The sequence below is a fragment of the Pseudomonas sp. ZT5P21 genome, assembly GCF_054897785.1.
Window position 1 is genome coordinate 4,120,336 of sequence record NZ_CM142705.1, and the last position, 922,746, is coordinate 5,043,081.

General features: G+C 59.1%; 841 protein-coding genes, 13 tRNA genes, 3 rRNA genes, 23 pseudogenes and 2 riboswitches (2 of these 882 cut by a window edge). Of the genes and pseudogenes, 378 read left to right on the forward strand and 502 right to left on the reverse strand.

The annotated features are described in order from the left end of the window. The 7 genes from cobU to cobO all read right to left on the reverse strand — a co-directional run. Positions 1-71, reverse strand: partial view of a bifunctional adenosylcobinamide kinase/adenosylcobinamide-phosphate guanylyltransferase gene (gene cobU, locus ACYZT9_RS19075; RefSeq protein WP_462006914.1) — the start only. The gene continues 451 nt to the left of window position 1, outside the view; 71 of the gene's 522 nt are visible here — the first part of the coding sequence; its start codon is at positions 69-71; its stop codon lies off the left edge, out of view. A 149-nt stretch (positions 72-220) separates the two neighbouring features. Beyond that, complete coding sequence (locus ACYZT9_RS19080) at positions 221-1,672, reverse strand: cobyric acid synthase (protein WP_462006915.1); 1,452 nt, start codon at positions 1,670-1,672, stop codon at positions 221-223. Then, entirely contained in the window at positions 1,669-2,661 is a 993-nt protein-coding gene (cobD, locus tag ACYZT9_RS19085; protein WP_462006916.1) for a threonine-phosphate decarboxylase CobD, read from the reverse strand. Before cobD ends, ACYZT9_RS19080 begins: the two co-directional genes overlap by 4 nt. After that, positions 2,654-3,562, reverse strand: a complete 909-nt coding sequence (cbiB, locus tag ACYZT9_RS19090; RefSeq protein WP_462006917.1) for an adenosylcobinamide-phosphate synthase CbiB — start codon at positions 3,560-3,562, stop codon at positions 2,654-2,656. The genes cobD and cbiB overlap by 8 nt, the downstream gene beginning before the upstream one ends. Beyond that, positions 3,559-4,209 (reverse strand): 5,6-dimethylbenzimidazole synthase, encoded by a 651-nt coding sequence (bluB, locus tag ACYZT9_RS19095; protein WP_462006918.1) that lies wholly within the window; start codon positions 4,207-4,209, stop codon positions 3,559-3,561. The genes cbiB and bluB overlap by 4 nt, the downstream gene beginning before the upstream one ends. Beyond that, complete coding sequence (locus tag ACYZT9_RS19100; RefSeq protein WP_462006919.1) at positions 4,206-5,606, reverse strand: cobyrinate a,c-diamide synthase; 1,401 nt, start codon at positions 5,604-5,606, stop codon at positions 4,206-4,208. Before ACYZT9_RS19100 ends, bluB begins: the two co-directional genes overlap by 4 nt. Continuing rightward, a complete protein-coding gene (gene cobO, locus ACYZT9_RS19105) occupies positions 5,603-6,214 on the reverse strand; it encodes a cob(I)yrinic acid a,c-diamide adenosyltransferase (RefSeq protein ID WP_462006920.1) in 612 nt (203 codons plus the stop codon). Before cobO ends, ACYZT9_RS19100 begins: the two co-directional genes overlap by 4 nt. An 80-nt stretch (positions 6,215-6,294) precedes the next feature. Further along, positions 6,295-6,528, reverse strand: a riboswitch (cobalamin riboswitch). Positions 6,529-6,682: 154 nt separating this feature from the next. Here cobO and ACYZT9_RS19110 point away from each other — a divergent pair. Continuing rightward, positions 6,683-7,255 (forward strand): hypothetical protein, encoded by a 573-nt coding sequence (locus ACYZT9_RS19110; RefSeq protein ID WP_462006921.1) that lies wholly within the window; start codon positions 6,683-6,685, stop codon positions 7,253-7,255. Between the two features lie 80 nt (positions 7,256-7,335). After that, positions 7,336-8,649 carry a PQQ-dependent sugar dehydrogenase gene (locus tag ACYZT9_RS19115; RefSeq protein WP_462006923.1) on the forward strand — a complete coding sequence of 438 codons (1,314 nt, stop codon included), beginning with the start codon at positions 7,336-7,338 and terminating at the stop codon, positions 8,647-8,649. 28 nt (positions 8,650-8,677) lie between these two features. Here ACYZT9_RS19115 and ACYZT9_RS19120 read toward each other — a convergent pair whose 3' ends face one another. The 5 genes from ACYZT9_RS19120 to ACYZT9_RS19140 all read right to left on the reverse strand — a co-directional run bounded on the left by ACYZT9_RS19120 (position 8,678) and on the right by ACYZT9_RS19140 (position 13,395). Continuing rightward, entirely contained in the window at positions 8,678-9,214 is a 537-nt protein-coding gene (locus ACYZT9_RS19120; protein ID WP_462006924.1) for a C40 family peptidase, read from the reverse strand. A 221-nt stretch (positions 9,215-9,435) separates the two neighbouring features. Next, complete coding sequence (locus tag ACYZT9_RS19125; protein WP_462006926.1) at positions 9,436-10,077, reverse strand: C40 family peptidase; 642 nt, start codon at positions 10,075-10,077, stop codon at positions 9,436-9,438. A gap of 212 nt (positions 10,078-10,289) precedes the next feature. Beyond that, positions 10,290-10,994, reverse strand: coding sequence for a DnaA regulatory inactivator Hda (gene hda, locus ACYZT9_RS19130; RefSeq protein ID WP_017337260.1), 705 nt, complete (start codon positions 10,992-10,994; stop codon positions 10,290-10,292). A gap of 230 nt (positions 10,995-11,224) precedes the next feature. Beyond that, positions 11,225-12,298 carry an AI-2E family transporter gene (locus ACYZT9_RS19135; RefSeq protein ID WP_462006927.1) on the reverse strand — a complete coding sequence of 358 codons (1,074 nt, stop codon included), beginning with the start codon at positions 12,296-12,298 and terminating at the stop codon, positions 11,225-11,227. Positions 12,299-12,336: 38 nt separating this feature from the next. Further along, positions 12,337-13,395, reverse strand: a complete 1,059-nt coding sequence (locus ACYZT9_RS19140; protein ID WP_462006928.1) for a DUF2066 domain-containing protein — start codon at positions 13,393-13,395, stop codon at positions 12,337-12,339. Between the two features lie 383 nt (positions 13,396-13,778). Between ACYZT9_RS19140 and purM the strand changes: the two genes are divergently transcribed. The 5 genes and pseudogenes from purM (at position 13,779) to ACYZT9_RS19165 (ending at position 17,708) form a co-directional block, all read left to right on the forward strand. Then, positions 13,779-14,837: a phosphoribosylformylglycinamidine cyclo-ligase gene (purM, locus tag ACYZT9_RS19145; protein WP_008013877.1), complete on the forward strand. Its 1,059-nt coding sequence runs from the start codon at positions 13,779-13,781 to the stop codon at positions 14,835-14,837. Next, positions 14,837-15,487 carry a phosphoribosylglycinamide formyltransferase gene (purN, locus tag ACYZT9_RS19150; protein ID WP_462006929.1) on the forward strand — a complete coding sequence of 217 codons (651 nt, stop codon included), beginning with the start codon at positions 14,837-14,839 and terminating at the stop codon, positions 15,485-15,487. Before purM ends, purN begins: the two co-directional genes overlap by 1 nt. A gap of 8 nt (positions 15,488-15,495) precedes the next feature. Further along, positions 15,496-16,209, forward strand: a complete 714-nt coding sequence (locus ACYZT9_RS19155) for a DUF3108 domain-containing protein (RefSeq protein WP_462006930.1) — start codon at positions 15,496-15,498, stop codon at positions 16,207-16,209. Between the two features lie 161 nt (positions 16,210-16,370). Further along, a complete protein-coding gene (locus tag ACYZT9_RS19160; RefSeq protein ID WP_462006931.1) occupies positions 16,371-16,787 on the forward strand; it encodes an OsmC family protein in 417 nt (138 codons plus the stop codon). A gap of 61 nt (positions 16,788-16,848) precedes the next feature. Then, positions 16,849-17,708, forward strand: a pseudogene (locus ACYZT9_RS19165) (pirin family protein). A 196-nt stretch (positions 17,709-17,904) separates the two neighbouring features. Here the strand turns inward: ACYZT9_RS19165 and htpG are convergent. The 3 genes from htpG to ACYZT9_RS19180 form a co-directional block, all read right to left on the reverse strand. Next, complete coding sequence (gene htpG, locus ACYZT9_RS19170) at positions 17,905-19,809, reverse strand: molecular chaperone HtpG (RefSeq protein ID WP_462006932.1); 1,905 nt, start codon at positions 19,807-19,809, stop codon at positions 17,905-17,907. Between the two features lie 81 nt (positions 19,810-19,890). Continuing rightward, positions 19,891-20,343: a PaaI family thioesterase gene (locus ACYZT9_RS19175; protein WP_462006933.1), complete on the reverse strand. Its 453-nt coding sequence runs from the start codon at positions 20,341-20,343 to the stop codon at positions 19,891-19,893. Continuing rightward, positions 20,340-20,816 carry a PaaI family thioesterase gene (locus ACYZT9_RS19180; RefSeq protein WP_462006934.1) on the reverse strand — a complete coding sequence of 159 codons (477 nt, stop codon included), beginning with the start codon at positions 20,814-20,816 and terminating at the stop codon, positions 20,340-20,342. Before ACYZT9_RS19180 ends, ACYZT9_RS19175 begins: the two co-directional genes overlap by 4 nt. Positions 20,817-20,974: 158 nt before the next feature. On the opposite strand from ACYZT9_RS19180, the gene ACYZT9_RS19185 reads away from it, so the two are divergent. Beyond that, a complete protein-coding gene (locus tag ACYZT9_RS19185) occupies positions 20,975-21,208 on the forward strand; it encodes a hypothetical protein (RefSeq protein ID WP_064679026.1) in 234 nt (77 codons plus the stop codon). 67 nt (positions 21,209-21,275) lie between these two features. On the opposite strand, the gene ACYZT9_RS19190 is transcribed toward ACYZT9_RS19185, so the two are convergent. The 12 genes from ACYZT9_RS19190 to sdhC all read right to left on the reverse strand — a co-directional run bounded on the left by ACYZT9_RS19190 (position 21,276) and on the right by sdhC (position 35,700). Next, the gene (locus ACYZT9_RS19190) at positions 21,276-21,677 is read right to left on the reverse strand and encodes an MAPEG family protein (RefSeq protein ID WP_462006935.1); all 402 of its coding nucleotides are present in this window, start codon (positions 21,675-21,677) and stop codon (positions 21,276-21,278) included. Then, positions 21,677-22,414, reverse strand: a complete 738-nt coding sequence (locus ACYZT9_RS19195; protein ID WP_462006936.1) for a DUF599 domain-containing protein — start codon at positions 22,412-22,414, stop codon at positions 21,677-21,679. The genes ACYZT9_RS19190 and ACYZT9_RS19195 overlap by 1 nt, the downstream gene beginning before the upstream one ends. Positions 22,415-22,677: 263 nt before the next feature. Continuing rightward, entirely contained in the window at positions 22,678-23,991 is a 1,314-nt protein-coding gene (gene brnQ / locus ACYZT9_RS19200; RefSeq protein WP_462006937.1) for a branched-chain amino acid transport system II carrier protein, read from the reverse strand. A gap of 325 nt (positions 23,992-24,316) precedes the next feature. After that, positions 24,317-25,198, reverse strand: a complete 882-nt coding sequence (sucD, locus tag ACYZT9_RS19205) for a succinate--CoA ligase subunit alpha (RefSeq protein ID WP_053156820.1) — start codon at positions 25,196-25,198, stop codon at positions 24,317-24,319. Next, positions 25,198-26,364: an ADP-forming succinate--CoA ligase subunit beta gene (gene sucC / locus ACYZT9_RS19210; protein ID WP_007898980.1), complete on the reverse strand. Its 1,167-nt coding sequence runs from the start codon at positions 26,362-26,364 to the stop codon at positions 25,198-25,200. The genes sucD and sucC overlap by 1 nt, the downstream gene beginning before the upstream one ends. Positions 26,365-26,560: 196 nt before the next feature. After that, a complete protein-coding gene (lpdA, locus tag ACYZT9_RS19215; RefSeq protein WP_462006938.1) occupies positions 26,561-27,997 on the reverse strand; it encodes a dihydrolipoyl dehydrogenase in 1,437 nt (478 codons plus the stop codon). A 97-nt stretch (positions 27,998-28,094) separates the two neighbouring features. Continuing rightward, the gene (gene odhB, locus ACYZT9_RS19220) at positions 28,095-29,318 is read right to left on the reverse strand and encodes a 2-oxoglutarate dehydrogenase complex dihydrolipoyllysine-residue succinyltransferase (RefSeq protein ID WP_462006939.1); all 1,224 of its coding nucleotides are present in this window, start codon (positions 29,316-29,318) and stop codon (positions 28,095-28,097) included. A gap of 42 nt (positions 29,319-29,360) precedes the next feature. After that, on the reverse strand, positions 29,361-32,192 hold the full coding sequence (locus ACYZT9_RS19225) for a 2-oxoglutarate dehydrogenase E1 component (protein ID WP_462006940.1): 2,832 nt from the start codon (positions 32,190-32,192) through the stop codon (positions 29,361-29,363). Positions 32,193-32,468: 276 nt separating this feature from the next. Continuing rightward, complete coding sequence (locus ACYZT9_RS19230) at positions 32,469-33,173, reverse strand: succinate dehydrogenase iron-sulfur subunit (protein WP_462006941.1); 705 nt, start codon at positions 33,171-33,173, stop codon at positions 32,469-32,471. Between the two features lie 11 nt (positions 33,174-33,184). Next, positions 33,185-34,960 (reverse strand): succinate dehydrogenase flavoprotein subunit, encoded by a 1,776-nt coding sequence (gene sdhA / locus ACYZT9_RS19235; RefSeq protein ID WP_027922415.1) that lies wholly within the window; start codon positions 34,958-34,960, stop codon positions 33,185-33,187. Positions 34,961-34,963: 3 nt separating this feature from the next. After that, positions 34,964-35,332 (reverse strand): succinate dehydrogenase, hydrophobic membrane anchor protein, encoded by a 369-nt coding sequence (gene sdhD, locus ACYZT9_RS19240; protein WP_150712098.1) that lies wholly within the window; start codon positions 35,330-35,332, stop codon positions 34,964-34,966. Beyond that, positions 35,326-35,700, reverse strand: coding sequence for a succinate dehydrogenase, cytochrome b556 subunit (gene sdhC, locus ACYZT9_RS19245; RefSeq protein ID WP_150643535.1), 375 nt, complete (start codon positions 35,698-35,700; stop codon positions 35,326-35,328). Before sdhC ends, sdhD begins: the two co-directional genes overlap by 7 nt. Before the next feature lie 363 nt (positions 35,701-36,063). On the opposite strand from sdhC, the gene gltA reads away from it, so the two are divergent. Further along, on the forward strand, positions 36,064-37,353 hold the full coding sequence (gene gltA / locus ACYZT9_RS19250; protein ID WP_462006942.1) for a citrate synthase: 1,290 nt from the start codon (positions 36,064-36,066) through the stop codon (positions 37,351-37,353). A 913-nt stretch (positions 37,354-38,266) separates the two neighbouring features. Here gltA and ACYZT9_RS19255 read toward each other — a convergent pair. The 3 genes from ACYZT9_RS19255 to ACYZT9_RS19265 form a co-directional block, all read right to left on the reverse strand. After that, positions 38,267-39,925 carry a cation acetate symporter gene (locus tag ACYZT9_RS19255; RefSeq protein ID WP_462006943.1) on the reverse strand — a complete coding sequence of 553 codons (1,659 nt, stop codon included), beginning with the start codon at positions 39,923-39,925 and terminating at the stop codon, positions 38,267-38,269. Next, positions 39,922-40,233, reverse strand: coding sequence for a DUF485 domain-containing protein (locus ACYZT9_RS19260; protein ID WP_462006944.1), 312 nt, complete (start codon positions 40,231-40,233; stop codon positions 39,922-39,924). Before ACYZT9_RS19260 ends, ACYZT9_RS19255 begins: the two co-directional genes overlap by 4 nt. Positions 40,234-40,474: 241 nt before the next feature. Continuing rightward, positions 40,475-41,326 carry a glycine betaine ABC transporter substrate-binding protein gene (locus ACYZT9_RS19265; protein WP_462006945.1) on the reverse strand — a complete coding sequence of 284 codons (852 nt, stop codon included), beginning with the start codon at positions 41,324-41,326 and terminating at the stop codon, positions 40,475-40,477. A gap of 302 nt (positions 41,327-41,628) precedes the next feature. Here ACYZT9_RS19265 and ACYZT9_RS19270 point away from each other — a divergent pair, with 302 nt between their 5' ends. Next, positions 41,629-43,224 carry a glycoside hydrolase family 17 protein gene (locus ACYZT9_RS19270; RefSeq protein WP_462006946.1) on the forward strand — a complete coding sequence of 532 codons (1,596 nt, stop codon included), beginning with the start codon at positions 41,629-41,631 and terminating at the stop codon, positions 43,222-43,224. 96 nt (positions 43,225-43,320) lie between these two features. On the opposite strand, the gene ACYZT9_RS19275 is transcribed toward ACYZT9_RS19270, so the two are convergent. Then, positions 43,321-43,689 carry a hypothetical protein gene (locus ACYZT9_RS19275; RefSeq protein ID WP_462006947.1) on the reverse strand — a complete coding sequence of 123 codons (369 nt, stop codon included), beginning with the start codon at positions 43,687-43,689 and terminating at the stop codon, positions 43,321-43,323. 227 nt (positions 43,690-43,916) lie between these two features. On the opposite strand from ACYZT9_RS19275, the gene ACYZT9_RS19280 reads away from it, so the two are divergent. Further along, positions 43,917-45,215, forward strand: coding sequence for a serine/threonine protein kinase (locus ACYZT9_RS19280; RefSeq protein WP_462006948.1), 1,299 nt, complete (start codon positions 43,917-43,919; stop codon positions 45,213-45,215). Continuing rightward, positions 45,208-45,996 (forward strand): MlaA family lipoprotein, encoded by a 789-nt coding sequence (locus ACYZT9_RS19285; RefSeq protein WP_462006949.1) that lies wholly within the window; start codon positions 45,208-45,210, stop codon positions 45,994-45,996. Before ACYZT9_RS19280 ends, ACYZT9_RS19285 begins: the two co-directional genes overlap by 8 nt. A gap of 141 nt (positions 45,997-46,137) precedes the next feature. On the opposite strand, the gene ACYZT9_RS19290 is transcribed toward ACYZT9_RS19285, so the two are convergent. Continuing rightward, positions 46,138-47,052, reverse strand: a complete 915-nt coding sequence (locus ACYZT9_RS19290) for a DUF808 domain-containing protein (protein ID WP_462006950.1) — start codon at positions 47,050-47,052, stop codon at positions 46,138-46,140. Positions 47,053-47,186: 134 nt separating this feature from the next. Between ACYZT9_RS19290 and ACYZT9_RS19295 the strand changes: the two genes are divergently transcribed. Next, positions 47,187-47,795 carry a TetR/AcrR family transcriptional regulator gene (locus ACYZT9_RS19295; protein WP_462006951.1) on the forward strand — a complete coding sequence of 203 codons (609 nt, stop codon included), beginning with the start codon at positions 47,187-47,189 and terminating at the stop codon, positions 47,793-47,795. Positions 47,796-47,921: 126 nt separating this feature from the next. Here the strand turns inward: ACYZT9_RS19295 and ACYZT9_RS19300 are convergent, their stop codons facing one another. Continuing rightward, entirely contained in the window at positions 47,922-48,380 is a 459-nt protein-coding gene (locus ACYZT9_RS19300; RefSeq protein WP_462006952.1) for an REP-associated tyrosine transposase, read from the reverse strand. Between the two features lie 214 nt (positions 48,381-48,594). Next, positions 48,595-49,035 (reverse strand): GlcG/HbpS family heme-binding protein, encoded by a 441-nt coding sequence (locus tag ACYZT9_RS19305; protein WP_462006953.1) that lies wholly within the window; start codon positions 49,033-49,035, stop codon positions 48,595-48,597. A 267-nt stretch (positions 49,036-49,302) separates the two neighbouring features. Between ACYZT9_RS19305 and gcl the strand changes: the two genes are divergently transcribed. From gcl to ACYZT9_RS19350, 9 genes are all read left to right on the forward strand, one after another. Then, a complete protein-coding gene (gene gcl / locus ACYZT9_RS19310) occupies positions 49,303-51,078 on the forward strand; it encodes a glyoxylate carboligase (RefSeq protein WP_462006954.1) in 1,776 nt (591 codons plus the stop codon). 125 nt (positions 51,079-51,203) lie between these two features. Further along, positions 51,204-51,986, forward strand: a complete 783-nt coding sequence (gene hyi, locus ACYZT9_RS19315) for a hydroxypyruvate isomerase (protein ID WP_462006955.1) — start codon at positions 51,204-51,206, stop codon at positions 51,984-51,986. A gap of 67 nt (positions 51,987-52,053) precedes the next feature. After that, positions 52,054-52,947, forward strand: coding sequence for a 2-hydroxy-3-oxopropionate reductase (locus ACYZT9_RS19320; RefSeq protein WP_462006956.1), 894 nt, complete (start codon positions 52,054-52,056; stop codon positions 52,945-52,947). A 149-nt stretch (positions 52,948-53,096) separates the two neighbouring features. Beyond that, positions 53,097-54,377, forward strand: a complete 1,281-nt coding sequence (locus tag ACYZT9_RS19325; RefSeq protein WP_462006957.1) for a glycerate kinase type-2 family protein — start codon at positions 53,097-53,099, stop codon at positions 54,375-54,377. Then, on the forward strand, positions 54,367-55,782 hold the full coding sequence (pyk, locus tag ACYZT9_RS19330) for a pyruvate kinase (RefSeq protein ID WP_462006958.1): 1,416 nt from the start codon (positions 54,367-54,369) through the stop codon (positions 55,780-55,782). The genes ACYZT9_RS19325 and pyk overlap by 11 nt, the downstream gene beginning before the upstream one ends. A gap of 165 nt (positions 55,783-55,947) precedes the next feature. Continuing rightward, positions 55,948-56,862: an urea transporter gene (locus tag ACYZT9_RS19335; RefSeq protein WP_462006959.1), complete on the forward strand. Its 915-nt coding sequence runs from the start codon at positions 55,948-55,950 to the stop codon at positions 56,860-56,862. A gap of 21 nt (positions 56,863-56,883) precedes the next feature. Beyond that, positions 56,884-57,708: an ion transporter gene (locus ACYZT9_RS19340; RefSeq protein WP_462006960.1), complete on the forward strand. Its 825-nt coding sequence runs from the start codon at positions 56,884-56,886 to the stop codon at positions 57,706-57,708. A gap of 94 nt (positions 57,709-57,802) precedes the next feature. Then, entirely contained in the window at positions 57,803-58,798 is a 996-nt protein-coding gene (locus ACYZT9_RS19345) for a sulfate ABC transporter substrate-binding protein (RefSeq protein ID WP_462006961.1), read from the forward strand. 162 nt (positions 58,799-58,960) lie between these two features. Further along, entirely contained in the window at positions 58,961-60,166 is a 1,206-nt protein-coding gene (locus ACYZT9_RS19350; protein ID WP_462006962.1) for an MFS transporter, read from the forward strand. A 76-nt stretch (positions 60,167-60,242) separates the two neighbouring features. Here ACYZT9_RS19350 and ACYZT9_RS19355 read toward each other — a convergent pair whose 3' ends face one another. From ACYZT9_RS19355 to ccmA, 13 genes are all read right to left on the reverse strand, one after another. Beyond that, positions 60,243-60,647 carry a type II toxin-antitoxin system HicB family antitoxin gene (locus tag ACYZT9_RS19355; protein WP_462006964.1) on the reverse strand — a complete coding sequence of 135 codons (405 nt, stop codon included), beginning with the start codon at positions 60,645-60,647 and terminating at the stop codon, positions 60,243-60,245. Continuing rightward, positions 60,647-60,859, reverse strand: coding sequence for a type II toxin-antitoxin system HicA family toxin (locus ACYZT9_RS19360; protein WP_214381589.1), 213 nt, complete (start codon positions 60,857-60,859; stop codon positions 60,647-60,649). Before ACYZT9_RS19360 ends, ACYZT9_RS19355 begins: the two co-directional genes overlap by 1 nt. Positions 60,860-60,978: 119 nt before the next feature. Continuing rightward, the gene (gene phnN, locus ACYZT9_RS19365) at positions 60,979-61,539 is read right to left on the reverse strand and encodes a phosphonate metabolism protein/1,5-bisphosphokinase (PRPP-forming) PhnN (protein WP_462006965.1); all 561 of its coding nucleotides are present in this window, start codon (positions 61,537-61,539) and stop codon (positions 60,979-60,981) included. 102 nt (positions 61,540-61,641) lie between these two features. Continuing rightward, positions 61,642-62,046, reverse strand: a complete 405-nt coding sequence (locus tag ACYZT9_RS19370; protein WP_462006966.1) for a hypothetical protein — start codon at positions 62,044-62,046, stop codon at positions 61,642-61,644. Between the two features lie 14 nt (positions 62,047-62,060). Continuing rightward, positions 62,061-63,263 carry a c-type cytochrome biogenesis protein CcmI gene (gene ccmI, locus ACYZT9_RS19375; protein ID WP_462006967.1) on the reverse strand — a complete coding sequence of 401 codons (1,203 nt, stop codon included), beginning with the start codon at positions 63,261-63,263 and terminating at the stop codon, positions 62,061-62,063. Further along, a complete protein-coding gene (locus ACYZT9_RS19380) occupies positions 63,256-63,729 on the reverse strand; it encodes a cytochrome c-type biogenesis protein (RefSeq protein WP_462006968.1) in 474 nt (157 codons plus the stop codon). Before ACYZT9_RS19380 ends, ccmI begins: the two co-directional genes overlap by 8 nt. Further along, positions 63,726-64,262, reverse strand: a complete 537-nt coding sequence (locus ACYZT9_RS19385) for a DsbE family thiol:disulfide interchange protein (protein ID WP_462006969.1) — start codon at positions 64,260-64,262, stop codon at positions 63,726-63,728. The genes ACYZT9_RS19380 and ACYZT9_RS19385 overlap by 4 nt, the downstream gene beginning before the upstream one ends. Then, positions 64,259-66,262, reverse strand: coding sequence for a heme lyase CcmF/NrfE family subunit (locus ACYZT9_RS19390; protein WP_462006970.1), 2,004 nt, complete (start codon positions 66,260-66,262; stop codon positions 64,259-64,261). The genes ACYZT9_RS19385 and ACYZT9_RS19390 overlap by 4 nt, the downstream gene beginning before the upstream one ends. Positions 66,263-66,265: 3 nt before the next feature. Continuing rightward, entirely contained in the window at positions 66,266-66,721 is a 456-nt protein-coding gene (gene ccmE / locus ACYZT9_RS19395; RefSeq protein ID WP_462006971.1) for a cytochrome c maturation protein CcmE, read from the reverse strand. Then, positions 66,718-66,894, reverse strand: a complete 177-nt coding sequence (ccmD, locus tag ACYZT9_RS19400) for a heme exporter protein CcmD (protein ID WP_017337208.1) — start codon at positions 66,892-66,894, stop codon at positions 66,718-66,720. Before ccmD ends, ccmE begins: the two co-directional genes overlap by 4 nt. After that, the gene (locus ACYZT9_RS19405; protein ID WP_462006972.1) at positions 66,891-67,646 is read right to left on the reverse strand and encodes a heme ABC transporter permease; all 756 of its coding nucleotides are present in this window, start codon (positions 67,644-67,646) and stop codon (positions 66,891-66,893) included. Before ACYZT9_RS19405 ends, ccmD begins: the two co-directional genes overlap by 4 nt. Before the next feature lie 75 nt (positions 67,647-67,721). Continuing rightward, positions 67,722-68,390, reverse strand: coding sequence for a heme exporter protein CcmB (ccmB, locus tag ACYZT9_RS19410; RefSeq protein ID WP_084320586.1), 669 nt, complete (start codon positions 68,388-68,390; stop codon positions 67,722-67,724). Next, positions 68,387-69,022 (reverse strand): cytochrome c biogenesis heme-transporting ATPase CcmA, encoded by a 636-nt coding sequence (gene ccmA / locus ACYZT9_RS19415; protein WP_462006973.1) that lies wholly within the window; start codon positions 69,020-69,022, stop codon positions 68,387-68,389. The genes ccmB and ccmA overlap by 4 nt, the downstream gene beginning before the upstream one ends. Positions 69,023-69,218: 196 nt before the next feature. Here ccmA and fliK point away from each other — a divergent pair, with 196 nt between their 5' ends. Then, a complete protein-coding gene (fliK, locus tag ACYZT9_RS19420) occupies positions 69,219-70,793 on the forward strand; it encodes a flagellar hook-length control protein FliK (protein WP_462006974.1) in 1,575 nt (524 codons plus the stop codon). Then, on the forward strand, positions 70,790-71,119 hold the full coding sequence (locus tag ACYZT9_RS19425; RefSeq protein WP_462006975.1) for an EscU/YscU/HrcU family type III secretion system export apparatus switch protein: 330 nt from the start codon (positions 70,790-70,792) through the stop codon (positions 71,117-71,119). Before fliK ends, ACYZT9_RS19425 begins: the two co-directional genes overlap by 4 nt. Before the next feature lie 132 nt (positions 71,120-71,251). On the opposite strand, the gene ACYZT9_RS19430 is transcribed toward ACYZT9_RS19425, so the two are convergent. The 65 genes from ACYZT9_RS19430 to ACYZT9_RS19750 all read right to left on the reverse strand — a co-directional run bounded on the left by ACYZT9_RS19430 (position 71,252) and on the right by ACYZT9_RS19750 (position 141,749). Then, the gene (locus ACYZT9_RS19430; RefSeq protein WP_017337202.1) at positions 71,252-71,644 is read right to left on the reverse strand and encodes a DUF2802 domain-containing protein; all 393 of its coding nucleotides are present in this window, start codon (positions 71,642-71,644) and stop codon (positions 71,252-71,254) included. Next, positions 71,645-72,130 (reverse strand): chemotaxis protein CheW, encoded by a 486-nt coding sequence (locus ACYZT9_RS19435; RefSeq protein ID WP_131061597.1) that lies wholly within the window; start codon positions 72,128-72,130, stop codon positions 71,645-71,647. 73 nt (positions 72,131-72,203) lie between these two features. Next, positions 72,204-73,082, reverse strand: a complete 879-nt coding sequence (locus ACYZT9_RS19440) for a CheW domain-containing protein (RefSeq protein WP_462006976.1) — start codon at positions 73,080-73,082, stop codon at positions 72,204-72,206. Between the two features lie 126 nt (positions 73,083-73,208). Further along, the gene (locus ACYZT9_RS19445; RefSeq protein ID WP_462006977.1) at positions 73,209-73,997 is read right to left on the reverse strand and encodes a ParA family protein; all 789 of its coding nucleotides are present in this window, start codon (positions 73,995-73,997) and stop codon (positions 73,209-73,211) included. 39 nt (positions 73,998-74,036) lie between these two features. Next, entirely contained in the window at positions 74,037-74,927 is an 891-nt protein-coding gene (gene motD / locus ACYZT9_RS19450; protein ID WP_462006978.1) for a flagellar motor protein MotD, read from the reverse strand. A 15-nt stretch (positions 74,928-74,942) separates the two neighbouring features. Beyond that, positions 74,943-75,683, reverse strand: a complete 741-nt coding sequence (locus ACYZT9_RS19455; RefSeq protein ID WP_462006979.1) for a flagellar motor protein — start codon at positions 75,681-75,683, stop codon at positions 74,943-74,945. Beyond that, positions 75,683-76,807 carry a protein-glutamate methylesterase/protein-glutamine glutaminase gene (locus tag ACYZT9_RS19460; protein WP_462006980.1) on the reverse strand — a complete coding sequence of 375 codons (1,125 nt, stop codon included), beginning with the start codon at positions 76,805-76,807 and terminating at the stop codon, positions 75,683-75,685. Before ACYZT9_RS19460 ends, ACYZT9_RS19455 begins: the two co-directional genes overlap by 1 nt. Before the next feature lie 50 nt (positions 76,808-76,857). Then, complete coding sequence (locus ACYZT9_RS19465; protein ID WP_462006981.1) at positions 76,858-79,098, reverse strand: chemotaxis protein CheA; 2,241 nt, start codon at positions 79,096-79,098, stop codon at positions 76,858-76,860. A 71-nt stretch (positions 79,099-79,169) separates the two neighbouring features. Beyond that, the gene (locus ACYZT9_RS19470) at positions 79,170-79,958 is read right to left on the reverse strand and encodes a protein phosphatase CheZ (protein ID WP_462006982.1); all 789 of its coding nucleotides are present in this window, start codon (positions 79,956-79,958) and stop codon (positions 79,170-79,172) included. Positions 79,959-79,980: 22 nt separating this feature from the next. Then, a complete protein-coding gene (locus ACYZT9_RS19475; RefSeq protein WP_003183998.1) occupies positions 79,981-80,352 on the reverse strand; it encodes a chemotaxis response regulator CheY in 372 nt (123 codons plus the stop codon). 167 nt (positions 80,353-80,519) lie between these two features. After that, entirely contained in the window at positions 80,520-81,260 is a 741-nt protein-coding gene (gene fliA / locus ACYZT9_RS19480) for an RNA polymerase sigma factor FliA (protein WP_007894214.1), read from the reverse strand. Next, positions 81,257-82,087: a flagellar synthesis regulator FleN gene (fleN, locus tag ACYZT9_RS19485; protein WP_008001746.1), complete on the reverse strand. Its 831-nt coding sequence runs from the start codon at positions 82,085-82,087 to the stop codon at positions 81,257-81,259. The genes fliA and fleN overlap by 4 nt, the downstream gene beginning before the upstream one ends. A 116-nt stretch (positions 82,088-82,203) precedes the next feature. Continuing rightward, positions 82,204-83,532: a flagellar biosynthesis protein FlhF gene (flhF, locus tag ACYZT9_RS19490; RefSeq protein ID WP_462006983.1), complete on the reverse strand. Its 1,329-nt coding sequence runs from the start codon at positions 83,530-83,532 to the stop codon at positions 82,204-82,206. Positions 83,533-83,543: 11 nt separating this feature from the next. Beyond that, a complete protein-coding gene (gene flhA, locus ACYZT9_RS19495) occupies positions 83,544-85,673 on the reverse strand; it encodes a flagellar biosynthesis protein FlhA (RefSeq protein WP_462006984.1) in 2,130 nt (709 codons plus the stop codon). Positions 85,674-85,934: 261 nt separating this feature from the next. Next, positions 85,935-87,074, reverse strand: a complete 1,140-nt coding sequence (flhB, locus tag ACYZT9_RS19500) for a flagellar biosynthesis protein FlhB (protein WP_462006985.1) — start codon at positions 87,072-87,074, stop codon at positions 85,935-85,937. A gap of 2 nt (positions 87,075-87,076) precedes the next feature. Next, complete coding sequence (fliR, locus tag ACYZT9_RS19505) at positions 87,077-87,862, reverse strand: flagellar biosynthetic protein FliR (RefSeq protein ID WP_462006986.1); 786 nt, start codon at positions 87,860-87,862, stop codon at positions 87,077-87,079. 3 nt (positions 87,863-87,865) lie between these two features. Further along, entirely contained in the window at positions 87,866-88,135 is a 270-nt protein-coding gene (gene fliQ / locus ACYZT9_RS19510; RefSeq protein ID WP_008024593.1) for a flagellar biosynthesis protein FliQ, read from the reverse strand. Next, on the reverse strand, positions 88,132-88,890 hold the full coding sequence (gene fliP, locus ACYZT9_RS19515) for a flagellar type III secretion system pore protein FliP (protein WP_462006987.1): 759 nt from the start codon (positions 88,888-88,890) through the stop codon (positions 88,132-88,134). The genes fliQ and fliP overlap by 4 nt, the downstream gene beginning before the upstream one ends. Next, positions 88,890-89,333 (reverse strand): flagellar biosynthetic protein FliO, encoded by a 444-nt coding sequence (gene fliO / locus ACYZT9_RS19520; protein ID WP_462006988.1) that lies wholly within the window; start codon positions 89,331-89,333, stop codon positions 88,890-88,892. Before fliO ends, fliP begins: the two co-directional genes overlap by 1 nt. Next, complete coding sequence (fliN, locus tag ACYZT9_RS19525) at positions 89,334-89,792, reverse strand: flagellar motor switch protein FliN (protein WP_008151080.1); 459 nt, start codon at positions 89,790-89,792, stop codon at positions 89,334-89,336. It abuts the gene before it with no gap. 70 nt (positions 89,793-89,862) lie between these two features. Further along, a complete protein-coding gene (gene fliM, locus ACYZT9_RS19530) occupies positions 89,863-90,831 on the reverse strand; it encodes a flagellar motor switch protein FliM (protein WP_149629158.1) in 969 nt (322 codons plus the stop codon). A gap of 9 nt (positions 90,832-90,840) precedes the next feature. Beyond that, positions 90,841-91,344: a flagellar basal body-associated protein FliL gene (fliL, locus tag ACYZT9_RS19535; RefSeq protein WP_462006989.1), complete on the reverse strand. Its 504-nt coding sequence runs from the start codon at positions 91,342-91,344 to the stop codon at positions 90,841-90,843. A gap of 198 nt (positions 91,345-91,542) precedes the next feature. Then, positions 91,543-92,910 carry a flagellar hook-length control protein FliK gene (locus ACYZT9_RS19540; protein WP_462006990.1) on the reverse strand — a complete coding sequence of 456 codons (1,368 nt, stop codon included), beginning with the start codon at positions 92,908-92,910 and terminating at the stop codon, positions 91,543-91,545. A gap of 82 nt (positions 92,911-92,992) precedes the next feature. Next, positions 92,993-93,361, reverse strand: a complete 369-nt coding sequence (locus ACYZT9_RS19545) for an Hpt domain-containing protein (RefSeq protein WP_462006991.1) — start codon at positions 93,359-93,361, stop codon at positions 92,993-92,995. A gap of 30 nt (positions 93,362-93,391) precedes the next feature. After that, positions 93,392-95,098, reverse strand: a complete 1,707-nt coding sequence (locus ACYZT9_RS19550) for an ATP-binding SpoIIE family protein phosphatase (protein WP_462006992.1) — start codon at positions 95,096-95,098, stop codon at positions 93,392-93,394. Between the two features lie 5 nt (positions 95,099-95,103). After that, the gene (locus ACYZT9_RS19555) at positions 95,104-95,409 is read right to left on the reverse strand and encodes an STAS domain-containing protein (protein WP_462006993.1); all 306 of its coding nucleotides are present in this window, start codon (positions 95,407-95,409) and stop codon (positions 95,104-95,106) included. 144 nt (positions 95,410-95,553) lie between these two features. Next, positions 95,554-96,003 carry a flagellar export protein FliJ gene (gene fliJ / locus ACYZT9_RS19560; RefSeq protein WP_462006994.1) on the reverse strand — a complete coding sequence of 150 codons (450 nt, stop codon included), beginning with the start codon at positions 96,001-96,003 and terminating at the stop codon, positions 95,554-95,556. Positions 96,004-96,009: 6 nt separating this feature from the next. After that, on the reverse strand, positions 96,010-97,368 hold the full coding sequence (gene fliI / locus ACYZT9_RS19565; RefSeq protein WP_262163966.1) for a flagellar protein export ATPase FliI: 1,359 nt from the start codon (positions 97,366-97,368) through the stop codon (positions 96,010-96,012). Continuing rightward, entirely contained in the window at positions 97,358-98,158 is an 801-nt protein-coding gene (gene fliH, locus ACYZT9_RS19570) for a flagellar assembly protein FliH (RefSeq protein WP_462006995.1), read from the reverse strand. Before fliH ends, fliI begins: the two co-directional genes overlap by 11 nt. A 7-nt stretch (positions 98,159-98,165) precedes the next feature. After that, positions 98,166-99,185 (reverse strand): flagellar motor switch protein FliG, encoded by a 1,020-nt coding sequence (fliG, locus tag ACYZT9_RS19575; protein ID WP_008006649.1) that lies wholly within the window; start codon positions 99,183-99,185, stop codon positions 98,166-98,168. Further along, positions 99,178-100,962, reverse strand: a complete 1,785-nt coding sequence (fliF, locus tag ACYZT9_RS19580) for a flagellar basal-body MS-ring/collar protein FliF (protein WP_462006996.1) — start codon at positions 100,960-100,962, stop codon at positions 99,178-99,180. The genes fliG and fliF overlap by 8 nt, the downstream gene beginning before the upstream one ends. A gap of 15 nt (positions 100,963-100,977) precedes the next feature. Continuing rightward, the gene (gene fliE / locus ACYZT9_RS19585; RefSeq protein ID WP_017337179.1) at positions 100,978-101,307 is read right to left on the reverse strand and encodes a flagellar hook-basal body complex protein FliE; all 330 of its coding nucleotides are present in this window, start codon (positions 101,305-101,307) and stop codon (positions 100,978-100,980) included. A gap of 247 nt (positions 101,308-101,554) precedes the next feature. After that, on the reverse strand, positions 101,555-102,940 hold the full coding sequence (locus tag ACYZT9_RS19590) for a sigma-54-dependent transcriptional regulator (RefSeq protein WP_462006997.1): 1,386 nt from the start codon (positions 102,938-102,940) through the stop codon (positions 101,555-101,557). A gap of 5 nt (positions 102,941-102,945) precedes the next feature. Further along, entirely contained in the window at positions 102,946-104,151 is a 1,206-nt protein-coding gene (locus ACYZT9_RS19595) for a sensor histidine kinase (protein WP_462010261.1), read from the reverse strand. 128 nt (positions 104,152-104,279) lie between these two features. Next, positions 104,280-105,755 (reverse strand): sigma-54 dependent transcriptional regulator, encoded by a 1,476-nt coding sequence (locus tag ACYZT9_RS19600; protein ID WP_008044600.1) that lies wholly within the window; start codon positions 105,753-105,755, stop codon positions 104,280-104,282. A gap of 172 nt (positions 105,756-105,927) precedes the next feature. Further along, positions 105,928-106,224 (reverse strand): flagellar protein FliT, encoded by a 297-nt coding sequence (locus ACYZT9_RS19605; RefSeq protein WP_462006998.1) that lies wholly within the window; start codon positions 106,222-106,224, stop codon positions 105,928-105,930. Positions 106,225-106,234: 10 nt separating this feature from the next. Then, positions 106,235-106,630: a flagellar export chaperone FliS gene (fliS, locus tag ACYZT9_RS19610; protein WP_462006999.1), complete on the reverse strand. Its 396-nt coding sequence runs from the start codon at positions 106,628-106,630 to the stop codon at positions 106,235-106,237. Between the two features lie 125 nt (positions 106,631-106,755). Next, on the reverse strand, positions 106,756-108,198 hold the full coding sequence (gene fliD, locus ACYZT9_RS19615; RefSeq protein ID WP_462007000.1) for a flagellar filament capping protein FliD: 1,443 nt from the start codon (positions 108,196-108,198) through the stop codon (positions 106,756-106,758). Between the two features lie 82 nt (positions 108,199-108,280). After that, positions 108,281-108,646 carry a flagellar protein FlaG gene (locus tag ACYZT9_RS19620; RefSeq protein WP_462010262.1) on the reverse strand — a complete coding sequence of 122 codons (366 nt, stop codon included), beginning with the start codon at positions 108,644-108,646 and terminating at the stop codon, positions 108,281-108,283. 72 nt (positions 108,647-108,718) lie between these two features. Continuing rightward, positions 108,719-109,564 carry a flagellin domain-containing protein gene (locus ACYZT9_RS19625; protein WP_462007001.1) on the reverse strand — a complete coding sequence of 282 codons (846 nt, stop codon included), beginning with the start codon at positions 109,562-109,564 and terminating at the stop codon, positions 108,719-108,721. A 254-nt stretch (positions 109,565-109,818) separates the two neighbouring features. Further along, positions 109,819-110,085, reverse strand: coding sequence for a hypothetical protein (locus ACYZT9_RS19630; RefSeq protein WP_462007002.1), 267 nt, complete (start codon positions 110,083-110,085; stop codon positions 109,819-109,821). Continuing rightward, the gene (locus tag ACYZT9_RS19635; RefSeq protein WP_462007004.1) at positions 110,082-111,374 is read right to left on the reverse strand and encodes a motility associated factor glycosyltransferase family protein; all 1,293 of its coding nucleotides are present in this window, start codon (positions 111,372-111,374) and stop codon (positions 110,082-110,084) included. The genes ACYZT9_RS19630 and ACYZT9_RS19635 overlap by 4 nt, the downstream gene beginning before the upstream one ends. A gap of 82 nt (positions 111,375-111,456) precedes the next feature. After that, complete coding sequence (locus ACYZT9_RS19640) at positions 111,457-112,383, reverse strand: ketoacyl-ACP synthase III (protein WP_462007005.1); 927 nt, start codon at positions 112,381-112,383, stop codon at positions 111,457-111,459. Positions 112,384-112,611: 228 nt separating this feature from the next. Beyond that, a complete protein-coding gene (gene pseI / locus ACYZT9_RS19645; RefSeq protein ID WP_462007006.1) occupies positions 112,612-113,664 on the reverse strand; it encodes a pseudaminic acid synthase in 1,053 nt (350 codons plus the stop codon). Continuing rightward, the gene (pseG, locus tag ACYZT9_RS19650) at positions 113,657-115,162 is read right to left on the reverse strand and encodes a UDP-2,4-diacetamido-2,4,6-trideoxy-beta-L-altropyranose hydrolase (protein WP_462007007.1); all 1,506 of its coding nucleotides are present in this window, start codon (positions 115,160-115,162) and stop codon (positions 113,657-113,659) included. Before pseG ends, pseI begins: the two co-directional genes overlap by 8 nt. Beyond that, positions 115,159-115,854, reverse strand: coding sequence for a pseudaminic acid cytidylyltransferase (gene pseF, locus ACYZT9_RS19655; protein WP_462007008.1), 696 nt, complete (start codon positions 115,852-115,854; stop codon positions 115,159-115,161). Before pseF ends, pseG begins: the two co-directional genes overlap by 4 nt. 4 nt (positions 115,855-115,858) lie before the next feature. Beyond that, positions 115,859-117,022, reverse strand: coding sequence for a UDP-4-amino-4,6-dideoxy-N-acetyl-beta-L-altrosamine transaminase (gene pseC / locus ACYZT9_RS19660; RefSeq protein WP_462007009.1), 1,164 nt, complete (start codon positions 117,020-117,022; stop codon positions 115,859-115,861). After that, complete coding sequence (gene pseB, locus ACYZT9_RS19665; RefSeq protein WP_462007010.1) at positions 117,019-118,020, reverse strand: UDP-N-acetylglucosamine 4,6-dehydratase (inverting); 1,002 nt, start codon at positions 118,018-118,020, stop codon at positions 117,019-117,021. Before pseB ends, pseC begins: the two co-directional genes overlap by 4 nt. Before the next feature lie 30 nt (positions 118,021-118,050). Then, positions 118,051-120,984 (reverse strand): glycosyltransferase family 2 protein, encoded by a 2,934-nt coding sequence (locus tag ACYZT9_RS19670; RefSeq protein WP_462007011.1) that lies wholly within the window; start codon positions 120,982-120,984, stop codon positions 118,051-118,053. A gap of 54 nt (positions 120,985-121,038) precedes the next feature. Continuing rightward, complete coding sequence (locus ACYZT9_RS19675) at positions 121,039-121,767, reverse strand: cephalosporin hydroxylase family protein (protein ID WP_462007012.1); 729 nt, start codon at positions 121,765-121,767, stop codon at positions 121,039-121,041. A 30-nt stretch (positions 121,768-121,797) separates the two neighbouring features. Continuing rightward, positions 121,798-122,463 carry an acetyltransferase gene (locus ACYZT9_RS19680; protein WP_462007013.1) on the reverse strand — a complete coding sequence of 222 codons (666 nt, stop codon included), beginning with the start codon at positions 122,461-122,463 and terminating at the stop codon, positions 121,798-121,800. Next, on the reverse strand, positions 122,460-123,581 hold the full coding sequence (locus ACYZT9_RS19685) for a DegT/DnrJ/EryC1/StrS family aminotransferase (protein WP_462007014.1): 1,122 nt from the start codon (positions 123,579-123,581) through the stop codon (positions 122,460-122,462). The genes ACYZT9_RS19680 and ACYZT9_RS19685 overlap by 4 nt, the downstream gene beginning before the upstream one ends. Further along, on the reverse strand, positions 123,578-124,804 hold the full coding sequence (locus tag ACYZT9_RS19690) for a methyltransferase domain-containing protein (protein ID WP_462007015.1): 1,227 nt from the start codon (positions 124,802-124,804) through the stop codon (positions 123,578-123,580). The genes ACYZT9_RS19685 and ACYZT9_RS19690 overlap by 4 nt, the downstream gene beginning before the upstream one ends. Continuing rightward, positions 124,801-125,361, reverse strand: a complete 561-nt coding sequence (locus ACYZT9_RS19695) for a dTDP-4-dehydrorhamnose 3,5-epimerase family protein (RefSeq protein WP_462007016.1) — start codon at positions 125,359-125,361, stop codon at positions 124,801-124,803. Before ACYZT9_RS19695 ends, ACYZT9_RS19690 begins: the two co-directional genes overlap by 4 nt. Next, on the reverse strand, positions 125,358-126,440 hold the full coding sequence (gene rfbG, locus ACYZT9_RS19700; RefSeq protein WP_462007017.1) for a CDP-glucose 4,6-dehydratase: 1,083 nt from the start codon (positions 126,438-126,440) through the stop codon (positions 125,358-125,360). The genes ACYZT9_RS19695 and rfbG overlap by 4 nt, the downstream gene beginning before the upstream one ends. After that, positions 126,422-127,195, reverse strand: a complete 774-nt coding sequence (rfbF, locus tag ACYZT9_RS19705; protein WP_462007018.1) for a glucose-1-phosphate cytidylyltransferase — start codon at positions 127,193-127,195, stop codon at positions 126,422-126,424. The genes rfbG and rfbF overlap by 19 nt, the downstream gene beginning before the upstream one ends. 625 nt (positions 127,196-127,820) lie before the next feature. Continuing rightward, on the reverse strand, positions 127,821-131,396 hold the full coding sequence (locus ACYZT9_RS19710) for a glycosyltransferase (protein WP_462007019.1): 3,576 nt from the start codon (positions 131,394-131,396) through the stop codon (positions 127,821-127,823). 126 nt (positions 131,397-131,522) lie between these two features. Continuing rightward, positions 131,523-133,103, reverse strand: a complete 1,581-nt coding sequence (locus ACYZT9_RS19715) for a flagellar hook-associated protein 3 (protein WP_462007021.1) — start codon at positions 133,101-133,103, stop codon at positions 131,523-131,525. A gap of 13 nt (positions 133,104-133,116) precedes the next feature. Next, a complete protein-coding gene (gene flgK, locus ACYZT9_RS19720) occupies positions 133,117-135,183 on the reverse strand; it encodes a flagellar hook-associated protein FlgK (protein ID WP_462007022.1) in 2,067 nt (688 codons plus the stop codon). A gap of 23 nt (positions 135,184-135,206) precedes the next feature. Then, on the reverse strand, positions 135,207-136,496 hold the full coding sequence (gene flgJ, locus ACYZT9_RS19725; protein ID WP_462007023.1) for a flagellar assembly peptidoglycan hydrolase FlgJ: 1,290 nt from the start codon (positions 136,494-136,496) through the stop codon (positions 135,207-135,209). An 11-nt stretch (positions 136,497-136,507) separates the two neighbouring features. Beyond that, on the reverse strand, positions 136,508-137,578 hold the full coding sequence (locus ACYZT9_RS19730) for a flagellar basal body P-ring protein FlgI (RefSeq protein WP_462010263.1): 1,071 nt from the start codon (positions 137,576-137,578) through the stop codon (positions 136,508-136,510). A gap of 45 nt (positions 137,579-137,623) precedes the next feature. Next, on the reverse strand, positions 137,624-138,319 hold the full coding sequence (gene flgH, locus ACYZT9_RS19735) for a flagellar basal body L-ring protein FlgH (RefSeq protein WP_462007024.1): 696 nt from the start codon (positions 138,317-138,319) through the stop codon (positions 137,624-137,626). Positions 138,320-138,371: 52 nt separating this feature from the next. Next, entirely contained in the window at positions 138,372-139,157 is a 786-nt protein-coding gene (flgG, locus tag ACYZT9_RS19740) for a flagellar basal-body rod protein FlgG (RefSeq protein ID WP_462007025.1), read from the reverse strand. Between the two features lie 45 nt (positions 139,158-139,202). Next, positions 139,203-139,943: a flagellar basal body rod protein FlgF gene (locus ACYZT9_RS19745; protein ID WP_462007026.1), complete on the reverse strand. Its 741-nt coding sequence runs from the start codon at positions 139,941-139,943 to the stop codon at positions 139,203-139,205. A 246-nt stretch (positions 139,944-140,189) separates the two neighbouring features. Further along, a complete protein-coding gene (locus ACYZT9_RS19750) occupies positions 140,190-141,749 on the reverse strand; it encodes a sigma-54-dependent transcriptional regulator (RefSeq protein ID WP_462007027.1) in 1,560 nt (519 codons plus the stop codon). Between the two features lie 402 nt (positions 141,750-142,151). On the opposite strand from ACYZT9_RS19750, the gene phhA reads away from it, so the two are divergent. The 6 genes from phhA to ACYZT9_RS19780 all read left to right on the forward strand — a co-directional run bounded on the left by phhA (position 142,152) and on the right by ACYZT9_RS19780 (position 146,531). Next, the gene (phhA, locus tag ACYZT9_RS19755; protein WP_462007028.1) at positions 142,152-142,943 is read left to right on the forward strand and encodes a phenylalanine 4-monooxygenase; all 792 of its coding nucleotides are present in this window, start codon (positions 142,152-142,154) and stop codon (positions 142,941-142,943) included. 69 nt (positions 142,944-143,012) lie between these two features. Beyond that, positions 143,013-143,369, forward strand: coding sequence for a 4a-hydroxytetrahydrobiopterin dehydratase (locus ACYZT9_RS19760; RefSeq protein WP_462007029.1), 357 nt, complete (start codon positions 143,013-143,015; stop codon positions 143,367-143,369). Beyond that, positions 143,369-144,562, forward strand: coding sequence for an amino acid aminotransferase (locus ACYZT9_RS19765; RefSeq protein WP_462007030.1), 1,194 nt, complete (start codon positions 143,369-143,371; stop codon positions 144,560-144,562). Before ACYZT9_RS19760 ends, ACYZT9_RS19765 begins: the two co-directional genes overlap by 1 nt. 279 nt (positions 144,563-144,841) lie before the next feature. After that, a complete protein-coding gene (locus tag ACYZT9_RS19770) occupies positions 144,842-144,973 on the forward strand; it encodes a hypothetical protein (protein ID WP_462007031.1) in 132 nt (43 codons plus the stop codon). Positions 144,974-145,048: 75 nt separating this feature from the next. Beyond that, positions 145,049-145,228 (forward strand): hypothetical protein, encoded by a 180-nt coding sequence (locus ACYZT9_RS19775; RefSeq protein ID WP_462007032.1) that lies wholly within the window; start codon positions 145,049-145,051, stop codon positions 145,226-145,228. Between the two features lie 103 nt (positions 145,229-145,331). Next, positions 145,332-146,531, forward strand: coding sequence for an MFS transporter (locus ACYZT9_RS19780; protein ID WP_462007033.1), 1,200 nt, complete (start codon positions 145,332-145,334; stop codon positions 146,529-146,531). On the opposite strand, the gene arfB is transcribed toward ACYZT9_RS19780, so the two are convergent. The 8 genes from arfB to ACYZT9_RS19820 all read right to left on the reverse strand — a co-directional run bounded on the left by arfB (position 146,528) and on the right by ACYZT9_RS19820 (position 154,395). Beyond that, positions 146,528-146,941 carry an alternative ribosome rescue aminoacyl-tRNA hydrolase ArfB gene (gene arfB, locus ACYZT9_RS19785; RefSeq protein ID WP_462007034.1) on the reverse strand — a complete coding sequence of 138 codons (414 nt, stop codon included), beginning with the start codon at positions 146,939-146,941 and terminating at the stop codon, positions 146,528-146,530. The two genes, ACYZT9_RS19780 and arfB, sit on opposite strands and share 4 nt — an antisense overlap. Before the next feature lie 227 nt (positions 146,942-147,168). After that, positions 147,169-148,581, reverse strand: a complete 1,413-nt coding sequence (locus ACYZT9_RS19790) for an amino acid permease (RefSeq protein ID WP_462007035.1) — start codon at positions 148,579-148,581, stop codon at positions 147,169-147,171. A 767-nt stretch (positions 148,582-149,348) separates the two neighbouring features. Further along, on the reverse strand, positions 149,349-150,629 hold the full coding sequence (gene rluB / locus ACYZT9_RS19795; protein WP_462007036.1) for a 23S rRNA pseudouridine(2605) synthase RluB: 1,281 nt from the start codon (positions 150,627-150,629) through the stop codon (positions 149,349-149,351). Positions 150,630-150,772: 143 nt separating this feature from the next. Continuing rightward, a complete protein-coding gene (locus ACYZT9_RS19800) occupies positions 150,773-150,964 on the reverse strand; it encodes a DUF1289 domain-containing protein (RefSeq protein WP_462007037.1) in 192 nt (63 codons plus the stop codon). A 137-nt stretch (positions 150,965-151,101) separates the two neighbouring features. Further along, positions 151,102-152,055, reverse strand: a complete 954-nt coding sequence (scpB, locus tag ACYZT9_RS19805; RefSeq protein ID WP_462007038.1) for an SMC-Scp complex subunit ScpB — start codon at positions 152,053-152,055, stop codon at positions 151,102-151,104. Positions 152,056-152,066: 11 nt separating this feature from the next. Continuing rightward, positions 152,067-152,825, reverse strand: coding sequence for a segregation and condensation protein A (locus tag ACYZT9_RS19810; RefSeq protein WP_462010264.1), 759 nt, complete (start codon positions 152,823-152,825; stop codon positions 152,067-152,069). Between the two features lie 63 nt (positions 152,826-152,888). After that, positions 152,889-153,518, reverse strand: coding sequence for an L-threonylcarbamoyladenylate synthase (locus ACYZT9_RS19815; protein WP_462007039.1), 630 nt, complete (start codon positions 153,516-153,518; stop codon positions 152,889-152,891). Positions 153,519-153,531: 13 nt separating this feature from the next. Then, positions 153,532-154,395 carry a PHP domain-containing protein gene (locus ACYZT9_RS19820; RefSeq protein ID WP_462007040.1) on the reverse strand — a complete coding sequence of 288 codons (864 nt, stop codon included), beginning with the start codon at positions 154,393-154,395 and terminating at the stop codon, positions 153,532-153,534. A gap of 87 nt (positions 154,396-154,482) precedes the next feature. On the opposite strand from ACYZT9_RS19820, the gene ACYZT9_RS19825 reads away from it, so the two are divergent. From ACYZT9_RS19825 to ACYZT9_RS19850, 6 genes are all read left to right on the forward strand, one after another. Beyond that, the gene (locus tag ACYZT9_RS19825; RefSeq protein ID WP_462007041.1) at positions 154,483-155,079 is read left to right on the forward strand and encodes a septation protein A; all 597 of its coding nucleotides are present in this window, start codon (positions 154,483-154,485) and stop codon (positions 155,077-155,079) included. A 1-nt stretch (position 155,080) separates the two neighbouring features. Next, positions 155,081-155,380, forward strand: coding sequence for a YciI family protein (locus ACYZT9_RS19830; protein ID WP_462007042.1), 300 nt, complete (start codon positions 155,081-155,083; stop codon positions 155,378-155,380). Between the two features lie 109 nt (positions 155,381-155,489). Continuing rightward, on the forward strand, positions 155,490-155,888 hold the full coding sequence (locus ACYZT9_RS19835; RefSeq protein ID WP_462007043.1) for a translation initiation factor 2: 399 nt from the start codon (positions 155,490-155,492) through the stop codon (positions 155,886-155,888). A 7-nt stretch (positions 155,889-155,895) separates the two neighbouring features. After that, complete coding sequence (locus ACYZT9_RS19840; protein WP_407010996.1) at positions 155,896-156,573, forward strand: response regulator transcription factor; 678 nt, start codon at positions 155,896-155,898, stop codon at positions 156,571-156,573. A gap of 197 nt (positions 156,574-156,770) precedes the next feature. After that, complete coding sequence (locus tag ACYZT9_RS19845) at positions 156,771-157,220, forward strand: Spy/CpxP family protein refolding chaperone (RefSeq protein WP_462007044.1); 450 nt, start codon at positions 156,771-156,773, stop codon at positions 157,218-157,220. 176 nt (positions 157,221-157,396) lie between these two features. Further along, a complete protein-coding gene (locus ACYZT9_RS19850) occupies positions 157,397-158,737 on the forward strand; it encodes a sensor histidine kinase (RefSeq protein WP_462007045.1) in 1,341 nt (446 codons plus the stop codon). Positions 158,738-158,861: 124 nt separating this feature from the next. Here ACYZT9_RS19850 and ACYZT9_RS19855 read toward each other — a convergent pair whose 3' ends face one another. Beyond that, complete coding sequence (locus ACYZT9_RS19855) at positions 158,862-159,428, reverse strand: nitroreductase family protein (RefSeq protein ID WP_462007046.1); 567 nt, start codon at positions 159,426-159,428, stop codon at positions 158,862-158,864. 122 nt (positions 159,429-159,550) lie between these two features. On the opposite strand from ACYZT9_RS19855, the gene ACYZT9_RS19860 reads away from it, so the two are divergent. Then, positions 159,551-161,005, forward strand: coding sequence for a TrkH family potassium uptake protein (locus ACYZT9_RS19860; RefSeq protein WP_462007048.1), 1,455 nt, complete (start codon positions 159,551-159,553; stop codon positions 161,003-161,005). Here the strand turns inward: ACYZT9_RS19860 and ACYZT9_RS19865 are convergent. Further along, positions 160,962-162,023 (reverse strand): AraC family transcriptional regulator, encoded by a 1,062-nt coding sequence (locus ACYZT9_RS19865; protein WP_462007049.1) that lies wholly within the window; start codon positions 162,021-162,023, stop codon positions 160,962-160,964. The genes ACYZT9_RS19860 and ACYZT9_RS19865 overlap by 44 nt on opposite strands. Before the next feature lie 160 nt (positions 162,024-162,183). Between ACYZT9_RS19865 and ACYZT9_RS19870 the strand changes: the two genes are divergently transcribed. Continuing rightward, on the forward strand, positions 162,184-162,495 hold the full coding sequence (locus ACYZT9_RS19870; protein ID WP_462007050.1) for an Mpo1-like protein: 312 nt from the start codon (positions 162,184-162,186) through the stop codon (positions 162,493-162,495). A gap of 99 nt (positions 162,496-162,594) precedes the next feature. Further along, positions 162,595-163,185: an HD domain-containing protein gene (locus ACYZT9_RS19875; protein WP_462007051.1), complete on the forward strand. Its 591-nt coding sequence runs from the start codon at positions 162,595-162,597 to the stop codon at positions 163,183-163,185. A gap of 116 nt (positions 163,186-163,301) precedes the next feature. On the opposite strand, the gene ACYZT9_RS19880 is transcribed toward ACYZT9_RS19875, so the two are convergent. Then, positions 163,302-164,117: a UDP-2,3-diacylglucosamine diphosphatase gene (locus ACYZT9_RS19880; RefSeq protein ID WP_462007052.1), complete on the reverse strand. Its 816-nt coding sequence runs from the start codon at positions 164,115-164,117 to the stop codon at positions 163,302-163,304. Between the two features lie 135 nt (positions 164,118-164,252). Between ACYZT9_RS19880 and ACYZT9_RS19885 the strand changes: the two genes are divergently transcribed. Beyond that, a complete protein-coding gene (locus ACYZT9_RS19885) occupies positions 164,253-165,011 on the forward strand; it encodes a helix-turn-helix transcriptional regulator (RefSeq protein WP_462007053.1) in 759 nt (252 codons plus the stop codon). Between the two features lie 68 nt (positions 165,012-165,079). Further along, entirely contained in the window at positions 165,080-165,973 is an 894-nt protein-coding gene (locus ACYZT9_RS19890) for a DMT family transporter (RefSeq protein ID WP_462007054.1), read from the forward strand. Here the strand turns inward: ACYZT9_RS19890 and ACYZT9_RS19895 are convergent. The 4 genes from ACYZT9_RS19895 to recQ all read right to left on the reverse strand — a co-directional run bounded on the left by ACYZT9_RS19895 (position 165,967) and on the right by recQ (position 170,880). Further along, complete coding sequence (locus tag ACYZT9_RS19895; RefSeq protein ID WP_461951378.1) at positions 165,967-166,254, reverse strand: Rdx family protein; 288 nt, start codon at positions 166,252-166,254, stop codon at positions 165,967-165,969. The two genes, ACYZT9_RS19890 and ACYZT9_RS19895, sit on opposite strands and share 7 nt — an antisense overlap. A gap of 45 nt (positions 166,255-166,299) precedes the next feature. Further along, positions 166,300-168,060 (reverse strand): FimV/HubP family polar landmark protein, encoded by a 1,761-nt coding sequence (locus ACYZT9_RS19900; RefSeq protein ID WP_462007055.1) that lies wholly within the window; start codon positions 168,058-168,060, stop codon positions 166,300-166,302. Positions 168,061-168,188: 128 nt separating this feature from the next. Then, positions 168,189-168,623 carry a MarR family transcriptional regulator gene (locus ACYZT9_RS19905; protein ID WP_462007056.1) on the reverse strand — a complete coding sequence of 145 codons (435 nt, stop codon included), beginning with the start codon at positions 168,621-168,623 and terminating at the stop codon, positions 168,189-168,191. Between the two features lie 130 nt (positions 168,624-168,753). After that, positions 168,754-170,880, reverse strand: coding sequence for a DNA helicase RecQ (gene recQ, locus ACYZT9_RS19910; RefSeq protein ID WP_462007057.1), 2,127 nt, complete (start codon positions 170,878-170,880; stop codon positions 168,754-168,756). A gap of 404 nt (positions 170,881-171,284) precedes the next feature. Here recQ and ACYZT9_RS19915 point away from each other — a divergent pair, with 404 nt between their 5' ends. From ACYZT9_RS19915 to ACYZT9_RS19925, 3 genes are all read left to right on the forward strand, one after another. Next, on the forward strand, positions 171,285-171,872 hold the full coding sequence (locus ACYZT9_RS19915) for a UPF0149 family protein (protein ID WP_201195115.1): 588 nt from the start codon (positions 171,285-171,287) through the stop codon (positions 171,870-171,872). A 10-nt stretch (positions 171,873-171,882) separates the two neighbouring features. After that, positions 171,883-172,278 carry a YbaN family protein gene (locus ACYZT9_RS19920; RefSeq protein ID WP_462007058.1) on the forward strand — a complete coding sequence of 132 codons (396 nt, stop codon included), beginning with the start codon at positions 171,883-171,885 and terminating at the stop codon, positions 172,276-172,278. Between the two features lie 162 nt (positions 172,279-172,440). Beyond that, the gene (locus tag ACYZT9_RS19925; protein WP_462007059.1) at positions 172,441-174,225 is read left to right on the forward strand and encodes a hypothetical protein; all 1,785 of its coding nucleotides are present in this window, start codon (positions 172,441-172,443) and stop codon (positions 174,223-174,225) included. Positions 174,226-174,295: 70 nt separating this feature from the next. Here ACYZT9_RS19925 and ACYZT9_RS19930 read toward each other — a convergent pair whose 3' ends face one another. The 3 genes from ACYZT9_RS19930 to ACYZT9_RS19940 all read right to left on the reverse strand — a co-directional run bounded on the left by ACYZT9_RS19930 (position 174,296) and on the right by ACYZT9_RS19940 (position 183,370). Beyond that, positions 174,296-176,473: an autotransporter outer membrane beta-barrel domain-containing protein gene (locus ACYZT9_RS19930; RefSeq protein ID WP_462007060.1), complete on the reverse strand. Its 2,178-nt coding sequence runs from the start codon at positions 176,471-176,473 to the stop codon at positions 174,296-174,298. Between the two features lie 319 nt (positions 176,474-176,792). After that, positions 176,793-178,763, reverse strand: a complete 1,971-nt coding sequence (locus tag ACYZT9_RS19935) for a hypothetical protein (protein WP_462007061.1) — start codon at positions 178,761-178,763, stop codon at positions 176,793-176,795. Positions 178,764-179,032: 269 nt separating this feature from the next. Next, positions 179,033-183,370, reverse strand: coding sequence for a retention module-containing protein (locus ACYZT9_RS19940; RefSeq protein ID WP_462007062.1), 4,338 nt, complete (start codon positions 183,368-183,370; stop codon positions 179,033-179,035). 96 nt (positions 183,371-183,466) lie between these two features. Between ACYZT9_RS19940 and ACYZT9_RS19945 the strand changes: the two genes are divergently transcribed. From ACYZT9_RS19945 to ACYZT9_RS19960, 4 genes are all read left to right on the forward strand, one after another. Next, positions 183,467-183,841 carry a hypothetical protein gene (locus ACYZT9_RS19945; protein WP_462007063.1) on the forward strand — a complete coding sequence of 125 codons (375 nt, stop codon included), beginning with the start codon at positions 183,467-183,469 and terminating at the stop codon, positions 183,839-183,841. A gap of 106 nt (positions 183,842-183,947) precedes the next feature. Next, positions 183,948-185,306, forward strand: coding sequence for a TolC family outer membrane protein (locus tag ACYZT9_RS19950; protein WP_462007064.1), 1,359 nt, complete (start codon positions 183,948-183,950; stop codon positions 185,304-185,306). An 18-nt stretch (positions 185,307-185,324) separates the two neighbouring features. Further along, a complete protein-coding gene (locus tag ACYZT9_RS19955; protein WP_462007065.1) occupies positions 185,325-187,484 on the forward strand; it encodes a type I secretion system permease/ATPase in 2,160 nt (719 codons plus the stop codon). Between the two features lie 9 nt (positions 187,485-187,493). Further along, positions 187,494-188,849, forward strand: coding sequence for an HlyD family type I secretion periplasmic adaptor subunit (locus ACYZT9_RS19960; protein ID WP_462007066.1), 1,356 nt, complete (start codon positions 187,494-187,496; stop codon positions 188,847-188,849). 136 nt (positions 188,850-188,985) lie between these two features. Here the strand turns inward: ACYZT9_RS19960 and ACYZT9_RS19965 are convergent, their stop codons facing one another. Continuing rightward, positions 188,986-189,582, reverse strand: a complete 597-nt coding sequence (locus ACYZT9_RS19965; protein WP_462007067.1) for a tRNA-uridine aminocarboxypropyltransferase — start codon at positions 189,580-189,582, stop codon at positions 188,986-188,988. Between the two features lie 4 nt (positions 189,583-189,586). Further along, entirely contained in the window at positions 189,587-190,480 is an 894-nt protein-coding gene (locus tag ACYZT9_RS19970) for a LysR family transcriptional regulator (protein ID WP_462007068.1), read from the reverse strand. A gap of 352 nt (positions 190,481-190,832) precedes the next feature. Here ACYZT9_RS19970 and speB point away from each other — a divergent pair, with 352 nt between their 5' ends. The 4 genes from speB (at position 190,833) to ACYZT9_RS19990 (ending at position 195,325) form a co-directional block, all read left to right on the forward strand. Continuing rightward, the gene (gene speB, locus ACYZT9_RS19975; protein ID WP_462007069.1) at positions 190,833-191,783 is read left to right on the forward strand and encodes an agmatinase; all 951 of its coding nucleotides are present in this window, start codon (positions 190,833-190,835) and stop codon (positions 191,781-191,783) included. A 9-nt stretch (positions 191,784-191,792) separates the two neighbouring features. Further along, entirely contained in the window at positions 191,793-192,215 is a 423-nt protein-coding gene (locus ACYZT9_RS19980; RefSeq protein WP_462007070.1) for a YybH family protein, read from the forward strand. A 54-nt stretch (positions 192,216-192,269) separates the two neighbouring features. After that, positions 192,270-193,781 carry a purine-cytosine permease family protein gene (locus tag ACYZT9_RS19985; RefSeq protein ID WP_462007071.1) on the forward strand — a complete coding sequence of 504 codons (1,512 nt, stop codon included), beginning with the start codon at positions 192,270-192,272 and terminating at the stop codon, positions 193,779-193,781. A gap of 164 nt (positions 193,782-193,945) precedes the next feature. Then, positions 193,946-195,325 carry a sodium:solute symporter family protein gene (locus ACYZT9_RS19990; RefSeq protein ID WP_462007072.1) on the forward strand — a complete coding sequence of 460 codons (1,380 nt, stop codon included), beginning with the start codon at positions 193,946-193,948 and terminating at the stop codon, positions 195,323-195,325. Positions 195,326-195,729: 404 nt separating this feature from the next. Here ACYZT9_RS19990 and ACYZT9_RS19995 read toward each other — a convergent pair whose 3' ends face one another. Both ACYZT9_RS19995 and ACYZT9_RS20000 read right to left on the reverse strand, forming a co-directional pair. Beyond that, positions 195,730-195,858 (reverse strand): PA1414 family protein, encoded by a 129-nt coding sequence (locus ACYZT9_RS19995; protein WP_007972508.1) that lies wholly within the window; start codon positions 195,856-195,858, stop codon positions 195,730-195,732. Positions 195,859-195,995: 137 nt separating this feature from the next. Beyond that, positions 195,996-196,832, reverse strand: coding sequence for a CvfB family protein (locus ACYZT9_RS20000; RefSeq protein ID WP_084323383.1), 837 nt, complete (start codon positions 196,830-196,832; stop codon positions 195,996-195,998). A gap of 351 nt (positions 196,833-197,183) precedes the next feature. Between ACYZT9_RS20000 and ACYZT9_RS20005 the strand changes: the two genes are divergently transcribed. From ACYZT9_RS20005 to ACYZT9_RS20015, 3 genes are all read left to right on the forward strand, one after another. Further along, positions 197,184-197,372, forward strand: coding sequence for a hypothetical protein (locus ACYZT9_RS20005; RefSeq protein ID WP_017337097.1), 189 nt, complete (start codon positions 197,184-197,186; stop codon positions 197,370-197,372). A gap of 220 nt (positions 197,373-197,592) precedes the next feature. Then, a complete protein-coding gene (locus ACYZT9_RS20010) occupies positions 197,593-198,309 on the forward strand; it encodes a TorF family putative porin (protein WP_462007073.1) in 717 nt (238 codons plus the stop codon). A 65-nt stretch (positions 198,310-198,374) separates the two neighbouring features. Beyond that, a complete protein-coding gene (locus ACYZT9_RS20015; RefSeq protein WP_462007074.1) occupies positions 198,375-199,244 on the forward strand; it encodes a DUF6279 family lipoprotein in 870 nt (289 codons plus the stop codon). Positions 199,245-199,368: 124 nt separating this feature from the next. Here the strand turns inward: ACYZT9_RS20015 and ACYZT9_RS20020 are convergent, their stop codons facing one another. Continuing rightward, entirely contained in the window at positions 199,369-199,758 is a 390-nt protein-coding gene (locus ACYZT9_RS20020; protein WP_462007075.1) for a transcriptional regulator, read from the reverse strand. Between the two features lie 181 nt (positions 199,759-199,939). Between ACYZT9_RS20020 and ACYZT9_RS20025 the strand changes: the two genes are divergently transcribed. Further along, positions 199,940-200,674: a DUF899 domain-containing protein gene (locus ACYZT9_RS20025; RefSeq protein ID WP_462007076.1), complete on the forward strand. Its 735-nt coding sequence runs from the start codon at positions 199,940-199,942 to the stop codon at positions 200,672-200,674. On the opposite strand, the pseudogene ACYZT9_RS20030 reads toward ACYZT9_RS20025, so the two are convergent. Then, a pseudogene (locus ACYZT9_RS20030) lies at positions 200,655-201,509 on the reverse strand (ShlB/FhaC/HecB family hemolysin secretion/activation protein); the annotation flags it as partial. The gene ACYZT9_RS20025 and the pseudogene ACYZT9_RS20030 sit on opposite strands and share 20 nt — an antisense overlap. Before the next feature lie 220 nt (positions 201,510-201,729). Here ACYZT9_RS20030 and ACYZT9_RS20035 point away from each other — a divergent pair. Further along, positions 201,730-202,005 carry a hypothetical protein gene (locus ACYZT9_RS20035; RefSeq protein WP_462007077.1) on the forward strand — a complete coding sequence of 92 codons (276 nt, stop codon included), beginning with the start codon at positions 201,730-201,732 and terminating at the stop codon, positions 202,003-202,005. Between the two features lie 73 nt (positions 202,006-202,078). Here ACYZT9_RS20035 and ACYZT9_RS20040 read toward each other — a convergent pair whose 3' ends face one another. Then, positions 202,079-203,425: a DEAD/DEAH box helicase gene (locus ACYZT9_RS20040; protein WP_150713764.1), complete on the reverse strand. Its 1,347-nt coding sequence runs from the start codon at positions 203,423-203,425 to the stop codon at positions 202,079-202,081. 192 nt (positions 203,426-203,617) lie between these two features. Between ACYZT9_RS20040 and ACYZT9_RS20045 the strand changes: the two genes are divergently transcribed. Beyond that, entirely contained in the window at positions 203,618-204,916 is a 1,299-nt protein-coding gene (locus tag ACYZT9_RS20045) for a mechanosensitive ion channel family protein (protein WP_462007078.1), read from the forward strand. A 107-nt stretch (positions 204,917-205,023) separates the two neighbouring features. Here ACYZT9_RS20045 and ACYZT9_RS20050 read toward each other — a convergent pair whose 3' ends face one another. The 3 genes from ACYZT9_RS20050 to ACYZT9_RS20060 form a co-directional block, all read right to left on the reverse strand. Further along, positions 205,024-205,890, reverse strand: a complete 867-nt coding sequence (locus ACYZT9_RS20050) for a carboxylate/amino acid/amine transporter (protein ID WP_462007079.1) — start codon at positions 205,888-205,890, stop codon at positions 205,024-205,026. Positions 205,891-206,219: 329 nt separating this feature from the next. Then, entirely contained in the window at positions 206,220-206,819 is a 600-nt protein-coding gene (locus ACYZT9_RS20055; RefSeq protein ID WP_462007080.1) for an FMN-dependent NADH-azoreductase, read from the reverse strand. 167 nt (positions 206,820-206,986) lie between these two features. Next, positions 206,987-207,301, reverse strand: coding sequence for a 3-phosphoglycerate kinase (locus ACYZT9_RS20060; protein WP_462007081.1), 315 nt, complete (start codon positions 207,299-207,301; stop codon positions 206,987-206,989). A gap of 49 nt (positions 207,302-207,350) precedes the next feature. On the opposite strand from ACYZT9_RS20060, the gene ACYZT9_RS20065 reads away from it, so the two are divergent. The 4 genes and pseudogenes from ACYZT9_RS20065 (at position 207,351) to ACYZT9_RS20080 (ending at position 211,577) form a co-directional block, all read left to right on the forward strand. Then, positions 207,351-208,274 carry a LysR family transcriptional regulator gene (locus ACYZT9_RS20065; RefSeq protein WP_462007082.1) on the forward strand — a complete coding sequence of 308 codons (924 nt, stop codon included), beginning with the start codon at positions 207,351-207,353 and terminating at the stop codon, positions 208,272-208,274. Positions 208,275-208,287: 13 nt separating this feature from the next. Continuing rightward, a pseudogene (locus ACYZT9_RS20070) lies at positions 208,288-209,093 on the forward strand (alpha/beta fold hydrolase). A gap of 3 nt (positions 209,094-209,096) precedes the next feature. Beyond that, complete coding sequence (locus tag ACYZT9_RS20075) at positions 209,097-209,654, forward strand: peptidylprolyl isomerase (protein ID WP_462007083.1); 558 nt, start codon at positions 209,097-209,099, stop codon at positions 209,652-209,654. Between the two features lie 90 nt (positions 209,655-209,744). Continuing rightward, on the forward strand, positions 209,745-211,577 hold the full coding sequence (locus ACYZT9_RS20080; RefSeq protein ID WP_462007084.1) for an ABC transporter ATP-binding protein: 1,833 nt from the start codon (positions 209,745-209,747) through the stop codon (positions 211,575-211,577). Between the two features lie 180 nt (positions 211,578-211,757). Here the strand turns inward: ACYZT9_RS20080 and ACYZT9_RS20085 are convergent, their stop codons facing one another. Further along, positions 211,758-212,882 carry a GNAT family N-acetyltransferase gene (locus ACYZT9_RS20085; protein ID WP_462007085.1) on the reverse strand — a complete coding sequence of 375 codons (1,125 nt, stop codon included), beginning with the start codon at positions 212,880-212,882 and terminating at the stop codon, positions 211,758-211,760. Between the two features lie 282 nt (positions 212,883-213,164). Here ACYZT9_RS20085 and ACYZT9_RS20090 point away from each other — a divergent pair, with 282 nt between their 5' ends. Further along, on the forward strand, positions 213,165-214,481 hold the full coding sequence (locus ACYZT9_RS20090; RefSeq protein ID WP_462007086.1) for a putative porin: 1,317 nt from the start codon (positions 213,165-213,167) through the stop codon (positions 214,479-214,481). 227 nt (positions 214,482-214,708) lie between these two features. Here ACYZT9_RS20090 and ACYZT9_RS20095 read toward each other — a convergent pair whose 3' ends face one another. The 3 genes from ACYZT9_RS20095 to aceK form a co-directional block, all read right to left on the reverse strand. Then, positions 214,709-215,830: a beta-ketoacyl-ACP synthase III gene (locus tag ACYZT9_RS20095; RefSeq protein ID WP_462007087.1), complete on the reverse strand. Its 1,122-nt coding sequence runs from the start codon at positions 215,828-215,830 to the stop codon at positions 214,709-214,711. A 349-nt stretch (positions 215,831-216,179) separates the two neighbouring features. Continuing rightward, positions 216,180-220,091: an ATP-dependent RNA helicase HrpA gene (gene hrpA, locus ACYZT9_RS20100; protein ID WP_462007088.1), complete on the reverse strand. Its 3,912-nt coding sequence runs from the start codon at positions 220,089-220,091 to the stop codon at positions 216,180-216,182. Between the two features lie 188 nt (positions 220,092-220,279). Then, complete coding sequence (gene aceK, locus ACYZT9_RS20105; RefSeq protein WP_462007089.1) at positions 220,280-221,998, reverse strand: bifunctional isocitrate dehydrogenase kinase/phosphatase; 1,719 nt, start codon at positions 221,996-221,998, stop codon at positions 220,280-220,282. A 129-nt stretch (positions 221,999-222,127) separates the two neighbouring features. Here aceK and ACYZT9_RS20110 point away from each other — a divergent pair, with 129 nt between their 5' ends. Beyond that, a complete protein-coding gene (locus tag ACYZT9_RS20110) occupies positions 222,128-223,036 on the forward strand; it encodes a DMT family transporter (protein WP_462007090.1) in 909 nt (302 codons plus the stop codon). 132 nt (positions 223,037-223,168) lie between these two features. Here ACYZT9_RS20110 and ACYZT9_RS20115 read toward each other — a convergent pair whose 3' ends face one another. From ACYZT9_RS20115 to ACYZT9_RS20140, 6 genes are all read right to left on the reverse strand, one after another. After that, positions 223,169-224,749 (reverse strand): aldehyde dehydrogenase (NADP(+)), encoded by a 1,581-nt coding sequence (locus ACYZT9_RS20115; protein WP_462007091.1) that lies wholly within the window; start codon positions 224,747-224,749, stop codon positions 223,169-223,171. 42 nt (positions 224,750-224,791) lie between these two features. Beyond that, on the reverse strand, positions 224,792-225,787 hold the full coding sequence (gene araD1 / locus ACYZT9_RS20120) for an AraD1 family protein (RefSeq protein ID WP_462007092.1): 996 nt from the start codon (positions 225,785-225,787) through the stop codon (positions 224,792-224,794). 31 nt (positions 225,788-225,818) lie between these two features. Next, on the reverse strand, positions 225,819-226,994 hold the full coding sequence (locus ACYZT9_RS20125; RefSeq protein ID WP_462007093.1) for an L-rhamnonate dehydratase: 1,176 nt from the start codon (positions 226,992-226,994) through the stop codon (positions 225,819-225,821). Positions 226,995-227,311: 317 nt separating this feature from the next. Next, positions 227,312-228,316 carry a 4-hydroxythreonine-4-phosphate dehydrogenase PdxA gene (locus tag ACYZT9_RS20130; protein ID WP_462007094.1) on the reverse strand — a complete coding sequence of 335 codons (1,005 nt, stop codon included), beginning with the start codon at positions 228,314-228,316 and terminating at the stop codon, positions 227,312-227,314. After that, positions 228,313-229,269, reverse strand: a complete 957-nt coding sequence (locus ACYZT9_RS20135; protein WP_462007095.1) for an amidohydrolase family protein — start codon at positions 229,267-229,269, stop codon at positions 228,313-228,315. Before ACYZT9_RS20135 ends, ACYZT9_RS20130 begins: the two co-directional genes overlap by 4 nt. After that, on the reverse strand, positions 229,262-230,602 hold the full coding sequence (locus ACYZT9_RS20140) for an MFS transporter (RefSeq protein WP_462007096.1): 1,341 nt from the start codon (positions 230,600-230,602) through the stop codon (positions 229,262-229,264). Before ACYZT9_RS20140 ends, ACYZT9_RS20135 begins: the two co-directional genes overlap by 8 nt. A 466-nt stretch (positions 230,603-231,068) precedes the next feature. Between ACYZT9_RS20140 and ACYZT9_RS20145 the strand changes: the two genes are divergently transcribed. The 4 genes from ACYZT9_RS20145 (at position 231,069) to ACYZT9_RS20160 (ending at position 235,220) form a co-directional block, all read left to right on the forward strand. Then, positions 231,069-232,085, forward strand: coding sequence for a tripartite tricarboxylate transporter substrate binding protein (locus ACYZT9_RS20145; RefSeq protein ID WP_462007097.1), 1,017 nt, complete (start codon positions 231,069-231,071; stop codon positions 232,083-232,085). Positions 232,086-232,137: 52 nt separating this feature from the next. Continuing rightward, the gene (locus ACYZT9_RS20150; RefSeq protein WP_462007098.1) at positions 232,138-232,671 is read left to right on the forward strand and encodes a tripartite tricarboxylate transporter TctB family protein; all 534 of its coding nucleotides are present in this window, start codon (positions 232,138-232,140) and stop codon (positions 232,669-232,671) included. Continuing rightward, positions 232,668-234,197 (forward strand): tripartite tricarboxylate transporter permease, encoded by a 1,530-nt coding sequence (locus ACYZT9_RS20155; RefSeq protein WP_462007099.1) that lies wholly within the window; start codon positions 232,668-232,670, stop codon positions 234,195-234,197. The genes ACYZT9_RS20150 and ACYZT9_RS20155 overlap by 4 nt, the downstream gene beginning before the upstream one ends. A gap of 69 nt (positions 234,198-234,266) precedes the next feature. Continuing rightward, positions 234,267-235,220: a LysR family transcriptional regulator gene (locus tag ACYZT9_RS20160; RefSeq protein WP_462007100.1), complete on the forward strand. Its 954-nt coding sequence runs from the start codon at positions 234,267-234,269 to the stop codon at positions 235,218-235,220. A gap of 148 nt (positions 235,221-235,368) precedes the next feature. Here the strand turns inward: ACYZT9_RS20160 and ACYZT9_RS20165 are convergent, their stop codons facing one another. Both ACYZT9_RS20165 and cysK read right to left on the reverse strand, forming a co-directional pair. Beyond that, positions 235,369-236,307, reverse strand: coding sequence for an aspartyl/asparaginyl beta-hydroxylase domain-containing protein (locus tag ACYZT9_RS20165; protein WP_462007101.1), 939 nt, complete (start codon positions 236,305-236,307; stop codon positions 235,369-235,371). 230 nt (positions 236,308-236,537) lie between these two features. After that, positions 236,538-237,512, reverse strand: coding sequence for a cysteine synthase A (gene cysK, locus ACYZT9_RS20170; RefSeq protein WP_462007102.1), 975 nt, complete (start codon positions 237,510-237,512; stop codon positions 236,538-236,540). 127 nt (positions 237,513-237,639) lie between these two features. On the opposite strand from cysK, the gene ACYZT9_RS20175 reads away from it, so the two are divergent. The 3 genes from ACYZT9_RS20175 to ACYZT9_RS20185 all read left to right on the forward strand — a co-directional run bounded on the left by ACYZT9_RS20175 (position 237,640) and on the right by ACYZT9_RS20185 (position 241,108). Next, positions 237,640-238,716 (forward strand): DUF748 domain-containing protein, encoded by a 1,077-nt coding sequence (locus tag ACYZT9_RS20175; RefSeq protein WP_462007103.1) that lies wholly within the window; start codon positions 237,640-237,642, stop codon positions 238,714-238,716. 338 nt (positions 238,717-239,054) lie between these two features. Continuing rightward, on the forward strand, positions 239,055-239,900 hold the full coding sequence (locus ACYZT9_RS20180) for an AAA family ATPase (RefSeq protein WP_462007104.1): 846 nt from the start codon (positions 239,055-239,057) through the stop codon (positions 239,898-239,900). 29 nt (positions 239,901-239,929) lie between these two features. Then, on the forward strand, positions 239,930-241,108 hold the full coding sequence (locus ACYZT9_RS20185) for a vWA domain-containing protein (RefSeq protein WP_027925858.1): 1,179 nt from the start codon (positions 239,930-239,932) through the stop codon (positions 241,106-241,108). A 119-nt stretch (positions 241,109-241,227) separates the two neighbouring features. Here the strand turns inward: ACYZT9_RS20185 and ACYZT9_RS20190 are convergent, their stop codons facing one another. Genes ACYZT9_RS20190 through ACYZT9_RS20200 form a run of 3 tightly spaced genes read right to left on the reverse strand, consistent with a single transcriptional unit; the run spans position 241,228 to position 243,604 of the window. Then, positions 241,228-242,154 (reverse strand): 5-oxoprolinase subunit C family protein, encoded by a 927-nt coding sequence (locus tag ACYZT9_RS20190; RefSeq protein ID WP_462007105.1) that lies wholly within the window; start codon positions 242,152-242,154, stop codon positions 241,228-241,230. Then, positions 242,151-242,855 (reverse strand): 5-oxoprolinase subunit B family protein, encoded by a 705-nt coding sequence (locus tag ACYZT9_RS20195; RefSeq protein WP_462007106.1) that lies wholly within the window; start codon positions 242,853-242,855, stop codon positions 242,151-242,153. The genes ACYZT9_RS20190 and ACYZT9_RS20195 overlap by 4 nt, the downstream gene beginning before the upstream one ends. Then, positions 242,852-243,604, reverse strand: a complete 753-nt coding sequence (locus tag ACYZT9_RS20200; protein ID WP_462007107.1) for a 5-oxoprolinase subunit PxpA — start codon at positions 243,602-243,604, stop codon at positions 242,852-242,854. The genes ACYZT9_RS20195 and ACYZT9_RS20200 overlap by 4 nt, the downstream gene beginning before the upstream one ends. A gap of 56 nt (positions 243,605-243,660) precedes the next feature. Here ACYZT9_RS20200 and ACYZT9_RS20205 point away from each other — a divergent pair. After that, positions 243,661-243,987 (forward strand): annotated as a pseudogene (locus tag ACYZT9_RS20205) (LysR substrate-binding domain-containing protein); the annotation flags it as partial. A gap of 158 nt (positions 243,988-244,145) precedes the next feature. Here ACYZT9_RS20205 and ACYZT9_RS20210 read toward each other — a convergent pair. The 3 genes from ACYZT9_RS20210 to ACYZT9_RS20220 are packed head-to-tail and all read right to left on the reverse strand — an operon-like array spanning position 244,146 to position 246,004. Continuing rightward, positions 244,146-244,688, reverse strand: coding sequence for a DUF2937 family protein (locus ACYZT9_RS20210; RefSeq protein WP_017337006.1), 543 nt, complete (start codon positions 244,686-244,688; stop codon positions 244,146-244,148). 11 nt (positions 244,689-244,699) lie between these two features. After that, positions 244,700-245,476, reverse strand: coding sequence for a class II glutamine amidotransferase (locus ACYZT9_RS20215; protein WP_462007108.1), 777 nt, complete (start codon positions 245,474-245,476; stop codon positions 244,700-244,702). 30 nt (positions 245,477-245,506) lie between these two features. Continuing rightward, a complete protein-coding gene (locus ACYZT9_RS20220) occupies positions 245,507-246,004 on the reverse strand; it encodes an MFS transporter (protein WP_462007109.1) in 498 nt (165 codons plus the stop codon). A gap of 225 nt (positions 246,005-246,229) precedes the next feature. On the opposite strand from ACYZT9_RS20220, the gene ACYZT9_RS20225 reads away from it, so the two are divergent. Together ACYZT9_RS20225 and ACYZT9_RS20230 are read left to right on the forward strand one after the other, a co-directional pair. Beyond that, entirely contained in the window at positions 246,230-248,284 is a 2,055-nt protein-coding gene (locus tag ACYZT9_RS20225) for a S9 family peptidase (protein ID WP_462007110.1), read from the forward strand. Positions 248,285-248,501: 217 nt separating this feature from the next. Further along, entirely contained in the window at positions 248,502-248,975 is a 474-nt protein-coding gene (locus ACYZT9_RS20230) for a cyclic nucleotide-binding domain-containing protein (protein WP_462007111.1), read from the forward strand. Positions 248,976-248,985: 10 nt separating this feature from the next. On the opposite strand, the gene ACYZT9_RS20235 is transcribed toward ACYZT9_RS20230, so the two are convergent. After that, positions 248,986-249,276 carry a hypothetical protein gene (locus tag ACYZT9_RS20235; protein WP_462007112.1) on the reverse strand — a complete coding sequence of 97 codons (291 nt, stop codon included), beginning with the start codon at positions 249,274-249,276 and terminating at the stop codon, positions 248,986-248,988. Positions 249,277-249,370: 94 nt separating this feature from the next. Between ACYZT9_RS20235 and ACYZT9_RS20240 the strand changes: the two genes are divergently transcribed. The 4 genes from ACYZT9_RS20240 (at position 249,371) to ACYZT9_RS20255 (ending at position 251,624) form a co-directional block, all read left to right on the forward strand. Next, a complete protein-coding gene (locus tag ACYZT9_RS20240) occupies positions 249,371-250,057 on the forward strand; it encodes a spermidine synthase (protein WP_017336998.1) in 687 nt (228 codons plus the stop codon). A gap of 48 nt (positions 250,058-250,105) precedes the next feature. After that, positions 250,106-250,477, forward strand: a complete 372-nt coding sequence (locus tag ACYZT9_RS20245) for a YajD family HNH nuclease (RefSeq protein WP_053156205.1) — start codon at positions 250,106-250,108, stop codon at positions 250,475-250,477. A gap of 207 nt (positions 250,478-250,684) precedes the next feature. After that, positions 250,685-251,155 (forward strand): RNA methyltransferase, encoded by a 471-nt coding sequence (locus tag ACYZT9_RS20250; RefSeq protein WP_462007113.1) that lies wholly within the window; start codon positions 250,685-250,687, stop codon positions 251,153-251,155. Between the two features lie 91 nt (positions 251,156-251,246). After that, entirely contained in the window at positions 251,247-251,624 is a 378-nt protein-coding gene (locus ACYZT9_RS20255) for a YgaP family membrane protein (protein ID WP_462007114.1), read from the forward strand. A gap of 126 nt (positions 251,625-251,750) precedes the next feature. Here ACYZT9_RS20255 and ACYZT9_RS20260 read toward each other — a convergent pair whose 3' ends face one another. After that, entirely contained in the window at positions 251,751-252,980 is a 1,230-nt protein-coding gene (locus ACYZT9_RS20260; protein ID WP_462007115.1) for a hypothetical protein, read from the reverse strand. An 18-nt stretch (positions 252,981-252,998) separates the two neighbouring features. Beyond that, the gene (locus ACYZT9_RS20265) at positions 252,999-253,448 is read right to left on the reverse strand and encodes a YcgN family cysteine cluster protein (RefSeq protein WP_462007116.1); all 450 of its coding nucleotides are present in this window, start codon (positions 253,446-253,448) and stop codon (positions 252,999-253,001) included. Between the two features lie 167 nt (positions 253,449-253,615). Between ACYZT9_RS20265 and ACYZT9_RS20270 the strand changes: the two genes are divergently transcribed. After that, on the forward strand, positions 253,616-254,209 hold the full coding sequence (locus tag ACYZT9_RS20270) for a nitroreductase family protein (protein ID WP_462007117.1): 594 nt from the start codon (positions 253,616-253,618) through the stop codon (positions 254,207-254,209). A gap of 140 nt (positions 254,210-254,349) precedes the next feature. On the opposite strand, the gene ACYZT9_RS20275 is transcribed toward ACYZT9_RS20270, so the two are convergent. The 6 genes from ACYZT9_RS20275 to ACYZT9_RS20300 form a co-directional block, all read right to left on the reverse strand. Beyond that, the gene (locus ACYZT9_RS20275) at positions 254,350-255,282 is read right to left on the reverse strand and encodes a D-2-hydroxyacid dehydrogenase (RefSeq protein ID WP_462007118.1); all 933 of its coding nucleotides are present in this window, start codon (positions 255,280-255,282) and stop codon (positions 254,350-254,352) included. A 120-nt stretch (positions 255,283-255,402) separates the two neighbouring features. After that, the gene (locus ACYZT9_RS20280) at positions 255,403-255,696 is read right to left on the reverse strand and encodes a YcgL domain-containing protein (RefSeq protein WP_462007119.1); all 294 of its coding nucleotides are present in this window, start codon (positions 255,694-255,696) and stop codon (positions 255,403-255,405) included. After that, positions 255,693-256,826 (reverse strand): ribonuclease D, encoded by a 1,134-nt coding sequence (gene rnd, locus ACYZT9_RS20285; protein ID WP_462007120.1) that lies wholly within the window; start codon positions 256,824-256,826, stop codon positions 255,693-255,695. The genes ACYZT9_RS20280 and rnd overlap by 4 nt, the downstream gene beginning before the upstream one ends. A 123-nt stretch (positions 256,827-256,949) precedes the next feature. Beyond that, positions 256,950-257,612, reverse strand: coding sequence for a class I SAM-dependent methyltransferase (locus tag ACYZT9_RS20290; RefSeq protein WP_462007121.1), 663 nt, complete (start codon positions 257,610-257,612; stop codon positions 256,950-256,952). Between the two features lie 75 nt (positions 257,613-257,687). Next, complete coding sequence (locus ACYZT9_RS20295) at positions 257,688-259,337, reverse strand: phosphoethanolamine transferase (protein WP_462007122.1); 1,650 nt, start codon at positions 259,335-259,337, stop codon at positions 257,688-257,690. Between the two features lie 168 nt (positions 259,338-259,505). Further along, the gene (locus ACYZT9_RS20300; RefSeq protein WP_462007123.1) at positions 259,506-260,888 is read right to left on the reverse strand and encodes a glutamine synthetase family protein; all 1,383 of its coding nucleotides are present in this window, start codon (positions 260,886-260,888) and stop codon (positions 259,506-259,508) included. A 531-nt stretch (positions 260,889-261,419) separates the two neighbouring features. Here ACYZT9_RS20300 and ACYZT9_RS20305 point away from each other — a divergent pair. Next, positions 261,420-261,578 (forward strand): annotated as a pseudogene (locus ACYZT9_RS20305) (MFS transporter); the annotation flags it as partial. Between the two features lie 186 nt (positions 261,579-261,764). Here the strand turns inward: ACYZT9_RS20305 and ACYZT9_RS20310 are convergent. Continuing rightward, positions 261,765-261,962, reverse strand: coding sequence for a YegP family protein (locus ACYZT9_RS20310; RefSeq protein WP_462007124.1), 198 nt, complete (start codon positions 261,960-261,962; stop codon positions 261,765-261,767). Positions 261,963-262,420: 458 nt separating this feature from the next. Between ACYZT9_RS20310 and ACYZT9_RS20315 the strand changes: the two genes are divergently transcribed. Together ACYZT9_RS20315 and ACYZT9_RS20320 are read left to right on the forward strand one after the other, a co-directional pair. After that, positions 262,421-262,627 (forward strand): hypothetical protein, encoded by a 207-nt coding sequence (locus ACYZT9_RS20315; protein ID WP_462007125.1) that lies wholly within the window; start codon positions 262,421-262,423, stop codon positions 262,625-262,627. A 164-nt stretch (positions 262,628-262,791) separates the two neighbouring features. Next, a pseudogene (locus tag ACYZT9_RS20320) lies at positions 262,792-263,055 on the forward strand (DUF3077 domain-containing protein); the annotation flags it as partial. A gap of 116 nt (positions 263,056-263,171) precedes the next feature. On the opposite strand, the gene ACYZT9_RS20325 reads toward ACYZT9_RS20320, so the two are convergent. From ACYZT9_RS20325 to dapA, 5 genes are all read right to left on the reverse strand, one after another. Continuing rightward, a tRNA-Ser gene (locus tag ACYZT9_RS20325) sits at positions 263,172-263,261 on the reverse strand. Positions 263,262-263,344: 83 nt separating this feature from the next. Beyond that, the gene (purC, locus tag ACYZT9_RS20330) at positions 263,345-264,058 is read right to left on the reverse strand and encodes a phosphoribosylaminoimidazolesuccinocarboxamide synthase (protein WP_462007126.1); all 714 of its coding nucleotides are present in this window, start codon (positions 264,056-264,058) and stop codon (positions 263,345-263,347) included. A 28-nt stretch (positions 264,059-264,086) separates the two neighbouring features. After that, the gene (locus ACYZT9_RS20335) at positions 264,087-264,845 is read right to left on the reverse strand and encodes an MBL fold metallo-hydrolase (protein ID WP_462007127.1); all 759 of its coding nucleotides are present in this window, start codon (positions 264,843-264,845) and stop codon (positions 264,087-264,089) included. 4 nt (positions 264,846-264,849) lie between these two features. Further along, on the reverse strand, positions 264,850-265,965 hold the full coding sequence (gene bamC / locus ACYZT9_RS20340) for an outer membrane protein assembly factor BamC (protein ID WP_462007128.1): 1,116 nt from the start codon (positions 265,963-265,965) through the stop codon (positions 264,850-264,852). Positions 265,966-265,982: 17 nt separating this feature from the next. Further along, on the reverse strand, positions 265,983-266,861 hold the full coding sequence (dapA, locus tag ACYZT9_RS20345) for a 4-hydroxy-tetrahydrodipicolinate synthase (RefSeq protein WP_461951454.1): 879 nt from the start codon (positions 266,859-266,861) through the stop codon (positions 265,983-265,985). Positions 266,862-267,189: 328 nt separating this feature from the next. Between dapA and ACYZT9_RS20350 the strand changes: the two genes are divergently transcribed. Together ACYZT9_RS20350 and ACYZT9_RS20355 are read left to right on the forward strand one after the other, a co-directional pair. Then, positions 267,190-267,750 (forward strand): glycine cleavage system transcriptional repressor, encoded by a 561-nt coding sequence (locus tag ACYZT9_RS20350; RefSeq protein WP_462007129.1) that lies wholly within the window; start codon positions 267,190-267,192, stop codon positions 267,748-267,750. A 10-nt stretch (positions 267,751-267,760) separates the two neighbouring features. Then, complete coding sequence (locus ACYZT9_RS20355) at positions 267,761-268,234, forward strand: peroxiredoxin (RefSeq protein ID WP_462007130.1); 474 nt, start codon at positions 267,761-267,763, stop codon at positions 268,232-268,234. 124 nt (positions 268,235-268,358) lie between these two features. Here ACYZT9_RS20355 and ACYZT9_RS20360 read toward each other — a convergent pair whose 3' ends face one another. Then, on the reverse strand, positions 268,359-269,429 hold the full coding sequence (locus tag ACYZT9_RS20360) for an AI-2E family transporter (RefSeq protein WP_462007131.1): 1,071 nt from the start codon (positions 269,427-269,429) through the stop codon (positions 268,359-268,361). A 31-nt stretch (positions 269,430-269,460) separates the two neighbouring features. Then, complete coding sequence (locus ACYZT9_RS20365) at positions 269,461-269,700, reverse strand: sulfurtransferase TusA family protein (protein ID WP_462007132.1); 240 nt, start codon at positions 269,698-269,700, stop codon at positions 269,461-269,463. A 98-nt stretch (positions 269,701-269,798) separates the two neighbouring features. On the opposite strand from ACYZT9_RS20365, the gene ACYZT9_RS20370 reads away from it, so the two are divergent. Then, entirely contained in the window at positions 269,799-271,232 is a 1,434-nt protein-coding gene (locus ACYZT9_RS20370; RefSeq protein ID WP_462007133.1) for a M48 family metalloprotease, read from the forward strand. Between the two features lie 72 nt (positions 271,233-271,304). Here ACYZT9_RS20370 and ACYZT9_RS20375 read toward each other — a convergent pair whose 3' ends face one another. The 4 genes from ACYZT9_RS20375 to rpoE form a co-directional block, all read right to left on the reverse strand. Continuing rightward, entirely contained in the window at positions 271,305-272,732 is a 1,428-nt protein-coding gene (locus ACYZT9_RS20375) for a DegQ family serine endoprotease (protein ID WP_462007134.1), read from the reverse strand. A 181-nt stretch (positions 272,733-272,913) separates the two neighbouring features. After that, on the reverse strand, positions 272,914-273,870 hold the full coding sequence (locus tag ACYZT9_RS20380; RefSeq protein ID WP_462007135.1) for a MucB/RseB C-terminal domain-containing protein: 957 nt from the start codon (positions 273,868-273,870) through the stop codon (positions 272,914-272,916). An 8-nt stretch (positions 273,871-273,878) separates the two neighbouring features. Beyond that, the gene (locus tag ACYZT9_RS20385) at positions 273,879-274,466 is read right to left on the reverse strand and encodes a sigma-E factor negative regulatory protein (RefSeq protein ID WP_077749615.1); all 588 of its coding nucleotides are present in this window, start codon (positions 274,464-274,466) and stop codon (positions 273,879-273,881) included. A 31-nt stretch (positions 274,467-274,497) separates the two neighbouring features. Then, on the reverse strand, positions 274,498-275,079 hold the full coding sequence (gene rpoE / locus ACYZT9_RS20390) for an RNA polymerase sigma factor RpoE (RefSeq protein WP_003172477.1): 582 nt from the start codon (positions 275,077-275,079) through the stop codon (positions 274,498-274,500). Positions 275,080-275,636: 557 nt separating this feature from the next. Here rpoE and nadB point away from each other — a divergent pair. Then, positions 275,637-277,253 (forward strand): L-aspartate oxidase, encoded by a 1,617-nt coding sequence (gene nadB, locus ACYZT9_RS20395; protein WP_462007136.1) that lies wholly within the window; start codon positions 275,637-275,639, stop codon positions 277,251-277,253. On the opposite strand, the gene ACYZT9_RS20400 is transcribed toward nadB, so the two are convergent. Next, positions 277,222-277,674: a protein YgfX gene (locus ACYZT9_RS20400; protein WP_462007137.1), complete on the reverse strand. Its 453-nt coding sequence runs from the start codon at positions 277,672-277,674 to the stop codon at positions 277,222-277,224. The two genes, nadB and ACYZT9_RS20400, sit on opposite strands and share 32 nt — an antisense overlap. Continuing rightward, positions 277,658-277,912 carry an FAD assembly factor SdhE gene (locus ACYZT9_RS20405; RefSeq protein ID WP_007944081.1) on the reverse strand — a complete coding sequence of 85 codons (255 nt, stop codon included), beginning with the start codon at positions 277,910-277,912 and terminating at the stop codon, positions 277,658-277,660. Before ACYZT9_RS20405 ends, ACYZT9_RS20400 begins: the two co-directional genes overlap by 17 nt. A gap of 150 nt (positions 277,913-278,062) precedes the next feature. Between ACYZT9_RS20405 and ygfZ the strand changes: the two genes are divergently transcribed. Together ygfZ and ACYZT9_RS20415 are read left to right on the forward strand one after the other, a co-directional pair. Beyond that, positions 278,063-279,004, forward strand: a complete 942-nt coding sequence (ygfZ, locus tag ACYZT9_RS20410) for a CAF17-like 4Fe-4S cluster assembly/insertion protein YgfZ (RefSeq protein WP_462007138.1) — start codon at positions 278,063-278,065, stop codon at positions 279,002-279,004. A gap of 34 nt (positions 279,005-279,038) precedes the next feature. After that, positions 279,039-279,860 carry an HDOD domain-containing protein gene (locus tag ACYZT9_RS20415; protein ID WP_462007139.1) on the forward strand — a complete coding sequence of 274 codons (822 nt, stop codon included), beginning with the start codon at positions 279,039-279,041 and terminating at the stop codon, positions 279,858-279,860. A gap of 126 nt (positions 279,861-279,986) precedes the next feature. Here ACYZT9_RS20415 and ACYZT9_RS20420 read toward each other — a convergent pair whose 3' ends face one another. Together ACYZT9_RS20420 and ACYZT9_RS20425 are read right to left on the reverse strand one after the other, a co-directional pair. Then, positions 279,987-281,372 (reverse strand): sensor histidine kinase, encoded by a 1,386-nt coding sequence (locus ACYZT9_RS20420; RefSeq protein ID WP_462007140.1) that lies wholly within the window; start codon positions 281,370-281,372, stop codon positions 279,987-279,989. Further along, positions 281,365-282,036: a response regulator gene (locus tag ACYZT9_RS20425; protein WP_462007141.1), complete on the reverse strand. Its 672-nt coding sequence runs from the start codon at positions 282,034-282,036 to the stop codon at positions 281,365-281,367. The genes ACYZT9_RS20420 and ACYZT9_RS20425 overlap by 8 nt, the downstream gene beginning before the upstream one ends. A gap of 391 nt (positions 282,037-282,427) precedes the next feature. Between ACYZT9_RS20425 and ACYZT9_RS20430 the strand changes: the two genes are divergently transcribed. From ACYZT9_RS20430 to ACYZT9_RS20445, 4 genes are read left to right on the forward strand one after another with little or no spacing between them, the layout of a single operon-like run. Next, the gene (locus ACYZT9_RS20430) at positions 282,428-283,405 is read left to right on the forward strand and encodes a Bug family tripartite tricarboxylate transporter substrate binding protein (protein WP_462007142.1); all 978 of its coding nucleotides are present in this window, start codon (positions 282,428-282,430) and stop codon (positions 283,403-283,405) included. A gap of 59 nt (positions 283,406-283,464) precedes the next feature. Continuing rightward, a complete protein-coding gene (locus ACYZT9_RS20435; RefSeq protein ID WP_462007143.1) occupies positions 283,465-283,923 on the forward strand; it encodes a tripartite tricarboxylate transporter TctB family protein in 459 nt (152 codons plus the stop codon). A gap of 1 nt (position 283,924) precedes the next feature. Beyond that, positions 283,925-285,439 (forward strand): tripartite tricarboxylate transporter permease, encoded by a 1,515-nt coding sequence (locus ACYZT9_RS20440; protein ID WP_462007144.1) that lies wholly within the window; start codon positions 283,925-283,927, stop codon positions 285,437-285,439. Then, positions 285,432-286,472, forward strand: a complete 1,041-nt coding sequence (locus ACYZT9_RS20445) for an AbrB family transcriptional regulator (protein ID WP_462007145.1) — start codon at positions 285,432-285,434, stop codon at positions 286,470-286,472. The genes ACYZT9_RS20440 and ACYZT9_RS20445 overlap by 8 nt, the downstream gene beginning before the upstream one ends. 102 nt (positions 286,473-286,574) lie before the next feature. Here ACYZT9_RS20445 and ung read toward each other — a convergent pair whose 3' ends face one another. Further along, on the reverse strand, positions 286,575-287,267 hold the full coding sequence (gene ung / locus ACYZT9_RS20450; protein ID WP_462007146.1) for a uracil-DNA glycosylase: 693 nt from the start codon (positions 287,265-287,267) through the stop codon (positions 286,575-286,577). A gap of 132 nt (positions 287,268-287,399) precedes the next feature. On the opposite strand from ung, the gene ACYZT9_RS20455 reads away from it, so the two are divergent. Further along, positions 287,400-288,503, forward strand: coding sequence for an enoyl-CoA hydratase/isomerase family protein (locus tag ACYZT9_RS20455; RefSeq protein ID WP_462007147.1), 1,104 nt, complete (start codon positions 287,400-287,402; stop codon positions 288,501-288,503). Between the two features lie 59 nt (positions 288,504-288,562). Here the strand turns inward: ACYZT9_RS20455 and ACYZT9_RS20460 are convergent, their stop codons facing one another. Further along, positions 288,563-289,039, reverse strand: coding sequence for a hypothetical protein (locus ACYZT9_RS20460; RefSeq protein ID WP_462007148.1), 477 nt, complete (start codon positions 289,037-289,039; stop codon positions 288,563-288,565). A 372-nt stretch (positions 289,040-289,411) separates the two neighbouring features. Continuing rightward, a riboswitch (guanidine-I (ykkC/yxkD leader) is annotated at positions 289,412-289,512 on the forward strand. A 62-nt stretch (positions 289,513-289,574) separates the two neighbouring features. Between ACYZT9_RS20460 and ACYZT9_RS20465 the strand changes: the two genes are divergently transcribed. The 16 genes and pseudogenes from ACYZT9_RS20465 to ACYZT9_RS20540 all read left to right on the forward strand — a co-directional run bounded on the left by ACYZT9_RS20465 (position 289,575) and on the right by ACYZT9_RS20540 (position 307,029). Beyond that, positions 289,575-290,642, forward strand: coding sequence for a putative urea ABC transporter substrate-binding protein (locus ACYZT9_RS20465; RefSeq protein WP_462007149.1), 1,068 nt, complete (start codon positions 289,575-289,577; stop codon positions 290,640-290,642). 15 nt (positions 290,643-290,657) lie between these two features. Further along, the gene (locus tag ACYZT9_RS20470; protein WP_462007150.1) at positions 290,658-291,473 is read left to right on the forward strand and encodes an ABC transporter permease; all 816 of its coding nucleotides are present in this window, start codon (positions 290,658-290,660) and stop codon (positions 291,471-291,473) included. Then, on the forward strand, positions 291,470-292,258 hold the full coding sequence (locus ACYZT9_RS20475) for an ABC transporter ATP-binding protein (RefSeq protein WP_462007151.1): 789 nt from the start codon (positions 291,470-291,472) through the stop codon (positions 292,256-292,258). The genes ACYZT9_RS20470 and ACYZT9_RS20475 overlap by 4 nt, the downstream gene beginning before the upstream one ends. A 12-nt stretch (positions 292,259-292,270) precedes the next feature. After that, positions 292,271-292,996, forward strand: a complete 726-nt coding sequence (locus tag ACYZT9_RS20480; protein WP_462007152.1) for an urea amidolyase associated protein UAAP1 — start codon at positions 292,271-292,273, stop codon at positions 292,994-292,996. An 11-nt stretch (positions 292,997-293,007) separates the two neighbouring features. Then, positions 293,008-293,649 carry an urea amidolyase associated protein UAAP2 gene (locus ACYZT9_RS20485; protein WP_462007153.1) on the forward strand — a complete coding sequence of 214 codons (642 nt, stop codon included), beginning with the start codon at positions 293,008-293,010 and terminating at the stop codon, positions 293,647-293,649. A 283-nt stretch (positions 293,650-293,932) separates the two neighbouring features. Beyond that, positions 293,933-297,571: an urea carboxylase gene (uca, locus tag ACYZT9_RS20490; RefSeq protein WP_462007154.1), complete on the forward strand. Its 3,639-nt coding sequence runs from the start codon at positions 293,933-293,935 to the stop codon at positions 297,569-297,571. 25 nt (positions 297,572-297,596) lie between these two features. Further along, complete coding sequence (gene atzF / locus ACYZT9_RS20495) at positions 297,597-299,369, forward strand: allophanate hydrolase (protein ID WP_462007155.1); 1,773 nt, start codon at positions 297,597-297,599, stop codon at positions 299,367-299,369. A gap of 291 nt (positions 299,370-299,660) precedes the next feature. Further along, positions 299,661-301,160 (forward strand): sensor domain-containing diguanylate cyclase, encoded by a 1,500-nt coding sequence (locus ACYZT9_RS20500; protein ID WP_462007156.1) that lies wholly within the window; start codon positions 299,661-299,663, stop codon positions 301,158-301,160. Further along, on the forward strand, positions 301,157-301,351 hold the full coding sequence (locus ACYZT9_RS20505; protein WP_462007157.1) for a cysteine-rich CWC family protein: 195 nt from the start codon (positions 301,157-301,159) through the stop codon (positions 301,349-301,351). The genes ACYZT9_RS20500 and ACYZT9_RS20505 overlap by 4 nt, the downstream gene beginning before the upstream one ends. 57 nt (positions 301,352-301,408) lie before the next feature. Then, a complete protein-coding gene (locus tag ACYZT9_RS20510; RefSeq protein ID WP_462007158.1) occupies positions 301,409-302,101 on the forward strand; it encodes a pseudouridine synthase in 693 nt (230 codons plus the stop codon). A gap of 313 nt (positions 302,102-302,414) precedes the next feature. Continuing rightward, entirely contained in the window at positions 302,415-303,299 is an 885-nt protein-coding gene (locus ACYZT9_RS20515; RefSeq protein ID WP_462007159.1) for an alpha/beta fold hydrolase, read from the forward strand. Between the two features lie 180 nt (positions 303,300-303,479). Continuing rightward, positions 303,480-303,553 (forward strand) — tRNA-Gly (locus ACYZT9_RS20520). A gap of 280 nt (positions 303,554-303,833) precedes the next feature. After that, positions 303,834-305,378, forward strand: coding sequence for a Fic family protein (locus tag ACYZT9_RS20525; RefSeq protein WP_462007160.1), 1,545 nt, complete (start codon positions 303,834-303,836; stop codon positions 305,376-305,378). Positions 305,379-305,452: 74 nt separating this feature from the next. After that, positions 305,453-305,896, forward strand: coding sequence for a peptidoglycan recognition protein family protein (locus tag ACYZT9_RS20530; RefSeq protein ID WP_462007161.1), 444 nt, complete (start codon positions 305,453-305,455; stop codon positions 305,894-305,896). Continuing rightward, the gene (locus tag ACYZT9_RS20535) at positions 305,893-306,180 is read left to right on the forward strand and encodes a hypothetical protein (protein ID WP_462007162.1); all 288 of its coding nucleotides are present in this window, start codon (positions 305,893-305,895) and stop codon (positions 306,178-306,180) included. Before ACYZT9_RS20530 ends, ACYZT9_RS20535 begins: the two co-directional genes overlap by 4 nt. A 582-nt stretch (positions 306,181-306,762) precedes the next feature. Further along, positions 306,763-307,029 (forward strand): annotated as a pseudogene (locus ACYZT9_RS20540) (short-chain dehydrogenase). A gap of 298 nt (positions 307,030-307,327) precedes the next feature. Here the strand turns inward: ACYZT9_RS20540 and tam are convergent. Continuing rightward, positions 307,328-308,098 (reverse strand): trans-aconitate 2-methyltransferase, encoded by a 771-nt coding sequence (gene tam / locus ACYZT9_RS20545; RefSeq protein ID WP_462007163.1) that lies wholly within the window; start codon positions 308,096-308,098, stop codon positions 307,328-307,330. A gap of 237 nt (positions 308,099-308,335) precedes the next feature. On the opposite strand from tam, the gene ACYZT9_RS20550 reads away from it, so the two are divergent. Then, positions 308,336-308,746: a low affinity iron permease family protein gene (locus ACYZT9_RS20550; RefSeq protein ID WP_462007164.1), complete on the forward strand. Its 411-nt coding sequence runs from the start codon at positions 308,336-308,338 to the stop codon at positions 308,744-308,746. Between the two features lie 68 nt (positions 308,747-308,814). Here the strand turns inward: ACYZT9_RS20550 and ACYZT9_RS20555 are convergent, their stop codons facing one another. The 5 genes and pseudogenes from ACYZT9_RS20555 to ACYZT9_RS20575 all read right to left on the reverse strand — a co-directional run. Next, the gene (locus tag ACYZT9_RS20555; RefSeq protein ID WP_462007165.1) at positions 308,815-309,318 is read right to left on the reverse strand and encodes a DUF4142 domain-containing protein; all 504 of its coding nucleotides are present in this window, start codon (positions 309,316-309,318) and stop codon (positions 308,815-308,817) included. A gap of 75 nt (positions 309,319-309,393) precedes the next feature. Then, entirely contained in the window at positions 309,394-309,552 is a 159-nt protein-coding gene (locus ACYZT9_RS20560) for a KGG domain-containing protein (protein WP_462007166.1), read from the reverse strand. A 115-nt stretch (positions 309,553-309,667) separates the two neighbouring features. Next, positions 309,668-311,017, reverse strand: coding sequence for a sensor domain-containing protein (locus ACYZT9_RS20565; protein WP_462007167.1), 1,350 nt, complete (start codon positions 311,015-311,017; stop codon positions 309,668-309,670). A gap of 87 nt (positions 311,018-311,104) precedes the next feature. After that, positions 311,105-311,743 carry a LysE family translocator gene (locus ACYZT9_RS20570; RefSeq protein WP_462007168.1) on the reverse strand — a complete coding sequence of 213 codons (639 nt, stop codon included), beginning with the start codon at positions 311,741-311,743 and terminating at the stop codon, positions 311,105-311,107. Between the two features lie 45 nt (positions 311,744-311,788). After that, positions 311,789-311,929, reverse strand: a pseudogene (locus ACYZT9_RS20575) (glutathione transferase); the annotation flags it as partial. Here ACYZT9_RS20575 and ACYZT9_RS20580 point away from each other — a divergent pair. Further along, positions 311,930-312,870, forward strand: a pseudogene (locus tag ACYZT9_RS20580) (aminotransferase class I/II-fold pyridoxal phosphate-dependent enzyme); the annotation flags it as partial. Between the two features lie 18 nt (positions 312,871-312,888). Continuing rightward, positions 312,889-314,055 (forward strand): MFS transporter, encoded by a 1,167-nt coding sequence (locus ACYZT9_RS20585; RefSeq protein WP_462007169.1) that lies wholly within the window; start codon positions 312,889-312,891, stop codon positions 314,053-314,055. On the opposite strand, the gene yiaY is transcribed toward ACYZT9_RS20585, so the two are convergent. Continuing rightward, on the reverse strand, positions 314,052-315,200 hold the full coding sequence (gene yiaY / locus ACYZT9_RS20590) for an L-threonine dehydrogenase (RefSeq protein WP_462007170.1): 1,149 nt from the start codon (positions 315,198-315,200) through the stop codon (positions 314,052-314,054). The genes ACYZT9_RS20585 and yiaY overlap by 4 nt on opposite strands. A 157-nt stretch (positions 315,201-315,357) precedes the next feature. On the opposite strand from yiaY, the gene ACYZT9_RS20595 reads away from it, so the two are divergent. Next, positions 315,358-316,377: a DUF4917 family protein gene (locus ACYZT9_RS20595; RefSeq protein WP_462007171.1), complete on the forward strand. Its 1,020-nt coding sequence runs from the start codon at positions 315,358-315,360 to the stop codon at positions 316,375-316,377. Positions 316,378-316,468: 91 nt separating this feature from the next. Here ACYZT9_RS20595 and ACYZT9_RS20600 read toward each other — a convergent pair whose 3' ends face one another. The 3 genes and pseudogenes from ACYZT9_RS20600 to ACYZT9_RS20610 all read right to left on the reverse strand — a co-directional run bounded on the left by ACYZT9_RS20600 (position 316,469) and on the right by ACYZT9_RS20610 (position 317,678). Next, positions 316,469-316,813, reverse strand: a complete 345-nt coding sequence (locus ACYZT9_RS20600; protein WP_462007172.1) for a YegP family protein — start codon at positions 316,811-316,813, stop codon at positions 316,469-316,471. A gap of 122 nt (positions 316,814-316,935) precedes the next feature. After that, positions 316,936-317,082, reverse strand: a pseudogene (locus ACYZT9_RS20605) (ribbon-helix-helix domain-containing protein); the annotation flags it as partial. 14 nt (positions 317,083-317,096) lie between these two features. Beyond that, positions 317,097-317,678 carry a DJ-1/PfpI family protein gene (locus ACYZT9_RS20610; protein WP_462007173.1) on the reverse strand — a complete coding sequence of 194 codons (582 nt, stop codon included), beginning with the start codon at positions 317,676-317,678 and terminating at the stop codon, positions 317,097-317,099. Positions 317,679-317,961: 283 nt separating this feature from the next. Here ACYZT9_RS20610 and ACYZT9_RS20615 point away from each other — a divergent pair, with 283 nt between their 5' ends. Next, positions 317,962-318,867 (forward strand): DMT family transporter, encoded by a 906-nt coding sequence (locus ACYZT9_RS20615; RefSeq protein ID WP_462007174.1) that lies wholly within the window; start codon positions 317,962-317,964, stop codon positions 318,865-318,867. A gap of 59 nt (positions 318,868-318,926) precedes the next feature. Here the strand turns inward: ACYZT9_RS20615 and ACYZT9_RS20620 are convergent, their stop codons facing one another. The 4 genes from ACYZT9_RS20620 to ACYZT9_RS20635 form a co-directional block, all read right to left on the reverse strand. Then, on the reverse strand, positions 318,927-320,141 hold the full coding sequence (locus ACYZT9_RS20620) for a class I SAM-dependent methyltransferase (protein ID WP_462007175.1): 1,215 nt from the start codon (positions 320,139-320,141) through the stop codon (positions 318,927-318,929). A 267-nt stretch (positions 320,142-320,408) separates the two neighbouring features. Then, complete coding sequence (locus tag ACYZT9_RS20625) at positions 320,409-321,026, reverse strand: TPM domain-containing protein (RefSeq protein ID WP_462007176.1); 618 nt, start codon at positions 321,024-321,026, stop codon at positions 320,409-320,411. 28 nt (positions 321,027-321,054) lie between these two features. Next, positions 321,055-321,804, reverse strand: coding sequence for a TPM domain-containing protein (locus tag ACYZT9_RS20630; protein ID WP_462007177.1), 750 nt, complete (start codon positions 321,802-321,804; stop codon positions 321,055-321,057). A gap of 34 nt (positions 321,805-321,838) precedes the next feature. Beyond that, complete coding sequence (locus tag ACYZT9_RS20635; RefSeq protein ID WP_462007178.1) at positions 321,839-322,447, reverse strand: LemA family protein; 609 nt, start codon at positions 322,445-322,447, stop codon at positions 321,839-321,841. A gap of 238 nt (positions 322,448-322,685) precedes the next feature. On the opposite strand from ACYZT9_RS20635, the gene bglX reads away from it, so the two are divergent. Then, positions 322,686-324,977 (forward strand): beta-glucosidase BglX, encoded by a 2,292-nt coding sequence (bglX, locus tag ACYZT9_RS20640; protein ID WP_462007179.1) that lies wholly within the window; start codon positions 322,686-322,688, stop codon positions 324,975-324,977. Between the two features lie 129 nt (positions 324,978-325,106). Here bglX and ACYZT9_RS20645 read toward each other — a convergent pair whose 3' ends face one another. From ACYZT9_RS20645 to ACYZT9_RS20665, 5 genes are all read right to left on the reverse strand, one after another. Beyond that, positions 325,107-326,264: a phospholipase D-like domain-containing protein gene (locus ACYZT9_RS20645; protein WP_462007180.1), complete on the reverse strand. Its 1,158-nt coding sequence runs from the start codon at positions 326,262-326,264 to the stop codon at positions 325,107-325,109. 1 nt (position 326,265) lies between these two features. Then, positions 326,266-326,856: a YceI family protein gene (locus ACYZT9_RS20650; RefSeq protein ID WP_462007181.1), complete on the reverse strand. Its 591-nt coding sequence runs from the start codon at positions 326,854-326,856 to the stop codon at positions 326,266-326,268. Positions 326,857-326,925: 69 nt separating this feature from the next. Further along, complete coding sequence (locus ACYZT9_RS20655; RefSeq protein WP_462007182.1) at positions 326,926-327,255, reverse strand: amidase; 330 nt, start codon at positions 327,253-327,255, stop codon at positions 326,926-326,928. Then, a complete protein-coding gene (locus ACYZT9_RS20660) occupies positions 327,252-328,346 on the reverse strand; it encodes a serine hydrolase domain-containing protein (RefSeq protein WP_462007183.1) in 1,095 nt (364 codons plus the stop codon). Before ACYZT9_RS20660 ends, ACYZT9_RS20655 begins: the two co-directional genes overlap by 4 nt. A gap of 158 nt (positions 328,347-328,504) precedes the next feature. Continuing rightward, a complete protein-coding gene (locus ACYZT9_RS20665) occupies positions 328,505-329,392 on the reverse strand; it encodes an acyl-CoA dehydrogenase (protein ID WP_462007184.1) in 888 nt (295 codons plus the stop codon). 155 nt (positions 329,393-329,547) lie between these two features. Between ACYZT9_RS20665 and olsB the strand changes: the two genes are divergently transcribed. Beyond that, positions 329,548-330,303 carry an L-ornithine N(alpha)-acyltransferase gene (olsB, locus tag ACYZT9_RS20670; protein ID WP_084321729.1) on the forward strand — a complete coding sequence of 252 codons (756 nt, stop codon included), beginning with the start codon at positions 329,548-329,550 and terminating at the stop codon, positions 330,301-330,303. Next, positions 330,303-331,097, forward strand: coding sequence for a lysophospholipid acyltransferase family protein (locus tag ACYZT9_RS20675; RefSeq protein ID WP_462007185.1), 795 nt, complete (start codon positions 330,303-330,305; stop codon positions 331,095-331,097). Before olsB ends, ACYZT9_RS20675 begins: the two co-directional genes overlap by 1 nt. Before the next feature lie 122 nt (positions 331,098-331,219). On the opposite strand, the gene ACYZT9_RS20680 is transcribed toward ACYZT9_RS20675, so the two are convergent. Beyond that, on the reverse strand, positions 331,220-331,798 hold the full coding sequence (locus ACYZT9_RS20680) for an acyl carrier protein phosphodiesterase (protein WP_462007186.1): 579 nt from the start codon (positions 331,796-331,798) through the stop codon (positions 331,220-331,222). A 156-nt stretch (positions 331,799-331,954) separates the two neighbouring features. Between ACYZT9_RS20680 and ACYZT9_RS20685 the strand changes: the two genes are divergently transcribed. The 4 genes from ACYZT9_RS20685 to ACYZT9_RS20700 all read left to right on the forward strand — a co-directional run bounded on the left by ACYZT9_RS20685 (position 331,955) and on the right by ACYZT9_RS20700 (position 335,203). Next, entirely contained in the window at positions 331,955-332,275 is a 321-nt protein-coding gene (locus tag ACYZT9_RS20685; RefSeq protein WP_462007187.1) for an ArsR/SmtB family transcription factor, read from the forward strand. Between the two features lie 3 nt (positions 332,276-332,278). Continuing rightward, the gene (locus ACYZT9_RS20690; protein ID WP_462007188.1) at positions 332,279-333,448 is read left to right on the forward strand and encodes an MFS transporter; all 1,170 of its coding nucleotides are present in this window, start codon (positions 332,279-332,281) and stop codon (positions 333,446-333,448) included. 21 nt (positions 333,449-333,469) lie between these two features. Beyond that, positions 333,470-334,519: an alkene reductase gene (locus ACYZT9_RS20695; RefSeq protein ID WP_462007189.1), complete on the forward strand. Its 1,050-nt coding sequence runs from the start codon at positions 333,470-333,472 to the stop codon at positions 334,517-334,519. Between the two features lie 240 nt (positions 334,520-334,759). Continuing rightward, entirely contained in the window at positions 334,760-335,203 is a 444-nt protein-coding gene (locus ACYZT9_RS20700; protein WP_462007190.1) for a hypothetical protein, read from the forward strand. Positions 335,204-335,593: 390 nt separating this feature from the next. On the opposite strand, the gene emhR is transcribed toward ACYZT9_RS20700, so the two are convergent. Next, positions 335,594-336,226 carry an efflux system transcriptional repressor EmhR gene (emhR, locus tag ACYZT9_RS20705; RefSeq protein WP_462007191.1) on the reverse strand — a complete coding sequence of 211 codons (633 nt, stop codon included), beginning with the start codon at positions 336,224-336,226 and terminating at the stop codon, positions 335,594-335,596. A 264-nt stretch (positions 336,227-336,490) separates the two neighbouring features. Here emhR and emhA point away from each other — a divergent pair, with 264 nt between their 5' ends. The 4 genes and pseudogenes from emhA to ACYZT9_RS20725 form a co-directional block, all read left to right on the forward strand. Continuing rightward, positions 336,491-337,648 (forward strand): efflux RND transporter periplasmic adaptor subunit EmhA, encoded by a 1,158-nt coding sequence (gene emhA, locus ACYZT9_RS20710; protein WP_462007192.1) that lies wholly within the window; start codon positions 336,491-336,493, stop codon positions 337,646-337,648. Between the two features lie 3 nt (positions 337,649-337,651). Next, complete coding sequence (gene emhB / locus ACYZT9_RS20715) at positions 337,652-340,813, forward strand: efflux RND transporter permease subunit EmhB (protein WP_462007193.1); 3,162 nt, start codon at positions 337,652-337,654, stop codon at positions 340,811-340,813. After that, a complete protein-coding gene (emhC, locus tag ACYZT9_RS20720; protein WP_462007194.1) occupies positions 340,813-342,273 on the forward strand; it encodes an efflux RND transporter outer membrane subunit EmhC in 1,461 nt (486 codons plus the stop codon). Before emhB ends, emhC begins: the two co-directional genes overlap by 1 nt. A 432-nt stretch (positions 342,274-342,705) precedes the next feature. Further along, positions 342,706-343,472, forward strand: a pseudogene (locus tag ACYZT9_RS20725) (OprD family outer membrane porin); the annotation flags it as partial. A gap of 14 nt (positions 343,473-343,486) precedes the next feature. On the opposite strand, the pseudogene ACYZT9_RS20730 reads toward ACYZT9_RS20725, so the two are convergent. Together ACYZT9_RS20730 and pcaD are read right to left on the reverse strand one after the other, a co-directional pair. Further along, a pseudogene (locus ACYZT9_RS20730) lies at positions 343,487-343,719 on the reverse strand (carboxymuconolactone decarboxylase family protein); the annotation flags it as partial. 10 nt (positions 343,720-343,729) lie between these two features. Continuing rightward, positions 343,730-344,521, reverse strand: coding sequence for a 3-oxoadipate enol-lactonase (gene pcaD, locus ACYZT9_RS20735; protein ID WP_462007195.1), 792 nt, complete (start codon positions 344,519-344,521; stop codon positions 343,730-343,732). A gap of 864 nt (positions 344,522-345,385) precedes the next feature. On the opposite strand from pcaD, the gene ACYZT9_RS20740 reads away from it, so the two are divergent. Further along, positions 345,386-345,586, forward strand: a complete 201-nt coding sequence (locus ACYZT9_RS20740; protein WP_007935837.1) for a hypothetical protein — start codon at positions 345,386-345,388, stop codon at positions 345,584-345,586. 377 nt (positions 345,587-345,963) lie between these two features. Next, complete coding sequence (locus ACYZT9_RS20745; protein WP_462007196.1) at positions 345,964-347,439, forward strand: inorganic phosphate transporter; 1,476 nt, start codon at positions 345,964-345,966, stop codon at positions 347,437-347,439. 268 nt (positions 347,440-347,707) lie between these two features. Here ACYZT9_RS20745 and ccoM read toward each other — a convergent pair whose 3' ends face one another. Both ccoM and ACYZT9_RS20755 read right to left on the reverse strand, forming a co-directional pair. Then, positions 347,708-347,824 (reverse strand): cytochrome c oxidase subunit CcoM, encoded by a 117-nt coding sequence (ccoM, locus tag ACYZT9_RS20750; RefSeq protein ID WP_007906619.1) that lies wholly within the window; start codon positions 347,822-347,824, stop codon positions 347,708-347,710. Between the two features lie 142 nt (positions 347,825-347,966). Continuing rightward, positions 347,967-348,128 (reverse strand): hypothetical protein, encoded by a 162-nt coding sequence (locus ACYZT9_RS20755; protein ID WP_462007197.1) that lies wholly within the window; start codon positions 348,126-348,128, stop codon positions 347,967-347,969. Between the two features lie 127 nt (positions 348,129-348,255). On the opposite strand from ACYZT9_RS20755, the pseudogene ACYZT9_RS20760 reads away from it, so the two are divergent. After that, positions 348,256-348,419, forward strand: a pseudogene (locus ACYZT9_RS20760) (aminotransferase class V-fold PLP-dependent enzyme); the annotation flags it as partial. A 41-nt stretch (positions 348,420-348,460) separates the two neighbouring features. On the opposite strand, the gene ACYZT9_RS20765 reads toward ACYZT9_RS20760, so the two are convergent. Then, positions 348,461-348,802 carry an aspartate-semialdehyde dehydrogenase gene (locus ACYZT9_RS20765; RefSeq protein ID WP_462007198.1) on the reverse strand — a complete coding sequence of 114 codons (342 nt, stop codon included), beginning with the start codon at positions 348,800-348,802 and terminating at the stop codon, positions 348,461-348,463. A gap of 230 nt (positions 348,803-349,032) precedes the next feature. Here ACYZT9_RS20765 and rapA point away from each other — a divergent pair, with 230 nt between their 5' ends. Beyond that, positions 349,033-351,879: an RNA polymerase-associated protein RapA gene (gene rapA, locus ACYZT9_RS20770; RefSeq protein WP_462007199.1), complete on the forward strand. Its 2,847-nt coding sequence runs from the start codon at positions 349,033-349,035 to the stop codon at positions 351,877-351,879. Between the two features lie 164 nt (positions 351,880-352,043). Here rapA and ACYZT9_RS20775 read toward each other — a convergent pair whose 3' ends face one another. Beyond that, entirely contained in the window at positions 352,044-353,393 is a 1,350-nt protein-coding gene (locus ACYZT9_RS20775; protein ID WP_462007200.1) for a spinster family MFS transporter, read from the reverse strand. 315 nt (positions 353,394-353,708) lie between these two features. Here ACYZT9_RS20775 and ACYZT9_RS20780 point away from each other — a divergent pair, with 315 nt between their 5' ends. Together ACYZT9_RS20780 and ACYZT9_RS20785 are read left to right on the forward strand one after the other, a co-directional pair. After that, the gene (locus ACYZT9_RS20780; protein WP_462007201.1) at positions 353,709-354,074 is read left to right on the forward strand and encodes a YkgJ family cysteine cluster protein; all 366 of its coding nucleotides are present in this window, start codon (positions 353,709-353,711) and stop codon (positions 354,072-354,074) included. Between the two features lie 50 nt (positions 354,075-354,124). After that, positions 354,125-354,493: pseudogene (locus ACYZT9_RS20785) on the forward strand (EAL domain-containing protein); the annotation flags it as partial. A 184-nt stretch (positions 354,494-354,677) separates the two neighbouring features. On the opposite strand, the pseudogene ACYZT9_RS20790 reads toward ACYZT9_RS20785, so the two are convergent. Next, positions 354,678-354,880, reverse strand: a pseudogene (locus ACYZT9_RS20790) (NAD(P)-dependent oxidoreductase); the annotation flags it as partial. Between the two features lie 232 nt (positions 354,881-355,112). Between ACYZT9_RS20790 and ACYZT9_RS20795 the strand changes: the two are divergent. After that, a complete protein-coding gene (locus ACYZT9_RS20795) occupies positions 355,113-357,308 on the forward strand; it encodes a hypothetical protein (RefSeq protein ID WP_462007202.1) in 2,196 nt (731 codons plus the stop codon). Between the two features lie 316 nt (positions 357,309-357,624). Here the strand turns inward: ACYZT9_RS20795 and ACYZT9_RS20800 are convergent, their stop codons facing one another. Further along, complete coding sequence (locus ACYZT9_RS20800; RefSeq protein ID WP_084321763.1) at positions 357,625-357,930, reverse strand: DUF2288 domain-containing protein; 306 nt, start codon at positions 357,928-357,930, stop codon at positions 357,625-357,627. Between the two features lie 339 nt (positions 357,931-358,269). Between ACYZT9_RS20800 and ACYZT9_RS20805 the strand changes: the two genes are divergently transcribed. The 5 genes from ACYZT9_RS20805 to ACYZT9_RS20825 all read left to right on the forward strand — a co-directional run bounded on the left by ACYZT9_RS20805 (position 358,270) and on the right by ACYZT9_RS20825 (position 363,272). Further along, positions 358,270-359,397 carry a branched-chain amino acid ABC transporter substrate-binding protein gene (locus tag ACYZT9_RS20805; RefSeq protein WP_462007203.1) on the forward strand — a complete coding sequence of 376 codons (1,128 nt, stop codon included), beginning with the start codon at positions 358,270-358,272 and terminating at the stop codon, positions 359,395-359,397. A gap of 232 nt (positions 359,398-359,629) precedes the next feature. Next, positions 359,630-360,553 (forward strand): high-affinity branched-chain amino acid ABC transporter permease LivH, encoded by a 924-nt coding sequence (gene livH, locus ACYZT9_RS20810; protein ID WP_462007204.1) that lies wholly within the window; start codon positions 359,630-359,632, stop codon positions 360,551-360,553. Further along, positions 360,550-361,806 carry a high-affinity branched-chain amino acid ABC transporter permease LivM gene (locus ACYZT9_RS20815; RefSeq protein WP_462007205.1) on the forward strand — a complete coding sequence of 419 codons (1,257 nt, stop codon included), beginning with the start codon at positions 360,550-360,552 and terminating at the stop codon, positions 361,804-361,806. Before livH ends, ACYZT9_RS20815 begins: the two co-directional genes overlap by 4 nt. Further along, positions 361,803-362,570 carry a high-affinity branched-chain amino acid ABC transporter ATP-binding protein LivG gene (gene livG / locus ACYZT9_RS20820; protein WP_462007206.1) on the forward strand — a complete coding sequence of 256 codons (768 nt, stop codon included), beginning with the start codon at positions 361,803-361,805 and terminating at the stop codon, positions 362,568-362,570. The genes ACYZT9_RS20815 and livG overlap by 4 nt, the downstream gene beginning before the upstream one ends. Beyond that, positions 362,571-363,272 (forward strand): ABC transporter ATP-binding protein, encoded by a 702-nt coding sequence (locus ACYZT9_RS20825; RefSeq protein WP_462007207.1) that lies wholly within the window; start codon positions 362,571-362,573, stop codon positions 363,270-363,272. Positions 363,273-363,467: 195 nt separating this feature from the next. On the opposite strand, the gene ACYZT9_RS20830 is transcribed toward ACYZT9_RS20825, so the two are convergent. Next, the gene (locus tag ACYZT9_RS20830) at positions 363,468-364,376 is read right to left on the reverse strand and encodes a LysR family transcriptional regulator (protein WP_462007208.1); all 909 of its coding nucleotides are present in this window, start codon (positions 364,374-364,376) and stop codon (positions 363,468-363,470) included. Positions 364,377-364,479: 103 nt separating this feature from the next. Between ACYZT9_RS20830 and ACYZT9_RS20835 the strand changes: the two genes are divergently transcribed. From ACYZT9_RS20835 to ACYZT9_RS20845, 3 genes are all read left to right on the forward strand, one after another. Next, entirely contained in the window at positions 364,480-365,079 is a 600-nt protein-coding gene (locus ACYZT9_RS20835) for a short chain dehydrogenase (RefSeq protein ID WP_462007209.1), read from the forward strand. A 218-nt stretch (positions 365,080-365,297) separates the two neighbouring features. Further along, positions 365,298-365,951 (forward strand): COG3650 family protein, encoded by a 654-nt coding sequence (locus ACYZT9_RS20840; RefSeq protein WP_462007210.1) that lies wholly within the window; start codon positions 365,298-365,300, stop codon positions 365,949-365,951. A 95-nt stretch (positions 365,952-366,046) separates the two neighbouring features. Continuing rightward, entirely contained in the window at positions 366,047-367,660 is a 1,614-nt protein-coding gene (locus ACYZT9_RS20845; protein WP_462007211.1) for an NAD(P)/FAD-dependent oxidoreductase, read from the forward strand. A 131-nt stretch (positions 367,661-367,791) separates the two neighbouring features. Here the strand turns inward: ACYZT9_RS20845 and ACYZT9_RS20850 are convergent, their stop codons facing one another. Beyond that, the gene (locus tag ACYZT9_RS20850) at positions 367,792-368,886 is read right to left on the reverse strand and encodes a PLP-dependent cysteine synthase family protein (protein WP_462007212.1); all 1,095 of its coding nucleotides are present in this window, start codon (positions 368,884-368,886) and stop codon (positions 367,792-367,794) included. A 238-nt stretch (positions 368,887-369,124) separates the two neighbouring features. Here ACYZT9_RS20850 and nhaA point away from each other — a divergent pair, with 238 nt between their 5' ends. Next, positions 369,125-370,312 carry a Na+/H+ antiporter NhaA gene (gene nhaA, locus ACYZT9_RS20855; RefSeq protein ID WP_462007213.1) on the forward strand — a complete coding sequence of 396 codons (1,188 nt, stop codon included), beginning with the start codon at positions 369,125-369,127 and terminating at the stop codon, positions 370,310-370,312. Positions 370,313-370,460: 148 nt separating this feature from the next. Here the strand turns inward: nhaA and ACYZT9_RS20860 are convergent, their stop codons facing one another. Then, positions 370,461-370,925, reverse strand: a complete 465-nt coding sequence (locus ACYZT9_RS20860) for an outer membrane lipoprotein (RefSeq protein WP_017336812.1) — start codon at positions 370,923-370,925, stop codon at positions 370,461-370,463. Between the two features lie 169 nt (positions 370,926-371,094). On the opposite strand from ACYZT9_RS20860, the gene ACYZT9_RS20865 reads away from it, so the two are divergent. Beyond that, positions 371,095-371,331, forward strand: a complete 237-nt coding sequence (locus ACYZT9_RS20865) for a hypothetical protein (protein ID WP_462010265.1) — start codon at positions 371,095-371,097, stop codon at positions 371,329-371,331. A 5-nt stretch (positions 371,332-371,336) separates the two neighbouring features. Here the strand turns inward: ACYZT9_RS20865 and pdxH are convergent, their stop codons facing one another. From pdxH to dinG, 5 genes are all read right to left on the reverse strand, one after another. Beyond that, positions 371,337-371,984: a pyridoxamine 5'-phosphate oxidase gene (pdxH, locus tag ACYZT9_RS20870; protein WP_462007214.1), complete on the reverse strand. Its 648-nt coding sequence runs from the start codon at positions 371,982-371,984 to the stop codon at positions 371,337-371,339. 24 nt (positions 371,985-372,008) lie between these two features. Then, positions 372,009-373,100 carry an OmpA family protein gene (locus ACYZT9_RS20875; protein WP_462007215.1) on the reverse strand — a complete coding sequence of 364 codons (1,092 nt, stop codon included), beginning with the start codon at positions 373,098-373,100 and terminating at the stop codon, positions 372,009-372,011. Between the two features lie 114 nt (positions 373,101-373,214). Continuing rightward, on the reverse strand, positions 373,215-374,360 hold the full coding sequence (locus ACYZT9_RS20880; protein ID WP_462007216.1) for a serine hydrolase domain-containing protein: 1,146 nt from the start codon (positions 374,358-374,360) through the stop codon (positions 373,215-373,217). 234 nt (positions 374,361-374,594) lie between these two features. Beyond that, positions 374,595-377,105, reverse strand: coding sequence for a beta-galactosidase (locus tag ACYZT9_RS20885; RefSeq protein ID WP_462007217.1), 2,511 nt, complete (start codon positions 377,103-377,105; stop codon positions 374,595-374,597). 95 nt (positions 377,106-377,200) lie between these two features. Next, positions 377,201-379,345, reverse strand: coding sequence for an ATP-dependent DNA helicase DinG (gene dinG / locus ACYZT9_RS20890; protein WP_462007218.1), 2,145 nt, complete (start codon positions 379,343-379,345; stop codon positions 377,201-377,203). A gap of 98 nt (positions 379,346-379,443) precedes the next feature. Here dinG and ACYZT9_RS20895 point away from each other — a divergent pair, with 98 nt between their 5' ends. After that, positions 379,444-379,908, forward strand: coding sequence for a CopD family protein (locus ACYZT9_RS20895; protein ID WP_462007219.1), 465 nt, complete (start codon positions 379,444-379,446; stop codon positions 379,906-379,908). Between the two features lie 161 nt (positions 379,909-380,069). Here the strand turns inward: ACYZT9_RS20895 and ACYZT9_RS20900 are convergent, their stop codons facing one another. From ACYZT9_RS20900 to ACYZT9_RS20910, 3 genes are all read right to left on the reverse strand, one after another. Next, positions 380,070-380,828, reverse strand: coding sequence for a collagen-like protein (locus ACYZT9_RS20900; protein ID WP_462007220.1), 759 nt, complete (start codon positions 380,826-380,828; stop codon positions 380,070-380,072). Next, positions 380,821-381,099: a DUF1145 domain-containing protein gene (locus tag ACYZT9_RS20905; RefSeq protein WP_462007221.1), complete on the reverse strand. Its 279-nt coding sequence runs from the start codon at positions 381,097-381,099 to the stop codon at positions 380,821-380,823. Before ACYZT9_RS20905 ends, ACYZT9_RS20900 begins: the two co-directional genes overlap by 8 nt. 348 nt (positions 381,100-381,447) lie before the next feature. Further along, positions 381,448-382,143 carry an OmpA family protein gene (locus tag ACYZT9_RS20910; protein ID WP_462007222.1) on the reverse strand — a complete coding sequence of 232 codons (696 nt, stop codon included), beginning with the start codon at positions 382,141-382,143 and terminating at the stop codon, positions 381,448-381,450. Between the two features lie 189 nt (positions 382,144-382,332). On the opposite strand from ACYZT9_RS20910, the gene ACYZT9_RS20915 reads away from it, so the two are divergent. The 4 genes from ACYZT9_RS20915 to ACYZT9_RS20930 are packed head-to-tail and all read left to right on the forward strand — an operon-like array spanning position 382,333 to position 384,057. Further along, entirely contained in the window at positions 382,333-382,830 is a 498-nt protein-coding gene (locus tag ACYZT9_RS20915; protein ID WP_462007223.1) for a DUF6231 family protein, read from the forward strand. 4 nt (positions 382,831-382,834) lie between these two features. Beyond that, entirely contained in the window at positions 382,835-383,311 is a 477-nt protein-coding gene (locus ACYZT9_RS20920; RefSeq protein ID WP_462007224.1) for a YchJ family protein, read from the forward strand. Positions 383,312-383,356: 45 nt separating this feature from the next. Continuing rightward, complete coding sequence (locus ACYZT9_RS20925) at positions 383,357-383,851, forward strand: LEA/WHy family protein (RefSeq protein ID WP_462007225.1); 495 nt, start codon at positions 383,357-383,359, stop codon at positions 383,849-383,851. Next, a complete protein-coding gene (locus ACYZT9_RS20930; protein ID WP_007906737.1) occupies positions 383,848-384,057 on the forward strand; it encodes an SEC-C metal-binding domain-containing protein in 210 nt (69 codons plus the stop codon). The genes ACYZT9_RS20925 and ACYZT9_RS20930 overlap by 4 nt, the downstream gene beginning before the upstream one ends. Before the next feature lie 131 nt (positions 384,058-384,188). Here ACYZT9_RS20930 and ACYZT9_RS20935 read toward each other — a convergent pair. Next, positions 384,189-384,278: pseudogene (locus tag ACYZT9_RS20935) on the reverse strand (cysteine hydrolase); the annotation flags it as partial. Between the two features lie 317 nt (positions 384,279-384,595). On the opposite strand from ACYZT9_RS20935, the gene ACYZT9_RS20940 reads away from it, so the two are divergent. The 10 genes from ACYZT9_RS20940 to pdeM all read left to right on the forward strand — a co-directional run bounded on the left by ACYZT9_RS20940 (position 384,596) and on the right by pdeM (position 397,744). Then, positions 384,596-387,046: a penicillin acylase family protein gene (locus ACYZT9_RS20940; RefSeq protein ID WP_462007226.1), complete on the forward strand. Its 2,451-nt coding sequence runs from the start codon at positions 384,596-384,598 to the stop codon at positions 387,044-387,046. Between the two features lie 195 nt (positions 387,047-387,241). After that, positions 387,242-388,276 carry a ligase-associated DNA damage response exonuclease gene (locus tag ACYZT9_RS20945; protein WP_462007227.1) on the forward strand — a complete coding sequence of 345 codons (1,035 nt, stop codon included), beginning with the start codon at positions 387,242-387,244 and terminating at the stop codon, positions 388,274-388,276. Next, positions 388,273-389,961: an ATP-dependent DNA ligase gene (locus ACYZT9_RS20950; protein WP_462007228.1), complete on the forward strand. Its 1,689-nt coding sequence runs from the start codon at positions 388,273-388,275 to the stop codon at positions 389,959-389,961. Before ACYZT9_RS20945 ends, ACYZT9_RS20950 begins: the two co-directional genes overlap by 4 nt. Before the next feature lie 307 nt (positions 389,962-390,268). Then, positions 390,269-391,051, forward strand: a complete 783-nt coding sequence (locus ACYZT9_RS20955; protein WP_462007229.1) for a transporter substrate-binding domain-containing protein — start codon at positions 390,269-390,271, stop codon at positions 391,049-391,051. Between the two features lie 56 nt (positions 391,052-391,107). After that, positions 391,108-391,836, forward strand: coding sequence for an ABC transporter permease (locus ACYZT9_RS20960; RefSeq protein WP_462007230.1), 729 nt, complete (start codon positions 391,108-391,110; stop codon positions 391,834-391,836). Then, a complete protein-coding gene (locus tag ACYZT9_RS20965) occupies positions 391,833-392,543 on the forward strand; it encodes an ABC transporter permease (RefSeq protein ID WP_462007231.1) in 711 nt (236 codons plus the stop codon). Before ACYZT9_RS20960 ends, ACYZT9_RS20965 begins: the two co-directional genes overlap by 4 nt. Positions 392,544-392,569: 26 nt before the next feature. Beyond that, entirely contained in the window at positions 392,570-393,688 is a 1,119-nt protein-coding gene (locus tag ACYZT9_RS20970) for a succinylglutamate desuccinylase/aspartoacylase family protein (RefSeq protein ID WP_462007232.1), read from the forward strand. Between the two features lie 13 nt (positions 393,689-393,701). Further along, a complete protein-coding gene (locus ACYZT9_RS20975; protein WP_462007233.1) occupies positions 393,702-394,466 on the forward strand; it encodes an ABC transporter ATP-binding protein in 765 nt (254 codons plus the stop codon). Positions 394,467-394,604: 138 nt separating this feature from the next. Next, complete coding sequence (locus tag ACYZT9_RS20980) at positions 394,605-397,091, forward strand: ligase-associated DNA damage response DEXH box helicase (protein WP_462007234.1); 2,487 nt, start codon at positions 394,605-394,607, stop codon at positions 397,089-397,091. After that, positions 397,091-397,744, forward strand: coding sequence for a ligase-associated DNA damage response endonuclease PdeM (gene pdeM, locus ACYZT9_RS20985; RefSeq protein WP_462007235.1), 654 nt, complete (start codon positions 397,091-397,093; stop codon positions 397,742-397,744). The genes ACYZT9_RS20980 and pdeM overlap by 1 nt, the downstream gene beginning before the upstream one ends. A 17-nt stretch (positions 397,745-397,761) precedes the next feature. On the opposite strand, the gene ACYZT9_RS20990 is transcribed toward pdeM, so the two are convergent. Together ACYZT9_RS20990 and dcd are read right to left on the reverse strand one after the other, a co-directional pair. After that, positions 397,762-397,971, reverse strand: a complete 210-nt coding sequence (locus ACYZT9_RS20990) for a hypothetical protein (protein ID WP_017336784.1) — start codon at positions 397,969-397,971, stop codon at positions 397,762-397,764. A gap of 105 nt (positions 397,972-398,076) precedes the next feature. After that, positions 398,077-398,643 (reverse strand): dCTP deaminase, encoded by a 567-nt coding sequence (gene dcd / locus ACYZT9_RS20995; protein WP_028622498.1) that lies wholly within the window; start codon positions 398,641-398,643, stop codon positions 398,077-398,079. 353 nt (positions 398,644-398,996) lie between these two features. On the opposite strand from dcd, the gene ACYZT9_RS21000 reads away from it, so the two are divergent. Next, positions 398,997-399,206, forward strand: coding sequence for a cold-shock protein (locus ACYZT9_RS21000; protein WP_002554837.1), 210 nt, complete (start codon positions 398,997-398,999; stop codon positions 399,204-399,206). Between the two features lie 110 nt (positions 399,207-399,316). On the opposite strand, the gene ACYZT9_RS21005 is transcribed toward ACYZT9_RS21000, so the two are convergent. Further along, positions 399,317-400,324, reverse strand: coding sequence for a DUF481 domain-containing protein (locus ACYZT9_RS21005; RefSeq protein WP_462007236.1), 1,008 nt, complete (start codon positions 400,322-400,324; stop codon positions 399,317-399,319). Positions 400,325-400,485: 161 nt separating this feature from the next. On the opposite strand from ACYZT9_RS21005, the gene ACYZT9_RS21010 reads away from it, so the two are divergent. From ACYZT9_RS21010 to ACYZT9_RS21025, 4 genes are all read left to right on the forward strand, one after another. Beyond that, positions 400,486-400,839 (forward strand): MGMT family protein, encoded by a 354-nt coding sequence (locus ACYZT9_RS21010; RefSeq protein ID WP_462007237.1) that lies wholly within the window; start codon positions 400,486-400,488, stop codon positions 400,837-400,839. A 43-nt stretch (positions 400,840-400,882) separates the two neighbouring features. Next, positions 400,883-402,442, forward strand: coding sequence for an AmpG family muropeptide MFS transporter (locus ACYZT9_RS21015; RefSeq protein WP_462007238.1), 1,560 nt, complete (start codon positions 400,883-400,885; stop codon positions 402,440-402,442). Positions 402,443-402,572: 130 nt separating this feature from the next. Beyond that, positions 402,573-404,288, forward strand: coding sequence for a proline--tRNA ligase (locus ACYZT9_RS21020; protein ID WP_462007239.1), 1,716 nt, complete (start codon positions 402,573-402,575; stop codon positions 404,286-404,288). A gap of 17 nt (positions 404,289-404,305) precedes the next feature. Beyond that, complete coding sequence (locus ACYZT9_RS21025; protein ID WP_462007240.1) at positions 404,306-405,259, forward strand: hypothetical protein; 954 nt, start codon at positions 404,306-404,308, stop codon at positions 405,257-405,259. 102 nt (positions 405,260-405,361) lie between these two features. Here the strand turns inward: ACYZT9_RS21025 and dinB are convergent, their stop codons facing one another. Further along, a complete protein-coding gene (gene dinB, locus ACYZT9_RS21030; RefSeq protein ID WP_462007241.1) occupies positions 405,362-406,423 on the reverse strand; it encodes a DNA polymerase IV in 1,062 nt (353 codons plus the stop codon). A 301-nt stretch (positions 406,424-406,724) separates the two neighbouring features. Between dinB and ACYZT9_RS21035 the strand changes: the two genes are divergently transcribed. The 4 genes from ACYZT9_RS21035 to ACYZT9_RS21050 all read left to right on the forward strand — a co-directional run bounded on the left by ACYZT9_RS21035 (position 406,725) and on the right by ACYZT9_RS21050 (position 411,319). Continuing rightward, positions 406,725-406,801 (forward strand) — tRNA-Met (locus ACYZT9_RS21035). Positions 406,802-407,058: 257 nt separating this feature from the next. After that, positions 407,059-407,135 (forward strand) — tRNA-Met (locus tag ACYZT9_RS21040). A gap of 246 nt (positions 407,136-407,381) precedes the next feature. Then, positions 407,382-410,024 carry a bifunctional lysylphosphatidylglycerol flippase/synthetase MprF gene (gene mprF / locus ACYZT9_RS21045; protein WP_462007242.1) on the forward strand — a complete coding sequence of 881 codons (2,643 nt, stop codon included), beginning with the start codon at positions 407,382-407,384 and terminating at the stop codon, positions 410,022-410,024. Then, positions 410,024-411,319 (forward strand): virulence factor family protein, encoded by a 1,296-nt coding sequence (locus ACYZT9_RS21050; RefSeq protein ID WP_462007243.1) that lies wholly within the window; start codon positions 410,024-410,026, stop codon positions 411,317-411,319. The genes mprF and ACYZT9_RS21050 overlap by 1 nt, the downstream gene beginning before the upstream one ends. A gap of 227 nt (positions 411,320-411,546) precedes the next feature. On the opposite strand, the gene ACYZT9_RS21055 is transcribed toward ACYZT9_RS21050, so the two are convergent. After that, positions 411,547-411,831, reverse strand: a complete 285-nt coding sequence (locus ACYZT9_RS21055) for a type II toxin-antitoxin system Phd/YefM family antitoxin (RefSeq protein WP_462007244.1) — start codon at positions 411,829-411,831, stop codon at positions 411,547-411,549. A 577-nt stretch (positions 411,832-412,408) separates the two neighbouring features. On the opposite strand from ACYZT9_RS21055, the gene ACYZT9_RS21060 reads away from it, so the two are divergent. After that, a complete protein-coding gene (locus ACYZT9_RS21060; protein WP_462007245.1) occupies positions 412,409-412,714 on the forward strand; it encodes a DUF3077 domain-containing protein in 306 nt (101 codons plus the stop codon). A 223-nt stretch (positions 412,715-412,937) separates the two neighbouring features. Here ACYZT9_RS21060 and ACYZT9_RS21065 read toward each other — a convergent pair whose 3' ends face one another. Then, the gene (locus ACYZT9_RS21065; protein ID WP_462007246.1) at positions 412,938-414,839 is read right to left on the reverse strand and encodes a potassium transporter Kup; all 1,902 of its coding nucleotides are present in this window, start codon (positions 414,837-414,839) and stop codon (positions 412,938-412,940) included. Positions 414,840-415,128: 289 nt separating this feature from the next. On the opposite strand from ACYZT9_RS21065, the gene rimO reads away from it, so the two are divergent. From rimO to tsaA, 5 genes are all read left to right on the forward strand, one after another. Beyond that, positions 415,129-416,466 carry a 30S ribosomal protein S12 methylthiotransferase RimO gene (gene rimO / locus ACYZT9_RS21070; RefSeq protein WP_214381039.1) on the forward strand — a complete coding sequence of 446 codons (1,338 nt, stop codon included), beginning with the start codon at positions 415,129-415,131 and terminating at the stop codon, positions 416,464-416,466. A gap of 114 nt (positions 416,467-416,580) precedes the next feature. Beyond that, positions 416,581-417,054, forward strand: a complete 474-nt coding sequence (locus ACYZT9_RS21075; protein ID WP_462007247.1) for a GNAT family N-acetyltransferase — start codon at positions 416,581-416,583, stop codon at positions 417,052-417,054. Between the two features lie 188 nt (positions 417,055-417,242). Then, a complete protein-coding gene (locus ACYZT9_RS21080) occupies positions 417,243-417,953 on the forward strand; it encodes an rRNA pseudouridine synthase (protein ID WP_462007248.1) in 711 nt (236 codons plus the stop codon). Between the two features lie 76 nt (positions 417,954-418,029). After that, the gene (locus ACYZT9_RS21085; RefSeq protein WP_017336769.1) at positions 418,030-418,500 is read left to right on the forward strand and encodes a YehS family protein; all 471 of its coding nucleotides are present in this window, start codon (positions 418,030-418,032) and stop codon (positions 418,498-418,500) included. A 197-nt stretch (positions 418,501-418,697) separates the two neighbouring features. Then, positions 418,698-419,396, forward strand: coding sequence for a tRNA (N6-threonylcarbamoyladenosine(37)-N6)-methyltransferase TrmO (gene tsaA, locus ACYZT9_RS21090; RefSeq protein ID WP_462007249.1), 699 nt, complete (start codon positions 418,698-418,700; stop codon positions 419,394-419,396). 117 nt (positions 419,397-419,513) lie between these two features. Here the strand turns inward: tsaA and fpr are convergent, their stop codons facing one another. Then, positions 419,514-420,293 (reverse strand): ferredoxin-NADP reductase, encoded by a 780-nt coding sequence (fpr, locus tag ACYZT9_RS21095; protein WP_003443014.1) that lies wholly within the window; start codon positions 420,291-420,293, stop codon positions 419,514-419,516. 122 nt (positions 420,294-420,415) lie between these two features. On the opposite strand from fpr, the gene ACYZT9_RS21100 reads away from it, so the two are divergent. Beyond that, positions 420,416-421,342, forward strand: a complete 927-nt coding sequence (locus ACYZT9_RS21100) for a LysR family transcriptional regulator (protein ID WP_462007250.1) — start codon at positions 420,416-420,418, stop codon at positions 421,340-421,342. On the opposite strand, the gene ACYZT9_RS21105 is transcribed toward ACYZT9_RS21100, so the two are convergent. The 3 genes from ACYZT9_RS21105 to ACYZT9_RS21115 form a co-directional block, all read right to left on the reverse strand. Continuing rightward, positions 421,339-421,701: a diacylglycerol kinase gene (locus tag ACYZT9_RS21105; RefSeq protein ID WP_150630766.1), complete on the reverse strand. Its 363-nt coding sequence runs from the start codon at positions 421,699-421,701 to the stop codon at positions 421,339-421,341. The two genes, ACYZT9_RS21100 and ACYZT9_RS21105, sit on opposite strands and share 4 nt — an antisense overlap. Positions 421,702-421,777: 76 nt before the next feature. Then, positions 421,778-422,428: a response regulator transcription factor ErdR gene (gene erdR / locus ACYZT9_RS21110; protein WP_462007251.1), complete on the reverse strand. Its 651-nt coding sequence runs from the start codon at positions 422,426-422,428 to the stop codon at positions 421,778-421,780. A 220-nt stretch (positions 422,429-422,648) separates the two neighbouring features. Continuing rightward, positions 422,649-423,392: a tRNA-uridine aminocarboxypropyltransferase gene (locus ACYZT9_RS21115; protein WP_462007252.1), complete on the reverse strand. Its 744-nt coding sequence runs from the start codon at positions 423,390-423,392 to the stop codon at positions 422,649-422,651. Between the two features lie 188 nt (positions 423,393-423,580). Between ACYZT9_RS21115 and ACYZT9_RS21120 the strand changes: the two genes are divergently transcribed. Next, positions 423,581-424,006 carry a PA3611 family quorum-sensing-regulated virulence factor gene (locus ACYZT9_RS21120; RefSeq protein ID WP_462007253.1) on the forward strand — a complete coding sequence of 142 codons (426 nt, stop codon included), beginning with the start codon at positions 423,581-423,583 and terminating at the stop codon, positions 424,004-424,006. A 1-nt stretch (position 424,007) separates the two neighbouring features. Here ACYZT9_RS21120 and ACYZT9_RS21125 read toward each other — a convergent pair whose 3' ends face one another. Further along, positions 424,008-424,202, reverse strand: coding sequence for a hypothetical protein (locus ACYZT9_RS21125; protein WP_462007254.1), 195 nt, complete (start codon positions 424,200-424,202; stop codon positions 424,008-424,010). Positions 424,203-424,569: 367 nt separating this feature from the next. Here ACYZT9_RS21125 and ACYZT9_RS21130 point away from each other — a divergent pair, with 367 nt between their 5' ends. Then, positions 424,570-425,688: an LOG family protein gene (locus ACYZT9_RS21130; RefSeq protein ID WP_462007255.1), complete on the forward strand. Its 1,119-nt coding sequence runs from the start codon at positions 424,570-424,572 to the stop codon at positions 425,686-425,688. 43 nt (positions 425,689-425,731) lie between these two features. On the opposite strand, the gene recX is transcribed toward ACYZT9_RS21130, so the two are convergent. The 3 genes from recX to ACYZT9_RS21145 form a co-directional block, all read right to left on the reverse strand. Beyond that, positions 425,732-426,199, reverse strand: coding sequence for a recombination regulator RecX (gene recX, locus ACYZT9_RS21135; RefSeq protein WP_462007256.1), 468 nt, complete (start codon positions 426,197-426,199; stop codon positions 425,732-425,734). 8 nt (positions 426,200-426,207) lie between these two features. Next, the gene (recA, locus tag ACYZT9_RS21140) at positions 426,208-427,260 is read right to left on the reverse strand and encodes a recombinase RecA (RefSeq protein ID WP_282376924.1); all 1,053 of its coding nucleotides are present in this window, start codon (positions 427,258-427,260) and stop codon (positions 426,208-426,210) included. A gap of 83 nt (positions 427,261-427,343) precedes the next feature. Further along, the gene (locus ACYZT9_RS21145) at positions 427,344-427,844 is read right to left on the reverse strand and encodes a CinA family protein (RefSeq protein ID WP_462007257.1); all 501 of its coding nucleotides are present in this window, start codon (positions 427,842-427,844) and stop codon (positions 427,344-427,346) included. Positions 427,845-428,075: 231 nt separating this feature from the next. Here ACYZT9_RS21145 and mutS point away from each other — a divergent pair, with 231 nt between their 5' ends. Then, a complete protein-coding gene (gene mutS / locus ACYZT9_RS21150; protein ID WP_462007258.1) occupies positions 428,076-430,655 on the forward strand; it encodes a DNA mismatch repair protein MutS in 2,580 nt (859 codons plus the stop codon). A gap of 142 nt (positions 430,656-430,797) precedes the next feature. Beyond that, positions 430,798-431,121 carry a ferredoxin FdxA gene (gene fdxA / locus ACYZT9_RS21155; protein WP_007908827.1) on the forward strand — a complete coding sequence of 108 codons (324 nt, stop codon included), beginning with the start codon at positions 430,798-430,800 and terminating at the stop codon, positions 431,119-431,121. A gap of 474 nt (positions 431,122-431,595) precedes the next feature. Here fdxA and rpoS read toward each other — a convergent pair whose 3' ends face one another. From rpoS to ACYZT9_RS21195, 8 genes are all read right to left on the reverse strand, one after another. After that, complete coding sequence (gene rpoS / locus ACYZT9_RS21160) at positions 431,596-432,603, reverse strand: RNA polymerase sigma factor RpoS (RefSeq protein WP_462007259.1); 1,008 nt, start codon at positions 432,601-432,603, stop codon at positions 431,596-431,598. Between the two features lie 105 nt (positions 432,604-432,708). After that, a complete protein-coding gene (locus ACYZT9_RS21165; protein WP_462007260.1) occupies positions 432,709-433,566 on the reverse strand; it encodes a peptidoglycan DD-metalloendopeptidase family protein in 858 nt (285 codons plus the stop codon). A gap of 202 nt (positions 433,567-433,768) precedes the next feature. Next, positions 433,769-434,404: a protein-L-isoaspartate(D-aspartate) O-methyltransferase gene (locus ACYZT9_RS21170; RefSeq protein WP_174602683.1), complete on the reverse strand. Its 636-nt coding sequence runs from the start codon at positions 434,402-434,404 to the stop codon at positions 433,769-433,771. 38 nt (positions 434,405-434,442) lie between these two features. After that, positions 434,443-435,192 (reverse strand): 5'/3'-nucleotidase SurE, encoded by a 750-nt coding sequence (gene surE / locus ACYZT9_RS21175; RefSeq protein ID WP_462007261.1) that lies wholly within the window; start codon positions 435,190-435,192, stop codon positions 434,443-434,445. Then, positions 435,180-436,238, reverse strand: a complete 1,059-nt coding sequence (truD, locus tag ACYZT9_RS21180; protein WP_462007262.1) for a tRNA pseudouridine(13) synthase TruD — start codon at positions 436,236-436,238, stop codon at positions 435,180-435,182. Before truD ends, surE begins: the two co-directional genes overlap by 13 nt. Further along, positions 436,235-436,708: a 2-C-methyl-D-erythritol 2,4-cyclodiphosphate synthase gene (ispF, locus tag ACYZT9_RS21185; RefSeq protein WP_008029005.1), complete on the reverse strand. Its 474-nt coding sequence runs from the start codon at positions 436,706-436,708 to the stop codon at positions 436,235-436,237. Before ispF ends, truD begins: the two co-directional genes overlap by 4 nt. 43 nt (positions 436,709-436,751) lie before the next feature. Continuing rightward, complete coding sequence (gene fghA, locus ACYZT9_RS21190; protein ID WP_462007263.1) at positions 436,752-437,597, reverse strand: S-formylglutathione hydrolase; 846 nt, start codon at positions 437,595-437,597, stop codon at positions 436,752-436,754. Positions 437,598-437,605: 8 nt separating this feature from the next. Beyond that, on the reverse strand, positions 437,606-438,718 hold the full coding sequence (locus ACYZT9_RS21195; protein ID WP_462007264.1) for an S-(hydroxymethyl)glutathione dehydrogenase/class III alcohol dehydrogenase: 1,113 nt from the start codon (positions 438,716-438,718) through the stop codon (positions 437,606-437,608). Between the two features lie 107 nt (positions 438,719-438,825). Here ACYZT9_RS21195 and ACYZT9_RS21200 point away from each other — a divergent pair, with 107 nt between their 5' ends. Continuing rightward, a complete protein-coding gene (locus ACYZT9_RS21200) occupies positions 438,826-439,722 on the forward strand; it encodes a LysR family transcriptional regulator (protein WP_462007265.1) in 897 nt (298 codons plus the stop codon). Positions 439,723-439,864: 142 nt separating this feature from the next. Here ACYZT9_RS21200 and ispD read toward each other — a convergent pair whose 3' ends face one another. From ispD to rpsB, 23 genes are all read right to left on the reverse strand, one after another. After that, positions 439,865-440,572 carry a 2-C-methyl-D-erythritol 4-phosphate cytidylyltransferase gene (ispD, locus tag ACYZT9_RS21205; RefSeq protein WP_462007266.1) on the reverse strand — a complete coding sequence of 236 codons (708 nt, stop codon included), beginning with the start codon at positions 440,570-440,572 and terminating at the stop codon, positions 439,865-439,867. Beyond that, the gene (ftsB, locus tag ACYZT9_RS21210) at positions 440,569-440,847 is read right to left on the reverse strand and encodes a cell division protein FtsB (protein ID WP_462007267.1); all 279 of its coding nucleotides are present in this window, start codon (positions 440,845-440,847) and stop codon (positions 440,569-440,571) included. The genes ispD and ftsB overlap by 4 nt, the downstream gene beginning before the upstream one ends. 171 nt (positions 440,848-441,018) lie before the next feature. Next, positions 441,019-442,308 (reverse strand): phosphopyruvate hydratase, encoded by a 1,290-nt coding sequence (gene eno, locus ACYZT9_RS21215; protein WP_462007268.1) that lies wholly within the window; start codon positions 442,306-442,308, stop codon positions 441,019-441,021. A 149-nt stretch (positions 442,309-442,457) separates the two neighbouring features. Beyond that, positions 442,458-443,303 carry a 3-deoxy-8-phosphooctulonate synthase gene (gene kdsA, locus ACYZT9_RS21220; RefSeq protein WP_462007269.1) on the reverse strand — a complete coding sequence of 282 codons (846 nt, stop codon included), beginning with the start codon at positions 443,301-443,303 and terminating at the stop codon, positions 442,458-442,460. Positions 443,304-443,308: 5 nt separating this feature from the next. Further along, a complete protein-coding gene (locus ACYZT9_RS21225) occupies positions 443,309-444,940 on the reverse strand; it encodes a CTP synthase (RefSeq protein WP_462007270.1) in 1,632 nt (543 codons plus the stop codon). Positions 444,941-445,214: 274 nt separating this feature from the next. After that, a complete protein-coding gene (tilS, locus tag ACYZT9_RS21230; RefSeq protein ID WP_462007271.1) occupies positions 445,215-446,543 on the reverse strand; it encodes a tRNA lysidine(34) synthetase TilS in 1,329 nt (442 codons plus the stop codon). A 148-nt stretch (positions 446,544-446,691) separates the two neighbouring features. Next, entirely contained in the window at positions 446,692-447,639 is a 948-nt protein-coding gene (locus ACYZT9_RS21235; RefSeq protein WP_461951616.1) for an acetyl-CoA carboxylase carboxyltransferase subunit alpha, read from the reverse strand. Positions 447,640-447,789: 150 nt separating this feature from the next. After that, complete coding sequence (gene dnaE / locus ACYZT9_RS21240) at positions 447,790-451,311, reverse strand: DNA polymerase III subunit alpha (protein ID WP_462007272.1); 3,522 nt, start codon at positions 451,309-451,311, stop codon at positions 447,790-447,792. A gap of 76 nt (positions 451,312-451,387) precedes the next feature. Beyond that, entirely contained in the window at positions 451,388-452,014 is a 627-nt protein-coding gene (rnhB, locus tag ACYZT9_RS21245) for a ribonuclease HII (protein ID WP_462010266.1), read from the reverse strand. An 11-nt stretch (positions 452,015-452,025) separates the two neighbouring features. Continuing rightward, positions 452,026-453,156, reverse strand: a complete 1,131-nt coding sequence (gene lpxB / locus ACYZT9_RS21250; protein WP_462007273.1) for a lipid-A-disaccharide synthase — start codon at positions 453,154-453,156, stop codon at positions 452,026-452,028. A 2-nt stretch (positions 453,157-453,158) separates the two neighbouring features. Continuing rightward, positions 453,159-453,935 carry an acyl-ACP--UDP-N-acetylglucosamine O-acyltransferase gene (gene lpxA, locus ACYZT9_RS21255; protein ID WP_462007274.1) on the reverse strand — a complete coding sequence of 259 codons (777 nt, stop codon included), beginning with the start codon at positions 453,933-453,935 and terminating at the stop codon, positions 453,159-453,161. Then, positions 453,932-454,372 carry a 3-hydroxyacyl-ACP dehydratase FabZ gene (fabZ, locus tag ACYZT9_RS21260; protein ID WP_007907157.1) on the reverse strand — a complete coding sequence of 147 codons (441 nt, stop codon included), beginning with the start codon at positions 454,370-454,372 and terminating at the stop codon, positions 453,932-453,934. Before fabZ ends, lpxA begins: the two co-directional genes overlap by 4 nt. A 108-nt stretch (positions 454,373-454,480) precedes the next feature. Next, positions 454,481-455,536, reverse strand: coding sequence for a UDP-3-O-(3-hydroxymyristoyl)glucosamine N-acyltransferase (lpxD, locus tag ACYZT9_RS21265; RefSeq protein ID WP_462007275.1), 1,056 nt, complete (start codon positions 455,534-455,536; stop codon positions 454,481-454,483). A gap of 3 nt (positions 455,537-455,539) precedes the next feature. Beyond that, positions 455,540-456,043 carry an OmpH/Skp family outer membrane protein gene (locus tag ACYZT9_RS21270; protein WP_008028980.1) on the reverse strand — a complete coding sequence of 168 codons (504 nt, stop codon included), beginning with the start codon at positions 456,041-456,043 and terminating at the stop codon, positions 455,540-455,542. Between the two features lie 45 nt (positions 456,044-456,088). Continuing rightward, on the reverse strand, positions 456,089-458,464 hold the full coding sequence (gene bamA, locus ACYZT9_RS21275; RefSeq protein ID WP_462007276.1) for an outer membrane protein assembly factor BamA: 2,376 nt from the start codon (positions 458,462-458,464) through the stop codon (positions 456,089-456,091). Between the two features lie 74 nt (positions 458,465-458,538). After that, positions 458,539-459,891, reverse strand: coding sequence for a sigma E protease regulator RseP (rseP, locus tag ACYZT9_RS21280; RefSeq protein ID WP_462007277.1), 1,353 nt, complete (start codon positions 459,889-459,891; stop codon positions 458,539-458,541). Positions 459,892-459,944: 53 nt separating this feature from the next. Continuing rightward, positions 459,945-461,135 (reverse strand): 1-deoxy-D-xylulose-5-phosphate reductoisomerase, encoded by a 1,191-nt coding sequence (gene ispC / locus ACYZT9_RS21285; RefSeq protein ID WP_462007278.1) that lies wholly within the window; start codon positions 461,133-461,135, stop codon positions 459,945-459,947. Beyond that, positions 461,132-461,938: a phosphatidate cytidylyltransferase gene (locus ACYZT9_RS21290; RefSeq protein WP_462007279.1), complete on the reverse strand. Its 807-nt coding sequence runs from the start codon at positions 461,936-461,938 to the stop codon at positions 461,132-461,134. The genes ispC and ACYZT9_RS21290 overlap by 4 nt, the downstream gene beginning before the upstream one ends. Further along, entirely contained in the window at positions 461,938-462,693 is a 756-nt protein-coding gene (uppS, locus tag ACYZT9_RS21295; protein ID WP_084322274.1) for a polyprenyl diphosphate synthase, read from the reverse strand. Before uppS ends, ACYZT9_RS21290 begins: the two co-directional genes overlap by 1 nt. Before the next feature lie 12 nt (positions 462,694-462,705). After that, a complete protein-coding gene (gene frr, locus ACYZT9_RS21300; protein ID WP_462002529.1) occupies positions 462,706-463,263 on the reverse strand; it encodes a ribosome recycling factor in 558 nt (185 codons plus the stop codon). Then, complete coding sequence (gene pyrH, locus ACYZT9_RS21305) at positions 463,260-464,003, reverse strand: UMP kinase (RefSeq protein ID WP_003172271.1); 744 nt, start codon at positions 464,001-464,003, stop codon at positions 463,260-463,262. Before pyrH ends, frr begins: the two co-directional genes overlap by 4 nt. 210 nt (positions 464,004-464,213) lie before the next feature. After that, positions 464,214-465,077, reverse strand: a complete 864-nt coding sequence (gene tsf / locus ACYZT9_RS21310; RefSeq protein ID WP_028622556.1) for a translation elongation factor Ts — start codon at positions 465,075-465,077, stop codon at positions 464,214-464,216. A 191-nt stretch (positions 465,078-465,268) separates the two neighbouring features. Then, positions 465,269-466,006, reverse strand: coding sequence for a 30S ribosomal protein S2 (gene rpsB, locus ACYZT9_RS21315; RefSeq protein ID WP_007907989.1), 738 nt, complete (start codon positions 466,004-466,006; stop codon positions 465,269-465,271). Between the two features lie 374 nt (positions 466,007-466,380). Between rpsB and map the strand changes: the two genes are divergently transcribed. The 7 genes from map (at position 466,381) to ACYZT9_RS21350 (ending at position 474,579) form a co-directional block, all read left to right on the forward strand. Further along, positions 466,381-467,163 carry a type I methionyl aminopeptidase gene (gene map, locus ACYZT9_RS21320; protein WP_462007280.1) on the forward strand — a complete coding sequence of 261 codons (783 nt, stop codon included), beginning with the start codon at positions 466,381-466,383 and terminating at the stop codon, positions 467,161-467,163. 45 nt (positions 467,164-467,208) lie between these two features. Beyond that, positions 467,209-469,911, forward strand: coding sequence for a [protein-PII] uridylyltransferase (locus ACYZT9_RS21325; RefSeq protein WP_462007281.1), 2,703 nt, complete (start codon positions 467,209-467,211; stop codon positions 469,909-469,911). Positions 469,912-470,046: 135 nt separating this feature from the next. Then, on the forward strand, positions 470,047-471,246 hold the full coding sequence (gene dapC / locus ACYZT9_RS21330) for a succinyldiaminopimelate transaminase (protein ID WP_462007282.1): 1,200 nt from the start codon (positions 470,047-470,049) through the stop codon (positions 471,244-471,246). A 129-nt stretch (positions 471,247-471,375) separates the two neighbouring features. Continuing rightward, positions 471,376-471,738 carry an ArsC family reductase gene (locus tag ACYZT9_RS21335; protein WP_462007283.1) on the forward strand — a complete coding sequence of 121 codons (363 nt, stop codon included), beginning with the start codon at positions 471,376-471,378 and terminating at the stop codon, positions 471,736-471,738. 33 nt (positions 471,739-471,771) lie between these two features. After that, positions 471,772-472,806, forward strand: a complete 1,035-nt coding sequence (gene dapD / locus ACYZT9_RS21340; protein WP_462007284.1) for a 2,3,4,5-tetrahydropyridine-2,6-dicarboxylate N-succinyltransferase — start codon at positions 471,772-471,774, stop codon at positions 472,804-472,806. A 166-nt stretch (positions 472,807-472,972) separates the two neighbouring features. Further along, positions 472,973-474,178 carry an aminotransferase class V-fold PLP-dependent enzyme gene (locus ACYZT9_RS21345; RefSeq protein ID WP_462007285.1) on the forward strand — a complete coding sequence of 402 codons (1,206 nt, stop codon included), beginning with the start codon at positions 472,973-472,975 and terminating at the stop codon, positions 474,176-474,178. After that, a complete protein-coding gene (locus tag ACYZT9_RS21350; protein WP_462007286.1) occupies positions 474,175-474,579 on the forward strand; it encodes a SufE family protein in 405 nt (134 codons plus the stop codon). Before ACYZT9_RS21345 ends, ACYZT9_RS21350 begins: the two co-directional genes overlap by 4 nt. 89 nt (positions 474,580-474,668) lie before the next feature. Here the strand turns inward: ACYZT9_RS21350 and tcdA are convergent, their stop codons facing one another. Then, positions 474,669-475,481, reverse strand: a complete 813-nt coding sequence (gene tcdA, locus ACYZT9_RS21355) for a tRNA cyclic N6-threonylcarbamoyladenosine(37) synthase TcdA (RefSeq protein WP_462007287.1) — start codon at positions 475,479-475,481, stop codon at positions 474,669-474,671. A 278-nt stretch (positions 475,482-475,759) separates the two neighbouring features. Here tcdA and ACYZT9_RS21360 point away from each other — a divergent pair, with 278 nt between their 5' ends. The 4 genes from ACYZT9_RS21360 to ACYZT9_RS21375 all read left to right on the forward strand — a co-directional run bounded on the left by ACYZT9_RS21360 (position 475,760) and on the right by ACYZT9_RS21375 (position 480,980). After that, positions 475,760-478,351, forward strand: a complete 2,592-nt coding sequence (locus ACYZT9_RS21360) for a glycosyltransferase (RefSeq protein ID WP_462007288.1) — start codon at positions 475,760-475,762, stop codon at positions 478,349-478,351. 212 nt (positions 478,352-478,563) lie between these two features. Beyond that, on the forward strand, positions 478,564-479,715 hold the full coding sequence (gene dapE / locus ACYZT9_RS21365) for a succinyl-diaminopimelate desuccinylase (RefSeq protein WP_462007289.1): 1,152 nt from the start codon (positions 478,564-478,566) through the stop codon (positions 479,713-479,715). Continuing rightward, a complete protein-coding gene (locus tag ACYZT9_RS21370; RefSeq protein ID WP_462007290.1) occupies positions 479,715-480,527 on the forward strand; it encodes a putative RNA methyltransferase in 813 nt (270 codons plus the stop codon). Before dapE ends, ACYZT9_RS21370 begins: the two co-directional genes overlap by 1 nt. A gap of 75 nt (positions 480,528-480,602) precedes the next feature. Beyond that, the gene (locus tag ACYZT9_RS21375) at positions 480,603-480,980 is read left to right on the forward strand and encodes a hypothetical protein (protein ID WP_462007291.1); all 378 of its coding nucleotides are present in this window, start codon (positions 480,603-480,605) and stop codon (positions 480,978-480,980) included. A 134-nt stretch (positions 480,981-481,114) separates the two neighbouring features. Here the strand turns inward: ACYZT9_RS21375 and ACYZT9_RS21380 are convergent, their stop codons facing one another. Continuing rightward, a complete protein-coding gene (locus ACYZT9_RS21380) occupies positions 481,115-481,324 on the reverse strand; it encodes a cold-shock protein (RefSeq protein WP_017336686.1) in 210 nt (69 codons plus the stop codon). 166 nt (positions 481,325-481,490) lie between these two features. Between ACYZT9_RS21380 and plsB the strand changes: the two genes are divergently transcribed. Together plsB and ACYZT9_RS21390 are read left to right on the forward strand one after the other, a co-directional pair. After that, positions 481,491-483,995: a glycerol-3-phosphate 1-O-acyltransferase PlsB gene (plsB, locus tag ACYZT9_RS21385; protein ID WP_462007292.1), complete on the forward strand. Its 2,505-nt coding sequence runs from the start codon at positions 481,491-481,493 to the stop codon at positions 483,993-483,995. A 66-nt stretch (positions 483,996-484,061) separates the two neighbouring features. Continuing rightward, positions 484,062-484,751 carry a DUF4197 domain-containing protein gene (locus tag ACYZT9_RS21390; protein WP_462007293.1) on the forward strand — a complete coding sequence of 230 codons (690 nt, stop codon included), beginning with the start codon at positions 484,062-484,064 and terminating at the stop codon, positions 484,749-484,751. A gap of 108 nt (positions 484,752-484,859) precedes the next feature. Here the strand turns inward: ACYZT9_RS21390 and ACYZT9_RS21395 are convergent, their stop codons facing one another. The 3 genes from ACYZT9_RS21395 to ACYZT9_RS21405 form a co-directional block, all read right to left on the reverse strand. After that, entirely contained in the window at positions 484,860-486,209 is a 1,350-nt protein-coding gene (locus ACYZT9_RS21395) for a Fic family protein (protein ID WP_462007294.1), read from the reverse strand. 190 nt (positions 486,210-486,399) lie between these two features. Further along, positions 486,400-489,465 (reverse strand): efflux RND transporter permease subunit, encoded by a 3,066-nt coding sequence (locus ACYZT9_RS21400; RefSeq protein ID WP_462007295.1) that lies wholly within the window; start codon positions 489,463-489,465, stop codon positions 486,400-486,402. Positions 489,466-489,470: 5 nt separating this feature from the next. Further along, entirely contained in the window at positions 489,471-490,571 is a 1,101-nt protein-coding gene (locus ACYZT9_RS21405) for an efflux RND transporter periplasmic adaptor subunit (protein ID WP_462007296.1), read from the reverse strand. 93 nt (positions 490,572-490,664) lie between these two features. Here ACYZT9_RS21405 and ACYZT9_RS21410 point away from each other — a divergent pair, with 93 nt between their 5' ends. Then, entirely contained in the window at positions 490,665-491,303 is a 639-nt protein-coding gene (locus tag ACYZT9_RS21410; protein ID WP_462007297.1) for a TetR/AcrR family transcriptional regulator, read from the forward strand. Between the two features lie 111 nt (positions 491,304-491,414). Here ACYZT9_RS21410 and ACYZT9_RS21415 read toward each other — a convergent pair whose 3' ends face one another. Further along, positions 491,415-492,197, reverse strand: coding sequence for a class I SAM-dependent methyltransferase (locus tag ACYZT9_RS21415; RefSeq protein ID WP_462007298.1), 783 nt, complete (start codon positions 492,195-492,197; stop codon positions 491,415-491,417). Positions 492,198-492,290: 93 nt separating this feature from the next. Here ACYZT9_RS21415 and ACYZT9_RS21420 point away from each other — a divergent pair, with 93 nt between their 5' ends. After that, positions 492,291-492,911, forward strand: coding sequence for an energy transducer TonB (locus tag ACYZT9_RS21420; protein WP_462007299.1), 621 nt, complete (start codon positions 492,291-492,293; stop codon positions 492,909-492,911). A 17-nt stretch (positions 492,912-492,928) separates the two neighbouring features. Here ACYZT9_RS21420 and ACYZT9_RS21425 read toward each other — a convergent pair whose 3' ends face one another. The 7 genes from ACYZT9_RS21425 to ppc all read right to left on the reverse strand — a co-directional run bounded on the left by ACYZT9_RS21425 (position 492,929) and on the right by ppc (position 500,209). Further along, positions 492,929-493,624, reverse strand: a complete 696-nt coding sequence (locus ACYZT9_RS21425) for an extensin-like domain-containing protein (RefSeq protein ID WP_462007300.1) — start codon at positions 493,622-493,624, stop codon at positions 492,929-492,931. Between the two features lie 2 nt (positions 493,625-493,626). Further along, on the reverse strand, positions 493,627-494,448 hold the full coding sequence (locus tag ACYZT9_RS21430; protein ID WP_462007301.1) for an isocitrate lyase/PEP mutase family protein: 822 nt from the start codon (positions 494,446-494,448) through the stop codon (positions 493,627-493,629). A gap of 32 nt (positions 494,449-494,480) precedes the next feature. Continuing rightward, on the reverse strand, positions 494,481-495,341 hold the full coding sequence (locus tag ACYZT9_RS21435; protein ID WP_462007302.1) for a DUF72 domain-containing protein: 861 nt from the start codon (positions 495,339-495,341) through the stop codon (positions 494,481-494,483). Further along, entirely contained in the window at positions 495,341-495,646 is a 306-nt protein-coding gene (locus tag ACYZT9_RS21440) for a hypothetical protein (protein ID WP_462007303.1), read from the reverse strand. The genes ACYZT9_RS21435 and ACYZT9_RS21440 overlap by 1 nt, the downstream gene beginning before the upstream one ends. A 231-nt stretch (positions 495,647-495,877) precedes the next feature. Continuing rightward, positions 495,878-496,552, reverse strand: coding sequence for a tRNA (adenosine(37)-N6)-threonylcarbamoyltransferase complex dimerization subunit type 1 TsaB (tsaB, locus tag ACYZT9_RS21445; RefSeq protein WP_462007304.1), 675 nt, complete (start codon positions 496,550-496,552; stop codon positions 495,878-495,880). Positions 496,553-496,639: 87 nt separating this feature from the next. Next, positions 496,640-497,290 (reverse strand): adenylate kinase, encoded by a 651-nt coding sequence (gene adk / locus ACYZT9_RS21450; protein ID WP_462007305.1) that lies wholly within the window; start codon positions 497,288-497,290, stop codon positions 496,640-496,642. 288 nt (positions 497,291-497,578) lie between these two features. Beyond that, positions 497,579-500,209 (reverse strand): phosphoenolpyruvate carboxylase, encoded by a 2,631-nt coding sequence (ppc, locus tag ACYZT9_RS21455; protein ID WP_462007306.1) that lies wholly within the window; start codon positions 500,207-500,209, stop codon positions 497,579-497,581. A 215-nt stretch (positions 500,210-500,424) separates the two neighbouring features. On the opposite strand from ppc, the gene ACYZT9_RS21460 reads away from it, so the two are divergent. From ACYZT9_RS21460 to ACYZT9_RS21470, 3 genes are all read left to right on the forward strand, one after another. Next, positions 500,425-500,769, forward strand: coding sequence for a pilin assembly protein (locus tag ACYZT9_RS21460; RefSeq protein ID WP_462007307.1), 345 nt, complete (start codon positions 500,425-500,427; stop codon positions 500,767-500,769). A gap of 376 nt (positions 500,770-501,145) precedes the next feature. Next, on the forward strand, positions 501,146-501,559 hold the full coding sequence (locus ACYZT9_RS21465) for a DUF4398 domain-containing protein (protein WP_462007308.1): 414 nt from the start codon (positions 501,146-501,148) through the stop codon (positions 501,557-501,559). A gap of 48 nt (positions 501,560-501,607) precedes the next feature. Beyond that, entirely contained in the window at positions 501,608-502,396 is a 789-nt protein-coding gene (locus tag ACYZT9_RS21470) for an OmpA family protein (RefSeq protein WP_462007309.1), read from the forward strand. Positions 502,397-502,489: 93 nt separating this feature from the next. Here ACYZT9_RS21470 and ACYZT9_RS21475 read toward each other — a convergent pair whose 3' ends face one another. The 15 genes from ACYZT9_RS21475 to ACYZT9_RS21545 form a co-directional block, all read right to left on the reverse strand. Further along, complete coding sequence (locus ACYZT9_RS21475; RefSeq protein ID WP_462007310.1) at positions 502,490-502,819, reverse strand: hypothetical protein; 330 nt, start codon at positions 502,817-502,819, stop codon at positions 502,490-502,492. Beyond that, complete coding sequence (locus tag ACYZT9_RS21480) at positions 502,816-503,730, reverse strand: alpha/beta hydrolase (protein WP_462007311.1); 915 nt, start codon at positions 503,728-503,730, stop codon at positions 502,816-502,818. Before ACYZT9_RS21480 ends, ACYZT9_RS21475 begins: the two co-directional genes overlap by 4 nt. A gap of 146 nt (positions 503,731-503,876) precedes the next feature. Next, the gene (locus ACYZT9_RS21485) at positions 503,877-505,154 is read right to left on the reverse strand and encodes a flavohemoglobin expression-modulating QEGLA motif protein (protein ID WP_462007312.1); all 1,278 of its coding nucleotides are present in this window, start codon (positions 505,152-505,154) and stop codon (positions 503,877-503,879) included. A gap of 36 nt (positions 505,155-505,190) precedes the next feature. After that, complete coding sequence (locus ACYZT9_RS21490; protein WP_462007313.1) at positions 505,191-505,745, reverse strand: hypothetical protein; 555 nt, start codon at positions 505,743-505,745, stop codon at positions 505,191-505,193. A 158-nt stretch (positions 505,746-505,903) separates the two neighbouring features. Next, on the reverse strand, positions 505,904-506,620 hold the full coding sequence (locus ACYZT9_RS21495; RefSeq protein WP_462007314.1) for a TetR/AcrR family transcriptional regulator: 717 nt from the start codon (positions 506,618-506,620) through the stop codon (positions 505,904-505,906). Between the two features lie 102 nt (positions 506,621-506,722). Next, positions 506,723-508,225 (reverse strand): lysine--tRNA ligase, encoded by a 1,503-nt coding sequence (gene lysS, locus ACYZT9_RS21500; protein ID WP_462007315.1) that lies wholly within the window; start codon positions 508,223-508,225, stop codon positions 506,723-506,725. Between the two features lie 91 nt (positions 508,226-508,316). Further along, positions 508,317-509,412 (reverse strand): peptide chain release factor 2 gene (gene prfB, locus ACYZT9_RS21505; protein WP_462007316.1). Its coding sequence is split into 2 segments (ribosomal slippage): positions 508,317-509,339 and positions 509,341-509,412, totalling 1,095 coding nucleotides; the frame shifts between segments, so codons are not numbered across the junction. A 106-nt stretch (positions 509,413-509,518) separates the two neighbouring features. Beyond that, a complete protein-coding gene (locus ACYZT9_RS21510) occupies positions 509,519-510,520 on the reverse strand; it encodes a diguanylate cyclase domain-containing protein (protein WP_462007317.1) in 1,002 nt (333 codons plus the stop codon). 48 nt (positions 510,521-510,568) lie between these two features. Continuing rightward, positions 510,569-511,579, reverse strand: a complete 1,011-nt coding sequence (gene cheB / locus ACYZT9_RS21515; RefSeq protein WP_462007318.1) for a chemotaxis-specific protein-glutamate methyltransferase CheB — start codon at positions 511,577-511,579, stop codon at positions 510,569-510,571. Next, the gene (locus tag ACYZT9_RS21520; RefSeq protein ID WP_462007319.1) at positions 511,576-513,864 is read right to left on the reverse strand and encodes a response regulator; all 2,289 of its coding nucleotides are present in this window, start codon (positions 513,862-513,864) and stop codon (positions 511,576-511,578) included. Before ACYZT9_RS21520 ends, cheB begins: the two co-directional genes overlap by 4 nt. Further along, positions 513,861-514,544 carry a chemotaxis protein CheW gene (locus ACYZT9_RS21525; protein WP_462007320.1) on the reverse strand — a complete coding sequence of 228 codons (684 nt, stop codon included), beginning with the start codon at positions 514,542-514,544 and terminating at the stop codon, positions 513,861-513,863. Before ACYZT9_RS21525 ends, ACYZT9_RS21520 begins: the two co-directional genes overlap by 4 nt. Continuing rightward, complete coding sequence (locus tag ACYZT9_RS21530; protein WP_462007321.1) at positions 514,541-515,806, reverse strand: CheR family methyltransferase; 1,266 nt, start codon at positions 515,804-515,806, stop codon at positions 514,541-514,543. The genes ACYZT9_RS21525 and ACYZT9_RS21530 overlap by 4 nt, the downstream gene beginning before the upstream one ends. Then, positions 515,803-516,339: a chemotaxis protein CheW gene (locus tag ACYZT9_RS21535; protein WP_462007322.1), complete on the reverse strand. Its 537-nt coding sequence runs from the start codon at positions 516,337-516,339 to the stop codon at positions 515,803-515,805. Before ACYZT9_RS21535 ends, ACYZT9_RS21530 begins: the two co-directional genes overlap by 4 nt. Beyond that, complete coding sequence (locus ACYZT9_RS21540; protein WP_462007323.1) at positions 516,339-517,961, reverse strand: methyl-accepting chemotaxis protein; 1,623 nt, start codon at positions 517,959-517,961, stop codon at positions 516,339-516,341. The genes ACYZT9_RS21535 and ACYZT9_RS21540 overlap by 1 nt, the downstream gene beginning before the upstream one ends. A 248-nt stretch (positions 517,962-518,209) precedes the next feature. Next, positions 518,210-518,953, reverse strand: coding sequence for a tellurite resistance TerB family protein (locus ACYZT9_RS21545; protein WP_462007324.1), 744 nt, complete (start codon positions 518,951-518,953; stop codon positions 518,210-518,212). Positions 518,954-519,139: 186 nt separating this feature from the next. Here ACYZT9_RS21545 and ACYZT9_RS21550 point away from each other — a divergent pair, with 186 nt between their 5' ends. From ACYZT9_RS21550 to ACYZT9_RS21595, 10 genes are all read left to right on the forward strand, one after another. Continuing rightward, positions 519,140-520,054, forward strand: coding sequence for a LysR family transcriptional regulator (locus ACYZT9_RS21550; protein ID WP_192228470.1), 915 nt, complete (start codon positions 519,140-519,142; stop codon positions 520,052-520,054). 129 nt (positions 520,055-520,183) lie between these two features. Continuing rightward, on the forward strand, positions 520,184-521,641 hold the full coding sequence (locus ACYZT9_RS21555) for a gamma-aminobutyraldehyde dehydrogenase (RefSeq protein ID WP_462010267.1): 1,458 nt from the start codon (positions 520,184-520,186) through the stop codon (positions 521,639-521,641). A gap of 82 nt (positions 521,642-521,723) precedes the next feature. After that, positions 521,724-522,875, forward strand: a complete 1,152-nt coding sequence (gene ydcS / locus ACYZT9_RS21560) for a putative ABC transporter substrate-binding protein YdcS (protein ID WP_462007325.1) — start codon at positions 521,724-521,726, stop codon at positions 522,873-522,875. 106 nt (positions 522,876-522,981) lie between these two features. Further along, a complete protein-coding gene (locus ACYZT9_RS21565) occupies positions 522,982-524,019 on the forward strand; it encodes an ABC transporter ATP-binding protein (RefSeq protein WP_461951670.1) in 1,038 nt (345 codons plus the stop codon). A gap of 1 nt (position 524,020) precedes the next feature. Further along, entirely contained in the window at positions 524,021-524,968 is a 948-nt protein-coding gene (locus ACYZT9_RS21570; protein WP_462007326.1) for an ABC transporter permease, read from the forward strand. After that, positions 524,958-525,767, forward strand: coding sequence for an ABC transporter permease (locus ACYZT9_RS21575; RefSeq protein WP_462007327.1), 810 nt, complete (start codon positions 524,958-524,960; stop codon positions 525,765-525,767). Before ACYZT9_RS21570 ends, ACYZT9_RS21575 begins: the two co-directional genes overlap by 11 nt. A gap of 173 nt (positions 525,768-525,940) precedes the next feature. Beyond that, positions 525,941-527,365 carry a gamma-aminobutyraldehyde dehydrogenase gene (locus ACYZT9_RS21580; RefSeq protein ID WP_462007328.1) on the forward strand — a complete coding sequence of 475 codons (1,425 nt, stop codon included), beginning with the start codon at positions 525,941-525,943 and terminating at the stop codon, positions 527,363-527,365. 245 nt (positions 527,366-527,610) lie between these two features. Next, positions 527,611-529,095 carry an APC family permease gene (locus ACYZT9_RS21585; RefSeq protein ID WP_462007329.1) on the forward strand — a complete coding sequence of 495 codons (1,485 nt, stop codon included), beginning with the start codon at positions 527,611-527,613 and terminating at the stop codon, positions 529,093-529,095. Between the two features lie 915 nt (positions 529,096-530,010). Then, complete coding sequence (locus ACYZT9_RS21590; RefSeq protein WP_462007330.1) at positions 530,011-530,517, forward strand: BRO-N domain-containing protein; 507 nt, start codon at positions 530,011-530,013, stop codon at positions 530,515-530,517. A gap of 100 nt (positions 530,518-530,617) precedes the next feature. Further along, on the forward strand, positions 530,618-530,821 hold the full coding sequence (locus ACYZT9_RS21595; RefSeq protein ID WP_462007331.1) for a hypothetical protein: 204 nt from the start codon (positions 530,618-530,620) through the stop codon (positions 530,819-530,821). Positions 530,822-530,831: 10 nt separating this feature from the next. On the opposite strand, the gene ACYZT9_RS21600 is transcribed toward ACYZT9_RS21595, so the two are convergent. Then, positions 530,832-531,017: a hypothetical protein gene (locus ACYZT9_RS21600; RefSeq protein ID WP_262167374.1), complete on the reverse strand. Its 186-nt coding sequence runs from the start codon at positions 531,015-531,017 to the stop codon at positions 530,832-530,834. Positions 531,018-531,432: 415 nt separating this feature from the next. On the opposite strand from ACYZT9_RS21600, the gene ACYZT9_RS21605 reads away from it, so the two are divergent. Beyond that, entirely contained in the window at positions 531,433-533,058 is a 1,626-nt protein-coding gene (locus ACYZT9_RS21605) for a glucan biosynthesis protein D (protein WP_462007332.1), read from the forward strand. 207 nt (positions 533,059-533,265) lie between these two features. On the opposite strand, the pseudogene ACYZT9_RS21610 reads toward ACYZT9_RS21605, so the two are convergent. Beyond that, positions 533,266-533,871, reverse strand: a pseudogene (locus tag ACYZT9_RS21610) (amino acid permease); the annotation flags it as partial. A gap of 311 nt (positions 533,872-534,182) precedes the next feature. On the opposite strand from ACYZT9_RS21610, the gene ACYZT9_RS21615 reads away from it, so the two are divergent. The 3 genes from ACYZT9_RS21615 (at position 534,183) to ACYZT9_RS21625 (ending at position 543,188) form a co-directional block, all read left to right on the forward strand. Then, complete coding sequence (locus ACYZT9_RS21615) at positions 534,183-534,641, forward strand: REP-associated tyrosine transposase (protein ID WP_462007333.1); 459 nt, start codon at positions 534,183-534,185, stop codon at positions 534,639-534,641. Between the two features lie 309 nt (positions 534,642-534,950). Continuing rightward, positions 534,951-538,067: a transglycosylase domain-containing protein gene (locus ACYZT9_RS21620; protein WP_462007334.1), complete on the forward strand. Its 3,117-nt coding sequence runs from the start codon at positions 534,951-534,953 to the stop codon at positions 538,065-538,067. A 189-nt stretch (positions 538,068-538,256) separates the two neighbouring features. Next, entirely contained in the window at positions 538,257-543,188 is a 4,932-nt protein-coding gene (locus tag ACYZT9_RS21625) for an NEL-type E3 ubiquitin ligase domain-containing protein (protein WP_462007335.1), read from the forward strand. Positions 543,189-543,260: 72 nt separating this feature from the next. On the opposite strand, the gene ACYZT9_RS21630 is transcribed toward ACYZT9_RS21625, so the two are convergent. The 5 genes from ACYZT9_RS21630 to ACYZT9_RS21650 form a co-directional block, all read right to left on the reverse strand. Continuing rightward, positions 543,261-543,761 carry a CS1 type fimbrial major subunit gene (locus ACYZT9_RS21630; protein ID WP_462007336.1) on the reverse strand — a complete coding sequence of 167 codons (501 nt, stop codon included), beginning with the start codon at positions 543,759-543,761 and terminating at the stop codon, positions 543,261-543,263. Between the two features lie 33 nt (positions 543,762-543,794). Further along, positions 543,795-544,538 (reverse strand): molecular chaperone, encoded by a 744-nt coding sequence (locus tag ACYZT9_RS21635; protein WP_462007337.1) that lies wholly within the window; start codon positions 544,536-544,538, stop codon positions 543,795-543,797. Between the two features lie 45 nt (positions 544,539-544,583). Next, positions 544,584-545,795 carry a hypothetical protein gene (locus tag ACYZT9_RS21640; protein WP_462010268.1) on the reverse strand — a complete coding sequence of 404 codons (1,212 nt, stop codon included), beginning with the start codon at positions 545,793-545,795 and terminating at the stop codon, positions 544,584-544,586. Between the two features lie 2 nt (positions 545,796-545,797). Further along, entirely contained in the window at positions 545,798-548,320 is a 2,523-nt protein-coding gene (locus tag ACYZT9_RS21645) for a CS1-pili formation C-terminal domain-containing protein (protein WP_462007338.1), read from the reverse strand. Between the two features lie 108 nt (positions 548,321-548,428). Continuing rightward, positions 548,429-548,920: a CS1 type fimbrial major subunit gene (locus tag ACYZT9_RS21650; protein ID WP_462007339.1), complete on the reverse strand. Its 492-nt coding sequence runs from the start codon at positions 548,918-548,920 to the stop codon at positions 548,429-548,431. A gap of 502 nt (positions 548,921-549,422) precedes the next feature. Here ACYZT9_RS21650 and ACYZT9_RS21655 point away from each other — a divergent pair. Then, complete coding sequence (locus tag ACYZT9_RS21655) at positions 549,423-549,998, forward strand: PadR family transcriptional regulator (protein WP_462007340.1); 576 nt, start codon at positions 549,423-549,425, stop codon at positions 549,996-549,998. After that, positions 549,995-550,780, forward strand: coding sequence for a siderophore-interacting protein (locus ACYZT9_RS21660; RefSeq protein ID WP_462007341.1), 786 nt, complete (start codon positions 549,995-549,997; stop codon positions 550,778-550,780). The genes ACYZT9_RS21655 and ACYZT9_RS21660 overlap by 4 nt, the downstream gene beginning before the upstream one ends. A gap of 125 nt (positions 550,781-550,905) precedes the next feature. Here ACYZT9_RS21660 and ACYZT9_RS21665 read toward each other — a convergent pair whose 3' ends face one another. Both ACYZT9_RS21665 and ACYZT9_RS21670 read right to left on the reverse strand, forming a co-directional pair. After that, positions 550,906-551,556, reverse strand: coding sequence for a Pr6Pr family membrane protein (locus ACYZT9_RS21665; RefSeq protein WP_462007342.1), 651 nt, complete (start codon positions 551,554-551,556; stop codon positions 550,906-550,908). A 2-nt stretch (positions 551,557-551,558) separates the two neighbouring features. Then, on the reverse strand, positions 551,559-551,789 hold the full coding sequence (locus ACYZT9_RS21670; protein ID WP_461951708.1) for a VF530 family protein: 231 nt from the start codon (positions 551,787-551,789) through the stop codon (positions 551,559-551,561). Positions 551,790-552,430: 641 nt separating this feature from the next. Here ACYZT9_RS21670 and ACYZT9_RS21675 point away from each other — a divergent pair. From ACYZT9_RS21675 to cmoB, 6 genes are all read left to right on the forward strand, one after another. Continuing rightward, a complete protein-coding gene (locus ACYZT9_RS21675) occupies positions 552,431-554,842 on the forward strand; it encodes a glucose/quinate/shikimate family membrane-bound PQQ-dependent dehydrogenase (protein WP_462007343.1) in 2,412 nt (803 codons plus the stop codon). Positions 554,843-555,173: 331 nt separating this feature from the next. Continuing rightward, positions 555,174-557,591 carry an endopeptidase La gene (gene lon, locus ACYZT9_RS21680; protein WP_462007344.1) on the forward strand — a complete coding sequence of 806 codons (2,418 nt, stop codon included), beginning with the start codon at positions 555,174-555,176 and terminating at the stop codon, positions 557,589-557,591. Between the two features lie 197 nt (positions 557,592-557,788). Further along, a complete protein-coding gene (locus ACYZT9_RS21685; protein ID WP_462007345.1) occupies positions 557,789-558,181 on the forward strand; it encodes a protease inhibitor I42 family protein in 393 nt (130 codons plus the stop codon). 2 nt (positions 558,182-558,183) lie between these two features. Continuing rightward, positions 558,184-558,819: a lysoplasmalogenase gene (locus ACYZT9_RS21690; RefSeq protein WP_462007346.1), complete on the forward strand. Its 636-nt coding sequence runs from the start codon at positions 558,184-558,186 to the stop codon at positions 558,817-558,819. Positions 558,820-558,867: 48 nt separating this feature from the next. Beyond that, positions 558,868-559,647 (forward strand): carboxy-S-adenosyl-L-methionine synthase CmoA, encoded by a 780-nt coding sequence (gene cmoA / locus ACYZT9_RS21695; RefSeq protein ID WP_462007347.1) that lies wholly within the window; start codon positions 558,868-558,870, stop codon positions 559,645-559,647. Next, entirely contained in the window at positions 559,644-560,600 is a 957-nt protein-coding gene (cmoB, locus tag ACYZT9_RS21700; RefSeq protein ID WP_462007348.1) for a tRNA 5-methoxyuridine(34)/uridine 5-oxyacetic acid(34) synthase CmoB, read from the forward strand. The genes cmoA and cmoB overlap by 4 nt, the downstream gene beginning before the upstream one ends. A 132-nt stretch (positions 560,601-560,732) precedes the next feature. Here cmoB and tadA read toward each other — a convergent pair whose 3' ends face one another. Both tadA and ACYZT9_RS21710 read right to left on the reverse strand, forming a co-directional pair. After that, the gene (gene tadA / locus ACYZT9_RS21705) at positions 560,733-561,230 is read right to left on the reverse strand and encodes a tRNA adenosine(34) deaminase TadA (RefSeq protein ID WP_462007349.1); all 498 of its coding nucleotides are present in this window, start codon (positions 561,228-561,230) and stop codon (positions 560,733-560,735) included. Further along, entirely contained in the window at positions 561,230-562,606 is a 1,377-nt protein-coding gene (locus tag ACYZT9_RS21710) for a multicopper oxidase family protein (RefSeq protein WP_462007350.1), read from the reverse strand. The genes tadA and ACYZT9_RS21710 overlap by 1 nt, the downstream gene beginning before the upstream one ends. 195 nt (positions 562,607-562,801) lie before the next feature. Between ACYZT9_RS21710 and ACYZT9_RS21715 the strand changes: the two genes are divergently transcribed. After that, positions 562,802-565,903, forward strand: coding sequence for a membrane-targeted effector domain-containing toxin (locus ACYZT9_RS21715; protein WP_462007351.1), 3,102 nt, complete (start codon positions 562,802-562,804; stop codon positions 565,901-565,903). Between the two features lie 158 nt (positions 565,904-566,061). On the opposite strand, the gene guaA is transcribed toward ACYZT9_RS21715, so the two are convergent. From guaA to ACYZT9_RS21735, 4 genes are all read right to left on the reverse strand, one after another. Further along, positions 566,062-567,639: a glutamine-hydrolyzing GMP synthase gene (gene guaA / locus ACYZT9_RS21720; protein ID WP_462007352.1), complete on the reverse strand. Its 1,578-nt coding sequence runs from the start codon at positions 567,637-567,639 to the stop codon at positions 566,062-566,064. A gap of 100 nt (positions 567,640-567,739) precedes the next feature. Beyond that, positions 567,740-569,209, reverse strand: coding sequence for an IMP dehydrogenase (gene guaB, locus ACYZT9_RS21725; protein WP_462007353.1), 1,470 nt, complete (start codon positions 569,207-569,209; stop codon positions 567,740-567,742). 229 nt (positions 569,210-569,438) lie between these two features. Further along, positions 569,439-569,987, reverse strand: a complete 549-nt coding sequence (locus ACYZT9_RS21730; protein ID WP_462007354.1) for a sugar ABC transporter ATPase — start codon at positions 569,985-569,987, stop codon at positions 569,439-569,441. 158 nt (positions 569,988-570,145) lie between these two features. Continuing rightward, the gene (locus tag ACYZT9_RS21735) at positions 570,146-570,913 is read right to left on the reverse strand and encodes a sulfite exporter TauE/SafE family protein (RefSeq protein ID WP_462007355.1); all 768 of its coding nucleotides are present in this window, start codon (positions 570,911-570,913) and stop codon (positions 570,146-570,148) included. Positions 570,914-571,079: 166 nt separating this feature from the next. Here ACYZT9_RS21735 and xseA point away from each other — a divergent pair, with 166 nt between their 5' ends. The 3 genes from xseA to leuA all read left to right on the forward strand — a co-directional run bounded on the left by xseA (position 571,080) and on the right by leuA (position 575,423). Then, positions 571,080-572,459, forward strand: coding sequence for an exodeoxyribonuclease VII large subunit (gene xseA / locus ACYZT9_RS21740; protein ID WP_462007356.1), 1,380 nt, complete (start codon positions 571,080-571,082; stop codon positions 572,457-572,459). 3 nt (positions 572,460-572,462) lie between these two features. Then, positions 572,463-573,284 carry a peptidoglycan DD-metalloendopeptidase family protein gene (locus tag ACYZT9_RS21745; protein WP_462007357.1) on the forward strand — a complete coding sequence of 274 codons (822 nt, stop codon included), beginning with the start codon at positions 572,463-572,465 and terminating at the stop codon, positions 573,282-573,284. Positions 573,285-573,743: 459 nt separating this feature from the next. Further along, on the forward strand, positions 573,744-575,423 hold the full coding sequence (gene leuA, locus ACYZT9_RS21750; RefSeq protein WP_462007358.1) for a 2-isopropylmalate synthase: 1,680 nt from the start codon (positions 573,744-573,746) through the stop codon (positions 575,421-575,423). A 193-nt stretch (positions 575,424-575,616) separates the two neighbouring features. On the opposite strand, the gene ACYZT9_RS21755 is transcribed toward leuA, so the two are convergent. The 21 genes from ACYZT9_RS21755 to trmJ all read right to left on the reverse strand — a co-directional run bounded on the left by ACYZT9_RS21755 (position 575,617) and on the right by trmJ (position 594,639). Further along, entirely contained in the window at positions 575,617-576,408 is a 792-nt protein-coding gene (locus ACYZT9_RS21755; protein ID WP_462007359.1) for an amidohydrolase, read from the reverse strand. Continuing rightward, positions 576,396-577,544 carry a pyridoxal phosphate-dependent aminotransferase gene (locus tag ACYZT9_RS21760; protein ID WP_462007360.1) on the reverse strand — a complete coding sequence of 383 codons (1,149 nt, stop codon included), beginning with the start codon at positions 577,542-577,544 and terminating at the stop codon, positions 576,396-576,398. The genes ACYZT9_RS21755 and ACYZT9_RS21760 overlap by 13 nt, the downstream gene beginning before the upstream one ends. A gap of 228 nt (positions 577,545-577,772) precedes the next feature. Beyond that, positions 577,773-579,242, reverse strand: a complete 1,470-nt coding sequence (der, locus tag ACYZT9_RS21765) for a ribosome biogenesis GTPase Der (RefSeq protein ID WP_462007361.1) — start codon at positions 579,240-579,242, stop codon at positions 577,773-577,775. A gap of 234 nt (positions 579,243-579,476) precedes the next feature. Further along, a complete protein-coding gene (gene bamB, locus ACYZT9_RS21770) occupies positions 579,477-580,628 on the reverse strand; it encodes an outer membrane protein assembly factor BamB (RefSeq protein ID WP_462007362.1) in 1,152 nt (383 codons plus the stop codon). Continuing rightward, positions 580,621-581,262 carry a tetratricopeptide repeat protein gene (locus tag ACYZT9_RS21775; protein ID WP_462007363.1) on the reverse strand — a complete coding sequence of 214 codons (642 nt, stop codon included), beginning with the start codon at positions 581,260-581,262 and terminating at the stop codon, positions 580,621-580,623. The genes bamB and ACYZT9_RS21775 overlap by 8 nt, the downstream gene beginning before the upstream one ends. 42 nt (positions 581,263-581,304) lie before the next feature. Continuing rightward, positions 581,305-582,594 carry a histidine--tRNA ligase gene (gene hisS, locus ACYZT9_RS21780; protein WP_462007364.1) on the reverse strand — a complete coding sequence of 430 codons (1,290 nt, stop codon included), beginning with the start codon at positions 582,592-582,594 and terminating at the stop codon, positions 581,305-581,307. 23 nt (positions 582,595-582,617) lie between these two features. After that, positions 582,618-583,727 carry a flavodoxin-dependent (E)-4-hydroxy-3-methylbut-2-enyl-diphosphate synthase gene (gene ispG / locus ACYZT9_RS21785; protein ID WP_462007365.1) on the reverse strand — a complete coding sequence of 370 codons (1,110 nt, stop codon included), beginning with the start codon at positions 583,725-583,727 and terminating at the stop codon, positions 582,618-582,620. 3 nt (positions 583,728-583,730) lie between these two features. Continuing rightward, complete coding sequence (locus ACYZT9_RS21790) at positions 583,731-584,774, reverse strand: RodZ domain-containing protein (protein ID WP_462007366.1); 1,044 nt, start codon at positions 584,772-584,774, stop codon at positions 583,731-583,733. Next, entirely contained in the window at positions 584,774-585,532 is a 759-nt protein-coding gene (gene pilW, locus ACYZT9_RS21795) for a type IV pilus biogenesis/stability protein PilW (protein WP_462007367.1), read from the reverse strand. The genes ACYZT9_RS21790 and pilW overlap by 1 nt, the downstream gene beginning before the upstream one ends. 17 nt (positions 585,533-585,549) lie before the next feature. Beyond that, complete coding sequence (gene rlmN / locus ACYZT9_RS21800) at positions 585,550-586,692, reverse strand: dual-specificity RNA methyltransferase RlmN (protein WP_462007368.1); 1,143 nt, start codon at positions 586,690-586,692, stop codon at positions 585,550-585,552. 28 nt (positions 586,693-586,720) lie between these two features. Continuing rightward, entirely contained in the window at positions 586,721-587,146 is a 426-nt protein-coding gene (gene ndk, locus ACYZT9_RS21805; RefSeq protein ID WP_007916882.1) for a nucleoside-diphosphate kinase, read from the reverse strand. Positions 587,147-587,234: 88 nt separating this feature from the next. Then, positions 587,235-587,435, reverse strand: coding sequence for a Fe-S cluster assembly protein IscX (gene iscX, locus ACYZT9_RS21810; RefSeq protein ID WP_462007369.1), 201 nt, complete (start codon positions 587,433-587,435; stop codon positions 587,235-587,237). Positions 587,436-587,449: 14 nt separating this feature from the next. Next, a complete protein-coding gene (gene fdx, locus ACYZT9_RS21815; protein ID WP_265066189.1) occupies positions 587,450-587,791 on the reverse strand; it encodes an ISC system 2Fe-2S type ferredoxin in 342 nt (113 codons plus the stop codon). Continuing rightward, entirely contained in the window at positions 587,791-589,656 is a 1,866-nt protein-coding gene (hscA, locus tag ACYZT9_RS21820; RefSeq protein WP_462007370.1) for a Fe-S protein assembly chaperone HscA, read from the reverse strand. Before hscA ends, fdx begins: the two co-directional genes overlap by 1 nt. Positions 589,657-589,707: 51 nt before the next feature. Continuing rightward, the gene (gene hscB, locus ACYZT9_RS21825) at positions 589,708-590,229 is read right to left on the reverse strand and encodes a co-chaperone HscB (RefSeq protein WP_462007371.1); all 522 of its coding nucleotides are present in this window, start codon (positions 590,227-590,229) and stop codon (positions 589,708-589,710) included. Positions 590,230-590,237: 8 nt separating this feature from the next. Continuing rightward, positions 590,238-590,561 carry an iron-sulfur cluster assembly protein IscA gene (gene iscA, locus ACYZT9_RS21830; RefSeq protein WP_003227904.1) on the reverse strand — a complete coding sequence of 108 codons (324 nt, stop codon included), beginning with the start codon at positions 590,559-590,561 and terminating at the stop codon, positions 590,238-590,240. Positions 590,562-590,595: 34 nt separating this feature from the next. Beyond that, a complete protein-coding gene (iscU, locus tag ACYZT9_RS21835; protein ID WP_003443374.1) occupies positions 590,596-590,982 on the reverse strand; it encodes a Fe-S cluster assembly scaffold IscU in 387 nt (128 codons plus the stop codon). A gap of 84 nt (positions 590,983-591,066) precedes the next feature. Then, positions 591,067-592,281, reverse strand: a complete 1,215-nt coding sequence (locus ACYZT9_RS21840) for an IscS subfamily cysteine desulfurase (RefSeq protein WP_462007372.1) — start codon at positions 592,279-592,281, stop codon at positions 591,067-591,069. A 50-nt stretch (positions 592,282-592,331) separates the two neighbouring features. Next, positions 592,332-592,823: a Fe-S cluster assembly transcriptional regulator IscR gene (iscR, locus tag ACYZT9_RS21845; protein WP_008042436.1), complete on the reverse strand. Its 492-nt coding sequence runs from the start codon at positions 592,821-592,823 to the stop codon at positions 592,332-592,334. A gap of 266 nt (positions 592,824-593,089) precedes the next feature. After that, a complete protein-coding gene (cysE, locus tag ACYZT9_RS21850) occupies positions 593,090-593,866 on the reverse strand; it encodes a serine O-acetyltransferase (protein ID WP_462007373.1) in 777 nt (258 codons plus the stop codon). A 2-nt stretch (positions 593,867-593,868) separates the two neighbouring features. Further along, on the reverse strand, positions 593,869-594,639 hold the full coding sequence (gene trmJ / locus ACYZT9_RS21855) for a tRNA (cytosine(32)/uridine(32)-2'-O)-methyltransferase TrmJ (RefSeq protein ID WP_157710468.1): 771 nt from the start codon (positions 594,637-594,639) through the stop codon (positions 593,869-593,871). A 146-nt stretch (positions 594,640-594,785) separates the two neighbouring features. On the opposite strand from trmJ, the gene suhB reads away from it, so the two are divergent. Further along, positions 594,786-595,604: a type III secretion system regulator SuhB gene (gene suhB / locus ACYZT9_RS21860; RefSeq protein WP_462007374.1), complete on the forward strand. Its 819-nt coding sequence runs from the start codon at positions 594,786-594,788 to the stop codon at positions 595,602-595,604. A gap of 254 nt (positions 595,605-595,858) precedes the next feature. On the opposite strand, the gene ACYZT9_RS21865 is transcribed toward suhB, so the two are convergent. The 6 genes from ACYZT9_RS21865 to queA form a co-directional block, all read right to left on the reverse strand. Continuing rightward, a complete protein-coding gene (locus tag ACYZT9_RS21865) occupies positions 595,859-596,407 on the reverse strand; it encodes a glycine zipper 2TM domain-containing protein (protein ID WP_462007375.1) in 549 nt (182 codons plus the stop codon). Between the two features lie 119 nt (positions 596,408-596,526). Beyond that, the gene (secF, locus tag ACYZT9_RS21870) at positions 596,527-597,441 is read right to left on the reverse strand and encodes a protein translocase subunit SecF (protein ID WP_462007376.1); all 915 of its coding nucleotides are present in this window, start codon (positions 597,439-597,441) and stop codon (positions 596,527-596,529) included. A gap of 9 nt (positions 597,442-597,450) precedes the next feature. Further along, the gene (secD, locus tag ACYZT9_RS21875) at positions 597,451-599,319 is read right to left on the reverse strand and encodes a protein translocase subunit SecD (RefSeq protein WP_462007377.1); all 1,869 of its coding nucleotides are present in this window, start codon (positions 599,317-599,319) and stop codon (positions 597,451-597,453) included. 63 nt (positions 599,320-599,382) lie between these two features. Further along, a complete protein-coding gene (yajC, locus tag ACYZT9_RS21880; protein ID WP_007982729.1) occupies positions 599,383-599,718 on the reverse strand; it encodes a preprotein translocase subunit YajC in 336 nt (111 codons plus the stop codon). Positions 599,719-599,761: 43 nt separating this feature from the next. Further along, entirely contained in the window at positions 599,762-600,877 is a 1,116-nt protein-coding gene (tgt, locus tag ACYZT9_RS21885) for a tRNA guanosine(34) transglycosylase Tgt (protein WP_162130724.1), read from the reverse strand. A gap of 14 nt (positions 600,878-600,891) precedes the next feature. Then, on the reverse strand, positions 600,892-601,941 hold the full coding sequence (gene queA / locus ACYZT9_RS21890; protein ID WP_462007378.1) for a tRNA preQ1(34) S-adenosylmethionine ribosyltransferase-isomerase QueA: 1,050 nt from the start codon (positions 601,939-601,941) through the stop codon (positions 600,892-600,894). Positions 601,942-602,048: 107 nt separating this feature from the next. Here queA and ACYZT9_RS21895 point away from each other — a divergent pair. Further along, positions 602,049-602,133 (forward strand) — tRNA-Leu (locus ACYZT9_RS21895). Positions 602,134-602,281: 148 nt separating this feature from the next. Further along, complete coding sequence (locus tag ACYZT9_RS21900; protein WP_462007379.1) at positions 602,282-602,611, forward strand: hypothetical protein; 330 nt, start codon at positions 602,282-602,284, stop codon at positions 602,609-602,611. Between the two features lie 60 nt (positions 602,612-602,671). On the opposite strand, the gene ACYZT9_RS21905 is transcribed toward ACYZT9_RS21900, so the two are convergent. From ACYZT9_RS21905 to ACYZT9_RS21915, 3 genes and pseudogenes are all read right to left on the reverse strand, one after another. Continuing rightward, entirely contained in the window at positions 602,672-603,028 is a 357-nt protein-coding gene (locus ACYZT9_RS21905; protein WP_462007380.1) for a DUF7079 family protein, read from the reverse strand. Beyond that, a pseudogene (locus ACYZT9_RS21910) lies at positions 603,013-603,794 on the reverse strand (hypothetical protein). The gene ACYZT9_RS21905 and the pseudogene ACYZT9_RS21910 overlap by 16 nt, the downstream one beginning before the upstream one ends. 10 nt (positions 603,795-603,804) lie before the next feature. Continuing rightward, positions 603,805-604,350, reverse strand: coding sequence for a PAAR domain-containing protein (locus ACYZT9_RS21915; RefSeq protein WP_462007381.1), 546 nt, complete (start codon positions 604,348-604,350; stop codon positions 603,805-603,807). Between the two features lie 517 nt (positions 604,351-604,867). Here ACYZT9_RS21915 and ACYZT9_RS21920 point away from each other — a divergent pair. Continuing rightward, entirely contained in the window at positions 604,868-605,179 is a 312-nt protein-coding gene (locus ACYZT9_RS21920) for a DUF3077 domain-containing protein (protein ID WP_462007382.1), read from the forward strand. A gap of 329 nt (positions 605,180-605,508) precedes the next feature. Here ACYZT9_RS21920 and ACYZT9_RS21925 read toward each other — a convergent pair whose 3' ends face one another. Then, entirely contained in the window at positions 605,509-606,426 is a 918-nt protein-coding gene (locus ACYZT9_RS21925) for an Abi family protein (RefSeq protein ID WP_462010269.1), read from the reverse strand. A 578-nt stretch (positions 606,427-607,004) separates the two neighbouring features. Between ACYZT9_RS21925 and ACYZT9_RS21930 the strand changes: the two genes are divergently transcribed. The 9 genes from ACYZT9_RS21930 to ACYZT9_RS21970 all read left to right on the forward strand — a co-directional run bounded on the left by ACYZT9_RS21930 (position 607,005) and on the right by ACYZT9_RS21970 (position 614,097). Further along, the gene (locus ACYZT9_RS21930) at positions 607,005-607,325 is read left to right on the forward strand and encodes a hypothetical protein (RefSeq protein ID WP_462007383.1); all 321 of its coding nucleotides are present in this window, start codon (positions 607,005-607,007) and stop codon (positions 607,323-607,325) included. A 1-nt stretch (position 607,326) separates the two neighbouring features. Next, positions 607,327-607,392 (forward strand): hypothetical protein, encoded by a 66-nt coding sequence (locus ACYZT9_RS21935; protein WP_462010270.1) that lies wholly within the window; start codon positions 607,327-607,329, stop codon positions 607,390-607,392. Continuing rightward, positions 607,389-607,643, forward strand: coding sequence for a bacteriocin immunity protein (locus tag ACYZT9_RS21940; RefSeq protein WP_462007384.1), 255 nt, complete (start codon positions 607,389-607,391; stop codon positions 607,641-607,643). Before ACYZT9_RS21935 ends, ACYZT9_RS21940 begins: the two co-directional genes overlap by 4 nt. 47 nt (positions 607,644-607,690) lie before the next feature. Continuing rightward, positions 607,691-608,191 (forward strand): DUF3916 domain-containing protein, encoded by a 501-nt coding sequence (locus ACYZT9_RS21945; RefSeq protein WP_462007385.1) that lies wholly within the window; start codon positions 607,691-607,693, stop codon positions 608,189-608,191. A gap of 193 nt (positions 608,192-608,384) precedes the next feature. After that, positions 608,385-608,660, forward strand: a complete 276-nt coding sequence (locus ACYZT9_RS21950; protein WP_462007386.1) for a DUF7683 domain-containing protein — start codon at positions 608,385-608,387, stop codon at positions 608,658-608,660. Between the two features lie 328 nt (positions 608,661-608,988). Beyond that, the gene (locus tag ACYZT9_RS21955; protein WP_428273133.1) at positions 608,989-609,465 is read left to right on the forward strand and encodes a formate dehydrogenase subunit gamma; all 477 of its coding nucleotides are present in this window, start codon (positions 608,989-608,991) and stop codon (positions 609,463-609,465) included. Beyond that, positions 609,462-611,000, forward strand: a complete 1,539-nt coding sequence (locus ACYZT9_RS21960) for a formate dehydrogenase beta subunit (protein ID WP_462007387.1) — start codon at positions 609,462-609,464, stop codon at positions 610,998-611,000. Before ACYZT9_RS21955 ends, ACYZT9_RS21960 begins: the two co-directional genes overlap by 4 nt. Continuing rightward, on the forward strand, positions 610,997-613,879 hold the full coding sequence (gene fdhF, locus ACYZT9_RS21965) for a formate dehydrogenase subunit alpha (RefSeq protein ID WP_462007388.1): 2,883 nt from the start codon (positions 610,997-610,999) through the stop codon (positions 613,877-613,879). The genes ACYZT9_RS21960 and fdhF overlap by 4 nt, the downstream gene beginning before the upstream one ends. Continuing rightward, positions 613,876-614,097: a formate dehydrogenase subunit delta gene (locus ACYZT9_RS21970; RefSeq protein WP_462007389.1), complete on the forward strand. Its 222-nt coding sequence runs from the start codon at positions 613,876-613,878 to the stop codon at positions 614,095-614,097. Before fdhF ends, ACYZT9_RS21970 begins: the two co-directional genes overlap by 4 nt. A gap of 160 nt (positions 614,098-614,257) precedes the next feature. Here the strand turns inward: ACYZT9_RS21970 and ACYZT9_RS21975 are convergent, their stop codons facing one another. From ACYZT9_RS21975 to ACYZT9_RS21985, 3 genes are read right to left on the reverse strand one after another with little or no spacing between them, the layout of a single operon-like run. Continuing rightward, on the reverse strand, positions 614,258-614,626 hold the full coding sequence (locus ACYZT9_RS21975) for a PH domain-containing protein (RefSeq protein WP_462007390.1): 369 nt from the start codon (positions 614,624-614,626) through the stop codon (positions 614,258-614,260). A gap of 29 nt (positions 614,627-614,655) precedes the next feature. Further along, positions 614,656-615,999 carry an ATP-binding protein gene (locus ACYZT9_RS21980; RefSeq protein WP_462007391.1) on the reverse strand — a complete coding sequence of 448 codons (1,344 nt, stop codon included), beginning with the start codon at positions 615,997-615,999 and terminating at the stop codon, positions 614,656-614,658. Continuing rightward, positions 615,996-616,706 carry a response regulator gene (locus ACYZT9_RS21985; protein ID WP_462007392.1) on the reverse strand — a complete coding sequence of 237 codons (711 nt, stop codon included), beginning with the start codon at positions 616,704-616,706 and terminating at the stop codon, positions 615,996-615,998. Before ACYZT9_RS21985 ends, ACYZT9_RS21980 begins: the two co-directional genes overlap by 4 nt. Positions 616,707-616,872: 166 nt before the next feature. Here ACYZT9_RS21985 and ACYZT9_RS21990 point away from each other — a divergent pair, with 166 nt between their 5' ends. The 5 genes from ACYZT9_RS21990 to ACYZT9_RS22010 all read left to right on the forward strand — a co-directional run bounded on the left by ACYZT9_RS21990 (position 616,873) and on the right by ACYZT9_RS22010 (position 620,757). Next, complete coding sequence (locus tag ACYZT9_RS21990; RefSeq protein ID WP_462007393.1) at positions 616,873-617,664, forward strand: MlaA family lipoprotein; 792 nt, start codon at positions 616,873-616,875, stop codon at positions 617,662-617,664. Continuing rightward, a complete protein-coding gene (locus ACYZT9_RS21995; RefSeq protein WP_462007394.1) occupies positions 617,654-617,905 on the forward strand; it encodes a hypothetical protein in 252 nt (83 codons plus the stop codon). The genes ACYZT9_RS21990 and ACYZT9_RS21995 overlap by 11 nt, the downstream gene beginning before the upstream one ends. A gap of 92 nt (positions 617,906-617,997) precedes the next feature. Continuing rightward, positions 617,998-619,914: an alkaline phosphatase D family protein gene (locus ACYZT9_RS22000; RefSeq protein ID WP_462007395.1), complete on the forward strand. Its 1,917-nt coding sequence runs from the start codon at positions 617,998-618,000 to the stop codon at positions 619,912-619,914. 85 nt (positions 619,915-619,999) lie between these two features. Continuing rightward, positions 620,000-620,488, forward strand: coding sequence for a P-loop NTPase family protein (locus tag ACYZT9_RS22005; RefSeq protein WP_462007396.1), 489 nt, complete (start codon positions 620,000-620,002; stop codon positions 620,486-620,488). Between the two features lie 11 nt (positions 620,489-620,499). Continuing rightward, positions 620,500-620,757 carry a Txe/YoeB family addiction module toxin gene (locus ACYZT9_RS22010; RefSeq protein WP_462010271.1) on the forward strand — a complete coding sequence of 86 codons (258 nt, stop codon included), beginning with the start codon at positions 620,500-620,502 and terminating at the stop codon, positions 620,755-620,757. A gap of 5 nt (positions 620,758-620,762) precedes the next feature. Here the strand turns inward: ACYZT9_RS22010 and ACYZT9_RS22015 are convergent, their stop codons facing one another. Then, a complete protein-coding gene (locus ACYZT9_RS22015) occupies positions 620,763-621,938 on the reverse strand; it encodes an acetylornithine/succinylornithine family transaminase (RefSeq protein WP_462007397.1) in 1,176 nt (391 codons plus the stop codon). Between the two features lie 102 nt (positions 621,939-622,040). On the opposite strand from ACYZT9_RS22015, the gene ACYZT9_RS22020 reads away from it, so the two are divergent. Then, positions 622,041-622,946, forward strand: a complete 906-nt coding sequence (locus ACYZT9_RS22020; protein WP_462007398.1) for a LysR family transcriptional regulator — start codon at positions 622,041-622,043, stop codon at positions 622,944-622,946. A gap of 65 nt (positions 622,947-623,011) precedes the next feature. Next, positions 623,012-624,025 (forward strand): sensor domain-containing diguanylate cyclase, encoded by a 1,014-nt coding sequence (locus ACYZT9_RS22025; RefSeq protein WP_462007399.1) that lies wholly within the window; start codon positions 623,012-623,014, stop codon positions 624,023-624,025. Positions 624,026-624,036: 11 nt separating this feature from the next. Here the strand turns inward: ACYZT9_RS22025 and msrA are convergent, their stop codons facing one another. Further along, positions 624,037-624,744, reverse strand: coding sequence for a peptide-methionine (S)-S-oxide reductase MsrA (msrA, locus tag ACYZT9_RS22030; protein ID WP_462007400.1), 708 nt, complete (start codon positions 624,742-624,744; stop codon positions 624,037-624,039). A 65-nt stretch (positions 624,745-624,809) separates the two neighbouring features. Then, complete coding sequence (gene msrB / locus ACYZT9_RS22035) at positions 624,810-625,328, reverse strand: peptide-methionine (R)-S-oxide reductase MsrB (RefSeq protein ID WP_462007401.1); 519 nt, start codon at positions 625,326-625,328, stop codon at positions 624,810-624,812. A 151-nt stretch (positions 625,329-625,479) separates the two neighbouring features. On the opposite strand from msrB, the gene ACYZT9_RS22040 reads away from it, so the two are divergent. From ACYZT9_RS22040 to ACYZT9_RS22055, 4 genes are all read left to right on the forward strand, one after another. Continuing rightward, positions 625,480-626,196, forward strand: a complete 717-nt coding sequence (locus ACYZT9_RS22040; RefSeq protein WP_462007402.1) for a response regulator transcription factor — start codon at positions 625,480-625,482, stop codon at positions 626,194-626,196. Beyond that, entirely contained in the window at positions 626,193-627,713 is a 1,521-nt protein-coding gene (locus tag ACYZT9_RS22045) for a sensor histidine kinase (RefSeq protein WP_462007403.1), read from the forward strand. Before ACYZT9_RS22040 ends, ACYZT9_RS22045 begins: the two co-directional genes overlap by 4 nt. A 91-nt stretch (positions 627,714-627,804) precedes the next feature. Continuing rightward, positions 627,805-628,509, forward strand: a complete 705-nt coding sequence (locus ACYZT9_RS22050; RefSeq protein ID WP_462007404.1) for a hypothetical protein — start codon at positions 627,805-627,807, stop codon at positions 628,507-628,509. 390 nt (positions 628,510-628,899) lie between these two features. Further along, a complete protein-coding gene (locus ACYZT9_RS22055) occupies positions 628,900-630,324 on the forward strand; it encodes an aminotransferase-like domain-containing protein (RefSeq protein WP_462007405.1) in 1,425 nt (474 codons plus the stop codon). A gap of 122 nt (positions 630,325-630,446) precedes the next feature. Here ACYZT9_RS22055 and ACYZT9_RS22060 read toward each other — a convergent pair whose 3' ends face one another. From ACYZT9_RS22060 to ACYZT9_RS22105, 10 genes are all read right to left on the reverse strand, one after another. Beyond that, on the reverse strand, positions 630,447-631,247 hold the full coding sequence (locus ACYZT9_RS22060; RefSeq protein ID WP_462007406.1) for an N-acyl homoserine lactonase family protein: 801 nt from the start codon (positions 631,245-631,247) through the stop codon (positions 630,447-630,449). Positions 631,248-631,261: 14 nt separating this feature from the next. Beyond that, a complete protein-coding gene (locus ACYZT9_RS22065; RefSeq protein ID WP_462007407.1) occupies positions 631,262-632,221 on the reverse strand; it encodes a diiron oxygenase in 960 nt (319 codons plus the stop codon). A 67-nt stretch (positions 632,222-632,288) separates the two neighbouring features. Beyond that, positions 632,289-633,047, reverse strand: coding sequence for a TauD/TfdA family dioxygenase (locus tag ACYZT9_RS22070; protein WP_462007408.1), 759 nt, complete (start codon positions 633,045-633,047; stop codon positions 632,289-632,291). Between the two features lie 21 nt (positions 633,048-633,068). After that, the gene (locus ACYZT9_RS22075) at positions 633,069-633,941 is read right to left on the reverse strand and encodes a branched-chain amino acid aminotransferase (RefSeq protein ID WP_462007409.1); all 873 of its coding nucleotides are present in this window, start codon (positions 633,939-633,941) and stop codon (positions 633,069-633,071) included. Between the two features lie 24 nt (positions 633,942-633,965). After that, the gene (locus ACYZT9_RS22080; protein ID WP_462007410.1) at positions 633,966-635,306 is read right to left on the reverse strand and encodes a KamA family radical SAM protein; all 1,341 of its coding nucleotides are present in this window, start codon (positions 635,304-635,306) and stop codon (positions 633,966-633,968) included. Between the two features lie 33 nt (positions 635,307-635,339). Beyond that, positions 635,340-635,996, reverse strand: coding sequence for a glutathione transferase (gene yfcF / locus ACYZT9_RS22085; RefSeq protein WP_462007411.1), 657 nt, complete (start codon positions 635,994-635,996; stop codon positions 635,340-635,342). Positions 635,997-636,204: 208 nt separating this feature from the next. Beyond that, on the reverse strand, positions 636,205-636,672 hold the full coding sequence (locus ACYZT9_RS22090) for a cupin domain-containing protein (protein ID WP_462007412.1): 468 nt from the start codon (positions 636,670-636,672) through the stop codon (positions 636,205-636,207). Positions 636,673-636,754: 82 nt separating this feature from the next. Further along, entirely contained in the window at positions 636,755-637,252 is a 498-nt protein-coding gene (locus ACYZT9_RS22095; RefSeq protein ID WP_462007413.1) for a RidA family protein, read from the reverse strand. Between the two features lie 48 nt (positions 637,253-637,300). Further along, positions 637,301-638,581, reverse strand: a complete 1,281-nt coding sequence (locus tag ACYZT9_RS22100) for a biotin carboxylase (protein WP_462007414.1) — start codon at positions 638,579-638,581, stop codon at positions 637,301-637,303. A 42-nt stretch (positions 638,582-638,623) separates the two neighbouring features. After that, a complete protein-coding gene (locus ACYZT9_RS22105) occupies positions 638,624-639,724 on the reverse strand; it encodes a hypothetical protein (RefSeq protein WP_462007415.1) in 1,101 nt (366 codons plus the stop codon). A 148-nt stretch (positions 639,725-639,872) separates the two neighbouring features. Here ACYZT9_RS22105 and ACYZT9_RS22110 point away from each other — a divergent pair, with 148 nt between their 5' ends. Then, entirely contained in the window at positions 639,873-641,291 is a 1,419-nt protein-coding gene (locus tag ACYZT9_RS22110; protein ID WP_462007416.1) for an aminotransferase-like domain-containing protein, read from the forward strand. Positions 641,292-641,536: 245 nt separating this feature from the next. Here the strand turns inward: ACYZT9_RS22110 and cyoE are convergent, their stop codons facing one another. From cyoE to ACYZT9_RS22170, 12 genes are all read right to left on the reverse strand, one after another. Beyond that, positions 641,537-642,424 carry a heme o synthase gene (gene cyoE, locus ACYZT9_RS22115; protein WP_462007417.1) on the reverse strand — a complete coding sequence of 296 codons (888 nt, stop codon included), beginning with the start codon at positions 642,422-642,424 and terminating at the stop codon, positions 641,537-641,539. Between the two features lie 11 nt (positions 642,425-642,435). Then, complete coding sequence (gene cyoD, locus ACYZT9_RS22120) at positions 642,436-642,771, reverse strand: cytochrome o ubiquinol oxidase subunit IV (RefSeq protein WP_462007418.1); 336 nt, start codon at positions 642,769-642,771, stop codon at positions 642,436-642,438. Further along, on the reverse strand, positions 642,772-643,398 hold the full coding sequence (locus tag ACYZT9_RS22125; protein ID WP_462007419.1) for a cytochrome o ubiquinol oxidase subunit III: 627 nt from the start codon (positions 643,396-643,398) through the stop codon (positions 642,772-642,774). It abuts the gene before it with no gap. A 3-nt stretch (positions 643,399-643,401) separates the two neighbouring features. Beyond that, on the reverse strand, positions 643,402-645,432 hold the full coding sequence (gene cyoB, locus ACYZT9_RS22130; RefSeq protein WP_462007420.1) for a cytochrome o ubiquinol oxidase subunit I: 2,031 nt from the start codon (positions 645,430-645,432) through the stop codon (positions 643,402-643,404). Positions 645,433-645,435: 3 nt separating this feature from the next. Further along, positions 645,436-646,380 carry a ubiquinol oxidase subunit II gene (gene cyoA, locus ACYZT9_RS22135; RefSeq protein WP_462007421.1) on the reverse strand — a complete coding sequence of 315 codons (945 nt, stop codon included), beginning with the start codon at positions 646,378-646,380 and terminating at the stop codon, positions 645,436-645,438. Positions 646,381-647,209: 829 nt separating this feature from the next. Next, a complete protein-coding gene (locus ACYZT9_RS22140) occupies positions 647,210-647,719 on the reverse strand; it encodes a disulfide bond formation protein B (protein WP_462007422.1) in 510 nt (169 codons plus the stop codon). Positions 647,720-647,955: 236 nt separating this feature from the next. Beyond that, positions 647,956-648,732, reverse strand: a complete 777-nt coding sequence (locus ACYZT9_RS22145; RefSeq protein ID WP_462007423.1) for an ABC transporter substrate-binding protein — start codon at positions 648,730-648,732, stop codon at positions 647,956-647,958. A 318-nt stretch (positions 648,733-649,050) separates the two neighbouring features. Then, positions 649,051-649,503: a molybdopterin synthase catalytic subunit MoaE gene (gene moaE, locus ACYZT9_RS22150; RefSeq protein WP_462007424.1), complete on the reverse strand. Its 453-nt coding sequence runs from the start codon at positions 649,501-649,503 to the stop codon at positions 649,051-649,053. Between the two features lie 3 nt (positions 649,504-649,506). Beyond that, positions 649,507-649,749, reverse strand: a complete 243-nt coding sequence (moaD, locus tag ACYZT9_RS22155) for a molybdopterin converting factor subunit 1 (RefSeq protein WP_017340380.1) — start codon at positions 649,747-649,749, stop codon at positions 649,507-649,509. Beyond that, complete coding sequence (gene moaC / locus ACYZT9_RS22160) at positions 649,746-650,219, reverse strand: cyclic pyranopterin monophosphate synthase MoaC (protein ID WP_059406245.1); 474 nt, start codon at positions 650,217-650,219, stop codon at positions 649,746-649,748. Before moaC ends, moaD begins: the two co-directional genes overlap by 4 nt. A gap of 224 nt (positions 650,220-650,443) precedes the next feature. Beyond that, positions 650,444-651,838 (reverse strand): PhoH family protein, encoded by a 1,395-nt coding sequence (locus tag ACYZT9_RS22165; protein WP_462007425.1) that lies wholly within the window; start codon positions 651,836-651,838, stop codon positions 650,444-650,446. A gap of 349 nt (positions 651,839-652,187) precedes the next feature. Beyond that, entirely contained in the window at positions 652,188-653,312 is a 1,125-nt protein-coding gene (locus ACYZT9_RS22170; protein ID WP_462007426.1) for a polysaccharide deacetylase family protein, read from the reverse strand. A 191-nt stretch (positions 653,313-653,503) separates the two neighbouring features. Between ACYZT9_RS22170 and yaaA the strand changes: the two genes are divergently transcribed. The 15 genes from yaaA to ACYZT9_RS22245 all read left to right on the forward strand — a co-directional run bounded on the left by yaaA (position 653,504) and on the right by ACYZT9_RS22245 (position 673,395). Continuing rightward, positions 653,504-654,283, forward strand: coding sequence for a peroxide stress protein YaaA (yaaA, locus tag ACYZT9_RS22175; RefSeq protein ID WP_462007427.1), 780 nt, complete (start codon positions 653,504-653,506; stop codon positions 654,281-654,283). 820 nt (positions 654,284-655,103) lie between these two features. Then, entirely contained in the window at positions 655,104-656,420 is a 1,317-nt protein-coding gene (locus ACYZT9_RS22180; RefSeq protein WP_462007428.1) for a nucleotide sugar dehydrogenase, read from the forward strand. A 187-nt stretch (positions 656,421-656,607) separates the two neighbouring features. Then, positions 656,608-658,089, forward strand: a complete 1,482-nt coding sequence (gene alg8 / locus ACYZT9_RS22185; protein ID WP_462007429.1) for a mannuronan synthase — start codon at positions 656,608-656,610, stop codon at positions 658,087-658,089. A gap of 36 nt (positions 658,090-658,125) precedes the next feature. Next, positions 658,126-659,295 (forward strand): PilZ domain-containing protein, encoded by a 1,170-nt coding sequence (locus ACYZT9_RS22190; RefSeq protein ID WP_462007430.1) that lies wholly within the window; start codon positions 658,126-658,128, stop codon positions 659,293-659,295. A 9-nt stretch (positions 659,296-659,304) separates the two neighbouring features. Continuing rightward, positions 659,305-660,828, forward strand: coding sequence for an alginate biosynthesis TPR repeat lipoprotein AlgK (gene algK, locus ACYZT9_RS22195; protein ID WP_462007431.1), 1,524 nt, complete (start codon positions 659,305-659,307; stop codon positions 660,826-660,828). Next, a complete protein-coding gene (locus ACYZT9_RS22200; protein WP_462007432.1) occupies positions 660,825-662,309 on the forward strand; it encodes an alginate export family protein in 1,485 nt (494 codons plus the stop codon). The genes algK and ACYZT9_RS22200 overlap by 4 nt, the downstream gene beginning before the upstream one ends. Positions 662,310-662,335: 26 nt before the next feature. After that, on the forward strand, positions 662,336-663,910 hold the full coding sequence (algG, locus tag ACYZT9_RS22205) for a mannuronan 5-epimerase AlgG (protein ID WP_462007433.1): 1,575 nt from the start codon (positions 662,336-662,338) through the stop codon (positions 663,908-663,910). Positions 663,911-663,920: 10 nt separating this feature from the next. Next, positions 663,921-665,369 carry an alginate O-acetyltransferase gene (locus tag ACYZT9_RS22210; protein ID WP_462007434.1) on the forward strand — a complete coding sequence of 483 codons (1,449 nt, stop codon included), beginning with the start codon at positions 663,921-663,923 and terminating at the stop codon, positions 665,367-665,369. Between the two features lie 7 nt (positions 665,370-665,376). Further along, positions 665,377-666,498, forward strand: a complete 1,122-nt coding sequence (locus ACYZT9_RS22215; protein ID WP_462007435.1) for a mannuronate-specific alginate lyase — start codon at positions 665,377-665,379, stop codon at positions 666,496-666,498. Between the two features lie 209 nt (positions 666,499-666,707). After that, complete coding sequence (locus ACYZT9_RS22220; protein ID WP_462007436.1) at positions 666,708-668,273, forward strand: MBOAT family O-acyltransferase; 1,566 nt, start codon at positions 666,708-666,710, stop codon at positions 668,271-668,273. Between the two features lie 11 nt (positions 668,274-668,284). Continuing rightward, positions 668,285-669,460 carry an alginate O-acetyltransferase gene (locus tag ACYZT9_RS22225; RefSeq protein WP_462007437.1) on the forward strand — a complete coding sequence of 392 codons (1,176 nt, stop codon included), beginning with the start codon at positions 668,285-668,287 and terminating at the stop codon, positions 669,458-669,460. A 17-nt stretch (positions 669,461-669,477) separates the two neighbouring features. Next, positions 669,478-670,131, forward strand: coding sequence for an alginate O-acetyltransferase AlgF (locus tag ACYZT9_RS22230; protein WP_462007438.1), 654 nt, complete (start codon positions 669,478-669,480; stop codon positions 670,129-670,131). A 224-nt stretch (positions 670,132-670,355) separates the two neighbouring features. Continuing rightward, positions 670,356-671,807: a mannose-1-phosphate guanylyltransferase/mannose-6-phosphate isomerase gene (locus ACYZT9_RS22235; protein ID WP_462007439.1), complete on the forward strand. Its 1,452-nt coding sequence runs from the start codon at positions 670,356-670,358 to the stop codon at positions 671,805-671,807. Positions 671,808-672,074: 267 nt separating this feature from the next. Continuing rightward, positions 672,075-672,539: a multidrug transporter gene (locus tag ACYZT9_RS22240; protein ID WP_462007440.1), complete on the forward strand. Its 465-nt coding sequence runs from the start codon at positions 672,075-672,077 to the stop codon at positions 672,537-672,539. A gap of 31 nt (positions 672,540-672,570) precedes the next feature. Beyond that, entirely contained in the window at positions 672,571-673,395 is an 825-nt protein-coding gene (locus ACYZT9_RS22245; RefSeq protein ID WP_462007441.1) for an SDR family oxidoreductase, read from the forward strand. 122 nt (positions 673,396-673,517) lie between these two features. Here ACYZT9_RS22245 and ACYZT9_RS22250 read toward each other — a convergent pair whose 3' ends face one another. The 6 genes and pseudogenes from ACYZT9_RS22250 to ACYZT9_RS22275 all read right to left on the reverse strand — a co-directional run bounded on the left by ACYZT9_RS22250 (position 673,518) and on the right by ACYZT9_RS22275 (position 676,898). Then, on the reverse strand, positions 673,518-674,372 hold the full coding sequence (locus ACYZT9_RS22250) for an efflux RND transporter periplasmic adaptor subunit (RefSeq protein WP_462007442.1): 855 nt from the start codon (positions 674,370-674,372) through the stop codon (positions 673,518-673,520). Between the two features lie 10 nt (positions 674,373-674,382). Next, a complete protein-coding gene (locus ACYZT9_RS22255) occupies positions 674,383-674,583 on the reverse strand; it encodes a DUF1656 domain-containing protein (RefSeq protein WP_007896379.1) in 201 nt (66 codons plus the stop codon). Continuing rightward, a pseudogene (locus ACYZT9_RS22260) lies at positions 674,573-675,568 on the reverse strand (FUSC family protein); the annotation flags it as partial. The pseudogene ACYZT9_RS22260 and the gene ACYZT9_RS22255, both read right to left, overlap by 11 nt. Next, a pseudogene (locus ACYZT9_RS22265) lies at positions 675,549-675,692 on the reverse strand (hypothetical protein); the annotation flags it as partial. The pseudogenes ACYZT9_RS22260 and ACYZT9_RS22265, both read right to left, overlap by 20 nt. Positions 675,693-675,863: 171 nt before the next feature. Further along, positions 675,864-676,337, reverse strand: coding sequence for a WbuC family cupin fold metalloprotein (locus ACYZT9_RS22270; protein WP_462007443.1), 474 nt, complete (start codon positions 676,335-676,337; stop codon positions 675,864-675,866). Between the two features lie 3 nt (positions 676,338-676,340). Next, positions 676,341-676,898 (reverse strand): hypoxanthine-guanine phosphoribosyltransferase, encoded by a 558-nt coding sequence (locus tag ACYZT9_RS22275; protein WP_462007444.1) that lies wholly within the window; start codon positions 676,896-676,898, stop codon positions 676,341-676,343. Between the two features lie 163 nt (positions 676,899-677,061). Here ACYZT9_RS22275 and upp point away from each other — a divergent pair, with 163 nt between their 5' ends. Together upp and ACYZT9_RS22285 are read left to right on the forward strand one after the other, a co-directional pair. Then, entirely contained in the window at positions 677,062-677,700 is a 639-nt protein-coding gene (gene upp, locus ACYZT9_RS22280) for a uracil phosphoribosyltransferase (RefSeq protein ID WP_462007445.1), read from the forward strand. Between the two features lie 2 nt (positions 677,701-677,702). Further along, positions 677,703-678,977 (forward strand): uracil-xanthine permease family protein, encoded by a 1,275-nt coding sequence (locus ACYZT9_RS22285; protein ID WP_462007446.1) that lies wholly within the window; start codon positions 677,703-677,705, stop codon positions 678,975-678,977. 153 nt (positions 678,978-679,130) lie between these two features. Here ACYZT9_RS22285 and hemH read toward each other — a convergent pair whose 3' ends face one another. Both hemH and ACYZT9_RS22295 read right to left on the reverse strand, forming a co-directional pair. Further along, the gene (gene hemH, locus ACYZT9_RS22290; RefSeq protein ID WP_462007447.1) at positions 679,131-680,156 is read right to left on the reverse strand and encodes a ferrochelatase; all 1,026 of its coding nucleotides are present in this window, start codon (positions 680,154-680,156) and stop codon (positions 679,131-679,133) included. A 13-nt stretch (positions 680,157-680,169) separates the two neighbouring features. Further along, positions 680,170-681,072 carry a TIGR01777 family oxidoreductase gene (locus ACYZT9_RS22295; RefSeq protein ID WP_462007448.1) on the reverse strand — a complete coding sequence of 301 codons (903 nt, stop codon included), beginning with the start codon at positions 681,070-681,072 and terminating at the stop codon, positions 680,170-680,172. Between the two features lie 196 nt (positions 681,073-681,268). On the opposite strand from ACYZT9_RS22295, the gene ACYZT9_RS22300 reads away from it, so the two are divergent. The 12 genes from ACYZT9_RS22300 (at position 681,269) to ACYZT9_RS22355 (ending at position 691,330) form a co-directional block, all read left to right on the forward strand. Continuing rightward, positions 681,269-682,255, forward strand: a complete 987-nt coding sequence (locus ACYZT9_RS22300) for an NAD(P)/FAD-dependent oxidoreductase (RefSeq protein WP_462007449.1) — start codon at positions 681,269-681,271, stop codon at positions 682,253-682,255. Continuing rightward, on the forward strand, positions 682,252-682,467 hold the full coding sequence (locus tag ACYZT9_RS22305; RefSeq protein WP_462007450.1) for a TIGR02450 family Trp-rich protein: 216 nt from the start codon (positions 682,252-682,254) through the stop codon (positions 682,465-682,467). Before ACYZT9_RS22300 ends, ACYZT9_RS22305 begins: the two co-directional genes overlap by 4 nt. 128 nt (positions 682,468-682,595) lie before the next feature. Next, on the forward strand, positions 682,596-683,555 hold the full coding sequence (locus tag ACYZT9_RS22310; protein WP_462007451.1) for a YbgA family protein: 960 nt from the start codon (positions 682,596-682,598) through the stop codon (positions 683,553-683,555). Further along, positions 683,555-684,496, forward strand: coding sequence for a MerR family transcriptional regulator (locus ACYZT9_RS22315; RefSeq protein ID WP_462007452.1), 942 nt, complete (start codon positions 683,555-683,557; stop codon positions 684,494-684,496). Before ACYZT9_RS22310 ends, ACYZT9_RS22315 begins: the two co-directional genes overlap by 1 nt. A 22-nt stretch (positions 684,497-684,518) precedes the next feature. Next, positions 684,519-685,964, forward strand: a complete 1,446-nt coding sequence (gene phrB / locus ACYZT9_RS22320) for a deoxyribodipyrimidine photo-lyase (protein ID WP_462007453.1) — start codon at positions 684,519-684,521, stop codon at positions 685,962-685,964. Further along, positions 685,957-686,379, forward strand: coding sequence for a nuclear transport factor 2 family protein (locus tag ACYZT9_RS22325; protein ID WP_462007454.1), 423 nt, complete (start codon positions 685,957-685,959; stop codon positions 686,377-686,379). The genes phrB and ACYZT9_RS22325 overlap by 8 nt, the downstream gene beginning before the upstream one ends. After that, on the forward strand, positions 686,376-687,158 hold the full coding sequence (locus tag ACYZT9_RS22330; protein WP_462007455.1) for an SDR family NAD(P)-dependent oxidoreductase: 783 nt from the start codon (positions 686,376-686,378) through the stop codon (positions 687,156-687,158). Before ACYZT9_RS22325 ends, ACYZT9_RS22330 begins: the two co-directional genes overlap by 4 nt. After that, positions 687,155-688,402, forward strand: a complete 1,248-nt coding sequence (locus ACYZT9_RS22335; protein WP_462007456.1) for an NAD(P)/FAD-dependent oxidoreductase — start codon at positions 687,155-687,157, stop codon at positions 688,400-688,402. The genes ACYZT9_RS22330 and ACYZT9_RS22335 overlap by 4 nt, the downstream gene beginning before the upstream one ends. Beyond that, complete coding sequence (locus tag ACYZT9_RS22340) at positions 688,399-689,214, forward strand: DUF1365 domain-containing protein (protein ID WP_462007457.1); 816 nt, start codon at positions 688,399-688,401, stop codon at positions 689,212-689,214. Before ACYZT9_RS22335 ends, ACYZT9_RS22340 begins: the two co-directional genes overlap by 4 nt. Further along, on the forward strand, positions 689,201-690,472 hold the full coding sequence (locus tag ACYZT9_RS22345) for a class I SAM-dependent methyltransferase (RefSeq protein WP_462007458.1): 1,272 nt from the start codon (positions 689,201-689,203) through the stop codon (positions 690,470-690,472). The genes ACYZT9_RS22340 and ACYZT9_RS22345 overlap by 14 nt, the downstream gene beginning before the upstream one ends. Beyond that, positions 690,465-690,971, forward strand: a complete 507-nt coding sequence (locus tag ACYZT9_RS22350) for a DUF2878 domain-containing protein (RefSeq protein WP_462007459.1) — start codon at positions 690,465-690,467, stop codon at positions 690,969-690,971. Before ACYZT9_RS22345 ends, ACYZT9_RS22350 begins: the two co-directional genes overlap by 8 nt. Positions 690,972-691,024: 53 nt before the next feature. Then, positions 691,025-691,330 (forward strand): YkgJ family cysteine cluster protein, encoded by a 306-nt coding sequence (locus ACYZT9_RS22355; RefSeq protein WP_462007460.1) that lies wholly within the window; start codon positions 691,025-691,027, stop codon positions 691,328-691,330. Between the two features lie 132 nt (positions 691,331-691,462). Here ACYZT9_RS22355 and ACYZT9_RS22360 read toward each other — a convergent pair whose 3' ends face one another. From ACYZT9_RS22360 to hemA, 6 genes are all read right to left on the reverse strand, one after another. Continuing rightward, positions 691,463-691,981 (reverse strand): acyloxyacyl hydrolase, encoded by a 519-nt coding sequence (locus tag ACYZT9_RS22360; RefSeq protein WP_462007461.1) that lies wholly within the window; start codon positions 691,979-691,981, stop codon positions 691,463-691,465. Positions 691,982-692,107: 126 nt separating this feature from the next. Next, on the reverse strand, positions 692,108-692,899 hold the full coding sequence (gene murI / locus ACYZT9_RS22365; RefSeq protein WP_462007462.1) for a glutamate racemase: 792 nt from the start codon (positions 692,897-692,899) through the stop codon (positions 692,108-692,110). Continuing rightward, a complete protein-coding gene (locus ACYZT9_RS22370) occupies positions 692,892-693,647 on the reverse strand; it encodes a molybdopterin-synthase adenylyltransferase MoeB (RefSeq protein ID WP_462007463.1) in 756 nt (251 codons plus the stop codon). The genes murI and ACYZT9_RS22370 overlap by 8 nt, the downstream gene beginning before the upstream one ends. Continuing rightward, positions 693,637-694,470: a peptide chain release factor N(5)-glutamine methyltransferase gene (prmC, locus tag ACYZT9_RS22375; RefSeq protein WP_462007464.1), complete on the reverse strand. Its 834-nt coding sequence runs from the start codon at positions 694,468-694,470 to the stop codon at positions 693,637-693,639. The genes ACYZT9_RS22370 and prmC overlap by 11 nt, the downstream gene beginning before the upstream one ends. Then, the gene (gene prfA, locus ACYZT9_RS22380) at positions 694,467-695,546 is read right to left on the reverse strand and encodes a peptide chain release factor 1 (RefSeq protein ID WP_461953257.1); all 1,080 of its coding nucleotides are present in this window, start codon (positions 695,544-695,546) and stop codon (positions 694,467-694,469) included. Before prfA ends, prmC begins: the two co-directional genes overlap by 4 nt. Then, positions 695,543-696,832, reverse strand: coding sequence for a glutamyl-tRNA reductase (gene hemA / locus ACYZT9_RS22385; protein ID WP_462007465.1), 1,290 nt, complete (start codon positions 696,830-696,832; stop codon positions 695,543-695,545). The genes prfA and hemA overlap by 4 nt, the downstream gene beginning before the upstream one ends. 270 nt (positions 696,833-697,102) lie before the next feature. On the opposite strand from hemA, the gene ACYZT9_RS22390 reads away from it, so the two are divergent. The 8 genes from ACYZT9_RS22390 to ychF all read left to right on the forward strand — a co-directional run bounded on the left by ACYZT9_RS22390 (position 697,103) and on the right by ychF (position 704,024). Then, positions 697,103-698,827, forward strand: a complete 1,725-nt coding sequence (locus ACYZT9_RS22390; RefSeq protein ID WP_462007466.1) for a tetratricopeptide repeat protein — start codon at positions 697,103-697,105, stop codon at positions 698,825-698,827. Between the two features lie 4 nt (positions 698,828-698,831). Continuing rightward, positions 698,832-699,449 carry a lipoprotein insertase outer membrane protein LolB gene (gene lolB, locus ACYZT9_RS22395; protein WP_462007467.1) on the forward strand — a complete coding sequence of 206 codons (618 nt, stop codon included), beginning with the start codon at positions 698,832-698,834 and terminating at the stop codon, positions 699,447-699,449. Between the two features lie 2 nt (positions 699,450-699,451). Continuing rightward, positions 699,452-700,303, forward strand: coding sequence for a 4-(cytidine 5'-diphospho)-2-C-methyl-D-erythritol kinase (ispE, locus tag ACYZT9_RS22400; RefSeq protein ID WP_462010272.1), 852 nt, complete (start codon positions 699,452-699,454; stop codon positions 700,301-700,303). A 36-nt stretch (positions 700,304-700,339) separates the two neighbouring features. Beyond that, a tRNA-Gln gene (locus ACYZT9_RS22405) sits at positions 700,340-700,414 on the forward strand. Positions 700,415-700,460: 46 nt separating this feature from the next. Then, complete coding sequence (locus ACYZT9_RS22410) at positions 700,461-701,402, forward strand: ribose-phosphate pyrophosphokinase (RefSeq protein ID WP_003208392.1); 942 nt, start codon at positions 700,461-700,463, stop codon at positions 701,400-701,402. A 141-nt stretch (positions 701,403-701,543) separates the two neighbouring features. After that, positions 701,544-702,146: a 50S ribosomal protein L25/general stress protein Ctc gene (locus ACYZT9_RS22415; protein WP_274074158.1), complete on the forward strand. Its 603-nt coding sequence runs from the start codon at positions 701,544-701,546 to the stop codon at positions 702,144-702,146. A 170-nt stretch (positions 702,147-702,316) separates the two neighbouring features. Beyond that, the gene (gene pth / locus ACYZT9_RS22420; protein ID WP_008037207.1) at positions 702,317-702,901 is read left to right on the forward strand and encodes an aminoacyl-tRNA hydrolase; all 585 of its coding nucleotides are present in this window, start codon (positions 702,317-702,319) and stop codon (positions 702,899-702,901) included. 22 nt (positions 702,902-702,923) lie between these two features. Beyond that, a complete protein-coding gene (gene ychF, locus ACYZT9_RS22425) occupies positions 702,924-704,024 on the forward strand; it encodes a redox-regulated ATPase YchF (protein ID WP_007905794.1) in 1,101 nt (366 codons plus the stop codon). Between the two features lie 177 nt (positions 704,025-704,201). Here the strand turns inward: ychF and ACYZT9_RS22430 are convergent, their stop codons facing one another. Continuing rightward, complete coding sequence (locus ACYZT9_RS22430; protein ID WP_462007468.1) at positions 704,202-705,419, reverse strand: MFS transporter; 1,218 nt, start codon at positions 705,417-705,419, stop codon at positions 704,202-704,204. Between the two features lie 323 nt (positions 705,420-705,742). On the opposite strand from ACYZT9_RS22430, the gene ACYZT9_RS22435 reads away from it, so the two are divergent. From ACYZT9_RS22435 to ggt, 3 genes are all read left to right on the forward strand, one after another. Next, complete coding sequence (locus tag ACYZT9_RS22435) at positions 705,743-707,800, forward strand: methyl-accepting chemotaxis protein (RefSeq protein ID WP_462007469.1); 2,058 nt, start codon at positions 705,743-705,745, stop codon at positions 707,798-707,800. 116 nt (positions 707,801-707,916) lie between these two features. Continuing rightward, a tRNA-Met gene (locus ACYZT9_RS22440) sits at positions 707,917-707,993 on the forward strand. 128 nt (positions 707,994-708,121) lie between these two features. Beyond that, on the forward strand, positions 708,122-709,954 hold the full coding sequence (gene ggt / locus ACYZT9_RS22445) for a gamma-glutamyltransferase (protein WP_462007470.1): 1,833 nt from the start codon (positions 708,122-708,124) through the stop codon (positions 709,952-709,954). A gap of 73 nt (positions 709,955-710,027) precedes the next feature. On the opposite strand, the gene ACYZT9_RS22450 is transcribed toward ggt, so the two are convergent. Continuing rightward, positions 710,028-710,372, reverse strand: coding sequence for a gamma-glutamylcyclotransferase family protein (locus ACYZT9_RS22450; RefSeq protein ID WP_462007471.1), 345 nt, complete (start codon positions 710,370-710,372; stop codon positions 710,028-710,030). 102 nt (positions 710,373-710,474) lie between these two features. After that, entirely contained in the window at positions 710,475-711,116 is a 642-nt protein-coding gene (locus ACYZT9_RS22455; RefSeq protein WP_462007472.1) for a LysE family translocator, read from the reverse strand. Between the two features lie 152 nt (positions 711,117-711,268). Here ACYZT9_RS22455 and ACYZT9_RS22460 point away from each other — a divergent pair, with 152 nt between their 5' ends. After that, complete coding sequence (locus tag ACYZT9_RS22460) at positions 711,269-712,078, forward strand: AraC family transcriptional regulator (protein WP_462007473.1); 810 nt, start codon at positions 711,269-711,271, stop codon at positions 712,076-712,078. 76 nt (positions 712,079-712,154) lie between these two features. Continuing rightward, positions 712,155-712,523 (forward strand): cupin domain-containing protein, encoded by a 369-nt coding sequence (locus ACYZT9_RS22465; protein ID WP_462007474.1) that lies wholly within the window; start codon positions 712,155-712,157, stop codon positions 712,521-712,523. 4 nt (positions 712,524-712,527) lie between these two features. Here the strand turns inward: ACYZT9_RS22465 and ACYZT9_RS22470 are convergent, their stop codons facing one another. The 7 genes and pseudogenes from ACYZT9_RS22470 to ACYZT9_RS22500 all read right to left on the reverse strand — a co-directional run. After that, positions 712,528-713,127: a flavin reductase family protein gene (locus ACYZT9_RS22470; protein ID WP_462007475.1), complete on the reverse strand. Its 600-nt coding sequence runs from the start codon at positions 713,125-713,127 to the stop codon at positions 712,528-712,530. A gap of 58 nt (positions 713,128-713,185) precedes the next feature. After that, complete coding sequence (locus ACYZT9_RS22475) at positions 713,186-713,794, reverse strand: methyl-accepting chemotaxis protein (protein WP_462010273.1); 609 nt, start codon at positions 713,792-713,794, stop codon at positions 713,186-713,188. Continuing rightward, positions 713,774-714,502: pseudogene (locus ACYZT9_RS22480) on the reverse strand (PAS domain-containing protein); the annotation flags it as partial. The pseudogene ACYZT9_RS22480 and the gene ACYZT9_RS22475, both read right to left, overlap by 21 nt. 202 nt (positions 714,503-714,704) lie before the next feature. Further along, the gene (locus ACYZT9_RS22485) at positions 714,705-715,490 is read right to left on the reverse strand and encodes a hypothetical protein (protein ID WP_462007476.1); all 786 of its coding nucleotides are present in this window, start codon (positions 715,488-715,490) and stop codon (positions 714,705-714,707) included. 328 nt (positions 715,491-715,818) lie between these two features. Further along, positions 715,819-719,451, reverse strand: a complete 3,633-nt coding sequence (locus ACYZT9_RS22490) for a toxin VasX (RefSeq protein ID WP_462007477.1) — start codon at positions 719,449-719,451, stop codon at positions 715,819-715,821. A 138-nt stretch (positions 719,452-719,589) separates the two neighbouring features. Beyond that, positions 719,590-720,906 carry an MFS transporter gene (locus ACYZT9_RS22495; RefSeq protein WP_462007478.1) on the reverse strand — a complete coding sequence of 439 codons (1,317 nt, stop codon included), beginning with the start codon at positions 720,904-720,906 and terminating at the stop codon, positions 719,590-719,592. A 170-nt stretch (positions 720,907-721,076) separates the two neighbouring features. Beyond that, positions 721,077-721,160, reverse strand: a pseudogene (locus ACYZT9_RS22500) (outer membrane lipoprotein carrier protein LolA); the annotation flags it as partial. Positions 721,161-721,242: 82 nt separating this feature from the next. Here ACYZT9_RS22500 and ACYZT9_RS22505 point away from each other — a divergent pair. From ACYZT9_RS22505 to ACYZT9_RS22515, 3 genes are all read left to right on the forward strand, one after another. Further along, a complete protein-coding gene (locus ACYZT9_RS22505) occupies positions 721,243-722,661 on the forward strand; it encodes a short-chain fatty acid transporter (RefSeq protein ID WP_462007479.1) in 1,419 nt (472 codons plus the stop codon). A gap of 108 nt (positions 722,662-722,769) precedes the next feature. Continuing rightward, a complete protein-coding gene (locus ACYZT9_RS22510) occupies positions 722,770-723,942 on the forward strand; it encodes a hypothetical protein (RefSeq protein WP_462007480.1) in 1,173 nt (390 codons plus the stop codon). 179 nt (positions 723,943-724,121) lie between these two features. Then, positions 724,122-724,643, forward strand: a complete 522-nt coding sequence (locus ACYZT9_RS22515) for an SET domain-containing protein (RefSeq protein WP_462007481.1) — start codon at positions 724,122-724,124, stop codon at positions 724,641-724,643. A 6-nt stretch (positions 724,644-724,649) separates the two neighbouring features. Here ACYZT9_RS22515 and can read toward each other — a convergent pair whose 3' ends face one another. Further along, positions 724,650-725,294 (reverse strand): carbonate dehydratase, encoded by a 645-nt coding sequence (can, locus tag ACYZT9_RS22520; RefSeq protein WP_462007482.1) that lies wholly within the window; start codon positions 725,292-725,294, stop codon positions 724,650-724,652. A gap of 168 nt (positions 725,295-725,462) precedes the next feature. Here can and ACYZT9_RS22525 point away from each other — a divergent pair, with 168 nt between their 5' ends. Further along, entirely contained in the window at positions 725,463-725,867 is a 405-nt protein-coding gene (locus tag ACYZT9_RS22525; protein WP_462007483.1) for a serine kinase/phosphatase, read from the forward strand. A gap of 95 nt (positions 725,868-725,962) precedes the next feature. Here ACYZT9_RS22525 and rimI read toward each other — a convergent pair whose 3' ends face one another. Both rimI and ACYZT9_RS22535 read right to left on the reverse strand, forming a co-directional pair. Further along, positions 725,963-726,415 carry a ribosomal protein S18-alanine N-acetyltransferase gene (gene rimI / locus ACYZT9_RS22530; protein WP_462007484.1) on the reverse strand — a complete coding sequence of 151 codons (453 nt, stop codon included), beginning with the start codon at positions 726,413-726,415 and terminating at the stop codon, positions 725,963-725,965. After that, the gene (locus ACYZT9_RS22535) at positions 726,408-727,148 is read right to left on the reverse strand and encodes an energy transducer TonB (RefSeq protein ID WP_462010274.1); all 741 of its coding nucleotides are present in this window, start codon (positions 727,146-727,148) and stop codon (positions 726,408-726,410) included. Before ACYZT9_RS22535 ends, rimI begins: the two co-directional genes overlap by 8 nt. Before the next feature lie 238 nt (positions 727,149-727,386). Between ACYZT9_RS22535 and mksB the strand changes: the two genes are divergently transcribed. Genes mksB through mksF form a run of 3 tightly spaced genes read left to right on the forward strand, consistent with a single transcriptional unit; the run spans position 727,387 to position 732,192 of the window. Beyond that, positions 727,387-728,664, forward strand: coding sequence for an Mks condensin complex protein MksB (gene mksB / locus ACYZT9_RS22540; RefSeq protein WP_462007485.1), 1,278 nt, complete (start codon positions 727,387-727,389; stop codon positions 728,662-728,664). Next, positions 728,654-729,355: an Mks condensin complex protein MksE gene (mksE, locus tag ACYZT9_RS22545; protein WP_462007486.1), complete on the forward strand. Its 702-nt coding sequence runs from the start codon at positions 728,654-728,656 to the stop codon at positions 729,353-729,355. Before mksB ends, mksE begins: the two co-directional genes overlap by 11 nt. Beyond that, complete coding sequence (gene mksF, locus ACYZT9_RS22550) at positions 729,352-732,192, forward strand: Mks condensin complex protein MksF (RefSeq protein WP_462007487.1); 2,841 nt, start codon at positions 729,352-729,354, stop codon at positions 732,190-732,192. The genes mksE and mksF overlap by 4 nt, the downstream gene beginning before the upstream one ends. Positions 732,193-732,403: 211 nt before the next feature. Here the strand turns inward: mksF and ACYZT9_RS22555 are convergent, their stop codons facing one another. From ACYZT9_RS22555 to ACYZT9_RS22620, 14 genes are all read right to left on the reverse strand, one after another. Further along, positions 732,404-734,707 (reverse strand): PqiB family protein, encoded by a 2,304-nt coding sequence (locus ACYZT9_RS22555; RefSeq protein ID WP_462007488.1) that lies wholly within the window; start codon positions 734,705-734,707, stop codon positions 732,404-732,406. Continuing rightward, positions 734,700-735,323 carry a paraquat-inducible protein A gene (locus tag ACYZT9_RS22560; RefSeq protein ID WP_462007489.1) on the reverse strand — a complete coding sequence of 208 codons (624 nt, stop codon included), beginning with the start codon at positions 735,321-735,323 and terminating at the stop codon, positions 734,700-734,702. Before ACYZT9_RS22560 ends, ACYZT9_RS22555 begins: the two co-directional genes overlap by 8 nt. Further along, positions 735,310-735,969, reverse strand: coding sequence for a paraquat-inducible protein A (locus tag ACYZT9_RS22565; RefSeq protein ID WP_462007490.1), 660 nt, complete (start codon positions 735,967-735,969; stop codon positions 735,310-735,312). Before ACYZT9_RS22565 ends, ACYZT9_RS22560 begins: the two co-directional genes overlap by 14 nt. Positions 735,970-736,115: 146 nt before the next feature. Continuing rightward, positions 736,116-736,231: ribosomal RNA gene (gene rrf, locus ACYZT9_RS22570) — 5S ribosomal RNA — on the reverse strand. A 159-nt stretch (positions 736,232-736,390) separates the two neighbouring features. Further along, positions 736,391-739,282 (reverse strand): 23S ribosomal RNA (locus ACYZT9_RS22575). Positions 739,283-739,518: 236 nt separating this feature from the next. Then, positions 739,519-739,594, reverse strand: a tRNA-Ala gene (locus tag ACYZT9_RS22580). Between the two features lie 28 nt (positions 739,595-739,622). Further along, positions 739,623-739,699: transfer RNA gene (locus ACYZT9_RS22585), tRNA-Ile, on the reverse strand. An 82-nt stretch (positions 739,700-739,781) separates the two neighbouring features. Beyond that, a 16S ribosomal RNA gene (locus ACYZT9_RS22590) occupies positions 739,782-741,318 on the reverse strand. Together the 16S, 23S and 5S rRNA genes with 2 tRNA genes alongside form the textbook arrangement of a ribosomal RNA operon. 556 nt (positions 741,319-741,874) lie before the next feature. Next, a complete protein-coding gene (gene msrQ / locus ACYZT9_RS22595) occupies positions 741,875-742,483 on the reverse strand; it encodes a protein-methionine-sulfoxide reductase heme-binding subunit MsrQ (RefSeq protein ID WP_462007491.1) in 609 nt (202 codons plus the stop codon). Beyond that, positions 742,483-743,496 carry a protein-methionine-sulfoxide reductase catalytic subunit MsrP gene (gene msrP / locus ACYZT9_RS22600; protein WP_462007492.1) on the reverse strand — a complete coding sequence of 338 codons (1,014 nt, stop codon included), beginning with the start codon at positions 743,494-743,496 and terminating at the stop codon, positions 742,483-742,485. The genes msrQ and msrP overlap by 1 nt, the downstream gene beginning before the upstream one ends. A 58-nt stretch (positions 743,497-743,554) precedes the next feature. Continuing rightward, positions 743,555-744,409 (reverse strand): CDP-diacylglycerol--serine O-phosphatidyltransferase, encoded by an 855-nt coding sequence (gene pssA, locus ACYZT9_RS22605; RefSeq protein WP_084323071.1) that lies wholly within the window; start codon positions 744,407-744,409, stop codon positions 743,555-743,557. A gap of 144 nt (positions 744,410-744,553) precedes the next feature. Next, on the reverse strand, positions 744,554-745,570 hold the full coding sequence (gene ilvC / locus ACYZT9_RS22610; protein WP_462007493.1) for a ketol-acid reductoisomerase: 1,017 nt from the start codon (positions 745,568-745,570) through the stop codon (positions 744,554-744,556). 48 nt (positions 745,571-745,618) lie between these two features. After that, on the reverse strand, positions 745,619-746,110 hold the full coding sequence (gene ilvN, locus ACYZT9_RS22615; RefSeq protein WP_462007494.1) for an acetolactate synthase small subunit: 492 nt from the start codon (positions 746,108-746,110) through the stop codon (positions 745,619-745,621). Between the two features lie 2 nt (positions 746,111-746,112). Next, positions 746,113-747,837 (reverse strand): acetolactate synthase 3 large subunit, encoded by a 1,725-nt coding sequence (locus ACYZT9_RS22620; protein WP_462007495.1) that lies wholly within the window; start codon positions 747,835-747,837, stop codon positions 746,113-746,115. A gap of 400 nt (positions 747,838-748,237) precedes the next feature. Here ACYZT9_RS22620 and ACYZT9_RS22625 point away from each other — a divergent pair, with 400 nt between their 5' ends. Beyond that, complete coding sequence (locus tag ACYZT9_RS22625) at positions 748,238-748,657, forward strand: DUF4124 domain-containing protein (RefSeq protein WP_462007496.1); 420 nt, start codon at positions 748,238-748,240, stop codon at positions 748,655-748,657. 110 nt (positions 748,658-748,767) lie between these two features. Here the strand turns inward: ACYZT9_RS22625 and ACYZT9_RS22630 are convergent, their stop codons facing one another. The 3 genes from ACYZT9_RS22630 to mrcB are packed head-to-tail and all read right to left on the reverse strand — an operon-like array spanning position 748,768 to position 752,178. After that, complete coding sequence (locus ACYZT9_RS22630; protein ID WP_462007497.1) at positions 748,768-749,103, reverse strand: YqcC family protein; 336 nt, start codon at positions 749,101-749,103, stop codon at positions 748,768-748,770. After that, complete coding sequence (locus ACYZT9_RS22635) at positions 749,103-749,837, reverse strand: tetratricopeptide repeat protein (protein WP_462007498.1); 735 nt, start codon at positions 749,835-749,837, stop codon at positions 749,103-749,105. The genes ACYZT9_RS22630 and ACYZT9_RS22635 overlap by 1 nt, the downstream gene beginning before the upstream one ends. A 16-nt stretch (positions 749,838-749,853) precedes the next feature. After that, positions 749,854-752,178 (reverse strand): penicillin-binding protein 1B, encoded by a 2,325-nt coding sequence (gene mrcB, locus ACYZT9_RS22640; protein ID WP_462007499.1) that lies wholly within the window; start codon positions 752,176-752,178, stop codon positions 749,854-749,856. 117 nt (positions 752,179-752,295) lie between these two features. Between mrcB and ACYZT9_RS22645 the strand changes: the two genes are divergently transcribed. From ACYZT9_RS22645 to ACYZT9_RS22655, 3 genes are all read left to right on the forward strand, one after another. Next, positions 752,296-753,852 carry a bifunctional aminoglycoside phosphotransferase/ATP-binding protein gene (locus ACYZT9_RS22645; protein WP_462007500.1) on the forward strand — a complete coding sequence of 519 codons (1,557 nt, stop codon included), beginning with the start codon at positions 752,296-752,298 and terminating at the stop codon, positions 753,850-753,852. Positions 753,853-753,942: 90 nt separating this feature from the next. Beyond that, on the forward strand, positions 753,943-754,287 hold the full coding sequence (locus ACYZT9_RS22650) for a pentapeptide repeat-containing protein (RefSeq protein ID WP_462007501.1): 345 nt from the start codon (positions 753,943-753,945) through the stop codon (positions 754,285-754,287). Between the two features lie 244 nt (positions 754,288-754,531). Beyond that, on the forward strand, positions 754,532-754,804 hold the full coding sequence (locus ACYZT9_RS22655) for a TfoX/Sxy family protein (protein WP_007971093.1): 273 nt from the start codon (positions 754,532-754,534) through the stop codon (positions 754,802-754,804). A gap of 466 nt (positions 754,805-755,270) precedes the next feature. On the opposite strand, the gene ACYZT9_RS22660 is transcribed toward ACYZT9_RS22655, so the two are convergent. From ACYZT9_RS22660 to ACYZT9_RS22675, 4 genes are read right to left on the reverse strand one after another with little or no spacing between them, the layout of a single operon-like run. Further along, positions 755,271-756,116 carry a ChaN family lipoprotein gene (locus ACYZT9_RS22660; protein WP_462007502.1) on the reverse strand — a complete coding sequence of 282 codons (846 nt, stop codon included), beginning with the start codon at positions 756,114-756,116 and terminating at the stop codon, positions 755,271-755,273. 20 nt (positions 756,117-756,136) lie between these two features. Next, positions 756,137-756,904, reverse strand: a complete 768-nt coding sequence (locus tag ACYZT9_RS22665; RefSeq protein WP_462007503.1) for a heme ABC transporter ATP-binding protein — start codon at positions 756,902-756,904, stop codon at positions 756,137-756,139. Then, positions 756,904-757,887 (reverse strand): FecCD family ABC transporter permease, encoded by a 984-nt coding sequence (locus ACYZT9_RS22670; protein ID WP_462010275.1) that lies wholly within the window; start codon positions 757,885-757,887, stop codon positions 756,904-756,906. The genes ACYZT9_RS22665 and ACYZT9_RS22670 overlap by 1 nt, the downstream gene beginning before the upstream one ends. Before the next feature lie 50 nt (positions 757,888-757,937). Next, positions 757,938-758,810 (reverse strand): heme/hemin ABC transporter substrate-binding protein, encoded by an 873-nt coding sequence (locus ACYZT9_RS22675; RefSeq protein ID WP_462007504.1) that lies wholly within the window; start codon positions 758,808-758,810, stop codon positions 757,938-757,940. A 164-nt stretch (positions 758,811-758,974) separates the two neighbouring features. On the opposite strand from ACYZT9_RS22675, the gene ACYZT9_RS22680 reads away from it, so the two are divergent. Continuing rightward, positions 758,975-759,292: a Rieske (2Fe-2S) protein gene (locus ACYZT9_RS22680; RefSeq protein WP_462007505.1), complete on the forward strand. Its 318-nt coding sequence runs from the start codon at positions 758,975-758,977 to the stop codon at positions 759,290-759,292. Here ACYZT9_RS22680 and sfsA read toward each other — a convergent pair. Then, on the reverse strand, positions 759,289-760,002 hold the full coding sequence (sfsA, locus tag ACYZT9_RS22685) for a DNA/RNA nuclease SfsA (protein ID WP_462007506.1): 714 nt from the start codon (positions 760,000-760,002) through the stop codon (positions 759,289-759,291). The two genes, ACYZT9_RS22680 and sfsA, sit on opposite strands and share 4 nt — an antisense overlap. Beyond that, on the reverse strand, positions 760,002-761,174 hold the full coding sequence (locus ACYZT9_RS22690) for a pyridoxal phosphate-dependent aminotransferase (protein WP_462007507.1): 1,173 nt from the start codon (positions 761,172-761,174) through the stop codon (positions 760,002-760,004). The genes sfsA and ACYZT9_RS22690 overlap by 1 nt, the downstream gene beginning before the upstream one ends. 334 nt (positions 761,175-761,508) lie before the next feature. Between ACYZT9_RS22690 and dksA the strand changes: the two genes are divergently transcribed. The 16 genes from dksA (at position 761,509) to ACYZT9_RS22770 (ending at position 782,506) form a co-directional block, all read left to right on the forward strand. Beyond that, the gene (dksA, locus tag ACYZT9_RS22695) at positions 761,509-761,949 is read left to right on the forward strand and encodes an RNA polymerase-binding protein DksA (protein WP_462007508.1); all 441 of its coding nucleotides are present in this window, start codon (positions 761,509-761,511) and stop codon (positions 761,947-761,949) included. 213 nt (positions 761,950-762,162) lie between these two features. Continuing rightward, positions 762,163-763,056 (forward strand): tRNA glutamyl-Q(34) synthetase GluQRS, encoded by an 894-nt coding sequence (gene gluQRS, locus ACYZT9_RS22700; RefSeq protein ID WP_462007509.1) that lies wholly within the window; start codon positions 762,163-762,165, stop codon positions 763,054-763,056. A gap of 77 nt (positions 763,057-763,133) precedes the next feature. Next, positions 763,134-763,310, forward strand: coding sequence for a hypothetical protein (locus tag ACYZT9_RS22705; RefSeq protein ID WP_003176118.1), 177 nt, complete (start codon positions 763,134-763,136; stop codon positions 763,308-763,310). Beyond that, complete coding sequence (locus tag ACYZT9_RS22710) at positions 763,294-766,248, forward strand: sensor histidine kinase (protein ID WP_462007510.1); 2,955 nt, start codon at positions 763,294-763,296, stop codon at positions 766,246-766,248. The genes ACYZT9_RS22705 and ACYZT9_RS22710 overlap by 17 nt, the downstream gene beginning before the upstream one ends. A gap of 22 nt (positions 766,249-766,270) precedes the next feature. Continuing rightward, on the forward strand, positions 766,271-767,707 hold the full coding sequence (locus ACYZT9_RS22715) for a sigma-54-dependent transcriptional regulator (protein WP_462007511.1): 1,437 nt from the start codon (positions 766,271-766,273) through the stop codon (positions 767,705-767,707). Between the two features lie 800 nt (positions 767,708-768,507). After that, positions 768,508-769,911 carry a polynucleotide adenylyltransferase PcnB gene (locus tag ACYZT9_RS22720; protein WP_462007512.1) on the forward strand — a complete coding sequence of 468 codons (1,404 nt, stop codon included), beginning with the start codon at positions 768,508-768,510 and terminating at the stop codon, positions 769,909-769,911. A gap of 2 nt (positions 769,912-769,913) precedes the next feature. Then, entirely contained in the window at positions 769,914-770,399 is a 486-nt protein-coding gene (folK, locus tag ACYZT9_RS22725) for a 2-amino-4-hydroxy-6-hydroxymethyldihydropteridine diphosphokinase (RefSeq protein WP_462007513.1), read from the forward strand. Positions 770,400-770,765: 366 nt separating this feature from the next. Beyond that, positions 770,766-771,566: a 3-methyl-2-oxobutanoate hydroxymethyltransferase gene (gene panB, locus ACYZT9_RS22730; protein WP_462007514.1), complete on the forward strand. Its 801-nt coding sequence runs from the start codon at positions 770,766-770,768 to the stop codon at positions 771,564-771,566. Then, positions 771,563-772,423 (forward strand): pantoate--beta-alanine ligase, encoded by an 861-nt coding sequence (gene panC, locus ACYZT9_RS22735; RefSeq protein ID WP_462007515.1) that lies wholly within the window; start codon positions 771,563-771,565, stop codon positions 772,421-772,423. The genes panB and panC overlap by 4 nt, the downstream gene beginning before the upstream one ends. Before the next feature lie 193 nt (positions 772,424-772,616). Beyond that, the gene (panD, locus tag ACYZT9_RS22740; protein ID WP_084323050.1) at positions 772,617-772,997 is read left to right on the forward strand and encodes an aspartate 1-decarboxylase; all 381 of its coding nucleotides are present in this window, start codon (positions 772,617-772,619) and stop codon (positions 772,995-772,997) included. A gap of 221 nt (positions 772,998-773,218) precedes the next feature. Continuing rightward, a complete protein-coding gene (pgi, locus tag ACYZT9_RS22745) occupies positions 773,219-774,883 on the forward strand; it encodes a glucose-6-phosphate isomerase (RefSeq protein WP_462007516.1) in 1,665 nt (554 codons plus the stop codon). 196 nt (positions 774,884-775,079) lie between these two features. Continuing rightward, on the forward strand, positions 775,080-777,017 hold the full coding sequence (gene acs, locus ACYZT9_RS22750; protein ID WP_462007517.1) for an acetate--CoA ligase: 1,938 nt from the start codon (positions 775,080-775,082) through the stop codon (positions 777,015-777,017). 162 nt (positions 777,018-777,179) lie between these two features. Beyond that, positions 777,180-778,049: an oxygenase MpaB family protein gene (locus ACYZT9_RS22755; RefSeq protein ID WP_462007518.1), complete on the forward strand. Its 870-nt coding sequence runs from the start codon at positions 777,180-777,182 to the stop codon at positions 778,047-778,049. A 99-nt stretch (positions 778,050-778,148) separates the two neighbouring features. After that, a complete protein-coding gene (locus ACYZT9_RS22760; protein WP_462007519.1) occupies positions 778,149-779,165 on the forward strand; it encodes a class I SAM-dependent rRNA methyltransferase in 1,017 nt (338 codons plus the stop codon). Positions 779,166-779,270: 105 nt separating this feature from the next. Further along, positions 779,271-782,210, forward strand: a complete 2,940-nt coding sequence (locus ACYZT9_RS22765) for a DUF748 domain-containing protein (protein WP_462007520.1) — start codon at positions 779,271-779,273, stop codon at positions 782,208-782,210. Then, positions 782,210-782,506 carry a DUF2845 domain-containing protein gene (locus ACYZT9_RS22770; RefSeq protein ID WP_462007521.1) on the forward strand — a complete coding sequence of 99 codons (297 nt, stop codon included), beginning with the start codon at positions 782,210-782,212 and terminating at the stop codon, positions 782,504-782,506. Before ACYZT9_RS22765 ends, ACYZT9_RS22770 begins: the two co-directional genes overlap by 1 nt. A 297-nt stretch (positions 782,507-782,803) precedes the next feature. Here ACYZT9_RS22770 and ACYZT9_RS22775 read toward each other — a convergent pair whose 3' ends face one another. Then, positions 782,804-783,157: a BON domain-containing protein gene (locus ACYZT9_RS22775; RefSeq protein ID WP_462007522.1), complete on the reverse strand. Its 354-nt coding sequence runs from the start codon at positions 783,155-783,157 to the stop codon at positions 782,804-782,806. A gap of 320 nt (positions 783,158-783,477) precedes the next feature. Beyond that, complete coding sequence (locus ACYZT9_RS22780; RefSeq protein ID WP_462007523.1) at positions 783,478-783,888, reverse strand: pilin; 411 nt, start codon at positions 783,886-783,888, stop codon at positions 783,478-783,480. 225 nt (positions 783,889-784,113) lie between these two features. Between ACYZT9_RS22780 and pilB the strand changes: the two genes are divergently transcribed. The 5 genes from pilB to yacG are packed head-to-tail and all read left to right on the forward strand — an operon-like array spanning position 784,114 to position 788,725. Then, entirely contained in the window at positions 784,114-785,814 is a 1,701-nt protein-coding gene (gene pilB / locus ACYZT9_RS22785) for a type IV-A pilus assembly ATPase PilB (protein ID WP_462007524.1), read from the forward strand. A gap of 2 nt (positions 785,815-785,816) precedes the next feature. Continuing rightward, entirely contained in the window at positions 785,817-787,034 is a 1,218-nt protein-coding gene (locus ACYZT9_RS22790) for a type II secretion system F family protein (RefSeq protein ID WP_462007525.1), read from the forward strand. A gap of 1 nt (position 787,035) precedes the next feature. Next, positions 787,036-787,908: a prepilin peptidase gene (locus ACYZT9_RS22795; RefSeq protein WP_462007526.1), complete on the forward strand. Its 873-nt coding sequence runs from the start codon at positions 787,036-787,038 to the stop codon at positions 787,906-787,908. Then, a complete protein-coding gene (coaE, locus tag ACYZT9_RS22800; protein WP_462007527.1) occupies positions 787,905-788,528 on the forward strand; it encodes a dephospho-CoA kinase in 624 nt (207 codons plus the stop codon). Before ACYZT9_RS22795 ends, coaE begins: the two co-directional genes overlap by 4 nt. Next, the gene (gene yacG / locus ACYZT9_RS22805) at positions 788,525-788,725 is read left to right on the forward strand and encodes a DNA gyrase inhibitor YacG (protein ID WP_462007528.1); all 201 of its coding nucleotides are present in this window, start codon (positions 788,525-788,527) and stop codon (positions 788,723-788,725) included. The genes coaE and yacG overlap by 4 nt, the downstream gene beginning before the upstream one ends. Positions 788,726-788,734: 9 nt before the next feature. On the opposite strand, the gene ACYZT9_RS22810 is transcribed toward yacG, so the two are convergent. Both ACYZT9_RS22810 and ACYZT9_RS22815 read right to left on the reverse strand, forming a co-directional pair. Beyond that, entirely contained in the window at positions 788,735-788,950 is a 216-nt protein-coding gene (locus tag ACYZT9_RS22810; protein ID WP_008033212.1) for a hypothetical protein, read from the reverse strand. Between the two features lie 63 nt (positions 788,951-789,013). Continuing rightward, complete coding sequence (locus ACYZT9_RS22815) at positions 789,014-789,703, reverse strand: energy-coupling factor ABC transporter permease (RefSeq protein WP_462007529.1); 690 nt, start codon at positions 789,701-789,703, stop codon at positions 789,014-789,016. Between the two features lie 197 nt (positions 789,704-789,900). Between ACYZT9_RS22815 and ACYZT9_RS22820 the strand changes: the two genes are divergently transcribed. The 5 genes from ACYZT9_RS22820 (at position 789,901) to ACYZT9_RS22840 (ending at position 793,353) form a co-directional block, all read left to right on the forward strand. After that, positions 789,901-790,527 (forward strand): DUF1780 domain-containing protein, encoded by a 627-nt coding sequence (locus tag ACYZT9_RS22820; RefSeq protein ID WP_462007530.1) that lies wholly within the window; start codon positions 789,901-789,903, stop codon positions 790,525-790,527. Next, positions 790,524-791,063 (forward strand): MOSC domain-containing protein, encoded by a 540-nt coding sequence (locus ACYZT9_RS22825; RefSeq protein ID WP_462007531.1) that lies wholly within the window; start codon positions 790,524-790,526, stop codon positions 791,061-791,063. Before ACYZT9_RS22820 ends, ACYZT9_RS22825 begins: the two co-directional genes overlap by 4 nt. Positions 791,064-791,105: 42 nt before the next feature. Continuing rightward, entirely contained in the window at positions 791,106-791,279 is a 174-nt protein-coding gene (locus ACYZT9_RS22830) for a DUF3094 domain-containing protein (protein WP_008028730.1), read from the forward strand. A 60-nt stretch (positions 791,280-791,339) separates the two neighbouring features. Then, entirely contained in the window at positions 791,340-792,638 is a 1,299-nt protein-coding gene (locus tag ACYZT9_RS22835) for an NAD(P)/FAD-dependent oxidoreductase (protein WP_462007532.1), read from the forward strand. A gap of 316 nt (positions 792,639-792,954) precedes the next feature. After that, positions 792,955-793,353, forward strand: coding sequence for an HvfA family oxazolone/thioamide-modified RiPP metallophore (locus ACYZT9_RS22840; protein ID WP_462007533.1), 399 nt, complete (start codon positions 792,955-792,957; stop codon positions 793,351-793,353). Between the two features lie 143 nt (positions 793,354-793,496). On the opposite strand, the gene ACYZT9_RS22845 is transcribed toward ACYZT9_RS22840, so the two are convergent. The 7 genes from ACYZT9_RS22845 to rluD all read right to left on the reverse strand — a co-directional run bounded on the left by ACYZT9_RS22845 (position 793,497) and on the right by rluD (position 798,691). Next, positions 793,497-793,573, reverse strand: a tRNA-Pro gene (locus ACYZT9_RS22845). 94 nt (positions 793,574-793,667) lie between these two features. Then, positions 793,668-793,743, reverse strand: a tRNA-Lys gene (locus ACYZT9_RS22850). A gap of 5 nt (positions 793,744-793,748) precedes the next feature. Beyond that, positions 793,749-793,825, reverse strand: a tRNA-Pro gene (locus ACYZT9_RS22855). 9 nt (positions 793,826-793,834) lie between these two features. Further along, positions 793,835-793,910 (reverse strand) — tRNA-Asn (locus ACYZT9_RS22860). A gap of 401 nt (positions 793,911-794,311) precedes the next feature. Next, positions 794,312-796,876 carry an ATP-dependent chaperone ClpB gene (gene clpB / locus ACYZT9_RS22865; RefSeq protein WP_462007534.1) on the reverse strand — a complete coding sequence of 855 codons (2,565 nt, stop codon included), beginning with the start codon at positions 796,874-796,876 and terminating at the stop codon, positions 794,312-794,314. Between the two features lie 130 nt (positions 796,877-797,006). Beyond that, the gene (pgeF, locus tag ACYZT9_RS22870) at positions 797,007-797,732 is read right to left on the reverse strand and encodes a peptidoglycan editing factor PgeF (RefSeq protein WP_462007535.1); all 726 of its coding nucleotides are present in this window, start codon (positions 797,730-797,732) and stop codon (positions 797,007-797,009) included. Next, positions 797,729-798,691, reverse strand: a complete 963-nt coding sequence (gene rluD / locus ACYZT9_RS22875; RefSeq protein WP_008028788.1) for a 23S rRNA pseudouridine(1911/1915/1917) synthase RluD — start codon at positions 798,689-798,691, stop codon at positions 797,729-797,731. The genes pgeF and rluD overlap by 4 nt, the downstream gene beginning before the upstream one ends. A gap of 151 nt (positions 798,692-798,842) precedes the next feature. Here rluD and ACYZT9_RS22880 point away from each other — a divergent pair, with 151 nt between their 5' ends. The 4 genes from ACYZT9_RS22880 to ACYZT9_RS22895 all read left to right on the forward strand — a co-directional run bounded on the left by ACYZT9_RS22880 (position 798,843) and on the right by ACYZT9_RS22895 (position 803,205). After that, positions 798,843-799,865 (forward strand): outer membrane protein assembly factor BamD, encoded by a 1,023-nt coding sequence (locus ACYZT9_RS22880; protein ID WP_462007536.1) that lies wholly within the window; start codon positions 798,843-798,845, stop codon positions 799,863-799,865. 193 nt (positions 799,866-800,058) lie between these two features. Next, on the forward strand, positions 800,059-800,292 hold the full coding sequence (locus ACYZT9_RS22885; RefSeq protein ID WP_462007537.1) for a PP0621 family protein: 234 nt from the start codon (positions 800,059-800,061) through the stop codon (positions 800,290-800,292). Beyond that, positions 800,282-801,871, forward strand: a complete 1,590-nt coding sequence (locus ACYZT9_RS22890; protein ID WP_462007538.1) for a sensor histidine kinase — start codon at positions 800,282-800,284, stop codon at positions 801,869-801,871. The genes ACYZT9_RS22885 and ACYZT9_RS22890 overlap by 11 nt, the downstream gene beginning before the upstream one ends. 2 nt (positions 801,872-801,873) lie before the next feature. Next, complete coding sequence (locus ACYZT9_RS22895) at positions 801,874-803,205, forward strand: sigma-54-dependent transcriptional regulator (RefSeq protein ID WP_462007539.1); 1,332 nt, start codon at positions 801,874-801,876, stop codon at positions 803,203-803,205. A 120-nt stretch (positions 803,206-803,325) separates the two neighbouring features. Here the strand turns inward: ACYZT9_RS22895 and thiO are convergent, their stop codons facing one another. From thiO to ACYZT9_RS22930, 7 genes are read right to left on the reverse strand one after another with little or no spacing between them, the layout of a single operon-like run. Continuing rightward, positions 803,326-804,426: a glycine oxidase ThiO gene (gene thiO / locus ACYZT9_RS22900; protein WP_462007540.1), complete on the reverse strand. Its 1,101-nt coding sequence runs from the start codon at positions 804,424-804,426 to the stop codon at positions 803,326-803,328. Between the two features lie 56 nt (positions 804,427-804,482). After that, a complete protein-coding gene (locus ACYZT9_RS22905; protein ID WP_462007541.1) occupies positions 804,483-804,881 on the reverse strand; it encodes a type IV pilin protein in 399 nt (132 codons plus the stop codon). Between the two features lie 14 nt (positions 804,882-804,895). After that, positions 804,896-808,003 carry a pilus assembly protein gene (locus ACYZT9_RS22910; protein ID WP_462007542.1) on the reverse strand — a complete coding sequence of 1,036 codons (3,108 nt, stop codon included), beginning with the start codon at positions 808,001-808,003 and terminating at the stop codon, positions 804,896-804,898. After that, positions 807,990-808,472 (reverse strand): pilus assembly PilX family protein, encoded by a 483-nt coding sequence (locus ACYZT9_RS22915; RefSeq protein ID WP_462007543.1) that lies wholly within the window; start codon positions 808,470-808,472, stop codon positions 807,990-807,992. Before ACYZT9_RS22915 ends, ACYZT9_RS22910 begins: the two co-directional genes overlap by 14 nt. A gap of 11 nt (positions 808,473-808,483) precedes the next feature. Continuing rightward, the gene (locus tag ACYZT9_RS22920) at positions 808,484-809,203 is read right to left on the reverse strand and encodes a PilW family protein (RefSeq protein ID WP_462007544.1); all 720 of its coding nucleotides are present in this window, start codon (positions 809,201-809,203) and stop codon (positions 808,484-808,486) included. Next, complete coding sequence (gene pilV, locus ACYZT9_RS22925) at positions 809,200-809,649, reverse strand: type IV pilus modification protein PilV (RefSeq protein WP_462007545.1); 450 nt, start codon at positions 809,647-809,649, stop codon at positions 809,200-809,202. The genes ACYZT9_RS22920 and pilV overlap by 4 nt, the downstream gene beginning before the upstream one ends. After that, positions 809,646-810,119 (reverse strand): GspH/FimT family pseudopilin, encoded by a 474-nt coding sequence (locus ACYZT9_RS22930; protein WP_462007546.1) that lies wholly within the window; start codon positions 810,117-810,119, stop codon positions 809,646-809,648. Before ACYZT9_RS22930 ends, pilV begins: the two co-directional genes overlap by 4 nt. A gap of 130 nt (positions 810,120-810,249) precedes the next feature. Between ACYZT9_RS22930 and ACYZT9_RS22935 the strand changes: the two genes are divergently transcribed. Then, positions 810,250-810,798: a GspH/FimT family pseudopilin gene (locus tag ACYZT9_RS22935; RefSeq protein WP_462007547.1), complete on the forward strand. Its 549-nt coding sequence runs from the start codon at positions 810,250-810,252 to the stop codon at positions 810,796-810,798. Here the strand turns inward: ACYZT9_RS22935 and ispH are convergent. The 6 genes from ispH to murJ form a co-directional block, all read right to left on the reverse strand. Beyond that, a complete protein-coding gene (gene ispH / locus ACYZT9_RS22940; RefSeq protein WP_461953168.1) occupies positions 810,775-811,722 on the reverse strand; it encodes a 4-hydroxy-3-methylbut-2-enyl diphosphate reductase in 948 nt (315 codons plus the stop codon). The two genes, ACYZT9_RS22935 and ispH, sit on opposite strands and share 24 nt — an antisense overlap. A gap of 226 nt (positions 811,723-811,948) precedes the next feature. Continuing rightward, positions 811,949-812,386 (reverse strand): FKBP-type peptidyl-prolyl cis-trans isomerase, encoded by a 438-nt coding sequence (gene fkpB, locus ACYZT9_RS22945; protein ID WP_462010276.1) that lies wholly within the window; start codon positions 812,384-812,386, stop codon positions 811,949-811,951. 7 nt (positions 812,387-812,393) lie between these two features. Further along, positions 812,394-812,906 (reverse strand): signal peptidase II, encoded by a 513-nt coding sequence (gene lspA, locus ACYZT9_RS22950; protein WP_150710910.1) that lies wholly within the window; start codon positions 812,904-812,906, stop codon positions 812,394-812,396. Further along, positions 812,899-815,730, reverse strand: coding sequence for an isoleucine--tRNA ligase (gene ileS / locus ACYZT9_RS22955; RefSeq protein WP_462007548.1), 2,832 nt, complete (start codon positions 815,728-815,730; stop codon positions 812,899-812,901). Before ileS ends, lspA begins: the two co-directional genes overlap by 8 nt. Next, entirely contained in the window at positions 815,731-816,681 is a 951-nt protein-coding gene (gene ribF / locus ACYZT9_RS22960) for a bifunctional riboflavin kinase/FAD synthetase (protein ID WP_462007549.1), read from the reverse strand. Positions 816,682-816,810: 129 nt separating this feature from the next. Then, positions 816,811-818,349: a murein biosynthesis integral membrane protein MurJ gene (murJ, locus tag ACYZT9_RS22965; RefSeq protein WP_462007550.1), complete on the reverse strand. Its 1,539-nt coding sequence runs from the start codon at positions 818,347-818,349 to the stop codon at positions 816,811-816,813. A 252-nt stretch (positions 818,350-818,601) separates the two neighbouring features. On the opposite strand from murJ, the gene rpsT reads away from it, so the two are divergent. Next, entirely contained in the window at positions 818,602-818,880 is a 279-nt protein-coding gene (rpsT, locus tag ACYZT9_RS22970; protein WP_008154937.1) for a 30S ribosomal protein S20, read from the forward strand. 185 nt (positions 818,881-819,065) lie between these two features. Here rpsT and ACYZT9_RS22975 read toward each other — a convergent pair whose 3' ends face one another. From ACYZT9_RS22975 to rplU, 5 genes are all read right to left on the reverse strand, one after another. After that, the gene (locus ACYZT9_RS22975) at positions 819,066-819,530 is read right to left on the reverse strand and encodes a CreA family protein (protein ID WP_462007551.1); all 465 of its coding nucleotides are present in this window, start codon (positions 819,528-819,530) and stop codon (positions 819,066-819,068) included. Between the two features lie 12 nt (positions 819,531-819,542). After that, on the reverse strand, positions 819,543-820,661 hold the full coding sequence (gene proB, locus ACYZT9_RS22980) for a glutamate 5-kinase (protein ID WP_462010277.1): 1,119 nt from the start codon (positions 820,659-820,661) through the stop codon (positions 819,543-819,545). Between the two features lie 123 nt (positions 820,662-820,784). Continuing rightward, positions 820,785-822,008 carry an Obg family GTPase CgtA gene (cgtA, locus tag ACYZT9_RS22985; protein WP_008037904.1) on the reverse strand — a complete coding sequence of 408 codons (1,224 nt, stop codon included), beginning with the start codon at positions 822,006-822,008 and terminating at the stop codon, positions 820,785-820,787. Between the two features lie 193 nt (positions 822,009-822,201). Continuing rightward, a complete protein-coding gene (rpmA, locus tag ACYZT9_RS22990; RefSeq protein WP_007943982.1) occupies positions 822,202-822,477 on the reverse strand; it encodes a 50S ribosomal protein L27 in 276 nt (91 codons plus the stop codon). Between the two features lie 34 nt (positions 822,478-822,511). Beyond that, positions 822,512-822,826, reverse strand: a complete 315-nt coding sequence (rplU, locus tag ACYZT9_RS22995) for a 50S ribosomal protein L21 (RefSeq protein WP_003176051.1) — start codon at positions 822,824-822,826, stop codon at positions 822,512-822,514. Positions 822,827-823,066: 240 nt separating this feature from the next. On the opposite strand from rplU, the gene ACYZT9_RS23000 reads away from it, so the two are divergent. From ACYZT9_RS23000 to ACYZT9_RS23010, 3 genes are all read left to right on the forward strand, one after another. Further along, positions 823,067-824,035, forward strand: coding sequence for a polyprenyl synthetase family protein (locus ACYZT9_RS23000; protein WP_017340860.1), 969 nt, complete (start codon positions 823,067-823,069; stop codon positions 824,033-824,035). Positions 824,036-824,155: 120 nt separating this feature from the next. Then, positions 824,156-824,497: a zinc ribbon domain-containing protein YjdM gene (locus tag ACYZT9_RS23005; protein WP_462007552.1), complete on the forward strand. Its 342-nt coding sequence runs from the start codon at positions 824,156-824,158 to the stop codon at positions 824,495-824,497. 206 nt (positions 824,498-824,703) lie between these two features. Then, the gene (locus ACYZT9_RS23010) at positions 824,704-824,961 is read left to right on the forward strand and encodes a PA4570 family protein (protein ID WP_407014232.1); all 258 of its coding nucleotides are present in this window, start codon (positions 824,704-824,706) and stop codon (positions 824,959-824,961) included. Positions 824,962-825,078: 117 nt separating this feature from the next. On the opposite strand, the gene ACYZT9_RS23015 is transcribed toward ACYZT9_RS23010, so the two are convergent. From ACYZT9_RS23015 to ACYZT9_RS23025, 3 genes are all read right to left on the reverse strand, one after another. Next, positions 825,079-825,696, reverse strand: coding sequence for an FKBP-type peptidyl-prolyl cis-trans isomerase (locus ACYZT9_RS23015; RefSeq protein WP_149418390.1), 618 nt, complete (start codon positions 825,694-825,696; stop codon positions 825,079-825,081). 121 nt (positions 825,697-825,817) lie between these two features. After that, positions 825,818-826,129, reverse strand: coding sequence for a DUF6482 family protein (locus ACYZT9_RS23020; RefSeq protein ID WP_462007553.1), 312 nt, complete (start codon positions 826,127-826,129; stop codon positions 825,818-825,820). A gap of 211 nt (positions 826,130-826,340) precedes the next feature. Next, complete coding sequence (locus ACYZT9_RS23025; protein ID WP_462007554.1) at positions 826,341-826,829, reverse strand: TIGR00645 family protein; 489 nt, start codon at positions 826,827-826,829, stop codon at positions 826,341-826,343. Positions 826,830-827,000: 171 nt separating this feature from the next. On the opposite strand from ACYZT9_RS23025, the gene ACYZT9_RS23030 reads away from it, so the two are divergent. Beyond that, complete coding sequence (locus tag ACYZT9_RS23030) at positions 827,001-828,830, forward strand: hypothetical protein (RefSeq protein ID WP_462007555.1); 1,830 nt, start codon at positions 827,001-827,003, stop codon at positions 828,828-828,830. Positions 828,831-828,835: 5 nt separating this feature from the next. On the opposite strand, the gene ACYZT9_RS23035 is transcribed toward ACYZT9_RS23030, so the two are convergent. Next, a complete protein-coding gene (locus ACYZT9_RS23035) occupies positions 828,836-829,177 on the reverse strand; it encodes a PA4575 family protein (RefSeq protein ID WP_090179723.1) in 342 nt (113 codons plus the stop codon). A 322-nt stretch (positions 829,178-829,499) separates the two neighbouring features. Further along, positions 829,500-831,938: a Lon protease family protein gene (locus ACYZT9_RS23040; protein ID WP_462007556.1), complete on the reverse strand. Its 2,439-nt coding sequence runs from the start codon at positions 831,936-831,938 to the stop codon at positions 829,500-829,502. Between the two features lie 273 nt (positions 831,939-832,211). Here ACYZT9_RS23040 and ACYZT9_RS23045 point away from each other — a divergent pair, with 273 nt between their 5' ends. The 4 genes from ACYZT9_RS23045 to ACYZT9_RS23060 all read left to right on the forward strand — a co-directional run bounded on the left by ACYZT9_RS23045 (position 832,212) and on the right by ACYZT9_RS23060 (position 835,794). Further along, complete coding sequence (locus ACYZT9_RS23045; protein WP_462007557.1) at positions 832,212-832,700, forward strand: DUF3015 domain-containing protein; 489 nt, start codon at positions 832,212-832,214, stop codon at positions 832,698-832,700. Between the two features lie 105 nt (positions 832,701-832,805). Next, positions 832,806-834,659, forward strand: coding sequence for an Lnb N-terminal periplasmic domain-containing protein (locus ACYZT9_RS23050; protein ID WP_462007558.1), 1,854 nt, complete (start codon positions 832,806-832,808; stop codon positions 834,657-834,659). 213 nt (positions 834,660-834,872) lie between these two features. Next, positions 834,873-835,229 carry a hypothetical protein gene (locus tag ACYZT9_RS23055; RefSeq protein ID WP_462010278.1) on the forward strand — a complete coding sequence of 119 codons (357 nt, stop codon included), beginning with the start codon at positions 834,873-834,875 and terminating at the stop codon, positions 835,227-835,229. Between the two features lie 70 nt (positions 835,230-835,299). Continuing rightward, positions 835,300-835,794, forward strand: a complete 495-nt coding sequence (locus ACYZT9_RS23060; protein ID WP_462007559.1) for a GreA/GreB family elongation factor — start codon at positions 835,300-835,302, stop codon at positions 835,792-835,794. Between the two features lie 173 nt (positions 835,795-835,967). Here the strand turns inward: ACYZT9_RS23060 and ettA are convergent, their stop codons facing one another. Continuing rightward, on the reverse strand, positions 835,968-837,632 hold the full coding sequence (ettA, locus tag ACYZT9_RS23065) for an energy-dependent translational throttle protein EttA (protein WP_462007560.1): 1,665 nt from the start codon (positions 837,630-837,632) through the stop codon (positions 835,968-835,970). Between the two features lie 283 nt (positions 837,633-837,915). Between ettA and ACYZT9_RS23070 the strand changes: the two genes are divergently transcribed. Next, the gene (locus ACYZT9_RS23070) at positions 837,916-841,764 is read left to right on the forward strand and encodes a sensor domain-containing protein (RefSeq protein ID WP_462007561.1); all 3,849 of its coding nucleotides are present in this window, start codon (positions 837,916-837,918) and stop codon (positions 841,762-841,764) included. Positions 841,765-842,012: 248 nt separating this feature from the next. Continuing rightward, positions 842,013-843,266, forward strand: coding sequence for a serine hydroxymethyltransferase (gene glyA / locus ACYZT9_RS23075; RefSeq protein WP_462007562.1), 1,254 nt, complete (start codon positions 842,013-842,015; stop codon positions 843,264-843,266). Between the two features lie 222 nt (positions 843,267-843,488). On the opposite strand, the gene yjiA is transcribed toward glyA, so the two are convergent. From yjiA to ACYZT9_RS23090, 3 genes are all read right to left on the reverse strand, one after another. Further along, on the reverse strand, positions 843,489-844,460 hold the full coding sequence (gene yjiA, locus ACYZT9_RS23080; protein WP_462007563.1) for a GTPase: 972 nt from the start codon (positions 844,458-844,460) through the stop codon (positions 843,489-843,491). Positions 844,461-844,592: 132 nt separating this feature from the next. Then, the gene (locus ACYZT9_RS23085) at positions 844,593-844,790 is read right to left on the reverse strand and encodes a YbdD/YjiX family protein (protein WP_007895266.1); all 198 of its coding nucleotides are present in this window, start codon (positions 844,788-844,790) and stop codon (positions 844,593-844,595) included. A 14-nt stretch (positions 844,791-844,804) separates the two neighbouring features. Next, positions 844,805-846,871, reverse strand: coding sequence for a carbon starvation CstA family protein (locus tag ACYZT9_RS23090; RefSeq protein ID WP_462007564.1), 2,067 nt, complete (start codon positions 846,869-846,871; stop codon positions 844,805-844,807). A 158-nt stretch (positions 846,872-847,029) separates the two neighbouring features. On the opposite strand from ACYZT9_RS23090, the gene ACYZT9_RS23095 reads away from it, so the two are divergent. Continuing rightward, positions 847,030-847,398: a PilZ domain-containing protein gene (locus tag ACYZT9_RS23095; RefSeq protein WP_462007565.1), complete on the forward strand. Its 369-nt coding sequence runs from the start codon at positions 847,030-847,032 to the stop codon at positions 847,396-847,398. A gap of 36 nt (positions 847,399-847,434) precedes the next feature. On the opposite strand, the gene radA is transcribed toward ACYZT9_RS23095, so the two are convergent. After that, positions 847,435-848,802 carry a DNA repair protein RadA gene (gene radA, locus ACYZT9_RS23100; RefSeq protein ID WP_462007566.1) on the reverse strand — a complete coding sequence of 456 codons (1,368 nt, stop codon included), beginning with the start codon at positions 848,800-848,802 and terminating at the stop codon, positions 847,435-847,437. A gap of 637 nt (positions 848,803-849,439) precedes the next feature. On the opposite strand from radA, the gene mscL reads away from it, so the two are divergent. Then, positions 849,440-849,856: a large-conductance mechanosensitive channel protein MscL gene (gene mscL / locus ACYZT9_RS23105; protein WP_462007568.1), complete on the forward strand. Its 417-nt coding sequence runs from the start codon at positions 849,440-849,442 to the stop codon at positions 849,854-849,856. Between the two features lie 41 nt (positions 849,857-849,897). On the opposite strand, the gene ACYZT9_RS23110 is transcribed toward mscL, so the two are convergent. Beyond that, the gene (locus tag ACYZT9_RS23110; protein ID WP_462007569.1) at positions 849,898-850,674 is read right to left on the reverse strand and encodes a ferredoxin--NADP reductase; all 777 of its coding nucleotides are present in this window, start codon (positions 850,672-850,674) and stop codon (positions 849,898-849,900) included. Between the two features lie 326 nt (positions 850,675-851,000). Between ACYZT9_RS23110 and ACYZT9_RS23115 the strand changes: the two genes are divergently transcribed. Both ACYZT9_RS23115 and ACYZT9_RS23120 read left to right on the forward strand, forming a co-directional pair. Next, on the forward strand, positions 851,001-851,732 hold the full coding sequence (locus tag ACYZT9_RS23115; protein WP_462007570.1) for a helix-turn-helix transcriptional regulator: 732 nt from the start codon (positions 851,001-851,003) through the stop codon (positions 851,730-851,732). 162 nt (positions 851,733-851,894) lie between these two features. After that, entirely contained in the window at positions 851,895-853,019 is a 1,125-nt protein-coding gene (locus ACYZT9_RS23120) for a methyltransferase (RefSeq protein WP_462007571.1), read from the forward strand. Positions 853,020-853,102: 83 nt separating this feature from the next. On the opposite strand, the gene ACYZT9_RS23125 is transcribed toward ACYZT9_RS23120, so the two are convergent. Genes ACYZT9_RS23125 through ACYZT9_RS23135 form a run of 3 tightly spaced genes read right to left on the reverse strand, consistent with a single transcriptional unit; the run spans position 853,103 to position 855,778 of the window. Further along, positions 853,103-853,273 carry a DUF2474 domain-containing protein gene (locus ACYZT9_RS23125; protein ID WP_462007572.1) on the reverse strand — a complete coding sequence of 57 codons (171 nt, stop codon included), beginning with the start codon at positions 853,271-853,273 and terminating at the stop codon, positions 853,103-853,105. A 54-nt stretch (positions 853,274-853,327) separates the two neighbouring features. Continuing rightward, entirely contained in the window at positions 853,328-854,335 is a 1,008-nt protein-coding gene (cydB, locus tag ACYZT9_RS23130) for a cytochrome d ubiquinol oxidase subunit II (RefSeq protein WP_462007573.1), read from the reverse strand. Between the two features lie 3 nt (positions 854,336-854,338). Next, entirely contained in the window at positions 854,339-855,778 is a 1,440-nt protein-coding gene (locus ACYZT9_RS23135) for a cytochrome ubiquinol oxidase subunit I (RefSeq protein WP_462007574.1), read from the reverse strand. Positions 855,779-856,260: 482 nt separating this feature from the next. On the opposite strand from ACYZT9_RS23135, the gene ACYZT9_RS23140 reads away from it, so the two are divergent. The 3 genes and pseudogenes from ACYZT9_RS23140 (at position 856,261) to ACYZT9_RS23150 (ending at position 858,162) form a co-directional block, all read left to right on the forward strand. Continuing rightward, positions 856,261-857,499, forward strand: coding sequence for an MFS transporter (locus ACYZT9_RS23140; RefSeq protein ID WP_462007575.1), 1,239 nt, complete (start codon positions 856,261-856,263; stop codon positions 857,497-857,499). Positions 857,500-857,583: 84 nt separating this feature from the next. Then, positions 857,584-857,861: pseudogene (locus ACYZT9_RS23145) on the forward strand (type II toxin-antitoxin system RelE/ParE family toxin). Positions 857,862-857,874: 13 nt separating this feature from the next. Beyond that, positions 857,875-858,162, forward strand: a complete 288-nt coding sequence (locus ACYZT9_RS23150; RefSeq protein WP_462007576.1) for a HigA family addiction module antitoxin — start codon at positions 857,875-857,877, stop codon at positions 858,160-858,162. Positions 858,163-858,168: 6 nt separating this feature from the next. Here the strand turns inward: ACYZT9_RS23150 and ACYZT9_RS23155 are convergent, their stop codons facing one another. Both ACYZT9_RS23155 and ACYZT9_RS23160 read right to left on the reverse strand, forming a co-directional pair. Beyond that, entirely contained in the window at positions 858,169-858,720 is a 552-nt protein-coding gene (locus ACYZT9_RS23155; protein WP_462007577.1) for a DJ-1 family glyoxalase III, read from the reverse strand. 66 nt (positions 858,721-858,786) lie between these two features. After that, positions 858,787-859,233 (reverse strand): DUF4879 domain-containing protein, encoded by a 447-nt coding sequence (locus ACYZT9_RS23160; RefSeq protein ID WP_462007578.1) that lies wholly within the window; start codon positions 859,231-859,233, stop codon positions 858,787-858,789. Positions 859,234-859,456: 223 nt separating this feature from the next. Here ACYZT9_RS23160 and ACYZT9_RS23165 point away from each other — a divergent pair, with 223 nt between their 5' ends. Then, a complete protein-coding gene (locus ACYZT9_RS23165; RefSeq protein WP_462007579.1) occupies positions 859,457-860,752 on the forward strand; it encodes an NCS2 family permease in 1,296 nt (431 codons plus the stop codon). Continuing rightward, positions 860,749-861,828, forward strand: coding sequence for a tRNA (uridine(54)-C5)-methyltransferase TrmA (trmA, locus tag ACYZT9_RS23170; protein ID WP_462007580.1), 1,080 nt, complete (start codon positions 860,749-860,751; stop codon positions 861,826-861,828). Before ACYZT9_RS23165 ends, trmA begins: the two co-directional genes overlap by 4 nt. 54 nt (positions 861,829-861,882) lie before the next feature. Here trmA and ACYZT9_RS23175 read toward each other — a convergent pair whose 3' ends face one another. Continuing rightward, positions 861,883-862,329: a DUF2442 domain-containing protein gene (locus ACYZT9_RS23175; protein WP_462007581.1), complete on the reverse strand. Its 447-nt coding sequence runs from the start codon at positions 862,327-862,329 to the stop codon at positions 861,883-861,885. Continuing rightward, a complete protein-coding gene (locus tag ACYZT9_RS23180; protein WP_462007582.1) occupies positions 862,326-862,754 on the reverse strand; it encodes a DUF4160 domain-containing protein in 429 nt (142 codons plus the stop codon). The genes ACYZT9_RS23175 and ACYZT9_RS23180 overlap by 4 nt, the downstream gene beginning before the upstream one ends. Positions 862,755-862,968: 214 nt before the next feature. Between ACYZT9_RS23180 and ACYZT9_RS23185 the strand changes: the two genes are divergently transcribed. After that, positions 862,969-863,880, forward strand: a complete 912-nt coding sequence (locus ACYZT9_RS23185) for a LysR family transcriptional regulator (RefSeq protein ID WP_462007583.1) — start codon at positions 862,969-862,971, stop codon at positions 863,878-863,880. 65 nt (positions 863,881-863,945) lie between these two features. Here the strand turns inward: ACYZT9_RS23185 and ACYZT9_RS23190 are convergent, their stop codons facing one another. Both ACYZT9_RS23190 and ACYZT9_RS23195 read right to left on the reverse strand, forming a co-directional pair. After that, positions 863,946-864,623 carry a TetR/AcrR family transcriptional regulator gene (locus ACYZT9_RS23190; protein WP_462007584.1) on the reverse strand — a complete coding sequence of 226 codons (678 nt, stop codon included), beginning with the start codon at positions 864,621-864,623 and terminating at the stop codon, positions 863,946-863,948. Between the two features lie 216 nt (positions 864,624-864,839). Further along, on the reverse strand, positions 864,840-865,718 hold the full coding sequence (locus ACYZT9_RS23195) for a DMT family transporter (protein WP_462007585.1): 879 nt from the start codon (positions 865,716-865,718) through the stop codon (positions 864,840-864,842). A 343-nt stretch (positions 865,719-866,061) separates the two neighbouring features. Here ACYZT9_RS23195 and ypfJ point away from each other — a divergent pair, with 343 nt between their 5' ends. Together ypfJ and ACYZT9_RS23205 are read left to right on the forward strand one after the other, a co-directional pair. Beyond that, complete coding sequence (ypfJ, locus tag ACYZT9_RS23200; RefSeq protein ID WP_462007586.1) at positions 866,062-866,952, forward strand: KPN_02809 family neutral zinc metallopeptidase; 891 nt, start codon at positions 866,062-866,064, stop codon at positions 866,950-866,952. Continuing rightward, positions 866,953-867,912 (forward strand): alpha/beta fold hydrolase, encoded by a 960-nt coding sequence (locus ACYZT9_RS23205; RefSeq protein ID WP_462007587.1) that lies wholly within the window; start codon positions 866,953-866,955, stop codon positions 867,910-867,912. Between the two features lie 132 nt (positions 867,913-868,044). On the opposite strand, the gene ACYZT9_RS23210 is transcribed toward ACYZT9_RS23205, so the two are convergent. From ACYZT9_RS23210 to ACYZT9_RS23220, 3 genes are all read right to left on the reverse strand, one after another. Then, positions 868,045-868,638: an HAD family hydrolase gene (locus ACYZT9_RS23210; protein WP_462007588.1), complete on the reverse strand. Its 594-nt coding sequence runs from the start codon at positions 868,636-868,638 to the stop codon at positions 868,045-868,047. Then, positions 868,635-869,504 carry an acyl-CoA thioesterase II gene (gene tesB, locus ACYZT9_RS23215; RefSeq protein WP_462007589.1) on the reverse strand — a complete coding sequence of 290 codons (870 nt, stop codon included), beginning with the start codon at positions 869,502-869,504 and terminating at the stop codon, positions 868,635-868,637. Before tesB ends, ACYZT9_RS23210 begins: the two co-directional genes overlap by 4 nt. A 106-nt stretch (positions 869,505-869,610) precedes the next feature. Further along, a complete protein-coding gene (locus tag ACYZT9_RS23220; RefSeq protein WP_462007590.1) occupies positions 869,611-870,180 on the reverse strand; it encodes a GNAT family N-acetyltransferase in 570 nt (189 codons plus the stop codon). Between the two features lie 88 nt (positions 870,181-870,268). On the opposite strand from ACYZT9_RS23220, the gene ACYZT9_RS23225 reads away from it, so the two are divergent. Both ACYZT9_RS23225 and ACYZT9_RS23230 read left to right on the forward strand, forming a co-directional pair. Continuing rightward, entirely contained in the window at positions 870,269-871,189 is a 921-nt protein-coding gene (locus tag ACYZT9_RS23225; RefSeq protein WP_462007591.1) for a histone deacetylase family protein, read from the forward strand. Between the two features lie 280 nt (positions 871,190-871,469). Then, entirely contained in the window at positions 871,470-872,711 is a 1,242-nt protein-coding gene (locus tag ACYZT9_RS23230; protein ID WP_462007592.1) for a TIGR03862 family flavoprotein, read from the forward strand. A 114-nt stretch (positions 872,712-872,825) separates the two neighbouring features. Here the strand turns inward: ACYZT9_RS23230 and ACYZT9_RS23235 are convergent, their stop codons facing one another. Continuing rightward, positions 872,826-874,160: a DEAD/DEAH box helicase gene (locus ACYZT9_RS23235; RefSeq protein ID WP_008031738.1), complete on the reverse strand. Its 1,335-nt coding sequence runs from the start codon at positions 874,158-874,160 to the stop codon at positions 872,826-872,828. A gap of 78 nt (positions 874,161-874,238) precedes the next feature. Further along, positions 874,239-875,165, reverse strand: a complete 927-nt coding sequence (gene yedA, locus ACYZT9_RS23240; RefSeq protein ID WP_462007593.1) for a drug/metabolite exporter YedA — start codon at positions 875,163-875,165, stop codon at positions 874,239-874,241. A 163-nt stretch (positions 875,166-875,328) separates the two neighbouring features. Between yedA and ACYZT9_RS23245 the strand changes: the two genes are divergently transcribed. Then, entirely contained in the window at positions 875,329-875,784 is a 456-nt protein-coding gene (locus tag ACYZT9_RS23245) for an Lrp/AsnC family transcriptional regulator (RefSeq protein ID WP_462007594.1), read from the forward strand. Positions 875,785-875,825: 41 nt separating this feature from the next. Here ACYZT9_RS23245 and ACYZT9_RS23250 read toward each other — a convergent pair whose 3' ends face one another. The 3 genes from ACYZT9_RS23250 to ACYZT9_RS23260 all read right to left on the reverse strand — a co-directional run bounded on the left by ACYZT9_RS23250 (position 875,826) and on the right by ACYZT9_RS23260 (position 877,816). Further along, on the reverse strand, positions 875,826-876,437 hold the full coding sequence (locus ACYZT9_RS23250) for a 3'-5' exonuclease (RefSeq protein ID WP_462007595.1): 612 nt from the start codon (positions 876,435-876,437) through the stop codon (positions 875,826-875,828). 22 nt (positions 876,438-876,459) lie between these two features. Continuing rightward, entirely contained in the window at positions 876,460-876,939 is a 480-nt protein-coding gene (locus tag ACYZT9_RS23255) for a LabA-like NYN domain-containing protein (protein WP_064675757.1), read from the reverse strand. A gap of 130 nt (positions 876,940-877,069) precedes the next feature. Then, entirely contained in the window at positions 877,070-877,816 is a 747-nt protein-coding gene (locus ACYZT9_RS23260) for a DUF2076 domain-containing protein (protein ID WP_462007596.1), read from the reverse strand. A 178-nt stretch (positions 877,817-877,994) separates the two neighbouring features. Here ACYZT9_RS23260 and ACYZT9_RS23265 point away from each other — a divergent pair, with 178 nt between their 5' ends. Then, positions 877,995-878,672 (forward strand): YciC family protein, encoded by a 678-nt coding sequence (locus ACYZT9_RS23265; protein WP_462007597.1) that lies wholly within the window; start codon positions 877,995-877,997, stop codon positions 878,670-878,672. After that, complete coding sequence (locus ACYZT9_RS23270) at positions 878,669-879,748, forward strand: endonuclease/exonuclease/phosphatase family protein (protein WP_462007598.1); 1,080 nt, start codon at positions 878,669-878,671, stop codon at positions 879,746-879,748. Before ACYZT9_RS23265 ends, ACYZT9_RS23270 begins: the two co-directional genes overlap by 4 nt. Positions 879,749-880,210: 462 nt before the next feature. Here ACYZT9_RS23270 and hrpB read toward each other — a convergent pair whose 3' ends face one another. Beyond that, positions 880,211-882,727, reverse strand: coding sequence for an ATP-dependent helicase HrpB (hrpB, locus tag ACYZT9_RS23275; protein WP_462007599.1), 2,517 nt, complete (start codon positions 882,725-882,727; stop codon positions 880,211-880,213). A 105-nt stretch (positions 882,728-882,832) separates the two neighbouring features. Here hrpB and ACYZT9_RS23280 point away from each other — a divergent pair, with 105 nt between their 5' ends. Both ACYZT9_RS23280 and ACYZT9_RS23285 read left to right on the forward strand, forming a co-directional pair. Then, positions 882,833-883,252, forward strand: coding sequence for a polyribonucleotide nucleotidyltransferase (locus ACYZT9_RS23280; RefSeq protein ID WP_462007600.1), 420 nt, complete (start codon positions 882,833-882,835; stop codon positions 883,250-883,252). A gap of 29 nt (positions 883,253-883,281) precedes the next feature. Further along, the gene (locus tag ACYZT9_RS23285; protein WP_462007601.1) at positions 883,282-884,190 is read left to right on the forward strand and encodes a cation diffusion facilitator family transporter; all 909 of its coding nucleotides are present in this window, start codon (positions 883,282-883,284) and stop codon (positions 884,188-884,190) included. Here ACYZT9_RS23285 and ACYZT9_RS23290 read toward each other — a convergent pair. Then, positions 884,175-885,188 carry a DUF6515 family protein gene (locus ACYZT9_RS23290; protein WP_462007602.1) on the reverse strand — a complete coding sequence of 338 codons (1,014 nt, stop codon included), beginning with the start codon at positions 885,186-885,188 and terminating at the stop codon, positions 884,175-884,177. The two genes, ACYZT9_RS23285 and ACYZT9_RS23290, sit on opposite strands and share 16 nt — an antisense overlap. Before the next feature lie 436 nt (positions 885,189-885,624). On the opposite strand from ACYZT9_RS23290, the gene ACYZT9_RS23295 reads away from it, so the two are divergent. Together ACYZT9_RS23295 and ACYZT9_RS23300 are read left to right on the forward strand one after the other, a co-directional pair. After that, positions 885,625-886,104: an Lrp/AsnC family transcriptional regulator gene (locus ACYZT9_RS23295; RefSeq protein WP_045062103.1), complete on the forward strand. Its 480-nt coding sequence runs from the start codon at positions 885,625-885,627 to the stop codon at positions 886,102-886,104. A 223-nt stretch (positions 886,105-886,327) separates the two neighbouring features. Beyond that, complete coding sequence (locus ACYZT9_RS23300) at positions 886,328-886,537, forward strand: DUF2788 domain-containing protein (protein WP_462007603.1); 210 nt, start codon at positions 886,328-886,330, stop codon at positions 886,535-886,537. Here the strand turns inward: ACYZT9_RS23300 and ACYZT9_RS23305 are convergent. The 4 genes from ACYZT9_RS23305 to ACYZT9_RS23320 form a co-directional block, all read right to left on the reverse strand. Continuing rightward, the gene (locus ACYZT9_RS23305) at positions 886,532-887,173 is read right to left on the reverse strand and encodes a pseudouridine synthase (protein ID WP_462007604.1); all 642 of its coding nucleotides are present in this window, start codon (positions 887,171-887,173) and stop codon (positions 886,532-886,534) included. The two genes, ACYZT9_RS23300 and ACYZT9_RS23305, sit on opposite strands and share 6 nt — an antisense overlap. Positions 887,174-887,244: 71 nt before the next feature. Continuing rightward, complete coding sequence (gene amn, locus ACYZT9_RS23310; RefSeq protein ID WP_462007605.1) at positions 887,245-888,744, reverse strand: AMP nucleosidase; 1,500 nt, start codon at positions 888,742-888,744, stop codon at positions 887,245-887,247. A 178-nt stretch (positions 888,745-888,922) separates the two neighbouring features. Beyond that, positions 888,923-890,569 (reverse strand): acyl-CoA dehydrogenase family protein, encoded by a 1,647-nt coding sequence (locus ACYZT9_RS23315; protein ID WP_462007606.1) that lies wholly within the window; start codon positions 890,567-890,569, stop codon positions 888,923-888,925. 73 nt (positions 890,570-890,642) lie between these two features. After that, the gene (locus ACYZT9_RS23320; RefSeq protein WP_462007607.1) at positions 890,643-893,012 is read right to left on the reverse strand and encodes a 7TM diverse intracellular signaling domain-containing protein; all 2,370 of its coding nucleotides are present in this window, start codon (positions 893,010-893,012) and stop codon (positions 890,643-890,645) included. 312 nt (positions 893,013-893,324) lie between these two features. Between ACYZT9_RS23320 and ACYZT9_RS23325 the strand changes: the two genes are divergently transcribed. The 4 genes from ACYZT9_RS23325 (at position 893,325) to ACYZT9_RS23340 (ending at position 896,842) form a co-directional block, all read left to right on the forward strand. Then, positions 893,325-894,122 (forward strand): hydroxymethylpyrimidine/phosphomethylpyrimidine kinase, encoded by a 798-nt coding sequence (locus ACYZT9_RS23325; protein ID WP_462007608.1) that lies wholly within the window; start codon positions 893,325-893,327, stop codon positions 894,120-894,122. An 18-nt stretch (positions 894,123-894,140) separates the two neighbouring features. Further along, positions 894,141-894,764 (forward strand): thiamine phosphate synthase, encoded by a 624-nt coding sequence (thiE, locus tag ACYZT9_RS23330; RefSeq protein ID WP_462007609.1) that lies wholly within the window; start codon positions 894,141-894,143, stop codon positions 894,762-894,764. A 15-nt stretch (positions 894,765-894,779) separates the two neighbouring features. Further along, the gene (hemL, locus tag ACYZT9_RS23335; RefSeq protein WP_462007610.1) at positions 894,780-896,063 is read left to right on the forward strand and encodes a glutamate-1-semialdehyde 2,1-aminomutase; all 1,284 of its coding nucleotides are present in this window, start codon (positions 894,780-894,782) and stop codon (positions 896,061-896,063) included. A gap of 224 nt (positions 896,064-896,287) precedes the next feature. Beyond that, complete coding sequence (locus ACYZT9_RS23340; RefSeq protein ID WP_462007611.1) at positions 896,288-896,842, forward strand: tetratricopeptide repeat protein; 555 nt, start codon at positions 896,288-896,290, stop codon at positions 896,840-896,842. Between the two features lie 35 nt (positions 896,843-896,877). Here ACYZT9_RS23340 and ACYZT9_RS23345 read toward each other — a convergent pair whose 3' ends face one another. Beyond that, a complete protein-coding gene (locus tag ACYZT9_RS23345; protein ID WP_007894425.1) occupies positions 896,878-897,207 on the reverse strand; it encodes a DUF1820 family protein in 330 nt (109 codons plus the stop codon). Positions 897,208-897,342: 135 nt separating this feature from the next. Here ACYZT9_RS23345 and miaB point away from each other — a divergent pair, with 135 nt between their 5' ends. The 5 genes from miaB (at position 897,343) to lnt (ending at position 902,751) form a co-directional block, all read left to right on the forward strand. Then, positions 897,343-898,671: a tRNA (N6-isopentenyl adenosine(37)-C2)-methylthiotransferase MiaB gene (gene miaB, locus ACYZT9_RS23350; RefSeq protein ID WP_462007612.1), complete on the forward strand. Its 1,329-nt coding sequence runs from the start codon at positions 897,343-897,345 to the stop codon at positions 898,669-898,671. 204 nt (positions 898,672-898,875) lie between these two features. Continuing rightward, the gene (locus ACYZT9_RS23355; protein ID WP_462007613.1) at positions 898,876-899,880 is read left to right on the forward strand and encodes a PhoH family protein; all 1,005 of its coding nucleotides are present in this window, start codon (positions 898,876-898,878) and stop codon (positions 899,878-899,880) included. After that, positions 899,873-900,367 carry an rRNA maturation RNase YbeY gene (ybeY, locus tag ACYZT9_RS23360; RefSeq protein ID WP_462007614.1) on the forward strand — a complete coding sequence of 165 codons (495 nt, stop codon included), beginning with the start codon at positions 899,873-899,875 and terminating at the stop codon, positions 900,365-900,367. Before ACYZT9_RS23355 ends, ybeY begins: the two co-directional genes overlap by 8 nt. A 5-nt stretch (positions 900,368-900,372) precedes the next feature. Next, complete coding sequence (locus tag ACYZT9_RS23365; RefSeq protein WP_462007616.1) at positions 900,373-901,212, forward strand: HlyC/CorC family transporter; 840 nt, start codon at positions 900,373-900,375, stop codon at positions 901,210-901,212. A gap of 15 nt (positions 901,213-901,227) precedes the next feature. Next, a complete protein-coding gene (gene lnt, locus ACYZT9_RS23370; protein WP_462007617.1) occupies positions 901,228-902,751 on the forward strand; it encodes an apolipoprotein N-acyltransferase in 1,524 nt (507 codons plus the stop codon). A gap of 107 nt (positions 902,752-902,858) precedes the next feature. Here the strand turns inward: lnt and ACYZT9_RS23375 are convergent, their stop codons facing one another. Together ACYZT9_RS23375 and ACYZT9_RS23380 are read right to left on the reverse strand one after the other, a co-directional pair. Further along, the gene (locus ACYZT9_RS23375) at positions 902,859-903,638 is read right to left on the reverse strand and encodes a YdcF family protein (RefSeq protein WP_462007618.1); all 780 of its coding nucleotides are present in this window, start codon (positions 903,636-903,638) and stop codon (positions 902,859-902,861) included. A gap of 107 nt (positions 903,639-903,745) precedes the next feature. Beyond that, on the reverse strand, positions 903,746-904,066 hold the full coding sequence (locus ACYZT9_RS23380) for a hypothetical protein (protein WP_462007619.1): 321 nt from the start codon (positions 904,064-904,066) through the stop codon (positions 903,746-903,748). A gap of 281 nt (positions 904,067-904,347) precedes the next feature. Between ACYZT9_RS23380 and leuS the strand changes: the two genes are divergently transcribed. The 5 genes from leuS to ACYZT9_RS23405 all read left to right on the forward strand — a co-directional run bounded on the left by leuS (position 904,348) and on the right by ACYZT9_RS23405 (position 910,504). Next, complete coding sequence (gene leuS, locus ACYZT9_RS23385; protein ID WP_462007620.1) at positions 904,348-906,954, forward strand: leucine--tRNA ligase; 2,607 nt, start codon at positions 904,348-904,350, stop codon at positions 906,952-906,954. Between the two features lie 87 nt (positions 906,955-907,041). Continuing rightward, complete coding sequence (locus ACYZT9_RS23390; RefSeq protein ID WP_462007621.1) at positions 907,042-907,647, forward strand: LPS-assembly lipoprotein LptE; 606 nt, start codon at positions 907,042-907,044, stop codon at positions 907,645-907,647. Between the two features lie 39 nt (positions 907,648-907,686). Beyond that, positions 907,687-908,724 carry a DNA polymerase III subunit delta gene (gene holA / locus ACYZT9_RS23395; protein WP_462007622.1) on the forward strand — a complete coding sequence of 346 codons (1,038 nt, stop codon included), beginning with the start codon at positions 907,687-907,689 and terminating at the stop codon, positions 908,722-908,724. A 230-nt stretch (positions 908,725-908,954) separates the two neighbouring features. Beyond that, positions 908,955-909,119: an alternative ribosome rescue factor ArfA gene (arfA, locus tag ACYZT9_RS23400; RefSeq protein ID WP_461953080.1), complete on the forward strand. Its 165-nt coding sequence runs from the start codon at positions 908,955-908,957 to the stop codon at positions 909,117-909,119. A 62-nt stretch (positions 909,120-909,181) separates the two neighbouring features. Continuing rightward, positions 909,182-910,504: a lytic murein transglycosylase gene (locus ACYZT9_RS23405; RefSeq protein WP_462007623.1), complete on the forward strand. Its 1,323-nt coding sequence runs from the start codon at positions 909,182-909,184 to the stop codon at positions 910,502-910,504. A 79-nt stretch (positions 910,505-910,583) separates the two neighbouring features. On the opposite strand, the gene ACYZT9_RS23410 is transcribed toward ACYZT9_RS23405, so the two are convergent. The 13 genes from ACYZT9_RS23410 to ACYZT9_RS23470 form a co-directional block, all read right to left on the reverse strand. Beyond that, on the reverse strand, positions 910,584-911,534 hold the full coding sequence (locus ACYZT9_RS23410) for a S66 peptidase family protein (RefSeq protein WP_462007624.1): 951 nt from the start codon (positions 911,532-911,534) through the stop codon (positions 910,584-910,586). Positions 911,535-911,710: 176 nt separating this feature from the next. Beyond that, positions 911,711-912,733 (reverse strand): lipoyl synthase, encoded by a 1,023-nt coding sequence (gene lipA / locus ACYZT9_RS23415; protein WP_007946663.1) that lies wholly within the window; start codon positions 912,731-912,733, stop codon positions 911,711-911,713. A 1-nt stretch (position 912,734) separates the two neighbouring features. After that, positions 912,735-913,382, reverse strand: a complete 648-nt coding sequence (lipB, locus tag ACYZT9_RS23420; protein ID WP_462007625.1) for a lipoyl(octanoyl) transferase LipB — start codon at positions 913,380-913,382, stop codon at positions 912,735-912,737. Continuing rightward, on the reverse strand, positions 913,382-913,657 hold the full coding sequence (locus tag ACYZT9_RS23425; protein WP_462007626.1) for a DUF493 domain-containing protein: 276 nt from the start codon (positions 913,655-913,657) through the stop codon (positions 913,382-913,384). Before ACYZT9_RS23425 ends, lipB begins: the two co-directional genes overlap by 1 nt. A gap of 80 nt (positions 913,658-913,737) precedes the next feature. Further along, positions 913,738-914,895, reverse strand: a complete 1,158-nt coding sequence (locus tag ACYZT9_RS23430; protein ID WP_462007627.1) for a D-alanyl-D-alanine carboxypeptidase family protein — start codon at positions 914,893-914,895, stop codon at positions 913,738-913,740. A gap of 182 nt (positions 914,896-915,077) precedes the next feature. Continuing rightward, the gene (locus ACYZT9_RS23435) at positions 915,078-916,091 is read right to left on the reverse strand and encodes a septal ring lytic transglycosylase RlpA family protein (RefSeq protein WP_462007628.1); all 1,014 of its coding nucleotides are present in this window, start codon (positions 916,089-916,091) and stop codon (positions 915,078-915,080) included. Beyond that, a complete protein-coding gene (mltB, locus tag ACYZT9_RS23440; protein WP_462007629.1) occupies positions 916,091-917,101 on the reverse strand; it encodes a lytic murein transglycosylase B in 1,011 nt (336 codons plus the stop codon). Before mltB ends, ACYZT9_RS23435 begins: the two co-directional genes overlap by 1 nt. A gap of 17 nt (positions 917,102-917,118) precedes the next feature. Beyond that, a complete protein-coding gene (rodA, locus tag ACYZT9_RS23445) occupies positions 917,119-918,222 on the reverse strand; it encodes a rod shape-determining protein RodA (protein WP_462010279.1) in 1,104 nt (367 codons plus the stop codon). A 31-nt stretch (positions 918,223-918,253) separates the two neighbouring features. Then, positions 918,254-920,149, reverse strand: coding sequence for a penicillin-binding protein 2 (gene mrdA / locus ACYZT9_RS23450; RefSeq protein WP_462007630.1), 1,896 nt, complete (start codon positions 920,147-920,149; stop codon positions 918,254-918,256). A 9-nt stretch (positions 920,150-920,158) separates the two neighbouring features. Then, positions 920,159-920,626: a 23S rRNA (pseudouridine(1915)-N(3))-methyltransferase RlmH gene (gene rlmH / locus ACYZT9_RS23455; protein ID WP_007937439.1), complete on the reverse strand. Its 468-nt coding sequence runs from the start codon at positions 920,624-920,626 to the stop codon at positions 920,159-920,161. Between the two features lie 9 nt (positions 920,627-920,635). Next, positions 920,636-921,130: a ribosome silencing factor gene (gene rsfS, locus ACYZT9_RS23460; protein ID WP_462007631.1), complete on the reverse strand. Its 495-nt coding sequence runs from the start codon at positions 921,128-921,130 to the stop codon at positions 920,636-920,638. Between the two features lie 72 nt (positions 921,131-921,202). Continuing rightward, entirely contained in the window at positions 921,203-921,892 is a 690-nt protein-coding gene (gene nadD, locus ACYZT9_RS23465; RefSeq protein ID WP_462007632.1) for a nicotinate-nucleotide adenylyltransferase, read from the reverse strand. A 1-nt stretch (position 921,893) separates the two neighbouring features. Next, a protein-coding gene (locus ACYZT9_RS23470; protein ID WP_462007634.1) for a glutamate-5-semialdehyde dehydrogenase crosses the window boundary here: on the reverse strand, positions 921,894-922,746 show its 3' portion. The gene runs 419 nt beyond the window's last position; the window shows 853 of its 1,272 coding nt (coding positions 420-1,272); its start codon lies off the right edge, out of view; the stop codon is at positions 921,894-921,896.

A 922,746-nucleotide genomic window follows, 5' to 3' on the forward strand; every position in this document is an offset into this window, starting at 1 on the left:
CTGTCGGAGGCGAGTTTCTCGGCTAGACGACTTTTGCCGGAGCGGGCGCCGCCGAGGATCAGTTGCAGCATGGTTCATTCCTTAAAATCTTCGGTGACTGTGCCGGCCTCATCGCGAGCAAGCTCGCTCCCACAGGGACCGAGCCTGTTCGACAAATTTTTTGTTCACCCACGGGACCCGTGGGAGCGAGCTTGCTCGCGATGAGGGCAGTGCGGCCACCTCAAATCCCGCAGAGCTCACGCAGCAATCGGGTATCCAGATGCTTCTCCACCAAATCCGCCAGCCGCTCGATATCGCGCTCACGCAATCCGTGGTAATCCACTTCCTGTACATCCAGCAAACCCGCCCACCGCAACAACGCACTGCACGCCGCTGGCGATTCAAACAGGCCATGCAGATAAGTCCCGAAAATCTGCCCGTCGACGCTTTGCGCACCCTCGCAACGACCATCGCCCAGCTGCACGGCGGCATTTTCCAACGCCGGCCCGGTGGTCACGCCGGCGTGAATTTCATAGCCACTGACTTCAGCATTCTCCAGCGCCAAACGCCCGCGCACATTGCGCAGTTGCTTCTCTTCTTCGAGCTGCGTTTCAAACGCCAACAAACCCAGACCGGCGCTGGAGCCCGGCGCGCCTTCGAGTCCCAGCGGGTCGTGTACCTGCTCGCCGAGCATCTGCAGACCGCCGCAAATCCCCAGTACTTTTCCGCCGTAGCGCAAATGCCGGGCGATGGCGGTGTCCCAGCCATTGGCGCGCAAATACGCGAGGTCGCTGCGCACGCTTTTCGAGCCGGGAAGAATGATCAGGTCAGCGGGCGGAATTGCCTGACCGGGGCCGATGAATTGCAGGTCCACTTGCCGGTGCAGGCGCAGCGGATCGAAATCGGTGTGGTTGCTGATGCGCGGCAAGACCGGCACCACCACTTTGAGCACTTGATCGGCCTTGGCGGTCTGGCGCTGGTCGATGCCGTCCTCGGCCTCCAGGTGCAGGTCGATCACGTACGGCATAACGCCGATCACCGGTTTGCCGGTGCGCGCTTCCAGCCAGTCGAGACCAGGTTGCAGCAAGGCAATGTCGCCGCGAAAACGGTTGATGATGAAGCCTTTGACCCGGGCCTGTTCGCTCGGCGACAGCAGTTCCAGGGTGCCCACCAGATGCGCGAACACGCCGCCGCGATTGATGTCGGCGATCAGCACCACCGGGCAATCCACCGCCTCGGCGAAACCCATGTTGGCGATGTCCCCGGCGCGCAGATTAATTTCGGCCGGCGAGCCTGCGCCTTCGACCATGACCACCGGATACGCCGCGCTCAGCCGCTCATGGGAGGCCAGCACCGCTTGCATGGCGATGGCTTTGTAGTCGTGATACGCGACCGCGTTCATCGTCGTGACGGCGCGACCATGAATGATCACCTGAGCGCCGGTGTCGCTATTGGGTTTGAGCAGCACCGGATTCATGTCGGTGTGCGGTTGGAGATGGGCGGCCTGAGCCTGCACCGCTTGCGCACGTCCGATCTCGCCACCGTCCGCGGTCACGGCACTGTTGAGCGCCATATTCTGTGGCTTGAACGGCACGACGCGCACACCCTGACGCGTGACCCAGCGACACATCGCCGTCACCAGTGTGCTTTTGCCTGCGTCGGAGGTGGTGCCTTGCACCATCAACGTGGTCATCGGGTTTCCTTGGCATAGGCTTCGAACGCCTGATCGAGTCGGTTCCAGTCGGCCTCTTCGCCAGGCAGGCCGAAACGCAGGCTGCTGTTGTGGGCGAACAACCGCAGCAGAATGCCGCGCCGTGCCATGAATTCATGCAGCTCTTCGGCGCGCTCGGTCATCCGCCATTGAAACAAGGCGCAACCGCCCTGAGGTTTAAAACCGTGTTTTTCCAGCAGCAGCGCCAGACGCTCGCTGGCTTCTTCGGTACGCGCGCGCTGCCTGGCGTGCCCTTCGGTATCCAGTAAACAGGCATGGCCCACCACACGAGTCGGTCCGCTGACGGCCCAAGGTCCGACTTGTTCGGCGAGCAACTTGAGCAACTTGCGCTCCGCCAGCACAAATCCCAACCGCACACCGGCCAGACCGAAAAACTTGCCGAAAGAGCGCAGCACGATCAACCCGACCTGATGGGCACACGGCGCCAGGCTCAGCTGTGGCGTGTTATCCATGAACGCCTCGTCCACCACCAGCCAGCCACCGCGCTGGGCCAGCCTGGAATGCCAATCAAGCAGACGGCTCGGGGTCAGGCTCAGGCCGGTGGGATTGTTCGGGTTGACCACCACCAGCACGTCGAGACTGTCGATGAAAAAGTCGACTTCCTGCTCCAACACTTCACGCACGATGTAGCCGCTGCGGCGCCAGGCTTCGGCATGCTCGGCGTAACACGGCGACAGCACGCCGACCTTGCCGACCCGGCGCAAACGGGGGAGCAACTGAATCGCCATTTGCGAGCCGGCCACCGGCAATACCTGCGCGGCACCGTAGTATTCGCAGGCCGCCTGCTCCAGTCCGTCATCGGTTTCCGGCAACCGCGCCCAGGCGCGCAGCGGAATGTCCGGGACCGGAAACGGCCAGGGCGCGAGGCCGGTGGACAGGTCGAGCCAATCGGCTTCGGCGATCCCGTATTCGAGCGCCGCCTTGCGCAACCGTCCACCGTGTTCAAGCATAGAATTCAGCTCCCACGCAGAGAATCAGCAGCCATAACCATACCCCGCGCTGGACCAATTGCCAGCCGCGGTCGATGGAATCGGCATCCGCCGGCGCGCCTTCCCCCAGTGGCGGACGCTGATGCAATTCACCGTGATAAATCGCCGCCCCGCCCAACTCGACACCCAGCGCACCGGCACCTGCGGCCATCACCGGACCGGCGTTCGGGCTGTCCCAGGTCGGGCCTTGTGTACGCCAGCATTTCAGCGCGAGGCGGGTTTTGCCCAGCAGCGCGTAAGTCAATGCCACCAGTCGTGCCGGGATATAGTTGAGCACGTCGTCGATCTTTGCCGCGGCCCAGCCGAAACGTTCGAATCGTTCGTTGCGATAGCCCCACATCGCGTCCAGCGTATTGCTCAAACGGTAGAGCACCACGCCTGGCGCACCAGCCACGGCAAACCAGAACAGCGCGGCAAACACCGCGTCGCTGCCGTTCTCCAGGACGGATTCGGTGGCGGCGCGGGCGACTTCGGTTTGATCCAGTTCACTGGTCTGGCGGCTGACCAGATAGCCGACGCGTTTGCGCGCCTCGTCCAGATCATCACTGCGCAGCGCCTTGGCAACCGGCTCCACGTGTTCTCCGAGGCTACGCATGCCGAGCGCGCAATAGAGCACGAGAATTTCAACGATCCAGCCGACATAAGGCGCCCAGGAGAAAGCCGTGGCGAGCAAGGTCAGCGGCACGACTGCGATCACCCAGGCGGTGACGCCGTGGCTGCGCCAGCCGCGTCCACCGCCGTTGAAACGTTGTTCGATGCGGTCGGCAAAACGGCCGAACGCCACCAGCGGATGCCAGCGTTTGGGTTCACCCAGCAGCGCATCCAGCGCAACCGCGGCGACACTCAACAACGCCACACTCATTGACTCACTCCCCAATAATTTTCATACAGCAATTCGCTTAGCGGCCGCGCCTGCGCCCAGCCTTCGAGTACCAGCATCGGCGCCGGATAGAATTCCTTGACCGGCCCGAGGCAAAGAATCGCCAAAGGCTTGGCCCCGGCGGGCAAGCCCAGCAGGTCGGCCAGGGCTTGCGGCTCGAATAGCGAGACCCAGCCCATGCCCAATCCTTCGGCACGGGATGCCAGCCACAAGTTCTGGATCGCGCAGGACAACGAGGCCATGTCCATTTCCGGCAAGGTGCGGCGGCCAAAAATGTGGCGTTCGCGATCGTCCATCAGCGCAGCGACCAACACCTCGGCACAGTCGTTGATGCCTTCGACTTTCAGCTTCATGAATTCGTCGGTGCGCTCGCCCAGGGCTTCGGCGGTGCGGACGCGCTCTTCTTCCACCAACAACCGGATCTTGCCGCGCAGGGCGCGATCGCTGACGCGGATGAAGCGCCAGGGCTGCATCAAGCCGACGCTCGGCGCCTGGTGCGCGGCTTCGAGCAGGCGCCGGAGCAACTCAGGCTCGACGGTGCCGCCGCTGAAGTGGCGCATGTCGCGGCGTTCGGCGATGGCACGGTAGACCGCTGCGCGTTCGGCCTGGCTGAATGCGTTGTCAGTCATGGCCTCTTCGCGAGCAAGCTCGCTCCCACAGGAATTTGAGTTTCTGCAGGTAATACACGGTCAACTGTAGGAGCTGGCTTGCCAGCGATGGCGGCCTCAAGGTCAGGTAGAAATAGTGCGGCGATCGCTTTCGGATTCGACGGAAAATAGAAATGCACATAAGAAGCCGTCATCCGCCCCTCACGATATACCGCTTCCGCCCCACGCCCGCCATTAGGGCTGAGGCCACGGGCAATCGGCTCAAGTTCGGTACTGGTCAACGAATGATGATAGGTATGCCCACGGAGCGAGCCTTCCGGCAACTCGACCGCCTGCAGCGCCAGCGCTGCCAGCCGTTTTTGCATCACCGCATCACCGGCCAGCAAACCGACCAGCTCTGCGCGAGTGCCTTCGACATCGGTCAGCGAGTCGAGCAGATACAGCATGCCGCCACACTCGGCCAATAATGGTTTGCCCGCCGCGTGATGAGCACGAATGGCGTTGAGCATCGGGGTGTTCTGTGCCAGCGCCACATGGTGCAATTCCGGGTAACCGCCCGGCAAATAGAGGCTATCAGCCTCCGGCAACTGCGCGTCGCGAGTCGGTGAGAAAAACAGCAATTCGGCGCCCATGGCTCGCAGCAAATCCAGACTCGCGCCGTAGGTGAATGCGAAGGCATCATCACGGGCAACAGCGATTCGCACACCGGCCAGCAACGGCTCGGCAGCGATCACGTCAGGCGCGGCGAATTCCACTGCGGGAGGCAGCGCGACTTCGCAACTGCTGGCCAGGGCATCCGCCGCCGCATCAAGACGCAGATCGAGATCATTCAATTCACTGGCTTGAACCAGACCGAGATGCCGGCTCGGCAATTCAATCCCGGTTTCCCGGGACAACGCGCCATACCAGCGCAAGCCTTCAGTGAGGCTGCCTTCGAGCAACTGCGCATGACGCAAGGTGCCGACGCGGTTGGCCAGCACGCCGGCAAACGGCAAGTCCGGCTGATACTTCGCCAGCCCCAACGCGAGTGCGCCAAAGGTCTGCGCCATCGCGGTGCCGTCGATCACCCCGAGCACCGGCACACCGAAGTGCCGCGCCAGATCGGCGCTCGACGGCGTGCCGTCGAACAGCCCCATGACGCCTTCGATCAGGATCAGGTCGGCTTCACCGGCGGCGTCCCACAACAGTCGACGACTTTCTTGTTCACCAACCATCCACATGTCCAGTTGATACACCGGCGCACCGCTGGCGCGCTCGAGAATCATCGGGTCGAGAAAGTCCGGTCCGCATTTGAATACGCGAACCTTGCGCCCCTGATTGCGATGCAAACGGGCCAGCGCGGCGGTGACGGTGGTCTTGCCCTGACCGGAGGCCGGCGCGGCAATCAAGACCGCCGGGCAATGACGTGGTTGATTCACAGCTCGACGCCTTTTTGCGCTTTGATCCCGGCCTGGAAGGCGTGCTTGATGACGCCCATTTCAGTGACGGTATCGGCCAGTTCGATCATCTCCGGCTTCGCACCACGACCGGTGACCACCACGTGTTGCATCGGCGGACGCGCCTGCAAGTCGCTGAGCACCCGATCGAGGTCGAGGTAACCGTGCTTGAGGGCGATGTTCAACTCATCCAGCACCACCAGGCCGATCGACGGGTCTCGCAGCAGTTCACGGGACACTTCCCAAGCGGCTTCGGCGGCGGCGATGTCCCGTTGGCGGTCCTGGGTTTCCCAGGTAAAACCCTCGCCCATCACATGAAAACGCACCTGCTCCGGAAAGCGCCGGAAGAACCGTTCTTCACCGGTGCTGTTGCGGCCCTTGATGAACTGAACCACGCCGCACTGCATGCCATGGCCCATGGAGCGGGCGAGCATGCCGAACGCCGAACTGCTTTTGCCTTTGCCGTTGCCGGTCAGCACCAGCAGCAGGCCGCATTCATTCGGCGAGTTGGCGATGCGTTCGTCGATCACGGCTTTTTTGCGCAGCATGCGCGCCAGATGGCGTTCGTCACGATCGGGGGTATCAGTCATGGGGAGCTCTCCGTTGAGGCTGGATAACGGCGGGCAGGCGCAAGAATAGACGGCAAGAAGCCTGGCATCGCCCACCGTGATGCCGCTGGATGGATCAGGCCGGTCTCCGGGCTCATGAGCGGCGTTTCGCCTGACTGCGCGCCTTCCCATGTCGATATCGGCACAGTGGCTCTGATGCGCAGTGTTCACTCATTTACCGTTGCGGGGGCAGCGCCGGGATCGTGGTTGTTCATCAGTTGAACGAACGCCTCACCGGCTTCCCTGTTTCACTCTGTCGACCAAGGCCACAGAGCACCTGAAACAAGCCGCGAAGGTTAGAGGGTTGGGGGTGGAGCGTCAATTAAAGCCGGGAAGCCGTCGGCTGAAAAACTGCCGCTGATCAAATAACTGACGCCAATCTTGTGCCACACTTCGAGCGGTGATATCAAAGAGCCACAACCCCATATCACAATAACAAGGGTAAGCCACATGCAAGGTATGATCATCAGCAATCCGAAGCTGGAATTCCTGCGTCCGGTGCTCGAACGCTGGTTTGACTGTATCGACCGTTACAACGCCGTTCGCGGCGATAACGACACGCCTTATTGGTACGACGAAAAAGCCAACCTCGGCTTGCTCTCGGCCGCCGCCTGGATGGCAGAGATGGTCACGCTGCAACAGACGCCGACCCGCAAACAAAACGAAGAAGGCGAACGCAACGCCCGCGCCGACCTGTTCATCGCCGCCAGCGAAGAGCGCGCTTACCTTCAGGCCACGCAGCGCTGGCCCCGAGTCAACAGCCTGAACCTGACACAGGCGCTGGCTGATATCACCAGCGACGCCCGGCGAACCAGCTACGCCAGCGACCTGAAACTCGGTTGCCTGTTCGTTGCACCGCAAAAAGCCCAGCACGGCGCTAGCCCGGAAGAACTCCAGGACATGGTCGATGACCTGCAAAAGGAACATACCTGCGCCGTCGCCTGGTATTTCCCCTACGCCTACCGCAAGTTGCGCAACGAAGCCGGCCACTACCACCCCGGTATCGCCGTGCTGTTCAAGTAAGCTCGCGGCTGACCGGTTGAACCATCGCGGGTTTGCGCTTCTCTATTGATCAGGTCACTGCATTTATAGGGAAGATCAGCATGCGCAAGCCCCAGCTCGTTCTCGTCATCGCCCTCGCCGGAGGGCTCGCCGCCTGCGGTGAAAGCGCCAGCCTGCAAGTCTCCGACGGCACCGGCCCGTCGCCCAAACTTCCAGAACCGAACAAAACCCTGATCCCAACGGTGAACATTGCCCCGGCGATCGGCTGGCCGGCCGGTGTGCAACCCACAGCGGCGGCGGGAACTCAAGTGACGGCATACGCTGAAGGCCTCGATCACCCGCGCTGGCTGTATGTGCTGCCGAACGGTGACGTGCTCGTCGCTGAAACCAATGCGCCGCCTAAACCCGACGATGGCAAAGGCGTTAAAGGCTGGGTCATGAAGAAGGTCATGGGCCGCGCTGGTGCCGGCGTACCGAGCCCTAACCGCATTACGCTGTTGCGGGACAAGGACCGCGACGGCATCGCCGAAACCCGCACGGTGTTTCTGGAAAACCTCAACTCGCCCTTCGGTATGACCCTGGTCGGCAATGACTTGTATGTCGCTGACACGGACCGCTTGCTGCGTTTCCGCTATGAGGATGGCGACACGGCAATCAAGTCGCAGCCGATCAAAGTGGTTGATCTGCCGGGCGGCACGCTGAATCACCACTGGACGAAAAATGTCATCGCCAGCAAGGACGGCAGCAAGCTTTACGTTACGGTAGGCTCCAACAGCAACATCGGCGAAAACGGCATGGATCAGGAAGAAGGTCGCGCGGCGATCTGGGAAGTGGATCGTGCCACCGGCAATCACCGGATCTTCGCCTCGGGGATTCGCAATCCAAATGGTTTGGCCTGGGAGCCGCACAGCGGTGCTCTATGGACGGCTGTCAACGAGCGGGATGAAATCGGCAGCGACCTGGTGCCGGACTACATCACTTCCGTAAAAGAGGGCGGATTCTACGGCTGGCCTTACAGCTATTACGGCCAGCACGTCGACATCCGCGTTGAGCCGCAAAAACCGGACCTGGTAGCCAAGGCTATCGCGCCAGACTACGCGGTCGGCCCGCACACCGCTTCACTGGGCCTGACGTTTGCTGAAGGCAACACGCTGCCGGCGCAATTCAAGGAAGGCGCCTTCATCGGCCAGCACGGCTCGTGGAACCGCAAGCCGCACAGTGGTTACAAAGTGATTTTCGTGCCCTTCAGTGCCGGCAAGCCGACCGGGCAACCGGTTGATGTGCTCACGGGTTTCCTCAATGCAGAGGAGAAAGCCATGGGCCGGCCAGTAGGTGTGGTGATTGATCAGCAAGGCGACTTGCTGGTGGCGGATGATGTGGGGAACAAGGTGTGGCGGGTGTCGGCGGTCAAGTAATCTCCAACGGCCAACTTATAGCTGCGAATCAAGGATTGCGCGCAAGATGCTCAGGCTGCAATACACGCTTGGCGCTCAGGTAGGCTTTTTGCCAGTAAGCCTTGGACAAGCTGTCGAGCTTCACGGTGCCACCGGTGGCGGGCGCATGGACGAAGCGACCTTCGCCGACATAGATCCCGGCGTGACTGACCTGAGAGCCGCCATTGGTCGCGAAGAAAAGCAGGTCACCGGTTTGCAGGCCTTCCTTACCGACATTGGCCGCTTGCATGCTGATCATCTCGCGGGTGGTGCGTGGCAGAGATATGCCCGTGACGTCACGGTAGACATAACCGATCAGGCCGCTGCAATCGAACCCGGAATCCGGCGTGTTGCCACCCCAACGATAAGGCGTACCCACCAGGCCCAACGCACGAAACAGCACGTCTTCGGCCTCGGGCGAAAACGGTTGGGCGGAACTGAAAACGATCGGCGCGCGAACTACCGGCGCAGGCGGTGGTGTGCGGCTGGCGCAGGCGCTGAGCAGCGCTGCGAAGAACATCAGTGCGAGGCGGGCCGACATTGTCATCTGCAGAACATCCTGATCTGGCTGCGGCTTTTTTCTGCCGACGGAGCAGAAAAGAAAACCGCCTGCGCAGGACGCAGGCGGTTTGCCATCAATAATAGATCAGGATTCTAGCGGCTATGCGCCAAACTTCAAGTAAGACTTTAAGTTCGCCTTACAAGTTGTCCGCCTACTCTGTTTCAGAAAGGCTATGTCGCCACTAGATGCGGCGACAGCAAGGACAATTACTTGCGTGCCGTGACCACGGTTGGGGCCATCGCGAGTGCGCGCTTGGCTTCGATGAAGGTTTTGCTCCAATAGCTGTCGCCGAGGCTATCAACCCGGACGCCACCGCTTTTGCGGCTGCTGGAGTGGATGAACTGGTTGTCGCCGAGGTAGATCCCGGCGTGACTGACACGACCGCGACGGCCATTGGTGGCGAAGAACAGCAGATCGCCCGGCTTGAGCGCGCTTCGAGCAACCAACGGCGCGTCCACGTTGATCATTTCGCGAGTGGACCGCGGCAGGTTCATGCCGGCCTCTTCACGGAACAGATAACCGATGAAGCCGCTGCAATCAAAGCCAGCCTCGGAGGTGCCGCCGAAACGGTAACGGGTACCGATCAGGGACATGCCACGTTCGAGGATGCTGTCGGCCAATACCGGAAGCTGGTACGACTTGCCGTCGGCGAAGTTGGCCAGTTCTTTGTCGGAGGCTACGCCGTCCTGGTAAAGAGAGTCCTGGAAAAGAACGGAAGACGATTGCGTAGTATCTGAATTTTTAACCTGTTGTTGAGGCGCTTGCTCGGACACGGGAGAGTGGGCAGCGCAACCGAACAACAGGGTAACGAGTGCGAGAGGCACGAGGGGTGCAAAGCGATTTAGCATGGGCACGACCGTGGCTGATAGTTGTAAAGAAGCCGAGACTATGCCCGCTATCATCCTCATTTGCAAATTCAATCGAACTTTATGTGACTTTCCGGTTTCGCGTTTCCATCTAAGCGCTTAAGCCCAATTTAGACACTTGCGCGATTTACGCCCTGTAGGAAAGCGAACTTTTTGGCGCCTGAAATATGCCAAAACCGTGCAAGAACCAGGCTTTACCAGCCCAGTGTCTCTTTAAGAAACGGAATGGTCAGCTTGCGCTGAGCTTGAAGAGAAGCCTGATCGAGACGTTCGAGAAGCTCGAACAACGCACTCATGCTACGAGTGCCTCGGGTCAAGATAAAATGTCCGACTTCATCGGTCAGGTGCAGTCCACGACGGGACGCACGCAGTTGCAGCGCACGCAGTTTGTCTTCGTCGGACAGCGGTCGCATCTGGAAGATCAGCGCCAGCGTGAGACGGGATTTCAGGTCCGCCAGCTTCACCGGCAATTCACGCGGCGACGTCGATGCTGCAATCAGCAGGCGCCGACCGCTGTCACGCAGTCGATTGAACAGATGGAACAACGCCTCTTCCCAGTCCGCCTTGCCGGCAACCGCTTGCAGGTCATCCAGGCAGACCAGTTCGTACTGTTCGAGGTTGTCGAGAATTTCGATACCGCGATCCATCAGCTCGGCCAGCGGCAGATACACCGCCGTCTCACCCATCTGTTCGAAGCGCAGGCAGGCCGCCTGCAACAAATGTGTGCGCCCTACCCCGTGCTTGCCCCAGAGGTAAATCAGGCTTTCGGTCCAGCCGGCGTCGGCTTCGCACAGCCGCTCGACATAGCCGAGTGCAGCGGCATTGGCGCCTGGGTAGTAATTGATAAAGGTAGCGTCATCACGCAGACGCACACCTAGGGGCAGCTGAATCGGTTTCATGCTGACTGAACAGTTCCAAAGGAACCGTTAGTGGCCTCTGTGTAAAGTTTGCGAAGTTTATACCCGTGACGCTGACCGCACAATGCGACAGACCATAAGCAAAATCAAAGGTTTGCGTTATCACACCGGTTTTATGAGTGATTTTTTGGCGGCGCATGTGACAGTCATGCATGAGATACCGGTCGGCCTGATACTGAACCAGGCCGCCCGCAATGCGTCATTGGCGAACCTTAAAGCTCAGGCTCGTCGACGCCGCCGTACACGTCAGAATCTTTATACAAGTCATGCATATGGCGTACGAGCACCATGATCACCGCGGCTACCGGCAGCGCCAGCAATATGCCGGTAAAACCGAACAGTTCACCGCCCGCCAGAATCGCAAATATCACCGCCACCGGGTGCAGACCGATCCGGTCTCCCACCAGCCAAGGCGTCAGCACCATACCCTCCAGGGCCTGGCCAACCATGAACACCGCAACGATGCCGACCATGGGGTACAAGTCACCACCAAACTGGAACAGACCGGCAATCAACGCCGCGCCAATCCCGATCACGAACCCCATGTACGGCACAATCGCCGCCAGGCCCGCGATCATCCCGATCAGCAACCCCAGCTCCAGCCCTACCAGCATCAGGCCCGCCGAATAGATCACACCCAGCGCCACCATCACCAGCAATTGCCCGCGCACGAACGCACCCAGCACTTCATGGCATTCGTCTGCCAGAGTCACGATGCGCTCTTCACTGTCGCGGGGCAGCAGGCTACGGATCTTGGCCATCATCAGATCCCAGTCACGCAGCAAGTAAAAACTCACTACCGGGATCAACACCAGATTGGCGATCAATCCGATCAATGCAAGGCCGGAAGCGGTCGCCTGGCTCAGCACCACACCGACGATGTCGGTGGTCTGACCCATGTGTTCGCTGAGCGCAGCCTTGAGTTTGTCGAATTTCCAGAACCCCTCCGACAGCCCGAATTTCGATTGCGCCCACGGCAATGCAGTATTTTGCAACCAGTCGAGCATCTGCGGCACCAGCTCGTACAAGCGGAACAACTGCTTGGCGAGCATCGGCACCAACACCAGCAGCAACGTAGTGAGGATCAAAGTGAACAGCGCAAACACCGCCACCACGCCCCAGGTCCGGGACAGGCCTGCCTTTTCCAGCCGATCAACCAGCGGGTCGAACAGATACGCCAGCAATAGCGCCACCAGAAACGGTGTCAGAATCGAATGCAACAGCCAGATAAACGCACAGAGCAGAACCACTCCACCCAACCAGAACCAACGCCGCGTATCGGCCATGTACCACTCCATATGCAGCTATATAAAGAAAGAAAACCTTACCAACGGAAACGCAATTGCGGCACCGGTGCAGGCGTTGACGCTACAGCAGGCGCCGAACCCTCGGCCACCGGTTGAACAGGCACCGTTGGTGCCGGCGCCTCCCCCGCTGGTACCTCTTGCAACTTCGCCAGCGACAATTGCGACCGCAACTGCTCGGCGCTGCCACTGACCCGGTAGAGAATCCGGTCAGCGTCAACACTTTGCAGGCGCGCGTTAAACGGCTCGAGCAAACGCCCAAGCGTCGCGTAACGCTCCAGATTCATACCCTGCACTTCCAGCAATTGTTCGCCCGAGGCACCCGGCTTGACTACAAAGCGTGGCGCGAGACGCTGACTGACCGCCAGCATCACCGCATCGGCCACGGCGGCCTGATCCGCCCCCTGCACGCTGCCTGCTTCCTTCTTATCACCCAGCCACAATTGCCATTTGGCCTGCCACGGACCACTCTCTTCACGGGCATGCACGGCCAGCAAGGCGTCAGCGTTGTAACGATCCGATGCGCCGCGCAAGGGCGCCGCATCCGTGCCTCCAAGATTTGGTGCCGTGGCGACCAGTTGCTCGCTCAGGTCCGCCAGTGGCAGACGCAGCGGCAGACCACGATGTTGTGCCGCGCGACGCAACGGCGCAGCGCTGGCCTGGCCATCACCGACCAGGCTCGCACCCTCGGCTGAGTCATTCAGCCACCACGTCAGAATCGATGGCCGGTTCGCACCCCATAACGACAGCCCGGCACGGCGCAACGCCTGCTCGGTGCTGGCCGGGTCGAAATCGACTTTCAGCACTTCTGGTGGGCCCGCGTCGAAGCCGTACTGGCTGATGATCTGCTGCGGGTCCTTGCGAATCGCCGCCAACCCCGAACTTTGCGCAGCCTTGGGATCGCCGGTCAGGCGCAACACCAGCGTGTCGAGCGCACGCTGAGTGGCTTGATCGCGCTCTTCCGGCGCCTGGCTGGTGACAGGCTCGCGCACCTGATAAAGGCTTTTGAGGGTTTCGGCATGACTCGCCAGACTGACAAGAGACAAACAACCCACAAACAATGATCTGAAAAAACGCATGGAAGATCCCTGACGACAAGAGCGGCTGGAAACTGACCGCATGAACAATCGAGCAAGGCTGTGACCACCGCCCGACGCAAAACATTCACACGTCCCGGTTAAGTTTTTCGCACTGCCATAACGATAGACGGTTAATCGCGATACCTTATACAGCCAAGCGGGAGGCGACCAACACGGGCAATACCGGTTTTTTTGTATCGATATGCCCCTGCTGTCGGCCTGAGGATGGCCGCTGCCCCTCAAGCCTGATAAAATCGCGCGCCTTCGCAGACCGGCAACAGCCGGGCGCCCTGAAATTCCCGCAAGGCACATGCCCTTCGTTTGTTTCGGCGGTCCCACTGGACTCGGTCGTTACCCCTGAATCCCCCCTAAAGGCCTGGATCATGAGCAAGCAACCCTCCCTGAGCTACAAGGACGCCGGTGTAGACATCGACGCCGGTGAAGCATTGGTCGAACGCATCAAGAGCGTCGCCAAGCGCACTGCGCGCCCGGAAGTCATGGGCGGCCTGGGCGGTTTCGGCGCCCTCTGCGAAATCCCGGCCGGCTACAAGCAGCCTGTACTGGTTTCCGGCACTGACGGCGTCGGCACCAAGCTGCGTCTGGCGCTGAACCTGAACAAGCACGACAGCATCGGCATCGACCTGGTGGCCATGTGCGTGAACGACCTGGTGGTTTGCGGCGCCGAGCCGCTGTTCTTCCTCGACTACTACGCCACCGGCAAACTCAACGTCGAAACCGCGACCCAGGTCGTCACTGGCATCGGCGCAGGCTGCGAACTGTCCGGCTGCTCCCTGGTCGGCGGCGAAACCGCTGAAATGCCGGGCATGTACGAAGGCGAAGACTACGACCTGGCCGGCTTCTGCGTCGGCGTCGTGGAAAAATCCGAAATCATCGACGGTTCGAAAGTCGCTGCCGGCGACGCCCTGCTCGCCCTGCCTTCTTCCGGCCCGCACTCCAACGGCTACTCGCTGATCCGCAAGATCATCGAAGTCTCCGGTGCCGACATCGAAAACATCCAGCTCGATGGCAAGCCACTGACCGACCTGCTGATGGCCCCGACCCGCATCTACGTGAAGCCGTTGCTCAAGCTGATCAAGGAAACCGGCGCGGTCAAAGCCATGGCTCACATCACCGGTGGCGGCCTGCTGGACAACATCCCGCGCGTGCTGCCAAAAGGCGCTCAAGCGGTGGTCGACGTCGCCAGCTGGACCCGTCCTGCCGTGTTCGACTGGTTGCAAGAAAAAGGCAACGTCGACGAAAACGAAATGCACCGCGTGCTGAACTGCGGCGTCGGCATGGTGATTTGCGTGGCTCAAGAGCACGTTGAAACCGCGTTGAACGTGCTGCGTGAGGCCGGCGAGCAGCCTTGGGTCATCGGCCAGATCGCCACCGCTGCCGAAGGTGCGGCCCAGGTCGAACTGAAGAACCTTAAGGCGCACTAATGTCCGTCACCTGTGATGTCGTGGTGCTGTTGTCCGGCACCGGCAGTAACTTGCAGGCCTTGATCGACAGCACGCGGACCGGCAACAGCCCGGTCCGCATCGCTGCGGTGATTTCCAACCGCGCCGACGCCTACGGCCTGCAACGCGCCAGGGATGCGGGTATCGACACCCGTTCCCTGGATCACAAGGCTTTCGAAGGCCGCGAAGCCTTCGATGCCGCGCTTATCGAACTGATCGACGCGTTCAATCCCAAACTCGTGGTACTGGCCGGTTTCATGCGCATCCTCAGCGCTGACTTCGTGCGTCACTACGCGGGTCGCCTGCTCAACATCCATCCCTCGCTGCTGCCCAAATACAAAGGGTTACACACTCATCAGCGCGCGCTGGAGGCCGGCGACACTGAACACGGCTGTTCCGTGCACTTTGTCACCGAGGAACTCGATGGCGGACCACTGGTCGTACAGGCAGTAATACCGGTAGAGTTGCACGATTCGCCGCAGAGTCTGGCGCAGCGAGTTCACACCCAGGAACACCTGATCTACCCGATGGCCGTCCGCTGGTTTGCCGAAGGCCGTTTATCACTTGGTGAACAAGGTGCTTTACTGGATGGCAAGTTACTCGCGGCCAGCGGCCACTTGATTCGAACCTAGGAGATTATATGCGTCGCGCCCTGCTCTTCGCTTGCGCTCTGCTCGCCCTGCCTTTCGCGCAGGCAACAGAACTTCAACCCTTCTCCGCCAGCTACACCGCCGACTGGAAGCAACTTCCAATGAGCGGCACTGCCGAGCGCAGCCTGACCAAGGAAGCCAACGGCGTCTGGAAGCTCAGCTTCAAGGCCTCGATGATGATCGCCAGCCTGACCGAAGAAAGTACCCTGACGCTGGATAAGGACACCCTGCTGCCACAGTCCTACCACTTTGAGCGCGGTGGCCTGGGCAAAGCCAAAAAGGCCGACCTGGACTTCGACTGGACCACCAAAATGGTCACCGGCACCGATCGCGGTGACGCGGTCAAGATCCCCCTCAACCGCGGCATGGTCGATAAATCCACCTATCAGTTGGCCCTGCAACACGATGTCGCCGCTGGCAAGAAAAGCATGAGCTATCAGGTGGTTGATGATGGCGAAGTCGATACCTATGACTTCCGCGTGCTGGGGTCGGAAAAAGTCGACACCAAGGCTGGTCAGATCGACGCAATCAAGGTCGAGCGCGTGCGCGACCCGACACAAAGCAAGCGCATCACCGTGCTGTGGTTTGCCAAGGACTGGGATTACCTGCTGGTCCGCCTGCAACAAGTCGAAACCGACGGCAAGGAGTACAACATCATGCTCCTCGACGGTAAGGTCAACGGCAAGGCTGTTAAAGGCAACTGATCCGAAGCAACATCAAAAGCCCTGCAACCGCGGGGCTTTTTTTCGCCAGCTGATCCCCCCGCGGGGTTCACCCGAAGAAGTGGAACGCGTCACAGGAGGAATGCTCTATACCTTCAAGGTCTTTTTCGACCGAATGACTTTCCCTACTGCTGAGGTTTCCCATGACCGTTACCGTCAATACCGTTTCCGCCGAAGGTTTTCGCCACAGCGTACAAATCGATGACCACGAGCTCTTTGCCGATGTGCCGACCACTGCCGGCGGTGAAGGCTCGGCGCCCGAGCCACACGATTACTTCGATGCTGCGCTCGGTGCCTGCAAGGCCCTGACTTTGAAGATGTATGCAAAGAAGAAAGACATCCCGCTGACCGGGGTCACGGTCGAGGTCAAACGCGACAACAGTGAAGAGCAGAAAGGCAAATACGCGCTGCACGTCAACCTGACCCTCAAGGGTGTGCTAACTGATGCCCAGCGCGACGAACTGCACCGTGTAGCTGACCGCTGCCCAGTGCACAAATTGATGACCACCACTGACGTCAGCATCGAAACCCATCTGTCCGAAGGTGCCTTCAGCCAATAGCGGCAAGGCTCGGGCAAGCGGGTTATGCTCCATGCGTCACTCGCTCAGCCTGGAATGCACCATGAACACTCCGCTCGTGATCCGCCCCCGCGCCGAAGACGTCGAAGGCCAGCCGATTCTTCGTCCGCTGCCTTCAGCCAAATGCCGCAGCGTCGGGCCTTTTGTGTTTTTCGACCACATGCTCGAAACCTGCTATTCGGCGGGCAAAGGCATGAACATCCGTCAGCATCCGCACATTGGCCTGTCGACCCTCACCTACTTGTTCAAAGGAAAAATCCAGCACAAGGACAGCCTCGGTTCCGATCAGGTGGTGGAGGCCGGTGACGTCAGCTGGATGACCGCAGGCAGCGCCATTGCCCACGTCGAGCGTACGCCCGAGGCATTGAAGGAAAGCGGGTTCACCCTGCACGGGTTGCAGATATGGCTGGCATCCCAAAGGAACATGAACAGGGTCCGGGACACTACAGCCACCATCCAGCCGCCACACTGCCGGTCAGCGATAACCTTGGGGTGAAGATCCGGATGATCGCCGGCTCAGGTTTTTGCCTGGAATCGCCGGTGCCGGTGCTTTCTCCTACGTTGTACGCGGAACTGAACCTGCAGACAGCGACCACGCTGCTGATTCCCACCGAGCATGAAGAACGGGCGCTGTATGTGTTGAGCGGCGAGTTGCAGCTCGATGGCGAGCTGATAGAACCTCATTCGCTGGTGGTGCTGCCTGTCGGGGAGGAAATGACATTGTTCGCTGAAAGCGACTGCCATGCGGTGTTGTTCGGAGGCGCGCCGCTGGACGGTCCGCGAAGGATCAACTGGAATTTTGTGGCGAGCGATCCGACGGCGATCGACGATGCGCGTCGGCGCTGGGCGGCTGGGGATTGGCCGACGGTGCCGGGGGAAGTTGAGCGGATCGAATTGCCTTAGTATCCTCGGTGTTAGACACACCGGATTCGCGAGCAAGCCCGCTCCCACATTTGACCGCGAGCTAATGTGGGAGCGGGCTTGCTCGCGAAGAGGTCGGCGTTGGCACCGAGAGTACCAAAAGCAGCAGCAATTCCTGACGTGCGGTAAAAAACCAGAATAAAAAAACCCGCCGAAGCGGGTTTTTTGTACAGCGCAGTTAAACCGACAGTTCAACCAGCAGCTTGTTGAGGCGGCGCACATACGCGGCCGGGTCCTTCAAGCTGTCGCCGGCCGCCAGGGCCGCCTGATCGAAGAGAATGTGCGACAGGTCGCCGAAGCGCTCGTCGCTTTGCTCATTGTCGAGTTTCTCGATCAGCGGGTGAGCCGGGTTGAACTCGAAGATCGGCTTCGAATCCGGCACCTTCTGGCCGCTGGCTTCGAGGATCTGACGCATCTGCAGGCCCAGGTCTTGCTCGCCGATAGCCAGAATTGCCGGGGAATCGGTCAGACGATGGGAAACCCGCACTTCCGCAACCGAATCGCCCAGTGCAGTTTTCAGACGCTCGACCAGACCTTCTTTCGACTTGGCGACTTCTTCCGCGGCTTTCTTGTCCTCTTCCGAGTCCAGGTTGCCCAGATCCAGGTCACCGCGCGCCACGTCGACAAAGCTCTTGCCGTCGAAGTCGCTGAGGTAGCTCATCAGCCACTCGTCGATGCGGTCGGTCAGCAAGAGGACTTCGATGCCTTTCTTGCGGAAGACTTCCAGGTGCGGGCTGTTTTTGACTTGCGCGTAGGTTTCGCCGGTCAGGTAGTAAATCTTGTCCTGACCTTCCTTGGCGCGAGCCAGGTACTCGGCCAGACCCACGACTTGCTCACCTTCTTCGCCCTGAGTGGACGCAAAACGCAGCAGGCCAGCGATTTTCTCTTTGTTAGCGAAGTCTTCTGCCGGTCCTTCTTTCATGACCTGACCGAAGTTCTTCCAGAAGCCTTTGTATTGCTCAGGCTCGTTCTTCGCCAGTTTTTCGAGCATGTCCAGAACGCGCTTGGTCAGCGCCGACTTCATGGAATCGATGATCGGGTCTTTCTGCAGGATTTCCCGCGACACGTTCAGCGACAGGTCGTTGGAATCGACCACGCCTTTGATGAAGCGCAGGTACAGCGGCAGGAACGACTCGGCCTGATCCATGACGAACACACGCTGCACGTACAGCTTCAGGCCTTTCGGCGCTTCACGCTGGTACAGGTCGAACGGAGCACGGGTCGGAACGTAAAGCAGCGAGCTGTATTCGAGCTTGCCTTCGACCTTGTTGTGGCTCCAGCTCAGCGGGTTCTCGAAATCGTGAGCGATGTGTTTGTAGAACTCCTGGTATTCCTCGTCCTTGATCTCGGTGCGAGGACGGGTCCACAAGGCGCTGGCGCGGTTGACGGTTTCCCATTCAACGGCCGGCTTCTCTTCACCTTCAGCGACTGCTACTTCTTTCGGCAACTCGATCGGCAAAGCGATATGGTCAGAGTACTTCTTGATGATGTTGCGCAGGCGCCAGCCATCGGCGAACTCGTCTTCACCGGACTTCAGGTGCAGGACGATGCGAGTGCCGCGCTCGGCTTTCTCGACAGTGGCGACTTCAAAATCACCTTCGCCCTTCGACGACCAATGCACGCCTTCGCTGGCAGCAGCACCGGCACGGCGGCTGAACACGTCAACTTTATCGGCAACGATGAAGGCGGAATAGAAACCGACACCGAACTGACCGATCAGGTGCGAATCCTTTTTCTGATCGCCGGACAGGTGCTTCATGAAATCAGCGGTGCCGGATTTGGCGATGGTGCCCAGGTGGGTGATCGCATCTTCACGGCTCATGCCGATACCGTTGTCTTCGAGCGTGACGGTTTTAGCGTCCTTGTCGAAGCTCACACGGATTTTCAGCTCGGCGCCACCTTCCAGCAATTCAGGCTTGGACAGGGCTTCGAAACGTAATTTGTCGACAGCGTCAGAGGCGTTCGAGATCAATTCGCGAAGGAAAATTTCCTTGTTGGAATACAGCGAATGGATCATGAGGTGCAGCAGTTGCTTCACCTCGGTCTGGAAGCCCAGGGTTTCCTTTTGAGTTTCCACACTCATGGTCATCAAACTCCAATCAGATGGCAGTGGCCGCGACCTTGAGGGTCGGCGGCGGGTTGTCATCAGAGTTGGGGGCTCGGATCAGGATTTCAAGGGCTCATCGATTTTGAAGTGGGCACGAGCGGTGGCGATGGGTTCGGCTTCGGTGCTTTGCCATGCAGTCACTGCCACGTTTGCGACACGCCGCCCCTGCCGGCACACCTGACATCTGGCCCAGGTGTCGCGAAACTGCCCGGCGCGCAGGTAGTCGAGGGAGAAGTCGATAATCTTCGGCACGCCCGGCGAACCGGTGAGAATCAGCAGGTGCAGCGCGGCGGACAGCTCCATGAACCCGGCAATCACACCGCCATGAATCGCCGGCAATAAGGGGTTACCTATGTTGTCCTTGTTTGCCGGGAGGCGAAACAGCAGGTCATCTCCGACCCGCGAGCATTCGATACCAATTAATTTAGCGTAGGGAATCAGGTGCAGCAGCGCGGCATAGTCGCCCTGATCATGGGCCTGTTGCAGTTGTTCCTTGAAGTTATCGGTCATTTCGCCACTCCGGCGATGACGCCGCCAAACCCTTTGGTGCCTTTGACGCCCTTGCCCATGCGCATAAACGTGCCCACGACGTGAGCGATGGGTTGTTCAGGATCATCCTGATAGGCAAAACCACGAGCGAAAATCACGTCCGTGGTGACTCGGTAACACTGGGCAAAACCATACACATCTTTATGCGGCTCGGCCGCGTGCATGTAGTCGATGCGCAAGTCGAGGGTCGGGCAGACTTCGAACTCGGGCAGCACGCAGAGGGTGGACATGCCACACGCAGTGTCCATCAAGGAAGTCAGCGCACCGCCGTGGATAACGCCGGTTTGCGGATTTCCGACGATTTGCGGGCTGTACGGGAGGATCACGGTGAGCCCGTCGCTGCGGGCGCTGTGAACTCGAAGTCCGAGGACCTGACAGTGTCGCAGCGCCGACAAAAATCGCGTCGCGCGCTCAAATACGGGGTTTTCAGCCATATGATCAAACTCTTTTGTGTATTCAGGCATCGCACTTGGCGTGTTCGGTAAAAGTTCCCGTAGGATCAATCTTATATATCTGAACGATTTGAGGAACTTAACCCATATGGCTGTGCTCGAAAGGGCAAGTAGATATTTTCCATAAGGAGAAACACCCCATGCGTAAGACTTTAGCTATTGCCTTGATGTTGACCGCTTCCCTCGGTCTCGCTGCCTGCGATAAAAAATCCGAGGACAAAGCTCAAGATGCTAACCAACATGCTGAGCAAGCTCAGCAAGACATGAACAAAGCTCAGGATAAAGTGAACGACGCAGCGAAGGAAAACGCCGAAGCTGCCAAAGCTCAGGCCGAATCGAACGAAGCAGCTGCAAAAGAAGCACCTAAAAACTAAAACCGTTTTTAGCGTGATAAAGAAAACCCGCCAAGTGCGGGTTTTCTTTTGCCTGTCATTTGCCCCGTTAGAGAAAAATAGTTCTAAAAGTTGGACTGATCATCAGTAGCAACGAACACACTAGTCCGACGAACCACACCAGACTCCGCTGCCAGGCGAGATCGCCCCAATAGCACAATAAGTAAATGACACGGGTAATCACGAAGATGATTGCCAGCGAATCAATCAGCCATCCCGCCGTCTGAGTGGTGTGCGCCATCAACACCGCCACCGCAAACAATATGAACGCTTCAATGCTGTTCTGATGGGCTGCCACGGCGCGGGCACCGAAACCAGTGAGTTGTGCCTGCTGCTGGCGCGGCAGGTGATTGTCATAACCCCCGTGCTCTTTCATGGCCTTGGCCACCGGCATGCGGGCCACGTAGATCAGCAAGGCGCTGATAAACACACACCAAAACGGAATACTCATCAAGCAGCCTCTTTATTCGCTTCAGGCAATGGCGCCTCTGTAGGGGTATAGACCATCACATCGAGAACGTCGGAATGAAACTCCCGGCGATAGAGCACCAGCACCACGCCGGCACTCATCAACATGAACAAAAAGGGGCTGACAAACCAGGCCAGCATGGTCATGCCGAAATAATAGGAGCGCAGGCCAAAGTTGAATTGGTTGGCCGCCATGGAGATGACTCGCGCCGCCCTTGCCGCAAAGGCTTTGCGCTCCTGCTCCGAGACATGGCGTTCGCCGACCATCGGTGCCGAGCCAATCAGAATGGCCGCGAAGTTGTATTGGCGCATGCACCAGCTGAACGTGAAGAACGCATACACAAACACCAGCGCCAGGCACAGCAACTTGATTTCCGACATCCCCTGGGAAGCCTGCTGTACCATTGGAATATCCGCCAGCAACGACACCGCCCTTTCCGACGCACCCAGCACGGTGAGAATGCCTGCCAGGATAATCAGCGTGCTCGAGGCGAAGAACGAAGCGTTGCGCTCCAGATTGCCGACCACACTGGCGTCGGCGATGCGGTTGTCTCGCAGCAGCATGCGGCGCATCCAGTCTTCGCGATACAGATGCAGCACACTGGCCAGGCACGCGGTGTCGCGGCCCTTCCACGTCGCATAACGGGTGTAGCCGCCCCAGCAAATGACAAACCAGACGGCGGCGAGAATGTGGATCAGGTTGGCGTGGATGAACGACATGCAGGTCCTTGTGATGTAGATGCGGATGGCCAGAAACCTGTGGGAGCGAGCTTGCTCGCGATTGCGGACTATCAGTCAGAATCGATCTGAATGTCAGGTCCTCATCGCGAGCAAGCTCGCTCCCACAAAGGGCTTTGCAGTGCTTCGACGTTAGCTCAAGGAAAAAGACACTGCATCACGAGCATAAAAAATGCCCCGTATGGATTAATACGGGGCATTTCTGTGTGGGCTTGAGTCCCGCTTGTGACGGGACTTGATGTGGCTTAAGCCATCGCTTCCTCGCGCTTGCCCAGCAGGCGATCGCAAACCACCGCAATCACCAGGGTCATCACCGACGGCACCAGCCACGCCAGGCCTTGCTCGCTCAGCGGCAGGTGAGCCAGTTGCGTCGGCATCCAATCCGCCAGACCGGCACCCTTGAGTGCATCGATCAAGCCGAAGATGAACGACACCAGCATCACCGGACCGACGATGCGCCCGTGCTCATGCCAGAAGTCCTTGCAGAAGCTTAGGGCAACCAGCGCAATGCACGGCGGGTAGATCGCGGTGAGTACCGGGATCGAAAACGCGATCAGCTTGGTAAGGCCCAGGTTGGACACCAGCAGGGAGAACGCGGCCAGGATAATGACCAGCGTCTTGTAGGACAGTGGCAGCACACGACTGAAGTATTCGGCGCAGGCGCAGGTCAGACCGACCGCCGTGACCAGACATGCCAACGAGATCAGCACCGCGAGGAAACCGCTGCCCCATGAGCCAGAGGTGTGTTGAACGTAAGCGTGCAACACCGCCGCACCGTTGGTAGCACCAGCGGCCACTTCATGGCTGCCGGAACCAAGACGGAACAGGCTGACATAGACCAGCGCCAGACCGACGCCGGCAATCAGCCCGGCAATGATCGCGTAGCGGGTGATCAACACCGGCGACTCGACGCCACGGGAGCGGATGGCGTTGACAATGACAATGCCAAACACCAGCGCCCCGAGGGTATCCATGGTCAGGTAACCGTTTATGAAGCCTTGGGAAAACGGTGCCGCCACGTATTCCGGGGTGGCCACGCCGATGTCGCCAGCCGGCAGGGCAAACGCCGCGATGCCGAGTACGGCCAGAGCGATGATCTTCAGCGGTGCGAGGAAACGTCCAACGGTATCCAGCAAACGGCCCGGGTAGAGCGAGATGAAGAACACCAACAGGAAGTACACCGAACTATAGAGGAACAGCGCCAGCGGGCTTTCGCCGGTCAGCGGCGCCAGGCCCACTTCGAACGATACGGTCGCGGTGCGCGGCGTCGCGAACAATGGGCCAACGGCGAGGTAGCACGCAGCAGCCAATAAGCCACCAGCGACTTTGCCGATCGGGCTGCTCAAGGCATCCATGGCGCCGCCGACTTTGGCCAGGGCAACGACGGTGATCACCGGAAGACCCACCGCGGTGATCAGAAAGCCCAGCGCCGCCATCCAGACATGTGGCCCGGACTGCAAACCGACGATAGGCGGGAAGATGATGTTGCCGGCCCCGACGAACAGAGCAAACGTCATAAAACCAAGTGCCAGGATGTCCTGGCCTTTCAACACTTTCATTAAGGAAATACCACACTACTGAATCGGAATTTAGAGAGGGATTTCCCTTATGGGTGAGGGAAATGCTGTCGGTCCGTATAGGACTGACCCTTTAGCGCGTAGCAGCCTTGTGGGCCGCGGACGCAAAAATGGCGGCTAGCCTAACGAATTTGAGCGACAAACGCACTGTTAGAGGGCGAACATTCCTATCTGCGACATATCTATGTCGCGTTTACGTATCTAATTTGCCTGCACAAAACCCTGTGGCGAGTATCTCAAACGCCACAACGACAAAGGCCACCCGAAGGTGGCCTTTGTTGGGTGAAACGTCAGCTAAGCGCGAGGCTTACTTGACGGCCCAACCGGTCAGCTCGGACAAAGCCTTGCCGATGTCTGCCAGCGAACGCACGGTTTTAACGCCTGCGTCTTCCAGGGCAGCAAACTTCTCGTCTGCAGTGCCCTTGCCGCCAGAGATGATTGCGCCAGCATGGCCCATGCGCTTGCCCGGAGGAGCAGTCACACCAGCGATGTAGGAAACAACCGGTTTGGTCACGTGTGCCTTGATGTAGGCAGCCGCTTCTTCTTCAGCCGAACCGCCGATCTCGCCGATCATCACGATCGCTTCGGTCTTCGGGTCTTCCTGGAACAGCTTCAGGATATCGATGAAGTTCGAACCCGGGATCGGGTCACCACCGATGCCGACGCAAGTCGACTGACCGAAACCGGCGTCAGTGGTCTGCTTCACAGCTTCGTAGGTCAGGGTGCCGGAACGGGAAACGATACCGACCTTGCCTGGCAAGTGAATGTGACCTGGCATGATGCCGATCTTGCATTCGCCTGGAGTGATCACGCCTGGGCAGTTAGGACCGATCAGGACCACGCCCAGCTCGTCGCACTTGACCTTGGCATCCAGCATGTCCAGGGTAGGAATGCCTTCGGTGATGCAAACGATCAGCTTGATGCCGCCGAAGGCTGCTTCCAGGATGGAGTCCTTGCAGAAAGGAGCTGGAACGTAGATCACGCTGGCGGTGGCGCCAGTGGCCGCTACAGCGTCTTTCACGGTGTTGAACACTGGCAGACCCAGGTGCTCGGTGCCGCCTTTGCCCGGAGTTACGCCGCCAACCATCTTGGTGCCGTATTCGATGGCTTGCTGGGTGTGGAAACTACCTTGCGAACCGGTAATACCCTGGCAGATAACTTTGGTGTCTTTATTGATCAGGACGCTCATTATTTGCCCTCCGCAGCTTTAACGACTTGTTGAGCAGCGTCGGTCAGGCTGGTTGCAGCGATGATGTTCAAACCGCTTTCTGCCAATACTTTAGCGCCCAGCTCAGCGTTGTTGCCTTCAAGGCGAACAACAACCGGGATTTTCACGCCGACTTCTTTCACCGCGCCGATGATGCCTTCGGCAATCATGTCGCAACGAACGATGCCGCCGAAGATGTTGACCAATACTGCAGCGACGTTAGTGTCGGACAGGATGATCTTGAACGCTTCGGTTACGCGTTCTTTGGTAGCACCGCCGCCCACGTCGAGGAAGTTGGCCGGTTTGCCGCCATGCAGGTTGACGATGTCCATGGTACCCATGGCCAGGCCAGCACCGTTGACCATGCAACCGATGTTGCCTTCCAGCGCTACGTAGTTCAGTTCGAACTTGGCAGCGTGCGCTTCGCGCGGATCGTCTTGCGACGGATCGTGGAAAGTCTTCAGCTTAGGCTGACGGTACATGGCGTTGGCGTCGATGTTGATCTTGGCGTCGAGGCAATGCAGATCGCCGTCAGCCTTGATCACTAGCGGGTTCACTTCCAGCAGAGCCAGGTCATGATCCTTGAACAGTTTGGCCAGACCGACGAAGATCTTGGCGAACTGAGCAACCTGCTTGCCTTCCAGACCCAACTGGAATGCCAACTCGCGACCCTGGAATGGCTGAGCGCCAACCAGTGGATCGATAGTGGCCTTGAGGATTTTCTCAGGGGTGTCGTGAGCGATTTTCTCGATGTCCACGCCACCTTCGGTGGACGCCATGAACACGATGCGACGGCTCGAACGGTCAACGACAGCGCCCAGGTACAGCTCTTTAGCGATATCAGTGCACGATTCAACCAGGATCTTGGTGACTGGCTGGCCATTGGCGTCAGTCTGGTAAGTCACCAGACGCTTGCCCAACCACTGTTGAGCGAATGCTTTGGCGTCTTCTTTGCTGCGAACCAGCTTTACGCCGCCCGCTTTACCGCGACCACCAGCGTGGACCTGAGCTTTGACAACCCACTCGGTGCCGCCGATTTTGTCGCAAGCTTCTGCTGCTGCTTCCGGGGTGTCTACCGCATAACCGGTGGAAACTGGCAGGCCGTACTCAGCGAACAGCTGCTTACCCTGATACTCGTGAAGATTCATGCTTATTACCGTCTTCGTTAGGTACTGCGCATTCGGTGCTGCACTTGTTCAAGTGCCGCACCACCTGTGACTGCTGCTTGCGTAACCTTTCCGGATACCCGGTGCAGCTACGCAAGACTGCGTCCAGCGGATATTCCGCGGTGAGTCTTGCATGCAAGGCTCACGACGGGCCATACCGCCGTGGTTTCTTATTGTCTTAACGCTTCTTGCGGTTGGCGATGTGAATGGCGCCGCCATTCACTGCCAAAGCTGCTTCGTGCAAGGCTTCAGACAGGGTCGGATGGGAGAAAACCATCATGCCCAGGTCTTCAGCGCTGGTGCCGAATTCCATACCGATCGCGCCCTGCTGAACCAGTTCTGCAGCGCTCGGGCCAATCACGTGGACGCCCAATACGCGGTCAGTCTTGGCATCGGCAATGACTTTCACGAAGCCGCCGGTATCGTTGGCTGCCATGGCACGGCCACTGGCGGCGAACGGGAAGGTGCCAACGTTAACTTCAACGCCTTCAGCCTTCAAGACCTGCTCGGTTTTGCCGACCCACGCGATTTCCGGGTGAGTATAAATAACAGACGGGATCAAATCATAGTTCATCTGGGCCTTGTGGCCCTTGATGCGCTCGACAACCATGATGCCCTCTTCCGAGGCTTTGTGAGCCAGCATCATGCCGCGTACCACGTCGCCGATGGCGAAAACGCCCGGTACGCTGGTCTCGCACTGATCGTTGACGAAGATGAAACCACGCTCGTCGATGGTCACGCCGCTATCGGCGGCCAGCAGATCAGTGGTCACCGGACGGCGACCAACGGCTACGATCAGCTTGTCGAAGGTGATGGTTTGTTCGCCATTGGAGTCGGTGTAGTTCACCACGACTTCTTCGCCAGTGACTTTCGAACCGGTCACGCGAGCGCCCAATTTGATATCCAGACCTTGCTTGGTCAGGGTTTTGTAGGCTTCTTTGGACACGGCGGTGTCGGCAGCCATCAGGAACGTGTCCAGGGCTTCCAGGACAGTCACTTCAGCGCCCAGACGGGACCATACCGAACCGAGCTCCAAACCGATAACGCCAGCACCAATAACGCCAAGACGTTTTGGTACAGCCTGGAATTCCAGCGCGCCCGTCGAGTCGACGATCACTTTCTGGTCAACCGGAGCCGGTGGAATGTCAATCGGACGCGAGCCCGAGGCCAGGATCACGTTCTCGGCTTCGATGATTTCAACGCTGCCATCTGGCTTGGTCAGTTCGACTTTCTTGCCGGCCAGCAATTTGCCGTGGCCTTGCAGGGAAGTGACGCCGTTGGCCTTGAACAGGGTGGCAACGCCAGAGGTCAGGCCTTTGACGATGGTGGCTTTACGGCCAACCATTGCCGCCACGTCCATGGTCACGCCAGCGTGATTGATACCGTGGATCGCGAAGCCTTCTTTTGCTTCCTTGTACTTCCAGGAGCTGTCCAGCAGCGCCTTGGAGGGAATGCAGCCGACGTTCAGGCACGTACCGCCGAGGGCCAGTTTGCCCTCCTGGTCGGTGTATTTCTCGATGCAGGCAGTCGATAAACCAAGCTGTGCAGCCTTGATGGCGGCCACGTAGCCGCCAGGGCCCGCGCCGATCACTACTACGTCAAATTTCTGCGTCATTCAAAAATCCTCTTTGAGCAAAAAGCTTCGAGCCAAAAGCTTCAAGCCAAGCTGCCCTTTCCTGCAGCTTGTTACTTGAAGCTTGTGGCTGCTTCTATCAGATATCCAGCAGCAAACGAGCCGGGTCTTCCAGCAGGTTCTTGATGGTAACCAGGAAGGTCACAGCTTCTTTGCCATCGATCAGGCGGTGATCGTAGGACAGCGCCAGGTACATCATCGGACGGATGACCACCTGACCGTTGATCGCCATAGGACGTTGCAGAATGTTGTGCATGCCCAGGATTGCCGCTTGCGGCGGGTTGACGATCGGGGTCGACATCATCGAACCGAAGGTACCACCGTTGGTGATGGTGAAGGTGCCGCCGGTCATTTCGTCCATCGACAGTTTGCCGTCACGCGCCTTCTTGCCAAAGGTGGCGATGCCGCCTTCGATTTCAGCCAGGCTCATCAGTTCGGCGTTACGCAGGACCGGTACAACCAGGCCGCGGTCGCTGGAAACGGCAACACCAACGTCGGCGTAACCGTGGTAAACGATGTCGGCGCCATCGATCGAGGCGTTGACAGCCGGGAAGCGCTTCAGCGCTTCGGTAGCCGCTTTGACGAAGAACGACATGAAGCCCAGGCGTACGCCGTTGTGGGACTTCTCGAACAGGTCCTTGTACTTCGAACGCAGGGCCATGACTTCAGTCATGTCGACTTCGTTGAAAGTGGTCAGCATCGCCATGTTCGACTGGGCTTCTACCAGGCGCTTGGCCACGGTAGCGCGAACGCGGGTCATCGGAACACGCTTCTCGATGCGGTCGCCAGCGGCGAACACAGGAGCGGCGGCGGCCGGGGCAGCAGCCTTGGCAGGCGCGGCAGCCGGAGCGGCTTTCTTGGCAGCCACTGCTGCAACCACGTCTTCCTTGGTCACACGACCGCCTTTGCCAGTGCCGGCAACGGAAGCGATGTTGATGCCGTTTTCTTCAGCCAGCTTGCGAGCAGCCGGCGCAGCAACAGGATCGTCCTCGCCTTCAGCGGTTGGAGCAGCGGCCTGTGCAGCGGCCGGAGCAGCAGCGGCAGCCGGAGCAGCGGCAGCAGCGCCGCCCGCTTCGATCGAGCCCAGGACTTCGTCCGACAGAACGGTGTCGCCTTCGTTCTTGACGATAGCGCCCAGCACGCCGTCAGCGGTGGCCAACACTTCCAGCACAACTTTGTCGGTTTCGATGTCGACGATCAGGTCGTCACGCTTTACAGCGTCGCCTGGTTGTTTGTGCCAGGTGGCAACGGTGCCATCGGCAACCGATTCCGGGAAAGTGGGGGCTTTGATTTCGATAGCCATTATCTGTGAGTCCTTAAATTCGGTTTCAGGTGCGCGAAGGCGTTAAACACTAAAGGCGTCTTGCAGCAGTTTTTCCTGCTGCTCAGCGTGCATCGATGCATAACCACAAGCAGGTGCAGCAGAAGCCTCACGGCCCGCGTACTCAAGTACGAGCGACTTGTTGAGATTACTGATGCTGCGACGCAAGTGATGTTGACTGCAGTACCAGGCACCCTGGTTCATCGGCTCTTCCTGGCACCAGACGGCATGTTTGGCGTTGGTGTAAGGAGCCAGGACTTCTTTCAAGTCGTCCTCAGGGAATGGGTACAGCTGCTCGATACGCACGATGGCGATGTCATCACGACCTTCGGCACGGCGTTTTTCCAGCAGGTCGTAGTAGACCTTGCCGCTACACAGCACAATGCGCTCGACCTTTTTCGGATCCAGTGCATCGATTTCCGGGATAACGGTCTGGAACGAACCTTCGGCCAGATCTTCCAGAGTCGAGATGGCCAGCTTGTGACGCAGCAGCGACTTCGGTGTCAGAACGATCAATGGCTTGCGCAGCGGGCGAATCACCTGACGGCGCAGCAAGTGATAGATCTGGGCCGGCGTAGTCGGCATGGCCACCTGAATGTTGTGCTCGGCGCACAACTGCAGATAACGTTCCAGACGCGCCGAAGAGTGCTCCGGACCCTGACCTTCGTAACCGTGCGGCAACAGCATGGTCAGACCGCAAAGACGGCCCCACTTGTGCTCGCCGCTGGTGATGAACTGGTCGATAACCACCTGGGCACCGTTGGCAAAATCGCCGAACTGGGCTTCCCAGATAACCAGGGCATTTGGCTGGGTAGTCGAATAACCGTATTCGAACGCCAGTACCGCTTCTTCCGACAGGAACGAGTCGTACAGGTCGAAGCGTGGCTGACCGTTGTACAGGTTCTGCAGCGGAATGTAGCTGCTCGCGTCTTTCTGGTTGTGCAAGACAGCGTGACGGTGCGAGAACGTACCGCGACCGATGTCCTGGCCTGTCATGCGAATCGGGTGACCTTCGAACGCCAGGGTCGCGTACGCCATGGTTTCGGCGTAACCCCAGTTAATCGGCAGGCCGCCGGCTTGCATTTTCTGACGGTCCTCGTAGATTTTCGAGACCTGGCGCTGAACCACGAAGCCTTCCGGAATTTCCAGCAGCTTGGCGGACAGTTCCTGCAGGGTTTTCAGATCGAAACGCGTGTCGTGACGTGCAGTCCAGGCGTGGCCCAGATACGGACGCCAGTCCACGAACAGCTCTTTGTTCGGCTCTTTGACCAGGCTTTTTACAACATGCAGACCGTTGTCCAGTGCGTTGCGGTATTCATCGACTTTCGCCTGAACACGCTCAACGTCCAGAACACCGCTCTGAGTCAGACGATCGGCATACAGTTCACGGGTGGTGCGCTGTTTGGTGATCTGCTGGTACATCAGAGGCTGGGTGCCGCTTGGCTCGTCGGCCTCGTTGTGGCCGCGACGACGGTAGCAGACCAGGTCGATCACCACGTCACGCTTGAACTGCATGCGGTAGTCGATGGCCAGCTGGGTCACGAACAATACGGCTTCCGGATCATCACCATTCACATGGAGGATCGGCGCCTGGATCATTTTCGCAACGTCGGTCGCGTACTCGGTGGAACGCGAGTCCAGCGGGTTGCTGATGGTGAAACCAACCTGGTTGTTGATCACGATGTGCACGGTGCCGCCGGTCTTGAACCCGCGGGTCTGCGACATCTGGAAGGTTTCCATCACCACACCCTGACCGGCGAATGCCGCGTCACCGTGGATGGAGATCGGTAGTACCTTCTCGCCGGTAGGGTCGTTACGACGATCCTGACGGGCGCGAACCGAACCTTCGACCACTGGCGAAACGATTTCCAGGTGGGACGGGTTGAACGCCATCGCGAGGTGAACTTCACCACCGGTGGTCATGACGTTGGACGAGAAGCCCTGGTGATATTTAACGTCACCGGAACCCAGTTCGACCTTCTTCTTGCCTTCGAACTCGTCGAACAGCTCGCGCGGGTTCTTGCCGAAGGTGTTGACCAGCACGTTCAGACGGCCACGGTGGGCCATGCCGATGACGATTTCCTTGGTGCCGTAGGAACCGGAACGCTGGATGAGCTCGTCGAGCATCGGAATCAGGCTTTCGCCGCCTTCCAGACCGAAACGCTTGGTGCCCGGGTATTTGGTGCCCAGGTATTTTTCCAGACCTTCGCCGGCGGTAACGCGCTCGAGCAAGTGGCTCTTGATGTCGGCGGAGTATGTCGGACGACCACGCACGCTTTCCAGACGCTGCTGGAACCACTGGCGCTGCTCGGAATCGGTGATATGCGTGAATTCAGCGCCGATGGTGCGGCAATATGTCTGCTGCAACGCTTCGTGAATTTCGCGTAGGCTCGCCTCCTCTTTGCCGATGAACAGGTCGCCGGCACGGAAGGTCGTATCAAGATCGGCATTGGTCAAGCCGTAATGATTGATCGACAGGTCTGCAGGTGCAGGACGCTGCCACAGCCCCAGCGGATCAAGCTGGGCTGCCTGGTGGCCACGCATACGGTAGGCCTGGATCAATCGCAGCACTTCAACTTGCTTCTTCTCGTGCTCACTGCTCACGCTGCCGGCGGAAACCGGTTGGGCGCGGCGCTGGTTCTTTGCCAGCAAGACGAAATGATCGCGAATTGTGGAGTGCGAAACATCGGTGGCAGAGCTGCCGTCAGCAGGCAACTTCTGGAAGTAGGTGCGCCACTCTTCTGGCACAGCGTTAGGGTCGTGCAGGTAGAGCTCGTAGAGCTCTTCCACATAGGCAGCGTTACTACCGGACAGGTAGGCGCTGTTCCACATGCGCTGCATCACGCTTTCTTGCATGCTTGGTCACCCTCGGTTAGGGGAACACCACCGGCGTCGACACCGAGCACACTTGCAGAAGTCCGAATGCAGCGACTAAAACAAGCCACTTAGGATCACGCTGATAGTCCGGGTACCAGCCCGGATGCCCCTGCTTGTCTCATTTCTTCAAAATAAGAGCTGCAGCTTTGTGAGCTGCTGCTCAGGTTAAGACTACGGCGCCGGTTGAAGCCTGCGCCGCAGCATCTACGGGTACAGCGATACAACTTTTACAACAGCCGGGTTACAGCCGCTGAATCACACGCCGCTTTGCAGCAGCATGTTACGTACGTGACCGATGGCCTTAGTCGGGTTCAGGCCTTTCGGACAGACGTTGACGCAGTTCATGATCCCGCGGCAGCGGAATACGCTGAACGGGTCATCCAGCGAAGCCAGACGCTCGGAAGTCTTGGTGTCGCGGCTGTCTGCCAGGAAGCGGTACGCTTGCAGCAGAGCAGCCGGACCCAGGAACTTGTCCGGGTTCCACCAGAAGGACGGGCAAGAGGTCGAGCAGCAAGCGCACAGGATGCACTCGTACAGACCGTCGAGCTTTTCACGCTCTTCCGGAGTCTGCAGACGCTCGATGGCCGGAGCCGGCGTGTCGTTCTGCAGGAATGGCTTCACCTTCTCGTATTGCTTGTAGAAGATGCTCATATCGACGACCAGGTCACGGATAACCGGCAAACCTGGCAGCGGACGAACGATCAGCTTGTTGCCTTTTACGACAGAAGACAGCGGCGTGACGCAGGCCAGACCGTTTTTGCCGTTGATGTTCATGCCATCGGAACCGCAAACGCCTTCACGGCAGGAGCGACGATAGGAGAAACCTTCGTCCTGCTCTTTGATCAGGGCCAGCACATCCAGCACCATCAGGTCTTTACCACCGGTATCGACCTGGAATTCCTGCATGAACGGCGCAGCGTCCTGATCAGGGTTGTAGCGATAAACACTGACTTGCAACATGGCGGCCACCCTTAATAAGTCCGAATCTTAGGTTCAAAAGTCGGAACAGTCTTCGGCGAGAAGTTCACGGCACGCTTGGTCACGCGCTTGTCACCCGGGAAGTACAGGGTGTGGCACAGCCAGTTTTCGTCGTCGCGATCTTCGTAGTCTTCACGGGCGTGAGCGCCGCGGGACTCTTTGCGGATCTCTGCAGCGATGGCGGTGGCTTCGGCCACTTCCAGCAGGTTCTGCAGTTCCAGGGCTTCGATACGAGCCGTGTTGAACGCCTGGCTCTTGTCGTTGATCTTGACGTTGGCGATACGGCCACGCAGATCAGCCAGCTGAGCAATGCCCTTCTGCATGTATTCGCCAGTACGGAATACACCGAAGTAGTTCTGCATGCAGCTTTGCAGCTCTTTACGCAGGGTGGCGACGTCTTCGCCTTCGGTACGCGAGTTCAGGCCATCGAGACGCGCCAGGGCAGCGTCGATGTCGGACTGGCGAGGACGGGCGTAATCAACGCCTTCTTTCAGAGTCTGCTCCAGGAACAGGCCAGCGGCACGACCGAATACCACCAGGTCGAGCAGCGAGTTGCCGCCCAGGCGGTTGGCACCGTGAACCGATACGCACGCCACTTCACCTACGGCGAACAGGCCAGGAATGATCTGGTCTTTGCCGTCAGCGTCTTGAGTGATTGCCTGACCATGAATGTTGGTGGCAACGCCGCCCATCATATAGTGGCAGGTTGGAACGACCGGAATCGGCGCCACGGCTGGATCGACGTGGGCGAAGGTCTTCGACAGTTCCATGATGCCTGGCAAACGGCTGTGCAGAACTTCTTCACCGAGGTGATCGAGTTTCAGCATGACGTGGTCGCCATCCGGGCCGCAACCGTTGCCGGCGATGATCTCTTTAACCATCGAGCGGGCAACAACGTCACGACCGGCAAGGTCTTTCGCGTTCGGAGCATAACGCTCCATGAAACGCTCGCCGTGCTTGTTGATCAGGTAACCGCCTTCACCGCGGCAGCCTTCTGTAACCAGTACACCGGCGCCGGCGATGCCGGTCGGGTGGAACTGCCACATTTCGATGTCTTGTACCGGCACGCCAGCACGCAAAGCCATGCCGACGCCGTCACCGGTGTTGATCAGGGCATTGGTGGTGGAGGAGTAGATACGACCTGCACCGCCAGTTGCCAGTACGGTGGCGTTAGCGCGGACGTAGGAAGTTTCGCCGGTTTCGATGCAGATGACGATCATGCCGACAAAGGCACCGTCTTCGTTCTTCACCAGGTCGACGCCGTAGTATTCGTTGAGGAATACGGTGCCGGCCTTCAGGTTGGCCTGATACAAAGTGTGCAGCAGAGCGTGACCGGTACGGTCGGCAGCGGCGCACGTACGTGCAGCCTGGCCACCCTTGCCGAAGTCTTTCGACTGACCGCCGAACGGACGCTGATAGATGCGACCCTGTTCGGTACGGGAGAACGGCAAGCCCATGTGCTCGAGCTCGAAGACCGCTTCCGGGCCTACGGAACACATGTATTCGATAGCGTCCTGGTCACCGATGTAGTCGGAACCCTTGACGGTATCGTACATGTGCCAGCGCCAGTCATCGTTCGGATCAGCGGACGCGATGGCGCAGGTGATGCCACCCTGGGCGGATACGGTGTGCGAACGAGTCGGGAAAACCTTGGTGACCACGGCAGTCTTGTGACCACCTTGTGCCAGTTGCAGCGCAGCGCGCATGCCGGCACCGCCGCCGCCAATGATGATGGCGTCGAAGGAAAGCGTATTAACTGTAGTAGACATGAATCAGATACCCCAAAGAATCTGCACACCCCAGACGAAGTAGGCGAACATCGCAACGCCGCATACTGCCTGGAAGAGGAAGCGAATTGCAGTTGCGGACTTGCCGAACGCCATTGGCGTCAGGTAGTCGGTCGCGATGGTCCACATGCCGACCCAGGCGTGAGCGCCGAGGGCAACGAGAGCCAGGAGACTGAATATACGCATCCAGTTGTTTGCGAACAGTTCATGCCATTGGGCGTAGCCGATGCCAGGGTTGGCGACGACGTATCCGATCAGGAAAATGAAGTAAGCCGCGAGAACGACCGCCGACACACGTTGTGCCATCCAGTCATAGAGGCCCGAACGCGACAGGTTCGTGACGTTAGTTACCATATCCAAACTCCTGCCAGAACGATTACCACCACGGAAACGGCGATAACGATTTTCGAGCCCAGTTTGCCGCCTTCAAGCGACTCGCCGATGCCCATGTCCATGATCAAATGGCGCACACCGGCAACCAGGTGATACAGCAAGGCGGACAGGATGCCCCATGTCACTAGCTTGGCTAGCGGACTGGTCAGACACGCTTTCACCTGACCGAAGCCTTCTTCCGAGTCGAGCGACTTGTCCAATGCATAAAGCATGATGGCCAGGCTGACGAAGAGGATGACACCGGAGATTCGGTGAAGAATGGACGTGTAAGCAGTGACTGGGAGTTTGATGGTCCTTAGGTCTAGGTTTACAGGTCGTTGGCTATTCACGGCTTTTTTTCACACTGAAGAGCCCCTAACAATCAGGGCAAAGTTGTTGGGGAGTGCACTGGTCAGGTACCCACCACCCAGGGAGTGCGACCCCCAATAAAGCAGGCCCAAAAGCCCCTGGCGGTCGGAGGCCGAGTATAGACAGTTAGGCTACTAATGACAACGCGTTCACCTTCCCCTAATAGCGCATTGCACAAGTTGGATAAAAGGCGTAAATGGCAGTCAATTTCGAGGAAAAAGTCCGGTTAAAGCCTTCTGGAGCAAGACTTTAGGCAAATTGACATTCGAATTTATCTCACTATAGTGGTGCGGGCCCTGCGTGGGGGGTCTGTCTGATGATTTCAAGCATAAATAGGAGGCCACATGGCTGACAAAAAAGCGCAGTTGATCATCGAGGGCGCAGCCCCCGTCGAGCTGCCCATTTTAACCGGCACCGTTGGTCCCGATGTTATCGATGTTCGGGGCCTGACGGCCACGGGCCGTTTCACCTTTGACCCTGGTTTCATGTCGACAGCTTCCTGCGAGTCGAAGATCACCTATATCGACGGCGACAACGGCATTCTGCTGCACCGCGGCTACCCGATCGAACAGCTGGCTGAAAAGTCGGACTATCTGGAAACCTGCTATCTGCTGCTCAACGGCGAACTGCCGACTGCAGAACAGAAGGCCCAGTTCGTCAGCACCGTGAAGAACCACACCATGGTTCACGAGCAGCTCAAGACGTTCTTCAACGGCTTCCGTCGCGACGCCCACCCAATGGCCGTCATGTGCGGCGTAGTCGGCGCCCTCTCGGCCTTCTACCACGACTCCCTGGACATCAATAACCCGCAGCATCGCGAAATCTCCGCGATCCGTCTGGTTGCCAAGATGCCCACCCTGGCAGCGATGGTTTACAAATACTCCATGGGCCAACCCATGATGTACCCGCGCAACGACCTGTCGTATGCGGAAAATTTCCTGCACATGATGTTCAACACCCCGTGCGAGATCAAACCGATCAGCCCGGTACTCGCCAAGGCCATGGACCGGATCTTCATCCTCCATGCCGACCACGAGCAGAACGCATCGACCTCTACCGTACGTCTGGCCGGTTCTTCGGGTGCCAACCCGTTCGCCTGTATTGCCGCCGGCATCGCTGCACTGTGGGGTCCTGCCCACGGCGGCGCTAACGAAGCCGTTCTGACCATGCTCGATGAAATTGGCGATGTCTCGAACATCGACAAGTACATCGCCAAGGCCAAGGACAAGAACGATCCGTTCAAGCTGATGGGCTTCGGTCACCGGGTTTACAAAAACCGTGACCCGCGCGCCACCGTGATGAAGCAGACCTGCGACGAAGTGCTGAAAGAGTTGGGCATCAAGCACGACAAGCAACTCGAACTGGCCATGCGCCTGGAAGAGATCGCCCTGACCGACCCTTACTTCATCGAACGCTCGCTGTACCCGAACGTCGACTTCTACTCGGGGATCATCCTCAAGGCGATCGGCATACCGACCAGCATGTTCACCGTGATCTTCGCTCTGGCGCGGACTGTCGGCTGGATTTCGCACTGGAAGGAAATGCTCTCCAGCCCGTACAAGATTGGCCGTCCGCGCCAGTTGTACACCGGCTACGAGTCGCGTGATATCACCAAGCTGGAAGACCGCATGTAAGACCTGTCTTGCGATAACGTCTTGAGTTGTACCGGGAACGGCCTCTATTTATATAGAGGCCGTTTTTGTTTGTGCGCTTTTTGGGTCTTCTAGTTGTGTACATATCCGTTTTTGGGGTAGCGGCCGCTATTGGTTTCGCCCTTACGGCGAGTCACTTGGAGAAGCGCCAAGTAACCAAGCGCTCTTGCCCCTTTCGTTCGGTGCCTCGCTGTGGCTCGGCATGCCCTCGCTCCGGTCCTGCTCCGTAGGCCCGCCGCGATCGGCCATCCATGGCCGTGCGCGGCTAACCCGGCATCCATGCCGGGTTGCCCACTGCGCAGAACCTCCACTCGGCGTCTCGAGGGGGCGACTACCGCAACAGCACCGCGAGGCGGCCTGCCAGCCGACCTAGTTCTTTAAGCGCAGCATCCCCCTGTGTGAGCGAGCCTGCCCGCGAAGCTGTTGATCTTGCTGTTGCCTTGGCTTTTGATCTTGAGCCACCCGCCCCTTCGGGAGGCTGAGTGGAGGTGTTCATCCGGGGAGTGGCGCGTAGCGCCGTTCGACGCAGTCGAACACGCTGCATGTAGGTCGTCGCGAAGCAGACCGGAGGGCAGTGTCCCCGGATGAATACCGGAACGAAGGAACGCCGAGCCCCAGCGAGGGGCCGGACGCTCGGGGCGAGCCTTTTTTGCTTACTTTTTTTGGCGTTTGAAAAAAAGTGAGTCGCCGTAAGGGCGAAACCGCCAGCGGCCGTTACCGCAGAAATGGATATGTACTCGGCCAACATAAGACAGGTCGGCTATCAGGCCGCCTTCGCGGGCAAGTCGGATCGCCGCACCGCTCGCCCCTACAGAAGCAACGCAATAAAAAATGCCCCGATCTCTCAACCGGGGCATTTCTGTTTGACGCATCTTACAAAAACAAACCCAACGTTTTAGTGAGACACAGCCCCACTCGCCCCCAGACCAGTCTGCGAACGAACAAACTGCGGGAAGAACAGCGCCCGCTCATTGTCAGCCGCCTTGGACTTGTCAGTGATCGAGAAGAACCAGATCCCGACAAAGGCAATGGCCATTGAGAACAGCGCCGGGTATTCATACGGGAAGATCGCCTTCTCGTGACCCATAATTTGCACCCAGATGGTTGGCCCCAACACCATCAAGCCAACAGCACTGATCAGCCCCAGCCAACCGCCAATCATCGCACCGCGAGTCGTCAACTTCTTCCAGTACATGGAAAGCAGCAGCACCGGGAAGTTACAGCTGGCCGCGATAGAGAACGCCAGGCCTACCATGAACGCGATATTTTGCTTCTCGAACAGAATGCCCAGACCAATCGCCAGTACCGCCAAAGCGATGGTGGTGATTTTCGAGACGCGAATCTCGTCCTTCTCGTTGGCCTTGCCCTTCTTGATCACGCTGGCATAGAGGTCGTGAGACACCGCCGAAGCACCGGCCAGTGTCAGACCGGCAACCACTGCCAGAATGGTCGCGAACGCTACTGCCGAGATGAAGCCCAGGAAGATACTGCCACCGACCGCGTTGGCCAGATGCACTGCCGCCATGTTGTTGCCGCCCAACAGCGCGCCAGCCGCGTCTTTGAAGGCCGGGTTGGTGCTGACAAGCAGGATCGCACCGAAGCCGATGATGAAGGTCAGGATATAGAAGTAACCAATGAAGCCCGTTGCATACAGCACGCTTTTGCGAGCTTCTTTCGCGTCACTCACGGTGAAGAAGCGCATCAGGATGTGTGGCAGGCCAGCGGTGCCGAACATCAGCGCCAGGCCCAGGGAGAACGCGGAGATCGGGTCTTTCACCAGACCGCCCGGGCTCATGATCGCCTCACCTTTAGGGTGGACCTTGATCGCCTCGGAGAACAATGCGTTGAAGTCGAAATTGACGTGCTTCATCACCATCAGCGCCATGAACGAAGCGCCGGACAGCAACAGCACAGCCTTGATGATCTGCACCCAGGTGGTCGCCAGCATGCCGCCGAACAGCACGTACATGCACATCAGGATACCGACCAAGATCACCGCAACGTGGTAGTCGAGACCGAACAGCAGCTGGATCAGCTTGCCGGCACCGACCATTTGCGCGATCAGGTAGAACGCCACCACCACCAGCGAACCGCACGCGGACAGCGAGCGAATCTGGGTTTGCCCAAGGCGGTAGGACGCCACGTCGGCAAACGTGTATTTACCCAGGTTACGCAGGCGCTCGGCGATCAGGAACAAAATGATCGGCCAGCCCACCAGGAAGCCGATGGAGTAGATCAGGCCGTCGTAGCCGGAGGTGAACACCAGGGCGGAAATACCCAGGAAGGACGCCGCAGACATGTAGTCGCCAGCAATCGCCAGACCGTTCTGGAAGCCGGTGATTTTGCCGCCGGCCGCGTAGTAGTCGGCCGCCGAGTTGTTTTTCTTGGAGGCCCAGTAAGTGATATATAAAGTTGCGCCGACGAACGCCACGAACATCAGGATCGCGGCGACGTTCAACGGTTGTTTGCTCACTGCACCGGTCAGGGCGTCAGCCGCCCAGACGCCAGGTGTGAAGGCTGCGATGCTCAATAGAGCCATTAGACGCCGGATCATTGCTGAGCCTCCTTGAGAATCGCATTGTTCAGGTCGTCGAATTCGCCATTGGCGCGTCGAACGTAGATCCCGGTCAGGACGAAGGCCGAGAGAATCAGCCCGACACCGATCGGTATGCCCCAGGTAATCGATGACTCAGGGCTGATTTTCGCCCCCAGTATATGAGGCCCGTAAGCGATCAAAAGGATGAATCCGGAGTAAAGCCCAAGCATGATCGCCGAAAGAATCCAGGCGAACCTTTCTCGCTTACTAACCAGCTCCTTGAAGCGCGGGCTGTTTTGAATCGAGAGGTAAATGCTGTCGTTCATTGTTTTTATCCTCGCAGCACAGATTATTGGTGGAACGGTATCCACTCTATGCGGCTGCGGGGCAGGTTCCAGACGACCTTAGTATTAGAACGACGTGACAGAGTCGCCATTTTCCAGCATGCAGAAAACAAATGTGGGAGCGGGCTTGCTCACGAAGGCGGTCTGTCAGCCAACATCTCTGTTAACTGACAGACCGCCTTCGTGAGCAAGCCCGCTCCCACAGGTAAAGCACTCTTCGTTGTTACTTGGTCCAGTCTGCAACGCGCTCCGGATGCTTGGCGACCCAATCCTTCGCAGCGGCATCAGGCTTGGCACCGTCCTGAATCGCCAACATGACTTCGCCGATTTCGTCTTTCGATGCCCACTGGAAGTTCTTCAGGAACTTCGCCACTTCCGGCGCTTTGGTGGCCAGTTCTTTGCTACCGATGCTGTTCACGGTTTCAGCTGCGCCATAAACGCCTTTCGGGTCGTCCAGGAAGCGCAGTTTCCACTTGGCGAACATCCAGTGCGGCACCCAACCGGTGACGGCGATGGATTCGTTTTTCTTCTCGGCACGGGTCAGTTCGGCAATCATGCCGGCGCCGGAACTGGCCTTGAGTTGATAACCAGTCAGGTCGTAATCCTTGATCGCCTGTTCGCTTTTGAGCATGACACCCGAACCGGCGTCGATGCCGACGATGCGTTTTTTGAAGCTGTCGTCGGTTTTCAGATCGTCAATGGTTTTGGCCTTGACGTACTCCGGCACGATCAAGCCGATTTTCGCGTCCTTGAAGTTCGGGCCGTAGTCGACGACCTGATCCTTGTTCTTGGTCCAGTAATCGCCGTGAGTCACCGGCAGCCAGGCGGACAGCATGGCGTCGAGTTTGCCGGTGGCCACACCCTGCCACATGATCCCGGTGGCGACGGCTTGCAGCTTCACGTCATAACCCAGTTTCTGCTTGATCACTTCGGCCGCCACGTGGGTGGTCGCGACGCTGTCGGACCAACCGTCAACGTAACCGATGCTCAGGGTTTTGCTCTCGGCATTGGCCATCGTGGAGCCAATCGCAAGCACCAGTGCGGCACCCGCGCCTAAAAGTCGTCGCATCTTCATCGTTACTTCCCCGAAAGTGCTGCGCTCGACGGATGCCGAGTCGCGTCAACGTATTGTTATGGTGCACAGCGCCCCCATCACGCCTCACCGCAAACTCGTTCGATCATCAGCGCGATTTTATTAATGAGAACACTGACGCCTCGATAATCAACCTCACGCCAACGGCGACCTGTGCTGTCAGCGACCTCAAGGCATCGAGAAACGACATCAGAACGCCATTAACCACCTCCTTTTCGCAGACACTCGCCAGTCCGCCCGAACTTTGCATGTCAAAATCATGCAGGGCACCAAGCCCGGGACAAATGCAGGTAACATGCGCGGCTTTGCTTCCAGACGGCCTGACCATGCCCGCACCCTCACGTTTTCCTTTTTTTGCTTATTTATTTGCCTGCCTGCTGGGGCTGTTTGCCCTTGGCGGTTTTTGGTACGGTCTTGGCAAACCGGTGATTCTGCCGGACGTCGCCAGTGCGACACACAAACTGCAATGCGCCTCCTACACCCCGTTCGACAAAGACCAGTCACCGTTCAATCAGCCGTTCAAGTTGCGCCCCGAGCGCATGGATGCCGACCTCGCGCTGCTGGCCACTCGCTTCGAATGCATCCGCACCTATTCCATGACTGGCCTTGAGGCTCTGCCCGATCTGGCGCGCAAGCATGGCCTGAAGTTGATGATCGGCGCCTGGGTCAACAGCAACCCCGTGGACACCGAAAAAGAAGTCGACCTGCTGATCGCTTCCGCCAATGCCAACCCGGACGTGGTGACGTCAGTCATCGTCGGCAACGAAGTCCTGTTGCGCAAGGAAATCACCGGGGCGCAGTTGGCCAGGCTGATCAACAAGGTCAAAAGCCAGGTCAAGCAACCGGTCACCTATGCCGATGTCTGGGAGTTCTGGCTTAAACACCCGGAAATTGCCCCGGCGGTGGATTTCCTCACCATTCACCTGCTGCCGTACTGGGAAGACGATCCGTCGAACATCGACGCCGCACTGCAGCATGTGAGCGAAGTGCGTCAGGTGTTCGGCAACAAATTTGCGCCCAAGGACGTGATGATTGGTGAAACCGGCTGGCCGAGCGAAGGCCGTCAGCGTGAAACGGCGCTGCCGAGCCGGGTCAATGAAGCCAGGTTCATTCGTGGCTTCGTGATCATGGCCGAGCAGCAAGGCTGGCATTACAACCTGATCGAAGCCTTCGACCAACCCTGGAAACGCGCCAGTGAAGGTGCGGTCGGTGGTTACTGGGGGCTGTTTGATGCCGATCGTCAGGACAAGGGCGTGCTGGCAGGGCCGGTGTCGAACGTGCCGTTCTGGTTGGAATGGCTGGTGGCGGGGGGAGTGATTTTTCTCGCCACGCTGATTCTTGGCGGCCGCGTACGCAGCATCCGTGCGGCATTGGTTCTGCCACTCCTGGGCGCGATGGCGGCCTGCTCGATTGGCGCGTGGGGCGATTTGGCGCGGGTGACCACACGGTTTGCCAGTGAATGGTTGTGGGTCGCCTTGCTGACGGGTTTGAATCTGTTGGTGCTGGCGCATGCAGCGCTGACATTGAGCACTCGCACTGGCTGGCGTGGGCGAGCCTTCAATAGACTGGAGCGTCGGGCTGGGTGGCTTCTGGCAACGGCAGGATTTGCGGCTGCGGTGATGATGCTGGAGCTGGTGTTCGATCCGCGTTACCGCAGCTTCCCGAGTGTCGCGTTCATCCTCCCGGCGCTGGTTTACCTGTGCCGTCCGGTCAGCGTGCCGCGTCGAGAGATCGCCCTGTTGACGTTCATTATCGGTGCCGGCATTGCGCCGCAGTTGTATCGCGAAGGGTTGCAGAACCAGCAGGCCTGGGGTTGGGCATTGGTGAGTGTGTTGATGGTGACGGCGTTGTGGCGCAGTTTGCGGGTTCGCAAGGGCTAATCGACAAAGCAAGATCAAGGGATCGCAGCCTGCGGCAGCTCCTACGGAGAAACGCGTTTTCCGTGTAGGAGCTGCCGCAGGCTGCGATCTTTTTGATCAGACGCCGGGGGCTGCTCTGACCAACCGCAACCCTGCAATCACCACCGCAAACACCGCCATTGTCGTGTTGTACAACGCCAGCGCCGGTAACCCGAACACCAGCGCCAGCATCGCCAACCACCACCCGGCCCGGCCCGGCAATACAAAGCCGATCACCGCTGCCGCCAGGGCCGACCAGCCCAACACCTTGAAATGAATCATCAGGCCAAGGTTCGAACGGACCAGACATTCCCAACGACTCGCGTCGTCGACGCAGAGACCGATCCACTGCGCATCCTCCATGAAGCCATAACGCGCGCCATAACTGGCGGCCAGCCATAAAGGCAGCAAAACAAGCAACAGAATCACGGGCAGGCGGCGGGACATGAGGCACTCCAATAAACGAAAACGGCGGCCAGCTTAATCCCCCGACGACGGTAATCAAAACGGGCGAAACAGATAATTAGCCACGAAATCGCTGCAAAGTGTATCGTCCAGCTACCATTACTCCGAAATTAGGCCTGTTTGGTGCCGATGCATGGCACTTTGGCGAACCCTCTGTGGTCATAGCCTGCGAACTTCATCCGGCACCTTTCTCTCTAAGGGATCTAGTCATGCTCCGTTCCTTGCGCTTCGCCGCCCTTTTTGGCGGCATTATTTTGAGTGCGTCCGCACTGGCGGTCGATATCGACGCCGCCAGTTATGGCTATCCCTTGACCAATCCGTTCGAGGCAACCATTGCGACGACACCGCCGGACCTGCGTCCGGAATTGCCGCTGGACGACGACATCAATCAGTCGGACCGTAGCGTCACGTTGCGCCCGGAGCGTGAATTCGAATTGCCGGACAACTTCTGGCCGGTGAAGAAACTGACCTATCGCATCGCCACCCAGGAAAAAGCCGCACCACTGATCTTCCTGATCGCCGGCACGGGGGCACGCTATGACAGCAGCCTTAACGAATACCTGAAAAAGCTCTACTACAAGGCCGGCTACCACGTGGTCCAACTGTCGTCGCCTACCAGCTTCGACTTCATGAGCGCCGCCTCACGCTTTGCCACACCCGGCATCACCAAGGATGACGCCGAAGACATGTACCGGGTGATGCAAGCCGTGCGGGCGCAAAATCCGAAACTGCCCGTCACCGATTACTACTTGACCGGTTATAGCCTGGGTGCACTGGACGCCGCATTCGTCGCGCACCTGGACGAAACCCGCCGCAGTTTCAATTTTAAGAAAGTCTTGCTGCTCAACCCGCCGGTCAACCTCTACACCTCGATCACCAACCTGGACAGACTCGTCCAGACAGAGGTCAAGGGCATCAATAACAGCACCACGTTCTATGAACTGGTGCTGGATAAACTGACCCGCTACTTCCAGCAAAAAGGCTACATCGACCTCAACGATGCCCTGCTCTATGACTTCCAGCAGTCCAAGCAGCACCTGACCAACGAACAGATGGCCATGCTGATCGGCACCTCGTTCCGCTTCTCGGCTGCTGACATTGCCTTTACCTCGGACCTGATTAACCGACGTGGCTTGATCACTCCGCCGAAAACGCCAATCACCGAAGGCACCAGCCTCACGCCTTATCTGAAGCGTGCGCTGCAGTGCGACTTCGACTGCTACCTCACTGAGCAGGTGATCCCGATGTGGCGCGCGCGCACTGACGGCGGCAGCCTGCTGCAACTGATCGACCAGGTCAGCCTGTATGCCTTGAAGGATTACCTGCACGACAGCCCGAAAATCGCGGTCATGCACAACGCTGACGATGTGATTCTCGGTCCTGGGGATCTGGGCTTTCTGCGCAAGACCTTCGGCGACCGCTTGACTGTTTATCCACTGGGTGGCCATTGCGGCAACATTAACTACCGCGTCAACAGCGACGCCATGCTGGAGTTCTTCCGTGGCTAAATACCTCCTGCTTATCGCAGCGTTACTCTGTGCAGGCGCCGCCAATGCCGACAACAGCAAAGCCAACGCGCCGGTTGTCATCGACAACGATGGCTTCAAGGAGCCTCTGAGCAAACTCAAATTCAACCCGGGGCTGGATCAGCGCGAATTCGAACGCTCGACGCTCAGCGCGCTGGCCGTCTACGACCCGCTGGAAGAGTGGAATCGCCGGGTGTATCACTTCAACTATCGCTTCGACCAATGGGTGTTCCTGCCCGTGGTCGACGGTTATCGCTACATCACGCCGAGCTTCCTGCGCACCGGCGTCAGCAATTTCTTCAACAACCTCGGCGACGTTCCGGACCTGATGAACAGCCTGCTGCAGTTCAAAGGCAAGCGATCGATGGAGACCACCGCGCGCCTGCTGCTGAACACCACCGTCGGCATCGCCGGCCTGTGGGACCCGGCCACCGCTATGGGCCTGCCGCGCCAGAGCGAAGACTTCGGCCAGACGCTCGGTTTCTACGGCGTACCGGGCGGCGCCTACTTCGTGCTGCCGGTCCTGGGCCCTTCCAATATCCGCGACACCGGCGGCCTGGCCGTGGACTTCACCGCCGAGTCGGCGATCAACTTCCTGAACGTCTCGGAAGTCAGCTCCAACCATCCTGAAGTGTGGCTCCTGCGCAGCGTCGACAAGCGCAATCAGACCGGCTTCCGTTATGGCCAGCTGAACTCGCCGTTCGAGTACGAGAAGGTTCGATACGTGTATACCGAGTCACGCAAGTTGCAGATTGCCGAATAATTTATTGGCAACAAATAACTGTGGGAGCGAGCTTGCTCGCGATGGCGGTATACCAGTCAACTCAGATGTTGGATGTTATGGCCTCATCGCGAGCAAGCTCGCTCCCACAATGTTATGTGCTGTACTTGGAAGGTTCTGGCGTCAGCCTTTCACTGCTTTCCAGAGCTTGCCGACCACCATCACACCCGCCAACACCACCGCACCCGCCACAATCCCCGCCACGGCATTCAGCAACGTCGGCACGATAAACCCGGCACCGCCCGCCCCCGCGCTGACGCTTTCAATCCAGTGATGAACCACCGGCACACCGTGGGTCAGTATCCCCCCGCCCACCAGAAACATCGCCGCCGTACCGATCACCGACAGGCTTTTCATCATGTACGGCGCCGCACGCAGAATACCGCCGCCGATGCTTTTGGCCATCTGGCCTGGCTTTTGGGTCAGCCACAGCCCGAGGTCATCGAGCTTGACGATACCGGCCACCAGGCCGTAGACACCCACGGTCATGACGATGGCAATGCCCGACAGCACGATGACCTGCTGGGTCAGCGGCGCATCGGCCACGGTGCCGAGGGTGATGGCAATGATTTCCGCCGAGAGGATGAAGTCGGTGCGGACCGCGCCCTTGATCTTGTCCTTCTCGAACGCCACCAGATCGACTGCCGGATCAGCCACAGCCTCGACCAACTGCGCATGCTCGGCCTGGTCTTCAGCCTTGCTGTGCAGGAACTTGTGCGCGAGTTTTTCGAAACCTTCGAAGCACAGGTAGGCGCCACCGACCATCAGCAACGGCGTGACCAGCCACGGAATGAACGCACTGATCGCCAGCGCTGACGGCACCAGAATCAGCTTGTTGATAAACGAGCCCTTGGCGACCGCCCACACCACCGGGATTTCCCGCTCGGCACGTACACCGCTGACCTGCTGGGCATTGAGCGCCAGATCGTCACCGAGCACGCCGGCGGTTTTCTTGGCGGCCATTTTGGTCATTAACGCCACGTCGTCGAGTACGGCGGCAATGTCGTCGATCAGCAACAGTAAACTGCTTCCTGCCATGAATCAGGTGTCCTTCTGGAATGAATGCAGCGCAGCATAGCTCGGACGAGCGCCACACGGGGCATTCTTGAGCGCCGCGCGAGGCCGGTGCTACCATGCGCAACCGCCAGAACAGGCAAGGAACCACCTGGTTTATGAGCACTATCCGCGAGCGCAACAAACAACTGATCCTGCGTGCCGCCAGTGAAGAATTTGCCGACAAGGGCTTCGCTGCGACCAAAACCAGTGACATCGCAGCCAAAGCGGGATTGCCCAAGCCCAACGTCTACTACTACTTCAAATCCAAGGAAAACCTCTACCGCGAGGTTCTGGAAAGCATCATCGAGCCCATCCTGCAGGCCTCGACGCCGTTCAACGCCGACGGCGTGCCCAGTGAAGTGCTGAGCGGATACATCCGCTCGAAGATCCGTATCTCCCGCGACCTGCCCTTCGCCTCGAAGGTATTCGCCAGCGAAATCATGCACGGCGCCCCGCACCTGAGCGCCGACCTGGTCGAACAACTGAACAGCCAGGCCAGGCACAACATCGACTGTATCCAGACCTGGATCGACCGCGGCCAGATCGCCCCCCTCGACCCCAACCATCTGATGTTCAGCATCTGGGCCGCTACCCAGACCTACGCCGACTTTGACTGGCAGATCACCGCCATTACCGGCAAGGCCAAGCTGGATGAAGAGGATTATGAAGCGGCGGCGCAGACGATTATCCGGTTGGTGCTGAAGGGGTGTGAGCCGGATCTTTAAACCTCAACGCCGCCATCGCGAGCAAGCTCGCTCCCACATTGGATCTCGCTGATCACAGAATATATGCTCACTGAGCCTTCCCAGTGGGAGCGAGCTTGCTCGCGATGGCAGCAACTCGGTTTCGGATCAAACCCAAATCGCATCCCACAGTGGATATTCGCCTAGTCGCTCTACGAAGCCGGCCCTTAACGGATTGGCAACGACATAGCGTGCGAGCTTTACCAAGTCATCCTCTTGCCGCAATGCTCGATCGTGATAACCCTGCTGCCAAAGACTGCCCCTGCGACCGACGGACATGTTCACGGCTCGCGTACTCAATGATTTGGTCCTTTGCATCAGCTCACTCAATGACCCCTGCTGCAGCTCGATCAACCAGTGGAAGTGATCAGGCATCACGACCCAAGCCAATGAATTCGCCCAACCCTGATTTTGGGCATGACGAAACTGGCCCACGACCAACCGCCCCAAAGAGAAATTCTTGAAGACAGGCCCTCGGCCAATTGTATTGGTGGTCAATAGATAGATGCGGTTTGCTTCGGTATAGCGCCCAAGGCGCAGGCGATGTGAAGCTGGAAGATCAGGCATTCCTTTGCCTCTCTCATTATTAAGTCATGAGGAAGGCTAGACCTGTAGATGCATGAGAGGGGGGGCAGATTTTTAGCTGGATGTGTCCTTCAGAAAGCCATCGCGAGCAAGCTCGCTCCCACAGGGGTTTCGGGTGCTCACAAATTTTGTGTTTATTCCAAATCCACTGTGGGAGTGAGCTTGCTCGCGATGGCTGCGGTTCAGTCACCACAAATCAGGCAGTAACCCCCGCATCCGCCCTCAACCCCAACGCCTCGATCGCATTGATTGCACACTGCTCATCAACATCCGACAAATCCCCGCTGATGCCCACCGCCCCCAACACATTCCCGCCCTGATCCCGGATCAACACACCGCCCGGTGCCGGCACCACACTGCCCTGCCCCAGACTATTCAAAGCAGCGATAAATGCCGGGCGTTGCTGGGCGTCCAGCGCCAGCAGGCGTGAGCCTTTGCCCAGCGCGATGGCGCCCCAGGCTTTGCCGATGGCGATTTGCGGTCGCAGCAGGCTGGCGCCGTCTTCGCGTTGCAACGAGAGCAAATGCCCGCCGGCATCCAGCACGGCGATGGTCAGCGGGGCCGCGGAGATTGCACGCGCGGCCGAGATGGCCTGACTGGTCAGGTTGACTGCCACTTTCAAGGTTAAAGCGCTCATGGTGCCGTCCTCATTTTGTTATAGGGAAAGCGCGTGGAGTGCGCATGTGTGGCGCAGCCCGATGCAACAAATAGAACACAACTAGCTAGTTTTTTGTATACAATTATTATCGAAAAGCCCCGCACACGACGAAAAGCCACAGCAGAACAGGCTTCCGACGAATGAAACAGACGCTTGAGAAAATGGATTGACCTACGCCGCCCGCCGTGAATACACTCTGCGCAAAGCCACTTGTATACAATTACAAAACGTAAGAGGCACAAAACCATGAGCAAAATGAGAGCAATCGAAGCCGCCGTTCTGGTGATGCGCCGTGAAGGGGTTGATACCGCTTTTGGCATCCCGGGCGCCGCGATCAACCCGCTGTACAACGCCTTGCAGAAGGTCGGTGGCATCGATCACGTCCTCGCTCGCCACGTTGAAGGCGCCTCGCACATGGCCGAGGGCTACACCCGCACCAAGGCCGGCAACATCGGCGTGTGCATCGGCACTTCCGGCCCGGCCGGTACTGATATGGTCACCGGGCTCTACAGCGCCTCGGCCGACTCGATCCCGATCCTGTGCATCACCGGCCAGGCACCCCGCGCCCGGATGCACAAGGAAGATTTCCAGGCCGTTGATATCACCAGCATCGTCAAGCCAGTGACCAAGTGGGCAACTACCGTTCTAGAACCGGGCCAGGTACCTTACGCCTTCCAGAAAGCCTTCTTCGAAATGCGCTCCGGCCGTCCTGGCCCGGTGCTGATCGACCTGCCATTCGACGTACAGATGGCCGAGATCGAATTCGACATCGACGCCTACCAGCCGCTGCCATTGGCCAAGCCGAGCGCAACCCGCGTTCAGGTGGAAAAAGCCCTGGCCCTGCTCGATCAGGCCGAACGCCCCTTGCTGGTAGCCGGTGGCGGCATCATTAATGCCGATGCCAGCGCCTTGCTGGTGGAGTTCGCTGAGCTGACCGGTATTCCGGTGATTCCCACCCTGATGGGCTGGGGCACGATTCCCGACGATCACCCGCTGATGGTCGGCATGGTAGGTCTGCAAACCTCGCACCGTTACGGCAACGCTACGATGCTGAAATCCGACGTCGTGCTGGGCATCGGCAACCGCTGGGCGAACCGGCATACCGGTTCGGTCGACGTGTACACCGAAGGCCGCAAGTTCATTCACGTCGATATCGAAGGCACTCAGATCGGCCGCGTGTTCACTCCGGACCTGGGCATCGTGTCCGACGCCGCTGCCGCGCTGACCGTGTTCATCAAAGTCGCTCGCGAATGGCAAGCCGCCGGCAAACTGAAAAACCGCAGCGCCTGGCTGCAAGACTGCCAGCAACGTAAAGCCAGCCTGCAGCGCAAGACTCACTTCGACAACGTGCCGGTCAAGCCGCAGCGCGTGTACGAGGAGATGAACCAGGTGTTTGGCAAAGACACCTGCTACGTCAGCACCATTGGTCTGTCGCAGATTGCCGGCGCGCAGTTCCTGCACGTCTACAAACCGCGTCACTGGATCAACTGCGGACAGGCCGGCCCGTTGGGTTGGACCATTCCGGCAGCGCTGGGCGTGGTCAAGGCGGATCCGACCCGCAAAGTCGTGGCACTGTCGGGCGACTACGATTTCCAGTTCATGATCGAGGAATTGGCGGTGGGCGCGCAGTTCAAGCTGCCGTACATCCACGTAGTGGTAAACAACTCCTACCTGGGGCTGATTCGTCAGGCTCAGCGCGGTTTCGACATGGACTATTGCGTGCAGCTGTCCTTCGACAACCTGAACGCTCCGGAACTCAATGGTTACGGTGTCGATCACGTCGCGGTCGCCGAAGGCCTCGGTTGCAAGGCGCTGCGTGTATTCGAACCAGGTCAAATCCAGCCTGCCCTGCGCAAGGCTCAGGAACTGATCGAAGCGTTCAAGGTGCCGGTGATCGTCGAGATTATTCTGGAGCGTGTGACCAACATTTCCATGGGCACCGAGATCAACGCCGTCAACGAATTCGAAGACCTGGCGCTGGTCGGCAACGATGCGCCCACGGCGATTTCGTTGCTCGATTAACTACTTGTGGGAGCGAGCTTGCTCGCGATGAGGCCGGCACATTGAGCATCTATGTTGTCTGGCACACCGCTATCGCGAGCAAGCTCGCTCCCACAAGGGCCCTCACTCATATTTGGGAGACCACCATGCCGCGTTTCGCAGCCAACCTGTCCATGCTGTTCACCGAACAGGATTTTCTCGCCCGTTTCGAAGCAGCCGCCAAGGCCGGCTTCAGTGGTGTCGAATACCTGTTTCCTTACGACTTCAGCTCCGCCGAGATCAAGGCCCGGCTCGACGCCAATGGCCTGACCCAAGTGCTGTTCAACCTGCCGGCCGGTGACTGGGCCAAGGGTGAGCGCGGTATCGCATGCCTGCCGGACCGGGTTGAAGAATTCCGCGCCGGTGTCGATCTGGCCATCGCATACGCGCAAGTGCTGGGCAACACCCAGGTCAACTGCCTGGCCGGTATTCGTCCACAGGGCGTCGACGACGCCACCGTGGAAGAAACATTCGTCGCCAACCTCAAGTACGCGGCCGACAAGCTGCAAGCGGCGGGCATCAAACTGGTGATGGAAGCGATCAACACCCGCGACATCCCGGGTTTCTACCTGAACAACACGGCGCAAGCCCTATCGATTCGCGAACAGGTCGGCAGCGCCAACCTGTTCCTGCAATACGACATCTACCACATGCAAATCATGGAGGGCGACCTGGCCCGCACCCTGCAATCGCATTTGAGTGAAATCAATCACGTGCAATTAGCGGACAACCCTGGGCGCAACGAACCGGGCACCGGTGAAATCAATTACCGCTTCCTGTTCGAACACCTCGACCGTATTGGTTATCAGGGTTGGGTGGGTTGCGAATACAAGCCGCTGACCACAACGGAAGCAGGTCTGGGCTGGCTGAAAACCCACAACGCGATCTGACACAGATCTCCCGTGGAAGCGGGCCCCTATTTGCTTGAAGCAGCAATAAAAACAAGAGGAACTTCTCATGGCTAAAATCGGATTTATCGGCACCGGCATCATGGGCCACCCAATGGCGTTGAACCTGCAGAAAGCCGGACACAGCCTGTTCCTGTCGGCGCACCACGACGCCGCGCCTGCTGACCTGATGGCCGCTGGCGCCATCGCACTGGCGAACCCGAAAGAAGTCGCGCAAGAAGCCGAGTTCATCATCGTCATGGTCCCGGATACCCCGCAGGTCGATGACGTACTGTTCCGCGCCGATGGCATTGCGGCCGGTGTCGGAAAAGGCAAAATCGTCATCGACATGAGCTCGATCTCGCCCACCGCCACCAAAGCCTTCGCCGCCAAAATCAACGAAAAAGGCGCGCAATACCTTGATGCGCCGGTGTCCGGCGGCGAAGTCGGCGCCAAGGCTGCAACCCTGAGCATCATGGTCGGTGGCGATGCAGACGCCTTCAAGCGCGCTCTGCCGCTGTTCCAGGCGATGGGCAAGAACATCACGCTGGTGGGCGGCAACGGCGACGGTCAAACCGCGAAAGTGGCGAACCAGATCATCGTCGCGCTGAATATCCAGGCCGTGGCCGAAGCCCTGCTGTTCGCCTCGAAGAACGGTGCCGATCCAGCCAAGGTTCGTGAAGCACTGATGGGTGGTTTCGCGTCGTCGAAAATCCTCGAAGTGCACGGCGAACGCATGATCAAAGGCACCTTCGACCCGGGCTTCCGCATCAGCCTGCACCAGAAGGACCTGAACCTGGCCCTGCAGGGCGCCAGGGAACTGAACATCAACCTGCCAAACACCGCGAACGCCCAGCAAGTGTTCAGCACGTGCGCGGCCATCGGTGGCAGCAACTGGGACCACTCGGCGCTGATCAAGGGTCTGGAGCACATGGCGAATTTTTCGATTCGCGATAAAAAGTAAGCCCTGCACAAAACCCTGTGGGAGTGGGCTTGCTCGCGAAGAATTCACTGCGGTGTGCCTGACAAACCGTAGTGCCTGATTCGCGAGCAAGTCCGCTCCCACTGGGAACCGAGTTGCCCCTCCAATAAGAAGAAACCCGGGAGCCCGCCATGTCGGTCGATCCGCAACAATTCCTGCGCGAGCTGTTTGCCACAGCCATTAATGCGGCCCATCCGCAGCAGGTCCTCGAAGCCCATTTGCCCACCGACCGCGGCGGAAGGGTGATCGTCATCGGCGCCGGCAAAGCCGCAGCCGCCATGGCCCAGGTGGTCGAGCGCTGCTGGCAAGGGGACGTCTCAGGTCTGGTGGTGACCCGTTACGGTCACGGCGCCCCGTGCGAAAAAATCGAAGTGGTCGAAGCCGCGCACCCGGTACCGGACGCAGCCGGCCAGGCTGTCGCCAAGCGCGTGTTTGAACTGGTCAGCGATCTTAGCGAAGACGATCGCGTTATTTTTCTGCTCTCGGGCGGCGGATCGGCGTTGCTCGCGCTTCCGGCCAAAGGCATCACCCTCGCCGACAAGCAGTCGATCAACAAAGCCCTGCTCAAATCCGGCGCAAATATTGGCGAGATGAACTGCGTGCGCAAGCACCTCTCTGCGATCAAGGGCGGCCGTCTCGGCAAAGCCTGCTGGCCGGCCACTGTTTATACTTACGCGATTTCCGATGTGCCGGGCGACCTCGCCACGGTCATCGCCTCCGGCCCTACCGTGGCCGATCCGAGCACCTCTGCCGAAGCGCTGGAGATCCTCAAGCGCTATGGCATCGACATCCCGGCGTCCGTGCGCAACTGGCTGCAAAGCCCGGAATCGGAGACGGTCAAACCCGGCGATCCGAGCCTCGCGCGCAGTCATTTCCAGTTGATCGCCCGTCCGCAACAGTCGCTGGAAGCCGCAGCGGTAAAAGTGCGTCAGGCCGGTTTTAGCCCATTGATACTCGGCGACCTCGAAGGCGAATCCCGCGAAGTGGCCAAGGTTCACGCCGGCATCGCGCGGCAAGTTGTCCTGCAAGGCCAGCCATTGGCTGCGCCGTGCGTGATCCTTTCGGGCGGCGAAACCACCGTCACCGTGCGCGGTAATGGCCGTGGCGGACGCAACGCCGAATTCCTCCTCAGCTTAACCGACAGCCTCAAAGGCCTGCCCGGTGTCTATGCGCTGGCCGGTGACACCGATGGCATCGACGGTTCCGAAGACAACGCCGGCGCGATCATGACCCCGGACAGCTACGCCCGCGCCGCCTCCCTCGGCCTGAGCACCACCGATGAACTCGACAACAACAATGGCTACGGCTATTTCGCCGCGCTCGATGCACTGATCGTCACCGAGCCGACCCGTACCAACGTCAACGACTTCCGCGCCATTCTGATTCTCGAGAGCCCTGAACATGACGCCTGATAAAAAGGTCAAAATCCTCGCCACCCTCGGCCCGGCTACTGACGGAATCGAAGACATCCGTGAGCTGGTGCAAGCCGGAGTCAACATTTTCCGCCTGAATTTTAGCCACGGCGATCACGCCGACCACGCTCAGCGCTATCAGTGGATTCGTGAAGTCGAGCGTCAGCTGAATTATCCCTTGGGCATTCTGATGGACCTGCAAGGCCCGAAACTGCGGGTCGGCACGTTTGCCGAAGGCAAGGTGCAGCTGCATCGCGGCCAGGCCCTGCGCCTGGACCTTGATCCGACACCGGGCGACCAACGCCGGGTCAATCTGCCTCACCCGGAAATCATCGCCGCACTAGAGCCGGGCATGGACCTGCTGCTGGACGACGGCAAGCTGCGTCTGCGGGTGGTCACCAGATACGCCGACGCCATCGACACCACAGTGCTCAATGGCGGTGAGTTGTCGGACCGCAAAGGGGTGAACGTGCCACAAGCGGTCCTGGAACTGAGCCCGCTGACCGCCAAGGATCGCCGCGACTTGAGTTTCGGTCTGGAGCTGGGCGTGGACTGGGTCGCGCTGTCGTTCGTGCAGCGCCCGGAAGACATTCACGAGGCGCGTGAGCTGATCGGCGACAAAGCGTTTCTGATGGCCAAGATCGAGAAACCGTCGGCGGTCACTCAGCTTCGCGAAATCGCTGAGTTGAGCGACGCGATCATGGTGGCCCGTGGCGACCTCGGCGTCGAAGTACCGGCCGAAAGCGTGCCGCAGATTCAGAAAAACATCATCAGCGTCTGCCGTCAGCTCGGCAAACCGGTGGTGGTGGCGACGCAGATGCTCGAGTCGATGCGCTTCTCTCCGGCGCCGACCCGCGCCGAAGTCACTGATGTGGCCAACGCCGTGGCCGAAGGTGCGGATGCGGTGATGCTGTCGGCGGAAACCGCGTCCGGCGAGTACCCGCTGGAAGCCGTGCAGATGATGAGCAAGATCATTCGCCAGGTGGAAAACGGTCCGGACTATCAGACACAACTGGACGTGAGCCGGCCGAAGGCGGAGGCGACTGTTTCCGATGCGATCAGCTGTGCGATCCGCCGCATCAGCAACGTGCTGCCGGTGGCGGTGCTGGTGAACTACAGCGAGTCCGGCACCTCGAGTCTGCGTGCTGCGCGGGAACGGCCGACGGTGCCGATTCTGAACCTGACGCCGAACTTGCAGACGGCTCGCCGCTTGACGGTCGCGTGGGGCGTGCATTCGGTGGTGAATGATCGACTGCGGCAGGTGGATGAGGTGTGTTCGACGGCGCTGGAGATTGCGCAAGCGCAGGGCATGGCTGAGCGCGGCGATACGTTGTTGATCACGGCGGGCGTGCCGTTCGGACAGCCTGGGTCGACTAACTCACTGCGAATCGAGACGTTGATTTAAGAACAACTTTTTTTGCGCCTGCACTGGCCTCATCGCGAGCAAGCTCGCTCCCACAGTGGATTTGTGGTGTTCACAGATCCATCGACTGAACAGAGATTCAATGTGGGAGCGAGCTTGCTCGCGATGCAGGCGCCACGATCCATCTGAAACACCACAGACTTCATCATGCCTGCCAACCACTTCAACACCCACTGCCCCGACTGGGCGACTGCCCTGCTCAATGGCTTCAGCCAGATCTTCCTCCAGCGTCACCCACTGTGCGGTCTGCTGTGTCTATTGGCGATTCTCTTTACGGCACCGGCCCTGCTCGGCGGTGCCCTGCTGGGCGGAGTCGCCGGTCTGCTCACCGCGCAGCGTCGCAACTACGCCAAGGCCGACCGTCAGGCCGGGCTGTTCAGTTACAACGGTGTCCTCCTCGGCTTGCTGCTGAGCCAGTATTTCCCTTGGTCCGCGCTGTTGCCTCCGCTGATCATTGCCGCTGGCGGGTTGAGTGCCATGCTCACCCAGCAATGGTTGAAACGCGCCCGCGACCATCATCGCCTGCCCGCCTACACCGCGCCCTTCGTCGCCATGAGCTGGTTGCTGCTGCCGTTTGCCACGCCACTACACCCCGCACCGCTGATCGAAATGAACACATTCAATCTGCTCACCGCCCCGCTGAAGGGACTTGGCCAAGTGATGTTTCTCGATCATCCACTGGCCGGTGCACTGATCGCCGCGGGCTTGCTGGTCGCCGACCGTCGCGCGTTCTTGTGGGCGTTGCTGGCTTCCATTGTCGGGCTTGGCTTTGCGTTGCAGCATCACGAAACCACAACCGCACTGCTGGGGCTGGGTGGTTACAACGCCGTGCTCGCCGCCCTCGCCTTCAGTGAACAACGGCGCCCACCGTGGGTGCCGCTGCTGAGCATTGTGCTTGCCGTGTTGCTCACACCGGGCTTCGCCACGCTCGGTCTGACGCCGTTGACCGCGCCGTTCATCCTCGCCTGCTGGCTGATTCGCGCGGGCATTCGCGTACTGAGTCAAGCCGCTGTCGACAGTGCGCCTTGCGCTACCGGGGAGAATCACCCTAGGCTTCGCTGATTCTCGATTCAGGCGTTTCCTATGGACAGCAGCAAAAACTGGCGTGAAGACCTTTACGTCATGGTTTTCCAGAGCGACACCAAGGCCGGACGGCGCTTCGACGGCATTCTGCTGTTGATCATCCTCGCCAGCATTGTGATCGTGATGCTCGACAGCATCGACACGATCCACCAGAACTACGCCGACGTGCTGGCGTACATCGAGTGGGGCTTCACTGTCATTTTCGCCATCGAATACGGCCTGCGGCTCTACTGTTCGCCGAAGCCATTGCGTTACGCGTTCAGCTTTTACGGGCTGGTGGATTTGCTGGCGATCGTACCCGGCATCCTCGCGCTGTATTACGCCGATGCGCAGTATTTGCTGATTATCCGGATCATTCGGATGCTGCGGATTTTCCGCGTGCTCAAGCTCAGCCCGTACCTCAAGCAAGCCAATTATTTGATGTTGGCGCTGCGCGGCAGCAAGCAAAAGATCGTGGTGTTCCTGGTCAGCGTCTGCACGCTGGTAACGGTATTTGGCACCCTGATGTATGTGATCGAAGGCCCGGAGCACGGCTTTACCAGCATTCCCAAAGGCATCTATTGGGCTATCGTGACGCTGACCACCGTTGGCTTTGGCGACATCGTACCCAAGACGCCGCTGGGTCAGGTGGTTTCGTCCCTGGTGATGATCACCGGTTACTCGATCATCGCCGTGCCGACCGGGATTTTCACCGCCGAACTGGCTAACGCCATGCGTGGCGAACAGTTGCAACACGACTGCCCGGTATGCAAGAAGAACAGCCACGAGCATGGTGCTGCATTTTGCTCGCGGTGCGGCAACGCTCTGTTCAATAAACTGGAATAAGCAAAGTGCTTTTTAATCTTTAAAGGACTATGCGAGCGCAGTTATAGTCGCTGGCAAAATTGCCTCACTTTTAAATTAGAACAAGGAATGCGCAGTGAAAAAACTCTTTGGCGCCTCACTTCTCGCCGCTGGCCTGGCACTGACCAGCGTGGCTCAAGCCGCACCGACCCTGCTCAACGTTTCCTACGACGTGATGCGAGATTTCTACAAGGACTACAACACTGCCTTCCAGAAACACTGGCAAGCCGAGCACAACGAAAACATCACCCTGCAGATGTCCTTTGGCGGCTCCAGCAAACAGGCGCGCTCCGTGATCGACGGTCTGCCGGCTGACGTCATCACCATGAACATGGCCACCGACATCAATGCCCTGGCGGACAACGGCAAACTGGTCCCGGACAATTGGGTCACCCGCCTGCCGAACAACAGCGCGCCGTTCACCTCGTCGACGGTGTTCATCGTTCGCAAAGGCAACCCGAAAGCCCTGAAAGACTGGCCGGACCTGCTCAAGGACGGCGTGCAAGTGATCGTGCCGAACCCGAAAACCTCGGGCAACGGCCGCTACACCTATCTTTCGGCCTGGGGTTATGTGCTGAAAAACGGCGGTGACGAGAACAAGGCCAAAGCCTTTGTTGGCAAGCTGTTCAAACAAGCGCCAGTGCTCGACACCGGTGGCCGTGCAGCCACCACCACGTTCATGACCAACCAGATCGGCGACGTGCTGGTGACCTTCGAAAACGAAGCGGAAATGATTGCCCGGGAATTTGGTCGTGACCAATTCGAAGTCATCTACCCAAGCGTCTCCGCCGAAGCCGAGCCGCCGGTGTCAGTAGTCGACAAAGTGGTCGAGAAAAAAGGCACCCGCGCCGCCGCCGAGGAATACCTGAAGTACCTGTGGTCGCCGGAAGGTCAGGAAATTGCTGCGGCCAACTACCTGCGTCCGCGTGATCCGGCAGTGCTGGCCAAGTACACCGACCGCTTCCCGAAAGTGGATTTCCTGTCGGTGGAGAAGACCTTTGGTGACTGGCGCACCGTGCAGAAGACCCATTTCAATGATGGCGGGATATTTGATCAGATTTATGCTCAGTAAATACTGATAACCATTAAAAAAGGCGACCTGCAGAGGTCGCCTTTTTTTGTGGCCACAGAATCATTGTGCAAATGAATAATCACTATCACTCCAATTTCACTTCCGCCCTTCCGACCAGCCGCTTAGCCTGCGCGCATTCCATTTTGCTCAGCGAGAAACGTTATGAACCCGGCGAATCAGGTGCCCCACGGCGCCGCGACAATGACCAAAGGCATGGTCCTGCTGTTCGCCTTTTGCTGCGGCGCCATTGTTGCCAACATTTACTATGCCCAGCCGATCATCGGACTGATCGCGCCGGACATTGGCCTGACCAGCACCATGGCCAGCCTGATCGTTTCGCTGACCCAGATCGGTTACGCACTGGGCCTGTTCTTTCTGGTGCCGCTGGGCGATCTGCTGGAAAACCGCCGGTTGATGATCATCACCACGGTGGTGGCGATTGCCAGTCTGTTGGGCGCGGCATTTACCGATCAGCCGAACGTGTTTCTGTTGATCTCGTTGCTGGTGGGTTTCAGTTCGGTGTCGGTGCAGATCCTGATTCCGCTGGCCGCGCACCTGGCGCCCGAAGAGACTCGTGGCCGGGTGGTCGGCGGAATCATGGGCGGATTGCTGCTGGGTATTCTGCTGGCCCGGCCGGTGTCCAGCGTTGTGGCTGATCATTTCGGCTGGCGCGCAATGTTCGTGATCGCGGCCGTGTTGATGGCGGCGATCAGCATCGTGCTGGCTGTGACGATTCCCAAGCGCCAGCCGGATCACAGCGCCTCTTATAGCCAATTGCTGGGCTCGCTGTGGACGCTGTTGCGCCAACAACCGGTACTGCGTCAGCGCGCGTTTTATCAGGGGTGCATGTTCGCCACCTTCAGCCTGTTCTGGACAGCCGTGCCGCTGGAACTGTCACGCAATCACGGTTTGTCGCAAACCCAAATCGCAATCTTCGCTTTGGTTGGTGCCATCGGTGCGATCGCCGCGCCGATCGCCGGTCGACTGGCTGATGCCGGCCACACCCGCATCGCTTCACTGTTGGCCCTGCTGTTCGCCAGCCTGAGCTTCCTGCCAGCGTTCATCCATCCGGCCTACAGCGTCATTGGCCTGGCCGTCACCGGTGTGGTGCTCGACTTCTGCGTACAAATGAACATGGTCCTTGGCCAACGCGCGGTCTACGCCCTCGACGCCAGAAGCCGCAGCCGCCTGAATGCGCTGTACATGACCAGCATTTTCATCGGCGGCGCGTTTGGCTCCTCGGTGGCCAGCGCGGTGTATGAGCACGGCGGCTGGTTGTGGATCGTGATCGTGGGTAGCGCGTTTCCGTTGTTGGCGTTGTTACGGTTCTTGAGTGTTTCGCAGAAGGCTTCGTTCGCAACTGGGTAAGACGTTAAAAGCTTCGCGGGCAAGCCTCGCTCCTACTGAGCGAGGCTTGCCCGCGAAGCTATGTACCTGATTTCACTCAGTGCCGAACCAGCTTCTCCATCGCCGCATCGGCCAGAAAGGAAGAGCGGCTTTTGACATTGTGCTCGCGCACATACCGGTCAATACGCTGAATCACATAGCCGGGCAACGTGACATTGACCTTCTCGGTCTTGCCCATATACGGCGCGATGTCCAGCTCCAGCATTCCCCATCCCATGTCAGCAAAGTCCGGGTTGCCACGATGGACGGCTGCCGAAGTAGGCATCGGAATCGATTCCCCGTCAGCCGCTAATTCCTGAAGCATGATGTGGGCAATCTCGATCGCCGCGTTATAGGCGTCTTCAAACGTATCCCCGGCCGTTATGGCGCCCGGAATATCGGGGATCTGAATACCGATGGCGGTGTTCTCGTCGCCCCACTCGATACAGATTGGATATTGCATTATGGATCTCCTGCGTAACTGGCTGGCGGGCAGTAAAGCCCGGCTCGCCTCCTGATACTTTTAACCGTCCCGATCGGTAAATCCTTTTTCGGGTGAGGGACGGGAATCGTGTACGGGTTGTATCGGTGGGTGAAGAGATGATGGCTGCCGGTAATCCGATCCAGCGTCCAGCCCGCCTCTTCCAGTTCCTTGATCAATAACCTGCTTTGCACCACCTGCCTCCATGCTCCGGCCCAAACAAAAATAACTCTAGAGTTATCTTTACTCAAGCACAAAAACGCTGATGGCGACGTCCGGTTGTTTTACGAAGTGTGATTGGCGCCCGGCGCACTCATGGGTTGGGCTCGTCGAGGCAGGCCAGAAGGTGCTCAACCGTGCGCTTCAGCGGCCCGGAGTTGTCGAGCAGATGCACGGAAGGATCATCGGTCAGCAGGCGCTCACTGAAACGGGCATTGCGCGCCAGTCGCTGATCGATCTCGGCCACCGACTCGCGCCCGCGCGCCAGCAGGCGCTGGCGCAACACCACCTGGTTAACGGTCAGCATCACCGCCAACACGTCCGGGTAACGCTCGCGGGTTTGCGGCAGATGCCCGCGTGAACCATTGACCAGCACGTCGTGCCCCGCCGCTAGCCAGTCGTCGATTTCCCGCGGGATGCCATAAGACAGACCATTGGCCTGCCAGCTCAGGGCAAATGCACCCTGAGCCTGCATTTCGGCGAACTGCTGTGTGCTGACGCCGAGTGCAGCCTCCCCGACCGCTTCCGCCGAGCGTGTGATGACCCTCCGCACGATACGACAGCCCCGTTCGGCCAGTGGCGTTCGTGCGGCATCCAGCAGGCTGTCCTTGCCCGAACCTGACGGCCCGATGAGATAGATCAACCTGCCTGACATCAAAACATCCTCTTCGCTTGTCACCCTACTGGCCAGACACCGGCAAACCATCCTGACGCCAGCGCCCACAAAAAAGGCGACCCCGAAAAGTCGCCTTTTGCGTTACTGCCCGAATTGCCGTCCCAATCCACCCGGTACGCCATGGATATCGGTATCCTCCCAAGGCCCGTTGGGGCTGATCGACCGGCTCCAGCCGTTGTTCCAACGGTAGTAGGTGCGCTGGCGGTAGAAGGTGTTGGTCTGATCATCCAGCACATAAACGCCGAGCTTGGGATCCCAATGGCTGTTGCCACCCGGCGGCGGCGCGAAGCTGGCGGAAGTGCGCGGCAGCGGTTTGGCGGGTTTGGCCGGAATGCTCGGTTTGCTCGGGGTGGGTGAGGTAGACGGCGTTGGCTTTGGCTGCGACGGTGGGATCGGGGGCAGCGGCGTCGGCTCGGGTCGTTGGACCGCACAAGCGCTCAGCCCCAACACAACACTGAGCAAAGTAATTCGAGCGATGGCGGTCATGTGGGCGTTTCCTGTTATTTGTCCGGGCTGTCGATAGTCAGTTTTTGCGGTGCGGTGGTGTTGCTGGCCAGCGGCTGGCTGCGACCGATCCATTCGCCGGCGGTCGGTTGGCCAGCACGGGAGATGCGCGCAACCAGTTGGACTTCAGGGAAGTTCGACAGTTTCAACTGCGGCATCATTGCGTCGGCATCTGCCAGTTCAACGATCGCCGGCAAGTCAGCCACCGTCAGACGCTTGACCGCCAGCGGAGCCGGTGGGCCATTGGTGGCGCGGGCGAAGATGAAGACGCTGTCGCCCGGCTGAACCTTGGCCTTGAGCTCTGGCGCCAGATCGACGCTGACCGTGAGCAACGCCGCAGCCTTGGCCGCAGGTGCCTGGACAACCTTGCCGCCGCTGGCTTGGAGCTTCTCGGTAGCCCGGGCAATACCGCCTTGCAGCGCGGCGCGGGAGTTGTCTTCAGGAGGCAGTTGCGCCAACAGACGATTCCAATAGTCGATAGCGTCCTGATAACGCTCGCTCTCAAACGCGGCAATACCAAGCAGTCCGAGGCTGGTGACTTCCTTCGGATCGGCTTTCAGCGCTTCGTCAGTCAGGGCCTGAACCTTGTCCGACCACTTTTTGCCATCGGCGAAGTACTGGGCTTGCGCCCATTGGCCGAGCAATTCCGGCTGACGACCGGCCGTGCTCACTGTGCGTTCGAAGATCTTCGCGGCGTCGGCGGGACGATCCTGCGCCATGTAAGTGCGACCGAGGAAGTACAAGCCTTCCGCCGAATCCGGTTGAGCGGCGACGGCGCGTTCGAGGCGACGGGTCATCTCTTCCATCGACTGCGGCGCCTGAGCGAATTCCCGGGTCAGTTCGACCTTGTCACTCGCACCAAAATGCAGATAGAGCCCAAGCCCCAACACCGGCACCAGAATCGCCGCCAGCAGTGGCAACGGTTTGCCCAGACGGGAAACACGCGGAGCCTCGACGCCTTCAGTGTCGGCCAGCAATTCACGGGCTGCTTCGGCACGACCGGTGTCCATTTGCGCGGTGTCGAGAACGCCCTCTTCCTGCTGAGTCTGCAACTCAGCCACGCGCTCCTGATACAGCGCGACGTTCAGGGCAGTACGATCCTCTTCCTGCTGAGCGCGACGGACACGCAGAACGGGGATCAGCAGAAAACTCAGGGCCACCAGAAGCAGCAGACCTGCAGCGAGCCAGAAATCAATCATTCTTGGTTTTATCCAACAGGTGGTCGAGGCGCTCGCGCTCCTCGGCAGAAAGCTCATCCCTGGCGTCAGCCCGCGGTACGCGACGACGGCGGACGATCACGGCAATGATTACAAAACCGCCCAGCAACAGGCCGGCGGGACCGAACCAGAGCAAAGCGGTTTTGGCATTGAGCGCGGGTTTGTAGCGGACAAAATCACCGTAGCGATCAACCATGAAATCGATGATCTGCTGATTGTCCTTGCCCTCACCGAGCATGCGGAAAATCTCTTTGCGCAGGTCGGCGGCGATCGGTGCGTTGGAATCGGCGATGTCCTGATTCTGGCACTTGGGGCAACGCAGCTCCTTGGTCAGTTCGCGAAAACGCTCGCGATCACCTTCTTTGGCGAACTCGTAGGTGTCGATGGCGGCGTGTGCGACGCCGGCCATGCTCAAACCCAATACGACAGCGGCTATCCAGCGCTTCATGGCTTGGCCTCGTCCACCAGCGCCTGATACTTGGCCGCCAGTTTTTCACGCCAGACTTGCTCATCGATCACACCGACGAACTTGTCGCGGATGATGCCTTTGGCGTCAATGAAGAAGGTTTCCGGGGCACCGTACACGCCTAGATTCAGGCCCAGCGTGCCCTCGTCGTCACGGATGTCCAACTGGTACGGATTGTGGAAGTCTGCCAGCCACTTCAAGGCGTCAGCGTTGACGTCCTTGTAGTTGATGCCGTAGATCACCACGCCCTTTTCGGCCAGTTTGTTCAGCACCGGGTGCTCGACCCGGCAGGAAATGCACCAGGTGCCCCAGACGTTGACCAGCGCCGGTTTACCCACAATGTCAGCCTTGGTCAGGGTCTTGTCGCCCTGCACCGCTGGCAACGAAAACTCAGGAAACGGCTTGCCGATCATGGCCGAAGGCAGCTCGGCCGGGTCCAGAAAGAGCCCGCGATACAGGAAAACAGCCACCACCAGAAAAATCGCCAGTGGCAACAGCATCAACCAACGTCTCATGCGGTGGCTCCCGTCATGCCCAATGCTTCACGCACACGGCTTTTCACCTTGACCCGATAACGGCGATCGAGCGCCGCCAGCAACCCGCCCAAACCGGTGAGCAGCCCGCCGAACCAGATCCAGCGCACGAACGGTTTGACGTGCACGCGCACGGCCCAGGCGCCATCACCGAGTGGTTCGCCGAGGGCGACGTAGAGGTCACGGGTAAAACCGGCGTCGATCCCGGCTTCGGTCATCACCGAGTTCTGCACGGTGTACAGACGTTTTTCCGGGTGCAATACGCTAATTTCCTTGCCGTCGCGGATGACACGAACAGTGGCTTTATCCGAGGTGAAATTCGGGCCTTCAAAGTGTTTGGCGCCTTCGAACACGAACTGGTAACCACCCAGGTCCATGGATTCGCCCGGCGCCAGGCGCAGGTCGCGTTCGGCACTGTTCTGGCTCGACAGCACGACGCCGAGCGCGCACACGGCGATGCCCAAATGCGCAACCTGCATACCCCAGTAGCTTCGGGTCAGGGTCGGCAGGCCTTTGATCAAACCCTTGTGGCGGGTCTTGTCGAAAATGTCACGCACGCCGGCCAGCAACACCCAGGCCGCCAGCATGAACGTCGCGATCACCGCCCAGTTGAAATCGCCGTAAGCGACGCCGGCCACCACGGCCAACGCGGCGCTGCCGAGCAACACCGGGGTCAGCATGCTCATCAGCCATTTGACCGGGGTGTCTTTCCAGCGCACCAGCATGCCGACCGCCATCACCACCATCAGCAACGCCATCAACGGAATGAACAGCGCGTTGAAGTAGGGCGGGCCGACGGACAGCTTGGCGCCGGTCATGGCATCGAGGATCAGCGGATACAAGGTGCCGAGCAGAATCATCGACGCCGCCACCACCAGCACCAGGTTGTTGCCCAGCAGCAGGGTTTCCCGGGACCAGAGGTTGAAGCCCACATGGCTTTTCACCACCGGCGCGCGCAGGGCAAACAGCGTCAGTGAGCCACCGACCACGAACAGCAGGAAGATCAGGATGAACACGCCGCGCTCAGGGTCGGAGGCAAAGGCGTGAACCGAGGTCAGCACGCCGGAACGCACGAGGAACGTCCCGAGCAAGCTCAACGAGAACGCAGCGATGGCCAGCAACACGGTCCAGCTCTTGAACACACCACGTTTTTCCGTGACCGCCAACGAGTGAATCAGCGCGGTGCCCACCAGCCATGGCATGAACGAGGCGTTTTCCACCGGGTCCCAGAACCACCAGCCACCCCAGCCGAGTTCGTAATAGGCCCACCACGAACCGAGGGTGATGCCGATGCCGAGGAACGCCCAGGCAACGATGGTCCACGGACGCGACCAGCGCGCCCACGCCGCATCAAGACGACCGCCAAGCAACGCCGCGATAGCAAAGGCGAACGCCACGGAGAAACCGACATAGCCCATGTAAAGCATCGGCGGGTGAACGATCAGGCCGATGTCTTGCAGCAAGGGATTGAGGTCACGACCGTCCGCTGGAATTTGCGGCAGAATCCGTGCGAACGGGTTGGAGGTGAGGATCAGGAACAGCAGGAAACCGGTGCTGATCATGCCCATCACTGCCAGCACACGTGCCAGCATCACTTGCGGCAACTGGCGGGAGAACACCGACACCGCGAAGGTCCAACCGCCGAGGATCAAAGCCCATAGCAGCAACGAACCTTCGTGCGCCCCCCATACCGCACTGAATTTGTAGTACCACGGCAAGGCGCTGTTGGAGTTGCTGGCGACGTAAGCGACTGAGAAGTCGTCGGCCATGAACGCGTAGGTCAGGCAACCGAAAGCGAACGTCAGAAACGCGAATTGTCCCCAGGCCGCCGGCTGAGCAAGGCTCATCCACAAACGGTCACCACGCCAGGCGCCGAGCAAGGGCACCACGGCCTGAACCAACGCAAAACACAGCGCCAGGATCATGGCCAGATGGCCCAACTCGGGGATAAACAGCCCTGAGCTATAAAGTGCGGAAGTCATCGATCAACCCTCCTTTGCGGGCGTTGGAGCAGATTGACCGCTGTCTTTCAAAGCCTTGGTCACTTCAGGCGGCATGTATTTCTCATCGTGCTTGGCCAGCACTTCATCGGCCACCACCATGCCGTCAGCGTTGAGCTTGCCCAGGGCAACGATGCCCTGCCCCTCGCGGAACAGGTCCGGGAGGATGCCGCGATACGCGATGGTCACGGACTTGTTGAAGTCGGTGACGACGAATTTCACGTCCAGCGAGTCGCCGGAACGTTGCAGCGAGCCTTTCTCGACCATGCCGCCCGCACGAATGCGCGTGTCTTGCGGCGCTTCGCCATTCGCGATTTGCGTCGGGGTGTAAAACAGATTGATGTTTTGCTGCAGAGCACTCAGGGCCAGGCCAACGGCAGCGCCGACACCGACCAGGATCGCGAGAATGATGATAAGACGCTTTTTGCGCAGCGGATTCACTTGCCGTTCTCCCGGCGCAGACGACGCGCCTCTTGTTGCAGATACCGCTTGCGGGCCAGGACCGGCGCCGCCACGTTGAGGGCCAGCACCACCAGGCAGATGCCATAGGCTGACCAGACATACAGGCCGTGATGGCCCATGGCGAGGAAGTCGCCGAATGAAGCAAAACTCATCGAACGACCTCCAGACTGTTCTGAACTTCGGCTTTTACCCAGCTGGCGCGGGCTTCGCGCTTGAGCACTTCAAGGCGCATGCGCAGCAGCAGCACCGCACCGAAGAAACAGTAGAAACCCAGCACCGTCAGCAACAGTGGCAGCCACATTTCGGCCGGCATCGCCGGTTTTTCGGTGAGGGTAAAGGTCGCGCCCTGATGCAGGGTATTCCACCACTCCACCGAGTACTTGATGATCGGGATGTTGATCACGCCGACAATCGCCAGCACCGCGCAGGCCTTGGCCGCGCTGTCACGATTGCTGATAGCGTTGCCCAGCGCAATGAGACCGAAGTACAGAAACAGCAGAATCAGCATGGACGTTAGTCGCGCATCCCAGACCCACCACGAGCCCCAGGTCGGCTTGCCCCAGATCGCGCCGGTGACCAGCGCCACGGCGGTCATCCAGGCACCGATGGGGGCCGCGCATTGGAGGGCGACGTCGGCCAGTTTCATCTTCCACACCAGCCCGACGATCCCGCACACCGCCAGCATCACGTAGATGGACTGCGCGAGCATGGCGGCCGGAACGTGGATATAGATGATGCGAAAGCTGTTGCCTTGCTGGTAATCGGGCGGCGCGAAGGCCAGGCCCCAAACGACACCGACGCCGATCAGCAACAACGCGGCGATGCTCAGCCACGGCAGCAGTTTGCCGCTGATGCCGTAAAACCATTTGGGTGAGCCGAGCTTATGAAACCAGGTCCAGTTCATTACTGTTTCCATCACGGTTGCTCTTCGCTATGAAGAGCCAGGGGTCTTTACTGGTCAAAATTTAACCAGACCTCATTATTCGCCGACGCTGATCTTCAGGCCAGCAGCTATTGCAAAAGGTGTAAGGGTTATCGCCAGGGCGGTCAGGCTACCAAGCCACAACAGATAACCGGTCGCCGGCATGCCCTGCAACGCTGCCTGCAAGGCGCCGCTGCCAAGGATCAACACCGGGATGTACAACGGCAGAATCAGCAGCGCCAGCAACAGACCGCCACGCTTCAACCCCACCGTCAGGGCTGCGCCCACCGCACCCAGCAGGCTGAGCACTGGTGTACCGAGCAACAGGGAAAGCAGCAATACCGGCAGACAGGCGGTTGGCAAACCAAGCATCAACGCCAGCAGTGGAGCGAGCAAAACCAGTGCCAGACCAGAGAACGCCCAGTGTGCCAGTACCTTGGCCAAAACCAGAAGAGGCAGGGGGTGCGGCGAAAGGACCCACTGTTCAAGGGAACCGTCTTCGAAATCACTGCGGAAAAGCCCGTCCAGCGAGAGCAAAACCGACAAAAGGGCCGCCACCCAGACCAGTCCCGGAGACAAGGTTTGCAACAATTGAGACTCGGGGCCGACCGCCAGCGGGAACAGCGAAACCACGATCGCGAAGAATACGAGCGGATTGGCCAACTCAGCCGGACGGCGGAACAGCAAGCGAGCCTCACGGGCGACCAACAGGCCGAAAACACTCATACGGCCCAGCTCCCCAAATCGATGTCGCGATAGCCGGCCGGCATCCGGGTCAGCGTGTGGTGAGTGGTCAGCACGACCATGCCGCCGCGCTCACAGTGTGCGGCCAGGTGTTCTTCGAGTTGCGCCACGCCTTGTTTGTCGAGTGCGGTGAATGGCTCGTCGAGGATCCACAGCGGCGGACTGTCCAGATACAGACGCGCCAACGCCACGCGACGTTGCTGACCGGCGGACAAGGTGTGACAAGGAACATCTTCGAAACCACGCAGTCCGACCGCAGCAAGCGCGGCCCAAATGGCTTCATGGGAGGCCGGTTGATGCAGGGCACAGAGCCAGCTGAGGTTTTCTTCCGGCGTCAGCAAATCCTTAATGCCGGCGGCGTGACCGATCCACAGCAGGTTGCGCGCCAGTTCGCTGCGTTGTTCGTTCAACGGCTGGCCGTTGAGCAGCACTTGACCGGCGGTCGGTTGCATCAGACCCGAAAGCAGACGTAAAAGGCTGGTCTTGCCACTGCCGTTGGGGCCACTGATTTGCAACATTTCACCACTGGCCAGTCTCAATTCGAGATTTTCGAAGAGCAGCCGAAGGTCTCGCTCACAGGCGAGGGCAACGGTTTGCAGGACAGGACGGGTCAAGAGATCACGGGCCTTTAAGGTTCAAGTCGGCGACGGTGCGGCCGCTAAAGAGGTGCAGCATAGATGCATTGGCGGCCTGTTCTAGAGAGCTGCGTCAAACAAACGCAATGTTTTCACCACTCTCCGAAAGACGGGCGGCATTATACATGCCATGCCCTACTCTAAAGAGGGCAATTTCCTCAGGTTGTGACCGCGTATGACAGGCGAAATGAACATCCTCCCGCTCCCGCAGCCCACGCCCGCGACTTCTCGTCCGCAGGTTGTCAGCGGTGATCTGCTCAAGCTGCTGACGCCGATGGAGGGCCTGATCACCGCCGGGCAATCCGCCAGGGCCGAAGTGCTGTCGCTGAAGCAAGCGGATCAGACCTTTCAACTGCTGCTAAAGGTTACCCTCGAGAGTGGCCGTCAGACGACGGTTCAAGCCACCAGCAGTCAGCCGCTGCCTCAAGGCACAAACCTGGCGATCACCCAGCCATCGGCGGGTAGCCTGGCCGTCACCGTACAACAGGCCATCGCCTCAAGCGTCGCCACCCTCACCCGCATCGACACCGCACAACTGCCAGTAGGCACGCTGTTGCAAGGCAAAGTGCTGACGTCCCAAGTGATGCCGCAAGTGCCGGGCCAGCCGACGGTGTTTCGATCGCTGGTAAGCCTGCTCAACACGGCGCAGAGCGGCAGCACCCTGAGCATCGACAGTCCGACGCCGCTGCGCATCGGCACTTTGCTGAGCGCGCTGGTGCAAGACACCCATACTCTGAAATCCGTCCCGCTGAGCAGTCGTCAGGAACAACTGGCCGTCACCCAGCAACTGGTCAGCCAACAAAGCCGCCAAGGCTCGCTGGACGGATTGCTCAAACTCCTGCAAAACCTGCCAGCCTCGGATCAGACCTCCAGCGATCTGCGAACGGCGGTGAGCAAGTTGCTCGCGGGTCTGCCGGACGTTCAGCAACTGAGCACGCCAAAAGGCCTGGCCGTGGCCCTGGCGAATAGCGGCCTGTTCCTCGAGGCGAAACTGCTCACCGGGCAAAATCCGACACTGGCGCCAGACATGAAAGGCGATCTGCTCAAGCTGATCGCGCAACTGAGCCACGGGCTGCCGGCCAATACCAACCTCAACGCAATCATTGCCGCCAATACGCTGGCCCAGGCCATGCCGAGTTTCGTGCGCAGCGCCCTCGGCATGCTTGGCCAGGTCAGCGCCAAACCGCAGCCAACCAGTTTTCCGCTGCCCGAGCGCTTCCTGCAAAGCCTGGAGGGCGAAGGTGATCTGGAGCACTTGCTGCGTTTGGCCGCCGCGGCGGTTTCACGCCTGCAAAGCCATCAACTGTCGAGCCTGGAGCAGACCGGTGTGACGGACGATGGTCGGCTGATGAGCACTTGGCAACTGGAAATCCCGATGCGCAATATGCAGGACATTGTGCCGTTGCAGGTCAAGTTTCAGCGTGAGGAAGCACCCGAGAAAGAACAGCCCAACGAACGCCGTGACGAGCGCGACCCCAAGCACCAACTGTGGCGCGTCGAACTGGCCTTCGATATGGAGCCGCTGGGCCCTTTGCAGATTCAGGCGCAGTTGATTCAGGGCAGTCTGTCCAGTCAGCTATGGGCCGAACGGCCCTACACTGCCAGCCTGATCGAGAGCAATCTGGCCGGGCTGCGCGAGCGTTTGCTGGCGTCAGGCCTGAACGTCGGCGATCTTGATTGCCACCTCGGCACACCGCCGCAGGGTACCCAAACCCGACTGGAACAACGCTGGGTCGACGAAACCGCATGAGAAATCCCGAGACTCCACGCCAGGCCATCGCCCTCAAATACGACGGCACCCACGCGCCGACCCTCACGGCCAAGGGCGACGAAGAACTGGCGGAAGAAATCCTGAAAATTGCCCGCGATTATGAAGTGCCGATTTACGAGAACGCCGAGCTGGTGAAACTGCTGGCAAGGATGGAGCTGGGGGACAGTATTCCGGAAGAGTTGTATCGCACGATCGCCGAGATCATTGCGTTTGCCTGGAATTTGAAGGGCAAGTTTCCGGAGGGGCAGGATCCGAGTGCGCCGCGGATCGAGAAGGATGTTACTGATCGCGGGGATGATTACTGAGGTTTCCAAGACGCCTTCGCGAGCAAGCCCGCTCCCACAGGTGACAGGCACTGAACACAAAATGTGTGAACGCTGCCGATCCCTGAGGGAGCGAGCTTGCTCGCGATAGCGATGTCAGCCGAATCGCAAAAATCAATTCTTGTGCAGCTTACTCATCAACTCCGCCTCAGCCTGGGTCAAGCCGCAGGACTGAGTCAGTTCGTCGACGCTCGCGCCCATTCCGACCAGGCGTGCTGCCTGGGCAAACGACAGGCTCGACGGGTCGCGCTGTTCAAGCTGAGCCAGCTTGTCCGGCAACGGCCCGACGACGGCGCGCAGTTCGTGCAGGTCTTCACCCATGCGCACGTTGCCACTCTGATAGTCGTCAACGCGCTTGGCCAGATCCTTGATGCGCTGATCGCGCAGCGCATCGCCCTGGGCCTGTTGCGCGGCGATTTGTCGCTGACCGCGAATGTACGCCAGAAACATCGCCAGCGTGCCTGCCCAAAATAGGAACAGGACAATGACCGCAACCTCAAGAATCAATCAGATGTTCTCCAGGTCCGACCATTCTTCTTCGCTCATCATCTTGTCCAGCTCGACCAGGATCAGCAATTCGTTGTTCTTGTTGCACACGCCTTGAATGAACTTGGCGGACTCTTCGTTACCCACGTTCGGCGCGGTTTCGATTTCCGACTGACGCAGGTAAACCACTTCGGCCACGCTGTCGACCATGATGCCGACCACTTGCTTGTCGGCTTCGATGATGACGATCCGGGTGTTGTCGCTGATTTCGGCATTCATCAGGCCAAAGCGCTGACGGGTGTCGATCACTGTCACCACGTTACCGCGCAGGTTGATGATGCCCAGCACGTAGCTCGGGGCACCCGGGACCGGGGCGATTTCGGTGTAACGCAGGACTTCCTGAACGCGCATCACGTTGATGCCGTAGGTTTCATTGTCCAGCTTGAAGGTCACCCATTGCAGGATCGGATCTTCGGAACCTTTTGCAGACGACGCCTTATCATTCATACCCTGACCCCTCGAAAAACCGCCCTAGCGGTGTGTGTTCGGTGCGATGGCAAGCCACTTGCCCCGCGTGTTGTTATGTCGGTTTGTGGATCGGCTTGATGCCGCCCATGTGCTTCGCCCCACCGCTGGCGATCAACTCGGCCAGCGCAGAAACGTCGAGCAACGCACACATGTGTTCTATCACCGTGCCCGCCAGCCATGGCCGTTGACCACGGTGGCTGCGCCATTTGATTTCGTTCGGGTCCAGGCGCAACGAGCGGCTGACCTGATGCACCGCCAGCCCCCACTCGTAGCCCTGAACCGAAATAACGTATTGCAGGCCCTGACGGAAGTCGTCGCGATAGCGGTCGGGCATGACCCAACGGGCGGTATCGAGCACTTTCAGGTTGCCGGCCTGGCTCGGCAGGATCCCGAGGAACCATTCCGGTTGACCGAACAGCGGAGTCAGCTCATGACCGGCCAGAGAATAAATCGACCCCAGGCACACCAGCGGCACCGCCAGGGTCAACCCGGCGACATCGAACAACAGGCATTCAAACGGCTCGGCGGCCCACGCTGGACGGCCGTCGGGCTCCACCGGTGGCGGCGTATTGCTCGGTGGCAGATGAACTTCGACGATCGGCGGCACCAGGGCTTGCAGCAGCGGCGCGATGGTCGAGACGGGCGCCAGAACCGGCGCCGGCGCCTCGATCAGCGCAACCGGGGCTTTCACCACGGGCGCTGCGACCGGCGCGACAACGGCTGCCGGTGTCTCGGCAGGTTTGCGCGCATCGCGGGCCTGCTCTTCAAGCACCGCCGCCTGAAACTCGTCCAGCGCCGCTTCCACCTCGACCACCTCGGGAATCGCTTCGATTTCCGGCGGCAACTCTTCAGTCGCCTCCATCAGCAAGCTGTCCAGATAGGACTGGAGCGCCAATTGCGGACGCGAGGTGACCTTCACCGGCCGGTTCATGCGCGGTCACCTGTAGGAGCGAGCTTGCTCGCGAAAAACTGTCGGAAAACGCGGTCATTCAGACAGCGCGCGTTATCGTTGTCGTCCATCGCGAGCAAGCTCGCTCCTACAGGGATTGAGTTCATATCAGGCCACCTGCGCAACGGATTGCTGCGCCAGCAGGTGCTTGAGCAGTGCGCGATACGCAAGCACGCCGCGGCTCTTGCCGTCGAATTGCGAGGGCGTCACACCGGCACGGCTGGCGTCGCGCAAACGTGTGTCGACCGGGATATAACCCTGCCAGATTTCTTCCGGGTATTTGTCGCGCAAGACCCGCAAGGTCCCGAGAGAGGCTTGCGTGCGGCGATCGAACAACGTTGGCACAATGCTGAATGCCAGCGGCAATTTGCGTGAGCGGTTGATCATTGCCAGGGTGTTGACCATGCGCTCCAGCCCTTTGACCGCCAGGTGTTCGGTCTGTACTGGAATCACCAATTGCTGACTGGCCGCCAAGGCATTGACCATCAGCACGCCGAGCAACGGCGGGCTGTCGATCACCGCGTAATCGAAGTCTTGCCACAGTTGCGCCAGGCTCTTGGCGATCACCAGGCCCAAGCCACTCTGGCCCGGCGACTGGCGTTCAAGCGTCGCCAGTGCGGTGCTCGACGGCAACAGGGAAATACTCGCGTGACTGGTAGGCAATAACAATTGCCCGGGCAAGCCTTGTGGCACGCTGCCCTTGTGCAGAAACAGGTCGTAGCTGCTGTGTTCCAGGCTGTCGGGGTCGTAACCGAAGTAACTGGTCATCGAGCCGTGGGGATCGAGATCGACCACGACCACGCGCTTGCCCGCCTCGGCCAGTAAACCGGCTAAAGCGATGGAGGAAGTGGTTTTACCGACACCACCCTTTTGATTGGCGACTGCCCAGACTCTCATTCGGATTGTTCCTCCCGGTCGTGTCGACCGGGAAATAGCTCAGCGTATTAATGCGGGTGACGGAGAATTGACGGCGCTCTCTCGTCCCGGCGACTTGACCGGTGCAGGTGCAGTTTGTGTGCCAGCACGCTTCATCGCGGCATCCGCTTGCGCATGGGCGGTTCCGGTGCCGGTGAGGCTGCGACGTACATCGAGATTTCGTGACACGACCAGCACCACGCGACGGTTACGCGCCCTGCCCTCTGCCGTGGTGTTGTTGGCCACCGGCTGAAATTCGCCGTACCCCACCGACGCCAGTCGTCCCGGGTTGACACCTTGCATCGCCAGCATGCGCACGATGCTCGCCGAGCGCGCCGAGGATAATTCCCAGTTAGTCGGGTACTGCGCGGTACGGATCGGTTGATCGTCAGTAAAACCTTCGACGTGAATCGGGTTGTCGAAAGGTTTCAGAATCGCCGCGACCTTGTCGATGATGTTGAACGCAATGTCGCTGGGCATGGCATCGCCGCTGCCGAACAACAGGCTGGAGTTGAGCTCGATTTCGACCCACAGTTCGTTGCCGCGAACGGTCATCTGGTTGGAGCTGATCAGGTCGCCAAACGCGGCGCTGATGTCATCGGCAATGCTTTTAAGCGGATCACTGGTGCCCGCAATGCCGGCGTCAACCTGTTCGCTGTCCTTGACCAGCGGCTTGGCCGGGGTCACGGTCTTCGGACGCTCTTCGCCGATCGGGATCGGCTTGAGCGCGCGATCCGAATCGGTGAACACGCCGATCAATGCTTGCGAGATGATCTTGTACTTGCCTTCGTTGATCGAAGAAATCGAGTACATCACCACGAAAAAGGCGAACAGCAACGTAATGAAGTCGGCGTAGGAAACCAGCCAACGCTCATGGTTCACGTGCTCTTCAGGTTGACGACGACGTGCCATAGTCCATTACCCCCATCAATCCATAAAGCCCTGAAGCTTCAACTCGATAGAGCGAGGGTTTTCACCTTCGGCGATCGACAGAATGCCTTCCAGCAACATTTCGCGATAACGGGACTGGCGCAATGCAACGGATTTGAGCTTGGCGGCAATCGGCAGCAGCACCAGGTTGGCACTGGCCACGCCGTAGATGGTGGCGACGAAGGCCACGGCAATGCCGCTGCCCAGTTGCGACGGATCGGCCAGGTTGCCCATGACGTGAATCAGGCCCATCACCGCACCGATGATGCCGATGGTCGGCGCATAGCCACCCATGCTTTCGAACACTTTGGCGGCTTCGATGTCACGGCTTTCCTGGGTGTAGAAATCCACTTCCAGGATGCTGCGAATCGCTTCCGGCTCGGCACCGTCAACCAACAATTGCAGGCCTTTGCGCGAGTAGGCGTCGGGTTCGGCGTCGGCCACCCCTTCAAGACCGAGCAGACCTTCCTTGCGAGCAGTCAGGCTCCAGTTCACCACGCGATCGACGCCACCGGCGAGGTCCACGCGAGGCGGGAACAGGATCCAGCCAAGAATCTGCATGGCACGCTTGAAGGCGCTCATCGGCGATTGCAGCAGCGCCGCACCGACGGTCCCACCGATCACGATCAACGCTGCCGGACCGTTGGCCAGCGCGCCGAGGTGACCACCTTCAAGGTAATTGCCACCGATGATGGCGACGAACGCCAGGATGATCCCGATAAGGCTGAGTACATCCATCAGATGCACGCCTCGACCAGATGCTTACCAATGTCGTCGAGGCCGTATATCGCATCGGCGAGCTCGGCTTTGACGATGGCCATCGGCATGCCGTAGATCACACAGCTGGCTTCATCCTGAGCCCAGATCGAGCTGCCGCCCTGCTTGAGCAGACGCGCGCCTTCACGGCCGTCGGCGCCCATGCCGGTCAATACGACCGCCAGAACTTTGTCACCGTAGGACTTGGCGGCCGACCCGAATGTGATGTCCACGCACGGCTTGTAGTTCAGACGCTCGTCGCCCGGCAGGATTTTCACCGCGCCACGGCCGTCGATCATCATTTGTTTGCCACCCGGTGCCAGCAACGCCAGGCCCGGACGCAGGATGTCGCCATCCTCGGCTTCCTTGACGCTGATGCGGCAGAGCTTGTCCAGACGCTCGGCGAACGCCTTGGTAAAAGCGGCCGGCATATGCTGGATCAACACGATCGGGGCCGGGAAATTGGCCGGCAATTGAGTCAATACGCGCTGCAAGGCAACCGGGCCGCCGGTGGAAGTACCAATGGCAACCAGTTTGTAGGCTTTGCGTTTCGGCGCCGGCGACGACGGGCTGGCTGCAGATGTGCGAGCAGGCATCGGTGCCGGACGTGCAGGCGCGGTGCTGCCATAACTGCTGACGCTGGAAGGCGCGGGTATCGGGGCTGGCGTCGCGACCGGTGGCGGCGCGCTGTAGGTGCTGACACGACGATTACTGCGCGCGATGCTTAAAATCTTCTCGCACAGCAGTTGCTTGACCTTCTCGGGATTGCGCGAGATGTCTTCGAAATTCTTCGGCAGGAAATCCACCGCGCCGGCGTCCAGCGCATCCAGGGTAACCCGGGCGCCTTCGTGCGTCAGCGAGGAGAACATCAACACCGGGGTCGGGCAGCGCTGCATGATGTGCCGCACCGCCGTGATGCCATCCATCATCGGCATCTCGTAGTCCATGGTGATCACGTCCGGCTTGAGGGCCAGCGCCTGATCGATCGCCTCTTTTCCGTTGGTCGCCGTACCGACGACCTGGATATTCGAATCCGCTGAAAGAATTTCCGAGACGCGGCGGCGGAAAAACCCCGAATCGTCCACCACCAGGACCTTGACTACCATAAACACTCCGTTAGGCGGGGGCGAGGCAAAGTCGCCCCGCTCCCCCAGAATCAAATACGCCGTGCGGCGTAACGCTTGAGCATGCTCGGAACATCGAGAATCAGCGCAATGCGACCGTCACCGGTGATGGTGGCGCCCGACATGCCCGGAGTTCCCTGGAGCATTTTGCCCAATGGCTTGATGACCACTTCTTCCTGGCCCACCAGTTGATCGACGACGAAGCCGATCCGCTGGGTGCCTACCGAAAGAATCACCACATGGCCTTCGCGCTGCTCTTCGTGAGCGGCGGAGCTGACCAGCCAGCGCTTGAGGTAGAACAGTGGCAGCGCCTTGTCCCGCACGATCACCACTTCCTGGCCGTCCACCACGTTGGTGCGCGACAGGTCGAGGTGGAAGATCTCGTTGACGTTCACCAGTGGGAACGCAAACGCCTGGTTGCCGAGCATGACCATCAGCGTCGGCATGATCGCCAGGGTCAACGGGACCTTGATGACGATCTTCGAGCCTTTGCCCTTGGTCGAGTAGATATTGATGGTGCCGTTAAGCTGGGCGATTTTGGTTTTCACCACGTCCATGCCCACGCCACGACCGGACACGTCGGAGATCTCGGTCTTGGTCGAGAAACCCGGCGCGAAGATCAGGTTGAAGCAATCGGACTCACTGAGGCGATCCGCCGCATCCTTGTCCATCAAGCCTTTCTTGACCGCGATGCCGCGCAGAACATCGGCGTCCATGCCCTTGCCGTCATCGGAGATGGACAGCAGGATGTGGTCGCCTTCCTGTTCGGCGGAGAGAATCACCTTGCCGCTACGCGGTTTGCCCATCGCTTCACGATCAGCCGGCTCTTCGATACCGTGGTCGACCGAGTTACGCACCAAGTGGACCAGCGGGTCGGCCAAGGCCTCGACGAGGTTCTTGTCGAGGTCGGTTTCTTCGCCGACCAGTTCCAGGTTGATCTCTTTCTTGAGCTGGCGAGCCAGGTCGCGAACCAGACGGGGGAAGCGCCCGAAAACTTTCTTGATCGGTTGCATCCGGGTCTTCATGACCGCGGTTTGCAGGTCGGCCGTGACCACGTCAAGGTTCGACACGGCTTTGGACATGGCTTCATCGGCGCTATTGGCCCCGAGGCGAACCAGGCGGTTACGCACCAGGACCAATTCGCCGACCATGTTCATGATTTCATCGAGACGCGCGGTGTCGACCCGCACGGTGGTCTCGGCTTCGCTGGCCGGTTTTTCCGCCGGTGGCGCGGCCGGTGCACGGGCAGGCGCCGGTGAAGCGGCGGCGGGCTTCGGTGCTTCGGCTTTTGGTTCGGGCGCCTTGGCGACAGGTGCCGGGGCTTTGGCGACGGGTGCTGCTACTGAAGAAGAGGCAGAACCGGTGCCGACTTCAGTGAACTTGCCTTTACCGTGCAAATCGTCAAGCAGCGATTCGAACTCGTGATCGGAGATCAGATCGCTGCCGGCCGCTTTAGCGGTGGGCGCAGTGGCGACCGGCGCCGAAGCAATGGCCGATTCCAGCGCGTCAACCGCAAAGTTGCCCTTGCCGTGCAACTGATCGAGCAGTGCTTCGAATTCGTCGTCGGTAATGTCTGAACTGTCGCCTGGCGCTTTCGGGGTAGCCGGTGCGGGCGTAGCGGGTGCTGCCACCGCGTCGACGGCAAACTGTCCTTTGCCGTGCAATTGATCGAGCAACGACTCGAATTCTGCATCGGTGATTTCGTCGCTGGCCGCCGCATTGGTCGCTGCAACCGGAGCAGCCGCCGGCGCCTCGGCCTGTGCCTTGACGGCGTTCAGCGAGTCCAGCAGTTGTTCGAATTCGTTATCGGTGATGTCGCCTGATTCGGCTTCGGCAGCCGGTTCTTCCACCACTTGAGCCACAGGTGAGGCTTCATCCGCGGTTTGCGGCTCGGCCAGACGAGCCAGGGCCGCGAGCAATTCAGGCGTGGCAGCCGTGATCGGGCTGCGCTCGCGAACTTCGGTAAACATGCTGTTCACCGCGTCCAGCGCTTCGAGAACCACGTCCATCAATTCCGAGTCGACGCGACGCTCACCCTTGCGCAGGATGTCGAACACGTTCTCGGCGATGTGACAGCACTCCACCAGCTCGTTGAGCTGGAGGAAGCCGGCGCCCCCTTTTACAGTGTGAAAACCGCGAAAAATTGCATTGAGCAAGTCCGCATCATCCGGTCGGCTTTCCAGCTCGACCAGTTGTTCGGACAATTGCTCTAGAATCTCGCCGGCCTCAACCAGGAAATCCTGAAGGATCTCTTCATCGGCGCCGAAGCTCATTAAGGGGGTGCTCCTAACAGGTCTAAAAACCTAAAAAACCTAAAATTCTAAAATTCTAAAATTCTAAAATTCTAAAACCCTAGGCTGGATAGCAAATCGTCCACATCGTCCTGACCGGACACAACGTCTTCTCTTTTATCGGCATGAATCTGCGGACCTTCACCCTGAGAGAGATGTTTTTGCGGATCTTTTTCTGCAAGCATCGCTTCACGGTCATGTTCGATGCCCGCAAAGCGGTCCACATGACTGGCCATGAGTACGAGCTTGAGCAGGTTGCTTTCTACTTCGGTGACCAATTGGGTCACCCGCTTGATCACCTGACCGGTGAGGTCCTGGTAATCCTGGGCGAGCAAAATGTCATTGAGGTTGCTCGACACCGCGCGATTGTCCGTGCTGCTGCGTGCCAGGAAACCGTCGACACGCCGTGCCAGCTCGCGGAACTCTTCAGCCCCGACTTCGCGACGCATGAAGCGTCCCCAGTCCGTGCTCAGCGCCTGCGCTTCATCGCTCAGGCTGTTGACCAGCGGCGTGGAGTTTTCGACCAGATCCATGGTGCGGTTGGCGGCAGCCTCGGTCAGCTTCACAACGTAACCCAGACGCTCGGTGGCATCCGTGATTTGGGACACTTCCTCGGCTTGCGGCATGTGCGGGTCAATCTGGAAATTGACGATCGCGCTGTGCAGCTCGCGAGTGAGCTTGCCCACTTCCTGATACAGGCCGCGGTCACGGGTCTGATTGAGCTCATGGATCAGTTGCACAGCGTCGCCGAACTTGCCTTTTTCAAGGCTTTCGACCAGCTCGACCGCGTGTTTTTTCAGGGTCGATTCAAAATCGCCCTGTGAAGATTCGTTATGGTCCATAGCTCCCCCGTGGCGCAGTTTCTCAACCGATGCGTTCGAAAATCTTCTCGATTTTTTCTTTCAACGCCTGGGCCGTGAAGGGCTTGACCACATAGCCGTTAACACCGGCCTGGGCCGCTTCGATGATCTGCTCGCGCTTGGCTTCAGCGGTCACCATCAGCACCGGCAGGTGCTTGAGCTTTTCATCGGCGCGCACGTGACGCAGCAGATCGATACCGGTCATGCCAGGCATGTTCCAGTCCGTTACCAGAAAGTCGATGCTTCCGCTGTTGAGAACCGGAATGGCAGTGGTGCCATCGTCAGCCTCGACCGTGTTGGTGAACCCAAGGTCACGCAACAGGTTTTTTATGATCCGCCGCATCGTTGAGAAGTCATCAACGATGAGGATTTTCATGTTCTTGTCCAATTCGACCTCCAAGCAGTCTTAAACGCGCCCAGCACCTGGACGCGCCATTTCAATCAATCCGGCAAAGCACTCGATGACTGTCTGGAGCACAACAGATCGAAACCGGCGCAGTTAAACACCACACCAGCCACGTTCGCAGTGTCCCCACACTGCCTTCAGCGCGCTCGCCACTCCCCCAAACGCCCCCGCAAACGGGCCGCGCACTGGCTGTGTAACTGGCTGACCCGAGATTCGCTGACCCCCAGGACTTCACCGATTTCCTTGAGATTCAACTCTTCGTCGTAGTACAGCGCCAACACCAGTCGCTCACGCTCCGGCAAATTGGCAATCGCGTCCGCCAGCGCCGCCTGGAAGCGTTCATCTTCCAGATCGCGTGACGGCTCGAGATGAGCACTCGCGCCATCCTCGTGCAGCCCTTCGTGTTCGCCGTCCTGCAAGAGATCGTCGAAACTGAATAACCGGCTGCCCAAGGTGTCGTTCAAAATCCCGTAGTAATCGTCGAGACTCAATTGGAGTTCGGCCGCAACTTCGTGATCTTTAGCGTCACGGCCGGTTTTAGCTTCAATCGAGCGAATTGCGTCGCTGACCATGCGGGTATTGCGGTGGACCGAACGTGGCGCCCAGTCTCCCTTGCGGACTTCATCGAGCATGGCGCCGCGGATTCGTATGCCCGCGTACGTCTCGAAACTCGCGCCTTTGCTGGCGTCGTATTTGGTCGACACTTCAAGCAGGCCGATCATGCCGGCCTGGATCAGGTCTTCGACCTGGACACTGGCGGGCAATCGCGCCAACAAGTGGTAAGCAATGCGTTTGACCAGTGGCGCGTAACGCTCGATCAGCTCGTACTGCGCGTCACGTGCCGATTTCTTGTAAAGGTTGTAACCGCTGGCTGTCATAGCACGGGTCCTGCCGTTTGTTGCACGAGGCGCTCGACGAAAAACTCCAGGTGCCCGCGCGGGTTGGCGGGCAGCGGCCAGGTATCGACCTTTTGCGCGATGGCCTTGAAGGCCAGGGAGCACTTGGAACGCGGAAAAGCTTCATAGACCGCACGCTGCTTCTGAACGGCCTTGCGCACGCTTTCGTCGTACGGCACCGCACCGACGTATTGTAAGGCGACGTCGAGGAAGCGATCCGTGACCTTGGTCAACTTGGCGAACAGGTTGCGACCTTCCTGCGGGCTCTGGGCCATATTGGCCAGGACCCGGAAGCGGTTCATGCCGTAGTCGCGGTTCAGCAGCTTGATCAGTGCATAGGCGTCGGTGATCGAGGTCGGCTCGTCGCAGACCACCAGCAAGACTTCTTGCGCGGCGCGAACGAAACTGACTACAGAGTCACCAATACCCGCGGCGGTGTCGATCACCAGGACGTCGAGGTTGTCGCCAATATCGCTGAACGCCTGGATTAAGCCAGCGTGCTGCGCCGGGCTCAGATGCACCATGCTCTGAGTGCCGGATGCGGCCGGGACGATGCGGATGCCGCCGGGGCCTTGCAACAACACGTCGCGCAGCTCACAGCGGCCTTCGATCACGTCGGCCAGGGTGCGTTTGGGTGTCAGTCCCAGCAGGACGTCGACATTCGCCAGCCCCAGATCAGCGTCCAGCAGCATGACGCGCCGGCCGAGCTCAGCTAGAGCCAGGGACAAGTTCACTGACACGTTAGTCTTCCCGACGCCACCTTTGCCGCCGGTCACCGCGATCACCTGTACGGGATGCATGCTGCCCATGTTATTTCTTTACCTTGTCTTGCATAGACGGAGGCCACATTACTGGCTGCGCGTTCACAAACGGAACAATGCATGGCAGACCATCGATGTAGGTACAAAAACTGTTCATTAATACCTCAGCCGACCTGCTTGGTCGGGCTGTGGTAAATATCAGCGAACATGTCAGCCATGGCTTCTTCGCTGGGTTCTTCCTGCATTTGCACGCTGACGGCGCGGCTGACCAATTGATGACGCCGCGGCAGATGCAAATCATCCGGAATCCGCGGCCCATCGGTCAGGTAAGCCACCGGTAACTCATGACTGATTGCCAGGCTCAACACCTCGCCCAAGCTTGCTGTTTCATCCAGTTTAGTCAGGATGCAGCCAGCGAGCCCGCAGCGCTTGTAACTGTGATAAGCGGCGGTTAGAACCTGTTTCTGGCTGGTGGTTGCCAGAACCAGATAATTTTTTGATTTGATGCCACGACCGGCCAGGCTCTCGAGCTGCATGCGCAGTGCCGGATCGCTGGCCTGAAGGCCCGCCGTATCGATCAGCACCACACGCTTGCGCAGCAAAGGCTCCAGCGCCTGCACCAGAGACTGGCCCGGGTCGACGTGCGTTACCGACACGTTGAGGATCCGACCCAGGGTCTTGAGTTGTTCCTGAGCACCGATGCGGTAGCTGTCCATGCTCACCAGCGCGATGTTCTGCGCGCCGTACTTGAGCACGTAACGGGCCGCGAGTTTGGCCAGAGTGGTGGTCTTGCCCATGCCGGCAGGACCGACCATGGCAATCACACCGCCCTCTTCCAGCGGCTCGACTTCCGGTGTGGCAATCATCCGCGCCAGGTGCGCCAACAACATGCGCCAGGCCTGGCGAGGTTCTTCAATGTCGGTAATCATCGCCAGCAGGTCGCGGGACAACGGGCCGGATAAACCGATCCGTTGCAGGCGGCGCCACAGGTTGGCCTGGGCCGGACGACTGCCTTGCAACTGGTTCCAGGCCAGCGAACCGAGTTGCACTTCCATCAGTTCGCGCAGGCTGTTGAGTTCGAAACGCATCGAGTCGAACGCCCGCGGATCGACACCGGCGGAGACTGGCGCAGGGGCCGGCGCTGCACGGCGGGGTTCGGTGTAAGTCGGTTCGATCAGCGGCTCGGCGGCGGTCAACGGCAGGCCGGCGAACAACTGGCGATTGGTGGCTTTGTCGCTCTCGCCCTCGCTACGCAGGCTCAGTTCGGCCTGGGCGGTCACGATCCGCGACTGGGTCTTGCGCAGCTCGTCCTCGAGTTCCATGTTCGGAACACGCGGGGCCAGCGCCGACAGTTTGTAATCCAGGGCAGCCGTCAGCTCCACACCACCGGCGATCCGGCGGTTGCCAATGATGGCGGCATCGGCGCCCAGCTCATCACGAACCAGCTTCATGGCCTGACGCATATCGGCGGCGAAAAAACGCTTAACTTGCATAAACCACTACCTCAGCCGTTGGGCCCTACTGTCGCAACGATGGTCACTTGCTTGTTGTCAGGGATTTCCTGGTAAGCCAACACATGCAAACCCGGGACTGCCAGTCGGCCAAATCGCGACAGCATCGCGCGAACCGGACCGGCCACCAGCAGAATCACCGGTTGACCTTGCATTTCCTGACGCTGCGCCGCTTCGATCAACGAGCGCTGCAGTTTTTCAGCCATGCTTGGCTCCAGCAGAACGCCCTCTTCCGAGCCTTGTCCTGCCTTCTGAAGACTATTGAGCAATATTTGTTCCAACCTTGGCTCAAGAGTGATAACTGGCAGCTCCGACTCAGTCCCTACAATGCTTTGGACGATTGCGCGGGATACGCCGACGCGTACAGCGGCCACCAGCGCGGCAGTATCTTGACTCTTGGCGGCATTGTTGGCGATGGCCTCGGCGATGCTGCGAATGTCCCGCACGGGTACCTGCTCGGCCAGCAACGCCTGGAGAACCTTGAGCAACTGCGACAACGAGACCACGCCCGGCACCAGCTCCTCGGCCAGTTTCGGCGAGCTTTTGGCCAGCAATTGCATGAGTTGCTGCACTTCTTCGTGGCCGATCAGCTCACTGGAATGCTTGTACAAAATCTGGTTCAAGTGCGTTGCCACCACTGTACTGGCATCGACCACGGTGTAACCGAGGGATTGCGCCTGCGCACGCTGGCTGACTTCGATCCACACCGCCTCTAGCCCAAAAGCCGGATCTTTGGCGGTAATGCCGTTGAGCGAACCGTAGACCTGTCCCGGGTTGATCGCCAGTTCACGATCTGGATAAATTTCCGCTTCGGCCAGGATCACCCCCATCAGGGTCAGTCGATAGGCACTTGGCGCGAGGTCGAGGTTGTCGCGGATATGCACAGTCGGCATGAGGAAACCCAAATCCTGGGAAAGCTTCTTGCGCACACCCTTGATCCGCGCCAGCAACTGACCGCCCTGATTGCGATCCACCAGGGGAATCAGGCGATAACCGACTTCCAGACCAATCATGTCGATCGGGGTGACATCGTCCCAGCCAAGCTCCTTGGTTTCCTGAGCGCGGGCCGGCGATGGCAGCAGCTCCTGCTGACGCTTGACCTCTTGCAGAGCGTGGACCTTGACGGCGTTCTGCTTCTTCCAGAACAGGTACGCGCCACCGGCCGCGAGGGCCGCCATGCTCAGAAAGGAGAAGTGCGGCATGCCGGGCACCAGGCCCATCACTGCCATCAGACCCGCCGCCACGGCCAGCGCCTTGGGCGAGGCGAACATCTGGCGATTGATCTGCTTGCCCATGTCTTCCGAACCGGAAGCACGGGTCACCATGATCGCGGCGGCAGTGGACAACAGCAGTGATGGCAATTGCGCCACCAAACCGTCACCAATGGTCAGCAGCGCATAAACCTTGCCGGCATCGCCGAAAGTCATGCCGTGCTGGAAAATACCGACCGCCATGCCGCCGATCAGGTTGATGAACAGAATCAGCAAACCGGCGATGGCGTCGCCGCGAACAAATTTGCTGGCACCGTCCATGGAACCGTAGAACTCGGCCTCCTGGGCCACTTCCATCCGGCGCATTTTGGCCTGGTTCTGATCGATCAGCCCGGCGTTCAAATCGGCGTCGATCGCCATTTGTTTGCCGGGCATCGCATCGAGGGTGAAACGTGCGCTCACCTCGGAAATCCGCCCGGCGCCCTTGGTCACCACGACGAAGTTGATGATCATCAAAATCGCGAAAACCACGATACCGACTACGTAGTTACCGCCGATCACTACCTCACCGAAAGCCTGGATGACCTTACCGGCAGCGGCATGACCGTCCTGACCATGTAGCATCACCACGCGCGTGGAGGCCACGTTCAGGGCTAGCCGCATCAAGGTGGCCACCAGCAAAATCGTCGGGAACACCGCGAAATCCAACGGCCGCAAGGCGTAGACGCAGACCAGCAGGACGACGATGGACAACGCAATGTTGAACGTGAAAAACACGTCCAGCAGGAACGGTGGGATCGGCAGCATCATCATGGCCAGCATGATCAGCAACAACAGCGGCACACCCAGATTGCCCCGACTCAAGTCGGCGACGTTTGTACGGGCACTGTTGATAAACTGAGAGCGATCCACCGGTTTTCCCCGTTCCTTTAAAGCAAACTTTTGACGCCCGAAGCAGGCGCAGAGCGGCTACTGCAAGAAGCCTTCCAACTTTTGCGGGGGTTTGAAATAGGGGGGTGATCAGGGGAACTGTTTTGTCTTTGCGGACGCCTTCGTCGGAATGCCACCCGGAGCAAACCCGCTCCCACATTTGACTGCATTCCTCCAGAAGAACGCGCTCAAGGGTGGGAGCGGGCTTGCTCGCGAAGTGGGCCTCAGTAGCAACACAAAAACTCAGGAATCGCGGCGCAGATCCGGCGGAATCGGCAAATCATCCTTGAGCGGCTCAGGACGCTTGCCCTTGCCGGCGCGGTGTTGGCGGATCTGGTAGACGTAAGCCAGCACCTGAGCGACAGCAAGGTACAGTCCGCCAGGAATTTCCTGCTCCAACTCGGTGGAGTAATAGATCGAACGCGCCAACGCCGGCGATTCCAGCAACAGCACATTATTGGCCACGGCAATTTCACGGATCTTCAACGCCAGGAAGTCGCTACCCTTGGCCAGCAGCACCGGCGCGCTGCCTTTCTCCGGATCGTACTTGAGCGCTACGGCATAGTGAGTCGGGTTGGTGATGACCACGTCGGCCTCGGGAATAGCCGCCATCATCCGCCGCTGGGACATCTCGCGCTGCAACTGGCGAATCCGCTGTTTGACCTCCGGCTTCCCTTCCTGATCCTTGTGCTCGTCGCGCACTTCCTGCTTGGTCATCAGCAGTTTCTTGTGGCTCTGGTAAAGCTGCACCGGGACATCCACTGCCGCGATCAGAATCAGCCCGCACGCCATCCACAATGTGCTCCAGCCCACCAACTGAACGCTATGGATGATCGCCTGCTCGAGCGGCTCATGGGCAATGCGCAACAGGTCATCGATGTCCGCGCGCAGGACGGTCAATGCCACGAACAGGATCAGCAGAAATTTGGCCAGCGCCTTGAGCAGTTCGATCACGGCCGTACTGGAAAACATTCGCTTGAGGCCTGCCGCCGGGTTCATCCGGCTGAATTTAGGGGCCATGGTCTTGGCGGAGAACAACCAGCCCCCTAATGAAATCGGCCCCAAAAACGCTGCCAGCAACAGCACCAGCAGTATCGGCTGCGTCGCCAGAATCGCAATCTTGCCCGAGTTCAGCAGGTACCGACCCATCGCCTCCGGGTTGAGCACCACTTCCCGGGGCAGGGAGAAATTCAGGCGCATGATTTCCAGCAGATCCTGGGCCAGTCCGCCGCCATAGATCAACAGCCCGCCGGCACCAGCCAGCATGGTAGCCAGGGTATTAAGCTCTTTGGATCGGGCAATCTCGCCCTTGTCCCGGGAGTCCTTTTTGCGTTTCTCCGTGGGGTCTTCTGTTTTGTCCTGACCGCTCTCGCTCTCGGCCATGGCTAGCGCGCCTGCGCCATATCACGCAACAGCTGCAGGGCCTCGGTGGCCAATGGCTGATACTGATTGAGAATGTCGCCGAGACCGACCCAGAAGATCACCAAACCCAACACCAGGGTCAGCGGGAAACCGATGGAAAAAATGTTCAGTTGTGGCGCGGCTCGTGTCATCACGCCGAAGGCGATGTTGACAATCAGCAACGCCGTGATCGCCGGCATGACCAGCAACATCGCCGCGCCCAGCACCCACCCCAGCTTATTGGCCAGCTCCCAGAAGTGGTTAAGCAGCATCGCACTGCCGACCGGCAGGGTGGTGAAGCTTTCCGCCAGTACTTCGAACACCACCAGATGTCCATTCATGCCGAGAAACAGCAGCGTCACCAGCATCGTCAGGAACTGCCCGATCACCGCCGCTGACACGCCGTTGGTAGGGTCGACCATCGAGGCGAAGCCCATGCCCATCTGAATCGAAATGATCTGACCGGCAACGACAAACGCTTGAAAAAACAGCTGCAGGGAGAGGCCCATCAATGCGCCGATAATCACCTGCTCGGCGATCAGCAACAGCGCGCTCAGGTCCAGCGCGTGAACCTGCGGCATCGGCGGCAGTCCGGGCACGATGACCACCGTGATCGCCAGGGCGAAATACAAACGCACGCGGGTCGGCACCAGGGTCGTACCGAAGATCGGCATGGTCATCAGGACCGCGCCGATGCGAAACAGCGGCAATATGAACGAAGCGACCCAAGTACTGATCTGGGTATCGGTCAGTTGCAGCAGCGACGACATGGCTTAGCCGATGACCCGAGGGATATTGCCGTACAACTGCAGGATGTATTCCATGAATGTCTGCACCAGCCACGGGCCGGCGACGATCAGCGTGACCAGCATCACCAGCAGGCGCGGCAAAAAGCTCAGGGTCTGTTCGTTGATCTGTGTGGCGGCCTGAAACATCGCTACCAAAAGCCCCACCAGCAAACTCGGAATCACCAGCACAGCGACCATCATGGTGGTCAGCCAGAGCGCTTCGCGAAAGATGTCTACCGCGACTTCCGGCGTCATGGCGAGACACCGCCGAAACTGCTCGCCAACGTACCGATGATCAGCGCCCAACCATCCACCAGCACGAACAGCATGATCTTGAACGGCAGGGAAATGATTAGCGGCGAGAGCATCATCATACCCATGGCCATTAACACGCTGGCCACCACCAGGTCGATGATCAGGAACGGAATGAAGATCATGAAACCGATCTGGAACGCGGTCTTCAGTTCAGAGGTGACGAAGGCCGGCACCAGGATGGTCAGTGGCGCCTGATCCGGCGTCGCGATGTCGGTGCGCTTGGACAATCGCATGAACAGTTCCAGATCGCTGCTGCGCGTCTGGGCCAGCATGAAGTCCTTGATCGGCACTTGAGCCTTGGCCACGGCATCCTGGGCGGTGAGTTTTTCCGCCAGATAGGGCTGCAAGGCATCTTGATTCACCCGATCAAAGACGGGCGCCATGATGAACATCGTCAGAAACAATGCCATCCCCGTGAGGATCTGGTTCGACGGCGTCTGCTGCAGGCCCAGGGCCTGACGCAGGATCGAGAAGACGATGATGATCCGGGTGAAACTGGTCATCAGCATGACGAACGCCGGAATGAAACTCAGCGCAGTCATGATCAGCAGAATTTGCAAGCTGACTGAATATTCCTGAGCGCCGTCGGCATTCGTGCCCAAGGTGATCGCCGGGATCGACAACGGGCCGGCGGCTATGGCCAGCGGCGCGGCCAGCATCAGGGCCAGCGTCAAGATGATGCGTAGCGCACCCATTACTTCTTATCCTTCTGGTCTTTGCCCAACAGCTCCATCAGGCGCTGGGCAAACTCCGGGGTGGCTTTCTCGGTGACGGGTACTTGCACCGGTTCCTTGAGTACATGCAACGCAGTGATGGTGCCGGGGCTCAACCCGAGCAGAATCTGCTCGTTGCCGACCTGTACCAGCATCAATCGGTCACGTGGGCCCAGTGCGCGAGAGCCGATCAGTTCGATCACCTGCCCCTTGCCAGCGGGTCCGGCTTGCTGGACACGCCGCAACAGCCAGGCGAGGAAGAAGATCAACCCCACCACCAGCAGCAAACCGAGCACCAGTTGCGTCAATTGACCCGCCACACCACTGCTGACAGCAGGGGCGGCGTTCGCGACCGCGTTCGCCGCCGTTTCGGCGGCCAGCGCACTGAACGGCAAGGCCAGCAGCAACCCTGGAAGCTTTTTCACTCAGCGCAGCTTCTTGATGCGTTCGCTTGGGCTGATCACGTCGGTCAGGCGTATGCCGAACTTCTCGTTGACCACCACCACTTCACCGTGAGCGATGAGCGTGCCGTTGACCAGCACGTCCAGCGGCTCACCGGCCAGACGATCGAGCTCGATCACTGAACCCTGGTTGAGTTGCAGCAGGTTGCGGATGTTGATGTCAGTGCTGCCCACTTCCATGGAAATGGACACCGGAATGTCGAGGATCACGTCCAGGTTCGGACCGTCCAGCGTAACTGGATCATTGTTCTTCGGCACGCTGCCGAACTCTTCCATCGGCAGACGGTTGGACGGTGAGCTAGCGGCGTCGGCGGCCAGCAAGGCGTCGATATCGTCCTGCCCGGCGTCACCGGTTTCTTCCAGGGCCGCAGCCCATTCATCGGCCAGCGCCTGGTCGTCCTGGGTATTCATGTCGTTAGCCATCATGTGTCCTCGGCGGGCAACCCTTCAACGGGCTGCCGTCAGTTAATAGCGAATAGGGGAGCAGCGCCGCTTAACGGCGCTCGATCGGCTCGATCACTTGCAACGCGAGGTTGCCTTTGTGCGAGCCCATCTTGACCTTGAACGCAGGCACGCCGTTGGCGCGCATGATCATTTCTTCCGGCATCTCGACCGGGATAATGTCTCCCGGCTGCATGTGCAGAATGTCCCGAAGGCGCAATTGGCGACGGGCAACGGTGGCACCGATCGGCACGTCAACGTCCAGCACATCCTGGCGCAGAGCATTGATCCAGCGCTCGTCCTGATCGTCGAGGTCCGACTGGAAGCCGGCGTCGAGCATTTCGCGCACCGGTTCGATCATCGAGTACGGCATGGTCACGTGCAGATCGCCGCCACCGCCATCGAGTTCGATGTGGAAGGTCGAGACCACAATGGCTTCGCTCGGGCCGACGATGTTCGCCATTGCCGGGTTCACTTCCGAGTTGATGTACTCGAAGTTCACTTCCATGATCGCCTGCCAGGCTTCCTTCAAATCGACGAACGCCTGCTCCAGCACCATGCGCACCACCCGCAGTTCGGTGGGGGTGAACTCACGCCCTTCGATCTTCGCGTGACGGCCGTCACCGCCAAAGAAGTTGTCCACCAGTTTGAACACCAGCTTGGCGTCGAGGATGAACAGCGCCGTACCTCGCAGCGGTTTGATCTTGACCAGGTTGAGGCTGGTCGGCACGTACAGCGAGTGCACGTATTCGCCGAACTTCATCACCTGCACGCCACCGACAGCAACGTCCGCCGAGCGGCGCAGCATGTTGAACATGCTGATGCGGGTGTAGCGAGCGAAACGCTCGTTGATCATTTCCAGGGTCGGCATGCGTCCGCGGACAATGCGATCCTGGCTGGTCAGGTCGTAGCTTTTGACGCTGCCGGGCTCGGCAGCGGTATCGGTCTGTACCAGACCGTCATCGACGCCATGCAGCAGCGCATCGATCTCATCCTGGGACAGCAGGTCCTGCACGGCCATGTCGTGTTCCTACTGCAGTACGAAATTAGTGAAGAGCAACTGTTCGATGACTACTTTCCCGAGCTCTTTCTGCGCCACTTCCTGGACGCTGGCGGTAGCCTTCTGACGCAACATTTCCTGACCGACTGGCGACGCCAGCGTCGCGAAATCCTGCCCGGAGAACAGCATGACCAGGTTATTGCGGATCACTGGCATATGAACTTTGAGCGCTTCCAGATCGGCCTGATTGCGGCCTTGCATGGTAATGCTCACCTGCATGTAGCGCTGACGGCCGTTCTGGTTGTAATTGGCCACGAAGGCCGGCGCCATGGGTTCGAAAATCGCTGGTTGCTTGCCGACCGGGGCGGCTTCGGCCGTGGCGGCAGGTTTGCTCTGGGCACTGTGCATGAAGAACCAGGTCGCCCCAACGGACATGCCGATCGCCAGCAACAGGGCCACCACGATCACAATGATCAGCTTGAGTTTGCCTTTGGTTGCGGGGTCTTTTACAGCTGCTGCTTCGCTCTTCGCCATGCCAATAATCCGTCACTATTCGGGTTTTCACAGTCGCACGGCAAGGCAAGAGCAAGTGTTATGCCAGAAGTGTCGGAGGGTGCGGCAGGCAGGCGCTGAAATCAAAAGATCGCAGCCTCCGGCAGCTCCTACATTTGGAGGGTATACACCCTGTAGGAGCTGCCGAAGGCTGCGATCTTTTGGAGGCGCCGCGACTTATCAGGCGTAGTAGTCGACCGCACTGGAACCGATAACGCTAGTCGTGCTGGCCGCCACTTCAGCAACGGTCGGCGCGAGCTCTTCATCCATGCCATCGAGACGACCGCCGCCGGCATTGGTACGTCCGCCCTGACTTTGTTGAGCCTGGTCCTGACCTTGCTGCGAACCGCGAGACTGGTCGGAGACATTGACATCGACCTGACCCATGCCCTGCTGCGCGAACATGTCACGCAAGCGATGCATCTGGCCATCCAGCGCTTCGCGAACGCTTGGGTGCGCACTCATGAAGGTTACCTGGGTCTGCTGGTCCGGCACCATGCTCACCCGGATATCGAGGCGACCCAGTTCGGCAGGCTGCAACTGGATATCGGCCGCCTTGAGGTTGGCACTGGAGAGGTACATGACCCGGTTCACTACTTCTTCGGTCCAGCCGCTCTGATGCATGGCAATCGGTTGATTCACCGGCAAGGCATTGGCGGTTTTCGGCGTGGCAGCCTGAGTCAGTGCGGCCAGACGGTTGGCGAAATCATCGACGCGGGTATCGCTGCTGTCAGATTTCAGATTCTTGAGGCCGTCATCGATCAGCCCACTGAACGCTTTCTCGCCACCCTGACTGGTACTGTCCTTGTCGGCCTGCACATCGAGCATGCCAGCCATACCGGCAGCAAAGTTCTGCGCGGAGGTCGGCTCGCCATCCGCCTGAGCCTGCGCGGATGTCGGTGCTGCCTTGGGCTGCGACTGACTCGCCGCCGAAATATGACCACCCTGCTCCATGGCCATGCGCACCGCTGGCAACGCATCGAGAGGGTCGGCTTCAGGATCGAAATCGCCATCAGTCGTTGCGGCAACCGGCGCCGCCGGCGTGGCCATCGCTGACGCAATGGCCGGCACTTCGACTTGCGGTTGCCCGGAGGCGACCACTGGCGGTGCCTCCGCAACAGGGGTGGTCACTACGGGTTGCAACTCTGGCAACAAAGCAGGATCTAGGGTCGGATCAACCGGCGCAGTGTCGGCCACCGGCGTTGCGACAGCGTCTGCTGCATCATCACTGGCAGTCTTGTCGTCGCTCGGCGCCGGTTTATCGGCGGGCAAGGATTTGCCGCTATCGGCAACCGTCGGTTCAGGGACGGCAGAATTGTCGTTGCCGACGTCCTTTTTACCTTGGCTATCCGGGGTTTTATCGCGCACCGGCTTCGCCGATCCATCGGAGGCCGCAGAGGGTTTATTCTGCGCTTGAGTGGCGTAAACCTGAGCGAAGCTGGACGCCTTGTCCCCGGGCTCAGCGGCCAGCGCCGGTGTATTGGCGGAAGCGGCTTGAGTCTTGGTCTGCGCGGCGGCCTGAAGAAGAATATTGGGGGTAACGGGCATGAAACGGTCTCCGCTGCACTGGGATCGTAGGTACAGTTGCGGTGATTGCTGCAAGGGTTGAGCCAGTTCTGCTCAAGTGGCGTTAAAAACGCCGGACGGTCGCACTGCCTGTGAGAGAGCGCTGGCGCTCTGCTTCATAGAGGGGACGGATAATGGCGAATTCGCCGTCGATTTCTCCGACCAGTTTCTCAATGCCTTCCAAGGGTTTCTGCTTGACTCGCTGCTCAAGCTCATTGCACAGCTGCGCGAGGCGAAGGGCGCCCATATTGCTGCAACTGCCCTTGAAACTGTGCGCTGCGGCACCCAGCGCCTCGGCATCGCCAGCCTTGTGCAACAGACCCAGGCGCTCTTCGGAATCGGAGAGGAAGGTATCCAGAAGCACCGGATACTCATCCTCCATGACCTCTTGCAATGCGCTCAGAACGTCGCGATCCAGATGTGTGTCAGCCACTTGCTCACTCCTTGATCAAGAATGCGTGGATTATGCCAGAGCCTCCCAGAAAAACTCCACGCGGGCAGTTCGCCCTTCGTCGGACCAGCTGGCGTTGCGGCTCAACTGACGGATCAGACTGACACCACGTCCAGACAGACGCGTGCCATCAAGGGGGCGCGCCATCAGCCGCTCGACATCAAAACCTTTGCCACTGTCTTCGACCCGAATCGTCAGGCAACCGCCCTCACCCTCTGGCACGACCTGCAAATGCACCCGGACATAACCGTCGTGTAGCTCATCCAGACGCGCATTGCGCTGCTGATAATAGCGGGCAAAACCCGAGGCATCGCGTTTGAGGCTCGAATCCAGACCCAGAACGCCGTGCTCCAGCGCATTGGAGTACAGCTCCGCGAGGACACTGTAGAGCGCCCCGCTCTGCGCGCGCAAACCATGGACCTCCAACAGCAACTGCAAAAGATACGGCAGCGGATTGAAGCGTTTCAGGGTGGCGGCGCGGAACTCGAAGCTCACTGACCAGTCCAGCGGACAGGACTGGCCGCTATCGGAATAGACCGGGGCGGACGGACTCACCTGCGCCGCTTCAAGCAAGCTGACTTCGACCATGCTGACATCATCGCGGGCCTCACCGCCAAAATCCCGCAGCGCCTGCTCGATCTCTTCGAAAAGCTGGTCGGGCTGACGGTTGGCCGCAAACACCTGTTGCAACCGCTCGACACCAAACAACTGCTCATGGGCGTCGCAGGTGTCGATGACCCCGTCGGACAACAGGAAGATCCGATCGCCGACGGCCATCGGAAAGACTTCAGTGCGATCATCGAACGTCTGCGGACTCAGCACGCCGAGCGGCAAATGCCGGGCCGTCAGCGGCGTGCGCTCTGCGCTGGCGGTACGGTGCAGATAACCGTCCGGCATCCCGCCGTTCCAGACTTCCACCGATCGTCGCTGAAAACTCAGGCACAGCAGCGTTGCACAACAGAACATGTCCACCGGCAGGATGCGCTTGAGCTTGGCGTTCATCTCGCGCAGGGTTTCCGACAGGCCGTAGCCCTTGGCAGTCATGCCGTAGAAGACTTCAGCCAGTGGCATTGCCCCGACGGCAGCCGGCAAACCATGGCCGGTGAAGTCGCCGAGCATCACATGCATGTCGCCGGCCGGGGTGAATGCCGCCAGCAACAGGTCGCCGTTAAACAGCGCGTAGGGCGATTGCAGGTAGCGGATATTGGGGGCGTTCAGGCAGCCGGAATGGGCAACCTTATCGAAGACTGCCTTGGCCACACGCTGTTCGTTGAGCAGGTATTCGTGATGCCTGGCGATCTGGTCACGCTGCTCCAGCACGGTGGCCTGCAACCGCCGCAAGCGATCCATCGCCTTGATTTTGGCGGCGAGGATCACCTGGTTGTAGGGCTTTGCCAGAAAGTCGTCACCCCCGGCTTCCAGACAACGAGCCAGCGCTTCGCTTTCGGTGAGCGACGTCAGGAAGATGATGGGCACCAACGTTTCGCCGGCCAGCGCCTTGATCTGCCGCGCCGCCTCGAAACCATCCATCACCGGCATCATCGCGTCCATCAGGACCAGTTGCGGTCGTTGCTGACAAAACGCCTCAACCGCTTCGGCACCGTTGCCCGCCGTCAGCACTTCATGGCCCTGGCGGCGGACGATACTCGAGAGCAGCATGCGATCGGCCGCGCTGTCTTCAGCGATCAGTATCGTCAACGGTTCGAACACCGATTGCATGACCGTCACGCCACGTCGAATATCTGTTCGAAGTTGGAGATGGCCAGAATCTTGCGCACATCGGCGTTGGCGTGGGTCAACGTGATCTCGGCGTTCTCGCCGCCGGCGTGATCACGCAGCAGCAACAACATGCCGAGCGCTGAACTGTCGAGGTAAGTGGCGTCCTTCAGGTTCACTTCGAAGGACTCGGGTTTTGGCTCAAGGTTTTCGTAGGATTCACGAAATTCCTGATGTTTGGCGAAATCGAATCGTCCCTTGATCGATATCGTCAGTTTTTGCCCATTCGGGGAGATTTCTGTAACGACTGACATTGAGCGGCTTCCTTGTCATCGGTGAACGTACGTGTAAAAGGTTTAGCACTTGGCGGGGATGGGGGCAAGGCTGAAAAGTTGTGGAATCTTCGAGTACGCCTTCGCGGACAAGCCCGCGAAGAACGATAACGCGATCCAACTGATTCAATATGGATTCTCCCGCGGTAACCGCTGAGACAACTCGTCCAGCAGCTTCTGCTCGCGCTTGTCTTCCAGCCGCCGCGCCTCATCAGCATAGCGCTGAACCAGCTTGCGCAAGCCTTCAACCCGGGCAAACGCCTGCTGCCAGGTTTCCCTCGCCTTGTTCAGATTATTCTGATGCCACACCAGGCTTTGCCGCTGCTGATCGATGGCGACGCCAAGTTGCGCAAGAAAACCTTGATACCCCAGCAACCATTGGCCCGAAACGCCGCTGCTGCCACGAATGATCCATTGTTCCTGATAGTCGAGACGAAAGGCTTCAAGGTCGGCGAGTTTACTTTCAGCCAGGCGAACCTGGCCTTGAAAGTGGCCCAAACGCTGTACGGCGGTTTTCTCGGCCTTCTCGGCCATTTCGACCACCGGCGCCAGACGCCCTGCCCGACTCTGGGCCATGATCGATTAACCGCCAGCCGCAGGCGCGAAGATCGAGCCGAGATAGGCTTCGCTTTCGCCCAGGGAGATGCTGTCGTTAAGTCCTTGACGCAGGTATTTGACCAGCTGTGGCTGCAGCGAAATCGCCAGGTCGGTTTCCCGGTCACCGCCGGCGACGTAAGCGCCTACGCTGATCAAGTCGCGACTCTGTTGATAACGTGACCACAACTGCTTGAAATACTGCGCGCGAACCATGTGTTCCGGCGACACCACCGATGGCATGACCCGGCTGATGGACGCTTCGATATCGATGGCAGGATAATGCCCCTCCTCGGCCAGACGTCGGGACAGGACGATATGCCCGTCGAGTACGCCCCGCGCCGCATCGGCGATCGGATCCTGTTGATCATCGCCTTCGGACAGCACGGTGTAGAACGCCGTGATCGAACCGCCACCCTTCTCGGCGTTACCGGCCCGCTCCACCAGTTTCGGCAACTTGGCGAACACCGACGGAGGGTAACCCTTGGTCGCCGGTGGTTCGCCGATGGCTAGGGCGATTTCTCGCTGAGCCTGGGCGAAGCGGGTCAGGGAGTCCATGAGCAACAGGACGTTCTTGCCCTTGTCACGGAAATACTCGGCAATCCGCGTGCAGTACATCGCGGCACGAAGACGCATCAGTGGCGCATCATCTGCCGGAGATGCCACCACCACTGAACGCTTGAGGCCTTCTTCACCGAGAATATGTTCGATGAATTCTTTAACTTCGCGACCCCGCTCCCCGATCAGCCCGACGACAATAATGTCGGCCTCGGTAAAGCGGGTCATCATGCCCAGCAGCACACTCTTGCCGACGCCGGTACCGGCGAACAGCCCGAGCCGCTGACCGCGACCGACCGTCAACAAACCATTGATGGAACGAATGCCCACGTCGAGCGGCTCGCTGATCGGATGGCGCTTGAGTGGGTTGATGGTCGGGCCGTCCATCGGCACCCAGTCTTCAGCCTTCATCCCGCCCTTGCCGTCCAGCGCACGACCGGCGCCATCCAGCACCCGCCCGAGCATGCTCATGCCCATCGGCAAGCGGCCGGTATCAGCCAAAGGGACCACGCGCGCGCCGGGCGCGATGCCGGCGACGCTGCCAACTGGCATCAGAAAGACTTTGCTGCCGGAGAAACCCATGACTTCGGCTTCGACCTGCACCGGGTGATAACTGTCGTCGTTGATCACCATGCAGCGGCTGCCCATGGCGGCGCGCAGGCCTTCGGCTTCGAGGGTCAGGCCGACCATGCGCAACAAGCGGCCTTCAAGGATCGGTGCGCCGGCCAGTTCCGTGGCCTCGGCGTAACTGCCCAGGCGCTTGGCGAAGCTGGTGCGATCAAGGCGCATCGGGATCTTCCGGTTCGGGCTCGACGCCAGGCTTGTCGTCGATCGGCAGTTCCAGGCTCAGGTCCGGCGCGGCCGGGTGCAAGGCTTGTTCGTGCAACTGATCGAACAGCTTGTCCATCACCCTGGCGATCCGGGTTTCGACAGTGGCGTCGATGCGACTGTGCTCGGTCTCGACCCGGCAACCGCCAGGCAACAACGCTTCGTCCTCGACGATACGCCAGGTTTCTTCATGGCGTTCGCGCAGGGCTTTGACCTGCTCGAAATCTTGCGGGTTGATGTACAGCCGCACATTGCCAACGCCCAATGGCAAAAGCTTGAGAGCGTCGCGCATGACGTGTTCGATCTGCGTCGAGTCGATGGCCAGCTCGCGCTGAATCACCTGTTTGGTGATGTGCCGAACGAGGTCGACCAGTGACTTCTCGATCAGGGTGTCCTGCTCGGCGATGGGTTCGAACAGGTTGGCCATCAGCTGTTCCAGCGCCACGACTTTCGGCGCCAGGACTGCCTCTGCTTCCTGACGAACCTTGAGCGTGGTGCTGTGGAACCCTTCTTTCTCGCCTGTGGCGAACCCTTCGTTGTAGGCCTCCTGGCGAATGCTTTCGAGTTCTTCGAGGGTCAGTGGCTGGACTTCTTCCAGCGGCACTTCTTCCATTTCCGGCGGCTCGGGCTCAGGTTCAGGCTCGGGCTCCGGCACATGCGGGTCGAAACTGGGCAGCGACCAGACATCGAAACCACCGACGTCCTTGGCACGGATCAGGTCGGTTTGGGACTCATCATGTTTGGACGACATAGTGACCTTAGATCATCTCTTCGCCGCCCTTCCCGCCGAGAACGATTTCTCCGGCTTCGGCCATACGGCGAGCAATGGTGAGGATTTCTTTCTGTGCGGTTTCCACGTCGCTGACGCGCACCGGGCCCTTGGCCTCGAGGTCGTCGCGCAACAGTTCGGCCGCCCGCTTGGACATGTTCTTGAAGATCTTTTCCTTGACGCCTTCGTCCGATCCCTTGAGGGCCAGTACCAGTACGTCGGAGGAAACTTCGCGCAGCAACGCCTGAATACCGCGGTCGTCGACATCGGACAGGTTGTTGAACACGAACATGAGGTCTTCGATCTGACCGGACAGGTCTTCGTCGACTTCGCGGATCGAGTCCATCAGTTGGCCTTCGATCGAGCTGTCGAGGAAGTTCATGATGTCGGCCGCACGCTTGATGCCACCCAAGGTGGTGCGCGAGGCATTCGAGTTGCCGGAGAACTGCTTCTCGAGAATCTGGTTGAGTTCTTTCAGGGCTGCTGGCTGCACGGTGTTCAGCGAGGAAACCCGCAGAATGATGTCCAGACGCACCTTGTGGTCGAAGTTGCCCAGCACTTCGCCAGCCTGATCCGGATCGAGATACGCCACGACGATCGCCTGGATCTGCGGGTGCTCGTAACGGATCACGTCGGCAACGGCGCGCGGCTCCATCCACTTCAGGCTGTCGAGGCCGCTGGTGTTGCCGCCCAGCAGAATTCGGTCGATCAGGCCGTTGGCCTTGTCTTCACCCAACGCCTGCGTGAGCATTTTGCGCACGTAGTCGTCGGAGCCGACGCCCAGGCTGGTCTGGTCGCCGACGATGTCGACGAACTCGCTCATCACCTGTTCGACCTGCTCGCGGTGCACGTTACCCATCTGCGCCATGGCCACACCCACACGCTGGACCTCTTTGGGCCCCATGTGGCGCAGCACCTGGGCGGCGTCGGTCGAGCCCAGGGACAGCAGCAGAATCGCGGCTTTGTCGACCCGGGACAGTTTGGCGGCAACGGCTCGGTTATCACTCATCTGCGTTAATCCACTCTTTCACGACCTGGGCCACACGCCCCGGGTCTTCAGCCACCAGACTCTTGATTGCATTCAACTGCGCGTCATAGCCTTCGCTCGGGCTCGGCAGCAGAATGCTGGTCGGACCACCAAGGCTGACGCGGTCGTTGGCCAGTTCGCCGTCCAGGCCGCCCATGCCACCGAGCTCTACGTCGCTGCCCAGGCCCAGTTGTTTGCCTTTGCCGCCATTGGTGATGTTGTTGAGCACCGGACGCAGCACACCGAACACCAGTATCAGGATGAACAAGACACCCAGCACTTGCTTGACGATGTCCCAGAACCACGGCTGGGAGTAGAACGGAATATCGGCAATCACTTCACCGCGCTCGGCGGAGAACGGCATGTTGATCACGCTGACACTGTCGCCACGGCTGGCGTCGAAGCCGACGGCGTCCTGTACCAGACGGGTGAAGCGCGCCAATTCGTCGGCGCTCCACGGTGCACGGGTGGTTTCGCCATTGGCTGCGTTGATCTTGACCTGATCGTCCACCACCACCGACACCGACAGCCGATTCAAACGACCCTGCTGTTGTTTGGTGTGGCTGATGGAACGGTCGAGCTCGAAGTTCTTGGTGGATTGTTGACGCTTGTCTGCCGGGTACGGTGCCAACATTGGCTGGCCGGTGGCCGGGTCCATGATTTGCTGACCGTTGGCGTCCAGCAATGGCTGGCCTGGCTGCACCATGCCGGCCGACGCGGTAGCGCCACCGGTGGTTTGCGGCGCCGAAGCAGGCGACGGCGGCTGGTTGCTCAGCGCACCCGGAACACCTTGCGGGCCATTGCTGGCGGTACGTTGTTCGTTGACCGACTGCTCGCTGCGCAGCGCCGGCTGGTCCGGATTGAACTGCTCGGAGGTCGACTCGACGGCACTGAAGTCCACGTCGGCGGAGACTTCGGCTTTGTAGCGGTCGTTGCCCAGCACCGGCTGCAGAATGTTGTGCACGCGCTGGGTGAGCATGCTTTCCATGCGACGGCTGTAATCGAATTGCTTGCCGGCCATGGTCAGTTCGGAGTTCTCCGCCTGATCCGAGAGCAGATTGCCCTTCTGATCGACGACGGTGATCTGCGACTTGCTGAGTTCAGGAACGCTGGTCGCCACCAGGTTGATGATCGCCAGCACCTGACCCGGCTCCAGCGAGCGACCGGAGTACAGCTCGACCAGAACCGAAGCGCTTGGCTTGCGCTCGTCGCGCACGAATACCGAACTCTTTGGAATCGCCAGGTGCACGCGGGCACCCTTGACGTTGTTCAGGCTGGAAATGGTCCGAGCCAGTTCGCCTTCCAGGCCACGACGATAACGGGTCGCTTCCATGAACTGGCTGGTGCCGAGGCCCTGGTCCTTGTCGAGGATCTCGAATCCGATGTTGCCATCGCTGGGAGTGACACCAGCGCCCGCGAGCTTGAGTCGCGCACGGGACAGGTCATCGGCCTTGACCAGCAAGGCACCGGAGTTCGGCTCAACGGTGTAGGGAATATCAGCGGACGCCAGGGTATCCATGACTTGTTTGGCGTCCATGCCGGCAAGGCTGCCGTACAGAGGCCGGTAGTCCGGCTGCTGGGACCACAATACGACGGCGAAGCCAATGGCCACGCTCGCAGCCAGGCCGACCAACAGGCCCACCTGACGCAACATGGTCATCTCGGAGAGGTTTTCCAGGAAGGACAAGCCGAACAGCGGCGGTTTGCCGTCTATCGGAGTGGCCTTGACCGGAACATTATCGGCGACTGCTTCTGCCATGACTCAATCTCGTCCTTAAACCGGCATCTGCATGATGTCTTGGTATGCCTGAACCAGCTTGTTACGCACTTGGGTCAACGCCTGGAAAGACACGCTGGCCTTCTGTGAGGAAATCATCACGTCGGTCAGATCCACGCCGCTCTTGCCGATCTCGAAGGCATTGGCCAACTGGCTGGACGCCTGCTGTGTATCGTTCACTTTATTGACAGCCTGACCGAGCATGTCGGAAAAGCTGCTGCCACTCAGTTCCGGGACGGCGGCAGTCGATTTAGGCGCAGACATGGCATCCATTTGCATGGAACGCATATCCAGCATCAATCGATTGAATTCAATACCTTGGCTCATGGTTTCTCTCTTTGACGAAGCTACGTCGTTGGCGACCCGCAATTTTTTGACACTCACTCGGCGGGTAGTGAGGTGTTAGCAACAAGAGTGCCAGCTCCGTGGCCGCCCTTAACAAAAGCCCTACACCCGTTCACAATCTGTAGGAGCGAGCTTGCTCGCGATGGTCGTGAACGATAACGCGGGGCTGCAAGATGAAACCGGCGCTCTTGAGCCCGTCGCGAGCAAGCTCGCTCCTACAACGTAAAAATCAGGTGGCGAACAAATAAGCTTCCACGTCCATACCGGCATCGCGCATTTGCGCCAGCTTGTAGCGCAGCGTCCGCGGACTGATACCCAGACGCTCGGCCGCTTCTTTGCGACGGCCACGCTCGGAGCGCAGTGTGTCGATGATCATCTGGAATTCGCGACGACGCAGATCATCGCCCAACGCACCCACTGACTCAGGCTCGACCTCCACCGCTCGCACCGGCACGGGCGCCAATGTCGGCAACGGCGCACAGGCAACCGGCCCGGCGAGACAGAAATCCTGAGGCTGGATCAAGCCGCCCTGTTGCAGAATCAACGCTCGCTGAAGCGCGTTGTCCAGCTCTCGCACGTTGCCCGGCCATGGATAACCGATCAGGCACGCCTGCGCTTCGGGCGACAGTCTCGCCGCGGCATGCTTCATTTTATTGACGTGTTTGGCCAGTAGGCGCTCGGCCAATGGCAGGATGTCGGCAGTGCGCTCGCGCAACGGACGCCACGCCAGTGGAAAGACCGACAGGCGATAGTAGAGGTCTTCACGAAAACGGCCCGCCGCCACCTCACCAGCCAGGTCACGGTTGGTGGTCGCGACCACGCGGATGTCCAGCGTGATGGGCTTGCGTGCCCCTACCCGCTCGACTTCGCGCTCCTGCAACACGCGCAGCAACTTGGCCTGAAGGCCGAGGGGCATCTCGGAAATCTCATCCAGCAAAATGGTGCCGCCGTCGGCTTGCTCGAACTTGCCGGCCTGCGCCGCGATGGCGCCGGTGAACGAACCCTTTTCGTGACCGAACAACGTCGCTTCGAGCATGTTGTCGGGAATCGCTGCGCAGTTGATCGCAATAAAGGGCTGGCTGGCGCGATGCGAGTGCTGATGGATGTAACGCGCCAGCACTTCTTTACCTGTCCCGGACTCACCGGAGATCAACACCGTGGAATCACTGCGCGCCACCCGCGCAGCCAATTCGAGCAATTGCGTACTGGCCAGCTCAAACGCTACCGGTCCTTCGCTGTCGGGAGCGCCGAGACTGCCCAACGCATGACGTGCCACCAGATCCAACAGCGCCTTGGGCTCGAACGGCTTGACCAGATAATCCACCGCCCCCTGGCGCATCGCATCGACCGCGCGCTCCACGGCGCCGTGAGCCGTCATTAGCAACACGGGCAATTGCGGCTGACGAGCCCGCAACAGGCCGAGCAGTTGATGGCCGTCCATGCCCGGCATGTTGACGTCGCTGAGCACCAGGTTGAAGGTTTCAGCACCGACAGCCTCGAGCGCCTCTTCCGCCGAACCGACAGCCTTGTAGTCGTGCCCCGCGAGCAACAGCGTATCCGCCAGCGCCTCGCGCAACGCGCGGTCATCCTCGACCAGTAAAACCTTGATAGCCATGTCCTTCACTCCGCTCCCTGAGCGCTACGCTTCTCATCCGAAAAAAGCGGCAGAATCACTTGCGCGCAAGTGCCGCGCCCCAGCCGCGAGCGCAGCTGCAATTCTCCCTGATGAGCACGCGCCACAGCCTTGACCACGGTCAGCCCAAGGCCGGTGCCGGTGGTTTTGGTGGTGAAGAAAGGCTCACCGAGACGCGCCAGCACTTTCGTATCGATACCGCTGCCGCTGTCGCTGACCACTACCCGCAGGTTGTTGCCACGGGTATAGAGGTGGACCTTTAAATGAACGTTGCCGGCACTGGCCTGAATGGCGTTCTCGATCAGGTTCAGGATCGCTCCGACCAAGGTGTCGCGGTTGCACAGCAACTCTCCCGCATGACTGTCGCACTGCCAGCGAATCGGCAAATCCTGTACGTGGGTCAATGCCGCCGACTGCAAGGACTGCATCAGCATCTTCGGCGTAACGCGATCGGTCAGCGGCAGTTCGCCGCGAGCGAACACCAGCATGTCGCGCACTTGATGTTCCAGCTCATGCAAACGCTCTTTCAGGCGTGCGGCGAATCGCTGCTGTGTGGCGACCGGCAACTCTTGCTCGCTCAAATGACTGGCGTAGAGCAATGCCGCGGACAAGGGCGTACGGATTTGATGAGCCAGCGACGCAACCATGCGACCGAGTGACGACAGGCGTTCGTGGCGGGCCAGTTGATCTTGAAGGTGGCGGGTTTCGGTCAGGTCGTTGAGCAGCACCAACTGGCCGGGCTCGGCATCCAGCGAGCGAGTGGCGATCGACAGGCGCCGACCGTCCTTGAGAGAGATTTCATGACCGTCGTCTTCACGCGGCGCAAAGCAACGGGCAATGACATGACGCCATAGCTCGCCCTCGAGGGGCAGACCGAGCAGTTCGCAAGCCGCGGGATTGGCCTCGCGCACAATGCCTTGGGCATCGATCACGATGACACCACCAGGCAGCAAGTCGAGGAGGTTTTGCAGACGGTTGGCCAGGCGTTCTTTTTCCGCCAGCTCTTGCATGCGCTGAGCGCTGACCACCGCCAGCTCACCCTTAAGTTCGGTGACCCGGGCTTCGAGCATACTGTAGGAGTCGGTCAACTGGCTCGACATCTGATTGAACAGCGCGAACGCCTGCTCAAGGCCAAGCCGGCCTGCCTGCTCGACGGACGACGGATGCCCCAAAGCGTCAGGGGCAGGAGACATCTGGGCGGCGTGGGGCATCGTGCTCTCTCGCGTGGCTGACCGTCAGTGAAACGGAACGTTGCGAGGGATGTAGCAATACCCGTGCCTAAAAAAAATCGTCTATAAATTAAGGACTTGAAAAACAGGCGTCAATCATCCGCCTGTTCATCACCGTCGCGTCGGCTCATGCCGTACTTGCGCATCTTCTCCACCAGTGTGGTGCGGCGAATTCGCAGTCGCTCGGCGGCGCGCGCCACGATGCCATTGGCGTCATCCAGTGCCTGCTGGATCAGCCCTTGTTCCAGACCACCGAGGTAGTCTTTCAAGTCCAGGCCTTCCGGCGGCAGCATGGCGTTGGCGGTGAAGTCCGGCGTATGACCGTTGATCGCCACGCGCTCTTCCAGATCGCTGCGCAGGCTGTCGACCAATTGCTCATCTTCATCATCGACGTAGCGGAATTTCTTCGGCAGCTCGACCACGCCGATCACCCCGTACGGATGCATGATCGCCATGCGCTCCACCAGGTTGGCGAGTTCGCGGACGTTACCCGGCCAGCCGTGACGGCACAGCGACATGATTGCTGCGGAGTTGAAACGGATCGAACCACGCTTCTCGTGTTCCATGCGCGAGATCAGTTCGTTCATCAGCAACGGAATGTCTTCGACGCGTTCGCGCAGTGGCGCCATCTCGATCGGGAACACGTTCAGGCGGTAGTACAAGTCTTCGCGAAAGGTGCCGATCTCGATCATGCTTTCGAGATTCTTGTGGGTCGCCGCAATGATGCGCACATCGACGCTCTGGGTCTTGTTGCTGCCCACGCGTTCGAAGGTGCGCTCCTGCAACACGCGCAGCAACTTGACTTGCATTGGCAGCGGCATGTCGCCGATTTCATCGAGGAACAGCGTGCCGCCGTTCGCCAGTTCAAAACGCCCGGCGCGGCTGGTGATTGCCCCGGTGAAGGCACCCTTCTCATGACCGAACAGTTCGCTTTCCAGCAACTCAGCCGGGATCGCCCCGCAATTGACCGGCACGAACGGCGCATCACGACGCTTGGAGTGATAGTGCAGGTTGCGCGCGACCACTTCCTTGCCGGTGCCCGACTCGCCAAGGATAAGCACGCTAGCGTCGGTGTCGGCGACTTGCTGCATCATCTGGCGGACGTGCTGAATCGCCCGGCTGGTGCCGACAAGACTGCGAAAAAGATTGGGTTCACGGTGACGACCGCGCTCGCGAGCCTGGTCATACATCTCGCGATAGACCTGGGCACGGTGCAGCGAATCGAGCAGTTTGCTGTAGCTGGGCGGCATTTCGAGGGTCGAAAGCACTCGGCGACGCTGGTCTTCTGGCAGGTCAACGGAAGAATTATCGCCCATTAACAAAACCGGAAGGAACTCATCCCAGGTAGAGAGTGTCTTTAACAAGCCCGGAAGTGCGCCAGGAGCATTGACTGTCCCGATGAGGACACAGATCACTTCACGACTTGATGACAAAGAGCCGACAGCCTGCTGCCAGTCATGGCTACCGCAGGGTAAATTTTCTTCGCCAAGAAAATTTAAAATCACCGCCAAATCGCGGCGGCGGACGCTATCGTCATCAATCAGCAGAATTTTGGTTTCACGCCACATGCAATAGCAACTTCCCTAGTCAACTCAATGCCCGAAATGATGGGCAAGCTAGACGCTTGCAGGCACGTTATGCCTGTAGACGCCTGAAATCTGCAACCAGCCACTAGTTAAGTCAAAAAACCGTGCACAGTCAAATTTATGGCGCGCCCGGTCTGGATTAACTGAGGATTAATCAACCGAACAGATGGTAAACCTTTGCTGCATTCTGTGCTTGATGGATCTGCGACATCTCATCGACTATTGCTTGCCTCTCCCCCGTCGCCGCATCAAGAAGCTGCTTATAGACCCCCAGCAACTCCTCAAGGTTGTCGCGCAACGCGGCCTCGTCCACCGAAGCTTCACTCAAGACGTCTTCCATGCAGGAACGGCAAGCCAGGTCCAATTCACCAATGGCTTCCCAGTTTCGCTCAGCCAAAGCACCGACCAGGCCTTCGCGGGTTTCTTCGATTCGCTGCAATACAAGACTCATGGTGATCTCCTTAAAACTGCGGACCCGGCGCGGCGATTGCGTCCCAGCCGTCCTTGACGGTGCGAAGCAGATCGGCGACTTCGTCGAGAATCTTTGGATCGGTTTTGACGTTAGCTTCCGTCAGGCGCTTCATCATGTAGGTGTAGAGGCTGTCCAGTTCACCCACGGAATCGGCCTGATTTTCCAGATCCAGACCCTCGCGCAAGCCACCGATGATGCCGATGGCCTTGCCGATAAAAATGCCTTTGCCGGGGATATCCTTGCGCTCCATGGCACCCTTGGCCTGAGCGATGCGATCCAGACCACCTTCCATGAGCATTTGCACCAGGCGATGGGGGCTGGCTTCGGAAGTCTGGGCCTGAGCGCCAATCTTCTGGTACTGCCGAAGGGCTAACATCGGGTTCATGTTGTACCTCATCAAAACTTTGTGATTCGTATAGGCAGTGTATCGACACCGCGTCAAAAATCTTTAGATCGAAACAAAAAAAGCCCGACAAGCGGAATCGCTGCCGGGCTTTTGGCGCTTACACGCTATGAGGCGTTTTTCTGTGCGTTCATTGCCTCGAACATCGAGGTAATGTTGCTGGCAGTTGCCTTGAGCTTGCCGACCAGGGTGTCCATGGCGTTGTACTTTTTGGTCAGCACGGCTGTCAGCGTTTCAATCCGCCGATCCAGTGCCTCCTGCTGGTTGGCCAGGTTGCTTTTGGCCTTCGCCAGGTTGGTAGCACGGGCATCAAGAATACCTTCGCTGCCAGTGACGGTATAAGGCGTGATCGCCGCGTTCATTCGTTCCAGCAGACCCTTGGCCGCATTACCGGTCGCCGCTGGATCCCCCAGGAACAGCTTCTGAATCTCACCACCCAGTTTCTGCGTATCCATCGCAGCAGTGAACTTGGTGCTGTCAAAATCGAGCGCACCGGTTTTCTGGTTGGTGGTAATACCCAACTGCGAAAGCACGGTCAGCTTGTCGCCCGCACCAGTACTGGCCAGCGGCTCACGGATCGACGCGAGGATACCCCGACCCAGCGAGTCACCGGTCAATGCCGCAGCAATGGTTGGCTTGCCTTCTTTATCCAGGGAGGGCTTGCTCAGCGTATTGACACTGTTGACAACCTGGTTGTAAGCATCGACAAAGGCCTGGATCGATTTTTTCAAACCGTCACTGTTCGGCCCTACCGTCACAGTGGACGTCGCCCCACCACCCGCCACCAGATTCAGTGTCAGTCCGGAAATGGCACTAGCCACGGTGTTGGATTTGCTGGTGATCGCCAGTCCGTCAACCGTGAAGCTGGCGTCCGCGGCGAGTTCGCCGATGGCACCGGCCGAGGTCGCCGTAGGCGTGGTGCCCATTTTCTGGCCGGGGGTGATTTCCAGGCCGGCAATATTACTGAGCTCGATATCGGAACCCAGACCGGTAACGGTAGACCCCATGACCAGACGCGAACCGAAGGAGTCAGTGACAATGTTGGCACTGAAGCCATTGGCACCTTGCTGGGTGTTGATCGCATCCCGCACCGTTTGCAGGGTGGCGCCGGGGGGAATGTCGACAGGACGGGTAATGCCATTTTGAGTGATGTTGAGCGTACCACTCGGAATGGCACTGCCAGGACCGCCGGCAAACGCGGCAGTCGCCACTTTCGACGAGGTCGCAAGGTTATTGACCTTGATGACATAGGTGCCATTGACCGCAGTGTTACTGGCAACGGCGGTCAACACTTTGGCGTCGGAAGTCGTCGCGTTGAAACCCAGGAACTGCGGGGTTTTCGTATCGCCAAGGTTCTTGAGCGCGGTCTGGAAGTTCGCCAGGACACTTTTGAGGGTCCCTACACCGGAGATCTGCGAGGTATTGGTGGCCGTCTGACGGGTGATCTGATTCTGCTTGGCCGATTTATCAGCATCAACCAAGGCTTTGACGATAGCCGTAGTGTCAAGGCCGGAGCCTAAACCCAGACCCGGTAGAATTGGACTTGCCATATGGAACTCCCTTCAGTGTGTCGCCGGCCTTTTGACCACTACAACGCCCAAAAGAACATAACAACAAAATTCGTGCCAGCTGTCAGACTCTAGCGCTGAACAACAGACTGCTTGCATCATTCAAACTATTGGCCAGCTTGAGGACTTCTTCATTGGGGATCTGGCGGACCACTTCACCCGAGTCGCTGGCAATCACTTTGACAATCACTTTGCCTGAAGGCTCGTCGATCGAGAACTCCAGATTGCGCTTGACCGATTGAACGAACTTTTCAATTTCCTGAACGGCCATCTTCAGTTTGTCCTGCTCGGTTACCGCGTCTTTTGGCTCATCCTTGACCGGCGCCACCACAGCAGCATCGGTTCGAGGCTTTTCCACCGGATTGTCAGCAACAGTCGTCGCCGGCTTCGCAGCTGGATAAGACAAGTTCAGCTTCACGCTCATATCCATGTCCATCACCCCTTAAACTGAAAAAGCGAGAGAGCGCGCGTGCGCACTCCCCCGCCAAAACTTACCCGGCTATTACTGAAGCAGTTTCAGTACAGCGGATGGCAGTTGGTTGGCCTGAGCCAGAACCGACGTGGAAGCTTGTTGCAGGGTTTGTTGCTTGGTCAGCTGTGCAGTTTCAGCAGCGAAGTCGGTATCTTGTACGCGGCTACGTGCAGCTTCGGCGTTTTCGTTGATGTTCTGCAGGTTGGAGATGGTGGTGGAGAAACGGTTTTGAGCAGCACCGAGGTCAGCGCGAGTGGAGTTGATTTTGTTCAGCGCAATGTCGATGGCCGAGATCGCCGACAGTACAGAGTTGTGGTTACCCGAGTTGCTAACACCGGAGATGGTAGTACCGGTCATGCCCAGGGCGCTGGCGTCGAAGCTGGTCGACAGGGTCAGGGTGATCTGGTTGTCGGAAGTAGTACCCGCACCTACCTGGAATTCCATTGCGCCAGCAGTACCGTCGATCAGCGCCTTGCCGTTCAGGTTGGTGGACTGAGCAATACGAGTCAGCTCGGCGATCGACTGTTGGTATTCTTTGTCCAGAGCGGTACGGTCAGCAGTGCCGTTGGAGTCGTTTCGCGATTGCAGGGCGATTTCACGCATACGCTGCAGAATGTTGGTCGATTCTTGCAGAGCGCCTTCAGCGGTCTGAGCGATCGAAACACCGTCGTTGGCGTTTTTGATAGCCATGGTCTGACCACGGATCTGCGAGGTCATGCGGTTAGCGATTTGCAGGCCAGCGGCGTCGTCTTTGGCGCTGTTGATTTTCAGGCCGGAAGACAGGCGAGTCATCGAAGTCGAAAGAGCATCGGAAGCCTTGTTCAGGTTCTTCTGAACGTTCAGCGAAGTAGTGTTGGTGTTTACTGTCAAAGCCATGACGAATTCCTCGTTGGTTGGGTACTGCGGCTTCCGGCCCTGGCAACCGCCGGGTATGGCCTAGAGAACCTTCGTAATAGTTATCGTCGCGAACGCAGGTTGCTTTAGGGGATTTTGAAAAATATTTGCCATCACACTGCCACCCCTCATGAAACAAGGGCTTGGCGGCAGTCCGATACAAAAAAAACTGACGTCAGTGAAATGCCGGCAAGGGACAGCGAGGACTCGCCTGTACCGGCACCTGTCAAAAAGCGTTAACCAGCGGTTGCCGCCTTTAGCAATTGCGGCAGCTCATTGTCCAGATGATCCGCCAGCGCCAACCAGTCCTGCGCCTCCTGACGGACCAGCATGTCGGTGAGCAACGCCGTCCAGCGGGATTGAACCTCAACACTCGCACGGCCCATCACGAGTTGAACATCGCTGCACACCTGAACCATCAGCAGCGCCGCTTCGACGTCTCGCCCCAGACGGAACAAACCGGAACACTGCTGCGCCTGCGCAGCCAGCAAGAATCGAGTCATCTTGTGAACTCCGGGTGGAACGTCGTGCCGACGATCATCGCACCTGCGCGGCTGCTGTTATAGAAATCCACGTGAGGATGCCCGGCGATGTACCGTTCCAGCTCACACAAGTAACTGCGGAAATTGAGCTGTGTCTTGACCCGCCGACCGTGGCCGTCCAGCACCCAATGCCGGGCCGCGCCCAGTTGCGGTCCAAGATCACCGTCATTCCAGCCTGCGTGGGTCTTGTCCTTCGGGAAAGCGAAGTCAGCGCCGAACAGGGTGATCTGGCTGGCGCCCATTTTCACCGCGAGGTCCACAGCCGGGTGGATCACACTGCCACCGACATAGAGCTGGGCCTTGGGTAGCCTCTCGCGCAGCTCCCTATAGATCGGACTGGCGGAATAAGCCACGTAGCGCTGGCCCTGCCAAGCCCCCAAAACCGTGGGATCGACCATGGGCATATAGACCAGCTTGATATCGCCGGTGCCATCGGACGGCAAATGACGCGTCGAGATGCGCTGATCGATCGTGACGACCACGTCCGGCCGGATGCCCTGTTCGATCAGCGGCCGGTAGGCGGTATCCACACAAATGAACAAGGGCCGTTGAGCGTGTTCGCGTACCGAACGCAGCGTGTCGAAATGCTGTTCCAGGCTCGGCCCGGTGGCGATGACAAACACCTGCCTGCCGGAACAGCTGGCGAACAACTCGGCAGCATCGGCATCGGCACGAACACGCTCGACAGATTCCTGCAATCGCTCGGCAATCTCGGGATTGTCCGGATCGAAGTTGCGGTTATTGAAGGTCAGGTGGGTTTCACTGATCAGCCGGTCGCGGATCTTGGCGTTGAAGTCGTCCGCCAGCACCAGCTCCGAAGGCAGCGCGAAGTACGGCAACTGGATTTCCGCCAGATCACCAGCGTAGAGCAGATCCACGCGCGAATCGCCGAGCCACTGCAGTTGATCGAGCAGTTGCAGCACCAGGGCAAACACCGCACCGTTCAGGATATGCACGTACAACCTTTCAAGTCCGGCACGCTCCAGCAATTGCAGCTGCAAATCACCCAGCCCGGTGCCGTATAGATGCACCACCGGACTGTCGACTGGCAAGCTGTCGGCCTGAAGCAACGCTTCGCGAGTGCGGTCATGTCGACTGGTCAACTGGATGCCATTGATGCTCAGTGTCGAGCCCAGGCCTTCCACCAGATCTGCTTGCAAGGCGGCGCTGTTCTCAACCGACAGTCGATGCCAGACCTTGGGCCAGCGCCGCTGAATCACCTCGCCGTTGCGCTCAAAGAACTCGCTCATGCAGCCTCGCTTTTCATTCGGGCAAAAAAATAGCGCTCAAGGTTACACCTTGAACGCTTTTTTTGTGTCTGGCTTTTGAAGATCAAGGGCGATAGATAATCGCCGACCCCCATGACAGGCCAACGCCGAAACCACTCAACGCCACGCGCTTCCAGCTGGAGTCCAGCACGTGTTTTTCCAGCAGCAATGGAATACTCGACGACACCGTGTTGCCGGTCTCGACCATGTCCTTGATGAATTTCTCCGGCTCGCCCTCGAAACGTCGTGCCACGGCATCAACAATCGCCGCACTGCCCTGGTGGATGCAAAAGGCATCGATATCGTCAGCCGTCAGCTGCGAGTCGGCCAGCAGTTCATGCAAATGCGCCGGAACCTTGAGCAACGCGAAGTTGAACACCTGGCGGCCGTTCATGAAAAACACGCCATCGGTGACCTTCAGGTGCGGCGCACCAGAACCGTCGGTGCCAAACTTGGCCTTGCCCAACTGCCATGGCGCGTTCTCGCCCATCCAGGTTGCGGTGGCGGCATCGCCGAACAGCATGGTGGTGTTGCGGTCTTCCGGGTCGACGATCTTCGAGTACGGATCGGCAGTGACCAGCAGGCCATTCTTCAGGCCTGCGGCTTCCATGAAGCCCTTGATCGCATAGATACCGTAGACGTAACCGGAGCAGCCCAGGGAAATATCGAATGCCGCCACAGTGGTCGGCAGGCCCAGCTTGTCCTGAACGATCGCAGCAGTGTGAGGCAGCCCTTCTTCGTCACCGTTCTGGGTAACGACGATCAGCACGTCGATGGCTTCACGTTTCAAATCGGGATTGTTGGCGAACAGCGCGTTGACCGCTTCGACACACAGGTCCGAGGTTTCCTGCCCGGCGTCTTTGCGCGGCAGAAAGGCTGAACCGATCTTGCCCAGGATGAACTCTTCATCCTTTTCGAATTTTGCACCTTGTGCGTAATTGTCCACGCCGGCTACAGGAACGTAGCTCGCAATGCTTTTTATGCCAATCATTACGGCTTCCCAATAATAAACAGCCCAATACCACCGCTCGCAAGGAATCGAGGGGCGCCGACAAACAGAGAAAAACGTCGCCCCATTGAGGCGACAGCGGGAAGAATAGAAGGCTATCACTGGGCTAAAAACAGGCCAGGCGCCACCTTCCCTATTAATACAATACAGTGAAGATGCGCGTTATGACTCGCAGGTCACGCTATTTTGCCGAATCAGCGTCACAAGAAGTTATTCGACCAGCGACCAGTCCAGCGGCGTTCCGCGCTTGATGGCCTGACGGGCGCGACGGCCCAGAAGGGTTTCCGCGTGCTTTGCGGCCAACCCCAGCCCCGGACGAATGGCTCGCAGATTGGCTGCGGTGAAGGGCTCGCCGGCAGCCATATCCTCAGTCACGTAGAGCGAACGACGGTAAACAAGCGACTTGCGCTCGGCGTCCGTCACACCGTAATGCACCTGCCCCATGGCCTGCCAGGCGCGTTCGGTCTCTATCACCAGGCTGGCGAGCTCAGCCGGCTCGAGCGAAAAACTGGCGTCCACCCCACCCGCGCTGCGATCAAGAGTGAAGTGCTTTTCTACTACTGTCGCCCCAAGCGCCACCGCTGCCACGGACACACCGACGCCCATGGAGTGGTCGGACAGCCCGACTTCGCAGCCAAACAACTCGCGTAAATGAGGAATCGTCCGCACGTTACTGTTGGCTGGCGTTGCCGGGTAAGTGCTGGTGCATTTGAGCAACACCAGATCCTTGCAGCCCGCTTCACGGGCGGCACGTACGGTTTCGTCGAGCTCAGCGATGCTGGCCATGCCGGTAGAAATGATCAATGGCTTGCCAGTCGCAGCGACCCGACGAATCAACGGCAGATCGGTGTTCTCGAAGCTGGCGATCTTGTAAGCCGGCACGTCGAGACTTTCGAGGAAGTCCACCGCTGTGTCATCAAAAGGCGTGGAGAACGCAAGCATGCCCAGCTCCCTGGCACGGGCGAAAATCGCTGCGTGCCACGCCCATGGGGTGTGGGCTTTTTCGTACAACGCGTACAGCGAAGAACCGGCCCAGAGGCTGTTCGGGTCCTTGATGAAGAACTCGCCTTCGGACAGGTCCAGGGTCATGGTATCAGCGGTGTAGGTTTGCAGTTTCAAGGCATGCGCACCGGCCTTGGCCGCGGCGTCGACGATCTGCAGCGCCACCTCCAGGGACTGGTTATGGTTGCCACTCATCTCGGCAATGATGAACGGCGGCGCATCGGCACCGATGGAGCGATTGCCAATCTTGAAACTAGTCATTGATATCATCCTTCAACACGCGCGTAAACGCGCAGGCACTCTGAGCAAAACCGGCCTCGCAAAACACCTTCACCGATGGCTGGTTCTCTGGCAACACTTGAGCAGTAATGGCCCGCAGTTGCGGCCAGTGGGCGCTCACAAACGCTTCGCCCCGAGCCAGCAGTGCCTTGCCCCAACCCAGACCGAAGCGCCCCTCAAGCAAATAAATCGAGACTTCGGCGGCGCGCCCGTCCAAGTCATAACGCAGCACACCAACCGGACCATCGTCCGCTTCGGCGATCAACAGCAATCGCGCGGGATTGCTCAAGCTTGCGGCCAGCCAGGCCTGATGCTGAGGCCAATCAATAAACTCCGGGGACAGTGACGCACGCCGCACCACTTCGGCATTGCGGCCGTCGAACAACAATCGCGCATCGTCGAGAGTGACCTGGCGAATCTGCAGCACCGCACCGGCGAGCGCTGCCGCCACCCTTTGCGCACCACGGCCATCGACCAGGCGCCGGGAATGCTCGGCCAGACTTTGGCGCATCCCCTGATTGCCCGCGAGAAAGCCGATGGCCTGACGCAACTGTTCGACGCTGACCTGCTCACGGGCACCCAGATACACATGAGCCCCGGCAGTCGCCATGACCTCGCCATTGACTTGCTGATTGTTCGAGACCGCCATGCAGATTGTCGGCAGCCCCATGGCCGCCCGCTCCCAACTGGTGCCACCGCCCGCACCGATGAACAGGTCGGCTTCGCTCATCAACCGGTAGAAGTCGCTGACAAAACTGTGCAGGCGCCAATTCGGATGGCTTGCCGCCAAATCCTGCATTTTCTCCCAGGCCGGGTTATCGGCACCGGCAACAAAATCGACTTCAAGCTCATGAAGGTCCGCCAACGCCAGCATCGCGTGGTGAGTCTGCATCGCCATATCGAAGCCGCCGAAGTTAACCAGCACGCGCTTAGCCTGGGGTTTGATCTCGATCGCCGGGCAACAAAATTCATCGCGCAGCAAGGCAAAGTGTGGGCCGAGCAATGTCTGGCAACCAGGCGCCAGCCGCGACGCATAGGCTTGCGGGGTGCCTGACAGGTTCTGATTGAGCAACAGATCGACGCTGTACGTGCGTGTTCCCAGGTCATCTATCGCAGCAATGCGCGGCGCCCAGCGACGGGCTGCGGTCTGCCAATGATGATCGAGGCCATAGTGGTCGACGATGATCCAGTCAAACGCGCAATGATTTCCCAACGCTTGCGCCAAAGCGTCTATGTCCGCCTGCCACGGCAGCATGGATTCGATGGCCTGCTGCGGGTCTTCATCGGGATAACGATCCGGCAGCGCGAAGGTTTCGAAGCCGTCGTCCGCCAGCGTGTCGAGCCGATGTCCAGGCAGTTGGCGGCACGCAAACGCAACATGCGATCCCTGCTTGCGCAAAGTTCTGGCCAACGGCAACAAGCGAGCGATATGACCGCTGCCGATTGTTGGCGACGCGTCAGAGCGAATCAATACTCTCATTGCAACTCACCCGCGGCCTTGAGCGCGGCGAAAAGGTATTCGGCACGCTTCCAGTCTTCGGGGGTGTCGATGTCTTGCACCAGATGTCGCGGCAGAATAACCGGCAGACTCGCTGAAGAAAACAGCGCATCCCCTCGCAGCCAGGCTTCGCTGCGCCCCCAATAAAACTGGCCGGCGTCCTGAAAAGCGTCGGGCAGATCCTGGGAGCGGGTCGTGCGAAATTCCGGGTAAAGCGAAGTCAATGCGCCCTCGTCATCAAGGACCAGGGCACGCTGTACCGGGAAACCGAAACCGGCGACGGAAAACGCGAAGGACTTGTCCGGATGCTGCATCAGCAACTCCTGCCCTTGCCGCAGATAGCGTGCCTGCAACAGCGGCGCGGTCGCGTAGATACAACAGGCAAAGTCGAACGACGGCAGTTGATTCAAAGCGTGAACGATGACCGCGGCAGTCCCGGTGAAATCATCGGCAAGCGCAACGGGACGCATGAACGGAACGTCAGCGCCACTCGCCCGAGCGAGCTCGGCAATTTCCTCGTCGTCGGTGCTGACAATTACCTGATCGAACAGGTTCGACGCCAGCGCCGTACGGATCGAACGGACGATCATCGGCACGCCGTCGAACGGCTTGAGGTTCTTGCGCGGGATCCGTTTGCTGCCGCCACGGGCCGGAATGATCGCAACACTGCTCAAAACACTACTCCTCAAGCACCAGACGCCGCAGTTGCTCGACCACGTAATCCTGCTGTTCATCGCTCAGAGAAGGAAACATCGGCAGGCTGATGGCCTCGGCGTAATAACGTTCAGCCTGGGGGAAGTCACCCTCGGCAAACCCCAGGTCGCGATAGTACGGCTGCAAATGCACCGGAATGTAATGCAGGTTCACACCGACCCCGGCCGCTCGCAAGCCTTCGAAAACCTGTCGATGGCTGAGGTTGATCCGGTCTGTGTGCAATCGCACCACGTACAGATGCCACGCCGATTCGGCCTCAGGCTGCGCGCCGGGCAAGGTCACGGGCAAGTACGCCAGCAACCGCTCGTAACGCGCCGCCAGTTCACGTCGGCGCGCAATGAAGCCATCGAGCTTGTTCAGTTGCGACAGACCCAGTGCCGCTTGCAGGTCGGTGATCCGGTAGTTGAAACCCAGTTCCACTTGCTGGTAATACCAGGGGCCGTGACTGGATTCGGTCATCTGTTGCGGATCGCGGGTCATGCCGTGGCTGCGCAGACGCTGCAAACGCTCAGCCAGTTCAGGGCGGTTTGTCAACACCATGCCCCCCTCGGCGCTGGTGATGATTTTCACCGGGTGAAAACTGAACACCGTCATCGCCGCGAACTCACCGCAACCCACCGGGCGCCCGGCATAGGCAGCGCCGACCGCGTGAGACGCGTCCTCGATCACCGTGAAGCCGTAACGTTCGGCCAGTCCGGCGATCATCCGCATGTCGCAGCTCTGCCCGGAAAACGCCACGGCCACCAGCACCTTCGGCAGCGTGCCATCGCGCTCGGCAGCCTCAAGCTTCGACGTCAGAGCATAGGCGTCGAGATTCCACGTCAGTGGATCAATGTCGACAAAATCCACTTCGGCGCCGCAGTAGCGACCACAGTTGGCCGAGGCCAGGAATGTGTTTGGCGTGGTCCATAGGCGATCGCCCGGCCCGAGTCCGGCTGCGACGCAAGCAATGTGCAACGCCGCCGTTGCATTGCATACCGCCACCGCAAAATCAGCCTGACAACGCTTCGCCAACGCCTGTTCGAAGCGCTCGATGGTCGGTCCTTGAGTGAGCCAGTCGGACTGCAACACGGCGACCACCGCATCAATGTCAGCCTGATCGAGGCTCTGCCGACCATAGGGAATCATGCCGGCAGCTTCGCGTGCAGGTCGGCAATCTGGCCGACCGACAGGTAGTGCGGATTGGTGTCGGAACGGTACTCGAAGTCATCACCGACAGGCCTGCCCTGCTCGCCCAGTTTGTCGACGGCAAAATCCACGTCGACGCTGGTGAAACGAATCGATGGCTGAATGGTGTAGTGATCGGCGAATTCCAGGGTCATCCGCGCGTCGTCCAGCGGCACCATCAACTCATGGAGTTTTTCTCCCGGACGAATGCCGACGTTTCTGTGCGGCAAATGTTCAGCCATGCCCAAAGCCAGATCGACGATACGAATCGAAGGAATCTTCGGCACGAACACTTCACCACCATGCATGCGGGCGAAGCTGTCTAGCACAAACTGCACTCCGTGATCGAGGGTGATCCAGAAACGCGTCATGCGCTCATCGGTGATCGGCAGCTCTGTGGCGCCCTCGGCAATCAGCTTGCTGAAAAACGGCACCACCGATCCCCGCGAGCCGGCGACGTTACCGTAACGGACCACCGAAAAACGGGTGTTCTGGTCGCCGGCAATATTGTTCGCGGCGACGAACAACTTGTCCGACAGCAACTTGGTCGCGCCGTACAGGTTGATCGGGCTAGCGGCCTTGTCGGTGGACAGCGCGACGACTTTTTCAACGCCGTTGTCGATGGCCGCGGCGATGATGTTTTCCGCGCCGTTGACGTTGGTGCGGATGCATTCGGTCGGGTTGTACTCCGCCGCCGGTACTTGTTTCAGTGCCGCGGCATGCACCACGTAATCGATGCCGCGCATGGCCTGGCGCAAACGGTCGGCGTCGCGCACATCACCGAGGAAATAACGCATGCACGGCGCGTTGAACGTCTGCTGCATCTCGTACTGCTTGAGCTCATCGCGGGAGAACACCACCACCCGCTTCGGCTGATATTGCTCCAGCAGCCGACGGATGAAATTGCGCCCGAACGAGCCGGTGCCGCCGGAGATGAAAATCGATTTACCGTTGAACATGCCTTGAGTCCTTTTACCTGTCAGTCAGGCTTATGCAAGCAACTGCGCCCAGTTCACACTGGAGGCGTCGCTGAGGGTAAAGCTCTTGCCGGTCAGGGCCAGGTTCTGGTTGTAAGCGTCGTCGTGGGCAAAGCGCGCCTGCCACTTATCGCGCAAGGCCGCCAGTACCTGAGGGTCGCCCGGCAAGGTGCCCGGGTGTGCAATCTGAACCTGCGGCGTCCACACCGTCAGCAAACCGGCATCGGCGACTTTCAGGCAGAGATCGACATCGGCGTAAACCTCATCGAAATTCTCGCGATCCAGTCCCCCGAGGGCCACGAAGGCTTCCTTGCGAATCATCAGGCACGCACCGGATACGGCCGAGTAATTCTGTTCGACGGCCAGTCGGCGCATGTAGCCCGGTGCATCCTTTTTCTCGCCGGTGAATGACGAAGCGATCCCCCCATCGAACCCGAGAATCAGGCCGGCACCGCTCACATTACCCTCGCGATCCACCAGTTTGGCACCGACCACCCCGACTTCGGGACGCTGGGCCTGATTGAGTAACGCCTCGATCCAGTTCGCGTTAACCACTTCGGCGTCCGCCGCCAGCAGCACCAAGTATTCACCTTGAGCCTGCTCGACCGCCAGGTTAAGCAGTGCCGAAGTGCTCAGCCGCTGCGTTGCCTTGACCAGACGAATCCGGCCACGCCCGTTTTGCTCCAGGCTGTCGAGCCAGGCGAGCAGCTCGGCGGACTGGCTATGGTTATCGGCAATGACGACTTCATTGTTTTGATAGCGCGTGCGCTGCAAGATACTGACCAGGCAGCGCTGCAAGTGCTCCAGGTTGTCCTCGCTGTGGATGACGATCGACACTTTCGGGCGATCGGCATGGCGGTAGTCAATACGGTAACCGCCCGACGCTTCGGCGTTGACCTGCGCTTGATATCCGCGAGTTGCCAGATGACGAACCAACGTTTGACGTTCGTGTTCGTTGGGCGCCAACTCCGGTGCTGCGGTGATCAGCAACGGCTCTGCCAGATGAGCAAGGCCGGCAAGGCCGCCGGTTTCGATCAGGCGCAGCAACAGGTCGAACTCGAGCGCCGACGTGAATTCGCGGGCGAAACCGCCGGCCTCCACCAACGCTTCGCGGCGGATCAGCCAGTGCCGCGCGACCAATCCTGGCATGCTCTGCAACAGGTCGAGGTTGAAGGCTGGCCGGAAGACGTCGACCAATGCGCCATTGGCCTGACGATGAATCTCGTCCATCGCGACCGCACGGCAACCTTCGGCGTTCTGCAACTCGAGGCTGGCACGCAGGAACCCGGCAGCGGTGAACTCGTCGCCCGCCTCGGCCAGAAGCAACCAGTCCGAGGTCGACTGGCGAGCGATCTGGTTCAGCTTGTCGACGTAATTGGCCGTCGTGACCTTGACGAAATGCAGCGTGTTTTGGGCGGTGGTGACCGCCGGCAAGTCACCCGTGGTGAAGATCACCACTTTGAATGCCCGGAACGCACTCTCCATGAGGCTATCCAGGGTGACCTGGAGCTTGTCCATGTCAGCGTCCAGATCAAGTAACAGAATGCCGAACTGAGGACCACCGTCGTTGGCGGCCAGTTGCTGGTTGATCTTCCTCACCGCGGTGTCGTTCGGTTGACGGGCCTGCAGCCAGTTCCGCACACGCCCCGAAGGCATCGTGTCGAGCAACTGGCGGCTGTCGAAGGTGGGCACGCTGCCCAGCCGCTGAACCCAGTCGGACAGCACCCGGGCATCGGCGGGCTCATCCATATCCAGTAGCTGCTGCACCAGTCCCTGCACCACACGACGATTGAAGGCACCCAGTCGAACAGCTTGAAGCAGACGGGTCTGGATCGTCGCCGGAGTGTCATTGGAGTAGGTGCGCTGCAAGGCTTCCTGCTTGAGCAATGCGCCTTCCATTTCTTCGAGCTGCAAGCGCCCGGCCGGCATCGCATGAAGCAGAAACTCGCACTCTGCCAGTTGCTCGAAGAAGGCACTGTTGTAGAACGGCATCTCGACATATTGCTCGGTGCCGAAGACTCGCTTCGGCCCCTCTGTCGGGTCGGTCCAGTAAGACTCGAAAACAGGCTCGAGGGTCAGCGCGTTACGCGTCATCAGGCTCTTGGCCAGGGCGGCGAAACTTTGCAGGGCCAGTTGCGCGGTCTGCTGTTCACTCAGGCCACTAATGCCGGTCGGCAGCGACGCCAGAAACCCGGCAAAGCGCTCGCGGTCGGCGACAGATCGTGCGTCCTTGAAGCTCAAGGTGGTCATGATTTCGGTGTTGTGATCCGAGCGGCCATAGTTGACCTCACGCACGACGTAGGGCATCGGCAGAATCCGCGCCTTGGCCCGTGCCAGCATGTAGTAGACATGACCGATTTCCTGCCACTGGAAGATCGTGCCTTCAGGCATCGCTTCATACCAGTCACGCAACAAGGAAGTACGGTGCACCGCATAGAACGGCGGAATGTACTGGCTCATGTAATCGAGTAAACGATCCTGACCGTGTTCGGCGTTGTAATCCTCATGCACTTTCTTGTCACGCCGGTAGTACTGCACATAGGTGGCGTGTGTCAGGTACATCAGGCAATAGCCATGGCACAGGCCGTAGTCGGGGTTGGCTTCGAGGAAGTTCACCGACTCGGTGAGTGCACCGTGCAACAGAAAGTCATCGTCGGAAGCGAAGACCATATATGGCGTGGTGACCTGCTCGACGCCGTACACCAGTTTGGCCTGAATGCCCCAGTAGCCAAACTGCGGCAAATGCCGATAGTCGATGGTGTCCGCGACCGCAGCCGCGCCCTCCAGAGCGACGGCCGATGAATCGAGGACCAGAATCTTGCAAGGCAACGTGCTGTAGAACTGCAATGCCCTGCGCAGGAACGCCGGGCGGTTGTGTGTAATCAGCACCAGAGTGAACAGTTCACTCAAGGGCAACGTGTTTTCAGAACCGTAAATGCCTTGCATATCCTTCCCCACCACAGACCGATTGCCTGATGAACGCTTGAATAAAGTTGTCGCTTAACGCACTCGGCGCAGGTACCCATCTGGAGCGACAGTGATCAGTAGCTTGCTGTGAATCGCCTGGTCGATTTCGAAATCGCGGTTTTCTTTCAGGTAGGCCCAGACCGCGGTTTTCGGGTTGTCACCCTTGCCCCATGGGCGATCCGGGAACGCATCTTCCGGCATGTCTTCGACCACGGTGTCCATGACCACGCAATAGCTGCCCACCGAGACCATCGGTGCATACAGGCGCAGCTCTTCGAGGACATGTTCGTGGGTGTGATTTGAATCCAGTACCACCAGCACTTTCTTGCCCTGGATGCGCTGGCGCACCTGGTCGACGATGGCGGTATCGATGCTCGAACCTTGAATCATCTGGATGCGCTTGCTCATAGGGTGAGCTTCGATCGCTTCACGGTTGTGCTGGCGAATGTCGATGTCGACACCCAGCACTTCACCATGGCCCATCAGTTCCAGGATCGATGCGTAAAACACCAGCGAGCCACCGTGGGCGATACCGGTTTCAACGATCACATCCGGACGCAGGTTCCAGATGATTTCCTGCATGGCGACCATGTCCTGAGGAAACTGAATGATCGGCCGGCCCATCCAGCTGAAGTTGTAGGTGTACTTGTGTTTGGCCGTGGTGCCGACCCAGCCCAGCGACTCGGCTTGCAGTGCCTTGTCTTGCTGCAGGCCTTCGATGTTGTCTTTTACTTCTTCGCGAAACTGCTCATGGGGATTCATTGGAACGCTCCAGAAAAATGGGAAAACGGGTTACTTGAAGACCCTACCGTCGGGGTAAGGCACCGCGTTGGTCTTGATGATCCTGGCGGGGTTGCCCGCCACGACTGAAAAATCCGGAATATCCTTGGTCACGACAGCACCGGCACCGATAGTGACCCAGCGACCGATACGCAAGCGTGGAAGAATGGTGGCGTTGGTGCCTATAAACGTGCCGTCGCCGATCTCCACGCAACCGGCAATACACACGCCGGGCGCCATGAACACCGAGTGGCCGATTTGCCCTTCATGCCCCACCACACTGCCGGCGCTGATGCTGGTGTTGTCACCCAGTGTCACTTCGGCTTGCATGATCACGCCTTCCTGCAGGTAACTGCCCTGCCCCATGCGAATCATGGTCAGGTCGATGCCGGGGTGAATGAACTGGCCCAGGGTGGCACCGGCCTCGACCAACTCGCGGGTGGTCTCGTAACGCAGTCGGGTGCTGCCGGTGATCAGGTTGACGAAGCGCGCGTCCGGCCCTTTGAGTTCACTGACAAGCGCGGAACCGCCAATGACGGGCACGCCAAAAAACAGAGTGCCCTGCTTACCGGGGTCATTGTCCAGAAACGCGAACTCGACGTCCGGCGTGCTGCGTTTCACCGCATGCAGCATGCGCACCGCTTCCGGGTTGGCAGCGCCCAGCAAATACATCCTCACAGCGATTGCCTTTTTGCGAGCAGCGCACGCACCACATCCACCACGCGTGCCTGATCGGCGTCGGTCATGTCGTGATAGCTCGGCAGGTTGAACGCGCGCTCCGGCAATGCAAACGCCACCGGTGTATCGACAACGTGCTCGCTGAACATGGGCAACGACGACAGTGGCCAGAAGAACACCCGGGCGTCGATATCGGCGGCCTGGAAGGCGGCGATCATTTCGTCGCGATGAATCCCGGTCTCGGCATCGAACACCACGGTTGGCATCCAGTAACCGTTACGGGCGTGTGCAGGCTCGGGGTTCAGCGCTACACCCGGCAGGGATGCCAGCGCACGGGCGTAATTGGCGAAAATCGTCCGCTTGCGTTCGATCAGCTCCTCGATACGCTCGACCTGGGCGCAGCCGACGGCGGCTTGCAGGTTGCTCATCTTGTATTTGAAGCCCATGAACTCGGGCCAGAATTGTTTGGTGCTGCCCGCAACACGACCATGGTTGGACAAGGTCAGGACACGCTCGTACAGGGTCTTGTCCGAGGTAACGAATATGCCGCCCTCCCCGGTGGTCATGGTCTTGGTGCCATGAAATGAAAACGCACCGAACGACCCCATCGAGCCGGCCGCCTTGCCGCGCCACTGCGAGCCGATGGCTTCGGCGGCATCTTCGATGACCGCAATACCGTGCTCGCGACCGATCGCCAGCAATGCATCCATGTCGCACAGATTGCCGTAAAGATGAACCGCGAGAATGGCTTTGGTCTTCGGAGTGATTGCTTGCCTGACAAGCTCCGGATCCAGGCACCAGCTATCCGACAGAACATCGACAAATACCGGCGTAGCGCCCAGATAAGTAATCGGTGCCGCCGAAGCGATCCAGTTGGTATTGCCCAGGATCACTTCGTCACCCGCTCCGATGCCGAGCGCCGCCATACCCATGTGTAGCGCACCGGTGCAGCTGGAGGTCGCGATGGCATAGGTCGCTCCGAGGTGCTCGGCAAACCCGTGCTCGAAACGCGTCAGGTATTCGTAGCAACGCGCGCCCCAACCGTTCTGCACGGCATCCAGGGCATACCGGGCTTCCAGTTCGCCGACACTCGGTTTGGTGTAATGAATTCTGCTCATTGAATACTCAACTCCGGAACGGCGACGACAAACTGAGCGCCCCACGCTTTGACCGAGGCGAATTGCTGGGTGATTTCAGGCAACAGGTTCCAGGGCAGAACCAGGATGTAGTGGGGTTGTTCGAGGGCGATACGCTCGGGCGAAACCACCGGGATACGGCTGCCTGGCAAGAATTTGCCCTGTTTGTGCGGATTGGCGTCGGCCACCCAGGCCAACAGATCGGGTCTGACTCCGGCGTAGTTGAGTAAAGTGTTGCCCTTGGCGGCAGCGCCGTAACCGACCACACGCTTGCCATCGGCTTTGGCCTGCAACAGGAAGCGCAGCAGGTCGTGCTTGATGCCCTCGGCGGCGGGCGCCAGGGTGGCGTAGTACTCCGGGGTTTTTACGCCGGCGGCGAGTTCGGCCTGCAATTGTTGCGCAACCGCTGGCTGCACGTGTCGACGAATCCCGTCGGCACGCTGCACGAATACCCGCAACGAACCGCCATGGGTCGACAGCTGATTGACGTCGAATACTTCCAGGCCATTGCGTTCGCACAACGTCTGCACGGCGGTCAGGGACAGGTAGGAATAGTGTTCGTGATACAGCGTGTCGAACTGCTGCCCGGCCATCAGCGTCAGTAATTGCGGAAACTCGAAGGTCGCCACGCCGGTCGGCTTGAGCAGGGTTGCGAAGCCGCCGAGGAAATTATTGATGTCCGGCACGTGGGCCAACACGTTGTTGGCCGCCATCAGGTCGGCGGCCCATCCTTCGCTGACCAATTGCGCGGCGGTTTCACGACCGAAGAACAACTCGCGAATCTCCAGGCCTTTTTCCCGTGCGGCTTGCGCGGTGCTGCGGGTCGGCTCGACGCCAAGACAAGGAATGCCGTGCCCCGCCACGTACTGCAACAAGTAACCGTCATTGGCGGCGATCTCGACCACGCGGCTGTCACCCGTCAGGCCGAAACGCTCGACCATGTCGGCCACATAGCGCTCGGCATGGGCCAGCCAGGTGCTGGAGAAGGAACTGAAATAGGCATACTCGGCGTCGAACAGACTGTCGGCGCTGGTGTAATCCTCGGTCTGCACCAGCCAGCACTGCTGACACACCGCAACTTTCAGCGGCACCCAGTGTTCGGCTTGTTCCAGCTGGTCGGCACGGACGTAGGCATTCGACGGCGGCGACGTGCCGAGGTCGATCAGCGGCAAGGCCAATGGAGTACCGCAACCACGGCAGTTCATAGACGCACTCCAGCGAAACGTTCATCAAGCAGGGGATGGCTGGCGTCCCTGGCCGACAGATTATTGACAGGCAACGGCCAGGCAATCGCCAGCCGTGGATCGTTTACCGACAAACCGTCTTCGTGCTCCGGCGCGTAGTCAGCGCTGTGCAGGTAAAGCAATTCGGCGTCGTCGGTCAGGGTCTGGAAACCGTGGGCAAATCCGGCTGGAATGAGCAGGCTGCGACCGTCGCCGGCCCGAAGGTGTTCGGCGTGCCAGTGCAGGAACGTCTCGGAGTCGGGGCGCAAATCCACCGCCACGTCCCAGACTTCACCGCGCAGGCAGGTGATCAGCTTGGCCTCCGGCGCGTTAGCGTTCTGGTAATGCAAGCCACGCACACTGCCGCGTGCACGGGTGCAGGAATGGTTGATCTGGCGAATATGAAACGCTTGGCCGAAAGCACTCAGACTGCCTTCGCAGAACAACCGGGCGAAGTGCCCGCGATCATCCTCGAAGCGTTTGTGCTGCACGCTGAACAAACCCGCCAGCGGCAGCGTTTTCAACAAAAATTCGCTCACAGCGTGCCTCGGTACAGGTTCAACTGGGCCAACGTGACTGCACGCATGTCGTCGCCGTTTTGCCAGGCCAGATGCCAATCGAGGGTCTGGGTCAGGCACTGCTGTAACGACCAGCGCGGTTGCCAGGCCAACAGTTGACGGGCGCGGCTGCTGTCCAGCCGCAACAGGCCAGCCTCATGCAAGTCACTCGGTTCGATGCGCAATCCGCGTGCTTGTGGCCAACGGTGGGCGAGCAGTTCGACCACTTCGCCGACGCTGCACATGTCCGCTTCGCTCGGGCCGAAGTTCCAGGCGCCGGCGAACTCGGGACCTCGCTCATAGAGACCGGCGGCCAGTTGCAGGTAACCGGCCAGCGGTTCCAGCGCGTGCTGCCACGGGCGGACCGCTTGCGGGTAGCGCAGGGTCACCGGTTCATCCACTGACCAGGCCTTGAGCACATCGGGGATCAAGCGTTCCGGTGCGAAGTCACCACCGCCCAACACATTGCCGGCCCGTGCCGTGGCCAGCGCCAGGCCGTGTTCGGCATAACGTTGCGCCGGGAAGAACGACGCGGCGTAAGACTGCGCGAGCAACTCGCAACACGCCTTGCTGCTGCTGTAAGGGTCGTGCCCGCCCAGGGCTTCGTTCTCACGGTACGGCCACAGCCATTCCTGGTTGGCGTAGACCTTGTCGGTGGTCACCAGCACGCAAGCGCGCACGCCGCCGACCTGACGGATCGCTTCGAGCAGATTCAGGGTGCCCATGACGTTGCTGGAGTAAGTCCCCAACGGATCGCGATAGCCCTCGCGCACCAGCGGTTGCGCCGCCAGGTGCAGGACGATTTCCGGTTGGGTGTCGGCGATCAATTCGAGCAAGGCGCCCAAGTCACGCAGGTCACCGCGCCGATCGTTGATGCCTTCGTGAACACGCGCCAGTTCGAACAGGCTCGGCTCGGTCGACGGTTCAAGGGAAAATCCGCTGACCTCGGCGCCCAGGCTTTGCAGCCACAGGGTCAGCCAACTGCCTTTGAAACCCGTGTGGCCCGTCAACAGAACCCGTTTGCCCTGCCAGAATTCCGGACTCAGTCCCATTGCTTCCATGGGGCCTCCCCGCTCTGCCACAACTGCTCCAGGTGGTTCTTGTCACGCAGAGTGTCCATCGGGTGCCAGAAACCGTCGTGCTGGAAGGCGGCCAATTGACCATTGCTGGCCAGGCCGGTCAAAGGTTCGGATTCCCAGACCGTCTCGTCGGCCGTTATCAGCGGCAGCACCTTGGGTGACAACACAAAGAAGCCGCCATTGATCCAGCCTCCGTCGCCACGCGGCTTTTCGGTAAAACCGCGAACTAGGTCACCGTCGCGCTCCAGGGCACCGTAACGACCGGGCGGCTGGACCGCCGTGACCGTGGCTAGCTTGCCGTGGGACAGGTGGAAGTCCACCAGTGCGCCGATATTCAGGTCGGACACCCCGTCACCATAGGTGAAACAGAACGCGTCTTCGTTTTCCAGGTAGCGGCTGGCACGGCGCAAGCGGCCACCGGTCATGGTGTCTTCGCCGGTATCGATGAGCGTGACACGCCATGGCTCGCTGTAGTTCTGGTGAACGTCCATGCGGTTATTGCACATGTCGAACGTGACGTCGGAGGTATGCAGGAAGTAGTTGGCGAAGAAGTCCTTGATCGCGTAGCCCTTGTAGCCCAGGCAAATCACGAAATCATGGATCCCGTGAGCGGAGTACTGCTTCATGATGTGCCAGAGAATTGGCTTGCCGCCGATTTCAATCATCGGCTTGGGTTTGAGGTGCGACTCCTCACTGATGCGCGTGCCCAGACCACCCGCCAAAATAACTGCCTTCATCGTCTCCCCTCTTGTTCGTCACAGGGCTCAGCCAAGCTGTATCAAGCTTTTGCGGGCCGTCTGGATAAAACCTTAAATGCCGGTCAGGGCGCTTCTGGATTCACCGGAAGTGCTCGTTTTATGGCGATATCGGGGGGACTTGCAGGAAACGCGCCAGCTCTTTCAGTGCGGTGGGTGGGCGCTGAGACGGGAAACGCCAGGCATTGAAAGCCTCATGGCTGTTCATTTGGGTTTGGGGACATATCCGTTTCTGCGGCAACGGCGGCTATTGGTTTCGCCCTTACGGCGAGTCACTTGGAGAAGCGCCAAGTTACCAAGCGCTTTTGCCCCTTTCGTTCGGTGCCTCGCTAGTGCTCGGCATGCCCTCGCTCTGGTCCTGCTCCGTGGGCCCGCCGCCTTCGGCCATCCATGGCCGGGGGCGGCTAACCCGGCATCCATGCCGGGTTGGCCACTACGCAGCTCCTACAAAAGCAGATCGACGCGGCGTTTGAAAAAAAAGTGAGTCGCCGTAAGGGCGAAACCCTAAGTAGTCGTTACCGCAGCAACGGATATGTACCCCATCAAAAAACCGCCCGCCGCCGATCGCAGAAACGGATATGTACCCGATCACAAAAGAATCCAGGGATCAGTTCGGCAACCAACCCTCAGCCCAGTAATTCAGATTGTTGCCCCGCAGCATGTAGTCACGCAGCACTTCCTCGCGCAGCGCATCACCCATGCGATAACTCGCATCCGGATCAGCCAGGTGCATACGAATCGCCTCAAGCCATTCCTCGGTGCTGTTGCTCACCACCTTGGTACACGGCAGGTAACCGCGATAGGCCTCTGTATCCGTGCAGATCACCGGGTAACCGCAGGCACCGTACTCCAGCAAGCGCAAGTTGCTCTTGCAGTCGTTGAAGATGTGAAACTCCAACGGCGCCAACGCCAGATCCAGGTTCAGGCTGGCCAGTTTGAGGGGGTAAGCCTGCAGGCCGACGGCCGGATGGAATTCATGTACGTAAGGCTTGAGTGCCGGCGGGCACATACCGAAAAACACCCATTCGACTTCATCCGCCAGCAGGCGAACGACATCGGCAATGATCGCCAGATCCCCATCATGACTGGTCCCTCCACCCCAGCCGACCCTCGGCTTGCGGGACGTACGTCGCTGGCTGCTCAGACCGGTCCAAAGATGCGGAGCAAGCATGTTCGGCACGACGCGAATATCGTCATGCATGCCTTTGAGTGTATCGGCCAGCGGCTGGGTCGATACCACCACCCGGTCACACAACCCGATCGCACGCCGCACGATTTGTTCGACACCAACGACGGCCTTGCGCACGTGAGCATTTTTCTTGGGAACATTGATGACATAGTCATCAAGCTCGAAGATCCGGAAAGCCTTAGAGCTGTTCCTGACCCGCTCCACTTCATCCACCGCGCTCTGACTGTAGCGTCCCTGCAGGATGATGACGTCGGGCGACTGGCGCTCCAGCTCAATGTCCGACGGCGTATGGAATGAAAGATTACCGAGCACTTGACCCGCGGCTTCCAGCTCCAGAAACGGCTGGGTGACACGGTAATGGCCTACGGCGGTCTCGTTGATCGGGATCGCCAATACCCGCGGCAGCATGTGACGGGCGAAAGGATTCCAATCGTTCTTGAAACCCGGTTCAAGACTGAAATTGTTGGTATTGAGGCTCAGGTTGACGTTGTACGCCGGATCTCTGGCGATGATCGGCAGCCAGCGCTGATAGAATTGCTTCTGCTCAGCCACTAGCGCTGACGCCACCGGCCCGCTCTCCGCCTCGGGTGCTACCCGAACCGATTCGGCATACGGCGTCCAGACCACCAGATACCCCTTCTGCCTGACACGCAGGCAGAAATCCGGGCCGTTGAGCATGTGGGAAAAGGCCTGATCGTCAAACCCCTGAAGCTCATCGAACACTTGCTTGCGGACCAGCAGGCATTCGGAGCTCACCGCGCTCATGTTCTGCACCGCTTGCTGGCGCTGCATATAACCCGGGGCGGTCATCACTTCCCCGCGCCAAGGCACGCCGACAGGGCCGCGCATTCCCAACACCAGGGCCGAACCTTCAATGCGACCCTGAGGGCTGACCATTCGGCCGCCAACGACCCCCACTTCCGGTCGCAAGCCGTGATTCAACAGTTCGCCAAGCCAGTCGCAGTTGACGATCACGCTATCCGCGCTGAGCAACAGCACATACTCGCCGCGAGCCTGGGCAACCGCGAAATTCTGCGCCGCGGCCGGGTTATCGGGGTAATCGCAGTGCAGCACGCGCAATTTTTCGCCGCCCATTTGCGACATGGCGGCCAGCCAGTCCCGCGCCTCGATCGAGGTGCTTGCGTTGTCCACGATCAACAATTCGTAGTGAGCATACGCCGTATGCTCCAACACACTCTCGATGCAGCGCTGAAGCGGGCGGAGCCGGTCCCGCATCACCACAACGATGGACACCAACGGCTGAAAGCCATGATGGTAGTCAATTCGATTGATCAGCGGCACGCTGCCCTGCCGGACTTCGTGTGCAGCGCCGATACGATCAAGGTGCGCAGTCAGTACGCGAGAGTTCTGCTCGATAACCTGCGGCAGAGCGAGCCATTGCGACATGCCGAACGCGGACTCGACCAGCACTTGGGCGACATGCTCCACGACATGCGCGCCATGGCTTTCGACGAGGCGCCAGAGCAGATCATGAGGACTGAGCTCGGTGAAATCCGGATTGAATCCACCTGCCGCCACAAAGCGCTGACGCTGAATGGCCAGTGTCCGCCCGATGTAGGGATAACTGCGCAAAAGGTCCAGATTGAAATCGGATTTGAAGATCGGCTCCACCGACAACTCATTGCGCAGACCACCTTCATCGCTGTAAATGCACAACGCGTCGGCACTCTCGACCATGCGCTCGGCCAAAAGCAGCAAAGCCAGGTCATTCAGGCGATCACCCGCCCGCAGGAGATAGAACCAGTCCGCACCGTCCATTTGCATCAGAAGGACATTGAGCTGCTCAAGTCCGTCGCCTTGCAACGTCACACGAATCACGTTACCAGGGACGCTGGCACGATTTTCACCGGAGAGCACCAACACCGTTTCGGCGGCATAGACCTGTCGCTCGATGCTCTCCAGTGTGACGCCCAGCGCCGCATCGTCGGCGTCGGCATCCATCACCACCGGCACGATTCGCGGTCGCGATGGCCACGAGGCAAGGCGCGCTGGCAACAGGCGCTGCTGAGCCGGGTTGAGGGTGCGACAGGCCAGCCATTGCTGGTACACATCAGCGAAGCTGTTACAGTTTTCACCCACCCGCGAACGTATCAAGGTCGCGGAAAAGCCCAGTGAACGACTCAGGGGCATTTCCTCCCAGGCATACGGCTCACCGAGGCCTGCGCTGGCCAGATCGATGTAGCGAACATGTCCCGGCGCAGGTGCCGGCTCGCCGCTGCGCACCGCCAGCATTTGGGTCAGCCAGCCAAGCTCGACCGCCACGGCCTGCTCGACCTCCAGTTGATTGCTCATGCGCGCCGGGTGCAAGCGCTCGAAGCTGAGCACCTGGCCCATTACCGCCAGGTTGCCCCGACGCAACAGGCACACGAACAAGGCGAAATCGAGACGGGCGACAAACCCTTCACCGACCTGGGTCAAGGCAGGCAAATACTCCAGCACCTGACGGGTGCGCATCAGGGCGCCACTCAGATTGCTGAGAAAGTTGAGAGCCGTGCTTTCCAGCACATCCAGCAAGTCTTCGCCCTTGAACAGCGTATCCCCCGAGGCAAAGCTGGTGTTCTCCAGGCGCTCGGGAAGCAGCAGGTAATCACCGTCGCAGTACTGACGCTGGGCAACCACGAGGTTCACATCGTCATGATCGATGAAACCCTGCACCTGACGGGCAATGCACTCAGGCAGCAACTGATCGTCATCACAGAGAAACTTGAGGTACTCCCCGGTTGCCTGCTCGGCGCAGGCCATCAGATTACCCTTGAACCCCAAATGGCGATCATTGCGCACATAACGCAGGGTCAAGCCTTGCGGCACCGTGCAGGCCTGGACCAGGTCATGGATTTCGTCGCTGCTGCTGTCGTCGCAGACAATCACTTCAAGCGACGCATAAGTCTGATTCAGAGCACTTTGCAGCGCAGCCTGAAAATAAAGCGCGTTGTAGGCGGGAATGGCGATACTGACAAGAGGAGCTGGTTTCACGGCGGGGGAACTCTCGAGCGGCGGGCGCTCACTCTAGAACGAGTGGAGCAGCCCTGAACCGCTGAAAAAAAGACGGTTGCACTCGGGTGTCTTGAACCCTCGCGCCAACAGCACGAGGGCCTCGACTCAGACTTTGTTGAACAGCCCCAACTGAGCGATTTTGCTGAACGCCAATTGCGAGGCCTGCAGCATGGTTTGCTGCAAGGTCAGGCGAGTCATCACCTCGGCCGGGTCCGAATCACGGATCGCCCCCTGGGTCTGAGTGTTGGCCAGCACCAGGCTCTGATTGATATCGGTCTGTGTCGTCAGCGACGCACCGCGGCCACCCACGGAACTGAGGCCGGAGGTCAACTGGTCGATGCCACTGGACAGGTTGCCAATGCCCGAGCCGATGGCCGCGTTCAATTTCTGAATGGCGACCGGATCGTTGTTGGTCGGTGTCGACAGCGCGGTCTTTAGCTGGCTGACGGTGTCCAGAACATTCTGCGTCTGGTGCGTGTTGACGGCGATAGAGAACTGGTCACCCGCGACCATCGCCGGCCCGCTCAGCGTAAAGGAGACACCTGATGCCGTTGCAGTGGAGCCCGCCAAAACGCCGCTGGAAACCGGCTGGCTGTTCGCGGTCAGAGGCGCGGCATACAGGTCGAAAGCCGTGGGACTGGTGAACTTGAGAATCGCCCCGCCTTCCGGAAAGCTGGCGTGGTAGGCGGCGCTGTTGGCGATTGTCGTGTTGGTGACCACCTCCGTCGAGACGTTGCCTGGAGCGCGGGACGCATTGAAGCTGTCCGGCTTGGCCGCCAGGGTGAAACTGTAGTTGTTGCCGAACACGGTTGCCGGTACATCACCCGATTTCAGGTTGACGTTCAACTTCAGATCAACGCCACGGAAATTGATCGTCTGCGTGGCCGCACCGCTGGTGGAACTGAACACGCCATTTCCTGAAGCCTCGGACGTGACGTCGTTACCCAGCGAATCCCGGATTTCCAGTTGCGTAGGGCTGAGGAAATTCACGGTGTAGGGTTCGCCCCCGCGGAATTTGGCGTTGTAGGTGACATCGGAACCCACTTGGCCATTGGAAAGCACCACACGACCGCCATCGACGACTGGCGTGGGCGAGGTCATGGTGGTCTGCGTGCGGCTGGTGTTGATCGCTTGCTGGAACACAGCCCAACCGGTGCTGTTGGTGGCCATCGACTGGGTATCGCCAATCGGCAGGTCCAGCGTGACCTGGTCACCGTTATAGCTGTAGGTACCGTCGGTATTGCGCGTGAACGGCACGGTATCGCCCTTGGAACCGGCGAAAATGTATTTGCCGTTTTCGTCCTTGGTGTTCATCAGGCTTAACAACTGCTCTTCGATCTGCCCCAGCTCCGAGGCGTTGGCCTGGCGGTCGGAATCGGTATAACCGGCGTTGCCGGCACCCAAGGCCAGTTCCTTGGCACGTTGCAGCACGTTGCCGATGCTGGTCATTACCGCTTCAGTCTGGCCAAGCGTGGCTTTGATCGTCGTAATGTTGTTCGAGAACTGATCAAGCATCGAAGCCTGCTGACCCAATTGCAGCAGACGCGAGGCGCCGACCGGATCATCGGCGGCGGTGTTGACGCGAACCAGGCTGCTCGCCTCTTCGCTGCTCTTGACCACGTTGGCGAAGTTTTTCTGATAGTTCGCAGCCGAGGACTCGTAAAACTGCGTGGTAGAAATGCGCATGGGCTACGACTCCTTAAAGACTGTTGATCAGTGTGCTGAAAGTTTCCTGCGCAGCCTTGATGATCTGCGAAGACGCGGTGTAGTACTGCTGATACTTGACCAGGTTGCCGGTTTCCTCATCGAGGTCGACACCCGAGAGCGAGTCGCGCGCGCCCTTGGCATTCGCCAGGATGGCGCCAGTCGCCGCGCTGTCGAGCTTGCCCTGCGCAGCCTTGGAACCCACGCCTTCGACCAGTTTGCCGTAAGCGTCATTCAGGGAAATGCCTTTGCTGGCCGAGCCGGTGTCCACGGTTTGCGCGGTCTGCAAGCCGGCCAGTGCGGTGCCGTTACGGTTGTCCAGGCTCCCCGGTTGACTGAGCGAGATGTTGATCCCCGCGCCATTGCTTGGGGCACCGGCGATGGTCATGCTGAATGCAGCGGTGTACTGAGTAGCAGGCGCAGGCGGGATCGGCGCACCCGTGGCATCCTTGAGCGGAATGCTCAGGTTCAGGGTGTTGCTCTCACCCGGCTTGATGGTGCCGCTGCTGATCACCCCTCCCTTGGCATCCAGAAACTGGTAGGTCTGGCTGGTACCGCCGGCGGACACAGCGCCAAACACAATCTTGGTCGGCGTGGAGTTTTTCAGGCCGTTCTGCATCGCCGTGGTGGTGGCCGCGTCGTAGATGTCGAACTTGGTGGTCAGGGTCGGTTGACCGCTGGCCGGGATCGTCAGGGTGCCGTTACCACTGCCGCTCGCTGCAATAGCCGCACCCAGGGGTGCCGCGATGGCCAGACGCTTGGAGTCGGTCATCTCGGTCTTGATGGTGCCCGCCGCGTCGCGGGTCGGGGTGATCTTGAAGGTGTCACCAGCCGTAGCAGCAGCCGCGTTGAACTTCAGCTCAAAACCGTCGATGACCGGTGCCGTTGCCGGCGGCGTCGTGTTGAAGGTGCCCATGGACGTGTTGTCTGGCAGGCGCTGAACGATGTAATCGGTAGCGGTGGTGAACGTGACCTTGTAATCGTTGATGGTCAGCTTGCCAGTGTCCTTGATGCTCACATCGAAGTTGCCGGCGCCCACGTTGCTCGTGCTGGCGACGCTGCGCTGAGAGACCAGCGCAGCGGAATTGATGTTGCTGAACAGGGTCGAACCGAAGTCACCGTTCTTGTCGATGCCCTGGGCCTGCAGACTGTTTATCTGATCGGCGACGACCAGGGCCACACGCCCCAATTCGTTCATGGCCGGATCCAGCACGGTGCTGCGATAACGCAGCAGGCCACCGATCTCGCCGCCCGTCATGATCGACGTGATGTCGATGGTGCTCGAACCACGATTGAGCTGTAGCGCCAGGCGGCCCGGGTCGTCTTTGCTCGGCACCGTCTCAAGTTTGTTGGCCGTGTTGCCCATGACCAGCGGCTGACCGCTGCCCAGGTAAATGTCGAGATTGCCTTCACGCTCTACCACTTGCGCACCGGTGAAGGTCGACAGCTGGCGCACGGTTTCGTTACGCGCATCGAGCAGTTCATTCGGCATGCCGCCGGAGCTGGAAATCTCGGAGATCTTCTGGTTCAACTGCGCCACGGTAGCGGCCAGTTTGTTGACCTGATCCGCCATGTTCGTCAGGTTGCCGTTGATGTTGGCATTCTGTTGGTTCAACTGCGTGGAGACCGAGTTGAAACGATTGCTCAACGCCTGTGCATCGCTGAGCAGCAACTGGCGGGAAGCGTCATCGCCCGGCTTGGCGTTGACGTTCTGCACCGAGGCAAAAAACTTGGTCAGAGCGCCGTTCAAACCGGTGCTGGTGTCGGAGAGCAATTTGTCCAGCGGCGTGACTTGATTCAGGTAGGCGGCCGAATCGCTGTTGAGCGAAGTGGTGGTCTGCAACTGCGCATCGAGGTAGCTGTTGTACACACGACGCACATCGGCCAGCGTCGTGCCGGTGCCGATGTACACATTGCCGAACTGCTGCGAGGCCTTGGTGCCCTGCACTGTTTGCTGGCGTGAGTACCCGGCGGTGTCGACGTTGGCAATGTTGTTGCCGGTGGTCATCAACGAGGATTGGCCTGCGGCCAGACCCGACATCCCGATATTGAGCAAACTCATGGTTCAGACCTTAATCCTTGTGCCTATAAAGGCGTGGTGGAAACGCCCGCCGCAGCGTAGTTCTGGTAACTCGTCATCTGCTTGGCTATCTGCGAAATCTTGCTCGCGTAGTCCGGGTCGGTTGCGTAACCGGCCTTCTGCAACTCGCGTACAAACTGTTCTGGGTTATCGGCCGACTTCACGACATCTTGATAGCGATTGTTGGTTTGCAGCAAAGTCACAAGGTCATGGAAGCTGTCTTTGTAAGAGTCGTAGGAACGGAACTCGGCCGTCTCCTTGACCATCGCGCCATTCCTGAATTCGCTGGTGATTGCGCGCGCCGAATTGCCCTGCCAGTTGCTGCTGGCCTTGATGCCGAACAGGTTGTGGCTGCTGCTGCCATCCTGGGCGCGCATGACCGATTTGCCCCAGCCGGTTTCCAGCGCAGCCTGGGCCACGAGATAACGCGGATCGACCCCGATGCGCTCGGCCGCCTCCTTGGCCATCGGCAACATGGTGTTGACGAACTGGTCGGCGGAACTGAAGGCTTTCTTCGCCGGAGCCAAGGGAATTTGCGCAATGGCACGACCATGGATCTGCAGGCCGCCGCTTGATGCCGCTTGTGCATTCGCCAGCCAATCGCCGTTGTACAACGGCCCCGAACCGGTAGGCGTGTTGCGCTCCGGCAGCTGAATTCTGTTGACTGTCGCGGCCGTCGTCGGGGCGGAAGGCACCAGACCCGCGAGCAAGCGGTCAGCCAGTTTCGGTGGCAATGCCAGACGCCGTTGATTGATCAGCTGCATGTCATTGCGATGCGCGCCCTCGCCTGCGGCTTGCGGCGCATGGATGGCGCGCGACGCCCACAAAGGACGCTGGCCATTGACCCGCGACAACGGCCCATCGGTCGCGACCGTGCCGGCCGCCACTGGCGTCTGCGCCGCTGCTTTTGCCGCTTCCTGCTTGGCGGCCGAAAGCGTTGCCGCTTCGCCCGGCGCCAGCGGTTTGTTCTTCGACATCTGACGCATCAACACGTCCGCCAGACCGATACCACCGCCCTCGCGGGACATGGAAACGGCCAGCTGCTGGTCGTACATTTCCTGGTATTGCTTGGCCGCCGGGGTGTTGAGCGGATTGTCCTCACCCAGCGAGTCGGTAGCCTTGCGCATGGACTTGAGCATTTCACCGAGGAACAGCGATTCGAACTCCTGCGCCACCTTGCGCATGTTGCCATCGCTGTCCTTGTCGCCAACCTTGAGTTGGTTCAGCCGGTTCAGGTCCGAATAGGAACCCGAATCGTTGCTGCCGACACCCAAACCACCTTTGCGCATATCCATGGTCGCCGTCCTCAGATCACGATCAGGTCGGCTTGCAACGCGCCGGCCTGCTTCAAGGCTTCAAGGATGGCCATCAAGTCACCCGGTGCCGCGCCGACCTGGTTCACCGCACGCACGATCTCGTCGAGGGTGGTGCCCGGACCGAACTTGAACATCGGCTTGGCTTCCTGCTGGGCGTTAACCCGCGAGCGCGGCACGACCGCCGTCTGCCCATTGGACAGAGCGCCGGGCTGGCTGACGATCGGGTCTTCGGTGATGGTCACGGTCAGGCTGCCGTGAGTCACGGCAGCCGGAGAAACCTTGACGTTCTGGCCGATCACGATGGTGCCGGTACGGGAGTTGATGATGACTTTCGCCACCGCCTGCCCCGGATCGACTTCGAGGTTTTCGAGGATCGACAGGTAATCGACCCGCTGGCTCGGATCCAGTGGCGCGCTGACGCGAATCGAACCGCCGTCGATGGCCTGGGCAACGCCAGGGCCGAGCATGTTGTTGATCTTGTCGACGATGCGCTTGGCGGTGGTGAAGTCGGAACGGTTGAGGTTCAGGGTCAGGCTGTTGCCCTGGTTGAAACCGCTCGGCACCGAACGCTCAACCGATGCACCACCCGGGATGCGACCCGCCGACGGAACGTTGACGGTGATCTTCGAACCGTCGCGACCTTCGGCGTCGAAACCGCCGACCACCAGGTTGCCCTGAGCGACCGCGTAGACGTTGCCATCGATACCCTTGAGCGGCGTCAGCAGCAAGGTGCCGCCACGCAGGCTCTTGGAGTTACCGATAGAGGAAACGGTGATATCCACCTGCTGACCCGGCTTGGCGAACGCCGGCAAGTCAGCACTGATGGAAACGGCCGCGACGTTCTTCAACTGCACGTTGCCGGAACCTGCCGGCACCTTGATGCCGAACTGCGAGAGCATGTTGTTGAAAGTCTGCAGGGTGAACGGCGTCTGGGTCGTCTGGTCACCAGTACCGTTAAGGCCGACCACCAGGCCATAACCGATCAATTGGTTGGAACGCACGCCGGAAATACTGGCGATGTCCTTCAGCCGCTCCGCTTGCGCGCCAAGCGACAGAGTCATCAACAGCGCAGCCGCGATCAGGTGCTTGAAGTTCAACGTGACCACCTAGAAAGGGAACAGCGGGCTGAGGAAGAAACGGTCGAACCAGCCTGGCTGACTCGCATCGGCGAAAGCACCGGTACCCGAATAGGTGATGCGCGCATCGGCGACACGTGTCGACGAAACGGTGTTGTCGGTGGCGATGTCATCGGAGCGAACCATACCGGCAATCCGTACCAGCTCATCGCCGGTGTTGAGGGTCAACCACTTCTCGCCGCGCACGGCGATGATGCCGTTGGGCAGCACGTCGGCGACGGTCACCGTGATCGAGCCGGTCAGGCTGTTGCTCTGACCGGACTTGCTGTCGCCTTTGGTCGCGCGATCACCTTCGTAACCGACGTCCAGGCTCAGACTACCGCTGCCCACTGGATCACTGGTGCTCAGACCACCGCCGAAAAACGAGCTAAGGCCGATGTCGGTCTTGCTGTTTTTGCCTATCTGCGAGTTGGCGTTCTTGCTGGCCTGGGTGCGCTCGTTCAGGGTGATGGTGATGATGTCACCGACCCGGAACGCCTTGCGGTCGCTGTACAGGTTCTGCTCAAAACCGGCCTGATAGATCGAGCCATTATTGGCGGCAGCCGGCAACGGCGTACGCGGCAACACCGGGGCGTAGTAAGGGTCATTGGGCTTGGGCGGCGGGGCAACGCAACCCGCGACCACAACGGCCCCACTCAGTGCCAGAACAGATACAAAGCGATTCATGACCCTACCTCACGGTATTGCAGACGACCTCAAGGCCGCCTCATAGACTTGATTACAGATTCTGCGTTACGAACGAGAGCATCTGGTCGGCGGTGGAGATCACCTTGGAGTTCATCTCGTAGGCACGTTGAGTGGTGATCATGTTGACCATCTCTTCAACGGTGCTGACGTTGGACGTTTCCAGGGTGTTCTGCAGCGTGGTGCCGAAACCGGCCAGGCCCGGCGTACCGACTTGCGGCGCGCCGCTCGCAGCGGTTTCCAGGAACAGGTTGTTACCCACTGCCTGCAGGCCGGCCGGGTTGATGAAGTCGGCGGTTTGCAGGTTGCCGATCACTTGGGCGGCCGGATTACCAGCGACGGTGACGGACACAGTGCCGTCGCGACCGACCGTGAAGGTCTGGGCATCGTTCGGGATAACAATGGCCGGCTCCAGCGCGAAACCGCTGGCGTTCACGATCTGGCCGTTGGAATCGAGGTGGAACGTGCCGTCACGGGTGTAAGAGGTAGTGCCGTCCGGCTGCAGGATCTGGAAGAAACCGCGACCGTCGATGGCCATGTCCAACGGCTGCTCAGTGGTTTGCAAACTGCCGGCGTTGAAGTTTTTCTGGGTGCCGACGATGCGCACACCGGTACCCAGCTGCAGACCCGACGGCAATTCGCTGTCCTGCGTCGACTGGGCGCCTGGCTGGCGTTTGATTTGATACAACAAGTCCTGGAACTCGGCACGGTCACGTTTGAAACCCGTGGTCGACACGTTGGCCAGGTTGTTGGAAATGGTCGTCAGGTTGGTGTCCTGGGCGGACAGACCTGTTTTGGCAACCCATAGAGCCGGAAGCATTCGATTCTCCTCGTGCGCCTGTTTTACGGCGCGACGTTCTGATAATTAGCTGATCTGCAAGACCCGAGCCATGGCCTGGTCATCTTCTTTGGCGGTGTTCATCATCTTGATGTGCAGCTCGAACTGCTTGGCCAGGGCCAATACCGAAGTCATTTCATCCACGGCATTGACGTTGCTCGACTCGAGGAACCCGGACACCAGTTTGACGTTGGCATCGGCTTGCGCAGGCTTGCCGTCCTTGGTGTGGATCGAGCCGTCCAGGCCTTTGGTCATGTTCTTGAAATCCGGGTTGACCAGCTTGATGCGGTCGACTTCCGCCATCACGCGAGGCCCTTCGCCCATCGCGCGGATGCTGACGGTGCCGTCCTCGCCGATTTCGATCTGCTGCTCGGGCGGCACGGAGATCGGCCCGCCATTGCCCAGTACCGGCATACCGTTGCCGGCGCGCAATACGCCCAGAGCGTCAACGTTCAGGCTGCCGGTGCGCACGTAGCTTTCACCACCGTCGGGGTTTTGCACGGCGAGCCAGCCATTGCCCTGCACCGCGACGTCGAGATCGCGCCCGGTTTGCACCAGCGCACCCGCAGAGAAGTCGGTGGCCGGACGTTCGGACATGGCAAATGCACGCGCCGGAAAGCTGTCACCGAACACCGGCATCGAACGGGCCTGCTCCAGGTCTTTCTGGAAACCGTTGGTGGAGATGTTCGCCAGGTTGTTCGCATGAGCCTTCTGCGCCAGTGCATTCTGGCTGGCGCCGGTCATTGCCACATAAAGGTACTTGTCCACACTCTTTCCTCTGCATGCCGGACGTTTGCCGCCCACCGCTGTACTGCTGAGCCATAAGCAATTTGCAGACCAACTTTTCTCTGGCGGCGCAGGGCCCGGCAAACAAAGGACTTGAGGGGTTCAGAGGGGAATGGGGGATTGCGTCGAAGACGAAAAACCGGCGGTGTTATGCCAATAGGTGGCAAGACATGGCCTTGTCGCTGATAGTGCCGGCCTTTTCACGGGCACCAACACAGCAAGTGTCAGCTACGAGTCAGTCTTGCCAACCTCATACTCACGCAACTTATTGGCAATGGTCGTATGCGAAACCCCCAAGCGCTTACCCAATTGCCGGCTGCTCGGATGCTCTGAATACAAACGCTCCAGCACCGCTTTTTCAAAACGCCCGACAATCGCATCCAGCCCGCCTTCGAGGGAGAAATCGCCAAGCGGCTGACGCACGCCGTAGTCCGGCAGGCGAATGTGTTCAGCCTTGACCGTGCCGCCCTCGCACAAAGAAACCGCCTGGAACAGCACGTTTTCCAGCTGCCGGACATTACCCGGCCAATGATAATGACTGAGCCGCTCCATGGCCGCCGGTGCCAGTTTGGGCAACGGGCAACCGATCTGCCGACTGGCCTGATCGAGGAAGTGCTCCACCAACGGCGTCAAGCCATCCAGGCATTCACGCAGCGGCGGGATGTGCAACGACAGCACGTTCAAGCGGTGATACAAATCCTGGCGAAACTCGCCCCGCGCGCACAATTCGGACAGATCAACCTGCGTCGCGCAGATCACTCGCACATCCAGATAAACCTCTTCATCACTCCCTACACGACGGAAGCAACCGTCCTGCAGGAAGCGCAGTAATTTCACCTGCAAGCGCGGGCTCATTTCCCCGACGCCATCGAGGAACAGCGTACCGCCCGCCGTCAGCTCCAAAAGCCCCAGCTTGCCCTCGGCCCGCGCCCCTTCGAAAGCGCCGGGGCCATAGCCGAACAACTCGGTCTCGGCCATCGACTCCGGCAGGCCCGCGCAGTTGAGCGCCATCAACGGCGACTGTCCTCGCGGACTGGCCAGGTGACAGGCTCGCGCCAACAATTCTTTACCAGTGCCGGTTTCGCCTTCTATCAATAGCGGCGCATCCAGCGGCGCCATGCGCCGGGCCTCACGCACCACGGCCGCCATCACTTTCGAACTCTGGAAGATGCTGTCGAACCCACGCAACTCCTGCTTGCGCACGTTGTAGATGCGCTCCCCCACGCGATCCGCACGATGCAGCGTCAGCACCGCGCCGGCCATGGCTTCGCTGTCATCATGCTCCGATTGCAGCGGCGCGATGTCGGCCAGAAATACGTCGCCCCTGACCTTGACCCGCAGCCCGTTGATCCGCGATTTGTTGGCGCGCACCAGTTCCGGCAAATCGAAATCCTCGGCATAACGCGACAACGGAATCCCCGGCACCTCGTCGACACGCACCCCAAGCAACTGCGCCGCTGCGCGGTTGGCCGCGACGATCGAGCCGCCCATGTCGATCGACAACACCGGAAACTCCAGCGCGCCGAGCAAGGCATTGAGTTCCATGTGCCGACGCTCGCTGGGCATCAGCCCTACCCGCTTGACGCCAAAGACCCCGGCAATCGACTCGAATTTCGGACGCAGCGCCTGGAACTGAATGTTGATCAGGTTCGGGCAATGCAGGTAGATCGCATTGCCATGCTCACCACCGACCTCGCCGCGAGCGACGTTGATCCCGTACTCGACCAGCAAGTTGAGAATGTCACGCAGGATGCCGATGCGATTCTGGCAGTGAACTTTGATACGCATATAAAGGCCCGAAAAAAGCGGTAAGTGAGTTGATGCCAGGCATGCAACCTGTGGGAGCGAGCTTGCTCGCGAAAGCGGTGTGTCAGGCAATCTTGATGGTGATTGACACACCGCTTTCGCGAGCAAGCCCGCTCCCACCTGGGTAATTACAGTGCTCTCTAACGTATTTTTTGCTGAGAGGCTCATTTATTCGTCAAGATTATGTGACACCTGCAAGCCTTTTCAAACCCGAAAATCTCGAGCACACCGCCATAGCGGCCAATTCGTAACGAAAACTTTACGATAACCGACGAATTTTCCTACGTTCCAAGACACTCCCCTGCTGCAACATCGCAATTCTTGAGGTATTTCTGGGTCACAGCAGGACATAACAAGAACGAAATCCCCTAGCAGGAGAGCAGCATGAAGCAGACGCAATACGTGGCTCGCGAGCCCGATGCGCAAGGTTTTATCGACTACCCCGCCGAAGAACACGCGGTGTGGAACACGCTGATCACTCGCCAACTGAAAGTGATCGAAGGGCGTGCGTGCCGGGAATACCTGGACGGTATCGAAAAACTCGGTCTGCCCCACGACCGCATTCCGCAACTCGGCGAAATCAACAAGGTCCTCGGTGAAACCACCGGCTGGCAAGTTGCCCGGGTTCCCGCGCTGATTCCCTTCCAGACTTTTTTCGAATTGCTGGCGAACAAGCAGTTTCCAGTGGCGACGTTTATTCGTACCCGCGAAGAGCTGGATTACCTGCAAGAGCCGGACATTTTCCACGAGATCTTTGGCCACTGCCCGCTGCTGACCAATCCCTGGTTCGCTGAGTTCACCCACACCTACGGCAAACTCGGCCTACAGGCTTCCAAGGAAGAACGCGTTTATCTGGCGCGTCTGTACTGGATGACCATCGAGTTCGGCCTGGTGGATACCCCCGAAGGCCAGCGCATTTACGGCGGCGGCATTCTCTCCTCGCCGAAAGAAACCGTTTACTGCCTGTCGGACGAACCTGAGCATCAGGCTTTCGATCCGCTGGAATGCATGCGCACGCCATACCGCATCGACATTCTGCAACCGCTGTATTTTGTCCTGCCTAACCTCAAGCGCCTGTTCGATCTTGCCCACGAAGACATCATGGGCATGGTCAAAAAAGGCATGCAGCTGGGGTTGCACGCCCCAAAATTTCCGCCCAAGCCCAAAGCGGCCTGAGCAGATCCCGCTCGCGACTTGCGCGCAAAGATAGTAATTTCCAACAAGAATCGAATTCAGGAACACACCATGAACGCTCTGAACCAAGCCCATTGCGAAGCCTGCCGCGCCGACGCCCCTCAGGTCAGCGACGAAGAACTGCCAGTCCTGATCAAGCAGATCCCTGACTGGAACATCGAAGTTCGCGACAGCGTCATGCAGCTGGAAAAGGTTTTCCTGTTCAAGAACTTCAAGCACGCGCTGGCGTTCACCAACGCGGTCGGTGAAATCTCCGAGGCTGAAGGTCACCACCCTGGCCTGCTGACCGAATGGGGCAAAGTCACCGTGACCTGGTGGAGCCACTCCATCAAGGGCCTGCACCGCAACGATTTCATCATGGCCGCGCGCACTGACGAAGTGGCCAAGGACGCCGAGGGCCGCAAATAATGCACTTCGACGCCATAGGTCGAGTGCCCGGCGACCCGATTCTCGGCCTGATGGAGGCCTATGCGCAGGACACGAACCCGCGCAAATTCGACCTTGGCGTGGGCGTCTACAAGGATGCCTTCGGCCTGACGCCGATTCCCCAGGCTGTAAAACTCGCCGAGCAGCGTCTGGTGGATCGTCAGACCACCAAGACCTACATCGGCGGTCACGGCGAGCCGGCGTTCGGCAGAGTCATCAATGAATTGGTACTCGGCGCCGATTCCGCGCTGATCGCCGAACAACGGGCCGGCGTCACCCAGACACCGGGCGGCACCGGGGCGTTGCGCTTGAGTGCTGACTTTATCGCCCAGTGCCTGCCGGGGCGTGGCGTATGGCTGAGCAACCCGACCTGGCCGATTCATGAAACCATTTTCGCCACGGCCGGGGTCAAGGTTAATCATTACCCTTATGTTGGTAGCGATAACCGTCTCGATGTTGAAGCGATGCTGGCGGTGCTTAATGAAGCACCAAAGGGCGACGTGGTTTTGTTGCATGCCTGCTGCCACAACCCGACCGGGTTCGATCTGTCCCACGACGACTGGCGCAGCGTGCTGGACGTGGTGCGCCATCGTGATCTGGTGCCGTTGATCGACTTCGCCTACCAAGGTTTCGGCGATGGATTGGAACAGGATGCGTGGTCGACCCGGTTGTTCGCGGCTGAACTGCCGGAAGTGCTGATCACCAGTTCCTGCTCGAAGAACTTCGGCCTGTACCGGGACCGTACGGGAGCGCTGATTGTCTGCGCGAAAACGGCTGAAAAACTGGTGGATATCCGCAGCCAGCTGGCCAACATCGCCCGCAACCTGTGGTCGACTCCGCCGGACCATGGCGCGGCCGTGGTGGCGACGATCCTCGGCGATCCGGAGCTGAAAAGCCTCTGGGCCGACGAAGTGGAAGCCATGCGCTTGCGTATCGCTCAGTTGCGCAGCGGTCTGGTTGAAGCGCTGGAACCTCACGGTTTGCGCGAGCGCTTTGCGCACATTGGCGTGCAACGCGGGATGTTTTCCTACACTGGTTTGACGCCTGATCAGGTTAAACAGCTGCGTGATCACCACAGTGTTTATATGGTCGGTACTGGCCGGGCGAACGTGGCAGGCATTGATGCGACGCGCCTGGATCTGTTGGCCGAGGCAATCGCCCAAGTCTGCAAATAACCTTCAAGCACTGCAAGTCCCCTGTGGGAGCGAGCTTGCTCGCGATGAGGCCTAGACAGTCGATATTAATGTGACTGTCCGACCGCTATCGCGAGCAAGCCCGCTCCCACATTTAAATAGTGTTGCCTCCCCTCTTCCAGACCTGTCTAGACAACTCCATCCGTCGAAACAAATGGATATAAAAGTCTTTTTGTCATTTCTCCTGCTGTATCCTGCCCAGGCTTTTTTAAAAGCGCGGATCTACCAGATCTATCAACAGACTTTGCGAGGAGCGCGACTATGCACGAGATTCCTAATCTCCCCTTCCCAAGCCTGCACGAACCTGAGCAGACGACCACGCAACAAGCCGGTGCCCAACAGCCCGAGCCGAAAGAAGCTACTGACCGCCGAAAGGCTGACAGCGAAGACTGAAACACCCGCCGTACAGACCGTGTGGAAAGCGCTAACATGCGCTTTCCACACCGCCTGAACCTCGAGCTCCATACCATGACCGACGAATCCACAACAGAAGCCAGCGTTCTGATCGGCACCGCCGAAAAAATGATCGACATCTGGAATCGCCTGTCCCCCGAAAAACAGGCCGCGTTGCTCGCCCGGTTCGGCAGTGAAGAGAATGCCTTGGCCGCCCTGGTCACGACGCAACTGGTCGCTCCCGCCAAGCCCTGAAACACCCCCCGCCCGGCAAATAGTTTTACTTTTCCACGCCTGCGGCCTCTCACGCCGCTATCATAAGCAGCCTATCTATCCTGCTTTCCCGTGGACTTTACCCATGTCTGAAAACCAGCGCCCCCTGGCGGTCACGCTGCAAGTCGTTTCCATCGTCCTCTTTACCTTTATCGGCTACCTCAATATCGGCATTCCCCTGGCTGTGTTGCCGGGCTACGTCCACAGCGAACTCGGCTTCGGCGCGGTGATCGCGGGGCTGGTGATCAGCGTGCAATACCTGGCCACCCTGCTCAGCCGGCCTTACGCCGGGAAAATCATAGACAACAAGGGCAGCAAACTGGCGGTGATGTATGGACTCGCCGGTTGCGGTTTGAGTGGTGTGTTCATGCTGGTTTCAGCCTGGACCCAAAGCCTGCCGATCTTGAGTCTCATCAGCCTGCTGATCGGTCGTCTGGTGCTGGGCAGCGCGGAAAGCCTGGTGGGTTCCGGCTCGATTGGCTGGGGCATCGGTCGGGTCGGTGCCGCGAACACCGCCAAAGTCATCTCCTGGAACGGCATTGCCAGCTATGGCGCGCTGGCCGTCGGCGCACCGCTGGGCGTGTTGCTGGTCAGTCAGTTGGGATTGTGGAGCATGGGCGTCAGCATCGTATTGCTCGCCGTACTGGGTCTGGCATTGGCCTGGCCGAAGACCGCTGCGCCAATTGTGGTCGGTGAACGCTTGCCGTTCTTGCATGTGCTGGGGCGCGTGCTGCCACACGGTTGCGGCCTGGCGCTGGGTTCGATCGGCTTCGGCACTATCGCCACGTTCATTACCCTGTATTACGCCACGGAACACTGGGACAACGCGGTGCTGTGCCTGAGCGTGTTCGGCGCGAGCTTTATCGGTGCGCGATTGCTGTTCGGCAACCTGATCAACCGTCTCGGTGGTTTTCGTGTGGCGATTGCCTGTCTGTCGGTGGAAACTCTGGGGCTGTTGCTGCTGTGGCTGGCGCCGGATGCCCACTGGGCACTGGCGGGTGCGGCATTGAGCGGGTTCGGATTTTCGCTGGTGTTCCCGGCGTTGGGCGTGGAAGCGGTGAATCTGGTGCCGGCCTCCAGCCGTGGCGCGGCAGTCGGGGCTTACTCGCTGTTCATCGATTTGTCGCTGGGGATTACCGGGCCGGTGGCGGGTGCGATTGCGGCCGGATTTGGTTTTGCTTCGATCTTCCTGTTCGCCGCCCTCGCCGCTTTGAGCGGATTGGTGCTCAGCGTTTATCTGTACAGGCAGGCGCCGAAGTATCGTGAAGAAAGGACAGCGCGCTAGAAATCGACCTTGCCGCGCCCGGCCTTGATGCTGCCACGTTTGGTCTTGGATTCCAGTCGACGTTTTTTCGAGCCGAGGGTCGGCTTGGTCGGACGGCGTTTCTTCTCGACCTTGGTGGCGCTGAGGATCAACTCGGTCAGCCGCTCTAGCGCATCCGCGCGATTGGCCTCCTGCGTCCGGTATTGCTGGGCCTTGATGATCAAAACCCCTTCGCTGGTGATGCGACTGTCCCGTAGCGCCAGCAGCCGTTCCTTGTAAAACTCGGACAAGGACGAGGCCGGAATGTCGAAGCGCAGGTGCACGGCGCTGGAGACCTTGTTGACGTTCTGCCCACCGGCGCCCTGGGCGCGAATGGCCGTCAATTCGATCTCGGCATCCGGCAAATGCACATTATTGGAAATCACCAGCATGGAAAAGCGTCCGTATTCAGAACGCGCAGGATACCGCGAATCAGATACCCGGCACGCCGAAGATCAACTGTGGGAGCGAGCTTGCTCGCGATGGGGGAGCGTCAGTCGACTCAATATTGCCTGACACACCGCCTTCGCGAGCAAGCTCGCTCCCACAGGGTTTTGTGTGAGGCCTGAAAATGACAAACCCGGCACATCGGCCGGGTTTGTTGTTTTTGCGCGCTGCGTTATTTCACTGCCGCGTGCAACACCTGCTGCGCGCTGCGTTTGTTCTTGATGCCGTAGCAAACCCACATGAACGCAACCCACACCGGAATCGCATATACCGAGATCTGGATACCCGGAATCAGCAACATCACGCCGAGAATGAACACCACGAACGCCAGGCAGATGTAGTTCCCGTACGGGTACCAGAACGCCTTGAACAGCGGCGTCTGTCGGGTCTTGTTCATGTGCTGACGGAACCTGAAGTGCGAATAGCTGATCATTGCCCAGTTGATCACCAACGTGGCCACCACCAGCGACATCAACAGTTCCAGCGCATTTTGCGGGATCAGGTAGTTCAGCAGCACGGCGATCAACGTCACAGCAGCCGACGCCAGGATCGAACGCACCGGCACGCCGCGCTTGTCGATCTTCGCCAACGCTTTCGGCGCATCGCCCTGCTCGGCCATGCCCAGCAGCATGCGGCTGTTGCAATAGGTGCCGCTGTTGTACACAGACAGCGCCGCGGTCAGCACCACGAAGTTGAGGATGTGCGCCGCAGTGTTGCTGCCGAGCATCGAGAACACTTGCACGAACGGGCTGCCGCTGTAGGAATCGCCCGACGCGTTCAGTGTTGCCAGCAAGCTGTCCCAAGGTGTCAGCGACAGCAGAATGACCAGCGCACCGATGTAGAAAATCAGGATCCGGTAGATCACCTGATTGATCGCTTTCGGGATCACGGTTTTCGGCTTGTCCGCTTCTGCTGCGGTAAAGCCGAGCATTTCCAAGCCACCGAAGCTGAACATGATGATCGCCATGGCCATCACCAGTCCGCTGACGCCGTTCGGGAAGAAACCGCCGTGGGACCACAGGTTGGTCACCGACGCTTGCGGACCACCGTGACCGCTGACCAGCAAGTAGCTGCCCAAGGCAATCATGCCGACGATCGCCACGACCTTGATGATCGCGAACCAGAACTCGGCTTCGCCAAAGACTTTCACGTTGGCCAGGTTGATCAGGTTGATCAGCACGAAGAATCCGGCTGCGGAGACCCAGGTCGGGATGTCCGGAGCCCAGTAGTGGATGTATTTGCCGACTGCAGTCAGCTCCGACATGCCCACCAGAATGTAAAGGATCCAGCAGTTCCAACCCGACAGGAAACCGGCGAAACCACCCCAGTATTTGTGCGCAAAGTGGCTGAAGGAGCCGGCCACCGGCTCTTCGACGATCATTTCGCCAAGCTGGCGCATGATCATGAAGGCAATGAAGCCGCAGATGGCGTAGCCAAGGATCATCGACGGGCCAGCGGATTTCAGTACACCGGCCGAGCCGAGGAACAGGCCGGTACCAATCGCGCCACCGAGGGCGATCAGTTGAATATGACGATTCTTCAGGCCGCGTTTCAGCTCGCCTGATTGCGAGGTTTGTCCACTCATGAAAAGGGTCTCACGTTCAGCGTATTTACAACGGTCATGCGTCACCTGTTTGTTTTTATCTGTGACGAAATCGAACCCGACACGCTCGTGACGCGGCGGAGTGAACAAGGCGGGTAGCCTTGAGGTTTGAGCAGCTGCGCAGGAGGTCACAGGTAAAACGCGGCGCATTGTACACCGCCAACCCCCTGCTGCCAGACCCGCTGGATCAGCGCGTCGGTTGCCGGGATTGCCTGTGTCCGCCTCGAGGGTCTCGGGTGGCTGCAAAGAATGAGTCAGACCTTTGCGGGTCTTGGGCGGGAGCGATGGAAGAATCGCGCCACGGGGAGAGTGGAAAATTAATCACGGCGTACATTGCGCCTCCTTTTTGTTATGCACCTGCACGACAGGCATGGGGCGCATGACACCCTTCCGGCGCCGCTGAAACAAGCACGCAAGAGCCCGGAAAAGGACCTAAAGCCTTATGCAGCGGAAGAAATTTCTTACAGCTATCGCGGCATGGTGGTTTCACGGGGCTAATCGGAAGAATTCGTCAGGATTTCTTTACGCAGCGTAACGTTCGTTTTCCGTTTTGCCTTGGGCGGTGTTGCCACTGACGTCTTCGCGAGCAAGCCCGCTCCCACAGTTGACCGAGTTGCTGGATGCAAACGCGGTCAACTGTGGGAGCGGGCTTGCTCGCGAAGACGTCAGGCCAAACACCACCGGAGCCAAAGCCAAGCAAAAAAAAACGCCAACCCGAAGGTTGGCGTTTTTCATCTACCGCTCACCGATTACTCAGGCTTGCGACGACCGAAGCCCGGACGCTGGCCGGAACCGGCTGGCGCGCCACGGCGCTTGCCCGATGGCTTGTCACCTTCGACCAGTCTGATCCCCGGACGCTTCGGCGCTGGCTTGGCCGGGCGCTTGGTGTCGGACGGACGATCGGCCACTGGCGTACCGCGCCCCGACTCTCCACGACCAGCAGGGGCACCGCGATCGCTGCGACCACCGCTTGGCGCACCGCGGCCTTCGCCACGCTCAGTGCGACCGTTGGCCGGACGTGGCGTGCGTGGACCGCGCTCGCCATCGGCACGCGGAGCAACAGGCTTGCGCGACGGACGCTCGCCTTCGAGGTGCGGCTCACGTGGAGCACGCGGACCGGCTGCCGGGGCGCCCGCTGCTGGGCGTAGCGTACGCACGCGCTCGGTCTTGCCGACCGGACGCGACGATTTACGCTGCATACGCTCAAGCTTGTCTTTGCTCTTGGCGTTCATTTGCGGCATGGCCACCGGGGTCAAGCCTACTTCAGCACTCAGAATGTCGACTTCGTACTGGCTCATTTCGCGCCAGCGACCCATCGGCAGGTCGGAGTTGAGGAACACCGGACCGAAACGCACGCGCTTCAGGCGGCTGACCACCAGGCCCTGGGATTCCCACAGGCGACGAACCTCACGGTTACGACCTTCCATCACCACGCAGTGATACCAGTGGTTGAAACCCTCACCCCCTGGCGCCTGCTTGATGTCGGTGAACTTGGCCGGACCGTCTTCGAGGACGACGCCGGCTTTCAGGCGTTCGATCATCTCGTCATCGACTTCGCCACGTACACGGACCGCGTATTCACGGTCCATTTCGTAGGACGGGTGCATCAGGCGGTTAGCCAGCTCACCGTCGGTGGTGAACATCAGCAGACCGGTGGTGTTGATGTCCAGACGACCGATGTTGATCCAGCGGCCTTCTTTCGGACGCGGCATCTTGTCGAATACGGTCGGACGGCCTTCAGGGTCGTCACGGGTGCAGATCTCACCGTCGGGTTTGTTGTACATGATCACGCGGCGTACCGACTCGGCGGCTTCTTCGCGCTTGATCACCTTGCCATCGATGGTGATGGCGTCATGCAGGTCGACGCGCAGGCCAAGGGTGGCGTCTTTGCCATTGACCTTGATGCGGCCATGGCTGATCCAGGCTTCTACGTCACGGCGCGAGCCGACGCCGATACGGGCGAGGACTTTCTGCAGTTTTTCGCCTGCGGGGCCGATTTCCTGGTCGTCTTTCTGGTCGTTGATACTCATCTGGGCACCTCCCGGTGTGGTCTGTTCAGGCTGGGCCTGAAGCGATGTCAATCTATGCACTTGGCGAAGGGATCGCCGAAGGGTCGCGAATCATACGCTCATGACGGCGTTTGCGCATCAGAGACTAGCTGATGAATGGCCAGTTACCTGGATTTCCGCCGACCGGTGGCGCCGAGTTTGATCAGACGCAACGCCGATTCAGCGAGGACTGTGCGCTTGTCAGCCTTGTCGAGCTTCTTCCAGGCCTTGATCTCGCGCTTGCTGCGGCCGCAGCCGAGGCAGATGTCGTCGGTGAATTTGCAGAGGCTGATGCAAGGGTCTCTGGTTGAACTCATCAAATACTCCAGTCAACACCAAACCCTGTAGGAGCGAGCTTGCTCGCGATGGTGTGTCAGTAAGCGTTGGGTGACTGACACACCATCGCGAGCAAGCTCGCTCCTACAGTGGGTTTCAGGTGTGGGCAGGATTTATGTCAGTCTTCGAATTCGCGGCGCTCAGCTTCGATGGCTTCGGCGAGGGCCCGGGCTTCGGCTTCTTCGTCGGTCAACTCAGGCTCGGGATTCGCTTGTTCGAGTGCAGCAACGGCAGCAAGCAGTTTCTCGCGAGCCTCGGCCACGCCAAGTACATCGTCTTCCCGTTCTTCTTCGACTGTGTCTTCAGGCTCTAACTCAAGCTCAACTTCGATTTGAGGCTCGGCATTGGTCAACTCGCCATCGCGCAAAATGTCATCAAAGTCGGTCTTGAGCCCTTCCTCCATGGTGTCCAGTTCCAGCAACAGCGTATGGAAACTGGTTTCTTCCTTCGGCTCTTCCGGCTCGGCGCTGGCGTCCGCCAACTCTTGCAACCCGGCCGGCACTGGCGCGTCGTCGAAGTCGAGCACCGGGTCAGGCTCCAGCTCGCGCAGCTCGGCGAGCGGCGGCAAATCGTCAAGATTCTTCAGGTTGAAATGATCGAGAAACGCCTTGGTCGTCGCAAACATCGCCGGCTTACCGGGTACGTCGCGGTAACCGACGATGCGAATCCACTCCCGCTCCAGCAACGTCTTGACGATGTGACTGTTGACCGCCACGCCACGCACGTCTTCGATTTCTCCCCGGGTGATCGGCTGGCGATAGGCGATCAGCGCCATGGTTTCGAGCATGGCGCGGGAATAACGCTGCGGCCGCTCTTCCCACAAACGTCCTACCCACGGCGAGAACTTTTCGCGGATCTGCAGGCGGTACCCGGAGGCGACTTCCTTCAGCTCGAACGCCCGACCGTCGCAGGACTTGGCGAGAATCGTCAAGGCTTTCTTGAAGACCGGCGGCTCGGGACGCTCGCCCTCTTCGAAGAGTTCGAACAGGCGTTCAAGCGATTGCGGTTTTCCCGAAGCCAACAGAAAGGCTTCAAGCAATGGCGCCAGCTCGCGGGGTTCAGTCAGGTTCATGATTCAACTCGTTATTCGGCTCGGGCTCGCACGTGGATCGCCGCGAACGGCTCATTCTGCACTAGCTCGACCAAAGATTCCTTGACCAGTTCGAGGATCGCCATAAAGGTCACCACGACACCCAAGCGCCCTTCTTCAGCGGTGAACAGCTCGACAAACGGCACGAATCCGCCGCCTTTGAGGCGTTCCAGCACATCGCTCATGCGTTCGCGAGTGGACAGCGCCTCGCGGCTGACCTGGTGACTTTCGAACATGTCGCCACGGCGCAGGACCTCGGCCATAGACATCAGCAATTCTTCCAGACTCACGTCCGGCAACAGTTTTCGCGCCCGGGCTTGCGGGGCATCGAGCTTGGGCACGACCACGTCACGACCGACGCGACTCAGGCCATCGATGCCTTCGGCGGCAGCCTTGAAGCGCTCGTATTCCTGCAAGCGGCGGATCAGTTCGGCGCGCGGATCGTCTTCTTCGTCTTCGATGGTTTCGGCGCGGGGCAACAGCATCCGCGACTTGATCTCGGCCAGCATCGCGGCCATCACCAGGTATTCGGCGGCCAGTTCCAGGCGCACCGACTGCATCAACTCGACGTAACCCATGTACTGGCGAGTGATTTCCGCCACCGGGATGTCGAGAATATTGATGTTCTGTTTGCGGATCAGGTACAGCAGCAGGTCGAGCGGGCCTTCAAAGGCTTCGAGAAACACCTCGAGCGCATCCGGCGGGATGTACAGGTCCAGCGGCATTTCCAGGACCGCCTGGCCATAGACCATGGCGAAGGGCAGCTCCTGCTGGGCGCCGGCCTGACTGTCGATAACAGGTTCTACTGCAGACATCTACGCCTCGGCCATGAACGGCGCAGGGTCGCCGCAACCGACGCGGATCACTTCAGGCTCGCCGTCGGCGAGGTTGATCACGGTGGACGCTTTGATCCCGCCAAAACCGCCGTCGATGATCAGGTCGACCTGATGCTCAAGCAACTGGCGCATTTCGTACGGATCGGTCATCGGGTCCGTTTCGCCGGGCATGATCAGCGTCACGCTCATCAGCGGCTCGCCGAGTTCTTCCAGTAGCGCCAAAGCAATCGGATGGCTTGGCACGCGCAGGCCGATGGTGCGTTTTTTCGGGTGCAACAACAGCCGCGGGACTTCGCGGGTGGCGTTGAGAATGAAGGTGTATGGCCCCGGCAGATGTGCCTTGAGCAGGCGGAAGGTGCCGGTATCGATCTTGGCGAACAGCCCCAGTTGCGACAGGTCACTGCAAATCAGCGCGAAGTTGTGTTTCTCATCCAGTTGACGCAACCGGCGCACGCGCTCCACGGCGTTCTTGTCACCGATCTGGCAACCAATGGCGTAGGACGAGTCTGTGGGATAAATCACCACCCCGCCGCTGCGGATGATCTCGACAGCCTGTTTGATCAGGCGCGCTTGCGGGTTTTCCGGATGAATCTGGAAAAATTGACTCACATTCTCTACCTGTTCAGACGGCGGCAATATTTGGGTCATGTTTAAATCGACACCACAGTGGTGGCAGATCCTCCGGGAGCGGGCGATATTCACCGATCTCGGACCAGCCTCCAGGGCCATGAAAATCACTGCCGGCGCTGACCAGCAGACCGAACTCGCGGGCAAGAATCGCTAGGCTGCCCACTTGCTCGGCGGGCTGATGGCCATTGACCACTTCAATTGCGTGGCCCCCGGCTTGAATATAGTCAGAAATCAGGCGGCGACGCTTGCTGCGAGTGAAATCGTAGTGCCAGGGATGCGCCAGGCTGACCCAGGCTTTGGCCGCACGCAGGGTTTCGACCGTTTCCTCCAGGGTCGGCCAGTGTTGCTTGACGTCCCCCAGCTTGCCGGCGCCCAGCCATTTGCGGAACGCCTCGGCGCGATCCTTGACGAAACCTTCGCGCACCATCCAGTCGGCGAAGTGCGGACGGGCCGGAGCGTTGCCGCTGTCGCCCAGTTCCTGCTGAATGGCCCGGGCGCCTTCCAGCGCGCCCGGCATGCCTTTCAAGGCCAGCTTGCGGCTTATTTCTTCGGACCGTAGCCAGCGGCCATCGTGCAGTCTGGCGATGGCTTCGACCAGCGGCGTGGCTGTTACATCAAATCCGTAACCCAGCACATGAATGGTCGCCCCGCCCCAGGTGCAGGATAATTCGACCCCATTGACCAATTGCATCCCCAGCGCCGTTGCCGCGTTGCGGGCCTCGTCGAGGCCTTCGAGGGTGTCGTGATCGGTCAGGGCCAGGACTCGCACGCCTTTATCGTACGCACGCGCCACCAGGACAGCAGGCGCGAGAGCGCCATCGGAGGCGGTGCTGTGGCAGTGCAAATCGACATTCACGGGGATGTGTTACCTCAAATCAGCTGGCGCTATCGCGCGCCCATATGTTTGTTATTATGCCGCCACATCCTGCTTCTGGCTGCCACTGTGAAACAATTCATCGATTTCATCCCGCTTCTGCTGTTTTTCATTGTGTTCAAGATCGACCCACGGGTCGTAGACGTCGCCGGTCATCAAGTGACTGTCGGAGGTATCTACAGCGCCACCGCGATGCTGATCATCAGCTCCCTGGTGGTGTACGGCACGCTCTTCATCAAGCAGCGCAAGCTGGAAAAGAGCCAGTGGCTGACCCTGATTGCCTGCCTGGTCTTCGGTAGCCTGACCCTGGCGTTCCACAGCGAGACCTTCCTGAAATGGAAAGCCCCGGTGGTCAACTGGCTGTTCGCTCTGGCGTTCATTGGCAGCCACTTCATCGGTGACCAACTGCTGATCAAGCGCATCATGGGCCACGCGTTGACCTTGCCGGACCAGGTCTGGACGCGGCTGAACATCGCCTGGATAGCGTTTTTCCTGTTCTGCGGTGCCGCCAACCTGTTCGTCGCGTTCACGTTTCAGGAATACTGGGTCGACTTCAAGGTCTTCGGCAGCCTGGGCATGACGCTGCTGTTCCTGGTCGCCCAGGGCATTTACCTGTCCCGCCACCTGCACGACGCCGAAACCACCACGCCAAAAACCGAGGACTGACATGCTTTACGCAATCGTTGCCACAGACGTCGCCAACTCCCTGGAAGCCCGCCTGGCCGCTCGGCCTGCACACCTTGAGCGCCTGCAAGCGCTCAAGGGCGAAGGTCGTATCGTATTGGCCGGCCCGAACCCGGCGGTGGACAGCAATGATCCGGGCGCTGCGGGTTTCACCGGCAGCCTGATCGTCGCCGAATTCGATTCCCTGAGCGCCGCACAGGCTTGGGCCGACGCCGATCCGTACATCGCCGCAGGCGTCTACGCCAACGTTTCGGTCAAGCCGTTCAAGCAAGTCCTGCCTTAGTAGCCTGTCTCGCGGTGAACCTTGTCGGTTCATCGCGCTTTCAATCGCTCATTATTCTCGTTTGCCTGCCGACAACCTGCCCAATAATCGATTGGATTCAGGAGCTCCGATGCGCAAAGGTCCGTTGTGTCTGATGTTGGTCACGTTGTCGATCGTGGCACCTGCCCACGGTGAAGAAAGCGCAACGCCGCTGTCCTTGAGCGCCGGCAGCCAGATCACCGAGTTGCAGCAGCGCTTGAAGGCAAGCGAACAGCAACGGGAAGAGCTGAGCAAACAACTGCAGAATGCCGATGCCGAACGCGAAAGCGCTCAGCTCAGCCGGCTGCGCCAGGAGAATCAGCGTCTGAAGCTGCAACTCAAGGAAGCCCAGGCCAGCAGTCCGTTGCCGCGTTTTCTCACTGATCAGCAGCAATGGTTCGTGATCGGCGCAGGAGTAGCGCTATTGGCCCTGCTCTGCGGTATCTTCGCCAGTGGTGCAAGTCGAAAACGTCGACAATGGCTAAATTGAGTGAGTCATGAGCGAGCTGTTATTAATTGATGATGATCAGGAGCTGTGTGAGCTGCTGGTCAGTTGGCTGAGCCAGGAAGGCTTCCAGGTCCGTGCTTGCCATGACGGTCAGAGCGCTCGTCGCGCTTTGGCCGAAACGTCCCCGGCGGCCGTGGTGCTGGACGTGATGCTGCCGGACGGCAGCGGTCTTGAACTGCTCAAGCAATTGCGCAGCGATCACCCGGAGCTGCCCGTGCTGATGCTCTCGGCACGGGGCGAGCCGCTGGACCGTATCCTCGGCCTGGAACTCGGCGCCGACGATTACCTGGCCAAACCCTGCGACCCACGGGAACTGACCGCCCGCCTGCGCGCCGTGTTGCGCCGTAGTCATCCGGCGGCGGTGTCCAGCCAGCTCGAACTGGGCGATCTGTGTTTCAGCCCGGTGCGCGGTGTGGTCAGCATCGATGAACAGGAATTCACCCTCACCGTTTCCGAAAGCCGCTTGCTCGAAGCCTTGCTCAAGCAACCCGGCGAGCCGCTGGACAAGCAGGAACTGGCGCAGATTGCCCTCGGCCGCAAACTGACCCTGTACGACCGCAGCCTGGACATGCATGTCAGCAACCTGCGCAAAAAGATCGGCCCCCACCCCGACGGCCGCCCGCGAATCGTCGCCCTGCGCAGCCGCGGTTACTACTACAGCCTCTGAACCGAGATAGCGCTGAAAAAACTAACCTGTGGCGAGGGAGCTTGCTCCCTCGCCACAGGTCACTGCCAACTAAATTTGTCAGGTCAGCGAAATATCGTCTTTACCCAAGCTTTACGCTCTGCTGACCGCCGCTGACCTTGATCTCCGTAATCTGAACTCATCCGGAACGTACCGGGAACGAGACAAGGAGATTCACCATGCGCAAGACTCTTATCGCTCTGATGTTCGCTGCCGCCCTCCCGACCGTTGCCATGGCCATGCCTGAAGGTGCCGGCCCGATGGGTGGTTCGATGGACGGCCCACGCCACGGCGGCCAGATGCATGGCATGCACGGCAAAGGCCCGTACAGCCAACTGGACCTGAGCCGCGAACAGCGCGAGCAGATCCGCAAAATCATGGGCGAGCAGATGCACGAGCGTCAGCAAGTGGTCGACAAGTACCTGGAAAAACTCTCGCCGGCCGACCAGAAAGCCATGAAAGATGAAATGGCCGCCAACCACAAGAAAGCCGACGCGGACGTGCGTGCTCTGCTGAAACCGGATCAACAGAAGCAATTCGACGAGATCCAGAAGAAACGGGCCGAACGCCGCGCCGAATGGGCCGAGTTCAAGGCCTGGAAAGCGCAACAACCGCAAAAAGCGCAATAATGCGCTAACCCCGGACCCGACGGCTTTACCACCGTTGGGTCTGATACCACTCAGAATAAGTGGGAGCGAGCTTGCTCGCGATAGCGGCGTCACATTCAACATTTATTTTGACTGACACATTGCTATCGCGAGCAAGCTCGCTCCCACATAGGATTGTGTTTGTTTGAGGATTTTCTGTGCGCTCATTGTTCTGGCGTATCCTGGCCAGCTTCTGGCTGGCCATCGCTCTGGTCGCAGGGCTGTCCATTCTGCTCGGGCACATGCTCAACCAGGACGCATGGATTCTCAGCCGTCACCCGGGCCTCAATACCCTGGCCGAACAGTGGACGCAGACCTACGAAGCACAAGGCGAAGAAGCGGCCCAGGACATTCTGGAACAGCGCAAACGCCAATATCACATCGACGTCCAGGTGCTCAACGAGAGCGGAGATCCGGTCGTACGCGGTACCTTCCCTCGCCGTGCTGCGGCCTTCGAAGCGCGACAGAACAACGATGATCGGCGCCTGCCGTGGCGTCGTCTGACGGATGAATACACCAGCGCCAAAACCGGCGATACCTACCTGCTGATCTACCGCATTCCACACCCGGAACTGGATTCATGGCACCGCGAAAGTTTGCTCTGGCCATTAAGTGCACTGGGCATAGCGCTGGTGGTGCTGACCCTGTTCAGCCTGTTCGTGACCCTGTCCATCACCCGACCGCTCAGCCGCCTGCGGGGCGCGGTGCATGATCTGGGGCAAACCACGTATCAGCAGAACAGCCTGGTGAAACTGGCCAACCGTCGCGATGAGTTCGGCGTGCTGGCGAACGATTTCAACCGCATGGGCGCCCGTTTGCAAAGTTTGATCGGCAGCCAGCGGCAACTGCTGCGTGACGTGTCCCATGAGTTGCGCTCCCCCCTCGCCCGGCTGCGCATTGCGCTGGCACTGGCGGAGCGGGCCAACCCCGAAGAGCGGGAAAAACTCTCGCCGCGCCTGACCCGCGAGTGCGACCGGCTCGAAGCGCTGATCAGCGAGATCCTGGTGCTCGCGCGGGTCGATGCCGACAACGCCAGTGCTGAAGACGTCGACCTGAACGCGCTGCTCAACACGCTGCAAAAGGATGCGCAGCTGGGTTCGCCGGAGCAGACCGTTCGCCTCGACGCCGAACCGCAATTGAACCTGAAAGGCTGGCCGACGATGATCGAGCGCGCCTTGGACAACTTGCTGCGCAACGCTCAGCGCTTTAACCCGGTGGGGCGTTCGATTGAGATGCAGGCGGTGCGGCAGGGTGAGCGAATTGTGGTGAGTGTGCGCGACCATGGGCCCGGTGTGGATGCCGAGCACTTGAGCCAGTTGGGTGAGCCGTTTTATCGGGCTCCGGGGCAGGCGGCGGCGGGGCATGGTTTGGGACTGGCCATTGCGCGCCGGGCGGCGGAGCGGCATGGCGGGAGTCTGGTGCTGGCCAATCATCCGGATGGCGGGTTCATCGCCAGCCTGGAATTACCGCTGGTGCCGGGAACCTTGGTCCAACCCTGATCCCCTGTGGGAGCGGCGGTGCGGCGATCCGACTTGCTCGCGAAGACGATTTAACATTCAGCAAAGATGTTGGCTGACCGGACGCCTTCGCGAGCAAGCCCGCTCCCACATTTGATCGGCAGCGTCAGGCCTTGCTTGGCCAGCCGCTGACGAATTGGGCCAAATCGACTTTTTCTGCAACCCGCGGTTCTTTCTGCGGCGTGCCCAGGTACAGAAACGCAATTACCTCTTCCCCTTCAGCCAACCCCAACCCTTTGGCCAGATGCGCCGAATACGCCAGCTCCCCCGTGCGCCACACCGCGCCAATCCCTTGCGCATAGGCCGCCAGCAAAATCCCGTGCGCCGCACAGCCCGCCGCCAGCAGTTGCTCTGACTTCGGATATTTGACGTGATTCTGCAACCGCGCGATCACCACGACCACCAGCGGCGCCCGCAGCGGGCCGTTGCGTGCCTTGTCCAGTGCGGCTTCGGGCACGTCGCTGTCCTGCAGTTTCGCCGCTTCGGCCAGCAACTCCCCCATCTGCTCACGCGCTGCGCCTTCGACTGTCAGGAAACGCCAAGGCTGCAAATGGCCGTGGTCCGGCGCACGCATGGCGGCGGCAAACAGCACTTCGCGCTGCTCGGCGGTAGGGGCCGGGTCGACCAGTCGTGGAACGGAAACACGGTTGAGCAAAGCGTCGAGAGCCTGCATCGGCCACCTCCTGAAAAAAAAGTTTGGCTATTCTAGCTGCAAGTGCCATGGGGATGCCGGTTTACATGCCCTGCCCCACGGGTAGAATGGCGCCCTCCCCATTTCCAGCCCGAGCGGACTTCATGGCGTTGCCGACCTTACGTCTCATTGGTTTCATCATCGGCCTCTTCCTGATCACGCTGGCGATCGCCATGGTCGTACCCATGGCCACCCTGGTGATTTTCGAACGCACCGGCGACCTGCCGTCGTTTCTCTGGGCAAGCATGATTACCTTTGTCGCCGGTCTCGCGCTGGTCATCCCCGGTCGCCCCGAGCAGGTGCACCTGCGTCCGCGAGACATGTACTTGCTGACGGTCAGCAGTTGGTTGGTGGTATGCATCTTCGCTGCGCTGCCATTCCTTTTGACCCAAAAAATCAGCTACACCGACTCGTTTTTCGAAAGCATGTCCGGCATCACCGCCACCGGTTCGACAGTGCTCAATCATCTGGATGACATGTCTCCCGGCATCCTGATGTGGCGCTCGTTGCTGCACTGGATCGGTGGCATCGGCTTCATCGGCATGGCGGTCGCGATTCTGCCATTGCTGCGTATCGGTGGCATGCGGCTGTTTCAGACCGAGTCGTCGGACCGTTCCGAAAAAATCATGCCCCGTTCGCACATGGTGGCGAGGTTGATCGTAGCGGCCTACGTCGGCATCACCGTTTTCGGCAGCCTGGCGTTCTGGTGGGCCGGGATGAGCCCGTTCGATGCGATCAATCACGCGATGTCAGCGATTTCCACGGGAGGCTTTTCCACCTCCGATCTATCTCTCGCCAAGTGGAAACAACCGGCGGTGCACTGGGTGGCGATTGTCATCATGATTCTGGGCAGTCTGCCGTTCACTCTGTACGTGGCAACCTTGCGCGGTAACCGCCGGGCCCTGATCAAGGATCAGCAGGTGCAAGGTTTGCTCGGCATGTTGCTGGTGACATGGCTGGTGCTCACCGCCTGGTACTGGTGGACCACCCAGTTGCATTGGCTGGAGGCGCTGCGGCATGTGGCACTGAACGTGACGTCGGTGGTGACGACCACCGGTTTCGCACTCGGGGACTACAGCCTCTGGGGTAATTTCTCGCTGATGCTGTTCTTTTATCTGGGGTTTGTTGGCGGTTGCTCGGGGTCGACCGCGGGCGGGATCAAGATTTTCCGTTTCCAGGTTGCCTACATCTTGCTCAAGGCCAACCTTAACCAGCTGATTCACCCGCGTGCGGTGATCAAGCAGAAGTACAACGGTCACCGCCTCGACGAAGAGATCGTGCGTTCGATTCTGACCTTTTCGTTCTTTTTTGCGATCACCATTTGCGTGATCGCGTTGCTGCTGTCGCTGCTCGGTGTGGACTGGATGACCGCCCTGACCGGCGCTGCGAGCACCGTGTCCGGCGTGGGGCCGGGACTCGGCGAGACCATTGGTCCGGCGGGCAACTTCGCCACCTTGCCGGATGCCGCCAAGTGGATTCTGTCGTTCGGCATGCTGCTGGGCCGACTCGAGATCATTACGGTGTTTGTTCTGTGTATACCGGCGTTCTGGCGTCACTGACAGGAGCAGGCGCTTCCATCAGCCGCACCCGATACTCGCCGGGGGTGGCATCGAACCAGCGGCGGAAAGCGCGGAAGAAGTTGCTCGGATCGGCGAATCCCAACAGGTAGGCAATTTCCAGCAGGGTCATGCCCGGTTGCGCCAGATACTGTTCAGCCAGTTCGCGCCGGGTGTCATCAAGCAATGTCTGAAAACTCGTGCCTTCTTCCTGCAAGCGCCGCTGCAACGTCCGTTGCGACAGGTGCAGCGTCTGCGCCACGGTGTCGCGCTTGGGTTCGCCCTGAGGCAGCAGGCGGCACAACACCTGACGTGCCTTGTGAGTCACGCGACTCTCGGAAAAACGCGCCAGGTATTCGCCGGCAAACCGGTCATGCAACAGCGCCATGGCCTCGTTGGCGGTTGGCAACGGTGCTTCCATGTCGGCACGTTCAAAAATCAGGGCGTCGTACGGCGCGTTGAACACCAGCGGCGCATGGAAAGCCAGTTTGTAGGGTTCGAGATCGACGGGCTGATCGCCCTGCACCAACACTTTGCGCGGATGCAGCGTGCGCCCGGTCAGCCAGCTGCACAGCGCCAACGCACAGGCCAGGGAGGCTTCGGCACTTTGCCGGGTCGGCGGCAAGTGGTCGCCGTGGACCGTCAGAATCAGCGCATAGCCCTCATCCAGCAGGCGAAAACTCAAGTCCGCGCTTTCGGCAATGATTCGCTGATAACGCACCAACCGCTTGAAGCCTTCGGCCAGGGTCTGACTCGACATCAGCGCGTAGCCGGTCACATGAAACTGCGCAGGACGCACCACCTTGCCCATGTTCAGGCCGATCGCCGGGTTGCCGGACAACTCGACCGCACGCTGCCACAGTCGTGTCATGGAATCTTGCGGGAAGCGCGCATCCGGATCATCCAGTGACGCGTAGTCTAGCCCCAGCTGCTTGAACAGAACCCGGCAATCCAGGCCGTCCATCTCCAGTGCTTTGACAATCCCCATCGCCCAGCTTGCAGAAGTCGTTCGTTCGCTCATGGCGTTTACTTACATGATGAGCCGCATGCTACGGCCAATTTCCGAAGGATACTAAAGTGGCGCCCATTGTCACTGGCTGATGCCAATGATCACTCTAGACTCAAATAAGCTACCCGCAGAACAACTCGCAGTCAGAACAACAACCACAGAGATCGCAGTCGTGGAAAACATCAAACGTTTCAACAGCTTCGCCGAGTTTTATCCGTATTACCTGAGCGAACACAGCAACAGTACCTGCCGACGCTTGCACTTTATTGGCACGACACTGGTTATTTTCATTCTGGCCCTGACCATCGGCAAAGGCGCCTGGCTAGGGCTGTTGGCGCTTCCGCTGGCCGGCTACAGCTTCGCCTGGGTCGGGCATTTCTTCTTTGAAAAGAATCGCCCTGCGACTTTTCAACATCCGCTTTACAGTCTGCTTGGTGATTTCGTCATGTACCGCGACATGATTCTGGGTCGCGTGCCGTTCTAGGCTCGACCGGCCAGCAATGCGTCCTGTGCAGCCAGTGCGTTACCGGATACAGGTCCTACACTGGAAAAATCCCTTTCGACTAGAACAAGAGGATAGCCGATGAATGCCAATGCCCGTTTCACCCACATGCAGGACGGTACGCAGGAAGACTGGGCAATCATTGCCGCCGACTTCAGTGCCTATGCGAGGCAATTGCCGACACGGATTGTGGCGCACCTGAAACTACTGGAGGGTGATTTTGGCGGCTTCCCGGTAGATCGTCTGACTCATTCCCTGCAAACCGCCAGCCGTGCATGGCGCGATGGCCGCGACGAAGAATACGTGGTGTGCGCCCTGCTGCACGACATCGGGGACACGTTAGGCTCCTACAACCACCCGGACATCGCGGCAGCGATACTCAAGCCATTCGTCAGCGACGAGAATCTGTGGATGGTGGAGAAACACGGGATCTTCCAGGGGTATTACTTTTTCCATCACTTGGGCATGGATCGGCATTTGCGCGAGCAGTTCAGCGGTCATCCACAGTATCGGGCGACTATCGAGTTTTGCGCGAAGTACGATGCGGCGGCGTTTGATCCCACTTACGAGACGCTGCCGCTGAGTTTCTTCGAGCCGATGATGGAGCGGTTGTTTGCTCATCCAAAGCATTCAATCTACAAGGCGGCGATGGAAGAACACGTGCCGGCCTGAAAATCGATGGGACTCCTGCGCAGTCCATTCGCGAGCAAGCCCGCTCCCACATTTGGAATGCATCTCCCTGTGGGAGCGAGCTTGCTCGCGAAGAGGCCGCTCAAACACCCAAAATGTTATGCAGGCTCCGCGATTTTTACCGCTTTCAATTCAGCCTCCCGCGCCTGGGCATCCGCCAACCGGTACAACTCGATCGAACCATCCCAATGCTCGATCAACGCCGTGCATGACTCCACCCAATCCCCGCAATTGAGGTAGTCCACCTCCCCAACCTTGCGAATTTCGGCATGGTGAATGTGCCCACACACCACACCGTGCAGTTCGCGTTTGACGCATTCGTGGGCGATGGCTTCTTCGAAGTCGCTGATGAAGCTGACAGCGGTTTTCACCTTGTGTTTGAGGTACGCGGACAGTGACCAGTAACCGTAGCCATAACGGGCACGCCAGTGATTGAGCCAGCGGTTGAGGGTCAGGGTGAATTCGTAGGCCGAGTCGCCGAGGAAGGCCAGCCAGCGGTGATAGCGGGTAATCACGTCAAACTGGTCACCATGGATCACCAGCAAATGGCGACCGTCGGCGGTCACGTGCACGGCTTCGTCCACCAATTGAATGTTGCCCAGGATCAGCTTCGAATAGCGGCGCAGGAATTCGTCATGGTTACCGGTGACGTAGATCACTTCGGTGCCGCGCTTGCTCATGGTCAACAGGCGCCGGATCACGTTGGTGTGTGCCTGAGGCCAGTACATGCCGCCGCGCAGCTTCCAGCCGTCGATGATGTCGCCAACCAGGTAAATCTTGTCCGCGTGGTAGCCCTTGAGAAACTGCGACAAGTGCTCGGCCTGGCAATCCCGCGTGCCCAGATGCACATCGGAAATCCACAAGGTCCGCACACGTTGCTTACGACTGGGTTTGGCGAGCTCGGCGCTGGTCATGGGCGAACCTCTACGATTGTTTTTCCAAGCTTGCGCCGGCCGGGTTAATTGCCCATGACAGTGACAAGTCAGTCCTGTGACAACGCGTCTGGACGACCTCGGTGTAGACTGACGGCCTTATTCGGGAGACCTGCGATGAGACCGATCCTCACGCTGCGCCAATACACGCGCGACCTGATCGTCCACAGCCACGACCACACGCAACTGGTGTTCGGGCTCTCGGGCGCGCTGGATTTCGAAGTCGCCGGGCATGGCAGTCAGGTGGTCCGACAGAGTTTCGTGGTGGTTCCGTCCGGTTTCCATCATGCGTGTGGCAGCGCCAATGGCAGCCGCTGCCTGGTGCTGGACGTGCCAAGTGATCAATGGGTGGCTCAGTCCCTTGGCGAGCACGCCGATGCCAGCCGCCGTTTACTCGACAACGCCGGGCGTCTGCCACTGGATGCCGGGCAAAGCCAACTGGTGAACTGGCTGGCGGGCAGTCAGGTCAGCGACCCGCTGATCGCGCAACAAGGCGCGGCGCTGTTGTTGGCCAGCCTGAACACTGCCAGATCCGACGTGACGGGCGCTCGGCGTCTACCCTACGCCGCGTTGAATGCGCACATCGATCAGCACGCGGCCTATCCGCTGCAAGTCGCCGATCTGGCGCGCATCGCCGGGTTGTCCAGCGCTCGGCTGCATGCGCGGTTTGTCGCGGAATGCGGGCAGACGCCGATGGACTACATTCGCAGTCGCCGCTTGCACATGGCCGTGAGTATGTTGCGCGATTCGGCGTTGCCCATTGGCGAGATTGCCAGTCGGGTTGGCTACAGTTCGCAAAGTGCATTTTCCGCGGCCGTGTTGCGGGAGCTTGGTGTCTCGCCCGGAAAATTGCGGCGCGAGGCTGGCGACAAATGACAATAGTCTTGCGACAGACATAACGGTCCTCACGCGTTTCAATGTTTGCTTTGTTGTTAAGGATCGCAATGACTCCCCGTACCGCCCTCGGCGCCCTGCATATCGGCGCACTGATGTTTGGCCTGACCGGTGTGTTCGGCAAACTCGCTGCTGCTTCCCCCGCCGTCATCGTCTTCGGCCGTGCCGCGTTTGCCGTGCTCGCCCTGGCCGTTTTCGCTCGGTTCGCCAGCCAGACACGCTGGCAGAAACTGCAGGCCATGGATTGGCGTCGCCTGGTGCTCAGCGGTTTGTTGCTGGCCGGGCACTGGGTGAGTTTTTTCATTGCGGTGAAGGTCGCTGGCGTGGCGATTGCGACGTTGGGGTTTGCCAGTTTCCCGGCATTTACCATCATTCTCGAAGGACTGATTTTTCGCGAGCGCATTCGCGCCAATGAAATCCTGCTGGTGGTGTTGGTGAGCGTCGGGCTGGTGCTGGTCACACCGGATTTCGACCTGGCCAGCAGCGCCACCACCGGCCTGTTGTGGGCGGTGGGCTCCGGCTTGTTGTTTGCACTGCTGTCGCTCACCAATCGCGCCAGTTCCGGAAGAATTCCGCCGGTACAGGCTGCGCTGTGCCAGAACGTGGTGGTCGCGTTGTGCCTGCTGCCGGTGGCGGTGCCGCAGTTGAGCGAAGTGCGGGCCATCGACTGGCTGTGGATCGGCCTGCTCGGGGTGTTTTGCACCGGCGTCGCTCACAGCCTGTTCGTCGCCAGCCTCGCGGTGATCAAAGCGCGAACCGCTGCGGTAGTGTTCGCCCTGGAACCGGTTTACGGCATCACCATGGCCTGGCTGCTGTTCGATGAAAACCCTACGCTGCGCATGCTGACCGGCGGTGCATTGATCATCGTGGCGATTGTGGTGTCCAGCAGACTCTCGGGCGCCTCAGGCAAGAAAGCGGTCGCTGCCGAAGCCTCGTCTCACTGAGTGCGGTCGTTGTGCCCGAGGTCGCGGTCCGGATCGATCTGATCGCGGACCCGCTGCTTCAGCACCTTGGCCTCCGGAAACCCGCCGTCCGCCTTGCGCTCCCAGATCTGCACATCGTTGCAGAAAATGTGAAACACCCCACCGGTGCCAGGCACCAACGACACCTTGCCCAAGTCATCGCCAAAGGTACTGAGCAGTTCTTGCGCCAACCAGGCGGCACGCAACAACCATTGGCATTGCGTGCAGTAGGTGATGACGATTTCCGGTTTGTGCGTGGTCATGACGGGCGAAACTCCTGAACCAGAGGGCGACGCCATGATAGAGGCTCAGCGAATACCGGCCAACAATGTCCGCGCGGTTTGTTTAAGTGGCTCATCGCCGTCCTTGAGTAACTCGTTCAGCAGCTCGATGGCACTGTCCAGATCCCCGTCATCGATGCAGGTCTGGGCTTGTTCCAGTTTGCCTGCGTTGATCGGCACCTCCGGTTCCGGACTAAGAGTTTCAAGCTCAAGTGACTGACCGGCATCACTGAATTCATCGAGAAAATCATCGTCTAGAGACTGTGAGTCCGGTTCGGCGATCCATTCCAGCTCGGGCTCGTCCAAGGTCGGTTCTTCAGGCATCTCGAACACATCGGGCAACACGTGCAGGTTCGAAGTGAACGCCGGTTCCTCCGCCTTGGGCGGTTTGTCCGCGGGTTTGGTGTTTTCGAATGGGCTGACCAGGTCCCAACTCGAATTCATCGACAGGTCATCCAGGTTCAACTGGAATTCGTCGCCCGGCGCTTCTTCGGTTTTTACCGGTGTTGTGATAACTGTCGCCGCCGCCACGGGCACCGCATTGTTCAATTTTGGATAACGGGTACGGATGTCCTGAAGTTGCCGAGAATCGAATCCGGCATCCCGCAAGCTGCTTTCCTGAACGTCATAGGCTGGCCCGTCACCTTGCTTGCCGAGGACTTCAAGCAATTGCACGGCCAGGTCCGTGCGTTGTGGCGCGTTCTCCAAGGCATCGCGCAACAAGCCCGCTGCTTCGGAAAAACGGCCGTAGGCCAAGTAGATGCCCACGCCTTCCAGCACATCGCCTGACGACGCCTCGTCCTGAAGGTCGGGCACGGGTTTCGGCGGGGTGGGCTTCGCCGCCGGCGCCACGGATTGATTGAGCACCGGGTCGTGCCGCGACGGCAAAACAGCAGGATCTTCGGGCAGGGCCTCAACCCCCCTTCGTTGGCGACGAACAAACAGTCCCAGCAACAGCAAGGCCACCAACGCCAGCGACCCGATGATCAGCGGCCAGTTGGACGTCTCGGGCTCTTGTACCGTGACCGGGGCTGGGGCCGCAGCTTCCGGCGTAACCGGGGGTGCCTGAACCTCCGCCAATCGGGTTTGCAGCTCGGTTACCTGTTTTTTCTGGCCGGCGATCTGTTCGTCCCGAGCCTGAAGATTCGCATTCAACTCATCGACGTTTTTTTGCAATTGCTGGTTTTGCAGCACGCTGGCGGCCAACTGTTCGGCGACGGGATCAATGACCGGTGCGGCGGGCGGATCGACTGTGGACGTCGGAGCAGGCTTCTTCGTGGCGGGTGGCGGCGCAGTGGCCGGTTTGACGCTCGGGAATGGAGAGTTCGGGGAGCTGGCGACGGGTTCGTCAGTAACCGGCACAATTCCCGGTGTACCCGGCGGATCGATCAGCACCGTGTACTCGCGCAGCACACGACCGTTGGGCTGATTGAGCTGCACGAGAAAATTCATGAAAGGTTCGTTGACCGCTTTGCTGGAGCTCACCCTGATAACGTTGCGGTTGCCCCGCAGGATGGGCGTGAACTTCAGGTCATTGAGAAAGAATACCCGCTCGACGCCGGCACGACTGAATTCGTCCGCGGTCGCCAGACTGACGGACAGGTCGCCCTCCTCCAGGCCGGCAGCATCAACCAGGGCAATGTCGGCACGCAGCGGTTGATTCAGCGCAGAATGCAAGGTGATTTCACCCAGGCCCAGCGCGGGCGCCAATGCCGAGTAAGTCACAACCCCACCGGCCAAAAGCAGCCTGGCGCACCACCGAAGTACAACGTGCCAACTTTCGAGCATGAGCATCCCTTAGATAACCAGAACCAACCGGTGCGCGTTCGCACATCCGGTACGAACACGATATTGCCTAGTAGTTCTTTATAGTCTGCCCAACGGGGTATCTTAAAAAGCTTACAGCCGGTTATGCCTCAAGATTTTTCCAGGTTGCCCAGGATGTGCCCGTGAACCCGCATGCAGACCTTCAAGTCGGCCTCGTCGACGCCTTCGAACAATTCGTGCCGCAGTTGAGTGGCAATGGTTTCAATCTGTTCGATCAAGGGACGGGCCGGGGCACAGAGGACGATCTTTTTCGCTCGGCGGTCTTCCAGCACTGCCTGACGCTGGACCAGACCCTGAGTTTCCAGACTGTCGAGCAGTCGCGCCAGGGTCGGACCTTCAACGCCGACGCTTTGCGCCAGTTCGCGCTGGGTCGGCGCTTCCTCGAAACGCGCCAGGTGAAGCAGCACCAGCCAGCGCGCCTGGGACAAACCCAGGCCGGCCAGACGGCGGTCCAGTTCGGCACGCCAGCCGCGCGACATCTGGGCCAGTTGCATGCCAAATCGGTGTTGATCGGTTAACGGCATAAAACACTCATGGTTAGACTGAAATAAAGAAAAACTAATTATTAGTCAGCTAAGCATGACCCTTGGCTCGAGGCAAGGCTCGCTCTGTACTGAATCGTTACATCAATACAAGCTGTTCAATATTTGAGCATCACATCTCGAATTCGGATTGCAGCGCGGCACGTACGCAGTACAAAACACCTTCCGGCACCCGACCCGCGAACAGCGCAGCGATCTCCGCCACCGGCGGCAACTCGCCCTCGCCGTCGAGGAAAGCATCCTGGACTTCGCCCATCAATTCTTCAGGCAAGTCCAGCGCCTGCTCCAGCGACAACTGCTGCTTGCCGATTGCCTCCGCGAGCATGGTGTAGACGTTCTTTTCCGAGCATTGCAGTTGACCGGCAATTTGCAGCGGCGTCATGCCGGCGCGAGCGAGTGTGATCAGCTCGTGACGGACATCGGCCACCACTTTCGGGGCCTCGACCTGGCCGCCGAGCACTTCGAGGAAAGCCTCGCCGTAGCGTTCCAGTTTGCGCGCACCGACACCGCTGACCGTGGCCATTTCCGACAGCGAGGTCGGCTGGCTGCGGAGCATTTCCAGCAGCGTCGAGTCGGGGAAAATGACGTAAGGCGGCACGCCGTGTTCTTCGGCGAGCTTGCGACGCAAGGCGCGCAGGGCTTCCCACTGTTCGCGTTCTTCGCCGCGAACCAGTTGGCTCGCCTGGCTCTTGCTGCTCTTCGCCGTGGTTTGCGGCTTGAGGTCGCGGCGCAGTTCCAGGGTCACTTCACCCTTGAGCAACGGCCGGCACGTATCGCTCAGACGCAGGCCGCCGTAGCCTTCGAGGTCGATGTCAGCCAGACCACGGGCAACAAGCTGGCGGAACAAGGAACGCCACTCGCTCTCGCCCATCGCCTTGCCGACACCGTATACCGACAGGTGCTGATGGCCGAAACTGCGGACCTTTTCGTTGTCTTTGCCCAGCAACACATCCACCAAATGGCCGACGCCATAACGCTGGCCGGTGCGGTAAATCGCCGAAAGCGCCTGACGCGCCGGTTCGGTGGCGTCCCAGGTTTGCACGCCGTCGACGCAGTTGTCGCAGTGACCGCACGGCTCCGGCATGTCTTCGTCGAAGTAGGCCAGCAGCGTTTGACGGCGGCAGCGGGTTTCTTCGCACAGCGAGAGCATCGCGTCGAGCTTGTGCTGCTCCAGACGCTTGTGACGCTCGTCGCCTTCGGAGTTCTGCAGCATCTGCTTGAGCATCACCACGTCTTGCAGACCGTAGGCCATCCAGGCATCCGCCGGTAGACCGTCACGGCCGCCACGCCCGGTTTCCTGGTAGTAAGCTTCAAGGGATTTCGGCAAATCGAGGTGTGCGACGAAGCGCACGTTGGGCTTGTCGATGCCCATGCCGAACGCCACGGTGGCGACCATGATCAGGCCTTCCTCGTTGAGGAAGCGCTTCTGGTGGTGCGCTCTAGATTCGTTGGGCAGGCCGGCGTGGTACGGCAGCGCCGGGAAGCCCTGCTCGCTGAGGAACACCGCGACTTCGTCGACTTTCTTGCGTGACAAACAATAAACGATGCCGGCATCGCTGCGCCGCTCGGCGAGGAACGCCAACAGCTGCTTGCGCGGCTGCTCCTTGGGTACGATGCGGTAGAAAATGTTCGGGCGGTCGAAGCTCGAGAGAAAGCGCTCGGCATCCTGAAGGTGCAGACGATCGACGATTTCTTCCCGGGTGCGCTTGTCGGCGGTGGCGGTCAGGGCAATGCGTGGAACGTTGGGGAACAGCTCAGCCAATTGACCCAATTGCAGGTATTCGCGGCGGAAGTCGTGACCCCACTGGGACACGCAGTGCGCTTCGTCGATGGCGAACAGCGCGATTTCGAGGCTTTGCAGGAACGCCAACATGCGCGGCTGGACCAGACGTTCGGGCGCGAGATAGAGCATCTTCACTTCACCGCGTTTGATCCGTGCGGCAAGGTCGCGTTGCTGCTCGGCGCTCAGCGTGGAGTTCAATGCAGCGGCGGCGACGCCCAGTTCTTCTAGGGTCGCCACCTGATCGTCCATCAGCGCGATCAGCGGCGACACCACCACTGCCAGGCCTTCGCGCAACAGTGCCGGCACCTGGAAACACAGGGATTTGCCGCCACCGGTAGGCATCAGCACCAAGGCGTCACCGCCACTGGCCACGCGCTCAATGATTGCACCCTGGCGGCCACGGAAACTGTCGTAGCCGAAGATATCCTTGAGGACGCGTTGAGCCTGTTCGAGCATAAAAACTCCAAAAATCATCAAAACATCCCTGCAAGGCTGGTTCAGGATCCGCAAGGCTGCACTGACAAATCGTAAGTGCGCATTGCATGACGCTTCACATTCCAGCCGCGACGCCAGCAGGGGCATCACAAAACGCGGGAGTATACCCGAGGCCTCCCCTGCAAAGGGCGCCGCTGATAAGAGGAACACAACGCAAAACCCTGTGGGAGCGAGCTTGCTCGCGAATGCGGTGTGTCAGTCGACATTAATGTTGCCTGACACACCGCATTCGCGAGCAAGCTCGCTCCCACAGGGAATGCGGTGTTCCGCGAGGGCACTGGGTTCAAATATGCCGCGCGGCTGGCCTGTGTGCTCAAGAAGGCCTAGAATTCCCGCATCTGTTTAATTCCCAAGGTAGCCCTTTAATGTCCTTCGCTGAGCAACTAACCCGCCTGCAAGTCTTCCTCGACGCCGATGAACTGCATGACGAGGCGCTGGACTACGTGGCCGCCCACGGCTACCTCACCGCGTTGTCGATCTGTTCCGAAAGCGTTCCCGACCGTGAATGGATCGATGCCCTCTTCGCCGAAGAGCCGCATTACGCCGACGACACCGAGCGTGAAGCCATCGAATCCACCCTGCTGGCCCTCAAGGCTCACATCGCTCGCCAACTGGCGTCCGACGAGGAATTCGAGCTGCCGTGCGACCTCGACCTGGGCGAAGAGCCGGACGATTCCGACCTGCGCGGCTGGTGCATCGGTTTCATGGAAGGCGTGTTCCTCCGCGAAGCGGCCTGGTTCGAAACCGCCGAAGACGAAGTCAGCGAAATGCTGCTGCCGATCATGGTCGGTTCGGGTCTGTTCGACGAACAGCCCGAGTTCTCCGACATCGCGGCCGACGCCAACCTGATGGACGACATGATCGTGCAGATCCCGGAAGCCCTGACCGCGTTGTACCTGCTGTGCAACGCGCCAGACGAAAAACCGGCGATCCTCAAGCCACGTCACCACTAAGGTTCTGCCTATGGACAACCCCATAGGCAACCGCTCCCTGATGTTGCGTTACGGGCTGCTTGCCATCGGCTGGCTGAGCGTAGCGCTGGGGGTGATCGGGATTTTCCTGCCGGTATTGCCCACCACGCCCTTTCTGCTGCTGGCAGCCGCGTGTTTCGCCCGCAGTTCACCACGTTTTTATCACTGGCTGGTGGAGCATCCACGGCTGGGGCCGTGGATTCGCGACTACCTCGACGGCAATGGCATTCCACTCAAGGGCAAGGTCTGCGCCATCGGTTTGATGTGGGTGAGTATTCTGTTGTCGTGCTACCTGGTGCCCCTGCCGTGGGCACGTGGTTTTATGCTGACCAGTGCGGTGCTGGTGACGGTGTACATCGTTCGACAGAAGACCTTGCGTAAATCCTGAAACTCTCTTCGCTCTAAATAGCGGATAAGCCCGCCTTCAACTCCCGTCATCGCCCCTCCGCTCATCGGAAACCCACGCAAACCTGTTATTTCTGACAGTAGTCAATTCCCCGATTCGAGGCCTTAAATCACTCCGTCCCCTTGACCAACCGGAGTCATGATCATGACCGATTTTCCCTCGAATACTTCATCAAATACGTCCGAAGAGCTGCTTGACGAAAATCTCTTAACGATCTACAGAATCGTCGATCGTAATGGCTTGTCCGTTGTTAATAAGACTACCTACGAAACGGCCATTGAAGTTAGTGGCATCAACGCTGAACCGAAAAACAAAGTACGGATAATGAATGGTAATGAAGAGCTGGGCGAAGCGAACACCGACGATTTCGGCAATTTCAAAAGCCCACTGCTCGAATTGAAAAGCTACGATTGCTACAACGTGCGCGCCGTAGGCGCATGGCCTCCCAACCCTTCGTCACTGCCCAAAAGATTTACAGCGGCTACCGCGACGCCGATCATCAACGAAGTACTCAGTGACGGAAAGCCGATCGCTGACGGTGACATCATCCGTACTAACGCAGTCACCCTTCTCGGCAATGCCCCCCCGAACCAGAATGCCGAAGCGTTTAATGGTGATACTTCACTTAAAACGGAACCAGCCAACGCCTGCGGAAAATTCACTATTGAGCTGAAAGACCTGGAACCAGCAACCTACCGCATCAAGGTCAAGGTTCCCAACGGCAACGAGTCGAACGTTTTCAACTTTACTGTAGCTGGCGAAGAACTCCAGCCGGCAACCCTAGACAAGGTCACCGACCTTGCCGGCACCGAGATCCCGAAAAACTCCACGACCTCCGAAACCTCTCTGTTTGTCGAAGGGGAAGGTAAAAAAGGTGAGAAGGTAGAAATTTTCAACGGCCTCACCTCGTTGGGTGAAGCACCCGTTGATGCCACAACAGGTCGGTTCAAGTATGAGATTGGCCCGCTGGTCGATGGCGCCTACACCCTCACCGCCGTCGCAAAATGGGCAAATGGCGGTACCTCCGATCCGTACCCATTTACCGTGGCGGCTATCAAACTGGTTATCCTCGACAAGGTCACCGACCTTGACGGTACCGAGATCCCGAAAAACTCCACGACGTCCGAAACTTCCCTGTTTGTCGAAGGGGAAGGCAAAAAGGGTGAGAAGGTAGAAATTTTCAACGGCCTCACCTCGTTGGGAGAAGCACCCGTTGATGCCACAACAGGTCGGTTCAAGTATGAGATTGGCCCGCTGGTCGATGGCGCCTACACCCTCACCGCCGTCGCAAAATGGGCAAATGGCGGTACCTCCGATCCGTATCCATTTACCGTGGCGGCTATCAAACTGGTTATCCTCGACAAGGTCACCGACCTTGCCGGCACCGAGATCCCGAAAAACTCCACGACCTCCGAAACCTCTCTGTTTGTCGAAGGGGAAGGCAAAAAGGGTGAGAAGGTAGAAATTTTCAACGGCCTCACCTCGTTGGGAGAAGCACCCGTTGATGCCACAACAGGTCGGTTCAAGTATGAGATTGGCCCGCTGGTCGATGGCGCCTACACCCTCACCGCCGTCGCAAAATGGGCAAATGGCGGTACCTCCGATCCGTACCCATTTACCGTGGAAGCGGCCACCGCCGCACCCACAGAAACCCGCATTTATGATGTCGACGGGAATGTAATTCCTGATGGAGGAGACATAAACAAGAGCTGGTTTGTTGCCAGGGGCCTCCATACGCCGAATAGTGCGGTCAAGATCAAGGTCGACGGTGTTATCCAACCAGATTCAGAGTCCACCAACGATGAGGGTAAATGGGCCTTTTTCAAAAACAATCTGACCGTCGGGCGCACCTATGTAATTAGTGCCCTGACGCTAGATGAAAAGGCTGAGTCCGGTCCATGGAGTGTCAAAGCAGTCACCCCTGCCTAAGGCTAGAAAAACTTGTAATCGGCAGGACGAAAAAAAACCGCTAATAGCGGTTTTTTTACATCCCAAACATTTAAAACTGATAGCTCACACCAAATGTAGCCGCCACAGGCTGTTCGATATTTTTACCCTTGGCATAGTCAACACCGACACCAAGATGCAGCTCCTCAGACAACGAAACCGTCACCCCGGCACCGACTTCAAAACCGGTGCCCCTCAAGTTGTTATTGATCGGGTTCCCGTTGACCCACACGTTATCGTTCGATGCAAACTCATGGACCAACGCCATACGCCCGTATGGACGCACCTGAGTGTCGCCCAGGTTGATGCTTCGACCGGCCATGACGCCCAGTTTTGTCCGCAACGAATGCGTGCGATCACCTTCGGCTTCCATGTCATTGTCCAGACGATAGTTCTTGCCCTGAATCACTGCCGCGGATACCTGGGCAGAAGGTTTGGCGAACCAGCCATCCCCAAGGTCAATATTGCGGCCGCCTTCTACGATCGCACTCACTGCCGAATTGCTGTAATCGCCTTCCGCACGCTTGCCATCGCTCATCCTGACGTTGGATTCGTTGCGGAAATGGTTGAACTTCAGGGCGCCATCGACGTAGTAGCCAGTGTCCCGATTCAGCCAGCCGAAATAGGGGCCGAAGTAGAAGCTGTTAACCGTTGCCGAGGTGCCGCCACTGAGATGCAGATCGGACTTGCTGTAACCCGCCAGCACACCGACACTCCAAGGGCTGTCACCCAGCCGGGTATCAGCGCCCATGGTGAAACCCTGCTGCTGTTGACCGTAACCCACCCCCGACGAACCGTCGTCAACGTTCCATTTATTGCCATAAGACTGTACCCACAGGCCATGGCGCTTGTCGTCCGCCTGCAACTCGCCCATGCGGTTTTCCAGCGACTTCAACTCGCCATATGACACGGTAAGCGCTGTTCGAAACAGGGCAGCCACCGATTGCGCACCGGAAGTGAGCCGGGTGGTAGGGTTCAGGTAATACTCGGTGTCGCCGGTGGTATTGGTTCTTTCTTCCAGATCGTATTCAAATGTCCCCACGTCGACCCCGCCTCCCAACAATTTGAAATCTGCCTGGTTATTGACGATTTGCACCAGCGTCAATTGCTGGGGCGACTTCGCGTCCGTGCCCGAAGCGTTGACGGCCAATTCGTAGCTTCCGGTGGCCGTGCCGGCCTTCAACAAGTCGCTTTCACCGGTCTGGAAATTACCCTGCATGGCAATGATGCCGCTACCACTAAGCGTACCGACCTCAAGTTGACGATTCGCACGCTGCGCGCCAGGCGCACCGAAATTGACGAGGCCATCGTTCATCGACAAGTTATCGATGCTGTCATTGTCGACCATGGTCAGGCTCGACTGGTTGAGCGTCAGGTTGCTGTTATTCAAGCGCCCGGTGAACGATGAGCCATTGTTCAAGGTGACATTGGCGGTAGAGCCATCCTCGCGCAGGATGTCCCCTATCATCGAGGCCCCGTTAAACGAGAGGTCAACGGTGCTGTTCTGCAGCACTTGCACGTTGCCTTCCAGGGCACTGCCGACGACATTCATCGCCGCCGTGGACGCGCCCTGCACTTTCAACAGATTGCCATCGGCCGCGCGCAGAACGGAACTGTTCTGCACCTGAATCGTCGCGCCCTGAACGCCGCCTTCCACCAGGATCGCCGGCCCGCTGCGACCTTCTACGGTGGAGTTGTCCAGCAATAATGTATTGGTGCCTTGACCATTGCCGTCATTGGTCATTCGTACGCCAGCGCTGTCGCCGCTGATCAGCGTGCCTGCCAGTGCGCGCACATCACCGCCGCGACTGTCCAGGCCAACGCTGCCGGCATTGGTGCCTCGCAGTTCGCTGTTGCTCAGCGTCAATGTACTCAAACCCGTGACCAGCGCGCCGGTCTCACCGCCCAGGAACCGGCTATCGGTAGCCACGACCGTGGAGCCCTGCGTAGATGACGGTGGTCGAGCAACCCATAAAGCACGGGTGTCCGCCGTCACGGTGGCCCGTTGAATGGTGGCCTGGCTGTCAGACACCTGAATCCCATAGAAGCCGGAATTGCCATTGACGGTAGCACCATCGATGTTCAAGGTTGACCCGGTCTGAATGGTCAAGCTTTGGGTCGTTACTGCCCCTGCATTGAGTATGCTGCCATCTTGCACCAGGTAGTCACTGACCGCGTCAGCCGGATCGATTGTTCTGTTCTCGCCGGGACCAACAATGACTGCCGCCATTGTCGAGGGGCTTGCCAAAAAAAACGCCGGCAAGAGTGCCAGCACTTTGAACGTAGTTGCCGTCGCAGGTTTATGTGAGATTGGGTTGTCGAAATTCATGGGTCTGCCCTTCCATTTTCTTGTCTCCTGCAAGAAGCGGAGAACGTTGAGGGCTGCGGACGATACAGAGACCTCCTAAAAAAAAATGTAGGAATAATCTCTGAAAGCGTAGGAAAGCATCGATACAAAAAATCAATAAAAACAAAATGTATATCCGGCACCTCGACACCGGATATACATTTTGACTCAGCAAACAGACTTTTACATACTGACGCTCGATCTATACAGGAATAATCGGCTTAGTAACATCGCATGTCTCTGTGCCGTTATACGCACTGATTCGAACAACATCGCCATCTTTCGCGACGAACTCCCGATTGATAGTTACCTCATAGCTCACCCGACCATAACCATTGAGTGTCGCCAGCATATGGGTATAGGGCATATACCTTTCATAACCAGCAGCCGCCTCTGCTGGAGTCGGAGCATATGGTTCATCCTCCCACTCAGATCCGGGAATAGGAGTTCCAGGAGTGTTCGCAGCATATCCTTCATATTTCACTACAACGTCGTTGCCAGCCAGCCGTGTATCCGCAGGAATGTTAATAACCAACACTACCTCGCCATTGGGCAGCTTTCTCAACGAACTGCAATTCAAACCAATCAGCGGATTGGCATGCATGTATTTGAATCCGGCCGCAGCCAAGATGATTGGCTGTGTACTGACATCCGCATAATCCACTGTAGAAATCGCCTCATTAAAATTTACATCATGCGTTACAACTACTTGAAGCTGCGTAGTTTTATTATCCGGAATAGTTCCAAGAAAGGTCCAATCCATCGTAAATTCAGCGGGTTTTGTTTTATCGTCAGAGGCACTCGGATTAAAGATTCCGCCCGGCGGCGGCACTTCAATACCACCAATGTAAAATTGAGCCGAATCCCCTACTTTGAAAAGAGGATGATAGGGTATAAACCCTTTAACAACCCCACCATTTTGCTTGTCGGCCGCCGTCAGCTTATTGGCTTCGGAGACCGGTCCCTTAATCCATGGGAGAAGCATAGTCTTGTCCGGGGGATTGGCATCAGCAGGATCAAACGGTGCACACGGTTTTCGGGTGTCCAGCGAATAGTTGGTGACGATAGGTTGAGCTGGATAGAAAAAGATGCCGCGTTTAACTCTATAGCCCAGCTCCAGGTCATTTCTGAAATGCCCCTTTGCAACAAGGGCGTGATTATCGAGATCATGCAGGAACGGAATTTGGGTTATAGGTTTTTCGGGCTGCTCTACTCCATCAATGGTATAAACAATTTTATCCAATGAACTATTAAAATTTGGAATCTGATTTTTAAGACCCGCCCCCAATCCATCAATCAATTCTTGAACCCCAATCATATCAAGCGCAGGGTCTGGAATTTGGGGAACGTTCAAAGGTTCCGCTACAATCGGCTTAAGATCTTTAAACACATACAATACTTTTTCTGCAGATGGCAAGGACGGAACACCTGGATAACTCCTAGCCTCACAGAAAACAATATATCTTCCATCAAAACCAACTACATGGCGGGCCTCCAGGGAGAACTCTATTGGCCTACCTAAATTGGACGCATCTATCGTTATACTTCCGACCTCTTGCTTTGTGTTTTTATCACGACCGATATAGCACTTGATCTCATCCCCAAGTCTCTGATTCGACCAGACCGCATACGTCAGCTTAACAGTCTTGCCTCCGACAAAGTCATCAGGATCCAAACCTTCATCAATTGCGGATTGCGGTGGTTCTACTGACTTGTCGAGTAAGGGCGGAACGGGATCGACCTCGTATCGGAATGTCCCTACGTTCGCAGGGTTACCCTGAAACTCGAAGGCAAAACTAATTGTGCGCATACCGGGGAGATCTTTACTCGCCAACCGGAGGGTCATGGGAATAGGAGGAAGGGGGTCAAGAGGTGTTACCCCTTCATATTTGGATGTTGCATCCGGGGAGCCATCTACCGTCAGAAATGCTTCGACAAAACTCGGTGTCGTGTCCGCCTGCCCATCAAATACCGGAAGCATAAATACCAGCGATTTATTGAAATAAGAATAAGGAAGATACGAAGGGCCGCCTGCTACCAAAGGATCTAAAAAAGGGTTAGCGGCACCGGGCGTGGGAGCCGCCATATCAATAACACGTATGCTTTGTCGATAGGCCAGGTACTGCTCTCTTTTTTTTCTGGCGCTAACAGGAAAGCCTTGTTTGATAGACATTTTAATACTCCTTTGATGTTGGGCCTTATCGCCCTAACGCTAGGTTTTCCAATGTCCCGCGAAGAGAACCGACACTGATCACTCGCCTTACATTGATGTTTGTTTGACTCGTCTCGATGTCTTGATTTAAAGGCAGTCACGAAAGACTGGCTACTGTCAGAAATCACAGGTTTTGCTACCGCTGGTCGGACACTTCCCTAAACTACACACAACAAAAAACCCGCCACCCCTTACTCAGGGATGGCGGGTTTTGTCGTTTAAGTTTCAGATCACACGGTATCCACCTTCAACGAATGATCATTCAACATCCCGTTGATGATGGTCGCCGTGTCCGCCCCGGCAATCACCCCGCCCGCCCCCGGCGTCACGCCGTAATGACTGGCAAGGTTCACACCCGCCAGATCGATGGTCTGGTTCGGCGCGGCGCCGGCCATGCCGCTGACGTCGATGCTGGTAACCAGTGAATCGCCGCTGCCGGCGACTGTGAAGTGCAGGTAGTCATCCAACGACGCGGCGGTGCCATTCTCGCCTTGCAGCAGTTGCGACAAATCGAGTTTATCCGTGCCCGGGGTGAAGTCGGTGACCACGTCGTGGCCGCTGTTGTCTTTGAGCCACTGGAAGGTGTCCGCGCCGGTACCACCGGTGAGGGTGTTGTTGCCGAGGCCGCCGATGAGCAAGTCGTTACCGAGGCCGCCGGTGATGATGTTGTTGTGGGTGTCGCCGGTGAGCTTGTCGTCGAAGTCGGAGCCGATGAGGTTTTCGATCGCAGTTAGAGTATCGGTGCCAGCGCCCACAGTGTTTTGCCCGCCGAGCAGGCTCAGGTCGACCTTGACCCCGGCAGTGGCGTGGGCGTAGCTCGCGGTGTCGATGCCGGTGCCGCCGTCAAGCAGGTCGTTGCCCGCGCCGCCGTAGAGCAAGTCATTGCCCGCGCCGCCGTGCAGTTCGTTGTTGCCGGTACCGGCGGTGAGCACATCGTTGCCGTCGCCGGCATTGATCACGTTGCCGCCGGTGCCCGCCACCAGCACGTCGTCGCCCGCCGTGCCGGTGAGGGTGTGGCCGTCCTGATAGGTGATGGTCACGCCGGCGCTGTCACTGCCCCCATGGTGGTCGTTGGCGGTGTAGGTGCCGTGGTAGTTCGGGGTGGTGTTGTGGGCGCCGGAGTAGTCGACGGTCAGGGTCATCTGGTAGTTTTCCGCGCCCTTGCCGCTGTTGCCCGGCCCGCCATTGCCGATGTTGGTGATGTGGATCTGGTAGATACCGTCCGACGCGGCGGTGATGGTCTGGCCATCGCCGATGGCAATGAACGGGCCGCCGTTGACTGAATATTCCATGGTGACGTGACCGGCCGCCAGGTTGTGGTCCAGGTTGAGGGTTTCACCCTGTTTGAGGGTGACGGTGATGCGGTCCTCGTCTTTGGCGTTGCTGTGAGTGACGGCGCCCAGCGCTCCGCTGACCACCAGCACCGCAGTCATGGCGGCAGTGTTGGCGACGAAGGCGCTGCGCGCGATGGTCACGGATTGGGCATTGCTGCCGGTGAAACTGTAGTTCTGGTTGCTGCCAGTGAAGTCTGCGCCTTTGGCGATCCAGCTGGTGTTGAAGCTGGTTGGCGAGGTGGTCAACGGGTCGCCGTTGGCGTCGGTGTCGTTGGCCAACAGCGCTTCGACCGGCACTGCGACAGTGCCCGACAGAATGTTGGTGATGACATGATCATCGACGGCCACCGGTGGCGCGTTCGGAGTGACCTTGACCAGGTCGCCGTCGTTGTCACTGACGGCCCTGATGCAGCTGTTGATGACATCGATGGTGATGGTGGTGGTGCTCTCGTCCCCGTCGGCATCGCGCAAGGTATAGGTGAAGGTGTCGCTCGCGCCCGGGCCGCTGACCGCGTTCGGGTTGCTGTGGTATTCGGCGTTGCCTTGGGCATCCAGGGTCAGGTAGCCGTAGGTGCCGTTGATCTGGGTGTTGAGGTTGCAATGGACCGGGGTTGAAGTGTCCGAGCCGGCGCGCACGCCGACCACGCCACCACCAAGCGCGGGACCATCGGCGCCGGTCACGTCGTTCAACAGCACGTTGCCGCTGATGATGCCGCCTTCGGCGACGGAGGCCAGTTCGGGGTTAGCGGTGGGCAGGTCATCGACGATGTTCACCACAAGGGTGCTGGTGACGCTGTTGCCCACGGCATCGGTGGCCTGATAGGTGAAGGTTTCGCTCAAGGTATTGGCGCCGTCATTCGCCTGCGGCGTGGTGCCGGCCGGCGAAGTCAGGGTGTAGGTGTACGTGCCGTTGGGGTTGAGCAGGATCTGCCCGTAGGTTCCGGTGGCGCTACCGACCAGCGCATAAGTGACCACACCGACCGCGCCGGTGACCGAGCCGACCAGGGTGCCGGAGGCCGTCTCGCCGGTACTGCCCGGTTGGCTGCCGACGACCGTGCCGGGCGCCAGGTCCTGACCATCCTTGTTCAGGTCGAGGGCTTTCTCAAAAACGCTGGCATCGTTGTCACTGACCGCCCTGATGCAGCTGTTAATGACATCGATGGTGATGGTGGTGGTACTCTCGTCACCGTCGGCATCGCGCAAGGTATAGGTGAAGGTGTCGCTCGCGCCCGGGCCGCTGACCGCGTTCGGGTTGCTGTGGTATTCGGCGTTGCCTTGGGCATCCAGGGTCAGGTAGCCGTAGGTGCCGTTGATCTGGGTGTTGAGGTTGCAATGGACCGGGGTTGAAGTATCCGAGCCGGCGCGCACGCCGACCACGCCACCACCAAGCGCGGGACCATCGGCGCCGGTCACGTCGTTCAACAGCACGTTGCCGCTGATGATGCCGCCTTCGGCGACGGAGGCCAGTTCGGGGTTAGCGGTGGGCAGGTCATCGACGATGTTCACCACAAGGGTGCTGGTGACGCTGTTGCCCACGGCATCGGTGGCCTGATAGGTGAAGGTTTCGCTCAAGGTATTGGCGCCGTCATTCGCCTGCGGCGTGGTGCCGGCCGGCGAAGTCAGGGTGTAGGTGTACGTGCCGTTGGGGTTGAGCAGGATCTGCCCGTAGGTTCCGGTGGCGCTACCGACCAGCGCATAAGTGACCACACCGACCGCGCCGCTGACCGAGCCGACCAGGGTGCCGGAGGCCGTCTCGCCGGTACTGCCCGGTTGGCTGCCGACGACCGTGCCGGGCGCCAGGTCCTGACCATCCTTGTTCAGGTCGAGGGCTTTCTCAAAAACGCTGGCATCGTTGTCACTGACCGCCCTGATGCAGCTGTTAATGACATCGATGGTGATGGTGGTGGTGCTCTCGTCACCGTCGGCATCGCGCAAGGTATAGGTGAACGTGTCGCTCGCGCCCGGACCACTGACCGCGTTCGGGTTGCTGTGGTATTCGGCGTTGCCTTGGGCATCGAGGGTCAGGTAGCCGTAGGCGCCGTTGATCTGGGTGTTGAGGCCGCCGCTGACTGGGGACGAAGTATCCGAGCCGGCGCGCACGCCGACCACGCCACCGCCGAGCGCAGGACCATCGGCGCCGGTCACGTCGTTCAACAGCACGTTACCGCTGATGATGCCGCCTTCGGCGACGGAGGCCAGTTCGGGGTTAGCGGTCGGCAGGTCATCGACGATGGTGACGTTGATCTGACCGGTCGCGGTGCTGCCATCGACATCCTTGGCCACCACCTCGAAATTCTCGGAGATGTCGTTGGCACCGCCGGCATTCGGGTGATCACTGTCGGAATTGAGGGTGTAGCTGTAGGACACCACGCCGGTGGCTGGGTTGTAACCGGTGACGGTGAATGTCGCGCCGGTGTTGGTCACGGAGGTTTGCGGGAAGCCCGCCGCCACGCCCGCGGTGACGATGGCGATGCCGCCCACGGTCAGGGTTTGCAAACCATCCGGCGCGCCGACGGTGAAGGTACCGGTTTGGGTCAGGGCGGGTGCGTCAGGGTCGGTGCCGTAGCTGAGGTTTTTTTCGTAGACGGTAATCTCGCCGCCAACTACGTCGAGGCCGTTGAGGGTGACAGGACGGTCCGGGGTATCCGGAACACTCGGCGTATCAGGAATGATCGGCGTATCAGCCGCAATCGGCGCAGCGGCCGCGTTACCGCCGTTATCCGGATCACCCGCCAGACGCTCCAGGGGTAATTCAGGAATACCGTTGAAGCCGGCGGTAGGGAAACCGATGGTTGGATCGACCCGCCCGGCCACTTCTTCCAGCAGCACAAAACTGTGGCCGCCCCCCAATGCACCACCGGGTGCGCTCGGGGAACCCGGCCCCGCTGCCGTGGCTTCCGCCGCCTGAGTCGGGTCATCACCCGCCGCGATTGCTTTTTGCAGTCGTTCGACGTCGGTCAGTTGCGCCTGAGTCGGCGTGGTCGCTTCAGGGGCTTCCACATGGGAAGCCTGGTGATCCAGCAATTGGGAATTCATTGGCAGGCTGCTGCCACGCCCAAGGGTCAGTTCCTGGCCATTTTGCAGGTGCACCGCAACCGCGCCTTCGTTACCTGTGACCAGTTGATCGCCAACGAACAGCCTGTCCCCTTCGATCAAGGCACGCCGGGTGCCGTCGCTCGCTTCAGCGAACACCTGACCAATGACCTTACTGACGATACCGATGAGCGTAGCCATGTGCATTTCCTCCGCTGCCGACCGCTGTCGGCATCCTGTTGATTGCGAAGAACGTGCTCATAGCGTGAACGGGTGACCGGCGGATCGTCTTCGGCAGTGGCTTGTCTGAACAAGCCGCTGCCCTGGCAACTTTTTCGCCAAGCGCTTCGCTCTTGGGCGAGGTGGTCCGATTCGGCATTAACCCAATGCAATCAATTACATCGGGATCCGGTTGCGAAACAACCTCACCTGCGAGCTATGCGTAACGGTTCTGAACCAGCAAGTGACAAAAAACCGTCACCTGAAAAACCGCTGCGCGTCCCTCCCCTCCAGCACTTCCTCGGCTACAACGATAAATGGATTGAACGTTTACCGGCCCTCAAGAAGCTCCCTAAAGCTAGTAAATCAGGGGCTTTCGGAATGAACAATGTGCTGGATTTTGCAGCGCGCATAAGTTTTTTTCGGCATTGGAGTTATGAGAAAACCTTCTAAGGTTGCTTTGAGAATGTTCTTAGCTCTTATGAAAAGGTTTCGCCTATAAATGTCGTCAACTATTTGGCGGCTAATAGCACCATCAGGATTTCAGGGAGATGCATCCATGCGCCGATTGACCCCACTTTGCAGCGCAATTTTACTGGCCATGGCCTGCACTTCTCAGGCTCACGCCATGTCTCTGACCGAGGCGATCCAGAGCACCATAACCACCCACCCGGAACTCGCGTCGCGGGTCGATAGCCGCCTGTCTGCGGATGAAGACGTGAAAGTCGCCAGGGGTGGCTTCTATCCATCCGTTGATTTGAATGCCGCGTACGGGCGCGGGTACAGCGACAACACCAACACCCGGGCCCTGGGCAATCACAATACTGAAATCCTGACCTATACCCAGTCGGAACTGCGCCTGCGGCAGATGCTCTTCGATGGTTTCAACACATCGAACGAAGTCGAGCGCACCGAAGGCGTGGTCAACTCCCGGGCCTATTACGCCCAGGGCACCGCTCAGGACCTGGCCCTGCGCACCATCGAGGTTTACCTCGAAGTGCTCAAGCGCCGCGAACTGGTGACCCTGGCCAAGAACAACCTGCAGTCACACATGAGGGTCAACGACCAGATCGGCCTGCGCACCCAGCGCGGCATCGGCAGTAACGCCGACGCCGATCAGTCCGTGGCACGGCGGGCACTCGCGGAGAACAACCTCGATACCGCCGAAGTCGATCTGGCCGATGCCGAAGCGAATTTCTCCGCCGTGACCGGGCGCATACCCGATGAACTGGAAGCGCCAGCGTCGATTCGCGGAGAGTTGCCCCCGTCCATTCAAGACGCCCAACAGAGCATGGTCGACAACAACCCGTACCTGAAATCCGCCCAGGCCGACGTGCAATCGGCCGAGAGCCAGTACGAAGTCTCCAAGTCACCGTTCTACCCGCGTTTCGACGCTGAGGCGGCGGTGGGCGCGGACAACAACGTGGCGGGTGAAAAAGGCCACGACAACGAATGGCGCGTCGGCATCGTGATGAACTACAACCTGTTTCGCGGCGGCAGCGACAAGGCGCGGCTGGCGTCCAATGCACACAAAATCAATCAGGCCATGGACATCCGCAATAACGCCCTGCGCCAGCTCAACGAAAACATCCGCCTGGCCTGGAACGCCATGCTCAACGCCAGGAAGCAAACGCCGACTGCCCGCGAATACGCGGAAACCACCACCCGTGTACGAGCGGCCTATCAGGACCAGTTCGGCCTCGGCCAGCGGACCCTGCTCGACGTGCTCGACAGTGAAAACGAGCTCTACAACGCCAACCGTCGCTACACCGAAGTGCGCTACACCGAGGAATACTCGATGTACCGCGTGCTGGCGAACATGGGGAAGTTGCTGAGTCAACAACGCGTGGTGCTGCCTGCCGATGCGATCGCCCGGACCGAAGTGAAAAACGAAGCCCGTTTGCCTGAATTGAAGTAGTGCAATGGAGTGTTCAATGTGACCAGCATGGAACTCGGCAACATCGGTGTCGATCCGCGGCTGAGCTTCGATGACCCGCTTCTGGATGGCCTGCTGATCCTCTGCAAACTCCACGGCGCCACGGTCAGTCGCGCCAGCCTGAGTGCCGGGCTGCCAATGGCACACCAACGCCTGAGCCTGGACCTGCTGCCACGCGCAGCAGCCCGGGCCAGTTTGCAGGCGCGACTCTTGCGCCGGGACCTGGCCGACATTTCCGCGCTCAACCTTCCCGTGATGCTGATCCTAAACAACGGCCGCACCGCCGTCCTGCGCCGCTTCGGCGACGACGGCCGCTTGCTGATTCTGCCGAGCGAAGCCGATGGTGGCGAGCAATGGGTCGGTCGCGAAGAACTCACCGAAAACTACAGCGGCCAGGCGTTGTTCGCCCGGCCACGGCATGAACTCGAAGACCTGCGCTCGCCGCTGGTGCCGCGAGTGGAGGCGTGGTTTCGCGACACGTTAAAGCTGTCGAAATGGCTGTACAGCGATGCGATCCTGGCGAGCTTCCTGATCAATCTGCTGGGGCTGATGGTGCCGCTGTTCGTCATGCAGACTTACGACCGGGTGGTGCCGAATCAGGCGACTTCCACCTTATGGGTGCTGTCCATCGGCTTGCTGATTGGAACCGTTTTCGAGCTGGCGCTTCGGGTAGTGCGCGCGCATTTGCTGGACACCGCTGGCAAGAAAACCGACGTGATTCTTTCGGCGACACTGTTCGAACGCATCACCGGCATGTCGATGAAAGCGCGCCCGGCGACCATCGGCGGTTTTGCCCAGAGCATTCATGACTTTCAGGGCCTGCGCGAATTCCTCACCGCCGTCACACTGACCAGCCTGATCGACCTGCCCTTCGCCGTGCTGATGCTGGTGGTAATCGGCCTGCTCGGTGGCTGGCTGGTGGTGATTCCATTGCTGGCGTTTCCGATCACCATCCTGTTCGCGATGGTGATTCAGGCGCGCCTGCGCGACACCGTACAAAAGAGCCTGACCCTCGGCGCCGAACGCCAGGCCTTGCTGATCGAAACCCTCGGCGGCCTGGAAACCCTCAAGGCCTGCAGCGCCGAAAGCGAGCGCCAGCACAAATGGGAAAGCACCCACGGCGCCCTCACCCGCCTCGACAGCCACGCGCGTAATCTCTCGGCGCTGGCTACCAACGGCACGCTGTTCATCCAGCAGTTCTCCGGGATGGCAACCATTGTGGCCGGGGTCTACAGCATCATCGCCGGCAACCTCAGCGTCGGCGCGCTGGTAGCGACCTATATGCTCGGCAGTCGGGTACTCGCGCCGCTGGGGCAGATCGCCGGGCTGATCACCCGTTATCAGCAAGCGCAACTGACCATGAAAAGCACCGACGCATTGATGGGTCTGCCCCAAGAGCGCGACGCTAAACAGCGGCCTCTGGAGCGCACGCAACTGCAAGGCGCCCTCGATGTCAGCGGCGTGACCTTTCACTACAACGGGCAGAACGCACCGGCGCTGGCCAACATCAGTTTCAGCCTGAAACCCGGTGAACGGGTCGGCATCATCGGGCGCAGCGGCTCGGGCAAAAGCACCCTGGGGCGACTGGTAATGGGCTTCTACGAACCCGAAGAAGGCCAGTTGCTGCTCGATGGCCTGGACCTGCGGCAACTGGACGTCGCCGACCTTCGCCAGCAGATTGGTTACGTCGCCCATGACCTGCCCCTGCTGGCCGGCAGTCTGCGTGACAACCTGACCCTCGGCGCGCGTTACATCAGCGACTCACGGATGCTGGAAGTGGCGGAACTGACCGGCGTGACCGAGCTGGCGCGCCAACATCCACAAGGATTTGACCGGCCTGTCGGCGAACGCGGGCAGTTGCTGTCCGGCGGCCAACGTCAGGCGGTATTACTGGCGCGGGCGCTGTTGCTCGACCCGCCGATCATGCTGCTCGACGAACCCACCAGCGCCATGGACAACAGCAGCGAAGATGTCCTGCGGCAAAAACTCCACGGCTGGGTCCAGGGTAAAACCTTACTGCTGGTGACCCATCGCACTTCAATGCTCAGCCTGGTGGATCGGCTGGTGGTGCTGGACAACGGGCGGATCGTCGCCGATGGTCCGAAAGAAGCCGTCATCGATGCACTGCGCAAGGGCCGTGTCGGCTCTGCGGCCGTCTAGGAATACTCCATGGCATCTTCACAAGGCTCACGCGGCTACTTCGACAGCTTCAGCAAAAGCGCCGAAAGCGAGTTCATGCCCGACACCGCCGGCGCGTCCTTGCAGGATTCACCGCGCTGGTCGCGGATCACCGTGTGGCTCGCCGCTGCGTTGATCATCAGTGCCGTGGTCTGGGCTAAATTCGCCGTGTTGCAGGAAGTCACCACGGGTGAAGGCAAGGCGATTCCGTCGAGCAAGGTTCAGGTGATCCAGAACCTGGAAGGCGGCATCGTCACCGAGATTTTCGTACGCGAAGGGCAAATGGTGAACAAAGGCGACACCTTGCTGCGCCTGGATGACACGCGGTTTTTGTCGAACAAGGGTGAAAGCGAGGTCGATCGGTATGCCTTGACCGCCCAGGTCGAACGCCTGTCCGCCGAGGCCGAAGGGAGGCCGTTCAAGTTGTCGCCTGAGGTGATCGCCAAGGCGCCGCAAGTGGCCGAGGACGAACGCTCGCTGTACGAACAACGGCAACGTCGCCTGGCCAGCGAACAGCGCACGCTGACCGAACAACTGCGGCAGAAAACCCAGGAGCTGGCGGAGTTCCGCTCGAAACAGGGTCAATACAGTTCAAGCCTGGCGCTGCTGCAACAGGAGATGAACATGTCCGCGCCGCTGGTGGGCACCGGGGCGGTTTCGCCGGTGGAAATCCTGCGGCTCAAACGCAGCGCGGTGGAGATTCGCGGCTCACTGAACGCCACGACGCTGGCGATTCCTCGCGCTGAATCGGCGATCAACGAGATCAAAAGCAAGATCGACGAATCTGAACAATCCTTCCGCTCGGACGCGGCGAAAGAGCTCAATGAGAAACGCACCGACCTGTCGAAAATCACCGCGTCCAGTATCGCCATCGACGATCGCGTCAGCCGCACCACGGTGGTGTCGCCGGTGCACGGGATCATCAAAGTGCTGAAGGTCAACACCATCGGCGGCGTGGTTCAGCCGGGCAGCGACATGGTGGAAATCGTGCCCATCGAAGAGAACCTGCTGATCGAAGCCAAGGTGCGGCCACAGGACGTGGCGTTCCTGCATCCGGGGCAGAAAGCGATGGTCAAGTTCAGCGCCTACGATTACACGATCTACGGTGGCTTGAGCGCCAAGCTCGAGTTGATTGGCGCGGACACAATTACGGATGACAAGGGCAACAGTTTTTATCTGATTCAGGTACGGACCGATAAAAACCACTTGGGTGGGGATGTGAAACCACTGCTGATCATTCCGGGGATGGTGGCGACGGTGGATATCATTACCGGGGAGAAAAGTGTGCTGGATTACCTGTTGAAACCGGTGTTGAAAGCGCGGACCGAGGCGATGCGCGAGCGGTAATTTTCAGTGATTGTTCTACCGCTATCGCGAGCAAGCTCGCTCCCACATTGGAATTGTGGCGATCACAAATTTTGTGTGCAAAGGAAATCAACTGTGGGAGCGAGCTTGCTCGCGATGGGGCCCTCACTGGCATCAACTACTTCGGCCCATGATTGCGCAGGAAGGTCTCCTCCCCCATCGCCGCAATCTGCCCCTCGATCAACGCCTCGAACGGTTTCAACAACGGCTCGAAACTGACAGGGGCTTCCAGCGTCTGTAATGCCTGAACAATCGCCTCAACCGTCGACAATGCACCCGGCCCCGGTGCTTTGCGCAACCGATAACGCGACACACCACCCTCCGCCAGCGTCACCCTCGGCAACCCTGCCAGCAGTGGATTGAGGTGGAGCATTTTGCGCGCCTTGCGCCAAGTGCCGTCCGGAACCACCAGCAACAGCGGCTGATCATTCGCGGTGTACGCCTGCAACGGCTGCGCCTCCTCGCCAGGAAACAGCAACCGCGCCTGATAGCCCGGTTGATTCAACAATGTCGGCAAATTTTCGAACACCTCGCCCACAATCAGCTCGGCATTGTTCAATCCCAACGCCGCCAACCGGGCGGTGTTCAGCGCATGAGTCACTTCACTCGGATGCTGCAACAGCAACACCCGAGTGCGGCTGTCGAGGCTTGGGATCAGTGGGCACAGGCAGTGGGTCTGCGGCCGCAGGCAGCGGGTACATTGGATTCTGGACATGTTTTCAAGCCTGATTGAGCTGCGCTTTGAGCAGGTCGCGGAAGGTCTGGATCAGCGGTTCCCGGCTGCGGCCCCGGCGCACGATCATCGAGAACGGCGCCTGGTAACCGAAGGTCGCCGGTAGCAACACGCGCAAGTCACCCTTGTCCGCCCAAGCCTGGGCGTAGTGCTCCGGCAGATAACCGATGTAGGCACCGGACAGCACCAGAATCAGCTGCGCCTCCATACTTTCCACGGTCGCAGCGCTGTGCTTGAAACCGTGTCGCGCCAGTTCAGCCTGGCTCCAGTAACCGCGGCCGACCATGCGTTGCTGGGTGATCACTTGCTCGGGGATGCGCCGCTCGGTAAACAGCGGATGACGGCTACTGCAATACAACCAGTGTTGCTCGCGGTACAGCGGCATGTAGACCAGCCCGCTCATGCGCGTGGAAAACGCACCGATGGCCAGGTCGAGGCGGTTGTCCTGCACGCCGAGTTGCAGTTCGTACGGACTCATCACCGAGAGGTGCAAATGCACGGCCGGGTGTTCCTGACTGTAGGCGCCTATGGCCTCGGCGAACGGCAAGGCCTTGTCGCTGACGGTGGAGTCGATGACGCCGAGGTTCAGCGTGCCGCGCAACTCACCCTTCAGCGCCGCCGCGTATTGCTCGAAGCCTTCGAGTTCGCCGAGCAGGCGCAGGGTTTCCTGATGGAACAATTCGCCTTTGCTGGTCAGGCTGAAACCGCCACGACCACGATGGCAGAGCACAAGGCCAAGGGCTGCTTCGAGCTGGCTCATGTAAGTGCTGATCGCCGAGGTCGAGAGATTGAGCGCTTGCTGGGCGTTGGCAAACCCCTGATGACGGACCACGCTGACGAAGATGCGCAATAGTTTCAGGTCGGGTAAAGCGTTGGCCATGGGGGCTCCAGACTCAGTCAAATTTCAATCCTGTGGCGAGGGGATTTATCCCCGTTCGGCTGCCCAGCAGTCGCAAACCCGTTGTATGCGAAGTATCTGACACTCCGGTTTGCAGGGTTTGGGGCGGCTTCGCCACCCAACGGGGATAAATCCCCTCGCCACAAAGTCTTGCGGATATCGGAAGAGTCTATAGTCGCCGCCGGCATTAGTTTAGAAAAATCTGAACTAAGTATTTGCCCGTAGCGATTCTTCCCGGTCACTACATTTCGCAGAATCGGCCCCTAACGGTGCCCGAATCTCCCCGGACCGGCGCAACCGACATAACTAAAACAACGACGATGAGGCCCTACCCGTGGACAAGATTCTTCACCAACCACTGGGCGGCAACGAAATGCCGCGCTTCGGCGGCATCGCCACCATGATGCGACTTCCCCATTTGCCCACCGCCGCCGGCCTGGACGCTGCCTTCGTCGGCGTGCCTTTGGACATCGGAACCTCGCTGCGCCCCGGCACCCGCTTCGGGCCTCGCGAAATCCGCGCCGAATCGGTGATGATCCGCCCTTACAACATGGCCACCGGTGCCGCACCGTTCGACTCGCTGTCGGTTGCCGACATCGGCGATGTGGCGATCAACACCTTCAACCTGTTGGATGCCGTCCGGATCATCGAAGAATCCTACGACAACATCCTCGAACACGACGTGATCCCCCTGACCCTCGGCGGCGACCACACCATCACCCTGCCGATTCTGCGTGCCATCCATAAGAAGCACGGCAAGGTCGGCCTGGTGCATATCGACGCCCACGCCGATGTAAACGATCACATGTTTGGCGAGAAAATCGCCCACGGCACCACTTTCCGTCGCGCCGTCGAAGAAGGCCTTCTGGACCCGGATCGCGTCGTACAGATCGGTCTGCGCGCCCAAGGCTACACCGCGGACGACTTCAACTGGAGCCGTAACCAGGGCTTCCGAGTGGTTCAGGCCGAAGAGTGCTGGCACAAATCCCTGGCGCCGTTGATGGCCGAAGTTCGCGAGAAAGTCGGCGGCGGTCCGGTGTACCTGAGTTTCGACATCGACGGCATCGACCCGGCCTGGGCGCCTGGTACCGGCACGCCGGAAATCGGTGGTCTGACGACCATTCAGGCCATCGAGATCGTTCGCGGCTGCCAAGGCCTCGACCTGGTCGGTTGCGATCTGGTAGAAGTCTCTCCCGCTTATGACACCACCGGCAACACCTCGCTGCTGGCCGCCAACCTGCTGTACGAAATGCTCTGCGTACTGCCCGGGGTGGTCCATCGCTGAGGATCGGTCATGAACGAACGTGATCAGGTTTTGAAGACCGCCGCCGATCTGGTGTCTGCCTTCGCCCGTAACGATCGCGAAGCCTACTTCGGTGCCTTCAGCGCCGATGCCAGCTTCGTGTTCTACACCCTCGAACAGCCACTGCTGTCGCGTGATGCCTATCAGGCGTTGTGGGACACCTGGCGCTCGGAGGATGGCTTCGAAGTGCTGTCGTGCACGTCGAGCAACGCTGTCGTCAGCCTGCAGGGTGAATTCGCGATTTTCATCCATGACGTGGCCACCGAGCTACGCATGCAAGGGGAGCAACACTTCAGCCAGGAGCGCGAGACGATTGTTTTCAAGAAACAAACGTCTGGCCAAGAACAACAAGGCCTATGGCTGGCCTGCCACGAACATTTGTCCGCGATGCCGGAAGGGCTGCCACCCCCTTAGCCAAACAGGTGACGCTCACGCACGATGAGCGCGCCTTTATGATCGGAGCAGATCATGAATAACAACAACAACGACCAAAGCCTTACGCAGATTGAAACCCACGGGGTCGAACAGATCCCGGACAACGAACGCAGCGCAGGCCCGACGGATTTGTTCCGGATGATCTTCGGCGGTTCCAACACCTTTGCCACCGCCGTGCTCGGCAGTTTCCCGGTGCTGTTCGGCTTGTCTTTTCAGGCCGGCGTCTGGGCGATTGTGCTGGGCGTGTTGCTGGGTTCGCTGATCCTCGCGCCCATGGGCCTGTTCGGCCCGATCAATGGCACCAACAACGCCGTGTCTTCCGGAGCGCACTTCGGCGTGCACGGGCGGATCGTCGGTTCGTTCCTGTCGCTGTTGACCGCGATCGCCTTTTTCTCGCTCTCGGTGTGGAGTTCGGGTGATGCGCTGATCGGTGGGGCGAAACGCCTGATCGGTCTGCCGGAAACCGACCTGACCCTGGGCCTGGCCTACGGTCTGTTCGCGATTCTGGTGCTGACGGTCTGCATCTACGGGTTCCGATTCCTGTTGTGGGTCAACAAAATCGCGGTGTGGAGCGCCAGTCTGTTGTTCCTGCTGGGCATCTTCGCTTTCGCCGGTCCTTTCGATGTGAACTACGCAGGCACCGTCAGCATGGATCAACCGGGTTTCTGGGCAGCGTTTATCGGCGCGGCGCTGGTGGCGATGAGCAACCCGATTTCCTTCGGTGCGTTCCTCGGTGACTGGTCGCGCTACATCCCGCGTGAAACTTCCAAGCGCCGGATCATGGCCGCCGTGGTGATCTCGCAGATCGCAACGTTCATCCCGTTTCTGTTCGGCCTTGCCACCGCGACCATCGTAGCGATCAAGGCGCCGGACTACATCGCCGCCAACAACTACGTCGGCGGTCTGCTGGCCGTCTCGCCGAGCTGGTTCTTCCTGCCGGTCTGCCTGATCGCGGTGATCGGCGGCATGTCCACCGGCACCACCTCGCTGTATGGCACCGGGCTGGACATGTCCAGCGTGTTCCCGCGTGTGCTGTCGCGGGTCAAGGCCACCCTGTTGATCGGCGTAATGTCGATTGCCTTCATCTTCATCGGACGCTTTGCGGCGAACCTGGTGCAGAGCGTGTCGACCTTCGCCGTGCTGATCATCACCTGCACCACCCCGTGGATGGTGATCATGATCATCGGTCTGCTGGTGCGCCGCGGCTTCTACTGCCCGGATGACCTGCAAGTGTTCACCCGTGGCGAGAAAGGTGGTCGCTACTGGTTCACCCACGGCTGGAACTGGCGTGGGCTGGGTGCCTGGATCCCGAGTGCCTTGGTTGGTTTGTGCTTTGTAAACCTGCCGGGGCAATTCGTGGGTCCCTTGGGTGAGCTGGCGGGCGGCATCGACATCAGTTTGCCGGTCACGCTGGGTTTGGCGTCGCTGGTGTACCTGACGCTGCTGAGCCTTTTCCCTGAGCCGGCTGCTGTGTTTGGCCCGAATGATCCGCGTAACAAAAGCACAAGCGTGATACCGAAACCTGAACTGCGTCAGCCAGCCTGACGCTGGTTCACCAGTGAGAGCGGGCTTGCTCGCGAAGACGGCGGCACATTTAACATTAATGTGGCTGACACAACGCTTTCGCGAGCAAGCCCGCTCCCACCAAGCGCTGCACCACAGAACCATCTTTGTTTCATCATAAAAAAGACAATCGGAGACACGCCATCATGGCACTGGATTTATTCGTCGTTCTCATTTACGCCGCAGCGATGCTGGTACTCGGCTACTTTGGCATGCGCAAGGCCAAGACCAACGAAGACTACTTGGTCGCCGGTCGTAACCTCGGTCCGACCCTGTACATGGGCACCATGGCCGCCACCGTTCTGGGCGGCGCGTCCACGGTCGGCACCGTGCGCCTGGGCTACGTTCATGGCATTTCCGGTTTCTGGCTCTGCGCCGCACTGGGTTGCGGGATCGTGGCGCTGAACCTGTTCCTTGCCAAACCGCTGCTGAAACTGAAGATCTACACCGTTACCCAGGTGCTGGAAAAACGCTACAACCCTATGGCCCGCTCCGCGAGCGCGGCGATCATGCTGGCCTATGCGCTGATGATCGGCGTGACCTCGATCCTGGCAATCGGCACCGTGCTGGAAGTGCTGTTCGGCCTGCCGTTCTGGATCTCGGTACTGCTCGGAGGTGGCGTGGTGGTGGTCTACTCGGCCATTGGCGGGATGTGGTCGCTGACCCTGACCGACATCGTCCAGTTCGTGATCAAGACCGTTGGCCTGATGTTCATCCTGTTGCCGATCTGCCTGTACCGCGTTGGCGGCTGGGATGAGTTGGTGTTGAAACTGCCGGCAGCCGCCTTCAACTTCAGCACCATCGGCTGGGACACCATCATCACCTACTTCATGATCTACTTCTTCGGGATCCTGATCGGCCAGGACATCTGGCAGCGTGTGTTCACCGTCAAGACCGCCAAAGTCGCGCAGTACGCCGGTACGCTCGCCGGTCTCTACTGCATCCTCTACGGCCTGGCCTGCGCGCTGATCGGCATGGCCGCTCACGTGCTGATTCCGGACCTGGACAACGTCAACAACGCGTTCGCCGCCATCGTCAAACTGTCCCTGCCGGACGGCATCCGTGGTCTGGTGATCGCTGCCGCACTGGCTGCGATGATGTCCACCGCCAGCGCCGGTCTGCTCGCCGCGTCCACCACCCTGACCGAAGACCTGCTGCCGAAACTGCGCGGCGGTAAACAGTCTAGCCTGGGAATCAACCGCCTGTTCACCCTGCTGACCGGCTTCGTGGTGCTGGGTATCGCACTGGTCGTCAACGATGTGATCAGCGCGCTGACCCTGGCTTACAACCTGTTGGTGGGCGGCATGCTGATCCCGCTGATCGGCGCCATCTTCTGGAAACGCGCCACCACCGCCGGTGCCATCGCCAGCATGGGTCTGGGCTTTGCCACTGCGCTGGTGTTCATGATCAAGGACGGCATGGATGCCAACACGCCGATCTACTACAGCCTCGGCGTGGGCCTTGTGAGTTTTGTATTGGTGAGCTTGCTGTCCCGTCGCCCGGCGCCGGTGGCGAGCGCGATCTAAGCTTTTTATAACGACTTGATGCTTTCTTCGACGGGTGTGGCGTCGGTTGCCACACCCGTTTTTTTTCGTCTGGAAAAAGCCATTGACGGCCACGGGGATGATTGAAGATCTTTCGGTTGGAAGATGAACTGAGGTTGACGGCGTTTACGGCGGAGGAAGACCGAATGCTCAAGAGCGCCAGGTCGGCGAATGACTTGAGCCGGTTTTTGATGGAGATCGGGCGGCATCGAGAGTGCCAGACACTCTCGTGATCTAACGGTGGCCTTGTGGCGAGGGAGCTTGCTCCCGCTCGGCTGCGTAGCAGTCGCATCCTGCCCGGTGTTCTGCCTGTGACTACAAAGGGGCGCTACGCGCCCCAGCGGGAGCAAGCTCCCTCGCCACAGGTGATTTGCCAGTGAGCCTTGTTACCGCCGGCGCTGCTGGCGGCGACGCTGTTCGTCGTCAGTGCGAACAGGTACAGGTTGCAGAGGCGGTTCGATCAAACCGAGTGCGACACCCAGGTCGTGCAGCCAGTTTTGGATTTTCTCTTTCATGGTGCCCCCTTCAGGGTAGTGCCGAGCGGCTGGAATTCTGTAGCCCCTTCGCACTGATAATAGTCCGAAGTCCTACGCAATGCTCGGCAAAATCCGCAATGATCTGTTACTGAATCGATCCAGATACCTGACCACGATCAGCTCAATTCGATGCGATCGGCATGGATAACGATCTGACCATTCTTGTACAACGCACCAATGGCCTTCTTGAAGTTACCCTTGCTGACGCCAAACATGCTAGTGATCACCGTCGGGTCGCTCTTGTCGCTCACCGGCAGCGTGCCGTTGTTTTCGCGCAACTTGGCGAGGATCTTCGAGTTGAGGCTAGTGGCCGCTTCTTCACCTACGGGTTGCAGGCTCAGGCTGATCTTGCCGTCGGCCCGGACTTCTTTGATGAAGCCCTTTTCTTCCTTGCCGGCGCGCATGAACTTGAAGATTTCGTTCTTGTGAATCAGGCCCCAGTGCTTGTTGTTGATGATCGCCTTGAAGCCCATGTCGGTGGCTTCGGCAACCAATAAATCAACTTCCTGGCCGGGCGTGTAGTTGGCCGGGGTCTTGTCGAGGTAGCGATCCAGACGTGCCGTCGCAGTGATGCGGCGGGTGTGCTTGTCGAGGTAGACGTGCACCACGACGTATTCGCCAGCGGTCATCTGACGCTTTTCTTCGGAATACGGCAGCAACAGATCTTTCGGCAGGCCCCAATCCAGGAAAACACCGATGCTATTGACTTCAACGACTTTCAAACTGGCGAATTCACCAACTTGAACTTTCGGCTTTTCGGTAGTTGCGATAAGTTTGTCATCGCTGTCCAGATAAATAAAAACGTTGAGCCAGTCTTCATCTTCGCTGGGAATATCTTTGGGAATATAACGATTAGGCAGAAGGATTTCGCCATCCGCACCACCGTCCAGATATAAACCGAAGTTAGTGTGTTTAACCACTTGCAAACTGTTGTAACGCCCGACTAAAGCCATTTCCAATACCCTCATTGCGTGGGCGGCATTCTACCCGTTTTTGCGGGCTGCGTTCGGCGCCCGGCCAGGTGGCTCCAAAAAATCCTGTGAAGGCCTTAATTTTCCTGGTTTTTTGCTGAATGCGTCTGGCCACTCGTCAGGCTAGCCTGCTGGTTTTTGCCCCTCCATCCTGGAAAAAATCCATTTATACCCACCGATGTTCTTATTTAAAACAGCAGCTTACGAAAGTATTTCGAATAATAACTTGCGATAAATCGAGCTTTTGTGATGTGTATTTCAGGGGGAGATTTACCAAGCAATTGTCAAGTATTTCCTGTACGATGCGTGGCCAAGTTAATTTTCTACAGGTTAATGGCCGCCATGCGTGTAAAAGCATCCAATAGCAAAGCAAAGCCAGCTCCAGCCGTTGAAACCAGCGAATCGATCAACAACCAGATTGCTGCGTTCCTCAAGTCCGGTGGCGAGATCCAGCAAATTGCCAAAGGCGTCAGCGGCCAGACGTTCGGCCCGTCCAAGCAAATCACGCTCGGCAAAAAGTAACACCCTTACAAGATCCCCTCGCGTCACCTGGTCCGTAAGCGCTTTGAGCTTCGAAGCGCTTGGACTGGAACCCTCCCGCCACCCCCCTTCAAATACATCAATATTTCAAAAATCGACGAACGGCCTTCGATGCCGAACATTCGCCGGTATGCTTGCACACGTCTAGATCAAGCGTTTCAGCAGTTTTTCGTATCTGCTCCTCGCTGTCATGGAGTGACGCATGCTCAAACCCTTTTTGTTTTTGCTCGGCGGTCTGATGTCATCTTCAATTACCAACGCGCAAATCTTCCAGCGTGAACTGGGGGACTTCGATCTCAAACTTGGCACTTCCCCCAGCCGCAGCATGGCCCAAGGCTTGGTCAAACCCTCCAACACCGGTTCCTTTCACGGCGGCCTCGACCTGAGCCACGACAGCGGTTTCTACGTCGGCCAATGGTCACCGAGCATGGGATTGAGTCCGGGAAACAACCTGGAAGTCGATTCTTACATGGGGTTTAAACAGCCTTTCGATCAATCCCTCGGTTACGAAGTCGGCATGATCCATTACAGCTACCCGAAGGTGGACACCCTCGACACCCAGGAACTCTTCGGCGGCCTCACCCTGCTCGGCAGCCGTTTCGGCGCAGCGTTCAGCAATGACCCGGATAAACAGAACAGCACCGTGTTCGCCGACCTCGGCGGCAATCAGCCGTTCGGCATCGGGATCAGCATGAAATACACCACCCATCAGCTCAACGCCCCGGTGTCGGTTGACGGCGGGTCCGTAGGCAGTTTCACCGATTGGTCGTTGACACTGTCCCGGCCGTTCATGGGCATCGACCTGGACCTGATCTACAGCGACTCGAGCCTTAGCGGCAGCGACTGCTCCGCCTATTCCGGGCACAACAGTCAGTGCGACGGCGTGGTCACCTTCAAGGCACAACGCGCGTTCTATTGATCGGCTGAACTGGCAGGCTCATCCTGCGTTCACATGAGAACGCAGGCTTTCGCAAGGACTCGCCCATGTCGCGCTGGTTGAAGTGTCTCGCCGTCATCATCACCCTCAGCCTCGCCCTCGGTGCCTGCAGCCGTGTGGGCCTGGCCTATCGCAACCTCGACGTGATCATCCCGTGGACGCTCAGCGATTACCTGGACATGAACGGCGAGCAGAAAGGCTGGTTCAACGAGCGCCTCAAAGAACACCTGAGCTGGCACTGCACCACGCAACTGCCGGGCTACCTCGACTGGCTGGACCGTCTTCAGGTGATGGTCGAATCCAACCAGGTTACCGACGCCGCGCTGCAAACCCGCACCCAGGAAGCCAAACAGGCGATCGCCCAGACCGCCCGGGAAATCACTCCGTCGGCCATCGAGTTATTACAGGGGCTGGATGAAAAGCAAGTGGCGGAGATGAACGACGCCTTTGCCAAGGATCAGCGCAAACGCCAGCAGGATTACCTCAAACCGCCCCTCGAACAGCAGATCAAGCAACGCAGCGAGCGTATGGAAAAACGGTTGAATGACTGGCTTGGCCCGCTCAGCCCGACCCAGCAACAACGCGTCGTAGCCTGGTCGAACGCCTTGGGCGACCAGAACACGCAATGGATTGCCAACCGTGCCCATTGGCAGAAGCAGTTCAGCGCGGCGGTTTCACAACGTCAGAGTCCGGAATTCCCACAGCGCATCGAGACACTTCTGGTGAATCGCGAGAGTTTATGGACGCCCGATTACCGCAAGGCCTACGCCAATACCGAAGCACAGGCTCGAAGTCTGTTTGTGGATCTGATGGCCGAGAGCACGCCGGTCCAGCGTCAGCGGTTGTTGAAGAAAATCGAAGGGGTGCGTAAGGATTTCAACGATTTGAAGTGTTTGAAAGCTGCACAGCAAAGCTAGGGGCATCACAAAACAAATGTGGGAGCGGGCTTGCTTGCGAATGCGATTTAACATTCAACATTTCTGCCGACTGTGAAACTGCATTCGCGAGCAAGCCCGCTTCCACATTGAGTCATAGGTACATTCAGGCAATCTGCGCCTTGGACGCGACCTCATCAAACGTCACCTCATCCAGCGCATCTTCCTGCTCATCCAGCACCTGCCGCGGATGATCATTGCCCGGAATGCTGCTGTCGATCAGGCTCAATAAACTCGAACCACGCAGGGTCAGCATGTAATTCGAACCGGTCCCACCCTGCTCCTCAGGCCGAGGTTCAATAAAACCGCGCTCCAGCAGTAACTTTTCGTACTCGCCAGCCACCGATTTCAGGTGATCCAGGTTTTCAGTCTGTTCGCCCTCCGTGGCTTTCTCCGCTGCGTACTGCTCGGCATAGGGCCGTGGCGTGAAGCTGGGCGCTGCGTTTTGCACTTCGTGCAGCAAACGTTCAATCAAATCCCAGTTGTAAGTTGTCATCCTGATTCAACCTCCAATGCCTGTGAGAAAGATGCTTCATAGGTATAGGTTGTGACCGGCTCCGTCGTCAGCCGTTCAGCGAAGGATTTGAGCGGCGCTGACCGACGGTATGTCGAACTCGGCCCAGGGTAAACGACTAGGTAAGTCAGTCACCTCCCAGCATTGCGCAGGAGAAAACCCGATGAACGCTCAGAACCATCCGATAGTTTCGCGAGAAGAATGGCTCGCAGCCCGCAAACAACACCTGGCCCACGAAAAAGCCTTCACCCGGGAACGCGACAAACTCAGCGCCGAACGCCGCGCGTTGCCTTGGGTGAAAATCGACAAGGACTATCACTTCCAAGGGCCTGACGGCGAGTTGAAGCTGGCCGACCTGTTCGGCGGCCGCAGTCAGTTGGTCATCTACCACTTCATGTTTGCCGACGGCTGGGACGAAGGTTGCCCCGGTTGCTCCTTCCTCTCCGATCACATCGACGGCGCCAACCAGCACCTGGCCCATCATGACGTCGCCGTGGTGGCGGTTTCCCACGCACCGTTCACCGAATTCCAGACGTTCAAACGGCGCATGGGCTGGAGGTTCGATTGGGTGTCGTCGGAAGGCTGCGATTTCAACTACGACTTTGGCGTAACGGCCCGAGCGGAAGACGTCGCCGCCGGCAAGGCGACCTACAACTACGAAAAAACCGACGGTGCCGAGGAAGAACTCCCAGGCCTCAGTGTGTTTTATCGCAATGAGGCAGGGGAGATTTTTCACACTTACTCAACCTATGCCCGAGGATTGGACATGCTGGTCGGCGCCTACAACTATCTCGACCTGACGCCGAAGGGACGGAATGAAAAAGAGATCATGGAATGGGTGAGGCATCATGATCGGTATGAGGACAAGGCCTCGTCGAGCTGCTGTCATGGGGGATAGATTGCTTCGCGAGCAGGCTCTTGGTGCGCAGGTGGGAAACGCCGGCGCTGAGGGAGGTCTTGCTCACGGCGTCGCGATGGATCACCCGCTCGGCGCGCAGCTGATGGTTTTCGCTGTCGCCGGTCTGCTTGAAGTTGTAACCGTTGGCGGCGATCTGCGAGCGGTACTCGCTCTGGCTGTAGGTGTAACTGAAGTTCCACCAGCCTCAGGGCAGGTTGTAATACAGCAACGCGTTGTTGGAGGTGTGCTGGTGATCGGTCATCGCATCATGACCGCCGCGCAACATCAGCTGATCGGCCAGACCCAGCGGACTGTCCCAATCGAAGGTCGTCCCCCACTGCTGCTCGCCGGTGCTGCGCTGACCGTCGTTGCTGCGGGACAACCCGGCACGCCAGGGTTTTTGCGGTGTGTTCTTGACCAGAATATCGCTGCCACCGACGTTCTTGCCGGGGGCCAGTTCCATCTGCGCCTGGTTCGATGGCAAGCGGTTGAGCTGGTCGACCATCTGCTCGATTTCCCGCAGGTTGACCAGCTCGCCAGTCTTGCCGGGGAAAGCCATGGCCAGTTCACGGACCGACAGCTGGCTGCCCTGCGCGCCTTTCAACCCTTCGAGCTTGCCCTCGACCACCAGCACCTTCAGATGCCCGCTGGAAAAATCCTGTTGCGGCAAATACGCGCGGCTGGTCACCAGGCCTTTGTCGATATAGTGGTCGGTGATGGCCTTCAGCAGTTCATTGAGCTGGGTAACGCCAAGGCATTGGCCAATGTAGGGCTTGAGCAGGCGCGTTTTATCGCTGTCCGAGAGGCTGTCGGCGCCTTTGAGTTCGATGTCTTTGGAATATTGATTCACCGGGGAAACCCTACCCGATGGACGGAAGCGCTCTAAAGCAGACCGGTCCGGAGAAATGGCGGGATGTTTCCTGGATCAACGCCTGATCAATCCACCGGACCAGGACGCGTCTCAGGAGGACCGCCTGATGAAAACGCGTGTTGAACTTTCGCCCGACAATCGGCCTCAACCGTTTAACCGCCCGATACGGATCTGAGGCCAGACCATGAAAACCCTGCTGAAACTCACCCTCGCCGCTGCCCTCGCCTGCTCGCTCCCGGCATGGTCCTGCACACCCGAGGAAGCCACTGCCAAGCGCGAACAGTTGGCGAAAGAAGTCACCAGACTCACTGAGCAGAATCCAGCCAAGGCCAAGGAGATCAATGCGGAGTTGCAGAAGATGGATTTGGGCACGGCCAGCGCCGACCTACCGGACAAGTGCCAGTTGATCGATCAACGACTCAAGGAGCTGGGATCGGCAGAGAAAAAAGCCGAGTACTGATCGGTTTGGTCCGAATTGCGAGCATAAAAAAACCGGACACACGTCCGGTTTTTTATGAAATCGCTACGGCGCTTTATTCAGCAGCCGGTGCTTCTGGCTTGCGGCGCTTCAACGGCGCCATGCCGTCCTTGCTGACCAGCGACAGAGCGTCGGTCTTCGGGCGATTGGCGATTTTGCGCTTGGTCGGTGCCTTGGCGCCGGTTTTCTTCTTGTCGCCCTTGGCGTCGACCTTTTTCTTCTTCACGCCAACGGCTTTACCCGAGGCCTTGACCTTTTTCGGACCGCCGTAAGTGCCTTTGACTTCCTTGATGGTACGACGCTCGAAGCTCTGCTTGAGGTAGCGCTCGACGCTCGACATCAGGTTCCAGTCGCCGTGGCAGATCAGCGAGATGGCCAGGCCATCGTTGCCGGCGCGGCCCGTGCGGCCGATACGGTGAACGTATTCGTCGCCGCTGCGCGGCATGTCGAAGTTGATCACCAGGTCGAGACCGTCGACGTCGAGGCCACGGGCGGCGACGTCGGTGGCGACGAGGATTTTCACGCCGCCCTGTTTCAGGCGATCGATCGCCAGTTTGCGGTCCTTCTGATCTTTGTCACCGTGCAGGACGAACGCCTTGTATTCCTGCGCCACCAGGCGGCCGTAAATGCGGTCGGCCATGGCTCGGGTGTTGGTGAACACGATTGCCTTCTGATAGGTTTCGTTGGCCAGCAGCCAGTTCACGATCTGTTCTTTGTGCTGGTTGTGGTCAGCGGTGATGATCTGCTGACGAGTGGTCGCATTCAGATCGCTGACGTTATTCAGCTGCAGGTGTTCCGGGTTGTTCAGGACCTTGGCGACCATCTCGCGCAGGCCCGAACCGCCGGTGGTGGCGGAGAACAGCATGGTCTGTTGGCGATTGGTGCACTCTTCCACCAGACGCTGCACGTCTTCGGCAAAGCCCATGTCCAGCATGCGGTCGGCTTCGTCGAGGACCAGCACTTCGACTTCTTTCAAGTCGAGGTTGCCGGCGTTCAGTTGCTCGATCATCCGCCCCGGCGTACCGATCAGGATGTCTGGCACCTTGCGCAGCATGGCGGCCTGGACCTTGAAGTCTTCACCGCCGGTGATCAGGCCGGACTTGATGAACGTGAACTGGGCGAAACGCTCGACTTCCTTAATGGTCTGCTGCGCCAGCTCGCGGGTCGGCAGCAGAATCAGGGTCTTGATGCTGACGCGGATTTTCGCCGGGCCGATCAGACGGTTGAGGATCGGCAAAACGAAGGCGGCGGTTTTGCCGCTACCGGTTTGCGCAGTCACCCGCAGGTCACGCCCTTGGAGCGCCAGCGGAATAGCCGCTGCTTGCACAGGCGTTGGCTCGACAAATTTAAGCTCGGCCACGGCTTTGAGCAGGCGTTCGTGCAGGGCGAATTGGGAAAACACGGGTGCTACCTCGAAGAAATACAAAAAAACAGCTGCATAGGGTAACGGTTTCGAGCGCGAAGGCCGAGTTTCTTTATGCAAACGACCGTAAACAATGGCTTTTTTGTTGCGTTTTTTGTCCTTAAACGTCATCCAAAGGGTCTTAAATGCTCTAATCGCCCCGACGCGTCCTATAGAAGAACGGTTTTAACCATGGATATCAAACAGCTCTGGCTCAACGTCCAAGACCTTTGGGGTGCGCTCGAACAGCACCCACTGCTGCATTCCAGTCTAGGTCTGCTTTTATTGCTGGTGGTGGCACTGGCCCTCGGACGAGTGGCGCGCTACCTGATCCTGCACGCGACCAAAATGCTGGGTCGCCAACCGGCATTGCACTGGGTCAACGACTTTCGCCAGAACAAGGTGTTTCACCGTCTGGCGCAGATGACGCCGTCCCTGGTGATCCAGTTCGGCCTGCACCTCATACCGGAACTGAGCAAAACCGCGCTGATCTTCCTCGGTAATGTGGCGCTGGCCTTCACGATTCTGTTTATGGTGCTGTCGATCAGCGCCCTGCTCAGTGCCTTGCTGGACATCTATGCACGCACCGAACATGCCCGTACCCGCTCGATCAAAGGCTACGTGCAACTGGCAAAAATGGTCTTGTACGTGTTCGGCGCGATCATCATCGTCGCCACGTTGATCGACCGTTCGCCGCTATTGCTGCTGTCAGGTCTGGGTGCCATGTCGGCGGTGATTCTGTTGGTCTACAAGGACACCCTGTTGTCGTTCGTCGCCAGCGTGCAGCTGACCAGCAACGACATGCTGCGGGTCGGTGACTGGATAGAGATGCCGCAAGTCGGTGCCGATGGCGATGTGGTGGACATCACCCTGCACACGGTCAAGGTGCAGAACTTCGACAAGACCATCGTTTCGATTCCGACCTGGCGCCTGATGTCCGAGTCGTTCAAGAACTGGCGCGGCATGCAGCAGTCCGGTGGGCGACGGATCAAGCGCAGCCTGTTCATCGATGCCAGCGGCGTGCGCTTCATCCGCGATGACGAAGAACAGCGACTGTCCCAGGTGCATCTGCTGACCGACTACATCAGCCGTAAACAGGCTGAACTCAAGGCGTGGAACGAAGCTCAGGGCAATGTCGCGGCGATGTCGGCCAACCGGCGGCGGATGACCAATATCGGCACGTTCCGCGCGTATGCACTGGCGTATTTGAAGAGCCATCCGGAGATTCAGCCCAACATGACGTGTATGGTTCGGCAGATGCAGACCACGGCTCAGGGAATTCCGCTGGAGATCTACTGCTTCACCCGCACCACGGTGTGGGCGGATTACGAGCGGATTCAGGGGGATATTTTCGATTACTTGCTGGCGGTGCTGCCGGAGTTCGGGTTGAGTCTTTACCAGCAGCCGAGTGGTGGAGATTTGCGGGCCGGGTTGCTCCCGGCGGTGCTTGGAGCGAGCCACATTCCCACGCCCGAAAAACACGTCATGTAACACCGCAATCCCCTGTGGGAGCGAGCTTGCTCGCGATGACTCAGTGTCAGTCGACATAGATGTTTCTGACACACCGCTATCGTGAGCAAGCTCGCTCCCACATGGGTTCAGTGTGCGACTGCGGGTTGGCGTACACCCAATCGACTGATCCACACCGCCATCAGAATCACCGATCCACCGAGAAGCAACCGCCCCAGTTCCTCATGTTGATTCCAAACCAGCAAGTTGATCAGCAATCCCACCGGCACGTGCAAATTGTTCATCACCGCCAGCGTGCCGCCATTCACCATGCACGCGCCTTTGTTCCACCAATACAACCCCAACGCGGTCGAGACCAGGCCGAGAAATGCCAGCACGCCCCATTGCAGCGGTGCTTCGGGCAGGAAATTCTGTTTGCCGAACAGTAGAAACGCTGGCAGCGCCACCGCCAATCCGCCGAGATAGAAGTAACCGAAACGCCGGTAATGCGGCAGGTCGCTGGGATGACGCGCCACCAGATGTTTATAAAGCACCTGCCCGGCGGCGTAGGTGAAGTTGGCCAGTTGCAGCAGCAGGAACCCCATGAAGAAATCCGGGTTGATCCGGTCGAAGCGAATCACCGCCGCGCCGAGCACTGCCACCAACGCTGCGACCAGCGCCCACGGATTGAAGCGCCGGTTCAGCGCATCTTCGATCAGCGTAACGTGGAGCGGCGTGAGGATGGTGAACAGCAACACCTCCGGCACCGTCAGCACCCGGAAGCTCAGGTACAGGCAGACGTAGGTCACGCCGAACTGCAACGCACCGATCAGCAGCATGCCGCGCATGAACGCCGGTTCCACCGAACGCCAGCGCGTCAGCGGAATAAACACCAGACCCGCCAGCAACACCCGCACCAGCACGGCGAAGTAACTGTCGACATGACCGGCCAGGTATTCGCCGATCAGACTGAAGGAAAACGCCTGGATCAGCGTGACAAAAAGTAGATAGCCCATGCTCGCCTCATTTTCGAATGGCGGCGACGATAGCGGGTTTTGCCCTTTATCGCGAGTTCACACATACCTGTGTAGGAGCGAGCTTGCTCGCGAAGGAGTGTCAGTCGACACGGTGTTGTCTGACACTCCTTCGCGAGCAAGCTCGCTCCTACAGAGATTGGGTCACCCACCAAATTGCAGACAAAAAAAAGCCCGATCTCGCCAATGCGTTCAATCGGGCTACAGCACTCAGGAGCAACAAGTGCAAAGGGAGGTTCGATGCGCGTAAAGCCTTGAAGGGGTTGCGCCAGGTCACTTGAACATCAAGGGATTATCTGACGATTAATGCCTCAGGCCACTTGGGCAAGCCTGGCGTTGGCCTGGTTCAATCCCTTCTCCTGGAAGTCGCCGCCCAGGTTCATGCCTTCGGCGTGAATGAACGTCACGTCGTGGATTCCGATGAAGCCCATGACCTGACGCAGGTAGGGCTCCTGATGATCCGCAGTGCTACCGGCGTAGATCCCGCCGCGAGCGGTCAGTACGTAAGCGCGCTTGCCACTGAGCAGACCTTGCGGGCCGGTGTCGGTGTACTTGAAGGTCACGCCGGCCCGCAACACGTGGTCCAGCCAGGCTTTCAGCGTGCTGGGTATCGCGAAGTTGTACATCGGCGCGGCCATGACCAGCACGTCGGCGGCCAGCAATTCATCGGTCAACTGATTGGAGCGTTCGAGGGAAATCTGTTCGAGGTCGCTGCGTTGTTCGGCCGGTTTCATCCAGCCGCCCAGCAGGTTGATGTCCAGGTGCGGCACCGGGTTGACGGCCAGGTCACGGACGGTGATCTGGTCGTTGGGGTGCGCGGCTTTCCACTGGCTGATGAAGGTCTGGGTCAGTTGACGGGAAACCGAGTCTTGCTGGCGGGCGCTGCTTTCGATGATCAGAACACGTGACATGAGATGTAGGCTCCATCTGAGAATGCTGTAGGTCGATGGAGTGAAGGTTAAACAGAGTCATATCGATGAAAAAGCGCAAATAACTGCTATAAACCATCAATAAATTCGTTTATAAGCGGTACTTACCTGTGGGAGCGGGCTTGCTCGCCCCCACAGGGGTCGTCCAGTTATTTCGGGGTGCAGGTCAGGTTGATACGCATCTTAATGATGGACCGGTTGAACTTGGCAGTGGCATTTTTGTGCTTGCCGGCGGCCACTTCGATATTGCGGGTGCGCGGTGCTTCCGGCCCATTATTGAAAACCACCTTACAGACTGCATCAGTGCTGCCGTAGTTGTTTACCTGGATGGAGGCGATATCGGAATCCGTGTCATACGCGTTGTAGTCGATGCTCAAGCCGTTCAGCTGTTTTTGAACGTCGATCGGGTAGGCAAACGCAGTCAACGGCAACATCGCCAGCAGCACAACACAGAATTTTTTCATTCGGCAGTCTCCAATAAGGACTGCCAGCTTAGGACAAGAGGAGCTCAACATGAAAGCGCCCCGCGTGACCCTTGATCAATGGCGAACGTTACAGGCCGTGGTCGACCACGGCGGTTTCGCCCAGGCCGCCGAAGCGCTGCACCGTTCGCAATCGTCGGTCAGCTACACCGTGGCGCGCATGCAAGACCAGCTCGGTGTACCTCTGCTACGCATCGACGGCCGCAAAGCCGTGCTGACCGAAGCCGGCGGCGTGTTGCTGCGCCGATCGCGGCAACTGGTGAAACAGGCCAGCCAATTGGAAGACCTCGCGCATCACATGGAGCAAGGCTGGGAAGCGGAAGTGCGGCTGGTGGTCGACGCCGCGTACCCGAGCGCGCGCCTCGTCCGTGCCTTGACCGCGTTCATGCCGCAAAGCCGCGGCTGCCGGGTGCGTCTGCGTGAAGAGGTGTTGTCGGGCGTGGAGGAAGTCTTGCTCGAAGGCGTGGCCGATCTGGCGATCACCGGTTTCAGCATTCCCGGTTATTTGGGCGCGGAATTGAGCGACGTTGAATTCGTCGCCGTCGCTCACCCCGAACACGCGCTGCATCGCCTGAATCGCGAGCTGAATTTCCAGGACCTGGAAAGCCAGATGCAAGTGGTGATCCGCGACTCTGGCCGCCAGCAGCCACGGGATGTCGGCTGGCTTGGCGCCGAACAGCGCTGGACCGTCGGCAGCCTGGCCACCGCCGCGACGTTTGTCAGCAGTGGGCTGGGTTTTGCATGGTTACCCCGGCACATGATCGAACGCGAACTCAATGAAGGCACGCTTAAGCTGCTACCGTTGGATCAGGGCGGCAGCCGTAACCCGAGCTTCTACCTGTATTCGAACAAGGACAAACCACTGGGCCCGGCGACGCAAATCCTCATCGAACTGCTGCGCACCTTCGACACCGCGCCGCTGGATGCCCCCTTCGCCGCCCCTGAACAAGCCTGACACGGAGTAACCCATGGCCTATTTCGAACACGAAGGTTGCAACCTGCACTACGAGGAATATGGCCACGGCACGCCGTTGCTGTTGGTCCACGGACTGGGCTCCAGCACCCTGGACTGGGAAGAACAGATTACGGCATTGTCTGCCCGCTACCGGGTGATCGTACCGGACATACGCGGCCACGGTCGCTCGGACAAACCCCGCGAGCGCTACAGCATCGCCGGGTTCAGCGCCGACCTGATCGCCCTGATCGAACATTTGAAACTCGGTCCGACACATTATGTGGGACTTTCCATGGGCGGCATGATCGGCTTTCAACTGGCGGTGGATCAGCCGCAACTGCTTAAAAGCCTGTGCATCGTCAACAGCGCACCCGAGGTCAAACTGCGCAGCCGCGACGATTACTGGCAATGGTTCAAGCGCTGGAGCCTGATGCGCGCGCTCAGTCTGGGGACCATCGGCAAGGCCCTTGGGGGTAAGCTGTTCCCCAAACCGGAACAGGCCGAATTGCGTCAAAAGATGGCCGAGCGCTGGGCAAAAAACAACAAACATGCTTATCTCGCCAGCTTCGACGCGATCGTTGGCTGGGGTGTTCAGGAACGACTTTCCAGAGTGTCCTGTCCAACCCTCATCGTCAGCGCCGACCGTGACTACACACCGGTGTCGCTGAAGGAGACATACGTAAAACTGCTGCCCGATGCGCGGCTGGTGGTGATCACCGATTCGCGCCACGCCACCCCGCTGGACCAACCCGAACGCTTCAACCAAACCCTGCTCGAGTTTCTCACCGCAGTCGACACCACCCCACTCAGGATCACTGACCCATGCTGAAAAAAATCGCCCTCGTCGCCGGCTCCGTTCTGTTTGCCGCCAACCTGATGGCCGCCACGCCCGCCAAGGCGCCGCACGTTCTGCTGGAAACCACCAACGGCCAGATCGAAATCGAACTGGACCCGGTCAAGGCGCCGATCAGTACCAAAAACTTCCTTGAGTACGTCGACAGCGGCTTCTACAACAACACGATTTTCCACCGCGTGATTCCGGGTTTCATGGTTCAAGGTGGGGGTTTCACTCAACAAATGCAGCAGAAAGAAACCAAGGCTCCGATCAAGAACGAGTCGAAAAATGGTCTGCATAACGTCCGTGGCACCCTGTCCATGGCCCGTACGTCTGTGCCGGATTCGGCTACCAGCCAGTTCTTCATCAACGTCAAAGACAACGACTTCCTGGACCAGGGCGATGGCTATGCCGTGTTCGGTAAAGTCGTGAAAGGCATGGATATCGTGGACATCATCGTCAACTCGCAAACCACTACCCGCGGCGGCATGAAAGATGTGCCTGCCGATCCTGTGTTCATCAAGTCGGCCAAGCGCATCGACTAACACCCACAAGCACAGGGATGTTGAGCGGCCGCCGGCATTCGGGGCCGCTCGTAGCGTTTAAAGGAGAGCCCGTGCGCGGGCGGAGAACTAATGCTTTATCGCCGTTTCGAACAACTGATCGACGTATTCCGTGACGCCCCGACGGCGGCTCCGCCCGACCGTGTTTTGCCCTTCTATACCTATTATCTGAAGCAGGTCTGGCCGAGTTTCGCGGCCCTGCTGACCGTCGGCCTGTTCGGCGCATTGATCGAAGTGGCGCTGTTCAGCTACTTGAGCCGCATAATCGACCTGGCCCAAGGCACACCGAACGTCGACTTCTTCAAGGAACACGGTATCGAACTGGCCTGGATGGCAGTCGTGGCACTGATCCTGCGCCCTGTGTTCGTGGGCCTGCATGATCTGCTGGTGCACCAGACCCTGAGCCCGAGCATGACCAGCATGATCCGCTGGCAGAACCACAGCTACGTGCTCAAGCAGAGCCTGAATTTTTTCCAGAACGACTTCGCCGGACGCATCGCCCAACGCATCATGCAGACCGGCAATTCGTTGCGAGACTCCGCCGTGCAAGCGGTGGACGCGCTGTGGCATGTGCTGATCTACGCGATCAGTGCGCTGGTGCTGTTCGCCGAAGCCGACTGGCGCCTTATGATCCCGTTGTTGACCTGGATCGCCGCCTACATCGGCGCCCTCTACTACTTCGTGCCACGGGTGAAAGAACGCTCCGTGGTGTCCTCGGATGCGCGCTCCAAGCTCATGGGCCGGATCGTCGACGGCTACACCAACATCACCACGCTGAAGCTGTTCGCCCACACCAACTTCGAGCAGCAATACGCCAAGGAAGCCATCGAAGAACAGACCATAAAAGCCCAACTCGCCGGCCGCGTGGTCACCAGCATGGACGTGGTCGTCACCAGCATGAACGGCCTGCTGATCGTCACCACCACCGGTCTGGCGTTGTGGCTGTGGACGCAGTCGCTGATCACCGTCGGTGCCATCGCCTTGGCCACCGGTCTGGTGATTCGGATCGTCAACATGTCTGGCTGGATCATGTGGGTGGTCACCGGCATCTTCGAAAACATCGGCATGGTTCAGGACGGTTTGCGGACCATTGCGCAACCGGTCAGCGTCACCGACCGTGAAGAGGCCAAACCGTTGACCGTCGCACGGGGCGAAGTGCGTTTCGAGCACGTGGACTTTCACTACGGCAAGAAGAGCGGGATCATCGGCGGCCTGAACCTGACGATCAGCCCCGGTGAAAAAATCGGCTTGATCGGCCCGTCCGGTGCCGGCAAGTCAACCTTGGTCAACCTGCTGCTTCGCCTCTACGACGTTCAGGGCGGGCAAATCCTGATCGACGGCCAGAACATCGCTGACGTCAGTCAGGAAAGCTTGCGCGAGCGCATCGGCATGATCACTCAGGATACGTCGCTGCTGCACCGTTCGATCCGCGACAACCTGCTTTACGGCAAACCCGATGCCACCGATGCCGAACTCTGGGAAGCGGTGCACAAGGCCCGTGCCGACGAGTTCATCCCGTTACTGTCGGACGCCGAAGGTCGCACCGGTTTCGATGCGCATGTTGGTGAACGCGGAGTGAAACTCTCCGGTGGCCAGCGTCAGCGGATCGCCATCGCACGGGTGCTGCTCAAGGATGCGCCGATCCTGATCATGGACGAAGCCACCTCGGCGCTGGACTCGGAAGTCGAAGCGGCGATCCAGGAAAGCCTCGAAACGCTGATGCAGGGTAAGACCGTTATCGCCATTGCCCACCGGCTTTCGACTATCGCCCGGATGGACCGGCTGGTGGTGCTGGAAAAAGGCAAGATTGCGGAAACCGGGACGCATGCTGAACTGCTGGCGCATGGCGGGTTGTATGCGCGGTTGTGGCAGCACCAGACAGGTGGGTTTGTCGGGATCGATTGAGGGGGGTGTATCCGTTCGCTAATGGTTCCGAAGCGTACGCATTTCTCCTGTGGGAGCGGGCTTGCTCGCGAAGGACGTCAACGATAACGCATGCGGTCTGAATGAACGCGGTGTCCGGACGTTTTTCGCGAGCAAGCCCGCTCCCACAGGTTCAACGCCGCTCTAGCTCTAGCCGAGGTATCAGTCTTGCCGATAAGGCAAGGCGGTCCTCGCTTCCTCGGCATACGCCAACACGCCAACACGTTCCTGATGAAGAAAGTCTTTTACCGCCGCTTTCAAACCGGGATGACGCAAGTAGTGCCAGGAATGGGTGATCACCGGTTCAAACCCGCGAATCAGCTTGTGTTCACCCTGAGCGCCGGCATCGAAACGCTGAAAGCCGTTGGCAATCGCATAGTCCATGCCTTGATAGAAACACGTCTCGAAGTGCAGACGGTCGAACTCCGCCAGACAGCCCCAGTAACGTCCATAAAAACTGTCGCCACCTACCAGACTGAAGGCCATCGCCACCGGTCGTGAGGCTTGTTTGGCCAGCACCACACGAATGGATTCCGGCATGCGTTCGGCCAATAAACTGAAAAACTCTCGCGTCAGATAAGGCCGTTGCCTACGCACTGCATAGGTATTGGCGTAGCAGGCGTAAACGAAATCCCACTGCGCCTGATCCAGTTGCCGGCCTTCCAGCCATTCGAATTCGAAGCCCTGCCCCGCCACCTGCTCGCGTTCTTTACGCATCTGCTTGCGTTTGCGGGAGCTGAGGGCGTCGAGGAAGTCCTGAAAATCCCGATACCCGCGATTTTGCCAGTGGTACTGACAGCCTATGCGCTGCAACCAGCCGGGTTGTTCGGCCAGTGCCGCATCGGTGAACGGGTCCGTGAAGTTGATGTGAGCGCTGGAGAGTTCTTCGACTTCAAGGTAGCCGGGCAGACTCTTCAGCAGTTCGAAACCGTCCTCAACCGTGGCCGCCAGCAAACGCGGTCCGCTGACCGGGCTGAAGGGCACGGCGGTCAGCAATTTAGGGTAATAGTCGATGCCGGCACGTTCGCATGCTTCGGCCCAGGCGTGATCGAACACGTACTCGCCGTAGGAGTGCCACTTGCGGTAACTCGGTAGCGCGGCGATCAACCGGCCATCTTCCCGGTGCAGAAGATGCTCGGGCTCCCACCCGGAATGCGCACCGACGCTGCCGCTGTCCTCCAGTGCGCTGAGAAAGGCATGACGCAGAAACGGCTGAGCATCCGGCACCAGGGCATCCCAGGTGTGCGGTGCTATATCAGACAGTTTTTCCATACGTTGCAACGGCATCCACATCTCTCCACTTCGCGGCGTACAGCCTTGCGAGTATCGCTTATCGACGCCTGTTCCACACCCGGCGATCGGCGGACAGGCCTGCGGATTAAAAGTTCACCGAAACGCCTTTCGTCATCGATACGCCATCACATTGCCACCGCTTTGTCATAAACGATCGCGATACTGACGCCAGTTTTTAGAGCGTCGGGTTCTAGCCCGGCCACTGTTTTCCGTCCTTCAACGGTCGGTTGTGCCCCGGATGGCTCAGTCATCCTCTCTCATTCTTCGGAGATTGATATGCGTCTTGCTTCCACGAAAACTGCGGCGGCCCTGTGTGGCGGTTTGCTGCTGGCCATGAGTGTTCCGGCCAGCGCCGCAGTCGACGCCAAACTGCTCGACATGCTCAAGGCTAACGGTTCGATCAACGCTGCGCAGTACAACGAACTGCAAGCCGAACTGGCCCGGGATCAGAAAGACCAGCAAATTGCCCGTCAGGCTCAGCAAGAGACCAACGAGCAGATCGCAGCGACAGCGAAGAAAACCAATGAGCTGAGCACCTTCGACCAGAAACTGGCGTGGGCTGCCAAGACCCAGTTCAAGGGCGACGTTCGTTTCCGTCAGGAAACGGTCAAGAACGACGGTGTTCCGAACACCGGCGACCAGGATCGTCAACGTATTCGTGTCCGCCTGGGTGCCTACACTGCAATCAACCCGCAAGTGGACACCGGCATTCGTATCGCCACCGGCAGCGACAACGATCCTCGCTCCACCAACCAGAGTCTGGATAACAACTTCACCAAGAAGGATATCTGGCTGGACCAGGGTTACGTCGACTACCACCCTGACGCCATCAAGAATCTGCACTTGATCGGCGGCAAGATGCCGCAACCATGGGTGAGCATGGGCGACATCATCTGGGATAGCGACATCAGCCCGGAAGGTCTGGCACTGACTTACAAATACCCGCTGGGCGGCAGCACCGAGCTGTTCGGTAGCGCCGGCCACTTCACCCTCAAGGACAACGTCGACGGCGAAGGCAAGCAGTTCCGTCACGACCTGCGTCTGTACTCCGGCCAGCTGGGTGCGCGCTTCGCGATCACCGACAACTTGAAAATGACGCTGGGCGGCAGTCTCTACGCTTACGACAACGACAACGACATCAGCAATACCTGCGCTGCGAACACCTGCCGACTGGCCATTAACGGCAACACGGCGAACGAACAGTTCAAACTGTACGAAGGCTTTGGTCAGATCGACATCGGCGGCCTGCCAATGCCGCTGTCGCTTTACGGTCAAGTCGTCAACAACGACGATGCCAGCAACGATCAGGACATGGGCTGGTTGGCCGGTGTCAAGACCAACGTCTTCGGCTTCGGCGTGGACTACAACTATCGCGACGTACAGCGTAACGCGGTGGTCGGCGCCTTCACCGACTCCGACTTCGCCAACGGTTTCACCGGTTCGCGCGGCAGCAAGCTGAAAGTAAGCTACGAGATCGACAAGAACTTCGCCCTCGGCGCGACGTACTTCCTGGCTGAATCCGACTACACCAACGCTAACTTGCGGGATTCGAAGATCAATACCCTGCAACTGGATGCTGAAGCCAAGTTCTGATTTACCGCTCTACGGCTCGGGCAAGGAAGCCCGAACTGCTTTTACAAACTCGCGTTGCTGTATCGGTCCCCATCATCCGTCCGATACAGCAACGCGAGTTTTTTGTTGTTGCTGATCCCCTGTAGGAGCGAGCTTGCTCGCGATGAACTCAAGAACGCCACGGGGTGTCAGGTTTCCAGCGTTATCGTTAACGACCATCGCGAGCAAGCTCGCTCCTACAGTTGAACTCAGCGCTTGCGCAGAATCACGCTACCAATCGAATAACCGGCGCCAAACGAGCTGAGCACGGCCAGCGAACCGGCGGGCAAGTCATCCTGATGTTTGTGAAACGCAATCACCGAACCGGCTGAGCTGGTGTTGGCGTAGGTGTCTAGAATCACCGGTGCTTCCTGTTCAGTGGCTTCGCGGCCCAACAGTTTCTTCACGATCAGATGATTCATGCTGAGGTTGGCCTGGTGCAGCCAGAAGCGCTTCACGTCGCCGACGTTGAGCTGATTTTCTTCAAGGTGCGTAGCGACCAGCTCGGCCACCATCGGGCACACATCGCGGAACACCTTGCGGCCTTCCTGCACGAACAGTTTGTCCTTGGCACCGACGCCCTCTTCCGCCGCGCGGTTGAGGAAACCAAAGTTATTGCGGATGTTGTTGGAGAACTTGGTCAACAGCTTGGTACTGACTACGTCGAATTGATACTCGGACGTCGCAAGGTCAGCGCGCTCGATGATCACCGCAGTGGCCGCATCGCCGAAGATGAAGTGACTGTCGCGGTCGCGGAAGTTCAGGTGACCGGTGCAGACTTCCGGGTTGACCATCAGGATCGCCCGGGCCTGGCCCAGTTGCACGCTGTTGGTGGCCGCCTGAATGCCGAAGGTCGCCGAGGAGCAGGCCACGTTCATGTCGTAACCGAAACCCTGGATGCCCAGCGCTTCCTGAACTTCGATGGCGATGGCCGGGTAGGCGCGTTGCAGGTTGGAGCAGGCGACGATCACGCCGTCGATGTCGGCGGCGGTTTTGCCGGCGCGCTGCAAGGCTTGCTCGGCTGCGCCGATGGCCATCTGGCAAAGCACCGACCACTCGTCATTCGAGCGTTCCGGCAGGCGTGGCGCCATGCGTTGCGGGTCGAGAATGCCGTCCTTGTCCATGACAAAGCGGCTTTTGATGCCGGAGGCTTTTTCGATAAACGCGGCGCTGGATTCGGTCAATGCCTCGACTTCGCCACGGGCAATGGCCTCGGCGTTGTCGGCGTTGAATAACCCGACGTAAGCATTGAAAGACTGCACCAGCTCTTCGTTGGAAATGCTGTTGGCCGGGGTGTACAGGCCGGTGCCGCTGATGACGACATTATGCATGGTCGTTTCTCTAATCTGTTCAGACAGAAAGCGTTGGCACCGACGTACCAACACATAAAAGGTCTATTCCCATCCGGGGGACGCAAACCTGGCATCGCTGTATTCCAATTTGCCCGAACTTCAAAGGCTCAAAACCGCTGGGCCAGCGTTTATAGGCGCGAAGTTTGCCATAAACGTTGGGGTTTGGCGCCTTTTGCGACAGCAACACCGCCACCTGTGGGAGCGGGCTTGCCCGCGAAAGCGGAATGCCAGTCAACATAGATATTGGAGCTGACGGCCCTTTCGCGGGCAAGCCCGCTCCCACAGGGTTACCAGGCGTTATCGGGACCGTGTTTTACACCAAAGGAGTTCAAGGCTCTACTTGGCTCCATTGTTTGTTCAGACGCTTATCAGATATCGGCACTTTGGTCCCCAACTGTTGGGCGAACAGCGAAACCCGGTATTCCTCCAGCCACCAGCGGTACAACTCAAGCTGCGGGTCGCGCTTGCCTTCCTGGGCGTGTTTGCTGGCGCGGGTCTGGTATTGGGTCCAGAGGCCGGACAACTCTCCGCTCCACACCCGATCCTTCTGCACCTGAGCGCCGAGTTTCTCGAACCGCTGTTCGATGGCTTTCAGGTAACGCGGCAGTTCCTTGAGCCACTGCATCGGTGTTTCGCGGACAAAACCCGGGTACACCAGATGACTGAGCTGCTGCTTGATGTCATTCAGGGCCACGGCCTGCGCCAGATCGATCTTGCCCTTGAAGCGTTTTTGCAGGCCGTGCCAGAGCTTGAGAATTTCCAGGGTCAGCTTCGCCAGTCGCTCGGCGTGCTCGGTCCAAGCGCCACGTTTGCGCTCGGCCAACGCCGCCAGTCCGGCGCCATCACGCGGCAACGGGTCTTCACCGTCGAGAACGCAGCTGTCGAGACTGGCCAGCAGAATGTCTTCCACCAGGCTGTCGACGCGCCCCATGTCGCGGTACATCAGGCCCAGTTCGGTCAGCCCCGGCAACTTGCCACGCAGGAACTTCGCCGGCTCCGCCAGTTGTTGCATCAGCAAGCGTTGCAAGGCGCGGCGATGCTGGAACTCGGCTTCGGCCGGCGTGGAAAAACGCCCTTCTTTGACCGTGCCGGCCTCTTCCACCAACGCCGGATACACCGTCATCGACAGTCCGGCAATCTTCTGTTGAGTCTTTTCCGCTACCGCCGCGAAGGCTTTCGCCTCCACCGGTTGCTGACTTTTTGCGGTCTGCGGCACCGCCAAAGCGGCCTGACTCGCTTCAGCGAATCGAGCCGTCAGCTCCGCCAGATCACGTCCTTCGCCAAGGAACTTGCCCTGGCCGTCGACGATTTCCAGGTTCATGCGCAAATGGCTTTCAACCTGCTGCGCCGCTTCGGCCCAGGCTTCATCACTGACGCGGGCACCGGTCATGCGCAGCAACTCGCGGCCCAACGCTTGAGGTAGCGAACCCTCGGCGAACGTCATGCGCTGCAATGCGGCTTTGATAAAGTCCGGCACCGGTACAAAATTCTTGCGCAAGGCCTTGGGCAGGTTGCGAACCAACGCGATGCACTTGGCCTCGATCACGCCCGGCACGAGCCATTCCAGACGCTCCGGCGGCAGCATCGGCAATAACGGTGCCGGCACGCGCAGGGTCACGCCATCGCGCGGATGGTTCGGTTCGAAGTGGTAACTGAGCGCCAGCTCCAGATCGCCGATGTGCAAGGTGTCCGGGTAATGCAGCGCGGTGACTTCACTGGCCTCGCGGGCCAACACGTCTTCTTCGCGCATGATCAATAACTGCGGATCTTTCTGGCTGTTGACCCGGTACCAGCTGTCGAAGGTCGCGGTCTGGTGAATCTCCGCCGGCAATCGCGCATCGTAGAAGGCGAACAGGGTTTCTTCGTCGGCCAGAATATCGCGGCGACGGGCCTTGGCTTCCAGTTCGTCGAGCTGGTCCAGCAGGTGCTGATTGGCCGTCAGGCACTTGGCTTTGGATTGAATCTCGCCGCGCACCAGGCCTTCGCGAATGAACAATTCACGGGACACCACCGGATCCACCGGCCCGTAATGCACCGGCCGGCGACCGACCACGATCAGCCCGAACAAGGTGATCTGCTCGAACGCCACGACCTGACCGCGCTTCTTCTCCCAGTGGGGTTCGAAGTGGTTTTTCTTGATCAGGTGCCCGGCCAGCGGCTCGATCCAGTCGGCGTCGATCTTGGCGACCATCCGTGCGTAGAGCTTGGTGGTTTCCACCAGCTCGGCGGTCATCAGCCACTGCGGGCGTTTCTTGCCAAGGCCCGACGACGGGTGAATCCAGAACCGCCGCTGACGGGCGCCGAGGTAATCGCCGTCTTCGGTTTTCTGCCCGATCTGACTGAGCAATCCGGACAGCACGGCTTTATGCAGTTTCGGATAATCCGCCGGCTCTTTGTTGAGGCTCAGCTGCATGTCGCGGCAAATCAGGCTCAGCTGACGGTGCGAGTCGCGCCACTCGCGCAGGCGCAAGTAGTTGAGGAAATTCTTGCGGCACCAGTTGCGCAGCGGACTGGCCGTCAACGCCTGGCGTTGCTCTTCGAAACCACGCCACAGATTGACCAGCCCGGCGAAGTCCGAGTCCACGTCTTTCCATTGCGCGTGGGCCTGATCCGCCGCTTGTTGACGCTCCGGCGGCCGTTCGCGCGGGTCTTGAATCGACATGGCGCTGGCGACGATCAGCACTTCCTGCAAGCTGCCGAGTTTCGCCGCTTCCAGCAGCATGCGACCCATGCGCGGGTCCACCGGCAAACGCGCCAGGTTGCGCCCCAGCGGCGTCAACTGGCTGTTGCGGTCCACCGCCGAGAGTTCTTGCAGCAGGTTGAAACCGTCGCTGATGGCCTTGCCATCCGGCGGCTCGATAAACGGGAAATCGGTGATCTCGCCGAGGCGCAGGTGCAGCATCTGCAGGATCACAGCGGCCAGGTTGGTGCGCAGGATTTCCGGGTCGGTAAACTCCGGGCGACCGCTGAAGTCTTCCTCGCCATAGAGGCGGATGCAAATGCCCGGCTCGACTCGCCCGCAACGACCTTTACGCTGGTTGGCGCTGGCTTGGGAAATCGCTTCGATGGGCAGGCGTTGGACCTTGGCGCGGTAGCTGTAACGGCTGATGCGCGCGGTGCCGCTGTCGATCACGTAACGGATGCCCGGTACGGTCAGCGAGGTTTCCGCGACGTTGGTCGCCAGCACCACGCGACGCCCCGGGTGCGACTGGAAAATCCGCTGCTGTTCGGCGGGCGAAAGCCGCGCGTACAACGGCAGGATTTCGGTGTGTTTGAGTTGTGCCTTGCGCAGCATGTCGGCGGCGTCGCGAATCTCGCGCTCACCGGGCAAGAACACCAGCACATCGCCGGGGCTCTTGCGCTCGCTGCGTTCGAACGCGGCGATTTCGTCGAGGGTCGCGAGGATCGCCTGGTCCACGGTCAGGTCATCTTCGACGCGGTTGCCCTCCTCATCCTGTTCCAGGGTCAGCGGGCGATACCAGGTTTCCACCGGGAAGGTGCGGCCGGAGACCTCGACGATCGGCGCATCGTCGAAATGCTTGGAGAAGCGCTCCAGGTCGATGGTCGCGGAGGTGATGATGACTTTCAGGTCCGGGCGACGTGGCAGCAGGGTCTTCAGGTAACCGAGCAGGAAGTCGATGTTCAGGCTGCGCTCGTGGGCTTCGTCGACGATGATCGTGTCGTAGCGTTCGAGGTAACGGTCGTTCTGGGTTTCCGCCAGCAGGATGCCGTCGGTCATCAGTTTGATCAGCGTATTGGAATCGCTCTGATCCTCAAACCGCACCTGATAGCCGACCAACGCTCCCAACGGCGTCGCCAGTTCTTCGGCAACCCGGCTCGCCACGCTGCGTGCCGCAATTCGACGGGGCTGGGTGTGGCCGATCAGGCCATGTTGGCCGCGACCGATTTCCAGGCAGATCTTCGGCAGCTGGGTAGTTTTACCCGAGCCGGTTTCGCCGGCGATGATCAGCACCTGATGCTTGAGCAGCGCTTCCTTGATTTCGTCGCGCTTGGCGGCGATTGGCAGGCTGTCGTCGTAACGAATCACCGGCAGGCTGGCACGTCGCGCCAGCACCTGATCACAGGACGCCTGCATGCGCGTCACCCACTGGGCCAGCTTGGCTTCGTCGGGTTGCTTGCGCAGCTCAAGCAACTGCCGCCGCAGCCGGTGGCGGTCGGCGAGCATGGCGTGATCGAGGTTTTTCAGCAGTTTGTCGATTGAAGGCGATTCGTCAGTCATCAGGTACGCAATAAGTCGTCTAGTGGCGCAGGGGGCGGATTGTCGCAGATTTAACGGACGAGCGAGATCCTCTGTAGGAGCGAGCTTGCTCGCGATGGTCGTAACGATAACGCTGGAAACCTGGCACCCCGTGGCGTTCTTGAGTTCATCGCGAGCAAGCTCGCTCCTACAGGGGATGCGTACGGGGGTTATTCGTTATCCAGGCCTTTGCGGCGATACGGGAACACGTCGATCACTTTGCCGGCGCGAATGGCTTCCTGCAGGCTTTTCCAGTAATCGGCGTTGTACAACTCGCCGTGCAACTGATCGAACAAGCGTCGCTGCCCGGAATCGGCGAACAGGAACGGGGGAAACTCCTCGGGAAACACATCCAGAGGTCCGATCGAATACCACGGTTCGGATGCCATCTCGTCTTCCGGGGTGCGCGGCTGCGGGATGTGGCGGAAGTTGGCTTCGGTCAGGAAGCAGATCTCGTCGTAGTCATAGAACACCACGCGACCGTGACGGGTAACGCCGAAGTTTTTCAGCAGCATGTCACCGGGAAAAATATTCGCCGCCGCCAGTTGCTTGATCGCCAGCCCGTAGTCTTCCAGCGCCTCGCGCACCTGCGCCTCGTTGGCGTTTTCCAGGTACAGGTTCAACGGCGTCATCCGCCGCTCGGTCCAGCAGTGGCGGATCAGCACGGTGTCGCCCTCCACCGACACCGTGGACGCGGCCACCTCCAGCAATTCTTCCAGGCACGCCGGTTCGAACTTGCTCAACGGGAAACGGAAATCGGCGAACTCCTGGGTGTCGGCCATGCGCCCGACGCGGTCGACGCTTTTTACCAACCGATACTTTTCGATCACCGTCGCGCGGTCGACGTTTTTCGACGGCGAGAACCGGTCCTTGATGATTTTGAACACAGTATTGAAACCCGGCAGGGTGAACACGCTCATCACCATGCCGCGCACGCCGGGGGCCATGATGAACTGGTCATCGGTGTTGGCCAGGTGGTTGATCAGCGCCCGGTAGAACTCGGACTTGCCGTGCTTGTAGAAACCGATCGAGGTGTACAGCTCGGCGATGTGCTTGCCCGGCAGAATCCGCCGCAGGAAACCGATGAATTCCGCTGGCACCGGCACGTCAACCATGAAGTACGAACGGGTGAACGAGAAGATGATCGACACATCGGCTTCATCGGTGATCAACGCATCGATCTGAATCCCACGCCCTTCACGGTGGAGTAGCGGAATCACCAGCGGCCATTGTTCGTCCCGGGTGTAAATGCGCCCGACCAGGTACGCGCCCTTGTTGCGATAGAGCACCGAGGAAAACAGCTCGACGCTCAGTTCCGGATCCTTGCACACCCAGTCCGGCAGGTTTTCGCGCAGTTGCGTTTCGAGACGGTGTAGATCGCCCGACAGATCGGCGTAATCCTCGCTGAAGCGGTAATCGGCAAAAATGCTCGCCAACATGCCGGACAACTGCCCCTGAGGTTTGTAGGTGCGGGTCTGTGCGGCGCGTGCCCGGCGCAGGCTCGGTCGGGTGGTGTGGATGAACATGCAGCCGTCGCTGATCAGGTCATGGCTGAACAGCCCGCAGAAGATCGAGTTGTACCAGGTCTCGGAGAGTTCATCGTCGAAGCGCAGGTCAATCAACGTGATGTAGGCGCTTTTGACCAGTGGCCAGCAACTGACATCCAGCGTGTCGGAGTCGAAAGCGATGTGCAGCCGAGCCACCGTTTCGCTGACTTTTTCTTCGTAGAGGTTGATCCGCGCCGCCGAGGCGACTTGCGCCTCTTGCCACTGGGCCTGCTCGAAACGGCCCCGGGCGCCATCGGTGATCTGACGGAAGTGCTCGCGGTAATCGTCAAAGCCATCGAGGATCATTCGGGCGATGTCGGCGGCTGGCCATTGCTGCGGCATAGGTAAAACCTCGGCGGCTGATACTTATTATTGGGCCTGAGCTTAGTGTTCCTTTATGACGCAACGCAACCATTGCCTTGCGACCTGACTGGCGCGACACTTGCGCGCCAATCAAGGAAGGAAAGCGCTGTGAACCCCGTCGATATCTTGCGTATGTTGTCGCTTGCCGCCATTTGGGGCGCGAGCTTTCTGTTCATGCGCATCATCGCCCCAGTGATTGGCACAATCCCCACAGCTTTTTTTCGGGTGTCGATAGCCGCAGTCGGGTTGCTGGTGATTATCGGGCTGATGCGCATCAGCTGGGATTTTAAAGGCAAACTGAAAACCGTAATGCTGCTCGGGGTGATCAACTCCGGGATTCCCGCGACCCTTTATTCCGTGGCGGCCCAGGTGCTGCCGGCCGGTTATTCGGCAATCTTCAACGCCACCACGCCATTGATGGGCGTGTTGATCGGCGGCCTGTTCTTCAGTGAACGACTGACTGCCGCCAAGCTCGGCGGGGTGTTCCTCGGTCTGTTCGGGGTTGGCATTCTGACCCGTGCCGGCCCGGTGGCGTTCGACCTGCAATTGTTGATGGGCGCCCTCGCCTGCCTGCTCGCCACCACCTGTTATGGCTTCGCCGGGTTCCTCGCCCGTCGCTGGCTTGATCAGGCCGGTGGTCTTGACAGCCGTCTTTCGGCACTGGGCAGCATGCTCGGGGCGACCTTGTTTTTGCTGCCGCTGTTCGGCTACAGCGTGATCAGCCAGCCACCGGCGAGTTGGGGCGGTTGGAACGTGTGGCTATCGTTGTTGGGCTTGGGCCTGGGGTGCACGGCGTTTGCGTACATTATCTACTTCCGTTTACTAACCTCGGTCGGGCCGGTGAAATCGATGACCGTGACCTTCATGATTCCGCCGTTCGGGGTGCTTTGGGGAGCGTTGTTGCTGGATGAGCCGTTGTCGATGGCGCATGTCTATGGCGGGGTGTTGATTGCAGCGGCGTTGTGGTTGGTGTTGAAGCCTGCGGTGGTGAAATCGGCTGGATTGGCTGCCAAATAGCTTGCGGTGTTAATAATGACGCCTTCGCGAGCAGGCTCGCTCTTACATTGGATCTTCTGTGAACACACTATTTGTGAACACAAAAAGACAAATGTGGGAGCGAGCCTGCTCGCGAAAGCGATTGCTCAAACACTACAAAGCTGACTGACTCCCTTCTCCATCCACCAACCGCCGAATCCCCAACGGATTAGCGTTCTGCAATGCCTCGGGCAACAACGCATCCGGATAATTCTGGAAGCACACCGGCCGCAGGAATCGATCAATCGCCAGTGTCCCCACCGACGTCCCCCGCGAATCGGACGTCGCCGGGTACGGCCCGCCATGCACCATCGCCTCACAGACCTCGACCCCGGTCGGATAACCATTGAGCAGAATCCGCCCGACCTTTTCCTGCAACAGCTCCGCCAGCCAGCGGTATTCCAGCAGCTCTTCGGCCTCGCCAATCAGCGTTGCCGTCAGTTGCCCGCGCAAACCGTTCAGCGCTGCCGCGAGTTGTGTCTGGTCTTCAACTTCAATGACGATGGTGGTTGGCCCGAACACCTCTTCCTGAAGCAGTTCATCACCCTTGAGCAACAAGCTGACATCCGCCTTGAACACTTGAGGCTGCGCTTGATTGCCTTGCTGCGGCTTACCCGCCAGGTGCGTCAGCCCCGGGTGTTCGTGCAACTCGCCCAGGCCTTTGCTGTAGCTGATCAGCGCCCCGGAGTTGAGCATGGTTTGCGCCGGTTGCTGGTTCATGCTCGCGCAAAAGGTCTGCAGAAACGCGCTGAACTGCGGCGAACGCAAACCGATGACCAGACCCGGATTGGTGCAGAACTGACCGCAGCCCAACGTCACTGAACCCGCCAGTTGTGCCGCTATCTGCTCACCACGCACCGCCAGCGCCTCAGGCAACAGGAACACCGGGTTGATGCTCGACATCTCGGCAAACACCGGAATCGGCTGCGGCCGGGTCGCGGCCATTTGGCTCAGGGCGTTTCCGCCCTTGAGCGAACCGGTAAAACCCACCGCCTGAATCGCCGGGTGCTTGACCAGCCATTCCCCGACGCCGCCGCCATAAATCATGTTGAACACACCGGCCGGCATGCGGGTGCGCTCGGCGGCACGGAGGATTGCGTTCGCCACCCACTCGGCTGTCGCCATATGGCCGCTGTGCGCCTTGAACACCACTGGGCAACCGGCGGCCAATGCCGAGGCGGTATCGCCACCTGCCGTGGAAAATGCCAGCGGAAAGTTACTGGCGCCGAACACCGCAACCGGGCCGATGGCAATGCGGTACTGACGCAGATCCGGACGCGGCAACGGCTGGCGATCCGGCAGCGCCCGATCGATCCGCGCCCCGTAGAAATCACCCCGCCGCAGGACCTTGGCAAACAGGCGCATCTGGCCGCTGGTGCGCCCTCGTTCGCCTTGAATGCGCCCTGCCGGCAACGCGGTTTCGCGGCACACCGTGGCGACGAAATCATCGCCCAGCGCATCAATTTCATCGGCGATGGCGTCGAGGAAGGTCGCGCGTTTTTCCGCGCTCAGGTTGCGGTAGATAGGGTACGCCGTGGCAGCGGCTTTGGCCGCTACATCCACTTCGGCTTCAGTCGCCTGGAAGAAACTGCCGGGCAACGGTTCACCCGTGGTCGCATCGAGACTGTGCAACTGCAAGGTACCGTTGGCGCTGCGGCGACCGCCGATGTAGTTGTGTCCAGTAAGCGTGGTCATGCGTGATTCCTTGACCGGCCGACAGCGCCGGTGGTTGAAGGCTTAAAGCGCGCGAATCTGGCCGATGGCCAACGGCTGTGCGCTTTCGCCGATGCCGTTTTCCAAGGGTGCGCCAAACTCATCGAGGCTGATCTGGAAGCGATCCCCCGGCTGGGTTTTCACCCCGTCGGCAAACGACAGCGTGGCGGTGCCGAAGTAATGCACGTGGACATCGCCGGGACGCAAAAACTGCGCGTATTTGAAATGATGGAATTCGAGATTGGCTAGGCTGTGGCACATGTTGTCCTCGCCGCTAAGAAACTCCTTTTCCCAGAGGGTTTCGCCGTTGCGGATGATGCGGCTGGTACCGGCCAGATGCGAGGGCATTTCACCGACACGCAGTTCCGGACCGTAGGCGCAGAAACGCAGTTTCGAATGGGCGAGGTACAGGTAATTGCGCCGCTCCATCACATGATCGGAGAACTCGTTGCCCAAGGCATAACCGACGCGATACGGCAGGCCATCGTCGCCGATCACGTAGAGGCCGGTCAGCTCCGGTTCTTCACCGGTGTCTTCGGCAAACGGCGGCACCGGGAAGTCGGCACCGGGACGCACGACGATGCTGCCGTCCCCCTTGTAGAACCATTCCGGTTGCGCGCCGACTTGGCCGACTGCGGGTTTTCCGCCCTCCAGGCCCCACTTGAAAATGCGCATGGTGTCGGTCATTCCGGCTTCGACTGCACCGTCCTGCTGGTGCATCTTGTCCCGAGCCGAGGCGCTGCCCAGATGGGTCAGGCCCGTGCCGCTGATCAGGCAATGGGCCGGGTCTTCGTGGTCCAGCGGCGGCAGGACTTTACCTTGTTGCAGCAGTTGCGCGTAATCCGGACCAGGCTCGGTGCCGCGCCGGGCGACTTCGTCTTGCAGGCTGTGTCGGGCGCGGATTGCCGCGAGTGCCAGTTCTCGGGTGCTGCGGGTGCCTTTCAGCACCTGGACCTGTGAGCCTTCGACGACGCCGACCTGGCGCTCACCGGCAGAGTTTTCAAATTGAATCAGGCGCATGACGGCCCTCCAGAAAGTCGGGTATTTGGGGTCACTCGATGATGTTGAAGTCGCTCAGGTATTCATCGGAGATTTCCAGACCCAGGCCTGGCTTGTCGTCGTCAAGCTGGATGTAGCCGTTGACCGGTTGCGGCTCGCCCTTGAACACGTAGTAGAAGAGTTCGTTGCCGACCTCGACGTCGAACACCGGGAAGAACTCGGCCATCGGCGAAGCAGTGGTGGACATGGTCAGGTGGTAGTTGTGCATCTGCCCGGCGTGCGGAATGACCGGCACCGACCAGGCTTCGGCCATGGCGTTGATCTTGCGTGCTGCGGTAATGCCGCCGACGCGATTGGTGTCGTACTGGATCACGTCGACGGCGCGGCGTTCGAGCAGGTCTTTGAAGCCGTAGGAGGTGAACTCGTGCTCGCCGCCGGAGATCGGCATGATGCCCATTTTTTTCAGCTCAATGTAGCCTTCGATGTCGTCGGCGATCACCGGTTCTTCAAGCCAGCGTGGTTCGAACTCGGCCAGTTTCGGCAACATGCGCCGGGCGTATTCGAGGGTCCAGCCCATGTAGCACTCGAGCATGATGTCGATGTCCGGGCCAGCCAGTTCACGCAGGGCGCGCACCTGTTCGATGTTCTTGCGCATGCCGGCCGGGCCGTCTTTCGGGCCATAGCCAAAGCGCATTTTCAGCGCGGTGAAGCCCTGGTTCAGATAGCCCTGGGCTTCTTCGAGAAACAGATCGAGGTTGTCGTTGGCGTAGAGTTTGGAGGCGTAGGTCCAGATCTTTTCCTTGGTACGGCCACCGAGCAGTTTGAACACCGGTTTGTTGACCGCTTTGCCCATGATGTCCCAGATGGCGATGTCGATCGCCGAGATCGCCGCCATGCCGATGCCTTTGCGGCCCCAGGCGTGGCTCTGGCGGTACATCTTCTGCCAGATGTATTCGTTGTCGAACGGGTCTTCACCGATGGCGATCGGCGCCAGGTAGGTGTCGATGATTTCCTTGGCCACACGCGGTGCCAAGGCGCAGTTACCGATGCCGACAAGACCGGTGTCGGTCTCGACTTCCACCACCAGCCAACCGTGGAAACGGAACGAGCCCATGGCGTCACCGCGCTCGAACAGAATGTCGCTGGCGTTGGTGCAGAAGTGCGCTTGAGGAGGAACGACTTTGCCTTTCCACTCGAAAACGCGGGTACGGATTGCTTTGATTTTCATGAATACGGATCCTTGCGCTGCCGGCTTCTTGTAGTTGTTTGAGTCGTGTGCACAGAGCCGCATGAATAGCGGCTTCCAGGCATTCGATGGGGCGACTTTAGCCAGTGCCCTGGGCGGCGGATAATCACTTATGCACATCCATCGATAACCTGAGGTGATCGCTGCTGCGAGTTATCAGCTAGATCGGGTTATCAGCCTTCCAACAAAGCAAATGTGGGAGCGAGCCTGCTCGCGATGGCAATCTGGCAGGCACCTTCGAAGTGACTGACAGATTGCTTTCGCGAGCAGGCTCGCTCCCATAGGGGTATTGCGTTGTGTCAGTAGGTATTGATGCCCATTCGGCAGGCGATTTCGAATGCCTGGCGGATCGCGCCGGCGTTCGCTTTGCCTTGGCCCGAGATATCAAACGCGGTGCCGTGGGCCGGCGTGGTAATTGGAATCGGCAAACCGCCCTGCACCGTCACCCCACGGGAGAAGCCCATCAACTTGATCGCGATCTGCCCCTGGTCGTGGTACATCGTCACCACGGCGTCGAAGGCGCTGGCATCGCCCTGAACCTTGAGGAAAATCGTGTCGCCCGGGTACGGGCCTTCCGCCGCAATTCCCAATGCCTGCGCCGTGCGAACCGCCGGGCCGATGATGTCCAGTTCTTCGCGACCGAACGAGCCGTTGTCGCCGTTGTGCGGATTCAAACCGCACACGCCGATACGCGGTTTTTCCAGGCCGTTGCGCTTGAGTGCGGTGTCGATCAACTGGATCGCTTCCACCACCCGCGCCTGAGTCAGCATGCCCGGCACTTCGGCCAGCGCCACATGGGACGTCACCCGCGACGTCCACAGATTGTCGAGCACATTGAATTCGCAGAACGGCCCGTGGAAATCCAGCAGCTCGGCAAACCAGTGCAACTCATCGTTGTGGGCCATGCCGGCCATGTGCAGCGAAGTCTTGTTCAGCGGCCCGAACAAGATCGCATCGGTGGTGCCGGCTTCGGTCAGGCGCAAGGCTTTTTCCAGCGTATCGAGGCTGTAGCGCCCGCCGACAACGCTGGCTTCACTACGGGGAAACTCACCGACGGTGTCGCCACGAAAGTCATAGAACAGCGGCGTGTCATCGACAAACGCCAGCTGCTCCAGCGACTCCACGCGACGGTAAGGAAACTCCGTACCGGCGATGCGCATGCCGCGACGCATTTCCGCTTCGTCGGCGATCAGGATCACGTTGGCCTGGCGACGGACTTCGGGCTCGCCGAGCAGGCGTGCGATCAGTTCCGGGCCGATGCCCGCCGGGTCGCCCAGGACCATGGCGATGGTTGTCTTGTTCATGCTTCACTCCTCAAGGGTTCGGGCCATGTACGGTCAATGGCGCAAGGCTCGCAGCGATAAACCCGCTGCGCATTGCTGTAAAACAGGCGCTCCTGATCCGCCCGTGGCAGGTCAGCAACAATGGATTTGAAACCGCTGTAGATGTCGTCGAACGAGCCGCAGAGGCTGTCCACGGGAAAATTGCTGGCGAACATCACCCGATCAATGCCGAACATGGCGATCACTTCGCGCACGATCCATGCATTGTCCTTGGCACGCCAGGCTCGCCCTGCCACTCCCAGACCGGAAACCTTCACCTGCACGTTCGGCCACTCGGCCAGCCGCGCCATTGCCAGACGCCAGCCTGCCAGGCCTTCGGCACTGCGGTCATTGGGCAAACCGGCGTGATTGAGAATCAGCGTGGTGCCGGGAAAGTCCCTGGCCAGCCGTTCAGCTTCGTACAGGTTCCACCAGGGTGTCTGCAAATCGAAATGCAGCCCCAGCCCTTGCAACGCGGCGTAACTGCGGCGCCAGTGTTCGTCGCTCATCAGGCTGCGCACATGGCCAACCTGCGCGGGCGATGTCGCTCCCCCGGGTTTGTGGCGCACGCTGCGCACGCACTTGAAACTGGCTTGCTCGCGGAGCACCGCAAGGGCGTCCGGGTGATCGAGCCAGGCTTGCGCGACGATCGCATTCGGCACGCCATAACGGGCGGCCAGTTGCTCAATGAAACGGGTTTCGCCGATGGGATCTTGCGGGTCCCATTCGGTCTCGATGTACACCGTTTGCACGACGTTATGCGGACCGGCATCGGCGAAATAATCGTCGGGAAAATAACGTCGCTTGATCGCACTGTAATCACCGTAGCGAAACGCAATGTTGGCTTCGGGCGCCAGCCACGGATGGTGATTGATCGTCGGATCCCAGAAGTGATGATGGGCGTCAATGATGGGGCCGTCATACAGCTTAGTCATGCCGCACCTCGTCGAGGCTGATGAACAATGTGGCGAAAACGAACACCGCCGAACACGCTGCGAAGAATCCCAGCACCGGCGCGAAACCACCGGCCATTTGCAGAATCACCCCGACCAGAATCGGCACCGCAATCCCGCCCATGCTGCCGGCCATGTTCATGACGCCACCGATCAAGCCGACGCGTGCCGGCGCCGCCAGCAACGCCGGGAAGCTCCAGTAGAGGCTGCCCCACATCAGGAAAAACGCGGTCATGGCCAGCAACGCCACGGCCGCAAATGGATTGCTCAGGGTCGGCAGAAACAGAAATGCGCCCAGGGCTACCAGACCGGAAAATGCCAGCAAGCTCTTGACCGCCACACCGCGACTGACGCCTTTGCGGATCAGCCCGTCGCAGAGGAAACCACCGGTCAACGAACCCAGCGCGCCGCAGACGAAAATCACGAACGTCGCCGCGCCAATGCCTTTGATATCGAAGCCGCGGGCCTGTGCCAGATAACTCGGGCCCCAGGTCAGTAACCCGAAATACACCATCGCCCAACTGGCCCGACCGATCAGCAAACCACTCAGCGAACGGGCGGCAATGCCCAAGCCTTTGACTGGCGCACGTGCCGCTTCGGCAGCAGGCGTCGCACGGCCGGCGTTGATCTTTTCCAGTTCTTCGGCATTCACCTGCGGGTGAGTGGCCGGGTCATCGCGCAGATAACGCCGTGCCAGCCAGGCCAGCACTAGCGTCGCGATACCGGCGACCACAAACGCCAGGCGCCATGAATCCAGCGAAGCTATCAGATAGGCAATGATTAACCCGCCAAGCGCCACGCCCAGCGGACTGCCACTGTCCATCAGCACGGCGCCGCGACTGCGCTCGCTCGGCGCCAGCCACAGGGAAATCAGCTTGCCGCCGGACGGAAACAACGGCGCCTCGGCGGCACCGAGTGCAACTCGGGCGAACAGCAACGACAACCCGCCAGTGGCGAACGCTGCCAGCACCTGAAACGTGCCCCACAACCCAGTGGACCAACTGATCACGCGATGCGGCCCGAAACGATCGATCAACCAGCCACCAGGAATTTGCAGCAATGCATAGGCCCAGAAGAAGCTGCTGAGGATCAGGCCTTGCATGCTCGGCGACAGGGAAAATTCGTGGGCGATGGTCGGCATGGCGATGGACAACGACACCCGATCGATCAGGTTGACCATGGTCAGCGCGAAGACGATCGCGAAGATCCGCCAACGTACGCTGCTGGCCTTGGTCGTACCGGTCAGCGCCGTGGTCGCAGACTTTGGTTGAACATCTGCGCCCGGCAAATGCAGGGATGCACTGGGACGAGCCATGGTGCGTACCTCTTTATTATTTTTGTGTGGGCCAACATTCTGTAGAAGCGAACTTGCACGCGATGGTCGTTAACGATAACGCTTGTTTTCTGACTAAACGCGGCGCTCTTGAATCCCTAGCGAGCAAGCCCGCTCCTACAGATGGCGTTAATGAGCACTATCGAAGGGTCAGTGATAACCGTCTAATCAAAACTTGAAATACGGTGATAGCCCAAGGTTATGGCAGGTTCTGCTTTCAAGGGGCTTTCACGTGTCTGGCAAAACAAACTTTTTACTGGAACCGCTCTGGCGTAGAGCTTTTAGCGATAGTGGCGTTAATGCCCCTTACGACGTATAACCCCAGGCTATCGGTGTATGTATTGTTTTGACTAGACGCGACGCCTGCGGCTTCCCACACTCAGGCCAGGCTTGCAGCTTTACCGCTCCGACAAGTCACTCATAACAACTACAAAAACGAGGCTCTTCCATGCGAAATGCATTCGTCCGTCGCACATCCCGGCTGTTTCTAGGCTGCACGCTGGCCGCCGCCGGCGCCCTTCCCGCACTCGCTCACGCCGCCTGGCAACCGGACAAGAACGTCGAAATCGTCGTCGCAGGCGGTCCTGGTGGCGGCACCGATCAACTCGGCCGACTGATCCAGTCGATCATCACCACCCACAAATTTCTCGACGTGAACACCATCGTCCTCAACAAGGGCGGCGGCAATGGCGCCGAAGCGTTCCTCGACCTGAAAATGAACAAGGGCGATCCGGAAAAACTGGTGATCGGCACCAACAACATCTACCTGCTGCCGCTAGTGTCCAAGCTCGGCTATCAATGGCAGGAACTGACCCCGGTCGCCGCCGTGGCTGAAGATGACTTCATTCTGTGGAGCTACAAAGACGCGCCGTGGAAAGATGCCAAAGGCTTTTATGAAGCGGCCAAGGCCGACCCGGCAAAAATGCGCATGGGCGGCAGCCAGTCGAAGGATGTCGACCAGACCCTGACTCTGCTGCTGAACCAGACCAACAACAGCAAACTGGTGTACATCCCGTTCAAAAGCGGCAGCGAAGCCGCGACCCAACTGGCAGGCAAACACATTGCCGCCAACGTCAACAACCCCAGCGAAAGCATCAGCCAATGGCGCGGTGATCAGGTCCAACCGCTCTGCGTATTCAGTAAGGAGCGCATGAGCCACACCGAAAAAGTCGCTGGCGATAAATCCTGGGCCGATGTGCCGACCTGCCACGAACAGGGCCTGGGCATTGATCAGTACCGCTTCCCGCGTACCGTGTTCATGCCCGGTGAAGTCACCGCCGAACAGCGGGCGTTCTATGTCGAGCTGATGCGCAAAGTCACCGAGACTCCCGAGTTCAAGGCCTACGTCAAACAGAACGCGCTGGTGCCAACCTTTCTCGAAGGTGAGCCGCTGACCGCGTACATTGAAAAAGACACCGCCCGCGTCACCCCGGTGTTCAAAGAAGCCGGCTGGCTGAAAAACTGAGTTGCCGACGGCCGTCCACCTGCGCACGGCCGTCACCTCTGGAGGTGTCTTCATGTCCCACTCTTCGGATTCACCGGCGCTGGTCGGTACCCGCTGGGTCGAACTCGGCCTGGCTGTCTTCACCGCGCTGATCGGCGTGGTGGTGATGTTCGGCAGTGTCGAACAAGGTATCGGCTGGGGCGATTCCGGCCCCGAGCCGGGTTACTTCCCCTTCTATATCGGCCTGATGCTCAGTGCTGCGAGCGTGGCCAACGGCGTATGGACGCTGGTGCGCTGGCATGCCCTGGGGATTCCATTCGTCAGCCGCAGCGCATTCAAACAAGTACTGTCGGTGTTCATCCCGATAGTGCTGTTCGTTGGCGCCATGCCGTTCACCGGCATCTACGTGGCGTCGGCCTGTTTCATTGCCTGGTTCATGTGGCGTGACAAGGTCCGCGCCAAGCCTTACGGCAAGTTGATGATCGGCAGCGTATCCCTCGGCGCGGTGCTGGCCAGCTACCTGATTTTTGCGCTGTGGTTCAAGGTCCCGCTGGATGCCGGCCCGATAGGCGACTGGGTTGCCCTGGCCGGGAGACATTTCAAATGAGCGAATTCGATTCCCTGATGCAAGGCATGAACCTGATCATGACCCCGGGCCACATTGGCCTGATGGTGATCGGCGTGCTGCTGGGCATTCTAGTCGGCGTACTGCCCGGCCTCGGCGCCCCCAATGGCGTGGCGCTGCTGCTGCCACTGACGTTCACTATGTCGCCGGTGTCGGCGATCATCCTGCTGTCGTGCATGTATTGGGGCGCGCTGTTTGGTGGTTCGATCACCTCGATCCTGTTCAACATTCCCGGTGAACCCTCATCGGTGGCGACCACGTTCGACGGCTACCCGATGGCCCGCGAAGGTCGCGCCGCGGAAGCGTTGACCGCCGCGTTCAGTTCGGCATTGATCGGCGCATTGGCCGGTGTGTTGCTGCTGACCTTCCTGTCGACAAAGATCGCCGCGTTCGCTATGTCATTCAGCTCGCCGGAATTCTTCGCGGTGTACCTGTTGGCGTTCTGCACCTTCATCGGCATGAGCAAAAATCCGCCGCTGAAAACCGTGGTGGCGATGATGATCGGTTTCGCCATGGCGGCGGTCGGCATGGACACCGTGTCCGGCAACCTGCGCCTGACGTTCGACCAGCCGACCTTGATGACCGGCATCAGTTTCGAAGTCGCGGTAATCGGTCTGTTCGGTATCGGCGAAATCCTCTGCACGGTCGAAGAAGGCCTGGTGTTCCGTGGCGAACATGCGCGCATCACGCCGATGGTGATCTTGCGCACCTGGGCCAAGTTGCCGCGTTACTGGTGGACGATTGTGCGCAGCACCCTGGTCGGTTGCTGGATGGGTATCACGCCCGGCGGCCCGACAGCGGCCTCGTTCATGAGCTACAGCCTGGCGCGGCGCTTTTCGAAAAACCGCGAAAACTTCGGCAAGGGTGAACTTGAAGGCGTGATCGCCCCGGAAACCGCCGACCACGCCGCCGGCACCAGTGCCCTGCTGCCGATGCTGACCCTCGGAATTCCCGGTTCAGCGACGGCGGCGGTGATGCTCGGTGGCTTGATGATCTGGGGATTGCACCCAGGCCCGACGCTGTTCGTCGAGCAGCATGATTTTGTCTGGGGCCTGATTGCGAGCATGTACCTGGGCAACGTGGTGAGCCTGATCGTGGTGTTGGCCACCGTGCCGCTGTTCGCTTCGATCCTGCGCATTCCGTTCTCGATCATTGCGCCGATCATCATCATGGTCTGTGCCATCGGTGCTTACTCAGTGCACAACTCGTTCTTCGATGTGGTACTGATGCTGGGCTTCGGCGCGCTGGGTTATCTGTTCAAGAAACTTGGCTACCCGATTGCGCCGCTGGTGTTGGCCGCAGTTCTAGGTGACAAGGCTGAAGATGCGTTTCGTCAATCGATGCTGTTTTCTGACGGTCATTTGGGGATCTTCTGGTCCAACCCGTTGGTGGGTGGCCTGACCACCGCAGCGCTGCTGATGCTGTTCTGGCCGCTGATTTCCAAGGCGCTGGGCGCCCTGTCGGGCCTGCGCAAGCCACCTGTCGCCAAAACCAAATCGGTGCTGTGACACAGCAATGCTGGCAACGCCTGACATTTGTTGTCAGGCTTGCCGCCGTCTTTTTTGCGAGTCGAGCCCATGACCCGAACGCCTGATGTCCGAATTCCAGAAGCCAACGTGATCCACAGTCGACTGCGTCTGCGCCAATTGCGCTTGATGCTGGCGTTGCAGGAGTTCGGCTCGTTGCGCCGCGCCGCCGACCACATCGGCATGACCCAACCGGCAGCGACCAAGATGCTGCACGAGGCCGAGGACCTGCTCGGCGTCGAGCTCTTTGAACGCCTGCCTCGCGGCATGCGCTCCACCCCATTCGGGGAAACCGTCATTTACTACGCGCGCATGGTGTTTGCTGAACTCAGCGGTATGCGTGAAGAACTCGTCGCCCTTGAATCGGGCAACCTGGGGCGTGTCGCGGTCGGTGCGATTCCGGCGCTGGCCTCGGGGTTGTTGACTCGCACTATCGCCACCTTGAAACAAAGCCACCCACGGTTGTCGATGAGCATTCAGGTCGATACCAGCGACGTATTGGTTCAGGCACTTTTGCAGGATCAACTCGACATCGTGCTCGGGCGGATTCCGGCCGGTGCGAGGGCCGAAGAACTGCTGTTCGACAGCCTCGGCGAAGAGGCGCTGTGCGTGATTGCCGGTGCGCAAAATCCATTGGCAAAGGAGAAAAACCTGAGCTGGGCGGAACTGCAGAACATGACCTGGGTCCTGCAACAGCAACCGAGCCCGATGCGCGCGATCATCAATCAGGTGTTTCATAATGCGCGAGTCGACATCCCCAGCAGCATCGTTGAAACCACGTCGATCATGACCTTGCTCTCGTTGATTCAGCAGACCGACATGCTGGGCGTCACGCCAGTGTCGGTGGTGGAAGATTATCCAGGGCGTGATTTGCTGGCGGTGCTGCCGATCAAGTTTGAAGCACGGTTGCCGCCGTATGGGTTGATCACCCGGCGTCATCGCATTCAATCGTCGGCGATGCAGGCGTTCATGAATTCGGTACGGGCGGAGCATGCGTTGAAGTAGGAGCGAGCTTGCTCGCGATGGACGTCAACAATTAACGCGTGCTGTCTGAATGAACGCGTTGTCCCGGCGTTTTTCGTCGGAACGCCGCCCGGAGCAAACTCGCGCCTACAGGCGATCGGCGTGCGACGATGTTTTTCACCCAATTGAATCACTTAAACAACCAATACCCCAACCCCGTCAACACCACCACCGCCAGTACCGGCCGCAGCATGCGGTAAGCCTTGGGATTGCGACGCTTCCACCGTTTGACCACGCCGCTGACCTTGTCACTGGAACGCTTGCTCCAGGCGTAAGCCTTGTTGATCCCGCCAACCCGTTCATCGTCGAAGTTCTGCGGCGCCGTGGCGCGCCCCAACAGCCCGCTAATCCAGCGGTTGAGGCGGGTCATGACGCGGTTACTCAACGGTCGTTCGATATCACAGAACAGGATCATCCGACTCTTCTCGGTTTCGTTCTTCACCCAATGCACATAGGTCTCATCGAACATCACGTCTTCACCGTCACGCCAGGCGTAAACCTGACCGTCAACAAAAATGCGGCAATCATCGGAGTTCGGTGTCGACAGACCCAAGTGATAGCGCAGGGAACCGGCAAACGGATCGCGGTGCGGGTTCAGATGACTGCCGGCGGGCAGCAACGCGAACATCGCGCCTTTGACGTTGGGAATGCTGCTGACGAGCGCCACTGTTTTCGGGCACAGCGCTTCGGCCGATGACAGGGGTTTGTCGTACCACTTGAGGTAGAAACGCTTCCAGCCTTTCTTGAAGAACGAACCAAACCCGGCGTCGTTGTGTTTCTCGGCGGCGCGAATGTAACCCTCGTCGAACAGGTGCAGCGCTTCGTCGCGGATGACTTCCCAGTTGTCCTTGAGCACGTCCAGTTCCGGGAAGTTTCCACGGGCCAGGTAAGGTTTGGACGGTACGCTGGAGAACAGGTACATCAACGCGTTGTAAGGCGCGAACAGCGCCGAATGATTAACGAACTGACGCAGGACGGGCAAACGCACCTTGCCGCGCAAATGCACATAAAGGGTACTGCTTAGAAACAGCAGCAACAGTGACGCTTTCGCGGCAAAGGAAAAGGTCATCAACAACTCCTTGAGAAAAACAACTCTGCACAACGCCATTTACCCGACGTGGCAGCCGACCATAATCCAAACAACCGGCCGGGGAAAAACCCGCTAACTCGACATTCAGTGTTAAGGATTGTGCAATCAAGCAATTCTTAACACATGCATCCTGAATGGGGGCTGACCTGAATCCCGCCCCCGCCACACGTTCAAAGATCGTCCGAACGCGGCCACACTTTCGGCAGTGCCTATTGCTGATTCTCCTGCTCGGTAAACAGATCGCTGAATAGCATGCTCGACAGGTAGCGTTCGCCAGAATCGGGCAGGATCACCACGATCGTCTTGCCCTGCATTTCCGGGGTTTCCGCCAGGCGCACGGCCACGGCCATGGCAGCACCACAGGAGATACCGCACAGAATGCCTTCCTCCTGCATCAAACGCAGGGCCATGGCCTTGGATTCATCGTCGGTTACCAGCTCGACGCGGTCCACCATCGACAGGTCCAGATTCTTCGGCACAAAACCGGCGCCGATACCTTGGATCTTGTGCGGGCTCGGTTTGATCTCTTCACCGGCCATTGCTTGAGTGATTACCGGCGACACCACTGGCTCCACCGCCACCGACAGAATCGGTTTGCCCTGGGTATTCTTGATATACCGTGAAACGCCGGTAATGGTTCCGCCCGTTCCAACGCCTGCCACCAGCACATCGACCGCACCGTCGGTATCATTCCAGATTTCCGGACCGGTGGTTTTCTCGTGGATGGCCGGGTTGGCGGGGTTCTCGAACTGCGCCGGCATAAAGTAGAGGGACGGGTCACTGGCGACGATATCGGCAGCCTTTTCGATCGCGCCTTTCATGCCTTTGGCCGGCTCGGTCAGTACCAGTTCGGCGCCCAGCGCCTTGAGCACTTTGCGACGCTCAATGCTCATGGAGGCCGGCATGGTCAACATCAGCTTGTAGCCCCGTGCAGCGGCAACGAACGCCAGGCCAATGCCGGTATTGCCGGAAGTGGGCTCTACGATGGTCATGCCTGGCTTGAGTTTGCCGGTGCCTTCGGCGTCCCAGATCATGTTCGCTCCGATCCGGCACTTGACCGAATAACCAGGATTGCGCCCCTCGATCTTGGCCAGGATGGTGACGCCGCGCGGCGCGATGCGGTTGATCTGCACCAGCGGCGTATTGCCGATGGAATGGGCGTTGTCAGCAAAAATACGGCTCATGGCTGGGTCCTTATGCAGCGTTGAAATAGCCCTTCACGGTATGCCTGTTGCCCGTGGTCGTCCAGTCGGGTCGAACGTCCGCTGACCACCGCAGTCAATGGTCTTATATCGCCGGAGATTTTTCATCATGAAACGTCGATACAGCTGGCCCCTGTGGACCCTCGTAGGCCTCCTCGTGCTACTGATTACCTTGCATTTTGCACTGCCCTACATGGTGCGTGACTACCTGAACGACAAACTTGCCGACATGGGCGACTACCGTGGGCAAATCACCGATGTGGACCTGGCATTGTGGCGCGGGGCCTACAAGATCAACGGGCTGAAAATCCTCAAGGTCGATGGCAAGGTCCCGGTGCCATTCGTCAATGCGCCGCTGATCGACCTTTCTGTCAGTTGGCACTCGCTCTTGTATGACCGCGCGGTGGTGGCCAAGGTGCAGTTCTTCAACCCCGAAGTGAACTTCGTCGACGGCGGCGCCAACAAGAAAAACTCGCAGACCGGTCAGGGCACCGACTGGCGTGCGCAATTGAGCAAACTGGCCCCGATCACTCTGGACGAAGTGCGCATCTTCGACGGCAAGATCACTTTCAGGAATTTCAATTCCAAGCCTCCCGTCAACATGAACGCGACCCAGGTCAATGCCAGCATTTACAACTTGACCAACGTCGCCGACAAAGACGGCAAGCGCGACGCACACTTCGAAGGTAAAGCGCTGTTGCTGGGCCACGCGCCACTGGAAACTACCGCGATTTTCGACCCGTTGAGCAATTTCGAAGAATTCGAGTTCCGTCTGCGCGCCAGGGACATCGAGCTCAAACGCATGAACGACTTCGCCTCGGCCTATGGCAAGTTCGATTTCAATGCCGGGCACGGTGATGTGGTGATTGAAGCGAAAGCGAAAAAGGCCCAATTGACCGGCTACATCAAACCACTGCTGAAGGATGTTGACGTTTTTAACTGGCAGCAGGACGTAGAGAACAAGGACAAAGGGTTGTTCCGATCCGTATGGGAGGCCATTGTCGGCGGCTCCGAAACCGTGCTGAAAAACCAGGGCAAGAACCAGTTTGCCACTCGCGTTGAATTGAGCGGCAATGTGCACAGGAAAAATATCAGCGCGTTCGAGGCGTTTTTGCAGATCTTGCGCAATGGTTTCGTCCAGGCATTCAATGCCCGGTATGAGCGGCCGAAGCCGGAAGCCGGTTAGGGTTTGCGCAAGACGGTGTAGCGGCCGGTCTCTTCGGCCGCCCGCACCTGGTCTCGCTGCTGCAAAAAATCCCAGCCCAGACAGGCCAAGGCCAATGATCGGGGCACAGATTCACGACCACTGCTGTAGCGAGTGATGCTGCGAGCGCTGACACCCAGTGCTTCGGCCGCTTGATACTGGCCAGCCGCCGAGACTGAGTCAAGATGTGACGCCCCATTCAGGGACTGAATAAGCCGTCTGCGTTCACAGTCGACCGGGCAGCGCGTTATAGTCGGGTACTCCATTTATTCGCCCCGCCCTGCCCAGTCAGGCCGGCGTTACCGTTCGAGGATTTGCAGATGAAGTTCGAAGGCACCCAGGCCTACGTCGCCACCGATGACCTGAAGCTGGCGGTAAACGCCGCCATCACCCTGGAGCGTCCGCTGCTGGTCAAGGGCGAACCGGGCACCGGCAAGACCATGCTGGCCGAGCAACTGGCGGAGTCCTTCGGCGCCAAGCTGATTACCTGGCACATCAAGTCCACCACCAAGGCGCATCAGGGTCTGTACGAGTACGACGCGGTCAGCCGTCTGCGTGATTCGCAGCTGGGCACGGAAAAGGTCCACGACGTACGTAATTACCTGAAAAAGGGCAAGCTCTGGGAGGCTTTCGAGTCGGAAGAACGGGTGATTCTGCTGATCGACGAAATCGACAAGGCCGACATCGAGTTCCCGAACGACCTGCTGCAAGAACTCGACAAGATGGAGTTCTACGTTTACGAGATCGACGAGACCATCAAGGCCAAGAAGCGTCCGATCATCATCATTACCTCCAACAACGAAAAAGAGCTGCCGGACGCCTTCTTGCGCCGCTGCTTCTTCCACTACATCGCGTTCCCGGATCGCGCCACGCTGCAGAAGATCGTCGACGTGCACTACCCGGACATCAAGAAGGATCTGGTCAGCGAAGCGCTGGACGTGTTCTTCGACGTGCGCAAGGTGCCGGGCCTGAAGAAAAAACCATCGACCTCCGAACTGGTGGATTGGCTGAAGCTGCTGATGGCCGACAACATCGGCGAGGCCGTGCTGCGCGAACGCGATCCGACCAAGGCGATTCCGCCGCTGGCCGGAGCCTTGGTGAAGAACGAACAGGACGTGCAATTGCTTGAGCGCTTGGCGTTCATGAGCCGTCGCGGCACTCGCTAAGCTCTGATAAATAAGTAGAGGCTAACGCCATGCTGCTCAACCTGTTCAATGAAATGCGTGCAGCCAAGGTGCCCGTCTCGGTACGCGAGCTGCTGGACCTGATCAACGCGCTGAAACAGCGCGTGACCTTCGCCGACATGGACGAGTTCTATTACCTGTCCCGGGCGATTCTGGTGAAGGACGAAAAGCATTTCGACAAGTTCGACCGGGCCTTCGGTGCTTACTTCAATGGCCTGGAAAAACTCGACGACCACCTTCAGGCCTTGATTCCTGAAGACTGGTTGCGCAAGGAGTTCGAGCGCTCGCTGACCGATGAAGAGCGGGCCGCGATCCAGTCCCTTGGCGGTCTGGACAAGCTGATCGAAGAGTTCAAGAAACGCCTCGAAGAACAAAAAGAACGCCACGCTGGCGGCAACAAGTGGATCGGCACAGGTGGCACCAGTCCGTTCGGGTCAGGCGGTTTCAACCCGGAAGGCATTCGGGTCGGCGATGCCGGCAAACGGCAGGGCAAGGCGGTCAAGGTCTGGGATCAGCGCGAGTACAAGAACCTCGACGACTCGGTGGAACTGGGCACGCGCAACATCAAGGTTGCCCTGCGTCGTCTGCGCAAATTCGCCCGTCAGGGTGCGGCGGAAGAGCTCGACATCGATGGCACCATCGACCACACCGCTAAAGATGCCGGGTTGCTGAACATCCAGATGCGGCCGGAGCGGCGCAACACCGTCAAGCTGTTGCTGCTGTTCGATATTGGCGGCTCGATGGACGCCCACGTGAAGATCTGCGAGGAATTGTTCTCGGCCTGCAAGACCGAGTTCAAGCATCTTGAGTACTTTTACTTCCACAACTTTATTTATGAATCGGTGTGGAAGAACAACATGCGTCGCACCTCCGAGCGCACCTCGACCCAGGACTTGCTGCACAAATACGGCGCCGACTACAAAGTGATCTTCATCGGCGACGCCGCGATGGCGCCTTACGAAATCACCCAGGCCGGCGGCAGCGTCGAGCACTGGAACGAAGAAGCCGGTTACGTGTGGATGCAGCGGTTCAAAGAGAAGTACAAGAAGCTCATCTGGATTAATCCGTATCCGAAAGACACCTGGGGCTATACATCGTCGACCAATATCGTGCGGGATCTGATTGATGACCAGATGTACCCGCTGACGTTGCGGGGGCTGGAGGAAGGGATGCGGTTCTTGTCCAAATAATCTTCATTGCCTATTCGGGCGCCATCGCGAGCAAGCTCGCTCCCACAGGGGTTTGTGTCGTTCACAAAATGTGTAAGCAACACCGATCCAATGTGGGAGCGGGCTTGCTCGCGAAGCTTTTAGCAATTTATGAAGCGTCGTAGATACTCGACCTGCTCCCGATGGGCGACATCCTGCACCACCGGCCGCAACCGCACCGTCGCCCCCGGCAGATACTGCGCCAGCCGCGTCACCGCCAACGGCGTCAACGCGCCCAATCGCGGATATCCACCAATGGTCTGCCGATCATTGAGCAACACAATCGGCTGCCCATCCGGCGGTACCTGCACCGCGCCCAGTGGAATGCCCTCGGAAATCATCGGTTTTCCCTGGTACGCCAACGCTGTTCCCAGCAAGCGAATACCCATCCGGTCGGCGCGACTGTCGAGGGTCCAGTCGCTATTGAACGCGTCGAACAGACTCTGGCCGCTAAACTCCCCGATCTGCGCGCCGATCACCAGATCCAGAGGTGAATCCAATTTGAAGTCAGGTACTTGTTCGAGAGGCAACTCGCGCACCAATAGGGGCGCATCAGCCGAGTAGCTGAGCGATGCGCCTTTGGCCAACGCCCGGCCCATGCCGTCCAGCCCACCCAGCTCTTCACGCACCACCGTCGCACGGCTGCACAACACCTCTGGCGCATCAAACCCGTCCGGCGCCGCGAGATAAGCCCGCGCCCCCAGCAGCGGCTGAGTAAACTGCAAACGCTGACCTTTGCGCAGCTTGAAACTGCGCCACGGCACCAGCACCTGTCCGTCCAACCGAGCGCCAAGGTCTGCCCCGGCCAGCGCCAGCAAGCAATCGTCCTCAGCCACCACGGTAAACCCGCCGAGGGTGATTTCGATCACTGCTGCGTCCAGCGCATTACCCAGCAGCCAGTTGGCCCAGGACATCGATCGCCAATCCAGTGCGCCGCCCTGAGTGACACCCAGATGACGCACGCCAAAACGACCAGCGTCCTGCAACAGGCACAGCGGTGTGCTGGCTTCAATCGATAGCCGGCTCATGCCTGCGCCTCCAATGGCGTGTCGTCACCGCCCAGATTGATGAACTCGGCATGGCTGACCGCTTCAAAACGCACGGTGTCGCCCGGTTGCATAAGGCTGTAGCCGTCGCGTTCGCGGTCGAACAATTTGGCCGGGGTGCGGCCGATCAGGTTCCAGCCGCCGGGCGACGCCACCGGATAAGCAGCGGTTTGCCGTTCGGCGATCCCCACACTGCCTGCCGCGACTTTTTTGCGAGGTGTATTCAGGCGCGGTGCAGCGAGTACTTCTTCGACCAACCCCATAAAGGCAAACCCCGGCGCGAAACCCAAGGCGAACACCTGATACTCACGTTCACTGTGGCGACGGATCACCTCCTCCACTGCAAACCCGCTGCGCTGAGACAACAGGCTCAACTCCGGACCGACGCTCAGGTCATACCAGACCGGCAGCACATGACATTTGCCTGCGGCACGGGCGTTGGGCGACAGATCAATCAGCGCTTCGGCGATCAATTCCCGCGCCTGCGCCGGACTCAACGCGATCAGATCGTAATGCACCATCAACGTCGTGTACGACGGCACCAGGTCAATCAGATGCGCACCGAACGCAGCACGCACATTTTCGCTGGCGGCGAGCATCCACGGCATGTTGGCTTCGGCGATCTCGTCGAACAGCCGCACCATCAGGCAATCCAGCGCTACCACCTCCACCCTCGGTTTCATGGTGCGCTCTGCTGATCGAGGGCTTCGCGGATCCGCCGCACCGCGGCCACCGAACTGGCGTTGTCGCCGTGCACGCAAAGGGTGTTGGCCTGTAAGTGCAAGGCGCTACCGTCGCTGGCGGTGAGGTCGTCGCCACGGGCAATGGTCAGGGCCTGCTCGATGATTTTTTCCGGATCGTGATGCACCGCGCCCGGCAGTTGTCGCGAGACCAACATGCCGGCGCTGTCGTACGCGCGATCGGCGAAGGCTTCGAACCACAGCGTCACGCCGTACTCATCACCTAATTGCTGCGCTGCGCTGTTGTCGCGGGTCGCCATCAGCATCAACGGTAACGTCCGGTCATAAGACGCCACGGCTTGCAGGACGGCGCGCAATTGCGCCGGGTTGGCCATCATTTCGTTGTACATCGCGCCGTGGGGTTTGACGTAGCTGACGCGCCCGCCCTGGGCCCGGCAGAGGCCGTCGAGGGCGCCGATCTGGTAGTGCAGAATGTCCTGAAGTTCCTGGGCGGTATACGCCATGGAACGACGGCCGAACCCCACCAGATCCTGATACGCCGGATGGGCACCGATCTGCACGCCGTTGCTCAGGGCCAGGCTGACGGTCTTGCGCATGATGCTCGGGTCGCCGGCGTGGAAGCCGCAGGCGATGTTGGCGCAATCGATGAAGGGCATGACCTCGGCGTCCAGACCCATGGTCCAGTTGCCGAAACTCTCGCCGATGTCGCAGTTCAATAGCAGGCGGCTCACGGTGAACACTCCTGTAGGCGTTACTTTTCCAGCTCTGGGCTAATGCTCGCAGATTATCAGTTACTGGGTGTAAAGCTACGGGCTTCCAGTTCCTTGCCACGGGTTTCCGGCAGGCTCAACGCGTGAACTCGGTGTCAGCAATTACCCGGTTGTTGCGGGACGGTTTCGGTATTGGTGCGTTGCCACCGGTGCTGGTGGCCGAGGAACTGGCGCGGGGGGAACTGACCTTGCTGGCCATCGAGCAACGGCCACCGGATTTGCAGGTGGTGGTGTCGTGGCGGACCGGGGTGGAATGGGTAGAGGAGATTGTGGCGTTGTGTCAGCAGGTGCTGGTGGGGTATGCGCGCAAGGTGGGTGAGCGCTACATCGTTTTGGCAGACTGACCCGACTCTGTGGCGAGGGAGCTTGCTCCCGCTGGGCTGCGAAGCATCCCCAAAACGGAAACTCTCAGTGTGTCAGGTAAACCGCGGCTACAGGATCTACGACTGCTGCGCAGCCGAGCGGGAGCAAGCTCCCTCGCCACAAAAGCTCATTGCCACAGTTAGAGCCCGCGCAAATCCCGCTCTTCAATCGGCCGGCTCTGGCGCAGACGCTTGCCGCCCAGCACCACCCAGTCGATCAGCCGGAACAGGCATTCAATCCCGAACGACAACAGCAACGCACCGCTCATACCCCAGATCATTGCTTCCGGCGTCAGCAGGATCTGGTAGCTGTAGCCGTTCCAGGTTTCCTTGCGGATATCCGGGTCGGCGGCCAGTACCACCTGCAGGAAGCGGATGTACCACGGGCCTTGCATGGCCTGAAATTGTTTATCGAGGGCCAGTTGACGGGTGAGCAGGTTGCTCAGGCTGTCGGCATCGCTGCGAAAGATCGGGTCTTCGCTGGCGCGGTAATGGGCGACCAGGGCCTGCATGTCACCCTTGAAGAATTGATTGGCGGTGCCCTGAAAACCGCTCAAGCCGGTCTGCGCCTCAATCAGGTGCGCTTCGACCCGCTTGGCGTAGTCATTGATAAATCCCGGCACCTGAACGCCGATCAACAGGCCCGCCGCGAACAACACCAGCCGTAGATAACTGAGCAACATCGGGAGAATCCTTATTCGGTCTTGCCTTGGCTGACGCATTCACCGCGTCGCCAGAGGCTCCATTGGCCCGGTTCGTAGCGGGTCCAGGTTTCGTTTTCGGTGAGGGGTTCGGTGGCGATGACCGTGACCACGTCGTTGGGCGTGGTTTCGGCCTGGAAGTCGACGATCACATCGACATCCTTCAAGCGCGCCGGGCCGAACGGTGCACGACGGGTAATCTGCGCCAGTTTGGTCGAGCAATAACAGAACAGCCAATCGCCATCGCTGAGCAGGCAATTGAATACACCTTTGCTACGGTATTCGGCGCACGCGGCCACCAGATCCGGCAACAGTTCTTCTATTTCTACCGGTTCCGGGAACGCTGCGCGTACGCGGTTGAGCAAATCGCAGAATGCCGCTTCGCTGTCGGTATCGCCAACCGGGCGGTAAAAGCTTTTGATTGGTTGAAAATCCGCAAGCTGGCCGTTGTGGGCGAAACACCAGTTGCGCCCCCACAGTTCACGAACGAACGGATGGGTATTGGACAGGCTGACCTTGCCAACGTTGGCCTGACGGATGTGCCCGATCACCACTTCGCTCTTGATCGGGTAACGCTGCACCAGGTTCGCGACTTCCGACTCACAGCTGGCCGCCGGGTCCTGGAACAACCGCAGTCCACGGCCTTCATAGAACGCGATGCCCCAACCGTCACGGTGCGGACCGGTGCGGCCGCCGCGCTGCATCAGCCCGGTGAAGCTGAACACGATATCGGTCGGGACATTGGCGCTCATGCCCAATAACTCACACATGCTCGGACTCTCTGTAAGGCAGGGGCAAGGTTACAAACGCGGTTCGACCCGCATACGCTGAGGGTTGCTCGGGACCGGCGGACGACCATAACGGTCATCACCGGCACCGCCGAAGGGATGATCGTCTTCAGGATCGTCGGCCCGGGCCGCTGCCTTGGCAGCCGCCGTGCGTTCCTTGCGAGCGTTGGCGGCGCGTTCGATTGGGAAACGGATCGCGACGAACACCAGATAAATGCCGAAGACGATCATGCCGTACATGAACAGGTCGGAGACGGCCCGCCAGGCGTTGTTGCCCACTTTGAACGCGAGGTCCAGCGCGGTGATGGCGATGGCCGGCGCGATCTTTTCCTTCACTGGATCAATGATCGTCGGACTGAACAACAATACAGCGACCAGCAGCCGCAACGGCTCCCGAAGCCAGCGCCACACCCAGCGGGTCATGCGCATCCACACCAACAGGCAGCCTAAAGCGGCAAAGGCGTAAAGGCCCCAAGCGATCAGATAGTCGTTCTCGGTCATGGTGTCCATGGCAAGGCAGGCAAAGAGGCGCTTATAGTAACGACTTTTCGCACGTCAGGCTTGCCCATGTGGAAGCGGGCTTGCTCGCGAAAGCGGTCTGTCAGTCAACAGAGATGTTGAATATGCCGCCACCTTCGCGAGCAAGCCCGCTCCCACAGAGGTCTGTGTAAGGCATCAGGATTTTTCTTGCCCCCTGCGAAACCCTCTATTCCGTACATTGTTCGAGAGCCCTTCATGCCCGTATCCGCCAACATCACCAGCGCCCCGATTGCCCGCAAGGCTGAAGGTTCTGACCCGTATGCCTGGCTGCAGGAACGCGACACCGACGCGGTGCTCGATTACCTCAAGGCTGAAAACCGCTATCAAGAGGCGCAAACCGCCGATCAGGCCGGGCTGCGCGCAACCCTGTTCGAAGAGATCAAGGGGCGAATTCTCGAAACCGACCTGTCGCTACCCTCCCCGTGGGGCCCGTATCTGTATTACACGCGCACCACCGCCGGTGACGAATACGCCCGTCACTACCGCTGCCCGCGCCCGGTCGACGACAGCCTGCGACTCGACGAAAGCCAGGAACAGCTGCTGCTGGACCCGAACGAACTGGCAAAAGGCGGCTTCTTTTCCCTCGGCGCGTTCAGCATCAGCCCGGATCACCAGCGCCTGGCCTACAGCATCGACTCCACCGGCGATGAGATTTACACGCTGTTCGTGAAGGAATTATCCAGCGGGCGCGTCAGCGAACTGGAATTCGCCGACTGCGACGGCAGCATGACCTGGGCCAACGACAGCCTGACGCTGTTCTTCGGCGAACTGGACGACACTCACCGCCCGCACAAACTGTTCCGCTATCGGCTGGACGGCACCGCCGCCGAAGAAGTGTTCCATGAGCCGGATGGCCGCTTCTTCATGCATTGCTACCGCTCGAGTTCGGAACAGCAATTGCTGCTGGCCCTGGGCAGCAAGACCACCAGCGAAGTCTGGGTGCTCGATGCGTTCCAGCCGCAACAGGCGTTTACCTGCATCGCGCCAAGGATCGAAGACCATGAGTACGACGTCGATCACGGCGCACTGGATGGCCAATGGACCTGGTTCATTCGCACCAACCGCGACGGCATCAACTTTGCCTTGTACACCGCCGTCGATACCGGCGTTGCGCCGACCGAAGCCGACTGGCAGAACCTGATTCCCCACAGCGATACCACGATGCTCGACGGCATGAGCCTTAACGCCGGGGCCATGACCCTCAGCCTGCGGGTCGGCGGCTTGCCCATCATCGAAGTCCACCCGCAAGACCTGCCGAGCTACCGCGTGCAATTGCCGGACGCGGCTTACAGCCTGCATGTGCAAAACAGCCTGGAGTTCGTCAGTGACCGGATTCGTTTGCGTTACGAAGCGTTGAACCGTCCGGCGCAGATCCGCCAACTGGACCTGATCAGCGGCGAACAGAAAGTATTGAAGGAAACCCCGGTGCTCGGCCCGTTCGACGCCGATGCCTACGTCAGCCAGCGCCTTTGGGCGACAGCACCTGACGGTACGCAAGTGCCCATCAGCCTTGTCGTCAAACGCGAAGCCCTCGGTAAGCCAACGCCACTTTATCTGTACGGCTACGGCGCGTACGGCGAAAGCCTCGACCCGTGGTTCTCCCACGCGCGCTTGAGTCTGCTGGATCGTGGCGTGGCGTTTGCCATCGCGCACGTGCGTGGCGGCGGTGAACTGGGTGAAGCCTGGTATCGAGCCGGCAAACAGGCTCACAAGCACAACACCTTCAGCGACTTCATCGCCTGCGCCGAGCACCTGATTGCCAACGGCTTCACCACTTCAACGCAACTGGCGATCAGTGGCGGCAGTGCTGGCGGCTTGTTGATTGGCGCGGTGCTCAACAAGCGTCCGGAGTTGTTCGGTGCGGCGATTGCCGAAGTGCCGTTCGTCGACGTGTTGAACACCATGCTCGACCCTGACCTGCCTCTGACCGTCACGGAATACGACGAGTGGGGCAATCCTGAAGAGCCGGACGTTTATGATCGGATCAAGGCCTACGCCCCGTACGAAAACGTCACCGCGCAAGCGTATCCGGCAACACTGGTGATCGCCGGCTACAACGACAGCCGTGTGCAGTATTGGGAAGCGGCGAAGTGGGTGGCGAAGTTGCGCGCGACCAAAACCGACAACAATCCGCTGCTGCTCAAGACTGAACTGGGTGCCGGGCATGGCGGGATGAGTGGTCGATATCAAGGATTGCGTGACGTAGCTCTCGAATACGCATTTGTTTTCAAGGTTTGGGGCATTGCCTGAGGAACTTGGCCTGGCGTTCAGGTCTTAAACCCAGACGCCGGGCTCAATACAACACACACCTCCTGTGGGAGCGAGCTTGCTCGCGATAGCGTTGGCACATTCAACATCAGTATCGAATGTGATGACCTCATCGCGAGCAAGCTCGCTCCCACAGGGTATTAACTGTGAGTCCAAAGGCCGGGATCAGCAACAAACCACAACAAAAGACCGTGACGACATGTCAGAACCGACCCTGTTGAACAACGAAATCCGCGACTGGCTGATGGACTGCGGCCTGTTCGATCAACTGCTGCCGGCGGACTTCGCTGCCGCCTCCGGCTACTTCAGCATCAGCACGGTGGTCGAAGGCGAAGAAATCTTCCACGAGGGCGATGCCGGCAGCTTCATGTGCATCATTCACACCGGCCAGGTCGCGGTGCAGAAAACTAACGGCGACGGGCAACTGGTCACAATGGCCACGCTGCGCAGCGGTCGGGCGTTCGGCGAAATGGCCGTGCTCGATGGCGAACGACGTTCCGCCAGTTGCGTGGCGGCGAGCAATTGCCAGTTGCTGAACCTGGGCAAGGATTCGCTGGAAAAGATGCTCAACGACGCGCCGAAAATCGCCGCCAAGATCATTCGCGCCCTGGCCGTATCCCTGTCCAAACGCTTGCGCATGGCCGACGGTCAACTGCTTTCACAGCAGGTTTAACCGCACTGGTTTAACCGCCCGGGGACTTGATCTTCGTGCTGTTCTGCTCAAGGCCTGGCAAGGGCTGGTCCCTGGGCGGGCTGGGCACTTCGATCGGCGGCAGCAGCGGCGGCCCACCACTGCCAGCGCCAGCCCTGGGCACGCTGCTTGGGGTGATCTGCGGATACGGCGTCGGCGTCGCGGTGCCGGGCGAACCGGGCAGCGGCGCCGGGCTGGTCGGAATCGTTTGCAGCTCCTGGGCCTGCCCTGCAGTTATCGAGAGCGCGGCCAAGGCAATGACCGTTAGAATGGTGCGCTTCATCAATGGCTCCGTTGGCCTTGTGGTCTGGTTGCAGGCTACTCCCAACTGCGTTCGTTTGCCTTCCCCAATACTCCATTCTTCTCAAGAGAGCTCCATGAAACGTTTCGTTCTGCTCGACACCGCTCCCATTCCTGAAAACGGCGGTGCCCTGTGCCTGTTCGAGTACGGCGAGGATTTCGTCATCAAGATTCAGGGTGGCGACGGCGGACAGCTGATGAACACGCGCATGCATGGCTCCGAAGATGCGTTGGCCGAGATCCCGTGTCGTAAAGTTGCTGGCCGGCCGAATTCGCGGGTGTTGATCGGAGGCCTGGGCATGGGTTTCACCCTCGCTTCGGCCCTCAAGCATTTGGGCAAGACCGCAGAAGTCGTGGTCGCCGAACTGGTGCCCGGCGTGGTCGAGTGGAATCGCGGGCCATTGGGCGAAAAAGCCGGCAACCCGTTGCTCGATCAGCGCACGGTGATACGCATGGAAGACGTGGCCAAGGTGCTGCAAGCCGAACCCCAAGGTTTCGATGCCATCATGCTCGACGTCGACAACGGCCCCGAAGGCCTTACCCAGCGGGCCAACAGCTGGCTCTATTCCGCTGGTGGCCTGAGCGCCTGCGCCAAGGCCTTGCGGCCGAAAGGCGTGCTGGCTGTCTGGTCGGCCAGCGCCGACAAGCAGTTTTCCGACAAACTGAAAAAGGCTGGCTTCAAGGCCGAGGAAGTCCAGGTCTTCGCCCACGGCAACAAGGGCACCCGCCACACCATCTGGATTGCCGAGAAGCTCAAGGGCTGAGCTAAACTTCGTTCATAACCGTCATTAGTCTTTTACAAAGGTGAACCCATGAGTTCGTCAACGCCAACCAACACTTCGAAGCTGGACCGCATCCTCGCCGACAACCAGCGCGACAAGGAAATGGGTTACCGCGACAAGGCCCTGAAAATGTACCCGCACGTGTGCGGTCGCTGCGCCCGTGAATTTTCCGGTAAGCGCCTGAGCGAACTGACCGTGCACCACCGCGACCATAACCACGACAACAACCCGCAGGATGGTTCGAACTGGGAGCTGTTGTGCCTTTATTGCCATGACAATGAGCACTCGCGGTACACCGATCAGCAATATTTCGGTGAGGGCTCGTTGAGCACGCCGAAAATCGCCAAAGCGACGCATAACCCGTTTGCGGCGTTGGCGGGGTTGATGAAGAAAGAAGAGTAATCTTCAGCGACTGATCAGGCCTCATCACGAGCAAGCTCGCTCCCACAGTTGATTAGCGGCGATCACAAATACTGCATTCACCGAAAATCCTGTGGGAGCGAGCTTGCTCGCGATAGCGATCGACTGAACACCACCAATCTCCAAACCGAACACCCCTCCCCCAATCCCCGTATAATCGCCGTTTTTTCCCCGGAAGGCACCCCGCTCGTGGCAGACAAACGGTACAGCTGCATTGGTTTGTACAACCCCAAATCACCGGAAAATGTCGGCTCGGTCATGCGCGCCGCTGGCTGCTACAACGTGGCGTCCGTGTTCTACACCGGCAAGCGTTATGAACGCGCCGCCGACTTCGTCACCGACACCAAGCGCGTCCATTACGACATTCCGCTGATCGGCATCGACGACCTGAAAAAGATCCTGCCGCTGGGCTGCGTCCCGGTGGCCGTGGAGCTGGTCGAGGGTGCCCGTTCGCTGCCGGAATACACCCACCCGGATCGCGCGCTGTACATCTTCGGCCCGGAAGACGGCTCGCTGGATAAAGAGATTCGCGACTGGTGCGAAGACGTGGTCTACATCCCGACCACCGGCTGCATGAACCTCGCGGCGACGGTCAACGTCGTGCTCTACGACCGCATGGCCAAGGGCCTCAACACCCGCTCCGGTCCGAAATTCCGCTGAACCGACACACATCCGATGGAACAAGCCGTCCGCCTCGGCAGTCAGCTTAATTACCTGCCGTTGAAGCAGTCATCCAGCCAGGAGACAGATCATGAGCGAACTCAAACACGTAGAGCGCATCGAATCCACCCCGTTCCAGACTCATTCCGGACAGAACGTCCACGGCTGGGAACGCGCCGGCTCCCTCGCCGGCGGCTTGGTGATGGTTGGCAAAGGCCTGCGTCGCGGCGGTCTATTCGGATTGGTCCAGGTGGCCATCGGCGGCGTGGCGCTGGCCCGAGGCATTACCGGCCACTGTTCGGCCAAAAGCCTGCTGGAGAAAAGCCGTCAGGACATGAATAACGTACGGGCGAAAATCGAGCGTGCCGGGGAAGAGTTGGGTCGGTTAAAGGCAAATGCCGAGGCGGCGACCAATACGGCTACAGTGACGGGCAATGATTCTTTGCAATCGCCGAAAGCCGGGGTTTGATCCGGAATAGTCGTTGAGGCTTATGGCCTCTTCGCGAGCAAGCCCGCTCCCACAGGTTTTGTGTCGTTCACACATGTCATGAACGACACAAAACCTGTGGGAGCGGGCTTGCTCGCGAAGGCGGTATTACTGAAGTAACCCGGTATCAAGAACCTTGGAAGACTCGCCAATTACACTCTCGGCCAGCTGAACGAATTCCTTGGTATCCACACTCTCCAACTGCATTGCCCCACGCATCACATCATCCAGTGAACGCTTGTTGCGCGTCTTCAGGCGAATCTCGCGATCCAGTTCCTGTAGCAACAACACCGCTTTGGCGACCTGCGCCGGGTTGACCTGCTCGTCTCGCAGTGTGGTGACCTTCTGGCTGTCCTTGACCAACTTGCCATGCAGACTGTCATACCGCTCGTCACTCATTCCGCCGGCGCGACGCACTAACTCAATGGCGTAATACTCGCCAAGGCCTTCGCTGATCCAGTCACTGCGCTGCTTGTCATTGACCCGCCCAAACACTTGGACCAATTCACGTACCAGCGCGCTGCTGCCGCTTTCGCTGACCAGCGGTAACCGCGTGTTCAGGTAGATCGACTCACGCGCCGACAGGCTGCCCCGCCACATCGGGTCGTTGGCGCCGATGATCAGCAATTTGGCGGGATGACGGGGAAATACGGCCTGCACTTGCGGCCAGACGAACGTCAGCAGCGTCAGCACGTCCATGCGGCGCATGCCCTGCCCCTGCGGCGAGGCGACGGTGACTTCGGTTTCCCCCAGTCGGGTGCGACGGCTGCCGAGGTGGCCGGCAAGCATCCAGCCGGTAGGCCGGTCGAACAGGCGGGAGATGTTATCGATGCGGAACTTGTTCTTGCCGATTCGCGGCCATGCGGTTTCGACGCTTTTCCAGCCGGTGGGCAATTCGAACTCAAGGCGTGAAACCAGCTCGGTGCCATCCTGCTGATCGAGTCTGGCGGCGGGCACCAGATCGTCACCGCGCACCAACGCCCAGGTCGGCGTCATGCGCGTGTTCAAGCTGCCATTCTTGCGGCCATCGCTGATACGTACGCGGTAGGTCAGGCTGGCTTTGTCTGCGGCCGGGCGCCAGACTCCCCGGGCCTGTTTGCCCGGCGTGAGTTGCCACTGGCCGTCGGCCTTGAAGTCGCTGTAGCGACTGCCGTCGCCAAGGTCGAAATCCAGGCTGCGCACCGCCGATCCCTGGGCCAGGGTCAGACGCACTTCAGCCTGGTCGCTTTGCGGCAACAGGCGCACGTGGTAATCCAGATCGACCTTCTTCGCCGCCCACACGGACGAACTCAGGGCCAGCAGCCCCACGGCCAACGCCCGCCGCAATCCCCCAGCCATACACACTCCTTTGTAGAACTAACCTGCGCGGAAAATCAGATGGTCTTCCCAATCGTCTTCGGCCACGCTGCCTTCGGCGAGCATGCGCCCGGACTGGGAAATGCGTTCGTGATGCACGGCATCGCGATCACCGCACACCAGATGATGCCAAAGTGGCAAGTCCTTGCCCTCGCTGACCAAGCGATAACCGCAGGTCGGCGGCAGCCATTTGAATTCATCGGCCTTGCCGGGTGTGAGCTGAATGCAGTCCGGCACGAATTCACGACGGTTAGGGTAATCGCTGCACTGGCAGGTTTTCAGGTCGAGCAACTTGCAGGCGATGCGCGTGTAGTAAACGCTGTTGTCCTCTTCATCCTCGAGCTTTTGCAGGCAGCACAGACCACAACCGTCGCACAGCGATTCCCATTCCTCCTGATCGAGTTGATCGAGGGTTTTTCGTATCCAGAACGGTTCGACTTTGGCGGCCATGGCTCAAGCATCAACATCAGGTGGTGAAAAGGCCGCCAGTCTAGTGCGCAGAGCCTCGCGGGCCAAGCATTGGCGACTGCCGGTAGAATGGGACTTGTCAGTTATTGCGCCGCCCAGTAGGGTTTCGCATCGCCCCCTCACATTCAAATGTCGCAAGGAATCTGTTGATGAGTGCCAACCCACGCGTTGCCGACTACGCCATCCACCCTCAATTCACCGATCGCTGGTCGCCTCGCGCCTTCACCGGCGAAGCCATTCCCGAAGAAACCTTGCTGAGCTTTTTCGAAGCCGCACGCTGGGCGCCATCCGCCTACAACTCGCAACCTTGGCGGTTTCTCTATGCGCGCCGCGATACACCGAACTGGGAGCGTTACCTGGGATTGTTGAACGAATTCAACCGTAGCTGGGCGCAACATGCCTCGGCGCTGGTGATCGTAATCTCGAAAACCACGTTCACGGCACCTGGCGCCACCGAAGAAACCCCGGCCCTGTGGCACACCTTCGACACCGGTTCGGCCTGGGGCCATCTGGCGTTGCAAGCGAGCATCAGCGGCTGGCACACCCATGGCATGGCTGGTTTCGATCAGGAACTGACTCGCAAGGAGCTGAACATCCCTGAAGGTTACGCGCTGCACGCGGCGGTTGCGGTGGGCAAATTGGGCGATAAAGCAACGCTGGCGGACTACCTGCAAGCACGTGAAGAGCCGAGCCCGCGTCGTCCGTTGAGCGAGTTGGCTGCCGAAGGCGATTTCACCCTCTAAGCCACACCGCAAAAACAATGTGGGAGCGGGCTTGCTCGCGAAGGCGGAGTGTCAGTCAATTCAAATGGTGACTGACACACCGCCTTCGCGAGCAAGCCCGCTCCCACAGGTTTTGCACAATATTCAAGTGAGCGGTGGGTTCAGTAGCCGCGATTGAAATCCACTTCCCCGCGCAACGCCTCGCCCGCCTGATACGCCCGCAAATTCTCGACAAACAGCTTCACCATCATCGCCGGCGAAGTCGGCGCTGAACTGTGGCCGGTCAGCAACAAGCCCCAGGCCGTCCAGAACGGATGACGTTGCGGCAATGGTTCCTGACGGCAGACGTCGATCACGGCACCTGCCAGATGCCCTTCCTTCAACGCCTCCACCAGATCCGCATCGACCACCGCCACGCCGCGCCCAACGTTGATGAACAACCCGGTCGGCTTGAACTGCTTGAACAGCGCCGCATCGTACAGATCGTGGGTCGTCGGGGTGTTCGGCAGCAGATTGATCACGTAATCCACTTCACCGACCAAGCGCGGCAAATCCGCCAGCGCGCCCACTTCGACAAACGGTGCCTGCTCCCGGGCTTCGCTGGCAATGCCATACAACTCGACGCCAAACGGCAGCAGAAATCGGGCGACGGTCTGACCGATGTCACCGGTGCCGACGATCAGCACCTTGCGCCCCGCCAGGCTTTGGCCCTGGCGGCTATCCCATTTGCGCTCGACCTGACTGACCAGGCGTGGCAACACTTCGCGCTCGTGGCCGAGCATGTAGGTCAGCACGTACTCAGCCATGACCTGACCGAAAATCCCCACCGCGCGGGTCAAGCGATAGTGGCGTGGCAGGCCGTCGGCCAACAGCGGCGTGATGCCCGCCCAGGTCGATTGCAGCCAATGCGGTTGGTGGCCCTGACGCAGGAGGGTGGCGAGGAGGTCCGGCTGGCCCAGCCAGATCGGACAATCGGCGGCCTGGCGGGCCAGTTCGGCGGAGTCGCCGCTGGTCAGCACTTCCAGATCAGGCGCGGCCTGGCGCAGCAGTTGGGCATATACAGGGTGGTCGTGTTCAGCAATCAGAACGCGCATGGTTCAAACCTTTCAAAAGCAGTGCAGACGGCCGCCGACGGAGGATTGCTCCCTCATCGCGGCCATCGCCAAAATCATTCCAGTGTTTCACGCAGGCTCTGAACAGAGCCTGTCTGCCAATCACATCGGATCGTTGCGTCGCAACAATTCTTCCGGCAAATGTTCGATGTATTCGTCTTCGGCCGGCGGCATTTGCAGGTGGTAACCCTGCTTGTCGAGGTTTTCCAGCACCACGGTGATGTCCTCGCGCGACAGCTTGCGCTCGGGGGTCAACACCAGGTCAAAGGCGTGGTGCGGTTTGCCGAAAGCAGCCATCAGACTGTCCGGGACGCGCTCCAGTGCATCGCTTTTGAGCACATAGAGATACATCTCGTTTTTCTTCAGGCTTCGATAGATGGAGCAAATACGTTTCAAGGCTGTTCTCCGGCAGTGGCCAGGCTGTCGAGCAGCGCCTGGCCCATCAATTCGCGGCGCCAGCCACGCAGCGAATCAGGCAGTTGGTAAGGACCGTTGGGGAAGCCGCTCTTGAGCAGTGCTTCCAGGGTTTTCTTGCGCAGCATCAGCTCCGGCGCAACGTTCAGTCGCTCGGCTTCGGCCTGACCGAGTGCACGCAACTGTTTGATCAGCGCCGCAGCATCCACCGGCAACGGCTCGGGCACAGCAGGCGGCCATTGATCAGGCGACACACTGCCAGAGCGCTTGATCAGATCAAGCAGAAATTCGCCGTCCTGACGTACGGTACGCGGGTGCATGTCTTCAATTTTCGCCAACGCGCCGAGGTTGTCCGGTTGCGTGCGCGCCAGCGGCCACAACGAATGCTCACGGACGATGCGATTGCGCGGCAGGTCACGGGCGCGGGCTTCGCGTTCGCGCCAGGCGCAAAGTTCACGCAGCACGGCGAGTTGAGCGCGGGAGAGCTTCCAGGCCAGTTTGGCTTCGCGATAGACCTCGTACGGATCAACTTCTCGACGCAGGTTGGCCACCAGCTCGGCGCCGTCTTCCAGGACCCAGGCGTATTTGTCGTCAGACAGTTTTGGACGAAGCTGTACGAAAACTTCCGCGAGGTGCAGGGCGTCTTCGGCGGCATAGCTGATCTGAGTGTCGGACAGCGGGCGTTGGAGCCAGTCGGAACGGGTCTCGCCCTTGGGCAGGTCGATGCCGAGCACTTCCTGCACCAGCCGCGAATACCCCATGGAGAAACCGAGATTCAGGTACGCGGCGGCCAGTTGCGTATCAAACAATGGCGCCGGCAGGCTGCCGGTCAGGCGCAGCAACACTTCGAGGTCTTCGCTGCACGCATGCAAGACTTTGACCACGACCGGGTTTTCCAGCAGTGCAGCCAAGGGTTGCCAGTTGTCGATGGTCAAAGGATCAATCAGGTAAGCGCGTACGCCATCGCCGATCTGTAGCAGGCCCGCGATCGGATAAAAGGTGTCGACCCGCATGAATTCGGTGTCGAGGGCAACGTAGGGCAGCTGCTGCCACTCGGCGCAAAACCGGCCGAGGCTATCGTTGTCGCGAATCCAGTGAATATCGATGGCCACACGGCTCTCCCTTGAAGAATGGCGCGCAGTATATATCGCCCCCGGCGATTTCCGCGCCTCCACTGAACAAGAGCTTTAGCGAAAACACCTGCTTGTTGGCAAGAATTGTCTGACGGAGGGAGGTTAGCTGGCCTTGCGCAACACATAGACGCGCATTCGCACGCAACCGGGCAGGAAGTCCTGGTGGCTGAGCAAGCGAAAACCCGCCTGCCTGAACTCGTCTTCCACTTCGGCCTTACTGGCCAGCGGTCGGGCCTTAAATCCATGTGTATCCGGCCGCCGTCGCTTGAAACCGGTATCGATCCGCACCGCCACAATCACCGTATCGCGGCTGACCCGGTGGAATTCGCCCAGCATGGCCAACCGATGCTCGGGACTGGCGATGTGCTGAAACAGTTGCATGCAGAAAATGCAGTCCACCGCATTCGCCGACAAACCGATGGCGAATGCCGAGCTTTGAAAGGTCTTGACCCGTTTCAGCAACTGTTGCGAGTGGTGAGTCGGCGCGTGATCGAGCATTTCCTGAGACGGGTCGGACGCCAGAATCACCCGATTCGCATGCTCGGCCAATACCGGCCAGAAGCGCCCGGCTCCGCAAGCGACGTCAAGAATCAGTCCCGGCTCGCCGGCCACCTTGAGTGCGTTGCGCACCAGTTGCTCGTCACGCCAGAACGCCAGGCGCCCGATGAAACCACGCGGACGCGGCCGCTGACAGACGCGGGCGTGTTCCTGATCGTGGCGTCGGGCGAACTCAAGCTCGATGGCGGAAGGGGGTTGCGCGGACATGTAAGAGGGCTCTTTCAGAAAAAATCTACCGGGCCGCAGGTTAACGACCGCTACGTGAAAAAAAGGTCGTGGCCGTCACTCTTTGGCCAATACACCGTCAATCACCGCACCGCGGCAGCCGGCAAACATATCCAGATCCTGGTTGTAGACCTTGCTGTTGACTTCCAGCAAACCGAGCATCGAATGGAACAGGTTGTCCTGGCTCAACGGCTTTTCCCGGCTCAGTTGCAGGCAATGGGTGTCTACCGAGAACGACTTCTGATAGCTGTCGGAGAACCAGGCCAGCATGGCTACATGCTTTTGCTGATCCGGCGCCATCATGTAAGGCGTGCCGTGAAGGAACAGGTTGTATTCACCCAGGGACTCGCCGTGGTCCGACAGATACAGCATCGCTGTATCGACTTTGTCCTGGTTGCTGCGCAGCAGGTCGATCAGGGTCGATAGCACATGATCGGTGTACACCAGTGTGTTGTCGTAACCATTGACGATACTTTCGCGACTGCAATTGTTCAGCGCATTGCTTTCACAAACCGGGGTAAAGCGTTCGTATTCTTTCGGGTAGCGCTTGAAGTACTCCGGACCGTGACTGCCCATCTGGTGCAAAACCAGCACGGTGTCTTTATCCAGGGTGTCGATGAAGTGTTGCAAACCTTGCAGGAGAATTTCATCGCGGCATTCGCTGTTGGCGCAGAGCACCGGGTCTTTCATGTTGCTGACATCATCCAGGGTGACCCGGTCGCAAGTGCCTTTGCAGCCCGACTGGTTATCGCGCCAGATGACGTCCAGCCCTGCCCGTTTGAGCACATCCAGCAGGCCTTCTTCATTCTTTGCCTTGCTCGCGTTGTAGTCTTTACGGCCCATGTTGGAAAACATGCACGGCACCGAGACGGCGGTTTCCGTGCCGCAGGAATGCACATCGGTGAACGCGATCAGGCCCGCTTCCTTGTCCAGCTTTGGCGTGGTGTCACGGTCGTACCCCAGCACACCAAAGTTCTCCGCCCGGGCACTTTCACCCACGACCAATACGGTCAGGGATTTGCGGCGATGAGTTTGCCAGGCTGGATTTCTCTCGGCGTCCTCTCCAATTTTGACGAAGGGTTGTTGAGCCGAAGCGACCTGCTCGCGCAGGTAGCTGAATGAGGCACCCATGTAGTTGCTCGGAACCACCATCAAGCGCAATTCATGGTGATTGCGAAACAGCGAGGACAGGCCCTGATAGTTAACCAGCGCGACACCACCAATGACGGTAACCGACGCAACACTCACCAAAATCTTACTTAATAACTCACGATGCCAGCGACGGTAATTAACTGGCACCTTCCACAATAGCCACGAGGGCAAAACACCGAGCAACACAATATAAACAATCAACTTTGCGGAGAGTAAGCCACGCACTTCTGTGACATTGGTTTCGGCAAAATTACGCAACATGCCGGCATCAATTAAAACACCGTATTGACTCATAAAGTACGCAACACCCGCGCTGATCATAAAGATAAGCGTGAGCACAGGTTTCATAACGGGCCGGAACGCCAGCAGCGTCAGCACCAGGTTGAAGACCGCCAGAATCATCAAGCCGAAAGCCACACGTATGGCGACCCCTTTACCGTCGGCCGCAGTGATTTCAAACAGGTGTTGCCAGAGCGCTGAATTGAAGCCCGCCAATAGAAAGGCACTGGCAAACAACGTCACCCACTCCGGGCGCACGGCTTTAAACTTCAACATGATGATCGGCTGTTCCTGAAAAGAAGTGCTGTCGATAAATGTGAAAATTTCATTTACCGCGACAGCACTAACTTTAGGCATCCAACCATCAATTTTTTGTGAAAAAGAAGCCAACGATTAGTTGGCTTATGGGACTGAGTTATAACTTAAGTTGTATTTGAGAATGGTTCAGGCGTGATTCAGGTACCAGCGCCAATCCTGCTCACCCACTTCGCCCATGAACTGGCGATACTCGGCACGTTTGACGGCAAGGTAAACGCCGAGAAACTCTCCACCAAAGGCCTCCCGCGCCCAAGTCGAACCTTCTAGCGCGCGCAAAGTGGTCAGCCAGTCGGTGGGCAAGAGTTCCGTGGCCTGGGCGTAACCATTACCTTCAACCGGCGCCCCCGGGTCCAGTTGTTCACGAATGCCGCGATGGATGCCGGCCAGAATCGCCGCAGCCGCCAGATACGGATTGGCGTCGGCGCCGCAAATGCGATGTTCGATGTGCCGCGAGAACGCCGGCCCGCCCGGCACGCGTAAACTCACGGTGCGATTGTCCACGCCCCAAGTGGCGGCCAGCGGCGCGTAGCTGTTGGTCTGGAAACGACGGTAGGAGTTGGCGTTCGGACAGAACAGCAGCAACGAATCGAGCAAGGTGCTGAGCATGCCGCCAACCGCCTGTTTAAGCAGCGGCGTACCGTCCGTGGCTTCGCTGGCGAACAGGTTATTACCGTCCTTGTCCGCAAGGCTGACATGCATATGCATGCCAGTGCCGGCCAGGTCATCGAAAGGTTTGGCCATGAAGCACGCGGTCATCCCGTGTTTGTGCGCCACGCCCTTGACCAGACGTTTGTAGCGCACGGCTTCATCCATCGCCTGCAAAGCGTCGGTGCGATGCTCAAGGGTAATTTCCACTTGTCCCGGCGCATATTCGGAGATCGCAGTGCGCGCCGGAATGCCCTGGAGTTTGCAGGCGCTGTACAGGTCGGCAAGGAACGGCTCGATCTGCTCGAGTTCGCGCAAGCCGTAGACCTGAGTGCCACGCGGACGTCCGCCATCAACGTCTCGCGCCGGTTGTGGCCGACCATTGCTGTCGCGCTGCTGATCCAGCAGGTAGAACTCCAGTTCCGCCGCCATCACCGGGTAATAACCGTCCGCCTGCAAGCCTTCAATCACCTTCGCCAACAAATGGCGCGGGTCGGCGATGGTCGCCGGCATGCCCTCCTTCGGGTGCATGCTGACCTGCACCGCCGCCGTCGGAATCAATCGCCACGGCATGCGCGTCAAACTTCCGCTGATCGGGTAGGCCCGGCAATCGATATCGCCCACGTCCCACACCAGCCCGGAGTTTTCCACATCATCGCCGTTGATGGTCAGGCCCAGAATGGTGCTCGGTAGGGGCCGACCGCTCTCGTATACCGCCAGCAGTTCATCGCGATGCAACAACTTGCCCCGTGGTACGCCGTTGTTGTCGAGGATGAACAACTCGAACATCTCGATATCCGGATTCTGTTCAAGAAAGGTCAGCGCTTCTTGCTTCGTGGCGAAGGATGTCGTGGCACAACTCATAGGAATTCTCGTTTTTCCGCGTCAGGCAAACGCACGCGCTGCCGGTTTGATCCCTGCGCACAGCGCGGGACCTGTAAGAACAATCAACGGGAAAGGCAGGAATCCGGCGGGCGCGCGTGACGGCAATGCCACAGCGCCCAAAAGGCAAGTTCGGAAGGAAGTGCGACTGGACAACCGTCCATAGAAAAGACCGCAGTAAACAGATGAGCAGCAGCGTCACATGGCGGGATAAGCCGTTAAATCCGGATTTGATGAACTTTGGGTGTGAATTGGCTAAACATTCAATGACCGCTTATGAACATGATCTACCAGACAATAAATGCCCATGTGGGAGCGAGCTTGCTCGCGATAGCGACAGGTCAGTCACCCTGCCTTTTGAATGTTAGACCGCTATCGCGAGCAAGCTCGCTCCCACAGGGGTTCTCTGTTGCTCCAGAGTATTTAATTTCTAGATCCTGCGCCGGACTTTCTGATTTGCGGGTTCCAGCCCTCGCGCGCCTAATCGGGTCCTGGTCATTCAAGGTCCAATCAATGGAGAACGTTCGCGCAATTTCCCACCCTGCCCTGTGGTTGATGGTCAGCATCATTCTCGTCGCCCTGAACCTGCGCCCGTCCATGGCGGCGGTCGGCCCTTTGCTGTCGGCGATTCGTGGGGACATCCCGCTGAGTTTCAGCCTGGCCTCGCTGCTGCGCCACATCGGCATTCAGCCCGGGCAAGTTGGCGGTGTATTCCATGTGCAGGTGAGGCATGACGTGGCTCCTTGAGGTTGGCGCATAGGTCGTACATATATCACAGAGTTGTCTTGCTCACGGGGCTGCCTCAAAGCGCTTGCGCGCTTGAAAACGAAGCTGCTCTGATTGAACAGCTTCACGGTTTCAAGCCTGGATTTCCTTCATCGGCGTTTGATCGTGGGTGCCCCTGATCAGGCTGATGGCATGCACGCAATCCGCCTTGTTGACATATGCCTCGCCGCTGGCAATCGTTTCGTTGTTCCCCGCCCTCAAACGCCACCGCCATTGACCTTTGCCAGTATGGGGGGTGCCACGGGTTTGCCTGTAAATCTCGAAGTACATTGATCGCTCCTTGCGATGGCTGATAACGGCAGATCAGTGACATGCGAAACCAGAATAGATGAGGTTTTGGGGCGGCGAGCCTTCGCAGTGTCAGGGGATATTTCAACGGAAAATCCTTTGAATCCCGGGGCTGCCAATGGATTTGGAGGGCGGTAATTCGAGCTACTCGGCCAAGTAATTTTTCCTGTGAACAGGCTTATTTTTCTTACGCGAGAACGACGCCGATTCTCACAAACAAACGGAAGGCTGGGTGCCTTACAGGTCCAGCCGCTGCGCGGTGGGTTTAGCGATGGGCTTTTTTCGTTTAGTGCAGAGGCAAACTGCAGCTTCGTCTGACATCCCTTTCCTGATTTGTCCAAGCCACTGGCGGCCAGCTGCTCAGCCCCTAAGCTCTGCAACGTGCGGGGCGAATGGCCCTGTCCATCAACAATCATGCAAACTCAAAAGGAGCCTTTGCAATGGCTAGAGATAAAGCGAAAGACGACAAACACTTCAACTGCACCCAGGCCCATGAAGCCGACTACGTCGCAGGCCTTTACCCTCATGCAAAGGAAGAGGTCAAAACATTCCTGGCATCGGCCTGTAAGGACAAGACCCTGCACAACTCCACCCACAGGGATGTCTACGATCTGATCAAGAGGAAACTGGGTCACTCCCAGCCGTAAGATTGGCGGGCTAATACGAAGCTGCTCTGATTGAGCAGCTTCACCACCTTTTTAGAGCCGCACCCAGCCGACTGACTCGCCGTGAAGTTCTCCTCAATGCAATTCCAAGTCGTATAAACCTCACCGCTCCACCTCACCTGCTGCCTCATTGAAGGGGGTGGAAAATGGGCGATAAACCCGAGCTGACGACCATTGGCCTAACTCCGTTCCACTATTGCTCCAACCAGCTGTTGTTTCGCGTAAATCCCGGCGTACCTGTCGGGATTGCTTTGGCGCAAGCATCTGACCTTCTGTACCTGGCCAAGCTGCTGACTGCCGATGCGGCTTACGCCAAGGACACCGATAGACATGCTTGGGCAGCACATCATTTGACCGCCATGAGCAAGGCAGTTGTGGATGATGTACACAAGGTGTTGACGAGGTGGCCACCGGTGAAAACCGACGCCTGGTACTTACTTGTAGGCGCCCCTAAAAATGCCCTAAAAAATCTACAGAAACGAAAAAGCCCCGTAGCTTATTCAGCTACGGGGCTTTTTCTGTGTAATGGCGGAGAGATAGGGATTCGAACCCTAGGTACCGGTGAAGGTACAACGGATTTCGAATCCGTCCCATTCGGCCACTCTGGCATCTCTCCAACGGCGCGCATCATAACAACACTTTCGCCGGAAGCGAACCCCCTAAGCGAAATTTTTCCGTGCTATCAGATGCTTGCGTCGATTAAAGCGGTACGCCCAGACGATTGGCGACTTCTTCATAGGCTTCGATGACGTCACCGAGTCCCTGACGGAAGCGATCCTTGTCCATTTTCTTGCCGGTCGCTTTGTCCCACAGACGGCAGCCGTCCGGGCTGAACTCGTCGCCCAGGACGATGGAGCCGTCGGAGAACACGCCGAATTCGAGTTTGAAGTCGACCAGCAGCAGGCCGGCGTCGTCGAACAGTCTGCTCAGGACTTCGTTGACCTTGAGCGACAGTTCTTTCATGCGAACCAGTTGCTCGGCGGTGCCCCAACCGAAGGCAACAACATGGGATTCGTTGATGAACGGGTCGCCCTTGGCGTCGTCCTTCAGGAACAGTTCGAAGGTGTAAGGGTTGAGCTTCATGCCTTCTTCGACGCCAAGGCGCTTGACCAGGCTGCCGGCCGCGTAGTTACGCACGACGCATTCGACCGGGATCATGTCGAGTTTTTTCACCAGGCATTCGTTGTCGCCCAGCAGTTTGTCGAACTGGGTCGGCACGCCGGCGGCTTCGAGTTTCTGCATGATGAAGGCGTTGAACTTGTTGTTCACCATGCCTTTGCGGTCGAGCTGCTCGATGCGCTTGCCGTCGAACGCCGAGGTGTCGTTGCGAAACAGCAGGATCAAGCGGTCAGCGTCGTCGGTCTTGAAAACCGATTTGGCTTTGCCGCGGTAGAGTTCTTCACGTTTTTCCATGATGGGCTCCGCTTGCTAAGTAGGTGGGCTAGGCGATGTGTCGCCAGTCGAGCCCTGAATCTTGATCGGCCAGTTGCAGCCAGTCCGGGTCGCACCCGAGGGTGTCGACAAAACATTGCCGGGCCAGCTGCGGCAGGTTGTTCTTGCTGCTCAGATGGGCCAGGACCAGGTGTTGCAGGCCTTGCCAGCCTAACTCGGCCACCAGGAATGCCGCCTGATGGTTGTTCAAATGTCCCAGCTCACCGCCTACCCGCTGCTTGAGAAAGTACGGGTAGTGACCGCGAGCCAGCATGTCACGGCAATGGTTGGCCTCGATCATCAACGCATCGAGGTCACGATAGCCGTCCAATACCTTGTTGCAATACGAGCCCAGATCCGTCAACAGGCCGAAGCGCCGCTCACCATCACTGAATACATATTGCGTCGGCTCCTGCGCATCGTGGGCCACGGCAATGACGCCGATGCTCAGTGCGCCGACCTGCAGTTGCTCGCCGGCGGCCAAAAGGCCAGCCGGTTCAATCGGTTTGCGCATTCCGCGCAGGGTGCCGCGACTGAGGTAGACAGGCAGATTGTAGCGCCGAGACAGCAAGCCCACGCCATGCACGTGGTCGGCATGTTCGTGGGTCACCAGTATCGCGCTCAGTTGCGCCGGGTTGACACCCAGGCGCAATAGGCGTTTTTCGGTTTCCCGCAGGGAGAAACCACAATCCACCAGCACATACGTATCAGCGCTGGCTATCAGCGTGCCGTTCCCTCGGCTACCGCTGCCGAGAACGGCAAAACGCATGTGATCAGCCCAGGTTGTCCTGAATCACGCTCAACACTTTACGCGCCACGTCAGCCGGCGCCACGGTGTTGATGTTTTTCTCGACGGTGACCTGAACGTTGTCGCCGACTTTGCTCAGGCGAACCTGGTAGCGCTCGGCGCGGGCTTCCACTTCTTCCTTGCTCGGCGCACTGCCGAACAGACTGCCGAAGAAGCCAGACTTCTCGTCTTTCTTCTCGGCTTTTTCAGACAGGTTGATGTAGTAAAGGCCCAGGCTACGGTTGATGTCTTCAACGCGCCACTCGCCCTGTTCCAGCGCACGACCGACACTCGACCAGGCACGATCCAGGTCATTCCCGAGGTTCAGAACCGGGTTGCCGCTACCGTCTTCGCTCAGGCTGACGCGACTTGGCGTATCGAAATCACGCGAAGCCAGCATCGAGACCGAACCGCCCTTCTCCGAGATGCGGCTCATGCTCGCGAGCATGTCGTCGACCAGTGCCGCGTCCAGGCCGGTGTTGACCGAACGGTTGGTAAAGGCCACATCGGCGGTGCTGCCGGCAGGACGTTCGGCGCTGACCACATAGACTTCACTGGTGTTGCGCTGCACGCCGGGCTCGATGCGCACCCGCACGCGGGTTTCGCTGTCAGCGCCGACACCGGCTGCGCTCAGGCGCTTGGCCATCGCTGCGGACAGTTCGTCGGAACGCTGCCAGATGGTGGTGAATTCGCCGGTTTGCGGACGCTGTTCATCCAAACGGAAACCGTTGTCCTGGAAGAACTGCACAGCGACTGGCCAGACTTCGGCTGGCGGGTTTTGTGCCAGGATCGAACTCGAATTACCGCTCTTCTGCAGCGTGTAGGCGCTGGCGTCTGCTCCCGCCGACAACGGCTGCGGACGAGGCACGATGTATTCGCCCTTGACGGTGTCATCGGCCACGTTGCGCGGAATCGGCAACAACGGGTCCAGACGTTTGGCGGTGCTGACGTCCGTTGGCAATTGCATGGGTGCAGTCTGTTGCGCTTCCAGGTAATCGCTACCACGGTCACGGAAATAACCTTCCGGGCCCCAGACCCATCCACAGCCACTGGTGCTGGAGATAATCAAGGCAAGTGCGGAAAGTCCGGCCAATCGCTTCATGCGTAGTGCTTCCTCAATTAAACCAGGACGCCGGACTGGCGCATGGCCTGTCGCAGCGGTTCGTGACAGGCGGCGCTGAGCCAGGTGAGCGGCAGACGGATTCCGTCCGGCATCAAGCCCATTTCATGCAGTGCCCATTTCACGGGGATAGGATTGGATTCGATAAACAGGGTTTTATTGAGCGGCATCAGCTTTTCATGAATCGCGCGAGCCGTGACGGCGTCGCCTTTCAGGGCAGCGTTGCACAGGTCGGCCATGTCGCGCGGGGCAACGTTGGCGGTCACCGAGATATTGCCTTTGCCGCCCAGCAGAATCAGCTCGACCGCGGTGGCGTCGTCACCGGAGATCACCAGGAAGTCTTTGCTGACGCCGGCGAGGATGGCTTTTGCACGATCGAGGTCGCCGGTGGCTTCCTTGATGCCGATGATGTTTTTCACTGTCGACAGACGGATAACGGTCTCGGCCTGCATGTCGCAGGCCGTACGGCCAGGCACGTTATAAAGGATTTGCGGGATGTCGACGGCCTCGGCGATGGCCTTGAAGTGCTGGTACAAACCTTCCTGGGTCGGCTTGTTGTAATACGGCGTCACCAGCAGGCAGGCGTCGGCGCCGGCGGTCTTCGCATTGGTAGTCAGCTCGATGGCTTCGCGCGTCGAGTTGGCGCCGGTGCCGGCGATCACCGGAATGCGCCCCGCCACCTGCTTGACCACGTAACGAATCACTTCGATGTGCTCGTTCACGTCTAGCGTGGCCGATTCACCTGTCGTTCCGACCGCCACGATGGCGTGGGTGCCATTTTGCAGGTGAAAGTCCACCAGTTTGCTCAGGCTGTCCCAGTCGAGACGACCCTGTGCATCCATGGGTGTGACCAGTGCCACCATACTGCCCGCAATCATGCAACCGCTCCTGCCGGAAAAAGAGAGCCGTAATGGTACTGGCGCCAAGATGCTTGTACAAGCGAAGTACTGCGCTGCTGCCATTCCCCTTGGCGCTGCTTTTCGCTACCCTTCAGACTTTGATCGGTACTGACACGCTCGTACGCCGGGTTTCAGCCTCCCTTTTCGGGATCACAAGCCCCGATCCAGCGTTGCCACCCTTCGCTCTTGCCTTAATGGAGCACGTTGCAACCTTCGGCCCGGGTTTTCTGAGTTCGCATCCGAAGGCTCGCCTCCGGTAGTAAAAGCCCGTAAAAGTATCGACCGCTCATCGCTTTAGGAATGCTGCATGTCCACCCCCACAGTTCGCGAACAATTCCTTGTCATCAGTGCCCTCGGCGCCAACCCCATGGAGCTGACTAACGTCCTGTGCCGTGCCAGCCATGAAAACCGCTGCGCCGTGGTCACCTCCCGCCTGACCCGCCATGGTGAGTGCAGTGCGTTGATCCTTGAGATCTCCGGCAGCTGGGACGCCTTGGCGCGCCTCGAAGGCAGCCTACCGAGCCTCGCCAAGAAGCACGCCTTCACGGTCAACGTGGTGCGTAGCGCGGCGCTGGAGAACCGCCCTCAGGCCCTGCCCTACGTCGCCTATGTCAGCTCGGCCTATCGCTCGGACATCATCAACGAGCTCTGCCAGTTCTTCACGGACCACAACGTCGAACTGGAAAACCTGACCTGCGACACCTATCAGGCACCGCAAACCGGCGGCACCATGCTCAACGCCACGTTTACCGTGACGTTGCCGGCCGGCGTGCAGATCAGTTGGTTGCGCGATCAGTTCCTGGATTTCGCCGACGCGCTGAACCTGGATGCCCTGATCGAACCGTGGCGCCCACAAAACCCAATGTAAGGAAGCTTTAATGGCCGTTGCCATCGACCAACCGGTTGCCGACTTCGAAGCCCCCGCCACCAGCGGACAGACCATCAGTCTCGCGGATCTCAAAGGCAAGCAAGTGGTGATCTACTTCTATCCGAAGGACAGCACGCCGGGTTGCACGACCCAGGGCCAGGGCTTTCGCGATCAGTTGGACGCCTTTAAAGCGGCTGACACTGAAGTCTTCGGCGTGTCGCGTGACAGCCTGAAATCTCACGAAAACTTCAAAGCCAAGCAAGCTTTCAACTTCGAGCTGATCAGCGACAAGGAAGAAGCGCTGTGCCAGCTGTTTGACGTGATCAAGCTGAAGAAGCTATATGGCAAGGAATACATGGGCGTTGATCGCAGCACATTTCTGATTGATAAGGAGGGTGTACTGCGTCAGGAATGGCGTGGAGTGAAGGTGCCGGGGCATGTGGAGGCGGTTTTGACGGCGGCTCAGGCGTTGAATAAGGCCTGATTATTTGGCGCCTGTTTTGACGCCTTCGCGAGCAAGCCCGCTCCCACAGGGCCGCATCAATCCTGTGGGAGCGGGCTTGCCCGCGAAGAGGCCATCAGCCTCAACGAGTAATCGGGGCTGGCCGCTAAAGCAGCGGCGCCACCACTGGCTCCTTTCTCGGCCAGGCATCCAGCACTGCCTTGAACAAGGTCGCCAAGGGAATCGCAAAGAACACACCCCAGAATCCCCATAACCCGCCAAACAACAACACCGCACAGATAATCGCCACCGGATGCAGGTTGACCGCTTCGGAGAACAGCAGCGGCACCAGTACGTTTCCGTCCAGCACCTGGATGATTCCGTAGACCGCCATCAAATAGATGAACTGATCGCTCCAGCCCCACTGGAACAGTGCAATCAGCAGTACCGGCACGGTCACCACCACGGCCCCGACATAAGGCACCACCACCGACACCCCCACCAACAGCGCCAGCAGCGCCGCGTAGTTGAGCCCCAGAACGACGAAACCGATGTAGGTCGCGCCACCGCAGATGAAGATCTCGATGACCTTGCCGCGGATGTAGTTAGCGATCTGCCGATTCATCTCGTGGGCGACGCGGGTGAGCAGCGCGCGCTCGCGGGGCAAGTAACCGCGAACCCACTGACCGATCATTTCCCGGTCCTTGAGAAAGAAAAACACCAGAATCGGCACCAACACCAGGTAAATCATGATGTTGACCAACAGCGGCAGACTCGACAGCGAGAAGGTCAGCGCCCATTGACCGAACTTGCCGATTTCGCCCCGCGCCACTTCAATGGCCTGCAGAACCTGTTCGTCGGAGACCAGATGCGGATAGCGCTCGGGCAGCAGCAACAACAGCGATTGCCACTTGGCGAGCATGCCCGGCAGTTCATTGAACAATGTGATCAGCTGATGCCAGAGCAACGGCACCACGACCACGATGAATACCAGCAATACCCCCATGAACAATGCAAAGACCAACCCCACAGCCACGCCGCCCGGCATGCGCAAGCGTTCAAGGGTCACCACCAGTCCCTGCATCAGATAAGCCAGCACCATCCCTGCCAGCACTGGCGCGAGCATACCGCCCAGCGTCAGGACGGCCGTAAACGCCAGAAACAGCAAAACCGCCAGCACTACGGCTTCTTCGTCGGAAAAGTAGCGCTGAATCCAGTCGCGTAACACCTTGAACATCAATAATCCCTAGCAACGAACGCAGCAGTCTTCAGGCTTTTTTCAACCAATAGCGATAAACGCCCATTTCATCTTCTTCACGCAGCAGCGTATGACCGGCCAATCGGACAAAGGTGCGGAAGTCGCGCTGCGAGCCAGCATCGGTGGCGATCACCTTAAGCACCGCGCCGCTGGCCATGCGATTGAGTTCCAGCTTGGCCTTGAGCAGCGGCAACGGACAATTCAGGCCGCTGGCGTCCAGCTCGGCGTCATGGGCTACAGCGTCGGTCATTGCGTCACTCCGGGTCAGGTGGTCGATCGGCTTAGAATATCTGGTCCGAAGCGAGCTGTCCGGCTACAGTAAGGTCTTTGTCGACAAAGGCTTTGTGCATGACTTTTTTGCGCCCTACCCTGCTGACGCTCGCTTGCCTGCTCGCTTCACCGGGCTTCGCCGACGACCTGCCGTCACTCGGCGACGCCAGTTCTGCCATTGTCTCGCCGCAACAGGAATACCAGTTGGGCCGCGCCTGGCTCGCGCTGCTGCGTAGCCAGGTTTCACAGCTCAATGACCCGCAGCTCAAAGACTACGTCGAATCCAGCGTCTACCGTCTGGTAGAGACCAGCCAGGTCAACGACCGGCGACTGGAATTCATCCTGATCAACAGCCCGCAACTCAACGCCTTTGCGGCGCCGGGCGGGATTGTCGGGGTCAACGGTGGTTTGTTCCTCAATGCCCAGACCGAGGGCGAATACGCCTCGGTACTCGCTCACGAACTGGCTCACTTGTCGCAGCGCCACTTTGCCCGTGGCGTCGAAGCGCAACAGCGCATGCAGGTACCAATGATGGCCGCGCTGCTGGCCGGGATCGTAATTGCCGCTGCCGGTGCCGGCGATGCCGGGATCGCGGCCATTGCGGGTACGCAGGCGGCGGCGATTCAGGAACAGCGACGCTTTTCGCGCCAGAACGAACAGGAGGCCGACCGCATCGGTATCCTGAACCTGGAAAAGGCCGGTTACGATCCACGCTCGATGCCCACCATGTTCGAGCGGCTGGCGCGCCAATACCGCTTTGATGCCAAGCCGCCGGAATTTCTGCTGACTCACCCGGTCACCGAATCGCGGATCGCCGACACCCGCAACCGCGCCGAGCAGGCCAGGTCGGGAGGCATCGAAGACACCATGCGTTATCAGCTGATTCGCGCACGGGTCCAGCTGATCTACGAAGAAACCCCGGGACTGGGCGCCAAACGCTTTCGCGCGCAGCTGGATGAGAACCCGAAAAACGATGTCGCACGCTATGGCCTGGCGATCGCCCAAATCAAGGGTGGCCAGCTCAACGAAGCGCGGGAAAACCTCAAGCTTCTGCTGGCCAAGTCACCGAACGAGATCATCTACAACCTGGCTCAGATCGATCTGGACATCACCAACAACCGCCTGCCGGATGCTCAGACCCGGGTTGACCGGATGCTGACTCAGTATCCGGGCAACTACCCTCTGAATCAGGTACGTGTCGACTTGTTGCTCAAGCAGAACCGTGCACCCGAAGCGGAAAAAGCCTTGGAGAACCTGCTCAAGAGCCGTCCGGATGATCCGGACGTCTGGTACATGGTGGCTGAAACCCGAGGTCTTTCAGGCAATATCATCGGCCTGCATCAGGCTCGCGCCGAGTACTTTGCACTGGTCGGCGACTACCGTCAGGCCATCCAGCAACTGGACTTCGCCAAGCGCAAGGCCGGCACCAACTTCCCGCTGTCTTCGCGGATCGACGCCCGGCAACGGGAGCTGATGGAACAGGAACGCATGATCAAGGACCTGATGGGCTGATCTGCTTTTCAAAAGACAGACACAAAAAAACCGCCTCTTTCGAGGCGGTCTTTTATTCAGCCGACAACCGGTTTATTCAGCCAGTTTGAAGGTGATGAAGCTGGCGCGATTTTGACGCAGAACCCGCATCGACACCGAGCGGTTCTTTGGCAGCGCCTTGGCGATATCGGTGAACTCCTTGGTGGAGCCTATCGCCTGGTTGTTCAGGTGAGTGATGACGTCGCCTGGCTGCAAGCCGATCAGGGAAGCAGGACCGTTTTGCACTTCCTTGATAACCACACCACCTTTGAGGTCGTAGGTTTTCTTCTGCTCGTCGGTCAGCTCGGCCACGGAAACACCCAGACGATTGCTGCTGCGCTCAGTGCTGGATTTCGGCAATGCGTCCAGCTCTTTACCTTCTTCCGGGATAGCGCCGACTGTCAGCTCGACATTCTTGCGCTTACCTTCACGGATCACATCCAGATTGGCTTTTGAGCCGGCTTTCAGTGCTCCCACCAAGTGCGGCAGATCGGCGGACATGACGATCGGTTGACCGTTCATGCTCAGGATCACGTCACCCACTTGCAGACCACCCTTGGCAGCCGGACCGTCGTCCTGGATCTGAGCCACCAGCGCACCGGCCGGTTTTTCAAGACCGAACGACTCGGCCAGATCCTTGTTCACTTCCTGAATGACTACGCCCAACCAGCCACGGCTGACTTTGCCGCCGCTTTTCAGCTGATTGGAAACGTCCAGGGCCACATCGATAGGGATGGCGAACGAAACGCCCATGAAGCCGCCGGAACGGGTGTAGATCTGGGAGTTGATCCCGACTACTTCGCCCGCCAGGTTGAACAGCGGACCGCCCGAGTTACCCGGGTTGATCGGCACGTCGGTCTGGATGAACGGCACATAGTTTTCGTTCGGCAGGCTGCGACCCACGGCGCTGACAATGCCTTGGGTGACGGTATGGTCGAAACCGAATGGCGAGCCGATGGCAACGACCCACTGGCCAGCCTTCAGGTCCTGGGATTTGCCAAGCTTCAGAACTGGTAGATCCTTGCCCTCGATTTTCAGCAAGGCCACGTCGGAACGTGTATCGGTGCCGATCAGCTTGGCTTTCAGCTCACTGCGGTCGGCGAGGCGAACGAGAATTTCGTCGGCATCGGCGATCACGTGGTTGTTAGTGAGAATGTAACCGTCAGACGAGATGATGAAACCCGACCCCAGGGATTGGGCTTCACGTTGACGATCACCGCGTGGTGAACGCGGTTGTGGCGGCATACCGCGCTCGAAGAACTCGCGCAACATCGGCGGCAAGCCTTCGAGGTCGGGCATCTGCTCGTTCACTTTGCGATCCGGCAGTTTCTGCGTAGTGCTTATGTTTACTACAGCAGGCGACGCCTGTTCGACCAATTGCGTAAAGTCAGGCAACTCGACTGCTTGAGCAGCGACCGCCTGACCGAGCACCAGTACAGTGGCAAAAATAGAGAGGTAAGACTTCAAGCGTGGTATCGACATACGGCTCCCGTTACGACGAGCATGGTTAAGCGATATGGACAAAGGAACACCGGGAACGATACGCCGGTATTTTTGTTCCGGGAACAACAAACTAGGCCAGAGCCGAGGGGCTCTGACCTATAAAAAATTTTAGGGATATTTGCAAATTGAAATGCTCACCAAACATTTCGATATCAGCTCACTACTGCGTTGCAGTGGCATTGGTGCGCATCGACAGCGCGATCCGTTCAGCGGTACCTACCGGGATTTCACCGACCACGGTGACCATCATGTCGCCTTGAGGTGTAGTGAGGCGCCGGGAAACAGCAACGGTCGGCCCGAGCTGAGCGCGAGTATCAGTGACGGTTGCCCCATTCAGCGGTTCAAGGAACACCGAGAAACGAGCCAGGCCATCGTCATACATCAGGCTGTTGACTTGGGTTTTGGTCTGCGGATCCTTGCGCGAGGTGCTGCTGGTGAGCTCGAAACCTGCAGGCAACCAGTCCGAACGCCAGGTCTGGGCAACCTTGACTGCTGAAGCCTGGTCACTATCGTGAGCGACGGCTTTGCAATCCCTGCCCGGCTGTAGATCATTGTCGGAAAGTGCGCCAGAGGTATCCAGTCGTGTGAACTGAAAACGCTCCAGCAACTGCCCTTTATCATTCAGGAGCAATGACTTGAGCGGTAAACCGGTTTCTTTATCCAGATGTAATTCAAAACCGTAACGGTGTTGGTCGCGAGGCGTCAGGGAAACAATGACTGCCGCACGCCCCGCCACACGCGATTTGCCGAGGACGGCAAGGGTGTACCAATTCTTGAGTTTCTGTGGATCGAGTGCACGAGCAGAGGAACTGGGGGAATCCCCAAGCCCTGCAATCAGAGTGCCGCTAACGCATTGAGTATGTCCATCAATGCGAACGACTTCCTGAGCCGAGCCGTCGAGCTGGAGCAAACGCTCGCGGACCTTGCCATCCTGGACGCGGTGCCAGATGTTGTGGGTAGAAAAACTACCGTTTCGCTCGTAGATAAAAGTACCGTGAAAGCTTTGCTGTTGCTCGGCCTGACCAAGACGGGTCAACCAGTCCTGGGCCTCATCGGCGTGGGCTGGAACAACGAACCAGCCACCGAGCAGAAGCGAAAGTAGAGGTATGGCGCGCATGATCCTCCTTAACGGTTTTCCAGGCTTGCTGCACGAGCGTAAGGCAGAGCGCTCTCAGTGCCTTTCAGTGCAGCCTGTTGAGCATGTTGGCGCAAATAGCCTGGCAAACGTTGATCGTGCCAGCCCGGCTGACCTTGCAATACGCCGTTGGCCATAGGACCAGTGGCTTCCGAGCTCTCATTATAGCCTGCCAATACAGCTGGACCCTTGACCTGAGGAACGGCCAGACCCGGTTGACTGGATTGCTGAGCCAGCTCGACACCCGCGATCTCGTCCTGGTTGTACAAACGAACACCTGCCAGTACGGCGACAGTGACCGAAGCGGCGACCGCAAGACGACCCAGGCTGCGCCATGGACCACGGGAAGCTTTTGCCGGTACGGCTTCGTCAGCCAGCGCAGCGGAAACTGCCGCGGCGATATCCAGGCGTGGAAGCAGCAGATCCTTATGCATCACTGCCCGAGCGATCTGATAACGAGCCCATGTTTCACGGGTTTCAACATCGTCAAAGGCATTCAATACCCGACGCAATTCCAATTCGTCCGCTTCGTTATCCATCACTGCGGACAGCGATTCCTGCAGGGCTTCACGACTCATGGCGTTCCTCTCTTGGCTATCGCCGCTGTCTCTAGTTTTCCTGCAACAACGGCTGCAGGGCTTTATCGATGGCCTCCCGAGCGCGGAAAATCCGGGAGCGCACGGTACCGACCGGACATTGCATGACGCTCGCAATGTCCTCGTAACTCAGACCATCGAATTCACGTAAAGTTAAAGCCGTACGCAAATCTTCTGGCAGTTGCTGGATGGTTCGATGGACGGTGCCTTCGATCTCATCCCGCAGTAATGCACGTTCTGGCGACTCGAGATCCTTGAGGCCATGATCGCCATCGTAGAACTCTGCATCCTCGGAACTGACATCGCTATCCGGCGGCCGGCGGCCGCGTGAAACCAGATAATTTTTCGCCGTGTTGATGGCGATGCGGTAAAGCCACGTATAAAACGCGCTGTCTCCGCGAAAATTTCCAAGTGCACGATATGCCTTGATAAAGGCTTCCTGTGCCACATCCTGGGCTTCATGGGTGTCGTGCACGAAACGCACGATCAACCCGAGAATTTTGTGCTGGTATTTCAGCACTAGCAGATCGAAAGCTCGCTTGTCACCGCGCTGAACGCGTTCGACAAGCTGCTGATCCTCTTCCTGGGTTAGCATGAACTCTCCTCGATAAGCTCGGAGGAAGCTTGCATAACTAAACGACCAGACTTGCAAACATAGACTCGGGCTTTTCGCAAAAGTTCTCCCCCTCCAAGCAAGTTTCCTGCGGGCTCTGATTTGGCACGCACGAAAAGCGCAGCTCGGACTAATCCGGCTGCGCGAATAATCTTGTCATCGGATTCGCCGGCAAGGATCAAACCGCAATCCTGCATTGAAGCCGACACTGTCCCTTGATACGGGCAACGGTCTATTGATTCCGGGCCTTTGGCAAAAGTTCCAAATATTTATAGCCGCATTAGGCCAGCATTGTGCAACGCTGAACGGAAAAAGACTGTTAAGTCCACGATACAGTCGGCTTGTCGCCGAACGGTCCGAAAAACATCCGACGAAGCGTCAGGTGTTTTCTGTCACGGTAGTTTCACAATGCCATGTCGGCCCGGCTATTGTGCCGCTCCCCCCCTCTATATACTAGTGGGCTGTATGGTTGCCTTGACTCGCCGTTCCACTAGTCTGGCGCCAACCCCGACCCGGGTCGCTTTGAGCGGAATCCTGAAATGAGCCAACAGTTTCAACACGATGTTCTGGTCATTGGCAGCGGCGCTGCCGGTTTGAGCCTTGCGCTGACCTTGCCCGAACATTTGCGCATCGCCGTACTGAGCAAAGGCGACCTCGCCAATGGTTCGACTTTCTGGGCCCAGGGCGGTGTCGCTGCCGTTCTGGACGACACCGATACCGTTGAGTCCCATGTCGACGACACCCTCAATGCCGGCGGCGGCCTGTGCCACGAAGATGCCGTGCGCTTTACCGTCGAGCACAGCAAAGAGGCAATTCAATGGCTGATCGATCAGGGCGTGCCCTTTACCCGCGATGAGCAGTCCGGCACCGAGGATGGCGGTTTCGAGTTCCATCTGACCCGCGAAGGCGGGCACAGCCATCGGCGCATCATTCACGCCGCCGACGCCACGGGCGCAGCGATTTTCAGAACCCTGCTCGACAAAGCCAGCCGACGCCCCAATATCGAACTGCTTGAACAGCGCGTCGCGGTCGATCTGATCACCGAAAAACGCCTGGGCCTGGAAGGCGATCGCTGCCTCGGCGCCTATGTGCTCAATCGCAGCACTGGCGAAGTCGACACGTACGGTGCGCGCTTTGTCATCCTTGCGTCCGGCGGTGCAGCCAAGGTCTATCTCTATACCAGCAACCCCGACGGCGCCTGCGGCGATGGCATCGCCATGGCCTGGCGTTCGGGCTGCCGGGTGGCGAACCTGGAGTTCAACCAGTTCCACCCGACCTGCCTGTATCACCCGCAGGCCAAAAGTTTCCTGATCACCGAAGCCCTGCGCGGCGAAGGCGCTCACCTGAAACTACCCAATGGCGAACGCTTCATGCAGCGTTTCGATGCGCGCGCTGAACTGGCGCCACGAGACATCGTCGCCCGGGCGATTGACCATGAGATGAAGCGACTCGGTATCGACTGCGTCTATCTGGACATCAGTCACAAGCCGCAAGCGTTCATCAAAACGCACTTCCCGACGGTGTACGAGCGCTGCCTCGAGTTTTCCATCGACATCACCAAGCAACCGATCCCGGTCGTTCCCGCGGCGCACTACACCTGCGGCGGCGTGATGGTCGATCAGCAAGGCCGCACCGACGTGCCGGGGCTGTATGCAATTGGCGAAACCAGTTTCACCGGTCTCCACGGCGCCAACCGCATGGCCAGCAACTCGCTGCTGGAGTGCTTCGTTTACGCGCGCTCGGCAGCAGCAGACATTCTTGAACAATTGCCGCTGGTTTCGATTCCCGTCGCCCTGCCCGTCTGGGACGCCAGCCAGGTGACCGACTCGGATGAAGACGTGATCATTGCGCACAACTGGGATGAGCTGCGGCGGTTCATGTGGGACTACGTCGGTATCGTGCGCACCAACAAGCGCCTGCAACGGGCGCAGCACCGCGTGCAGTTGCTGCTGGACGAAATCGACGAGTTCTACAGCAACTATAAGGTCAGTCGGGATTTGATCGAACTGCGTAATCTGGCCCAGGTCGCCGAGCTGATGATTCAGTCAGCCATGGAGCGCAAGGAAAGTCGCGGCCTGCATTACACCCTCGACTACCCGGACATGCTGCCGGTTGCGCTGGACACTATTCTGGTGCCGCCCACCTACGCCGACTGAACGTGAGCCGAACCCGCAGGCGTCGGTGCAGATCCGCCGTCTGCGAATCCCGTGGCACGCAAATAGACCGAACCCGCCGCTCGCCTTGAAGACGAAACCGCAACACCACGACCAACGGCAGTGCCAAGCTGTCCCGCCGTAGCTGGACCGCCTGCCATCCGCCCGTCTGATTCCACAACTGCCAGCCATCCTCATCGCGACGCAAGCCGCGAAAGGCCCGTGGGTGCGTCAGCAAAATCTGCCGAGGCAAGGCCCGAACGCCATGCGCCAAACAGCAAAAAACGCCGAGCAGGCTCGCCCAGACCGGGATAGACAGAAGAAACAACGAAACCAGCGCGAACAGCTGGGCCAACAGATAAGCCGCCAGCAACTGCCGTGAGGCATGCCAGCGGCATTCGAACGCATTACTTGGGCTGGACACGATCCAGAATCATGCGAACCATGCGCTGAAGTTCCGGATCTTCCGATTCGGCGCGTTCCATGAACCAGCCGAACATGTCCTGATCTTCGCACTCGAGCAGTTTTCGGTAGCAATCACGGTCGACATCATTGAGGTGCGGGTAGACCTCTTTCACGAATGGCACCAGCAACACGTCAAGTTCAAGCATGCCGCGGCGGCTGTGCCAGTAGAGGCGATTCAGTTCTACATCTTCGACCATGGAGCGCTCCTCAAATAGGCGGCAAGTATACAGCCCCGGGCACCATCGAACAGTCGGCTTTGGTCGGGCACTGCCGACCTTTTGTGAACTACCCATTTCATGGGCGCCCCCTTATGATGTCCCCCAGACTCTACTTCCCTGCGATGACCCATGGCCGATTCTGCTTTTTTCTGCACCCTGTCTCATGAAGGCGTTCTCGCGGTCCGCGGCGCGGACGCCGGTAAATTCCTGCAAGGCCAGCTGACCTGCAACCTCAATTACCTGAGCGACACCCAAGCCAGCCTCGGCGCACGTTGCACCCAGAAGGGCCGGATGCAATCGAGTTTCCGCATCCTGTTGCAAGGTGACGGGGTGCTCATGGCCATGGCCACCGAGCTGCTGGAACCGCAACTGGCGGATCTGAAAAAGTACGCGGTGTTCTCCAAATCGAAACTGACCGATGAAAGCGCCGAATGGGTCCGCTTCGGCGTCGACCATGGCGATGCCGCATTGATCAGTCTCGGTCTGGAACTGCCGGCAGGCACCGACAGCGTTGCGCGCAATGACGGGCTGATCGCCGTCCGCGTTTCACCGGACCGTGCCGAACTTTGGGTTACCGCCGATCAGGCCGACACCATCAAAGGCCAGTTGGCCGCCCAGTTGACCGAAGGCGATCTCAATCAATGGCTGCTGGGTCAGATCCGCGCAGGGATCGGTCAGGTCATGCCGAGCACCCGCGAGCTGTTTATTCCGCAGATGCTCAACCTGCAAGCCGTCGGTGGTGTGAGTTTCAAAAAAGGTTGCTACACCGGCCAGGAAATCGTCGCGCGGATGCAGTACCTGGGCAAACTCAAGCGTCGTTTGTATCGCCTGAAGCTGGACGCCAGTGAATTGCCTGAGCCCGGTACACCGCTGTTTTCCCCGACCCATGGCAGTTCGATCGGCGAAGTTGTGATTGCCGCACGCGCCGGCCAAGACACTGAACTCCTGGCAGTTTTGCAAGCCGAAGCTGCAGAAGGTGGCGACGTCCATCTGGGCGCGCTCGAAGGGCCAGCCCTGCACCTGCTCGACCTGCCTTATGAACTGGATCGCGATCGCGAAATCCAGCGTTAACGGCATCACTTGTCGCAACACCTAGAGAAAAGAAATGAGTGAGCTGGCGGATAAGGTCCAACAGGATTTGGTTGAGGCCATCGATAACGATGACCTGGTTCTGCCGACGTTGCCGGAAGTGGCCTTGCAGATTCGCAAGGCCGCTGAAGACCCGGAAATCAGTGTCAGTACCCTGAGTAAAGTGATCGGCCGTGATACCGCGTTGTCGGCGCGCCTGATCAAAGTGGTCAACAGCCCGCTCCTGCGCGCGACCCAGGAAGTCACGGACTTGCACACGGCCATTACGCGCCTGGGCGTCAACTACAGCAGCAACCTGGCCATTGGTCTGGTCATGGAGCAGATTTTCCACGCGCGTTCCGACGTGGTCGAGAAGAAGATGCGTGATGTCTGGCGCAAAAGCCTGGAAATCGCGGGAGTCAGTTACGCGCTGTGCCGCAGTTACACTCAACTCAAACCGGATCAGGCGGCACTCGGCGGGCTGGTGCATCAGATTGGCGTGCTGCCGATCCTGACCTACGCCGAGGACCACTACGAGCTGCTGTCGGACCCGGTCAGCCTGAACCATGTCATCGACCAGATTCACCCGTTGCTGGGCGACAAACTGCTGCGGGTCTGGGAGTTTCCGGAAATGCTGGTACAGGTGCCGGGGAAGTATCTGGACTTCAAACGTGAATCCGGGCGTGTCGACTATGTGGATCTGGTGCAGGTGGCCAGCCTGTATTGCCACAAGGACACCGACCATCCTATCGCCCGTATCGACCCGCTCAGTGTGCCGGCCTTCAGGAAACTGGGGATCGATCCAGAGAACGAGGCGATGTGCAGGGATCTCGAAGAATCGCGGTCGATGTTTTACTAGCCGAGACCGCAGCGCGCCCTTCGCGAGCAAGCCCGCTCCCACATTTGAACGAGTTCTTCCCGGAGAAATGCGATCAAATGTGGGAGCGGGCTTGCTCGCGAAGGGGCCGGCCCAGACAACGCAAAACTACCCCGCAATAAAACTCACCCGCACCTTCAACCCCGCCCGCTCGCCATCGTGCAAACTGATCTGTGCCAAATGCGCACGGCAAATCTCGCCGACAATCGCCAGCCCCAATCCCGAACCAGCGACGTGCTGGTTGCGTCGATAGAAGCGCTCGAACACCCGATCGCGTTCTTCAAGAGGAATTCCCGGACCATCGTCCTCGACCTCCAGTACCGCCGGCGCCGTGACCCGCAGGATCACATTGCCGCCGGGCGGTGTATGGGCCAGCGCGTTGTCCACCAGATTGCTCAATAGCTCGTTCAGCAGCGTCGGCTCACCGCGCAGCCACACCGGCTCGTCCGCCTCCAGTGCCAGTGCCACGCCGCGGGCATGGGCCAGCGGCGCCATGGCCATGCCGAGTTCCCGGGCCAGTTGACTCAGGTCCAGCAACTGCGCGCCGCCCTCGGCGATCGCCCGGGCACCGTTCTCGACCCGCGCCAGCGAAAGCAATTGATTGGCCAGATGGGTCAAGCGGTCCGTGCCTTGGGCCGCCGTTTCCAATGTGTTGCGCCAGGTGTCGGGCTCGGTCGAGCGCAGACCCAGTTCAAGCCGCGCCTTAAGCGCCGCCAGAGGCGTGCGCAGTTCATGGGCGGCATCAGCGATGAATTGCGCCTGTCGCTCGAACTGCTCGCGCAGACGCTCGGTAAAGTGATTGAGCGCGCGCACCAGCGGCCACAATTCGTGCTGCACTTCCACCAGCGGCAGTGGCCGCAGATCGTCGGACTGGCGCTCTTCCACCGCCGTGCGCAAACGTTCCAATGGACGCAACGCCGCACTGACCGTAAACCACACCATCAGCAACGCGCCGACCGCCAGCATGCCCAACCGCAGCAACGTATCCGCCGCCAGGCTGCGGGCCATGCTGACGCGCGCCTCATCGGTTTCCGCTACGCGGATTTCCGCCATGCCGTTCATGTTCGGCTCGCTCACGGGTTTGAGCAGGCTCACCACCCGCACGTTCTGCCCCCGGTACGTCGCGTTGTAGAAACGTGCGAGTGCCGGATAGTCATCGGTGCGCGGCGTACCCGGTGGCGGTGGCGGCAAGTTTTCGTAACCGGAGATCAGGTTCTGATTGATGTCATTCACCAGATAGAAGATCCGTCCGGCGCTGTCGTACGCAAATGTATCGAGGGCCACATAAGGCACGTCGGCACTGAGCGTGCCGTCGCGCTGGGACACACCAGCCGCGATGGTTCGCGCCGAGGCCAGCAAGGTCCGGTCGTACGCGGTATCGGCAGCCTCGCGCCCGTTCCAGTACGCGCTCAAACCACTGGCCAGCATCAACACCACCAGCAACAACGCGAGGTTCCACAGCAACCGCCAGCGCAGGCTGCTGGGCTTATGCATCGCGGCTTTCCAGCAGGTAGCCGAGACCACGGAAGGTCACGATGGCGACCGGTTGGCCGTCGAGCTTCTTGCGCAAGCGGTGGACGTAGATTTCGATCGCATCGGGGCTGGCTTCTTCGTCCAGGCCGAACACTTGCGAGGCGAGTTGCTCCTTGCTCATCACCCGACCGGGACGGGCGATCAGCGCTTCAAGCACCGCCTGCTCGCGGGAGGTCAGGGTCAGCAATTCTTCGCCGAGGGTGAAGCGCCGGGTGTCCAGATCGTAAGCCAGCGCACCGCAGGTCTGCTGGCGCTCGCCACCGAGCACACTACGACGCAGCAGGGCTTTGACCCGGGCTTCGAGCTCAGTCAGTTCGAAAGGCTTGGCCAGGTAATCGTCAGCGCCAAGGTTCAAGCCATGAACCCGGTCCTTGACGTCGCTGCGCGCGGTCAGCATCAGCACCGGCAGGTTCTTGCCCCGGGCCCGCAGGCGCGCCAGCACTTCGAAACCATCCATGCGCGGCAGACCGACATCGAGGATCGCCATGGCGTATTCCTCGCTGCTCAACGCCAGGTCGGCAGCCACACCGTCGTGCAACACATCCACGGTCAACCCGGTGCTCTTGAGCGCCTGGGCGACACTGTCGGCGAGTTGCAGATGGTCTTCGACGAGCAGAACACGCATGGATCTTTACCTCATTCAGGGATGTTCGACGCCATTCTTTGGCGCGGAGTTTACAGCCGCATCCGCCGCTGTGAAGCCCGAAAACCGTGAAAGTCCGCTGAAAGGTTAGTGAAAGGTTCGACGGTTAGAGTCGGCCCACGGATGGTTTCGACTGAAAGCCATCGATCGTGCTTTGAAATGTAGCTCCCGAAAAACGCCATGAAGCGTTTTCGCCAAATAAGAACAATAACGAGGTACTTCGCCATGCTGTCCACACAGCTCCAGGTTTGCCCGCCCCACCTCTTTTTCCGATCCCCATCGTTTACGCTAGTCAGCGCCGTTGCTGGCTGCGCAACGCGAAACCGCCGCACCTGAAACATCCCCAAAAACAATAACTCCCGTGGAGACACCCATGAATCGATCACTGCGCCGTTTCGCCCTCGCCGCCAGCTGCGTGCTGTTTGCCGGCCCACTGATGGCCGAGCCTAAACGCCCGGAATGCATCGCCCCGGCCTCGCCTGGCGGCGGTTTCGACCTGACCTGCAAACTGGCGCAGAGCGCGCTGATGAACGAGAAATTGTTGAGTAAACCCATGCGCGTAACCTACATGCCCGGCGGTGTCGGCGCAGTGGCGTACAACGCGGTGGTTGCTCAGCGCCCGGCCGACGCCGGTACGCTGGTGGCGTGGTCCAGCGGTTCCTTGCTGAACCTGGCCCAGGGCAAATTCGGTCGCTTCGATGAAACCAACGTCCGCTGGCTGGCCGCCGTTGGCACCAGCTACGGCGCCATCGCGGTGAAAAGCGATTCGCCTTACAAGACCCTGGACGATCTGGTTCAGGCGCTGAAGAAAGATCCGAGCAAAGTGGTCATCGGTTCCGGCGGCACCGTCGGCAGCCAGGACTGGATGCAGACCGCGTTGATCGCCAAGGCTGCCGGGATAAACCCGCGTGACCTGCGTTACGTCGCCCTCGAGGGCGGCGGTGAAATCGCCACCGCCCTGCTTGGCGGCCACATTCAGGTCGGCAGCACCGACATCTCCGACTCCATGCCGCACATCCAGAGCGGCGACATGCGCCTGCTGGCGGTGTTTGCCGAGAAACGTCTGGACGAGCCTGAAATGAAAGCCATTCCGACCGCCAAAGAGCAAGGCTATGACATCGTCTGGCCGGTGGTTCGCGGTTTCTACCTCGGGCCAAAAGTCAGCGATGAAGACTACGCCTGGTGGAAAGACTCCTTCGACAAACTGCTGGCTTCGGAAGACTTCGCCAAGCTGCGCGATCAACGTGAACTCTTCCCGTTCGCCATGACTGGCCCGGAGCTGGACACCTACGTCAAAAAGCAGGTAGCGGACTACAAAGTGCTGGCCAAAGAGTTCGGCCTGATTCAGTGATCGCCTCTGTCTAGCGGCCGCGGCCCCGTGTTCCCGGGGTCGTGGCACAGGAGTTCCCCATGCTCGTACAACGCATTTTTGCATCGGTGCTGTTGCTGGCCTGCGTCAGCCTTGTACTGATGGCCTGGCCCTACCAGGCGCCTTTTTCCTACGAACCGATCGGCCCTCGCGCCTTCCCCTTGCTGATGCTGGGGCTGATGGGGCTGGGCCTGACCTACATGGTATTTCGCCCCTCACCGATCAAACATACCGACGAAGACCCGCCGCTGGACCGTGAAACCCTTCACAAGATCGGTCGCTGCGTGGTGCTGCTGCTGGTGTTCGCCGGCCTGTTCGAACCGTTGGGCTTTATTCTCAGCAGCCTGCTGATCGGCATTCCTATGGCCCGCCTGTACGGCGGACGCTGGTTGCCATGCACTGTGATCATCAGCCTGATGAGCATTGGTCTGTACCTGCTGTTCGACAAAGTGATGGACGTGCCGCTGCCTCTGGGCCTGCTCGACGTTCTGGAGAACTGATATGGATACGCTTGGTTATTTGAGTCACGGCTTCGGCGTCGCGTTGACCCCTTACAACCTGATCACCGCACTCAGCGGCACGCTGATCGGCACCGTCGTCGGCCTGTTGCCCGGCCTCGGCCCGATCAACGGCGTGGCGTTGTTGATCCCGATTGCGTTCGCCCTCGGACTGCCACCGGAATCGGCGCTGATCCTGCTGGCCGCTGTTTATCTGGGTTGCGAGTACGGCGGCCGGATCAGTTCGATCCTGCTGAACATTCCCGGTGAAGCCTCCACCGTCATGACCACCCTCGACGGTTACCCGATGGCCCGTCAAGGCATGGCCGGCGTCGCGCTTTCGCTGTCGGCGTGGAGTTCGTTCATCGGCGCATTCATTGCCACCTGCGGCATGGTGGTGTTCGCGCCGATCCTGGCGAAATGGGCGATTGCCTTCGGTCCGGCGGAATATTTCGTACTGATGGTGTTCGCGATTGTCTGCCTCGGCGGCATGGCCGGTGATCGACCGCTGAAGACCTTTATCGCTGCACTGATCGGCCTGTTCCTGTCGACAGTCGGCATTGACGCCAACAGTGGTGTCTACCGCTTTACCGGCGACAACATCCACCTCACCGACGGTATTCAGTTCGTAGTGCTGGTGTTGGGCCTGTTCTCCATCAGCGAAATCCTGTTGCTGCTGGAAAAAACCCACCGAGGTCAGGAAGCGTTCAAAGCCACCGGTCGTATGATGTTCAACTTCAAGGAAGCCGCTTCGGTGTTCTGGGTGAACATGCGTTGCGGTGTGCTGGGTTTCATCATGGGCGTTTTGCCTGGCGCCGGCGCCACACTCGCCAGCGCAGTGGCCTACATGACCGAGAAACGTATCGCGGGCCCAAGTGGAAAATTCGGACAGGGCGACAAGCGTGGTCTGGCCGCTCCTGAAACCGCCATCGGTGCTGAAGCCTGTGGCGCGCTGGTGCCGATGTTGACGCTGGGGGTTCCCGGTTCGGGCACTACGGCCGTGATGATCGGTGCGTTGTCGCTGTACAACATCACGCCCGGTCCAATGCTGTTTCAACAGCAACCGGACATTGTCTGGGGCCTCATCGCTTCGTTGTTCATCGCCAACATCATGCTGGTGATCCTCAACATTCCGATGATCCGCATCTTCACCCGCATCCTCGCCGTGCCGAACTGGGCGCTCGTGCCGATGATCGCAATCATTACTGCCATCGGTGTGTTCGCGGTGCATGCCACCACCTTCGACCTGTTCCTGATGATCGGCATCGGCATCTTCGGCTACATTCTGCGCAAGCTGGATTTCCCGTTGTCGCCGGTGTTGCTGGGCTTCATTCTCGGCGGTTTGATGGAGCAGAATCTGCGTCGAGCATTGTCGATCTCCAACGGTTCGCTGGAGATTCTCTGGTCCAGCGGAATCACGCTCGGTGTCTGGGCGTTGATCGTGGTGATGTTGCTGGTGCCGATTCTGCGGATCTGGCGCAAACGTTCGGTTGCACGGCGCGCCATCGCCGATGTGTGATCGAACACCCTTCAACGCCTGGTGGGGTACGCCGCTGGTCGGCGCGCTGGGCGGTTACCTGGCTAGCCAGATCGGCTGGCCACTGCCGTGGATGGTCGGCTCGTTGCTGGCGATCAGCCTCGTGCGTTGCCTGACGCCCTGGCAACTGGCGGAAATCCCTGGCGGCCGCAAGGTCGGCCAATGGGTCGTTGGCATCGGCATCGGCCTGCACTTCACCCCGGCCGTGATGGAGCAGGTGCTTAGCCACTTTGGCCTTATCTTCTTCGGTGCGTTGATCACCAGCCTGTCTGCGGTGGTGGGCGTCTGGTTGATGCGACGCACCGGTGAGGACCGCGCCACCGCGTTCTTTTCCAGCATGCCCGGCGGTTCCGGGGAGATGGTCAACCTCGGCGCGCGCAATGGCGCGGTGCTCAGTCGCGTTGCGGCGGGGCAAAGCTTGCGGGTGCTGGTGGTAGTGCTGTGTGTGCCGGCGGCATTCAAGTATTTGCTGGGTGACGGGGCGCTGGTTTTTCATCCGACCGTCGTCAACTGGTGGTGGCTCGCCCTTCTCTTCCCCGCAGGCGCTTTGGCGGCCTGGATTTGGGAACGTCTTCGTCAACCCAACCCGTGGCTGTTCGGGCCGTTGCTGGTGACTGCGGCGGTGAGCATTGGTTGGGATTTGCATATCGGTTTGCCTGACGGTGGCAGTCAGATCGGCCAATGGCTGATCGGTAGTGGGCTGGGCTGTCACTTCAATCGGCAGTTTTTCCGGAGGGCGCCTTCGTTCTTGGGGCGGACGTTGATTGGCACGGTGCTGACCATGTTGATCGCTACGGCGGCAGCGCTGGGATTGAGTGCGCTGACGCATCTGGATTTGCGTTCACTGACGTTGGGGATGATGCCCGGCGGCATTGCAGAGATGAGCCTGACGGCGGAGACCCTGCAATTGTCGGTGCCACTGGTGACGGCGATGCAGGTGATGCGGTTGTTGTTTGTGTTGTTTTTGGCGGAGCCGTTGTTCAAGTATTGGAACCGGTTGCCGGATTCGGACTGAAAGACCGAGTTGTCTTCATCGCGAGCAAGCTCGCTCCCACAGGGTTCGCGGTGCTCTTGTGGGAGCGAGCTTGCTCGCGATGAAGCCCTTTCGGTTAACGCATCAAACCGGCGGCAACCGCCACTCGATCGGCGTCTCGCCGTTCTGCTCAAGAAACTTGTTAGTCCTGCTGAAATGCCCGCACCCCAGAAAACCGCGATAAGCGGACAGCGGTGACGGATGCACCGACGTCAGCACCAGATGCTTGGTCGCATCGATCAGTTTCTGCTTGCTCTGAGCGTGGGCGCCCCACAGCATGAACACCAGATGCGGTTGCTGTTGGCTGACCACTTCAATGATCCGATCCGTGAAAAACTGCCAGCCCTTGTCCTTGTGTGCATTGGCGTTGGCGCGTTCGACGGTCATGGTGGTGTTGATCATCAGCACGCCCTGGTCGGCCCAGCTCTGCAGGTAGCCGTGGCTCGGTATGTCGATGTTCAGATCGCGTTTCAACTCTTTATAGATGTTCACCAATGACGGCGGCGCCGGTACGCCGGGTTGCACCGAGAAGCACAAGCCATGGGCCTGGCCCGGGCCGTGATACGGATCCTGACCGAGGATCACTACTTTGACCTTGTCCAGCGGCGTCGAGTTGAGCGCGTTGAAAATCATCGGACCCGGTGGATAGATTTCCTTGCCCGCCGCGCGTTCCTGCTGCAGGAAATTGCGCAACTCGGCCATGTAGGGCTGGTCGAATTCGGCACGCAGTGCCTCCTTCCAGCTCGGTTCGAGTTTGATACGGTCGTCAGCAGTCATGGTTACATCCGGCAAAAACAATGGGGCGAACCCTAGGAAAGCCCATCACGCTTGTCAATTGATCTGACGCAGAACCGGCACTTTCCTGCATTGCGATCATACTGAACGCTCAAATTCCCGATCGAGGTCACGATGAACCTGCACTTCGAAGAACTCACCGGCACCGACGGCGCCCGCATCGGGGTCGCCATCCTGGATGCCGAAAAGTCCCTTAACGCCCTGTCCTTGCCGATGATCAACGCCCTGCGCGATCGCCTGGACATTTGGGCCAAGGATCCGCAGATCGTTTGCGTTCTGTTGCGCGGCAACGGCGCCAAAGCCTTTTGTGCCGGCGGCGAAGTGCGCAGCCTGGTGGAAGCCTGTCGCGCGCATCCGGGTGAAGTACCGCCGCTGGCCGCGCATTTTTTTGCGGCGGAATACCGACTGGACTTCAGCCTGCACACCTACCCGAAACCGCTGATCTGCTGGGGCCACGGTTATGTGCTGGGGGGTGGCATGGGCCTGCTGCAAGGCGCGAGCATCCGCATCGTCACGCCGAGCAGCCGTCTGGCGATGCCGGAAATCAGTATTGGTCTGTACCCGGACGTCGGCGCCAGTTGGTTTCTGTCGCGACTGCCCGGCAAGCTCGGGTTGTTCCTCGGCCTGACCGGTGCGCAAATGAACGGTCGTGATGCGATCGACCTGGATTTGGCCGACCGTTTCCTGCTCGATGAACAGCAGGAAAAGCTGATCGAAGGTTTGCTGCAGTTGAACTGGCAGGAACAGACGCCGATGCAGCTAAACAGCTTGCTCAAGGCCTTGCAGCAAGAAGCGATTGCGCAGATACCCGAAGCCCAGTGGCTACCGCGTCGTCAGCAGATCGATGAACTGCTGGACGTCAGTAACGTGCAATGCGCCTGGAAGGCCATCAGCCAACAACGCGATCACACCGACCTGGTGCTCAGCCGCGCCGCACGCACCCTGAGTGAAGGTTCGCCGCTGACCGCTCATCTGGTGTGGGAGCAGATCATCCGCGCCCGACACCTGTCGCTGGCGCAGGTTTTTCAGATGGAATACACCCTGAGCCTCAACTGCTGCCGTCATCCGGAGTTCAGCGAAGGTGTGCGGGCGCGGTTGATTGACAAGGATCAGAAGCCGCGTTGGCATTGGCCGGATATCAATAACGTGCCGGATGCGGTGGTGGAGGCGCATTTTCATAAGGTCTGGGAAGGCCGGCATCCACTGGCTGACCTTTAGAATAGCTAGACAACATGTGGGAGCGGGCTTGCTCCCACAGGTATTGCATTCAACTAATGTTAACGGTGGCTGCCGCGACCATCGTGATCGCCGCGCCCATCATGACCACTCCGACCGCCCCGGTTATCGCGTCCGCCGTGGCCGCGCCGATTATCGTTGTCCCAATTGCCGCGGTTACGACCGTCCCAACCGCCCCGGCTATGGCTGTCCCAACCGCGATTCTGATGAACCCGGTAATCGTATCGTGGCGACGACTGGTAATAACGCGGTGCCGGTTGATAAACCCGCGGCTGGTGGTAATAGCGCGGGCTTGGCTGGTAATAGCGTGCCGGAGGTGAGTAATACCGGCGCGGCGATGTGTAGTAACCGCCATTGGAGTAGTAAGGCCCGCCACCGGAGTAATACGGCGCTGGGGACGTATACACCTCGGAACTGTAGTAGCTGCCTCCTCCATCGACATAGGGCACGCACGCACCCAGAGACAATCCCAACACAGCAATCAGAAGCATTCGGCTGAGCTTTTTTCGACAGAGCATGGCGGCCTCCTGGACCGCGAGTGAGCCACACCAGCGACGCTGGCGAGCGGCAGTCAATTATTCGGTGACTGTCGAAAGATCAGACATCGGTTTCGAAATCTGGTGCGGTCTGGCAACAAGTTGAAACATCTCGCCGATGAAAGGTTTTTCACCTATTCACGTGCTGATAACGGGCGACGCCGACCTTTGGATCAGCGGCCGGCACGCTGCATCTCAGTGCATCGATGCACCATCACAACGCAAGAAAACCTATGCCACCCTTCCCCCCAAACCGGCAATTCCGCGGGCCAGAGCGCTCCGCGCCGACTTGGCACGGCTCTCGCTTTAGCAAACCCGTGCAGGAGTCATCACAGGTTCGCGGCACCACAATTTGCAATGGCTGACTAGGGTTCCGGCTCGCTGACGCGAGTGACTGGTCCGAGAGTTGGCGACCTCCAGTTGAGGTTACACGGCGGGACAAAAGCCCGGGAGACAAGCCACCTATTACGGTGCCGCGTTGACTCCTGCCCGCCCTTGATCAACTGGAGAATCACCCATGTCCCAGCTACGTTTACCCGCTCTGCTCGCCGCTGCCTTCGCAGCCGTCGTGAGCCTCTCGTCCCAAGCCGCGCAAAAAGACCACTTCAGCGTCTGCTGGACCATCTACGCCGGCTGGATGCCGTGGGAATACGCCGGCAGCCAAGGCATCGTCGACAAATGGGCGAAGAAGTACGGCATCAAGATTGATGTGGTGCAACTCAACGACTACGTCGAATCCATCAACCAATACACCGCTGGCCAGTTCGACGGTTGCACCATGACCAACATGGATGCGCTGACCATACCGGCCGCCGGCGGCGTCGACAGCACCGCGCTGATTGTCAGCGACTTCTCCAACGGCAACGACGGCATCGTGCTTAAGGGCGATGGCAAGAAGGTCACCGATCTCAAGGGCATGGACGTCAATCTGGTCGAGCTGTCGGTTTCTCACTACTTGCTCGCCCGTGCACTGGATTCAGTCGACCTCACCGAAAAAGACCTCAAAGTGGTCAACACCTCCGACGCCGACATCTCCGCCGCGTTCAACACCGATCAGGTCAACGCCGTCACCACCTGGAACCCAATGCTCTCGGAGATCAAGGCCAAGCCGGGCGTGACCGAAGTCTTCAACTCCAGCCAGATCCCCGGCGAGATCATGGACATGATGGTGGTCAACAGCGCCACCCTCAAAGACAACCCGGCCCTGGGCAAAGCGCTGACCGGCGCGTGGTTCGAAGTGGTCGAGTTGATGAACGCGAAAAACGCCGCCAGCCAGGCCGCGCTCGAACACATGGCCAAAGCCTCGGGCACCGACCTCGCGGGGTTCCAGGCGCAACTCGACACCACCAAATTGTTCGCAACGCCCAAGGAAGCCCTGGCGTTCTCCACCAGTAAGCAACTGCCGGACACCATGCGCAAGGTGGCCGAGTTTTCCTTTCAGCACGGCTTGCTCGGTGAAGGCGCCAAGGACACCAGCGCGGTCGGTATGGCCTTCGCCAACGGCGTTACCAGCGGCGACAAGAGCAACCTCAAGCTGCGCTTCGACCCGAGTTACGTGCAGATGGCCGCCGACGCCAAGCTGTAACAAGAGGACCTGGCCATGCGCCTGATCAATCGCCACCCGGATCGGCCGAGTCGCCTGTTGTTGGTGATCCTGCCGTTCGCTCTGGTGCTGCTTGCCTACTTCATGGGCTCGGCCGAGCGGCTGCTGGATAACCCCAACGACAAGCTGCTGCCGAGCGCCGTGCAGATGGCCGACGCAGTGAAGCGCCTGGCGTTCACTGCCGACAGCCGCACCGGTGACTACGTGCTCTGGCAGGACACCGCGTCCAGCCTGCGACGCCTGGCGATCGGCCTCGGCATCAGCGCGTTGGCCGGGCTGTGCCTGGGCATCGCCGCCGGGACATTGCCGCTGTTCGGCGCGCCGTTGTCGCCGTTGCTGACGGTGCTGTCGATGGTGCCGCCGCTGGCGATCCTGCCGATTCTGTTCATCGTGTTCGGGCTGGGAGAATTGTCGAAAGTGATGCTGATCGTGATCGGCATCACCCCGTGCCTGGCGCGGGATCTGGAGCAGCGCGCCCGGGAAATTCCGGTTGAGTTGCTGATCAAGGCCCAGACCCTGGGCGCGTCGACCTGGACGTTGATGTTGCGCGTGGTGTTGCCGCAGTTGCTCCCGCGCCTGCTGATCTCGCTGCGGCTGATGCTCGGTTCGGCGTGGTTGTTCCTGATCGCTGCCGAAGCCATCGCGTCTACCGACGGCCTCGGTTACCGGATCTTCCTGGTACGCCGTTACCTGGCGATGGATGTGATCCTGCCTTATGTCGTCTGGATCACCCTGCTCGCCTGGCTGATGGATTGGGGCCTGAAACGCCTGACCCAGCGGGCCTTCCCTTGGTACGAAGGAGCCCGCGTATGAGCTTCATCACGGTGAAAAACGTCTGGCAGCAATACGCCGATCAAGTGGTGCTCGAAGGCTTGAACTTGAACGTCAACGAGGGCGAGTTCTGCACCTTGGTCGGCGCATCGGGTTGCGGCAAATCGACCTTCCTGCGGCTTTTGCTCGGCCAGGAACGCGCCAGTCGCGGCGAGATTCTGCTGGACGGCCAGGCCCTGACCGGCGAACCCGATTCGAGCCGTGGCGTGGTATTCCAGCGCTACTCGGTGTTTCCGCACCTGACGGTTCTGGACAACGTTACCCTCGGTCTCGAACTGCCACGTTCGCCGCTGCTCGGACGCTTGTTCGGCAGCGCAAAGAAACAGGCACGTGAGCAAGCCTCGGAGTTGCTGCACAAAGTCGGCCTCGGCCACTCGCTGGACAAGTACCCCGCGCAGCTCTCCGGCGGCATGCAACAACGGCTGGCCATTGCCCAGGCATTGATCATGAAGCCTCGCGTATTGCTGCTCGACGAACCCTTCGGCGCGCTTGATCCGGGCATTCGCAAAGACATGCACGCCTTGCTGCTGGAGCTGTGGCGCGAGACGCAACTGACGGTGTTCATGGTCACCCACGATCTGTCCGAAGGTTTCAGCCTCGGCACTCGCTTGCTGGTGTTCGACAAGGTCCGCGTCGACCCGCACGCCCCTGGCGCCTATGGCGCGCGCATCACCTACGACATCCCTTTGAACAGCGACCGCCGCGCCAACAGCAAAGCCGTCGACGCCTTGCCGGCTGAGTTGGCGGGCACGCTTCGTACCGCTTGAGAGGTTTTTCACATGACAGATTCGACTCGACTTTTTCCGCCCTTCGCCGAAGAAATGCTCCCCGGTGGCGGCCATCGCTCCTTCGTCCTGAAACGCGGCCAACTGCTGCGCCTGACCGACCTGCGTGGCGGCGCCAATGTCAGCCTGACGCTGCTCAACGCCAATGAAAAAACCGAACGCCTGAACCTGCCCGACAGCCTCAAATGCCAACACACCGCCAAGCTCACCACGGGCCATTGCCTGTACTCGGACATGGGCCGCGTGCTGGCGGCGATAACCGCCGACACCTGTGGCTGGAGCGACAGCCTCGGCGGCGTGCTCTGCGCTGAGGAAGTCGCGGAAAAATACGGCGCCGGCCGCTACCAGGAACTGCGCAACGGCTTCTTCCGTAACGGCACCGACAACCTGCTGGTGGAACTCGGCAAGTGGGGTTTGGGCCTGTCGGATCTGCTGATGACCCTCAACCTGTTCAGCCGCGTGAACGTCGATGAAGCCGGGCGTTTCCACTTTGTCGAAGGCAACTCGAAGGTGGGCGATTACATCGAGTTGTACGCACCGATGGACACGTTGGTGGTGCTCACCGCACTGCAGCATCCAATGGATCCGTCGCCGGAGTACGCACCAAAACCCTTGAAGCTGAGCTGGATGAACGCCGACGCCAGCGTCGCCGAACACTGCCGCACCTCGCGCCCGGAAAATGAGCGCGGCTTCATCAACACCGACCGTCTGTTTGCCTGAGGATCGCTGCCATGTCACTCGCAATCGCTACCGCTCTACAACTGCCTGAAACAGCGGTCTACCGCGCGACCATCCCGGCCGGCGAACCGTGGCTGATGGAGGTCAAGGCCGGCCAGACCCTGCGCATCCTCGATCTTGAAGGCAATCAGGCTGTCGATACCTTGTTTTACAGCCTCGCCAACCCGAAAGAACGCTACGACGTGCAACGCACTTTGCGTCGGCAGAACAACGTTTACCTGAGCACCGGCAGCGTGCTGTATTCCAACCTCGGCAAACCGATGCTGACCCTCGTCGCCGACACCTGCGGCCGCCACGACACCCTCGGCGGCGCCTGTGCGCAAGAAAGCAACACCGTGCGGTATGCGCTGGAAAAACGCTACATGCACAGCTGCCGCGACAACTACTTGCGCGCCTGCGCCCACGACGGGCGACTGGGCAAGGGCGATATCGGCCCCAACATCAACTTCTTCATGAACGTGCCAGTGACTGCCGATGGCGGGCTGACCTTCGAGGACGGGATTTCGGCGCCGGGCAAGTACGTGGACCTGCGGGCGGAGATGGATGTGATCGTGCTGATTTCCAATTGTCCGCAACTGAACAACCCGTGCAATGCCTACAACCCGACCCCTGCGGAGCTGCTGGTATGGAACTGAAACTGTCGCGGTTGCGCACATGGCTGTTCGCCCTGTGCCAGGCCCGATCCGGCCAATGCCTCAAAAAATAGGAACACCCTAAATCCAATGTGGGAGCGGGCTTGCTCGCGAAGAGGCCGTCACATCCACCATAAATGTCGATTGACACTCCGCCTTCGCGAGCAAGCCCGCTCCCACAGGGGTTCGGTGCTGCTTTGAAGAAAATTGATTCTGCCGTCGGGGACGACCTCGGCGCCTGTCAAAAAACTGCGGGACGGCCCGCATCCCCTCCAGGGGTTATGCCATGTTCGAAAAAGTCCTGATTGCCAACCGTGGTGCCATCGCCTGCCGCATCCTGCGCACCCTGAAAGAATTGCAGGTTCCAGGCGTCGCCGTGTACTCCGAAGCCGATGCCGCAAGCCTGCATATTCTGCAGGCCGATGAGGCCCACAGCCTCGGTGACGGCGCGGCGGCGGGCACTTATCTGGCCGTCGACAAAATCCTCGCCATCGCCAAAGCCACCGGCGCTACGGCCATCCATCCCGGCTACGGTTTCCTCTCGGAAAACGCCGCGTTCGCCGAAGCCTGCGAAGCCGCCGGTATCGCCTTCATCGGCCCGACGCCTGAGCAACTGCGCGTGTTCGGCCTCAAGCACACCGCACGTGCACTGGCCAAGCAACATGGCGTGCCGATGCTCGAAGGCACCGAGTTGCTCGACAGCCTCGACGCGGCGTTGATTGCCGGTGAACAGGTCGGCTACCCGGTGATGCTCAAAAGCACCGCCGGCGGTGGCGGCATCGGCATGCGTGTGTGCCGCAGCGCGGCCGAGTTGAGTGAATCCTTTGAAGCCGTAAAACGCCTCGGGCAGAACAATTTCAGCGACGCCGGGGTGTTCATCGAGAAGTACATCCAGCGTGCGCGGCATCTGGAAGTTCAGGTATTCGGCGACGGTCGCGGCGAGGTAATTGCCCTCGGTGTGCGCGACTGTTCGGTACAACGCCGCAATCAGAAAGTCCTCGAAGAAACCCCGGCGCCAAACCTGCCTGAAGGCATGGCTGACGAACTCTGCGCGGCGGCAATCAAACTGGCCAAAGCGGTGAATTACCGCAGCGCCGGCACCGTGGAATTCGTCTTCGACAGCGCAGACCAGCGTTTCTACTTTCTGGAAGTGAACACCCGTTTGCAGGTGGAGCACGGCGTCACCGAACAAGTCTGGGGCGTGGACCTGGTGCGTTGGATGGTGCAACTGGCGGCAGGTGATTTACCGCCGTTGAGCGTGTTGAGCCAAGGTTTGAAAGCCGACGGTCATGCGATTCAGGCACGGCTGTATGCCGAAGATCCCGGTCGCGATTTTCAGCCGAGCCCCGGCTTGCTGACAGCCGTAAACTTCCCTGTCGCCGATGGCAAACACCTGCGCCTCGACACCTGGGTCGAGGCCGGTTGCGAGATCCCGCCGTACTTCGACCCGATGATCGCCAAGATCATCAGCTGGGCGCCAACCCGCGAAGAAGCGCGTGCCGATCTGCACCAGGCATTGGGCGACAGCCTGCTGTACGGCGTGGAAACCAACCGCGATTACTTGCGGCAGATTTTGCTCGATGCACCGTTCGCCAGCGGGCAGCCGTGGACCCGCTGCCTCGAAGGTCTGCTCTATCAGGCCAGCACCTTTGAAGTGCTCAGCGCCGGGACGCAGACCAGTGTTCAAGATTATCCGGGTCGCCTCGGGTATTGGGCGGTGGGCGTGCCGCCGTCGGGGCCGATGGACAGCCGCGCGTTGCGTCTGGGCAATCTGTTGCTGGGTAACGAAGAAGGCGCCGCCGCGCTGGAAATCACCATGAGCGGGCCGTTGCTGCGCTTCAATTGCGACGCGGTGGTGGCGGTGACCGGCGCAGTCATTGCACTGACATTGAACGGTGAAACCGTCGCGATGAACACGGCGCTGCTGGTTCCAGCCGGCGCCACTTTAAGTCTCGGCACGACTGCCGGTGCGGGCGTTCGCAGCTATCTGTGCCTGCGCGGCGGGCTGCAAGTGCCGGATTATCTGGGCAGCAAAAGTACCTTCACCCTGGGGCAGTTTGGCGGGCATGGTGGTCGCGCGTTGCGTGCCGGCGACGTGTTGCATGTGCCTGCCTTGAGCGACCGCAGCGCTGGCGCGCAACTGCCTGAGATCGCCGAGTTGCCTGCCGTGCGCCGGATTCGGGTGATCTACGGTCCGCATGGCGCACCGGAATATTTCACCGAAAACTACATCGGCACGTTCTTCGCGACTCAATGGGAAGTGCATTTCAACTCCAGCCGCACCGGCGTGCGGTTGATCGGGCCTAAGCCGGAATGGGTGCGAGCTGATGGCGGTGAGGCGGGGCTGCATCCGTCGAACATTCATGACAATCCGTACGCCATTGGGGCGGTGGATTTCACTGGGGACATGCCGGTGATTCTGGGGCCGGATGGTCCCAGCCTGGGCGGGTTCGTTTGCCCGGTGACGGTGATCGAGGCGGATCTTTGGCAGCTCGGACAATTGAAAGCTGGCGACAAAGTGCAGTTCCTCCCGGTCGATCTCAAAACCGCCCGAAAACTTGCATTGAAATGGAATCACTGTGGGAGCGAGCTTGCTCGCGATGGCGGTGGCACATCCAATATTGATGTGACTGAAACGCCGCTATCGCGAGCAAGTTCGCTCCCACAGAGGACTGTGTCGCCTGTGGTGTTGGATATTGGTCAGGACGATACGCGGCTGGTTGCGAGGTTGTCGGGAGATACTCACCTGCTACTGGAAATCGGCGCCCCCGAGCTTGATCTCGTCCTGCGCTTCCGCGCCCACGCCCTCATGCAAGCCCTGGCGAGCAAACACCTGCACGGCGTAACCGACCTGACGCCGGGCATCCGCTCGCTGCAAGTACACTACCAACCCGAACAACTCCCGCTGACTGACCTGCTCGGTATCGTCGCCGGAGAATGGGACGCGGTGTGCGCCGCCAAGGACCTGCAAGTCCCCTCGCGCATCGTCCATCTGCCCCTGTCCTGGGACGACCCGGCCTGCCAATTGGCGATCGAGAAATACATGACCACCGTGCGCAAGGACGCACCGTGGTGCCCGAGCAACCTGGAATTCATCCGCCGCATCAACGACCTGCCGAACCTCGACGAAGTGCAGCGCACGGTGTTCGACGCCAGTTACCTGGTGATGGGCCTGGGCGACGTGTACCTCGGCGCGCCGGTCGCCACCCCGCTCGATCCGCGCCATCGGCTGGTGACCACCAAGTACAACCCGGCCCGCACCTGGACCGCGGAAAACTCGGTGGGCATTGGTGGCGCCTACATGTGTGTTTACGGCATGGAAGGCCCCGGCGGTTATCAGTTCGTCGGTCGCACGTTGCAGATGTGGAATCGCTACCGCGAAGTCGCCGCGTTCGATGGCAAACCGTGGCTGCTGCGCTTTTTCGACCAGATCCGTTTCTACCCGGTGAGCGCTGATGAACTGCTGCGCATCCGGCGGGACTTCCCGCTCGGGCGTTTCGATCTGAACATCGAACACAGCCAGTTGAACCTCGCGGACTATCAGGCGTTTCTGACAAAAGAAGCCGAGACCATCGCCGCGTTCCGCGAGCAGCAAAAAGGTGCGTTCAACGCCGAACGCGAGCGTTGGATCGCCAGCGGCCAGGCGCATTTCGACAGTGAAGAACCAGCTCCGGAAACCACCGAAGACGCACCGCTGGCCAGCGGCGAAATGAGCGTCGACAGCCACATCGCCGGCAACCTCTGGCAGGTTCAGGTGGAGACCGGCAGCCGCGTCGCCGCCGGTGATGTACTGGTGATTCTGGAATCGATGAAGATGGAAATCCCGCTACTCGCGCCGAGGGCCGGTGTAGTACGCGAGATCCGCGTGCAACCGGGTTCGGCGGTGCGCGCCGGACAACGTGTCGTGGTGTTGGAACTTGCCTGAACCCCATTTGAAAAGGATTAACGCCATGACCATCAATCTGCAACTCGACGCCGTGCGCAGCGCTTACCGCGACGGCAGCACCACACCTCGAAAACTGCTGTTGAGCCTGCGTGACAAGGCTGCTGCGCTTAATCCGGACTATCACCTGTTTATCCACTTGCTCAGTGTCGAGGAGCTGGAACCGTACCTCGCGGCCCTCGACGACCGCGATATCGACAGCTTGCCGCTGTACGGCGTGCCGTTCGCGATCAAGGACAACATCGATCTGGCCGGGATTCCAACCACGGCGGCGTGCCCGGCGTTTGCTTATGTGCCGGAACGTTCAGCGACCATCGTCGAGCAGTTGCTGGCGCTGGGAGCGATTCCACTGGGCAAGACCAATCTTGATCAGTTCGCCACCGGGCTCAACGGCAGTCGCTCGCCCTATGGCGCCTGCCCGAACAGCGTATTGCCGGAGTATCCATCGGGTGGTTCCAGCGCCGGGTCGTCGCTGGCGGTGGCGCTGGGTGTGGCGAGTTTTTCGTTGGGCACGGACACGGCGGGCTCCGGACGAGTCCCGGCTGCACTGAACAATCTGGTGGGGATGAAAGCCACCAAAGGGTTGATCTCCACGGCGGGTGTGGTGCCGGCGTGTCGTACGCTCGATTGCGTCACAACGTTTACCGCGACGGCTCGGGAAGCCAGCCAGTTGCTGGCGCTCACCGCACACCTCGATCCACGGGACGCGTACAGCCGCCGTAATCCGCTGTGGAACGACGGCTCGGCGTTCGGTACGCCGCGACCTTTTCGCTTTGGCGTGCCGCGAGCGCAGGACCTGGCGTTCTTCGGTTGCCCTGAAGGTCCGCTGTTGTTTGGTGATGCCATCGATCAGCTCACGGCGTTGGGCGGTGAAGCGGTGGAGATGGATATGTCGCCGTTCCTCGAAGCCGCGCGCCTGCTTTATGAGGGCCCGTGGGTGGCTGAGCGCTACAGCGTGGCTGGCGAGTTGATGGAGCAAAATCCTCAAGCGGTGTTGCCAGTGATTCGTGCGGTGTTGGCCAAGGCGCCATCGGTAAGCGGCGTACAGGCGTTCCGCGCGCAGTATCGGTTGCAAGCCTTGAAAGCGCTTTGCGACAAGGCGCTGGAAGGACTGGATTGCGTGGTCACCCCGACCATTGGCCGTCCCGTGACCCTGGCGGAACTGGAAGCTGAACCGGTGCTGCGCAATTCGGAATTGGGCTACTACACCAACTTCATGAACCTGCTGGATTACGCCGCCGTTGCCGTGCCGAGCGGGTTCATGGCCAATGGTTTGCCGTGGGGTGTGACGGTGTTTGGTCGGGCGTTTACCGATCAGTACTTGTTGGGCGTGGCGGATGCGTTTCAGCGTTGTTCGGATGCGCCTGCCTCTTCGGCAGTCGCCCGCAACGATCGCGCACGGCTGGTGGTGTGCGGCGCGCATCTCGATGGATTGACGCTGAACTGGCAACTGAAGCGGCGCGGGGCTCGCCTGGTCGAGACGACATTCAGCTCACCGGACTATCAACTGTTTGCACTGGCCGGCGGCCCGCCGTTTCGTCCGGGGATGGTGCGGGTGAAGGATGGCGGCGCGGCGATTGCAGTGGAGGTTTGGGAATTGCCGAGCAATGAGTTGGGGTCGTTTTTGACCGGGATTCCTGCTCCATTGGGGTTGGGCAAAGTGCAACTGGCGGATGGGCGTTGGGAGAGCGGGTTTATCTGTGAGGCTTATGGATTGGAGGGTGCGGTGGATATCAGTCATCTGGGTGGATGGCGTGCGTACCTGCAATCCCGGGCTTAAGAGCCAGAGAGCGATCAGAAACTGTGTGAGCGAGACCGGCTTGCCGGCGAAGGCATTAGCAAATTCACCACAGATGTCGACTGATGCACCGCTTTCGCGAGCAGGCTCGCTCCCACAGGTACAGCGTTGACCTTGTAGGAGCGAGCGGGCGGCGTTCCGACTTGCCCGCGAAGGCGTCCGCCCAGACGCCCCTGAACCTGATCCTTGCCGATTCACCCTACAAATCACGCAGTTATTTCCCCGCAGTCCCACTAGAATGCTCTCCATCGAATCACTGCCAACGGAATCGTCATGCCGCTTCGCCCGCCACTGTATTCGCAACGTTCGCTGGTTCTCACGCTGATCGCGCTGCTGGGCGCGGGTTTCCTTGCCACTTCATTCCTCAGCTACTACGCCTCGCGCGCCTCGATCCGCGACAACATCGTCAACACCGAGCTGCCGCTGACATCGGATACGGTCTACTCGGAAATCCAGAAGGACCTCGTCAGACCGATCCTGATTTCCTCGATGATGTCCCGCGACACCTTCATGCGCGACTGGGTCGTCAACGGCGAGCAGAACCCCGAGCAAATGACCCGCTACCTGAATGAGGTCATGACCCACTACGGCGCCTACACCTCCTTTTTCATCTCCAACAACAACCTGACCTACTATCAGGCCAAGGGCGTGCTGAAGAAAATCCGCAGTGACGATCCCAACGACCTCTGGTATTTCCGCGTGCGGGACATGCAGACGCCCTACGAGATCAACCTCGACCCGGACACCGCCAACAATAACCGTCTGACGTTCTTCATCAATTACAAGGTTTTCGACTACAACGAGCGCTTCATCGGCGCGGCCGGTGTCGGCTTGACCGTGGACGCGGTGATCCAACTGATCGACAAATACCAGCAGCGCTATCAGCGCAGCGTGTATTTCGTCGACAACTTTGGCCGACTGGTGCTCACCGGCGCCGACGGCGGCCCCGACGACGCCCGGGCGGGACAGTCGCTGTCCAACCTGGCGAGCATGAAGACCCTGCTGCTCCAACTGCCCAAGCCCCACGATGGCACCTACGAATACGCGGAGCCGGATGGCCAGGGACATTTCCTCAACGTGAGGTTCATTCCGGAACTGAACTGGTACCTGTTCGTCGACAAACGCGAAGACGGCGCCCTGAGTGAAATCCGCCATTCGCTGTACCTCAATCTGCTGATTTGCCTACTCGTGACATTGATCGTACTGGCCCTGCTCAACCGGGTGTTCAAGCGCTATCAGGGCCAGATCCAGGCGCAGGCAACCCTCGACAGCCTGACCGAACTGCCAAACCGTCGCGGCTTCGACCTGGTGGCCGCGCAAGCCATGCACGAAGCCCAACGCGAGCCGAAACCGCTGACCGCGTTGCTGCTGGATCTGGACCACTTCAAGGCCTTGAACGACACCTACGGCCACCTCGCCGGCGATCAGGTGCTGATCGGTTTCGCACGGGATCTTAAGCGTTGCCTGCGCCATTCCGACATCGTCTGCCGCTGGGGCGGTGAGGAGTTCATCGTGCTACTCAAGGACACGGACGGTGAGACCGGTCTGATGATCGCCGAGAAAATTCGTCAGTATGTCGAAGAACAGCGTTATGCCTACAACGATCAGGCCTTGAAGCTGACGGTCAGCATTGGCCTGACCACCCTGCAACCGGATGACACCTTGCACAGCCTGCTCTCCCGGGCCGATCATGCAATGTATCGGGCCAAGCAATCCGGCCGTAACCGTACCTGCGCGGAATGCCTCACACCCGTTATGCATAGTCCTACATGAACAAGCCAGAACTCTGCCCGGCCTGCGGCGCTTCCAACGATTGCACCCTGGCCGATCCTCGCACCGTCGATCGGCCCTGCTGGTGCTACGGCGTCAGCATCGACCCAACGGTTCTCGAAGCGCTGCCTGCCGAGCTGCGTGACAAATCCTGCCTGTGCCCACGCTGCGCTCAGGTCGAGGCTCAGTTGTAAGCATGCGTGCGGCTGATCACGTAAGATGCGCGGCCCTTTTCCTGTCGATCTCAATTCATGCGCGTTGACCGTTTCCTCAGCAACCTGCCCCGCTTCAACCGTAAGCAGGTTCGGCTGTTGCTGGTTGAAAAGCGCGTGCGGGTTGACGGAAATATCGTCATCGACCCGCACAGCGAGGTGCTGGAGTTCAGCCGTGTCGAAGTCGATCAAGAAGTCCTGCAAGCCGGCAAACCCGCCCGCTACTTCATGCTGCACAAACCGCCCGGTTGCGTTAGCGCCACCCGCGACCCAGAGCACTCGACCGTCCTTGATCTGATCGACGACCCGGACAAGCAAGACCTGCACATCGCCGGGCGCCTGGATTTCAACACCACTGGCCTGATGCTGATCACCAACGATGGCAACTGGTCGCGACGTTTGACCCAACCGCAGACCAAACTGCCCAAGGTCTACTACGTCGAGACCGAGCAGGACATCGGCCCGGAATATGCACTGAAATTCGCCGACGGCCTGTACTTCGCCTTCGAAGACCTGACCACGTTGCCTGCTGAATTGGAGCTTCTGGGGCCGAAAGCTGCACGTTTAAGCATCGTCGAGGGCCGTTACCATCAGGTGAAGCGGATGTTCGGTCACTTCGACAATAAAGTGCTTCGCCTGCATCGTGAGCGTATGGGGCCGCTGGTGCTCGACCCCGCGCTGAAACAGGGCGAATACCGCCCTTTAAGCGATGAAGAGATCAGATTGATCTAAGCAGCCTACCGCTGAGCAGAAGTTGTCGAACAATTTACGAATGGACTTGCGCGATGCCCGCTCCCCTGCTTGAATCAGGTCGTCAGCCGAAATGTGACTGACGAGTCACAACATACTTCTAAGAAACTTTTTGTCGGTTAGAGAACCCTAAGGTTCCGCCTCAGACCGGCAGAATGCCCGCCAATAATAAAACCCGTCGACCGGACTGCAATGGATCGACATGGGCTACTCAAATTCCAGGCGTATGCCTACCTGTCACAAAGCTCGTGCAATCTCATTTGCGCGCATACCCGCTTGCCAGGAGTCTTATGACATGAGGCCAGAAATCGCTGTGCTGGATATACAGGGTCAGTATCGGGTTTACACGGAGTTCTATCGCGCAGACGCCGCAGAGAAGACCATTATTCTGGTCAACGGCTCGATGGCCACGACTGCGTCGTTTGCACAAACTGTGAAAAACCTTCACCCGCAGTTCAATGTGGTCTGCTACGACCAGCCCTACGCGGGCAAGTCAAAAGCCCACAACCTGCATGAGAAATTGCTGACTAAGGAAGTTGAAGGACAGATCCTCCTGGAACTGATCGACCACTTCGCCGCCGAACACGTGCTGTCGTTTTCCTGGGGTGGCGCCGCGACCTTGGTCGCCCTCGCCCAACAACCACGGCGCATCGAAAAAGCCGTGATCAGCTCGTTCTCCCCGGAGATCAACGCGCACATGCTCGACTACCTCGAGCGCGGCGTCGACTACCTCGGCAGCCGTGACGGCGACCGGGTCGGCAACCTGGTGAACAGCACCATCGGCAAACACCTGCCGACCCTGTTCAAGCGCTTCAACTACCGCCATGTCAGCAGCCTGGCCGATCATGAATACGGGCAGATGCACTTCCACATCAGCGATCTGCTGCACAGCGACCGCCAGTGTTTCCTCAAAGCCTCGGAAAAAATCAACGTGCCGGTGCTGTTCATGAACGGCGAATGGGACGAATACACCGCCGCCGATGGCGCCCGGTTATTCGCCGGCCATGTGAAACACGCCACCTTCAAGACGCTGGATGCGACCGGCCACTTTCTCGACATGGAACACAAAGCCGCCTGCCGAGACAGCCGCGACACATTGCTCGGTTTCCTGAAACCTGAGCAACAGGCCATTCGACCGCGTTACCACTACATCCAGGACCACCATGCACTGGCAATCTGAAACAGCGTCATCGCGAGCGAGCTTCGCCCTACAACGCTAACGCAAATCTGTAGGAGCGAGGCTCGCCCGCGAACGACCGTCACGCGGTCTGATGTCTTGTTTCACCTGCGCTAAAGCCATCCCGCGCAAAGAAAAACTTCATTTCCACGCGCACATCTGGTACAAAGTCAGCCGCTCTGAGCGGGTGTCGTATAATGGCATTACTCCAGCTTCCCAAGCTGATAACGAGGGTTCGATTCCCTTCACCCGCTCCAATCGAATTTTGGTCTCACGTTGAGTTTTGACGGGGGATGCAGGTAAAGAAAAAACCGGCCTTGATGGCCGGTTTTTTTGTGTCTGGGGTTTGGTGGAATTGGCTTTTGCCCTCAGGGCACTTACGACTAAGCTGAGAGACGTTAACGTTTTTCTTGTAAATCACGTTTTCAGTATCAAAAATCACACAGGATTAGTATTTTCACACCCTAGAAAATTAACGTTTTCGCGCCACACCAGCATTTTTTTAGCGTTTTCATTGCCCTAATAAGGAATTCGTCAATGCCAGTCGGTTTCAAGGCCCTCGCCGATCGCAACGACATCGCACTTGCTCAGCCTCTGCGCATCGAGTCCGAGATCGGCACTGCACGTGTCAGCCGCGAAAGTGGCGGCAATGTGGAGAACCGCTATCCGCCAAGTTACCGGCCGGAAGACGATTTCGCAGGGCATTTCGAATTCGGCCTCAAGTACGAAGAAATTCATCTTGAATTCTTCGCTCGCCTGTTTGCGGCGATAGGCCCGCAGCCTATCGAAGACTGGTGTCGACGAGAACCTTTCGGCCAGTACGCCCGGCGCACCGGGTTCCTTTACGAATGGCTGACAGGGAAACGTCTGGATGTGCCTGACGTGACCAATGGCGCCTATGTCGATGCACTTTCATCCCAAAAATACCTGACTCGTCGCGAACCACTGCGAACTCGACGCTGGCGAATCAATAACAACCTGCCGGGAACGGCTGAGCTCTGCCCTTTGGTTCGTCGTACGGCGTCAGTGCAGGAAGCTTTGCAATTCGATCTACGCGCAGCATTGGCTGAGTTGAATCAGGCCTTCGGCCCCGACATCCTGATGCGTACGGCCAGTTGGCTGACGTTCAAGGAATCGCGCGCGAGCTTTCTCATCGAAAAGGAAGCCGACCAGGCCGATCGTATCCAGCGGTTCGCCCATGTCATTGCCCAGTACTGCGGTCATATCGAAAACCCGTTGAGCAACGCCAGCCTGCACTCCCTGCAAGCCGGCATTCTCGGACATGATGCGATCGGACTGGGCTTGCGCCAATCTCCTGTGTTTGTGGGACAGGCCACAATGCGCGAGGACATCGTGCATTACATTGCCCCCCATTCCGCGGATCTTGCGCAGCTATTGGCAGGACTCAACGAGTTTGAGGTCGCAACTCGTGGTGCGGAGTCACTGGCACGTGCCGCTGTGTTGGCATTTGGCTTCGTCTATATCCATCCCATGCGCGATGGCAACGGCCGGATTCATCGCTTCCTGATCAATGACACCCTGATTCGCGATAAGGCAGTACCCGACGGCGTGATCCTGCCGGTGTCAGCCACCATCACCAGTTCGATCGACTTCAGGGCCGGCTACGATCGTACGCTCGAAGTGTTCTCGCGACCGTTCATGCGACGTTACGCGACGGCCTATCGGTTCGGCGAACTCGTGACCTACGAGGACGGTACTCCCTGCAATTTCATCTTCGATGAATACGAGGACGCACGCTTTGCCTGGCGGTATCCCGATCTGACCGAACACGTTCTGTACACCGCACGCGTCGTCGAGCACACGATTCGAACGGAAATGGCGGATGAAGCCAGGGTGCTGATTATCTTTCAGCGAGCTCAGGAGCAGCTGAAAGAGGTACTGGAGATGCCGGACCAGGATGCGAATCGGATCATCCGTTCCATCAAGGAGAACGGATGGGTGGTGTCTGGCAAGTTGAAGAAAGGGTATCCGCAGCTTGAAGATGAGAGCATGGCGGGCCGCATCGTGGAGGCTGTGCGTTCTGCGTTTGAGGAGCGGCAGATGGGGGCTGGCGAGGAGTGATTATCGGCGTCTTCATTCCTGTTTTTTTGAGGAGCATTGTTCGAGGTCTGCTGGGCCTGACATGAATCCCTGATATGACTTCGATTGGGCCGTCAGCAGCTACCAGTGATACAGTCGCCGGCCGACAATCCCAATCAGGAAGGACTCTGATATGGCAAAACCTGCCGCCAGCATCAAGCGTTAAGCTGTTCAACACAGGCGTCATTGGCATCGTCCTTCTAGAAAACCTGACAACGGCAGAAGAAGGAGGTGACATCGTTGCTAAAGGTCGCGAAGCACTTGAGTTTGTGGGATATAGCACAACTAACGTAATACCGGCGGCGCAAATCGATGCCTTACTGCACTTGGTCGAAGCCCTGAAAAGTGTATTCGTGATTGAACGATTCGGCGGTCATAGAGAGTTTCCAGGGCAAGATCGGGATGGCAAGATTTGTCCTGGAAATATCGGAATGGAGCTTGTAAGGAATATTCGTACAAAAACACAATTGCTGCCACCACCGAAGCCGGCTGCCGAATGAAGTACTTCCTATTGTTAAGCTTTATAGCATTGCTGGCAGCCTTAAACATTGGGTACTACAACGAAGTGTCTGACGGCGAAGTGAATACCATTTTCTTTGTTAAAAAATCCCCAACACTGAGAATGAAGTTTTATAACATTCATGCCAATGATGGAGATTATCGCAAGATCGACAGACTTACCAATGAACTTCGCCAGGACATAATTGACTACTGTAAATATAGACTGGGCATTGAGACAGAGGTAAAGACCCAGGCAGATATTGAGATGTGCGCAAAAATGTAGGGGACTTGTCGCAGGATAGGAAGACTACACCTATCCTGCGACCCCGCAGGCTTTACCTGCCTGACGGCCTCTCCAACATCTTCAATCCGATCTCAGGATGGATTTGACGGTAGTGCTGAAAAACAAAAACCGGTCCGACGTGATCGGTTTTTTATGGGCAGGATTTGGTGGAACACTGATGCTTCATCCTGAACGGCCAGTCAACACCCGAAAAATCAAGTGTCGAACACCCGTTTACTGGTGGCACGAAAGTGTCCAATTGTCGAAAAGGCAGGTCCTACACGACTCTGGGAATTGTCCGTACACTTGTCCATTGCTGTGTTTTTGTCACGAAGCCTATAGTCCGTTCACGCCAAAATGGCGTATTGGGTTTGGCGACTCGATGACTGGCACAGAAGCCTCCGAGGATTTCTCGGAGCGCTTTTGAACGCACTTGGCTGCCTTTTTTTGGTAGCTGTGCGTGGGAGACCCCTGGGTCTGCCGGTTTTGCCGTGTCCCGGTTCGCCAACCCACGTACAGCTACCACCCTATTGTTTGGCGACGATTGAGTGGTAGATCTTCCCTTAGATATGGTGATCACTCATGAATGAATACATGGCTTTAACCAGCAACGCCGACGACCTTCCGACCTTCTACGTCAATACCACCCAACCGCTGCATTCACTGCTCAGCTCCGCCCGCTACTGAATTGGCGCGGTAACGCAGGTCCTGGAAAACCTCGCGATGCGCGGCGAAATCATCACCGATTCGGTGATTCTCAGCGACTTCGAAATGCTCTGCTCCATACCGCTGCGCGATGGCTGCGATGTGATGGATGTAATTGCGCGACGTATGGATGCGGAAAAGTAGTGATGTGACAAAGAGCGCCTTTCGGGGCGCTCTTCACGTTTTGGCCCCCCCCCGTATATTTTGCGTATAGATCCCCGCCACCCGGTAAAGAAGCAGTAGCGCAACGTCAAACCCAACGAAAAACCCCCTACTCTGCCATCTCACCTTTCAAGTCGAGATCAGCATGGAAAATTCAGAGTTGGGGATCATGATCATTTCAATGATTGGGTTGTTCGGCTTTGCTTCGTTTCTTTTTGATTACTTGAGTGCCAAGCAAAGGGACAGATAATGTTCAGCGTTATCCGTCCCTTTTTTGCACTTAGCGAGTCGCGATGATGAACAATCGCGGGAACGGCAGCAGCACCGAACCATCACTTAGCGCCGGATACGCCTGCTCGATTGCGGCGTGATACTGCTTGAGGTATTGCGCCTTGTCCGCTTCATCCAACGGGTCGAGAAACGGCCGCAAACCGCTGCCCTTGAACCACTCAACCACGCCCGATGCACCGCCCGCGAGCAGATGATGGTAAGTCGTGCGCCAGACATCGACGCGCGCACAGTGCGGTCGCAGCATCGAGTAGTAATCGCTGGCACTGGCCATTTCCGTGCGTTGCCCGGCGGCGTCCGCCAACTTGCTGGCCCACGGGCCATCGGCAGCCACTTCGCGCATCAGGCGATGGGACGGTTCGTTGAGGTTGTCGGGCATCTGAATGGCCAGGCTGCCACCCTGGGTCAGTCGGTCGGCCAGCGAAGGCAGTAAAGTCGCGTGATCGGGCAGCCATTGCAACACCGCGTTGGCGAAGATCACGTCGAACGGGCCGCTCTCGTTCCAGGTGCCGATATCAACAGTGTCGAATTGCACCTGCGGCAAGCGCTTGCGGGCGGCGTCGATCATGTCGCTCGAACTGTCCACGCCACGCACCGTGGCGCTGGTGAAGCGCTCCACCAGCAACTCGGTCGAGTTGCCGGGGCCGCAACCGATGTCGATGGCCAAGCGTGCGTCTACGGGCGGGATCGCCGCGAGCAGGTCGCGTGCCGGGCGGGTGCGTTCATCTTCAAAAGCGACGTATTGCTTGGCGGACCAACTCATTGCGTTCTCCTGCCGAATCTTTGTCAAGGCGTGAACAGACAACCGGTTTGCTACGATACCGCGCCCCGTGAGCTCACCCTACCCGACTTATGGATATTCGTCTTTCGGACTGAACGCCGCCCGCAGCAAGCCGGCTCCTACAGAGACCGTTTTTCATTGAACATGGAAATGTAAGTAGAATTTTCAACATGCCGTCGCTGTCTGAAATTCAGGCGCATCCCTATAAGGAACACGGCAATGAAATTCGCAAAAATCTCGCAGAAACTCGCCTTGTGGGCCGGCAGCCCCAAGACGTTCATGGGGGCGTTGATTCTTATCGGTCTGTGGGGGTTGAGCGGGCCGATTTTCGATTACAACGACACTTGGCAATTGATCATCAACACCTCGACCACGATCATCACCTTCCTCATGGTGTTCCTGATTCAGAACACGCAAAACCGCGACACCGACATTCTGCATTTGAAAATCGATGAGTTGTTGCGGGTGAACAAGGAAGCGCAGAACGCGATGTTGGGGCTCGAATCACTCGATCTCAAGCAGCTGGAAGCGCTACGCAGACACTACCGAGCCATGGGCGAAAACGAGGTGCAGGGACTGGCAGGGCTGGCGACCACGAGCAAGCACAAACAGAATCTGAATGACTGCTGAGCACCCACCAAAACGGCGCGTGATATGAATCACGCGCCGTTTTTGTTGAACGCCCGTCAAACGCGGTATTACCGACCCGCTTGCAGCGCCTTGGCCATTTGCAGATGGTTCTGCAGTTTGGGCAGGGTCTCTTCAGCGAAGGCTTTGATTTCCGGCACGTCGGTCGTCTGCGCAGTCTGCTGCAATTGCTCGATGGCTTCCTGCGTGGTCTTCACCTGACTGGCGGCATAGGCCTGGTCGAAGGTCGCGCCATCCTGCACTTGCGGCATCAAGGTTTTGGCCTTGTCGACCACCTCTTCCCGCGGCGCCACCGGCAGGTCCAGTTGCTTGGCGATTTTCGCCAGGTGCTGGTTGGCGGTGGTGCGGTCGTTGATGACGACGATGGTGTAGTCCTTGACCTCTTTGGATTCGGACTTCTGGTGCGCCAGGCGGCTGGCTTCGATGTCGGCCATGCCTTTGGCCGAAGCATCGTTTATGAATTCGGCGGGTGACTGGGCAAAGGCACTGTTGGCACACAGGCCCAGTAACGTGGCAAAACCGGCGTTGCGTAATCGGGTGGCCATCCGGCTCATGGTCGCGCCCTCCTCATTATAAAAATTAAAACGGGAGCTTTCGCTCCCGCCTCTCGATCAAAACTACGTTTACCACTACTTGGATTTCTGACCGCCTTTGCGGCCCATATCGGGTTTCGCAGGCTCTTTATCGACAGTCGTGGTGGTAGTTTTCCCACCTTTGCGACCGGCTTCAGACGCCTTCGTTCGATCGTTGGCGAAATTTCCCGAGTTCGGGTTTTTTGAGTTAGGCATGACTCTCTACCTCTTGTAATGATCGCGGCGAGCAGGAGCCCGCATAGAATCTGAATTTCGATCACTGCAAAGGTTTAGAAAAACTGAGATCGATGCGACGAACGGTGACGGCTGGTCAGGCCCCGAACTGCTGATGATTCTGGCGTTTGGCGCTGTACATGGCCTCATCGGCGTGACGGAACAATTGCTTTTCTTCCGTACCGTGCTCCGGGTAATGCGCAACGCCGATGCTCGGCTTGATGGTGAGGTTGTGCCCGTCCAGTCGCAGCGGTTGCGCCAGGATCTGACGGATTTTTCCGGCAACATTGTCGGCGTCTTCCGCGGCATGAATGGTGTGCAACAACACCACAAACTCATCCCCACCAATTCTCGCCACCGTGTCCGTTTCGCGCACGCAGCCTTTCAAACGATTGGCGACCGCTTGCAGCAGCATGTCGCCGACCGCGTGGCCGTAGGTGTCGTTGACCTCCTTGAAGTGGTCGAGATCGACGTACAACAATGCCATGCGTCCGCCATCCGACTTGGCCAAGGTCAGCGAGGCTTTCAACCGGTCACGGAGCAACTCGCGATTGGGCAGTTGGGTCAGTGGATCGTATTGGGCCATGCGCTGCAATCGGGCATGCAACTGCTTGCGCTCGATCGCGGTGGCGACCTGGGCGCATACAAACTGCAACAGTTCCTTGTCTTGCTCGGTATAGCGCTCGCCGCCCGCTACGCTTTTAACGATCAGCGCGCCGATGGTGCCGTTCTGCGAGTTCAACGGCACGCCGAGCCAGCAAGGCGAATGCTGGCCCGCGACCAGTGTCTCGAATTCTGCCGGTGCGTTGCCCTGGTCCGGGGTCAGCAGTATCGGCTGGCCACTGCGGATCACTTCGGCGCATAAGCGCCCGGTGACCGTTCCAGGCTGCTCGGGTTGCAGTTCGTTGTCGTCGACGTGATAAGGAAAATTGAGCTGCGCGCAATGCTCGTCATACAGCGCCACGGAGAAATTCAGCGCCGGCAGCCATTCCCCGATGATCAGGTGGATGCGTTTGAACAACGCCAGCAAGTCTTCCGCCGCATGGGCGGCTTCGGAAATCGCGTACAGCGCCGCTTGCCGCGATTCGGCCTGCTTGCGTTCGGTGATGTCGCGGGCCACGGCGATGCGCAGTTGATCGACTTCTGACCAGCGCGCAGACCACAGGATGTGCACCACCCCGCCGTCCTTGCGCAGGTAGCGGTTTTCGAAGTTGAGTTTGGGGTCGCCGCCCATGATCTCCCGCGCGGCGTCGAGGGTGCGCTGGCGGTCGGCGGGATGCACCAGATCAATCATTGGCTGGCCGACCAGTTCGTCAGGCGTGTAACCAAAAATGCGCTCGCAGGCCGCGCTGACAAAAACAAAGCGACCTTGTTTATCAACCGCGCAAACGGCGTCCAGCAGCAAATCGATGTAACTCGCCGACGGCGCGGAATTTCTGATTGCCATGGTGCAGAGCGCATGCCCGAACAATGCAGCAATGAAGAACTTTCCCTTACTGGTGATGATGTCGCTGACGCGTCCCTGCGATCAGTTTCAAGCCTTGTGCGGCATCAGCCCCGGTAACGCATGCACCAGGGCGTTGATGGCGAAACCGATAAACATCACCCCGCACAGCCGGGTGATCGCCAGTTCATACCGTTGATACAGGCTGCGCACCTGCCGCGCACCGACGATGCCAATGAGGATAGCGTAGGCGAAAAGACCACCGACGAAACTCAGAACGATCAGCCAGGGCAACATCGACCAATGCAGCAACTCCGCACGGCTGGACAGCAACGCAGTGAAGGTCGCCACCGCCACCGGATACGCTTTCGGATTGGTCAAACCGAACAAAATGCCGTGCCAGAACGGCTGCCGCGCAGGGCCCTGAGGCGCTTCGGCACTGCTGCGCCTCGCCCGCACCGCGCGCAACCCGAGCCAGAACAGATAGAGCCCGCTGAGCACGCCCAACACGTCAAACGCCGTACTGCCGATTTCCCGCGCACCGACAATCGCGATCAGCGCAGTACTGCACCAAACCACGTCGCCGAGCAAATGCCCGCACAGAAAACCCGCCCCGGCGCGCCGCCCATGCGCCGCACCGATGCCAAACACTGCCAATACGCCTGGCCCCGGCGTGATGCCGTAAATGAAGCCCGAGGCGAGAACGGCCATTAGCAGCGATGGGGTCATCGGGAAATCCTTTGGCGCTATTGGGTGAATGTGCGCAAGTCTATATCAGGTCCCCGGAGAATCGACTGACTGATCGTCGAAGAACTTCAATCCCGGATACGGCCGCTGCCGACAGACGGCCAGGCGTGACGCCAGATCGCCGACATGGGCTTCGAGCTTGTGGCCGTCGGGGTCGAGGAAGTAGAAGCCATTTTGGAGCGGTACGAAAGCGAACTATCGGGGTTGTTCGGTGCTACCTGCCTAAGCACCTTGTCGTGCAGCGCCGCGAGTGCAGGGATTCTGCCGATGCTGGCCAGCGGCGTATTCACACAAAACCAGGCTCCCCTGATGGCGTTCGATCGGCTCGCCCATTATTCGATGAACCACTTGAAATCGGCCTGCGCGGATGAAACCCGAGATGTGACGTGCCCGCACAACGATATGGGTTTCCTCGAAGATCTGTGTAAACAGCACGCCAAAGTCGCGTACGTCGCCGACGGCGCGTACAACATGGGCGGAGTTGCAGACATGGACAATCTTTTGTACCTGAAGGAGCGTTATGGGTTGTTTCTCTATCTGGACGACTCCCACGCACTATCCGCCGTAGGAACAATTGGCGCCGGTCTCGTACGCCCCAAGATTCCCGTGCTTGATGGTGACTGCCTGATTGTCGCATCCCTGGCCAAATCGTTTGGGGCCAGTGGCGGGCTGGTGATGCTTGGCAACGACCGGCAGAAGACCCTCATTCAGCGTTACGGCGGCCCCAGTAATTGGTCGCAAAGTCTGAACAGTGCAGCCATTGGAGCAGCCAGAGCTTCCATCCTGTTGCACCACACGCCGGAATTCGCCGCGTTGCAGGATAAACTTCAGGCTAATATCCAGCTCTTCGACAGCCTGATTCGAACCGGACAACACGGCAGCAACATGGCGATTCGACTGATTCGCTGCGGTGAAGCGGCGTTGGCCAACAACATCGCCATCGACTGGCCAATCTCGGATTCTTTACCTCGGCCGTGTTTTTCCCGGTGGTTGCACAAGGTCAGGCAGCCCTCCTTATCACCCTGCGTGCCGACATGGAGCCGATACTGATCCGCCAGTTTTGTGAACTCGTGACTGAACTCTTACACGCTCGGAACATCGGTGATTGAAAACCCAAGGAAGACTCGATGAAGAGCAGCACCACCCTCCTAGTCACCTGCAGCACGGTTTTTCTCGCGCAATTGGGCATGAGCATTTACCTGCCGGCGCTGCCGGAGATGGCTCGATATCTGTCTGCCGACGCTTCACAGGTGTCATGGGGATTGGCGGTGTATCTGATCGGCATGGCGCTGCCAATGCTGTTCTGGGGCAGCCTTGGTCAGCGTATCGGCCGAAAACCGGTGCTGCTCGCGGCGCTGGGCATTTATGGGTTGGGTAACCTTGCCCTACCCTTGGGCCAGACGCTCGAATCTTTTCTGTTTTTCAGACTGGTTCAAGGCATCGGCGCCAGCGGGATTTCAGTAATGGCCCGGGTGCTGATCCGTGACAGCTTTCGGGGGGACTTGCTGGCCAAGGCACTGTCCTGGCTTTCAATTTCTTTCGTGGTGGCGCTGGGTATCGGTCAGTACCTAGGGTCGATCATCCAGGTAACGCTGGGCTGGCCGGTGATTTTCTACCTGCTGGGTAGTGTGAGTCTGTTACTGGCGATGGTCGTGGCACGGGTCACATTCCCGATGCGGGTGGAAGACAATACTCAGTCGTCCGCCTGGCCGAACTACTGGCGCATTCTGCGGGATCGAGCTTTCCTGCTGCCGGCACTCACCGGCGGGCTCGGTTATGGGGTGATCATCGCATTCAACACAGCGGCGCCGCTGGTTCTGCAAGGACCGTTCGACTGGTCGGCCGTGGAATACGGACTGTTAGGCTGGCCGATCAGCGCGGCGTATTTTCTGGGGGCATTGGGGGTCAACGGTTTGGTGCTGCGCACCGGTCAGCGTCGGTTGATGACGGCAGGCGTGGGGCTGGTTCTGGCCGGCAGCGCGGTGATGTTGCTGGGGAGCATCGCGGGCACTTCGATTGCGCTGTTGTTCTGGATGCCCTACTGCGTTGCGGTGTTTGGCCAGTCATTGAATTACCCGATCAGTCTGTCGCTGGCCAACGACGGTTCGCCGGTCGGCGGTGCTTACGCGATGGCGTTGAGCGGGTTCATTCATCAAGTGATGGCCGCCGCCATCGGCGGTATTGCCAGTTTGATCGCCAGTCAGCAGGCATGGCCGCTGTCATTGCTGTGCACTTTACTGGCCTTGGGCGCGATGCTCTGCGTGATCATCGCGCCCGGTCGAAAAAGCGCTTAAAACGCGTTGCGGAAAATCTCTTCGATCTGCCGCTGATCCGCCGCCCGTGGATTGGTCACGCCACACGCATCTTTAAGGGCGTTGGTGGCGAGGGTCGGGATATCGTTGAGCCGGGCACCGAGTTCACGCAAGCCGGCGGGAATGTCCACGTCTTTGGCGAGGCTACGAATCGCTGCGACGGCCGCCCGGGCGCCCTCTTCCGGACTCAGACCACGGATGTCAGCGCCCATCGCGTTGGCGACCTCCGTGAGACGATCAGCGCAGACCATCGCATTGAAGCTTTGCACATGCGGCAGCAGTACGGCGTTGCACACGCCATGGGGCAAGTCATAGAAACCACCCAACTGGTGAGCCATGGCGTGGACATAGCCCAACGAAGCATTGTTGAACGCCATGCCCGCGAGGAATTGCGCGTACGCCATGTTCTCCCGCGCAGCCATGTCGCTGCCGTCGCGCACGGCCAGGCGCAGGTTGTTGCTGATCAGCGTGATCGCCTTCAGCGCGCAGGCATCGGTGATCGGGTTCGCGGCGGTGGATACGTAGGCTTCGATGGCGTGAGTCAGCGCGTCCATGCCGGTGGCCGCTGTCAGGCTCTTCGGCATGGCAACCATCAGCGCCGGGTCGTTGACCGATAACAACGGCGTCACGTTGCGGTCGACGATGGCCATTTTCACGTGGCGGGATTCGTCGGTGATGATGCAGAAACGGGTCATCTCGCTGGCCGTGCCGGCAGTGGTGTTGATGGCGATCAGTGGCAGTTGCGGTTTAGTCGATTGATCGACGCCTTCGTAGTCGCGAATCTGCCCGCCATTGGTCGCGCACAAGGCGATGCCTTTGGCGCAGTCGTGGGGCGATCCACCGCCCAGCGACACTACGAAATCACAACGACTTTCCTTGAGCAGGCCCAGGCCGCTCTCGACGTTGGCCATACTCGGGTTGGGCTTGGCGCCGTCGAAGATCACCGAATCAATGTCCTGCATTGCCAGCTTCTCGGCAATCATCGCCGCCACGCCCGCCTTGGCCAGCCCGGTGTCAGTGACGATCAGCGCCTTGTGAAAGCCGTACTTGCCAATGGCGTCCATCGCTTCGTCGAGGCAACCGATGCCCATGATGTTCACGGAGGGAATGAAAAACGTGCTGCTCATGAGCGAATCTCCAGTTTGGCGCCGTATCGGCTGTTCGATCCGGCGGATACCCACAGGATCGACCCATCTGCCAGGCGTGAACTTGATCTGGCTCAACTACCGGTCGTGATAAAGTCGCCGCCCATCCGACCTTTTGTTTTTTGAGACGACGACCGCAATGACTGATTTCCAGGATGTCGATGCCGAACTTGAAGACTGGAACGCCTTGCGCGCCACCGCCTCGATCAGCGGCCTGCTTGTGGGCAACGGCGCCAGCCGCGCGGTGTGGGACGATTTCGGCTACGACTCGCTGTTCGAAAACGCCCGCACCGTCGAAGAAAAACCCCTGAGCCAGTCCGAGCTGAGCGTGTTCGACGCGATGCAGACGCGCAGTTTCGAGCAGGTACTGAGCGCGCTGAAAACCACCAGCCGCGTGAACAAAGCCCTGGCCGTCAGCTCCGCTGCGCCGCGCAATCGCTACTACGCGATCAAGGAAGCGCTGATCAACACCGTGCATGCGGTGCATATCCCGTGGCGGCTGGTGGTGCCTTCGTCCCTGGCGACGATCAGTCAGGAACTGGGGTGCTACCGGACGGTGTTCACCACCAACTACGACTTACTCAGCTACTGGGCGATCCAGCACCAGCCGGACGCCATCACCGACCTGTTCAAGGGCGCCGAGCCGGGGTTTGACTTGAGCGCCACGGCCACCGATAAAACCCGCTTGCTATACCTGCACGGTGGTTTGCATCTGGTACGCAATCAGGACGGCACAGCGCGCAAACTGATGTCGACCGAGGGTACGTTGCTGGGCAGTTTTGCGATCAACAACACGATCAAGACGCTGGATGACGTGCCGCTGTTTGTGAACGAAGGGCCGAGCGCGGACAAGCTCAAGACCATTCGCAGTTCGGATTATTTGTCGTTTTGCTATGACCAGTTATTGGGGCATGGCGAGGGGTTGTGCGTTTTTGGGCATGCGCTGGGTGAGCAGGACAGCCACATCGTTCATGCGTTGCGCCAGGCCAGACCGAAGGTGGTGGCGATTTCGATTTATCCGCGCAGCAAGGCGTTTATCCAGCACCAGAAGCGGCATTATGCGAAGGTGTTTGAGGGGATGGGGTCAGAGTTGCGGTTTTTTGATTCGAAGACGCATGCACTGGGCAATCCCAAGCTGACGGTCCCAGTCGAAGTTTAACGGCGACGCGGCTGGCCCGCTCCCACGTTGGATCTGCGGCGAATACAGATTGTGTGCTCGACCGAAATCTAATGTGGAAGCGTCGGTGTTTTCAGAGCACCGGCAGGGTCTTGTCCTTGATCACGGTGATCGGACCGTTGGCCTTCACACTGGCGATGCCTTTGTCCCGCGCTGAATCAGAGGAAAAAGCTTCGCTGTTGCCAATAATCTCGTGGTTGCCGGCCTTGAGGTTGAAGTACGGGTGACCGTCCTTGGTGGTCTTTTTCTCGTAGCGTTCATCCAGCGGGCTGTTTTTTTGCACCGAGGCTATGCCGCTTTCGGCGGCGCTGCGGGTGGTGTAGTGCTCGCTGTTCAGAATCGGTTCGGCATTCGCCGCTTTCAGCACAAACCGAAATTGGCCGTTGCCGGTTTTGCTCAACTCGTACCATCCAGACATGCTCTTTCTCCTTGGCAATTGAGAGGTTTCGCGTTTCAGAGTAAAGACCAGCCAAGTATTTTTGTCGCCTGTGCGGGCCCCTTCGCGAGCAAGCCCGCTCCCACCGGATCCGGCGTGGTCCTGGTCATGCCGTCAACCTCGGCGATTTCGCTTAGGATGTCCCAGAACTGATTCTCCAGCCGCAGAGTGGTCACCACCCCGCAGATGCGCAGCGAGCGGGAGCGCGATTCGTAGAGAATCGGATCGGCTTTAACGTAGAGCTCGCACATGAAAAAGGCCATCGTTACAGCGTGATTCTGGTGCCCAGCAAGCCGAGGAAACCGGCGAGCCAGCTCGGGTGGGCCGGCCAGGCCGGAGCAGTGGCCAGATTGCCTTGAACGTGACCTTCCGTCACCGGGATATCGATGAACGTGCCGCCTGCCGAGCGTACTTCCGGCGCACAGGCCGGGTAAGCGCTGCACTCTCGACCTTCGAGAACCCCCGCCGCCGCCAGCAATTGCGCACCATGGCACACGGCGGCGATCGGCTTGCCGGCCTTGTCGAAGGCGCGAACCAGGTCCAGGATTTTTTCGTTCAGGCGCAGGTATTCCGGCGCCCGACCGCCGGGGATCAAGAGCGCGTCGTAGTCAGCTTCAGCGACCTTGTCGAAATCGAAATTCAGGGCAAACAGGTGGCCGGGTTTTTCACTGTAGGTCTGGTCGCCTTCGAAGTCATGGATCGCTGTGCGCACGGTCTGGCCGGCGGATTTGTCCGGGCACACCGCGTGTACGGTGTGGCCGACCATCAGCAATGCCTGGAACGGCACCATAACTTCGTAGTCTTCGACGTAATCGCCGACCAGCATCAGGATTTTCTTGGCAGCCATGGGGAGGACTCCTTTGGGGAAATGCGTAGGAGTATTCAAGGTAGTCCTAATCTGCTGGGTCGGGTAATAACCAGCTACTACCGCGTTATCGTTCTTCGTCGGAACGCCGCCCGGAGCAAGCCCGCTCCCACAGGGGAACGCGTTCCAAATGTGGGAGCGGGTTTGCTCGCGAAGAGGCCCTCAAACTGTACGGATAATTCTTTGCCTAGCTGTAACAGCAGCAGCGACCGGGTTTATGGCTAGATGAACACTCTAACCGCCACCCTCGATTCTGGTTGCCCTCATGTCCTCGCGCGAAAACACCGGCATGGCCCTCGGCTTGCTCGGCGTTGTGATTTTCAGCCTCACCCTGCCCTTCACGCGGATCGTCGTGCAGGAACTTCATCCGCTGCTCAACGGCCTGGGTCGTGCGCTGTTCGCGGCGATTCCGGCAGCCTTGTTGTTGCTTTGGCGCCGGGAACAATGGCCAACCTGGAATCAGGTCAAAGGCCTGACGCTGGTGATCGCCGGGGTGATCCTCGGCTTTCCGGTGCTCTCGGCCTGGGCCATGCAGACCTTGCCCGCTTCCCACGGCGCACTGGTCAACGGCCTGCAACCGCTGTGCGTGGCGTTGTACGCCGCGTGGCTGTCCCACGAACGACCATCAAAAGCCTTCTGGGCCTGCGCCGCGCTGGGCAGTGCGCTGGTGCTGGGTTACGCGCTGATCAGCGGCGCCGGCAGCATTCAGGCCGGTGATTTGCTGATGCTCGGCGCGATTGCCGTAGGGGGTCTGGGTTATGCCGAAGGTGGCCGATTGGCCAAGGAGATGGGAGGCTGGCAGGTGATCTGCTGGGCGCTGGTGCTGTCGACGCCGCTGTTGATCGGGCCGGTGGTGTACCTGGCGCTGCAACATCAGGGCGAGATTTCGGCCAAGACCTGGTGGGCGTTTGGTTATGTTTCGCTGTTCTCGCAGTTCATTGGATTCTTTGCCTGGTACGCCGGGCTGGCGATGGGCGGCATTGCCCGGGTCAGTCAGATTCAGTTGTTGCAGATCTTCTTCACCATCGCGTTCTCGGCGTTGTTCTTTGGTGAACACATCGAACCGATCACCTGGCTGTTTGCAGCGGGGGTGATTGTGACGGTGATGCTCGGACGCAAAACCGCGGTCAAAGCCAATGTGGGAGCGAGCTTGCTCGCGAAGGGGCCATAACATTCAACATCTGCGTCGGCTGCCAGTCCGCTATCGCGAGCAAGCTCGCTCCCACAGGATTAGAGGTAGCCGTCAGAGCGCAGCAGGGTTTCGAGGCAGTGCTCGTTGATCTGATAGAAATCCTTCAACTCCTGAATCTTCACCAACAGCCGGGCCGGGTCCACCGGCTCGGCGCGTTTGACTGCCAGGATCATCTTGTTCTTGTTGGTGTGGTCCAGTGAGATGAACTCGAACACCTTGGTCTCGTAACCGCAGGCTTCGAGGAACAGCGCGCGCAAACTGTCGGTGACCATTTCCGCTTGCTGCCCCAGGTGCAAACCATATTGCAGCATTGGCTTGAGCAACGCCGGGCTCTGGATTTGCAGGCGGATCTGTTTGTGACAGCACGGCGAGCACATGATGATCGAGGCGCCAGAGCGGATGCCGGTGTGGATCGCATAATCAGTGGCGATGTCGCAGGCATGCAGCGCGATCATCACGTCCAGTTCGCTCGGCGCCACGCTGCGCACGTCACCGCACTTGAACACCAGACCCGGATGTTCCAGTTTCGCGGCAGCGGCGTTGCACAGGGTGACCATCTCTTCACGCAGCTCGACGCCGGTCACCTCGCCTTCGGCGCTCAAGGTGTTGCGCAGGTAGTCGTGGATCGCGAACGTCAGGTAGCCCTTGCCCGAACCGAAATCCGCGACCCGCACCGGTTTATCCAATGCCAACGGCGAGGTGGTCAGCGCGTGGCTGAAGACTTCGATGAATTTGTTGATCTGCTTCCACTTGCGTGACATCGCCGGGATCAGCTCGTGCCTGCTGTTCGTCACACCGAGGTCGGCGAGGAACGGACGACTCAGGTCGAGGAAGCGATTCTTCTCGCGGTTGTGCTCGGAGGAAGGCACTTCGCGCAATTGCTGAGGTTTACTCTTGAACAGCGATGACTTGCCCTTTTTGCTGTATTCGAGCTGGGCTTCGTCGGTCAGCGACAACAAATGGGCATTTTTGAACGAGGCAGGCAGCAGAGCCGCAATGATCGCCACGCCCTCCGCCAGCGGCAGGTTCTTGGTGATGTCGCGGGTTTTGTAGCGGTAGACGAAGGACAGGCAAGGCTGATCCTTGACGGTCAACTGCTTGATGATCAGCCGCTGCAGATCCGTTTCGGTGCCGACGTACTTGGCCAGCACCAGCTTGATGAAGGCGTTGGCGTCGAGGCTGGTTTTCAACAGGTCGATGAACTGGGCGTGGTGATCCGGCGCGAGGCTGGCGGGAGTAACGGTGACAGACATGGAAAAAACGGCCTCGGGCGGAGCGAATCGGGAATGGCGGGTATTTTAGGGGTGATAGTCGTTCGGGACACGCAGTTATTTACCGAACGGTGCGAATCGTCTGCTGGACGAGTTCCCTGTGGCGAGGGGATTTATCCCCGTTCGGCTGCGAAGCAGTCGTAGAATTTCAGAGTCGGTTTTACACAACAGACCGAATGGGGCCGCTTCGCGACCCAACGGGGATAAATCCCCTCGCCACAATGATGTGTGTCAACCCCGACCATAACCTCAGCCCAACACCACTAACCGATTCGGCAACTCATTGCGCACATGCGTCACCGGCACATGCACCTTAAGCAACTCGCCACACGCCTCGACGCACGTCACGAACCCCTGCAACGTCTGCCCCTGTTTCACCTGCTGGGTGAACGCCGCAACAATCACGTCCCAATTTTTGTTATCCAGCCGTTTGGAAATCCCTTCATCCACCAGAATTTCCACATAACGCTCGGCCTCGCAGACGAAAATCAGCATGCCGGTGCTGCCCACGGTGTGGTGCAGGTTCTGCTCCAGAAACTGCCGGCGCGCCAGGTTCGAGGCGCGCCAGTGACGCACCGAACGCGGGATCAGGTGCGTGGTGATTTTCGGAATGCGAAACACCAGGCACAACACGATGAAGGTGATCCATTGCACCAGCAGCAGGCTGTGCATGGTCAGCCAGCCGGTCAGGTAATGCACGATGCCCGGCACCACCAGCGCCAGCAAACTGGCCCACAGCAGCGGGATGTACGCATAGTCGTCGGCGCGGGCCGCGAGCACGGTCACCAGTTCGGCGTCGGTGTCGCGCTCAATCCGGGCAATCGCCTCGGCGACTTTGCGTTGTTCGTGTTCAGTCAGTAATCCCATGTTTACGAATGCCCGTTCATTGTTGTTATCACCAGCCGCCCGACGAACCGCCGCCCCCGAAACTGCCCCCGCCGCCACTGAAGCCTCCACCGCCGCCACCAAAACCACCGCCGCCAAAACCACCACGCGAACCGCTCGAACCGCCTCGGCCGACGGGCATAATGCCGAACATCTGTAAGACGAATATCGTCAGGATGAACAACAACACCAAAAACACGAAAATCCCTGGATGCCGCGATACAAAGTCGCTTTCCTGATTACCGCCGGAGTCGTAAACCGTGGACGGCTCATCCAGCGGGCTGCCGCCCAACACCACCAGCATCGCCGCGACCCCGTCGCTGATGCCCTTGCTGAAGTTGCCCGTCTTGAACACCGGGGTGATCACCTGATTGATGATCACCGAACTCTGCGCATCGGTCAGGCGATCTTCCAGGCCATAGCCGACTTCGATGCGCAGCCTGCGCTCATCGCGAGCGACGATCAGCAGCGCGCCGTTGTTCTTGTCCTTCTGCCCGATGCCCCAGTGGCGACCGAGCTGATAACCGAAGTCGGCAATCTCGGCGCCCTGCAGGTCCGGCAACGTCACCACCACCAACTGCTCGCCGGTGGCTTTTTCATGGGCGTTGAGCTGTTGCGTCAACTGCTCGCGCACCGACGGCTCGATCATCTGGGCGTTATCGACCACCCGCCCGGTCAGTTGCGGAAACTTCAGTTCGGCCTGGGACGTCAGGGCAACTACCCAAAGCAACAGCACCAGGCCCACTTTCAACACGCGCATTGGCAACCTCATCCGTGGTGATGCTTCAGGCCAATCAGAACTTCACTTCCGGCGTTTTCTCGGCGCCGGGGCTGGTGGCTTCGAAAGTTTCACGAATAGGTAGATCGCTGTACATCACGGTGTGCCACAAGCGCCCCGGGAAGGTGCGGATTTCGGTGTTGTATTTCTGCACCGCCAGAATGAAATCGCGACGCGCCACGGCGATGCGATTCTCGGTGCCTTCCAGCTGTGATTGCAACGCCAGGAAATTCTGGTTGGCCTTGAGATCCGGATAGCGCTCGGACACCACCATCAGACGACTCAAGGCACCGGTCAGCTGATCCTGCGCTTGCTGGAACTGTTTGAGCTTCTCGGGGTTATCCAGCGTGCTGGCATCCACCTGGATCGAAGTGGCCTTGGCCCGGGCTTCGATCACCGCGGTCAGGGTTTCTTCTTCGTGTCTGGCATAGCCCTTGACGGTTTCCACCAGGTTGGGGATCAGGTCGGCACGCCGCTGGTACTGGTTCTGCACCTGGCCCCAAGCGGCCTTGGCCTGTTCGTCGAGAGACGGGATGTTGTTGATGCCGCAGCCCGCCAACAGGGTGGTGAGCAACATCAGCGCTGCGATTTGCAGGCTCGAGCGGGTGTGGTGTCGTACATTCATCTGGTTTGACGCTCCCTTGCACATTCCGTTGAAAAACAACCAGCAACCTTCTGAACGGCCTCTTGGGGCATAATCTGCGCCGCCACTGGATTGCATCGAGCCAATGGGCTAAAAGATGCCCCAGCGCAAAAAATACCGAAGAAGTGTGCTGCATTTACCTGAACAACAATAGTCGCTCCCTAAATTTTGGCTGACCGGCGCGTATTCACTGCCGTTTAGGCTTTAGAGAAAACCATTCATGAAGAAGCTGTGTTTGCTGGGCCTGTTTGTCAGCCTGGCCAGTCATACCGTATTGGCCGCCACGACGCCCGCACCTCTGGAGAACAAGGACGCTTTCATCAGCAACCTGATGAAGCAGATGACCCTCGATGAAAAGATCGGCCAGTTGCGCCTGATCAGCATCGGCCCGGAAATGCCTCGGGAGATGATCCGCAAGGAAATCGCCGCGGGCAACATCGGTGGTACGTTCAATTCGATCACCCGCGCGGAAAATCGTCCGATGCAGGACGCGGCCATGCGCAGCCGGTTGAAGATCCCGATGTTCTTCGCCTATGACGTGATCCACGGCCACCGCACGATTTTCCCTATCCCTATCGCCCTTGCCTCGAGCTGGGACATGGACGCCATCGGCCTGTCCGGGCGCATCGCCGCCAAGGAAGCCGCGGCAGACAGCCTCGACATCACCTTCGCGCCGATGGTCGACATCTCCCGCGATCCGCGTTGGGGCCGGACTTCCGAAGGCTTTGGCGAAGACACGTACCTGGTGTCGCGCATCGCCGGCGTCATGGTCAAAGCGTTCCAGGGCACCGGCGCGAACGCAGCCGACAGCATCATGGCCAGCGTCAAGCACTTTGCCTTGTACGGCGCGGTCGAGGGCGGTCGCGACTACAACGTCGTCGACATGAGCCCGGTCAAGATGTACCAGGACTACCTGCCACCGTACCGCGCCGCAATTGACGCCGGTGCTGGCGGGGTGATGGTTGCCCTGAACTCGATCAACGGCGTGCCGGCCACCGCCGACACCTGGCTGATGAACGACCTGCTGCGCAAGGAATGGGGCTTCAAGGGCCTGGCAGTCAGTGACCACGGCGCGATTTTCGAGCTGATCAAGCACGGTGTTGCTCGCGATGGTCGCGACGCCGCGAAGCTGGCGATCAAGGCCGGCATTCACATGAGCATGAACGACACGCTCTACGGCAAGGAACTGCCAGGGCTGCTGAAGGCCGGCGAGATCGAACAAAGCGATATCGATAATGCCGTGCGTGCCGTGCTCGACGCCAAGTACGACATGGGCCTGTTCAAGGACCCGTACCTGCGCATCGGCAAGGCTGAAGATGATCCGGCCGACACCAACGCCGACAGCCGCCTGCACCGTGCCGAGGCTCGCGACGTTGCGCGCCGCAGCCTGGTGTTGCTGAAGAATCAGGGCGAAACCCTGCCGCTGAAGAAAACCGCGAAAATCATGCTGGTCGGCCCGTTGGCCAAGGCACCGATCGACATGATGGGCAGTTGGGCCGCCAACGGTCGCCCTGCGCAATCGGTGACGCTGTTCGATGGCATGACCGCTGCGCTGGGCGCGCAATCGACGCTGATCTACGCCCGTGGCGCCAACATCACCAGTGACAAGAAAGCCGTCGATTACCTGAACTTCCTCAACTTCGATGCACCGGAAGTGGTGGACGATCCGCGTTCGGCGCAAGTGATGATCGATGAAGCAGTGAAAGCCGCCAAGGATGCCGATGTCGTCGTCGCAGCCGTCGGCGAATCCCGTGGCATGTCCCACGAATCCTCCAGCCGCACCGACCTGAACATTCCTTCCAACCAGCGCGATCTGATCAAAGCGCTGAAAGCCACTGGCAAACCGCTGGTACTGGTGTTGATGAACGGCCGTCCGCTGTCGATTCTCGAAGAGAAAGACCAGGCGGACGCGATTCTGGAAACCTGGTTCAGCGGCACCGAAGGCGGCAACGCCATCGCCGATGTGCTGTTCGGCGACTACAATCCATCGGGCAAACTGCCGATCACCTTCCCGCGTTCGGTGGGTCAGATTCCGACCTACTACAACCACCTGAGCATTGGCCGACCGTTCACGCCGGGCAAACCGGGCAACTACACCTCGCAGTATTTCGATGACACCACAGGGCCGCTGTTCCCGTTCGGCTTCGGTCTGAGTTACACCGACTTCAGCCTGAGCGACATGGCGCTGTCCTCGACCACGCTGAACAAGACCGGCAAGCTCGACGCCAGCGTCATGGTGAAAAACACCGGCAAGCGTGATGGCGAAACCGTGGTGCAGCTGTACATCCAGGACGTGACCGGCTCGATGATCCGGCCGATCAAGGAACTGAAGAACTTCCAGAAAATCATGCTCAAGGCCGGCGAACAGAAAGTCGTGCACTTCACCATCACCGAGGATGACCTGAAGTTCTTCAACGCTCAGTTGAAGTACGCGGCGGAGCCGGGCAAGTTCAACGTGCAGATCGGCCTGGATTCCCAGGACGTCACGCAGCAGAGCTTTGAACTGCTGTAATTGTTCAAGCAACACATAACCTGTGGGAGCGAGCTTGCTCGCGATGAGGCCATAACATCCAACATCTATGTTGACTGTTACACCGCCATCGCGAGCAAGCTCGCTCCCACAGTGGTTTTGGTGTGATGACTATCCGCGCCGATCCAGCAGATTCACCACCAACCGATCCACCCATCCCCACACCCTTTGCTTCACCCGCCGCCACAGCGGCCGGCGCTTCCATGTCTCCAGGCTGACTTCCTGGCTCTGCGCAAAGTCCCGCTCGAAACTCGCCTTCACCGCCCTCGTCAACCCGGGATCCAGCGCTTCAAGATTGGCTTCGAGGTTGAATCGCAAATTCCAGTGATCGAAATTGCACGAGCCAATGCTCACCCAGTCATCGACCAGTACCATCTTCAAGTGCAGGAAACATGGCTGGTATTCGAAAATTTGCACCCCGGCCCTGAGCAATCGCGGGTAGTAGCGATGCCCGGCGTAGCGCACTGACGGGTGATCGGTGCGCGGGCCGGTCAACAACAGACGCACATCGACACCGCGACCGGCTGCCCGACGCAACGAGCGGCGGACTTTCCAGGTGGGCAGAAAATACGGTGTGGCCAGCCAGATTCGGCGCTGGCCGCTGTTCAATGCACGAACCAGTGATTGCAAAATATCGCGGTGCTGACGGGCGTCGGCATACGCCACGCGGCCCATGCCCTCACCTGTGGACGGCACGCGCGGCAATCGCGGCAATCCGAAATGCGACTCAGGTCTCCAGGCACGCCGATGACGGTTGGCGATCCATTGGCGGTCGAACAGCAACTGCCAGTCGATGACCAGTGGGCCGGTGATTTCCACCATCACTTCATGCCACTCGCTGGTGTCTTCGCCCGGGGTCCAGAACTCATCAGTGACGCCAGTGCCGCCGACCACCGCAAGGCTCTGGTCCACCAGCAACAGCTTGCGATGATCGCGATAGAAATTGCCGACCCAGCGCCGCCAGCTCAGGCGATTGTAGAAACGCAGTTCGACACCCGCGGCCATCAGCCGCTGACGCAAGGTCAGGGTAAACGCAAGGCTACCGTAATCATCGAACAGACAACGTACCCGCACACCGCGCTCGGCCGCCTGGACCAACGCCTGAACCATGGCCTCGGCACAGGCGCCCGCCTCCACCAGGTACAGCTCCAGTTCGACCTGTTCTTCGGCGCGTGCAATCGCGACCAGCATCCGCGGGAAGAACTGCGGACCATCGATCAGCAGTTCGAAGCTATTGCCTTCCCGCCAGGGGAAAATCGAGCCGGCCATGTCAGCGCGCCGTGAAAATCAGCACCGCACTCACCGGCACCGACAGACTGATCACCGACAAACCGGCGATCTTGCGCAAACTGTCCAGCCCCGGCGCCAGATCGAAATCCGCTGCATTGATCACCAGCGGCTCGAGCGTCACCACCTGAAAGCGTCGGTCATCGAGACGAGTCGCCAGCAGTTCGGCGTTGTAGTCGTGTTGTTTACCGTGGAGATTGACGGTCACCGGCAGGCGCAATTCGAGTTGCGCGCCGGGCGCGAGGTCGTTGATCGGGCGCAGATCGATCTGCGCGGTAATCAAGGCGTCGGGGAAGGTCTGGATGTCGAACAATTCCTTGCGCATGCGTTCGTCACGCAAAGGGATGCCGCTGTTCACCGACTCCAGCTCGACTTCCACCTCGGCCAGGCCTTTGGGACTGACCTTGCCGTGTAGCACCAGAAAGCGCTGAACTTCGGAAATATTGGCGTTTTTTGTGCTGACGAACGACAGCCGCGAGGACTCGCCGTCGAGGTACCAATTGGCTTGGGCCGATAACGTGGCGCCGGCCAGCAGCACAACGGCCAGGGATTTCGAAAGGAACCGCTTGAACATAGAGACTCGTGGGGCAGATAAACCTGAGCGAACCTTAACCGCCCGTGCGCGCATTGCAAACCGCGATCTTCAAGGCATCAACCGGCATCCCTGTCGCTCCCCCACCCATGCCGCGCTATTGCGGCGGCCCATGCCGCTGACCGTCACGCGTTTGCCGGCGGGGTCATCGGTAAACCCGCTGACGGGCAGCCACTGCTTCACATAGCCATGGCAATACTCGGCGTCGTTGTTCATCACATACCGGCACGAGCAGTATTCCTTGGCGGTGTAGGCGCTGATGATGTCCGGGAACGCCCACAGCGCCACGCGCTCCTGCCAGATCCAGCCGAGCAAACCGATCAGCAGGATCAACCACAACGTGCTGAACGGTCGGCGGCGGACAAAACTGCGGCGATTCATGGCTGCACCTTCCCGGCGAATGCCATGCGTGCGAGTTTGAGCAGTTCATTGTGTCGATAGCTGCCATCGCGATCATCGCCGTAGCGCACGATCACCAGGTTTTCACTGGGGATCACGTACATCGCTTGCCCCCAATGACCGAGTGCGGCGAAGGCGTCGGCGGGGGCATCGGGCCAGGGTTGTGCTGTGCCATCCACTGCACGATTGAGCCACCAGTGACCGCCCGGCACCGCCTCATCCTGATGGGTCCGGTAGTGGGCGAAAGGCTGACGGTTGAAGGTAACCCAGTCTTTAGGCAGCAATTGCCGATCGCCCCAACGACCATCGCGGGCCATTAATAACCCGATGCGCGCCAGGTCTCGTGCGGTGAGGTAGGCATAGGAGGAAGCGACGAAAGTGCCCGTGGCGTCGGTTTCCCAAACGGCGTGGCGAATGCCCAAGGGCTCGAACAGCGCCGTCCATGGATAGTCGGGATACCGGGCCGGGCCGACGATGTTTTTCAGGGCGGCGGCCAGCAGATTGCTGTCGCCACTGGAATACCGAAAGGTCTGACCGGGTTGGGCATACTCGGCGTGATAAGTGGTGAATGCAGCCATGTCGTGATGACCGCGGGTGTAAAGCATCGCCACCACCGACGACTTCAACGGCGCGTATTCGTAGTCTTCCTGCCAGTCCAGGCCCGAGGCCCAGTGCAGCAGATCGGCCGTGGTTATCGCCGGGTGTTTTTCCAACGGTGGATAGAATTGCAGCGCCGGATCCTGAAGCTTGAACAGGCCTTCGCCATAGGCCACGCCCAGCACCGTTGCCATGAGACTTTTGCTGATGGACCAAGTGAGGTGCGGCGTGTCGGCGGTGGTCGGGCCGGCATAGCGTTCGTAGATCAACTGGCCGTCGCGGATCACCAGCAGGGCGTCGGTGCGGATGCCTTTTCGGGTGCTGTCGTCGCGGGGTGGGAAGGCGTAGGTTTCCAGGGCTTGCAATGCCGGGCCGGTGATTTCAGGGCCCGTTGGCCATTGCTCGCCAGGCCAGTTTTCGGCATGGGTTGTGAAGCTGAGCAGCAGCAGAAAAGTCAGGGACAAGCCTTTGAACATGGCGGGTGGCTCGAAGAATTGAACCTGCTGAGCCTAGTTGAGGTTGATGACAGTTTCGGAATCTGTGCCGGTCCTGAAGACGTCTTCGCGAGCAAGCCCGCTCCCACAGTGGAATGCATTTCAAAATGTGGGAGCGGGCTTGCTCGCGAAGGGGACGGTCAATTCAGCGAAAATCCAGCAAGTGCCTTGGCCAACCGCTTACCTCTGGCCCCCGCCGCCAACTCCATCACCGCTTGATCCCGTTGCCACATCGCCACCCACGCCGGCGGGCCATCGGCCAATGCCTGATTCACTTCAATTTTCAATCCGTCAAACTGCGCAAACAACCCGCCGAGCAAGATATGCCCGGCCGGGTTGTTCGGCGCTTGTCGGCTGACTTCCGCGCACCCGGCCAGCAACGCCAGCAAACGCAGTAACAAGCTCTGCGGCCAGTCATTGTCCTGACCAACCCCATACAACCACGCCGTCATCGCGCTCAGCACATAAACGTCCTCCAGCGTTCTAAACGGTTTGACATAAGCATCCCAGCCGTCCCCCGCCAGCAATTCGCACAGCGCGTTCTCCAGCAACAACCGACCGTGGCTGATGTCCGGCATCAGCGGGATCGGCGGGAGTTTTTCCACCCGTACACCCGGCTCACCGGGATAGACCACGGCCAGACTCAGTCGCGGATCTTCGCCGGGCTCTTCACTGCGGGCGGCTATCAACAGCCAGTCCGCCGCATCGCCGGCCGTGACGAAATCCTTACGTCCGCTCAGACGCAGGTCGGTCAGACGTGTCTGCATGTCCGCCACCCGCAGGCTGCGCTGTTCGGTCGCGCACAACGCGCCGAGGCTCGGCGGCGCGCTCGGCCAGAGCATGCGCAACGCCGCCTGATAGCCCACCAGAAAGGCCAGTCCCGGTGTCGCCATCAGGCGTCCACCGAGCACCGCCATCTCGAACGGCGTCACCGTACCCAATTGATGCAACAAGGTCGCGAAACCTTCCGCCAGGTCTGGATTGGCAGGCAAGCGATCGCGGCGGTTCAACAGGTTTTGCCAGGGCATAAGAGGCTCCTCGTGGGCTGTCATATAAGCATCACCAAAGCTTCATGGCGATGACACCGGGGCTACATAGCCTGACTTTGCACAACAAGGCTGGATAAAGAAAGTCGATCCGCTGTAACCCAAAGACGGGTGAGCAGCCCGCACGGAGATTCGCCATGACTCAGATCGCCCGCATCAGCGACACCGGCAATGAACGCCGCCTGCAAGCCGAACGCCTGGTGGGCGCCGAGGCCTTGCAGGAAGCCCAGGCCCTGCGCTTCAACGTGTTCAGCGGCGAATTCAACGCCAAGCTGAAAGGCGCGGAGCTGGGTCTGGACATGGATGATTATGATGTTCACTGTGCCCACATCGGCGTGCGCGACTTGAACACAGGGCGCCTGGTGGCGACCACCCGCTTGCTCGACCACACGGCGGCCAGCAGCCTGGGCAGATTTTACAGCGAAGAAGAATTCAGCTTGCACGGCCTGGTCCACCTCAAAGGCCCGATCCTCGAAATCGGTCGCACCTGCGTCGACCCGGCCTATCGCAACGGCGGCACCATCGCGGTGCTCTGGGGTGAACTGGCCGAAGTCCTGAACCAGGGCGGCTACAGCTACTTGATGGGTTGCGCGAGCATCCCGATGCAGGACGGCGGTATTCAGGCCCACGCGATCATGCAGCGTCTGCGCGAACGTTATCTGTGCACCGAACACCTGCGCGCCGAGCCGAAAAAGCCGCTGCCTGTTTTAGATATCCCCTCCAACGTCATCGCCGAAATGCCACCGCTGTTAAAGGCCTATATGCGCCTCGGTGCGAAGATCTGCGGTGAGCCGTGCTGGGACGAAGATTTCCAGGTCGCCGACGTGTTCATCCTGCTCAAGCGCGACGAACTCTGCCCGCGCTACGCCAAGCACTTCAAGGCGGCTGTGTAATGAGCCGTCTGCGGGTGTACGCGCGGATTGCGCGAGTGTTGGTAGTCGTGGCGCTGGGGCTGAGCATGGCCAGTGTCTTCGGTGTGTTCGAGCGATTGGGCATCGCCCATTCAATGGTCCGTCGTCAGCGTTGGTCGCGATTTTTCATGGCGCGTTTGGCCAATGCCCTGCCCTTTCGCGTGACCGTGCACGGTGAAATGCCGAAGGAATCGATGCTCTGGGTCAGCAACCACGTGTCCTGGACCGACATCCCGCTGCTGGGCATGCTGACGCCGCTGTCGTTTCTGTCCAAGGCCGAAGTGCGCACCTGGCCGGTGGCGGGTTGGTTAGCGGCCAAGGCCGGCAGCCTGTTTATCCGTCGCGGCTCGGGCGACAGTCAGTTGATCCGCAAACAAATGACCCGTCATCTGGAAAAGGAACATGCGTTGCTGATGTTTCCGGAGGGCACCACCACCGATGGCCGCTCCCTGCGTACGTTTCATGGACGCCTGCTGTCAGCGGCGATTGACTCGCAAGCGAAGCTGCAACCGGTGGCGATCCGTTACTTGCGCGAAGGTGAAGTGGATTCGCTGGCACCGTTCATTGGTGATGATGACTTGCTCTCGCATTTGATGCGCTTGTTTGCCAATGATCGGGGTGAGGTGGAGATTCACCTGCTCAAGCCGATTGCTTGCGAAGGTCGCGAGCGTGCGGCGCTGGCGTTTGAGGCGCAGCAGGCGGTGCAGAAGGTGTTGTTTGGCGAAGTGGCGAAACCGGCAGAACCACGGCGTGCCGGCGAACTCATCGCCGCCTGATACACATTTCAATGCTGCAAAAAAACTGTGGGAGCGAGCTTGCTCGCGATTGCGGTGTGTCATTCAACATCATTGTTGAATGTGAAGCCGCCATCGCGAGCAAGCTCGCTCCCACAGTAGGTTTATGCTGTTGGATAGTTTTGCGCAAAGTACTGCAACTCGGGATAGAACAACCGAAAGTCCTCGCTCAACGGCTCATACAACACTCGCAATTCCTGCATCGCCGCAGCCAGTTCCTCAGGCTTGGTCAGCCGCCGCGAAATCCCCCGCAGCACCTGCTCCAGCACTTCAAACTCCTGATAAGAACCCAACCAGTCATTCGCCACCATGTGCGGCGCAATCCTCGCCAACCGTTCCGGTAATTGCGGCTCGTTCGACAGCACCCGATACACATCCGAGGTGAACAGCTCCAGCGGCCGGTCGGCGTACAACGTCCAGTCCCGGGCCAGGCAATGATCGAAAAACACATCGAGCACGATCCCGGCGTAACGCCGGCGGGTCATGGAAAACCGCGACAACGCCACATCCACCAGCGGATGGCGGTCGGTAAACACGTCGATGCTGCGATGCAGCTGGATGGCCGCCTCGATCTCTGGAGCGAACTGCCCTTGCAGCCGTCCCTTGACGAAATCGCCATACAGACTGCCGAGCAATTGACCCGGACGCTGACCACCGAGGTGAAGATGTGCGAGATAGTTCATGCCGCGCAGCTTACCACTGCGGCCTCAGTATCGTTATAACCCGATATACCGATTTAATCAGTCGACAGACCAAAATCATATTGGTATATCGCGAAGTACCGATTTAAAGTTCGCCTCATCGCGATATAGCGTTTTATTCATCACGAGCCCAAACCCATGACCATCGACCTCGACGAAATAATAAAAGCGCTGGCACACCCAGTACGCCGAGACATCCTCATCTGGCTGAAAGACCCCAGAACCCAGTTCCCGGAACAGATCCACAACCACGAGTACGGCATTTGCGCCGGGCAGATCGATCAACGCTGCGGCCTGTCGCAGTCGACCGTGTCCGCCCATTTGGCGACCTTGCAACGTGCGGGCCTGATCAGCAGCCAGAAAGCCGGTCAATGGCACTTCTTCAAACGCAACGAGGACGTGATCCAGGCATTCCTCGACGCCATCGACAAAGAGCTCAGCGCTCCGACAAGGAATTAACCAATGCCCCTCTCGCTCCTCATTCTGGCCTTGAGCGCCTTTGCCATCGGCACCACCGAGTTCGTCATCATGGGCCTGCTGCCCGATGTGGCGGCCGACCTCGGTGTGTCGATCCCCGGCGCCGGCTGGCTGGTGACCGGTTACGCCCTGGGCGTGGCCATCGGTGCGCCGTTCATGGCACTGGCCACCGCCAAACTGCCGCGCAAGGCTGCACTGGTCGCGTTGATGGGGATTTTCATCATCGGCAATCTGCTCTGCGCACTGGCCACCGACTACAACGTGCTGATGTTTGCCCGGGTGGTGACTGCCCTCTGCCACGGCGCCTTCTTCGGCATCGGTTCGGTGGTAGCGGCAGGCCTGGTACCTGCCAACAAACGCGCCTCGGCCGTGGCCCTGATGTTCACCGGCCTGACCTTGGCCAACGTCCTCGGCGTGCCGCTGGGCACTGCGCTCGGTCAGCAATACGGTTGGCGTTCGACCTTCTGGGCGGTGACCGTGATCGGTGTGATCGCCCTGATCGGCCTGATCCGCTTCCTGCCGGCCAAGCGCGACGAAGAGAAACTCGACATGCGCGCCGAACTGCGCGCCCTCAAAGGCGCCGGCATCTGGCTGTCGTTGAGCATGACCGCGCTGTTCGCCGCGTCGGTCTTCACCTTGTTCACCTACGTCGCACCGCTGCTGGGTGAAGTGACCGGTGTCTCGCCACGGGGCGTGACCTGGACCCTGATGCTCATTGGCCTGGGCCTGACCGTCGGCAACATCATCGGCGGAAAACTGGCTGACAAAGGCCTTGCGGCGACGCTGATCGGCGTGTTCATCAGCATGGCGGTGGTCTCCACCGTGCTGACCTGGACTAGCGTTGCCTTGATCCCGACCGAAATCACCCTGTTCCTCTGGGCCACCGCGTGCTTCGCCGCCGTGCCGGCCCTGCAAGTAAACGTGGTGACCTACGGCAAAGCTGCACCGAACCTTGTGTCGACCTTGAACATCGGCGCGTTCAACGTCGGCAACGCACTCGGCGCCTGGGTCGGCGGCAGCGTCATCGCCCACGGCTACGGCCTGACCAGCGTGCCACTGGCGGCCGCCGCATTGGCGGTACTCGCCCTGCTGGTGACCCTGATTACTTTCCGTCAGAGCGCCAACCCCGAACTGGCCACTGCACCTTCTAACTGATCGCTTAAAGAGAGCTACTAAATGACGACTATTTTCGATCCGATCAAACTGGGCGACCTCGAGTTGGCCAACCGCATCATCATGGCGCCACTGACCCGCTGCCGCGCCGACGAAGGCCGTGTGCCGAACGCGCTGATGGCCGAATACTACGTTCAACGTGCGTCGGCCGGTCTGATCCTCAGCGAAGCCACCTCGGTCACGCCGATGGGCGTCGGCTACCCGGATACCCCGGGCATCTGGTCGAACGATCAGGTGCGTGGCTGGGCCAATGTCACCAAAGCGATTCATGGCGCGGGCGGCAAGATTTTCCTGCAGCTGTGGCACGTTGGCCGGGTGTCCCACGAGTCGTACCTGAACGGCGAAGCGCCGGTCGCACCGAGTGCCATCCAGCCAAAAGGTCACGTCAGCCTGGTTCGCCCACTGGCCGACTATCCAACGCCGCGTGCTCTGGAAACCGCTGAAATCGCTGACATCATCGACGCTTATCGCACCGGTGCCGAGAATGCCAAGGCCGCCGGTTTTGACGGCGTGGAAATCCACGGCGCCAACGGCTACCTGCTCGACCAGTTCCTGCAAAGCAGCACCAACCAGCGTACCGATAACTACGGTGGTTCCTTGGAAAACCGTGCGCGCCTGTTGCTGGAAGTGACCGACGCAGCGATCGAAGTCTGGGGCGCCGGCCGCGTCGGTGTGCACTTGGCACCACGTGCCGACTCCCATGACATGGGCGACGACAACCTGGCCGAGACCTTCACCTATGTCGCTCGCGAACTGGGCAAACGTGGCATCGCGTTCATCTGCTCCCGCGAGAAAGAAGGCGTCGACAGCCTCGGCCCAATACTCAAAGAAGCCTTCGGCGGCCCGTACATCGCCAACGAACGCTTTACCAAGGACAGCGCCAATGCCTGGCTGGCGTCCGGCAAAGCCGATGCGGTCGCCTTTGGCGTGCCGTTCATTGCCAACCCGGATCTGCCTGCGCGCTTGAAGGCTGATGCGCCGCTGAACGAGGCACGTCCGGAATTGTTTTACGCCAAGGGTCCGGTGGGTTACATCGACTATCCGACGTTATAAACAAGCGCGACTAAATATAAAAGCCCCCGACTCGCAAGAGCCGGGGGCTTTTTATTTTATTGCTTTAACCCTTCACTGAAACATGGTGAAAATCTAATAAACTTTCGCAGAAAAACAAAAACAAATAACTTACTCAACAACAGTAGAGAACAACTAATCTGCACACAGAGAAACTATAACAAACGCCTCAACACAGAATGCTCTTACTGATATAAAACTAACCAATCAAGGATGAATAACATGAAACACGTAAAAATTTTTGCTGTTTTTGCGCTGACAGGAATTTTTTCGCTGACAGCTTTCGCGGCACAACCTGTTGAAACGATTGTCACCTACACCGTCTTAAACAAAGGCGACAGTGCCGTCACAGCCTATGTAAGTCCTCCAGTCACCCTCCAGCCAAACTCAAGCGAGACACGCAGTTCCACTCACGACCTGAAAATTTTATCCATGCGTAACGGAGACGTGCGGAGTACAGGCCAAAGTTTTCTTGTTGTATCTGGCGAACGAACTTGCAAATTCAGCACTTCACTTACACTCAAAAAGGTCGATAACATTATCAACTATGAAACGACCCACCAGTCTCAACCAAATGACAATAAGCTTACTAGCTGCGTAGTCAACGTCATCGAAGAACCAAGCAAACCATCCTACAGCTACAAAATACAAATGGTCATGCGGTAAACTACGCCTACCGCGTTACCTGTAGCGGATCGCGACCACTGCCACCGACCTGGCTCCCCCAGTGTAAGCGACCTCCACAAAAGCCCTGTTTCGAAAGAGCCAGGGCTTTTAACTTTTATGCCCTTGATCGTTTACTCACCCGAGACAAAACACTTATTTGCGCCAAGTCTCGCCATGAGTGTTCTTGATCAGGAGCTCGGCTTGCACGTAACCGGGTTGTCCATATACGTTCACACGGACAACACAAATTCCCTACAAAATACGTAGTTCACTACCTATCAACCTGACGATCACCCGTATATAAAAGCACTCCATTGCACAAAGGCGAGCAGTGATGGGGTTGGCGCGCCTCAAGAGTTGACACAATCGGATCCAATTAAGCATTTTGTTTCATTTGCGCAGGCTAGGGCTCAGGCGCAGCATTTCCAGCCCTGTATCGACCCACCGCTCGGCCTCGGTGTGCAGTTGGAAACCTTCGGGCGCCAACAGCCACTTGTACAGAATTCCATCGATGTAGGCATGCAGGCTGATGGCCGCGCGAGCCGTGTCGAGATCTTCCGGCAACTGCCCGCGATTCACCGCATTACGCAAGGCCAGGCCGATGCGCACGTTGCAATCGAGGCTGACTTCCCGGCGCTGCTGGCGCAGATCGCACATTTCATCGGTGAATTCGCACTTGTGAAACAAAATCTCATTGATGCGTCGGGTTTTTGGGTCAAGGGCAACTTGATGAAACAAATGAATCAGCAGCTTGCGCATGCAACCCAATGGATCGAGTTCATCTTCGCTTTCACTGGCTTTGGCCATTTCGTCCAGCGGCTCATGCAACGTATCGAGCATGGCCTGCACCAGATCCGCCTTGTTACTGAAATGCCAGTAGATGGCCCCGCGCGTCACGCCGGCCAGGTTCGCGATGTCCGCCAGTGTGGTGCGCGCGACGCCCCGTTCGTAAAAGGCTTTCTCTGCCGCTTCGAGTATCTGGCTACGGGTTTCCTGAGCTTCCTCTTTGGTACGACGGACCATGGCATTACAACCTCAATCAGGGGCTTCAGCGATGCCTGAACATTCGCTGAATAAAAGTGGGGCGAACGCTCTTGGGTTTCGTCCCCGGCTTACAATTCGAACCTTTGAAACGGCTTTTGTATCGGTGATGGTACGCAGAAAGGTATTTACAAACAACCATGAACGTAAGTATATTTCTTAGCAAGCTACTTATCCACTCAGCGCACATTTTTTACCCTTACACATTTCTTGTGCGCAATTTGCGCGCCTGACCCGAGGATTTTCATGCAATTCAAGCCAGCTGTTACCGCTCTGGTCACCGCCGTCGCCCTCGCATCGCTGCTCAGCGGATGTAAAAAGGAAGAGGCGGCACCGGCCCCTCCACCGCCTCAGGTCGGCGTCGTCACCCTGCAACCGCAAGCTTTCACGCTGACGTCCGAGCTACCGGGTCGCACGAGTGCCTATCGCATCGCCGAAGTTCGGCCTCAGGTCAACGGCATCATTCTCAAGCGTTTGTTCAAGGAAGGCGGCGACGTCAAGGCTGGTCAGCAGCTGTATCAGATCGATCCAGCCGTTTATGAAGCCACGCTGAAAAGCGCCGAAGCCAATCTGCAGCAGACCAGATCGATCTCCGATCGCTACAAGCAGCTGGTCAACGAACAGGCCGTGAGCCGTCAGGAATACGACACCGCTCTGGCCAACCGCCTGCAATCGGAAGCCGCCCTGCAAAGCGCTCAGATCAATGTGCGCTACACCAAGGTCTACGCTCCGCTTTCCGGTCGTATCGGTCGCTCCAGCGTGACCGAAGGCGCTCTGGTCACCAGCGGTCAGGTGGACGCCATGGCGGTGATCCAGCAACTCGACCCAATCTACGTCGACGTCACCCAGTCTTCCGTTGCGCTGCTTGAACTGCGCCGCGAACTGGAAAGCGGTCGTCTGCAAAAGGCCGGCGACAACTCGGCGGCGGTCAAGCTGACGCTCGAAGACGGCAGCCAGTACAAGCACGACGGCAAGCTCGAGTTCTCCGAAGTCTCAGTTGATCAGAGCACCGGCTCCGTGACGTTGCGCGCAGTGTTCCCGAACCCGGATCACACCTTGTTGCCAGGCATGTTCGTTCACGCCCAGCTTCAGGCCGGCGTCAACGCCGCCGCGATCCTGGCACCGCAACAAGGCGTGACCCGCGACCTGAAAGGCACCCCGACCGCGCTGGTCGTCGGTCCGGACAACAAGGTCCAGCTACGTCAGCTCAAGGCCAGCCGCACTGTCGGCAGTCAGTGGCTGATCGAAGACGGCCTGAAGGCCGGCGACCGCCTGATCACTGAAGGACTGCAATTCGTCAAACCTGGCATTGAAGTCAAAGCCACTGAGGCGACTAACGTTGGCGCAAAGAACCCGGCCCCCGCACAGGTAGCTGACAAAGCTTCCAGCGGCAAAGGGGAGTAAACCATGTCGAAATTCTTTATCGACCGTCCGATATTCGCCTGGGTAATTGCCCTGGTGATCATGCTGGTCGGGGCTCTATCGATCCTCAAACTGCCGATCAACCAATACCCGAGCATTGCCCCTCCGGCAATCGCCATTTCCGTGACCTATCCAGGCGCGTCCGCACAAACCGTGCAGGACACCGTGGTGCAAGTTATCGAACAGCAGCTCAACGGTATCGACAACCTGCGTTATGTCGCCTCGGAAAGTAACTCCGACGGCAACATGACCATTACCGCGACCTTCGAGCAGGGCACCAATTCCGATACCGCGCAGGTTCAGGTCCAGAACAAGCTGAACCTGGCCACCCCGCTGCTGCCGCAAGAAGTGCAGCAACAGGGGATCCGCGTAACCAAGGCAGTGAAAAACTTCCTGATGGTGATCGGCGTGGTCTCGCGCGACGGCAGCATGACCAAGGACGACCTGTCCAACTACATCGTGTCGAACATGCAGGACCCCATCTCGCGGACTGCCGGTGTCGGTGATTTCCAGGTCTTCGGTGCCCAGTACGCGATGCGGATCTGGCTCGACCCGGCCAAGTTGAACAACTTCAACCTGACCCCCGGCGATGTGAAAACCGCCATTGCCGCGCAGAACGTGCAGATATCCTCCGGTCAACTCGGTGGCTTGCCTGCGGTTGCCGACCAGCAGCTGAATGCGACGATTATCGGCAAGACCCGTTTGCAAACCGCCGAGCAGTTCAAGGCGATCCTGCTGAAGGTCAACAAGGACGGCTCGCAAGTGCGTGTCGGCGACGTGGCGGATGTCGGCCTGGGCGGTGAAAACTACTCTATCAGCGCCCAGTTCAACGGCAGCCCGGCGTCCGGTCTGGCAGTAAAACTGGCCAACGGCGCCAACGCCCTCGATACCGCAAAAGCCCTGCGCAAAACCATCGACAGCCTCAAGCCGTTCTTCCCGCAAGGGATGGAAGTGGTGTTCCCGTACGACACCACGCCGGTGGTGACCGAATCGATCAAGGGTGTGGTTGAAACCCTGGTCGAAGCGATCGTGCTGGTGTTCCTGGTGATGTTCCTGTTCCTGCAGAACTTCCGCGCCACCGTCATTACCACGATGACCGTGCCGGTGGTGTTGCTGGGTACCTTCGGGATCCTCGCCGCCTTCGGTTTCAGCATCAACACCCTGACCATGTTCGGCATGGTCCTGGCCATCGGCTTGCTGGTGGATGACGCCATCGTCGTGGTGGAAAACGTCGAACGGGTCATGAGCGAAGAAGGCCTGTCACCCAAGGAAGCCACCAAGAAATCCATGGGGCAGATCCAGGGTGCATTGGTCGGTATTGCGCTGGTGCTGTCGGCGGTACTGTTGCCGATGGCATTCTTCAGTGGCTCGACCGGTGTGATCTACAAACAGTTCTCGATCACTATCGTTTCGGCGATGGCGCTGTCGGTGCTGGTCGCATTGATCTTCACTCCGGCGCTCTGCGCGACCATGCTCAAGGCGATTCCGAAAGGCGAGCACGGCACGCCGAAACGCGGCTTCTTCGGCTGGTTCAACCGCAGCTTCGACCGTGGCGTGAAAAGCTACGAGCGTGGCGTTGGCAACATGCTCACGCACAAAGCGCCGTACTTGCTGGCTTACGTCATCATCTTGGTCGGCATGATCTGGCTGTTCACCCGTATTCCAACGGCGTTCCTGCCGGAAGAAGACCAGGGCGTACTGTTTGCACAAGTGCAAACTCCGGCCGGTTCCAGTGCCCAGCGCACGCAAGTGGTCGTGGACGAGATGCGCGAGTTCCTGCTGCGGCCAAGCAAGGACGGTGGTGAAGGCGACGCAGTGGCGTCGGTGTTTACCGTGACCGGCTTCAACTTCGCCGGCCGTGGCCAGAGTTCGGGTATGGCGTTCATCATGCTCAAACCGTGGGACGAACGGAATGCCGATAACAGCGTGTTCAAACTGGCGGCCCGTGCGCAACAACACTTCTTCAGCTTCCGCGACGCCATGGTGTTTGCCTTCGCGCCACCGGCGGTACTGGAACTGGGTAACGCCACCGGTTTCGACGTATTCCTGCAAGACCGCGCCGGTATCGGCCATGAAAAACTGATGGAAGCGCGCAACCAGTTCCTCGGCATGGCGGCGCAGAGCAAGGTCCTGTCACAAGTTCGTCCCAACGGCTTGAACGACGAACCCCAGTATCAACTCGAAATCGACGACGAGAAGGCCAGCGCGCTGGGCGTGACCCTCACCGACATCAACAACACCCTGTCGATTGCCTTGGGCAGTAGCTATGTGAACGACTTCATCGACCGCGGTCGGGTGAAGAAGGTTTACGTGCAAGGCCAACCGGGCGCGCGCATGAGCCCTGAAGATGTCAAGAAATGGTATGTGCGCAACAGCGCCGGCACCATGGTCCCGTTCTCGGCCTTCGCCAAGGGTGAGTGGATTTACGGCGCACCGAAACTTTCCCGTTACAACGGCGTAGAAGCGATGGAAATTCTCGGCGCCCCGGCGCCAGGCTATTCCACCGGTGAAGCCATGGCCGAAGTCGAAGCCCTGGCCGCGAAACTGCCGGCGGGTGTCGGTATTTCCTGGACCGGACTCTCGTACGAAGAACGTCTGTCCGGCTCGCAAGCGCCAGCGCTGTACGCCTTATCGCTGCTGATGGTATTCCTGTGTCTGGCGGCCTTGTACGAAAGCTGGTCGATTCCGATCGCGGTGATGTTGGTGGTGCCGCTGGGGATCATCGGTGCGCTGATGGCGACCAGCTTGCGCGGCCTGTCGAACGACGTGTACTTCCAGGTAGGCTTGTTGACGACCATCGGTCTGGCCGCGAAAAACGCCATCCTGATCGTCGAATTTGCCAAGGAACTGCATGAGCAAGGGCGTAGCCTGCGCGAGGCCGCGATCGAAGCGTGCCGCATGCGTTTGCGACCGATCATCATGACCTCGCTCGCCTTCGTCCTCGGCGTGGTGCCGCTGGCAATTTCCACGGGCGCAGGTTCGGGTAGCCAACATGCGATCGGTACCGGGGTAATTGGCGGTATGCTCACGGCCACGATCCTGGCGATTTTCTGGGTCCCACTGTTCTTTGTCACCGTGTCGGCCATGGGTCAGCGTAAAACCGCCGATCAGGACGACGCTCTTGAACCTTCTAAAGAGGCTGGCTAATGAGCAAGTCGCTACTCTCCATCGCAGTCGCGGCCTTCGTGCTGAGCGGTTGCTCGCTGATACCCGATTATCAGCAGCCGGCAGCACCGGTCGCGTCCCAATACCCGCAAGGCCCGGCGTATTCGCCGGCCGAGGCGCCAAACCAGGCCGCCGCCGAACAAGGCTGGAAGCAGTTTTTCCATGACCCGGCGTTGCAACAGCTGATCCAGGTCGCCCTGGAAAACAACCGTGACCTGCGTGTCGCCGCGCTGAACATCGACGCGTTCGCGGCGCAGTACCGCATCCAGCGTGCGGACCTGTACCCGGCCGTTTCGGCCAACGGCACCGGCAGCCGTCAGCGGGTTCCGGCGAATGCTTCGCAGACCGGTGAAGCGGGCATCACCAGTTCCTACTCCGCGACCGTTGGCATCAGTGCTTATGAACTCGACCTGTTCGGTCGGATTCGCAGCCTGAGCGAAGAAGCGCTGCAGAAATACTTCGCGACTGAAGAAGGCCGTCGCAGCACGCAAATCAGCCTGGTGGCCAGCGTGGCGAATGCCTACCTGACCTGGCAGGCTGACAAAGAGCTGCGCAAACTGACTCAAGACACCCTCGGTGCGTTCGAGGAGAGCTACAAGCTCACCGCGCGCAGCAACGAAGTGGGTGTGGCTTCCGCGCTGGATCTGGCGCAGTCGCGTACCTCGGTGGAAAACGCCCGTGCACAACTGGCTCGTTACACGCGCCAGGTTGCCCAGGATGAAAACAGCCTGGTGCTGCTGCTCGGCACCGGCATCCCGGCCAATCTGCAAGAAGCCAAGCCGCTGTCTGACGACCTGCTGAGCGATGTACCGCCCGGCCTGCCGTCGGACTTGCTGCAACGTCGTCCGGACATCCTCCAGGCCGAATACAACCTGAAGGCCGCCAACGCCAACATCGGCGCGGCACGGGCGGCGTTCTTCCCGAGCATCAGCCTGACCGCCAACGCCGGGACTCTGAGCCCGGACCTGTCCGGCCTGTTCAAGGGCGGCTCGGGCACCTGGTTGTTCCAGCCGCAGATCAACCTGCCGATCTTCAACGCCGGCAGCCTGCGCGCCAGCCTGGATTACTCGAAAATCCAGAAAGACATCGGCGTCGCAAACTACGAGAAGTCCATTCAAACGGCCTTCCAGGAAGTCGCCGACGGCCTGGCCGCCCGCCAGACCTACACCGAGCAGCTGCAGGCCCAGCGTGATTTCGTCACCGCCAACCAGGACTACTACCGTCTGGCCGAGCGTCGTTATCGCATTGGTGTCGACAGCAACCTGACCTTCCTCGATGCCCAGCGTCAGCTGTTCAGTGCCCAGCAGGCACTGATCACCGACCGCCTGGCGCAGCTGACCAGCGCCGTGAATCTGTACAAGGCGCTGGGCGGTGGCTGGAATGAGCAGACCGCGAAAGTCGAGCCACTGAATGAAGAAGCGCCGAAGATGAGGTTGTTCTGATTAAGCTGTAAACACGAAGCCCACCTTTTTGGTGGGCTTTTTGTTGGCTGCGAAGAAAGGTGTGGTGTGATCACTGGCCTCATCGCGAGCAAGCTCGCTCCCACAGTGTCCGTGTCGAACACAATCTTGGTGAACTCCGCTAAACCTGTGGGAGCGAGCTTGCTCGCGATGGGGCCAGTACATACACCCTGAATCCCGACCCATCTTACGTTCGATAATCTCCCAAAACCCGCTTTTACCAATTGAACCATCCAGTTCATTCCCCGCACCATTCGCCACACAAAACCAATAACAGGTTCGACACCATGCCCCCGCGCCCTGCTCTGTCCGGCTGATCTCGCCCCGTTTCATTTGAATTCGACTCTTTTGTCTGCAACCAGTCCGTTGCGGCATCAATCCGTTTCATCCCCAAGAATTAGAGAGACTGAGCACATGACGCCTTCCGCTTATTTCGTTCCCGGCCTGATCGCCCTCGCGCTGACCGGCGCGGCCCTGCCCGCCACGGCCGAAGAGTCGGGGTTTGTCGAAGGGGTCAAGGTCAACGTGAACCGGCGCAACTTCTACCTCAACCGCAACTTCACCAACCCGATCAAGGCGCAGGGCAAGGCTGAAGAGTGGACGCAAAGTTTCATCCTCGACGCCAAGTCCGGCTTCACCCGGGGCACCGTCGGGTTCGGCTGGATGTGCTGGGGTTGTACTCGGTGAAACTCGACGGCGGCAAAGGCACCGGCGGCACGCAACTGCTGCCGCTCGACCATGACGGTCGCCCGGCGGACAGTTTCGGTCGCACCAACGTGGCGTTCAAAGCGAAGCTGGCGCAGACCGAAGTGAAGGTCGGCGAATGGATGCCGGTGCTGCCGATCCTGCGTTCGGACGATGGTCGCTCGCTGCCACAAACCTTCCGCGGCGGCCAGCTCACATCGAAGGAAATCAATGGCCCGACGCTGTACGCCGGTCAGTTCCGCAAAAACAGCCCGCGTGACGACAGCAGCATGAACGACCTGTCGATGACCGGCAAAGCGGCGTTCACCTCCGATCGCTTCAACTTCCAGGGCGGCGAATACCTGTTCAACGAAAAGCGTACTCAGGTCGGTCTATGGAACGCCGAACTCAAGGACATTTACAGCCAGCAATACGTCAACCTGATCCACGCCCAACCCATCGGCGACTGGACCCTAGGCGCCAACCTCGGTTTCTTCAGACACCGCAAACGCCGGGAATCACTCCCTCGACTCAACCCCCACTCGTCCCAAACCGATTCAGCCAAATGAAACGTCGCATTCGCTGCCGGAATGCCGCAATAAATCGCGCTCTGCATGATCACTTCCTTGATCTCGCTGCGCGTAACGTCGTTGTCAGCGCGTTCAGGCTGCGGTCGACATGGGCCTCGCCGAGCACTGCGCGGCGGACGTTCAGGCCCTTGTCGTAACGTTGTTTCTCGTCCACAACAATCCCCTTAATCCGCTAAAAGAAACGCCAGTACCCGGTCGCTGAAGTCAGCACTGGCCTGAATGTTGGACAAGTGCGCGGCATAGAACTCGGCGTACTCGGCGCCCTGCACGCTCTCCAGAATGAAGTGCCCACCGGACGCCGGCGTCACCGCATCTTCGGTGCCGGCGATGACCAGCAGCGGCACCTTGATCGAAGACAGCTGATCACGGAAATCGGCATCGCGCACGGCGGCGCAATTGGCGGCGTAACCTTGCGGTGAAGTCGCCGCAAGCATGTCGGTAATCCGCTTCACCGCCGCTGGATTGGCCTCGGCAAAATCCGGAGTGAACCAGCGCGCAATCGACGCATCGCGCAGCGCGACCATGGCCGCCGCGCCGTCACGCAGCACGGTTTCAATGCGAGGGTTCCAGATCGACGCATCGCCGATTTTCGCGGCGGTGTTGCACACCACCAGTTTGTTCAATCGATCACCGGCGTTGATGCCCAGCCACTGGCCAATCAAACCACCCATCGACAGACCGCAGAAATGCGCTTTATCGATGTGCATCGCATCCAGTAACGCCAACACGTCATGACCCAGTTGTTCGATGCTGTAAGGCCCTGGCGTGACCAGCGATTTGCCGTGGCCGCGAGTGTCGAAACGCAGCACACGAAAATGTTCGGTGAACCCCGCAATCTGTGCGTCCCACATGTGCAGGTCGGTACCCAGTGAATTGGACAGCACCAGCACTGGCGCATCGACCGGTCCATCGAGTTGGTAATTCAGTTCGCCCTCGGCGAGTTGTACGAAAGCCATGGCAGTCTCCTTCAGGATGCGCCGTGTCGCGGCCGACCCGTTGAGCGAGGACGCTGCTCAACACTTCCACCGCAGCGCCCACCGAGTTGCGTTTGTGCGGCATGGTCGAGGAACCGCCCTTGCCAGGCGCCGAAGGTTCGAGCGTTTGCGGAATCAGCCCGACTCGCGCCTGCGCCCGGGACAGCACCCCTTCGAAATCAAGCCTTTTCCCACACCGATCGGCAACGGCTATTACAAGCAGCTGCGGGTTCGGCGCATAAGCCACAGGCAGCCAGAATTGGGCGAGTATCGAACCCTCGGCCGATAATCGCAATCGCCGCTGACACAGAGCTTCGGGTCGAGCACGCCAACGCCCTTCCACGTATATGTATTGCCCGTGCTTGAAACCTGAGTTAAAGGCCCCATTTAATGTCTTAACTTGTTCGACTTAATGGCGTCAGAAAGACACCGCTTCCAACTGGCGTAAAAACTTGAAAGTAAATAAAACGATCACACATGAAGATCCATTTTTAACTGTTTGGCGATAGTGTTCTTCAAATCGACCGCTATAATGCAATTCAGTGGCGACCCGGCTCTATTAATTGCCGGTTCCGCCACCGGCAGCGCGATGTTTCCATCGTGGCTGCCCGCAGCAAGCACCTGACGCTCATTTCAAATGCTCCGGCAGCGCGCTCGCTGAAACAGGAAACTGATGCTACGTCAGCCGTTTTGCTCTGGTGCCGTGGCCGCCTGCAACATGGAAGTACCGATCGCCGTGTCGTAAAACAATGCCCTTCCCGGGTATTGTCTTTTCGGCGAGCGTGGTCGATGCATTTGATGCAGCGCGATTTACCAGAATTAATCTCAACCCATACAGGTAGCACTGTGACGAAAGACGAACTGCGCGCGGAACTTGAGCGCCAGGAACAACGTTACAAGGAAGTTTACGGCGGGGAAGTCACCACCTACGCCGCTCAGCCCGAACCGGAACGCAAACCCTGGCGTAAACGCGCCACCGTTCAGGACCAGGCTTTCACCCAGGAACTGCAGAAGATGGAAAAGGAACTCAAAGCCGAAGAGCCATGATCGCTTCGGCCTGACTTCCTTAAAGGGTCTGCGTCTGCTCCCGTTAAAAGCGGGGTGCATTGATGTTGCCATTCGCGCCCGCTACGAGCGGGCAGCGGTCACCTCATCTATCTGATGAGGCAATTTGGCTCATGTCTGGCCCTCTTCTCAGATATTTCATACAAGCCCTACGTCTCTCGCCTCTTGGAGACAAACCCTTGTTCCTGCGGGCTTTACAAAGAAATTCAACGACTTGCAAAAACCGGTAAAAGCCCGGCGCTTGGGGTGTTGCATCAAACTAATTCGTTGAAGAATGTTACCAATGAGCAGCTAGTGCATCGATTTACAGTCTTTTCTGGCATAATCGCGCCCCCTTACGACCGGGTCAGAAAACCTTCATGATCGATTTATTCAGCGGACTGGATGCTTGGGTGCTTGTGAGCCTCTTGCTCGCCCTCGCCTTTGTCCTCGCCTTCGAGTTCATCAACGGCTTTCATGACACCGCTAACGCGGTTGCCACAGTTATCTACACCAAAGCCATGCCGCCGCATCTGGCCGTGTTCTTTTCCGGTGTGTTCAACTTCCTCGGCGTGCTGCTGGGCGGTGTTGGCGTGGCGTATGCCATCGTCCACCTGCTGCCGGTAGAACTGCTGATCAATGTGAACACCGGTCACGGGCTGGCGATGGTGTTCTCGTTGCTTGCCGCCGCCATCACCTGGAACCTGGGCACCTGGTACTTCGGTATCCCGGCCTCCAGCTCCCACACGCTGATCGGTTCGATCCTCGGCGTGGGCTTGGCCAACGCCTTGATTAACGATATTCCGTTGGCCGACGGAGTGAACTGGCAAAAGGCGATCGATATCGCTATGTCGCTGGTGTTCTCGCCAATGGCAGGCTTCCTGATCGCAGCACTGATCCTGATCAGCCTTAAATGGTGGCGACCACTGTCGAAGATGCACAAGACCCCGGAACAGCGCCGCAAGATCGACGACAAAAAGCATCCGCCGTTCTGGAACCGCCTGGTGCTGGTGATCTCGGCCATGGCCGTGAGCTTCGTGCACGGTTCCAACGATGGTCAGAAAGGTATAGGCCTGATCATGCTGGTGCTGATCGGTATCGTTCCGGCGCAGTTCGTACTCGACCTGGGCAGCACCACCTACCAGATCGAACGGACGCGCGACGCGACCTTGCACCTGAGCCAGTTCTACAAGCGCAATGCCGATACGCTGGGTGAATACCTGGCCTTGGGCAAAAGCGTGGAAGGTGATTTGCCGGAAAAATTCCGTTGCAACGCGCAACAGACCGAACCGACCATTACCGCCCTGCTAGGCACCCTCAAAGGTGTCGCCGACTACCACTCGCTGTCGGCGGAAAGCCGTGTCGAAGTCCGTCGCTACCTGCTCTGCCTGGATGACACGGCCAAGAAAGTCGGCAAGCTGCCCGGCCTAGCTGCCCGTGAAAAGGCTGACCTGAACAAACTGCGCAAAGACCTGACCACCACCACCGAATACGCGCCGTTCTGGGTGATTCTGGCGGTCGCACTGGCCCTGGGCCTGGGCACCATGGTGGGCTGGAAGCGCGTGGTACTGACCATCGGCGAGAAGATCGGCAAGCAAGGCATGACTTACTCCCAAGGCATGTCGGCGCAGATCACTACCGCCAGCCTGATCGGCATGGCCAACATCTTCAGCCTGCCGGTGTCCACCACCCACGTTCTGTCATCAGGCGTGGCCGGCACCATGGTCGCCAACAAAAGCGGCCTGCAGGGCGGCACCGTCAGAACCATCCTGCTGGCATGGGTCCTGACCTTGCCAGCAACCGTGTCCTTGTCGGCCGGCCTGTTCTGGCTGGCGTCGAAGGCACTGGGCAGCTGATAGTTCGCTGCAACGAAAAAGGCGCGTTCCGTGAGGTTCGCGCCTTTTTTATTGCTTCGCTCTTCCTGACACCACAAATCAATTGTGGGAGCGAGCTTACTCGCGATGGCGGCCTTGCAACAAACATGGATGTTGAATGTTTTGGCCTAAATCGCGAGCAAGCTCGCTCCCACAAGTGGTGTGTGTACCTTGATAGAAATCACACCCAAAAAAAAGGGCAACCGAAGTTGCCCAAAATGCCTTGCGTGCTCATTGCATCAGGAAAGACCTACGGTTTTTTCCGCTTGTGCGAATCCTTCCAGATAAAAAATCCAAACCCTGCAAAAAACAGAACCATGAGGCCGACTGTCAGCACTCCGGCGATCACCACGTTGTCGAAAAACATGACTGGCCTCCTGCACTTGCCCTGTTGCGATGGGGCTAAGTTAACCAATCAGGCAGGAGAGAAAATTGACCGGGGTCAATATCGCCCGCGACAGGGCGCATAGGAGGGGGAAAACTGATCTGCATCAACGGAAGCTGGAGGATTAACGCTTTTTCGGTTTGTTCTTCGGCTTTTTCTTCGCTTTACCCAATGGCATCGCTTGCTCGAATGCCTGGCGCACTTCATTCAGGCGTTTGTCTTTGAGGTCGTGAACTCGCTTGGCGCGTTCGGCGTTGAGGTCGATCAGCTTGTCGTCTTGGCTCATGGCGTTCAGTGCATCGCGTGAAGGGAAATTCCACTGCCGCATCGCTCGGCAGGATTGCACCAATAATGCGGTCTGGCGCCGGCGCTGACCAGCCACTCGTGCGACAGCGACTTAACAAAATATGTAGCGAGGGACCAACATCGGTGCCGATGGCGTGGCCTATACGCCGCTGGACATGCAGGCAAGAGGGCTGGAAAGCTCGCGCGGATTGCGGTGAGTTATTTCAATACCGAGAAGGAGATTGAGGTGCTTTTGGGGAGCTTGACGACGTTGGCGGCGGACGGTCAGTGAGTTTCGGTGATGACCGAAAAGATCGCAGACTTTGGCAGCTCCTACACCTGAATGTCGACCCACAACCCCTGACGAGGCTCGTCTTCAATCAGCGGTGCTACCGGCACAGTGTTGTCGGCGTTGAGCTCGGTACCGGGAATCGCCAGGTGTTCCTCGGGATCTTCATCAGCTTCGCGACGACGCCTTTGCTGTTCCTGCTTGCGACGCTGTTCCTCGCGCAACTGAAAAGCCGCCTCCTCCGGATCGCGCTGTTGCAGGTCAATGGTGCTTTCACTGGAGCTTTCCTGCACCGGTACAACGGGCGGAATATCGGGGCGCTGGCGGATCGGATCCTGCTGTGAAGTGATCGGCACGGCACTCAAGGGAAGCATCGGTGGCAGCATAATTATTTGTCTCCTGTCAGCAGGCTGTCGGCTGCGGGGATGGCGACTTGAGCCATCGGTCGCAAACTGTGACCCAATCGGCACTCAATGGTGACCCGCATGTTCAATAAAGGCATCACGCCCTGACTTGCAGCTTGCGGCTTAAAGCTTGCCGCCGCTCCTAATCCTTTGGCCCTGAAGCCCTCATTCCGTTAAGATAGCCCGCTTTTTCAAGGTGGGAGTCAGGCAGCATGGCGCAGCAGTATCAACCGGGGCAACGCTGGATCAGTGACAGCGAAGCCGAGCTGGGTTTAGGCACCGTTCTGGCACAGGACGGCCGCTTGTTGACCGTGCTCTATCCGGCCACTGGCGACACTCGCCAGTACGCGCTACGGAATGCGCCCCTCACCCGCGTACGCTTTTCGCCGGGCGACTCGATCACTCACTTCGAAGGCTGGAAACTGACCGTCCAGGAAGTCGACGACGTTGACGGCCTGCTGGTCTACCACGGCCTCAACGCGCAGAACGAAGTGGTCACCCTGCCTGAAACCCAGCTGTCGAACTTCATTCAGTTCCGTCTGGCCAGCGACCGTCTGTTCGCCGGCCAGATCGACCCGCTGGCCTGGTTCTCCCTGCGCTACCACACGCTTGAACACACCAGCCGCCAGTTGCAGTCCTCGCTGTGGGGCCTGGGTGGCGTGCGTGCGCAACCGATCGCGCACCAGTTGCACATCGCTCGCGAAGTCGCCGATCGCATTGCGCCGCGGGTTCTGCTCGCGGACGAAGTGGGTTTGGGCAAGACCATCGAAGCCGGTCTGGTAATTCATCGCCAACTGCTTTCGGGCCGCGCCAACCGCGTGCTGATCCTGGTGCCCGAGAACCTGCAGCATCAGTGGCTGGTGGAAATGCGCCGTCGCTTCAATCTGCAGGTTGCGCTGTTCGACGAAGAACGCTTCATTGAAAGCGATGCGACCAACCCGTTCGAAGACACCCAGCTCGCACTGGTTGCGCTGGAATGGCTGGTGGACGACGAGAAGGCTCAGGACGCGTTGTTTGCTGCCGGGTGGGACTTGATGGTCGTCGATGAAGCCCACCACCTGGTGTGGCACGAAGACAAGGCCAGCCCGGAATACACCCTGGTCGAGCAGCTTGCTGAAACGATTCCTGGCGTGTTGCTGCTGACTGCGACCCCGGAACAACTGGGCCAGGACAGCCACTTTGCACGTCTGCGCCTGCTCGACCCGAACCGTTTCCATGACCTGCACGCTTTCCGCGCCGAGAGCGAAAACTATCGCCCGGTGGCCGAAGCCGTTCAGGAGCTGCTGGACAAGGGGCGCCTGTCGCCTGAAGCGCACAAGACCATTCACGGTTTCCTCGGCAACGAAGGCGAAGCGCTGCTGACCGCCGTCAACGATGGCGACACCGAAGCCAGCGCCCGTCTGGTCCGCGAACTGCTGGACCGCCACGGCACCGGCCGCGTGCTGTTCCGCAACACCCGCGCCGCCGTGCAGGGTTTCCCGGAACGCAAACTGCACCCGTATCCGCTGCCGTGCCCCGACGAATACCTCGAACTGCCGCTGGGCGATCACGCCGAGCTGTACCCGGAAGTCAGCTTCCAGGCCCAGCCGGATGCCAACGAGGAAGAACGCTGGTGGAAATTCGACCCGCGTGTCGAGTGGCTGATCGATCAGCTGAAAATGCTCAAACGCACCAAAGTGCTGGTGATCTGCGCCCACGCCGAAACCGCCATGGACCTGGAAGACGCCCTGCGCGTGCGCTCCGGCATTCCGGCCACGGTGTTCCACGAGGGCATGAACATCCTCGAGCGTGACCGCGCCGCTGCGTACTTCGCCGACGAAGAGTTTGGCGCGCAGGTGCTGATCTGCTCGGAAATCGGCAGTGAAGGTCGCAACTTCCAGTTCTCGCACCACCTGGTGCTGTTCGATCTGCCGTCGCACCCGGACCTGCTGGAACAGCGCATCGGTCGTCTGGACCGGATCGGTCAGAAGCACATCATCGAGCTGCACGTGCCCTACCTGGAAACCAGCCCGCAAGAGCGGCTGTTCCAGTGGTACCACGAAGCGCTGAATGCGTTCCTCAACACCTGCCCGACCGGCAACGCCTTGCAGCATCAGTTCGGTCCGCGCCTGCTGCCGCTACTGGAAAATGCCGACGATGGCGAGTGGCAAGCGCTGATCGACGAAGCCCGTGCCGAGCGTGAGCGTCTGGAAGCCGAACTGCATACCGGTCGTGACCGTCTGCTGGAACTCAATTCCGGCGGCGCCGGCGAAGGCGATGCGCTGGTCGAGGACATTCTTGAGCAAGACGATCAATTCGCCCTGCCGATCTACATGGAAACCCTGTTCGACGCCTTCGGCATCGACAGCGAAGACCATTCGGAAAACGCCCTGATCCTCAAGCCGAGTGAAAAAATGCTCGACGCCAGCTTCCCGCTGGGCGACGACGAAGGCGTGACCATCACCTACGACCGCAACCAGGCACTGTCTCGCGAAGACATGCAGTTCATCACCTGGGAGCACCCGATGGTGCAGGGCGGCATGGACCTGGTGCTGTCCGGGTCGATGGGCAACACCGCCGTCGCGCTGATCAAGAACAAGGCGCTGAAACCGGGCACCGTGTTGCTGGAATTGCTTTACGTCAGTGAAGTGGTTGCTCCACGCTCGCTGCAATTGGGCCGTTACTTACCGCCAGCCGCGCTACGCTGCCTGCTCGACGCCAATGGCAACGACCTGTCGGCCCGGGTGTCGTTCGAAACCCTGAACGACCAACTGGAAAGCGTGCCGCGCGCCAGCGCCAACAAGTTCATCCAGGCCCAGCGCGATCAGCTGACGCCACGGATCAACGCCGGTGAAGAAAAAATCTTCCCGCGTCATGCCGAGCGCGTTGCCGAAGCACAGCGTCGCCTCGCGGCCGATACCGACGAAGAACTGGCGCGCCTGACTGCGTTGCAAGCAGTCAACCCGACTGTACGTGACAGCGAACTGGTTGCCCTGCGTAAGCAGCGTGAACAAGGCTTGGCGATGCTCGACAAGGCTGCACTGCGACTGGAAGCGATTCGGGTGTTGGTGGCGGGTTAAGCTCTCGGCGCCACCGCAAAAAAGAAGGCCCGCAGCGATGCGGGCCTTTTTGCATTCTGTAAGTCTGCTGTGATCCCGATGACGCCCGGATCGCAGCCTTCGGCAGCTCCTACGGATGTACGCGATTCAATGTAGGAGCTGCCGCAGGCTGCGATCTTTTGATCTTAAGCAGTAGCCACTGCGGCCCCAGGCTCAACCACCGTCACCAGCCCCTCTTTCATCCGCTGCGCATCCCGCACAAAACACCGCGATGCCAGAAACAAAAACACCATCGTCAAGAACAGCGCCACCGGGATCAGGTACATCGCGTCATGCAGCCCGACAGCCTTGAACGCTTCGGTCATCTGCTCGGCACCGGCCGCCAGCATGGCCGTGTGCGCAAAGTGATCGGACAGAGCGCCCACCACCACCGGCCCCAACCCACCGCCGAGCAAATACAACCCGGCAAAGAACAACGCAATGGCCGTCGCCCGCAAACGCGGTTCGACCACGTCCTGAATCGCCGTGTAAACGCAGGTGTAGAAGTTGTAGGCAAACAACCAGCCGACGCTGAACACTGCCACGAACACCCCGATTTCGACTCGCCCCGCATGCAACGCCCAAGCGGTGCACACCGAAGAGATGATCAGGCTGAAGGCCGCAAACAGCAGCCGCCCATTGGCCACGCGCTGGTGAATCTTGTCCGCGACCCAACCCCCCAAGGTCAGGCCAAACAGCCCCGTCACACCCACGATGACGCCCGTTGCCACGGCGGCCTCATGCAAGGGCATCAGGAAATAACGCTGCAACATCGGCACCATAAACGAGTTGCAGGCATAGCTGGCGAAGTTGAAACACAGCCCCGCCATTACCAGCCACAGGAATGTCGGCACCGCCAGCACTCGGCGGATCGGCCGGTCCACACGTTCCTGCGAGACCTGCACACTTTCGGCCGCACCGCGTTTCGGCTCCTTGATGAAAAACATGAAGATCGCCAGGAACAGCCCCGGCACTGCCGCGATGAAAAATGGTGCACGCCAGCTGTCGAAGGTCTTGACCATCCAGCCGATGGTGAAGAACGCCAGCAACAGTCCCAATGGCAAACCCAGCATGAAAATACCCATCGCGCGCGCACGGCGGTGGGCGGGGAACAGGTCGCCGATCAATGAATTGGCGGCGGGTGCATAACTGGCTTCACCAATGCCGATGCCCATGCGCACGATCAGGAAACTCCAGAAACTGCCCACCAGCCCGTTAACGGCGGTCAGCGCGCTCCATGTGGCCAAGCCCCAGCCCATCAATTTGGCGCGCGAGCCGGTATCGGCCATCCGCCCCAGCGGCAGCCCGGCAATCGCGTAGACGATGGTGAATGCAGTCCCGATGATCCCCAGTTGAAAATCGCTGAGGTGCCATTCCATACGGATCGGCTCGATGATGATGGCTGGAATGGTGCGGTCGAAGAAGTTGAACAGATTGGCCAGGAACAGGAGGAACAGAATGCGCCAGGCATTCGCCGCTTGGGTCGAGTTCTGCATGGGTCCGTCTCTTTTATTGTCATTGGGGCTTCACTGTCGTCGCATCCGAGCCCGGAACCTGCAATCTAGTCAGGCCCGCCAAAGCTGTCTGTAATTATTCGTAAAGCTGATATCAGCCCATGGCGAGCCCCCGCGCAATACCCGGCCCTGCGGACCGCTCAAGTCCAGTGTTTACAGGCCAAAAGCGCTATTTCTACAGCCCTGCCAGACGCAGTAAAATACTTCTCGCCCCCCCTTCCAAAGCCCGACGCGAAGCCTAGAATAGCGGCCTTGTCTGCCACACCGCCCCCCCCATCCCTCCTTTGATTATCGCCCATGTCCGAAGCCAGTCCGTGTCTGAATTGCGGTGCCTGCTGTTCTCACTTTCGTGTCTCTTTTTTCTGGGGAGAGTGCACCTCGGCGGGAGGAACGGTGCCCGACGAGCTTGTCGCGCCGATCAGCCCCAGTCGCGTGGCTATGCTCGGCACAGACTGCAAACCCACCCGTTGCATCGGGCTGGTCGGAGAAGTGGGCAGCACCGTGCAGTGTTCGATTTATGACAAGCGCTCCAGCACCTGTCGGGAATTCGACGCCTCGTGGGCCAATGGCGAGGCAAACGTGGATTGTGATGCAGCCAGGGCGGCATTCGGCCTGCCCGCCCTGCAACCCGAGTTCGAAATGCCTTTTGAGCAGATCGCCTGAGCCTTAGCGCCAAACGCTATCAAGCCAATGCCAAAATCGTTGGAGCCAATGTGCCACTTCGGCTTGAAGCGCTGGTTCGCTGGCAACATCCGGTTCACGGACTGCTGGCACCGGACCGGTTCATTGGCATCGCCGAGGCCAACGGCCTGATCGTCGAGCTGGACAATTGGGTCCTGCGCAAAGCCTGCGAAGACCTGGCCGCGTTGTCGCGCCAGGGTTGCGAGGCACTTCATATCGCCGTGAATTGCTCACCCCTGAACCTGGCACTTGAAGAGTTGGTCAATGAAATCGAACAGGCGCTGCGGGCAGCCAGGGTCGCGCCACAGCACTTGGAACTGGAAGTGACCGAGAACGCGCTGATGAACAACATCGCCGAGTTGCTGGAGTTGCTGGAGTTGCTGGAGTTGCTGGAGTTGCTGCGCCAGATTCGCACCCTCGGCGTTTCGCTGTCGATCGACGACTTCGGCAGCGGTTATTTTCCTCCCTGGCCTACCTCAAGCGCCTGCCACTCCGTGCAGGGGTACCTGCTCAGTCGTCCGGTGCCGCTGGCGGAATTGCGTCCGGTGCTGAACGAGATCAACCAGCGTAAGCACGCGCGTGCTTTCAGCCCTTTGAGTCTGGCCCGCGGTACAGCTGCACTAACGTTGACGGATCTTTTTGCAAAAAAACTGCCCCCCATGCAGGCGCATCAGTTGTGCGGCCAATCCGCTGATTGGCGTGGCCGAACCTTGTTCACGGGAAAATTTCACGGCGGTGTCGAGGTCCTTGAGCAGCGTGCGCACGCGCCACTTCACGGGTTCGAAGCGGCCCGTCAAAACCCAACGAAGGTAGGGTTGACATCGTTTGGCCTTCTTTTCGATTAAAGATCGCAAAATATTGGCCGATTTATCATGACTAAGGAAAGGATTCCCCCGAGTGATGCTCAGGCCAACCCCCTGCCGCTTGGGCCAATTACGCGCTAAAAAAGACGCGAGAACCCATCCGTGACGGTTCGACGACAGCAGTCGCCCGACCGACCAGCCCAGGTACATGGCGCCAATGACTTCCAAAAACAATCCGGCCACTGCGATATCCGATCTGACGCTGAGCCCCGCGGCGAACAGCCCCGCACCGTCGAAGCCATTGACGCCGTCGCGCCCGTTGGCGACTCAGCAATACCTGTACTTCACCGAAACCAACACGGACCGCATCCTCGATAACCTCGACGGCCTGCGCGATATGGTGTTCCCGCGTCCGCCGCACCTGGAAGGCGATAACGAACAGCACAACGATCAGGAATTCCCGTCGGTGTGCCTGATCGGCCTCGGTCGCTGCGGCTCGAACATTGCGCTGGACGTCGCGGAGCTGGTGTACAACGCCCGCAAGTTCTACCTCAACGAATTCAACAACGAAGACCGTCTGTCGCCGGACAAACGCTATGCCGAAAAGGGCTACAGCCCGGCACAGTGGATTCGCAACAACCTGCGCCTGGGCCCGAACAAGGCCACAAAGCCGGTATTTCTGGTGGAACCGCTGGTAATGCTGGGCGACCTCGACAAAGACATCGCCGGTCGCATCCGCTTCTCGCGCAAGGGCGAAAAAAGCGGCTTTCTGCGCGACTACAGCAAAATGAAAATCATGGACTTGTCAGAAGTCCACGCCGGTGGCGCCGGTAACGCGCCAATCCTCGGCCAATACCTGGCCAAGATCATCCTGAACAAGGACACCCAGCGTTTCTCCAGCCCTGACTGGAAGATGATTCACTCGTACCTGATCGACAGCTGCGGCATCAAGGCCAACCAGTCGCGCCTGTATTTCTCGATCTTCAGTGCCGGCGGCGGTACCGGCTCGGGCATGGCTTCGGAATTCGGCCTGGCCCAACAACACTCGTATATGAACAAGACGTTCGACACCAAGCCGATGGACGAGCACGACGGCAAGAGCGGTCACTCCTTCGTCTTCGAACCAATCTTCACCAGCGGCATTTGCGTACTGCCGAACATTTCCGATCACCGCAGTGAAATGTCCGAGGCGCTGCACATCAACGCCGGTCGCCTGCTGTGCAAATACCTGTCTGAAGAGTGGGACTTCTCCTACAACTTCGCCAATGAAGACAGCAGCGAAGCCAGTGTCATGGGCCGTATCCGCCCCTGGAACGCGATGATGCTGATCTCCAACGACATCATGCGTTATGCCGAAGAAAGCGATGACGGCAACATCCAGAATATTGACGTCAACGCGATGGAAAAGCACGCCAACCAGTACATCTCGCAGCAGATCTTCAACATTCTGACGGCGCAGGCGGTCACGACTGACTACGACCAGAACTATTTCCGTCGCGCCGGCATCGACATCGGCGAAACCATTCGCCTCGACGCCAACGACCTGTTCATGAGCCTGGCTGGCCCGGTAGCGATTGCCTACGCCGAATCCGTGGTGCCGGAAACACCGCCGCCGAGCAGCGACAAGTTCAAGGTGTTCGAAAAAGAGCCGCAGCGCCTGAATATCGACGACCTGTTCTTCCGCTCCATCGACCTGCCGCACTTCAACAAAGTGACCCAGGCCATCGAGGGCATCAGCCTGTTGCCGATCGAATCCAAGCGCTATCGCGCCTCGCTGGAGCAGTACAAGAATTCCGGTTATGACGCAGCCGCGTTGCACGACCTGCACTTCTTCAAGAACTGTTCGTCGGTAGTGTCGATCGTGTCGTTGCCGAAGGACTACAAACTGTCCTACATGGACCTGAACCGGTTGAAGACTCACCTCAACAGCCTGTTCCCGAATACCACGCTCAAGCGTTATGCGCTGGTGATCGGCGCGTCGGCCAACTTGTCGTTGACCACGCTGATCGCCAAGAGCCCGTGCCTGTCGGACGACTTCCTGACGCTGATCGTCGCGTTCATCAAGCGCTGCTTCGCGAAGAACCCGTACCGCTTCGACGACACGCTGGATAACTCGATCCTGGACTTCATCATCAATGAAGAGTTCGACGAAGACCTGATCGACGACTTGCTCAACGAGTTCGAAAACCCGGCGAAGATCCTCGATACCAACTGGTATGCGATCAAACCGATGTACGAGAAGAAGTACCGCGAGCTGATCAACGACAAGGACAAGTTCGTCTCGATCAATGACATTCGCCTCTCGCGCGATTGCGTGAAGAAAGCGATCAAGTACCTGCGTGAGATCTACCGTCACCGGATTGGCAAGACCAAGGTTATTTCTTTGAATAACCACACCGGCAAAAGCTTCTGATACCGGCAGTAGACCGCGTCGCGGCCAATCGCGAGCAAGCTCGCTCCCACAGGGTTAGCGGTGTGCACGAAATTCGTGTGCACCACCGTCACTGTGGGAGCGAGCTTGCTCGCGATGGCGACATCAGATTCACCGCAATTCTCAACATTCAGAAACAATTAAGCAGCCTATCGGCTGCTCAATAAACTGTGCCCGTTACGTTTACGTCACCGTTATGCCAACTCAGCCTGTGGCCTTTCTCCACGGCAACATGCCATCACGCTACTCGGCTACACACTTTTTCCGGCCAGGACGCGCACCTAAACAGGGCAGCCATTCACTTCGTCGCCCTTTCCTGGATCAGAATCCACGGCGAAACCACCACTGCCCACAGCTCCGGATCGCGCTCGAACAGGTCCAGCGCCCTCGTTTCAGACAGCTTGGCGACCTCGTCGGCGGCCAGCCAGGCAGCCACTTTCTCGCCTTCGTCCGTCGCCACAGCCTCGGCCGCCGCTATCAAATCCAGACCGGGGTCGACCCACAATAGGGCACCCTTGGCGAAGAACGGCTCCAGCTCTTTCCAAGTAATAGATGCGGTTTCACCAAGCAGCTTGGCATAGAGGGTGCTAGGTTCTTGAGTCATGGGTCCTGTCCGGAAAAGAAATCGACGTGGATGATAACGTTGGTGGTCTGACAGAAAAACCCGGATGCAATTGAGTCACCGATTGAAAACTGCAGGAAAGCCAAGGATTGCTGAGAATTCAGCTACAACCCCCGCCGCAATTCTGTCTTTTTCTTTCAAAAAAGCGACAACCCCTGATTTTGCCCCCTGGCGCCAGCTTCCCAGGCTGACAATCGGCGCTCTACACTGTACCGGTACAGTTGTCGGGGGCATTTTCCGGAGGATATTGAAGATATCTGACCCGGTTCTGCTGCTACGGCGCCAGGACTATAAAAACTACAACAGTAAGAGTGGAGCACTATGACTAAGGCTACTAAGCAGATTTCCAAACTGTTTGCCGCTATGGTTCTGGCCGGGGTTGCCAGCCATTCGTTCGCAGCTGACACCATCAAGATCGGCATCGCCGGCCCTAAGACCGGTCCTGTAGCCCAATACGGCGACATGCAGTTCAGTGGCGCCAAAATGGCCATCGAACAGATCAACGCCAAGGGCGGCGTAGACGGCAAGAAACTCGAAGCCGTTGAATACGATGACGCCTGTGATCCAAAACAAGCCGTGGCAGTCGCGAACAAGGTCGTCAACGACGGCGTCAAGTTCGTGGTCGGTCACCTGTGCTCCAGCTCCACTCAACCAGCCTCCGACATCTACGAAGATGAAGGCGTGATCATGATCACCCCGGCTGCCACCAGCCCGGACATCACCACTCGTGGTTACAAAATGGTGTTCCGCACCATCGGTCTGGACAGCGCCCAGGGCCCTGCCGCCGGTAACTACATTGCCGATCACGTAAAACCGAAAATCGTTGCTGTCCTGCACGACAAACAGCAATACGGTGAAGGCATCGCCACCGCCGTTAAACAAACCCTCGAGAAAAAAGGCACCAAGGTTGCCGTGTTCGAAGGCATCAACGCCGGCGACAAGGACTTCTCGTCGATCATCCAGAAACTCAAGCAAGCCAACGTCGACTTCGTTTACTACGGCGGCTACCACCCTGAACTGGGTCTGATCCTGCGTCAGGCGGATGAAAAGGGCCTGAAAGCCAAGTTCATGGGTCCGGAAGGCGTGGGTAACGATTCGATCTCGCAGATCGCTCAGAAGGCTTCGGAAGGTCTGCTGGTGACTCTGCCGAAATCCTTCGACCAGGATCCGGCCAACGTCGCCCTGGCTGATGCGTTCAAAGCGAAAAAAGAAGACCCGAGCGGTCCGTTCGTGTTCCCGGCCTACTCGGCTGTGACCGTGATCGCCGACGGCATCAAGACTGCCAAGTCCGAAGACACTGCCAAAGTGGCTGAAGCCATCCACAAAGGCACCTTCAAGACCCCGACTGGCGACCTGAGCTTCGACGACAAAGGCGACCTGAAGGACTTCAAATTCGTGGTTTACGAGTGGCACTTCGGCAAACCAAAAACTGAAGCTTCGCCTCAGTAAGGCCTTGCCTCACTGACTGCCAATAAAGCCCACGGCGTGCCGTGGGCTTTGTTTTACGAACGTATTGGGCCGCGCTGGCGTGATCCGCCAGTCTCCCCACCTGAAAATCTCAAAACCGTCATCAGCGGTTCGCTGGCAAACCTCGCGTTCGAAGTGGATGCAGATCCACGGGGCTCGAGCGGGAAAATGACTCCACCAGTGAAATGCGTATCAGGTTTTTAGGAGCGCTGTAATGCCTGACATCTATCACTTCCTCCAACAGCTCGTTAATGGTCTGACCATTGGCAGCACGTATGCCCTGATCGCCATCGGCTATACGATGGTTTACGGCATCATTGGAATGATCAACTTCGCCCACGGCGAGGTGTACATGATCGGCTCCTACGTGGCGTTCATCGCCATCGCCGGGCTGGCCATGCTGGGGCTCGACAGCGTTCCGCTGTTGATCACCGCCGCTTTCCTCGCGACTATCGTCGTGACCAGTGCCTATGGCTACAGCATCGAACGGATCGCCTACCGCCCCTTGCGCGGCAGCAACCGTCTGATCCCGCTGATTTCCGCCATCGGCATGTCGATCTTCCTGCAGAACACGGTTCTGCTGGCGCAAGACTCCAAGGACAAATCCATCGCCAACCTGATCCCCGGCAGCTTCACCTTCGGGCCAGGTGGTGCACATGAAGTGCTGATTTCCTACATGCAAATCGTGGTGTTCGTGGTGACCCTGGTCGCCATGCTCGGCTTGACACTGTTCATCTCACGCTCTCGCCTGGGTCGTGCCTGCCGCGCCTGTGCCGAAGACATCAAGATGGCCAACCTGCTGGGCATCAACACCAACAACATCATCGCCCTGACCTTCGTCATCGGTGCCGCACTGGCAGCCATCGCGGCCGTCTTGCTGAGCATGCAATACGGTGTGATCAACCCGAACGCCGGGTTCCTCGTCGGACTCAAGGCCTTCACCGCAGCGGTGCTTGGCGGTATCGGCAGCATCCCCGGGGCCATGCTCGGCGGGTTGGTATTAGGGGTGGCGGAAGCCTTTGGTGCCGATATCTTCGGCGACCAGTACAAGGACGTCGTGGCTTTCGGCTTGTTGGTTCTGGTTCTGTTGTTCCGGCCGACCGGCATCCTGGGCCGTCCGGAGGTTGAAAAAGTATGACTAGGAATCTTAAACAGGCACTGTTCAGTGCCTTGCTGGTGTGGGCCGTGGCCTACCCGGTACTCGGTCTGAAACTGACCATCGTCGGCATCCACCTCGAAGTGCACGGCACCAGCAACGCCACACTGATCACCATCGCGGTGTGCTCGGTGCTGATGTTCCTGCGCGTGCTGTTCGACCAGCAGATCAGCTCGGCCTGGCGTTCCTCGCCAAACATGCCATTGATCCCGGCCAAGACCAGCCACTTCCTGACCCTGCCGTCCACCCAGCGCTGGATCATCATTGCGTTGATCGTCGGCGCCCTGGTCTGGCCGTTCTTCGGTTCCCGCGGGGCGGTGGATATCGCCACCCTGGTGCTGATCTACGTGATGCTAGGCCTCGGCCTGAACATCGTGGTTGGCCTGGCCGGCCTGCTCGACCTTGGTTACGTCGGATTTTATGCCGTCGGCGCCTACAGCTATGCGCTGCTGTCGCATTACTACGGTTTGAGCTTCTGGGTCTGCCTGCCGATCGCCGGCCTGATGGCGGCCACCTTCGGCTTCCTGCTCGGCTTCCCGGTTCTGCGTTTGCGCGGTGATTACCTGGCGATCGTGACCTTGGGCTTCGGTGAAATCATCCGTCTGTTCCTGCGTAACCTGACCGACCTCACGGGCGGCCCGAACGGCATCAGCAACATTGAGAAGCCAACCTTCTTCGGCCTGACGTTCGAGCGTAAGGCTGCCGAAGGCATGCAGACGTTCCACGAATACTTCGGCCTGGCCTACAACTCCATCAACAAGGTGATTTTCCTGTACCTGGTTGCACTGTTGCTGGCCCTGGCTGCGCTGTTCGTGATCAACCGTTTGCTGCGCATGCCGATTGGCCGTGCGTGGGAAGCGTTGCGTGAAGATGAAATCGCCTGCCGTGCGCTGGGGCTCAATCCTACGGTCATCAAGTTGTCGGCCTTCACCCTGGGCGCCAGCTTCGCCGGTTTCGCCGGCAGCTTCTTCGCTGCCCGTCAGGGTCTGGTGACACCGGAGTCCTTCACCTTTATCGAGTCGGCGATCATCCTCGCCATCGTCGTATTGGGTGGCATGGGCTCGCAACTGGGCGTGATCCTCGCGGCCGTGGTGATGATCCTGTTGCCTGAAATGATGCGTGAGTTCAGTGAGTACCGCATGTTGATGTTCGGCGCCTTGATGGTGCTGATGATGATCTGGCGACCTCAAGGCCTGCTGCCCATGCAACGTCCTCACATGGAGCTGCGCAAATGAGCCGCGAGATCCTTAAAGTCGATAATTTGAGCATGCGCTTTGGCGGCTTGCTGGCGGTCAACGGCGTGGCCCTGACCGTGAAGGAAAAACAGGTCGTGGCGCTGATCGGCCCCAACGGTGCCGGCAAGACCACCGTGTTCAACTGCCTGACCGGCTTCTACAAGCCGAGTGGCGGCAGCATCCTGCTGGACGGTGAGCCTATCGAAGGCCTGCCCGGCCACAAGATTGCCCTCAAAGGCGTGGTGCGGACCTTCCAGAACGTGCGGCTGTTCAAAGACATGACCGCGGTCGAGAACCTCTTGATCGCGCAACACCGTCACCTGAACACCAACTTCCTGGCAGGTCTGTTCAAGACACCGGGGTTCCGCAAGAGCGAGCGCGAGGCGATGGAATTCGCCGAGTTCTGGCTGGACAAGGTCAACCTCACGGCGTTCGCCAATCGTCCGGCCGGCACCCTGGCCTACGGTCAGCAACGTCGTCTGGAAATCGCCCGCTGCATGATGACCCGTCCGCGGATCCTCATGCTCGACGAACCGGCCGCCGGCCTGAACCCTAAGGAAACCGAGGACCTCAAGGCGCTGATCAGCATGTTGCGCGAAGAGCACAACGTCACCGTGCTGCTGATCGAACACGACATGAAACTGGTCATGAGCATTTCCGACCACATCGTCGTGATCAACCAGGGCACGCCTCTGGCGGACGGCACGCCGGAACAGATCCGCGACAATCCTGAAGTGATCAAAGCCTACCTGGGGGAAGCGTAAATGCTGCAATTCGAAAACGTTTCCACCTTCTACGGCAAGATCCAGGCGCTGCACAGCGTCAACGTCGAAGTCCGTCAGGGCGAGATTGTGACCCTGATCGGTGCCAACGGCGCGGGCAAGTCGACCCTGCTGATGACTCTCTGCGGTTCGCCGCAAGCCCACAGCGGCAGCATCCGCTACATGGGCGAAGAGCTCGTCGGCCAAAGCTCGTCGCAGATCATGCGCAAGAGCATCGCCGTCGTGCCAGAAGGTCGTCGGGTGTTTGCACGCCTGACCGTGGAAGAAAACCTCTCCATGGGCGGTTTTTTCACCAACAAGGGTGACTATCAGGAACAGATGGACAAGGTGTTGGGGCTTTTCCCACGCCTGAAGGAGCGCTTCAATCAGCGCGGCGGCACCATGTCCGGCGGCGAACAGCAGATGCTCGCCATCGGCCGTGCGCTGATGAGCAAGCCCAAGCTGCTGCTGCTCGACGAGCCATCGTTGGGCTTGGCACCGATCATCATCCAGCAGATCTTCGACATCATCGAACAGCTGCGCAAGGATGGCGTGACGGTGTTCCTGGTGGAGCAGAACGCCAACCAGGCGCTGAAAATCGCTGACCGCGCGTACGTTCTGGAGAACGGCCGGGTGGTGATGCAAGGCACCGGCGAAGCGCTGCTGACCGACCCGAAAGTGCGCGAAGCGTACCTCGGCGGCTAAGCGTTCGCGGTAAACAAAAACGGCCTTCGGGCCGTTTTTTTTGTGCCTGTCACAACCTAAACAACGATGAAGCCCACTGTGGGAGCGAGCTTGCTCGCGATGACGGAGGGTCAGTCGAAATGAATGTTGACTGTCACAACGCTATCGCGAGCAAGCTCGCTCCCACAGGGTTTTGTGTTATGTCGGACATTGTCGTTAAAGCCGATCCAACGCCTCCCCACTGCGCTTGAACCAGCCAATCAAATAATCCGCCAGCACCTGCGTACGCTTGGGCAAGCCACCCTGGTACGGATGCACCAGGTACATCGGCATGCGACGCGTCTGATAGTCGCGCAGGAGCCAGCGTAATCGCCCGTCAGCCAACTCCGTTTGCAGCAGATAGGACGGCAGACGCGCAACGCCGGCGCTGGCCAGTGCCGCTTTCTTCAACAAGCTGTAATGGTTACTGGCGAACGGTCCAGACACGCGAACCCGCAGCAACTCATGTAGTTGGTGATACAGCCATTCTTCGCGGCCGCTGTAGTGACTGTTGAGTAAACAACGGTGCTCCGCGAGGTCGTGCGGCGTCAGCGGCTCGCCGTACTGCTCAAGGTAAGCCGGGCTGGCGCAGGTCAGTTCGTGCCAAGCCAGCAGCGGTCGGGCGACCAGACGTTCGTCATTACCGACCTCTGAACGAACCGCCAGATCAAACCCGTCGCGAGACAGATCACGGAAGCTGTTACTGAGGTCGAGCTCAATCTGCACATCGGGGTACTTGTGGGAAAACTCCAGCAACAAGCCATCGAAGAAGGTTTCTCCCAGGGATACCGGAACCGTCATACGCACCGGGCCGGCCATGTCGTCCTTCAACCGCGCCAATGCCTGACGCGCCCTTTCCACTTGCGCCACCAGGGCCTGGGCTTGCGGCAACAGCGCCGCCCCCGCCGCTGTCAGGCTCAAGCGGCGCGTGGTGCGTTGCAGCAAAACCACGGAAAACCGCGTCTCGAGCAGGCTGATGCGCTTGGACAGCTGCCCTTTGCTGCAACCCAGTTGCTGCGCCGCCAAGGTAAAACTGCCCGCTTCGATCAATACCGCAAACGCCGCCAGATCATCCATCTCGCTCATTGATTGTTTCCATTTGAAAACCAAAGGTTGCCTATTAGCGCGCTTATCCGCAGAAAAAACCACTCTAGACTGAAGCCACTTTCAACACACAAGGATCAACAGCATGAAAGTTCTTTTGATTGGCGCAGGCGGCACCATCGGTTCAGCGATCGACAAGGAATTGTCCGAGCGTCACGAGATCATTCGCATCGGTCGCAACAGCGGCGATTTGCAGGTGGATATCAGCGACAGCGCTTCGATTCGCCAACTGTTCGAACAGACCGGCAAGTTCGACGCGCTGGTCTGCGCCGCCGGCAACGTGACCTTTGCACCGCTGGGCGAAATGACCGAAGACAGTTTCGCCCTGGGCCTGAAAGACAAGCTGATGGGTCAGGTCAATCTGCTGTTGATCGGTCGCGAATTTGCCAACGATGGTGCCTCGTTCACCTTCACCACCGGCGTGCTCAGCCACGATCCGATTCGCAGTGGTGCCTCGGCAGCGCTGGTCAACGGCGCCCTCGACAGCTTCGTGCGCGCCGCCGCGATTGAACTGCCGCGCGGCTTGCGGGTGAACTCGGTGAGCCCCACGGTATTGCTTGAAGCCATGGGCAAATACGCGCCGTACTTTCGCGGCTACAAACCGGTTCTGGCAGCCGATGTGGCATTGGCCTACGCCAAAAGCGTGGAAGGCCTGCAAACAGGTCAGACCTTTCACGTCGGCTAACACACCACAATCCCTGTAGGAGCAGCCGGTCGACGCTCGATTGCTCGCGATGGACGTTAACGATGAAGAGGGCAGTCTGGATAAACGCGGGGCCTTGAAGTCTTTCGCGAGCAAGCTCGCTCCTACAGGTTGTTCGACGTGGACAAATCAAAAGTCGGCGGGGTTGTGATGAACGGTCAGGCTAAGTAACGTGGCGGCACTTGTCTGGAGAGCCAAAGATGCGTGTCGCCCGTTCCTTAATCCTTGTTGCCCTGTTTCCGCTGTTCGCCGCCTGCCAGTTGCTCGATGGCCCGCGTGAAAATGCTTCCCACGTGGGCGAGACCCGAATGCAGGGTCAACTGACAGCGGCCGATGGCAAGCTGATGTTCCAGCCATGCAATGAGCAGCGCAGTTACGTGGTCAACGACACTGGCGGCACCAGCGTCCTGCAAGAGGCCGCTACCCTCGCCGATGCTCAGGGCAAGCTGTTCGCTGATGTGCGCGGAAAGATCACCGACAGCCGCCTCGATCTGGCGCAGCTGTACCGCGTCGAGCGCTCGGGCACCGCGTGCGACGACCCGAACTTCAAATTGCTGATCCTGCGCGCCGCCGGTCACGGGCCGGAGTGGAACGTCAAAGTCAGCGGCAAAGGCCTGGTCATCGACCGCGCCGGCCAACAGCCCCTGGCCGTCCCTTATGTTGAAGAACAACTGGGTGATGGCCGCTTCAACCTCAGCACCGAAGCCAACAACCAGCACATCGAGCTGTGGGTCGCGCCGCAACGTTGCGTCGATAGCAGCACCGGCAGCGTTCAGCACATGAGCGCCGAATTGCGCATCAATGGCCAGGTCCAGCGTGGCTGCGGGTATTTCGGCGGATCGCGCGACGACTGATCGTTTAAGCCTCACGGGAATTATTCTTTGAGGCTTATAATCGCGGCCTTCAAACGCCCTGGCGCAGTTGTGCGCCCCGCGAACCGGATCCTGTCATGTTACGAATCACTGAACTCAAGCTGCCGATCGACCATCCCGAAGAAGACCTGCGCCCTGCCATCGTGCAGCGCCTGGGCATCGCCAGTGATGACCTGCTCGATTTCACCTTGTTCAAGCGCAGCTACGATGCGCGCAAAAAGTCCTCCGAACTGTGCTTCATCTACACCATCGACCTCACCGCCAGGGATGAGGCCGCGCTGCTGCACACGTTCGCCAATGACCGTAACGTCAACGAAGCGCCGGATGTCAGCTACAAAGTGGTCGGCCAGGCGCCGGCCGATCTCGAGCAACGCCCGGTCGTGGTCGGTTTCGGACCGTGCGGGATTTTCGCCGGGCTGTTGCTGGCGCAGATGGGCTTCAAGCCGATCATCCTCGAGCGCGGCACCGAAGTGCGCCAGCGCACCAAGGACACCTGGGGCCTGTGGCGTAAAAGCGTGCTCAACCCCGAGTCCAACGTGCAATTTGGTGAAGGCGGCGCGGGGACCTTCTCCGACGGCAAGCTCTACAGCCAGATCAAGGACCCGAAATTCATCGGTCGCAAAGTCCTGCATGAATTCGTCAAAGCCGGCGCGCCCGAAGAAATCCTCTACGTCAGCAAACCGCACATCGGTACGTTCCGTCTGACCGGCGTGGTGGAAAACATGCGTGAGCAGATTCGCGCAATGGGCGGCGAAGTTCGCTTCCAGCAGCGCGTCACCGACGTGTTGATCGAGGACGGCCAACTGGTCGGCGTCGAGCTCAACGGCGGCGAACAGATCCATTCGAAACACGTGATTCTGGCCCTCGGCCACAGCGCCCGCGACACGTTCCGCATGCTTCACAGCCGTGGTGTGTTCATGGAAGCCAAGCCGTTCTCGGTGGGCTTTCGCATCGAGCACCCGCAGTCGCTGATCGACCGCGCGCGCCTCGGGAAATACGCCGGCCACCCGAAACTCGGGGCGGCCGATTACAAGCTGGTGCACCACGCCAAGAATGGCCGTTCGGTCTACAGCTTCTGCATGTGCCCGGGCGGTACCGTGGTGGCGGCGACCTCCGAGCCGAATCGCGTCGTCACCAACGGCATGAGTCAATACTCGCGTAACGAACGCAATGCCAACTCCGGAATCGTCGTCGGGATCACTCCGGAAGTAGATTATCCGGGCGGCCCGCTGGCCGGTATCGAGTTGCAGGAACGCCTGGAATCCCACGCCTTTGTGCTGGGTGGCAGCAATTATGAAGCGCCGGCGCAACTGGTTGGCGACTTCATCGCGGGCAAGCCTTCCACTGAATTGGGCAGCGTTGAACCATCCTACAAGCCCGGTGTTGCCCTGGGTGATTTGGCGCTGGCCTTGCCGGCGTTCGCCATTGAAGCGATTCGTGAAGCGTTGCCGGCGTTCGAGAAGCAGATTCGTGGTTACTCGCTGCATGACGCGGTGTTGACCGGGATCGAAACACGTACGTCATCGCCGCTGCGGATTACCCGAAACGAGTCGATGCAGAGCTTGAACGTGAAGGGCTTGTTCCCGGCGGGTGAAGGCGCGGGTTATGCGGGCGGGATTTTGTCGGCGGGTGTGGACGGGATTCGCATCGCCGAAGCCGTGGCTCGCGATATCCTGGGCCTCGAAGCCTGACACACAATCACTGGAAATAAAAAACTGTGGGAGCGAGCTTGCTCGCGATAGCGGCAGACCAGTCAACACAAGTGTTGAATTTGAATCTGTCATCGCGAGCAAGCTCGCTCCCACATTTGCTCTGTGGTGAGTCAGATATTGGCGCGCAACACGGTCGCCGGCAACGGCTCCCCGCGCTCGACACTCGCCGCCACCGCATCCATCAAACCACCCAACTCATACCCCTGAACCTTGAGCCAATCCTGATCGTAATAACTGGTCTCATAACGCTCGCCGCCATCGCACAGAATCGCCACGATCGACCCCGATTCCCCCGCCACCACCATCTGCTGGGCCGCCATCAAGGCGCCGATCAGGTTAGTTCCGCTCGACCCACCCACGCGCCGTCCCAAACGCTGCGCCAGGTAATGCATGGCCGCCAGTGAAAGATCGTCCGGCACCTTGACCATCGCATCGATCACCTTCGGCAAAAACGACGCCTCGACCCGTGGCCGCCCGATGCCTTCGATCCGCGAACCGTGATCCAGGCGCAGGCTGGCATCGCCGGTCAGGTAGTAATCGAAAAACACCGAACGCTCGGCATCGGCGCACAGCACGCGGGTGCAATGCTGGCGATAACGCACATAACGCCCGAGGGTTGCTGTGGTGCCGCCGGTGCCGGGGCTGGAAATCAGCCAGCTCGGCTCGGGGTGCTGCTCGAAGCGCATCTGGTGGAAAATCGATTCGGCGATGTTATTGTTCGCCCGCCAGTCCGTCGCGCGTTCGGCGTAGGTGAATTGGTCGATGAAGTGCCCGTCGTGCTCGCGCGCCACACGCTCGGACTCGGCGTAGATCTGCGTCGGATCGTCCACCAGATGGCTCTTGCCACCGTAGAAAGCGATCTGCGCGATTTTTTCTTTAGAGGTGGTCGCCGGCATCACCGCAATAAACTGCAATCCCAGCAAACGGGCAAAGTACGCCTCGGAAATCGCCGTCGAACCGCTGGACGCTTCGATCACTGGCGCACCAGGTTTGAGCCAGCCATTACACAACGCATACAGGAACAACGAGCGGGCCAGACGATGTTTCAGGCTGCCGGTGGGATGGCTTGACTCATCCTTGAAATACAACTCGATACCCGGAAAACCCGGCAGGGGTAACGGGATGAGATGGGTGTCGGCGCTGCGCTGGAAATCGGCTTCGATGATGCGGATGGCTTCCCGGGCCCACTGTCGATTGTCGCTCATGGTGATTTCTCGTTAAGTCGGCCTTGTCGCAAGGCTCAGTTCTCAAGCTTAGGAAAAATCCGACATCCCGCACAGATACAGCTGAGCTTCAATACGTCCGGCAACTGCTAGGCTCTGGTCCGTGTCGACTTTTAGCGCGGTAACGGCATATAACAAAAAAGAATATAACTTTTGTTTTAACAACTAACGGTACGGGTTAGGGTGTGCCACCTTTTTGATTATTCGATGGAGAGCGACCTTGCCTCTGCGTAGCACTTTCACGCGTTTCTTTCAGTTGGAAGCTGCCAGCGGTCTGTTGTTGATCGCCGCTGCAGCCCTGGCCCTGATCATTAACAACTCATCGTTGTCGTGGCTCTACACCAGTTTTCTGGACACCCCGGTTGTGGCCCAGATCGGTGCACTGCAAATAGCCAAACCGGCGCTCCTGTGGATCAACGACGGCCTGATGGCCCTGTTCTTCCTGCTGATAGGGCTGGAAGTGAAGCGTGAAGTCCTCGACGGTCAGCTATCGAAACCTTCGCAGATCGTCCTGCCCGGCGCTGCGGCGATTGGCGGCATGGTCGTACCGGCTTTGGTTTATTGGTTTTTCAACCGCGATAATCCCGCCGCGCTTGCTGGCTGGGCCATCCCGATGGCCACCGACATCGCCTTCGCCCTCGGCGTCCTCGCACTGCTGGGCAAACGCGTGCCAGTGTCGCTTAAGCTGTTCCTGATGACCCTGGCGATCATCGACGACCTCGGTGCGATCATCGTCATCGCAATGTTCTATTCCGGCACCCTGTCGACTTTGTCATTGGCACTGGCTGCGTCCTGCATCGTGGCGTTGATCGCGATGAACCGGCTCGGCGTGGTCAAGCTCGGGCCGTACATGATCATCGGTTTGATCCTGTGGGTGTGCGTGCTCAAAAGCGGCGTCCACGCGACACTGGCCGGCGTAACCCTGGCCTTCTGCATCCCGCTGCGCACGAAAAACGCCGAGCCTTCGCCGCTGCTGACGCTGGAACACGCCCTGCATCCGTGGGTGGCCTACGGCATCCTGCCGCTGTTCGCCTTTGCCAACGCCGGCCTGTCCCTGAGTGGCGTCACCGTCGAAAGCTTCACCCATCACGTGCCCATGGGCATCGCGGTCGGCCTGCTGCTGGGCAAGACCCTCGGCGTGTTCGGCCTGACCTGGTTGGCGGTAAAAATCGGCATCGCCACCCTTCCCCAAGGCGCCAATTGGGGCCAGGTGCTGGGCGTGGCGATCCTCTGCGGGATCGGCTTCACCATGAGCTTATTTGTCGGTTCACTGGCGTTTGTGCCGGGCGCCAGTGAGTACGCCGGGATGGATCGGATGGGAATTTTGACCGGGTCTATTTTGGCGGCGTTGATTGGTTATGCGGTGACGGCGGTGGCGAGTCGCAAGAGTGCTGCACTGCCAACCTGATCATCAGAGACAACTCCTTGCGTCATTCGAGATGCGTACATAAGCAGCCGTTACCGCAGAAACGGATCTGGCCCCGATCCAAGACTCCCCTTCAAAAAAAACCCCGACCAGCTCACGCTGATCGGGGTTTTCTTTCACCCGCTTCGGCTTAGTGCGAAACGCGGCTCGTCCCATCTACGGTAGCAATCCGCACCCGCTCACCCACACGGAACACTTCATTCTCCTGAACCTGCTGCACATAGGCACGCATGCTGCCGTCATCTTCGCGAACAGTGATCTCCACGCCCTGGGCGCGGGTCAGGCCTTCTTCAGTGGCCGAACCGATCAGCCCGCCAGCAACGGCGCCGATGACCGCCGCCACGATACTGCCGCGACCGCCGCCGATGGCGCTGCCGCCCACACCGCCCACTGCCGCACCGGCGAGGCCGCCGATCGGAGTCTTGGTGCCTTCGATTTTTACCGGACGCAGGGATTCGATGGTACCCATACGAACGGTCTGCACACGACGCGCTTCGTCACGGGAGTAGGAGTCACCGGTCAAGCTCGATTGGCAGCCAGTGAGCAACATCGCCATCGTGGAAAAGGAAGCAACCAGCAGAACAGACTTACGCATAGCATCAACTCCAAAGGACAGGCATTCATTAAACTCCGCAGCTTGACGCCTGTCACGACGTAGCCCGAATAAATTTGCTTTGATTCAGGCCCGGTACAGGCCCTTCCACGAACTCAGCACACAGTAGCGGCAAATGGCAGAAGCTATGCCGCTGATCCAGGAACTCGTCATGGATTACTTCATCATTGTCGTCACCACTGTCGCCGGTCTGTACTTCCACGGGTGGTTGTACGTACGGATCAAACGCTGGATGGACCGCGACCTGGCGTTAGCCCTGGCTGCTAACGACGAGCATAAGAAAGTCTTCATGCTCCAGCAGCTGGCGAACGCTCAAGCGCAGAAGATCAAGCGTCGGGACCTGCCTCAGTGGCTGAAGGCCGCTGCAGCAGGCTATCCCGATCGGTAGACTGTTCAGGGTGCCAGACGTTCAAGAATCCAGTCGGCGCCCTGGGAGCGATAGTTGAGGCGATCGTGCAGACGGCTCGAACGGCCTTGCCAGAATTCGATACGCTCTGGCAGCAGGCGATAACCGCCCCAGTGCTCGGGGCAATGAGGCTGTGTATCGCTGAAACGTTGCTCGGTGTTCTTGAGCAGCGCTTCCAGTTCGGCGCGATCGGCAATCACGCGGCTCTGCGGTGAAGCCCAGGCGCCGAGACGGCTGCCCAGTGGCCGGACCTGAAAATAGGCATCGGACTCTTCAGGCGTGACCTTCACCACCCGACCTTCGATGCGCACCTGGCGCTCTAGGGCCGGCCAGAAAAAGGTCATGGCTGCGAACGGGTTCGCGGCCAGGTGCTGACCTTTGGCACTGTCGTAGTTGGTGAAGAACGTGAAGCCGTGGTCGTCCAGGCCCTTGAGCAGCAGAATGCGGCAATGCGGCCGACCATCGTTGTCGACGGTGGCCAGGGTCATGGCGTTGGCTTCCACCGGCGACTGCTCGGTTTTCACCGCGTCAGCGAACCACTGATGGAACAGCGCGAACGGCTCGGCCGGGGCTTGTGCCTCGGTCAGGCCATCTCGGGTGTAGTCGCGACGCATATCAGCCAGGCCCTGGGTCATGGCGCATTCCTTTTGGTTAACGAATCACTTTTTCACAGCATCGGTAGCAACGACTTTCTTGTCAGCTGCTGCGGCTTTGGCCGGCGCGGTTTTCTTGGCCGGCGTCGCAGTTTTGGCCGGTGCCTTCTTGGCGGCGGCTTTCTTGGCCGGTGCTTTTTTCGTGGCAGGTACAGCGGCTTTCTTCGCGGCAGGTGCCGGAGTAACCGGTTTGACCACTGGCTTGACGTCCTGGGCCGCGACCATTTTCACCGGCGCCGGGGCTGGCATGTTGTACTTGCTCAGTAGCGCGACCATGGTGTTTTGCGGGGTCACCAGCAGTTCAACGCGACGGTTCAAGGCACGGCCTTCAACGCTGTCGTTGGCTGCACGCGGGGCTTCGCCGCCCATACCGCGCAACATCAGGCGATCACGTTGCAGACCGCTCAGGCGGAAGATCGCGGCCACGGCTTGTGCTCGTTCCTGACTCAGCTTCACGTTGGCCGGTGCAGCGCCCGAAGAATCGCTGTGACCCAGTACCAGCACGGCCGTTTTCGGATCGACTTCGAGGATTTTCGCTACGCGAGTGAACGGGCCAAGCGTCACTGGCAGCAGCATGGCTGGACGGTCAGGGTTGAATGAGCTTTCCACCGGCGCGGTGACGACCAGAACGTTTTCACGACGCTCGAGTTGCAGATTGCTGTCCTTGATCGCCGCACGCAGGCGCGGTTCGTAATCGTCGAGCCAGGCCTGGGTGACTTTAGGGTCGGGCATCGGAACGACCTTGGCCGTGCTCTGCTCCTTGCCGCCGAACGGCCACCACCATTTGCCACCCGCGTCCGCCTCAGCCTTGGCCACTTCCACCGGTTTGGCTTCAGGCTTCGCCTCGGGTTTCTTGTCCGCAACGTCGTCAGAACCGAACGGCCAGTACCAAGGGCTGGAGCTTTCAGCCTTGGTAACCGGAGCGGTAGCCGCAGGTTTCACAGGAGCTGGAGCCGGAGCCGGCTCTTTCGCCGCGACTTTGTCTGAAGAGCCAAACGGCCACCAGCTGCCGCCATCTGAATCATTTTGTGGATTCTGCGCACAACCGGTGATAGCGACACACAGGGCCAAAGCGAGGGTGGTTTTATTAAATGACATTGGATATCCACAAATATGAAATCAGAAAAAATCAGGCCGGCATGACCCGGTTAAACAGACACTTGGAAAACATAAAGGCCTACGGGTTCCGGCCCTGGAACCCGTGAGCGCGTTTTACAGACAAGTGGCCAGTACCCGCGCTAGCTTTTGCGCGCGCGGATCCATCAAGACGTAAGGCCCCAGTGTATTTGTCACAAAACCGAAGGCGACATCGTGCTCCGGGTCAGCAAAACCGATGGAACCGCCGGCGCCCGGGTGGCCGAAAGCACGAGGGCCGAGGCCGTAAGTGGCGTTAGGGACGTCCGGTTGATCGAGCATGCAACCCAGGCCGAAACGGGTCCGGGTCAGTAACGTCTTGTCTTCGCCGAGGCTGTGTTCGCGGGTCAGCTCGTCGAGCATCTCGCTTTCCAGCAGGCTGCCGTCGAGCAGTCCGGCGTAGAAACCGGCCAGGCTGCGGGCATTGCCGTGGCCATTGGCCGCCGGTTGCTGCATGCGCCGCCACTCGGGTTTGTTGGTGCTGGTGAGGACCGACGGCGGGTTGGTGAACGCTCTCGTGGTCATGGCCGTCGGTTCGCGCATCGTCACTTGCAGCAAGCGCTGGGCAGCGGCATCGCCGACATTGCCCTTGCCACGGGCGATGTGCGCCACGCGATGGAACTCTTCATTCGCCAGACCGACATGGAAATCCAGCCCCAACGGTTTGGCGACGCGGGCCACGATGGACTCGCCCGGCCCACGACCGTCGACCCGCCGCAGCAACTCCCCGACCAGCCAGCCGTAGGTGATCGCGGCATAACCATGAGCGGTGCCCGGCGTCCACCACGGCGACTCGGCGGCCAGAGCATCGACCATGGCCTGCCAATCGTAAAGCGCTTCAGGGGCCAGCAACTCGCGCAGCGCCGGCAGACCGGCCTGATGGCAGAGTAACTGGCGCAAGGTCACGGATTCCTTGCCGGCGGCAGCGAATTCGGGCCAGTAGCGGGCAACGGGGGCGTCCAGTTGCAGCTTGCCTTCAGCGACCAGTTGCAGGGCGGTGACGGCGGTGAAGGTCTTGGTGCAGGAGAACAGGTTGGCGATGGTGTCGCTGTGCCAAGCCTCAAGGCCATCCTTGTCAGCGGTGCCGGACCAGAGGTCGACAACGGTTTCGCCACCGACCTGGATGCACAACGCTGCGCCACGTTCCTGGGGATCGTCGAACAATGCGGCAAACGCCTCACGCACCGCTTCGAACCTGAGTTCGTAATGACCCTGAATCTGCACCCGCTACTCCCTTGGACAAAGCTCTACAAAGTGGCCCGCATTGTTCCAGCCATTGAAGGTTTTGGGAACAGGGGCAGGCTGGGCGGTCGATTGCCCCTGAATCAATATGAAATTTATGGTGTCTTTGCGGACGCCTTCGCGAGCAAGCCCGCTCCCACATTGGATCTCGATCACACCGAAAATCCACTGTGGGAGCGGGCTTGCTCGCGAAGAACGATGACGCGGGTTCAGGCCTTAATGACCATTGCCCGAATGCCCACCCGCATGACCTGCACCCTGCCCCGTGCCTTTGCCGGCTTCGCCTTTCCTGCCACCCTCGGCATCGTGACTGGCCTTATCCGCTTCAGCCTTGGCCTTCTCAGCCTCTTTACCTAGCTGATTTACGATCGCCAGGTTGCTCTTGCGCACGCTGTCGACGAAACCCTGGAACGGCAAATCGGTAATGCCCACCAGGCCAAAGTGACCGTTCTCACCGTCCAGCAGGCGACCGGTTACTGGCTGATCGAGGTATTGAAACCAGTGCACGCCCACGATCGACGGCTCGCTCAGCGCCTGTTTCAGGAAGTTGGCGTAGGCCGGACCACGGTCTTCTTCCCCGGCCAGTTGCGTTACGCCGCCCCAAAACGGGCCCCGATCGGCCGAGCCGAAGTTGAACTCAGTGATCAGCACCGGCTTATCCAGGCTGCGCAGTTTGGCGAAGTCGTAACCGTCCTGCGGTCGCTGGGTGTACATGTTGAAACTCAACACGTCGCAATACTGCGCGCAGGACTCCACGGCTTCCGGAGTGCTGATGGCAAAGCGACCGCCCAGCATCAGTTGATTCGGCGCGTGCCACTTGAGCGAGTCGGAAATGGTTTTGAAGTAAGTGTCGGCGAACACTTTCTGGAAGTATTTGAAGTCGGCTTCGATTTCCGGGTGTTCGGCGCTTGGCAGCGGCGGCACGAAGCCCGGGTCTTCCATCAATTCCCAGGCCGGCAAGTCGATGCCCCAGGCTTTGGACAGGCCCGCCTGATTGCGGTATTTGTCGCGCAATTGCTTGAGGAACGCGCGTTTGGCCGGCACGTCGGTGGTCATTTTCAAGGTTCCGTAGGCCAGCGCGTAGCGGGCTTTCGGGTCATCGCCGGGACCGGCCCAGGCCAGTTCGTTATCGGCGAAGTATCCGATCAGCCATGGGTCGTCGCGGTGATCGCGAGCGGCGATGGCCACGGCACGTTCGGTGGCCATGGCAAAACGCGGGTCGAACGGATCGGGCATGCCGCCCCACCAGTCGGTGCCGGTGCTGATGCTGGCGTAATCGCCGACGATCGACAGTGGCAAGGTGTAAGGCACGCGATCAGCATTGGCCAGCGCCGGGGCGCTCCAGTTGCCGACGGTGTTGAAACCCCAGGCTTGCAGGCGATCCAGTGCGTGGCTGGCCCAGCGTTGTTCATCAATCACCGCAGTGCAGGGCTCGGCGGGTTTCTGCTCAGCCGCTTTCGCGACGGTCGCTTCCGCTGCACCAGTCCTGGCGGCTTCGGCAACACCGGCTTCGGCCGTGGAAGGAACGACGGGTTGCTCAGCAGCCTTTTCGATCGTCGCCCCAACCGCTTCGGTCTTGGCCGCTTCTGCGACACCGGCCTTGGTGTCGCTGCCCGGTGCGCAAGGGGCGCCATACAAACGCTGCAGGTTGGCGCCATAGAAGTCATACCAGCGACCGGCGTTATAGCCGCGGCCCCGATCAACGCCATTGCCGCCACGGTTGTCCCCTTCGCCAAAGTGGCTGGCCAGCGGTTCATCGGGCTTTGGCAGCGATTCGAACATCCACTCGCGGCCGGCGATGTAGGTCTGGTTGACGTTCGGTGTGACGGTGTTGACCCCAAGCGAATAGAACGGATGGCCTTCTGGCGTCACCAGGTACCAGCGACCGTCACGTTTCTCGGTGCGGAAAAAGCCGCTGGCCTTGAACGCCGAGCCTTTGTTCCAGCCACCGAACTGGTCCAGCGACGACTTCTCACGCTCGGCCAGCCAGGTTTTGGTTTGTTGCTGTTCCTTGGCGGCGGCGCTTTTCAGTTGCTCGTCGCTGCTGACCTTCTCCGGCCATTTGGCCCGGGTCGATTGACCGAAAGCGTCCACCAGACCGCCATAAACGGCCTGAGTCACGGCCTCGCCATCCTGAACGCCAAAGCGTTCCAGCAGGATGCTCTGGGCGACTTTCGGCTGATCCATCGACAAGGTCACCGATACCACCTGGCTGCGATTCAGTTCACCGGCGCTGCTGGCCAGCAGGATGCGTTGTCCGTCGACGGTCATCGGCATCGGCGGGCCGGCCTTCATGCCCAGGCCCAGCGGCGAAGTCGCGACCAATGGCACCAGCAGCGTTTGCGCAGGGCCGGCGGGCAGGTCGACGCGACTGATCAGCGTCTTGCCATCGTTGCTCTGGATTTTCACGTAAAGGGTCACGGCCCAGTTCATTGCACTCTGGATCCGCAGGCTCATCACACCCGATTGCGACCAATCCCAGGCGCCGGTCTGCGGGGTTAAACGCAGGGCTGGCTCGGCCACAGGGTTGAACGTCACCCGGCGCAGCACTTCGCCTTCGGCCGTTTGTTCTGCATTGGATTGCGGCAGGCTGGCGTCCTGAGTCGCCACCTGGACCACGTCGGCGGGGCGCACAAAGTTGAACAGCGTCTGCTGGCCCGCGGGAGCGGCCAACAAAGGCGTTGCGAAAAACAGGGCAAAAACAGCAGGCAACGAACGGCGAATCATGAGAACGAAAATCTCCCTAACGACCAACAATGGCCAATGGAAAAGCGATGGCAGAGAGATAGACCACACGGCGGGCAAAAACGCCCACCGGTGTATCAGGAAATTTCACGACGGAATGGCGGCAACGCATTGAGGATAGCTTTGCCGTAACGCTGGGTGACCAGGCGCCGATCGAGCAAGGTGATGGTGCCGCGGTCTTCTTCGGTACGCAGCAAGCGACCGCAGGCCTGGACCAGTTTCAGCGAAGCGTCCGGCACGGAGATTTCCATGAAAGGATTGCCGCCCCGCGCTTCGATCCACTCGGCCAGTGCCGCTTCGACCGGATCATCGGGCACCGAGAATGGAATCTTCGCGATCACCACATGCTCGCAGTACGCGCCGGGCAAATCGACCCCTTCAGCAAAACTCGCCAGGCCAAACAACACGCTGGAATCACCGCCATCGACGCGCGCCTTGTGCTTGTTCAGGGTCTCCTGTTTCGACAGGTTGCCTTGAATGAACACCTGCTTGCGCCAGTCGCGGTCGAGGCCGTCGAACACGTCTTGCATCTGCTTGCGCGAGGAGAACAGCACCAGCGTGCCACGCGAACCCTCGACCAGTTGCGGCAGGTCACGGATGATCGCGGCGGTGTGAGCCGGTGCGTCACGCGGGTCGGCTTTCAGGTCCGGCACCCGCAGCACACCGGCGTCGGCGTGATGGAACGGGCTCGGGACCACGGCGGTCACGGCTTTTTTCGGCAGGCCGGCGCGCATGCGGTACCGGTCGAACGTACCGAGTGCGGTCAGGGTCGCCGAGGTCACGAGTGCGCCATAAGCGACGTTCCACAGATTGCGCCGGAGCATTTCCGCCGCGAGGATCGGGCTGGCGTTGACCTCGATGTCGAACAGCGAGCCGCTTTCGGCCAGGGTCAGCCAGCGCGCCATGGGCGGATTGTCTTCCGGGTCCTCGGCGGTGAACGCGCCCCACAATTCCCAATTGCCCGAAGAGCGCGACAACAGGCTGCCGAACAGCGGATACCACTCTTCGGCCTGGTTGCTGGCGATGCCGATGTTGACCTCGCCGTCCATGCCTTCCTTGAGCAATTCGGTGAGCCGGGTGAACAGGTCGGTGAGACGGGCAAAGCCTTTCTTCAGCTCGATGCCCATTTCACGCATGTGCTCGGGAATTACCCCGCCGACGAAACGGTGACGCGGCCGCTCGCGGCCCTCGACGTCTTCGCCGGGTTTGAAATCGGCGACCTGTTCACAGGCCGTGAACATGAACTGTTGCTGGGTCTTGATCTCACGCGCCAGTTCCGGCACCTGTTCGATCAACTTGCCCAAGTCACCCGGCAGCGGATGCTGCGCGAGCAATTTGGTGAGGTTCTTGGCGGTGGTTTCCAGCCAGTCAGCGGTGGAACGCAGACGCGTGTAATGAGCGAAGTGGCCGATGGCCTTGTCCGGCAGGTGGTGACCTTCGTCGAACACGTAGATGGTGTCGCGCGGATCCGGCAAGACAGCGCCGCCACCTAACGCCAGGTCCGCCAGCACCATGTCATGGTTGGTGACGATCACGTCAACCTTGCCCATGCCTTCGCGCGCCTTGTAGAAGGCGCACTGGCCGAAATTCGGGCAATGGCGGTTGGTGCACTGGCTATGATCGGTGGTCAGGCGCGCCCAGTCGGCGTCTTCCAGGGCGGTGGACCAGCTGTCGCGATCGCCGTCCCATTTATTGCCGGCGAGTTTCTCGATCATGCTGGTAAACAGCTTCTGACTGGCCTCATCAACCTCGATCTTGAAGCCTTCTTCTTCGAATAGCTGCGCGGTGGCGGTTTGGGCCTGACCTTCCTGGAGCAACATGTCGAGTTTGGACAGGCACATGTAGCGCCCGCGGCCCTTGGCCAGCGCGAAGCTGAAATTCAGCCCGCTGTTGCGCATCAGATCAGGCAGATCCTTGAAGACGATCTGCTCCTGCAGGGCGACGGTGGCCGTGGCGATCACCAGGCGTTTGCCGGCGGCCTTCGCGGTCGGGATCGCCGCCAGGCTGTAGGCCACGGTCTTGCCGGTACCGGTGCCGGCTTCCACCGCGACAATCGCGGGGTCGCCACTGCGCCGGCCTTCTTCGTCGGTGTCGATGTCACCGAGGACTTTGGCAATTTCGGCAATCATCAGGCGTTGGCCGTAGCGCGGCTTGAGGCTCTTGGCTTCGAGAAAACGCGAATAGGCGCCCTGGATCGTGGTTTTGAGTTCGGTGCTGATCATGGATTGTCGGGCGCAAAAAACGCTGGATAAATTTTCAGTGGTTTAGTGGGGCGCTATCATACCCCGCTAATTAATCCCGCGCAGAACGGAGTACCTCAATGACACCTTTTGGCATCGTTTACACCCTGCATGTCCTGTCCGCCCTGGTGTGGGTCGGCGGCATGTTTTTCGCCTGGATGGTCCTGCGTCCCGCCGCGATGAAGGCGCTGGAAGGCCCTGCCCGGTTGAAGCTGTGGATGGAAGTGTTTCAAGGTTTTTTCCGCTGGGTCTGGGTCGCGGTGGTGCTCTTGCCGATCAGCGGTGTCGGCATGATTCATCTTCAATACGCCGGTTTTGAAGCCGCGCCGCGTTATGTGCAGGTGATGATGGGGTTGTACGTGGTGATGACCGCGCTGTTCATCCGGATTCAGGCGTTGATGTTGCCGGAACTGCGCACGGCGGTGGCGGCGCAGGATTGGCCGGCAGGGGCTTTGGTACTGGGGAGGATTCGCAGGTTGGTGGGGATTAATTTGATTGTGGGGTTGATGCTGGTGGCGATTGCTGCGGCGCGGCCGATGTTTTAAAAGCATCGCGGATTTTGTGGCGAGGGGACTTTGTGGCGAGGGGATTTATCCCCGTTCGGCTGCGCAGCAGTCGTAAAATCAGGCTCCGCGGATTCCGGATTGGGGCCGCTTCGCAGCCCAACGGGGATAAATCCCCTCGCCACAGTGGATCTGGGTGATTCTTACAACCGCTGGACAGTCACCGACCCCGCCGCACCCGCAGGCCCCGGCTGGCCGTCAGCGCCTGGTTTGCCGCTCTTGCCGCCATCGGCTTTGTAAACGAAGCAACCCTTGGCCTTGCCTCCCGCCCCCGGCTTACCACCAGGACCGGCCAAACCACCGGCGCCGCCTGCGACCTGAACCTTGATTTGCTCCGCCGGGTAATCGCGCGGCACTTCCAGCCTGACCAGTGCCCCTGGCGCTCCCGGTTGTCCGTCGCTGCCATGACTGCCGTCCGCACCGCGACCGGCCTGGCCCCAGGTGCACCCCGGCGCCTGACCGTGGGCGCCGTCGAGGCCGACAAACCCCGGTGCCCCTGCGCCGCCGCGTGCGTCGACCAACAGCTGCGGTGCATTCAAGGCCTTGATCTGCACATTCAGATTGCGCCCCGCGCGGGCCGCCTTGAGGTAAGTGCCCGGCGCGCCGCGAGCGGTGATCTGACTGCCTTCGGAAAGCTCGGCACGATTGATCTTCAACTCCAGAGCATTTTCGCTCGGCACGATGGCGATCCGCGCCTCACGCCCCAGGTGCAATTCGCCTACGGTGACTTCGGTCACATTCGAGGGAATCAGCAACGTGCCGTAATCGGCCACTTCCAGGCGTTCCAGTTGCAAGGTACTGGCGGTGTTGGGCAGGCGCATCAGCGAGTTGGTTTGGACGCTGACCACTTGGGCGCAGGCGAGCGGGCTGATCAGAGCGGCGAGCAGACAAAGTTTACGCATGAGATGCCTTTGGTACGGCGGGAGCCGGAATGGTTTGCAGGTGGAAAACGCCGAAAAAGACAATCTTCAAGCGATCACGCCAAGGGTGAGCGCGACCTCTGAGGCTGCGGAAACAGAACACCGCCTCGAGAAGATGAAGGAACGCCAGCAGGCCGCCGGCCAGATTGACCAACAGGTGCAGCGGATGGACAAAGGGTGTCATCAGATTGACCAGCACCACCAGCCAGAACAGCAGGGTCAACAGCTTCCCCAGCGCCCAAAACACCTTCATACGCGCCCCCGTTGAGAATTATTCTTTGCGCGCACAGTAACGGCTTCCACGCGGGATAAGCCAGAGGGCAACGGAAAATTCTTCATATAGGCCGCCGAATGGCCGTCGGAACAACAGCAATGGCAGCCCGACGGCTCTATCACGCGGCTCAGCGATTGATGTGCAACGCTACGCGACGTTTTTTCGCGCGTCCTTCGTCTGTTTCGTTGTCCGCCACGGGCTGACATTCGCCCCGACCTTCGCGGGTGAGGAGAAGGCTCATGGTGAAAGCTCCGGTGTAACCGGCAGACGCCGGTCACACCGGAGAAGACCCGCATCCACGACTGCACAAGCCGCGGGGTGCGAGGGTCAGCGGTTGATTTTGATTTCCGTGCGACGATTCAACGCACGGCCGTCAGCGGTTTTGTTATCGGCCACCGGCAGGCTTTCACCGGCGCCAGTCACAGACACAAAGCTGCTGCGTGGTACGCCTTGGGAAATCAGGTATTCAACCACTGAATGGGCGCGACGATCCGACAGCTTCTGGTTGTAGGCATCGCTGCCCACGCTGTCGGTGTGACCCGTCACGGTCAATTGAGCGGTGGAAGATTCCTGTTTCAGGCGAGTGGCGATTGTGTTGAGTACTTCTTTATCAGAAGGTGTGAGTGTGGCTTTGTCGAATTGGAAGTGAACATCGCGGATGACGATGGTTTCTTCCTTGACCACAACCGCCTCTTCAACCACTGGCGCAGGGACGGGTGGTGGGCAACCGTCGGCATCGACCTGCACGCCTCTAGGCGTACCCGGGCACTTGTCGCGGCTGTCCGGCACGCCATCGCCGTCTTCGTCGCCATCACCGTGAACCCAGCAATAGGCTGCGGCGGTACCGCCGACCAGCAGCGCGCCGTACCCTGCCCATGCCGAGCTCTCGGTCGCGCCGAGACCCGCACCCACGACACCGCCGACTGCCGCACAGGTCGGCCAGTCGGTTTTCTGCAAACCTGCGCAACCAGTCAACACACTGGTTAGCAGAACCAAGGGTAATGCTGTCCGAACTATGCTCATCTAGTTTTCTCCTGAGGGATCGGCTTAGGACCGATTCAGGGAGTAAAGACCCGAGTTTTAATCTCCGCCAGCAATAGCACATGGCTGTTTTGTCCCGTGTTCACGGGTGATCGGCGCTTTTGGTGCCAAGCCGCTCTATATCTGGGCGTTTGGGCAGGCTAGTCTTGGCGCTCTGATTGAGGATCTTCAATGATTGCAGGTATTTCTTCGCGCACGCCGCAGCAAGCGCTGGCCGTCTTGCTGGATCGTTACGCCCCGCCGCGCCTGTTGCTAATCGGCGCCAGCGAGTTCCCGGCGCTTGAGGCGTTCAAGCTCGCGCACCCGGACACTTGCGTTGCGCATGCGGCGCCCGGGCCGTTACCGGCCGAGCTGGCGGCGCGCCGGTTTGATCTGGCGCTGGTGGTCGATTGCCTCGAACACTTGCCCAAGCGTGACGGTCTGAACTTGCTCGGCGGGATCCGCAACCTCAATGCCAGTCGCATTGCGGTACTTGCGGACTTGCCGGCCAGTGGCTGGCAGGAAACCGATTTTTTCTCTTTGGCCCTGCAAGCCAGCGAACGTTTCCAACGCGACGACCAGGTGCTGACCCTGTTCACCTACGATCTGCTTGACTACAAACAAGTCCCCGACTGGCTCAACTCACGCTTCTGGGCCAATCCGGAAAACTTCGGGAAATATTGGTGGTAATGCAATGACGACATCCATTTGCCCTTGCGGCAGCGGCACCCTGCTCGACGCCTGCTGCGGTCATTACCATGCCGGTCACCCGGCCCCCTGCGCCGACGCCTTGATGCGGTCGCGCTACAGCGCTTATGTGATGGGCCTGATCGATTATCTGGTGGCGACCACTCTGCCTGCACAACAGGCCGGCCTCGATCGTCAGTCCATCAGCGACTGGAGTGCCCAAAGCACCTGGCTGGGTCTGGAGGTGGAAAGCTCCGAGGTGTTTGGCGGTCAACCGGAACACGCGTTCGTGACGTTTACCGCACGTTGGCATGACGGCAGCGGCGAACACAGCCACCGCGAGCGCTCGTCGTTCGTGCAGAACGCCGGCCACTGGTACTTCATCGACCCCACCGTGCCACTCAAGGTCGGGCGCAACGATGCCTGCCCTTGCGCCAGTGGGCAGAAGTTCAAGAAATGCTGCGCGGGGTATTTCGGCAGTTGAGGTGATCCTGAAGGGCTAGACTGGGGTCAAGGGAGAAACATCACCATGACCACCCGACGGCGCGTCTTACAATCCTTCACCCTGCTCCTGATGCTCGGGCTCGGCGGCTGCGCGTCCTGGTTCAGCGATGATGAACCGGAGCCCGCGGTGCATCTTGTCAAGGTCCAAGTCGTCGAGGCCAAACTGATGCAGCAGCGTTTTCTGCTGTACTTTCGTGTCGACAATCCCCGTACCAGTGACCTGACGGTGCGCGGCCTCGAATACCGGATTCACCTGGGTGACATTCTGTTGACCGAGGGCGAGCACGAGCACTGGTTTACGGTCAGTCCCAAGCGCAGTGCATTTTTCAAGGTACCGATCCGCACCAACCTGTGGCCAAAGGTGCGAGACCTGGTGAAGCTGCTGAAAAAACCCGATCAACCCATTCCCTATCGTCTGGAAGGTGAGCTGGAAACCGGTTTATTCATCGCGCACTACGTGCACCTGGCGCGTAATGGCGTGATAATCCCCGCCGATTTAATTCCGGAGCACACCCGATGACCCAACAACCCCACGTCCATGGCCCTGACTGCAACCACGATCATGACCATCACGACCACCATGATCACGACCATGGCCATGTTCACGGCCCAAACTGCGGCCACGCGCACCAGGAACCGGTACGCAATGCCCTGAAGGACGTCGGTCGCAACGATCCTTGCCCGTGCGGCAATGGCAAAAAATTCAAGAAGTGCCACGGCGCTTGAGGCTTCGGGCGAAGTTCTTCTTCGCCTGTTGAATCGATATCGCGAGCAAGCTCGCTCCCACATTGGTTTTGTGAACGACATAACCCCCTGTGGGAGCGAGCTTGCTCGCGATGATGGCCTGAGAGTCACCATCATTTCAGAATCTGCGCAGTGCTCACGACCGTCGCATATTCCCCCTGCAAATTCCCCAACGACATTGCATGCACGTCCGCATCACCCCTTCCGGCAGGCAAGCTATCCATCGCAAACAGGACAACCGAAATCTGAAACAACGCATGACCTGTGGCGAGGGAGCTTGCTCCCGCTAGAGTGCGCAGCACTCGAAATCCAAAGCCCGCGTTTAACCGATGGGAATGCAGTGCCTGGATGGCGACTGCTTTGCAGCCGGGCGGGAGCAAGCTCCCTCGCCACAAGGACATCGCTGAAACCATGGTTTATCAGACAAATCCTGAAATAACCCCGCCGCCGCTTGCGCGGCCACCTCCTGCTCTCTAACGTAGCGCCTTTATTGCGTCTCTACCCCCGCAGGAGCTTTGCCATGGCCTCGCCAGCCCTCACACATTTTCTTCCCCGGTTCGGCGTTGCCGCAGCAGTGGCCGGTGTTTTGAGCCTGACCGGTTGTCAGACCTGGAACACTCAGGACACCCTCCCGCCGACCACCGGCGTGCAGCCGCTCAAGGGTCTGGCGCAGAACGTTTCGGTGCGCCGCAATGCCATGGGCATGCCGTTGATCGAAAGCAGCACCTTTCACGACGCACTGTTCACCCTCGGTTACGTGCACGCGAGCGACCGCATCACGCAAATGGTCACCCTGCGCCTGTTGGCCCAAGGCCGTTTGTCTGAGATGTCCGGTTCGGACCGACTGGACGCCGACCGCTACATGCGCGCCGTCAACCTGAAGAAAAGCGCTGGTGAGCTGTACAAGGCCTCGTCGCCGCGCCTCAAACGCTTCTTCGAAGTCTATGCCCGCGGAGTCAATGCCTACCTGTTCCGCTACCGCGACAAGTTGCCGGCAGACCTCGCCGCCACCGGCTACAAGCCCGAATACTGGAAACCGGAAGATTCGGCGCTGATTTTCTGCCTGCTGAACTTCAGCCAATCGGCGAACCTGCCCGAGGAAATTTCCTCGCTGGTGCTCGCTCAGACGCTCACCACTGACAAACTCGCCTGGCTGACCCCGTCCGCCCCCGACGAGAAACTGCCGGTGGCCGAAGCCGAAAAACTTCAGGGCCTCAAGTTGAACGGGGCAATTGCGGGTCTCGCCGAAATCAGCAAGGCCACCGGCCAACTGTCCGATCTGAATCTGCTGGGTGCCACGTCATCGAACAACTGGGCGATCGCCCCGCAACGCAGCCGCAGCGGCAAAAGCCTGTTGGCCAGCGACAGCCACGGCCCGCTGGGTGTGCCTTCATTGTTCAGTTACGTGCAGATTCGTACGCCGAAATATCAGGCGTCCGGCGTGACCATCGCCGGTTTGCCGATGGTACTGGGCGGTTTCAACGGAAAAGTGGCGTGGAGCATGACCTCGGTCATGGGCGACAACCAGGACCTGTTCCTGGAAAAAATCAAACACCAGGGCAACGGACTTTCCTACGAAATCGGCGGCAAATGGCAGCCGGTGATCGTTCGCAACGAAACCTATTTCGTCAAAGGCCAGCGGTCGATTCGCGAAGCGGTGTACGAAACCCGCCACGGGCCGCTGCTCAACAGCGCCCAAGGCACCGCGCTAGGCAACGGTTTTGGTTTGGCCTTGCAGATGCCGAACTTCACTGACGACAAGTCACTGGACGCGTTTTTCGACTTGTCCCGGGCGCAGAACGTCGAGAAAGCGTCGGACGCCAGCCGTGAAATACGTGCGATCACGCTGAATCTGGTCTTTGCCGACGTCAGCAACATCGGCTGGCAAGTCACCGGTCGCTACCCGAACCGCCGTGAAGGCGAAGGCCTGTTGCCGTCGCCGGGCGGGGAAGGTCGTTACGACTGGGACGGTTACGCCGACCCGATGCTGCACCCGTACGATCAAGATCCGGCGCAAGGCTGGCTCGGCACCGCCAACCAGCGGGTCATTCCCCATGGTTATGGCATGCAGCTGTCCAATTCCTGGTCGGCACCGGAGCGAGGCGAACGCATGGCCGAACTGGCCGGCGTGGGCAAACACGACACGCGCAGCCTGATCGCCATGCAATACGATCAAACCACCACCTTTGCCGCCAAACTGAAGAAGATGTTTTCAGCGCCGGGTATGGCCCAGCCGCTCAAACAAGCCATTGAAGCGCTGCCAGAGGCGGATCGCGGAAAGGCGCGCGAGGCCTTTACGCGCCTCATGGCGTTCGACGGAAAACTGGCTCCGACTTCCGCCGACGCAGCGATTTACGAGCTGTTCCTGCTGGAAAGCAGCAAACAGATATTCCTCGACGAATTGGGCCCGGAAAGCAGCCCGGCGTGGGAAGCGTTTATCGCCAACGGTAAGTTGTCCTACGCGGCGCAGGCCGATCACCTGCTGGGCCGTGAAGACAGCCCGTTCTGGGATGACGCCCGCACGGCGCAGAAAGAAGACAAACCGACGATTCTCGCCCGCAGCCTTGCCGCAGCAATGGCTGCCGGCGACAGCCAGTTGGGTGGCGACCACACAGCCTGGCAGTGGGGCAAATTGCACCGTTATGAGTGGAAGAATGCCAGTGGCCAAACCGTGCGCGGCCCGCTCGCGGCCGGTGGCGATCACACTACGCTGAACACCGCGGCGTTCGCCTGGGGCCACGATTTCAACACCACGCTGGCGCCGGCCATGCGCTTCATCGTCGACTTTGGCCAGACCGAACCGCTGATGGGCCAGAACGGCACCGGCCAGTCCGGTAATCCGGCCAGCCCGAATTACCTCGACAGCGTGGAGCCGTGGCTCAAGGGGCAATACGTGAGTTTGCCGATGCAGCCGCAGAACTTTGACAAGGTGTACGGGAGCAAGCGGTTGACGCTGACACCCGGCAAGTAATAATCGCCGCTGATCTCTGTGGGAGCGAGCTTGTTCGCGATAAGGCCCTGTCAGCCACCATTAATGTGACTGACACACCGTTATCGCGAGCAAGCTCGCTCCCACATTGGTATTCACTGATCCGCTGAATGTCGATAGAACTTCCGGCCTCGCGCCAGCCTCATAGCTAACAAGTCCCTCCATTTGGGTCACAACATGGACCTTGTTATCGCGCGTCCCGAAGGTTTGTACTGCCCGGCCGGGGATTTCTACATTGATCCGTGGCGGCCGGTCGAGCGCTCGGTCATCACGCACGCCCACGGCGACCATGCCCGAGGCGGCAACCAGCATTACCTGGCCGCCGCGCCCGGCGAAGGGATTTTGCGTGCGCGACTGGGTCAGGACATCAATCTGCAAACCCTGGCGTACGGCGAACGGTTGCTGCACCACGGCGTTACCCTGAGTTTCCATCCCGCCGGGCATGTGCTCGGCTCGGCGCAAGTGCGTCTGGAATACGGCGGCGAAGTCTGGGTAGCCTCGGGGGATTACAAGATCGAGCCCGACGGCACCTGCGCGCCGTTCGAACCGGTGCGTTGCCACACCTTCATCACCGAATCGACGTTTGGCCTGCCGATCTATCGCTGGCAACCTCAGGCGCAGGTCTTTGCCGAGATCAATCAGTGGTGGCAGGCAAACGCCGCCGACGACAAGGCCAGCGTGCTCTTCTGCTATTCCTTCGGCAAAGCACAACGGATTCTCCACGGCATCGACGCCAGCCTCGGTCCCGTTCTGGTGCATGGCGCCGTCGAGCCGCTCAACCGGGTGTATCGCGAGAGCGGCATTTATTTGCCGCCGACGATTTACGCCGGTGACGTAATCAAGAGCGACCCGATCATGCGCAAAGCGCTCGTCCTGGCCCCGCCTTCCGCTGGCGGCAGCACCTGGATGCGGCGCTTCGGTGACTACAGCGATGGCTTTGCCAGCGGCTGGATGCGTTTGCGCGGCACGCGGCGGCGGCGCGGTGTGGACCGTGGCTTCGTGTTATCCGACCACGCCGACTGGCCGGGCCTGCTTTGGGCGATCGAGCAGACCGGTGCCGAGCGCGTCATGGTCACCCACGGTTCGGTGGCGGTCCTGGTGCGCCATTTGCGCGAACAAGGTCTGGACGCCCAAGGTTTCACCACCGAGTACGGCGACGATGAAGAAGACGTTACGGCGGTCGAGCCTGAAAGCGCCGAGGTACTGCCATGAAGGCCTTCGCCGAGTTGTACGCGGAACTCGATGCCACGACGTCGAGCAACGCCAAACTGGCGGCGATGCAACATTACTTCGCTCAGGCTGCGCCGGAAGACGCAGCATGGGCGGTGTACTTTTTATCCGGCGGGCGCCCTCGCCAATTGGTGCCGGTGCGCATCCTGCGCGAACTCGCCGTGGCCGTTTCCGGCCTGTCGCCGTGGTTGTTCGAAGAAAGCTATCAAGCGGTGGGCGACATGGCGGAAACCATTTCGCTGGTACTGCCCGAAGCGCCCCACACTTCCACCGACGGACTGGCGGTGTGGATCGAAGAAAAACTGCTGCCCTTGCGCGGTGAATCTCCCGAAGTGCTCGCCGAACAGTTGCCCAGACTCTGGTCGCAACTGGACCGCTCCAGCTTGATGCTCTGCATCAAACTGATCACGGGCAGTTTCCGCGTCGGCGTCTCAAAGTTGTTGGTGACCCGCGCCCTGGCGGCCATGGCGCAGCTCGACAGCAAACGTGTGGCCCAGCGCCTGGTGGGGTACACCGACCTGTCCAACCGCCCGAGCGCGGCCAGTTACCTGAAGCTGATCGCTGTCGAATCCTGCGATGAACACGCCCAGCGCGGCGGTCAGCCGTATCCGTTTTTTCTCGCTCATGCACTGTCGCAACCGGTCGAACAGTTCGAAGGGTTGCTCGGCCCGGCCAGCAACTGGCAAGTGGAATGGAAGTGGGATGGCATCCGCGCCCAAGTGGTCAAGCGCGACGGCCGACTGTGGGTCTGGTCGCGCGGTGAAGAGCTGGTCACCGAGCGGTTTCCCGAACTCGACAGCCTGGTCCATGGTTTGCCCGACGGCACGGTGATCGACGGCGAAATCGTCGTCTGGAAAACCGCCCGACCGAACACTGAAGACGCCTTTGATCCCTTGGCGCCGACGTCACCCTCGGTGCAACCGTTCGCTTTGCTGCAACAGCGGATCGGCCGTAAAACCCTGGGCAAGAAAATCCTTGATGAGGTGCCCGTAGTCCTACTCGCGTACGACTTGCTGGAATGGGAAGGCGAAGACTGGCGCAACCAGACTCAAACCAAACGGCGCAGCCAACTGGAGAACGTAATCGCCCACTGCAATAACCCGGTGTTACTCCCCTCCCCCGTGCTCACCGGCGAAGACTGGTTCGACCTCGCCCGCCAACGGGAAGCCTCCCGCAGCCTGGGCGTCGAAGGCATGATGCTCAAGGCCCGCGACGCGCTGTACGGTGTCGGCCGTACCAAAGACATGGGCGTCTGGTGGAAATGGAAGGTCGACCCGTTCAGCGTCGACGCAGTGCTGATTTACGCGCAACGCGGGCATGGCCGCCGGGCCAGTCTCTACAGCGATTACACCTTCGCCGTATGGGACGGTCCGCCCGATGCCAGCGAGCGCGCGCTGGTGCCGTTTGCCAAGGCCTACTCGGGGCTTACCGACGCTGAGATGCGTCAGGTCGACAGCATCGTGCGCAAGACCACGGTGGAAAAATTCGGGCCGGTCAGCAGCGTGAAACCGAGCCTGGTATTCGAATTGGGGTTTGAGGGGATTGCCCTGTCCAAGCGGCACAAGAGCGGGATTGCCGTGCGGTTTCCGCGGATGCTGCGATGGCGGCAGGACAAGACCGTTGACGAGGCCGACAATCTCGCAACCCTGCAGGACCTGCTCGGCTAACCAATCCCCTGTGGGAGCAAGCTTGCTCGCGAATGCGGCGGGCCAGTCGATCCACATATGTCTGACATACCGCCTTCGCGAGCAAGCCCGCTCCCACAGGAATTTGCGACATCTCGACGTTTTTTGGTGCGACCTATGCGCGGCGCCCGTTTTCGTGCATTAATCCCGCGCAGCCATTTCCGAATCACCTTTTAAACGCTTGTTCGGCACTCTGGTTCGGAAATTGCTACTTTCATTAGGTCTTACGCTTTCCAGTAACGATAATTCTGCGCCACAAGCGCTCATATTGGTTCTTAGGGATTGAATAATGAAAAAAGCATTGCTGACCCTTTCTGCACTGGCGTTGTGCATGGCTGCCGGCTCCGCGCTGGCCAAGGAATACAAGGAACTGCGTTTTGGCGTTGACCCTTCTTACGCTCCGTTCGAGTCGAAAGCGGCCGACGGTAGCCTGGTGGGCTTCGACATCGACCTGGGCAACGCAATCTGCGCCGAACTGAAGGTCAAGTGCAAATGGGTCGAAAGCGATTTCGACGGCATGATCCCAGGCCTGAAGGCCAATAAATTCGACGGTGTCATCTCTTCGATGACCGTCACCCCGGCCCGCGAAAAAGTCATCGACTTCTCCGACGAGCTGTTCTCCGGCCCAACCGCTTATGTGTTCAAGAAAGGTTCCGGCCTGAGCGAAGACGTCGCTTCGCTGAAGGGCAAAACCGTGGGCTACGAGCAAGGCACCATTCAGGAAGCCTACGCCAAGGCCGTACTGGACAAGGCTGGCGTGAAAACCCAGGCCTATCAGAACCAGGACCAGGTGTATTCAGACCTGATGTCCGGTCGCCTCGACGGGGCGATTCAGGACATGCTGCAAGCTGAACTGGGCTTCTTGAAGTCGCCTAAAGGCGAGGGCTACGAAGTCAGCAAGCCGGTCGACAGCGAATTGCTGCCGTCCAAAACAGCGATCGGTATCTCTAAAGGTAACAAAGACCTCAAAGAGCTTTTGAATAAAGGTATCAAAGCGTTACACGACGATGGCACCTACGCCACCATTCAGAAGAAACACTTTGGCGATCTGAATCTGTACAGCGGCAAATAATGCGCGGCGCCCATCTCGCGATGGGCGCTTTTTTTATCCGGTCAGGTTGCTGATTTATGTTCGAAAACCTATTACAAAATCTGGGGCTCTCAGCCTTCAGCCTCAAGGGCTTCGGTCCGTTGCTGATGGAAGGCACCTGGATGACCATCAAATTATCGGTGTTGTCACTTTTGCTGGCCGTATTGCTCGGCCTGCTCGGCGCCAGTGCCAAACTGTCAAAAGTCAAACTGGTGCGCGTACCAGCCCAGCTCTACACCACGCTGATCCGCGGCGTGCCGGACCTGGTGCTGATGCTGTTGATTTTCTACAGCCTGCAAACCTGGCTGACGTCGTTCACCGACTTCATGGAATGGGAATACATCGAGATCAACCCGTTCAGCGCCGGGGTCATCACCCTGGGCTTCATTTATGGCGCGTACTTCACCGAAACCTTTCGTGGCGCGATCCTCGCGGTCCCCCGGGGTCAGGTCGAAGCCGCAACCGCTTATGGCCTCAAACGTGGCCAGCGCTTTCGCATCGTGGTGTTCCCGCAGATGATGCGCTTCGCCCTGCCGGGTATCGGCAACAACTGGATGGTGATGCTCAAGGCCACCGCGCTCGTTTCGATCATCGGCCTCGCCGACCTGGTCAAGGCTGCCCAAGACGCCGGTAAAAGCACTTATCAGCTGTTTTACTTCCTGGTACTGGCCGCGCTGATTTACCTGCTGATCACCAGTGCTTCGAACATCCTCCTGCGCTGGCTCGAACGCCGCTACGCCGCCGGTTCCCGGGAGGCCGTACGATGATCGAACTCCTGCAGGAATACTGGAAACCCTTCCTCTACACCGACGGTTACAACATCACCGGCCTCGCCATGACGATGTGGCTGCTCAGCGCGTCGATCTTCATCGGTTTTATCGTGTCGATCCCGCTGTCCATCGCCCGGGTGTCGCCGCACTTCTACATTCGCTGGCCGGTGCAGTTCTACACCTATCTGTTTCGCGGTACGCCGCTGTATATCCAGCTACTGATTTGCTACACCGGGATTTACAGCCTGGCCGCCGTGCGGGAGCAGCCAATACTTGATGCGTTCTTTCGCGACGCAATGAACTGCACCATCCTGGCTTTCGCCCTGAACACCTGCGCGTACACCACCGAGATTTTCGCCGGTTCAATCCGCAGCATGGCCCATGGTGAAGTCGAAGCAGCAAAAGCCTACGGCCTGACCGGCTGGAAGCTGTATGCCTACGTGATCATGCCGTCAGCCCTGCGTCGCTCGCTGCCTTATTACAGCAACGAAGTGATTCTGATGCTGCACTCGACCACCGTGGCGTTCACCGCGACCATCCCGGACATCCTGAAAGTCGCGCGGGACGCCAACTCGGCGACCTTCCTGACTTTCCAGTCCTTCGGCATCGCCGCGCTGATCTACCTGACCATCACCTTTGCGCTGGTCGGCCTGTTCCGCCTCGCCGAACGCCGCTGGCTGGCCTTCCTCGGGCCAACCCACTAGGACCTGTCTGCTTCAGGAAACAAAGAATGCGCCACCAGATACATGACTTGCTGGCCCCGCTGCCGGGAACTGCACGACAGATTCACAGTTTCCACTTCGGCCCGACGTCGGCCAAAGGCAAGATCTACATCCAGGCGTCGCTGCACGCCGATGAAATACCCGGCATGCTGGTCGCCTGGCACCTCAAGCAGCGCCTCGCGGAGCTGGAAGCCGCTGGGCGCCTGCGAAACGAAATCGTGCTGGTGCCGGTGGCCAACCCGGTCGGCCTCGAACAAGTGCTAATGGATGTGCCGCTGGGCCGCTACGAGCTCGAAAGCGGCCAGAACTTCAATCGCTGGTTCGTCGATTTGAGCGAAGAGGTCGGCAATGAGATCGAAGGTCGGCTCGGCGACGATCCGCAGCGCAACCTCGAACTGATCCGCAGCACCCTGCGTCATGCACTGGCGCGACAAACCGCCAGCACGCAACTGCAATCCCAGCGTCTGATCCTGCAACGACTGGCCTGTGATGCGGACATGGTGCTGGACCTGCATTGCGATTTCGAAGCGGTCGCGCACCTCTACACCACGCCCGAGGCCTGGCCGCAGGTCGAACCGCTGGCCCGCTACATCGGGGCCGAAGCCAGTCTGCTGGCCACCGACTCTGGCGGCCGGTCGTTCGACGAATGTTTCACCCTGCTCTGGTGGCAGTTGCAGGAACGCTTCGGCGAGCACTTCGACATTCCGCCGGGGAGTTTTTCGGTGACTGTCGAATTGCGTGGACAAGGGGACGTTAATCATCCATTGGCCAGCCTCGACTGCCAGGCGCTGCTTGATTACCTGATTCACTTCGGCGCGATTGCCGGTGAACCGGCGCCACTGCCGGAACTTCCGTATCCCGCCACGCCGCTGGCCGCCGTCGAACCGGTGGCCACGCCCGTGGGCGGTTTGCTGGTGTTCACCGCGCTGCCGGGGGAATACCTGGACGCCGGGCAACTGATCGCCGAAATCATCGACCCGGTCAACGATCGCGTCACCCCCATTCACTGCACCGTCGCCGGGCTGATGTACGCCCGTTCGCTGCGGCGCATGGCCACTGCCGGCATGGTGATCGCCCACGTCGCGGGCACCGAAGCCTATCGCAGCGGCTACCTACTTTCGCCTTGAGGATGCATGCCCCATGTACAAACTGACCATCGAAGGCCTGCATAAAAGCTATGGCGATCATCATGTGCTCAAAGGCGTTTCACTCAAGGCCAACACCGGCGACGTCATCAGCCTGATCGGCGCCAGCGGTTCCGGTAAAAGTACCTTTCTGCGCTGCATCAACTTTCTCGAACAACCCAACGACGGCGCCATGACCCTGGACGGCCAGAACATCCGCATGATCAAGGATCGCCACGGCATGCACGTGGCCGACGCCGATGAACTGCAGCGGATTCGCACCCGCCTGGCCATGGTGTTCCAGCACTTCAACCTGTGGAGCCACATGACCGTGCTGGAAAACATCACCATGGCCCCGCGCCGGGTGCTGGGTTGCAGCAAGCAGGAAGCCGAAGACCGGGCCCGGCGCTATCTCGACAAGGTCGGCCTGGCCGCCCGCGTGGCGGACCAGTACCCGGCGTTTCTGTCCGGGGGGCAGCAGCAACGGGTTGCCATTGCCCGAGCGTTGGCCATGGAACCGGAAGTCATGCTGTTCGACGAACCGACCTCGGCGCTCGACCCCGAGCTGGTGGGTGAAGTGCTCAGGGTGATCCAGGGCCTGGCCGAAGAAGGCCGGACCATGATCATGGTCACCCACGAAATGAGCTTCGCCCGCAAAGTGTCGAGTCAGGTGCTGTTTCTGCACCAGGGCCTGGTCGAGGAGGAAGGCGCGCCGGAAGACGTGCTGGGCAATCCGAAGAGTGAGCGGTTGAAGCAGTTCCTCAGCGGTAACCTGAAGTAGACATCAATCCCTGTGGGAGCGGGCTTGCTCGCTCCCACAGGTATGGTGTTGATCCCTGCCACATAAAGCACCTCAATTAAACTAGTCGTATGCCGCCGTGGTCACTGAAAGAATACTTTCAGAGTGCACACCGCCGGCATGGGAACCTCCCCCGACTTCGCAAAACACTGGTTCACCGCCCGCGGCTGGAAGCCGTTCGCCTTTCAGAAACAGGTGTGGGCCGCGGTCAAACAAGGGCAATCGGGATTGCTCCATGCGAGCACCGGCGCCGGTAAAACCTATGCGGTGTGGTTTGCCGCGCTCAACCGCTTCGCTTTTTCCATGGCGTCTGTCGAAAAGCCTCGCAAACGAAAACCGGTTGCCGAACCGCTGACAGTACTGTGGATCACGCCGATGCGCGCCTTGGCCGCCGACACCGGTCGCGCACTGGAAGCGCCGCTGCGCGATTTGCAGATCCCGTGGAGCGTCGGCCTGCGCACCGGTGACACCAGCAGCAGCGAACGCGCGCGGCAAACCCGGCGACCACCCACCGCTCTGATCACCACTCCGGAAAGCCTCACCCTGATGCTCGCCCGTGCCGACGCGCAAACCGCACTGTCGACCTTGCGTATGGTGGTGGTCGACGAATGGCACGAATTGCTCGGCAACAAGCGCGGCGTGCAACTGCAACTCGCCCTCGCGCGCCTGCGCCGGTGGAATCCCGAGCTGATCGTGTGGGGTGTTTCTGCAACGCTGGGTAATCAGGCCCACGCCGAACAGGTATTGATCCCACAGGGCGGCGGTATCAGCGTGCAAGGGCAAAGCAGCAAAGAGTTGCGGGTCGACACCTTGCTGCCGCCCGCGACGGAACGTTTTCCATGGGCCGGACATATCGGCTTGAAGATGTTGCCGCAAGTCGTGGCCGAACTTGAATCCAGCTCCAGCAGCCTGGTTTTCACCAACACCCGCGCCCAATCGGAGATCTGGTATCACGCTTTGTTGGAGGCGCGTCCCGACTGGGCGGGTTTGATTGCACTGCATCATGGTTCACTGTCACGCGACACCCGTGACTGGGTCGAGCGCGCACTCAAGGACGGTCAGCTCAAAACGGTGGTCTGCACCTCCAGCCTGGACCTGGGCGTGGACTTCCTGCCGGTGGAGCGGGTGCTGCAGATCGGCTCGGCCAAAGGCGTGGCGCGACTGATGCAGCGTGCCGGTCGTTCCGGTCATGCGCCGGGACGCGTGTCGCGGGTGACGCTGGTGCCAACGCACAGTCTGGAGTTGATCGAAGCTGCCGCGGCACAGGATGCCGTGGCACAGCGACGGATAGAACCCCGTGAATCGCCCCATAAACCGTTGGATGTGCTGGTTCAGCATCTGGTCAGCATGGCGTTGGGCGGTGGTTTTTTGCCCGATGAGTTGTATGAAGAAGTCTGCGGAGCATGGGCCTATCGTGATCTCACGGTGGAAGACTGGACCTGGGCGCTGGCTTTCGTACGCCATGGCGGACGTTCCCTGACGGCGTATCCGGATTATCGCCGCGTTGAACCGGATGAACAGGGTGTCTGGCGTGTGCCAGATGCGCGGTTGGCGCGCCGCCATCGCATGAGCATCGGCACCATTGTCAGCGACGCAAGCATCCAGCTGAAATTCTGGAGCAAGGGCGGCGGGGGCAAGCAGTTGGGCAGCGTCGAGGAGGGTTTCATCGCACGCCTCAAACCGGGCGACGGGTTTCTGTTTGCCGGGCGGCTGCTGGAGTTGGTGCGCGTGGAAAACATGACGGCCTACGTCAAACGCAGCACGGCGAAGAAAGCCGCAGTGCCACGATGGAATGGCGGACGGATGCCGCTTTCCAATGAACTGGCAAATGCGGTGGTCGAGCGTTTCAGTGCTGCGGCACAGGGCGAGTTCCGGGGCCCGGAAATGCAGGCTCTGCGTCCGCTGCTGCAGGTGCAACAACGCTGGTCCGGCCTGCCGACCTCGGAGACGTTGCTGGCCGAAGCGTTGAAGTCCCGTGAGGGCTGGCATCTTTTCCTTTATCCCTTCGCCGGCCGCCAGGTGCATTTGGGCCTGGCGAGTCTTCTCGCGTGGAGGGTCAGTCAACAACAACCGCTGACGTTTTCCATCGCGGTCAACGACTACGGGCTGGAATTGCTCAGCGCCACGTGCGTGGACTGGTTTCAGGTCCTCAAGCCTGGCTTGCTCAGTCCTGATCATTTGCTCAGAGACGTTCTCGCCAGTCTGAATGCCGGCGAGCTGGCCCTGCGGCGCTTTCGGGAGATCGCACGGATAGCCGGGCTGGTATTTGCCGGCTATCCCGGCGCACCGAAAAGTACGCGCCAGGTTCAGGCCTCCAGTGGTTTGTTCTTCGAAGTGTTCAAGCAATACGACGCCGGGAATCTGTTGCTGGCCCAGGCGGGGGAAGAAGTCCTGCGCAACGAGCTGGATATTCATCGCCTGGAACAGACGCTGGAGCGCATCAGTCGACTCAGGCTCGACGTGCATCCGGTCAAACGTCCTACGCCGCTCGGGTTTCCACTATTGGTAGAGCGCATGCGCGAAAGCATGAGCTCGGAAAAACTCGCCGACCGTATCAGACGCATGGTCAGCGACCTGGAGAAAACTGCCGAAACCGGGAAAGCCTGATGAGTACGCCCTATCCCATACGACTGGCCGGCGAAGAACTATGGCTGCTGCCGGAAAAAGCCCTCTATTGGCCTGCGCAACAAGCCCTGCTGATCGCCGACGTGCATTTCGGCAAGGCCGCCGCCTATCGAAGGCTCGGCCAACCGGTGCCTCGGGGCACCACTTCCAGCAATATCGCCGTGCTGGACGGATTGCTGGCGGCGCTGCCCTGCCGCCAGCTGATTTTCCTCGGCGACTTTCTTCATGGTCCCGGCTCCCATGCAACCGCCACGCTGAACGCATTGGCGGACTGGAGAGCGCGACATCGCGAGCTGCCCATGACGCTGATTCGTGGTAACCACGACAAACGCGCCGGGGATCCGCCGACGTCGCTGAACATTCGCGTGGTGCCCGAGCCGTTACTGTTGGGGCCGTTTGCCTTGCAGCACGAACCCGAACCGCATCTGGAGCGGCACGTACTCGCAGGCCATGTGCACCCGGTGTATCGGTTGAACGGTCGAGGTCGGCAGAGCCTGCGGCTGGCGTGTTTCAGATTTGGCAGGGAAATCAGCCTGCTACCGGCCTTCGGCGCGTTTACCGGTGGGTATCAGGTTGAGCGGGACAGCAACAGCAAGATTTTCGTCATTGGTGACAACGAAATCTGGCCCGTCTGAACCCTCACCCTGCGCAGTCACGCAACCGGTGCGGGAGGCGGTTCATCCGGTAACGTGGGCTCACCGGGTTCGGTGGGTTGTTCGTTGGGGGTATCGGGATCAGGTTGGCCGGGGATGCCCCCCGCCATGCTGATGGGCGGATGTGCCAACAAGGACCAGGCCAAAACGCCAACCTGATTGGGCTCAAGCCTTGCCAGTTCGGCACTTATTCGCGGATCGATCTTCATAGGGCACTCCTGAGCAAAGGCCCGGTTCGCTGTGCGCAAACCGGGCAGTACACCCAATAGAGTGTCTACCCGTCGAAGAATTCCCACGGCCCGTCGGATGATCGATCAGGTGCGCGGCAAAGTCACACCGCGTTGACCCTGATACTTGCCGCCACGGTCCTTGTAGGACACTTCACACTCTTCGTCGGATTCGAAGAACAACATCTGCGCCACGCCTTCGTTGGCGTAGATTTTCGCCGGCAGCGTGGTGGTGTTGGAGAACTCCAGGGTCACATGGCCTTCCCACTCAGGCTCAAGCGGCGTGACGTTGACGATAATGCCGCAACGCGCGTAGGTGCTTTTACCCAGGCAAATGGTCAGCACATTGCGCGGAATACGAAAGAATTCCACGGTACGTGCCAGGGCGAAGGAGTTGGGCGGGATGATGCAGACATCGCTCTTCACGTCGACGAAACTCTTCTCGTCGAAGTTCTTCGGATCAACGGTCGCCGAATTGATGTTAGTGAACACTTTGAATTCATCGGCGCAACGCACGTCGTAGCCGTAGCTCGACACACCGTAGGAAATCACTCGCTCAGCGCCTTCACCGCGCACCTGGCGCTCGACGAAAGGTTCGATCATGCCGTGCTCTTGCGCCATGCGGCGAATCCACTTGTCCGATTTGATGCTCATGGCGGTTTCCTGAATAGCGAGGTGGAAAAAATCTGTCCGGCATCTTACCGGGCGCGCGCTTCGGGTTCAAAGTCCGGGGCGCAATTGTCGCCGATCCCCCGTAAATTCCGGCGCACTGCCACAATAAGATGCACCGTCAGTCACGAAAACAGAGAAACCTTCGCAAGAAGCATTGGCACGTTCCTGAAAAAGGGTTAAGGTGGCGCCACTGTGCTGCTTGTGTCACTGAGAATCTCTACACGATATGTTGAATTTCGATCCAACCATCTACAAGAATTTTTCCTGCTCTTTGCACTCAGTCTCGTCCAGGGTTCTTCCTGGGTCGCAGTTATCTTTGTTCAAGGAGTTACACCATGTCTAATCGCCAAACCGGTACCGTTAAGTGGTTCAACGATGAAAAAGGCTTCGGCTTCATCACCCCACAATCCGGTGACGACCTGTTCGTTCACTTCAAAGCTATCCAATCCGACGGCTTCAAAAGCCTGAAAGAAGGCCAACAGGTTTCTTTCATCGCTACCCGCGGTCAGAAAGGCATGCAAGCTGAAGAAGTTCAAGTTATCTAACTTGTACTTGCTTTAGTAAAAAGCCCCGCCCTTAAAAGCGGGGCTTTTTTGTGCCTGTGTGTTTTTCAGGCAAAAAAAATCGCAGCCCATGGCTGCGATTTTTGTCCGTCTTACCAGGCCACACCGAATCCTGCGGTGTAGCGGGTTTTCTCCAGATCGGCATCGTCGGTACCACTGATGACGTCTCGTTCGGCCTTAAGGTTAAGCGACGCCCACTCGGTCACTTTGTAGCGCAAGCCCATTTCGGCATCGAGCGCGTATTCCGCCACGCCCGACAACGGCTTGCCCACTTCGCCATTGGTGAAGAACTCCACCTGCTTGCCGATCAGGTAGCGGTTGTAATCCCACTTCATCGCCAGGGAATAGAAGTTTTCCTTGCTGCCGTCGGAGAACTCGTAGTCCGTGCGGTTGACCAGCGAACCCAGCGAGAATGCGCCTAGCTCGTCATCCCAGAACTGGTAACCCGGACCGGTACCGACGGTGCGCTGGCGGGATAGGTCTTCAACCTTGTCACGTTTATAGACCGCGCGACCCTGCCAGAACCATTTCTCGGTCAGGAATCGGTCGAGCGAGTATTCGCCCCGCCAGTTGTCGGTGGCGACCACGTCATCCTGGAATTCGCGGTTGTACTCGCCTTCGGCGATATGACGCCATCTGCCATGGCGCGCAGTGGTCTTGAAGTCGATGTCGTAATCGTCGGTATCCTTTTCCGCCCGCTGGTAATCGAGCGCCGCATCAATATTCCCTTTCCATACCAGATCTTCGACGACCGGCTTGGGCTTGAGAATCTGCTGGATACTCGCCAGCTCGACTGTCTTCGGTGCCTCGCCATTTTCCAGCGTCACCTTGCCGTCGTCTGCCGCGTGCAGCGACTTGGCCCTCTCGCCGGTGTAGGCATCCTGTTTGACCAGCAGCTCCTGATCGCTCTCCAGGGTTTTGACCTGCTTCCAGTCGATAGGCACCGCGCCGGCGTACTCGGTCTGAATCAACAGTTTGCCGCCGTCGAACAGCGTGATCTTGCCGCTCAGCTTGTCACCGTTCTTCAACCAGACGGTATCGGCGAGCAAGGGCGTGGAAGCACTCAAGACAGCGAGGCACAGCAGGGTTCTAGACACCATAAGCAAATACAGGCTCAAGTTTGCGAAAAAAGTCGGCATTATCCGAAGGAATAAGACCCTAGCATGGAGTGACACAACAATTTACATGGAGTTCATTTCTCGGAGGGTGATCGAGGATTTACTCTACAGACGGTAATGCGAACCTCTCCAGGAACCCGTTCGTGAACGACCCGACCATCGAAACCGAAAGCGCCGCGCAAATCCGACGCACGGCACTCTATCTGACCCTGGCGCAGGTGCCCGAGGGCAAAGTCGTGAGCTATGGTCAGTTGGCCGAGCTGGCAGGACTCGGCCGCGCGGCGCGCTGGGTCGGTCGCACCCTGAGCCAGTTGCCCGGCGACACCAAACTGCCCTGGCACCGCGTGCTCGGCGCCGGCGGTCGGATCAGCCTGCCTGTGGGCAGTCCTTCGGGGGATGAGCAACGCGCGCGATTACGCTCCGAAGGCATTAGTGTCCTGAATAATCGAGTTGATATTCAGCGCCATGGCTGGCGCCCGGTAGAGCACAGCGGTTAGAGTGCGCGCTTTGTTTCCGTAATCTTGAGGCAGACTTCAGCCCATGCCCCGTAAAACCTGGCGCGCCGCGCTCGCCGCCTATGCCAGCCCTTCAACACTTGTACTGTTGTTGCTTGGTTTCGCCGCCGGCCTGCCCTACATGCTGGTGTTTTCGACACTTTCGGTCTGGTTGCGTGAAGCCGGTGTGGCTCGCGAAACCATCGGCTATGCAAGCCTGATCGGCCTGGCCTACGCCTTTAAATGGGTCTGGTCGCCGCTGCTCGACCAATGGCGCCTGCCATTTCTCGGCAAGCTCGGCCGACGGCGCTCGTGGCTGGTGCTTTCACAGGCACTGGTAATCCTCGGCCTGATCGGGATGGGTTTCTGCGACCCGCAAAAGCATCTTTCCTGGCTGATCGCCATCGCCGTAGTCGTTGCCTTCGCCTCGGCGACGCAAGACATCGCGGTCGACGCCTATCGCCTGGAAATCGCCGACGACAGCCGCCAGGCTGCCCTCGCCGCCAGTTACATGTCCGGCTATCGGATCGCGGCGCTGCTGGCCACTGCCGGCGCGCTGTTCTTCGCTGAAGGCTTCGGCTCCACCGGTTTCAACTACAAGCATTCGGCATGGGCCGGGACTTATCTGCTGTTCGGCGCTCTGATGGTACCGGCGTTGCTTACCTCGCTGTTCATGCGAGAACCGCCCGTGCCGTTGCGCACGCAGCTGCAGGCCGGGCGCTACAGCTTCGTGCATCAGCTGGCGTCGGTGTTCGTGCTGATCGTGCTGCTGATTTCCGTGCCGGCCATGTTCACCCAGCTCTACAACACGGACTTCGCCAGCGTGCTGTTCGACGGCGTGAGCCTGCTCGACCTGCTGCTCGAAGACCGCGCGCTCCTGCGGGCGATTCTTTACACCTCGCTTACCGCGTTGTGCCTTTCGGCCATGGGTCGCCGTGGGCTCGCGCCAGTGCTGACCCCGATCAACGACTTCATTCTGCGTTACCGCTGGCAGGCGCTGCTGCTGCTCGGGCTGATCGCTACGTATCGGATGTCGGATACGGTCATGGGCGTGATGGCTAACGTTTTCTATATCGACCAGGGCTTCACCAAGGATCAGATTGCCAGCGTCAGCAAAATCTTCGGCCTGATCATGACGCTGGTAGGCGCCGGCATGGGCGGCTTGCTGATCGTGCGTTTCGGCATCCTGCCGATTCTGTTCATCGGCGGCGTGATGTCAGCGGGGACCAACCTGCTATTCCTGATGCTCGCCGACATGGGCGCCAACCTGAACATGCTGATCGGCACCATTTCCCTCGACAACTTCAGCTCAGGCCTGGCGACCTCGGCGTTTGTCGCCTACCTGTCGAGTCTGACCAACCTCAAGTTCTCTGCCACCCAATACGCCCTGCTCAGCTCGATCATGCTCTTGCTTCCACGCCTGATCGGTGGCTATTCGGGGGTCATGGTGGAAAAATTCGGTTATCACGATTTCTTCCTGATCACCGCGCTGCTCGGTGTTCCGACGCTGCTGTTGATCGCCCTTCAGTGGTTCCAGGAGAACCGTCGCGAAGGTCCGACACCAAGGTCTGAGCCGGTTCCGACGCAGGTCGCGGAAGAATCGTAGGAAGCATCGCAGAGGGTGGTGGGATTCCCGCCCTCCTCCCACACCACCGACCGCGCGCCTGTACGCCAGCAGATCTCGCCCGTACAATGCTCCGTCATTTCTCGTCATCAGCAACCGACAACGGCCAACCATGCGCACCAGTCAATTTTTGCTCGCCACACAGAAAGAAACGCCTTCCGACGCGGTCGTGATCAGCCACCAGCTGATGCTGCGCGCCGGCATGATCCGCAAACTCGCCTCGGGCCTGTACACTTGGCTGCCGATGGGCTTGCGAGTGATGCGCAAGGTCGAAGCCGTCGTTCGTGAAGAAATGAACGCTGCGGGTTCTCTCGAAGTGTTGATGCCGAGTACTCAACCGGCTGAGCTGTGGCAGGAATCCGGTCGCTGGGAAGAATACGGCCCTGAATTGCTGCGTTTCAAGGATCGCCACGGTCGCGACTTCTGCGCCGGCCCGACCCACGAAGAAGTGATTACCGACCTGATGCGCAACGAATTGAGCAGCTACAAACAGCTGCCAATCAACCTGTATCAGATCCAGACCAAATTCCGTGACGAAATCCGCCCACGCTTCGGTTTGATGCGCGGCCGTGAATTCATCATGAAAGACGCCTATTCGTTTCACGCCGACCAGCCTTCGCTGCAGGTCACCTACGACCGCATGCACCAGGCGTACTGCAACGTGTTCACCCGTCTGGGCCTGAAGTTCCGCCCGGTTGAAGCCGACAACGGCTCGATCGGCGGCGCCGGCTCCCACGAGTTCCACGTCCTGGCCGAATCCGGTGAAGACGATATCGTCTTCAGCAACGGTTCCGACTACGCCGCGAACATCGAGAAAGCCGAAGCCGTGCCACGGGAAACCTCCCGTCCGGCACCGGCTGAAGAGCTGCGCCTGGTCGACACGCCAGATACCAAGACCATCGCCGCGCTGGTGGAAAAATTCAATCTGCCAATTGAAAAGACCATCAAGACCCTGGTCGTTCACGCTGAAGAGAAAGGCAAGCTGATTGCCCTGATCATCCGTGGCGACCACGAACTGAACGAAATCAAGGCCGCCAACCAGCCAGGCGTTGCCAACCCGCTGGTCATGGCTTCCGAAAGCGAACTGCGTGACGCAATTGGCGCCGGTGCCGGCTCTCTTGGCCCGTTGAACCTGCCGCTGCCGATCATCATCGACCGTTCCGTCGAGCTGATGAGCGACTTCGGTATCGGCGCGAACATCGACGACAAGCACTACTTCGGCGTGAACTGGGAGCGTGACCTGCCAGTTCCGACCGTTGCCGACTTGCGCAACGTCGTGGCTGGCGACCCTAGCCCTGACGGCAAAGGCACCCTGGAAATCAAGCGCGGCATCGAAGTCGGGCACATCTTCCAGCTGGGCAACAAGTACAGCAAAGCGATGAAGTGCGAAGTGCTGGGCGAGAACGGCAAGCCGGTCACTCTGGAAATGGGCTGCTACGGCATCGGCGTTTCCCGCGTCGTGGCTGCGGCCATCGAACAAGGCAACGATGACAAGGGAATTATCTGGAGCGACACACTGGCTCCATTCCAGATCGCTCTGGTGCCACTGCGCTATGAAACCGAACAGGTTCGCGAAGCCACCGACAAGCTGTATGCGGAACTGACCGCGGCCGGTTTCGAAGTGCTGCTGGACGATCGCGACAAGAAAACCAGCCCGGGCATCAAGTTCGCGGACATGGAGCTGATCGGCATTCCTCATCGGATCGTGGTCAGTGACCGCGGCCTCGCCGAAGGCAATCTGGAATACAAGAGCCGCACCGAGCCCGAGGCGCAAGCGCTGCCGGTCGCTGACGTGCTGTCCTTCCTCCAGGCCCGTATCCGCCGCTGACACCAGATAGAGAAGTCATGTTCAAGCGAAACACCTTAGGCCTCGGTGGTGCCGCCCTGTGCGGCACCCTGCTGGTCAGCGGCTGTGCCAACCACATGTCGCAACGCAGCGAGCACGAGGAACGTGTCGAGCGCAAACTGCTCGATCACAGCCTGCAGATCGATGTCGGTGAGCCCAAGGTGCTTGAGCTGCCGCAACGCCGGGTGAAAATCCACGAGCAGAAAACCTTCGAGGTCACCGAGTTCGAGGTCACGCGCCACTATGATCGCTATACGCCTTACCAACCCTGGCGGGAGGTCTACGAGATCCCGCTGGGCGCGGTGGCCGTGGTGGCCGGTGTCGGCGCGAACGTGGTCAACGTGTTCGCCCTCGGCAACTTGCCAGATAGCGTGACCAAGGACTGGTTCAGTTACGGCATCGCCGGGCTCAACCCGTTCATGAACGCGCCGTCCCACGGACGTGCGCAACAGAACCTCGCGGGTATCGACGAAGTCCAGCTCGACAAACGCACGGAATACTCGAGCCTGCCGTGGAGCGAGCGCCCGGTGGAGGTCAAGGCCGGCAAGGAAACGTTCGAGCTGAGCACCGACAAAAACGGTGTGTTGCGGATCAACCTGCTGGACAGCCCGTTTGCCGAGCATGACATCAACCATCTGAGCCGGCTGCTGATCAGCGTCGCCGATTCGCAGGACGATGTGCACAGCGATTCTTCGCTGGCGGTCAGCAGCTCGCTGCGCGGCAAGCTGCTCGAAGCGCACGGACTGATTTACGAAGACCTCGAAGACGACGAAGTGAGCCAGTGGGTACACCGGGTCAAACGTCTGTCGGAGCTGGGTCTGGAAGAAGAAGCCAGCGAACTGGAACAGAGCCTGATTGAGCTGACGCGTAACGATCCAGAGCTGCAGACCGAATTCCTCAAGTCGTTGACCAAGGATGCCGGGCGCTTGGTTGCCGATCCAAATCCGAATTAAATCGTTGTAGGAGCGAGCTTGCTCGCGATGGTGTGTCAGCCGACAGCAATGTGTCTGACAGCCCATCGCGAGCAAGCTCGCTCCTAAAAAATTCGCTGCAACCTACCGCTCAAACAACTCCATCTGCTCAAACCCGCCGCGCAAATCCTCCAGCCTGACCCCGACCCCCAACAACCGCACCGGCTTCCCGCCGCGATTGAACGCCTGGGTCAGCAACAGCTTATAACTCTGAAGATCCCGCCCTGCCCCGGCCTGCTCCAGCGTGGTCTGTGTGAAGTCATGGAATTTCACTTTGACGAACGGCTTGCCTGGCCGATAGCTGCTGTCGATTCGCCCCATGCGCCCCGCCAGGGTTTCCAGCAACTCAGGTAATTTATCCAGACAGCTCACCAGATCCGGCAGATCCACGTCGTAGGTATTTTCGACACTGATCGACTGCCGCCGACTGTCGTTGTGCACCAATCGCTCATCGATCCCACGGGCCAGGCTCCAGAGTCGCTCGCCAAAACTGCCGAATTCACGCACCAGCGCCAACTTGTCCCATTCGCGCAGATGCGAGCAATCGATAATGCCGAGCCTGCCCAGTTTGTCCGCGGTCACTTTGCCCACTCCGTGCAGCTTGCTGACGGGCAAACCGCTGACAAAGTCTTCGACCTGATCCGGTGTAATGACGAACAAACCATTGGGCTTCTTCCAGTCGCTGGCAATCTTGGCGAGAAACTTGTTCGGCGCAACGCCGGCCGAGACCGTGATGTGCAACTGATTGGACACCCGCCGGCGGATGTCCTGGGCAATCCGCGTGGCGCTGCCGCCAAAAAGCGCGCAGTCCGACACGTCGAGGTAGGCCTCATCGAGGGAAAGTGGTTCGATCAGGTCGGTGTAATCGCGAAAGATCGTGTGTATTTCCTTCGACGCCTCTCTATAAGCGTCCATGCGCGGCTTGACGATGGTCAGGTCCGGGCACAACTTCAAGGCGTGCCCGGAAGACATCGCCGAACGCACGCCATACGCCCGTGCTTCATAGTTGCACGTGGCAATCACTCCGCGCCGATCCGCCGACCCGCCTACCGCCAGGGGTTTTCCGGCCAGGCGCGGGTCGTCACGCATCTCGATGGCGGCGTAGAAGCAGTCACAATCGACGTGGATGATTTTGCGCTGAGTCATATAAAAGCGGTGTTCATGTTGAAGAAATGGTTTCAACGAATGCAGGATCCGCAGTATCTCACTGACACCTGTATATAGCACCAGTAGTCCGAATGTTCTTTCCCAATGGTAGGAAATGGTACCGATTAATTTATTTTGTCAATCGAAAGCCATTCGACGATAGAGCTACAGGCCTTGCCACACCTGACTCACAGCCGGTTACACCGGCTTCTTTTCAAGCTAAGCGATTGAACCAGAACAGGTTTTATCTGAATTGAAGGTTGACAGCCCGGCGATCCTCTGTAGAATGCCGACACACAGACGCGGGATGGAGCAGTCTGGTAGCTCGTCGGGCTCATAACCCGAAGGTCGTCGGTTCAAATCCGGCTCCCGCAACCAAACATCGAAAAAGGCTACTCGAAAGAGTGGCCTTTTTTGTGCGCGTCCAAAAAATTCTGTAGGAGCGAGCTTGCTCGCGATGGTCGTGAACGATAACGCGTGAAACCTGATACCCCTTGTGGTCTTGAGTTTTTCGCGAGCAAGCTCGCTCCTATGCCCTCCCCTGCGACCATTCGCCGCTGATCCCGCTTATTTGCCTCGGCACCGGATTAACGGTTGACACTCCGGCATATCTCTATAGAATGCCGCCACACAGACGCGGGATGGAGCAGTCTGGTAGCTCGTCGGGCTCATAACCCGAAGGTCGTCGGTTCAAATCCGGCTCCCGCAACCAAACATCAAAAAAGGCTACTCGAAAGAGTGGCCTTTTTTGTATCTGTTGAAAAAGTCCTTTCGCAACAATGACCTGTCACTCTGTAGTGAGGCGTTCTGGATCGCAGACAGAACCCTCTACGACGGATGACATGCCATCGCCGGTCATCGGTGAGAGGCGTTAATATTTGTGATTATTTTTTTCTACAGGGATTGGTAACTTGGCTGGATACCCCCATCCTGTCGCGCACAATCCAAGAGGTGATTGATGCGCGCCAACTCGTCTGATCCGCAAGACTCCGTCACCGCGACACAACCCATCAAGGCCGAGCGCCTGCGCTTGCTTGATCGGGTCAGCAAGTACCGCCAACCCATCGGTCTGGCGGTCACCCTGCTGTTGTTCGCGATCGCGCTGATTGCCTGTCGCCACTTGCTGAGCGAACTCGATCTGTACGCTCTGCATGACTCGATTCTTGAAGTGCCAAAACCGGCACTGCTGGGCGCACTGGCGGCGACCGTCGTTGGCTTCATCATATTGCTCGGCTATGAATGGTCGGCCAGCCGCTATGCCGGCGTGACGCTGGCGCCGCGCATTCTGGCCTTGGGCGGGTTCACAGCATTTGCCATCGGCAATGCCATCGGCCTGTCGATGCTCTCCGGGGGCTCGGTTCGCTATCGTTTATATGCACGTCATGGTTTGGGGGCTTCGGAAGTCGCTCACATGACGCTGTTCGCCAGCCTCTCGCTCGGTTGCGCCCTGCCCCCGCTGGCTGCCCTCGCCACACTCAGCAACCTGCCTGCCGCCTCCGCCGCTCTGGGACTATCGCAGATGCTGCTGGCTGCGATTGCTACTGCGGTGTTGCTGTTGTTTACCGTATTGGCCGTCGGCATCTATCGCCGACGCCTTCCGGAGCAGCCTTATGCGGACAACCTGCTGGTCAAGGTCGGTCGTCGCACCTTGCGCCTCCCCGGCCGCCGTCTGACCTTCCTGCAACTGATCATTACCGCCCTCGATGTGGCCGCCGCCGCCACCGTGCTTTATCTGTTGCTACCGGAAGCGCCACCCTTCGGTGCGTTCCTGCTGGTGTATCTGCTGGCGTTGGCTGCGGGCGTGCTCAGTCATGTGCCCGGTGGCGTTGGGGTGTTTGAAGCGATTCTGCTGGCCGCCTTCGCCGACCAACTCGGCGCGGCGCCACTGGCGGCCGCGCTGCTGCTCTATCGTCTGATCTATGTGGTGCTGCCGTTGCTGGTGGCCTGTCTGCTGCTGTTGATCAACGAAGGCCAGCGCCTGTTTCAGACACGTCAGTCGTTGCGCGCCGCTTCCGGTCTGGCCGCGCCGATTCTGGCGGTGCTGGTGTTCCTGTCCGGCGTGGTGTTGCTGTTCTCCGGCGTGACCCCGGAAATCGATACGCGCCTGGAGCACATCGGTTTCCTGATCCCTCATCGGCTGGTCGACGCCTCGCACTTCGGCGCCAGCCTGGTCGGCGTGCTCTGCCTGCTGCTGGCTCAAGGGCTGCGCCGGCGCCTGTCGGCCGCCTGGATGCTGACCACCATTTTGCTGCTGGTCGGCGCCGCGCTCTCGCTGCTCAAAGGCTTCGACTGGGAAGAGGCCTGCCTGATGACCCTGACCGCGAGCCTGCTCGGGGTCTTCCGACGTTCGTTCTATCGCCCGAGCCGTTTGACCGAACTGCCGTTTTCACCGCTGTATCTGGTGTCGAGCCTGTGCGTCCTCGGTGCGTCGATCTGGCTGTTGTTGTTCGCTTATCAGGACGTTCCATACAGCCATCAACTCTGGTGGCAGTTCACGCTCGACGCCGACGCCCCGCGTGGCTTGCGCTCGCTGCTAGGCGCCGCCGTGCTATTAGTGGTGGTGTCACTGACCTGGCTGCTGCGAACGGCGCGCCCGGTGATTCACCTGCCGACACCGGATGAGCTGGACCGCGCGGTAAAAATCCTGATGGCCTCCGCGCAACCAGACGGAGGACTGGCCCTCACCGGTGACAAGGCGCTTCTTTTCCACCCTAACGACGAGGCGTTCCTGATGTACGCCCGCCGTGGGCGCAGCCTGGTGGCCTTGTACGACCCGATTGGCCCGACCCAGCAACGGGCCGAGATGATCTGGCAGTTCCGCGACCTCTGCGACATTCACCATGCCCGCCCGGTGTTCTATCAGGTCCGTGCCGAGAACCTGCCGTACTACATGGACATCGGCCTGACCGCGATCAAGCTCGGCGAAGAAGCCCGGGTCGACCTGCAGCGCTTTGATCTCGAAGCCAAGGGCAAAGAGATGAAAGACCTGCGCTACACCTGGAATCGTGGCACCCGCGATGGCCTGTCGCTGGAGATCCATGAGCCGGGACACGCGCCAATGGACGAGCTCAAGGTGATTTCCGATGCCTGGCTGACCGGCAAGAACGTGCGCGAGAAAGGCTTTTCCCTCGGCCGTTTCAGGGACGATTACCTCAAGCATTTCCGCGTTGCGGTGATTCGTTTCGAAGGACGTCCGGTGGCATTCGCCAATTTGCTCGAGACTTACGGCCATGACCTGGCCAGCCTCGACCTCATGCGCGCGCACCCGGACGCCCCCAAGTTGACCATGGAATTCATGATGGTCGGCCTGATTCAACATTATAAAAATCATGGATACGCGCGTTTCAGCCTGGGCATGGTGCCGCTGTCGGGGTTGCAACCCCGTCGTGGTGCACCACTGACTCAGCGCTTGGGCTCGATGGTGTTCCGCCGTGGTGAGCAGCTCTACAACTTCCAAGGCTTGCGCCGCTTCAAAGACAAGTTCCAGCCTGACTGGGAACCCCGTTATATGGCCGTGCCCGCCGGACTCGATCCGCTGGTCGCGCTGGCCGACACTGCCGCCCTGATTGCGGGCGGCTTGACTGGATTGGTGAAACGCTGATGATTCGACGCTCCTTGCCGTACGTACTGGCCACACTGGTAGTGCTGGCCCTGATTCTCGGTGGTGGTTTCTGGTACCTCAAGCGCCCGGCGCCGGAGCCGACCCTCGCACGGCTGACACCGGCCGACGGCGCCGCGATAACCCGCGTCACCCCCGGCAACACACCACGCGCGCAGGTGCTGGTGGCGGTCACCGAAGAGCAGAAGCTCAGCGACAAGCAATTGATGACCCTTAGCCGTACCGGCTCGGCACAGATTGTTCAGGTGATCCTGCCAAAAGACTGCCTGCTGCAAAGTCGCGCCCTGCAATCGGGCCTGAGAGAACTGAAAGGCCCAGCGACGCTGGTCAGCGGCATCGGCCCTGGCGCCGTGCTGGCGTGGCGCTGGTTGTCCGAGCAGAAGGACGACAAGGCTCAAGCCGTATCGGTCGACCTGGCACTCGAAAAACCCGGCTGCACGCACCTGTTGCCGAAAAGCTCCACCCACGGTCACTGGCTGGTGGCGTGGAACGACAACCCGGACGACACCAGCGCCAAGTTCGTTCGCGACCAACCCAACGCCGAAACCAGCATCAGCGACTACGACATCAACCTGCCGCAAGTGCTGAACAACGAACTGCGCAAACTCCTGGTCGGCGGCGACAAAGCCGCTGGCGGTCTGCAGATTCCGGTGGTTGAAGTCCCGGCCGGTCAGGCCAGGGACACCGTCACCCTCTTCCTCTCCGGCGACGGCGGCTGGCGCGACCTCGACCGTGATGTGGCGGGCGAAATGGCCAAGCTCGGCTACCCGGTAGTCGGCGTCGACACCTTGCGCTACTACTGGCAACACAAGAGCCCGGAGCAAAGCGCCCTGGACCTCGCCGAACTGATGCAGCATTACCGGCAGAAATGGGGCACCAAGCGCTTCATCCTCACCGGCTACTCATTCGGCGCCGACGTCTTGCCGGCAATCTACAACCGCCTTGCCGAATCGGAACAGCAGCGCGTCGACGCAATCATCCTGCTGGCCTTTGCCCGCACCGGCAGCTTCGAGATCGAAGTCGATGGCTGGCTCGGCAACGCCGGCAAAGAAGCCGCCACCGGCCCGGAAATGGCCAAGCTGCCACCAGAGAAAGTGGTGTGCATCTTCGGTGAAGAAGAAATCGACGAAAGCGGCTGCACCGACAAGACCGCTGTGGGCGAAGCGATCAAATTGCCTGGGGGGCATCACTTCGATGAGAACTATCCGAAACTGGCCGGACTGTTAGTGGATGTGATCAAAAAGCGCCAAGCGAAGGATGCTGCGGCTCAGGAGTGATGTGAGACAGCCCCCACAAAAAAGCCCTCGCTACCTTACGGTAGCGGGGGCTTTTACATTCCAGCAGACATCACTGTTCAAATGTGGGAGCGGGCTTGCTCGCGAAAGGGATGGGTCAGTCGACATCAATGTTGAATGTCAGTCCGTATTCGCGAGCAAGCCCGCTCCCACAGGGAATTTGCAGGGTCTCGGATCCAGTGTCGCGCCACAAACCCTCCACGGCTCCTTTAGCCTTTCCTGGCATATCGTGCCCGCATAGCGTCATGGCTGGCTGCCGTGCGCTGATCAAAATCGGTCAATCGTTCCCCGGCCAACGCTTCGATGCGCAAAACTTTAAGCTCATCGAGCATCTCCTGATAGGCCTCGATGTTGATAATGACCGCGGCCGGCTGGTCATCCTTGAAGATAACCAGACGTTCAGTAGCACGGCTGGAGATCTCCTCTAGCCTCGCACTGAAGCCCCAGGCCATCGCAGCCACAGATATCGCCGGATGCTCTGATAGTGGCGCCATATCCACCTCTCTACACATTCATGCAAATTTGAACGCAAATTTCCTCGCGCGGCCATGCGGTGGATTTCACATTCTCTAGGTTGCAACAAGCAAGCTTAATGATGTAACCGTGTCCGCTGTCCTGGGACAGCGGACACTCGCTAACCTAGGCCAGGTGGACAATCAATTTGATTTATCGCTGGGACGACAGTTTCTCCGGTGCTCCTTAGATCTGTGAAATCGCTTGTTTAACTTCGGCGCCGCAATTTCGGATGACTCTTACAAACCTTGTAGGCAAACTCCGAATCTTGCGTTTGGGCACTTTGATGCCTTGTTGCGCTTTTCTTTGACGGGCTACTCTTCGGACGTCGCTGACCATTCAGCGATCGGGCTTGGAAACCTGTCGGATTGCAGCACAACGGCACCTCTACCACGATTCCAGACGTTTTTTACGACTGCGAACCTAGTGTTATGGCAGCTGTGCGTGGGACGCCTTCGGGCGTGCCGGTTTTGTGGTCCCCGGTTTCCAACCTGCGCACAGCCGCCACCCATTCGCTTGGAACGAACGTGGCGACTCCTCTGACGCTGGAGAACGACCATGACCAAAACAGATACCCGTGCCCCCTCAGAACTGAAAACCATCGGCCTCACCCCCTTCATCTACTGCTCAAACCAGGCGCTGTTCCGTGTCAGTCGAAACGTTCCCCTCGGCGATGCGTTAGCCATAGCCTCTGACTTTCTTTTCCTTGCCAAGGACCTGACCCGAGAGGCTGCCTTTAACCGAGATACTGACCGGCACATCTGGGCGGCGCATTATTTGACGGCAATGAGCAAGGCTGTGATTGATGATGCGATGAAGGTGCTGCAGGGGCCTCCTCCGGCAAGAACCGAATCTAAAAAATAACTGCCGGAGCGCAATTCCCACGGACGCCACAGATTCCTTGTAGGAGCGAGCTTGCTCGCGAAAAACTCAAGGGCGCCGCGGGGCAACTGTTTTTACGCGTTATCGTTCACGACCATCGCGAGCACGCTCGCTCCTACAGGGGATCTTCGTCAGCTCGAATCAAGTGCCCAGCCACAAAAAAGCCCCCGCTGCCGCATTGGCAACGGGGGCTTTTTGATGGGGCTTACATCTCGACCTGCGTACCCAACTCAATCACCCTGTTCAGCGGCAAATTGAAGAACCGCAAATTGCCATTGGCATTCTTCAACATGAAGGCAAACAACGCCTCGCGCCAGCGGGCCATGCCTTCGAGTTTGGAAGCGATGACGGTCTCGCGGCTGAGGAAGTAGGTGGTGCGCATTGGACTGAAGTCGAGGTCATCGAGATGACACAGTTTCAGCGCTTGCGGCACGTCCGGCTCGTCGATGAAGCCAAAGTGCAGGATCACCCGGAAGAACCCTTCGCCGTGGGATTCGACCTCGAAGCGCCGGGTCGGCGGTACCCGCGGGATGTCTTCGTAGACCACCGTCAACAGCACAACTTGTTCGTGCAGCACCTGGTTATGCAACAAATTGTGCAACAGCGCGTGAGGCACGGCGTCCGGGCGTGCGGTGAGGAACACCGCGGTGCCCTGGACGCGATGCGGCGGTTGCACGGCGATACTGCTGATGAAAATTGGCAGCGGCAAGCCACCTTCATCCATGCGTTCCACCAGCAGCTGCTTCCCGCGCTTCCAGGTGGTCATCAACACAAACAGCGCAATACCGGCGATCACCGGGAATGCTCCGCCCTGAAAGATTTTCGGCACGTTGGCGGCGAAATACAGACCATCCACCACCAGGAAGCCGAGCAATAGAGGCACCGAAAGGATGGGTGGCCATTTCCACAGCAACAACATCACTGCCGACACCAGAATCGTGGTCATCAGCATCGTGCCGGTCACCGCTACACCGTAGGCCGCCGCCAGTGCACCCGAGGTTTCGAAACCGATCACCAACAGGATCACGCCGACCATCAGCGCCCAGTTTACCGCGCCGATGTAGATCTGGCCCTGCTCGGCACTGGAGGTGTGCTGGATGTGCATGCGCGGAATGTAACCGAGCTGGATCGCCTGCCGGGTCAGGGAGAACGCACCTGAGATCACCGCTTGCGAGGCGATTACCGTGGCCAGGGTCGACAAGCCGACCAGAGGAATCAACGCCCAGCTTGGCGCCAACAGATAGAACGGGTTGCGCGCCGCTTCCGGATCACCGAGCAGCAATGCGCCCTGGCCGAAGTAGTTCAGCACCAATGCCGGCAGCACGAGGATGAACCACGCGCGGGCAATCGGCTTGCGACCGAAGTGGCCCATGTCGGCGTACAGCGCTTCGGCACCGGTCAACGCCAGCACCACCGCACCGAGGATCGCGACGCCCATGCCAGGGTGAACAATGAAGAAGCGCACGCCCCACACCGGGTTCATCGCTTGCAATACTTCGGGGTGCTGCATGATGCCGTAGACGCCCAAAGCGCCCAGGACCAGAAACCAGGTGACCATGATCGGCCCGAACAGAATACCGATTCGCGCGGTGCCGTGACTCTGGATCAAAAACAGTGCTACCAGCACGATCAATGACAGCGGCACCACCCAATGGTCGATGCCTTCGTACGCCAGGCCGATGCCTTCAATCGCCGAGAGCACGGAAATCGCCGGTGTGATCATGCTGTCGCCGTAAAACAGCGCCGCGCCGATCAGCCCGCAGACCACCAGCAACGTACGCAATTTCTTGCGCCCCGCAGCTGCCCGTCGCGCCAGTGCGGTCAACGCCATGATCCCGCCTTCGCCCTGGTTGTCGGCGCGCAGGACGAACAACACATACTTGATTGAAACGACCCAGATCAGCGACCAGAAAATCAGCGCCAGTATCCCGAACACGCCGTCATGGTCGACCTGTACACCATAGTGCCCGGAAAACACTTCTTTGAGGGTGTACAGCGGGCTCGTGCCGATATCGCCATAAACCACCCCGACCGCCGCCACCAGCATGCCGATCGGCTTCGCCGCCGAATGCCCGGCGCTCGTTGCCTGACTACTTGCCTGATCCATCCAACACTCCTACTACCCAGACCGGACTTCTTCGGAAGAAGCACTATGCTTTGCCACGCAGCATGCGCTGTTTTACCTACAGTTACAGACGTTTTGTTGACTGTATAAATTCGGTAAAGCCTAAAGGTGCGAAGCATAGCGCAGCACTCGTCGCATTTCCCTCATAAAGCTGGTCAAGTGCGGCTGCCATCGCTAGAATTGCGCACTTTTTGATCAGAGGCGCGTTAGAGCGCCCGTTTGTCGCCTTGCCGATTTGCGGCTGGAGGCGTCACAAATACCGAGGTTAGACATGTCCACCACTCCTGCGCCGGCCAATCCAAAGGTTGGCTTCGTATCCCTGGGTTGCCCCAAAGCACTGGTCGACTCCGAGCGCATCCTTACCCAGCTGCGCATGGAAGGTTATGACGTTGTGTCCACCTATCAGGACGCCGACGTCGTGGTGGTCAACACTTGCGGCTTCATCGACTCGGCCAAGGCTGAATCCCTGGAAGTGATTGGCGAAGCCATCAAGGAAAACGGCAAGGTCATCGTCACCGGCTGCATGGGCGTCGAAGAAGGCAACATTCGCAACGTGCACCCGAGCGTGCTGGCCGTGACCGGTCCGCAGCAGTACGAGCAAGTGGTCAACGCCGTGCACGATGTCGTGCCGCCGCGCAAGGATCACAACCCGCTGATCGACCTGGTGCCGCCGCAAGGCATCAAACTGACCCCGCGCCACTACGCCTACCTGAAGATTTCCGAAGGCTGCAACCACAGCTGCAGCTTCTGCATCATCCCGTCGATGCGCGGCAAACTGGTTAGCCGTCCGGTGGGTGACGTGCTCGACGAGGCCCAGCGCCTGGTCAAGGCCGGCGTCAAAGAGCTGCTGGTGATTTCGCAAGACACCAGCGCCTACGGCGTCGACGTGAAATACCGCACCGGCTTCTGGAACGGCATGCCGGTGAAAACCCGTATGACCGAACTGTGCGAAGCCTTGAGCACCCTCGGCGTCTGGGTCCGTTTGCACTACGTTTACCCGTACCCGCACGTCGACGAGCTGATCCCGCTGATGGCTGCCGGGAAAATCCTGCCGTACCTGGACATCCCGTTCCAGCACGCCAGCCCGAAAGTATTGAAGTCGATGAAACGCCCTGCGTTCGAAGACAAAACCCTGGCGCGGATCAAGAACTGGCGCGAGATCTGCCCGGACCTGATCATCCGTTCGACCTTCATTGTCGGCTTCCCCGGCGAAACCGAAGAAGACTTCCAGTACCTTCTGAACTGGCTGACCGAAGCCCAGCTCGATCGCGTGGGTTGCTTCCAGTATTCGCCGGTAGAAGGCGCACCCGCCAACGATCTCGACCTGGACATCGTACCGGACGACGTCAAGCAAGACCGTTGGGACCGCTTCATGGCGCACCAGCAAGCCATCAGTTCGGCGCGTCTGCAAATGCGCGTTGGCCGTGAAATCGAAGTGCTGGTGGATGAAGTCGACGAGCAAGGCGCCGTCGGCCGCTGCTTCTTCGATGCCCCGGAAATCGACGGTAACGTGTTCATCGACAACGGCAGCAATCTGAAACCGGGCGACAAAGTCTGGTGCAAGGTCACCGACGCCGACGAATACGACTTGTGGGCTGAACAGATCTAAACGCAAAAAATACGAAAAGCCCTGCTCTCTTGACGAGATGCGGGGCTTTTTTAGGTCTATCGTTTTGAGGGAGAAAGGACTCGCATCATCCAATCAAAAAAGGGGCACCCGGCCATGCGCCACCATTCGGTCATCCACACGCCGAAACAGAGTGACTATCAGGAACTCACGCAAATCTGGGAAGCTTCGGTGCGCGCCACCCATGACTTTCTGCCGGACAGCTACATCGAACTGTTGAGGAATCTGGTGCTGACCCGTTACCTCGACGCGGTGATGCTGATCTGCACCAAAGACTCGCGCCAACGTATCACCGGGTTCGCCGGTGTCGCGGCGGGCAAGATCGAAATGCTCTTCATCGACCCTACTCATCGCGGCCAGGGCCTCGGAAAATTGTTGCTGCGTTATGCCATGGAACACCTGAACGCCGATGAACTGGACGTCAACGAACAAAATCCGCAAGCGCTGGGGTTCTACTTCAAACAGGGCTTCGAGGTGATCGGCCGCACCGAGCATGACGGCATGGGGCAGCCTTATCCGTTGTTGCATATGCGGTTGCGTCAGACGCAACAACTGACGCGAAATGGCTGATACAACATAGGACAAATGTGGGAGCTGGCTTGCCTGCGATTGCATCACCGCAGTGCAACTGAAACACCGCGTCGTCTGCATCGCAGGCAAGCCAGCTCCCACATTAAAAGCGCCTGAGGCAAATGGACCCGCGATTAACCGGCGCCAGGCAGGTACAATGCCCACCCCTTTTTTGTTACGGCCCTGTCATGACTGACCCGATTCGTCTCTCCAAACGCCTCATCGAACTCGTCGGCTGTTCCCGTCGGGAGGCTGAGCTGTTCATCGAGGGCGGCTGGGTCACCGTGGACGGTGAAGTCATCGACGAGCCGCAGTTCAAGGTCGACACCCAGAAAGTCGAGCTCGACCCGGAGGCCAAGGCCACCGCGCCGGAGCCGGTGACCATCCTGTTCAATGTGGCGGCGGGCATGGACGCGGAAACGGCCATGGCGACCATCAGCGCGGAGACCCTGAGCGAAGAGCACCGCTTCAGCAAACGTCCGCTCAAGGGCCATTTCCTGCGCCTGACCGCCAGCACCGACCTGCAGGCCAACGCCAGCGGTCTGCTGGTGTTCACCCAAGACTGGAAGATCCTGCGCAAGCTCACCGCCGATTCCGCGAAAATCGAGCAAGAGTATGTGGTCGAAGTTGAAGGCGACATGGTGGCCCACGGCCTCAATCGCCTTAACCACGGCCTGACCTACAAAGGTAAAGAGCTGCCACCGGTGAAAGCCAGCTGGCAGAACGAAAACCGCCTGCGCTTTGCGATGAAGAACCCGCAACCGGGCGTGATCGCCCTGTTCTGCCAGGCCGTTGGCCTGAAGGTCGTTGCCATCCGTCGCATCCGCATTGGCGGCGTCTCCATCGGCAAAGTGCCGCTGGGCCAATGGCGCTATCTGTCCGGCAAAGAAAAGTTCTAAGACTTTTCACGCCGCCCTACATTTTGGTGCCGCTGTTTTCTGCGGCGCCCACTGCTGAATATCAGGACTGCACACCATGATTCACAACGACGTACTGCGCAGCGTTCGCTACATGCTCGACATCAGCGACAAGAAAGTCATCGAGATCATCAAGCTCGGCGGCATGGACGTGTCCCTGGAAGACTTGCTGACCTACCTCGACAAGAAAGAAGAAGACGAGGAAGGTTTTGTACGGTGCCCGGATGAAGTCATGGCGCATTTCCTCGACGGCCTGGTGATCTTCAAGCGCGGCAAGGACGAAAGCCGTCCGCCGCAACCGATCGAAGTGCCGGTCACCAACAACATCATCCTGAAGAAACTGCGTGTGGCCTTCGAACTGAAGGAAGACGACATGCACGCGATCCTCAAGGCCGCCGAGTTCCCGGTGTCCAAACCTGAGCTGAGCGCGCTGTTCCGCAAGTTCGGCCACACCAACTATCGTCCGTGCGGCGACCAGTTGCTGCGCAACTTCCTCAAGGGCCTGACCCTGCGCGTTCGCCCGCAATAAAAGGCCCTTACCTGTAGGAGCACAGCTTGCTGGCGAAGGCGTTTTTGAAGCCGCCATCGTCAGTTCAAGCCCGCTCCCACAAGGGTTACGCGTTCTCCTGTGGGAGCGGGCTTGCTCGCGAAGGGGCCGGTACCGGCACAACTGAATAGGGGTCGATCGGGTTATCATGCCAATCCATCCCATCTCGACCCCACACCATGACCTACAGCGTTTCCCCCATCGGCTTCGTGCGCTCCTGCTTCAAGGAGAAGTTCGCCATTCCGCGCCAGCCGCAACTGGCCCCGGCCGCTCGCGGCGTACTGGAACTGGTGGCGCCGTTCGATCAGGGCGATGCGGTGCAAGGTCTGGATCAGGTAAGCCACGTGTGGCTGCTGTTCCTGTTCCATCAGGCCCTGGAAGAAAAGCCACGCCTGAAAGTCCGCCCCCCTCGCCTCGGCGGCAACAAGTCCATGGGCGTGTTCGCCACCCGCGCGACGCACAGGCCCAATGGCATCGGTCAATCCGTGGTGAAGCTGGATAAAGTCGAAGCCAATCGCCTGTGGATATCCGGCATCGACTTGCTGGATGGCACACCGATTCTGGACATAAAACCTTACGTGCCTTACGCCGACATCATCGATACGGCATCCAACAGCATCGCCAGCGCTGCGCCGGAGTTGATTCCTGTGCAGTGGACGGATTCGGCGCTGCAGCAGGCGCATGGCCACGCTCAACGCCTTGAAGAGCCGTTGGTTGAGTTGATTGAGCAATGTCTGGCGCAGGATCCGCGCCCGGCGTATCAGATTCCTACACCGGAACGTGAATACGGTGCGCAATTCTGGGATTTGGACGTACGCTGGCATTACCCCGAGGCCGGTGTGATCCGCGTCCTGGAAGTCATTCCCGCGAAGGATTGAATGCCAGAAACACCTGTGGGAGCGGGGTTGCTCGCGAAAGCGGCGTGTCTATCAACATTGATGTCGAATGACACGACCCCTTCGCGAGCAAGCCCGCTCCCACAGGTGCGGCGGATATTATTTCTCGACGAACGCGCGCTCGATCAGGTAATCACCCGGCTCGCGCATCCGCGGCGAAACTTTCAGGCCGAAGCTGTTCAACACTTCGCTGGTCTCGTCGAGCATGCTCGGGCTGCCGCACAGCATGGCGCGGTCGTCCTGCGGGTTGATCGGTGGCAGGCCGATATCGCTGAACAGCTTGCCGCTGCGCATCAGGTCAGTCAGGCGACCTTCGTTCTCGAACGGCTCGCGGGTCACGGTCGGGTAGTAGATCAACTTGTCACGCAGGGCCTCGCCGAAAAACTCGTTCTGCGGCAGATGCTCGGTGATGAATTCGCGGTAGGCGACTTCGTTGACGTAACGTACGCCGTGGCACAGGATCACTTTTTCGAAACGCTCGTAGGTTTCCGGGTCCTGGATAACGCTCATGAACGGCGCCAGACCGGTACCGGTGCTGAGCAGGTACAAATGTTTGCCAGGCTTCAAGTCATCCAGTACCAGCGTGCCGGTAGGCTTCTTGCTGATGATGATCTCGTCGCCTTCCTTCAGATGCTGCAACTGGGAAGTCAGCGGGCCATCAGGCACTTTGATGCTGAAGAACTCGAGGTGCTCTTCCCAGTTCGGGCTGGCAATCGAGTAAGCGCGCATAAGCGGGCGGCCGTTGGGCTGTTGCAGGCCGATCATCACGAACTGGCCGTTCTCGAAGCGCAGGCCCGGGTCGCGGGTGCACTTGAAGCTGAACAGAGTGTCGTTCCAGTGATGAACACTGAGGACACGCTCGTGGTTCATGTTGCTCATGTACGTGGGACTCCTGGAGATTTTGCCTGCGTCGGTGATGTGCGCAATTGCATCGCATTCTAATGGCAGCGACAATATCTGTTAAATGGATTATTAAGATAAGGGTTATCGGTTATATAGATATGCGATTTACTCTCCGTCAACTTCAAGTCTTCGTCGCCGTCGCCCAGCAGGAAAGCGTATCCCGTGCTGCGGGTCTGCTCAACCTGTCGCAATCGGCGGCGAGTACCTCGATCACCGAACTGGAGCGCCAGTCCAGCTGCCAGCTGTTCGATCGCGCCGGAAAACGGCTGAGCCTTAACGCCCTCGGTAAACAGCTACTACCGCAAGCGGTGGCGCTGCTCGATCAGTCCAAGGAAATCGAAGACCTGCTCAACGGCAAGTCCGGATTCGGCTCTTTGGCCGTCGGCGCGACCCTGACTATCGGCAATTACCTCGCCACTCTGCTGATCGGCAGCTACATGCAGCGTCATCCGGAAAGCCAGGTGAAGCTGCACGTGCAGAACACTGCCAACATCGTGCAACAAGTCGCTCACTATGAAATTGACCTGGGTCTAATCGAAGGCGACTGCAGCCATCCGGACATTGAAGTGCAGAGTTGGGTCGAGGATGAGTTGGTGGTGTTCTGCGCACCGCAGCATCCATTGGCCATTCGCGGCACCGCGACCATGGATGAGCTGAGCCACGAAGCCTGGATTCTGCGGGAACAAGGCTCCGGCACGCGACTGACCTTTGATCAGGCCATGCGTCACCATCGCAGCGCGTTGAACATCCGCCTGGAGCTGGAGCATACCGAAGCGATCAAACGCGCGGTGGAGTCGGGATTGGGGATTGGCTGTATTTCGCGACTGGCCCTGCGCGATGCGTTCCGGCGCGGCAGCCTGGTGCCGGTGGAAACTCCGGATCTGGACCTGGCGCGGCAGTTCTATTTCATCTGGCACAAACAGAAATATCAGACGTCAGCGATGCGCGAATTCCTCGACCTGTGCCGCGCCTTCACCGCCGGGGTTCAGCGCAGCGACGAGATCGTGCTGCCCACCATCGCCTAAAGCAGAATCACCGCCCACACCAGCCCGATCATGGTCAACGCCACGAGCTGTGCGGCGCTGCCCATGTCCTTGGCATTCTTGGACAGCGGGTGCAGCTCAAGGGAGATGCGGTCGATGGCCGCTTCCACTGCCGAGTTAAGCAATTCGACGATCAATGCCAACAGACAGACGGCAATCAACAGCGCCTGCTCGACACGGCTGACGTTCAGAAAGAACGAAATCGGGATCAGGATGACATTAAGCAACACCAGTTGCCGAAAAGCCGCTTCGCCGGTGAAGGCTGCACGCAGGCCGTCCAGCGAATAACCGGAAGCGTTGAGGATGCGTTTCAGGCCGGTCTGGCCTTTGAAAGGGGACATAGAAGTCACAACTGACCAAAAAGGAGTGGGAAAGCTAGATTAAACCAAGTCAAAAAAGCGTGAAGACGCCAACCCTTTAGTGGCTTGAAATTGACTCAAGTTGTTGCAGGAGCAATGCCGCCTGGGTCCGGGTCCGCACATTCAGCTTACGGAAAATCGCCGTGACGTGGGCTTTGATTGTCGCTTCCGACACACTCAGTTCATAGGCAATCTGTTTGTTCAACAAACCTTCACAGACCATGGTCAGCACCCGGAACTGCTGAGGTGTCAGGCTGGCAAGGCCTTGACTGGCAGCCTTGGCTTCGTCGGAAACGCTGACGGCTTCAAACGCCTGAGGCGGCCAGAACACATCGCCATCCAGCACTGCACGTACGGCTTTCTGGATAACACTCAGGTCACTCGATTTAGGAATGAAACCGCTGGCACCGAACTCACGGGACTTCACCATGATCGAGGCCTCCTCCTGCGCCGACACCATCACCACCGGAATTTGCGGGTACTGGCCACGCAACAACACCAGCCCGGAAAAACCGTAGGCTCCCGGCATGTTCAGGTCGAGCAGCACCAGATCCCAGTCAGACTTTTCGTCGAGACGGGTTTCGAGCTCGGCAATGCTTGCCACTTCCACGAGTCGGACGTCCGGGCCAAGGCCCAGGGTCAACGCTTGATGCAAGGCGCTTCGAAAAAGAGGGTGGTCATCGGCAATCAGGATTTCGTGTGTGGCCATTTTTCTAATGATCCTGTTTTTCAAACAACTCGAGGTACAGCCACGGAGCTGCACCAACAGGGCACGTTCAACGCCAATCACGTGGCAATTCACGCAACTTTTCACGTAAAGATGCGGCGTATCAAACTCGGCCGCGCCCCAATCGGCGCCAAGCATGCCCAGCGAAGCAAGGGTGGTCAAGGTGCCTGGCGGGTACAGTTCTTTGCAGTATGGGCGACAATCAGGCCGGAACAGCGGCGCTTTTCTGCACGAAAGGCATCAACTCGGCATGTGCCGGTGTTGCCACATTCAGTTCAAGCTGGTGTTTGGCATCGAGGTAATGCTGGCTGAACACGTCGAAATAAGCGTCCAGTGCCGACGCAGCCTCCACATCGCCCGCCAGATCGAGGCACAGCGCCGCCACTTCGGCCGTACACAAATGCTCGCTACGAGTTGACCGACGCAGCCGATAGCGTGACAGCTTCTCGGGCAGCAGGCTCAGGATCGGCAGCGCATCAAAATAAGGACTTTTGCGGAAAATTTTCCGGGCCTCGGTCCAGGTCGCGTCCAGCAGAATGAACAGCGGCCGCTTGGCACCATCGGATTCGACCGTGTTCGTCACTCGCTCAGGCTCGACGTATTCGCCTGGAAAGACCAGATACGGTTGCCATTGCGGGTCGGCGAGCAATGCCAGCAACTGCGGATCAGTTTCCGTACGCGACCAGATGAACGCATGGTTGTCGCGCACCACGTCAGCGATCAGCCACCCCGTGTTGCTCGGCTTGAACACTTCCTTGTTGGTCATGATCAGACACACGCCAGAACGGGTGTCGACCTGCGGACGCCAGGCGCACAGGCAATGGCTCTCGATCACGCGGCAGGCACGGCAACGGGTTGCCCGCCAGCCACGGGCCTGAATCGGCTTGATGCCCTCCTCTTCGCGCTGATCACGCAGGCGGGCGACGGCGTTGGGGACGTGGTTCATCGTGGGCAACACCGGCAGACAGGAAAACTCGACACGAATAGCACTCGGCAAGGCGAAAAGGCCGGCAGTTTACCAGAGCGGCCGGTGCAAGCCTGTACCGTCCAGACACGCTCCCCTATAATTCGCCACCACTGAACGCACAGTCATGTGACGGGTCGAACCACCAGTCACTGAACCAGGAGAGTTTCATGTTGCGCCTTATCGTTCCCACCGCTGCCATTCTGCTGGCGTCGTCCTTCAACGCTCAGGCTGCGTCCTTGAGTGAGCAGAATCTCAACAGAGAGCTGCGAAACGTCGCCGCACAAAGCAGCGTCGGCACGCCACGGGCGATCAACGAAGACATTCTCGATCAGGGCTACACCGCCGAAGGCAATGTACTGGTCAACCACTTGAGCGTACAAAGCAGCCACGCCAACAAGATGCGGGAAGACCCGAAAGCAGTGTATTTCCAGCTTGGCGCTTCCGTGTGCAGAAACCCGGGGTTCCGCAAGCTGATGGCAAAGGGCGCTGTGATGCGTTACGACTTTACCGAGGTGAAGACAAATCGTCCCGTCGGCTCCGCAAGTTTCCAGGAGTCGGATTGCCCGAAAGCCACACCGGCCAAGAAAAAGTAATTCAATGGGAATGGGCGCGTCGCTGTTCATCCTCGGCGCGCAGTTCTGCCAACAGCGCCTCTAAATAGCGCGAGCGCCGATCGGCTCCCTCCAGACGCCGACAGCACTCCTCTTCAAGACTCAAGTGATGGGTCTCGGCCGATGACTTCAATAATCGATACAGTTGTGTATCGATCTCCAGAATGACTCTGGCCATCGCATCCCGCCTCCATGCACTTCGCCCTTGCTTGAGCGAGAAAATCCTTGAACCGCTTGTACCGTGCGCCCTGCCATTGACGCAAAGCTATGGTGTCACGCCTGTTATTCAGTAAATCAGAGTGCCGGGCACTCGGCGTGTGTTCAGACGAACGGTGAAATCACCTTGCAAACCGTCAATAAGCGGTTGCCAGGAAAGACTTTACAGCGCAATGATCAAGTCAGCGCGAATCACCGCGAGGGTCTAGATTCATAGTGTTCCGTTCACTTTTCAGGGCAGAAAAGGGGCTGCCTGGTTTTCTATTTGCCTATGCGAATGTTTCCTTCATCCAAGGGAAAAAACAGAGCCTGTATGGAAGGAGAAGTTGATGCCTTACCAACCGAATGACCTCCTGAGCCGCCATTTTGCAGAAAGCGGCCACGACCTCATGAGCAAGGTCGAAGAACAGCTCAATCTGGTTTCACCCAACAGCCCAAACATCCCGATCTACCGCGACATGATCCTGACCGTGCTGCGCATGGCCCAGGAAGATCACAATCGCTGGAATGCCAAAATCACCCTGCAAGCCTTGCGCGAACTTGAACAGGCGTTCCGTGTGCTCGAACAGTTCCGGGGACGGCGTAAAGTCACGGTGTTCGGCTCGGCCCGCACGCCAATAGAACACCCGCTGTATGGCCTCGCCCGAGAACTCGGCGCCGCACTGGCCCGCTCGGACCTGATGGTGATCACCGGCGCCGGCGGAGGCATCATGGCGGCCGCCCACGAAGGTGCCGGCCTTGAACACAGCCTGGGATTCAACATCACCCTGCCCTTCGAGCAACATGCCAATCCCACCGTCAACGGCACCACCAACTTGTTGCCGTTCCACTTCTTTTTTACCCGCAAGCTGTTCTTCGTCAAGGAAGCCGATGCGCTGGTCTTGTGCCCTGGCGGTTTCGGTACGCTGGACGAGGCGCTGGAAGTGCTGACGCTGATCCAGACCGGTAAAAGCCCGCTGGTGCCAGTGGTGCTGCTGGACGCTCCGGGCGGCAAGTTCTGGCAAGGTGCACTGGACTTCATCCGCAATCAACTGGAGGAGAATCGCTATATCCTGCCCACCGACCTGAAACTGGTGAGCCTGGTCTATAGCGCCGAAGAGGCGGTGGAGCAGATCACTCAGTTCTACAGCAACTTCCACTCCAGCCGCTGGCTCAAGCATCAGTTCGTGATCCGCATGAATCACAAGCTCAGTGACGAGGCGCTGGAGCACATGCAACACGCGTTCGCCGACCTTTGCCTGAGCGATCACTTCCATCAGCATGCCTACAGCGGCGAGGAGCACGACGAGCCGCAGTTCAGCCACCTTGCACGTCTGGCCTTCACCTTTAACGCCCGTGACCATGGACGCCTGCGGGAACTGGTGGACTACATCAACCTGCCGGAAAACTGGGCGCAGCCCAAACCTCAGGCGCAACAACGCACGCGGGAACCCTCGAAGGTTACGTAAGGCAAAAAAAACGGCCCGCTATCAAAATAGCGAGCCGTTTCAGTCAATCGTCCATCCCTCGGCCGCTGAACAAGCGGCTGATCATTTCCATGGGATAACCCCGATAACTCAGGAACCGTCCTTGCTTGGCGCGCTCCCGGACGTCTATCGGTAAATGGCCGGAGAACTTGCGCCGCCAGGTGTCTTCCAGTTGTTCCTGCCAGTTGATACCGCTCTCGCGTAACGCGAGCTCGATGTCGCTGCGTTGCAGGCCACGCTGGCTCAACTCTTCGCGGATACGCATAGGGCCATAGCCGGAACGGGCACGATAAGAAACGAAGCTTTCGAGGTAACGGGATTCGGACAACAGACCCTCTTCCGTCAAACGGTCGAGTGCTGTGTCGATCATTTCAGGGAGGGCGCCACGCTGACGCAGTTTACGCGTCAGCTCGACTCGACCGTGCTCGCGTCGCGCGAGCAGGTCCATTGCGGTTCGCCGCACCGCGACGAGTGTATCGAGTACGGCGGTCATCGGATCAATCAGATATCAGCGTCAGCCAGGTCATCAGCCGTCTCTTTGACTGGCGATGCTTTGACGTCCGGCGCCGGAGTCAGCAGTTTGTCGCGCAGCTGCTTCTCAAGTTTCGTGGCGATTTCCGGGTTGTCCGCCAGGAACTTGGCCGAGTTGGCCTTGCCCTGACCGATCTTGGTGCCTTCGTAGGCGTACCAGGCACCGGACTTCTCGACGAAACCGTGCAGAACACCCAGGTCGATCATCTCACCATTGAGGTAGATGCCCTTGCCGTACAGAATCTGAAACTCGGCCTGACGGAACGGCGAAGCGACCTTGTTCTTCACAACCTTGACGCGGGTTTCGCTACCGACGACTTCATCGCCTTCTTTCACCGCGCCAGTACGGCGGATGTCCAGACGAACCGAAGCATAGAACTTCAGCGCGTTACCACCAGTGGTGGTTTCCGGGCTGCCGAACATCACGCCGATTTTCATACGGATCTGGTTGATGAAGATCACCAGGCAGTTGGCGTTCTTGATGTTACCGGTGATTTTACGCAGCGCCTGGGACATCAGACGGGCTTGCAGGCCCACGTGCATGTCACCCATTTCACCTTCGATTTCAGCCTTCGGCACCAGCGCCGCCACGGAGTCGACGATGATCACGTCAACCGCGTTGGAACGCACCAGCATGTCGGTGATTTCCAGGGCCTGCTCGCCGGTGTCCGGCTGCGAAACCAGCAGGTCGTCGACGTTGACGCCGAGTTTGCCGGCGTATTCAGGATCGAGGGCGTGTTCGGCGTCGACGAATGCGCAGGTCGCGCCGGCTTTTTGAGCCTGGGCGATCACCGACAGTGTCAGCGTGGTTTTACCGGAGGATTCAGGACCGTAGATTTCAACGATACGACCTTTTGGCAGACCACCAATGCCGAGCGCGATGTCCAGACCCAGAGAGCCCGTAGAGATAGCCGGGATCGCCTGACGGTCCTGATCGCCCATACGCATTACGGCACCCTTGCCGAATTGACGTTCGATCTGACCCAGGGCCGCAGCCAAGGCTTTCTTCTTGTTGTCGTCCATTAAAGTCCTCACGTAATCAATAAGGCCTGACGGCCAACACCTGTATAAGTAGCCAGTATTATTCCACAGCGATTCAGGATCGCCTACCCCTGATTTGAGATTTCTCCGCTGGCATGGCGCAGCAGCCCCTCTAGCGCGGCCCTCACCGTTTGTCGGCGGACCTCGTCGCGGTTTCCGGGGAAGTGCTGCACCTCGCTGAAGACCCGCTCCCCCACACCCCAGGCCAGCCAGACCGTGCCCACCGGCTTGCTCGGCGAACCACCATCCGGCCCGGCCACGCCGCTGACCGCCACGGCAAAATGCGCCCGACTTTTTTCCTGCGCGCCTCGCACCATGGCCTCGACCACCTCGCGACTGACCGCCCCGACCGTTGCAAACAACTCGACCGGAACATTCAATTGCTCAGTTTTCTGACGGTTTGAGTACGTGACATAACCGGCCTCGAACCACGCCGAACTCCCTGGAATGCGCGTGATAGCCTCGGAAATCCCGCCGCCGGTACAGGACTCTGCTGCGGCGACGTGAGCATTGAGAACCTGCAAGCGCCGGCCAAGTTCGGCGGCCAGTTGGGTGATTTCTTTCACGGTCATCTCCTGAGCGGGCGGAATGGGAACTACCGTACACGAGCGGATCGGGCATGCAAGTTACAGGATCGATCAAAATGTTAGCGAGCGAGGCAGGTACCTTTCAGGTCGCGTGGCTTTCATGCCTGCGTCGGTTGGACCGCCCATGTTAACCTTGCGCCCATCGCGGAAAAGCCGGGCCGATGTCCCTCCTTTGCCCTACACCTTTCAACGAATTTGCCTGATTATCCGATGAATAAACCTGTCTCCGATTTGTCCTCTCACACGCCAATGATGCAGCAGTATTGGCGCCTGAAGAACCAGCACCCCGACCAGTTGATGTTCTACCGCATGGGCGACTTCTACGAGATCTTCTATGAAGACGCGAAGAAGGCCGCCAAGTTGCTGGACATCACCCTGACTGCCCGTGGGCAGTCGGCCGGTCAGGCGATTCCGATGTGCGGGATTCCTTACCACGCCGCGGAAGGTTACCTGGCGAAACTGGTCAAGCTCGGCGAGTCAGTGGTGATTTGTGAGCAGGTCGGCGACCCGGCGACCAGCAAAGGGCCGGTGGATCGGCAGGTGGTGCGGATCATCACGCCGGGCACAGTCAGTGATGAAGCCTTGCTCGATGAGCGTCGGGATAACCTGATCGCGGCCGTGCTGGGCGACGAACGTCTGTTCGGCCTTGCTGTGCTGGACATCACCAGCGGCAACTTCACGGTGCTGGAGATCAAGGGCTGGGAAAACCTCCTGGCGGAACTGGAGCGGGTCAACCCGGTGGAGCTGATGATCCCGGATGACTGGCCAAAGGATTTGCCGGCAGAGAAGCGCCGTGGGGTTCGTCGCCGTGCGCCGTGGGATTTCGAGCGCGACTCGGCGCTGAAAAGTCTCTGCCAACAATTCTCGACCCAGGACCTGAAAGGTTTTGGTTGCGAGAACCTGACCCTGGCCATCGGCGCTGCCGGTTGCCTGCTCAGCTACGCCAAGGAAACCCAGCGCACCGCCCTGCCGCACTTGCGCAGCCTGCGGCATGAACGTCTGGACGATACAGTGGTGCTGGATGGCGCAAGTCGTCGCAACCTGGAGCTGGACACCAACCTGGCCGGTGGTCGCGACAACACCCTGCAATCGGTGGTCGATCGTTGCCAGACCGCGATGGGCAGCCGCTTGCTGACCCGCTGGCTGAACCGCCCGCTGCGCGATCTGACTGTTTTGCTGGCGCGCCAGACCTCGATCACGTGCCTGCTCGACGGCTACCGTTTCGAAAAGCTGCAACCGCAGCTCAAGGAAATCGGTGACATCGAGCGGATTCTCGCGCGAATCGGCCTGCGCAATGCCCGTCCTCGGGACCTGGCGCGCTTGCGTGATGCCCTCGGAGCACTGCCTGAATTGCAAGTGGCGATGACGGAGTTGGAAGCGCCGCACATCATTCAACTGGCGAAGACCACCAGCACTTACCCGGAACTGGCGGCACTGCTGGAAAAAGCCATCATCGACAACCCGCCTGCGGTGATCCGCGATGGCGGCGTGTTGAAAACCGGTTACGACAGCGAACTCGACGATCTGCAATCGCTCAGCGAAAACGCCGGGCAGTTCCTGATCGATCTGGAAGCTCGCGAAAAAGCCCGCACCGGCTTGTCGCACCTGAAAGTCGGCTACAACCGCATTCACGGTTACTTCATCGAACTGCCGAGCAAGCAAGCCGAATCGGCGCCGGCCGATTACATCCGCCGTCAGACCCTGAAAGGCGCCGAGCGTTTTATCACGCCGGAGCTGAAGGCGTTCGAAGACAAGGCCCTGTCAGCGAAGAGCCGCGCCCTCGCCCGCGAGAAGATGTTGTACGAAGCGCTACTTGAAGATTTGATCGCCCAGTTGCCCCCGCTGCAAGACACCGCAGCAGCCCTGGCCGAACTGGACGTGCTGAGCAACCTCGCCGAACGCGCATTGAATCTCGATTTGAACTGCCCGCGCTTCGTTGACGAGCCATGCATGCGCATCAGCCAGGGTCGTCACCCGGTGGTCGAGCAAGTGCTGACCACGCCGTTCGTGGCCAACGACCTGAGCCTCGACGACAATACGCGCATGCTGGTGATCACCGGTCCGAACATGGGCGGTAAATCCACCTACATGCGTCAGACCGCGTTGATCGTGTTGCTGGCGCACATCGGCAGTTTCGTGCCGGCGGCCAGTTGCGAGTTGTCGCTGGTGGACCGGATTTTCACCCGCATCGGTTCAAGCGATGACTTGGCCGGTGGACGCTCGACCTTCATGGTCGAAATGAGCGAAACCGCGAACATTCTGCACAACGCCACCGAACGCAGCCTGGTGCTGATGGACGAAGTCGGTCGCGGCACCAGCACCTTTGACGGACTGTCCCTGGCCTGGGCTGCCGCCGAGCGCCTGGCGCATTTGCGGGCTTACACGCTGTTCGCCACCCACTACTTTGAACTGACAGTGTTGCCGGAAGCCCAGCCGCTGGTGGCCAACGTGCACCTCAATGCCACCGAGCACAACGAGCGCATCGTGTTCCTGCACCACGTGCTGCCCGGGCCTGCCAGCCAGAGCTATGGCCTGGCCGTTGCGCAGCTGGCCGGTGTGCCGAGCGAAGTGATCGTGCGCGCTCGCGAGCACCTGGGTCGACTGGAAGCCACCGCGCTGCCTCACGAAACCCCGAAACCAGCCAAGGGCAAACCGGCGACGCCACAGCAAAGCGACATGTTCGCCAGCCTGCCGCATCCAGTGCTCGATGAATTGGCCAAACTTGATCTGGATGACCTGACGCCGCGTCGCGCGCTGGAAATGCTCTATACACTAAAGACACGGATCTAACGCACTTGACCGCAAGCTGTTAGAATCTCGCGCGGTTTGGGATGCTGCAGGCTAATAGCCTGGCCTGCAGACTATCGCTCCCAAACCTGGCGACCCCAACGTGAAGGGGCTCCGCTGCCGCCGCCTGAGGAGAAAATTAGAAATGACCTTCGTCGTCACCGACAACTGCATCAAGTGCAAGTACACCGACTGCGTAGAAGTCTGTCCGGTGGACTGCTTTTACGAAGGCCCGAACTTCCTGGTGATTCACCCGGATGAGTGCATCGACTGCGCACTGTGCGAACCAGAATGCCCTGCCGTGGCCATCTTCTCCGAAGATGAAGTCCCGGAAGAGATGCAGGAATTCATTCAGCTGAACGTTGAGTTGGCCGAAATCTGGCCCAACATCACCGAGAAGAAAGAATCGCTGCCCGATGCCGAAGAGTGGGATGGCGTCAAAGGCAAGATCAAAGACCTCGAACGCTGATTTCCCCCGCGTTCCCGAAAAGGCCCCTTGCGGGCCTTTTCGCTTTTCTGCAGGCAAAAAAAGGGGCGGTTTGACCCGCCCACATTTTTCCCTATTCCCTATGTTCCTTTTCATCGTCCTGATGAATCGCATCCTGCAATGTCCTTTCCCCTCATCCGTGAAGGGCGTGTCTGTCCGTCGACACACCCCTGATACTAGAGAGTTCCGGGGCAAGCGCAATCGACCTCAAGGACAAAAACACACTGTCATACGCTGCTACTTTTATAAAATATCAATAATATTCAACAAGATAGAACTTGACCGAAGCGACAATGGACGTCTGCCAGCGTGTAAAAATAGCGAACACTTACGAGAGAGTAAGCAAAGACTTACAACGCAAGACTACAAACCTGAGGTGATGTAGGACGCCTTTTCTCAGAATACAAAAAGCCCCGAACCAGTCGGGGCTTTCTGCTTGCTGCTCACGCGATTTGCTTATTGAAACAGTGACTCGCTAGACAGACCATTCTTCTCCAGAATCTCCCGTAGACGCTTCAGGCCTTCAACTTGAATCTGTCTGACACGTTCGCGAGTCAGGCCTATTTCCAGGCCTACATCTTCCAGCGTGCTGCTCTCATGACCGCGTAGACCGAAGCGACGTATCACCACCTCACGCTGCTTGTCGGTCAATTCCGAGAGCCATTGATCGATGCTCTGAGACAGGTCGTCATCCTGCAGCAGTTCGCACGGATCGGTTGGACGGTCATCGGTAAGGGTGTCCAGCAGGGTTTTATCCGAATCCGGACCCAGTGAGACGTCGACCGAAGATACTCGCTCGTTCAGGCCGAGCATGCGCTTGACCTCTCCCACCGGTTTTTCCAGCAGGTTGGCGATTTCTTCGGGTGAGGGTTCGTGATCGAGTTTTTGCGTCAGCTCCCGTGCGGCCCGCAGGTACACGTTGAGCTCTTTGACCACATGGATCGGCAACCGGATGGTCCGGGTCTGATTCATGATCGCGCGCTCGATGGTCTGACGAATCCACCAGGTTGCGTAGGTCGAAAAACGGAAGCCACGTTCGGGGTCGAACTTCTCTACCGCCCGAATCAGCCCGAGGTTGCCCTCTTCGATCAGGTCCAGCAGCGACAAGCCACGATTGACGTATCGACGGGCGATTTTCACCACCAGCCGCAGGTTACTTTCAATCATGCGTTTGCGACCGGCCGGATCGCCACTTTGCGACAAGCGTGCAAAGTGAACTTCTTCTTCGGGCGACAGCAGAGGGGAAAAGCCGATCTCATTGAGGTACAGCTGCGTGGCATCGAGTGCACGCGTGTAGTCAATGTACTTGTGTTGCTTTAACGAAGCGGAGTGTTTGGATTTGGCACGAACGGAAGGTGGAGCATCCCCTTCATCATTCGACATCGAATCCGTACCGATGCCGGTCTCCATCAGGAGAACCTCATCGTCGATGTCAAACTCCGGCACTTCTTTACTGAGAGCCATTGTTATAGTCCTTTGGTGAGTTCGACCTCAAGCTCAAGCGGCGCCTCTATCCTTGGCAACGCTGGAGCCTGTTCCCTCTACGTGACGGAACAGGCTGGTAACAAATCAACGACGTGGCAGGAACTGCAGCGGATCTACAGGTTTACCTTGTCGGCGAATCTCAAAATGCAGTTTCACCCGGTCTGTACCCGTTGACCCCATTTCGGCAATTGTCTGTCCGACCTTGACCTGCTGCCCCTCCCGAACCAACAGCCTGCGGTTATGTCCGTAGGCACTGACGTAGGTATCGCTGTGTTTGATGATGACCAATTCGCCGTAGCCCCTTAAGCCACTCCCGGCGTATACCACCGTCCCATCAGACGCAGCTAAAACAGGCTGTCCCAAATCTCCGGCGATATCAATTCCTTTATTCAAACTACCGTTTGAAGAGAATTTTCCAATCAAGATGCCATTAGAAGGCCATCCCCAGCCGGTCGGGGCCGGGCCTGCCGGAGGCATCGGAGCAGGTGTTGGCTTGTTGGCGACGGACGGTGCAACCACCGTTGTTGTGGTAGTCGCGCCATTTGGCTGGCGCCGGATTACGGTGGTTTTACTGGACGACGAAGGCGCCGAATCGGACGGGCTGACCACCGCTGTCGGCGTTGAACCGGTGCGACCGTCAAAGCGAATCGTCTGACCCGGATGTATCGTGTAAGGCGTAGGAATATTGTTGCGTGCCGCGAGGGCTTTGTAGTCCCAGCCGTAGCGAAAGGCGATCGAGAACAGCGTGTCTTTCGGTCGAACCACATACTGGCCCGTGGTCACTGCCGGACGCTGGGCGACGGCATTGTTGCGATCGAGGACGCGTACGTCGCTCGATTTGGTGCTGGAACAACCGACCAGCAAGGTGCTCAAGACAAGGCCAGTCACCAGGCGCTGAAAGCTCGTTATACCCATTCGCTGCGCAATGACTGTGTGACTCACCCGCCGCTCCCTTTGTGGTGGCTGAAATGTTTAATTGCCGTGCTCCCGGCATGAAATGTCGCCAGTATAACGGGCTGTGCAGGCTTTACCTTTAATGAAGCGAAGCACACGTTTGCTACCTGACGATCCATTCCGTTTAACTGATCGACGCCGCTGTAAGACAGGGGCAATCGAAGAGAATTCACCGCGCCGGAACAAATGCTCAGGCCAGTGGCCCGTTGAGCAATGGAACGAATCGCACCGCCCCAAGAACACGCCTGGAAAACCCGTGCTCCTCGCGGATGATCAGCATCAATTGTTGAACTTCACCCGACCCGACCGGTATCACCAGTCGCCCTCCGGGCGCCAACTGGTCAAGCAATGCCTGGGGCACATCGGTCGCCACCGCTGTCACGATAATGCCGTTGTACGGTGCCAGCGCCGGCCAGCCTTCCCAACCATCGCCCCAGCGGAAGACCACGTTGCGCAAGTTGAGGTCGACCAGACGTTCCTTGGCCCGGTCCTGCAAAACCTTGATGCGCTCGACGGAAAAAACCCGCTCGACCAGTTGCGAAAGGATCGCGGTCTGATAACCCGAGCCCGTGCCGATTTCCATCACCTTGTCCAGCGGCCCCGCTTCCAGCAGCAACTCGCTCATGCGGGCCACCATGTAAGGCTGGGAGATCGTCTGGTTGTTGCCGATCGGCAACGCCGTGTCTTCATAGGCACGGTGCGCCAGCGCCTCATCGACGAACAGGTGACGCGGTGTACGGCGGATCACTTCCAGCACCTTGGCGTTGGAAATGCCCTCCTCATACAACCGCTGAATCAGACGCTCGCGAGTGCGTTGCGAGGTCATCCCGATACCGCGATGCATCGGGTCTTGTTCACGAGCCATCAGCGCAGTCCCTCCAGCCAGCCATCGAGGCTTCGGAAGGCATCATTGAAGGTGCGATCCAGTTGCAGTGGCGTAATGGACACATAGCCTTGCATCACCGCATGGAAATCAGTGCCCGGGCCGCCGTCTTCGGCATCACCCGCCGCAGCGATCCAGTAACCGGACTTGCCACGCGGGTCGACCACTTTCATCGGTGCCGCCGCGCGGGCGCGATGACCGAGGCGAGTCAGCTGGATTCCGCGGATGTGGTCCAGCGGCAAATTGGGAATGTTCACGTTCAGTACCGTGCGCGGTGGCAGGTCAAGATCTGCGTGGGCTTCCACCAGTTTGCGCGCAAAGTAAGCGGCTGTGGGAAGGTTCTCGACCTGTCGTGAGACCAACGAAAAGGCAAACGAAGGACACTCCAGGAAACGCCCTTCAAGGGCCGCGGCGACGGTGCCGGAATACAACACATCGTCCCCCAGATTGGCGCCCAGGTTGATGCCGGAAACCACCATGTCAGGTTCGCGCTCCAGCAAGCCGTTGAGGCCCAGATGCACGCAATCGGTCGGTGTGCCATTAAGGCTGATAAAGCCGTTGGCCAATGTCTGCGGGTGCAACGGACGGTCGAGCGTCAGCGAACTGCTGGCGCCGCTTTTGTCCTGGTCCGGGGCGATAACCACGCATTCGGTGTAATCCGCCAGCGCAGCATAAAGCGCGGCGAGACCGGGTGCGGTTACCCCATCGTCGTTAGAAATCAGAATACGCATGGGCTGTCCGTCTGCCCCACCGGCACCAGATCGACGAGTTCACGCACCAATACGGTGGCGAAGCATCCGGCCGGCAGGACGAATTCCAGTTGCAGAATGTCAGGCTCGGGATAATGCCACGTCAACCCGGCAATGGGCAGTCGCAGGATGCGACGTTCGTGGTTCATGCCCGCGTTAATCAACCAGTCGCGCAGATCTGCTTCGCGCGCGGCGATTGCCTGCTCCAGTTCATGGACTGCGCCCGTCGCCGGCGAGTCACCATCGCCCCACTGCGGGCCGGTCGGGTGCAGGTCGAGAATCGCCAGTCGCGGGTCGCTGCACTCGGCTTCACCGGCCGGGAAAAAACTGCGGCTGTCGGTAAAGGCTAACAGATCGCCCACCTGCGCCTGCTGCCAGGTGCCATCGGCCACTCGCGCCGCCAACACCTGGTTAAACAGAAAACTGCGAGCGGTGGAGAGCAGACGCGAACGAACGTTGCGTTGATCCGGTAAAGCCTTGCGCGCTGCCCAGGCTCGGGCGTCGACCACATTGCCGCCATCAAACCCGAAGCGCTGGGCGCCGAAATAATTGGGAATACCTTGCTTGGAGATAAGTTGCAGGCGTTCTTCGATGGCCACTTTGTCGCCAGCGAATTGAGTCAGGCGCAAGGTGAAGCCATTCGCCGAATGGGCACCGCGTTGCAGCTTGCGTTTATGCCGACCGGTCTTGAGGATCTTCAACGTGTCGTTTTCCGCCGACGACAAGTCAGGATCAGCCTTGCCCGGCAGTTGCACGCTGAACCACTGGCGCGTCAGCGCCTGACGATCCTTGAGACCGGCGTAACTGACGGTGCGCAATGGCACGCCCGCCGCCTTGGCAATTCGCCGGGCCGCTTCTTCGGTATTCAGGCCGCGTTTTTCCACCCAGATCCACAAATGTTCGCCATCGCCACTGAGTGGGATGTCGAGCACTTCGTCGACCTGAAAGTCTTCCGCTATGGCTTTCAACACCGCTGTGCCGAGGGCTTCACCGTAGGCACGCGGGCCAAGCAGTTGCAGTTCGTTCATGCGCGCAGCAACAAGGCTACGGAGTGCACGGCGATGCCTTCTTCGCGACCGACAAAGCCAAGCTTTTCGGTAGTGGTAGCTTTCACGTTCACTTGATCCAACTCAACTTGAAGATCCGCGGCAATCAGTGCGCGCATCGATTCGATATGCGGGGCCATTTTCGGCGCCTGGGCGACGATGGTGTTATCGACATTGCCGACTTTCCAGCCTTTGGCGTGGACCAGTGCGACGACGTGCCGCAACAGCACGCGGCTGTCGGCGCCCTTGAATGTCGGGTCGGTGTCAGGGAAGTGCTTGCCGATATCACCCAGCGCAGCGGCGCCAAGCAAGGCATCGCTCAAGGCGTGCAGCAGGACGTCACCGTCGGAGTGAGCGAGCAGCCCGAAGCCGTGTGCAATGCGCACGCCGCCCAGAGTAATGAAATCGCCTTCAGCGAAACGGTGCACATCATAGCCGTGGCCAATACGCATAAAAAAACGCCCCGATTTTTGTCAGGGCGTGATTCTACCTGCATTACACGCCCAGAGCGCGCCCGTGATGCTGCAAGTGGTCGTCGATGAAACTGGCGATGAAGAAATAGCTGTGGTCGTAGCCGGGTTGCAGGCGCAACGTCAGCGGATGACCGGCCAGTTTGGCCGCCTGTTGCAGGGCTTCAGGCTTGAGTTGGGTGGCGAGGAAGTCGTCGCGATCACCTTGGTCGACCAGCAGCTGCAGCTTCTCGTCAGCCTCGGCAATCAATGCGCAGGCATCCCATTCGCGCCACTTCGAACGGTCTTCTCCCAGGTAACGGGAAAAGGCTTTGTGACCCCACGGGCAATCCATCGGATTGTTGATGGGCGAAAACGCCGACACCGACTGATAACGCCCCGGATTGCGCAAGGCGCAGATCAGAGCACCATGTCCGCCCATGGAGTGACCGCTGATGCCGCGCTTGTCCGACGCCGGGAAATGGGCTTCGACCAATGCCGGTAATTCCTGCACGACATAGTCATGCATCCGATAGTGCCGGGACCACGGTTCCTGCGTGGCATTCAGATAAAACCCGGCGCCGAGACCGAAGTCCCAAGCGCCATCCGGATCGCCCGGCACCTCTGGACCGCGCGGGCTGGTGTCTGGAGCAACGATGATCATCCCCAGCTCGGCGGCCATGCGCAGGGCACCGGCCTTTTGCATAAAGTTCTCGTCGGTGCAGGTCAGGCCCGACAACCAGTACAGCACCGGCAGTTTGCCGCCCTGCTCCGCTTGCGGCGGCAGGTACACGGCGAACACCATGTCGCAGCCCAGTACATCGGAGCGGTGCCGGTAGCGTTTGTGCCAGCCACCGAAGCTTTTCTGGCAGGAGATATTTTCCAGGCTCATGGCGGACCTCAGAAATGGATGACGGAACGGATGCTTTTTCCTTCATGCATCAGGTCGAAAGCCTTGTTGATATCTTCCAGGCCCATGGTGTGGGTGATGAACGTGTCTAACGGGATTTCGCCGGTTTCGGCCATTTCCACATAGCTTGGCAATTCGGTGCGACCACGCACACCGCCGAACGCCGAACCGCGCCAGACGCGACCGGTGACCAGCTGGAATGGACGGGTAGCGATTTCCTGACCGGCACCTGCCACGCCGATGATCACCGACTCGCCCCAACCCTTGTGGCAGCATTCGAGTGCGGCGCGCATCAATTGGACATTGCCGATGCATTCGAAGGAAAAGTCGACGCCGCCATCGGTCATGTCAACGATGACTTCCTGAATCGGACGGTCGAAGTCTTTCGGGTTCACGCAGTCGGTTGCACCCAACTGCTTGGCAATCTCGAATTTGGCCGGGTTGATGTCGATGGCGATGATCCGTGCAGCCTTGGCTTTAACGGCACCGATGACCGCCGACAGACCGATGCCGCCGAGACCGAAAATAGCCACGGTGTCGCCGGGTTTTACCTTGGCCGTATTGAGCACCGCGCCGATGCCGGTGGTGACACCGCAGCCCAGCAGGCAGACTTTTTCCAGTGGGGCTTCTTTCGGAATCCTGGCCACGGAGATTTCCGGTAGCACGGTGTACTCGGAGAATGTCGAGGTACCCATGTAGTGGAAAATCGGTTGGCCCTTGTAGGAAAAACGGGTAGTGCCATCCGGCATCAGGCCTTTGCCCTGAGTCGCACGAATCGCCTGACACAGGTTGGTCTTACCCGACAGGCAGAATTTGCACTGACGGCATTCCGGGGTGTACAGCGGGATCACATGATCGCCAACCGAAACCGAGGTCACGCCCTCACCGATTGCTTCAACCACCGCGCCACCTTCATGACCCAGAATCGACGGGAAGATGCCCTCCGGGTCAGCGCCCGACAGGGTGTACGCATCGGTATGGCAGACACCGGAGGCAACCACACGCAGCAAAACTTCACCGGCCTTGGGCATGGCGACATCGACTTCAACAATCTCGAGAGGTTTCTTGGCCTCGAAGGCAACGGCGGCGCGTGACTTGATCATGTGGATTCTCCAGTGAATAAAAGCAAGACAGGGAGTGTAATACAGCGCCTGACGATGAATAATCCGGACGAAAGCAAAACATTATTGCCATACAGGGATAATCCTTGATGTCCGAGAACCGCTGGGAAGGTATTGATGAGTTCGTCGCGGTGGCTGAGTTCAGCCAATTTACGGCAGCGGCTGAACGTCTCGGAGTTTCCTCCTCCCACATCAGTCGCCAAATAGTACGCCTCGAAGAGCGCCTCCAGACGCGACTACTCTACCGCAGCACTCGTCGCGTCACGCTGACCGAAGCCGGGCAAACCTTTCTGCAACACTGCCAACGCCTGCAAGATGGCCGCGAAGAAGCATTGCGTGCGGTCGGAGACCTGACCAGCGAGCCCAAAGGCATGTTGCGCATGACCTGCGCGGTGGCGTACGGAGAACGCTTTATCGTGCCGCTGGTGACGCGTTTCATGGGGCTCTATCCGCAACTTCGAATCGATATCGAGCTGAGCAATCGTCAACTCGACCTGGTGCATGAAGGTCTGGATCTGGCGATCCGCCTCGGTCGCCTACAGGACTCGCGACTGGTGGCAACGCGGCTGGCACCCCGGCGCATGTATTTGTGCGCGTCACCGTCCTACCTGGAACGGTATGGCCGCCCACATAGCTTGTCGGAACTGAGCCGCCACAATTGCCTCATCGGCAGCTCGGACCTGTGGCAACTGGAACAGAACGGGCGGGAATTTTCCCAGCGGGTGCAGGGAAACTGGCGCTGCAACAGTGGGCAAGCGGTGCTGGATGCGGCGCTACAAGGCGTCGGGCTGTGTCAGTTGCCGGATTACTATGTGCTGGAACACTTGAAAAGCGGTGAACTTGTTTCGTTGCTGGAAGCCCATCAGCCGCCGAACACCGCCGTGTGGGCGCTTTATCCACAGCAGCGACATCTGTCGCCCAAGGTGCGCAAGTTGGTGGATTATTTGAAGGAAGGATTGGCAGAGCGGCCGGAGTATCGGAATTAAGTCATGGGTTGCCTGCACGGCCGCCATCGCGAGCAAGCACGCTCCCACAAGGGTCGCTGGCGAACACTGAAAAACGGGGCAAACGCAAAACACTGTGGGAGCGAGCTTGCTCGCGATAGCGGCAGAACAGTCAACGGGTCATTCAGCGACGGTTAGCCCAACGCTGGCGCAGCCATTCGAGGTCTTCGGGGCGAGTGACTTTCAGGTTGTCCGCGCGCCCCTCAATCAGCCGCGGCGCCAACCCTGCCCACTCCATCGCCGACGCTTCATCGGTGATAACCGCATCGGCCACCAGGCTGTCGGCCAATGCCCGATGCAACGCGCCAAGGCGAAACATCTGCGGTGTGTAAGCTTGCCAGATCACACTGCGATCCACGGTTTCAACCACACGACCGTGCTTGTCGACCTGTTTCAGGGTATCGCGAGCCGGAACCGCCAACAGCCCACCGACCGGATCGTCAGCCAGTTCAACCAGCAACTTGTCCAGATCATCACGGCTCAGATTGGGTCGCGCAGCATCGTGGACCAACACCCAATCCTCATCGCCAGCACCCAGCGCATGCAAATGCAGCAAGGCATTGAGCACCGACCCGGAACGCTCGGCGCCGCCGTCAACGCGTTGAATACGCGAATCGCCAGCGCACGCCAGATTCGGCCAATAAGGATCATCCACAGCCAGACTGACCACCAACCCCTTCAGGGAAGGATGATCAAGGAAACAGCCGAGGCTGTGTTCGAGAATAGTGCGCCCGCCCAGTTGCAAGTATTGCTTGGGACGGTCTGCGGCCATACGGGCACCGACGCCCGCGGCAGGAATCACGGCCCAGAAGGCCGGTAATGAGGAATTCATTGAGCCAACTGGAACAGCGTTTCACCGTCCTTGACCATGCCCAACTCATGGCGAGCTCGTTCTTCAACGGTCTCCATGCCCTTTTTCAACTCACTGACTTCGGCGTCCATGACCCGATTGCGTTCCAGTAACCCTTCGTTCTCAGCGTGTTGATCCGCGATCTGCTGAGTCAGCTCGGCCACTTGCGCCAGACTGCCATTACCCACCCACAGGCGGTATTGCAGGCCAGCCAGCAGCAGGAGCAAGACGAGGAACAACCAATTGGGACTGCGCATCGAATATCAGGTATCCAGTGAAAAAAGACAGCCATGCCAAACTATGAAGCTTCTGATAGCACGAAGCCTGGAAGATCCAGGCTTGTGCTCTTAAGGCATCAGATTAGTGGCAAAAACGTCGCTGTCGCGATTTTTTCGACACAATCCGCTGACTTTTCTACCAACTACAACTTAACCGCGGAACTCGCTGCGACCGTTGTACTTGGCTTTGCCATTCAACTGCTCTTCGATACGCAGCAGTTGGTTGTACTTGGAAACGCGATCGGAACGGCACAGAGAACCTGTCTTGATCTGGCCAGCCGCGGTGCCCACCGCCAGGTCGGCAATGGTCGAATCTTCGGTTTCGCCGGAGCGGTGCGAGATCACGGCGGTGTAACCAGCGGCCTTGGCCATCTGGATGGCTTCCAGGGTTTCGGTCAGGGTTCCGATCTGGTTGAACTTGATCAGGATTGAGTTGGCGATCTTTTTATCGATACCTTCTTTCAGGATCTTGGTGTTGGTCACGAACAGGTCGTCGCCTACCAGCTGGGTTTTCTCGCCGATCTTGTCGGTGAGGATTTTCCAGCCAGCCCAGTCGGACTCGTCCAGGCCATCTTCGATGGAGATGATCGGGTAACGCTCGGTCAGACCTTTCAGGTAATCGGCGAAACCTTCAGCGGTGAACACCTGGCCTTCGCCGGACAGGTTGTACTTGCCGTCTTCGTAGAATTCGCTGGCCGCGCAGTCCAGAGCCAGGGTCACGTCGGTGCCCAGCTTGTAACCGGCGTTGGCCACGGCTTCGGAGATCACTTTCAAAGCGTCTTCGTTGGACGCCAGGTTCGGCGCGAAACCACCTTCATCACCCACAGCGGTGCTCAAGCCACGGGCTTTCAGAACGGCTTTGAGGTGATGGAAAATCTCGGTGCCCATGCGTAGACCTTCCGAGAAAGACTTGGCGCCAACCGGCTGAACCATGAATTCCTGGATATCGACGTTGTTATCGGCGTGCTCGCCACCGTTGATGATGTTCATCATCGGAACCGGCATCGAGTAAACACCCGGGGTGCCGTTCAGGTTGGCGATGTGAGCGTACAGCGGCAGGTCCTGGTCCTGTGCTGCTGCCTTGGCCGCGGCCAGGGAAACGGCGAGGATCGCGTTGGCGCCCAGGGAGCCTTTGTTGTCAGTGCCGTCCAGCTTGATCATCGCGTGATCCAGCGCTTTCTGGTCGCTTGGGTCTGTACCTTTCAACAGGTCGCGGATCGGACCGTTGATGTTGGCGACGGCTTTCAGAACGCCCTTGCCCAGATAACGGCTCTTGTCGCCATCACGCAGCTCGAGCGCTTCACGCGAGCCAGTGGAAGCACCGGACGGCGCGCAAGCGCTGCCGATGATGCCGTTATCGAGAAGCACGTCCGCTTCCACGGTGGGGTTGCCACGGGAGTCGAGAACTTCACGACCTTTGATGTCGACGATTTTTGCCATTGTTGTAAACACTCCAAAGTTGACGAAAACGCTCTTTACCGCTCGATTTATAACTTGTGCGTCACATTACCGCATAGGACCGGCATGCGGATGGCGCTCTGTCGGGCGCCATCGCGAGCAAGCTCGGCTCCTACAGGGAGAAATGAGGATTACGCGGTTTCTACCGTCGGAAAACTCTTCACCAGTTCGTCCAAAGCTTTGAGCTGGACCAGGAATGGCTCCAGTTTGTCCAGACGCAAGGCGCAAGGGCCGTCGCATTTGGCGTTGTCCGGGTCTGGGTGGGCTTCGAGGAACAGGCCGGCCAACGACTGGCTCATGCCAGCTTTCGCCAGGTCGAGGACCTGGGCACGACGGCCACCAGCGGAATCGGCGCGACCGCCAGGCATTTGCAACGCGTGAGTCACGTCGAAGAACACCGGGTATTCGAACTGCTTCATGATGCCGAAGCCGAGCATGTCGACCACCAGGTTGTTGTAGCCGAAGCTCGAACCGCGTTCGCAGAGGATCAACTGATCGTTACCCGCTTCCACGCACTTGCTCAGGATGTGTTTCATTTCCTGAGGCGCGAGGAACTGGGCCTTCTTGATGTTGATCACCGCACCGGTCTTGGCCATCGCGACCACGAGGTCGGTCTGGCGCGACAGGAAGGCCGGCAGCTGGATGATGTCGCAGACTTCAGCGACGACCGCGGCCTGATCAGGCTCGTGGACGTCGGTGATGATCGGCACGCCGAAGGCTTGCTTGATGTCCTGGAAAATCCGCATACCCTCTTCCAGGCCGGGGCCACGGTAAGAGGTCACAGAGGAACGGTTGGCCTTGTCGAAGCTGGCCTTGAACACGTAAGGGATACCGAGTTTCTCGGTCACCTTCACGTATTCTTCGCAGACCTGCATCGCCATGTCGCGGCTTTCCAGCACGTTCATGCCACCGAACAGCACCATTGGCTTGTCGTTGGCAATCTCGATATCGCCTACACGGATGATCTTCTGCGCCATAAGGTTCACGCCTTCTTCTGGTGTTGAGCCAAAGCTGCTTTGACGAAACCGCTGAACAACGGGTGACCGTCGCGTGGTGTCGAGGTGAACTCAGGGTGGAACTGGCAGGCGACGAACCATGGATGATCCGGGGCTTCGACCACTTCAACCAGCGCGCCATCACCGGAACGACCGGAGATTTTCAGGCCGGCCTCGATGATCTTTGGCAGCAGGTTGTTGTTCACTTCGTAGCGGTGACGGTGACGCTCGACGATCACGTCCTTGCCATAGCAGTCGTGAACCAGCGAACCCGGCTCCAGCAGGCAATCCTGCGCGCCGAGGCGCATGGTGCCGCCCAGATCGGACGTTTCGGTACGGGTTTCGACGGCGCCGGTGGCATCTTCCCACTCGGTGATCAGACCCACGACCGGGTGACCGCTTGCACGATCGAACTCGGTGGAGTTGGCGTCTTTCCAGCCCATGACGTTACGAGCGAACTCGATCACGGCCACTTGCATGCCCAGGCAGATGCCGAGGTACGGAACCTTGTTTTCGCGAGCGTATTGAACGGCGGTGATCTTGCCTTCCACGCCACGCAGACCGAAGCCGCCAGGTACGAGAATCGCGTCGACACCTTCGAGCAGCGCAGTGCCCTGGTTTTCGATGTCTTCGGAATCGATGTAGCGCAGGTTGACCTTGGTGCGGTTGCTGATGCCGGCGTGACTCATCGCTTCGATCAGCGACTTGTAGGCGTCCAGCAGTTCCATGTACTTGCCGACCATGGCGATGGTGACTTCGTGCTCAGGATTGAGCTTGGCGTCGACCACGGCTTCCCATTCGGACAGATCGGCACCGCCGCATTGCAGGCCGAAACGCTCGACCACAAAATCATCCAGGCCTTGCGAATGCAGAATGCCCGGGATCTTGTAGATGGTGTCGGCGTCTTCCAGCGCGATCACCGCACGTTCTTCAACGTTGGTGAACTGCGCGATCTTGCGGCGCGAGGAAATGTCGATCGGGTGATCGGAGCGGCACACCAGCACGTCAGGCTGCAGGCCGATGGAACGCAGTTCCTTGACCGAGTGCTGGGTTGGCTTGGTTTTGGTTTCGCCGGCCGTGGCGATGTACGGCACCAGCGTCAGGTGCATCAGCATCGCGCGCTTGGCGCCGACTTCGAAACGCAATTGACGGATCGCTTCGAGGAACGGTTGCGACTCGATGTCACCCACTGTGCCACCGATCTCGACCATGGCCACGTCGGCATCGCCGGCGCCCTTGATGATCCGGCGCTTGATTTCGTCGGTGATGTGCGGAATGACCTGGATGGTCGCGCCCAGGTAATCACCACGGCGCTCTTTGCGCAGGACGTGTTCGTAGACACGGCCGGTGGTGAAGTTGTTGTTCTGGGTCATGGTCGTGCGGATGAACCGCTCGTAGTGGCCCAGGTCCAGGTCGGTCTCGGCGCCGTCGTGGGTGACGAACACTTCACCGTGCTGGAACGGGCTCATGGTGCCCGGATCGACGTTGATGTACGGATCCAGCTTCAGCATGGTGACCTTAAGTCCCCGCGCCTCCAGGATGGCCGCCAATGAAGCCGATGCAATGCCTTTCCCCAATGAAGAAACAACACCGCCCGTGACGAATATGTAGCGCGTCATGAAAAACCCTAGAAGTCTGCGTTAAAGCGGTCCGAGCCGCCGGGGAAAGCGAAGGAAGGCCGAAGCCCCCGATCACCTGCATTAATCACAGTGCACCTTTCAAAAAAACCGCCGCGTTGGGACAGACCGGGAGATGAGACACCGGTACGTTGCTCGCTACACATTTTTTGGAATCGCCCAGCAAAGACTGCTTGGTAATCGGCAACTCCTGCAATTCAGGCGAATCCACAGAAGTTGTATCAAGAAGGGAGCGTAGTCTACCGGAAAGCCCCTTTCAGCTCAAACCTTGATCTTCGTTCGATGGCTGCCAATGCAAATTCCAGCCGTCCTGCACGCTACCATTCAAGCCCCGCAGGTTGGCCACCGCCAGCAATTGCTCTTCTCGAAAGAGCAGCGGCAATCTGCCACGGACGAAGCCCGGCACCCTGCGCTCGTTAAGTAAACGCTTCAAATCCCGATGACCGCGATCGGCCAGGTTCATGGCCTCGCCGCCCTCACGATAGCGGATATACAGCGCGCCTTCGGGGATCTGACCGGTGAGTTTGAGCACGCCGTTATCAGGTAACGCCAACACTTGCGAGGGATCAGCCCACCTCCCGACGTCGAGTGCAGGTCGCAGCCAATGACCGGATAACCACCAGATGCGTCCGCCCGCCCGATGTAGCTCGCCATCCGCCAAACGCCAAATCGGACGGGCATCGGCGGTGGCATCCCGCAAATCCTCCCAACCCGACCAATGGTCACTGTCCGGAAGACGCGTCATCGCGGCGAGCCAGTGACTTACTGCATTTCGCTGCCGAGCGGCGGACAGGTTTGCAATCGGCAACAGCTCAAGAGACGGCACACCCAGCCAATCGAATTCACTGACGGTACTGGCGTGGGCGAGATCGATTTGCGCGAGCTCATCAAGCAACTCCCGGGCTTCGCTCAGATGCGCCGCGCTGCGGGCCATGTTCGCCACCGCTTGCGGCCAGCGTTCAGTCATGATCGGGAAAACCTGATGCCGCAAGTAATTGCGCGAGAACTGACGATCCTGATTCGAAGGGTCTTCGATCCAGCTCAATTGATGCTCCTTCGCGTAAGCCTCCAACTCTGCTCGCGTGACATCGAGCAAGGGTCGAAACAGATGCCCTCTACCCAGCACGCGCTGGCGCGGCATTCCCGACAACCCTCTCGCCCCCGCCCCACGCAGCAATCGAAACAGCAACGTTTCCGCCTGATCATCACGGTGCTGGGCGGTCAACAGCAACTCATTCGCGTGAGTGGCCGAGATGAAGGCGCCATAGCGCGCATCGCGTGCGGCACGCTCAGGGCTCGCGCCGGGTTGAACCTGAACGTGAACGATCTGTAGCGGCACACCAAGCACATCACAGACTGACTGGCAGTGTTCCGGCCACGCATCAGCCGCGGCCTGAAGACCGTGATGGACGTGGATTGCTTTGAGCTCGGGGAGGTGTTCGGTTTTTGCGAGATGGGCGAGAAGGTGCAGCAGGACGGTGGAGTCGAGACCACCGGAGAAGGCGATGCGCCAGGTTGTGGCGTTGCGCCACGGAGCAAGATTCAGCAGAAGCCTGGCTGGCAGATCAATCCTCGATGAGCTCATAGTGTTCAATTCGCCCAAATCAACTGTGGGAACGAGCTTGCTCGCGATAGCGGTGTAACAGCCAACCGATTAGTTGAATGTTAAGCCGCTATCGCGAGCAAGCTCGCTCCCACACTGGTTTTGCATCATTTGCCGAAGCAGCTTCAGATCAGAGACCGTAGCTCATCAGTCGCTCGTAACGACGGGCGAGCAGCGCTTCGTTGTCGAATTTCTTCAGCATGGCCAACTGCGAAGTCAGCTCGGCACGGATCGATGCAGCGGCCGCAGCCGGGTCACGATGCGCGCCGCCCAAGGGCTCGCCAATCACTTTGTCGACGATGCCCAAGCCTTTCAAACGCTCGGCGGTGATGCCCATGGCTTCAGCGGCATCCGGTGCTTTTTCCGCGGTTTTCCACAGAATCGAAGCGCAACCTTCCGGCGAGATCACTGCGTAGGTCGAGTACTGCAGCATGTTCAACTGGTCGCACACGCCGATTGCCAGTGCACCACCGGAACCACCTTCACCGATCACGGTGGCGATGATCGGGGTTTTCAGGCGAGCCATCACGCGCAGGTTCCAGGCAATCGCTTCGCTCTGGTTGCGCTCTTCAGCGTCGATGCCAGGGTAAGCACCCGGCGTATCGATGAAGGTCAGGATCGGCATTTTGAAACGTTCGGCCATTTCCATCAGACGGCACGCCTTGCGGTAGCCTTCCGGACGTGGCATGCCGAAGTTGCGGCGAACCTTCTCGCGCACTTCGCGGCCTTTCTGGTGACCGATGATCATCACCGGCTGGTCATCCAGACGGGCCACGCCGCCAACGATGGCGGCATCGTCGGAGAAGTGACGATCGCCATGCAGCTCGTCGAACTCGGTGAAGATGTGTTCGATGTAGTCCAGGGTGTACGGACGTTTCGGGTGACGCGCCAGACGCGCGATCTGCCAACTGGTCAGCTTGCCGAAGATGTCTTCGGTCAGCGTGCTGCTTTTGTCCTGCAGGCGGGAGATCTCATCGCCGATATTCAGCGAATTGTCGTTACCGACCAAGCGCAACTCTTCGATCTTGGCTTGCAGGTCGGCGATCGGCTGTTCGAAATCTAGAAAATTCGGGTTCATAGGCGTCCGTCTTGGGTCGACGTCCAAGAGAGCTTGGGCCGGCCGGTTGTCTATTCGCGCCCTACCTTAAGGGAGAGGCGCGTTCAGGTCGAGATTAAACTGCGTCGAGATCAGAGGGCACTCTTTATGACAAAAAATGACACCTGACCGTCAACGGTATTGGAGGAAGACGTTGTCTCGCCCGAACTGGTCACGCAGGGCTTGAATCAACGCATCCGCCGGGTCGATTCGCCAAGTCTCGCCGAACTGCAGCAAGGCCTTCGCATCGGGGCTCGTGTACTCCATGGTGATCGGGCACGCGCCGCGGTGACGCTTGAACAGCTCACCCAGCCAGCGTAGCTGATCGCCCTTCAAATCCTTGGTCTGCAGCTTCAATCGCAGGCTTTCGGCCAGGTTGGTGCGCGCATCTTCCATGCTCATCACCCGCTTGACCCGCAAGCGCAAACCGCCAGAGAAGTCGTCGTTGCTGACTTCGCCTTCAACCACCACCATCGCGTCAGTCTGCAACAGCGACTGCGCCGAATGGAACGCCTCGGCGAACAACGAAGCTTCGATCCGGCCAGAGCGGTCGTCAAGGGTGATGAACCCCATCTTGTCGCCCTTTTTGTTCTTCATCACCCGCAGGGCGATGATCATGCCTGCGACGGTCTGGGTATCGCGCGCCGGCTTCAGGTCGATGATGCGCTGACGGGCAAAACGGCGGATTTCGCCTTCGTATTCGTCGATCGGGTGACCGGTCAGGTACAGGCCCAGGGTGTCTTTTTCCCCTTTCAGGCGTTCCTTCAGGGTCAGCTCTTTCGCCTTGCGGTGATTGGCGTAGACGTCGGCATCTTCTTCTACAAACAACCCGCCAAAGAGGTCGGCATGACCACTGTCGTGGGTGCGGGCGGTTTGTTCGGCGGCCTTGATCGCCCCTTCCATCGCGTTCAGCAAGACCGCGCGGTTCTGGTCGATGCTCGCTTGATAGGCTTTCGGTTCGTCATGGAAATACGGACCCAGACGATCCAGCGCACCGCTGCGGATCAAACCGTCAAGGGTGCGCTTGTTGATGCGCTTGAGGTCGACACGGGCGCAGAAATCGAACAGGTCCTTGAACGGCCCGTCCTGACGCGCCTCGGTGATCGCTTCAACCGGCCCTTCGCCCACACCCTTGATCGCGCCGAGGCCGTAAATGATCCGGCCTTCGTCATTCACCGTGAACTTGAACTCGGAGGTATTCACATCCGGCGCGTCGAGTCGCAGCTTCATCGTGCGAATTTCTTCGATCAATGTCACGACCTTGTCGGTGTTGTGCATATCCGCCGACAGAACCGCCGCCATGAACGGCGCCGGGTAGTGCGTTTTCAGCCACGCGGTCTGGTACGACACCAGACCATACGCAGCGGAGTGGGATTTGTTGAAACCGTAACCGGCGAATTTTTCTACCAGGTCGAAAATGTTACCGGCAAGGTCGGCATCGATATTGTTGGTCTTGCAACCCTCAATGAAACCGCCGCGCTGCTTGGCCATTTCCTCGGGCTTTTTCTTACCCATGGCCCGACGCAGCATGTCGGCACCACCGAGGGTGTAACCGGCCATGACCTGGGCAATCTGCATCACCTGTTCTTGATACAGGATGATGCCGTAAGTCGGTGCCAGAACCGGCTTCAGGCCCTCGTACTGGTAGTCCGAGTGCGGGTAAGCGAGTTCGGCGCGGCCGTGCTTACGGTTGATAAAGTCGTCAACCATGCCCGATTGCAAGGGGCCCGGACGGAACAGGGCCACCAGTGCGATCAAGTCTTCCAGGCAGTCGGGCTTGAGCTTTTTGATCAGCTCCTTCATACCCCGCGACTCGAGCTGGAACACCGCGGTGGTCTCGGCTTTTTGCAGCAACTGGTAAGTCGGTTTGTCGTCCAGCGGGATGAACGCGATGTCCAGCGGCGGTTCATCGACCTTGGCGCGGTCGCGGTTGATGGTTTTCAGCGCCCAGTCGATCACCGTCAGGGTCCGCAGACCGAGGAAGTCGAACTTCACCAGGCCAGCGGCTTCAACGTCATCCTTGTCAAACTGGGTTACAAGGCCATCACCGGCCTCGTCGCAATAAATCGGCGAAAAGTCAGTCAGCTTGGTCGGCGCGATCACCACACCACCGGCGTGTTTGCCGACGTTACGCACAACGCCTTCAAGCTTGCGCGCCATGTCCCAGATTTCCGCGGCTTCTTCATCGACCTTGATGAAGTCACGGAGGATTTCTTCCTGCTCGTAGGCTTTTTCCAGGGTCATGCCGACTTCGAACGGAATCATCTTCGACAGACGATCCGCCAATCCGTAGGACTTGCCCTGCACCCGCGCCACGTCCCGGACTACAGCCTTGGCCGCCATGGAACCGAAAGTGATGATCTGACTAACCGCGTTACGGCCGTATTTCTCGGCCACGTAGTCGATGACCCGGTCACGACCGTCCATGCAGAAGTCGACGTCGAAGTCGGGCATGGAAACCCGTTCCGGGTTGAGGAAACGTTCGAACAGCAGGTCATATTCCAGCGGGTCGAGGTCGGTGATCTTCTGCACATAGGCCACCAACGACCCGGCACCCGAACCACGGCCAGGACCTACCGGCACGCCGTTGCTCTTGGCCCACTGGATAAAGTCCATAACGATGAGGAAGTAACCGGGGAAGCCCATCTGGATGATGATATCCAGCTCGAAATTCAGCCGGTCTACGTAGACCTGACGCTTGGCTTCATAGTCTTCGGTGGTGTCCTTGGGCAGCAGAACGGTCAGACGCTCTTCCAGACCGTCGAACGAGACCTTGCGGAAATACTCGTCGATGGTCATGCCATCCGGAATCGGGAAGTTGGGCAGGAAGTGCGTGCCCAGCTTCACTTCGATGTTGCAGCGTTTGGCAATCTCGACGGTGTTTTCCAGCGCCTCGGGAATATCGCTGAAGAGCTCGGCCATTTCCTCGGCGCTTTTCAGATATTGCTGATCGCTGTAATTCTTCGAGCGCCGCGGATCGTCGAGGGCACGGCCTTCACCAATGCAGACGCGGGTCTCGTGAGCGGCGAAGTCTTCCTGCTTGATGAAGCGCACGTCGTTGGTCGCCACCAGTGGCGCACCGATTTTCTCGGCCAGAGCCACGGCGCCGTGCAATTGTTCTTCATCGTTGGGACGATTGGTGCGCTGGATTTCCAGGTAGAAGCGATCAGGGAACACCGCCATCCATTCCCGCGCGAGCTTTTCCGCTTCAGCCGGATTTCCACTGAGCATGGCCAGACCGATCTCGCCTTCTTTCGCCGCGGACAACATGATCAAGCCTTCGCTGGCTTCGGCCACCCACTCGCGCTCGATAATGACCGAGCCATTGCGCTGGCCATCGATGAAACCGCGGGAGATCAGCTCGGTCAGGTTGCGATAACCGACAGCGTTCATTGCCAAAAGACTGATCCGGCTCAGGCCGTTGTCCGGATCCTTGTTCGACAGCCACAGGTCGGCGCCGCAGATCGGCTTGATGCCAGCGCCCATGGCGGCTTTATAGAATTTGACCAGGGAACACATGTTGTTCTGATCGGTGACCGCTACGGCAGGCATGTTCATGCCGACCAGGGTCTTGACCAGCGGTTTGATCCGCACCAGACCGTCGACCAGGGAATATTCAGTGTGCAGGCGTAGATGAACGAATGAAGCCGGCATAGTGATCCTGTCTGTGAACGTGAAGACAACAAGGCCCGGATTGTACCGGGCCTTGGCAAAAACATCAGCCTTGCGACTAACTCACGATGAGACTTTCACGCGCTTCATACGCCAGCCGCACAGGCGCAAACGAGCGGCGGTGAATCGGCGTCGGCCCCAGGCGTGCCAGCGCTTCGAGATGAACGGGCGTCGGGTAGCCCTTGTGGCCGCCGATGCCGTAACCCGGGTAAATCAATTCGAAAGCAGCCATCTCGCGGTCGCGGCTGACCTTGGCCAGAATCGAGGCGGCGGCGATGGCTGGGACCTTGCTGTCACCTTTGACCACGGCTTCGGCGCGCATGGACAGCTTTGGGCAACGGTTACCGTCGATCATCGCCAGTTTTGGCTGAATATGCAGGCCTTCGATCGCGCGCCGCATGGCCAGCATCGTGGCGTGCAGGATATTCAGGTCATCGATTTCTTCGACTTCCGCGCGAGCGATGCACCAGCTCAGGGCCTTTTCGCAGATTTCGTCGTAGAGCTTTTCGCGGCGGGCCTCAGTGAGTTTCTTCGAATCGTTGAGACCGAGGATCGGACGGTTCGGATCAAGGATCACAGCCGCGGTCACCACGGCACCGCAAAGCGGGCCGCGACCGACTTCGTCAACACCGGCAACCAGATCTTCGACTTCAGCGACCAAGGTGAAATCCAGCCCCATTTGCATGTTTGTTTTACTCATTGTACTCGGCCAATCAGCTTCAGCACTGCATCCGCAGCCTGGTTGGAGGCGTCCAGACGCAGGGTCCGGTGGATTTCGTCGAAGCCACGGGTCTGTTCTTCGCCACCTTCGATCAGAGGCGACAGCGTCTGAGCCAGCGCTTCAACTGTCGCATCGTCCTGTAGCAACTCGGGCACCAACAGGCGCTGGGCCAGCAGGTTCGGCAACGAAACGTAGGGGCTCTTCACCATGCGCTTGAGGATCCAGAACGTCAGAGGCGCCAAACGATAGGCAACGACCATCGGCCGCTTGTACAACAATGCTTCAAGGGTCGCCGTTCCGGAGGCAATCAACACGGCGTCGCAGGCCGCCAGTGCCAGATGGGATTTACCGTCGAGCAGGGTCAGCGGCAGATCACGACCCACGAGCAATTCTTCAAGCTGCGCGCGGCGCTGGGGACTGGCGCATGGCATGACGAACCGCACGCCAGGACGCAGGGCGCGCAGGCGCTGGGCGGTATCGAGGAACAGCGCACCGAGACGCCCCACTTCGCCACCTCGACTACCGGGCATCAGCGCGACCAAAGGTCCGTCCGGCAAACCAAGCTCGGCCCGTGCCGCGGCGCGATCCGCTTCAAGCGGGATCGCATCGGCCAGGGAGTGCCCGACAAACCGCACCGGCACACCCTTCTCTTCATAGAATTTCGCTTCGAACGGGAACAGCGTCAGCATCAGGTCGCAACCTTCGCGAATCTTCAGCACCCGCTTCTGCCGCCACGCCCACACCGACGGACTGACGTAATGCACGGTCTTGATCCCGGCCTGACGCAGTTTGAGTTCGATATTGAGGTTGAAATCCGGCGCATCGATACCGATGAACACGGCCGGTTTCTCGGCGATCAGGTCCGCGATCAGGTTCTTGCGGCGTTTCAACAACTCGCGCAGCCGACCCAGTACTTCCACCAGGCCCATGACCGAGAGACGTTCCATCGGGAAATACGAGGTCAGGCCTTCGGCCTGCATCAGCGGACCACCGACTCCGATGAACTCGACAGCCGGATGCTGAGCCTTGAGCGCACGCATGAGACCGGCGCCCAGAATGTCACCGGAAGCCTCTCCCGCCACCAGCGCTATACGCAGATTAGCCATGATTAACGCGTGATGCCGCGGGTCGAAGACTGGATGGAATCACGGAACACCGCAACTTCCGGAAACTGCGCCGAGGGTTCGGTCAGTTCGGCGAGCGCTTGCTCGACGGTCAGGCCCTGACGGTAAACCACCTTGTAGGCACGACGCAGGGCGTGGATCGCGTCTTCGCTGAAACCACGACGGCGCATGCCTTCGAAGTTCATGCTGCGGGCTTCGGCCGGGTTACCGAATACCGTAACGTATGCAGGCACGTCCTTGCCGATGGCGGTACCCATGCCGGAAAAGCTGTGGGCGCCGATGTGGCAATACTGATGAACCAGAGTAAAACCGGACAGGATCGCCCAGTCATCTACGTGCACATGGCCGGCCAACGCGGTGTTGTTGACCAGGATGCAGTGGTTGCCGATGACACTGTCGTGGCCGATGTGAGCATAGGCCATGATCAGGTTGTGATCGCCGAGGGTCGTTTCCGCACGGTCCTGAATGGTACCGCGGTGAATCGTCACGCCTTCGCGGATGACGTTATGGTCACCAATGACCAGACGGGTTTCTTCACCTTTGTATTTCAGATCGGGCGTGTCCTCGCCTACCGACGAAAATTGGTAGATGCGATTGTGCTTACCGATTCGGGTCGGGCCCTTGAGAATCACATGCGGCCCGATCACTGTCCCCTCGCCGATTTCCACACCTGCGCCGATGATCGACCAGGGGCCGACCTCAACGTCGTCAGCCAGAATGGCCGACGGATCGATGATTGCGCGAGGGTCAATCAAACTCATAGTTTGCGTTCCGCACAGATGATTTCAGCGGAGCAGACTGGCTTGCCGTCGACCGAAGCCTGGCATTCGAATTTCCAGATCTGGCGCTTGCAGCTCAGGAACTTGGCTTCGAGGATCAACTGATCGCCCGGCAGCACCGGCTGACGGAAGCGCAGCTTGTCGGAGCCGACAAAGTAGTAAAGGGTGCCGTCGGCCGGTTTCACGTCGAGCATTTTGAAACCAAGGATCCCGGCAGCCTGAGCCATCGCTTCGATGATCAGCACGCCCGGCATGATTGGATGCGCGGGGAAGTGACCATTGAAGAACGGTTCGTTGATGCTGACATTCTTGTAGGCGCGAATGCGCTTGCCTTCCACGTCCAGATCCACGACCCGGTCCACCAGCAGGAACGGGTAACGGTGAGGCAGGTATTCGCGAATCTCGTTGATGTCCATCATTTCGGGGGGAAGCCTATGTAAAGATTGGAAACGCGCGACTGACGCGCGTTCCTCTAGCAAATCAAGGAGGCAGTCTAGCGGCTGTGCACACTTGATATGGAAATGGTATCAGCCATCTGATGAAGCATTGCCGTCAGGGGTCACTTCCCCTGTCCGCTTTTCCAGCTGTCGCAGCCGCCGCGCGATGTCATCGAGCTGACGGATACGTGCCGCGCTTTTGCGCCATTCGGCAGCCGGTTGCATGGCCGTACCGGAAGAGTAGGAACCCGGCTCGGTAATCGAGTGGGTCACCATGGTCATCCCGGTGATGAAAACCTTGTCGCAAATTTCGATATGCCCCACCAGCCCCACGCCACCGGCGAGCATGCAATGCTTGCCGATCTTGGTGCTGCCGGAAATGCCCACGCAGGCGGCCATGGCGGTGTGATCACCCACCTGGACGTTGTGGGCGATCTGAATCTGATTGTCGAGCTTGACGCCATTACCGATGACGGTATCGGCCAGCGCACCGCGGTCGATCGCGGTATTCACGCCGATCTCCACATCGTCACCGACCAGGACACCACCGATCTGGGCGATTTTCTGCCAGATGCCTTTCTCGTTGGCGAAGCCGAAGCCTTCGCCACCCAGAACGGCCCCGGATTGAATCACCACCCGTTTGCCGATGCGCACGTCGTGATACAGCGTGACTTTCGGGGCCAGCCAACCGCCCTCGCCAATCTCGCTGCGGGCACCGATAAAGCAGTGCGCACCGACAGTCACACCCGCGGCAATGCGCGCTGCACTTTCGATCACGGCAAAGGCACCGATACTCGCCGCCGGATCGACATCCGCGTCTTCCGCCACTACCGCTGTCGGATGAATACCGGCAGCCGCCTTGGGCTTGGGATCGAACAGGTGGGAAACGCGTGCATAAGCAAGATACGGGTCGGGCACCACCAGCGCATCACCGGTAAAACCTTCGGCGTCAGCGACTTTCAGCAACAGGGCTGCAGCCCGGCTGTCGACCAGGTATTTACGGTACTGAGGATTTGCCAGAAAGCTCAACTGAGCTGGGCCAGCCTCTTGCAAAGTGGCTAGCCCAGTAATTTCCTTCTCCGGGTCGCCACGCAGGGTGGCGCCGAGGAACTCGGCCAACTGGCCGAGTTTTATGGTCACTGTCATGGATTACTTCAGCTGATTCATGCGCTCGATAACCTGGCGAGTGATGTCGTACTGAGGTTTGACATCAATCACTGCGCCACGCTCGAAGACCAGGTCAAAAGCACCTTTCTTGATGACTTCTTCCACAGCGCTGTCCAGTTTCGGCTTGAGCTGCTTCAGCATTTCACGGTCAGCAACGGCTTTGGCTTCGTTCAGTTCCTTGGATTGGAACTGGAAGTCACGGGCCTTTTGCTTGAATTCAAGCTCCAGACGCTCACGCTCGCCTTGCTGCATCTTGTCGCCGCCCGCCATCAGACGGTCCTGAATGCCCTTGGCACTGCTTTCCAGCGTCTTGAGCTTGGTCAACTGCGGGCCGAACTTCTTCTCGGCATCCACGGCGTATTTCTTGGCCGCGTCGGACTCGAGCAGAGCCATCTGATAGTTCAGAACGGCGATTTTCATGTCGGCAAAAGCCGGGCCTGCTACCAGTACGGTCGCCAGGAGAACCAATTGAGTCAACTTACGCACGATGCACTCCTACAAAATCCATTGTCGTTATCTTGGGTCAGGCGCTTAGAACGTCTGGCCGAGGGAGAATTGGAACACTTGAGTTTCAGCCTCATCCGGTTTCTTGATCGGCATAGCCAACGCAAAACTCAGAGGACCCAATGCGGTGACCCAGGTCACGCCGACACCGACGGAGCTGGCCATGTTGCTCAGGCTGATGTCGTTGCACTGGGTATTGGACGACGAACCGTTTGCGTTGGTGCTGTCCTTACACGTTGAGTCGAACACATTACCCACATCCCAGAATACCGAGGTACGCAGGGAGCGCTGATCCTTGACGAACGGCAGAGGGAACAGAAGCTCGACACCGCCCTGGATCAGGACGTTACCGCCAAACGGTAGTGGATCCTGGTCAGGGTCAGCCAATGTGCCCGGGTTTGTGCCACGGCTCGGCGTACTGCGAGGACCCAGAGTACTGTCCTTGAAGCCACGAACCGAGTTGAATCCACCAGCATAGTAGTTTTCATAAAACGGCAAACCATCGGTCGAACCATAACCATCGCCATAACCCAGCTCGGTATGCAGGCGCACGGTGTAGTTATCACTCAACGGCTGGAACAACTGGCCCCGGTAGTCGAGCTTGAAGAACGACAAGTCACTGCCAGGCGTGGTGGTTTCCAGCACCAGGCTTTGGGAACGACCACGGGTTGCGAGCACGCCCTTGTTCAGAGTCGACTCAGACCAACCGGCCGATGCCTTGAAGTTCAGGTACTTGTCGCCTTCCTTGTTTACGAAGTCGAAAATCTCGTCAACCGTGTATTGACCGGTTTTGATCGTGTCTTGTTGCGCAGTCAGGCCGAAGGTCAGACGCGACGTTTCGCTGATCGGGTAACCGACGCTCACGCCCGCACCCAGGCTGTCTACGGCATAGCTGGCAACGTCGACGTCGAGGTCATCATAGTCAGTGGTGCGATAGAACGCGTTGTAACCCAGGCTCACACCGTCAGCCGTCCAGTACGGGTCGACATAACCGAAGTTATAGCGGCTCTGGTATTCACTGCGTGTCAAGCCAACGCTGACCTTGTTACCGGTACCCAGGAAGTTGTTCTGGGTGATCGAACCACCGAGGATCAGACCGGCACTCTGTGCGAAGCCAACACTGGCGGTAATCGAACCGGAAGCTTGTTCTTCTACGCTGTAGTTCACGTCAACCTGGTCATCGACACCCGGAACAGCCGGGGTTTCGACGTTGACTTCCTTGAAGAAGCCCAGACGCTCAAGACGGGTCTTGGACTGGTCGATCAGGTAAGTCGAAGCCCAGCCACCTTCCATCTGACGCATTTCACGGCGTAGCACTTCGTCTTCGGACTTGGTGTTGCCACGGAAGTTGATGCGGTTGACGTAAGCACGCTTGCCCGGATCGACGGCGAAAGTGATATCGACGGTGTGATCATCATCGTGCGGCTGGGGCACGCCGTTGACGTTGGCGAAGGTGTAACCCTCGTTACCCAGACGGCGAGTGATCAGTTCGGACGTGGTGGTCATCAGCTTGCGCGAGAACACCTGGCCTTTCTGTACCAGCAGCAACGACTTGACCTGGTCTTCAGGGACTTTCAGGTCACCGCTGAGCTTGACGTCACGAACGGTGTACTTCTCGCCTTCGTTGACGTTGACAGTGATGTAGACGTGCTTCTTGTCAGGGGTGATGGACACCTGGGTCGAAGCGATATCCATGTTGATATAGCCACGGTCCAGGTAGTAGGAGCGCAGACGCTCCAGGTCACCGGAAAGCTTTTCACGTGCGTACTTGTCGTCGTTCTTGAAGAACGACAACCAGTTGGTGGTCTTGAGTTCGAACAGATCGATCAGGTCTTCATCAGGAAAGACCGTGTTACCCACCACGTTGATGTGCTGGATAGCAGCGACGGTGCCTTCGTTGATATTGACCTTTAGGCCGACGCGGTTGCGCGGCTGCGGCACCACTTCGGTATCGACGGTAGCCGAGTAGCGACCTTGCGCGACGTATTGGCGCTGCAGCTCGTTACGCACACCTTCGAGGGTGGCACGCTGGAAGATCTCGCCTTCAGCCAGACCGGATTGTTTGAGGCCTTTCATCAGGTCTTCAGTGGAGATCGCCTTGTTACCCTCGATCTCGATACTGGCGACTGACGGGCGTTCGACTACCGTGATGACCAGTACGTTGCCATCGCGGCCCAGCTGGATATCTTGAAAGAACCCGGTTTTGAACAGCGCACGAGTGGATTCCACCAGGCGACGATCATCCGCCTGCTCACCGACGTTCAACGGCAAGGCCCCAAAGACGCTACCCGCGGAGACCCGCTGGAGGCCATTGACGCGAATATCAGAGATAGTGAAGGACTCGGCGTGAACTTCGGCGATCATCAATACGGTGAGAACCGCAGTTAGCAGCAGACGTTTCATGAAGTCCTTTCTTATTCCAACTGGCAATAAACAAACTGCCGCACAATGCGGCAGATTCGCAATTCAGCGTAGTGTTACAGACGGCCCAAATCATTGACCAGAGCAAGCAACATCACCCCGACCACCAAACTGATGCCGATCTGTATCCCCCAACCCTGCACCCGATCCGACAAGGGGCGACCACGCGCCCACTCGATCAGATAAAACAACAAATGCCCCCCATCCAGTACAGGAATGGGCAACAAATTCAGAACCCCCAGGCTAATACTCAGATAAGCAAGGAAATTCAGGAAATCAGCAACGCCCGACTGGGCAGAAGCGCCCGCCACTTTAGCAATGGTTATCGGTCCACTCAAGTTTTTTACCGAGAGCTCACCGAACAACATTTTCTTGAGCGAATCGAGGGTCAGTACGCTCATGGTCCAGGTGCGTCGAGCCCCCTCGCCAATCGCTGCCAAAGGACCGTAACTGACCTCGCGAATCATCTCCGGCGGCCAATCGATTGCCTTCACCCCGGCGCCAAGATAACCACTGGGTGATTTTTTCTCACCGCGAGCAGCGAGCGTCACAGGGACGTCGATTTGAGCACCATCGCGCTCGACGCGCAGCATGATTTTGGTGTCCGGTTGCTTACGGACGATGTCAACCACCTGCTGCCAGTCATCGAGCGCCTTGCCATCCAGCGCCAACAACCGGTCGCCGGTTTTCAGCCCCGCTGCCTGCGCCGGGCCTTTCGGATCAAGTTCGGCCAAAACCGGCGGTAATGCCGGACGCCAAGGGCGAATACCCAGAGAATGAATCGGATCCGGTTCGTCAGCGCCCTTGAGCCATTTATCCAGGACCAGCTCGCGAGGTGAATCCGCTGTGGAACCCTGCTCGCGAACCAGCACCTGAAGGGAACCACTCTCGCCGAGGCGACGGACCAGCTGCAGATTGACTGCGCCCCAGCCGAAAGTCGGCTCTCCATCAATGGAAATAATTTCCTGACCCGGGCTCAAACCGGCCTTGGCGGCAATGCTGCCGGACTCAACGGCACCGATGACAGGCCGCACCTGCTCGCTGCCGAGCATCGCGAGCACCCAGAAAAAAAACATCGCCAGTAAAAAGTTGGCAATCGGCCCCGCCGACACAATGGCAATGCGCTGACGCACGGACTTGCGATTGAAGGACTGATCGAGCTGATCGGCCGGCACTTCGCCTTCGCGCTCATCGAGCATCTTCACGTAGCCGCCCAGCGGGATCGCGGCGACGACGAACTCAGTGCCTTTCTTGTCGTGCCAGCGCAGCAACGGCAAGCCGAAGCCCACGGAGAAGCGCAGCACTTTGACCCCACAGCGACGCGCGACCCAGAAATGGCCGAATTCGTGGAAGGTGACCAGCACGCCCAGGGCTACCAGGGTGCCGACAATCATATAGAGCGCGCTCATCTACTTTCTCCGCAATCCTATCCAGTGCTGCATGGGCCAACGTGTTGCAGCACTTACCGCCCGTGACGACTCAACCATTGCTCCACCAGGACTCGCGCTTTCGCGTCAGCCGTGAACACCGCCTCGAGATCATCCACCGCAACCACAGGCTCGAGATTCAAGACTTCTTCGATGATACTCGCGATTTCCAGATAGCGAACCCGCCCGTCGAGAAACGCCGCGACAGCCACTTCATTTGCCGCATTGAGCATCGCTGGCGCGCTATTGCCAGCCTCTGCGGCCTGACGAGCCAGTCGCAGACAAGGGAAACGCCCTTCATCGGGCGCCTGGAAGTCCAGACGTGCGATGGCGAACAGGTCCAGCGGTGCAACCCCCGAATCGATACGCTCCGGCCAGGCCAGGGCGTTGGCGATCGGCGTACGCATGTCAGGATTGCCCAACTGAGCCAATACCGAACCGTCGATGTAGTCGACCAGCGAATGAATCACACTCTGCGGGTGAATCACCACTTCCACCTGGGACGGCTTGGCGTCGAACAGCCAGCAGGCCTCGATCAGCTCGAGCCCCTTGTTCATCATGCTCGCCGAATCCACGGAAATCTTGCGCCCCATGGACCAGGTCGGATGGGCACAGGCCTGCTCAGGGGAAACATCGGCCAGCTCGGCCAAGGGTGTCTGCCGGAACGGACCGCCAGAGGCTGTCAGCAGAATCCGACGCACCCCAACCGCCCCGAGTCCACGGGAAAAATCCTGTGGCATGCACTGGAAAATCGCGTTGTGCTCGCTGTCGATCGGCAGCAGCACCGAACCGCTTTTGCGTACAGCCTGCATGAACAGCGCACCAGACATCACCAGTGCTTCTTTGTTGGCCAAGAGAATTTTCTTCCCGGCTTCAACTGCCGCCAGGGTCGGACGCAAGCCCGCCGCACCGACGATGGCCGCCATGACCGTATCGACTTCTGGATGGGAGGCAACCTGACACAGGCCCTCCTCCCCCACCAGCACGCGAGTCGACAGACCGGCTGCACGCAAATCGTCCTGCAAGCCCCGAGCGGCGCTCTGCTTTGGCACTACGGCGAACCGCGGCGCATGACGCACGCAAAGCGCATGCAACTCGCTCAGACGCGTGAAGCCGCTCAAGGCAAAAACCTGATAACGCTCGGGATGTCGGGCAATGACGTCGAGCGTGCTCAGACCGATCGAACCGGTCGCCCCCAGCACGGTAATCTGCTGTAGGCGGCTCACGGTGCCGCCACCCACAACAGCACAGCGAATACAGGGATCGCAGCCGTCAGACTGTCGATGCGATCCAGCACACCGCCGTGACCGGGCAGCAGATTACTGCTGTCCTTGATCCCGGACTGGCGCTTAAACATGCTTTCGGTGAGATCCCCCACCACCGATATGAACACGACGATGGCGGCGCCTATCAGCCCAATCAACAACTGGGCGAAACTCCAGTCACGCACAAAACCGACAATGGCGGTGATGACCAGGCTCAGCGCGAGGCCGCCATACACACCTTCCCAGCTCTTGCCAGGACTGACCAGTGGCGCGAGTTTGCGCTTGCCAAACGCGCGACCGGAGAAGTAAGCCCCAATATCTGCTCCCCAGACCAACACCATAACCGCCATGATCAACCAGTTGCCCATCGGGTACTGCTTGATATGGACCAGACCTTGCCAGGCCGGCAACAGGACCAGCAGGCCGATCACCAGTTTGCAGGCGGCACTGGACCAGAGTTCGCTCGAGCGCGGATACGTCAGCACCAGATAGGTCGCAACGCCCCACCACAGCACCGAAGCGCCCAGCACCCAGGGCGCAAGCCCCGGCAGGATGTGCATGACAAACAACATCAGCGCGACGACGGCCGCGTATCCCACGCGAATCGGTTGAGCGGCAAAACCTGCCAGGCGCGCCCATTCCCAGGCGCCGAGGGTCACGACCAGCCCGATGAACAGCGCGAAGCCAGAGCCTTCAAGCAGGAAAAAACCGCACAAGGCGATCGGCAGCAGGATCAGCGCGGTGATGATTCGTTGTTTAAGCATTAAACCCGGGCTCCAGCCTCGACCTGCTCGCTCGTTTTACCGAAGCGGCGCTGGCGAGAAGCGAAATCGGCCAGCGCGGTGCGCATGGCGTCGTGTTTGAAGTCCGGCCAGAACAGGTCGGAGAAGTACAATTCGGCGTAGGCCAATTGCCACAGCAGGAAGTTACTGATGCGGTGTTCGCCGCCAGTACGAATGCACAAGTCCGGCAACGGCAGGTCGCCGGTCGCCAGACAGGTTTGCAACAGTTCCGGGGTGATGTCTTCCGGACGCAGATGGCCGGCCTGGACTTCCCGTGCCAGACGCTGCGCGGCTTGCGCGATGTCCCACTGACCGCCGTAGTTGGCGGCGATCTGCAGAACGAAGCGGTTGGCGCCTGCGGTCATCGCTTCGGCTTCACGCATCGCAGCCTGAAGCTCTGGATGAAACCGCGAACGATCGCCGATGATGCGCAAACTGATGTTGTTTTCGTTGAGGCGTTTGGCCTCGCGACGCAATGCCTTGAAGAACAGGTCCATCAAGGCACTGACTTCATCGGCCGGCCGTTGCCAGTTCTCGCTGGAGAAAGCGAACAGCGTCAATACCTCGACCTTGGCCTCGGCACACACTTCGATCACTGCACGAACCGCGTCCACTCCCGCTTTATGCCCGGCGACACCCGGCATAAAGCGTTTTTTCGCCCAGCGATTGTTGCCATCCATGATGATCGCGACATGGCGCGGCACCGCGGACGGCGCAACCTGCTTGGTCTTTTCCATGAAACGCGACCCTTATACGGCCATCAGGTCTTTTTCTTTCTGCGCCAGATTCGCGTCGATTTCAGCCACGAACTTTTTGGTCAAATCATCGATCTCGCCAGTCGCGCGGCGCTCTTCGTCTTCGCTGATTTCTTTTTCCTTGACCAGATCCTTGAGTTGGCTGTTAGCGTCACGACGGATGTTGCGCACCGCAACACGGGCGTCTTCAGCAACATCGCGAGCCTGCTTGGTGAAGCCCTTGCGGGTTTCTTCGGTCAGGGCCGGCATGGAGATCAGCAACAACTCACCCAGGTTGGTCGGGTTGAGGTTCAAACCAGCGCTACCGATGGCCTTGTCGACGGCGCCCAGCATGTTGCGCTCAAAGGCAACGACTTGCAGGGTACGAGCATCTTTAACGGTGATGTTAGCCACCTGCTTGATCGGGGTGTCAGAACCGTAATACGGCACCATCACACCTTCCAGAATGCTCGGGTGCGCCTGGCCGGTACGAATACGGCCGAAGTTGTGCGCCAGCGATTCGACGGATTTTTTCATGCGCTCTTGAGCGTCTTTCTTGATTTCGTTGATCATTGTTGGCCTTCCTCGATCAGGGTCCCTTCAGCGCCGCCATGCACGATGTTCAGCAGGGCGCCGGGCTTGTTCATGTTAAAAACGCGCAATGGCATCTTGTGGTCGCGGCACAGGCAAATGGCAGTCAGGTCCATCACACCCAGCTTGCGATCCAGCACTTCATCGTAAGTCAGATGATCGAACTTCTCGGCATGCGGGTCTTTGAATGGATCGGCGGTGTAGACACCATCGACCTTGGTCGCTTTCAGCACGACGTCGGCGTCGATTTCGATCGCACGCAAGCAGGCCGCCGAATCCGTGGTGAAGAACGGATTGCCGGTACCGGCCGCGAAGATTACGACTTCTTTGGCGTTCAGGTGGCGCATGGCTTTGCGGCGATCATAGTGATCGGTCACGCCAACCATGGAAATGGCCGACATCACGATGGCCGAAATATTGGCACGTTCCAGCGCATCGCGCATGGCCAGGGCGTTCATCACAGTGGCCAGCATGCCCATGTGGTCGCCCGTGACACGATCCATGCCGGCTGCGCTCAGCGCTGCACCGCGGAACAGGTTGCCGCCGCCGATCACCAGACCGACCTGGACACCGATGCCGACCAGTTGGCCGACTTCCAGCGCCATGCGATCCAGAACTTTCGGATCGATCCCGAACTCTTCCGAGCCCATCAGGGCCTCGCCGCTAAGCTTGAGTAGAATGCGTTTATAGCGAGCCTGATAACCACTGCCCTGCTGAGCCATTGCGAATCTCTCCTGCGGCGTATTTTAAAAATTCTTTGCGAGCTGTTTACAGCTGGCGTTCACTCTAGCTTGGCACTGCTTCAGCGCCATCGGAACATGGCTTTGTAAGCCAGTTCCAAAGGGAAACCAATTAATAATTGGTGCCCCATCTGAAAAGAGGCTGCGCGCGTAAGCGGGCAGCCTCTTCAGGGCGACAGTTAAAAAACCGTCTTATTGCTTGGCGGCAGCCAGCTGGGCAGCAACTTCTTCAGCGAAGTTGTCGACCGGCTTCTCGATGCCTTCGCCTACTTTGAAGTAGGTGAAAGAAACGATTTCAGCACCGGCTTTCTTGGCCAGTTCGCCGACCTTGATTTCAGGGTTCTTGACGAACGCCTGTTCAACCAGGCTCGCTTCAGCCAGGAACTTGCTGATACGGCCTTTGACCATGTTTTCAACGATGTTTTCCGGCTTGCCGGCGATCTTGTCAGCGTTGAGAGTCAGGAACACGCCCTTCTCACGCTCGACCGCTTCAGCGGAAACTTCCGATGGCAGCAGGAATTCAGGGTTGGTGGCCGCTACGTGCATAGCGATGTCTTTGGCCAGCTCAACGTCACCGCCCTTCAGAACAACCGCAACGCCGATCTTGTTGCCGTGCAGGTAGCCACCAACAACATCACCTTCAACGCGAGCCAGGCGACGGATGTTGACGTTCTCGCCAACCTTGCCGACCAGAACCAGGCGATCGGCTTCTTGAGCTTCGATCAGCGGCGCAACGTCAGTCAGTTTGTCAGCGAACGCTTTTTCAACGCTGGAAGCAACAAATGCCTTGAAGTCGTCCTGCAGAGCCAGGAAGTCGGTCTGCGAGTTCACTTCCAGCAGAACGGCGGATTTACCGTCTTCCTTAAGAGCGATGGCGCCTTCAGCAGCCACGTTGCCTGCTTTCTTGGCAGCCTTGATCGCGCCGGAAGCACGCATGTCATCAATGGCTTTTTCGATGTCGCCGCCGGCCTTGGTCAAGGCCTTTTTGCAATCCATCATGCCTTCGCCAGTACGCTCACGCAGTTCTTTAACCAACGCTGCAGTAATCTCTGCCATTTCAAAATCCTCTTGGATAGGTTTTCAACCATTCCACCCGATCAAACGGGCGTTCAATTCGTCCCGAAGCCTTCTTTGATAGCGGCTGCACGTTACAGGGCTGCAACTGCGCTGCACACAAATGGTTTTCGAGGTGGCAAAAAGGGGGCCAAGCCCCCTTTTTGCTTACTGAGTCAACGCCAGGGCGTCAATTACTCAGCTGCAGCTGCCGGAGCTTCTTCAACGAACTGCTCGGTACCGCCAGCAACGTGGTTGCGACCGCGGATTACAGCGTCAGCCATCGAACCCATGTACAGCTGGATAGCGCGGATTGCGTCATCGTTGCCTGGGATGATGTAGTCAACGCCTTCCGGGCTGCTGTTGGTATCGACTACGCCGATAACCGGGATGCCCAGCTTGTTGGCTTCGGTGATCGCGATGCGCTCGTGATCAACGTCGATAACGAACAGAGCGTCTGGCAGACCGCCCATGTCCTTGATACCACCCAGGGAACGATCGAGCTTCTCAAGATCGCGAGTGCGCATCAGCGCTTCTTTCTTGGTCAGCTTGGCGAAAGTACCGTCTTCGGCTTGCACTTCAAGGTCACGCAGACGCTTGATGGAAGCACGGATGGTTTTGAAGTTGGTCAGCATGCCGCCCAACCAGCGGTGATCGACGTACGGCGAACCGCAACGTGCTGCTTCTTCAGCAACGATCTTGCCAGCCGAACGCTTGGTGCCGACGAACAGAATCTTGTTTTTGCCCTGGGCCAGACGCTCTACGAAAGTCAGAGCTTCGTTGAACATAGGCAGGGTTTTTTCAAGGTTGATGATGTGGATCTTGTTACGCGCGCCGAAAATGTATTTACCCATTTTCGGGTTCCAGTAACGGGTCTGGTGACCGAAGTGCACACCGGCCTTCAGCATATCGCGCATGTTGACTTGGGACATGATAGTTCCTTAATTAAGTCGGGTTTGGCCTCCACGTATCCCAATGACCAACCAGCAGCATCAGCTGAAGGCACCCAGGTCATCGTGTCGACACGTGTGTGGATTTAAGCCCTTCGGGGTATCCCCGGAAAGCGGCGCATTTTATATCACAAGGCTTGCAAAAACGGAACCCGGATTCTCGATTCCTGACGCGCATCTTCTTCCACGCCCTTGGAATCGCTCAAGAATGCGCCTATCTATAAAGAGAAGCGATGCACAGAGGCTCAGATTTGCGCTGATCGTCTGTTAGAATCGCGTTTTTCAGGGCGGCGAAGATCAATCGCACATTGCCCATTCCGAGTTAGCAAGCGCCATTGAGCGCAGAGAGAGCCCGTATGACCGTCACCCTCAAAACCCCGGAGGACATTGCAAAAATGCGCGTCGCCGGCAAACTGGCCGCCGATGTACTGGAAATGATTGCTGAACATGTCAAGCCAGGCATCACCACCGATGAGCTGGACCGCATCTGCCACGACTACATCGTCAACGTGCAACAGGCCATCCCTGCCCCGCTCAACTACAAAGGCTACCCGAAGTCGATCTGCACCTCGATCAACCACGTGGTCTGCCACGGCATCCCGAATGAGAAGCCATTGAAGGACGGTGACACGCTGAACATTGACGTCACCGTGATCAAGGATGGCTACCACGGCGACACCAGCCGCATGTTCCACGTCGGCACTGTGCCGGTCTGGGCCGAGCGCCTGTCGCAAGTGACCCAGGAATGCATGTACAAGGCGATTGAAATCGTCAAACCCGGCTGCCGCCTGGGCGACATCGGTGAAGTGATTCAGAAGCACGCCGAAAAGAACGGCTTCTCTGTGGTTCGCGAGTTCTGCGGCCATGGCATCGGCAAGGTGTTCCACGAAGAGCCGCAGATCCTGCATTACGGACGTGCCGGCACCGGCATGGAACTGAAGGCCGGCATGACGTTCACCATCGAGCCGATGATCAACCAGGGCAAGGCCGACACCAAGGTGTTGGGCGATGGCTGGACCGCGATCACCAAGGACCGCAAGTTGTCGGCCCAGTGGGAGCACACGCTGGTCGTGACCGACACCGGTTACGAGATCTTCACCCTGCGTAGCGACGACACCATCCCGCGCGTTTCGGCCTGATCCGACCCGCGCCGCACCCCGCCTTACAGAAAGGAAAGCCAATCGATGCCGCAGGTGGATCCCGAACTCTTCGACCGTGGCCAGTTCCAGGCTGAACTGGCCCTGAAGGCCAGCCCGATCGCGGCTTTCAAGAAGGCGATCCGCCAGGCCCGCGAGGTCCTTGACGAGCGCTTTCGCAGCGGACGTGATATTCGCCGGCTGATCGAGGATCGCGCCTGGTTCGTCGACAACATCCTGCAAAAGGCCTGGGAGCAGTTCAACTGGAGTGAAGATGCCGACATTGCGCTGGTCGCGGTCGGCGGCTACGGTCGCGGTGAACTGCACCCTTATTCCGATATCGATTTGCTGATCCTGCTGGACAGCGCCGACCACGAAGTTTTCCGCGATTCCATCGAGCGTTTTCTCACGCTGTTGTGGGACATCGGCCTGGAAGTCGGCCAGAGTGTGCGCTCGGTGGACGAATGCGCCGTTGAAGCCCGCGCTGACCTGACGGTTGTCACCAACCTGATGGAAAGCCGCACCATCTGCGGCCCCGAGCGTTTGCGCCAGCGCATGCTCGACGTCACCAGCACCGCGCACATGTGGCCGAGCAAGGACTTCTTTCTGGCCAAACGCGCCGAACAGAAAGCTCGTCACCACAAGTACAACGACACCGAATATAACCTCGAACCCAACGTCAAAGGCTCGCCCGGCGGACTACGCGACATTCAGACGATTCTGTGGGTGGCCCGTCGCGAATACGGCACCCTGAACCTGCGGGCCCTGGCGGGCGAAGGTTTCCTGGTAGAAAGCGAAAACGCCCTGCTGGCCTCCTCCCAGGAATTCCTGTGGAAGGTTCGTTACGCGCTGCACATGCTCGCCGGTCGCTCCGAAGACCGCTTGCTGTTCGATCACCAGCGTTCGATTGCCGGCCTGCTGGGTTTCGAGGGCGATGACGCCAAGCAAGCCATTGAAAACTTCATGCAGCAGTATTACCGGGTGGTCATGAGCATCGCCCAGCTCAGCGACCTGATCATCCAGCACTTCGAGGAAGTCATCCTCGCGCCGGAAGATGAAGCGCCGCCGCAACCGATCAATTCGCGGTTCCAGTTGCACGACGGTTACATCGAGGCACGCAACGACAACGTATTCCGCCGTACGCCGTTCGCCATGCTCGAGATCTTCGTGCTGATGGCCCAGCAGCCGGAAATCAAAGGCGTGCGTGCCGATACCATTCGTCTGCTGCGGGAAAACCGCCATCTGATCGACGACGATTTCCGTAACGACATTCGCAATACCAGCCTGTTCATCGAACTGTTCAAGTGCAAGATCGGCATCCACCGCAATCTGCGGCGAATGAACCGTTACGGCATTCTCGGGCGTTACCTGCCGGAGTTCGGCTTCATTGTCGGGCAGATGCAGCACGACCTGTTTCACATCTACACGGTCGACGCGCACACGCTGAACCTGATCAAGCACCTGCGTAAGCTGCAGTACACGCAAGTGTCGGAAAAATTCCCGCTGGCCAGCAAGCTCATGGGCAAGCTGCCCAAGCCTGAACTGATCTACCTCGCCGGTCTGTACCACGACATCGGCAAGGGCCGGCACGGCGATCACTCGGAAATCGGCGCAGTGGATGCCGAGGCGTTTTGCCAGCGCCACCAATTGCCGGTGTGGGACAGCCGCCTGATCGTCTGGCTGGTGCAGAACCACCTGGTGATGTCGACCACCGCCCAGCGCAAGGACTTGTCCGACCCGCACGTGATCCACGACTTCGCGCAGATCATCGGCGACGAAACCCACCTCGATTACCTGTACGTGCTGACCGTCGCCGACATCAACGCCACCAACCCGACGCTTTGGAATTCCTGGCGCGCCAGCCTGTTGCGCCAGCTCTATACCGAGACCAAACGTGCGTTGCGTCGCGGCCTGGAAAACCGGGTGGATCGCGAAATGCAGATCCGTCAGACCCAAAGCGCCGCCCTCGATATCCTGGTACGCGGCGGCACCGATCCTGACGACGTCGAGCAGTTATGGTCGCAATTGGGCGATGATTATTTCCTGCGCCACACCGCCGGCGACGTGGCCTGGCACACCGATGCGATCCTGCAGCAGCCGGCTGATGGCGGGCCCTTGGTGCTGATCAAGGAAACTACCCAGCGCGAGTTCGAGGGCGGTACGCAGATCTTCATCTATGCGCCCGACCAGCACGACTTCTTCGCTGTGACCGTAGCGGCGATGGATCAGTTGAACCTGAACATTCACGACGCCCGGGTCATCACGTCCAGCAGTCAGTTCACCCTCGACACCTACATCGTGCTCGACACTGACGGCGACTCGATCGGCGATAACCCGGCACGGGTCAAACAGATCCGCGACGGTCTGACCGAAGCCCTGCGCAACCCGGACGATTACCCGACGATCATTCAGCGTCGAGTGCCGCGCCAACTCAAGCATTTCGCCTTTGCGCCCCAGGTGACGATCCACAACGATGCCCAGCGTCCGGTCACCGTGCTTGAACTCAGTGCCCCGGATCGGCCGGGTTTGCTGGCGCGGATCGGCACGATTTTCCTCGAGTTCGACCTGTCGCTGCAGAACGCCAAGATCGCCACCCTGGGCGAGCGCGTGGAAGACGTGTTTTTCATTACCGACGCCAACAATCAACCATTGTCCGACCCGTTGCTGTGCAGCCGCTTGCAGGATGCGATCGTTGAACAGCTGAGCGTCGGCCACGAACCCGATATCCATTTGTCGCGAATCAGTATCTGACTCAACAAATTTCCCCTGTGGGAGCGGGCTTGCTCGCGAAGGCGGTGGTTCAGTCGACATCATCGTATCTGACACACCGCTTTCACGAGCAAGTCGGATTGCCGCATCACCCCTCCCACATTGAACGAGGCCCTTATGAACATCGCTCTGACCCAGTTGCAGCCTTACCCGTTCGAAAAGCTCCGCGCCCTGCTCGGCAGCGTCACGCCAAACCCGGACAAGCGCCCTATCGCACTGTCCATCGGCGAGCCGAAGCACCGTTCGCCAAGCTTTGTCGCCGAAGCCCTGGCAAGCAATCTGGATCAGATGGCCGTTTATCCGACCACCTTGGGTATTGCGGCCCTGCGCGAAGCGATCGCCGCCTGGTGCGAACGCCGCTTCAAAGTCCCGAGCGGCTGGCTCGACCCGGCGCGCAACGTGCTGCCGGTCAACGGCACGCGTGAGGCACTGTTCGCATTCACCCAGACCGTGGTCAACCGAGGGGACGATGCGCTGGTGGTCAGTCCGAACCCGTTCTATCAGATCTATGAAGGTGCAGCGTTCCTCGCCGGCGCCAAGCCGCATTACCTGCCTTGCCTGGATGAAAACGGCTTCAACCCGGACTTCGACGCGGTTTCCCCGGACATCTGGAAACGCTGCCAGATCCTGTTCCTGTGCTCGCCGGGCAATCCGACTGGCGCCCTGATCCCGGTTGAAACCCTGAAAAAACTGATCACCCTCGCCGACGAATATGACTTCGTGATCGCGGCGGACGAGTGCTACAGCGAACTGTACTTCGACGAACAAACCCCACCGGCCGGCCTGCTCAGCGCCTGCGCGGAACTGGGTCGCAAGGACTTCAAGCGTTGCGTGGTATTCCACAGCCTGTCCAAGCGTTCCAACCTGCCCGGGCTGCGTTCGGGTTTTGTGGCCGGTGATGCCGACATTCTCAAAGGCTTCCTGCTGTACCGCACTTATCACGGCTGCGCGATGCCGGTTCAAACCCAACTGGCGAGCGTGGCCGCCTGGAATGACGAAGTGCATGTGCGGGCGAATCGTGCGCTGTATCGCGAGAAGTATGACGCGGTGCTGGAAATTCTTGGTCCGGTGATGGATGTGCAACGTCCGGATGGCGGATTTTACTTGTGGCCGAATGTTGGAAGCGATGACGCCGTTTTCTGCCGCGATCTGTTCGAACAGGAGCATGTGACGGTGGTGCCGGGTTCGTACCTGTCGCGCGATGTCGACGGCGTCAATCCGGGTGCCGGTCGGGTGCGCATGGCACTAGTAGCGCCGCTGGCTGAATGTGTCGAAGCGGCCGAACGTATTCGCGACTTCATTCAACGCCGTCGCTGACCTACCGCGATCGCTGGCAAGCCAGCGCCTACAGGGTTTCGTGTGCACCGGACCAACGCCACCGCGAAACCGTCCGGTCATGGCATAATCCCGGACCTTTGTTCCAGCACCTGTAAAGGGGGCAATTCCTTGACCGTTTCAAGCAAAACGTTGCACCTTTTCGGCATCAAAGCTTGCGACACCATGAAAAAGGCGCGCACCTGGCTCGATGAACACGCTGCCAGCTATGATTTTCATGATTACAAAACGGCCGGAATCGACCGTGAACACCTGACCCAATGGTGCGACGAGCACGGCTGGCAAGTGGTGTTGAACCGTGCAGGCACGACCTTTCGCAAGCTCGACGACGAACGCAAAGCCGATCTCGACCAGCCGAAAGCCATCGAACTGATGCTCGCACAACCCTCGATGATCAAGCGCCCGGTGCTCGATCTCGGTGACCGAACCCTGATTGGCTTCAAGCCAGAGATCTACGCGGCAGCGCTCGAGTAAGCCTGCCCGTTCAATTTTGTTAGAGGTATTCACATGTCTACTACCCCGTTCAGCCTGGCCTTTGGTGTCGGCACTCAAAATCGTCAGGGCGCCTGGCTGGAAGTGTTTTACGCACAACCCCTGCTTAATCCGTCGGCCGAATTGATTGCGGCCATCGCGCCGGTTCTGGGTTACACCGAGGGCAATCAGGCCATCGCATTCACTAACGCTCAGGCCTCGCAACTGGCTGAAGCCGTCAAAGGCGTCGATGCCGCCCAGGCTGCCTTGCTGACCCGTCTCGCCGAAAGTCACAAACCGCTGGTCGCAACCATTCTGGCCGAAGACGCGCAACTGACGTCCACGCCTGAGGCTTACCTCAAGCTGCACCTGCTGTCCCACCGACTGGTCAAGCCGCACGGCCTGAACCTGGCGGGCGTGTTCCCCCTTCTGCCGAACGTGGCCTGGACCAGCCAGGGCGCAGTCGACCTCGCCGAACTGGCCGAGCGTCAACTGGAAGCCCGCCTGCGCGGCGAGCTGCTGGAAGTGTTCTCGGTGGACAAGTTCCCAAAAATGACGGACTACGTGGTTCCGGCCGGTGTGCGTATCGCTGATGCGGCGCGTCTGCGTCTGGGCGCCTACGTCGGCGAAGGCACCACCGTGATGCATGAAGGTTTCATCAACTTCAACGCGGGCACCGAAGGCCCGGGCATGATCGAAGGCCGCGTGTCCGCGGGTGTCTTCGTCGGCAAGGGTTCTGACCTGGGCGGCGGTTGCTCGACCATGGGCACCCTGTCGGGCGGCGGCAACATCGTGATCAAGGTCGGCGAAGGCTGCCTGATCGGCGCCAACGCCGGTATCGGTATCCCATTGGGCGACCGCAACACCGTTGAATCGGGCCTGTACGTGACCGCTGGTACCAAAGTGGCGCTGCTGGACGAAAACAACAAGCTGGTCAAGGTCGTGAAGGCCCGTGAACTGGCCGGTCAGCCTGACCTGCTGTTCCGCCGCAATTCGGAAACCGGTGCCGTGGAATGCAAAACCCACAAATCGGCGATCGAACTGAACGAAGCGCTGCACGCTCACAACTAAGCAACGCGTCCCACGATCACCTGTGTAGGAGCGAGCTTGCTCGCGAAGAACGTATAGACAACGCGTGCTGTCCGATACCGCGCGTTATCGTTGACGTCCATCGCGAGCAAGCTCGCTCCTACAGGGGGCCGTCGTACACCCGCCATGTTTAGCAGGGCCCGATAGCATGATGATTCCGTCTCCCTGGCGCGCCGATTTTCCGGCCATCGCCGCATTGCAACGGCAAGACCAGACCTATCTGGACAACGCTGCCACTACTCAAAAACCTCAAGCCCTGCTGGATGCCCTGGCGCACTACTACGCCAATGGCGCGGCCAACGTGCATCGGGCGCAACACCTGCCCGGCGCGCATGCCACCCAGGCATTCGAGGACAGCCGCAGTAAAGTCGCCCATTGGCTCAATGCCGGCGAATGTGGGCAAATCATCTTTACCCACGGCGCAACCTCCGCGCTGAACCTACTGGCGTATGGACTGGAGCATTTATTCGAGCAGGGCGACGAGATTGTCATCAGCGCTCTGGAGCATCACGCCAACCTGCTGCCATGGCAGCAACTGGCCCGCCGTCGCGAGTTGAAGCTGGTGATCCTGCCGCTGGATACCGACGGTTTGATTGACCTCGATGCCGCCGCGTCGTTGATGGGTTCGCAGACTCGCTTGCTGGCGGTCAGCCAGTTGTCCAACGTGCTCGGCGCCTGGCAGCCGTTGCCTGCGCTGTTGGCGATGGCCAAGGCCCACGGCGCGTTGACCGTGGTCGATGGCGCGCAAGGCGTGGTTCATGGCCGGCACGACGTGCAGGCGTTGGGTTGCGATTTCTATGTGTTTTCCAGCCACAAGCTGTACGGCCCCGATGGCTTGGGCGTGTTGTTCGGGCGCCATGAAGCGCTCAAGCATCTGCGTCATTGGCAATTCGGCGGTGAGATGGTGCTGGATGCGGATTACCAGCACGCACGCTTTCGTCCGGCACCCCTGGGGTTTGAGGCCGGAACGCCGCCCATTTCCAGCGTGATTGGTTTGGGGGCGACGCTGGATTACCTCGCGGGCCTCGATCAGGACGCGGTTTGCGCTCATGAGGCCGCGCTGCACGACTATTTGTTGAAAGGTCTTGAGGCACGCAACGGCATCCGGCTGCTGGGCAAACCACAACTGGCGCTGGCGAGTTTTGTTGTCGAGGGTGTGCATAACTCGGATCTGGCGCATTTGCTGACAGAACAGGGAATCGCTGTGCGCGCCGGTCATCACTGTGCCATGCCGCTGCTGAAAAGCTTTGAACTGGCCGGGGCGATCCGGGTGTCGTTGGCGCTGTACAACGATTCCGAAGATCTGGAGCGGTTCTTTGAAGCGCTGGATCAGGCACTGGAGCTGTTGCGATGAACCTCCCGGCTGATGCCGTCACGGCGCTAGAAACCTTTCAGGCTGCCGCTGGCTGGGAGCAACGGGCGCGGCTGCTGATGCAATGGGGCGACCGTCTGCCAGCGTTGAGCGATGTGGACAAGGTCGACGCCAACCGCGTGCATGGCTGTGAAAGCCAGGTGTGGTTGGTGGGCTCGCTGCAGGACGGTCACTGGCAGTTTGCCGCGAGCAGTGATGCGCGATTGATTCGCGGGTTGGTGGCGTTGTTGTTGGCGCGGGTTAACGGGTTGTCGGCTGTCGAATTGCAGCAGGTGGACCTACCGGACTGGTTCACCCAGCTAGGTCTGAACCGGCATCTGTCGTCGTCGCGCAGCAATGGTTTGAACGCCGTGCTACAGCGGATGAATGAGTTGGCTGGTTAACCGCCATCGCGAGCAAGCTCGCTCCCACAGGGAATCGCATTCCAATGTGGGAGCGAGCTTGCTCGCGATGAGGCCGTCAGCAGCAACCTCTAAACCTCAGGTTTAACCCGATCCGCCGGGCGCCGCACACCCGCCACGATCTTATCCACAGCCTTGGTCGCTGCGACCATGCCAAACGTCGCCGTCACCATCATCACCGCACCAAACCCGCCGGCGCAGTCCAGTTTCACGCCATCCCCGACAAAACTCTTCTGCAGGCAAATGCTGCCATCCGGCTTCGGATAACGCAGCTGCTCGGTGGAAAACACGCACGGCACGCTGTAATGACGGGTCACGGTACGGGAGAAGTTGTAATCACGGCGCAGGGTCGAACGCACTTTCGAGGCTAACGGGTCGTTAAACGTGCGGTTCAAGTCGCACACCTGAATCAGCGTCGGATCAATTTGCCCGCCCGCCCCGCCGGTGGTGATGATCTGGATCTTGCGACGTTTGCACCAGGCGATCAGCGCCGCTTTGGCATTCACGCTGTCAATGCAGTCGATCACGCAGTCGATTTTCGGCGTGATGTACTCGGCCATGGTCTCGCGGGTGACGAAATCCGCCACTGCGTGGACCTTGCAGTCCGGGTTGATCCCGCGCAGGCGCTCGGCCATCACCTCGACCTTGGGTTTGCCGACGGTGCTGTCCAGCGCATGCAGTTGACGGTTGGCGTTGCTGACGCAGACGTCGTCCAGGTCGAACAACGAAATCTCGCCGACGCCACAGCGGGCGATGGCTTCTGCCGCCCATGAACCGACGCCACCGACGCCGACGATCGCCACATGGGCCGCGCGCAAGCGCTCAAGCCCTTCAATGCCATACAAACGGGCGATGCCTGCAAACCGCGGATCTTCTGTACTCATGACCATTACCCCAAAAACCGGCGGGCATTATAGGGCCGTCGGCGGCCATGAACATCTTTGCGCTATGAACGGACGACTTTCCAGCCTTGATGAAACGGCATCGAACGAAGATTTGCCCGGCAAGCTCTAACGAAAGAACTTAAACCGAGTTGGATTGCCCAATATCGAGCAATTCCCTGTCCGCTGTACGGTCGGGGAAAGCACGGTGTAGGATGCGCGCCCCTTGGCTCACTGCCGACCGTTCCTCCGTTCCACAGCCTTTGGAACCCGAAATAGCTATGTCATCGCGTAAATTTGGACTCAACCTGGTCGTGGTGCTCGCCATCGCTGCCTTGTTTACCGGCTTCTGGGCGCTGATCAATCGCCCGGTCACCACCCCCAACTGGCCTGAACAAATCTCCGGGTTTTCCTACTCGCCCTTCCAGCAAGGCCAGTACCCGCAAAAAGAGCAGTACCCGACCGACGATGAGATGCGTCGCGACCTGGAGATCATGAGCAAGCTGACGGACAACATCCGCACTTACTCGGTCGATGGCACTCTGCAGGACATTCCTAAGCTCGCTGAAGAGTTCGGCCTGCGGGTCACCCTCGGTATCTGGATCAGCCCGGACCTGGAGCGCAACGAGCGCGAAATCACGCGTGCCATCGAAATCGCCAACTCCTCCCGCAGCGTGGTTCGTGTGGTTGTAGGCAACGAGGCGATTTTCCGTAAGGAAATTACCGCCGCGGAACTGAGCGTGATCCTTGATCGCGTCCGTGCCGCCGTGAAGGTGCCGGTGACGACGTCCGAGCAGTGGCACATCTGGGAAGAGAACCCGAGTCTGGCCAAGCACGTCGACCTGATCGCCGCACACGTCCTGCCTTACTGGGAACATGTTCCGATGGAGCAATCGGGACAATTCGTACTTGAGCGCGCGCGCGATCTGAAGAAGATGTTTCCGAAAAAGCCGCTCCTGCTGTCCGAAGTCGGCTGGCCGAGCAACGGTCGTATGCGCGGCGGCGCCGATGCGTCGCCTGCCGATCAGGCGATCTACCTGCGCACACTGGTCAACAAGCTCAATCGCCAAGGCTTCAACTACTTCGTGATCGAGGCTTTCGACCAGCCGTGGAAAGCCAGTGACGAAGGCTCGGTGGGCGCGTATTGGGGCGTGTTCAACGCCGCGCGCCAGCAGAAATTCAATTTCGAAGGCCCGGTAGTAGCGATCCCGCAGTGGCGGGTGCTGGCTATCGGCTCGGTCGTGTTGGCATTGCTTTCCCTGACCTTGCTGATGATCGACGGCTCGGCCCTGCGTCAACGCGGCCGCACTTTCCTGACCTTTATCGCGTTCCTTTGCGGTTCGGTGCTGGTGTGGATCGGCTATGACTACAGCCAGCAATACAGCACCTGGTTCAGTCTGACGGTAGGATTTCTCCTCGCCCTCGGCGCACTCGGGGTGTTTATCGTACTGCTGACCGAGGCACATGAGCTGGCCGAAGCGGTCTGGACCCACAAACGCCGGCGCGAATTCCTGCCGGTGGTGGGGGACTCGCATTACCGACCGAAAGTCTCGATTCACGTCCCTTGCTACAACGAGCCGCCAGAGATGGTCAAACAGACCCTCAACGCCCTGGCCAACCTCGACTATCCGGACTTCGAAGTCCTGATCATCGACAACAACACCAAGGACCCGGCGGTCTGGGAACCGGTGCGCGATTACTGCGCAACCCTCGGCCCACGCTTCAAGTTCTTCCACGTCGCACCGCTGGCCGGTTTCAAGGGCGGCGCGCTGAACTACCTGATTCCGCACACCGCCAAGGATGCTGAAGTGATTGCGGTGATCGACTCGGATTACTGCGTCGACCCGAACTGGCTCAAGCACATGGTGCCGCACTTCGCCGATCCGAAAATCGCCGTGGTGCAGTCGCCGCAGGATTACCGCGACCAGAACGAAAGCACCTTCAAGAAGCTCTGCTACGCGGAATACAAAGGCTTCTTCCACATTGGCATGGTCACCCGTAACGACCGTGACGCGATCATCCAGCACGGCACCATGACCATGACCCGGCGCTCGGTGCTCGAAGAACTCGGTTGGGCCGACTGGTGCATCTGTGAAGACGCCGAACTGGGTCTGCGCGTGTTCGAGAAAGGTCTGTCGGCGGCGTATTACCACACCAGCTACGGCAAAGGCCTGATGCCCGATACCTTCATCGACTTCAAGAAACAGCGTTTCCGCTGGGCTTACGGTGCGATTCAGATCATCAAGCGTCACACCGCCAGTTTGCTGCGCGGCAAGGACACCGAACTGACCCGTGGCCAGCGTTACCACTTCCTCGCGGGCTGGTTGCCGTGGGTGGCGGATGGCATGAACATTTTCTTCACGGTGGGTGCGCTGTTGTGGTCGGCGGCAATGATCATCGTGCCGCAGCGGGTCGATCCGCCGCTGCTGATTTTCGCGATTCCGCCATTGGCGCTGTTCGTGTTCAAGGTCGGCAAGATCATCTTCCTCTACCGTCGCGCCGTTGGCGTGAACCTGAAGGATGCGTTCTGTGCGGCATTGGCGGGCCTGGCGTTGTCGCACACCATCGCCAAAGCGGTGTTGTACGGTTTCTTCACCAGCAGTATTCCGTTCTTCCGCACGCCGAAAAACGCTGATAACCACGGCTTCTGGGTGGCGATTTCGGAGGCGCGCGAAGAGATGTTCATCATGCTGCTGTTGTGGGGCGCGGCGCTGGGGATCTTCCTGGTGAACGGTCTGCCGAGCAACGACATGCGCTTCTGGGTGATCATGTTGCTGGTGCAGTCGCTGCCGTACCTGGCAGCACTGATCATGGCGTTCCTGTCTTCACTGCCGAAACCGGCAGTCGAGGCGCAAACGGCACCGGCAGTCTAAATCTTTGCAGATGCACTAAACGGCGGCCAATGGCCGCCGTTTTGCTTTAAGATAACCGCCATTTTGCAGGCCTTGGGCCTCAATCGCCTGACCATATTTCTGTGGGAGCGAGCTTGCTCGCGATGAGTCCGTCACATTCAACATCTATGTTGACGGTGATTGCGCAATCGCGAGCAAGCTCGCTCCCACATTAGGATCTTCCGGAGTTTTCCATGACGGCCCACGCCGACCTTTCGCCGACGCTTCAACTCGCCATCGACCTGATCCGCCGTCCGTCCGTGACACCGGTCGACGCCGATTGCCAGAAGCAGATGATGCAGCGCCTGGGCGATGCCGGTTTCACCCTTGAACCGATGCGCATCGAAGATGTGGATAACTTTTGGGCGACCCACGGCAAACACGACGGCCCGGTGCTGTGTTTCGCCGGTCACACCGACGTGGTCCCGACCGGTCCGGTGACGGCCTGGCAGATCGAGCCCTTTAACGCGCTGATTGACGAACACGGCATGCTTTGCGGCCGTGGCGCCGCAGACATGAAAGGCAGCCTCGCCGCCATGACCGTGGCCGCCGAGCGTTTCGTCGCCGACTACCCGGATCACATGGGCAAGGTCGCGTTCCTGATCACCAGCGACGAAGAAGGTCCGGCGCACCACGGCACCAAAGCCGTCGTTGAACGCCTCGCCGTGCGCAAGGAACGTCTAGACTGGTGCATCGTCGGCGAACCGTCGAGCACCACACTGGTGGGCGACGTGGTCAAGAACGGCCGTCGCGGTTCCCTTGGCGCCAAACTGACCGTGCGTGGCGTGCAGGGTCACGTGGCCTATCCGCACCTGGCCAAGAACCCGATTCACCTCGCCGCCCCGGCACTGGCTGAACTGGCCGCCGAGCATTGGGACCACGGCAACGATTTCTTCCCGCCAACCAGTTTCCAGATTTCCAATGTGAACTCCGGCACTGGCGCGACCAACGTGATCCCAGGTGATCTGGTGGCGGTGTTCAACTTCCGCTTCTCCACCGAATCCACCGTCGAAGGCCTGCAAAAGCGCGTCGCCGACATTCTCGACAAGCATGGCCTGGACTGGCACATCGACTGGGCCCTGTCCGGTCTGCCGTTCCTGACCGAACCGGGCGCATTGCTGGACGCCGTGGCCTCGAGCATCAAGGACATCACCGGTCGCGAAACCAAAGCCTCCACCAGCGGCGGCACCTCCGACGGGCGCTTCATCGCGACCATGGGCACGCAAGTGGTCGAGCTGGGCCCGGTCAACGCGACGATTCACCAGGTCAACGAGCGCGTACTGGCCGCCGACCTCGATGTGCTGACCGAAATCTACTACCAGACCCTGATCAAGTTGCTCGCCTGATGCTCGCCTGCCCGATCTGCAGCGAACCGCTGAACGCGGTGGACAACGGCGTGGCCTGCCCCGCCGGGCATCGCTTCGACCGTGCGCGCCAGGGTTATTTGAACCTGTTGCCGGTGCAGCACAAAAACAGCCGCGACCCTGGGGATAACCTGGCGATGGTCGAAGCCCGTCGCGACTTCTTGAATGCCGGCCATTACGCGCCGGTGGCCAGGCGCCTGGCGGAACTGGCAGCCGGGTACGCGCCGCAGCGCTGGCTCGACATCGGTTGTGGCGAGGGTTACTACACCGCGCAAATCGCCGAGGCCCTGCCCAACGCTGACGGTTACGCGCTGGATATCTCTCGAGAAGCGGTCAAACGCGCCTGCAAACGCAACCCGCAGCTGACCTGGTTGATCGCCAGCATGGCGCGGGTGCCCTTGGCGTCGGGCAGTTGCCAGTTTCTTGCCAGCGTCTTCAGCCCGCTGGATTGGGAGGAAGCCAAGCGCTTGCTCAGCCCCGGCGGCGGCTTGATGAAAGTCGGACCGACCAGCGGCCATCTGATGGAATTGCGCGAGCGGCTGTACGACGAGGTGCGTGAATACACCGACGACAAGCATCTCGCGCTGGTGCCGGAAGGCATGGCGCTGCAACACAGCGAAACACTGGAGTTCAAACTGACGCTTTCAAAGGGTCAGGATCGCGCCAACCTGTTGGCCATGACACCGCACGGCTGGCGCGCCAGTGCCGAACGCCGGGCGGCGGTCATCGAACAGGCCGAGCCGTTCGAGGTCACCGTGTCGATGCGTTACGATTACTTTGTTCTTCAATCTTAATTATTGGTCTTGAGCAACGGCTCGAGGCCGGCTAAATCCGCGAATGGATTTTTCAGACCCGCAGTGAGGACATCCATGCGCCAACCCGATATCGAGATTTACCTGAAAGACGCCGACGTCGACTACAAGACCGTTGCCGCCTGGCTCGGCACCGCGTTAGGTCCGTGCACCGACTGGGTTCAGAAAGGCCAGACCTACAAGTGCAAGGCTGGCAACGTGCCGGTGACCTGGCTGCCGAAAGCCGTCGGCAAATGGAACAGCCTGTACCTGGAAAGTGATCAAACCCCGTGGGAAGACGACATCGCCTGCGCCCGCGCCGCGTTTGCCGCGCTGAACGTCGAAGTACGTTGCGCACCGGGGAGCTGGGTCGAGGAAGAAGGTGAGGAAACAGCGGATCGCTGGATGCGCATCAGCGCAGATGGCGAAGAAGAAATCACCTGGAAAACTGTTTAAAGTCTGTACACAAAACCTGTGGGAGCGAGCTTGCTCGCGATGGGGTCTTGTCAGTCGACATCAACTTGGCTGACACACCGCAATCGCGAGCAAGCTCGCTCCCACAGTTGTTTTGTGTGAGGCATGAAACGGGTTTACAACCCCACCACATCCTCAGCCTGCAAGCCCTTCTCCCCGGTCACCACCGCATATTCAACCTGCTGGCCTTCGGTCAGTGAACGGTGGCCTTCACCGCGAATCGCGCGGTAATGCACGAACACATCCACCCCGTCCGCGCGCTGAATAAAACCGTAGCCCTTGGCGTCGTTGAACCACTTCACATTGCCGGTTTCACGCGTAGCCATGAATCGTTACCCCTTCTTTTTATTGTTGAGCGGGCGAGTATATGACAGGCGTGAAAACTCTCAACTCAACTTTACTTAGCCGCTTTTTTGCCGATTTTCGGCGAATACGGCACACTATCGGCCGCCTGAGCATTTGCTCGGTTTTATCCACTTGCGCAGAAGCCGTATGACCCGTTCCCCGTTCCGCCGTCTTGTGTTTGGCACCCTGCGCCGACTGCTCTATCTCTGGGTTCGCTCGGAGACAATCAATCAGTCGTCGTTCACCCTCAACCTCGACCGCAGTCGTCCGGTGTTCTATGTCCTGCAAAACCCTTCGCTGACCGACCTCGCCGTGGTCGACACCGAGTGCAGCAAAGCCGGCCTGCCCCGCCCGGTGCTGCCGGTGTCGGTGGGTAACCTGCTGGAACCCGCCGCGTTCTTCTACCTGACACCTGAGCCCGACTGGCTCGGCCGTCAGGACAAACGCGGCGCGCCGCCGACCCTGACCCGCCTGGTCAGCGCCCTGAGCCAGAATGCCGCCGAAGACGCGCAGATCATTCCGGTCAGCGTGTTCTGGGGCCAGTCGCCGGACAGCGAATCGAGCCCGTGGAAACTGCTCTTCGCCGACAGCTGGGCGGTCACCGGGCGTCTGCGCCGCTTGCTGAGCATCATTGTGCTGGGGCGCAAGACCCGCGTGCAATTCTCCGCGCCGATCCACCTACGTGAACTGATCGAGCACGACAAGGGTCACGAGCGCACCGTGCGCATGGCCCAACGGATTCTGCGGGTGCACTTCCGCAACCTCAAAGCCGCCGTCATCGGCCCGGACATTTCCCACCGCCGCAACCTGGTCAAAGGCCTGCTCAATCAGCCGCTGGTCAAGCAAGCGATCCTCGACGAGGCCGAACGAGAGAACATTTCCCCGGAGAAAGCCAAGGCCCAGGCCCTGCGCTACGGTAACGAGATCGCCTCGGACTACACCTACACCGCGATCCGTTTTCTGGAAGTGGTGCTGAGCTGGTTCTGGAACAAGATCTACGACGGGATCAAGGTCAACCATATCGAAGGCGTGCAGAAAGTCGCTCAGGGTCACGAAGTGATCTATGTGCCGTGCCATCGCAGCCACATCGACTACTTGCTGCTTTCTTACCTGCTGTTCCGCAATGGCCTGACGCCACCGCACATCGCCGCCGGGATCAATCTCAACATGCCGGTGATTGGCAGCCTGCTACGCCGTGGCGGTGCGTTTTTCATGCGTCGCACCTTCAAGGGCAACCCGCTTTACACCTCGGTGTTCAACGAATACCTGCACACCCTGTTCACCAAAGGCTTCCCGGTCGAGTACTTCGTCGAGGGCGGCCGCTCACGCACCGGACGCATGCTGCAACCGAAAACCGGAATGCTCGCGATTACCTTGCGCAGCTTCCTGCGCTCGTCGCGCATGCCGATCGTTTTCGTACCGGTCTACATCGGCTACGAGCGCGTACTGGAAGGCCGGACCTACCTCGGCGAATTGCGTGGCGCGAGCAAGAAGAAAGAATCGATCTTCGACATCTTCAAAGTCATCGGCGCGCTGAAGCAGCGCTTTGGCCAAGTGGCGGTGAACTTCGGCGAGCCGATCAAACTGGCGGAATTCCTCGACAGCGAACAGCCGGACTGGCGCCAGCAGGAACTCGGCCCGCAGTTCAAACCGGCCTGGCTCAACGAAACCACCAACCGCCTCGGCGAAAAAGTCGCGCAGCACCTGAACGAAGCGGCGGCGATCAACCCGGTCAACCTTGTGGCGTTGGCATTGCTGTCCACCAGCCGACTGGCGCTGGACGATCGCGCGATGGCGCGGGTGCTGGATCTGTATCTGGCGCTGCTGCGCAAGGTCCCGTACTCGCCGCACACCACGCTGCCGGAAGGTGACGGGCGCGCGTTGATCGAGCATGTGAAGGACATGGATCTGCTGTCCGAACAAAATGATGCGCTCGGCAAGGTTCTGTACCTGGACGAGCAAAACGCCGTCCTGATGACCTACTACCGCAACAACGTGCTGCACATCTTCGCCCTGCCGGCGTTGCTCGCGAGTTTTTTCCAGAGCGCCTCGCGCATGAGCCGCGAGCAGATCCTGCGCTACACCCGCGCGCTGTATCCGTACCTGCAATCGGAGCTGTTCATTCGCTGGTCGCTGGACGAACTGGATGCGGTGATCGATCAATGGCTCGAAGCGTTCGTCGAGCAAGGTCTGCTGCGTTTCGAGAACGACGTCTACCTGCGTCCGGCGCCGAGTTCGCGGCATTTCGTATTGCTGACTTTGCTGTCGAAAAGCATCGCCCAGACCTTGCAGCGCTTCTACATGACCGTTTCCCTGCTGCTCAACAGCGGCCAGAACAGCATCAGCGCCGAAGAACTCGAAGACCTGTGCACGGTCATGGCCCAGCGCCTGTCGATCCTGCATGGCCTGAACGCCCCGGAGTTTTTCGACAAGAGCCTGTTCCGCCACTTCATCCAGACCCTGCTCGACCTCGACGTGCTCAAGCGCGATGAAGCCGGCAAGCTGAGCTATCACGAACTGCTTGGCGAACTGGCCGAAGGCGCGGCCAAACGCGTATTGCCGGCGGAGATTCGCCTGTCGATCCGGCAAGTGGCATTGCATCGCAGCGAAGATGCGGCGGATCTGGTCGCGACACCGACGCAGGCCGACTAGATGAAAAACTCGCGCCTCCGCTCACTGATTCTTTTTGAATGCTCTTCTCCAAAGAAGGAAACCGCCATGTTTCGCCCTACTCTTCGCTTCGCCGGCCTCTGCGCAGGTTTGATGATTTCCGCCAGCGCCATGGCGCTGTCGCTCAGTGACCTGTCGCAAAAAGACGCTACCGGCGGCCTCAAGGATGCCCTGACCCAAGGCGCGCAACTGGCCGTGAAACAACTCGGCACCCCGGGCGGGTTCAGCAACAACCCGGACGTGAAGATCGAACTGCCGGGCAAGCTGGGCAAGGTCGCCAGCAAAATGAAGCAGTTCGGCATGGGCGACCAGGTTGATCAGCTGGAAACCAGCATGAACAAAGCGGCGGAAACCGCCGTGACCCAGGCCCAGCCGATCCTTGTGGACGCAGTGAAGAAAATGTCCGTCGAAGACGCCAAGGGCATCCTCAGCGGCGGCAACGATGCGGCCACCCAATACCTGAATAAAACCAGCCGCGAACAGATCCGCGTCAAGTTCCTGCCCATCGTCAAGCAGGCCACCGACCAGGTCGGCCTGGCCAAGCAGTACAACTCGTTCGCCGGCCAAGCTGCGACCCTGGGCGTGATCGATACAAAAAATGCCAACATCGAAAGCTACGTCACTGAACAGGCACTGAACGGCTTGTTCGAAATGATCGGCAAACAGGAAGAAACTATTCGCCAGAATCCTGCGGCGGCAGCGACCAGTCTGGCGAAGAAGGTGTTTGGTACGCTCTAAACTTCAACACAAATCATGTGGGAGCGGGCTTGCTCGCGAAAGCGGTGGGTCAGTTGAATTTGATGTCGACTGACCCACCGCTTTCGCGAGCAAGCCCGCTCCCACAAGTCACGAGCTCGTCGATGCAGCTCGCAGAAAAAACACCCATTCGCGCCCCATCCTCCTCTTCTCGAACACGTTCAACGCGACCAAACCGTTCAAGGTTGCCGACGCGGTGTTGTAAGAGCAGTCCAGATTTTCCTTCACATTGACCGCCGTAAACTCCTTGGCCATTCCGCTCTTCGCCACTTGGAACACGGCCCGTTGCTTTTCGGTCAACCGATCAAAAAAACCGGACGCCAACAACCAGCGATCAAAGCTGTCGGTATACGCCAGACTTTTCCGATAAGCATCGGTAAAACCCCTGACAGCGCGCAGGACTACGGAACACTGGAAGTCGATGAAGTAAGTCAGGTCGAGGTCATCCGCCTCAGTGCTCAGATAAGACCGCCCGTATTTCACTGGAGCGTTGCGGAGCAAAATACTGATCGCAATGTAGCGAAAGGCCGAGAAGTCATTCTTGAACATGTACCAGTAAAAAAGCGCCCGCGCGACCCGGCCATTGCCATCGCGAAAAGGATGCTCATAGCCCAGCGCAAAATGCAGTGTGATGCCGTTGATCAGAGGATGAAGGTAATCCGGTTGTTCGGGATCGCTGTGGGGCTGATTGATCCACATCGACAACATGCGCAGTCGTGACATCAGCCCCGCAGCAGGAGGCGGTGTATGCACGGTGTTTCCCTCGCCGTCCTGCACCACCACGTCATCGTTTTCCCTGAACGCCCCCGGCGAATATTGCGCGTTATCGATGCCTTCAACGCCGACCCGATGCATGGCTAAAATCAATTCGACACTAAGGTCTTCATAGCGATTTTCCCAGGCGAAGTTCATCATTTTGTAGTTGCCTATCACCATTCGCTCATCCGGCGTGCGGGGCAGGCGCTTGCGCTTGAGCATGTCCTTGGCCACCCGCGTCGTGGTCGCCGCGCCTTCGAGCTGGCTGCTGCTGATGGCTTCGTCCTCGATCAGATCGTTGAGCAGGTAGCTGAAATGCGCGTGTTCACCGATCTGGCTGGTCATGAACTCCAACGCGGCCGTCGTCGCTTGTCGGTCGACGGCGGAGATCGCCTTCTGCGCCAGCGGTGTGAGCATGAAGTTGCCCCATTGAAGCGGCTCGCCCAGTGGCAACACACTTGAGTACTGCGCTGTCCGTGCTTTCTTCACCAGTGCCCAGCACAGGTGCGGATCCAGCCCTGGCGCCCAGCGGTGGCGCAACTCGTCGAAAGGTCGATAGCGTCCCTGATCATCCAGCGGTTTGAGCAGCGCGAGGTAATCCGAGAGGCGCTCTTTGTGGGGTGACGTCCCCAACAGGTCGAATACCGGATCGGCTCGCCCCTTCAGCATCGGTGGTTTTTTCATTATTGCTGTCTCAAAACCTCGTGAAACTGAGGCTGGAGTACAGCATTCAGGCTTCTCTGACTCAATATCAGAGGTTTCTGAAATAGATGTAGGAGCGAGTTTGCTCGCGAAAATGTCTGGGCAACGAGTTGATCCAGACGGCACGCGTTATCGTTAACGATCATCGCGAGCAAGCTCGCTCCTACAGGGGTCAGGCGGGTTCTTTTCTGATTCTGAACCACGCCGCATACAGCGCCGGCAAAAACAACAACGTCAGCGCCGTCGCCACAATCAAGCCCCCCATGATCGCCACCGCCATCGGCCCGAAGAACACGCTGCGTGACAATGGGATCATCGCCAGTACGGCGGCGAGTGCGGTCAGCACGATCGGCCGGAAGCGGCGCACCGTGGCTTCGATAATCGCCTGCCAGGGTTTGAGCCCGGCGGCGATGTCCTGTTCGATCTGGTCCACCAGAATCACCGAGTTACGCATGATCATCCCGGACAGCGCGATGGTCCCGAGCATGGCCACAAAACCAAACGGCTGGCGGAACACCATCAGGAACAGGGTTACGCCGATCAATCCCAAGGGAGCCGTGAGAAACACCATCACCGTGCGTGAGAAACTGCGCAGTTGCAGCATCAACAAGGTCAGCACAACCACGATGAACAGCGGCACACCGGCCTTCACCGAGTTCTGCCCACGGGCGGAATCCTCCACGGTGCCGCCGACATCCAGCAAGTAGCCGTCGGGCAGTTCGGCGCGGATTGGATCGAGCGTCGGCATGATCTGCTGCACCAGCGTCGCCGGTTGTTCCTTGCCATAGATGTCGGCGCGGACCGTCACGTTCGGCAAGCGGTTGCGGTGCCAGATGATGCCTTCTTCAAAGCCGTATTCCAGCGTTGCGATTTGCGACAGCGCGACGCTGCGACCGTTGTCGGTCGGCACCGCCAGGCTTGGCAGCAACGACAGTTCAGTGCGCTCATGCAAGGTGCCGCGCAGGAGGATCTCGATCAACTCGTTGTCTTCGCGGTACTGGCTGACGCTGGAACCGGTCAGCGAGCTTTGCAGAAACTTCGACAGGTTCGCCGTGCTCACGCCAAGCGCGCGGGCGCGGTCCTGATCGACGTTCAGATAAACGACTTTGCTCGGCTCTTCCCAGTCCAGGTGGACGTTGGCCACATGGGGATTTTCGCGAACCTTGGCTGCCACTTTGCGGGCCAGGGCGCGGACTTCCTCGATGTGCTCGCCGGTGACCCGGAACTGCACTGGATAACCAACCGGTGGGCCGTTTTCCAGGCGCGTCACCCTTGAACGCAGAGCGGGAAATTGTTCGTTGAGGGTTTCGATCAGCCACGTACGCAGGGGTTCGCGGTCTTCGATGGTCTTGGCTAGGACGACAAACTGGGCAAAGCTCGCCGCAGGCAGTTGCTGATCGAGCGGCAAGTAAAAGCGTGGCGAACCGGTGCCGACGTAGGCCACGTAGTTGTCGATGCCGGCATGATCCTTCAGTAAACCTTCTAGGCGCTTAACCTCGTCGGCGGTGTTGCTCAACGAAGCGCCTTCAGCCAACTTCAAATCGATCATCAACTCCAGCCGCCCGGAGGCCGGGAAGAATTGTTGCGGCACAAAACGGAACAACACGATGGAGGCGATAAACAGCACCACCGTCAGCGTGATCACCGTCTTGCGCCACCGCACGCACCACTCCACCAGGCGCCGGACACGCTCGTAAAATGGAGTGGCATACGGATCAGGCTGACCCGTGCCGTGTTTGGCGGCATGAATCTTCGCCAGATCCGGCAGGAGTTTTTCCCCCAGATAGGGCACGAAAACCACGGCGGCAATCCACGATGCCACCAGCGCGATAGTGACCACCTGGAAAATCGATCGGGTGTATTCACCCGTCCCCGATTGCGCAGTGGCAATCGGCAAGAAACCGGCGGCGGTGATCAGCGTGCCGGTGAGCATCGGGAATGCGGTGCTGGTCCAGGCATAACTGGCCGCCTTGATCCGGTCGAAGCCCTGCTCCATTTTGATCGCCATCATTTCCACGGCGATGATCGCGTCGTCCACCAGCAAACCCAACGCCAGCACCAGCGCCCCGAGGGAAATCTTGTGCAGGCCGATGCCGAAGTAATACATGCAGGCAAAGGTCATGGCCAACACCAGCGGAATGGCCAGTGCGACCACCATGCCGGTGCGCACGCCAAGAGAGAAGAAGCTCACCAGCAACACAATCGCCAGCGCTTCCACCAGCACCTGAACGAATTCCCCCACACCGGTTTTTACCGCGGCCGGCTGATCCGACACCTTGCGCAGCTGCATACCCGCCGGGAGGTTTTTCTGGATGCGGGCGAACTCGATTTCCAGCGCCTTGCCGAGCACCAGAATGTCGCCACCGTCCTTCATCGCCACGGCCAGACCGATGGCGTCTTGCGCCATGAAGCGCATGCGCGGCGCCGGTGGATCGTTGAAGCCGCGACGAACGTTCGATACATCGGAGATACGGAACGTACGATCACCGACACGGATCGGAAAGTTCCTGATCTCTTCGACCGTCTGAAAATTCCCCGTAACCCGTAGCTGCAATCGCTCGCTGGTGGTTTCGAAAAACCCGGCCGTGGACACCGCGTTCTGCTCTTCAAGCGCCTGCTGCACCGCCGCCAACGGCAAGCCGAGGGTGGCGAGTTTGACGTTGGAGAGTTCGATCCAGATCTTCTCGTCCTGCAACCCGAGCAGGTCGACCTTGCCCACATCCTTGACCCGTTGCAGCTGGATCTGGATGCGGTCGGCGTAGTCCTTGAGCACCGCGTAATCAAAACCGTCGCCAGTCAGCGCGTAGATGTTGCCGAAGGTGGTGCCGAATTCATCGTTGAAGAATGGGCCCTGTATGCCCGGTGGCAGGGTATGACGAATGTCGCTGATCTTCTTGCGGACCTGATACCAGAGGTCTGGAATCTCCACCGAGTGCATGGAGTCACGCGCAACGAACGTCACCTGGGATTCACCCGGTCGGGAGAACGAGACGATGCGCTCGTACTCACCGGTTTCCATCAGCTTCTTTTCAATGCGCTCACTGACCTGGCGAGACATTTCCTCGGCGGTGGCCCCCGGCCAGTTGGTGCGGATGACCATGGCCTTGAACGTGAACGGCGGGTCTTCGCTCTGGCCGAGCTTGGTGTAGGAAAGTGCGCCGACGATTGCCAGCAACAGCATCAGGAACAGTACGATCTGGCGATTACGCAGCGCCCATTCGGAAAGATTGAAACCCATCGGGATTACTCCTTGTCCGCCAGATTGACCACGCGGTTGGAGCGATCCACCGGGCGCACCTGCTGTCCGTCATGCAGCACATGGACACCGGCTGCCACCACCCAGTCACTGGCGCTCAGGCCTTCGAGCACCGGCACGGTTTTCTCGCCGAAGGCACCGACCCGGACCGGGACTTTTTTCAGGGTGTTGTTGGCGCCAAGGACCCAGACGTAGGTCGCCCCGTTTTCGGCGGTGAGGGCCGACAGCGGCACCGACAGCGCCACCACGTCGGCGGTCTGGATGAACACCCGGGCGCTCTGGCCAAGTTCGGCCGGAACTTTTCCGGCAGTGAACGCAATGCGGGCAGCGAAGGTTCGGGACTTTGGATCAGCGGCAGGCGACAACTCACGGATGCGCCCGGCGAACCGTTGATCGGGCTGGGTCCAGAGTTCCACTGCCACCGGTTGCCCGACCTTGAAACGACCGAAGTTCTGCTCCGGCAGGCTGATCAAGACTTCGCGCTCGCCATCGGTGGCGAGGGTAAACACGGTTTGACCGGCGGCGACGACTTGCCCGACTTCCACCGCGCGTTTGGCCACAACGCCGTCCTGAGGCGCGCGGAGCACTGCATAGCTGGCCTGATTGGTGGAGACGTTGAATTCGGCCTTGATCTGCTTCAGGCGAGCTTCACCGGATCTGTAGAGGTTTTCAGAATTGTCGAACTGGGAACGGCTGACCATCTGACGGTCCATCAGGATCTTGTAACGGTCCCGCTCGGCGCGTACGAGATTGAGATTGGCTTCGGCAGCCGCGACCTGGGCGCGGGTAGCTTCCAGTTGCAGGCGCACGTCCTGAGGATCGAGTTCCGCCAGAGGCTGGTCGGCCTTGACTCGCTGCCCTTCTTCGACCAGTCGTCGGCTGACTTTGCCACCGATGCGAAAGGCCAGCTCCGGTTCGTAGCGGGCCCGGACTTCGCCGGGATAACTTTCCATCGCCTGGGCCGAAGGCTCTGGTTGCACCACCATGGCTGGCCGAACGGTGACCTGCGGCGCCTCCTCGTGACCACACGCAGACAATAAAAACGCCAGACTGACTGGCAATGCGAGGGGCAAGGCATAGCGGAACATGGTGAGGGACCTTTCGCTAATGGTGCTTGGAATAATTATACTGGCCAGTATGTTATTAATAGCAAACTCACCAGTCCAGTATTAAAAGCGAATATGGCGAACAATCTTTCAGCACCCAATGGTCCGGGCCGCCCCAAGGATCTGGTCAAGCGCCAGGCCATCCTCGATGCGGCGAAAATACTGTTTCTGAGCAACGGCTATGCAAGCACCAGCATGGACGCCGTTGCGGCCGAGGCTGGCGTATCGAAGCTGACCGTCTACAGCCATTTCAACGACAAGGAGACGCTGTTCTCCGCCGCGGTGATGGCCAAGTGTGAAGAGCAATTGCCTACGCTGTTTTTCGAATTGCCTGACGGCGTTTCACTGGAAACGGTGCTGTTGAACATCGCGCGCGGGTTTCATCACCTGATCAATAGCGATGAATCGGTGAACCTGCACCGGTTGATGATGACGCTGGGCAGCCAGGACCCGAAGCTCTCGCAGATCTTCTTCGAGGCTGGGCCGGAGCGCATGCTGCATGGCATGGAGCGGTTGCTGAGCAAGGTTGATCAGACCGGTGCGTTGAGCATCGACAAACCCCGCAACGCGGCGGAGCATTTCTTCTGCATGCTCAAGGGGGCGGGGAATTTCCGCTTGTTGTATGGCTGTGGCGAGCCGTTGACCGGGGATGCGGCGGAGGCACATGTGCGGGAAGTGGTGGGGTTGTTTATGCGGGCTTATCGACCGGAGTAAGACTATTAGTCTTGATTGTCTGGTCTGGCCCCTTCGCGAGCAAGCCCGCTCCCACAGGGGAATGCATTCCAATGTGGGAGCGGGCTTGCTCGCGAAGGGGTCGACACGGTTTTAAGGCTTGAGCGCCTTCTTCGGATAAATGTCATACCGACTGGACTTCCCGTCCAGCGCATGACTCGGCTTCGGCCCCGCAATGCACGGCGCCTTGCGCGGACGCTTCACCACTACCCGGTGAGTGGCCAACGCCAGCGCGGCCTCCAGCAATGCCGGTGCATCCGGGTCATCCCCCACCAGCGGCCGGAACAGGCGCATTTCCTTCTTCACCAGCGCGGTTTTCTCACGGTGGGGGAACATCGGGTCCAGGTAGATCACCTGCGGTGGCTCGCCTTCCCAGTTGCGCATGACCTCGATCGAGTTGCCCTTAAGCAAACGCATGCGCGCCACAATCGACGCCACGTCGAAATCTTCCGCGCCCCGCGCCAGGCCATCCTCAAGCAACGCACCGATCAACGGCTGACGCTCGATCAGGCTCATCTCGCAGCCCAGGCTCGCGAGCACAAATGCATCCTTGCCCAACCCAGCCGTGGCGTCCAGCACCCGTGGACGCACGCCCTGCGCGATGCCGACAGCCTTGGCGATCATCTGACCGGTGCCACCGCCGAACAACCGACGATGAGCCGCGCCACCCTCGACGAAGTCCACCCGCACGGGCCCCGGTGCATCCGGCCCCAGCTGCTGCAACTGCAAACCCTGCTCGCCCACCTGCAAGGCAAACTCGCCATCAGGCACCTGCAAAGGCAGGCCCAGACGCTCTGCCCATTGCTCAGCCTGTGGCTGAAAAGCCGTGCCCAGGGCCTCGACATGGATGCGGCAAGCCGCCGGTTGCTCAATCATGGGAAAACACGCTCAAAAAATTAATGATCGGCAAAAACGGCCGATAACAAAACTAACGAGCATTTTGCCAGAGCTGAGCGTCGACCGAGAGAAATGTCAGACATTCAACGCACATCGATAGGTTACATCTCGCCCTACGGCGATTTTGGCCTGCGAAACTCCCAAGCACTGAGCGGCGTCAGTCACCTGTGGCAAGATTTCTTTGCCCAGGCCCTGGCCGATCAGTCGGGCGATGTCGTGCCGGCTTCTCTCGAGTTTCCTGCGGTCGATCTCGAGAGCCCGGTCGAACCTACAGTTGGCAGCGAACTGCTGGCCCACATCGTTTCCCAGCGCGAATGCGATGTGAAGGAAACCCAGATCAAACCGCCAGAGCCGCTGTTCCTGCCGATTGCCGAGTTCGAAATGGACTTGGCCGACAAACCGTTCCCACCGTTCCCGGCAGAAGAAATCGTCGCTCAGCAAAAACAGCAAGACTTCGAAAGCAGCTGGGTTCGCCCGATCGTGTTGACCAACGGCCAACCACTGCCGGTTCCTGGCGCTGCACCGCAATCGCGTCCGCTGCACTTGCCAATCGCCGAATTTGAACTTGATCTGCTGGACAAACCCTTCCCGCCGTTCCCGCCCGAAGAGCTTGCGGAGCAGCAGAAGAACTTTGATTTCGACATCGGCTGGGCACGCCCAATCGTTCTGCAGAACCTGCGCATCGCCGCCTGACCTTCAATAACAAGCCCTCAGCGACACACCCACCACGGCCCGACATCCACGTGAAAATGATTGCGATGGGCGGCGTTGTAGTCCGGGCTCAGTACCACACTGAACATATCGCAGGCGCCATCGCGAACCTGGCGTAGAAACCGTGCGTCCTGATTGTCCTTCGGCCAGTCCTTCAACACGCTGATCGCGCGCCCGTCCGCCAGACGAAATCCGGCGATGTCCAAAGCATCGGCGCTGGCATGCTGGCTTCGGCGACCATTCTCCCGACCGTAGACATTGCGGCAGGCGAAGCTGCCGAGATGGTCGACGCGGGTCACCGCCTGCCCGTAGACCGCTTGCGCCGCGGGTTGCAGCGCATGGTGTTCGAACAAGGCAAACGACACCGCCAGACGGCAACTGGCAAGGAAACTGCTGTTCAGGGAGACGTCCCCGCCCTGCACACGCAAGATGTCGTTCAATGGGCACTTCGCGTCAGGACTGTCGGCCTGGTGAGCCACGCGCAGTCCGGAACTGCTCAGGGCCTGTTCGCACAGTTGAGGGTTGTCACGCAGCCGCATCAGCTTGTAGCGGGTCAGCAGGTTCGGTTCGGCTTTCACGTCCAGCGGCGCCCAAGGGTTCCATTGTGGCGGCAGGGACACCCAGCCGCGCCAGACGCTCACGCCCGCTGCACCGACTATCAGCCCCAACACCAGCAGCACCCGCAAAAACCGCATCGTCAGCCTTTGAACAATTGATTGGCCTGCGCGAATGGCATGGACCGCGAGGTAAAGCTGAACGTGCCCGAGGTCTTGATCTCTTCGGCCGCCCGGAAGAATTCGCCATACGCCGCCAAGGCCAGCGCCGAACCGACACTGATACGTTTGACGCCCATTTCACTCAACTGCTCGACCGTCAGTTTCAACCCACCGGACATCAACACGTTGACCGGTTTCGGCGCCACGGCGCGCACCACTGCCAACACGTCTTCAGCACTGCGCAGACCCGGCGCGTACAACACGTCGGCGCCCGCTTCGGCGAAAGCCTGCAAACGGCGAATGGTATCGGCCAGATCAGGATTACCGTGCAGAAAATTCTCGGCACGCGCGGTCAGCATAAAAGGGAAAGGCAAACTGCGAGTCGCTGCGACGGCGGCTTCAATGCGCGCCACGGCATGGTCGAAGCAGTAAATCGGCGCGTCTGCGCGGCCGGTGGCATCTTCAATCGAACCCCCCACAGCGCCTGCCTCGGCGGCGCGCAAAATACTTTGGGCGCATTCGGCAGGATCGTCGGCAAAACCGTTTTCCAGATCGACCGCGACCGGCAGGTGGGTGGCCGCGACAATCGCCCGAACGTTCGCCAGGGTATCGTCCAGCGTCAGCCCGCCATCGGGACGGCCTTGGGAAAAGGCATAGCCGGCACTGGTGGTCGCCAGCGCCTCAAAGCCCAGGCTGGCGAGCATTTTCGCCGAACCGGCGTCCCACGGGTTGGGAATGACGAAAGTCCCGTCGCGTTCATGCAGTGCTTTGAACGCTTGGGCTCGAAGGGTTTGCGCATCCATTGGCAGGCTCCTGAAAAGGGCAGGGATCCGCTTCAGAGCAGGCCAAGTTGCTCGTCGGCGGGCTCTCTGTATAGCTCAGGCAGCGGCGGCAAGCCAGGCAAACGCAGCATCAGTCTGGCGTGAAAACGTTGTGCCAGTTTCGCGGCCAGCAGGTTGTCGGCGGTGTGCAGAAAGATGTAAGGCGTGCGGCCCTCTTCGATCCACAGGGCGACTTTCTCTACCCAGGGCCCCAGGAATGGGTCGTTGGCTTCCAGATGCGGATGGCCGATGAAGCGCACTTGCGGAAACTGAGTGAACGCCGCTGGACGGGGCGGGACCCTCGGTTTCTTCGATTGGGCGTGGAGCACGGAGGGATCAGTCGAGGTGCAACTGAACAGCGCGCGCGGATCGAGGCAGATGCGTTCGACACCGCGATCCAGCAACAAGCGATTGAGCGAGCGCTCGGCATCGCCCTTGGCGAAGAAATCGTCGTGCCGCACCTCGATGGCCAGAGGCCGGTCCACCGCGTCGATAAATCCCGCCAGCTCGTGCAAGCGTTGCGGCGTGAAGCTTTTCGACAACTGCAACCACAGCGGCGACACCCGCTCGCCTAACGGGCTGAGCAATTGCAGGAAGGTTTCGCTGGCGGTTAGTTGTTCGCGCAAGTCACCGCTGTGGCTGATGTCGCCGGGAAACTTGGCGGTGAAGCGAAAGTGTTCGGGCATGGTCTCGGCCCAGCGCTGCACCGTACTGGCAGCCGGGCTCGCGTAGAAGGTCGTGTTGCCTTCCACGGCGTTGAATACTTGAGAATAGAGATTAAGAAAATCGGCGGGCTTCGCGTCTTGCGGATAGAGGTAATCACGCCAGGCGTTTTCACTCCAGGACGGACAGCCAAGGTAGTAAGGCAGCACCATCAGATGTACAGGTCGAGGCCCAACACATCCGAATCCCAATCGACAAAACCGGCGGTGCTGAGATAGCTGGCCAGGGCCATCGCGACGCTTTTTTTCATGGCGCGGTGGTAAATCATGTCTTGTTGACGCGCCGGGAGGTTGCTCAGGCGTTGCGCGGAGGCTTTGGCGGCGCGGGCGGCGATTTGCTCCTCGGAAGGGAATTCCAGCTCGCCCTCGATATCGACGGATTCGTCCTCAACCACATGCCCTTTGCGAGGCTTGCGCTTGATGGGGTAGGACTGATAGGAAAGGCCGTCTATACGCATAAATTCATGCTCGGTATCGATGATGGCAGTCTAGTGGCACACAACCCACTTCGCAAACCGCTTGGTGATAACTAGAGCACAGAAACGCGAAAAGGTTTAAAGGCGGGGGTAAAAATCGACGATTGGCTGTGTTGCGCAGGCCGCCTTCGCGAGCAAGCCCGCTCCCACAGGGTTAGCGGTGATCCTTGTGTGAGCGGGCTTGCTCGCGAAGGAAGCGACACGGTTCGGGATTTAACGCGCTTTCGGCGTCGCCACTTTATCCCGCAAATACACCGGTTGCGCCTCATCCGCCACAATGGCCTCACCACGCTCCCAGGCAAACCGCGCCAGGGCCAGCAGGTCTTCGGCGTGGGGCAAAATACCCGCGTCTTGCCCGCTCAGGCTGACCGCAATGCGCTCGGCATATCCCCAACCCGTGCCCGCGCCAAACCATTCACCGCTGACACCGGCCGGCAACGCTGCCGCTTCCGGTGGCAACACCGCTTCATTGCCGACCAGTCGCATCTCTCCCGCCGTTTCACGGTAGCAACCCCAATACACTTCATCCATCCGTGCATCGATGGCTGCCGCAACCTGGCTCGCACCGTGTTCGCGATACGCCCGCTGTGCCAACACCGCCAGGTTCGATACCGGCAGCACCGGACGATCCAGCGCAAACGCGAGGCCCTGCACCACGCCGATGGCGATCCGCACGCCCGTGAACGCGCCCGGCCCACGGCCAAAAGCGATCGCATCGACCGCTTGCAGGGTGGTGCCGGCATCGGCGAGCAATTGCTGGATCATCGGTAACAGTTTCTGTGCATGCAGGCGCGGGATCACCTCGTAATGACTCGTGACTTTGCCGTCATGCAGCAAGGCAACGGAGCAAGCTTCAGTCGCGGTGTCCAGGGCCAGCAAGGTGCTCATCGATGTTTCCGTAAGAGAGGTCAGAAAAAAGTGCGCCAGTATAAACAACTACGGCCCGCAAGCGGGCCGTAGTCGATGAAGCGATTTTCAGCTCAGCGCTTCAAGCACCTTGCCGGTGATCGCTTCGACCGAGCCGACGCCAGCGATGTGGCTGTACTTCGGTTTGCCATCAGTGGCGGCGGACAGCTTCTGGTAGAACTCCACCAGCGGCTTGGTCTGCGAGTGGTAGACCGACAGGCGATGACGCACGGTTTCTTCAGTGTCGTCCTTGCGCTGCACCAGTGCTTCACCGGTGATGTCGTCCTGACCAGCCGTTTTCGGCGGATTGTAGACGGTGTGGTACACACGGCCGCTGGCCTCGTGAACGCGGCGACCGGCGATACGCTGAACGATTTCTTCGTCATCGACAGCGATTTCAATCACGTGATCCAGTTCGACGCCGGCCTTCACCAGGGCTTCAGCCTGAGGAATGGTACGGGGGAAACCGTCGAACAGGAAACCGTTGGCACAATCCGCCTGGCTGATGCGTTCCTTGACCAGATTGATGATCAGGTCATCGGAAACCAGACCGCCACTGTCCATGACGCTCTTGGCGACCAGGCCCAGCTCGGTGCCGGCCTTGACCGCAGCACGCAGCATGTCGCCGGTGGAGATTTGCGGGATGCCGAACTTTTCGGTGATGAACTTCGCCTGAGTACCTTTACCGGCCCCGGGAGCTCCCAGCAGAATGACGCGCATCGATGTGCTCCTCAATTTTTTATATAGATAACAACGGATTCGCCTCGTGGGGCCAATCTCAAAAACAGGGTCGTGGCCGCCCAAACGGCCAAAGGCTGATCAAGATACACAGCAGGCCCTACGCACACAAGCCGCCGAAAGTCGGAGAAACCCGCGTCTCGCGTGACCTTTCAACGGAGTACCCCAAGTCGCAACCCCATCATTAACTGTCGCCTGGCAGCACTTTCCGGCCCTGCGCGGACAGGCACTCGACGCCCGTGTCGAGTGCCTGAACCCACGACGAAAACCTTAGCCGGTATTTCGCAAACCGGCGGCAATCCCCGCCACAGACACCAGCAACGCCTGTTCTACCGGGCTGCCCTGTGCCACTTCCTGCTGCCTCGAACGCGCCAGTAATTCGGCTTGCAATAGATGAAGCGGGTCGAGGTAGGTGTTGCGCAACCGGATGAATTCCAAGGTGTCTGGGCTATGTGCCAGTAGCTGCGACTGACCGGTCAGCCCAAGGACCACGGAACAGGCCTGCGACAATAGGTCGCGTAAATGCGCACCCAAAGGCAACAGATCCGGCTCGACCAGCCGCTCATCGTAGGAGCGGGCGATGTCGGCGTCGGCTTTGGCCAGGACCATTTCCAGCATATCGATGCGCGTGCGGAAAAAAGGCCACTGCTCGCGCATTTGCCCCAGCAGCGCACCTTCGCCGCGCTCCAACGCCTTGCTCAGCGCCGCTTCCCAGCCGAGCCAGGCCGGCAGCATCAGACGCGTCTGAGTCCAACCGAAGATCCATGGAATCGCCCGCAGGCTTTCTATCCCGCCGGCGCGGCGTTTGGCCGGGCGGCTGCCGAGCGGCAGGCGACCCAGTTCCTGTTCCGGGGTGGACTGGCGAAAATATTCGACGAATTGCGGATTTTCCCGCACCACGGCGCGGTAAGCGCTGACACCGTCTGCCGCCAATTCGTCCATCAAGTGGCGCCACGCAGGCTCGGGTGGTGGCGGTGGCAGCAAAGTCGCCTCCAGCACCGCCGCCAGGTACAGATTGAGGTTTTGTTCGGCGATGTCCGGCAGGCCGAATTTGAATCGAATCATTTCCCCTTGTTCGGTGGTGCGGAAACGCCCCGCCACCGACCCCGGCGGCTGCGACAGAATCGCCGCGTGCGCCGGGCCGCCGCCACGGCCGACGGTGCCACCGCGACCGTGGAACAACAGCAATTCCACTTGCTGCTCGCGGCAAATATCGACCAGACGTTCCTGCGCCCGATACTGTGCCCAGGCCGCCGCTGTGGTGCCGGCGTCCTTGGCCGAGTCAGAGTAACCGATCATCACTTCCTGCGGCCCTTGCAAGCGCGCGCGATAACCCGGCAGCAGCAACAGTTTTTCGATCACCGGGCCGGCGTTGTCCAGATCAGCAAGAGTTTCGAACAGCGGCACCACGCGCATCGGCCGCAACACGCCAGACTCTTTGAGCAGCAGTTGCACCGCGAGCACATCGGAAGCGGCGCCGGCCATGGAGATTACATATGAACCCAGCGAAGCACCCGGCGCGGCGGCGATTTCCCGGCACGTCGCGAGCACTTCAGCGGTGTCGGCGGACGGTTTGAAGTAGGCGGGCAGCAAGGGACGACGGTTGTTCAGCTCGCGCATCAGGAAAGCGATGCGCTCTTCTTCGCTCCAGTCTTCGTAGCGACCGAGGCCAAGATAGTCGGTGATCTCAGTCATTGCCGCCGAGTGTCGCGACGAGTCTTGCCGCACATCGAGACGCACCAGGAACAGGCCGAAAGTCACGGCCCGACGCAGGCAATCAAGCAACGGGCCATCGGCGATCACGCCCATGCCGCACTCATGCAGCGACTGGTAGCAAAGCTCCAGCGGATCGAGCAGGTCACGATTGTTTTGCAACACATCAGCGGGCGCCGGCGTTGCGTTCGTCAAGGCGGCATGCGCCCAGTTACGGGTGGCGCGCAGGCGTTCACGCAACTGTTTAAGAACGGCGCGATAAGGTTCGGCGCTGTCGCCGGCCTTGGCTTTCAGCGCCTCGCTGGCCTGTTGCATCGACAGTTCGGCGGCGAGGTGATCGACATCGCGGACGTACAAATCAGCGGCCATCCAGCGCGCCAGCAGCAACACTTCGCGGGTCACGGCAGCCGTCACGTTGGGGTTGCCGTCCCGGTCACCGCCCATCCAGGAAGCAAAGCGAATCGGCGCGGCCTCCAGTGGCAAATGCAGGCCGGTGGCGTCATGCAACGCTTTATCGGCCTTGCGCAAATAGTTCGGGATCGCTTGCCACAGCGAATGCTCGATCACCGCAAAGCCCCATTTGGCCTCGTCCACGGGCGTCGGGCGGGTGCGGCGGATTTCTTCGGTGTGCCAGGCTTCGGCGATCAGGCGCTGCAGTTTTGCGTGGATCTGCTCGCGCTCGGCGCCGGTCAGGTCGCGATGGTCCTGAGCGGCAAGTTGCGCGGCGATGGCGTCGTATTTCTGGATCAACGTACGGCGCGCGACTTCGGTCGGGTGAGCCGTCAACACCAACTCGATTTCCAGGCGCCCCAGCTGCCGCGCCAGGGACTCGGCACCGTGGCCTTCGGCAAGAAGGCGCGCGAGCAATTCGGGTAATACACGCGCCTCGAACGGCGCGGGCTGCGATTCTTCGCGGCGGTGAATCAACTGATATTGCTCGGCGATATTGGCAAGGTTGAGAAACTGATTGAATGCCCGCGCCACCGGGAGCAACTCGTCCTCGCTTAATTGGTTGAGGCTGGCGCTCAGTTCAGCGTCCATCGAACCGCGACGGTCGGCTTTGGCGCCTTTGCGGATCTGCTCGATCTTGTCGAGAAAACCGTCCCCGTACTGTTCACGAATGGTGTTGCCCAACAGTTCACCCAACAGGTGAACGTCCTCGCGCAAGCGTGCATCAATATCGGTCATCAGCCGTTCTCCAGCGAAAAATCCAGGGGTCTTGGGATGAGCTGCTTTGTGAGTTAGAGAGTGCCGCCCTAAAGCGCTTCTTACAAGCACACGACGAAGGGACTTTAAACCCAAGCCGTTCGAGCTAGTCTGAAGAGTAAGCCGTACAACGGCTTACGCCGGCCATGGCCGGACACTCACCTGCCTGCCACGAGCAGGCGCGCCATGAGGTTTTTATGAAAATCCGCGAGCTTGCCCATCATTGGGAAGAAAACGCCAAGGGTCGCCTGACCGACACCGGCTACGCGATTCACCTGGATGTGGAGGCCGCCGCACGACTGGCGGCGATCATCGAGATGTACCCCAAACGGCACCCAGAAGAACTGCTCGGCGAACTGATCGGTGCTGCGCTGGAAGAGCTGGAAAAAAGCTTCCCGTATGTGAAGGGTTCGACTGTTGTAGCCACCGACGAAGAAGGCGATCCGCTGTACGAAGACGTTGGTCCGACCCCGCGTTTCCTCGCGTTGTCCCGTCGTCATTTGCACGACTTATCGTCCGTAGATGACAAGCAGAAACACTGAATTCGCCATAGAACCTGTGGGAGCGGGCTTGCTCGCGAAGGCGGTATATCAGTTGAAAGACAGGTTGACTGATACACCGCTTTCGCGAGCAAGCCCGCTCCCACATTAGGCCGCATATCCCTTCAGTAATTGCGTGTTTCCGTGCCTTGAGAAACCCGGAAATACCGCTGCACGTCACCAAAGCTCCCGATTTAGAGCCTTGTCCGTTCGGTCAAAGTTTTTTCGGGCGATGGGCCATCTTCTCTGAACTTTTGAAAAACGCCGCGGGTCACAGCCAGTAACCACGCCTGGGACGGCCGTTTCAAAAACGCCTCGAAAATTGATGGTTGCGGCTCCTCACCCAGGATGGATTTTTAGTTTTTCAGGAGTTTTTCCAATGGAGTTGAAGACCATGAAGATCAGCACTGCCACGTCCCCGTTCAACCACCTGCGCGGTCTGAAAATGGCCGCCTTGGCCATCGGCACCAGCTTCGTTCTCGCCGGTTGCGCCGGTAAACCGCCGACCGAGCAATACGCCGTGACCGAATCGGCCGTCAACAGCGCCGTCAGCGCGGGCGGCACCGAATTCGCAGCGGTTGAGATGAAGTCCGCCCAGGACAAGCTCAAACAAGCCGAAATCGCCATGCACGACAAAAAGTATGACGAGGCCAGAACGCTTGCCGAACAGGCCGAATGGGACGCTCGTGTCGCCGAACGCAAAGCCCAGGCGGTTAAAGCCGAACTGGCGGTGAAGGACTCTCAGAAAGGGGTTCAGGAACTGCGTCAGGAAAGCCAGCGCACCGTGCAATAAGCGCCGCTGCGACGTATTTCTTACTCGACTTAAAAGGACGAAACCAACATGCGCAATCAATTGATGATCCCTGCCCTGCTGGCCGCAAGCGTTGCACTGGCTGCTTGCTCCACGCCGCCTAATGCAAACCTTGAACAGGCCCGCACCAACTACAGCGGCCTGCAAGCCAACCCGCAGGCGAGCAAAGTTGCGGCCCTGGAAACCAAGGACGCCAGCGATTACCTGGACAAGGCTGACAAGGCTTACCTGGACAAGGAAGACCAACACAAGGTCGACCAACTGGCTTACCTGACCAACCAGCGCGTTGAAGTGGCGAAGCAAACCATTGCCCTGCGCACCGCTGAAGCCAATCTGAAAAACGCGGCCGCACAACGCGCCCAGGCGCGTCTGGATGCTCGTGATGCGCAGATCAAGCAGCTGCAGGACAGCCTGAACGCCAAGCAGACCGATCGCGGTACGTTGGTAACCTTTGGTGATGTGTTGTTCGCCACTGACCGTGCCGATCTAAAATCCAGCGGTCTGGTGAACATCAACAAACTGGCGCAGTTCCTTCAGGAAAACCCGGACCGCAAGGTGATTGTCGAAGGCTACACCGACAGCACCGGTACGGCTTCGCACAACCAATCGCTGTCCGAGCGCCGCGCCGGTTCCGTGCGCTCCGCGTTGGTGAAAATGGGCGTAGATCCAGCGCGCGTCGTTGCCCAGGGTTATGGCAAGGAATACCCGGTTGCTGAAAATGGCAGCGTTTCGGGCCGGGCGATGAACCGTCGGGTGGAAGTGACCATTTCCAATGACAGCCAGCCGGTGATACCGCGTTCGGCGGTTAGCTCGAACTAAGCGCCAGCCGAAACATAAAAGCCCCGCCTGATCTGATCAGGCGGGGCTTTTTATGTCTGGAGTTCACTCACCTGTTGTGAAGAGAGACGAGTGTTACTGCTCCAGCTTCTGAGGCGTTTCCTGGCCCATGCAACGCACGGCTCTTTTCTTGTTGTTGACCAATATGCCGCTCAGGCCTTTTTGCTCAGTGTCGAACATCACCAACACCCCATCGATGCACTGCGCCACTTGCGCTGCCGGTTCCAACGACACTTTGTATTCCTCGCCCGGCACGGTCTTGAGCATGGTGAACTCGCTCAGCAGCAACGCATCTTCAGGCTTGGCAAAGTGCAGGTATCCATACCACCACAAGGCCCCGACGGTGCCGAGGATGCTGCAGATACCGGTGATGATCAGCGGGATGGCGTTACGTTCTTCACTCATTGCGGGCTCTCTGGTGGTTCATCTTCTGAATTCGGGGGTGCCGGGTAATTGGGGATTTCACCCAATCGGCGCAGGCCGTTGAAATGCTGCGGGTCATCGAGAAAACGCAACATCACTTTGCGCCAGACCGGGTCGGCGAACGTCTGCACATGTCCGCCGCGGGTCAGTTGTAGCACACGTGGCGGCGGCGCAGCTTGATACAGACGGATGCCGTTGGAAAGGGGCACGATCGGGTCGTCGATGCTGTGGTAGATCAGTTTCGGCACGCCGTTGAGCTGCTCCATGGAGTGGATCGCGCTGTCACCGTCCGGCACCAGCCACGACAGCGGCACCTGGAACGCCCAAGTCAGCCAGGAATGGCTCAGCGCGAACTGGCCGATGCTGCGATAACTGGCGGGCACGCCATCGAGGACCAAAGCCTTGAGCTGTTTCTGGCGTTCGGGATGCTGGACCAGATAATGCACGGCCATTGAGCCGCCGAGGCTTTGGCCGAGCAGGATCAGCGGTTTGCCTTTGACCTCTGGCGCCTGGTCGAGCCACTTGAAGGCGGCGTCGATGTCCTGATAGATCGCCGGCAAACTCGGTTCGCCTTCGGACAATCCGTAGCCGCGATAATCGATCAGCAGTACTTGATAACCTTCCTTCGGCAACCACCAACTTCCGCCCAAGTGCATGGGCAGATTGCCGCCGTTACCGTGCAAATGCAGTACCGTGCCTTTGACCTCGATGCCTTTTTTCGCTGGCAACCACCAACCGTTCAACTTGAGACCGTCGGCGGTGGTCAGGGTGACCTCGCGGTATTCGAGTTTGGCTTTTTCCGGGGTGAACAGCTGGCCGGGTTCAGGGTAGAACAACAGCGAACTGCAACCGCTCAAGGTCAGGAGAAGGCAGAGGATGCCGAGGATTCTCATCCGTTGAAACCTCGCAGTCAGAGGGGATTGGAACACAAAACCTTGTGGGAGCGAGCTTGCTCGCGATGACGGTGGGTCAGACAACAGAAATGTTGAATGGTAGTCCGCTATCGCGAGCAAGCTCGCTCCCACAGGGGGCTCATGGCTCACAGGATGTTGGAATAATCCGCCTCGATCCGGTCCAGGCTCAGGTGATTCAGGAAGTTCGAGAAGCACATCCACGCCGACAGTGCGTTCATGTCGCGGAACTGCTCCGGCAAGTACTTTGGCGGCACCACCAACCCCTCATCCACCAACTGCCGCAAGGTCCGCATGTCTTCCAGCGTAGTCTTGCCGCAAAACAGCAGCGGCACTTGCTCAAGCTTGCCCTTACGCACGGCCAACTGAATGTAGTTGTAGACCATGATAAAGCCCTTGAGGTAGGACAAGTCTTTGGTAAATGGCAGACCATTCGGCACCGAACCACGGAAAACCCGACTGGCATTGCCGTAGCTTTCCGCCATCTCGAAGCCTTGCTCGCGGAAGAATTCGAAAATTTGCAGGAAGTCCGCACCCTCCTCCACCATGTGAATGGCGCGGGTGCGGTTGGTGAGTTTGCGCAGACGGCTCGGGTAGGAGGCGAAGGTGATGATTTCCATCAGAATCGCCAGCCCTTCCTGGGTCACCGTCGACGAGGGTGGACCTTTGGAGAGGAAGGTGCAGATCGGCTGATTCAGACCGTTGAGCGTCGTGCCGACATGCACCAGCCCTTCATGGACTTCGAGGGCGCGCACGTCACGCTCGTTGAACATCGCGTCGGTGCGGATCTTGATGTAGTCGGCGCCGGCCGCCGCATCGGCGACGATGCCGTCGGACTCGAACACCCGAATGGTTTCCTCCGCCTCGCCAAACACTTTGCTCAGCCGGCTTTGCAACAACTGCACAGCGTCCTTGGCGGTGAGGGTTTTCGGCTCATCCTTCAGGTCACCACGGCCATCGATGTTGTTGAGATAGTCGGAGAGCATCAGGCCCAAGTCGGACAGAGTCGGGTCACCCGCGTGAAATGCATCGGAGGCTGCGCCGTACAACTCCTGGGAAATCAGCCCGAAATCCTCGGTGCCGCGCGCTTCAAGCATGCGCACCACCATGCGGTATTCCTTGCACATGCGCCGCATGATCTGGCCGACCGGATTGAACTGGCCGAGCTGACGGGTGATGTCACGCTCGATGTTCTGGAATTCCAGTTTCACTTTGCTGGAATCAAACGACAGCGGCCGGTTCAGGTAGTAATCGCGGTCCACCGCCGGCATCTCTTTGCCCTTGGCCTTGAGGAAACCCTTGCGAATGCCCTCGTCCCACTTCACCGCATCCAGGACGCGAATCGGCGTCTGAGCCAGCACAATGCGATCGGACAAAATGCGTATCGACTGCTGGTAATCGTCCACCCGAAACTCCTGTAGAAAAACCGTTATGTGCTGGGATTACTTGGCTTTGGCCTGGCGCTGATAGCGCACGGCCTCGACAAAGACATCGGAATTGGCCGGATCATCGAGGTAGGCGAAGACCTGGTCCATGCGGGTGTCGATCAGCACGCCGTCGCCGTCGTCGGTCTGGAAGCCTTCGCCGCTGAGGACTTTCTGCCCCAGGGCCTGGTGGATCTGCTCGAGGTCGAGGTAATAGACCACCAGTTCTTGCTTGTCGGTGAGTTCGAACCCGGCAATGGTGAAATGCCCGCCAAACTGCGCCGGCACTTTCGCTGACAGATACCAGCGGCTGCCGTGGCGCGACACGGTGAAGGGATAGGCTTCGCGTTCCTTGGGCTTGGCCTTGAAGTAGCTGACCGCCTGATAACGATTGTCGCCGAGGCGCGTCAGCTCCAGGTTCATCGGCTCGCCCCAAGCGTTGGTGCTGGTCCACTTGCCGAGCAATCCCTTGGGCGCGGGGTCGCTGGTGGGCAGTGGCTCCTTGAAAGTCACCAGGCAGCCACTGAGCAACAGGAACGACAAGGCCATCACAACGACGCGCCAGGCTTTCATTCAATACTCCCTATGAACAAACACCCCCTCAAGTAAACACCGGCCCCTGTGGGAGCGAGCTTGCTCGCGATTACGGTCTGACATTCAACATCTCTGTTGCCTGACACTGCGCCATCGCGAGCAAGCTCGCTCCCACAGGATTGAGTTTCCCCAAGGGATTACGCCGACGCCAATACCAAGTGCATGTAGCGAGTCAGGATACCGAGCATTTCGGCTTCGGCGGCAGGCTCGGCGTCGTTGAGCAGGCCCTGATATTCCATCCGTCCGATAATCGCCGTCAACACCTTGGCATCCTGTTGTGGCTCGCGGGAACCCAAAACCTGGAAAAGCTGACACGTTCCCTGAAGAAGAATTTGCTGATGCGAGCGCACCAACTCCGCCAGGCGGGGGTTGAGCAACGCTTCCTGACGGAACGCTTGCTCGGCCATCAAATGTTCGCGGCGGTTGATCAGTTGCCGATGAACATAGTCCGCCATCAACCGCGCAATATCGTCCGCCAGCTGTGAACGCGACTCGGGACTGCCGTTGCCACTGACGACCATCTCGCGCAGCAGGCCTTCATTGTTCACCCACAGTTTGGCCATGAACGCCGCGCTGCGCTCCACGTATTGGGCGAAGGTATCGGTGAGCAGGTCATCGATGTCCTTGAAATAGTAAGTCGTGGCCGACAGCGGCACACCGGCTTCAGCGGCGACCGCACGGTGTCGCACGGCCCGCACACCATCGCGCACGACAATGCGCATGGCGGCATCGAGAATGTCCTGTCTACGCTGCTCGCTGCCCTGGCGGCTGGCCTTGCGGCCCTGGTACTGAACACTTTCAGCGACCGCAGTGGCGATACCCGCTGCACCTTCTTGAGCCATTGCACGGTTCACGACAGGAATTCCTCTTTCACTTCAAAATTAACCAATTGATACGTTTGTACCAGACAGGCAATAAAAAGCCGCCCATTTCAGGCGGCTTTTTGATTGAAACACTTACGCTTGCGGCCGCATGTGCGGGAACAGGATAACGTCGCGGATCGACGGGGAGTTGGTCAGCAACATGACCAGACGGTCGATGCCGATCCCTTCACCCGCCGTTGGCGGCATGCCGTACTCCAGCGCACGCACGAAGTCGGCGTCGTAGTGCATGGCTTCGTCGTCGCCGGCGTCCTTGTCGGCCACCTGCGCCATGAAGCGCTCGGCCTGGTCTTCCGCGTCGTTCAACTCGGAGTAGGCGTTGGCGATTTCACGGCCGCCGATGAACAGCTCGAAACGGTCGGTGACGTTCGGGTTGTCGTCATTACGACGGGCCAGCGGCGACACTTCGAACGGGTATTGGGTAATGAAGTGTGGCTGTTCCAGCTTGTGCTCGACCAGTTCTTCGAAAATCATCACCTGCAGTTTGCCCAGACCTTCGAAGCCCAGCACCTTGGCGCCGGCCTTCTTGGCGATGGCGCGGGCCTTGTCGATGTCGCTCAGATCGTCAGCGGTCAGCTCGGGGTTGTACTTGAGGATCGAGTCGAACACCGACAGACGCACGAACGGTTCGCCGAAGTGGAACACCTTGTCGCCGTACGGCACGTCGGTGCTGCCCAGCACCAGCTGCGCCAGTTCACGGAACAGTTCTTCGGTCAGGTCCATGTTGTCTTCGTAGTCGGCGTAAGCCTGGTAGAACTCCAACATGGTGAATTCAGGGTTGTGACGCGTCGAAACACCTTCGTTACGGAAGTTGCGGTTGATCTCGAACACTTTTTCGAAACCGCCGACAACCAGGCGCTTGAGGTACAACTCCGGCGCGATACGCAGGAACATTTCCATGTCCAGCGCGTTGTGGTGAGTTTCGAACGGCTTGGCCGCCGCGCCGCCCGGAATGGTTTGCAGCATCGGCGTTTCGACTTCGAGGAAGTCGCGCTTCATCAGGAAGCTGCGGATGTGCGCAATCACTTGCGAACGTACGCGGAACGTCTGGCGCACGTCTTCGTTGACGATCAGGTCAACGTAACGCTGGCGATAGCGCTGCTCGGTATCGGACAGGCCATGGTGCTTGTCCGGCAACGGGCGCAAGGATTTGGTCAGCAGGCGCACGCGGGTCATTTCAACGTACAGGTCGCCCTTGCCGGAACGGGCCAGGGTGCCTTCAGCGGCAATGATGTCGCCCAGGTCCCAGGTTTTCACCGCGGCCAGGGTTTCTTCGGACAGGGTTTTACGGTTGACGTAAACCTGAATGCGACCGGACATGTCCTGGATCACCATGAACGAGCCACGGTTGAGCATGATGCGACCGGCAACCTTGACCGGGATTGCAGCCTCTGCGAGCTCTTCCTTGGTCTTGTCCGCGTACTGTTTCTGCAAGTCTTCGCAGTAGTTGTCGCGGCGGAAGTCGTTCGGGAAGGCATTGCCCTTGGCGCGCTCGGCAGCCAGCTTTTCCTTGCGCAGGGCGATCAGGGAGTTTTCTTCCTGTTGCAGGGCTTGCGGGTCGAGTTCTAGGTCGCTCATGTCTTTAGATATTCCATCACGGGTTCATTGCCCCCGGCCTGTGGCCGGGGATCGCCAGCAAGCCGGCTCCTACAGGGGATCGTCGTATTTCTTACAGGCCTTGTTTCAGGCTGGCCACCAGGTATTCGTCGATGTCGCCGTCGAGCACCTTGTCGCAGTCGCTGCGCTCGATGTTAGTGCGCAAATCCTTGATTCGCGACGCATCGAGCACGTAAGAGCGGATCTGGTGACCCCAGCCGATGTCCGACTTGGTGTCTTCCAGTGCTTGCGAGGCGGCGTTGCGTTTCTGCACTTCCTGCTCGTACAAGCGCGCCCGCAACATTTTCATCGCGGTGTCTTTGTTGGCGTGCTGGGAGCGTTCGTTCTGGCAGCTGACCACGGTGTTGGACGGTACGTGGGTAATCCGTACGGCCGAGTCGGTGGTGTTTACGTGTTGACCACCGGCACCGGAGGAACGGTAGGTGTCGATACGCAGGTCCGACGGGTTGATGTCGATTTCGATGTTGTCATCGATTTCCGGCGACACGAACACAGCCGAGAACGAGGTGTGGCGACGGTTGCCGGAGTCGAACGGGCTCTTGCGCACCAGACGGTGCACGCCGATCTCGGTACGCAGCCAGCCAAAGGCGTATTCGCCCTTGATGTGCACGGTGGCGCCTTTGATCCCGGCGACTTCACCGGCTGACAGCTCCATGATGGTCGCGTCGAAACCGCGTTTGTCAGCCCAGCGCAGGTACATGCGCAGCAGGATGTTGGCCCAGTCCTGAGCCTCGGTGCCGCCGGAGCCGGCCTGGATGTCCAGGTAGGCGTTATTGGCGTCCATCTCACCGCTGAACATGCGACGGAATTCGAGTTTTTCCAGGGACTCGCGCAGACGCTCGACTTCGGCAGCGACGTCATCGACGGCGGCCTGGTCTTCTTCCTCTGCGGACATCAGCAGCAGGTCTTTGGCGTCGGCCAGGCCGGAGTGCATTTCGTCGAGGGTTTCGACGATCTGCGCCAGCAGGGACCGCTCGCGGCCCAGTTCCTGAGCGTACGACGGGTTATTCCAGACATTCGGATCTTCAAGCTCGCGATTGACTTCAGTCAGACGCTCATGCTTTTGATCGTAGTCAAAGATACCCCCGAATAGTTTCGGAGCGCTCGGACAGGTCCTTGATACTGTTAAGGATCGGGTTGATTTCCATGGCGGGCAGCACTCGTTGGCGAACTTTTGAAAGCCGGCGAGTATACCGTAATCAAGCTGTCACGGCAGCCCGCCTGGCGGCTTTCGAGGCGAATGAACCCGCTGGTTCACTCAATCCCCACCTGATTACGCCCGTTGTCCTTCGCCAGGTACAGCCCCTTGTCTGCAGCCAGGATCAATTGTCGGCAATCGGAGCCCGGTTGCGGGGTCATGGTCGACAAGCCGATGCTGATAGTCAGGCTTGAACCTTCGGTCGGCGAAATGTGCGGGATCTTCAGCGCGGCCACGGTCTGGCGCAGTTTCTCCGCTACCAGTCGCGCGCCGCCGGGCGAGGTATTCGGCAGGACCAGCACGAACTCTTCGCCGCCATAACGGGCCGGCAAGTCTGAAGGGCGGGCGCTGGCGTCACGGATGGCTGTGGCGACTTTACGCAGGGCTTCGTCGCCTTCGAGGTGGCCAAAGTTGTCGTTGTAGGATTTGAAGTAATCCACATCGATCATCAACAACGACAGTTGGCTCTGATCACGCAAGGAACGGCGCCATTCCAGCTCCAGGTATTCGTCGAAGTGACGACGGTTTGACAGCCCGGTCAGGCCATCCGAGTTCATCAGGCGTTGCAGCACCAGGTTGGTGTCGAGCAATTGCTGCTGGCTGACCCGCAACGCGCGGTACGCCGCGTCGCGTTGCAGCAGGGTCATGTAGGAGCGCGAGTGATAGCGGATGCGCGCCACCAGTTCGATGTTATCCGGCAGTTTGACCAGGTAATCATTAGCCCCGGCCGCGAACGCCGCGCTTTTGATCAGCGGGTCTTCCTTGGTCGACAGCACAATGATCGGAATGTCCTTGGTGGCCGGGTGATTGCGGTATTCGCGCACCAGGCTCAGGCCATCGAGGCCAGGCATGACCAGATCCTGAAGGATTACGGTCGGCTTGATCCGGACCGCATGGGCAATCGCCTGATGCGGATCGGAGCAGAAGTGGAAGTCGATGTTTTCTTCATTCGACAACCCGCGGCGCACCGCTTCGCCGATCATGGCCTGGTCGTCCACCAACAACACCATGGCGGCGTTTTCGTCGGTCTTGAAACCGTCGAGCTGTAATTCATTCATGTGCGGTCACCTGAGTACTGCCTGGGCCAGGATTGCTGCTAAGCGTAGTCATTTGGCGAAAATCTCCAGCAATCGAGGCGCTATCTTGTCCAGCGGGCGAACCTCTACAGCCGCGTCGATGGCCGCAGCCGCTTTCGGCATGCCATACACCGCGCTGCTTTGTTGGTCCTGAGCGATGGTCAGGTAACCCTGTTGACGCATGAGTTTAAGCCCCTGTGCGCCATCGCGCCCCATACCGGTCAACAAAACACCCACGGCATCGCCGTTCCAGTAACTGGCCACGCTCTCGAAAAACACATCGATCGAGGGCCGATAGATCTCGTTGACCGGCTCGGCTGTGTACACCAGCGTGCCGTTTTTCAACAAGCGAATATGGTGGTTGGTGCCGGCCAGCAGCACGGTGCCCGCCTGCGGCGGCTCGCCTTCCCTGGCCAGGCGCACGTTCAGGCCGCTGGCGCTGCTGAGCCACTCCGCCATGCCGGCGGCGAACACCTGGTCGACGTGCTGCACCAGCACAATAGCGGCCGGGAAATCCCGCGGCAGCCCCTTGAGCAGTACTTCCAGTGCTGCCGGTCCGCCGGCAGACGAACCGATGGCGATCAGTTTTTGTCGGGAGCCCGCGTTGCGCATTGAACCCGGCGCGGGTCGCACCCGGTTGCCGTTGTCGCCGATCAACCAGCTGATGTTCAGAATTTTGCGCAGCAGCGGTGCCGCCGCTTCCTGGGCATTGCCGGTACCGATTGCCGGCGTATCGACCACATCCAGCGCCCCATGCCCCATGGCCTCGAACACCCGGTGCACGTTCTGCTGGCGGTCGACCGTGACAATCACAATGGCGCACGGCGTCTCGGCCATGATCCGCCGAGTCGCCTCGACGCCGTCCATCACCGGCATGATCAGGTCCATCAGGATCAAGTCCGGGGTGTATTCCACGCACCGTTGCACCGCCTCGGCCCCATTGCTGGCAACCCAGATCACCTGATGCGCCGGATCAAATGCTAAGGCGCGACGCAGAGCCTCTACCGCCATGGGCATGTCGTTGACGATTGCGATTTTCATGCTCGCGCTCCTCCGATGAGCTCAACCACTGCATCAAGCAGGGCGTCGTCATGAAAACTGGCCTTGGCTAGATAATAGTCGGCGCCGGCGTCCAGTCCACGACGACGGTCCTCTTCTCGATCCTTGTAAGACACCACCATAACCGGTAGCGATTGCAATCTATTGTCCCGGCGCAATAAAGACACCAGTTCGATGCCGTCCATGCGCGGCATGTCGATATCGGTAATCAGCAGATCGAAATCCTCCGAACGCAAGGCGTTCCAGCCATCCATGCCATCCACCGCCACGGCCACGTCGTAGCCGCGACTGAGCAACAGCTTGCGCTGCAACTCGCGGACGGTCAGCGAATCGTCGACCACCAGGACCCGTTTGCGCGCCGCTTCGGCCGCCTGATTATTGTGGCGGGCAATACGTTCCAGGCGACCGGTATCGAGCAGTTTATCCACTGACCGCAGCATGTCTTCGACGTCGACAATCAGCACCACCGAACCGTCGTCGAGCAAGGCGCCAGCGGAGATGTCCTGTACTTTGCCCAGGCGCTCATCCAGCGGCAGGACCACCAGCGTGCGCTCGCCGATAAACCGCTCGACCGCGACACCGTAGATTGCATCGCGCTCGCGGATCACCACGACCTTGAGGGTTTGCTGACTGTTCTGACTCGCCGGGCGCTGGAGCAATTGGCTCGCGGCGACCAATCCGACGTGCCGGCCTTCGTACCAGAAGTGCTGACGGCCTTCGACCTGCACGATGTCCGCCGGCTCCAGGTCGCACATGCGCTCGATGTGAGCCAGCGGAAACGCATACGCCTCGTCGCCAACCTCCACCACCAGGCTGCGCACCACCGACAGCGTCAACGGCACTTCGAGGTGAAAACGACTGCCCTCTCCCGCCGTCTGCTCCAGCACCACCGCGCCGCGCAATTGGCGGACCATGTGCTGAACCGCGTCGAGGCCGACGCCACGTCCGGACACCTCGGTGACCTTGTCCCGCAGACTGAAGCCTGGCAGGAACAGAAACGTCAGCAGCTCCTCTTCACTCAACTGCGCGGCGGTGTCGGGCGGGGACAACTGTCGTTCGATGATGCTGCGGCGGACCTTTTCCAGATCGACGCCGTTGCCGTCATCGCTCAGTTCCAGCACCAGCAGACCGGCCTGATGGGACGCGCGCAAGCGGATCAAACCTTCTTCCGGTTTACCGGCCAGCAGTCGCAGCTCCGGGGATTCGATGCCGTGGTCGACGGCATTGCGCAGCAGATGCGTCAGCGGCGCTTCGAGTTTTTCCAGGACGTCGCGGTCGACCTGGATTTTCTCGCCCTCGATCTCCAGCCGCACCTGTTTGCCAAGGCTGCGGCCCAGGTCGCGAACCATGCGTACTTGCCCGCTCAGCACATCGGCAAACGGCCGCATGCGACAGGCCAGCGCCGTGTCGTACAAGACTTGCGCACGCTGACTGGCCTGCCAGGCGAATTCATCCAGTTCGGCGTTCTTTTCCACCAGCAATTGCTGGGATCCGGCTAGCAACCGGCGAGCATCGTCGAGGGCTTCCCGAGCCTCCAGGCTCAAGGTCTGTTCCTTGAGATGGACGTTGAGATTTTCCAGCGCCCGCAGGCCGTTGTTCTGCATGCGCTTCAAACGCTGCATGGTGGCCAGGTGCGGTTTGAGCCGCAGGGTTTCCACCAGGGACTTGCTCGACAGGTCGAGCAGGCTGTTCAAACGTTCGGCCGTGACCCGCAAGACTCGCTCACCGTTTTCGGTGGTGCGTTTGGTCTTGGGCGCTGGCTCGGCGGGCGCTGCCGGGGGGGCTTCGGTGGCGGCCGGCATGGGCGGCTCAACCTTGGGCGTCGGCGGTTCGAGCTGAAGTTCTGCCATCGGCGGCGCGATGGGGGCAACCGTCGCCATGTGAACAAGCAGCCGTCCCATCAAGACGACGTAAGCTTCGATATCCGCAGGCGCTGGTGCGTTGTTCGGCGTGGCGATGCGCATCAGCAAATCGGTGCCTTGCAGCAAGGCATCAATGTGCTCGGGCCGCAGATACAACCGGCCTTCCTGGGCGCTGACCAGGTAATCTTCCATCACATGGGCAACGCTGACGCCGGCATCGACGCCGACAATTCGCGCCGCGCCTTTGAGCGAGTGGGCCGCACGCATGCACGATTCGAGGTAATCGGCCTGGGTGGGATCGCGTTCAAGCGCCAGCAGCCCCGTGCTCAACACCAGGGTCTGGGCCTCGGCTTCCAGGCTGAACAGTTCCAGCAAAGAGGCATCGCGCATTTGCTCGGGGGTCATGTGAGGCTCCGGGTCACGGCAGTGAGTAGCTGTTCTTCATCCAGCCAACGCAGGCTGCGACCTTTGAACTGCAACACGCCACGGGTGTATTTGGCGCTCGCCTGGCTGCCGGACCGGGACGCCGCGTCGAGGGTGCGCTCGTCGATGGCATGGATGCCGTCGACTTCGTCCACTGGCACCACCACCGGCCCACCGTGGGCAGCAATGATCAACATCCGCGGCATCACGCGCGCGCCGGACGCCACGCTGCTGGCGCCGTCCAGCCCAAGCAGTTCCACCAGCGAAAGGCACGCCACCAGCGCGCCGCGCACGTTCGCCACACCGAGCAAAGCCCGGGAGCGCTGGTGCGGCAGCGAATGAATGGCTTGCAGCGGCGCCACTTCCACCAGGCTGCGGGTGGCCAGGCCCAGCCATTCTTCGCCGAGGCGAAACATCAACAATGAACGGGTCTTCACATCGCTTTCTACCGCGACGGAGACCTGCCCACGGTCTTCCTGCTGCAACGCGTAGCGGTCCAGCAAACGCGTAGCGGCGGCTGAATACACCGCGCAATTGCGGCAATGAATGTGCTCGATCAGCAGCGGGCAGGACTTGTCGCCGTGGATACCGATGCGGTTCCAGCAATCGTCGATGGCCTGGGCATCTGCATGGGTGAGGCTGAAGGTGTCGACGGCATTCATCGTTTGCGCTCACTGTCAGCGCGCTCGTTACGAGCGGCGCGGTCCTGCAATCGTCGGGCGCCCGCGGTGTCGCCCTGGGATTGCAGCAAAGCCGCCAGGTGCATCAACGCGTCGGGATGTTGCGGTTCGAGGTATAACGCCTTGCGATAAAACCCCTGTGCTTCAAGGGCGCTGCCGGCGACATCGCTGAGCAGTCCCAGCCAGTAAAACACCTGGCCCACCGGTTCATGGCTGCGCAAATAGCTTTCGCACGCCGCACGGGCATCAGCGCTTTTGCCTTCATTGGCCAGTGCGGCGATGTTCGCCAGCAGCGAGGCGGCGCCCAGGTTGGCGGCCTGGGTCGCCACTGGCAGCGGCGTCACGGTTGCGAAAGGCCGGTGGTGCACGGGCGGCGGCGCGCTGCGAATCGGCTGACGCGCCGGCGGCGGTGTCGGCACAAAGGCTGAAACAGGCTCAGACGCAGGTGCGCTCTGACGACTGAACGCGAAAGATTGCGGGATTCCAATCGAGCGCATGCCAAAGCGCCCCACCAAACTACCCTCGGCCGGGCCGATAAACAGCACACCGTCGACATGGGTCAAGCGCTTGAGTACTTCAAACACTTGTTGCTGGGTGGGCTGATCGAAATAGATCAGCAGGTTGCGGCAAAACACAAAGTCATACGGTGGTTCGCTGGCCAGCAACGCCGGATCCAGCAGATTGCCGACCTGCAAACGCACCTGTTCCAGTACTCGCTCGCTGAGGTGGTAGCCATCGTCTTCAACGATGAAATGCCGTTCGCGAAACGCGATGTCCTGGCCACGAAACGAGTTCTTGCCGTACAGCGCGCGTTTGGCTTTTTCCACCGACAACGGGCTGACGTCCATGCCTTCGACTTTGAACTGGTGCGGCTTGAATCCGGCATCCAGTAGCGCCATGGCAATGGAATAGGGTTCTTCGCCGGTGGAACACGGCAAGCTGAGGATTCGCAGCGCGCGCATGTTGTTGATGTCAGCCAGTCGTTTGGCCGCCAGTTTCGCCAGGGTGGCAAAGGATTCCGGGTAACGGAAAAACCAGGTTTCGGGAACGATCACCGCTTCGATCAGCGCTTGCTGCTCATCCCGCGAGCCCTGCAAGGTGTGCCAATAGTCGTCGGCCGTCTGCGACCGGGACACAGTGCTGCGCTGGCGCACGGCACGCTCGATGATCGCCGGCCCCACTGAGGTCACGTCAAGGCCGATGCGTTCCTTGAGAAAATCGAAAAACCGCTGATCGCTGCTCATGGCCGCTCCTCGAACGACGCCAGATCCAGCGGCGGTGATGGAAACAACAGCGCGCGAACCTGCTCATCCAGCAGATCGGCGACGCGCACCCACTGCAGCAAACCTTGCGCATCTTCCCGTACAGGCCCGAGGTAAGGTGCCTGGCGATTGTCGAGGCCATAAGGCTGAAAATCCGCCGGGTCGCAGCGCAGCGTATCGGTTGCCTGCTCCAGGATCAGCCCGAGCAACTGCGCTTCAACGGTTTCATCTGGACGGTAATTGACCAGCACCAATCGCGTGCTGGTGCGGGCCTGAGCCGGTGAACCGAACGTCAGCGCACTGAGGTCGACTACCGGCACCACTGCGCCGCGATAGGCGAACACGCCGGCAACCCAATCGGGCGCCCGGGGAATCGGCTTCAACGGCAGGCGCGGCAGCACTTCCGCCACCTCGATCGCTTGCAGGGCATAGCGTTCGCTGCCGATGCGAAACACCAGGAACAACGCATGCATCGCCGGCTTCACGGCGATGCGTTTGGCCGTGAGTTCGCTCATCAGACTTTGAATCGCGAAACGCCGCTACGCAGCCCGACGGCCACCTGGCTCAACTCGTCGATGGCGAAACTGGCCTGACGCAGGGACTCGACGGTCTGGCTACTCGCATCGCCCAACTGCACCAGCGCGTGGTTGATCTGTTCGGCACCGGTGGCCTGCGCCTGCATGCCTTCGTTGACCATCAACACCCGCGGCGCCAGCGCCTGAACCTGATGGATGATCTGCGACAGCTGCTCGCCGACCTGCTGCACCTCGGACATGCCGCGGCGCACTTCTTCGGAGAATTTGTCCATGCCCATGACCCCGGCCGACACCGCCGACTGGATCTCGCGCACCATCTGCTCGATGTCATAAGTGGCCACGGCCGTCTGGTCCGCCAGGCGCCGTACTTCGGTGGCGACCACGGCAAACCCGCGGCCGTATTCACCAGCTTTTTCGGCTTCGATGGCCGCATTCAAAGACAGCAGGTTAGTCTGGTCCGCCACCTTGACGATGGTCACGACCACCTGATTGATGTTGCCGGCTTTCTCGTTGAGGATCGCCAGCTTGGCGTTGACCAGATCTGCGGCGCCCATCACCGAGTGCATGGTCTCTTCCATCCGCGCCAGGCCCTGCTGTCCGGAACCGGCGGCCACCGAGGCTTGATCGGCAGCGGTCGACACTTCGGTCATGGTGCGCACCAGATCGCGCGAGGTGGCTGCGATTTCACGGGATGTCGCGCCGATCTCGGTGGTGGTGGCGGCGGTTTCAGTGGCGGTGGCTTGCTGCTGTTTGGAGGTGGCGGCGATTTCGGTGACCGAAGTCGTGACCTGCACCGACGAGCGCTGAGCCTGGGACACCAGCGAAGTGAGCTCGGTCATCATGTCGTTGAAGCCGGTTTCCACGGCGCCGAATTCGTCCTTTCGCTCCAGGTTCAAGCGGCCGCTGAGGTCGCCGGTACGCATGATTTCGAGGATCTGCACGATGCGGTTCATCGGCGCCATGATCGCGCGCATCAGCAACAGGCCGCAGAGGCCGGCGGCCAATACCGCCACCAGCAGGGAAATGCCCATGATGACTTCAGCGGTGAGCACGGCGTCATGGATGTCCGCCATGGCCTGATCTGCCACGGCTTTGTTGTACACAAGAATGTCATTGAGTTTCAGACGCCCCGCGGTCCACGCCGGGGTCAGCTGTTCGTTGAACAACTTGATGGCGTCGGCTCGCTGGTTGCGCTGATGCAAGTCGAACACCGCGGCCAGCATCTTGCTGTAATCCTGATGGATTTTTTGGAAAGCCGCGAACTCAACTCTGTCTTCTTCCGTAGTCACAGTGCCGCGATAGTTGTTCATCGCTTCCTGCACTTGCGCTTCATAGTTCTTGAGGTCGGCGACATCTTCGGCACTGATACCCTGCCCTTCCTTCAGACCCAGCATCTCCTCGATGTGGAGGAAGCTGTCGACCCAGGCGCCACGAATCATCGAACTGTAATAGACCCCGGGAAGCGCGTCGTCACGTACGCTGTCTTCGCTGACCTCGATCTTCAACAGCCGCGAATACGAGACGACGACCATCAGCAACATGATGGCGATAATCACCGCAAAGCTCGCCAAAATGCGTTGGCGCAACGTCCAGTTCTTCACAGTCAGTCCTCGGAGCCGTTTCAAATTCCGGGGAGTATAGCCGAGGGCGGTGTTTCATTAATAAAACAGGTGGTTGCCAGTGGTGATCAGGATGGGATGGGCCGTGAATTGGCTATTAAGCGATGCAGTGCCGCTGAATACGCCATCGCGAGCAAGCTCGGCTCCTACAGGTCTCGTGTCGAACACACCATTTGGGGTCGACACGAGACCTGAGGAGCCGAGCTTGCTCGCGATGGCGGTCTGAAGGCCTACAAAGAAGCCTCGCGCACCTGTTTTTCCAGCTCGGCCTTCAAGCCCGGTTCCAGCTTCAACTGTCGCGCCAGTTCATCCAGGTAAGACTTCTCCATGAAGTTTTCCTCATCCACCAGCATCACGCTGGCGATGTACATCTCGGCGGCCATTTCCGGGGTGCTGGCGGCGCGCGCTACATCGGTTGGATCGAGGGGTTTGTTGAGTTCGGCGTGCAGCCAGTGCTGCAGTTCCTGATCGTTGTCGAGTTTGGTGAACTCGCCTTCGATCAACGCACGCTCGCGCTCATCGACATGACCGTCAGCCTTGGCCGCGGCCACCAGCGCCTTGAGGATCGCCTGACTGTGTAGCTCGACCTGCGCCGCCGGCACGCGGTCAACGGTTTGCGGTTCGCTCCTCGACGCAGTGCCCTGCTGGGCCTGCCAGTTGCCGTAGGCCTTGTAGGCAATAACGCCCAATGCCGCGAGGCCGCCATAGATCGCGACTTTACCGCCGACCTTGCGGACCTTCTTGTTGCCGATCAACAGGCCCATGGCGCCCGCCGCCAGTGCGCCACCACCCGCGCCCGAGAGCAAGCCGCCAAGACCGCCTGACCCACCGCCGCCGCCGAGCAACCCGCCCAAACCGCCGCTGGACGCCTTGTTCTGCGAGTTGTTCTGCGAGTTGTGCGTGCCGCCGGCCTTGTTCTGCAACAGGTCCTGGCCAGATTTGAGTAGTTGATCGAGCAATCCACGGGTAATCATTTGCCGCCTCCACGAAAGGGCTTCAACCAGACACTTAAGGCCACCAGCCTAGATCGAAAGTGCCCAGCCTCTCCGCGCGAGAGTGATTCCAGATGTTGCTCATCTCCTGTAACACCCAAAAGCCCATCGATAAAAAAGATATACACTCGCGCGAATCTATAAAAACCGCCCACCGGGTAATTCCTCATGATGACTTTGCGTCAGATCCGCCATTTCATCGCCGTGGCCGAGACCGGCTCGATCTCGGCCGCCGCGCAGACCGCGTTCATTTCCCAATCGACACTGACCCTGGCGATCCAGCAACTGGAGCAGGAAATCGGCGTAGGGCTGTTCAACCGTCACGCCAAGGGCATGACGCTGACCCACCAAGGCCATCAATTTCTGCGCCAGGCGCACTTGATTCTGGCGACGGTGGATAACGCCAAACGCAGCCTGCAGCAGAGCACCGACCAGGTCGCCGGGCAATTGATCATCGGCGTGACCAGCCTCGTCGCCGGTTACTACCTCGCGGATTTGCTCACCCGTTTTCAACGCGCCTACCCCAACGTCGAGATCCGCGTGATGGAGGATGAACGGCCGTATATCGAGCATTTGCTGGTCAGCGGCGAGATCGATGTCGGCGTTTTGATCCTCTCCAACCTCGAAGACCGCCACGCCCTGCAAACGGAAGTACTGACCCATTCGCCCCATCGGTTGTGGTTGCCGGCCCAGCATCCCCTGCTGGAACACGACAGCATCAACCTCGCCGACGTCGCCCGCGAGCCGCTGATTCAACTGAACGTCGATGAAATGGACCGTAACGCCCAGCGCATGTGGTCGGCGGCGTCGCTTCAGCCGCGCATCACCCTTAAAACCGCCTCCACCGAAGCGGTGCGAAGCCTGGTGGCCGCCGGACTGGGCGTGTCGATCCAGCCCGACATGACATACCGACCATGGTCGCTGGAAGGCGACATCATCGAAGCCCGCCCGATTGCCGACCTGAGCCAGACCCTCGACGTGGGCCTGGCATGGCGCCGAGGCACGGCGCGCCCGGCGCTGGTGGACCCTTTCCTGACCGTCGCCCGCGAGCAACCCCACGGCGGACGCAAGCCATCTATTTAATCGAATGCCACCTTCAGTATTTAGTATTTGTCGACCTCGGGACCGGGCACTAGTCTTGATTCATCTATAAGACGGCCGGTCCCAGTCACAGGGAGCAGTATGGCCACACAAGAAAAGAGAACCCGAAAAATGGCTGGCGCGCAGACCCCGTTGTTTACCGCGTTGTTGATCGATGGCGAACTGGTCGCGGGTGAAGGGTTTGTCGAGCCGATTCTCAACCCGGCCACCGGTGAGGTGCTGGCGCACATCGCCGAAGCCAGCACCGAGCAAGTCGAAGCCGCGATCCTCGCCGCCCACCGAGCGTTTAACGGTTGGTCACGGACAACGCCGCAGCAGCGCTCGAACCTGCTGCTCGACATTGCCAATGCCATCGAAAAACAGGCCGATCTGCTCGCCCGACTCGAATCCCTGAACTGCGGCAAGCCGTTGCACCTGGCGCGTCAGGACGACTTGAGCGCAACGGTTGACGTGTTCCGCTTCTTCGCGGGTGCTGTGCGCTGCCAGACCGGCCAGCTCAGCGGTGAATACCTGCCGGGTTACACCAGCATGGTGCGCCGCGATCCGATTGGCGTGGTCGCCTCGATTGCGCCGTGGAACTACCCGATCATGATGGCCGCGTGGAAAATCGCCCCGGCCCTCGCCGCCGGCAACACGCTGGTGTTCAAGCCGTCCGAGCACACACCGCTGTCTATTCTGGCCCTGGCGCCAGCGCTGGCCGAGATCCTGCCGCGCGGCGTGATCAACATCATTTGCGGCGGTGGCGAAGGCGTGGGCAGCCACTTGGTCAGTCACCCGAAAATCCGCATGGTCTCGCTGACCGGCGATATCGTCACCGGGCAAAAAATCCTCCAGGCCGCGGCGAAAACCCTGAAGCGCACTCACCTTGAACTCGGCGGCAAGGCCCCGGTGATCGTCTGCAACGATGCCGACATTCAGGCCGTGGTCGAAGGCGTGCGCACTTACGGTTACTACAACGCCGGCCAGGATTGCACCGCCGCCTGCCGGATTTATGCACAGGCCGGGATTCATGACCGACTGGTGGCCGAACTCGGCGCGGCAGTCAGCAGCTTGCGCTTCGCCGGCAAACGCGACGCCGACAATGAAATCGGCCCGTTGATCAGCACCCGCCAGCGCGACCGTGTGGCCAGTTTCGTCGAACGCGCCCTCGGTCAGCCGCACATTGAGCGGGTAACCGGCGCGGCGGTGCATTCCGGTGCAGGTTTCTACTACCAGCCTACCCTGCTGGCCGGCTGCAAACAGAGCGATGAAATCGTCCAGCGCGAAGTGTTCGGGCCGGTGGTCACGGTGACCCGTTTCGATCAACTGGAACAAGCAGTGGACTGGGCCAATGATTCGGAATACGGCCTGGCGTCCTCGGTCTGGACCCAGAACCTGGACAAAGCCATGCAGGTCGCCGCGCGCTTGCAGTACGGCTGCACCTGGATCAACAGCCATTTCATGCTGGTGAGCGAAATGCCCCATGGCGGCCTGAAACGTTCGGGTTACGGCAAAGACTTGTCCAGCGATTCGCTCCAGGACTACAGCGTGGTGCGGCACATCATGGCGCGCCACGGACAGCATCTCTGACTACGCTAATAACAAGCCGCTAACGGCATGCTTCACCACGTTCACAACTGCCCCGACCATAATTAAAGTAGAGGGAATTCCCATGTTCGTGCACAAGACCGCACTGCTCAGTGCAATCACCACGGCGCTGCTGGCCAGCGCCAGCATCCAGGCCGCCGAACCACTGAAAGCCGTCGGTGCCGGCGAAGGTCAGCTGGATATCGTTGCCTGGCCCGGTTACATCGAACGTGGCGAAAGCGACAAGGCCTACGACTGGGTGACCGGTTTCGAGAAGGAAACCGGCTGCAAGGTGAACGTCAAAACGGCCGCGACCTCCGATGAGATGGTCAGCCTGATGTCCAAGGGTGGTTATGACCTGGTGACCGCGTCGGGAGACGCTTCTTTGCGATTGATCGTCGGCAAGCGCGTGCAGCCGATCAACACCGCGTTGATTCCGAACTGGAAAAGCCTCGACCCGCGTCTGACAGATGCGCCGTGGTACGTGGTCAACAAACAGACTTACGGCACCCCCTATCAGTGGGGTCCAAACGTGTTGATGTACAACACCAACGTGTTCAAGACCGCCCCGGACAGCTGGAGTGTGGTGTTCGAGGAACAGACCCTGTCGGATGGCAAATCCAACAAGGGCCGGGTTCAGGCCTACGACGGCCCAATCTACATTGCCGATGCGGCGCTCTATCTCAAGGCGAAACGACCGGAACTGGGGATCAAGGACCCCTACCAGCTCAACGAAGAGCAATACAAAGCGGTGCTGGAACTGCTTCGTAAACAGCAGCCTTTGATCCACCGCTACTGGCATGACGCGACCGTGCAGATGAGTGACGTCAAGAACGAAGGCGTTGTGGCATCCAGCAGCTGGGGCTACATGGTCAACGGCCTGGTAGCGGACAAGCAGGCGGTGGCCTCGGTCATTCCAAAAGAAGGTGCGACAGGTTGGGCTGACACCACCATGCTGCACACCGACGCCAAGCACCCGAACTGTGCTTACAAGTGGATGGACTGGTCGCTGCAACCGAAAGTCCAGGGTGATCTGGCCGCCTGGTTCGGCTCTTTGCCAGCGGTTCCCGCGGGGTGCAAGGAAAGCGAATTGCTTGGCGCCGAAGGCTGCAAGACCAACGGTTTCGACCAGTTCGACAAGATCGCCTTCTGGAAAACCCCGCAGGCTGAAGGCGGCAAATTCGTGCCGTACAGCCGCTGGACCCAGGACTACATCGCGATCATGGGCGGCAGGTAGGCCCTCATCGCGAGCAAGCTCGCTCCCACAAGATCACCACAAAACCTGTGGGAGCGAGCTTGCTCGCGATGCTTCTAAAGATTCAGATTTTCGGAGTTCTCGCACCATGACGCTTGCAGTCCAGTTCACCAACGTTTCCCGTCTTTTCGGCGAAGTGAAAGCCGTAGACCGGGTTTCCATCGACATCCAGGACGGCGAGTTCTTTTCCATGCTGGGCCCTTCCGGCTCGGGCAAAACCACCTGTTTGCGCCTGATCGCCGGTTTCGAACAACCGAGCGCAGGTTCCATCCGGATTCATGGCAACGAAGCCGCCGGGCTGCCGCCGTATGAACGTGATGTAAACACCGTGTTTCAGGATTACGCGTTGTTCCCGCACATGAACGTGCTCGACAACGTGGCCTATGGTTTGAAAGTCAAAGGCGTCGGCAAAACAGAACGCCGCAAACGCGCCGAAGAAGCCCTCGACATGGTCGCCCTCGGCGGCTACGGCGAGCGTAAACCGGTGCAACTCTCCGGCGGTCAGCGTCAGCGTGTGGCCCTGGCCCGCGCCTTGGTCAATCGCCCTCGGGTGCTGCTGCTTGACGAACCCCTCGGCGCCCTCGATTTGAAGCTGCGCGAGCAAATGCAGAGTGAGCTGAAGAAGCTGCAACGCCAGCTCGGCATCACTTTCATCTTCGTCACCCACGATCAGACCGAGGCGCTGTCGATGTCCGACCGCGTGGCCGTTTTCAACAAGGGGCGCATCGAGCAGGTCGACACGCCGCGCAACCTCTACATGAAACCCGCGACCACCTTTGTCGCGGAATTCGTCGGCACCTCCAACGTGATCCGCGGAGATCTGGCGCAGCAGCTCAGCGGTAACCCGCAGCCGTTTTCGATCCGCCCGGAACACGTGCGATTCTCCGAGGGACCGCTGGCCAGTCACGAAATCGAAGTCAGTGGTTTGCTCCACGACATTCAGTATCAGGGCAGCGCCACTCGCTATGAACTGAAACTGGAAAACGGCCAGACACTGAACATAAGCCAGGCCAACAACCAGTGGCTGGACGTCAGCGCCCAACACCAGACCGGGCAACGCATCAGCGCACGCTGGGCGCGGGAAGCAATGATCCCGCTGCACGACACCGTTGCCGGTGGGGTGTGAGATGACTAGCGTGGCACTCCCTCAAACCCCGGCCGACGGCTCGCCGTTGCGCAGGTTTTCCAACCTGCTGTATCGCCGGCCGAACTTTTACCTGTCACTGCTGCTGGTGCCGCCGCTGTTATGGTTCGGCGCGATCTACCTCGGTTCGCTGCTGGTGTTGCTGTGGCAAGGCTTCTACACCTTCGACGACTTCACCATGGCGGTCACGCCCGACCTGACCCTGGCGAACTTCGCCGCGCTGTTCCAGCCCTCGAACTTCGACATCATTCTGCGCACCTTGAGCATGGCCGTCGTGGTGTCGATCGCCAGCGCCGTCGTTGCGTTCCCGATTGCCTACTACATGGCGCGTTACACGACGGGTAAAACCAAGGCGTTTTTCTACATCGCGGTGATGATGCCGATGTGGGCCAGTTACATCGTCAAGGCCTACGCCTGGACGTTGCTACTGGCCAAGGGCGGCGTGGCGCAGTGGTTCGTTCAACACCTTGGGCTGGAGCCGGTCTTGCAGTTCGTGCTGGGCATTCCGGGGGTGGGTGGCAGCACGTTGTCGACCTCGCACCTGGGCCGCTTCATGGTGTTCGTCTACATCTGGCTGCCGTTCATGATTTTGCCGATTCAGGCGTCGCTAGAGCGTTTGCCGCCGTCACTGCTGCAAGCCTCCGCCGACCTCGGGGCCAAGCCGCGCCAGACCTTTATGCAGGTGATTCTGCCGCTGTCGATTCCGGGCATCGCCGCCGGTTCGATCTTCACGTTTTCGCTGACCCTGGGCGACTTCATCGTGCCGCAACTGGTGGGCCCGCCGGGCTACTTCATCGGCAGCATGGTGTACGCCCAGCAAGGCGCGATCGGCAACATGCCGATGGCGGCCGCCTTCACGCTGGTGCCGATCGTGTTGATCGCCATTTACCTGACTATCGTAAAACGAATGGGGGCCTTCGATGCACTCTGAGAAAGCTTCTATAGGATTAAAAATCGCAGCCTGGGGCGGGTTGGTGTTTCTGCACTTCCCGATCCTGATCATCTTCCTTTACGCCTTCAACACCGAAGACACGGCATTCAGTTTTCCGCCCAAGGGCTTCACCCTTAAGTGGATCGGCGTGGCCTTCTCGCGCCCGGACGTGCTGGAAGCGATCAAGCTGTCGCTGCAGATCGCCTCTGTTGCGACGCTGATTGCGCTGGTCCTCGGCACGCTGGCTTCGGCGGCGTTGTACCGGCGGGATTTCTTCGGCAAGCAAGGTATTTCGCTGATGCTGATTCTGCCGATTGCATTGCCGGGAATCATTACCGGGATCGCGTTGCTGGCGACGTTCAAAACCCTGGGGATCGAACCGGGCATGTTCACCATCATCGTCGGCCACGCGACCTTCTGTGTGGTGATCGTCTACAACAACGTCATTGCCCGTTTGCGCCGTACTTCGCACAGTTTGATCGAAGCGTCGATGGACCTCGGCGCCGATGGCTGGCAGACCTTCCGCTACATCGTCCTGCCGAATCTGGGCTCGGCATTGCTCGCCGGCGGCATGCTCGCGTTTGCGCTGTCATTCGACGAAATCATCGTTACTACCTTCACCGCCGGCCATGAACGCACCTTGCCGCTGTGGCTGCTCAACCAGCTCAGCCGCCCACGGGACGTGCCGGTGACCAACGTCGTCGCGATGCTGGTGATGATGGTGACCATGCTGCCGATTCTCGGCGCTTATTACCTGACACGGGGTGGTGAGAGTGTGGCGGGGAGTGGTGGGAAATAAACAATTCCTACTGCAGAAACCGCATCTTTGTAGGAGCGAGCTTGCTCGCGAAGAACGTAAGAGCGCCACGTTCATTCAGGCTGCCCGCGTCATCGTTGACGTTTTTCGCGAGCGAGCTCGCTCCTACAGGGGCGGTTCCGGCAAAAAATAATTGATTCGAAGAGGACAATGCCATGCAAACCCAACTCCTGATCAACGGCCAACTGCTCGACGGCGAAGGCCCCGCCCAACCGGTGTTCAACCCGGCCCTCGGCCGTGTGCTGGTGGAAATCAACGAAGCCAGTGAAGCTCAGGTCGATGCTGCCGTGCGTGCTGCCGACGCTGCCTTTGCAGGCTGGTCGCAAACCCCGCCGAAAGAACGCTCGCTGCTGCTGCTCAAACTCGCCGACGCCATCGAAGCCCACGGCGAAGAACTGGCGAAACTCGAATCGGACAACTGTGGCAAACCCTACAGCGCCGCGCTGAACGACGAGATCCCGGCGATTGCCGACGTGTTCCGCTTCTTCGCCGGCGCCAGTCGCTGCATGAGCGGGTCGGCCGGCGGTGAATACCTGCCGGGCCACACCTCGATGATCCGCCGCGACCCGGTGGGCGTGATCGCCTCGATCGCGCCGTGGAACTACCCGCTGATGATGGTCGCCTGGAAAATCGCCCCGGCCCTCGCTGCCGGTAATACCGTGGTGCTCAAGCCGTCGGAACAAACGCCGCTGACCGCGCTGCGTCTGGCCGAACTGGCGTCGGAAATCTTCCCGGCTGGCGTGCTCAATCTGGTGTTCGGCCGTGGTCCTACCGTCGGTAGCCCGCTGGTCACCCACCCGAAAGTGCGCATGGTGTCGCTGACCGGTTCCATCGCCACCGGCTCGAACATCATTTCCAGCACCGCCGACAGCGTCAAGCGCATGCACATGGAACTGGGCGGCAAGGCCCCGGTGATCATCTTCGACGACGCCGACATCGACGCCGCTGTTGAAGGCATTCGCACTTTCGGTTTCTACAACGCCGGCCAGGATTGCACCGCTGCCTGCCGCATCTACGCGCAGGCCGGCATCTACGAACAATTCGTCGAGAAGCTCGGCGCGGCGGTCAGCAGCATCAAGTACGGGCTGCAGGACGATCCGTCGACCGAGCTGGGGCCGCTGATCACCGCGCAACATCGCGACCGCGTGGCCGGGTTCGTCGAGCGCGCCGTGGCGCAATCGCACATCCGCCTGATCACCGGCGGCAAGGCGGTCGAGGGCAATGGCTTCTTCTTCGAGCCGACGGTGCTGGCCGATGCGCAGCAGGACGATGAGATCGTGCGCCGCGAAGTGTTCGGGCCGGTGGTGTCGGTGACCCAATTCACCGACGAAGCACAGGTGCTGGGCTGGGCCAACGATTCGGACTACGGCCTGGCGTCATCGGTGTGGACCGCCGACGTCGGCCGCGCGCATCGCCTGTCGGCCAGGTTGCAGTACGGCTGCACCTGGGTGAACACGCACTTCATGCTGGTCAGCGAAATGCCCCATGGCGGTCAGAAATTGTCCGGTTATGGGAAGGACATGTCGATGTATGGGCTGGAGGATTACACCGTGGTTCGGCATGTGATGTTCAAGCACTAAAAGCAAAGGCTTCGCGAGCAAGTCGAATCGTCGCACCGCCGCTCCCACAGTTAATCGCATTCCTCCTGTGGGAGCGGGCTTGCTCGCGAAGGCGTCACCTCGGTTTCAAGGCAGAAACCGTCAATACGCACCACCAGGTTTAAAGCCACACAAATAACAATAACCACCGATCCGGGCAGCGCCATCACGGCCCCGCCACGGTTTCGGACATCCGAAATCTGCCGATTTTCCGGAGCTAACACACCATGAGCGCACTACCCGACCTCTCTGCAGTCGCTGTCGACAGCGATGCCGAGCAACTCCGCAAGCTGGGTTACACCTCTAACTTCAATCGCAGCATGAGCCTGTGGGAAAACTTCGCCCTGGGCTTCACTTACCTCTCTCCGGTCGTAGGGGTTTACACCCTCTTCGGCCTTTGCCTGGCGGCCGGTGGGCCACCGATGTTCTGGGCCTATTTGCTGGTCGGTTGTGGCCAATTGCTGGTGTGCCTGATCTTCGGTGAAGTGGTTTCGCAGTTCCCGATTTCCGGCGGCGTCTACCCGTGGGCTCGTCGTCTGGTGGGCAAACGTTGGGCGTGGATGGTCGGCTGGATCTACTCCATCGCCCTGTGCGTGACCATCGCCGCCGTTGCAGTCGGTGCTGGTCCATACCTGGCCGCGATGATGGGCTTCGAACCGAGCAACAACACCAACATCGTCATCGCCCTGGTGCTGACGCTGTTCGCCACGCTGGTCAACCTCAGCGGCACCAAAGTGCTGGCGCGCATCGCGATGTTCGGCTTCCTCTGCGAACTGGTCGGCGCGGTGGTCGTCGGCGTTTACCTGTTGATTTTCGAACGTCACCAATCGATCAGCGTGTTGTTCAACACCTTCGATATCAGCATCAACGGCTCCTACCTGCCGGCCTTCCTCACCGCCTCGCTGGCGGGGATGTTCCTCTACTACGGCTTCGAGGCCTGCGGCGACGTGGCCGAAGAAACCCCTAACCCAAGCAAGCAAATTCCGGTGGCCATGCGCATGACCATCTACATCGGCGGCGTCGCGGCAATGTTCGCCTGCCTGGCGCTGATCCTCGCCGTACCGGACATGCAAGCCGTCATCAACGGCACCGACAAAGACCCGGTCGGCACCATCCTCAGCAACGCCTTCGGTCCGGTCGGTTCGAAAGTGGTGATGGGGGTGGTGATGATTTCCTTCATCTCCTGCGTCATCAGCCTGCAAGCCGCGGCGAGTCGTCTGCTGTATTCCTACGCTCGCGACGAAATGGTCATCGGCAGCTCACTGCTGAAGAAGATCTCTCCTACAACCCAGGTTCCGGTTGCTGCGTTGTTCGTCTCCGGCGTCCTGCCGGCGCTGATCATCATCCTGGGCTTCTTCCTGCAAGACGCCGTGGCCACCATTGTCAGCTTCGCAGCGATCGGCATCTACCTGGCGTTCCAGATGATCGTCCTTGCGGCGCTTTATGCACGGATTAAAGGCTGGGAACCGAGCGGCAAATTCACCCTCGGTGCCTGGGGCTGGGTCGTGAACATTGGCGCGCTGGTCTACGGCGTCGCCGCCATCATCAACATGGCCTGGCCGCGCACGCCGGATGCGGCGTGGTACGTCAACTATGCGATGGTGTTAAGTACAGCGATCGTGATTGGGTTGGGGTTGGTTTATATGTTGATGGCTAAACCGTATGACCGTGGGACGGCGCCGGCGGGGGATGCCTGGAAGGTTAGTCGGTAAGGCTGATTGCCCCGGGGTCCGGTGAGTTCCCGGGGCAAGCTCTACCTACCGAACAGCATTTATCGTCACCTCGCAGCACAGCCATCAAATCATCCAAACGCCACTTGATATCCGCTTTGCCTCGCACGGCTTCGAAGCGATCTTGGGTATAAGCATTACGTTTCTCGTCGCCATCTTTGGTCATCGATTCTTTCTCCCTGTTCAGATAGACGTGGCACAGCGACCATAACCAGATCCAATCCTCGTCAAACCGCGGGATGCTGTTCACTTAAAGAGCGGGCACCCACATTTGTGGCGAGGGGATTTATCCCCGTTGGGTCGCGAAACGGCCCCAGCGTCCGTTCAAATAGTCTGAGTTGCCCGGATTTACGACTGCTTCGCAGCCGAACGGGGCGGTGCGACGTTTCGCTAAATCCCCTCGCCACAGATTTCTTGCTCGCCTGAAAATAGTTTTAAGTGAACGGCATTCCGTCGAACCGTGAAGCTTTTGCCGTTGACTCCATGGATTTGAATAAATAAAGGAAAAACTGCGTCTCAGGTGCCGGCTTTTTGCATGCGGTGAAAAAAAGGAAAATCCTACAGACCAAGCCTTCTACCAAAGACTCTCATTCCTACGACAAGCGTCGCCAGAGTAGACTTGGCACCGCGAGCGCCTGACCGATAGGCTTTACCCGTCGCTGCAAAATCAGCGATCCGGAGTCGAAGCCGGGAAATGTCAGAACGGTGCTTACGTGCCCCCATAGGACTGTGGCTGCTTTTCTACCTCTAGTTCTGCTTTATGGCGGGCCGTGTGGCGCGGGCCTTTCGGCTTCCGTTTTGACCTGGAAGTGTCCCGACTTCGAACGCCACTCGGTTCGCGACCCAACCTGTCGAAGGGTTGGTGGTGACTTTCCAGTTCAAAACGGAATTCAAGTCATGTCAGAGCACACAAAAAACGCCCCCTTCTCCTGCTTCACCCCAAGCATCTTCCCCCGCCACAACCGCTTCCTCCACGCCATCACCCAAGCAAACCAAGCCTGGTTCTGCGTTCAGGACCTCGGACGCTTGATGGGCCGCCCCCTGGACCAACGACTCACTCAAAAACTCGATCCCGATCAACGCCGATACGTGTGGCTGCTGAAGAGCGGCAAAACGGTCGAATCGCTCATGGTCAGCGAGTCTGGGATGTACGCATTGCTGGTCCACCATTTCGTCCCGGAAAACCGCAACCTGCGCCAATGGCTGAGTAACGAAGTCGTACCTGCGCTGCGTGAGTCGAACGCTGTGTCGGCAGATAACGTTCCAAGCCTGAGTTCGTTGCAATGGGGCGGGATCTCGGTGCCGCTATTACATTGGCAACATTCAGCCTGGATCAAATGGCGGGACATGCCTGATCTGGTGCAGGCGCAGCGACCGTTCCCGGTTATGGGCACTTGCAGTTGAAGATTGGGTAAACCAATGAAAAAGGGGCAGACCTCACAGTCCGCCCCCTTGGTTTAGATGCACCTATTCAATCACCTCCCACAATGGGTAGTCGATAGTCATGAACAAACCACATATCTGCAGCCTGCATGTCGTCGAAGTGATTTCAAGTGACAGCGCCTTTGCAGAAAATTATCTGCAACTGACTATCAAGCAAGAAAACGCAGCGGCTCACTACCAAGCGATTCAAGCCGGTATCGCCGACGCCGAAGCCGGCAAACTGATCAACTTGGCCACCGTGAAAGCCAAATGGCTTTCAAGATAACCACCTCGACTCAAAACCGCGAAACACTCCGCATCGCATCCACCAGATACCGCATTGCAATCCTGTCGTTCTCCGACAACTCCCGATACCGCTCCACCAGCTTCAACTCTTCGGAATTAAGCCGACGCCTTCGCCGCCCGAGACCCAGGCAGGGGAAGATTCCCAACATTTCAGTGATGCCTTGTACTTTCGACATGGACGATGTCCTTCTCTACGTCAAAGAAAACTTCAGAAACCGCATCGCCCTACCCTTTTTTCAGCGGTCATTTCGTGCCAACTGAATCCCACCGGCCTGAGGGCAGAAACCGGTCATGTCCATAGGATAGGAAGTAAATTGGCGCTGAAAAGCGATTTTTAGAGTAATTAGTCGAAAAAAGCAGAAATGCCCTCTAAATCAGAAATGTCTGTGGGAAACGTTTCTCGGAAATGTCTTGTTTCATAGCGATACTGTCGTCACGCCATCAATCATTTTTGCTCGGCGAGCGAACGGTTTAAGCTATTTGGCATCTGTTTAAAGTCCGTTGCGTTTGGCCGAAGGCATGTCCGAACCTCCATTTCTGATCCAGCACGTGCCAGGAACGGCACGGGATTGTTCACGACAGGTTTTACTTATGCACCGCAGGAATTTGCTCAAAGCATCCATGGCCATCGCTGCCTACACCGGTTTGTCCGCTTCTGGCCTGCTGGCCGCCCGGGCCTGGGCCGCTGGTGGTACGGCTGATGGCGAGGCTCAAGCGTTCGATTTCGAAGCCTTGAAAATCCAGGCCAGGCAGCTTGCCGGCAACCGCTATCAGGACACCAAGCAGGTGCTGCCGCCGACGCTGGCGACGATGACGCCGCAAAATTTCAACGCGATCCGCTACGACGGCAATCATTCCCTGTGGAAGGATTTGAAAGGTCAGCTGGATGTGCAGTTTTTTCATGTAGGCATGGGTTTCAAGCAACCGGTGCGCATGTACAGCGTCGACCCCAAGACGCGTTTGGCGCGAGAGGTGCATTTCCGCCCTTCGCTGTTCAACTATGAAAAAACCACGGTCGACACTAAGCAGCTCACGGGCGATCTGGGTTTTTCCGGGTTCAAGCTGTTCAAGGCGCCTGAACTGGACCGGCACGACGTGTTGTCTTTCCTCGGCGCCAGTTACTTTCGCGCGGTAGACGCCACCGGCCAGTACGGTCTGTCGGCCCGCGGTCTGGCAGTGGATACCTATGCGAAGAAGCGTGAGGAGTTTCCGGACTTCACCAAGTTCTGGTTCGAGACACCGGACAAGGACAGCACCCGTTTCGTGGTCTACGCCCTGCTGGACTCGCCAAGCGCTACCGGCGCCTACCGCTTCGACATTGATTGCCAGGCCAGTCAGGTCGTTATGGCCATCGACGCGCACATCAACGCGCGGACTGCCATAGAACAATTGGGCATCGCGCCGATGACCAGCATGTTCAGCTGCGGCACCCATGAGCGACGCATGTGCGACACCATCCACCCGCAGATCCATGACTCGGATCGCCTGGCGATGTGGCGCGGCAACGGCGAGTGGATCTGCCGTCCGCTGAACAACCCGGCGACTCTGCAGTTCAACGCTTTCGCCGACACCGACCCGAAGGGTTTTGGCCTGGTGCAGACCGATCACGAATTCGCCAGTTATCAGGACACGGTCGACTGGTACAGCAAGCGTCCGAGCCTGTGGGTGGAACCTACAACTGCGTGGGGCGAAGGCTCTATCGATTTACTCGAAATTCCTACGACCGGCGAAACCATGGATAACATCGTCGCGTTCTGGACCCCGAAGAAACCGGTGGTGGCCGGTGATTCACTGAACTATGGCTACAAGCTCTACTGGAGCGCGCTTCCACCGGTCAGTACGCCGCTGGCGCGGGTCAACGCAACCCGTTCCGGGATGGGCGGCTTCGTCGAAGGCTGGGCGCCGGGTGAGCATTATCCGCCGGTGTGGGCACGCCGGTTTGCCGTGGATTTCAATGGCGGCGGCCTGGATCGTTTGCCTGAAGGCACGGGCATCGAGCCAGTGGTCACTTGCTCCAACGGTGAGGTCAAGGATTTCAGCGTGCTGGTGCTTGATGATATCAAGGGGTACCGGATTCTTTTCGATTGGTATCCAACCAACGACAGCGTGGAGCCGGTGGAGCTGCGGTTGTTTATCCGCACCAATGACCGGACGTTGAGCGAGACGTGGTTGTATCAGTATTTCCCGCCGGCGCCGGAGAAGCGTAAGTACACCTGAAGTTAAAGGGTCGGCTGAACAGGCCCCTTCGCGGGCAAGCCCGCTCCCACAGGTTTCGCGTCGAACTCAGATATTACGTTCGACGCAGCTTCCTGTGGGAGCGGGCTTGCCCGCGAAAACGGCCGAACAGACACCCAATCCTTCCACTCAGAAACACAAAAGCCCCAGTCACGACGACCGGGGCTTTTTCATTTCAAGCCAGACAACTTACGAAGCCGAACGCACCGCCCCCTGCGAAACATTCGTCGGTTGCAGCTTGAATACGTAGAACAACACCGTCAGCAACACCAGGAACGCCGGCCCTACATACAGCGCTACGCGAGTGTCGGGGAAGTACGCCATCAAGCCCACCACCAGCAGCAGAAACGCCAGCGCCAGGTACGAACTGACCGGGTACAGCCACATCTTGTATTTCAGGCCGGCCCGTTCGCTAGCGCTCAGGCCTTTGCGGAACTTGAGTTGGGCGAGCAGGATCATCACCCAGGTCCAGATTGCGCCGAAGGTCGCAATTGCCGTCACCCAGACGAAGACTTTCTCAGGCACCAGGTAGTTGAGCAGCACGCCATGAAGCAAGGCGAAAATCGACAACAGCAGTGCGCGACGCGGCACACCGTTGTTCGACGTCTTGGCGAAACCGGCCGGGGCCTGGCCATTCTGCGCCAGGCTGTAGAGCATGCGCCCGGTGCTGAAAATGCCGCCGTTGCAGGACGACAGCGCAGCGGTGATCACCACGAAGTTGATGATGCCGGCGGCGGTTTTGATGCCCAGACGCTCGAAGGTCATCACGAACGGGCTGCCCTGGGTGCCGATTTCCAGCGCCAGGCAGTACCTACCCGTCGAGATGTCTATTTCCACCGTTTCAGACCCACTCGTTCCTCTGTGGTGAAAAAGTTCCTGTGGTGAGGGGATTTATCCCCGTTGGGTGGCGCAGCCGCCCCCAAACCAATCACAGAAGGATTTACGACTGCTGCGCAGCCGAACGGGGATAAATCCCCTCGCCACAGAGCACTTACCCCACACCCTTCACAGGAAACAGAATTTTCGCTCAACAGTTGTAGCCCCGGTTTTGCCTATGGGCACTAGCCTGAAAGCGTGACCCGACGACCACACAAGGAAGCAATGGATTGCCTACTCAACCAAACTCTCATCGTCTGCGCTTCGGCCGACATTCCGAAATCGGTCGTGCCTATCTCATCACCGCAGTTACCCACGACCGCCAACCCATTTTTTCTGATTGGCGATTAGGTCGCTTGCTCGTTACAGAACTGCGTCGAGCTCACGATTTAGCGTTCGTAGACTCAATCGCTTGGGTTGTCATGCCCGATCACTTTCATTGGCTGATGCAGTTGCAAAACAGCAATCTAGGAAATGTCATCGGCGCTACCAAGGCACGCTGCACCCAGGCGGTGAACAAAATGACCTGTCAACTTGGTCCACTTTGGCAAACCGGCTACCACGACCGGGCAATCCGTGATGGAGAAGATCTCCTGCCATTTGCTCGCTACATTGTTGCCAACCCATTGCGCGCAGGATTGGTAGAAAAAATCGGCGACTACCCACTCTGGGATGCCTGCTGGTTGTAACGCCGATCACCACTTCTGTGGCAACGAACTTCCTGTGGGGAGGAGATTTATTGTGGCGAGGGGATTTATCCCCGTTCGGCTGCGCAGCAGTCGTAGACCCTTCAAATGCAGTCTTTTTGAAAGGATGGGGGCTGGTTTGGGGCGGCTGCGCCGCCCAACGGGGATAAATCCCCTCGCCACAAAAGCCCGCCTCGCCGCAGGTGTAAATGGATCCACGACATTTGGCTGTCCACAATACTCTCACCATCGCCAACCACCGACTAAGCTTCAGACAAGTCCGATCAATCTGCGTGAATGGATCAGTCGACTATGGGTGCTTTGTGGCAAACCGATTCGAGTAAAACTGTGGTTCCGACTGAACGTGTGGATGAAGCGCCTTTACCTGAAAAACCTCGCCGTAGTCGCACCAAACACGGCTGGGGTGCTTTCTGGTTGTTGCTGTTGATTATCGCCATTGTCGTGGGTCTGGCTGCCGCCAAGGAAATGCGCACCGCGAAGTTTCAATCCCGGGAAATCAGCAAGTTTGCCGAGACCCTGAAATATGATTTACAACCCGGCCCCAGCGACGCCATTCGCTACCCTGGCGCCGGGCCGTTCGATCTGCGTCTGGGCTACAGCTCGCTGGGTGAGTTCCTGCCACGCCTGCTCAAGCGTGATTACGTCATCTCGGCCCAGACCCGATTTTCCAAGGCGCTGATGGACTACAGCGACAAAGGCCTTTTCGTGCCCTATCCGGAGAAAATCCAGGCGGGGTTGCTGATTACCGATTGCCGGGCGGCACCGTTGTATCAGTACAAGTACCCGCAACAACTCTATTCAAGCTTTGATGCAATTCCGCCCGTGGTGGTCAACAGTTTGCTGTTCATCGAAAACCGCTTTCTACTCGACCCTCGTCAACCCCGGGCCAACCCCGCCGTGGATTGGCCACGGTTCGGCATGGCCGCGTGGTCGCAGGTTGCCAAATCGCTGCACATCCCTGGCCAGTCGGCGGGCGGCAGTACCCTGGCAACGCAGCTCGAAAAATACCGCCACTCACCTGATGGCTTGACGATGTCGGGTGGGGAAAAAATCCGCCAGATGATTTCAGCCACCGTGCGCGCCTATCAGGCCGGACCGCAAACCCTTGAGGCACGCAAAAACGTGGTACGCGATTACCTCAACAGCGTGCCGCTGTCGGCCGTGCCGGGTCATGGTGAAGTGCATGGCATGGCCGAAGGCTTGCGTGTCTGGTACGGCGCCGATTTCAGCAAGGCCAACGAACGCTTGGCCAGCACCGAAACGGACCCCGGGAGCATGGCGGAAAAAGGCCTGGCCTTGCGTGAGATGCTGTCGTTGATGATCGCCCAGCGCCGCCCTTCCCACTACCTGACCAAGGGCCGTGACGAACTGGCCGATCTCACCGACAGCCACATCCGCCTGCTGGCACAGAACCATGTGATCGATGCACCGTTTGCGGCGGCCGCGCTGGCCAGCAAAGTGACCTACCGCGACTGGCAGACCCAGCCGACCATTCAACCGATCGAAACCAACAAAGGCATCAGTGTGGCGCGCAGTCGATTGGGTGGGTTGCTCAACCGGCCGCTGTACGACCTCGATCGCCTTGATCTGTCGGCCACCACCACCTTGCAAGGCGACCTGCAAACCCAGGCCACCGAATACCTCAAGCATTTGGCCGACCCGGCCTTTGCAGCGCAAATCGGCCTGATGGGCGAACGTCTGCTCACGCCCACCAGTACCACGCAAGTGCGCTACAGCTTCACGCTGTTCGAATTGACCCCGGACGGTTCGCGGGTACGGGTGCAGACTGACAGCACCGATCAGCCATTCGACATCAACGAGGGTAGCAAGCTGGAGCTGGGGTCCACCGCGAAAATGCGCGTGCTGACGACGTATCTGCAAATCATCGCCGAGCTGCACGATAAGTACGCAGAAATGACCGTCCCGGAACTGAAGAAAGTCGATGTCCCGGATCAGGATCGCCTGAGCCGCTGGGCCGTCGATTACCTCATTCAGAACAAGGACCGCAACCTGCCGGCCATGCTGAGCGCCGCGCTGGACCGCAAATATTCCGCCAGCCCCGGCGAAGCCTTTTTTACCGGCGGCGGGCTGCACACCTTCGTCAACTTTCGCAAGGAAGACAACGGCCGTCTGCCGACCTTGCGCGATGCCCTGCGCGAATCGATCAACCTGCCGTTCATCCGGCTGATGCGTGATCTGGTGCGCTACACCACCTATTCCAGCCCCAACAGCAGCGCCGAACTGCTCAAGGACGACCGCGATCCCCGGCGTCAGGAATACCTGGCTTCGTTCGCCGACCGGGAAGGCACGTCGTTCCTGCTGAAGTTCTGGAAGAAGTACAAAAACAAGGACACCCAGGCACGGCTCGAGACCTTTCTCGACAGCATGCGTCCGACGCCGATTCGCATGGCGGCGGTGCATCGGTATCTGCTGCCACAAGCCAGCCAGGAAAGCTTCAACAGCTTCGTGCGCTCACACCTCTCGGGAACGAAGCTCACTGAGAAGCTGACGGACGAACGCCTCCAACGGCTCTACGAAAATTACAGCCCCGGCATTTACGACCTGCCGGACCAAGGCTTTATCGCCAAGGTGCACCCGCTGGATCTGTGGCTGATGGGCTACCTGCTGAACAACCCGGATGCCAAGTGGAGCCAGATCGTCAAAGCCAGCCAGTTCGAACGCCAGGAGGTCTACAGCTGGCTGTTCAAGAGCCGTCACAAGGGTGCTCGTGACAACCGCATCCGAACCATTCTGGAGATCGAAGCGTTTCTCGACATTCACCAGCGCTGGCAGAAAGTCGGTTATCCGTTCGATCACTTGGTGCCCTCGCTGGCCACCGCCATCGGCAGTTCCGGCGACCGTCCGGCAGCGCTGGCCGAACTGATCGGCACCATTCTCAACGACGGGGTGCGCATGCCGACGTTGCGCATCGACACGCTGCACTTCGCGGCGAATACGCCCTATGAAACCAAGCTGATCAACGACCCGGATGTCGGCAAGCGAGTGATGCCTTCGGAAGTCGCCACGGCCATGCGCGAGGCCTTGTCACAAGTGGTGGACGCCGGTACGGCGAAGCGCGTTTCCGGCAGTTTCATCACGCCGGATGGAAATCCGCTGGGCATGGGTGGCAAAACCGGAACCGGGGACAACCGCATCGAAGCCATTGGTTCTGGCGGTCGAATCCTCAGCTCGAAGTCGATCAACCGCACCGCTACTTTCGTGTTCTTCATCGGTAACAACCACTTCGGCACCATGACCGCGTTCGTGCCCGGGCGCTCGGCCGAAACCTTCAAATTCACTTCGGCACTGCCGGTGCAAGTGCTCAAAGGGATGGCGCCGATTCTGACACCGTATCTGCAGCCCGGCAGTCATACGCAGTGTCTGCCTGTTGAAGTGGCCCGGCGCTGACGGTGCTGCCTGAACAGGCAGCGCCATAGCCTTTTCAAACTGTTAGCGGGTCATAATTATTTATGACTTGTATTCAAATTCAAAAGCATCGCGACTCATGAATGGGTCAGGACCCACAAACAATTTGGACTTTTTATTTAAGTCTGGCGAGATACGCTATTTGCATTTAAACAGACCAGATAAATTCCGATGTCAAACTTGAATACAACTACGCCACCCCCTCAAATCGTTACTCATCAAAACAAGGGCCGTCATTATGAATTCATCACAAGCGGCATCAGCGCTCCCTTTAAAAACACCTCGCTACATCGTGCTCTAGCGCTGAAATCAACATCTTTAACCATCGAAAACTGGTATCACGCCGACGATCACGACGCGCTCGACACTGCCAACCTCAAGGCTTGGGCGGCACTGAACCAGGCGGATCAGGCATTCGGAAAGTTACAGAACATTTATGCATTCGCCGAACCCTTACTGAAAGCAAAATTGAAAGAAACTTATGGAATTGACGAGGATGTAAGGTCCATCTTCCTGCGTCTCTATTTCCCCAAAAAAAACCCGTGGTACGTAATTGATACACAATTGGGTTATGCCAGCCGAACCGTCTCCTTGCTCGATGCGGCGCTGCACAATTTTGCGCTGTCTGAAACATTCACCACCGATTCAGACTTCATCAGCAAGCCCGATATTAATGGGCATTTCGACATCAATCCCATAAAAACAACGATGTCGATCGATCAATTCAAAAAACTGTGCAGGGAATTGGACGTCGGGGCCCGATACAACCAATACCTTAGAACCTTTTTAGTGCCTCGAGAGCCGGTCTCACAAGCGGTGCTGGAACACAAAGCGAACCACAGCCAGAAAGCCGTACTCGGCGCCGCCGCGCACATGGCACTGTTGAAAAAGGACATCAGCGCCAACGCCTTCGACGTCGTGCTCGGAATAATCGACGGGCAAACGGGCCTCACGCTGAACGGCAAAGTCATGCAGTGCTCTGATCTTTCGATGATGGACGCGTCCTTGACCGGCATCGTGCTGTTCACGGCCGTCGCCGGACAAAGCCGTGGCACCGACAGGCTGATTGCCTATGTTCCCCACGACCCCGAGCATCCGCTGAAAGAATATGCCTCGGCGCTTGAGTTCGTGCAGGAGCTGACGCGGCAACTGCGGGAAAACAGAACCATCCCGTCGTTCGGGGGAAACTATCGGCAGTTCTTCAGTCAGTTCATCGATCAGCAACAACGCGGGCATTTTTTCGCCGATCTGGACCAGCGCCTGAGCGTGGTGCAATGGCACGAAAAAGATCGCCTCGACCCCGGCCCCACATGGCGGGCAACGCCCGTGGACAAGCCGAACCTGGAATTCCGGGTTTCGCCCATCGACAAAAACCTCTGGCAGCATCTGTACCAGCAGAAGGTCAGCAAAATCATCAACGACGCCCGTGAAATCGCCGTGTCGACTGCCAAGGCTGACGACGACGCACGCTGGGTCTGGTGGGACAACTTCAAGAAAATGATCTCGGACATTTTCAATGCGGCCCTGCTGGTGCTCACGCCGTTCGTCCCGGGATTGGGTGAACTCATGCTCGCCTATACCGCGTATCAACTGTCCACCGAAGTCGTCGAAGGCGTGCTGGACCTGATTGACGGGCAATGGACCGAACTGGCCGAACATGTGGTGGGCGTTGTGGCCGATGTCGTTCAACTGGCTGCGTTTGGTGCCGGTGCCGCCATCGGTAATGACTTTCGTCTCAAGCTTTCCCCCCTCGTCGAAGGCATGAAACCGGTGCAGGTGCGTGACGGTACAACCCGTTTATGGCACCCGGACCTCGCACCTTATGAACAAAAAAACCTGCAACTGCCTGACCTTTCCAAACCCGACGCGTTGGGGCTGCATCAGCATGCGGGCAAAAAAATACTGCCGCTCGACGGCAGGTATTTCGAGGTCCGCCACGATCCGGACAGCGGCCTGCATCGGGTCCAGCACCCCAGCCGAACTGACGCCTATGCGCCGAAACTGAGGCATAACAGTCGCGGAGCCTGGGTCCATGAAGGTGAAAATCCGCAAGAATGGGACAGCGCGACGCTGCTGCGCCGAATCGGATATTCCACCGACGGTTTCAGTGCTGATCAGCTCGAAGACATCCGCCAAATCAGCGGCACGGACGAAAGCTCGCTGCGCTACATGCATGCCAAGAACACCGCACCGCCGCTGCTGCTGGAGGACACCCTCAAACGCCAGCGGGCATTCAATGACATCCAGACCGCCAGCGCCGACATCCGCGCCGGTAGACCGCTGGACCCGTCGTCCTATTGGTTTGAACAGCAGGTTACCGATTTGCCCGGTTGGCCGTCCGACAGTGCCTTGAGGGTGTATCAACAGCGCGATCTGCAGGGCCCCGCCCGAACCTATGGCAATCCTGATGCAAGCCCGGATCGCACGCTGAACGTGAGTCTTGGGGAGGTGATGGCCGGCAAGCTGCCGGATCGGCTGACCGCGTTTCTGAATGAGGCACAGCTTGAACAACTGCTTGGTGCAAACGTGCCGAAGGAAGAACAGGTGCAAGCCTTGCGCGATCGACTGGCCGAGCAGGTTGAAAGGCACAGCGCCGGGATCTCGGATTCCACCTATCGACTTCGCGAAGCCAGCCAGGACCCACGCGTTCAACAATTGCAAAGCCAATACCCGGAGCTGCCCACTGCGATCGCCGAGCGTCTGGTGGCTCATACCGCCAAACGCGAACTCGAGGCACTCGACAATCAGCAACGCCTCCCGCTGAGCCTCAAGACCCGTGCCCGTGAATACACTTTTGAAACCCAGGCCGTCCGGGCCTGCGAGGGCTTCTACCAGAAAGAACGCCTGTCGCCTGACACCGAAAGGCTGGCCTTGAATGCACTGTTCGCGCAAAGCGACGGCTACCACGACCTTCGCGTCGACATTCGCGAAAGCACGTTTGAAGGTCCGTTACGTTGTAGCGTCGGCCCTGCCGAGGCAGCGAACGTGCGGATTCTGTTGCGTGACGTGCAGGGTCGTTACGAAATCCACGACGGCCACCATCGACAGCTCTTCAAGGCCCTTGATCTGTATGAGTCGCTACTACGTGTCATACCCGAGCAAACCGGCCGCGAACCGGGTTATGTGCCCGGCCAGGGGCAGGCGTTGCGCAAATGGCTGATCGTGCGGACCGAAGCGGCACAAGAGCGCCGTGATTGGCTGTTGAAGCCGTCGATTCGGCCAGTGCCCACGCAAGAAACAGTGTTCATGTTGCACAGCTTCAAATGGTTCAGATCTCCCGAAACCCTTGATCAACGCGTGCAGGCGCTGTACCCGACACTCAGCGAACGGGAGCGCATCAACTTCATCAACTCCCTGCCACTTTCCAATACCGAACGCTTGCAGGTTGTGAGCAGATTGAATAACGATCTGCAAGCACTTCGCACCCAGCTCAACGTCTGGGAGCATGGCTTCGGCAATCCCTCCGAGGGAATCGCTCCCCCTCGAGAGATCCTTGATGTCTCCGAGCGCCTGATGGAATGTTTCCAGCGAAAACCCCGATCCTTCGGCAAAACCGCCATTCGTTACGACGGCGGTTATACGCTGGATCTGTCCAGCGAAAACCGACCGATAAACCTTCGTAGCGGGTGGAGTGATCTGCCGAAGGAAATGGAACGCTATCTAAAGCAGATCACCACGCTGAACCTGGACAATTCGATCCTGCCATCAACCCCCCGCGTGCTTTTGAAGGATTTTGCGCAGCTTCGCCAGCTCAGTGCGCGAAACTGTTCCCTGAATCAGGTGCCTGATTCAATCGATCAAATGAGGATGCTCGAAACGCTGCGCCTGAGCGGCAACGACATTACGCTGAACGACGTCTCGGTCATGCAAATCAGCGACCTGACCCGGCTGCAAACCCTGCAACTCGATCACAACCCACGGCTGGGTCAGGCGCCGAACGTCGAACGCATGCCCCGTCTGAAAATCCTCGACCTTGCTCACACCGGCATCAAGGAGTGGCCCGAAGGGCTGCTGAACAAGCACCGGTCTCGCGGTTTTTTCCTTGACCTGCGCGGCACCGGAATCGATACCGTCCCCGACGCCGTTGCGAAATCGAAAGAGGCGTGGCTGATCGCCCGAGCGCGAATCAATCCCGACCAGCTTCGCGTTGCCGACCGTGAGGCCTTGTTCAAATATCGTGAAGCGGCAGGTCTGCCGCACAAGAATAGCTATGCGCCCCTTGCCGCCAATGCTCGCGCCAAATGGCTGATGTCGAACGAATCCAGGCTTTGGGGCAAGAAGGTCGAGGGGTTGGGCGCGTATCGGGAAGAAGCCTGGGACAACCTGATCAACGAGCCGAACTCCGAAGGTTTTTTCAGGATCATCGACAGCTTGACCGAGTCTGCCGACTATCGGACGGGAGGTCCGACGCGCCTGCAACTGGCTCGGCGCGTCTGGGATCTGATCGATGCCATGGAACTGAATAGCCAACTGCGCGAGAGGTTGTTCAACCTCGCAGCAGAACCGACCACGTGTGCCGATGCCAGCACTGAAGTGTTCAATATCATGGGTATGCAAGCATTGGTTGCCCAGGCATACGATTACTCGATTTCTGCCGCCGAAGTCGAACGCAAACTGGTGATCCTGGCCAAGGGCGCCACCCGGCTGGAGCGGGTCAACGAAATCGCCCGCAAGGACTCACTCTCGCGCGCAAGCAGAGCGGAGGAAGTCGAGATTTACCAGGCGTATCAGACCGCACTGGCACCTCGGCTCGAACTTCCCTGGCAGTCCGATCACATGCTGCACCGCGGCATAGCTGATGTAAGCGATGAAGCCATCGATGAGGCTTACAGCACCATTATCACCCAGGAAAAGGGCAACGGACTGATCGATGGCATGCTAGAACAGCCGTTCTGGGAAACGTACCTGCGAGAGAACTTTGCCTCGGCACTTGAGTACAACGATCAACTCTTCGACCGGGAACTGAACGGACTGGAAGATCGGCGCGCCCTCATGTCCATGAGCGAAGATGACTATTCACGCGAGATCGTGGACCTGGCTGAACGAAGGCTGGATCTGAGCCGAAATCTGACCCGCGCGGTGTTGCAAAAATACGACGTGTAAACCACTTCGGGTCCGAAGACGCCTGAAAACCGCCCGGTCGCCGCCGGGCAGTTTCGACATGAGCTCACGGGCTTACTCGCCCGGCGCCTTGGCGTTGAACAGCAGCATCACGTTGCCGGCATAATCCCCCGGTTTGTAGCCACCGACCGGTTTTACCGGCTGTATTTCCAGCAAAACCCGTTTGCCCACTGCAGCCTCTTCCCGGGACACCACTTGTCGCGGGGGAATATCCGGGCTCAGTTCCACGCCGTTAAAGCTGACCTGCAACGCGATGTCCTCGCTCGGTCTGCCGTTCGACAGGTAGGGCGCGCGTTCCAGGCGCGCTTCGATTGCACTGGTGTCATGCCGGACATCGAAATGCTTGCGTAAGCCGCCCATGGTCGAGCTGGGGTAATCCCAGTTGAGGCGCTGAGGCTGGTGGATCCAGCCCGGTTCGGCAGGAATGATGTAAAACGGTCGGCTGGGAATGGTCAGGGACACATCGAAGGTATGTTCTTCCCGAGCCGTCCATGCCACGTCACTCATCAGCCCGGTGATTGCCATCAGCGCGACGATGGCGCATTGCTTTATCATGTTTGATTCCTACCGCGTCAATGGAAGCAGCCGTTAGCGGCTAGCCACCTTCAGGTCTTTCTTGTTGTCGCCTTCGATCAGCTTGAATCGGTATTCACGACCCTTTTCCTTGTCGAACTCGAAGGTCTTGCCGGCCATGACGTGGTGCTTGGTGGTGGCACCACAGTCAGCTTCGTCAGCCAGCGAGCAACTTTTGAATTCATCGATCACCAGCACCGTGTTGCCGTTGTTGCGCAACTCGTAGCGGCCCGGGGTGTCATTGATGACCGTGTCGTAGCGTGCATCCTTGGGCCGCACGAAAAACACCGTGCCAAAACCGGTCATCACGTTGACCCCCGCCGACAGGGTCTTTTTGTAGTCTTCACGTTCCTCATGGCTGATCAGGAACTCATCTTCCTTTGCCGGCACTACCGGCACGAAACGCACGCGGAAGTAACGCTCGCGGTCACGTTCGCCCAGGTACAGCAAGCGGGTCCCCTGCATGCCCTGGGCCGGGACGATCAGCCGTGCAGGACTGGCCATGACGCCATTACGCGAGGCACCGTCCGCTGCGGTTTCGACCGGGACTTCCTGCGGCTTGCCGTCAGCGTCATAAACGATTTCCAAGACGTTGACCTTGACGAAAGCGGTGCTGTCGCCGCTGTTGAATACACGCTTGAGGTACGTACTTTTGTCGCCATCAAGATAGTCGTACACGGTGCCGACATTGATCTGCGGCCCGGCGTTTGCCACCCCACAAAACCCACCGAGCATCCACAACAAAAACAGACGTGTCATCGTCTTCAACCTCATGAAAGAAATGAAAATGGGTAGCGCGGCGGGTCAGACTTCGGAATCCCAGATGATCGTGATGTTTCCACGCGCCGTTCCGGCAGCCCCGGGCTGCAGCAGAAAGTCGATCGCCGCACGCGGCATTTCGAATCGCAACGAGCCGGGTTTTCGATCCACGTAATGTCCAGGTTGATAAGGACCGATCCAGAGGTTATGTCTGAGCTTTTGGCCGCTACCGCCGCCAGGGCCGGCGATTCCGGCGGGTAAATTGAGTGTTACTTCCACAGTGGTGCCGCCTCCTGGTATCGAACCGCGCAGCCTGCATTCGCTGCCGCCCAGCGAGTCACACAACATCTTGACTTTGAAGCGCGACGACGCGGAGATGTGAAACAGCTGATCGCGGTAGATCTTCGTGGGCTTGCGCCCACTGTCGATCCAGCGTTGCCAGCCGCCTTCGGGCTCCAGCACAACCTTGTCTCCACCGGGCGGCAGGTCGACTTTCAGGGTGTGTTGCACGTCCAGCACGAAGTCGAGGGTCAGGGAGCCGTCATCCGGCATCATCATCGCCCCCATCTGGAAGTCGCCTCCGGGGCCGAGTGAGTAAGTCAGCGACCCGGTATACAGGCCGGACGACATGCCCAAAGGGTTAGGGGTGCGCAGTTCATAGGCGAAATCGAGGGTATCGAAATACATCGACGGTATCCGGAAAGCCGCCACCTTGGAGCACGATGCTTCGACCGGTGCCTTCCAGAAAAACCTGTAAGTCGTGGGTGTATAGGCCCCGACGCCGCTGTATTGACAGGGCGCCGGCGCGTAAACCCAACTGCTGCTGGTCCAGAGTTTTTTATGGCCCTCCAGGGCGTCCGTCACCCCTACCAGATTGGCGGCGGTATCGCTCAGGGTAAAGTTGGAACCAATTCCAATGATGCGCACTTCAACGGTTTCGGTCTCCTGGGTAGCCTGATTGATGACCGTCAATGGGCGCCAGTTGGACGGCACCTTCAACGCCATGTCGTCGCCGGGAAAGATGGCGCGCGCGGAATCAAACCGAACCGGGATCTGAATGCTGAACATGCTGTTGTCGGCACACTGCTCCGGATAGTTCGCGCAATAACCGCTGTTCGGCGTCTTGTTGACGAACACGTTTCTACTCGGCTGCGACGGATCCGGCTGAAACAACGCCCGAATTTCTCTATTCGCCCCTTGCGCCGTGGGCGTGCCGAGCACGGCGAGCAAGCCTAACCAACATGCTGTTCTTTTCATGTTCAACCCGCCTTCTGATCGGTGATGTTGACGTCGGCCAGGGTGTCCGGCGTACAGCGCAGGTCCCCGATCATCAACACGTTGTTTTCGTTGCGATGACGATTGGCGTCGAGGCGGAACTGGCACAGCAGGCGGTTATCCTGCCGCACCTCCAATGTCGGCGAAGCGGCGTTCATTTCCATCGAGAAGAACCCGTCGACCTCGGTCACACCACGACTGGCGTGGTTGATCACGTGGTGGCCCCTGAGCGGCTGCCCTTGCGCGTTGACCAGCCGACCAAGCACGGTCAGGGTTTTCATGACACGGATCTTGCGGTAGTCGACCCCACCCTTGTTCAGGTGGTAGCGCGTACGCGCAGGCTCGATGGTGGCCGCCGGCACGTGGTTGCCCTCGAAATCGAAACTCACCGAGCTGTTCTGGTACGCGGTGATCGGAATGAAGTTGCGCCCGGGCTTCAATGCCGCACTGCCGCCGCTGTAATCGTCGGCGCGCAGGACAATGTCATCGATGTCCGATTCGACATCGACGATCATGCCGGCGCCGCGCATTTCGTACTGGCTGGTCATGAGTATTTGCTGACCACCGAGTACCAGGGTGCTGTCTACGTTCAGGCCACCGGTGAAGTTGTTGTTGTAAGACGAACGCTGGATGAAGCCGTCGCCATTGATCGCATCGGTGCGGAAATTGGCCAGGCTCGACATGCCGACGCCGTAGGTATCGGTGAGTGCGGTGACCGAGACGTTTTGCAGCACGTGATCCTTCAGGTCCTTGCGCCAACCGATGGACGCGTTATTGTCGCGGCCACCCTCCCGCGCGGTGCGCGAGCCAATGCTGCCGGTGATCTGCTCACCGGGCGCGCCCAGTGCCACGTTGATGCTCAAATCGACGCCGCGATTGCGCTCATCGCCGCTGCTGAAACTGCCTGGCCGGTCGAACAAGGACAACCTCCAGTTGGCGTCGCTGCCAAACAGCACGGTGCGCTGGCTCCAGCCCAGATCGAGGCCGACACCTTCGACGTTGCCCTCGCTGTGGGACACCCGCGCATTGATCGAATTCTTGCTGCTGAGCCGGTGGTTAAGCGCCAGCGAAGAGTTGCTGGTTTCGCCTTTGAATACATTGCGTTGCCGCACCCGTGTACCGTCCGGCAGGGTTTCGTAAATATTGGTGGTGTCCAGCCAACTGCGGTTGTGGCTGATCACCAGGCTGCCGGAGCCGTAGTTGTAAAGGCTCTGCAGATCGAGACCGGTGCCGTGGTCCTGGGTTTTATAGACGTTGGCGTACAGGCTGACGTGGTTGGCCAGGGTCCAGTCGATGGACGTGCCGTATTGCAGTTTTTCGCGAATCTGCCGCGCCGACAGCCCGAGAATCACTCGTGGGTGCATCAGGTAGTTGATCGCGGCCCCGGCCGTGATGCTGCCGCTGGCCTGTTGGTCCCAGTTGCTGAGCAACTTGCTCTCTTCCCCGGCAAACAGGTTGTAGCGCCAGCGTTCGTCGAGGTTGCGCCAGTTGCTCGGTTTGTACACCAACTCTTGGGTGGTGGAGGTGATTTGGCCGTCTTCGATCAGGCGCACTTCCACTTCATAAATGCCGCCCGGCAATGGGCGGGTGTCGAGGGTCTGTAAACCGGCCGGCACCGACTGGGTGTTGATCAGCAGGCCGTCGCGAAAGATCTCGACCGAACCCTGGCGATTAGCCGTGACGTAGATCGGATAAACGCTGGGCATCGGCGTATTGATGGCCAGGCTGTCGGAACTGCCATACATCACGCCGACGGCGGTGTCGGGGCTGGTGCCGAACGTGCGCGGCTGGCGGGTCAGCCCTTCGGAATTGGGGGTGAAATAGCCCAGGCGCACGAAGTTGCCTTGCAGTTCGCGCTGGGTGTAAAGCTCGTGTACGGCGTGATAAAGCTTGTCATCCGGACCGCCGAGGCGGGCCATTTGCATGTTGAACGTCTGGCTCCAGTTGCCCAGGCTGCCGCTGGCTTCAAGACCGAAGCGTCCGCCCAAATCCTGTTCCTGGCCGCCATTGAGGTTGAGCTGGTTACGCACCATCAGGCCGCTGCTGCCGCCGTCGGGCTGCTCGTAATAACGCTTGGCTTCAACGTCGCGCTCAGCGTTTTCGGTAAGGATCGAGACCAGCGAGTTTTCCAGGTTGTAGTGCACCGCCAGTACCTGATCCGGGCAGGAACCGGTGCAAGCACCCAGCGCCACGCCGGGCTTGAGATAACTGGCCCACTTCTCCCGCTCGGCGGGGCCGAAACGGTTTTCGCTGGTGTCGGTGAATTCGAGCAGGGTGATGCGATCGTCACGGGACAAAACCACCATGGCCTCCCCCAGCGGCTGTTGATCGAGCTCCACCCGCACGGCCAGAGGCACATCGAAAAAATGCTCCTCGAAATCCGCTGGCAAACCTTTGGCCTGGGCCAACAGACTTCGCGGTGTCGTGCCGACGGAATCGGTAGCCGCAACTGCACTGGCACAAAACAACAGCGCAAGCGCTGCCGCGATGGGTGTCATCGGGAACATGAACTCGTACTCTGATTACGGACAAGTTGAAGTCCGGCGGACAAACCGAGTGGGTTGTCCGCCGGAAAACGCCACTTTAGAAGTCAGCGTTTATTGCTGATCGCTTGATCAAGGAGTGATGATCGGAGGCACGGCGTCGAAGGTCATTGCTACGACGCCGGTGTAGTCACCGGGTAGGAAAGTTTTGCCTTTTGCACTGATTTTCAGCGGGGCACGGTAGTTCACGTCGGAATCGGCTTCACCCACGACCAGTTGCGGAGTCAGGGTCAGTTCCTTGTTGTTGAACTCGACTTTCAAGTCAATGGCTTCGGAACCGGAGATCAGCTTCGGAGCACTTTCCAGGCTGGCGTGAACCGAACCATTGTTGTTGCGCACGTCGAAGAAACCGTTGACTTCACGCATCTTGCCGGTGCTCGGCTGATAGCTCATGTCCTGGTCCTTGTTGACCAGGTCCGAGTCAGTCGGTACCACGTAGAAACCATTGGTCGGCACGTGAGCAATGAGGCTGATGGAGTGAGCCGCTTCACCCGCAGCGAAAGCCATGGAGGAATTGAGAGCCAGTACAGCCAGTGGAACTGCGATTGCGAATTTCTTGAACATCATTCAGTACCTGTTTTCTTTAAAGGATTGGTCCATTGAAAGTTCAAACAACGCATACCCGAAAGGTCGTGTTGGTTTGGACTTTCAACGCCGAGGCATGATCGGCTGTTCGTTCTGGAAAGTAAGCAGGCAACTTCCGACGACTTCGTAGTTAAACGACCCCATGAATGGAAAGAAAAAAGTTCAAATAAACGAAAGACGAAACAGCGACTGTAAGTTATGCCTTACATACAGTTTATTCAACAAAACCATACAGCGGTTTCAACTTGTTAATACGGGCCTTTGCAGCCTCTGGAATATAAGATCAACTATATTAGAGCGATAGCTTTAACTTTCCGGCTAATAACTGGCATCCCGATAAAAGCGTCCACCCATGCGCTGAATGACAGCTCTGAAGCTCGCCACCACTCGTCGGCCGAGGAAAGGATCCCTCAAAAAACGCCTTGCCCACGCTTAAAGATATATCTTAAGTTATGTCTAAACATGACGAGAGAAGCAGAAAATGAGAGACCATCATTCCCCCCACCGCGAGCATATCGACGGCCGAGACGGCTTCGAAAAACGCCCCGGACGCGAACGCGGCGGCCGCGGTCCGCGAGTATTCGCACCCGGTGATCTGAAATTGCTGCTGCTGGCGCTGATCGCTGAGCAGCCCTGCCACGGCTACGACCTGATCCGCCAGATCGAAGGCATGTTCGACGGCGCCTACAGCCCCAGCCCCGGTGTGATTTATCCAACCCTGACGTTTCTCGAAGAGAGCGAAATGATCCAGGGCGATGCCGAAGGCGGAAAAAAACGCTACAGCGTGACCGACGCCGGACGTCTGTCTTTAAGCGAGCAAGCGATTGCCCTGGACGGCGTGCGCATGCGCATCGACGTGAGCAAGCGTTCATTGCGTGGCCACGATAGGCCGGCCGAGATCCACGAAGCTGTGCATAACTTGCGTCATGCGCTGCAAATGCACCATGGGCGCTGGAGCGCGGAAGAAATCCTGCGGGTGCGCGACCTGCTCAACGACACCGCCAAAGCCATCGTCGACGGCCCCGCCGTTCCAACCGCATCGGAGAAAACCGAATGACTGAAGTGATCGAGCCCACCATTCACCGCGTCATGCATGAAATCAAACGCCGTCGCCTGGAAGTCTTGCGAGTGGTTGACCTGACCCCGCGCATGCGCCGAATTACCTTGGGCGGTCCTGAGTTGGCAGGTTTCATCAGCCTCGGTACGGATGACCACGTTAAATTGCTGTTCCCGCAGAACGCGGCGGAACAGGCTGCGCTGGAAACGATGGTGCTGGGTGCCGGCAAAGACAACGGCCCGATGCCCGCGATGCGCGACTACACGCCACGGCGCTATGACTTGGACACACTCGAGCTGGACATCGACTTCGTGCTGCACGGCGACGGCCCCGCCTCGACCTGGGCCGAACAGGCCAGACCCGGGCATTTTCTGCACATCGGCGGGCCGCGGGGTTCGATGATCGTGCCGGATATGTTTGACAGCTATCTGTTGATCGGCGACGAGACCGCCCTGCCCGCCATCGCTCGACGCCTCGAAGGCCTCGCGGCCAATCGCCGGGCGCTGGTGGTCATCGAAGTGGAAAACGGCGCTGAGCAGCAGAAGCTTCAAAGCCCGGCGCAGGTCAATGTGATCTGGGTGTTGCGCGAGGGCGGCAAGAACAACTTGCTGACCACCGTGAAACAACTGCAAGTGCCCAGCGGCAATCTGTACGCGTGGGTGGCGACCGAGACCAAGGTGTCGCGACAGATTCGCCGGGTGCTGCTGGATGAGCACGGATTGAATGATCAGTTCGTGAAAGCCGTCGGCTACTGGCGGCTGGATGACAGCGAGGAAGATTGACAGCCTTTAGGGTCTCTTCGCGAGCAAGCCCGCTCCCACAGAGGATTTGCGTCGTGCATGAATCTTGTGAGCGACGCAAATCCCCTGTGGGAGCGGGCTTGCTCGCGAAGACGATGCCTAAAACGCTACAAATCTAACTTCGTACCGCGCCACCGATCGAGCCCGATCACCAACAGCGCAATCACCACAAACCCCACCAACAATCCACCCGCATTCACAAACACCTGTGGATAACCCAGCTTGCCCACATCAATGAACGGATACGGATAAACCGCCAGCAGATGCCCGCGCAGCAACGCATAAGCGAAGTACACCAGCGGGTAGATCACCCACAGCGCAATGTGCCGTAACCGCAAGGTTCCCTTGGGCACACACAACCACCACCAGACCAGAAACAGCAGCGGCATGACGTCATGCATCAGCTCATCGGCCAGCCATTGCCAGCCTTGCGGATGCCATAAATGGCGTAACAACACGTTGTACGCCAGGCCGACCACGGCGATGCTCACGGCAATCCCGCTGCTCACCCACGGCTGCAAAAACCAGCGCCGCGCCGCCGATTCGCGGGACGTCAGTTCGCAGGTCAGTACGGTCGCCACCAACGTATTGGTCAGCACGGTGAAATAGCTGAAGAAGCTCATCAACCCGCCCAGCAGGCTGGCCCCCAGCGTCCAGCGCGAGTAGAAAATCAGATACAGCTGAATGCTCAATCCCGCCCAGCCGAGAACTGCGGCCACGGCCACAAAGTGACGTCGCGTGGCAGGCGGGATGTTCATGTTCAGAGTGGGCGCTTGGTGCGGATCAACTTGACGTACAACCGCTCGACCTTCTCCCGCGCCCACGGGGTTTTGCGCAGGAACGTCAGGCTCGACTTGATGCTCGGGTCACTCTTGAAGCAGCGGATATCGATGCGCTCGGCCAGCCCCGACCATTCGTAATGTTCAACCAGCGCGTTGAGGATTTGCTCCAGCGTCACGCCGTGCAGCGGGTTGTTGTTCTGTTCGGTCATGCCGGGCCTTCGAGCGATGAGTGAATTGGAAGCCGCGCACCTTAGCCGAGGGTCGCCTTGGGGGAAAGGTATCTGTGCGCAGTCTGTGAACGGTACACCATCCAATTGTAGGAGCGAGCTTGCTCGCGATGGACGTGAGGACACCGTGGTGTGTCAGACTCCCCGCGTCATCGTTGTCGTCCATCGCGAGCAAGCTCGCTCCTACAGATCCCTGTGACTGTTACCAAATCCGAAAGAATTCATGTCAGGAAAAGACCTTTTTCTACTTGTAACAAAACATTATCCTTGCGCCCGCCCATGCTGAAACGTTTCCGCTAGCCGCTTCGATGGCACGCGCACCAAACTCAATACATCCGTCACCCCGGTGGCATGGACAAGGTCGATGACGCACTGATTGGCGGGATCAAAATCACCTCATCGTTCTAACCCAGCCCCCAAAACCTTGTGGGAGCGGGTTTGCTCGCGAAGAGGGGCTGACATTCGCCTTGATGTCGTCTGACACACCGCATTCGCGAGCAAACCCGCTCCCACATTGGGCCGCGTCAACTGTTTCACTTTTTTAACTGAACCATGCCCACGCCGGATCGTCATCTACAGTGAACCTGCGCGGAACTACTTGAAACGTCACGGAGAACCACACTATGAGCACTGACGGTGCTTTGAGTCGAAGACGGCTATTGCCGACCCTGCTCGGCATTCTGCTTCTGCTAATGGGCCTGGCCATGCTGGTCGGCGGGATCAAGCTGAGCATGCTCGGTGGCTCGCTGTACTACTTGCTGACCGGTATCGGCCTGGCACTGACCGGCGTGTTGCTGATTGTCGCTCGCCGCGCTGCGCTGGGCCTGTATGCATTGGTGCTGTTCGCCAGCACCGTTTGGGCCTTGTGGGAAGTCGGTCTCGACTGGTGGCAACTGGTGCCGCGCCTGGCGATGTTGTTCGCGCTGGGTATCGTCATGCTGCTGCCGTGGTTCCGCCGTCCGCTGCTGCGCGAAGGCGCTGCACCGATGGGCACCGGCGCGCTGAGTGCGGCCGTGGTACTGGCGGGCGTTGCTGCACTGGCCAGCCAGTTCACCAACCCCGGTGAAATCAAGGGCCAACTGGACCGCGACAGCGTGCCGGGCATGACCAACACCGCGCCAGCCATGCCGGACGGTGACTGGAATTCCTACGGCCGCAGTGCGCACGGCGATCGTTACTCGCCACTGGCGCAGATCACCCCGCAGAACGTGAACAAGCTCGTTCCGGCCTGGACCTACCGCACCGGCGACCTGCCGGGGCCGAACGATCCGGGTGAAACCACCGCCGAAAACACCCCGCTGAAAGTCAACGGCATGCTCTACGTGTGCACGCCGCACAGCCAGGTGATTGCACTGGACCCGGACACCGGCAAGGAAATCTGGCGTTTCGATCCGAAGCTCTCCACGCAGAACGCGGCGAACTTCAAGGGCTGGGCGCACATGACCTGCCGTGGCGTGTCGTACCACGATGACGCCGCTTATGCTTCCGAGCAAAGCCCGACAGGCATTGCCAGCCCGGCACCGGCCGGCAACGTCTGCCCGCGTCGGATCTTTCTGCCGACCGCCGACACCCGTCTGATCGCCCTGAACGCTGACACCGGCAAGATGTGCGAAGACTTCGGTAACGGTGGCCAGATCGACCTCAGCGCCAACATCGGCAGCTTCAATGCCGGCGGTTACTATTCCACTTCGCCACCCGCCGTGACCAAAGACCTGGTGGTGATTGGCGGCCACGTCACCGACAACGTTTCCATCGACGAGCCAAGCGGCGTGATCCGTGCGTTCGACGTGCACACCGGCACACTGGTGTGGAACTGGGACAGCGGCAAGCCTGACGACACCACGCCGATTGCTGAAGGCAAGGTCTACACCCGCAACTCGCCGAACATGTGGTCCATGTTCGCCGTCGACGAAAAACTCGGCATGCTCTACCTGCCGATGGGCAACCAGACCCCGGACCAGTTCGGTGGCACTCGCACGCAGGAGTCGGAACTGCACGCCGCCGGCCTGACCGCACTCGACATCGCCACCGGGCAAGTGCGCTGGCACATGCAGTTCACCCACCATGACCTGTGGGACATGGACGTCGGTGGCCAGCCAACCCTGATGGACCTGAAAACCGCTGATGGCGTGAAGCCGGCGGTACTGGCGTCCACCAAGCAAGGCAGCATCTACGTGCTGGACCGCAGCACTGGCAAACCGATCGTGCCGATCAACGAAGTGCCGGTGCCACAAGGCGCTGTCGAAGGTGATCGCACTTCACCGACCCAACCGAAATCGGACCTCAACCTGATGCCGCCGCCGCTGCAGGAGCGCGACATGTGGGGCGTGACCCCGTTCGACCAACTGATCTGCCGGATCGACTTCAAATCCATGCGCTACGACGGCCCTTTCACCCCGCCGTCGCTGCAGGGTTCGATTGTTTATCCAGGCAACTTCGGCGTGTTCGACTGGGGCGGTATCTCGGTTGACCCGGTGCGCCAGATCGCTTTCGTGAACCCGAGCTACATGGCGTTCAAATCGAAAATGATCCCGGCCGCCGAAATCGCAGCCCAAGGCCCGCGCAAAAGTGAAACCGAAGGCGTGCAGCCGAACAAGGGCGCGCCATACGGCGTGGTTCTTGAGGCACTGTTGTCGCCGATGGGCCTGCCGTGCCAGGCGCCAGCGTGGGGCTATGTGGCTGCCATCGACCTGACCACGTCGAAAGTTTTGTGGAAGCACAAAAACGGCACGGTACGCGACAGCTCGCCGGTCCCGATCCCGCTGAGCATGGGCGTGCCTAGCCTGGGCGGCCCCATCACCACCGCCGGTGGCGTTGGCTTCCTGAGCGGCACCCTCGACCAGTACCTGCGTGCCTACGACGTGAAAAACGGCAAGCAACTGTGGGAAGGCCGCCTGCCAGCCGGTGCGCAAACCACGCCGATGACCTACACCGGCAAGGACGGCAAGCAATACGTGCTCGTCGTTGCGGGCGGTCACGGTTCGCTGGGCACCAGGCAGGGTGACTATGTGATTGCGTATAAACTGTCCGATTAATGTTTAGCGGCAGTTAAAACAAAGGCGACTCCCGCGAGGGGGTCGCCTTTTTTGTGGGCATGGGAACGCAATGTTCAATTCATTACGGACCACTGTGGGAGCGAGCTTGCTCGCGATGACGGTTTAGAATTCAACATCCCTTCCGACTGAAACACCGCTATCGCGAGCAAGCTCGCTCCCACAACGGTTCGGCAGGCACCTTGGAAACTTACCAAGTCCGGAATTCACCACCTGTCCAAACCCTGAACACACACCCGGAAATATCCCCTGCCATTGAAACCACCCCCCACCTGCCCCATCTAAGACCCATAGTCCATAGCGCAGGTGCCCCATGAGCGACCAGCAAGAATTCCCCGAAGACCCGAGCGAATACGCCGACCCCGAGAACGCAGAACACCACTCCACCGGCAAAGGCCTCGCGCTGCCCGGCCAGAACCTGCCGGACAAGGTCTACATCATCCCGATCCACAACCGCCCGTTCTTCCCGGCCCAAGTGTTGCCGGTCATCGTCAACGAAGAACCGTGGGCTGAAACCCTGGATCTGGTGAGCAAATCCGATCACCACTCCCTGAGCCTGTTCTACATGGACACGCCTCAGGAAGACCCGCGTCATTTCGACACCTCGGCCCTGCCGCTCTACGGCACGCTGGTCAAAGTGCATCACGCCAGCCGCGAAAACGGCAAGCTGCAATTCGTCGCTCAGGGCCTGACCCGCGTGCGCATTAAAACCTGGCTGAAACACCATCGCCCACCGTACCTGGTGGAAGTCGAATACCCGCACCAGCCGACCGAGCCGACCGACGAGGTCAAGGCCTACGGCATGGCGCTGATCAACGCGATCAAGGAACTGCTGCCGCTCAACCCGCTGTACAGCGAGGAGTTGAAGAACTACCTCAACCGCTTCAGCCCCAACGATCCGTCACCATTGACCGACTTCGCCGCCGCCCTCACGTCGGCGACAGGCAGCGAGCTGCAGGAAGTGCTCGACTGCGTGCCGATGCTCAAGCGCATGGAAAAAGTCCTGCCGATGCTGCGCAAGGAAGTCGAAGTCGCGCGCCTGCAGAAAGAAATTTCCGCCGAAGTGAACCGCAAGATCGGCGAACACCAACGCGAGTTTTTCCTCAAGGAACAACTCAAGGTCATCCAGCAAGAGCTGGGGTTGACCAAAGACGACCGCAGCGCCGACATCGAGCAGTTTGAGCAGCGTCTGCAAGGCAAGGTGTTGTCGGCGCAAGCGCAAAAACGCATTGAGGAGGAAATGAACAAGCTGTCGATCCTCGAAACCGGGTCGCCGGAATACGCGGTCACCCGCAATTACCTCGACTGGGCAACCTCGGTGCCGTGGGGCGTGTACGGTGAGGACAAACTCGACCTCAAGCACGCACGCAAGGTGCTGGACAAGCACCACGCCGGCCTCGATGACATCAAGGACCGCATCCTCGAATTCCTCGCCGTCGGTGCCTACAAAGGCGAGATCAGCGGTTCCATCGTGTTGCTGGTCGGCCCGCCGGGCGTGGGCAAAACCAGTGTCGGCAAGTCCATCGCCGAATCCCTCGGCCGGCCGTTCTATCGCTTCAGCCTTGGCGGCATGCGCGACGAAGCCGAGATCAAGGGCCACCGCCGCACCTACATTGGCGCGCAGCCGGGCAAACTCGTCCACGCGTTGAAAGACGTCGAAGTGATGAACCCGGTGATCATGCTCGACGAAATCGACAAGATGGGTCAGAGCTACCAGGGCGATCCGGCCTCGGCGCTGCTGGAAACACTGGACCCGGAGCAGAACGTCGAATTCCTCGACCACTATCTGGATCTGCGGATGGATCTGTCGAAAGTGCTGTTCATCTGCACCGCCAACACCCTGGATTCGATTCCGGGTCCGTTGCTCGATCGGATGGAAGTGATTCGCCTGTCGGGTTACATCACCGAAGAAAAAGTTGCCATCGCCAAGCGCCACCTGTGGCCGAAGCAGCTTGAGAAGGCCGGCGTGTCCAAAGGCAGCCTGAGCATCAGCGACAGCGCGTTGAAAGCGTTGATCGACGGTTACGCCCGTGAAGCCGGGGTGCGGCAATTGGAAAAACAACTGGGCAAACTGGTGCGCAAAGCCGTGGTGAAATTGATCGACGAGCCGAAAGCAGTGATCAAAATTGCGCCGAAGGACCTGGAAGCCTCACTGGGCCATCCGGTGTTCCGCAACGAACAAGTGCTGTCCGGCACCGGCGTGATCACCGGGCTGGCCTGGACCAGCATGGGCGGCGCGACCTTGCCGATCGAAGCCACGCGCATTCACACGCTCAACCGCGGGTTCAAACTCACCGGGCAATTGGGTGATGTGATGAAAGAGTCGGCGGAAATTGCCTACAGCTACGTCAGCTCGAATCTGAAGTCGTTCGGCGGTGATCCGAAGTTCTTCGACGAGGCTTTCGTTCACCTGCACGTTCCGGAAGGCGCCACCCCGAAAGACGGGCCGAGCGCGGGCGTAACCATGGCCAGTGCCCTGCTGTCGCTGGCGCGCAATCAAGCGCCGAAAAAAGGCGTGGCCATGACCGGCGAACTGACGCTGACCGGGCATGTGTTGCCGATTGGCGGAGTGCGCGAGAAGGTGATCGCGGCGCGGCGGCAGAAGATTTTTGAGTTAATTTTGCCGGAACCGAATCGGGGGAGCTTTGATGAGTTGCCGGATTATCTGAAAGAAGGAATTACCGTGCATTTCGCCAAGCGCTTTGCGGATGTGGCGAAGGTGTTGTTCTGAGGGTGATGTAGCGCCTGCACAATCGCCTTCGCGAGCAAGCCCGCTCCCACACTGGATCTGCGTACGCAGGACAAGTGTGGGAGCGGGCTTGCTCGCGAAGGCGTCGGCACTTAAACCACCATCTCCGCCGCTGTCACACTTTGTCTCATCTTCAGTTATGCTCGCCGTTCGTCGTGAATGCCGGAGCCGCTGACCTCATGTCCCCCACCCGCCTGTTTGTCCCCCTCGCCCTCTCTTTGCTGGCCGCCTGCGCCACGCAACCGAAACAGAACGTGACCGTGGAAAAACAAAGCGAATGCCCCGTGCAATTGCATAACGGGCAAAACCTGATCCTGACCCTGCCCAGCAACCCGACCACGGGCTACCGCTGGGCGATCCAGGATTCAGCCGGTGGCGTGCTGCGCGCATTGGGGCCTGAAGTCTATCGGAACCCGGAGGATGCCGGTGTCGTGGGTGCGGCGGGTGTGTCGACCTGGCGCTTTCAAGCGTTTACAGCCGGTGAAGGGCGCTTGCGCCTGACATCGCAGCAACCCTGGGCACCGGAAGTGCCGGCAGTGGAATCCTTCGACTGCGCGATCTCGGTCAACTGATCGTGGGTTGGCTGATTCTGGCGCTGATGGGCGCGGTGACCTTTCTTTACGGCCTGAGCGTTCACGCCGCGCTGCTATGCCTGCTGGTCAAACCTTTGCCCGTGCTGGCCTTGCTCGGTTGGCTGCACGACGCGCCGCCCAGCGAGTATCGGCGCTGGATCAGCCTTGGATTGATTTTTTCCCTGCTCGGCGATGTGCTGCTGGCGTGGCCCGGGGATTTGTTCGTGTTTGGCCTCGGGGCATTTCTGGTTGCTCACCTGGCGTATCTGAAAGCTTATTTGAGTGATTGCCGGCGGTTGGCGGTGTTGCCGTTGATGCTCGCGCTAGGTGTCGGCGCAGTGCTGTTGGGGATTTTGATTACCAATGGTTTAGGCCCGCTGCTGATCCCGGTGATCGTTTACGGTCTGGCCATCAGCGCCATGCTTTGGCGTGCACTCGCCCGGCTCGGCACCGATGTACCCAAGCGCTCGGCGCTGCTGGCCGCAGGCGGTGCGCTGGCGTTTGTGTTTTCCGACAGTGTGATTGGCGTCAACCGGTTTGTTGCGCCGTTTCATGCAGCGCCTTACGTGATCATCCTCAGTTATTGGCTCGGGCAATGGGGGATTGCGGCGTCGGCGTTTACTCAGAGACCGCGCTGACCGCCGGTTTATCAGACAACCGCGCATCCCCGCGCCAAGTTGGCTAAAATGCCGGCCTTTTCCACCTATGCCGCTGGAACCGCCGTGAGCAAAGAACCCGATCGCCTTTTCGCCCAGCCTTTGGCCCAGGTGCCCGACTTCGCCTTTAACGAGGACGTGGTGCGGGTATTCCCGGACATGATCAAGCGCTCGGTGCCAGGCTATCCGACCATCGTTGAAAACCTCGGCGTGCTCGCCGCGCAGTTCGCCCAGCCCAACAGCGTGCTCTACGACCTTGGTTCGTCCCTTGGCGCGGTGACCCAGGCGTTACGCCGTCATGTGCGCACCGACGGCTGCCGCGTGATCGCTGTGGATAACTCGGCCGCCATGGTCGAACGCTGCCGCGAGTACCTCAACGGTCAGGACTCGATGTTCCAGGAGCTGCTGCCGGTCGAAGTGATCGAAGGCGACATCCTCGCCCTCGAGTTCCAGCCAGCGTCGGTGGTGGCGCTGAACTTCACGCTGCAATTCATCGCCCCGGACCAGCGCACCGCCCTGCTCTCGCGCATCCGTCAGTCGCTATTGCCCGGTGGTGCGTTGATCCTCTCGGAAAAGCTGCGCTTCAACGACCCCGAAGAACACGCGCTGCTCACTGACCTGCACGTCGCGTTCAAACGCGCCAACGGCTACAGCGAACTGGAAATCGCCCAGAAGCGTAGCGCCATCGAAAACGTCATGAAGCCCGACAGCCTCGAAGAACACCGTGAGCGCCTGCTGGCCGCCGGTTTCTCGAAAGTCGTGCCGTGGTTCCAGTGTCTTAACTTTGCCTCGTTGATTGCCTTGCCATGATCGATCTGTCCCCCCTCGCCCGCCGTCTGGCCGGTACACCCTTGGCCGATTGGGCCGACACCCTGCAGGCGCAACTCGACAGGAAAATGGAAAAAGGTCACGGCGATCTGGAGCGCTGGCAAAGTGCGCTGGATGCCTTGCCGAAGATCCAGCCGAGCGACGTTGATCTGCTCAACGGCCTGACGCTGGACACCGATTGCGACGACGCCACCCGCGCGCAGATGCGTACGGCGCTGATGGGGTTGTCACCGTGGCGCAAAGGTCCGTTCGATCTGTTCGGCGTGCACGTTGATACTGAATGGCGCTCGGACTGGAAATGGTCGCGCGTCGCACCGCATCTGGATCTGAAGGGCAAACGCGTCCTCGATGTCGGCTGCGGTAACGGCTACTACATGTGGCGCATGCTCGGCGCCGGTGCCGACAGCGTGATCGGTGTCGATCCGAACTGGCTGTTCTTCTGTCAGTTCCAGGCGGTTCAGCGTTATTTGTCCGAGCCGAATGCCTGGCACCTGCCGTTTCCCTTCGAAGATCTGCCACCGGAACTCGAAGGCTTCGACACGGTGTTTTCCATGGGCGTGTTCTACCACCGTCGTTCGCCGATCGAGCATTTGCTGGCGCTGAAGGATTGCCTGGTCAAGGGCGGTGAGTTGGTGCTGGAGACGCTGGTCATTGAAGGCGATCAGCAGCAGGTGCTGGTGCCGGAAGACCGTTATGCGCAAATGCGAAACGTGTGGTTCCTGCCGTCGGTCCCGGCGCTTATGCTCTGGCTGCGGCGTGCCGGCTTCACAGACGTGAAGTGCGTGGACGTAAGCGTGACCACGGTCGAGGAACAGCGTGGGACGGAGTGGATGAAATATCAGTCGCTCAGCGATTTCCTCGACCCTGAAGATCACAGCAAGACGATTGAAGGATTGCCGGCGCCGATGCGGGCCGTCATCGTCGCTCGCAAATAAACACAAAAACTTCCAGACACCAGAAAAACCTGTGGGAGCGAGCTTGCTCGCGATGAGGCCTTTTCAGTCAACGAAGATGTTGAATGTCAGTCCACCATCGCGAGTAAGCTCGCTCCCACACTGGGTCGGTGTTCAGTCTGAAGGTTTCGCGCGTCGGGCCTTGAAGAATTCGCTGAGCACCGTCCCACACTCCTCCGCTAACACCCCGCCCTCATACAACACCCGATGATTCAAAAAGCCCTGGGTAAAAAACTGCCCCTGACTCTGCACAATCCCCGCCTTGGGCTCCAGCGCGCCATACACCACCCGCGCAATCCGCGAATGCACGATCAGCCCGGCGCACATGCTGCACGGTTCCAGCGTCACGTAGAGCGTACTGCCCGGTAACCGGTAGTTGCTGGCAGCCTGAGCAGCGGCGCGGATCGCGACCATCTCGGCATGGGCACTGGGGTCATTGCCGCTGATCGGGCAATTGAAGCCGCGACCGATGATTTCACCGTCTTGCACCAGCACCGCGCCCACGGGCACTTCGCCCAGCGTCGCGCCTTGTGCGGCCAGCACCAGGGCCTCGCGCATGAAGTCACGATCACGGCTGCGATCGATGATCGCGGCAGGTCGAATCTGACGCATCACGCCACCTCGATTGCGGCCATCAAGCCGGTTTCCATGTGGTCGATTACATGGCAATGGAACATCCACACCCCAGGGTTATCCGCCACCAGCGCCACTTGCGCACGTTCGTTCTTGCCCAACAAGTACGTGTCGGTGAAATACGGAATCACCTTGTGCCGGTTCGAGGCGATCACTTTGAAGCTCATGCCGTGCAGGTGAATCGGGTGCTGATATTGAGTCATGTTTTTCAATTCGAAAATGTAGCTCTTGCCATTCTCGAGCCTGGCAATCGGGCGGTCGGCGCAGGTCTTGTCGGTGATGTCCCAGGCCTTGCCATTGATCTGCCACAGGCTTGGCGGCCGGCCGTTGTCGACGTTAACCGACACCGAGCCCACCCATTCGAAATTGAAGTTGAGTTTCTCGGCATTGGCCAGGTCCGGCTCGGCCACCGGATTGGCGGGCAGCGCGGGCGGCCAGGTGGTCGGCGCGTCGGTATTGGCCACAGAGCGCAGCGTACCCAAGCGAACCGGGCCATTGCGCAGGGCCAACTCTTCGCCGGCCGGCGGCGCCTTGATTGCCAGACAAATGCGCATGCCCGGACCGAGCCAGTATTCCTTGCCCAACGGGCGCGGTTCAATGGGATTGCCGTCCAGCGCGTAGATCTGCGCTTCGACACCCGGAATGTTGAGGCGATAGGTCAATGTATTGTCGAGGTTGAGCAGGCGAACGCGAGTGATCTGCCCGGCAGGCAAGTCGATCACCGCTTGCGAGACACCGTTGATGGTCGACAGACGCCCCGCCGTGCCGCCACGAGCCGCTTCGCGAGGAATGCTGAACGCAACGAAGGCGCCCTCTTCATCGACGTGCCAGCTCTTGAGGCTCAAGGTTTTCTCGTACTTGAAACCAGTCGGTTCTCGCTCTTCGACAATCAGCGGCCCCACCAACCCGCGGCCGAGCTCTTCGCTGCTGTTCACGTGCGGGTGATACCAGTAGCTGCCGGCATCTGGCACACGGAATTTGTAATCGAAGTATTCGCCCGGCAACACCGGAAGCTGCGAGACGTAAGGCACACCGTCCATCTCCAGCGGCAGGCGGATGCCGTGCCAATGAATGGTGGTGGCGACCGGCAGGTGGTTGATGAAACGTACCCGCAGCCATTCACCCTGACGCACGCGCAACTCGGTGCCCGGCGCCGACGGACCGAACGCCCAGGCTTGAGTCTTGTGCCCGGCCACAAGCTCGACATCCAGCGGTGCAGCAATCAGCTCGTAGTCGTGGCCCGCATCGGCATCCGCCATCTTCCCCAGCCAGTAACGCGATGCGCCTCCCGCGCCGACGCCAACGACAACAAGACCGGCGAGGCCACCGAGGATTTGGCGACGGGTAAAGGACATGAACTCAACTACCTCACGTATCAGCAACGGGCACGGGCCCGCAAAAGGCGAATACGATACACCTGCGATTGCGAAACAGTAAGGGCGGCGCGGCGGATGGACGCAGGCTAAACGTCGCGGTGCGGTACATATGTAGTGCACTGGCCTTGCGCGCAGGCGCCATCCTTGAAGCCCCTCTCTCAAGGAACAGAGCGAATGAACCCGATAGAAATTCGTCCACTGCCCAACGCCTCCGACAAGGCAGCCCTCAAGGTTATCGCCGCCCATGTCGTCAAAGCTTGCCCGAGCCTGCACGACGCGGCGCATGAAGTAGCAGCGAATCTGCTCGTCAAACATGGCATCGTCGATCTCGACCCCGACCAGATTTACTTCCACCGTTTCAAGACCGCCCAAAGCCTTTCAAAGTCATTCACCGGCTGGCAACACTACGGCGAAAAACCCTACGAATCGCTGACCCTGACGCAATTGGTGATTCAGCGTTTCCGCGCCACCGATCAAGACAACGCCGATCTGTTGGGTCTCTACGCAGGCTTCTACACAGCAGGGCCCGATGCCGAAAACTTCGACGCAACCAACGAGGTGCGCCTGCCTGCCAACGAGGTGCTGAAGGACTTTTGGGACATCAACTTCAGCGATCTTTACCGCAACAAATTGCGAACATTCTGGAACGACTTTGCCGATGAATTCCGCATTCTGGCCAAATGCAATTTTCTGAGCAAAGCCGTTGAAGCGCGGGACGGCGGGCAGTTGACTGACGATGATTTTCAAACCGTGATCAGCGCTGTCATCGGCCCGCTGACCTGGCCGGTCAGCCTCAAGATGCTCCAATCGACATCATTGGTTGGCCAGGGGCTACGGGTCTGCGCGCTGGATGTCGCCGATCATGTCGCGATGAACATCCTGCGCATCGTTGACCTCGAGGGCCGTCAGATCCTTTACATACCGGGTGACGCCGAAGCGTTTCAGGTACTCGAAACGCCTCTGGATATGCACCTATGGGTCTTGAATCAAATGAACACAGAGGCTCCCCGTCGAGCCTTCATGAATCATTTTCCGTTGGCTGAACGCCATGCCATCACCGAGCACATCACCGACCTGATGAATCGGCTGGTGAGCACCTGGGGTCAGGCCGACCATCATCTGATCAATCAGAAAGATCTGGCCATAACGGGGGATGCATTCAGTTGGTTGCGCGATTCGACCCGCACGGCAATGTCCGCTGAAGCCGACTTATCCCTGACTTCCAATGGCGATCTCCGGAAAAAACTGTGGATCGGTTACCTGAGCGCCGGTTTGAAGGTGTTCGGTCCGATGGCCGCTGTAGGCTGGCCAGTGGCGCTGCCGGTCATCGGTGCCAGTCTCGCGAACATGGGGCTGAACATTGATCAGGCCGTCAATGCCAAGACTGCGGCCGAGCGCAAGGAAGGTGTGATCGGGGCGATTTTCAGCGCCATTGATGCGCTGTTTAACCTTCCGTTCCTCAAAGGCGTGGGATCGGTGGCTGAAGTCGGTGCAGAAGTAGAAGCCGCTGAGTCTTCAGAAGCCATAGCGCCATCGGATGAATCTGTTACACCGGATGAGCAGGTTCCTGTCACCGAAGAAACCGAGAGCGCGCTGCCACCCGCCGGGGAAGTAATTCCCATGCCTACCGAAGCCGTTCAGCCCTCCGAGATACCGCAAACGTATTTGAGTAATGAGTTGCTTGAGGGAGAAACACCCATCACAGAACCTGGAAAATTCCAAGGCATCTACAGGCTCGACGCCGATCCTCCCTACGCCATTCTGCTGAACGACAACGCCTATTACGCTCGCTACTTTCCAGACACTCAGGGCGGAGGTTACTGGGCCATCGTCGATCCGGCCAGACCTAACCAGTTCATCCATTCACTGCCGGTTCGCTTGAATGCCGAAGGCCAATGGGAACGCATGCCCAAACTCGGGTTGCAGGCGGGTGGGCAATGTGTGGGTAAAGAGTGTGCGGTCGATCTGGAAATGGCGGTGCGTGAACCGGAACAAACCAACACCGGCCAACCTGGGGCAGAAGGTGGCGCTGGTCCATCCGGTACACAGCCGCAATCCTCGACATCAAGGACGCCACGCCTGGTGACAACGCCGTTTGACGTAGAGCCGCGTGTCAGGGGCGGTCTCAGAAAATGGGCCTTGGAGATTCCGGAAACACACGTGCGGTTTCACTTCGGCCCCGACGGCGCAATCATCATCCCGGATCGATATGCGCTGCATTTCACTGAGAAATTCAGAACGCTCGTTTCGTCCGCCAGGCGTTTCTATCAAAACCTCGTTTGGGACACTCTACCCTCTCGCCCGCAAATCCCGGCGGTGGACAGCTCAACCACGCTAAGTACGCTGATCGAACGTATTTTCAATGCGGCGCCCGGATTAGTTGTCGGTGAAACCCTGGACCGAATCACCAGCATGCGCCTGATGATCGAAAACATGCCGTCCTTTGCCTCACAAGGCGTTAAAACCATTTATATGCGTCGCCTGCTCAGCGACTTTGCCCAGACGGAACTGAACGACTATTTCAACACCGGCGTTATGTCCGAGGACCTGGAGGAGTATCTGACCCAACTCGGCACCGACCCCGCTGGCCGGTTCAATGAGCTAGAGCTGGTAAAGACCGCCAGACAAAATGGCATTCGTGTCCAGGCGACCGATTGTGCAGCCAACTATAAAAAACCTACAGCCTCGGTAAGGGTGGATGAGCAGATGCTCACCAACCACATGACAAGCGAAATCATGTTCTCGGATCAAACGCTAAATGGCCCAAACAAGTGGGTGTTGTTGACCGGTGCAGAAAACACCAACACGTTCCGGGGGCTCGCAGGCATCAGCGAACTGGAAGGTGGTATTGGCTTGCGCGTGGAGGAAGTCAGTCCGGGAGAAGGGCAAGGCGTCTCAGTCGACCCTGGTATTGAAATAGACCGAGGTCCCTTCATTGCAAACGATGTAACACGCGGGACTTTCGATACCTTTCACGCCGACTTGCGAGTGCAAATGGAAGCGCCTCCGGTCAGCAGAACTCCGTTGCAAACATCCAATCTGCTTTACCGAAAGGGGATGTATCTGTTCGAAAAGGCGGACGATACCTACACATTGGTTCACCGTAACCAGCAAGGGCTGATTGTGGAGACCGTTGTAGAGCCATTGGCGGGGGGCAACTTCTGTGTCATTCGCCCCTCATGGCCGCAGGTCAGCGGTGTTCCCTTCCCCAGCATCGAACAGCTGTCACGGGCGCTGAACAGTATAGGGTTGAGCCTGCAAAGCCGTATTCCTTGACCTTTGTAGGAGCGAGCTTGATCGCGATGGTCGCCAACGACTACGCGTGTTTACTGGCTAAACGCGGCGCTTTGAATCCATCGCGAGCTCGCTCCCAAACGAGAAAACCCTGGCCTAAGCCAGGGTTTTCTCTCCATCAGACGCTCAAAAAAGCGGGATCATTCCCACTCGATCGTCGCTGGCGGCTTGCTCGACACGTCGTAGGTGACGCGGGAGATGCCTTCGATTTCATTGATGATGCGGCCGCTGACGGTTTCCAGCAGCTCGTAAGGCAGGTGTGCCCAACGCGCGGTCATGAAGTCGATGGTTTCCACGGCACGCAGGGCCACGACCCAAGCGTAACGACGGCCATCGCCGACGACGCCAACCGATTTCACCGGCTGGAACACCACGAAGGCCTGACTGACTTTGTGGTACCAGTCGGCCTTGCGCAGTTCTTCGATGAAGATGTGGTCGGCGCGACGCAGCAGGTCGGCGTATTCCTTCTTCACTTCACCGAGGATCCGCACGCCCAGGCCCGGGCCCGGGAACGGGTGACGGTAGACCATGTCGTACGGCAGGCCCAGTTCCAGGCCCAGACGACGGACTTCGTCCTTGAACAGTTCGCGCAACGGTTCAACCAGCTTGAGGTTCATCTCTTCCGGCAGGCCGCCCACGTTGTGGTGCGACTTGATCACGTGAGCCTTGCCGCTTTTCGCGCCAGCCGACTCGATCACGTCCGGATAGATGGTGCCTTGTGCGAGGTACTTGATGTTGTCCAGTTTGTTGGACTGGGCATCGAAGACGTCGATGAAGGTACGGCCGATGATCTTGCGTTTCTTCTCTGGATCGCTTTCGCCAGCCAGGTTGTTGAGGAACTGATCCTCAGCGTTGGCGCGGATCACTTTGACGCCCATGTTCTCGGCGAACATGGCCATCACTTGCTCGCCTTCGTGCAGACGCAGCAGGCCGTTGTCGACGAAGACGCAGGTCAGCTGGTCGCCAATGGCTTTGTGCAGCAGCGCGGCAACCACCGACGAGTCAACGCCGCCGGACAGGCCGAGCAATACGTTGTCGGTGCCAACCTGGGCGCGAACCTGGGCGATGGCGTCTTCGGCAATTTTCGACGGCGTCCACAGCGCTTCGCAGCCGCAGATGTCGAGGATGAAGCGCGAGAGGATACGGCCGCCCTGTTTGGTGTGGGTCACTTCCGGGTGGAACTGCACGCCGTAGTAGCCGCGAGCGTCGTCGAACATGCCGGCGATCGGGCAGCTCGGGGTGCTGGCCAGGATGTGGAATTCCTGCGGCATTTTGGTGACCTTGTCACCGTGGCTCATCCACACGTCGAGGCCGAACAGGCCGTCGGCGTCGATGTGATCTTCGATGCCGTCGAGCAGGCGGCTCTTGCCGACCACGTCTACGCGGGCATAACCGAACTCACGCAGTTCGGAACCTTCAACCTTGCCGCCCAGTTGCTCGGCCATGGTCTGCATGCCGTAGCAGATGCCGAAGACCGGTACGCCCAGGTCGAACACCGCTTGCGGGCAGCGAGGGCTGTTGGCTTCGTGCACGGATTCGGGACCGCCGGCGAGAATGACGCCTTTTGGAGCGAACTCGCGAATCGCGTCTTCATCCATGTCGAACGGGTGCAATTCGCAATACACGCCGATTTCACGCACGCGGCGGGCGATCAGCTGGGTGTACTGGGAACCGAAATCGAGGATCAGGATGCGGTGAGCGTGAATATCGAGGGCCATGATTCAGTCTCGTCTAAGTCATTCAGAAACAGTCGTGATTCAGAAACAACTCGGGGCTGAATAAAACAGCCCCGGGTTACTTAACGTTTTGCTTGAAGCCTCAACCTACGCGGTAGTTTGGCGCTTCTTTGGTGATCTGTACGTCGTGGACGTGGGATTCGGCCATGCCAGCGCCGGTGATCCGCACGAACTCAGGCTTGGTGCGCATTTCTTCGATGTCGGCACTGCCGGTGTAGCCCATCGAGGAACGCAGGCCGCCCATCAGTTGATGGATGATGGCGCTCAGGCTGCCCTTGTACGGGACACGCCCTTCGATGCCTTCCGGAACCAGCTTCTCGGCACCCGCGGAGGAGTCCTGGAAGTATCGGTCGGAGGAACCTTGAGCCTGGGACATGGCGCCCAGCGAACCCATGCCGCGGTAAGCCTTGTACGAACGACCCTGGAACAGTTCGATCTCGCCCGGCGCTTCTTCAGTACCGGCGAACATCGAGCCCATCATCACGCAGGACGCACCGGCCACGATGGCCTTGGACAGGTCACCGGAGAACCGGATGCCGCCGTCCGCGATCAACGGAACGCCAGTGCCCTCAAGGGCAGCGGCGACGTTGGCGATGGCACTGATTTGCGGGACGCCGACACCGGCGACGATACGAGTGGTGCAGATCGAGCCAGGGCCGATACCGACCTTGACCGCATCGGCGCCTGCTTCGGCCAACGCCTTGGCGGCAGCGCCGGTGGCGATGTTGCCACCGATGACCTGCACTTCAGGGAAATTCTGTTTAACCCAGCGAACGCGGTCGATCACGCCTTTGGAGTGACCGTGAGCGGTGTCGACCACCACCACGTCAACGCCGGCATTGACCAGCGCAGCGACGCGGTCACCGGTGTCTTTGCCGGTGCCGACTGCGGCACCAACACGCAGACGACCTTGATCGTCCTTGCTGGCCAGCGGATAAGCCTTGGCTTTTTCGATGTCGTTGACGGTCATCATGCCTTTGAGGGCAAAGTTGTTGTCGACGATCAGCACGCGTTCAATGCGGTGTTTGTGCAACAGCTCGCGGACGTCGTTCTTGTCGGCACCTTCCTTGACCGTGACCAGACGCTCTTTAGGCGTCATCACTTCGCGGACAGTGGCTTCGAGACGGTTTTCAAAACGCACGTCACGGGAAGTGACGATGCCGACCAGGTCGCCATTGTGCAAAACCGGAACGCCGGAGATGTTGTGCTGGCGGGTCAGTTCGAACAGCTCACGAACCGTGGCGTCAGCCTCGATGGTGATCGGGTCCTTGACCACGCCGGCCTCATAACGCTTGACCTTGCGCACTTCGGCAGCTTGCTGCTCGATGGTCATGTTCTTGTGGATGATGCCGATGCCACCTTCCTGAGCCATGGCGATTGCCAGACGGGCTTCAGTAACGGTGTCCATGGCGGCAGAAACCAGAGGAATATTCAGCTCGATGCCACGGGTAAGGCGGGTCTTGAGACTGACTTCGTTAGGAAGCACCTCGGAATAACCAGGCACTAGGAGAATGTCGTCGAATGTCAGAGCTTCTTGGCTGATACGCAGCATCGCGGGGGCTCCCGAGCGGGAAAATGGAAGCGCGCCATTATAGTCAGACACCCACTCGGGTTCAATGTAAAACTCTGTCTATTATTGGCATTACTGATATACGGGGATTACGGCTATGGGATTGCTGTGCTTTTTGTAGGAGCGAGCTTGCTCGCGAAGAATCTGAAGGCGGCGTCTATTTCCCGACAACACGCGTAATCGTTCACGTCCTTCGCGAGCAAGCTCGCTCCTACAGTTCGACTTTGACCCAACTGACAGGCTGATCCAGCCAATCGGCGAACTCATCGATAAAGCTCTGCTTGAACCCGGCCTCGGCCCAGTTGTTGAAAATGAATCCCAGATTGGAAAAGCCGCATTCCTGCAGAAAAAGAAAGCCGTTGATGTCGTCTTCATGCCCGCACTCGGGGCAGGTGAAGTTATCGGTGCGTCCCGGCATCCACTCTTCCAGGCTCTCGAACAGCGCTTCGCCGATTTCCTTGCGGCACTCGGCGCAACCTGCTTCCCCAAGGAACCCCTTGGCCGGCGTATAGATACAGCGCTTGGTAACGATCTCCAGGCCATTGACCGGCTCGCCGAACGGCAGCGCTTGCGGGTGCAGCACCACGGCGCGGGCGCCGTCGGCGATGGCATGGCCCATGCGGTTGCCGGTTCGGCCGCAGGTGGTCACCTCTTCCTTGATGATGTTCTTGCGCACCAGCCAACGCACAACTGCCCGGGCCCGAGGTTCGTGCACGGGAAGTGTGGAAATTTTCGGGACGATGATGCTTTGGGAATTCATGGTGCAAGCCTGCTGCGTTAAATGGAGGTTCTGCGGCGCGCCGATTGACGCCTTCGCGAGCAAGCCCGCTCCCACATTTGATCGCGGCCTAATGTGGGAGCGGGCTTGCTCGCGAAGGCTCTGGGGCGGGCGGCAGCTTAATCCCTGACGAAATCCGGTCAAGTGCTCAAATACCGTCCGATCAAGGCAATCCCGCTGGCCAGCACCAACCAGGTCACCAGCCGGACAAACGCTTCGCGGGACAATCTCATGGTCAACCGCCGCCCGACCCACAGCCCCAACGCCATGGCCGGCAATAAACACAGGGCCAACATCAACAAGGGTAGCTCGGCATACACACCCGCGACAGCGAACAGGCTCAAGCGCACCACGGTGCTGCAACTGATCAGTGCACTCTGGGTCGCCCGCGCCGCTTCTTTCGTCAACCGACTGTTCAGATAAATCGCATATAAAAAGCCGCCGCTGCCAAACAACGCACCAAACATCCCGCCGACGGTACCCATCGGCACCGCCCAGGCGGCAGCCAACTGCGTCGGACGGGTTTTGACCCACAGGCTGTAAATCGCATAGACGCTGATAAAGAGCCCCATCAACAGCAGCAACAGGTCGGATTTCAGGTTCAGCAGAAAGATCACGCCCAGCGTGCAACCCACGGCCATGCACGGCAGCAGCCGCAGCAATTCTGGTCTGGCCACATCCCGCCGCGAGGGCAGCAGATTGCCGAACGCCGCGACGAAATCCAGCAGCACCAGCAGCGGCACGATCTTCGACAGCGGCATGAACAGAATCAGAATCGGCCCGGCCACCAGCGCGGTGCCGAACCCGGCAATGCCAAAAACGATGTAGGCCAGCGCAATGGCCGCCCCGATTACCACCCAATCCACCACGCCAAATGGCCATTGATTCAGCAGCTCAAACACATTCATCCCCAGTCTTCCTTGAATTTCAGAGCTGACTCTACCTCTGTAGGAGCGAGCTTGCTCGCGAAGGTGTGTCAGCCACATCTGTGTCGACTGACACACCATCGCGAGCAAGCTCGCTCCTACAAGGGGATCGTGCATTCCGCTTGAGATTGCCTTTAAACTGCGCCCCATGATTAAAGATCCCTTTGCAAGACTCGGCCTGGACCGTGAAGTCCTGACTGTCAGCCAGCTCAACGGCCGCGCGCGGGTGTTGCTCGAAGACGTGTTCAGCAATATCTGGGTCGAAGGCGAAATCTCCAACCTCGCGCGCCCGGCGTCCGGCCACGTGTATTTCACCCTCAAGGACAGCGGCGCCCAAGTGCGTTGCGCGTTATTCCGGCAGAACGCGGCACGGGTTCGTCAGGCGCTGAAGGATGGCCTGGCGGTCAAGGTACGCGGCAAGGTTTCGCTGTTTGAAGGTCGTGGTGATTATCAACTGATCCTCGATACCGTCGAGCCGGCCGGTGACGGTGCGCTGCGCCTGGCCTTCGATGCCCTGAAAGAAAAACTCAGCGCCGAAGGCCTGTTCAGCGCCGAGCGCAAAGTGCCGCTGCCAGCGCATCCGCAGCGCATCGGCATCATCAGTTCGCCGACCGGCGCGGTGATCCGCGACATCATCAGCGTGTTCCGCCGCCGTGCGCCGCAGGTGCAGCTGACGCTTATCCCCACCGCCGTGCAGGGCCGCGAAGCCACGGCGCAGATTGTCCGCGCACTGAAACTGGCGGATGCCCGTGGCTTCGATGCATTGATTCTGGCCCGTGGCGGCGGTTCGCTGGAAGACCTCTGGTGTTTCAACGAAGAAGCCGTGGCCCGCGCCGTGGATGCCTGCGTGACACCGATTGTCAGCGCCGTCGGCCATGAAACCGATGTCTCTATCAGCGACTTCGTGGCCGACGTGCGGGCGCCGACACCTTCCGCCGCCGCTGAATTGCTCGCGCCGGATTCCAGCGATCTGGTGCGTCGGGTCGAAAGCTTGCATCGACGGCTGGTGATGCGCATGCGTGACCGCCTGATGCGTGATCGACTGCGCCTTGAAGGCATCTCTCGTCGCTTACGCCATCCCGGCGAACGTCTGCGCCAGCAGGCGCAACGCCTGGATGATCTGGACATGCGCATGCGTCGCGCCTTCGAACGCAGCCTCAATACCCGTCGCGAACGGCTGATCCGCCTGGAAACCCGCCTCGCCGGGCAACATCCGGGGCGGCAACTGGCGATGCTGCGCCAGCGCCTCGACAGCCTCGCCGAACGTCTGCCCCGGGCTATGCGTGAAGGCCTCAAGGGCCGACGCCTGCAACTGCAAAGTCAGGTGCAGACGCTGCAAGTGGTCAGTCCGTTGGCGACGCTTGCCCGTGGTTACAGCATTCTGCTGGACGAACGCGGCAACGCGATCCGCAACGCCGCGCAAACCCATAACGGCCAGCGCCTGAAAGCCAAACTGGGTGAAGGCGAACTGCAAGTGCGGGTCGAAGACAATCACCTGACGCCTGTCACCCTCTCTTTACTGGATTGATCCATGCCGCGTTTTTTAGCTTCGCTGCTGTTGCTGTGCCTGACCTTTAACGCCCACGCCGACAGCTACATCACCCGCCTGTTGAACAAACCGGTGCCGGGCGGCGTGGCAGTCGTGGATCTGGGCACTGCTGCGCAAGCACCGAAAGCCACTTATCAAGGCAAACCGGTGCTGGTGGTCAAGGAGCAGAATAACTGGCTGGCGATTGTCGGCGTTCCATTGACCATCAAACCGGGGACACAGCAAATCAGCAGCGGCGGTCGGTCGCTGAGTTTTATTGTTGGCAGCAAGAAATACCCGGAACAACGCATCACCCTGAAAAACACGCAACAGGTCAATCCAGACCCGGAAAACCTCAAACGCATCGAGCGTGAACTGGCCGAGCAGATGGCCGCGTATCGCACATTCAGCCCTGCCACCCCAAGTAATTTGCTGCTGGACAAATCGGTGAATGGCCCGCTATCGAGCAAATTCGGTGTGCGCCGCTTCTTTAACGGTGAAGAGCGTAATCCTCACTCAGGTCTGGATTTCGCCGTGGGTGCCGGCACACCAATCAAGACACCGGCGGCGGGCAAGGTGATCCTGATCGGCAACTACTTCTTCAACGGCAACACGGTGTTTGTCGACCATGGGCAGGGCTTTATCAGCATGTTCTGTCACATGTCGAAAATCGATGTGAGGGTCGGGCAGCAATTGGCTCGTGGTGGTGTGGTCGGAAAGGTTGGCGCTACCGGTCGTGCGACCGGGCCACATATGCACTGGAACGTCAGCCTGAATGATGCGCGTGTGGATCCGGCGATTTTTATTGGCGCGTTTCAACCCTAGTTTTTCGGTGAGGCTGCTGGCCGCTTCGCGGGCAAGCCCGCTCCCACAATGATTGGCGGTGTACGCAAAATCCCCGTTCACCCCGGTCACTGCGGGAGCGGGCTTGCTCGCGAAAGCGATAGCCGCATCGCCACCGACCTTCAATTGCCGACGTTCAACTATCGCCGCAATCATTAATGTATTACGCGTTGAGTAGCGCGATTAAATCTCGCAAAGACTACTAAAAGCAGAACTTCTCTCAATTTTTTCCGACTGCTTGCCATCCTCCCCCCTCGCGGTTAGGGTTGAGGGCATGAAAACCTTTCACACCCTCATTCAGCTTCGCCAGCACCGCAGTTTGTGCCTCGTCAGCGCACGACTGCCGGGCTGAGTTGCGACGCCTCGTCTTACGCTTTTCCCAAGAACATTTGATCCACCGGCAGGCCGCCTTTTTTCGGCCCACACAATAAGGATTTCCCGATGAGCATGCTCAAAGACCCGTCTTCGAAATACCGCGCGTTCCCGACCATCGACATCCCGGACCGCACCTGGCCATCGAAGACCATCACCGCCGCGCCGATCTGGTGCAGCTCCGACCTGCGCGATGGCAACCAGTCGCTGATCGAGCCGATGGACGCGGTCAAGAAGCTGCGTTTCTGGAAAACCCTGGTGCAGGTCGGCGTGAAGGAAATCGAAGCGTCGTTCCCGGCCGCTTCGCAAACCGATTTCGACTTCGTTCGCACCCTGATCGAAGGCAACCACATCCCGGACGACACCACCATTCAGGTGCTGACCCAGGGCCGTGAAGACCTGATCGAGCGCACCTTCGAATCCCTTCGCGGGGCGAAAAAAGCCATCGTTCACCTGTACAACGCAACCTCCCCTTCCTTCCGCCGCATTGTCTTCAACCAGGACAAGGACGGAATCAAGGCCATCGCCGTGAACGCTGCCAAGCTGTTCGTCAAATACGCCGCCCAGCAGCCGGACACTCAGTGGACTTTCGAATATTCACCGGAAACGTTCAGCGCGACCGAGCTGGAGTTCGCCAAGGAAGTCTGCGATGCGGTGATCGAAGTCTGGAACCCGACGCCCGAGCACAAGGTGATCCTCAACCTGCCGGCCACCGTCGAATGCGCGACCCCGAACATCTATGCCGACCAGATCGAATGGTTCGGCCGTCACATCAACCGTCGTGACAGCGTGATCATCAGTCTGCACACCCACAACGACCGTGGCACCGGTGTCGCGGCAACCGAACTGGGGCTGATGGCCGGTGCTGACCGTGTCGAAGGCTGCCTGTTCGGTAACGGTGAACGTACCGGCAACGTCGACCTGGTGACTGTGGCACTGAACCTGTACACCCAGGGCGTTCACCCTGAGCTGGACTTCTCCGACATCGACGGCGTGCGCAAAGTCGTCGAAGAGTGCAACCAGATCCAGGTGCACCCGCGTCACCCGTACGTCGGCGACCTGGTTCACACCGCGTTCTCCGGCTCCCACCAGGATGCGATCCGCAAGGGCTTCGCCCAGCAGAAACCGGACGAACTGTGGGAAGTGCCGTACTTGCCGATCGACCCGGCCGACATCGGCCGTAGCTACGAGGCGGTGATCCGCGTCAACAGCCAGTCGGGCAAGGGCGGTATTGCTTACCTGCTGGAACAGGAATACGGCATCAGCTTGCCGCGCCGGATGCAGATCGAGTTCAGCCAGGTCGTGCAGCGTGAAACCGATCGTCTGGGCCTGGAGATGACCGCTCAACAGATCCACGCTTTGCTGCACAGCGAGTACTTGCAGGCTAACACTCCGTATGCGCTGGTCAGCCATCGCCTGCAGGAAGAAAACGGTCACAGCGCCGTCGAAGTGGAAGTCTCCGGCAAAGGCCAGGGCGAAACCAACCTGCACTGGCGCGGCAAGGGCAACGGCGCGCTGGAAGCACTGGTGGCCGGCCTGCCAATCCCGGTGGAGATCATGGACTACAACGAACACGCCATCGGCGCGGGCACCAATGCCAAGGCAGCGGCCTACATTGAACTGCGCGTCGACGGTCAGCGCTCAGTGCATGGTGTCGGCATCGATGAAAATATTACCACCGCCAGCTTCAAGGCCCTGTTCAGCGCGCTGAACCGCTCGTTGAGCCAGCCGGAAGCGAAAGCGGCGTAAGCGTTCGCTGCAATGTAAAAGGCCCCTTGGTGTGAACCTTGGGGCCTTTTTGTTTTCCTTAGCTATCGCATTGCCTGTTCCGGCCTCTTCGCGAGCAAGCCCGCTCCTACAATTGACCGAGTTATCCAGACCGATGCGGTCCCCTGTGGGAGCGGGCTTGCCCGCGAAGAGGCCCTGTCAGACAGCGCAAATCTCAGGTGAACTCGAAAGTATCCGCGTCCAGATTCGCCGGAAACCGCGTGCGATAAGCCTGAAGATCGGCCGCATTCAGAACAACCTGAAACACCCCATCCGCCTCCCCGGCACTGAGCAACGTCTCACCCTGAAAATCCAGCACCTGACTGTCACCGGTATACGCAAAACCCTTTCCGTCAGTCCCGATACGATTCACCGCCGCCACATAACACAGGTTTTCAATCGCCCGCGCCGGCAGCAAACGGTTCCAGTGCTGACGCCTTGCACCCGGCCAATTCGCGGTGTACAGCAACAGGTCAGTGTCCTGGGCGTCGCGGCTCCACACCGGAAAACGCAAGTCATAGCAAATCAGCGGCCGCACACGCCAGCCTTTGAGTTCGAACTGCACCTGGCGCTCGCCCGGTGTGTAGTGATTGTGCTCGCCCGCCATGCGGAACAGGTGACGCTTGTCGTAGTGCCAGACTTCACCGTCCGGTCGCGCCCACAACAGGCGATTGCGATGACTGCCGTCGGCGGCCTGAATGATGACGCTACCGGTGATCACGGCATCGAGTTGCGCAGCCTGGGCGCGCAGCCATTTGCTGGTGGGACCGTTTTCCGCCTCGGCGAGCGTCTCGGACTCCATGGAGAAACCGGTGGTGAACATCTCCGGCAGGATGATCAGGTCAGCGCCGCGAGCCTGATCAAGCAGCTGCTCGAAATGCTCCAGATTGGCCTGGCGGTCGTGCCAGGCCAGGGTCGTCTGGATCAGCGCAATGTTCAGATTCGGCAGTGCACTCAGATCACGCATAGTTTTGCCGCTGCTTCACGCAGGGTCTCCTCACGCTTGGCAAAGCACAGACGCACTAGGCGCTGGCCTTCGGGCGGCGTCTGGTAGAACACCGAGATCGGGATGCTCGCCACGCCGTGTTCGCGGGTCATCCACAGCGCCATCTCAACGTCGTTGAGGTCCGGGCGTATCTGCGAGTAATCGACCAACTGAAAATAGGTGCCGGTCACGCGGGTGAAACTGAAGCGCGACGGCGTCAGCAGATCGCAGAACAGGTCGCGCTTGGCCTGATAAAAACCCTGCAGTTCTTCCACGTGTTCCGGATGCTCGGCCATGAAGTCGGCCAAGGCGAATTGCAGCGGTGTCACGCCGCAGAAACTCACGTATTGGTGGACCTTGCGCAGTTCCGCTGTCAGGGCCGACGGTGCGACCACATACCCGGTTTTCCAGCCGGTCACGTGATAGGTCTTGCCGAACGAGCTCACCACAAAGGCGCGCTGATACAGCTCTTCGTGATTCAGCACGCTGACGTGAGGCACACCGTCGAACACCAGGTGTTCGTAAACTTCGTCGCTGACGATGTAGATGTCGCGATCACGAATCAAATCCGCCAACTGATCCAGCTCGGCCCGGCTGATCAGTGCGCCAGTCGGGTTGTGCGGCGTGTTCAGCACAATCATCCGCGTACGCGGCGTAATGGCTTCCGCCAGTTTCTGGAAGTCGATGGAGAAATCATTAAGCCCGAGTTGCACATGCACGCAACGACCACCGGCCAGTTCAACCGACGGCTCGTAACTGTCGTAGCATGGATCGAAAACGATCACCTCGTCGCCGCTGTGGATAACCGCCTGAATCGCGCAGAAGATCGCCTGGGTAGCGCCGGGGGTGATAGTCACTTCGTTGTCAGCATCGACATTCACGCCGTAACTGCGTGCGATCTTCGCCGCCACTTGCTGACGCAGCGCCGGCAGGCCGGTCATCGGCGAATACTGGTTATGGCCATTGGCAATGTGCCGGCCAACCGAATCGCACAAAGCCTGCGGGGCATCGAAATCGGGAAAACCCTGGGACAGGTTGATCGCCCCGGTTTGTGCCGCGAGCTGAGACATCTGCGTGAAGATAGTGATGCCGACATTCGGCAGCTTACTGGTGATCATCGGTGATTCCCTGCTCTGCACCCGGCTCTAACGGCGGCGCGGGAGAGCCCGAGGATAGCCCAAACGACGCCCATAAAAAAAGGGCGCCAACTGACGCCCTTCTTCTCGACTTATCCCTTGTGGGAGCGGGCTTGCTCGCGAAGGCGGCCTGGCAGTCGGCAAATATGCTGGCTGACAGATAGCATTCGCGAGCAAGCCCGCTCCCACAGGGGTCGCGTGAACCTGCAATCAGCGCTTGTCGCGGCGCTTCTTGTCGGCCTTTTTATGGTGCGACATCATGCGACGCTTCTTGTTGACCTGACGATCCGTGAGCGAGTTCTTGTTACCTTCGTACGGGTTCTCGCCGCCCTTGAACTCGATGCGGATCGGCGTACCGACCAGCTTCAGCACACGACGGTAAGTGTTCTCCAGGTAACGGACGTAAGACTTCGGTACCTTCTCGATCTGGTTACCGTGAATCACGATGATCGGCGGGTTCGCGCCACCCAAGTGAGCATAGCGCAGCTTGATCCGGCGGTTGTTGACCATCGGTGGCGCATGTTCACCGACCGCATCTTCCAGAATCTGGGTCAGACGGTTGGTCGGCCAGCGGGTGACCGCGGACTTGAACGAGTTCTGTACGGAAGCGTAGAGATTGCCCACGCCAGTGCCGTGCAGCGCCGAGATGAAGTGGATGTCGGCGTAGTCGACGAAGAACAGTCGACGTTGCAGCTCGACCTTTACGAAGTCGCGCTCGCTCGGGGTCATGCCATCCCATTTGTTGATCGCGATAACCAGCGCGCGACCCGACTCAATGGCAAAGCCCAGCAGGTTGAGGTCGTGGTCGACCACACCTTCGCGGGCGTCCATCACGAAGATCACCACGTTGGCGTCTTTGATCGCTTGCAGGGTTTTGACCACGGAGAATTTTTCGACTTCTTCGTGAATCTTGCCGCGCTTGCGCACACCGGCGGTGTCGATCAGCGTGTACTTCTCGTCGTTACGCTCGAACGGGATGTAGATACTGTCGCGCGTGGTGCCGGGTTGGTCATAAACGATTACGCGATCTTCACCGAGCATGCGGTTGACCAGAGTCGACTTGCCGACGTTCGGGCGGCCGATGATCGCGATCTTGATCCCGTCTTTTTCGCTTGGGCCAGGAATGCGCTTGGCTTCCTCACCTTCGGCAACTTCCTCTTCCTCGCCTTCTTCCAGCTCTTCGTCGTCTTTCGGGAAGTCGCTCAGGGCGATTTCCAGCATCTGGGTGATGCCACGACCATGAGCACCGGCGATCGGGATCGCGTGGCCCATGCCCAACGGGGCGAATTCGGCGCGGGCCATTTCAGGGTCGATGTTGTCGACCTTGTTGGCAACCACGTAAGAACGCTTGTTACGTTTGCGCAAATGCTCGGCGATCATCTGGTCGGCGGCGGTGAAACCGGCCTTGGCATCTACCAGGAACAGAACGACGTCAGCTTCTTCGATGGCCAGAAGCGACTGCTCGGCCATTTTTTCGTCCATACCGTGCTCGTCACCGGAGATACCACCGGTGTCGACCAGAATGTAGGAACGCCCTTGCCACTTGGCCTCACCGTATTGGCGATCACGGGTCAGACCGGACAAGTCGCCGACGATGGCGTCGCGAGTCCTGGTCAGGCGGTTGAACAAGGTGGACTTGCCGACGTTCGGTCGGCCCACCAGGGCGATTACGGGAACCATGCGGCTCTCCACTTCGTTATTTCAGAAAATACAAAAGCCGCTGCGAGGCAGCGGCTGGTGCTCGGGGCAATCATGTTTTGATTCTGTAGGAGCGAGCTTGCTCGCGAAAAACGCAAATACACCGCATTTCTTCAGGACACCAGCGTAATCGTTGACGACCATCGCGAGCGAGCTCGCTCCTACATTTCCAAACATGAAGCCGCTTGGGGGGTTAACCCCAAGCATAGTCAAACATTACTTAATGGTCAGGGCTTCCAGTTTGCCACTGTTGCCATACAGATAAATCGTATCACCCACCACCAGCGGACGGGCACGCAGGCCGTCGCTGTCGATGCGCTCGCGGCCGACGAAGCGTCCGTCCACCTGGCTCAGCAGGTGCACGTAGCCTTCCATGTCACCGACTGCAACATAGCTGGAGAACACTTCCGGCGCCGACAGTTGACGGCGAGCCAGCGAATCGTTGCTCCACAAAGCTGTGGTGGTACGCTCGTCGACGCCTTCAACCGTGCCCGAAGACAGGCTCACATAAACCGTGCCGAAACCCTGGGCCACGCCGGCATAGCTGGAAGCATCACGCTGCCAGAGTTGTCGACCGCTTTCCAGGTCCAGTGCCGCAACGCGACCCTGATAGCTGGCGACGTACAACGTACCGCCGGACAGCAGCAAGCCACCGTCGATGTCGACAACACGTTCCAGTTCCGAACGACCTTGCGGGATCGCTACTCGCTGTTCCCACACCGGCACGCCGTTGGAAATATCGAGAGCGACCACTTTACCGGTCGACAGGCCAGCCACCGCAAGGCGGTTGGTGACGATCGGTGCACTGGTGCCACGCAGGGTCAAGACGGCAGGCGTGCTGTCATACAACCAGCGCTGGTTGCCGGTGGCGGCATCCAGACCGATCAGACGATCGTCCTGAGTCTGAACCACGACCACGTCACCGTTGTTGGCCGGCGGCGCGAGGACTTCGCTGGACACGCGAGCGCGCCATTTCTCTTCACCGCTGCTGGCGTCCATCGCAACGATTTCGCCTTTGGTCGTACCGATCACGAGCAGGCCGTAACCTACGCCAACGGCGCCGGATACAGGCAGTTCGAGGTCTTGCTTCCATTTGACGTCGCCATTGCTGCGATCCATCGCCATCACCACGCCAGTGACGTCGGCGGCATAAATGGTATCGCCATCGATCGCCGGAACCAGCATGTTGTAGGTTTCGCCCTGACCGTCACCGATCGAACGACTCCATTGCTTTTGCAGGACTACTTCTTCTTTGAAGTCGACCAGTTCGGCAGGCGGCAATTCTTTTTTGCTGTTGCTGCTGCAACCCGCGGCCAATACGGCCAGAGCCAGCAATGCTGCATGTTTCCAACGGATCACGTCACGCATCCCCTTTGGCCAGGTCGTCCAGCTTGATTTGTAGGCCACCGACTGCCGCTTCATCCGACAGTGCCGCCTTGGCTTTTTGATACGCCGTGTTCGCTTCGTCGGTACGACCCAACTGCACCAGCAGGTCGCCCTTGAGTTCTTCGCGAGTCGCCAGGAAGGCTTTGTCGGCATCGCCTTCGAGCAATTTCAGGGCTTCATCGACCTTGTTCTGCGCGGCCAGTACTTGCGCCAGGCGCTGGCGGGCGATTTCGCCCAGGGCCGGGTTGGCCGGTTTGGCAACAATGGCTTTCAGCTCGGCGGCAGCGTCATCCAGCTTGCCGCTGTCGACCGCGACTTTCGCCACGAACAGGCTGCCGTACTGCGCGTAGGCGGTGCCGCCGAACTCGCTGTTGAGCTTGCCAGCCAGGTCCGAAACACGGGCCGCATCAGGCTTGCCGTCTGGCGTCAGCGTGGTTTCGAGCAATTGCTGATAGAGAATCGACGCGCTTTGCGACTGATTGCTCTGATACTTCTGCCAGGCCTGCCAGCCGAACACGATGACCAGCGCCAACAGGCCGCCAGTGACCAGGGGCTTGCCGTTGCGTGTCCACCAGTCCTTCAAATCCGCCAGGTTTTCGTCTTCGGTACTCGACACCCCAATACTCCTTAATCGCTAATTCGGCTGTTTATGACAGCTTCAACCCTGCACGACGCAGGTGGCCAGGTGTGCAGCAAGCGCATCCCAGGCAATGCTTTGTTGTTCGCCCTGGCCACGCAGGGGTTTGAAACCTACCACTTGCTGGGCCATTTCGTCGTCACCGAGGATCAGCGCGTACAACGCACCACTCTTGTCGGCTTTCTTGAACTGGCTTTTGAAGCTGCCGGCGCCGGCATTCACTTGCAGGCGCAGGTTGGGCAATTGATCGCGAACCTTCTCGCTCAACGTCAGGGCCGCCAGCTCGGCAGCCTCGCCGAATGCGCAAAGATAAACGTCGACCTGACGGGAGATCTCTTGCGGGATCTGCTCCAGGGTTTCCAGCAGCAACACCAGGCGCTCGATGCCCATGGCGAAACCAACGCCCGTGGTCGGCTTGCCGCCCATCTGCTCCACCAGACCGTCATAACGACCGCCGGCACACACGGTGCCTTGAGCGCCCAACTTGTCGGTGACCCATTCAAAAACGGTCTTGCTGTAGTAATCCAGCCCGCGGACCAGCTTCGGGTTGATCACATAAGGAATGCCGGCGGCGTCCAGGCGAGCCTTGAGGCCCTCGAAGTGCACGCGGGATTCGTCGTCGAGGTAGTCGGCCATTTTCGGCGCGTCGACCAGGATCGCTTGAGTGTCGGCGTTCTTGGTGTCCAGAACACGCAACGGGTTGGTCTTCAGACGGCGTTGGCTGTCTTCGTCGAGCTTGTCCAGGTGAGCGGACAGGAATTCGACCAGCGCGTCGCGATAACGGCCACGGGATTCGCTGGTGCCCAGGCTGTTGAGCTCGAGTTTGACCGCATCGCGGATGCCCAGCTCGCCCCACAGGCGCCAGGTCAGCACGATCAGCTCGGCGTCGATGTCCGGACCGTCGATGTTGAACACCTCGACACCGATCTGGTGGAACTGGCGATAACGGCCTTTCTGCGGACGTTCGTGGCGGAACATCGGGCCGATGTACCAGAGTTTCTGCACCTGGCCGCCGCCGGTGATGCCGTGCTCGAGCACTGCACGCACGCACGCCGCTGTGCCTTCCGGGCGCAGGGTCAGCGAATCGCCGTTGCGGTCTTCGAAGGTGTACATCTCTTTTTCGACGATGTCGGTCACTTCGCCGATCGAGCGCTTGAACAGCTCGGTGAACTCGACGATCGGCATGCGGATCTGCTTGTAACCGTAGTTATCCAGCAGACGCGAAACAGTGCCCTCGAAATGACGCCACAGGGGAGTCTGTTCGGGCAGGATGTCGTTCATGCCACGTATGGCTTGCAGAGACTTGCTCACTTTAAATCCTTAAATTCGTTCGATCAGCCGCGAGCGATTACTGCTGCGTCGGCTTCGACCTTTTCGGCCGCTTTCTGGCGGATCAAGCGTTCAAGCTCATCCACCAGATTGTCATTCGTCAGTTTCTGTGACGGCTTGCCGTCGATGTAAATCAGGTTTGGCGTGCCGCCGGTCAAGCCGATATGGGCTTCCTTGGCTTCGCCCGGTCCGTTGACCACGCAACCGATGACTGCGACATCCAGCGGCACCAGCAGATCTTCGAGGCGCTCTTCCAGCTCGTTCATGGTTTTGACCACATCGAAGTTCTGCCGCGAGCAGCTCGGGCAGGCAATGAAGTTGATGCCACGGGAACGCAGGTGCAGGGATTTGAGAATGTCGTAGCCGACTTTCACTTCCTCGACCGGATCAGCCGCCAACGAGATGCGGATAGTATCGCCAATCCCTTCGGCGAGCAGCATACCGAGGCCCACGGCGGATTTCACTGTGCCTGAACGCAAACCACCGGCTTCGGTGATGCCCAGGTGCAGCGGCTGGACGATTTCCTTGGCCAGCAAGCGGTAAGCGGCGACGGCCATGAACACGTCGGAGGCTTTCACGCTGACCTTGAAGTCCTGGAAGTTCAGGCGTTCAAGGTGTTCGACGTGACGCAGGGCGGATTCGACCAACGCTTCCGGGGTCGGCTCGCCGTATTTCTTTTGCAGGTCTTTTTCCAGCGAACCCGCGTTGACGCCGATGCGAATCGGAATCCCGCGATCACGGGCGGCATCGACGACTGCACGCACGCGGTCTTCGCGACCGATGTTGCCCGGATTGATGCGCAGGCAATCAACGCCCAGTTCGGCGACGCGCAACGCGATCCTGTAGTCGAAGTGGATGTCGGCAACCAACGGCACTTTGACCAGTTGCTTGATCTTGCCGAAGGCTTCGGCGGCATCCATGTCCGGCACGGAAATCCGCACGATATCGACGCCAGCGGCTTCCAGACGATTGATCTGGGCCACGGTGGCGGCGACGTCATTGGTGTCGCTGTTGGTCATGCTCTGCACAGCGATGGGCGCATCGCCGCCAACAGGCACGTTACCGACCCAGATTTTCCGGGATTCGCGACGCTTGATTGGAGATTCGCCGTGCATGACTTATTGACCCAACTTCAGGCGAGCAGTCTCGCCACTGGTGAACGGAGCGACATCAACCACCTGCCCGTTGTAGCTGACCTGCGCGCCACGGGCGAAGCCCAGACGCACGGCAAACGGCGGCTTGCCGCTGACGGTAACGCTTTCGCCTTTACGCTTGAGACCACTCAGCAGCACTTTGCCAGTGCCGTCGGTGACTTGCGTCCAGCAATCGGCGGTGAATTGCAGTTGAACCTGGCCTTGGCCGGCAACCGGGACGGCCGCTGCCGGAGCAGGAATGGTCGGCGTCACCGAAGCGCTCGCAGGCGGTGTCGACACAACAGGTGCCGTCGGGGCTGGCGCTGCCGGCGTTGCGATAACAGGTGCTGCGCTGTGCGTCGGTGCAGCAGGCGCTGGGGCAGTCGGTGCAGTTGGAGCAGTTGGAGCGGCGGCAGGCGCCGTGGCTTCAGGTTCGGCTGGAGCCTCCGTGGAGTTTTCGGCTTGCGGCAACGCCAGCGCCGTCGAGCCTTCAGCCTGAGCTTCCGCGACAGCCTGGTCTTCCGGCTCGTCCAGCGGATGGATCTGGGTGGTGCCATCGGCGCCTTCGACTTCAACGTGCTCCGGGCTCAGGCTCGTCAGTTCTTTGGTGCGCAATGAAGTCTGATCCTGCCACCAGATAAAACCACCGCCGATCACCGCAATCAGCAGTAACAGGCTAACGATTCGCAAAATGGTGTGGGAAACCCGAACCGGTTCTTCGATACGCCCCAGGCTGTGGACATTGCTGCCTTGGGAGTCGGTGCCGGTGGACTGGTCGAACTGCTGAACCAGAACGGTCTGGTCCATACCGAGCAATTTGGCGTACGCGCGAATATAACCGCGGGCAAAGGTGTGCCCAGGCAGCTTGTCGAAAGCGCCGGTTTCAAGATTGCTCAAGGAATTGACGGTGAGGTTGAGCTTGAGGGCCACTTCGGCCAGCGACCAGCCATTGCTTTCGCGGGCCTGGCGCAAGGTTTCACCGGGGTTAACGCGATTCGCTGCTACAACTTCGGGATGCGCCGCTTTCATCATTGCTCCGACAGGTATTGCTGATATTCCGGCGTACCGGGATAGAGTCGTTTTAGTTGCAGGCCAAAACTGGCGGCCTTGTCGCGATCTTCGAACACTTTTGCCAGCCGGACGCCGAGCAATAGACTACGTGCATTTTGCTCCGTGAGCAGGCTAAAACGGTCGTAATAGTCACGCGCGGGCACATAATGCCTGTCTTCGTAAGACAACTCAGCCATTTCCAGCAGTGCACGAGGTTGCTGACGATTCAAACGCAGGGCTTTTTCCAGCTGCTGCTGGGCCAGATCACGCTGGCCAAGCCTGGAAGCGGTCATGCCCAGATTCTCGAACACCCTTGAACGCTCAGGATACAGGGTATCGGCGGCGGCCTGTTCGAAGCGCTCGTAAGCCTCCTTGTAACGTTTCTGCTCGAAAAGAAAACTGCCGTAATTGTTCAGGATTCGCGCATTGTCAGGACGAGAAGACAAAGCTTTGCGAAAGTGTTCGTCCGCCAGCTCCGGCTCCATCTCGGCCTGGAACACCAGCCCCAACGCCGCGTTGGCATCGGGGTCCGAACTGTCCAGCTCCAACGCCTTTTTCAGCGGCACCTTGGCGCGCTCGGTCATGCCCTGTTGCAAGTAGCCCAAGCCCAGTTGCACATAGGCAACACGCGCTTCATCGCGGCCCTCGCTGGTCTTCATCGGGTTGTAATCGCCCGACAGGACGCAACCAGCACAAAGGCTGGCCAACAGCACAAGCAGCGCAAAGCGCAGGGACATAGAGATCCTCTCTTGATTTATTTCGCGGCGCTCGAAGCGATATCGCTGTCTGCGCTCAACTCGCGCACGGCGATATAACGTTCGCTGCGACGGGTGCGATCCAGCACCTGCCCTACTAATTGGCCACACGCGGCATCGATGTCTTCACCGCGGGTGGTGCGTACGGTGACATTGAAGCCGGCATGGTGAAGCTGATCCTGGAAACGGCGAATCGCGTTGTTGCTCGGGCGCTCGTAACCGGAATGCGGGAACGGGTTGAACGGAATCAGGTTGATTTTGCACGGAACGTTCTTCAACAACTCGATCATTTCAACCGCGTGCTCGACCTTGTCGTTGATGTCCTTGAGCAAGGTGTACTCGATGGTCAGCACACGTTTTTCGCCCAGGGACGACATGTAGCGCTGGCACGACTCGAGCAGCATCTTAAGCGGATATTTCTTGTTGATCGGCACCAATTGGTTACGCAATGCGTCGTTCGGTGCGTGCAGGGACAACGCCAGGGAGACGTCGATGTGCTTGGACAGCTCATCGATCATCGGCACCACGCCGGAGGTCGACAGGGTCACACGACGCTTGGAAATGCCGTAACCCAGGTCGTCCATCATCAGATGCATGGCCGCGACGACGTTGTCGAAGTTCAGCAGCGGCTCGCCCATGCCCATCATCACCACGTTGGTGATGGCACGGTCGGCGGTCGCCGGGATGCTGCCGAACGATTTGTTGGCAATCCACACCTGGCCGATGACTTCGGCGGCGGTGAGGTTGCTGTTGAAACCTTGCTTGCCGGTGGAGCAGAAACTGCAGTCCAGGGCACAGCCTGCCTGGGACGAAACGCACAGAGTGCCGCGTTTGCCCTGGGGAATGTAAACGGTCTCGACGCAGCTGCCGGACGCCACGCGCACCACCCACTTACGGGTGCCGTCGGTGGAAATGTCCTCGCTGACCACTTCAGGACCGCGAACCTCGGCAATGGCCTTGAGCTTGTCGCGCAAAGCCTTGCTGACGTTCGTCATGGCGTCGAAATCATCGACGCCAAGGTGGTGAATCCATTTCATTACCTGACCGGCACGGAAACGCTTCTCCCCGATTGAGTCGAAGAATTTCTCCATTTCCTGTTGAGTCAGACCCAGCAGGTTGGTTTTTACAGTCGATGTAGTCATGGATTCACCTTCACTCATAAGCCAATGCTTAGCGAGTGGTTACTTCAGTAGCAGCGAAGAAGTACGAGATTTCGCGAGCAGCAGCGGCTTCGGAGTCCGAACCGTGTACAGCGTTGGCGTCGATGGAATCAGCGAAGTCAGCACGGATGGTGCCGGCAGCAGCTTCTTTAGGGTTGGTAGCGCCCATCAGCTCACGGTTCAGAGCGATAGCGTTTTCGCCTTCCAGAACCTGAACGACAACCGGGCCGGAGATCATGAATGCAACCAGGTCGCCGAAGAAACCACGAGCGCTGTGCTCAGCGTAGAAGCCTTCAGCTTCAGCTTTGGACAGTTGCTTCAGTTTCGAAGCTACAACGCGCAGGCCTGCTTTTTCGAAACGAGTGGTGATTTCGCCGATGACGTTTTTAGCAACGGCGTCAGGCTTGATGATGGAGAAAGTACGTTGAACAGCCATGATGTAACTCCAGAAACGGTAATTTGCGAAAAATTAAACCCGCGAATTATACGCGGGTTCTTGGGTATTGCCTAACCTGCAGCGTGGCTCAGTCGCGCTCTTCGATCCAGTGGGCCTGAATGGCCTCCAGGATCTTTTCGCCACAATGTTCAGGCTTGTCGTCGAACTCGGGCAATTCCATCACCCATCTGCGCAGATCGACGAAGTTGACCGACATCGGGTCAATATCGGGCTTGCTTTCAGCCAGCTGGATCGAAATTTCCAGCACATCAGTCCACTTGAGACTCATGACAGTTCCTTGAATCAATGCGGCGCTTCGGCGGCATGGTTGAGCGAGTACTTCGGAATCTCGACCGTCAGGTCTTCAGTCCCGACGATCGCCTGACAGCCTAGACGCGATTGAGCCTCCAGACCCCAGGCCCGATCAAGAAAGTCCTCTTCCAGCTCATCCGCTTCTTCCAGCGAGTCAAAACCTTCGCGGATGATGCAGTGGCAGGTGGTGCAGGCACAGACGCCACCGCAGGCACTTTCCATCTCGATATGGTGCTCATGAGCCAACTCAAGAATCGACGTACCGGGCGCAGCCTCGACAACCATGCCTTCCGGGCAAAACTTCTCGTGTGGCAGAAAAATGACCTGCGGCATCAATTATCCTCGATTTCATTCAGATTGCGCCCCGCCAGCGCGGCTTTTACCGTCGAATCCAGGCGGCGGGCTGCAAATGCATCGGTCACTTGCGACAGACGCTTGGTCTGCTGCTCGATGGCGTAGCCATCGGTACCTTTCATCAGTTCGGTCAGTTCCTGCATCTGCAAATCGATGACCATGCGCTCCTCGGCGTCGAGCAGGCGCTCACCGTCGGCGTCGAGGGCGGCTTGCACCGCTTCGATCAATCGCTGGGCATCGACCTGCTGCTCACGCAATACGCGGGCGACCTTGTCGTCGTTGGCGTGCTGGAACGAATCCTTGAGCATCCTGGCGATTTCGCCGTCGGTCAGGCCATAGGAAGGCTTGACCTGGATGCTGGCTTCAACGCCCGAACCCAATTCCCGGGCCGACACGCTGAGCAGACCGTCGGCGTCGACCTGGAAGGTCACGCGAATCTTCGCCGCGCCCGCCACCATCGCTGGAATACCGCGCAATTCGAAACGGGCCAGGGAACGGCAATCGCTGATCAGTTCGCGCTCGCCCTGCAACACATGAATCGCCATGGCCGACTGGCCGTCTTTGTAAGTAGTGAAGTCCTGGGCGCGAGCGACGGGGATGGTGGTATTGCGCGGAATCACCTTCTCCATCAGGCCGCCCATGGTTTCCAGCCCCAGAGACAATGGAATCACGTCGAGCAACAGCAGTTCGCCACCATCGCGCTTGTTGCCTGCCAGCGTATCGGCCTGGATCGCGGCCCCGATGGCGACCACTTGATCCGGGTCGATCTCCGTCAATGGCTGACGACCGAAGGCTTGGGCGACGGCTTCGCGAACGCGAGGTACGCGCGTCGAGCCACCCACCATAACCACAGCGTGCACTTCTTCAAGCTCGATGCCGGAATCACGCACCGCGCGACGGCAGGCTTTCAGACTCCGAGCAACCATCGGCTCGATCAGCGCATTGAAAGCTTCGCGAGTCATTTCCGCTTTCCAGTCGCCGTAAGCGACCTCTACAGACACAGCATCGGTCAGTGCTTCTTTGGCCGCGCAGGCGGTTTGCAGCAGATTGCGTTGCGCTCCCGGATCGAGGTCGGCGGACAAACCGGCGCTCTCGATGATCCAGCCGGCGATCGCATGGTCGAAGTCGTCGCCGCCCAGGGCGCTGTCGCCGCCGGTGGCCAGCACTTCGAACACACCGCCGGTCAGGCGCAGAATCGAAATATCGAAGGTGCCGCCGCCCAGGTCATAAATCGCGACCAAGCCTTCGGCGTGCTGATCCAGACCGTAAGCCACGGCAGCGGCGGTCGGCTCATTGAGCAAACGCAGCACGTTCAAGCCAGCCAGTTTCGCTGCGTCCTTGGTGGCTTGACGCTGAGCATCGTCAAAATAGGCCGGAACGGTGATCACTGCACCGACCAACTCGCCACCCAACGTCGCCTCTGCACGCTGACGCAACACTTTGAGGATATCGGCAGAGACTTCGACCGGGCTTTTCGGTCCCTGGATCGTCTCAATGAACGGCATGTGCGATTCGCCGCCGACAAAGCGGTACGGCAACTGATCGCCCAATTGCTTGACGTCGGACAGACCACGACCCATCAAGCGCTTGACCGACAGCACAGTGTTTAAAGGATCGGAAGCGGCAGCCAGTTTGGCCGACTCGCCAACCTCGACACGATCAGCGTGGTAGCGCACGGCAGACGGCAGAATGACCTGCCCGTCAGCGTCGGCCAGAGGCTCGGAAAGACCGCTGCGCAAAGCAGCGACCAGCGAGTTGGTAGTACCCAAGTCGATCCCCACAGCCAGACGACGCTGGTGCGGTTGAGGACTTTGGCCGGGTTCGGCGATCTGCAGTAGGGCCATCGTGATCAGGACTTATCTGTATATCAGGCGTGCGACCGGAGCGGCACTGGGTTAATCGTCGAGGCGCTCTTCCAGCTGGCGCACTTCGTAGGTGAGCTTGTCGAGGAACTGCATGCGCCGCATCAGGCGTTCGGCCTGCTCGCGTTGCGCTGCATCATCCCAACAGGCTGCGAAGCTTTGGTTCAGTTCATCCTGCGCGGTTTTCAGGCGACGCTTGAACACCGCAACACCGGCCAGGTCGGCACTGTCCTGCAAGTCTTCGAGCTCTTCACGCAGCGCCATCTGCTGCAGAAGAAACGCCGGATCATGCACCGTGACCTCCAGCGGCAGCTCGCGACCTCCCATAGCGAGCAGATAACGCGCGCGCTTCGGGGGACTTTTGAGCGTCTGGTAGGCCTCGTTGAGGCTCGCGGATTGCTCTAGCGCCAACCGTTGCTCGCGCTCGGAAGCGTCCGCAAAACGGTCCGGATGAACACTGCGCGCCAACTCGCGGTAGCGCGTAGCCAGCTGGTCGAGGTCCAGATTGAAACTCGGTTGCAGCTCGAATAAAGCAAAATGACAAGGAGTACCCACAAGAAGCCTCAGATGTTGAAGCTTTCGCCGCAGCCACATTCACCGCGCACATTGGGGTTGTTGAACTTGAAGCCTTCGTTCAACCCTTCCTTGACGAAATCGAGCTCGGTGCCGTCCAGGTAGGCGAGACTTTTCGGGTCGATGATCACTTTCTCGCCGTGACTTTCGAACACCTGATCCTCTGCAACCACCTCGTCGACAAACTCCAGCACGTAGGCAAGGCCGGAACAGCCCGTGGTGCGAACACCCAGACGAATCCCTTCACCTTTGCCGCGCCCGTCAAGGGAGCGTCGCACGTGTCGAGCAGCCGCTTCTGTCATGCTGATAGCCATCGGTGACTCCTTACTCGTCGCAAAATCCTGAAAATCAGATCAAGCCTTTCTTCTGCTTGTAGTCGCGAACGGCCGCTTTGATAGCGTCTTCAGCGAGTACGGAGCAGTGAATTTTCACTGGCGGCAGGGCCAGTTCTTCGGCCAGCTGAGTGTTTTTGATGGTCTCTGCTTCATCCAGAGTCTTGCCTTTCATCCACTCGGTCGCCAGGGAGCTGGAGGCGATAGCCGAACCGCAACCGTAGGTCTTGAACTTGGCGTCTTCGATGATGCCTTGTTCGTTGACCTTGATTTGCAGACGCATCACGTCGCCGCACGCCGGGGCGCCCACCATGCCGGTGCCGACATCCGGGTCTTCGGCGTCCATCTTGCCGACGTTACGCGGGTTTTCGTAGTGGTCGATGACCTTTTCGCTGTAAGCCATGATGCTTATTCCTCACTCATCAGAGAGTCGCTCTTTGAGCCCTGCAAATCGTGATTCACAGGGCCGGTTCGCGGCGACTTGAAATCAGTGTGCCGCCCACTCGATTTTCGAAATGTCGACACCGTCTTTGTACATGTCCCACAGCGGCGACAGAGTGCGCAGCTTGGTAACGGCCTCGCAGACTTTCTGCGCGGCGTAGTCGATTTCTTCTTCGGTGGTGAAACGGCCGAAGGTGAAGCGGATCGAGCTGTGTGCCAGTTCGTCGTTGCGGCCCAAGGCGCGCAGCACGTACGAAGGCTCCAGCGAAGCCGAGGTGCAAGCCGAACCGGACGAAACCGCCAGATCCTTGAGCGCCATGATCAGCGACTCGCCTTCAACATAGTTGAAGCTCAGGTTCAGGTTGTGCGGAACGCGGGCGGTCATGCTGCCGTTGACGTACAGCTCTTCCAGGTCTTCGACCTGCTTGAAGAAACGGTCGCTCAGGGCTTTGATCCGGACGTTCTCGGCAGCCATGTCTTCCTTGGCTACGCGGAAGGCTTCGCCCATGCCGACGATCTGGTGGGTCGCCAGGGTGCCGGAACGCATGCCACGCTCGTGACCGCCGCCGTGCATGGTCGCTTCGATGCGCACACGCGGCTTGCGGCTGACGTACAGCGCGCCGATGCCTTTAGGGCCGTAGGTTTTGTGGGCGGAGAACGACATCATGTCGACTTTCAGCTTTTGCAGGTCGATCTCGACCTTGCCGGTGGACTGAGCAGCGTCGACGTGGAACAGAATGCCCCTGGCGCGGGTCAGTTCGCCGATGGCAGCGATGTCGTTGATGGTGCCGATTTCGTTGTTCACGTGCATGACCGAAACCAGGATGGTGTCGTCACGCAGCGCGGCTTCGATCATTTCAGGCGTAACCAGACCATCGGTGCGAGGCTCGAGGTAAGTCACTTCAAAGCCTTCACGCTCCAGTTGGCGCATGGTGTCGAGGACAGCCTTGTGCTCAATCTTGGTGGTGATCAGGTGTTTGCCTTTAGTCGCATAGAAATGCGCCGCACCCTTGATTGCCAGGTTGTCGGATTCGGTGGCACCGGAGGTCCAGACGATTTCACGCGGGTCGGCGTTGACCAGGTCAGCGACCTGACGACGAGCGTTTTCGACGGACTCTTCAGCTTTCCAGCCAAACACGTGGGAACGGGACGCCGGGTTACCGAAGTTTCCGTCGACCAGCAGGCATTCACTCATTTTTTGCGCAACACGCGGATCAACCGGGGTGGTCGCAGAGTAATCAAGGTAAATCGGCAATTTCATGGACTCTCTCCTAAATCAGGCTGGCTGGCGTGCCGCTAGCTCTATGGCTGTCATTCGACGGCGGACGCTTCAATCTTGTCCAGGCGTGGCGTCTTGCTGTTGCAACGACGCTGGTCCTGACGCTGGGCTACTTCTTGCACCTCACGGCGAGTGACAAGATCAGCCAAGCTGATACCGCTCAGAAATTCGTGAATCTGCAGGCTCAGATCGCACCACAAGTGGTGGGTCAGGCAGGTGTCGCCCTGATGGCAATCACCTTGGCCCTGGCACTTGGTGGCATCGACCGATTCGTTGACCGCATCGATCACCTGGGCGACCTGGATGCCCTGCATGTCGCGGGACAGTTGGTAGCCGCCGCCCGGACCACGAACACTGGACACCAGATTGCTGCGGCGCAATTTGGCGAAAAGCTGTTCGAGGTAGGACAGGGAGATGCCTTGGCGCTCGGAGATATCGGCCAGGGACACCGGCCCGTGTTGCGCGTGCAACGCCAGATCGAGCATGGCGGTCACGGCGTATCGGCCTTTTGTAGTCAGTCTCATGGACAATTACCACGGAGTTCGGAATGGGGCGAGTATGCAATTCCCGAGTATTTAAGTCAACTATAAGACCTAGTACTTTAGTCAGGTTTACCCGCAAAAGAGCGGCCGCATCATAGCAAAGGCTGGGCGGGTACAGCCAGCAATTGCGCGTTATCGTTCTTCGCGAGCAAGCCCGCTCCCACATTAGATCTCCAGTGTTCACAGATTCTGTGTGCAACAGAGATCAAATGTGGGAGCGGGCCTGCTCGCGAAGGGGCCAGCGCGGTTTAGCTGGCCTGGCTTTGATCCTTGTCCTTCACGCACGCGAAGTCTTCTTCACGCAGTTCAGGCAGCTCTTTCGCACAGTAATTACTGCCCAAATCCTTCAACGCCCCGCACATCCCTTCCAGACGACCATCAACCGCCTGCAGGTGATCGAGCAACTGATTGATGGCCCGCGCCACCGGGTCAGGCATGTCTTCGCCGACACCGTACGCATCAAAGCCGATCTTCTCGGCCATGGCCTTGCGCTTGGCGTCCTGCTCTTCATCGGATTTGACGATAATCCGCCCCGGAATCCCGACAACGGTTGCACCCGCCGGCACAGCCTTGGTCACCACGGCATTGGAGCCGACTTTGGCCCCCGCACCCACGGTGAATGGGCCCAGTACCTTGGCGCCCGCCCCCACCACAACACCGTCTTCCAGGGTCGGGTGACGCTTGCCTTTGTTCCAGCTGGTACCGCCGAGCGTTACACCTTGATAAAGGGTGACGTCATTGCCGATTTCAGCGGTTTCACCGATGACAATGCCCATGCCATGGTCGATAAAGAAGCGACGACCGACCTTGGCGCCCGGATGAATCTCGATCCCGGTCAACCAGCGCCCGAAGTTCGATACCACCCGCGCCAGCCATTTCAACTCGGCGCGCCACAAGGCCGCCGACAGACGATGAATCCAGATGGCATGCATGCCCGGGTAGCACGTCAGGACTTCAAAAGCGTTGCGCGCCGCCGGGTCCCGATGGAAAACACTCTGGATATCTTCACGCAATCGCTCGAACATCATTAATCCTTCCGCTTTAGAAGCTCGCCACGGGCCGCTTTCTGGGTTTCCGTGAGGATGCCACGCAATATATTCATTTCCGCCCGGCTGACCGAGCTTCGTCCGTACAACCGACGCAGGCGCGCCATCAAGTGCCGCGGTTTTTCCGGATCGAGGAATTCGATGGCCACCAGGGTTTGCTCCAGGTGTTCATAGAATCGCTCCAGCTCATCCATGGTCGCCAGCTCACCACTTTTGGTGGACGCCACCTCATCCTTTTCGACCTTGCTCGGCTGGCCTTGGGCCGCGAGCCAGGACATGCGCACTTCATAGCTCAACACCTGCACTGCCGCCCCTAGGTTCAGCGAACTGAACTCGGGGTCTGATGGGATGTGCACGTGATAATGACATCGCTGCAGCTCTTCATTGGTCAGGCCGGAGTCTTCACGACCAAAGACCAAGGCAATCTCCGCGCCCTGCCCCGCTTCCTCGACCACTTTCGTCCCGCATTCGCGAGGATCGAGCAACGGCCACGGAATGCGGCGATCACGGGCACTGGTGCCAAGCACCAGATTGCAGCCGACCAAGGCATCTTCCAGGGTGGCGACGACTTGCGCGTTTTCAAGGATGTCTCCGGCACCGGAGGCGCGGGCATCAGCCTCGTGGTGCGGGAACAACCGTGGTTCAACCAGCACCAGCCGCGACAGGCCCATGTTCTTCATGGCACGCGCAGCCCCGCCGATATTGCCGGGATGGCTGGTATTAACCAGGACGACACGAATGTTATGCAGCAAGGGAGGCGCTCTCGAACACAGAAATGGGGAGCCGAATCTTACAGCGCATCCTACCGTTAAGCCACGAAAGCGAACGTCGACCTTCTCCTGTAGAAACTTTCTGATAGAATGCCCGGCTTTCTTTAACAACCTTAGGTGACACATCCATGCAGCCCATGCTGAATATCGCGCTGCGCGCCGCCCGCAGCGCCAGTGAATTGATCTTCCGCTCCATCGAGCGCCTGGATACCATCAAGGTCGACGAAAAAGACGCCAAGGATTACGTATCCGAGGTGGATCGCGCCGCTGAACAGAAAATCATCGACGCGCTGCGCAAGGCTTACCCGAACCACTCCATCATGGGTGAAGAAACCGGCATGCACGCCGGCACCGGGATCGAAGGCGAAGAATACCTGTGGATCATCGATCCGCTGGACGGCACCACCAACTTCCTGCGCGGCATTCCCCACTTCGCGGTCAGCATCGCCTGCAAATACCGCGGTCGCCTGGAACACGCTGTTGTTCTGGACCCGGTTCGCCAGGAAGAATTCACCGCCAGCCGTGGTCGCGGCGCTCAACTGAACGGTCGTCGTCTGCGCGTCAGCGGTCGCACCAGCCTGGACGGCGCCCTGCTGGGTACCGGCTTCCCGTTCCGTGACGACCAGATGGACAACCTCGACAACTACCTGGGTATGTTCCGCGCCCTGGTTGGCCAGACTGCCGGCATCCGCCGCGCCGGTTCGGCGAGCCTGGACCTGGCTTACGTGGCTGCCGGGCGCTTCGATGCATTCTGGGAGTCGGGCCTTTCCGAGTGGGACATGGCTGCAGGCGCCCTGCTGATTCAGGAAGCAGGCGGTTTGGTGAGCGACTTCACCGGCGGTCACGATTTCCTTGAAAAAGGCCACATCGTTGCCGGTAACACCAAATGCTTCAAGGCAGTGCTGACGGCCATCCAGCCGCACCTGCCGCCCTCGCTGAAACGCTAAGCGACCGGCCACAAAAAAGCACCCTTCGGGGTGCTTTTTTATGCCTGGAATTCCACTCTTCGGACCACCACCAATCCCTGTGGGAGCGGGCTTGCCCGCGATAGCGGAGTGTCAGTCGTCATTAATGGCGCAGGTGATGACGCCATCGCGGGCAAGCCCGCTCCCACAGGGTCTGCAGTGGCTTCAAACCAGTATTCCGGGCACAAAAAAAGCACTCTAATCGAGTGCTTTTTTTTAATCTGAACCTGAGCTACTTACTGACTGGGCTCATTCTGCGACAGGATCAACTTGCCTTCCTTATCAACCGGAATCTGATTACCCGGATCACGATCCATCCGCACTTTGCCTTCCTTGCCATCCAGTGAATAACGAACGTCGTAACCTACGACCTTGTCACTGATGTCATTCACAGTATTACAACGGGTTTGAGTCGTGGTGTAGGTGTCACGCTCTTGCATGCCTTCCTGAACCTTGTTACCGGCATAACCACCGCCGACCGCGCCTGCGACCGTGGCGATTTTTTTGCCGGTGCCGCCGCCGATCTGGTTACCCAGCAAACCACCTGCCAGCGCACCCACCACCGTACCGGCGATCTGGTGTTGATCTTTGACCGGCGCCTGCCGGGTCACGGCTACATCCTTGCACACTTCACGTGGCGTCTTGATTTGTGTCTTGACCGGTTCAACGGCTAGAACTTGCGCATACTCAGGGCCGCTTTTAACCAGGCTGTAGGTGGCAACAGCACCCCCGGCTGTTACACCGACAGCACCCAATACCGCACCAACCAGCAACGACTTGTTCACATGAACCTCCTGACCATCACATGCGGGACACGCCCGCGCTTCTCCCAGCCTTGGAGCATAAAAAAAGGCGCGAGTTCAACTCGCGCCTTTTTTGGCTGACAGCTGGAAAGCGATGGCCGTTATGGACGGTCGTCGACTTCCTTATCGGTCGCCACGGGAGGAATCAAATCCTCGCTGCTCAGGTTCAGCCAGATCAACACCACGTTCGCGATGTAGATCGACGAGTAAGTACCCGCCAGAACACCGATAAACAGGGCGATGGAGAAGCCGAACAGGTTGTCGCCACCGAAGAACAGCAGTGCCGCGATCGCCAACAAGGTGGAGATCGACGTCGCCATGGTCCGCAACAGGGTTTGCGTGGTCGAGATGTTGATGTTCTCGACCAGGCTGGCCTTGCGCAGGACCCGAAAGTTCTCACGAACCCGGTCGAATACCACAATAGTGTCGTTGAGCGAGTAACCGATGATCGCCAACACCGCCGCCAGCACCGTCAGGTCGAAGGTGATCTGGAAGAACGACAGAATACCGATGGTCACGATCACGTCGTGGATCAGCGAGACGATGGCACCGACCGCAAACTTCCACTGAAAGCGGAAAGCCAGGTAGATCAGGACACCGCCCAGCGCCATCAGCATGCCAAGGCCGCCCTGGTCGCGCAGCTCTTCACCGACTTGCGGGCCGACGAATTCAACGCGCTTGACCACCGCAGGGTTGTCGCCACCGACCTTCTGCAGCGCCTCCGCCACTTGATGGCCCAACTGCGGATCTTCACCCGGCATGCGCACGAGCAGATCGGTCGTTGCACCGAAGCTCTGCACGATTGCCTCGTGATAACCCGAAGTCGCCAGCTGCTCGCGCACCTTGGTCACATCGGCCGGACGCTCGTAGGTCAGCTCGATGAGCGTACCGCCGGTGAAGTCCAGGCCCCAGTTCATGCCCTTGGTGGCGACACTGAACAAGGCCAGCACCGTAAGGAACAATGTGACGCCGAACGCAACGTTGCGAACGCCCATGAAGTTGATTGTACGTAACATGGCAGCCCCTTAAATCCACAACTTCTTGAAGTCACGACCGCCGAAGATCAGGTTGACCATCGCGCGGGTCACCAGAATGGCCGTGAACATCGAGGTAAAGATCCCGAGGGACATGGTCACCGCAAAACCTTTAACCGGGCCGGTGCCCATGGCAAAGAGAATCCCGCCGACCAGCAGCGTGGTCAGGTTGGAGTCGATAATCGCGGTGAATGCCCGGCCGAAGCCTTCATTGATTGCCCGCTGTACGGTCATGCCCGCCGCAATCTCTTCACGAATCCGCGAGAAGATCAGTACGTTGGCGTCGACCGCCATACCCATTGTCAACACGATACCGGCGATACCCGGCAGGGTCAGCGTTGCACCCAGCAGCGACATCAGGGCCAGCAGCAGCACCATGTTCACCGCCAGGGCGACGGTGGCGATGATGCCGAAGAAGCGGTAGATGGCAATGATGAACAGCGAGACAAACAGCATGCCCCACAGCGATGCATCGACACCCTTGACGATGTTGTCAGCACCCAGGCTCGGGCCGATGGTGCGCTCTTCAGCGAAGTACATCGGTGCAGCCAGACCACCGGCACGCAGCAGCAGGGCCAGTTCGGACGACTCGCCCTGGCCGTTCAGGCCAGTGATGCGGAATTGAGCACCCAGCGGCGACTGGATGGTCGCCAGGCTGATGATCTTCTTCTCTTCCTTGAAGGTCTGAACCGGCACGTCTTTCTCGACGCCGTTAACCATTTGCTTGACGTAAGTGGTGACCGGACGTTGCTCGATGAAGATCACCGCCATGCTGCGACCGACGTTGCTGCGAGTTGCACGACTCATCAGCTCGCCACCGTGACCATCCAGACGGATGTTCACTTCCGGCGTGCCTTGCTCGCCGAAGCCGGCTTTGGCATCGGTCACCTGGTCACCGGTGATGATCAGACCGCGCTCGATCTGTGCCGGCGGACGATTGCCTTCACGGAATTCGAAGCTTTCAGAAGTGGCTTTCGACGCACCCGGCTCAGCCGCCAGACGGAATTCGAGGTTGGCCGTCTTGCCGAGGATACGCTTGGCTTCTGCGGTGTCCTGCACGCCCGGCAGCTCAACCACAATGCGGTTGGCGCCCTGACGCTGAACGATCGGTTCGGCAACACCCAGCTCGTTGACGCGGTTACGTACCGTGGTCAAGTTTTGCTTGATGGAGTATTCACGGATTTCCGCCAGCTTGGCCGGGGTCATCGCCAGACGCAGCACCGGTTGACCATTGAGGTCGGCCGGAACAATGTCGAAATCGTTGAAGTTCTTGCGGATCAGCGTGCGAGCTTGCTCGCGAGCGGCTTCATCGGTAAAGCCCAACTGAATGGCGCCGCCGATTTGCGGCAGGCTGCGATAGCGCAGTTTCTCTTTACGCAACAGGCTCTTGACGTCGCCTTCGTACACTTTCAAGCGTGCGTCGAGGGCCTTATCCATGTCCACTTCGAGCAGGAAGTGCACACCACCGGACAAGTCCAGACCCAGCTTCATCGGGTGCGCGCCCAGGTTGCGCAGCCATTGCGGGGTGGTTTGCGCCAGGTTCAGTGCAACGACGTAGTCATCACCCAATGCCTTGCGCACGACATCCTTGGCGGGCAACTGATCGCTAGCCTTGGTCAGACGGATAAGACCGCCCTTGCCGCCTTCTGCCAAAGTGGCAGCCTTGACTTCGATCCCGGATGCCTTGAGCGCTGCGCTCACACGATCCAGATCAGCCTGATTGACCTGCAGCGCAGTGCTTGCGCCGCTGACCTGAATGGCCGGGTCATCAGGATATAAATTGGGAGCGGAATAAATCAGACCGACCGCCAGCACCGCCAGGATCAGAATGTATTTCCACAGAGGGTATTTGTTCAGCATCACGCCGCCCGCTTATGACGCGGGGCGCCTTGCGCGCCCCGTCGATTGAGTAGAAGTTGAAACTTAGATCGCTTTCAGCGTGCCTTTTGGCAGCGTGGCGGCAATGGCGCCTTTCTGGAACTTCATTTCGACGGTGTCGGACACTTCCAGCACCACGAAATCGTCAGCTACTTTAGTGATCTTGCCGGCGATGCCGCCGGTGGTCACAACTTCGTCGCCTTTTTGCAGGCTGCTCAGCAGGTTCTTCTGCTCTTTGGCGCGCTTGGCCTGTGGACGCCAGATCATCAGGTAGAAGATGACCAGGAAACCGACCAGGAAAATCCACTCAAAACCGCCACCCATTGGGCCTGCAGCAGGTGCAGCAGCGTCAGCCATGGCATTCGAGATAAAAAAGCTCATTTAGCACTCCAGTTGCAAATGTTGAATCTTGGGGTCAGGAAACTCAGTCCAAAGGCGGAACGGGAAGCCCGCGTTTGGCGTAGAAGGCATCGACAAAGGCGGCCAATGTACCCTGTTGAATAGCCTCGCGCAAACCAGCCATAAGCACTTGATAATGACGCAAGTTATGGATGGTATTGAGCATGCTTCCCAGCATTTCGCCGCACTTGTCCAGGTGATGCAGATAAGCGCGGGAGAAGTTCTGGCAGGTATAGCAATCGCAGGTCGGATCGAGCGGCGAATCATCATGGCGATGAAACGCGTTACGGATCTTCAGCACACCAGTATCAATGAACAGATGCCCATTGCGGGCATTACGGGTTGGCATCACGCAATCGAACATGTCCACACCGCGGCGCACACCCTCAACCAGATCTTCCGGTTTGCCAACGCCCATAAGGTAACGAGGTTTGTCAGCCGGCATCTGGCCCGGCAGGTAATCCAGCACCTTGATCATCTCGTGCTTGGGTTCGCCCACCGACAGACCGCCAATGGCCAGGCCATCGAAACCGATCTTGTCGAGGCCTTCCAGCGAACGCATGCGCAAATCCTGGTGCATGCCGCCCTGAACGATACCAAACAGCGCCGCCGTGTTGTCGCCATGGGCTTCTTTCGAACGCTTGGCCCAACGCAACGACAACTCCATGGAAATGCGCGCGACGTCTTCATCAGCCGGATACGGCGTGCATTCGTCGAAAATCATCACGATGTCCGAGCCCAGATCACGCTGGACCTGCATCGACTCTTCCGGGCCCATGAACACTTTGGCGCCGTCGACCGGAGAGGCGAAGGTCACGCCCTCCTCCTTGATCTTGCGCATGGCGCCCAGGCTGAACACCTGAAAACCGCCGGAGTCTGTAAGAATCGGGCCTTTCCACTGCATGAAATCGTGCAGGTCGCCGTGCTTCTTGATCACTTCGGTGCCAGGACGCAGCCACAAGTGGAAGGTGTTGCCCAAAATGATTTCCGCGCCGGTCGCGGTGATGTCCCGCGGCAGCATGCCCTTCACGGTGCCGTACGTACCAACCGGCATGAACGCCGGGGTCTCGACAGTACCGCGCGGGAAGGTCAAACGACCGCGACGAGCCTTGCCGTCAGTAGCAAGCAACTCAAACGACATACGACTTTGGCGACTCATTCTTTGTCCTCAGGGCCACGTGGTGCGGGGTTACGGGTGATAAACATCGCATCACCGTAGCTGAAAAAGCGGTATTCATGCTCCACGGCGGCTTTATAAGCGGCCATGGCTTCGGGATAACCGGCAAATGCCGAAACCAACATCAACAGCGTGGATTCGGGCAAATGGAAGTTGGTGACCAGGGCATCGACCACGTGAAACGGCCGGCCCGGATAGATAAAGATGTCGGTGTCGCCACTGAACGGCTTCAAAACGCCATCGCGCGCGGCACTTTCCAGCGAACGCACGCTGGTGGTCCCCACCGCCACCACGCGCCCACCGCGAGCGCGGCAAGCGGCGACGGCATCGACCACATCCTGACCGACTTCCAGCCATTCGCTGTGCATGTGATGGTCTTCGATCTTCTCAACCCGCACCGGCTGAAACGTGCCCGCGCCAACGTGCAAGGTCACGAACGCCGTCTCGACGCCCTTGGCCGCAATCGCCTCCATCAGCGGCTGATCGAAATGCAGCCCCGCCGTCGGCGCCGCCACCGCGCCCAGGCGCTCGGCGTACACCGTCTGATAACGCTCACGGTCCGCGCCTTCATCCGGGCGGTCTATATAAGGAGGCAACGGCATGTGCCCGACGCGGTCGAGCAGCGGCAACACCTCTTCGGCAAACCCCAGCTCGAACAACGCATCGTGACGCGCGAGCATCTCGGCCTCGCCACCGCCATCGATGAGGATCTTCGAACCCGGCTTCGGCGACTTACTGGACCGCACATGGGCCAGCACGCGATGACTGTCGAGCACCCGCTCGACCAGAATTTCCAGCTTGCCGCCGGAAGCCTTCTGGCCAAACAGCCGCGCCGGAATCACCCGGGTATTGTTGAACACCATCAAATCGCCCGGGCGCAAATGCTCGAGCAAATCAGTGAATTGACGGTGTGCCAGGGCGCCGCTGACCCCATCAAGGGTCAACAGGCGACTGTTGCGACGCTCGGCCAAAGGGTGGCGAGCGATCAGCGAATCAGGGAGTTCGAAAGTAAAGTCAGCAACGCGCATGATGGGGTTCGTCTAGCAGGGCCCGGAAGTCTAGCGGAAATAGTGAAAATTCTCCATGTACCTGATTGACCAACGGTTATCTCATCTCTATACTTCGCCGCCATTGAGCCCTGATGGCGGAATTGGTAGACGCGGCGGATTCAAAATCCGTTTTCGAAAGGAGTGGGAGTTCGAGTCTCCCTCGGGGCACCAAAATTAAGAAAGGTCTTGCTTTGCAAGGCCTTTTTTTTCGCCTGTAGAAAAGCACCTGGCACCCCGCTGACGTGTGGGAACCGGCTTGCTGGCGATCTTTTGATCTTCGCGCTCTCGGCTGGTACAACAATTCTCAAGGATTCATCTCATGGAACTGCTGCTGGAAACTGTTGCTCTGTTCTGTCTCAAGCTTGCTTATGAGACGGAGGGTTCGAGCCCGATTCTGCGGGATGATTTGATGATGAGTGATTATGAGCGAGAGGTGTTTGGGTTGCTGGTGCGTAGAGGGGATGTGGAGGCGATTCAGGGGAAAGTGGATGAGTGTGTGGGTTTGGCGCTGAATGCCATCGGAGGCGCTGAAACAGTCTTAGGCCGCGAACTGCATCGCTTGGCCGTAGTATTCAGCACTGCGCGGACGATGGAGCAGCTGGACGCCCCACTTATAGCGCTCAAAAATTATCTGAAGGATATTCAGTGAGTGCTTTCGTAGGGCGCGACGCCGCTATCCACTGTGCAGCAGTTGCTTCGAAAACAGAAACTAAAGCCTGCTGTTGATTTCCTTCCAGATATACCCGTAGTTATAACTCAACCAGCGAACGAGCAGCTTATCGAACTGCCTGCGAAACCAATTGTTTTTCCTGGCTGCAAGTCTTTCTTCAATCATTGTGTTGAGCGAGTCAGGATCGAAACCTGTCCAAACCGATGGGACGGCCGATTCAATATTGGTAAAGCACACAGGCGCAACTTCTGAATAGAGGATTTCGTATAGCGCCTGACGATCAATACCTTTCACTTGCTCTGCTATATAGTCGTAATCTACCGGCGAGTCGTTGAACGGATCTGAAAGTGCGGTTCTGATTTTTGTCAGTTCAGGCTGACTCAAAAGATATCCCAATGCGAAAACTCCTCTAGCTCCTCATCGAGAGAATCGGCTACCGCTTCGCCAGCCACACCCCCTGCGACGCTTCCCACCAAGACAACGGCAATTGCACAAATGGGAGCACCGGGACCACACAGAGCGCTTACTCCAAGCCCCGCGAGCAAACCTCCCACTGCACCACTGCCCACTATGATGCCTTGCGTGCGGTCTCCTTCGTCTTGTTTTCAGCATTCAGAATTTGATAGGTCGCAAGGGCGGCGGTGACTAGAATCCCGAGCTTCCCCATCATGCGCATTTTTTGGGTGCCTTTCGTGAACGAGGCATCGTCCCGACCGGCCGCTTCCAGAATTGTGTAGTGGATTTTGGTTTGTTCTGCTGGAGAAAGGCTGATGTATTTCTTTTTAAAGAGACGCTCGGAGTAACGGTCAAATAGCGAGTTAAGCGTCCTGCCATCGGGCTTCTTCTTTTGGACGATGGCTAGACCTTGGGCGGATGTGAATTTGCGATGCTCCATCATGATCTTGTTTCTCATTTCATGACTGAACTGCACGCCCTCATGCGCGGTAATTTTCCCTGCTTTGACGTCCGCCAATGTTTGCTGAGACATGCGCTTGATATTTTTCATGTAGCTGGCCCGGACCTTTTCGTCAGAGATAGCATCCAGAGAAAATCTGAGTGCAGTTCCCTCCATCAATTCCAGGGCTCTGTCGAGCGGAGAGTCCATCAACGCGTGCTCACGTTGAATGACATAACTGCCGGTAACAAGATACGGCTCGGTCATAGGATGTTCCTTATCCTAAAATTTTATTCAAAAGGCTTTCTGTAAGAGACGAAGTAGCGGTAGCCGAATCTTCGTCGAACTTAAGCATCAAACAAACCTTCCCTGAGGGGTTAGCAAATTTAACAGCGTTGTCCCCGTTAAATACGCCTGGAAGTGTTGATCCATCCTCAAAATGGGCCGTACACGATAAACCTTCATAGCTTTCGGTGGCAGGGATTCTGAAGCCGATCCAGCTAGCGCCAAGGGCGAGAGGCGCTGGAGGAATAAATGAGCAGGGTGTGTGAGAGTCACCAATTATCACCGTCCCCGAACCACCGATGACAACACTGCCGTGGGTCCCGCCGGTATCAATGGTCGCGGCATTCTTGCCGTTGATGCAAACTGTTGAGGACAGACCAGTGGACAACGCACTGCCACAAGTACAGGTATCGCCTTGGCGTGCGGCTGAGAGCCCATCGAAGAAAACGTCTGGCGACCCTGTCGCGATAGTATTGGTACCGTGCCCCGGTAGCGGGCAACTTGAAGGGTCGGTTTTACGCGCTGCTGGCTTAGCCAAGATGACCTCCTGTCATTGGATCCTGATTTGGCAAATAACCTAACAGATTGCTGGGGCTGTTGCGTACCTCCTAGCGAGGAAAAGGGACAGACCGGATTTTCTTGATTCAGGTGATTGCAAACGAATCTTCAAGGTTGCGGGGAGGAATTTTGCGCGATACCCTTCCGCCGTCGCTGCCAATTCAGCGACCGGGTGTGAGAGCCCGAAACAATCAAGGCGTAAAGCGCCAAAAAACCTGTCGTGGCGTTTTTTTTTCGTCTGCGATATGGCTTTATGGCGGCTGTGCGTGGGAGACCTTCGGGTCTACCGGTTGCCTTGATTGCCGGTTTCTCACCCCGCGCACGGCTGTCACCCAAGCCCGTGAGAAGGCTCGTGGCAGCTCCTCAAATCAAGGATGTTGACCCATGACTAAAACAAATCCGTACAAAATTTGGCTTTCCCCTCAACGCAACTCCCAATCGCGTAACGCCCCACCATCCACCCTCTCCCACCGCCTCTCCCTCATCGGAGGTGGCAAATGACCGAACAACCCGAACTCACAACCATCGGCCTGACCCCCGCCATCTACTGCGGTGATCAAGCGCTGTTCCACGTCACGCGCAACGTCCCTCTCAGCGAGGCGTTGACCATGGCTTCTGATTTCCTCTTCCTCGCCAAGGCGCTGACCAAGGATGCGGCTTACGCCAAAGACACGGACTACCACGCCTGGGCTGCGCATTATTTGACGTCGATGAGTAAGGCGGTGGTGGATGATGTGGTGAAGGTGCTGACTCAGGATCGGGATAATGAGCTGGCGAATAAGCGGGCGGAGGGGATGGCTGAGGGGTAGCTCGCGATTGGGCCAGACTTGGTCTGGTGTTTGGAGATATGTAGGGCAGTTGTAGGAGCTAGCTTGCTCGCGAAGATTGCGGCCATTTAGCGGGATTGGTGGTTGGCTTGGGTTTTTCGCGAGCAGGCTCGCTCCTACAGGGATTGTGATTCAGTGCAGGGTATTGTGGTGGTTGGGCTGGAGCCTTCGCGGGCAAGCCCGCTCCCACAGGGATTTCGGGTAGCTGAAGCCCGTTGTTGGCCCCGGGGTTTCCGGGCTTTAGAGCGCGCGTGTCAGAGCACGTGTTTGACTGAAATGCGGACTGGTTGATTTACAGATGCCAAAGCCAATTAGATCCCGAACAGTTTCCGAGGAAATCCGCTTTCATCCGGGAACCCCATCGCCTTGAAGCTGCATCCGGGCATCGTAGGCTTACTGTCGATCAGGCCTGCAACGTCATTAATCCAGGTCGAGGATGGCGCGATCTTTCGCAGCAGAAACTCTATGACAGCGACTAACCCGTACAGCCGCTTGAGCGCATGTTGATCCAGCTGCAGCACCTGAAAATACGGCTCAGCGGGGACCGATAACGGGTTCGGCCAAGCCTGATTCCAGATACGCGTATGGTGTGCACAGCGGTTGCGCAAATGGCTGGTTTGCTGCATCCATCGACTAAACATCTTGGCGTTGTTCAGGCCGAGTCGCGCGAGTATGAGATTTTGATACTTGCTGCTGAGCAGCTCGAAGAATTCCGAAAGGTCCCCGAAATCCCATGCCTCCACAGCGACCCAAACAGGAATGGACTTACCGGTTCGCACGTGCCACTGAATGCAGTCCTCTTTGCTCCGTGAAATATGCGATTGCTGCTTCTGGCTCCACTCTGTCCACTTGTTCCGCGTACTACCGCGGCGATCGGTGTACGGCTGAGTCCATTTGTGCAGGATGAATTTCGCATTGGTATAGGCCATCGGGTCGTGATACCCGACCTCGTGAGCCATTACGGTCTTGAGGTGAACCTCCAGGCGCTCGACCGCATCCAGCATGAGCATTCGCAATCGTTTATCGAACTGGTAAAGGTCTACAGCCGAGTCGAAAGAGGTGGCTAGCTGGAAAGTGTCGAGACGCAAAGGCTTGTCCGTGACCGGGCAGACGTCATGCTGCAGGCCGTTCATTTTAAAGTCTCGCGCCGGGTACCAATAACCGCTAAGGCGGTAATACCCTAACTGCGCGAGTTTGCGCTCTGCACGGGATGGGTCATGGATCTGCATACCCCTGCTGGCCAGCAGTGCAACCAAGTCACGGTATGTACGGAACGGCTTTGGAGGGGCTGGGTTAGCCAACTTCCACCTTCCAGAAACAAGAAGGCCCGAACGTAATGCCGGACTTAGCCAGCACCAGAGGATCGGGCGCGATTGAGGTGAATGCTGCCGTAGCCTGATGACCGTGTCAAATGTGTACGGCCTATAAACGCGGCAAACACCACGGTTTGTGCGGTTTTTTGACGATCTGTTGCAGGCGACAGCACGCGCTTGTTAGCAGGCTAAAGCAGAGCGCTGCGGATTGTTGTCAGGCCATTCCGAGATAGAGGTAGGGATGTTCCTTGGATGCCTGATGCTGGTGATTATTAGCGCGCGCAAGACCAAAGGCTTTCCCGAACAGGCTCGCTCCCAAAAAAGGACGGTGATGGCGTCCATGATTTCGATTTACAACTTGGTACGTATGAAAGCACCTAGCGGATCTTGCGTACTTCACAGAGTCTGAAACTTCAAGTTACCGAGCCGAATTGACCGGGAAGCGAGCTCACCGACAATCTCATATCTCGATACAAAGTCACACAGGGATTGTCATGACCAAGGACAAGCAGAAAAAGGATCCTTTCGACGACTTTTGGAGCCGGAAACGTCCGAACGGTGGCGCCTCGTGGGCCGACTGGAATCCGCCTCCTGAGCCAGAGCGCAAATATATCCCCAAAGATGAATGGCCCATTCCCAAGGAGCGTACAGACAGAGTCTTTGCCAAGTGCTGCACACCTGAAAACCGGGGGAGCACTCACGCCGGCAGCGACTCCATGCCCGCCTCGGACTTTGGCAAGGTCATAGAGCAGGTGAGAGAACATCTTTTGAATTGCACCATGTTGTTCATATCACAATGGCGGCGCGCTTTATGACGTGGACAACCTACGCGTGAACACGCCTAAAAACCATATTGATAATCACCGGACAAAACAGCGATGAAAAAAACCATTTCTGACTTCACTGAGGTTGAGTTCATTACATTTGTAAGTACTGTGCTCGCAGCAAACACTAGCCCAGATGAAATTCTTGATCCGTTGCTATTTGAATTTGAACGCCTTTGTGAGCACCCTGCCGGGTCTGATCTCATTTATTGGCCGGAGGACATGAGCAAAAATCCAACAGCCGAAAGTATCACTGAAACAGTGAAAAACTGGCGCGAATCCAAAGGGCTTCCGGGTTTCAAGCGGTAAGCTCGAATAACAACGAAAGACTTTTTCGACATCACAAGGACGTATCAATGCGGCAAATCGCCCTCAGCAACAAGCCACTCAGAGGCATTCCCCGCCGCCTTCGTGCTCTGGAACGCTGGGCCTCCGGATTTCGCGACGAGTTTTACCCGCGATCCGAGCGCATGGAACGCTACACACATTGGAAGATTCCAGTGCACGCGGCCTTGGTCCAAGGCCCACAAGCCGGTATCGAAGTTCAGGCCTTCTGCATTCAGCAACTGCTCGAAGCCGCTAGCCACCTGTCCAACGCTGCTGACCACTCACAGGGCTACTACCGCGTCGCTTGTTTGCTGGTGTGGCCATGGGTTCATCAGAGCGAGGTCACCCTCTTCTATGACCGGGACTATTATCTGAGTTTTCTCGGTGAAACTAACGCTCTCATGCCAGAGCGGATCAGTCATGGTCTTGCGTTGCACACACCAGCGGATTTCATCGAGCACGGGCATGACGTGACTCAACCTGACGATGAGGTCGCAGTACAGTGGTGGTGTATTGGGGAACCCGCCTGAGGCCTGACGGCTTTCGCTAGCAGGCTCGCTCCTACAGGTTTTTTGGTTCGGCTAAGGTCTTGGTGTGGCTGGGCTGGCGCTTTCGCGGGCAAGCCCGCTCCCACAGGGATTGATGGGGTGGTTGAGAATGGGGGATGGGGCTTGGGGATTGAGGCTTTTGATTCTCTGCTTGGCGCGAATGCTGAGTTCGACCATGAAACTGGCATTCGGAACAACCAGCAGCCCCAACAAGGAAAGTAGAGCCATGAAACACGTGATTATGGGAGTTCCCGAAAGCGAGGATTTCGCTACCTATGAAATGGAAATCGCGGTTTCCGTCGAGGACCTAAATCCAATCAGGGGCTGGGCGAAGGACGATGAATGCGTATATGACTACCAGCTCACCGCAGACCAAATCAGCGCAATCGAACAGCTCTGCTCCCTAAAATTGCACACCGATCTGATGCTGTTTCTTACCTGCAGCGCCTGATATACATCACCCATCAACAAGCCCACAGTGTATTGAACCGGGGAATAAACACCCCGTGCCCCACTCATCTAGACTTAATGGATAGTCGTAGGCAGAACCGAATACGTCGCTTTGGTGCAGTTCAATCAAAAGCGCCATGGCAAGCTGCCTCAATGCCCTTAATGAGGTGCGGCGAAGACCGCATCGGGCACAACAAGATGCCCGCTCAGGGTGCCCTGGCCAACGGCCTGAAATTGCCACGATGCCGTGACGTGGTGTGAGTGCCGCAGCCGACACTTTCGGACGACCGACAACCTTCTGGTTTGTCCGTGACCGTGAGGATTGCTGTATGCCTGATGAGATGTTGCACCTGCCTATGGTCAACAGTCTGCTGGAGCGCCACAAACGCTCCCCCGGTGCGCTGTTGCCCATTCTTCATGAAATTCAGGCAGGCATCGGTTATATCCCCGATGCTGCCATTCCCGAGATTGCCCACGCCCTCAATCAGAGTCAGGCGGAGATTCGCGGGGTGATCAGCTTTTACCATGACTTCCGTACCGCGCCGCCGGCTCGGCACATTCTGCGTTTGTGCCGGGCTGAGTCGTGCAAGAGTCGTGGCGCCGAGCAGTTGGCCGCGCAGTTGCGCGAGCGTCTGCAACTGGATGATCACGGCAGCAGCGCCGACGGCAGCATCAGTTTGCGTCCGGTTTATTGCTTGGGTGCCTGCGCCTGTTCGCCAGCGCTGGAATTGGACGGTCAGGTACATGCGCGGCTGAGCGCCGAGCGGCTGGATGCGTTACTCGACGCTTGTCGGGAGGACGCATGATGTCGTGCTTCTATTTGTCTGCTGATTCGCTGGCTCGTGCCGTGGGTGCTGATGAAGTGGCCTTGGCCCTCTCAGATGTGGACCTGCAACGCACCAGTTCGCGCGGCCTGTACTGGCTGGAACCGTTGTTGGAAGTGGACACGCCGCAAGGCCGGATCGGCTTCGGCCCGTTGACCGCTGCCGATGTGCCGTCCGTGCTCGAGTCGCTGGAAGGCGAGCCGTCTGCTCATCCGCTGGCCTTGGGCCTGGTGGAAGAGCTGCCTTTTCTGAAGACGCAACAACGCCTGCTGTTTGCCCGCGCCGGAATTACCCGGCCGCTGTCTCTCGACGACTACCGGGATCATGGAGGTTTCGAGGGTTTGAAAAGAGCCGTCACCATCGGTGGCGAACAGACGGCGACTGAGGTGTTCGACTCGGGCCTGCGTGGCCGTGGCGGCGCGGCCTTCCCCGCCGGGATCAAATGGCGCACGGTGCGCGCCACCCCGGCGGCGCAGAAATACATCGTGTGCAACGCCGACGAAGGCGACTCCGGCACCTTCGCCGACCGCATGCTGATGGAAGGCGACCCGTTTCTGCTGATCGAAGGAATGGCGATTGCCGGCATCACCGTCGGCGCCACTTATGGCTACATCTACGTGCGCTCGGAATATCCACAGGCCGTCGCCACGTTAGACAGCGCTCTGGCGATTGCTCGGGCTAATGGTTATCTCGGAGCAAATGTCGGCGGCAGCGGTCTGGCCTTCGACATGGAAGTGCGCGTCGGTGCCGGCGCCTACATCTGCGGTGAGGAAACCGCGCTGCTGGACTCCTTGGAAGGCAAACGCGGGATCGTCCGCGCCAAGCCGCCGATCCCCGCGTTGCAGGGCCTGTTCGGCCTGCCGACGCTGGTACACAACGTGCTGACCCTGGCCTCGGTGCCGCTGATTCTGGCCCAGGGTGCGCAGTTCTATCGCGATTACGGCATGGGCCGTTCTCTGGGCACGATGCCCTTTCAGTTGGCGGGCAATGTTCGTCACGGCGGCCTGGTGGAACGGGCCTTTGGCCTGACCCTGCGGGAACTGGTGGAAGATTACGGCGGTGGCACCGCCAGTGGCCGGCCATTGAAGGCTGCTCAGGTCGGCGGCCCTCTTGGCGCCTGGGTGCCGCCCGCGCAATTCGACACGCCGCTGGATTACGAGGCCTTCGCCGCCATCGGCGCCATGCTCGGTCACGGTGGTGTGGTGGTGGCTGACGACAGCCTGGACATGGCCCGCATGGCGCGCTTCGCGATGCAGTTCTGTGCCGAGGAATCCTGTGGCAAATGCACGCCGTGCCGCATCGGCTCGACCCGGGGCGTGGAGGTGATCGACCGCCTGCTGGCCGCGCCTGACCAGAGCGGTCGCGATGAGCAGGTGATCATCCTCAAGGACCTGTGCGACACCCTGCAATACGGTTCGCTGTGCGCGTTGGGCGGCATGGTCTCCTTTCCGGTCGCCAGCGCCCTCAAGCACTTCCCCGCCGACTTCGGTCTGCAAGCCTCGGAGGCCGACCAATGATCTCTCTCTTCGACCCGAACACCGATATCGATCTTGGAACACCGGCGCGCAACAGCCAGGTACAAGTCACCTTGAACATCGACGGCCGCAGCATCAGCGTGCCCGAGGGGACCTCGGTGATGCGCGCCGCCGCGCTGCTGGGCACCACGATTCCCAAACTCTGTGCCACCGACAGCCTGGAAGCCTTCGGCTCCTGCCGAATGTGCCTGGTGGAGATCGACGGCATGCGCGGTTATCCAGCGTCCTGCACCACGCCGGTCAGCGAGGGCATGAGCGTGCACACCCAGACGCCGAAGCTCGCGACCCTGCGCCGTAACGTCATGGAGCTGTACATCTCCGATCACCCGCTGGACTGCCTGACCTGCTCGGCCAATGGCAACTGCGAGCTGCAAACCGTCGCCGGCCAAGTCGGCTTGCGCGAGGTGCGTTATGGCTATGAAGGCGACAACCATCTGGCCGACGTGAAGGATACTTCCAACCCGTATTTCGATTACGACCCGAGCAAGTGCATCGTCTGCAACCGTTGCGTGCGCGCCTGCGAAGAGACCCAAGGGACTTTTGCCCTGACGATTACCGGACGCGGTTTCGAATCCCGGGTCACGGCCGCCGGTGGCGAGAACTTCCTCGACTCGGAATGCGTGTCCTGCGGCGCCTGTGTGCAAGCCTGTCCTACCGCGACGCTGATGGAAAAAAGCGTGGTCGAAATGGGCCAGCCGGAACGCAGCGTGATCACCACCTGCGCCTATTGTGGCGTGGGCTGCTCGTTCCGCGCCGAGATGAAAGGCGATCAGCTGGTGCGCATGGTTCCAGACAAGAACGGTCAGGCCAACCACGGCCACTCTTGCGTCAAGGGACGCTTTGCCTGGGGCTACGCCACCCACCCGGATCGCATCACCAAACCGATGATCCGCCAGCACATCAACGACCCTTGGCAGGAAGTCAGCTGGGATGAAGCGGTCACCTACGCCGCCAGCGAATTCCGTCGATTGCAGCAGAAATACGGCCGCGACTCCATCGGTGGCATTACCTCCAGCCGCTGCACCAACGAAGAAACCTATCTCGTACAGAAACTGGTGCGCGCCGCGTTCGGCAACAACAACGTCGACACCTGTGCGCGGGTCTGCCACTCGCCGACCGGGTATGGCTTGAAGCAAACCTTGGGCGAGTCCGCCGGCACCCAGAGTTTCGATTCGGTGATGCAGGCCGACGTGATCCTGGTGATGGGCGCCAACCCCAGTGACGCCCATCCGGTGTTCGCCTCGCAGCTCAAACGCCGCCTGCGTGAAGGCGCGCGGCTGATCGTTATCGATCCGCGACGCATCGATCTGGTGGACTCGGTGCATGCCCGCGCCGCACTGCACCTGGCCCTGCGCCCGGGCACCAACGTCGCCATGCTCAACGCCCTGGCCCATGTGATCGTCACCGAAGGTCTGCTCAACCGGACCTTTATCGACGCCCGTTGTGAGGGCATCGATTTCGCCCACTGGAGCGAGTTCGTCAGCCGTGCGGAAAACTCGCCGGAAGTCCTTGGCGCCATCTGCGGCGTTGACCCTGCCGACATCCGTGCCGCCGCTCGTCTATATGCCACCGGCGGCAACGCGGCGATTTATTACGGCCTGGGCGTCACCGAGCACAGCCAGGGCAGCACCGCGGTGATGGGCATCGCCAACCTGGCCATGGCCACCGGCAACATCGGCCGCGAAGGCGTGGGCGTGAACCCGCTACGGGGGCAGAACAACGTTCAAGGCTCCTGCGACATGGGCTCCTTCCCCCACGAGCTGCCCGGCTACCGGCACATTTCCAACGAAGTGGTACGGGCGCAGTTCGAACAGGCGTGGAATGTCACCTTGCAACCCGACCCGGGCCTGCGCATTCCCAACATGTTCGAGGCAGCGCTGGGCGGCACTTTCAAAGGTTTGTATTGCCAGGGAGAAGACATCGCCCAGAGCGACCCGAACACCCAGCACGTCACCGCAGCCCTGTCGGCCATGGAATGTGTGGTGGTGCAGGACATTTTCCTCAACGAAACCGCCAAGTTCGCCCACGTGTTCCTGCCGGGCAGCTCGTTCCTGGAAAAGGACGGCACCTTCACCAACGCCGAGCGGCGCATCTCCCGGGTGCGCAAGGTCATGGATCCCCTGGGCGGCAAGGCCGACTGGGAAGGCACCATGGCCCTCGCCAACGCCCTGGGTTACCCGATGAACTACACGCACCCGTCCGAAATCATGGATGAAATCGCCAGCCTGACGCCGACCTTCACCAACGTCAGCTACGCTGCACTGGATAGCCACGGCAGCTTGCAATGGCCGTGCAATGCCGCCGCACCGGACGGCACGCCGACCATGCACATCGAGCAATTCGTGCGCGGCAAAGGGCGTTTCATGCTCACCGGTTACGTGCCCACTGAGGAGAAGGTCAACAACCGCTATCCGCTGCTGCTGACCACCGGGCGCATCCTCAGCCAGTACAACGTCGGCGCCCAGACCCGGCGTACCGACAACGTCGTCTGGCACGATGAAGATCGCCTGGAAATCCACCCGACCGACGCCGAGAGCCGTGGCATCAATGAAGGTGACTGGGTCGGCATCGGCAGCCGCGCCGGGCAGACAGTCCTGCGTGCGCGGGTCACCGAACGGGTTGCCCCGGGCGTGGTGTACACCACGTTCCACTTCCCTGAATCGGGGGCCAACGTCATCACCACCGACAACTCCGACTGGGCCACCAATTGTCCGGAGTACAAGGTCACCGCCGTGGAAGTCAGCCGCGTCTACCACCCTTCGGAGTGGCAAAAACGCTACCAGGCCTTCAGCGACGAACAGGACCGTTTGCTCAAGGATCGCCGGCAGGCGCGCGGCGCTAAAGCGGAGGTGCGTCGATGAGCACCGACAACCTGATCAAGATGGCTAACCAGATCGCCCAGTACTTCGCCAGCGAGCCGGACCAGCAACAGGCCGTGCTCGGTGTGCGAAATCATCTGCAGATGTTTTGGGCGCCCAGCATGCGCAAGGAGTTGCAGGCCTGGCAGACGGAACATCAGGGGGCAGACTTGCACCCACTGGTGCAGGCTGCGGTCAGTGGCGCGGGGTGGGAAGCTTAGGTTCACACAAACCCTTGAGATTGCCCCTGGACCTGGTGGCTGAAAGACAGCGGGAAACTGTGGGAGCGAGCTTGCTCGCGATTGCGTCAGTTCAGTCAACATTTATGCTGAATGTGCTGCCCTCATCGCGAGCAAGCTCGCTCCCACAGTTGTTGTGTGTTCAAAGCAAATGCTGAGAAATAAGCTTTGAGATCTCTACCATCGACGTCCTGCCTGTAAATTCGAACTTCACCCGTCCCAACGACGAAAAATAAATCTCCAATTCAGAATCCAGGTCAAATGTCCCGGACGTTTCCACCGAGTACGCCACGATGTTTTTATACGGCAACGAAGTGAAGTCTTTCTTGCTGCCGGTGAGCCCCTGCACGTTGACCGCGATGATGCGTTTGTTGGTGAACACCACGCCGTCGCGCATGGATTTGTAGGCGTCGATGACGCGCTCCCCTTCCAGCAGCAGCGCGGTGACGCGTTCGGCGTATTCTTCGTTTTGCTTGAGTTTGAAGAAGCCTTTGTTGTTGAAATCAATCATCTGCTTTTCCCTGTTGTTCAAATGAATATCTAAACCGAATGCACCGGCAACACGACCAACGCTTCCAGGCCACCGCTGGACCGGTTACGAAGTTTCAATTCCCCGCCATGCTCCAACACTATGGCGCGCGCAGCCGATAATCCCAAACCCACGCCACCGGTGCTTTTGTTACGAGAGCCTTCCATGCGAAAGAACGGTGTGAATACTTGTTCAAGGCTGGTGTCGGGAATACCCGATCCATGATCGAGTATTTTGATTCGTACCTCCCCAGCATCAGCCATCAGCTCAATCGCCGGCTCACTGCCGTACTTGATAGCGTTATCCAGCAAGTTGGTGACCACACGCTTAAGCCCCAACGGTCGACCGAAATACACCAACCGCAACGGACCGGTAAAGGCGATCTCAAAACCCTGATCCCGATAATCATCCCGCAAGGTTTGCAGCAATTCCGCCAGATCAAACTGGGTCGCCGGTTCAAGCCGGGCATCATCACGGAAGAATTCCAGCGCCGAGTTGATCATTGCCTGCATTTCATCCACGTCGCGAAACAGTCGTTGCTGTTGCTCGGCATCTTCAATGAACTCCCCCCGCAAGCGCATCCGCGTCAGCGGCGCGCGCAGGTCGTGGGAGATGGCGGCGAGCATTTGGGTGCGGTCGCGGATGAAGTGTTGCAGCTGGGCCTGCATGGCGTTGAACGCGAGGATGGCCTGGCGGATTTCCTGGGGACCGAGGGGTTCGATGGGCGGGGCACGGAAGTCGACGCCGAAGCGCCGGGCGCCTTCGGCGAAGTGTTGCAAGGGTGTGGCGAGACGGCGGGTGGCGATGAGCGCGACGAGAGCGGTGGAGATCAGCACCAGCAGGATGACGATCAGGTAGCGCGGTGTTTCGTCGAGGCCCCAGCTGCGTGTGGGTGGAGAGAACAACAGCCATGAGGCGTCCGACAGTTCGATCAGCAGCACGTAACGCGCGTCCGCCGAGGGCTCGGTCCAGTCGCTGGGTTCATAGGCCTCGATACGTCGGCTGGCGGAGTTGAGCAACGGCTGCAAGATCTCCGAGCCTTCCTCGGAAATCGGGTCGTCCACGGGCGGCAGTTTCAGATCGTGTCGATCAAGGTGCCAACTGACGTTGAAGCCATCTTCGCTGGCGGCTTGCGCCAATTGTCCACGCAAGGGTGCCGGGGCGGTATCGATGAGCCGGGTGACGATCGCGGCCTTTTCCAGCAAACCGATTTCGGTCAGCGGCGGACGCGCCCACACGCCGGCAATTTGTATAAAAAGGCCATTCAGCGCCAGTGAAATGAGCATCGCCAGGATGATCGTCAACGCGATCCAGCTCGCGACTGTGTCTCGGCGAATCCGCTTCAGCCAGATCATCGCCGCGTCACGCTGGGGGTGAACAGGTAGCCGCCGTTGCGCACGGTGCGAATCATCGCCGGGCGCTTGGTGTCGGATTCGAGCTTTCGCCGCAAGCGGCTGACCTGGACGTCGATGCTGCGATCGAACGCGTCATGGCAATGCCCGCGCGCCAGGTCCAGCAGTTGTTCGCGGGTGAGGATGCGCTGCGGGTGTTCGACGAAGACCAGTAGCAAATCAAACTCGCCGGCCGAGAGCGGGATCATCACGTTGTCCGGCGAACGCAGTTCACGGCGGGTGACGTCGAGGTGCCAGTCGGCGAAGTCGATCAGCGGGCGTGGGCGTTCCTGGGCCAGCGGACGACGATCGTCGACGCGGCGCAGCACAGCGCGTACCCGGGCCAGCAATTCTCGGGCGTCGAAGGGTTTGGTCAGGTAATCGTCGGCGCCGAGTTCGAGGCCGACCACGCGATCACTCAACTCGCCCATGGCGGTCAGCATGATCACTGGCAGGGCGTGGCGGATCCGCAGTTGCTGACACAGGATCAGCCCGCTGTCGCCCGGCAACATCACGTCAAGAATGATCAGGTCCGGCGCCTGGCGCTCGATGCTCGCCCACAGTGACGGACCGTCGGTGGCGACCGCGACGCTGTAGCCGTGCTGCACGAAGAATTTTCTCAGCAGATCGAGGACTTCGAGGTCGTCATCGACAATTAAAAGGCTGTTCACCGAAGGTCACTTTAGGGCCGAATGGAACCGCCATCTAAAACCATTCATGGCGGCGCGTCATATATTTCACTCCTGCAATAAAACATCAGCGGCGCAATAAACCGGACATCTTTGCGCAAGGCTCGGGGCCCAGCATCACGGCGAATTCCTCCCGAGACTCGCGTCCATGTTGCCTTTCAAATGTGCTCCCTGGCTGGCCCGTAACACTTCGATTGCCGTGCTGGCCGCCGGGTTGGCGGGTTGCAGTAGCCAACCGTCGCCTACCACCGAAGTGAGTTGCGCCGACATCGCCTATTCGGTGTACGACCCGGCGGAACCGATCAATCGCGGGATCTTTGCGTTTAACCGGGTGGTGGATGATTACGCTATGGCGCCGGTCGCTCGCGGTTATCGCTACTTGCCGGACTTTTTCCAGACGGGTGTACATAACTTCGTCGAGAACTTCGGCGAGCCCAAGGTATTTATCAATGACTTGCTGCAGGGCAACCCTCGACGCTCGGTTAATACGCTGGGGCGTTTCGTGCTGAACACGACCGTTGGCGTGGTGGGCTTGATCGACGTCTCCGGCAAGGTCGGCATCCCGCGTCACGACGCGGACTTCGGGCAGACGTTTGGTGTGTGGGGCATCGGCAACGGCCCGATTGTCGAGTTGCCGCTGTTCGGCACGTCCAACAGCCGCGATGCCGCCGGGCGAGCGCTGAGTTTTGTAGTCGATCCGTTCGGCAGCAATAGCGATACCGTGGACACGCTGTCGACGATCAACACAGTGGGCGGCATCGTCGATGGTCGCGCCGAAACCTTGCCGCTGACCGACAGCCTGAAAAAACTGCCGGACTATTACAGCGCGTTGCGCAATGTGGTGGCCGAGCATCGAGCGGCGTACGTGATCGATGGCAAGCAGGGCTCACCGGACAAAACCAAACCTCAATGCACAGGAGCACCGGCCGATGGGTTCTGAAAGCAGCAGCTTGATTTTGCAGCAGCGAGTGACGTGGCGTGACCCGGCTAATTTGCACTGTCGGGAAATCACTTTGCGTTTGTCGCCGGATTGTCGGCAACTGGTGCTAAGCCGCTACACCGAGCATTACGGTCCGGCGGTGGTGCGCTGGATCGAGCGCAGTCATACGGTGTCGGTGAGTGATGTGTTTCGCTGGTTGGTGGCGAATGGGGAGGTGGGCGTCGTCAAGGCGGACAGTTAGCGCGGCGACAGTCGACTTCGAACCTGTTGCAGTTCATCCACAGAAGCTGCGTTATCATCCCGTGCTTCAGTGTACGAACAAACCGGATATCCATGTCTTTGCCATTGCCTGACGATCATCAAACACTGCCCCCAGTCCTTGTCGGCCCGCTGTTGCGGCGGCTGGAGCCTACACGGCTGGTGCTGTGGCTTGTAGGATCCCGGGCGTTGTCGCTGACGTTGCGTCTGCAAAACCGTGATGACATTCGACTGGATGCTGGGAAATGCACCGTCATACCGGTCGGCACTCACGCATTTATCCATCTGATTGATGTGCCGCTTGAGGCCGCCCTGCCCTGCGACACGCTGATCGAGTACGACTTGCTTATTGATGACGCGGCAACCGGCATCGCCGATTGGGCGCCGCATCTTCTGTATGGCGAAGCACGCTGCCCGAATTTTGTATTGCGATCCCGGATCGACCAACTGCTGCATGGCTCCTGCCGCAAACCTCATCACCCCGCCACCGACGGTTTGCTTTGCGTTGATCGCTTGCTGGCGTCAGAGCATGAAGCCACGGAACGCCCGGCGCTGTTGATGATGAGTGGCGATCAGGTGTACGCCGACGATGTCGCAGGACCGATGCTGCGGGCCATCCACTCGTTGATCGAGCGGTTGGGGCTGTTCGGCGAACACCTCGAAGGTGCCGTGGTCAGCGACAGCGCCAAGCTCTATGAGCATGCTGCCAGCTACTACCACCGCGCGGATTTGTTACCGGCGTTGCAAAGCAATGAAACCCTGCGCGAGCGATTTTTCGGCGGCGCGCGTAAGCCGATTTTCACCAGCAGCAGCGCCGACAATCATCTGGTGACGTTCGCTGAAGTCATGGCCATGTACCTGCTAGTGTGGTCGCCGACACCCTGGACACTGATCGCACCCAAACCGCCGAAACTGATTCCCGAACGACGCGAGCGTTATGCGCTGGAGCAGACGCGCATCGATGGTTTCAAGGCCAGCCTGAGCGGTGTCTCACGGGCCTTCGCGCATTTGCCTTGCCTGATGATCTTCGACGACCACGATATTACCGACGACTGGAATCTTTCCGCGCAATGGGAGGAAACGGCCTACGGCCATCCGTTCTCCAAGCGCATCATCGGCAACGCGCTGATTGCTTATATGTTGTGTCAGGGCTGGGGGAATAATCCGGATGCGTTCGGCGCTTTGCTGGAGAAAACCGCTGGATTGATTTCGACCGGAGACGACCAGTACCTCGATAGCCCGGTGCAGGACAGCCTGATTGACGAACTGTTGAGATTTCAGCGCTGGCACTACGTGCTACCGACCACTCCGGCGATGGTGGTGCTCGACACCCGCACCCGGCGCTGGCGCAATGAGATGACGCTCAAGCAGCCTTCCGGTTTGCTGGACTGGGAAGCCCTGAGCGAATTGCAACAGGAACTGCTCGACCACCCCTCGGCAATCATCGTTTCGCCCGCACCGGTCTTTGGCGTAAAGCTGATCGAAACCGTGCAACGGGTATTCAGCTGGTTCGGTTATCCGCTGTTGGTGGACGCCGAAAACTGGATGGCCCATCGCGGCGCGGCGCAGGTGATCCTGAACATTTTCCGACACTCGCGTACACCGGGTAACTACGTGGTGCTGTCGGGCGATGTGCATTATTCCTTCGTCTACGAAGTCTTGATCCGACACCGCAAGGCCGGGCCGCGGATCTGGCAGATCACCAGCAGCGGGATCAAGAACGAGTTTCCGCCTGCGCTGCTAGAGTGGTTCGATAGGCTCAATCGCTGGCTCTATTCGCCGCGCTCGCCGCTGAACTGGCTGACCAAACGTCGGCGTATGCGCATCGTGCCGCATGTTCCGGAGCATGCTGAAGCGGGTGAACGATTGTGGAATTCGGCGGGGATCGGGCAGGTGTTCTTTAATGAGAAAGGGCAGCCGCAGGCGATTTTTCAACACAACTCGGATGGTTCGCCGAAGACGCGGATGGTGGCGCCTGAGGATAATGACTGAAGGCGAGCCCGATTTCGCGCGTCACCCCCAAAAATCTGTGGGAGCGGCGGTGCGGCGATCCGTGCGTTAACGCAGGCCACTTGCGATGAATCTCACTCGGACACTGATCATCGGCAACTCCGGTTCCGGCAAAAGTTGGCTGGCCGAGCGATTGTCCAGACAACTGCAAGTGCCTTGGGTTGATCTGGACACACTTCACTGGCAATCCGACGAACATTCTATCGCCCGTCCACGCGCCGAAGCATTGGGCATGGCGCGGATCGCGGCAGATGAAGAGCGCTGGATAATCGAAGGTGTTTACGGCTGGATCATCAGCGAAGTTATCCACCGCGCAACGGCGTTGATCTGGTTGCGGGTTGATGATGAAAATTGTGTCGCCAATATACGCCGACGAGAACAAAAACCTCGCGATGCCGAGCTGTTGATGGCGCTGCTGGACTGGGCTGGCAGTTATCGTGCTCGCGAAGGCTCAAGTGGTTTCTCCGCACACCAGCAACTGTTCGATGGGTTCGGCGGCTCAAAAATCCGACTGATGAATCAAAGCGAGATCACGGTATTTGCGAACACACTGTGACCGGCCAAAGGATGGCGTGTTGTTCGGATGGGGCCTACATCAATCCCGGAAACGTCTCGAAGGACCATGAGCGATACTCAGTACCCACGCAGACACGTCGTCTACGCAAATCAATTCAACACGAGCCATTTGATGGAATCGGGAAGCCCGAGCCGCTCAAACACAATTTGAGCGGCTTGTGGTCACGCAGGATTACTGCCGAACACCGATTGATCTACGCGATTGAGGAAGGCGAGATACGAGTCGCGATGTGTAGATACCATTACTAAAAACCTCAGGTCGCACTGACCGCCCGACAAACCCCTCTGACAATCATCTCCACTTCTCGCTCATCAATCGTCAGCGGCGGCAGCAGGCGAATGGTCTTGCCCCGTGTCACATTGATCAACAAGCCGTGATCCCGGGCGGCGATCAATGTCAGGTCGCGAATCGGTTGCTTGAGTTCGATACCGATCATCAAACCCTGGCCGCGAATCGCCAGCACGTTCAGGTCATCTGCCAGTTCGATGCGCAATCTGCCGAGCAAGCGTTCGCCCTGCACTTTGGCGTTTTCCAGCAGCCCTTGTTCTTCAATGATATCCAGCACGGTGCAGCCGACCCGGCATGCCAATGGATTTCCGCCGAAGGTGCTGCCGTGGCTGCCCGGGGTAAACAGGTCGGCAGCTTTGCCCCTGGCCAGGCAGGCACCGATGGGGATGCCGTTGCCGAGACCTTTGGCCAATGTCATGACGTCTGGAACGATGCCTTCGTGCTGGAACGCAAACCACTGGCCGGTGCGACCGATGCCGGTCTGGATTTCGTCCAGCATCAGCAGCCATCCGCGCCGGTTGCACCGTTCACGCACGGCCTTGAGGTAACCCGGCGGAGCCAGTTGCACACCGCTTTCACCCTGAATCGGTTCCATCAGAATCGCCACGATGCGCGGGCCATGGGCCTGTTGCACTTTGTCCAGCGCCTTGAAGTCGCCGAACGGCACCTTGACGAAATCCCCCGGCAGTTCATTGAAACCCAGGCGTACAGCCGGGCCATCGCTGGCGGACAACGTGCCGAGCGTGCGGCCATGGAAGGCATTTTCCATGACGACCACCAAGGGCTGCTCGATGCCTTTGCGCCAGCCATACAGCCTCGCCAGCTTCAGCGCAGTCTCGTTGGCTTCGGCACCGGAGTTGTTGAAGAACGCCCGCTCCATGCCCGCCAACCGGGTCAGCTTCTGGGCCAGCCGCTGTTGCCAATCAATGCTGTAAAGGTTCGAAGTGTGCAGTAACAAGCCGGCCTGTTCGCTGATCGCGGAGACGATTTTGGGGTGGGAGTGGCCGACGTTGGTCACCGCCACGCCCGCCACCGCATCCAGGTATTCACGACCGGCCTGATCCCACAGGCGCGTGCCCAAGCCTTTAGTGAAACTCAAGGCCAGTGGTTGGTAAGTGCTCATCAGGCAGGCGGCAGTCATGACATCAGGCTCCATCAATAGTCGGTGTTTTTGCAGTATGGTTAGCCACCTGAGCTGGATAAACGCTGCAACACTTCAATCATTTTAAAGCCGAGCTTGATAATGGATCTGTTCCAGGCAATGACCGTTTACGTAAGAGTGGTGGAATCCGGCAGCATGACCGCCGCCGCTTTTCAGTGCGAAATGTCCACCACCATGGTGGGCAATCATTTGCGGGCACTGGAGCAACGTCTGGGCGTGCGCTTGCTTAACCGTACGACGCGGCGCCAGCGGCTCACGGAATTTGGCACGGCGTACTATCAGCGCTGCCTTGAAGTACTGGGGCTGGTGGCCGATTCCGAACGCCTGGCCGAGCAAGCCCTCGACGAGCCGAGCGGCACTCTGCGCATCACCGCTCCGCTGACGTTCGGCACCGAAAAACTCGCGCCCGCGCTGAGCGAATTCGCCCTGCTTTGTCCTCGAGTCAAGCTGGACGTGGTCCTCACCAACCGGCGCCCGGACCTGCTCGAAAATGGTTTCGACGTGGCGTTTCGGCTGGGCAACATGGAACAGACCAACCTGATCGCCCGTCCACTCGTTGCGTACACCCTGACGATGTGCGCATCACCGGAATACCTGATACGCCGAGGCAACCCGGAAAAACCTGATGACCTGCGACACCACGACTGCTTGTCCTTTGCCTACCCGGCCGGCGATGACTGGCACTCGGTGGAAAAGGAATGGCGCCTGACCGGGGTTGAGGGCGAGGTGGCTGTGGCAGTCAGTGGACCCATGCTGATCAACAGCTCCGCAGCATTGCATCAAGCGGCACGCACCGGCATGGGCATCGTGTTGTTGCCCGACGCGTTGGTGGAACAAGACCTCAAGGACAGAAAACTGGTGGCCGTGATGCAGGATTACCAGCCGCCGAGCCGGCCAATGAGCCTGATGTACGCTCAGGATCGCTACCGTTTGCCGAAACTGCGCAGTTTCGTCGACTTCGCCATGCGGATGTGGGGCAAGCACTAGCGGGGTGAACACACCATCGACTAATCTCCTCGACTGGCGAGTCACTTTGATCAGGGAGAGCGGTGATGGATGGGGCCTCGGATATCGAAGCGTTGAAGTTCAATCTGTCAGATTTGAACGAAAACATGCTGCACACCATTATGGAACTGGTCAGTGACGGCATCTGGGACTGGAACGCCAATACCGGTTTCGTTTACCGCAACCCCGGCTGGTACGAAATGCTTGGCTACGCACCTCACTCCCTGGACAACACGGTGTTGACCTGGGAAAACGTGATGCATCCCGACGATTATCCGCGGGTCATGGCCCTGTTTGACGACTACCTGAGCCAACGGGCACCCGTTTATAAAGCCGAGTATCGATGTCGCACACAGGACGGGCGCTACATCTGGATCGAAGACCGTGGCCACGTGCTTGCACGTAATGCCGACGGCACGGTCGCGCGAATGGTCGGTGCGCACCGCAGCATTGAAGAAAAGAAACTGCTGCTCGAAGCGCTTGAACGAAGGAATCAATCCCTGGAAGCCATCGTCGAAGAACGCACTCGAGAATTATCCCGGGTCAACCAGCAGTTGCAGATCCAACTCGAAGAAAACCGCAAACTGGCGGAAACCGACGCGCTGACCGCAATCGCCAATCGACATCGTCTGAGTAAAACCCTTCCTCAGGCATGTGATCGCGCCCAACGCTTTCGACAACCCCTGTCGCTGATCGCCATGGACATCGACGACTTCAAGAACATCAACGATCACTACGGTCATGCCTTGGGTGATGCCGCATTAGTGCAGGTGGTCGAAAGCGTCAAGCACTGTGTCCGCGAGGGTGATTTGCTGGCTCGTTGGGGCGGTGATGAGTTCATCATTATCCTGCCCAACACTCCGTTGACCGACGCCAGAACCCTCGCCGAGACCATCCGCCAAAGCCTCGCAGACTTGCCGCCGGTAGGAGACTTTCAACTGACCCTCAGCATGGGTGTGGTTCAGCGCTTTGACGAAGAACAGCAGACCGGGCTGCTGGCCAGGGCTGATCAGGCGTTGTATCGGTCGAAGGTGGCGGGCAAGAATGTGATTTCGGGGTGAGCGTCGTCCTCTCACATCCCCGTTTTCACCAATACCGGTTTCTCCTGATACCGCTCCGGATATAAGCGCTTCAACTGCGCCACCTTCGGTAGATCATTGATCACGATGTACGGATGGGTCGGGTGCTCAGTCAAAAAGTCCTGATGCTCCTCTTCCGCCGGGTAGAAACCGTTATAGGTTTCCAGTTTGGTGACAATCGGTTTGTTGAAAGATTTTGCAGCGTCCAGTTGCGCAATGTAGGCCTGGGCGACACGTTGCTGCTCACTGTTTCCCGGAAAAATCGCCGACCGATACTGAGTGCCGCGGTCAGGTCCCTGACGATTGAGTTCTGTCGGATTGTGAGCCACTGAGAAGTAGATTTGCAGCAAGTTACCGTAGCTGACCTGGGTTGGGTCGTAGGTGACTTCGACGGCTTCTGCGTGGCCGGTATCACCGCCGCTGACCCGCTCATATTGCGCGGTGTTGGCGGCCCCGCCGGCGTACCCGGAGACGGCGTTCTTGACGCCTTTGACATGCTGAAACACACCTTGCACGCCCCAGAAACAACCGCCGGCGAAGACTGCGGTTTCGCTCCGGGCCTCGGTGGTTTCGTCGAGGGCCGGAGGAGGAATGACGACCGCTTCTTCAGCGGACCCGAAAGAAAACGCCGAGCATTGGCCGATGATGCCTGCGGCGACCAACCCCAACAGGGTACGACGCCAGGTAAACCGAATTGTCATGAGGCTGACTCCTGAATAAAAAATGCGGTGATCGATCGAGTGCCACTCCGGCTCGATCCAACGAGTCAAACCGCCTGTGGCTTGAAGGTCATGGCAAGCCCGTTCATGCAGTAACGCAGGCCGGTGGGCTTGGGTCCGTCATCGAAGACATGCCCCAGATGACCACCGCAACGACGACAATGAACCTCTTCGCGCAGTACGCCGAAGGATCGGTCATGACGGGTCGCCACGGCCTTGTCCAGTGGGGCCCAGAAGCTCGGCCAACCCGTGCGGCTGTCAAACTTCGTAGCGGATGAAAACAGCGGCAGGTCGCAACCGGCACAGGCAAAGATGCCGTCACGGTGCTCGTTGTTCAGCGCACTGCTGTAGGCCCGTTCGGTGCCCTCCTCGCGCAGGATTTCGTACTGCTCTGCGCTGAGTCGGGCGCGCCACTCGCTGTCGCTGTGCATCACTTCGAAAACTTCCTCGGCACTGGCGTCACCGACCAGTGCGGAACTGGCGGAAAATTTTGGCAATACACCGATCACCAAGGCTGCAGCACCCAGCCCGCCGCTCGCCAGTAGAAAATGTCGCCGTGAAAACATGGCCGTCTCCAAAAATCCAAAGTGCCTTTCATGGAACACAGCCTAGGCTTGGGTTGATCGCCAAATCCTCACGAGAAGTTAAATTATTCGTGATAACTCTGGCTCTGGAAAACCCGCACAATGCGCTCATCGCGCCGAAGGATTGAGCTTGATGGAACCGAACAAACGCGTTCTCGTGGTCGAGGACGATCTGCATATCGCCGACCTTATCTGCCTGCATCTTCGCGATGAGCAGTTCGAGGTGGTGCACTGCGCCGATGGCGATGAAGGGATGCGATTGCTGCTGCAAGGAAGTTGGGACGCGCTGATCCTCGACCTGATGCTGCCAGGTGTCGATGGCCTGGAAATCTGCCGCCGCGCCCGCGCCATGGCCCGCTACACACCGATCATCATCACCAGTGCGCGCTCCAGCGAAGTGCATCGGATACTGGGGCTGGAACTCGGCGCCGACGACTACCTGGCCAAACCCTTTTCCATGCTCGAACTGGTCGCCCGGGTCAAGGCGCTGCTGCGACGGGTCGACGCCATGGCCCGCAATCTGAAAATGGACGCCGGCAGCCTGATCATTGACGGCCTCTCCATCGATCCCATCACTCGCGAGGTATCCCTCGACGGTCGTCGCCTCGACCTCACGCCACGGGAATTCGACCTGCTGTATTTCTTCGCCCGCCAACCTGGCAAAGTGTTCTCGCGCATGGACTTGCTCAATGCCGTGTGGGGGTACAGCCATGAAGGCTACGAACATACGGTCAATACCCATATCAACCGCCTGCGGGCAAAGATCGAGGCCGATCCCGCACAGCCGGTGCGCATCCTCACGGTGTGGGGCCGTGGCTACAAATTCGCGGCCAGGGAGGAACAGCCATGAGGCTGACCCTGACGCAACGGCTGTCTCTGGTTTTCGCCGTGCTGTTGCTGGTGTGCTGCGGCACCTCGGCCTGGATGCAGGTGCGCTCCAACCAGATGCATGCGCAGGAAGTGGTGCAAGGCCTGTCCCGGGATCTGGCCCAGCATATCGCCCGCGACACGGTGCTGATGGACACCCAAGGCCTGATGCCCGATGCCGTGCGTGACCTTTTCAGCAAGCTGATGCTGGTCAATCCCAGTGTCGAGGTTTATCTGCTTGACACCGAGGGCAAGATTGTCGGCAGCGCGGCGCCCGAAGGCCGGATTCACCGGCAACGGGTCGACCTTGCACCAATCGAGCGCCTGCTCAAGGGTGATGCCCTGCCGATTCTCGGTGACGACCCGCGCAACGTCGATGCGCGCAAGGTATTCAGCGCCGCGCCGCTGAAGGTCGACGGTAAGCCTGCGGGTTATCTTTACGTGGTGTTGCTCGGTGAAGACCACGATCGCCTGGCGGAACGGGGCGCCACCAGCGCAGCCCTCAACACGGCCCTGCTGTCTATCGGACTGGTCGCATTGCTCTGCCTGATTGCCGGTCTCAGCGCATTTGCCTTGATCACTCGGCCGTTGCGTCGTCTAACCGAAACCGTGAGCCAGTTCGACATTGATGGTGTTCCGGTGGCGCCACCGACAGATGCATCGGTGGTAAAAACCGCCAGCCATGACGAAATCGCCATACTCGACGCAACCTTCCGGCAGATGCAGGCACGTCTCAGTGAACAGTGGCGCTCGCTGACCCGTCAGGATCAGGAGCGCCGCGAACTGGTGGCGAACATTTCCCACGACCTGCGTACGCCTCTGGCGTCGCTGCATGGTTATCTGGAAACCCTGTCGCTCAAGGACGCCACGCTGTCCCCCGCCGATCGTCGCCGCTACCTCGGTATCGCCCTGGATCAAAGCCGCAAGGTCGGAGGACTGGCGCAATCGTTGCTGGAACTGGTGCGCCTGGAACACGGTTTTGTGCAGCCTGTGCTGGAGCGCTTCTCCCTGACCGATCTGGTGCAGGACATCTTCCAGAAATTCGAACTCACCGCCGAGGCGCGCCAGATCGAACTGAAGGCCAGCTTCGCGCCCAACGTGGCGGCGGCCTGCGCCGACCTGGGACTGATCGAACGGGTCCTCACCAACCTGTTCGACAACGCCCTGCGTCATACCCCTCGAGGTGGAAACATCGAACTGAGCTTGCGTCCACAAGGACCGTTTATCGAAGTCACCGTCAGCGACACCGGCCCCGGCATCGCATCTGAGCTGCGCGAGGGATTGTTCCTGCGTCCGTTCAACATTGGCGGTGCGCGGCGCGATGGCGGACTGGGGCTGCGAATCGTCCATCGGATCCTGCAATTGCACGGACGCGATATCCAGCTGATCGATGTTCCTGGGCGCGGTGCGACCTTTCGCTTCACGTTACCGGTCGATCAGCAAACGGCAGAGCAATGGGCTGTGCGGTCGATGAATCTAAATTCGCCGGGGAATCCGTGACAACGCCGCCTCGGTCCAATAGATTAGGCGGCCTGAAAAGGCCCAGTGCTTTCTCGCCCCAACCCAAGTTTAAAGAAGTAGTGAAATTTCAATGTCCGATTCCAATACCGCTGAATCCGTAGTCACCTTGTCGTCCAAAGCGGAATACGAAAACTCCATCAATCTTTCACAGCATGTGCCCCAGGCCAAGACCATCAGCGAGATGGTCCTGGACGCTTTTCAGTCCACTCGGGAAAGCGACCAGATCCGTGAGCTGCGCGCCGCGATTCGCCAGGCTCATGACCGCTTCGACGACGATAAAGCCTACGAACTGATGGGCGAACTCAAGCAACTCAAGGACGCTGAAGCCGCCGACATCGCGGCGCTCGAAGACCTGAGCAGCAAATTCTCGATCAGTCGCATTCTTTCCAGCTTCAAGGACGATCCGGCGTTTCAGGAAATCGTTTACGGCCTGGCGCTGAAAGTGCTGAACCAGACGCATCTGGCCATCAGCAGCCCGGCAAGTGGCAAGAGCAAAACGGCCCGCGCCAAGAAAGAAGTCGAAGTGTTCACCATCAGCAAGGATGGCGTGAGCGTCACCCTGCCACTGCGGACACCGCGTTCGCGACTGAACGTTGACCGTGAAGCGCTGGAGTTCCTGGGTTTCACTTTCGTCGGCGAAGGCGATGAAGCCGAGCTGGAAAGCGAGACGTTCCTGGACAGCACCGGGACAGAACAAGCGGCTAGCCGCAAAAACATCATTACCGCGCTTCAGCAGCAAACCGCATTCGATGGCTACAGCATCGCTGCGCAGTAACAGGACACACGTTTAATTGTAGCGAGGGGATTTATCGGAATGCCGACAACCCCGTTCGGCTGCGAAGCAGTCGTAATCCGGACAACTCATTCTGTTTGGCCGGACGCTGGGGGCCGCTTCGCGACCCAACGGGGATAAATCCCCTCTCCACAGGTCCACCCTCGCCACAGGTTCTTGCTCGCTTCGAAATTCTCCTGACTGCACAGCATTGAGCCCCGCCCTAGAGCGGGGCTTTTTATTGCCCGCGATTCAGGTAAAAGCGCGATTACTCTCTCAGTATCGACGCCAGAAAAACTCTTCCCTTAACCCTTGAGCACCACGGGTCCGCATGCGGGAGCGTCAACTCACTTTCCAGCTCAAGACTTCAGTGGTGCGATTGCTGAGGTCCTCATGCACACGCCCCCTTTGTACCGTCAGTTAGCCAATCACTACCTCGACGCGATCCGCAGTGGCACCTTGAAAACCGGTGAACGTTTTCCCTCCATTCGACTGATGATGGAAAAGCATGCCGTCAGTCTGTCGACCGCCGTGCAGGTTTGCCGTGAGCTTGAGGACTGCGGCGTCCTGGAAGCCCGCCCGCGCTCGGGCAACTACATTCGCCAGCCAGACACCTTGCTCAAACCGGTCGATCCTCCTCCACCTCTGGACACTGACGTCTATGTCGGCATTCACGAACAGGTGTCGTCGGTACTCAAGGCCAGCCAACGCTCGACGATCAAGGTGAATTTCGCCAGCGCCTACTGTGCGCCGCAGCTCTATCCGTTGAAGGTTTTGCAGGACCATATGATTAAAGCGCTGCGGCAGGATCAGCACTTGCTGGGTGCTCAAGGCTCGACCTGCGGCAACATCGCATTGCGCAATATCCTTGCCCGACGAGCGCTGACAACAAAGGCCAATCTGACAGCAGAGAAAATTGTAGTCACCAACGGCGCGACCGAAGCGCTCAACCTCGCCCTGCGTGCGGTCACCCAGCCCGGCGACGCGGTGGCCGTGGAATCGCCAACCTTCTACGGCCTGCTGCAAATTCTCGAAAGCCTGAACCTGCGGGCTCTGGAAGTCCCGGCAACGGCTCACGCGGGCATCAATCTGTTCGCACTGGAACAATTGTTGCGAGGCTCCGAACGGATTCAGGCGCTGATTGCCATTCCCAACCTGCAAAACCCACTGGGCAGCATCATGCCCGACGCCCACAAGGCGCGACTGGTGCAACTGTGTGCCGAGCACGGCACCGTGCTGATTGAAGATGACACCTATGGTGACTTGGTGGATACCGATGATCCGTTGTCCACGCTCAAACACTGGGACCGCACCGACAACGTGATCTATTGCGCCTCGCTGAACAAAACCCTGGCACCGGGCCTGCGCCTGGGCTGGATCAGCGCGGGAAGATGGCACGAGCGCGTGGAAATGCTCAAACACACTCAGACCCGCGGCTGCGAGGCGTTGTCGCAACTGGCGGTGGGTGCGTTCATGAAAACACCGTCGTACGAACGTTACCTGCGTCGTTTGAGGAAAACTCTGACGCAACAACGCCAACAGATGAGTGCCGCGATCACTCGCTATTTCCCACAGGGCACCTGCGTGACGGACCCTCGCGGCGGCACATTGCTATGGGTGGAACTGCCGCCTCAATATTCGTCCATGGTGTTTTTTCATGAGGCACTGAAGGCGGGCATTCAGATTTCACCTGGGGATATCTTTTCCAATACCAGGCGCTTTGACCACTTTGTGCGGATTGGGTGTGGGGCGCCGTTTTCGCCGAAGATTGATGAGGCACTGGCGACCCTAGGCCACCTCCTGAAAAACCAGGGTTGAGCAATTCCTGTAGGAGCGAGCTTGCTCGCGATGAATGTGGAGGCAACGCGTTTTTCCATGCACACGCGTTATCGTTCACGCCCATCGCGAGCAAGCTCGCTCCTACAAGTTGTAGGTATTCTTCAGACTGGGCTTTGATGCAGGCAAATGATGTGTGGATCATCGTTCCAATGCGGGAATCGCTTGGCGATCAACGGGTCGTGGCCCGGAATAACGTGGTCTTCGCTGTCAGCCAAGCGGTCGATTTCGATAAACGCTTCAAGCGTCTGCGCCAGATCATCCAGAATCGGAAACGGACTGCGCTGTCGAATGTTCACCCACAAATGCGCGGCATCCGACGCCAGAACAATCCAGCCACGACCTGTATTGACCCGCACCACCTGGCTACCCGGCGTATGGCCACCCACCGGATGCAACGTCACGCCAGGAATCACCTCGATCGTGCCCGTGTGCAAACGCAACCGGCCTTCGAACAGCGGTGGCAGCGCCGACATCACGTCTTCGACCTCGTAGGTTTTGTTTACCGTGCGATGGGCCATTTTCGGACCGGTGCAGAAGCGCAACTCCGCTTCCTGCAAATGCACCGTGGCTTTGGGAAACAACCCCAGATTACCGGCATGATCCCAGTGCAAATGGGTGAGAATCAGGTTCTCGACCTGCGCCGGATCGATGTCCAGTTGACGCAGAGATTCTTCCGGCAGGCGATACATCTGACGGTTGCGCCGATCTGCTGTAGCCGGTTGGAAACAGGTGTCGACCACAATGACGTGCTGCTCGTTGCGAATGACCCAGAAGTAGTAATCCAACGGCATCGACGCATCGGGATCACCGCAGCAGGCGTCGTAGAGAAAATTTTCCCGCGCGGTGCGCTGGGCATTGGCGCCGACACGGATGGCGAACACTTCGTACACTGGAACGGACATTTTCACCTCCCGAATCAGGCCACAGCCGCCGCTTTGAGCGTCGGACGGAAGTCGAAATCGATCTCGTCGGTAATCCCCAGATCCTGCGCCAGACGATGCAGGCCGCTGTAGTCACGCATGATCGTGGCGTTCTTGTTGCTCTCCCGGGTGTCGGCAATGATCAGCGCAGCATCCTCAACGCCGAGCTGCGTCAGAATCGCCTCCCACATTGAGTAGTCCTGAGCGACAAAGGCACTCAGCGCCACCGACAACGTCTGTGCGAAAAATGCCCGCTGCGGCGGCTGCATGGTCGCGAACATGACCTTTGCCACTTCCGCGAGAATCTTGCTGTGGGCGTATTCGTCGCGGTTATGCAGTTCGGCGACGCGGCGGTTTTGCGGTTGAATGGTTTGATCATCGGCCAGCAGATCCAGGTAAGCGTTGACGCTGATCTCCGCCACCACCGCAAAAGTGATCGCCGCCAGGTCGCGCTGCCACTGCTCGGGCAAAGCTTCGCGCAGCGCGACAAGCCGCAGATAAGTCACCGAGGGCGGTAACTCCAGATCCTGATCGAGTGCGCGTTCCTCTTTGGTTCGCTCAATGGCGCGAAGGTGCATGAGTGTGTGGTAGTGCTCGTCAATCAACGTCTGCTGCATTGCCTCACGAAAATGCCAGTCGTTTTTGCCCAGGTACTGATTGGCGATGACGCTCAGCGCCGGGTTCACCACGTGCTCTTCGGCCGTGACGGTGCGCAAGTTGTAGCCAATCCAGCCCCAGGTGACCACTGTACTTTTGAGCTCGTCGCTCAGGGCCTGGAATTTCGGGTGATGGAAGAAAGGCACCATGCACTCCGGATAGTCCGGGCGAGCCGGATCGAACGCTTCGCTGACCAACGCCTTGTCCGGCGCACACACCGTGGCCCTTTTGGTCCAGGCCTGATTGAGCCGTACGACCAGTTGATGATCGACCTTGGCGATCTCGATTGCTGTTTGCATGACGCGATACCTGTAGGACGCATACCCGCCGAGGGGTACGCCGATGGAATAGTGGGCGACAGATAAATCAGGCCAGCCAGTAGCGGGTCAGGTTTCGCGCCGGGTCAGTGTATCGACTGCGGGCATGGATCATCCGCCAGTTGTCCCATATCAGCATGCAGTCGTCGGGAATCAGCACCGGCGTGTTGTGCTGCAGGAAATACTCCTCGCCGAGCATCGCGAACCTGGCCAGTGGCGATGAACTGTTCGCCATCTTCGATTGCTGCAGATCCTCCTCGGAAGGATTTACGTCGCCGTAGTGAAACTGGTTGTAGCTGAAGCGGAAAATGTCCCCGTCCTCTGTAGGCGTCAGGATGTATTCCTTGACTCGGCTTTGCGCTTTTTCACCGGGTTTGGCGGTGGCCACGAACTCTACGGGTGTGTCGGTGATCCATTCGCGCAACTCGGGTTCAGTGCGCTCAAGGAACGCCAGGAACTCATAACCGTCCACCAGCCCGGTATGCCCTCCCCCGCACGTGGCCTGATGATGACAATGCAGCGCCAGATATCGCGGCGGCGGTCCATAGACCGGCGCTTCGGTGTGCGGGCCGATGCCGTTCATGCTCTGAGAGTACGGCAACGCTTCATACCCCGGCTTGCGGGTAATGGCGAACGCCGTCTGTCCGTTGAATTGCGGAATGATCTGACCGAACGCTTGCAGCGTGCCGACGACATCGTAGGCAAATTCGGCCGTTGTCAGCACCGTCCAGCCACGGAACGACAATTCTTCATGGCGGTGCCCCAGTGAAACATAAGGTTTAGACGCAACAATCCCTTGATCTGACATGGTGGTGTTCCCGGCGGTTTATCAGGCGTTAACGGTTGAGGTGTAAGCGACAATGAATTCGCGACAGGCGGTGCCCGGTCGATAGCGCTGTTCGTCGATGCTCTGCACAGGGGTGATTTCGGCGGCGGTGCCCGTCAGAAAACACTCATCGAAGTCGCCAAGCTCCGTAGGAAGAATCGTGCGCTCGACCACCTGGTAATCCAGCGCGCTGGCCAATTCGATAACGGTCTGGCGGGTAATGCCATTGAGGAAGCAGTCGGGCAGCGGCGTGTGCAGCGTCCGGTCTTTGACGAAGAACACGTTGGCACTGGTGGCTTCGGCGACGTGGCCGCGCCAGTCGAGCATCAGCGCATCGTGATAACCACTGTTCTCCGCATCGTGCTTGCTGAGCGTGGCGATCTGATAATGCCCGGACGCCTTGGCTTCGAACGGGCTGCTGCTTGGCGGCGGACGACGCCACTGCGCGGTCTTCAAGCGAATCCCCCCCATGTGCCCCGCCGGGTCGAAATAACTCGGCCATTGCCAGCAGGCAATCGCTACGTGCACGCGGTTGAAGCGGGCAGAGGTGGAAATCATTTCACTGCCGCGCCAGGCCACGGGCCGCAGGTAACCATCGACCACGTTGTTGCGTTGCAGGAGTTCATGGCTGGCCGCTTCCAGTTCGGCCAGCTCATAGGGAATCGTGAAATCCATCAACTGTGCCGAGCGATACAGCCGCTCGCTGTGTTCGCGCAGTTTGAAGATCTTGCCGTTGTAGACGCGCTCCCCTTCATACACCGTGCTTGCGTAATGCAGACCATGGCTCAGCACGTGCAATCGCGCCTGGAACCACTCGACGAACTCGCCGTCGAGCCAGATAAAACCTTCACGCTGATCAAACGGAATGCCGCTCATATCCCTATCTCCTGATGAATCGTCCTACGCCGTTTCGAGCAGGACCGGTATCAATTCGGGCGCTGCAACAGGCTCCGGCTGAAAGAAAAACGAGCGCTCACCAAACGCTGGTCGCAACTCATCGAACCAGGTCGCTTGCGGATCGAATCGCGCATAGAACGTGCGCAACACCCACTGCGGATCGCGCGCCTGAAGGAACTGCAACACGAAGACTTTTTCCCCGGCGACCGTCTCGATGCCGTTGATCAACACCTTCCCGTAAAAGGTGCTCATGGACGGTCCGCGCACCGTGCGCGCCAGCCCGGACACCGTTCGGTAAGCCGCCTGAAAAATCTCGAATGCCCGCGCCAAAGGCATCGCGAAGTAGTGGCTCGGCCCGGTATCGCGCTCGACAAACATGTAATAAGGCACCGCTCCCAGCCGCACGCCTTCGGTCCAGAGCGCCGCCCAATCAGCGGGGTTTTCGTTGATGTGGCGGATCACCGGCGCCTGCATGCGCAAGGTCGCTCCGGTGGAACGGATACGCTCGATGGCCTGACGGGCGATGTCCTGGTGAATCTCTACCGGGTGGTTGTAGTGGCCCATGACCGACAGGTGTTTGCCCGCCGCGACGATCCGTTTAAACAGGTCCAGCAGTTCCGGCGCGTCCTTGTCGCTGACAAATCGTTGCGGCCAATACGCCACGGACTTGGTGCCGATGCGAATGCTCTTGAGGTGAGGCAGTTCCAGCAGCGGCTCGATGTACCCCGCCAGCGAACGCGTGTTCATGATCATCGGATCACCACCGGTAATCAGCACATCTGTAACCTCGGTGTGCACCCGCAGGTAGTTCACCAGCTCCAGGGACTCACGCGCGTTGAACTTGAGTTCTTCCTCGCCGATGAACTGCGCCCAACGGAAACAGAACGTGCAGTACGCGTGACATGTCTGACCGGCACCGGGGAAAAACAGCACGGTCTCGCGGTACTTGTGCTGTATGCCCGGCAGGACTTTTCCGTCGAGGGTTGCGCCGTTGTGTGTCAGCTGCCCCGCCGGATGAGGGTTCATCCGCAGCCAGATCGCCTCGATCCGACGCTTGATGGCGACGGTGTCATCGCGCTCGATCAAGTGTTTTAGCGACGCGTACTCGTCCGGCAGCAGCATGTCCTTGTGGGGAAAGGTCATGCGGAAAATCGGGTCATCCGGAATGTTGTTCCAGTCGATCAGCGTGCCCAGGACGTATTCATTGGTGCGAAACGGCATGACCCGTGCCACCACAGTCATGGCCTCCTGCAACGCTGGCGTCAATTTTTGCCAGTACGACGTGTCGCGAATGGTGCGTGAGTTATAGGGTTTGTATCTTTCCTGCTCCGACGGTCCCTGCATGGCAGCGCTCCTGGTGATTGCCTGGCGTTGGCCTTATACATTCAAAGGCGCGATGGCTGGCGCTGCGCGCTCTATGTCCATCCAGGCCCGTACGCTGTCGCGATCCCACTGTCGGCGGACATACGCCGCCAGTCGCGCAGGAACCTGATCACCATTGGCCACGAGTCGATTGAGAATGATTGCCAGGTCAGTGTCGGCAATGCTCCAGTCACCGAACAGGTGATCGGCGCCCCCCTCCAGCAACCGGTCAGCCACGAAAAACAACCGGTCGGCGGCGGCCAAAGCCTCGTCGGACAGGGGGCTGTCTTTTTTGCCGAAGTAAAGGAGGTCCGCCGGGCGCTCTTTGCGAATGACCAGCAGATCGCTGCGTAACCAGGCCTGGAGTTGACGGGCGCGGGCGCGCTGCTTGATGTCCAGCGGGAACAGTTTTGGATGCCCCGGCGCTATCTCTTCCAGATATTCGGCAATGGCCGAAGATTCCGACAGTGCAAAACCTTCGTGAACCAGCGTGGGGATTTTGCAGGTCAACGAGATATCCTTATAACTCGCCTTATAGTTCTCGCGCGACTTCAAATTCAGCGCGACAAGTTCAAATGACAGTTGCTTTTCCTTCAGCGCAACAAATACCGACATTGCAAACGCACTGACAAAATCCGCGCCAACATACAGTTTCAGCTTCGTACCTTCCATAGAACGCTCCCTTGCACTAACCACAATAATCCGTTGCATTGGAAACGATCGTAGTTAGTTGATCAGGCGCTGAACAGATACAGAAATTATCTGTTTCTACGGATACAGAAGTTCAAATCACACAGGGCCAGGAGGGGTAGCCGAAATGAAAAAAGGGAGTCTGCGAATGCAGACTCCCTGGGTGAGCAAAGAGGGGAAGGTGAGCGTGTCAGACCGTGGCATCTGCCGCGTTGGAGAGCTGCGCCATCTGCGGCATGTTACTCATGTTCAGCATGGCCAGCGGTTCAGTGGCGCTGGTGTTGACGAAGCCATGCCGGGTCCAGGCAGGCACCAACAACACGTCGCCGGGGTTGATGTAGACTGCATCGGCATCGCCGAGGGTCAATGTGCCGCTGCCGGACTGGATGATGAACAGATGCCACCACGCATGAGCATGACCATTGAGCGCCGTGCCCGGTTTCAACCATTGCATGGACACCGCCATCCCTGGCGTCAACTTGCAGCCTTCGGTGCTGTTGTCATGAGCCAGCGCGACAATATCGACCTCGCTGGCCTCAAGGCGCTGACGCATGTCTGTAAGTTCATCCCCCTTCCACACCCGGGCATTCGCAAGCGGCTGGCTTAAACTCTGGCGAAAAACCTTATATGAAAAAAAACCGCCTTGAATATTATTCATCCGCAAACACCGACTTATTATCGACTTAAGTGACCAGACACTAGGTTAACAATCGATCACTGTAAAGCCGACCAACTAACACTCACAGCACTGAGGGTCGCAGCGCCGCAATCATGTCAACTTCCACGGCGGCATTTTTCGGTAACTGATAGACGCCGACAGTGGTTCGGGTATGTTTCCCCGCATCGCCCAGCACATGACTGAAGACATCTGATGCGCCGTTGGCGACGTCACTGAGGTCAACGAAATCCTCCGTACACTTCACGTAAACCGTGATACGAATCAGCGACTTTATTTTGTCCAGCGAGCCGATGGCATCAACGATCAAGGCCAGTCCGCGCATGGCGCTGATACTAGCGGCGGCTTGAGCATCCGTCAGATTGAGCTCGCGCCCCACTCTCCCGGGGTAATGGATTTTGCCGCTCATGCGCGGCACCAGACCGCTGACATAGATTTCATCGTGATGCCGCACCAGCGGCGTGTAATGCCCGCCCACGGTATTCTCGCCGTAGATGTCATAGCCCAGTTCCCTCGCCAGGGCGATAAAGCGTTCATCACAGGACGTTTTTAGCTCAATCATTACCCAACCTCTTAAACCAATAATGCTTGAAACATTGATCCCGAAGGCTCAGCCCATGGCTCTCGCCGGCGCTGCCAGACAGGTCACTTCAACGCGCGACTCGATGGCTTCTGCCAGACGCAGCAGGTTGTCACTGAGTTCTGCGTAATCCTCGCTGAACAGCACGATGTGGCCGATGAACGACGTGTTGTCTCTCACCAGTGCGGTGACCGAATCGCTGAGGCGTTTGGTGTACACCGCCTCGACCAGCTCGATGCTGAGCTCCCGGGCCAGGGATTCGATGTCCGGCACGTGGCGCAAAAGACCACCAGCCGGCGCCCGGAGCAGGCGAATGCCGCAATAGCCACGGGCGACGGGATCCTGATGGTCCACCTTGCCTTCCACGGCCCACCTGACCCAACGCTCCCATGGATCGAAATCGACGAACGCCAGACGCGCCAGGTCCCAGATGTGCATGCCGCCGGGGCGCATATTGGTTTCCACCGCCGAGGTCAGGCCGTCGCCGCGCAGGAAGACCTCGTTGTGATAGGCGCCATTTACCAGCGAGACCAACCCGGACATGTGCCGACCGGCAGCCGCCAGGCGAGCCTGTACGTCAGCCGCCAAGGGCGCCGGCACCACTTGCTGGATTTCCGCGCGATAGGCACCTTCAGTGGTGGTTTTCTCTGTGACCCAAGTGCTCCCCGCGACGTAATCCCAACTGTATTCCCGGGCGTTCTGAATCAACTCTTCGAGGACGATGCCGCCTTCGCGATAAGGCTTGAGCGCCTGCCAGGCCTCGTCGCATTCGGACGTATGATGGATGACACGACACCCTCTGCTCGCACCTTCGCAGGCCGGTTTGATGAAGGCTTTGCCGCCCAGTTCGACCACCCGCTGACGCAGTTCGCCGAGGCTTTCGATGCGTGCGGAAAACACCGGGCGGTAACCCTCGGGCGCTGTGCCAGCGATCGCTTCCAGCTTGCGGAAAATCTGTTTATCCAGCCCCGCCCGCGCCTCGCCTGGGGTGATGCCGGGCAGGTCGAAATGCGAGGCCAACGCGGCCCCCAGCAACACACCACGGTCGGAAAAAGGCAGGACGCCGATCAGCTTCCAGCGATCGGCACTCAGGCAACCGACCAGCAGATCGACGGAATCGGCGATGTCCGGCTGCGCCATCGAGGCGGTGCACACGTGATCCGCCACCTGATCGTCATCGGCTTGAATCTGCTCGACCACCAGGATCAGCCTGGCGTTATAGAGCGTCTTGCAGAGGTCACGCAGCTTATGGATATCGTTAACCCGGTTGCCGTTGTACCCGACCACTACTACGCATGACGTCGTATTCATGAAGCCTCCGACCTGTGGAGTAAAAAACGCAAACGCGGTGACTCAGTCGTGCAGTGACGCGTTGGATTTCCGGTTGAGCCAGTACCACGCCAGAATCCCGCCCGCGCCGATGGCGGCCAGCACCAAGGCGTTGTACGGCGGCGGCATCACCCGCATGATCAAAACGGTCAACCCGGCGCCGACGCCAAGGGACACTTCCTTGACGAACATGTTGTTTTGTTTGACGGAGAAGTAATCGAGGTAGCTGAACGCGCATTCGGCAATGGACAGCAACGCCACCCAGATCAGCGCACCGACGAGGGTGTCGACATGGAACGCCGCAGGTGACGAGAGTACTGCGAAGCCGCCGATAATGATCCCGATGACCGCGACCACTTTAAAACGCCCGGTGCGTTCGATCAGCTTCATCACCGGCACCTGAGCGAACACCACCACGGCGCTGTTGAGGATCAACATCAAGCCATACCAGGCCGGCAATTCACCGGTCTTGAGCAGAATCGCCTGGGGCAGAATCGAAAACACGCCAAACAGCTTGATGCCCATGATGATTCCCGCGATAGCCCACGGCAGTTTGTTGCGCCAGCCGCTGCCGTCATGGGTGACCGGGCTTGCAACCGCCGGTTGGGTGGTAAAGGTCGCGCCCATGGCGATGGGCAGGCACAGCAGGACGAAACTCGCGGCGCCGAGGAAAAACATCGTGGGGGTCAGCAGCGGAGATAGCAGGATCAGCCCCGCCACCAGACTGCCCATGTTCATGGCAACGCGATTGTAGGCCGCCCCCTCTTTGGTCTGGGCGGCTTCGCTCTTGATCAGGTAACCGGCAATGGCAATGCCGTAGGCGAACAATGCAGCGGCGAACATCACCACTCCCTGGTTGCTGGTGACGGCCAGCAGCACCAGCCCGAGGGCAGCGCACAATAGCGTGACGCTCAGGGAACGGCGGCCGAGTACCAGTAACGTCAGCGGCAGTAACAGCAATAGTGCGCGATAGCCAAGGGCGAGGATGCTGTTGGTGGCGGTGTCGAGCCAGACGTTGGCCTTGCCCAGCACCGCAAACAGCGACACGGCGGTGATGATCCGGATCATGAAAAGACGGATATTGATCACCGGTTTGGCGACGGCGACCGTTGTTTGAACACTCATGCAACACCTCTGGAACCAGCGATTGTTCTGGCGTCCAGCGCGAACAATCAGGAAAGTCTGTAAGGTGATGGTAGAGAGAGTCGTTTGTTTTCATCAGAGCAAGTTCGTATAGAATCAAACGAACTTTACTGCCGGAGAGACCAGTAAAATGCAGGTTCAGCGTGCAGTGATCGCCGCCATCGAGTTCCAGCCGGGAGTGCCGCTGGTGCAGCAGATCGTCGATCAGTTGTCGGTGGCGATCAGCCAGGGCGGGCTGCCTCACGGCTCGCGCCTGCCGCCCATTCGCGAACTCTCCGAGCTGATGAACGTGGGCAAGTCCACGGTGGTGGATGCGCTGGACCGCTTGCGGGCCAAGGGCCTGGTGGTTTCACGCCAGGGTTCGGGGCATTACGTGCACCGGTCCAGCGTCACTCTCAAGACCGATGCCGGCCCGGACCTGCAGCCTCAAGACACCCTCAGCGTGGTCCGCCGTGCGGTACTGCAGGACAACGGCTCGCTGCGACCTGGCGCCGGATTTCTGCCTTCCTCGTGGCTGCCGGCGGATGAACTGCTAAAAGCCGTGCGCGGCACCCTGCGCGCAACTTCCCTGCGCATGGGCGAATACGGCGTCGCCGCCGGTTACCTGCCGCTACGCGAAGCGTTGCGGGTCAAGCTGTCGGCCTTGGGCATCGAAGTGCCGGTGGAACAGATCGTCACTACAGCCAACACCGTGCAGGCCATCGACATGCTGATGCGCCTGCTGGTCAAACCCGGCGACACGGTGCTGCTCGACGATCCGTGCTACTTCACCATGCACACCAATCTGGCCTTGCATGGCGCACGGGTCATCACCATCCCTCGCGGTGCTGACGGCATGGACCTGGAGGCCTTCGAGCAATTGCTGATTGCCCATCGGCCCGTGCTCTACATGACCAATAACACCCTGCACAACCCGACCGGGCACTCGTTCTCCCCGGCGCAGGTTTATCGCTTGCTGGAGTTGAGCCACCGATATGGTGTTCACATCGTCGAAGACGATTTGTATTGCGACATGCAACAACGAACGACGCCGCGCCTGGCAGCGGGCGGGCTGGAGAATGTCAGTTACGTGTCCGGTTTCTCCAAGACCCTGACAGCGAACAGTCGGGTCAGCTATGCGGTGCTTTCGCCGCAACTGGCGGCACGGATGGTCACCCTGAAAATGGCCTGCGGCGGCATGACGTCGGAACTGGCGGAGCAGATTATCTGCACCATGCTCAGCGATGGCAGCTACGCCAAACACACCCGGCGCACGGTAGACCGGCTTTACGAGTCGAGCAGTCGGGTGGCAAGTTGGCTGGTGGAGGCAGGTTGCTCGGTTTCTTCGCTGCCGCATGAAGGGTTGTTCATCTGGACGCGATTGCCCGAAGGATTTCATGCCGAAACGCTGGCGAGGAAAGGTCTGGATATCGACCTTGTACTCGCTCCCGGAACACTGCTCAGCAAGGCGCCGGATGCCAGCCACTTTCTGCGTTTCAACGTGGCGCACAGCGATAACGTTCAGGTGCGGGAGCGGTTCTTCCGTCTGCTCGACGATTACAAAAAGTAACTGCGTCACTACCTGTGGCGAGGGAGCTTGCTCCCGCTGGAGTGCGAAGCGCTCCCCCTTCACTTTCCTCTGAAACACCGCATTTACAGGCTTTTGCGTCTGCTGCGCCCGATTGAAGTGTCCAAAATCATTAGGCCAGTTCAGCTTGCTCGCGATCGGGGCACCACGGTCGACCAGAACGTCACCCACAAAAAACCCCGCTCCTTCTCTCAAAGGGCGGGGCTTTTCTTTACAGCATCCAACGCTTAAGGCGCGTACGTCAGCAACAACTCACTCGGCACTTTGAAGTCCAGGGACATCATCACGCTCAATGCGGTAATGGTGAAGATCGAGAACACGAACAGCTTGCGTGCCCAGACCGTGTCATCCACTGCCTTGTAGCCGGTCCAGGCCATGTACAACCAGTACATGCCCATGGCCGCGGCGACGGCGAGGTAGCTCATGCCGGCGTAGCCGCTGAAGGTCAGCATCAAGGTCGCCACGAGGAAGGCCAGGATGTAGATCAGGATGTGCTTCTTGGCCACTTGAATCCCGCGCTTCACGGGCAGCACCGGAATCGATGCGGCCAGGTAATCGTTGAAGCGGAAGATCGCGATGGCGTAGGAATGCGGCATCTGCCACAGGCTGAACATCACTAGCAGCGTCAGCGCGGCCATGTCGAAGTTGTTGCTGACGGCGACGTAACCGATCACCGGTGGCATCGCCCCCGACAGACTGCCCACCAGCGTGCCATGAACCGACTTGCGCTTGAGGTACAGGCTGTAGAAGCCGACGTAGATGACGAAACCGATCACCGCGAACAACGCGGCCAACGGGTTGGCCACCTTGTACAGCAATGCAACGCCGGCAACACCCAGGGCGGTCGCGAAGATCAGCGCCAGTTTCAGGGAGATCAAGCCCTGGACCAGCGCCCGGTTCTTGGTGCGTTCCATCTTGATGTCGATGTCGCGGTCGATGCAGTTGTTGAACACGCAACCGGAAGCTACTACCAAGGACGTGCCAATCATTGCGGCCAGGAATATGGCCAGATCGACATGCCCCTTCGAGGCCAGGAAAAATCCGCCTGCCACTGAAAGCACGTTACCGAAAATGATCCCCGGTTTGGTGATTTGGATAAAGTGCTTCAAGGACATCCGGATTTACCTCAGTGCGCCATCATGTTGGTGTGGATGCTGAACATGATCCACAGCGACAGGCCAACCAGCAGGACAATCACGATCGCGGCGAACACAAACGCAATCACGTTGTTGCGCTGCGCGGCCGAACGGTCCAGGTGGAGGAAGTAGACCAGGTGCACCAGCACCTGGATGACTGCGAAGGCCAATACGATCCACAGAGTCAGGGCTTTCGGCAGGGTCGGATACATCACCAGGCCGAAAGGAATGACGGTCAGGATCACCGACAGGATGAAGCCGATGGCGTAAGACTTGACGCTGCCGTGGCCGGCGTCGTGGCCATCATGGGAATGAGCGTTAGCCATTTACATAGTCCCCATCAGATAAACAACGGTGAATACGCAGATCCAGACGACGTCCAGGAAGTGCCAGAACAGGCTCAGACAGCTCAGACGGGTTTTGTTGGTCGCCGTCAGGCCGTTTTTCTGCACCTGATACATCATGATCGCCATCCAGATCAGACCGCTGGTCACGTGCAGACCGTGCGTGCCGACCAGGGTGAAGAACCCGGACAGGAAGCCGCTGCGGCTAGGACCGTAGCCTTCGGCGATCAAGATGTGAAACTCGTTGATCTCCATCGCGATGAAGCCGGCGCCCAGCAGGAAGGTCATGCCCAGCCAGCCCAGCACCTGGGTCTTCTTGCCCTTGAACAACGCCAGCATGGCGAAGCCGTAGGTGATCGAGCTGAACAGCAGCAGAGCGGTTTCGCCCAGTACATACGGCAGCTCGAAGATCTCGTGGCCCGACGGGCCACCCGCTACGTTGTTAACCAGTACCGCGTACACCGCGAAGATCGACGCAAACAGAATGCAGTCGGTCATCAGGTAGAGCCAGAAACCGAATACGGTCATCTCGCCCGAGTCGTGGTGATGGTCATCGTGCCCATGTCCATCGACATGGGTGTGTCCAGCATTGGTCACTAAGTTCGACATGGTTTAAGCCTGTTCCAACGAGGTTTCAACACGGGTGGCGGAGGCTGGGATTTTCCCTGCCGCGACCAGACGTTTGTGCTGCTCGGCTTCGATGCGCTCGATGACATCCACCGGCACCATGTAGCCCTGATCGTCACGGGCAGCATGAATAGTGAAGTACACCACCGTGCCAACCAGACTAACGATGGCCAGCCACCAGATGTGCCAGATCATCGCGAAACCGAACACCGTCAACAGAGCACCCATGACCACACCGGTCGCGGTGTTGTTTGGCATGTGGATCGGCTCGTACTTGGCCGGAGCCTGGTACGCGGTGCCGTTTTCCTTGGCTTCGGTGAACGGGTCGATGGTCTCTGCTTTTGGCAGCACGGCAAAGTTGTAGAACGGTGGTGGCGACGAGGTCGACCATTCCAGCGTGTGGGCATTCCACGGGTCGCCGTGCTCGCACATGTTTTCTGGTTTGTTGCGATCACGCACGCTGACGTACAGCTGAATCAGCTGGCAAGCGATACCCACGGCAATCATCACCGCGCCGAACATGGCCACGTACAGGTACGGTACCCACTCAGGGTTGGTGGTGGCGTTCAGACGACGGGTCATGCCCATGAAGCCCAGTGCATAGAGCGGCATGAACGCGACGAAGAAGCCCGAGATCCAGAACCAGAACGCTGCCTTGCCCCAACCTTCGTGCAGCTTGAAGCCGAACGCTTTAGGGAAGTAGAAGCTGAAGCCTGCGATGTAACCGAATACTGCGCCGCCGATGATCACGTTGTGGAAGTGAGCGATCACGAACAGGCTGTTGTGCAGGACGAAGTCCGCACCCGGAATGGCCAGCAGTACGCCGGTCATGCCGCCGATGGCGAAGGTCACCATGAAGCCCAGAGTCCACAGAACCTGGCTGGTGAAACGCAGACGGCCCTGGTAAATGGTGAACAGCCAGTTGAATAGCTTCACCCCCGTCGGGATCGAAATCAGCATCGTCGCCAGACCGAAGAAGGCGTTGACGCTCGCACCCGAACCCATGGTGAAGAAGTGGTGCAGCCAGACCATGAAGCCCAGGATCGAGATCGCGCCACTGGCGTAGACCATCGAGTGGTGGCCGAACAGACGCTTGCCAGTGAAGGTCGAGATGACTTCGGAGAAGATCCCGAACGCCGGCAGAATCAGGATGTAAACCTCGGGGTGACCCCAGGCCCAGAACAGGTTGACGTACATCATCGGATTGCCACCAAGTTCATTGGTGAAAATGTGGAAATCCATGTAACGGTCAAGCGTCAGCAGTGCCAGGGTAGCGGTCAGGATCGGGAACGAAGCCACGATCAGGACGTTGGCCCAGGTGCAGGTCCAGGTGAAGATCGGCATGTCCATCAGCTTCATGCCAGGGGTACGCATTTTCAGCACGGTGGCGAGGAAGTTGACCCCCGTCAGCGTCGTACCCAACCCGGATAGCTGTAGCGCCCAGATGTAGTAATCCATCCCCACGCCCGGACTGTATTGCAGGCCCGACAGCGGCGGATAGGCAACCCAACCGGTCTTGGCGAATTCGCCGACGCCCAGGGACAGGTTGATCAGCACCACGCCGGACACCAGCAGCCAGAAGCTCAGGGAGTTGAGGAACGGATAGGCTACGTCACGCGCGCCGATCTGCAGCGGCACTGCAAGGTTCATCAGGCCGGTGAAGAATGGCATCGCCATGAAGATGATCATGATCACACCGTGAGCGGTGAAGATCTGGTCATAGTGTTCAGGCGGCAGGTAGCCAGGCGAACCCTCGGTGGCCATGGCCAACTGGGTACGCATCATGATGGCGTCGGCAAAACCGCGCAGCAGCATGACCATGGCAACGATGATGTACATCACGCCGATTTTTTTGTGGTCGACCGAAGTCAGCCACTCGGTCCACAGGTAGGTCCACTTCTTGAAGTATGTGATACCCGCGAACAGCGCCAGACCACCGAGGGCGATCATGGCGATGGTCACCATCACGATCGGCTCGTGGAACGGGACCGCTTCCCAACTTAATTTACCAAACATCGTTTACTCCTCTGCCCCGGCAGCTGAATGCGAACTCATGTCCATCCCTTCCATGTGCGCCACTTCTTTCTCTTTCTTCTCGTGGTGCATCGGCTTGCCCGGTTTCATGCCTTCGTACTTGTCGACGATGATCTGGAACAGGTTTGGCGTGACCGAGGAATAGAGCTCGACTGGGTTGTTCTGGCTTGGCTTGGAAAGGGCTTCGTATTCAGCTTTTTCAAGCTGTTTAGGTGCCTTTTTGACTTCGCTGACCCAGGCGTCGAAATCTTCCTGGGAGGTGGCGATAGCTTTGAACTTCATGCCGGTGAAACCCGCGCCGCTGTAGTTGGCGGAGATACCGTCCATTTCAGCGTTCTCGTTGGCGATCAGGTGCAGTTTGGTCTGCATGCCGGCCATCGCGTAGATCTGGCCGCCCAGGGCCGGGATGAAGAACGAGTTCATCACCGAGTCCGAAGTCACCTTGAAGTTGATCGGCGTGTGCGCCGGGAACACGATCTTGTTGACGGTGGCGATGCCTTGCTCCGGATAGATGAACATCCACTTCCAGTCCAGCGCGACCACTTCAATGGTGATCGGCTTGACGTCGGACTCCAGTGGTTTGTAAGGATCCAGCGCGTGGGTCGATTTGTAGGTGACATAACCCAGGGCAATGATGATCAGCACTGGAACAGCCCACACCGCGATTTCGATCTTGGTGGAGTGCGACCACTTCGGCGTGTAGACGGCGTCGGTGTTGGAGGCGCGGTATTTCCAGGCGAACAGGAACGTCATGACGATGACTGGAACCACGACCAACAGCATCAGCAGCGTTGCGGTGATGATCAGGTTTCGCTCGTCCATGCCAACCTGGCCCTTGGGATTGAGCAAGGTCATGTTGCAGCCTGACAGCAGCAACGTGCCGATCAGCGGCAATAAGCCTAGTAGCCTGGGGTACCTGTTTTTACTCATCTCACGACCTCTAAAGCAGCTTGCGCAATGCAGTTGGGTTTTGATCGCCAACACTTCACCCTGCCAAGGGTTGGCATTTTCTTGGATTGAATAAGGGCTGCCCGTCGCGCGTCAGACGCTGCTCGACAAATCCTGGGCCAGCGGTGAGTTCTTATTCGAATTCGTGGTCAAAGGCCTTGTTACAGACCAATTCCATTTGGTGCGGATAGGTTGGAAGGCACCGACACCAGGGGAGTCGCATGAAGCCATCCGGCCTCTCGACATCCTATTGCTGCTCCTGCACCTGAGTCAGGGTGAGCAGTGTCGGGAATTCAGTGCGGGCGATTGTAGATATGTAGCGATTCATAAACCATGTCTCATCCCGAAATAATTTTTATCCATTCCAGCAACAATCCTTGACGGTTTTTGCAAAAGTGCGCCATGGTATCGAAATTGATTCTCAACAAAAACACCAAAAATAGTAGGCCTACCACGCGCAATTCAGACAGTATCGCAGGCACTGCCCTTTCGTTTGACCCTGCCCAAGCCCCTATGCGACAAGGGTTTTGGCAATTCACCAGGTCCTGTTAAAACTGCCTGTTCCGGCTTGAGCGGGGTGAAGACGGCAGCGCCTCCGGAAGACCGGTTTCTTTGCGCGGTGATGCACGAATCCAACACGCTGAAATGTCTCGCGACATTCGCGCTGTGACAACATGTCGCACATGTGCCGCCCCCCTCGTTGCCTTACATCACAGTCTTTTTACCCAACCTCTGAAATGCAAAACGCCCCGGCCCTCTCAACGAGGACCGAGGCGTTTTCATGTTTTGCGCAGCGATGCCGCGAATGACCTCAGCGCAGCGCTTTACGGTTGCGCAAAGTGAGCAACGGCACCAGCACCACTACCAGTACAAACGCGATCAACGCCCACTGTGCCAACGACAACCCGAGGATCGGCGGATACGGCGTGGAGCAGAAACCGTCGACCTGGAAACCCAGCGGGAAGATCTTCGCCAATGGCAAACCATCAACAATCGGTTGCAGCACATCGATGCCGCAGCTGACTGCCGGATAGAACTGGATATAGACGTGATGCCCGGCCACCCCGACGCCTGCCAGGGCGCAGATCACCACCAGGGTTTCAAATACCGTGATGCTGCGGCGAGAGCGCGTCGCCGCACCGATAAACGCGAAGATCGCGATCAGCAGCAAGGCATAGCGTTGCAGGATGCACAGCGGGCACGGTGCCTCGCCCAGCACGATTTGCATGTACATCGCGCCACCGATCAGCGCCAGACAGATGATACCCAGCAACACCAGGTAGCGCCGCTCACGGCCCAACCGCATCGTTTCCTCGCTCATTGCGTTTCCCTTCTAGATATCGACTGACCGGAAGTCTACACGCTGGCCCGGACGTTGGAGAGCCCGGGGAGTGCTGATCTGGTTTTGGGGAATTAACGATATAGCGGTTAAGCAGGGATTAAATTCGAGCAATTTCCAGAGTTTTGAATTAGCCCTCGGGCCTCTTCGAGCAGGCCCGCTCCCACAGTTGAAATGCATTCCAATGTGGGAGCGGGCTTGCTCACGAAAGCACGTGATCAGTCGCCGTAGATATCAGACTTGAAATACTTATCCGAAATCTTCTGGTACTCACCACTGGCGCGAATGCCGTCGATCGCCGTGTTCAACTGGCTGACCAGTTCGGTGTTGCCCTTGCGTACCGCGATCCCGGCGCCCTCGCCCACGTATTTCGGATCCTTGAGTTCCGGACCGGCGAAGGCGTAACCCTTGCCTCGCGGCATCGACAGGAAGTCGTTCAACGGAATGGTGTCGGCAAATATGGCGTCGAGGCGACCGGCCGCCAGGTCCATGTAGATCTCTTCGTTGTTGCTGTAACGCTTGACGTTGACGCCCTTGGGTTCAAACACCTCGGTGGCGAAACGATCGGTGGTGGTGGCGCGTTGCACGCCGACGTTCTTGCCCTTGAGACTGGCGTACTGGTCATCCACTGTTGCGCCTTCCTTCATCACCAGTCGCGATGAGGTGAAGTAATACTTGTGAGTGAAGTCCACCGACTTCTTGCGGTCTTCGTTGATGGTCATGGACGACAGCGCCATGTCGATTTTTTTCACTTTCAGGGACGGAATCAGGCCGTCGAACTCACCTTCGACCCAGACACACTTGACCTGCATCTGCGCGCACAGGGCATTGCCGATGTCGTAGTCGAAACCGACGATCTCGCCCTTATCGGTTTTCGACGCGAACGGCGGGTACGCCGCTTCAATGCCGATGCGCAGGGTCTTCTCGGCGGCGAACAGAGTGCTGCACGCCAACAGGCTCAGGGCCAGACCGGTGATGAGGGGAAATTTCTTCATGTTCGTTCTCTCGCGGGTTGTTGTTGGTTTGGCAAGATGGAAGAAGCGCAGAAACTCGGGGGAAACCTTTTTTGTACTTATAAATCCATACTGGACTTTTATGTATAGCCCGTCAATCTGGCGAGCAGGGTTAAATGGCCTCTGGTCGGGAGGTGAATCAGCTGGTTTTTTAGTGAAGCGAATGACCCTTTCGCGAGCAAGCCCGCTCCCACCTTGGTTCTGTGCCGGACACAAAATTTGTGTTCAATGAAGATCTAATGTGGGAGCGGGCTTGCTCGCGAAAGCGGACTGACAGCAAAAAAAGAAACAACAGACCGCCTACTTCTTCCAGCGATCCGCCGCCGCATGATCACTGTCACGCCCCTCCACCCATCGCGCACCATCGCTGGTGTTTTCTTTCTTCCAAAACGGTGCACGGGTTTTCAGGTAGTCCATGACAAAGGCACAAGCGTCGAAAGCTGCCTGCCGGTGGGCGCTGGCAGCGCCGACGAAGACGATCGGCTCACCCGGTTCCAGGGCGCCAATGCGATGCAGCACTTCCAGCTTGAGTAACGGCCAGCGCTGCTCGGCCTCGGTGGCAATCTTGCCGAGGGCCTTTTCGGTCATGCCCGGATAGTGCTCAAGAAACATCCCGTCGACCTCTCGCCCCTCATTGAAATCGCGCACGTAGCCGACAAAACTCACCACCGCCCCGACACCGACATTGGCGGCATGCATGGCGTTGACTTCAGCGCCCGGATCGAACGCCGTGGACTGCACGCGAATCGCCATGGCTCAGCCCCCGGTCACGGTCGGAAAAAACGCCACTTCATCGCCGTCACTTACCGGCTCGTCGAGCTGGCAAAGGTCTTCGTTGCGAGCGCACATCAGGTTCTGCTCGCTCAACACCTCGGCACCATCACGCTTGGCCAGCAGCGCGCGAACGTCATCGACCGTGGCGAAGTCGCCTTCAACCTTCACCGAGTCGACGCCCAATGCTTCTCTGTAACGAGCGAAAAACTTCACGGTGACGTTCATGGCTGATCCGCCTGGAAATGGCCGCTCTTGCCGCCGAGTTTCTCCAGCAGGCGCACGCTTTCAATGGTCATGCCGCGATCCACGGCCTTGCACATGTCATAAATAGTCAGCGCCGCAACGCTCGCGGCGGTCAGGGCTTCCATCTCGACACCCGTCTGCCCGGACAATTTGCAGCGCGCGACGATGCGCACGGTGTCGTCGCCTTCGGCGCTCAGTTCGACTTTCACTCCGGTCAGCATCAGCGGATGGCAGAGGGGAATCAGATCGCTGGTTTTCTTCGCCGCCTGAATACCGGCGATACGTGCCACGGCGAACACATCACCCTTGGGGTGACCGCCGCTGACGATCATCTGCAGGGTTTCGGGCAGCATGCGCACCAGCGCCTGGGCCGTCGCCTCACGGAACGTCACCGCTTTTTCGGTGACGTCGACCATGTTGGCGCGACCTTGGGAATCGAGATGAGTCAGCACAGGTTTACTCCTGATCAAGAGCCTCGATTGTAAACCTGCGGGTCAAATTTCCGCACGTTTGATTATCGTAGTGTCCTTGTAGGAGCGAGCTTGCTCGCGATGGTCTGTCAGGCGCCGCTGCGTCGACTGACACACCATCGCGAGCAAGCTCGCTCCTACAAGGGGTTTTGTGTCGGGCATAAAAAACCGGGCGGCTTTTAGGCCGCCCGGTTTTGGTGAGGCAGTTACAAATGCGATTCGGCGTATTCGGCCAGAATCGAACGCGGCACCCCTTGCAGGGTGATGTGGACACCGTTCGGGAAATCCTTGAAGCGTTCAGTCAGGTAGGTCAGTCCGGAGCTGGTCGCGGACAGGTAAGGGGTGTCGATCTGCGCCAGGTTGCCAAGGCACACTACTTTGGAACCGGCGCCGGCACGGGTGATGATGGTTTTCATCTGGTGCGGCGTGAGGTTCTGGCATTCATCGATCAGGATCAGGCTCTGCTGGAAGCTGCGGCCCCGGATGTAGTTGAGGGATTTGAACTGCAACGGCACTTTGCTGAGAATGTAATCGACGCTGCCATGGGTGTTTTCGTCATCCATGTGCAAGGCTTCGAGGTTATCGGTGATGGCTCCCAGCCAGGGCTCCATTTTTTCCGCTTCGGTGCCGGGCAGGAAACCGATCTCCTGATCCAGGCCCTGCACGCTACGAGTTGCGATGATCCGACGGTAGCGCTTGCTGACCATGGTCTGCTCGATCGCCGCCGCCAATGCGAGGATGGTTTTACCCGAACCGGCCGCGCCTGTCAGGTTGACCAGGTGAATATCCGGGTCGAGCAACGCATACAGCGCCAGGCTTTGATAGATGTCACGCGGTTTCAGGCCCCAGGCTTCCTGATGCAACAGGGGTTCCTGATGCAGGTCGAGAATCAGCAGCTTGTCTTCCTCGATCTCCTTGATCCAGCCGACAAAACCCTGTTCGTCGATGATGAACTCGTTGATGTGCACCGCTGGCAGGTTGTCGATCAACTGCACCTGGTGCCAGGTGCGGCCGTGATCCTGACGGGTATCGACATTCCTCACGCGGTCCCAGAACGAGCCGTCCATGTTGTGATAACCGTTGGGCAGCAACGAAACGTCGTCGACCAGTTGGTCGGTGCTGTAGTCCTCGGCCGCAATCCCGCAGGCACGGGCCTTGAGGCGCATGTTGATGTCTTTGGTGACCAGCACCACGGGCAGCTTGGGCTCGCGCGCGTGCAGGTCGATCAACTGGTTGATGATGATGTTGTCGTTCAGGTGTTCGGGAAGAATGATGTTCGGTTCGGCACGTTTGCTCATCAGAATTGACAGCAAACCTTTTGGCCCACTTTTGCCACGCTGGATCGGTACACCCAGTTCAACGTCTTCAGGGCTGGCATCGCCCAGGGTCTTGTCGATCAGGCGAATCGCCTGACGGCATTCCGCAGCCACGCTGTGATGCCCGCTCTTGAGCTTGTCCAGCTCTTCAAGCACGGTCATCGGGATCGCGACGTGGTGTTCTTCGAAGTTCAGCAGGGCGTTTGGATCGTGAATCAATACGTTGGTATCGAGTACATAAAGGATTGGCTGGTTGGAGGAAGAACTACGTCCGTGATCATCCATACTCGGTCACCTGTGTGGGGGCCATTCGACGCAATACCGTGACGGTGCTGCGCCTCGAAGTGACTGCCGAATTCACCCCGCACTACCTACAAAAAGCGGAGAGCAAGTGAACTGCACACAAGGGGTCTTGGGAGACGCCACCTGTGTTGCAGGTTTCGGCGGTCTGCCTTCGTAATACTCCAAAACGTGTGACAGAAAAAAGCACTTTGACGTTTTTTTGAAGTTTATTTTTCAGAGTGACGAATAGCCCTTGGCGTGCAGGCAATGTGCCGTTAAAGTCGGAAGTCCGCCTGCACTGATTTCTCTTCCATAATCGCCTTTCCCCCAATGTTTACGGGGTTTCCCGCTTTCAGCGAAACGCGTCCTGACAGTCATCCCAACCGATCCCGCTTCGCGCCGTTTGCGTGACAAGCCAGGGCAGCGCCGTTTTCACCCCATCCTGTTTAATGTTGAAGTTGATCACCCCGTGCCGCCACAACAGCATCAGGGTCAACACACGCTGCGCACTCTGCTGGGCCTTGAGCTTGCCAGCGCCGTCCTGGGCATCGATGTCCCACAGCGCCACCTGCAAGCCCTGGGATCTGAAGAAGCCTTCCGCGTCCGAACGGCGCTGGCCATCGGGCGGACGGAACAGCGGCACATAATTCTCCGGCAATTTGCTTTTGACCAGTTCGGCGCTGCGCCGCACAGAATCCTGCCAGGCTTGCCAGTGGCTGTGGGAACGGAACTCCCAGCCTTGCACGCCGATGCACTGCATTGAGTAGGTCGCCTGCAGACTAGCCACTGAACGCTCGCTCAGGCGCGCCTGAATATCTTTGCCAAGGACGAAGAACGTACCCGTCATGTTCGCCTTGCGCAGGTACTCGGTGACCCACGACGTGTTGTCCGGCGCGGCATTGGCGGCGCTGTCGAAGGTCAGCAGGAACAGCCGGTCATGCATCTGTTCGCCGTTTCGCTCGTAGTCGCCAAAGCGATCGACTTCGCTGCCGGTTTGCGGAAACAGCGCGGCCTTGCGCAACAACTCGTCAAGGTACTGAGCATGGAACAGCCGGCTCGGTTCGGCCCATTTGATGTAGTAGCTGTCATCGCTGACCTGAAACTTGGCGGCTTGCTCGCGCAAGGTGATCAGGTCTTCGACCAGAAAACAGAAGGAGGCATCCTGATCACAGCTTTGCTGCGCGAAGTTGTAGTTGGTCAGCAAGCGCTGCCACAGACGCTGGCGCAGGTTGTTGACCGAGTCCAGATTGATCGTGCGCAGGCCCAGGCGCTGGGCCAGGCTCGCCTCGTCCAGCGATTCGCTCGCCAGCAGGACACGGGAAAACATCAGAATTTCTGCCCGCGAAGCGACGTCGAACAGCGTCGGGTTGCTGAGCTGTTCAGGCCAGGTGCTGCGATCGAGCGTGGCGACATCGCCTGGCGCCGCCATGGCGCCGAAGCTCAACAGCCAGACCGAAAAAAGAAAAACGATACGCAATGGGATGTCTCCATAACAAAACCCGCGCGGCACTATAGCTGATCCGGCACTGGCGCCACGATCTCCTGTGGCAGCAAGCCCGCTCCCACAGGTATTGTGGATTACCACCGATCATCACCTATGAAGGTGATAGCTGGAGTCAACCAGGACAACCCCCTAGAATCGCCCCCACGATTAAAGGAGACGACTTCATGCTGATGGTGATTTCCCCCGCCAAGACCCTCGATTATGAAACACCGCCGGCGACCCAGCGCTTCACCCAGCCGCAATACCTCGACCATTCCCAGGAGCTGATCCTGCAGTTGCGCGAACTGACGCCAGCGCAGATCAGCGAGCTGATGCACGTCTCAGACAAGATCGGCGGGCTCAACGCCGCACGTTTCGGCAGCTGGACGCCGGCGTTCACACCGGAAAACGCGAAACAGGCTCTGCTGGCGTTCAAGGGCGACGTTTATACGGGGTTGAACGCTCAAACCTTCAGCGAAGCCGATTTCGAATACGCCCAGCAGCATCTGCGCATGTTGTCCGGCCTGTATGGCCTGCTGCGTCCATTGGACCTGATGCAGCCGTATCGCCTGGAAATGGGCACCAAATTACCCAACGCTCGCGGCAAGGATCTGTATGCCTTCTGGGGTACGCGGATCAGCGAATGGTTGAACGAAGCACTGGCCGATCAAGGCGATGACGTGCTGCTGAACCTGGCGTCAAACGAGTATTTCTCGGCGGTCAAGCGCACGGCCTTGAATGCCCGCATCATCAATACCGATTTCAAGGACCTGAAAAACGGTCAGTACAAAATCATCAGCTTCTACGCGAAAAAAGCCCGGGGCATGATGAGCCGTTTCGTCATTGAAGAACGCATCAACGATCCGGCAGCGCTCAAACAGTTCGACGTTTTGGGCTATCGTTACAGCGCCGAGCAATCTAAACCGGACAATCTGGTGTTTCTTCGCGATCACGCTCCCGAGTAACTCACCCATCGGCGCACGACAGCAAACATCTCGTCGTGCGCTGACGTCTGATCGTCAAACAATTCCCGCCCCGATCGCCAACCTCTTGGCGCCAGAATTCCAACAGCCCTTTACCTAACTTTAGTTTCACCGGACTTCACTGTTTTTTTTAGTAGTGGCACTGAAAATTTTTATCAGTAGTGGCAAAAAACTATCCCTCCCGATTATGACCCCGTGTATCAAGGGTGAAACAGCAAGTGCCATCAGTTTGAAATTAGTGCCATCTTTTTCAATATTTCAAGAAATTTCAGAATTCGCGATGGACGGGCAGGAACTATGTCCAAATGCGTAGCTCCTACAACCGGTACTGATTATCTCTGAACATGTACGAGATAACTTACGCAGAGAAGAGATCAGCGTAGCGAAGTTGTCACAATAACTTCGGCTAAATGACCCCTGATTTGGACAACACCTGAAGGACAGGAGATAACGCATCTTTACTATCCCCTAAATGGCCAAGGCTGCGCCCCTATGAACGTGCTCTTCCGAGCACCCAACCGCTTGATTTACGGGCTTTTGGCCTGGCATTGAGCGCGCAAGACCTTTGCACGAAGGACCTCTGACCAGAGGACTCGGCTGCATAACATGGCACTTCATAATAATAAGGCCTAGTTGCGCACACTGAGTGCACTTATTTAGACACTCGGAAATTAGTATGCCTGCACACGGCACTGTCGCGCCTGCCGGCGACACTTACGAGTGCACTATGACGCTGAACACCCTTAATTCCGGCCATGTAATGGCTTGTTGAAACAGTTTTGATTAACGAGAGGTAAATGCGATGCGCATCAGCATATTTGGTTTGGGTTACGTCGGTGCAGTATGTGCCGGTTGCCTGTCTGCACGGGGCCATGACGTCGTTGGCGTTGATGTTGCCAAAGACAAGATCGACATGATCAACGCCGGCAAATCGCCGATTGTTGAACCGGGTCTGGGCGAACTGCTGGCCAAAGGAATCGAGACCGGCAAACTGCGCGGCACCACCAACTTTGCCGAAGCGATTCGCGACACCGACCTGTCGATGATCTGCGTCGGCACGCCGAGCAAAAAGAACGGCGATCTGGAACTGAACTACATCGAAGCCGTGTGCCGCGAGATCGGTTTTGTCCTGCGTGACAAGACCACCCGCCACACCATTGTGGTTCGCAGCACCGTTCTGCCGGGCACGGTCGCAAACGTTGTCATCCCGATTCTAGAAGACTGCTCCGGCAAGAAAGCCGGTGTTGATTTCGGCGTCGCCGTAAACCCTGAGTTCCTGCGTGAAAGCACCGCGATCGCGGATTACGACTTGCCACCGATGACCGTCATCGGCGAGTTCGACAAGGCGTCCGGCGACGTTCTGCAATCGCTGTACGAAGAGCTCGACGCGCCGATCATCCGCAAGGACATCGCCGTTGCCGAGATGATCAAGTACACCTGCAACGTGTGGCACGCTACCAAAGTGACCTTCGCCAACGAAATCGGCAACATCGCCAAGGCGTGCGGCGTCGACGGTCGTGAAGTGATGGAAGTGGTCTGCCAGGACAAGACACTGAACCTGTCCCAGTACTACATGCGCCCAGGCTTCGCATTCGGCGGTTCCTGCCTGCCGAAAGACGTGCGCGCCCTCACCTACCGCGCCGGCTCTCTGGACGTGGAATCACCGCTGCTGAGCTCGCTGATGCGCAGCAATGAATCCCAGGTGCAGAACGCCTTTGACATCGTGACCAGCCACGACAAACGCAAAGTCGCGCTGCTGGGCCTGAGCTTCAAGGCCGGCACCGATGACCTGCGCGAAAGCCCGCTGGTTGATCTGGCAGAAATGCTGATTGGCAAAGGCTACGACCTGAGCATCTACGACGCCAACGTTGAATATGCCCGTGTTCACGGCGCGAACAAGGACTACATCGAGTCGAAGATTCCTCACGTCTCGTCCTTGCTCAATTCCGACTTCGACGAAGTGATCAACAACTCCGACGTGATCATCCTCGGTAACCGTGACGAGAAATTCCGCGCCCTGGCGCAGAACGCTCCACACGGCAAGCAAGTGATCGACCTGGTCGGTTTCATGTCCAAAGCCACCAGCGTGAGTGGCCGGACAGAAGGGATCTGCTGGTAACCGGCGGGTTGTAAGCGCTTCGCGCTGATCGCCAGCAAGCCGGCTCCTACAAGTCACCACGAACCTGTAGGAGCCGGCTTGCTGGCGATAGCGTCCCCCGGGACGCCACAACCTTCGGCATTTACGCCTGCCTTAACCCCATCGGGCCACCCCAAAGGCTCGCCCGAGATCGAGACGGATGCAGATTATGCACAGGCTAAAGCACGGCCTACTTCAGGCCGCCGGTTGGCTGTTTTACTTAAGTATTTTGATGGGCATCGCCATGGCGTTGCCTGCGACTACGTTCGATTCCGAGTCGAAGGACTTCATCTTCCTGATCGGCTTTATCGGTATCTGGCGCTATTCGATGGGTGCCACGCACTTTCTGCGCGGCATGCTGTTTCTGTACGTGGTCTACCCGCACCTGCGGCGCAAAGTGCGCAAGCTGGGTAAAGCGGCAGACCCGTCCCACGTGTTCCTGATGGTCACCAGTTTCCGTATCGACGCGCTGACCACCGCGCAGGTCTACAGCTCGGTGATCCGCGAAGCGATCGACTGCGGCCTGCCGACCACCGTAGTCTGCTCGATCGTGGAAATGTCCGATGAGCTGCTGGTGAAAAGCCTCTGGTCGCGGATGAACCCGCCGGCGCACGTCAAGCTCGACTTCGTGCGCATTCCCGGCACCGGCAAGCGCGATGGCCTGGCCTACGGTTTCCGCGCGATCTCCCGGCACATGCCGGACGACCGCGCCGTGGTTGCAGTGGTCGATGGCGACACCGTGCTCGCCGAAGGCGTCGTGCTCAAGACCGTGCCGTGGTTCCAACTGTTCAGCAATGTCGGCGGCCTGACCACCAACGAGTTCTGCGAAGTGCGCGGCGGCTACATCATGAGCGAGTGGCACAAACTGCGCTTCGCCCAGCGCCACATCAACATGTGCTCGATGGCCCTGTCCAAGCGCGTACTGACCATGACCGGCCGGATGTCGGTGTTCCGTGCAACGGTAGTGACGGACCCGGACTTCATCGCCGACGTGGAAAGCGATTCGCTGCAACACTGGCGCCTGGGCCGCTTCAAGTTCCTGACCGGTGATGACAAGTCGAGCTGGTTCAGCCTGATGCGTCTGGGCTACGACACGTTCTACGTGCCGGACGCCGCGATCCACACCGTGGAACACCCGCCGGAAAAGAGCTTCATCAAGGCCAGCCGCAAACTGATGTTCCGCTGGTACGGCAACAACCTGCGTCAGAACGCCCGCGCCCTGGGCCTGGGTGTTAAACGCCTCGGCCTGTTCACCTCGGTGGTGCTGTTCGATCAGCGCGTGTCGATGTGGACTTCGCTGCTGGGCCTGACGGTCGCGATCATCGCGTCCTTCAAGTACGGCACCGCGTTCATCCTGGTGTACCTGCTGTGGATCGGCATTACCCGCTTGATCCTGACGCTGCTGCTGTCCTGCTCCGGTCACAAGATCGGCCCGGCTTACCCGGCGATTCTCTATTACAACCAGATCGTCGGCGCGCTGGTGAAAATCTACGTGTTCTTCCGCCTAGACCAACAGTCCTGGACTCGCCAGGACACCAAACTGACCCGTGATCTCGCCAGCTTTCAACGTTGGTTCAACACTTGGTCGTCTCGGACCATGACCTTCTCCGCCGGCAGCATTTTTGTTGCCGTGCTGCTGATGATGGTCTGACCGCCCCCTTATTGAATTAACCAGGAAATCGCCCCTATGAATACCGCCGTCAACGCCAACGTAGTGCATGAATCCGAAGCCCAGCGCCAACACGCCCGAGTGAAAATTCCGGCCAAGCTGCGCTTCTTCGGTCCGGACCGGACTCCGGTTGAAGCCCGGGTACTCGACCTCTCCGCCGGCGGCCTGTCGTTTAACGCCGGGCAGTTGCCGCTCAAGGCTGGCGATGTGCACAAGGCTCGCCTGCAGTTCGTCATCGATAACCTTGGCCTGGCCATGGATGTCGAGTTGCAGGTTCGCTCCGTGGATCGTGCGACCGGACGTGTCGGTTGCCAGTTCCAGAACCTGGAACCGCGAGACATCTCGACCCTGCGCCACCTGATCACCTCTCACTTGGCCGGCGACATCGTCAGCATGGGTGAAGTGCTGGCAACGCTGCAGCGCGACAACTTCACCAAGGCGCGCAAGGTCAAGGATGGCGGCCACGGCATGACCGCGTTCGGTCGTCTGCGTGCAGTGACCTTCAGCCTGGCGATTTTCCTCGTCGGTCTGGCAGCGTTCGGTTTCATTTTCAAATCGGTGTACGGCATGTACTTCGTCAGCCACGCGCAGGCCGGTCTGGTCAGCGTGCCGGGCATGAACATCACCATGCCACGCGACGGCACCGTGCAGAGCCTGATCAAGGCTGACGGCGTGGCTGCCAAAGGCGCACCGCTGGCAACGTTCAGCACCAGCATGCTCGACGTACTCAAGGGCCATCTGGACGAAGGCCAGTTGCAACCGGCCAAGGTTGAAGAACTGTTCGGCAAACAAATGACCGGCACCCTGACGTCGCCTTGCGATTGCACTGTCGCTCAGCAACTGGTCGCCAACGGTCAGTACGCCAGCAAGGGCGACGTGATCTTCCAACTGGTGCCGCGCAACAGCGAAGCCAACGTCGAAGCGCGTTTCTCCTATCGCCAGTTCGGCGACGTGCGTCCAGGCAGCAACGTCAGCTTCCAGATTGCCGGCGAAGACAAGACCCGCACCGGCAAGATCGTCAGCAGCACCAGCCTGAAAAGCGCCGACCTGTCGTCCGACATCCGTGTGCTGATCCAGCCTGATGAGCCGCTGGACAGCAAGTTCGCCGGGCGCCCGGTTGAAGTGAACAGCGACCGTGGACCAAACCTGAACTGGCTGATCGATAAAGCCATGGCTTCCGGTCTTTAAGCAGAGGACATGCCCGTGACGACTCCAAATATCCTCAGCACACCGCATACCCTGTGGGAGCGAGCTTGCTCGCGATGGGATCGGCGCGGTCTGTCTGATGAACCGAGCAACCTGCATCGCGAGCAAGTCGGATCGCCGCACCGTCGCTCCCACAAAGGCGCATTCTGTGCTTTGGCACTCGCGGTCAGCCTCGCCGGTTGCGCCGGCCTGCCCGACCAGCGTCTGGCCAATGAAGCCCTCAAGCGCGGCGACACCACGCTGGCGCAGCAGAATTACAAGCAACTGGCCGACCTGGGTTACAGCGAGGCTCAAGTAGGTCTCGCCGATATCCAGGTCGACAGCCGCGACCCGGCGCAGGTCAAGCAGGCCGAGGCGACTTATCGCGCTGCGGCCGACGTCTCGCCACGGGCGCAGGCTCGCCTGGGTCGACTGCTGGTGGCCAAACCCGGCGCCACCGAAGCGGAACACCGCGAAGCCGAAGGCCTGTTGAAGAAAGCCTCGGCCAATGGCGAAGGCAATACGCTGATCCCGCTGGCGATGCTGTACCTGCAATACCCGCACAGTTTCCCGAACGTCAACGCACAACAGCAGATCAGCCAATGGCGCGCCGAAGGCAAACCGGAAGCCGGTCTGGCCCAGGTGCTGCTGTATCGCACCCAGGGCACTTACGATCAGCACCTGGCCGAAGTCGAAACCATCTGCAAGGCCGCGTTGAACACTACCGACATTTGCTACGTCGAGCTGGCCACGGTCTACCAGAAACAAGGTAAGCCGGAACAGCAAGCCGAGCTGATCAAACAAATGCAAGCGGCGCAAACCCGCGGCACCGTTTCCGCTCAGCGCGTGGACAGCGTTGCGCGCGTACTGGGCGACGCAAGCCTGGGCAAGACTGACGAGAAAACCGCTCAGTCACTGCTCGAAGGCATCGCCCCCGGCTACCCCGCTTCCTGGGTCAGTCTGGCGCAACTGCTTTACGACTTCCCGGAACTCGGCGACGTCGACACGATGATGAAATACCTGGACAACGGTCGTGCCGCCGACCAACCGCGTGCCGAACTGTTGCTCGGCAAGCTGTACTACGAAGGCAAAATGGTGCCGGCGGATGCCAAACTTGCCGAAGACCATTTCAAGAAAGCCGTCGGCAGAGAAGTGGCTGCCGATTACTACCTCGGCCAGATTTACCGCCGTGGTTACCTGGGCGAGGTCTATTCGCAGAAAGCACTGGATCACTTGCTGACCGCTGCGCGCAATGGCCAGAACAGCGCCGACTTCGCCCTCGCCCAACTGTTTTCCCAAGGCAAGGGCACCAAGCCCGATCCGCTGAATGCTTACGTCTTCAGCCAATTGGCCAAGGCTCAGAACACCCCGCAAGCCACCGAGCTCGCGCAAACACTCGAAGCCCAACTGCCGCCTGCCCAGCTCGCCGAGGCCCGACGCCTGTTGAAACAAGAACAGGCCGTTCGTGGCGCCTCGAACCAGAACACGCTGGAACTGCATGCCCTGCAAGAAGAAGACGGCGAGGAATCCCAATGAAGTTGAATCCATTCGTCAAGGCCGGTATTGGCCTGACTTGCGCCCTGCTGTGGTCCTGCCCGACCTTGGCGGCATTGACCGAAACCAAGAACTTCGGTCTGGACGTGAAAGTCACCGGCCAGTCTGAAGACGACCGTGACCTCGGCACCGCCAGTGGCGGCGACGTCAGCGGCGTCGGCCTCGACCTGCGTCCATGGGTCTATGGCGAAAGCGGCGCGTGGAGCGCCTACGCCATGGGTCAGGCCGTGACGTCGACCGACATCATCGAAACCGACACCTTGCAGCAGTCCGATAGCGACGGCACCCAGACCACCGACAACGGTGATCGCAAAACCAAGAAAAACTACCTGGCCATGCGCGAATTCTGGGTCGGTTACAGCGGCCTCACGCCGTACCCGGGCGAGCAGTTGAAGCTTGGTCGCCAGCGCCTGCGCAACGACGACGGCCAATGGCGCGACACCAACATCGAAGCCCTGAACTGGACCTTCGATACCACCCTGTTGCGCGCCAACGTCGGTGTCGCCGAACGCTTCAGCGAATACCGCACCGACCTGAAAGAACTGGCACCCAAAGACGAAGACCGTCTGCATGTCTACGGCGATGCCGCGTATCAATGGATGCCGGGCAACTGGGTCGGCATTCGCGGTCATCATACCCATGATGACGGCAAACTCGATTACCCGGAACCAGGTGTGGCCGGCGATTCGCTGGACAAGAAACAGAACGGCGACATCAGCTGGCTTGGCCTCACCGCTGACAGCGATGCCTACAACTACCGCAACACCAACACAGTCAATTACTGGGGCAGCATTACCGGCATGAGCGGCGACACCGACACGGTAAATGCGCTCAACGCCGATGGCACGCGTCCAACCGAAGCCAAGCGCAGTGAAGACCTCAACGGCTGGGCCACCGATATCGGTGTTCGTCTGCGCCTCGATCCGCAATGGCAAGTCGGTGCTGCGTATGCCCGCGCCAGCGCCGAATACGAACAGAACGGCCTGGAAAGCAACCGCTCGAACTACACCGGTACGCGTTCACGGGTTCATCGTTTCGGCGAAGCCTTCCGCGGCGAAATGAACAACATGCAGACCGCTACGTTGTTCGGTTCGTGGATGCTCAACGACGAATACGACGCCAGTGTGATCTACCACAAGTTCTGGCGTGTCGACGGCAACAAGCCGGTCGGCAGCAATGGCATCAATGCCGTCGAGAACGACACCGACCCAACCGGTGCGATTCTCTCCAGCACGTCTCTGCCGCTGGAAGATGGCAACAAAGACCTCGGCCAGGAAATGGACCTTGTGGTCACCAAGTACTTCAAGCAAGGCCTGTTGCCTGCCGCGTTGAGCCAGTCGATCGACGAACCGTCGGCCCTCGTGCGCTTGCGTGGCGGTGTGTTCAAGCCGGGCGATGCCTATGGCAAAGAAGTCGACTCGTACATGCACCGCGCGTTTGTCGACGTGATCTGGCGCTTCTGATGCGAACCGCTAAGGGAGTTCCTGACATGAACAGTCCGAAGAGAGGCTCATTGACCTTGCTGGCCGGCGCGCTACTGCTGGCGAGCTCGGCGGCCTTCGCTAATGTGGAGCCGGCGGCAAAGCCGGCGACCCTGGCCAAGGAACTGCAACAGGCCAAGACCTACACCGTCAGCAGTGCACCGACCGCACCGCTGGAGCTTGCGAAACCGACGCTGCCGGACACCTCCGGCTACACCGCCGAAGCCATTGCCGCGAAGATCGTGCGCACCAAGGCCGGCAAAATCAGCGTGCGCCGGATGATGCAGGAGAACGCGCTGAAAGACTTTATCGGCGGTGACAACAAGATGGCCGAGTGGGTGGTGCGTCAGCACGGTATCCCGCAGGCGATTTTCATCGACGACGGCTACATGAACCTCAAGGATCTGGCCAAGAAGGTGCCCAAGCAGTACTTCAGCGAAACCTCGCCGGGTGTGTTCCTGGCGAAGTTACCGATCGTGGTCGGCCAGAAAGGCATCCTCGAAATCGACAAGCAGACCCAGGAATTGCGCCTGTCCCAGGAAGCCGGTTCGTTCCTGGTCAACGACGGTCAGCTGTTTGTGCGCGATACCAAAATCACCGGCTGGCGCGAGAAGGACAACGGCCCGGCGACGTTCAAGTCGCCGAAGGAATTCCGTCCGTTCCTGCTGGCCTGGGGCGGCACCCAGACTTACGTCGCCAACAGCAAAATGGCCAGTTTCGGTTACGCCAACAGTAAGTCCTACGGTGTGAGTATTTCCCAATACACGCCGAACATGGCCAAGGTGCTCAAGCGTCCTGAGCCGAGCGGCTGGATCATCGACTCCGAGTTTTCGGACATGTGGTACGGCTTCTACTGCTACGAAACCCGCGACTTCGTGGTCAAGGGCAACACCTACAAAGACAACATCGTTTACGGGATTGACCCGCATGACCGCTCCCACGGTCTGATCATCGCCGACAACACCGTCTACGGGACGAAGAAAAAGCACGGGATCATTATTTCCCGTGAGGTCAATGACAGTTTCATCTTCAACAACCGCAGCTACGACAACAAGTTGTCGGGCCTGGTGATTGACCGTAACAGCGTGAACAACCTGATCGCCTACAACGAGATCTACAAGAACCACACCGACGGCATCACCCTCTACGAGAGTGGCGATAACCTGCTGTGGGGCAACAAGGTGATCAGCAACAAACGCCACGGCATCCGCATACGTAACAGCGTGAACATCCGCCTTTACGAAAACCTGTCCATGGCCAACGGCCTGACCGGCGTTTACGGCCACATCAAAGACCTGAGCGACACCGACCGCGACATCAAGCTCGACCCGTTCGACGCCCAGGTGTCGCTGATCATCGTCGGCGGCGAACTGGCCGGCAACGGCAGCGGCCCGCTGTCCATCGACTCGCCGCTGAGCGTCGAGCTGTATCGCGTGTCCATGCTTGCCCCGACCAAATCCAGCGGCATCAGCTTCAACGGGATTCTCGGCGAGCGTCAGGATGAAATTCTCGACCTGCTGGTGCGCCAGCAGAAAGCCGTGCTGATCGACCCTGTCGAACGCCAGACCGAAATGCGGGACTGAGGATAATTTTATGCACCCACACCTGATCAAATTACTCAGCCTGTCGGCCTTGACCGCCGGCATTCTCGCGGCCAGCAATGGCGCGCGCGCGGATGAAGTCCAGGCGCCCAAATTCAACGCCGAACCGTGCTGCAACCTGTGCCCCGCAGCCCACGACGCGAAGAACTACACCACGCGTTATCAGCAGAACTTCACCACGCTGGTGCAGGCTCAGGGCGATTGGCTGTTCCGTACGCAAGAAGACTTGCGCACCGAATTCGACACCACCCCCGCCGGCTACAAACGCATGAAAGAACTGCACGATGCGTTCAAGAGCAAAGGTGTGGAGCTCGTTGTTGTTTATCAACCCACTCGTGGTCTGGTGAACCGCAACAAGCTCAACCCGGAAGACAAAGCCAGGTTCGATTTCGACAAGGCACTAAGAAACTACAAGACCATGCTCGGCCGTTTCGCGCAGATGGGCTACGTGGTGCCGGACCTGTCGCCGCTAACCAACGAATCGCTGCCCGACACCCCGACCGCCCACGACTTCTACTTCCGCGGCGACCAGCACTGGACACCGTATGGCGCCCAGCGCACAGCGAAAATCGTCGGCGAGAAAATCAAGCAACTGCCTGAGTTTGCCGGCATTCCGAAGCGCGAATTCGAGAGCCATAAGTCGGGTCGCATGGGCAAGACCGGAACGTTACACAACATGGCCGGTCAACTCTGTGGCACCAGCTACGCGATCCAGTACATGGATCAGTTCACCACCGAGCCGAAAGGCGAAGCGGCGGATGGCGATCTGTTCAGTGATTCCGGCAATCCGGAGATCACCCTGGTCGGCACCAGCCACAGTGGCAAGAACTACAACTTTGCCGGTTTCCTCGAAGAGGCCATCGGCGCCGACATTCTCAACGTGGCGTTCCCCGGTGGTGGCCTGGAGGGTTCGATGCTGCAGTACCTGGGCAGCGAAGAATTCCAGACCAAGCCGCCGAAGATTCTGATCTGGGAATTCTCGCCGCTCTACCGCCTCGACCAGGAAACCATCTACCGCCAGATGATGGCGCTGCTGGACAACGGTTGTGAAGGCAAGGATGCACAGTTGACCGGCAGCAAAACATTGAAACCGGGCAAGAACGAATTGATGGTCAACAGCAACAACCTGAATCTGCAGAACAGCAGCCATCAGGTCGACATCCGCTTCGCCGATCCGTCGGTGAAAACCTTGCAAGCCACCCTCTGGTACATGAACGGTCGCCACGAGGACATCAAGATCGAAAAACCGGAAACCTCCGACACCGACGGGCGTTTCGCCTTTGAGTTGCGCACGGACGAAGACTGGGCCTCGCAGAATCTGCTGGCCCTCGAAATCCAGGGCCCTGAAGCCGGTGCCGCGCCACAGAAGGTCGAAGCGAAAATCTGCAAACGCAACGTGTTCCCGGGCGCTGGGCTGAAAACTGCTCAAGCCGGGCAATGAGGCAATTATGCAAACCCGAACTTTGAAAAGTTTGATCGCACCGTCCCTGCTGAGCCTGGCGATGTTTGCCGGCGCCACTCAGGCCGCCGCGCCCCTGCGCCCGCCACAGGGTTACTTCGCGCCAATCGAAAAAGTGAAGACCGGCGACTTCAAGGCCGGCTGCGACGCGACGCCGACGCCTTACACCGGCTCGCTGCAATTTCGCAGCAAGTACGAAGGCTCGGACAAGGCCCGTTCAACGTTGAACGAGCAGTCGGAAAAAGCCTTCCGCGACAGCACCGCCGACATCACCAAAATCGAGCGTGGCACCAGCAAGCGCGTGATGCAGTTCATGCGTGACGGTCGCCCGGAACAGCTTGAATGCACACTGAACTGGTTGACGGCGTGGGCCAAGGCCGACGCGTTGATGTCCAAGGACTTCAACCACACCGGCAAGTCCATGCGCAAATGGGCGCTGGGCAGCATGGCGTCCGCGTACATCCGCCTGAAGTTCTCTGACTCGCATCCGTTGGCGAACCATCAGCAAGAGGCGCAGTTGATTGAAGCCTGGTTCAGCAAAATGGGCGATCAGGTGGTCAGCGACTGGGACAACCTGCCGCTGGAACAAACCAACAACCATTCGTATTGGGCTGCCTGGTCGGTGATGGCAACGTCCATCGCGACCAATCGCCGCGACCTGTTCGACTGGGCCGTGAAGGAATACAAGGTCGGCGTGAATCAGGTCGACGCGCAAGGTTTTCTGCCGAACGAACTCAAGCGCCAGCAACGCGCCCTCGCCTACCACAACTACGCCCTGCCGCCCTTGGCGATGATCGCCAGTTTCGCTCAGGTCAACGGTGTGGACTTGCGTCAGGAAAACAATGGCGCCCTGAAACGCCTGGGTGATCGGGTGTTGGCCGGCGTAGAAGACCAGGACGAATTCGAGAAAAAGAACGGCAAGGAACAAGACATGACCGACCTCAAGGTCGACTCGAAATTCTCCTGGCTCGAACCGTTCTGCACGCTCTACACCTGCTCGCCGGATGTGCTTGAGAAAAAACACGAGATGCAGCCGTTCAAGACCTTCCGCCTCGGGGGTGACCTGACCAAGGTCTACGACCCGGCCAGCGAGAAAGGCAAAGGTTCCTAGGAACACTACAGAACCCTGTGGGAGCGAGCTTGCTCGCGATTGCAGTCTGACATTCAACATCAATGTCGACTGATACACCCTCATCGCGAGCAAGCTCGCTCCCACAGGGTCAGTGCAAGATTTGAGTTGAGTGATATTCCCCCGGTTTTTCGTGGGGGGTTTGGGGGGGCTGCGGCCCTTGACTGTTGGTTAAACATGGAGAGACCGGGATGGTATTTTCATCCAACGTGTTCCTGTTTCTGTTCCTGCCGATCTTTCTCGGCATGTACTACTTGAGCGGAATACGCTATCGCAACCTGCTGCTGCTGCTCGCCAGCTATGTGTTCTATGCCTGGTGGCGCGTGGACTTCCTCGCGCTGTTCGCAGCCGTCACGCTGTGGAACTACTGGATCGGCCTCAAAGTCGGCGCTGCCGGCGTGCGGACCAAACCGGCACAGCGTTGGCTGCTGCTCGGCGTGGGCGTTGACCTGTGCATTCTTGGCTACTTCAAGTACGCCAACTTCGGCGTCGACAGCATCAACGCGATGATGACGTCGGTGGGTCTGTCGCCGTTTATCCTGACCCACGTGCTGTTGCCGATCGGGATCTCGTTCTACATCTTCGAGTCCATCAGCTACATCATCGACGTCTATCGTGGTGACACGCCGGCGACCCGCAACCTGATCGACTTTGCTGCATTCGTCGCGATCTTCCCGCACCTGATCGCCGGTCCGGTGTTGCGTTTCCGCGACCTCGCCGACCAGTTCAACAACCGCACCCACACCCTCGACAAGTTCTCCGAAGGTGCCACGCGGTTCATGCAGGGTTTCATCAAGAAGGTCTTCATCGCCGACACCCTTGCGGTGGTGGCGGACCATTGCTTCGCCTTGCAGAACCCGACCACGGGCGACGCCTGGCTCGGCGCGCTGGCGTACACCGCGCAGTTGTATTTCGACTTCTCCGGTTACAGCGACATGGCCATCGGCCTGGGCCTGATGATGGGTTTCCGCTTCATGGAAAACTTCAAACAGCCGTACATCAGCCAATCGATCACCGAGTTCTGGCGTCGCTGGCACATCAGCCTGTCCACCTGGCTGCGTGACTACCTGTACATCACGCTGGGCGGTAACCGCAAAGGCACGCTGATGACCTATCGCAACCTGTTCCTGACCATGCTCCTCGGTGGTCTGTGGCACGGCGCGAACATCACGTACGTCATCTGGGGCGCTTGGCATGGCATGTGGCTGGCGATCGAAAAAGCCATCGGCCTGAACACTTCGCCGCGCAGCATCAACCCGATCCGCTGGGCCTTTACGTTCCTGCTGGTGGTCATGGGCTGGGTGATTTTCCGCGCGGAAAACCTGCACGTCGCCGGCCGCATGTACGGCGCGATGTTCAGCTTCGGCGAATGGTCGCTGTCGGAACTCAACCAGGCCAGCCTCACCGGCCTGCAAGTGGCGACGCTGGTGGTGGCTTACATGACCCTCGCGTTCTTCGGCATTCGCGATTTCTACAGCAACCTGCCGCCGGAAAAGACCAAGCCTGCCGTCAACGTCGCGGCCGATGGCCCTGCCTCTGCGACACCAGGAATGATCAAAGCCGTACCGGGCGACAACCCGGCGAGCATTCACGAACCGGGCTACACCGTCGGCGTTGAAGCCACCGTGCAACCGGCCTACTGGACCGCTGACTGGTCCCGCTACGTGATGCGCGCCCTGGTATTGGTGCTGTTCATTGCTTCGATTTTCAAACTCTCGGCGCAAAGCTTCTCGCCGTTCCTTTACTTCCAGTTCTGAGGGATCTGACCATGACCCGCTCATTACGCATCTTCTACATCGCCCTGTTCCTGGTGACCCTGTTGGTCCTGGGCCTGTGGTCGACGCGCAGCTTCTTCGGCTTCAGCACCCACGCCGATGCGACAGTGCTCAATGGCCGCTGGGCCAAGGCCGTCGAAACGCACTACGACGAAGAGTTCCCGATCAAACGCCTGGGCACCAACCTCTGGGCTGCGCTGGATTTCAAACTGTTCAACGAAGGTCGTCCGGGCGTCGTGCTCGGTCGCGACCAATGGTTGTACAGCGATGAAGAATTCAACCCGATCGTCAACGAAGAGCTGAACCTGCAAGGCAACTATGCGCTGGTCGAAGGCGTGCGCCAGGAACTGCAAGAGAAAGGCGTGAAACTGGTGATGGCGATCGTGCCGGCCAAGACGCGTCTGTATCCGGAACACTTGGGTGAAGCGAAGCCTTCGAGCATTCACGCCAACCTGTATGAAGACTTCCATGCTCGCGTGGCGGCCAACAAGATCATCGCGCCCGACCTGCTCGTCCCACTGCAAAAGGGCAAGCTGGACGGTCAGCAAGTGTTCCTGCGCACCGACACCCACTGGACCCCGGAAGGCGCGCAAATCGCCGCCGAGACCCTGGCCAAAACCATTGCCGAAAAAACCCCGCTCAGCGGCGAGCCTCAGCGTTTCGTCACCGAGCCGGCGGAGAAAGTGACCCACAAGGGTGACCTGCGCTTGTTCCTGCCGCTCGATCCGCTGTTCGAAAACCTGATGCCAGCGACCGAGCCATTGCAGAAGCGCAACACCGTCGCAGCCGGTGATCAGGCCAGCGGTGATGACGCGCTGTTCGCCAACACCGAGGTACCGGTGGCCCTGATCGGCACCAGCTACAGCGCCAACCCCAACTGGAACTTCGTCGGTGCGCTGAAAGAAGCGCTGCACAGCGACGTGGTCAATTACGCCGAAGACGGTCACGGCCCGATTCTGCCAATGCTCACCTATCTGAAAAGCGATGCTTTCAAGAACAGCCCGCCGCAGGTGCTGATCTGGGAGTTTCCTGAACGTTATCTGCCGGTGAACAACGATATCGGCGACGCCGACCCGCAGTGGGTCGCAGCGCTCAAAGAAGCTGGCGCCCGCCAACAAAACGTAGCCGCAAACACTAAATCCGAGACGCCCGACCGGGCGCAAAACTGAAAGAGAGAGGTACTACCATGACTTTCACTACAACTCCTCGCCGTCTCGCCAAGACCTTTGCACTCGTTGCAGGTATGAGCGTGTTGTCCCTGCAAGCCTTCGCCGGTGATGCCGCGCTCTACGGCCCTACCGCACCGAAAGGCTCGAGCTTCGTCCGCGTTTATAACGCCGGCAACGCTGAAGTCAGCGCCACCGTTGGCAGCACCAACCTGGCCGAAGTCGCGCCGCTGTCCAGCACTGACTTCAGCTTCATGCCGGGCGGTGACTACAGCGCCAAAGTGGGCAGCCAGACCCTGCCGGTGAAACTGGCCGGCGATCACTATTACACCCTGGTCAACAACGCCAGCGGCGCGCCTCAACTGATCGAAGAGCCGCCGTTCAAGAACAAGCAGAAATCCCTGGTTCGCGTCCAGAACCTGAGCGACAAGGCCCTGACCCTGAAGACCGCTGACGGCAAGACCGAAGTGGTGCCGTCCGTGGCTGCCAAGGGCCGTGGCGAGCGTGAAATCAACCCGGTCAAGGTCAGCCTGGCGCTATACGATGGCGCCACGAAAGTCGGCGACGTGAAACCGGTTGCCCTGGAACGCGGTGAAGCCGCCGTGCTGTACGTCACCGGCAAAGGCAACAGCCTGTCGCCTGTCTGGGTAAAACGCCCGGTATCGACGCGCTAACACATTTACCGGATTGACCCTGGTTTCTCTGTAGGAGCGAGCTTGCTCGCGAAAAACGAAATGGCAACGCGTTTATTCAGATAGCACGCGTTTTCGTTAACGCCTCTCGCGAGCAAGCTCGCTCCTACAGGGGCCGGGTGTCATTCGGGACACGGAACAAGAACAAGAGTGAAACGACAGAACGCAGTAGCTCTGACCCATACGATTTTCAAGGAGTAACAAACATGATTCCGGTGATCTTGTCAGGTGGTAGTGGCTCACGTCTTTGGCCGCTTTCCCGTAAGCAGTTCCCCAAGCAATTCCTCGCCCTGACCGGCGAACACACGCTGTTCCAGCAAACCCTGGAACGCCTGGTGTTCGATGGCATGGACACCCCGATCGTGGTCTGCAACAAGGACCACCGTTTCATCGTCAACGAGCAACTGGCCAACCGTAAACTGGAAACCCAGCGCATCCTGATGGAACCGTTCGGTCGCAACACGGCGCCAGCCGTGGCCCTGACCGCGATGATGCTGATCAACGAAGGCCGCGACGAGCTGATGCTGGTGCTGCCGGCCGACCATGTGCTGGAAGACCAGAAAGCCCTGCAACGCGCTCTGGCTCTGGCCACCGTCGCTGCCGAAAATGGCGAAATGGTGCTGTTCGGCGTTCCGGCCACCAAACCGGAAACCGGCTACGGTTACATCAAATCGACCAACGACTCGCTGCTGCCGGAAGGCGTCAGCCGCGTCTCGCACTTCGTCGAAAAACCGGACGTGAAACGCGCTACCGAGTTCGTCCAGTCCGGCGGTTACTTCTGGAACAGCGGCATGTTCCTGTTCCGCGCCAGCCGCTTCCTCGAAGAGCTGAAAAAGCACGATCCGGACATCTACGACACCTGCCTGCTGACCCTTGAGCGCAGCGCACAGGACGCCGACACCATCAGCATCGACGAAGCCACCTTCGCCTGCTGCCCGGACAACTCCATCGACTACTCTGTGATGGAAAAAACCCAGCGCGCCTGCGTCGTACCGCTGACTGCGGGCTGGAGCGATGTCGGTTGCTGGTCGTCGCTGTGGGAAGTGAACGAGAAAGACGCCAACGGCAACGTCACCAAAGGCGACGTGATCATTCAGGACAGCAAAAACTGCATGATTCACGGCAACGGCAAACTGGTGTCGGTCATCGGCCTGGAAAACATCGTGGTCGTCGAAACCAAGGACGCCATGATGATCGCCCACAAGGACAAGGTCCAAGGCGTGAAACAGATGGTCAACACCCTCAACGACTTGGGTCGCACCGAAACCCAGAACCATTGCGAGGTCTATCGTCCGTGGGGCTCCTATGACTCGGTGGACATGGGCGGCCGCTTCCAGGTCAAGCACATCTCGGTCAAACCGGGTGCGTGCCTGTCGCTGCAAATGCACCACCACCGGGCCGAACACTGGATCGTTGTCAGCGGCACCGCCGAAGTGACCTGCGACGAAAACGTGTTCCTGCTGTGTGAGAACCAGTCGACCTATATTCCGATCGCTTCGGTTCACCGTTTGCGCAACCCGGGCAAGATTCCGCTCGAGATTATTGAAGTGCAATCGGGCAGTTATCTGGGTGAGGACGATATCGAGCGGTTTGAAGATATCTATGGTCGGTCAACGCCGATTGAGCGTGGAATTTCGGTGAAGACGATCGCGCAGTAAGCGTTCAGCAAAACGAAAAGCCCCCGTCCAGCCCGCTGCGTTTCCCTATCCGCAGCGGGTTGGGTGGGGCTTTTTTTTATTCGAGTTCTGTGTTGCCTCGGCCGGCCTCTTCGCGAGCAAGCCCGCTCCCACAGGTGGAATGCGGTCAACTGTGGGAGCGGGCTTGCTCGCGAAGAGGCCATCACATCCACCGCAGAAATCAAGCCCATCGCCAATCGCACCTACGCTTAGGTAGGATGACCGTCTCCATTCCCGAGGTTGTGCGACATGTTCATCGGCGTCCTGCTGGTCATCACTTGGCTGATCCTGTTGCTGCGTTACCCGTCCAAGGCACTGCTCGTTTCAGTCGCGGCCGCCATTGGATTGGGCGTGGTGGCCACCTGGGTGATCTGGATGGACAGCCGCGAGGTCAAGCAACTGGCGCGTCTTGAGTTGCGCATCACCTATGCGCCGGAGCACTGCCCGGCTGATCGCCCCTTGCAGCTGAAAATGAACAACGGCAACGATGTGCCACTGACCGAATTGCGTTGGCGCGTCGCCGCGTACGCACCGGGCGATACGGTCAATCTGGCCGACAATCAATACACCGCGCCGCGATATCGCGGCCCCGGCGAATTGCAGGCCGGGGCGAATTGGGAAGATTGCTTGCCCATGCCACCGCTGCGTTCCGGTTATCGCCCGCAAACCCTGGAGTTTCGCGCCGAGCGTTTACAGGGTAGTTTCTCCGACTGACTCCCTACTTATTTTGCACAAGGAACGCGCCATGCCCGTTGCATTGATTACCGGTTGTTCCAGCGGCATTGGCCGCGCCCTCGCCGACACTTTCAAAACGGCCGGTTACACCGTCTGGGCCAGCGCGCGCAAGGCTGACGACGTGGCGGTTCTGGCGGCGGCCGGTTTCAACGCCGTGCAACTGGACGTCAACGATGGCGCGGCGCTCGAACAGTTGAGTGAACAGATCAATCAACAGCATGGCGGCCTCGATGTGCTGATCAACAACGCCGGTTATGGCGCAATGGGGCCGCTGCTCGACGGTGGTGTGCCGGCCATGCAGCGACAGTTCGAGACCAATGTGTTTGCCATCGTTGGCGTGACACGCGCGTTGTTTCCGGTGCTGCGCCGGGCCAAAGGGTTAGTGGTGAATATCGGCAGCGTCTCCGGAGTGTTGGTCACGCCGTTTGCCGGCGCGTATTGCGCATCGAAAGCGGCCGTGCACGCTTTGAGCGATGCGTTGCGCATGGAACTGGCGCCGTTTGGTGTGAGGGTCATGGAGGTTCAACCGGGCGCAATCGCCTCCAGTTTTGCCAAGAATGCAGAAGCTGAGGCGGAGCAGTTGATCAGCGAACATTCACCGTGGTTTCCGCTGCGTGAAGGCATTCTGGCGCGGGCCAAGGCGTCCCAGGACAACCCGACCCCGGCCAGTGAGTTTGCCGCTGGTTTGCTCAAGGCCGTGCAACAAAGCAAACCACCGCGACTTATTCGTTTGGGCAATGGCAGCCGGGCGTTGCCGTTGATGGCGGGGTTGTTGCCAAAAGGCTTGCTGGAGTCGGGGCTGATGAAGCGGTTCGGGTTGAGCGGGCAGCTCTGAGGCCGAGTCGTCCCCTTTCGCGAGCAAGCCCGCTCCCACGGGGGATATGTGTCGTTCGCCTGATTCGCGCCCAACTCGGTCAATGTGGGAGCGGGCTTGCTCGCGGATGCAGACGCCTCGGCCTACGGGTTACTAACCACCACCGTGCACGTAATCCCCGCCGCCAACAGCACCCCCTCGGGCACGTCATCGATGTGAATCCGCACCGGCACTCGCTGGGCCAACCGCACCCAGTTGAACGTCGGGTTCACATCGGCGATCAACTCGCGACTTTCCGGGTTGTCGCGGTCGTAGATGCCGTGAGAAATGCTCTCCACGTGCCCCTTCAATACTTCCCCACTCATCAACTGCATGTCGGCTTTATCGCCAACCCGCACGTGCGGCAACTTGGTTTCCTCGAAGAAGCCATACACCCAGAACGAGTTCATATCGACTACGGCCATTTTCGCCTCGCCGATGCGCGCGTAGTCACCGCGATGCACGTTGAGGTTGGTCACGTAACCGTCCACCGCGGCGCGCACCTCGGTGCGTTTGAGGTTCAGCTCGGCGGCTTCGAGTTGTGCCTGGGCGTGCTGGTAATCCGCCAGGGCCGAGTCAGCGATGTTGCTGGCGTCGTCACGGTTTTCCCTGGAGACCACCAGCGCATCCATATCGGCGCGGCGGTGGGCGTTGACCTTGCGCATCTCCCACGTCGACTTGCGCGAGGCCACCAGCGACTGCGCCTGCTTGACCGCGATGCGGTAATGCTCAGGGTCGATGCGCATCAGCAGATCGCCCTTCTTCACCTGTTGATTATCGCGCACCGGCACGTCCACCACCTCCCCGGTGACGTCGGCGGCGACGTTGATGATGTCGGCGCGCACCCGGCCGTCGCGGGTCCACGGCGTGTCCATGTAATGCACCCACAGGGTCCGGCCGATCCATATCGCAAGAGCCAGCACCAGCAGGGTCGCGAGCAGGCTGAAAAACTTTTTCATCAGATCGTTCTCAACGGTAGACAGTCAGCGCCAGGGCGCCGAACAGACAGGTAAAAAGACTCAGGCGCAGCAACGCCGGGTGCCAGAAAAAACGGTACAGATCAAACCCGGACAGGAACCGGTCCAGCGCCCAGGCCAAGGCCGCGGCGATGAAAAACATCAGCGTCATGGTCGGCATGTACACGCCGTGGAAGGCGATTTCACGAGGCATGTTCGAGTCCTTTCGACGTGGTCATTGCGTAGGCTGAAAGCGGTGATTGCGGGTCGAGCAAGGAGGTGCGGATGAAGTGCAGGTAGCTCTTCACCCGACGCAATGCCGAGGTGTCGAAGTGCGGCGCAAAGGGTTCGTCAGTGGCTTGCACACGGCTGATCGCGTGGTCCACCGCGACCAGTCCACGCTCCAGATTGCTCTGGCTCGGTTGCAGAAACAAACGCACCAGCGAGCGCCCCATCACACGGATTGCCTGGCGCCACGGCTGGGATTCGGCGTAGGCCGGATGCACCGGCAAAATCGCCTGTTCCTTGCGCAGCTCGATGACGGCGTGGCCGACTTCCAGCACCACAAACATCCAGCGCAACAAGTCCCGTTGCACCTGCGGCTGGCCGTCGGCGAGACCGTAGGCCTGGTGCAGCAGATCCCGCGTGCGGCTTTCAAAACTTGAGGCCAAGCCTTTGAGTTTGCCGCTGATCGCGTACACCACCTGCCCGCGCAAATCCTCCTCAAGCCGACGCCACAGCCAGCGACTGTTGGGCGGCAGGATGATTGCCCCCGCCGCCGCGCACACCAGCATGCCGAGCACCATGGCGATGTAGTCATTGATGAAGGTGTAAGGGTTGTAGACGGTGAGGTTGTCCGGCACCGAACCGGTGCTGAAGAAAATCAGCAAGCCGAGGCCGACACCGGCGTATTGCGGGCGCGAGGTCAGGAACGAACCGAGCACGATCACCGGCGCGAGCATCACGCACAACAATGGAAAACCGTCGATCCACGGGAAGATGAAAAACATTTCGACGAAGCCGATCAGCGCGCCGAGGAGGGTCCCGCAGGCCATCTGAAATGCCATGCGTTTCGGGTTCGGCGTCGCCGCTGAAAGGCCCACCGTTGCCGCCGCAATCAACGTCATCGTCGCCCCGCTCGGCCACGCCGTTGCCACCCAATAACTGCCCAACACCACCAAGTTGTTGCTGCTCGGGATCGGCTTCACGCAGGGTCAGGTCGTCCGGCGGCAGGAACTGCGCATGCATGGGTGCCGACGCGGCGGCCAGAGGCAGGCTGAAGGTCAACAACAGGGCGGCGCAGCTGCGGATCAAAAGGCTCATGACGGGGCTCCGGAGGGCGAGTCCGAGCACTCTAGCATGGGTATATGAAAATACTTCTGCGCACGCGAACCACTGTGGGAGCGAGCTTGCTCGCGATAGCGGCGGCACATTGAGCATCAATGTGTCAGTCAGACCGCAATCGCGAGCAAGCTCGCTCCCACAGACCGCAAATCAATCGAACTGCGCGTGCATCCATGCCTGATAGTCGGCCACACCTGGCTCACCTTCGCGCGGCGCCCACTGAGCAAGCTCACCTTCGCCGACAGGACGATAAGGACCCGCCTTGCACTCGAACATCAGGCTGTCGGCTTCCAGCACCACCAGGCCATGAAACACGCCGGTTGGCAGGTGAACACCGACACAGTCGCCACCGGCCTGCAGGATTTGTTTTTTCACCACCACGCCGGACTCATCGAAGATCAGAACGCCAAGCCGCCCTTTGAGGACCAACAAGGTTTCAGCCTTGTTGTCCCCCAGATGCCGATGAGGCGGGATGTACGTGGACGGCTGCAAACCCACCGCCATGCGATGACAAGCCTCTTCCATCTGATGGAAGTTGTGATGCTGCCGTCCACGTGGATTTGCCGCAGCCTTCCCGGTCAATTCATTGAACAAAGTCTGATCAAGAAAGCCCGGCGCGCTCATTGCTTACATCCCTTTAACCGCAAAAATTCCGTTGGCGTTACGCCAGTAGCCTTTGTAGTCCATGCCGTAACCGAAGATGTAACGGTCGATGCATGGCAGGCCGACGAAATCGGCTTTCAGGTCCGGGCGAGCCTTGCGGTCGTGGTCCTTGTCGATCAGCACGGCGGTGTGCACTTTGCGCGCGCCAGCGTGTTTGCAGAAGTCGATGATCGCGCCCAGGGTGTGACCTTCGTCGAGGATGTCGTCGATGATCAGCACGTCGCGGTCGATAAACGACACTTCAGGCTTGGCTTTCCAGAACAGGTCGCCGCCGCTGGTTTCGTTGCGATAGCGGGTGGCGTGCAGGTAGGACGCTTCCAGCGGGAAGTGCAGATGGGTGAGCAGCTTGCCGGCGAAAATCAGGCCGCCGTTCATCACGCAGAACACCACTGGATTGGTGTCCGCCAGTTGCTCGTTGATGTGTGCACCGACGCGGGCGATGGCCGCCTCGACTTCAGCTTCGGTGTACAGGCAGTCAGCCTCTCGCATGACTTGACGGATATGCTCGAGATCAGCGGACATGGCGCTCTCCAAGGGTGACGGATTCGGGAAAAGCGGGCAAAGGTACGCATCCCGCACGGTCAGATCAAGCGTTTGTGGACTAACGTACTCTATGTCTATAGGACAACACCCTCGGATAGATTAATCTAGGCCGGTTTTTTTGCCCGCCGCCGGAGCCTTTCCCATGCCCATCCTCGAGATCCGCCATCCGCTGATCCGTCATAAACTCGGCCTGATGCGCCGTGCAGACATCAGCACCAAGAATTTCCGTGAACTCGCCCAGGAAGTCGGTGCCCTGCTGACCTATGAAGCCACCAAAGACCTGCCGCTGGAATCCTACGATATCGAAGGCTGGGCCGGCACCGTGTCGGTCGAGAAAATCGCCGGCAAGAAAATTACCGTGGTGCCGATCCTGCGCGCCGGCATCGGCATGCTTGAAGGCGTGCTGAGCCTGATCCCGGGCGCCAAAGTCAGCGCCGTTGGCGTGGCCCGCAACGAAGAAACGCTACAGGCCCACACCTACCTGGAAAAACTGGTTCCGGAGATCGACGAACGCCTGGCAATGATCATCGACCCGATGCTCGCCACCGGCAGCTCTATGGTCGCCACCATCGACCTGCTGAAAAAAGCCGGTTGCCGCGACATCCGCGCCATGGTGCTGGTCGCCGCGCCGGAAGGCATCGCCGCTGTCGGCAAGGCTCACCCCGATGTGACCATCTACACCGCGTCCATCGATGAAAGACTGAACGAACACGGTTACATCATCCCGGGCCTCGGCGATGCCGGTGACAAGATCTTCGGCACCAAGCAGAAGGACGCGTGACCATGCAGCAAGAGTTTAACGATCCGCTCTGGCGCACGGTGCTGTCCGGCGCGCAGATGCTGTTCGTGGCGTTCGGCGCACTGGTGTTGATGCCTTTGATTACCGGCCTCGACCCGAACGTGGCGCTGTTCACCGCAGGTCTGGGGACGATTCTGTTTCAGGTCGTCACCGGGCGTCAGGTGCCGGTGTTCCTGGCGTCGAGCTTTGCCTTCATCACCCCGATCATTCTTGCCAAGGGCCAGTTCGGCCTAGCGGCGACCATGGGCGGCGTGATGGCGGCCGGTTTCGTCTACACCTTCCTCGGCCTCGCCGTGAAGATCAAAGGCACCGGTTTCATCGACCGCTTGCTGCCACCGGTGGTGATTGGTCCGGTGATCATTTCCATTGGCCTGGCCATGGCGCCGATCGCCGCCAACATGGCGATGGGCAAGGCCGGCGACGGCACTGAACTGATCCCCTACCAGACAGCGATGCTGATCTCGATGCCGGCGCTGCTGACCACCCTGATCGTCGCGGTGTTCGGCAAAGGCATCTTCCGTCTGGTGCCAATCATCTCCGGCGTGCTGGTGGGTTTTGCGATGGCGTTCTATTTCGGCGTCGTCGATACCGCGAAAATCGCCGCAGCACCGTGGTTCGCAATCCCGGCCTTCACGGCGCCGGAATTCAACTGGCAGGCGATTCTGTTCATCGTTCCGGTAGCGCTGGCTCCAGCCATCGAACACATCGGCGGCGTAATCGCCGTCGGCAGCGTGACCGGTCGCGATTACCTGAAAAAGCCTGGCCTGCACCGCACCCTGCTCGGTGATGGCATTGCCACCACCGCAGCCGGTTTGTTCGGCGGTCCGCCCAATACCACTTACGCCGAAGTGACGGGCGCGGTGATGCTGACCAAGAACTACAACCCGAAAATCATGACCTGGGCGGCGATCTTCGCCATCAGTCTGGCATTCATCGGCAAGTTCGGCGCGCTGCTGCAAAGCATCCCGGTGCCAGTGATGGGCGGGATTCTGTGCCTGTTGTTCGGTTCGATTGCGGCAGTGGGGATGAACACGCTGATTCGTCACAAGATCGACCTGGGTGAAGCGCGCAATCTGGTGATTGTGTCGGTGACGCTGGTGTTCGGGATTGGCGGTGTGCTGGTCGGCACCGGCACAGGCCCGGACGACTTCGGCCTAAAAGGCATCGCGCTGTGCGCGGTGGTGGCGATTGGGCTGAACCTGGTACTGCCGGGGAATGACAGCTGGAAGCATAAGAAGGCGGATGAGCCTTTGTTGTAACGGCACACAATCCCCTGTGGCGAGGGAGCTTGTCGGATCGCCGCACCGTCCCGCTTGAGTGCGCAGCACTCACAAAATCTTCATCGACTGCGAGGATTTTGGGGCCGCTTCGCGACCCAGCGGGAGCAAGCTCCCTCGCCACAGTTGTACTGATTACAGCGCCAAAGGCGCTCTTTCGCACAACGTATTCAGCGCCCGCGCCCACTGCGGATCATCGTTGAGACACGGCACCAGCACCAACTCCTCTCCCCCCGCTTCGATGAACAGCTCCTTCCCTCGATCACCGATTTCCTCAAGCGTCTCAATGCAATCGGCAACGAACGCCGGACACATCACCAGCACCTTCTTCACGCCCATTCCCGCCAGCTCATCGAGGCGGGCTTCGGTGTAGGGTTCGATCCATTTCGCCCGGCCCAATCGCGACTGAAACGACACCGACCACTTGCCATCCTGCAAGCCCATGCGCTTGGCAAACTCGGACGCCGTGCGCAGGCACTGGGCGCGGTAGCACGTCGCCAATACTTCCGGTGAAGCGATCTGGCAGCAATTTTCGCTTTTGAAACAATGATGCCCCGTCGGATCGATTTTGGTCAGGTGCCGCTCCGGCAAACCGTGGAAGCTCAGCAGCAGGTGATCATGATCCTGCTCCAGATAGGGCTTGGCACTGGCCACCAAAGCGTCGAGGTACTCCGGTTGATCGTAGAACGGCTGGAGAATTGACAACTGCACATCGAGCCTCTTGTCCCGCACTACCCGTTTGGCTTCCTCGATCACCGTGGTCACGGTGCTGTCGGCAAACTGTGGATAAAGCGGAGCGAGGGTAATTCGCTTGAACCCCTGGGCGGTGAGCTGCACCAGTTTCGATTCAATCGACGGCTCGCCATAACGCATCGCCAGCTCCACCGGGCCGTGATTCCACTGTGTGGTCATCGCCTGTTGCAATCGACGGCTGAGCACCACCAGCGGCGAGCCTTCCTCCCACCAGATCGAGGCGTAGGCGTGGGCCGACTGCTCCGGGCGCTTGATCAGAATCAGCGAGACCAGTAACCGCCGCACCGGCCATGGCAGGTCGATCACATACGGGTCCATCAGAAATTGATTGAGGTAGCTGCGCACATCCGCCACCGAAGTGGAGGCAGGTGAGCCCAGGTTGACCAGAAGCAATGCGTGATCGGTCATGCAACGTCCTATTTCAAAGGCGGCTGGACAGGTCGTCCAGGGCCGCGCGCAGATCAGTGAACTGGAATGTGAAACCCGCTTCCAGCAAGCGCGCCGGTACGGCCTTCTGGCCGCCCAGCAACAGCAATGACAACTCGCCCAGACACACCTTCAACGCCAAGGCCGGCATGGGCATGAATGCCGGGCGATGCAGCACGCTGCCTAGCGTGCTGGCAAACTCACGATTGCGCACCGGTTTGGGCGCACAGGCATTATAAGGACCGCTGGCGTTTTTCTGATGCAGAAGAAAATCAATCACGGCGATTTGATCCTTGATATGGATCCACGGCATCCACTGTCGACCATCGCCAAGAGGCCCGCCCAGCGCCAGTTTGAACGGCAGTAATAGCCGCGACAAAAAGCCGCCGTCGGCGGACAACACCAACCCCGTGCGAATCAGGATCACGCGAATGCCCAAGGCCTCGGCACGCTGCGCGGTTTCCTCCCAGGCAATGCACAACTGACTGGCGAAATCGTCGATGACGGGTGGAGATTCTTCAGTCAGTTCCCGCTCGCCACCATCGCCGTACCAGCCAATGGCCGAGCCAGAGATGAACACCTGCGGTTTGTGTGCACGAGTTTCGAGCCAGGCCAGCAGGGTTTCGGTCAGGGTGATGCGACTGCTCCAGAGCAAGGCTTTGCGCCGGGACGTCCAGGGCCGGTCGGCAATCGGAGCACCCGCCAGGTTGATAATCGCGTCCACCGGTGCTTGCCCGAGATCTTCCAGCAGTACGATGCCGCGAACCTCTGCACCGCAGATTTTTGCGACTTTTTCAGGCGTTCGACTCAAAACAGTCAGACGATGTCCCTGGCTCACCCAGTGTCGGCAGAGTTGACGTCCTATCAAACCAGTACCGCCGGTCAGCAATATGTGCATGACTTCTTCCTCGCGTGGCGTTTTACCCTGATCACTAGTCTATTTTTATAAGCAGGGATCTTTTATATCGGGCAGGCTCTGTTGTTAACAATAGGCCAAGCTGTCAGAACGAGAACGCTAAAAGTTATACCAGAAAACAATATTGTACAGGTTTCATCCACAGCGTAGTCTGTACAGAAAGGTAAACGAGGCCCCTATGACTGTACCTATCGCAATCATCGGCACCGGCATCGCCGGACTCTCCGCCGCCCAGGCGCTTACCGAGACCGGGCATGTCGTTCAACTTTTCGATAAAAGCCGCGGCAGTGGCGGACGCATGTCGAGCAAACGCAGCGATGCGGGGGCTCTGGACATGGGCGCGCAATATTTCACTGCCCGCGATCGCCGCTTTGTCACGGAAGTCCAGCGCTGGCAAGCCAATGGCTGGGTCGCCGAGTGGACGCCGCAGCTCTACACCTTCCATGGCGGCCAGCTCAATCTGTCGCCGGACGAACAGACGCGCTGGGTCGGCACGCCGCGCATGAGTGCCATAACACGCGGCCTGCTCGGCGATTCTGAAGTGCATTTCGCCTGCCGCATCACCGAGGTCTATCGGGGTGAAGAGCACTGGCATCTGCAGGACGCCGAAGGTTTCACCCATGGCCCGTTCAGTCATGTCATCGTCGCCACGCCCGCGCCCCAGGCTACCGCCTTGCTCGCCTCTGCGCCGAAACTCGCCGGCGCCGCTGCCGGGGTCAAAATGGACCCGACCTGGGCGGTCGCACTGGCCTTCGAGACACCGCTGGATACCCCCATGGAAGGCTGCTTCGTGCAGGACAGCCCGCTCGACTGGCTGGCCCGCAACCGCAGCAAACCGGGGCGTGACAACACGATGGACACCTGGGTGCTGCACGCAACAAGTGCCTGGAGCCGGCAACATATCGACCTGCCCAAAGAAGCCGTGATCGAGCAATTGCATGGCGCGTTCGCCGAACTGCTCCACAGCGCGATGCCGGCTCCCACGTTCAGCCTCGCACATCGCTGGCTTTACGCCCGCCCGGCGAGCAGCCATGAATGGGGTACCCTGGCCGATGCCGATCTGGGCCTTTACGCGTGTGGCGACTGGTGCCTGTCCGGTCGCGTCGAAGGTGCATGGCTCAGCGGTCAGGAAGCCGCCCGCCGCCTGCACGAACACCTGCAGTGAACCGCATCAACCCAAGCAAACTGCTGCTGTCGAAATGGACAGCAGCCCACCCGCAAAACCACGAAAAACATTTTCTGGTGACTGAGTTGTTCCGCGATGAGGAAGGCACGGTGCTGGAGATTGAGTTGCAGGCGGTGTTGACCAGGCGTTGTGAACGGTTTGACTGGCAAACGCTGAAAAACAGCGATGCCTGGCGACTGGGCTGGAAATAATCCCCTTGCCACAAAGCTCGCCCTAGAAAACTTATACAAATAATTTGACTTGTACACCTTTGAATCTATGATGAAGTCATGTTGTACAGAATTAACAATCTGTACAGGTTTAGATTCGAGGTGCTCCGATGCCCCATGCCAGCGTGAAACCGAAAATTGCCATCAGCGCCTGCCTGATGGGCGCCGAAGTGCGCTTCAACGGCGGACACAAGGAATCGCGGCTGTGCAGCCAGACCCTCACCGGCTATTTCGATTTCATCCCGATATGCCCGGAGGTTGCGATCGGTCTCGGCATCCCCCGGCAACCGATCCGTCTGGTCGGCGACGCTGAACGTCCCGAAGCCGTCGGCACGGTTCACCGCGAACTGAATGTCACCCAACCGCTCGCCGAGTACGGCGAAAAAATGGCCAGCGAACTGGGCGATATCTGCGGCTACATCTTCATGCAGAAATCGCCGTCGTGCGGTCTGGATCGGGTCAAGGTTTACCACGCCAACGGTGCTCCCGTGGACGGCGGTGGCCGCGGCATCTTTGCCCAGGCTTTCTGTGCGCGGCATCCGGATCTGCCAGTGGAAGAAGACGGCAGGCTCAACGACCCGGTGCTACGGGAAAACTTCCTCACCCGCGTGTTCGCCTACAGCGCCTGGCAGCAATTGCTGGAGAAAGGCCTGACCCGTCGCGGACTCATCGACTTTCACTCGCGCTACAAATACTTGCTGATGGCCCACCACCCGGTGCAATACAAAGCCTTGGGCAATCTGTTGGGCAACATGGGCCAGAGCGATCCCGCTGAACTGGGCCCACGTTATTTCAGCGAGCTGATGGCGGCGTTGAAAAAATGCGCCACGCGCCGTACCCACGCCAACGTTCTGCAACACCTCAGTGGTTACCTTAAACAGGTCATCAGCGCTGAAGACAAACAGGAAGTGCAGCACGTCATCGGCCAATACCGCCACGGCATCGTGCCGCTGGTGGTGCCGCTGACGCTGCTCAAACATTACTTTCGCCAACACCCGGATCCGTACATTGCGCAACAGGTTTACCTGCAACCGCACCCGGAAAACCTCAGCCTGCGAAACGCGATCTAATGAAAACCCCACTCGACACCAGTGCCAGTGAAGACCTCGGCGCCGACTTCAAGAAAGCCCTCGACGAGGGCTGGCTGCCGATTCGCGAAGTGGCCCGGCAGACCGGCGTCAACGCGGTCACCTTGCGCGCCTGGGAACGGCGTTACGGCCTGATCGTGCCGCAACGCACTCCGAAAGGGCATCGGCTGTTCAGCGCCGAACACGTGCAACGCATCCTGACGATCCTCACCTGGCTTAATCGCGGCGTGGCCGTCAGCCAGGTCAAGCAACTGCTCGACACCCCGCAAGCCTTTACCGAATCGGTCGAAAACGACTGGCAGATTCTGCTTAAAACGTTGGTCCAGGCGGTCACTCATCTGAACGAGCGCACGCTTGATGACACGGTCAATCAGGCCATCGCGCTGTACCCGCCGCGCACGCTGTGCGAACAACTGTTGATGCCCTTGCTCACCGACCTGGAACAACGCTGGCAAGGCCAGTTTGGCGCGCAAATGGAACGGGTATTTTTTTACTCCTGGCTGCGCAGCAAATTCGGCGCGCGCATCTACCATAACAACCGTCAGTTACACACCGCGCCCTTGCTGTTGATCAATCAATCGGACCTGCCACTGGAACCTCACCTGTGGCTGACGGCGTGGCTGATCAGCAGCGCCGATTGCCCGGTGGAAGTATTCGATTGGCCACTGCCGGTGGGCGAACTTGCGCTGGCGGTCGATCACCTGCAAGCCCGTGGCGTACTGCTGTATTCCAGCAAAGCCATGAATCTGTCGCAGCTGTCGAAACTATTGAGCGGCGTCAGTTGCCCAAAAATGATTGCCGGACCAACGGTGTGCATCCATCACGCCGAGTTATGTGTAAGAACTTCAGAGATCGCTGATTTGTTCCTGGCCGAAGATCCGTTGTCGGCGCATCAGGACCTGGTTCAGCGTGGGCTTATTTAAAATGAATCCTACGGACACCACCATGCAATTGATCTGGCTGCGCAGCGACTTGCGCCTGCATGACAACACGGCCCTCTCGGCCGCCGCCGCCCGGGGCCCGAGCGTGGCGGTGTATCTGTTGAGCCCGGAACAATGGCGGGAGCACGACGACGCACCGTGCAAAGTGGATTTCTGGCTGCGCAACCTGAGTGTATTGACCCGCGCGCTGGGCGAATTGAACATTCCTCTGCTGATCCGCAAGGCCTCTCGTTGGGATGACGCGCCAAAGGTCTTGCTCGATCTTTGTCAGCAACTGAATATCGACGCGGTGCATGTCAATGAGGAATACGGCATTCACGAAAGCCGTCGCGACGAGGCGGTGGCCGACCTGCTGAACCGTCACGACATCACGTTCCACAGTTACCTCGATCAGTTGCTGTTCAAACCTGGAGCCGTGCTGACCAAAACCGGCACTTTTTTCCAGGTCTTCAGCCAGTTCCGCAAGGTCTGCTACGACCGCCTGCATCGTTCACTGCCCAGTCTCGTGAACGCGCCAATGACCCAATCGCGCCTGAACATCGACAGCGATCAAATTCCTTCAAGCGTTGAAGACTTCGAAACACCCAGCGAAACCTTGCGCGCTCTCTGGCCCGCCGGCGAAGCCGAAGCCCGACGCCGTCTCGACACCTTCGCCGACGCCCAGATCGACTACTACAAAAGCGAGCGTGACTTCCCGGCCAAACCTGGCACCAGCCAGCTATCGGCCTACCTCGCCGCCGGCATCATTTCCCCGCGCCAGTGCTTGCACGCTGCTCTGCAAAGCAATCAGGGCGAGTTCGAAAGCGGCAAGGTCGGTGCGGTGACTTGGATCAACGAATTGCTGTGGCGCGAGTTCTACAAGCACATTCTGGTGGGCTACCCGCGCGTCTCGCGTCACCGCGCCTTCCGCCCTGAAACCGAAGCGCTGGCCTGGCGCGATGCTCCGGAAGAACTCTTGGCCTGGCAACAAGCGCGTACGGGTATACCGATCATCGATGCGGCGATGCGCCAACTGCTCGAAACCGGTTGGATGCACAACCGCCTGCGCATGGTGGTGGCGATGTTCCTGACCAAGAACCTGCTCATCGACTGGCGCCAAGGCGAACGGTTTTTCATGCGGCACCTGATCGACGGCGATCTCGCGGCGAACAACGGCGGCTGGCAGTGGAGTTCGTCCACCGGCACTGATTCCCAGCCCTACTTCCGGATATTCAATCCGCTCAGCCAATCGGAAAAATTCGACAGCGAAGGCCTGTTCATCAAGCACTGGCTGCCGGAGCTGGCCGGGCTGAATAAAAAGGACGTGCACAACCCGGCGAACCTTGGCGGCTTGTTCGGGGTGGCGGGTTATCCGTCGCCAATCGTCAATCTGAGTACGAGTCGCGCACGCGCGCTGGCCGCGTTCAAGAGTCTGCCATCACGACACAATGCCGGAGGCGGATATGAGTGATTTCCTGCGGTACTTTGCCCGGCAGTTTGCCGATCTGAACAAAGACAATCTTCAGCGCCTGAATGAGCTGTATACCGACGACGTGCACTTTACCGATCCGCTGCACGACCTGCAGGGCATTGGCCATTTACGCAGCTACTTCGGCGAGCTCTACGCCAACGTCAGCGAACTGCGTTTCGATTTTCACGGCTTCGACCAGGTTGCTGAAGGGGAAGGTTACCTGCGCTGGGTCATGAGTTACCGCCATCCGCGCCTGGCCAGCGGCCGGTTGATTCGGGTGGATGGGTGCTCGCACCTGCGCTGGCGCGACAAGGTTTATCGCCACCGGGATTACTTCGATGCCGGGGCCCTGCTTTACGAACATTTACCCGTATTGGGTCGGGCGATTGCCTGGTTGAAAAGGAGAATGGGATGAGCCTTACACCTCCACGACGATATTGGTTGACCGGCGCCAGCAGCGGCATCGGCGCCGCGTTGGCCGAAGAAATACTGAAAACCGGCGCTCACCTTGCCGTCAGTGCGCGCTCACTGGCGCCGCTGAAAATTTTGTCGCAACGTTATCCCGGGCAAGTGCTGGTGGTGGCCGGCGATCTGACCAACAGCCAGACCGTGCGCGAAATCGGTGAGCAGATTGCTGAAGACTGGGGCTCGCTGGACACGGTGATTCTCAATGCCGGCACCTGCGAGTACGTCGACGCGCAGCAGTTCGACTCTTCAATCGTCGAACACGTCGTGCGCACTAATCTGCTGGCCAGCAGTTACTGCATCGAAGCCGCTCTGCCGCTATTACGCAAAGGCACCGCGCCGCATCTGGTGGGTGTCGCCAGTTCGGTGACTTACCTACCGCTGCCGCGGGCTGAAGCCTATGGTGCGTCGAAGGCCGGGCTGCGTTATCTGTTCGAATCGCTACGCATTGACCTGGCACCGGAAGGTATTGAAGTCACCGTGGTCAGCCCGGGATTTGTCGACACGCCACTCACGGCTAAAAACGATTTCCCGATGCCGCTCAGTTGGCCAGTGGGTAAAGCTGCAAGACATATTTTCGCCAAATTGAAGAATCGGCCGTTGGAGATTGCGTTCCCGGCACTGTTCATGGCCGCGCTCTGGCCGCTGTCGAAAATGCCCAACCGCGTGAAACTCGCCATCGGCAAACGCATGGTGCGCAGCAATCCGCCGATCAAGGACGTGCCGTGAACATCGCCATCATCGGTAGCGGGATCTCGGGGCTGACCAGCGCTTACCTGCTGAATCGCAACCACGAGATCACCCTGTTTGAGGCCGGTGACAGGATCGGCGGTCATACCCACACCGTGGACGTGAGTGTCGAGGGTCGGCGCTACGCCGTGGACACTGGTTTTATCGTGTTCAACGACTGGACCTACCCGAACTTCATTCGCCTGCTGGGTCAGATAGGCGTGGGTTTCAAACCGACTGAGATGAGTTTCTCCGTCACCGACCCGGACAGCGGCCTCGAGTACAACGGCAACAACCTCAACAGCCTGTTTGCCCAGCGCCGGAACCTGCTGTCGCCCGGCTTCTGGGGCATGCTGCGAGACATTTTGCGCTTTAACAAACACGCGCAGCTGGACCTGGCCGAGGGCCGAATCGCGGTCGAAACCACGCTGGATGAATACCTGCAGGCCGGTGGTTACGGCGAGCGGTTCATCCTGCATTACATCGTGCCGATGGGCTCGGCGATCTGGTCGATGTCCATGGCGCAGATGCTGAACTTTCCGCTGCAGTTTTTCGTCCGTTTTTTCAAGAACCACGGTTTGCTATCGGTCAACAATCGCCCGCAATGGTGCGTGGTCGAGGGTGGCTCGAGTGCTTACATTACGCCGTTGACCGCGACCTTCAGACAGAAAATCCGCCTTGAGTGCCCGGTGACACGGGTCGAGCGCGATGAGGATGGCGTTGTTATCCACAGCGCCGCGGGCAGCGAGCGCTTCGATAAAGTGGTGTTCGCCTGCCACAGCGATCAGGCCCTGAAGCTGCTGGCCAAGCCAAGCGCCGCCGAGCAATCGATCCTCGGCGCCCTGCCCTACGCTGACAACGAAGTGGTGCTGCACACCGACACGAGCCTGCTGCCTTCACGACCACTCGCCTGGGCGAGCTGGAATTACCGCCTCGGCGGTGCCGGTCATTCGCCGGCTGCGGTCACCTATGACATGAACATTCTGCAAGGCATCCAGAGCGATACGACATTTTGCGTCACCCTCAATCAAAGCGCCGGCATCACCCCGTCCAAGGTGCTCGGTCGGTTCACTTACGCCCATCCGCAATACAGCCTGGCGGCTGTGGCTGCGCAGGAACGCTGGGAAGAATTGAACGGTGCGCAACACACCTTTTATTGCGGCGCCTACTGGGCCAACGGTTTCCATGAAGACGGCGTGGTGAGCGCGCTGCGTGTTGCCCGCTCGTTCGGGGAAGTGCTGTGAACAGCGCCCTTTACAGTGGCTGGATCGCCCATCGGCGGTTTGCCCCACGACGTCATGAATTCCGTTATCGGATCGGTCTGCTGTACCTCGATCTCGACGAACAGGACGCCGTACTCGGGTTATCACCACTGTCGGGATCCCACCGTTTTTCGCCGTTTTCGTTTCGCGAAAGCGATTATCTGAAAACCTTCACCGGCAACGGCATGCGTCTGAGTGATGCTGTGCGCGAGCAGGTTCGCCAGGCGATCGGTCATGCGCCGTCAGGTTCGATCTGCCTGCTGACCCAGCCTCGCAGCTGGGGTCTGGCGTTCAATCCGGTCAGTTTCTTCTACTGCTACGAAGCTGATGGGCAACTGGCGGCGATTCTTGCCGAAGTAACCAACACCCCGTGGCGCGAGCGTTATCACTACGTGCTGCCTGCCAGGACGCCGGAGGATTTGCGCGATTTCCATCAACATTTTGCCGTGGCCAAGGCCTTTCACGTGTCGCCGTTTCTACCGCGTGAACTCGAACACCGAATGAGTTTCAGTCCCGTGGCGAAAAAGCTCGGCGTGCACATGGCTGACTGGCAGGGCGAACTGAAACTGTTCGACGCCACGCTCAACCTCAAACGCGAGGCCCTGAATCGAGCGAGCCTGCACCGTTATCTGCGGCGCTTTCCGTGGATGACCGCGAAAACCTGCCTGGCGATTTATTGGCAAGCCCTGCGCCTGCTGCTCAAACGTGTACCGATCTTCGCTCATCAAGCTGCCGATGGCAGCTTTCAAACCGCCACCGTTCCGCCCAAGGATCGCCGCCATGAAATCCTCTAGTGTCCAGGCTAAAGCCAACCTGCTCAGCACCAACGGCCTGACCGGATCGCTACTGCGCCGCGGTGTGCTGCGGCAACTGGCGCACCTCAAGCACGGGCAACTGGTGATCATCGAAGACGGTGAGCGGCATGTCTTCGGCACTGCTGGCGGCCACCTGCTGGGAGAAATTCACATTCTCGACGTCGCGGCCTGGGGCCTGGTGGCCAGTAACGGTTCGATCGGCGCGGGTGAAGCATTCATCCACGGTTACTGGAGTTCGCCGGATTTGACCGCGGTGGTCCGGGTGTTCGTCAGCAATCTCGAGGTGCTGGATGCGCTGGAGGGTGGCATGGCGAAACTAGGTCGGCCGTTCGTGAAAGGGCTGCATTGGCTAAACCGCAACACGCGCAAGGGCTCGCAGAAAAACATCGCCGCCCACTACGACTTGGGCAATGACCTGTTCGAACAGTTTCTCGACCCGACCATGATGTATTCCGCGGCACAATTTTTAAGTCCTGAAGACAATCTGGAGCAGGCGCAGTTGAACAAACTGGCGCGAATCTGCCAGAAGCTCGACCTGAAACCAAGCGACCACTTGCTGGAAATCGGCACCGGCTGGGGCAGCATGGCACTGTACGCCGCGCAGAATTATGGCTGCAAAGTCACCACCACGACGCTCTCCAAGGAGCAGTACGCCTTTACCGCGCGCCGAATAGAAGCCCTCGGGCTGCAACATCAGGTCACGCTGTTGCTTAAGGATTACCGCGACCTCACCGGTGAGTACGACAAACTGGTGTCGATCGAGATGATCGAAGCCGTTGGCCACCGCTTTCTGCCGACTTACTTCAAGCAGTGTGCGCACCTGCTCAAGGGCAACGGCTTGATGCTGTTGCAGGCCATCACTATCCGTGAACAGCGTTATGAACAGGCCAAGACCAATGTCGATTTCATCCAGCGCTACATCTTCCCCGGTGGCGCCCTGCCCTGTGTGCAGAAAATGCTGGAAATTGTCAGCCGCGACACCGACATGAACCTGCTGCACATGGAGGATTTCGGCCTGCACTACGCGCGAACCCTACGCCACTGGCATGAGAATTTTCGCCGCGCCCACGGTCGTTTGAGCGAATTGGGCTACGACGATTATTTCTTGCGGCTGTGGGAATTTTACCTGTGCTACTGCGAAGGCGGCTTCCTGGAGCGCACCATCGGCACTGCGCAGTTACTGCTGGCCAAACCGGCAGCGATCACCGCACCGCTGCTCGGCCGTTTCGATGCTTGAACGCCTGGTCAATGCCGCGCTGTTCCAACTTGGCTGGCTTGCCTGCGTGATCGGCGGCAACAGTCTGTGGTTGTTGGTGGCGCTGAGCGCCTTGGCGATTCATCTGCTGTGGATAAGTCGTTGGGCGGACGAAGGCCGACTGATCCTCAGCGTTGTACTGCTGGGCACGACCGTCGACAGTTCACTGCGCTGGCTGGGGGTGTTCGAGTTCAACGATGTCGCGCCGCTGATTCCCCTGTGGTTGATGCTGTTGTGGGCGCTGCTGGCAACGACGTTGCGACATTGCCTGCAGTGGACCGCAAATCCCTGGTGGCTCGGTAGCTTGCTGGGCGCCGTGGGTGGCCCCTTGTCGTATTACGCTGGAGGGCAACTGGCCGGAGTGCAATTTCCCTACGGTCAATTGCCGACGCTGATTGGCCTCGGATTACTTTGGGCACTGCTGTTTCCCACACTACATTTCATGGCCCAGCGGCTCGCGGCGTCAGACGCTCACCACTGAGCGTCCGTCAGGCCTTTCACACAGCGCCGACCGACTGACTTACACTGCGCGCCATGAAGACCATTCCCCTCACACAAATCGCCGAGCCGGCGGTCACCTGCTCGACCTGCGCAGCCTGCTGCTGCCAGCTCGAAGTCATGCTGATCACCGACACGGGCGTGCCCGAACGGTTTATCGATACCGACGATTGGGGTGGGGAAGTCATGCTGCGTCTGGACGACGGCTGGTGCGCCGCGCTGGATCGCAACAGCATGATGTGCACGATCTACGAGAAACGCCCGCTGATCTGCCGGGAGTTCGAGATGGGTGCACCGGAGTGCATCGATGAACGCCAGGGGATTACCACGGCTTATCGATGATCTAGAAGTCATCCAAATACAAATGTGGGAGCGGGCTTGCTCGCGAAAGCGGACTGTCATTCAACATCAGAGTTGAACGGTAAACCGCTTTCGCGAGCAAGCCCGCTCCCACATTACTGACCGCGTACCGTATTACAACGGCATCGTGTAGTGCAGCGCGTAGCTCTCTACACCATTGTTCGGGCTGGCGAGCCCGGCATTGGAATAGTGCGTCGCCCGAATCCCGACTTCATGCCCCCCCGTAAAGCGCAGGCCAAATCCGAAACGGTCTTCGAACTGAAAGGCACTGCCCAGTTTGTTGTCTTCAAGTTCGGTATTGGAAAACAACGCCACACCAACGCCCAGTTCTACGTAGGGTTTGACGTTCTGACCGGCAAACTCATAAACAAACACCGGCGAGAACGAAAGGCTGTTGTTGCTGGAAGTCTTGTCGCCTTCCCAATAGGTGTAGGCGCCACTCCAGTAACCGGTCAGGCGACCGACGTCACTTTGCAACCAGCTCTTGTCCCAATCGAATTGCATGCCCAGTCGATAGGTCATGGTTGAGTCGCTGGTCTGGCCGACCCCGAACTCCACGCCTGCTGCCTGTGCAGTCAAATTGTGCCCCAGCAGTGCGGCCGCAATCGCGGCCAAGCAGAATAGTCGCTTCACTAGAAAAACATCCTTTTCCGAACAATTTTCGTTAGTTTTTTTGTTGCTCAGCAGAACTGGAATTATAGAAGTCGACGCTTAATCAGAAGTTCACCGCCAATTACCGTTTTCCCCAAAAAATTTTATTTACCTAGTGAAGCTTCGCACAACACCCGAGGTATTCCACAGTATTGGCAAGATATTTGTGAAATGCTCCGGATCGGCACTTGTCCAGAATTGCGCTGCGCGAGCAGGCCCGTCAGCCAGCAATTCACGCTCGGCCAAAAGACGTTGCAGCTGCCGCGCCACCGCGGCCCCGGTATCGATCAGGCTGATGTCCTCAGGGATCATCTGCTTAAGCAACGGCTTTAGGAAGGGATAATGCGTGCAGCCGAGAATTATCGTGTCGCAGCCGGCGGCGAGCAGCGGCCCGACATACCTGGCAAGCAACTCACGCAGGGCGTGACTGTGCAGATCGCCGTTTTCAATCAGCTCGACGAGGCCCGGACACGGCTGAGTGATCACCTTCACATCGATGGCGAAGCGGTCGAGTAGCGCGGCGAATTTGGCACTCTGCAAGGTGCCGGTAGTGGCGAGCACACCGACCACACCGCTGCGGGTCGCGGCGGCAGCCGGCTTGACCGCTGGCTCCATGCCAACGATGGGCCACTCGGGATAATCGCGTCGCAAATCCGCAACGCCGGCGACCGTTGCGGTGTTGCAGGCGAGCACCAGGGCTTTGGCGCCCTGCTGCTGAAAAAACTCGGCCATCACGCTGCAACGATGGCGGATGAATTCAGGAGTTTTTTCGCCGTAGGGAATATTTCCGCAATCGGCGACGTACAGCAGCGTTTCATTGGGCAGCAAACGCTGGATCTCGGCCAGCACCGACAGCCCACCGACACCGGAGTCGAACACGCCGATCGGCGCTTCACGCATGTTTTGGCCCACAGACGCTGCAGCCCGGATCACGCTTGACCCGCAACTCTCGGAAACGCGAGCCCAAGGCATCGATCAACAACAGGCGCCCCACCAGCGGTTGGCCGAAACCCACCAGCAGTTTCATCGCCTCCAGCGCCTGAAGGCTGCCAACCAGTCCCACCAGTGGCCCGACAACACCCGCTTCACTGCACGTCAATTCGGCTTCGCTGCCGTGCCCATATAAACAGTGGTAGCACGGACTTTCCGGACGTCGCGGGTCGAACACCGACAATTGCCCTTCGAGGCGAATCGCCGCGCCGCTGACCAACGGCTTGCCCGCCGCCACGCACGCGGCGTTGACCGCTTCGCGGGTAGAGAAATTGTCGGAGCAGTCCAGCACCAGATCCACGGCAGCGACTGCTGCCGCCAAAGAGTCTTCGTCCAGCGCCATGCGATGGGCGACTAAGCTGATCTCAGGGTTGATCGCACTCAGGCGACGGATCGCCGAATCGACCTTGCTCACGCCAACGCTGTCGGTGTCGTGAACGATCTGGCGTTGCAGGTTGGTCAGGTCGACGGTGTCGAAGTCCGCCAGATGCAGTTCACCCACGCCCGCCGCGGCGAGGTAAAGCGCAACCGGCGAACCGAGCCCGCCGAGACCGACGATCAACACGCGGCTTTCTTTCAGTCGCAACTGCCCGTCGATGTCGACGTGCTGCAACAGAATCTGCCGACTGTAGCGCAACAATTCCTGATCATTCAGCACGGCGGCGTCCCAGGCTGATCCGTTGATGGCCGCCCAGATCGGTGCGGCTGTGCACATCTTCAAAGCCATGGCTCAGCAACAAATCGCGCACCGCCTCGGCCTGATCGTAACCGTGTTCGAGCATCAACCAGCCGCCCGCTTCCAGATAATCCGGGGCCTGGGCGACGATCAGACGCAAGTCGTCGAGCCCGTCGATACCGGCCACCAGCGCACTGGCCGGCTCGAAACGCACATCGCCTTCCACAAGATGCGGATCGGTTGAAGCGATGTAAGGCGGATTGCTGATGATCAACTGAAAACGCTGACCTTGCAGCGCGCTGAACCAGTGGCTGCTCAGCACGGTGGCATTGTTGAGGTGCAGGCGCTGACGATTGCGCTCGGCCAGGGCCACGGCTTCGAGCACGCGATCCACGGCAGTGACTGTCCACGCCGGACGTTCACTGGCCAGGGCCAGGGCGATGGCGCCGCTGCCGGTGCCGAGATCGAGGACCTTGGCGGGTGTGGCTGGCAGGAGTTCAAGCGCTGCTTCCACCAACAGCTCGGTGTCCGGGCGTGGGATCAGCGTGTGCGGCGCGACTTCCAGATCGAGTTTCCAGAAACCTTGCTGGCCGAGAATGTACGCCACCGGCTCACCGCCACGACGGCGTTGCAGGTATTCGGCAAATTTCAGCGCGGCGTCGCTCGGTACGATGCGCTCCGGCCAGGTGTGCAGAAAACTGCGGGACTTGCCCAACGCGGCGGCCAGCAGCAATTCGGCGTCCAGACGCGCCGTCGGCGAGTCGGGCAAATCGGCGGCGCGCAACAGACTGGCAATGATCGTCATTCGATGGCCGCCAATTGGTCAGCTTGATATTCGGCCAGCAACGGTTCGATCACTGCATCGACACCGCCCGCGAGGATTTCATCGAGCGAATAGAGCGTCAGGTTGACCCGGTGATCGGTGACCCGGCCCTGGGCGAAGTTATAGGTGCGGATCCGCTCCGAGCGATCCCCCGAACCCACCAGCAATTTACGCTCGCTGGCGATGGCATTCGCGGCGGCGCTGGTCTGCTGGTCGTTGAGCTTGGCCGACAGCCAGGACATCGCCCGGGCACGGTTCTTGTGCTGGGAACGTTCTTCCTGACATTCAACAACGATTCCGGACGGCAAGTGCGTAATGCGGATCGCCGAATCCGTTTTGTTGACGTGCTGACCACCGGCACCGGAAGAACGATACGTATCGACCCGCAAATCCGCCGGGTTGATCTCGATCGCCTCCTGCTCGTCCGGTTCTGGCAACACTGCCACGGTGCAAGCCGAGGTGTGGATGCGGCCCTGGGATTCAGTGGCCGGAACCCGTTGCACGCGGTGCGCGCCGGATTCGAATTTCAGCTTGCCATAGACGTTGTCGCCTTCAACCCGCGCGATGACTTCTTTATAGCCACCGTGTTCGCCGATGTTCTCCGAGAGGATCTCCACCCGCCAGCCACGCCGCTCGGCGTAACGCGAATACATGCGGAACAGGTCGCCGGAAAAAATCGCCGCCTCGTCACCGCCGGTGCCTGCACGGATCTCGAGAAACACGTTGCGCCCGTCGTTCGGGTCCTTGGGCAGCAAAAGCCGTTGCAGACTGGCTTCGATCTCGATCAGTTGCTCCTTGGCTTCACGAACCTCTTCCACGGCCATTTCGCGCATGTCCGGGTCGCTGTCCTTGAGCAGGGCCTGAGCGCCTTCGAGGTCGCTTTGCACCTTGAGCAATTGCTTATAGGTGTCGACAATCGGCTCGACTTCCGCGTACTCCTTGGAATAGGCGCGGAATTTGGTCTGATCGGAAATGACTTCGCCATCGCCAAGCAAGGCGGTCAATTCCTCGAAACGGTCCTGGAGGATGTCCAGCTTATTGAGCAGTGACGCTTTCATTGCGGTTTTTTATCCGAAAAGCTATCCGATGAGCCCTCACCGAGGGCAAAGAGTTCCTGGGCCATGGCCAGTGCGTCGAGGCGACCTTCGGCAGAGAGCTTTTTCAACTGCACGCTCGGGGCGTGCAAGAGTTTGTTGGTCAAGCCACGTGCCAATTGCACCAGCACTTCTTCGGCGCTGCTGCCGTTGGCGAGCATTCGCTGGGCCTTCTGCAATTCCTCGTCACGCAGGCGCTCGCTTTGCTGACGATAGGCCTTGAGCACATCCACCGCCGCCAGTTCGCGAAGGCGGATCATGAAATCTTCGGCGCCCACCGCAACCATCTCTTCCGCCGCTTGGGCAGCGCCCTGACGGCTCTTGAGGTTTTCGGCGACCACTTCGTGAAGATCGTCGACGCTATAGAGGTAAACGTCGTCCAACTCGCCGACTTCCGGCTCGATATCGCGCGGTACGGCGATGTCCACCATGAAGATCGGTTTGTGCTTGCGCAGTTTCAAGGCACTTTCAACCGCGCCTTTACCGAGGATCGGCAACTGGCTGGCGGTGGAACTGATGACGATGTCGCTGCGCACCAGTTCGGCCGGGATGTCCGATAGCAACACCGCATGGGCGCCAAACTGCTCGGCCAGAATGCTCGCGCGTTCCAGGGTGCGGTTGGCGACGACGATGCGTTTGACGCCGAGTTCGTGCAGATGACGGGCGACCAGGGTGATGGTCTCGCCGGCCCCGATCAGCAAGGCCTGGCTGCGTTGCAGGTCGCTGAAAATCTGCTTCGCCAGGCTGACCGCGGCAAACGCCACGGACACCGGGTTCTCGCCAATGGCGGTGTCGGTGCGCACTTGCTTGGCGGCGTTGAACGTCGCCTGAAACAGGCGCCCGAGCAGCGGACCGATGGTGCCTGCCTCGCGAGCAACCGCGTAAGCCGATTTCATCTGGCCGAGAATCTGCGGTTCGCCCAACACCAGCGAATCGAGCCCGGAGGCAACCCGCATCATGTGACGAACTGCCGCATCATCTTCGTGCACATAAGCGCTCGCGCGCAGCTCGTCGAGGCTCAAATGGTGATAATCGGCCAGCCAGCGCAACACGATGTCAGCCGAAAGGTGATCCTGTTCTATATAGAGTTCACTGCGATTGCAGGTGGAGAGGATCGCAGCTTCGCGGCTGTCGGTGAGTCGGCAGAGCTGCTGCAAGGCCTCCACCAGCTGCTCAGGGGTAAAGGCCACGCGCTCGCGAACGTCTACTGAAGCAGTCTTGTGGTTAATACCGAGTGCAAGGAAGGCCATTCAAGGTCGCTGATGGTGACGTGAAGCCGGCAATTGTCCTACTTCGACAGAGCCAGAACAACTACCGCTGACTATTGTCCTGGTAGCTTGCGTTTCTAAAGGCTTTTTGTAGGAGCGAGCTTGCTCGCGAAAAAAGTGAGGTTAATGCGTTTATTCAGGCAGCTCTCGTTATCGTTAACGACCATCGCGAGCAAGCTCGCTCCTACATTATGTTTGGCCGAAGGCTTGTGTCATGATGATCCGACCGCAGGTTAGTCGTCCTCTTCCTATATGAATAGATCTTCAGCGTTGCTCCTCGCTTTTGTCTTCCTCGGCGGCTGCCAGGCCTTGGCACCCGTTTCGTCGGACGGTACGCCGCCGGTCGAAGACAGCACTCCGGCCCCTGAAAAGCCCAAGGTCTACAGCTCATTCAGCGAAGAAACGGTCTTCAGCCTGTTGAGCGCCGAACTGGCTGGCCAGCGCAATCGTTTCGACATTGCGCTGGACAACTACGTGACCCAGGCCATCAATACCCAGGATCCGGGCATTTCCGAGCGGGCGTTTCGCATCGCCGAGTACCTGGGCGCCGACCAGGCTGCCCTGGATACCGCACTGATCTGGGCGAAAAACGCCCCAGACGACCTCGAGGCGCAACGGGCCGCCGCCGTGCAGCTGGCTCGCGCCGGGCGCTATGACGACTCCATGGTTTATATGGAGAAAGTCCTGCAAGGCAAGGGCGACACACATTTCGACTTCCTTGCCCTGTCCGCGGCCGATACCGATCAGGAAACCCGCAACGGCCTGATGAAAAGTTTCGACCGTTTGTTGCAGCGCCATCCGAACAACAGCCAGCTGATTTTCGGCAAGGCCTTGTTGACGCAACAAGACGGCGACAGCAAGGGCGCACTGGCCTTGCTGGAAGACAACCCGCCGGATGACGGCGAAATCGCGCCGATTCTGCTGCGTGCACGCCTGCTACAAACCCTAAGTCGCGGCGATGAAGCCTTGCCGCTGCTGCAAAAAAGCATCAAGAAGTACCCGGAAGACAAACGCCTGCGCCTGACTTACGCACGCATGCTGGTGGAACAGGACCGCATGGACGACGCCAAAGCCGAGTTCTCGGGCCTGGTACAGCAATACCCGGAAGACGACGAACTGCGATATTCCCTGGCACTGGTGTGCCTGGAAGCCAAGGCCTGGGACGAGGCCAAGGGTTACCTCGAAGACCTGATCGCCCGGGAAAGCCATGTCGATTCAGCCCATCTGAACCTCGGTCGCATCGCTGAAGAGCGCAACGATCCCCAGGGCGCATTGATCGAATACGCCCAGGTCGGCCCGGGTAACGACTTCCTGCCAGCACAATTGCGTCAGGCCGATATCCTGATGAACAACGGCAAGACCGCCGAAGCGCAAAGCCGTCTGGCAGCCGAGCGCGATGAGCAGCCCGATTACGCGATTCAGCTATATCTGATCGAAGCTGAAACGCTGTCCGCCAATAAACAGGGGGACAAGGCCTGGAATGTTTTGCACAAGGCCTTGCAGCAATACCCGGACGATCTGAATCTGTTGTACACCCGGGCCATGCAGGCGGAAAAACGCAATGACCTGGCGCAGATGGAAAAAGACCTGCGCCTGATCATAAAGCGCGATCCGGACAACGCGATGGCGCTGAACGCCCTTGGTTACACCCTGTCCGACCGCACGACGCGTTACGCTGAAGCCAAGACCCTGATCGAACAGGCGCACCAGATCACCCCGGAAGATCCGGCGGTACTCGACAGCCTCGGCTGGGTGAATTTTCGCCTGGGCAATCTCGATGAAGCCGAGCGATATCTGCGCCAGGCACTGGATCGCTTTCCCGATCAGGAAGTCGCGGCTCACCTGGGTGAAGTCCTGTGGGCCAATGGCAAGCAACGGGAAGCCAAGCAAATCTGGGGCAAGTTCCTCAAGGAACAACCCGACAGCCCAATCCTGCGCGGCACCATCAAGCGCCTGACCGGATCAGAGACTCTTTAAGATTATGTTTTTGCGCCACTTCATCGTTTTCAGTTTTATTGCCCTGCTCGCCGGTTGCGCGGGCTTCGGTGCCCGCGAATCGGTTCAGGGTCAAGGCGATCCCGCCCAGTGGCGTGAGCACAAACAGCAACTGACCGTTCTTGACGGTTGGCAGATCAACGGCAAGATCGGCATTCGCGCTCCGAAAGATTCTGGCAGCGGCACGTTATTCTGGCTGCAGCGACAGGATTATTACGACATTCGCCTCTCCGGCCCACTGGGTCGCGGCGCAGCACGCTTGACCGGTCGCCCGGGCAAGGTCTCGCTGGAGGTCGCGAACCAGGGGCGCTACGAAGCGCCGACGCCGGAAGTGCTGCTTGAAGAGCAACTCGGCTGGAAACTGCCTGTGTCGCACCTGGCCTGGTGGGTCCGCGGGCTCCCCGCGCCGGACAGCAAAAGTCGCCTGACACTCGATGCCGACAGCCGCCTGGCCAATCTGGATCAGGATGGCTGGCAAGTCGAATACCTGAGTTATGCCGAGCAAAACGGCTTTTGGCTGCCCGAGCGGATCAAACTGCATGGCGCCGACCTTGATGTCACCCTGGTGATCAAGGAATGGCAACCTCGCAAACTGGGGCAATGAACATGACGGCCCCACGCTTGACGCTGCCCTCCCCGGCCAAACTCAACTTGATGCTGCACATCCTCGGTCGCCGTGAAGACGGTTATCACGAACTGCAGACGATTTTTCAGTTTCTCGACTACGGCGATGAAATCACCTTCGCCGTGCGCGACGACGGTGTGATTCAACTGCACACCGAATTCGACGGCGTTCCCCACGACAGCAATCTGATTGTTCGAGCTGCGAAAAAACTTCAGGAGCAATCCGGTTGTACGCTCGGGATCGATATCTGGATCGAAAAAATCCTGCCCATGGGCGGTGGAATCGGTGGCGGCAGTTCAAATGCCGCAACGACTTTGCTCGGCCTCAATCATCTCTGGCAACTGGGCTGGAATGAGGATCGACTGGCCGCACTGGGCCTGACGCTGGGCGCCGACGTACCGGTTTTCGTGCGTGGCCACGCGGCTTTCGCCGAGGGCGTGGGGGAGAAACTCACCCCTGTAGACCCCGAAGAACCGTGGTATCTCGTGCTTGTTCCGCAAGTATCTGTAAGTACAGCAGAAATTTTTTCAGATCCGCTGTTGACACGTAACTCTCCTCCCATTAAAGTGCGCCCCGTTCCCAAGGGAAACAGTCGAAATGACTGCTTGCCGGTGGTAGCAAGGCGTTATCCAGATGTACGTAACGCATTGAATTTGTTAGGTAAATTTACCGAAGCAAAACTCACCGGAACTGGAAGTTGTGTGTTTGGGGGCTTCCCAAGCAAAGCTGAAGCTGATAAAGTCTCGGCCCTTCTTACAGAGACCCTTACAGGGTTTGTAGCAAAAGGAAGCAACATTTCGATGTTGCATCGCAAGCTGCAAAGTCTGCTCTAAAGGAACCGAGTACTGGGTACTCGATGCAACAGATACAGGGGCGTCGCCAAGCGGTAAGGCAGCAGGTTTTGATCCTGCCATGCGTTGGTTCGAATCCAGCCGCCCCTGCCATTTTCCTATACTCATCCAGGTTACCCTCAGCCTTCAGGTACTGCGCGTGTCCAAGATGATGGTCTTTACGGGGAACGCCAACCCCGATCTGGCTCGGCGTGTCGTACGTCAGCTGCATATCCCTCTCGGTGACATCTCTGTCGGCAAGTTCTCCGACGGCGAAATTACTGCCGAGATCAATGAAAACGTCCGCGGTAAAGATGTCTTCATTATTCAGCCGACTTGCGCTCCGACCAACGATAATCTGATGGAACTGGTAGTGATGGCTGATGCCTTCCGCCGCTCCTCGGCTACTCGTATCACTGCTGTTATTCCTTACTTTGGTTATGCCCGTCAGGATCGCCGTCCGCGTTCCGCACGTGTAGCTATCAGCGCGAAAGTCGTGGCTGACATGCTTACCGTAGTCGGCATCGACCGTGTTCTCACGGTTGATCTGCATGCTGACCAGATCCAGGGTTTCTTCGATATTCCGGTAGATAACATCTACGGCTCCCCGGTTCTGGTGGATGACATTGAAGATCAGCGGTTCGAAAACCTGATGATCGTGTCCCCGGACATTGGCGGCGTCGTGCGTGCACGTGCTGTTGCCAAATCCCTGGGTGTGGATCTCGGGATCATCGACAAACGCCGTGAAAAAGCCAATCACTCTGAAGTGATGCATATCATCGGTGATGTCGAAGGGCGCACCTGTATTCTGGTCGATGACATGGTTGATACCGCCGGCACTCTGTGCCACGCGGCCAAGGCCCTGAAAGAGCATGGCGCTGCCAAGGTTTTCGCCTACTGCACACACCCTGTGCTGTCCGGTCGGGCGATCGAAAACATTGAAAATTCCATGCTGGACGAACTGGTGGTGACTAACACCATCCCGTTGTCCGCTGCTGCTCAAGCCTGCTCGCGTATCCGTCAACTGGATATCGCGCCGGTTGTTGCCGAAGCGGTCCGCCGCATCAGCAATGAAGAATCGATCAGCGCGATGTTCCGTTAAGGGCCCTGCCCTTCTCGAACATCTCGTTGACGAAAAGCGCCCCGCCCCGGCATTCCTGTCGGGGCGGGGCTTTTTTGCCCATATCGCCTTTAGCGCTGGTCGCAAACGCTGGGGCGAATGTGGTTATTTTGGAGATACAACATGAACGATTTTACTCTGAATGCTGAAGTGCGTTCCGACCTGGGGAAAGGTGCGAGCCGCCGCCTGCGTCGTCTCGCGAGCCTGGTTCCAGCTGTAGTTTACGGTGGCGAAAAAGCCCCTGAATCCATCAGCATGCTGGCTAAAGAAGTTGCCAAACTGCTCGAAAACGAAGCGGCTTACAGCCACATCATCGAGCTGAACGTTGGCGGCACCAAGCAAAACGTAATCATCAAGGCTCTGCAGCGTCACCCGGCCAAAGGCCACGTGATGCACGCTGACTTCGTACGCGTTGTAGCTGGCCAGAAACTGACCGCTATCGTGCCTGTACACTTTGTTGGTGAAGAAGCTCCGACCAAGAAAGGCGGCGAAATCTCGCACGTTGTTTCGGAAATCGAAGTGACCTGCCTGCCGAAAGACCTGCCTGAATTCATCGAAGTCGACCTGGCTAACGCCGAAATCGGCTCGATCATTCACCTGTCCGACCTCAAAGCCCCTAAAGGCGTTGAGTTTGTTGCTCTGGCACACGGCGATGACAAGGCTGTTGCCAACGTCCACGCTCCACGTGTTGCTCCAGAAGCTACTGAAGAAGGCGCAGCAGAGTAATTCACTCTGTGATGCCGGAGTGACCAGGTAACATCGCGGACTGGAACGTAGCGAGAAAGCGGGCGAGAACGCGGAGTTTACATAATGGTAAATGAGCACTTGTCGTCCACTTTCGCCGCACACCCTGATTGCGGCGATGTTATCCACCACTCCAAGGAAGGGCCCCTATCGTGACTGCCATCAAACTGATCGTTGGCCTGGGAAATCCAGGCGCTGAATACGAACAGACCCGGCATAACGCAGGGGCCCTTTTTGTTGAGCGCATCGCGAACGCACAAGGCGTGAACCTTGTGGCGGATCGTAAATATTTTGGCCTGACCGGGCGCTATTCGCATCAGGGTCAGGATGTTCGCCTGCTGATTCCCACCACCTACATGAACCGCAGCGGCCAGGCCGTAGCAGCTCTGGCAGGTTTCTTCCGCATAAAGCCTGAAGAAATTCTGGTGGCGCATGACGAACTCGACCTGCCTCCGGGTGTTGCCAAACTCAAACAGGGCGGCGGCCATGGCGGTCACAACGGGTTGCGCGACATCATCGCGCAACTGGGCAATCAGAATACCTTCTACCGCTTGCGGCTTGGCATTGGCCACCCGGGCGTAGCCAGTATGGTTTCAAATTTCGTCCTGGGTCGTGCGCCACGCGCCGAACAGGAAAAACTCGATGCCAGCATCGACTTTGCCCTCGGCGTGCTGCCGGATATCCTCGCCGGGGAATGGAACCGCGCGATGAAAAACCTGCACAGCCAGAAGGCCTGACTCTTATCCGAGGGGAAACACCATGGGATTCAATTGCGGCATCGTCGGCCTGCCTAACGTCGGCAAGTCCACCTTGTTCAACGCCCTGACCAAATCCGGGATCGCGGCCGAGAACTTCCCCTTCTGCACCATCGAACCGAACACCGGTATCGTGCCGATGCCGGATCCACGACTGGAGGCCCTGGCGGCCATCGTCAATCCAAAGCGCATCCTGCCGACCACCATGGAATTCGTCGACATCGCCGGCCTCGTTGCCGGCGCCTCGAAAGGTGAAGGCCTGGGCAACAAATTCCTCGCCAACATCCGTGAAACCGATGCCATCGCTCACGTGGTCCGCTGCTTCGAAGACGAGAACGTGATTCACGTCTCCAACAGCGTCGACCCGAAACGTGACATCGAAATCATCGACCTGGAACTGATCTTCGCCGACCTCGACAGCTGCGAGAAGCAACTGCAGAAAGTCGCCCGTAACGCCAAGGGTGGTGACAAGGATGCCGTGGTTCAAAAGGCATTGCTTGAGCAACTGATCGCTCACTTCACCCTCGGCAAGCCTGCTCGCACCCTGATGAAGAACATGGGCGCCGACGACAAAGCCGTGATTCGTGGCTTCCACCTGCTGACCACCAAGCCGGTCATGTACATTGCCAACGTGGCTGAAGACGGTTTCGAGAACAACCCGCTGCTGGACATCGTCAAAGCCATCGCCGAAGAAGAAGGCGCCATGGTGGTTCCGGTCTGCAACAAGATCGAAGCCGAAATCGCCGAACTCGAAGACGGTGAAGAGAAAGACATGTTCCTCGAAGCCCTGGGCCTCGAAGAACCCGGCCTGAACCGCGTGATCCGCGCTGGCTACGAAATGCTGCACCTGCAGACCTACTTCACCGCTGGTGTCGAAGAAGTCCGCGCCTGGACCGTCCGCGTCGGTGCCACCGCACCACAAGCTGCCGGCGTGATCCACACCGACTTCGAAAAAGGCTTCATCCGCGCTGAAGTCATCGCCTACGACGACTTCATCCAGTACAAGGGCGAAGCCGGTACCAAGGAAGCCGGTAAATGGCGTCTGGAAGGCAAGGATTACATCGTGAAAGACGGCGACGTGATGCACTTCCGTTTCAACGTGTAAAACACTGCCCTAGAAAAAGCCGCGTTCGATACGCGGCTTTTTTGTGCCTGAAACATTCTTCCACCACGCCACCGCCCCCTTGTAGGAGCGAGCTTGCTCGCGATGGAGTGTCAGTTAGCACTTACCTGTCTGACACACCATCGCGAGCAAGCTCGCTCCTACAGAGAATACGTGGGTTCAGGCATTTTTGGTTCTTGGCAGGAAGATCGCCAGCACACCCAACAACGGCAGGAACGAACACAAGTAGTACACATATTCAATGCCGTGGATGTCCGCCAGATGCCCCAGCAACGCCGCGCCAATCCCGCCGAAGCCAAACATCAGCCCGAAGAACACCCCGGCAATCATCCCGACATTGCCTGGCACCAGCTCCTGCGCATACACCACGATGGCCGAAAACGCCGACGCCAGGATGAAGCCGATCACCACGCTGAGAACGCTGGTCCAGAACAAATCAACGTGCGGCAAGATCAAGGTGAACGGCGCCACCCCAAGGATCGAAAACCAGATCACCGCCTTACGCCCGATCTTGTCGCCAATCGGTCCGCCGAAGAATGTCCCCGCCGCCACCGCTCCCAGAAACAGGAACAAATGCAGCTGCGAACTGGCCACCGACAGGTCGAATTTCTCGATCAGGTAGAAGGTGAAGTAGCTGGTGAAACTGGCCATGTAGAAGTACTTGGAGAACACCAGCAAGCCGAGCACAACCAGCGCACTGGTGACGCGGCCCTTCGACAAACCATGCGTTGCCGCCTGACCTTGCTTGAGCTTGAACAGGCTCAGGTGTTTGGCGTACCAGCGGCTGATCCGGTAGAGCACGAACAGCGCGAAAACCGCGAACAACCCGAACCATGCAACATGGCTCTGACCGAATGGAATGATGATTGCCGCCGCCAGCAATGGACCGAAGGCCGAGCCCGCGTTGCCGCCGACCTGGAAAGTCGATTGCGCCAGGCCAAATCGCCCGCCCGAGGCCAGTCGCGCCACGCGAGACGCTTCCGGGTGAAAGGTCGACGAGCCGATGCCGATTAACCCCGCCGCCAGCAGAATCATTGGGAAGCTGCCGACTACCGACATCATCAAAATCCCGATCAACGTGCACACCGTCCCCGCAGGAAGCAACCAGGGTTTGGGATGGCGATCGGTGTGGTAACCGACCCACGGCTGCAACAGCGAGGCGGTCAACTGGAAGGTCAGGGTGATCAGGCCGACCTGGGTGAAGGTCAGGCCATAGTTGGCCTTTAGCATCGGGTAGATCGACGGCAGCAGTGACTGGATCAGGTCGTTGATCAAATGCGCCAGCGCCACGGCGCCGATGATGCGCATGACTAGAGGGCTGCTTTGTGGAGTCGCGGATGCCGGCGTCGCGCCGGTCTGGACATTGCTGATAGCCATGGGAATTTCCAAACAACAGATGGGTGCACACGGGCAGGTGCGTCAATGTGCCATTTTTCAGTGCAGCAGCACCATCCCCTTAGCCAGCTAACGAACTAAATTCAGAGTTGATAGCTCAACGCCATGGTCTGAATCTTGCCTTGTTTATCTACTTCAACGCGGCGTCCTTACAAAGGGCACCGAGAATGGGAAGTTTCGCTACAGAGTCGGCCTACAGAGCGGACGAGGGTGAACTTTCGAGGCCTTTAAAAGGGGCACAAGTCGCGGTCGCAACGACCTCGACGCACGTGATTGGTGCGTGGTGTCCAGAGGAGTCATGGGGAATGCAGGCTTTTTTATCTCCGGGGATCGGGTTGCTGGGGCGTTTCGGCTTCGCTCGCAAGTTTCAGCTGCTGTTTCTGCTTTTTATCCTGCCACTCGCGGGCAGCCTGCTGATGATCGGCCAGGACTATCGCGCCAAACTGAACCTGATCTCCGGCGAGCGTGCCGGGGTCCGGCAACTGCTCGCGCTGGATGCGCTGGATAACCTGCTCGCCGCCCAGCGTGATCGCGCCGCGCGGTGGCGTGCCACCGAGACCAACCGCCAGCCGACACCGGCGACGCTCGCGGCGATGGCGGCGTTCGATGCGGTTCAGCCGGCTGTCGCGCAAGCCACCACGGACCTCGGCAACACCTTGCAAACCGAAGGTGCCGAGGGCGAAACCCTGGCCCGCTATCAAGCGTTGCAAACCGCGCTCAACGGTCTCGATTCGAAAAGCCTGAGCAGCGTCGGCTGGTGGCCGGACGGTTACGACCGTTTCACCAATGCCTTGAGCGCTCTGCAAGCCTTGCGTGAACAGATCGCCATGGACAATCGCCTGACGCTCGCACCGTGGCTGGAAACCTACCTGCTGACGCAGATCTCGACGCAACACGCGCCCGACCTGATCGAACGGGTCGGCCGTCTGGCCAGTGTCGGACAGGCTTCAGTGGTATCGGGTCAGTTCACCCTGCAAAGCCGTCTGCAACTGCGCGACCTGCGCAGCCGCATCGGCGATGCGCGCGAGCAGTTGGCTAAAACGGCGGGTCTGCTGGAAGCGCGTCTGCCCAGCGCCCTGCAGACTTGGGCCGGGCAATACCACGACAGCCTCAAGCACCTCGACGCCGAACTGAAAGTGCTCGATGACGGCGTGTTTGGCGGCAGCATCAAACTCAATCCCGAGGAATTCGAACGCAGTCTGGACGCCCTGCTCACCGACCTCGCCTCGTTGCGTCAGCAGTCATTGGTATCACTGGATCAGCGCCTGGATTACTACCATGCTTCGGCAATTCGCCAGTTCATAGTCGTGGCAGCGATCTTTGGCTGCCTGTTGCTGGCCGCGCTGTACTTGTTCATCTGCTTGCAGGCCTCGATCCGTCGCAGCGCCAGCGGGATCACGCTGCTGGCCGAAGCGTTGCGCGACGGCAATCTGAGCCTGCAAGTGCCGGTTGAAGGCCGCGACGAACTGGCGGCGATCAGCACCGCGCTAAACGTTGCGGTGGTACAACTGCGCAACAGCCTGTTGGGGGTCGATCACGAAACCTTGCAACTGAGTAACGCAGTGCGCACGCTCAACCATCATTCAAGCGGTGCGTTAGGCGAAGTCGAAGCGCAGCAATTGCAGATCAGTCAGATCGCTGCAGCGGCGACGCAATTGGCCGCCACGTCCCAAGGAGTTGCGCAGAGTTGCGAACAGGCGTCCGGCAGCGCTCAGCACACTCAGCGCATTGCCGCCGACAGCAGCCGCGACAGCCAACGCACGACGGCGAGCATTCAGCAGCTCAATCAGCGCTTGAACGACACGGCCGCGGCACTTGGGCGAGTCAGTGAGCAAGGGCAGCAGATTCAATTGGTGGTCGACACCATTCGCGGCGTCGCCGAGCAGACCAACCTGTTGGCGCTCAACGCAGCCATCGAAGCCGCTCGTGCGGGTGAACAGGGTCGTGGCTTTGCGGTTGTGGCCGATGAAGTGCGCAGCCTGTCGCAGCGTACCCAATCGTCCACCGCGCAGATCGCCGGCACCGTCGACAGTTTGCGTAACACGGTGAATGAAGCCGTGAGCCTGATGGAAGCCGCCTGCGGCCAGGCGCAATCCGATGCGCAAGCGGTCACCGGCCTCGGCGAGCGACTGGGGGAAATCGCCAGCGCCGTGCAAAGCGTCACCGACACATTGGCGCAGATCGCCACGGCGGTCGATGAGCAAGCGACGACTGCGGACGAAGTCAGCGGCAACATCCAGCAAGTCGATCAGGCGGCGGTACGCTTGCTCGAAGGCGCACGGGCGGTGAACCAGGCAGCGGACACCTTGAGCCAAGGCAGCAAGGCCCTGAGTGCCAATACCGGGAGATTCCAGCTCGGTTGACGCCCTCCTCCGGTCCGGTTTCCCGGCTCAGGTGGATAAGCGGTTGAAAGCGTAGAGAAATATTTTAGATTTACGCTTGACGCATCCGCATTACCGGTGAATAATGCGCGCCACTTGGCTACATAGCTCAGTTGGTTAGAGCATAGCATTCATAATGCTGGGGTCCGGGGTTCAAGTCCCTGTGTAGCCACCAAGTACTAAAAACGGCTTACCGAAAGGTAGGCCGTTTTTTTATGCCTCGAGAAAAGTGCCCCGCGGTTTGCGTCGATTCCTGTCCGCCGATAAAGTCCCAAGACTTTTCCCACGGACGGAGTGCCCCGCGTGTTCTCAGCCTTCCGCTTGAATCGCTATCGCCTGTCAGCCTTTTCGCTGATCGCCAGCGCGTTAACCCTTGCAGCGTGCCACGCTCCGCCCGCTTCGACGTTGCCGATTGCACCGGAAACCGCCTCGGGCTATCGCACCGACCTGCAGACCCGGTACGCCTCGAAACACATGGCGGCAGCGGCGAATCCGCTCGCCGCCGAAGCCGGAAGAGCGATGCTGCGTCAGGGTGGATCGGCAATCGATGCCGCCATCGCGATGCAAGCGGTGCTGACGCTGGTCGAACCGCAATCATCGGGCATCGGTGGTGGCGCGTTTATCGTGCTGTGGGACGGCAAGACCGTGCGCACTTACGACGGTCGTGAAACCGCGCCGGCCGGCGTCACCGAGAAACTGTTCCTGCAGGCCGACGGCAAACCGATGCCGTTCACTCAGGCGCAGATTGGCGGTCGTTCGGTGGGCACTCCGGGCGTGTTGCGAGCGCTGGAACTGGCCCATCAGAAAAACGGGCGGCTGCCCTGGGCGCAGCTGTTCGAGCCGGCGATCAGACTCGCAGAGCAAGGCTTCCCCCTCTCGCCACGCCTGCATCTGTTGATTGCTTCGGATTCGTCCATGCAGCGCTCGCCAGACATGATGGCGTACTTCCGGAACGCCGATGGCAGCCCGAAAGCCGTCGGCACCCGACTGAAAAACCCAGCGCTGGCCGCCGTGTTCAAGCGCATTGCCAAGGAAGGTCCTGATGCGTTGTACAAGGGCTCTATTGCGCAGGAAATCGTCGCCAAAGTTCAGGGCCACGCCAACCCCGGCAGCCTGTCGCTGAACGACCTCAACGGATACTCCGCCAAGGAACGCGCGCCGCTATGCACCGATTACAAACGCTGGCAGGTCTGCGGCATGCCGCCACCGTCATCGGGCGGAATCGCTGTGGCGCAGATTCTCGGCACCTTGCAGGCACTGGAAACCCGCGACCCGCGTTTCTCCCTGGCGCCCTTGAAACCGGTCGAGAGCACCCGACCCGCAGGTATCGAACCGCCCCCTGAAGCCGTGCACCTGATCTCCGAAGCCGAACGTCTCGCTTACGCCGACCGCGCGCTATACGTCGCCGACAACGATTTCGTCCCCGTCCCCGTCAAAGGCTTGGTGGACCCGACCTACCTGGCCCGCCGCGCCGCCCTGATCGGCGATCGCAGCATGGGCATGGCCAAACCCGGCACGCCGCCGGGGATTCAGGTCGCTTACGCGCCAGACCGTTCGCCGCTGCGCATTTCAACTTCGCAAGTGGTGGCGGTCGATGACCTGGGCGGTGCTGTGTCGATGACCACCACGGTCGAATCCGCCTTCGGCTCGCACCTGATGGTTCAGGGCTTTCTGCTCAATAACCAGATGACCGACTTCTCGTTCATCCCCGAAGAAAACGGGCTAAAAGTCGCCAACCGCGTCGAACCCGGCAAACGCCCACGCTCCTCCATGGCGCCCACCCTGATCTTTGATCGCCAGAATGGCGAATTCCTCGCCACCCTCGGCTCCCCCGGCGGCTCGCAAATCATTGAATACGTCGCCAAATCCACCGTCGGCCTGCTCGACTGGAACCTCGACCCGCAAACCGCCATCAATCTGCCCAACTTTGGCAGCCGCAACGGTCCGACCGAACTGGAACAGGGGCAGTTCAGTGCTGAGTTGATTCAGGCCTTGAGGGACAAAGGGCACAACGTAAGCGAGATAGATATGACCAGCGGGATTCAGGCGATTGTCCGGGTCAAGGATGCGCAGGGGAAAGCTTCGCTGGCCGGTGGGGCGGATCCGCGGCGCGAGGGGGAAGCGTTGGGGGATTGATCTATTCTGCATACCTGCCGAGAGTTTGATCAAGCCTGTGAAGCAGGCTTGATCTTCATCACACACTGCGTAACTACACGCTCACATACACCCAAGCTTCAATCCCGGACTCCAGCACCACGCTCACGCGTTTGTAATCGGAGACTTCATAACTGTCAGCAGCAACCAGCTCCTCGGCCGTGATCTGAAACACCATCCCGGGAATCGGCGCGCTGTTGTCGCCGCCCGGGCGAACGATCGGATGATGCGTCTTGCCGCTGGTGGCCAATACCTCGGGGTCGGTAATTTCCAACCACGCCTGTTCGTAACCCAACATCACGTCAGCACTGCCGCTCAGTTCACGTCCGAAGTTGGCTAGTTGCACAGCTTTGTCCTGCAAGGTGCCGTAGGAAAACAGATACACCGTTGAATTACTCATCCATGAATCCTTGATTGAATAGTCGCGCGCAGCCTAGCGAGAATCTTCAACGCCTGTCGCGCCTTGTGCTTCTCCAGCGCCAGTTTGCTCATTCAGAATTCCTCAACGATTGGCTACCAGGTGCGCGCCGAACAGCAGGTAGCAACTGCCGGCAAAGCGATCCAGCCATTTGCGTGAACGGTCGTAGACGCGCGCCATCCGACGGCTGGAAAACAGCAGCGCCACGCTGCAATACCAACTAAAGGACAAGGCCGCCATGGTCAGCACGGCCAGCGTCAGCAACGTCGGTGGCACGGACGCAGGCATGGCCGTCGCGAAGATGGTCGCGACGAACAGTGCGGATTTGGGGTTGGTCATGTTGCCCAGAAAACCCTGGCCATACACCGACAACAACGTGCGCCCTGTTCCGTCAATCGAGCCCGGATTGCCCGCAGCAACGGGCGGTTTACGCCTGAACTGTTTCAAGCCCAGATAGATCAGGTAACAGCCACCGGCAATCTTGAAGCTCAGGTAAAGCGTCGGCGCCGCACTGAACAACGACTTGATGCCCAGCCCGCCTGCAAGCCCCCACAGCACAGTGCCAGTGGCCACGCCCAATGCGGCCACCACGCCATGGCGCTTGGATTGACTGGCGGCCAGTTGCGCGATGTTGAAAAAATTTGGCCCCGGCGTCACCACCGCAACCATCCACAACAGCGCCAGCGACAACAACGGAGCGGCATAGCTCAGGTGGGAGTGTTCCATGGGGCGGGTCGCCTTCTTGGCCAGAGGATGTGCCACACAGTGCAACATTTGCCTTCGATTTTCTACTCGCGCGGGGCCTTCCATCGTTCAGAAGACAGACGACCGGTCACTGGGTTAACGTGTTCTGCATCGAGTTCCAGGCAACGATCACCATGACCAGGCACCCACCGCACAACGACTGGTTCCACCGCGCGCCGGATGTTACCGGGCTGCAGCGTTTCGAGGCGTTTTTTGCCGGCCATGGCTATGACCTGCATCGCCACGATACCTACGCCATCGGTCATACCCTCGCCGGCGTGCAGAGTTTTCAGTACCGCGGCGCCTGGCGCCACAGCCTGCCCGGCGCGACGATGGTGCTGCATCCGGACGAAATCCACGATGGGGAAGCCGGGACCGAGACCGGATTTCAATACCGGATGATGTACATCGAACCCGCATTGATTCAGCAGATGCTCGGCGGTCAGCCACTACCGTTCATCAAGAACGGGTTGTCAACCGATCCACGCTTGTTTGCCGCCACCAAAGTGCTGCTGCGCAGTCTCGACTGCCCCCTCGAACCACTCGAAGAGCAGGACGCGCTGTTCGATCTGGCGCAGGCCTTGAACAGCGCGGGTGGAGTCACCGCCAAGCGAGCAAACTTCGATTACATCGCAGCGGAGCGCGCGCGGGAATACATGCACAGCTCACTGGATAGCACCGTGACGCTGGAAGAACTGGCGCACCACAGCGGCAGGGATCGCTGGAGCCTGTCGCGGGATTTTCGCCTGTTGTTCGGCACCAGCCCTTACCGTTACTTGACCATGCGCCGCCTCGACCTGGTTCGTTCGCTGCTGATTCAGGGCCAGCCGCTGGTCAGCGCCGCGTTGATCGCCGGTTTCACCGATCAGAGCCACATGACCCGCCAGTTCAGCAAAACCTACGGTTTGTCGCCAGCGCGCTGGATGAAAATGCACCGCCGCTGAGCCACGCACAATCGTACAAGAAGCACGCCAATACGCTGGTTATCGTGGTTTCACGATCAACCACGAGAGCTGCTCCATGAAAGCCTACGAAAGCCTGAACTTCGCCGAAAAAATCTCCCGGATCGGCGCGCACTGGACACCTCGCGTCATTGCCGAAATGAACGACTATCAGTTCAAGGTGGTGAAGCTGCTGGGGGATTTCATCTGGCACGACCACCTTGATACCGACGAAGCCTTCATCGTTCTCGAAGGCCAGTTGCGCATCGATTTTCGCGATGGCCACGTGCTGGTGAACGCCGGTGAAATGTATGTGGTATCCAAGGGGGTCGAGCACAAACCGTTTGCCGAGCAGGAGGTGAAACTCCTGCTAATCGAGCCTCGGGGCGTGTTGAACACCGGTGACAAGGGTGGCGAGCGCACGGCCGAGAATAACGTCTGGGTGTGAAGTCTTACGGCTGCAAGGCTTTACCAACCACCGGATCGCCTATCTTCAGGAAATGCCCGCCCGCCACGTGGTGCAAGGTGCGCAACGCATCATGCCCCTCGAAGTGCCAGCGACCGTCACTGAACACGCGCTCGTCCGCCTGAGCGGCGATCACCTCGGCCAGGAACAGATCGTACTGTTGGTGGTTGCCGGGCTCCGGCAACAGTCGGCATTCCAGCCAGGCCACGCAGCCTTCGAGCATCGGCGCATCGATCTGCTCGCCGCTGAATGTCTGCAAGTCATAGGTCTGGAATTTGTCCCTGCCCTGACTTTGAGTCAGCTCTAGGCCGGACGTCGAGCCAACTGTTTGCACGATATCGGCCTGGGCGGCGCAAGGCACGTTCAGCACGAACGTGCCCGACGCTTCCAGCAGTTGTCGGGTCCAGGTGGACTTGTCCAGCACCACGGCAATTTTCGGCGGTTCAAAATCCAGGGGCATGGCCCAGGCCGCCGCCATGATGTTGCGCTGCCCGTCATGGGCCGCGCTGACCAGCACGGTCGGCCCATGATTGAGCAGACGATAAGCCTTGGACAAGGGAACCGGACGGCGGTGGGAAGCGCTCATGGACATCTGCTCCTGGGAAAAAAACCGATTGTATCGATTTCCACCCGGTTGGCAGGCATCAACTCGACAGCTGATTGGCGAACTGCCCGACCGCATTCACCACTTTCTGCGCGCCGTCCTGAATCTCGACAATCACCGTGCCCGCCTCTGCCGCCAGGGCCAGCCCCTGTTCGGCCTGGAGCTTGCCGTCAGTCATCAGGGATACCGCGTTGCGCGCCATGTCCTGGTTCTGACGCACCACCAAGACAATTTCATCGGTGGCCTGACTGGTGCGCGAAGCCAGTTGCCGGACCTCGTCCGCCACCACGGCAAAACCGCGCCCCTGCTCACCGGCCCGGGCCGCTTCGATGGCCGCGTTGAGCGCCAGCAGGTTGGTCTGTTCGGCAATGCCACTGATGGTTTTGACGATGGTGCCGATCACCAGCGATTGCTCGTTCAGCGCTTCGATGCCGTCGCCGGCGGTTTGCATGTGTTTGGCCAGATCGCGCATCACGTTCACCGCCTGAGTCACCACGGCCGTGCCGCGCTGGGCGCTTTGATCGGTTTTCTGCGAGGTGCCGTAGGCAATGTTGGCCGCTTCGGCGGCCGCCTGTTCCTGATTGACCTGATCGGTGATAACCGTGGCGAACTTCACCACTTTGTAGAGCTTGTTGTTGGCATCGACCACAGGGTTGTAGGACGCCTCCAGCCAGACCGTACGCCCGTGGTTGTCGACGCGCTTGAAGCGGCCAGCCACGAATTCGCCGGCATTCAGGCGACGCCAGAAGTTCTGATACTCGGCGCTGTTGTACTCCTGCGCTTCGCAGAAGGTGCGGTGATGTTTGCCCTTGATCTGCGCCAGGCTGCAACCCATGCCGTTGAGGAACCGCTCATTGGCTGTGAGCACGTTGCCATTGAGGTCGAACTCGATCACCGCCGTCGAGCGCACCAGCGCACCGATCAGGTTCTCGTGCTCACGGGATGCCTCGATGGTGCGAGTCAGGTCGCTGGAAAAAATCGAGAAATGCTTGATCCGCCCGTCCGAGGAACGCACCGGCTGCACGATCGAGCGTAACCAGGCTTCCTGGCCATCACCACGCAGCAGGCGCACCGCACCGGCATAATGCTCGCCACGGGTCAGCGCAGCCTTGAAACGGTGGTGGAATTCATCGGACTTCACGTGGGACGGCACTATGTCTTCGATCGGGCGATCGATCAGGTCGTGGCCCTTATAAAGCATCTCGCGGATGAAATTCTGGTTGGCCGACTGAATTCGCCCATCGGGATCAAGGTTCAGGACCAGCATCTCGCTTTCCAGACTTTCCTTCACTTGCTGAAGGCTGGAGAGTTCTTCGCGAAGAGCCGACAACTCTTGCTTCAAGCGTTTGTTGAACATGGGAAAGCACCGATGGGCAGGGATAGAAAGCGGTATGCAGCCTAACCATCGGCCTAGGGGATGTTTTCTGAAGAGTGTTTCAGGGTTGTCCTACAAAAATAGTTGGGCATACGGGTGCGCCCCCTGCTGCCAGCCGGCTACTGAACTCGCTGCAGAATTCGTGACAACCTAAATTCTCGAGATAGCTCCGTGGGGAAAATGCTCATACGCTACGTTTTCCCGTCCGATTCACCCGCTGTACCTCGGCAAAAATCTCGGTGATCGGCCGTCGTGGGTGACGTTTTTGCAGGGCTCGGACCTGTTCGCTCAGGTGCAGCAACTCTTCGCTCGGTTTCGCCCATTGTTCCTTCGGCAGCGGCTCGGACCATTCACGCATCACGTCGGGCATGGCCTGCGGGCCTATTTTCTGAAGGCGGCGGACCTCCCATTCGACCAGGTGGTTGGGAATCGTCCACAACGTCATGATGTGGTACAGGTACCAGAAAAATCCCGAGATCCGGTTGCGCTGGCCGTCGCGTATTTGCTGGTGCATTCGCGCTCGGGCGTTGTGGAAGGTGTGCAAGCCTTCGCGGGATGGGTCGTCGGGGCCTTGCAGGTCTTGCAGGTCCTGGATCGATTTGAGGTCGTGGATTTCGTATTCCATGTAGCCGCGGATGGCTTCCCAGTGGCTGATGGCGATGGAGAGGCCGAAACAGGGGAACTCGACGCTGGTCAGGGTCTCGCCGTGCTGGAAACCGATGCCCATGCCGTACTGGCGGTGGATGCCGTATTGGGTGGCGCCCTGGGCTTCGATGATCCATGCCGAGAGGGATTCCCAAGGGACGAAGACGGGTTCGGTGGCGTCTTCGGGCATGAAGCAGACTTCGCGGCGTTGGCGGTTGAAGCGGGTGGGGATGATGGTGAGGCGTTTTTTGTGGTTGTGGTACCAGACGGCTAGGCCGATGAGTAGCGTCCAAAAGCCGGTTTGCAAGGCGAGCGGGTAGGACACATGGAAGATCCCTTCGATGGCGTGAGAGATATCGTCCCAACCCATTCCAAACAAAAAAAACAGGAAGCCGCCAATGAGTGGAAATAGGAATGCAATCATAAAGGCGCCAGTCAATGGTCCGCCTAACGTTATTTGCCACATAAATACTTGGGGTGATCCCAGCCCAAAATCCATGTACACATCATTTAATTCCCCGATATGAGGACCATGTGGCGGCATGGTCGTCGGCAGTGGCAGCGGCGCGAGATGGGTGAGTCTGCCGCTGGGAAACGGCTCGACATCACCGGCATTACGAGGATGCTCAGGAACCGGACCAGGCATTGGGATATCACTCTCTGTGGGCATGATCGGCCGACTCCAGCAGATGGGGTTCAACCAGTAACAACGGTGGGTACTCGCTGACGGATTGAAGCGGCAGTACCGGGAAACGCCCTGTACTGTGAGGGTTGATTCGAATGACTTGGGTGCGTGGCATCCAGACCCCGTTGGCGCTCAGGGTCTCGACACAGACCGCCAGTTCCAGCGTTTCAGACGCGGGGGTAAACTCGGTGTCAGGATTCACGGGATAGCGCAGGCACAGCACCAGCCAATCTGGCTCTGCTTGCACGAGCCGCAAACTGGCCATCACCTCATCGCTGATGACGTCCTTGCGCTCCTGTGGCACACCTCGACTGTGGAAGGGCACGGCAAGGCGCCGGGCACCAATCCCCAATCGATGAGCCGGTTTACCGCTGAGAGGCGGCTGGAAGTCACTGAGATTGAACCTTGGCAGGACCAGATGAATGTCACTGGGTTTGGCTTTCAGCAGCAAGTTTTTCAGCCACGAGTCATGTTCATTCGGACCCAGTTGCGCATACGGCGCGTTGAGTAAATAGTCCAGATAGCGCTGATATTCATCCAGGGTGTGGTTACCGCGATGATCGGCACCTAGACTCCATGGCGTGGTTTTCAGCCATTTGTCGTGGGCGCTGAGGTTGTAGCGGTTGTATAACCAAGTTCCCCCCAGCTCCAATACGGTGAACAGGGCGCCGGCCAGGTTGAACCGGAAGAACACCGTGGACAAACGTGTGCCCGCGGCAGCCCAAGCCGCCGTTCTTGCCGCAGCGTTTCCGGCAACCACTACGGTATATCCGGCGTGTAAGGTGTGACCAAATCCATAAGCATTAACAGCCGTCATGCCACCCGCACCCAGTGTGGCCAACGCGGCGCTACGCTGTTCGCCGCGATCTCCGGTACGTGTCGCCTGCTGCCATTTCTGTTGTTGGGAGTTGAGGCTGACGGCTGAAGATGCAAAACCAAAAAGGTAGGTGAAAAAACCCAACCCCACATGCATCTTCCCCATCTGCACATGCACATTCTGCAAAGCATGGTGTTGAAGTCCCGCAATAAGTTCTGGGGTACGTGCCTTCAAAGCTGTATCCGCCAGACTCTGCGCCGCCGTGAATCCCGCAGCACCGGTAGCCGCCAGCGCGTTGGCCAAAGGCATCCATACCCGCTTGTTCCTCGATTGATGAGTCAGCTCCCTCACGACGGAAACCAAATTCACCCCCTGCACCAAAAACACCAACAACCCCATCCCCTCGCTTCTTATCAACTTCCCATTCGGCACCGAACTCACCCCGATCCGAATATCCTTCAACAAACTCCGCACCTCCAGCTGCTGCGCCGGCGGAAACAGCGCCGTCACCCCCGCCCGGGCCTGGGTCGCGCCGTACAGCCGCACCGACTGATCCGGCAGTTCCACAATCGGACTCAACGCCCCGGCCAGTCGCCCTTCAAGCTGCGTCAACTGCCCGCGCACCCGCACGATCTCGCCCTGCAACTCCACCGCCCGTGGCGTCTTGTGCCCTTGGCGATTTTTGTTGTGGGTGAGCTGGTTGCGTTCGCGGATCAGGGTTTTCAGGTAGTCGCGCTCCCTGAGCAGTTCCTTGAGGGTGGTTTGCAACGCCGCGTGTTCCGCCGGGCTGGCGACGGTGAAGGTCACGCCGGTGGTTTTTGCGGCGTCGAGGATCCGTACCGACAAGGCCTTGGGCAGTTGCCGAAACAGCTCGTCAAGGTCGGAGATTTTCTCGCCCGTCAGGTCGAACCTTTGCAGCGCCCGGCTCAGGCCCAGGTTCAGCGCGGGGCTGAGGCTGTGCTGGGCGGCGTCGGCGACGACACGGGTGTGATCGGGCAAGTTGTCGAGCGCCGGCAATCCCGGCTGTTCGATTTTTTCCAACTCGGCCAACCAGTGCGGCAGGTTGTTGAACATACCCATGCCGGCGTTGAACAGCGTGGCGTATTGCGCGGCTTTCTCAGGCTGCAGGCGCAAGGGCAAAGTGTAGAACAGCGGTCGGGTCAGTTCCGGGTGTTTCTCCAGATACCCAAGCAGGACTTCGCTGGCGTGGTCACTGCGGCAGATGTCCTTGAGGCAGGCGTATTCGGCGGTCAAGGCCTGGTGCAGTTGTTGTTGATCTTGCGCGTCGTAGTACCAGGCCGAGCGGTGGAAGCGACCGGCAACCACCAGCATCGTGCGGTCGGCGGTGAGGCGATCGAGCATCCGGTTCCAGCGACTCAGGTTGTCGCGATGCTGCGACAGCGCCGCGTCCATGGCCGGGCGGTCGATGAAATCATTGATCCCGCGTTTGCCACTGAAACTGGAACCTTCGAGCACATCGATGATGCGTTTGTCCTGCTCTTGGCCGAGCTTTATCAGGGTATCAAGGTGACGTTCGACGAAGTCGTCAGGTGCCACGTTGAAGTGCTGGCGGGTGTAGTAACGGCGGTCGGCCTCGTCACTGGCGCGGCTGTGCGCGGTGAAGTCGGGGGTGGCGCCCTGGTATTTGGCGAATTTAAACGCTTCGGCATGGGCTTCTTTGCGCAACTGCTCCAGTTCCGCGGGCACCGGGGCGTCCCGCGACTCGGTCTTGCCACCCTTGTTCAAATAATCCAACAAGGCTTGACGGGTGTGTTCCCGATCCGGTTCCGGCAACTGTTCCAGATCGGCGAACAACCCCTTGTTCGCCGGGTGATCACTAGCGTCGGCCAGGTTGCCGAAGTCCGCCACGCTGAGCTGGCTGAGGGACTCGATGTAACAGGCCAGCAAGTAATCACGTTCGTGGGTGCCGGCATTGCTCCACTCATCGACCCAGCCGACCACAGTGTCTTGATACTCGGCCAGATCTCGCAACACGCCGAGGTCATCCTGCACCACGAGAAACAGCGTGTCGTCCTGATAAGGCCCGCGCACCTGACCCAGCAACTCGCCCATGTGCGCCTCGCGAAAACGTCTTGGTTGTTCCCACAAGTAAGGTTCACGTTCGTGCGCGGGGGTGTCGCTGACGTGCACCGTCGGCAGCCGCACCGCGTCTGGCGGCGACGCGGCTTCCTGCTCGGCACGGTCTTGCGCGGCTTGCGCCTGTTGCGCCGGAACGGTCGCGATCTCCGCCAGCCACTGTTTGCCTTGCCCGACCGTGAGCAAATGCGTACCCCCGGTTTCACAATCCACCGGGCCGAGATCGATAACCTGCATGAAGTGCTCGCGTTCCTCGCGACTGTCGAGCACTTGCGCGCATTTCGCCGCCGTCCATTGCACTTCCGCGAAGGTCACATACAACGTGCTGCGCCTCGAAAATATCAGCGCCGGCCGCTCCTCGATGGGCGTGCGCTGATCATCATCGACCTTGGCGCCCTTGTGCAGCAGAGCGCTGATCAGCCCGTTGAGGACCTGATATTCGTGAAGGTGACCGGTAACGCTCTCGATGACATACAACCAGCCATCGCGCAGTAAACGAATGCCCAACGGACGCGTGGTGAGGGCGTAGGGCAGCTTCAGATTGGCACTGGGGTCGAGGGGCTTTTCCACCAGTCCATAACGCATGGGCAACAGCTGCACATGGGTTTTCTGTAGCGGGCAGGCACCAAGTGAGCCGATGGCGGTTTTCGACGCGGCCGCCGCCGCAAGGTTGGCGGGGTGGGTCATGGGCGCCCCCCGCAATCGACTGGATTGATAGCGCTGAACATCCACATTTCCTTGTGTCTATTTCAAGACAAGGAACTTTGCGGAAATCTACTCAGCGGTAATGTCAGACAAATCGATAATTAGCGTAGGACGGCTCCGTTAAGTCGTTACCTCGGGCCTGGAGCAGTTACTGAGTGCAGGCATGCGCGCACCGAAATACGCCGCACTGCTCACACCCACCGCCCCCATCACGGCGCTGAAAATCACGCAGATCCACGGACTCCACGGCATCAGACCGATCAGCAACAGCGGTGTGATACTCGCCCATGCGGCGTAGGCAATGTTGTACGTAAAGGAAATCCCCGAGACGCGAATTCGCGCCGGGAACAGGCTGACCATGACCGAAGGCACCGCGCCGACCACGCCACAACAAAGGCCGGCAATCGCGTACGCCAGACCGATCCAGTCACGGCCAATAATCAGACTCGTATAGAGCACGCCAATGCCTAGCGGGAGCAGCACGCTGTACAGCATCACCGTGCGCCAGGCACCGATGCGGTCGACGAGCAACCCCGCCAGCACACAGCCGATATTCAGGAACACGATGCCCAACGCACTCAAGGCGAAGGTGTAGCTGGCGGTCATGCCGAAGGTTTTCTGCATCATGGTCGGGGTAATGACCACGAACACCACCACCGCCGATGTCAGCACGCAGGTCAGTATCATCGCAGGCAAAATGGCCAGGCGATGTTCGCGCAAGACCGTGCGCAATGGCAGTTCGGCTGCGGCATCACGCTTCGCCTGCATTGCCATGAACACCGGGGTTTCGCTTAGCCAGCGACGTAGCCAGACGCCTATCACGCCAAAGACGCCTCCCAGCAGGAACGGGTAACGCCACGCGTAATCGAGGATTTGCGCCGGGGTGAACGCCTGCGCCAGAAAGGTCGCCGTCAGCGCCCCGATCAAATAACCAAAAGTCAGTCCCGCTTGCAGGAAACCGAGCGCGTAACCGCGGTGCCCGGCCGGTGCGTGCTCAGCGACGAACACCCAGGCGCTCGGCACTTCACCGCCGACCGCCGCGCCTTGCAAAATCCGCAGAGCCAACAGCAACAGTGGCGCGAAATAGCCGATCTGAGCGTAGGTCGGCATGATGCCGATCAGCAGGCACGGTAGCGCCATCATCAGAATGCTCAGGCTGAAGACTTTCTTGCGCCCCAACTGGTCGGCGAAATGCGCCATCAGGATCCCGCCCAACGGCCTCGCCAGATAGCCGGTGACAAAAATCCCGAAGCTTTGCAGCAGGCGCAACCATTCGGGCATTTCCGGCGGGAAGAATAGCTGGCTGAGGGTCAGGGCGAAAAAAACAAAAATGATGAAATCGTAGATTTCCAGCGCACCGCCGAGAGCCGCAAGGCCGAGGGTCTTGTAGTCCGAGCGGCTGAAGGGTGCCGGGCGCGAATCGTTATGGGCAGTCATCAAAGAACTCTGGCACAGGCAAAAAACCAAGGCGCCCATGGTCTACGCAAACGCGCCAGCGGACAACCCGTTAGACCATAGTCTCGACCTGGTAAAACTTCGTCACGAAACGTGACCGATTGATTTACTGTTGGCACCTGTCCAAACGGGCGCTGCAGCCAATACCGATCAAAAACTGTAGGAGCGAGCTTGCTCGCGAAGGACTTGAGAGCGCCGCGTTTAGCCAGTAAACCCGCGTTATCGTTAACGACCATCGCGAGCAAGCTCGCTCCTACAACGGCATTACGCTTCTGCGGCCTTGAAGACCACAACAAACATAAAAATCGAGGTACTCCCGTGGCTGCTGATATCGAAGATACCCGCTCTGCCCGCTTTGCCCTGCGCTGTTCGAGTTTTGCCGAACGCTGGTTTCCCGATTCCTGGGTGTTCGCTGCGCTGGCGGTGATTATCGTCACCGTGGCGACCCTGTTCATGGGCGCCAAACCCACCGCCGCTGCCATGGCGTTCGGTGACGGATTCTGGAGCCTGATCCCATTCACCATGCAAATGGCGTTTGTGGTGATCGGCGGTTATGTGGTCGCCAGCTCGCCCCCCGCTGTGAAGCTGATCGACCGTCTGGCGCGGATACCGAAGAACGGTCGTTCCGCCGTGGCGTGGGTGGCGCTGATTTCCATGGTCGCGTCGCTGTTGAACTGGGGCCTGTCGCTGGTGTTCGGCGGCTTGCTGGTGCGTGCCCTCGCCCGCCGCGTCGATCTGAAAATGGATTACCGCGCGGCCGGCGCCGCCGCCTACCTGGGCCTTGGCGCCGTGTGGGCCTTGGGCCTGTCGTCGTCCGCTGCGCAATTGCAGGCCAATCCGGCCAGCCTGCCGCCGTCGATTCTGTCGATCACCGGGGTGATTCCATTCACACAGACGATCTTTCTCTGGCAGTCCGGCGTGATGTTGCTGGCGCTGATCGTGATCTCGCTGATCATTGCCTACGCCACCGCGCCCGGCCCGAACTCGGCCCGTGACGCGAAAGCCTGCGGCATCGATCCGAGTTTCAATCTGCCGCCGTTGCAACCGCGCACTCGCCCCGGCGAATGGCTGGAACACAGCCCGCTGCTGACGATTCTGCTGGTGCTGCTGGCGGCCGGGTGGCTGTTCCACGAGTTCTCGACCAAACCGGCGATCAGTGCGATTTCCGGGCTGAACACCTACAACTTCCTGTTCATCATGCTCGGCGCCCTGCTGCACTGGCGTCCGCGCAGTTTCCTTGATGCGGTGTCCCGCGCGGTGCCGACCACCACCGGCGTGCTGATCCAGTTCCCGCTGTACGGGTCGATCGCCGCGCTGATGACCACGGTCAAAGGCACTGACGCGCAGACTCTGGCCCACCACATCTCGACCTTTTTCGTACAAATCGCGTCTCACGACACCTACGCGCTGCTGATGGGCGTGTACTCGGCGATCCTCGGGTTCTTCATTCCGTCGGGTGGCGGCAAATGGATCATCGAAGCGCCGTATGTGATGCAAGTGGCTAACGACCTGAACTACCACTTGGGCTGGGCCGTGCAGATTTACAACGCCGCCGAAGCCCTGCCGAACCTGATCAACCCGTTCTACATGTTGCCTCTGCTGGGCGTACTCGGGTTGAAGGCGCGGGACTTGATCGGATTTTCGTTTGTGCAGCTGCTGGTGCACACGCCGCTGGTGCTGTTTCTGCTGTGGGCGTTGGGAACGACGCTGACGTATACGGCGCCGGTGATGCCGTAATGCAAAAAGGGGCCGATATTTCTATCAGCCCCACTTCTCGTTAAGCCCCTTCTGTTTCAGTATGTCCTCGTCCGATTCCAGGGCTCACACGCTGAAAAGGATCTGAGCATGTTCAAACTCGCAGGACTCACACTTGCCGCCCTCACCCTGAGCGCCGCCGCCCATGCGGATGCCGATCTGAAGCTGGGCAGCACCGAGCGCGTCACCCGGCTGTTCGCCTACCCCAACAACTGCAACGTGATCTGCTTTCGCAACTGGACGCTGGAGCAAACCGTCGAGCATTACCTGACACAGAGCGTGCAGCGCGATGGTTACAGCGATGCGAAGGTGCAGGTCAAAACCGATAACGATCAGCTCTATGCTGCAATCACCGGTGTGCCCAGGGGCTATGAAAAACCGCTGGCGGCGCTGCTCGATGCCGGTGATCTGGCCTATACCGGCGCCAGCAAGCTGAATGCCGATGGCAAGTGGGCTTACAGCTGGTACCTGTTCCTGCCACTGGGCATGGCCCTGGAAAACCGCAAAAGCGTCGAACTGTTGCACTTCCCGCCGGATTACTCCCTGACTCAGGCCCAGGACTACCTGGAGTCCAAGACCACCGATCGTTGGGCCACGCTGCTGACTGTCAACGGCATCCCTGCCGATCAGACGCCGGCTTATCAGACCATTATCGACATCGCGCCGATCGCCGCGCCATCCAACGCGGGCAAGGATCTGGAAGGGGTCTACGACTACTTCAAGGACTACCAGACCACCATGGTCAAGGAAGTCAGCCAAAACGCCAGCGGTGCCGCGCTGCCGATAGTCGCCTTCGGCGCACCGGTGCGTAACTGGATCAAGCAGCAATACGGGCCGACCGTGAACGTACTGGGCCTGGCCACCATCAGCCCGAGTGTAGGGGTGAAGGTGCCGGTGCTGGGTTCCAACCACCCGAGCTACATCTGGTACGCCGCCGACCCGGACAGCTATACCGGTAAAGATGCCCAGGCCCAGGCCGACGCGGCGGGCCTGAAAGTCATGGGCCAGGACTTGGCTGCCGCATGTTGGCAGGCCGCCATGGGCCGCAACCCGGACAGCCATCCAGACATTGAACTGAGAAGTTGCACCCAAACCTGGCAGGTGGCTCAGGCAGAAAAAACCTGCGAGCTGTTCTACACCTCGATCCGCAACCTGACGCCCGGGCAAGCCACAGCCAAGTGCGCGACGACACCGATCAAGTCTCAACTCAAACAGCTCAAAGCCCCGGCACCTGCGCCCGCGATGCCTGTTCCGCATTTGTAAAAGGCTGAAGCGTTCCTGCGTGAGCCTGGGCTGACGTGGGAGCGCGCGTTTTTCCTCTGTCAGTTATGACAGTAGACCGGTTAATTCTTTTGCGAGAGTCTTGAGGCGTACCCATGTGCTGCAGGACTGACAGGATGTCAGCCGACGGAGGTCGCAGCATTCTGCCGACAAGGATTGTTATGAGAACTCACGCCGATCCAGGAATACCACCGCCATCCAATGGCATCTATCCATTCAAAGAACTGCCCGTTCACCGTGGATTCCCCTCCAAAGACGACTTTCAGATCATCTACGACGCCCGACAATCGGCCATCGCTGTCGCAGCCCTGCGCGAATTCCACCGCCTGAGCCGGATCTGCCGGGTTTCCGGCCATTTGCTGCCCTATCGCTGCAGACATACCCGACAAATGGCGCCGGACATCCATTTCTATGATCCGCTCTTCTGCGGCCTGCTAGATCACAGCTGCGACCCCAATGTCTTTATCGACATGAGCGAACTGCGGTTATGGGCACTGAAAGACATCAAAAAAGGCGACCGACTGACGATGGACTTAGCCGCAACGGAAGACAAGCTGCAGCGACAGTTCGCCTGCCACTGCGGGTGTCCCTGTTGCCGTGGCTGGATCTGCGGCTACGCCGAGTCGCCGAATGCCAATGGAGAACAATTTTTCAAACATTGGCATCGGCGAAGCATCAGTTGAATGGCGTTACGACGCGTCGACCGGACGCAAACGATACTGCGCCGGCAACTGCTCGAAACCGCTGATGGTGGCGTTCAGGCTTTTCCAGCGACCGTCCTTGATGCCGTAGATGCAGCCGTGGATCGAGAGTTTCTGCCCACGGTGCCAGGCGTTTTGCACAATGCTGGTGTGCCCGACGTTGGCCACTTGCTGGATCACGTTGAGCTCGCAAAGGCGGTCGACCCGTTCTTCTTCGGTCGGCAATTTGGCTAGCTCTTCGCGCTTTTCATAATAGAGATCGCGAATCGAGCGCAGCCAACCGTCGATCAGGCCCAACTGACGGTCTTGCATCGACGCGCGCACACCGCCGCAGCCGTAGTGGCCGGTGACGAGGATGTGTTTGACCTTGAGCACGTCAACCGCGTACTGAATCACCGACAGGCAGTTGAGGTCGGTGTGCAGCACCACGTTGGCCACGTTGCGGTGGACGAATAGGTCACCAGGCAGCATGCCAACAATCTCGTTCGCCGGCACGCGGGCGTCGGAGCAGCCGATCCACAGGAATTCCGGCGTTTGCTGACGGGCCAGTTTGGCGAAGAAGTCAGGATCTTCTTTGGTGATCGCGTCAGCCCAGCGCTCGTTGTTATCAATCAGATCTTGTAATTCGTTCATGCTATGAAGCCTCGAGAATGATGCGCTGCTTTGACAGACAACCGTCCGTCGGGGTCACGCGCGCAATGCAGATTGTCGCTGATGCATATTACCTGCACTCCATGCTGGTGGAATTCTGAAGAGCCCAGTGGGTCCACCGTAGTAAGGCCCACAGTATGAGGAATTGCCATGACTGATTCACGACGTCCGTACGATGCGGTGCAACCCGAGCCCATCGACGACAACGAAGACCGCATGGGTTCGATGCATGAGCTGGATTTTGATGAGGAAGATCCCAGCACCAGAATCGGCGATGAGTTAATAGAAAACGAGCGCAAACAACTAATGCCCGAAAAACGCGTGCGTGAAGCCGGCATGACCGGCGCCTCCACCGATGACCATGAATCGACCGACGATGACATGAGCCCGGAAAACCTGATCCGTGAGGACGGCGCGCGGGATGCCAAAGAGGCGGGTGAAGATGGCCGGGCCGATTGGGATCTGAGCATTGTCGATGAAGATGACATCGGCGGTGGCAATGGGCTGGATGAAGAGGAACTGGCGCGGCGGGATCCGATGGATGGGAGTCGTTGATCGTTTCAATCAGTGATAATCCCTTCGAAAGCAAGCCTCGCTCCTGCAGGATTTCGGTGATCCCTGAGCGAGGATTGCCCGCGAAGCTTTAAAGCTCAGTCAACCAAAGTGCAGGCCATGACCACTGCATCTTCGCGTCCGCCCACCGCCGGATAATAATCCCGACGCCGGCCAATCTCGTTAAACCCATATCGCTCATACAACCGAAACGCCGAGCGATTGCTGTCGCGCACTTCCAGAAAACATTCCCGCGCCTCAGCCTTGTAGGCAATCGACATCAAATGCTCCAGCAGCGTCAAACCCAGGCCACGGCCCTGATTTTCCGGTTTGACAGTGATGTTCAGCAGGTGCGCTTCATCAAGAATGATCTGCACCACGCCGTGTCCGACCTGCTGCGAACCTTCGAACATCAGCCAGATCTGGTACTTGCCCAGCCCATCTAGAAATATCCCGCGGGTCCACGGATGGCTATACGCCGCGAATTCAATTTTCAGGACAGTGTCCAGGTCCGACTCGGTCATCGGGCGAAACGATACAGCGTCACTCATTCGATTCTTTCCATCGCGCCATCAGCCGACGCATGGCTTGCCAGACATCAGCCTTACGCTGTGGCTCTTCCATTAACAATTCCAGACCCGGCAGGGCCCATACCGAGCCCAGGCCTTCGACCTGGAGTTCGCGGTTGAACGACTCGGCATTCGTCTCACCGGCAAAACGCACCGCCGGCAGGCCGATCAGCCAGATGCAGACGCACGGGGCGTCTTCCAGGCGCGCCGAGAGAAAACCTTGCACAAAGTCGCGAGCGGCTTCCGGGCCTTGATCCATCGTGCCCCGGGACAACAGCGGCCAGCGCACCGGCTCACCGATGATCTGCGGGCTGTCCGGCAGACCGGCGGCGCGCAGCATGTCTTTAAGCAGCAAGTACGCAGGATCGCGGGTCTGGAAGGTTTCGCCTGTGGGTAACTCCACCAGCAGCAGACAGCGACCGGCGCGGAGCAATTGCAGGGCGAATCGCGGTGGCGGCACGATCGGCGCCTTGACTGCGACGGGCACGTCCTCATCTTCCACCTTGGCGTTCGTGCGTGTGCTGGCCAACGACGGCCGAGGCACGTCGATCTTCACCCGTTCGGCCGGTTTTTGCAGCGGTTCCGCAGGCGCATCAACCACAGCGGACGTCGCAACCGGCGCGACGACCAATGGCTCTGGCATCTCCAGCAGCTCGGGCCGCGAAGGCGCGGCAAAGGGCAATTCGGTGCGCGGCAGCCAGTTGACCACCTGCATGGCAGTCAAATAAGCGCGACGACGGGACTCGATAAGCAAAGGTCGGCCACTTGTGGATAACGAAAGTGCGCTGATTCTACCGCCCTTCGCTCAAGATCGCCCGCGCTGTTGATCGATAGACTTCACCGATAGTCTTTCCACCTATGAAAAATGGCGACAGCCCGTCCCGAGAGTGAATCGCATCGTCCCCGATGCAGTACAATCGCGGCTTTTAATCGCCAACCAGCCGGCCATTCCGATGATCGAACCCAAGCGCGTCTTGCGCGCCCTCGCTGAACACTGGGCACTTCTGGAGCCACTGTGCGAGCACTTCGACCAGGGCACACTGAGCCTCAACGAACTGCGCACGCAACTGGCCGCCCAGCAACTCGACAGTACGCCGCAGGACATCACCAGCCTGCTGGACGTGTGGATCCGCCTCGACATTCTGGTTCCCGTGGCGAAAAGCCCGAACCGTTTCGAGCTCAACGCGCAGATCCACGACTTTCTCGCTTACCTGCGCCGTGAGCACCGTCTGGGCCTGTGCCTGGAAATCGAAGCCTACCTGCGCCACCTCGAACGCCTGGCCGGTTACATCCAGGACGCCTTCGACATTCGCGACGGCCACGACCTGGCGCGCCAGTTGCGTCTGCTCGACATGCGTGTGCGCGATGTTTTGAAGAAACTCGCCAACGACGAACAGGCGCTGGTGGCCGTGGCGGAACGCGCCAAGACCAGCGACCGGCAGATTCCGCTGCGCCAGCGTTACGCCGAAGTGCTAGCGACCTGGGACGAATACGTCGAACCGATGATCCAGTTGGTAAACGCCGACGGCGCCTTCGAACAAGGCGTGCGCAAGGTCGAAAACGTCCTGCTGAAAATGCTCACCGAGCAGCAACGCCTCGGCCACTTGGTCGACGACGACATGCTGCTGCGCACGCACGCGCGCATCCTCGAAATGCAGACCAGCGCCCAGCTGACCCTGCGTCATGCCCGTGAACTGCTGCTTCCGCTGCGTGAAGAAGCGCGCCGGCATAACGCCGTGACCCGAGGCGCCGCGCTGGCCCTCGCGGCCATCCGCCGTAAAGGTATCGACGCGGTGCCGCAAGCGGCGATGCCGATGTTCACCCGGCCGCAAAGCACCTTTCTCGGCAGCGCCAGTCAGGTCGAAGCCTACGTTTACGCACTGGCGCGTTTCGAGCCAAAACCGGCGCGCTTCCCCAAGGCCCACAAGACCCAGAAAGGCGAAGCCCCGCGCGCACCACGCACCGTTCGCGAAATGCTCGAACGCTGCGAAGACGCGCTGCCGATGCCGGACCTGATGACCTGGCTGCTGGAGCAGGAGCCGGACGGCGCCACCGACGAATTGCTCTACTGGTTCTCGCGTCTGTCACGGGAGAAACGTTTCAAACGCGAGCGTCTGGAACGCCGCGATTACCACACTCATGAGCATCAGGTCAGCCTGCGCTCCTTCGCCCTGCTCTCGGCCCGCGACACCGCCGCCGAGGATTCTGCGAGCACTCCATATGCAACTTGATCTATCCGAATTGTCCCAACTGGCGCCGATCTTTCGCGAGCTGTTCAAGGGCTATCACGTCAGCCGCCGCGACCCGGAGCTGTACGCGCAACTGTCGAACTTCCAGGACCAGTACCGCACGCTGTTCAAGGCACTGGGCTTTGAGCTGGTCTGCGACACCCGGGGTTTCTACTACTTCGTGCCGGATCTCGCCGCCACGGCGGTGAACAAGACCGCGCAACGCCTGGCGCTGTTCACCTTCATCCTCGTCGAACATCTGGCGGATCAGGGCCGTGACCCGATTGCCGTGCTCGACGGTGGCAGCCTCGGTCGCGACGAATTGCCGTCGTTGCTGGAAAAGTACCGCGACCTGTTCATCCAGGCCGAAGTGCAGACCGTCGAAGAACTCGAAGAAAAAATCATGCGTCGCATGACTCAACTCGGTTTTGCCGGTGAAGAAAACGGTGTCTACCGTTTCCTGCCGCCGATGCACCGTTTCCTCGATGTCTGCCTGTCGGTCCAGCAGGATCGCGATCTGGCGGCCAGTCTGCACAGCGTGCTGCCACTGCCGGTGCCGGTGCTGATCGATGACGACAGCGACGAAAAGCTATTGGAAACCGATGACCCGCTGGACTTGAGCGACTTCAACGATGAAAGCGAAGAAGACGCCCTTGCCCGCGCCATTGCCGAAGAACAGGAGACCGACGCATGAGCAAGGAACGCTACGGCATTCGCCGCTTTGCCCTTTTGAACACCGCCGGTTACAGCCTCGGCCTGTTTCCGCTGGAAGAACCGCTGTCGGTCTACGGCGCGAACAACCTCGGTAAATCCGCTTCGATCAACGCCCTGCAGTTCCCGATTCTGGCACGCATGTCGGACATGAGTTTCGGCAAGTACAGCCTGGAACAATCCCGGCGCTTTTACTTTGCCTCGGACACCAGTTACATCCTGGTCGAAGTCTCACTGCCCCACGGTCCGCACGTAATCGGTGTAGTCGGTCGTGGCCCGGGCGGTGGTTTCGGTCACCAGTTCTTTGCCTACGCCGGCAAACTGGATCTGGCTCATTACCAGAAAAACGACACCTGCCTGCGGCAGAAAGAGCTGTTCACCAACCTGGAGCGCGAGGGCCTGAAAGCCTACGAACTCAAGCCGGATGAACTGCGGCGTTTGCTGGTCGGCGGTCACACCTCGATTCCGCTGGACCTGACCCTGATCCCGCTGCGTTCCACCAGCGAGCAGAGCCTGAAGACCTTCCGCGCCTTGTTCATCAACCTGCTACACATGCGCGAAATCACTGCGGCCAAGCTCAAGCAGTTGTTTCTTGATGCCTTTGAACACAGCCTGCGTTCCGGCAGCGTCGATTACATCGCTGCCTGCGAAGAAGCGTTTCGCGATGTAAGACGCATGGAGCAGGACTACAACTCGCTGGTCACCGCCGGCCCGTTGGTTGAAGCCCTCGCGGCAGGCGTGACCCAGCGCAATATCCTGCGCGGCAAGCTGCACCGTATTTCGCCGCTGCTCGACTCACTGCTTGGCACGTGGTCGGATTACGCCAGTGCGCGCAAGGAAGAGCTGACCATTCAGGCCGAGCATTACCGCAACGAGCAGGACGCGCTGCAAAACGATCAGCGCGGCGGCACTCAGGAATTGATGCGCCTGGAGCGGGAAATCAGCGGCATCCAGCGCTGGCTCGGCGAACTTTCGGCGCTGAAGAACCGCTTCGCGCTGGTCGATGACGTCAAGGTGCTCGAACAGCAACTGCTCGCGGCCAAGGACGCTCACGATGAACTGGCCGGCGCATTGGCGCAGTCGCGGCAGTTCTCTGCCGAAGACCTGGAAGAGCGTCTGCGGGATCTGGAAAAACGCCTGAAGTCGGTCAAGCAGCAACTCGATCACGCCGACAACAACAGCTACGCCCGCTTGCGTGAAGAGTTCTCGCAACAGGACGTCGAACGCCTGATGCGTCTGTTCAACAGCGCGCTGTTCAGCCTGCCGCTGGGCGAACATGGCATCACGCTGGACGAGGACGGTCAGTGGGTCAAATCCATGGAACTGATCCTCGATGGCTTCAACGGCGAGCGTTTCGAAGTACCGGGCCTGTCCATCGACATCTCGCATATCGAGCCTCCAGCGCTGCAAGCCCTGGCTGACCGCGCCGCATTGCGCGATCAGAAAGAACGACTGGAAAAAGAACTCAAGCAGCTTAAAACCCAACAAGCCGTGGCCGCCGACCGCGCCGCGAGTAAGACCCAGACCGAAGCGCTGTACCAGCAAGTGCTGGATGCGCAGAAAGCCCTGGAAGATTTCCGTCGCTCGCAAACCTTGAGTGCCGAGGAAAGCGACAAGCTCGAACAGCTGGCGCAGATGGAAGCCGCACAGGACGAATTGAAACGTTCCAGCGACGCCTTCACTGAACGGGTCCAGCAACTGTCGGCGAAGCTGCAACTGGTCGGCCGTCAGATCGGCGACATGGAAGCCAAGCAACGCACCCTCGACGACGCCCTGCGCCGCCGTCAGCTATTGCCGGCAGATCTGCCGTTCGGCACGCCGTTCATGGACCCGGTCGACGATTCCATGGACAACCTGCTGCCGCTGCTCAATGACTATCAGGACAGTTGGCAAGGTTTGCTGCGCAGTGACGGTCAGATCGAGGCGCTGTACGCTCAAGTCCGCCTCAAGGGCGTGGCCAAGTTCGACAGCGAAGACGACATGGAGCGCCGTCTGCAACTGTTGATCAACGCCTATGCGCACCGCACCGACGAAGCGCTGACCCTCGGCAAGGCCCGCCGCGCCGCAGTGACCGACATCGCCCGGACCCTGCGCAACATTCGCAGCGACTACGACAGCCTTGAGCATCAACTGGCGCTGTTCAACCGCGAGATCAACAAACGTCAGGTCTCCAACCTGCAGAGCTTCCGTATCGTCCTCGCGCCGAACAAGGAAGCGTTGAAGCACATCGACCAGATCATCCACAGCGCCGGTCAGTACGAAGAAGGCGAGACCCTCTCTGTATTCGACCTGAGCCAAAGTGCCGATCAGGACAACAAGAACGAAGAAGCCAAGGAGTACCTGGCGCGGCTGGTGGCGGCGAATCACAACCAGCTCGGACTCAAGGACTTGTTCGAACTGGCGTTCGAGATCACCAAGGTCAACGGTCAGCCGGTGATTCATACCGACATCGATGGTGCCGCGTCCAACGGCACGACTATGACCATCAAGGCGCTGACCAACATGTACTTGTTGCTGCACTTGATGGACCGCGACCAGGCCGGGCGCGTGCGACTGCCGTACTACCTCGACGAGGCGGCGGACATCGACGAGAAGAACCAGGCAGCGCTGCTGGAAACCAGCCTGCAACTGGGCTTCGTGCCGATCCTGGCCAGTGTGAAGCCGCAGGTTTGCGCCAGTGTTGCGATTGACCTGGAAGGTGGCAGCGGGCCGAACGGGATCTATATCGATGAAGCAGACTGGAAGTACATCCGTCGTCACGACGAGGTGAAGGCTGCCGTTAACGTTGAAGCGGATGAACCGGAGCTGGATGCGGTCTGATTTGTCTTAATATAAATGAAAAAGGCCGCGATCCAAATGGATCGCGGCCTTTTTTGTGGGCATTCATTTTATTTTTAAAGCGCGTTTTAGGGCCTCTTCGCGGGCAAGCCCGCTCCCACAGGGTTCTCGGTTGATCACAGATTCTGTGTACACCGCCATTTCCTGTGGGAGCGGGCTTGCTCGCGAAAGCGTCATCCCTGACGCCAATAGACTATTTACCTAGCGATATCTTCGGCGCCCAGGTCAGCCATTCATCTTCAAACTTGTCGAACAATGGAAAGGTTTGCTCCGGTCGCGCCGGATTACCCATTCGATCACCATCCGGGGTGGCGAAAGCGATGCCACCCTGAATCAGCGTCTCCAGCGATTCGGTGCGCACCGTCGCACCTTTGAACAAACCGTAGTCGAAACCAAAACCGCTGGTGTTCCAGAAACGTGTGCCACTGCGCACCAATGGCGCGTACTTGGGTTCGATCAGAATGTGCACCAATACACGGTCAGCCGTCTGGCCCAGTTCATAACCCGTCACCTTACCCACGGTAACCTCGCGATACGTCACCGGCACACCGGTTTTCAACGATCCACGGCGAGCGGCGCTCAGAACCAGGCTTAAACCGGCTTCCTGTTTGACGGCTTCCGGCGGATTGGCCAGTGCCACGAAGTTTTTCTGCGGGCCAAGGTTCTTCGCTGCTGGCTGCACTTCGATGTACTGGCCAGTCACCAGGGTTTCGAGGTTCGAGGTTTTGATCAGACCCAACTCGGGTTTGACCACCCAGAACTGACTGCCTACCCGGGCAATGCGCTCCGGCACTTCGGTGATCCGCGCGGTGAGCAGCACCGATTGCAGGTCATCGCTGAGGTCGACGTCTTCAATCTTGCCGACATCCAGGCCTTTGAATCTCACGGGAGTGCCGCTACGCAAGCCATCAGCGCGATCGACCTTGATCGTGACCACGGCGCCTTTCTGGTTGGCCTCTTCATGACTGGCGAACAGACGGAAACGTGGAATGCGTTTTTGCAATGGCGCATTGGTTTGTGGAGTTTCGAAAGCGATACCGCCGGCCATCAAGCTTTGCAGCGATTCACTTTTGACCTGGATTCCACCGGTCAGTCCACCCGTGAGCGTAATACCACTGGCGTTCCAGAAACGGGTCGAGGCGTTAACCAGCCCTTCGTATTCCTTCTCGATATGCACGCCGATCACCAACTGCTTTCTTTTGCGTGAGAACTGATAGCTTTGGACCGAACCGACCTTGACCTGCTTGTAGAGAATGGGACTGCCCACTTCCAGCGAACCGAGGTTTTCGGTGAACAAAACCAGGTGCAAGCCCGGTGATCGCAGGTCCAGCGGCGGCGCCTTGGCCCGCGCCACAAACTCGCGCTGCGGGGCGGCACCTTTATCGCCAGGACGCACGGCGATGTAGTTACCTTTGACCAGCGCCTCGAGCCCCGTGATACCCGCGAGGGAGATCGACGGTTTGACCACCCAGAACTGAGTGCCCTCGACCAGATAATCTTCGGCCAGTGGATCAAGGGTCAATTCGGCAGTAGCAGCGGACAGATCAGGATCGACCTTGAGCGCTTTCAGATTGCCAACCTGAATGCCTTTGTACATCACCGGCGTGCGACCGGCCTGCAGACCTTCGAAATCGCTGAGTTTGACCTTGACTCGAATGCCGGCCGCCGCCGCATCAAAATCTTCGTAGAGGCGGAACGGCAGGCTCGGATCGGTGGGCGGGCTGTCCTTGCGGTTTTCCGGCGTGGCAAACGCGATACCGCCGGCAACGATGCTGGCCAGGGATTCGCTGCGCACTTTCACGCCGGACAGGTTAGCGTCGATGCTGATGCCGCTGGCATTCCAGAAACGCGTGTGTTTGCGCACCAGTTTGGCGTAGGTGGGCTCGATGAACACCTTGAGCTCAACGGTGCTTTGGTCCTCGGACAACAGATAGCTTTTGATCTGACCGACCCTGATCTGCTTGTAGAACACCGGACTGCCGCGGTTCAGCGAGCCGAGGCGGTCAGCCTTGATGGTCAGGTGCAGGCCGGGCTGGGCGTCAGACAGCGGCGGCTCTTCGGCCAACGCCTTGAACTTGCGCGTAGGCTCACCTTCTCCCGGACTGATCGCAACATAGTTCCCGGAGACGAGGGTTTCCAGGCCCGTGATACCGGCCAGGGTCACACTCGGTTTGACGAGCCAGAAGCGCGTGCTGGTACGCAGATATTGCTCCACGTCCTTATTCATCTCGACGGTGGCAATCACTCCTTTGGAGGTGCCTTCGTCGTCGAGCTTGAGGGTTTTCACCTTGCCGACCGACATGCCTTTGTAAACGACTTCAGTCTTGTTGGCCTGGATGCCCTCACCACTTTCGAAACGCACCTGAATCTCAATGCCGGTTTCGGTGTAGGCACGCCAGCCGAGCCAGCCGCCAATGATCAGCGCGATCAGGGGCAACACCCAAATGGCGGACCAGTTCGAGGCCGGTCGGGTTTTCGCTGTAGGCAAATCAGTCATGGTCGTCGTCCGACTCCGTGTTATCCCAAATCAGTCGGGGATCGAAAGTTACTGCGGCAAGCATCGTCAGAATCACCACACTGGCAAAAGCGATAGCGCCAAGATTGGCTTCGACGCTGGCAAGCCGTCCAAAATTCACGACCGCTACGAGAATGGCAATCACAAAAATATCGAGCATCGACCAACGGCCGATGAACTCGATAAAGCGGTACATCCAAATGCGTTGGCGTGCCGAAAGCGGCTGGCGGCGCTGCACTGAAAACAGTAGCAATGCGATGCCCACGAGCTTGAACGTAGGCACCACAATACTGGCGATAAAAACCACGGCGGCGATTGGAATCATGCCGTGTTGAACCAGTTGGATCACACCGGACATGATGGTGCTGGGATCGCCCTGGCCGAGAGAGCTGACCGTCATAATGGGTAGCACGTTGGCCGGAATGTAGAGAATCGCCGCCGTGACCAGCAACGCCCAGGTACGAACGAGACTATTCGGTCGGCGGGCATGAACCAGCGCACCACAGCGGGTGCAGACCTGCTCGTCGCTGTCAGCGTCCTGCTTGTTCAACTCGTGGCATTCGGTACAAATCAGAATGCCTGCATCAATCGCCCGCATGGGCATCCTCTCCTGATAAAGCCTGCCAGATCTGATGAGGTGACATCACCACCTCCAGCCAGACCTGAACCAACAACAAACCGATAAAACACGCCAGTCCGAGACCGACAGTCATTGCTGCCATATCTGCCAGTTTGACGATCGCCACCAGAACGCCCATGAGGTAGACCTCTAGCATCCCCCAATCTCGTAGATGGTGATAAATCCGATAGAGCAGCAGACCGTAGCTACGGCCGATATCAAAACGAATACTCAGCAGCACGGCCAGCTGGCAGAGCAGCTTGAGTAGTGGGATTCCCATGCTGCACAAAAACACGATGACCGAAACACCTTGCATCCCGGTATCGAACAGGCCGACAACGCCGGTCCAGACAGTGTCTTGTGACGACTGCCCGAGTAGATTGAGCTGCATGATGGGTAAAAAGTTCGCCGGGATGTATAACAACAGCGCTGCAATGACCAAAGCAAGACTGCGTTGCACAACATTGTGCCGATGCGCGTAGAGCTCGTAGCCGCAGCGCGGACACAGGGCTTTCTCGCCATGGGCGAGCTTGGGCTTACGCATCAGCAAGTCGCACTCATGACAGGCAACCAAGTCATCCAGCGGTAATTCTGACAGCCTTGAGGCGTCAACCGGATCCGGCATAGCAGGCTCTTACTCCGAAAAGATGGACCTATTCTAGTGTTATGACTCGAAAATAACTGTGCAAATTTGTGTTGGACCGAATATGGCTTTTATTCCGGGCAAAACAAAACCCCAACTGCTTTCGCAATTGGGGTTTCGGAATTTAATCTTGACGATGACCTACTCTCACATGGGGAAACCCCACACTACCATCGGCGATGCATCGTTTCACTGCTGAGTTCGGGATGGGATCAGGTGGTTCCAATGCTCTATGGTCGTCAAGAAATTCGGTAGCCAGGTCGTGGGCCTTTGCAGGTTCACGCTCCAGCGAATGGGTATGCGATAGTTTGGTGTTTTGCGAGTCTCTCGAACTTTCGGTTCGTGTCGTCTTCACACACCGCAATCTGGCCTCTTTCGAGTTCACAAATTGCTTGGGTGTTATATGGTCAAGCCTCACGGGCAATTAGTATTGGTTAGCTCAACGCCTCACAGCGCTTACACACCCAACCTATCAACGTCGTAGTCTTCGACGGCCCTTCAGGGGACTCAAGGTCCCAGTGAGATCTCATCTTGAGGCTAGTTTCCCGCTTAGATGCTTTCAGCGGTTATCTATTCCGAACATAGCTACCCGGCAATGCCACTGGCGTGACAACCGGAACACCAGAGGTTCGTCCACTCCGGTCCTCTCGTACTAGGAGCAGCCCCTCTCAAATCTCAAACGTCCACGGCAGATAGGGACCGAACTGTCTCACGACGTTCTAAACCCAGCTCGCGTACCACTTTAAATGGCGAACAGCCATACCCTTGGGACCGGCTTCAGCCCCAGGATGTGATGAGCCGACATCGAGGTGCCAAACACCGCCGTCGATATGAACTCTTGGGCGGTATCAGCCTGTTATCCCCGGAGTACCTTTTATCCGTTGAGCGATGGCCCTTCCATACAGAACCACCGGATCACTAAGACCTACTTTCGTACCTGCTCGACGTGTCTGTCTCGCAGTCAAGCGCGCTTTTGCCTTTATACTCTACGACCGATTTCCGACCGGTCTGAGCGCACCTTCGTACTCCTCCGTTACTCTTTAGGAGGAGACCGCCCCAGTCAAACTACCCACCATACACTGTCCTCGATCCGGATAACGGACCTGAGTTAGAACCTCAAAGTTGCCAGGGTGGTATTTCAAGGTTGGCTCCACGCGAACTGGCGTCCACGCTTCAAAGCCTCCCACCTATCCTACACAAGCAAATTCAAAGTCCAGTGCAAAGCTATAGTAAAGGTTCACGGGGTCTTTCCGTCTAGCCGCGGATACACTGCATCTTCACAGCGATTTCAATTTCACTGAGTCTCGGGTGGAGACAGCGCCGCCATCGTTACGCCATTCGTGCAGGTCGGAACTTACCCGACAAGGAATTTCGCTACCTTAGGACCGTTATAGTTACGGCCGCCGTTTACCGGGGCTTCGATCAAGAGCTTCGCGTTAGCTAACCCCATCAATTAACCTTCCGGCACCGGGCAGGCGTCACACCCTATACGTCCACTTTCGTGTTTGCAGAGTGCTGTGTTTTTAATAAACAGTCGCAGCGGCCTGGTATCTTCGACCGGCATGGGCTTACGCAGTAAATGCTTCACCCTCACCGGCGCACCTTCTCCCGAAGTTACGGTGCCATTTTGCCTAGTTCCTTCACCCGAGTTCTCTCAAGCGCCTTGGTATTCTCTACCCAACCACCTGTGTCGGTTTGGGGTACGGTTCCTGGTTACCTGAAGCTTAGAAGCTTTTCTTGGAAGCATGGCATCAACCACTTCGTCACCCAAAGGGTAACTCGTCATCAGCTCTCGGCCTTAGACCCCCGGATTTACCTAAGAGTCCAGCCTACCACCTTAAACTTGGACAACCAACGCCAAGCTGGCCTAGCCTTCTCCGTCCCTCCATCGCAATAACCAGAAGTACAGGAATATTAACCTGTTTTCCATCGACTACGCTTTTCAGCCTCGCCTTAGGGACCGACTAACCCTGCGTCGATTAACGTTGCGCAGGAAACCTTGGTCTTTCGGCGTGGGTGTTTTTCACACCCATTGTCGTTACTCATGTCAGCATTCGCACTTCTGATACCTCCAGCAAGCTTCTCAACTCACCTTCACAGGCTTACAGAACGCTCCTCTACCGCATCACCTAAGTGATACCCGTAGCTTCGGTGTATGGTTTGAGCCCCGTTACATCTTCCGCGCAGGCCGACTCGACTAGTGAGCTATTACGCTTTCTTTAAAGGGTGGCTGCTTCTAAGCCAACCTCCTAGCTGTCTAAGCCTTCCCACATCGTTTCCCACTTAACCATAACTTTGGGACCTTAGCTGACGGTCTGGGTTGTTTCCCTTTTCACGACGGACGTTAGCACCCGCCGTGTGTCTCCCATGCTCGGCACTTGTAGGTATTCGGAGTTTGCATCGGTTTGGTAAGTCGGGATGACCCCCTAGCCGAAACAGTGCTCTACCCCCTACAGTGATACATGAGGCGCTACCTAAATAGCTTTCGAGGAGAACCAGCTATCTCCGAGCTTGATTAGCCTTTCACTCCGATCCACAGGTCATCCGCTAACTTTTCAACGGTAGTCGGTTCGGTCCTCCAGTTAGTGTTACCCAACCTTCAACCTGCCCATGGATAGATCGCCCGGTTTCGGGTCTATTCCCAGCGACTAGACGCCCTATTAAGACTCGCTTTCGCTACGCCTCCCCTATTCGGTTAAGCTCGCCACTGAAAATAAGTCGCTGACCCATTATACAAAAGGTACGCAGTCACCCAACAAAGTGGGCTCCCACTGCTTGTACGCATACGGTTTCAGGATCTATTTCACTCCCCTCTCCGGGGTTCTTTTCGCCTTTCCCTCACGGTACTAGTTCACTATCGGTCAGTCAGTAGTATTTAGCCTTGGAGGATGGTCCCCCCATATTCAGACAAAGTTTCTCGTGCTCCGTCCTACTCGATTTCATGACCAAGAGATTTTCGCGTACAGGGCTATCACCCACTATGGCCGCACTTTCCAGAGCGTTCCGCTAATCTCAAAGCCACTTAAGGGCTAGTCCCCGTTCGCTCGCCACTACTAAGGGAATCTCGGTTGATTTCTTTTCCTCAGGGTACTTAGATGTTTCAGTTCCCCTGGTTCGCTTCTTAAGCCTATGTATTCAGCTTAAGATACCTAACTTGTGTTAGGTGGGTTCCCCCATTCAGACATCTCCGGATCAAAGTCTGTTTGCCGACTCCCCGAAGCTTTTCGCAGGCTACCACGTCTTTCATCGCCTCTGACTGCCAAGGCATCCACCGTATGCGCTTCTTCACTTGACCATATAACCCCAAGCAATCTGGTTATACTGTGAAGACGACATTCGCCGAAAATTCGCGATTAAACTCACAAATTTTACCTTAGCCTGATCCGTTACCAGTGAAAGTAACGTCCAGTCTATCTTTCTATCACATACCCAAATTTTTAAAGAACGATCTAGCCAAAGACTAGAAATCAACATTCACCATCATCACAATGGAATGCTCATTTCTAAGCTTTCAACAAACAGAAGCAGTAGTGGTGGAGCCAAACGGGATCGAACCGTTGACCTCCTGCGTGCAAGGCAGGCGCTCTCCCAGCTGAGCTATGGCCCCGTATTGCTACAGGTTCCCACACAAAAATTGGTGGGTCTGGGCAGATTCGAACTGCCGACCTCACCCTTATCAGGGGTGCGCTCTAACCAACTGAGCTACAGACCCAATTTCGGGCTGCTTCTTATCGTCTTCTTCAATGAATCAAGCAATTCGTGTGGGAACTTATGGAGCAGCTGATGTCGTCGATTAAGGAGGTGATCCAGCCGCAGGTTCCCCTACGGCTACCTTGTTACGACTTCACCCCAGTCATGAATCACACCGTGGTAACCGTCCTCCCGAAGGTTAGACTAGCTACTTCTGGTGCAACCCACTCCCATGGTGTGACGGGCGGTGTGTACAAGGCCCGGGAACGTATTCACCGCGACATTCTGATTCGCGATTACTAGCGATTCCGACTTCACGCAGTCGAGTTGCAGACTGCGATCCGGACTACGATCGGTTTTCTGGGATTAGCTCCACCTCGCGGCTTGGCAACCCTCTGTACCGACCATTGTAGCACGTGTGTAGCCCAGGCCGTAAGGGCCATGATGACTTGACGTCATCCCCACCTTCCTCCGGTTTGTCACCGGCAGTCTCCTTAGAGTGCCCACCATCACGTGCTGGTAACTAAGGACAAGGGTTGCGCTCGTTACGGGACTTAACCCAACATCTCACGACACGAGCTGACGACAGCCATGCAGCACCTGTCTCAATGTTCCCGAAGGCACCCATCCATCTCTGGAAAGTTCATTGGATGTCAAGGCCTGGTAAGGTTCTTCGCGTTGCTTCGAATTAAACCACATGCTCCACCGCTTGTGCGGGCCCCCGTCAATTCATTTGAGTTTTAACCTTGCGGCCGTACTCCCCAGGCGGTCAACTTAATGCGTTAGCTGCGCCACTAAGAGCTCAAGGCTCCCAACGGCTAGTTGACATCGTTTACGGCGTGGACTACCAGGGTATCTAATCCTGTTTGCTCCCCACGCTTTCGCACCTCAGTGTCAGTATTAGTCCAGGTGGTCGCCTTCGCCACTGGTGTTCCTTCCTATATCTACGCATTTCACCGCTACACAGGAAATTCCACCACCCTCTACCATACTCTAGCTCGTCAGTTTTGAATGCAGTTCCCAGGTTGAGCCCGGGGATTTCACATCCAACTTAACGAACCACCTACGCGCGCTTTACGCCCAGTAATTCCGATTAACGCTTGCACCCTCTGTATTACCGCGGCTGCTGGCACAGAGTTAGCCGGTGCTTATTCTGTCGGTAACGTCAAAACAGCAAAGTATTAATTTACTGCCCTTCCTCCCAACTTAAAGTGCTTTACAATCCGAAGACCTTCTTCACACACGCGGCATGGCTGGATCAGGCTTTCGCCCATTGTCCAATATTCCCCACTGCTGCCTCCCGTAGGAGTCTGGACCGTGTCTCAGTTCCAGTGTGACTGATCATCCTCTCAGACCAGTTACGGATCGTCGCCTTGGTGAGCCATTACCTCACCAACTAGCTAATCCGACCTAGGCTCATCTGATAGCGCAAGGCCCGAAGGTCCCCTGCTTTCTCCCGTAGGACGTATGCGGTATTAGCGTCCGTTTCCGAGCGTTATCCCCCACTACCAGGCAGATTCCTAGGCATTACTCACCCGTCCGCCGCTCTCAAGAGAAGCAAGCTTCTCTCTACCGCTCGACTTGCATGTGTTAGGCCTGCCGCCAGCGTTCAATCTGAGCCATGATCAAACTCTTCAGTTCAAACATCTTTGGGTTTTTAAGAAACCCTAAACTTGGCTCAGCAATCGTTGGTTACATCTTTGATTTCTCGCGGAGTAACTTGTGATGCTGATAATCTTGTTGACTATCAGTCTGACTCCACAAGCACCCACACGAATTGCTTGATTCAGTTGTTAAAGAGCGGTTGGTTAAGATCTTTCGTCTCAACCGAGGCGCGCATTCTACAGCGTCCTCTGTATCTGTCAAGCGGTTATTTTCAGAAGTTTTCAAAGTTTCCTTTGCAACTTCAACCACTTGCGCTTCCGATCTCTCGTTAGCGGGAGGCGAATTCTACAGCGTTGTTCGCTGCTGTCAACACCTCTTTTTCTCCGCTTTCGACCGAGGGGATCGAAACGTCAATAAGGCGAAAACACACTGCCTTACCAACTCCTTCTGGGCTTCGATGAGCTGAAGCAACTCGCTGCCGAAAACTGCGTAACTCTTTGTTTACCAAGGAGTTTTCCGTTTCGACTGCGCCGGAAGTGGGGCGAATTATAGACTTCCAGAATCTGCCGTCAACCCCTGATTTGGCTTTTCTTCAAGAAGATGACTTTTTAGCTCTTAAACGTGGGATTCGACGGGTAACAGAAGGTAGCCGGAGCAATAACAGCAGCCCCCCTATAAAGGCATAGACCGCCCACTCCTTGAGATCGGCACGTACGACCCACAGCATATGTAGCAATCCAAGACCCAGCACAACGTAAGCCAGTCGATGCAGCTTCTTCCAGCGAGCCCCCAAACGTCGCTGACTGTAACGATTGGAGGTCAACGCCAACACCAATAAACACAGGAATCCCAACGCACCGACAATAATGTACGGACGCTTGCGCAACTCGACACCCAGCTGGGACCAATCGAAACCCAGAATGAACGCCATGTAACCGCTCGAATGCAAAACCACGTAGGCGAAACACCACAAACCCAGCTGCCGTCGGACGGCAATCCAACCCGACCAACCGGTGAGTTTCTGCAAAGGCGTCATGCTTAACGTAATAAGCAGCAGCACAAGTGTCCCCAGCCCCAACCGATCAACCAGCACTTTGCCCGGGTCTGGCCCCAGCACATCCGCCCAAGCCTGATAGAGCCAAAGGAACGGCCATACCGCCGCCGCGATAAAGACACAGACGCGCCACAACGGATATCGCATCAGTAGTTCTTCCGCAGATCCAGCCCTGCATACAAAGAAGCGACTTCATCCGAATAGCCGTTGAACATCTGAGTGTCGCGAACATTGGGTTTGAACAGACCACTCGGCAAACGCCGCTCCCGAGCCTGTGTCCAGCGCGGATGATCGACTGTCGGGTTCACGTTGGCATAGAAGCCGTACTCGTCCGCAGCAATGCTCTGCCAGGTGGTTTTCGGCTGTTCGCTGACCAGACTGATTCGAACGATGGACTTGATGCTCTTGAAGCCGTACTTCCACGGCACCACCAAACGCAGAGGCGCGCCGTTCTGATTGGGCAACTCCCGCCCATACATGCCCACAGCAAGAATCGCCAACGGATTCATTGCCTCATCCAGACGCAGCCCTTCTACATAAGGCCAATCGATCAGGGCAAAACCAGAGCGCTGCCCCGGCATAGTCTTCGGATCCTGCAGTGTTTCGAAGCGAATAAACTTTGCTTTAGTGGTTGGTTCAACGGCATTGAGCAACGCAGAGACGGGAAATCCGATCCATGGAATGACCATGGACCAGGCCTCCACACAACGAAGACGATAGATGCGCTCCTCCAACTGATAAGGCTTCATGAAGTCCTCTAGCGCGTATCGCCCTGGCTTACTCACCTCCCCGTCCACCACCACGCTCCAGGGTTCGGTTTTCAGCGCGCCTGCATTGGCCGCCGGATCACCTTTATCGGTGCCGAACTCATAGAAGTTGTTGTAGTGGGTCGCGTCCTTGAATGGCGTGATCGCTTCATCCTTGACGTTGACCGCCCCCCACTTGATAGAAGGAAGTTTCTCGGCAAACCAGGAAGGCGCCTTGCCAGGCTCGACAGCCGGATAACGCACGGCATCGTCCGCACTGACCCAGGCCGGCAAGCTGCTCACAGCCAAACCGGCAACGGCAGCACCCAGCACATTTCGACGAGATAGATAGAGGGATTCAGGCGTAACGTCCGACTCATGGCAGTCGGACGTCTTAGGGACTTTGATCAGCATGGCAACTCCGCAGCATTGGAGGACTGATGCACCAATAGACTGCGGAGTATGAGGGAAATTACGTGTTTTTGTGCCGACGAAGACGTAACAGATATTGAATCGGACCGGATGCTGCGTAGGCGAGGAAAACCAGCAGCAGGATGCGCGGCGGATCACTGAATACGACGGCGAACACCAGCACGACAGCAAGGATCGCCACGAAAGGCACCCGCCCTTTCAGGTCCAGCTCCTTGAAGCTGTTGTACTTGATGTTGCTGACCATCAGCATGCCGGCAGCCGCGACCATTAGCGCTACCAGGAAAGACATCTTGGAACCCTGGATGCCGTAATCACTGAATGCCCAGACAATGCCTGCAACCACACCCGCTGCAGCAGGACTGGCCAGGCCGATGAAGTAGCGCTTGTCGGCGGTGCCCACTTGGGTGTTGAAACGCGCCAGACGCAACGCAGCGCCAGCGACATAAATGAAGGCGACCATCCAGCCAACCTTGCCCATATCACCCAAGGCCCAGCCAAATGCCAGCAATGCCGGCGCGACACCGAAGGCGACCATATCCGAGAGCGAGTCGTACTCGGCACCGAAGGCGCTTTGGGTGTTGGTCATCCGCGCAACGCGACCATCGAGGCCGTCGAGCACCATGGCAACGAAAATGGCAATCGCGGCAAATGCAAAATATTTGCTCGCGCCAATGGCATCACCGGCACTCAAGGCGCTCTGGGCACTCATCGAATTGATGATGGAGTAGAACCCTGCGAACAGGTTTGCGGTGGTGAAAAGATTCGGCAGAAGATAGATACCACGATGCCGGACTTTACGACCTTCAGCGTCATGCCCTTCTTCGATGTGCTCATCGATGGGCAGAAGGCTTTCGGCGTCAGAAGCCTGGTTTGGCTCTTCGGGACGTTCGCTCATGGACATTACCTTGCAACGGGGTGGAAAGTTTCGACAGGTGTCTGGGACGACGGTTCGGCCGCAAACGATGCAGCTTTATACCAGAACCGGCTCCCCAAACGAAAAAACGCGGCCCAGGCCGCGTTTTCCGTACAAGTGTGCGACTTAGTTTTTTTCTTTGTCGACGATCTTGTTGGCACCGATCCACGGCATCATGGAGCGCAGTTGCTCGCCGATGATTTCAATACCGTGAGCGGCGTTGTTACGACGCTTTGCAGTCATAGAAGGATAGCCGGTTGCGCCTTCGCTGATGAACATCTTGGCGTATTCGCCGTCCTGAATACGTTTCAGGGCGTTGCGCATGGCTTGACGGGATTCGGCGTTGATCACTTCCGGGCCGGTCACGTACTCGCCATATTCAGCGTTGTTGGAGATCGAGTAGTTCATGTTGGCGATACCGCCTTCGTACATGAGGTCAACGATCAGTTTCAGTTCGTGCAGGCATTCGAAGTAGGCCATTTCCGGCGCGTAGCCAGCTTCAACCAGGGTTTCGAAACCGGCTTTCACCAGTTCAACGGTACCGCCGCACAGAACGGCTTGCTCGCCGAACAAGTCGGTTTCGGTTTCGTCCTTGAAGGTGGTTTCGATGATGCCGGTACGACCACCGCCAACGCCTGCAGCGTAGGACAGCGCAACGTTTTTGGCGTTGCCGGAAGCATCCTGATAGATAGCGATCAGGTCAGGGATACCGCCGCCCTTGACGAACTCGGAACGCACGGTGTGACCCGGTGCTTTCGGCGCGATCATGATCACGTCGAGGTCAGCGCGCGGTACAACCTGGTTGTAGTGGATTGCGAAGCCGTGGGAGAACGCCAGGGTGGCGCCTTTCTTGATGTTCGGCTCGATTTCGTTTTTGTACAGGGCAGACTGGAACTCGTCCGGAGTCAGGATCATGACCAGGTCGGCAGCCGCAACAGCGGAAGCAACGTCGGTCACTTTAAGGCCATGGGCTTCGGCTTTGGCAACAGTCGCCGAACCTTTGCGCAGACCAACGGTAACGTCAACGCCGGAGTCTTTCAGGTTGCACGCTTGAGCATGGCCCTGGGAACCGTAACCGATGATGGCAACTTTCTTGCCCTGGATGATCGACAGGTCGCAGTCTTTTTCGTAATAAACTTTCATGAAATTCCCCTATATATCCAGGCCGTTCAGGCCGTTCGCTAATTTGGTTTAGATGCTGAGTACTTTGTCGCCGCGAGCGATACCGGTTACGCCGCTGCGGACGGTTTCCAGAATCGACGCGGTGCCTATGGACTGAAGGAAGCTGTCGAGCTTGTCGCTGGTACCGGTCAATTGAACGGTATACACGCTGGCGCTGACATCGACGATCTGCCCACGGTAAATATCGGTGGTGCGCTTGATCTCGGCACGCTGGGCACCGGTGGCCTTGACCTTGACCAGCATCAGTTCGCGCTCGATGTGAGCACTTTCCGACAGGTCGACCAGTTTGACCACTTCGATAAGCTTGTTCAGGTTCTTGGTGATCTGCTCGATGATCTCATCGTGGCCCACCGTGGTCAGCGTCAGACGCGACAGAGTCGGGTCCTCTGTAGGCGCCACCGTCAGACTTTCGATGTTGTAGTTGCGCTGTGAGAACAGGCCGACTACACGAGACAGAGCGCCAGGTTCGTTTTCCAGAAGCAAGGAAATAATGTGTCGCATGATTAAGTACGCTCCGTCTTGCTCAACCACATATCGCGCATGGAGCCGTCTTTGATCTGCATCGGGTAGACGTGCTCGCTGGTATCAACCGAAACATCGATGATCACCAGACGATCTTTCATGGCGAACGCTTCTTCCATCTTCGACTTCAAATCTTTCGAATCGGTGATGCGCACGCCGACGTGACCGTAAGCTTCTGCGAGTTTGACGAAGTCAGGCAGCGACTCCATGTAGGAATGCGAATGACGGCTGCCGTAACTCATGTCCTGCCATTGACGAACCATACCCAGAACACCGTTGTTCAGGATGACGATTTTTACCGGCAAACCGTACTGCAGGCAGGTCGACAGTTCCTGAATGTTCATCTGGATACTGCCCTCGCCCGTTACGCAGGCGACATCAGCGTCCGGAAAGCTCAACTTGATGCCCATGGCCGCCGGGAAACCGAAGCCCATGGTGCCCAGCCCACCGGAGTTGATCCAGCGGTTCGGCTTGTTGAACTTGTAGTACTGCGCCGCGAACATTTGGTGCTGGCCCACGTCGGAGGCGACAAAGGCATCGCCCTTGGTCACTTCGCACAGGGTTTCGATCACGGTCTGCGGCTTGATGACGCTGCCGTCGCCCTTGTCATAAGGGAAAAGTCCGCGATCACCGCGCCATTCATCAACCTGCTTCCACCAACTGGCAACGGACTCCTTGTTCGGGGTCTCACCGATTTCCTTGAGGATCGCCACCATTTCGGTCAGGACACTCTCCACCGGACCAACGATAGGCACGTCAGCCTTGATGGTCTTGGAGATCGAAGCCGGGTCGATATCGATGTGAATGATCTTGGCATTCGGACAGAACTTCGCCGGGCCGTTGATCACACGGTCATCGAAACGTGCGCCGACTGCGAGGATCACGTCAGCATGGTGCATCGCCAGGTTAGCGGTGTAGCTGCCGTGCATCCCGAGCATGCCGATGAACTGACGATCGGTGCCAGGGTAGGCACCCAGACCCATCAGGGTATTGGTCACTGGCAGATTGAGCATCTTCGCCAACTCGGTCAGCGGCGCGGAGCCACCCCCGAGAATCACGCCACCGCCTGCGTACATCACAGGACGCTTGGCCGCCAGGAGCATTTCTGCTGCCTTGCGGATTTGCCCGGAGTGGCCGCGAACGGCCGGGCTGTAGGAACGCAGCTTGGCTTTTTTCGGGAAAATGTATTCGAACTTTTCGGCCGGATTGGTCATGTCTTTCGGGATATCGACAACGACCGGACCAGGACGACCGGATTGCGCCAGGTAGAACGCTTTCTTCATGACTTCCGGGATTTCCGAGGCGTGCTTGATCATGAAGCTGTGCTTCACGATCGGCCGGGAGATACCGATCATGTCGGTTTCCTGGAAAGCATCGGTGCCTACCATGGTGCTCGGCACCTGGCCGGAAATGACCACCATCGGAATGGAGTCCATATAAGCCGTGGCAATACCGGTGATGGCGTTGGTTGCGCCCGGGCCGGAAGTCACCAGTACCACGCCGGCTTTACCGGTGGCACGGGCATAGCCGTCAGCCATATGGGTCGCAGCCTGCTCGTGACGAACCAGGATGTGGGTCACTTCCGGTTCTTTGAACAGGGCATCGTAGACATGAAGAAGAGCACCACCCGGGTACCCGTAGATATATTTGACGCCTTCGTCACGCAAAAAGCGGACGAGCATCTCACCGCCAGATAAAAGCTCCACGTTGTTCACCTCTAAAACGCCAGAATACCGCCCACATGAAAGAGGACGGGTCTTAATAGGTTTACTTCTCGGCAGAGCATGAGCGACGGTGGTCGCCGACTACGTCAGCACTGACTGAGCAAGTATTGGGATCGTCCCAAGTGTTGCGGGCCTTTCCCACCCAGCGCGAGGTAACGCGTTGCGGGTGTAACAGGTCGGCGCGGATGTGCGCCTCATGATCTGCCGAGTGGGTCTGCTTCTGGCAGTCCCTCTACAGCGGACTTTGGATTCTTCTGTTTCGTCCCCTGCAAGTCAAGTCGTCAATGTGCTTTATTGAAGTAAGCACATGAGAAAGCAAGAAAAAACCGCGAATCAGCAACTGTGTTAGCTTCAATTGCGCAACCCAATACAAGGAAATGGCATGCGAACGTTTTTCCTGGCCGCCAGCCTGCTGATTGGCATCAGCCCTGTGTCCATGGCCGCGCAGATTTACACATGGGTCGATGAACAGGGTGTCACCCACTTCGATGCGCAACCGCCCCAAGGGCGGAAAACCACGACCGTCGTCACCCCCTCCTCGGTGAGCAAGCCGACGCCGCTGCCCCGCAACAGTGCCATTGGCGATCAACAGGCCATCGACAAGTCAGTGAAAAAGCAGGTCGCCGAGCAGGAAGCTCAGTTGAAGAAGTTCTGCGAGCAGGCCCGGACGAACCTGGCTCAACTGCAGAACAACCCACGATTGCGTGAGGAAGTTGACGGAGAGATGCGCCGCCTGAATGACGAACAACGTCAGGATCGCATCACCGAATCACAGCGACAGATCGCCGAGAACTGCCAGTAGATACCTGAGTAGGGGCAGAGCTTGCTCGCGAAAGCGGTGTATCAGTCAACATACCTGTTGAATGTTAGGCCGCTTTCGCGAGCAACCTCTGCTCCTACAGAATATCGTGGTCAGCGAGAGGCGGTGATCAGCAGGTCGAACTCTTTGAGCAGTACCTGCAACTGCCGATCCTTGCCCTGAACATTGCGGGCAGCGAAGACCATTTCGGCCATCTCCTGAATGCCCGAGGCATTGGGCAGTGGCAAATCCTGCTCCAGAATTGTTTTCATGCGCGGCAGGAAAATCCATTGCAGCCATTGCTCGAAATCCAGCGTATCGACCGAAAAGGGCTCGACACTGGACAACGCCTCGGCGGAGGGCGAAACATCATCCCACCATCCCTGAACGCGCAGCTCACGCTCGATCAACAGCAACTGCTCGGCAATTTTCGGAAAACGTGCGTCCATCACGACGAAACCTTGGCCTTCTGACGGGCCAGTGCAGCACCAGCGGAATCACTCTGTTTCTCACGAGCTTGCGCGATCAATTCCCACAGACTGGCCTGAAGCGCAGGTCGACCATTGGCGAACGTCAGCCCACGACGGGCGAACTGCTCGGCTTGTGCGGCATCGCCTTGAGCCATGCGCACCTGAGCCAGACGATAAAGCACTTGCGGCTCACGCGGCGCGACACGTTGAGCGCGCTCGAGACTGGAAGAGGCACCGTTAAGGTCACCACCGGCCTGTTGCTGCTGAGCGGTGGTCAGCAAAGCCAACACCGGGCCGTCCAGTTGTTCGTCGGCGGACAGACCACCGGCGCTCGACGAAGGAATCCCGCTCGGCGTCGACGGCATGCTGTAGCTGCCCTGATTGATTGGCGCCGACTGAACCGGCGAAGTGTCGATCGGACCCGGAGTAATCGGCCCTGGGGTTATCGGCGACGTGCTGATCGGTGCCGATGCAACTGCACCGCCACCCGGCACCATCACGACGACGCCGGTATCACCTTGCGGAATCGCCTGGGTCTGGGATTGCACAGGACGCTTTACTGTCGTCTGACGATAACCGCCATTTGCCGAAACCCGTTCACTGTTGGAAACGGCGCTGCCGGAATCCACAACCGGGATCGAACCGCGCTGTACGCTTGAACACCCGCTGAGCAGAGCCACGGCGGTCACCGCTGGAATCAACCACTTGTTCACTTGAAGCCCTCTTTGCTTAATTCATCCAGCCCTTGACCCAATCCATCACCTTTTCGCCGGAAACAGGGCTTTCGCCACCGCAAGCGGCGCCGGGAGGCGGTTCGCTGCCTCGAATATACGGCATCTGCACGGCGCCTGGGCAGTTGGCATCGGAGCCTTGACCCGTATGGGAATCGACCCAGGCCTGAACCACATTGTCCGGCTGCGGCATGTCCAGCGGCAACGGATCGGCCTTGCGCATGAAGCTGGTCCAAACCTGCAACGCGCCGGTGGCACCGGTAAACGGTGTCTTGCCGTTGTCGTCGCGACCCAGCCACACCACCGCCAGCAAGTCCTGGCTAAAACCGGCGAACCAGCTGTCACGCGAATCGTTACTGGTACCGGTCTTGCCGGCCAGTGTCAGGGTTTTCGGCAACACGTTGTAAACCGAACTGGCGGTGCCTTCACGCATGACCCGCTGCATGGCGCTCTGGATCAGGTAAATAGAAGCCGGATCGAAACGCTGCTGAATCTGGAACGGGTACCGTTTGAGCGGCTCGCCTTCGGCCGTCAGTACGCTACGAATCCCGCGCATCGGCGTATTGAACCCACCGTTGGCGAGGGTCTGGTACATCGTCGCCACTTCGATCGGGGTCATGCCGCCAGCACCCAGCAGCATCGAAGGGAATGCCGGAAACTCGCGACTCACACCCAGGCGAGCCAGGGTCTTCAAGACATTGGGCACGCCCACCGCCAACCCGAGACGCGCGGTCGACAGGTTGTAGGAATGCGCCAGGCCTTGGTAAAGGAAAACCGTGCCATGGGAACGGCGATCATAATTCTGCGGTTTCCAGACCTGACCGTCCGCTCCTTTGACCGAGAAGGATTCGTCCGACAGCCAACTGGTCAACGTGTACTGACTCGGTTTCTCAAGGGCTGTCAGATAAACCGCCGGTTTGATCAACGAGCCGATCGGTCGGACAGCATCCAGCGCCCGGTTGAAACCGGCGAAGCTCGCCTGACGACTGCCGATCATGGCCTGGACCTCACCGGTTTCCGGGTTGGTCACGACCATCGCAGCCTCGACATCATCGGAGCCTTTGCGTCCGGACAAACGCTTGAACGTATCGTTGACCGACGCTTCCGCTTTCATCTGCAAGATAGGATCGAAACTGGTGAAGATCCGCAGGCCTTCTTCGGTCAAGTCTTCATCGCGGTAGTCTTCGCGCAGCTGACGTTTAACCAGGTCGATAAAACCAGGGAACGAGCTGTCGGCCAACTTGCCACGCGTCGTCACACCCAGCGGCATTTTCTTTGCAGCAGCGACCTGCTCGGCGGTGGCGACGCCTTGTTGCTCAAGCACATCGAGCACCAGATTGCGTCGCTCGAGCGCCCGCTCCGGGTTGCGACGCGGGTTGTAATAGGACGGCCCCTTGACCATGCCCACCAACATGGCAACTTGATGCAGTTTCAACTCGGACAACGGCTGCCCGAAGAAGAATTGGCTGGCCAGACCGAAACCGTGCACCGCTCGCTGGCCATCCTGACCGACAAACACTTCATTGAGGTAAGCCTCAAGAATTTCCCGTTTGTCGTAATGCAGCTCCAGCAACATCGCCATCATGGCTTCGGTGAGTTTGCGCGTCAGGCTGCGCTCGCTGGTCAGGTAGAAATTCTTGACCAGCTGTTGTGTCAGCGTACTACCGCCCTGGGTCATCTTGCCGCCAGAGGTGTTAACCCAGACGGCGCGAACAATCGACTTCGGCGACACGCCCCAGTGGCTATAGAAGTCCCGGTCTTCCACAGCGACCAGGGTTTCCAGCAGATACGGCGGGACCTGATCAAGCTTGATCAGAATCCGGTCTTCGAGGTTTTTCGGGTAGATCCCGCCGATCAGCAGTGGCTCCAACCGCACCACAGACAGCTTCGAACCGTTGGTCGCCGAAAGCTCGGCCACATAGTCACCAGAAAAACGTACACGAACGGGCTGGGCTTTCTCCAGGCCCTCATAAAACTGGAAGCCACGGGTATTCAAGTCGACGGTATTGCCGTTGACCGCCGCCGCGCCGGGTCCGTTGCTGACGCTTTCGCGACGATAGCCCAAGGCATCGAGCTCGGTGAGGAAGTCATCCTTGCTCAGCTTCTGACCGGTGAACAGCTCGAGCGGGCGCGCATACACCTTGGCCGGAATGGTCCAGCGCTTGCCGGAGAACTTCTCCTGGACGATAGCGTCGAGGTAAACCGCGAATCCGGCGAGCACGACAAGGCCGACCAAGCTGAGTTTAATGGCCCAGCCCAGCCAGGGGCTCAGGCCTCTGGAAGGTGGTTTTTTGGGGGTGCGGGGGGATCGAGTACGAGTCATGGCGCGGGATTATACGCACTTTGTTCATCCTCAACAGAAGCCCGCCGAGGTTTGCGTCAGGCGGACTTGCGGCCATAATGGCGGCCGTGAATTTTCCCAGACTCTGAAGGAATGCCTGTGAGCCAGTCCCTGATCGCCGCCCTGCAAAACCCGGCCCTTTACCCGCATCCGGTAGACGGGTTCCAGGTCATCGAAACCCACATCTCCTGGGTCATTCTCACAGGCCCCTTCGCTTATAAGGTGAAGAAACCGGTCAATTTCGGCTTCCTCGACTTCACCAGCGTCGATGCACGTGAGCACTTCTGCGGTGAAGAGCTGCGCTTGAACCAGCGCCTGACCCATAATTTGTATCTCGAAGTGTTGCCGATCACCGGCAGCGCCGAAGCGCCACAACTGGGTGGCGACGGCCCGATCGTCGATTACGCCCTGAAAATGCGTCAGTTCCCACAAAGCCAGTTGCTCAGCACGCTGCAGGCCAACGGCGAATTGACCACTGCGCACATCGACGAGATGGCCGCGCAGATTGCTCAATTCCACCTCACCGCGCCAAAAGTACCTGCCGAACACGACGCCGGCAGCCCGGACAGCGTCATGGCGCCGGTGCGGCAGAATTTTGAACAGATCCGCCCGTTCCTGAGTGACAAGGCTGACCTGCTGCAACTCGACGCCCTGCAAGCCTGGGCCGAAAGCAGCTTCGAGCGCCTCAAGCCACTGTTTGCCCAGCGTAAGGCCGAGGGGTTCATCCGCGAGTGCCACGGCGACATCCACCTGGGCAACGCCACCGTGATCGATGGCAAGGTCGTGATCTTCGACTGCATCGAGTTCAACGAGCCGTTCCGCTTCACCGACGTCTATGCCGACACCGGTTTCCTGGCAATGGACCTTGAAGACCGCGGCTTGAAAAGCCTGGCCCGTCGCTTCATCAGCCAATACCTGGAGTTGACCGGCGATTACCAAGGCCTGGAACTGCTGAATTTCTATAAAGCCTACCGTGCGCTGGTTCGCGCCAAAGTCAGTCTGTTCAGCATGCCGGCCGAAGCCGACCCGGTGCAGCGCGCCACTACCCTGCGCCAGTACCGCAACTACGCCAACCTGGCGGAAAGCTACAGCACCATTCCTTCGCGCTTCATGGCCATCACTCACGGCGTTTCCGCTGTCGGTAAAAGTCATGTGGCCATGCGTCTGGTGGAAGCGCTGGGCGCCATTCGCTTGCGCTCCGATGTAGAACGCAAACGCCTGTTCGGCGAGCAAACCGTCGCGAACGATCCTCAAGCCGGCATTTATAGCGCCGACGCCAGCACCGCGACCTACACCCGCCTGCATGAAATCGCCGCCGTGATCCTGCGTGCCGGCTTCCCGGTGGTGGTAGATGCCACCTACCTCAAACGCGAACAGCGCGACGGCGCGGCAAAAATCGCTGAAGCCACGGGCGCGCCGTTCCTGATCCTTGATTGCAACGCACCACAAGCGGTGATCGAAAGCTGGCTGGCACTGCGCCAGGTAGACAAAAAGGATCCGTCCGACGCAAACCTGGCCGTTATCGCCGCTCAGCAAGCCAATCGGGAAGACCTGACGCCCGAGGAAATTCTGTGCAGCAAACGCGTTCAGACCAATGAAAGCGGAACCCTCGACACCGTCGTTGCGCAAATTCGCCAACGCTTGCCAGGGCTGTAAAAAGTATTTCAGCCGTGAAGCCCTTGCCGGCTTCACGGCTGTCAAATAGTGGCACTATACTGGCGTCATAAAACCAACAGGTGATGTGACATGAGCCAGCCCAAACTTCTCGATACCCCGCTTTATGCCTTGCTGCACAAAGACGACATCACAGGTTTCAACAACGAGCGTCCAAAAGACGGACCTATCGACATGGTCGGTGGTGATTTCCGGGGTCTGGACCTGCGTGAGCTGAATGCTGACGGCGTCGACTTTACCAATGCCTATTTCCGTTCCGCCGACTTGCGCGGTATCGACTTCACTCGTTCCAGACTTGAAGGGGCCAGCCTGGCCCACGCGCAGATCTCCGGCGCCTACTTTCCGCCCGAGCTGAGTGCCGACGAAATCCTGATGTCGATGAATTTCGGCACGCGCCTGCGTTATCGCACCCGTTAAAAACGACCGATAACTGACACTGTCCGGCGCCCCGCCTTGCGCTGGACTGTGGGCATTTTCAGCACAAAAACCCAACTCCCTCCCGCCAGTTCCTAACGCGTTCGCGCACTTTTACACCGCTCATCGGGTTTGTCTCTTAGAAGCATTTGCTCCGAAACCGACCAAACAAACACGCTTTTCCTACTGATGGCTACACTCCTCAGAAGCTCGCCCACGCACCGTTCGGCCGTCGCAAGGAGGCTTGATGAATGATGAACTGCAGCACCTGAAGAATCTTGGCAAGACGTCGGCGCAATGGCTGCATGCAGTGGGCATCCACAGCGCCTCGGACTTGCGTCGCCTGGGGGCGGTGGATGCTTATCGGGCCGTGCGCACACGCGGGTTTCGGGCATCCAAGGTATTGTTGTATGCGATCGAGGGTGCCTTGATGGACGTGCACTGGAACGACATTCCTGCCGAGCGCAAGGAAGCCCTGAATAAACAACTGGAAGCTATCTCGTCCCGTCACAAGAATTGAACGGGCACCGCTGTCATGTACTTACTTGGGGAACGATCGGCATACGCCGACGCATTGATCAACCGATTGCAGAACATTCCCGCCCGACTGTTGGAGCGGTTGTCGCCTTGCGGCCCGGTGCTGGAATTTGCAGCGGTCAACGACCTGACAGATGAGTTTCAAACACATGAGGAATCAGCGGTTGACTTGGTAATGAGAATCGCTATTATTATCACAACTGGTCGCGAGACTGGTCGATATTTGAAAAGCCCTTGGTTCGGACTCTCAGATATCTCCTCATCAGGCTAATCACGGTTATTTGACCCGGCTCTTGCCGGGTCTTTTTTTGCCTGTCTGTAGGAGCCGGCTTGCTGGCGAAGGCGTTCGTTCAGTCAATCATTTATTGACTGACCCACCGCTTCGCCAGCAAACCGGGTCCTACACGAGATTGGTTTAAAGCCCTCCACCTGTTCACAATTGCCTTTCCTTAGGGTTTTCGCCGCATCTCTGCGCAGTAATCCGGCGCCGGCGTGGCAGGTGTGTACCAGACATAGTCGGCCATCGCCGCCGTGACCTCACTGCCCTGCTGCGCCAGCATCAATACCGTTGGCGCCCCGGGTTCCCCCAGATCAAAAACGTGAATCGGCACACCCACATCCTTGCGCGCGTGATAAGCGCCTGCAAACAGCAAGGCAGGCGTGGGTGCCGCCAGCAATCGCTCAGCCATACGTCGGTCACGTTGCTGCTGGACCACGAGCATCGCCGGCATTTTCGAGGCGGGTAGCAGACCGCAATGGGAATCGCTGATCTCGGCCAATAATGCAGCCTTCACCGGTACGGTATTGGAGCGAGCACCGTTCAACATCGGCGGTTGGGCGTAGAAAGCACGCACCTCGACGGTATCCAGATTGGCGGCCAGCAGCGGATACGGTTGGGTCAGGGCGAAACGGACGATCGGGCCGTAGAGATTCCAGTCCCAGCCAGGCGCCCAAGCCAATGCACCGGGCAGATCGGCGGGCAGTGTCGAGGAGTGGCGAACATTATCGACGCGCAGTTGTTGATCCGGCGTGAGCATTTCCAGCAGCAGACTGCCTTGCGGGCGCCGCTCTCCCAGCACCTGCAACAACCAGCGTTGCAGTTCATGGTGATCGCGATTGTCATGCTGCTCGCCCACGATCACACGCGAAGGCTTGGCCAGTCGCAGCACCAGCTCCTGCGCCGTCAGCGCCTGACCGCTACGCAAGTCGCGAATCTCGCCGACGACCGGGGGTGGCGCCGAAACATGCTGGCACGCACTGAGCATCAGCACAGCCAGAATCATCATGACGCGCATGCACTTACTCCCCTTAAAACTCAGCGGGCGATGATCAGCGGATGCCCGCGCTCCGGATGCTGTTGCACCAGAACGTCCAGCCCGAATACCGCCTTGAGCGGCTCAGGACGCAGTACCTGCTCGGGCGTGTCGAGCGCCACAGGGCGCCCGCCCTCAAGCAGTAACAGGCGATCACAATAGCGCGCCGCCAGGTTCAGATCATGCAGGATCACCAGCACCGCAGCGCCGCGATCAGCGAATTCGCGCACCGCTTGCAGGGTGGTGTGCTGGTGCAGCGGGTCGAGCATCGATGTCGGCTCATCGAGCAACAGTGTTTGCCCCGCTTCGCCCGGCCAGAGTTGCGCCAACACCCGCGCCAGATGCACCCGCTGGCGCTCGCCCCCGGACAACGCGAGATAGCTGCGACCCCTCAGATGCCCGGCATCGGCAGCCTGCAGCGCGACTGCGACAATTTCGTCATCGCGGATCCGGCCGGTCTGGTGCGGCAAGCGTCCCATGCCGACGACTTCTTCGACGCGAAAGGCGAAATCCAGGGTCGAGACCTGCGGCAAGACCGCCAGACGCCGGGCTCGCTGGGCGCCCGTCCATTCTCGCAACTCGCGGTCATCGAGCCATACGCTAGCGTGATCAGCCTTCAACTCGCCGCACAAGGCGCCCAGCAACGTACTTTTGCCGGCACCGTTAGGCCCCAATACACCGAGGACTTCCCCCGGATTGAGTTCAAGCGTGATGTCCGTCAGGACGATCTTGCGGCCCCGGCGGATTTGCAGATTTTGCGTTCGCAACATCAGGCACGCCCTCGCAGCAGTAAATAAAGAAAGACCGGCGCACCGATCATCGCTGTAACGATTCCGATCGGCAGCTCGGCCGGCGCTAGGGCCAGTCGTGCCACCAGATCGGCAAACAAGAGAAGACTTGCACCCGCCAACACCGAGGCCGGCAACAGCACCCGATGGTCGGGACCGGCCAGCAGACGCACCAGATGCGGCACCACCAGTCCGACAAAACCGATCATTCCTGCCGCAGCCACTGCCGCGCCGACACCCAGTGCCGTGCAAAACACCAGTTCGCGCTTGAGCTTTTCGACATCGATACCGAGGTGACCGGCCTCCGACTCGCCCAGCAACAACGCATTCAGGGCCTTGGCCCGACGCGGTAACCACAGCGCCACGCCGACACTGATCAGCAGCAACGGCCAGAGTCGCGAATAACTGGCACCGTTCAGACTGCCCAGGTTCCAGAAGGTCAGCGTTCGCAGGGTCGTGTCGTCTGCCAGGTAGGTAAACAACCCCACGACCGAGCCGGCCAGCGCCGTCAAAGCGAGACCCGCTAACAACATGGTCGCGACATCGGTTTGTCCGTTGCGCCGACCCAGTCGATAGACCAGCGCCGTCACGCCGAGGCCGCCAATAAACGCGCATAGCGATAACAGATACGGACCGAGAGATTCAGGAAGTCCACCGAGCGCCGAGCCGCCGACAATCGCAATGGCCGCGCCTAATGCCGCGCCTCCGGAAACGCCCACTAGGCCCGGATCGGCCAGCGGGTTACGAAACAATCCCTGCATCGCCACGCCCGACAGCGCCAGCACGCCGCCCACCGCCAACCCCAGCAAGGTACGCGGCAGGCGAATGTGTCCGAGGATCAGTTCGGCCTGCTCCAGCCCGTCAGGCGCAATAGGCAAGCCAATCATACGCAACGCCGCACACAAGGTATCGAGCAACGGCAGACTCACCGGCCCAAGCGCCAACGACAGCCAGATCGCCAACAAACACAGGAGGCTCAGACCCGTGAACAATGCACGGGGTTTAATCAGGACGGTCATTGCGCAGCCGTGCCGGGGTAGAAACCGTCACTGATTTTTTTCAACGCGTCGGGCAACCGTGGCCCGAGCCCACCCACTAGCAGCGTCGGATCAAGCTCCATGACGCGCCCGTCCATGGCGGCGCGGGTGGAGGACAAAATCGGGTTCTCCTTGAACAACGCCGCACGCGCCGCCTCGCCGGTCAGCGCGCGATCGGCAAACACCAGCACTTCAGGGTCCAGGCTGATCAAGGATTCGTTGGAAAAAGGTTTGTAACCGGTATGCGTCGCCAGATTGTGCCCGCCGGCGTTCTGGATCAGCCAATCGGCGGCGGTGTCCTTGCCGGCGATCAGCGCCTTGCCGCCCGCGTGACCGAGCAGCACCAGCACACCGGGTGACTGTTGTGTCAGCTGCGCCTTGGTGACGCGGATCTTTTGCTGATCGAGTTGCTGTTGATAGGCCTGGAACAATTGCACAGCCCTCTCCTCCGCGCCGAGCAACTTGCCCAAAAGTTGCAAGTTACTCTGCAGTGTCGGCAGATCCGGCTGGGCCGAGAACAGTTCGACTTGCACGCCCGCCGTGCGAATCTGCGACAGCACCGGCGGCGGGCCCGTTTCTTCGGTGCCGACCAGAATTTGCGGGCGCAAGCTCAGGATGCCTTCTGCCGGCAACTGCCGTTGATAGCCGATACTGGGCAACGCCTTGAGGGATTCCGGATGCTGGCTGGTGGTATCGACACCCACCAGTTTCGATTCGCCGCCCAGCGCACAGACCCACTCCGACAAGGCGCCACCGGCGCTGACCCAGCGTTGTGGCAACTCGGTCGCCGCGGCGTAGTGGCTGACGAGAAGTCCGACACAAAGCGCGGCGACGCGGGTACTCAGGCGCATAAACAGCTTCCTTTAAAGTTTTTCCAGGCATTGAAGTGCCAGGCCAAGTATCCTCGGCGTCCGGCACCTTAACCGACGGGCGAAGCGGCCATTTGATAATTGTTTGCATTTGAACGTCAAGCTCGGACATATCCGGTCACGAGCCGGCGGAGTTGAGGATAGACATGAAGTTCCTTTGCACGGGCCTTGAGCTGGCCGAATCCAGCAGTCGCGGTTTCGACCTCGACGGCCAGAAGCTCTTCGCCGTGCGCCGGGCGGGTCAGGTCTACGTTTACATCAATCGCTGCCCGCACCGTGGCGTCGGGCTGGAATGGACACCCGACCAGTTTCTCGACCCCAGCAATAGCCTGATCCAGTGCGCCACTCACGGCGCATTGTTCTTGATCGAAGACGGCGAGTGCGTCTCCGGTCCGTGTGCCGGGCAATCCCTGACCACCGTAGAAAGTCGCGAAGACGATCAAGGAATCTGGGTCAGCCTTTAACTGCCGAGCACCACTTCAAGACGCCGGTCGACCACCATTTCCTCATGGGACAACCGCACGCCGTAAGCCAACACCTCGACCCCGCACGCCACCGCCTCTCGCAAGGCCGAGGCGTAGGCCGAATCGATTTCGTCTGCAGGTCGTACGGCATCGATGTCGGTGAGGTTCACGCAATACAACTGCACCGCGCGAATCCCGTCCCGAGCCAAATGAGCCAATTCCCGTAAATGCTTGGCGCCACGCTGGGTGACCGCATCGGGAAACGCTGCGACTGATGAGCCATCGAAACCCAGCGTGACGCTTTTGACTTCCACATACGCCGGCCCGCTCGGGTAATCGAGACGAAAGTCGATGCGGCTGCTTTCCTGACCGTAGACCACTTCACGCTTCAGCTCGGTGAAACCGTTGAGTTCGGTGATGACGCCAGCCCAGAGCGCCTCTTCGATCAGACCGTTGGCTCGGCCGGTGTTCACGCAAAACAGCCGCCCCTGAGGGGTTTCGCCGACTTCCCAAGTACCGGGCAACTTGCGTTTCGGATCATTGGAGCGACTGAACCAGACCTGCCCGCCATCGACCTGGCAGTTGAGCATCGAGCCGGTGTTCGGGCAGTGAATAGTCAGCAACTCGCCGCTAACGGTTTCGATATCGGCGAGAAAACGCTTGTATCGTCGAATAAGACGACCCTCTTCGAGGGGAGGATGAAAACGCATCAGCCTTGCCAGCTCTTCAAGCCGCGAGCGATGCGATCGACCGCTTCCTGCAGGCGCGGGAGGCTTTGGGTATAGGCAAACCGAACGTGATGTCCGGCCTGATAACGCCCGAAATCGAGCCCCGGCGTGATCGCCACGTGCTCGGTTTCGAGGAAGTGCCGGCAAAATGCGAAGGCATCGCCACCGAATTTGCTGATATCGGCGTATAGATAGAACGCCCCTTCTGGCTCGACGGCGATACCGAAACCCAACTCCCGCAAGGCAGGCAAGAGGAAATCACGGCGACGGCCGAATTCGGCGCGACGCTCTTCCAGAATGGCGATGGTTGCGGGTTCGAAGCAGGCCAGCGCCGCGTGCTGGGCCATGCTGGGGGCACTGATGTAAAGATTCTGCGCAAGCTTTTCCAGCTCACCGACCGCCGCTACGGGCGCCACCAGCCAGCCAAGCCGCCAGCCGGTCATGCCGAAATATTTTGAAAAACTGTTAAGCACGAAGGCGCTGTCATCGACTTCCAGCACACTGGCCGCGTCGGTACCGTAAGTCAGGCCGTGATAAATTTCGTCCACCACCAGATGGCCGTGGCGTGCCTTGATCGCGGTTGACAACCCCGCCAGTTCGTCGCGGGTCAGAATCGTCCCGGTCGGGTTGGCCGGTGATGCCACTAGCGCGCCGACGCTGTCCTGATCCCAATGACGGTCGATCAAGTGCGGTGTCAGCTGATAACGCACGTCCGGCCCCACAGGAACAAGCTGCGACGCACCTTCCACCAACCGCAGGAAATGCCGGTTGCACGGGTAACCCGGGTCCGCCAGCAGCCAGTGTTTGCCGGGATCCACCAGCAAAGCGCTCGCCAGCAGCAGCGCGCCGGAACCGCCGGGCGTGATGAGTATTCGCTGTGGGTCGATGTTCAAACCGTAGCGCTGATGATAGAAGCCTGAAATCGCCTCACGCAGCTCGGGGATGCCGCGAGCGGCTGTATATCGGGTCTTCCCCGCGGTCAGTGCAGCCTGGCCGGCCTGGATGATCGGCTCGGCGGTAGTAAAGTCCGGTTCGCCGATTTCCAGGTGAATCACGTCATGGCCGGCGGCTTGCAGTTCATTGGCCCGCGCCAGCAGCGCCATGACATGGAACGGTTCGATCGCGCGACTGCGGGCACTGTAGGGCTGGGCCATTAGCCTTCCTTCAACGGGGAAAAAAACCGATTCTACCCATGCGCAGGAACGAGCGAGAACCTAAAGCGGTCAGACGCCTCGACACCCCTGGCCACAAACGATTCATGCGAGTGCGCAAGGTTTGACTAAAATCATTAATTGATCAGGTCTACAGCACCACCAGACAGGGCTTTGCAATCATTTGCAAGCCCCTTGGGCCATGACCTCGACATCCGGGAGTAGCGCGGCCCGATTTGATCTGGTAAGTTCGCCCGCTTGCAGCCGCAGGGCCGGCGGGTGTCGGTGATGGAGCAATCCTGCGCTATGGATTACAAGAGTAGAGGCGGTCTATTTCATGTCCACCCAGGCAAAGCAGCACAATCAGTCGATCAGCGGCTTCGAACCCTACAAAGAAGTAAAGGGCGAGGAGTACATGGGCAAACCCATGCGCGCTCACTTCACCAAGATCCTGAACAAGTGGAAACAGGATTTGATGCAAGAGGTCGACCGTACGGTTGATCACATGAAAGACGAAGCGGCCAACTTCCCTGACCCGGCAGACCGTGCCAGCCAGGAAGAAGAATTCAGCCTCGAATTGCGCGCCCGCGACCGCGAGCGCAAATTGATCAAGAAGATCGACAAGACCCTGCAACTGATCGAAGACGAAGAATATGGCTGGTGCGAGTCCTGCGGCGTCGAAATCGGCGTCAAACGGCTGGAAGCCCGCCCTACCGCCGACATGTGCGTTGACTGCAAGACCCTGGCGGAAATCAAGGAAAAGCAAGTCGGCAAGTAATCTCGACTTGAACGAAAAACGGAGCGTGCGAACGCTCCGTTTTTGTTTCTGAAATTCGCTGATAACTGTTGTGTCTTTAAAATCGCCATCGCGAGCAAGCTCGCTCCCACCTGGGATCTGCGGCGCTCACAAATCCAGTGTGGTAGCGAGCTTGCTCGGGATGGCGGTATCAAGCCGTGCGCTTAACAGGCGCCACAAAGTAATATTCCAGCCATGACTGCCACCACCTCTCCCTACATCGGACGCTTCGCCCCCACCCCCAGCGGCCACCTGCACTTCGGTTCGCTGGTCGCGGCGCTGGCTTCGTACCTCGACGCGCGCGCGGTGGGCGGTCGCTGGCTGATGCGCATGGAAGACCTCGATCCGCCACGGGAAGAACCCGGCGCGCAGGCGGCCATCCTCAAGGCACTGGAAAGCTACGGTTTCGAGTGGGACGGCGAAATGGTCCGACAGAGCGAACGGCACGACGCCTACGCCGAAGTGCTCAATCGCCTGTTCAATCACGGCCTGGCCTACGCCTGCACCTGTTCGCGAAAACAGCTTGAGCCCTATCACGGCATTTATCCGGGCCTGTGCCGCAATGCCGGCCATGGCACTGAAGATGCGGCCATTCGCCTGCGCGTGCCCGAACTGGAATATCACTTTACCGACCGGGTGCAGGGTGAATACCGCCAGCACCTGGGCCGTGACGTCGGAGACTTCGTCATCCGCCGCCGCGACGGGCTTTACGCCTATCAACTGGCGGTGGTGCTCGATGACGCCTGGCAAGGCATCACCGATATCGTCCGTGGCGCTGACCTGCTCGACTCGACACCGCGTCAGCTCTATCTGCAGGAACTGCTCGGGCTGCCGCAGCCGCGTTACCTGCACATCCCGCTGATCACCCAACCTGACGGCAACAAGCTTGGCAAAACCTACCGTTCGCCGCCGCTGACCGAAGATCAGGCAACGCCCCTGTTACTGCGTGCATTGCGCGCGCTCGGGCAACATCCGGGCACAGAACTGGTGTACGCCACGCCACGGGAAGTGCTGGACTGGGGCATTGCCCACTGGGACGCGCTGAAGATCCCGCGCACACTCAACCTCCCCGAAGCGCAACTACAGTGATCACACTTGCAGTGGCGCGCCCATCCGTTACCATCGCCGCACGTTTTCGGGCACGCGCATAAAAAAGAGAGGCCGGGATGTACATCTATCGCTTGGTCCTGCTCCTGGTAGTGGGGATTTATCTGTTCTCCCCGGCCATCATGGATTGGTGGATCGACGCCACTGGCGCCTGGTATCGCCCTTATCTGCTCTGGCTGATTCTGATCGTCGTGACATTCATCCTGCAGAGCCAAAAAGATGCCGATGAGCTTTAGCCTGACCCAGATGATCCTGATCAGCGCCGCGTACCTGGCGGTGCTGTTCGGCGTGGCCTGGATCAGCGAACGGGGCATGATCCCCCGGGCGATCATTCGCCACCCGCTGACGTACACCCTGTCGCTGGGCGTTTACGCCAGTGCCTGGGCGTTTTACGGCACGGTGGGCCTGGCCTATCAGTACGGCTACGGTTTTCTGTCCAGCTACCTGGGTGTCTCCGGCGCGTTTCTGCTGGCGCCGGTGTTGCTGTATCCGATCCTGAAGATCACCCGCACGTACCAACTGTCGTCGCTGGCTGATCTGTTCGCGTTCCGCTTCCGCAGCACCTGGGCCGGCGCACTGACCACGATTTTCATGCTGATTGGTGTACTGCCGCTGCTGGCATTGCAGATTCAGGCGGTGGCCGACTCCATCAGTATTCTCACCCGCGAGCCGGTGCAACACCGTGTGGCCCTAAGCTTCTGTGGACTGATTACGCTGTTCACCATTTTCTTTGGCTCGCGCCATATCGCCACCCGCGAGAAACACGAAGGGCTGGTGTTCGCGATTGCGTTTGAGTCAGTGATCAAACTGATCGCGATAGGCGGCGTTGGCCTGTATGCCCTTTACGGCGTGTTCGACGGTCCGCAACAGCTGGAACTGTGGCTGCTGCAAAACCAGACCGCCCTCGCCGCCTTGCACACACCATTGCAGGAAGGTCCGTGGCGCACGCTGCTGCTGGTGTTCTTCGCGTCGGCGATCGTGATGCCGCACATGTATCACATGACCTTTACCGAGAACCTCAACCCGCGAGCGCTGGTCAGTGCGAGCTGGGGTTTGCCGCTGTTCCTGCTGCTGATGAGTCTGGCCGTGCCGCTGATTCTCTGGGCCGGGCTGAAACTCGGCGCGACCACGAATCCGGAATACTTCACGCTAGGCATCGGCATCGCTGCCAACAGCAAAGCGCTGGCGCTATTGGCCTATGTCGGCGGATTGTCGGCCGCCAGCGGCCTGATCATCGTCACCACCCTGGCACTGTCCGGGATGGCACTGAACCACCTCGTGCTGCCGCTTTATCAACCGCCAGCCGAAGGCAACATCTATCGCTGGCTGAAGTGGACCCGTCGAGCGCTGATTGTCGCGATCATCATGGCCGGTTACGGCTTCTACTTGCTGCTGGGCGCCGAACAGGACCTGGCCAACCTCGGCATCGTCGCGTTTGTGGCGACACTGCAGTTCCTGCCGGGCGTGCTGTCGGTTTTGTATTGGCCGACAGCGAACCGTCGCGGCTTCATCGCCGGTTTGCTGGCGGGAATTCTGGTGTGGCTGGTGACCATGCTGCTGCCGCTGGTCGGCAACCTGCAGGGTTTCTACATTCCGCTGCTGAACATGATCTACGTGCTGGACGACACCAGTTGGCACATGGCCGCGATCGCCTCGCTGGCCGCTAACGTACTGATGTTTACGTTGATTTCGCTGTTCACCAACGCCAGTCCCGAAGAGGCCAGCGCCGCCGAAGCGTGTGCCGTGGACAACGTGCGTCGCCCGCAACGCCGGGAACTGCACGCCGCCTCGCCTCAGGAGTTCGCCACACAACTGGCCAAACCACTGGGCGCCAAGGCCGCGCAGAAAGAAGTCGAACAAGCGCTACGCGATCTCTATCTGCCGTTCGACGAGCGCCGGCCTTACGCCTTGCGCCGTTTGCGTGACCGGATCGAAGCCAACCTCTCCGGCCTGATGGGGCCGAGCGTCGCGCAGGACATGGTCGAGACGTTCCTGCCTTATAAGGCAGGCGGCGAAAACTACGTCACCGAAGACATTCACTTCATCGAAAGCCGCCTCGAGGATTACCACTCGCGCCTGACCGGGCTGGCCGCTGAACTCGATGCGCTGCGCCGCTATCACCGCCAGACCCTGCAGGAATTGCCGATGGGCGTCTGTTCCCTGGCCAAGGATCAGGAAATCCTCATGTGGAACAAAGCCATGGAGGAGCTGACCGGAATTGCCGCGCAGCGCGTGGTCGGTTCGCGCCTGAGCACCATCGCCGATCCGTGGAAAGGACTGTTGCAAGGTTTCATCAATCTGCCCGACGAGCATCTGCACAAGCAGCACCTGGCCCTTGATGGCCAGACCCGTTGGCTGAACCTGCACAAAGCGGCGATCGATGAACCGCTCGCACCGGGTAACAGCGGTCTGGTATTGCTGGTCGAGGACCTGACCGAAACCCAGATGCTCGAAGACAAACTGGTGCACTCCGAGCGCCTGGCCAGCATTGGCCGACTGGCTGCCGGCGTTGCCCATGAAATCGGCAACCCGATCACCGGCATCGCGTGTCTGGCGCAGAACCTGCGCGAAGAACGTGAAGACGATGGCGAGCTGAAGGAAATCAGCGGGCAGATCCTTGAACAGACCAAACGCGTGTCGCGCATCGTTCAGTCGCTGATGAGTTTCGCCCATGCCGGCAGTCATCAGCACAGCGACGAGCCCGTCTGTCTGGCCGAAGTGGCGCAGGATGCCATCGGTTTACTGGCCCTGAACCGGCGCAATTTCGAAGTGCAGTTCTACAACCTGTGCGACCCCGATCACTGGGTCGAAGGCGATCCGCAGCGCCTCGCCCAGGTCCTGATCAATCTGCTCTCAAACGCCCGTGACGCCTCGCCTCCCGGCAGCGCGGTGCGGGTAAAAAGCGAAGCCGGCGAACACACGGTCGACCTGATCGTGGAAGACGAAGGCAGCGGTATTCCGAAGAACATCATGGATAGATTGTTCGAACCTTTCTTCACCACCAAGGATCCTGGCGAAGGCACCGGTCTGGGCCTTGCACTGGTCTATTCCATCGTTGAAGAGCATTATGGACAAATCACCATCGACAGCCCGGCTGATGTTCAAAGCCAACGCGGCACCCGTATCCGGGTGACCTTGCCGCGTCATGTCGAAGCGACGTCCGCTGTGAACTGAGACCGTCGAGAGTATCGAATCAATGCCGCACATTTTGATCGTCGAAGACGAAACAATTATCCGCTCCGCCTTGCGCCGCCTGCTGGAACGTAACCAGTACCAGGTCAGCGAAGCCGGTTCAGTGCAGGAAGCACAAGAACGCTTCACCATTCCCACGTTCGACCTGATCGTCAGTGACCTGCGCCTGCCTGGCGCACCGGGCACCGAGTTGATCAAACTCGGCCAGGGCACACCTGTGCTGATCATGACCAGCTACGCCAGCCTGCGTTCGGCGGTCGACTCGATGAAGATGGGCGCGGTGGATTACATCGCCAAGCCTTTCGACCACGACGAAATGCTCCAGGCCGTCGCACGCATCCTGCGAGACCGGCAATCGGTGCAGGCCAGTGGTGAACCTGCCGTCGGCAAAGCCGCCAATGGCGCGGCGAAACCGGGTATCGACAACAGCAACGGCGAAATCGGCATCATCGGCTCGTGCCCACCGATGCAGGACCTCTACAGCAAGATCCGCAAAGTGGCGCCCACCGATTCCAATGTCTTGATCCAGGGCGAATCCGGCACCGGTAAAGAACTGGTGGCGCGCGCCCTGCACAATCTGTCCAGACGCGCCAAGGCACCGATGATTTCGGTGAACTGCGCGGCCATTCCGGAAAGCCTGATCGAGTCCGAACTGTTCGGCCACGAAAAAGGCGCGTTCACCGGCGCCAGCGCCGGGCGTGCCGGTCTGGTGGAAGCGGCGGACGGCGGCACCTTGTTCCTTGACGAAATCGGCGAACTGCCGCTGGAAGCCCAGGCTCGCCTGCTTCGCGTGTTGCAGGAAGGCGAAATACGCCGGGTGGGTTCGGTTCAGTCGCAAAAAGTCGATGTGCGCCTGATTGCCGCGACTCACCGCGACCTCAAGAGCCTGGCCAAGATCGGCCAGTTCCGTGAAGACTTGTACTACCGCCTCCACGTGATCGCCCTGAAACTGCCGGCCCTGCGCGAACGCGGCGCCGACGTCAACGAAATCGCCAATGCCTTCCTGGCGCGTCAGAGCGCGCGGGTCAACCGCATCGACCTGAAGTTCGCGCCGGATGCCGAGCAAGCGATTCGCCATTATTCCTGGCCGGGCAACGTACGTGAGCTGGAAAACGCGGTCGAACGCGCGGTCATCCTGTGCGAGAGCCCGGAAATTTCCGCCGAGCTGCTGGGCATCGACATCGAGTTGAGCGATCTGGAAGACGATGAGTTCATCGGCCTGGCGCCGCAACAGGGCAACAGCGCTGGTAACAACAGCCACGAGCCGACCGAGGACCTGTCACTGGAGGACTATTTCCAGCACTTCGTTCTCGAGCATCAGGACCACATGACCGAAACCGAGCTGGCACGCAAACTCGGGGTGAGTCGCAAATGCTTGTGGGAACGCCGCCAGCGCCTGGGTATTCCGCGGCGAAAGACCGGGGTGGCCAGCGAGAGCTGAATGGGTAACGCATGACTTTGTGAAAAAACTGTTACCTCAGCTTTTTCACGTAACAGAAGCCGGGGCTTACGGTAACGGAGCCCCGGTTTTTTTGGCTCTCAAAAAAACCCATCAAACGGCGTAACCCCTTGTTTTGCTGAGCATCGCAATAGTTGGCATGCACCCTGCTATGTGTTTGGTACAAGAACAATAACAAGCAATGCACAAGACAATAAAAATAAGACGAATCGACTCACGCACAATAAAAACAAGACGGCGAGAGGCGCAGCTAACTGATTCTTTTGGAGAGGCGTTGTATTTGGGGCTTGCCCCACGACCAGGCCGAGAACAACAAAAACTGTCTTGAGACAGAGCCTGAACTGGTTGGATCGAAAGATCACTGCAGCACAGCGACCAAAGCAATCCGTTTGCTCTTGGCTCCCGATTGGGAGGGTCATGAAGGAAAACTTCATGACGCGGGCACTCAACAAAAACAAGAAGCCCGAAACCAATAACAAAAATAGAAAATGTAACTACTTCTTGGGGAGCTTCGGCTCCCCTTGTAGTTTCCGCGAGCCGGAAAACCTTCCAAGCCCCTGTAGGAGCGAGCTTGCTCGCGAAAAACCCGAGGGCAAGCGCTGGGTATCTGGTTTTACGCGTTATCGTTCACGACCATCGCGAGCAAGCTCGCTCCTACAGCGTGCGGCTTACACCTCATATCTCCAGTGTCCTACACCATCCCTCGACTAAATGCTAGAATCCCCGCCCATCATGCGGTCATTCTTCGTTATGGCCGAACATTCCTTCAAACAGTGCATCCCATGCTGAAGAAGCTGTTCCAGTCATTCCGTACTCCAAAGCGTCATACGCAACACATCCGCAGCACGCCGGAAGTGCTTAACAGCGGCCAACATTCACTGCAAAAGGCGCAATTCAGCCGTTACGCGGTGAATATCGTCGAACGCTTGCAGAGCGCCGGTTACCAGGCTTATCTGGTCGGCGGTTGTGTGCGTGACATGATGCTCGGCATCACGCCAAAAGATTTTGACGTTGCCACCAGCGCCACCCCTGAACAGGTTCGCGCCGAATTCCGCAATGCGCGGATCATCGGGCGTCGCTTCAAACTGGTGCATATCCATTTTGGTCGCGAAATCATCGAGGTCGCGACCTTCCGCGCCAATCACCCGCAAAACGACGAAGAGGAAGACAGCAACCAGTCTTCCCGCAACGAGAGCGGGCGCATTCTGCGCGATAACGTCTATGGCACGCTGGAAGAAGACGCGCAACGTCGCGACTTCACCATCAACGCCCTGTATTACGATCCGGTCAGTGAACGCATTCTCGATTACGCCAACGGCGTACACGACATTCGCAATCACCTGATCCGTTTGATCGGCGACCCGAAGCAGCGCTACCAGGAAGACCCGGTGCGGATGCTGCGAGCCGTGCGTTTCGCCGCCAAACTGAATTTCGGCATCGAAAAACACAGCGCCCTGCCGATCCGCGATCTGGCGCCGATGCTGCGCGAGATCCCGTCAGCCCGGCTGTTCGAAGAAGTGCTCAAGCTGTTCCTCTCCGGCCATGCCGCGGACACTTTCGAGATGCTGGTTGACTTGCAGTTGTTCGATCCGCTGTTCCCGGCCAGTGCCGAGGCGCTGGAATACAACCCGACGTACACCCACACCCTGATCAGCGAAGCGTTGATCAACACCGACCTGCGGATCAAGCAGAACAAACCGGTGACCCCGGCGTTCCTGTTTGCAGCCCTGCTGTGGCCTGCCCTGCCGGCTCGCGTATTGCGCTTGCAGGAACGTGGCATGCCGCCGATCCCGGCGATGCAGGAAGCGGCGCACGAGTTGATTGCCGAACAGTGCCAGCGGATCGCCATTCCAAAACGTTTCACCATGCCGATCCGCGAAATCTGGGACATGCAGGAACGTCTGCCGCGCCGCAGCGGTAAACGCGCCGACTTGCTGCTGGACAACCCACGGTTCCGCGCCGGCTACGACTTCCTGCTGCTGCGCGAAAGCGCTGGCGAGCAGACCGATGGCCTCGGCGAGTGGTGGACGGACTATCAAGACGCCAACGACAGCGAACGTCGTGACATGATCCGCGACCTCAGCGGCAAGGACGACGGTGCCAGCGGTGCGCCGCGCAAACGTCGTCGCAGCGGCGGCGCCAAGCGCAAACGCACGGCCGGCGCACCGGGCGCTACGGGCGAGTAAGCATGAATCGCATTTACATTGGCATGGGCAGCAATCTGGCTGACCCCGCCGAACAATTGCGCAGCGCCGTCGAGGCACTGGCGCAGTTGCCGCAGAGCAAACTGGTCGGGGTTTCCGCGTTTTATCAGAGCGATTCGCTGCTGCCCGACCAACCGCGTTACACCAACGCGGTCGCGGCACTCGACAGCACGCTTGCACCATTGGAGCTGCTCGATGCGCTGCAAGCCATCGAGAACGGACAGGGCCGCGAACGCCTGGAACGCTGGGGCCCACGCACGCTGGATCTCGATATTCTGCTGTTTGGTGATCGATTGATCGATGAACCTCGCCTCAAAGTCCCTCACTACCATATGCAGGAACGCGCGTTCGTTCTGTATCCGCTGGCCGAACTGGCGCCTGCGGATTTGCGTCTGGCAGACGGCCGCAGCCTCAGAGAACTGCTCGAGACATGCCCGTTCGTCGGGTTGGAACGCCTCTCTACAAATTGATACAACCCCCCTGTGGGAGCGAGCTTGCTCGCGATAGCGTCGGCACATCCAATATTCGTGAGACTGACACACAGCTATCGCGAGCAAGCTCGCTCCCACATTGTTTTTGTGTCGAGCAAAGATCTGCGGCTGCTGAATCGCATCAGTTACTCCGGTAACACCCCATCCGTAACAACGCGGTAACACACGCAATTGACTTCCCGAGTTCTCCTCACGACTATAGGCGTCCCGCTGCCGTCAACACGGTGTACAAGGGCGCAATTCAGGCCTTAAAAGCACGACAACAAGACCGTGCGCCTGTATTTAACGAAGAATCACGCGCGTTACTCGCAGTAGTTTCCACAGCGCCTGAATGAGGAACTTTTCATGCCAGCCATCACCCTGACCACTCTGCAAGGTCTCAAGCAAAAAGGTGAAAAAATCACCATGCTGACCTGCTATGACGCAACCTTCGCCCACGCCTGCAATGAGGCTGGCGTCGAAGTGCTGCTGGTGGGCGACTCCCTCGGCATGGTTCTGCAAGGTCACGACAGCACCCTGCCGGTAACCACGGCTGAGATGGCTTACCACGTCGCTGCCGTTAAACGCGGTAACACCGACGCGTTGATCCTTGCCGACCTGCCCTTCATGGCCTACGCAACCACCGAACAAGCCATGACCAACAGCGCCCTGTTGATGCAGGCCGGTGCGCACATGGTCAAGGTCGAAGGCGCTCTGTGGCTGGCGGACTCGATCCGTTTGCTGGCCGAACGTGGCATCCCGGTGTGCGCACACATGGGTCTGACACCGCAGTCGGTGAATATCCTCGGCGGTTACAAAGTCCAGGGTCGCAATGAAAACCAGGCGCGGCAGATGCGTGCCGACGCAATCTCCCTCGAACAGGCGGGCGCGGCGATGCTGCTGCTCGAGTGCGTGCCGAGCGAATTGGCCGAAGAAATCACCCAGGCCGTTAAGATCCCGGTGATCGGCATTGGCGCCGGCAGCGGCACCGACGGCCAGGTGCTGGTGCTGCACGACATGCTCGGTCTGTCGATCACTGGCCGGGTGCCGAAGTTCGTGAAGAACTTCATGACCGGGCAACAAAACATTCAAGCGGCCCTGAGCGCTTACGTCTCCGAAGTCAAAGCGGTGACTTTCCCTGGGATCGAACACGGATTCTCTGCATGAACACCGTAAAAACCGTACGCGAACTGCGGGCCGCCGTGGCCCGCGCCCGCAGCGAAGGCAAGCGCATTGCCTTCGTGCCGACCATGGGCAACCTGCACAGCGGTCACATTGCACTGATCGCCAAAGCCAGCCAAAGGGCGGATTTCGTGGTCGCGAGCATTTTCGTCAACCCGCTGCAATTCGGCGCTGGCGAAGACCTCGACAAGTATCCCCGCACCCTTGCGGCAGATCAGGAGAAACTGCTTGAGGCCGGTTGTCACTTGCTATTCGCGCCGACCGTTGAAGAAATGTACCCCGACGGCATGGCCGGCCAGACCCGCGTCAGCGTTCCGCAACTGTCCGAAGGCCTGTGCGGCGCCAGCCGTCCGGGGCATTTCGAAGGTGTGGCGACGGTGGTCAACAAGCTGTTCAACATGGTTCAGCCGGACCTGGCGATCTTTGGCCAGAAAGACTTCCAGCAACTGGCGGTGATTCGCGCACTGGTGCATGACCTGAACATGCCGGTCCAGATCATTGGCGAGCCGACGGTCCGTGCGGAGGATGGCTTGGCGCTGTCGTCGCGCAACGGGTTTCTCAGCGAAGAGCAGCGGGCGGTTGCGCCAGTGGTGTATCGAACGCTGGCCTCGATTGCAGAATCCATTAAGCAGGGTGATCGCGACTATTCGGCGCTGGTCGCGGCGCAACAGCAGCAACTCGCAGTGGCAGGCTTACGTACCGATTACCTGGAAATCCGCCATGCGCTGACCTTGCGCCCGGCGACTTCTGAAGATCGCGACCTCGTGATTCTGGTAGCAGCGTTCCTCGGCAGAACGCGGCTGATCGACAACCTGCACCTGAACCTCGACGCCCCCGCCTGAACACCGCTAGTCCCTGCAGGAGCCGAGCTTGCTCGCGAAAGCGGTGTGTCATTCAGCATTGATGTCGATTGATCCACCGCTTTCGCGAGCAAGCTCGGCTCCTACAGGATCCTGCGTTGCCTTGCCCCTTATTGCCGCCCTTTAAGCCTTCGGGCAAACTGCCCGCCGTTCGATTCCGACCTGGGAAACACTCATGCACGCCATCATGCTCAAGGCCAAGCTGCATCGCGCCGAAGTCACCCACGCAGTTCTCGATTACGAAGGTTCCTGCGCCATCGACGGCGAATGGCTGGACCTGTCCGGCATCCGTGAATACGAACAGATCCAGATCTACAACGTCGACAACGGCGAACGCTTCACCACCTACGCGATTCGTGGCGAAGCAGGCTCGCGCATGATCTCGGTCAACGGCGCCGCGGCGCACAAGGCCAAGGTCGGCGACCGTGTGATCATCTGCGCTTACGCTCACTACAGTGAAGCCGAGCTGCTCAACTTCAAGCCGCGCATGCTCTACATGGCGCCGGGTAACGAGTTGAGCCACACCAGCAATGCCATTCCGGTTCAGGTCGCCTGACCGAACCGTCTCTTCCGTTTGTCGGACCGTTCCCTGACTCATGTATAAAAAAGTACCGGGAACGGGTCAGACAAAGTCAAGACAGATCGCAGCGCGAGGTTTACTGTATTCGCCCTGTGCCATGAAATCGTGTCGACGCAGTTGACCGGACGCCCACCCACAGCGCTCCGGGATTTTTTTGTGTTCAAAAGGCCGTTCAAGTAAAAAGGAAACCCGCAGCGATGGCGTACTACCGCACTCCTCACGACGTGACCGCTCTGCCCGCCTGGCAAGCGCTGAATGATCACCGCCAAGCCATGCAGGATTTCAGCATGCGCGAAGCCTTTAATGCCGATCCGCAGCGCTTTACCCAATTCACCCTCAGCAGTTGCGGCCTGTTTCTCGATTACTCGAAGAACCTGATCAACGCCGAGACCCGCGATCTGCTGGTGGGCCTCGCGAACGAAGTCGACCTTAAAGGCGCGATCAAAGCGCTGTTCGACGGCGAAATCGTCAACTCCTCCGAAGGTCGTCCGGCCCTGCACACCGCGTTGCGTCGTCCAGTGGGCGACAAGCTGTCGGTGAATGGCGTCAACGTGATGCCAGACGTACACAAGGTACTGAACCAGATGACCGACCTCGTGGGCCGCATCCACGACGGTCTGTGGCGCGGTTACACCGAAAAGCCGATCACCGACGTGGTGAACATAGGTATCGGCGGCTCGTTCCTTGGCCCCGAGTTGGTGTCTGAAGCACTGTTGGCCTACACCCACAAAGGCGTGCGCTGCCATTACCTGGCAAATATCGACGGCAGTGAGTTCCACGAGCTGACGATGCAATTGCGCGCCGAAACCACATTGTTCATCGTCTCGTCGAAATCCTTCAACACCCTCGAAACCTTGAAAAATGCCGAGGCCGCTCGCGCCTGGTACCTGGCTCAGGGCGGTTCGGAAGCCGAGCTGTACCGTCACTTCATCGCCGTTTCCAGCAACAATGCAGCAGCCGTCGCGTTCGGTATCCGTGAAGAAAACATCTTCCCGATGTGGGACTGGGTCGGCGGTCGTTACTCGCTGTGGTCGGCCATCGGTCTGCCGATTGCCCTGGCCATCGGCATGTCGAACTTCAAGGAACTGCTGTCCGGCGCCTATACAATGGACCAGCATTTCCAGAGCGCCCCCTTCGAACAAAACATGCCGGTGCTGCTGGCGTTGCTCGGTGTCTGGTACGGCAACTTCTGGGGCGCGCAGAGCCACGCGATTCTGCCGTACGACCACTACCTGCGGAACATCACCAAGCACTTGCAACAGTTGGACATGGAATCCAACGGCAAGAGCGTGCGTCAGGACGGCACGCCGGTATCCACCGACACCGGTCCAGTGATCTGGGGTGGCGTGGGTTGCAACGGTCAGCACGCCTATCACCAGTTGCTGCACCAGGGCACTCAACTGATTCCGGCCGATTTCATCGTGCCGATCGTCAGCTTCAACCCGGTGTCCGACCATCACCAATGGCTGTACGCCAACTGCCTGTCACAAAGCCAGGCGCTGATGCTCGGCAAGACCCGCGCCGAAGCGGAAGCCGAACTGCGCGACAAGGGCATGGCCGAAGCCGAGGTGCAGAAACTCGCGCAGCACAAGGTGATCCCGGGCAACCGTCCGAGCAACACGTTGGTGGTCGAACGCATCAGCCCGCGTCGTCTCGGCGCGCTGGTGGCGATGTACGAACACAAAGTCTTCGTGCAAAGCGTGGTCTGGGGCATCAATGCCTTCGACCAGTGGGGTGTGGAACTGGGCAAAGAACTGGGCAAAGGCGTTTACAACCGCCTGGTCGGCAGCGAAGAAACCCCGGCGGACGATGCGTCCACGCAAGGGCTGATCAACTACTTCCGCGGTCGTCACCGCGGGTAACTTGACGCCACATTGCTATCCCCCTGTGGGAGCGAGCTTGCTCGCGATAGCGTTGGTTCAGTCAACATCATTGTTGCCTGACAAACCGCAATCGCGAGCAAGCTAGCTCCCACAGTTGTTTTGCGTATGACTTGAACCACTTGATCACTCGGCGCATCTTTATTACTTGTCGTGAAAACAAGAATAAGGAACCGTCATGTTCGATATCAGCACGTTCCCCAAAGCCGATGCCGTCCGCCGGGCTGCGCAACTCAGTCAAGACGACTACAAGCGCCTGTACCGACAATCCATCGAACACCCCACCGAATTCTGGGCTGAACAGGCCACACGCTTCCTCGACTGGAGCACCCCGTGGGATTCCGTTCAGCGCTATAACCTGAAAACCGGCGAAGCCAGCTGGTTTGCTGGCGGAAAATTAAACGTCAGTTACAACTGCATCGACCGTCACCTGGAAAAACGTGGCGATCAGATCGCAATCATCTGGGAAGGCGACGACCCCGCCGAATCCGACCAGATCACTTACAAAAAACTGCATCACAACGTCTGCCGCCTGGCCAACGTGCTCAAAAGCCGTGGCGTGAAGAAAGGCGATCGCGTGTGCATCTACATGCCGATGATTCCCGAAGCGGCCTACGCCATGCTCGCCTGCACGCGCATCGGCGCGGTGCATTCCGTAGTGTTTGGCGGTTTCTCCCCCGACTCTGTGCGCGATCGTATTCTCGACGCCGACTGCCGCACCGTGATCACCGCCGATGAAGGTGTGCGCGGTGGTAAATTCGTACCGCTCAAAGAGAAGGTCGACCAGGCGCTGCAAGGTTGCCCGAATGTCAGCACGGTGATCGTAGTCGAGCGCACTCAGGGTGAAGTGAACTGGGTCGAAGGCCGCGACCTCTGGTATCACCAGGCCTTGCGCGACGTCAGCGACGATTGCCCGCCCGAACCGATGGACGCCGAAGACCCGCTGTTCATCCTTTACACCTCCGGCAGCACCGGCAAGCCCAAAGGCGTACTGCACACCACCGGCGGCTATCTGCTGCAAGCGACGATGACCTTCAAATACGTGCTCGACTACCGCGACGATGAAGTCTTCTGGTGCACCGCCGATGTCGGCTGGGTTACCGGCCACAGTTACATCGTCTACGGGCCGCTGGCCAACGGCGCGACCACACTGATCTTCGAAGGCGTGCCGAGTTACCCGAGCAGCGCGCGCTTCTGGCAAGTCATCGATAAACACCACGTGAACATCTTCTACACCGCCCCCACCGCCCTGCGCTCGCTGATGCGCGAAGGCCCCGAACCGTTGAAGGAAACGTCCCGGGCGAGCCTCAGATTACTCGGCAGCGTCGGTGAGCCGATCAACCCCGAAGCGTGGGACTGGTACTTCAATGCCGTGGGCGAACAGCGTTGCCCGATCGTCGATACCTGGTGGCAGACCGAAACCGGCGGCATCATGCTCAGCCCGCTGGTCAGCGCACAGCGGATCAAACCCGGATGCGCCACGCAACCGATGTTCGGTGTGCAACCGGTGCTGCTTGACGAAGTCGGCAAGGAAATCAAAGGCGCCGGCAGCGGCGTGCTGGCGATCAAATCCAGCTGGCCGGCGCAGATCCGCAGCGTCTACGGCGACCCGCAACGGATGGTCGACACCTACTTCAAACCCTATCCCGGTTACTATTTCACCGGCGACGGCGCCCGCCGTGACGAGGACGGCGACTACTGGATAACCGGGCGTATCGATGACGTGATCAACGTTTCCGGCCACCGCATTGGCACCGCCGAAGTCGAGAGCGCCCTGGTGCTCCACGACAGCATCGCCGAGGCCGCCGTAGTCGGTTACCCTCATGACGTCAAAGGCCAGGGCATCTATGCCTTTGTCACGCCCATGAACGGCACCGAGCCCAACGACGAGCTGAAGAAGGAACTGCTGGCGCACGTCAGCAAGGACATCGGCAGCTTCGCCAAACCGGACCTGATCCAGTGGGCACCGGCCTTGCCGAAAACCCGTTCGGGCAAGATCATGCGAAGGATTCTGCGCAAGATCGCCTGCAACGAACTCGACAGTCTGGGCGACACTTCGACCCTGGCCGATCCAAGCGTGGTTCAGGACCTGGTCGATAAACGCCTGAATCAATAATGTGTGCCCAATGCACCCTGTAGGAGCGAGCTTGCTCCGGGCGGCGTTCCGACGATGAACTCAAGCGCGCCGCGTTTATTCAGGAAATACGCGTTATCGTTAACGTCCATCGTCGGAACGCCGCGCAGAGCAAGCTCGCTCCTACAGAATTACAGAGTCGCCATGGAATTCATCCGCAGCCGCATCGAAACCCAGGTCATGAGCCTCTCCGGTCTGTCCCTTGGCAAACTCGACCTGGAAAACCCCAAGGGTGACCCCGGCCTGTTCGGCCCCGACTCGGTGAGTTGGCAAATCCACGGCGACTTCAGCAGCATGCTCATTGGTGGTATCAGCGCGCTGATGCTGCAAGCCCTCCACCCCTTGGCGCTGGCCGGGGTCTGGGACCATTCGAATTTCCGCGAGGACATGCTGGGGCGCCTGCGCCGCACCGGGCAGTTCATTTCTGGGACCACCTTCGGCTCGCGTAAAGATGCCGACTGGCTGATCGAGAAAGTCCGCACCATCCACCTGCAAGTGACCGGCACCGCGCCGGATGGCCGGCCCTACGCCGCCAGTGATCCCGATTTGCTCACTTGGGTGCACGTGGCCGAGGTCAGCAACTTCCTCGCGGCGCATTTGCGCTATCGCAACCCGCACCTGTCGCCAGCCGATCAGGATCGGTACTACGACGAAATCGCCCTGATCGCTGAACGCCTGGGCGCCCGTGACGTTCCACGTTCGCGGCAGCAGATCGCCGATTACCTCGAACGCCTTCGTCCGCAATTGCTGTGCGACGAGCGCAGTCGCGAGGTGTTGCGACTGTTGTTGAACGCCCCTGCCCCCAGCCGTTTGGCTAAGCCGTTCGGTGGCTTGATGATGCAGGCCGGCATTGACCTGCTGCCGGATTGGGCGAGCGATATGCTGGGTGTCAGCCAGAATTCGCTGCAACGCAAACTGATCCGCGCCAGCGTCAACCGCAGCGCGCCGATGCTGCGCTGGGCGGTGCGCAATGGCTCGGTGCATCGGGCCAAGCGGCGGATGGGGCTGAGCTGACGCTCAGAGCTGCAAGCTTGAAGCTTGAAGCTTGAAGCTTGAAGCTCAGTAACTGTTAAACTCCCGCGCCAAATTCCCTCCCCCTGCAAGGCGCCCAGCATGTCTTCCTTGAATCAGGCGCTGCGCGCCGCCCTCGAACATCGCCAGGACCTGCTTGCCGAACTGCATCAGCAAGGCACCGATTGCTATCGCCTGTTCCATGGCAGCCAGGAAGGCGCTGGCGGTCTGACCATCGACCGCTACGGTCCGCAGTTATTGGTGCAGAGCTTTCACCAGGCGTTGGAACGCGATGCTCTGCTGCAACTGCACGAGGCGATCAATCAACACCTGGGCTTCGAGACCCTGCTGGTCTACAACGACCGCTCCCGGGGCAACTCGCGCATCGACCGCGAGGACACCGTCTACCGCGCCGACGAAGCCGCCCTGCAAGATTTGGTCGGCCACGAATGGGGGCTTAACTACCGGGTCCGTGGCCGCCATGCCGGTCAGGATCCGCTGCTGTTCCTCGACCTGCGCAACACCCGCGGCTGGGTCAAGGAGCACAGCAAGAACAAAAGCGTACTGAACCTGTTTGCCTATACCTGTGGCGTCGGCCTGAGTGCTGCAGCCGGTGGCGCGAGCGAGGTCTGCAATCTGGACTTCGCCGAGGGCAATCTGGCGGTCGGTCGCGAAAACGGTCTGCTCAATCCGCAGTTGCCGACCATGCAGTTCATCCAGTCCGATTATTTCCCGGCCATTCGCCAACTCGCCGGTCTGCCCATCAGCCAGCGCCGCGGGCAAAAATTGCCGAGCTATCAACGCCTGGAACAACGTCAATACGACCTGGTTTTGCTGGATCCACCGGCGTGGGCCAAGAGCGCTTTCGGCACCGTCGACCTGCTGCGCGACTACCAGAGCCTGCTCAAACCCGCGCTGCTGACCACCGCCGACAATGGCGTGCTGATCTGCTGCAACAACCTGGCAAAAGTCAGCATGGACGATTGGCGTGAGCAGGTGTTGCGCTGTGCGGAAAAAGCCGGGCGACCAGTGCGTGAGTGGACGGTGATGAAACCGGGTGGCGATTTCCCGTCCATGGATCAACAACCTCCGCTGAAAACCCTGATCTTGCAGCTCTGAAACTCAAGGTCACTTTCAGATAAATCCTATACCACAGGGTAACTTCGGAACCGGATTCGCGTGCCATACTCCAACGCACTCCGATTCAGACAGATGAAGCCGCACATGCCCAAAGGATTGATCCGCGCTATCGGCGCCTTGTTGACTGCTCTGGCTCTCTACAGCCTGTTGGGGTTTCTGATTTTGCCGGGCATCGCATTGCGGGTTGCCAACCAGCAACTGGCCAACTACGCCACGACGCCCGCCACTCTTCAGCGGATCGAACTCAACCCCTTCAGCCTTGAAGTCACCCTCTGGGGTCTGATTATCGGGGAGCCGGGCGAGGAACAGGTCGGCTTCGAACGCCTTTATGCCAACCTGCAGATCGACAGCCTGTGGACCAAAGCGCTGCATCTGTCTGATATCGAGCTGGACAAACCCAAGACCGAAATCCTGTTCGGCAAGGATGGCAAACTCAATTTGCTCGGCCTGTTCAAACTGCCGGCGAGCGAGCCGACGCCGACCGACCCAAACGCCAAACCGTTTCCGCTGCGCGTTGAGCGGATCAAACTAGCCGACGGCTATGTACATTTTAAGGATGCGCGGCCCAGCGAGCCCATCGAATTTCTCTACGACAAACTCGATTTCGAGCTGAACAACCTCAGCACGCTGCCGGAAGACAACGCCGATATGACCTTGGTCGCTGTCGGCCCTGGCGGTGGGCAAATCGACTGGACCGGCAATTTCAGCCTGATCCCGTTCGCTTCCGAAGGTAAGCTGAAAATCACCGACGGCAAGATGAAATCCTTTTGGCCATATGTACGCGACGCCGTACCACTGGACCTCGAAAGCGGCGTCCTTAACCTCAGCACCGACTACAAACTCAACCTGTCCAAGGAAACCGAGCTGCTGCTGAGCAACCTCGCGGTCAGCGTCGCACCCTTCGCTATCAAAGCTCCGGACGGTCGGCCTCTGGCGAAACTCGCGCGATTGGACATCACCGACACCACCGTGGACTTGGCCAAACAGCAAGTGGTGGTGGGCAAGATTCGCAGCAATAAATTGGAAACCTGGGCAGCGCTTGAAGCCGACGGGAAACTCGACTGGCAGAAACTGTTCGCCAGCCAACCGTCAAAGGCAGCGGCCAAGGCAAAAGCCGAACCGGTCAGCACGCCCGCGGCAGCCGACTCGCCAAAGCCTGAACCGGCGCCGCCGAGCAAACCTTGGCAAGTGCTGTTGAAAGATGTGCAGTTGCGCGATTACCAGGTGCATCTGGCAGACCGCAAAGCACAACCCGCCGTGACGTTGGACCTGAGCCCGCTGAATCTGGACCTGCAGAATTTCGACAGCCTCAATGGCTCGCCTTTTACCCTCAAGCTCGACACCGGTGTCGGCAAGCAGGGCAAGATCACCGCCGAAGGCGAGGTCAACCTGGCACCGGTCAGCGCCAGACTCAACGTGCAGACCAAGGACATCGACCTGCGGGTTGCCCAGTCCTACATCAACCCGTTCATTCGCCTCGAACTGCGCAGCGGCATGCTCGGCAGTGACCTGGCCGTGAACCTGAAAAGCACCGAGCCGTTGGCGCTCAGCGTGACAGGGCGCGCACAGATCGATCAACTGCATACCCTCGACACCCTGAAAACCCGCGACTTCCTCAAGTGGCAACAGGTGGTGCTCGAAGGCCTGAATTACCAGCACGGCGACAGCCTGTCGATCGACAGGATCAACCTGTTCCAGCCCTATGTGCGCTTCATGATCAACGATGACCGCACCACCAACGTCGATGACCTGCTGATCCCGCAACCGCCCGATTCAGGCGCCAAGACAGCGGCGGCCAAACCGGCCAGCAAGGACAAGCCGCTGGGCATCCGCATCGGCGGCATAGCTATCAACGACGGCTCGGCCAACTTTGCCGACTTCAGCCTGACCCCGAACTTCGCCACCGCCGTGCAACAGCTCAACGGCCAGATAGGCATCATCGATAGCCGTCAGGCGAAACCGGCGACCGTGGACATCAAGGGCAAGGTCGATCGTTACGCGCCGGTGACCATCAAAGGCTCGGTCAATCCGTTCGACCCGATGGCGAGCCTCGACATCGCCACCAGCTTCAAACGGGTTGAACTGACCACGCTGACGCCCTACTCCGGCAAGTTCGCCGGCTACCGTATCCGCAAGGGCCGGCTCAACCTCGACCTGCATTACCTGATCACCAAAGGCCAGCTCAAGGCTGAGAACAAAGTGGTGGTCGAGCAGTTGCAGCTCGGCGAAAAAGTCGACAGCCCGGACGCCACCAGCCTGCCGTTGAAATTGGCCATCGCCCTGCTCAAAGATGTCGATGGCAAGATTTCCATCGAGCTGCCGGTGACCGGCGACCTGAACAATCCACAGTTCAGCGTCATGCCCATTGTCTGGCAGACCCTGCGCAACCTGATCGTCAAGGCCGCCGCCGCGCCGTTCAAAATGATCGGGGGGTTGGTCACCGGTGGTGGTTCGGAAGATTTGGGCACGGTTTCGTTTGCAGCGGGCTCCAGCGACCTGAGCAAGGAGGCCGAAGCTTCACTGGTCAAATTGTCCCAGGCCCTGAAGGAACGCCCGGCCCTGCGCCTGGAAATCGAAGGTACCGCCGCCGCGAGCAGCGACGGCCCGCTGATCGCCGAGCAACGCCTGGAACGGGAATACCAGTACAACTACTACAAAATGCTCCAGCGCCGCGGCGACAAGGTGCCGGCGCAGGCCTCGTTGCTGCAAGTGCCAGACGGTGAGAAAGGTCCGCTGCTGGAAGGGATCTATCGCACCCGACTGAAGAATCAGCCACCCGCCGAATGGAAGGACCTGGGCAAGGAAGAACGCACCGCGAAAATGCGTGCGGACGTGATCAAGTTCTGGAGTTCCAGCGACGTGCTGCTGCGTCAACTGGGCCAGGACCGTGCGAGCAGTATCAAGGACTATCTGGTCGACAAGGCTCAGTTGGCCGATGATCGCGTGTACTTCATCGACGCCAGCCTTGGCGAGGCGCAAAGTGATGGCCGGGTGGTGACGCCTTTGCATCTGGACGCCGAGTGATGATCAGACCATTGCTGCTCGGCCTGGCGCTGGCACTGGCGTCCAGCCAGGCTTCGGCCGCCGATACCCTGCGCTGCGGCAGTCAGTTGGTCAGCGTCGGGGACCGGTCCAGCGAGGTGCTGCAGAAATGTGGTGAACCGGTCACCCGCGATCTGTTGGGCTACAAGCGTAGCGCCAACCGGCGGGAAGAGTTCCAGGTCGAGGAATGGACCTACGGGCCCAACGGCGGGATGTACCAGTACCTGCGGTTTGAAGGGAATCGTCTGAGGCAGATCACCAGCAAGCGCGGTAACTGAATCCAACACAATTTTGTATGGGCACACTTCAATGTGGGAGCGAGCTTGCTCGCGATGGCGGTGTAACAGTCAACATAAATGTTGAATGTAATGGCCTCATCGTCGGAACGCCGCCCGGAGCAAGCCCGCTCCCACATTAAGTTTTGTGTTACTCAGAATAGAACAGGCCCCGACACGAATGTCGGGGCCTGTAATGACCACATCCTTGTGGCCGTCGCATGAACTCTCAAGTGGCGGCAGACGTATGACTCGGCTCGTCTACCGCGTCTTCTCCCGGTTCAGGCGAGAAGTCTTGCCTTACTCGGCTTTCAGGCCGGCAGCGGAAACGTCTTTAACGCCTTTGATTTTCTTGGCGATAGCCACTGCAACGTCTTTCTGCGATTCAGTCACGGCAGTGGAGGACGACAGGGAAACAACACCCTTGTTGGTTTCAACTTTGATGTCGGTGCCAGGAATGCCTTTCTCCGTCACCAGGTCTGCTTTGACTTTGGTGGTGATCCAGGTATCGGAAACATCTGCTTTAGCTTCGGTGACTTCACCAGCGGCCAGCACCATTGGAGCCTGGGTCGCCTGAGTTTGAGCGAATGCAGCGTTGGCCATGGTCAGGGTCAGCGCGGTAGCAGTAGCGGCAGCGAAAGCGAACTTCTTCATACGAGTAACTCCTGTTTTTTCATAAAATCTGCTGCGTGTCTTGTCAGCAGGGTTACAGGAGATATTGCGAACGCTGTGCCAACTTCGGAGCAAACAATAACTTGTTATAAAACAATAACTTATGAGATGTCTTGATTTTCGGAATCATGCAAAATGCATGACCTGGGAAATTGGATACATGCAAGTTGCGGGTTTTGCGACAGGCCTAAGGCCATGAATTGTCGGGATATTTTTGATTATTTACCTCGTGCCTCAAATAACGAATAAAAAAAAATGCCCCGCGTCGTGAAGGCGGGGCATTGGGCAGACCTCGAAATGAATCAGACGCCAGTGCAACCTTTAGGCGCGTACTCTTGCAGAACCGTCGTGGCGCAAGTCCAGCCACCGGCGAGCGTGCGCGAAAGCGTGATGGTCTTTGCGAGCACTTGACCTGGTGCATTGAGGATCGTGCAACCAATACTGCCAACTCCGGTAGAAGCGGTGCCCGATGCCGTGATCGTGCAATTACCTGTGGTCACCTTACCGCCGATCAGGGGGAGGGTGGGGTTGGTGCCTTGATTGATAATGTCCTCGAAGGGCACCTTCAGCGACGATATTTCAGCAAGACCGGCGGTTACCTTCGCCCGCGCTTGGTATTTCGAATACTGCGGCAATGCAAACGTCGCCAGAATCCCGATGATCGCCACCACGATCAGCAGTTCGATAAGGGTAAAACCTTTTTGAGTATTCATAGACAAGCTCCATGTATGAGTCGAAATCTCATGATCTGAACTAGCTGCAGCACAGCCCGTGCCAAGCCCTCGCCCCCGCGTTATCAGGGGATAAAGGCAACGCACAGTCCTTTTCTTCCCCAAGGATCCGCACTATCTGACACTTTTTGTCACCAGAGCACCGCTGGTTTGGTTCTACCCGTTGACTAGGCTATAAGTCATGAACTGTCTGCGTCCGGTACCCCAATGAATGACATCGCCCTTAGCGGTCTGGCCAAGCAATTGGTCCAGGCCGAACTGCTCACTGACAAAAGCGCGCAACAGGCGTATCAGCAAGCCCAACGCCAGAAACTCTCCCTGGTCAGTTATCTGGTGCAGAACAGACTGGTAAAGAGCCGCCAGATTGCCGAGATTGCCTCGGAGCATTTCGGCATGGCGCTGCTGGACCTCCACCGCCTGGACAAAGAGTCTCAACCCAAAGGACTGGTCAGTGAAAAACTGGTTCGCCAGCACCACGCCCTGCCCCTCTGGCGGCGCGGCAACAAGTTGTTCGTCGGGGTTTCCGACCCGACCAATCAGCAGGTCACCAGCGATATCCAGTTCAGTACCGGACTGAACACAGAAGCCATTTTGGTGGAGGACGACAAGCTCAGCGACGCCATCGAGAGATTCTTCGACAGCCACAATACCGGCCTGGAAGACATGGCCGATGTCGACCTCGATGGCGTCGACATCGAGTCGATCGATGACAACCACCAGGACGCCATCGCCGGGCAGGATGCCGACGACGCGCCGGTGGTGCGCTTTGTCCACAAGATGTTGCTCGACGCGATCAAGAGCGGCTCATCCGACCTGCATTTCGAACCCTATGAGAATACATACCGCGTGCGAATGCGCACCGACGGTATGCTGCGTGAAGTCGCCAAGCCACCGGTTCAACTGGCCAGCCGCATCGCCGCTCGCCTGAAAGTGATGGCCAGCCTCGACATCTCCGAGCGGCGCAAACCGCAGGACGGGCGGATCAAGATGCGCCTGTCCAAGAGCAAGTCCATCGACTTCCGGGTCAACACGCTGCCGACCCTGTGGGGCGAGAAAGTGGTGATCCGCATCCTCGACCCGTCCAGTGCGCAAATGGGCATCGACGCCCTCGGCTACGAGCCGGACCAGAAAGCGCTATACATGGCCGCGCTGAAGCAGCCGCAAGGGATGATTCTGGTGACCGGCCCCACCGGTTCGGGCAAGACTGTGTCGCTTTACACCGGTCTGAATATTCTCAACACGGTGGACATCAATATCTCCACCGCCGAAGACCCGGTGGAGATCAACATGGAAGGCATCAATCAGGTCAACGTCAACCCCAAGCAGGGACTGGGTTTTGCCCAGGCGCTGCGCTCGTTCCTGCGCCAGGATCCGGACGTGATCATGGTTGGTGAGATCCGCGACCTCGAAACCGCCGAAATAGCCATCAAGGCCGCCCAGACCGGGCACCTGGTGCTGTCGACCCTGCACACCAACAGCGCGGCGGAAACCCTGACACGCTTGCACAACATGGGCATCCAGGGGTTCAACATCGCCACTTCAGTCAGCCTGATCATCGCCCAGCGCCTGGCGCGCAAACTGTGCAGCCATTGCAAGAAACCCATCGATATTCCCCGCGAGGCGCTGATCAAGGAAGGCTTCCCCGAGGAACGCATTGGCTCGTTCACGATCTATGAGCCGGTCGGTTGCGATCAGTGCAACGGTGGTTACAAGGGGCGCGTGGGGATTTATGAAGTGGTGAAGAACACAGCAGACCTGCAACGGCTGATCATGGCCGAAGGCAATTCGTTGGAAATCGATATCCAGATGCGCAAGGACGGCTTCAATGACCTGCGTACTTCCGGGCTGATCAAGGCCATGCAAGGCATCACCAGCCTTGAAGAAATCAACCGGGTTACCAAGGACTGAACATGGCGGTCAAAGCAGCAAAAATCAGCGTGTACGCCTGGGAAGGCACCGATAAAAAAGGTACGAAAATGACCGGCGAACTCAGCGGTCAGAACCCGGCGTTGATCAAGGCGCAACTGCGCAAGCAAGGCATCAACCCCGGCAAGGTGCGCAAGAAATCCGCCTCGATTTTCAGCCTTGGCAAACGCATCAAGGCTCATGACATTGCCCTGTTCACTCGGCAGATGGCGACCATGATGAAAGCCGGTGTACCGCTGTTGCAGTCGTTCGACATCATTGGTGAAGGCTTCGATAACCCGGCCATGCGCAAACTGGTGGACGAGGTGAAACAGGAAGTCGCGGCGGGTAACAGCTTCGCCGCCGCCCTGCGCAAAAAACCGCAGTACTTTGATGACCTCTACTGCAACCTGGTGGATGCTGGCGAGCAGGCTGGTGCGCTGGATACCCTGTTGGAGCGTGTCGCGACCTATAAGGAAAAGAGCGAAAGCCTCAAGGCCAAAATCAAGAAAGCCATGACTTATCCGCTCGCCGTGGTGTTCGTCGCGATCATCGTCACCGGGATTCTGCTGATCAAGGTGGTGCCGCAGTTCGAGTCGGTGTTTAAAGGTTTTGGTGCCCAACTACCAGCGTTCACGGTAATGGTCGTCGGCCTGTCACAGTTCATGCAGGATTGGTGGTGGGTGATGCTGGGCGTGCTGATCGCTGCGATCTTCGGTGTGCGCCACGCCTTCAAAAAATCCCAGGATTTTCGGGACTGGACAGACACCTGGCTACTGAAACTGCCCTTGGTCGGCACTTTGATGTACAAGTCCGCCGTGGCCCGTTACGCCCGTACACTGTCGACCACCTTCGCGGCTGGCGTCCCGCTGGTCGAGGCGCTGGGTTCAGTGGCGGGCGCGACCGGCAACATCGTGTTCAAGCAAGCGGTGCTGCGCATCAAGCAGGAGGTGTCGACGGGGATGCAGTTGAACTTCTCCATGCGCACCTCCGGCATTTTTCCGAACATGGCGATTCAGATGACCGCCATCGGCGAAGAGTCCGGCGCACTGGATGATATGCTCGACAAGGTCGCCAGTTTCTATGAGGCAGAGGTCGATGACATGGTCGATAACCTCACCAGCCTGATGGAGCCGTTCATCATGGTGGTGTTGGGTGTTATTGTCGGCGGCCTGGTGGTTGCGATGTACCTGCCCATTTTCCAACTCGGCTCAGCGATCTGACATGCCCTTGAACGAAATCCTGACCGTGTACCCGCTGGCGTTCGTCGTCATTGCACTGGTGGTCGGCTTACTGGTCGGCAGCTTCCTCAATGTGGTGATCTGGCGCCTGCCGAAAATGCTCGCGCGTGAATGGCGATTGCAGGCCCATGATGTTCTGGATCTGCCCGGCGAAACGTCTCTCCCCACCTATAACCTGATGCTACCCCACTCGCAGTGCCCGAATTGCGGGCACAGAATCCGTGCCTGGGAAAACATCCCACTGCTCAGTTATGTATTTTTACGGGGACGATGCTCAAGCTGCACAACGCCCATCAGCAAACGCTATCCATTGACCGAACTGACCTGCGGCCTGCTGTCAGCGTTCATCGCCTGGCATTTCGGTTTCGGTTGGCAAGCCGTGATGGTGCTGGTCCTGAGCTGGGGCTTGTTGGCCATGAGCCTGATCGACGCCGAGCATCAACTGTTGCCGGATGTACTGGTGCTGCCGCTGTTGTGGCTGGGGCTGATCGTCAACAGCTTCGAGTTGTTAGTGCCGTTGACTGAGGCACTGTGGGGCGCAATTGCTGGCTACATGGCGCTATGGTCGGTGTTCTGGCTGTTCAAGCTGATCACCGGCAAGGACGGCATCGGCCATGGCGATTTCAAGCTGTTGGCCATGCTGGGTGCCTGGGGCGGCTGGCAGATGTTGCCGCTGACTATTCTGTTGTCATCCCTGATGGGCGCGGTTATCGGCGTGATTTTGCTGCGCCTGCGCAATGCGAAAACCTCGACACCCATCCCCTTCGGCCCCTACTTGGCGATTGCCGGCTGGATTGCCTTGCTCTGGGGTGGTCAAATAACTGACTTCTATTGGCAGTTTGTCGGTTTGAAATGAATACCCCTGTGGAAAAACCCTGGATTCTCGGCCTGACCGGCGGCATCGGCAGCGGAAAAAGCGCGGCCGCTCAGCACTTCATCGACCTGGGCGTGCACGTGGTGGATGCCGATCATGCCGCGCGCTGGGTCGTGGAACCCGGTCGCCCGGCACTGACCCGAATCGCCGAATATTTCGGCCCCGGCGTGTTGCAAGCCGACGGTCAACTGGATCGTGCGGCGTTGCGCAAACTGATCTTCGAAGTGCCTGAGCAACGCCTCTGGCTCGAGGCGCTTTTGCATCCGCTGATCGCCAGGGAAATCGCCGATCACTTGGGCAGGGCACAATCGCCTTACGCGATTCTGGTTTCGCCGTTGCTGATCGAGTCAGGGCAAGACGCATTGACGCAGCGAGTGCTGGTGATCGATGCGCCCGAACAGCTACAGATCGAACGCACCCTGCAGCGTGACCAGACCAGCGAACAACAGGTCCAGGCGATCCTCAAGGCGCAATCCAGCCGCCAGGATCGCGTGAGCCATGCCGACGATGTGGTGGTCAACGACCGCGACCTCGCCTGGCTGCACAGCGAGGTCGAACGCCTGCATCACTTTTACCTAACATTGCGTGGAGGCCAGTCATGAGCCAAACCCCAACCGTCGATTGCCCAACCTGCGGCGCCCCTGTCGAATGGAGCCCCGAAAGCACATTCCGGCCGTTCTGCTCGGATCGCTGCAAACTGATCGACCTGGGCGCCTGGGCGTCGGAAGAACACAAAATACCGGTGAGCCCGGATGCCGAGGACGATCTGTTCAGCGAAGATTTCGAGCCGCGTCACTGAATCCGCGGTTCAGGGCCGCATGAAGCCGTAATCCTGACCGTCATCGAGGTTCTCGGCGAGAAACTGCAACTCATCCGCCAGATCCTCGACACTGCGTACCGCCTTGCTCTGCTGGACCACTGCACTGAGCAAGGCGCGCAGGCTCAATCCCGGATCAAACCCTACTTCCTGCGCTGCATCCAGACTGTGGCGCAACTCCTGCCTTGCCCATTCGTAGACACTCATTTCGATGCTCCTGAAGGTTTTGCGGAGCATGAATTCGTCGACGTTTTGACGATTTGATGTGGATCAAGCTTTCGGATCGTCGTCTTTCCAGGGCGCCGAAAGGTAGCGTGTGCGGTTGAAGGTCTCCAGCCATTCCGGGCAGAACACCACCAGCGCGCTGACCACCATGCCGTTGATGAACGCTTCCGGAAAAATGATCAGCCACAGATAACCGACAAAATCCTCCAGCCAATAAGGCATGACGAACAACTCGTTGAACCACAGCAACCACAGCGCCAGCAGCAGGCAGAGTAAGGCCGACAGCGCCGCTGCAAAGAAACCGGAAACGAAGATATATACGAAGGGATTACGCGGTTGGGCTCGCTCCACCAGGATTGCGCAGCATTCGGTGACCAGCACGGGTAGCAGAATCAACAGCGCGCCGTTCACTCCGACAGCAGCGAGGTCCTGGCGTCCGAGTAATACCAGGCCTGCTTGTGCAACCAATCCGCCGACGATCGCCAACGGCCAGTCCAGCAGCAGGGTGACCGCTGTCATGCCGAGGAAGTGATAGGACACGCCTGTATCGAAATCCCGTCGCACCAGCCAGAGCATGAATAACGCGAACACTGTGCCGAACAGCAAATGCTGGCGACGGCTGTCGGTAAACAACTCGACCCAGGGCACACGGCACATCGCCCATAGAATCACTGGCACATAAATCAACCCGCCGACTATCAACGTCTGCGGTGACAGCAACTCTGCGCCGATCACGGACGCGCCTTCTCCAGCGCCTGAGCGCAGAGCGGCAGAAGACTCAACAACGCGGGCGAATATTTCACGATCCACTCCTGATTTGTGCGCCTGCACCTGATGGTCATCAGTCTACACCGCCCGTTCGGGGTGCCCAGATACCTTGTTTACTGCTCAGTACTTTCTGCTTGTCGCATTTGGACGCTAAGCTTGGGCCTATGGATGACTCAGATTATTTACGCCTGCTGACCATTGCGGCCGAGCAAGCCAACGCGTTTCTATCCAATGCCCGCAAATGGGAGCGTGAGCGTTGGGTGTGCCAGCGCCTGCTGCAAGGCCTGAATATTCCCTACCGCGTCGACGAATTCGCCCCCGCTGGGGAGCCGCCGGACGTGTTGTTTCGCGACGCGAATTTCGAAGTGTTTTTCGTGCTCGACGAGGGCCGGCGTCTCAATGATGAGTGGCGCGATGAATTGCAACGGCGACGCAGTGCGTTTTCTCTGAGCTCGCTGGTGCGTCGTGAGGCAAAACCCAAACGCATTCCGGCCAATGAATTCCTGCTGCGACTGGCGCCGACCTTGCGCAAGAAAGCCCACAACTACAAAGAACGCGGAATGGATCTGGGTGAGCTGGACATCATCGCCTTCGCCAGCCTCAAGCGCGAAGTGCTGGACCTCAACAGTCATTTCCCGCCGCCCACCGAATACTTGCGACAGGGCTGGCGTTCGTTGTCGCTGGTCGGTCCGACATTCGCCCGTGTGCTGTTCGCCCATCCGGATGCACCGGACTTTCTGCGCAGCAACCTGGGGCGCAGCATCGTGTTCGATGTCGGGATCAGCCTGTGAGCCCGTTGCAGGAATTGATTGCCGAAGTGCCGCAACACGGTCGCGTCCGCTGGATCGGTGTGCGGCCGCAGCCTCATGTGCCAATGATCGAGCTGGAAGCGGTGGAAGCACGGCTTGAGGCCGGATTGACCGGTGACCGAGCCCGCCCAGGCGTGCGCAATGCGCGACAAGTGACGTTGATTCAATGGGAGCATCTGGCGGTGATCAGTTCGCTGATGGGGCGCGCAGAAGACCAGCCGATTTTGCCAAATGATTTGCGACGCAACCTTGTTATCAGCGGTATCAACCTGTTCAGCCTCAAGGGCCGACGCTTCAGGATCGGCCAGGCCATTTTCGAAACCACGGGTTGGTGCCAGCCTTGCGCGCGCCTGCAACACACCCTCGGCCCGGGGACCTTTCAGGCCGTGCGCGGACATGGCGGAATCACCGCCCGAGTGTTACAAAGTGGCATCATTCGCCTGGACGATACAGTCAGCGTCGAGCCGATTCCGGCCAGCGGCTATGCTCCGTTCATACGGGATCAAACCCGTGTGTAGCGTCCAGACATTCAGCAACGTCTACCCCTGACGAGGCCCGATATGACCAGCCGTCTGAACCCCGACGACCAGAAGCATGTCGAAGAGTACCTGCACCTGTCCCAGCACCGTGTCGAGCGCCGGCCTTTCCGGCCGTGGATGCTCCTGGTGGTGGTGCTGGCAGTGACCATTGGTCTGGGCCTGTTGAGCCGATTTATCAGTTACCTGACGCTATGAGCTGCATCGCGCTCGCTCGGTTGACTGCACCGATTTCTTTTAGCCTTGCGAGATATCCCCATGACTCATCGTATTGTCATCGTTGGCGGCGGCGCCGGCGGTCTGGAGTTGGCTACCCGTCTGGGTAAGACTCTGGGCAAGCGCGGCACGGCCCGTGTGATGCTGGTCGACGCGAACCTGACCCACATTTGGAAACCGCTGCTGCATGAAGTGGCGGCCGGATCTTTGAACTCTTCCGAAGACGAACTCAACTATGTTGCCCAGGCGAAATGGAACCACTTCGAGTTCCAGCTCGGGCGCATGAGCGGGCTTGATCGCGCGCAAAAGAAAATCCAGCTGGCGGCCACTTACGATGAGGCCGGCCTGGAATTGGTGCCGGCGCGTGAAGTGCCTTACGACTCGCTGGTGATCGCCGTCGGCAGCACCACCAACGATTTCGGCACCCAGGGCGCGGCGCAGCATTGCCTGTTTCTCGACACCCGCAAACAGGCCGAGCGTTTCCACCAGCAACTGCTCAACCATTATTTGCGCGCTCACGCCGGGCAAACGGATGGGGTGCAACAGATCAGCGTGGCAATCGTCGGCGCTGGTGCCACGGGCGTCGAACTGGCCGCCGAACTGCACAATGCCGCTCACGAACTGGCGGCTTATGGTCTGGACCGGATCAAACCAGAGAACATGCACATTACCCTGATCGAAGCCGGTCCACGGGTGCTGCCAGCATTGCCGGAACGCATCGGCGGCCCGGTGCATAAAACCCTGGAAAAACTTGGGGTCAACGTCATGACCAATGCGGCCGTCAGCGAAGTGACCGCCGATAGCCTGATCACCGCCGACGGAAACGTGATCAATGCCAGCCTCAAGGTCTGGGCTGCCGGGATTCGTGCGCCGGGCTTCCTCAAGGACATCGACGGCCTGGAAACCAATCGGATCAACCAGTTGCAAGTGCTGCCAACCCTGCAAACCACCCGCGACGAAAACATCTTCGCCTTCGGTGACTGCGCGGCTTGCCCGCAACCGGGCACTGATCGCAATGTGCCGCCGCGCGCGCAGGCTGCGCATCAGCAGGCGTCGCTGCTGGCCAAATCGCTGAAGCTTCGGATCGAAGGCAAGCCGTTGCCTGTGTACAAGTACACCGACTACGGCTCGCTGATTTCGCTGTCACGTTTTTCGGCTGTGGGTAACTTGATGGGCAACCTGACCGGCAGCGTGATGCTCGAGGGTTGGCTGGCGCGGATGTTTTATGTGTCGCTGTACCGCATGCACCAGATGGCGCTGTACGGCGCGTTCCGCACGGCGATGTTGATGCTGGGCAGCAAGATCGGGCGCGGGACTGAGCCGCGTCTGAAGCTGCATTAACGCAGTCTATGGGAGCTGGCTTGCTCGCGAAGAGGCCATCACATTCAACATTGATGCTGGATGTGATGGCCTCTTCGCGAGCAAGCCCGCTCCCACATTTGATCTCCACTGATTCGCAGATCTGTGTCCCACTGTATCTCCCCCCCGTGATTTCGCCCTTCGCTTACAAACTCCCCCCTTGCGCGACACAGTAGCGATACACCCCGCCCGTTAAATGGCCACATCCGAGCAAGGCACCCCGCCCGCTACGGTTATCGCCGCACTTACGTGGCGTCCTTTATCGAACGGTTGTGTCGTGCAACCCAGGAGATTTGAAATGTCCCGTACCACTAAAAACACTATCGGTTTGCTCGGCGCTGTTCTCGCTGGCGGCATGATGTTGAGCGGCTCCGTTTTCGCATCGCAACCTCTGACCCAAGGATACCTGCTGGCCTCCGCCGAACAGGTGGTGAAATCCCCTGAAGGCAAATGTGGCGAAGGCAAGTGCGGCGATGCGACGATGGCAAAAACCGACACCGATGGTGACGGCAAGGTGTCCCGCGCTGAATTCCAGAAAGTCGCGCCGAAGTCCAATTTCGACAAGATCGACACCAACCACGATGGTTTCATCGACGAGCAAGAGGCTTTCGATAACGTGAAAGCCAACTTCGAAGCCAACGGCAAGAAAATGCCAAAAGGCCTGTTTGAACACCTGAAGGACCAAGACGGCGCCTAAGTATCCGCCAGGCAGGCCGCGCTTCTCTCACAGAGATGCGCGGCTTTTTTTTCCAAGATATTTAAGGGTGCTGTCGCCAGCGCCTCGAGCAAACCAGAAAGCAAAAAAAATCCCCGTATCTTTCGATACGAGGATTTTCAATATGGTCGGGGTAAGGGGATTCGAACTCCTGACATCCTGCTCCCAAAGCAGGCGCGCTACCGGACTGCGCTATACCCCGGTAAAAAAGGCGACCTTCACAAGTCGCCTTCTTCGATCAGTGCTTTTGGCCTCTGATCTTAAGATCTGATCCCAGCCTTAACTGGTTTCAAAAATGGTGGGTCGTGTGGGATTCGAACCTACGACCAATTGGTTAAAAGCCAACTGCTCTACCAACTGAGCTAACGACCCAAAAATGGTCGGGGTAAGGGGATTCGAACTCCTGACATCCTGCTCCCAAAGCAGGCGCGCTACCGGACTGCGCTATACCCCGGTTTGAAATTGGCTCCGTGACCAGGACTCGAACCTGGGACCCAATGATTAACAGTCATTTGCTCTACCGACTGAGCTATCACGGAACTGCATATTTCAATTTACAGCAGTGAAGCTTGCTTCACCTCTTCGACCCGTTCGCATCACTGCGTTCGTGTGTCTGAGGCGCGCTATTCTACAATTTTAAGCACCTCTGTCAACCCCTTAAATTGCATTCAAGTTAATGATTTGCAACTTATTTCAGATTCCTGCTTGGGGAGCAGAAACCCTTCCGGGTGACTTACTGCGGGGCGCACTTTACAAGCCTTTTCCTTTCAGTTCAACAACCTGACGAAAAAAAGGCCCCGGAATGCGAGGCCTGCTGTTCAGCTATGGATTGTGTAGGAGCGAGCTCGCTCGCGAAGCGCTCAATGACACCGCGTTTTTCCAGAAACTACGCGTTATCGTTAACGACCATCGCGAGCAAGCTCGCTCCTACAACAGCGGATCAGACGAAGACGATTTCGTCGTTTTCGACGACACCCTTGGCGATATCGCCAGGCATGAAACGACCCGACAGAATCAGCTGCGCCAGCGGATTTTCGATCCAGCGCTGGATCGCTCGTTTGAGCGGCCGTGCGCCGTACACCGGGTCGTAACCGACCGCGATCAGCTTGTCCATGGCCTCAGGGCTGAGTTCCAGCTTCAGTTCCCGTTCGGTCAGGCGACTGCGCAGACGGCCCAGCTGGATCTCGGTAATGCCCGCGATCTGATCCCGAGCCAATGGCTCGAAGATCACCACTTCGTCGACCCGGTTGATGAACTCCGGCCGGAAGTGTGTGGAAATCGCATCCATCACCGCCGCGCGCTGAGCCTCTCGATCACCGACCAGTTCCTGGATCTGCACCGAGCCCAGGTTGGACGTCATGACGATTACGGTGTTCTTGAAATCCACCGTGCGACCATGGCTGTCCGTCAGGCGACCATCTTCCAGCACTTGCAGCAGGATGTTGAAGACGTCCGGGTGGGCCTTCTCGACCTCATCCAGCAGGATCACCGAGTAAGGCTTGCGACGCACCGCCTCGGTCAGGTAACCGCCCTCTTCATAACCCACGTAGCCTGGCGGCGCACCGATCAGTCGAGCCACGGAATGTTTCTCCATGAACTCGGACATGTCGATCCGCACCATCGCCTCCTCAGTATCAAAGAGGAACTCGGCCAGCGCCTTGCACAGCTCGGTTTTACCAACACCGGTCGGGCCGAGGAACATGAACGAACCGCTCGGGCGATTCGGGTCGGACAACCCGGCCCGGGAACGCCGCACCGCGTTGGAAACGGCGATCACCGCTTCGTCCTGGCCGATCACACGTTGGTGCAACAGGCTTTCCATCTTCATCAGTTTGTCGCGCTCGCCTTCAAGCATTTTCGACACGGGAATGCCGGTCCACTTCGACACGACTTCAGCGATTTCTTCTTCAGTCACTTTGCTGCGCAGTAACTGGTTTTCGCTTTTGCCGTGCTGGTCGACCATTTGCAGGCTGCGCTCCAGGTCCGGGATCACCCCGTATTGCAGCTCGGCCATGCGGTTCAGGTCGCCTTTACGGCGCGCGGCTTCCAGTTCCTGACGGGATTGTTCGATTTTCTGCTGGATCTGCGCAGAACCCTGAACTTCGGCTTTTTCCGAGTTCCAGATTTCTTCGAGGTCCGAATACTCGCGCTCGAGACGAACGATTTCTTCCTGGAGTTTTTCCAGACGCTTGATCGCCGCTTCGTCGCTTTCTTTCTTCAGCGCCTGGGATTCCACTTTCAGCTGAATCAGACGACGCTCCAGACGGTCCAGCACTTCCGGCTTGGAATCGATTTCCATGCGGATGCGGCTGGCGGCTTCGTCGATCAGGTCGATGGCCTTGTCCGGCAACTGGCGATCGGTAATGTAGCGATGACTGAGTTTGGCCGCGGCGATGATCGCGCCGTCGGTGATCGCCACTTTGTGGTGAACTTCATAGCGTTCTTTCAGGCCACGCAGGATCGCGATGGTGTCTTCTTCGCTTGGCTCGTCCACCAGTACTTTCTGGAAACGCCGCTCGAGCGCAGCGTCCTTCTCTATATATTGGCGGTACTCGTTGAGCGTGGTCGCGCCGACGCAGTGCAATTCACCACGGGCCAATGCCGGTTTGAGCATGTTGCCCGCGTCCATCGAACCTTCGCCTTTACCGGCACCGACCATGGTGTGCAGTTCGTCGATGAACAGAATGATCTGCCCTTCCTGCTTCGACAGCTCGTTGAGCAGGGATTTCAGGCGCTCTTCGAACTCGCCACGGTACTTGGCACCGGCAATCAGCGCGCCCATGTCCAGGGACAACAGGCGTTTGCCTTTCAGGCCATCTGGCACTTCGCCGTTGATGATCCGCTGGGCGAGGCCTTCGGCAATGGCGGTTTTACCCACGCCAGGTTCACCGATCAGCACTGGGTTGTTCTTGGTGCGGCGTTGCAACACCTGAATGGTCCGGCGGATTTCGTCGTCACGGCCGATCACCGGATCGAGCTTGCCGTCTTCGGCGCGCTTGGTCAGGTCGACAGTGTATTTATCCAGCGCCTGACGCGACTCTTCGTGGTTGGCGTCGTTGACGGCCTCACCACCGCGCAGGTTGTTGATCGCGTTTTCCAGGGCTTTCTTGCTCACGCCTTGGCCGAGCAACAATTTGCCGAGTTTGCTGTTCTCGTCCATGGCGGCGAGCAACACCAACTCACTGGAAATGAACTGGTCGCCCTTCTGCTGAGCAAGACGATCAGCCTGGTTGAGCAGGCGCGCCAGATCCTGCGACATGTTGACGTCGCCGGTCGGGTTCTGGATTTTTGGTAGTTGGTCGAGCTCTTTGGTCAGCTCTTTACGCAGGCTGTTGACGTCAAAACCGACCTGCATCAACAGGGGCTTGATCGAACCACCCTGCTGCTCAAGCATGGCTTGCATCAAGTGCGCCGGCTCAATGCCGGGATGGTCAAGGCCGACGGCCAGCGATTGGGCGTCGGATAGAGCTAACTGCAATTTGCTGGTTAAACGATCTATACGCATGGGTCACCTTCCTTTTGAGCAGGCCGGACCTAAAAAACATCCTGAATGAAGAAACCTGCCAGATACCGCTATAGATGTGGTCGATTCTGGGAGTTTCAAGCGTCGTGACGTTGATACAGATCAGCTGAGTCTAGCGTTCGAGCCAGACCAAGGAGGCAAACCGACCGGTGCGTGGGCTGCGGCGATAAGAAAAGAAGCGCGGGTCGGTCACGGTGCAGAAACCGCCACCATACACAGCGGTAACGCCGCGAACAGCCAGACGCAAGCGCGCCAGCTCGTAGATGTCAGCCATGAACTTGCCGGTGTTTTGACTCGGTGTGAAGGCCTTCGCGGCTTCAGGCAGTTGCTCGATGAAGGTTTCGCGCACTTCCGGGCCGACTTCAAAGGCTTTCGGGCCAATGGCCGGGCCGAGCCAGACCAGCACGTCTTGCGGTGGCACGGCCAGCGCGTCAAGCGTCGCCTCGAGCACACCCGCCGCCAGCCCGCGCCAACCGGCATGGGCGGCTGCGACGCGAGTGCCGGCACGGTCGCAAAACAATGCGGGCAGGCAATCGGCGGTCATCGCCGCGCAAGCAATCCCGGGTGTTTCCGTCCAGCTGGCATCGGCAGTGGCGATCTGGCCTGGATCTGCATGAGCCACGACAATGCCGTGAACCTGCTTTAACCAGGCCGGTTGAATAGAGAAATGATCGGTGAGGCGACGGCGGTTCTCGGCAACAGCGTCAGGGCTGTCGTCGACGTGATCGCCGAGGTTGAGGCTGTCGAACGGCGCCAGACTGACGCCGCCCGCACGGGTGGTCACACAGGCTTTCACCCCGGCAGGCGCAGGCCAGTCGGGAATCAGCCAGTCACTCATCCGATGAACGCCTCGCGGTCTTGCTTGAGCAACGTCAGCAACCAGACGAAATCGTCGGGCAGTGGCGATTCCCAGCTCATGCGTTTACCGGTGGTCGGGTGATCCAGCTCCAGGAACCGCGCATGCAAGGCCTGACGCGGGAACGTCTTCAAGGAATCGACCATGGTTTGGCTGGCAGCCGGCGGAATACGGAAACGACCGCCGTAGGCAGGATCTCCGACCAACGGGTAGTTGATGTGCGCCATGTGCACGCGAATCTGGTGGGTACGACCGGTTTCCAGCTTTACCCGCACGTGAGTGTGGGAGCGGAAACGCTCGAGCACACGATAATGGCTGACGGCTTGCTTGCCACCTTCCATCACGGCCATACGCTGGCGTTGCTGGCCATGACGACCGATCGGCGCGTTGATTTTACCGCCGGCCGTCACCACGCCGATCACGATGCACTCGTAGATGCGGCTGACGCTGCGGCTCTGCAACTGCGTGACAAGCTGTGTCTGTGCCTGAATGGTCTTGGCCACCACCATCAGACCGGTGGTGTCCTTGTCCAGACGGTGCACGATACCGGCGCGGGGCACATTGATAATGTCCGGCACATGGTGCAGCAAGGCGTTTAGCAAGGTGCCATCCGCGTGACCGGCGGCAGGATGCACCACCAGGCCCGCAGGCTTGTTGATCACCAGAATGTCGTCGTCTTCATAGACGATGTCCAGCTCGATGTCCTGAGCGATCCATTCGCCCTGAGCTTCCTGCTCGGCAGTCAGCTCAAGAATGGCACCACCGTGAACGATGTCTCGCGGGCGGATTACCGCCCCATCCACAGTCAGGCGACCGTCTTTGATCCAGGCGGAAAGGCGCGAGCGCGAGTGCTCAGCGAATAATTGTGCGGCGACTTGATCGAGGCGTTGGCCGCCCAATTCGGACGGCACCTCTGCGCGAAGTTCAATTTTATCGGACATGCTCGGACTAGGCGACGGCACAGCCTTTGGTTTCGGCTGCGCGCTTGTGGTTAAATACGGCGTCTTTTGCCCCGAGGCTATTCAACGGGGCGCTCATCATAACAGGACGGCCCCGCCCAAGACAGCGGCCGTCATAGGGACGCAAGCCGCCATGCAAGTGAAACACCTGCTGCTGATCGCCATCCTCGCATTGACCGCTGCTTGCTCATCGAAGGAAGTCGTAGACGAAAACCTTAGCGAAGTCGAGCTGTACCAGCAGGCTCAGCAAGATCTGGACAACAACAGCTACACCGCCGCCACAGCCAAGCTGAAGGCGCTGGAGTCGCGTTATCCGTTCGGTCGCTACGCCGATCAGGCTCAACTCGAGCTCATCTACGCCAACTACAAGAACACCGAGCCTGAGGCTGCAAAGTCTGCCGCCGAGCGTTTCATTCGTTTGCACCCACAGCATCCGAACGTGGATTACGCCTACTACCTCAAGGGTCTGACGTCTTTCGACCAGGACGTCGGCCTGCTGTCGCGTTTCCTGCCGCTGGACATGACCAAGCGTGACCCGGGTGCTGCCCGCGACTCCTACAACGAGTTCGCCCAGCTGACCAGCCGCTTCCCGAACAGCCGCTACTCGCCGGACGCCAAGCAGCGCATGATTTACCTGCGCAACCTGCTGGCGGCCTACGAGATTCACGTTGCCGACTACTACCTGACCCGTCAGGCCTACGTCGCTGCCGCGAACCGTGGTCGTTACGTGGTGGAAAACTTCCAGGAAACCCCATCGGTGGGTGACGGCCTCGCGGTGATGACCGAAGCCTACCAGCGCCTGCATCTGGACGACCTGGCCAATACCAGCCTGGAAACCCTGAAGCTCAACTACCCGAACCACCCAACCCTGGTGGACGGTCAGTTCGTGCCGTCGGTGGATGAAGCCGACAACCGTTCCTGGTTGAGCAAGGCCACCTTGGGCCTGATCGAATCCCGTCCACCGCTGCCGCCGGGCGAAACCCGCGCCAACCAGGACGTGCAGAGACAATTCCGCGACGCCAAAGACGCGATTCCGAACGATCTCAAGCCTAAGGATGAAAATGGCGACGTGATCGAAGAAGAGGAACACGAGTCCGAAGCCAACAACAGCGATCGCTCGTGGTTCAGCTACATGACCTTCGGCGTGTTCGACTGACGGATGGAGCCCCTGTAGGAGCGAGCTCGCTCGCGAAAAACGTCCAGACAACGCGTTCATTCAGACAGCACGCGTTATCGTTGACGTCCTTCGCGAGCAAGCTCGCTCCTACAGAGAGTTGACTGCGATTACGCTGTGCGCTGACGATGTCCTTGGCTAAACTGCAGAATCACTCGTCATAAAGCAGCTCATCATGCTTCGTTTATTGTTCTGGATTGCCCTGATTGCCGCAGCGGTATGGTTCTGGCGCAAGTTCAAGGGCCAGGCTTCCGTGCCCAAGTCCTCTGCCGAACTGGAAGCGGCGCCCATGGTTCGTTGCGCCCATTGTGGCGTACACCTGCCCCGCGAACGCGCGCTGAGCCTTCAACAACAGTGGTATTGCAGCCAGGCTCACCTCGAGCAAGGCCCGGACACCAGTGATCACTGAGACGTCAAGTCCCGGCAGCAAACAGGCCCAGCGACTGCTGCGCCTTTATCATCTCTACCGATTAAGTGTCGGCATCACCCTGGTGCTGTTGATCTCCAGCGACCTGGACAACCAGCTGCTGACATTTTCCAATGACGACCTGCTGCGCAGCTGCAGCTGGTTGTACCTGGTGCTGAACATTCTGCTAGTGGTCTTCCTCGAGAACACCCGCCGTCCTGCGCAGATGTTCAGCCTGGCCCTGATCGATGTCCTGCTGCTTTGCGGCCTGTTCTACGCTGCCGGCGGTGTCGCCAGCGCCATCGGCAACCTGCTGATCGTCTCGGTCGCCATTAGCAATGCCTTGTTGCGAAGGCGTATCGGCCTGTTGATTGCCGCCGTCGGCGCACTCGGCATCGTCTGTCTGAGCTTTCTCCTGAGCTTCAGCCATCCCGCCAGCCCTAACGATTACCTGCAAGTCGGCACGCTAGGCGCGCTGTGTTTTGCCGCAGCCTTGCTGGTGCAAGGGCTGATCCAGCGTGTAGAAGTCAGCGAAACCCTCGCCGAGCAACGGGCCAGTGAAGTCGTGGGCCTTGAAGCCCTCAATGCGTTGATCCTGCAGCGCATGCGCACCGGCATCCTGGTGCTCGACGACCAGCGGCGAGTGCAACTGGCCAATCACAGCGCCCAGGCTCTGCTGGGCCGGGAAAACCTCGAAGGTCAACGGATCGACGACTGCTCACCGACTCTCGTCGAACGCTTGCAACTGTGGCTGAACAATCCGACGCTGCGTCCCCAAAGCCTGAAAGTCACCAACAGCGGCCTGGAACTGCAACCCAGTTTCATTGCCCTGGACCAAAGGCCACACCCACAAACCCTGGTGTTTCTCGAAGATATCGCCCAAATCGCCCAGCAGGCGCAACAACTGAAACTCGCCGCTCTTGGCCGCCTGACCGCTGGCATCGCCCACGAAATACGCAATCCGCTGGGTGCCATTAGTCACGCCGCTCAGCTATTGCAGGAATCCGAGGAACTGAATAGCGCGGATCGACGTCTGACCCAGATTATTCAAGACCACTCTCAGCGCATGAATCGGGTTATCGAAAACGTCCTGCAACTGTCCCGCCGCCAGCAAACCGTGCCGCAACGACTTGATCTGAAGCCGTGGCTGGAACGCTACGTTGCTGAAAATCGCGAAGGTGCGCTCGACCACCAACAGATTCACCTGCGTATCGGTCCAGGCGACTTCAAAACCCTGATGGACCCGAACCAGTTGACCCAGATTCTCGACAATCTGATGCGCAACGCCTGGCGCCACAGCGCTCAAACCCACGACCAGGCGCAGGTCTGGCTCGATTTGTTCATCGACTCCGACACCCAGCTGCCGATCATCGAGGTGCTGGACGACGGCCCCGGCGTGGCGGCGGATCAGCAGGTGCATCTGTTCGAACCGTTCTTTACCACCAGCGCCCAAGGCACAGGCCTGGGGCTCTATCTGTCCCGTGAACTGTGCGAAAGCAACCAGGCCCGCCTAGACTTCAAGCCACGCCACGATGGCGGCTGCTTTCGCATCACCTTTGCTCACGGACGGAAACAAAGTTGAACATGAGCCCACGGCAAAAAGTCCTGATCGTCGACGACGAACCGGATATCCGCGAACTCCTGGAAATCACCCTGGGACGGATGAAACTCGACACCTTCAGCGCCCGCAATCTTGGTGAAGCCCAGACGCTGTTGAAGCGCGAAACGTTCGAGCTGTGCCTGACCGACATGCGCCTGCCGGACGGCACCGGCCTTGAGCTGGTTCAACACATTCAGCAACGCTATCCCCACCTGCCGGTGGCCATGATCACCGCTTATGGCAGTCTCGACACGGCGATCAACGCGCTTAAGGCTGGTGCTTTCGACTTCCTGACCAAACCGGTGGACCTCGCCCGCCTGCGCGAACTGGTCACCTGCGCACTGCGCATGCCGGCGCCGGGCGCCACCGTCGATCGTCGTTTGCTGGGTGACTCGTTACCCATGCGCAATTTGCGTAAACAGATCGACAAGCTGGCCCGCAGTCAGGCGCCGGTGTATATCAGCGGCGAATCTGGCAGCGGCAAGGAATTGGTCGCTCGACTGATTCATGAGCAAGGGTCGCGCGCCAACCAGCCGTTTATCCCGGTGAACTGCGGAGCGATTCCGTCGGAATTGATGGAGAGTGAATTTTTCGGGCATCGCAAAGGCAGTTTCAGCGGCGCCATCGAAGACAAACCCGGGCTGTTCCAGGCAGCTCATGGCGGTACGCTGTTCCTCGACGAAGTGGCTGATTTGCCGCTGGCGATGCAAGTCAAACTGTTACGGGCAATTCAGGAAAAAGCCGTTCGCTGTGTGGGCGGCCAACAGGAAACCGTGGTCGATGTGCGCATCCTCTGCGCCACCCACAAAGACCTCGCCGCGGAAGTCGTCGCCGAACGCTTTCGCCAGGATTTGTACTACCGACTCAACGTCATCGAACTACGGGTTCCGCCCTTGCGCGAACGCCGTGACGACATCGAATCGTTGGCCAGCCATGTTCTCAAGCGTCTGGCAGCCGGCACTGGTCACCCTGCCGCGAAACTCCACCCGCAAGCCCTTGAATTGTTGAAAAGCTATCGCTTTCCGGGCAACGTTCGAGAACTGGAGAACATGCTCGAACGGGCTCACACTTTGTGCGAAAACAAGCAGATCGAAGCCAGCGACCTGCGACTGACCGAAGGCAACTGCACCGCAGACAATGGGGTGGCGGACCTGACGCAAATCGACAACCTGGAAGACTATCTGGACAACGTCGAACGCAAACTCATCCTCCAGGCGTTGGAAGAAACCCGCTGGAACCGCACGGCGGCGGCTCAGCGGCTGAATTTGTCGTTTCGGTCGATGCGTTACAGGCTGAAGAAATTCGGGTTGGATTGAGGGCCTTTTCGCGGGCAAGCCTCGCTCCTACAGGGACTATGTCGATCACAAAATTGTGAATCTGCTCAGATCCTGTAGGAGCGAGGCCTGCCCGCAAAGGCGATCTGGCAGACGCCGCGATTAAATCCGTCCGGTCGGCGCATACGGAGCCGGATCAATGATCGGCGCCCTGCCCAGCATCACATCCGCAAGCAACTGACACGACGCTGGCGCCAGCACCAACCCGTTACGGTAATGCCCACAGTTGAGCCAAAGTCCATCAAAGCCTGGAACCCGGCCAATGTAGGGAATCCCCTCCGGCGAACCCGGTCGCAGCCCGGCCCAGTGCCCGACCACCTCGGCCTTCGCCAGCGCTGGAACCAATTCCACCGCAGAAGCTTTCAGACTCTCCAGCGCCACGCCGGTCGGCGTCTTGTCGAAGCCTTCATGCTCCAGCGTGCTGCCAATCAGAATGTGTCCATCCCGACGAGGAATCGCATAACGCCCCTTGGCCAGGACCATGCTCGGCAGGAAGTCGGCCGCGCACTTGTACAGGATCATCTGCCCTTTCACTGGCTCGACCGGCAGCTCCAACCCCAGGCTCTTAAGCAAATCACCACTCCAGGCGCCGGCGGTCAGGACGACCTGATCACCGTGGATAGCGCCCGTCGAAGTCTGTACGCCGACGACGTTATCGCCTTCACGAATAAACCCGCTGACCTCGCACTGCTCGTGAATCGTCACGTTCGGCAGCGCCAACAGCGCAGTCTTGAGGGATTTCACCAGCCGTGGATTGCGCACATTGGCCACGTCGGACATGTAGATCGCCCGGGAAAAACCGGTGCCCAATACCGGCACGGCATCGTGTGCCGCCGAGATATCCACAGCCCGTAACGGACGGTTTTCCCGCTTGGCCCAGGCCAGCGCCTCTGCCTCGTCATCCAGATCCAGCCAGTACAGGCCGGTAGTGTGCACCTCGGGATCAACCCCGGTCGCGGCAAACAGCCGCTCGCCCAGCTGTGGATAAAAATCCTGAGACCAATGGGCCAGCGCGGTGACTGCCGGGCTGTAACGCCATGGGTAGAGCGGGGAAACGATGCCGCCACCAGCCCAGGACGATTCCTGACCGACATTCGAACGGTCCAACAGCACAACGCTCTGTACTTCTGATGCGAGATTGAATGCCGTCAGCAGGCCAATCACACCGCCGCCGACAATCACCACTTGCTGTTGCAGGGTCATGTTCCGATCCAACCGTGAAATAGAGAGAGGGCGCAAAAGGCGCCCGAAAAAGAAACTCAGCGCCCCCAGCAATCCTTGGTAGTCAGGCCGGACGTTGCACCGACCATGCTTCTGACGCCGGTGTTGGTGATGGTGAAATCGCCACACTTGTCGCTTGCCATGCTGCCGGCCTTGCGTGCAGCGGTCAGAACGAAGGTCTGGTCTGTCAGGGTCGGGGTGATGGTGTAGTAGTCATTGCCGGTGCTCAGCCCGGTGGCACCGGTGTAGACGTTAGTCTTCGAGTAAAACCGTTCGAGAATTTGCGCTTGCTCGGAGAGCAAGCCGGCCACTTCGGCCCGACGGCCCTTTTTCACGTACTCGGTGAGACTGGGGTAGCCGATGGTGATGACGATCCCGATGATCGCAATCACGATCATGATTTCGATCAGGGTAAAACCGCGGTTGGATCTGCGCATGCCTCATCTCTCACTTACTGAATTTGTCGCCACATGATGCGACGGCTGCCGCCGCCACCTTTTTCAACCACCCTGACCACTGCTCCACTGGTGTCGCCCACGAGCTTACCCTTTCCACCATCGACGATGGCGTTCAACATCGGAATCCCGCCTGTAAAGACCACCCCGCTGGATATCGTGTCCGCACTGTCGACCACCCCGTCACCGTTGGTATCGAGCACCGCGTAGTTGAGCATCTTACCGCTGAACGCATCCAGTTCGACCAGTTTGCCGGTGCCGAAACTGGCGCAAGGGTCCGTAGTGTCGACATTGGCTGTGGTAAATACGATTCGCCCCAGCACCAGGGCCGCCTGGTTGATCACCCGCTCACCGGTCAATACGCTGTTGTAGACCAGTGGCAGGTACCAGCCCTTCTCCGCCGGATAGGTCACTTCGTTCTGGCTGGTGGTGATGAATTGCCCCGAGCTTCCCGAGAACACGCCCGTCACCGACTGAATCTGCAAACTGGACGTGGTGATCTGTCCGGAGCCGCCGTCCGCGTCCCACACCGCATAAAATGCCTGCAGATCCTTGTTGGTCTTGTCGACGGTCTCGTTGAACTTGCCGGTGCCGAAAAACACCACTTTACCGCCCAGCGAATTGTCTGCCAGTAACGGCTGCGCAGTGATTGGCTGGGTTGCGCCGCCAGCCGTTGTGAACAACGGCTTGCCGGAAAACGCCACGCCCCAGGTGTCGGTGGTGGCGCCGCTCAGATCAAACTTCCATAACCGCCCTTTCAGATCTCCGCCATAGGCGGCCTGCACCACATTCTGTGAGTTGACTTCGAGCTTCACCGAAGACAGGCCGTTGGTGTTCTCCGTGCTGTCGATGACGATTTTCTTGATCAGTGACCCGTCGCGAAGATCAACCACATACAACGCCGCCACACCGGAATTGCTGCCATAGCCGTTGGAGATGAACGCCGCCCAACGACCATCGGCCAAGCGCGCCACTTCCGGACGGGCATAGGCATAACCCAGATCATTGAAAACGTTTGCCGTATTGGCCGTGGCGGGTGCACTGAACTCCCACAACGCCTTGGTCACGTTACCGGCCGAAGCGTCAAACAGCTGTAGCGCGTAAAACGTCTTGCCACCCGCCCCTGTCCCGCCGATCGCCAGGGTTTTCCAGGCACTGTTGAGTTGTGCATCGAATACGCCGACCTGTCCGTCGACCAGAAACCTGTGGCTGACGCCGTTGATGTAGGCGGTATCGGCGATGAAGCGCAGCGATGGCAGTACGCTGGAAGGCATATAGGCATAGCGCCTTGCACCGTTACCCGAGTTGATGACGCTGACAAAACCGTCGTTGGCGTTGACCACCAGGCTGGCGCTCATGTTGGTGGCTTTAGTGGCCAGATAGGTGCTGTAACTGGTGTCACTCACCAGATCGGACGCGGTTTTATCCGTGGGCGAGGCCAGCACCAAAGGCGAGTTGATGATGTCGCCAAGCAACACGCTGCGCACTTTCAGCCCGACCTTGTTGGTGCCCTTGCTCCACTCCACCAGATCGCTGCCGGAGATGCCGGTGGGCAGGCCCTGGCTCACCACGGTTTGCTGCGCCGGGGCAAAATTGGTGTAAGCCAGTGTGACGGGCGCGTTGCTCACGTTGTTCCAAGACTGGTAAATCGGCGCCGTCGCGCCCGGGACGATGGCCTTGTCGGTGGTCCAGAGCACCGAGGCGGTATTGACCGCACCAGTGGCGGTGAACCCATAGGATTTGATGGTGCCGCGCCAGTCCTTGGGATCGAAGCTGGTCTGGTAGTAAGCGGAACCGGCCCCTATGATTGAGCTGCTGGTGGTGCCGCTCCCCCCTGAACCGGCTTTCGATGTGATGTCGCTCAGAGCCGATGCCAACGCAGAGTTGAGGCCGGAGCTGTCCGTTGCCTGGTAGTACTTGCCCAGCCCGTAGTTCGCAGCGTCCGATAACATCTGGTTAGCGACGGCGAAACCCACGGTGTAGGTATTCATGTTCTGCTTGGGGAAATCCACCGCGTTCCAGCTTTTACCTGAGGCATCTGTCCCTGTGGAGCGCATGTCGATGTCGAAGGCGAACTTGGCAATGTCGTCCAGGTACAAGGTGTCACCCTCGCGATCACCGGAGAGATTGTCGCCGTCGTTTGCGCTGTTGCCGTCCCAGTTCGGCAAGCGGCTGCTACCGAGTGGATCGTTGGTCGGGAAGGTACGGTCGAACGTAGGCAGGCCATCGGTAATCACCACGCCATAGTTTTTCTGGCAGCGATACTGGATCGGGCTGGTGTAAGTGGTGGGTGTCGAGTTGTAGTACGGCGCCATGCCGCGCATATACCGCGTGATCTCGTAATAAGTCTCCGCCAACGGAGTATTGGCGATTGCACTCAAACCATCGATCGATGAAATCAGGTTGTCGAAGTTGGTTTGTGCCTGACCCGGGGTGATGCTCCCGCCAGCCGATAGATCACTGACAGCGCGGACGATAAACCCACCGGGGCCGGAGTTACCGCCCGTGGGCGGGTTGAATGTCGCGAGCCCGATACGCAGTGCGCGATTGCCGGTAACCAGATTCGTAGAAACATCCTTCGCTACGTTCATTCGGTAATCGTTAGGGATGGCACCCGTGCCAGTGGTGAAGTCCCTGCTCGCCCCATTCGCCAGACTCACCAGATAAGACAGATAGTCAGCCGTATAACGCGTTTTTTCATTGCCCACCGGATCGGGCAACTTCAGGCATATCGACGACACCCCCGATCCCCGATAAAAACCGTACCAGTTGCCGTTGGTGGAGCAACCGCCGCGATTAAGGCTCGACAAGGTGATATTGGTATCGTTCATGTTCAGATTCTGACCGTCGGAACATGACGGGTTGGAATCGCAATTCGCAATTTGCGCGCGGCTGACCGTCGGATCGAAATCCGGCGCCCAAATGATGTTGTTCATGCTCCCCGAATCATCGATCAGCAGCATCACGTTTGGCGGAACCGCCGCAGCGCTCAGCAGAGGCGAGTCCGAGGGCGTGAACGCGTACGCAGGGGCTGACAGGTACAGGCCCAATACAACGCCAGAAAGCAACCGCTGGAGCCCGGTGCACCTATCAGTACTTGGCATAGATGCTCTCCACCACACTGCGAACCTTATTGCCCACGATGGCCACTGCCGTGACCCGATAAAGCGTCGCAGAAGTGTTGCTCGGCACATTCACGGCGTTCAACGTAGTACCGATGTTCTGCACCCCGTAGAAACCGTTGGCGGCGGCGATCCAGGTGACGCCCGATGTGGAATTGAACCCCGCGGCGGTGATCGACGAAGACTCGGCCGGCGGCGCGCATTGACTGGTACCGGTGCAGACTGGCAATGAATAGGTGTCCCGTTGCACCGCGCTTTCACCGACGCGCAACGCCGCTTCCGCGCCTTGAAACGACTGATTGCGCAGGGTCACGCTGCTGGCCATTTTTTCCTGCAGCGTGGCGTTCTGCATCGATGAAATGCCGATCAGTGTCAGCAACAGCAGAAACACCAGGCTGATCAGCAATGCCATGCCGCGCTGGGTGTGAGCGTTCACGGAAGAAAAATTCATCGGCGCTCCCCTCATGGCAAGCGGTTGCGCAAAGCGGCAACCACGTTGAAGGTTTGATCGCGCACTCGGTTGTCCGGGTCGAAGAGAGTCAGCGTAAGGCGCACGCTGCGGATTCGCGCCGGGTCGGACGGATTAGGGTTGTAGCTGGAAGCAGAGAAATCAGAGGCCGAATTGGCGAGGCCGAAACTTACGTCGAATTTGCTGACATTGTCGACCAATACCGCCTGAGCCGGCGTCGGCGTCGCGGGGCCAACCCCCATCGTCAACTGATTATTCTTGAGGCTGTAGACCAGACGCCGAATCGGAAACGCCACTTGTCCCGATGCCGGAGCCACCCGATTGGAATGTGCCGTCGCCGTATGTCTGCAATCGGAAACCACTGTCCAGGTCGGCGTACCTCCACCCGCTCCCACATCGGCGGTCACCAAGGTGAGCTTGAGATCGGCATTGTCCCAACTGATCGGCATTACCTGACTGAGATTGAAGCTGCCTCCCGCGCTTGCATCGGTAATCGTACCCAGACAACCGAACATCCCCACCATGCGGATTTCCTGAATCATCTTGCTCAGCACGAAACGCGCATCTTCCTGCATGTTCGCCGACGCGTTCTGACTGACGTAGGTGTTCTTCGCCGAAATGAAAATCTGCGCCACGCCGAGTACCACGACCAGGCTCAACGCCAGGGCGATCAGCATTTCGATCAGGCCGAAACCTCGATTGAGCCGGTTCATGGCGTCACCACCGGGTCGACGGCGGCGCGACTGGTCAGCACAAAGCTGCGGCGGGAATTGGCGATGTTGGCGGCCCGAGAGTCGTCCCAGGTGATGGTGATGGTGTAGACCCGCTGATTGAGTGTGACGGTCCCCGTGGCGGTACTGCCAAGGAAATTGACGACGTTGGAGGTGAAGTCGTACAAGTCCTGATCTCGCGCGACATTCAGGTTGCCCGACGTCGGTGGCGTGACGGTGTAGTCGGCGCCGGAGTTGGCGCGGATGCGGTCCATCATGTCGTAGGCTATAAAACTGGCCTGGCTGGTCATTCGCGCGCTGTCGGTGTACTTCAGCGCATTGAGCTGAAACGCCGCCGCCCCCAACAGGCCCACGCTTAGAATCAACAACGCCACCAAAACCTCAATCAGCGTCATGCCTTCCTGAGCACGCTTGCTCCATCCCCTCATCCGCAACTTCCACCCAGTAGAATTCGTCCGTTCAAACACACCGTCAGCGTCCTGCTTTGCGCCCCCAGTACGTAGCTGATCACCACCGCCGTGGACGGTGCCGACAGACCGCCGAGATTGTTGAAATCGATGGCGGTCACTCCTGAGGTTAGCGTCAGAGTCGCGCCGCTGCTCATCGCTGGAACAACCCGTAATACATTGGCCGCAGTGCCAGTACTGTCATAGACCGCCAATTCCCCGCTCCAGACGCTGTCACCCGCCGTCGGTCGCACCCGGGTGGTGATGCCCCGATCGATCGCTTCGAGTCGGGCGAAGTTCAGACCTCGTTGCAGGTCGCTGATCTCGGTGTCGGCCTTGGTGCCTTGCACCGAACGGGTAAACGCCGGGACCGCGAGGGTGATCAGAATCAGAAAGACCGCAAGCGCGACCAGCAACTCGATCAGCGTGAAACCTTTTGTACGATGATCCATCGGTGCCCTCCGTTGCCGTCGGCTATACCTGCAGTTACACGCTAGAACATTCGACCGACAGATGTTCGGTTGTTTTGCCATTACTCGCACAAGGATTGCGCAACCACCGTATTCCAGGGAGGGAGATATCATGCGTCAGCAAGGTTTCAGTCTGATCGAACTGCTCATGGGACTGATGATTGTCGGGATTGTTCTGCACTTGGTCAGTCCGGCATTTGCTGCGCTTACGGAATCGAATCATCGCGAGGAAGCGGCGCAGTCGTTAATCAGCGGTATACGCAATGCCAGAACCCTCTCGCTCTCGCGCAATCAGAGTGTGGTGATCTATGGCATCAATGGTGATTGGGGCCAGGGCTGGCGAATCATTCTGGACGTCAGTGGTAAAGGCTCGGAGGACCACAGCAATCCGGTTATGGCCGAGCACGCGAGCGACACTGGGGTGCCGATTGTCGGCAATTGGTGGGTCAAGCGTTACATCCGCTTCAGCAGTCTCGGTGAGCCGCTGATGCCCAAAAAAGCCTTTCAAGCCGGAACATTGCACCTTTGCGATGCCCGCGAGCCCGTCAGCCAGCTTCAAGTGGTGCTGGCCGCAACCGGTCGTGTCAGCCTACGCAACCACAAGGCTGAGCAGGCGTTATGCCAGAGAGAGAAAAAATCAAAGCAACGAACGGACGCGTAACTCTTTAGGCATGGAGAACGTGATGTTCTCCTCGCGACCGGCCAGCTCATCGGCACCGGTAGCACCCCAAGCCTGCAGTTGCTGGATCACACCACGCACCAGCACTTCCGGAGCGGAGGCACCCGCGGTAATACCAATGCGCTCGACGCCATCAAACCAGCTCTTTTGCAGGTCTTCGGCGCCGTCGATCAAATAGGCCGGAGTGGCCATGCGCTCGGCCAGCTCGCGTAAGCGATTGGAGTTGGAGCTGTTCGGGCTGCCGACCACCAATACCACATCGCATTCGTTGGCGAGTTGCTTGACTGCGTCCTGACGGTTTTGCGTCGCGTAGCAGATGTCGTCCTTGCGCGGGCCACCAATCGCCGGAAAACGCGTACGCAGAGCGTCGATGACGCGGCTGGTATCGTCCATGGACAGAGTAGTCTGGGTGACGAAGGCCAGTTTTTCGGGATTGTGTACTTGCAACGCGGCAACGTCTTTCTCGTCCTCGACCAGATAGATCGCGCCACCATTGCTGCCATCGTATTGGCCCATGGTGCCTTCGACTTCCGGGTGACCGGCATGGCCGATCAGGATGCATTCACGACCGTCGCGGCTGTAACGCGCGACTTCGATGTGCACCTTGGTCACCAGCGGGCAGGTCGCGTCGAACACTTTGAGGCCACGGCCAGCGGCTTCAGTACGCACAGCCTGGGAGACGCCGTGGGCACTGAAGATCACGATGACGTCGTCCGGGACCTGATCCAGTTCTTCAACAAAGATCGCACCGCGAGCGCGCAGGTCTTCGACCACGAATTTGTTGTGGACTACTTCGTGGCGCACATAGATCGGCGGCCCGAAGACTTCCAGGGCGCGATTGACGATTTCGATCGCCCGGTCGACACCGGCGCAGAAGCCACGGGGGTTGGCGAGTTTGATTTGCATGCGGTGCCTCGTGTCTTGCGCGCGGAAAAAATGAATAACCACTGTGGGAGCGGGCTTTGTGGCGAGGGGATTTATCCCCGTCCGATTGCGAAGCAATCGTAAACCAGGCAGCGCGTTCTCATTCAAGACCGCGGTGGTCGGGTTCAGGGGCGCTTCGCACCCCTACGGGGATAAATCCCCTCGCCACAGCAAGCCCGCTCCCACAATTTTGACCGCATCCGGTCAGTTACAGCGATTTGACGCTGATGATTTCGACGTCAAAGGTCAATGTCTTTCCGGCCAGCGGATGATTGAAATCGATGGTCACTTGCTCGTCATCAAACTCTTTCACAACGCCAGGCAGCTCAGTATTGGCCGCATCGTTGAAGATCACCAGCAAACCCGGTGACAGTTCCATGTCCTTGAACTGGTTACGCGGGATGATTTGTACGTTTTGCGGGTTAGGCTGACCAAAAGCGTTTTCCGGCTGAATCGTCAGCGTACGCTTGTCGCCAGCCTTGAAGCCGAACAGTGCCGCCTCGAAACCCGGCAACAGGTTGCCGTCGCCGACCTTGAAGGTCGCCGGGGCTTTGTCGAAGGTGCTGTCGACGGTGTCGCCGTTCTCCAGGCGCAGTGCAAAGTGCAAGGTGACTTCCGTGTTCTGGCGGATGCGTTGCTCAGCCAATACCTGTTCAGTCATGAACGGCTTCTCCGGTTTTCTTGCTTTTGAACATGTCCAGCGCAAGCATCACGGCACCAACAGTAATCGCACTGTCGGCGAAGTTGAACGCCGGGAAATACCAGCGGTTCTGCCAATGCACCAGAATGAAATCGATCACATGGCCGTAGGCAATGCGGTCATACAGATTGCCCAGCGCGCCGCCGAGCACCAGGGCCAGCGCAATCGCCAGCCAGGTTTCGTTGCGCCCAAGGCGCTTGAGCCACACCACCAGCACCGCACTGACCACGACCGCAATCAGGGCAAACAACCAGCGCTGCCAACCCGAACTGTCAGCCAGGAAACTGAACGCGGCGCCGGTGTTGTAGGCCAGGGTCCAGCTGAAGTAATCGGGGATCACCACGATTTGCTGGTACATCTTGAGCGAGCCTTCGAAGTAGAACTTGCTGGCCTGGTCGATGACCAGGACCAGCAAACTCAACCAGAGCCAGCCCAGCCGTCCGAAACGGCCAATGGCATTAGGCATAGTGACGGACCTCGCCAGTGCCGCTGATGTTGTCGACACAGCGACCGCAGATTTCCGGATGCTCCGGGTTCACGCCGACGTCTTCGCGGCAGTGCCAGCAACGGGCGCACTTGGCGAAGGCCGACTTGACGATTTTCAGCTTCAGACCGCTGACTTCGGTGACTAACGCGTCCTCTGGCGCCTGAACAAAGGGGGCAACGCTGGCGGTTGAGGTGATCAGCACGAAACGCAGTTCATTGCTCAGTTTAGCCAGGTCGGCGCTCAGCGCATCTTCGGCGAACAGCGTCACTTCGGCTTGCAGGTTGCCACCGACCGCCTTGGCTGCGCGCTGAATTTCCATTTCCTTGTTCACAGCGACCTTCACCGCCATGATCCGCTCCCAGTAGGCGCGGCCCAGTTCGACGTTTTCCGGCAGTTCGGTCAGGCCTTCGTACCAGGTGTTGAGCATCACCGATTCGTTACGCTCGCCCGGCAGGTATTCCCACAGTTCGTCGGCGGTGAACGCGAGGATCGGCGCGATCCAGCGCACCAGCGCTTCGGAGATGTGGAACAGCGCGGTTTGCGCCGAACGGCGAGCCTTGCTGTTGGCGCCCGTGGTGTACTGACGGTCCTTGATGATGTCGAGGTAGAAACCGCCCAGCTCCTGCACGCAGAAGTTGTGGATTTTGGAGTAGACGTTCCAGAAGCGGTATTCGCCATAGTGCTCTTGCAACTCGCGTTGCAGCAGCAGCGTGCGATCCACGGCCCAACGGTCCAGCGCGAGCATTTCTTCGGCCGGCAGAATGTCGGTGGCCGGGTTGAAACCGGTCAGGTTGGAGAGCAGGAAGCGCGCGGTGTTACGGATGCGCCGGTAGGCGTCCGCACTGCGTTGCAGGATCTGCTCGGACACCGCCATTTCACCCGAGTAGTCGGTGGAAGCCACCCACAAACGCATGATATCGGCGCCCAGGGTGTCGTTGACCTTTTGCGGTGCGATCACGTTGCCCAAGGATTTGGACATCTTGCGACCGGACTCGTCGACGGTGAAACCGTGGGTCAGCAGCTCGCGATACGGCGCGTGGTTATCGATGGCGCAACCGGTCAGTAGCGACGAGTGGAACCAGCCGCGGTGTTGGTCGGAACCTTCCAGGTACAAGTCGGCACGCGGGCCGCTCTCGTGGCCCATCGGGTGTGAACCGCGCAGGACGTGCCAGTGCGTGGTGCCCGAATCGAACCAGACGTCCAGGGTGTCGCTGATCTTGTCGTATTGCGGCGCTTCGTCACCGAGCAACTCGGCAGCGTCCATCTTGAACCAGGCTTCGATACCTTCGACTTCAACGCGCTTGGCCACTTCTTCCATCAGCTCGGCGGTGCGTGGGTGCAGTTCGCCGCTTTCCTTGTTGAGGAAGAACGGGATCGGCACGCCCCAGTTGCGCTGACGGGAGATACACCAGTCAGGACGGTTGGCGATCATCGAGTGCAGGCGCGCCTGGCCCCAGGCCGGGACGAATTTGGTCTCTTCGATGGCTTTGATCGCCCGCTTGCGCAGGGTTTCGCCAGTCGCTGGCTCTTTGTCCATGCCGATGAACCACTGCGCGGTGGCGCGGTAGATCAGCGGGGTCTTGTGACGCCAGCAATGCATGTAGCTGTGTTCAATGATGGTGGTGTGCAGCAGCGCACCGACTTCGGTCAGTTTGTCGACGATGGCCGGATTGGCTTTCCAGATGAACTGGCCGCCGAAGAACTCCAGCGAGGTCGCGTAAACGCCGTTGCTTTGTACCGGGTTGAGAATGTCGTCGTTAACCATGCCGTATTTTTTGCAGGTCACGAAGTCGTCCACGCCGTACGCCGGAGCGGAGTGAACCACGCCGGTGCCAGCGCCCAGTTCAACGTAGTCGGCCAGGTAAACCGGCGACAGGCGATCGTAGAACGGGTGACGGAAGTTGATCAGTTCCAGTTCTTTACCGGTGGTGGTGGCGATGACCGAACCTTCCAGGCTGTAACGGGCCAGGCACGATTCGACCAGCTCTTCAGCCAGTACCAGCAGTTTGTCGCCGACGTCGACCAGGGCGTAGTTGAATTCCGGGTGAACGTTCAGCGCCTGGTTGGCCGGGATGGTCCACGGGGTGGTGGTCCAGATCACGATCGAAGCCGGTTTGTCCAGCGACGGCAGACCGAAAGCGGCAGCCAGTTTGGCTTCGTCGGCAATCGGGAAGGCCACGTCGATGGTCGAGGACTTTTTGTTCTCGTACTCGACTTCCGCTTCAGCCAAGGCCGAACCGCAGTCGAAGCACCAGTTCACAGGCTTCAGGCCCTTGAACACGAAACCGCCCTTGACGATTTCGGCCAACGCACGGATTTCACCGGCCTCGTTCTTGAAGTCCATGGTCTTGTACGGGTTGGCGAAGTCGCCCAACACGCCCAGACGGATGAATTCGGATTTCTGGCCTTCGATCTGCTCGGTGGCGTAGGCACGGCACAGTTCGCGGGTCTTGTCCGCGCCCAGGTTTTTGCCGTGGGTCACTTCGACCTTGTGCTCGATCGGCAGACCGTGGCAGTCCCAGCCCGGAACATAAGGCGCGTCGAAACCCGACAGGGTTTTCGAGCGGATGATCATGTCCTTGAGGATCTTGTTCAGCGCATGACCGATGTGAATCGTGCCGTTGGCGTACGGAGGACCGTCGTGAAGTACGAACTTCGGACGATCCTTGCCAATTTCGCGCAACTTACCGTACAGGCCAATGCTGTCCCAGCGCTGCAGAATCTGCGGTTCGCGCTGAGGCAGGCCGGCCTTCATTGGGAAGGCGGTGTCCGGAAGGTTTAGCGTGGCTTTATAGTCGGTCATTTATGGCTCTTCATTAGCGATTGGCGCTAGGTGCGACAGGGCACGGGCGGCGGCGACATCCGCATTGATCGCCGTCTTAAGCGCCTCCAGAGAGGCGAAACGCTGCTCTTCACGCAGCTTGTGGTGGAAAACCACCGTCAAACGCCGGTCATACAGATCGCCGGCAAAATCTAAAAGATGGACTTCGAGGTGGGCTTTGCCATCCCCTTGGACCGTTGGCCGCACGCCGATGTTGGCGACGCCTGGCGAGGTCTTGCCGTCGATGTCGACGTCGACCAGGTAAACCCCGGTCAGCGGCACGCGACGACGCTTGAGTTGAATGTTGGCGGTTGGCGTACCCAACTGGCGCGCCAGTTTCTGGCCATGCAGGACTCGCCCGGTTATCTGGAACGGACGACCGAGCAGGCGTTCGGCCAAGGTAAAATCTGCCGCGGCCAGGGCATTTCGCACCTGGGTGCTGCTGACGCGAATGCCGTCCAGCTCGACGGTTTGCGCCGCTTCGACGGTAAAGCCTTGCATGGCGCCGGCCTGTTGCAGGAAATCGAAATCCCCTACCCGGTCACAGCCGAAGCGGAAGTCGTCACCGACCTCCAGGTGCTGTACGCCCAGGCCGTCTACCAGAATGGTATCGACGAATTCGCTGGCGCTGAGCTTGCTCAGGCGCTGATTGAAGGCCAGGCACAGGACCCGGTCGACACCTTCGTCAGCCAGCAGCTGCAGTTTGTCTCGCAGACGGGCCAGACGGGCGGGTGCCGTGTCCGGAGCGAAGAATTCCCGCGGCTGCGGCTCGAAAATCACCACGCAGCTGGGTACGCCCAACTCGAGCGCTCGCTCACGCAGCCTCGCCAGGATAGCCTGGTGGCCACGGTGAACACCGTCAAAGTTGCCAATAGTGGCGACACAGCCCCGATGCCGGGGGCGCAGGTTGTGGAGGCCTCGAACCAGCTGCATAACGCGCTTCTTGCTCATAAAGTGGTCGATTATAACCACACCCGGCGGCCGACGACAGGCAACACCGTAACCCAAAGTGATCGAGCCGACAAAACCGTCGGCCCGCCCGTGTTTATCGAGGCAAAAGCCTCAGCTCAGCGCCTTGCGATTGAAGTCGCGCAAACGAAAGCCCATCAACAGCAACATGCCGAAATACGAGACGACGCCCGCGCCCACCAGAGCGCCCAGGCGCAGGAATCGCTCCAGCATGTGCCCCTGATCCCAGACCGGCATAAAGTGCATTCCGCCCAGCAAAACCGCCGACATTACTGCAACCGCGACCACCAGTTTGGCACCGAACTTCGCCCAGCCCGGTTGTGGCTGGTACATCTGCTGCTTGCGCAACTGATAGAACAGCAGCCCCGCGTTCAGGCAGGCACCGACGCTGATGGCGAGCGCCAGCCCGGCGTGGGCCAGCGGACCAATCAGCACCAGGTTAAACAACTGCGTAACGATCAACGTGAAAATCGCGATCTTTACCGGTGTGCGGATGTTTTGTTGCGCATAAAAGCCTGGTGCCAGCACTTTGATCACGATAATCCCGAGCAACCCGACCGAATATGCGATCAGCGCCCGCTGAGTCATGGCCGCATCGAAGGCGCTGAACTGTCCGTACTGGAACAGCGACACCGTCAGCGGCTCGGCCAGAATTCCCAGCGCAAGCGAGCACGGCAACACCAGCATGAAGCACAGACGCAGGCCCCAATCGAGAATCCGTGAGTATTCGGCGCGGTCCTTGCTGGCATAGGTCTTGGCCAGGGTCGGCAGCAGAATTGTGCCCAACGCCACACCGAGCACCCCCGATGGCAACTCCATCAAACGGTCGGCGTAATACATCCACGACACGGAACCGGCGACCAGGAACGACGCAAAAATGGTGTTGATGATGAGAGAAATCTGGCTCACCGAAACACCGAGAATCGCCGGCAGCATCTGTTTCATCACCCGCCAGACGCCGCTGTCGCGCAGGTTCAGGCGCGGCAGGACCAGCATGCCGATTTTTTTCAAGTGCGGCAGTTGATAGAGCAATTGCGCCAGACCACCCGCCAGCACCGCCCAGCCCAGGGCCATGACCGGCGGATCGAAATACGGCGTCAGGAACAGCACGAAAATGATCATGCTGACGTTAAGCAGGGTCGGCACGAAGGCCGGCACCGAGAAACGGTTATACGTATTGAGGATCGCCCCTGCCAAGGAAGACAGAGAGATCAGCAATATATATGGAAATGTCACCCGCAACAGGTCGGAAGTGAGCTGGAATTTTTCCGGAGTGTCGGTGAAACCCGGCGCCGTTGCCCAGATAACCCACGGCGCAGCGATCATGCCCAGCGCGGTGACCAGCGCCAGCACCAGCGTCAGCAGACCAGAGACGTAGGCAACAAAGGTTCGCGTCGCCTCCTCGCCCTTCTGGCTTTTATATTCGGCAAGAATCGGCACGAACGCTTGGGAAAAGGCCCCTTCGGCGAAGATCCGCCGCAGCAGATTGGGCAGTTTGAAGGCGATGAAGAAGGCGTCGGTCGCCATCCCGGCGCCAAATGCGCGCGCGATAAGGGTGTCACGGACGAACCCCAGAACCCGGGAAAGCATCGTAATAGAGCTGACGGCGGCCAACGATTTGAGCAGATTCATTGAAAGAGTGTGTGCCTGTCGATAAACAGCAGGCGAACAACGCGCCCACTTATGCGATACTCCGCGCCGCAGCAGCACAGAGCCAAAGCTCGCGAGTTTACAGGTCAAGCGCCGGAAATAAATATCCCGCCTCTTTATACCTACCACTTAGCGGAACGTCTCAACCGCCCTTGACAAGACATCAACTCATCGGCATGATTCGCGGCCTATTTTGTTTGCTATTTCCTAAAAAGTCTTTCGAGGAGCTCGACGGTGGCCAACACACCTTCCGCCAAAAAACGTGCAAAACAGGCTGAGAAGCGTCGCAGCCACAACGCCAGCCTGCGTTCCATGGTTCGTACCTACATCAAGAATGTAGTTAAGGCCATCGACGCAAAAGACGCTGAAAAAGCTCAAGCTGCTTACGTTCTGGCCGTGCCAGTTATCGACCGTATGGCCGATAAAGGCATCATCCACAAGAACAAGGCTGCTCGCCACAAGAGCCGCCTGAACGGTCACGTCAAGGCTCTGAACCTTGCTGTTGCCGCATAAGCGATAAGCTTGTTAAAAAACCGACCCCAGGGTCGGTTTTTTATTGCCTGCGATTTGGGCAAACGCACCGCAAAAAAATGTGGGAGCGAGCTTGCTCGCGATGACAGCATAACAGTCGACATAGATGTTGAATGTTAAGCAGCTATCGCGAGCAAGCTCGCTCCCACATTCGGATCTTTACTAGGTTATTGGGCGTGTGTCCATGGCAGGATAGGGATTGCCGTCACCGCATTCTGCGGGCTGCCTTCGATCAAGCGATCGCTGTATACCAGATAAACCAGCGTATTGCGCTTCTTGTCGAGGAAGCGCACCACCTGCATGGTCTTGAACACCAGTGAAGTGCGCTCCTTGAACACCTCTTCGCCATCCTTCAACTCGCCCTTGAAGTTGATCGGCCCCACCTGACGACAGGCAATGGACGCTTCAGCGCGATCCTCAGCCAAACCCAAGCCGCCTTTCACACCGCCAGTCTTGGCCCGGGACAGGTAGCAAGTCACGCCTTCGACCTTCGGATCATCGAATGCCTCAACGACGATACGGTCGTTCGGGCCGACAAACTTGAACACCGTCGACACCTGACCAATTTCCTCGGCCGAGGCCAGCAGCGGCATCACCAACAGCAGCCCCAACAATCCTTTTGCTACGCGCATTCAAATATTCCTTCAGACCAGGATAAGGTTATCGCGGTGAACCAGTTCCGGCTCGGCCATGTAACCCAGCAGACCGACAATCGCCTCAGACGACTGACCGATGATTTTCTGCGCTTCCAGCGCGCTGTAGTTGGCCAGGCCACGGGCGATCTCACGACCGTCCGGCGCCACGCACACCACCATTTCGCCGCGACGGAAACTGCCCTGGACCAGCTTGACGCCGACCGGCAACAGGCTTTTGTTGCCTTGGGACAACGCCGTCACCGCCCCCGCATCCAGCACCAGCGTGCCGCGGGTTTGCAGATGGCCGGCCAGCCATTGTTTGCGCGCTGCCAGCATGCCGCGCTCCGGCGACAGCAAGGTGCCGATGCGCTCGCCCGCCTTCAGGCGATCCAGCACACGATCGAGGCGTCCGCCAACGATGATGGTGTGCGCACCGGAACGCGCCGCCAGGCGCGCCGCGCGCAACTTGGTTTGCATGCCGCCGCGCCCCAGCGCACCACCCGTACCACCTGCCACGGCGTCCAGCGCCGGATCATCGGCGCGCGCCTCGTAAATCAGCTTGGCATCGGGGTTGTTGCGCGGATCGGCGTCGAACATGCCGTCGCGATCGGTAAGGATCACCAGCAAATCAGCTTCAACCAGGTTGGCCACCAGCGCCGCCAGCGTGTCGTTGTCGCCAAAACGGATTTCGTCAGTCACCACGGTGTCGTTTTCGTTGATCACCGGAATCACTTTCAACTCGACCAACGCACGCAAGGTGCTGCGGGCGTTCAGGTAGCGCTTGCGGTCGGACAAGTCGTCGTGCGTCAGAAGAATCTGCGCGGTGTGCCGACCAAATTCGGCAAAGCTCGATTCCCAAGCCTGAACCAGGCCCATCTGACCGATGGCGGCAGCCGCCTGCAGCTCGTGCATCGCACTGGGTCGCACGGTCCAACCCAGACGGCTCATGCCCGCTGCCACTGCCCCGGAGGACACCAACACCAGCTCGACGCCCGCCTCATGCAGGGCAACCATCTGTTCGACCCAGACACCCATTGCCGCGCGATCCAGGCCCTTGCCGTCCGCCGTCAGCAACGCGCTGCCGATTTTCACGACCCAACGCTGCGCACCTGTCACCTTGCTCCGCATCATCTTCAACCTTAGCTTGAGGACAGCGCGACCCAGCGCTGCCCGTAACGTTATTCGTGACTACCGATTTCCAGATACCAAAACGCCGCTCGATTGAGCGGCGTTCAAGTTTATCGCAACGGATCAGTCGCGCACGTAAATGATTTCCGGACCGTCTTCATCATCCACGTCTTCTTCGTCCCAATCATCGTCGCCGATGTCATGGACCGACTTCACGCCACTGCGGCGCAGGGCACGCTGGTCATCCAGAGCCTGCAACTGGGCACGAGCTTCGTCTTCGATACGCTGATCAAGTTCGGCCAGCTCTTCCTTGTAAGCAGGGTCGTTCGCCAGGCGATCGGCACGATCTTCCATGTAACGCATGATGTCGTGGCACAGACGCTCAGTGCCGAGCTTGGAGATGGCCGAGATCACGTAGACCGGGCCAGTCCATTCCAGGCGATCAACGATTTCCTTGACGCGAGCATCGTGCTCTTCTTCAAGGATCTGGTCGCACTTGTTCAGCACCAGCCAACGATCACGCTCAGCCAGGGACGGGCTGAACTTGGTCAATTCGCTGACGATCACTTCAGCAGCATCCGGGGCGCTGGTGTCATCGAGCGGCGCCATGTCCACGAGGTGCAGCAGCAAACGGGTACGCGACAAGTGCTTGAGGAAGCGAATCCCCAAGCCTGCGCCATCGGAAGCGCCTTCGATCAGACCCGGGATGTCCGCGACCACGAAGCTCTTCCAGCGATCGACGCTGACCACACCCAGGTTCGGCACCAGCGTGGTGAACGGGTAGTCGGCGACTTTCGGCTTGGCGGCCGATACCGAGCGAATGAAGGTACTTTTACCAGCGTTCGGCAAGCCCAGCAGACCGACGTCTGCCAACACTTTCATTTCCAGCTTCAGATCACGCGCCTCACCCGGCTTGCCCGGCGTGGTCTGACGCGGAGCGCGGTTGGTACTGGATTTGAAACGGGTGTTGCCCAGCCCGTGCCAGCCACCGTGAGCCACCAGCAGTTTCTGACCAGCCTTGGTCAGGTCGCCGATCACTTCCTGGGTGGCAGCGTCGATGACGGTCGTGCCGACCGGAACACGCAACACCAGCTCTTCACCTTTCTTGCCGGTGCAGTCGGTGCTGCCGCCGTTGGAACCACGCTCGGCATCGAAGTGCCGGGTGTAACGGTAGTCCACCAGGGTGTTGAGGTTTTCGTCGGCGATCATGTAGACCGAGCCGCCATCACCACCGTCGCCGCCGTTAGGGCCGCCATTTTCAATGAATTTTTCACGACGGAAGCTCATGCAACCGTTGCCGCCGTCACCGGCCTTTACTCGAATCGATACTTCATCAACAAACTTCATAACACAACGCCTCTCGCCATACGGACGAGCCGAAAAAATCCAGACATAAGACTCTTGCAAAAATGAGCGCAGCGACCTCAATCAACGACCGCAAATCCAGCGCTGGAGCTCATTACAAACAGCTTTGCAAGAGACTCATCCCACAAACGAAAAAGCCCCGTCGCAAGACAGGGCTTTTCCAGCAACTACGTAATTATGCCGCGACGACGTCAGTCTTCGGGACAATGCTCACGTAACGGCGGTTGAAAGCGCCTTTTACTTCGAACTTGATCACGCCGTCGATTTTAGCGAACAGAGTGTGATCTTTACCCATGCCAACACCGTAACCGGCGTGGAATTGGGTGCCGCGCTGACGCACGATGATGTTGCCCGGAATGATAACCTGGCCGCCATACATCTTCACGCCAAGGCGTTTGGCTTCTGAGTCGCGACCGTTACGGGTACTACCACCAGCTTTTTTGTGTGCCATGAGTCAATTCTCCTAGTGAGGAATTAGGCTGAAATTAAGCCTGAATACCGGTGATTTTGATCTCGGTGTACCACTGGCGGTGGCCCATACGCTTCATGTGGTGCTTACGACGACGGAACTTGATGATGCGGACTTTATCGTGACGACCTTGGGAGATCACTTCAGCCACAACGGTAGCGCCGGCAACAACTGGAGCGCCGATGTTCACGTCATCGCCATTGGCGACCAACAGAACGCGATCAAAAGTAACGGATTCGCCAGTAGCGATTTCCAGTTTTTCGATCTTCAGGTATTCACCTGGGGCGACCTTGTATTGCTTGCCACCAGTAACAATTACTGCGTACGACATGGTATTTCTCCGATAATCCTGCTCACCCAGCTCTTTATAAGAAGAGGTATTGGCTGGCATGGCTGCATAAGGCTGGAAGGCCTGTTTGCAATTGCGTAAGGCAGGTGCTGCCCAGGAAGTTCAGGGTGCGCGATTGTACGCAAGCTGCCGGGGCGATGCAAGAGGCCGTCCATCGCGCCTTGACACCCGCCGACGTGGGTCCTAGCATGCCGCGCAACCCTTCTGGAGCAACTGTCGCTGATGCAACCCCAAGCTTTCTACCGCGCGGTGGCGGACGATTTTAGCGCCGTCGACGGCATCATCAAGAAGCAGCTGACTTCCCGAGTGCCGCTGGTATCGAAAATCGGCGACTACATTACCTCGGCTGGCGGTAAACGCCTGCGTCCTTTATTAGTGCTGCTGTGTGGCAAGGCCCTTGGCCGCGAAGGCGACGACCTGCGCCTGCTGGCCGCGACCATCGAGTTCCTGCACACCGCCACCCTGCTGCACGACGACGTCGTCGACATGTCCGGCATGCGCCGTGGCCGCTCGACCGCCAACGCCATGTGGGGCAATGCGCCAAGCGTACTGGTGGGCGACTTCCTGTATTCGCGCTCCTTCGAAATGATGGTCGAACTGGGCTCCATGCCGGTGATGAAGATCCTTTCGCAAGCCACGCGCATCATCGCCGAAGGCGAAGTGTTGCAGCTGTCCAAGGTCCGCGACGCAAGCACCACCGAAGAAACCTACATGGAAGTCATCCGCGGCAAGACCGCGATGCTCTTCGAGGCCTCGACCCACAGCGCCGCAGCCCTGTGCGAAGCGACGCCGGAACAAGCCGAAGCCCTGCGCACGTTTGGCGATCACCTGGGCGTGGCCTTCCAACTGGTCGACGACCTGTTGGACTACAAGGGTGACGCAGAAACCCTGGGCAAGAACGTCGGCGATGATCTGGCCGAAGGCAAGCCGACCCTGCCACTGATCTACACCATGCGCGAAGGTACCCCGGAACAGGCGGCACTGGTGCGCAAGGCGATCCAGAAAGGCGGCATCGAGGACCTGGAAAGCATTCGAGAGGCCGTTGAAGCTTCCGGCTCCCTTGAGTACACCGCGCAACTGGCCCGTGATTACGTGGCCCGAGCGATCAAATGCCTCGACGCGCTGCCTGCCAGCGAGTATCGCGATGCGTTGGTCGAGTTGAGTGAGTTTGCGGTGGCCCGCACGCACTGACAACGACCATCACCTGTGGGAGCGGGCTTGCTCCCACAGGTTATGTACTGCGCGCGCCTCCTCTGGCAAAAACCCTATACAATGTGCGCTTTTTAGCGATCCTGAATCCAAGGAGCCTTAGTGAGCACGTTGCCACCCTGTCCGAAATGCAAATCCGAATACACCTATGAAGACGGTGCCCAGCTGATCTGCCCCGAGTGCGCCCACGAGTGGTCCGCCAGCGGGGAAGCTGAAGCAGCGTCCGATGACACCGTGAAAAAGGATTCGGTAGGCAACGTCCTGCAGGACGGCGACACCATCACCGTGATCAAGGACCTCAAGGTCAAAGGCACGTCGCTGGTGGTCAAGGTCGGCACCAAGGTCAAGAACATCCGTCTGTGCGATGGCGACCACGACATTGACTGCAAGATTGACGGCATCGGCCCGATGAAGCTCAAATCCGAGTTCGTCAGAAAAGTCTGAACCTGCTGTACTCCATCCCGCGCCCGGCGTGGGATGGTGCTTCTCCCTCCCCTGCCTCGCGCAGTATTTCCTCGCAACAGCCAAACGCCAGCCGTTTTGACCTTAAGCAATCTTTACCCGGAAAAAACCGGAAACCGCCAATAGGCCCTTGCTATTTAATGAATAGGAATTATTCTCATTGAAACCATTCAATGGAGATGAGACTCATGACTTATTTGATCGATGCCTGGCTGGACCGCCCACATCCCTACCTCAGGATTCTGCATCGGGAAACCGGGGAAGTCTGTGCGGTGCTTGAAGAAGAAGCCTTGAACGAGTTGCAGGATCAGGGTGATCTGGACGTCAACGGCTTGAGTTCCAGTGAGCCTGTGGTGCTCAAGGAACTGGTGCGCAATCTGTTTCTGTTCTGCTATGCCCGGGCGTTGCGCCCGACCAGTGAATTGCAGCACAAGATCGAAATATGAGAATCGCTGCAAATCTCTGTAGGAGCAGAGCTTGCTCGCGAAGCAGGCGACGCGGTTTCGACTTGAAACCGAGGTGACGCATTCGCGAGCAAGCTTCGCTCCTACAGGATCACTGGTTTACAGAACGTCGAGCAGTTCGACGTCGAAGACCAGTACGCTGTGCGGCGGAATGCTGCCAACGCCTTGAGCGCCGTAAGCCAGTTCGCTCGGCACGTACAAGCGCCATTTGCTGCCGGCGTTCATCAGTTGCAGGGCTTCGGTCCAGCCAGCGATCACGCCGCCGACCGGAAATTCTGCTGGCTGACCACGATCATAGGAGCTGTCGAACACAGTGCCATCGATCAGGGTGCCGTGATAGTGAGTGCGCACTTGGTCTTCACGGGTCGGCTTGGCGCCTTCGCCGGCAGTCAGCACTTCGAATTGCAGACCGGAAGCCAAGGTAGTGATGCCATCGCGCTTGGCATTTTCAGCCAGGAAGGCCAGGCCTTCGCCAGCAGCGGCTTCAGCTTTGGCAGCGGCTTCGGCTTGCATGATTTCACGGATAACCTTGAAGCTGGCGGACATTTCTTCCTGACCTACACGGCTTTCCTTGCCGGCGAAAGCGTCGGTCAGACCTGCCAGGATCGCATCCAGGCTAACGCCCGGTGGCGGGTTGTCACGCAGTTGGTCGCCCAACTGACGGCCGATACCGTAGCTGACGCGGGTTTCGTCGGTGGACAGATTTACTTCGGACATGACACTGCTCCGCTGTGCGGACGGCCCTGGAACTTGCCGTGCGTGCACAGCGCGTCCCGGAGCGCCCGGAACCAAAAGGGCCAGCAGACTAGCACAGATGTCATTGCACTGATGCGGGGTGTCAGTGCTGCCAGGCAGAACCGAAAGCGATTGGCACCTTCAGGCTTTCCTCAGAACTCGCACCCAGCCCACACATTTCATCATGAACCGAGGTGTGCACAAGATTGAATGGCAAGGTGGGAAAGTTATGAAGCACTTCACGCGCATGCTCTACCGAGCGCAGGTGAACCATCTGGCCGCGAGCATCGCTCAAGGGATACGCAGCACCATGCATGCGTGCCTCAAGCAAGTAGATCCCGCCTTCCAGAGAGATCAGATTCAGCTCATCGACTTTCCCGGCGATGGCATAAGCACGTAACTCTACAAAGTTCATGAACGCACCTCACACTGTGGCGAGACAACATCCTTACAGGCATAGGCCCCAGCGCATCAAAGTACAAGCCATAAACGACACCGCCCGTCTGTTTCACAATCCCCTTGTAGGAGCGAGGCTTGCCCGCGAAGGCGGCTTAACAGGCGACACATATGTCGACTGACATGACCCCTTGGCGGGCAAGCCTCGCTCCTACAAGGGAATGTGCCAATCAATGCTTGGTGAGTTTATCCAGATACCCCATGGCAAACGCCGACACCACGAAGGTCATGTGAATGATCACGTACCACTTCAAATGCTCGGGATCGATGTTCTTGGCGTCCATGAAAACCCGCAACAGGTGGATCGACGAAATCGCCACGATGGACGCTGCGACCTTCATCTTCAACGAAGATGAATCCATGGTGCCCAGCCAGTTGAGCTTTTCCTTGCTGTCGTCGATGTCCAGTTGGGAGACGAAGTTCTCATAGCCGGAAATCATCACCATCACCAGCAAACCGCCCACCAGTGCCATGTCGATCAGCGACAGCAGCACCAGGATCAGGTCCGATTCAGCCATCGAGAACACGTTGGGAATGACGTGGAAGACTTCCTGGAAGAATTTCAACGCCAGGGCCAGCAAGCCAAGGGACAAGCCGAAGTAGATCGGCGCCAACAGCCAGCGGGAGGCGTACATTGCATTTTCGATAAAGCGTTCCATTGAATCTCACACATTGGGCTGGAATTGGCCGCGAGTATACCAGCCGCTTGTCTATACCCAGAAGCAGTCAGAAACCATCGGAAAATCCGCAACCTGCGCGTGTGTGACAAGGTTTTTCTGCTAGTGTCCAAACCATTGACAGCCCAGCGACATCGGACAGGAAGACGGGAAATGGATGTGCGATTGCCTTTAAAAAGCGCCGGGGTTTGCCTGGCGCTTCTGATGAGCGGCTGCTCACCCTGCGATGACAACCGCCAGGTCAGCCTCGAAGAAAAGACCGCGCAGTTCGAGATGTCTCTGGAGGCGATTCAGGATCCCAAGCTCAAGGATGCCGTGGCCGAACTCGGCGGCTCCCTGCTGCTGCTCGAGCGTACGCAACTCAAACTCGACAGCAAACCCGTGGAGACCGAGTACAGCGCAGATGTCCTCGCGGTGCTCAAGCACTATCCCACGCCCCAAGCCCTGGTCGACACGTATCTCAACAGCCTGATTGTGCTGCATAAGGATTCAAGCTCCGATTATCTGACCGACCTGCAGCCGGTGTTCCCTTTCAACTTCAACATTCCCGACACGTTTCTCTTTCCTCATGGCCTGGAATGGCAATCGGTGACCCTGAGCGACAAACGCGTCATAGCGTTTCAGCCAGAATGGTCGGAAACCGATCCGGGCATTCAGCTGAGCCCGTCGAGTTCCAACCTGACCCACCCCGACGATCTCACGGTGACCTACCCGTACGTCGATGGTCTGGATGTGGAAAACAAGAACCAGCCGCAGCCGGTCAGCCTTCAAGGCAAGGCGCAAGTCATCGCGCCGCGACGGCTTTACAGCTTTGAACTGACGAAGAAGGACGTTGGCCAGACTCGCACCAACGACAATCTCAGCGTCACTTTGCTGAAGCTGGCGAACAATTACGCCGAAATCGAGTTCAACAACAACGCACCGCTGGCGCCTGAGATCGGCGAAATACCCCTCAACCCGCTGATCGTCCAGGCGAAGGACGCCACCGGGCAATTTCTTTCGCGCTCGGGCTCGATCAACGAAACCGCCGCGCAAATTGCCTTCTATCAAAAACAGCTGGCAAAAATGCAGCAGCAAAAGGCCTGGAGCGAGACGTTCGAAAAACAGCTCGACGAAGAGCAGCGCGCCTTTGAGAAGCAACAAAAAAACCATTACTCCAAGGTGTATTTCAACGGGCTGATCGAGACCCTTGAAGTCAGCCTGCTCGACTTTTCGGCGGCCACGGTCACACGCAAGGATCTGGACCTGCCAGTCCGTCGTTTCGACCAGCACACCACCGCAAAAACCATCCAGCCACTGACTTTGCCGGTGGTGGTTTACGACGATCAGGCTCCAACCTGGCTCAAAGGCGCGACGCTAAGCGAGGAGCAACTGAAAAAAAGCGTCAACATCCGGCAATCGGTCGATGACCCGAGCGCCGCGCGCATCGAATTCGATCACACCCGAAGTTTCAACGACGAACTGCTGGGCACTTCCTTCAACCCCGGGAATAGCCCGGTCAGCTTCTTTACCGAGGACAGCAGCGGTAAACGCGACGAGCCGATCGAGCTACCGCCGCAGGCGTATCAGATCGATCCCCTGCGCGGCCTCATCACTTACGATCTGAACCTGTTTGCGCAAACGCCTGCCTACGCGGTGGGTTCCATGCCGCTGTTCCTGGCGACAATCGACAAGCAGACACTCGATGTCCACCAACTGCCCAAAGGCCTGGAATTGAAAGGCAATGCGCTGGTGGTTGATCTCAAGCGGTTTCCCGCCCAGGACTGGCGCTTTTTCGCCAAGGACGACAGCGGTCATTACCTCAAGGAGATTCTTTCGGTCATTCACGATGCCAGCGCAGAAGGCCCCGCAGTATTCGGCGTGCATTACTTCTATGGCCAGCCCACACGTCTGGAAACCTATCAGCGAACCGACCTCACCACCGTGCAATATGGCTTCGAGGTCAAGCTCGACAAGGCTGATACGTCCAGCCTTGACCAATAGCCCTCTCAATGGTCGGGGCGAAACTCGAAGCCGCCGAGGTTGCGACAACGGCCGCCATTGATTTCCCGCAGCTGGGCTTGCAGGTGCAGGCACCAGATTTGCGGATCGTCGGCCAGCTCGTAGCCGTGCAGTGTCAGGCTTTCGACAATGGTGTCGAGGATGGATTCAGCCACGAAGGGCCCATGAAAAGGGCCTTGGGCTTTGATGGCTGAAGGTTGTTCGCCGGCCATTCCAGCGGCGAAGAGTAAGGTCCACATGCCCGTATCCCCCGCCAAAGGGCGGATGGCACACTCGATACGGGTCACAAGGCCCAGGCATTGACGGGTGAGGCAGAGGTTGCGCGACATGGCGGCGACCCTCGGTAGATCCGGTATTCAGCCCCCACGGGAGAGCTGTCTCGATCCAGTGATTACTGTCGATATCCTTGAGCTCAGAATAGAAGAAAAGTCTGACCAGCACGTCAACTGAGACCAGAAGGCGCCGAATGGTCATTGTGTGAATGTTGACGTCAGAGTGATGGCACGTTCTTCAAACGGCACCCAGTACAAATGTGGGAGCGAGCTTGCTCGCGATGAGCCACTGACATTCAACATCTCTGTTGGCTGAAAGTCCGCTATCGCGAGCAAGCTCGCTCCCACAGGATCGGTGCGATTTTTGATCAGGTGTATGTCAGGCAGGCTTGGTTTCGACCAGCGCTTCCTGTGCGGCTTCTTTCTCGGCTTCTTTCAGGTCTTCTTCGCTGATCATTTCCGCGATCACCCGCAAACGTTCCACAACCCGCGCATTGACGCTGCCTTCAGGGAACTCGCCATTCTCATCCGGCGCCCCGGCAGGCTCACCGACCAACAGGCTCAACGCCTCATCGGCCTGACGCACCGCGTAGACATGGAATTGCCCCGCGCGCACTGCCGACAACACCTTCTCATCCAGCATCAGTGTGGCCACGTTGGCCTGGGGAATGATCGCCCCCTGCTCACCGGTCAGCCCGCGGGCTTCGCAGAGGCGGAAGAAGCCTTCGATCTTCTCGTTGACCCCGCCCACCGCTTGCACTTCACCGAACTGGTTGATCGAACCGGTGATTGCAAAGCATTGCTTGAGCGGCGTTTTCGACAAGGCCGAAATCAACGTGCAGGCTTCGCCCAGCGACGCACTGTCTCCATCGACGTAACCATAGGACTGTTCCAGCGCGATGCTCGCGGAAATCGCCAACGGGAATTCCTGGGCGTAACGGCTGCCCAGATACCCGGTGAGGATCATCACGCCTTTGGAGTGAATCGGCTGGCCAAGGTTGACTTCGCGCTCGATGTCGACAATGCCGCTGCCGCCAGGGTAGACCGTGGCGGAAATCCGTGCCGGCACACCGAACGCCGAGTCGCCGACCTCCAGCACCGTCAGCCCGTTGCATTTTCCGACGGCCGCGCCATCGGTGTCGATCAGGATGATCCCGGCCAGCATGTCATCGAGAATCCGCGCCGAAACGCGCCCGGTGCGGGTAGCCTTGGCCTTGAGCGCACGCTCGATGTGCCCGGCGTCGGTCATTTCATCGCCGGCCAGGTCGCGAATGAAATCCGCCTCGCTGACCAGCTGGAACAAGTCACCGATCCGCGCCGATAAACGTCCCTGATGCTCAGCCAGACGCGCACTGTACGTCGCCACACGCGCCACGGCATCGGCGGTCAGCGGCGCCATGCCTTCTTCGGAGGTGCGGGTTTTCAGTAATTGGGCGAACTGCTCCAGGCTCTCGTCGACCATCGGGATGTCTTCGTCGAAATCCACCAGAACGCGGAACATCTCCTGGAAGTCCGGATCGAGGTCTTGCAGCGTGTAATACAGCTGACGTGCGCCGATGATGACGACTTTGACCTGCAACGGGATGTGCTGCGGTGTCAGGGTAACGGTGGCGAAACGGCCCATCTCGCCGAGTGGCGACTCCATTTTCAGCTTGCGCGATTGCAGAGCGCGCTTGAGCGCATCCCACACGAACGGCTCGCTGAGCATTTTTTCCGCTTCGAGGATCAGGAAACCGCCGTTGGCACGGTGCAGCGCGCCTGGGCGCAACTGCCGATAAGTCGTGTAAAGCGCACCCTGATCAGTGCTGTATTCGATGCGGCCAAACAGGTTTTCGTAAGTCGGGTGCGGCTCGAACACCACCGGCGCACCGCCGCTGGCCGAATGACCGACCACCAGGCTCGGCGCGTATTGCTCTTCCAGCATCTTGCGGGCAACGGCATCGACCTTGCTGTCGTCCACCAGTTGCTCGACCACGGTTTTCAGCAGATAAACCTGCATCGCCTGCAGGTAACCGCACACCGCCGCGTTCTCGGCGTACTTCTCCGACAACGGCGACAGCAGCGGCTGCAAGGCCAGGGTGATGGTTTCTTCGTTGAGGTGGCGCAGTTGATTGCTCGACTCACGCTTCCATTGCGGCAGGCTGGCGAGCTCTTCGTTCAGGCGCTCCTCCAGACCGGAAATGTCGTCGTGAAAACGCTCGCGATCAGCTTCTGGCAACTGGGCAAATTCCGCTTCATCCAGCGCCTTGCCTTCACTCATCGGGGTAAACGCGATGTTGCTGGCGTCACGGTAAAGCGCGACTTCTTTCTCCAGCGCCAGGCGCTCGATGATGTCCAGTGCCTTGTCGTAGCGCTGGTTGAAAGCGCGGTCGATGGCGCTTTTCTTCTGCTGATAGGACGGGTGTTCGAATACTGCGGGGAACGTCGCCACCAGGTTGTCGATCAACGTGTTGATATCACCGATAAACGCGCTGGCCGTTCCCGAGGGCAATTCCAGGGCCCGGGGCTCGCGTGGCTCATCGAAATTGTTGACGTAGACCCAGTCCGCCGGGGTTTGCAGGCGCTTGCCTTCGGCTTTCAGGTAGCGTTTGACGAACGAAAACCGGCCGGTGCCGGGCTCGCCCATGACGAATACGTTGTAACCGGGGCGTGGCATGGCCACACCGAACTGCAAGGCTTCGACCGCGCGTTCCTGGCCAAGCACACCGCGGAAGGGCTCCAGTTCATTGGTGGTAGAGAAGCTGAACTGTTCAGCGGAAAACGGACGGGTCAGCGCTTCGGGCGCTAGACGCAAGCTGGCAGCAACAGGATCAGGCATCGGGCTTCCTTACATCAGGCGGGGCAGATAGCGGCATTCTGGCGCTGCCCATACCCCACTGGCAAGGCGCGCCTTTAGCCAAAGCATAGCTAAACGGGCATCCCCAGGCGGGCCGGGGCTAAATCGGCGTTTTCAACGAATATTTCGCAAAAAGTAACGGAACCCTTGGAACGTGCCTAAACTCCAAACTGCGCGGCTGGAACATAACCGGCCCACTGGCGCCAGATCGGGCCAGACCCTGTCCATTGGTATGCACATAAAGAGAACAAAGCTATGAAACGGATTCTTCTCGGTACTCTCTTCACCGCTGTATCCATCAACGCCATGGCTCAGGCGCCAGGCGGCCCGGATTGCGGTTGGGGCAACATGCTGTTCGAAGGTCAGCGTGGCACCCCGGCTCACTTCCTGGCATCCACCACTAACGGCACTTCCGGCAACGCAACCTTCGGTATGACGTCCGGTACCAACGGTTGCTCGACCAATGCGTCGCTGACCTATGGCGGCAAATCCTGGCTGGCCATGAATGGCATGATGAACGAGCTCTCCGAAGACATGGCGAAAGGTCAGGGCGAAGCGCTGACCACTTACGCCGTGGTACTGGGCGTGGCGCCGGAAGACCGTGCGCACTTCGCTGCTGTGACTCACGAGCACTTCCAGCAGATCTTCAGCAAGGCTGACGTGACGGCTGAAGACGTGCATACCAACACTCTGGCAATCCTGAAAAACGACCCTCGTCTGGTCAAGTACGCGACTCAAGCTTAAGCTCGCCCCGCCCGCTCCTTTCGGGGAGCGGGTTTTATTTTTTGGACCTGGCTCTTTTGGGCCTGCCCCTTTGGTCTTTGTTTCTTTCGACTTAAGTTGCCCACTATGCTCAAACGCCTTGCCTGGCTGGCGCTCTGTGTCTGCGCCCCGCTGTCCGCCGCGCCATACATCGACAATCAACGTTTGCAGCAACTGGCCAACGATCCCTTCTGGATTTCCCTGGGCCATTACGAAACCGCCAAGTTTGGTGGCTGGCGCAGCTATGTCAGTGACAAGAAGTTCTTTCTGGCACCCGACGGCAACGAACATCCCGACCGCGAACTGGTCGCCACCGTGCAGGCGCTATACACCCCGGCCAATGCCGGTGAACAACATGCCCAATGCGTCTACCCCGCGCGTACTCGCTGGCTGAAGGCGCAACTCAACCTGATTGATTTGCCGACGTTGGACTGTGCTGAATTCAAGCAATGGTTCAAGGATGTCTCGCCCCACAGCGCGGTGATGATTTTCCCCGCGGCCTATTTGAACAGCCCTTCGTCGATGTTCGGCCACACGTTGCTGCGTATCGACCAGGCGGACGTGCAGAGCGACAAGACCGCGCTACTCAGCTACGCAATCAACTTCGGCGCCTACATCGAAGGTTCGGACAACAGCATTTTGTACGCCTGGAAAGGCTTGATGGGCGGTTATCCGGGCCTGTTTGCGCTGGTGCCGTATCAGGAAAAGCTCTCGGAATACCGCAGTCTCGAGAACCGTGACCTTTGGGAATACCGGCTGAACCTGACACAACAAGAAACCGAGCGCATGGTCGAGCACGTCTGGGAACTCAAGCAGATCCAGTTCGACTATTTCTTCTTCGACGAAAACTGCTCCTATCGCCTGCTGGAACTGCTGCAAGTGGCGCGTCCGAGCTTGCGCCTGACCGAACAGTTTGCGCTGACGGCGATTCCGACCGACACCGTCAAAGCGGTTAAAGAGGCCGGTCTGGTGGAGTCGATCCAGTATCGCCCGTCCCGCGAACGTGAACTGCTGAGCCGTGCCGAGCCTTTGAATCCTGAAGAACAGCAGTGGGTGCTGAAGGTCAGCGCCGACCAGAAACAATTGCAGGAGCCTGCCTTCAAGGCGCAACCACGCGAGCGTCAGGCGCTGATCATCGACGCGGCTTACCGACTCGAACGCTACCGCGCCAACGGCCAGGAACGCGACTCGCAACGGGCTCAGCGCAGTTTCGAATTGCTGCGGGCGATCAACCAGAACCCGCCACCGGAGCTGGATATCCCGCAACCCGGCCTGCCCGAAGATGGCCATGAATCACGCACCTGGCAGGCCGGCATCGGCACCCGCGGCGACAAGGCGTTTGGTGAATATGGTCTGCGCATGGCCTATCACGATCTCAACGACAACGCCGAAAGCTTTCCCCTTGGCGCGCAGATTGAAATCCTGCAGATGAAACTGCGCCAGTACGAAAGCAATGAGTGGCAGTTGCAGCAACTGGATCTGGCGACCATTCGGTCCCTGACGCCGCGTAATGAGCTATTGCAACCGCTCTCGTGGCAAGTCACCGGTGGCCTGGAGCGCGTGCCAGGCAAACATGACGATGAAACCCTGGTCAGTCACGTTAATGGCGGTGGCGGCGGCACGTGGCAATTGAGCGAGGACATGCTCGGTTTCGCCCTGGGCACTGTGCGCGTTGAGCACAACAACGACTTCGCCGGATTTATTGCTCCTGCGGCAGGTTTCAACAGTGGCGTGTTGTGGAAGAACCCGCTGGGCAACTTCAGCCTGGAGGCCAAGGGTGATTTCTTCACCAATGGCGAAGTGCGTCGTAGCGTGAGCCTGAACCAGCAGTGGGAATTGTCGCGCAATCTTGGTTTGCGCCTGAGCGCCCAGCGCGAATTCAGCCACCTGGCTTCGCCGGAAAACGAAGTGATGCTTGAAGTGAAGTGGTATCACTATTGACCTGACACGCCACCATTCCCGTGGGAGCGGGCTTGCTCGCGAAGGCGGCGGCTCATCCAACATTGATGGTGACTGACGCACCGCCTTCGCGAGCAAGCTCGCTCCCACCGTTGATCGGTGGCGTTAATGGATTTTTCACAGGCCTTCTACAAACGCCTCACCAATGCACTCCTAGACTTCACCCATAGGCCGGTAAACGGCCGGGAGTCCGATATGTGGCGTTGCGTGGGTGTGGCGGGTTTATTGATGTTGATCATGGGTTGCCAGACGACCCACGAGGATTTGATTGCCAAGGGTTATCCACCGGCGTTCGCCGATGGCTTCGATGATGGTTGCAGCAGTGGCCGACAAGCTGCCGGGGCGATCACCGGTGTGTTTCGCAAAAACGTGCCGCGTTATCTCAAAGACAGGCAATACGCCGAGGGCTGGAGCGATGGCTTCCGCCAGTGTCAGGCCATGCGCGAAAGCGAGGACCGCGAGGACTATCGCAGCCGCCATTGGGACGATCGCGAAGAAGCCTGGCAGCAGCGGAAAGACCGGGACGCCGCCCGTGCGTTTCGCTCGCAATGAGTCGTTTCCAGACATCCGTCGAAACTAATAGACCATGACCATGGCCCAAACCCTATAACGGGAGAAAACCATGAGCCGCGCCTTCGTCAATGAAGATAACGCTGCCGCGCATGCCGATCAGCCAGTCGAACGGCAGGTCAGCGCGCAGCCCAATTACGTCACGCCCGCCGGACTTGCCCAGTTGCAGTCAAAAGTCGCCGAGGTGCAAAACTTGCTCAATGAGCAAAGCGCAAAAGGTGATCTGGCCGACAAGCAACGCCAGGCCGATCTTGAGCGTGACTGGCGGTATTTCAATCAACGCCTACAAAGCGCTCAGTTAGTCGTGCCGGCCTCCTCGACCAACAAAGTGCAGATCGGCGCCTGGGTGACCTTTGCCGATGAACAGGGCAATAAACAACGCGTGCAGTTGGTGGGCGAGGATCAAGCCGACGCCGCGAGCCGGCTGATCAACTGGAGCTCACCGCTGGGGCGGGCGTTGCTGGGTGCGCAGGTGGGGGATGAGGTGGTGTGGAAGCGGCCGGTGGGGGATTTGCTGATTGAGGTTTTGGCGATAGAGATTGGGTGACCCTAAGGACGCCTTCGCGAGCAAGCCCGCTCCCACATTTGGAATGCACCCTCCTGTGGGAGCGGGCTTGCTCCAGGCGGCGATCCGACGAAGGCCGCGGCGCGGTGTCACTGAAAACCCAAAAAAAAGCGGAGCCTGCGAAGGCTCCGCTTTTTCATGCGACCAACCTGAAATCAGGCCAGTTTCTTGTGCCGTACCCGATGCGGCTGTGCAGCCGCTTCGCCAAGGCGTTTGCGACGATCGGCTTCGTACTCGGTGTAGTTGCCTTCGAAGAACACCGCTTGCGAGTCGTCTTCGTACGCCAGGATGTGAGTCGCGACGCGGTCAAGGAACCACCGATCGTGAGAGATCACAATGGCGGCGCCCGGGAAGTCCAGCAGGGCTTCCTCCAGGGAACGCAGTGTTTCAACGTCGAGGTCGTTGGACGGTTCGTCGAGCAGCAGGACGTTGCCGCCCTCTTTCAGAGTCAGGGCCAGGTGCAAGCGACCGCGCTCACCACCGGACAGGTCCTTGACGAACTTCTGTTGATCGCCGCCCTTGAAGTTGAAGCGACCGACGTAAGTGCGCGACGGAATCTCGTAGTTGCCGATGCGGATCTGATCCGAACCGTCAGAGATTTGCTGGAACACAGTTTTGCTGCCGTCCAGGTCTTCGCGGCTCTGATCGACGCAGGCCAGTTGCACGGTTTCGCCGACTTCGATGGAGCCCGAATCCGGGGCTTCCTTACCCATCAGCATGCGGAACAGGGTCGATTTACCGGCACCGTTACCGCCGATCACACCAACGATGGCGCCTTTAGGCATGGAGAACGACAGGTTGTCGATCAACACGCGATCGCCGTAGCCCTTGGAAACATTCTTGAACTCGATGACCTTGTCGCCCAGGCGCGGACCGGCCGGAATGTAGATCTCGTTGGTTTCGCTGCGCTTCTGGAATTCCTGCGACTGCATTTCTTCGAAGCGTTGCAGACGTGCCTTGGATTTCGACTGGCGGGCCTTGGCGCCTTGGCGCACCCACTCCAGTTCTTCCTTCATGGCTTTTTCGTGGGCCGATTGCTGCTTGGATTCGGCGGCCAGACGATCGGACTTGGCTTCGAGCCAACCCGAATAGTTACCCTCGTAAGGGATACCGGCACCGCGGTCGAGTTCGAGGATCCAGCCAGCGACGTTGTCCAGGAAGTAACGGTCGTGCGTGATCGCGACGACAGTGCCCGGGAAGTCGTGGAGGAAATGTTCAAGCCAGGCGACGGAATCGGCGTCCAGGTGGTTGGTCGGTTCGTCGAGCAGCAGCATGTCCGGCGCGGACAGCAGCAGGCGGCACAGGGCCACGCGACGCTTTTCACCACCGGAAAGAAATTCGACCTTGGCGTCCCAGGCCGGCAGGCGCAGCGCATCGGCGGCGACTTCTAGTTGACGCTCTAGGTTGTGACCATCGCTGGCCTGCAGGATGGCTTCGAGCTTGGCCTGTTCAGCGGCCAGCTTGTCGAAGTCGGCATCCTCATCAGCGTAAGCCGCGTAGACCTCGTCCAGGCGTGCCTGAGCGTTCTTGATCACGCTGACCGCTTCCTCGACCACTTCACGCACGGTCTTGGTCGGGTCCAGGATCGGCTCTTGCGGCAGGTAGCCGATGTTCAGCTCCGGCATCGGACGGGCTTCGCCCTCGAACTCGGTGTCGACGCCGGCCATGATTTTCAGCAGCGTGGATTTACCCGAACCGTTGAGGCCGAGCACGCCGATCTTGGCGCCCGGGAAGAAGGACAGTGAAATGTTTTTCAGGATTTCCCGCTTCGGCGGAACAACTTTGCCCAGCCGATGCATGGTGAAGACGTATTGAGCCATGGAGAACCTTGGGTCAGTGACAGATGAATGATTGGAGCGCGGGCGATGCCCGGCCAGGCCGTGCGCGTCGACGATTGACGGTTATCAATGTTGCGCGCTGAAAAAACCTGATTCTAGGAGCTGGAACGCTCCCGCGTAACCGGCAAAGCTACCTCAATGACGAGAGGCAGTCCAGCCGGGCAGGACTGGCACTTTGCCACAACTCAAGGCATGCTAGCCGCCCTCAGGGCGTCCGGCTTATAGTGCACGTCGCGCCAGTCCAGCCAAACCGCAGGATTACAGTTTGTCCAATGTCACTCCGCCCCTGATCCCCCGTGCGCCAACTGTTGCGCCTGGCTCCCCCCTGCGCGGAACCCTGAAAGGCGCGCTGGCGACACTTGTGCTGTTGCTGCTCGCCCTAATGTTCTGGCAACTGCTGGACCAACTGCGCGAAACCCAGAAAAACCAGCGTCAGTACACGATCGACTACACCGCCGATCTGGCCGCGCAAGTCAGCCTGAACATGTCGCTCAACGCCCAGATCGCCCTCAACCTGCTACCGATCGTCGAACAACCGCAGAACGCCGACGAACAGCAGGAGCTGCTTCGCAAGCTGCAAAAAACCTTGCCCGATTTGCGCAGCCTCGTGCTGTTGAGTCCCTCTGGCAAAGTCCTCAGCGACAGCGCCGCCGACAGCGACGACGCCGACTACCTCATCGAGCTGGTTCGTCGCAGCCGTACCCAGGCCCACTATTTCAGCAACTCCGATAACGGTTCGATGGTGCACTTGCTGCTGCATCAAGCCAGTGGCAGCGCTCGTGGCTACTGGGCACTGCGTCTCAAGCCGACCTTTTTCTCGTCATTGACCCAACAGAACGAGACCGGTATCCGCCCGCAGTGGCTGGTGGAAAACCGCTTCAATCACCAGGTCATCAGCCGTGATGAATCGCTGCCATTGACCCAGCCAAGCGAACTGACCGAAGGCGATGTGGCCAACAGTGTGCTGACGGTTCCCCTGAGCAGCAGCGACTGGCAATTGCGCGGCTTGTTCGACCGCAAACGCGTGATTGAAGAATTGCTGCCCGCGTTCATCGGCAAATGCCTGCTTGGGCTGGCGTTTTCCCTGCTGCCGCTGATTGCCCTGCTGAACATGCGCCGCCGTGAGCGCCAAGTGACTGAAGGTCGTCGACGCTATCAGGATATTTTCGAAGGCACCGGCGTCGCGCTGTGTGTACTCGATGTGTCGGGACTCAAGGGCGTCCTCGACAAGGCGCGGTTACACACCACCGATCAACTGCAAGCCTGGCTGGAAATCCCGGAAAAACGTCAGCCGTTGTTGCAGGAGCTGCGCATCACCGAGGTCAACCAGGTTGCCCTGCAACTGCTCAACGTCAACTCCTGCGAACAAGCCTGGAAGTTGCTGATCGACGGCAATCCGCTGGATGGCACCGCCATCGGCAATCAAATGCTCGAAGCGTTGCTCAACCAGCAGAAACAACTTGAACTGGAAATAAAACTGCAAGACGCCAATGGCCGCGATCAGCACCTGTGGCTGGTGCTGCGCTTGCCGGAAAACCAGGATGACTACAAAGCGGTGATCCTGAGCATCAGCAACATCACCAGCCGCAAACTCATCGAACTGTCACTGCTCGAGCGTGAAGGATTCTGGTCCGATGTGGTGCGCACGGTACCGGATCATCTGTACGTGCAGGACGTGATCAGCCAACGCATGATCTTCAGCAACCACCACCTGGGCCAGACACTCGGTTATAACAGCACCGAGCTGCACCAGATGGGCGAGTACTTCTGGGAAATCCTCCTGCACCCCGAAGATGCCGACTACTACCACCGTTCGCGCCAGACCCAGCGTCACGCGGGCTACACCCAATTGCTGCAGTGCCAGCTGCGTTTCCGTCATCGGGATGGCAGATGGCGGCGTTTCGACATTCGTGAACAGGCGCTGGCACGGGACAAACATGACCTGGTCACACGGATCATCGGCGTGGCCAAGGACATCACCGAGCAGATCGAAGCCAGCGAGTCCCTGCGCGACAGCGAGCAGCGTTACCGGATGCTCGCCGAGAGCATCAGCGACGTGATCTTCTCCACCGACAGCAAGCTCTCGCTCAACTACGTCAGCCCGTCGGTGCACGCCGTGCTGGGCTACGACGCCGACTGGATCTTCCAGAACGGCTGGCAGACGACCATTGCCAACCCCCAGCAATTGTCCGGCATTTACAGCTTGATGGACCGCGTTAACAAAGCGCTGGATAAACCCGACCAACTGGCGTTGCTGCGCAGTCAGGTACAAACCCAGCTGTTCTTGTTCGACTGCCTGCGCGCCGATGGACGCAAGATTCCCATCGAGTTGCGTCTGGTGCTGGTCTGGGATGAACACGGCGCCTTCGAAGGCGTACTCGGTGTCGGTCGCGACATCAGCCAGCAGCGCCGCGCCGAGAAAGACCTGCGCATGGCGGCCACGGTTTTCGAACACTCGACCTCGGCGATCCTCATCACCGACCCGGCGGGTTACATCGTCCAGGCCAACGAAGCGTTCAGTCGCGTGAGCGGCTATGCGGTAGAGCAAGTGCTCGACCAGCTGCCAAACATGCTGACCGTCGATGATCAGCAGGAAGCGCATCTGCGGTATGTGCTCAAGCAATTGAATCAGCACAGCACCTGGGAAGGCGAAGTCTGGCTCAAGCGTCGCAATGGCGAGCACTACCCGGCGTGGGTCGGCATTACGGCGGTCCTCGACGACGAAGGCGATCTGGCCAGTTACGTGTGTTTCTTCAGCGATATCAGCGAGCGCAAGGCCAGCGAACAACGAATTCACCGCCTCGCCTATTACGACGCCCTGACCCACCTGCCTAATCGCACGCTGTTCCAGGATCGCCTTCATACCGCATTGCAATCGGCTGAACGGCAGAAGTCCTGGGTCGTGCTGATGTTCCTCGACCTGGACCGTTTCAAGCCGATCAACGACTCCCTGGGCCACGCCGCCGGCGATCGCATGCTCAAGGAAATGGCCACGCGTCTGCTCGGTTGCGTCGATGACGACGACACCGTGGCACGCATGGGCGGCGACGAATTCACCTTGCTCCTGCAACCGCGCATTAACCGGGAAATCGCTCTGAACCGGGCGATTCATGTGGCGGAGCAGATCCTTGCCAGCCTGGTGAAACCGTTCGTGCTCGAAAATCGCGAGTTCTTCGTCACCGCCAGTATCGGCATCGCCCTGAGTCCGCAGGATGGTAATGAACTCAGTCAGTTGATGAAGAACGCCGACACCGCGATGTACCACGCCAAGGAGCGGGGCAAGAACAACTTCCAGTTTTATCAGGCCGACATGAACGCCAGCGCACTCGAGCGACTGGAGCTGGAAAGCGACCTGCGCCATGCCCTGGAGCAAAACGAATTCGTGCTGTACTACCAACCACAGTTCAGTGGCGACGGCAAACGCCTGACCGGCGCCGAAGCCTTGCTGCGCTGGCGTCATCCGCGACGCGGCCTGGTGCCGCCGGGGGATTTCATTCCGGTGCTCGAAGAACTCGGGCTGGTGGTGGATGTGGGCGACTGGGTGATCAGCGAGGCGTGCCGTCAGCTCAAGACATGGCATCAGGCCAAGGTGCGGGTGCCGAAGGTATCGGTGAACATCTCCGCGCGGCAGTTCTCCGATGGTCAGCTCGGCACGCGGATCGCCACTATCCTCAAGGAAACCGGCTTGCCGCCCGCGTGCCTGGAGCTGGAACTGACCGAAAGTATTCTGATGCGCGAAGTCAGCGAGGCCATGCAGATTCTTGCCGGGCTGAAAAACCTTGGCCTGAGCATCGCCGTCGATGACTTCGGCACGGGTTATTCATCGCTCAATTACCTCAAGCAATTCCCGATCGACGTGCTGAAAATCGACCGCACTTTTGTCGACGGATTGCCGTCAGGTGAACAGGACGCGCAGATCGCCCGGGCAATCATTGCCATGGCGCACAGCCTCAATCTGGCGGTGATCGCCGAAGGCGTGGAAACCCATGAGCAGCTGGATTTCCTGCGTGAGCATGGTTGCGACGAGGTTCAGGGGTATCTGTTCGGGCGCCCGATGCCGGCGGAGCGGTTTGAAGCGCAATTCAGTAGTGATGCGTTGTTCGTGTTCGATTGAGGCCTTGTGGTGTTGCGGGCGGCCCCTTCGCGAGCAACCCGCTCCCACATAGTTTTAGGGTGTACACACAGTTTTTGAACACTGAAGATCCAATGTGGGAGCGGGCTTGCTCGCGAAGAGGCCTGCAAGATCACCACTGATCCCGTCATGAAGCCCACTTGTCTGCGACATGATGTCCTTTCATATGCCATCTAAAACCCATTGGGTTAGAATGCCTCCCTTTTCTGCCCCGATCCTTGAGGACCGCCATGTTCAGCCGTGATTTGACTATTGCCAAGTACGACGCCGATCTCTTTGCCGCCATGGAGCAAGAAGCTCAGCGCCAGGAAGAGCACATTGAGCTGATCGCTTCGGAAAACTACACCAGCCCTGCGGTGATGGAAGCTCAAGGCTCGGTACTGACCAACAAGTACGCCGAAGGCTACCCGGGCAAGCGCTACTATGGTGGTTGCGAGTTCGTCGACGTGGTCGAGCAGCTTGCAATTGATCGAGCCAAGGAACTGTTCGGCGCGGATTACGCCAACGTTCAGCCGCACGCCGGTTCGCAAGCCAACAACGCCGTTTACCTGGCTCTGCTGCAAGCAGGCGACACCCTCCTGGGCATGAGCCTGGCCCACGGCGGTCACCTGACCCACGGTGCCAGCGTTTCCTCCTCCGGCAAACTGTACAACGCCGTTCAGTACGGCATCGACGCCAATGGCCTGATCGACTACGACGAAGTCGAGCGTCTGGCCGTTGAGCACAAGCCGAAAATGATCGTGGCCGGTTTCTCTGCCTACTCGCAGATCCTCGACTTCCCGCGCTTCCGCGCAATCGCTGACAAGGTCGGTGCCTACCTGTTCGTCGACATGGCCCACGTGGCCGGTCTGGTCGCCGCTGGCGTCTACCCGAACCCGGTTCCATTCGCTGACGTCGTGACCACCACCACGCACAAGACCCTGCGCGGTCCACGTGGCGGCCTGATCCTGGCACGCGCCAACGCCGACATCGAGAAGAAGCTGAACTCCGCCGTGTTCCCGGGCGCCCAGGGTGGCCCGCTGGAGCACGTGATCGCCGCCAAAGCGATCTGCTTCAAGGAAGCGCTGCAGCCTGAGTTCAAGACCTACCAGCAACAAGTGGTGAAAAACGCCCAGGCCATGGCCAGCGTGTTCATCGAACGCGGTTTCGACGTGGTCTCCGGCGGTACTGAAAACCACTTGTTCCTGCTGTCGCTGATCAAGCAGGAAATCTCCGGTAAAGACGCCGACGCCGCTCTGGGCAAAGCGTTCATCACCGTGAACAAGAACTCCGTGCCAAACGATCCACGCTCCCCGTTCGTCACCTCCGGCCTGCGCTTCGGTACACCGGCTGTGACCACTCGCGGCTTCAAGGAAGCAGAGTGCAAGGAACTGGCCGGCTGGATCTGCGACATTCTGGCTGACCTGAACAACGAAGCGGTGATCGACGCCGTTCGCGAGAAGGTCAAGGCCATCTGCAAGAAGCTGCCGGTATACGGCGCCTGATTGCACGGCTGAATCGCAGTAATAAAGAAACCGGCCAGTGATGGCCGGTTTTTTTTCGTCCGGGTTTTGGGCAATTCAGAAAGTTGCCAATTTGCGATTCGTTATGGTCGATACACCAGGTCAAACGGGTGAAAAGAAGGTCTGCCTGACGGCAGGCCGTTACCGGCCCGCACACAAAATATCTGACAGTCCCGGTATCGAATTCGCTGAAGATGTCAGGCCCTAATCCGCCGCCACCCGCGCAAAGCCCTCGCGAATCTTCTCTTCCGGCAAATCATCGGCAATGAACACGATTACGCTCTCTCGTGTTTCATCGTTTGCCCATTCGGTGTCCCAATCGAAGCCGTACAACTTCAGCACGCCCTGAAACACCATGCGGCGCGGCTCACCCAGAATGTTCAGCACCCCTTTGTAACGCAGCAGTTGCTTGCCATGGTCTTCCAGCAGTTCGTTCATGAACTCGCTGAGCTTGTCGATATCCAGCGGCTTGTCGGTGCGCAGCACCAGGCTGGAGATACGATCGATGGACGGCGCGTTGCTCACCGGGCGCAAACTCACGCCGCCACCGAGGTCGGCATTCAGGTTGAAACCACGCACGTCGAGCAACTCCGCCAGATCGATCTGGCCATGGTCGACGATACGGATAGGCGCACGACGGTTGATGCGGGTCAGGCGCTCGCTTAACGCGGTGAAGGTCGGCTCGTCCACCAGGTCGCGCTTGCTCACCAGCAAGCGGTCGGCGAAACCGATCTGTGCCTGGGCGATGGTTTGGGTCAGATGAATGTCGGCGTGCGTCGCGTCGACCAGGGTGATGATGCCATCAAGGATGTAACGCTCGCGCAGCTCTTCGTCGATGAAGAAGGTTTGCGCCACGGGTGCAGGATCGGCCAGGCCGGTGCACTCGATCACCAGACGGTCGAAGGCGATTTCGCCGCTGTCCAGGCGTTCGAGCAACAGGTAAAGCGCCTTGGTCAGGTCGGTGTGGATCGTGCAGCAGACGCAGCCGTTGGACAGCGTCATTACTTGCACCGGCTCATCACCCAGCAGTTGGGTGTCGATGCCGGCGTCGCTGAATTCATTTTCGATCACGGCGATTTTCAGGCCGTGCTCGGCTTTGAGCAGGTGGCGCAGCAGCGTGGTCTTGCCGGCGCCGAGGAAGCCGCTGAGGATCGTGACCGGGATTGGTGTGAGCAAAACAAAAATCTCCCATACGCTTAAAAAACTGTAGGAGCGAGCTTGCTCGCGATGAACGTCAACGATAACGCGTGCTTTCTGAATGCACGCGTTATCCATGCGTTCTTCGCGAGCAAGCTCGCTCCTACAACATCAACAACACTTCGGCCCGCCCTTGCCACCGTAACGAGCTTCCTGACGCTCCCGGAAGAACATCTCATAACTCATCACCGGTTTGTCCGGGTGTTTGGTTTGCATATGCTCGACGTAGTTGTCGTAGTCGGGCATGCCGACCATCAGGCGCGCGGCCTGACCGAGGTATTTACCGAGGCGACTCAGGTCATTGAACATGCTGCACTCCTCTATCAAGCGTCCGGCAGGGCCTGGAATGGCGATTCTTTATCCGTACGCTCTTTTTGACCCCAGGCGGCAATACCGACCTTGAGCGCATAGAACAGGATGCTGAAGACCACGAACAGGAACAGCGCCGTCAGCGTTGCGTTGGTGTAGGCATTGAAGATTACGTGTTGCATCTGAGTGATGTCCTTGGCCGGGGCGAGGATCTGACCGTTGGCCAGCGCATCGCTGTATTTCTTCGCCAGCGACAGGAAGCCAATCGCCGGGTTGGCGTCGAACAGCTTGATGAAACCGGCGGTGGTGGTGCAGATCAGCAGCCAGACTGCCGGCAGCATCGTGACCCAGACGTAGCGTTGGCGCTTCATTTTGATCAGCACGACGGTGCCGAGCATCAGCGCGATACCGGCCAGCATCTGGTTGGAGATGCCGAACAGCGGCCACAAGGTGTTGATGCCGCCCAGCGGATCGATTACGCCCTGGTACAGCAACCAGCCCCACATCGCCACACAACCGGCGGTGGCGATCAGGTTGGCGGTCCAGGATTCAGTGCGTTTCAGCGCCGGCACGAAGGAACCGAGCAAGTCCTGGAGCATGAAGCGTCCGGCACGGGTGCCGGCGTCCACAGCGGTCAGGATGAACAGCGCTTCGAACAGAATCGCAAAGTGATACCAGAACGCCATGGTGTTTTCACCCGGCAGGACACTGTGCAGGATCTGCGCAATGCCGACCGCCAGGGTCGGCGCACCGCCGGCACGGGCCAGGATGGTGGTTTCACCGATGTCTTTAGCCACCGCTTGCAGGGCTTCCGGGGTGATGGCAAAGCCCCAACTGCTGACGGTTTGTGCCACAGCCATTACATCACTGCCGACGACGGCAGCCGGGCTGTTCATGGCGAAATACACGCCCGGTTCGATCACCGAAGCGGCAACCATCGCCATGATGGCCACGAACGATTCCATCAGCATGCCGCCATAACCGATGTAACGAGCGTTGACCTCGTTATCCAACAGCTTCGGCGTGGTGCCAGAGGAGATCAGCGCATGGAAACCCGAGACCGCGCCACAGGCAATGGTGATGAACAGGAACGGGAACAGACCGCCCTTCCACACCGGGCCAGTGCCATCGATGAACTGGGTCAGCGCCGGCATTTTCAGCTCGGGCATGGTGATCAGGATGCCGATCGCCAACGCCACAATGGTGCCGATTTTCAGGAACGTCGACAGGTAGTCACGGGGCGCCAGAATCAGCCAGACCGGTAACGAGGCGGCCACGAAACCGTAACCGACCAGCATCCACGTAATCTGCACGCCAGTGAAGGTGAACGCCTTGGCCCACACCGGATCGGCGGCAATCTGCCCGCCCAGCCAGATCGAACCCAGCAGCAGCAACACGCCGACCAAGGAGATTTCGCCAATGCGACCCGGACGGATGTAGCGCATGTAGATGCCCATGAACATCGCAATCGGGATGGTCGCCATGACCGTGAAAATACCCCAAGGGCTTTCAGCCAAGGCCTTGACCACGATCAGCGCCAGCACGGCGAGGATGATGATCATGATCAGGAAGCAGCCGAACAGCGCGATGGTGCCGGGGATGCGGCCCATTTCTTCGCGGACCATGTCGCCCAGGGAGCGGCCGTTGCGGCGGGTGGACATGAACAGGACCATGAAGTCCTGAACCGCACCGGCCAGCACCACGCCGGCAATCAGCCACAGCGTGCCGGGCAGATAGCCCATCTGCGCCGCTAATACCGGGCCGACCAAAGGCCCGGCGCCAGCGATGGCCGCGAAGTGGTGGCCAAACAGAATGTGCTTGTTGGTCGGGACGTAGTCCAGACCATCGTTGTTGAGCACGGCGGGGGTGGCCCGTCGCGAGTCGAGCTGCATCACATTGTTTGCGATGAACAGACTGTAATAGCGATATGCAACCAGATAGATGGCCACAGCGGCGACCACAATCCACAAAGCGTTGATCGCCTCGCCTCGGCGCAACGCCACTACACCAAGGGCGCACGCTCCTACGATTGCCAGCAGCAGCCAAGGTATGTGGCGTGCCAGGCTATTATTATTTTTCATTTTTTTATTCCAGCCAGGGTGGACAAGAAAGAAAGCCACCCCGAGTTTAGCTCGCCTGACGGCAAAGGCCATACTCGACATTGGTCTGGACGATTCTCCCGGCTGGCAGGCTTTAGCAATGCGGGTCTATAGTCAGCGGACATTCAGAGGATTGCGCCATGAGCGAACACCCTGCCGATCGCCGCCGCTTCAAACGTATTGCGTTCGATGCCCGAACCGAGCTGAGCCAAGGAGAGTTCATCTGGCCAGTGAAGCTGATCGACCTGTCGCTCAAAGGATTGCTGATCGAGCGCCCCGAGCCGTGGCGGGGAAATCCAGAGCAGGATTTTTCAGTCGATATTCATTTGAGCGAAGACGTCGAGATCAAGATGGATGTGCAGCTGACACACGAAGATGACGGCCAGCTCGGTTTCGTATGCCGGCACATCAGCCTGGAATCCATCGAGCGTCTGCGGCGGTTGATCGAGTTCAATCTGGGCGATCCGCAGGAGCTGGAGCGCGAGTTGGGCGCGCTCATCGAAACTTGAAGGCCCGCTCCCACAGGAACGGCGTTCAACCAAGACTTATTCGAACAATGCGTCAAGGGCCTGTTCAAGACGCGTAACCGCAATAATCTGCAACCCCGGCGGCGCCTCCTTCGGCGCATTGCCTTTGGGCACGATGGCCCGTTTGAAACCGTGCTTGGCGGCTTCTTTCAAACGCTCCTGACCGCTGGGCACCGGCCGCACTTCGCCAGACAAACCGACTTCGCCGAACACCAGCAGATCGTGAGGCAATGGCCGGTTGCGCAAACTGGACATGACCGCGGCCATCAGCGCCAGGTCGGAAGCGGTTTCCAATACCTTCACGCCACCCACCACGTTGAGGAACACATCCTGATCATGGGTCGGAATGCCGCCGTGTCGGTGCAGTACCGCGAGCAACATCGCCAGCCGGTTCTGATCCAGCCCCAGCGTAACCCGACGGGGGTTGGCCAGATGGCTGTCATCCACCAGCGCCTGAACTTCCACCAGCATCGGCCGGGTCCCTTCCCACGTCGCCATGACCACACTGCCCGGTACTTCTTCCTGAGCACGCGTCAGGAAAATCGCCGACGGGTTGGAGACTTCCTTCAGACCCTTGTCGGTCATGCCGAACACACCCAGCTCATTGACTGCGCCGAAACGGTTTTTCACCGCCCGCAGCAAACGCAAGCGCCCGTCGGATTCACCCTCGAAATACAGCACGGTGTCGACCATGTGCTCAAGCACTCGCGGCCCGGCCAATGCGCCCTCTTTCGTCACGTGGCCGACCAAAAAAATCGCCGTGCCGCTCTGCTTGGCGTAGCGCACCAGCAATGCGGCGCTCTCACGAACCTGGGACACTCCGCCCGGTGCCGACTGCAGTTGTTCGGTGAAGATCGTCTGAATCGAGTCGATCACCATGACCTTGGGTTTTTCGACCCGCGCGGTGGCGATGATGGTTTCGATACAGGTCTCGGTCATGACCCGCAGTTGATCCTGCGGCAACCCCAGACGCCGGGCGCGCATGGCCACCTGTTGCTGGGACTCTTCGCCGGTGACATACAGCGCCGGCATGCTTTTGGCGAGGTTGCACAAGGTTTGCAACAAAATGGTTGATTTGCCGATGCCGGGATCACCGCCGATCAGCACCACCGAGCCGTCCACCAGACCGCCGCCCAAAACGCGATCCAGCTCACTGGAGGCGGTGGAAAAGCGCGGTATTTCTTCAACGCTGACTTCGGCCAGGGTCTTGATCTGCGACTGTTGGCCGGTCCAGCCGGTGCGACCGCTGGGGGCAGCAGCACCGCCGCTCTCGACCATGGTTTCGGTCAGGGTATTCCAGGCCCCGCACTCACCGCACTGGCCGGCCCACTTGGGGAAGGTTGAGCCGCACTCGGTGCAACCGTACATGCGTTTAGCCTTGGCCATCTGAACTCCCGGCAAAAGACGCGATGATAACTCAGCTGGACTGGATCGGCGCGAAGCAGTTGCCTGATGAATCTTCAGTTGTAACTTTTGGACTGTCTAACGTAACCATCGAGTAACAGCCTACAAAATTTGTACAACTTTGCGTATCGAAAACCAATTCAGTTGTGGATCAGACCAATTAACAAAAAACCAAAAGCTGTACAAACCTTTTGTATATCGACAAGTGAACGTACAACCTAATACCTACAAGTAATCTCGACAACTTAATGGCAATTTGGTGGCGCGTACAATTTCCCGACGCCTGGACTTATACATTCAAACTAAGGATGTAAAACTTCTGAGCAATAGTGCTCCTTACAACAAACCACTTTGCATTCGACTGAGCCCCATTCCAAACTTCCAGCCCCCCCCTTACTTGCACAAACCCGAGGCGAATGAGTGACGGACAATTGCTTGCACCTGCGCTCGGCTTATGAAGCAGCATGGACACATCGCGCTGGGATGATGGCGTTTTGTAAACTTTTTTCCGATGACCCGGTCGATAGCAGGCAAGCTCTGTAAGCAGTTGTTTCGGGCGAGAAGCCTTTAGCTGATTTACACTGCGCTACCAACCTCATCTGTAACAAGGAAATAACCTATGGGCGTGATAAATGAGTTCAAGGCCTTCGCGGTCAAAGGCAATGTGGTCGACATGGCCGTCGGTATCATCATCGGCGCCGCCTTCGGCAAGATCGTTTCGTCGTTTGTCGGTGACGTGGTCATGCCGCCAATCGGTCTGCTGATCGGTGGGGTGGATTTCAGTGACCTGGCCATTTCGCTCAAGGCCGCCAGCGGTGACGCCCCCGCAGTTGTGCTGGCGTACGGCAAATTCATCCAGAGCATGATCGACTTCATCATCGTCGCGTTTGCGATCTTCATGGGCGTCAAAGCCATCAATCGCTTGAAGCGTGAAGAGGCCGTTGCGCCAACGCTGCCGCCTGTTCCCACCAAGGAAGAAGAGCTGCTGAGCGAGATTCGCGATCTGCTGAAGGCCCAGAACAATCAGCCTGAGTGACGTGATGCAGTCAGGAACGGCGCCTTCCGGGCGCCGTTTTCTTACCAGTAGTTTTCCACCGCTACCTGCCCGGGACGTCGACTGAGGCTCAAGTGCATGTCGCGCTGTTTAAGCAGTTTGCGCGTGTCATCGATCATCTGCGGATTGCCGCAGAGCATGACCCGCGAATGCTCGGCCGTCAGTGCCACACCCGCCGCCCGCTCAAGTTCGCCACTGTCTATCAGCGTCGTGATCCGTCCATTCAAGGCGCCCGGATGCGCCTCGCGCGTGACGGTGGCGATGAACTGCAGCTTGTGTGCGTACTCGGCCAGATAGTCACGTTGCGCCAGACCGTGGATCAGCTCCTGATAAGCCAATTCCCGGGCTTCACGCACGCTGTAGACCAGGATGATCCTTTCGAATGTCTCCCAGACTTCGAAGTCCTGCAGGATCGACAAAAAAGGCGCCACGCCGGTGCCTGTGGATAACAACCAGAGATCACGTCCGTCAACAAAGCGGTCAAGCGTCAGGTAACCAAAGGCCTGGCGGTCAACGAGAAGAGTATCGCCCACGCCCAGCCGACTCAATTCACTGGTGAACTCGCCCCCCGGCACCACAATGGAAAAGAACTCGATGAACTCGTCATAAGGTGAAGAGACCATGGAATAGGCACGCCACACAGTGCTGCCATCGGCCTTGGTGACGCCGAGCCGGGCAAACTGCCCCGCACGAAAACGGAAGCCCGGATCCCGAGTTGTGCGCAGAGTGAACAGATTCGGGGTCAATGGCTGGACGTCGAGCAGGGTCTGGCGTGTGAATTTTTCTGCGCTGGCGGTCATGGGGCGCTCCATTGAACAGGTGGCTCCAGTGTCCCGCAAAAAATGTGATTTAAACACGGACGGTTTGTAGTGCCTTTGAGGAATATCAAACAGCAAACATCCCTTTTCACATTTTTACACCATCCAGTTAAAACACTGAAAAGCGGTCAATTACATTAAGTTCGACATCCCTACCAGTCTCGACCTTTATTAGAACTGGATATTTAGTTTTAATACACTAACAAAGCTAAAAAATCTCACTTGCATGTAGGATTCATCCTACACTCGGTTTGTGCTGGATCCTGGATCCAAGTAGCACCCCCGAGAAGATAGAGTGGAGATACATTATGAAGCGGTGGAAGGAATCGCAGCTTACCCAACTGGCGTGCACCACGGATTTAGAAACGGCGTACCGTATTGCACTTAGATTCGCGAAAAATATTGGCTTTAAATTTTTCGCCTTTTCAACTACTTATCAAACCAAAAGCAATCAATGCAATACCGTCCGACGCAACAATTACCCTCCCGACTGGAACCGGACATATGAGCTAAAGAATTTAAGCTCGATAGACCCGGTAGTAGCCCACTGCCACCAGTCCATGCTGCCGATTCTGTGGAGCCAGGAGCTTTTTCACAAAGCGCCATCGCTCTGGGAGGCGCTTGAAACACAAGGTTTGCAGCACGGCCTGTCTCAATCGTTGCATGACGAAGAGAACGGCCTGTGCAGCATTCTGAGCCTGGCGAGGAGCCATTGTCCGATCACAGCGTTGGAGCTGTATGAAAATCTCGGTTTTTCCGTGTTTATGTGCCGTCATCTGCATGAATTGGTTGCTCAATCGCTGCCCAAGCACCTGACGAAACCTTCACCCCCCCATCTGTCTCCTCGCGAAATCAAAGTACTGGAACTGGCGGCAGTCGGCAAGACGGCGGATGAGAGCGCCAGAATTCTCAATCTCAGTGCACGAACCATACACTTCCACATTCAAAGCGCCATCGAGAAGCTCGGCGTCAACAACAAGATTTCGGCAATCATCACTGCCATCAAGGCCGGCCTTCTGGACAGCACTTCGATCCGTTGATCATTAAAACCTGCGAGTAATCCAAAAGAAAAAAACGTACCATCTGCGACGCCTCCAAGTGTTGACGTGGGAACCTTCACGGCGCAGTACACTCGGACGGTCTCGCCCGCTACAACGCCCCTGAGCCGCGGGATACCCGTTGATTACCCAGAGCCCCACCCCATGCCTTTGCTCGAAACACCCTTCGCCCGACTCGACCTGATCCGCCAGCCCGAACAGCAGGGCGAGCCGCTGCAAGCGTTTGATGCCGCCGACGAATACCTGCTCAATCATCTGGCCGAACAGCAACCGACCGTGAACACCCGAGTGCTGGTGCTCAACGATAGCTTCGGCGCGTTGGCCGCCAGCCTGGCAGGCAAGGTTCAGGTGACCACCAGCGGCGATTCGTTCCTGGCCTTTCAGGGGCTGGAAAAGAACCTGATCCGCAACGGCCAGGCATTTGATGCCGTGCCGAGCGTTCCTGCCAGCGAAGCAGTCACCGGCCCGTTTGACCGGGTATTGATCCGGGTACCCAAAACCCTGGCCTTGCTGGAGGAACAACTGATCGGCCTGCAAAACCAGTTGGCGCCTGGCGCCCAAGTGGTTGCTGCGGCCATGATCAAGCATCTGCCACGGGCCGCCGGGGATTTGCTGGAACGCTACGTCGGTCCTGTGCACGCATCATTGGCAGTAAAAAAGGCTCGATTGTTGATAGCTGCCGTTGAGGCCAAAGCCCCCGCGACGTCTCCTTACCCCACCCGCTATCGACTCGACACGCCGCCCATCGAACTGCTCAACCACGCCAACGTGTTTTGCCGGGAAGGTCTGGACATCGGCACGCGGGCGTTTCTGCCGTACTTGCCGACCAACCTCGGCGCGGCGCGGGTCGCCGACCTCGGTTGCGGTAACGGTGTTTTGGCCATCGCCAGTGCTTTGCAAAACCCCGAGGCGCACTACACGTTGGTGGACGAGTCCTTTATGGCCGTGCAATCGGCCGCGGAAAACTGGCGCGCAGCGCTGGGTGATCGGGAGGTGATTGTGCGTCCCGGTGACGGTCTGGCCGGGCAGGAACCACAATCATTGGACGTGGTGCTGTGCAACCCGCCGTTTCATCAGCAGCAAGTGGTGGGTGATTTTCTGGCCTGGCGGATGTTCCAGCAAGCTCGGGAAGCGCTGGTGGTGGGCGGCGCGCTGTATATCGTCGGCAATCGTCATCTGGGTTATCACAGCAAGCTGGCGCGGTTGTTCCGCGGCGTTGAACAAGTGGCGGCCACACCGAAGTTCGTGATCCTTAAAGCCCGAAAATAATTCCCGGGCAAAAAAAACCCTCCTGCGCAGGAGGGTTGTAAATCCGTGCCGCAAGGCATCGGGATGGGATCAGGTGCGAAGCCTCAGGGCGTCGACAGGCCCGCTGCATTCATGAACATGCGCATCAGACTCGCGACGATGAACAGCGCCACCACGCTGCCGGTCCAGATCATTGCCAGCCAGCCGAGTCGCTGCCAGAGCGGTTTCTTCTCTGCTGCTTCGATTTCCTGCAAGGAATGTTTGCCAGCCATCATCGTGATCTCCTCTTGAATGGCGCAGGTCTCAGCCCTGCGCCATCGCCGTGTGCGCTAGTGATAGCCATCTTCGTGGGTGACCTTGCCGCGGAACACGTAGTAGCTCCAGAAGGTGTAACCCAAAATAAACGGGATGATGAACAGCGTCCCCACCAGCATGAAACCCTGACTCTGCGGCGGTGCGGCGGCGTCCCAGATCGAGATCGACGGTGGCACGATGTTCGGCCACAGGCTGATGCCCAGGCCGCTGTAGCCGAGGAAGATCAGCACCAGGGTCAGCAGGAACGGCGTGTAGTTCGCATTGCGGGCCACGGCACGGATCAGACCGTACATGGTCACCAGCACCAGTATCGGTACGGGCAGGAACCAGAACAGATTCGGCAGCGTGAACCAGCGCGCAGCGATTTCAGCGTGGGTCAGCGGCGTCCAGATGCTGACGATGCCGATCACCGCCAACACCACAAAGGCCAGCGGCCGCGCCAGGTTATGCATCTGTTCCTGCAACTTGCCTTCGGTTTTCATGATCAGCCAGGTACAGCCGAGCAGCGCATAAGCCACCACCAACGCCACGCCGCAGAACATTGTGAATGGCGTCAGCCAGTCCAGTGAGCCGCCGGCAAACTGACGGTTGACCACCGGCAGCCCATCGATAAACGCACCCAACGCAACACCCTGAAAGAAGGTCGCGGCGACCGAGCCGCCGATGAACGCCTTGTCCCAGAGGTGACGCTTGTCATCCTTGGCCTTGAAGCGGAACTCGAACGCCACACCGCGAAAGATCAGCCCGATCAGCATGAAAATCAGCGGCAGGTACAGCGCCGAAAGCACCACCGAGTAGGCCAGTGGAAAAGCACCGAACAACGCCGCACCACCCAGTACCAGCCAGGTTTCATTGCCGTCCCAGACTGGCGCGACGGTGTTCATCATCACGTCACGGTCGGTCTTGCCCGGGATGAACGGAAAGAGAATCCCGATCCCGAGGTCGAAACCGTCCATGACCACGTACATCATGATGCCGAAGATGATGATCACGGCCCAGATCAGCGGAAGATCAATACCCATGATTCAAATCTCCTTTTGCAGGCTGGGGTCGTGGTCGGCGTCAGCGGAATCGTCGGCTGCGGACAGCGGACGGGCCGGCGTGCGTTTCTTGCCTGGACCACCCTCGGGCGTTTCCTCGCCTTCGTCGATCTTCGGCCCTTTGCGCACCAGGCGCATCATGTAGCCCAAACCAGCCCCGAACAGCGCAAAATAGACCACGACGAACAGGATCAACGTGATGCTCATCTGCATGAAACTGTGATTGGACGAGGCGTCTGCCGTGCGCATCAAACCGTAAACGACCCAAGGCTGACGGCCGATTTCGGTGGTAAACCAGCCGGCGAGAATCGCGATCAGGCCGGAAGGGCCCATCCACAATGCCAGGTACAGGAAGGGTCGCGAGGTGTACAACCTGTCGCGTTTACGTAGCCACAGGCTCCACAGCCCGGTGAAGATCATCAGCAAACCCAGGCCGACCATGATCCGGAACGACCAGAACACGATGGTCGCGTTCGGCCGGTCTTCTGGCGGGAAGTCCTTGAGCGCCGGCACCTGTTTGTCCAGCGAGTGCGTGAGGATCAGGCTGCCCAGGTACGGAATTTCAACGGCAAATCGGGTCTTCTCGGCTTTCATGTCCGGCCAGCCGAAGAGGATCAGCGGAGTCGGTTCATCGCCGTGATTTTCCCAGTGGCCTTCGATCGCGGCAATCTTCGCCGGCTGATGCTCAAGTGTATTCAGCCCATGGAAGTCACCGATGACAGCCTGAATCGGCGCCACGATCAGGGCCATCCACATCGCCATCGAGAGCATGGTGCGGATCGCCGGGTTGTCCTTTCCGCGCAGCAAATGCCAGGCCGCCGAGGAACCGACAAAGAACGCCGTCGCCACGAATGCGGCCGTTGCCATGTGCATCAGGCGGTAGGGGAATGAAGGGTTGAAGATCACGGCAAACCAGTCGGTTGGAATGACTTGGCCGTTAATGATTTCGAAGCCCTGCGGGGTTTGCATCCAACTGTTGGAAGCGAGAATCCAGAAGGTCGAGATCAGCGTCCCGATGGCGACCATGACCGTGGCGAAAAAGTGCAGGTTGCGCCCGACCTTGTTCCAGCCGAACAGCATGACCCCGAGGAACCCGGCCTCGAGAAAGAAGGCCGTCAGTACTTCGTACGTCAGCAACGGCCCGGTCACCGAACCGGCGAAGTCCGAGAATCGGCTCCAGTTGGTGCCGAACTGATAGGCCATGACCAGCCCGGAGACCACACCCATGCCGAAGTTGACGGCAAAGATCTTCGACCAGAAGTGGTACAGGTCGCGGTAGGTATCGTTGTGGGTTTTCAGCCACAGCCCTTCGAGTACCGCCAGGTAACTCGCCAGACCGATGGTGATGGCCGGGAACAGGATGTGGAACGAGATGGTGAACGCAAACTGAATTCGGGCGAGATCAAGCGCCTCCAAACCGAACATAAGTCTTCCTCTGTCAGGTAATACCGGCTGAAGGCTTGCGGCCTGCACCCACTTCCCCCACGGATATGGAGTGTGGCGAATTCGAATTCGTTCTTCTTTTTACAACATCACACGTAGGGAGTCTGGCCGTCAGGCCGCCGGATCAATTCCAGAAAGGTTTTGATCTGGATCAAGCATGGCTAAAAGAGTAGTCCGGTTTTCGGCGATGGATGGTGTGGTCTTTTGCCGCGTGACAGGTTGCCTCAGCCACGGCAATCAGTCGCAACACCTTTCCCTGTGGGAGCGGGCTTGCTCGCGAAAGCGGTGTGTCAGCAACCAAAGTGCTGACTGATCCACCGCTTTCGCGAGCAAGCCCGCTCCCACAGGAAATTTCCGCGCTTCCGGGATCAGTGTCTAGCTAACTAAATTCCCCGCCCCCTGCAACTTCTGGTTACAGGTTGGTGATAATCTCGGGTCTCCCCCTCGCACTAGATTTGCCTCCGATGCCCAGCCAAGCGCCCTTGCTGTTACGTCATCACCGCCCTTTCATTGCGTTCTGGCTGGCTCGGGTGTTTACCGCCAGCGGCTTTCAGATGCTCACGGTCGCCATTGGCTGGAATCTGTATCAGTTGACTGGCAACGTGCTGGATCTGGGCCTGGTCGGTCTGGTGGAATTTACCCCACGGGTGCTGTTCATGTTGCACACCGGGCATGTCGCCGATCGCTATGACCGCCGCAAAGTCGCGGCCATCTGTCAGTCACTGCAGGCATTGATTGCGCTGACGCTGGCGATTGGCGGCGCGACCGGCCACGTCACCCGGGAAATGATCTTTATCCTCGCGTTTCTGCTCGGTGCCGCGCGCTCCTTCGAGATGCCCACCACCCAAGCGCTACTGCCGAGCATCGTTCCCCCTGCGCTGTTCCCCCGCGCTGTCGCCGCTGCACAGTCGGCGCAACAATCGGCAACCATTATTGCCCCGGCTCTCGGTGGTTTGTTGTATGCCTTCGGCAGCGTCTGGGTCTACGGACCGACCGTGATCTTTTATGTGATCGCCTGTCTGTTGATGCTCAACCTGCCCGCCCGGCAAACACCGCTGAACAAAGGCAAGGCGACCCTGGATTCGCTGCTGGCCGGTATCCGTTTCATTCGCAGCCGCCCGGACATTCTCGGCGCGATTTCCCTCGACCTGCTTGCCGTCCTGTTGGGTGGCGCGACGGCACTGCTGCCGGTGTTCGCCAAAGACATTCTGTTGACCGGGCCGTGGGGGTTGGGCCTGCTGCGTTCGGCGCCGGCCGTCGGTGCGTTGCTTATGTCGCTCTGGCTGGCGCGTTTCTCAGTGGATCGCAAGGTCGGTCGAGTGATGTTTACCGCTGTCGGTGTGTTTGGCGTCGCGACCATCGCGTTTGGACTGTCGACTTCGTTCTGGTTTTCCTTGGCCGTGTTGGTGGTGTTGGGCGCGGCAGACATGATCAGCATGGTGATCCGCGCATCCTTCGTGCAATTGGAAACCCCGGATGAAATGCGCGGCCGAGTCAGCGCTGTCAACGGCCTGTTCATCGGCGCTTCGAATCAATTGGGCGAGTTCGAATCCGGCCTCACCGCCCACTGGTTTGGCACCGTGCCGGCGGTGGTCATGGGCGGCATCGGCACGCTGGTGGTGACGGGGGTGTGGATCAAGCTATTCCCGACTTTGGCCAACCGTGATCGCATGCATGTGCCAGCGGAAGAAGCGAGGGTTTGAAGCAGGGGTAGAGCACAAATTTGCCGACCGGGTGCAATACATAAATAGTGCATTGAGTGTAATGTAACGCCTTACACTCGACCCCTGATCAAATCCTTTCAGCACAAAGGCCTTCGCGGCTTCTACGAAACAGGTTCGACGCGTGGAATCCGGGCGGACCATGCAAAACGTCTGTCGCGAATGTTGCAATTCATGGACCGCGCAGCAGTACCTGGTGACCTCGACCTGCCGGGATGGCGGTTGCACCCGCTCAAGGGCGAATTGACCGAATACTGGTCATTGAGCGTTTCGGGAAACTGGCGGGTTTTTTTCGTTTTACCGGTTCGGATATCGAACTGGTCGACTATCTGGACTACCACTGACAGGAGGCAGGACATGCCCTTGCACAACCCGCCACATCCTGGCGAAACACTTTTACTGGATGTATTGCCCGAGCTGGGCATCAGTGTGACGGAATTGGCCCGGCACTTGGGATTCGCGCGCCCGCATCTTTCGCGGGTGCTGCATGGCCACGCGCCGATAAGTCCGGACCTGGCGGTTCGTCTGGAGCGAGCCGGGATTGGTAAGGCGCGGATGTGGCTAGGGGTTCAGACCGACTACGATCTCTGGCAAGCAGAGCACCGGGAGCAACCGGTCATCAAACCCCTTGCTGTTCACGCCTGACACCTTCTAAACCACCAACTCCCTCACCACTGTCGCCCGAGTGGCCTTGCCGCAGAGCTGTTCCACCAGCGTCAGAGCGAACTCCAGTGCGTCCCCCGAACCTTGCGCAGTCACGCAATTGCCGTCGACCACCACGGGTTGGTCGACGAAGTTGCAGCCCAACAGCTGATGACTGGCCGAAGGCAGGCAAGTCATCCGCCGCTGACGCAAGACACCAAAGGACTGCAACGCCAACGCCGGGGCTTCGGCGATGCCGGCGAACAGACGACCGGCCGCCGCCTGATCCTTGATCAATTGTTGCAAGGGTTGGTGGGCGGTCAGATGTTGCGCGCCGACCGCACCGCCGGGCAGCGCGATCAAGTCGAACGGTTGAGCCAGCAAGTCCACCAGCATCGCATCGGCCGTCACTCGGGTGCCACGGGCACAGGTGAGCATGCGCCGTCCCTCGATGCTCGCCACCACCACTTCCACCTTGGCGCGGCGCAGTACATCGATCAGCGTCACTGTTTGCAGGTCATCGATGCCCTCGGCGAGGGTAATCAGAGCTCTAAAGGTCATGGGTACAGTCCGCAGAATGATCTTTAAAGCGTAGTCAGCTTTCCTGACCCTTGTTCGCGCCGGGCGTTACTTGATGTAAAGCTGCGTCGACATCGTGTTGCCCGGCGCGTTGATGGACGTGTTGCTGAAGGTGAAGGTGCCTTCCTGCTTGCCGACCAGGTCGAAGACATACAAATAGCCGACTGTTTTTCTGCCGACGGTGCACTCGGTCAGGTTGCCATTATCAAACGCACAGACCGGGGTCCGGGTGCCGTTCACCTCAAAACCATCCAGCCCGACATGGGCTGCGCGGCCGTAGCCAACTTCCAGCACGTAGATCTTGATATTCGGTCCGCTATGATCGCAGCGAGTTTTCTCCTGTCCCTCGCCAATGTCTTCAAACCCACAGACCGGCGACTCGACCTTGAGTACCTTGACCTGGCTCAACGGCGCCGCCGAAGCAGCCGAGGCGCTTTGCGCCCCCGGCAACAAGGCAATCAACATTGCGAATACGTTAACCAGACGCTTTTTCATGCAATCCCCACCTCCCCCAAAAACCAGCGCGCAGTATGGCGCACTTGGCTAAAACGCAAAACATCGACGACGATCACAGCCATAAGCAGCCACAGCCCCACGCTGCTGGTATGATGCGCGGCTTTTTCCGACCCACAGAAAATGACCAGGCGCCTGCAGCGGTCTGTGCTTTGCTGTTGAGGTCGATACATTCACGGCGCCGGGCGCGCCACGGGGAGCAGACATGCTGGAAAGGCTGTTTCAACTCAAGGCACACAACACCAACGTGCGGACCGAGATTCTTGCGGGCGTCACAACCTTCCTGGCCATGGCCTACATTCTGTTCGTCAACCCGAGCATTCTCGGCGAGACCGGCATGGACAAGGGCGCAGTGTTCGTCGCGACCTGCCTGGCCGCCGCCATCGGTTCCACGGTCATGGGCCTGATCGCCAACTACCCGATTGCCCTCGCACCGGGCATGGGCTTGAACGCCTTCTTCACCTACACCGTGGTCCTGCATATGGGCCATACCTGGCAAGTGGCGCTCGGGGCGGTGTTTATCTCGGCGGTGCTGTTCTTCCTGCTGTCGATCTTCCGCATTCGCGAATGGATCATCAACAGCATCCCGCTGCCGCTGCGTTCGGCGATTGCTGCCGGTATCGGTTTGTTCCTGGCGCTGATCGCCCTGAACAATGCCGGCATCGTGGTGAAGAACCCGGCGACCATGGTTGGCCTTGGTGACCTCAAGCAGCCTGCACCGATTCTCGCGACCCTTGGTTTCGCCCTGATCGTTGCCCTCGAAGCCCTCGCCGTGCGCGGTGCGGTGCTGATCGGGATTCTGGTCGTGACCATTGCGTCGATTGCCCTCGGCTTCACCCCGTTCGGCGGCGTGATGTCGATGCCGCCATCGCTGGCGCCGACCTTCCTTCAGCTCGACATCAAGGGCGCGCTGGACATCGGTTTGGTCAGCGTGATCTTCGCCTTCCTGTTCGTCGACCTGTTCGACAATTCCGGCACCCTGATTGGCGTCGCCAAGCGCGCCGGCCTGATGGGCAAGGACGGCCACATGCCGAAAATGGGCCGCGCCCTGATCGCCGACAGCACCGCGGCGATGGCCGGTTCGTTGCTGGGTACGTCGACCACCACCAGCTACATCGAATCCGCCGCCGGCGTGAGTGCCGGTGGCCGCACCGGTCTGACGGCCATTGTGGTGGCGATTCTGTTCCTGTTGGCGCTGTTCTTCTCGCCACTGGCCGCCAGCGTTCCGGCGTTTGCCACGGCACCTGCGCTGCTGTTCGTCGCCGTGCTGATGACTTCCGGCCTGGCCGAAATAGACTGGGACGACATTACTGTTGCTGCACCGGTCGTGGTCACCGCCCTGGCCATGCCGTTCACTTATTCCATCGCCAACGGCATCGCCTTCGGTTTCATTTCCTGGACCGCGATCAAGTTGCTGTCCGGTCGCGGCCGTGAGCTGAACTCGGCACTGGTGATTCTGTCGATTCTGTTCGTGATCAAGTTGGGTTGGTTCAACGCATGACTTTTGATTCCCAGGCTTACACCGTTCAGCTCGAAGAAAAGGTTTCGCGCCTGCGCGACCTGCTGGCCCCGTTCGATGCACCTGAACCAGCGGTATTCGATTCGCCATTGAAGAACTTCCGCATGCGGGCCGAATTTCGCCTGTGGCGTGAAGCCGGCGAGCGCCACTACGCAATGTTTTCCCAGGAAGACAAACGCACGCCGATCCTGATCGAAGAGTTCCCGATTGCCAGCCTGCGCATCAATGAGTTGATGCCACAGCTGAAAGCAGCGTGGCAAGCGAGTGCGGCCCTGAGCCACAAGCTGTTTCAGGTGGAGTTCCTGACCACCCTGGCCGGCGATGCGATGATTACCCTGTGCTATCACCGCCCGCTGGATGAACACTGGCACGCGGCGGCGTCAAAACTGGCGACAGACCTGAACGTCAGCGTCATCGGCCGCTCAAAAGGCAAACGCGAAGTGATTGGCCATGATTATGTGGTCGAGAAACTGGACGTCGGCGGCCGTACCTTCAGCTACCGACAGCCGGAAGGCGCGTTTACCCAGCCCAACGGCACCGTGAACCAGAAGATGCTCAACTGGGCGTACGACGCCCTCGGCGATCGTCCGGACGACTTGCTGGAGCTGTATTGCGGAAACGGCAACTTCACGCTGCCGCTGGCGACCCGCGTACGCAAAGTGTTGGCCACCGAGATCAGCAAGACCTCGGTCAGCGCGGCACTGAGCAACCTCAGCGAAAACGCGGTGGATAACGTCACTCTGGTGCGCCTGTCCGCCGAAGAGCTGACCGAAGCCCTGAACGAAGTGCGCCCCTTCCGTCGCCTGCACGGCATCGATCTCAAGAGCTACGAGTTCGGCAGCGTCTTCGTCGACCCGCCTCGCGCCGGCATGGACCCGGACACCTGCGAACTGACCCGGCGCTTCGACAATATCCTGTACATCTCCTGCAACCCGGAAACCCTGGCGGCCAACATCGCACAGTTGCACGACACCCACCGCATCACCCAATGCGCGATGTTTGATCAGTTTCCGTGGACCCACCACATGGAATCCGGGGTGTTGTTGATCCGGCGCTGATCGCAACCGCCGGATACAAAACAGCCGTCAGTACGACGGCTTTTTTGTGCGCGTTCAAACGGTGGCATCCGGGTTGCGCGGGCGCCCACCCTTGCGACCATTGGCCCGCGCTGCCTCGGCCTTGGCAGCACTGCTTTGGCGACCATTGCGCGAAGCGATGACCGAGGCAGCCATGTCCATCAACGGCTTGCTCGCCGAAATCATTCCGGCGATGGACACATGCAAATCCTTTCCTTCATGGCAGAGGGCGGTCCCGGAAAAGCCGACTTTCAGGTCTGCGAAATCCTCGACGTCAAAATCATCGAATTCCGGATAGTGCTGCACCGGCAGCAGCACGCCACTGCCATCAACGAAACTGACTGCTAGGCACGGCTCCATAAAGGATACGGCCGTCACCTGAAAACCGTTTTTGTGACGCACTTGCCCACGCCGGATGGCCACATCCAGCAAGGCTTCAGTCACTGGCCGATCGGCGAGCATACTTGCCTCTATCGTTTTCATAATTTGATCTCCACGCCCTCCGAAACGCCAAATAGCGCCAGCGAGGTCTTGTTCGTCTCGGGCTCATAGCAAGCCGAATAAATCATGTTGGTCGCACTGGCAATCCTTTTCACCACTGCGACTTCGCTGGTCCGCCAGTCCCATATCTGATGATCGAGGCAGACGGTGTGCAGCTTTTCCCACCAGATTGTACGAGCGCGACGCAAGTGGGCGGGTTGTCTGAGTGCGTGACGCAAGCCTTCCAGCACGGCTGCAGGTGGCCGGTTGGAATGAGGCACCACGTCCCACAGCTCGACGCCGTTGTGCCAAAAGCAGAATCTGAAGCGTGCGCTCCAGGCTCCGGCGTCCACATGTGCGTGCGGCGGACAGTGCTCGTCGCGCAGCATGATCACCACTGAAAGCCCTTTGTAGCTGAACAATTTCATACTAACCCATCCGTTAGGTTATTGAGCCAATGACTCGTCACCCCTTTGAAAATCCGATGACTGGTACAGGCCTGCACGTTGTCATCCAGACTTGAGGCTAGCGTTCCAACTCGCATCGGGCACGGCGATTAGGGGCAAAAATGGTAAGCAATCCTTTCCGCAATTTGATAAACACTGCATCAAGCCCACCATTTGATCCCCGGTGTAATCAATCATGCAGCGAACTTTCGACGATCTTCAGCTCGGCAGCATCGAACTGTTCTGCCTCGCCGCCGAAGCAGGCAGTTTTACCGCCGCCGCGCTGGTGGCTGGCGTGACGCCGGCAGCCGTGAGCCGTTCGGTGTCGCGCATGGAGGAACGTCTGGGCGTGCGGTTGTTCGCCCGCACCACTCGCAGCGTCAAATTGACCGATAGCGGGCGTCGGTATTACGAAGAATGTCGTCAGGCGCTGGCGCAATTGGTCGAGGCCCAGCGCGAAGTGATGGGTCAGCAGCAGGAGCCATCCGGAACCTTGCGCATCAGTATTCCCACAACGTATGCCCATCACCGGATTCTGCCGTTGCTACCGGCGTTTCGGGAGCGATTTGCGCAGGTGAAAGTCGAATCGCACATCAGCAACCGCAACATCGATTTCGTCGGCGAGGGCTATGACCTGGCCATCCGCGTGCGGGCAATTCCGGATTCCGGCCTGATCGCCCGGCAGCTTGAGGACGCGGAACTGGTGATGATTGCCAGTCCCGATTACCTCAAGCGCGCAGGCACTCTGCAAACTCTGGACGACCTCAAGCAGCACGAGTGCATCCAGTACGAACTGCCCAGCAGCGGCCGGCGGATCGCCTGGCTGTTCAACGACAACGGCGAGCAGCGCGAGATTCTCGCCGAGGGTAATTTCAGTTGCTCCGACGACGTTTTGGGCGGCGTGACCCTGGCCAGACACGGTGCGGGCCTGTTCCAGACGTATCGGTTTATCGTCGAGCGCGAATTGGCCGATGGCTCGCTGGTGGAAGTCCTCAAACCTTTTGGCGGACGCTCGCGGCCGTTCACCTTGCTCTACCCGCAAAGTCGCCATGTGCCACTTCGGCTACGTGCGTTTATCGATTTTCTGGTTGAGCATTTGCCACGCTAAAAGATCGCAGCCTTCGGCAGCTCATTGGATTGCGCTTTCCTGAGCTGCCGAAGGCTGCGATCTTTTCAGGCCTGCAGATACCGCAAAACCGACTCGCAAATCATCTCCCGATGACGCTGCTTGATGCTTTCATCCGGCAGGTCGATCTGAAATATCTCACCGACGGTATGGCGGTTCGACACGCGATAGAAGCAAAACGAACTGATCAGCAGATGCACATCCAACGGCTCAAGCCCCGAGCGGAACACGCCCTCTTCAGCCCCGCGCCGCAAAATCACGCCCAGTGAATCGAGAATGGTGTTGTTCATCGCCTTGATCGCATCGGAACGTTTCACATACTCCGCATTGTGAATGTTCTCGATACTGACGATGCGCACGAAATCGACATTGCGATCATGGTGATCGAAGGTGAATTCCACCAACCGCCGAATCGCCTCGACCGGCATCAGTTCGGCCAGGTGCAAGCGATTTTCAGTGCTGCGAATGTCGCCGTAGAGCTTCTCCAGCACCTCCATGTAGAGCTGTTCCTTACTGCCGAAGTAGTAATAGATCATGCGTTTGGAGGTGTGAATGCGCTCGGCGATCGCGTCGACCCGAGCACCGGAAAGCCCCTGCTGGACGAACTCGACAATGGCTTCTTGCAGAATGTTCTCGCGGGTCTTTTCCGGGTTGTTCTTGCGACTCTTGCGAGGCTCGGCCATGGGTTCGTCTGGCGCTACGGAGAGTTCTGAAGTTATTGTCATTGCGAGCTCACAGCCATCACTGCACAGGCTGGCGATTATGGGCCGCGCCGCACAGTGAAGGAAGTCGCGCGGCAGCGGTTTAACCTCGCGTTTACCAAATCCCTACAACTTGGCGTGGCGAATGGCACCGCTGCGGGATTTGGCCATGGCCGCCAAAATCCAGCGTAACGCTCCCTGAGAGAGCAAGCCCGCTCACAGTGTTTTTACCGTGACCTTCTACCTACGGCTTTGCTGCCACGCCGCCGCCAACCCACTGCAGCAAATCACCGCGATCCCGACCACCGTGGTGAGCGTCGGTGTGTGAGAAAACAGCAACCAGCCCAGCAAACCGGCAAACACAATCTGGCAATAGCCGAACGGTGCCAGCAACGCAGGGGCTGCGTGGCGAAACGCCTGGGTCAGAAACAGGTGGGCCGTCATCCCGCAGGCCCCCAGCGCCACCATCATCAATCCATGCCCAAGGCTCGGCACTTGCCAGAAGAACGGCACCAACGCGCTCATCACCAGGGTGTTGCACAACCCGGCGAAAAAGTTGCTGGTGGTCGGGCTATCGATCTCACTGAGCTTGCGGGTAAGCAACTGATAAAAGCAGAAAAACAGCGCCGAGCAGAGCGGCAGCAAAACCGCTGGCGTGAACAGATCGCCGCCGGGGTGGACGATGATTAATACGCCGATAAATCCGCAAATCACCGCGACCCATTGGCCACGGGTGACGCGTTCACCCAGCAGCGGCACCGACAGCGCCGTCACCAGAACCGGTGCAAGAAAGTTGACCGCCGTGGCTTCGGCCAACGGGATGTACTGTAATCCGGTGGTGAAAAACAGACTGGTGCCCAGCAGACATAACGCTCTCAGCAGCTGCAGCAACGGTCGTTTAGTGCGTAGGACACGCAGCCCGGATTGCGGCAGAAAAATCCCGGCCATCAACAAGGTGTGAACCACATAGCGCGCCCACACCACCATAACGATCGGATAGAACCCGGAGAGGTACTTGGAAAAGGCGTCGTGACTGGAGAACAGAAACGTCGCCACAACGATCAGCAAAATCCCTTTGAAGGGTTTGTTTACACCAGAGAGCGGGGTGCTGACTGTCATGGGTTTCCCTTGTGTCACACGAATTCCACCAATCTAAAACCTGGTCCGGATTCTTTCACAGTTGCACCCTGAAAGTGGGCAGACACCGCACACGATGTGCAGGCGCTCTGCTTGAGTTCAGAGCGCTCTCAATGGATATATCGCCGAGTCGGAACTGAATACCGTCCACTACAAAAACTCGTCACATGACGGAATTCGAAGGGGTATTCACGTTCAATACAGGCAGCAATGGTCAGCGACTGCCCCAAACACTGTCATATCCGAAAAAACCCGGACGACCGGACTGGCGCCGCTCCCACTCACCAGCAACACTCATCCCCACGGACAATCAGAGGATTCCCACATGCTATGGAAAAAAGGCCGACGCAGCGACAACGTGGTCGATGCCCGTGGTGATGATGTCGGCGGTGGCGGCGGGATGCGCTTTGGCGGTGGCAAGGGCCTGAGCCTGACGGCGATCATTCTGATTGTCGGGATCGGCTGGATCACCGGCCAGGACCCGATGCAGATCCTCGGCCAACTGACCGGACAGATGACCGAGCAATCGGCACCAGCCCCGACGCAAACCCGAAAGGCACCGCCGGCCAATGATGAAGGGGCGGAATTCGTACGCTCGATCCTTGGTGACACCGAAGACACCTGGGGCCAGATTTTTCAGCAGGCAGGTCGGCAGTACAAGAACCCGACCCTGGTGCTGTTCAACAACCGGGTAAACTCGGCCTGCGGTCTAGCCACCTCGGCGACCGGGCCTTTTTACTGCCCCGCGGACCAAAAAGTCTATCTGGACACAAGTTTCTTCCAGGAAATGTCGCAACGCTTTTCCGCCGCGGGCGACTTCGCTCAGGCCTACGTGATCGCTCATGAAGTCGGACACCATGTTCAGACGTTGCTCGGTGTCTCGGCGAAAATTCAGACCGCCCGCCAGCAAGGCCGGCAAATGGAAGGCGACGGTGGTTTGCTGGTGCGGCAGGAACTGCAAGCCGATTGCCTGGCTGGCGTCTGGGCCAACCACGCGCAGCAGCGCCTGAACTGGCTGGAACCGGGCGACATTGAAGAAGCCTTGAATGCCGCCAACGCCATTGGCGACGACCGCTTGCAGCAGCAAGGTCAGGGGCGTGTTGTCCCGGACTCGTTTACCCATGGCACGTCAGCGCAAAGGGTGCGCTGGTTCAAAACCGGATTTGCGCAAGGCCAGGTGGGCCAGTGCGATACCTTCGCGGCGAAAAATCTGTAAATGAACAAGTGGCTGCTGGTTCTGTTGTTTACCTGCGCAAGTGCCCAGGCTGCCGAGCAAGGGGTCGAGGAGATCAGCCCCGGACGACTGTTGCTCAAAGAAGGTGAGATGGCGGTGGGCCTCGGCCCGACGCCAGCGAAAATCGAACGCGTGCTGATCATCATCCATGGAAGGTTGCGCAATGCTGAAACCTACCGTCAGAGCGCCGAGCGCGCGGCAGAGCAGGCCGGGCAAGGGGCGAACACCCTGGTGATTGCTCCGCAGTTTCTCAATGAAACCGACGTCGCACTCCATCCAGTGGCCGAGACCGTGTTGCGCTGGCAGGGCAATGACTGGATGGCCGGCGGTTTATCCACCGCTCCCTTTGCGCTGAGTTCCTACGCTGCTCTCGACCAAATCATCGCCCGGCTCATTGATCGTCGACAGTTTCCGGATGTGAAAGACGTCATCATCGCGGGGCACTCTGGCGGTGCTCAGGTGGTGCAGCGATATGCGTTATTGAATCACGAGCAACCGGAGCTCGAGGCCGCGGGAGTGCACGTGCGATATGTCATCGCCAACCCGTCTTCTTACGCGTATTTCGATGAGCGGCGGCCAGTGGCTTTCAGTCACGCCCGGTGTCCGGGTTTCGATCGCTGGAAGTATGGTCTGACAGATCTGCCTGCTTATGCCGAAGGACAAACATCCGCGCAGTTGAAGGAAAACTACGTCCAGCGTGACGTCGTATATCTACTGGGGCAGCAGGACATCGACCCGAATCACCCTGCGCTGGATAAAGGCTGTGAGGCCAAGGCCCAAGGTCCGCATCGATTGGCTCGTGGGCGCTTTTACTTCAGCACTCTGAAACGGATGCACCCGCAAGGGTTAAACCAGCAACTGATCGAAGTGCCCGGAGTCGGGCATAACGAGGATGGGATGTTTACGTCGCCGGAAGGGCAGAAAGCGTTGTTTGGTCAGTGATGTTTGAATTGCCTGGCAGTGTCCCTTCGCGAGCAAGCCCGCTCCCACATTCGACCGTATTCCCATGAATAGAACTCGGTCAATGTGGGAGCGGGCTTGCTCGCGAAGGGGCACTGTCAGACAACCAACCGTTCAAGACAAAAGCATTTCCCGCAACACCACACAATCAGCCGCATGCCAATCGGTCAATTCCGGCCAAGGGTTGTCCGGCAGATTCACCAACACCGTCCGCGCCCCCGCGGCCCGACCGCAATCCAGATCGAAGCGGTAATCACCGACCATCACCATCTCGCTCGCTGGCACCTTCCAGGCCTCGGCCAGTTTCAACAAACCGCCGGGGTGCGGCTTGGGCGGCGCTTCATCACGCCCCAGCACATCCTCCACCGCGAAGCAGTCCGCCAGGCCAATCGCCTCAAGTGTCACATGCGCCAGTTCCCGCGCATTGCGGGTGAGAATGCCCAGCCGATAACCGCGCGCGGCCAACTCACGCACCAGCTCCACCGCGCCCGGCGCCGGTGTCGAACCCAACGCCAGATCCCGTTCATGCTCCAGCAGCCACGCATGTTTGGCCGCGGCTTCATCGGCCGGCAGGGCCGCGAGGTGAGTCAGGATGTCGTCTTCGGCCGGAATCGCCAATGCCACGCGAATCGCCGCAAAGTCATGCACGGCCACCGTCAGGGTGCCGTCCATGTCGAACACCCAGTGCCGCACCTCGGCCAGGCTCATGCCCAATCCTTGCGGTGGCGAATCAGCCCTTCCTGAGTGACCGACGCCACCAGTTGCCCGGCGCGATTGAACACGCTGCCACGGGAAAAGCCACGGGAATTGCCGGCCCACGGGCTGTCCATCGCGTACAGCAACCAGTCATCGGCGCGCAGGTCCGCGTGGAACCACAGCGCGTGATCGAGGCTGGCGACCTGCATGTCTTTCTGCCAGACCGACTTGCCATGAGGCTGCATCGACGTGGTCAGCAGACCGAAATCCGATGCGTAGGCCAGCAGGTACTTATGCAGCGCCGGAGAATCAGCCAAGGCACCGTCGGCGCGAAACCAGACGTACTTGATCGGATCGGAGGGCTGCGGGTTGTAGGGATCTTTCTCGGTGATCGGTCGGAATTCGATCGGTTTCGGGCACAGCAGTTTTTCTCGCATGTGCTCGGGAATCAGGTGCGCGCGCTGCTGAGTCAGCTCCAGCTCCGATGGCAGGTTTTCCGGACCGACCACGACCGGCATTTCGGTCTGGTGCTGGAAACCGTCTTCGTCGTACTGGAACGAGGCGCTGCAGGTGAAAATCGGGTGACCCTTCTGGATCGCTGTCACCCGGCGCGTGCTGAAACTGCCGCCGTCGCGTACCCGGTCAACCTGATAAACCACCGGCAACCCGGCATCGCCCGGACGCAGGAAATAACCGTGCATCGAATGCACATGGCGCGCCTCTTCGACCGTCTGACTGGCTGCCGACAGCGACTGCCCCAGCACCTGGCCGCCGAACAACTGACGAAAACCCAGGTCCTGACTGCGGCCACGGAACAGGTTTTCTTCGATCGGTTCCAGGGTCAGCAAGTCGACCAGATCTTCCAACACTTGGCTCATTCAGACTCTCCTCACACAACGCAATGCCGCGCAGTCTTGGCTGCGGCGGTCGATTCAGTTTCCGGCCAGGGCCATCATTGGGGCCATTGTAAACGTCCGGGCCTGCTTATCCATGCAAGGTTTGCAGCCATTGTTCACGGGTGATGCGGTACAACACATGGTGACGCAGGGGATGATCGCCCGCGAGCTTCGGGTGCTCGAAGTCATCGGCTGAATCATGGTGCATGCCGATTGCCTGCATGACTTTTTGTGAAGGCATGTTGGTTTCAGTGGTAAAGGACACGACTTCTTTCAGCGCCAGCCGATCAAATCCGCAGCGCAGAGCGGTCCACGCTGCCTCACTGGCGTACCCCAGCCCCCAGTGTTCCCGGGCCAGACGCCAACCGATTTCAATGGCCGGCGTAAACGGCGCGTCGAAACCGACCACACCCAACCCGGTAAAACCGATGAAGGCGCCGGTGTCCTTGCGCTCCAGCGCCCACAGACCGAAACCATGCTCGGCAAAATGCCCGCGAACACGCCCGATCAGCGAAGCACTGTCCAGTCGACTCAAAGGCGCGGGAAAATAGCGCATCACGTGCGGATCGGCGCACATCGCGGCAAACGCCGGCAGATCCTCGTCACGCCACTGCCGCAACAGCAGTCGCGCGCTCTCAAGTTCCAGAATCGGCTCCATCGTGTCCTCCCCTTTCCATGCCGCCAGTCTACATCGCTGGTAGGATCGTTCACTCATTCCTACTTGCCGTACTTAATGAAAGCCCGCCATGCCGCTGCCGCTGATCTACCACGAAGACTACAGCCCCGAATTCCCGGCGGATCACCGCTTCCCCATGGACAAGTTTCGCCTGCTGCGCGATCACCTGGTGGACAGCGGACTGACCCGGGACGCCGACCTGCTGCGCCCGGAACTCTGCCCAGCGGAGATTCTCGCCCTCGCTCATGACGCTGCCTATATCGAACGCTACATGAGCGGCGAGTTGTCCCGCGAAGACCAGCGACGCCTCGGTTTGCCTTGGAGCGAAGCGCTGGCCCGGCGCACGGTGCGGGCGGTCGGCGGTTCACTACTGGCGGCGGAACAGGCGCTGGAACACGGTTTAGCCTGTCACCTCGCCGGCGGCACACACCATGCGCATTACGACTACCCGGCGGGGTTCTGCATCTTCAATGACCTGGCGGTGATCAGCCATTACCTGCTGGAAAGCGGTCGTGTGAATCGGGTGCTGATCTTCGATTGCGACGTGCATCAGGGCGACGGGACTGCACGCATCCTGCACAACACCCCGGACGCGGTGACCGTTTCCCTGCACTGCGAGAAGAACTTTCCTGCACGCAAGGCCGAAAGTGACTGGGACATCCCGCTGCCCAAGGGCATGGGCGATGCCGATTACCTGAAGGTGGTGGACGACGCGCTGAATTATTTGCTGCCGCTCTATCAACCGGATCTGGTGCTGTATGACGCCGGGGTCGATGTGCATAAGGATGACGCCCTCGGTTACCTGAAGCTGACAGACGAAGGCGTGGCCGCTCGGGATGAAAGCGTAATGCGCCATTGCCTCGGGCGGGATATTCCGGTGGTCGGGGTGATTGGCGGCGGCTACAGCAAGGATCGCAAGGCGTTGGCGCGACGTCATGGCATCCTCCATCACACCGCGCAGCTGGTCTGGACGTCATCAGGTTGCCATTGAGCTGTGAGTCTTTACCCACAATGCCTGTGGAGCTGCCTGTGGATAACCTGAGTGAAAGGGTCTTCAGGCCATGCTGCGTAAGGCCTGCAAAGGTGTGGTTGTTTTTTGATCAGCCATTTGAACTTACATAGATCTAATGCGGGAGCGAGCTTGCTCGCGATAGCGGCCTTACAGTCACATCATTGTTGGAGTGTTGCCGCCATCGCGAGCAAGCTCGCTCCCACAATGTTTGGTGCTGGTAGAATGCCCCGCTTCACTCCGCCAAACCGTAGCGCATTCCATGACTCAGCCCTCGACTCCCCTCCCCCCTCACGTCGCCATCATCGGCGGCGGCCCAGCCGGTTTGATGGCGGCCGAAGTGTTGAGCCAGGCCGGGATCAAGGTCGACCTGTACGACGGCATGCCTTCGGTAGGCAGGAAATTTCTCCTCGCCGGCGTCGGCGGCATGAACATCACCCATTCCGAAGCCTACCCGGCGTTTCTCTCACGTTACGCCGAGCGCGCACCGCAGATTGCACCGCTGCTGCGTGCCTTTGGCGCTGATGCGCTGTGCCAGTGGATTCATGATCTCGGCATCGAAACCTTTATCGGCAGCTCTGGTCGTGTGTTTCCGACCGACATGAAAGCCGCGCCGCTGTTGCGCGCCTGGCTCAAGCGCCTGCGAGATGCCGGCGTACTTATCCACACCCGTCACCGTTGGCTGGGCTGGAATGCTGATGGCAGTCTGAAAGTATCGAGCCCTGAGGGTGAGAAAACGCTGACGCCCCACGCAACCTTGTTGGCCCTTGGCGGCGGTAGTTGGTCGCGTCTCGGTTCGGACGGCGCGTGGATGTTGCCACTGGAGCAGCGCGGCGTAGGACTGGCGCCGTTGCAGCCGAGTAATTGCGGCTTCGAGGTGCAGGCCTGGAGCGAATTGATGGTCAGCAAATTCGCTGGTGCGCCGCTGAAAAATATCGCCATCGGGCTCAATGACGACGTCCCGCGTCTCGGCGAATGTGTGATCACGGCCACCGGCGCTGAAGGCAGCCTGATCTACGCACTGTCGGCGCCGATCCGCGAAGCGATCAATCAACGTGGCTCGGCGACCATTCACCTCGATCTGTTGCCCGGTCGGCCTGTGGATAAAGTTCAGGCGGCACTGAGCAAACCGCGCGGCTCACGTTCCATGTCCAAGCATCTGCACAGCCAGCTCGGGATTGATGGCGTGAAAGCGGCGTTGCTGCGCGAACTGACGCCGGCAGAATGCTTCGCCGACCCGACTTTATTGGCCAAAGCGATCAAGGCGTTGCCCCTGACGCTGGTAAAAACCCGCCCCCTGGACGAAGCCATCAGCAGTGCCGGTGGCGTGATGTTCGAGTCGATGGACGAACGTTTGATGCTCACGCAACTGCCTGGCGTGTTCTGCGCGGGGGAAATGCTGGATTGGGAAGCGCCGACGGGGGGCTATTTGCTGACCGCGTGTTTCGCCAGTGGGCGAGCGGCGGGGTTGGGGATGGTGGAGTGGTTGAAGCGCAAGTCTTGAGACCGAGGCGCGCCCATCGCGAGCAAGCTCGCTCCCACATTGGATCTTCATGTAGCGCAGATCAAATGTGGGAGCGAGCTTGCTCGCGATAACGGCTTAACTACGCAGCAACTTTTAAGGCTTCCGCTTACGCGGCCCAGTATTGAACACCGGCACTTTACGCACAGGCTTGATCGAAGGTTCCGGCGCCGAAGCATCCCCACTCTCGACCCATTTACCCAAATTGCGCTTACCACCACTGGACGTCTTCGGCTTCTTCGGTTTTTTCGGTTTCTTCACCACCTGACCGCTGGCATCGGTATCCGGCACGCGATGCTCAGGTTCAAAGTCGTGTTCCATCTGCCGAGGCAACGTCTGACGCGTCAACGTCTCAATGGCCGACAGTAAATTCACTTCATCGGCGCAAACCAGCGAAATAGCCTGCCCGGTGGCACCCGCTCGGCCGGTACGGCCGATCCGGTGGATGTAGTCCTCTGCCACGATCGGCAGGTCGAAATTGACCACCAACGGCAAATCTTCGATATCCAGACCACGGGCGGCGACGTCGGTGGCCACCAGGATCTGCACTTCACTGGCCTTGAAACGGTCCAGCGCACGCTGACGGGTCGCTTGAGGTTTGTCGCCATGAATGCCGTCGGCATTGATGCCCAGACCCTGGAGTTTTTCCACCAGCGCGTCCACGCCGTTGCGGGTCTTGGCGAAGACCAGCACCTGCTTCCACTTGCCCTTGCGCAGCAGATGGATGAACAGCTCTGGCTTGCGCTTCTTGTCCACCGTTACCACCCACTGTTTAACGGTGTTGGCAGCAACGTTGCGCGGGCTGACTTCGATACTCAGCGGATCATTGAGCATTTGCCCGGCCAACAGGCGAATCGCATCGGAGAAGGTTGCGGAGAACAGCAGCGTCTGACGCTTCTTCGGCAGCACCCGGTAAATGTTCCCCAACTCCTCGGAAAAGCCCAGATCGAGCATGCGATCGGCTTCGTCCAGCACGAGGGTTTGCAACTGGTTGAACTTCAGCGCGTTCTGGCGGAACAGGTCGAGCAAGCGGCCCGGTGTCGCCACCAACAGGTCGACGCCTTTGCGCAGTTTCATCATTTGCGGGTTGATGCTGACGCCGCCGTACACCGCGTAAGTGCTCAGCGGCAGATTCTCGGCGTACTGGCGCACGGCTTCGTGAACCTGTTCCGCCAGTTCGCGGGTTGGCACCAGAATCAGCGCGCGTACGGAATTGGCGGTGACTTTCGGCCCTTCCATGGCCAGCAATTGCAGCAGAGGCAACGCGAAACCGGCGGTCTTGCCGGTGCCCGTCTGGGCGGCTGCCATCAGGTCGCGACCGGCCAGCACCGCCGGAATGGCTTGCGCCTGAACCGGCGTCGGGGTCTGGTAGCCGAGCGTCTCGAGAGAGCGCAGCAAGGGTTCGATCAGGCCAAGGGTGGCGAAAGTCATGGGATTACCGTAGGAAAATTCAGCGCGGGTTATTCAATACAAGTGTGCAAAACAAGATGCAATGGCGCGCAGTTTACCCTAATTCACGCTCGATTCTGTCTGCGCCACGGCAGTCGATCGAACCGGTGCCCGTCGCCACTGCGGCAAACCGATCAGCACTACGGCACTGATAATCACCAACATGGCCAACGCTTCTTCGATCCCGATGGTCTCGCCCGCAAACGCGATCCCCAGTAGCACCGCCACCGCCGGGTTGACGTAGGCATAACTGGTGGCCGCCGCCGGACGCACATTTTTCAACAGGTACATGTAGGCGTTGAAGGCGATGATCGAACCGAAGAAGGTCAGATAGGCCAGCGCCGCCCAACCTTCAATCGGCGGCATGGCTTCCAGATGCTCGCCGCTCAAAGCACTGCCGATCAGCAACGCCACGCCGCCCACCAGCATTTCCACGGCGCTGGCCATTGCTCCTTGGGGCAACGGCAATTGTTTGCTCCACACCGAACCGAAGGCCCAGGCCGCGGCCGCAAATATCAGCAACATGGCACCCAGCGGACTCGATTGCAGGTTGGAACCGAGGTTGAGCATGGCGATGCCAATCAACCCGAGCACAATCCCGGCCCATTCGAGACGGGTATTACGCGCCCCCCAGAAATATCCGCAGAGCAAGGTAAACAGTGGCACCGTCGCCACGGCCAGCGCCGCAACGCCGGACGCGACACCGGTGTGCTCCGCCACGCTCACCCCGCCGTTACCGCACGCCAACAGCAAAATCCCGATGATCCCCGCCGCTTTCCACTGCGCCCACGTCGGTGCCGGCGCCCCGCGCCAGCGCAGGAAGGCGTACATCAACGAACCGGCGATCACGAAGCGGATACCGGCCAGCAGCAACGGCGGCCAATACTCCACGCCGATGCGAATCACCAGGTAAGTCGAGCCCCAAATCACATACAAGGCGAAAAAGGCGGCGATCAACGGCAAGGGAAAGCGACGGAGGCCAGGCATGGGGCAGCTCGCAGGCAGGACAATTGAACGTCTATTCTAGAAAGGCCAACGACGTAAAATAAGTTACAAAACCTGTTTATAGCGCCGGTATACTTTTCAAATCACAGAGATCAGCGCTATAAACCGTGTTTTCGAAAGTCAGTCATTTTTCAGGAATCCGACCATGGACAAATACGACCGCATGCTCCTCGGCGCCCTGCTGGAAAACGGTCGCGCGTCCTACGCCGACCTCGCGCGCAAGGTCAACCTGTCCGCCCCGGCCGTGGCCGAGCGCGTGGCCAAACTCGAGGCCAGCGGGGTGATTACCGGTTATCAGGCGAAAGTCGACATGGCCAAGCTAGGGCTGCCGATTCAGTGCGTCATCGAACTGCGCCTGAATCAGCACGGCAATCAGAAAGCCTACGACGACTTGATCAAAATCCCGCAACTGACGGAGTGCCATCGAGTGACGGGTGATCCGTGCGTAATCATGCAGGCGGCGGTGGGTTCGATGCCGGAGCTGGAAGAGCTGATCAACCGAATTGCCAAGTTCGGGTTCAGCAAGACGTCGATCGTGTTGTCGAGCGCCATCGAGAAGCGCGTGCCGGTGGGGCACATCGAAGGGAACGGCAAAGTTTGATCGAAAGCAGACCCTGTGGGAGCGGGCTTGCGGTGTGTCTGTCAGAACCCGCGATGGCGCTTCAGATGCTCGTTAATCTTCGCCGCCGGCACTTTCTGCAAGCTGACCAGTAGATCATGGGACAACTCCCGCAACCCATGCTTCTGCCGCAGTTCCTGCGCCAGATGCGCGGTCAGGTTGGCCGCCATCTCGGCGTCAGCCATGGCCCGGTGAGCCTGGCCGGTGTGAGGCAGTTGGGCGAAGGTGGTCAGCGTACCGAGCTTGTGATTCGGCGCGGCAGGCATCAACCGCCTCGCAAGCAACAGCGAGCAGGCGAAGTTCTGCAACCGCGTGCGTTTGATCCGCCCCAGTTCAAAATCCCAGAATTTCTGGTCGAACGCGGCGTTGTGCGCCAGCAGCGGCGTGATGCCGACGAATTCGTTGACCTCGTTCATCACCCGCTCCGCCGGTGGCGCGGTGCGCAGCATGGCGTTGCTGATGCCGGTAAGTTGTTCGATGAAGGCCGGGACGCGCACGCCGGCGTTCATCAGGCTTTGGTAACGCTCGACGATGCGCCCCTGTTCAAGGATCACCACGGCAATTTCCGTGGCCCGGCAGCTGCTGCTCGGGGAGATCCCGGTGGTTTCAAAGTCGATGACTGCTATGCGTTCCAAACCTGTTTCAACTCCGTAAAAATCAATTCTTGAGCAGCAATGCGCCTTCGATCGGCACGTAGCGGCTGGCGGCGCGGATCAGCGAGTTCGCCGTCAGGCCCGGCACGCCGTAAGCCACCGCTTGCACGCCATGCTTGGCGATGATGCGTTCCAGCAGCATGTCGAAATCACCGTCGCCGGAGGCCAGCACCACTTCATCAACGTGGTCGGCGGCGTCCATGATGTCGAGGGTGATGCCCACATCCCAGTCACCCTTGGCCGAGCCGTCGCTGCGCTGGATGTAGGGCTTGAGCTTCACGGTGAAACCGAGGTTGCGCAGGATCTGCTGGAACTGCTGCTGCTTGCTGTCGCCGCGATCGATCGCGTAGGCATAGGCTTCGACGATCTCGCCCTGTTTGCTGATATCAGCCCACAACGCGGCGTAGTTGAAGTGGCAGCCATAGGCTTGGCGCACGGTGTAATAGAGGTTCTGGACATCGGCGAACACTGCAATTTTTTTCACCGTGCATCCTCTTTCGCGCAGGCGGGATCAGGCACCGGGCCCGAAAAGTTGCCCAGTATGCCAGCCTGAAGGATTGTTCCGCGAATAATCGGCCCTGTGGTGAGGAGCTTACTCCCTCACCACAGAGGGGTCACACGTAGGAATCGTCGTCGCCACCGAAGGACGATGAGCTGTCATCGCTGTAGTCGGCATCGGTAAAGCCGCCCTGATCAACTGAGTTGTCAGCCACACGCTGATCACCACCCCAGCCGCTGTCACCGCTCTGGTCGCTAACCTGCGCCGGCTCTTCCTTGATGACTTCGACGATTTCCTGAGGTTGCTGATTGTGGTGAAACAGGCTGCTGATGCCCTGTGCCAGCATCACGCCACCCGCCACACCGGCTGCGGTTTTCAGCGCGCCACCGAGGAACCCGCCACCAACCGGCTGTTGCGGTGCGTAATTCTGCTGCGGTGGCGGTGCACCGAAATTCTGCTGTGGCGGTGGCGAGTTGAACGACTGCCGCCCCGGTTCACGCCAGCCCCCATTGGATGGCGACGCACTTTGCGCAGGCGCGTCACGGGAACTACCACCGAAAATGCTCGACAAGAAGCCACCGCCGCCCGACGCCGGAGCAGGCGTCTGCGCCTTGGCCGATTGCAGTTCGGCCTGCAATTGCCGGACTAGATCGGAGAGTTGCCTGTTCTGTTGGTCGAGGCTTTTGATCGCGGTCTCTTGCACCAGAATCGCCTGGGTCATGAAGTAACCCGCCGCGGGTTGGCGAGTCAGGTGTTCCTTGATCCGCGCCTCGGCCTGAGCGTCACGCGGGGCTGCGTCCGTTTCGGCCTGTTGCAGCCGGGAAAACAGTCCATCGATCAGGGTTTGCTCTTCGCTGTTCATGGCGACCTCGTAGATTGCCGGGAAAATCGTTGTCCTTCTCCACTGAGGATAAGGTGCTCGACCTTAATGGAGGCTGAAACAAGTTGTTTCAATGACCTTTACCAAACGCTTACGTTTGCTTCAGGCGGTACATCATCGGTTACAGTGGCTTACTAAATATGACATGCGATACCGACTGATGAATCCGTTCGACGTGCTGCGTGACTCTCTGTATTTCTTCAAGCGCAATCTTCGCCAGATCGTGCGGCTGTGCCTGCCGCTGGTGATCTTCGAAGCGTTGCTGCAACAAGTAGTCGACCATTCCACCCCGCCGGACAGTTTTCCCGGTATCAGCGTCATCGTTGGGCTGCTGGTGTATCCGCTGTATACCGGCGCGCTGATCTTGTTTCTCGATGCGCGCAGCCGTGGCGAGTCGCCGAGCAATCGTGACCTGCTGACAAGGTCCGCCTGGCTGTGGCCGCGTTTCGCCCTGCTCACTGCACTCAATACCTTGCTGATCCTGATCGGCCTGTCACTGTATTTCCTGCCGGGCATCTGGCTGATGGTGACCTTGGCGTTCGGCGAATACCTGCTGGTGCTGCGCGGCCTGGCGCCATTGGCGGCAATGAAGGAAAGCCTGCGTCTGACCCGCGGCCATTTCCTGCGCATTCTGGTGTGCATTCTGTGCGTGATGGGGCCGTTGTGGGTGCTCAAGGGCTTGACCCTGCAGGTTTACCCGGAGCCGCAGAACCCGGTCATTTCGTTGCTGATCGACAGCGCTCACAGCTTTTTGCAGTTGTTCACCAGCGTAGTGGTGTTCCGTTTGTTCATGCTGATCAGCGACGTTCCCGAGAAAATCGACCGGGCTGAGCCATGACCCGTCTACTGCGCTACACCCTGCTGGGCCTGTTGATTGCAATCGGCCTGATTGGCTTGCTGACTTACAACCTGACCTGGCGTCCCGAGGCCAGGGAAACGCTGCCGGTCAGTTGCAACGCTCAGGCACCGACACTGGTGCCCGGCCAGGCGTTGAAAGTGATGACCTGGAACGTCCAGTACCTGGCGGGTAAACGCTACGTGTTCTGGAATGACCTGGCGGCCGGCAACGACGAAAAACCTACCGCCGAAGACATGGCCTTCAGCCTCGATGAAGTCGCGCGGGTGATTCGTGACGAGCAGCCGGATGTCGTGCTGCTACAGGAGCTTGATGAGGGCGCCAAGGCCAGCGATTACCAGAACCAGTTCAAACTGCTTCAGGAACGGGTTGCCGACCGGTATCCGTGCAGCGCTCACGCCTTCGACTGGAAAGCTGATTTCGTACCGCAGCCGCCCATCTTCGGCAGCGTCGGCCGGCAACTGGCGACCCTCAGCCGCTACCGGATCGAACACGCCGAACGCCTGCAATTGCCGACCCTGCCGGCCAACTTCATCAGCCGCCAGTTCAAACCGAAAAACGCTTTACTGGTGACGTATTTGCCGTTGAGCGACGGCGGCCAGATCGCGGTGCTCAATACTCATCTGGACCGCGTCCTTCAACCCGACGACACGCTGCAAGCCCAGGTAATTGCCGTCGCCAAAGTCCTCGACAAGTACGAAAGCCGTGGCACGCCGTGGCTGATCGGTGGGGACTTCAACCTGTTGCCGCTGGGGCAATATCGACGCCTGCCCACTGAACACCGCACGCCCTACTCCGCCGACAGCGCATTGCATGTGTTGTGGGACAAGTACCCGATGATCCCCACCAACAATGAGGCCAGTGGAATCGATCGGGCGCGGTGGCTGACGCATTACCCGAACGACCCGGGATTGAACGGCCCGGACCGGACCGTCGATTACCTGTTTTACAGTCCGCGGATCAAGCGGGTCGAGGCGATGGTGAGGCAGGACGATACGTTGCGGATCTCCGATCATTTGCCGGTGATTGCGCGGTTTCTGTTGCCGGCGGCACCGTAACGGCGGATCACTGCAAAACCTGTGGGAGCGGGCTCGCGAAAAGCGTCCGGACAACGCGGTCATTCCAGACAGCACGCGTTATCGTTGACGTCCATCGCGAGCAAGCTCGCCCCCACAGGGGATCGGCGTAGACCCTGGCTTTTCACCACTCAACAGGCTGAGCGTTAGCTCGCCTGCAGCTTTTGATCTTGCGGTACTCGCCCCCTCGAGAGGCCGAGTTGAGGTTCTGCGCAGTGGACAACCCGGCATGGATGCCGAGTTAGCCGCCCCCGGCCATGGATGGCCGATGGCGGCGGGCCCACGGAGCAGGACCGGAGCGAGGGCATGCCGAGCATTAGCGAGGCACCGAACGAAAGGGGCAAGAGCCCTTGGTTACTTGGGGCTCTTCCAAGTGACCCGCCGTAAGGGCGGAACCCTAAGCCGCCATTACCGCAGCAACGGATATACACACCAACATAGAAGCTACTTGCGAGGCTTGATCCGAGCCGTAGCCTCAGCCACCAACGGATCATCCGGCCAATAATGCTTCGGATACCGTCCCTTCAAATCCTTTTTCACCTCGGCATACGTACTGCGCCAAAAGTTCGCCAGATCCTGCGTCACCTGCACCGGCCGCCGCGCCGGCGATAGCAGATGCAACTTCACCACCTGCCGGCCACCCGCGATGCGCGGCGTATCGGCCAGCCCGAACAACTCCTGCAACCGCACCGCCAACACCGGCGGCTGTTCACTGTAATCCAGCCGAATCGACGACCCCGACGGCACACTTAAATGATGCGGCGCCAGCTCCTCCAGCCGTTGCGGTAACGGCCACGGCAGCAAGTTGTGAACGATGTTCGACAGGTCCAGATTGGCAAAGTGACTGAGCCGCGAAACCTTTCCCAGATACGGCATCAACCAGTGTTCAAGGCTTTTGAGCAGCGCAGCATCAGTGACATCCGGCCACTCGCTTTCGCCCTTGCCGCTGAGGTCCAACTGCCGCAGCAAAGCGACCCGCGCCTGCCACTGACGCAACTCCGGCGTCCACGGCAGCAGCTCCAGCCCTTTGCGGCGCACCAGATTTACCAACGCCTGATTGCGGGCAGTTTCATCGAGCCCGGTCAACGGTTCACGACTGAGGATCAACTCCCCGACCTTGCGCTGGCGCTCGGCCCGCAGCACGCCTTCACGCTCGTCCCAATCCAACTGATCGACCACGCGCACTTGCTCGGCCAGCACCGAATCGAACAGCACCGGATCAAAATCCGTCGCCAGATAAATCCGCTCTTCCCGCTGCCCCTGGCGACTACCGAGATCGGCGATCACCAGCCACGGTTGTTTCATTAAACTGTCGGCCTCGGCGAACAACGCCGCACGACCGTTGGCCAGGCGATACTCCGCGCCACCGGAACGCCGTTGTTGCGCCACACGGTCAGGATAGGCCAGCGCCAACAGTGCGCCGAGCCAGCGCGGGTGATCCGGATCGCCGACCGGCTCCGACGGTTTACCACGCAGGTAACCGCGATACTGCCGCGCCAGTTGCCGAGCCCGTTGCACGCCGCTCTGCGCACCTCGCCCGGCCCGTTCTTCGCCGGACAGCAGCACCAATCGACTGTGCAAATCGGCGCCCGCACCACGCAAGATGTCCCGCTCACCCAGCAGCGCCGCGACGTCACACGCCATTTCCGCCAAGCCAAGCGCCTGTCCGCGCAGCAGCAAATGGGCGATGCGCGGATGCGCCGGCAGTTCAGCCATGGCCTGACCATGACGGGTCAACGCTTCACCGTCCAATGCGCCCAATCGGTCAAGCAAGTCCTGAGCCTGGGCATACGCTGCTGCCGGCGGCACGTCGAGCCACACCAATTGCCCCGGCGTCACGCCCCAGCGACCGAGTTGCAACGCCAGACCGGCAAGATCTGCCGAGAGAATTTCCGCACTGGCATACGCCGCCAGTTGTTCGTGCTGATCCTGCGACCACAAGCGATAACACACGCCCGGCTCCAACCGCCCAGCCCGACCGGCGCGCTGCGTGGCACTGGCGCGGGAGATACGTTGAGTATCGAGACGAGTCATGCCGCTGCCGGGATCGAAACGCGGCACCCGCGCCAGCCCGGCATCGATCACCACGCGTACACCGTCGATGGTCAGGCTGGTTTCAGCAATGTTGGTGGCCAGCACCACTTTACGTTTGCCGGCCGGAGCCGGATCAATCGCGGCGCGTTGCGCGGCGAGGTCCAGCTCACCGTGCAACGGACACAGCAACACCGCCGTGTTTTCGCCCAGCGCATCGGCCAGTTGTTGATGCACGCGACGGATTTCCGCTTGCCCCGGGAGGAACACCAGAAGGCTGCCGGTTTGGTCATTCAATGCTTCAAGAATGGTTTGCACCAGGCGTGGCTCGATGAACTCACCGGGCTGGAACGGCCGGCCCCAGCGCATCGCTACCGGGTACATGCGGCCTTCACTGCGCAGAATCGGCGCGTCGTCGAGCAGCCCGGCCAGACGTTCGCCTTCCAGCGTTGCCGACATCAGCAGGATTTTCAGCGGCTGATCGTCGCGAAACAGCTCCCGTCCATTGAGGCTCAGAGCCAATGCCAGATCAGCGTCGAGACTGCGTTCATGGAACTCGTCAAAAATGAGCAAACCCACGCCTTCCAGCGCCGGGTCATCCTGCAAGCGTCGGGTGAGAATGCCTTCGGTGACCACTTCAATGCGGGTCTTGGGGCCGACCTTGCTGTCCAGCCGAATACGATAGCCGACGGTTTCGCCGACCTTCTCACCCAGCTCACTGGCCAACCGCTCCGCCGCCGCCCGCGCCGCCAACCGCCGCGGTTCGAGCATCAGAATGGTCTGTCCGGCCAACCACGCCTCATTCAGCAAGGCCAGCGGCACACGGGTGGTTTTACCGGCGCCGGGCGGTGCTTCGAGCACCGCTTCGTGGCGTGTCGCCAAGGCTTCACGCAGGGCGGGTAAAACTTCATCAATCGGCAAAGAAATCATGCTGGCTCCAAAACAGAGCGGCGAGTATAACGGCGAACTGCTCGGCGTTTATCAAGGTCCTAACTCATAGAGACGCCCTTTCGTTTTGAATTCAGGAGATTTCATATGCGTGTTCCCTTTCGCTTGATTGGCGGCGTGCTGGTCGCGACCCTGCTCACCCAAGTTACCGCCTGCGGATCGATTTTCTACCCCGACCGCCGAGGGCAGATTGACGGCAAGATCGACCCGGCCATCGCTGCACTGGATGCCGTGGGCCTGCTGTTCTACATCATCCCCGGCCTGATCGCGTTTGCCGTGGACTTCGCCACCGGCGCGATCTACTACGCGCCCGGCGAAACCGCGCAGGTGGCGCCGGAAAAACTCAAGGAAGCCATCGGCGCCGACGGCAAGGTCGATACCCACAAGTTGCAGACTATTCTGGAAACCGAACTGGGCCGCAGCTTCCCGCTGGACGACCCACGCCTGATTCAACACAAGGGCAGCACTCAGCAACTGGCGATGCTCGGCCTGCAACCAGCCGCGTAATCCGTGCACATTAAGGAATCACCGCACTTATGATTTCCAGCTCCGAACACGCCCGACTGCTGCGGCTGGCGACCCGTGCCTCGGTGGCGGTGGCGTGCACATTGATCGTGGCCAAAGCCATCGCCTGGTGGTTGAGCGGTTCGGTGAGTATGCTCGCCGGGCTGACCGATTCCACCCTCGACGGCGTCACGTCGCTGCTCAACTTGCTGGCGGTGCATTACGCCTTGCGCCCTGCCGACGAAGATCACCGTTACGGTCATGGCAAGGCCGAGTCGCTGGCGGGCATGGCTCAGGCGTTGTTCATTGGCGCCAGTGCCGTGCTGATTGCCTTGCAGGCGTTTGATCGGCTCAAACATCCGGAGCCGGTGGGTGCGCCGTGGCTCAGCATCGGGGTCATCGTTTTTTCTCTGGTGCTCACGTTGGCCCTGCTGATGTTGCAACATCGAGTGGTCAAGGCCACCGGTTCCAGCGCGGTGCGCGCCGATTCCCTGCATTACCGTTCGGACATGCTGCTCAATGGCAGCATTCTGGTTGCGCTGGTGCTGGCCAGCTTTGGTTGGCATCAGGTGGATCCGTGGTTCGGACTGGGGATCGCCGCGTACATTCTCTGGAGCGCCATTCAAATCGCCCGGGAAAGTTTTACGGTGTTGATGGATGAAGAGCTGCCGCCGGATGTCAGTCAGCACATGCTCGAACTGGCTTGCAGCGTACCGGGCGTGCTGGGCGCGCATGACCTGCGCACGCGGGTTTCCGGCAACCAGTGGTTCGTGCAACTGCATTTGGAACTGCCGGGCGAACTGACCCTGTCAGTCGCCCACGGCATCAGTGATCAGGCGGCGGATGCCATTCACGCCGCTTACCCACGAGCCGAAGTGCTGGTGCACGCTGACCCGCGGGAAGTGGTGAAAGCCGCCCGGGCGAATCAGAAGCTCACCTGATAACCGCGACTGCTCAGGCAGTTGCCTTGGGCCTGGCGGTAGGCTTGTACCACCGACGGGGCCGGTTGATAGGTGGCCGTGCGCGGATCGAAACCACTTTGCTGCACCGCGTGTTGATAGCACTCGTACCCGTCCTGATTGACCTGCTGAGGCGACTGGCCGTTGGCCGGATACGCCACCACGTCATAACCGTTGCTGACCGGTTGCGGCTGCGGTTGCACAGGCGGCTCGACCACCACGTAATCCTGAGTACTTTCCTGGTAGGCGTAGTACGAACCGGCCGCGAGGAACAACAGCGCGCCCCCGACCCACACTTCTCGGGCGTAATCCGGCAGGTAGCCGACGCGAATCCCGCGCGGCGGCTGCACCACCACATAACGCGGGCCTAGCGGCCGGTACCAGTAGCCGCCGGAGTAGAAATAATCCTGGCCCCGATACGGCACGCGGTCGTCACGATCCGGGAAGCGATCGATTACATGACCCGGACGATACTGCGGGCCGGGGCCCCAGCCGTTGCCGCGGCCGTCGGGACGACCGGCCCAGTGATGGTCGTCAGGACGCGGGCCGTTGTTCTGCCAGTGCTGATTGTTGTCATTGCGCCGGGGCACATCCTGGTAGTAACCACGCTGTGGCTGTTGGGTCTGGCGCACGGTATCGGGCCGCCCCTGGATCGGCAGGTCGTTGGCCGGCAATTGTGGTGGCGGCGGTGGCGGCCGAACGGGATTGTTGAAGTCGCGAGGCTGATTGTATTGCGACTGACCGCCATCGCGCGGCTGGGCGTTGGGCTCGAACTGGCGACTGTTGTCGCCACGAATGATGTCGTTATTCTGGGGGCGCGGTTGATTGTTGCCGCCATGGCCCTGATTGTTGCCCTGACGGCCGTCCCCGCGTTGCCCGTCGTCCGGGCCACGGTTCTGCGGCTCATCGGCCAGCGATTGCGCAGTGACACTGATACACAGCAAACCAACACCGGCCAAACGCCAGATGCGCGACTTCATGCTTTTCCTCACTGCGGGTTAGGGCTTGTGCGTAAGACTGGGAAAGCACAGGCCGGTTCTGCAACAGGTTATCAGTCGCGCAACTTATTTATTGAGGGCTGGTTTACAAATGGCGGGCAAAAGAAAAGGGAGACCCGTCGGCCTCCCTTTGAGAACTTCGTCCGTGCTCGACGCTTTTGACGCCGGCTCACCTCACGCCGTCTTCTGGACAGTGTGCAGCTCGGGGGCCGGCACATCCCCTGTGGGGGTGGCGACCGCGGCTGGCCTGATTGGGCGAGCCGCTGGGGACTGTTTGTCCGAGCAGTGATTCTGGTGATAAGAATAGGCCGCAGGCGTCGGCAGAAGATTGCGAAGATTGCTCAAACAAACATGGCTTGCGCAATTTTTAACCCTGGATAGATAATCTGCCGCAATTGAGATGACAAAGGCCTGACTGATGAGCAAACTGGACCGATACGACCTGAGCATTTTGGCGGAATTGCAGCGTGACGCGCGCATCTCCAACCAGGAGCTGGCCGAACGCATCGGCCTGTCGCCTTCACCGTGCTCGCGCCGGGTCAAGCAACTGGAGGACGACGGCTACATCACCCGCCAGGTGGCGCTGCTGGATCGCAAAATGCTCGGTTTGAGCCTGACCGCCTATGTGTTGATCGGCATGGACCGGCATACGCCGGAGCGGTTCGAGAACTTCGAAGCGGCGATTCGCACGTTGCCGCAAGTGCTGGAATGCAGTCTGGTGACGGGGATGGATGCGGACTACCAGCTCAAGGTGGTGGTGCCGGACATGGATCACTATCAGAAATTGCTGCTGGGGCATCTGACGCGAATTGATGGGGTGACGAGTGTGCGGTCGAGCTTTGTGTTGAATCAGGTGCTTAACAGCACCGAACTGCCGCTGACTCATCTGCGCAGCTGACATGCTTACCTGTAGGAGCGAGCTTGCTCGCGATGGACGTTAACAATAACGCGTGCGTCCTGATTAAACGCGCCGCCTTAATTCCATCGCGAGCAAGCTCGCTCCTACAGTTTAGGGCGGGGCGACGAATAGCTGCGACACACCGCCGCAGGCCCATGCCCCGCCGATTCCCCATGCCGTATACTCCAGCGCCTTTTAGCCCCGCCCGCGCTGGAGATGTCCGATGGATCCTGCAGTATTCGAAGAGTGGATGATGACCGGACTGGTCAGCATTCTGATCATTTTCATGGGTTTCATCGTCTGGGACCTGGCGAAAAAATCCAAGGCCGGGCGCTTCGGCTCGTTCATTCTGTTCTTCGTGCTGGGGCTAGGTGTAGCAGCATTCGTGGTCAAAAGCGTGGTTATCGGCATGATCGAGACCGGCACTTTATAACCGCGCCGGCACTTCCTTCCACTGACCCTGATCGAGCCCTTCGATCGACCAGTCACCGATCCTGACCCGCACCAACCGCAACGTCGGCAAGCCGACCGCCGCGGTCATGCGCCGGACCTGACGGTTACGCCCCTCGCGAATCACCAGCTCCAGCCAACGGGTCGGCACGCTTTTGCGAAAACGTACCGGCGGATTGCGTGGCCATAATTGAGGCTCTTCAAGCTGCCGCGCTTCAGCGGGCAAGGTCATGCCGTCGTTCAGTTCGACACCGTCGCGCAAACGCTGCAACTGTTCAGCGCTCGGTTCGCCCTCCACTTGCACCCAATAGGTCTTGGCCAGTTTGTGTTTGGGATCGGCAATCCGTGCCTGAAGCTGGCCGTCGTTGGTCAGCAACAGCAAGCCTTCGCTATCGCGGTCCAGACGCCCCGCTGGGTAAATACCGGGAATCTCGATGTAGTCCTTGAGCGTCGACCGCCCTTCGCCATCGCTGAATTGCGTCAGCACATCGAAGGGTTTGTTGAACAGGATCAGTTTCGGCTCGGCCGGTGGCGCTTTGGCAACACGGCGCGGGGCTGAAGAGATTGGCGCAGGTTTCGCACCAGGACGGCGGGAAACGGGACGAGGTGGACGGGGCATGGCGAAATGAACATCTAACAGTCAGGGCTGCTAATCCTAGTGCCCTGACCGTCAAATGACCATGACCACAATCAGCGGAACGGCGGCTCGTCGAAGCTGCGCAGTTTGCGCGAGTGCAGCGAGTTGAGTTCGGTGCGCAACAAATCCACCGCCTCGATACCGATCTTCAAGTGCTGGCTGACCGCGCGCTCATAGAAGGCGTTTGCCGAACCCGGCAGCTTGATTTCACTGTGCAGTGGTTTGTCCGAGACACAGAGCAACGTGCCGTATGGCACCCGCAAGCGATAACCTTGCGCTGCGATGGTGCCGCTTTCCATGTCCACCGCCACGGCGCGGGACAGGTTGATCAGCGGCCGTTCCTGGGCCCAACGCAATTCCCAGTTACGGTCGTCGTAGGTCAGCACGGTGCCGGTGCGCAGGCGTTTTTTCAGCTCGTCGCCCTTCTCGCCGGTGATGTTGGCCGCCGCTTGCTGCAACGCCATTTGCACTTCGGCCAGGGCCGGAATCGGAATGTTCGGCGGCACGACCCGGTCGAGAATCCCGTCGCGACGCATGTAGGCGTGAGCCAGCACGTAATCGCCGATGGTCTGCGACTGACGCAGGCCGCCGCAGTGACCGATCATCAGCCAGCAATGCGGACGCAACACCGCCAAATGGTCAGTGATGTTCTTGGCGTTGGACGGCCCGACGCCGATGTTCACCAGGGTCACGCCATGACCGTCGCTGGCGATCAGGTGATAGGCCGGCATTTGATAGCGGTGCCAGACCACACCGGCCGCAATCGCCGAGGCTTCGCCGTGATCCATGCTCTTTTCGATGATCACGTTGCCCGGCAGAACCATGCGCACGAAACGCGGATCGTTGCGCAACTGCTCAAGGCCATGGACGATGAACTGGTCGACGTAGCGGTGGTAGTTGGTCAGCAGGATCCACGGCTGCACATGGCGCCAGTCGCTGCCGGTGTAATGAACCAGACGGCGCAGGGAAAAATCCACCCGAGCGGCATCGAACAGGGCCAGGGGCAGCGGATCTGTGTTTTCCCAATCATACAAACCATCAGCGATGCCATCGGTGGCGGCGGACAGGTCGGTACTCGGGAACACCCGCGCCAGCACCGCAGCGGTCACGCCGGAGCCGGCCAGCTCATCGCCCTGCTCGACCACGTACGGATACGGAATGTTCTGCTGGCTGATGCCGACTTCCACGGTCACGGTGAAGTCGTGCATCAACGGCACGAGTTGTTCCAGCAAGTATTTACGGAACGCCGCCGGATGGGTGACGGTGACACTGTAGGTCCCCGGCAACTGCACCTTGGCGTAGGCGCGCGTGGTTTGTGGGACTTCACCCTGGCAGTGGTAGGTCAGACGCAATTCAGGATAACGAAACATCGCACGCTGTTCAGCGTCCGGTTCAATACGATCCTTGAGGTAACGCTTGAGCGCCTGATTCAGCGCGGTGGTTGCACGATTGTGCAAGAGCGCAAGCCGGTCCACGGCTTGCTCGGCGGTTTGAACGACAATAAAAGCTTCGGTCACGATCAGCATCCTGTGTTCTGACTTGCAGGTCTTCATCTTGCCTGCATCGTCGTCGGACGGGAACAGTGGCGTGTTGATACATAAGCGTCTTGATCACCACTGAGCCCCTGGGGGAGCGAGCTTGCTCGCGATGACTGACTAACATTCGCCAAATATGCTGACTGTCATGCCGCTATCGCGAGCAAGCCCGCTCCCACAGGGGGATCGGTGGTGTTTACAGAAGCGGGGTCGAGCGGGCGACAATCGCTTCCACATCCAATCCCCGTGGCAACGCGCCATACACGCGACCGCCGCAGCCCAGGCGACTGGCGATAAACGCGTCGCTAACCGCCGAATTGCCGGCCTCCAGCAATAGCTTGGCCTGCAGCCCCAGCGCGATGTCTTCGGTGAGCTGGCGGGCACGATACTGAATGTCGCTGGTGTCCTTGAACGCTGTGTGCAATTGACTGATGTGCGCGGCCAGTCGTTTATCGCCATGACCGTCACCCAGCTCACTGAACAGCACATCCAGCACACCCGGCTCTTTCGACAACGCCCGCAACACGTCCAGGCATTGCACGTTGCCGGAACCTTCCCATGTCGAATTGACCGGCGCCTCACGATACAAACGGGGCAGGATGCTGTCTTCGACATAACCCGCGCCGCCCATGCACTCTGCGGCTTCATTAATCATTGCCGGCGCACGTTTGCAGATCCAGTATTTGCCCACTGCGGTCACGAGGCGCGCGAATTTCGCTTCGTGTTCATCATTTAGATGATCCAGCGCCTTGCCCATGCGCAGGCTCAACGCCAGGGCGGCTTCACTTTCCAGCGCCAGATCGGCGAGGACGTTCTGCATCAACGGTTGTTCGCTGAGCAGCTTGCCGCCGACGCTGCGATGGGCGCAGTGATGGCTGGCCTGAGTCAATGCCTGGCGCATCAACGCACTGGAACCGACCATGCAGTCGAAACGGGTCATGGCGACCATTTCAATGATGGTCGGTACACCACGCCCTTCTTCGCCGACCATCCACGCCAGCGCACCACGGAACTCGACTTCGCTGGAAGCGTTGGAGCAATTGCCGAGCTTGTTTTTCAGGCGCTGGATGTAGAACTGATTGCGCGTGTCGTCCGGGCGATGGCGCGGCAGCAGGAAACAGGTCAAACCCTTGTCGGTATGCGCCAGGGTGAGAAAGGCATCGCACATCGGCGCCGAACAGAACCATTTGTGGCCCACCAGTTCGTAGGCCTGGCCCGGACCGCTGGCACCCACCGGATAGGCTTTTGTGGTGTTGGCCCGCACGTCGGTGCCGCCCTGTTTCTCGGTCATGGCCATGCCGATGGTGACGCCGGCCTTGTGCGCCATGCCGAAATTGCGCGGGTCGTATTCAGTGGCAAGAATCTTCGGCAGCCACTGCTCGGCCAGGTCCGGTTGCAGGCGCATCGCCGGGACGCTGGCGAAGGTCATGGTCAGTGGGCAACCGCTGCCGGCTTCGGCCTGACTGTGCAGATACGTCATGGAGGCGCGGGCGACATGAGCGCCGTCCTGTGGATGCGCCCAAGGCAACGAGGTCAGACCGTGCTCAACCGCCGTGCGCATCAGTTCGTGATAGGCCGGGTGAAATTCCACCAGATCGATGCGGTGACCATAACGGTCGTGACTGCTGAACACCGGCTTGTTCTGATTGGCCAGAAACCCCGCTTCCATCAATGGCCCGCCGGCCAGTGCGCCGTAAGCGTCGATCCGCGATTCGGCCCAACCGGCCCCGAAACGCCGCGACCACTCCTGTAAAGGCAAGTCAATGCGATACAGGTTGGTGCCGTCCAGCGACGGTGGCTGGTTGGTGACTTCGTGGGTTTCGGCGAACTGATGCAGGTTCATGACGGGGCTCCTTTGGTCAGCCAAGGAATTCAGTTAATCACTGCCCCGAGGCTGAACAAAGTGGCATATCCGCCTAACTGTCGGCGCTTTCGCCTTGTTCTGGACAGAGCACCCGACGATACAGCGCAGCCTGCAAGTCTTCGAACCTCACCGGTTTGCTCAGGTAGTCGATCAACGCCCCGGTCAGGCAACGCTCCCGATCAGCGCTCAGGGCAACCTTGAACACCGGCAATTGCGCGCAGCCCGGCAAGGCACGAATCTGGCAACACAGTGAGACGCCATCCAACGACGGCAACTGACCATCGAGCAGCACGGCGTCGAAGGTTTCACGCTGCAAGAGATCCAGCGCGGTCACACCATTGTCGGCCGTTCGCACCCGGAACCCGAGCTTGAGCAACATGCCGCGCATCACCAACTGATTGATGCTGTTTTCATCCACCAGCAGCACGGTGCAGTCCTGCGGCAGGCGCAGACGCGGGAATTCCCGAGTCTCTCGCTCTACCACGGCCAACTCAAACTCGACGTCAAGCTGGAAACGACTCCCACGACCGGGCTCGGAGCGGTGAGTCAGCTTCCCACCGAGCAAGTCGACCAGTTGCCGACAGATCGCCAGGCCGACGCCCAGACCGCCATATTCACGGGTCATCGAGCCGTCGAGCTGGAAGAAGCGTTGGTACAGCGTCGCTTCGCCCAAATCGGTGAAGCCGATGCCGGTGTCGATCACCGCAAAGGACAGTGCCAGCCGCCCCGGTTCCGCGGGTTTACCCGTGACTCTCAGCGCCACTCCACCCACTCGAGTGAACTTGATCGCGTTGTCCAGCAGGCATTCCAGGCATTGCGCCAACTTGATGTTGTCGCCGTGCAAACGGTCCGGCAGGCCTGGCGTGACGTCAACCTTGAAGTCCAGTAACTTGCCTGCTGCATTGCCTTCGAACTGCACACGCAAGGCATCGACCACGCTGCGCAAACTGAAGGTGGACGCATTAGCCTTGAGTTTGCCGGCCTGCAATTCGGTCAGGGTGAGGATGCCGTTGACCATGCGCATCATGTCTCGCGCCGAACCGGCAGCCGTTTGCTGGTATTGCTCCAGCTCAGGGTCCATCTCGATGGTTTGCATCAACTCCAGCGAACCGATCACGCCGTTCATGGGGGTGCGCAATTCGTGGGTCAGCGTGGCGAGGAACTCGTCCTTGAGCTTGTTACTGTGCGCCAGTTGCTGGTTGAGTATTTCGAGCTTTTGGCCGGCATCGAACAAAGTCTGCGCCTGTTGCTCACGCATGGCGTTGATGCGGTCCGCCAGGGCCAGGGACAACAGCGCCACTTCGATGGCCGAGCCGATCTGGCTGGAATACATGGTCAGGAACACGTTCGGCAGGTAACCCAACACCATCAGCGTGTTGACGACGCCGCCAAGCAGAAACGCCGACCAGGCGATGATGAAATAACGCGCCACCCGCAGGCCGCGCCACCAGACGAAAATCCCCGCAGCGAAAATCACTACCGTGAATATCAGCGCCAGAGCCGTCGCCAGACGCAGGGCCAGGGCGTAACTGGTCATCAACGACAGGCCGACCACCACCGCCCCGAACGCAACCAGCACCAGCAGCAAGCGATCGAGCCAGCGACTGTGGGTAGCCGTCTGCAGGAAGCTGCGGGCGAACTGACTGCCGAACAGCCCTGCACACCCAATGAAGAACGGCGTCGCGGCGTTGGCCCACCAAGGATCATTCGGCCAGAAATACTGCACGGCCGCGCCGTTCACCGACAGTTGATACAGACCGAACGAGGCAATGTAGAAGATGTAATAGAGGTAACTGGTGTCGCGCACGCTGAGGTAGATGAACAGGTTGTAGACCAGCATCCCCAGCAACACACCGTAAATCACGCCCAGCACGTAGAGCCGGACCGGTTGTTCTTCGAGAAAAGCAGTGCTCGACCACAACGTGACCGGTGCCTGGACAGACCCTTCGCTTTGCAGGCGCAGGTACAGGGTTTGCGTTTGATCCGGCGTGAAATTCAGATTGAACAGGTAGTTGTTCTGGCGAATCTCGCGACTGTCGAACGGCAAGGCATCACCGGTCTGGCGGACCAATTGATAGGTCCCGGCAGTATCGGGCAAATACAGATCAAGATGATCGAGGGGCGGATAGGCCAGCTCGAGCAGCCAGGTCCGTCGCACAGCGGGATTGGTCGGGCGGTAATGCAGGTCGATTTTCAGCCAGAACACCGAACGCGAATAACCGGCGTTGAGGGTGGCCTTATCGTGGGGTTTGAAGTTTCCGGCAGCAGCTTGCGCACGGATATCATCAATGGTCGCCTGACCATCGACATCTTCGAACACTTGCAGGCTTCGACCCAGGGGCAGGCTTTGAGTGAATTCATTGAATTCGACTGCGCTTGCCATGAGGGGCAAGCAAAACAGCAACATCAGCAAATAGCGCATTTAAGCCCCAGCGTGGCCTGTCCGGTTATCTCAGGAAGCCCCTCATTTCCCTTTGAGTAGACGTAAAACCGGTATTACCTGTTGTTTGGATCCACTCTAGCATAGCCGTTGATGGCCATTGAACACCATTGAAATATTTCCTGCAAAGGCTCTAGTACGGGCGCTTCAGCGAAGCACGTGCGTTAGAGCTGTTCGCCCGGTCAGATTGTGACAACCCCGGGGGGGGGTTGCAATCTCGCCCTTCACTCTCTATCGGCAGACCTGGCGGGCACTGCACCCGAAAATCGATGTTTGGTGGTAAGCTCGCGCACCATGAATATCTACAGCTCTCGCCCTGTTGTCCTCTGTCTCTCCGGCCACGACCCAAGTGGCGGCGCCGGCTTGCAGGCAGATATCGAAGCCTTGCTTGCCCAGGGTTGTCATGCGGCCCCGGCCGTGACTGCCCTGACCGTGCAAGACACGGTCAATGTCACTGACTTCCGCGTCCTCGACCGTGAGTGGGTGTTGGCCCAGGCCAATGCCGTGCTCAACGATTCGCAAGTCGCTGCCGTCAAACTGGGCATGCTCGGTTCCCTGGAAATGGTCGACACCGTCGTCGAACTGCTTCAGGCGCACCCGCATTTGCCGATGGTCTGCGACCCGGTGCTGCGCGCCGGCGGTGGCGGACGACTGGGCAAGGATGAAGTCGGCTACGCCATGCGCGAACGCCTGCTGCCCTTGGCCATCATCGCCACCCCTAACCTTCCCGAAGCCCGCATCCTCGCCGAACTGCCCGAAGGCACCGCGGACGAGTGCGCCGCAAAACTCCTGCCATTCGTCAAACACCTGCTGATCACGGGCGGTCACGGCGATGAACACGAAATCCACAATCGCCTGTACAGCCGCGACGGTCTGCGCGAAACCTATACCTGCCAGCGCTTGCCCGGCAGTTACCACGGTTCCGGTTGCACGCTGGCCAGTGCCCTCGCCGGTCGTCTGGCGCTGGGTGAAAACCTCGTCAGCGCCGTGCAGACCGCGCTTAACTACACGTGGCGCACACTGCGCGATGCGGAGCAGTTGGGCAAAGGTCAGTTTGTGCCGCGCCGACTGCCGCTGGATTTCTGTTCGTAACGCCATGAGGCTTGTCCGATGAAACTACGTGGCCTTTACGCCATTACCGACAGCCAGTTACTGGCCGGTAAATTTCTATCGTACGTGGAGGCGGCGCTGGAAGGCGGCGTCACCCTGCTGCAATACCGCGACAAAAGCAGCGACGAGGCCCGCCGCCTGCGCGAGGCCGAAGCCCTGCGCGATCTGTGCGATCGCTACAAGACCCACCTGATCATCAATGACGATGCCGAACTGGCCGCGCGCCTGAACGTCGGCGTGCATCTGGGCCAGACCGATGGCCCGCTGACCCCGGCCCGTGCGCTGCTCGGTAGCCAGACGCTCATCGGTTCGACCTGTCACGCGCAACTTGAACTCGCTGAACAAGCGGCCAAAGAAGGCGCCAGTTATGTTGCCTTCGGCCGCTTCTTCAACTCCAACACCAAACCCGGCGCACCAACCTGCAGTCTCGGACTGCTCGACCAGGCCCGTAGCAAACTGCACCTGCCGATCTGCGCGATCGGCGGCATCACCCTGGACAACGCCGCGCCGCTGGTGGCACACGGGGTCGATCTGCTGGCGGTGGTCCACGGCCTGTTTGGCGCCGACAGCACGGCTGAAGTCACCCGCCGCGCCCGCGCATTCAACGCATTACTGAAAATCTGATTTGAGAGCCCGATCATGTCTCGTTCCGAAACGCTGTTTGCCAATGCCCAGAAACACATCCCCGGTGGGGTGAACTCGCCTGTTCGCGCGTTCAAAAGCGTAGGTGGCACGCCGTTGTTCTTCAAGCACGCGGAAGGTGCCTACGTCACCGACGAAGACGACAAGCGTTATGTGGATTACGTCGGTTCCTGGGGCCCAATGATCCTCGGCCACAGCCATCCGGACGTGCTGGACGCGGTGCGTAAACAGCTGGTACACGGTTTGTCGTATGGCGCTCCGACCGCGATGGAAACCGAGATGGCCGACCTGGTCTGCTCGATCGTGCCGTCGATGGAAATGGTGCGCATGGTCAGCTCCGGCACCGAGGCGACCATGAGCGCGATTCGCCTGGCCCGTGGTTTCACCGGCCGCGACAGCATCATCAAGTTCGAAGGCTGCTACCACGGTCACTCCGACAGCTTGCTGGTCAAAGCCGGCTCCGGCGCATTGACCCAAGGCGTGCCGAGCTCGGCCGGTGTGCCGGCGTCCTTCGCCAAGCACACCCTGACCCTGCCGTTCAACGACATCGAGGCCGTGGAAACCATGCTCGCTGAAGTCGGCCAGGACGTGGCCTGCATCATCGTCGAGCCGGTGGCCGGCAACATGAACTGCGTACCGCCGGCGCCGGGTTTCCTCGAAGGCCTGCGGACCTTGTGCGACAAGCACGGCGTGGTACTGATTTTCGACGAAGTGATGACCGGTTTCCGCGTCGCCCTCGGCGGTGCTCAAGCGCATTACGGCGTCACGCCAGACCTGACCACGTTCGGCAAGATCATCGGTGGCGGCATGCCGGTTGGCTGCTTCGGCGGCAAACGCGAAATCATGTCGCACATCGCGCCACTGGGCCCGGTTTATCAGGCGGGGACCTTGTCGGGTAACCCGCTGGCGATGGCGGCCGGCCTCACGACCTTGCGCCTGATCAGCCGCCCGGGCTTCCACGACGAACTGAGCGACTACACCAGCCGCCTGCTCGATGGCCTGCAACAGCGCGCCGATGCCGCCGGCATTCCGTTCGTGACCACGCAGGCCGGCGGCATGTTCGGCCTGTACTTCAGCGGCGCCGACGACATCGTCACGTTTGATGATGTGATGGCCAGCGACGCGAAGCTGTTCGGCCGCTTCTTCCACCTGATGCTCGAAGGCGGCGTGTACCTGGCGCCGAGCGCATTCGAAGCCGGCTTCACCTCGATCGCCCACGGCGAAGCCGAGTTGAAACTGACACTGGATGCCGCCGAACGCGCATTTGCCGCACTGAAGTAATGCTGCGCCGCTGACGTTGGCGATTGCCAGCGTCAGCTTTCACCTACAGCCCCGGATCTTTTCCTACTCATCTGCCGATAATCTCGCGCAAACCGGGCGATATATTCCCCGCGCAGCAGAAAAACGAGTAAAGACTTTGTAAGGTTGGCCCTGCTTATTTCATAATGCGCGCTTATTGGATCCCTCGATGGGTCCGCGCGCCCTCCAGAGGTAAGTCGATTCCCATGAACCGCACCGGCCGCGCCCTTGCACTGGGCTGCCTGTTGCTCCTTCAGCCCCTGCTCGCGCTCGCACAAGCAGGCGGCAACTCGTTGTTAATCCCAGCGATGGGTCGTTGCACCCTCAATACCCAGCCGCAAGACCTGGCACAGGCGCTCGCCGCCTGCGAGAAAGCGTCGGATGACGGGGATGCGCAAGCGCAATATGAGTTGGGTGAGTTTTACTACGACGGCAAAAACAACCCGCGCGACCTCAAATTGGCCCTGGCCTACTTCGAAAAGGCCTCGCTGCAAGGCCACGCCCAGGCGCAATTCAAACTCGGCACCATGTTCTTCCACGGCGAAGGCGTACCGGCCAATAACGTTCAGGCGTATATCGTGCTGAAAATGGCGGCGGTCAATGGCGCTGAAGAGGCGCTGGACACGGCGGATGAAGTCGCCGAGAAAATGCCGCGCGAAGAACTCGAGGTGGCGACCCAGGTGCTTGGGCAAATCTTCCGCAAGTACCTGATGGAATTGCAGAGCGCCGATGGGCGCACGCCGTTTTCGCCGCTGCCCTGAATTCTGAGTTGTTTTGACTGCCCCGGTCTTGAAGACTACTTCTCAGGCATCGGCATCGGAAACGGCATGACATTGCCGACCGCGCCGCGGGCTTCGCTGATTTTCGGCGTGCCAAGACGCTCGACTTCGTCGATGCGCACGATCGAATGCATCGGCACAAAACTGCGCACGACACCTTCGAACTGAGCCTTGAGCTTCTCTTCGCTCGGGTCGACGACCACTTGCGTGCGCTCGCCAAAGACGAATTCTTCCACTTCCAGGAAGCCCCACAGATCACTTTGATAGATCTGCTTGGCGTACATTTCATACACCTGGCCCTGGTTGAGGAAAATCACCTTGTAGATTGGAGCTTCACGTTTGGTCATGGTGGGCGAGCAACACATCGGGGGATAAAAATGAGGGCGCGAACTATAGCATAGCCACCGGACGCGCAGCGGTAGGAACCTGGGTACATGTTCCCTATAATGCGCGGTTCTTTGAATCACGTGATGACTGTATCCATGGCCAAGAAGCTTTACATCGAAACCCACGGTTGCCAGATGAACGAGTACGACAGCTCGCGCATGGTCGATCTTTTGGGTGAACATCAGGCCCTGGAAGTCACCGCTCGTGCTGAAGACGCCGACGTGATCCTGCTCAACACCTGTTCGATCCGCGAACGCGCCCAGGACCGGGTGTATTCGCAGCTCGGCCGCTGGCGCGAACTGAAACTGGCGAACCCGGAGATGGTGATCGCCGTCGGCGGTTGCGTAGCCAGTCAGGAAGGTGCCGCCATCCGCGATCGCGCCCCGTACGTCGACGTGGTGTTCGGCCCGCAGACCCTGCACCGCCTACCGGAAATGATCGACGCCGCACGCGCTACCAAATTGCCGCAAGTCGACGTCTCGTTCCCGGAAATCGAAAAGTTCGACCATCTGCCAGAGCCGCGCATCGATGGCCCGAGCGCATACGTGTCGGTGATGGAAGGGTGCAGCAAGTACTGCACGTTCTGCGTGGTGCCCTACACCCGTGGCGAAGAAGTCAGCCGACCGTTCGATGACGTGATTGCCGAAATCATCCACCTCGCTGAAAACGGCGTGCGTGAAGTGACCTTGCTGGGCCAGAACGTTAATGGCTATCGCGGGACCACCCATGACGGTCGCCTGGCGGATCTGGCCGAACTGATTCGTGTAGTCGCCGCAGTCGATGGCATTGACCGGATTCGTTACACCACGTCCCATCCGCTCGAATTCTCCGACAGCCTGATCCAGGCCCACGCCGAAGTGCCGGAACTGGTGAAACACCTTCACTTGCCGGTGCAATCCGGTTCGGACCGCATTCTTTCAGCAATGAAGCGCAACCACACCGCGTTGGAATACAAATCCAAACTGCGCAAGCTGCGCGCCGCCGTGCCGGGGATCTGCATCAGTTCGGACTTCATCGTCGGTTTCCCCGGCGAGACCGAAAAAGACTTCGAACAGACGATGAAGCTGATTGAAGACGTCGGTTTCGACTTCTCCTATTCGTTTGTCTACAGCCAGCGCCCTGGCACGCCGGCGGCCGATCTGGCCGACGAAACACCGGAAGAACTGAAAAAAGAACGGCTGAACGCCCTACAACATCGCCTGAATCAGCAAGGATTCGAGATCAGCCGACAAATGGTGGGCTCCGTTCAGCGGATTCTGGTAACCGATTATTCGAAAAAAGACCCCGGCGAGCTGCAAGGCCGGACCGAGAATAACCGGATCGTCAACTTCCGCTGCGACAATCCGACCCTGATCGGCCAATTCGCTGACGTACACATCGATGCCGCGCAACCGCACTCCCTGCGGGGTTCGCTGATCCCGTAACACCGTACTCCCCTGTGGGAGCAGGCTTGCTCGCGAAGGCGGTGTGTCAGATACATCAATGTCGACTGACACACCGCCTTCGCGAGCATGCCCGCTCCCACAGGGATGGTGTTTGGCGCTGGATTATTTAAGAGCTTTCGCACCCGCGCCACTGGCGTTATCCTTGATTTCATCTTAATTGCCCCAGGGCGGCTAAATACGACCTTGAACGCACCCATAGAACCACATCGTTTTATTCTCGAGCCTGTTGAGGCTCGCCGCTTCGCCAATCTGTGCGGGCAATTCGACGAGCATCTGCGCTTGATCGAGCAACGCCTGACCATCGAGATCCGCAACCGCGGAAACCAGTTCGAGCTGATCGGCGACCCCAAACACACCACCTCCGCGGAAAACCTCCTGCGCCGTCTGTACCGGGAAACCAAGGGTACCGAGCTGTCGCCGGACATGGTTCACCTGTTCCTGCAGGAATCGGCCGTCGAAGAGCTGGACAACGTTTCCCCGTCCGAACCCTCCGTGGCCCTTCGCACCAAGAAAGGCATGATTCGCCCGCGCGGCTTGAATCAGTTGCGCTACGTGAAGGAAATTCTCGGTAACGACATCAACTTCGGCATCGGCCCGGCCGGCACCGGCAAGACCTATCTGGCCGTTGCCTGCGCGGTAGACGCGCTGGAGCGCGAGCAGATTCGGCGCATCCTGCTGGTTCGTCCGGCGGTTGAAGCGGGCGAAAAACTCGGCTTTCTGCCGGGCGACCTGTCGCAGAAGATCGACCCGTACCTGCGTCCGCTGTACGACGCGCTCTACGAAATGCTCGGCTTCGAATACGTCGCCAAGCTGATCGAGCGTCAGGTGATCGAGGTGGCGCCACTGGCCTATATGCGCGGTCGAACACTGAACAACAGCTTCATCATTCTCGACGAAAGCCAGAACACCACCGTTGAGCAGATGAAAATGTTTCTGACCCGGATCGGCTTCGGTTCCACGGCGGTCATTACCGGTGATATCACCCAGGTCGACCTGCCGAAAGGCACCAAGTCCGGGTTGCACCATGTGATCGAAGTGCTGAAGGACGTACCGGGCATCAGCTTCACCCATTTCATGCCTAAAGACGTTGTGCGCCACCCACTGGTGCAGCGAATCGTCGAAGCCTATGAGCGCTTCGAGAATCGCGCAGCAGACGAAACGCACAAGGACAGTCGCCGCGATGCTTGAGCTTGATCTGCAACTGGCCACCGAAGCATCCGCTCCCAGCGAAGCCGAGTTCCGCCAATGGTGCGAACTGGCCCTGCGCCAGCGCACCGCCGACTCCGAGATGACCATCCGCCTGGTCGACGAAGCCGAAGGGCGCGAGCTGAACCACACCTGGCGGCAGAAGGATTACGCCACCAACGTGCTGTCGTTTCCCGCCGATGTGCCGGACGAGTTTCTTGATATCCCGCTGCTGGGCGATCTGGTGATCTGCGTGGCGGTGGTCGAGCGCGAAGCCGCAGAACAAGGCAAGGAACTGAAGGCCCACTGGGCACATCTGGTCATTCACGGCTGCTTGCATCTGCTGGGTTACGACCATATAGATGACGATGAAGCCGAAGAAATGGAAGCACTGGAACGAACGTTGCTTGCAGAGTTGGGCTATCCCGATCCGTACGCGGACGACGAAATTGAAATATCCCCTATCGTGACAACAAAGGATTCAGAGTAATCGCTATGAGCGAAGATCGATCGAGCAACGGGCAGAAGTCATGGCTGGGTAAACTCACCCAGGCTTTTGCCCACGAGCCGAAGAACCGTAAGGAGCTGCTGGAGCTTCTGCGCGACGCACATCAAAACAAGTTGCTGGACAGCGAAGCGCTGGCCATCGTCGAAGGCGCCATTCAGGTTGCGGACCTGCAAGTACGGGACATCATGGTCCCACGCTCGCAGATGATCAGCATCAAGGCGACCCAGACACCCCGCGAGTTTTTGCCTGCCGTGGTCGACTCGGCTCACTCCCGTTACCCGGTCATCGGCGAAAGCCACGATGACGTGATGGGCGTGTTGCTGGCCAAGGACTTGCTGCCGTTGATCCTCAGGGAGAACGGCGACAGCTTCAACATCAAGGACCTGCTGCGCCCGGCCACCTTCGTGCCCGAGTCCAAGCGCCTGAATGTGCTGCTGCGCGAGTTTCGCGCCAACCACAACCACATGGCCATCGTCATCGATGAGTACGGCGGTGTGGCGGGTCTGGTGACCATCGAAGACGTGCTGGAACAGATCGTCGGCGATATCGAAGACGAGCACGATGTTGAGGAAGACAGCTACATCAAGCCGCTGCCCAGCGGTGACTTCCTGGTCAAGGCCCTGACGCCGATCGAGAACTTCAACGAGTTCTTCGACAGCGAATTTTCCAACGATGAGTTCGACACCGTCGGCGGCCTGGTGATGAGTGCGTTCGGGCACTTGCCTAAACGCAATGAAATCACTGAAATCGGCCATTATCGCTTCCGTATCCTCAATGCGGACAGCCGTCGGATTCACTTGCTGCGCCTGACGCCGATCGCTCGATAAAAACTAAGGATAGAAATGCGCTGGATAACCCGCCCCGGCTGGCCCGGTAATCTGCTGGCCGTGGCGGCCGGTGCAATCACCACCCTGGCCTTGGCGCCGTTCGATATCTGGCCGCTGGCGTTGCTGGCGGTCGGCTTCTTTTACGCCGGCTTGCGTGAACTGAACCCCCGACAGGCCTTGGGCCGTGGCTGGTGCTTCGGCTTCGGCCTGTTTGGCGCCGGCACCAGCTGGATCTATTACAGCATCCACAACTTCGGAGGCGCGTCAGTGCTGCTGGCCGGGTTCCTGATGCTGCTCTTCACCGCGGCGATTGCCTGGTTCTTCGCCCTGCCCGCCTGGATCTGGACGCGCTGGTTGCGTCGCAACGAAGCACCGCTGGCCGATGCCATGGCGTTCGCAGCGCTGTGGGTAGGCCAGGAAGCATTTCGTGGTTGGTTCCTCACCGGTTTCCCGTGGCTTTACTCCGGTTACAGCCAGCTCGACGGCCCGCTGGCCGGGCTCGCACCCGTCGGCGGGATGTGGCTGGTGTCCTTCACCCTGGCCTTGACGGCCGCGCTGATCTACAACGCTTCGCGCCTGATCAAGACGGGTCGCAAAGGCTTCATTGCGGCGGGTGTGCTGCTGTTGGTCGGCCCTTGGGTCGCCGGCATCGCGCTCAAAGGGTATGCCTGGACCAGCCCGGCCGGCGCACCACTGAGCGTCGCGGCGATTCAGGGCAATATCGAGCAAAGCATGAAGTGGGACCCGGCGCAGCTCAATGCGCAACTGGCGCTGTACCGCGACATGAGTTTGAGCTCCAAGCGTGTCGATCTGCTGATCTGGCCGGAAACCGCGATCCCTGTGCTCAAGGATTCCGCCCAAGGCTACCTGGACATGATGGGCAAGTTCGCTGCCGAGCGGGATTCGGCAATGATTACCGGCGTACCCATCCGCGAAGTCGTCCGCCACGAAAAGCGTTTCTTCAACGGCATCACTGTCGTCGGCGAAGGTGACGGCACTTATCTGAAGCAGAAGCTGGTGCCGTTCGGCGAGTACGTGCCATTGCAGGATGTGCTGCGCGGCCTGATTGCCTTCTTCGACCTGCCGATGTCGGACTTTGCCCGCGGCCCTGCCGATCAGGCGATGCTGCAAGCCAAGGGCTACCAGATCGCTCCGTTCATCTGCTACGAAGTGGTTTACCCGGAATTTGCCGCCAGCCTCGCGGCGCGCAGCGATCTGTTGCTGACCATCAGCAACGACACCTGGTTCGGCACCTCCATCGGGCCGTTGCAACACTTGCAGATGGCGCAGATGCGGGCACTTGAGGCCGGTCGATGGATGATCCGCGCCACCAACAATGGTGTGACCGGCCTGATCAACCCCTTCGGTCAGATCACCACGCAGATCCCGCAGTTCGAACGCGGCATCCTGTACGGCGAAGTGGTGCCGATGCGCAACCTTACGCCATACCTGCAATGGCGCTCGTGGCCGCTGATCGCCGTTTGCGTGTTGTTATTTGGCTGGGCATTGATCGCCAACCGGATGGCGAAAACCGTTTAAAAGCTTCGCGAGCAAGCCCGCTCCCACATTTGACCGCATTTCTCTGAGAGAACGCGATTATCTGTGGGAGCGGGCTTGCTCGCGAAGGCGGCATCATCGGCGCCGAATCAATCAGTCGCGACATCCCCTCGATAGAACAACCAATACCCGATCTGCCCCACTGCCTCATTCAACAGTTGCCCGCTCAGCCAGATCGACTTGAATTCCGGCATCCAGCCGCCCAATGGCCGGGCATTGTCCACGCCTAAAAACCCTACAGGTGCCGCTACCACCTCAAAGCCTGCCTTCTGGAAACTCCAGACTGCCCGCGGCATGTGCCAGGCCTGCGTCACGACCACAACGCGCTTGATCCCTTGTGGCAGCAACACCTCGGCGCTGAACTGCGCGTTTTCCCAAGTCGTACGGCTACGCCCTTCCTGCCAACGCACGGTGACGCCGAAATCATCGAGCAACGAGTCCGCCATCACTTTGGCTTCTGTCGGGAGTGTGCCGTAATGCAGGCCGCCACTGGTCAGCACTGGCAAGCCGGATGACTTGGCCAGTCGCGCGGCATATCGCTCGCGCTCCAGCGCAACACCGGTCGGCTGGTCTGTCCCCCACGCCGGATCACCACGTTCCCGTCCGGCACCGAGGACGATGATTGCATCGGCGCGCTGAGCCAGCGTTGCCCATTCGCCGCGAGCCAGCGGCGGCTCGCGCTCAAGGATGTTGGCGCTCCACTGCACCACCACCGGCAAACTCATCAACCAGAAACCGCCCACGCCCAATACAAAGCACACTCCCGCAAGCCGGGGCCTTGATCGGCGAAACCACCAGGCGAGCACCAGCAACAGCAATAAAATGCCGGGCGGCAGCAGAAGTTGTTTTACGAAATAACGAAAAGGCATCGAGCATCTCCTGAAGATGCCCGAAGCCTAAGTGGGTTGACGCAATGCGACAACAAATGCGGAAGGACCATGCTTCAAAAAACCATATGTCATGGCTTCAAGTGCCCTTACTTGAATTGCAGAGAGCGGACCTTTGCCGCGTCCCTGCCCGGTGCCTTGTCCCTGAGCCAGATGATCTTGGCCGAACGTGGTGCGTCGAGTTGCTTCACTGCTTCTGACAAGCATCCGTGTGTTTCACGTTCACTACGGTCCAGATACGCCTTGACCAGTGCAAATTCTGCGGGGCTCAGGCCACGCAACTCCAGCTCCAGGGGACGTTCATCGCGCAACCGGTCAGCAGTTTTCGCCGCGTCCAGGGCCAATCCCAGACGATCGATCAGTCTTTCGTACAGCTCCGGTTTCGTAACTTTTTGCCGTGACTCAACCATCCCTCACCTCATTGAAGATAAGACTCACTCCCCATTTAGAGCTTAGCTTCCATGAACAAACCGGCTGAGCGCCGCGACCAACGGCCCTCGCAGCCATTTTTGCAAGACTTGCGGCAGCAATCAGGGTTTCCCTCGGTAGAGTGCGGTCATGTATGCTACGGCGCTTCCTGTAACTCCACTTCCAGCTCGCCTGGACACCGAAAAACGCCGATTTGGCGTGATCACCGTCCAGCGTTGCATTGAAGAGGATTAGGCCACCCCTATTCAGTTCAAAAGTAGCCATGCACGAACAATATCAGCCCCGTGAAATCGAAGCCGCCGCCCAGTCGTTCTGGGACGAGCAAAAGTCCTTTGAAGTCAGTGAACAGCCAGGCAAGGAGACTTTCTATTGCCTGTCGATGTTCCCTTACCCCAGCGGCAAGCTACACATGGGGCACGTGCGCAACTACACCATCGGCGACGTGATCTCCCGCTATCAGCGCATGCAAGGCAAGAACGTCCTGCAACCCATGGGTTGGGACGCCTTCGGCATGCCGGCGGAAAACGCCGCAATGAAGAACAACGTAGCGCCCGCCAAGTGGACCTACGAAAACATCGCCTACATGAAAACCCAGCTGCGCAGCCTGGGCCTGGCAGTGGACTGGTCCCGCGAAGTGACCACCTGCAAGCCGGACTACTACCGCTGGGAACAATGGCTGTTCACTCGCCTGTTCGAAAAAGGCGTGATCTACAAGAAAAGCGGTACCGTGAACTGGGACCCGGTCGACCAGACCGTTCTGGCCAACGAGCAGGTGATCGACGGTCGCGGCTGGCGTTCCGGCGCGCTGATCGAAAAGCGCGAAATCCCGATGTACTACTTCAAGATCACCGCTTACGCGGATGAACTGCTGGAGAGCCTCGACGAGCTGACCGGCTGGCCTGAACAGGTCAAGACCATGCAGCGCAACTGGATCGGCAAATCCCGCGGCATGGAAGTGCAGTTCCCATTCGATGTCGCTTCCATTGGCGAAGCCGGCGCATTGAAAGTGTTCACCACCCGTCCAGACACCCTGATGGGCGCGACCTACGTTGCCGTGGCCGCCGAACACCACCTGGCCACCCTGGCGGCGCAGAACAACCCTGAGTTGCAGGCGTTCATCGCTGAATGCAAGGGTGGCAGCGTCGCTGAAGCCGACGTTGCCACTCAAGAGAAAAAAGGCCTGCCGACCTCGCTGTTCGTCGAGCACCCGCTGACCGGTGAGAAACTCCCGGTGTGGGTCGCCAACTACGTGCTGATGCACTACGGCGATGGCGCGGTCATGGCGGTTCCGGCGCACGACGAACGTGACTTCGAATTCGCCACCAAATACAACCTGCCGATCAAGTCGGTAGTGCGCACCCGTTCAGGTGACACCAACCCGGCACCGTGGCAGGACGCCTACGGTGAACACGGCACGCTGATCAACTCCGGCGAGTTCGATGGCCTCGACTTCGAAGGCGCATTCGACGCCATTGAAGTCGCGCTGCTCAAGAAAAACCTCGGCGCTTCACGCACCCAGTTCCGCCTGCGCGACTGGGGCATCAGCCGTCAACGTTATTGGGGCTGTCCGATCCCGATCATCCATTGCGACAGCTGCGGTGACGTGCCGGTGCCGGAAGATCAATTGCCTGTGGTGCTGCCGGAAGACGTCGTACCCGACGGCGCCGGTTCGCCATTGGCGCGCATGCCGGAATTCTACGAGTGCACCTGCCCGAAATGCGGCGCACCGGCCAAGCGTGAAACCGACACCATGGACACCTTCGTCGAGTCCTCGTGGTACTACGCCCGTTACGCCTCGCCGCACTATGAAGGTGGTCTGGTGGAGAAAGCGGCGGCCGACCATTGGTTGCCGGTGGATCAATACATCGGCGGTATCGAACACGCGATTCTTCACCTGCTCTACGCGCGCTTCTTCCACAAGCTGATGCGCGACGAAGGCCTGGTGAGCTCCAACGAGCCGTTCAAGAACCTGCTGACCCAGGGCATGGTGATCGCCGAGACTTACTATCGCCGCGAAGCCAACGGTGCTTACACCTGGTTCAACCCGGCTGACGTCGAACTCGAACGTGACAGCAAAGCCAAGGTCATCAGCGCCAAGCTGATCGCCGACGGTCTGCCGGTGGAAATCGGCGGCACCGAGAAGATGGCCAAGTCAAAGAACAACGGCGTCGACCCACAGTCGATGATCGACCAGTTCGGCGCAGACACCTGCCGCCTGTTCATGATGTTCGCCTCGCCGCCTGACATGAGCGCGGAATGGTCCGACTCTGGCGTCGAAGGCTCACACCGCTTCCTCAAACGCGTCTGGCGTCTGGCTCAAGCGCACGTGACTCAAGGCCTGCCGGGCAAACTGGACGTCGCAAGCCTGAACGACGAGCAAAAAACCATTCGCCGTTCGATCCACCTGGCCATCAAGCAGGCCAGCCACGACGTCGGCCAGAACCACAAATTCAACACCGCCATCGCCCAGGTGATGACGCTGATGAATGTGCTGGAAAAAGCCGCGCAAGGCACCGAACAGGATCGCGCGCTGGTTCACGAAGGTCTGGAAGCCGTGACACTGCTGTTGGCTCCGATCACCCCGCACATCAGCCATGAGCTGTGGAATCAACTGGGTCACGCTGATCCGGTGATCGACGCTGGCTGGCCGGCGGTGGACGACACCGCACTGGTGCAGGACAGCTTGCAACTGGTCATTCAAGTCAACGGCAAGCTGCGCGGGCACATCGAAATGCCGGCCAGCGCCAGCCGCGAAGAAGTCGAAGCCGCCGCGCGTGCCAATGAAAACGTGCTGCGTTTTGTCGACGGCCTGACTATTCGTAAAGTGATCGTAGTGCCCGGGAAACTGGTCAATATCGTCGCCAGCTAATTGGATCAGGCGCCAGGTGAGCCTGGTGCCGAGTAAAACCTTTCGGGCCGCACGGTCGGCCCACATGGTTTCAAGGGGAGCAACAAGATGATCAAACGCAATTTGCTGGTGATGGGCCTCGCGGTCCTGTTGAGCGCCTGTGGTTTCCAGCTGCGCGGCACCGGCACCACTGAACTGGCGATCAAGGAACTCGACGTGAGCGCCCGCAACGCTTATGGCGAAACCGTGACCCAGTTGCGTCAGGTGTTGCAAAGCAGCGGCGTCAAAGTCTACAGCGGCGCGCCTTACAAACTGGTGCTGACCGATGAGCAGGACACCCAGCGCATCCTCAGCTACGCCGGCGCCGGTCGTACCGGTGAGTATCAGGTGAGCACCGTGCTCAGCTATGACATTCGTGGCCAGGGCAATCTGCCGCTGCTGAGCAACAAGCTCGAAGTGCAGAAAGTCTTTATCCACGACGGCAACAACCTGGTGGGTTCCGATCAGGAAGCCAACGATGCCCGTCGCGAAATGCGTCGTGAGCTGGTTCAACGCATGATGCTGCGTCTGCAACAGTTCACCCCGGCCCAGCTGGATCAGTTGCAACAGACCGCCGACGCCAAGGCCAAGGCTGACGCTGCAGCACTGGAAGCCGCGCAGAAGGCTGAAGCGGAAACGCCGCGTCAGTCGCCCATCGAAATCCCGCAGCAGTAAGACTTACGGGGCGCTCAGGCGCCCCGTTCGGCCTCTCCTATGAAACTCGCCCCCACCCAACTCGCCAAGCACCTGCAAGGCACACTCGCGCCTGTCTATGTCATCAGTGGCGACGACCCGCTGCTTTGCCAGGAAGCCGCGGACGCGATTCGCGCAGCCGCTCGTAAACAGGGTTTCGACGAACGGCAGGTGTTCGCCGCCGACGCCAGTTTCGACTGGGGAACGTTGCTGCAAGCCGGCGCAAGCATGTCGTTGTTCGCTGAAAAACGCCTGTTGGAGCTGCGTCTGCCGTCCGGTAAACCCGGTGACAAAGGGGCGGCCGCGTTCATCGAGTATTGCTCGCGACCGGCTGAAGACACCGTGTTGCTGATCAGCCTGCCGAAACTCGACGGCAGCGCGCAGAAAACCAAGTGGGGCAAGGCACTGGTCGAAGGTCAGTACACCCAGTTCGTGCAAATCTGGCCGGTGGATGCTAACCAGTTGCCGAGCTGGATCCGCCAGCGCCTGTCCCAGGCCGGGCTCTCCGCCAGCCAGGACGCCGTCGAACTGATCGCCGCGCGCGTCGAAGGCAACCTGCTGGCCGCCGCCCAGGAAATTGAAAAGCTCAAACTGATGGCCGAAGACGGCCAGATCACCGTCGAGACCGTGCAAGCGGCGGTGGCCGACAGTGCGCGCTTCGATGTCTTTGGTTTGACCGATGCGATTCTCAACGGTGAAGCAGCGCACGCGCTGCGCATGCTCGAAGGCTTGCGCGGCGAAGGGGTTGAACCGCCGGTGATTCTCTGGGCACTGGCCCGTGAACTGCGCCTCTTGGCCAACTTGTCGCTGCAATACAGTCAAGGCGTACCGCTGGACAAAGCCTTCAGCTCGGCCCGACCGCCGATCTGGGACAAACGCAAACCGCTGATGAGCAAAGCCCTGCAACGCTACTCGGCGCAACGCTGGGCGCAGCTGTTACTGGAAGCGCAGCGCATCGACGCACAGATCAAAGGCCAGGCGGCCGGTTCGCCATGGATGAGTTTGAGTCGGTTGTCGTTGTTGATGGCTGGCCAGAGATTGTCGTTGCCCGCAGAGTAAGGCTTTCGACCACATTGCGACGGTTCACTGTAGGAGCGAGCTTGCTCGCGAAGGACGTCAACGATGATGCGGGCATCCTGACAGCCCACAGTGCCCTCGGCTTCTTCGCGAGCAAGCTCGCTCCTACAGCGAAGGCGTCCGAAAGGTCCTACACAATGCGGGGACTAGACAGAACCCCAACTTCGGCCGATGATTTGCCTCGCAAAACCCACTCACTTGCGAGAATCATCATGAGCAAAAAGCCATCCAGGAATGGCCACAACAAGGCCAAATCCATCATCGCCCAGCCACTGTTCCGCAGCCGTCAGGAACGAGCCGGCAAGGGCAAAGGCAGCTACCGCCGCGAAGCCTTCCAGTCTGACAACTGGGAGGCTTCTTACTTTCTGGCGGCCTGAAAGGCAAGCCAGCGCTCAACATGTTAAGGTCTGCACCTGATTCGTTTTCCCTGGACCCGTGCATGCCCTTTTGTATTTCCCGTCGTTGGCCCTTGCGCCAATTGATAGCTGCTTCCAGCCTCGTTCTGCTAGTCGCCTGCGCGGAAAAACCGACCGCCGCCGACGCCCAACCGCTTCAGACCCTTCCCGTCGCGACAGCCCCAGCGGTGATTCCGCCCGTGGTGCCGACCGGTGAAAACCTCGACCTCCAGCCCACCCAGACCTTCGCCGAATGGCAGGCGGGTTTCCGCAAGGATGCGCTGGCCGCCGGCATTCGCGCCGACCTGTTTGATCGCGCCTTCGCCAATGTCAGCGTGGACACCAGCGTGATCCGCGCCGACCGCAGCCAGCCGGAATTTTCTCGCCCGGTGTGGGAATACCTCGACGGCGCCCTGTCGCCGCTGCGTGTGCGCAAAGGTCAGGCGCTGGTCAGCCAGTACGCCGACGTCCTGCAAAGCATCGAACAGCGCTATGGCGTCGATCGTCAGGTACTGGTCTCGGTGTGGGGCATGGAGAGTAACTTCGGTCAGTTCCAGGGCAGCAAATCGGTGATCAACTCCCTGGCGACCCTGGCCTACGAAGGCCGGCGCCCTGGCTTCGCCCATGCGCAATTGATCGCGGCCCTGCAGATCCTGCAACAGGGCGACATTGCACCAGAGAAAATGCTCGGCTCCTGGGCCGGCGCCATGGGCCAGACCCAGTTCATCCCGACCACCTACAACACCCATGCCGTGGACTTCGATGGCGACGGTCGCCGCGACATCTGGGGCAGTTCCGCCGACGCCCTGGCCTCGACCGCACACTACCTGCAAAGCTCTGGCTGGCAAAAAGGTCAGCCGTGGGGCTTCGAAGTTCAGCTCCCGGGCAACTTCAACTACGTGTTGGCCGATGGCACGATCCGCAAGAGTGTCGCGCAATGGCGGCAACTGGGCGTGACGCTGCCTAACGGCGGACAGGTTCCAGCGGGCTCCGAACATCTGTCTGCGGCGCTGTTGCTGCCGGCGGGTTATCGCGGCCCGGCTTTCCTGGTACTCGACAACTTCCGTGCGATCCTCAAGTACAACAACTCCTCGTCCTACGCACTGGCCGTCAGTTTGTTGTCCGAGCGTTTCAACGGCGCGGGCCTGATCAACGGCGCCTGGCCGAAGGATGATCTGCCGCTGAGCCGTTCCGAGCGGATCGAGTTGCAAAATCTGCTGAGTGCGCAGAAATACGATGCGGGCACAGCCGATGGCATCATTGGCGCCAACACTCGCAAGGCCATCCGCAGTGCGCAGCAGTCGTTTGGCTGGCCGGCGGACGGGTATCCGACGCACAAGTTGCTCGAAGGCCTGCGTAACCGATAGTCAGTTGAATGGCTGATACCGCCTTCGTCGGATCGCCGGGCGGCGATCCGACGAAGGCGGACTGTCAGGCGATGAACATCTAAGCCTTGATCACAACATCCTGCTCCAACACCAACTCCTTATTCCCCGCATCCAGCCTCACCAACGCCCCCATCGGCAACGTCAGGTTCGGATCGCAATGCCCGCTGCGCCACCCGGCCAGCACCGGAATGCGCAACGGCTCAAAGGTCTGTTTGAGCAATCGCGCCAGCGCAACCGAATCAACCCCGGCCACATCCCCCACCAGAACCCCACGCAATTTGCCCAGCGTCCCCGCGAGCCGAAGCTGAGTCAGCAGCCGATCAACGCGATACAACGGCTCGTTGATGTCCTCGATGAACAGGATGACGCCCTCGGCATCCATTTCGTAAGGCGTGCCCATGGTTGCGGCAATCATCGCCAGATTGCCGCCCAGCAAGCGGCCGTGAGCGATTCCAGGCTCGATGGTGGTCAATGGGTAGGCCACCGGGTGCGTCAACACATTGCCCGCCTTCACCTGCCCTCTGAGCATGTTGAAAAACGAGGCCTCGGTAGGCTTTTGCTTGTCACCCAACAGGTCAGCATTGAGCAACGGACCATGAAAGGTCACGAAACCCGCGTAACGGCTGATCGCCAGGTGCAGTGCAGTAACGTCGCTGTAGCCGATAAACGGCTTGGCGTTGTTTTGGAGCAACTCGAAATCGATGCGATCGAGCAAACGCGGTGTGCCGTAACCGCCGCGCAGACAAATGATTGCATCGACTTCACAGTCGGCAAACGCCGCGTGCAGGTCATTGAGGCGTACGTCGTCACTGCCGGCCAGGTAGCCGTCCTGCTCGTAGACACCGGGAAAAATTCGCAGCGCGTAACCGCGAGCCCGCATCCAGGCGACGGCTTTGTCCGTGTCCAGCGGCGCGGGGCCGGCGGGTGCGATCACGCCGATCAGCCCTTCCCGAGGCAAGGCCGGAACCGGCGTATGTGGAAACAATGTGTGGGTCGGTCGAACGGTCATCCATGAATCTCCCAGCGCGAAATCTTCAACACACAGTAGTCAGGAACGGGGACAAACAGAAGAGGGTCAGTCGCACCGCAGGTTGCAGGAAAAAACGGTGATCGGCGTAGGCAAGGCGAAAAAATGCCCGCAAAGCCGGAAAGCCGTGCAGGCATTTTGTTTGTCTCACCGCGTGGTCAGGACGACATCAGCTCGGCTTTGACCAGTTTCGCCTGCTCGTCAGCGTGGTACGAGGAACGAACCAACGGGCCGGAAGCGACATTCTTGAAGCCCATTTTATAACCCTCCTCGGCGAACCAGGCGAAGGTGTCCGGGTGCACGAAACGCTGCACCGGCAAGTGACTGCGGGACGGTTGCAGGTACTGGCCCAAAGTCAGCATGTCGATGTCGTGTTCGCGCATGCGCTTCATGACTTCGATGACTTCTTCGTCGGTCTCGCCCAGACCCAACATCAGACCGGACTTGGTCGGAATGTGCGGCATCATCTGCTTGAAGCGTTGCAACAGGGTCAGTGACCACTGGTAATCCGAACCCGGACGCGCAGCCTTGTACAGGCGCGGCACGGTTTCCAGATTGTGGTTGAACACATCCGGCGGCTCGGCAGCGGTGATTTCCAGCGCGACGTCCATACGGCCACGGTAATCCGGGACCAGGGTTTCCAGTTGCACGTTCGGCGACAGTTTGCGGATCTCGCGGATGCAGTCGGCAAAGTGCTGGGCACCACCGTCACGCAGGTCGTCGCGGTCCACCGAGGTGATCACAACGTATTTCAATTTCAGGTCGGCGATGGCGATGGCCAGGCTTTCCGGCTCATTGACGTCCAATGGTTTCGGACGTCCGTGGCCAACGTCACAGAACGGGCAGCGACGGGTGCAGATGTCGCCCATGATCATGAACGTCGCGGTACCGCCGGAGAAGCACTCGCCCAGGTTCGGGCAGGACGCTTCTTCGCACACGCTGTGCAGCTTGTGTTTGCGCAGCAGGGCCTTGATGCGGTCGACCTCCGGGGAAACCGGGATGCGCACGCGGATCCAGTCGGGTTTCTTTGGCAGTTCGGTAGTCGGGATGATCTTCACCGGGATGCGTGCAACCTTCTCGGCGCCGCGCAGCTTGACGCCGGCTTCAACCTTGGCACGCGGGGCCGGACGCTCGGTGACATCCAGCGTCGGGATCATGGTTTGCACTGCATCAGTAGTCATATCAGTCGATTCCGCCCGTTAGGGTCGTCTGCTCAGCATAGTCGAGGTGTTTGACGAGCTGCGCGCGCAGCCGGGCACTTACCTCGGCAAATTCAATCGATCCTGCGTGATCACTTAGCTGGGTCATCGCCAGCCCGGCGTAGCCGCAGGGATTTATCCGTCGAAACGGTTCCAGGTCCATGTCCACGTTCAGGGCCAGGCCATGAAAGGAGCAACCGTGGCGGATCCGCAAACCCAACGATGCGATTTTCGCCCCGTCGACGTAAACACCCGGCGCATCCGGCTTGGCCGCGGCAGTGACGCCGTAACTGGCCAGCAACTCGATCAGGCAATGTTCCATGCGGGTGACCAGGTCACGCACGCCGAAACCGAGCTTGCGGACGTCGAGCAACAGGTAAGCCACCAACTGGCCGGGGCCGTGATAAGTCACCTGACCACCGCGGTCGACCTGAACCACTGGAATATCTCCCGGCAGCAGCAGGTGCTCGGCCTTGCCGGCCTGGCCTTGAGTGAACACCGGCGGGTGCTCCACGAGCCAGATCTCGTCGGCGGCATCGTTGCCGCGTTCGTTGGTGAAGCGCTGCATGGCATGCCAGACCGGCTCGTACGCCATCTGGCCGAGTTCGCGAAAGCCCAGCGTGCCAGACATCACAGCACCATGTGCACGAAACCGGTAGCCCGCAACTCGCTATTGATGTCGTACAGCTGGTCTTGGCCGGTGGCGATGATATGCAGCTGGATGGTGGTGTACTTGCCGTTGCTGCTCTGGCGTTCGTCCACCTTCTCATCGTTGATCGTCGCGTGCTTCCTGACGATATCGATGATCTTTTGCTTGATGTCCACAATGGTGTCGCCGATCACTTTGATCGGGTAATCATTGGCGGGGAATTCGATCTTTGGCGCCTTTACTTCGGTGTCTGTCATGGCGTAACGGCCTCGTAAGCCGTGGCAACGGACATGGCCCCGCTCCGGATTGGAGCGGGGCCATGAGAGTCCACACTAATTCAGTTGAACAAGCCGTAGAAGAATAGACGGATGCTATCCCACATGCGACGGAAGATACCACCCTCGTCGACCGCGTCCAGAGCGATCAGGTCAGCGCTGTGCACCACCTTGTCGTCCAGTTTCACTTCGACTTTACCGATCACGTCGCCCTTGGCGATTGGCGCAACCAGTTGCGGGCTCATGGTCATGCTGGCGGCGAGCTTTTTCAGCTGGCCTTTTGGCAGGGTCATGGTCAGGTCTTGAGCCAGGCCGGCCTTGACTTGATTGGTGCTGCCCTTCCAGACAGGGGCCTGAGCCAGCTCGGCACCCTTCTGATAGAAGGTCTGGGTTTCGAAGAAACGGAAACCGTAGGTCAGCAGCTTCTGGGTTTCCGATGCACGAGCCACTTCGCTGTTAGTGCCGAACACCACAGCGATCAGGCGCATGCCATCACGTACAGCTGAAGACACCATGCAGTAGCCGGCTTCGTCGGTGTGGCCGGTTTTCAGACCGTCGACGGTCTTGTCGCGCCACAGCAGCAGGTTGCGGTTAGGTTGCTTGATGCCGTTCCAGAAGAACTCTTTCTGCGAGTAGATCGCGTAGTGAGCCGGGTCTTCGTGGATGATCGCGCGAGCCAGCACGGCCATGTCGTGAGCCGACGAGTAGTGCTCAGGGTTCGGCAGACCGGTCGGGTTCATGAAGTGGCTGTTGGTCATGCCCAGGTCGGCCACGGTTTTGTTCATCATATCGGCGAAGGCATCCTCGCTGCCGGCGATGTGCTCGGCGAGCGCAACACTGGCGTCGTTGCCCGACTGAATGATGATGCCGTGCAGCAGATCGCTGACAGTCACTTGCGTACCGACCTTGATGAACATCCGCGAACCGCCGGTGCGCCAGGCGTTTTCGCTGACGGTCACCGGATCGTTTTCGCCGATCTGGCCACGACGGATTTCCAGGGTCGCGATGTACGCGGTCATCAGCTTGGTCAGGCTGGCAGGCGGCAGACGCTGGTCACCGTTGTTCTCGACCAGCACGTTGCCGCTGCTGGCATCCATGAGCACATAGGCTTTGGCGGCCAGTTGTGGCGGCGACGGCATCATCTCGACCGCGAAGGCGGCAGGCGAAAGGAGCAGCGGGACTAGAAGGCACAGGCGTTTGGCAAAGGTGGTGATGTTCATCCGTCTCTCGAAATCGCTAATGGAAACTGCCCGAAGGCAAAACTAATCAGACAGCTTTCTAACGAGCTGTCGCGTGTTCAGTCGTTCACTCAGAACCCTTGCCGGGCTTTTGTTCTTCAACGAGCCAACAACCAGGTTCACCCCCAAAAACCGCAAGTGAACCGTCAATCAAGTACTACGTATTACTCGGCGGTGACCACGCTCGGCGAACCGAGATTGGCCAGGCGCACGCTGTTCTGCACTTGCTGGATTTCACCCGGCGAGCCGATCGGCCCCAGGCGCACCCGATGCAGTGTCTGTTGATTGCGCACGATCGAGCTGATGAACACCGGAGCGCTCACCATCCCGCTGAGCTTCGATCTCAGGAGTTCTGCAGCGTCCGGGTTGGCGAACGCGCCCACCTGCAGATACTGGCCAGAGGCTGGTGCAGAAGCGTTTTTTTTTGCATCGATTTGCATGGGCACGACGGCCGCTGCGTGTTGCTGCGGCGGTGGCGTCCATTGTTCGACAGTGCCGGCCGAAGCGGTAATCGTCGGCGCCGTATTTTGCGCGACTTGCGGCTCGTTGAGCATCAAAGGCGCCGGACGGCCTTTGGCCGCCCACCATTGTTGAGGATCGATGCCTTCCACCTTGACCCGCGCAGTACCGGTTTCGGCATAGCCGAGTTTCTTGGCTGCGGCGTAGGACAAATCGATAATGCGATCCGAATAAAACGGCCCGCGATCATTGACCCGCAAAATCACTGACTTGTTATTGTCCAGGTTGGTCACCCGAACGTAACTTGGCAGTGGCAAGGTCTTGTGAGCGGCACTCATGCCATACAGGTCATACACCTCGCCATTGGCGGTGTTCTGACCGTGGAACTTGGTGCCGTACCAGGACGCCGTGCCCGAGGCGACGTAGCTCTTGGATTCCTGCTGCGGGAAGTAAGTCTTGCCCAGTACCGTGTACGGGTTGGCTTTATAAGGACCGGTGTGCAAGGTCGGCGTGGCATCCGGGATGCGCGATACGTCGACGTCCCACCACGGTGCGCCATCTTTGTGGGCGCGGTTGATATCCAGCCCTGGCGCCGAGCGCACGGCGGTGGAAGAAGGTTTCTGTGTCGGCGAGCGGCTGGTCGAACAACTGGCGACCAGCACCGCCAACGCGGCGAATGCCATCAGCTTCAGGGGTTTATTCATAGGCAATGCCCGCATTACTTGACGCCCCGTGCTTGAACCAGCTGTTCAGACAGTTGATGTACGGCCATGGCGTACATCACGCTGCGGTTATATCGCGTGATCGCGTAAAAATTCGTCAGGCCCATCCAGTATTCAGGGCCATTGTCACCTTCCAGGCGGAATGCCGTGACCGGCATATCATCGCGTAGCGCATCATGACTTGACCACCCCAGCGCCCGCAACTCCCCGACGGTTTTAGTCGGCTCGATACCGGTGGTCAAACCTTCGTCCACCTGCCCGCCACGTACATCGGCGCGGCTGACCACCGGCTCGCCGGCCATCCAGCCGTGACGCTTGAAATAACTGGCAACGCTGCCGATGGCATCGTTCGGGTTGGTCCAGATATTAATGTGGCCGTCACCGTCGAAATCCACCGCATAGGCGCGGAAACTGCTCGGCATGAACTGCGGCAAGCCCATCGCCCCGGCGTAGGAGCCTTTGAGGGTCAGCGGATCGACCTGCTCTTCCCGGGCCAGCAGCAGGAATTCACGCAATTCCTTGCGGAAGAATTCGGCACGGGGAGGATAGTCGAAACCCAGGGTCGACAAAGCGTCGATCACCCGGAAATTACCGGTATTACGGCCGAAAAAGGTCTCAACGCCGATGATCGAGACAATCACCTGGGCCGGCACACCGTATTCCTGCTCGGCACGGGCCAGTACCGCCTCGTGCTGACGCCAGAAATCCACGCCGCGGGCGATGCGCGCGTCAGTGATGAACATCGGGCGATACTCGTTCCACTGCTTGACCCGCTCTGCGGGTTTCGAGATCGCGTCGAGAATCGTCTGTTTGCGCTCGGCTTCGCGGAACACGCCCATCAGCTGTTCACCGGCAAAGCCGTAGTCGCGGGTCATTTCACCGACGAATTCGGCCACCTTGGGCGTGCCTTCGTAATCGCCGGCCAATGCGTCTTGCGCTGTGCCAAGGATGCTCACCAGGCCGACCCATGGCGCATATCGAGTCGCCCAGCCACGCATTACTAGCATTGAACTCTTCACCTTATTCAAACCTGTGCGATCCACTTACGATGGGTATGGATCGACATCAAAACCCCAAACGCTGACAGCAGCGTGACCAGCGAAGTTCCTCCGTAGCTAATGAACGGCAACGGCACCCCCACAACCGGCAACAGGCCACTGACCATACCGATGTTGACGAAAACGTAAACAAAAAACGTCATGGTGAGGGCGCCCGCGAGCAATTTGCCGAACAATGTCTGGGCCTGGGCGGTAATCACCAGCCCGCGGCCGATCAATAGCAGGTAAATCAGCAGCAGTGCGCAGATGCCCACCAGACCGAATTCCTCGCCCATCACCGCAATAATGAAGTCAGTGTGGCTTTCCGGCAGGAAGTCCAGGTGCGACTGGGTGCCCAGCAGCCAGCCCTTGCCGAACACGCCGCCGGAACCGATGGCGGCTTTAGACTGAATGATGTTCCAGCCAGTACCCAGCGGATCGCTTTCCGGATCGAGGAACGTCAGGATTCGCTGCTTCTGGTAGTCGTGCATGATGAAGTACCACATCGCCACGGCCACCGGCACGGCGGCGGCGAGCACGCTGAGAATCCAGCGCCAGCGCAGGCCACCCATAAACAGCACGAACGCACCGCCCGCGAGAATCAGCAACGAAGTACCGAGGTCGGGCTGGCGCACGATCAGGATGAACGGCAAACCGATCAGAAACAGACTGACGCCCACGTGCTTCAGCTGCGGCGGCAAGGTGCGTTTGGACAAATACCAGGCGATGGTGGCCGGCATCAGGATCTTCATGAACTCGGAAGGCTGGAAGCGAATCACCCCTGGAATGTTGATCCAGCGTGTGGCGCCCATGGCGTTGTGGCCCATGACGTCCACCACCACCAGCAACAGCACGCCGAGCACATAACCGACCGGTACCCAGCGCGCCATGAAGCGCGGCTCGAACTGGGCGATGACGATCATCGACACCAGGCCGATGCCGAACGACGTGGCTTGTTTGGCCAACAGATCCCAGCTCTTGCCGCTGGCCGAATAGAGCACGAACAGGCTGCCGGCGGCGAGGGTCAGCAGCAGGATCAGCAACGGGCCATCGATGTGCATGCGTTGCAGCAGCGTCGCCCGGCGACGCATCACATCCTCGCTGGAGAGAATGCGATCGAAATTATTCTTCACGGGCCGTAGCCTCCGCACTGATAGGGCTGGCGTATTCGGCTTTGAGATGGCCGTCCTGATCGAGGAGCCAGGCGTCCATGACCTGGCGCACCACCGGCGCGGCAACGCCGGAACCGGATTCGCCGTTCTCGACCATCACCGACACCACGATTTTCGGGTTGTCGGCTGGCGCGAAGCCGACGAACAAGGCGTGGTCGCGATGGCGTTCCTGAACCTTGGAGCGGTCGTACTTCTCACCCTGCTTGATCGCGACCACCTGGGCCGTACCACTTTTGCCGGCGATGCGGTATTGCGCGCCGATCGCCGCTTTGCGTGCCGTGCCCCGCGCCCCGTGCATGACCTGTTGCATGCCGTGGTTGACCTTGGTCCAGTCCGACGGATCGCGCAGAACGATGTTCGGCATCGGATTGTCATCTTTGGGCCTTTCGCCCTCGACGGTCTTGGCTAGGTGCGGACGGTTCCACACGCCTTTGCTGGCCACTAGCGCCGTGGCTTGGGCCAGTTGCAGCGGCGTGGATTGCATGTAGCCCTGACCGATCCCGAGGATCAGCGTTTCGCCCGGGAACCAGGCCTGGCGACGTGTCGCGCGCTTCCATTCCCGTGTCGGCATCAACCCCGGCGACTCTTCGAACATGTCCAGCGACACCTTCTGGCCGATGCCGAATTTGCTCATGTAGGCCGACAGCCGATCAATCCCCAGTTTGTGCGCGAGATCGTAGAAGTAGGTGTCGTTTGACCGCATGATCGCCGTGTCCAGATCGACATAGCCATCACCGGTGCGGTTCCAGTTCCGGTATTTGTGATCGTAATTGGGCAACTGGTAATAGCCGGGGTCGTACACCCGGCTCGACGCCGTCACCACACCCGCGTCCAGACCGGCAACCGCCACCGCCGGTTTGATGGTCGAACCCGGCGGATACAGTCCGCGCAGCACGCGGTTGAACAGCGGCCGGTCGATGGAGTCGCGCAACTCGGAGTAAGCCTTGAAGCTGATACCAGTGACGAACAGGTTCGGGTCGAAACTCGGCTGACTGACCATTGCCAGCACTTCGCCGGTCGCCGGGTCCAGCGCCACCACCGCGCCACGGCGACCGCCGAGTGCCGCTTCCGCGGCTTCCTGCAATTTGATGTCCAGGCTCAGGACAATGTCCTTGCCGGGAATCGGATCGGTGCGTTTGAGCACCCGCAACACGCGGCCTCGCGCATTGGTTTCGACTTCTTCGTAACCCACCTGACCGTGCAGCTCGGGCTCGTAGAACCGCTCGATGCCGGTCTTGCCGATGTGGTGGGTGCCGCTGTAATTGACCGGATCGAGGGACTTCAGCTCTTTCTCGTTGATTCGCCCCATGTAACCCACCGAGTGCGCAAAGTGCGCGCCCTGCGGGTAATGCCGCACCAGTTGCGCAACCACTTCAACACCCGGGAGGCGGAACTGGTTCACGGCGATGCGGGCGATCTGTTCTTCGGTCAGCTCGAACAGGATCGGCACCGGTTCGAATGGCCGACGCCCCTGGCGCATGCGTTTCTCGAAGATCACCCGATCCTCGGGCGTCATCTCCAGCACTTCGACGATCACGTCGAGCACTTGCTGCCAGTCGCCGGAACGCTCGCGGGTCATGCTCAGGCTGAAGCTTGGCCGGTTGTCGGCCACCACCACCCCATTACGGTCGAAGATCAGTCCACGGGTCGGCGGAATAGGCTGCACATGGACGCGGTTGTTTTCCGACAGGGTCGAGTGGTACTCGTACTGAATCACCTGCAGGAAATACAGGCGAGCGATCAGCACGCCGATAAGCAGCACCACCGCAATGGCCCCGAACACGACGCGGCCACGCACCAGACGGGCGTCTTTTTCGTGGTCCTTGATGCGGATCGGTTGGGACATGAGGCAGAACTACTTGTGGTAAGGGTGGCCGGACAAAACTGTCCAGGCACGGTACAGCTGTTCGCCGATCAGAATCCGCACCAGCGGGTGCGGCAACGTCAACGGCGACAACGACCAGCGCTGATCGGCCCGCGCACAGACTTCCGGCGCCAGCCCTTCGGGGCCGCCGACCATGAAATTCACCGTGCGCGAGTCGAGCCGCCAACGATCGAGTTCGACCGCCAACTGCTCGGTGCTCCAGGGCTTGCCGTGGACTTCGAGGGTGACAACGCGCTCGTTCGGCCCGACCTTGGCCAGCATGGCTTCGCCTTCCTGACGGATGAAGCGCGCCACGTCGGCGTTCTTGCCACGGGTATTGAGCGGTATTTCCACCAGTTCCAGCGCCAGCTCGGATGGAAGACGCTTGGCATATTCATGCCAGCCTTCTTCCACCCATTTGGGCATGCGTGAACCGACGGCGATCAGTCGCAGTCGCACAGCGTTCCCTTATTGCTGGTCTTTGTTGAGCTTGGTGAAATGCTCATGGGTGTTTTCCGGGCTGTGATGCGCGGCGCTGGCCGAACGGCTTTGCTCGGCACCGGCCCACAGGCGCTCCAGGTCATAGAACTGGCGAGCCGAGGCGGTCATCATGTGCACGATGACGTCATCCATATCCAGCAACACCCAGTCGCTGTCGCCCTTGCCTTCTTCACCCAGCGGCTTGACGCCTTGGGCTTTGACGGCCTCGCGGACCTTGTCCAGCATCGCGCCGATCTGGCGGTTGGATGTACCGGTGGCGATGATCATGAAGTCAGTGATGCTCTGCTTTTCACGAACGTCGATCACCTGAATGTCCTGGGCCTTGACGTCTTCCAGGGCCGCTACGGCAACCTTGACCAGTTCTTCGCCGACCAGCTCAGGGCCGGTTGCAGCTGCTACTGGCAGCGGGGCGCTCTTGAATGTGCCTTTGCGCTTTACTTTAGCTACGTCTTTATCAGTCATATAAAACTCGTTTTGCTCGTATGTTCGGCCGCTTCGATACACGCATTCACGTGCCTTGAAGCGCACCCTTTTTCAGTTCGACGCACGGTAGAGTCCGTGCGCATCGATGTAGGCCAGGACCGCGTCGGGCACCAGGAAACGTACCGACTTACCGCTGGCCAGCAGTTGACGGATCTGGGTGGCGGATACCGCGAGCGGCGTCTGCCAGACGAATGCAATCTGTCCGCTCGGCCCTTTGAGGGCCAGCGGGTCGCTCACCGAGCGCGCTGCCAGCAGGTTGCGCAAGGCATCCGGCGGTTCGCTGTCGGCATCCGGGCGTTGCAGCACCAGGATGTGGCAATGCTGGAGCAACTCTTCCCAGCGGTGCCAAGTAGGCAGGCCGCAAAACGCGTCCCAGCCCAAAAGTAGAAAAACCTGGTCTTGAGCAGCCAGTTCGGCGCGCATCAGTTCCAGGGTGTCGATGGTGTAGGACGGCTTGTCCCGCTGCAATTCGCGAGCATCCACCACCAACGGGGCCACACCGGCCACCGCGCACTCGACCATCGCCAGACGGTCCTTCGCCGACACCTGCGGCGTGCCACGATGAGGCGGCCTGGCACTGGGTGTCAGTCGTAACTCATCGAGCGCCAGCGATTCGGCGACTTCCAGCGCACCGCGCAAATGGCCGATGTGCACCGGGTCGAACGTCCCGCCCAGCATGCCGATACGTCGAGGCGCAGGTTCGCTGGCGGTTACCGGGGCCGACGGATTAAGGTCGCCCAAGTCAGACCAACGCCTGGCCGCGCAACTGGCCATCACCGACCACGATGTACTTCTCGCAGGTCAGGCCTTCGAGACCCACCGGGCCGCGGGCGTGCAGCTTATCAGTAGAAATGCCAATCTCGGCACCCAATCCGTATTCGAAGCCATCGGCAAAGCAGGTCGGGGTGTTGATCATCACCGACGACGAGTCGACTTCAGCCACGAAACGCCGGGTGTCGCCCTGGTGTTCGCTGACAATCGAATCGGTGTGATGAGAGCCGTACTTATTAATGTGCTCGATGGCCTGATCCAGACCGTCGACCACACGGATCGAGAGGATCGGCGCCAGGTATTCGGTGTTCCAGTCTTCTTCGGTGGCCACCGCGGCATCGATGATCGCCCGCGTACGTTCGCAACCACGCAGCTCCACGCCTTTTTCGCGGAACTGTGCAGTCATCGACGGCAGGAAATCTTTGGCAACGGTTTTATCCACCAACAGCGTCTCCATCGCACCGCAGATGCCATAACGGTACGTCTTGGCATTGAAAGCGATGCGCTGGGCTTTCGGCAAATCGGCGTGGGCACTGACATAAACGTGGCAGATGCCGTCCAGATGCTTGATGACCGGAACGCGTGCATCACGACTGACGCGCTCGATCAGGCCACGGCCGCCACGGGGCACGATGACGTCGACGTACTCCGGCATGGTGATCAGCGCGCCCACGGCGGCACGGTCAGTGGTTTCGACCACTTGAACCACCGCGGCCGGCAGACCGGCCTCGGCCAGACCGCGCTGGATGCAGGCGGCAATGGCACGGTTGGAATGAATCGCTTCGGAACCGCCACGCAAGATGGTCGCATTACCGGACTTCAGG

Bases quoted from the DNA above. Each gene is read 5' to 3' on its own strand.
- ACYZT9_RS19080 (WP_462006915.1), bottom strand. From the start codon at position 1,672: ATGACCACGTTGATGGTGCAAGGCACCACCTCCGACGCAGGCAAAAGC.
- ACYZT9_RS21950 (WP_462007386.1), top strand. From the start codon at position 608,385: ATGAAACTGGCATTCGGAACAACCAGCAGCCCCAACAAGGAAAGTAGA.
- ACYZT9_RS21370 (WP_462007290.1), top strand. From the start codon at position 479,715: ATGCTCGCCTGCCCGATCTGCAGCGAACCGCTGAACGCGGTGGACAAC.
- uppS (WP_084322274.1), bottom strand. From the start codon at position 462,693: ATGGAAAAGACCAAGCAGGTTGCGCCGTCCGCGGTGCCGCGCCATGTC.
- sucC (WP_007898980.1), bottom strand. From the start codon at position 26,364: ATGAATCTTCACGAGTATCAGGGTAAGCAGCTGTTCGCTGAGTACGGC.
- ACYZT9_RS22680 (WP_462007505.1), top strand. From the start codon at position 758,975: ATGAAGTTCCTTTGCACGGGCCTTGAGCTGGCCGAATCCAGCAGTCGC.
- ACYZT9_RS21080 (WP_462007248.1), top strand. From the start codon at position 417,243: ATGACTGACCCGATTCGTCTCTCCAAACGCCTCATCGAACTCGTCGGC.
- ACYZT9_RS22255 (WP_007896379.1), bottom strand. From the start codon at position 674,583: ATGCCTCGTGAAATCGCCTTCCACGGCGTGTACATGCCGACCATGACG.
- pyk (WP_462006958.1), top strand. From the start codon at position 54,367: ATGACGCCTGATAAAAAGGTCAAAATCCTCGCCACCCTCGGCCCGGCT.
- ACYZT9_RS20975 (WP_462007233.1), top strand. From the start codon at position 393,702: ATGTACAAACTGACCATCGAAGGCCTGCATAAAAGCTATGGCGATCAT.
- plsB (WP_462007292.1), top strand. From the start codon at position 481,491: ATGACCCGTTCCCCGTTCCGCCGTCTTGTGTTTGGCACCCTGCGCCGA.
- ACYZT9_RS22165 (WP_462007425.1), bottom strand. From the start codon at position 651,838: ATGGATGATCACGGACGTAGTTCTTCCTCCAACCAGCCAATCCTTTAT.
- panC (WP_462007515.1), top strand. From the start codon at position 771,563: ATGAACACCGTAAAAACCGTACGCGAACTGCGGGCCGCCGTGGCCCGC.
- gluQRS (WP_462007509.1), top strand. From the start codon at position 762,163: ATGACTGCCACCACCTCTCCCTACATCGGACGCTTCGCCCCCACCCCC.
- fliP (WP_462006987.1), bottom strand. From the start codon at position 88,890: ATGGGTGCGCTACGCATCATCTTGACGCTGGCCCTGATGCTGGCCGCG.
- ACYZT9_RS23390 (WP_462007621.1), top strand. From the start codon at position 907,042: ATGATCAAACGCAATTTGCTGGTGATGGGCCTCGCGGTCCTGTTGAGC.
- ACYZT9_RS19760 (WP_462007029.1), top strand. From the start codon at position 143,013: ATGAACGCTCTGAACCAAGCCCATTGCGAAGCCTGCCGCGCCGACGCC.
- leuA (WP_462007358.1), top strand. From the start codon at position 573,744: ATGAGCATGCTCAAAGACCCGTCTTCGAAATACCGCGCGTTCCCGACC.
- pdxH (WP_462007214.1), bottom strand. From the start codon at position 371,984: ATGACCCAGGGCCTGGCTGATATGCGTCGCGACTACACCCGAGATGGC.
- ACYZT9_RS20950 (WP_462007228.1), top strand. From the start codon at position 388,273: ATGAAGGCCTTCGCCGAGTTGTACGCGGAACTCGATGCCACGACGTCG.
- ACYZT9_RS21940 (WP_462007384.1), top strand. From the start codon at position 607,389: ATGAAAAAAACCATTTCTGACTTCACTGAGGTTGAGTTCATTACATTT.
- ACYZT9_RS20895 (WP_462007219.1), top strand. From the start codon at position 379,444: ATGACACCTTTTGGCATCGTTTACACCCTGCATGTCCTGTCCGCCCTG.
- ACYZT9_RS19190 (WP_462006935.1), bottom strand. From the start codon at position 21,677: ATGAGTATTCCGTTTTGGTGTGTGTTTATCAGCGCCTTGCTGATCTAC.
- ACYZT9_RS23245 (WP_462007594.1), top strand. From the start codon at position 875,329: ATGGACAAATACGACCGCATGCTCCTCGGCGCCCTGCTGGAAAACGGT.
- ilvC (WP_462007493.1), bottom strand. From the start codon at position 745,570: ATGAAAGTTTATTACGAAAAAGACTGCGACCTGTCGATCATCCAGGGC.
- emhA (WP_462007192.1), top strand. From the start codon at position 336,491: ATGCAATTCAAGCCAGCTGTTACCGCTCTGGTCACCGCCGTCGCCCTC.
- ACYZT9_RS19300 (WP_462006952.1), bottom strand. From the start codon at position 48,380: ATGCCTGATCTTCCAGCTTCACATCGCCTGCGCCTTGGGCGCTATACC.
- ACYZT9_RS21620 (WP_462007334.1), top strand. From the start codon at position 534,951: ATGGGTGCTTTGTGGCAAACCGATTCGAGTAAAACTGTGGTTCCGACT.
- tam (WP_462007163.1), bottom strand. From the start codon at position 308,098: ATGAGTTGGTCCGCCAAGCAATACGTCGCTTTTGAAGATGAACGCACC.
- ACYZT9_RS23095 (WP_462007565.1), top strand. From the start codon at position 847,030: ATGAGCGAACACCCTGCCGATCGCCGCCGCTTCAAACGTATTGCGTTC.
- folK (WP_462007513.1), top strand. From the start codon at position 769,914: ATGAATCGCATTTACATTGGCATGGGCAGCAATCTGGCTGACCCCGCC.
- ACYZT9_RS22080 (WP_462007410.1), bottom strand. From the start codon at position 635,306: ATGCAGGGACCGTCGGAGCAGGAAAGATACAAACCCTATAACTCACGC.
- ACYZT9_RS22220 (WP_462007436.1), top strand. From the start codon at position 666,708: ATGGTATTTTCATCCAACGTGTTCCTGTTTCTGTTCCTGCCGATCTTT.
- ACYZT9_RS23140 (WP_462007575.1), top strand. From the start codon at position 856,261: ATGCCCAGCCAAGCGCCCTTGCTGTTACGTCATCACCGCCCTTTCATT.
- mutS (WP_462007258.1), top strand. From the start codon at position 428,076: ATGAATAAACCTGTCTCCGATTTGTCCTCTCACACGCCAATGATGCAG.
- ACYZT9_RS20925 (WP_462007225.1), top strand. From the start codon at position 383,357: ATGACCACCCGACGGCGCGTCTTACAATCCTTCACCCTGCTCCTGATG.
- ACYZT9_RS22300 (WP_462007449.1), top strand. From the start codon at position 681,269: ATGACTGTACCTATCGCAATCATCGGCACCGGCATCGCCGGACTCTCC.
- ACYZT9_RS19675 (WP_462007012.1), bottom strand. From the start codon at position 121,767: ATGAATCCCCATGAGCAGTTTCGCGAAGAAGTAAAAGACAACATCGAA.
- arfA (WP_461953080.1), top strand. From the start codon at position 908,955: ATGAGCAAAAAGCCATCCAGGAATGGCCACAACAAGGCCAAATCCATC.
- ACYZT9_RS19765 (WP_462007030.1), top strand. From the start codon at position 143,369: ATGCACTTCGACGCCATAGGTCGAGTGCCCGGCGACCCGATTCTCGGC.
- ACYZT9_RS22655 (WP_007971093.1), top strand. From the start codon at position 754,532: ATGAATGATGAACTGCAGCACCTGAAGAATCTTGGCAAGACGTCGGCG.
- alg8 (WP_462007429.1), top strand. From the start codon at position 656,608: ATGCACAGGCTAAAGCACGGCCTACTTCAGGCCGCCGGTTGGCTGTTT.
- ACYZT9_RS19110 (WP_462006921.1), top strand. From the start codon at position 6,683: ATGCAAGGTATGATCATCAGCAATCCGAAGCTGGAATTCCTGCGTCCG.
- ACYZT9_RS20695 (WP_462007189.1), top strand. From the start codon at position 333,470: ATGACGACTATTTTCGATCCGATCAAACTGGGCGACCTCGAGTTGGCC.
- ACYZT9_RS20685 (WP_462007187.1), top strand. From the start codon at position 331,955: ATGACCATCGACCTCGACGAAATAATAAAAGCGCTGGCACACCCAGTA.
- ACYZT9_RS22295 (WP_462007448.1), bottom strand. From the start codon at position 681,072: ATGCACATATTGCTGACCGGCGGTACTGGTTTGATAGGACGTCAACTC.
- ACYZT9_RS21585 (WP_462007329.1), top strand. From the start codon at position 527,611: ATGAGCGCACTACCCGACCTCTCTGCAGTCGCTGTCGACAGCGATGCC.
- ACYZT9_RS21840 (WP_462007372.1), bottom strand. From the start codon at position 592,281: ATGAAATTGCCGATTTACCTTGATTACTCTGCGACCACCCCGGTTGAT.
- ACYZT9_RS19120 (WP_462006924.1), bottom strand. From the start codon at position 9,214: ATGACAATGTCGGCCCGCCTCGCACTGATGTTCTTCGCAGCGCTGCTC.
- murI (WP_462007462.1), bottom strand. From the start codon at position 692,899: ATGCGTGAAGCGCCGATCGGCGTGTTCGACTCCGGTGTCGGTGGGCTG.
- ACYZT9_RS20850 (WP_462007212.1), bottom strand. From the start codon at position 368,886: ATGAGCGACAATCGACAGTGGGCCCGGGAAGCCATCCGCATCATCGAA.
- ACYZT9_RS21650 (WP_462007339.1), bottom strand. From the start codon at position 548,920: ATGTTCAAGAAATTCGCAATCGCAGTTCCACTGGCTGTACTGGCTCTC.
- ACYZT9_RS19800 (WP_462007037.1), bottom strand. From the start codon at position 150,964: ATGAGTTCAACCAGAGACCCTTGCATCAGCCTCTGCAAATTCACCGAC.
- ACYZT9_RS21580 (WP_462007328.1), top strand. From the start codon at position 525,941: ATGCAAACCCAACTCCTGATCAACGGCCAACTGCTCGACGGCGAAGGC.
- ACYZT9_RS20550 (WP_462007164.1), top strand. From the start codon at position 308,336: ATGAAATTCGCAAAAATCTCGCAGAAACTCGCCTTGTGGGCCGGCAGC.
- ACYZT9_RS21555 (WP_462010267.1), top strand. From the start codon at position 520,184: ATGGCTGGCGCGCAGACCCCGTTGTTTACCGCGTTGTTGATCGATGGC.
- ACYZT9_RS21600 (WP_262167374.1), bottom strand. From the start codon at position 531,017: ATGTCGAAAGTACAAGGCATCACTGAAATGTTGGGAATCTTCCCCTGC.
- glyA (WP_462007562.1), top strand. From the start codon at position 842,013: ATGTTCAGCCGTGATTTGACTATTGCCAAGTACGACGCCGATCTCTTT.
- ispE (WP_462010272.1), top strand. From the start codon at position 699,452: ATGACGGCCCCACGCTTGACGCTGCCCTCCCCGGCCAAACTCAACTTG.
- rpmA (WP_007943982.1), bottom strand. From the start codon at position 822,477: ATGGCACACAAAAAAGCTGGTGGTAGTACCCGTAACGGTCGCGACTCA.
- ACYZT9_RS20660 (WP_462007183.1), bottom strand. From the start codon at position 328,346: ATGTTCAAAGGCTTGTCCCTGACTTTTCTGCTGCTGCTCAGCTTCACA.
- mksB (WP_462007485.1), top strand. From the start codon at position 727,387: ATGATCGAACCCAAGCGCGTCTTGCGCGCCCTCGCTGAACACTGGGCA.
- moaE (WP_462007424.1), bottom strand. From the start codon at position 649,503: ATGGCGATTCGCGTGCAGTCCACGGCGTTCGATCCGGGCGCTGAAGTC.
- ACYZT9_RS19445 (WP_462006977.1), bottom strand. From the start codon at position 73,997: ATGAGAGTCTGGGCAGTCGCCAATCAAAAGGGTGGTGTCGGTAAAACC.
- fleN (WP_008001746.1), bottom strand. From the start codon at position 82,087: ATGGGCAGCATGCATCCCGTACAGGTGATCGCGGTGACCGGCGGCAAA.
- ACYZT9_RS20060 (WP_462007081.1), bottom strand. From the start codon at position 207,301: ATGAAAAAATTCTGTGTTGTGCTGCTGGCGATGTTGCCGTTGACTGCG.
- dinB (WP_462007241.1), bottom strand. From the start codon at position 406,423: ATGACTCAGCGCAAAATCATCCACGTCGATTGTGACTGCTTCTACGCC.
- emhC (WP_462007194.1), top strand. From the start codon at position 340,813: ATGAGCAAGTCGCTACTCTCCATCGCAGTCGCGGCCTTCGTGCTGAGC.
- cyoB (WP_462007420.1), bottom strand. From the start codon at position 645,432: ATGTTTGGTAAATTAAGTTGGGAAGCGGTCCCGTTCCACGAGCCGATC.
- pilV (WP_462007545.1), bottom strand. From the start codon at position 809,649: ATGAGGGGATGGAGCAAGCGTGCTCAGGAAGGCATGACGCTGATTGAG.
- scpB (WP_462007038.1), bottom strand. From the start codon at position 152,055: ATGAACCTGACTGAACCCCGCGAGCTGGCGCCATTGCTTGAAGCCTTT.
- flgK (WP_462007022.1), bottom strand. From the start codon at position 135,183: ATGAGTTTGCTCAATATCGGGATGTCGGGTCTGGCCGCAGGCCAATCC.
- ACYZT9_RS19255 (WP_462006943.1), bottom strand. From the start codon at position 39,925: ATGATCCGGCGTCTAATGGCTCTATTGAGCATCGCAGCCTTCACACCT.
- ACYZT9_RS21760 (WP_462007360.1), bottom strand. From the start codon at position 577,544: ATGATCACCAGTAAGCTGCCGAATGTCGGCATCACTATCTTCACGCAG.
- brnQ (WP_462006937.1), bottom strand. From the start codon at position 23,991: ATGAAAGTGTTGAAAGGCCAGGACATCCTGGCACTTGGTTTTATGACG.
- fliQ (WP_008024593.1), bottom strand. From the start codon at position 88,135: ATGACGCCGGAAGTCGCGGTAGACATCTTTCGCGAAGCGCTCTGGCTG.
- ACYZT9_RS20645 (WP_462007180.1), bottom strand. From the start codon at position 326,264: ATGGCCGGCTCGATTTTCCCCTGGCGGGAAGGCAATAGCTTCGAACTG.
- ACYZT9_RS20435 (WP_462007143.1), top strand. From the start codon at position 283,465: ATGCTCGTACAACGCATTTTTGCATCGGTGCTGTTGCTGGCCTGCGTC.
- ilvN (WP_462007494.1), bottom strand. From the start codon at position 746,110: ATGCGACACATTATTTCCTTGCTTCTGGAAAACGAACCTGGCGCTCTG.
- suhB (WP_462007374.1), top strand. From the start codon at position 594,786: ATGCAGCCCATGCTGAATATCGCGCTGCGCGCCGCCCGCAGCGCCAGT.
- ACYZT9_RS20530 (WP_462007161.1), top strand. From the start codon at position 305,453: ATGACTTCGATTGGGCCGTCAGCAGCTACCAGTGATACAGTCGCCGGC.
- arfB (WP_462007034.1), bottom strand. From the start codon at position 146,941: ATGCTGGTGATTTCCAATAATGTGCATTTGCCGGATGCCGAGATCGAA.
- holA (WP_462007622.1), top strand. From the start codon at position 907,687: ATGAAACTCGCCCCCACCCAACTCGCCAAGCACCTGCAAGGCACACTC.
- ACYZT9_RS23015 (WP_149418390.1), bottom strand. From the start codon at position 825,696: ATGTCCGAAGTAAATCTGTCCACCGACGAAACCCGCGTCAGCTACGGT.
- ACYZT9_RS20365 (WP_462007132.1), bottom strand. From the start codon at position 269,700: ATGACCGACGCTGTAGCCCATGACGCCGAGCTGGACGCCAGCGGCCTG.
- ACYZT9_RS21115 (WP_462007252.1), bottom strand. From the start codon at position 423,392: ATGAACCACGTCCCCAACGCCGTCGCCCGCCTGCGTGATCAGCGCGAA.
- ACYZT9_RS19900 (WP_462007055.1), bottom strand. From the start codon at position 168,060: ATGCTCGAAAGTTGGCACGTTGTACTTCGGTGGTGCGCCAGGCTGCTT.
- ACYZT9_RS21125 (WP_462007254.1), bottom strand. From the start codon at position 424,202: ATGGCCAGAGTCATTCTGGAGATCGATACACAACTGTATCGATTATTG.
- ACYZT9_RS19890 (WP_462007054.1), top strand. From the start codon at position 165,080: ATGACTCCCCGTACCGCCCTCGGCGCCCTGCATATCGGCGCACTGATG.
- rpsB (WP_007907989.1), bottom strand. From the start codon at position 466,006: ATGTCCCAAGTCAACATGCGCGATATGCTGAAGGCCGGTGTGCACTTC.
- ACYZT9_RS19440 (WP_462006976.1), bottom strand. From the start codon at position 73,082: ATGAACCGGCCGGTGAAGGTCACCTCGCGTCCGCAATTGGCGCTCCAG.
- dcd (WP_028622498.1), bottom strand. From the start codon at position 398,643: ATGAGCATCAAATCGGACAAGTGGATTCGCCGCATGGCGCAAGAGCAC.
- ACYZT9_RS22835 (WP_462007532.1), top strand. From the start codon at position 791,340: ATGACTCATCGTATTGTCATCGTTGGCGGCGGCGCCGGCGGTCTGGAG.
- ACYZT9_RS21925 (WP_462010269.1), bottom strand. From the start codon at position 606,426: ATGCAGATCCATGACCCATCCCGTGCAGAGCGCAAACTCGCGCAGTTA.
- ACYZT9_RS19350 (WP_462006962.1), top strand. From the start codon at position 58,961: ATGAACCCGGCGAATCAGGTGCCCCACGGCGCCGCGACAATGACCAAA.
- ACYZT9_RS23375 (WP_462007618.1), bottom strand. From the start codon at position 903,638: ATGCCTTTTCGTTATTTCGTAAAACAACTTCTGCTGCCGCCCGGCATT.
- eno (WP_462007268.1), bottom strand. From the start codon at position 442,308: ATGGCAAAAATCGTCGACATCAAAGGTCGTGAAGTTCTCGACTCCCGT.
- erdR (WP_462007251.1), bottom strand. From the start codon at position 422,428: ATGGCCACACACGAAATCCTGATTGCCGATGACCACCCTCTTTTTCGA.
- ACYZT9_RS20005 (WP_017337097.1), top strand. From the start codon at position 197,184: ATGGCCGCCATGCGTGTAAAAGCATCCAATAGCAAAGCAAAGCCAGCT.
- lnt (WP_462007617.1), top strand. From the start codon at position 901,228: ATGCGCTGGATAACCCGCCCCGGCTGGCCCGGTAATCTGCTGGCCGTG.
- ACYZT9_RS21005 (WP_462007236.1), bottom strand. From the start codon at position 400,324: ATGGTGTCTAGAACCCTGCTGTGCCTCGCTGTCTTGAGTGCTTCCACG.
- ACYZT9_RS23380 (WP_462007619.1), bottom strand. From the start codon at position 904,066: ATGGTTGAGTCACGGCAAAAAGTTACGAAACCGGAGCTGTACGAAAGA.
- ACYZT9_RS22975 (WP_462007551.1), bottom strand. From the start codon at position 819,530: ATGCGCGTAGCAAAAGGATTGTTGGGGCTGCTGTTGGTGATGCCGCTG.
- ychF (WP_007905794.1), top strand. From the start codon at position 702,924: ATGGGATTCAATTGCGGCATCGTCGGCCTGCCTAACGTCGGCAAGTCC.
- ACYZT9_RS23125 (WP_462007572.1), bottom strand. From the start codon at position 853,273: ATGATGGCTGGCAAACATTCCTTGCAGGAAATCGAAGCAGCAGAGAAG.
- rluB (WP_462007036.1), bottom strand. From the start codon at position 150,629: ATGAGTATCAACGACCAGAAAGACGACCAGGAAATCGGCCCCGCAGGC.
- tsaA (WP_462007249.1), top strand. From the start codon at position 418,698: ATGACCTACAGCGTTTCCCCCATCGGCTTCGTGCGCTCCTGCTTCAAG.
- ACYZT9_RS21900 (WP_462007379.1), top strand. From the start codon at position 602,282: ATGGAACTGCTGCTGGAAACTGTTGCTCTGTTCTGTCTCAAGCTTGCT.
- rlmN (WP_462007368.1), bottom strand. From the start codon at position 586,692: ATGACTACATCGACTGTAAAAACCAACCTGCTGGGTCTGACTCAACAG.
- hscA (WP_462007370.1), bottom strand. From the start codon at position 589,656: ATGGCCCTACTGCAGATCGCCGAACCCGGCCAAAGTCCTCAACCGCAC.
- yfcF (WP_462007411.1), bottom strand. From the start codon at position 635,996: ATGGAAGGTACGAAGCTGAAACTGTATGTTGGCGCGGATTTTGTCAGT.
- ACYZT9_RS20440 (WP_462007144.1), top strand. From the start codon at position 283,925: ATGGATACGCTTGGTTATTTGAGTCACGGCTTCGGCGTCGCGTTGACC.
- ACYZT9_RS21460 (WP_462007307.1), top strand. From the start codon at position 500,425: ATGAAAATCCGCGAGCTTGCCCATCATTGGGAAGAAAACGCCAAGGGT.
- ACYZT9_RS23090 (WP_462007564.1), bottom strand. From the start codon at position 846,871: ATGAAAAATAATAATAGCCTGGCACGCCACATACCTTGGCTGCTGCTG.
- rfbF (WP_462007018.1), bottom strand. From the start codon at position 127,195: ATGAAGGCAGTTATTTTGGCGGGTGGTCTGGGCACGCGCATCAGTGAG.
- ACYZT9_RS22045 (WP_462007403.1), top strand. From the start codon at position 626,193: ATGAGGCTGACCCTGACGCAACGGCTGTCTCTGGTTTTCGCCGTGCTG.
- cysK (WP_462007102.1), bottom strand. From the start codon at position 237,512: ATGAGCCGTATTTTTGCTGACAACGCCCATTCCATCGGCAATACGCCG.
- ACYZT9_RS19790 (WP_462007035.1), bottom strand. From the start codon at position 148,581: ATGAGTGGACAAACCTCGCAATCAGGCGAGCTGAAACGCGGCCTGAAG.
- ACYZT9_RS19380 (WP_462006968.1), bottom strand. From the start codon at position 63,729: ATGAAGCGCTGGATAGCCGCTGTCGTATTGGGTTTGAGCATGGCCGGC.
- ispH (WP_461953168.1), bottom strand. From the start codon at position 811,722: ATGCAAATCAAACTCGCCAACCCCCGTGGCTTCTGCGCCGGTGTCGAC.
- ACYZT9_RS22345 (WP_462007458.1), top strand. From the start codon at position 689,201: ATGAAATCCTCTAGTGTCCAGGCTAAAGCCAACCTGCTCAGCACCAAC.
- ACYZT9_RS21545 (WP_462007324.1), bottom strand. From the start codon at position 518,953: ATGATTACCCGTGGATTGCTCGATCAACTACTCAAATCTGGCCAGGAC.
- ACYZT9_RS20090 (WP_462007086.1), top strand. From the start codon at position 213,165: ATGCGTCTTGCTTCCACGAAAACTGCGGCGGCCCTGTGTGGCGGTTTG.
- ACYZT9_RS21020 (WP_462007239.1), top strand. From the start codon at position 402,573: ATGCGCACCAGTCAATTTTTGCTCGCCACACAGAAAGAAACGCCTTCC.
- hemA (WP_462007465.1), bottom strand. From the start codon at position 696,832: ATGGCCTTCCTTGCACTCGGTATTAACCACAAGACTGCTTCAGTAGAC.
- ACYZT9_RS20175 (WP_462007103.1), top strand. From the start codon at position 237,640: ATGAAACGTCGATACAGCTGGCCCCTGTGGACCCTCGTAGGCCTCCTC.
- ACYZT9_RS20160 (WP_462007100.1), top strand. From the start codon at position 234,267: ATGACCCGAACGCCTGATGTCCGAATTCCAGAAGCCAACGTGATCCAC.
- lolB (WP_462007467.1), top strand. From the start codon at position 698,832: ATGTTTTTGCGCCACTTCATCGTTTTCAGTTTTATTGCCCTGCTCGCC.
- prmC (WP_462007464.1), bottom strand. From the start codon at position 694,470: ATGACGATCATTGCCAGTCTGTTGCGCGCCGCCGATTTGCCCGACTCG.
- ACYZT9_RS21130 (WP_462007255.1), top strand. From the start codon at position 424,570: ATGCCTTACCAACCGAATGACCTCCTGAGCCGCCATTTTGCAGAAAGC.
- rpoE (WP_003172477.1), bottom strand. From the start codon at position 275,079: ATGCTAACCCAGGAAGAGGATCAGCAGCTTGTCGAACGCGTTCAGCGC.
- ACYZT9_RS19880 (WP_462007052.1), bottom strand. From the start codon at position 164,117: ATGACCAGCGCCGAGCTCGCCAAACCCAGTCGTAAGCAACGTGTGCGG.
- sucD (WP_053156820.1), bottom strand. From the start codon at position 25,198: ATGAGCGTCCTGATCAATAAAGACACCAAAGTTATCTGCCAGGGTATT.
- ACYZT9_RS20825 (WP_462007207.1), top strand. From the start codon at position 362,571: ATGCTGCAATTCGAAAACGTTTCCACCTTCTACGGCAAGATCCAGGCG.
- ACYZT9_RS22050 (WP_462007404.1), top strand. From the start codon at position 627,805: ATGTCCGATTCCAATACCGCTGAATCCGTAGTCACCTTGTCGTCCAAA.
- ACYZT9_RS19280 (WP_462006948.1), top strand. From the start codon at position 43,917: ATGCTCCGTTCCTTGCGCTTCGCCGCCCTTTTTGGCGGCATTATTTTG.
- prfA (WP_461953257.1), bottom strand. From the start codon at position 695,546: ATGAAAGCGTCACTGCTCAATAAGCTGGACATCCTCCAGGACCGTTTC.
- ACYZT9_RS21595 (WP_462007331.1), top strand. From the start codon at position 530,618: ATGAACAAACCACATATCTGCAGCCTGCATGTCGTCGAAGTGATTTCA.
- ACYZT9_RS19595 (WP_462010261.1), bottom strand. From the start codon at position 104,151: ATGTCTCCTGCCCCTGACGCTTTGGGGCATCCGTCGTCCGTCGAGCAG.
- cyoA (WP_462007421.1), bottom strand. From the start codon at position 646,380: ATGAGTAAAAACAGGTACCCCAGGCTACTAGGCTTATTGCCGCTGATC.
- ACYZT9_RS20020 (WP_462007075.1), bottom strand. From the start codon at position 199,758: ATGACAACTTACAACTGGGATTTGATTGAACGTTTGCTGCACGAAGTG.
- ACYZT9_RS23055 (WP_462010278.1), top strand. From the start codon at position 834,873: ATGTGGCGTTGCGTGGGTGTGGCGGGTTTATTGATGTTGATCATGGGT.
- ACYZT9_RS20830 (WP_462007208.1), bottom strand. From the start codon at position 364,376: ATGAGCGAGATGGATGATCTGGCGGCGTTTGCGGTATTGATCGAAGCG.
- ACYZT9_RS20780 (WP_462007201.1), top strand. From the start codon at position 353,709: ATGTCCGAAGCCAGTCCGTGTCTGAATTGCGGTGCCTGCTGTTCTCAC.
- cobD (WP_462006916.1), bottom strand. From the start codon at position 2,661: ATGCTTGAACACGGTGGACGGTTGCGCAAGGCGGCGCTCGAATACGGG.
- ACYZT9_RS22435 (WP_462007469.1), top strand. From the start codon at position 705,743: ATGCAGGCTTTTTTATCTCCGGGGATCGGGTTGCTGGGGCGTTTCGGC.
- fghA (WP_462007263.1), bottom strand. From the start codon at position 437,597: ATGAGCCTGGAAAATATCTCCTGCCAGAAAAGCTTCGGTGGCTGGCAC.
- ACYZT9_RS22095 (WP_462007413.1), bottom strand. From the start codon at position 637,252: ATGATTGAGCTAAAAACGTCCTGTGATGAACGCTTTATCGCCCTGGCG.
- ACYZT9_RS22250 (WP_462007442.1), bottom strand. From the start codon at position 674,372: ATGAAAAAGTTTTTCAGCCTGCTCGCGACCCTGCTGGTGCTGGCTCTT.
- ACYZT9_RS20515 (WP_462007159.1), top strand. From the start codon at position 302,415: ATGAGGCCAGAAATCGCTGTGCTGGATATACAGGGTCAGTATCGGGTT.
- ACYZT9_RS20140 (WP_462007096.1), bottom strand. From the start codon at position 230,602: ATGGCTCGTCCCAGTGCATCCCTGCATTTGCCGGGCGCAGATGTTCAA.
- araD1 (WP_462007092.1), bottom strand. From the start codon at position 225,787: ATGCGCCTGATTCAATTTGAAAACTCTGCCGGTGAGCGCCAGGTCGGC.
- ACYZT9_RS21025 (WP_462007240.1), top strand. From the start codon at position 404,306: ATGTTCAAGCGAAACACCTTAGGCCTCGGTGGTGCCGCCCTGTGCGGC.
- fliJ (WP_462006994.1), bottom strand. From the start codon at position 96,003: ATGGCCCAGAGTCGGGCAGGGCGTCTGGCGCCGGTGGTCGAAATGGCC.
- ACYZT9_RS23180 (WP_462007582.1), bottom strand. From the start codon at position 862,754: ATGAAATTGTTCAGCTACAAAGGGCTTTCAGTGGTGATCATGCTGCGC.
- ACYZT9_RS21575 (WP_462007327.1), top strand. From the start codon at position 524,958: ATGCACTCTGAGAAAGCTTCTATAGGATTAAAAATCGCAGCCTGGGGC.
- pssA (WP_084323071.1), bottom strand. From the start codon at position 744,409: ATGAGCGAACGTCCCGAAGAGCCAAACCAGGCTTCTGACGCCGAAAGC.
- ACYZT9_RS21200 (WP_462007265.1), top strand. From the start codon at position 438,826: ATGTCCGAGAACCGCTGGGAAGGTATTGATGAGTTCGTCGCGGTGGCT.
- fliH (WP_462006995.1), bottom strand. From the start codon at position 98,158: ATGTCGTCCAAACATGATGAGTCCCAAACCGACCTGATCCGTGCCAAG.
- ACYZT9_RS20970 (WP_462007232.1), top strand. From the start codon at position 392,570: ATGCGCCACCAGATACATGACTTGCTGGCCCCGCTGCCGGGAACTGCA.
- upp (WP_462007445.1), top strand. From the start codon at position 677,062: ATGCCCATCCTCGAGATCCGCCATCCGCTGATCCGTCATAAACTCGGC.
- ACYZT9_RS23135 (WP_462007574.1), bottom strand. From the start codon at position 855,778: ATGTTCGGTTTGGAGGCGCTTGATCTCGCCCGAATTCAGTTTGCGTTC.
- ACYZT9_RS19840 (WP_407010996.1), top strand. From the start codon at position 155,896: ATGAGCGAGCTGTTATTAATTGATGATGATCAGGAGCTGTGTGAGCTG.
- purM (WP_008013877.1), top strand. From the start codon at position 13,779: ATGAGCAAGCAACCCTCCCTGAGCTACAAGGACGCCGGTGTAGACATC.
- ACYZT9_RS19275 (WP_462006947.1), bottom strand. From the start codon at position 43,689: ATGTCCCGCCGCCTGCCCGTGATTCTGTTGCTTGTTTTGCTGCCTTTA.
- ACYZT9_RS19965 (WP_462007067.1), bottom strand. From the start codon at position 189,582: ATGTCCAGAATCCAATGTACCCGCTGCCTGCGGCCGCAGACCCACTGC.
- ACYZT9_RS19460 (WP_462006980.1), bottom strand. From the start codon at position 76,807: ATGGTAGTCAAGGTCCTGGTGGTGGACGATTCGGGGTTTTTCCGCCGC.
- ACYZT9_RS21380 (WP_017336686.1), bottom strand. From the start codon at position 481,324: ATGGCTACGCGTGAAACCGGCAATGTGAAGTGGTTCAACGACGCCAAG.
- ACYZT9_RS21050 (WP_462007243.1), top strand. From the start codon at position 410,024: ATGATTCGACGCTCCTTGCCGTACGTACTGGCCACACTGGTAGTGCTG.
- ACYZT9_RS23430 (WP_462007627.1), bottom strand. From the start codon at position 914,895: ATGAACATCACCACCTTTGCCAAACGCCTGTGCCTTCTAGTCCCGCTG.
- ACYZT9_RS21360 (WP_462007288.1), top strand. From the start codon at position 475,760: ATGTCATCGCGTAAATTTGGACTCAACCTGGTCGTGGTGCTCGCCATC.
- ACYZT9_RS20380 (WP_462007135.1), bottom strand. From the start codon at position 273,870: ATGCGCGCCATACCTCTACTTTCGCTTCTGCTCGGTGGCTGGTTCGTT.
- ACYZT9_RS21490 (WP_462007313.1), bottom strand. From the start codon at position 505,745: ATGAAAGCCTGGCGCGTCGTTGTGATGGCCTTGTCGTTCCTGTTGCTC.
- ACYZT9_RS19670 (WP_462007011.1), bottom strand. From the start codon at position 120,984: ATGCAAGGCATTTACGGTTCTGAAAACACGTTGCCCTTGAGTGAACTG.
- ACYZT9_RS20835 (WP_462007209.1), top strand. From the start codon at position 364,480: ATGAAAGTTCTTTTGATTGGCGCAGGCGGCACCATCGGTTCAGCGATC.
- ACYZT9_RS23195 (WP_462007585.1), bottom strand. From the start codon at position 865,718: ATGACAGTCAGCACCCCGCTCTCTGGTGTAAACAAACCCTTCAAAGGG.
- ACYZT9_RS21745 (WP_462007357.1), top strand. From the start codon at position 572,463: ATGCCGCGTTTTTTAGCTTCGCTGCTGTTGCTGTGCCTGACCTTTAAC.
- ACYZT9_RS22915 (WP_462007543.1), bottom strand. From the start codon at position 808,472: ATGAATTTTTCTTCCGTGAACGCTCACACCCAGCGCGGCATGGCATTG.
- fliS (WP_462006999.1), bottom strand. From the start codon at position 106,630: ATGAACCCGATGTTAGCCCTTCGGCAGTACCAGAAGATTGGCGCTCAG.
- secD (WP_462007377.1), bottom strand. From the start codon at position 599,319: ATGCTGAACAAATACCCTCTGTGGAAATACATTCTGATCCTGGCGGTG.
- surE (WP_462007261.1), bottom strand. From the start codon at position 435,192: ATGCGTATTCTGATTTCTAACGACGATGGGGTAACCGCACCCGGTCTC.
- ACYZT9_RS22000 (WP_462007395.1), top strand. From the start codon at position 617,998: ATGTCTTTGCCATTGCCTGACGATCATCAAACACTGCCCCCAGTCCTT.
- map (WP_462007280.1), top strand. From the start codon at position 466,381: ATGACCGTCACCCTCAAAACCCCGGAGGACATTGCAAAAATGCGCGTC.
- ACYZT9_RS23045 (WP_462007557.1), top strand. From the start codon at position 832,212: ATGAAACGGATTCTTCTCGGTACTCTCTTCACCGCTGTATCCATCAAC.
- ACYZT9_RS19115 (WP_462006923.1), top strand. From the start codon at position 7,336: ATGCGCAAGCCCCAGCTCGTTCTCGTCATCGCCCTCGCCGGAGGGCTC.
- tilS (WP_462007271.1), bottom strand. From the start codon at position 446,543: ATGAGCTCATCGAGGATTGATCTGCCAGCCAGGCTTCTGCTGAATCTT.
- msrQ (WP_462007491.1), bottom strand. From the start codon at position 742,483: ATGCGATATCCGTTGTGGCGCGTCTGTGTCTTTATCGCGGCGGCGGTA.
- phhA (WP_462007028.1), top strand. From the start codon at position 142,152: ATGAAGCAGACGCAATACGTGGCTCGCGAGCCCGATGCGCAAGGTTTT.
- mksF (WP_462007487.1), top strand. From the start codon at position 729,352: ATGAGCAAGGAACGCTACGGCATTCGCCGCTTTGCCCTTTTGAACACC.
- ACYZT9_RS23190 (WP_462007584.1), bottom strand. From the start codon at position 864,623: ATGACAATAACTTCAGAACTCTCCGTAGCGCCAGACGAACCCATGGCC.
- ACYZT9_RS20585 (WP_462007169.1), top strand. From the start codon at position 312,889: ATGAAGAGCAGCACCACCCTCCTAGTCACCTGCAGCACGGTTTTTCTC.
- ACYZT9_RS23365 (WP_462007616.1), top strand. From the start codon at position 900,373: ATGAGCGAAGATCGATCGAGCAACGGGCAGAAGTCATGGCTGGGTAAA.
- ACYZT9_RS22315 (WP_462007452.1), top strand. From the start codon at position 683,555: ATGAAAACCCCACTCGACACCAGTGCCAGTGAAGACCTCGGCGCCGAC.
- olsB (WP_084321729.1), top strand. From the start codon at position 329,548: ATGACTCAGATCGCCCGCATCAGCGACACCGGCAATGAACGCCGCCTG.
- ACYZT9_RS21645 (WP_462007338.1), bottom strand. From the start codon at position 548,320: ATGTTCCCGATGACACCCATCGCGGCAGCGCTTGCGCTGTTGTTTTGT.
- ACYZT9_RS23405 (WP_462007623.1), top strand. From the start codon at position 909,182: ATGCCCTTTTGTATTTCCCGTCGTTGGCCCTTGCGCCAATTGATAGCT.
- ACYZT9_RS23300 (WP_462007603.1), top strand. From the start codon at position 886,328: ATGGATCCTGCAGTATTCGAAGAGTGGATGATGACCGGACTGGTCAGC.
- ACYZT9_RS20525 (WP_462007160.1), top strand. From the start codon at position 303,834: ATGCCAGTCGGTTTCAAGGCCCTCGCCGATCGCAACGACATCGCACTT.
- ACYZT9_RS21960 (WP_462007387.1), top strand. From the start codon at position 609,462: ATGATGTCGTGCTTCTATTTGTCTGCTGATTCGCTGGCTCGTGCCGTG.
- ACYZT9_RS22665 (WP_462007503.1), bottom strand. From the start codon at position 756,904: ATGTTGCGAACGCAAAATCTGCAAATCCGCCGGGGCCGCAAGATCGTC.
- lpdA (WP_462006938.1), bottom strand. From the start codon at position 27,997: ATGACGCAGAAATTTGACGTAGTAGTGATCGGCGCGGGCCCTGGCGGC.
- ACYZT9_RS20145 (WP_462007097.1), top strand. From the start codon at position 231,069: ATGCGAAATGCATTCGTCCGTCGCACATCCCGGCTGTTTCTAGGCTGC.
- guaB (WP_462007353.1), bottom strand. From the start codon at position 569,209: ATGCTGCGTATCAGCCAAGAAGCTCTGACATTCGACGACATTCTCCTA.
- amn (WP_462007605.1), bottom strand. From the start codon at position 888,744: ATGAAGACCTGCAAGTCAGAACACAGGATGCTGATCGTGACCGAAGCT.
- ACYZT9_RS21430 (WP_462007301.1), bottom strand. From the start codon at position 494,448: ATGGATGCGCAAACCCTTCGAGCCCAAGCGTTCAAAGCACTGCATGAA.
- ACYZT9_RS19265 (WP_462006945.1), bottom strand. From the start codon at position 41,326: ATGAAGATGCGACGACTTTTAGGCGCGGGTGCCGCACTGGTGCTTGCG.
- ACYZT9_RS21980 (WP_462007391.1), bottom strand. From the start codon at position 615,999: ATGATCTGGCTGAAGCGGATTCGCCGAGACACAGTCGCGAGCTGGATC.
- ACYZT9_RS22070 (WP_462007408.1), bottom strand. From the start codon at position 633,047: ATGTCAGATCAAGGGATTGTTGCGTCTAAACCTTATGTTTCACTGGGG.
- ACYZT9_RS22455 (WP_462007472.1), bottom strand. From the start codon at position 711,116: ATGGAACACTCCCACCTGAGCTATGCCGCTCCGTTGTTGTCGCTGGCG.
- ACYZT9_RS19625 (WP_462007001.1), bottom strand. From the start codon at position 109,564: ATGGCTTTGACAGTAAACACCAACACTACTTCGCTGAACGTTCAGAAG.
- fliA (WP_007894214.1), bottom strand. From the start codon at position 81,260: ATGACAGCCAGCGGTTACAACCTTTACAAGAAATCGGCACGTGACGCG.
- atzF (WP_462007155.1), top strand. From the start codon at position 297,597: ATGACCATCAATCTGCAACTCGACGCCGTGCGCAGCGCTTACCGCGAC.
- gltA (WP_462006942.1), top strand. From the start codon at position 36,064: ATGGCTGACAAAAAAGCGCAGTTGATCATCGAGGGCGCAGCCCCCGTC.
- ACYZT9_RS20050 (WP_462007079.1), bottom strand. From the start codon at position 205,890: ATGGGCTATCTACTTTTTGTCACGCTGATCCAGGCGTTTTCCTTCAGT.
- ACYZT9_RS20485 (WP_462007153.1), top strand. From the start codon at position 293,008: ATGTCACTCGCAATCGCTACCGCTCTACAACTGCCTGAAACAGCGGTC.
- ACYZT9_RS22235 (WP_462007439.1), top strand. From the start codon at position 670,356: ATGATTCCGGTGATCTTGTCAGGTGGTAGTGGCTCACGTCTTTGGCCG.
- ACYZT9_RS22390 (WP_462007466.1), top strand. From the start codon at position 697,103: ATGAATAGATCTTCAGCGTTGCTCCTCGCTTTTGTCTTCCTCGGCGGC.
- algG (WP_462007433.1), top strand. From the start codon at position 662,336: ATGAACAGTCCGAAGAGAGGCTCATTGACCTTGCTGGCCGGCGCGCTA.
- hda (WP_017337260.1), bottom strand. From the start codon at position 10,994: ATGAAACCGATTCAGCTGCCCCTAGGTGTGCGTCTGCGTGATGACGCT.
- ACYZT9_RS20665 (WP_462007184.1), bottom strand. From the start codon at position 329,392: ATGCCCTGGCAAAACCTGTTGAACCGCCGCGATCGCTTGCCTGCCAAT.
- ACYZT9_RS23410 (WP_462007624.1), bottom strand. From the start codon at position 911,534: ATGACCGTTCGACCGACCCACACATTGTTTCCACATACGCCGGTTCCG.
- bamA (WP_462007276.1), bottom strand. From the start codon at position 458,464: ATGAAACGTCTGCTGCTAACTGCGGTTCTCACCGTATTGATGATCGCC.
- flhF (WP_462006983.1), bottom strand. From the start codon at position 83,532: ATGCAAGTTAAGCGTTTTTTCGCCGCCGATATGCGTCAGGCCATGAAG.
- ccmD (WP_017337208.1), bottom strand. From the start codon at position 66,894: ATGAGTTTTGCTTCATTCGGCGACTTCCTCGCCATGGGCCATCACGGC.
- ygfZ (WP_462007138.1), top strand. From the start codon at position 278,063: ATGGCCGATTCTGCTTTTTTCTGCACCCTGTCTCATGAAGGCGTTCTC.
- ACYZT9_RS20470 (WP_462007150.1), top strand. From the start codon at position 290,658: ATGCGCCTGATCAATCGCCACCCGGATCGGCCGAGTCGCCTGTTGTTG.
- ACYZT9_RS23265 (WP_462007597.1), top strand. From the start codon at position 877,995: ATGAATCCGTTCGACGTGCTGCGTGACTCTCTGTATTTCTTCAAGCGC.
- ACYZT9_RS23305 (WP_462007604.1), bottom strand. From the start codon at position 887,173: ATGCCCCGTCCACCTCGTCCCGTTTCCCGCCGTCCTGGTGCGAAACCT.
- ACYZT9_RS21410 (WP_462007297.1), top strand. From the start codon at position 490,665: ATGGCGAACAATCTTTCAGCACCCAATGGTCCGGGCCGCCCCAAGGAT.
- ACYZT9_RS21655 (WP_462007340.1), top strand. From the start codon at position 549,423: ATGAGAGACCATCATTCCCCCCACCGCGAGCATATCGACGGCCGAGAC.
- ACYZT9_RS20190 (WP_462007105.1), bottom strand. From the start codon at position 242,154: ATGAGCCGGCTATCGATTGAAGCCAGCACACCGCTGTGCCTGTTGCAG.
- ACYZT9_RS20635 (WP_462007178.1), bottom strand. From the start codon at position 322,447: ATGAATGTACGACACCACACCCGCTCGAGCCTGCAAATCGCAGCGCTG.
- ACYZT9_RS19260 (WP_462006944.1), bottom strand. From the start codon at position 40,233: ATGAACGACAGCATTTACCTCTCGATTCAAAACAGCCCGCGCTTCAAG.
- ACYZT9_RS22110 (WP_462007416.1), top strand. From the start codon at position 639,873: ATGCAGGTTCAGCGTGCAGTGATCGCCGCCATCGAGTTCCAGCCGGGA.
- ileS (WP_462007548.1), bottom strand. From the start codon at position 815,730: ATGACCGACTATAAAGCCACGCTAAACCTTCCGGACACCGCCTTCCCA.
- ACYZT9_RS21055 (WP_462007244.1), bottom strand. From the start codon at position 411,831: ATGGCGCCACTATCAGAGCATCCGGCGATATCTGTGGCTGCGATGGCC.
- ACYZT9_RS23000 (WP_017340860.1), top strand. From the start codon at position 823,067: ATGCAACCCCAAGCTTTCTACCGCGCGGTGGCGGACGATTTTAGCGCC.
- kdsA (WP_462007269.1), bottom strand. From the start codon at position 443,303: ATGGCGCAGAAGATCATCCGTGTAGGCGATATCGAGATTGCCAACGAC.
- ACYZT9_RS21435 (WP_462007302.1), bottom strand. From the start codon at position 495,341: ATGGTGCTGCCTTACTACCTTGGCTGTCCGTCCTGGAGTGAAAACGCC.
- ACYZT9_RS23040 (WP_462007556.1), bottom strand. From the start codon at position 831,938: ATGCCTGATCCTGTTGCTGCCAGCTTGCGTCTAGCGCCCGAAGCGCTG.
- ACYZT9_RS20655 (WP_462007182.1), bottom strand. From the start codon at position 327,255: ATGAATCGCCGCAGTTTTGTCCGCCGCCGACCGTTCAGCACGTTGTGG.
- ACYZT9_RS19895 (WP_461951378.1), bottom strand. From the start codon at position 166,254: ATGACCACGCACAAACCGGAAATCGTCATCACCTACTGCACGCAATGC.
- ACYZT9_RS21710 (WP_462007350.1), bottom strand. From the start codon at position 562,606: ATGTCCTTTACCCGTCGCCAAATCCTCGGTGGCCTCGCCGGTCTTGTT.
- ACYZT9_RS23185 (WP_462007583.1), top strand. From the start codon at position 862,969: ATGCAGCGAACTTTCGACGATCTTCAGCTCGGCAGCATCGAACTGTTC.
- ACYZT9_RS19775 (WP_462007032.1), top strand. From the start codon at position 145,049: ATGACCGACGAATCCACAACAGAAGCCAGCGTTCTGATCGGCACCGCC.
- ACYZT9_RS20755 (WP_462007197.1), bottom strand. From the start codon at position 348,128: ATGAGCCAAGACGACAAGCTGATCGACCTCAACGCCGAACGCGCCAAG.
- fliL (WP_462006989.1), bottom strand. From the start codon at position 91,344: ATGGCGAAGAGCGAAGCAGCAGCTGTAAAAGACCCCGCAACCAAAGGC.
- ACYZT9_RS19630 (WP_462007002.1), bottom strand. From the start codon at position 110,085: ATGACTCGATTCTTGCTGGCTGCGCAGGCGCAGCAGTGTTCCGGTTTG.
- ACYZT9_RS20290 (WP_462007121.1), bottom strand. From the start codon at position 257,612: ATGTCCGCGCAACCCCCTTCCGCCATCGAGCTTGAGTTCGCCCGACGC.
- dapE (WP_462007289.1), top strand. From the start codon at position 478,564: ATGACGGCCCACGCCGACCTTTCGCCGACGCTTCAACTCGCCATCGAC.
- ACYZT9_RS21975 (WP_462007390.1), bottom strand. From the start codon at position 614,626: ATGATTGATTTCAACAACAAAGGCTTCTTCAAACTCAAGCAAAACGAA.
- yajC (WP_007982729.1), bottom strand. From the start codon at position 599,718: ATGAGCTTTTTTATCTCGAATGCCATGGCTGACGCTGCTGCACCTGCT.
- ACYZT9_RS19600 (WP_008044600.1), bottom strand. From the start codon at position 105,755: ATGTGGCGTGAAACCAAAATTCTGCTGATTGATGACGATAGCGTCCGC.
- ACYZT9_RS22765 (WP_462007520.1), top strand. From the start codon at position 779,271: ATGCCCAAAGGATTGATCCGCGCTATCGGCGCCTTGTTGACTGCTCTG.
- purN (WP_462006929.1), top strand. From the start codon at position 14,837: ATGTCCGTCACCTGTGATGTCGTGGTGCTGTTGTCCGGCACCGGCAGT.
- ACYZT9_RS20570 (WP_462007168.1), bottom strand. From the start codon at position 311,743: ATGACCCCATCGCTGCTAATGGCCGTTCTCGCCTCGGGCTTCATTTAC.
- ACYZT9_RS19970 (WP_462007068.1), bottom strand. From the start codon at position 190,480: ATGGCCAACGCTTTACCCGACCTGAAACTATTGCGCATCTTCGTCAGC.
- ACYZT9_RS21660 (WP_462007341.1), top strand. From the start codon at position 549,995: ATGACTGAAGTGATCGAGCCCACCATTCACCGCGTCATGCATGAAATC.
- tadA (WP_462007349.1), bottom strand. From the start codon at position 561,230: ATGCGTCAGATTCGACCTGCCGCGATCATCGATCGCAGCCGTGATCGT.
- frr (WP_462002529.1), bottom strand. From the start codon at position 463,263: ATGATCAACGAAATCAAGAAAGACGCTCAAGAGCGCATGAAAAAATCC.
- ACYZT9_RS21790 (WP_462007366.1), bottom strand. From the start codon at position 584,774: ATGAAAGCGGCGCATCCCGAAGTTGTAGCAGCGAATCGCGTTAACCCC.
- ACYZT9_RS22525 (WP_462007483.1), top strand. From the start codon at position 725,463: ATGACTGATTCACGACGTCCGTACGATGCGGTGCAACCCGAGCCCATC.
- cyoD (WP_462007418.1), bottom strand. From the start codon at position 642,771: ATGGCTAACGCTCATTCCCATGATGGCCACGACGCCGGCCACGGCAGC.
- ACYZT9_RS22415 (WP_274074158.1), top strand. From the start codon at position 701,544: ATGAACGATTTTACTCTGAATGCTGAAGTGCGTTCCGACCTGGGGAAA.
- bamC (WP_462007128.1), bottom strand. From the start codon at position 265,965: ATGAAGCGATTGGCCGGACTTTCCGCACTTGCCTTGATTATCTCCAGC.
- pcaD (WP_462007195.1), bottom strand. From the start codon at position 344,521: ATGGCTTTCGTACAACTCGCCGAGGGCGAACTGAATTACCAACTCGAT.
- ACYZT9_RS22005 (WP_462007396.1), top strand. From the start codon at position 620,000: ATGAATCTCACTCGGACACTGATCATCGGCAACTCCGGTTCCGGCAAA.
- ACYZT9_RS20840 (WP_462007210.1), top strand. From the start codon at position 365,298: ATGCGTGTCGCCCGTTCCTTAATCCTTGTTGCCCTGTTTCCGCTGTTC.
- ACYZT9_RS22285 (WP_462007446.1), top strand. From the start codon at position 677,703: ATGCAGCAAGAGTTTAACGATCCGCTCTGGCGCACGGTGCTGTCCGGC.
- ACYZT9_RS20035 (WP_462007077.1), top strand. From the start codon at position 201,730: ATGAAAACCCTGCTGAAACTCACCCTCGCCGCTGCCCTCGCCTGCTCG.
- pseI (WP_462007006.1), bottom strand. From the start codon at position 113,664: ATGACTAGTTTCAAGATTGGCAATCGCTCCATCGGTGCCGATGCGCCG.
- ispF (WP_008029005.1), bottom strand. From the start codon at position 436,708: ATGCGTATTGGCCACGGCTATGATGTGCACCGTTTCGCTGAAGGCGAT.
- cobO (WP_462006920.1), bottom strand. From the start codon at position 6,214: ATGACTGATACCCCCGATCGTGACGAACGCCATCTGGCGCGCATGCTG.
- rluD (WP_008028788.1), bottom strand. From the start codon at position 798,691: ATGTCCGATAAAATTGAACTTCGCGCAGAGGTGCCGTCCGAATTGGGC.
- ACYZT9_RS22490 (WP_462007477.1), bottom strand. From the start codon at position 719,451: ATGACCCACCCCGCCAACCTTGCGGCGGCGGCCGCGTCGAAAACCGCC.
- rplU (WP_003176051.1), bottom strand. From the start codon at position 822,826: ATGTCGTACGCAGTAATTGTTACTGGTGGCAAGCAATACAAGGTCGCC.
- ACYZT9_RS21510 (WP_462007317.1), bottom strand. From the start codon at position 510,520: ATGAATGAATTACAGCTCGACGGTTTCAAGACCGACGAAAACGCCGCC.
- ACYZT9_RS20885 (WP_462007217.1), bottom strand. From the start codon at position 377,105: ATGATTCGCCGTTCGTTGCCTGCTGTTTTTGCCCTGTTTTTCGCAACG.
- ACYZT9_RS19225 (WP_462006940.1), bottom strand. From the start codon at position 32,192: ATGCAAGAAAGCGTGATGCAGCGCATGTGGAACAGCGCCTACCTGTCC.
- ACYZT9_RS21470 (WP_462007309.1), top strand. From the start codon at position 501,608: ATGCGCAATCAATTGATGATCCCTGCCCTGCTGGCCGCAAGCGTTGCA.
- ACYZT9_RS20615 (WP_462007174.1), top strand. From the start codon at position 317,962: ATGTCCTCGCGCGAAAACACCGGCATGGCCCTCGGCTTGCTCGGCGTT.
- ACYZT9_RS21400 (WP_462007295.1), bottom strand. From the start codon at position 489,465: ATGGGTTTCAATCTTTCCGAATGGGCGCTGCGTAATCGCCAGATCGTA.
- ACYZT9_RS19425 (WP_462006975.1), top strand. From the start codon at position 70,790: ATGAGAAATCCCGAGACTCCACGCCAGGCCATCGCCCTCAAATACGAC.
- ACYZT9_RS22010 (WP_462010271.1), top strand. From the start codon at position 620,500: ATGGCGTGTTGTTCGGATGGGGCCTACATCAATCCCGGAAACGTCTCG.
- bamB (WP_462007362.1), bottom strand. From the start codon at position 580,628: ATGCGTGACGTGATCCGTTGGAAACATGCAGCATTGCTGGCTCTGGCC.
- tcdA (WP_462007287.1), bottom strand. From the start codon at position 475,481: ATGAGTACAGAAGATCCGCGGTTTGCAGGCATCGCCCGTTTGTATGGC.
- ACYZT9_RS21755 (WP_462007359.1), bottom strand. From the start codon at position 576,408: ATGCGTGATCTGAGTGCACTGCCGAATCTGAACATTGCGCTGATCCAG.
- ACYZT9_RS22225 (WP_462007437.1), top strand. From the start codon at position 668,285: ATGACCCGCTCATTACGCATCTTCTACATCGCCCTGTTCCTGGTGACC.
- ACYZT9_RS22180 (WP_462007428.1), top strand. From the start codon at position 655,104: ATGCGCATCAGCATATTTGGTTTGGGTTACGTCGGTGCAGTATGTGCC.
- sdhD (WP_150712098.1), bottom strand. From the start codon at position 35,332: ATGGTAACTAACGTCACGAACCTGTCGCGTTCGGGCCTCTATGACTGG.
- ACYZT9_RS20915 (WP_462007223.1), top strand. From the start codon at position 382,333: ATGATTGCAGGTATTTCTTCGCGCACGCCGCAGCAAGCGCTGGCCGTC.
- der (WP_462007361.1), bottom strand. From the start codon at position 579,242: ATGGTTCCCGTAATCGCCCTGGTGGGCCGACCGAACGTCGGCAAGTCC.
- flgH (WP_462007024.1), bottom strand. From the start codon at position 138,319: ATGAATCGCTTTGTATCTGTTCTGGCACTGAGTGGGGCCGTTGTGGTC.
- phrB (WP_462007453.1), top strand. From the start codon at position 684,519: ATGCAATTGATCTGGCTGCGCAGCGACTTGCGCCTGCATGACAACACG.
- fpr (WP_003443014.1), bottom strand. From the start codon at position 420,293: ATGAGCAACATGAACCACGAGCGTGTCCTCAGTGTTCATCACTGGAAC.
- yacG (WP_462007528.1), top strand. From the start codon at position 788,525: ATGAGCCAAACCCCAACCGTCGATTGCCCAACCTGCGGCGCCCCTGTC.
- ACYZT9_RS22535 (WP_462010274.1), bottom strand. From the start codon at position 727,148: ATGCAGGTGGTCAACTGGCTGCCGCGCACCGAATTGCCCTTTGCCGCG.
- ACYZT9_RS22100 (WP_462007414.1), bottom strand. From the start codon at position 638,581: ATGAATACGACGTCATGCGTAGTAGTGGTCGGGTACAACGGCAACCGG.
- mprF (WP_462007242.1), top strand. From the start codon at position 407,382: ATGCGCGCCAACTCGTCTGATCCGCAAGACTCCGTCACCGCGACACAA.
- ACYZT9_RS20930 (WP_007906737.1), top strand. From the start codon at position 383,848: ATGACCCAACAACCCCACGTCCATGGCCCTGACTGCAACCACGATCAT.
- trmA (WP_462007580.1), top strand. From the start codon at position 860,749: ATGACTTTTGATTCCCAGGCTTACACCGTTCAGCTCGAAGAAAAGGTT.
- ACYZT9_RS21390 (WP_462007293.1), top strand. From the start codon at position 484,062: ATGTTTCGCCCTACTCTTCGCTTCGCCGGCCTCTGCGCAGGTTTGATG.
- ACYZT9_RS20745 (WP_462007196.1), top strand. From the start codon at position 345,964: ATGATCGATTTATTCAGCGGACTGGATGCTTGGGTGCTTGTGAGCCTC.
- ACYZT9_RS20075 (WP_462007083.1), top strand. From the start codon at position 209,097: ATGCTGAAAAAAATCGCCCTCGTCGCCGGCTCCGTTCTGTTTGCCGCC.
- ACYZT9_RS20445 (WP_462007145.1), top strand. From the start codon at position 285,432: ATGTGTGATCGAACACCCTTCAACGCCTGGTGGGGTACGCCGCTGGTC.
- ACYZT9_RS23120 (WP_462007571.1), top strand. From the start codon at position 851,895: ATGCCTTTGCTCGAAACACCCTTCGCCCGACTCGACCTGATCCGCCAG.
- ACYZT9_RS19185 (WP_064679026.1), top strand. From the start codon at position 20,975: ATGCGTAAGACTTTAGCTATTGCCTTGATGTTGACCGCTTCCCTCGGT.
- uca (WP_462007154.1), top strand. From the start codon at position 293,933: ATGTTCGAAAAAGTCCTGATTGCCAACCGTGGTGCCATCGCCTGCCGC.
- ACYZT9_RS19860 (WP_462007048.1), top strand. From the start codon at position 159,551: ATGGCGTTGCCGACCTTACGTCTCATTGGTTTCATCATCGGCCTCTTC.
- ACYZT9_RS19335 (WP_462006959.1), top strand. From the start codon at position 55,948: ATGCCTGCCAACCACTTCAACACCCACTGCCCCGACTGGGCGACTGCC.
- ACYZT9_RS20945 (WP_462007227.1), top strand. From the start codon at position 387,242: ATGGACCTTGTTATCGCGCGTCCCGAAGGTTTGTACTGCCCGGCCGGG.
- ACYZT9_RS20475 (WP_462007151.1), top strand. From the start codon at position 291,470: ATGAGCTTCATCACGGTGAAAAACGTCTGGCAGCAATACGCCGATCAA.
- tsf (WP_028622556.1), bottom strand. From the start codon at position 465,077: ATGGCAGAGATTACTGCAGCGTTGGTTAAAGAACTGCGTGAGCGTACT.
- ACYZT9_RS20045 (WP_462007078.1), top strand. From the start codon at position 203,618: ATGGATATCAAACAGCTCTGGCTCAACGTCCAAGACCTTTGGGGTGCG.
- ACYZT9_RS21565 (WP_461951670.1), top strand. From the start codon at position 522,982: ATGACGCTTGCAGTCCAGTTCACCAACGTTTCCCGTCTTTTCGGCGAA.
- msrA (WP_462007400.1), bottom strand. From the start codon at position 624,744: ATGACAATTCGGTTTACCTGGCGTCGTACCCTGTTGGGGTTGGTCGCC.
- bluB (WP_462006918.1), bottom strand. From the start codon at position 4,209: ATGACTGACAACGCATTCAGCCAGGCCGAACGCGCAGCGGTCTACCGT.
- ACYZT9_RS22145 (WP_462007423.1), bottom strand. From the start codon at position 648,732: ATGAAGAAATTTCCCCTCATCACCGGTCTGGCCCTGAGCCTGTTGGCG.
- ACYZT9_RS23165 (WP_462007579.1), top strand. From the start codon at position 859,457: ATGCTGGAAAGGCTGTTTCAACTCAAGGCACACAACACCAACGTGCGG.
- ACYZT9_RS22810 (WP_008033212.1), bottom strand. From the start codon at position 788,950: ATGAGTGTCTACGAATGGGCAAGGCAGGAGTTGCGCCACAGTCTGGAT.
- panD (WP_084323050.1), top strand. From the start codon at position 772,617: ATGCACGCCATCATGCTCAAGGCCAAGCTGCATCGCGCCGAAGTCACC.
- ribF (WP_462007549.1), bottom strand. From the start codon at position 816,681: ATGCAGCTGGTTCGAGGCCTCCACAACCTGCGCCCCCGGCATCGGGGC.
- ACYZT9_RS20555 (WP_462007165.1), bottom strand. From the start codon at position 309,318: ATGAGCCGGATGGCCACCCGATTACGCAACGCCGGTTTTGCCACGTTA.
- ACYZT9_RS19140 (WP_462006928.1), bottom strand. From the start codon at position 13,395: ATGCGTTTTTTCAGATCATTGTTTGTGGGTTGTTTGTCTCTTGTCAGT.
- flgJ (WP_462007023.1), bottom strand. From the start codon at position 136,496: ATGGATATGCGCAAAGGTGGTTTGGGTGTCGGCAGCAACGATTCGGGT.
- ACYZT9_RS19855 (WP_462007046.1), bottom strand. From the start codon at position 159,428: ATGCAGGCTCTCGACGCTTTGCTCAACCGTGTTTCCGTTCCACGACTG.
- guaA (WP_462007352.1), bottom strand. From the start codon at position 567,639: ATGGCCCTCGATATTCACGCTCACCGCATCCTGATCCTCGATTTCGGT.
- fdhF (WP_462007388.1), top strand. From the start codon at position 610,997: ATGATCTCTCTCTTCGACCCGAACACCGATATCGATCTTGGAACACCG.
- ACYZT9_RS19135 (WP_462006927.1), bottom strand. From the start codon at position 12,298: ATGGCCGATACGCGGCGTTGGTTCTGGTTGGGTGGAGTGGTTCTGCTC.
- ACYZT9_RS23150 (WP_462007576.1), top strand. From the start codon at position 857,875: ATGCCCTTGCACAACCCGCCACATCCTGGCGAAACACTTTTACTGGAT.
- rimO (WP_214381039.1), top strand. From the start codon at position 415,129: ATGTCCACCACTCCTGCGCCGGCCAATCCAAAGGTTGGCTTCGTATCC.
- moaD (WP_017340380.1), bottom strand. From the start codon at position 649,749: ATGAACGTCACCGTGAAGTTTTTCGCTCGTTACAGAGAAGCATTGGGC.
- ACYZT9_RS19925 (WP_462007059.1), top strand. From the start codon at position 172,441: ATGACCGATTTTCCCTCGAATACTTCATCAAATACGTCCGAAGAGCTG.
- ACYZT9_RS22190 (WP_462007430.1), top strand. From the start codon at position 658,126: ATGAATACCGCCGTCAACGCCAACGTAGTGCATGAATCCGAAGCCCAG.
- ACYZT9_RS22330 (WP_462007455.1), top strand. From the start codon at position 686,376: ATGAGCCTTACACCTCCACGACGATATTGGTTGACCGGCGCCAGCAGC.
- ACYZT9_RS21605 (WP_462007332.1), top strand. From the start codon at position 531,433: ATGCACCGCAGGAATTTGCTCAAAGCATCCATGGCCATCGCTGCCTAC.
- ACYZT9_RS20875 (WP_462007215.1), bottom strand. From the start codon at position 373,100: ATGTCATTTAATAAAACCACCCTCGCTTTGGCCCTGTGTGTCGCTATC.
- ACYZT9_RS19325 (WP_462006957.1), top strand. From the start codon at position 53,097: ATGTCGGTCGATCCGCAACAATTCCTGCGCGAGCTGTTTGCCACAGCC.
- ACYZT9_RS21955 (WP_428273133.1), top strand. From the start codon at position 608,989: ATGCCTGATGAGATGTTGCACCTGCCTATGGTCAACAGTCTGCTGGAG.
- ACYZT9_RS20115 (WP_462007091.1), bottom strand. From the start codon at position 224,749: ATGACCACGCTTACTGGACACAACTACATCGGCGGTCGCCGCAGCGCC.
- ACYZT9_RS19180 (WP_462006934.1), bottom strand. From the start codon at position 20,816: ATGGCTGAAAACCCCGTATTTGAGCGCGCGACGCGATTTTTGTCGGCG.
- tsaB (WP_462007304.1), bottom strand. From the start codon at position 496,552: ATGAGCACCTTGCTGGCCCTGGACACCGCGACTGAAGCTTGCTCCGTT.
- ACYZT9_RS20155 (WP_462007099.1), top strand. From the start codon at position 232,668: ATGAGCGAATTCGATTCCCTGATGCAAGGCATGAACCTGATCATGACC.
- ACYZT9_RS22910 (WP_462007542.1), bottom strand. From the start codon at position 808,003: ATGCCAAGTACTGATAGGTGCACCGGGCTCCAGCGGTTGCTTTCTGGC.
- ACYZT9_RS20430 (WP_462007142.1), top strand. From the start codon at position 282,428: ATGAATCGATCACTGCGCCGTTTCGCCCTCGCCGCCAGCTGCGTGCTG.
- ACYZT9_RS20165 (WP_462007101.1), bottom strand. From the start codon at position 236,307: ATGACCTTTTCCTTTGCCGCGAAAGCGTCACTGTTGCTGCTGTTTCTA.
- ACYZT9_RS19405 (WP_462006972.1), bottom strand. From the start codon at position 67,646: ATGAACTGGACCTGGTTTCATAAGCTCGGCTCACCCAAATGGTTTTAC.
- ACYZT9_RS21945 (WP_462007385.1), top strand. From the start codon at position 607,691: ATGCGGCAAATCGCCCTCAGCAACAAGCCACTCAGAGGCATTCCCCGC.
- ACYZT9_RS19305 (WP_462006953.1), bottom strand. From the start codon at position 49,035: ATGAGCGCTTTAACCTTGAAAGTGGCAGTCAACCTGACCAGTCAGGCC.
- aceK (WP_462007089.1), bottom strand. From the start codon at position 221,998: ATGCCGCAGCAATGGCCAGCCGCCGACATCGCCCGAATGATCCTCGAT.
- ACYZT9_RS20650 (WP_462007181.1), bottom strand. From the start codon at position 326,856: ATGTTCAAGCGGTTCCTTTCGAAATCCCTGGCCGTTGTGCTGCTGGCC.
- rapA (WP_462007199.1), top strand. From the start codon at position 349,033: ATGGCGCAGCAGTATCAACCGGGGCAACGCTGGATCAGTGACAGCGAA.
- ACYZT9_RS21235 (WP_461951616.1), bottom strand. From the start codon at position 447,639: ATGAACCCGAATTTTCTAGATTTCGAACAGCCGATCGCCGACCTGCAA.
- ACYZT9_RS20300 (WP_462007123.1), bottom strand. From the start codon at position 260,888: ATGAGTTGTGCCACGACATCCTTCGCCACGAAGCAAGAAGCGCTGACC.
- ACYZT9_RS19590 (WP_462006997.1), bottom strand. From the start codon at position 102,940: ATGGCTATCAAGGTTTTACTGGTCGAGGATGACCGCGCGTTGCGCGAG.
- ACYZT9_RS20765 (WP_462007198.1), bottom strand. From the start codon at position 348,802: ATGCTGCCACCGATGCTTCCCTTGAGTGCCGTGCCGATCACTTCACAG.
- ACYZT9_RS20620 (WP_462007175.1), bottom strand. From the start codon at position 320,141: ATGTCTGTCACCGTTACTCCCGCCAGCCTCGCGCCGGATCACCACGCC.
- ACYZT9_RS22230 (WP_462007438.1), top strand. From the start codon at position 669,478: ATGACTTTCACTACAACTCCTCGCCGTCTCGCCAAGACCTTTGCACTC.
- thiE (WP_462007609.1), top strand. From the start codon at position 894,141: ATGAAACTACGTGGCCTTTACGCCATTACCGACAGCCAGTTACTGGCC.
- ACYZT9_RS22560 (WP_462007489.1), bottom strand. From the start codon at position 735,323: ATGCGGGCGATTGATGCAGGCATTCTGATTTGTACCGAATGCCACGAG.
- ACYZT9_RS20080 (WP_462007084.1), top strand. From the start codon at position 209,745: ATGCTTTATCGCCGTTTCGAACAACTGATCGACGTATTCCGTGACGCC.
- ACYZT9_RS22660 (WP_462007502.1), bottom strand. From the start codon at position 756,116: ATGCGCGTCATGATGATTCTGGCTGTGCTGATGCTCAGTGCGTGCCAG.
- ACYZT9_RS22555 (WP_462007488.1), bottom strand. From the start codon at position 734,707: ATGACTGATTTGCCTACAGCGAAAACCCGACCGGCCTCGAACTGGTCC.
- lpxA (WP_462007274.1), bottom strand. From the start codon at position 453,935: ATGAGTTTGATTGACCCTCGCGCAATCATCGATCCGTCGGCCATTCTG.
- cyoE (WP_462007417.1), bottom strand. From the start codon at position 642,424: ATGTCCTTGAAGCACTTTATCCAAATCACCAAACCGGGGATCATTTTC.
- cmoA (WP_462007347.1), top strand. From the start codon at position 558,868: ATGCCGGCCTTTTCCACCTATGCCGCTGGAACCGCCGTGAGCAAAGAA.
- ACYZT9_RS22715 (WP_462007511.1), top strand. From the start codon at position 766,271: ATGCCGCACATTTTGATCGTCGAAGACGAAACAATTATCCGCTCCGCC.
- ACYZT9_RS22215 (WP_462007435.1), top strand. From the start codon at position 665,377: ATGCAAACCCGAACTTTGAAAAGTTTGATCGCACCGTCCCTGCTGAGC.
- ACYZT9_RS21465 (WP_462007308.1), top strand. From the start codon at position 501,146: ATGGAGTTGAAGACCATGAAGATCAGCACTGCCACGTCCCCGTTCAAC.
- ACYZT9_RS21195 (WP_462007264.1), bottom strand. From the start codon at position 438,718: ATGATCAAGTCACGCGCCGCCGTTGCCTTCGAGGCCAAGAAACCTCTC.
- ACYZT9_RS22935 (WP_462007547.1), top strand. From the start codon at position 810,250: ATGCGTCAGCAAGGTTTCAGTCTGATCGAACTGCTCATGGGACTGATG.
- ACYZT9_RS21535 (WP_462007322.1), bottom strand. From the start codon at position 516,339: ATGAGCGAACTCACGGCCAAACGCATCGCCGTGAAGCCGGCGATGCAT.
- ACYZT9_RS20360 (WP_462007131.1), bottom strand. From the start codon at position 269,429: ATGTTCAAGGTGTTACGCGACTGGATTCAGCGCTACTTTTCCGACGAA.
- ACYZT9_RS19290 (WP_462006950.1), bottom strand. From the start codon at position 47,052: ATGGCAGGAAGCAGTTTACTGTTGCTGATCGACGACATTGCCGCCGTA.
- ACYZT9_RS23290 (WP_462007602.1), bottom strand. From the start codon at position 885,188: ATGAAGTCGCGCATCTGGCGTTTGGCCGGTGTTGGTTTGCTGTGTATC.
- ACYZT9_RS22275 (WP_462007444.1), bottom strand. From the start codon at position 676,898: ATGTCCGCTGATCTCGAGCATATCCGTCAAGTCATGCGAGAGGCTGAC.
- ACYZT9_RS22625 (WP_462007496.1), top strand. From the start codon at position 748,238: ATGCGAACGTTTTTCCTGGCCGCCAGCCTGCTGATTGGCATCAGCCCT.
- odhB (WP_462006939.1), bottom strand. From the start codon at position 29,318: ATGGCTATCGAAATCAAAGCCCCCACTTTCCCGGAATCGGTTGCCGAT.
- ACYZT9_RS19875 (WP_462007051.1), top strand. From the start codon at position 162,595: ATGAATGCCAATGCCCGTTTCACCCACATGCAGGACGGTACGCAGGAA.
- ACYZT9_RS20610 (WP_462007173.1), bottom strand. From the start codon at position 317,678: ATGGCTGCCAAGAAAATCCTGATGCTGGTCGGCGATTACGTCGAAGAC.
- ACYZT9_RS20805 (WP_462007203.1), top strand. From the start codon at position 358,270: ATGACTAAGGCTACTAAGCAGATTTCCAAACTGTTTGCCGCTATGGTT.
- cheB (WP_462007318.1), bottom strand. From the start codon at position 511,579: ATGAAAATCGCAATCGTCAACGACATGCCCATGGCGGTAGAGGCTCTG.
- ACYZT9_RS19935 (WP_462007061.1), bottom strand. From the start codon at position 178,763: ATGTCTATCAAACAAGGCTTTCCTGTTAGCGCCAGAAAAAAAAGAGAG.
- ACYZT9_RS19160 (WP_462006931.1), top strand. From the start codon at position 16,371: ATGACCGTTACCGTCAATACCGTTTCCGCCGAAGGTTTTCGCCACAGC.
- ACYZT9_RS19930 (WP_462007060.1), bottom strand. From the start codon at position 176,473: ATGGCGGCAGTCATTGTTGGTCCCGGCGAGAACAGAACAATCGATCCG.
- ACYZT9_RS19780 (WP_462007033.1), top strand. From the start codon at position 145,332: ATGTCTGAAAACCAGCGCCCCCTGGCGGTCACGCTGCAAGTCGTTTCC.
- flgG (WP_462007025.1), bottom strand. From the start codon at position 139,157: ATGCTTCCGGCTCTATGGGTTGCCAAAACAGGTCTGTCCGCCCAGGAC.
- algK (WP_462007431.1), top strand. From the start codon at position 659,305: ATGCCCGTGACGACTCCAAATATCCTCAGCACACCGCATACCCTGTGG.
- ACYZT9_RS22350 (WP_462007459.1), top strand. From the start codon at position 690,465: ATGCTTGAACGCCTGGTCAATGCCGCGCTGTTCCAACTTGGCTGGCTT.
- ACYZT9_RS20295 (WP_462007122.1), bottom strand. From the start codon at position 259,337: ATGTTGAAGTTTAAAGCCGTGCGCCCGGAGTGGGTGACGTTGTTTGCC.
- livG (WP_462007206.1), top strand. From the start codon at position 361,803: ATGAGCCGCGAGATCCTTAAAGTCGATAATTTGAGCATGCGCTTTGGC.
- ACYZT9_RS20135 (WP_462007095.1), bottom strand. From the start codon at position 229,269: ATGACTAAGCTGTATGACGGCCCCATCATTGACGCCCATCATCACTTC.
- ACYZT9_RS21000 (WP_002554837.1), top strand. From the start codon at position 398,997: ATGTCTAATCGCCAAACCGGTACCGTTAAGTGGTTCAACGATGAAAAA.
- ACYZT9_RS22515 (WP_462007481.1), top strand. From the start codon at position 724,122: ATGAGAACTCACGCCGATCCAGGAATACCACCGCCATCCAATGGCATC.
- fliD (WP_462007000.1), bottom strand. From the start codon at position 108,198: ATGGCAAGTCCAATTCTACCGGGTCTGGGTTTAGGCTCCGGCCTTGAC.
- ACYZT9_RS21085 (WP_017336769.1), top strand. From the start codon at position 418,030: ATGATTCACAACGACGTACTGCGCAGCGTTCGCTACATGCTCGACATC.
- fliE (WP_017337179.1), bottom strand. From the start codon at position 101,307: ATGAGCCAAGGTATTGAATTCAATCGATTGATGCTGGATATGCGTTCC.
- fdx (WP_265066189.1), bottom strand. From the start codon at position 587,791: ATGCCGCAGGTCATTTTTCTGCCACACGAGAAGTTTTGCCCGGAAGGC.
- ACYZT9_RS22470 (WP_462007475.1), bottom strand. From the start codon at position 713,127: ATGAGCGCTTCCCACCGCCGTCCGGTTCCCTTGTCCAAGGCTTATCGT.
- ACYZT9_RS22795 (WP_462007526.1), top strand. From the start codon at position 787,036: ATGCCCTTGAACGAAATCCTGACCGTGTACCCGCTGGCGTTCGTCGTC.
- ybeY (WP_462007614.1), top strand. From the start codon at position 899,873: ATGCTTGAGCTTGATCTGCAACTGGCCACCGAAGCATCCGCTCCCAGC.
- ACYZT9_RS20460 (WP_462007148.1), bottom strand. From the start codon at position 289,039: ATGCTCTGTCGAAAAAAGCTCAGCCGAATGCTTCTGATTGCTGTGTTG.
- ACYZT9_RS19340 (WP_462006960.1), top strand. From the start codon at position 56,884: ATGGACAGCAGCAAAAACTGGCGTGAAGACCTTTACGTCATGGTTTTC.
- ACYZT9_RS19915 (WP_201195115.1), top strand. From the start codon at position 171,285: ATGTCCTTCGCTGAGCAACTAACCCGCCTGCAAGTCTTCCTCGACGCC.
- nadB (WP_462007136.1), top strand. From the start codon at position 275,637: ATGAGCCAACAGTTTCAACACGATGTTCTGGTCATTGGCAGCGGCGCT.
- ACYZT9_RS22760 (WP_462007519.1), top strand. From the start codon at position 778,149: ATGTCTTCCTTGAATCAGGCGCTGCGCGCCGCCCTCGAACATCGCCAG.
- iscU (WP_003443374.1), bottom strand. From the start codon at position 590,982: ATGGCTTACAGCGAAAAGGTCATCGACCACTACGAAAACCCGCGTAAC.
- ACYZT9_RS22025 (WP_462007399.1), top strand. From the start codon at position 623,012: ATGGATGGGGCCTCGGATATCGAAGCGTTGAAGTTCAATCTGTCAGAT.
- ispD (WP_462007266.1), bottom strand. From the start codon at position 440,572: ATGAATTCCTCATTACCGGCCTTCTGGGCCGTGATTCCTGCCGCGGGC.
- ACYZT9_RS20255 (WP_462007114.1), top strand. From the start codon at position 251,247: ATGAGCGAACTCAAACACGTAGAGCGCATCGAATCCACCCCGTTCCAG.
- rpoS (WP_462007259.1), bottom strand. From the start codon at position 432,603: ATGGCTCTCAGTAAAGAAGTGCCGGAGTTTGACATCGACGATGAGGTT.
- ACYZT9_RS20775 (WP_462007200.1), bottom strand. From the start codon at position 353,393: ATGCAGAACTCGACCCAAGCGGCGAATGCCTGGCGCATTCTGTTCCTC.
- ACYZT9_RS19885 (WP_462007053.1), top strand. From the start codon at position 164,253: ATGAGACCGATCCTCACGCTGCGCCAATACACGCGCGACCTGATCGTC.
- ACYZT9_RS21415 (WP_462007298.1), bottom strand. From the start codon at position 492,197: ATGATTGAGCAACCGGCGGCTTGCCGCATCCATGTCGAGGCCCTGGGC.
- cysE (WP_462007373.1), bottom strand. From the start codon at position 593,866: ATGTTCGAGCGATTGCGTGAAGATATCCAGAGTGTTTTCCATCGGGAC.
- ACYZT9_RS19295 (WP_462006951.1), top strand. From the start codon at position 47,187: ATGAGCACTATCCGCGAGCGCAACAAACAACTGATCCTGCGTGCCGCC.
- rfbG (WP_462007017.1), bottom strand. From the start codon at position 126,440: ATGGAAGCAATGGGACTGAGTCCGGAATTCTGGCAGGGCAAACGGGTT.
- cgtA (WP_008037904.1), bottom strand. From the start codon at position 822,008: ATGAAGTTTGTTGATGAAGTATCGATTCGAGTAAAGGCCGGTGACGGC.
- ftsB (WP_462007267.1), bottom strand. From the start codon at position 440,847: ATGCGCAGTCCCAATTGGTTGTTCCTCGTCTTGCTCCTGCTGCTGGCT.
- ACYZT9_RS20240 (WP_017336998.1), top strand. From the start codon at position 249,371: ATGAAACGTTTCGTTCTGCTCGACACCGCTCCCATTCCTGAAAACGGC.
- ACYZT9_RS21570 (WP_462007326.1), top strand. From the start codon at position 524,021: ATGACTAGCGTGGCACTCCCTCAAACCCCGGCCGACGGCTCGCCGTTG.
- dapD (WP_462007284.1), top strand. From the start codon at position 471,772: ATGTCTACTACCCCGTTCAGCCTGGCCTTTGGTGTCGGCACTCAAAAT.
- ACYZT9_RS20415 (WP_462007139.1), top strand. From the start codon at position 279,039: ATGAGTGAGCTGGCGGATAAGGTCCAACAGGATTTGGTTGAGGCCATC.
- yedA (WP_462007593.1), bottom strand. From the start codon at position 875,165: ATGCCTGGCCTCCGTCGCTTTCCCTTGCCGTTGATCGCCGCCTTTTTC.
- ACYZT9_RS19605 (WP_462006998.1), bottom strand. From the start codon at position 106,224: ATGAGTCTTGTATTGCAGCGAATCGAAGAAACCCGCGAAGGCCTGGTC.
- ACYZT9_RS19195 (WP_462006936.1), bottom strand. From the start codon at position 22,414: ATGTCGTTCATCCACGCCAACCTGATCCACATTCTCGCCGCCGTCTGG.
- pseC (WP_462007009.1), bottom strand. From the start codon at position 117,022: ATGATTCCCTATGGTCGGCAGAGCCTCGATCAGGCTGACATTGATGCG.
- ACYZT9_RS21670 (WP_461951708.1), bottom strand. From the start codon at position 551,789: ATGACCGAACAGAACAACAACCCGCTGCACGGCGTGACGCTGGAGCAA.
- ACYZT9_RS21405 (WP_462007296.1), bottom strand. From the start codon at position 490,571: ATGTTCCGCTATGCCTTGCCCCTCGCATTGCCAGTCAGTCTGGCGTTT.
- fliR (WP_462006986.1), bottom strand. From the start codon at position 87,862: ATGTCGTCGCTGCTGCAACTGACCGATACCCAGATCAGTACTTGGGTC.
- fliI (WP_262163966.1), bottom strand. From the start codon at position 97,368: ATGCGCCTTGATCGCACCAGCTTCGCCAAGCGCCTGGGCAGTTACGCC.
- ACYZT9_RS20700 (WP_462007190.1), top strand. From the start codon at position 334,760: ATGAAACACGTAAAAATTTTTGCTGTTTTTGCGCTGACAGGAATTTTT.
- ACYZT9_RS23035 (WP_090179723.1), bottom strand. From the start codon at position 829,177: ATGTCGCGCAACCTCTGCCTCACCCGTCAATGCCTGGGCCTTGTGACC.
- ACYZT9_RS21120 (WP_462007253.1), top strand. From the start codon at position 423,581: ATGTTGCGCCTTATCGTTCCCACCGCTGCCATTCTGCTGGCGTCGTCC.
- lysS (WP_462007315.1), bottom strand. From the start codon at position 508,225: ATGAGCGACCTAGAACTCGACCCGCAAGCCCTGCAACAGGAAGAAAAC.
- ACYZT9_RS22675 (WP_462007504.1), bottom strand. From the start codon at position 758,810: ATGCGCCTGAGTACCCGCGTCGCCGCGCTTTGTGTCGGACTTCTCGTC.
- lpxB (WP_462007273.1), bottom strand. From the start codon at position 453,156: ATGGCTAATCTGCGTATAGCGCTGGTGGCGGGAGAGGCTTCCGGTGAC.
- ACYZT9_RS21675 (WP_462007343.1), top strand. From the start codon at position 552,431: ATGAGCACTGACGGTGCTTTGAGTCGAAGACGGCTATTGCCGACCCTG.
- ACYZT9_RS20350 (WP_462007129.1), top strand. From the start codon at position 267,190: ATGTCCACCCCCACAGTTCGCGAACAATTCCTTGTCATCAGTGCCCTC.
- ACYZT9_RS20965 (WP_462007231.1), top strand. From the start codon at position 391,833: ATGATCGAACTCCTGCAGGAATACTGGAAACCCTTCCTCTACACCGAC.
- ACYZT9_RS22885 (WP_462007537.1), top strand. From the start codon at position 800,059: ATGCTTCGTTTATTGTTCTGGATTGCCCTGATTGCCGCAGCGGTATGG.
- ACYZT9_RS19995 (WP_007972508.1), bottom strand. From the start codon at position 195,858: ATGAAAGAGAAAATCCAAAACTGGCTGCACGACCTGGGTGTCGCACTC.
- ACYZT9_RS22830 (WP_008028730.1), top strand. From the start codon at position 791,106: ATGACCAGCCGTCTGAACCCCGACGACCAGAAGCATGTCGAAGAGTAC.
- ACYZT9_RS22040 (WP_462007402.1), top strand. From the start codon at position 625,480: ATGGAACCGAACAAACGCGTTCTCGTGGTCGAGGACGATCTGCATATC.
- ACYZT9_RS20465 (WP_462007149.1), top strand. From the start codon at position 289,575: ATGTCCCAGCTACGTTTACCCGCTCTGCTCGCCGCTGCCTTCGCAGCC.
- ACYZT9_RS19830 (WP_462007042.1), top strand. From the start codon at position 155,081: ATGCTTTACGCAATCGTTGCCACAGACGTCGCCAACTCCCTGGAAGCC.
- ACYZT9_RS22920 (WP_462007544.1), bottom strand. From the start codon at position 809,203: ATGAACCGGCTCAATCGAGGTTTCGGCCTGATCGAAATGCTGATCGCC.
- ACYZT9_RS20595 (WP_462007171.1), top strand. From the start codon at position 315,358: ATGACTGATTTCCAGGATGTCGATGCCGAACTTGAAGACTGGAACGCC.
- adk (WP_462007305.1), bottom strand. From the start codon at position 497,290: ATGCGCGTCATTCTGCTGGGAGCTCCCGGGGCCGGTAAAGGTACTCAG.
- pilW (WP_462007367.1), bottom strand. From the start codon at position 585,532: ATGTCCCTGCGCTTTGCGCTGCTTGTGCTGTTGGCCAGCCTTTGTGCT.
- ACYZT9_RS21100 (WP_462007250.1), top strand. From the start codon at position 420,416: ATGCGATTTACTCTCCGTCAACTTCAAGTCTTCGTCGCCGTCGCCCAG.
- ACYZT9_RS21075 (WP_462007247.1), top strand. From the start codon at position 416,581: ATGCGCCACCATTCGGTCATCCACACGCCGAAACAGAGTGACTATCAG.
- acs (WP_462007517.1), top strand. From the start codon at position 775,080: ATGTTCGATATCAGCACGTTCCCCAAAGCCGATGCCGTCCGCCGGGCT.
- flhB (WP_462006985.1), bottom strand. From the start codon at position 87,074: ATGGCCGAGAGCGAGAGCGGTCAGGACAAAACAGAAGACCCCACGGAG.
- ACYZT9_RS22510 (WP_462007480.1), top strand. From the start codon at position 722,770: ATGTTCAAACTCGCAGGACTCACACTTGCCGCCCTCACCCTGAGCGCC.
- fabZ (WP_007907157.1), bottom strand. From the start codon at position 454,372: ATGATGGACATCAACGAGATTCGCGAATACCTGCCTCACCGTTACCCG.
- ACYZT9_RS19435 (WP_131061597.1), bottom strand. From the start codon at position 72,130: ATGAATGATAAGGCGTCGTCTGCAAAAGGTTCCGAAGATCCGATCCTG.
- ACYZT9_RS23230 (WP_462007592.1), top strand. From the start codon at position 871,470: ATGACTCAGCCCTCGACTCCCCTCCCCCCTCACGTCGCCATCATCGGC.
- ACYZT9_RS21420 (WP_462007299.1), top strand. From the start codon at position 492,291: ATGTCAGACATTCAACGCACATCGATAGGTTACATCTCGCCCTACGGC.
- ACYZT9_RS20600 (WP_462007172.1), bottom strand. From the start codon at position 316,813: ATGTCTGGATGGTACGAGTTGAGCAAAACCGGCAACGGCCAATTTCGG.
- hemL (WP_462007610.1), top strand. From the start codon at position 894,780: ATGTCTCGTTCCGAAACGCTGTTTGCCAATGCCCAGAAACACATCCCC.
- ACYZT9_RS20425 (WP_462007141.1), bottom strand. From the start codon at position 282,036: ATGCGTGTTCTGCTCGTCGAAGACCATCTGCAACTCGCCGACAGTGTC.
- ACYZT9_RS23155 (WP_462007577.1), bottom strand. From the start codon at position 858,720: ATGACCTTTAGAGCTCTGATTACCCTCGCCGAGGGCATCGATGACCTG.
- ACYZT9_RS20900 (WP_462007220.1), bottom strand. From the start codon at position 380,828: ATGCGTAAACTTTGTCTGCTCGCCGCTCTGATCAGCCCGCTCGCCTGC.
- ACYZT9_RS20455 (WP_462007147.1), top strand. From the start codon at position 287,400: ATGAACCTGCACTTCGAAGAACTCACCGGCACCGACGGCGCCCGCATC.
- miaB (WP_462007612.1), top strand. From the start codon at position 897,343: ATGGCCAAGAAGCTTTACATCGAAACCCACGGTTGCCAGATGAACGAG.
- ACYZT9_RS20185 (WP_027925858.1), top strand. From the start codon at position 239,930: ATGCTGCTCAACCTGTTCAATGAAATGCGTGCAGCCAAGGTGCCCGTC.
- ACYZT9_RS20310 (WP_462007124.1), bottom strand. From the start codon at position 261,962: ATGTACTTCGAGATTTACAGGCAAACCCGTGGCACCCCCCATACTGGC.
- ACYZT9_RS22060 (WP_462007406.1), bottom strand. From the start codon at position 631,247: ATGTCCGTTCCAGTGTACGAAGTGTTCGCCATCCGTGTCGGCGCCAAT.
- ndk (WP_007916882.1), bottom strand. From the start codon at position 587,146: ATGGCTGTTCAACGTACTTTCTCCATCATCAAGCCTGACGCCGTTGCT.
- ACYZT9_RS22650 (WP_462007501.1), top strand. From the start codon at position 753,943: ATGAGCCAGCCCAAACTTCTCGATACCCCGCTTTATGCCTTGCTGCAC.
- ACYZT9_RS20215 (WP_462007108.1), bottom strand. From the start codon at position 245,476: ATGTGTGAGTTATTGGGCATGAGCGCCAATGTCCCGACCGATATCGTG.
- ACYZT9_RS21995 (WP_462007394.1), top strand. From the start codon at position 617,654: ATGGGTTCTGAAAGCAGCAGCTTGATTTTGCAGCAGCGAGTGACGTGG.
- ACYZT9_RS20980 (WP_462007234.1), top strand. From the start codon at position 394,605: ATGGGAACCTCCCCCGACTTCGCAAAACACTGGTTCACCGCCCGCGGC.
- ACYZT9_RS20335 (WP_462007127.1), bottom strand. From the start codon at position 264,845: ATGCGTTTTGCCGTTCTCGGCAGCGGTAGCCGAGGGAACGGCACGCTG.
- ACYZT9_RS20905 (WP_462007221.1), bottom strand. From the start codon at position 381,099: ATGAAGGTGTTTTGGGCGCTGGGGAAGCTGTTGACCCTGCTGTTCTGG.
- ACYZT9_RS19270 (WP_462006946.1), top strand. From the start codon at position 41,629: ATGCAGGTAACATGCGCGGCTTTGCTTCCAGACGGCCTGACCATGCCC.
- ACYZT9_RS19845 (WP_462007044.1), top strand. From the start codon at position 156,771: ATGCGCAAGACTCTTATCGCTCTGATGTTCGCTGCCGCCCTCCCGACC.
- proB (WP_462010277.1), bottom strand. From the start codon at position 820,661: ATGCGGAGCAAGGTGACAGGTGCGCAGCGTTGGGTCGTGAAAATCGGC.
- ACYZT9_RS20095 (WP_462007087.1), bottom strand. From the start codon at position 215,830: ATGCATAATGTCGTCATCAGCGGCACCGGCCTGTACACCCCGGCCAAC.
- ACYZT9_RS20560 (WP_462007166.1), bottom strand. From the start codon at position 309,552: ATGCCTAACTCAAAAAACCCGAACTCGGGAAATTTCGCCAACGATCGA.
- hrpA (WP_462007088.1), bottom strand. From the start codon at position 220,091: ATGACTGACGAATCGCCTTCAATCGACAAACTGCTGAAAAACCTCGAT.
- ACYZT9_RS23270 (WP_462007598.1), top strand. From the start codon at position 878,669: ATGACCCGTCTACTGCGCTACACCCTGCTGGGCCTGTTGATTGCAATC.
- queA (WP_462007378.1), bottom strand. From the start codon at position 601,941: ATGCGCGTTGCTGACTTTACTTTCGAACTCCCTGATTCGCTGATCGCT.
- ACYZT9_RS19455 (WP_462006979.1), bottom strand. From the start codon at position 75,683: ATGGATGTACTCAGCCTTATCGGGATCATCCTGGCGTTCGTCGCCATC.
- hyi (WP_462006955.1), top strand. From the start codon at position 51,204: ATGCCGCGTTTCGCAGCCAACCTGTCCATGCTGTTCACCGAACAGGAT.
- dinG (WP_462007218.1), bottom strand. From the start codon at position 379,345: ATGATCAGCACCGAACTCAAAACCACGATCCAGGGCGCCTATTCGCGT.
- ACYZT9_RS23345 (WP_007894425.1), bottom strand. From the start codon at position 897,207: ATGACCAAACGTGAAGCTCCAATCTACAAGGTGATTTTCCTCAACCAG.
- ACYZT9_RS23060 (WP_462007559.1), top strand. From the start codon at position 835,300: ATGAGCCGCGCCTTCGTCAATGAAGATAACGCTGCCGCGCATGCCGAT.
- ACYZT9_RS23315 (WP_462007606.1), bottom strand. From the start codon at position 890,569: ATGAACCTGCATCAGTTCGCCGAAACCCACGAAGTCACCAACCAGCCA.
- ACYZT9_RS22790 (WP_462007525.1), top strand. From the start codon at position 785,817: ATGGCGGTCAAAGCAGCAAAAATCAGCGTGTACGCCTGGGAAGGCACC.
- ACYZT9_RS21530 (WP_462007321.1), bottom strand. From the start codon at position 515,806: ATGAGCAGCGATCAGCGGTTTTTCGATTTTCTCAAGGAACGCATCGGC.
- cbiB (WP_462006917.1), bottom strand. From the start codon at position 3,562: ATGAGTGTGGCGTTGTTGAGTGTCGCCGCGGTTGCGCTGGATGCGCTG.
- ACYZT9_RS22020 (WP_462007398.1), top strand. From the start codon at position 622,041: ATGGATCTGTTCCAGGCAATGACCGTTTACGTAAGAGTGGTGGAATCC.
- ACYZT9_RS20405 (WP_007944081.1), bottom strand. From the start codon at position 277,912: ATGGTCGAAGATGTAGAACTGAATCGCCTCTACTGGCACAGCCGCCGC.
- ACYZT9_RS20955 (WP_462007229.1), top strand. From the start codon at position 390,269: ATGAAAAAAGCATTGCTGACCCTTTCTGCACTGGCGTTGTGCATGGCT.
- ACYZT9_RS22310 (WP_462007451.1), top strand. From the start codon at position 682,596: ATGCCCCATGCCAGCGTGAAACCGAAAATTGCCATCAGCGCCTGCCTG.
- ACYZT9_RS22780 (WP_462007523.1), bottom strand. From the start codon at position 783,888: ATGAATACTCAAAAAGGTTTTACCCTTATCGAACTGCTGATCGTGGTG.
- ACYZT9_RS19920 (WP_462007058.1), top strand. From the start codon at position 171,883: ATGGACAACCCCATAGGCAACCGCTCCCTGATGTTGCGTTACGGGCTG.
- pyrH (WP_003172271.1), bottom strand. From the start codon at position 464,003: ATGGCTCAGCAGGGCAGTGGTTATCAGGCTCGCTATAAACGCATTCTA.
- ACYZT9_RS23235 (WP_008031738.1), bottom strand. From the start codon at position 874,160: ATGACTTTCGCCACCCTTGGCCTGATCGAACCCTTGCTGCGCTCTCTC.
- ACYZT9_RS22325 (WP_462007454.1), top strand. From the start codon at position 685,957: ATGAGTGATTTCCTGCGGTACTTTGCCCGGCAGTTTGCCGATCTGAAC.
- bglX (WP_462007179.1), top strand. From the start codon at position 322,686: ATGAAGAAGCTGTGTTTGCTGGGCCTGTTTGTCAGCCTGGCCAGTCAT.
- ACYZT9_RS22840 (WP_462007533.1), top strand. From the start codon at position 792,955: ATGTCCCGTACCACTAAAAACACTATCGGTTTGCTCGGCGCTGTTCTC.
- fdxA (WP_007908827.1), top strand. From the start codon at position 430,798: ATGACCTTCGTCGTCACCGACAACTGCATCAAGTGCAAGTACACCGAC.
- ACYZT9_RS21475 (WP_462007310.1), bottom strand. From the start codon at position 502,819: ATGAGTGAAGAACGTAACGCCATCCCGCTGATCATCACCGGTATCTGC.
- can (WP_462007482.1), bottom strand. From the start codon at position 725,294: ATGAACGAATTACAAGATCTGATTGATAACAACGAGCGCTGGGCTGAC.
- ACYZT9_RS22495 (WP_462007478.1), bottom strand. From the start codon at position 720,906: ATGACTGCCCATAACGATTCGCGCCCGGCACCCTTCAGCCGCTCGGAC.
- cmoB (WP_462007348.1), top strand. From the start codon at position 559,644: ATGATCGATCTGTCCCCCCTCGCCCGCCGTCTGGCCGGTACACCCTTG.
- clpB (WP_462007534.1), bottom strand. From the start codon at position 796,876: ATGCGTATAGATCGTTTAACCAGCAAATTGCAGTTAGCTCTATCCGAC.
- ccmI (WP_462006967.1), bottom strand. From the start codon at position 63,263: ATGATTGATTTCTGGCTCGCTGCAGGTCTGCTGCTTCTGGTGGCCCTG.
- mrdA (WP_462007630.1), bottom strand. From the start codon at position 920,149: ATGTCCCAACCGATCCGCATCAAGGACCACGAAAAAGACGCCCGTCTG.
- ACYZT9_RS21350 (WP_462007286.1), top strand. From the start codon at position 474,175: ATGAACCTCCCGGCTGATGCCGTCACGGCGCTAGAAACCTTTCAGGCT.
- tesB (WP_462007589.1), bottom strand. From the start codon at position 869,504: ATGAGCCAAGTGTTGGAAGATCTGGTCGACTTGCTGACCCTGGAACCG.
- ACYZT9_RS19635 (WP_462007004.1), bottom strand. From the start codon at position 111,374: ATGAGCGAGTTCTTTGAGCGCAACGGCGAGGTGATTCAGCGGCGCTGG.
- iscA (WP_003227904.1), bottom strand. From the start codon at position 590,561: ATGGCTATCAGCATGACAGAAGCGGCTGCTCGACACGTGCGACGCTCC.
- yaaA (WP_462007427.1), top strand. From the start codon at position 653,504: ATGCTGATGGTGATTTCCCCCGCCAAGACCCTCGATTATGAAACACCG.
- murJ (WP_462007550.1), bottom strand. From the start codon at position 818,349: ATGAATCTGCTCAAATCGTTGGCCGCCGTCAGCTCTATTACGATGCTT.
- ACYZT9_RS19685 (WP_462007014.1), bottom strand. From the start codon at position 123,581: ATGAGCAGAATTCATTACACCAAACCGAGTGTCGGCGAACTGGAAGCC.
- ACYZT9_RS23425 (WP_462007626.1), bottom strand. From the start codon at position 913,657: ATGACAGACACCGAAGTAAAGGCGCCAAAGATCGAATTCCCCGCCAAT.
- ACYZT9_RS22705 (WP_003176118.1), top strand. From the start codon at position 763,134: ATGTACATCTATCGCTTGGTCCTGCTCCTGGTAGTGGGGATTTATCTG.
- ACYZT9_RS22090 (WP_462007412.1), bottom strand. From the start codon at position 636,672: ATGAATAATATTCAAGGCGGTTTTTTTTCATATAAGGTTTTTCGCCAG.
- rimI (WP_462007484.1), bottom strand. From the start codon at position 726,415: ATGAGTGACGCTGTATCGTTTCGCCCGATGACCGAGTCGGACCTGGAC.
- ACYZT9_RS21590 (WP_462007330.1), top strand. From the start codon at position 530,011: ATGTCAGAGCACACAAAAAACGCCCCCTTCTCCTGCTTCACCCCAAGC.
- ACYZT9_RS21735 (WP_462007355.1), bottom strand. From the start codon at position 570,913: ATGAATGTGTTTGAGCTGCTGAATCAATGGCCATTTGGCGTGGTGGAT.
- panB (WP_462007514.1), top strand. From the start codon at position 770,766: ATGCCAGCCATCACCCTGACCACTCTGCAAGGTCTCAAGCAAAAAGGT.
- ACYZT9_RS20960 (WP_462007230.1), top strand. From the start codon at position 391,108: ATGTTCGAAAACCTATTACAAAATCTGGGGCTCTCAGCCTTCAGCCTC.
- ACYZT9_RS22055 (WP_462007405.1), top strand. From the start codon at position 628,900: ATGCACACGCCCCCTTTGTACCGTCAGTTAGCCAATCACTACCTCGAC.
- ACYZT9_RS19320 (WP_462006956.1), top strand. From the start codon at position 52,054: ATGGCTAAAATCGGATTTATCGGCACCGGCATCATGGGCCACCCAATG.
- ACYZT9_RS19865 (WP_462007049.1), bottom strand. From the start codon at position 162,023: ATGAGCGAACGAACGACTTCTGCAAGCTGGGCGATGGGGATTGTCAAA.
- ACYZT9_RS19770 (WP_462007031.1), top strand. From the start codon at position 144,842: ATGCACGAGATTCCTAATCTCCCCTTCCCAAGCCTGCACGAACCTGAG.
- ACYZT9_RS20920 (WP_462007224.1), top strand. From the start codon at position 382,835: ATGACGACATCCATTTGCCCTTGCGGCAGCGGCACCCTGCTCGACGCC.
- ACYZT9_RS20230 (WP_462007111.1), top strand. From the start codon at position 248,502: ATGTCAGAACCGACCCTGTTGAACAACGAAATCCGCGACTGGCTGATG.
- ACYZT9_RS22210 (WP_462007434.1), top strand. From the start codon at position 663,921: ATGCACCCACACCTGATCAAATTACTCAGCCTGTCGGCCTTGACCGCC.
- ACYZT9_RS21105 (WP_150630766.1), bottom strand. From the start codon at position 421,701: ATGTCCCCTTTCAAAGGCCAGACCGGCCTGAAACGCATCCTCAACGCT.
- ACYZT9_RS23175 (WP_462007581.1), bottom strand. From the start codon at position 862,329: ATGAAAACGATAGAGGCAAGTATGCTCGCCGATCGGCCAGTGACTGAA.
- recQ (WP_462007057.1), bottom strand. From the start codon at position 170,880: ATGCTCGAACAGGCTCAACGCGTCCTCAAGGATATCTTCGGCTACGAC.
- ypfJ (WP_462007586.1), top strand. From the start codon at position 866,062: ATGCTATGGAAAAAAGGCCGACGCAGCGACAACGTGGTCGATGCCCGT.
- ACYZT9_RS19620 (WP_462010262.1), bottom strand. From the start codon at position 108,646: ATGGATATGAGCGTGAAGCTGAACTTGTCTTATCCAGCTGCGAAGCCG.
- ACYZT9_RS20130 (WP_462007094.1), bottom strand. From the start codon at position 228,316: ATGAACAAGACAACCATCGCCATGGTCCTGGGCGACCCGGCGGGCATC.
- ACYZT9_RS20675 (WP_462007185.1), top strand. From the start codon at position 330,303: ATGAGCCGTCTGCGGGTGTACGCGCGGATTGCGCGAGTGTTGGTAGTC.
- fliM (WP_149629158.1), bottom strand. From the start codon at position 90,831: ATGGCCGTGCAGGACCTGCTGTCCCAGGATGAGATCGATGCGCTGCTG.
- ACYZT9_RS21395 (WP_462007294.1), bottom strand. From the start codon at position 486,209: ATGAAAAAACCACCGATGCTGAAGGGGCGAGCCGATCCGGTATTCGAC.
- ACYZT9_RS22200 (WP_462007432.1), top strand. From the start codon at position 660,825: ATGAAGTTGAATCCATTCGTCAAGGCCGGTATTGGCCTGACTTGCGCC.
- pseB (WP_462007010.1), bottom strand. From the start codon at position 118,020: ATGTTCAACGGTAAATCGATTTTCATCTCCGGCGGCACCGGCTCGTTC.
- ACYZT9_RS22245 (WP_462007441.1), top strand. From the start codon at position 672,571: ATGCCCGTTGCATTGATTACCGGTTGTTCCAGCGGCATTGGCCGCGCC.
- ACYZT9_RS20025 (WP_462007076.1), top strand. From the start codon at position 199,940: ATGAACGCTCAGAACCATCCGATAGTTTCGCGAGAAGAATGGCTCGCA.
- fliN (WP_008151080.1), bottom strand. From the start codon at position 89,792: ATGGCTAACGACATGAATACCCAGGACGACCAGGCGCTGGCCGATGAA.
- ACYZT9_RS21060 (WP_462007245.1), top strand. From the start codon at position 412,409: ATGACCAAAACAGATACCCGTGCCCCCTCAGAACTGAAAACCATCGGC.
- ACYZT9_RS23010 (WP_407014232.1), top strand. From the start codon at position 824,704: ATGACTTATTTGATCGATGCCTGGCTGGACCGCCCACATCCCTACCTC.
- truD (WP_462007262.1), bottom strand. From the start codon at position 436,238: ATGAACGAACTGCAACTGCTTGGCCCGCGTGCCTACGGTGAAGCCCTC.
- ACYZT9_RS19810 (WP_462010264.1), bottom strand. From the start codon at position 152,825: ATGGTCTATGGCCAGGCGGTCCTGGAAATGCCGCTGGACCTGTACATC.
- ACYZT9_RS22690 (WP_462007507.1), bottom strand. From the start codon at position 761,174: ATGGCCCAGCCCTACAGTGCCCGCAGTCGCGCGATCGAACCGTTCCAT.
- ung (WP_462007146.1), bottom strand. From the start codon at position 287,267: ATGACTGCTGACGACCGTATCAAACTCGAACCGAGCTGGAAGGAGGCA.
- rsfS (WP_462007631.1), bottom strand. From the start codon at position 921,130: ATGACTGATAAAGACGTAGCTAAAGTAAAGCGCAAAGGCACATTCAAG.
- dksA (WP_462007508.1), top strand. From the start codon at position 761,509: ATGTCCACCCAGGCAAAGCAGCACAATCAGTCGATCAGCGGCTTCGAA.
- ACYZT9_RS23325 (WP_462007608.1), top strand. From the start codon at position 893,325: ATGAATATCTACAGCTCTCGCCCTGTTGTCCTCTGTCTCTCCGGCCAC.
- ACYZT9_RS22775 (WP_462007522.1), bottom strand. From the start codon at position 783,157: ATGAAGAAGTTCGCTTTCGCTGCCGCTACTGCTACCGCGCTGACCCTG.
- ACYZT9_RS19730 (WP_462010263.1), bottom strand. From the start codon at position 137,578: ATGACTCTGTCGCTTGGCGCGCAAGCGGAGCGGCTGAAGGACATCGCC.
- ACYZT9_RS20800 (WP_084321763.1), bottom strand. From the start codon at position 357,930: ATGACTCAAGAACCTAGCACCCTCTATGCCAAGCTGCTTGGTGAAACC.
- ACYZT9_RS20355 (WP_462007130.1), top strand. From the start codon at position 267,761: ATGGCCGTTGCCATCGACCAACCGGTTGCCGACTTCGAAGCCCCCGCC.
- ispG (WP_462007365.1), bottom strand. From the start codon at position 583,727: ATGCACGGCGAATCTCCAATCAAGCGTCGCGAATCCCGGAAAATCTGG.
- msrP (WP_462007492.1), bottom strand. From the start codon at position 743,496: ATGCTGATCAAAGTCCCTAAGACGTCCGACTGCCATGAGTCGGACGTT.
- motD (WP_462006978.1), bottom strand. From the start codon at position 74,927: ATGGCACGTCGTCGTCAACCTGAAGAGCACGTGAACCATGAGCGTTGG.
- fliG (WP_008006649.1), bottom strand. From the start codon at position 99,185: ATGAGTGATAACCGAGCCGTTGCCGCCAAACTGTCCCGGGTCGACAAA.
- ACYZT9_RS22630 (WP_462007497.1), bottom strand. From the start codon at position 749,103: ATGGACGCACGTTTTCCGAAAATTGCCGAGCAGTTGCTGTTGATCGAG.
- ACYZT9_RS21440 (WP_462007303.1), bottom strand. From the start codon at position 495,646: ATGCGTATAGACGGCCTTTCCTATCAGTCCTACCCCATCAAGCGCAAG.
- ACYZT9_RS20375 (WP_462007134.1), bottom strand. From the start codon at position 272,732: ATGTCGATACCACGCTTGAAGTCTTACCTCTCTATTTTTGCCACTGTA.
- lipA (WP_007946663.1), bottom strand. From the start codon at position 912,733: ATGACTACTGATGCAGTGCAAACCATGATCCCGACGCTGGATGTCACC.
- ydcS (WP_462007325.1), top strand. From the start codon at position 521,724: ATGTTCGTGCACAAGACCGCACTGCTCAGTGCAATCACCACGGCGCTG.
- ACYZT9_RS22125 (WP_462007419.1), bottom strand. From the start codon at position 643,398: ATGTCGAACTTAGTGACCAATGCTGGACACACCCATGTCGATGGACAT.
- ccoM (WP_007906619.1), bottom strand. From the start codon at position 347,824: ATGTTTTTCGACAACGTGGTGATCGCCGGAGTGCTGACAGTCGGCCTC.
- ACYZT9_RS21730 (WP_462007354.1), bottom strand. From the start codon at position 569,987: ATGAATTCCCAAAGCATCATCGTCCCGAAAATTTCCACACTTCCCGTG.
- radA (WP_462007566.1), bottom strand. From the start codon at position 848,802: ATGGCCAAGGCTAAACGCATGTACGGTTGCACCGAGTGCGGCTCAACC.
- ACYZT9_RS22770 (WP_462007521.1), top strand. From the start codon at position 782,210: ATGATCAGACCATTGCTGCTCGGCCTGGCGCTGGCACTGGCGTCCAGC.
- ACYZT9_RS19125 (WP_462006926.1), bottom strand. From the start codon at position 10,077: ATGCTAAATCGCTTTGCACCCCTCGTGCCTCTCGCACTCGTTACCCTG.
- hemH (WP_462007447.1), bottom strand. From the start codon at position 680,156: ATGACCGATCACGCATTGCTTCTGGTCAACCTGGGCTCACCTGCCTCC.
- ACYZT9_RS19905 (WP_462007056.1), bottom strand. From the start codon at position 168,623: ATGCCGTTAACCGATCAACACCGATTTGGCATGCAACTGGCCCAGATG.
- ACYZT9_RS23320 (WP_462007607.1), bottom strand. From the start codon at position 893,012: ATGCGCTATTTGCTGATGTTGCTGTTTTGCTTGCCCCTCATGGCAAGC.
- sdhA (WP_027922415.1), bottom strand. From the start codon at position 34,960: ATGTCTACTACAGTTAATACGCTTTCCTTCGACGCCATCATCATTGGC.
- ACYZT9_RS21930 (WP_462007383.1), top strand. From the start codon at position 607,005: ATGACCAAGGACAAGCAGAAAAAGGATCCTTTCGACGACTTTTGGAGC.
- ACYZT9_RS19385 (WP_462006969.1), bottom strand. From the start codon at position 64,262: ATGAGACGTTGGTTGATGCTGTTGCCACTGGCGATTTTTCTGGTGGTG.
- iscX (WP_462007369.1), bottom strand. From the start codon at position 587,435: ATGAGTCTCAAGTGGACTGATGTGCTGGAAATTTCGATCCAGCTGGCT.
- tgt (WP_162130724.1), bottom strand. From the start codon at position 600,877: ATGTCGTTTGAGTTGCTTGCTACTGACGGCAAGGCTCGTCGCGGTCGT.
- ACYZT9_RS21345 (WP_462007285.1), top strand. From the start codon at position 472,973: ATGATGATTCCGTCTCCCTGGCGCGCCGATTTTCCGGCCATCGCCGCA.
- ACYZT9_RS19990 (WP_462007072.1), top strand. From the start codon at position 193,946: ATGGCACTGGATTTATTCGTCGTTCTCATTTACGCCGCAGCGATGCTG.
- fliK (WP_462006974.1), top strand. From the start codon at position 69,219: ATGACAGGCGAAATGAACATCCTCCCGCTCCCGCAGCCCACGCCCGCG.
- ACYZT9_RS23285 (WP_462007601.1), top strand. From the start codon at position 883,282: ATGATTTCCAGCTCCGAACACGCCCGACTGCTGCGGCTGGCGACCCGT.
- ACYZT9_RS20260 (WP_462007115.1), bottom strand. From the start codon at position 252,980: ATGGCTGGGGGATTGCGGCGGGCGTTGGCCGTGGGGCTGCTGGCCCTG.
- ACYZT9_RS20180 (WP_462007104.1), top strand. From the start codon at position 239,055: ATGAAGTTCGAAGGCACCCAGGCCTACGTCGCCACCGATGACCTGAAG.
- purC (WP_462007126.1), bottom strand. From the start codon at position 264,058: ATGGAAAAACGTGAAGAACTCTACCGCGGCAAAGCCAAATCGGTTTTC.
- ACYZT9_RS19985 (WP_462007071.1), top strand. From the start codon at position 192,270: ATGAATAACAACAACAACGACCAAAGCCTTACGCAGATTGAAACCCAC.
- ACYZT9_RS21225 (WP_462007270.1), bottom strand. From the start codon at position 444,940: ATGACGCGCTACATATTCGTCACGGGCGGTGTTGTTTCTTCATTGGGG.
- ACYZT9_RS23205 (WP_462007587.1), top strand. From the start codon at position 866,953: ATGAACAAGTGGCTGCTGGTTCTGTTGTTTACCTGCGCAAGTGCCCAG.
- ACYZT9_RS20245 (WP_053156205.1), top strand. From the start codon at position 250,106: ATGAGTTCGTCAACGCCAACCAACACTTCGAAGCTGGACCGCATCCTC.
- ACYZT9_RS21290 (WP_462007279.1), bottom strand. From the start codon at position 461,938: ATGCTTAAACAACGAATCATCACCGCGCTGATCCTGCTGCCGATCGCC.
- ACYZT9_RS19370 (WP_462006966.1), bottom strand. From the start codon at position 62,046: ATGACCGCCATCGCTCGAATTACTTTGCTCAGTGTTGTGTTGGGGCTG.
- ACYZT9_RS19980 (WP_462007070.1), top strand. From the start codon at position 191,793: ATGAACGAACGTGATCAGGTTTTGAAGACCGCCGCCGATCTGGTGTCT.
- ACYZT9_RS21665 (WP_462007342.1), bottom strand. From the start codon at position 551,556: ATGAACATCCCGCCTGCCACGCGACGTCACTTTGTGGCCGTGGCCGCA.
- pdeM (WP_462007235.1), top strand. From the start codon at position 397,091: ATGAGTACGCCCTATCCCATACGACTGGCCGGCGAAGAACTATGGCTG.
- ACYZT9_RS20370 (WP_462007133.1), top strand. From the start codon at position 269,799: ATGACTTTTTTGCGCCCTACCCTGCTGACGCTCGCTTGCCTGCTCGCT.
- ACYZT9_RS22755 (WP_462007518.1), top strand. From the start codon at position 777,180: ATGGAATTCATCCGCAGCCGCATCGAAACCCAGGTCATGAGCCTCTCC.
- ACYZT9_RS20510 (WP_462007158.1), top strand. From the start codon at position 301,409: ATGCGCGTTGACCGTTTCCTCAGCAACCTGCCCCGCTTCAACCGTAAG.
- sfsA (WP_462007506.1), bottom strand. From the start codon at position 760,002: ATGCGTTTTCATCCTCCCCTCGAAGAGGGTCGTCTTATTCGACGATAC.
- ACYZT9_RS20680 (WP_462007186.1), bottom strand. From the start codon at position 331,798: ATGAACTATCTCGCACATCTTCACCTCGGTGGTCAGCGTCCGGGTCAA.
- ACYZT9_RS20265 (WP_462007116.1), bottom strand. From the start codon at position 253,448: ATGGCCGCCAAAGTCGAACCGTTCTGGATACGAAAAACCCTCGATCAA.
- ACYZT9_RS23050 (WP_462007558.1), top strand. From the start codon at position 832,806: ATGCTCAAACGCCTTGCCTGGCTGGCGCTCTGTGTCTGCGCCCCGCTG.
- mksE (WP_462007486.1), top strand. From the start codon at position 728,654: ATGCAACTTGATCTATCCGAATTGTCCCAACTGGCGCCGATCTTTCGC.
- ACYZT9_RS22450 (WP_462007471.1), bottom strand. From the start codon at position 710,372: ATGAGTAATTCAACGGTGTATCTGTTTTCCTACGGCACCTTGCAGGAC.
- ACYZT9_RS20015 (WP_462007074.1), top strand. From the start codon at position 198,375: ATGTCGCGCTGGTTGAAGTGTCTCGCCGTCATCATCACCCTCAGCCTC.
- ACYZT9_RS23085 (WP_007895266.1), bottom strand. From the start codon at position 844,790: ATGTTCAATGACCTGAGTCGCCTCGGTAAATACCTCGGTCAGGCCGCG.
- ACYZT9_RS22720 (WP_462007512.1), top strand. From the start codon at position 768,508: ATGCTGAAGAAGCTGTTCCAGTCATTCCGTACTCCAAAGCGTCATACG.
- ACYZT9_RS19475 (WP_003183998.1), bottom strand. From the start codon at position 80,352: ATGAAAATCCTCATCGTTGATGACTTCTCAACGATGCGGCGGATCATA.
- mltB (WP_462007629.1), bottom strand. From the start codon at position 917,101: ATGCTAGTAATGCGTGGCTGGGCGACTCGATATGCGCCATGGGTCGGC.
- ACYZT9_RS22430 (WP_462007468.1), bottom strand. From the start codon at position 705,419: ATGGCTATCAGCAATGTCCAGACCGGCGCGACGCCGGCATCCGCGACT.
- ACYZT9_RS19230 (WP_462006941.1), bottom strand. From the start codon at position 33,173: ATGTTGCAAGTCAGTGTTTATCGCTACAACCCTGATCAGGACGCTGCG.
- ACYZT9_RS22140 (WP_462007422.1), bottom strand. From the start codon at position 647,719: ATGAGCGAGGAAACGATGCGGTTGGGCCGTGAGCGGCGCTACCTGGTG.
- ACYZT9_RS21685 (WP_462007345.1), top strand. From the start codon at position 557,789: ATGTCCCCCACCCGCCTGTTTGTCCCCCTCGCCCTCTCTTTGCTGGCC.
- ACYZT9_RS20195 (WP_462007106.1), bottom strand. From the start codon at position 242,855: ATGAAACCGAGGGTGGAGGTGGTAGCGCTGGATTGCCTGATGGTGCGG.
- ACYZT9_RS22895 (WP_462007539.1), top strand. From the start codon at position 801,874: ATGAGCCCACGGCAAAAAGTCCTGATCGTCGACGACGAACCGGATATC.
- gcl (WP_462006954.1), top strand. From the start codon at position 49,303: ATGAGCAAAATGAGAGCAATCGAAGCCGCCGTTCTGGTGATGCGCCGT.
- ACYZT9_RS19690 (WP_462007015.1), bottom strand. From the start codon at position 124,804: ATGAACTGCCGTGGTTGCGGTACTCCATTGGCCTTGCCGCTGATCGAC.
- ACYZT9_RS20865 (WP_462010265.1), top strand. From the start codon at position 371,095: ATGGATTACTTCATCATTGTCGTCACCACTGTCGCCGGTCTGTACTTC.
- ettA (WP_462007560.1), bottom strand. From the start codon at position 837,632: ATGGCTCAATACGTCTTCACCATGCATCGGCTGGGCAAAGTTGTTCCG.
- ACYZT9_RS22065 (WP_462007407.1), bottom strand. From the start codon at position 632,221: ATGCAAACAGCAATCGAGATCGCCAAGGTCGATCATCAACTGGTCGTA.
- ACYZT9_RS21065 (WP_462007246.1), bottom strand. From the start codon at position 414,839: ATGGATCAGGCAAGTAGTCAGGCAACGAGCGCCGGGCATTCGGCGGCG.
- emhR (WP_462007191.1), bottom strand. From the start codon at position 336,226: ATGGTCCGTCGTACCAAAGAGGAAGCTCAGGAAACCCGTAGCCAGATA.
- ACYZT9_RS23020 (WP_462007553.1), bottom strand. From the start codon at position 826,129: ATGAACTTTGTAGAGTTACGTGCTTATGCCATCGCCGGGAAAGTCGAT.
- recX (WP_462007256.1), bottom strand. From the start codon at position 426,199: ATGACCGCCGTACTCGATACACTCGTCGCGGTGCGGCGAACCGCAATG.
- lipB (WP_462007625.1), bottom strand. From the start codon at position 913,382: ATGTCTGGCACGCTGGGCTTTCGCGAACTCGGCCAGATGGCGTACGAG.
- mrcB (WP_462007499.1), bottom strand. From the start codon at position 752,178: ATGACTCGTACTCGATCCCCCCGCACCCCCAAAAAACCACCTTCCAGA.
- ACYZT9_RS22015 (WP_462007397.1), bottom strand. From the start codon at position 621,938: ATGACTGCCGCCTGCCTGATGAGCACTTACCAACCACTGGCCTTGAGT.
- ccmB (WP_084320586.1), bottom strand. From the start codon at position 68,390: ATGAGTGTTTTCGGCCTGTTGGTCGCCCGTGAGGCTCGCTTGCTGTTC.
- ACYZT9_RS20065 (WP_462007082.1), top strand. From the start codon at position 207,351: ATGAAAGCGCCCCGCGTGACCCTTGATCAATGGCGAACGTTACAGGCC.
- phnN (WP_462006965.1), bottom strand. From the start codon at position 61,539: ATGTCAGGCAGGTTGATCTATCTCATCGGGCCGTCAGGTTCGGGCAAG.
- ACYZT9_RS19835 (WP_462007043.1), top strand. From the start codon at position 155,490: ATGCGCAAAGGTCCGTTGTGTCTGATGTTGGTCACGTTGTCGATCGTG.
- ACYZT9_RS23115 (WP_462007570.1), top strand. From the start codon at position 851,001: ATGAAGCGGTGGAAGGAATCGCAGCTTACCCAACTGGCGTGCACCACG.
- fliF (WP_462006996.1), bottom strand. From the start codon at position 100,962: ATGGCAGAAGCAGTCGCCGATAATGTTCCGGTCAAGGCCACTCCGATA.
- ACYZT9_RS19550 (WP_462006992.1), bottom strand. From the start codon at position 95,098: ATGCAATCGGTGTTCGAACCGTTGACGATACTGATCGCTGAAGACAGC.
- ACYZT9_RS23340 (WP_462007611.1), top strand. From the start codon at position 896,288: ATGAACCGCACCGGCCGCGCCCTTGCACTGGGCTGCCTGTTGCTCCTT.
- ACYZT9_RS20150 (WP_462007098.1), top strand. From the start codon at position 232,138: ATGTCCCACTCTTCGGATTCACCGGCGCTGGTCGGTACCCGCTGGGTC.
- ACYZT9_RS22075 (WP_462007409.1), bottom strand. From the start codon at position 633,941: ATGAGCGGCATTCCGTTTGATCAGCGTGAAGGTTTTATCTGGCTCGAC.
- ACYZT9_RS20055 (WP_462007080.1), bottom strand. From the start codon at position 206,819: ATGTCACGTGTTCTGATCATCGAAAGCAGCGCCCGCCAGCAAGACTCG.
- pgi (WP_462007516.1), top strand. From the start codon at position 773,219: ATGGCGTACTACCGCACTCCTCACGACGTGACCGCTCTGCCCGCCTGG.
- ACYZT9_RS20220 (WP_462007109.1), bottom strand. From the start codon at position 246,004: ATGGACACCATGACCGAGAACGACTATCTGATCGCTTGGGGCCTTTAC.
- ACYZT9_RS20275 (WP_462007118.1), bottom strand. From the start codon at position 255,282: ATGCGCGTTCTGATTGCTGAACACGACCACCCTGTATATGCCCAACTG.
- ACYZT9_RS20910 (WP_462007222.1), bottom strand. From the start codon at position 382,143: ATGAGCATAGTTCGGACAGCATTACCCTTGGTTCTGCTAACCAGTGTG.
- lon (WP_462007344.1), top strand. From the start codon at position 555,174: ATGAGCGACCAGCAAGAATTCCCCGAAGACCCGAGCGAATACGCCGAC.
- ACYZT9_RS21170 (WP_174602683.1), bottom strand. From the start codon at position 434,404: ATGACCTCGCAACGCACTCGCGAGCGTCTGATTCAGCGGTTGTATGAG.
- coaE (WP_462007527.1), top strand. From the start codon at position 787,905: ATGAATACCCCTGTGGAAAAACCCTGGATTCTCGGCCTGACCGGCGGC.
- ACYZT9_RS19155 (WP_462006930.1), top strand. From the start codon at position 15,496: ATGCGTCGCGCCCTGCTCTTCGCTTGCGCTCTGCTCGCCCTGCCTTTC.
- ACYZT9_RS20235 (WP_462007112.1), bottom strand. From the start codon at position 249,276: ATGAAGCGCACCATTCTAACGGTCATTGCCTTGGCCGCGCTCTCGATA.
- rnhB (WP_462010266.1), bottom strand. From the start codon at position 452,014: ATGCAAATGGGGCTGGATTTCACCTTGGTCGCTGAAGTCGAAGATCTG.
- ACYZT9_RS19470 (WP_462006982.1), bottom strand. From the start codon at position 79,958: ATGGACCATAACGAATCTTCACAGGGCGATTTTGAATCGACCCTGAAA.
- ACYZT9_RS22930 (WP_462007546.1), bottom strand. From the start codon at position 810,119: ATGGATCATCGTACAAAAGGTTTCACGCTGATCGAGTTGCTGGTCGCG.
- ACYZT9_RS19355 (WP_462006964.1), bottom strand. From the start codon at position 60,647: ATGCAATATCCAATCTGTATCGAGTGGGGCGACGAGAACACCGCCATC.
- ACYZT9_RS23030 (WP_462007555.1), top strand. From the start codon at position 827,001: ATGGATGTGCGATTGCCTTTAAAAAGCGCCGGGGTTTGCCTGGCGCTT.
- mscL (WP_462007568.1), top strand. From the start codon at position 849,440: ATGGGCGTGATAAATGAGTTCAAGGCCTTCGCGGTCAAAGGCAATGTG.
- rseP (WP_462007277.1), bottom strand. From the start codon at position 459,891: ATGAGCGCGCTCTATATGATTGTCGGCACCCTGGTAGCCCTGGGCGTG.
- cydB (WP_462007573.1), bottom strand. From the start codon at position 854,335: ATGGGTATTGATCTTCCGCTGATCTGGGCCGTGATCATCATCTTCGGC.
- ACYZT9_RS23260 (WP_462007596.1), bottom strand. From the start codon at position 877,816: ATGAACAGCGAAGAGCAAACCCTGATCGATGGACTGTTTTCCCGGCTG.
- ACYZT9_RS22465 (WP_462007474.1), top strand. From the start codon at position 712,155: ATGAAAGCCTACGAAAGCCTGAACTTCGCCGAAAAAATCTCCCGGATC.
- ACYZT9_RS20690 (WP_462007188.1), top strand. From the start codon at position 332,279: ATGCCCCTCTCGCTCCTCATTCTGGCCTTGAGCGCCTTTGCCATCGGC.
- ACYZT9_RS20845 (WP_462007211.1), top strand. From the start codon at position 366,047: ATGTTACGAATCACTGAACTCAAGCTGCCGATCGACCATCCCGAAGAA.
- xseA (WP_462007356.1), top strand. From the start codon at position 571,080: ATGATTAAAGATCCCTTTGCAAGACTCGGCCTGGACCGTGAAGTCCTG.
- ACYZT9_RS21525 (WP_462007320.1), bottom strand. From the start codon at position 514,544: ATGAATGCCGTCGACACCTTCAGCCTCACCCATGCAGATGCCCAGGCC.
- ACYZT9_RS20210 (WP_017337006.1), bottom strand. From the start codon at position 244,688: ATGTTGCTCAGTTATCTACGGCTGGTGTTGTTCGCGGCGGGCCTGTTG.
- ACYZT9_RS19640 (WP_462007005.1), bottom strand. From the start codon at position 112,383: ATGATTGGCATAAAAAGCATTGCGAGCTACGTTCCTGTAGCCGGCGTG.
- recA (WP_282376924.1), bottom strand. From the start codon at position 427,260: ATGGACGACAACAAGAAGAAAGCCTTGGCTGCGGCCCTGGGTCAGATC.
- ACYZT9_RS23295 (WP_045062103.1), top strand. From the start codon at position 885,625: ATGAGCAAACTGGACCGATACGACCTGAGCATTTTGGCGGAATTGCAG.
- ppc (WP_462007306.1), bottom strand. From the start codon at position 500,209: ATGACCGATATTGATGCACGCTTGCGCGAGGACGTTCACCTGTTGGGT.
- ACYZT9_RS23225 (WP_462007591.1), top strand. From the start codon at position 870,269: ATGCCGCTGCCGCTGATCTACCACGAAGACTACAGCCCCGAATTCCCG.
- pgeF (WP_462007535.1), bottom strand. From the start codon at position 797,732: ATGAGTGACTGGCTGATTCCCGACTGGCCTGCGCCTGCCGGGGTGAAA.
- msrB (WP_462007401.1), bottom strand. From the start codon at position 625,328: ATGTTTTCACGGCGACATTTTCTACTGGCGAGCGGCGGGCTGGGTGCT.
- ACYZT9_RS21970 (WP_462007389.1), top strand. From the start codon at position 613,876: ATGAGCACCGACAACCTGATCAAGATGGCTAACCAGATCGCCCAGTAC.
- ACYZT9_RS19555 (WP_462006993.1), bottom strand. From the start codon at position 95,409: ATGTCAGTCGTTACAGAAATCTCCCCGAATGGGCAAAAACTGACGATA.
- ACYZT9_RS23025 (WP_462007554.1), bottom strand. From the start codon at position 826,829: ATGGAACGCTTTATCGAAAATGCAATGTACGCCTCCCGCTGGCTGTTG.
- ACYZT9_RS20815 (WP_462007205.1), top strand. From the start codon at position 360,550: ATGACTAGGAATCTTAAACAGGCACTGTTCAGTGCCTTGCTGGTGTGG.
- ACYZT9_RS23435 (WP_462007628.1), bottom strand. From the start codon at position 916,091: ATGCGGGCATTGCCTATGAATAAACCCCTGAAGCTGATGGCATTCGCC.
- ACYZT9_RS20990 (WP_017336784.1), bottom strand. From the start codon at position 397,971: ATGAAGATCGATCCGCGAATAAGTGCCGAACTGGCAAGGCTTGAGCCC.
- pilB (WP_462007524.1), top strand. From the start codon at position 784,114: ATGAATGACATCGCCCTTAGCGGTCTGGCCAAGCAATTGGTCCAGGCC.
- ACYZT9_RS22270 (WP_462007443.1), bottom strand. From the start codon at position 676,337: ATGAGCGCGCCGGGCTTTCTTGATCAGACTTTGTTCAATGAATTGACC.
- ACYZT9_RS19950 (WP_462007064.1), top strand. From the start codon at position 183,948: ATGCGCCGATTGACCCCACTTTGCAGCGCAATTTTACTGGCCATGGCC.
- ACYZT9_RS20385 (WP_077749615.1), bottom strand. From the start codon at position 274,466: ATGAGTCGTGAAGCCCTGCAGGAATCGCTGTCCGCAGTGATGGATAAC.
- ACYZT9_RS21375 (WP_462007291.1), top strand. From the start codon at position 480,603: ATGCGCCAACCCGATATCGAGATTTACCTGAAAGACGCCGACGTCGAC.
- ACYZT9_RS20535 (WP_462007162.1), top strand. From the start codon at position 305,893: ATGAAGTACTTCCTATTGTTAAGCTTTATAGCATTGCTGGCAGCCTTA.
- ACYZT9_RS22880 (WP_462007536.1), top strand. From the start codon at position 798,843: ATGCAAGTGAAACACCTGCTGCTGATCGCCATCCTCGCATTGACCGCT.
- ACYZT9_RS20565 (WP_462007167.1), bottom strand. From the start codon at position 311,017: ATGGCAATCAGAAATTCCGCGCCGTCGGCGAGTTACATCGATTTGCTG.
- ACYZT9_RS21640 (WP_462010268.1), bottom strand. From the start codon at position 545,795: ATGAAAAGAACAGCATGTTGGTTAGGCTTGCTCGCCGTGCTCGGCACG.
- ACYZT9_RS20270 (WP_462007117.1), top strand. From the start codon at position 253,616: ATGAGTGCCAACCCACGCGTTGCCGACTACGCCATCCACCCTCAATTC.
- ACYZT9_RS22710 (WP_462007510.1), top strand. From the start codon at position 763,294: ATGCCGATGAGCTTTAGCCTGACCCAGATGATCCTGATCAGCGCCGCG.
- ACYZT9_RS20085 (WP_462007085.1), bottom strand. From the start codon at position 212,882: ATGCCGTTGCAACGTATGGAAAAACTGTCTGATATAGCACCGCACACC.
- ACYZT9_RS23210 (WP_462007588.1), bottom strand. From the start codon at position 868,638: ATGAGCCTGGCCGAGGTGCGGCACTGGGTGTTCGACATGGACGGCACC.
- pseG (WP_462007007.1), bottom strand. From the start codon at position 115,162: ATGAGAGTATTGATTCGCTCTGACGCGTCGCCAACAATCGGCAGCGGT.
- ACYZT9_RS19750 (WP_462007027.1), bottom strand. From the start codon at position 141,749: ATGCGTATCAAAGTTCACTGCCAGAATCGCATCGGCATCCTGCGTGAC.
- ACYZT9_RS21635 (WP_462007337.1), bottom strand. From the start codon at position 544,538: ATGACACGTCTGTTTTTGTTGTGGATGCTCGGTGGGTTTTGTGGGGTG.
- htpG (WP_462006932.1), bottom strand. From the start codon at position 19,809: ATGAGTGTGGAAACTCAAAAGGAAACCCTGGGCTTCCAGACCGAGGTG.
- ACYZT9_RS21920 (WP_462007382.1), top strand. From the start codon at position 604,868: ATGACCGAACAACCCGAACTCACAACCATCGGCCTGACCCCCGCCATC.
- ACYZT9_RS20630 (WP_462007177.1), bottom strand. From the start codon at position 321,804: ATGCGCGTGTTGAAAGTGGGCCTGGTGCTGTTGCTTTGGGTAGTTGCC.
- ACYZT9_RS21550 (WP_192228470.1), top strand. From the start codon at position 519,140: ATGATGACTTTGCGTCAGATCCGCCATTTCATCGCCGTGGCCGAGACC.
- ACYZT9_RS22565 (WP_462007490.1), bottom strand. From the start codon at position 735,969: ATGCCGGATCCGGTTGACGCCTCAAGGCTGTCAGAATTACCGCTGGAT.
- emhB (WP_462007193.1), top strand. From the start codon at position 337,652: ATGTCGAAATTCTTTATCGACCGTCCGATATTCGCCTGGGTAATTGCC.
- lspA (WP_150710910.1), bottom strand. From the start codon at position 812,906: ATGCCTAATGCCATTGGCCGTTTCGGACGGCTGGGCTGGCTCTGGTTG.
- ACYZT9_RS23220 (WP_462007590.1), bottom strand. From the start codon at position 870,180: ATGGAGCCGATTCTGGAACTTGAGAGCGCGCGACTGCTGTTGCGGCAG.
- ACYZT9_RS23160 (WP_462007578.1), bottom strand. From the start codon at position 859,233: ATGAAAAAGCGTCTGGTTAACGTATTCGCAATGTTGATTGCCTTGTTG.
- yiaY (WP_462007170.1), bottom strand. From the start codon at position 315,200: ATGAGCAGCACGTTTTTCATTCCCTCCGTGAACATCATGGGCATCGGT.
- ACYZT9_RS20125 (WP_462007093.1), bottom strand. From the start codon at position 226,994: ATGAAAATCAAAGCAATCCGTACCCGCGTTTTCGAGTGGAAAGGCAAA.
- lpxD (WP_462007275.1), bottom strand. From the start codon at position 455,536: ATGACAGTGACCATAAAACTCGGCCAGTTGGCCGAGTTCCTCGGCGCC.
- ACYZT9_RS20795 (WP_462007202.1), top strand. From the start codon at position 355,113: ATGACTTCCAAAAACAATCCGGCCACTGCGATATCCGATCTGACGCTG.
- ACYZT9_RS21630 (WP_462007336.1), bottom strand. From the start codon at position 543,761: ATGATAAAGCAATGCGCCATCGTCGCGCTGATGGCAATCACCGGGCTG.
- ACYZT9_RS21425 (WP_462007300.1), bottom strand. From the start codon at position 493,624: ATGCGGTTTTTGCGGGTGCTGCTGGTGTTGGGGCTGATAGTCGGTGCA.
- ACYZT9_RS20505 (WP_462007157.1), top strand. From the start codon at position 301,157: ATGAACAAGCCAGAACTCTGCCCGGCCTGCGGCGCTTCCAACGATTGC.
- ACYZT9_RS20500 (WP_462007156.1), top strand. From the start codon at position 299,661: ATGCCGCTTCGCCCGCCACTGTATTCGCAACGTTCGCTGGTTCTCACG.
- ACYZT9_RS22105 (WP_462007415.1), bottom strand. From the start codon at position 639,724: ATGAGTGTTCAAACAACGGTCGCCGTCGCCAAACCGGTGATCAATATC.
- ACYZT9_RS22460 (WP_462007473.1), top strand. From the start codon at position 711,269: ATGACCAGGCACCCACCGCACAACGACTGGTTCCACCGCGCGCCGGAT.
- leuS (WP_462007620.1), top strand. From the start codon at position 904,348: ATGCACGAACAATATCAGCCCCGTGAAATCGAAGCCGCCGCCCAGTCG.
- ACYZT9_RS20940 (WP_462007226.1), top strand. From the start codon at position 384,596: ATGGCCTCGCCAGCCCTCACACATTTTCTTCCCCGGTTCGGCGTTGCC.
- ACYZT9_RS20225 (WP_462007110.1), top strand. From the start codon at position 246,230: ATGCCCGTATCCGCCAACATCACCAGCGCCCCGATTGCCCGCAAGGCT.
- dapC (WP_462007282.1), top strand. From the start codon at position 470,047: ATGAACATCGCTCTGACCCAGTTGCAGCCTTACCCGTTCGAAAAGCTC.
- ACYZT9_RS19960 (WP_462007066.1), top strand. From the start codon at position 187,494: ATGGCATCTTCACAAGGCTCACGCGGCTACTTCGACAGCTTCAGCAAA.
- secF (WP_462007376.1), bottom strand. From the start codon at position 597,441: ATGTTACGTACAATCAACTTCATGGGCGTTCGCAACGTTGCGTTCGGC.
- ACYZT9_RS22355 (WP_462007460.1), top strand. From the start codon at position 691,025: ATGAAGACCATTCCCCTCACACAAATCGCCGAGCCGGCGGTCACCTGC.
- ACYZT9_RS19540 (WP_462006990.1), bottom strand. From the start codon at position 92,910: ATGCCCGTTACCCCCAATATTCTTCTTCAGGCCGCCGCGCAGACCAAG.
- rodA (WP_462010279.1), bottom strand. From the start codon at position 918,222: ATGCGTCGCCGGGCGACGCTGCTGCAACGCATGCACATCGATGGCCCG.
- dapA (WP_461951454.1), bottom strand. From the start codon at position 266,861: ATGATTGCGGGCAGTATGGTGGCACTGGTCACACCCATGGATGCACAG.
- ACYZT9_RS20860 (WP_017336812.1), bottom strand. From the start codon at position 370,925: ATGCGTAAGTCTGTTCTGCTGGTTGCTTCCTTTTCCACGATGGCGATG.
- ACYZT9_RS20480 (WP_462007152.1), top strand. From the start codon at position 292,271: ATGACAGATTCGACTCGACTTTTTCCGCCCTTCGCCGAAGAAATGCTC.
- ACYZT9_RS19390 (WP_462006970.1), bottom strand. From the start codon at position 66,262: ATGACTTCCGCACTTTATAGCTCAGGGCTGTTTATCCCCGAGTTGGGC.
- ACYZT9_RS23110 (WP_462007569.1), bottom strand. From the start codon at position 850,674: ATGACCGCCAGCGCAGAAAAATTCACACGCCAGACCCTGCTCGACGTC.
- ACYZT9_RS21325 (WP_462007281.1), top strand. From the start codon at position 467,209: ATGCCGCAGGTGGATCCCGAACTCTTCGACCGTGGCCAGTTCCAGGCT.
- ACYZT9_RS19175 (WP_462006933.1), bottom strand. From the start codon at position 20,343: ATGACCGATAACTTCAAGGAACAACTGCAACAGGCCCATGATCAGGGC.
- ACYZT9_RS20000 (WP_084323383.1), bottom strand. From the start codon at position 196,832: ATGGCTTTAGTCGGGCGTTACAACAGTTTGCAAGTGGTTAAACACACT.
- thiO (WP_462007540.1), bottom strand. From the start codon at position 804,426: ATGACCCTGCAACAGCAAGTGGTGATTGTCGGCGGCGGTGTGATTGGC.
- ACYZT9_RS19465 (WP_462006981.1), bottom strand. From the start codon at position 79,098: ATGAGCTTCGGCGCCGATGAAGAGATCCTTCAGGATTTCCTGGTTGAG.
- ACYZT9_RS20315 (WP_462007125.1), top strand. From the start codon at position 262,421: ATGGCTAGAGATAAAGCGAAAGACGACAAACACTTCAACTGCACCCAG.
- ACYZT9_RS21480 (WP_462007311.1), bottom strand. From the start codon at position 503,730: ATGAGAATCCTCGGCATCCTCTGCCTTCTCCTGACCTTGAGCGGTTGC.
- ACYZT9_RS19940 (WP_462007062.1), bottom strand. From the start codon at position 183,370: ATGGCTACGCTCATCGGTATCGTCAGTAAGGTCATTGGTCAGGTGTTC.
- ACYZT9_RS21015 (WP_462007238.1), top strand. From the start codon at position 400,883: ATGCCCCGTAAAACCTGGCGCGCCGCGCTCGCCGCCTATGCCAGCCCT.
- ACYZT9_RS22240 (WP_462007440.1), top strand. From the start codon at position 672,075: ATGTTCATCGGCGTCCTGCTGGTCATCACTTGGCTGATCCTGTTGCTG.
- iscR (WP_008042436.1), bottom strand. From the start codon at position 592,823: ATGAGACTGACTACAAAAGGCCGATACGCCGTGACCGCCATGCTCGAT.
- hrpB (WP_462007599.1), bottom strand. From the start codon at position 882,727: ATGATTTCTTTGCCGATTGATGAAGTTTTACCCGCCCTGCGTGAAGCC.
- ACYZT9_RS21715 (WP_462007351.1), top strand. From the start codon at position 562,802: ATGAACCCGATAGAAATTCGTCCACTGCCCAACGCCTCCGACAAGGCA.
- ACYZT9_RS23280 (WP_462007600.1), top strand. From the start codon at position 882,833: ATGCGTGTTCCCTTTCGCTTGATTGGCGGCGTGCTGGTCGCGACCCTG.
- ACYZT9_RS22820 (WP_462007530.1), top strand. From the start codon at position 789,901: ATGGATGACTCAGATTATTTACGCCTGCTGACCATTGCGGCCGAGCAA.
- ACYZT9_RS20010 (WP_462007073.1), top strand. From the start codon at position 197,593: ATGCTCAAACCCTTTTTGTTTTTGCTCGGCGGTCTGATGTCATCTTCA.
- livH (WP_462007204.1), top strand. From the start codon at position 359,630: ATGCCTGACATCTATCACTTCCTCCAACAGCTCGTTAATGGTCTGACC.
- ACYZT9_RS19715 (WP_462007021.1), bottom strand. From the start codon at position 133,103: ATGCGCATTTCTACCACGCAGTTTTACGAGTCCTCGGCTGCGAACTAT.
- ACYZT9_RS20420 (WP_462007140.1), bottom strand. From the start codon at position 281,372: ATGCATAAGCCCAGCAGCCTGCGCTGGCGGTTGCTGTGGAACCTCGCG.
- ACYZT9_RS22905 (WP_462007541.1), bottom strand. From the start codon at position 804,881: ATGCGCAGATCCAACCGCGGTTTTACCCTGATCGAAATCATGATCGTG.
- ACYZT9_RS20625 (WP_462007176.1), bottom strand. From the start codon at position 321,026: ATGGGATTACTGACTGAACACGAACAACGCAAAGTCGCCGAGGCGATT.
- dnaE (WP_462007272.1), bottom strand. From the start codon at position 451,311: ATGCCGGCTTCATTCGTTCATCTACGCCTGCACACTGAATATTCCCTG.
- ACYZT9_RS21625 (WP_462007335.1), top strand. From the start codon at position 538,257: ATGTCAAACTTGAATACAACTACGCCACCCCCTCAAATCGTTACTCAT.
- ACYZT9_RS21990 (WP_462007393.1), top strand. From the start codon at position 616,873: ATGTTGCCTTTCAAATGTGCTCCCTGGCTGGCCCGTAACACTTCGATT.
- ACYZT9_RS21520 (WP_462007319.1), bottom strand. From the start codon at position 513,864: ATGACCCCCGAGCAAATGCGCGATGCCTCTTTGCTGGAACTGTTCAGC.